This window comes from Stutzerimonas stutzeri (genome assembly GCF_000219605.1).
GTDB lineage: Bacteria > Pseudomonadota > Gammaproteobacteria > Pseudomonadales > Pseudomonadaceae > Stutzerimonas > Stutzerimonas stutzeri.
In genome coordinates this window covers 3,796,352-4,547,930 of the sequence record NC_015740.1, presented here as the reverse complement: position 1 = coordinate 4,547,930, position 751,579 = coordinate 3,796,352, and the positions used below count along the sequence as shown (strand labels likewise).

Annotated in this window: 669 protein-coding genes, 6 tRNA genes, 1 other RNA gene, 17 pseudogenes and 3 riboswitches (1 of these 696 only partly in view); of the genes and pseudogenes, 368 read left to right on the top strand and 325 right to left on the bottom strand. The window is 65.2% G+C overall.

What is annotated here, in order from left to right; genetic code table 11:
- Positions 1 to 43 precede the first annotated feature (43 nt).
- The 36 genes and pseudogenes from rpmH to PSTAB_RS21010 all read left to right on the top strand — a co-directional run.
- Positions 44 to 178: a 50S ribosomal protein L34 gene (rpmH, locus tag PSTAB_RS20900; RefSeq protein WP_003290924.1), complete on the top strand. Its 135-nt coding sequence runs from the start codon at positions 44 to 46 to the stop codon at positions 176 to 178.
- 14 nt (positions 179 to 192) lie between these two features.
- Entirely contained in the window at positions 193 to 588 is a 396-nt protein-coding gene (gene rnpA, locus PSTAB_RS20895; protein ID WP_011915212.1) for a ribonuclease P protein component, read from the top strand.
- Positions 581 to 826 (top strand): membrane protein insertion efficiency factor YidD, encoded by a 246-nt coding sequence (yidD, locus tag PSTAB_RS20890; protein ID WP_011915211.1) that lies wholly within the window; start codon positions 581 to 583, stop codon positions 824 to 826. Before rnpA ends, yidD begins: the two co-directional genes overlap by 8 nt.
- A gap of 2 nt (positions 827 to 828) precedes the next feature.
- Positions 829 to 2,499: a membrane protein insertase YidC gene (gene yidC / locus PSTAB_RS20885; RefSeq protein ID WP_011915210.1), complete on the top strand. Its 1,671-nt coding sequence runs from the start codon at positions 829 to 831 to the stop codon at positions 2,497 to 2,499.
- Between the two features lie 72 nt (positions 2,500 to 2,571).
- Entirely contained in the window at positions 2,572 to 3,939 is a 1,368-nt protein-coding gene (gene mnmE, locus PSTAB_RS20880) for a tRNA uridine-5-carboxymethylaminomethyl(34) synthesis GTPase MnmE (RefSeq protein WP_013984554.1), read from the top strand.
- A 284-nt stretch (positions 3,940 to 4,223) separates the two neighbouring features.
- Positions 4,224 to 6,533, top strand: coding sequence for a hydrogen gas-evolving membrane-bound hydrogenase subunit E (gene mbhE, locus PSTAB_RS20875; RefSeq protein WP_013984553.1), 2,310 nt, complete (start codon positions 4,224 to 4,226; stop codon positions 6,531 to 6,533).
- Complete coding sequence (locus tag PSTAB_RS20870; protein WP_013984552.1) at positions 6,530 to 6,931, top strand: Na(+)/H(+) antiporter subunit B; 402 nt, start codon at positions 6,530 to 6,532, stop codon at positions 6,929 to 6,931. The genes mbhE and PSTAB_RS20870 overlap by 4 nt, the downstream gene beginning before the upstream one ends.
- Position 6,932: 1 nt before the next feature.
- The gene (locus PSTAB_RS20865) at positions 6,933 to 7,316 is read left to right on the top strand and encodes a sodium:proton antiporter (RefSeq protein WP_011915206.1); all 384 of its coding nucleotides are present in this window, start codon (positions 6,933 to 6,935) and stop codon (positions 7,314 to 7,316) included.
- Positions 7,313 to 8,833: a Na+/H+ antiporter subunit D gene (locus PSTAB_RS20860; RefSeq protein ID WP_013984551.1), complete on the top strand. Its 1,521-nt coding sequence runs from the start codon at positions 7,313 to 7,315 to the stop codon at positions 8,831 to 8,833. The genes PSTAB_RS20865 and PSTAB_RS20860 overlap by 4 nt, the downstream gene beginning before the upstream one ends.
- Complete coding sequence (locus PSTAB_RS20855; RefSeq protein ID WP_011915204.1) at positions 8,830 to 9,174, top strand: Na+/H+ antiporter subunit E; 345 nt, start codon at positions 8,830 to 8,832, stop codon at positions 9,172 to 9,174. The genes PSTAB_RS20860 and PSTAB_RS20855 overlap by 4 nt, the downstream gene beginning before the upstream one ends.
- A gap of 2 nt (positions 9,175 to 9,176) precedes the next feature.
- Positions 9,177 to 9,437: an MrpF/PhaF family protein gene (locus tag PSTAB_RS20850; protein ID WP_011915203.1), complete on the top strand. Its 261-nt coding sequence runs from the start codon at positions 9,177 to 9,179 to the stop codon at positions 9,435 to 9,437.
- Positions 9,434 to 9,826 carry a monovalent cation/H(+) antiporter subunit G gene (gene mnhG, locus PSTAB_RS20845; protein WP_013984550.1) on the top strand — a complete coding sequence of 131 codons (393 nt, stop codon included), beginning with the start codon at positions 9,434 to 9,436 and terminating at the stop codon, positions 9,824 to 9,826. Before PSTAB_RS20850 ends, mnhG begins: the two co-directional genes overlap by 4 nt.
- Before the next feature lie 408 nt (positions 9,827 to 10,234).
- A complete protein-coding gene (gene mnmG / locus PSTAB_RS20840; protein WP_011915201.1) occupies positions 10,235 to 12,127 on the top strand; it encodes a tRNA uridine-5-carboxymethylaminomethyl(34) synthesis enzyme MnmG in 1,893 nt (630 codons plus the stop codon).
- Positions 12,127 to 12,774, top strand: a complete 648-nt coding sequence (gene rsmG / locus PSTAB_RS20835) for a 16S rRNA (guanine(527)-N(7))-methyltransferase RsmG (protein ID WP_013984549.1) — start codon at positions 12,127 to 12,129, stop codon at positions 12,772 to 12,774. Before mnmG ends, rsmG begins: the two co-directional genes overlap by 1 nt.
- An 18-nt stretch (positions 12,775 to 12,792) precedes the next feature.
- Positions 12,793 to 13,581 carry a ParA family protein gene (locus tag PSTAB_RS20830; RefSeq protein ID WP_011915199.1) on the top strand — a complete coding sequence of 263 codons (789 nt, stop codon included), beginning with the start codon at positions 12,793 to 12,795 and terminating at the stop codon, positions 13,579 to 13,581.
- A 9-nt stretch (positions 13,582 to 13,590) separates the two neighbouring features.
- A complete protein-coding gene (locus PSTAB_RS20825) occupies positions 13,591 to 14,463 on the top strand; it encodes a ParB/RepB/Spo0J family partition protein (RefSeq protein ID WP_013984548.1) in 873 nt (290 codons plus the stop codon).
- Positions 14,464 to 14,590: 127 nt separating this feature from the next.
- On the top strand, positions 14,591 to 14,995 hold the full coding sequence (locus PSTAB_RS20820) for a F0F1 ATP synthase subunit I (RefSeq protein ID WP_418080430.1): 405 nt from the start codon (positions 14,591 to 14,593) through the stop codon (positions 14,993 to 14,995).
- 16 nt (positions 14,996 to 15,011) lie between these two features.
- Positions 15,012 to 15,863, top strand: a complete 852-nt coding sequence (gene atpB, locus PSTAB_RS20815; RefSeq protein ID WP_003284847.1) for a F0F1 ATP synthase subunit A — start codon at positions 15,012 to 15,014, stop codon at positions 15,861 to 15,863.
- A gap of 72 nt (positions 15,864 to 15,935) precedes the next feature.
- On the top strand, positions 15,936 to 16,175 hold the full coding sequence (atpE, locus tag PSTAB_RS20810) for a F0F1 ATP synthase subunit C (protein ID WP_003284846.1): 240 nt from the start codon (positions 15,936 to 15,938) through the stop codon (positions 16,173 to 16,175).
- An 87-nt stretch (positions 16,176 to 16,262) separates the two neighbouring features.
- On the top strand, positions 16,263 to 16,733 hold the full coding sequence (locus tag PSTAB_RS20805; RefSeq protein ID WP_003284844.1) for a F0F1 ATP synthase subunit B: 471 nt from the start codon (positions 16,263 to 16,265) through the stop codon (positions 16,731 to 16,733).
- A 12-nt stretch (positions 16,734 to 16,745) separates the two neighbouring features.
- A complete protein-coding gene (locus PSTAB_RS20800) occupies positions 16,746 to 17,282 on the top strand; it encodes a F0F1 ATP synthase subunit delta (protein WP_013984546.1) in 537 nt (178 codons plus the stop codon).
- A gap of 15 nt (positions 17,283 to 17,297) precedes the next feature.
- On the top strand, positions 17,298 to 18,842 hold the full coding sequence (gene atpA / locus PSTAB_RS20795; protein ID WP_013984545.1) for a F0F1 ATP synthase subunit alpha: 1,545 nt from the start codon (positions 17,298 to 17,300) through the stop codon (positions 18,840 to 18,842).
- 50 nt (positions 18,843 to 18,892) lie between these two features.
- Positions 18,893 to 19,759: a F0F1 ATP synthase subunit gamma gene (atpG, locus tag PSTAB_RS20790; RefSeq protein ID WP_013984544.1), complete on the top strand. Its 867-nt coding sequence runs from the start codon at positions 18,893 to 18,895 to the stop codon at positions 19,757 to 19,759.
- 30 nt (positions 19,760 to 19,789) lie between these two features.
- Entirely contained in the window at positions 19,790 to 21,166 is a 1,377-nt protein-coding gene (gene atpD / locus PSTAB_RS20785; RefSeq protein WP_011915191.1) for a F0F1 ATP synthase subunit beta, read from the top strand.
- Between the two features lie 75 nt (positions 21,167 to 21,241).
- Complete coding sequence (locus tag PSTAB_RS20780; protein ID WP_020308359.1) at positions 21,242 to 21,670, top strand: F0F1 ATP synthase subunit epsilon; 429 nt, start codon at positions 21,242 to 21,244, stop codon at positions 21,668 to 21,670.
- A gap of 143 nt (positions 21,671 to 21,813) precedes the next feature.
- Positions 21,814 to 23,172: a bifunctional UDP-N-acetylglucosamine diphosphorylase/glucosamine-1-phosphate N-acetyltransferase GlmU gene (glmU, locus tag PSTAB_RS20775; RefSeq protein WP_011915189.1), complete on the top strand. Its 1,359-nt coding sequence runs from the start codon at positions 21,814 to 21,816 to the stop codon at positions 23,170 to 23,172.
- Between the two features lie 94 nt (positions 23,173 to 23,266).
- On the top strand, positions 23,267 to 23,878 hold the full coding sequence (locus PSTAB_RS20770) for a LysE family transporter (RefSeq protein WP_013984542.1): 612 nt from the start codon (positions 23,267 to 23,269) through the stop codon (positions 23,876 to 23,878).
- A 98-nt stretch (positions 23,879 to 23,976) separates the two neighbouring features.
- Positions 23,977 to 24,759, top strand: a complete 783-nt coding sequence (locus PSTAB_RS20765) for a DeoR/GlpR family DNA-binding transcription regulator (protein ID WP_013984541.1) — start codon at positions 23,977 to 23,979, stop codon at positions 24,757 to 24,759.
- 2 nt (positions 24,760 to 24,761) lie between these two features.
- Positions 24,762 to 26,612: a glutamine--fructose-6-phosphate transaminase (isomerizing) gene (glmS, locus tag PSTAB_RS20760; RefSeq protein ID WP_013984540.1), complete on the top strand. Its 1,851-nt coding sequence runs from the start codon at positions 24,762 to 24,764 to the stop codon at positions 26,610 to 26,612.
- A 145-nt stretch (positions 26,613 to 26,757) separates the two neighbouring features.
- The gene (locus PSTAB_RS20755) at positions 26,758 to 27,393 is read left to right on the top strand and encodes a TnsA endonuclease N-terminal domain-containing protein (RefSeq protein ID WP_013984539.1); all 636 of its coding nucleotides are present in this window, start codon (positions 26,758 to 26,760) and stop codon (positions 27,391 to 27,393) included.
- The gene (locus tag PSTAB_RS22000; RefSeq protein WP_335324195.1) at positions 27,282 to 27,584 is read left to right on the top strand and encodes a TnsA endonuclease C-terminal domain-containing protein; all 303 of its coding nucleotides are present in this window, start codon (positions 27,282 to 27,284) and stop codon (positions 27,582 to 27,584) included. The genes PSTAB_RS20755 and PSTAB_RS22000 overlap by 112 nt, the downstream gene beginning before the upstream one ends.
- A 13-nt stretch (positions 27,585 to 27,597) precedes the next feature.
- A complete protein-coding gene (locus tag PSTAB_RS20750; RefSeq protein WP_013984538.1) occupies positions 27,598 to 29,658 on the top strand; it encodes a Mu transposase C-terminal domain-containing protein in 2,061 nt (686 codons plus the stop codon).
- Entirely contained in the window at positions 29,651 to 31,261 is a 1,611-nt protein-coding gene (locus PSTAB_RS20745; protein ID WP_013984537.1) for an ATP-binding protein, read from the top strand. The genes PSTAB_RS20750 and PSTAB_RS20745 overlap by 8 nt, the downstream gene beginning before the upstream one ends.
- A 1-nt stretch (position 31,262) precedes the next feature.
- Entirely contained in the window at positions 31,263 to 32,765 is a 1,503-nt protein-coding gene (locus tag PSTAB_RS20740) for a TnsD family Tn7-like transposition protein (protein ID WP_013984536.1), read from the top strand.
- Positions 32,758 to 34,380: a Tn7-like element transposition protein TnsE gene (locus PSTAB_RS20735; RefSeq protein ID WP_013984535.1), complete on the top strand. Its 1,623-nt coding sequence runs from the start codon at positions 32,758 to 32,760 to the stop codon at positions 34,378 to 34,380. Before PSTAB_RS20740 ends, PSTAB_RS20735 begins: the two co-directional genes overlap by 8 nt.
- A 91-nt stretch (positions 34,381 to 34,471) precedes the next feature.
- Positions 34,472 to 34,573, top strand: a pseudogene (locus PSTAB_RS21010) (ATP-binding protein); the annotation flags it as partial.
- Between the two features lie 290 nt (positions 34,574 to 34,863).
- On the opposite strand, the pseudogene PSTAB_RS21695 reads toward PSTAB_RS21010, so the two are convergent.
- Both PSTAB_RS21695 and PSTAB_RS21690 read right to left on the bottom strand, forming a co-directional pair.
- Positions 34,864 to 35,016: pseudogene (locus PSTAB_RS21695) on the bottom strand (transposase domain-containing protein); the annotation flags it as partial.
- Complete coding sequence (locus PSTAB_RS21690; RefSeq protein WP_001446199.1) at positions 34,973 to 35,236, bottom strand: transposase; 264 nt, start codon at positions 35,234 to 35,236, stop codon at positions 34,973 to 34,975. The gene PSTAB_RS21690 and the pseudogene PSTAB_RS21695, both read right to left, overlap by 44 nt.
- Positions 35,237 to 35,307: 71 nt before the next feature.
- Here PSTAB_RS21690 and PSTAB_RS21685 point away from each other — a divergent pair, with 71 nt between their 5' ends.
- From PSTAB_RS21685 to PSTAB_RS20665, 13 genes and pseudogenes are all read left to right on the top strand, one after another.
- Positions 35,308 to 35,514 carry a hypothetical protein gene (locus tag PSTAB_RS21685; protein ID WP_013984532.1) on the top strand — a complete coding sequence of 69 codons (207 nt, stop codon included), beginning with the start codon at positions 35,308 to 35,310 and terminating at the stop codon, positions 35,512 to 35,514.
- Between the two features lie 213 nt (positions 35,515 to 35,727).
- Positions 35,728 to 36,009, top strand: a complete 282-nt coding sequence (locus PSTAB_RS20720; protein ID WP_435966891.1) for a helix-turn-helix transcriptional regulator — start codon at positions 35,728 to 35,730, stop codon at positions 36,007 to 36,009.
- A gap of 32 nt (positions 36,010 to 36,041) precedes the next feature.
- Positions 36,042 to 36,611 carry a small heat shock protein sHSP20 gene (gene hsp20, locus PSTAB_RS20715; RefSeq protein ID WP_013984531.1) on the top strand — a complete coding sequence of 190 codons (570 nt, stop codon included), beginning with the start codon at positions 36,042 to 36,044 and terminating at the stop codon, positions 36,609 to 36,611.
- Positions 36,612 to 36,706: 95 nt separating this feature from the next.
- Positions 36,707 to 39,556, top strand: a complete 2,850-nt coding sequence (gene clpK / locus PSTAB_RS20710) for a heat shock survival AAA family ATPase ClpK (RefSeq protein ID WP_013984530.1) — start codon at positions 36,707 to 36,709, stop codon at positions 39,554 to 39,556.
- A gap of 17 nt (positions 39,557 to 39,573) precedes the next feature.
- Positions 39,574 to 41,004: pseudogene (gene cls / locus PSTAB_RS20705) on the top strand (cardiolipin synthase).
- Positions 41,005 to 41,031: 27 nt separating this feature from the next.
- Positions 41,032 to 42,912 carry an ATP-dependent zinc metalloprotease FtsH gene (gene ftsH, locus PSTAB_RS20700; protein WP_013984529.1) on the top strand — a complete coding sequence of 627 codons (1,881 nt, stop codon included), beginning with the start codon at positions 41,032 to 41,034 and terminating at the stop codon, positions 42,910 to 42,912.
- On the top strand, positions 42,893 to 43,348 hold the full coding sequence (gene trxC / locus PSTAB_RS20695; RefSeq protein WP_041771898.1) for a thioredoxin TrxC: 456 nt from the start codon (positions 42,893 to 42,895) through the stop codon (positions 43,346 to 43,348). The genes ftsH (PSTAB_RS20700) and trxC overlap by 20 nt, the downstream gene beginning before the upstream one ends.
- 6 nt (positions 43,349 to 43,354) lie before the next feature.
- Positions 43,355 to 44,761 (top strand): cation:proton antiporter, encoded by a 1,407-nt coding sequence (locus PSTAB_RS20690; protein ID WP_013984526.1) that lies wholly within the window; start codon positions 43,355 to 43,357, stop codon positions 44,759 to 44,761.
- Between the two features lie 208 nt (positions 44,762 to 44,969).
- Complete coding sequence (locus tag PSTAB_RS20685) at positions 44,970 to 45,512, top strand: PAS domain-containing protein (protein ID WP_232243993.1); 543 nt, start codon at positions 44,970 to 44,972, stop codon at positions 45,510 to 45,512.
- Positions 45,470 to 45,999 (top strand): annotated as a pseudogene (locus PSTAB_RS22165) (GGDEF domain-containing protein). Before PSTAB_RS20685 ends, PSTAB_RS22165 begins: the two are co-directional and overlap by 43 nt.
- A gap of 11 nt (positions 46,000 to 46,010) precedes the next feature.
- The gene (locus PSTAB_RS20675) at positions 46,011 to 46,499 is read left to right on the top strand and encodes a phosphate-starvation-inducible PsiE family protein (protein WP_004152114.1); all 489 of its coding nucleotides are present in this window, start codon (positions 46,011 to 46,013) and stop codon (positions 46,497 to 46,499) included.
- Positions 46,486 to 47,448: a zinc metalloprotease HtpX gene (locus PSTAB_RS20670; protein ID WP_013984524.1), complete on the top strand. Its 963-nt coding sequence runs from the start codon at positions 46,486 to 46,488 to the stop codon at positions 47,446 to 47,448. The genes PSTAB_RS20675 and PSTAB_RS20670 overlap by 14 nt, the downstream gene beginning before the upstream one ends.
- Positions 47,449 to 47,467: 19 nt before the next feature.
- On the top strand, positions 47,468 to 48,619 hold the full coding sequence (locus tag PSTAB_RS20665) for a S1C family serine protease (RefSeq protein ID WP_013984523.1): 1,152 nt from the start codon (positions 47,468 to 47,470) through the stop codon (positions 48,617 to 48,619).
- Positions 48,620 to 49,185: 566 nt separating this feature from the next.
- On the opposite strand, the gene PSTAB_RS20660 is transcribed toward PSTAB_RS20665, so the two are convergent.
- The 4 genes from PSTAB_RS20660 to PSTAB_RS20645 all read right to left on the bottom strand — a co-directional run bounded on the left by PSTAB_RS20660 (position 49,186) and on the right by PSTAB_RS20645 (position 54,948).
- Positions 49,186 to 49,740: a biliverdin-producing heme oxygenase gene (locus tag PSTAB_RS20660; RefSeq protein WP_013984522.1), complete on the bottom strand. Its 555-nt coding sequence runs from the start codon at positions 49,738 to 49,740 to the stop codon at positions 49,186 to 49,188.
- Positions 49,733 to 52,138 carry a response regulator gene (locus tag PSTAB_RS20655; protein ID WP_013984521.1) on the bottom strand — a complete coding sequence of 802 codons (2,406 nt, stop codon included), beginning with the start codon at positions 52,136 to 52,138 and terminating at the stop codon, positions 49,733 to 49,735. The genes PSTAB_RS20660 and PSTAB_RS20655 overlap by 8 nt, the downstream gene beginning before the upstream one ends.
- Positions 52,139 to 52,201: 63 nt before the next feature.
- Complete coding sequence (locus PSTAB_RS20650) at positions 52,202 to 52,678, bottom strand: response regulator (RefSeq protein WP_013984520.1); 477 nt, start codon at positions 52,676 to 52,678, stop codon at positions 52,202 to 52,204.
- Positions 52,678 to 54,948 (bottom strand): ATP-binding protein, encoded by a 2,271-nt coding sequence (locus PSTAB_RS20645; RefSeq protein WP_013984519.1) that lies wholly within the window; start codon positions 54,946 to 54,948, stop codon positions 52,678 to 52,680. Before PSTAB_RS20645 ends, PSTAB_RS20650 begins: the two co-directional genes overlap by 1 nt.
- A gap of 231 nt (positions 54,949 to 55,179) precedes the next feature.
- Here PSTAB_RS20645 and PSTAB_RS20640 point away from each other — a divergent pair, with 231 nt between their 5' ends.
- On the top strand, positions 55,180 to 55,587 hold the full coding sequence (locus PSTAB_RS20640) for an SMI1/KNR4 family protein (protein WP_003291809.1): 408 nt from the start codon (positions 55,180 to 55,182) through the stop codon (positions 55,585 to 55,587).
- A gap of 80 nt (positions 55,588 to 55,667) precedes the next feature.
- Positions 55,668 to 56,042, top strand: a complete 375-nt coding sequence (locus PSTAB_RS20635) for a DUF3301 domain-containing protein (RefSeq protein WP_013984518.1) — start codon at positions 55,668 to 55,670, stop codon at positions 56,040 to 56,042.
- Positions 56,043 to 56,047: 5 nt separating this feature from the next.
- On the opposite strand, the gene PSTAB_RS20630 is transcribed toward PSTAB_RS20635, so the two are convergent.
- Positions 56,048 to 57,034 carry a CobW family GTP-binding protein gene (locus PSTAB_RS20630; RefSeq protein ID WP_013984517.1) on the bottom strand — a complete coding sequence of 329 codons (987 nt, stop codon included), beginning with the start codon at positions 57,032 to 57,034 and terminating at the stop codon, positions 56,048 to 56,050.
- Between the two features lie 71 nt (positions 57,035 to 57,105).
- On the opposite strand from PSTAB_RS20630, the gene PSTAB_RS20625 reads away from it, so the two are divergent.
- Positions 57,106 to 57,468 carry a hypothetical protein gene (locus PSTAB_RS20625; protein ID WP_013984516.1) on the top strand — a complete coding sequence of 121 codons (363 nt, stop codon included), beginning with the start codon at positions 57,106 to 57,108 and terminating at the stop codon, positions 57,466 to 57,468.
- Positions 57,469 to 57,510: 42 nt separating this feature from the next.
- On the opposite strand, the gene PSTAB_RS20620 is transcribed toward PSTAB_RS20625, so the two are convergent.
- Positions 57,511 to 58,041, bottom strand: coding sequence for a DUF3617 domain-containing protein (locus tag PSTAB_RS20620; RefSeq protein ID WP_013984515.1), 531 nt, complete (start codon positions 58,039 to 58,041; stop codon positions 57,511 to 57,513).
- 165 nt (positions 58,042 to 58,206) lie between these two features.
- Between PSTAB_RS20620 and PSTAB_RS20615 the strand changes: the two genes are divergently transcribed.
- From PSTAB_RS20615 to PSTAB_RS20600, 4 genes are all read left to right on the top strand, one after another.
- Positions 58,207 to 58,722, top strand: a complete 516-nt coding sequence (locus PSTAB_RS20615) for a sigma-70 family RNA polymerase sigma factor (RefSeq protein WP_041771897.1) — start codon at positions 58,207 to 58,209, stop codon at positions 58,720 to 58,722.
- Positions 58,722 to 59,684, top strand: a complete 963-nt coding sequence (locus PSTAB_RS20610; RefSeq protein WP_013984513.1) for a FecR domain-containing protein — start codon at positions 58,722 to 58,724, stop codon at positions 59,682 to 59,684. Before PSTAB_RS20615 ends, PSTAB_RS20610 begins: the two co-directional genes overlap by 1 nt.
- 99 nt (positions 59,685 to 59,783) lie before the next feature.
- Complete coding sequence (locus tag PSTAB_RS20605; protein WP_013984512.1) at positions 59,784 to 62,273, top strand: TonB-dependent siderophore receptor; 2,490 nt, start codon at positions 59,784 to 59,786, stop codon at positions 62,271 to 62,273.
- A 68-nt stretch (positions 62,274 to 62,341) separates the two neighbouring features.
- Entirely contained in the window at positions 62,342 to 63,547 is a 1,206-nt protein-coding gene (locus PSTAB_RS20600; protein ID WP_013984511.1) for a PepSY-associated TM helix domain-containing protein, read from the top strand.
- Between the two features lie 21 nt (positions 63,548 to 63,568).
- Here the strand turns inward: PSTAB_RS20600 and PSTAB_RS20595 are convergent, their stop codons facing one another.
- The 5 genes from PSTAB_RS20595 to PSTAB_RS20575 form a co-directional block, all read right to left on the bottom strand.
- Positions 63,569 to 64,204, bottom strand: coding sequence for an SCO family protein (locus PSTAB_RS20595; protein ID WP_011915173.1), 636 nt, complete (start codon positions 64,202 to 64,204; stop codon positions 63,569 to 63,571).
- Positions 64,205 to 64,382: 178 nt separating this feature from the next.
- Positions 64,383 to 65,282, bottom strand: coding sequence for a heme o synthase (gene cyoE / locus PSTAB_RS20590; protein WP_011915172.1), 900 nt, complete (start codon positions 65,280 to 65,282; stop codon positions 64,383 to 64,385).
- Positions 65,283 to 65,299: 17 nt separating this feature from the next.
- Positions 65,300 to 66,355, bottom strand: coding sequence for a COX15/CtaA family protein (locus PSTAB_RS20585; protein ID WP_013984510.1), 1,056 nt, complete (start codon positions 66,353 to 66,355; stop codon positions 65,300 to 65,302).
- A 53-nt stretch (positions 66,356 to 66,408) separates the two neighbouring features.
- On the bottom strand, positions 66,409 to 66,987 hold the full coding sequence (locus tag PSTAB_RS20580; RefSeq protein WP_041771896.1) for a hypothetical protein: 579 nt from the start codon (positions 66,985 to 66,987) through the stop codon (positions 66,409 to 66,411).
- Positions 66,962 to 67,699 (bottom strand): SURF1 family protein, encoded by a 738-nt coding sequence (locus tag PSTAB_RS20575; RefSeq protein WP_013984508.1) that lies wholly within the window; start codon positions 67,697 to 67,699, stop codon positions 66,962 to 66,964. The genes PSTAB_RS20580 and PSTAB_RS20575 overlap by 26 nt, the downstream gene beginning before the upstream one ends.
- Before the next feature lie 70 nt (positions 67,700 to 67,769).
- Between PSTAB_RS20575 and PSTAB_RS20570 the strand changes: the two genes are divergently transcribed.
- On the top strand, positions 67,770 to 67,973 hold the full coding sequence (locus PSTAB_RS20570; protein WP_013984507.1) for a twin transmembrane helix small protein: 204 nt from the start codon (positions 67,770 to 67,772) through the stop codon (positions 67,971 to 67,973).
- 7 nt (positions 67,974 to 67,980) lie between these two features.
- On the opposite strand, the gene PSTAB_RS20565 is transcribed toward PSTAB_RS20570, so the two are convergent.
- From PSTAB_RS20565 to PSTAB_RS20530, 8 genes and pseudogenes are all read right to left on the bottom strand, one after another.
- On the bottom strand, positions 67,981 to 68,877 hold the full coding sequence (locus PSTAB_RS20565; RefSeq protein ID WP_011915167.1) for a cytochrome c oxidase subunit 3: 897 nt from the start codon (positions 68,875 to 68,877) through the stop codon (positions 67,981 to 67,983).
- The gene (locus PSTAB_RS20560) at positions 68,874 to 69,449 is read right to left on the bottom strand and encodes a cytochrome c oxidase assembly protein (protein ID WP_013984506.1); all 576 of its coding nucleotides are present in this window, start codon (positions 69,447 to 69,449) and stop codon (positions 68,874 to 68,876) included. The genes PSTAB_RS20565 and PSTAB_RS20560 overlap by 4 nt, the downstream gene beginning before the upstream one ends.
- Positions 69,450 to 69,513: 64 nt before the next feature.
- Positions 69,514 to 71,151, bottom strand: a complete 1,638-nt coding sequence (gene ctaD / locus PSTAB_RS20555) for a cytochrome c oxidase subunit I (protein ID WP_013984505.1) — start codon at positions 71,149 to 71,151, stop codon at positions 69,514 to 69,516.
- A 12-nt stretch (positions 71,152 to 71,163) separates the two neighbouring features.
- Positions 71,164 to 72,297, bottom strand: a complete 1,134-nt coding sequence (gene coxB / locus PSTAB_RS20550; RefSeq protein ID WP_017244940.1) for a cytochrome c oxidase subunit II — start codon at positions 72,295 to 72,297, stop codon at positions 71,164 to 71,166.
- A gap of 232 nt (positions 72,298 to 72,529) precedes the next feature.
- On the bottom strand, positions 72,530 to 72,796 hold the full coding sequence (locus tag PSTAB_RS20545; protein WP_013984504.1) for a hypothetical protein: 267 nt from the start codon (positions 72,794 to 72,796) through the stop codon (positions 72,530 to 72,532).
- A 100-nt stretch (positions 72,797 to 72,896) separates the two neighbouring features.
- Positions 72,897 to 74,433: pseudogene (locus PSTAB_RS20540) on the bottom strand (SulP family inorganic anion transporter).
- A gap of 75 nt (positions 74,434 to 74,508) precedes the next feature.
- Positions 74,509 to 75,261, bottom strand: a complete 753-nt coding sequence (locus PSTAB_RS20535) for a carbonic anhydrase (RefSeq protein WP_011915161.1) — start codon at positions 75,259 to 75,261, stop codon at positions 74,509 to 74,511.
- A 201-nt stretch (positions 75,262 to 75,462) separates the two neighbouring features.
- Positions 75,463 to 76,527 carry a PA0069 family radical SAM protein gene (locus PSTAB_RS20530; protein ID WP_020308377.1) on the bottom strand — a complete coding sequence of 355 codons (1,065 nt, stop codon included), beginning with the start codon at positions 76,525 to 76,527 and terminating at the stop codon, positions 75,463 to 75,465.
- Positions 76,528 to 76,819: 292 nt separating this feature from the next.
- On the opposite strand from PSTAB_RS20530, the gene PSTAB_RS20525 reads away from it, so the two are divergent.
- Positions 76,820 to 77,890 carry an acyltransferase family protein gene (locus PSTAB_RS20525; protein WP_013984498.1) on the top strand — a complete coding sequence of 357 codons (1,071 nt, stop codon included), beginning with the start codon at positions 76,820 to 76,822 and terminating at the stop codon, positions 77,888 to 77,890.
- 678 nt (positions 77,891 to 78,568) lie between these two features.
- Here the strand turns inward: PSTAB_RS20525 and PSTAB_RS20520 are convergent.
- Complete coding sequence (locus tag PSTAB_RS20520) at positions 78,569 to 78,847, bottom strand: YheV family putative zinc ribbon protein (RefSeq protein ID WP_013984497.1); 279 nt, start codon at positions 78,845 to 78,847, stop codon at positions 78,569 to 78,571.
- Positions 78,844 to 80,895 (bottom strand): oligopeptidase A, encoded by a 2,052-nt coding sequence (gene prlC / locus PSTAB_RS20515; protein WP_013984496.1) that lies wholly within the window; start codon positions 80,893 to 80,895, stop codon positions 78,844 to 78,846. The genes PSTAB_RS20520 and prlC overlap by 4 nt, the downstream gene beginning before the upstream one ends.
- Positions 80,896 to 81,120: 225 nt before the next feature.
- On the opposite strand from prlC, the gene PSTAB_RS20510 reads away from it, so the two are divergent.
- Complete coding sequence (locus PSTAB_RS20510; RefSeq protein WP_013984495.1) at positions 81,121 to 81,657, top strand: gamma carbonic anhydrase family protein; 537 nt, start codon at positions 81,121 to 81,123, stop codon at positions 81,655 to 81,657.
- Between the two features lie 6 nt (positions 81,658 to 81,663).
- On the opposite strand, the gene PSTAB_RS20505 is transcribed toward PSTAB_RS20510, so the two are convergent.
- The gene (locus PSTAB_RS20505) at positions 81,664 to 82,089 is read right to left on the bottom strand and encodes a VOC family protein (protein WP_011915155.1); all 426 of its coding nucleotides are present in this window, start codon (positions 82,087 to 82,089) and stop codon (positions 81,664 to 81,666) included.
- A gap of 176 nt (positions 82,090 to 82,265) precedes the next feature.
- Between PSTAB_RS20505 and PSTAB_RS20500 the strand changes: the two genes are divergently transcribed.
- Together PSTAB_RS20500 and PSTAB_RS21835 are read left to right on the top strand one after the other, a co-directional pair.
- Positions 82,266 to 83,249: a zinc-dependent alcohol dehydrogenase family protein gene (locus tag PSTAB_RS20500; RefSeq protein ID WP_013984494.1), complete on the top strand. Its 984-nt coding sequence runs from the start codon at positions 82,266 to 82,268 to the stop codon at positions 83,247 to 83,249.
- A 112-nt stretch (positions 83,250 to 83,361) separates the two neighbouring features.
- A complete protein-coding gene (locus PSTAB_RS21835) occupies positions 83,362 to 83,535 on the top strand; it encodes a hypothetical protein (protein ID WP_013984493.1) in 174 nt (57 codons plus the stop codon).
- 21 nt (positions 83,536 to 83,556) lie between these two features.
- Here PSTAB_RS21835 and pgm read toward each other — a convergent pair whose 3' ends face one another.
- Positions 83,557 to 85,221, bottom strand: a complete 1,665-nt coding sequence (pgm, locus tag PSTAB_RS20495; protein ID WP_013984492.1) for a phosphoglucomutase (alpha-D-glucose-1,6-bisphosphate-dependent) — start codon at positions 85,219 to 85,221, stop codon at positions 83,557 to 83,559.
- 252 nt (positions 85,222 to 85,473) lie between these two features.
- On the opposite strand from pgm, the gene PSTAB_RS20490 reads away from it, so the two are divergent.
- From PSTAB_RS20490 to PSTAB_RS22005, 3 genes are all read left to right on the top strand, one after another.
- Entirely contained in the window at positions 85,474 to 85,671 is a 198-nt protein-coding gene (locus PSTAB_RS20490) for a DUF2934 domain-containing protein (RefSeq protein ID WP_013984491.1), read from the top strand.
- Between the two features lie 186 nt (positions 85,672 to 85,857).
- Positions 85,858 to 87,108: a YdgA family protein gene (locus tag PSTAB_RS20485; RefSeq protein WP_013984490.1), complete on the top strand. Its 1,251-nt coding sequence runs from the start codon at positions 85,858 to 85,860 to the stop codon at positions 87,106 to 87,108.
- Between the two features lie 22 nt (positions 87,109 to 87,130).
- Positions 87,131 to 87,337, top strand: a complete 207-nt coding sequence (locus PSTAB_RS22005) for a DUF945 family protein (protein ID WP_335324194.1) — start codon at positions 87,131 to 87,133, stop codon at positions 87,335 to 87,337.
- A gap of 121 nt (positions 87,338 to 87,458) precedes the next feature.
- On the opposite strand, the gene PSTAB_RS20480 is transcribed toward PSTAB_RS22005, so the two are convergent.
- Together PSTAB_RS20480 and PSTAB_RS20475 are read right to left on the bottom strand one after the other, a co-directional pair.
- Positions 87,459 to 88,361, bottom strand: coding sequence for a LysR substrate-binding domain-containing protein (locus PSTAB_RS20480; protein ID WP_013984488.1), 903 nt, complete (start codon positions 88,359 to 88,361; stop codon positions 87,459 to 87,461).
- Positions 88,362 to 88,487: 126 nt separating this feature from the next.
- Positions 88,488 to 89,027 (bottom strand): DUF421 domain-containing protein, encoded by a 540-nt coding sequence (locus PSTAB_RS20475; RefSeq protein ID WP_013984487.1) that lies wholly within the window; start codon positions 89,025 to 89,027, stop codon positions 88,488 to 88,490.
- Between the two features lie 415 nt (positions 89,028 to 89,442).
- On the opposite strand from PSTAB_RS20475, the gene PSTAB_RS21680 reads away from it, so the two are divergent.
- The 8 genes from PSTAB_RS21680 (at position 89,443) to PSTAB_RS20445 (ending at position 96,477) form a co-directional block, all read left to right on the top strand.
- Positions 89,443 to 90,021 (top strand): hypothetical protein, encoded by a 579-nt coding sequence (locus PSTAB_RS21680; protein WP_148263430.1) that lies wholly within the window; start codon positions 89,443 to 89,445, stop codon positions 90,019 to 90,021.
- 40 nt (positions 90,022 to 90,061) lie between these two features.
- Entirely contained in the window at positions 90,062 to 91,042 is a 981-nt protein-coding gene (locus PSTAB_RS20470) for an IS5-like element ISPst7 family transposase (protein ID WP_013983409.1), read from the top strand.
- A gap of 255 nt (positions 91,043 to 91,297) precedes the next feature.
- Positions 91,298 to 91,963: a hypothetical protein gene (locus tag PSTAB_RS21675; RefSeq protein WP_148263429.1), complete on the top strand. Its 666-nt coding sequence runs from the start codon at positions 91,298 to 91,300 to the stop codon at positions 91,961 to 91,963.
- A gap of 154 nt (positions 91,964 to 92,117) precedes the next feature.
- Positions 92,118 to 92,684 carry a DUF1993 domain-containing protein gene (locus PSTAB_RS20465; RefSeq protein ID WP_080565006.1) on the top strand — a complete coding sequence of 189 codons (567 nt, stop codon included), beginning with the start codon at positions 92,118 to 92,120 and terminating at the stop codon, positions 92,682 to 92,684.
- A gap of 249 nt (positions 92,685 to 92,933) precedes the next feature.
- Positions 92,934 to 94,769 (top strand): ABC transporter ATP-binding protein, encoded by a 1,836-nt coding sequence (locus PSTAB_RS20460; protein ID WP_013984484.1) that lies wholly within the window; start codon positions 92,934 to 92,936, stop codon positions 94,767 to 94,769.
- A gap of 150 nt (positions 94,770 to 94,919) precedes the next feature.
- Positions 94,920 to 95,540, top strand: coding sequence for a Type 1 glutamine amidotransferase-like domain-containing protein (locus PSTAB_RS20455; RefSeq protein WP_013984483.1), 621 nt, complete (start codon positions 94,920 to 94,922; stop codon positions 95,538 to 95,540).
- A gap of 143 nt (positions 95,541 to 95,683) precedes the next feature.
- A complete protein-coding gene (locus PSTAB_RS20450; protein WP_013984482.1) occupies positions 95,684 to 95,977 on the top strand; it encodes a GNAT family N-acetyltransferase in 294 nt (97 codons plus the stop codon).
- A 95-nt stretch (positions 95,978 to 96,072) separates the two neighbouring features.
- The gene (locus PSTAB_RS20445; RefSeq protein ID WP_013984481.1) at positions 96,073 to 96,477 is read left to right on the top strand and encodes a hypothetical protein; all 405 of its coding nucleotides are present in this window, start codon (positions 96,073 to 96,075) and stop codon (positions 96,475 to 96,477) included.
- A 123-nt stretch (positions 96,478 to 96,600) separates the two neighbouring features.
- Here PSTAB_RS20445 and PSTAB_RS20440 read toward each other — a convergent pair whose 3' ends face one another.
- Positions 96,601 to 98,418, bottom strand: coding sequence for a bifunctional metallophosphatase/5'-nucleotidase (locus PSTAB_RS20440; protein ID WP_013984480.1), 1,818 nt, complete (start codon positions 98,416 to 98,418; stop codon positions 96,601 to 96,603).
- 226 nt (positions 98,419 to 98,644) lie between these two features.
- On the opposite strand from PSTAB_RS20440, the gene PSTAB_RS20435 reads away from it, so the two are divergent.
- Positions 98,645 to 99,148 carry a DUF4126 family protein gene (locus PSTAB_RS20435; RefSeq protein ID WP_013984479.1) on the top strand — a complete coding sequence of 168 codons (504 nt, stop codon included), beginning with the start codon at positions 98,645 to 98,647 and terminating at the stop codon, positions 99,146 to 99,148.
- Between the two features lie 55 nt (positions 99,149 to 99,203).
- On the opposite strand, the gene PSTAB_RS20430 is transcribed toward PSTAB_RS20435, so the two are convergent.
- The 3 genes from PSTAB_RS20430 to yghU all read right to left on the bottom strand — a co-directional run bounded on the left by PSTAB_RS20430 (position 99,204) and on the right by yghU (position 101,683).
- Entirely contained in the window at positions 99,204 to 99,596 is a 393-nt protein-coding gene (locus PSTAB_RS20430; RefSeq protein ID WP_041771895.1) for a hypothetical protein, read from the bottom strand.
- A 178-nt stretch (positions 99,597 to 99,774) separates the two neighbouring features.
- Positions 99,775 to 100,605: a hypothetical protein gene (locus tag PSTAB_RS20425; protein ID WP_013984477.1), complete on the bottom strand. Its 831-nt coding sequence runs from the start codon at positions 100,603 to 100,605 to the stop codon at positions 99,775 to 99,777.
- 235 nt (positions 100,606 to 100,840) lie between these two features.
- Positions 100,841 to 101,683 (bottom strand): glutathione-dependent disulfide-bond oxidoreductase, encoded by an 843-nt coding sequence (gene yghU, locus PSTAB_RS20420; protein ID WP_013984476.1) that lies wholly within the window; start codon positions 101,681 to 101,683, stop codon positions 100,841 to 100,843.
- Positions 101,684 to 101,937: 254 nt separating this feature from the next.
- On the opposite strand from yghU, the gene PSTAB_RS20415 reads away from it, so the two are divergent.
- Positions 101,938 to 102,153: a dodecin gene (locus PSTAB_RS20415; RefSeq protein ID WP_011915136.1), complete on the top strand. Its 216-nt coding sequence runs from the start codon at positions 101,938 to 101,940 to the stop codon at positions 102,151 to 102,153.
- Between the two features lie 51 nt (positions 102,154 to 102,204).
- On the opposite strand, the pseudogene PSTAB_RS20410 reads toward PSTAB_RS20415, so the two are convergent.
- The 4 genes and pseudogenes from PSTAB_RS20410 to PSTAB_RS20395 form a co-directional block, all read right to left on the bottom strand.
- A pseudogene (locus PSTAB_RS20410) lies at positions 102,205 to 103,570 on the bottom strand (cation:proton antiporter).
- Positions 103,571 to 103,691: 121 nt separating this feature from the next.
- Entirely contained in the window at positions 103,692 to 104,690 is a 999-nt protein-coding gene (locus PSTAB_RS20405; RefSeq protein WP_013984475.1) for an LLM class flavin-dependent oxidoreductase, read from the bottom strand.
- 73 nt (positions 104,691 to 104,763) lie between these two features.
- Positions 104,764 to 105,177: a PA0061/PA0062 family lipoprotein gene (locus tag PSTAB_RS20400; protein ID WP_013984474.1), complete on the bottom strand. Its 414-nt coding sequence runs from the start codon at positions 105,175 to 105,177 to the stop codon at positions 104,764 to 104,766.
- A gap of 92 nt (positions 105,178 to 105,269) precedes the next feature.
- Positions 105,270 to 105,695, bottom strand: a complete 426-nt coding sequence (locus PSTAB_RS20395; protein WP_013984473.1) for a PA0061/PA0062 family lipoprotein — start codon at positions 105,693 to 105,695, stop codon at positions 105,270 to 105,272.
- Positions 105,696 to 105,839: 144 nt separating this feature from the next.
- Here PSTAB_RS20395 and PSTAB_RS20390 point away from each other — a divergent pair, with 144 nt between their 5' ends.
- The 3 genes from PSTAB_RS20390 (at position 105,840) to PSTAB_RS20380 (ending at position 109,016) form a co-directional block, all read left to right on the top strand.
- Positions 105,840 to 106,898 (top strand): aminopeptidase, encoded by a 1,059-nt coding sequence (locus tag PSTAB_RS20390; RefSeq protein ID WP_013984472.1) that lies wholly within the window; start codon positions 105,840 to 105,842, stop codon positions 106,896 to 106,898.
- Between the two features lie 215 nt (positions 106,899 to 107,113).
- Positions 107,114 to 108,283 (top strand): hypothetical protein, encoded by a 1,170-nt coding sequence (locus PSTAB_RS20385; RefSeq protein WP_013984471.1) that lies wholly within the window; start codon positions 107,114 to 107,116, stop codon positions 108,281 to 108,283.
- 10 nt (positions 108,284 to 108,293) lie between these two features.
- Positions 108,294 to 109,016: a ferritin-like domain-containing protein gene (locus tag PSTAB_RS20380; RefSeq protein ID WP_013984470.1), complete on the top strand. Its 723-nt coding sequence runs from the start codon at positions 108,294 to 108,296 to the stop codon at positions 109,014 to 109,016.
- A 959-nt stretch (positions 109,017 to 109,975) separates the two neighbouring features.
- Here the strand turns inward: PSTAB_RS20380 and PSTAB_RS20375 are convergent.
- The 3 genes from PSTAB_RS20375 to PSTAB_RS20365 form a co-directional block, all read right to left on the bottom strand.
- Positions 109,976 to 110,383, bottom strand: coding sequence for a DUF1850 domain-containing protein (locus tag PSTAB_RS20375; protein ID WP_013984469.1), 408 nt, complete (start codon positions 110,381 to 110,383; stop codon positions 109,976 to 109,978).
- Complete coding sequence (locus PSTAB_RS20370; RefSeq protein WP_013984468.1) at positions 110,380 to 112,404, bottom strand: TRAP transporter permease; 2,025 nt, start codon at positions 112,402 to 112,404, stop codon at positions 110,380 to 110,382. The genes PSTAB_RS20375 and PSTAB_RS20370 overlap by 4 nt, the downstream gene beginning before the upstream one ends.
- 136 nt (positions 112,405 to 112,540) lie before the next feature.
- On the bottom strand, positions 112,541 to 113,494 hold the full coding sequence (locus PSTAB_RS20365; protein WP_013984467.1) for a TAXI family TRAP transporter solute-binding subunit: 954 nt from the start codon (positions 113,492 to 113,494) through the stop codon (positions 112,541 to 112,543).
- A gap of 376 nt (positions 113,495 to 113,870) precedes the next feature.
- Between PSTAB_RS20365 and PSTAB_RS20360 the strand changes: the two genes are divergently transcribed.
- The gene (locus PSTAB_RS20360; RefSeq protein WP_013984466.1) at positions 113,871 to 114,299 is read left to right on the top strand and encodes a DNA methylase; all 429 of its coding nucleotides are present in this window, start codon (positions 113,871 to 113,873) and stop codon (positions 114,297 to 114,299) included.
- 71 nt (positions 114,300 to 114,370) lie between these two features.
- Positions 114,371 to 114,613, top strand: a complete 243-nt coding sequence (locus PSTAB_RS20355; RefSeq protein ID WP_026006479.1) for a hypothetical protein — start codon at positions 114,371 to 114,373, stop codon at positions 114,611 to 114,613.
- Between the two features lie 68 nt (positions 114,614 to 114,681).
- On the opposite strand, the gene phnN is transcribed toward PSTAB_RS20355, so the two are convergent.
- A complete protein-coding gene (phnN, locus tag PSTAB_RS20350) occupies positions 114,682 to 115,236 on the bottom strand; it encodes a phosphonate metabolism protein/1,5-bisphosphokinase (PRPP-forming) PhnN (RefSeq protein WP_013984464.1) in 555 nt (184 codons plus the stop codon).
- A gap of 196 nt (positions 115,237 to 115,432) precedes the next feature.
- Here phnN and PSTAB_RS20345 point away from each other — a divergent pair, with 196 nt between their 5' ends.
- The 12 genes from PSTAB_RS20345 (at position 115,433) to PSTAB_RS20290 (ending at position 127,402) form a co-directional block, all read left to right on the top strand.
- Positions 115,433 to 116,197, top strand: a complete 765-nt coding sequence (locus tag PSTAB_RS20345) for an SDR family oxidoreductase (RefSeq protein WP_013984463.1) — start codon at positions 115,433 to 115,435, stop codon at positions 116,195 to 116,197.
- A gap of 163 nt (positions 116,198 to 116,360) precedes the next feature.
- Positions 116,361 to 118,028, top strand: a complete 1,668-nt coding sequence (mdcA, locus tag PSTAB_RS20340) for a malonate decarboxylase subunit alpha (RefSeq protein WP_013984462.1) — start codon at positions 116,361 to 116,363, stop codon at positions 118,026 to 118,028.
- Positions 118,028 to 118,900, top strand: coding sequence for a triphosphoribosyl-dephospho-CoA synthase (locus PSTAB_RS20335; RefSeq protein WP_013984461.1), 873 nt, complete (start codon positions 118,028 to 118,030; stop codon positions 118,898 to 118,900). Before mdcA ends, PSTAB_RS20335 begins: the two co-directional genes overlap by 1 nt.
- A gap of 2 nt (positions 118,901 to 118,902) precedes the next feature.
- Positions 118,903 to 119,202: a malonate decarboxylase subunit delta gene (locus PSTAB_RS20330; RefSeq protein WP_003281886.1), complete on the top strand. Its 300-nt coding sequence runs from the start codon at positions 118,903 to 118,905 to the stop codon at positions 119,200 to 119,202.
- On the top strand, positions 119,195 to 120,061 hold the full coding sequence (locus PSTAB_RS20325) for a biotin-independent malonate decarboxylase subunit beta (protein WP_013984460.1): 867 nt from the start codon (positions 119,195 to 119,197) through the stop codon (positions 120,059 to 120,061). Before PSTAB_RS20330 ends, PSTAB_RS20325 begins: the two co-directional genes overlap by 8 nt.
- On the top strand, positions 120,058 to 120,843 hold the full coding sequence (gene mdcE, locus PSTAB_RS20320; RefSeq protein WP_013984459.1) for a biotin-independent malonate decarboxylase subunit gamma: 786 nt from the start codon (positions 120,058 to 120,060) through the stop codon (positions 120,841 to 120,843). Before PSTAB_RS20325 ends, mdcE begins: the two co-directional genes overlap by 4 nt.
- Positions 120,844 to 120,915: 72 nt before the next feature.
- A complete protein-coding gene (locus PSTAB_RS20315) occupies positions 120,916 to 121,533 on the top strand; it encodes a malonate decarboxylase holo-ACP synthase (RefSeq protein WP_013984458.1) in 618 nt (205 codons plus the stop codon).
- On the top strand, positions 121,530 to 122,456 hold the full coding sequence (gene mdcH, locus PSTAB_RS20310; protein ID WP_013984457.1) for a malonate decarboxylase subunit epsilon: 927 nt from the start codon (positions 121,530 to 121,532) through the stop codon (positions 122,454 to 122,456). Before PSTAB_RS20315 ends, mdcH begins: the two co-directional genes overlap by 4 nt.
- Positions 122,457 to 122,568: 112 nt before the next feature.
- Entirely contained in the window at positions 122,569 to 122,982 is a 414-nt protein-coding gene (gene madL / locus PSTAB_RS20305; RefSeq protein ID WP_013984456.1) for a malonate transporter subunit MadL, read from the top strand.
- Between the two features lie 5 nt (positions 122,983 to 122,987).
- A complete protein-coding gene (gene madM / locus PSTAB_RS20300; protein WP_041772022.1) occupies positions 122,988 to 123,752 on the top strand; it encodes a malonate transporter subunit MadM in 765 nt (254 codons plus the stop codon).
- 80 nt (positions 123,753 to 123,832) lie between these two features.
- A complete protein-coding gene (locus PSTAB_RS20295) occupies positions 123,833 to 125,755 on the top strand; it encodes a methyl-accepting chemotaxis protein (RefSeq protein WP_013984454.1) in 1,923 nt (640 codons plus the stop codon).
- 140 nt (positions 125,756 to 125,895) lie between these two features.
- Positions 125,896 to 125,984: riboswitch (glycine riboswitch) on the top strand.
- A 158-nt stretch (positions 125,985 to 126,142) separates the two neighbouring features.
- Positions 126,143 to 127,402, top strand: a complete 1,260-nt coding sequence (locus tag PSTAB_RS20290; protein ID WP_013984453.1) for a D-amino acid dehydrogenase — start codon at positions 126,143 to 126,145, stop codon at positions 127,400 to 127,402.
- A gap of 116 nt (positions 127,403 to 127,518) precedes the next feature.
- Here the strand turns inward: PSTAB_RS20290 and PSTAB_RS20285 are convergent, their stop codons facing one another.
- The 34 genes and pseudogenes from PSTAB_RS20285 to PSTAB_RS20120 all read right to left on the bottom strand — a co-directional run bounded on the left by PSTAB_RS20285 (position 127,519) and on the right by PSTAB_RS20120 (position 166,176).
- Complete coding sequence (locus PSTAB_RS20285; RefSeq protein ID WP_013984452.1) at positions 127,519 to 128,466, bottom strand: LysR family transcriptional regulator; 948 nt, start codon at positions 128,464 to 128,466, stop codon at positions 127,519 to 127,521.
- A gap of 80 nt (positions 128,467 to 128,546) precedes the next feature.
- Positions 128,547 to 128,753, bottom strand: a complete 207-nt coding sequence (locus PSTAB_RS20280) for a hypothetical protein (protein ID WP_013984451.1) — start codon at positions 128,751 to 128,753, stop codon at positions 128,547 to 128,549.
- Between the two features lie 496 nt (positions 128,754 to 129,249).
- Positions 129,250 to 130,497, bottom strand: a complete 1,248-nt coding sequence (locus PSTAB_RS20275; protein ID WP_013984450.1) for a LysM peptidoglycan-binding domain-containing protein — start codon at positions 130,495 to 130,497, stop codon at positions 129,250 to 129,252.
- A 5-nt stretch (positions 130,498 to 130,502) separates the two neighbouring features.
- Positions 130,503 to 131,402: a DUF4123 domain-containing protein gene (locus PSTAB_RS20270; protein WP_232243992.1), complete on the bottom strand. Its 900-nt coding sequence runs from the start codon at positions 131,400 to 131,402 to the stop codon at positions 130,503 to 130,505.
- Entirely contained in the window at positions 131,330 to 133,429 is a 2,100-nt protein-coding gene (locus PSTAB_RS20265) for a type VI secretion system Vgr family protein (RefSeq protein WP_013984448.1), read from the bottom strand. Before PSTAB_RS20265 ends, PSTAB_RS20270 begins: the two co-directional genes overlap by 73 nt.
- Positions 133,430 to 133,444: 15 nt before the next feature.
- The gene (locus PSTAB_RS20260) at positions 133,445 to 134,953 is read right to left on the bottom strand and encodes a sigma-54 interaction domain-containing protein (protein ID WP_013984447.1); all 1,509 of its coding nucleotides are present in this window, start codon (positions 134,951 to 134,953) and stop codon (positions 133,445 to 133,447) included.
- A 10-nt stretch (positions 134,954 to 134,963) separates the two neighbouring features.
- Entirely contained in the window at positions 134,964 to 137,555 is a 2,592-nt protein-coding gene (gene tssH, locus PSTAB_RS20255) for a type VI secretion system ATPase TssH (RefSeq protein ID WP_013984446.1), read from the bottom strand.
- A gap of 11 nt (positions 137,556 to 137,566) precedes the next feature.
- A pseudogene (gene tssG / locus PSTAB_RS20250) lies at positions 137,567 to 138,573 on the bottom strand (type VI secretion system baseplate subunit TssG).
- Positions 138,537 to 140,327 carry a type VI secretion system baseplate subunit TssF gene (tssF, locus tag PSTAB_RS20245; RefSeq protein ID WP_013984444.1) on the bottom strand — a complete coding sequence of 597 codons (1,791 nt, stop codon included), beginning with the start codon at positions 140,325 to 140,327 and terminating at the stop codon, positions 138,537 to 138,539. Before tssF ends, tssG begins: the two are co-directional and overlap by 37 nt.
- Positions 140,328 to 140,382: 55 nt before the next feature.
- The gene (locus tag PSTAB_RS20240; RefSeq protein WP_013984443.1) at positions 140,383 to 140,745 is read right to left on the bottom strand and encodes a hypothetical protein; all 363 of its coding nucleotides are present in this window, start codon (positions 140,743 to 140,745) and stop codon (positions 140,383 to 140,385) included.
- Entirely contained in the window at positions 140,732 to 141,367 is a 636-nt protein-coding gene (locus tag PSTAB_RS20235; protein ID WP_013984442.1) for a DUF2931 family protein, read from the bottom strand. The genes PSTAB_RS20240 and PSTAB_RS20235 overlap by 14 nt, the downstream gene beginning before the upstream one ends.
- Positions 141,364 to 143,295 carry a PAAR domain-containing protein gene (locus PSTAB_RS20230; RefSeq protein WP_013984441.1) on the bottom strand — a complete coding sequence of 644 codons (1,932 nt, stop codon included), beginning with the start codon at positions 143,293 to 143,295 and terminating at the stop codon, positions 141,364 to 141,366. The genes PSTAB_RS20235 and PSTAB_RS20230 overlap by 4 nt, the downstream gene beginning before the upstream one ends.
- Positions 143,296 to 143,308: 13 nt before the next feature.
- Complete coding sequence (tssE, locus tag PSTAB_RS20225; protein ID WP_003303358.1) at positions 143,309 to 143,716, bottom strand: type VI secretion system baseplate subunit TssE; 408 nt, start codon at positions 143,714 to 143,716, stop codon at positions 143,309 to 143,311.
- A gap of 4 nt (positions 143,717 to 143,720) precedes the next feature.
- Entirely contained in the window at positions 143,721 to 145,199 is a 1,479-nt protein-coding gene (gene tssC, locus PSTAB_RS20220) for a type VI secretion system contractile sheath large subunit (protein ID WP_013984440.1), read from the bottom strand.
- Between the two features lie 26 nt (positions 145,200 to 145,225).
- Positions 145,226 to 145,732 (bottom strand): type VI secretion system contractile sheath small subunit, encoded by a 507-nt coding sequence (gene tssB, locus PSTAB_RS20215; protein ID WP_008567243.1) that lies wholly within the window; start codon positions 145,730 to 145,732, stop codon positions 145,226 to 145,228.
- A 17-nt stretch (positions 145,733 to 145,749) separates the two neighbouring features.
- Positions 145,750 to 147,312 (bottom strand): type VI secretion system protein TssA, encoded by a 1,563-nt coding sequence (tssA, locus tag PSTAB_RS20210; RefSeq protein WP_013984439.1) that lies wholly within the window; start codon positions 147,310 to 147,312, stop codon positions 145,750 to 145,752.
- Positions 147,313 to 147,690: 378 nt separating this feature from the next.
- Entirely contained in the window at positions 147,691 to 148,593 is a 903-nt protein-coding gene (locus tag PSTAB_RS20205; RefSeq protein WP_013984438.1) for a D-hexose-6-phosphate mutarotase, read from the bottom strand.
- A 100-nt stretch (positions 148,594 to 148,693) separates the two neighbouring features.
- A complete protein-coding gene (locus PSTAB_RS20200) occupies positions 148,694 to 149,383 on the bottom strand; it encodes an ABC transporter permease (protein ID WP_011915108.1) in 690 nt (229 codons plus the stop codon).
- Positions 149,380 to 150,075 (bottom strand): ABC transporter permease, encoded by a 696-nt coding sequence (locus PSTAB_RS20195; RefSeq protein ID WP_011915107.1) that lies wholly within the window; start codon positions 150,073 to 150,075, stop codon positions 149,380 to 149,382. The genes PSTAB_RS20200 and PSTAB_RS20195 overlap by 4 nt, the downstream gene beginning before the upstream one ends.
- 64 nt (positions 150,076 to 150,139) lie before the next feature.
- The gene (locus tag PSTAB_RS20190) at positions 150,140 to 150,895 is read right to left on the bottom strand and encodes an ABC transporter substrate-binding protein (RefSeq protein ID WP_011915106.1); all 756 of its coding nucleotides are present in this window, start codon (positions 150,893 to 150,895) and stop codon (positions 150,140 to 150,142) included.
- A gap of 14 nt (positions 150,896 to 150,909) precedes the next feature.
- Entirely contained in the window at positions 150,910 to 151,683 is a 774-nt protein-coding gene (locus PSTAB_RS20185; protein WP_013984437.1) for an ABC transporter ATP-binding protein, read from the bottom strand.
- 239 nt (positions 151,684 to 151,922) lie between these two features.
- Positions 151,923 to 153,978, bottom strand: a pseudogene (locus PSTAB_RS20180) (BCCT family transporter).
- 154 nt (positions 153,979 to 154,132) lie between these two features.
- Entirely contained in the window at positions 154,133 to 154,876 is a 744-nt protein-coding gene (locus PSTAB_RS20175; protein ID WP_041772020.1) for a substrate-binding periplasmic protein, read from the bottom strand.
- Positions 154,877 to 155,062: 186 nt separating this feature from the next.
- Complete coding sequence (locus PSTAB_RS20170) at positions 155,063 to 155,545, bottom strand: thermonuclease family protein (RefSeq protein WP_013984433.1); 483 nt, start codon at positions 155,543 to 155,545, stop codon at positions 155,063 to 155,065.
- Between the two features lie 223 nt (positions 155,546 to 155,768).
- Positions 155,769 to 155,844: transfer RNA gene (locus tag PSTAB_RS20165), tRNA-Phe, on the bottom strand.
- 92 nt (positions 155,845 to 155,936) lie between these two features.
- Positions 155,937 to 156,209: an oxidative damage protection protein gene (locus PSTAB_RS20160; RefSeq protein WP_011915101.1), complete on the bottom strand. Its 273-nt coding sequence runs from the start codon at positions 156,207 to 156,209 to the stop codon at positions 155,937 to 155,939.
- Positions 156,206 to 157,273, bottom strand: a complete 1,068-nt coding sequence (gene mutY, locus PSTAB_RS20155) for an A/G-specific adenine glycosylase (RefSeq protein WP_013984432.1) — start codon at positions 157,271 to 157,273, stop codon at positions 156,206 to 156,208. The genes PSTAB_RS20160 and mutY overlap by 4 nt, the downstream gene beginning before the upstream one ends.
- Positions 157,270 to 159,492 carry an AsmA family protein gene (locus tag PSTAB_RS20150; RefSeq protein WP_013984431.1) on the bottom strand — a complete coding sequence of 741 codons (2,223 nt, stop codon included), beginning with the start codon at positions 159,490 to 159,492 and terminating at the stop codon, positions 157,270 to 157,272. Before PSTAB_RS20150 ends, mutY begins: the two co-directional genes overlap by 4 nt.
- A 202-nt stretch (positions 159,493 to 159,694) precedes the next feature.
- Positions 159,695 to 160,093, bottom strand: a complete 399-nt coding sequence (panM, locus tag PSTAB_RS20145; RefSeq protein WP_026012467.1) for an aspartate 1-decarboxylase autocleavage activator PanM — start codon at positions 160,091 to 160,093, stop codon at positions 159,695 to 159,697.
- An 88-nt stretch (positions 160,094 to 160,181) separates the two neighbouring features.
- On the bottom strand, positions 160,182 to 160,964 hold the full coding sequence (locus tag PSTAB_RS20140) for an ABC transporter ATP-binding protein (RefSeq protein ID WP_011915097.1): 783 nt from the start codon (positions 160,962 to 160,964) through the stop codon (positions 160,182 to 160,184).
- Positions 160,965 to 160,975: 11 nt separating this feature from the next.
- Positions 160,976 to 161,845, bottom strand: coding sequence for a nitrate ABC transporter permease (gene ntrB, locus PSTAB_RS20135; RefSeq protein ID WP_013984430.1), 870 nt, complete (start codon positions 161,843 to 161,845; stop codon positions 160,976 to 160,978).
- Between the two features lie 26 nt (positions 161,846 to 161,871).
- Positions 161,872 to 163,203 carry a CmpA/NrtA family ABC transporter substrate-binding protein gene (locus tag PSTAB_RS20130; RefSeq protein WP_013984429.1) on the bottom strand — a complete coding sequence of 444 codons (1,332 nt, stop codon included), beginning with the start codon at positions 163,201 to 163,203 and terminating at the stop codon, positions 161,872 to 161,874.
- Between the two features lie 31 nt (positions 163,204 to 163,234).
- Entirely contained in the window at positions 163,235 to 164,437 is a 1,203-nt protein-coding gene (locus PSTAB_RS20125; RefSeq protein ID WP_003282047.1) for an ISL3 family transposase, read from the bottom strand.
- 437 nt (positions 164,438 to 164,874) lie between these two features.
- Entirely contained in the window at positions 164,875 to 166,176 is a 1,302-nt protein-coding gene (locus PSTAB_RS20120; protein WP_011915094.1) for a nitrate regulatory protein, read from the bottom strand.
- 129 nt (positions 166,177 to 166,305) lie between these two features.
- On the opposite strand from PSTAB_RS20120, the gene hisB reads away from it, so the two are divergent.
- The 7 genes from hisB to PSTAB_RS20085 all read left to right on the top strand — a co-directional run bounded on the left by hisB (position 166,306) and on the right by PSTAB_RS20085 (position 171,244).
- Entirely contained in the window at positions 166,306 to 166,899 is a 594-nt protein-coding gene (gene hisB, locus PSTAB_RS20115; protein WP_013984428.1) for an imidazoleglycerol-phosphate dehydratase HisB, read from the top strand.
- Positions 166,899 to 167,537 carry an imidazole glycerol phosphate synthase subunit HisH gene (hisH, locus tag PSTAB_RS20110; RefSeq protein ID WP_013984427.1) on the top strand — a complete coding sequence of 213 codons (639 nt, stop codon included), beginning with the start codon at positions 166,899 to 166,901 and terminating at the stop codon, positions 167,535 to 167,537. Before hisB ends, hisH begins: the two co-directional genes overlap by 1 nt.
- Positions 167,538 to 167,798 carry a DUF2164 domain-containing protein gene (locus PSTAB_RS20105; protein WP_003303327.1) on the top strand — a complete coding sequence of 87 codons (261 nt, stop codon included), beginning with the start codon at positions 167,538 to 167,540 and terminating at the stop codon, positions 167,796 to 167,798.
- Positions 167,799 to 167,834: 36 nt separating this feature from the next.
- Entirely contained in the window at positions 167,835 to 168,578 is a 744-nt protein-coding gene (hisA, locus tag PSTAB_RS20100) for a 1-(5-phosphoribosyl)-5-[(5-phosphoribosylamino)methylideneamino]imidazole-4-carboxamide isomerase (RefSeq protein ID WP_013984426.1), read from the top strand.
- A gap of 91 nt (positions 168,579 to 168,669) precedes the next feature.
- Positions 168,670 to 169,440, top strand: a complete 771-nt coding sequence (hisF, locus tag PSTAB_RS20095; RefSeq protein ID WP_013984425.1) for an imidazole glycerol phosphate synthase subunit HisF — start codon at positions 168,670 to 168,672, stop codon at positions 169,438 to 169,440.
- An 80-nt stretch (positions 169,441 to 169,520) separates the two neighbouring features.
- Positions 169,521 to 170,267, top strand: a complete 747-nt coding sequence (locus tag PSTAB_RS20090) for a substrate-binding periplasmic protein (RefSeq protein ID WP_011915089.1) — start codon at positions 169,521 to 169,523, stop codon at positions 170,265 to 170,267.
- Positions 170,268 to 170,497: 230 nt separating this feature from the next.
- On the top strand, positions 170,498 to 171,244 hold the full coding sequence (locus PSTAB_RS20085) for a substrate-binding periplasmic protein (RefSeq protein WP_011915087.1): 747 nt from the start codon (positions 170,498 to 170,500) through the stop codon (positions 171,242 to 171,244).
- Positions 171,245 to 171,247: 3 nt separating this feature from the next.
- On the opposite strand, the gene PSTAB_RS20080 is transcribed toward PSTAB_RS20085, so the two are convergent.
- From PSTAB_RS20080 to gpmI, 4 genes are all read right to left on the bottom strand, one after another.
- Entirely contained in the window at positions 171,248 to 172,045 is a 798-nt protein-coding gene (locus PSTAB_RS20080; protein ID WP_013984424.1) for a divergent polysaccharide deacetylase family protein, read from the bottom strand.
- Entirely contained in the window at positions 172,042 to 173,364 is a 1,323-nt protein-coding gene (locus tag PSTAB_RS20075) for a S41 family peptidase (protein WP_011915085.1), read from the bottom strand. The genes PSTAB_RS20080 and PSTAB_RS20075 overlap by 4 nt, the downstream gene beginning before the upstream one ends.
- A gap of 71 nt (positions 173,365 to 173,435) precedes the next feature.
- Positions 173,436 to 174,698 (bottom strand): murein hydrolase activator EnvC family protein, encoded by a 1,263-nt coding sequence (locus PSTAB_RS20070; RefSeq protein ID WP_013984423.1) that lies wholly within the window; start codon positions 174,696 to 174,698, stop codon positions 173,436 to 173,438.
- A 115-nt stretch (positions 174,699 to 174,813) separates the two neighbouring features.
- Positions 174,814 to 176,361, bottom strand: coding sequence for a 2,3-bisphosphoglycerate-independent phosphoglycerate mutase (gene gpmI / locus PSTAB_RS20065; RefSeq protein ID WP_013984422.1), 1,548 nt, complete (start codon positions 176,359 to 176,361; stop codon positions 174,814 to 174,816).
- A gap of 140 nt (positions 176,362 to 176,501) precedes the next feature.
- Between gpmI and PSTAB_RS20060 the strand changes: the two genes are divergently transcribed.
- From PSTAB_RS20060 to secB, 3 genes are all read left to right on the top strand, one after another.
- Positions 176,502 to 176,915 (top strand): rhodanese-like domain-containing protein, encoded by a 414-nt coding sequence (locus PSTAB_RS20060; protein WP_011915082.1) that lies wholly within the window; start codon positions 176,502 to 176,504, stop codon positions 176,913 to 176,915.
- Positions 176,916 to 176,917: 2 nt separating this feature from the next.
- Entirely contained in the window at positions 176,918 to 177,172 is a 255-nt protein-coding gene (gene grxC, locus PSTAB_RS20055; RefSeq protein ID WP_011915081.1) for a glutaredoxin 3, read from the top strand.
- A 64-nt stretch (positions 177,173 to 177,236) separates the two neighbouring features.
- Complete coding sequence (gene secB, locus PSTAB_RS20050; protein ID WP_011915080.1) at positions 177,237 to 177,731, top strand: protein-export chaperone SecB; 495 nt, start codon at positions 177,237 to 177,239, stop codon at positions 177,729 to 177,731.
- 58 nt (positions 177,732 to 177,789) lie between these two features.
- On the opposite strand, the gene PSTAB_RS20045 is transcribed toward secB, so the two are convergent.
- Entirely contained in the window at positions 177,790 to 178,770 is a 981-nt protein-coding gene (locus PSTAB_RS20045; protein ID WP_013984421.1) for an NADPH:quinone oxidoreductase family protein, read from the bottom strand.
- 233 nt (positions 178,771 to 179,003) lie between these two features.
- Between PSTAB_RS20045 and PSTAB_RS20040 the strand changes: the two genes are divergently transcribed.
- Positions 179,004 to 179,390, top strand: a complete 387-nt coding sequence (locus tag PSTAB_RS20040) for a flagellar basal body-associated protein FliL (RefSeq protein WP_013984420.1) — start codon at positions 179,004 to 179,006, stop codon at positions 179,388 to 179,390.
- Position 179,391: 1 nt separating this feature from the next.
- Here PSTAB_RS20040 and PSTAB_RS20035 read toward each other — a convergent pair whose 3' ends face one another.
- A complete protein-coding gene (locus tag PSTAB_RS20035; RefSeq protein ID WP_013984419.1) occupies positions 179,392 to 179,841 on the bottom strand; it encodes an EVE domain-containing protein in 450 nt (149 codons plus the stop codon).
- Positions 179,842 to 180,038: 197 nt separating this feature from the next.
- Between PSTAB_RS20035 and PSTAB_RS21830 the strand changes: the two genes are divergently transcribed.
- Complete coding sequence (locus tag PSTAB_RS21830; RefSeq protein ID WP_011915077.1) at positions 180,039 to 180,191, top strand: hypothetical protein; 153 nt, start codon at positions 180,039 to 180,041, stop codon at positions 180,189 to 180,191.
- Positions 180,192 to 180,216: 25 nt separating this feature from the next.
- On the opposite strand, the gene PSTAB_RS20030 is transcribed toward PSTAB_RS21830, so the two are convergent.
- The 4 genes from PSTAB_RS20030 to PSTAB_RS20020 form a co-directional block, all read right to left on the bottom strand.
- Positions 180,217 to 180,822 carry a 5-formyltetrahydrofolate cyclo-ligase gene (locus PSTAB_RS20030; RefSeq protein ID WP_013984418.1) on the bottom strand — a complete coding sequence of 202 codons (606 nt, stop codon included), beginning with the start codon at positions 180,820 to 180,822 and terminating at the stop codon, positions 180,217 to 180,219.
- A gap of 6 nt (positions 180,823 to 180,828) precedes the next feature.
- Positions 180,829 to 181,007, bottom strand: a non-coding RNA gene (gene ssrS, locus PSTAB_RS21005) — 6S RNA.
- Positions 181,008 to 181,145: 138 nt separating this feature from the next.
- A complete protein-coding gene (locus PSTAB_RS20025; RefSeq protein WP_013984417.1) occupies positions 181,146 to 181,460 on the bottom strand; it encodes a cell division protein ZapA in 315 nt (104 codons plus the stop codon).
- The gene (locus PSTAB_RS20020) at positions 181,457 to 181,666 is read right to left on the bottom strand and encodes a TIGR02449 family protein (protein WP_011915075.1); all 210 of its coding nucleotides are present in this window, start codon (positions 181,664 to 181,666) and stop codon (positions 181,457 to 181,459) included. Before PSTAB_RS20020 ends, PSTAB_RS20025 begins: the two co-directional genes overlap by 4 nt.
- A 130-nt stretch (positions 181,667 to 181,796) precedes the next feature.
- Here PSTAB_RS20020 and PSTAB_RS20015 point away from each other — a divergent pair, with 130 nt between their 5' ends.
- The 10 genes from PSTAB_RS20015 (at position 181,797) to gcvP (ending at position 194,126) form a co-directional block, all read left to right on the top strand.
- Complete coding sequence (locus PSTAB_RS20015) at positions 181,797 to 182,351, top strand: YecA/YgfB family protein (RefSeq protein WP_013984416.1); 555 nt, start codon at positions 181,797 to 181,799, stop codon at positions 182,349 to 182,351.
- A 16-nt stretch (positions 182,352 to 182,367) separates the two neighbouring features.
- A complete protein-coding gene (pepP, locus tag PSTAB_RS20010; RefSeq protein WP_013984415.1) occupies positions 182,368 to 183,702 on the top strand; it encodes a Xaa-Pro aminopeptidase in 1,335 nt (444 codons plus the stop codon).
- A complete protein-coding gene (ubiH, locus tag PSTAB_RS20005) occupies positions 183,702 to 184,880 on the top strand; it encodes a 2-octaprenyl-6-methoxyphenyl hydroxylase (protein WP_013984414.1) in 1,179 nt (392 codons plus the stop codon). The genes pepP and ubiH overlap by 1 nt, the downstream gene beginning before the upstream one ends.
- 25 nt (positions 184,881 to 184,905) lie before the next feature.
- Positions 184,906 to 185,409 (top strand): DUF4442 domain-containing protein, encoded by a 504-nt coding sequence (locus PSTAB_RS20000; RefSeq protein ID WP_013984413.1) that lies wholly within the window; start codon positions 184,906 to 184,908, stop codon positions 185,407 to 185,409.
- The gene (locus tag PSTAB_RS19995) at positions 185,394 to 186,614 is read left to right on the top strand and encodes a 2-octaprenyl-3-methyl-6-methoxy-1,4-benzoquinol hydroxylase (RefSeq protein ID WP_013984412.1); all 1,221 of its coding nucleotides are present in this window, start codon (positions 185,394 to 185,396) and stop codon (positions 186,612 to 186,614) included. Before PSTAB_RS20000 ends, PSTAB_RS19995 begins: the two co-directional genes overlap by 16 nt.
- A gap of 106 nt (positions 186,615 to 186,720) precedes the next feature.
- Positions 186,721 to 187,722, top strand: a complete 1,002-nt coding sequence (locus PSTAB_RS19990) for an extracellular solute-binding protein (protein WP_011915069.1) — start codon at positions 186,721 to 186,723, stop codon at positions 187,720 to 187,722.
- Between the two features lie 115 nt (positions 187,723 to 187,837).
- Positions 187,838 to 189,454, top strand: a complete 1,617-nt coding sequence (locus tag PSTAB_RS19985; protein WP_013984411.1) for an ABC transporter permease — start codon at positions 187,838 to 187,840, stop codon at positions 189,452 to 189,454.
- A gap of 211 nt (positions 189,455 to 189,665) precedes the next feature.
- Complete coding sequence (gene gcvT, locus PSTAB_RS19980; protein ID WP_013984410.1) at positions 189,666 to 190,748, top strand: glycine cleavage system aminomethyltransferase GcvT; 1,083 nt, start codon at positions 189,666 to 189,668, stop codon at positions 190,746 to 190,748.
- Between the two features lie 52 nt (positions 190,749 to 190,800).
- Positions 190,801 to 191,190 carry a glycine cleavage system protein GcvH gene (gcvH, locus tag PSTAB_RS19975; RefSeq protein WP_013984409.1) on the top strand — a complete coding sequence of 130 codons (390 nt, stop codon included), beginning with the start codon at positions 190,801 to 190,803 and terminating at the stop codon, positions 191,188 to 191,190.
- A 59-nt stretch (positions 191,191 to 191,249) separates the two neighbouring features.
- Positions 191,250 to 194,126, top strand: coding sequence for an aminomethyl-transferring glycine dehydrogenase (gene gcvP, locus PSTAB_RS19970; protein ID WP_041771894.1), 2,877 nt, complete (start codon positions 191,250 to 191,252; stop codon positions 194,124 to 194,126).
- 196 nt (positions 194,127 to 194,322) lie between these two features.
- Here gcvP and yihA read toward each other — a convergent pair whose 3' ends face one another.
- On the bottom strand, positions 194,323 to 194,973 hold the full coding sequence (gene yihA, locus PSTAB_RS19965) for a ribosome biogenesis GTP-binding protein YihA/YsxC (protein WP_013984407.1): 651 nt from the start codon (positions 194,971 to 194,973) through the stop codon (positions 194,323 to 194,325).
- 268 nt (positions 194,974 to 195,241) lie between these two features.
- Between yihA and PSTAB_RS19960 the strand changes: the two genes are divergently transcribed.
- The 5 genes from PSTAB_RS19960 to PSTAB_RS19940 all read left to right on the top strand — a co-directional run bounded on the left by PSTAB_RS19960 (position 195,242) and on the right by PSTAB_RS19940 (position 200,344).
- Positions 195,242 to 195,874 carry a c-type cytochrome gene (locus PSTAB_RS19960; protein ID WP_017244153.1) on the top strand — a complete coding sequence of 211 codons (633 nt, stop codon included), beginning with the start codon at positions 195,242 to 195,244 and terminating at the stop codon, positions 195,872 to 195,874.
- Between the two features lie 182 nt (positions 195,875 to 196,056).
- The gene (locus PSTAB_RS19955; RefSeq protein ID WP_011915062.1) at positions 196,057 to 196,686 is read left to right on the top strand and encodes a thiol:disulfide interchange protein DsbA/DsbL; all 630 of its coding nucleotides are present in this window, start codon (positions 196,057 to 196,059) and stop codon (positions 196,684 to 196,686) included.
- A 6-nt stretch (positions 196,687 to 196,692) separates the two neighbouring features.
- Positions 196,693 to 197,562: an endonuclease/exonuclease/phosphatase family protein gene (locus PSTAB_RS19950; RefSeq protein ID WP_013984405.1), complete on the top strand. Its 870-nt coding sequence runs from the start codon at positions 196,693 to 196,695 to the stop codon at positions 197,560 to 197,562.
- Positions 197,559 to 199,424, top strand: coding sequence for a GGDEF domain-containing protein (locus PSTAB_RS19945; RefSeq protein WP_013984404.1), 1,866 nt, complete (start codon positions 197,559 to 197,561; stop codon positions 199,422 to 199,424). The genes PSTAB_RS19950 and PSTAB_RS19945 overlap by 4 nt, the downstream gene beginning before the upstream one ends.
- Positions 199,425 to 199,555: 131 nt before the next feature.
- On the top strand, positions 199,556 to 200,344 hold the full coding sequence (locus PSTAB_RS19940; RefSeq protein WP_011915059.1) for an N-acetylmuramoyl-L-alanine amidase: 789 nt from the start codon (positions 199,556 to 199,558) through the stop codon (positions 200,342 to 200,344).
- A gap of 2 nt (positions 200,345 to 200,346) precedes the next feature.
- On the opposite strand, the gene PSTAB_RS19935 is transcribed toward PSTAB_RS19940, so the two are convergent.
- The 3 genes from PSTAB_RS19935 to algB are packed head-to-tail and all read right to left on the bottom strand — an operon-like array spanning position 200,347 to position 203,906.
- Positions 200,347 to 200,751 (bottom strand): DUF1330 domain-containing protein, encoded by a 405-nt coding sequence (locus tag PSTAB_RS19935; protein WP_011915058.1) that lies wholly within the window; start codon positions 200,749 to 200,751, stop codon positions 200,347 to 200,349.
- Between the two features lie 24 nt (positions 200,752 to 200,775).
- Positions 200,776 to 202,563, bottom strand: coding sequence for a KinB sensor domain-containing domain (locus tag PSTAB_RS19930; protein ID WP_013984403.1), 1,788 nt, complete (start codon positions 202,561 to 202,563; stop codon positions 200,776 to 200,778).
- Entirely contained in the window at positions 202,560 to 203,906 is a 1,347-nt protein-coding gene (gene algB / locus PSTAB_RS19925) for a sigma-54-dependent response regulator transcription factor AlgB (protein WP_011915056.1), read from the bottom strand. The genes PSTAB_RS19930 and algB overlap by 4 nt, the downstream gene beginning before the upstream one ends.
- A gap of 304 nt (positions 203,907 to 204,210) precedes the next feature.
- Between algB and PSTAB_RS19920 the strand changes: the two genes are divergently transcribed.
- The 4 genes from PSTAB_RS19920 (at position 204,211) to PSTAB_RS19905 (ending at position 206,964) form a co-directional block, all read left to right on the top strand.
- Positions 204,211 to 204,642, top strand: a complete 432-nt coding sequence (locus PSTAB_RS19920) for a PA2169 family four-helix-bundle protein (protein WP_013984402.1) — start codon at positions 204,211 to 204,213, stop codon at positions 204,640 to 204,642.
- 179 nt (positions 204,643 to 204,821) lie between these two features.
- Positions 204,822 to 205,058 (top strand): hypothetical protein, encoded by a 237-nt coding sequence (locus tag PSTAB_RS19915; RefSeq protein WP_013984401.1) that lies wholly within the window; start codon positions 204,822 to 204,824, stop codon positions 205,056 to 205,058.
- Between the two features lie 111 nt (positions 205,059 to 205,169).
- Positions 205,170 to 205,340, top strand: a complete 171-nt coding sequence (locus tag PSTAB_RS21000) for a DUF1328 domain-containing protein (protein ID WP_003282841.1) — start codon at positions 205,170 to 205,172, stop codon at positions 205,338 to 205,340.
- Positions 205,341 to 205,734: 394 nt separating this feature from the next.
- A complete protein-coding gene (locus PSTAB_RS19905) occupies positions 205,735 to 206,964 on the top strand; it encodes a nucleoside recognition domain-containing protein (protein WP_013984399.1) in 1,230 nt (409 codons plus the stop codon).
- 96 nt (positions 206,965 to 207,060) lie between these two features.
- On the opposite strand, the gene PSTAB_RS19900 is transcribed toward PSTAB_RS19905, so the two are convergent.
- Together PSTAB_RS19900 and PSTAB_RS19895 are read right to left on the bottom strand one after the other, a co-directional pair.
- A complete protein-coding gene (locus tag PSTAB_RS19900; RefSeq protein WP_013984398.1) occupies positions 207,061 to 209,610 on the bottom strand; it encodes a TRAP transporter permease in 2,550 nt (849 codons plus the stop codon).
- A gap of 264 nt (positions 209,611 to 209,874) precedes the next feature.
- On the bottom strand, positions 209,875 to 210,840 hold the full coding sequence (locus PSTAB_RS19895; RefSeq protein WP_011915051.1) for a TAXI family TRAP transporter solute-binding subunit: 966 nt from the start codon (positions 210,838 to 210,840) through the stop codon (positions 209,875 to 209,877).
- 606 nt (positions 210,841 to 211,446) lie between these two features.
- Here PSTAB_RS19895 and PSTAB_RS19890 point away from each other — a divergent pair.
- From PSTAB_RS19890 to PSTAB_RS19880, 4 genes and pseudogenes are all read left to right on the top strand, one after another.
- Positions 211,447 to 213,033 carry a methyl-accepting chemotaxis protein gene (locus PSTAB_RS19890; protein WP_013984395.1) on the top strand — a complete coding sequence of 529 codons (1,587 nt, stop codon included), beginning with the start codon at positions 211,447 to 211,449 and terminating at the stop codon, positions 213,031 to 213,033.
- A gap of 296 nt (positions 213,034 to 213,329) precedes the next feature.
- The gene (locus tag PSTAB_RS21825) at positions 213,330 to 213,494 is read left to right on the top strand and encodes a hypothetical protein (RefSeq protein WP_013984394.1); all 165 of its coding nucleotides are present in this window, start codon (positions 213,330 to 213,332) and stop codon (positions 213,492 to 213,494) included.
- 151 nt (positions 213,495 to 213,645) lie between these two features.
- Positions 213,646 to 214,401, top strand: a pseudogene (locus PSTAB_RS19885) (PAS domain-containing protein); the annotation flags it as partial.
- Positions 214,402 to 214,555: 154 nt separating this feature from the next.
- On the top strand, positions 214,556 to 216,481 hold the full coding sequence (locus tag PSTAB_RS19880; RefSeq protein WP_013984392.1) for a sensor domain-containing diguanylate cyclase: 1,926 nt from the start codon (positions 214,556 to 214,558) through the stop codon (positions 216,479 to 216,481).
- Here the strand turns inward: PSTAB_RS19880 and PSTAB_RS19875 are convergent.
- On the bottom strand, positions 216,462 to 217,862 hold the full coding sequence (locus PSTAB_RS19875; protein WP_013984391.1) for a sensor histidine kinase: 1,401 nt from the start codon (positions 217,860 to 217,862) through the stop codon (positions 216,462 to 216,464). The two genes, PSTAB_RS19880 and PSTAB_RS19875, sit on opposite strands and share 20 nt — an antisense overlap.
- Positions 217,855 to 218,526 carry a response regulator gene (locus PSTAB_RS19870; protein ID WP_013984390.1) on the bottom strand — a complete coding sequence of 224 codons (672 nt, stop codon included), beginning with the start codon at positions 218,524 to 218,526 and terminating at the stop codon, positions 217,855 to 217,857. The genes PSTAB_RS19875 and PSTAB_RS19870 overlap by 8 nt, the downstream gene beginning before the upstream one ends.
- A 181-nt stretch (positions 218,527 to 218,707) precedes the next feature.
- On the opposite strand from PSTAB_RS19870, the pseudogene PSTAB_RS19865 reads away from it, so the two are divergent.
- From PSTAB_RS19865 to PSTAB_RS19845, 5 genes and pseudogenes are all read left to right on the top strand, one after another.
- Positions 218,708 to 219,963, top strand: a pseudogene (locus PSTAB_RS19865) (OprD family porin).
- A 27-nt stretch (positions 219,964 to 219,990) separates the two neighbouring features.
- Positions 219,991 to 220,965, top strand: coding sequence for a tripartite tricarboxylate transporter substrate binding protein (locus PSTAB_RS19860; protein ID WP_013984388.1), 975 nt, complete (start codon positions 219,991 to 219,993; stop codon positions 220,963 to 220,965).
- 60 nt (positions 220,966 to 221,025) lie between these two features.
- The gene (locus PSTAB_RS19855) at positions 221,026 to 221,469 is read left to right on the top strand and encodes a tripartite tricarboxylate transporter TctB family protein (RefSeq protein WP_011915042.1); all 444 of its coding nucleotides are present in this window, start codon (positions 221,026 to 221,028) and stop codon (positions 221,467 to 221,469) included.
- A 1-nt stretch (position 221,470) separates the two neighbouring features.
- Positions 221,471 to 222,985 (top strand): tripartite tricarboxylate transporter permease, encoded by a 1,515-nt coding sequence (locus PSTAB_RS19850; protein ID WP_013984387.1) that lies wholly within the window; start codon positions 221,471 to 221,473, stop codon positions 222,983 to 222,985.
- 1 nt (position 222,986) lies between these two features.
- Positions 222,987 to 224,009: an AbrB family transcriptional regulator gene (locus tag PSTAB_RS19845; RefSeq protein WP_013984386.1), complete on the top strand. Its 1,023-nt coding sequence runs from the start codon at positions 222,987 to 222,989 to the stop codon at positions 224,007 to 224,009.
- On the opposite strand, the gene PSTAB_RS19840 is transcribed toward PSTAB_RS19845, so the two are convergent.
- Positions 224,006 to 225,685: a Na/Pi cotransporter family protein gene (locus PSTAB_RS19840; RefSeq protein WP_013984385.1), complete on the bottom strand. Its 1,680-nt coding sequence runs from the start codon at positions 225,683 to 225,685 to the stop codon at positions 224,006 to 224,008. The two genes, PSTAB_RS19845 and PSTAB_RS19840, sit on opposite strands and share 4 nt — an antisense overlap.
- Before the next feature lie 135 nt (positions 225,686 to 225,820).
- Positions 225,821 to 226,717: a cache domain-containing protein gene (locus PSTAB_RS19835; protein ID WP_013984384.1), complete on the bottom strand. Its 897-nt coding sequence runs from the start codon at positions 226,715 to 226,717 to the stop codon at positions 225,821 to 225,823.
- 226 nt (positions 226,718 to 226,943) lie between these two features.
- Here PSTAB_RS19835 and recC point away from each other — a divergent pair, with 226 nt between their 5' ends.
- The 4 genes from recC (at position 226,944) to PSTAB_RS19815 (ending at position 236,394) form a co-directional block, all read left to right on the top strand.
- The gene (recC, locus tag PSTAB_RS19830; protein WP_013984383.1) at positions 226,944 to 230,354 is read left to right on the top strand and encodes an exodeoxyribonuclease V subunit gamma; all 3,411 of its coding nucleotides are present in this window, start codon (positions 226,944 to 226,946) and stop codon (positions 230,352 to 230,354) included.
- Positions 230,351 to 233,899 carry an exodeoxyribonuclease V subunit beta gene (gene recB / locus PSTAB_RS19825; protein ID WP_013984382.1) on the top strand — a complete coding sequence of 1,183 codons (3,549 nt, stop codon included), beginning with the start codon at positions 230,351 to 230,353 and terminating at the stop codon, positions 233,897 to 233,899. Before recC ends, recB begins: the two co-directional genes overlap by 4 nt.
- 70 nt (positions 233,900 to 233,969) lie before the next feature.
- On the top strand, positions 233,970 to 235,820 hold the full coding sequence (gene recD, locus PSTAB_RS19820; RefSeq protein WP_013984381.1) for an exodeoxyribonuclease V subunit alpha: 1,851 nt from the start codon (positions 233,970 to 233,972) through the stop codon (positions 235,818 to 235,820).
- Positions 235,821 to 235,950: 130 nt separating this feature from the next.
- Complete coding sequence (locus tag PSTAB_RS19815) at positions 235,951 to 236,394, top strand: hypothetical protein (protein ID WP_013984380.1); 444 nt, start codon at positions 235,951 to 235,953, stop codon at positions 236,392 to 236,394.
- On the opposite strand, the gene PSTAB_RS19810 is transcribed toward PSTAB_RS19815, so the two are convergent.
- Positions 236,395 to 237,303, bottom strand: a complete 909-nt coding sequence (locus tag PSTAB_RS19810) for an AEC family transporter (protein ID WP_013984379.1) — start codon at positions 237,301 to 237,303, stop codon at positions 236,395 to 236,397.
- Positions 237,304 to 237,475: 172 nt separating this feature from the next.
- Between PSTAB_RS19810 and PSTAB_RS19805 the strand changes: the two genes are divergently transcribed.
- Positions 237,476 to 238,669 carry a GGDEF domain-containing protein gene (locus PSTAB_RS19805; RefSeq protein ID WP_013984377.1) on the top strand — a complete coding sequence of 398 codons (1,194 nt, stop codon included), beginning with the start codon at positions 237,476 to 237,478 and terminating at the stop codon, positions 238,667 to 238,669.
- Between the two features lie 10 nt (positions 238,670 to 238,679).
- Here the strand turns inward: PSTAB_RS19805 and PSTAB_RS19800 are convergent, their stop codons facing one another.
- Entirely contained in the window at positions 238,680 to 239,081 is a 402-nt protein-coding gene (locus PSTAB_RS19800) for an acyl-CoA thioesterase (protein ID WP_003303235.1), read from the bottom strand.
- A gap of 223 nt (positions 239,082 to 239,304) precedes the next feature.
- On the opposite strand from PSTAB_RS19800, the gene PSTAB_RS19795 reads away from it, so the two are divergent.
- From PSTAB_RS19795 to phoU, 5 genes are all read left to right on the top strand, one after another.
- On the top strand, positions 239,305 to 240,270 hold the full coding sequence (locus PSTAB_RS19795) for a PstS family phosphate ABC transporter substrate-binding protein (RefSeq protein WP_013984376.1): 966 nt from the start codon (positions 239,305 to 239,307) through the stop codon (positions 240,268 to 240,270).
- Between the two features lie 161 nt (positions 240,271 to 240,431).
- Positions 240,432 to 242,708, top strand: coding sequence for an ABC transporter permease subunit (locus PSTAB_RS19790; RefSeq protein WP_013984375.1), 2,277 nt, complete (start codon positions 240,432 to 240,434; stop codon positions 242,706 to 242,708).
- A gap of 27 nt (positions 242,709 to 242,735) precedes the next feature.
- On the top strand, positions 242,736 to 244,406 hold the full coding sequence (gene pstA / locus PSTAB_RS19785) for a phosphate ABC transporter permease PstA (protein ID WP_013984374.1): 1,671 nt from the start codon (positions 242,736 to 242,738) through the stop codon (positions 244,404 to 244,406).
- Between the two features lie 97 nt (positions 244,407 to 244,503).
- A complete protein-coding gene (pstB, locus tag PSTAB_RS19780) occupies positions 244,504 to 245,331 on the top strand; it encodes a phosphate ABC transporter ATP-binding protein PstB (RefSeq protein WP_011915027.1) in 828 nt (275 codons plus the stop codon).
- A gap of 145 nt (positions 245,332 to 245,476) precedes the next feature.
- Positions 245,477 to 246,205: a phosphate signaling complex protein PhoU gene (gene phoU, locus PSTAB_RS19775; protein WP_041772017.1), complete on the top strand. Its 729-nt coding sequence runs from the start codon at positions 245,477 to 245,479 to the stop codon at positions 246,203 to 246,205.
- Positions 246,206 to 246,260: 55 nt separating this feature from the next.
- Here the strand turns inward: phoU and PSTAB_RS19770 are convergent, their stop codons facing one another.
- On the bottom strand, positions 246,261 to 247,175 hold the full coding sequence (locus PSTAB_RS19770) for a LysR family transcriptional regulator (protein WP_013984372.1): 915 nt from the start codon (positions 247,173 to 247,175) through the stop codon (positions 246,261 to 246,263).
- 88 nt (positions 247,176 to 247,263) lie between these two features.
- Between PSTAB_RS19770 and PSTAB_RS19765 the strand changes: the two genes are divergently transcribed.
- Entirely contained in the window at positions 247,264 to 248,175 is a 912-nt protein-coding gene (locus PSTAB_RS19765) for a DMT family transporter (RefSeq protein ID WP_013984371.1), read from the top strand.
- Positions 248,176 to 248,204: 29 nt separating this feature from the next.
- Here the strand turns inward: PSTAB_RS19765 and PSTAB_RS19760 are convergent, their stop codons facing one another.
- The 3 genes from PSTAB_RS19760 to PSTAB_RS19750 all read right to left on the bottom strand — a co-directional run bounded on the left by PSTAB_RS19760 (position 248,205) and on the right by PSTAB_RS19750 (position 252,173).
- A complete protein-coding gene (locus PSTAB_RS19760; protein WP_013984370.1) occupies positions 248,205 to 249,578 on the bottom strand; it encodes a DUF3482 domain-containing protein in 1,374 nt (457 codons plus the stop codon).
- Complete coding sequence (locus PSTAB_RS19755; RefSeq protein ID WP_013984369.1) at positions 249,571 to 250,965, bottom strand: DUF2868 domain-containing protein; 1,395 nt, start codon at positions 250,963 to 250,965, stop codon at positions 249,571 to 249,573. Before PSTAB_RS19755 ends, PSTAB_RS19760 begins: the two co-directional genes overlap by 8 nt.
- A 92-nt stretch (positions 250,966 to 251,057) precedes the next feature.
- Positions 251,058 to 252,173, bottom strand: a complete 1,116-nt coding sequence (locus tag PSTAB_RS19750; protein ID WP_013984368.1) for a glycerophosphodiester phosphodiesterase — start codon at positions 252,171 to 252,173, stop codon at positions 251,058 to 251,060.
- Between the two features lie 148 nt (positions 252,174 to 252,321).
- On the opposite strand from PSTAB_RS19750, the gene PSTAB_RS19745 reads away from it, so the two are divergent.
- Both PSTAB_RS19745 and PSTAB_RS19740 read left to right on the top strand, forming a co-directional pair.
- Positions 252,322 to 252,837, top strand: a complete 516-nt coding sequence (locus tag PSTAB_RS19745; RefSeq protein WP_013984367.1) for a dihydrofolate reductase — start codon at positions 252,322 to 252,324, stop codon at positions 252,835 to 252,837.
- Positions 252,838 to 252,924: 87 nt separating this feature from the next.
- Positions 252,925 to 253,572 carry a YitT family protein gene (locus PSTAB_RS19740; protein ID WP_011915019.1) on the top strand — a complete coding sequence of 216 codons (648 nt, stop codon included), beginning with the start codon at positions 252,925 to 252,927 and terminating at the stop codon, positions 253,570 to 253,572.
- On the opposite strand, the gene PSTAB_RS19735 is transcribed toward PSTAB_RS19740, so the two are convergent.
- A complete protein-coding gene (locus tag PSTAB_RS19735) occupies positions 253,565 to 254,020 on the bottom strand; it encodes a metallophosphoesterase family protein (protein WP_013984366.1) in 456 nt (151 codons plus the stop codon). The genes PSTAB_RS19740 and PSTAB_RS19735 overlap by 8 nt on opposite strands.
- A gap of 97 nt (positions 254,021 to 254,117) precedes the next feature.
- Here PSTAB_RS19735 and PSTAB_RS19730 point away from each other — a divergent pair, with 97 nt between their 5' ends.
- Positions 254,118 to 255,236, top strand: coding sequence for an NAD(P)/FAD-dependent oxidoreductase (locus tag PSTAB_RS19730; RefSeq protein WP_013984365.1), 1,119 nt, complete (start codon positions 254,118 to 254,120; stop codon positions 255,234 to 255,236).
- A gap of 97 nt (positions 255,237 to 255,333) precedes the next feature.
- On the top strand, positions 255,334 to 257,067 hold the full coding sequence (locus PSTAB_RS19725; RefSeq protein ID WP_013984364.1) for a DUF4153 domain-containing protein: 1,734 nt from the start codon (positions 255,334 to 255,336) through the stop codon (positions 257,065 to 257,067).
- Between the two features lie 58 nt (positions 257,068 to 257,125).
- Here PSTAB_RS19725 and ilvD read toward each other — a convergent pair whose 3' ends face one another.
- Positions 257,126 to 258,964 carry a dihydroxy-acid dehydratase gene (gene ilvD / locus PSTAB_RS19720; RefSeq protein ID WP_013984363.1) on the bottom strand — a complete coding sequence of 613 codons (1,839 nt, stop codon included), beginning with the start codon at positions 258,962 to 258,964 and terminating at the stop codon, positions 257,126 to 257,128.
- 511 nt (positions 258,965 to 259,475) lie between these two features.
- Here ilvD and PSTAB_RS19715 point away from each other — a divergent pair.
- Entirely contained in the window at positions 259,476 to 260,324 is an 849-nt protein-coding gene (locus PSTAB_RS19715) for a poly(ethylene terephthalate) hydrolase family protein (protein ID WP_013984362.1), read from the top strand.
- 50 nt (positions 260,325 to 260,374) lie between these two features.
- On the opposite strand, the gene PSTAB_RS19710 is transcribed toward PSTAB_RS19715, so the two are convergent.
- Positions 260,375 to 261,571, bottom strand: a complete 1,197-nt coding sequence (locus PSTAB_RS19710) for a class I SAM-dependent rRNA methyltransferase (RefSeq protein WP_013984361.1) — start codon at positions 261,569 to 261,571, stop codon at positions 260,375 to 260,377.
- Positions 261,572 to 261,671: 100 nt separating this feature from the next.
- Positions 261,672 to 262,211, bottom strand: a complete 540-nt coding sequence (locus tag PSTAB_RS19705) for a type 1 glutamine amidotransferase domain-containing protein (RefSeq protein WP_013984360.1) — start codon at positions 262,209 to 262,211, stop codon at positions 261,672 to 261,674.
- A 130-nt stretch (positions 262,212 to 262,341) separates the two neighbouring features.
- On the opposite strand from PSTAB_RS19705, the gene PSTAB_RS19700 reads away from it, so the two are divergent.
- From PSTAB_RS19700 to PSTAB_RS19685, 4 genes are all read left to right on the top strand, one after another.
- The gene (locus PSTAB_RS19700) at positions 262,342 to 263,208 is read left to right on the top strand and encodes an HDOD domain-containing protein (protein ID WP_013984359.1); all 867 of its coding nucleotides are present in this window, start codon (positions 262,342 to 262,344) and stop codon (positions 263,206 to 263,208) included.
- A gap of 56 nt (positions 263,209 to 263,264) precedes the next feature.
- Positions 263,265 to 264,077, top strand: coding sequence for a bifunctional DNA-formamidopyrimidine glycosylase/DNA-(apurinic or apyrimidinic site) lyase (gene mutM, locus PSTAB_RS19695; RefSeq protein WP_013984358.1), 813 nt, complete (start codon positions 263,265 to 263,267; stop codon positions 264,075 to 264,077).
- 114 nt (positions 264,078 to 264,191) lie between these two features.
- Complete coding sequence (locus PSTAB_RS19690; RefSeq protein ID WP_013984357.1) at positions 264,192 to 264,533, top strand: hypothetical protein; 342 nt, start codon at positions 264,192 to 264,194, stop codon at positions 264,531 to 264,533.
- Positions 264,534 to 264,636: 103 nt separating this feature from the next.
- Positions 264,637 to 266,472 (top strand): Na/Pi cotransporter family protein, encoded by a 1,836-nt coding sequence (locus PSTAB_RS19685; protein WP_013984356.1) that lies wholly within the window; start codon positions 264,637 to 264,639, stop codon positions 266,470 to 266,472.
- Here PSTAB_RS19685 and ggt read toward each other — a convergent pair.
- The 6 genes from ggt to PSTAB_RS19655 all read right to left on the bottom strand — a co-directional run bounded on the left by ggt (position 266,456) and on the right by PSTAB_RS19655 (position 272,698).
- Positions 266,456 to 268,189, bottom strand: a complete 1,734-nt coding sequence (gene ggt / locus PSTAB_RS19680) for a gamma-glutamyltransferase (protein WP_041771893.1) — start codon at positions 268,187 to 268,189, stop codon at positions 266,456 to 266,458. The genes PSTAB_RS19685 and ggt overlap by 17 nt on opposite strands.
- The gene (locus PSTAB_RS19675) at positions 268,189 to 268,440 is read right to left on the bottom strand and encodes a YfhL family 4Fe-4S dicluster ferredoxin (protein WP_003303200.1); all 252 of its coding nucleotides are present in this window, start codon (positions 268,438 to 268,440) and stop codon (positions 268,189 to 268,191) included. The genes ggt and PSTAB_RS19675 overlap by 1 nt, the downstream gene beginning before the upstream one ends.
- A gap of 107 nt (positions 268,441 to 268,547) precedes the next feature.
- Entirely contained in the window at positions 268,548 to 269,030 is a 483-nt protein-coding gene (gene coaD, locus PSTAB_RS19670; protein ID WP_013984354.1) for a pantetheine-phosphate adenylyltransferase, read from the bottom strand.
- Between the two features lie 106 nt (positions 269,031 to 269,136).
- Positions 269,137 to 270,732, bottom strand: a complete 1,596-nt coding sequence (locus PSTAB_RS19665; protein WP_013984353.1) for a GMC family oxidoreductase — start codon at positions 270,730 to 270,732, stop codon at positions 269,137 to 269,139.
- Positions 270,733 to 270,746: 14 nt separating this feature from the next.
- Positions 270,747 to 271,277 carry a hypothetical protein gene (locus PSTAB_RS19660; protein ID WP_013984352.1) on the bottom strand — a complete coding sequence of 177 codons (531 nt, stop codon included), beginning with the start codon at positions 271,275 to 271,277 and terminating at the stop codon, positions 270,747 to 270,749.
- A gap of 14 nt (positions 271,278 to 271,291) precedes the next feature.
- A complete protein-coding gene (locus tag PSTAB_RS19655; protein WP_013984351.1) occupies positions 271,292 to 272,698 on the bottom strand; it encodes a coniferyl aldehyde dehydrogenase in 1,407 nt (468 codons plus the stop codon).
- A gap of 126 nt (positions 272,699 to 272,824) precedes the next feature.
- Between PSTAB_RS19655 and PSTAB_RS19650 the strand changes: the two genes are divergently transcribed.
- The 5 genes from PSTAB_RS19650 (at position 272,825) to PSTAB_RS19630 (ending at position 279,450) form a co-directional block, all read left to right on the top strand.
- Complete coding sequence (locus PSTAB_RS19650) at positions 272,825 to 273,490, top strand: TetR/AcrR family transcriptional regulator (protein ID WP_013984350.1); 666 nt, start codon at positions 272,825 to 272,827, stop codon at positions 273,488 to 273,490.
- Positions 273,491 to 273,627: 137 nt separating this feature from the next.
- Complete coding sequence (locus tag PSTAB_RS19645; protein WP_013984349.1) at positions 273,628 to 275,010, top strand: TackOD1 domain-containing metal-binding protein; 1,383 nt, start codon at positions 273,628 to 273,630, stop codon at positions 275,008 to 275,010.
- Position 275,011: 1 nt separating this feature from the next.
- Entirely contained in the window at positions 275,012 to 276,340 is a 1,329-nt protein-coding gene (locus PSTAB_RS19640; protein ID WP_013984348.1) for a glycosyltransferase family 2 protein, read from the top strand.
- Positions 276,340 to 278,424, top strand: coding sequence for a TolC family protein (locus PSTAB_RS19635; RefSeq protein ID WP_013984347.1), 2,085 nt, complete (start codon positions 276,340 to 276,342; stop codon positions 278,422 to 278,424). Before PSTAB_RS19640 ends, PSTAB_RS19635 begins: the two co-directional genes overlap by 1 nt.
- Before the next feature lie 9 nt (positions 278,425 to 278,433).
- Positions 278,434 to 279,450 carry an HlyD family secretion protein gene (locus PSTAB_RS19630; RefSeq protein WP_013984346.1) on the top strand — a complete coding sequence of 339 codons (1,017 nt, stop codon included), beginning with the start codon at positions 278,434 to 278,436 and terminating at the stop codon, positions 279,448 to 279,450.
- A gap of 6 nt (positions 279,451 to 279,456) precedes the next feature.
- Here PSTAB_RS19630 and PSTAB_RS19625 read toward each other — a convergent pair whose 3' ends face one another.
- Complete coding sequence (locus tag PSTAB_RS19625; protein ID WP_013984345.1) at positions 279,457 to 280,434, bottom strand: hydrolase; 978 nt, start codon at positions 280,432 to 280,434, stop codon at positions 279,457 to 279,459.
- Positions 280,435 to 280,606: 172 nt separating this feature from the next.
- Here PSTAB_RS19625 and PSTAB_RS19620 point away from each other — a divergent pair, with 172 nt between their 5' ends.
- Positions 280,607 to 281,011 (top strand): hypothetical protein, encoded by a 405-nt coding sequence (locus tag PSTAB_RS19620; protein WP_013984344.1) that lies wholly within the window; start codon positions 280,607 to 280,609, stop codon positions 281,009 to 281,011.
- Positions 281,012 to 281,022: 11 nt separating this feature from the next.
- Here the strand turns inward: PSTAB_RS19620 and rsmD are convergent, their stop codons facing one another.
- Genes rsmD through PSTAB_RS19605 form a run of 3 tightly spaced genes read right to left on the bottom strand, consistent with a single transcriptional unit; the run spans position 281,023 to position 284,511 of the window.
- Positions 281,023 to 281,625: a 16S rRNA (guanine(966)-N(2))-methyltransferase RsmD gene (rsmD, locus tag PSTAB_RS19615; protein WP_013984343.1), complete on the bottom strand. Its 603-nt coding sequence runs from the start codon at positions 281,623 to 281,625 to the stop codon at positions 281,023 to 281,025.
- On the bottom strand, positions 281,625 to 283,166 hold the full coding sequence (locus PSTAB_RS19610; RefSeq protein ID WP_013984342.1) for a M16 family metallopeptidase: 1,542 nt from the start codon (positions 283,164 to 283,166) through the stop codon (positions 281,625 to 281,627). The genes rsmD and PSTAB_RS19610 overlap by 1 nt, the downstream gene beginning before the upstream one ends.
- Complete coding sequence (locus PSTAB_RS19605; RefSeq protein WP_013984341.1) at positions 283,159 to 284,511, bottom strand: M16 family metallopeptidase; 1,353 nt, start codon at positions 284,509 to 284,511, stop codon at positions 283,159 to 283,161. The genes PSTAB_RS19610 and PSTAB_RS19605 overlap by 8 nt, the downstream gene beginning before the upstream one ends.
- Positions 284,512 to 284,738: 227 nt before the next feature.
- Here PSTAB_RS19605 and ftsY point away from each other — a divergent pair, with 227 nt between their 5' ends.
- The 4 genes from ftsY (at position 284,739) to rpoH (ending at position 288,657) form a co-directional block, all read left to right on the top strand.
- On the top strand, positions 284,739 to 286,007 hold the full coding sequence (ftsY, locus tag PSTAB_RS19600; protein WP_041772016.1) for a signal recognition particle-docking protein FtsY: 1,269 nt from the start codon (positions 284,739 to 284,741) through the stop codon (positions 286,005 to 286,007).
- Complete coding sequence (ftsE, locus tag PSTAB_RS19595) at positions 286,004 to 286,672, top strand: cell division ATP-binding protein FtsE (RefSeq protein ID WP_011914996.1); 669 nt, start codon at positions 286,004 to 286,006, stop codon at positions 286,670 to 286,672. Before ftsY ends, ftsE begins: the two co-directional genes overlap by 4 nt.
- Positions 286,672 to 287,691, top strand: coding sequence for a permease-like cell division protein FtsX (gene ftsX, locus PSTAB_RS19590; RefSeq protein ID WP_011914995.1), 1,020 nt, complete (start codon positions 286,672 to 286,674; stop codon positions 287,689 to 287,691). The genes ftsE and ftsX overlap by 1 nt, the downstream gene beginning before the upstream one ends.
- 111 nt (positions 287,692 to 287,802) lie before the next feature.
- On the top strand, positions 287,803 to 288,657 hold the full coding sequence (rpoH, locus tag PSTAB_RS19585) for an RNA polymerase sigma factor RpoH (RefSeq protein WP_011914994.1): 855 nt from the start codon (positions 287,803 to 287,805) through the stop codon (positions 288,655 to 288,657).
- 75 nt (positions 288,658 to 288,732) lie between these two features.
- Here the strand turns inward: rpoH and PSTAB_RS19580 are convergent, their stop codons facing one another.
- The 3 genes from PSTAB_RS19580 to mtgA all read right to left on the bottom strand — a co-directional run bounded on the left by PSTAB_RS19580 (position 288,733) and on the right by mtgA (position 294,257).
- Positions 288,733 to 291,294 (bottom strand): hybrid sensor histidine kinase/response regulator, encoded by a 2,562-nt coding sequence (locus tag PSTAB_RS19580; protein WP_041771892.1) that lies wholly within the window; start codon positions 291,292 to 291,294, stop codon positions 288,733 to 288,735.
- A 181-nt stretch (positions 291,295 to 291,475) separates the two neighbouring features.
- A complete protein-coding gene (gene dibA, locus PSTAB_RS19575; RefSeq protein WP_013984338.1) occupies positions 291,476 to 293,404 on the bottom strand; it encodes a phosphodiesterase DibA in 1,929 nt (642 codons plus the stop codon).
- 124 nt (positions 293,405 to 293,528) lie between these two features.
- Positions 293,529 to 294,257 (bottom strand): monofunctional biosynthetic peptidoglycan transglycosylase, encoded by a 729-nt coding sequence (mtgA, locus tag PSTAB_RS19570; RefSeq protein WP_013984337.1) that lies wholly within the window; start codon positions 294,255 to 294,257, stop codon positions 293,529 to 293,531.
- Positions 294,258 to 294,324: 67 nt separating this feature from the next.
- Between mtgA and PSTAB_RS19565 the strand changes: the two genes are divergently transcribed.
- From PSTAB_RS19565 to PSTAB_RS19545, 5 genes are all read left to right on the top strand, one after another.
- Positions 294,325 to 294,699, top strand: coding sequence for a DUF423 domain-containing protein (locus PSTAB_RS19565; protein WP_013984336.1), 375 nt, complete (start codon positions 294,325 to 294,327; stop codon positions 294,697 to 294,699).
- 87 nt (positions 294,700 to 294,786) lie between these two features.
- Positions 294,787 to 294,987 carry a sulfur carrier protein ThiS gene (gene thiS / locus PSTAB_RS19560; RefSeq protein ID WP_013984335.1) on the top strand — a complete coding sequence of 67 codons (201 nt, stop codon included), beginning with the start codon at positions 294,787 to 294,789 and terminating at the stop codon, positions 294,985 to 294,987.
- Positions 294,988 to 295,064: 77 nt separating this feature from the next.
- Positions 295,065 to 295,859 (top strand): thiazole synthase, encoded by a 795-nt coding sequence (locus tag PSTAB_RS19555; protein ID WP_013984334.1) that lies wholly within the window; start codon positions 295,065 to 295,067, stop codon positions 295,857 to 295,859.
- A 64-nt stretch (positions 295,860 to 295,923) separates the two neighbouring features.
- A complete protein-coding gene (gene trmB / locus PSTAB_RS19550) occupies positions 295,924 to 296,640 on the top strand; it encodes a tRNA (guanosine(46)-N7)-methyltransferase TrmB (RefSeq protein WP_003282761.1) in 717 nt (238 codons plus the stop codon).
- Between the two features lie 216 nt (positions 296,641 to 296,856).
- Positions 296,857 to 298,194: a DUF1329 domain-containing protein gene (locus PSTAB_RS19545; protein ID WP_013984333.1), complete on the top strand. Its 1,338-nt coding sequence runs from the start codon at positions 296,857 to 296,859 to the stop codon at positions 298,192 to 298,194.
- A gap of 87 nt (positions 298,195 to 298,281) precedes the next feature.
- On the opposite strand, the gene PSTAB_RS19540 is transcribed toward PSTAB_RS19545, so the two are convergent.
- From PSTAB_RS19540 to PSTAB_RS19495, 10 genes are all read right to left on the bottom strand, one after another.
- Positions 298,282 to 298,605: a DUF3392 domain-containing protein gene (locus tag PSTAB_RS19540; RefSeq protein WP_011914980.1), complete on the bottom strand. Its 324-nt coding sequence runs from the start codon at positions 298,603 to 298,605 to the stop codon at positions 298,282 to 298,284.
- Positions 298,606 to 298,614: 9 nt separating this feature from the next.
- Positions 298,615 to 299,793, bottom strand: coding sequence for a radical SAM family heme chaperone HemW (gene hemW, locus PSTAB_RS19535; protein WP_013984332.1), 1,179 nt, complete (start codon positions 299,791 to 299,793; stop codon positions 298,615 to 298,617).
- Positions 299,790 to 300,383 (bottom strand): RdgB/HAM1 family non-canonical purine NTP pyrophosphatase, encoded by a 594-nt coding sequence (rdgB, locus tag PSTAB_RS19530; RefSeq protein WP_013984331.1) that lies wholly within the window; start codon positions 300,381 to 300,383, stop codon positions 299,790 to 299,792. Before rdgB ends, hemW begins: the two co-directional genes overlap by 4 nt.
- A complete protein-coding gene (locus PSTAB_RS19525; protein ID WP_013984330.1) occupies positions 300,380 to 300,802 on the bottom strand; it encodes a DUF4426 domain-containing protein in 423 nt (140 codons plus the stop codon). The genes rdgB and PSTAB_RS19525 overlap by 4 nt, the downstream gene beginning before the upstream one ends.
- A 24-nt stretch (positions 300,803 to 300,826) precedes the next feature.
- A complete protein-coding gene (gene metW / locus PSTAB_RS19520) occupies positions 300,827 to 301,426 on the bottom strand; it encodes a methionine biosynthesis protein MetW (RefSeq protein ID WP_011914976.1) in 600 nt (199 codons plus the stop codon).
- Positions 301,427 to 301,435: 9 nt separating this feature from the next.
- Complete coding sequence (gene metX / locus PSTAB_RS19515; RefSeq protein ID WP_013984329.1) at positions 301,436 to 302,575, bottom strand: homoserine O-succinyltransferase MetX; 1,140 nt, start codon at positions 302,573 to 302,575, stop codon at positions 301,436 to 301,438.
- A gap of 130 nt (positions 302,576 to 302,705) precedes the next feature.
- Positions 302,706 to 304,673, bottom strand: a complete 1,968-nt coding sequence (locus tag PSTAB_RS19510; RefSeq protein ID WP_013984327.1) for a dynamin-like GTPase family protein — start codon at positions 304,671 to 304,673, stop codon at positions 302,706 to 302,708.
- A gap of 269 nt (positions 304,674 to 304,942) precedes the next feature.
- A complete protein-coding gene (locus PSTAB_RS19505; RefSeq protein WP_013984326.1) occupies positions 304,943 to 305,533 on the bottom strand; it encodes a YggT family protein in 591 nt (196 codons plus the stop codon).
- 275 nt (positions 305,534 to 305,808) lie between these two features.
- A complete protein-coding gene (proC, locus tag PSTAB_RS19500; protein WP_013984325.1) occupies positions 305,809 to 306,633 on the bottom strand; it encodes a pyrroline-5-carboxylate reductase in 825 nt (274 codons plus the stop codon).
- Positions 306,634 to 306,643: 10 nt separating this feature from the next.
- Entirely contained in the window at positions 306,644 to 307,333 is a 690-nt protein-coding gene (locus PSTAB_RS19495; RefSeq protein ID WP_041771890.1) for a YggS family pyridoxal phosphate-dependent enzyme, read from the bottom strand.
- 66 nt (positions 307,334 to 307,399) lie between these two features.
- On the opposite strand from PSTAB_RS19495, the gene pilT reads away from it, so the two are divergent.
- On the top strand, positions 307,400 to 308,434 hold the full coding sequence (pilT, locus tag PSTAB_RS19490; protein WP_011914970.1) for a type IV pilus twitching motility protein PilT: 1,035 nt from the start codon (positions 307,400 to 307,402) through the stop codon (positions 308,432 to 308,434).
- A gap of 59 nt (positions 308,435 to 308,493) precedes the next feature.
- Positions 308,494 to 309,643, top strand: a pseudogene (locus tag PSTAB_RS19485) (PilT/PilU family type 4a pilus ATPase).
- Here the strand turns inward: PSTAB_RS19485 and PSTAB_RS19480 are convergent.
- The gene (locus tag PSTAB_RS19480) at positions 309,640 to 310,473 is read right to left on the bottom strand and encodes a TIGR03915 family putative DNA repair protein (protein WP_041771888.1); all 834 of its coding nucleotides are present in this window, start codon (positions 310,471 to 310,473) and stop codon (positions 309,640 to 309,642) included. The pseudogene PSTAB_RS19485 and the gene PSTAB_RS19480 overlap by 4 nt on opposite strands.
- Entirely contained in the window at positions 310,473 to 311,687 is a 1,215-nt protein-coding gene (locus PSTAB_RS19475; protein ID WP_013984321.1) for a putative DNA modification/repair radical SAM protein, read from the bottom strand. Before PSTAB_RS19475 ends, PSTAB_RS19480 begins: the two co-directional genes overlap by 1 nt.
- A gap of 135 nt (positions 311,688 to 311,822) precedes the next feature.
- On the opposite strand from PSTAB_RS19475, the gene PSTAB_RS19470 reads away from it, so the two are divergent.
- The gene (locus PSTAB_RS19470; protein ID WP_011914966.1) at positions 311,823 to 312,218 is read left to right on the top strand and encodes an NINE protein; all 396 of its coding nucleotides are present in this window, start codon (positions 311,823 to 311,825) and stop codon (positions 312,216 to 312,218) included.
- A gap of 57 nt (positions 312,219 to 312,275) precedes the next feature.
- Here PSTAB_RS19470 and PSTAB_RS19465 read toward each other — a convergent pair whose 3' ends face one another.
- From PSTAB_RS19465 to gshB, 7 genes are all read right to left on the bottom strand, one after another.
- The gene (locus tag PSTAB_RS19465; protein ID WP_013984320.1) at positions 312,276 to 313,550 is read right to left on the bottom strand and encodes a dihydroorotase; all 1,275 of its coding nucleotides are present in this window, start codon (positions 313,548 to 313,550) and stop codon (positions 312,276 to 312,278) included.
- Positions 313,550 to 314,566, bottom strand: coding sequence for an aspartate carbamoyltransferase catalytic subunit (locus PSTAB_RS19460; protein WP_011914964.1), 1,017 nt, complete (start codon positions 314,564 to 314,566; stop codon positions 313,550 to 313,552). The genes PSTAB_RS19465 and PSTAB_RS19460 overlap by 1 nt, the downstream gene beginning before the upstream one ends.
- Positions 314,567 to 314,619: 53 nt before the next feature.
- Positions 314,620 to 315,135 (bottom strand): bifunctional pyr operon transcriptional regulator/uracil phosphoribosyltransferase PyrR, encoded by a 516-nt coding sequence (gene pyrR / locus PSTAB_RS19455; RefSeq protein WP_011914963.1) that lies wholly within the window; start codon positions 315,133 to 315,135, stop codon positions 314,620 to 314,622.
- Positions 315,136 to 315,152: 17 nt separating this feature from the next.
- Positions 315,153 to 315,581: a Holliday junction resolvase RuvX gene (gene ruvX / locus PSTAB_RS19450; RefSeq protein WP_011914962.1), complete on the bottom strand. Its 429-nt coding sequence runs from the start codon at positions 315,579 to 315,581 to the stop codon at positions 315,153 to 315,155.
- The gene (locus PSTAB_RS19445) at positions 315,578 to 316,147 is read right to left on the bottom strand and encodes a YqgE/AlgH family protein (protein WP_011914961.1); all 570 of its coding nucleotides are present in this window, start codon (positions 316,145 to 316,147) and stop codon (positions 315,578 to 315,580) included. Before PSTAB_RS19445 ends, ruvX begins: the two co-directional genes overlap by 4 nt.
- Positions 316,148 to 316,212: 65 nt before the next feature.
- Entirely contained in the window at positions 316,213 to 317,106 is an 894-nt protein-coding gene (locus PSTAB_RS19440) for an energy transducer TonB (RefSeq protein ID WP_041771886.1), read from the bottom strand.
- An 87-nt stretch (positions 317,107 to 317,193) separates the two neighbouring features.
- Positions 317,194 to 318,144, bottom strand: coding sequence for a glutathione synthase (gene gshB / locus PSTAB_RS19435; protein ID WP_013984318.1), 951 nt, complete (start codon positions 318,142 to 318,144; stop codon positions 317,194 to 317,196).
- 236 nt (positions 318,145 to 318,380) lie between these two features.
- Here gshB and pilG point away from each other — a divergent pair, with 236 nt between their 5' ends.
- The 8 genes and pseudogenes from pilG (at position 318,381) to PSTAB_RS19395 (ending at position 331,657) form a co-directional block, all read left to right on the top strand.
- Positions 318,381 to 318,788, top strand: coding sequence for a twitching motility response regulator PilG (gene pilG / locus PSTAB_RS19430; RefSeq protein WP_003282729.1), 408 nt, complete (start codon positions 318,381 to 318,383; stop codon positions 318,786 to 318,788).
- Positions 318,789 to 318,832: 44 nt separating this feature from the next.
- Complete coding sequence (gene pilH / locus PSTAB_RS19425; protein ID WP_003297216.1) at positions 318,833 to 319,198, top strand: twitching motility response regulator PilH; 366 nt, start codon at positions 318,833 to 318,835, stop codon at positions 319,196 to 319,198.
- Between the two features lie 41 nt (positions 319,199 to 319,239).
- The gene (locus PSTAB_RS19420) at positions 319,240 to 319,776 is read left to right on the top strand and encodes a chemotaxis protein CheW (protein WP_013984316.1); all 537 of its coding nucleotides are present in this window, start codon (positions 319,240 to 319,242) and stop codon (positions 319,774 to 319,776) included.
- A 78-nt stretch (positions 319,777 to 319,854) separates the two neighbouring features.
- On the top strand, positions 319,855 to 321,903 hold the full coding sequence (locus PSTAB_RS19415) for a methyl-accepting chemotaxis protein (RefSeq protein WP_013984315.1): 2,049 nt from the start codon (positions 319,855 to 319,857) through the stop codon (positions 321,901 to 321,903).
- A 60-nt stretch (positions 321,904 to 321,963) separates the two neighbouring features.
- Positions 321,964 to 322,830, top strand: coding sequence for a CheR family methyltransferase (locus PSTAB_RS19410; RefSeq protein WP_026012435.1), 867 nt, complete (start codon positions 321,964 to 321,966; stop codon positions 322,828 to 322,830).
- Between the two features lie 11 nt (positions 322,831 to 322,841).
- A pseudogene (locus PSTAB_RS19405) lies at positions 322,842 to 330,145 on the top strand (Hpt domain-containing protein).
- On the top strand, positions 330,138 to 331,190 hold the full coding sequence (locus tag PSTAB_RS19400; protein ID WP_013984313.1) for a chemotaxis protein CheB: 1,053 nt from the start codon (positions 330,138 to 330,140) through the stop codon (positions 331,188 to 331,190). The pseudogene PSTAB_RS19405 and the gene PSTAB_RS19400 overlap by 8 nt, the downstream one beginning before the upstream one ends.
- A complete protein-coding gene (locus tag PSTAB_RS19395) occupies positions 331,187 to 331,657 on the top strand; it encodes a chemotaxis protein CheW (protein ID WP_011914952.1) in 471 nt (156 codons plus the stop codon). Before PSTAB_RS19400 ends, PSTAB_RS19395 begins: the two co-directional genes overlap by 4 nt.
- A gap of 13 nt (positions 331,658 to 331,670) precedes the next feature.
- Here PSTAB_RS19395 and PSTAB_RS19390 read toward each other — a convergent pair whose 3' ends face one another.
- Complete coding sequence (locus PSTAB_RS19390; protein WP_013984312.1) at positions 331,671 to 332,387, bottom strand: 16S rRNA (uracil(1498)-N(3))-methyltransferase; 717 nt, start codon at positions 332,385 to 332,387, stop codon at positions 331,671 to 331,673.
- 86 nt (positions 332,388 to 332,473) lie between these two features.
- Entirely contained in the window at positions 332,474 to 333,880 is a 1,407-nt protein-coding gene (locus PSTAB_RS19385) for an adenosylmethionine--8-amino-7-oxononanoate transaminase (protein WP_013984311.1), read from the bottom strand.
- 163 nt (positions 333,881 to 334,043) lie between these two features.
- Between PSTAB_RS19385 and PSTAB_RS19380 the strand changes: the two genes are divergently transcribed.
- The 5 genes from PSTAB_RS19380 to PSTAB_RS19360 all read left to right on the top strand — a co-directional run bounded on the left by PSTAB_RS19380 (position 334,044) and on the right by PSTAB_RS19360 (position 341,160).
- The gene (locus PSTAB_RS19380; RefSeq protein ID WP_011914948.1) at positions 334,044 to 334,598 is read left to right on the top strand and encodes a cytochrome b; all 555 of its coding nucleotides are present in this window, start codon (positions 334,044 to 334,046) and stop codon (positions 334,596 to 334,598) included.
- A 23-nt stretch (positions 334,599 to 334,621) separates the two neighbouring features.
- Positions 334,622 to 335,197, top strand: coding sequence for a YceI family protein (locus tag PSTAB_RS19375; protein WP_013984310.1), 576 nt, complete (start codon positions 334,622 to 334,624; stop codon positions 335,195 to 335,197).
- A gap of 247 nt (positions 335,198 to 335,444) precedes the next feature.
- Positions 335,445 to 336,587 (top strand): efflux RND transporter periplasmic adaptor subunit, encoded by a 1,143-nt coding sequence (locus PSTAB_RS19370; protein WP_013984309.1) that lies wholly within the window; start codon positions 335,445 to 335,447, stop codon positions 336,585 to 336,587.
- Positions 336,588 to 336,601: 14 nt separating this feature from the next.
- Positions 336,602 to 339,739 (top strand): efflux RND transporter permease subunit, encoded by a 3,138-nt coding sequence (locus tag PSTAB_RS19365; protein WP_013984308.1) that lies wholly within the window; start codon positions 336,602 to 336,604, stop codon positions 339,737 to 339,739.
- Entirely contained in the window at positions 339,736 to 341,160 is a 1,425-nt protein-coding gene (locus PSTAB_RS19360) for an AdeC/AdeK/OprM family multidrug efflux complex outer membrane factor (protein WP_003282712.1), read from the top strand. Before PSTAB_RS19365 ends, PSTAB_RS19360 begins: the two co-directional genes overlap by 4 nt.
- A gap of 103 nt (positions 341,161 to 341,263) precedes the next feature.
- Here the strand turns inward: PSTAB_RS19360 and PSTAB_RS19355 are convergent, their stop codons facing one another.
- The 3 genes from PSTAB_RS19355 to ahcY form a co-directional block, all read right to left on the bottom strand.
- Positions 341,264 to 343,081, bottom strand: a complete 1,818-nt coding sequence (locus PSTAB_RS19355; RefSeq protein WP_013984307.1) for a DEAD/DEAH box helicase — start codon at positions 343,079 to 343,081, stop codon at positions 341,264 to 341,266.
- Positions 343,082 to 343,314: 233 nt separating this feature from the next.
- Entirely contained in the window at positions 343,315 to 344,166 is an 852-nt protein-coding gene (metF, locus tag PSTAB_RS19350) for a methylenetetrahydrofolate reductase [NAD(P)H] (protein WP_013984306.1), read from the bottom strand.
- A gap of 73 nt (positions 344,167 to 344,239) precedes the next feature.
- On the bottom strand, positions 344,240 to 345,646 hold the full coding sequence (ahcY, locus tag PSTAB_RS19345; RefSeq protein ID WP_011914942.1) for an adenosylhomocysteinase: 1,407 nt from the start codon (positions 345,644 to 345,646) through the stop codon (positions 344,240 to 344,242).
- Positions 345,647 to 345,670: 24 nt separating this feature from the next.
- Positions 345,671 to 345,757, bottom strand: a riboswitch (S-adenosyl-L-homocysteine riboswitch).
- 166 nt (positions 345,758 to 345,923) lie between these two features.
- On the opposite strand from ahcY, the gene PSTAB_RS19340 reads away from it, so the two are divergent.
- Both PSTAB_RS19340 and PSTAB_RS19335 read left to right on the top strand, forming a co-directional pair.
- Positions 345,924 to 346,361, top strand: a complete 438-nt coding sequence (locus PSTAB_RS19340) for a hypothetical protein (protein ID WP_013984305.1) — start codon at positions 345,924 to 345,926, stop codon at positions 346,359 to 346,361.
- A gap of 104 nt (positions 346,362 to 346,465) precedes the next feature.
- A complete protein-coding gene (locus tag PSTAB_RS19335) occupies positions 346,466 to 346,912 on the top strand; it encodes a c-type cytochrome (RefSeq protein ID WP_013984304.1) in 447 nt (148 codons plus the stop codon).
- A 6-nt stretch (positions 346,913 to 346,918) separates the two neighbouring features.
- Here PSTAB_RS19335 and PSTAB_RS19330 read toward each other — a convergent pair whose 3' ends face one another.
- The 3 genes from PSTAB_RS19330 to PSTAB_RS19320 all read right to left on the bottom strand — a co-directional run bounded on the left by PSTAB_RS19330 (position 346,919) and on the right by PSTAB_RS19320 (position 350,448).
- Complete coding sequence (locus tag PSTAB_RS19330; protein ID WP_013984303.1) at positions 346,919 to 347,299, bottom strand: DUF1090 domain-containing protein; 381 nt, start codon at positions 347,297 to 347,299, stop codon at positions 346,919 to 346,921.
- A 60-nt stretch (positions 347,300 to 347,359) separates the two neighbouring features.
- A complete protein-coding gene (ligB, locus tag PSTAB_RS19325) occupies positions 347,360 to 349,021 on the bottom strand; it encodes an NAD-dependent DNA ligase LigB (protein WP_013984302.1) in 1,662 nt (553 codons plus the stop codon).
- Between the two features lie 95 nt (positions 349,022 to 349,116).
- On the bottom strand, positions 349,117 to 350,448 hold the full coding sequence (locus PSTAB_RS19320) for a ferredoxin reductase family protein (protein WP_013984301.1): 1,332 nt from the start codon (positions 350,446 to 350,448) through the stop codon (positions 349,117 to 349,119).
- 175 nt (positions 350,449 to 350,623) lie between these two features.
- Here PSTAB_RS19320 and PSTAB_RS19315 point away from each other — a divergent pair, with 175 nt between their 5' ends.
- Together PSTAB_RS19315 and PSTAB_RS19310 are read left to right on the top strand one after the other, a co-directional pair.
- Positions 350,624 to 351,547 carry an ABC transporter ATP-binding protein gene (locus PSTAB_RS19315; RefSeq protein WP_017245410.1) on the top strand — a complete coding sequence of 308 codons (924 nt, stop codon included), beginning with the start codon at positions 350,624 to 350,626 and terminating at the stop codon, positions 351,545 to 351,547.
- 12 nt (positions 351,548 to 351,559) lie between these two features.
- The gene (locus PSTAB_RS19310) at positions 351,560 to 352,321 is read left to right on the top strand and encodes an ABC transporter permease (protein ID WP_011914935.1); all 762 of its coding nucleotides are present in this window, start codon (positions 351,560 to 351,562) and stop codon (positions 352,319 to 352,321) included.
- Between the two features lie 55 nt (positions 352,322 to 352,376).
- Here PSTAB_RS19310 and PSTAB_RS19305 read toward each other — a convergent pair whose 3' ends face one another.
- From PSTAB_RS19305 to PSTAB_RS19285, 5 genes are all read right to left on the bottom strand, one after another.
- Positions 352,377 to 352,712 carry a hypothetical protein gene (locus PSTAB_RS19305; RefSeq protein ID WP_011914934.1) on the bottom strand — a complete coding sequence of 112 codons (336 nt, stop codon included), beginning with the start codon at positions 352,710 to 352,712 and terminating at the stop codon, positions 352,377 to 352,379.
- A 216-nt stretch (positions 352,713 to 352,928) separates the two neighbouring features.
- Complete coding sequence (metK, locus tag PSTAB_RS19300) at positions 352,929 to 354,119, bottom strand: methionine adenosyltransferase (protein WP_011914933.1); 1,191 nt, start codon at positions 354,117 to 354,119, stop codon at positions 352,929 to 352,931.
- A 14-nt stretch (positions 354,120 to 354,133) separates the two neighbouring features.
- Positions 354,134 to 355,135, bottom strand: coding sequence for an ArsR/SmtB family transcription factor (locus tag PSTAB_RS19295; RefSeq protein ID WP_013984299.1), 1,002 nt, complete (start codon positions 355,133 to 355,135; stop codon positions 354,134 to 354,136).
- A gap of 82 nt (positions 355,136 to 355,217) precedes the next feature.
- Positions 355,218 to 355,820 (bottom strand): LysE family translocator, encoded by a 603-nt coding sequence (locus PSTAB_RS19290; protein WP_013984298.1) that lies wholly within the window; start codon positions 355,818 to 355,820, stop codon positions 355,218 to 355,220.
- Complete coding sequence (locus PSTAB_RS19285; protein ID WP_013984297.1) at positions 355,817 to 356,713, bottom strand: TauD/TfdA family dioxygenase; 897 nt, start codon at positions 356,711 to 356,713, stop codon at positions 355,817 to 355,819. Before PSTAB_RS19285 ends, PSTAB_RS19290 begins: the two co-directional genes overlap by 4 nt.
- Before the next feature lie 156 nt (positions 356,714 to 356,869).
- Here PSTAB_RS19285 and PSTAB_RS19280 point away from each other — a divergent pair, with 156 nt between their 5' ends.
- The 7 genes from PSTAB_RS19280 (at position 356,870) to fba (ending at position 364,154) form a co-directional block, all read left to right on the top strand.
- Positions 356,870 to 357,793, top strand: coding sequence for a LysR substrate-binding domain-containing protein (locus tag PSTAB_RS19280; RefSeq protein WP_013984296.1), 924 nt, complete (start codon positions 356,870 to 356,872; stop codon positions 357,791 to 357,793).
- Between the two features lie 86 nt (positions 357,794 to 357,879).
- A complete protein-coding gene (gene tkt / locus PSTAB_RS19275) occupies positions 357,880 to 359,877 on the top strand; it encodes a transketolase (protein ID WP_013984295.1) in 1,998 nt (665 codons plus the stop codon).
- A 105-nt stretch (positions 359,878 to 359,982) separates the two neighbouring features.
- On the top strand, positions 359,983 to 361,029 hold the full coding sequence (gene epd, locus PSTAB_RS19270; protein ID WP_013984294.1) for an erythrose-4-phosphate dehydrogenase: 1,047 nt from the start codon (positions 359,983 to 359,985) through the stop codon (positions 361,027 to 361,029).
- Positions 361,030 to 361,078: 49 nt separating this feature from the next.
- Positions 361,079 to 362,239: a phosphoglycerate kinase gene (locus tag PSTAB_RS19265; protein ID WP_013984293.1), complete on the top strand. Its 1,161-nt coding sequence runs from the start codon at positions 361,079 to 361,081 to the stop codon at positions 362,237 to 362,239.
- Positions 362,240 to 362,355: 116 nt separating this feature from the next.
- On the top strand, positions 362,356 to 362,553 hold the full coding sequence (locus tag PSTAB_RS19260; RefSeq protein WP_013984292.1) for a hypothetical protein: 198 nt from the start codon (positions 362,356 to 362,358) through the stop codon (positions 362,551 to 362,553).
- Between the two features lie 19 nt (positions 362,554 to 362,572).
- Positions 362,573 to 362,908, top strand: coding sequence for an MliC family protein (locus PSTAB_RS19255; RefSeq protein ID WP_011914924.1), 336 nt, complete (start codon positions 362,573 to 362,575; stop codon positions 362,906 to 362,908).
- Between the two features lie 181 nt (positions 362,909 to 363,089).
- Positions 363,090 to 364,154: a class II fructose-bisphosphate aldolase gene (gene fba, locus PSTAB_RS19250; RefSeq protein WP_013984291.1), complete on the top strand. Its 1,065-nt coding sequence runs from the start codon at positions 363,090 to 363,092 to the stop codon at positions 364,152 to 364,154.
- A gap of 61 nt (positions 364,155 to 364,215) precedes the next feature.
- On the opposite strand, the gene PSTAB_RS19245 is transcribed toward fba, so the two are convergent.
- Positions 364,216 to 364,596 carry a response regulator gene (locus PSTAB_RS19245; RefSeq protein WP_011914922.1) on the bottom strand — a complete coding sequence of 127 codons (381 nt, stop codon included), beginning with the start codon at positions 364,594 to 364,596 and terminating at the stop codon, positions 364,216 to 364,218.
- A 188-nt stretch (positions 364,597 to 364,784) separates the two neighbouring features.
- Here PSTAB_RS19245 and PSTAB_RS19240 point away from each other — a divergent pair, with 188 nt between their 5' ends.
- From PSTAB_RS19240 to PSTAB_RS19215, 6 genes are all read left to right on the top strand, one after another.
- Complete coding sequence (locus PSTAB_RS19240) at positions 364,785 to 365,492, top strand: class I SAM-dependent methyltransferase (protein WP_013984289.1); 708 nt, start codon at positions 364,785 to 364,787, stop codon at positions 365,490 to 365,492.
- Between the two features lie 171 nt (positions 365,493 to 365,663).
- Positions 365,664 to 365,942 (top strand): DUF3509 domain-containing protein, encoded by a 279-nt coding sequence (locus PSTAB_RS19235; protein ID WP_013984288.1) that lies wholly within the window; start codon positions 365,664 to 365,666, stop codon positions 365,940 to 365,942.
- 90 nt (positions 365,943 to 366,032) lie between these two features.
- A complete protein-coding gene (locus tag PSTAB_RS19230; RefSeq protein WP_013984287.1) occupies positions 366,033 to 366,506 on the top strand; it encodes a hemerythrin domain-containing protein in 474 nt (157 codons plus the stop codon).
- Positions 366,507 to 366,708: 202 nt separating this feature from the next.
- On the top strand, positions 366,709 to 368,964 hold the full coding sequence (locus tag PSTAB_RS19225; RefSeq protein ID WP_013984286.1) for a putative bifunctional diguanylate cyclase/phosphodiesterase: 2,256 nt from the start codon (positions 366,709 to 366,711) through the stop codon (positions 368,962 to 368,964).
- Positions 368,965 to 369,095: 131 nt separating this feature from the next.
- The gene (locus PSTAB_RS19220) at positions 369,096 to 369,431 is read left to right on the top strand and encodes a hypothetical protein (protein ID WP_013984285.1); all 336 of its coding nucleotides are present in this window, start codon (positions 369,096 to 369,098) and stop codon (positions 369,429 to 369,431) included.
- 56 nt (positions 369,432 to 369,487) lie between these two features.
- Positions 369,488 to 369,670 carry a hypothetical protein gene (locus tag PSTAB_RS19215; RefSeq protein WP_011914916.1) on the top strand — a complete coding sequence of 61 codons (183 nt, stop codon included), beginning with the start codon at positions 369,488 to 369,490 and terminating at the stop codon, positions 369,668 to 369,670.
- A 20-nt stretch (positions 369,671 to 369,690) separates the two neighbouring features.
- On the opposite strand, the gene PSTAB_RS19210 is transcribed toward PSTAB_RS19215, so the two are convergent.
- Entirely contained in the window at positions 369,691 to 370,875 is a 1,185-nt protein-coding gene (locus tag PSTAB_RS19210) for a BaiN/RdsA family NAD(P)/FAD-dependent oxidoreductase (RefSeq protein ID WP_041771885.1), read from the bottom strand.
- A gap of 134 nt (positions 370,876 to 371,009) precedes the next feature.
- Here PSTAB_RS19210 and PSTAB_RS19205 point away from each other — a divergent pair, with 134 nt between their 5' ends.
- Positions 371,010 to 371,774 (top strand): substrate-binding periplasmic protein, encoded by a 765-nt coding sequence (locus PSTAB_RS19205; protein WP_013984283.1) that lies wholly within the window; start codon positions 371,010 to 371,012, stop codon positions 371,772 to 371,774.
- Here PSTAB_RS19205 and yccS read toward each other — a convergent pair.
- A complete protein-coding gene (yccS, locus tag PSTAB_RS19200) occupies positions 371,771 to 373,954 on the bottom strand; it encodes a YccS family putative transporter (RefSeq protein WP_013984282.1) in 2,184 nt (727 codons plus the stop codon). The two genes, PSTAB_RS19205 and yccS, sit on opposite strands and share 4 nt — an antisense overlap.
- 129 nt (positions 373,955 to 374,083) lie before the next feature.
- Complete coding sequence (dbpA, locus tag PSTAB_RS19195; protein ID WP_041771883.1) at positions 374,084 to 375,466, bottom strand: ATP-dependent RNA helicase DbpA; 1,383 nt, start codon at positions 375,464 to 375,466, stop codon at positions 374,084 to 374,086.
- A gap of 178 nt (positions 375,467 to 375,644) precedes the next feature.
- On the opposite strand from dbpA, the gene rloA2 reads away from it, so the two are divergent.
- The 3 genes from rloA2 (at position 375,645) to PSTAB_RS19180 (ending at position 377,347) form a co-directional block, all read left to right on the top strand.
- Positions 375,645 to 376,154, top strand: coding sequence for a retropepsin-like aspartic peptidase RloA2 (gene rloA2 / locus PSTAB_RS19190; RefSeq protein WP_011914911.1), 510 nt, complete (start codon positions 375,645 to 375,647; stop codon positions 376,152 to 376,154).
- 720 nt (positions 376,155 to 376,874) lie between these two features.
- Positions 376,875 to 377,138 carry a DUF4212 domain-containing protein gene (locus PSTAB_RS19185; RefSeq protein WP_017245397.1) on the top strand — a complete coding sequence of 88 codons (264 nt, stop codon included), beginning with the start codon at positions 376,875 to 376,877 and terminating at the stop codon, positions 377,136 to 377,138.
- Between the two features lie 5 nt (positions 377,139 to 377,143).
- On the top strand, positions 377,144 to 377,347 hold the full coding sequence (locus PSTAB_RS19180; RefSeq protein ID WP_041771881.1) for a hypothetical protein: 204 nt from the start codon (positions 377,144 to 377,146) through the stop codon (positions 377,345 to 377,347).
- A gap of 35 nt (positions 377,348 to 377,382) precedes the next feature.
- Here the strand turns inward: PSTAB_RS19180 and PSTAB_RS19175 are convergent, their stop codons facing one another.
- The gene (locus tag PSTAB_RS19175; RefSeq protein WP_013981292.1) at positions 377,383 to 378,363 is read right to left on the bottom strand and encodes an IS5-like element ISPst7 family transposase; all 981 of its coding nucleotides are present in this window, start codon (positions 378,361 to 378,363) and stop codon (positions 377,383 to 377,385) included.
- A gap of 67 nt (positions 378,364 to 378,430) precedes the next feature.
- On the opposite strand from PSTAB_RS19175, the pseudogene PSTAB_RS19170 reads away from it, so the two are divergent.
- Together PSTAB_RS19170 and PSTAB_RS19165 are read left to right on the top strand one after the other, a co-directional pair.
- Positions 378,431 to 380,110: pseudogene (locus PSTAB_RS19170) on the top strand (sodium:solute symporter family protein); the annotation flags it as partial.
- A 97-nt stretch (positions 380,111 to 380,207) separates the two neighbouring features.
- A complete protein-coding gene (locus tag PSTAB_RS19165; RefSeq protein WP_013984278.1) occupies positions 380,208 to 380,726 on the top strand; it encodes a hypothetical protein in 519 nt (172 codons plus the stop codon).
- Positions 380,727 to 380,870: 144 nt separating this feature from the next.
- Here PSTAB_RS19165 and PSTAB_RS19160 read toward each other — a convergent pair whose 3' ends face one another.
- On the bottom strand, positions 380,871 to 381,578 hold the full coding sequence (locus tag PSTAB_RS19160; protein WP_011914907.1) for a 3'-5' exonuclease: 708 nt from the start codon (positions 381,576 to 381,578) through the stop codon (positions 380,871 to 380,873).
- On the bottom strand, positions 381,575 to 383,509 hold the full coding sequence (locus PSTAB_RS19155; RefSeq protein WP_017245514.1) for a putative nucleotidyltransferase substrate binding domain-containing protein: 1,935 nt from the start codon (positions 383,507 to 383,509) through the stop codon (positions 381,575 to 381,577). The genes PSTAB_RS19160 and PSTAB_RS19155 overlap by 4 nt, the downstream gene beginning before the upstream one ends.
- Before the next feature lie 242 nt (positions 383,510 to 383,751).
- Here PSTAB_RS19155 and PSTAB_RS19150 point away from each other — a divergent pair, with 242 nt between their 5' ends.
- Positions 383,752 to 384,954: an ISL3 family transposase gene (locus PSTAB_RS19150; RefSeq protein WP_013984277.1), complete on the top strand. Its 1,203-nt coding sequence runs from the start codon at positions 383,752 to 383,754 to the stop codon at positions 384,952 to 384,954.
- Positions 384,955 to 385,002: 48 nt separating this feature from the next.
- On the opposite strand, the gene PSTAB_RS19145 is transcribed toward PSTAB_RS19150, so the two are convergent.
- Positions 385,003 to 387,183 (bottom strand): malate synthase G, encoded by a 2,181-nt coding sequence (locus PSTAB_RS19145; RefSeq protein WP_013984276.1) that lies wholly within the window; start codon positions 387,181 to 387,183, stop codon positions 385,003 to 385,005.
- A 229-nt stretch (positions 387,184 to 387,412) separates the two neighbouring features.
- On the opposite strand from PSTAB_RS19145, the gene PSTAB_RS19140 reads away from it, so the two are divergent.
- On the top strand, positions 387,413 to 387,937 hold the full coding sequence (locus PSTAB_RS19140; protein ID WP_003282662.1) for a glycine cleavage system transcriptional repressor: 525 nt from the start codon (positions 387,413 to 387,415) through the stop codon (positions 387,935 to 387,937).
- 16 nt (positions 387,938 to 387,953) lie between these two features.
- Here the strand turns inward: PSTAB_RS19140 and rarD are convergent, their stop codons facing one another.
- Positions 387,954 to 388,844, bottom strand: coding sequence for an EamA family transporter RarD (gene rarD / locus PSTAB_RS19135; protein ID WP_013984275.1), 891 nt, complete (start codon positions 388,842 to 388,844; stop codon positions 387,954 to 387,956).
- 204 nt (positions 388,845 to 389,048) lie between these two features.
- On the opposite strand from rarD, the gene PSTAB_RS19130 reads away from it, so the two are divergent.
- The 3 genes from PSTAB_RS19130 to PSTAB_RS19120 all read left to right on the top strand — a co-directional run bounded on the left by PSTAB_RS19130 (position 389,049) and on the right by PSTAB_RS19120 (position 392,286).
- Entirely contained in the window at positions 389,049 to 389,816 is a 768-nt protein-coding gene (locus PSTAB_RS19130) for an SDR family NAD(P)-dependent oxidoreductase (RefSeq protein WP_013984274.1), read from the top strand.
- On the top strand, positions 389,813 to 391,420 hold the full coding sequence (gene treF, locus PSTAB_RS19125) for an alpha,alpha-trehalase TreF (RefSeq protein ID WP_013984273.1): 1,608 nt from the start codon (positions 389,813 to 389,815) through the stop codon (positions 391,418 to 391,420). Before PSTAB_RS19130 ends, treF begins: the two co-directional genes overlap by 4 nt.
- A 113-nt stretch (positions 391,421 to 391,533) precedes the next feature.
- Positions 391,534 to 392,286: a FadR/GntR family transcriptional regulator gene (locus tag PSTAB_RS19120; protein ID WP_013984272.1), complete on the top strand. Its 753-nt coding sequence runs from the start codon at positions 391,534 to 391,536 to the stop codon at positions 392,284 to 392,286.
- A gap of 48 nt (positions 392,287 to 392,334) precedes the next feature.
- On the opposite strand, the gene PSTAB_RS19115 is transcribed toward PSTAB_RS19120, so the two are convergent.
- From PSTAB_RS19115 to PSTAB_RS21995, 7 genes and pseudogenes are all read right to left on the bottom strand, one after another.
- On the bottom strand, positions 392,335 to 393,240 hold the full coding sequence (locus PSTAB_RS19115; protein ID WP_013984271.1) for an EamA family transporter: 906 nt from the start codon (positions 393,238 to 393,240) through the stop codon (positions 392,335 to 392,337).
- A 151-nt stretch (positions 393,241 to 393,391) separates the two neighbouring features.
- Positions 393,392 to 394,672: a TRAP transporter large permease gene (locus PSTAB_RS19110; protein WP_013984269.1), complete on the bottom strand. Its 1,281-nt coding sequence runs from the start codon at positions 394,670 to 394,672 to the stop codon at positions 393,392 to 393,394.
- Positions 394,672 to 395,198 (bottom strand): annotated as a pseudogene (locus PSTAB_RS19105) (TRAP transporter small permease). The gene PSTAB_RS19110 and the pseudogene PSTAB_RS19105 overlap by 1 nt, the downstream one beginning before the upstream one ends.
- A gap of 59 nt (positions 395,199 to 395,257) precedes the next feature.
- On the bottom strand, positions 395,258 to 396,205 hold the full coding sequence (locus PSTAB_RS19100; RefSeq protein WP_013984268.1) for a TRAP transporter substrate-binding protein: 948 nt from the start codon (positions 396,203 to 396,205) through the stop codon (positions 395,258 to 395,260).
- Positions 396,206 to 396,275: 70 nt separating this feature from the next.
- Complete coding sequence (locus PSTAB_RS19095) at positions 396,276 to 397,172, bottom strand: SMP-30/gluconolactonase/LRE family protein (RefSeq protein ID WP_013984267.1); 897 nt, start codon at positions 397,170 to 397,172, stop codon at positions 396,276 to 396,278.
- 41 nt (positions 397,173 to 397,213) lie between these two features.
- Positions 397,214 to 398,029 carry an NAD-dependent epimerase/dehydratase family protein gene (locus PSTAB_RS19090; protein ID WP_013984266.1) on the bottom strand — a complete coding sequence of 272 codons (816 nt, stop codon included), beginning with the start codon at positions 398,027 to 398,029 and terminating at the stop codon, positions 397,214 to 397,216.
- A 39-nt stretch (positions 398,030 to 398,068) separates the two neighbouring features.
- Complete coding sequence (locus tag PSTAB_RS21995) at positions 398,069 to 398,437, bottom strand: hypothetical protein (protein ID WP_237234196.1); 369 nt, start codon at positions 398,435 to 398,437, stop codon at positions 398,069 to 398,071.
- Here PSTAB_RS21995 and PSTAB_RS21455 point away from each other — a divergent pair.
- Positions 398,394 to 398,516, top strand: a pseudogene (locus PSTAB_RS21455) (LacI family DNA-binding transcriptional regulator); the annotation flags it as partial. The gene PSTAB_RS21995 and the pseudogene PSTAB_RS21455 sit on opposite strands and share 44 nt — an antisense overlap.
- A 208-nt stretch (positions 398,517 to 398,724) precedes the next feature.
- On the opposite strand, the gene PSTAB_RS19085 reads toward PSTAB_RS21455, so the two are convergent.
- From PSTAB_RS19085 to PSTAB_RS19075, 3 genes are read right to left on the bottom strand one after another with little or no spacing between them, the layout of a single operon-like run.
- Positions 398,725 to 399,237 (bottom strand): LEA/WHy family protein, encoded by a 513-nt coding sequence (locus PSTAB_RS19085; protein ID WP_013984264.1) that lies wholly within the window; start codon positions 399,235 to 399,237, stop codon positions 398,725 to 398,727.
- Entirely contained in the window at positions 399,238 to 399,996 is a 759-nt protein-coding gene (locus PSTAB_RS19080; protein ID WP_011914898.1) for a slipin family protein, read from the bottom strand.
- On the bottom strand, positions 399,986 to 401,362 hold the full coding sequence (locus tag PSTAB_RS19075; protein ID WP_013984263.1) for an NfeD family protein: 1,377 nt from the start codon (positions 401,360 to 401,362) through the stop codon (positions 399,986 to 399,988). The genes PSTAB_RS19080 and PSTAB_RS19075 overlap by 11 nt, the downstream gene beginning before the upstream one ends.
- Before the next feature lie 189 nt (positions 401,363 to 401,551).
- Between PSTAB_RS19075 and PSTAB_RS19070 the strand changes: the two genes are divergently transcribed.
- Entirely contained in the window at positions 401,552 to 402,385 is an 834-nt protein-coding gene (locus PSTAB_RS19070; RefSeq protein ID WP_013984262.1) for an MBL fold metallo-hydrolase, read from the top strand.
- Entirely contained in the window at positions 402,385 to 402,582 is a 198-nt protein-coding gene (locus PSTAB_RS19065; RefSeq protein WP_013984261.1) for a hypothetical protein, read from the top strand. The genes PSTAB_RS19070 and PSTAB_RS19065 overlap by 1 nt, the downstream gene beginning before the upstream one ends.
- Before the next feature lie 6 nt (positions 402,583 to 402,588).
- Here the strand turns inward: PSTAB_RS19065 and PSTAB_RS19060 are convergent, their stop codons facing one another.
- On the bottom strand, positions 402,589 to 403,581 hold the full coding sequence (locus PSTAB_RS19060; protein ID WP_013984260.1) for an SDR family oxidoreductase: 993 nt from the start codon (positions 403,579 to 403,581) through the stop codon (positions 402,589 to 402,591).
- A gap of 420 nt (positions 403,582 to 404,001) precedes the next feature.
- Between PSTAB_RS19060 and PSTAB_RS20995 the strand changes: the two genes are divergently transcribed.
- From PSTAB_RS20995 to PSTAB_RS19035, 5 genes are all read left to right on the top strand, one after another.
- A complete protein-coding gene (locus PSTAB_RS20995; protein ID WP_003286662.1) occupies positions 404,002 to 404,160 on the top strand; it encodes a YqaE/Pmp3 family membrane protein in 159 nt (52 codons plus the stop codon).
- Between the two features lie 192 nt (positions 404,161 to 404,352).
- Positions 404,353 to 407,862 (top strand): response regulator, encoded by a 3,510-nt coding sequence (locus tag PSTAB_RS19050; protein WP_013984259.1) that lies wholly within the window; start codon positions 404,353 to 404,355, stop codon positions 407,860 to 407,862.
- Between the two features lies 1 nt (position 407,863).
- Entirely contained in the window at positions 407,864 to 408,682 is an 819-nt protein-coding gene (locus PSTAB_RS19045; protein WP_013984258.1) for a CheR family methyltransferase, read from the top strand.
- Positions 408,679 to 409,281 (top strand): chemotaxis protein CheB, encoded by a 603-nt coding sequence (locus PSTAB_RS19040; protein WP_013984257.1) that lies wholly within the window; start codon positions 408,679 to 408,681, stop codon positions 409,279 to 409,281. The genes PSTAB_RS19045 and PSTAB_RS19040 overlap by 4 nt, the downstream gene beginning before the upstream one ends.
- A 2-nt stretch (positions 409,282 to 409,283) precedes the next feature.
- On the top strand, positions 409,284 to 410,474 hold the full coding sequence (locus tag PSTAB_RS19035; protein WP_013984256.1) for a hybrid sensor histidine kinase/response regulator: 1,191 nt from the start codon (positions 409,284 to 409,286) through the stop codon (positions 410,472 to 410,474).
- 28 nt (positions 410,475 to 410,502) lie between these two features.
- Here the strand turns inward: PSTAB_RS19035 and selO are convergent, their stop codons facing one another.
- The 5 genes from selO to PSTAB_RS19010 form a co-directional block, all read right to left on the bottom strand.
- Positions 410,503 to 411,963 carry a protein adenylyltransferase SelO gene (selO, locus tag PSTAB_RS19030; RefSeq protein ID WP_013984255.1) on the bottom strand — a complete coding sequence of 487 codons (1,461 nt, stop codon included), beginning with the start codon at positions 411,961 to 411,963 and terminating at the stop codon, positions 410,503 to 410,505.
- A 91-nt stretch (positions 411,964 to 412,054) separates the two neighbouring features.
- The gene (gene mscK, locus PSTAB_RS19025; protein WP_013984254.1) at positions 412,055 to 415,342 is read right to left on the bottom strand and encodes a mechanosensitive channel MscK; all 3,288 of its coding nucleotides are present in this window, start codon (positions 415,340 to 415,342) and stop codon (positions 412,055 to 412,057) included.
- 183 nt (positions 415,343 to 415,525) lie between these two features.
- Positions 415,526 to 417,271: a potassium/proton antiporter gene (locus PSTAB_RS19020; RefSeq protein WP_013984253.1), complete on the bottom strand. Its 1,746-nt coding sequence runs from the start codon at positions 417,269 to 417,271 to the stop codon at positions 415,526 to 415,528.
- Between the two features lie 135 nt (positions 417,272 to 417,406).
- Positions 417,407 to 419,209, bottom strand: coding sequence for an acyl-CoA dehydrogenase (locus PSTAB_RS19015; RefSeq protein WP_013984252.1), 1,803 nt, complete (start codon positions 419,207 to 419,209; stop codon positions 417,407 to 417,409).
- 102 nt (positions 419,210 to 419,311) lie between these two features.
- A complete protein-coding gene (locus PSTAB_RS19010) occupies positions 419,312 to 420,202 on the bottom strand; it encodes a polyprenyl synthetase family protein (RefSeq protein WP_041772011.1) in 891 nt (296 codons plus the stop codon).
- A 158-nt stretch (positions 420,203 to 420,360) separates the two neighbouring features.
- Here PSTAB_RS19010 and fni point away from each other — a divergent pair, with 158 nt between their 5' ends.
- The 5 genes from fni to PSTAB_RS18985 are packed head-to-tail and all read left to right on the top strand — an operon-like array spanning position 420,361 to position 426,300.
- The gene (gene fni, locus PSTAB_RS19005; RefSeq protein WP_013984250.1) at positions 420,361 to 421,401 is read left to right on the top strand and encodes a type 2 isopentenyl-diphosphate Delta-isomerase; all 1,041 of its coding nucleotides are present in this window, start codon (positions 420,361 to 420,363) and stop codon (positions 421,399 to 421,401) included.
- Positions 421,402 to 421,420: 19 nt separating this feature from the next.
- Positions 421,421 to 422,707, top strand: a complete 1,287-nt coding sequence (locus PSTAB_RS19000; protein ID WP_013984249.1) for a glycosyltransferase — start codon at positions 421,421 to 421,423, stop codon at positions 422,705 to 422,707.
- Entirely contained in the window at positions 422,697 to 423,863 is a 1,167-nt protein-coding gene (gene crtY, locus PSTAB_RS18995; protein ID WP_013984248.1) for a lycopene beta-cyclase CrtY, read from the top strand. The genes PSTAB_RS19000 and crtY overlap by 11 nt, the downstream gene beginning before the upstream one ends.
- Positions 423,860 to 425,377: a phytoene desaturase gene (locus PSTAB_RS18990; RefSeq protein WP_013984247.1), complete on the top strand. Its 1,518-nt coding sequence runs from the start codon at positions 423,860 to 423,862 to the stop codon at positions 425,375 to 425,377. The genes crtY and PSTAB_RS18990 overlap by 4 nt, the downstream gene beginning before the upstream one ends.
- Positions 425,374 to 426,300: a phytoene/squalene synthase family protein gene (locus PSTAB_RS18985; RefSeq protein WP_013984246.1), complete on the top strand. Its 927-nt coding sequence runs from the start codon at positions 425,374 to 425,376 to the stop codon at positions 426,298 to 426,300. The genes PSTAB_RS18990 and PSTAB_RS18985 overlap by 4 nt, the downstream gene beginning before the upstream one ends.
- Here PSTAB_RS18985 and PSTAB_RS18980 read toward each other — a convergent pair.
- Both PSTAB_RS18980 and PSTAB_RS18975 read right to left on the bottom strand, forming a co-directional pair.
- On the bottom strand, positions 426,260 to 426,793 hold the full coding sequence (locus PSTAB_RS18980; protein WP_013984245.1) for a sterol desaturase family protein: 534 nt from the start codon (positions 426,791 to 426,793) through the stop codon (positions 426,260 to 426,262). The two genes, PSTAB_RS18985 and PSTAB_RS18980, sit on opposite strands and share 41 nt — an antisense overlap.
- Before the next feature lie 82 nt (positions 426,794 to 426,875).
- On the bottom strand, positions 426,876 to 427,919 hold the full coding sequence (locus tag PSTAB_RS18975) for an NAD(P)H-dependent flavin oxidoreductase (protein WP_013984244.1): 1,044 nt from the start codon (positions 427,917 to 427,919) through the stop codon (positions 426,876 to 426,878).
- Positions 427,920 to 428,053: 134 nt separating this feature from the next.
- Between PSTAB_RS18975 and PSTAB_RS18970 the strand changes: the two genes are divergently transcribed.
- Positions 428,054 to 428,893 carry a 23S rRNA (adenine(2030)-N(6))-methyltransferase RlmJ gene (locus PSTAB_RS18970; protein WP_011914877.1) on the top strand — a complete coding sequence of 280 codons (840 nt, stop codon included), beginning with the start codon at positions 428,054 to 428,056 and terminating at the stop codon, positions 428,891 to 428,893.
- Positions 428,894 to 428,961: 68 nt separating this feature from the next.
- Here the strand turns inward: PSTAB_RS18970 and PSTAB_RS18965 are convergent, their stop codons facing one another.
- Both PSTAB_RS18965 and PSTAB_RS18960 read right to left on the bottom strand, forming a co-directional pair.
- Positions 428,962 to 429,936 (bottom strand): serine/threonine protein kinase, encoded by a 975-nt coding sequence (locus PSTAB_RS18965; RefSeq protein WP_013984243.1) that lies wholly within the window; start codon positions 429,934 to 429,936, stop codon positions 428,962 to 428,964.
- Positions 429,937 to 429,990: 54 nt separating this feature from the next.
- Positions 429,991 to 430,695, bottom strand: a complete 705-nt coding sequence (locus tag PSTAB_RS18960; protein ID WP_013984242.1) for a ComF family protein — start codon at positions 430,693 to 430,695, stop codon at positions 429,991 to 429,993.
- 93 nt (positions 430,696 to 430,788) lie between these two features.
- On the opposite strand from PSTAB_RS18960, the gene bioB reads away from it, so the two are divergent.
- From bioB to PSTAB_RS18915, 9 genes are all read left to right on the top strand, one after another.
- On the top strand, positions 430,789 to 431,844 hold the full coding sequence (bioB, locus tag PSTAB_RS18955) for a biotin synthase BioB (RefSeq protein WP_013984241.1): 1,056 nt from the start codon (positions 430,789 to 430,791) through the stop codon (positions 431,842 to 431,844).
- Positions 431,845 to 431,950: 106 nt separating this feature from the next.
- The gene (gene bioF / locus PSTAB_RS18950; protein ID WP_013984240.1) at positions 431,951 to 433,129 is read left to right on the top strand and encodes an 8-amino-7-oxononanoate synthase; all 1,179 of its coding nucleotides are present in this window, start codon (positions 431,951 to 431,953) and stop codon (positions 433,127 to 433,129) included.
- The gene (locus PSTAB_RS18945; RefSeq protein ID WP_013984239.1) at positions 433,122 to 433,847 is read left to right on the top strand and encodes an alpha/beta fold hydrolase; all 726 of its coding nucleotides are present in this window, start codon (positions 433,122 to 433,124) and stop codon (positions 433,845 to 433,847) included. Before bioF ends, PSTAB_RS18945 begins: the two co-directional genes overlap by 8 nt.
- Positions 433,840 to 434,637, top strand: coding sequence for a malonyl-ACP O-methyltransferase BioC (gene bioC / locus PSTAB_RS18940; RefSeq protein ID WP_013984238.1), 798 nt, complete (start codon positions 433,840 to 433,842; stop codon positions 434,635 to 434,637). Before PSTAB_RS18945 ends, bioC begins: the two co-directional genes overlap by 8 nt.
- Positions 434,637 to 435,344 (top strand): dethiobiotin synthase, encoded by a 708-nt coding sequence (bioD, locus tag PSTAB_RS18935; RefSeq protein WP_013984237.1) that lies wholly within the window; start codon positions 434,637 to 434,639, stop codon positions 435,342 to 435,344. Before bioC ends, bioD begins: the two co-directional genes overlap by 1 nt.
- A gap of 64 nt (positions 435,345 to 435,408) precedes the next feature.
- A complete protein-coding gene (locus tag PSTAB_RS18930; RefSeq protein ID WP_011914869.1) occupies positions 435,409 to 435,657 on the top strand; it encodes a hypothetical protein in 249 nt (82 codons plus the stop codon).
- A gap of 367 nt (positions 435,658 to 436,024) precedes the next feature.
- A complete protein-coding gene (locus PSTAB_RS18925) occupies positions 436,025 to 437,830 on the top strand; it encodes a phenylacyl-CoA dehydrogenase (protein ID WP_041772010.1) in 1,806 nt (601 codons plus the stop codon).
- A gap of 160 nt (positions 437,831 to 437,990) precedes the next feature.
- Positions 437,991 to 439,280 (top strand): GGDEF domain-containing protein, encoded by a 1,290-nt coding sequence (locus tag PSTAB_RS18920; protein ID WP_041771876.1) that lies wholly within the window; start codon positions 437,991 to 437,993, stop codon positions 439,278 to 439,280.
- A gap of 138 nt (positions 439,281 to 439,418) precedes the next feature.
- On the top strand, positions 439,419 to 441,197 hold the full coding sequence (locus PSTAB_RS18915) for an acyl-CoA dehydrogenase C-terminal domain-containing protein (protein ID WP_013984233.1): 1,779 nt from the start codon (positions 439,419 to 439,421) through the stop codon (positions 441,195 to 441,197).
- Between the two features lie 407 nt (positions 441,198 to 441,604).
- Here PSTAB_RS18915 and msrA read toward each other — a convergent pair whose 3' ends face one another.
- Together msrA and PSTAB_RS18905 are read right to left on the bottom strand one after the other, a co-directional pair.
- The gene (gene msrA, locus PSTAB_RS18910; RefSeq protein WP_013984232.1) at positions 441,605 to 442,252 is read right to left on the bottom strand and encodes a peptide-methionine (S)-S-oxide reductase MsrA; all 648 of its coding nucleotides are present in this window, start codon (positions 442,250 to 442,252) and stop codon (positions 441,605 to 441,607) included.
- A gap of 102 nt (positions 442,253 to 442,354) precedes the next feature.
- Positions 442,355 to 445,027 carry a putative bifunctional diguanylate cyclase/phosphodiesterase gene (locus PSTAB_RS18905; protein WP_013984231.1) on the bottom strand — a complete coding sequence of 891 codons (2,673 nt, stop codon included), beginning with the start codon at positions 445,025 to 445,027 and terminating at the stop codon, positions 442,355 to 442,357.
- A 149-nt stretch (positions 445,028 to 445,176) separates the two neighbouring features.
- Between PSTAB_RS18905 and PSTAB_RS18900 the strand changes: the two genes are divergently transcribed.
- Positions 445,177 to 445,665 carry a hypothetical protein gene (locus PSTAB_RS18900; protein WP_013984230.1) on the top strand — a complete coding sequence of 163 codons (489 nt, stop codon included), beginning with the start codon at positions 445,177 to 445,179 and terminating at the stop codon, positions 445,663 to 445,665.
- Positions 445,666 to 445,786: 121 nt separating this feature from the next.
- Here PSTAB_RS18900 and aceF read toward each other — a convergent pair whose 3' ends face one another.
- Together aceF and aceE are read right to left on the bottom strand one after the other, a co-directional pair.
- Complete coding sequence (gene aceF, locus PSTAB_RS18895; RefSeq protein ID WP_013984229.1) at positions 445,787 to 447,793, bottom strand: dihydrolipoyllysine-residue acetyltransferase; 2,007 nt, start codon at positions 447,791 to 447,793, stop codon at positions 445,787 to 445,789.
- 24 nt (positions 447,794 to 447,817) lie between these two features.
- Positions 447,818 to 450,463 (bottom strand): pyruvate dehydrogenase (acetyl-transferring), homodimeric type, encoded by a 2,646-nt coding sequence (gene aceE / locus PSTAB_RS18890; RefSeq protein WP_017245452.1) that lies wholly within the window; start codon positions 450,461 to 450,463, stop codon positions 447,818 to 447,820.
- A 269-nt stretch (positions 450,464 to 450,732) separates the two neighbouring features.
- On the opposite strand from aceE, the gene glnE reads away from it, so the two are divergent.
- The 12 genes from glnE (at position 450,733) to PSTAB_RS21660 (ending at position 465,364) form a co-directional block, all read left to right on the top strand.
- Positions 450,733 to 453,678 carry a bifunctional [glutamate--ammonia ligase]-adenylyl-L-tyrosine phosphorylase/[glutamate--ammonia-ligase] adenylyltransferase gene (gene glnE, locus PSTAB_RS18885; RefSeq protein ID WP_013984227.1) on the top strand — a complete coding sequence of 982 codons (2,946 nt, stop codon included), beginning with the start codon at positions 450,733 to 450,735 and terminating at the stop codon, positions 453,676 to 453,678.
- A 48-nt stretch (positions 453,679 to 453,726) separates the two neighbouring features.
- Positions 453,727 to 454,650 (top strand): branched-chain-amino-acid transaminase, encoded by a 924-nt coding sequence (gene ilvE / locus PSTAB_RS18880; RefSeq protein ID WP_003301609.1) that lies wholly within the window; start codon positions 453,727 to 453,729, stop codon positions 454,648 to 454,650.
- Positions 454,651 to 454,726: 76 nt separating this feature from the next.
- Positions 454,727 to 455,761: a lipopolysaccharide heptosyltransferase II gene (waaF, locus tag PSTAB_RS18875; RefSeq protein WP_013984226.1), complete on the top strand. Its 1,035-nt coding sequence runs from the start codon at positions 454,727 to 454,729 to the stop codon at positions 455,759 to 455,761.
- Positions 455,762 to 456,763: a lipopolysaccharide heptosyltransferase I gene (waaC, locus tag PSTAB_RS18870; protein WP_013984225.1), complete on the top strand. Its 1,002-nt coding sequence runs from the start codon at positions 455,762 to 455,764 to the stop codon at positions 456,761 to 456,763.
- A complete protein-coding gene (locus PSTAB_RS18865; protein ID WP_013984224.1) occupies positions 456,763 to 457,884 on the top strand; it encodes a glycosyltransferase family 4 protein in 1,122 nt (373 codons plus the stop codon). The genes waaC and PSTAB_RS18865 overlap by 1 nt, the downstream gene beginning before the upstream one ends.
- A 40-nt stretch (positions 457,885 to 457,924) precedes the next feature.
- Positions 457,925 to 458,731, top strand: a complete 807-nt coding sequence (gene rfaP / locus PSTAB_RS18860; protein WP_013984223.1) for a lipopolysaccharide core heptose(I) kinase RfaP — start codon at positions 457,925 to 457,927, stop codon at positions 458,729 to 458,731.
- Complete coding sequence (locus PSTAB_RS18855; RefSeq protein ID WP_013984222.1) at positions 458,731 to 459,465, top strand: lipopolysaccharide kinase InaA family protein; 735 nt, start codon at positions 458,731 to 458,733, stop codon at positions 459,463 to 459,465. Before rfaP ends, PSTAB_RS18855 begins: the two co-directional genes overlap by 1 nt.
- Positions 459,462 to 460,205 (top strand): lipopolysaccharide kinase InaA family protein, encoded by a 744-nt coding sequence (locus PSTAB_RS18850; protein ID WP_013984221.1) that lies wholly within the window; start codon positions 459,462 to 459,464, stop codon positions 460,203 to 460,205. Before PSTAB_RS18855 ends, PSTAB_RS18850 begins: the two co-directional genes overlap by 4 nt.
- Positions 460,205 to 461,650: a lipopolysaccharide kinase InaA family protein gene (locus PSTAB_RS18845; protein WP_013984220.1), complete on the top strand. Its 1,446-nt coding sequence runs from the start codon at positions 460,205 to 460,207 to the stop codon at positions 461,648 to 461,650. Before PSTAB_RS18850 ends, PSTAB_RS18845 begins: the two co-directional genes overlap by 1 nt.
- A 12-nt stretch (positions 461,651 to 461,662) precedes the next feature.
- Positions 461,663 to 463,417, top strand: coding sequence for a carbamoyltransferase family protein (locus PSTAB_RS18840; protein ID WP_013984219.1), 1,755 nt, complete (start codon positions 461,663 to 461,665; stop codon positions 463,415 to 463,417).
- The gene (locus PSTAB_RS18835; protein WP_013984218.1) at positions 463,404 to 464,492 is read left to right on the top strand and encodes a glycosyltransferase; all 1,089 of its coding nucleotides are present in this window, start codon (positions 463,404 to 463,406) and stop codon (positions 464,490 to 464,492) included. The genes PSTAB_RS18840 and PSTAB_RS18835 overlap by 14 nt, the downstream gene beginning before the upstream one ends.
- Positions 464,493 to 464,854: 362 nt before the next feature.
- On the top strand, positions 464,855 to 465,364 hold the full coding sequence (locus tag PSTAB_RS21660) for an AarF/UbiB family protein (protein ID WP_148263426.1): 510 nt from the start codon (positions 464,855 to 464,857) through the stop codon (positions 465,362 to 465,364).
- A 146-nt stretch (positions 465,365 to 465,510) separates the two neighbouring features.
- Here PSTAB_RS21660 and PSTAB_RS18825 read toward each other — a convergent pair whose 3' ends face one another.
- Complete coding sequence (locus tag PSTAB_RS18825; RefSeq protein ID WP_013983409.1) at positions 465,511 to 466,491, bottom strand: IS5-like element ISPst7 family transposase; 981 nt, start codon at positions 466,489 to 466,491, stop codon at positions 465,511 to 465,513.
- 90 nt (positions 466,492 to 466,581) lie between these two features.
- Between PSTAB_RS18825 and PSTAB_RS21450 the strand changes: the two are divergent.
- Positions 466,582 to 467,418: pseudogene (locus tag PSTAB_RS21450) on the top strand (glycosyltransferase family protein); the annotation flags it as partial.
- A gap of 124 nt (positions 467,419 to 467,542) precedes the next feature.
- Here the strand turns inward: PSTAB_RS21450 and istB are convergent.
- Together istB and istA are read right to left on the bottom strand one after the other, a co-directional pair.
- Positions 467,543 to 468,298, bottom strand: a complete 756-nt coding sequence (istB, locus tag PSTAB_RS18815) for an IS21-like element helper ATPase IstB (RefSeq protein WP_013981287.1) — start codon at positions 468,296 to 468,298, stop codon at positions 467,543 to 467,545.
- 17 nt (positions 468,299 to 468,315) lie between these two features.
- The gene (gene istA, locus PSTAB_RS18810; protein WP_013981288.1) at positions 468,316 to 469,830 is read right to left on the bottom strand and encodes an IS21 family transposase; all 1,515 of its coding nucleotides are present in this window, start codon (positions 469,828 to 469,830) and stop codon (positions 468,316 to 468,318) included.
- 206 nt (positions 469,831 to 470,036) lie between these two features.
- Between istA and PSTAB_RS22070 the strand changes: the two genes are divergently transcribed.
- The 4 genes from PSTAB_RS22070 to PSTAB_RS18795 are packed head-to-tail and all read left to right on the top strand — an operon-like array spanning position 470,037 to position 472,953.
- Complete coding sequence (locus PSTAB_RS22070) at positions 470,037 to 470,165, top strand: hypothetical protein (protein WP_013984217.1); 129 nt, start codon at positions 470,037 to 470,039, stop codon at positions 470,163 to 470,165.
- 2 nt (positions 470,166 to 470,167) lie between these two features.
- Positions 470,168 to 471,040 (top strand): DUF6625 family protein, encoded by an 873-nt coding sequence (locus tag PSTAB_RS18805; protein ID WP_013984216.1) that lies wholly within the window; start codon positions 470,168 to 470,170, stop codon positions 471,038 to 471,040.
- Positions 471,041 to 471,802, top strand: a complete 762-nt coding sequence (locus tag PSTAB_RS18800) for a glycosyltransferase family 2 protein (RefSeq protein WP_169917984.1) — start codon at positions 471,041 to 471,043, stop codon at positions 471,800 to 471,802.
- A complete protein-coding gene (locus PSTAB_RS18795; RefSeq protein ID WP_013984214.1) occupies positions 471,799 to 472,953 on the top strand; it encodes an O-antigen ligase family protein in 1,155 nt (384 codons plus the stop codon). The genes PSTAB_RS18800 and PSTAB_RS18795 overlap by 4 nt, the downstream gene beginning before the upstream one ends.
- A gap of 23 nt (positions 472,954 to 472,976) precedes the next feature.
- On the opposite strand, the gene PSTAB_RS18790 is transcribed toward PSTAB_RS18795, so the two are convergent.
- Positions 472,977 to 473,564 (bottom strand): BUD32 family EKC/KEOPS complex subunit, encoded by a 588-nt coding sequence (locus tag PSTAB_RS18790; RefSeq protein WP_041772006.1) that lies wholly within the window; start codon positions 473,562 to 473,564, stop codon positions 472,977 to 472,979.
- Positions 473,565 to 473,707: 143 nt separating this feature from the next.
- Here PSTAB_RS18790 and msbA point away from each other — a divergent pair, with 143 nt between their 5' ends.
- The 4 genes from msbA to hldE all read left to right on the top strand — a co-directional run bounded on the left by msbA (position 473,708) and on the right by hldE (position 479,310).
- Positions 473,708 to 475,516 (top strand): lipid A export permease/ATP-binding protein MsbA, encoded by a 1,809-nt coding sequence (gene msbA, locus PSTAB_RS18785; protein WP_013984212.1) that lies wholly within the window; start codon positions 473,708 to 473,710, stop codon positions 475,514 to 475,516.
- Positions 475,516 to 476,412, top strand: coding sequence for a GNAT family N-acetyltransferase (locus PSTAB_RS18780; RefSeq protein WP_013984211.1), 897 nt, complete (start codon positions 475,516 to 475,518; stop codon positions 476,410 to 476,412). Before msbA ends, PSTAB_RS18780 begins: the two co-directional genes overlap by 1 nt.
- 2 nt (positions 476,413 to 476,414) lie before the next feature.
- On the top strand, positions 476,415 to 477,809 hold the full coding sequence (locus PSTAB_RS18775; protein WP_013984210.1) for a PIG-L deacetylase family protein: 1,395 nt from the start codon (positions 476,415 to 476,417) through the stop codon (positions 477,807 to 477,809).
- Positions 477,810 to 477,888: 79 nt separating this feature from the next.
- On the top strand, positions 477,889 to 479,310 hold the full coding sequence (gene hldE, locus PSTAB_RS18770) for a bifunctional D-glycero-beta-D-manno-heptose-7-phosphate kinase/D-glycero-beta-D-manno-heptose 1-phosphate adenylyltransferase HldE (RefSeq protein ID WP_013984209.1): 1,422 nt from the start codon (positions 477,889 to 477,891) through the stop codon (positions 479,308 to 479,310).
- Positions 479,311 to 479,344: 34 nt separating this feature from the next.
- Here hldE and PSTAB_RS18765 read toward each other — a convergent pair whose 3' ends face one another.
- The 4 genes from PSTAB_RS18765 to PSTAB_RS18750 form a co-directional block, all read right to left on the bottom strand.
- Positions 479,345 to 480,232 carry a hypothetical protein gene (locus PSTAB_RS18765; protein ID WP_013984208.1) on the bottom strand — a complete coding sequence of 296 codons (888 nt, stop codon included), beginning with the start codon at positions 480,230 to 480,232 and terminating at the stop codon, positions 479,345 to 479,347.
- Positions 480,233 to 480,317: 85 nt separating this feature from the next.
- A complete protein-coding gene (locus PSTAB_RS18760; protein WP_013984207.1) occupies positions 480,318 to 481,127 on the bottom strand; it encodes an aldo/keto reductase in 810 nt (269 codons plus the stop codon).
- On the bottom strand, positions 481,124 to 482,299 hold the full coding sequence (locus PSTAB_RS18755) for an NAD(P)/FAD-dependent oxidoreductase (protein ID WP_013984206.1): 1,176 nt from the start codon (positions 482,297 to 482,299) through the stop codon (positions 481,124 to 481,126). The genes PSTAB_RS18760 and PSTAB_RS18755 overlap by 4 nt, the downstream gene beginning before the upstream one ends.
- Before the next feature lie 55 nt (positions 482,300 to 482,354).
- Positions 482,355 to 482,687 carry a DMT family transporter gene (locus PSTAB_RS18750; RefSeq protein WP_013984205.1) on the bottom strand — a complete coding sequence of 111 codons (333 nt, stop codon included), beginning with the start codon at positions 482,685 to 482,687 and terminating at the stop codon, positions 482,355 to 482,357.
- A gap of 112 nt (positions 482,688 to 482,799) precedes the next feature.
- Here PSTAB_RS18750 and waaA point away from each other — a divergent pair, with 112 nt between their 5' ends.
- Positions 482,800 to 484,068: a lipid IV(A) 3-deoxy-D-manno-octulosonic acid transferase gene (waaA, locus tag PSTAB_RS18745; protein WP_013984204.1), complete on the top strand. Its 1,269-nt coding sequence runs from the start codon at positions 482,800 to 482,802 to the stop codon at positions 484,066 to 484,068.
- Between the two features lie 117 nt (positions 484,069 to 484,185).
- Here waaA and PSTAB_RS18740 read toward each other — a convergent pair whose 3' ends face one another.
- On the bottom strand, positions 484,186 to 485,640 hold the full coding sequence (locus PSTAB_RS18740) for a TolC family outer membrane protein (RefSeq protein ID WP_013984203.1): 1,455 nt from the start codon (positions 485,638 to 485,640) through the stop codon (positions 484,186 to 484,188).
- A gap of 175 nt (positions 485,641 to 485,815) precedes the next feature.
- A riboswitch (TPP riboswitch) is annotated at positions 485,816 to 485,922 on the top strand.
- A gap of 96 nt (positions 485,923 to 486,018) precedes the next feature.
- Here PSTAB_RS18740 and thiC point away from each other — a divergent pair.
- Positions 486,019 to 487,902 (top strand): phosphomethylpyrimidine synthase ThiC, encoded by a 1,884-nt coding sequence (gene thiC, locus PSTAB_RS18735; protein WP_013984201.1) that lies wholly within the window; start codon positions 486,019 to 486,021, stop codon positions 487,900 to 487,902.
- Between the two features lie 65 nt (positions 487,903 to 487,967).
- On the opposite strand, the gene PSTAB_RS18730 is transcribed toward thiC, so the two are convergent.
- Positions 487,968 to 488,705, bottom strand: a complete 738-nt coding sequence (locus PSTAB_RS18730; RefSeq protein WP_041771870.1) for an RsiV family protein — start codon at positions 488,703 to 488,705, stop codon at positions 487,968 to 487,970.
- A gap of 215 nt (positions 488,706 to 488,920) precedes the next feature.
- Between PSTAB_RS18730 and PSTAB_RS18725 the strand changes: the two genes are divergently transcribed.
- The 9 genes from PSTAB_RS18725 (at position 488,921) to PSTAB_RS18685 (ending at position 498,339) form a co-directional block, all read left to right on the top strand.
- A complete protein-coding gene (locus tag PSTAB_RS18725) occupies positions 488,921 to 489,538 on the top strand; it encodes an NUDIX domain-containing protein (RefSeq protein ID WP_013984199.1) in 618 nt (205 codons plus the stop codon).
- Positions 489,535 to 489,981 (top strand): DUF1249 domain-containing protein, encoded by a 447-nt coding sequence (locus tag PSTAB_RS18720; RefSeq protein WP_041771869.1) that lies wholly within the window; start codon positions 489,535 to 489,537, stop codon positions 489,979 to 489,981. Before PSTAB_RS18725 ends, PSTAB_RS18720 begins: the two co-directional genes overlap by 4 nt.
- 152 nt (positions 489,982 to 490,133) lie before the next feature.
- A complete protein-coding gene (gene cpdA, locus PSTAB_RS18715) occupies positions 490,134 to 490,949 on the top strand; it encodes a 3',5'-cyclic-AMP phosphodiesterase (RefSeq protein ID WP_013984197.1) in 816 nt (271 codons plus the stop codon).
- 116 nt (positions 490,950 to 491,065) lie between these two features.
- Entirely contained in the window at positions 491,066 to 491,671 is a 606-nt protein-coding gene (locus PSTAB_RS18710; protein WP_013984196.1) for a YqiA/YcfP family alpha/beta fold hydrolase, read from the top strand.
- A 138-nt stretch (positions 491,672 to 491,809) separates the two neighbouring features.
- On the top strand, positions 491,810 to 493,696 hold the full coding sequence (parE, locus tag PSTAB_RS18705) for a DNA topoisomerase IV subunit B (protein ID WP_013984195.1): 1,887 nt from the start codon (positions 491,810 to 491,812) through the stop codon (positions 493,694 to 493,696).
- Positions 493,693 to 494,676, top strand: coding sequence for an esterase-like activity of phytase family protein (locus PSTAB_RS18700; RefSeq protein ID WP_013984194.1), 984 nt, complete (start codon positions 493,693 to 493,695; stop codon positions 494,674 to 494,676). Before parE ends, PSTAB_RS18700 begins: the two co-directional genes overlap by 4 nt.
- Positions 494,673 to 495,200 carry a retropepsin-like aspartic protease family protein gene (locus tag PSTAB_RS18695; protein ID WP_013984193.1) on the top strand — a complete coding sequence of 176 codons (528 nt, stop codon included), beginning with the start codon at positions 494,673 to 494,675 and terminating at the stop codon, positions 495,198 to 495,200. The genes PSTAB_RS18700 and PSTAB_RS18695 overlap by 4 nt, the downstream gene beginning before the upstream one ends.
- Positions 495,197 to 497,449 carry a DNA topoisomerase IV subunit A gene (parC, locus tag PSTAB_RS18690; protein WP_011914815.1) on the top strand — a complete coding sequence of 751 codons (2,253 nt, stop codon included), beginning with the start codon at positions 495,197 to 495,199 and terminating at the stop codon, positions 497,447 to 497,449. The genes PSTAB_RS18695 and parC overlap by 4 nt, the downstream gene beginning before the upstream one ends.
- Before the next feature lie 182 nt (positions 497,450 to 497,631).
- On the top strand, positions 497,632 to 498,339 hold the full coding sequence (locus tag PSTAB_RS18685; RefSeq protein ID WP_017246547.1) for a PqiC family protein: 708 nt from the start codon (positions 497,632 to 497,634) through the stop codon (positions 498,337 to 498,339).
- Positions 498,340 to 498,497: 158 nt separating this feature from the next.
- On the opposite strand, the gene PSTAB_RS18680 is transcribed toward PSTAB_RS18685, so the two are convergent.
- The gene (locus PSTAB_RS18680; RefSeq protein WP_013984192.1) at positions 498,498 to 500,027 is read right to left on the bottom strand and encodes an AhpA/YtjB family protein; all 1,530 of its coding nucleotides are present in this window, start codon (positions 500,025 to 500,027) and stop codon (positions 498,498 to 498,500) included.
- Between the two features lie 192 nt (positions 500,028 to 500,219).
- Between PSTAB_RS18680 and serB the strand changes: the two genes are divergently transcribed.
- Positions 500,220 to 501,434 carry a phosphoserine phosphatase SerB gene (gene serB, locus PSTAB_RS18675; protein WP_026006670.1) on the top strand — a complete coding sequence of 405 codons (1,215 nt, stop codon included), beginning with the start codon at positions 500,220 to 500,222 and terminating at the stop codon, positions 501,432 to 501,434.
- A gap of 49 nt (positions 501,435 to 501,483) precedes the next feature.
- Here serB and PSTAB_RS18670 read toward each other — a convergent pair whose 3' ends face one another.
- The 6 genes from PSTAB_RS18670 to PSTAB_RS18645 all read right to left on the bottom strand — a co-directional run bounded on the left by PSTAB_RS18670 (position 501,484) and on the right by PSTAB_RS18645 (position 510,093).
- Entirely contained in the window at positions 501,484 to 502,557 is a 1,074-nt protein-coding gene (locus PSTAB_RS18670) for an NAD(P)-dependent alcohol dehydrogenase (protein ID WP_013984191.1), read from the bottom strand.
- 133 nt (positions 502,558 to 502,690) lie between these two features.
- Positions 502,691 to 504,757: a GGDEF/EAL domain-containing response regulator gene (locus PSTAB_RS18665; protein WP_013984190.1), complete on the bottom strand. Its 2,067-nt coding sequence runs from the start codon at positions 504,755 to 504,757 to the stop codon at positions 502,691 to 502,693.
- Between the two features lie 61 nt (positions 504,758 to 504,818).
- The gene (locus PSTAB_RS18660; protein WP_013984189.1) at positions 504,819 to 506,657 is read right to left on the bottom strand and encodes a hypothetical protein; all 1,839 of its coding nucleotides are present in this window, start codon (positions 506,655 to 506,657) and stop codon (positions 504,819 to 504,821) included.
- Positions 506,658 to 506,801: 144 nt separating this feature from the next.
- Positions 506,802 to 507,695 (bottom strand): archaetidylserine decarboxylase, encoded by an 894-nt coding sequence (gene asd / locus PSTAB_RS18655; RefSeq protein ID WP_011914808.1) that lies wholly within the window; start codon positions 507,693 to 507,695, stop codon positions 506,802 to 506,804.
- A gap of 11 nt (positions 507,696 to 507,706) precedes the next feature.
- Complete coding sequence (locus PSTAB_RS18650) at positions 507,707 to 508,522, bottom strand: rhodanese-like domain-containing protein (RefSeq protein WP_013984188.1); 816 nt, start codon at positions 508,520 to 508,522, stop codon at positions 507,707 to 507,709.
- Positions 508,523 to 508,569: 47 nt separating this feature from the next.
- Positions 508,570 to 510,093 (bottom strand): HDOD domain-containing protein, encoded by a 1,524-nt coding sequence (locus PSTAB_RS18645; RefSeq protein WP_013984187.1) that lies wholly within the window; start codon positions 510,091 to 510,093, stop codon positions 508,570 to 508,572.
- Between the two features lie 164 nt (positions 510,094 to 510,257).
- Here PSTAB_RS18645 and motA point away from each other — a divergent pair, with 164 nt between their 5' ends.
- Positions 510,258 to 511,109 carry a flagellar motor stator protein MotA gene (gene motA, locus PSTAB_RS18640; protein WP_013984186.1) on the top strand — a complete coding sequence of 284 codons (852 nt, stop codon included), beginning with the start codon at positions 510,258 to 510,260 and terminating at the stop codon, positions 511,107 to 511,109.
- Between the two features lie 8 nt (positions 511,110 to 511,117).
- Positions 511,118 to 512,128, top strand: a complete 1,011-nt coding sequence (motB, locus tag PSTAB_RS18635; RefSeq protein WP_013984185.1) for a flagellar motor protein MotB — start codon at positions 511,118 to 511,120, stop codon at positions 512,126 to 512,128.
- A 12-nt stretch (positions 512,129 to 512,140) separates the two neighbouring features.
- Here the strand turns inward: motB and rsgA are convergent, their stop codons facing one another.
- Entirely contained in the window at positions 512,141 to 513,172 is a 1,032-nt protein-coding gene (gene rsgA / locus PSTAB_RS18630; RefSeq protein WP_013984184.1) for a small ribosomal subunit biogenesis GTPase RsgA, read from the bottom strand.
- 123 nt (positions 513,173 to 513,295) lie between these two features.
- On the opposite strand from rsgA, the gene PSTAB_RS18625 reads away from it, so the two are divergent.
- Positions 513,296 to 514,102 (top strand): class I SAM-dependent methyltransferase, encoded by an 807-nt coding sequence (locus PSTAB_RS18625; protein WP_013984183.1) that lies wholly within the window; start codon positions 513,296 to 513,298, stop codon positions 514,100 to 514,102.
- Between the two features lie 28 nt (positions 514,103 to 514,130).
- On the top strand, positions 514,131 to 514,673 hold the full coding sequence (gene orn / locus PSTAB_RS18620) for an oligoribonuclease (RefSeq protein ID WP_011914801.1): 543 nt from the start codon (positions 514,131 to 514,133) through the stop codon (positions 514,671 to 514,673).
- A 106-nt stretch (positions 514,674 to 514,779) separates the two neighbouring features.
- Here the strand turns inward: orn and PSTAB_RS18615 are convergent, their stop codons facing one another.
- The 3 genes from PSTAB_RS18615 to PSTAB_RS18605 all read right to left on the bottom strand — a co-directional run bounded on the left by PSTAB_RS18615 (position 514,780) and on the right by PSTAB_RS18605 (position 517,647).
- Positions 514,780 to 515,421, bottom strand: coding sequence for an oxidoreductase (locus PSTAB_RS18615; protein ID WP_013984182.1), 642 nt, complete (start codon positions 515,419 to 515,421; stop codon positions 514,780 to 514,782).
- 19 nt (positions 515,422 to 515,440) lie between these two features.
- Entirely contained in the window at positions 515,441 to 517,114 is a 1,674-nt protein-coding gene (locus PSTAB_RS18610) for a C13 family peptidase (protein ID WP_013984181.1), read from the bottom strand.
- A 77-nt stretch (positions 517,115 to 517,191) separates the two neighbouring features.
- Entirely contained in the window at positions 517,192 to 517,647 is a 456-nt protein-coding gene (locus PSTAB_RS18605; RefSeq protein WP_013984180.1) for a MaoC family dehydratase, read from the bottom strand.
- A gap of 204 nt (positions 517,648 to 517,851) precedes the next feature.
- Between PSTAB_RS18605 and PSTAB_RS18600 the strand changes: the two genes are divergently transcribed.
- From PSTAB_RS18600 to PSTAB_RS18590, 3 genes are read left to right on the top strand one after another with little or no spacing between them, the layout of a single operon-like run.
- Positions 517,852 to 518,214: a CidA/LrgA family protein gene (locus tag PSTAB_RS18600; RefSeq protein WP_011914797.1), complete on the top strand. Its 363-nt coding sequence runs from the start codon at positions 517,852 to 517,854 to the stop codon at positions 518,212 to 518,214.
- Between the two features lie 5 nt (positions 518,215 to 518,219).
- Entirely contained in the window at positions 518,220 to 518,930 is a 711-nt protein-coding gene (locus tag PSTAB_RS18595) for an LrgB family protein (RefSeq protein WP_026006669.1), read from the top strand.
- A 10-nt stretch (positions 518,931 to 518,940) separates the two neighbouring features.
- Positions 518,941 to 519,525, top strand: a complete 585-nt coding sequence (locus tag PSTAB_RS18590; protein ID WP_013984178.1) for an LON peptidase substrate-binding domain-containing protein — start codon at positions 518,941 to 518,943, stop codon at positions 519,523 to 519,525.
- A gap of 16 nt (positions 519,526 to 519,541) precedes the next feature.
- On the opposite strand, the gene PSTAB_RS18585 is transcribed toward PSTAB_RS18590, so the two are convergent.
- Positions 519,542 to 520,861 carry a bifunctional DedA family/phosphatase PAP2 family protein gene (locus PSTAB_RS18585; protein ID WP_013984177.1) on the bottom strand — a complete coding sequence of 440 codons (1,320 nt, stop codon included), beginning with the start codon at positions 520,859 to 520,861 and terminating at the stop codon, positions 519,542 to 519,544.
- A 215-nt stretch (positions 520,862 to 521,076) separates the two neighbouring features.
- Between PSTAB_RS18585 and PSTAB_RS18580 the strand changes: the two genes are divergently transcribed.
- The 13 genes from PSTAB_RS18580 (at position 521,077) to PSTAB_RS18520 (ending at position 532,639) form a co-directional block, all read left to right on the top strand.
- A complete protein-coding gene (locus tag PSTAB_RS18580) occupies positions 521,077 to 522,342 on the top strand; it encodes a glutamate-5-semialdehyde dehydrogenase (RefSeq protein ID WP_013984175.1) in 1,266 nt (421 codons plus the stop codon).
- Positions 522,342 to 523,001: a nicotinate-nucleotide adenylyltransferase gene (nadD, locus tag PSTAB_RS18575; protein WP_013984174.1), complete on the top strand. Its 660-nt coding sequence runs from the start codon at positions 522,342 to 522,344 to the stop codon at positions 522,999 to 523,001. The genes PSTAB_RS18580 and nadD overlap by 1 nt, the downstream gene beginning before the upstream one ends.
- 15 nt (positions 523,002 to 523,016) lie before the next feature.
- On the top strand, positions 523,017 to 523,376 hold the full coding sequence (rsfS, locus tag PSTAB_RS18570) for a ribosome silencing factor (protein ID WP_011914791.1): 360 nt from the start codon (positions 523,017 to 523,019) through the stop codon (positions 523,374 to 523,376).
- A 3-nt stretch (positions 523,377 to 523,379) separates the two neighbouring features.
- Positions 523,380 to 523,847, top strand: a complete 468-nt coding sequence (rlmH, locus tag PSTAB_RS18565) for a 23S rRNA (pseudouridine(1915)-N(3))-methyltransferase RlmH (protein WP_011914790.1) — start codon at positions 523,380 to 523,382, stop codon at positions 523,845 to 523,847.
- A gap of 18 nt (positions 523,848 to 523,865) precedes the next feature.
- On the top strand, positions 523,866 to 525,755 hold the full coding sequence (gene mrdA, locus PSTAB_RS18560) for a penicillin-binding protein 2 (protein ID WP_011914789.1): 1,890 nt from the start codon (positions 523,866 to 523,868) through the stop codon (positions 525,753 to 525,755).
- Positions 525,752 to 526,897, top strand: coding sequence for a rod shape-determining protein RodA (rodA, locus tag PSTAB_RS18555; protein WP_011914788.1), 1,146 nt, complete (start codon positions 525,752 to 525,754; stop codon positions 526,895 to 526,897). The genes mrdA and rodA overlap by 4 nt, the downstream gene beginning before the upstream one ends.
- A gap of 47 nt (positions 526,898 to 526,944) precedes the next feature.
- Complete coding sequence (gene mltB, locus PSTAB_RS18550; RefSeq protein WP_011914787.1) at positions 526,945 to 527,922, top strand: lytic murein transglycosylase B; 978 nt, start codon at positions 526,945 to 526,947, stop codon at positions 527,920 to 527,922.
- On the top strand, positions 527,919 to 528,911 hold the full coding sequence (locus PSTAB_RS18545) for a septal ring lytic transglycosylase RlpA family protein (RefSeq protein WP_013984172.1): 993 nt from the start codon (positions 527,919 to 527,921) through the stop codon (positions 528,909 to 528,911). The genes mltB and PSTAB_RS18545 overlap by 4 nt, the downstream gene beginning before the upstream one ends.
- 47 nt (positions 528,912 to 528,958) lie before the next feature.
- The gene (locus PSTAB_RS18540) at positions 528,959 to 530,116 is read left to right on the top strand and encodes a D-alanyl-D-alanine carboxypeptidase family protein (RefSeq protein ID WP_013984171.1); all 1,158 of its coding nucleotides are present in this window, start codon (positions 528,959 to 528,961) and stop codon (positions 530,114 to 530,116) included.
- 66 nt (positions 530,117 to 530,182) lie between these two features.
- Positions 530,183 to 530,467, top strand: a complete 285-nt coding sequence (locus tag PSTAB_RS18535) for a DUF493 domain-containing protein (RefSeq protein ID WP_011914784.1) — start codon at positions 530,183 to 530,185, stop codon at positions 530,465 to 530,467.
- Positions 530,467 to 531,123, top strand: coding sequence for a lipoyl(octanoyl) transferase LipB (gene lipB / locus PSTAB_RS18530; protein WP_013984170.1), 657 nt, complete (start codon positions 530,467 to 530,469; stop codon positions 531,121 to 531,123). Before PSTAB_RS18535 ends, lipB begins: the two co-directional genes overlap by 1 nt.
- A complete protein-coding gene (gene lipA / locus PSTAB_RS18525) occupies positions 531,116 to 532,093 on the top strand; it encodes a lipoyl synthase (protein ID WP_011914782.1) in 978 nt (325 codons plus the stop codon). Before lipB ends, lipA begins: the two co-directional genes overlap by 8 nt.
- Positions 532,094 to 532,294: 201 nt before the next feature.
- Positions 532,295 to 532,639 (top strand): hypothetical protein, encoded by a 345-nt coding sequence (locus PSTAB_RS18520; protein WP_013984169.1) that lies wholly within the window; start codon positions 532,295 to 532,297, stop codon positions 532,637 to 532,639.
- Positions 532,640 to 532,682: 43 nt separating this feature from the next.
- Here PSTAB_RS18520 and PSTAB_RS18515 read toward each other — a convergent pair whose 3' ends face one another.
- The 6 genes from PSTAB_RS18515 to leuS form a co-directional block, all read right to left on the bottom strand.
- A complete protein-coding gene (locus PSTAB_RS18515; protein WP_013982218.1) occupies positions 532,683 to 533,885 on the bottom strand; it encodes an ISL3 family transposase in 1,203 nt (400 codons plus the stop codon).
- 152 nt (positions 533,886 to 534,037) lie between these two features.
- Positions 534,038 to 535,336 carry a lytic murein transglycosylase gene (locus PSTAB_RS18510; RefSeq protein ID WP_041771867.1) on the bottom strand — a complete coding sequence of 433 codons (1,299 nt, stop codon included), beginning with the start codon at positions 535,334 to 535,336 and terminating at the stop codon, positions 534,038 to 534,040.
- Between the two features lie 62 nt (positions 535,337 to 535,398).
- A complete protein-coding gene (gene arfA, locus PSTAB_RS18505) occupies positions 535,399 to 535,557 on the bottom strand; it encodes an alternative ribosome rescue factor ArfA (protein WP_013984167.1) in 159 nt (52 codons plus the stop codon).
- 78 nt (positions 535,558 to 535,635) lie between these two features.
- Positions 535,636 to 536,667 (bottom strand): DNA polymerase III subunit delta, encoded by a 1,032-nt coding sequence (gene holA / locus PSTAB_RS18500; RefSeq protein WP_013984166.1) that lies wholly within the window; start codon positions 536,665 to 536,667, stop codon positions 535,636 to 535,638.
- A gap of 37 nt (positions 536,668 to 536,704) precedes the next feature.
- Positions 536,705 to 537,310 carry an LPS-assembly lipoprotein LptE gene (locus tag PSTAB_RS18495; RefSeq protein WP_013984165.1) on the bottom strand — a complete coding sequence of 202 codons (606 nt, stop codon included), beginning with the start codon at positions 537,308 to 537,310 and terminating at the stop codon, positions 536,705 to 536,707.
- Positions 537,311 to 537,353: 43 nt separating this feature from the next.
- Entirely contained in the window at positions 537,354 to 539,960 is a 2,607-nt protein-coding gene (leuS, locus tag PSTAB_RS18490) for a leucine--tRNA ligase (RefSeq protein WP_013984164.1), read from the bottom strand.
- A gap of 262 nt (positions 539,961 to 540,222) precedes the next feature.
- Between leuS and PSTAB_RS18485 the strand changes: the two genes are divergently transcribed.
- Both PSTAB_RS18485 and PSTAB_RS18480 read left to right on the top strand, forming a co-directional pair.
- Positions 540,223 to 540,675, top strand: a complete 453-nt coding sequence (locus tag PSTAB_RS18485) for a TFIIB-type zinc ribbon-containing protein (RefSeq protein WP_011914775.1) — start codon at positions 540,223 to 540,225, stop codon at positions 540,673 to 540,675.
- A 65-nt stretch (positions 540,676 to 540,740) separates the two neighbouring features.
- Positions 540,741 to 541,514, top strand: a complete 774-nt coding sequence (locus tag PSTAB_RS18480) for a YdcF family protein (RefSeq protein WP_013984162.1) — start codon at positions 540,741 to 540,743, stop codon at positions 541,512 to 541,514.
- Between the two features lie 40 nt (positions 541,515 to 541,554).
- On the opposite strand, the gene lnt is transcribed toward PSTAB_RS18480, so the two are convergent.
- The 10 genes from lnt to PSTAB_RS18430 all read right to left on the bottom strand — a co-directional run bounded on the left by lnt (position 541,555) and on the right by PSTAB_RS18430 (position 551,114).
- Positions 541,555 to 543,066, bottom strand: a complete 1,512-nt coding sequence (gene lnt / locus PSTAB_RS18475) for an apolipoprotein N-acyltransferase (protein ID WP_013984161.1) — start codon at positions 543,064 to 543,066, stop codon at positions 541,555 to 541,557.
- A 103-nt stretch (positions 543,067 to 543,169) separates the two neighbouring features.
- On the bottom strand, positions 543,170 to 544,012 hold the full coding sequence (locus PSTAB_RS18470) for an HlyC/CorC family transporter (protein WP_011914772.1): 843 nt from the start codon (positions 544,010 to 544,012) through the stop codon (positions 543,170 to 543,172).
- 9 nt (positions 544,013 to 544,021) lie between these two features.
- Positions 544,022 to 544,504, bottom strand: a complete 483-nt coding sequence (gene ybeY, locus PSTAB_RS18465; protein ID WP_013984160.1) for an rRNA maturation RNase YbeY — start codon at positions 544,502 to 544,504, stop codon at positions 544,022 to 544,024.
- Complete coding sequence (locus tag PSTAB_RS18460) at positions 544,497 to 545,504, bottom strand: PhoH family protein (protein ID WP_013984159.1); 1,008 nt, start codon at positions 545,502 to 545,504, stop codon at positions 544,497 to 544,499. The genes ybeY and PSTAB_RS18460 overlap by 8 nt, the downstream gene beginning before the upstream one ends.
- 131 nt (positions 545,505 to 545,635) lie before the next feature.
- Positions 545,636 to 546,949, bottom strand: coding sequence for a tRNA (N6-isopentenyl adenosine(37)-C2)-methylthiotransferase MiaB (gene miaB / locus PSTAB_RS18455; RefSeq protein WP_013984158.1), 1,314 nt, complete (start codon positions 546,947 to 546,949; stop codon positions 545,636 to 545,638).
- A gap of 103 nt (positions 546,950 to 547,052) precedes the next feature.
- Positions 547,053 to 547,589, bottom strand: a complete 537-nt coding sequence (locus PSTAB_RS18450; protein ID WP_011914768.1) for a tetratricopeptide repeat protein — start codon at positions 547,587 to 547,589, stop codon at positions 547,053 to 547,055.
- A 117-nt stretch (positions 547,590 to 547,706) separates the two neighbouring features.
- Positions 547,707 to 548,318, bottom strand: a complete 612-nt coding sequence (locus PSTAB_RS18445) for a hypothetical protein (RefSeq protein WP_013984157.1) — start codon at positions 548,316 to 548,318, stop codon at positions 547,707 to 547,709.
- An 8-nt stretch (positions 548,319 to 548,326) separates the two neighbouring features.
- A complete protein-coding gene (gene hemL, locus PSTAB_RS18440) occupies positions 548,327 to 549,610 on the bottom strand; it encodes a glutamate-1-semialdehyde 2,1-aminomutase (RefSeq protein WP_011914766.1) in 1,284 nt (427 codons plus the stop codon).
- A gap of 53 nt (positions 549,611 to 549,663) precedes the next feature.
- Positions 549,664 to 550,305, bottom strand: coding sequence for a thiamine phosphate synthase (gene thiE / locus PSTAB_RS18435; RefSeq protein WP_011914765.1), 642 nt, complete (start codon positions 550,303 to 550,305; stop codon positions 549,664 to 549,666).
- A 14-nt stretch (positions 550,306 to 550,319) separates the two neighbouring features.
- A complete protein-coding gene (locus PSTAB_RS18430; RefSeq protein WP_013984156.1) occupies positions 550,320 to 551,114 on the bottom strand; it encodes a hydroxymethylpyrimidine/phosphomethylpyrimidine kinase in 795 nt (264 codons plus the stop codon).
- A gap of 223 nt (positions 551,115 to 551,337) precedes the next feature.
- Here PSTAB_RS18430 and PSTAB_RS18425 point away from each other — a divergent pair, with 223 nt between their 5' ends.
- Both PSTAB_RS18425 and PSTAB_RS18420 read left to right on the top strand, forming a co-directional pair.
- Positions 551,338 to 553,338 carry a sensor histidine kinase gene (locus PSTAB_RS18425; protein WP_013984155.1) on the top strand — a complete coding sequence of 667 codons (2,001 nt, stop codon included), beginning with the start codon at positions 551,338 to 551,340 and terminating at the stop codon, positions 553,336 to 553,338.
- Positions 553,339 to 553,486: 148 nt separating this feature from the next.
- Entirely contained in the window at positions 553,487 to 555,133 is a 1,647-nt protein-coding gene (locus tag PSTAB_RS18420) for an acyl-CoA dehydrogenase family protein (protein WP_013984154.1), read from the top strand.
- A 42-nt stretch (positions 555,134 to 555,175) separates the two neighbouring features.
- On the opposite strand, the gene PSTAB_RS18415 is transcribed toward PSTAB_RS18420, so the two are convergent.
- The gene (locus PSTAB_RS18415; RefSeq protein ID WP_013984153.1) at positions 555,176 to 556,015 is read right to left on the bottom strand and encodes an ion transporter; all 840 of its coding nucleotides are present in this window, start codon (positions 556,013 to 556,015) and stop codon (positions 555,176 to 555,178) included.
- 168 nt (positions 556,016 to 556,183) lie between these two features.
- Positions 556,184 to 557,155, bottom strand: a complete 972-nt coding sequence (locus PSTAB_RS18410) for a threonine dehydratase (protein ID WP_013984152.1) — start codon at positions 557,153 to 557,155, stop codon at positions 556,184 to 556,186.
- Positions 557,156 to 557,232: 77 nt separating this feature from the next.
- Between PSTAB_RS18410 and PSTAB_RS18405 the strand changes: the two genes are divergently transcribed.
- The 3 genes from PSTAB_RS18405 to PSTAB_RS18395 all read left to right on the top strand — a co-directional run bounded on the left by PSTAB_RS18405 (position 557,233) and on the right by PSTAB_RS18395 (position 560,445).
- Positions 557,233 to 558,642 carry an aminotransferase-like domain-containing protein gene (locus PSTAB_RS18405; protein ID WP_013984151.1) on the top strand — a complete coding sequence of 470 codons (1,410 nt, stop codon included), beginning with the start codon at positions 557,233 to 557,235 and terminating at the stop codon, positions 558,640 to 558,642.
- A gap of 14 nt (positions 558,643 to 558,656) precedes the next feature.
- Entirely contained in the window at positions 558,657 to 560,129 is a 1,473-nt protein-coding gene (gene amn / locus PSTAB_RS18400) for an AMP nucleosidase (protein WP_013984150.1), read from the top strand.
- A gap of 73 nt (positions 560,130 to 560,202) precedes the next feature.
- Positions 560,203 to 560,445 carry a DUF2789 domain-containing protein gene (locus PSTAB_RS18395; RefSeq protein WP_013984149.1) on the top strand — a complete coding sequence of 81 codons (243 nt, stop codon included), beginning with the start codon at positions 560,203 to 560,205 and terminating at the stop codon, positions 560,443 to 560,445.
- A 13-nt stretch (positions 560,446 to 560,458) separates the two neighbouring features.
- Here PSTAB_RS18395 and PSTAB_RS18390 read toward each other — a convergent pair whose 3' ends face one another.
- From PSTAB_RS18390 to PSTAB_RS18370, 5 genes are all read right to left on the bottom strand, one after another.
- A complete protein-coding gene (locus PSTAB_RS18390; RefSeq protein WP_013984148.1) occupies positions 560,459 to 561,031 on the bottom strand; it encodes a HupE/UreJ family protein in 573 nt (190 codons plus the stop codon).
- Positions 561,032 to 561,059: 28 nt separating this feature from the next.
- The gene (ureG, locus tag PSTAB_RS18385) at positions 561,060 to 561,674 is read right to left on the bottom strand and encodes an urease accessory protein UreG (RefSeq protein ID WP_013984147.1); all 615 of its coding nucleotides are present in this window, start codon (positions 561,672 to 561,674) and stop codon (positions 561,060 to 561,062) included.
- Between the two features lie 413 nt (positions 561,675 to 562,087).
- The gene (locus tag PSTAB_RS18380; RefSeq protein ID WP_013984146.1) at positions 562,088 to 562,780 is read right to left on the bottom strand and encodes an urease accessory protein UreF; all 693 of its coding nucleotides are present in this window, start codon (positions 562,778 to 562,780) and stop codon (positions 562,088 to 562,090) included.
- Complete coding sequence (ureE, locus tag PSTAB_RS18375) at positions 562,777 to 563,277, bottom strand: urease accessory protein UreE (protein ID WP_013984145.1); 501 nt, start codon at positions 563,275 to 563,277, stop codon at positions 562,777 to 562,779. The genes PSTAB_RS18380 and ureE overlap by 4 nt, the downstream gene beginning before the upstream one ends.
- Before the next feature lie 163 nt (positions 563,278 to 563,440).
- Positions 563,441 to 563,926, bottom strand: coding sequence for a GNAT family N-acetyltransferase (locus tag PSTAB_RS18370; protein WP_013984144.1), 486 nt, complete (start codon positions 563,924 to 563,926; stop codon positions 563,441 to 563,443).
- Positions 563,927 to 564,187: 261 nt separating this feature from the next.
- Here PSTAB_RS18370 and PSTAB_RS18365 point away from each other — a divergent pair, with 261 nt between their 5' ends.
- From PSTAB_RS18365 to PSTAB_RS18355, 3 genes are all read left to right on the top strand, one after another.
- Positions 564,188 to 565,060, top strand: a complete 873-nt coding sequence (locus PSTAB_RS18365) for a DMT family transporter (RefSeq protein WP_013984143.1) — start codon at positions 564,188 to 564,190, stop codon at positions 565,058 to 565,060.
- A 111-nt stretch (positions 565,061 to 565,171) separates the two neighbouring features.
- Complete coding sequence (locus PSTAB_RS18360; RefSeq protein WP_003301755.1) at positions 565,172 to 566,035, top strand: isocitrate lyase/PEP mutase family protein; 864 nt, start codon at positions 565,172 to 565,174, stop codon at positions 566,033 to 566,035.
- Positions 566,036 to 566,100: 65 nt separating this feature from the next.
- Positions 566,101 to 567,255, top strand: coding sequence for an MFS transporter (locus PSTAB_RS18355; protein WP_013984142.1), 1,155 nt, complete (start codon positions 566,101 to 566,103; stop codon positions 567,253 to 567,255).
- A gap of 21 nt (positions 567,256 to 567,276) precedes the next feature.
- Here the strand turns inward: PSTAB_RS18355 and PSTAB_RS18350 are convergent, their stop codons facing one another.
- Positions 567,277 to 567,996 carry a TorF family putative porin gene (locus tag PSTAB_RS18350; protein ID WP_013984141.1) on the bottom strand — a complete coding sequence of 240 codons (720 nt, stop codon included), beginning with the start codon at positions 567,994 to 567,996 and terminating at the stop codon, positions 567,277 to 567,279.
- Positions 567,997 to 568,294: 298 nt separating this feature from the next.
- On the opposite strand from PSTAB_RS18350, the gene PSTAB_RS18345 reads away from it, so the two are divergent.
- Positions 568,295 to 568,561, top strand: coding sequence for a DksA/TraR family C4-type zinc finger protein (locus tag PSTAB_RS18345; protein ID WP_013984140.1), 267 nt, complete (start codon positions 568,295 to 568,297; stop codon positions 568,559 to 568,561).
- Here PSTAB_RS18345 and PSTAB_RS18340 read toward each other — a convergent pair whose 3' ends face one another.
- The 13 genes from PSTAB_RS18340 to urtA all read right to left on the bottom strand — a co-directional run bounded on the left by PSTAB_RS18340 (position 568,562) and on the right by urtA (position 585,228).
- The gene (locus tag PSTAB_RS18340) at positions 568,562 to 569,788 is read right to left on the bottom strand and encodes a GAF domain-containing sensor histidine kinase (protein WP_013984139.1); all 1,227 of its coding nucleotides are present in this window, start codon (positions 569,786 to 569,788) and stop codon (positions 568,562 to 568,564) included.
- Between the two features lie 24 nt (positions 569,789 to 569,812).
- Positions 569,813 to 571,285, bottom strand: a complete 1,473-nt coding sequence (locus PSTAB_RS18335) for an NCS1 family nucleobase:cation symporter-1 (RefSeq protein ID WP_013984138.1) — start codon at positions 571,283 to 571,285, stop codon at positions 569,813 to 569,815.
- Between the two features lie 367 nt (positions 571,286 to 571,652).
- A complete protein-coding gene (ureC, locus tag PSTAB_RS18330; protein WP_013984137.1) occupies positions 571,653 to 573,353 on the bottom strand; it encodes an urease subunit alpha in 1,701 nt (566 codons plus the stop codon).
- A 120-nt stretch (positions 573,354 to 573,473) separates the two neighbouring features.
- Positions 573,474 to 573,779 (bottom strand): urease subunit beta, encoded by a 306-nt coding sequence (locus PSTAB_RS18325; protein ID WP_013984136.1) that lies wholly within the window; start codon positions 573,777 to 573,779, stop codon positions 573,474 to 573,476.
- On the bottom strand, positions 573,776 to 574,330 hold the full coding sequence (locus PSTAB_RS18320; protein WP_080565001.1) for a GNAT family N-acetyltransferase: 555 nt from the start codon (positions 574,328 to 574,330) through the stop codon (positions 573,776 to 573,778). Before PSTAB_RS18320 ends, PSTAB_RS18325 begins: the two co-directional genes overlap by 4 nt.
- 11 nt (positions 574,331 to 574,341) lie before the next feature.
- A complete protein-coding gene (gene ureA / locus PSTAB_RS18315; RefSeq protein ID WP_003283033.1) occupies positions 574,342 to 574,644 on the bottom strand; it encodes an urease subunit gamma in 303 nt (100 codons plus the stop codon).
- Positions 574,645 to 574,784: 140 nt separating this feature from the next.
- A complete protein-coding gene (locus PSTAB_RS18310) occupies positions 574,785 to 575,618 on the bottom strand; it encodes an urease accessory protein UreD (RefSeq protein WP_013984134.1) in 834 nt (277 codons plus the stop codon).
- Between the two features lie 188 nt (positions 575,619 to 575,806).
- Entirely contained in the window at positions 575,807 to 579,355 is a 3,549-nt protein-coding gene (mgtA, locus tag PSTAB_RS18305) for a magnesium-translocating P-type ATPase (RefSeq protein WP_013984133.1), read from the bottom strand.
- 103 nt (positions 579,356 to 579,458) lie between these two features.
- Complete coding sequence (urtE, locus tag PSTAB_RS18300; protein ID WP_019405386.1) at positions 579,459 to 580,157, bottom strand: urea ABC transporter ATP-binding subunit UrtE; 699 nt, start codon at positions 580,155 to 580,157, stop codon at positions 579,459 to 579,461.
- Between the two features lie 130 nt (positions 580,158 to 580,287).
- Positions 580,288 to 581,139 carry an urea ABC transporter ATP-binding protein UrtD gene (gene urtD, locus PSTAB_RS18295; protein ID WP_003283036.1) on the bottom strand — a complete coding sequence of 284 codons (852 nt, stop codon included), beginning with the start codon at positions 581,137 to 581,139 and terminating at the stop codon, positions 580,288 to 580,290.
- Complete coding sequence (urtC, locus tag PSTAB_RS18290; protein WP_003283037.1) at positions 581,136 to 582,215, bottom strand: urea ABC transporter permease subunit UrtC; 1,080 nt, start codon at positions 582,213 to 582,215, stop codon at positions 581,136 to 581,138. The genes urtD and urtC overlap by 4 nt, the downstream gene beginning before the upstream one ends.
- On the bottom strand, positions 582,212 to 583,783 hold the full coding sequence (gene urtB / locus PSTAB_RS18285) for an urea ABC transporter permease subunit UrtB (RefSeq protein ID WP_013984131.1): 1,572 nt from the start codon (positions 583,781 to 583,783) through the stop codon (positions 582,212 to 582,214). Before urtB ends, urtC begins: the two co-directional genes overlap by 4 nt.
- A gap of 176 nt (positions 583,784 to 583,959) precedes the next feature.
- Positions 583,960 to 585,228 carry an urea ABC transporter substrate-binding protein gene (urtA, locus tag PSTAB_RS18280; RefSeq protein WP_013984130.1) on the bottom strand — a complete coding sequence of 423 codons (1,269 nt, stop codon included), beginning with the start codon at positions 585,226 to 585,228 and terminating at the stop codon, positions 583,960 to 583,962.
- Positions 585,229 to 585,508: 280 nt separating this feature from the next.
- On the opposite strand from urtA, the gene PSTAB_RS18275 reads away from it, so the two are divergent.
- Positions 585,509 to 586,138: a pseudouridine synthase gene (locus PSTAB_RS18275; protein WP_017246504.1), complete on the top strand. Its 630-nt coding sequence runs from the start codon at positions 585,509 to 585,511 to the stop codon at positions 586,136 to 586,138.
- A 21-nt stretch (positions 586,139 to 586,159) separates the two neighbouring features.
- Here PSTAB_RS18275 and PSTAB_RS18270 read toward each other — a convergent pair whose 3' ends face one another.
- The 5 genes from PSTAB_RS18270 to PSTAB_RS18245 form a co-directional block, all read right to left on the bottom strand.
- Positions 586,160 to 586,378: a DUF2788 domain-containing protein gene (locus PSTAB_RS18270; RefSeq protein WP_013984129.1), complete on the bottom strand. Its 219-nt coding sequence runs from the start codon at positions 586,376 to 586,378 to the stop codon at positions 586,160 to 586,162.
- Positions 586,379 to 586,553: 175 nt separating this feature from the next.
- On the bottom strand, positions 586,554 to 586,946 hold the full coding sequence (locus PSTAB_RS18265; RefSeq protein WP_013984128.1) for a globin: 393 nt from the start codon (positions 586,944 to 586,946) through the stop codon (positions 586,554 to 586,556).
- Between the two features lie 148 nt (positions 586,947 to 587,094).
- Positions 587,095 to 587,574 carry an Lrp/AsnC family transcriptional regulator gene (locus PSTAB_RS18255; RefSeq protein WP_013984127.1) on the bottom strand — a complete coding sequence of 160 codons (480 nt, stop codon included), beginning with the start codon at positions 587,572 to 587,574 and terminating at the stop codon, positions 587,095 to 587,097.
- A 405-nt stretch (positions 587,575 to 587,979) separates the two neighbouring features.
- Complete coding sequence (locus PSTAB_RS18250) at positions 587,980 to 588,870, bottom strand: cation diffusion facilitator family transporter (protein ID WP_013984126.1); 891 nt, start codon at positions 588,868 to 588,870, stop codon at positions 587,980 to 587,982.
- A gap of 25 nt (positions 588,871 to 588,895) precedes the next feature.
- A complete protein-coding gene (locus tag PSTAB_RS18245; protein WP_011914729.1) occupies positions 588,896 to 589,312 on the bottom strand; it encodes a hypothetical protein in 417 nt (138 codons plus the stop codon).
- Positions 589,313 to 589,501: 189 nt separating this feature from the next.
- Here PSTAB_RS18245 and PSTAB_RS21990 point away from each other — a divergent pair, with 189 nt between their 5' ends.
- Both PSTAB_RS21990 and hrpB read left to right on the top strand, forming a co-directional pair.
- Positions 589,502 to 590,002, top strand: coding sequence for a hypothetical protein (locus PSTAB_RS21990; RefSeq protein WP_232244019.1), 501 nt, complete (start codon positions 589,502 to 589,504; stop codon positions 590,000 to 590,002).
- A gap of 59 nt (positions 590,003 to 590,061) precedes the next feature.
- Positions 590,062 to 592,587 carry an ATP-dependent helicase HrpB gene (gene hrpB, locus PSTAB_RS18235; protein ID WP_013984124.1) on the top strand — a complete coding sequence of 842 codons (2,526 nt, stop codon included), beginning with the start codon at positions 590,062 to 590,064 and terminating at the stop codon, positions 592,585 to 592,587.
- Positions 592,588 to 592,590: 3 nt separating this feature from the next.
- Here the strand turns inward: hrpB and PSTAB_RS18230 are convergent, their stop codons facing one another.
- On the bottom strand, positions 592,591 to 593,406 hold the full coding sequence (locus PSTAB_RS18230; RefSeq protein WP_041771865.1) for a substrate-binding periplasmic protein: 816 nt from the start codon (positions 593,404 to 593,406) through the stop codon (positions 592,591 to 592,593).
- An 81-nt stretch (positions 593,407 to 593,487) separates the two neighbouring features.
- On the opposite strand from PSTAB_RS18230, the gene PSTAB_RS18225 reads away from it, so the two are divergent.
- Entirely contained in the window at positions 593,488 to 594,300 is an 813-nt protein-coding gene (locus PSTAB_RS18225; protein WP_013984122.1) for an SDR family oxidoreductase, read from the top strand.
- A 10-nt stretch (positions 594,301 to 594,310) separates the two neighbouring features.
- Here PSTAB_RS18225 and PSTAB_RS18220 read toward each other — a convergent pair whose 3' ends face one another.
- The gene (locus PSTAB_RS18220) at positions 594,311 to 594,739 is read right to left on the bottom strand and encodes a VOC family protein (RefSeq protein WP_011914724.1); all 429 of its coding nucleotides are present in this window, start codon (positions 594,737 to 594,739) and stop codon (positions 594,311 to 594,313) included.
- Positions 594,740 to 594,815: 76 nt separating this feature from the next.
- Positions 594,816 to 595,496, bottom strand: coding sequence for a YciC family protein (locus PSTAB_RS18215; RefSeq protein ID WP_011914723.1), 681 nt, complete (start codon positions 595,494 to 595,496; stop codon positions 594,816 to 594,818).
- 116 nt (positions 595,497 to 595,612) lie between these two features.
- Here PSTAB_RS18215 and PSTAB_RS18210 point away from each other — a divergent pair, with 116 nt between their 5' ends.
- Positions 595,613 to 596,089 (top strand): LabA-like NYN domain-containing protein, encoded by a 477-nt coding sequence (locus tag PSTAB_RS18210; protein WP_013984121.1) that lies wholly within the window; start codon positions 595,613 to 595,615, stop codon positions 596,087 to 596,089.
- Between the two features lie 200 nt (positions 596,090 to 596,289).
- Here the strand turns inward: PSTAB_RS18210 and dxs are convergent, their stop codons facing one another.
- From dxs to PSTAB_RS18150, 12 genes are all read right to left on the bottom strand, one after another.
- The gene (gene dxs / locus PSTAB_RS18205; protein WP_013984120.1) at positions 596,290 to 598,188 is read right to left on the bottom strand and encodes a 1-deoxy-D-xylulose-5-phosphate synthase; all 1,899 of its coding nucleotides are present in this window, start codon (positions 598,186 to 598,188) and stop codon (positions 596,290 to 596,292) included.
- 107 nt (positions 598,189 to 598,295) lie between these two features.
- Positions 598,296 to 599,183, bottom strand: a complete 888-nt coding sequence (locus PSTAB_RS18200; protein ID WP_011914720.1) for a polyprenyl synthetase family protein — start codon at positions 599,181 to 599,183, stop codon at positions 598,296 to 598,298.
- Positions 599,183 to 599,425 carry an exodeoxyribonuclease VII small subunit gene (locus PSTAB_RS18195; protein ID WP_003283056.1) on the bottom strand — a complete coding sequence of 81 codons (243 nt, stop codon included), beginning with the start codon at positions 599,423 to 599,425 and terminating at the stop codon, positions 599,183 to 599,185. Before PSTAB_RS18195 ends, PSTAB_RS18200 begins: the two co-directional genes overlap by 1 nt.
- A gap of 141 nt (positions 599,426 to 599,566) precedes the next feature.
- Positions 599,567 to 600,328, bottom strand: coding sequence for a siderophore ferric iron reductase (locus PSTAB_RS18190; protein WP_013984118.1), 762 nt, complete (start codon positions 600,326 to 600,328; stop codon positions 599,567 to 599,569).
- Complete coding sequence (locus PSTAB_RS18185) at positions 600,312 to 602,120, bottom strand: IucA/IucC family protein (RefSeq protein WP_013984117.1); 1,809 nt, start codon at positions 602,118 to 602,120, stop codon at positions 600,312 to 600,314. Before PSTAB_RS18185 ends, PSTAB_RS18190 begins: the two co-directional genes overlap by 17 nt.
- On the bottom strand, positions 602,117 to 602,704 hold the full coding sequence (locus tag PSTAB_RS18180) for a GNAT family N-acetyltransferase (protein WP_013984116.1): 588 nt from the start codon (positions 602,702 to 602,704) through the stop codon (positions 602,117 to 602,119). Before PSTAB_RS18180 ends, PSTAB_RS18185 begins: the two co-directional genes overlap by 4 nt.
- Positions 602,701 to 603,855: an MFS transporter gene (locus tag PSTAB_RS18175; RefSeq protein ID WP_013984115.1), complete on the bottom strand. Its 1,155-nt coding sequence runs from the start codon at positions 603,853 to 603,855 to the stop codon at positions 602,701 to 602,703. The genes PSTAB_RS18180 and PSTAB_RS18175 overlap by 4 nt, the downstream gene beginning before the upstream one ends.
- The gene (locus tag PSTAB_RS18170; RefSeq protein ID WP_013984114.1) at positions 603,852 to 605,171 is read right to left on the bottom strand and encodes a lysine N(6)-hydroxylase/L-ornithine N(5)-oxygenase family protein; all 1,320 of its coding nucleotides are present in this window, start codon (positions 605,169 to 605,171) and stop codon (positions 603,852 to 603,854) included. Before PSTAB_RS18170 ends, PSTAB_RS18175 begins: the two co-directional genes overlap by 4 nt.
- Positions 605,168 to 606,694: a pyridoxal phosphate-dependent decarboxylase family protein gene (locus PSTAB_RS18165; RefSeq protein ID WP_013984113.1), complete on the bottom strand. Its 1,527-nt coding sequence runs from the start codon at positions 606,692 to 606,694 to the stop codon at positions 605,168 to 605,170. The genes PSTAB_RS18170 and PSTAB_RS18165 overlap by 4 nt, the downstream gene beginning before the upstream one ends.
- Positions 606,695 to 606,891: 197 nt before the next feature.
- Positions 606,892 to 607,389, bottom strand: a complete 498-nt coding sequence (locus PSTAB_RS18160; RefSeq protein ID WP_013984111.1) for an RNA polymerase sigma factor — start codon at positions 607,387 to 607,389, stop codon at positions 606,892 to 606,894.
- Between the two features lie 86 nt (positions 607,390 to 607,475).
- Positions 607,476 to 609,866, bottom strand: a complete 2,391-nt coding sequence (locus PSTAB_RS18155) for a putative bifunctional diguanylate cyclase/phosphodiesterase (RefSeq protein ID WP_013984110.1) — start codon at positions 609,864 to 609,866, stop codon at positions 607,476 to 607,478.
- A complete protein-coding gene (locus PSTAB_RS18150; RefSeq protein WP_013984109.1) occupies positions 609,860 to 610,795 on the bottom strand; it encodes an ABC transporter substrate-binding protein in 936 nt (311 codons plus the stop codon). Before PSTAB_RS18150 ends, PSTAB_RS18155 begins: the two co-directional genes overlap by 7 nt.
- 220 nt (positions 610,796 to 611,015) lie before the next feature.
- On the opposite strand from PSTAB_RS18150, the gene PSTAB_RS18145 reads away from it, so the two are divergent.
- Both PSTAB_RS18145 and PSTAB_RS18140 read left to right on the top strand, forming a co-directional pair.
- A complete protein-coding gene (locus PSTAB_RS18145; RefSeq protein ID WP_013984108.1) occupies positions 611,016 to 611,465 on the top strand; it encodes a PAS domain-containing protein in 450 nt (149 codons plus the stop codon).
- A gap of 153 nt (positions 611,466 to 611,618) precedes the next feature.
- On the top strand, positions 611,619 to 613,076 hold the full coding sequence (locus PSTAB_RS18140; protein WP_041771863.1) for a sensor domain-containing diguanylate cyclase: 1,458 nt from the start codon (positions 611,619 to 611,621) through the stop codon (positions 613,074 to 613,076).
- 88 nt (positions 613,077 to 613,164) lie between these two features.
- Here the strand turns inward: PSTAB_RS18140 and ppa are convergent, their stop codons facing one another.
- Both ppa and PSTAB_RS18130 read right to left on the bottom strand, forming a co-directional pair.
- Positions 613,165 to 613,692 (bottom strand): inorganic diphosphatase, encoded by a 528-nt coding sequence (gene ppa, locus PSTAB_RS18135; RefSeq protein ID WP_003290517.1) that lies wholly within the window; start codon positions 613,690 to 613,692, stop codon positions 613,165 to 613,167.
- A 107-nt stretch (positions 613,693 to 613,799) separates the two neighbouring features.
- Complete coding sequence (locus PSTAB_RS18130; protein WP_013984106.1) at positions 613,800 to 614,612, bottom strand: M90 family metallopeptidase; 813 nt, start codon at positions 614,610 to 614,612, stop codon at positions 613,800 to 613,802.
- 203 nt (positions 614,613 to 614,815) lie between these two features.
- On the opposite strand from PSTAB_RS18130, the gene PSTAB_RS18125 reads away from it, so the two are divergent.
- The gene (locus PSTAB_RS18125; protein WP_013984105.1) at positions 614,816 to 615,244 is read left to right on the top strand and encodes a RidA family protein; all 429 of its coding nucleotides are present in this window, start codon (positions 614,816 to 614,818) and stop codon (positions 615,242 to 615,244) included.
- Between the two features lie 85 nt (positions 615,245 to 615,329).
- The gene (locus tag PSTAB_RS18120) at positions 615,330 to 616,901 is read left to right on the top strand and encodes an alkaline phosphatase D family protein (RefSeq protein ID WP_013984104.1); all 1,572 of its coding nucleotides are present in this window, start codon (positions 615,330 to 615,332) and stop codon (positions 616,899 to 616,901) included.
- A 6-nt stretch (positions 616,902 to 616,907) separates the two neighbouring features.
- Here PSTAB_RS18120 and eutC read toward each other — a convergent pair whose 3' ends face one another.
- The 4 genes from eutC to exaC form a co-directional block, all read right to left on the bottom strand.
- Positions 616,908 to 617,702 carry an ethanolamine ammonia-lyase subunit EutC gene (gene eutC, locus PSTAB_RS18115; RefSeq protein WP_013984103.1) on the bottom strand — a complete coding sequence of 265 codons (795 nt, stop codon included), beginning with the start codon at positions 617,700 to 617,702 and terminating at the stop codon, positions 616,908 to 616,910.
- A gap of 157 nt (positions 617,703 to 617,859) precedes the next feature.
- Positions 617,860 to 619,251, bottom strand: coding sequence for an ethanolamine ammonia-lyase subunit EutB (locus tag PSTAB_RS18110; protein WP_013984102.1), 1,392 nt, complete (start codon positions 619,249 to 619,251; stop codon positions 617,860 to 617,862).
- A gap of 11 nt (positions 619,252 to 619,262) precedes the next feature.
- Positions 619,263 to 620,711 (bottom strand): ethanolamine permease, encoded by a 1,449-nt coding sequence (eat, locus tag PSTAB_RS18105; protein ID WP_013984101.1) that lies wholly within the window; start codon positions 620,709 to 620,711, stop codon positions 619,263 to 619,265.
- A gap of 197 nt (positions 620,712 to 620,908) precedes the next feature.
- Positions 620,909 to 622,429 carry an acetaldehyde dehydrogenase ExaC gene (gene exaC / locus PSTAB_RS18100; RefSeq protein ID WP_013984100.1) on the bottom strand — a complete coding sequence of 507 codons (1,521 nt, stop codon included), beginning with the start codon at positions 622,427 to 622,429 and terminating at the stop codon, positions 620,909 to 620,911.
- A 189-nt stretch (positions 622,430 to 622,618) separates the two neighbouring features.
- Between exaC and mpl the strand changes: the two genes are divergently transcribed.
- From mpl to ftsH (PSTAB_RS18080), 4 genes are all read left to right on the top strand, one after another.
- Entirely contained in the window at positions 622,619 to 623,968 is a 1,350-nt protein-coding gene (gene mpl, locus PSTAB_RS18095; protein WP_013984099.1) for a UDP-N-acetylmuramate:L-alanyl-gamma-D-glutamyl-meso-diaminopimelate ligase, read from the top strand.
- 52 nt (positions 623,969 to 624,020) lie between these two features.
- Complete coding sequence (gene ubiX, locus PSTAB_RS18090; protein WP_013984098.1) at positions 624,021 to 624,650, top strand: flavin prenyltransferase UbiX; 630 nt, start codon at positions 624,021 to 624,023, stop codon at positions 624,648 to 624,650.
- A 1-nt stretch (position 624,651) separates the two neighbouring features.
- Positions 624,652 to 624,942 (top strand): YceK/YidQ family lipoprotein, encoded by a 291-nt coding sequence (locus PSTAB_RS18085; RefSeq protein WP_011914691.1) that lies wholly within the window; start codon positions 624,652 to 624,654, stop codon positions 624,940 to 624,942.
- 93 nt (positions 624,943 to 625,035) lie between these two features.
- Positions 625,036 to 626,877 carry an ATP-dependent zinc metalloprotease FtsH gene (gene ftsH, locus PSTAB_RS18080; protein ID WP_013984097.1) on the top strand — a complete coding sequence of 614 codons (1,842 nt, stop codon included), beginning with the start codon at positions 625,036 to 625,038 and terminating at the stop codon, positions 626,875 to 626,877.
- Between the two features lie 9 nt (positions 626,878 to 626,886).
- On the opposite strand, the gene queG is transcribed toward ftsH (PSTAB_RS18080), so the two are convergent.
- Positions 626,887 to 627,960 carry a tRNA epoxyqueuosine(34) reductase QueG gene (queG, locus tag PSTAB_RS18075; RefSeq protein ID WP_013984096.1) on the bottom strand — a complete coding sequence of 358 codons (1,074 nt, stop codon included), beginning with the start codon at positions 627,958 to 627,960 and terminating at the stop codon, positions 626,887 to 626,889.
- A 73-nt stretch (positions 627,961 to 628,033) separates the two neighbouring features.
- On the opposite strand from queG, the gene PSTAB_RS18070 reads away from it, so the two are divergent.
- The 11 genes from PSTAB_RS18070 to PSTAB_RS18020 all read left to right on the top strand — a co-directional run bounded on the left by PSTAB_RS18070 (position 628,034) and on the right by PSTAB_RS18020 (position 640,999).
- Complete coding sequence (locus tag PSTAB_RS18070) at positions 628,034 to 629,524, top strand: bifunctional ADP-dependent NAD(P)H-hydrate dehydratase/NAD(P)H-hydrate epimerase (protein WP_013984095.1); 1,491 nt, start codon at positions 628,034 to 628,036, stop codon at positions 629,522 to 629,524.
- Entirely contained in the window at positions 629,512 to 629,982 is a 471-nt protein-coding gene (gene tsaE, locus PSTAB_RS18065) for a tRNA (adenosine(37)-N6)-threonylcarbamoyltransferase complex ATPase subunit type 1 TsaE (protein ID WP_013984094.1), read from the top strand. The genes PSTAB_RS18070 and tsaE overlap by 13 nt, the downstream gene beginning before the upstream one ends.
- A 17-nt stretch (positions 629,983 to 629,999) precedes the next feature.
- Positions 630,000 to 631,415: an N-acetylmuramoyl-L-alanine amidase gene (locus tag PSTAB_RS18060; RefSeq protein WP_041772003.1), complete on the top strand. Its 1,416-nt coding sequence runs from the start codon at positions 630,000 to 630,002 to the stop codon at positions 631,413 to 631,415.
- On the top strand, positions 631,412 to 633,289 hold the full coding sequence (gene mutL / locus PSTAB_RS18055; protein ID WP_013984092.1) for a DNA mismatch repair endonuclease MutL: 1,878 nt from the start codon (positions 631,412 to 631,414) through the stop codon (positions 633,287 to 633,289). Before PSTAB_RS18060 ends, mutL begins: the two co-directional genes overlap by 4 nt.
- A gap of 79 nt (positions 633,290 to 633,368) precedes the next feature.
- Positions 633,369 to 634,340, top strand: coding sequence for a tRNA (adenosine(37)-N6)-dimethylallyltransferase MiaA (gene miaA / locus PSTAB_RS18050; RefSeq protein WP_026012428.1), 972 nt, complete (start codon positions 633,369 to 633,371; stop codon positions 634,338 to 634,340).
- A 92-nt stretch (positions 634,341 to 634,432) separates the two neighbouring features.
- Positions 634,433 to 634,687, top strand: coding sequence for an RNA chaperone Hfq (hfq, locus tag PSTAB_RS18045; RefSeq protein ID WP_003283098.1), 255 nt, complete (start codon positions 634,433 to 634,435; stop codon positions 634,685 to 634,687).
- An 11-nt stretch (positions 634,688 to 634,698) separates the two neighbouring features.
- The gene (hflX, locus tag PSTAB_RS18040; RefSeq protein ID WP_013984090.1) at positions 634,699 to 636,000 is read left to right on the top strand and encodes a ribosome rescue GTPase HflX; all 1,302 of its coding nucleotides are present in this window, start codon (positions 634,699 to 634,701) and stop codon (positions 635,998 to 636,000) included.
- Positions 636,001 to 636,098: 98 nt separating this feature from the next.
- A complete protein-coding gene (gene hflK / locus PSTAB_RS18035) occupies positions 636,099 to 637,277 on the top strand; it encodes an FtsH protease activity modulator HflK (protein ID WP_013984089.1) in 1,179 nt (392 codons plus the stop codon).
- Entirely contained in the window at positions 637,277 to 638,143 is an 867-nt protein-coding gene (hflC, locus tag PSTAB_RS18030; RefSeq protein WP_011914681.1) for a protease modulator HflC, read from the top strand. The genes hflK and hflC overlap by 1 nt, the downstream gene beginning before the upstream one ends.
- Before the next feature lie 284 nt (positions 638,144 to 638,427).
- The gene (locus PSTAB_RS18025) at positions 638,428 to 639,615 is read left to right on the top strand and encodes an ATP phosphoribosyltransferase regulatory subunit (RefSeq protein WP_013984088.1); all 1,188 of its coding nucleotides are present in this window, start codon (positions 638,428 to 638,430) and stop codon (positions 639,613 to 639,615) included.
- Positions 639,616 to 639,703: 88 nt separating this feature from the next.
- Positions 639,704 to 640,999, top strand: coding sequence for an adenylosuccinate synthase (locus PSTAB_RS18020; protein ID WP_013984087.1), 1,296 nt, complete (start codon positions 639,704 to 639,706; stop codon positions 640,997 to 640,999).
- 141 nt (positions 641,000 to 641,140) lie between these two features.
- Here PSTAB_RS18020 and PSTAB_RS18015 read toward each other — a convergent pair.
- Both PSTAB_RS18015 and PSTAB_RS18010 read right to left on the bottom strand, forming a co-directional pair.
- Positions 641,141 to 641,227 (bottom strand) — tRNA-Leu (locus PSTAB_RS18015).
- Positions 641,228 to 641,345: 118 nt separating this feature from the next.
- Positions 641,346 to 641,432 (bottom strand) — tRNA-Leu (locus tag PSTAB_RS18010).
- Positions 641,433 to 641,636: 204 nt separating this feature from the next.
- On the opposite strand from PSTAB_RS18010, the gene rnr reads away from it, so the two are divergent.
- The 9 genes from rnr to alr all read left to right on the top strand — a co-directional run bounded on the left by rnr (position 641,637) and on the right by alr (position 652,173).
- Positions 641,637 to 644,138 (top strand): ribonuclease R, encoded by a 2,502-nt coding sequence (gene rnr / locus PSTAB_RS18005; protein ID WP_013984086.1) that lies wholly within the window; start codon positions 641,637 to 641,639, stop codon positions 644,136 to 644,138.
- The gene (gene rlmB / locus PSTAB_RS18000) at positions 644,135 to 644,890 is read left to right on the top strand and encodes a 23S rRNA (guanosine(2251)-2'-O)-methyltransferase RlmB (RefSeq protein WP_013984085.1); all 756 of its coding nucleotides are present in this window, start codon (positions 644,135 to 644,137) and stop codon (positions 644,888 to 644,890) included. Before rnr ends, rlmB begins: the two co-directional genes overlap by 4 nt.
- Positions 644,891 to 645,062: 172 nt before the next feature.
- Positions 645,063 to 647,222, top strand: coding sequence for a PAS domain-containing protein (locus tag PSTAB_RS17995; protein ID WP_013984084.1), 2,160 nt, complete (start codon positions 645,063 to 645,065; stop codon positions 647,220 to 647,222).
- Positions 647,223 to 647,401: 179 nt separating this feature from the next.
- Positions 647,402 to 647,818, top strand: coding sequence for a 30S ribosomal protein S6 (rpsF, locus tag PSTAB_RS17990; protein ID WP_011914674.1), 417 nt, complete (start codon positions 647,402 to 647,404; stop codon positions 647,816 to 647,818).
- Positions 647,819 to 647,846: 28 nt separating this feature from the next.
- Positions 647,847 to 648,077 (top strand): 30S ribosomal protein S18, encoded by a 231-nt coding sequence (gene rpsR, locus PSTAB_RS17985; protein WP_003283112.1) that lies wholly within the window; start codon positions 647,847 to 647,849, stop codon positions 648,075 to 648,077.
- Between the two features lie 34 nt (positions 648,078 to 648,111).
- A complete protein-coding gene (locus PSTAB_RS17980; RefSeq protein WP_013984083.1) occupies positions 648,112 to 649,005 on the top strand; it encodes a YybS family protein in 894 nt (297 codons plus the stop codon).
- Positions 649,006 to 649,026: 21 nt separating this feature from the next.
- The gene (rplI, locus tag PSTAB_RS17975) at positions 649,027 to 649,473 is read left to right on the top strand and encodes a 50S ribosomal protein L9 (protein ID WP_011914672.1); all 447 of its coding nucleotides are present in this window, start codon (positions 649,027 to 649,029) and stop codon (positions 649,471 to 649,473) included.
- A 104-nt stretch (positions 649,474 to 649,577) separates the two neighbouring features.
- Positions 649,578 to 650,972 (top strand): replicative DNA helicase, encoded by a 1,395-nt coding sequence (dnaB, locus tag PSTAB_RS17970; protein WP_013984082.1) that lies wholly within the window; start codon positions 649,578 to 649,580, stop codon positions 650,970 to 650,972.
- 124 nt (positions 650,973 to 651,096) lie between these two features.
- Positions 651,097 to 652,173: an alanine racemase gene (gene alr, locus PSTAB_RS17965; protein WP_013984081.1), complete on the top strand. Its 1,077-nt coding sequence runs from the start codon at positions 651,097 to 651,099 to the stop codon at positions 652,171 to 652,173.
- Here alr and PSTAB_RS17960 read toward each other — a convergent pair.
- Entirely contained in the window at positions 652,161 to 654,023 is a 1,863-nt protein-coding gene (locus PSTAB_RS17960) for a diguanylate cyclase (protein WP_013984080.1), read from the bottom strand. The genes alr and PSTAB_RS17960 overlap by 13 nt on opposite strands.
- A 168-nt stretch (positions 654,024 to 654,191) precedes the next feature.
- Here PSTAB_RS17960 and PSTAB_RS17955 point away from each other — a divergent pair, with 168 nt between their 5' ends.
- Positions 654,192 to 656,471 (top strand): YgiQ family radical SAM protein, encoded by a 2,280-nt coding sequence (locus PSTAB_RS17955; protein WP_013984079.1) that lies wholly within the window; start codon positions 654,192 to 654,194, stop codon positions 656,469 to 656,471.
- A gap of 38 nt (positions 656,472 to 656,509) precedes the next feature.
- Here the strand turns inward: PSTAB_RS17955 and PSTAB_RS17950 are convergent, their stop codons facing one another.
- Together PSTAB_RS17950 and PSTAB_RS17945 are read right to left on the bottom strand one after the other, a co-directional pair.
- A complete protein-coding gene (locus PSTAB_RS17950) occupies positions 656,510 to 658,471 on the bottom strand; it encodes a methyl-accepting chemotaxis protein (protein ID WP_013984078.1) in 1,962 nt (653 codons plus the stop codon).
- Positions 658,472 to 658,598: 127 nt separating this feature from the next.
- Complete coding sequence (locus PSTAB_RS17945; protein WP_013984077.1) at positions 658,599 to 660,194, bottom strand: response regulator; 1,596 nt, start codon at positions 660,192 to 660,194, stop codon at positions 658,599 to 658,601.
- Between the two features lie 217 nt (positions 660,195 to 660,411).
- On the opposite strand from PSTAB_RS17945, the gene PSTAB_RS17940 reads away from it, so the two are divergent.
- Positions 660,412 to 661,470: a DUF2333 family protein gene (locus tag PSTAB_RS17940; protein ID WP_011914666.1), complete on the top strand. Its 1,059-nt coding sequence runs from the start codon at positions 660,412 to 660,414 to the stop codon at positions 661,468 to 661,470.
- 43 nt (positions 661,471 to 661,513) lie between these two features.
- Here the strand turns inward: PSTAB_RS17940 and PSTAB_RS17935 are convergent, their stop codons facing one another.
- The 4 genes from PSTAB_RS17935 to PSTAB_RS17920 form a co-directional block, all read right to left on the bottom strand.
- Positions 661,514 to 662,851, bottom strand: a complete 1,338-nt coding sequence (locus PSTAB_RS17935; RefSeq protein WP_041772001.1) for a sigma-54-dependent transcriptional regulator — start codon at positions 662,849 to 662,851, stop codon at positions 661,514 to 661,516.
- A 130-nt stretch (positions 662,852 to 662,981) separates the two neighbouring features.
- Positions 662,982 to 664,574: a sensor histidine kinase gene (locus PSTAB_RS17930; protein WP_013984075.1), complete on the bottom strand. Its 1,593-nt coding sequence runs from the start codon at positions 664,572 to 664,574 to the stop codon at positions 662,982 to 662,984.
- Positions 664,564 to 664,797, bottom strand: a complete 234-nt coding sequence (locus PSTAB_RS17925; protein WP_013984074.1) for a PP0621 family protein — start codon at positions 664,795 to 664,797, stop codon at positions 664,564 to 664,566. Before PSTAB_RS17925 ends, PSTAB_RS17930 begins: the two co-directional genes overlap by 11 nt.
- Positions 664,798 to 664,918: 121 nt before the next feature.
- Complete coding sequence (locus PSTAB_RS17920) at positions 664,919 to 665,908, bottom strand: outer membrane protein assembly factor BamD (RefSeq protein WP_013984073.1); 990 nt, start codon at positions 665,906 to 665,908, stop codon at positions 664,919 to 664,921.
- 204 nt (positions 665,909 to 666,112) lie between these two features.
- On the opposite strand from PSTAB_RS17920, the gene rluD reads away from it, so the two are divergent.
- The 6 genes from rluD to PSTAB_RS17890 all read left to right on the top strand — a co-directional run bounded on the left by rluD (position 666,113) and on the right by PSTAB_RS17890 (position 670,985).
- Entirely contained in the window at positions 666,113 to 667,087 is a 975-nt protein-coding gene (rluD, locus tag PSTAB_RS17915; RefSeq protein ID WP_011914661.1) for a 23S rRNA pseudouridine(1911/1915/1917) synthase RluD, read from the top strand.
- Positions 667,084 to 667,821 carry a peptidoglycan editing factor PgeF gene (pgeF, locus tag PSTAB_RS17910; protein ID WP_013984072.1) on the top strand — a complete coding sequence of 246 codons (738 nt, stop codon included), beginning with the start codon at positions 667,084 to 667,086 and terminating at the stop codon, positions 667,819 to 667,821. Before rluD ends, pgeF begins: the two co-directional genes overlap by 4 nt.
- A gap of 169 nt (positions 667,822 to 667,990) precedes the next feature.
- Positions 667,991 to 670,555, top strand: coding sequence for an ATP-dependent chaperone ClpB (clpB, locus tag PSTAB_RS17905; protein ID WP_013984071.1), 2,565 nt, complete (start codon positions 667,991 to 667,993; stop codon positions 670,553 to 670,555).
- A 187-nt stretch (positions 670,556 to 670,742) separates the two neighbouring features.
- Positions 670,743 to 670,818: transfer RNA gene (locus PSTAB_RS17900), tRNA-Asn, on the top strand.
- A 9-nt stretch (positions 670,819 to 670,827) separates the two neighbouring features.
- Positions 670,828 to 670,904 (top strand) — tRNA-Pro (locus tag PSTAB_RS17895).
- A 5-nt stretch (positions 670,905 to 670,909) separates the two neighbouring features.
- Positions 670,910 to 670,985, top strand: a tRNA-Lys gene (locus PSTAB_RS17890).
- 117 nt (positions 670,986 to 671,102) lie between these two features.
- Here the strand turns inward: PSTAB_RS17890 and PSTAB_RS17885 are convergent.
- From PSTAB_RS17885 to PSTAB_RS17875, 3 genes are all read right to left on the bottom strand, one after another.
- Positions 671,103 to 672,398 carry an NAD(P)/FAD-dependent oxidoreductase gene (locus PSTAB_RS17885; protein ID WP_013984070.1) on the bottom strand — a complete coding sequence of 432 codons (1,296 nt, stop codon included), beginning with the start codon at positions 672,396 to 672,398 and terminating at the stop codon, positions 671,103 to 671,105.
- Between the two features lie 53 nt (positions 672,399 to 672,451).
- The gene (locus tag PSTAB_RS17880) at positions 672,452 to 672,625 is read right to left on the bottom strand and encodes a DUF3094 family protein (protein ID WP_017244511.1); all 174 of its coding nucleotides are present in this window, start codon (positions 672,623 to 672,625) and stop codon (positions 672,452 to 672,454) included.
- Between the two features lie 116 nt (positions 672,626 to 672,741).
- Positions 672,742 to 675,000, bottom strand: coding sequence for a DUF1631 domain-containing protein (locus tag PSTAB_RS17875; RefSeq protein WP_013984069.1), 2,259 nt, complete (start codon positions 674,998 to 675,000; stop codon positions 672,742 to 672,744).
- A 425-nt stretch (positions 675,001 to 675,425) separates the two neighbouring features.
- Here PSTAB_RS17875 and nadC point away from each other — a divergent pair, with 425 nt between their 5' ends.
- Positions 675,426 to 676,274, top strand: coding sequence for a carboxylating nicotinate-nucleotide diphosphorylase (nadC, locus tag PSTAB_RS17870; protein ID WP_013984068.1), 849 nt, complete (start codon positions 675,426 to 675,428; stop codon positions 676,272 to 676,274).
- A gap of 40 nt (positions 676,275 to 676,314) precedes the next feature.
- On the opposite strand, the gene PSTAB_RS17865 is transcribed toward nadC, so the two are convergent.
- Entirely contained in the window at positions 676,315 to 676,743 is a 429-nt protein-coding gene (locus PSTAB_RS17865; RefSeq protein WP_013984067.1) for a Z-ring associated ZapG family protein, read from the bottom strand.
- A gap of 138 nt (positions 676,744 to 676,881) precedes the next feature.
- On the opposite strand from PSTAB_RS17865, the gene PSTAB_RS17860 reads away from it, so the two are divergent.
- The 3 genes from PSTAB_RS17860 (at position 676,882) to zapE (ending at position 680,176) form a co-directional block, all read left to right on the top strand.
- Entirely contained in the window at positions 676,882 to 677,508 is a 627-nt protein-coding gene (locus tag PSTAB_RS17860; RefSeq protein WP_041771861.1) for an alpha/beta hydrolase, read from the top strand.
- A gap of 51 nt (positions 677,509 to 677,559) precedes the next feature.
- A complete protein-coding gene (locus tag PSTAB_RS17855; RefSeq protein ID WP_013984065.1) occupies positions 677,560 to 678,918 on the top strand; it encodes a tryptophan--tRNA ligase in 1,359 nt (452 codons plus the stop codon).
- A gap of 163 nt (positions 678,919 to 679,081) precedes the next feature.
- Complete coding sequence (gene zapE / locus PSTAB_RS17850; protein ID WP_019405341.1) at positions 679,082 to 680,176, top strand: cell division protein ZapE; 1,095 nt, start codon at positions 679,082 to 679,084, stop codon at positions 680,174 to 680,176.
- A 143-nt stretch (positions 680,177 to 680,319) separates the two neighbouring features.
- Here zapE and PSTAB_RS17845 read toward each other — a convergent pair whose 3' ends face one another.
- A complete protein-coding gene (locus tag PSTAB_RS17845; RefSeq protein WP_013984063.1) occupies positions 680,320 to 681,309 on the bottom strand; it encodes a GlxA family transcriptional regulator in 990 nt (329 codons plus the stop codon).
- A gap of 154 nt (positions 681,310 to 681,463) precedes the next feature.
- Here PSTAB_RS17845 and nfi point away from each other — a divergent pair, with 154 nt between their 5' ends.
- From nfi to PSTAB_RS17825, 4 genes are all read left to right on the top strand, one after another.
- Positions 681,464 to 682,189, top strand: a complete 726-nt coding sequence (gene nfi / locus PSTAB_RS17840) for a deoxyribonuclease V (RefSeq protein WP_013984062.1) — start codon at positions 681,464 to 681,466, stop codon at positions 682,187 to 682,189.
- A gap of 103 nt (positions 682,190 to 682,292) precedes the next feature.
- A complete protein-coding gene (ampD, locus tag PSTAB_RS17835) occupies positions 682,293 to 682,844 on the top strand; it encodes a 1,6-anhydro-N-acetylmuramyl-L-alanine amidase AmpD (protein ID WP_011914648.1) in 552 nt (183 codons plus the stop codon).
- A 15-nt stretch (positions 682,845 to 682,859) separates the two neighbouring features.
- Positions 682,860 to 683,696 carry a regulatory signaling modulator protein AmpE gene (gene ampE, locus PSTAB_RS17830; protein ID WP_013984061.1) on the top strand — a complete coding sequence of 279 codons (837 nt, stop codon included), beginning with the start codon at positions 682,860 to 682,862 and terminating at the stop codon, positions 683,694 to 683,696.
- A 310-nt stretch (positions 683,697 to 684,006) separates the two neighbouring features.
- Positions 684,007 to 686,037, top strand: a complete 2,031-nt coding sequence (locus PSTAB_RS17825; protein WP_013984060.1) for a methyl-accepting chemotaxis protein — start codon at positions 684,007 to 684,009, stop codon at positions 686,035 to 686,037.
- Positions 686,038 to 686,046: 9 nt separating this feature from the next.
- On the opposite strand, the gene PSTAB_RS17820 is transcribed toward PSTAB_RS17825, so the two are convergent.
- The 3 genes from PSTAB_RS17820 to ada are packed head-to-tail and all read right to left on the bottom strand — an operon-like array spanning position 686,047 to position 688,210.
- Positions 686,047 to 686,826, bottom strand: coding sequence for a TatD family hydrolase (locus PSTAB_RS17820; RefSeq protein WP_013984059.1), 780 nt, complete (start codon positions 686,824 to 686,826; stop codon positions 686,047 to 686,049).
- A 49-nt stretch (positions 686,827 to 686,875) separates the two neighbouring features.
- Positions 686,876 to 687,118 (bottom strand): hypothetical protein, encoded by a 243-nt coding sequence (locus PSTAB_RS17815; protein WP_013984058.1) that lies wholly within the window; start codon positions 687,116 to 687,118, stop codon positions 686,876 to 686,878.
- Between the two features lie 51 nt (positions 687,119 to 687,169).
- The gene (gene ada / locus PSTAB_RS17810) at positions 687,170 to 688,210 is read right to left on the bottom strand and encodes a bifunctional DNA-binding transcriptional regulator/O6-methylguanine-DNA methyltransferase Ada (protein ID WP_013984057.1); all 1,041 of its coding nucleotides are present in this window, start codon (positions 688,208 to 688,210) and stop codon (positions 687,170 to 687,172) included.
- Between the two features lie 157 nt (positions 688,211 to 688,367).
- Between ada and PSTAB_RS17805 the strand changes: the two genes are divergently transcribed.
- A complete protein-coding gene (locus PSTAB_RS17805) occupies positions 688,368 to 689,258 on the top strand; it encodes a PA4780 family RIO1-like protein kinase (RefSeq protein ID WP_017244499.1) in 891 nt (296 codons plus the stop codon).
- Positions 689,259 to 689,334: 76 nt separating this feature from the next.
- On the opposite strand, the gene PSTAB_RS17800 is transcribed toward PSTAB_RS17805, so the two are convergent.
- From PSTAB_RS17800 to PSTAB_RS17790, 3 genes are read right to left on the bottom strand one after another with little or no spacing between them, the layout of a single operon-like run.
- On the bottom strand, positions 689,335 to 690,801 hold the full coding sequence (locus PSTAB_RS17800; protein ID WP_013984055.1) for an efflux transporter outer membrane subunit: 1,467 nt from the start codon (positions 690,799 to 690,801) through the stop codon (positions 689,335 to 689,337).
- Positions 690,798 to 693,842 (bottom strand): efflux RND transporter permease subunit, encoded by a 3,045-nt coding sequence (locus tag PSTAB_RS17795; RefSeq protein WP_013984054.1) that lies wholly within the window; start codon positions 693,840 to 693,842, stop codon positions 690,798 to 690,800. The genes PSTAB_RS17800 and PSTAB_RS17795 overlap by 4 nt, the downstream gene beginning before the upstream one ends.
- Positions 693,843 to 693,846: 4 nt before the next feature.
- Entirely contained in the window at positions 693,847 to 694,926 is a 1,080-nt protein-coding gene (locus PSTAB_RS17790) for an efflux RND transporter periplasmic adaptor subunit (RefSeq protein ID WP_013984053.1), read from the bottom strand.
- 245 nt (positions 694,927 to 695,171) lie between these two features.
- Here PSTAB_RS17790 and bfr point away from each other — a divergent pair, with 245 nt between their 5' ends.
- A complete protein-coding gene (bfr, locus tag PSTAB_RS17785) occupies positions 695,172 to 695,639 on the top strand; it encodes a bacterioferritin (protein ID WP_003283157.1) in 468 nt (155 codons plus the stop codon).
- Positions 695,640 to 695,703: 64 nt separating this feature from the next.
- Here bfr and PSTAB_RS17780 read toward each other — a convergent pair whose 3' ends face one another.
- The 3 genes from PSTAB_RS17780 to PSTAB_RS17770 form a co-directional block, all read right to left on the bottom strand.
- The gene (locus PSTAB_RS17780; protein ID WP_013984052.1) at positions 695,704 to 697,626 is read right to left on the bottom strand and encodes a HAMP domain-containing methyl-accepting chemotaxis protein; all 1,923 of its coding nucleotides are present in this window, start codon (positions 697,624 to 697,626) and stop codon (positions 695,704 to 695,706) included.
- A 472-nt stretch (positions 697,627 to 698,098) separates the two neighbouring features.
- Positions 698,099 to 698,512: a Cu(I)-responsive transcriptional regulator gene (gene cueR / locus PSTAB_RS17775; RefSeq protein ID WP_013984051.1), complete on the bottom strand. Its 414-nt coding sequence runs from the start codon at positions 698,510 to 698,512 to the stop codon at positions 698,099 to 698,101.
- 76 nt (positions 698,513 to 698,588) lie between these two features.
- Positions 698,589 to 700,967: a heavy metal translocating P-type ATPase gene (locus PSTAB_RS17770; RefSeq protein WP_013984050.1), complete on the bottom strand. Its 2,379-nt coding sequence runs from the start codon at positions 700,965 to 700,967 to the stop codon at positions 698,589 to 698,591.
- A gap of 149 nt (positions 700,968 to 701,116) precedes the next feature.
- On the opposite strand from PSTAB_RS17770, the gene PSTAB_RS17765 reads away from it, so the two are divergent.
- Entirely contained in the window at positions 701,117 to 701,308 is a 192-nt protein-coding gene (locus PSTAB_RS17765) for a heavy-metal-associated domain-containing protein (RefSeq protein ID WP_013984049.1), read from the top strand.
- A 4-nt stretch (positions 701,309 to 701,312) separates the two neighbouring features.
- On the opposite strand, the gene PSTAB_RS17760 is transcribed toward PSTAB_RS17765, so the two are convergent.
- Positions 701,313 to 701,960 (bottom strand): TetR family transcriptional regulator, encoded by a 648-nt coding sequence (locus tag PSTAB_RS17760; RefSeq protein WP_003283162.1) that lies wholly within the window; start codon positions 701,958 to 701,960, stop codon positions 701,313 to 701,315.
- A gap of 204 nt (positions 701,961 to 702,164) precedes the next feature.
- On the opposite strand from PSTAB_RS17760, the gene PSTAB_RS17755 reads away from it, so the two are divergent.
- Positions 702,165 to 703,337 carry a Bcr/CflA family multidrug efflux MFS transporter gene (locus PSTAB_RS17755; RefSeq protein WP_013984048.1) on the top strand — a complete coding sequence of 391 codons (1,173 nt, stop codon included), beginning with the start codon at positions 702,165 to 702,167 and terminating at the stop codon, positions 703,335 to 703,337.
- Between the two features lie 3 nt (positions 703,338 to 703,340).
- Here the strand turns inward: PSTAB_RS17755 and PSTAB_RS21820 are convergent, their stop codons facing one another.
- From PSTAB_RS21820 to PSTAB_RS17745, 3 genes are all read right to left on the bottom strand, one after another.
- Positions 703,341 to 703,505, bottom strand: a complete 165-nt coding sequence (locus PSTAB_RS21820; protein ID WP_013984047.1) for a hypothetical protein — start codon at positions 703,503 to 703,505, stop codon at positions 703,341 to 703,343.
- A 101-nt stretch (positions 703,506 to 703,606) separates the two neighbouring features.
- Positions 703,607 to 704,557 carry an adenosine deaminase gene (locus PSTAB_RS17750; RefSeq protein ID WP_041771859.1) on the bottom strand — a complete coding sequence of 317 codons (951 nt, stop codon included), beginning with the start codon at positions 704,555 to 704,557 and terminating at the stop codon, positions 703,607 to 703,609.
- A gap of 459 nt (positions 704,558 to 705,016) precedes the next feature.
- On the bottom strand, positions 705,017 to 705,604 hold the full coding sequence (locus tag PSTAB_RS17745) for an IMPACT family protein (RefSeq protein WP_036991559.1): 588 nt from the start codon (positions 705,602 to 705,604) through the stop codon (positions 705,017 to 705,019).
- Between the two features lie 212 nt (positions 705,605 to 705,816).
- Here PSTAB_RS17745 and PSTAB_RS17740 point away from each other — a divergent pair, with 212 nt between their 5' ends.
- On the top strand, positions 705,817 to 706,146 hold the full coding sequence (locus PSTAB_RS17740) for a four-helix bundle copper-binding protein (protein ID WP_003283168.1): 330 nt from the start codon (positions 705,817 to 705,819) through the stop codon (positions 706,144 to 706,146).
- 42 nt (positions 706,147 to 706,188) lie between these two features.
- On the opposite strand, the gene PSTAB_RS17735 is transcribed toward PSTAB_RS17740, so the two are convergent.
- The 9 genes from PSTAB_RS17735 to rutA form a co-directional block, all read right to left on the bottom strand.
- Positions 706,189 to 706,833, bottom strand: coding sequence for a DUF1826 domain-containing protein (locus tag PSTAB_RS17735; protein WP_003283170.1), 645 nt, complete (start codon positions 706,831 to 706,833; stop codon positions 706,189 to 706,191).
- Positions 706,833 to 708,035, bottom strand: coding sequence for a zinc metallochaperone GTPase ZigA (zigA, locus tag PSTAB_RS17730; RefSeq protein WP_003283171.1), 1,203 nt, complete (start codon positions 708,033 to 708,035; stop codon positions 706,833 to 706,835). The genes PSTAB_RS17735 and zigA overlap by 1 nt, the downstream gene beginning before the upstream one ends.
- 9 nt (positions 708,036 to 708,044) lie before the next feature.
- On the bottom strand, positions 708,045 to 708,449 hold the full coding sequence (gene dksA, locus PSTAB_RS17725; protein WP_003283172.1) for an RNA polymerase-binding protein DksA: 405 nt from the start codon (positions 708,447 to 708,449) through the stop codon (positions 708,045 to 708,047).
- A gap of 318 nt (positions 708,450 to 708,767) precedes the next feature.
- Positions 708,768 to 709,292, bottom strand: coding sequence for an NADH-dependent FMN reductase RutF (rutF, locus tag PSTAB_RS17720; RefSeq protein WP_013984045.1), 525 nt, complete (start codon positions 709,290 to 709,292; stop codon positions 708,768 to 708,770).
- A gap of 13 nt (positions 709,293 to 709,305) precedes the next feature.
- Positions 709,306 to 709,896, bottom strand: coding sequence for a malonic semialdehyde reductase (locus PSTAB_RS17715; protein ID WP_013984044.1), 591 nt, complete (start codon positions 709,894 to 709,896; stop codon positions 709,306 to 709,308).
- 10 nt (positions 709,897 to 709,906) lie between these two features.
- Entirely contained in the window at positions 709,907 to 710,704 is a 798-nt protein-coding gene (gene rutD / locus PSTAB_RS17710) for a pyrimidine utilization protein D (RefSeq protein WP_013984043.1), read from the bottom strand.
- Positions 710,705 to 710,768: 64 nt separating this feature from the next.
- Entirely contained in the window at positions 710,769 to 711,155 is a 387-nt protein-coding gene (gene rutC / locus PSTAB_RS17705; RefSeq protein ID WP_013984042.1) for a pyrimidine utilization protein C, read from the bottom strand.
- A 79-nt stretch (positions 711,156 to 711,234) separates the two neighbouring features.
- Positions 711,235 to 711,981, bottom strand: a complete 747-nt coding sequence (rutB, locus tag PSTAB_RS17700; protein WP_013984041.1) for a pyrimidine utilization protein B — start codon at positions 711,979 to 711,981, stop codon at positions 711,235 to 711,237.
- Positions 711,981 to 713,063: a pyrimidine utilization protein A gene (rutA, locus tag PSTAB_RS17695; protein WP_013984040.1), complete on the bottom strand. Its 1,083-nt coding sequence runs from the start codon at positions 713,061 to 713,063 to the stop codon at positions 711,981 to 711,983. Before rutA ends, rutB begins: the two co-directional genes overlap by 1 nt.
- A 283-nt stretch (positions 713,064 to 713,346) precedes the next feature.
- Between rutA and rutR the strand changes: the two genes are divergently transcribed.
- Positions 713,347 to 714,057 carry an HTH-type transcriptional regulator RutR gene (gene rutR / locus PSTAB_RS17690; RefSeq protein WP_041771857.1) on the top strand — a complete coding sequence of 237 codons (711 nt, stop codon included), beginning with the start codon at positions 713,347 to 713,349 and terminating at the stop codon, positions 714,055 to 714,057.
- Positions 714,058 to 714,163: 106 nt separating this feature from the next.
- Positions 714,164 to 714,538: a VOC family protein gene (locus PSTAB_RS17685; RefSeq protein ID WP_013984038.1), complete on the top strand. Its 375-nt coding sequence runs from the start codon at positions 714,164 to 714,166 to the stop codon at positions 714,536 to 714,538.
- A 22-nt stretch (positions 714,539 to 714,560) separates the two neighbouring features.
- Here PSTAB_RS17685 and PSTAB_RS17680 read toward each other — a convergent pair whose 3' ends face one another.
- The 4 genes and pseudogenes from PSTAB_RS17680 to PSTAB_RS22120 all read right to left on the bottom strand — a co-directional run.
- Positions 714,561 to 715,742, bottom strand: a complete 1,182-nt coding sequence (locus tag PSTAB_RS17680) for an MFS transporter (protein ID WP_013984037.1) — start codon at positions 715,740 to 715,742, stop codon at positions 714,561 to 714,563.
- 89 nt (positions 715,743 to 715,831) lie between these two features.
- Positions 715,832 to 716,821 carry a GlxA family transcriptional regulator gene (locus tag PSTAB_RS17675; protein WP_013984036.1) on the bottom strand — a complete coding sequence of 330 codons (990 nt, stop codon included), beginning with the start codon at positions 716,819 to 716,821 and terminating at the stop codon, positions 715,832 to 715,834.
- A 161-nt stretch (positions 716,822 to 716,982) separates the two neighbouring features.
- Positions 716,983 to 717,090, bottom strand: a complete 108-nt coding sequence (locus PSTAB_RS21985; protein WP_232244025.1) for a helix-turn-helix domain-containing protein — start codon at positions 717,088 to 717,090, stop codon at positions 716,983 to 716,985.
- Positions 717,091 to 717,496: 406 nt separating this feature from the next.
- Positions 717,497 to 717,688 (bottom strand): annotated as a pseudogene (locus PSTAB_RS22120) (AraC family transcriptional regulator); the annotation flags it as partial.
- Between the two features lie 192 nt (positions 717,689 to 717,880).
- Between PSTAB_RS22120 and PSTAB_RS17665 the strand changes: the two are divergent.
- Entirely contained in the window at positions 717,881 to 718,339 is a 459-nt protein-coding gene (locus tag PSTAB_RS17665; protein WP_013984034.1) for a carboxymuconolactone decarboxylase family protein, read from the top strand.
- Positions 718,340 to 718,381: 42 nt separating this feature from the next.
- Here PSTAB_RS17665 and PSTAB_RS17660 read toward each other — a convergent pair whose 3' ends face one another.
- Both PSTAB_RS17660 and gloA2 read right to left on the bottom strand, forming a co-directional pair.
- Complete coding sequence (locus PSTAB_RS17660) at positions 718,382 to 718,840, bottom strand: hypothetical protein (RefSeq protein ID WP_013984033.1); 459 nt, start codon at positions 718,838 to 718,840, stop codon at positions 718,382 to 718,384.
- Positions 718,841 to 718,968: 128 nt separating this feature from the next.
- The gene (gloA2, locus tag PSTAB_RS17655) at positions 718,969 to 719,361 is read right to left on the bottom strand and encodes an SMU1112c/YaeR family gloxylase I-like metalloprotein (RefSeq protein ID WP_013984032.1); all 393 of its coding nucleotides are present in this window, start codon (positions 719,359 to 719,361) and stop codon (positions 718,969 to 718,971) included.
- A 170-nt stretch (positions 719,362 to 719,531) separates the two neighbouring features.
- Between gloA2 and PSTAB_RS17650 the strand changes: the two genes are divergently transcribed.
- A complete protein-coding gene (locus PSTAB_RS17650; protein WP_011914610.1) occupies positions 719,532 to 719,936 on the top strand; it encodes an SRPBCC family protein in 405 nt (134 codons plus the stop codon).
- A gap of 52 nt (positions 719,937 to 719,988) precedes the next feature.
- Here PSTAB_RS17650 and PSTAB_RS17645 read toward each other — a convergent pair whose 3' ends face one another.
- Together PSTAB_RS17645 and PSTAB_RS17640 are read right to left on the bottom strand one after the other, a co-directional pair.
- Positions 719,989 to 721,284 (bottom strand): PQQ-dependent sugar dehydrogenase, encoded by a 1,296-nt coding sequence (locus tag PSTAB_RS17645; RefSeq protein ID WP_013984031.1) that lies wholly within the window; start codon positions 721,282 to 721,284, stop codon positions 719,989 to 719,991.
- Complete coding sequence (locus PSTAB_RS17640) at positions 721,281 to 721,751, bottom strand: DUF2231 domain-containing protein (RefSeq protein WP_011914608.1); 471 nt, start codon at positions 721,749 to 721,751, stop codon at positions 721,281 to 721,283. The genes PSTAB_RS17645 and PSTAB_RS17640 overlap by 4 nt, the downstream gene beginning before the upstream one ends.
- A gap of 562 nt (positions 721,752 to 722,313) precedes the next feature.
- Here PSTAB_RS17640 and PSTAB_RS17635 point away from each other — a divergent pair.
- Genes PSTAB_RS17635 through PSTAB_RS17610 form a run of 6 tightly spaced genes read left to right on the top strand, consistent with a single transcriptional unit; the run spans position 722,314 to position 728,460 of the window.
- Positions 722,314 to 723,324, top strand: a complete 1,011-nt coding sequence (locus tag PSTAB_RS17635; protein ID WP_013984029.1) for an isopenicillin N synthase family dioxygenase — start codon at positions 722,314 to 722,316, stop codon at positions 723,322 to 723,324.
- Positions 723,321 to 723,707 (top strand): VOC family protein, encoded by a 387-nt coding sequence (locus PSTAB_RS17630; protein WP_013984028.1) that lies wholly within the window; start codon positions 723,321 to 723,323, stop codon positions 723,705 to 723,707. The genes PSTAB_RS17635 and PSTAB_RS17630 overlap by 4 nt, the downstream gene beginning before the upstream one ends.
- 26 nt (positions 723,708 to 723,733) lie before the next feature.
- Entirely contained in the window at positions 723,734 to 724,831 is a 1,098-nt protein-coding gene (locus PSTAB_RS17625; RefSeq protein WP_013984027.1) for a BMP family ABC transporter substrate-binding protein, read from the top strand.
- Positions 724,828 to 726,405: an ABC transporter ATP-binding protein gene (locus PSTAB_RS17620; RefSeq protein ID WP_013984026.1), complete on the top strand. Its 1,578-nt coding sequence runs from the start codon at positions 724,828 to 724,830 to the stop codon at positions 726,403 to 726,405. Before PSTAB_RS17625 ends, PSTAB_RS17620 begins: the two co-directional genes overlap by 4 nt.
- A complete protein-coding gene (locus PSTAB_RS17615) occupies positions 726,398 to 727,534 on the top strand; it encodes an ABC transporter permease (protein ID WP_013984025.1) in 1,137 nt (378 codons plus the stop codon). The genes PSTAB_RS17620 and PSTAB_RS17615 overlap by 8 nt, the downstream gene beginning before the upstream one ends.
- Positions 727,534 to 728,460, top strand: a complete 927-nt coding sequence (locus PSTAB_RS17610; RefSeq protein ID WP_013984024.1) for an ABC transporter permease — start codon at positions 727,534 to 727,536, stop codon at positions 728,458 to 728,460. The genes PSTAB_RS17615 and PSTAB_RS17610 overlap by 1 nt, the downstream gene beginning before the upstream one ends.
- Positions 728,461 to 728,472: 12 nt before the next feature.
- Here PSTAB_RS17610 and PSTAB_RS17605 read toward each other — a convergent pair whose 3' ends face one another.
- On the bottom strand, positions 728,473 to 728,859 hold the full coding sequence (locus PSTAB_RS17605; RefSeq protein WP_013984023.1) for a hypothetical protein: 387 nt from the start codon (positions 728,857 to 728,859) through the stop codon (positions 728,473 to 728,475).
- Positions 728,860 to 729,076: 217 nt separating this feature from the next.
- Between PSTAB_RS17605 and PSTAB_RS17600 the strand changes: the two genes are divergently transcribed.
- Positions 729,077 to 730,477 carry a diguanylate cyclase gene (locus PSTAB_RS17600; protein ID WP_013984022.1) on the top strand — a complete coding sequence of 467 codons (1,401 nt, stop codon included), beginning with the start codon at positions 729,077 to 729,079 and terminating at the stop codon, positions 730,475 to 730,477.
- A 6-nt stretch (positions 730,478 to 730,483) separates the two neighbouring features.
- On the opposite strand, the gene PSTAB_RS17595 is transcribed toward PSTAB_RS17600, so the two are convergent.
- On the bottom strand, positions 730,484 to 731,317 hold the full coding sequence (locus tag PSTAB_RS17595; RefSeq protein ID WP_013984021.1) for an NYN domain-containing protein: 834 nt from the start codon (positions 731,315 to 731,317) through the stop codon (positions 730,484 to 730,486).
- A gap of 132 nt (positions 731,318 to 731,449) precedes the next feature.
- Between PSTAB_RS17595 and PSTAB_RS17590 the strand changes: the two genes are divergently transcribed.
- Positions 731,450 to 732,157 (top strand): DUF1294 domain-containing protein, encoded by a 708-nt coding sequence (locus PSTAB_RS17590; protein ID WP_013984020.1) that lies wholly within the window; start codon positions 731,450 to 731,452, stop codon positions 732,155 to 732,157.
- Positions 732,158 to 732,204: 47 nt separating this feature from the next.
- On the opposite strand, the gene PSTAB_RS17585 is transcribed toward PSTAB_RS17590, so the two are convergent.
- Together PSTAB_RS17585 and PSTAB_RS17580 are read right to left on the bottom strand one after the other, a co-directional pair.
- Positions 732,205 to 732,549, bottom strand: a complete 345-nt coding sequence (locus PSTAB_RS17585; RefSeq protein WP_011914597.1) for a zinc ribbon domain-containing protein YjdM — start codon at positions 732,547 to 732,549, stop codon at positions 732,205 to 732,207.
- A gap of 116 nt (positions 732,550 to 732,665) precedes the next feature.
- Complete coding sequence (locus PSTAB_RS17580; protein WP_013984019.1) at positions 732,666 to 733,169, bottom strand: acyl-CoA thioesterase; 504 nt, start codon at positions 733,167 to 733,169, stop codon at positions 732,666 to 732,668.
- Between the two features lie 339 nt (positions 733,170 to 733,508).
- On the opposite strand from PSTAB_RS17580, the gene PSTAB_RS17575 reads away from it, so the two are divergent.
- A complete protein-coding gene (locus PSTAB_RS17575; RefSeq protein WP_013984018.1) occupies positions 733,509 to 734,195 on the top strand; it encodes a c-type cytochrome in 687 nt (228 codons plus the stop codon).
- On the opposite strand, the gene codA is transcribed toward PSTAB_RS17575, so the two are convergent.
- Together codA and codB are read right to left on the bottom strand one after the other, a co-directional pair.
- A complete protein-coding gene (gene codA, locus PSTAB_RS17570) occupies positions 734,189 to 735,424 on the bottom strand; it encodes a cytosine deaminase (protein ID WP_013984017.1) in 1,236 nt (411 codons plus the stop codon). The two genes, PSTAB_RS17575 and codA, sit on opposite strands and share 7 nt — an antisense overlap.
- A gap of 13 nt (positions 735,425 to 735,437) precedes the next feature.
- Positions 735,438 to 736,715: a cytosine permease gene (codB, locus tag PSTAB_RS17565; RefSeq protein WP_013984016.1), complete on the bottom strand. Its 1,278-nt coding sequence runs from the start codon at positions 736,713 to 736,715 to the stop codon at positions 735,438 to 735,440.
- Between the two features lie 290 nt (positions 736,716 to 737,005).
- Here codB and PSTAB_RS17560 point away from each other — a divergent pair, with 290 nt between their 5' ends.
- Entirely contained in the window at positions 737,006 to 738,544 is a 1,539-nt protein-coding gene (locus PSTAB_RS17560; protein WP_013984015.1) for a catalase, read from the top strand.
- Positions 738,545 to 738,655: 111 nt separating this feature from the next.
- Entirely contained in the window at positions 738,656 to 739,210 is a 555-nt protein-coding gene (locus PSTAB_RS17555; protein WP_013984014.1) for an ankyrin repeat domain-containing protein, read from the top strand.
- Positions 739,211 to 739,214: 4 nt separating this feature from the next.
- On the opposite strand, the gene cynS is transcribed toward PSTAB_RS17555, so the two are convergent.
- The 5 genes from cynS to phhA form a co-directional block, all read right to left on the bottom strand.
- Positions 739,215 to 739,664, bottom strand: coding sequence for a cyanase (cynS, locus tag PSTAB_RS17550; RefSeq protein ID WP_013984013.1), 450 nt, complete (start codon positions 739,662 to 739,664; stop codon positions 739,215 to 739,217).
- Between the two features lie 84 nt (positions 739,665 to 739,748).
- Positions 739,749 to 740,510 carry a phytanoyl-CoA dioxygenase family protein gene (locus PSTAB_RS17545; RefSeq protein WP_013984012.1) on the bottom strand — a complete coding sequence of 254 codons (762 nt, stop codon included), beginning with the start codon at positions 740,508 to 740,510 and terminating at the stop codon, positions 739,749 to 739,751.
- A 203-nt stretch (positions 740,511 to 740,713) separates the two neighbouring features.
- Positions 740,714 to 741,910: an amino acid aminotransferase gene (locus tag PSTAB_RS17540; protein ID WP_013984011.1), complete on the bottom strand. Its 1,197-nt coding sequence runs from the start codon at positions 741,908 to 741,910 to the stop codon at positions 740,714 to 740,716.
- On the bottom strand, positions 741,910 to 742,266 hold the full coding sequence (locus tag PSTAB_RS17535; RefSeq protein WP_011914586.1) for a 4a-hydroxytetrahydrobiopterin dehydratase: 357 nt from the start codon (positions 742,264 to 742,266) through the stop codon (positions 741,910 to 741,912). The genes PSTAB_RS17540 and PSTAB_RS17535 overlap by 1 nt, the downstream gene beginning before the upstream one ends.
- A gap of 226 nt (positions 742,267 to 742,492) precedes the next feature.
- The gene (gene phhA, locus PSTAB_RS17530) at positions 742,493 to 743,278 is read right to left on the bottom strand and encodes a phenylalanine 4-monooxygenase (protein WP_013984010.1); all 786 of its coding nucleotides are present in this window, start codon (positions 743,276 to 743,278) and stop codon (positions 742,493 to 742,495) included.
- A 245-nt stretch (positions 743,279 to 743,523) separates the two neighbouring features.
- Between phhA and PSTAB_RS17525 the strand changes: the two genes are divergently transcribed.
- A complete protein-coding gene (locus tag PSTAB_RS17525) occupies positions 743,524 to 745,083 on the top strand; it encodes a sigma-54-dependent phenylalanine hydroxylase transcriptional regulator PhhR (protein ID WP_013984009.1) in 1,560 nt (519 codons plus the stop codon).
- Between the two features lie 85 nt (positions 745,084 to 745,168).
- On the opposite strand, the gene PSTAB_RS17520 is transcribed toward PSTAB_RS17525, so the two are convergent.
- From PSTAB_RS17520 to PSTAB_RS17510, 3 genes are all read right to left on the bottom strand, one after another.
- A complete protein-coding gene (locus PSTAB_RS17520) occupies positions 745,169 to 749,335 on the bottom strand; it encodes a chemotaxis protein CheB (protein WP_013984008.1) in 4,167 nt (1,388 codons plus the stop codon).
- A gap of 143 nt (positions 749,336 to 749,478) precedes the next feature.
- Positions 749,479 to 750,855, bottom strand: a complete 1,377-nt coding sequence (locus PSTAB_RS17515; protein WP_013984007.1) for an L-serine ammonia-lyase — start codon at positions 750,853 to 750,855, stop codon at positions 749,479 to 749,481.
- Positions 750,856 to 750,904: 49 nt separating this feature from the next.
- Positions 750,905 to 751,579, bottom strand: the 3' portion of a protein-coding gene (locus PSTAB_RS17510; protein ID WP_041771855.1) for an NAD(P)/FAD-dependent oxidoreductase. 327 nt of this gene lie beyond the right edge of the window; only the last 675 of its 1,002 coding nucleotides appear in the window; the start codon falls outside the window, past its right edge; its stop codon occupies positions 750,905 to 750,907.

Below are 751,579 nucleotides of genomic sequence, written 5' to 3'. Positions count from 1 at the left end.
GGGGGCCATTCCGGCCCGCAATGGATCACCAGGTAACCGCACCATGAAACGCACTTTCCAACCCAGCACCATCAAGCGCGCTCGTACCCATGGCTTCCGTGCCCGCATGGCCACCAAGAACGGTCGTCAAGTTCTGTCCCGCCGTCGCGCCAAAGGCCGTAAGCGTCTGACCGTCTGATATCGGAACAGGTAGTGAGTCGGGGCTTCGGCCGGGAAAAGCGTCTGCTGACTCCCCGCCAATTCAAGGCAGTCTTCGACTCCCCTTCCGGTAAGGTGCCTGGCAGGAACGTCCTGCTGCTGGCACGCGAGAACGATCTGCAACACCCCCGCCTAGGGCTGGTGATCGGCAAGAAAAGCGTCAAGCTTTCGGTGGAACGTAACCGCATCAAGCGGCAGATACGGGAAACCTTTCGCCATCATCAGCTGGAACTGGCGGGCTGGGACATCGTGATCATCGCCCGCAAGGGATTGGCTGATCTGGACAATCCCGAACTGGCGAAGCAGTTCGCCAAGCTCTGGAAGCGACTGTCACGCAACCCAGCCAAGACCGCTGCCGAACCTGGAGCTGCCAACAATACCCATGCGTAAATTGGCCATCGCTTCGATCCGGGTCTACCAGTACGCCATCAGTCCCATGATGGCCAGTCACTGCCGTTTCTATCCAAGCTGCTCCTGCTACGCGCTCGAGGCCATCGAAACCCATGGTCTGCTGCGTGGCGGTTGGCTGAGTCTGCGCAGACTGGGGCGCTGCCACCCGTGGAACCCCGGTGGCTACGACCCCGTGCCTACACACAACACTTCCAATTCATCTCCGATGGCCGAGTAACCATGGATATCAAACGCTCGATACTGCTCGTAGCACTAGCAGTCGTTGCCTACCTGATGGTTCTTCAATGGAATCAGGACTACGGTCAGGCAGCCCTGCCGACCGAAACCGCGCAAAGCCAGCCAGCCGCTCCGGCGCTGCCGGACAGCCCGAGCGCAACGACCGAGGGCAATGCCAACGACGTTCCGGCGGTTGCCGGTCAGCAGCAGGCCAGCGCCCTGCCGACCAGCGCACCGAGCAGCCAGTTGATCCGCGTCCGTACCGACGTGCTCGACCTGGCCATCGATCCGCGTGGTGGCGACATCGTCGAACTGCATCTGCCGCAGTATCCGCGCCGTCAGGATCGCCCCGATGTGCCGTTCCAGCTGTTCGAGCGCAGCAGCGAGCGTACCTATGAGGCGCAGAGCGGCCTGATCGGCGACGGCCCGGACAAGGCCAGCGGCCGTCCGCAGTACAGCAGCGAGAAGACCGAGTATCAGCTGGCCGAAGGGCAGGATGCGCTGGTCGTCGACCTGAACTACAGCGCCGATGGCGTCAACTACATCAAGCGTTTCACCCTGGAGCGCGGCAACTATGCGCTGAAGGTGAACTACCTGATCGATAACCAGAGCCAGCAGCCCTGGACCGGTTATCTGTTCGGCCAGCTCAAGCGCGACAAGAGCGGCGACCCGTCGTCCAGCACTGCCACCGGCACCGCGACCTATCTGGGGGCGGCGCTGTGGACCAAGGACGAGCCGTATCGCAAGGTGTCCATGAGCAACATGGACGACAAGAACCTGCGCGAAACCGTACAGGGTGGCTGGATCGCCTGGCTGCAGCACTATTTCGTTACCGCCTGGATTCCCCAAGCCGGCGATACCAATCAGGTGCAGACCCGCAAGGACAGCCAGGGCAACTACATCATCGGTTTCACCGGCCCGGCCGTTACCGTGCCCGCCGGCGCCCAGGGCGAGACCGGCGCCACGCTGTATGCCGGTCCGAAGAGCCAGGACAAGCTGGAAGAGCTGTCGCCGGGCCTGCGTCTGACGGTCGACTACGGCATTCTCTGGTTCATCGCCCAGCCGATCTTCTGGCTGCTGCAGAATATCCACGCCCTGCTCGGCAACTGGGGCTGGTCGATCATCGTCCTGACCATCGTCATCAAGCTGGCGTTCTTCCCGCTGTCGGCGGCCAGCTACCGGTCCATGGCGCGCATGCGCGCCGTCTCGCCGAAGATGCAGGCGCTGAAGGAACAGTTCGGTGACGATCGCCAGAAGATGTCCCAGGCGATGATGGAGCTGTACAAGAAGGAGAAAATCAATCCGCTGGGTGGCTGCCTGCCGATCCTGGTGCAGATGCCGGTGTTCCTGGCCCTGTACTGGGTGCTGCTGGAAAGCGTGGAGATGCGCCAGGCGCCCTGGATGTTCTGGATCACCGACCTGTCGATCAAGGATCCGTACTTCATCCTGCCGATCATCATGGGCGTGACCATGTTCATTCAGCAGCAGCTCAACCCGACTCCGCCGGACCCCATGCAGGCTCGGGTGATGAAGCTGTTGCCGATCATCTTCACCTTCTTCTTCCTCTGGTTCCCTGCCGGTCTGGTGCTGTACTGGGTGGTCAACAACATCCTGTCCATCGCCCAGCAGTGGTACATTACGCGGCAGATCGAGGCCGGGGCGAAACCCGCCTGACGCCTTGCCCGCCCATGCAGAACGCCCCTTGATTGGGGCGTTTTGCTATCCGTCGCCCAGAAAGGAGGCCGCATGATCCCAGCTCGCGACACCATCGCCGCCGTCGCCACCGCTCCCGGCCGGGGAGGCGTGGGAATCGTCCGTGTATCCGGCCCTCGCGCCAGGGCAATCGCCATCACCCTCAGCGGTCGCGAACCGACGCCGCGTCATGCTCATTACGGCCCATTCCATGCGGACGATGGCGAAGTCATCGACGAGGGGCTGCTGCTGTTTTTCCCCGGCCCTCATTCGTTCACCGGCGAGGATGTGCTGGAACTGCACGGCCATGGCGGCCCGGTGGTGCTGGACATGCTGCTGCAGCGCTGTGTCGAGCTGGGTGTGCGCCTGGCCAGACCTGGCGAATTCAGCGAGCGTGCATTCCTCAACGACAAGCTCGACCTGGCTCAGGCCGAGGCCATTGCCGATCTGATCGAGGCCAGCTCTGCCCAGGCTGCACGCAACGCGGTCCGCTCGCTGAAGGGCGAATTCTCACGGCGCGTGCACCAGCTGACCGAACGGCTGATCCAGCTACGCATCTACGTCGAGGCGGCGATCGATTTTCCGGAGGAGGAGATCGACTTCCTCGCCGACGGTCATGTGCTGGCGCAACTGGACGGGGTCCGCACGGAGTTATCCACAGTATTGCGCGAGGCGGGGCAGGGCGCCCTGTTGCGCGATGGCATGACCGTGGTCATCGCGGGTCGTCCCAACGCTGGCAAATCCAGTCTGCTCAACGCATTGGCGGGGCGCGAGGCGGCCATCGTCACCGATATTGCCGGTACGACCCGTGACGTTCTGCGCGAGCACATTCTCATCGACGGCATGCCGCTGCACGTGGTGGATACCGCCGGCCTGCGCGACACAGAGGATCAGGTCGAACGTATCGGCGTACAACGTGCCCTGAGCGCCATCGGCGAAGCCGATCGCATCCTTCTGGTGGTCGATGCCAGTGCCCCCGAAGCCAGCGATCCTTCGGCGCTGTGGCCGGAATTTCTTGATTTCAGTCCAGAGCCGGGAAAAGTCACGCTGATCCGCAACAAGGCCGACCTGACCGGGGAGGCCATCGTGCTGCGCTGCGATAACGACGGCCAGGCCACGCTCAGCCTGTGCGCGCGCAGTGGGGAAGGGCTGGAACTGCTGCGCGAGCATCTCAAGCACTGCATGGGCTACGAGCAGACCGCCGAAAGCAGCTTCAGCGCGCGTCGTCGGCACCTCGACGCGCTGCGTCTGGCCGACGAGCATCTGCGGCACGGGCATGACCAGCTGACGCTGGCCGGAGCCGGCGAGTTGCTGGCTGAGGACCTGCGTCTGGCCCAGCAGGCGCTTGGCGAAATCACCGGCGCCTTCAGCTCCGACGACCTGCTCGGCCGCATCTTCTCGAGCTTCTGCATAGGCAAGTAACAATTGCACGAGCGTGTGCGGCGCCTCGCCCACACGGTCGCTCCATCGCCTTCGCGACAAACCGCCGGCAGCCGTCTGGCCCGCGGCAGACGGCGCTTGCGCAGCCTTCGCCGGTGCCCTCCCATCGCCCTCCTATCTCTTGGCCTGCGTCTGGCCAGGGGCTTGCCGCTGCGCCTGACATAGCTGGTAACAGCGCCCGACGCATCGTTTGAACTACCTTTGCTATCAAAACACGCGCTACCAGCTCAGCCGTTTCCAGCAATCCACGACAAGAGGATGGCGCCGTGCTTGCTGCACTGCTCGTTTCATTCCTGGGAGCGATCCTCGCCAGGTTCATCGTTAGCCGCACCTATCCCTATGGAGGATGGGTCGCTGCGCTGCTGCCGGCCGGCCTGTTCCTCTACTTCCTGGCACTGGGGGCGAACCTCGGCGAGACCGGCGCCATCAGCGAGACCCTTGAATGGGTACCGGCGCTGGGCATTTCGCTGAGCCTCCGCCTGGATGGCTTCGCCCTGCTGTTCGTTCTGCTGATCACCGGCATCGGGACGCTGGTGACGATCTACGCGGGCGCCTATTTTTCGCATTCCTCGCCTGCCGAAGCTGCGCGCTTTCTGACGCTGATCCTGCTGTTCATGACGGCCATGCTCGGTACGGTGCTGTCCGACAATCTGGTGGTGATGTTCGTTTTCTGGGAAGCCACCAGCCTGCTGTCGTTCATGCTGATCGGTTTCAATTCCAGCCGGCCGGAGGCGCGCAAGGCCGCCCTGCAGTCACTGGTGGTAACCGGCGGTGGAGGGCTGGCGCTGTTCGCCGGCATCCTGCTGATCGGCATCACCCTGGGCACTTTCTCGCTGTCGGAAGTGGCCGAGCGTGCACCGGAGCTGCTGGCCAGCCCGCTGGCCGTACCGGCGATGATCCTGATCATGCTCGGTGCCTTCACCAAGTCGGCGCAGCTGCCCTTCCATTTCTGGCTGCCCCAGGCGATGGAGGCCCCGGCGCCTGCCTCGGCCTTCCTGCACTCGGCGACCATGGTCAAGCTTGGCGTGTATCTGCTGGCGCGCTTCGACCTGGTCTTTGGCGGCATACCGGCATTCGGCACCACGCTGGTCATCGTCGGCAGCCTGACCATGCTGGTGGCGGCGGTGCGAGCACTGTCCACCGATGGCTTCAAGGAAGTCCTGGCGCACTCCACCGTGGGGTCGCTGGGGGTACTGGTGATGCTGATCGGTCTGGATGGCGACTACTCGGTGACCGCGATGATCGCCTTCATCATTGCGCACGCGCTGTACAAGGCGGCCCTGTTCTTCTGCGCCGGCACCACCATCCATGCCGTGGGCGAGGGGCGCCTTAGCCTGATCGGCGGGCTGGCCCGGCGTCTGCCGATGACCACCCTGGCAGCCGGCATGGCAGCGATCTCCATGGCCGGACTGCCGCCGACGCTGGGCTTCATCACCAAGGAATACCTGTTCGAGAGCCAGCTCAATGCCTCCTTCGGCTGGGTGGTGGTGGCCGTGGCGGTGCTGGTCAATGCGGTGTTCGCGGCGATCGCCGGGGTGGCAGCGATTCGGCCCTATTACCTGGGCAAGGCGCGCAGCGAGGTGCACCATCCGGAGACCCCAGGCCTGTACCTCGGCCCGCTGGTGCTCGGCGGCCTGGGTTTTCTGTTCGGCCTGGCGCCGGATTTCCTGCTCACCGGGCTGATCCAGCCGGCCAACGATGTGCTCGTCGGTCATACGGTAGACCTGTCGTTCTCGCTCTGGCACGGCTTTACGCCGATGCTCGCACTGAGCGCGACCGTGGTCGCCTTCGCCGGCGGTCTGCTCGCTTACTGGCATCGCATCCACTATGCGCTGTCGTTGAACACGGGGCTGAAGCGCAGCCTCGGCGATGCCGGCTACAACGCCGTGTTCACCGGTACCTTGCGCCTGGCCGAACGCTGTACGCGGCTCCTGCAAAACGGCGACCAGCATCGCTACACCGCCACGGTCGCAACGGCCGTCCTGCTGATCATCGGCTACGGCGTGCTGGCCAGCGGCACGTGGCCGGTCTTCAGCCTGAGCGGCGGACGATTCGACCTGCCTACCGCCGTGGTGCTCGTGATGATGTGCCTGGGTGCGCTGGCCGCCACGCGTACACCGTCGTTGCTGCGCGCGATGATCGCGGTCGGTGTGGTGGGCTTCGGCTCGGCGCTGGTCTTCCTGCTCAACGGCGCGCCGGACGTGGCACTCACCCAGTTCTCGGTGGAGGTGCTGCTGGTACTGATCCTGGTGGCGCTGCTGCTCCGGGTGCCGGAGCGTACGGCTTCGACCCGCCGGCCGCGGGAGAAACGCCTGGGTATCCTGCTCTCGGTGGGTTTTGCGCTGGTGGTGTTCGTTGCCCTGGCTGCCACCGTGGCGCTGCCGCTGGACGGACGCATCTCCGAATTCTATGCCGCCACCAGCTACCTGGAGGCGCACGGTCGCAACGTGGTCAACGTGGTGCTGGTGGACTACCGCGCCATCGACACCCTCGGCGAGGTGGTGGTGGTGGCGTTCGCCGCCATTAGCGTTTGGGGCCTGTTGCGCGCGCTGCCACGGCGGAGGGACACACGATGAATTCACTGATCTTCGCCGCCTTCTCGCGGATTCTCTTCGGCGTGATGCTGGTGGTCTCGGTCTATGTGCTCTACCGCGGACACAACGAGCCGGGCGGCGGCTTCGTCGGCGGGCTGATCGCCGCCGCCGGCTTCGCCACCCTGGCGCTCGCCCGCGGGGTCGAGGTGGCGCGCGCGACGCTGCGCTTCGAGCCCATGACGGTGATCGGCTTCGGCATCCTCGCCGCGCTGCTCAGCGGCCTGCCGGGGCTGTGGCTGGACGGCTCATTCCTGACCCACCAGTGGCTGGTCCTTGGCAATTTCCACCTGGGCACCACGCTGCTGTTCGATATCGGCGTGTACCTGGTGGTGCTCGGCGGCATCCTTTCCCTGATCCTGCGCTTCTACGAGGACCTCTGACATGCACCTGCTCTTCGCACTGAGCATTGCCGTGCTCGCCGGCTGCAGCCTCTACCTCATCCTGTCGCGGCACATCGTCCGTGTGCTGCTGGGCGTGACCATGCTCTCGGCGGCGATCAACCTGGTGATCTTCTTCGCCGGCCGCATCGTCACCAACACGCCGGCTGTGATCCGCGCCGGGGAGAGCAGCCTGCCCGCCGATGCGGCCAATCCGCTGCCGCAGGCGCTGGTGCTCACGGCCATCGTCATCGGCTTCTCGCTGACTGCTTTCTTCGCCGCCCTGGCGCTGCAGACCTATCGTCGCCTGGGCAGCGTGGACCTGCGGCAGATCGATGCGGCTGAACGGCTGGGTTCGCCCACCTCCGCAGGCAAGGATCGCCCATGACAGGATTTCTGACGCTGCACGCACCACTCTGGCCGGTCCTGCTGCCGATTCTCGGTGCTGGGCTGGCAGCCTGCCTGTGGAAAAGTCGTCGCGCCCAGCGTCTGGTCAGCGCCCTGTGCATAACCCTGCTGCTGGCTGCTTCGCTGCTGTTGCTCGTTGCAGTGTATCGCGAGGGGATTCTGGCGATCCGCTTCGGCGACTGGGCGGCGCCGTTCGGCATAGTCTTCGTCGCCGATGCCCTGGCGGCAGCGATGGTGGCGATCACCGGGATTCTGGCCGCCGCAGTGATGACCTTCGGTCTGGCTGACATCCGCCGTCGCGAGGAGCGGGCCGGCTTCCACCCCCTGCTGCTGGGCATGCTCGCCGGCGTCAACGGGGCCTTCCTCACCGGCGACATCTTCAACCTCTATGTGTGGTTCGAGGTAATGCTGATCACCGCGATGGGCCTCCTGGCCATCGGCCGCAACCGCGCGCAGCTCGATGCGACGGTGCGCTACGCGATCCTCAACCTGTTCTCCACGCTGCTTTTCCTCACCGGCGTGGCACTGCTCTACGGGGCGACCGGCACGCTGAACATGGCGGATCTCGCGCGGGTGCTGCCGCAGACCGAACCCTCGATCAACCTGACCCTGTCGGCCCTGCTGCTGCTCTGCGGCTTCGGCATCAAGGCCGGTTACTTTCCGCTGTTCTTCTGGTTGCCGGCGTCCTACCACACCGCGTCGATCACCGTTTCGGCGATCTTCGCCGGGCTGCTGACCAAGGTGGGGGTGTACGCCTGCCTACGCGTGTTCACCCTGATCTTCAGCGTCGAGGACAGCGGCATCCGCGACATCGTCGCCGTGCTGGCCGCCGGCACCATGCTGTTCGGCGTGTTCGGCGCGGCGGTGCAGTGGGACGTCAGGCGCATTCTCTCGTTCCACATCGTCAGCCAGATCGGCTACATGCTGCTCGGGCTGGCGATCTCCACCCAGGCGGCCCTGACCGGAGCGATCTTCTACATCCTGCATCACATCATCGTGAAGGCGAACCTGTTCCTCCTCGCCGGAGCGATCCACCGCGCCAGCGGCACCTTCGACCTGCGCAAGAGCGGGGGGCTGATGTACCGCAACCCGCTGCTGGCGGCACTGTTCCTGATCCCGGCCTTGTCGCTGGCCGGCTTGCCGCCGCTGTCGGGGTTCTGGGCCAAGTTCCTGGTGATCGATGCCACCTTCCGCGCTGGCGAGCACTGGCTGGCGGGGCTGGCCCTGTTCGTCGGCCTGCTGACGCTCTATTCGATGACCAAGATCTGGATGGAGGCGTTCTGGAAGAAGCCAGTGCTGCCACGGGTCGAGGCCCGCCGGGTGCCCTTGCCGATGCTGCTGGCGATCGCCGCGCTCGGCACGCTGACCCTGGCGATCGGCTTCATGCCGCAACCGCTGATCCTCTTTTCGCAAACCGCGGCGGCGGCCCTGCTGGAGCCGGCAGCGTACCTGTCGGCAGTGCTGCCGTCCGCGTCGATTCCGGAGGCCCGCCCATGAATACCGGCTTGCTGCGTCGTGTGGTGGATGTCGTCGAATTGCTCGGCATCTATTTCTACGAGCTGATCGTGTCCTCCGTGACGGTGGCCCGCGCGGCCTTCGCTCGGGAGCCGCGCATGCACAGCTCGATCATCGCCGTGCCAATCGCGCTGCGAACCGATATGGGCATCGCCGTGCTGGCCAGCCTGGTCTCGCTGACGCCGGGCAACTGCGCGCTGCACGTCAGTGCCGATCGCCGTCTGCTCTACGTGCACGCCCTGGATGGGCGGACGCCGGAGCAGATCATCGCGTCGATCCAGCAGGTCTTCGAACGCCGCATCGCCCGTATCGAGAGGTGGTGAGCATGATCGAAACACTGCTGGTTCTCGTCATGCTGCCACTGGGAGTGACGCTCTGGCGGATGATCGTCGCCCGCACACTGGTCGATCGGGTGGTGGCACTGGACATGCTCACCGGCGTGGGCGTGGCCATCGCCGCGCTGGTGGCGGCCATGACCGGGCGCCGTGAGTTTCTCGATGTGGGGTTCGGCCTCGGCCTGATCGGATTCGTCGGCACCTGTGCCTTCGCCGTATTCATCATGCGCAAGGGAAAAAAAGAACAATGATCGACTTTATCGCCGTGGTGGTCATGCTCGCCGGCGTGGTCTTCCTGTTCGCTGCCATGCTCGGGCTGCTGCGCTTTGCCGACCCGCTGCAACGCATTCACGCCACCACCAAGTCCGGCACGGTGGGCGCCGGGCTGATTCTGCTCGGCGTGATGATACACATGGGCGACGCACAGGCCGTGTTCATTGGCTCGGCCACATTGATCTTCCTCATGCTGACCATTCCCATCGCCGGCCACCTGCTCGGCCGTGCCGCCTATATGTCGGGCGCGCGGCTCGACGGCCTACACGGGGAAGATGCCCTGCGTGGCGTGCTCGATCGCAGCCCGGTAACGCTGGATGAGTGGCTTGAAAGAAGCGATCCGCCCAGAGCCGACAAAGAACCCTGAGGTCGATTCACTGTTGGCCACGGACTTCCTAAGGCCTGTTGATAACCCTCCTTCGGCTCGGTAGATAAGCGCGGGGCATACCCTCTGGATAACGTCCCCTGTGCACAGTTCGCTCTGTTATCAACAGCCCGCGCACTTGATCCACACCGGTATCGCGCAGGCGGAGCACAGCCTTATCCATCGTTGGGACCCTTGATAACAGTGGGCTCTGTATGTTTATCCACAGATAACTGCTTCACCATGAGTAAACATATCTACAAGCTCTTTTATATTTTCTTTTCTTTTTTCTGTTCTTTTCGGTTGCCAACCCTCCGTTGATCAAATTTTGCCCAAGGCGCTTCTTTCAGTCTGGGTAAGTCTCTATACTTGGCCGTTTTTCCAGACCAGCCCACAAGGCACGAGGTGCACGTGGATTTCCCATCCCGTTTCGATGTGATCGTGATCGGCGGCGGCCATGCCGGTACCGAAGCGGCACTGGCTGCAGCACGCATGGGGGTCAAGACCCTGCTGCTCACCCACAATGTGGAAACCCTGGGCCAGATGAGCTGCAACCCGGCCATCGGCGGCATCGGCAAGAGTCATCTGGTCAAGGAAATCGACGCCCTGGGTGGCGCCATGGCCGTTGCTACCGACAAGGGCGGCATCCAGTTCCGAGTGCTCAACAGCCGCAAGGGCCCAGCTGTACGGGCAACCCGCGCACAGGCTGATCGCGTGCTTTACAAGGCGGCCATCCGAGAGCTACTGGAAAACCAGCCGAACCTGTGGATATTTCAGCAGGCCGCCGATGATCTGATCGTTGAGCAGAACGAGGTGCGCGGCGTCGTTACCCAGATGGGGCTGCGCTTTCTTGCGACGTCCGTGGTGTTGACCACCGGAACCTTCCTCGGCGGACTTATCCACATCGGGCTGCAGAATTATTCAGGGGGCCGTGCCGGCGATCCGCCTTCGATCGCACTGGCCAAGCGTCTGCGCGAGTTGCCGCTGCGCGTCGGCCGGCTGAAGACCGGCACGCCGCCGCGCATCGACGGCCGTTCGGTGGACTTCTCGCAGATGACCGAGCAGCCCGGCGACACGCCGCTGCCGGTGATGTCCTTTCTCGGCAGCCGAGAGCAGCATCCGCCGCAGGTCAGCTGCTGGATCACCCACACCAACGCGCGCACCCACGAGATCATCGCCGCCAACCTCGATCGCTCGCCGATGTATTCCGGCGTCATCGAAGGCGTGGGGCCTCGCTATTGCCCGTCCATCGAGGACAAGATCCATCGCTTCGCCGACAAGGACAGCCATCAGGTGTTTCTCGAGCCGGAAGGCCTGACCACCCATGAGCTGTACCCCAACGGCATCTCCACCTCGCTGCCGTTCGACGTGCAGTTGCAGATCGTGCAGAGCATCCGTGGCATGGAGAATGCGCACATCGTGCGGCCGGGCTACGCCATCGAATACGACTATTTCGATCCGCGTGATCTCAAGTACAGCCTGGAGACCAAGGTCATTGGCGGGCTGTTCTTTGCCGGGCAGATCAATGGCACCACCGGTTACGAAGAGGCCGGCGCCCAGGGGCTGCTCGCCGGCGCCAACGCCGCCTTGCGCGCACAGGGCAAGGACAGCTGGTGCCCGCGGCGTGATGAGGCCTACCTCGGCGTGCTGGTCGATGACTTGATCACCCTTGGCACGCAGGAGCCGTATCGCATGTTCACCTCGCGCGCCGAGTACCGGCTGATCCTGCGCGAGGACAATGCCGACCTGCGCCTGACCGAAAAGGGCCGCGAGCTCGGCCTTGTGGACGACGCCCGCTGGGCGGCGTTCTGCGCCAAGCGCGAGGGCATCGAGCGCGAGGAACAGCGTCTGAAGAACAGCTGGGTGCGCCCGGGCACGCCGCAAGGCGATGCCATCGCCGAGCGCTTCGGCAGCCCGCTGGCCCGCGAGTACAACCTGCTCAATCTGCTCGCTCGTCCCGAAATCGATTATCAGAGCCTGATCGAACTGACCGGGCCGGGCGAACCGGATCCGCAGGTCGCCGAGCAGGTCGAGATCAAGACCAAGTACGCCGGTTACATCGAGCGGCAGCAGGACGAGATCGAGAAGCTGCGTGCCAGCGAGAACGTGGCACTGCCTGCGGACCTCGACTACGCGACGATTTCCGGCCTGTCCAAGGAGATCCAGCACAAGCTCGGCCAGGCGCGCCCGCAGACCCTCGGTCAGGCCTCGCGAATCCCCGGCGTCACGCCGGCGGCCGTGTCCCTGCTGATGATCCACCTGAAGAAGCGCAGCGCCGGTCAGCAGCTGGAGCAGAGCGCCTGATGAGTCTGGTCAGTGAATCCCATGCGGAAGAACTCGTACGCGGGGCCGGGCAGCTCGGCATTCCCCTGGACGACCGCCAGCAACGACTGCTGCTGGCCTACCTGGCGCTGCTGATCAAGTGGAACAAGGCCTATAACCTGACCGCCGTGCGCGATCCGGACGAGATGGTCTCGCGCCATCTGCTCGACAGCCTGAGCGTGGTGCCTTTCGTGGCCGAAGGGGGGCGCAATTGGCTGGACGTCGGCAGCGGCGGCGGCATGCCCGGCGTGCCGCTGGCGATCATGTTTCCCGAACGGGCGTTCACCCTGCTGGACTCGAACGGCAAGAAGACACGTTTCCTCACCCAGGTGAAGCTGGAGCTGAAACTGGCCAATCTTGAGGTGGTGCACGCTCGCGTCGAGCAGTTCCAGCCCTCCATCGCCTTTGACGGCATTACCTCGCGCGCCTTCAGCTCGCTGGAGGACTTCGCCAGCTGGACCCGCCATCTGGGCAATGCCGAAACCCGCTGGCTGGCCATGAAGGGCGTGCAGCCAGATGACGAGTTGCAGCGCCTGCCCGAGGACTTCCGTCTCGATGCCTGTCACGTGCTCAAGGTTCCCGGTTGCCAAGGCCAGCGCCATCTGTTGATACTGCGCCGCACTTCATGACCCGGACAGACACTGACCATGGCTAAAGTCTTCGCCATTGCCAACCAGAAAGGCGGTGTCGCCAAGACCACCACCTGCATCAATCTGGCCGCTTCGCTGGTCGCCACGCGCCGTCGGGTGCTGCTGATCGACCTCGATCCCCAGGGCAATGCCACCACCGGCAGCGGTGTGGACAAGCTCGGCCTGGAATACTCGATCTACGATGTGCTGATCGGCGAATGCAGCCTGGTTGATGCCATGCAGTTCTCCGAGCATGGCGGCTACCAGCTGCTGCCGGCCAACCGCGACCTGACGGCGGCCGAGGTGGCCCTGCTCAATCTGCCGGCGAAGGAAAAGCGCCTGCGCGAAGCGCTGGCCCCGGTACGCGAGAACTACGACTACATTCTCATCGACTGTCCGCCGTCGCTGTCGATGCTGACCATCAACGCGCTGGCGGCAGCCGATGGCGTGATCATCCCCATGCAGTGCGAGTACTACGCGCTCGAGGGTTTGTCCGATCTGGTCAACTCGATCCAGCGCATCGGTCAGGCACTCAATCCGAGTCTGAAGATCGAAGGTCTGCTGCGCACCATGTACGACCCGCGCAGCAGCCTGACCAACGACGTTTCCGAACAGCTCAAGGCGCATTTCGGCGACAAGCTGTACGACACCGTGATTCCGCGCAACGTACGGCTCGCCGAAGCCCCCAGCCACGGCATGCCGGCGCTGGTCTACGACAAGCAATCCAAGGGTGCCCTGGCCTATCTGGCCCTGGCCGGCGAACTGTCGCGACGCCAGCGCCAGTCGGCTCGTGGCGCTCTCGCATAAGGACTACTCATGGCGACCAAGAAAAGAGGTCTAGGACGGGGACTCGATGCCCTGCTCGGCGGCGCCAGTGTCTCGGCGATGCAGGAAGAGGCCGCCAAGGTCGACACCCGCGAACTGCAACAGTTACCGCTGGAGCTGGTTCAGCGCGGCAAGTATCAGCCCCGTCGCGACATGGATCCGCAGGCCCTGGAAGAGTTGGCGCAGTCGATCAAGAATCACGGCGTGATGCAGCCCATCGTCGTGCGTCCGGTCGAGGGCGGCCGCTACGAGATCATCGCCGGCGAGCGACGCTGGCGCGCCAGCCAGCAGGCCGGTCTGGAACGTGTGCCGGCGCTGGTTCGCGAGGTTCCGGACGAAGCCGCCATCGCCATGGCGCTGATCGAGAACATCCAGCGCGAGGATCTCAACCCGATCGAAGAAGCGGTGGCCTTGCAGCGGCTGCAGCAGGAATTCCAGCTCACTCAACAGCAGGTGGCCGATGCCGTGGGCAAGTCGCGGGTCTCGGTGAGCAACCTGCTGCGCCTGATCGCCCTACCCGAGGAAATCAAGACGCTGTTGTCCCATGGCGATCTGGAAATGGGGCACGCCCGCGCCTTGCTTGGTTTGCCGGCTGACCAGCAGGTCGAGGGCGCGCGGCATGTTGTCGCACGTGGGCTGACGGTCCGCCAGACCGAAGCCCTGGTACGCCAATGGCTGAGCAGCAAGGAAAAGCCGAAAGCCGAGGTCAAGGTCGATCCCGATATCAGCCGTCTGGAACAGCGTCTGGCGGAACGCCTGGGCTCGCCGGTGCAGATCAAGCATGGGCAGAAGGGCAAAGGCCAGCTGGTGATTCGCTACAGTTCCCTGGATGAATTGCAGGGCGTTCTGGCGCACATTCGTTGATACAAAATGTTTGTAGTGCCAGTCGGAAATTACTACCTGAGTGTTGAACCCCGGCTGGCCTGCTCCTATACTCGCCGCGCTTTTTTGACTGCGGACAATTATTTACGCAGCCTGCTGCGACGATGGAATTCAGGTGAACATACACAACAAGACACCCTTCCATCGTCTCCCGGCTTTCCGCGTATTGCTGATGCAGGCGATGGTCGTGGTAGCGACCGCTGTGTCATGTGGCCTGGTATTTGGTATGGTCGCCGGCTACTCCGCGCTTTGCGGCGGTCTGATTGCACTGTCGGCGAACGTGTATTTCGCGTACAAGGCCTTTCGTTACTTTGGCGCACGCTCGGCCAGGGCGATCATTCAGTCCTTATGGTCTGGGCAGATGGGGAAACAAATTCTGGCAGCAGCGCTGTTTGCGCTGGTGTTTGTGGGAGTGCGACCGCTGGAGCCGGTTGCCCTGTTCGTCGGTTACGTGCTGGTCCTAGGCACCTCCGCGAGCGCGCTCCTGCTGATGAAAAATAATCCGAAGCATTGAGCATTGAGGCGCGCACATGGCGAGTACCCCGGCGGAATATATTCAGCATCACCTGCAAAACCTGACCTACGGCAAGCTGCCGGCTGGCTACGAACGCGTTGACGGAACCGTGATCGACCAGGCCACCTGGACCATCGCGCAAACTTCGGCTGAAGCACAGGCAATGGGCTTCATGGCCGTCCACCTGGATACCCTGGGCTGGTCGCTGTTCGCGGGCTTTCTGTTCATCGGTATCTTCGCCATGGCTGGCCGCTCGGCTACCGCGGGTGTGCCCGGCAAGTTGCAGAACCTGGTAGAGATGGTCGTCGAGTTCGTCGAAGGCATGGTCAAGGACACCTTCCACGGTCGCAATCCGCTGATCGCGCCGCTGGCTCTGACCATCTTCATGTGGATCCTGCTGATGAACAGCCTGAAATGGATCCCCGTCGACTACATCCCCGGCCTGGCTGGCCTGCTGGGTCTGCCGGCATTCAAGATCGTCCCGACAGCCGATCCGAACGGTACCTTCGGTGTGTCCATCGGCGTGTTCTTCCTGATTCTGTTCTATAGCGTCAAGGTCAAGGGCTTCAGTGGTTTCAGCAAGGAGCTGGCATTCACTCCCTTCAACCACTGGTCGCTGGTGCCTTTCAACCTGTTCCTCGAGATTCTCGGTCTGCTGACCAAGCCGCTGAGCCTTGCGCTGCGTCTGTTCGGCAACATGTATGCAGGTGAGGTGGTGTTCATCCTCATCGCGCTGCTGCCGTTCTACGTACAGTGGACCCTGAATGTGCCGTGGGCGATCTTCCACCTCCTGGTGATCCCGCTGCAGGCCTTCATCTTCATGGTGCTGTCGATCGTGTACCTGAGCGCGGCCCACGAGGACCATTGAGACGCGAAAGCGACCGTAAACCCGTAGCAAACTTGAACTGCAACTCTAACCTCTGAAAACCTAGGAGTAATCATGGAACTCGTAATCATCGCTGCCGCCATCATCATTGGTCTGGGCGCTCTGGCCACCGGTATTGGCTTCTCCCTGCTGGGCGGCAAGCTGCTGGAATCCACTGCTCGTCAACCTGAACTGGCTCCGCAGCTGCAAACCAAGACCTTCATCATGGCTGGTCTGCTCGACGCCGTGCCGATGATCGGCGTTGGTATCGCGATGTACCTGATCTTCGTTGTTGCCCCTGGTATGGCTGCTTAATTCGCTGACCCGTCCGAGCGGCAGGGCGTTGCCCTGCCGGTTAGGCTTCAGCACCCGGGAAACAACGAGATAGCATGAGGTAGATCAGTGAACATTAATCTGACGCTGTTCGGTCAAACGATTGCCTTCGCTATTTTCGTCTGGTTCTGCATGAAGTTTGTTTGGCCGCCTATCACCAGCGCCATGCAAGCTCGCCAGAAGAAAATTGCCGAAGGTCTGGATGCTGCCGGCCGCGCTCAGCGCGATCTGCAACTGGCCCAGGAAAAAGCTTCCCACTCGCTCCGTGAAACCAAAGAGCAGGTTGCCCAGATCCTCGAACAGGCGAATAAGCACGCCAATCTGATTATCGAGGAAGCCAAGCAGCAGGCTCGCACTGAGGGCGAGCGCCTGGTCGCTGGTGCTCGCGCCGAGATCGAACAGGAAGTGAACCGCGCCAGGGACGAACTGCGCACTCAGGTTGCGGCTCTTGCCGTTGCTGGTGCGGAGAAGATCCTGGAGTCCCAGGTGGACGCCAAGGTGCACAACGAGCTGGTCGAAAAACTGGCCTCCCAACTCTAAGCGAGGCAAGCGATGATCAATACCCAGACGCTTGCTCGGCCTTACGCGAAAGCCGCTTTCGAGTTTGCCAGCGCCGCAGGAAAGACCGATACCTGGTCGAAAATGCTGAACCTGGCCGCCATCGCTGTTGAAGTCCCAGAAGTCGCAGCGTTGCTGAACGACCCCCGCCTGTCTAGCGAAAGCAAGCTTCAGGGGCTGGTGCGTCTACTCGGTGACGATGTTGACGAAGCTTTCCGCAACTACGTCCAGACCCTTGGCGAAAACAATCGCCTGTCGGTCCTGCCGACCGTGTGGGAGCTGTACGAGGACATCAAGGCGCAAGCCGAGAAAACGCTCGAAGCAGAAGTTGAAACCGCTTTCGAGCTCAGCAACGCGCAACTCCAAACTTTGGCTGCCGCCCTGTCGAAGCGGCTAGATCGCACCGTCAACCTCCAGCAGGCCGTTAATCCTGCGCTGATCGGCGGCGTGTTGATTCGCGCCGGTGATGTGGTTGTCGACGGTTCGGTCCGCGGCAAACTGAGCCAGTTGGCCGAATCGTTGAAATCCTGATTTGAGGGTCATGGCATGCAGCAACTGAATCCTTCCGAGATAAGTGAAATCATCAAGCAGCGCATCGAGAAATCGGATGTCGCTGCTCAAGCCCGTAACGAGGGCACCGTCGTCAGCGTTTCTGACGGTATCGTACGCATCTACGGTCTGGCCGACGTCATGTACGGCGAGATGATCGAGTTCCCTGGTGGCGTCTTTGGTATGGCACTGAACCTGGAGCAAGACTCCGTAGGTGCTGTAATTCTGGGTAACTACCTGGGCTTGACCGAAGGCATGAGCGCCAAGTGCACCGGCCGCATCCTCGAGGTTCCGGTTGGTCCGGAATTGCTGGGTCGCGTAGTCGACGCACTGGGTAACCCGATTGACGGCAAAGGCCCGATCAACGCGCAGGCAACTGATGCGGTCGAGAAGGTTGCACCGGGCGTGATCTGGCGTAAGTCGGTAGACCAGCCGGTTCAAACTGGCTACAAGTCGGTCGACGCCATGATCCCGGTAGGCCGTGGCCAGCGCGAGCTGATCATCGGTGACCGTCAGATCGGCAAGACCGCCCTGGCTATCGACGCCATCATCAACCAGAAGAACAGCGGCATCCGCTGCGTCTACGTGGCTATCGGTCAGAAGCAGTCGACCATCGCCAACGTAGTGCGCAAGCTGGAAGAGCACGGTGCCCTGCACAACACCATCGTGGTGGCTGCTTCGGCTTCCGAGTCCGCTGCGCTGCAGTACCTGGCTCCGTACGCCGGCTGCACCATGGGCGAATACTTCCGCGACCGCGGCGAAGACGCACTGATCGTCTATGACGATCTGTCCAAGCAGGCTGTGGCTTACCGCCAGATTTCCCTGCTGCTGCGTCGTCCGCCGGGACGTGAAGCCTACCCGGGCGACGTGTTCTATCTCCACAGCCGTCTGCTGGAGCGCGCATCGCGTGTTTCCGAAGAGTACGTCGAGAAGTTCACCAATGGTGCAGTGACTGGCAAGACCGGTTCGCTGACTGCTCTGCCTATCATCGAAACCCAGGCTGGCGACGTTTCCGCGTTCGTTCCGACCAACGTGATTTCCATCACCGACGGTCAGATCTTCCTGGAATCGGCCATGTTCAACGCAGGTATCCGTCCGGCCGTCAACGCCGGTATTTCGGTATCCCGCGTGGGTGGTGCGGCGCAGACCAAGATCGTCAAGAAGCTGTCCGGTGGTATCCGTACCGCACTGGCTCAGTACCGTGAACTGGCTGCATTCGCCCAGTTCGCTTCCGACCTGGACGAAGCGACCCGCAAGCAGCTGGAGCATGGTCAGCGCGTTACCGAGCTGATGAAGCAGAAGCAGTACGCGCCGATGTCCATCGCCGACATGTCCCTGTCCCTGTATGCCGCCGAGCGTGGCTATCTGGCGGACGTGGAAGTGGCCAAGGTTGGCGCCTTCGAGCAGGCCCTGATCGCCTTCTTCAACCGCGAGTTCGCCGACCTGATGGCGAAGATCAACGTGAAGGGCGACTTCAACGACGAAATCGACGCTGGCCTGAAGGCTGGTATCGAGAAGTTCAAGGCCACGCAGAGCTGGTAAGCCGCAGCGGGAGCCGCGAGGCTCCCGCCTGCTAACCCGATAGGTGTCAAATGGCAGGCGCAAAAGAGATTCGCAGCAAGATTGCGAGCATCAAAAGCACGCAGAAGATCACCAGCGCCATGGAAAAGGTGGCGGTCAGCAAGATGCGCAAGGCACAGATGCGCATGGCTGCCAGCCGCCCTTATGCGGAGCGGATCCGGCAGGTAATCGGCCATCTGGCCGGCGCCAACCCGGAATACCGTCATCCGTTCATGGTGGAGCGTCCGGTCAAGCGTGTCGGCTATATCGTCGTGTCTACTGATCGTGGTCTTTGCGGTGGCTTGAACATCAACCTGTTCAAGGCGCTGATCAAGAACATGAAGGAGTGGCACGATCAGAAGGTCGAAGTCGACCTCTGCGTGATAGGCAACAAGGGCGCAAGCTTCTTCCGCAGCTTCGGCGGCAACGTCGTAGCAGCGATCGGCAACCTCGGCGAAGAGCCATCGATCAACGATCTGATCGGCAGCGTCAAGGTCATGCTGGACGGCTTCCACGAGGGCCGTATCGATCGCTTGTACCTGGTATCCAACAAGTTCATCAACACCATGACCCAGAAGCCGACGCTCGATCAGCTGCTGCCCCTGGCTGCAGACGACAGTGCCGAGCCGGTGAAGAAAGGTCAGTGGGACTACCTCTACGAGCCGGACGCCCAGCAGCTGCTGGATGCCCTGCTGGTTCGTTTCATCGAGTCCCAGGTCTATCAGGCCGTGGTTGAGAACGGCGCAGCCGAACAGGCCGCGCGGATGATTGCCATGAAGAACGCAACCGACAACGCCGGTGAGCTGATCAGCGACCTGCAACTGGTCTACAACAAGGCCCGTCAGGCTGCGATCACTCAGGAAATTTCGGAAATCGTCGGCGGCGCTGCCGCGGTTTAAGAACGGTTCAAATATTCAGAGGAACCAAACATGAGTAGCGGACGTATCGTTCAAATCATCGGCGCCGTTATCGACGTGGAATTTCCGCGCGATCTGGTACCGAACGTCTATGACGCACTGAAAGTTCAGGGCGCCGAGACCACCCTGGAAGTCCAGCAGCAGCTGGGCGACGGCATTGTCCGTACCATCGCCATGGGTTCGACCGAAGGCCTCAAGCGTGGCCTGGACGTCGTCAACACCGGCACCGGTATCTCCGTACCGGTCGGCAAGCAGACCCTGGGTCGCATCATGGACGTCCTGGGTAACCCCATCGACGAAGCCGGCCCGATCGGCGAAGAAGAGCGCTGGACCATCCACCGCGCTGCGCCGTCCTATTCCGAACAGGCTGGCGGCAACGAGCTGCTGGAAACCGGCATCAAGGTTATCGACCTGGTCTGCCCGTTCGCCAAGGGCGGTAAGGTCGGTCTGTTCGGTGGTGCCGGTGTAGGCAAGACCGTAAACATGATGGAGCTGATCCGTAACATCGCGATGGAGCACAGCGGTTACTCCGTGTTCGCCGGTGTGGGTGAGCGTACTCGTGAAGGTAACGACTTCTATCACGAGATGAAGGACTCCAACGTTCTGGACAAGGTGGCCCTGGTCTACGGCCAGATGAACGAGCCGCCAGGAAACCGTCTGCGCGTTGCGCTGACCGGTCTGACCATGGCCGAGAAGTTCCGTGACGAAGGTCGTGACGTTCTGCTGTTCGTCGACAACATCTACCGTTACACCCTCGCCGGTACCGAAGTATCCGCCCTGCTGGGCCGTATGCCTTCGGCGGTAGGTTATCAGCCGACTCTGGCCGAAGAGATGGGCGTTCTGCAGGAGCGCATCACCTCCACCAAGAACGGTTCGATCACCTCCGTGCAGGCCGTATACGTTCCCGCGGACGACCTGACCGACCCGAGCCCGGCAACCACCTTCGCCCACCTCGACGCTACCGTCGTACTGTCGCGTGACATCGCTTCCCTGGGTATCTACCCGGCGGTCGATCCGCTCGACTCGACTTCCCGTCAGCTGGATCCGCTGGTCATCGGCCAGGAGCACTACGACACCGCTCGCGGCGTTCAGTACGTGCTGCAGCGCTACAAGGAGCTGAAGGACATCATCGCGATCCTGGGTATGGACGAGCTGTCCGAGCAGGACAAGCAGCTGGTATCCCGCGCTCGTAAGATCCAGCGCTTCCTGTCCCAGCCGTTCTTCGTGGCCGAAGTCTTCACCGGTTCGCCGGGCAAGTACGTTCCGCTGAAGGAAACCATCCGTGGTTTCTCCGGCATCCTCAATGGCGACTACGACCATCTGCCGGAACAGGCGTTCTACATGGTCGGCAGCATCGACGAAGCCATCGAGAAGGCCAAGAAACTGTAACTGGCGCGCCCGCTTGCGGGCGCCAATCCAGCCTGACCGGCCGCTGCTGGTCGGGCTGATTACCGAGGCATGAACATGGCTATGACAGTCCATTGCGACATCGTCAGTGCGGAAGAAGAGCTGTTCTCGGGGCTGGTGGAAATGGTCATCGCCCACGGAAACCTTGGTGACATCGGCGTCCTGCCGGGTCACGCGCCGCTGCTGACCGATCTCAAGCCCGGTCCGGTGCGGGTGATCAAGCAGGGTGGCGAGGAAGAGATCTTCTACATCTCCGGCGGCTTCATCGAAGTTCAGCCGAACATGGTGAAGGTCCTCGCCGATACCGCTACGCGCGCCAAGGACATCGACGAGGCTGCTGCTCAGGCCGCCGTCAAGGCCGCCGAGAAGGCCCTGCACGAGAAGGGCGCGGATTTCGACTACGGTTCCGCGGCCGCACGTCTGGCCGAGGCCGCAGCTCAGCTGCGTACCATCGAGCAGATGCGCAAGAAGTACGGCCGGCACTGATCGGCTAGCGACTTCATCGCGCACGAGTAAAAGGGTAGCCTTGGCTACCCTTTTTCTTTTTCTGTCATTCGTCGGTAAAGACGCCTTGTACCGCTCGCAACGGGCGAAGCGCGGTCGCACCGATCCCGTTCAGGAATCGCTTCATGTCCCTCGATATCGTCATTCTCGCCGCCGGACAGGGCACCCGCATGCGTTCGGCGCTGCCCAAGGTGCTGCATCCGGTCGCCGGCCAATCCATGCTTGGCCACGTCATCGCCACTGCGCGCGCGCTGCAGCCGCGCAGCATCCAGGTAGTGATCGGCCACGGCGCCGAGCAGGTGCGTCAGCGCCTGGCCGGTGATGATCTCAATTTCGTCGTTCAGGCCGAACAGCTGGGCACCGGTCATGCAGTGGCGCAAGCGCTGCCGCACCTCTCGGCCGAGCGCGTGCTGATTCTCTATGGCGATGTGCCGCTGATCGAAGCCGAGACCCTGCAGCGTCTGCTGCAAAAGGTCGGGCCCGAGCAGCTGGCACTGCTGACGGTGACGCTGGACGACCCGACCGGCTACGGCCGGATCGTCCGTGACGGGCGTGGCGAGGTGCAGGCGATCGTCGAGCACAAGGATGCCAGCGCCGACCAGCGCGCCATCCGCGAAGGCAATACCGGCATCCTTGCCGTGCCCGGTAGCCGCATCGGCGAATGGCTGGGGCGTCTGTCGAACAGCAATGCTCAGGGTGAGTACTACCTGACCGACGTGATTGCCATGGCCGTTGCCGATGGCCTGCGGGTGGCTACCGAGCAGCCGGCGGACGCCATGGAAGTGCAGGGCGCCAACGACCGCATCCAGCTCGCCGAGCTGGAACGTCACTACCAGCTGCGTGCCGCGCGCCGCCTGATGGCGCAGGGCGTGACGCTGCGCGACCCGGCGCGCTTCGATCTGCGTGGCGAGGTCAGCGTGGGCCGTGACGTGCTGATCGACGTCAACGTGGTGCTCGAGGGCAGGGTGGTGATCGAGGACGATGTGCAGATCGGCCCTAACTGCGTGATCAAGGACAGCACCCTGCGCCGTGGCGCGGTCGTCAAGGCCAACTCCCATCTCGAGGGGGCCGTGATGGGCGAGGGCGCCGATTGCGGGCCTTTCGCCCGGCTGCGACCCGGCAGTCTGCTCGGCGCCAAGGCGCATGTGGGCAACTTCGTCGAGATGAAGAATGCGAGCCTCGGCGATGGCGCCAAGGCCGGCCACCTGAGTTATCTGGGTGACGCCGAGATCGGCGCGCGGAGCAACATCGGCGCCGGCACCATCACCTGCAATTACGACGGTGCCAACAAGTTCCGCACGGTGATGGGCGAGGACGTCTTCATCGGCTCCAACAGCTCGCTGGTGGCACCGCTGAATCTGGGCGACGGCGCGACTACCGGTGCAGGCTCGACCATCACCGACGACGTGCCGGCGCATACCCTCGCGCTCGGCCGCGGGCGCCAGCGCAATATCGACGGCTGGCAGCGGCCGACCAAGAAGTGAAACAGGGCCGGCCCGACGAGCTGGCTGTCGGACTCGCCGCCGCCAAGCAAGGGGCTTGCGGCGCCCCGCAGTGGTTCGGCAGAAGGGGAATGGAATGTTCGGTGTGACCGACTACGGCGCCTTCGTGGTGGCCTTCATCATCCTTCTCGCCATTCCCGGGCCGGGCAATCTCGCGCTGATCCTCTCGACCGGCAAGGGTGGAATCCGCGGTGGGCTGGCCTCCACCTTCGGCATCATCTTCGGCGACCAGGTGTTAATGTGGCTTGCGGTCGCCGGCGTTGCCGCGTTGCTCAAGGCCTACCCGACGGCTTTCCATCTGGTGCAGTGGCTGGGGGCCGCCTACCTGATCTGGCTCGGTGCGCGCATGCTGCTGGCCAAGCCGGGCGCCGCACCGACGCTGACCATCCAGCCGCGCCAGTACCTCTGGCAGACGCTGGTGATCACCCTGTTCAATCCCAAGGCCATCGTCTTCTACATGGCATTCTTCCCGCTGTTCATCGATCCCCAGCGCCATCAGGGGTTGGTCACCTTCGCCTTCATGGCGGTCACCATCATGCTGTTGACCTTTCTCTACGGCTTGCTGGTGGTTCTGCTGACCCATCGTCTCGCCGAGCGCATGCGGGCCAATCCGCGAATCGCGCGCGGGCTGGAGAAGCTCGCCGGGCTGTTCCTGGTCGGCTTCGGCGTCAAGCTCACGCTCAACTGAGCGGACGCACGCCTTTCGCTTCGGCCGATGCCACGCTTGCAGGCAGCGAATGCATATGTTTTGATTCGCACCATTAAATTTCGAATCGAAACATAGCAATGTCGAAGCGCAACACACCGCAACGCCGTCATGCCATCCTCGCCCTGCTCACCGAGCGCGGCGAGGTCAGCGTCGACGAGCTGTCCCGGCGCTTCGAAACTTCCGAAGTCACGATCCGCAAGGACCTCGCCGCTCTGGAAAAGAACGGCCTGCTGCTGCGTCGCTACGGTGGTGCGGTGCCACTGCCCCAGGAGCTGATCGGCGACAGCGTGCAGCCCGTCTCGCCCTACAAGCAGGCCATCGCCCGTGCCGCGGTCGGCTGCATCCGCGAGCACGCGCGGATCATCATCGACAGCGGCACCACTACCGCGGCGATGATTCCCCAACTCGGCCACAAGCACGGGCTGGTGGTAATGACCAACTCGCTGAACGTGGTCAATGCCCTGCGCGAACTGGAGCACGAGCCGGTACTGCTGATGACCGGTGGCACCTGGGACCCGCACTCGGAGTCCTTCCAGGGCCAGGTGGCCGAACAGGTACTGCGTTCCTACGACTTCGATCAGCTGTTCATCGGGGCCGACGGCATCGATCTGGAGCGTGGCACCACCACCTTCAACGAGCTGCTAGGGTTATCCCGGGTCATGGCCGATGTCGCGCGGGAGGTCATCGTGCTCGCCGAGGCCGACAAGATCGGCCGGCGCATCCCCAATCTCGAGCTGCCCTGGAGCAGCGTACACACCCTGATTACCGATGAGCGCCTCAGCGACGAGGCGCGCACCAGCATCCTGGCCCGCGGCGTCAAACTGATCTGCGTGGCCGTCGAACCCCATCCGGAGACCTGAGTATGTGTGGCATCGTTGGCGCTGTCGCCGAACGCAACATCACCGCAATTCTTCTCGAAGGCCTCAAGCGCCTGGAATACCGTGGCTATGACAGCGCCGGTGTCGCCGTGCTGAGCGACAGCGGAAGGCTCGAACGGCTGCGTCGCAACGGCAAGGTGGCCGAACTGGAAACGGCTCAGCAGCAGACCCAGCTGGTCGGTCGCCTGGGTATCGCCCACACCCGCTGGGCGACCCACGGCGCGCCCTGCGAGCGCAACGCCCATCCGCATTTCTCCGGTGACGACCTGGCGGTGGTGCACAACGGCATCATCGAGAACCACGAGGCACTGCGCGCCCGGCTGAAGGCGCTGGGGTACGTGTTCCTCTCCGATACCGACACCGAGGTCATCGTCCACCTGTTGCACCACAAGCTCGATGCGCTGGGCGACCTGACCGCCGCGCTGAAGGAAGCGGTCAAGGAACTGCACGGCGCCTATGGCCTGGCAGTGATCAGCGCCAAACAACCGGATCGCCTGCTCGCTGCGCGCAGCGGCAGCCCGCTGGTGATCGGCCTGGGCCTCGGCGAGAACTTCCTCGCATCCGACCAGCTCGCGTTGCGGCAGGTGACCGACCGTTTCATGTATCTGGAAGAAGGCGATATCGCCGAGATTCGCCGCGACGCCGTGCAGGTCTGGGACGTCAATGGCCAGCCGGTGCAGCGCGAGGCCGTGCAGTATCACGAAGGCGCCGAGGCGGCTGACAAGGGCGAGTATCGCCACTTCATGCTCAAGGAAATCCACGAGCAACCCAAGGTCGTGCAGCGCACCCTGGAAGGCCGGCTGGGCGATCGCCAGGTGCTGGTGGAGGCCTTTGGTCCGCAGGCCGGCGAGCTGTTCGCCAGGGTGCGCAACGTGCAGATCGTCGCCTGCGGCACCAGCTATCACGCCGGTATGGTGGCGCGTTACTGGCTGGAAGAGCTGGCCGGTATCCCTTGCCAGGTGGAGGTCGCCAGCGAGTTCCGCTACCGCAAGGTGGTGGTGCAGCCGGACACGCTGTTCGTCACCATTTCCCAGTCCGGCGAGACGGCCGACACCCTGGCGGCCCTGCGCAATGCCAAGCAGCTGGCCAGTGGAGACGGCGGCTATCTGGCCAGCCTGGCCATCTGCAACGTTGGCATCAGCTCGCTGGTGCGCGAGTCGGACCTGACCCTGCTGACCCAGGCCGGGCCGGAGATCGGCGTCGCCTCGACCAAGGCTTTCACCACTCAGCTGGTCGGGCTGATGCTGCTGACCCTGGCACTGGGGCATGTACGCGGCACACTGAGCGTGGCGCGCGAAGCGGAGCTGGTCGACGAGCTGCGGCGCCTGCCGACGCGCCTGGGCGAGGCGCTGGCCATGGATGCCACGGTGGAGAAGATCGCCGAGCATTTCGCCGAGAAGCACCACACGCTGTTCCTCGGCCGCGGCGCGCAGTATCCGGTGGCGATGGAAGGCGCGCTCAAGCTCAAGGAGATCTCCTACATCCACGCCGAGGCCTATCCGGCCGGTGAGCTCAAGCACGGCCCGCTGGCATTGGTCGACGCCGACATGCCGGTGGTGACCGTGGCGCCGAACAACGAACTGCTGGAAAAGCTCAAGTCCAACCTGCAGGAAGTGCGCGCCCGTGGCGGCGAGCTGATCGTCTTCGCTGATCGCGAGGCGGGTTTCGAAAACGGCGAGGGCATCTTCCTTGTGAACATGCCGCATATCCACGATGCGCTGGCGCCGATTCTCTACACCCTGCCGCTGCAGTTGCTGTCGTACTACGTCGCCGTGCTGCGCGGCACCGACGTCGACCAGCCGCGCAACCTGGCCAAGTCGGTTACCGTGGAGTAAGGCACCAGCAGGCTGCGATAGGTGTTGTGGGATGCAAATAAAGGTTCATCCGTACAAATAAAGTTTCATCCTTATAAATAAAGTTTCATCCTGAGCCTGCATCCGCTATGTTGATGTCATCGACACAGCGGGGGCAGGCTTTCTCATGTCTGGAACATTCAAGGGGCTGACCCAGGCCCAGATCGATAGAAGGCTCAAGGACGGGCGTGGCCAAGGCCAGGGATCAGACTACAAGCCGTTCATCTACACCAGGGACGTGTCCTCGCTGGGTCGCTCCCACCGCCTGCCTGGCAGCAAGACCCGGCGTTTACACCATCTTCTATCCGATCTTGAACTGGCCATCTTCCTGACCTTGGATCGGTCTCCCCATGTCACCGATATCCGTGAACAGTTTCCGATGCGGGTCGAAGATACGGTGCGCATCGCCGAGGAGCTTGGCCTGCCCCACGGTCGTTACAAGGGTACCCCGCAGGTACTGACCAGCGACTTTCTGGTGGATTTCGAAGATCCTCAGCGCCCGAGTATCGCGATTCAGGCCAAGTACAGTACCGACCTGCAGAAGCCTGAAGTTATCGAGAGGCTTGAGCTTGAAAGGCGCTACTGGCAGGAAAAAGGTATTCCCTGGGTCATCGTCACGGAGCGCGAGGTATCCAAGGTGGCATTTGCCATATCCAATGGCTCTATCCTGCCCATGCTGAAGACGACATCGCTCAGGACGATATCGCCCATTACCAGCAGCTGTTTCTGCTCGAATTTCAGCGTCACCCAGACCGGAAGCTGACCGCTATTGCCCAAGGACTGGATACCTCCTGCCAACTGGAGGCCGGTCAGGCGCTCTATTGGCTACGCCAGTTGCTGGCCCGGCACTGTTTCCTTTTCGATCTTGACACTCCTTACCGGGAGCTGAAGCCGAAAGACGTGGTTGCCAACTCTCATAAAATGCATCAGGAGCTGAGCAGTGTTGCCCGTTAATCAGGTGTTCCGGATGGGGGAACTGCGAAAGCGCCTGCTCTGGTCAGGTACCGAGCAGGCAATCTGGATCGATATCGATTCGGACACGGCGTTGCCCGAACCGATATCGATTGCAGAGCTGGAGCGTCTGCTCATGGAGCGGGAGCTGGAGAGCATTGCCGATCCCTTCGAGGAGACAGTCCTACGGGAGGTTGAGGAGGGTTCCCTTGATCAGCAGAAGCGTGATGAAGCTTGGGCAATGCTGGCGGATTTTATGCACGATCCCCAGCTTTTCGTGCGGCGCCCCAGAGGGCTCATTGTCAGAGGCATCATGGAGCGCCATGGTGTCACCAATCAGACGGTGTACAGGTTACTGAGGCGCTACTGGCAGCGAGGCATGTGCAGGAATGCCCTCTTGCCGGACTATGTCAACTCGGGCGCCCGTGGCAAGCGCAGAAAGCCGAACCAGGCCAAGCTGGGCAGGCCCAGAGTGGTGATGGAGGGGAAAGGGAGCAATGTCACGCCGGACATCGAGCGCATTTTTCGCCGGGTCATCGAGGAACGCTTGCTCAAGGAAAAACATCCGTCCATTCCTGATGCCTACGCCTCCGGGCTGAACCTGCTCCGTGCTGTTCTGCCGGAGCTGCCGACCTCCGAACTGCCTACATTGGGGCAGTTCCGTTACTTCTATGGGCGCGAATATCACTTCACCGACACCTTGCCACGCAGGGTGTCCGCAGTGGATTTTGCCAAGGACTTCCGACCGCTCAGCAGTACATCGACGACCGAGGCACTGGGGCCCGGATACCGCTACCAGATAGATGCCACCATCGCCGATATCTATCTGGTTTCAGAACATGATCGCAGCCTTATCGTCGGCAGGCCTGTCGTTTACATGGTGATCGACGTGTTCAGCCGCATGGTCGTTGGTATGTACGTCGGATTCGAGGGGCCTTCCTGGGTCAGTGCCATGGTGGCATTGGCCAACACGGTCGCCGACAAGGTTGAGTATTGCCTCCAGTATGGCGTGGAGATCGATGCCAGCGACTGGCCGGTCAAAGGCTTGCCGGATGTGGTGCTGGCCGATAAGGGCGAACTGAATGGCACCAAGGTGGAAGCATTTTCCCAAGCCTTCGGCGTTCGCATCGAGAATGCCCCGGCCAGGCGAGGAGATGCCAAGGGTATCGTCGAGCGTTATTTCCGGACGGTGCAGGAGCGTTTCAAGCCCTATGCCTGCGGTGTGGTCGAGGACAATACCAGCCGGAAGCGGGGTGGCCACGACTACAGGCTTGATGCCAGTCTGACCTTGCCTGAATTCACGAAGATCATCATCGCCGGCATCCTCTACCACAACAACTTCCACACCTTGAGCAAATACGACAGGACCTCTGGTATGCCGGGCGATCTGCCAGCCATCCCGGTCATGCTGTGGAACTGGGGCTTGGCCAACCTGACCGGCCGGTTACGTACTGCGCCCGAGGAGCTGGTGCGGATCAATCTTTTGCCCCATGAGTCGGCCACGGTTTCGGAGCTGGGAATCAGGCTGTTCGGCTGCTTCTACACCTGCCAGGAAGCAATCAGGGAAGGTTGGTTTCACCGAGGCCAGGGGCGCCGGCCGACAGGGGTAACGGTCGCATACGATCCGCGTAGCGCCGACCATATCTACCTGCGGCCGTCCAATAGTCTCAAGGACTACTGGGTTTGCGATCTGGCCGACCGTAGTCGACGCTTCAGGGGGATGACCTTCTGGGATGTCTGGCTGCTGTCCAGAGAGGAACGGCGTAGCGATACCAACGCGGCGGCTGAAGCTTTGGTAGAGAGAGGCAGTCTTCTGAAGCAGATCGAGTCCATCGTTGCCCAGGCAGAGGATGCCAGTCCGGTCAAAACGGGTATGACCACGAAGGATCTGGGAACCCAGATCCGCGAGAACAAGCAGCAGGAAAAGCGCCAGGAACGCCAGAAAACAGCATTCAAACTGGAGAAATCACAGCAGAAAAAGCCAGCCGAGGTGATCCCACTGCGGGGCGAGAAGCAGGAAGATTATGCCTTCCCAGATCTCAGTGACCTGATATTCAAGGAGGAAGAGGATGACTGAAGAATTCCAGCGCGGAGTCATTCCCCTGGCGCGTTACCAGGAGCAGCAGCTTCCTGAGTATCAGGACAATCCGCTCATCAGCGCATTGCCTCCGATTCCTGATCTGCAGGAGGTGGTCGGTCTATTGCAGCAGCTTCCCGGTTTCGAGCCGCAGGAGGCGCTTCTGGATGGTCGGCTCAGGGCACATGCAATTGCCCGCCTGTTGCACGGCTTCTTCCAGCCGCTGAGCCATCACTTGGAGCTGGAGAGCAAGATCAGCCTGATGATCCGTCAAGGGTACATCGGTCGGAATCCGGCCAGTGGTGCCTGGTATGCGCACCTGCAGAATGGCTATCGCCGTGTCGAGGAGGAGGATCTGGATGCGGCGGTGTACCAGAGTGTCTCCTCTACGGCCAACAGCCTGTCGCTGTTCGGCTGCTCCGGTTGCGGCAAGACGCGCACGCTGGAGCGGATTCTGGGCATGTACCCCCAAGCCCTCCATCACCCTGATTACAACATCACTCAACTGGTCTATCTGAAGGTCGACTGCCCAATTGACGGTGACTTGGATGAGCTGTGCCTGAGCTTCTTCAACGAAGTAGACAAGATCCTGGGTACCTACTACAGCCGTAGCCACGGACGCAAGAAGCTGGGTACCAAACGTCTGCTGGCATCCATGTGCCAGGTAGCCAATCTGCACGCGCTCGGAGTGCTGATCATCGACGAGGTTCAGAACCTCAACGAGGCACGCTCCGGTGGTGCCGAAAAAATGCACAATTTCTTCGTGTCGCTGGTGAACACCATCGGTGTTCCGATCATTCAGGTCGGCACCCACCGGGCCAGCAAGTTCTTCCAGCGCACGTTCCGGGCTGCTCGGCGGGTCTCCGGGTTGGGCAGCATCCGCTGGGATAGGTTGCCTCGGGACGAGCATTGGAAGCGTCTGTTGAAGCGGCTCTGGAAGTATCAGTGGCTGCGAAATGCGGCGCCGCTGGATGATGAACTGGAGGCTACGATGTACGACCTCACCCAAGGGGTCATGGACATCATCATCAAGCTGTTCGCGCTGGCGCAGATCCGGGCGATAGTGACAGGTGTCGAGTGCATCAAGCCGCTGTTGCTGCGCAGGGTTTTCGAGGACGAGTTCAAACCGGTCCATCCGATGCTAGCGGCCTTGCGGAGCGGTAGGCCCGAGCTGATCGCCAAATATGACGACCTGCTGATGCCAGAGATCGAGGGACGGTTGCTGGCCCTGACTCGCTCTCTGGATAGCGTCCCCCAACCTAAACCGCCGGCCCCTCCGGCAGATGACAAGGCAAAGCGGCTGGCCGCCCTGCTCGAAGGTATGGAAATCCCGAGGGACATCGCCATTCCCATGGCCGATGAATTGTTGGCGGAGAATCCGGACATCCCGCTGGCGGCCCTGATTCACAAGGCCACGGCCTACCTCGCGCAGGACGCTCCCAAGAGGCCCGGCATTTCCAGAGTTAAGCGGACGGAGTGGGGGTGCCTATCCGAGGAGGATCTGCGCCGACGTTATGCCGATGGGCCTGAAAGCGAGGCCTATGACAGATTCAAGCAGGCCGGCTTGATCCTCGATCTGCGGCCTCTGCTGAGAGCGAGCTGAAATGTACTTCCCCAGGCTCTACCCGGACGAACTGCTTTACAGCGGTATTGCCCGGTGCCGGGTACATCTGGGGATAGGCAACCACAAGACCTTGCTGCACATGCTTTTCGGTGACAGCAAGGTTGCCGCGATTACCGATCTGCCTACACACCTGACTGCGTTGGCGAACAACACGGGCTTGGATGCGGAAGGCATGATCCTGAATCACACGCTGTTCCCGCTCTATGCCCCTTTCATTCCGCCGGAGCGCCGTACCGATCTTTTTCAGGCCATGCTTGCTCCCGACCGGCCGACGATTGGTCTGTCTGGGGCCTCGACGGCCTTGGTCAAGTGGCCCGATTGGCTGCGTTACTGCCCGATCTGCTTTGAAGATATGGCTGCGCGCTACGGTGAACCCTACTGGCGGCGTAGCTGGCAGATTCAAGGGATAGATGCCTGTCCCGAGCATGGCTGTCAGCTCCTGAACTCACCTATCCCGTTCCGTCGAGCGCAGCGGCACGAGTTTCATCCAGCCTCCCCACTGTTTCTTCCACCTGATCTTCACGTGAGTCCTGCGGGCGAGGAGGCTATCAGGCTCGCCAAGGCTGCTATGCAGCTGCTGGCGCTCGAAGAGGTGCAATCGCCTGGCTACGGACGCTGGACCAACCTGTACCGGCACCTGGCAACAGAGTGCGGCGCCAGACGCGGCCGTCAGATCAGGGCTGAAGTCATCTGGGAGAAGATTCTGGCATCCCATCGCAGGGATTGGCTTGCTGCGAACGGTCTGCTGACATCCGGAGAGCCTCCGCCCTGGCTGTTGGCGATATTCAGGAAGCATCGCAAGGGATTCAGTGCGCTGCAGCATCTGATCGTCTGGACCAGCCTGCGCCCTGGCCAGCATGCTGGCGAGCTGATCAGCGAGGCGAAGATTCGCCAGGTCGACCCTGCCTCCGACCGGTCAGTGCAGCTGCTCCCCGCTGAATTTGAGCAAAAGCAGCAATACCGAGCCGTTTGGCTGCAAGCACTGGATAACCACGGTGGCGCCAAGGCAGCCAGGCAAAACGGAGGAGAGGCATGTTACGCCTGGCTCTATCGTCATGACCGAAGCTGGCTGATGGCTGAGAATCAGGCCAGACCGCGCCGACAGGGCAACAACAGCCATGTTGACTGGCAAGCGCGGGACAGAAAGCTGGTACGCCTGCTGATCCGAATTGGCAGAGACAGCGAAGAAGACCGGAGCCTTCCGCGCAGGAGTCGCAACTGGTTCCTGCAGCAGCTACCCCATCGGGCATCAGTCGAGCATCATCTCGCTCAACTGCCCCTGTGCCGCACTTTCCTGGATCGCTATGCCGAGTCTGTCGGGGAATATCAGATCCGTCGCCTGACTGCAGCAATGCTGGAGGATGTACAGACTGGCATAACGTCCAGGCGCTGGGAGCTGGAAAAGCGTTGTGGGTTAGAAAAGAGCAAGATGGCACCTCTGACCACTGAATTCATTCGATTGGTAGGAAGTTGGATTGAATAGGACAGTATTTCGTCAGATCCCGAACGGATCCAGGTTGCTGGCCGTTGGAAATTTTTTCAGGGCCCCGACTTCGGCGGCCGAGTGGCGCTTGGCGGCTCTCTTTGAGCGTAACGGTAAGTTGCAGTTGCAGCGGTTCGCACAGGAGATGTCGTGTGTCTTGGCCGTTGGTCGCGAGTTTCTTGGCGAAGAAGGGGCTCCTTATCGTCCCAGTGGTTTCAAGAAGACGGTGGTGCTTCCTGCAATAGATACCTGGCGGGAACGGCAGTTGGGTGAGTGCCCACGTCTGGCCAGAAGGCTTGCTGCAAATCCTGAGATATCTGGACAGCGATGCTTTGTGTTCGAGGTCAATGGTCTGACCGTCTGGCTGCCGAAATTCGAGCTGGCGCGAAAAATGTTCTTCCACGCTGCCTTCATCGTCCGTGCAGCCTTCGCACCGAATGGCTTGGACATGGCCTTCACGGTCTACAGAGAGGGCGATGTTGTTCATATCCATACGCCCCCGAAGACAGGTGCGCCAAGTCAGCTTCTCAAAATCAAGGGATACAGAGACCATTTCAGTTGGCTGCTGCTGAATCAGGATGTGAAGCGATCCTTCGAGTCAATCTGGCAAAGCCTCAATCAAAGGCAAGAGCGGGTACCGCAAGAGTCGGCGTATGCCAGGTGGCAGTTCGACTTCATGGCACCCCCTTCCCTCGTGGGTACCACCATGGATGTGCGAGGCCCCTTTGATCCGGAAAGCAACGAATTGCTGGTCTGGGAGATCGAAAAGCTTCAGGGGCTCCGGTTTAGCCATCGCGGTGATATTTTTTTCCACCATCCTGCTCTCAAGTTACCCGTCAGGGGAGATAGCACAGGCTGTGTATCCGTGCCATCGGGAGGCAAGGAGCTGGAGGTGGATACTGACGAAGAGCCGACTGCTGCCAAGGAGCAGAGGTTGATTCACCTGCCCGTTGAGGGAGTCACGTTTGATGCTCAGCTGCGCACCAAGATCGCCTACAACGGGGAGCGTGCCAACGCTCATGGCAAGAAGGTCGACGACGAGCAATGCCCGAGCAGAGAAAGTCAACTCTTCGGCGTGGCTGATCCTGTGAGCGAGGGCAGCATAGCGTCAGGAGAATTCCAACAACTGGGTGAGGGAGAGGGTGATGGGGACGAGCATGAACGGCTTGCAGATCGCTTCTCGCTGCTCCGAGAGATTCTTGAACAAATCACTCAAGAGTCTGGAATTGCGTTGGTAGCACTGGAGGTGAAGCCTCTGCCGCCCGTTCCACGTTGCAGCTACCACATGATCGATCACGAAAAATCACGCTGTTATCTGCTGGCAAGGTTCAAGCTGCGAAACGGCGAACAACGCTATCTTCTAGAAATAGATACCTCAGACAACCGGAAGACCATGTCAACGCGGATCATGGGCTTCAAAGCAGGTGTTGAAGCCGAGAAATGCATCGACAAGTTCCTGAGGCAGACAGTGAAAGGTTCGTTGCGCTGGCCGCGCACTATGACGGGCTTCTGTGAGCCTTTGCACTCTGTGCATCACCCGAAAGAAAGCTCATCTGGGGCCAACCATGCCCGGGTGTTCGACTGGAAGCAGCGGATACGCGCGGCCCTAGGCTGATTGCAGAATACACCGCAGTTCGGCTGCGATACATCTTGTCGCGCACTGCGTGCAGCCTCCCCGAAACTGCCCGGAGCCGTGCCAAGGCGATATAGGCCCCTTGGGAGTCGGCAAGACGCATCTGGCCATCGCACTGCGCTATCGGGCGGCGCAGTGCGGCATCAAGACCCGCTTCATCACTGCGGCCGACCTTGGTGCCGCAACTGGGCGCGGACCAGCGTAACCGTCCGGGCATCCCGGCTGGCTTGACCCCGCCAAGCTAAGAGATGGTGGCAGTTCGTGGATGCCGTTTCCCGGGTGCACGCGATCCGAGACCACGCGATCAAGCAGGAAAACGAGCACCTGGGCTTGCCTGACTGACCGCAGGCCGGCGACGACAAGGTGGAAAAGTTCGGCGTGTGGCTCTGGCGGCAACGATCCCGCGAAGGGCGGACGGTGCTTGAGCTGTTGAACGTAAGCATGCGGGCAAACCGTCTTGCGCGACTATGCCGGATGCCACCTATGCGGCAGCAGCTCTGCAATCTCACTCGCCCGCTGCGTCGGCAACCGTGTCAGCACATCCTTGAGATAGGCATACGGATCGTGCCCATTATTACGGGCCGACTGGATCAAACTCATGATCGCAGCAGCGCACTTGAGCATGCGATCCCGCGCCGAGCATTTGAGAAGGCAACGGGATGAACGCTGGCTGGATAGCCGTGGTTTTCTGGGTATGCAGCCGAATCCATTTGTGGACGAGGTTGGCATTGAGGCTGTAGCCCAAGGCGATGTTTGCGATGGAGGCACCGGGTTCAGAACACTCCTGAATGACCTGGGCCTTGAAAGATTTGCTGTAGGTACGGCGCTGAGGGGGCATGGAAAATCCGCTTGATGGGCCATGGCCTTCGGCGGCGGTGTCGGGAAGGTGTGTTGGCCGGACGGATACTGTTGAACTACGTTGTCTGGGGCAACGGAAGTGTTTCGGCCCGACTCTGGAACGCGATCCGCAGCGACGACTGGGCAATTCCGCACATTGGCCTGAGCAGCCTCGGGGAAATCGTCGGCTGGGCGCGCCCAGACGAGTTTCCGCCAAGGAACATGCAGACGAGCAAGGGGCTGCGGGCACTCGGCTATAACGTGAGGATCGGTGTTTGATCGAGGCGCCTGTGGCACACGCAGGCTAGCCAAGCTAGGCTCTGTCCATGGCCGGATCGGGCCGCCCCGCTGCGCCTTGCCTGAGCATTTGACCTGCATCAATGGGGCGGCAGAACGCTGTGCATTGACCCTTGAGTTTTTCCTGAAAGGCGCAATGTCTTGCAAGAATTTCCTTGGCCGGAACCGCAAAGCGGCGCGGTTGGAGAGGGTGAAATGAAAGCGCACCTGCAGGTGATTTTCACGCTCGATGAATTGGCAGCGTACTTGAAAGTCGGCAAGCGGACGCTTTATCGGCTCGCGCGCACGGGGAAATTCCGGCTTTCAAGGCGGGCGGGACGTGGCGGTTTCGTCAAAGCGAAATCGATCAGTGGATCAATGATCAGACCCAAGCCGGGGAAAAGAAGGAGGTGGTGCGCAGAGATGAGCAGCAGTCATCGGAACATCCCGTATCGCCTGGGCGCGCTGTCCGTCGCAGCAGGCGAAAGGATTGAGTGATTCTTCATTTTTCTTTTTTCTGGAGGTGTGACATGGATATTGATTTCAAGAAGTTGGCTCCCTGGAACTGGTTCAAAAAAGAGCAGGAGGAGCAGCAAACCGTCTCTTCACTGCCAGTGCAACGCAATGACCTACCGGCGGCGAGCGGGCCAGTCAGCCCGATCCTGCAACTGCATCGCGAGATCGACCGGCTGTTCGATGATGCGTTCCGGGGCTTCGGCTTTCCGGCGCTGGCCATGCCGCGGCTGCCATCCGATTGGTCGGGCATGCTGAAGCCGGCCCTGGACATCCAGGAAACCGACAAGCAGTACAAGATTGCCCTGGAAGTGCCCGGTGTCGAGGAGAAGGACATCCAGATCACCCTCGACAACGACGTGCTGATGGTGCGTGGCGAGAAGCGCCAGGAACAGGAGAAGAAGGAAGGTGGCTTCCACCGTGTGGAGCGCTCCTACGGCAGCTTTCAGCGTGCCTTGAACCTGCCTGACGACGCCAACCAGGATTCGATCAAGGCATCGTTCAAGAACGGGGTGCTCACGGTCACGATCGACAAGCGCGAGGTCAGCGCGCCGAAGCAGGGACGCTCGATCCCGATCAACGGCTGACGTCGCCGGCTCGTTCGTCACAAGAAAAACCCGGCACGAGACGAGGTGTCGCGGCTCGCGATGCCTCGTGCCTCAACCTTCTCAGGAGCATCAGCATGGCCAGAAAACAATGCCAGGTCTGCGGCCAACCCGCCACCGTGCGGGTGGAAGCCAATCTCAACGGTCGTCACAGCACCATGCTGTTGTGCGACGACCATTACCGCCAACTGGTGCGCCAGCAAAAGCGCACCGTCTCGCCGCTGGAAGCCTTGTTCGGCTCGCGCAGCGGCCTGTTCGAGGACTTCCTCGGCAGTGACTTCTTCCGCATCGGCGACGACGCGACGCCCTTTGCCGCCGATACCGATGACGTGGTCGATTCCGTGTTTGGCGAACCCGCCGCCGCAGGTTCGGGTGCACCGCGCCGGCGCGGCAGTGGGCTGGCCAGCCGCATCAGCGAACAGTCGGAAGCCCTGCTGCAAGAGGCCGCCAAACACGCTGCCGAATTTGGCCGCTCCGAGGTGGATACCGAACATCTGCTGCTGGCGCTGGCCGACAGCGACGTGGTCAAGACCATCCTGGGTCAGTTCAAAATCAAGGTCGATGACCTCAAGCGGCAGATCGAGTCCGAGGCCAAGCGCGGGGACAAGCCGTTCGAGGGCGAGATCGGCGTGTCGCCGCGCGTGAAGGATGCGCTCAGCCGCGCCTTCGTGGCCTCCAATGAACTCGGCCATTCCTATGTCGGTCCGGAGCATTTCCTGATCGGTCTGACCGAGGAAGGCGAAGGGCTGGCCGCCAACCTGCTACGCCGCTACGGCCTGACGCCGCAGGCGCTGCGCCAGCAGGTAAGCAAGGTGGTCGGCAAAGGGGCCGAGGATGGCCGCGCCGAGACGCCGACCAACACGCCCGAGCTGGATAAATACTCGCGCGACCTCACCAAGATGGCGCGCGACGGCAAGCTCGACCCGGTGATCGGCCGCGCGCAGGAGATCGAGACCACCATCGAGGTGCTGGCCCGGCGCAAGAAGAACAACCCGGTGCTGATCGGCGAGCCGGGCGTGGGCAAGACCGCCATCGTCGAGGGGCTGGCGCAGCGCATGGTGGCGGGCGAAGTGCCCGAGACGTTGCGCGACAAGCGCCTGGTGGAACTCAACATCAACGCCATGGTGGCTGGCGCCAAGTACCGCGGCGAGTTCGAGGAGCGCGTGCAGAAGGTGCTCAAGGAAGTGACCGAGCACCAGGGCGAGATGATTCTCTTCATTGATGAGGTGCATACCATCGTCGGTGCCGGCCAGGGTGGCGGCGAAGGCGGGCTGGACGTGGCCAACGTGTTCAAGCCGATGATGGCGCGCGGCGAACTGAACCTGATCGGCGCCACCACGCTTAACGAGTATCAGAAGTACATCGAGAAGGACGCCGCGCTGGAGCGTCGCTTCCAGCCGGTGATGGTGCCCGAGCCGACGGTAGCGCAGACCATGATGATCCTGCGCGGCCTGCGCGACACCTTCGAGGCGCACCACAAGGTCAGCATCACCGAGGATGCGATCATCGCCGCCGCCGAGTTGTCGGACCGCTACATCACCGCGCGCTTTTTGCCTGACAAGGCCATCGACTTGCTCGACCAGGCGGCCGCACGCGTGAAACTGTCGGCCACAGCCCGCCCGGTGGCGGTGCAAGAGCTGGAGTCCGAACTGCACCAACTGCGGCGTGAGCAGGACTATATGGCCTCGCGCAAGCAGTACGACAAGGCCGCAGAGCTCGGCAAGCGCATCGAAGCCAAGGAGGCCGAGCTCAAGAAGCTGATCGAGGACTGGGAGCGGGAGCGGGCCTCCGGCAGTGCCGAAGTCAAGGCCGAGCACGTGGCCCAGATCGTTTCGCGCCTGACCGGTATCCCGGTCAACGAGTTGACGGTGGAAGAGCGCGAAAAGCTGCTGCACTTGGAGCAACGGCTGCACGAGCGCCTGGTGGGACAAGACGAGGCGGTCCGTGCCGTGGCCGATGCCGTGCGGCTGTCTCGCGCCGGTCTGCGCGAAGGCAGCAAGCCGGTGGCTACCTTCCTGTTCCTGGGCCCGACCGGGGTGGGCAAGACCGAGCTCGCCAAGGCATTGGCCGAATCAATCTACGGCGATGAGCACGCCCTGTTGCGCATCGACATGTCGGAATATGGTGAACGCCACACCGTGGCGCGGCTGGTGGGCGCGCCTCCGGGCTATGTCGGTTACGACGAAGGCGGTCAGCTCACCGAGAAGGTCCGTCGCAAGCCCTACAGCGTGCTGCTGCTCGACGAGATCGAGAAGGCACACCCCGACGTCTACAACATCCTGCTGCAGGTGTTCGATGACGGCCGCCTCACCGACGGCAAGGGCCGGGTGGTGGATTTCACCAACACCATCATCATCGCCACGTCCAACCTGGGTTCGGACATCATCCAGCGACGGCTGAAGGCGCGCGGGGCGGCCGGCGAGGAGTACGAAAAGACCAAGGCCGAGGTGATGGACGTGCTGCGCGGCCACTTCCGTCCCGAGTTCATCAACCGCATCGACGAGATCATCGTCTTCCATGCGCTGGGCAAGGAGGAGATTCGCCACATCGTCGGCCTGCAGCTCGATCGCGTGGCACGCAGCGCCGCCAGCCAGGGCGTGACGCTCAGATTCGATCAGACCCTGATCGATCATTTCGCGGAAGAAGGCTACAAGCCGGAGTTCGGTGCGCGTGAACTCAAGCGCCTGATCCGCAGCGAGCTGGAAACCGCGCTGGCACGCGAGATGCTCGGCGGCGGAATCGGCAAGGGCGATCACGCCAGCGCACGCTGGGACGACAAGGCCGAACGCGTGGTGTTCGAACGCCATGAGTCACCGCAGACTCCGGCCGAGCCAGAGCAGCCGGATGCCGCGAAGGCGGCCGAGGCGCCGCATGGCGACGCGGGTAAGGGCTCGCGCAAGAAGAAGTCGGCGAGCGACGCGTCTTAATGTTGGGAGAGGCTGCCGTGTCCGATCCCATCGGCCTGGCATGGGCAGCCTCCCTGGCCTCGATCGCGGTGGCGGTCGTGGCCGCGGGTCACGCGGTCGTCTACAAGCGTGATCCGCGGTCGGCCACGCTCTGGGTGCTGCTGATCGGGATGCTGCCGCTGCTCGGATCGCTGTTGTACCTGCTGTTCGGCATCAACCGCTACCAGCGACGGGCACGACGGCTTTACCCGAGCGCCAGCCATCCAACCCGGGCGACCGGCCCGGCGCAGGGAGACGACGCGCAGCCGGCGGCGCTTGCCGGTCTGGCTGCATTGGTCGGCCGCACCACTGGCCAGCCGCTGACGCGTGGCAACCGTATCGATCCGTTGGTGGGTGGCGAACAGGCCTACCCGACCATGCTCGCCGCCATCGAGTCGGCCCGACACAGCATCTTGCTGGCCTCCTACATCTTTGACGGCGTGGGTATCGGCGAGCAGTTCGTCGATGCCCTGAACCGGGCGCGTGCGCGTGGCGTACAGGTACGGGTGTTGATCGACGATGTCTACGCCCGATGGGCGCGTCACAGCGCCTACAAGCGATTGCAGCGTTGCGGCGTGACGGTTGCCGCTTTCAACCCGACGCTGATCCCTGCCCGTCTGCATGCAGTGCACCTGCGCAACCACCGCAAGCTGCTGGTGATCGACGGCGCGTTGGGCTTCACCGGCGGCATGAACATCGCCTGTCCCTATTGGCAGCCCGATGCACCCGCGCAGGCTTTTCGTGATCTGCATTTTCGGCTGCGAGGGCCGGTAGTGGTGCAGCTCATGCACTGTTTCACCTAGGATTGGTGCGACACCACGGGCGAGCAGCTCGATGAGCGTTTCTGGGCCAATGAGCCCATGTCAGTCGAGGAGGCTGGAGGCAGTCTGGCGCGAGGCATCGAGGCCGGTCCCGATGAAACCCTGGACCGCATGCGGTGGATCTTCACGGGCGCGCTGAGCGCGGCGCGACATTCGGTGCGCATCTGGACGCCTTACTTCGTGCCCGATCAGCCAATCATCGCCGCCTTGAACACAGCCGCTTTGCGGGGGGTACGCATCGAGGTGCTGACGCCTGCCAATGGTGATCACCCGGGCGTGCAGTGGGCCGCGCGCGCCCATTACTGGCAGGTGATGGAACATGGTGCCCGCATTTTTGAGCGCCCCGGGCCTTTCGATCACACCAAATTGATGCTGGTCGATGGTCTCTGGTGCTGCCTGGGGTCAGCCAACTGGGACGCGCGCAGCCTACGGCTCAACTTCGAGTTCAACGTTGAAGTCTATGACACTGCACTGTGCACGCAGCTGGAGGCGCTGTTCGACGGGGTCCGCAATGCATCGGTACCGGTGTTGCCCAGGATGCTGCGGGAGCGCCCGCTGGCGGTGCGATTGCGCGATGGCTTGGCACGCCTGTTCACACCCATTCTCTAACGACAGTTTGTCGAGGAGCAACGCGTCATGGAAAAGAAGAATCAATGGAACACCGGCTACTGGATCGTCGCCGTATTGCTGCTGCTGACGCTGCAGAACTACTGGCAAACGGCAAAGACCGTCGAGCCCGTGCCCTACAGCGAGTTCGAGAAGGCGCTGGCCGAGGGTCGAGTGGCGGAAGTGCTGGTGTCGGATCGCAGCGTGACCGGGCGTCTGAAGTCGCCGGACAGCCGGGGCAAAACGACGATCGTGGCGACCCGGGTCGAACCCGATCTTGCCGATCGCCTGTCGAAGTACGACGTGCCCTATGCCCGCGTGGTGGAGAGCACCTGGCTGCGCGATGTGTTGTCGTGGATCCTGCCGGCGGTGGCTTTCTTCGGCGTCTGGTTCTTCCTGTTCCGCCGCTTCGCCGAGAAGCAGGGCATGGGCGGGTTCCTCAGCATCGGCAAGAGCCGCGCCAAGGTGTTCATGGAGAAAAACACCGGTGTGACCTTTGCCGATGTGGCCGGCGTCGATGAGGCCAAGGCGGAGCTGGTCGAAATCGTCGATTTCCTGAAGAACCCGCAGGACTATGGTCGTCTTGGGGCGCGCATTCCGAAGGGCGTGCTGCTGGTCGGTCCGCCCGGCACCGGCAAGACCTTGTTGGCCAAGGCTGTGGCGGGTGAAGCGGGCGTACCGTTTTTCTCCATTTCGGGTTCGGAATTTGTCGAGATGTTCGTCGGGGTGGGCGCGGCGCGCGTGCGCGACCTGTTCGAGCAGGCACGCGGCCAGGCGCCGGCGATCATCTTCATCGACGAACTGGATGCGCTGGGCCGGGCGCGGGGTGTCGGAGGCCCCATCGGCAGCCATGACGAGCGCGAGCAGACGCTCAACCAGTTGCTGACCGAGTTGGACGGCTTCGATGCCTCCGTGGGGCTCATCATTCTGGCCGCGACCAACCGCCCTGAAATCCTCGATCAGGCGCTCTTGCGCGCCGGCCGCTTCGATCGCCAGGTGCTGGTGGACCGACCCGACAAGAAGGGCCGGCTCGACATCCTGAAGGTGCATGTCAAGAAAGTCACGCTGGCACCCGAGGTCGACCTCGAACAGGTGGCCGCGCTGACCACCGGCTTCTCGGGCGCGGATCTGGCCAATCTGGTCAACGAGGCGGCGCTGGCCGCAACCCGCCGCCGCGCGCAGGCCGTGGAGCTGCAGGACTTCACTGCCGCCATCGAGCGCATCGTGGCCGGCCTGGAAAAGAAAAACCGCGTGCTCAACCCCAAAGAGCGCGAGACCGTGGCCTATCACGAGATGGGCCATGCGCTGGTGGCGCTGGCGCTGCCGGGCACTGACCCGGTGCACAAGATTTCCATCATCCCGCGTGGCATCGGCGCCTTGGGTTACACCCTGCAGCGTCCGACCGAAGATCGTTTCCTGATGACGCGCAGGGATCTGGAACACAAGATCGCCGTGCTTCTGGGCGGACGCGCGGCCGAGAAGCTGGTGTTTGGCGAACTCTCCACGGGGGCGGCCGACGACCTGTCGCGGGCCACCGACATCGCCCGCGACATGATCACTCGCTTCGGCATGGACGAAGGCTTGGGTTACATCGCCTTCGAAGCGCAGCGACCGCGCTTCCTCGACACGCCCGAGTTGGCCAGCGGTGGCTGCCGGGTGGCCGAATCGACCCAGGCGCGCATCGATCAGGCCATCCGCGACATCGTGATGGGCGTGTTCGAGTGCGCCTACGGGATTCTCGATGCCAATCGTGCGGTGCTGGAGCGCTGTGCTCGCGAGCTCCTGGCGCGGGAAACGCTGGATGAAGCCGATATCCGTCGCCTGACCGAGGGGCTCCAGCGCGCCACCTCGGCTACGGCGGCCGAGCCGGCCCCCCCCGCATCTACAACCCATCCCGGAGTCTCGACATGAGCGACAGCCTGCACATGTTTGCCCGCATTGCCAATCCGTCAACCGCGTACCGGCGGCCAAACTCGCCGACCAACCGAACTGCGGCCGTTGCCAGCAACCTTTGTTCACGGGCGCGCCCATCGAGCTGACCACGGCGACATTCACGCGCCACGTGGAGCGCAGCGACATTCCTCTGCTGGTCGATTTCTGGGCCCCCTGGTGCGGCCCCTGCAAGATGATGGCGCCGCAGTTCCAGCAGGACGCGCGCCTGCTGGAACCCAAGGTACGGCTGGCCAAGGTCGACACCGAGGCAGAGCCTCAATTGGCCACCCGCTTCGGCATCCGCAGCATTCCGACCCTGGCGCTGTTCCGGGGCGGGCGGGAGATCGCGCGTCAGGCCGGCGCCATGGGGGCAAAGGACATCGTGCGCTGGGCATCCTCGGCTGTGGTGAGTTGAGGGCCGATGCAGGACTTGCTCGGTACGACGCTGATTCTGCTGGTCGCCTGCAGTCTGGCGGCTGCGTTGACGGCCAGGCTGAATATCCCGACCTTGCTGGGTTATCTGCTGGTCGGTGTCTTGCTGGGCCCTCCGGTCACGGCCTGGATCATGCCGGGACCGGCGCTGAATTTCCTGTCCGAGCTGGGGGTGGCGCTGCTGCTGTTCATGGTCGGGCTGGAGTTCTCGCTCGGCCATTTCTGGCTCACCCGCAAGACCGTGCTGGTGGCCGGGACACTGCAGCTGGCGATGGTCGCCGCACCGGTGGCGTTGGCTTTGCTGTGGCTGGGGCTGCCGCTCGACAGCGCCGCACTGCTGGGCGCGGCGGCGGCCATGTCGTCGACAGCGCTGGTCAGCCGGCAGCTGGCCGATCAGGGCGAGTTGACCACACGCCACGGCCGCGGCGCCATTGCCGTGCTGGTGTTCCAGGATCTGGCCAGTGTGCCCTTGCTGGCGCTGCTGGCGATCTGGGCGCGCGGCGATGCTCCCGGGCTTGGCCGTGTGCTTGGGGAGGTGGCGGGCGTGCTGTTGCTGTTTGCCGTCTCGGCGGTTGCGTCGCGCCGCCTGTTGCATGGTTTGCTGGGCTGGGTGGCGCGGCAGGGGCACGAAGAGTCCTTCGTGCTGGTCTCGCTGAGTCTGGTGGTGGCGGCTGCGGCAGCGGCCCATGCACTGGGTGTGTCGGCTGCGCTCGGTGCCTTTCTTGCCGGCATGGTGCTGGGGGAGAGCGATTTCCGGTACCACATGGAAAACCACCTCAAGCCCTTTCGTGATGTGCTGTCGGGCCTGTTCTTCGTGACCATTGGCCTGCAGCTGGACACCGCGCAGATCGTGGCCGCACCGCTGGCGGTACTGGGTTGGCTGTTGGCCTTGGTGCCTCTCAAGATGGGGCTGAACTTTCTGGCGCTGCGCGCAACCCGCCTGTCGGCGCTCGACGCCTGGCGCGCAGGCATCGTGCTGGGTCATGGCGGCGAGTTTGCGCTGCTGCTCCTGGGCATGGTCATGCAGCAGCACCTGATCGCCGCCACCATGGTGCAACCGATGCTGGTGGCGCTGGTGTTGAGCATGGGGTTGGCACCGCTCCTGATCCGACACCATGACCGATGGGCGCGGGCTTTCAGCCGCTCGGGCGCACTCGGTCAGCCACCGCAGGCCGAAGAAGGCGAAGTCGCCGAGCGGGCGCGGTCGTTGCGCGACCATGTGATCATCTGTGGGGCGGATGACGTCGGGCTGCTGCTGAGCCGAACGCTGCGCCTGGCAGGCATACCGCATTTGCTGCTGGAATCGGACCGCCAACGGGTCGAAGCGGGGCGTGCTATGGGGGCGCCGGTGTCGTATGGCGATGCCAGTCGGCTCGACACCCTGGCCGCCGCCTGAGCTTGTCCGTGGTGGTGGCCACTGAGCGCGTAACGGATGCCCAGCTTTTGCGTAATCTGCCCAATGTCAGACTGTACCCGTTGTACCTGGCTGCGGGACTGGGACTGGCCGAGCAGGTACTGTTGATGTTGGGCATCAACGCCGACCAAGTCGACCACCGGATCGAGGAATTACGGCAGACACTCAGTGAGTCAGGTGGGGATAGACCATGAACGGGCCGACCATTTGGCTGATGGTGTCGCTACTTGCCAATATTGGCATGGCGGTTGCACTATGGCGTTTTGTTCGTACCAATCGCCAGAGGCGTGACGAGCTGAAGCATCGCCAACAAGCGCAAATCGATGACAAGGAACGGATCGCCATCGCCCTGGAGGGCGCAGGGCTGGGATTCTGGGAGTGGGATATCGCTACCGACAGCTTCAGGCTTTCTGCCCGCAGTCTGGCGATGTTCGGCTTGACCTCCGACGAGGAGGTTGGCGCCACCCATGCCGCATGGCAAGCGCGTATTCACCCGGAGGATTTGCCGGTCGTTCTGGCAAAGGCGCGCGCTTACCAAGAAAACCCGTCGGAGCGATTGGAGTGCGAGTACCGCGTTCGTCATCGATCTGGCGTTTGGATTTGGGTGCTGGATCGCGGCCGTTGGCTGGGTGACGCGGGCAGGCAACTGATAGTCGGCACTCTGCTCGATATCTCTCTTCTCGCAAGGAAATGGAGCAGCAGTTGCTGCGTATGGCGATCACCGACCCCTTGACCGGCTTGTCGAACCGGCGGGCTTTTAACGAACGATTACAGCTGGAATGGGAGCGCCTCAAACGCAGCCCCGAGATACAAGCAGCACTTGTGCTCTGCGACATCGATCACTTCAAGCGCATCAATGACACCTATGGACACGGATGCAGCGATGAGGTGCTCAAGCACTTTGCTTCACGGTTGAGGGAACATGTTCGCGCAACCGACATGGCTGCCCGGATTGGGGGGAGGAATTCGCTGTGTTGTTGGAAGCGGCATCGATAGAAGACGCCCAAGTATGGGCGGAGCGATTTCGTCAGGACACTGCGGCGACAGCGGTGGTGTGTGGAGAGGTGTCGATCAGCTATAGCGCCAGCATGGGGGTGGCTCTTCTTGACCCCCGTTTGCACTCTGTCGAGCAGGTGATGCAGCAGGCGGACAGCGCGCTCTACCAGGCAAAAAGACAAGGGCGCAACCAAGTTGTGGGTGCACAAGTATTTCAGAATTGAGAGGAGTGGCGATGAAGGAAAAGCAAGCAGACCCGATCAAAACATTTCGCGCCCAATGGGCAGTGATGACGTTCTACGAGCGCTTCGAACAGGTGATCGCGCTCGCGCTGTCCGCAATCATTGCCGTGATCATCGTGGTCTCGCTGCTGCAGCTGATCTCGATCGTCTTCAGCCTGCTGATCATTGATGCGTTCAATCCGCTCGATCACAAGGTCTTCCAGACCGTGTTCGGCATGATCATGACGCTGCTCATCGCCATGGAGTTCAAGCATTCCATCGTGCGGGTGGCCTTGCGGCGCGACAGCATCATCCAGGTCAAGACGGTGATCCTGATCGGGCTGATCGCCCTGGCGCGTAAATTCGTGATCCTCGACCCGGAGACCGGCCCCGCCAAGGTCGCGGCGCTCGCAGGCGCGACACTGGCCCTCGGGGCGACTTACTGGCTGCTGCGCGAGCGCGATGACCGGACAGCCGGGGAAAGCTCAGATGATCAGTCGTGATCTGCGCCACGCGCAGAATGTCGGCGCGCGGCATCGCTGGCTCAATCGCCTGCAAACCGCGCTGTTGGTGCTGACCCTGCTCGGGATTGCCGCCGTCGCTGGCAGCCTGCTGTTGGGTGACGGCGGGCTTTGGCTGGCGCTTGCGGCCGCGGGGTTCACCCTGCTGCTCGAACCGGCGGCCGCCTCCGGGCTGACCTTGCGGCTGTATGGCGCACGCCCCCTGCACCCGGATGAAGCGCCCGATCTTTGGGCTGTGTTGCGCGAACTGGCGGCGCGGGCCGGGCTGCCTGCCGTGCCGGTACCGCACTACGTGCCCAGCGGGGTCGTCAACGCCTTCGCCACCGGTTCGAAGCATCACGCGGCCATCGCGCTGACCGACGGCCTACTGCGTAGCCTCACGCCCCGCGAGTTGACCGGCGTGCTCGGCCACGAAATCGCGCATATTGCGAACGAGGATTTGCGTGTCATGGGCTTGGCCGATTCGATCAGCCGGCTCACCCATCTTCTGGCCTTGTTGGGGCAGCTTGCGATCGTGCTCAGCTTGCCAGCGTTATTGCTTGGAGTCACGGAAGTCAATTGGCCCGCGTTGCTTCTACTGGCGGTCGCGCCACAGCTGGCCTTGCTGGCTCAGTTGGGCTTGTCCAGGGTGCGCGAATTCGACGCCGACCGGCTCGCTGCCGAATTGACCGGCGACCCGCACGGGCTGGCCTCGGCGCTCGCCAAGATCGAGCGGGTGAGCCGCTCCTGGCGCGCCTGGCTGCTGCCCGGATGGGGCAATCCGGAACCCTCCTGGTTGCGCACGCATCCGGCGACGGCTGAACGCATTGAGCGCTTGCTGGAACTTGCTCCGCCGCCCGCGATGCCGCCGTTTCCATCGGCCCGTTTCGTCCCCGAGGTGACCGTATCACCACGTCCGCCACGCTGGCGCACCGGCGGCCTTTGGCGCTGATTTCAACATGGAGAATGACGTGACCTACCCCGACCCCTACAGCCGCCCGGCGCCGGATCGATTCATCCGGCGCTGGCTCGTCATCACTGGCTGCATCGCCGCACTCATGCTGCTGTGGCAGTTCCTGCCCGCCATCGAAGCCTGGTTCAGTCCCCACGAAACGCAGGAGCGCACGGTGACGCCGCGCGGCGACCTGGCCGCCGACGAAAAAACCACCATCGAGCTGTTCGAGAAATCGCGCGGGTCGGTGGTTTACATCACCACGGCGCAACTAGTGCGTGACGTCTGGTCGCGCAATGTCTTTTCCGTGCCGCGCGGCACCGGCTCCGGCTTCATCTGGGACGATGCCGGCCACGTGGTGACCAACTTCCACGTGATCCAGGGGGCATCGTCTGCCGCGGTCAAACTCGCCGACGGTCGCGATTATCAGGCTGCGCTCGTTGGCGCCAGTCCTGCGCACGACATCGCGGTACTCAAGATTGGCGTCGGCTTCAAGCGCCCGCCGGCGGTGCCGGTGGGCACCAGTACCGATCTCAAGGTGGGGCAAAAGGTCTTTGCCATTGGCAATCCCTTCGGGCTCGACTGGACGCTCACCACCGGCATCGTCTCGGCGCTTGACCGCACCCTTTCCGGCGACGCCAGTGGCCCGGCCATTGACCACCTGATCCAGACCGACGCCGCTATCAACCCCGGCAATTCCGGTGGCCCGCTGCTCGATTCGGCTGGGCGGCTGATCGGCATCAATACCGCCATCTACAGTCCGTCTGGCGCCTCGGCCGGCATCGGCTTTGCGGTGCCGGTCGATACCGTCATGCGCGTGGTGCCGCAACTCATAAAGACCGGCAAGTACATCCGTCCGGCGCTGGGCATCGAGGTGGATGAGCAGCTCAACGCGCGTCTGCAGGCGCTGACCGGCAGTAAGGGCGTATTCGTATTGCGCGTGACGCCGGGCTCGGCGGCGCACAGGGCCGGGCTCGTCGGCGTCGAGGTCACCGCAGGCGGCATCGTGCCCGGCGATCGCGTTATCAGCATCGACGGTATCGCCGTCGACGACGTCACCACATTACAGGCCCGGCTAGACGACAAGAACGTTGGAGATGTTGTGGTCTTGTTAGTGGAGCGGGCCGGCAAGACTCGCGAGATGCTTGTGGAACTACAACCGGGAGTTTGATGGAAAGTGGGTCATGGATCTGCACAGCGAAGCAGCCAAGCGACTTCAGCCTTGCGCCGAACTACGAGCCCTAGCTAGTGCAGTGGGGGGAAGGCTGTTTAGGTTAAATGGATATAAGGGAGTCATTTTTGATTGTGTTTTTAAAAGAAGGTGTTGATTTTTTTGGGTAAGCATTTAGGGCGTCCAAGGGTTGGAGCAGTTGGCACGGATGAGAGAACTCAATGCTCGCTAGGGATTGGATCTATGTGTTTTTTCTGACTGACTGCTTACGTGTTGGAACGGGCAACATCGGAAAAGGATGAATCTTTATTTTCACCATTTACCGTATTTTTCGAGCCTGGGCGAAAATTAGGATGATACTTTAGCGCCCTTAATCATTCTCCCATGAAAGGCAAAACGATCCAGTCTCGGGTGTAAGTGCTCACAACATACTGATATAAAAGGGATTTTTTATGAATAGGAGAGCGCGCGACGTTTCTCTCTGTTTTTAGGGTTAGGATGAAACTTTATTTGCATCCCACACCACGGTGTGTAGAAAGTAGAAAGGCCCCGCGGGGCCTTTTTGCTTAACCGGGTTCGCAGGCCCGCTCCTGCGTGGCGGCTTCGGCGAACAGGGCGAAGGTGGCCTCTGCCGCCGCCAGCATCGGTTCCCAGGCACAACGGGCGGCGTCACGTTCGAGGCGGGCGAGAAAGCCTGGCCAGAGCACGGCGACATCGCCATGTTCGAGGTAGCGGGTCGGAGCCTGTGGATTCGCCTCACGCAGGCGTCGCGCCAGCACCCGGCCGCCCAGACGCGATCCTTCGAGCACATAGGCGATGCCCCAGCAGGCGGCGTTGTCGGTGGGTTTTGCCAGCGGTGCGGGCGAGGGCAACGCACAGCCGAGTTGAGCGAGGTCCTTGCCCAGGGCGTGACGCCGGACCCGCGCGGGCCAGTCGTCCAGCACATCGCCGATGGCGGCCTGCTCGAGGGCTCGTTCTGCGGCGCAGAGCACCCGATAGTGGGCCCGCAGAAAGCGGCGGTAATCGTCCGGGTCCTGCAGATCGAAGCCCGAGAAGGCGCTGTCGACCCGATCGTGCAGCGGCGCCGTAGCCTGCCGCAGGCGCATGCGCAATTCAGCCATCGGCCAGGCTGCCTTCGCGCAGCGCGAGGTGGATCTTGTTGGCCAGCTGTTCCTCGCGAAACGGCTTCTGGATGATCGAATAGCCGTCCAGGCCAAGCTCGCAGAGCTCGGCATAGCCGGTGACGAAAACCACCGGCAGCTGCGGGCGGCGAACGCGCACCGCGCGGGCCAGTTCACCGCCGTTCATCCCCGGCATGGCGAAATCCGCCAGCAGCAGGTCCACCGCCGCTCCGTCGCGGAGCAGCTGCAGCGCATGGTCGCCGCTTTCCGCCTCGGTGACGGCGAAGCCGAGGTTTTCCAGCATCTGCGCCGTCACCTCGCGCACGCTGTGGTCATCGTCCACCAGCAGGATGCGGTGTTGGCTGTTCTCGTCGTGGCTGCCCGCACTCAGCGCCGTGGCCTGTTCCGGCTGCTCCGGCGCCGCGGTGCGTGGCAGGAACACCTTCACGGTGGTGCCGACCCCCACACGGCTTTCGATGCGCGCGCCGCCACCGGACTGCTTGGCGAAGCCGAACACCTGCGCCAGGCCGAGGCCGGAGCCCTTGCCGACTTCCTTGGTGGTGAAGAAAGGTTCGAACGCCTTGCTCAGCACTTCCTCGCTCATGCCGGTACCGGTGTCGGTGACCGAGAGCACCACGTACTCGCCCGGCGCCGGATCTTCAGCCCGCAGCGCCGGCTCGGTGACCACCACGTTGCGCGTACCCAGCGTCAGCCGGCCACCGTCGCCCATGGCATCGCGGGCGTTGATCGCCAGGTTGAGAATGATCATCTCGATCTGGGTCGGGTCGACCAGCGCATGCCAGATGTCCGCCTGGGTATCGGTCTCGATGCTGACGCTGCCGCCGAGCGTGCTCTTCAGCAGGCTGAGCAGGCTGACCAGGGTGTCGTTGAGGTCGATGGCGGTGGGTGCCAGCTGCTGGCGGCGGGCGAAGGCAAGCAGCTGGCCGGTGAGGGTGGCGCCGCGTTCGCCGGACTCGCGGATGTACTGCAATCGACGCAGGCTGCGTTCAAGCGGTGCGCCCTGCTCCAGATCGTTCTTCAGGAAGCTGGCACTGGTGAGAATGACGGTGAGCAGGTTGTTGAAATCGTGGGCGACCCCGGCGGTCAGCTGACCCACCGCTTCCAGGCGCTGCATCTGCTGCAGGGTGGCTTCGACCCGCTCGCGCTCCTGAATCTGCGCACGCAGCTCGCGGTTGGCCTCGGCCAGCTTGTCCACCGCGGCGATTTCGCTGGTGATGTCACGCGCCGCCGAATAGATGCGTCCGCCATCGGCCACGGCCGACCACGACAGCCAGCGGTAGCTGCCGTCGCGGTGGCGCATGCGGTTGACGAAGCGGTTGGTGACCTTGCCGCGGCCGACATTGGCGTTCTCTTCCAGCGTCGCCTGCAGATCGTCGGGATGCACCAGCTGGGTCAAAGGCCGTTGCATCAGTTCGCTGTATGACCAGCCGAGCGCGTTCTCCCAGAACGGATTGAGCGCCACCGGCAGCATGTCCAGCTCGGTGACGGCGAGCAGGTCGCGGGAGAGCTCCCAGGTCCGGTCGCGTTCGCGGGTGCGCTCCTCGACCCGCTCGCCCAGGGTTTCGTTGATCTGTCGCAGACTCTGGGTAGTCAGCTGCTGCTCGGTGATGTCCATGACCACACCGACGAAGCGCGTGCACTGACCGCTCTCGAAGAAGGCCTGGCCGCGGGTCTCCATCCAGCGAATGCTGCCGTCGCCGAACACCACGCGATAACAGGTGCAGAACTCGCCGGCATCCTCGCCGGAGATGGCGCGGATCACTTCGTCGTGAATCCGCTCGCGATCCTCGGGGTGCAGGAGTTGCTCGAACAGCCCCATGCTCACCGGCGCCTCCGTATCGAGGCCGAGCATGCTGCGACAGCGTTCGTCCCAGATCAGGGTGCCGCTCTGCGGCTCGTAGTCCCACATGCCCAGCCGCGCGGCATCGATCGCCAGGCGCGCGCGCACTTCCACCTCGCGCAGCGCCTGTTCGGCCTGCAGACGCCGGCGGCGCTCGTTGACCTCGCCCAACGCCCGTTCCACGGCCTTGGGCAGAAAGCCGAGGTTCTGCTTTAGCACGTAGTCGACGGCGCCGGAGCGCATCATGTTTACCGCGTGCTCTTCGCTGAACACGCCGGAAAGGAAGATGAAGGGGGTCTGCGGGGCGAGCCTTCGGGCCTCCTGCAGCGCCTGGCTGCCGGAGAAACCGGGCAGGATGAAATCCGCCAGGATCAGATCGAAGCGGCGTCGCTGTAACGCTTCGACCACCCCGGCGTGGTTGTAGACCAGCTCCGTCTGCAAGGTGTAGCCGCTGCGTTCCAGCGCCAGCTGGGCCAGTTCGGCATCATGCCGGCTGTCCTCGATGAACAGGACACTGATGTTCTTTGACGCTGGCATATCCGTCCTGTCGAGGGAGCAGGGATCGTCGAAACGGTCCGCCAGGCAAGGCGGACCGTTTCGTTATGAGTTCTTTTCTTCTTTGTTGCGCGCACGCTTGAGCCGCAGGGAGCCCGGCGGCGGTTCGTTGAGCACGGCCCAGAAGATGCCGAGATCGGAGATTGCGGCGACAAAATCCTTGAATTCGACCGGTTTGACCACGTAAGCGTTCACCCCGAGCTCGTAAGCCTTCATCAGGTCGGGCTCTTCCCTCGAGGAGGTCAGCATGACCACCGGAATACTGCGCAGCTCGGTGGTCTCGCGCACGGTCTTGAGCACTTCCAGTCCGTCGACCTTCGGCAGTTTCAGGTCCAGCAGCAGGACGGCCGGGTTTCCATCGGCGCGGTCGGCGTAGGCGCCGGTGCGCTGCAGATAGCTCAGCGCCTCGGCGCCGTCTCGCATCACCACCACGTCGTTGGCCAGCTGGCTGCGCTCCAGGGCGATCAGCGTCAGTTCCAGGTCGTGGGGGTTGTCCTCCACCAGCAGTATCGGTTTCAGCATCAGATGTCTCGGTCCAGGAGGGACGATGTGTAAGTCAGTTTAGGCAGTGCGAAATAGAAGGTGGCGCCCTTGTCCAGCTGGCCCTCGGCCCACACGCGGCCATCGTGGCGCTCGACGATGCGCCGCACGCTGGCCAGGCCGATGCCGGTGCCCTCGAACTCTTCCATGCGATGCAGGTGCTGGAATACGCCGAACAGCTTGCCGGCATATTGCATGTCGAAGCCGACACCGTTGTCCCGCACGTAGACCACGACCTCGCCCGAGCGCTGTTCTGCGCCGACCTCGATGACCGCGACGTCGCGGGTCCGGCTGTACTTCACCGCGTTGTCGATGAGGTTGCGTAGCACCATGTGAATGAAGGCGGCATCGGCGACGACGATCGGCATCGGCAGCAGGTGCCATTCGATCTGTCGCCCCTCGCAGTCCGGCGCCAGCTCCTCGCGAATCGAGGCGACCAGCGCACCGAGGTCGACGTCCGACAGGCGCAGGGCGGCGCGGCCCATCTGCGAGAAGCTCAGCAGGTTGTCGACCAGTGTGCCGGCGAAACGTGCGGCGTCGGCGATATTGTCGAGAAAGCGCATGCCGCGCTCGCTGAGCTGGCTGCTTTCCATTTCTCCGAGCAGTTCGGTATAGCCGGCGATATGCCGCAGTGGCGCTCGCAGGTCGTGGGACACGCTGTAGGAGAAGGCCTCCAGTTCCTTGTTGCTGGCGCGCAGCTCGCCGGCCAGCTGGGCCATTTCCTCGGCCTTGCGCAGCACGATGCCAAGCACCGCGTTGCGCAACTCCAGCGCGCCTTCGATTTCGACCTGATCCCAGGCATGCGAGTAACCGCGCAGCGTCTCCTGCCAGCGTTCGAAACTGTGGCGGGGGCTGAGCGCACCGCTGATGCGATCGATCTGCTTCTCCGGCTGGCCGGCCCAGTTCACGGTCTTGACCTGCTCGCGGCGGAACCAGATCAGATAATGGGCGTGCAGCCGGGAAATGGAGATGGCCATGACGCCGGCACAATGCTCGGCCAGCGCGGGCAGGTGCGGAATGTCGCGGCTGACGCAGTCGCTCTGGAAGACCAGCTGGTCATGCCGTTGGCCCAGCCAGTGGGCGAGCTGCATGATCAGTTCGCTGTCCGGCGCATCGCCAACGGTCTCGCAGTTGTCAGCGGAAATCACGGCCGCGCCTTCGGCCTTGGCGAAGCCGAGCACTACCTCGGGCGCCTGGCGAAAGCCCTCCACCACGCTGTCGCGGTCGGCCATGGCCGACAGCAGGTGGACGATCTGCTGACGCAGTTGCAGCTTGCGCTGCGCCAGGGTCTCGGTTTCCCTGGCCTCGATCTGCAGGGCAAGGATGCGGCCGAGCAGCTCGCAGGCGGTACGGGTCTGGTAGCTGACCTGCCGTGGCTGGGCATCGTGGCAGGAGATCAATCCCCACAGGCGGTCGCGGATGACGATGGAAATGGACATCGACGCCAGCGTGCCCATGTTGCGCATGTACTGCAGGTGCACCGGAGAGACGCTGCGCAAGGCGGAAAAACTCAGGTCCAGTGGCGTGCCGGAAATCGGGTTCAGGGTCGGCACCAGGGGCGACGGCTGGTAGTTGGCGTCCTGGATCACGCGAATCAGGTTGTCGCGGTACAGGCGCCGGGCCTGTTGCGGAATGTCCGCCGCCGGGAAGCACAGGCCCAGATAGGACGGGTAGCCGGGGTCGGCGACTTCGGCCAGGACCAGGCCGTTGTCTTCGGCATCGAAACGGTATGCCTTGACGCGCCCGAAGCCGGTGATGCGCTTGACCTCTTCGACCGCATGCTGACACAGCGCTTCGAGTTCGCGGGCTTCCTGCAGGCGAGACACGAAGGTGCGCATCAACGGATACAGCGCCTGGTAGGCCTGGCCAGAGTTGCCGGCGCGCTCGAACTCGAGGATCAGCTGGCCCTGATGCCGGTGCGCCATCAGCGCCAGGAGCAGGTCGTCCGCGCCCGGCAGGGTGAGCTGTACGTCGCTCAGGTGGAACGGGTTGTGATCGCCATCCTGCAGCGCCGGCAGGCCGGCCTGGATACGCTCGATCGGCAGCAGGGCCGACAGCGGTTGCCCGAGCAGCTGACGCGCCTCGACGTCCAGCCAGTCGCGCACGTTCTCGCTGGCCTGCTGAATGCGCAAGTCGGGCTCGCTGACCACCAGCAGGAAGCCGTGCGGCTGGATGCTGCCCGGAATATGGATGGGCTCATCGGCACATCGGTCGATCGCCTCGAGCAGGTCCTGGGCTTCGGTAGTGCTCATTGTGTGTGTCCTTGTTCTGGTCTCGTCCGGACCGGAGGTGACGGGCAGGCACCAATGCAAGTTGCTACCTAATGTCGGCGACTATGCGGTTGATCGCGCTGAATCAGTGGGAAACGCAAATAGCAGAGCGTATTGCTCGGTCAGGCACTTTAACCCGACAGAACTGGCTCGCCAATCCGGCGGGCTGTATAAACGGAGCCTGGCGCTGGGGCATTACGACAGGAGGTGGAGATGGAAGAGGTCATCGAACAGCTGCGCGAACTCAACGAGCCGGTTCCGGTGCCGCTGGAGCTGCCGGACGACGATCTGCTGGTGGAGATCGAGGAGCAGTTGCTGATCAACCTGCCGTTCGGCCTGCGCGAATTCCTCCTGCAGGTCAGCGATGTCATCTATGGACGCCTGGAGCCGGTCACCGCTACCGACCCGCAGTCGCATACCTATCTGCCGGAAGTCGCCGCCAACGCATGGGACGCCGGCGTGCCGCGCGATCTCATCCCGATCTGCCAGGATGGACGCGACTATTACGTGGTCGATCTGGACGGGCAGGTCACCCTGTGGGATGGCGACGATGGCGAGCTGACCGAGGAGAGTTGGGAATCGGTCTGGCACTGGGCGCGCGATGTCTGGCTGGAAAGCTGACGGATGTTCGACGGCCTCCACAGGGTAGCCGGGCGGCGACCTGCTAAGCTGGGCGCCCGCTGGCCACACGGGCGCGCGCCATGCTGACGCTGGGTAATCTGTTCCTGTTCATGTTGCTGGCCGCCGCAGGCGCCTGGCTCTGGCATTCCCATGGCATTCGCGAGCGTGCCCTGCAGGCGGTGCGTCGGCATTGCGACAAGCTGGATGTCGAGCTGCTCGATGGCAACGTCGCCTTTCGCAAGCTGACGCTGCTGCCGGATGCCCGCGGCCGCCGGAGGCTCGCGCGGATCTATGGCTTCGAGTTCACCGTCACCGGCGAGCAGCGCCATCCCGGCAGCATCGTCATGTTCGGGGCACAGGTTGGCCGTATCGAGCTGGCGGCTCATCCGTTCCAGCCGGCCGACGAGCCGGGCCGCGTGATCCAGCTCGATGACTGGCGTCGCTCGCGCGACTGAGCGCCTCAATCGGCGATCCGGCAGGCCTGCAGACCGCGTTCCAGTTCCAGCTGATCCTGCGGTTCGCTGAAGATCAGTTCGAGTCGGGAGTCGCGCCGCCACTCGCTGGGGCGAAACGCCAGTGCCTGACCCTCGACGGCATTGGCCGACTGCCAGCCGTTGCCGCCGTGGATCACCAGCTTGGCGCGCTGCCAGGGCCATTGCGCCAGCCATTGCGCGATACGGTCGAGGTCCAACCGCTGGCTCGGGTGCCAGCGCCAGCCGATGCTCCAGGCGTGTGGTGTCGCCTGTACCTGGCAGATCGCCTTGCTTGTATCGAGCCAGACCTGGTTCAGCGCAGGCGCCCCATTCGGCAGGCTGATCGGTTGCCCGGATTCGCTGGCGCGTGCGCCGATGCCTGGCAGTCGATCGATTGGCAGCTGGCCCTGGGTCGTCCAGTACAGCGGGCGCTCCGGTAGCTGGCGGACCAGCGCCTGGCGGCTTGGATCGTCGAGCCCCTCGCTCTTGTTCAGCAGCAACAGGCCGGCATCGGGCAGGGCTTGCCGCTGGCTGTCGGGCAGCGCCTCACCGCGATGCAGCGCGGCGGCATCGAGCACCAGTACGCTGGGCTGTACCGCCAGCACGCGCTGCCAGGGTGGTTGACGCAGCTGGCGCAGCAGTTCGGCTGGATGGCCCAGCCCGGACGGTTCGATCAGCAGGCGATCCGGCCGGGCCTTGCGCAGCAGGCGCGCCAGGCCGACCTGAAAGGGCAGACCGTTGACACAGCACAGGCAGCCGCCCGGAATTTCCGCCATTGTCACGCCGTCCGTGTCAGGACCGAGCAGCGCAGCGTCCAGGCCGATCTGGCCGAATTCGTTGACCAGCACCGCCCAGCGCTCGTCGGCCGGCTTTTGCGTCAGCAGCTGGCGGATCAGGCTGGTCTTGCCGGCGCCCAGCGGGCCGCCGACCAGATGAGTGGGGATCTGTTCGAGCATGGCGGCTATGGTGCGCATTTTGCGACGCCGCTGAAAGAGGCAGCGTCGCCGCGTGCTAAAGTCGGCGCCGTTTTCCGGAGGATGCCGACATGCGATTACCGATCTTGCTGACCCTGCTGTGCAGCGCTGGCGTTGCGCAGCAAGCCATGGCCGAAGCCTGCGTCATTCGCAGCCATGACGATCGGGTGGCGGTAACGCTCTGCCAGGCCAACGGCAACATACCCACCGAGCTGTTTCGCAGCGGCTTCTGCCAGCCGGAGCTGAAGGGCCAGCAGGTAGAGGTGGAGTTCGTCGAGCAATGCCCGGACGGCGCCTTCGGCATCTGCCGCGACGCTCAGGTATCAAACATGCCGTACCGGCAGGACATTCACTATTACGGCGTGGCCAGCGATGCGCGCTTTCTGCAACCGGCCTGCGAGCAGAGCAGTCAGGGCCGTTGGCAGGCGCAATAAGCGCAGCCCAGCAGGCATAGGGGTTTCACGTGGAACCTCTAGTCAGCGTGCCGGCTTCAGCGTGCCGCAATCGTCGGCAATCCAGCGCGCATGGGACTCGATCCGTGAGCTGCCGGTTTCAGTGCCCTGGCGGTATTCGCTGTCCACGGTGCTGACGAACTCCTTGTCGCTGATAAAGCGTGTCTCGCCCTGGCCACGGGCGTCGGGGCATTCGAAACGGAACTTCCAAAGCTTGTCGCCACGCTCGGTGATTTCCTGAGTGCACGCCGGATCGTCCTTGAAGGGCAACTCGTCCGCCTCGACCTGCGCCTTGCTCAGGCAAATCTGCACACCCTTGCCGCCGAGCTTTACTCCCTGTGCGGCGAGCATCTCTTCCATCATCCGCCGCTGGTCCGCCGGCAGGTTCTGCATCTGCTCCAGCATCGCGTCCATAGCGGGCATCTGCTGGCCATCGACCTGGATATCGCCACTGCTGAATTCCCACAGGCCGGGGAGGATCTTCGGTTGCGCATGCGCCGGCAGCAGCGTCAGCGACAGGAGGGAGAGGGCGGCCAGGCGCGGCAGGTAGGTCATGGTTCGAGCTCCGATTCGGTGATGCTTTCCAGCCTAGTCGAGCCTGAACCAGACGGTAGCCTGATCCACCTTCGACGGCTGAATGGAGCCGTGCAGCAGTTACCCGTGGATTTGTGTTGTTGAGAAGCGTTAGCATTAACTGCTGCAGCGCTCATGGGAGGCCGCATGGCAAAAGAAGGTATGCTTCGGCAGCAGATGCTGCATCGGTTCTACGCTGATCACCACGGCTGGTTGAATGGCTGGCTGCGCCGTCAGCTCGGCTGTAGTCAACGTGCGGCCGACCTCGCGCAGGACACCTTCGTGCGGGTGCTGAGCAAAGACGACGACATGGCCGCGATCCGCGAACCCCGGGCCTATCTGCACACCATCGCCAAGGGTCTGTTGATCAACCATTGGCGCCGCCGGCAGATCGAGCAGGCCTATCTGGATGCATTGGCACTGCAACCGGAGCCGGTGGCACCGTCGCCGGAGTCCCAGGCGCTGATCGTCGAAACCCTGCTGCGGATCGATGCCATGCTGGCGCAGCTGCCCACCAGGGTGCGCAGCGCTTTCCTCATGTCGCAGCTGCATGGCATGACCTACGCGGCTATCGCCACCGAACTGGGTGTATCCGAGCGCATGGTGAAGAAGTACATGGCGCAGGCCATGCTGCATTGCCTGATGCTGGTAGCGGAGGACTGATGGGCAGCGACTACCGCGTGTTGCAGCAGGCTGCCGAATGGTTCGCCCTGCTGCAGTCCGGCTCGGTCAGCGCCAGCGAGCGCCGCGCGTGGGCGGCATGGCTGGAGCAGCCGGAACACGCCCAGGCGTGGGCGAAGGTCGAGCGCATCAGCGGCCAGTTCCAGCCGCTGACCAGTGATGCCATCGGCCGAGCCGCCGGGGCCATGCTGCAGCAACGGCAGTCGACCCGGCGGCAGGCGTTGAAGGTGCTCTCGGTGCTCTGCGGTGGCGCAGTCCTGACCGTCGCCGGCGGTGCGCTGCCCTGGCAGCGTTGGGCGGCCGATGAGCGCACCGCCGTCGGTGAGGTTCGTGATCTGCGCCTGGCCGATGGCACCCGGTTATGGCTGAACACCGACTCGGCGCTGGATATCCGCTTCGACGCGAAGGAACGAAGGCTGGCGCTGCAGCATGGCGAACTGCTGATCGACGCGCCCGCCAGCCGGCGCGGACGACCATTGGTGTTGAGCAGTCGCGAGGGGTATGTGCGCAGCGAGCAGGCCGCGCGCTTTTCGCTGCGCCAGGAGGAAGGGCGCACGCGTCTCAGCGTGTTCGCTGGCGTCGTGGACATTCAACTCGAGGGTTTCGGCGTGACCAGCGTGCCTGCCGGCCAGCAGGCTGCGTTCGACCGTCGCCATGTCGGGCCGCTGGCTGCTGCGCGCGCCGAGCACCAGGCTTGGGCGACCGGGGTGCTGCTGGCCGATAACCAGCGCCTGGAGGACTTCCTCGCCGAACTGTCGCGCTATCGCCATGGCTACCTCGGCTGCGATCCACGGATCGCCGATCTGCGTGTGGTCGGGGCGTTCCCGCTGGCCGATACCGACCGTGTACTGCAAGCCCTTGCCGCTACGTTGCCTGTGCGCATCGAGCGGCGCATGGCCTGGTGGGTCAGCCTGGAACCGTTGCCCAAGCAGGCAGGCGTCTGAGCCAACGCTTACGCGAATAAAAAATATTCGCATCCGCAGTTCCCTTTCCGAATTCTCGCCGGGCATAGGACGAAACCCGTCATTCGAACAGGACTTCCCATGCGCTCGACCGCCTTGCCCTTCCTTCCCGACCGTTCCCGTACCCTGGCGCTGGGTATCCGCGCCGCGCTGCTGTGCCTGCCCTTGAGCATCGCCCCCGGCCTGGCCCTCGCCCAGTCGACGACCCAGCAGGCGGTGCGCAGCTACGACATCCCTGCTGGCCCGCTGTCCAGCGCACTGAGCCGCTTCGCCGGCGAGGCTGGGGTGTTGCTGTCGGTGGACGGCAGCTTGCTGCAAGGCCTGGAAACGAACGGGCTGCGCGGCCAGTACGGCGTCGACGACGGTTTTGCCGAACTGCTGCAGGGCAGCGGCCTGCAAGCCGTGCGCGACGGCCAGGGCAACTACTCGCTGAGCCGCCGTACGGCACAGAGCGATGCCGTCGAGCTGCAATCGATGACCGTCGAAGGCTTCGCTCTGGGCAATGCGCTGGGTTCGATGGAAGGCTACAACGCGACGCATAGCAGCGTGGCGACCAAGACGAGCATGCCGCTGGTAGAGACCTCGCAAACCGTCTCGGTGGTCACCCGCCAGCAGATCGAGGATCAGGGCTCGCGCTCCATCGCTCAGGCGGTGCGCTACACGCCGGGCCTGATGAGCACGCCCTATGGCGCCACCACCCGCTACGACTATGTCGCCATGCGCGGCATCACCGACGGCTCGGTGGACAACCTTTACCTCGACGGCCAGAAGCTGCTGGGCGACAGCGGCACCTACAGCACTCTGCAGGTCGATCCGTACTTCATCGAGCGCATCGACATTCTCAAGGGACCGTCCTCGGTGCTATATGGCCGCAGCCTGCCGGGTGGCCTGGTGGCGATGACCAGCAAGAAGCCGCAGAAGGAAGCCAGCCGCCAGCTGCAGTTCTCCTATGGCAGCCACGACTACAAGCAGGCTGCGTTCGACTTCACCGGCCCGCTGGACGACGAGCGCATCGCCTATCGCCTGGTGGGCGTGGCCAAGGATGCCGACAATCAGGTCGATGGCATCGAGGAGCAGCGCTATGCGGTGATGCCCTCGGTGAGCATCGATTTCACCGAGGACACCCGTCTGACCCTGCTGGCGATGCTGCAACGCGATCCGGAAAGCGGCTACCACGGTGGGTTGCCGGCCGACGGCACGGTGACGTCGCACAACGGTCAGCGCATCTCGCGCAGCTTCTTCGAGGGTGACAGGGATTACGAGAAGTTCGAGCGCGACCAGCAGATGATCGGCTATCAGCTCGAGCATCGTTTCAACGATGTCGTGTCAGCGCGGCAAAACTTCCAGTACCTGGACTCCACCGTGGACTCGGGGCAGGTGTACCAGTACGGCTATGTGGCCCCGGGTTCCGATGAGCTGGTGCGCTACTACACCGGGGCCGACGAAGCGCTGCACGCCTGGACCATCGACAACCAGCTGCAGTTTCTCTTCGATACCGGCGCACTCAGCCACACCCTGGTCACCGGCCTCGACTACCAGCGGCGCAAGGCGAGGGTCAATTACGACGCGGGCGCCGGTTTGTCATCGATCAATCCTTACACGGGTGCCGTTAGCGCTGGCAGCCCGGTGTTCTATTACCAATACGACGAAACGCGCAAGCTGGAGCAGACCGGCCTCTATGTGCAGGACCTGATCAGCCTCGACAACTGGCGCTTCTCGTTGGGCGTGCGCCAGGACTGGGTGGATGTGTCCTTCGATCACACCAACGATGCAACTTACGGCGATCAGTCCGATAGCGCCAAGCTGGAGCAGTTCACCGGTCGCGTCGGCGTGCTCTATGCCTTCGACAACGGCCTGTCGCCCTACGCCAGCTATTCCGAGTCGTTCAACCCCAATGCCACTGCAGCCTATAACGCCAACGGCAGCGGCGGCTTCGACATCACCCTGCTCGAACCTACCGAGGGTGAGCAGTACGAGGTAGGCCTGAAGTACCAGCCGCTGGGTACCGACGATCTCTACACCATCTCCTATTTCGACCTGAAGCAGTCCAACCTGGCGAACAAGGACTCCAACGAGAACTTCTACCGCGCAGTGGGTGAGCTCACCTCGAAGGGCGTGGAAGTCGAAGCGCGCCTGCGGCCCATCGAGCAGGTCAACCTGATCGCCAGCTACACCTACATGGACGTCGAATACTCCAAGGACTTCACCGGCGCTGCTGGCGTCAACAACCGCGGCAACACGCCGAATGCGGTGGCGCGCAACATGGCTTCGCTGTGGACCGACTACACCTTCGATCAGGGGCCGCTGGCCGGTCTTCAGGTGGGCGGTGGGGCGCGCTACTTCGGCAAGAGCTGGGCGGACGCGGAGAACACCCTGCGCATCCCGTCCTACACCCTGTATGACGCGATGCTCGGTTACGACCTGTCCCGCGTGGGGCTGCAGGGGGTTGGCGTGCGCCTGAACCTGAACAACCTCACCGACGAAAAATACGTCGCTGCGTGCAACAGCCTGAGCCAGTGCTATTACGGCGAGTCGCGCAATGTCATGGCTACCGTGACCTACGACTTCTGATAACGCTGAGCCGCCGCCGGCCCCAAGGGCCGGCGGCTTTGTGCTTTCTGAAAGACGGACAACCGACGATGCGTTCGATTCTTGTGCTCCTGCACCGCTACATCGGCCTGGCCACGGCGATCTTCCTGTTTCTCGCCGGCATTACCGGCAGCATCCTGGCCTTCCATCACGAGCTGGATGAATGGCTCAACCCGGAGTTCTACCACACCACCAGTGAGGGCCCGGTGCTGGCGCCGGGGACGCTGGTGGAGCGCGTCGAGCAGGCCAACCCGCGCATGCAGGTCTGGTACATGGAGTTTCCCAGCGAACCCGGCCACGCCGCGCTGATGGCGCTGGTGCCGCGCGACGATCCGGCGACCGGCAAGCCCTATGACGAACGACCCGTGGTGCATTACCTCGATGCGGTGACTGGCGAGCCGGTGGGTACGCGCTATTGGGGCGAGTGCTGCTTCTCGCGCAAGAACTTCGTGCCCTTCATTCTCGAGTTCCATTACAACCTGTCGCTGCCGGGCAACTGGGGGCTGTGGTTGATGGGCATCGTGGCGATCGCCTGGGTAATCGATTGCTTCGTCTCGCTGGTGCTGACCTTCCCTCGCGGCCGGCCGTTCTTTTCCAAGTGGTGGACGGCCTGGAAGATCAAGCGTCAGCGGATGAACCACGACGTGCACCGCGCCGGCGGCCTGTGGCTGTGGCTGCTGCTCACGCCAGTGGCGGTCAGCAGCGTGGCGATGAACCTGCCGGAGCAGGTGTTCAAGCCGGTGGTCTCACTGTTCTCGCCCGTAGAGCCGAGCGTCTACGAGGCCCGCGGGCGGATGCCGGCCGAGCAGTTGGGCACTACCGCCTACGACTTCCACCAGGCGTACGACTACGCCATGCAGCACGCTGCCGAGCTCGGCCTGACCGAGGCGATCACCGAGCTGTACTACAGCTTCGAGTACAACTTCTATGGCGCCGGTTTCGGCGAGCACGACAGCAATCAGGGCAATGCCTGGCTGTTCTTCCACGGCACCGACGGGCGCCTGCTCGGCCAGGAGATTCCTGGCCAGGGCACGCTGGGGCAGCAGTTCCACCTGCTGCAACCGGCGATCCACGGCGGGCGCATTCTCGGCTTGCCGGGTCGCATCCTGATCGCCGTGCTAGGCGTGGCGATCGCGGTGCTGTCGGTGACCGGGGTGGTGATCTGGTGGCGCAAGCGACGCGCACGCATCAGCGCGTCGCTGCGTGAACCACGCAGGGGGAATGCAGCGTCGGCAAATCCGGTCGGTGAGCCATGATGGCCAACAGGCTCGTGTTTCTCACTCCGCCCGGTTGACCAGCTCAGGCAACTGCTCGGCCAGTTTCTGCACCCGCAAGGGCGAACGGATAAAGCCGCGCTGGCGGCCGTCCGGGCCGATCAGGACCAGGTTGCCGCTGTGGTCGACGGTGTAGTTCTCCTTGCTGGTATCCCCCGGAATGAAGGGAATGCCGACGCCGTTGGCCAGGGTCTGGATATCGTCCAGCGGGCCGGTCAGGCCCTGGAAGCCGGCGTTGAAATAGCCGAGGTATTCCTTGAGCTGCGCGGGCGTGTCGCGGTCCGGATCGACACTGACCAGTATGGTGCGCAACTGGCCGCGCACCGTCTCCGGCAGCATGCCGTTGAGCTGGCGCAGCTCGGCCAGGGTGGTGGGGCAGATGTCCGGGCAGAAGGTGTAGCCGAAGAACAGCAGCGTCCATTGCCCCTTCAATGCATCCAGCTGCACCGCTTCGCCGTCCTGATCCGTCAGGCTCAGCGCCGGCACCGGGCGGCTCTGCGGCAGCAGGACGATGCCGGCATCCAGCAGCTGGGTGGGGTCGAGCTGGCGCTGGCTGTTGAGCACCTTGGAAACCGTCAGCCCGACGACCAGCGCGATCAGCGCCACGAGAATGAAGACGGTTTTCTGGATGCGGGTCATGAACGTCCTTTGGGCGACTGGGTGGCCTGTTTGGTGAGCTCAGTTGGTCAATTTCGGCGCCCATGGCCCCGACATTGCGTTGCTGCTCCTTGCCATAGCTCGCTATGACTCGTCGCAGCGCCTTGTCTCGGAGCCATGTTCATCCGAACTTGCCTCAACCCGCTCACCGCACAGGCCACTAGAAATCGAGTAGCAGATAATGATCAACCAGCAGCGCGATGAACAGCGCGAACAGGTACCAGATGCTGAATTTGAACGTCTTGATTGCCGCATGTGGCCGGCTGTCGCGGTACAGCGCGATGGTCCAGTAGAGGAAGCGCGCGCCCAGCAGCACCGCGGCGGCCAGGTATAGCGGGCCGCTCATGTGAATGGCGAAGGGCATGAAGCTGACCGCCAGCAGCATGGCGGTGTAGAGCAGGATGTGCACCTTGGTGTAGTGCACGCCATGGGTCACCGGCAGCATCGGCACGTTGACCTTGGCGTACTCGTCCTTGCGGTGGATCGCCAGGGCCCAGAAGTGCGGCGGCGTCCAGGCGAAGATGATCAGCACCAGCAGCAGCGGTTCGGCGGTGACCTGGCCGGTTACCGCGACCCAGCCGAGCAGGGGCGGCGCGGCGCCGGCCAGGCCGCCGATGACGATGTTCTGCGGCGTGGCACGTTTGAGGAAGCCGGTATAGATCACCGCGTAACCGATCAGCGAGGCCAGCGTCAGCCAGGCGGCGAGGGCGTTGGTGAAGGTCAGCAGCAGGGCCAGCCCGCTGACGCCGAGGACGAAGGCGAAGGTCAGTGCCGCCGCCGGCGAGACCCGGCCTTCGGCCAGGGGCCGCTTGTGGGTGCGGGCCATCACCGAATCGATCTGCCGGTCCACCACATGGTTCACCGCCGCCGCGCCGCCGGCGCACAGGGCGATGCCGAGGTTGCCGAACAGCAGCACCGTCCAGGGCACACCGGCGCGGGTGGCGAGGAACATGCCCACCAGCGAGGTGATGAGCATCAGCAGCACCACCTTCGGCTTGGTCAGCTCCAGGTAGTCGCGCCAGCTGGCCTGGGCGCCGCGTTCGCTGAGTAGAGTCGCCATTGGGGTTCTCCTTGTGGTCATGCGCGGGGCAGATCGAGCTGCCCCGTCGTGTTCGAAATCGATGCAGGCTCGGTTTGCCGGGTGGCATGTGCAGGCTGGCGCAGCCGGTAATTGACCAGTACCAGCACCAGCAGCAGCGCGGCACCGCCGCCGTTGTGCGCGACGGCCACCGCCAGCGGCAGGTTGAAGACCACGTTGCTGATACCCAGGCCGACCTGTAGCGCCAGCGCGGCGATGAGCAGCCCGGCCAGGCGGCCGAGGCCGCGGCGCATGAGCATGGCGGCGAGCAGCAGCAACACCAGCGTCACCAGCAGCGCACCGATGCGGTGGCTGACATGGATCGCCGTGCGCGCCTCGCCGTAGAGCAGGCCGCCCAGGTAGTTGGGGCCGATGTCGTGGTGGGTCAGGTTGAAGGCGTTGGCAAAGTCCATCCGCGGCCACCATTCGCCGTGGCAGGTGGGGAAATCGGTGCAGGCCACCGCCGCATAGTTGCTGCTGACCCAACCGCCCAGGGTGATCTGCGCCACCACCGCGAGCAGGGCGATGCCGGCGAATCTGCGCAGACGACCGTCCACGGCCGGCAAGGGAGCAAGCGCGCCGGACAGTCGCAGGCACAGCAGAAACAGCAGGCTGAGCGTAGTGAACCCCCCGAGCAGGTGCGCGGTGACTACCTGCGGCCAGAGCTGCAGGGTCACCGTCCACATGCCGAAGATCGCCTGGGCGATGACCACCGCGAGCAGCAGCAGCGGCAACTTCAGCGGTTGCCCGGGCTGGCCGCGACGGCGTATCGCCTGTACCGCAAGGGCGAGGATCACCAGCCCGAGGGCGCCGGCGAAATAGCGATGGACCATCTCGTTCCAGCCCTTGCGCACCTCCAGCGGTGCATCGGGAAAGCGCAGCGCGGCAAGGTTCTGCTTGTGTTCGCTCATGGGCACGGCAAGGAAACCGTAGCAGCCGGGCCAGTCCGGGCAGCCGAGGCCGGCGTGGGTCAGCCGCGTGTAGGCACCGAGCAGCACGACCACCACGGCCAGCGCGGTGGCAATCAGGGCGAGGCGGTATCCGGGTCTGGCCATCGGGTTCTCCTTGGGGCGGCCTGTTTGGGACCGCAGCGCAGCGGCGCAGTGCCTCAGCCGATCTGCGAGATCTTCAGCAGGTATTTCAGGTCGTCGAGAATCGCCTTGCCGTCGGCGCCGACGTCGTAGCGCAGCACCAGATTGCCGTGGGGGTCGACGATCCACAGTTGGGGGGTGGCGGGTGCCTCGGGGTTGCGGGCATAGACGGCGGCGTCCAGCGTATGGCGTTGCAGCTGCGGGTATTCGCGACGCAGGCGCTGTTCGTAGGCTTCGTCCAGCGCCGTCGCGCTGGCCAGTGCATGGCCGGCGCGGGCCGCTTCGCGGGCCAGGCCGATATTGATCTGCCGGGCCAGATAGACCAGTTGCTGGCATTGGGCTTTGCAACCCTGCGGCGCGGTGACCAGCAGCTCCCAGCGCCGCTCGGGCGCTGTAGCGCTGACGCCGATGGCCGCACGGTCCTGGCCGTTGGCGATCAGCACGCCGTCATAGCTGCGGCTTTCCGGCACCCAGAAGCCGAAACGGTACATGGCCGAAGCCAGCAGCATCGGGCCGAGCACCACGCCGATGATCAGCAGCAGTTGCAGCCGACCGCGGCCGCGTTTCCCTTCACCGCTGGAGAGGGTTGGATTCATCGTGCTCACTGCGCTTCCCCCGTGCCTGATGCACACCGAAATAGATGAACAGCGCCAGCAGTGCCGCTGCGAGGGCGAACCACTGCACGGCGTAACCCAGGTGCTGCGACGGGCTCATGCTGGTGATTGCCCAGTCGGCACGATAGGCGCTCGGACCCGGCTCCAGGCGCAGCTCGTGGATCACCCCCTCGCGGCCGGCCTGCTGCCACATCGCCTCGATGTCCACATGGTTGATCAACCGCGGCCAGCCCTCGGCCGCTCGATGGCTGAATACGAACGGCTTGCCCGGCGGAACGTAGACCCAGGCGGCGAGCTTCAACGGCTGCGTCGGCGTGTCGAAGGCCGGCGGCACGCGGCGGTCCGGCCAGGGAATCCAGCCCCGGTTGACCATTACCCAGCGGCCGCTGAGTTCGTCATGGAAGGGTTGCAGCAGTTCGACGCCGACCTGGCCGTCGCGGGTGCGGCTGTCGAGCAGGAAGCTGTGCTCGGCATCGAAGCGACCCTGCAGGAACACCCGGGCGAAGGCCGGATCGTTCAGCTGTTCGATCTCGTGTGGCGCCAGCGGTGCGGCCTGCTGACGGGCTTGCTGGCGCTCCAGCAGCTCGCGCTTGTGCTCACCGCGTTCCAGCTGCCAGAAACCCAGCCACACCAGTACCGGCAGCATGGCCAGTACCAGCAGGGTCGGCAGCAGCCCCGGCCTGAAGCCGCTCATGGCCGGCACCCTGATGCGTCGATACGGCTGGCTATACTCCACCCCCAATACCCCTGTCGTGGAATCGCTCATGCTCAAGGCGGCGATCGTTCTGTTGTTAGTGGCCACGCTGGTCAGTCTGTTCAGTGGGTTGTTCTTCCTGGTCAGGGATGAGGGGCGTACCTCCCGCGTGATCACGGCCCTGTTCATCCGCGTCACCCTCAGCGCGCTGACCGTCGCGCTGATCGGCTGGGGTTTCTATACGGGGCAGCTACGCCCCGCCTTCGGTTTCTGAGAGCTCCCTAGATCACGTAGACGAACACGAACAGCGCGATCCACACCACGTCGACGAAGTGCCAGTACCAGGCCGCCGCCTCGAAACCGAAGTGCTGCTCCGGGCTAAAGTGCCCGCGCAGAATGCGCACCAGCATCACCGTGAGGATGATCGCGCCCATGGTCACGTGGGCGCCGTGAAAGCCGGTGAGCATGAAGAAGGTCGCGCCATAGATGCCCGAGCCCAGCGTCAGCCCGAGTTCGGTGTAGGCGTGCACATACTCCTCGATCTGCAGGATCAGGAATGCCACGCCGAGCAGCACGGTCAGGCCCAGGCCGATCTTCAGGTGCTGGCGATTGTTCTTGCGCAGCGCATGGTGCGCCCAGGTCAGGGTGAAGCTGGAGCTGACCAGCAGGATGGTGTTGATCAGCGGCAGGCCCCAGGCGCTGATGGTGCCCTCCGGCGCCGGGTAGAGCTTCGGGTCGGGGTTGTTCAGCAGCGGCCAGCTGTACTCGAAGCCGGGCCAGAGCATGTTGCTGATGCCCTTGTCGCCCTCGCCGGCGAGCCAGGGGCCGGTCCAGTAGCGGATATAGAAGAGCGCGCCGAAGAAGGCGAGGAAGAACATCACCTCCGAGAAGATGAACCAGCTCATGCCCCAGCGGAACGAGCGATCCATCTGTGCGCTGTACAGCCCTGCGCGGCTTTCCTTCACCACAGCGCCGAACCAGCCGAACATCATGTAGGCGATCAGCAGCGCGCCGACGAAGAAGATCAGCGGCCCGTTGGACGAATCACGGGCGGCCTTGAGGTCGTTGAACCAGCTGCCCAGGCCATAGAAGGTGACCAGCAGGGCGATGGTGGCGATGATCGGCCATTTGCTCTGATCAGGAACGTAGTACTGCTCGTGGGTGGTCTGTTGGCTCATTGCAGACTCTCCTTGGCCGGGGCCGATGCGGCGTTGACGGCCACCGGCGGCTGGCGGGACGTGATGTCGAACAGCGTGTAGGCGAGGGTCAGGTGATGCACGTCGGCGGGCAGGTCGCGATCGACGATGAAGCGCACCGGCATCTCGATGCGCTCGCCCGGCTGCAGCACCTGCTGGGTGAAGCAGAAGCACTCGGTCTTGTGGAAGTACGCGGCCGCCCGCGACGGCGAGACGCTGGGGATCGCCTGCGCGGTCATCGGCTTGTCGGTGGGGTTGTAGGCGACGAAACGGATTTCCTGGCTGGCGCCCGGGTGCACGCTGATCTGGTCGGCCTGCGGGCCGAACTGCCACTGCATGCCGGCGGCGTTGGTGGCAAGGAACTGCACCCGCACCGCACGCGCCTCGTCGGCGCTCTGCACGCCGGTGTAGGCGCCAGCCGTCTTGCCGTTGATGCCGAAGGCCTGGCACATTACGTCGTAGATCGGCACCAGCAGGAAGCCGAAGCCGAACATGGCGATCACGACGAACACCAAGCGGCGGACTAGCCGCCGAGTGGACAGGGCCTCGTTCATGGCAGCCTCCCCGATCGAGGGTTGCGGGCGGCCCGGCAACCTCCGGTCACACCCCGATGCATGCTCACGGCGTCAGCTCCCCGCCGGTGCCCTTGCGGTGCTCGTGCACATGGCTCATGTCCGGCGGCACCTGGAAGGTGTGGTAGGGCGCCGGCGAGGGCACGCTCCATTCCAGTCCCTCTGCGCCGTCCCAGGGCTTGGCCGGTGCGGGTGCGCCGCCGCGGATGCACTTGATGACGATGAACAGGAACAGCAGCTGGGTGGCGCCGAACATGAAGGCGCCGACGCTGGAGACCATGTTGAAGTTGGCGAACATCATGTTGTAGTCGGGGATGCGTCGCGGCATGCCGGCCAGGCCGACGAAGTGCATCGGGAAGAACGCCAGGTTCATGCCGATGAAGCTCATCCAGAAATGCAGCTTGGCCAGGGTCTCGTCATACATGTGCCCGGTCCACTTCGGCAGCCAGTAGTAGGCCGAGGCGAAGATGCCGAAGATCGCCCCCGGCACCAGCACGTAGTGGAAGTGCGCCACCACGAAGTAGGTGTCGTGGTACTGGAAGTCCGCCGGGGCGATGGCCAGCATCAGCCCGGAGAAGCCGCCGATGGTGAAGAGGATGACGAAGGCCACGGCGAACAGCATCGGCGCCTCGAAGGTCAGCGAGCCGCGCCACATCGTCGACACCCAGTTGAACACCTTCACCCCGGTGGGTACGGCGATCAGCATGGTGGCGTACATGAAGAACAGCTCGCCGGTCAGCGGGATGCCGACGGTGAACATGTGGTGCGCCCAGACGATGAAGGAGAGGAAGGCGATCGCGCCGGTGGCGTAGACCATCGAGGTGTAGCCGAACAGCGGCTTGCGGCTGAACGCCGGGATGATCGAGCTGACCGCGCCGAAGGCCGGCAGGATCATGATGTACACCTCGGGATGGCCGAAGAACCAGAACACGTGCTGGAACAGCACCGGGTCGCCACCCCCGGCGGCGCTGAAGAAGCTGGTGCCGAAGTGGATGTCCATCAGCATCATGGTCACCACGCCCGCCAGCACCGGCATCACCGCGATCAGGAGGAAGGCGGTGATCAGCCAGGTCCAGACGAACAGCGGCATCTTCATCAGCGTCATGCCTGGCGCGCGCAGGTTGAGAATGGTGGCGATCACGTTGATCGCACCCATGATCGAGCTGATGCCCATCAGGTGGATGGCGAAGATGAAGAAGGTCACCGACTCCGGCGCGTAGGTCGTCGACAGCGGCGCATAGAAGGTCCAGCCGAAGTTCGGCCCGCCGCCTTCCATGAACAGGGTCGAAACCAGCAGGCCGAAGGCCGCCGGCAGCAGCCAGAAACTGAAGTTGTTCATCCGCGGCAGCGCCATGTCCGGTGCGCCGATCATCAGCGGGATCATCCAGTTGGCCAGGCCGACGAAGGCCGGCATTACCGCGCCGAACACCATGATCAGGCCGTGCATGGTGGTCATCTGGTTGAAGAATTCCGGCTGCACGATCTGCAGACCCGGCTGGAACAGCTCGGCGCGGATCACCATGGCCATCGAGCCGCCGAGCAGGAAGGCGCAGAAGCTGAACCACAGGTACATCGAGCCGATGTCCTTGTGATTGGTGGTCAGCAGCCAGCGCGAGAGCCCCTTCGCCGGGCCGTGGTGGTGGTCATGCCCGACATGACCATGGTCGTCGATCACTGCACTCATCACCTGATCCTCTTACTGGGTGGCTTCTTCGGCCTGTTTGAAGTCGAGCACGTCTTTCGGCGTGACCATGTCGCCCGTGTTGTTGCCCCAGGCGTTGCGCTCGTAGGTGATGACGGCAGCCAGATCGACCTCCGACAGCTGCTTGCCGAACGCCGCCATGGCGGTGCCCGGCTTGCCGTTGACGACGATGTCGATGTGCGCCTCGACGTCGCCGGTGGCGATGGCCGAGCCCTTGAGGGCCGGGAACATCGGCGGGATGCCTTCACCCCCGGCCTGGTGGCACGAGGCGCAGGCGGTCTGGTAGACCTTCTGGCCGCGCTCGGAGAGCTCTTCCAGCGTCCATTCCTTGCTGGTCAGTTCAGCCAGCTTGGCGGCCTCGGCCTTCTTCTCGCCGAGCCAGCTGGCGTAGTCCTCCTGCGACTTGACCTCCACCACCACCGGCATGAAGCCGTGGTCCTTGCCGCAGAGTTCGGTGCACTGGCCGCGGTAGATGCCCGGCTGCTCGACGCGGGTCCAGGATTCATTGATGAAACCGGGAATGGCGTCCTTCTTCACCGCCAGATCCGGTACCCACCAGGAGTGGATCACGTCCGCCGCGGTGATCAGGAAGCGGACCTTGGCACCGGCCGGGATCACCAGCGGCTCGTCGACTTCCAGCAGGTAATGCTCGCCCTTGGGCGACTGGTTGTTGATCTGCTCGCGCGGCGTGGTGAGGTTGCTGAAGAACTCCACGTCCTCGCCCAGATACTTGTAGTGCCACTTCCACTGGTAGCCGGTGATCTGCACATCCACGTCCGATTCGCTGGAGTCGTAGATGTGGATCAGCGTGCGCGTCGCCGGGATCGCCATGCCCACCAGGATCAGCAGCGGGATGACCGTCCAGAGCACCTCGACGCGGGTGTTTTCGTGGAAGTTGGCCGATTGCTGACGCTTGGAGCGGCGGTGCGCGATCATCGAATAGATCATCACGCCGAACACCAGCACGCCGATGACCACGCAGATCCAGAAGATGGTCATGTGCAGATCGAACACCGACCGACTGACGTCGGTGGCGCCGGAGCGCATGTTCACGTCCCAGGCCGCCTGGGCCTGGCCAAATACTGCCGAAAGCCCAAGCCCCATCCAGATGCATGGATGTCGAGACATTGCGGGTTCCCCTTATGATTCTTGTTATCCCGCCGACCGCCATCGCACCGCCGAGAATCGGCTGGCCGGGGAAACCATTCCCGTCATGCCAGCTACGTTCTCGATCAGTCCGATTCTGCCCAGCACGACCACCGGAAGGCCCGGCGGCCGACTGGACGCTTGCACGCGCAGTCGGAACTCAATCAGGTACGCCTACGATTCGGAGTATAGACAGCGATCCCACTCTCGCAATTTAAGCGCGGGGCGTGTCTGGCTCGGGCTGTGCGGGGTCGTCGTTCTTCTTCACGCCACGAATGTTCATTGCCGCCAGGCAGACCTGCAGGACGATCAGCGCCCAGGCCTCGGCGTGCCAGCCCCAGATCACCCAGAGCAGGTTGCTCAGCAGGAAACAGCAGAAGCCGACGAAGCGCCGGCCGGGTCGCAGCGAGCCGATCAGCCAGGCGGCGATCACCGTGACCGCCATGGCCGGCCATTGCAGCAGATCGATAAAGACGTCCAATTCATCCTCCGCAAGCGCAGGCAGCGCACCGGTTCGCCCGATGCGCTGCCTGCAAGGTGCACATGTTGATGCCTGAAAGATGAGGGCTTGGCCGCCCCGATTAGTTCCCGGCGGCGGCTGCGGCGAGATGTGCGGCCTGTCGACGCCGGCTTTCAACCCGCCGGGTCAGCGCCCGCGCTTCGATGATCAGCCGTGCGCCGCTGGCCTGGTTGGCGCGCTGCCATTCCTCCAGCAGCTCCATGCAGGCGTGATCGATGTAGCGCAGGTGCGCCATCGGTACATGCAGCCAGGCATCCTGCGGCACGCCCTGCAGTGCGCGGGCGAGCTGCGGCGCGAAGAAAGGTCGCCGCACCCTGCATGCGCAGCTCGACCCGGCGGCCGTCGCGCACCACGCCGATCTTCAGTCGCGACGCCTGCCAGGCCAGCTGCGCGAGTGTCAGCGCGAAGCCCAGCAGCACGCCGGTCAGCAGGTCGGTGGCGACGATGGTCAGCGCGGTGGCGACATGAATCAGCATGGACATGCGGCCGTAACGGCCGAGCTGGCGCAGCGCGTCCAGGTCGATCAGCTTGAGCCCGGTGTAGACCAGCACACCGGCCAGGCTCGCCACCGGAATCTGCTCCAGCAGCGCGGCCAGCAGCACCACCGCTGCCAGCAGCCAGAGCGCATGCAGCATGGCCGACAGCCGTGTACGCGCGCCGGCCTGCACATTGGCCGAGCTGCGCACGATCACGCCGGTCATCGGCAGCGCGGCGAGCACGCCGCAGAGCATGTTGCCGACGCCCTGCGCGGTGAGCTCGCGGTCGAAATCGGCACGCGGGCCCTGGTGCATGCGATCGACCGCGGCGGCGGACAGCAGGGTTTCGGCGCTGGCGATAAAGGCCACGGCCAGCGCCGCGACCAGCAGGCCGGGATCGGCGAACGCCAGCAGATCGGCCGGCTGCAGCCAGCTGATGGCGTCGGCAAGGTTGTCGGGCACCTCGACACGGCGCACGTCGAGCCCCAGCCACAGCCCCACCAGCGTCGCCGCCGCGACACCGAGCAGCGCGCCGGGCAGCAGACGCAGACGCTGCGGCCTGAGCCGATCCCATGTCCACATGCAGGCGATGGTCAGCAGGCCGAGGGAGGCGGCGGCCATGCCGTTGCCGCCAGAGAACGGCAGGGCCGCCCACAGCGCTGCGGGAAAGGCGCCGAGATTGTCCAGTCCGGAGGCTTCCGGCTGCGCATCCATCATCACGTGCAACTGCGACAGCACGATGAGGATGCCGATGCCCGCCAGCATGCCGTAGACCACGGCCGGTGCGGTAACGCGGAACCAGCAACCCAGCTTCAGCCGCCCGGCCAGCAGCTGCAGCGCGCCGGCCAGCAGCAGGATCGGGCCGAGCATCGCGGCGCCATATTGCTGCACCAGTTCGAAGACCAGCACCGTGAGGCCCGCGGCCGGGCCACTGACCTGCAGCGGCGCGCCGGCCAGCCAGCCCACCACCAGCCCGCCGACGATACCGGTGATGACGCCCTTGGCGGGCGGCAGGCCCGAAGCGATGGCAATGCCCATGCACAGCGGCAGTGCCACCAGGAAGACCACCACGGACGCCATCAGGTCGCGTGGCAATGTTGCTTTGATCGTTTCTGCATTCATTCGAAATCCTCGACAACGCGGCGACGCCCAGCGGCGCCGCCGGGAGTGACAGCCAATGCCTTTGCGGCCGCTGGTTCAGGCTTGCAGGTAGCGCGGTGCGGGCGTTGCCACCGGCAGCGGGCCGTCGCCGTCCAGCGGCGCGAAGCGGCCGGTGCCGGCGTCGTAGGCGAGAATTTCGCTGGTTTCGATGCAGTAGACCCAGCCATGGATCGACAGCTGACCGCCGGCGAGGCGGGCGGCGACCGAGGGGTGGGTGCGCAGGTGGTCGAGCTGCGCGACCACGTTCTCCTCGGTAAGCACGCCCAGGGCCTCGCCGGCCGTGCAGCTGCAGTTCTGCTCGACCAGGCTGCGCGCCACCTCGCAATGGCGCAGCCAGGCCTTCACCGTGGGCATGCGCTGCAGCCCGGCCGGGTCGAGCACCGCTTTCATCGCACCGCAGTCGGAATGCCCGCAGACAATGATGTGTTGCACGTCGAGGGCCATCACCGCGTACTCGATGGCGCTGGAAACCCCGCCGTTCATCTGGCCATAGGGTGGCACCACGTTGCCCACGTTGCGGGTGACGAACAGGTCGCCGGGCGAACTCTGGGTGATCAGCTCGGGAACGATCCGCGAGTCCGCGCAGGTGATGAACATCGCGCGCGGCTGCTGGGCCTTGGCCAGACGGGCGAACAGCGCCTGCTGCTCGGGGTAGACCTCGGCACGGAAGCGGCGAAAGCCATCGACCAAGTGGGCGAAGGATTCGTCGGCGCTCTCGTCTCGGGCATGCCGGCCGCCTTGGGCGGATGCTTTGCTGGGCTCGACGCGGGCGGTGAATATTTCACGCATGGGCTTGGGTCTCCTGGGGCAGGGGCAAGGCGTGCCAGCGCCGCGCAGACCGCAGGCGGTCCGCGTGACTGGCTGGTCACATTTGCCTCGAGGCTAGTCAGCGAGACTTAACTGAAACTGAACGAGCCGCTCTAGGACGAGCCTTTGCGACGATTGACCCACTAGCGCAATGATGGCACTGGCATCCCGGCGCGGCGAAAATCAGAGCAACGGCATCTGCCGTCCCGGCACGACGAAACGGCTGCAATCCAGGCCGTAATTCTGATCCCGCCGATTGAAGCCCAGCCGCTTGCAGGCCAGCTGGAAACGCTGGGCGAGCAGTTGGGCGAACTGGCCTTCGCCGCGCATGCGGCTGCCGAAACGGCTGTCGTAATCCTTGCCGCCGCGCGACTGGCGCACCAGGCTCATGACATGGGCGGCGCGCTGTGGGAAGTGTTCCTCGAGCCAGCCCTCGAACAGCCCGGCCACCTCATGAGGCAGGCGCAGCAGCACGTAGCCGGCCGAACGCGCACCGGCTTCGCGGGCGGCTTCCAGCAGGCGCTCCAGCTCCATGTCGTTGATCATCGGGATCATCGGCGCGCACATCACGCTGACCGGCACGCCGGCCTCGTGCAGCGTACGCAATACCCGCAGGCGCGCCGAAGGCGAGGCTGCGCGCGGCTCCATGATGCGTTTGAGTTCATCGTCCAGGGTCGTGAGGCTGACCGACACGCTCACCAGCCGCTGCTCGGCCAGCGGCACCAGCAGGTCCAGGTCGCGCAGCACCAGCGAACCCTTGGTGATGATGTGCACCGGATGCCTGAAGCGCAGCAGGATCTCCAGTGCCTGGCGCGTCAGCCGCTGCTCGCGCTCCAGCGGCTGATAGGCGTCGGTGTTCACCCCCAGGGCGATGGGCTGCGGCACGTAGCCCGGCTTGCTCAGCTCGGCCTCCAGCCGTTCGGCGAGGTTGGTCTTGGCGATCAGCCGGGTCTCGAAATCGATGCCCGGCGAAAGATCCCAGTACGCGTGCGATGGCCGCGCAAAACAGTAGATGCAGCCATGTTCGCAACCGCGGTAAGGGTTGACCGAGCGATCGAAACCGACGTCCGGCGACTGGTTGCGCGTCAGTACCGACTTGGCGATCTCGCGGCGCACCTCGGTGGCGCGGGTCGGCGGGACGTCCTGTTCCCAGCCATCGTCGTAGGCCTCGCTGCGCGTGGGCGCGAAGCGGTTGTCCGGGTTCACCGCCGTACCGCGGCCGCGTGGTGTGGAAATGGGCAGGGTCATGTTCTTGGCCAAAGGCTGTTTATATATACAGTAAACAGCTCGTCGACCGCGCGCCAGCCCAACTGATCGATGGCAACCGCTACCGCCCGTCGGTTGCCTCGGGAACATTTGCTTACAGGTCAAAGGAGGCTGATCGGGTGAGCGCTGTGGTTTCCGCGCTTCCCGAATTGGAGCCGGCCGGCAAACAAACAAAAGGATGATCAGGGCGCCTCCGGCGACCGATCCGGCAGTACCGGCATTGCACTCCCGTGCACTCCAGCTTCCAGCCACTGCCGACAGTCAGGAGCAGACCATGCATCCCACCGGTTCCTTTCACACCCGGGAAAACAACTTCGATTTCCTGCGCTTCTTCGCCGCTGCTCTGGTGCTGTTCGCCCACAGCTACCCGCTGGTCGGCCGTCGCGAAGACGAACCACTGACGCTGCTGACCGGCTATGAGAAGGGCGGCTCGATCGCCGTCGGCATCTTCTTCGTCATGAGCGGCTACCTGATCGCCTCGTCCTGGCTGGCCAGCAGCAGCCCGAAGAGCTTCCTGATCAAGCGTGCACTGCGCATCTTCCCGGCGCTGATCGTCGCGGTGCTGCTGTCGGTCTTCGTCATCGGACCGATGGTCACGCAGTTCAGCCTCGGTCGCTATCTGGCCGCCGACGGTACCTGGACCTACCTGCAGAACATCCTGCTGGTGACGCGCTACGAACTGCCTGGCGTATTCACCGGCAACATCTATCCCGATGTGGTCAACGGTTCGCTGTGGACGTTGCCGCTGGAAGTGCTGATGTACCTCGGCGTGATGATTCTCGGCCTGACCGGCTTTCTCAAGCGACGCCTGATCTTCCTGCCGATCGTGGTGCTGGCGGTCGGGCACTTCTGGCTGCTGGGCAAGCTGGGTATCGAGTCCTACTTCATCAAGAACATCTTCAAGCTCGGTCTGCTGTATTACAGCGGCTCGGCACTGTTCCTCTATCGCGACGACATTCCCTGGCGCGGCTGGATCGCGGCGCTGCTGTTCGCCGCGCTGGTGGCGACCTTCCGCACCGACATCGGCCCGTTGGTGTACTTCGTCGCGCTGCCGTACCTGGTGCTCTACCTGGCCTACGCGCCGCTGCCCTGGGTGTCGCGTTTCGGCAAGTACGGCGACTTCTCCTACGGCCTGTATATCTACGCCTTCCCGTTCCAGCAGCTCACCGTCTACCTGTTCGGCCCGCAGGTCGGCGTGCTCGGCCTGACGCTGATCGCCTTCGTGCCGACGCTGATCCTCGCCGCGCTGTCCTGGCACCTGATCGAAGCGCCGGCGATGAAGCTCAAGCGCCTGTTTGCCTCGCCACCGCAGCCGGGACGGGCGACGCCGAAGGTTGAGGGCTGATTTGGAAGGTTCACATGGCTTTCGACTGGCTGAGTGTTGCCGGCCTGCTTAGGAGTGTTTCCGCGGATCGGGGCATATACCAAGCAACCTGATGCCCCGAGTTTCGGCCGTCCCCTCACGAAGATGCGTCCCTGCCTAGGCGGCCCCGTCCTTCGTTCCTCGCTCGGCGTCCATGCCTCGCGTCCCCCTGCGCAACCACTCGGTCTCCTGACGGGATCGGAGTCCAAGGCGCCTGGGAGATTGAGAACGGGGTTCGCTGCGTTTTACTTGGTTTTGGCTTTTCTTCTGCGCGGACTGGCAGGCAGCACCAATCGCCCCTTTCAGGAGGGTGAGCGCAATCGTTGCGTAGAGGGGCGAGCCGCAGGGATGCGGCGAGAGTCGTAAAGGGCCATGGATGGCCCTTGTACGACGACCCTCGGAGCGGCGATGGAGCGAACGGACCCTGCGCGCAGCGCAGGGCCGGATGGAGGGGCAAGACCTTTTGGTTACTTTTGGGGCGAATGCCAAAAGGAACTCGCCCAGCAGGGCGAAACCAAGCCATCAAACGACTCGACAATGGATATGAAGCAAGACCTTCCAGCACACCACCGTCTAGGCCAGCTGCCCCAAACCCCACGAATGCAAACAAAAACGAAAAAGCCCGCCAATTGGCGGGCCTTTCGGTTCAGCCGAGGCGTATCACTCCGGCTTCTTCAACTTCGGATTAGGAAAAAACTGCACCGACTGCACCTGCGGGTTGGCCGGCTTGGGCTGGACCTTGTTCACTCGCGTGCCCAGCTCCATGGGTACCGACTGGCCCTGGGCGTTGAGGGTGTCGGCGTAGCCGCAGTCGATGCATTCGCGGTGCGGGACACCGTCGACATCCCACATCTTGATGCAGTCCGTGCCGCTGCATGCCGGGCATACGGCCCCGGCGATGAAGCGCTTGGTGGTGACTCGGGATACTTCGTTGCTCATGCCGCGGCCTCCGCTACCAGCCCGAGGTGGCGCAGCAGGGCGTCGATGGACGGCTCGCGGCCTCGGAAATCGACGAACAGTACCATCGGCTCCTGGGAGCCGCCACGCGCCAGGATGGCCTCGCGGAAGGCGCGGCCGGTCTCGGCGTTGAACACCCCTTCCTCCTCGAAGCGCGAGAAGGCGTCGGACGACAGCACCTCGGCCCACTTGTAGCTGTAGTAACCGGCGGCGTAACCGCCGGAGAAGATGTGCGCGAAGCTGTTGGGGAAGCGGTTGTAGGCCGGCGGCCGCATCACCGAAACCTCATCGCGGATGTGTTCGAGCACCTCCAGCACGCTGCGACCGTCACCGTGGGTGGCGTGCAGTTCGAAGTCGAACAGGGAGAACTCCAGCTGGCGCGCCATCATCATGCCGGACTGGAAGTTCTTCGCCGCCAGCATCATGTCCAGCTTGTCCTGTGGCAGGGCTTCGCCGGTCTGGTAGTGACCGGAGATCAGTGCCAGGCCTTCGGGGTCCCAGCACCAGTTCTCCATGAACTGGCTGGGCAGCTCCACCGCATCCCAGGCCACGCCGTTGATGCCCGACGCACCAGCGTGCTCGACCTGGGTCAGCAGGTGGTGCAGGCCGTGGCCGAATTCGTGGAACAGCGTGGTGACCTCGTCATGGGTCAAGAGCGCCGGGCGCTCGCCCACCGGCGGGGTGAAGTTGCAGACCAGGTTGGCCACCGGCGTCTGCAGCGTGCCGTCTGCGGTGCGGCGCTTGTCGCGGGCGCCGTCCATCCAGGCGCCGCCGCGCTTGTTCGGCCGCGCGTAGAGGTCGAAGAAGAAGCGCCCGACGTGCTCGCCGTTCTCGGTGATCTCGAACAGCCGCACATCCGGGTGCCAGCCGTCGAACTGCTCCAGCTCATGGATCTGGATGCCATACAGGCGCTGGACGATGCCGAACAGCCCGGACAGCACCTTGTCGATCGGGAAGTAGGCGCGCAGCTCTTCCTGGTTCAGGCTGTAGCGCTGCTGGCGCAGCTTCTCGGCGTAGTAGCCCAGGTCCCAGCTCTGCAGGTCGTCCAGACCCTGCTCGGCGGCGAAGGCGCGCAGTTCGGCCAGGTCGCGCTCGGCGAACGGCTTGCTGCGCACCGCCAGGTCGCGCAGAAAGCTCAGTACCTGCTCGGTGGATTCGGCCATCTTGGTCGCCAGCGACAGCTCGGCGAAGTTGCGATAGCCCAGCAGGCCGGCCAACTCGTGACGCAGCTCGAGGATCTCGGCCATCACCGGGCCGTTGTCGAACTGCCCGGCATTCGGGCCCTGGTCCGAGGCGCGGGTGCAGTAGGCGGTGTAGACCTCCTCGCGCAGGCCGCGGTCGTCGGCATAGGTCATCACCGCGTAGTAGCTGGGGAATTCCAGGGTGATCAGCCAGCCGTCGAGGCCCTTGGCCTTGGCCGCCTCGGCCATCTGCGCCTTGGCCGAGTCGGTGATGCCGGCCAGCAGACTCTCGTCGGTGATGTGCCGGGTCCAGGCCTGCGTGGCGTCCAGCAGCTGGTTGGAGAACTTGCTGCCCAGCTCGGCAAGCTTCATCTGGATGGCGCCGAAGCGCTGCTGCTCGACCGGCGGCAGGTCGATACCGGACAGGCGGAAGTCGCGCAGCGAATGCTCGAGGATGGTCTTCTGCGCCACCTCGAAACCGGCCGCCGCGGGGCCGGAGGCAAGCGCCTGGTAGGCCTCGAACAGCGCGCGGTTCTGCCCCAGTTCCGTGTAGTAGGCCGACAGCTTGGGCAGGCAGGCCTCGTAGGCGGTGCGCAATTCCGGGCTGTTGCACACGGAATTGAGGTGACCGACCGGCCCCCAGGCACGGGCGAGGCGATCATTCAGCTCGTCCAGCCCGACCACCAGGGTCTGCCAGTCCAGGCTTTCGGCCGGGCGGCTGAGCAGCTCCTGGATCGCCACGCGGTTGTCGCCGAGGATGGTGTCGACGGCCGGCTCGACGTGCTCCGGACGGATTTCGGAATAGGGCGGCAGGTCGAATTGTTGCAGCAGGGGATTGTTCGCGCTCACGGGGACACCTTGTGACGAAGAGGGTTGCAGGCCGCTCGCTGGAGCGAGGCCGGACGTGGCAGGCAGATGTCCTAGATGGACGCGCTGTCGTGCTTTTTCAACGCCGGTCGGCCGGTTGTTACTCTGACCACGGCGGGCGGCATGCTGCTCAGCCCGGGTCCGCAGCGGCAATGCCGGCCATCTTAATTACAATCGACCCTTCCCGCAGCCAAAGAGGTTTCTATCGTGGCGATACGCAGCTACCAAAACAGCACTCCGACACTGGGCGAGCGCGTGTTCGTCGACGACTCCGCCGTGGTCATCGGCGATGTGGAAATCGGCGCCGACAGCTCGGTGTGGCCGCTCACGGTGATCCGCGGCGACATGCACCGCATCCGCATCGGGGCGCGCTCGAGCATCCAGGACGGCAGCGTGCTGCACATCACCCATGCCGGGCCGTACAACCCGGACGGCTTCCCGCTGACCATCGGCGACGAGGTCACGGTCGGGCACAAGGTCACGCTGCACGGCTGCACCCTGGGCAACCGCATTCTGGTGGGCATGGGCTCGATCGTGATGGACGGCGTGGTGGTCGAGGACGAGGTGATCATCGGCGCCGGCAGCCTGGTGCCGCCTGGCAAGACGCTCGAGTCGGGCTACCTCTATGTTGGCAGCCCGGTGAAGCAGGCGCGCCCGCTGACCGACAAGGAGCGCAGCTTCTTCAGCTATACCGCCGGCAACTACGTCAAGCTCAAGGACCAGCACCTCGCCGAGCGCGGCTGATCCCGCTCACTTGGCGAACAGCTGACCGATGTCCTTGAACGCCTTGAACTCCAGGGCGTTGCCGCAGGGGTCGAGCAGGAACATGGTCGCCTGTTCGCCGACCTGGCCCTGGAAGCGCACGTAGGGCTCGATCACGAAGCGCGTGCCGCGCGCCTTCAGCCGCTCGGCCAGCGCCTCCCATTGCTCCCAGCCGAGTACCACGCCGAAGTGCGGCACCGGCACGTCGTGGCCATCCACCGGATTGCTGTGCGCCGCCTCCTGATGCGGCATCTTCGGCGCCTCGTGGATCACAAGCTGGTGGCCGAAGAAATCGAAATCCACCCAGTGATCGCTGCTGCGGCCCTCGGCACAGCCGAACGCCTCGCCGTAGAAGGCGCGGGCGGCGGCCAGATCGTAAACGGGAATGGCGAGATGGAAGGGCGAAAGCGTCATCGGGTCGTACTCCGGAAATGGCAAGACGTTTCGAGTGTAGAGACTTTCTGGCCGTACCGAGCATCGCCGGTGGGCTTCAGCCCGGCAGAAGCGCCTTGATTCACAACCGTCCCTAGAGCCTTTTTTCGCCGATCGGCCTACCCTGCAGCAGACCGGAGACGAAAGGAGAGACGTCGATGCGTGCCATGTTGCTGGAACAGATTGGCCAACCCCTGCAGCTGCGCGAGCTGCCCGTGCCGCAACCGGGGCCTGGCGAGGTTCGCGTGCGGGTGCTGGCCTGTGGCGTCTGCCGCACCGATCTGCACGTGGTCGACGGCGAACTGCCGGAGGCGCCGCTGCCGATCATTCCCGGCCACGAGATCGTCGGGCGGGTCGACGCCTTGGGCGAGGGCGTGACCGGCTTCGAGCCGGGCCAGCGGGTCGGCATTCCCTGGCTGGGGCACACCTGCGGCACCTGCAGCTACTGCCAGCACGCCGAGGAAAACCTCTGCGACGCGCCGCAGTTCACCGGTTACACGCGGCCCGGCGGCTACGCCGAATACGTGGTGGCCGATGCCCGTTTCGTTTTTGCCCTCGGCGAGGAGGGCGACCCCGTGGCGCTGGCACCGCTGCTCTGCGCCGGGCTGATCGGCTGGCGTTCGCTGGTCAAGGCCGGTGACGGCAAGCGTCTCGGGCTGTACGGCTTCGGTGCCGCGGCGCATATCGTCATGCAGGTGGCGCGCTGGCAGGGGCGCGATGTGTATGCCTTCAGCCGCCCGGGCGATGTGGCGGCGCAGGACTTCGCCCGTTCGCTGGGCGCGGTCTGGGCCGGTGATTCGGGCGAGCTGCCGCCGGTGCCGCTGGATGCGGCGATCATCTATGCGCCGGCGGGCGAGCTGGTGCCGGCCGCGTTGCGCGCGCTGCGCAAGGGCGGCCGGGTGGTCTGCGCCGGCATCCACATGAGCGATATCCCGAGCTTTCCCTACAACATCCTCTGGCAGGAGCGCGAGGTGGTCTCGGTGGCCAATCTCACCCGCCAGGACGGCCTGGAGTTCTTTCCGGTGGCCGCCCAGGTCGGCATCCATACCGAAACCCACGCCTACCCGCTGGAGCAGGCCAACCAGGCACTGGATGACCTGCGCAACGGGCGTTTCCAGGGTGCTGCGGTGCTGGTGCCCTAGCGAGATGCGCCAGGGCGCAAAGCCCTGGCGCGGTGCGGCGAACGGCAAGGATCGGATTGGCGATGGTGCAGTCACACTCCAGACAGCCAATGCCAAATGAAGGAGCCCCGCCATGAGCGTCACCGTGAGCAAGCTCCAGGGCGACGAGATTCCCGAGCATCTGCGCGGGCCGGATATCCGGGTGGTGTACCGGGTGACCGATGCCGAGGGCCACAGCCGCTACCTCACCGACGAAGTCGAAGCTGCACAGCTGGCGGTCAGCATCAGCGACCGCCAGCAGCGATAGCCCGGCGTGGGGCCGTGAGCCTCAGCCGGCCAGCACCGAGTCCACCAGCGCCTTGGCCTCGGCCTGGATGCGTGCCAGGTGCGCTTCGCCCTCGAAGCTTTCGGCGTAGATCTTGTACACGTCCTCGGTGCCGGACGGCCGCGCGGCGAACCAGCCGTTCGCCGTTTCCACCTTCAGCCCGCCGATGGCTGCGCCGTTGCCCGGTGCCTCGGTGAGGATGCGCGTGATCGGCTGGCCGGCCAGCTCCTTCGCCGAGACCTGCGATGCCGACAGCTTGCCCAGGCGTGCCTTCTGCTCGCGATTGGCCGCGGCGTCGATGCGCTGGTACACCGGCGCGCCGAAGCGGTCGGTCAGCGCCTGGTAGCGTTCGCTCGGGTCCTTGCCGGTGACTGCGGTGATCTCCGCCGCCAGCAGGCCGAGGATCAGCCCGTCCTTGTCGGTGGACCAGGCTCCGCCCTGCTTGTCGAGGAACGAAGCGCCGGCCGACTCCTCACCGCCGAAGCCCAGGCTGCCATCCATCAGGCCGTCGACGAACCACTTGAAGCCCACCGGCACCTCCACCAGACGGCGGTCGATGCCGGCGGCAACACGGTCGATCATCGAGGAGGACACCAGCGTCTTGCCGATGCCGGCCTCGGCGCTCCAGCCCGGGCGATGGGTGAACAGGTATTCGATGGCCACCGCCAGGTAATGGTTGGGGTTCATCAGCCCGCCGGAGCGGGTGACGATGCCGTGGCGGTCATGGTCGGTGTCGCAGGCGAAGGCCACGTCGAAGCGGTCCTTGTTCTCGATCAGCCCGGCCATGGCGTGCGGCGAGCTGCAGTCCATGCGGATCTTGCCGTCCCAGTCCAGGCGCATGAAGCGGAAGGTCGGGTCGACCACCGTGGACAGCACCTCCAGCGGCAGGCCGAAGCGCTCGGCGATGCGCGGCCAGTAGTGCACACCGGCGCCGCCCAGCGGGTCGACAGCGAACTTCAGGCCCGAGCCGCGGATGGCGTCGAGGTCGATCACCCGCTCGAGCCCGCCGACATGGGCGTCGATGAAATCGAAGCGCTGGGTGGTGGCGGCCTTGAGCGCCTGGCGGTAATCCATGCGCTTGACGCCATCGAGACCGGCGACCAGCAGCGCATTGGCGCGTTCCTGAATCCACTTGGTCACGCCGGTGTCGGCCGGGCCGCCATTGGTGGGGTTGTACTTGAAGCCGCCATCGCCCGGCGGGTTGTGCGACGGCGTGATGACGATGCCGTCGGCCAGCCCGCTGGTGCGGCCGCGGTTGTAGCTGAGGATCGCGTTGGAGATCGCCGGGGTCGGGGTGTAGCCCGGCTCGCCGCCGGTTTCCGGGCAACCGGCGTCGATGCGCGTCTCGATGCCATTGGCCGCCAGCACTTCCAGCGCCGAGACGAACGCCGGCTCGGACAGCGCATGGGTGTCCATGCCCATGAACAGCGGGCCGTCGATGCCTTCCTGGCGGCGGTAATCGCAGATCGCCTGGGTGGTGGCGAGGATGTGCCACTCGTTGAAGCTGCCCTTGAGCGAGGAACCGCGATGCCCGGAGGTGCCGAACGCCACCTGCTGCGCCGGGTCTGACGGGTCCGGCCGGTCGCTGTAGTAGCGCGCCACCAGGCGCGGCAGATGAGTCAGGGTGTGCGGGTCGGGCAGGCGTCCGGCGTTGGGGGCGATGCTCATGGGGCGGTCCTTTGTGAAGAAGGCGATGCGCCGGCCGATCCGGGCGCGGCGAAGAGCGAATGAAACGCCAGTCGGCGTCGTTTATCCAGAGCTAAGACCGCAGCGACGGTGGCGGTTCCCTGATCGGCAGGTCACGCGCTGCTGCGTCCCCGGCCAAGCGCGCTCGTCGCCCCGCCGGAACCTGTAGCGGGCCGGCCTTTCTTCTGCTTAACGGCCGGCAATTCGCCGGCCCGTTACCCGGAGATTTCAGCCATGAACGTCGACGAACGCATCCGCCAGCGCGCCTATGAAATATGGGAAGCCGAGGGCCGCCCCGAAGGCCAGGAAGCCGACCACTGGCAGCGCGCCCGGGACGAGATCGAGCCCTTCTACAAGGAAGGCAACGCCGAAGCCGGCGGCATCGAAAGCAGCGTGGCCATTCCGATGCCGAAATCGGGTAGCGACCGATAGCGGCGCCGGCAGGGCGGCGAGGACGCGCGGCACGCGTCGTCCCGCCCGAATCTGCTGCGACGTTCTCAGCCTTTTCATCCGGATGCCTGGTGCGCTGGAGCCTGTCGAGGCGCGCTGCTAGAGTGCCGCCGCTTGCCAACCACCGGCTGACAGGACGTCTGCCCAGCCGCCGCACAGGATGCTTCCATGAAAAAGCTCGCGCTCGCCGTAGCCGTACCCCTGGCCCTTTTCGGGGCCGCCACTTTCTACACCAGCACCCAGGTCGAATCGACCGCCCGCGATGCCGTCGACCAGGCCAACCTCAAGTTGCGCGAGATGGGCGTCGGCGCCGGTGCCGATGTCAGCCTCAGCCTGCTCAGCTTCGAACGCGGCCTGCTGTCCAGCACCGCGCGCTACCAGATCGACATCGATGTAGCGGATGACGACGGCAACACCGAGCACTACGCCCTGCTGCTGAACGATCGCCTCGAACACGGCCCCTTTCCCGTCTCGCGCCTGAGCCGCGGCCAGCTGATGCCGGTCGCCGCGCAGAGCCACTTCGAACTCGAACGCACGCCGCTGACGCAGAAGCTGTTCGACGCCGCCTCCGGCGAAGTGCCGCTGGTGGGCGAGGTGACCATCGGCTACGACGGCGGCCAGGCCGGCGATCTGCGCACGGCCGCGCTGAATATCGAAGACGAGGACGGCAGCGTGCGCATCGCCCCCGCCAGCCTCAACTTCGAGGCGAACAGGGACGGCAGCGACGTACGCATGGACGGCGAGCTGGCGGAAATCGATATCGACCTGCAGCGCAGCGACAGTGGCCAGCCGGTACAGGTGAGCCTGCGCGGCATCGGCCTGAGCGCCGACAAGCAGGATTACGACGCCGGTTTCGGCTTCGGGCCGTCCGCCATCACCCTGGAGCGCATGGAAATCAAGGCCGGCGACGAACCCGCCGTGGTCATCCAGCAGGCCTCCGTCGAGGAGGCACTGAGCCGCGGCAGCCATGGCCTCGATCAGACCATCGGCTACCGCATCGGCGAGGTCAGCGCCAAAGGCCAGACGTTCCGCAACCTCGCCCTCGTCTTCAGCCTGCGCAACCTCGAGGAAAGCAGCCTCAAGGCCCTGGTGGCGAGCTACAAGGACATCCTCGACCAGAGCGCCACCCCGCAGGAATCCTTCGCCGGCATGACCAGCGCCCAGCAGCAGGCACTGCAGGCCCACGGCCTGCAACTGCTCGAGCACAAGCCGACCCTGGCCCTCGACGAGTTCGGCTTCGAAACCGCCCACGGCGCGGCCCGCCTGTCGGTCGTGCTCGACCTGCAATCGCCGAGCGCAGAAGCCTTCACCCCGGACGCGATGATCACCAGCATGCTCGCCTCGCTCAAGGCCGACGCCGGCATCGACAGGAACCTGGTGCGAGACATCGCCGGGCTGGTCGCAGAACAACGCGCGTGACGGCCAGCTCGACCAGGCGGCACTGCAGCAGGAAACCGAGGCCGCCACCGAGCTGTTCAGTGGCATGGCGCTGAACACCGGCTGGTCGCGTCTGGAGGGCGAGCGGCTGGTCAGTTCGCTGCACTACGCCAATGACAAGGTGACCTTCAACGGCCGCGAAATGAGCGTGCCGGAGTTCCTCGGCTTTGCCTTCGGCTCCGTACAGAACGCCGGCCTGCTGGGGCAATAGTCGGCGCTACTGACGCACCTGGGAAACGGCCCTGCCATCGGTGACCGATGGACAGGGCCGTTTCACTTCCTGGCGTTCGACCGGCGCCACCGCTGTGGATACCCGGACGCGCGACCCATGCTCAGTCGTGCGGGGCGCCGGCTCCCAGGCGCTCACTCAGATAATCCAGAAAACAGGTGATGCGCGAAGCCAGCGCGGTGTTGCGGTAGTACACCGCGTTGATCGGCTGGCGCACGTCGACGCGCTGCGCCGCCAGCACCTCCACCAGCTCGCCGCGCTGGCGGTCCCGGCCAGTCATGAAGTCCGACAGGCTGGCGATCCCTTCGCCGGCCAGCGCCAGCTCGCGCACCGTGTCGCCGCTGGAGGCGCGTAGCGCCGGGTTGATCCGCCAGCTTTCGCCCAGCGCGTGGCGCAGCGGCCAGTCGTTGAGGCGATCCGGCTCGGTAAAGCCGATCAGGCTGTGCTCCGCCAGGTCCTCGACCTGTTGCGGTGTGCCATGCCGTGCCAGATAGGCCGGGCTCGCCAGCACCCGGCGCGTGGTATGGCACAGCGGCCGTGCATGCAGGCTGGAATCGGGCAGCGGGCCGATGCGGATGGCCAGATCGATGCGCCGCTCCAGCAAATCGACGATGCGGTCGTCGCTGTGCAGCTCCAGCTCGATCAGCGGATAGCGCGCGCGGAAATCGCCGATCAGCGGGACGATCACATGCAGCATGAACGGCGACGCGGTATTGACCCGCAAGCGCCCGGCCGGCGCCTGCCGTCGCAGGGCCATCTGTTCCTCGGCTTCCTCGACGCTGGCCAGAATCCGCCGCGCCTGCGCCAGGAACGCCGCGCCTTCCTCGGTCAGCTCGAGACGCCGCGTGGTGCGGCGCAACAGCGTCACCGCCAGCTTCTCTTCCAGCCGGCTCAACGCCCGGCTGACGCCCGAGGCTGTCTGCTCCAGCTGCTCGGCCGCGGCGCTGATCGAGCCACTGTCGACCACGCTGACAAAGGCAAGCATTTCGTCGAGGTTGGTTTTCATCGGTGGGAATCGCATCGAAGGGCTGAGACAACGAGTCTGGCGGCAGCGCCGCACGGCGGCAACCGGACCGGCGCGGGCGCGCGACGGCACCCCCGATGATCAAGCTCTGCCAAGTGGCTCACGGCCTCAAACGCCTCTTTCGTTCGGCCCCGGCACATTCACCCCGTCCAGCGTGGACCGGCTGTCGCCGGCGCCATCGGTGATCACGCTGAAACTGCAATCGGTCTCCAGCACCACCGCCTCGATGCCATCCAGCGCGGCCAGCCCCTGGCTGCGCGCCGCAGCCCGCACCTCGTCCTCGGTCACTCGCGCCACGCGCATGGCATCGCCGAGAAAACGCCCGCGAAAGAACAGCAACGCCGGCTCGCCCGTCACCGTCCGCCGGACCCAGGCCACCCGCACGCTGGACCAGGTGACCGCATACTGCAGCCCGATCAACAGCGCGAACGCCAGCACCCCCTCGGCCAGCGACACATTGCGATTGAGCAGAATCGTCGCGAAGGTCGAGCCCAGCGCCACCGTCACCACCAGATCGAACGCATTCATCTTCGACAACGTCCGCCGCCCCGAAAGGCGCAACAACAGCACCAGACTGATATAGGCCAGCACGCCTACCACCAGCGTGCGTATCAACGTCGTTCCGCTACTGAAAAACATGCCTTCCACGATCACCTCCGCAACTGAGCCATGCAGGGGTGGACAGGGTAGGTGGGCGGAAAGTGCATACGGCGCGAGTCACCGCGCGTCAGGCTGCAGTTTGAAAATTGGGGATTAATCCATCGTCTGCTTTACCCATACGGAAGCAGTGGCTAATGTGCCATCACGCGCAGCAATTGCGCATTAGATCCAGGTTCCGCTGTGACGCTACGAGCTACCGCTGCCCGTCGCGCTCGCGGCTACATTATAAGGACCTGCACCGAGCAAAAGCTGGTGCATAAAAAGCAATACGGGCGCTGATATCGCTGTATTGCCCAGGCTAGAGCAGGTCTGTGCGAAACGAAGAGAATGTTATACCGACGCCCGTTCGGCGTGTTATGCACCAATTGGAGTCTGGTTATAGTTATAAGAAACAAGGAAAATTATGATCTCAAGAGTTTTTACAATAGTTACTCTTTTAATTATTTCAACCGTAGCTCTTTCAGAAGATCTAAAGAGTCATGGTGACTGGATTGTTCACCATGCGACTGGTCTATCTGCAAAAAACAGAGGCGCGCTAGCGGCTACAATTACAAATGACATAACATTTGGGTTTGAATGCCGCGCAGATACAAGTCAAGCGTGGATATTTATTAATTTTGAAGGAAATATAAACGAGTACAAAGAAAAAATTTATACGATTTCAATCGGCGACAAAGCAACAAGGCCGCTTATTGGTTATCCCATTCAAAAAAATAGTAACTATGTAAGCATCAGATTAACATCTATCGGCAATGACAGTATCGATGAATCATTCAGGCTCCTTCAATCATCAAAAAAACCAGTTGATGTTATTTTAGAATCTCATAACTCCAACAATAAAAATGAGCAGCCTCAAGTTTTTTATTACACCATTAGCTCCAAAGGCTCAACAAAAGCCTTAACTGAGGTGCAGCATGCATGTCGTCAAACTAGTTTTACCGGAATGCATGTATCTAAGGAAACTCTGAAGAAGACTTCCTGATTTTGGCAAGATCCCCGGACTCCACTCACCGAGTTTTCCGATGAAGCAGATGACCTTCGCCGATGCCGAGTACGCCGGCAAGCGCAAGCAGACCCGCAAAGAGCTGTTCCTGATCGAGATGGATCGGGTGGTGCCCTGGAAGGGGCTGATAGCCCTGATCGAACCGCACTACCCCAAGGGTGAAGGCGGCCGTCCGGCCTATCCGCTGATGGCGATGCTGCGGGTGCATCTGCTGCAGAACTGGTTTGGCTACAGCGATCCGGCGATGGAAGAGGCGCTGTACGAGACCACTATCCTGCGCCAGTTCGCTGGGCTGAACCTGGAGCGTATCCCCGACGAAACCACCATCCTGAACTTCCGTCGCCTGCTGGAGAAACACGAACTGGCTGCCGGCATCCTGGCCGTGATCAATGGCTACCTGGGCGACCGAGGTTTGTCGCTGCGCCAAGGCACCATCGTCGATGCCACGCTGATCAATGCGCCGAGTTCGACCAAGAATAAAGACGGCAAACGCGACCCGGAAATGCACCAGACCAAGAAGGGTAACCAGTACTACTTCGGCATGAAGGCGCACATCGGCGTGGATGACGAGTCGGGTTTGGTGCACAGCGTAGTAGGCACTGCCGCCAACGTGGCGGACGTTACCCAAGTCGACAAGTTGTTGCATGGCGAGGAAAACGTGGTCTGCGCTGATGCCGGTTATACCGGTGTCGAGAAGCGTGCCGAACATGATGGTCGTGAGGTGATCTGGCAGGTGGCGGCACGGCGCAGCACTTACAAGAAACTGGGCAAGAGCAGCCCGCTTTACAAAGCCAGGCGCAAGATCGAGAAGGCCAAAGCCCAGGTGCGGGCCAAGGTCGAACACCCGTTCCGGGTGATCAAGCGCCAATTTGGCTATGTGAAGACGCGCTTCCGTGGCCTGGCAAAGAACACCGCGCAACTGGTGACACTCTTCGCGCTGTCGAATCTGTGGATGGCTCGACGACATTTACTGACGAATGCAGGAGAGGTGCGCCTGTAATGTGGAAAATGGCTGCTGCGAGGTGCTCGCGGCGGCTAAAAACACAGAAATAAGCGGGCGATCTGATCGTTTTTGATCGGTTGACCGCTTTCAAAATCGGCGGAGGCTGAAGTCAGCCAGAAATACAGGGCTACTTCAGACCATCCCTAATTAATTCATGCTTATAACAATTGGTTCAAACCGCTCGCTGCGCTCGGTGGGATGGGCTAAAGCCCGCCCTTAACCAAACGTTAGTGCTAAAACGTATCTGAGGTTATGGAACAGATAATCGATTGGACAAATGAAAACTCGGGATTTCTGGCCCTAATCTTATTTCTGGTGACCATATTTTTAGGTTGGATAAGCGGGATTTTCAGAGCCTTAAAGAGAAGGCCAATATTAAAGGTTGAGGTTTTACAGGGGCCAACATTTTGTGCTTCGTTTGACACACCTAGAACATGGTATGGTCATCAGGCTCATAGAACTGCTATCTCTCTATATTTGTCTATAACAAACGTTGGTAATGCACCAACAGATATAAAGTCGATCCATGTAGGTTATAAATCGCAGAGTCACTTTTTTCCATTTCGGTGGTTCTGGCTTAAGGAATTGACTGTTTCAAGATCCGATTTTGTTATGAGGCTAGGCGAGGATTCAAAAGTATTTCCATTCTTGATGCAAAGAAATCAACTTTCTGACAACAACGTTGATACATATTTGCTTGAAGGTAAGAGGTGTAATGGGGTGGTTTACTTTGAGCAAGAAGAGTCATGGGGCAATTACTTGCCCAGAATAATTGGCAATAGAATGAAGATCAAGGTCAGGGTCTACGATGTGTATGGAAATTATTATTCTGTGATATCTGTCATAAATAAAGTAACTCTTGATGCTGCTAAAAGGGTTTGTGAGAAATTTGGGGAAACAAGAGAGTCACATGCCTGAGTATAACGCCCTAACAAACCAGTGAAGTGAGCGCCGGGGCGTCGGACGCGCTAAAAGCGCGCGCCTGTTATGACGGAAAAAGGCGATAGATTTATTTTCAGGTGGCTAGCTTCGTAGCATCCTCTCCGGCGTAGCTCCCACAAGGTCCAAACCCATGCAACTATCAACCCTCCTGGTCCCAACCTACACCCAAATGCTCAAAACCCTCTCAGGCTGGCTGAAGAAGGCGCAGGCCCAGCTACCGGAAGCCGACGCGCAGGCGTTGTTATCCGCGCGGCTGGCGCCGGATATGTTTCCGCTGTCGACCCAGATTCGCTTTGCCTGCGTGCAGGCGCGAGAGGCGGTGTGCCGGCTGAGGGGTGAGGTTTTCCCGACTGTGATCAACGAGTTGCTGGACGAGGGGAGGCAGGCGGGTGAGCGGCCGGGCACGCTGGCCGATGCCTATGCCCGGATCGATGAAACGGTGGCGGTGCTCGACGGCCTTGCAGCCGATGCGCTGGATATGGACGCGGACAAGCCCATCGCCCACGAGCTGGCGAATGGAATGATCTTCGACCTGACCGCGGAGCAATACGCCCGTGACTGGACGCTGGCGCAGTTCTATTTCCACGTGATGACCGCGTATTCGATTCTGCGTAAGGAGGGGATCGAGCTGGGCAAGGCGGACTACGTGGCGCATATGCTGCCTTATCTGCGGCCGGAATCGATGCCGAAGGGCTAACGAGGTGGCCTGAACTTAACGCGTGGAAAAGGCTTCGCCGTTTTCCACCCTACGCATGCGCGCTGTCGGCAGAGGAGGCCGAGTGGCGTAGGGTGGACAACGCTGCGCTTGTCCACCGATGCGAATCGACGGGCAGGGCAGATGGTTGGCGAAACGCTCGCGGGTTCGGGGCGTCCAGCCGGATGCCGCGCCCGAGCGGTCGAATTCGGGAAAGACGCCCGCCCACCCCGCCACAAAGCAGACCTCCTCATGTTGTTCCGCCGTTTCGAAAACCTGATCGACGTCTTCAAACCCAGCCCGGATGTTGCGCCGCCGGCCGGGATGCTGCGCTTCTATGCCCACTACCTGAAGCAGGTCTGGCCGCTGATGACGGCTGTGCTGGTGGTGGGCTTTTTCGCGGCGCTGATCGAGGTGGCGCTGTTCAGTTTTCTCGGCCAGTTGATCGATATGGCCCAGGCAACCGATGACGCGCGGACCTTCTTTCCCGAGCACCGCAACGAGTTGCTGTGGATGGCGGCGGTGGCGCTGATCATCCGGCCGCTGGTATTCGGCCTGCACAACCTGCTGACCCATCAGGCGATCAATCCGGGGCTGACCAATCTGATCCGCTGGCAGAACCATCGCTACGTGCTCAAGCAGAGCCTGAACTTCTTCCAGAACGATTTCGCCGGGCGCATCGCCCAGCGCGTGATGCAGACCGGGCCGTCGCTGCGCGATTCGGCCATGCAGGTGATCGATGCGCTGTGGCATGTGGTGGTCTATGCCGGCAGCGCGCTGTATCTGTTCGCCGCCGCCGACCTGCGCCTGATGGTGCCCTTGCTGCTGTGGATCGTCGGCTACAGCGCTGCGCTCTGGTACTTCGTGCCGCGTATCCGCGCTCGTTCGGCGGCGGCGTCCGCGGCGCGTTCGAAGGTGATGGGGCGGGTGGTGGACGGCTACAGCAACGTCGCCACGCTCAAGCTGTTCGCCCATTCGCGGGAGGAGGAGAGCTACGCCCGCGAGGCGATGCAGGAGCTGCTCGGCAAGTTCCGCCTGCAGTCGCGGGTGATCACCAGCCTGGATTTCCTCATCACCTGCATGAACGGCCTGTTGATCGTCGGCACCGGCGCGCTGGCGCTGTGGCTGTGGAGCGAGGCGCTGATCACCACAGGCGCAATCGCCCTGGCGCTGGGCCTGGTGATCCGCATCAACAACATGGCCGAGTGGATCATGTGGGTGGTCAACGGCATCTTCGAGAACGTCGGCACCGTGCAGGACGGCATGAAGAGCATCGTCCGGCCGCGCGATGTGCTCGACCCCATGGACGCCAGGCCGCTGCAGGTGGAGCAGGGCGGCGTGCGCTTCGAGGATGTGCATTTCCATTACGGCAAGCAGGGCGGGGTGATCAGCGGGCTGACCATCGACATTCGCCCAGGCGAGAAGATCGGCCTGGTCGGGCCGTCCGGCGCCGGCAAGTCGACGCTGGTCAACCTGCTGCTGCGCCTCTATGACCTGGAAAGCGGGCGCATCCTCATCGACGGGCAGAACGTCGCCGAGGTCAGCCAGGAAAGCCTGCGCGCCAATATCGGCGTGGTCACCCAGGACACTTCGCTGCTGCACCGTTCGATCCGCGACAACCTGCGCTACGGCAAGCCCGACGCCACGGAAGAAGAACTCTGGACCGCGGCGCGCAAGGCCCGCGCCGACGCGTTCATCAAGACCCTGGACGACAGCCAGGGCGGCAAGGGCTTCGAGGCGATGGTCGGCGAGCGCGGCGTGAAGCTCTCCGGCGGGCAACGGCAGCGCATCGCCATCGCCCGGGTGCTGCTCAAGGACGCGCCGATCCTGGTGCTCGACGAAGCCACCTCGGCGCTGGATTCGGAGGTCGAGGCGGCGATTCAGGAGAGCCTGGATACCCTGATGGAAGGTAAGACGGTGATTGCCATCGCCCACCGGCTGTCGACCATCGCGCGCATGGATCGACTGGTGGTGATCGACGAGGGCCAGGTGATCGAAACCGGCACCCACGCCGAGCTGATCGCCCGCGGCGGCCTCTATGCGCGGCTGTGGCAGCACCAGACCGGTGGTTTTGTCGGGGTGGATTGATAGCAAACGGGCAAGCCAGGGGTTTTTCGTCCACTCTGCTTGTCGGCCTGTTGGAAGGCGCGGCGCAGCAGCGCTGAGCTATCCCGCCGTGTTCTCAATAATCAGGGGAGGGTTGGGCGAGCCTGAATCGAGTCGAGCGCAGAGGTGCATATGAACATTTTCCTGACATCCTCCTTTGCTGAAGTCGTGGACTTGTTTGTCAGGTTCACCGGAGGCGAGTGCCGCGGCAGGACGGTTACGCTGATTCCTACGGCGAGCCTTGCCGAGGAGGTCAATTCCTACCTGCTCGCAGCCAAGGACGCACTCGTCAAGGCGGGCCTGGTTATTGATGAGCTGGACGTTTCCAGCGCAAGTCGGGACGAAATCGTCGGCAAGCTCGAACGCGGCGATTACATCTATGTGTCCGGCGGCAACACCTTCTTTCTGCTGCAGGAGCTCAAGCGCACAGGCGCGGACCTGCTGATCGCCGAACACGTCAGAGCCGGGAAGTGCTACATCGGCGAATCCGCCGGCTCCGCGATACTCGCCCCCAGCATCGAATACATAAAGGCGCTGGATGATGTTTCTGCCGCGCCTGATCTCGAGTCCTTTGCGGCCTTGGGGTTGGTCGATTTCTACCCGCTGCCGCATTACCGAAACGAGCCGTTTGCCGAGGCTGTCGAGCAGGTGCTGAAAGAGCATGGGGATGCGCTGGATCTCCGACCATTCAGCAATAACCAGGCGATCGCCTTGTCGGGCGGCCATGCCGAGCTTCAAACCGGTGGTGATTGAGTTTCATACCCGGCCCGAGCCTACTTGCGGCCCACCTTGGGCGAGTCGGCGCAGGGCGTTTCGTCGTCGATCCATCTGAACCCTCCCACACCGCGTCCACTCGTACCTCTAGCCACAGCCAAAGAACCGAGAGGGAATCTGCCATGACCGATAAACAAGCCAGCGTCCGCCACGATGCTGCGCAGCAGCGCTATGAACTGCTGGTGGAGGGCCAGCCACTCGGCTTCGCTGCGTACAGCGAGCAGGGCGAGCGGATGGTCTTCACCCATACCGAGGTCGACCCCAGCCTGTCCGGGCAGGGGCTGGGTAGCGTGCTGGCCAAGGGCGCGCTGGACGATGCACGGCGGCGCGGCAAGCGCGTGGTGCCGCAGTGCGAGTTCATCGCCAGGTACATTGAGCGCCACGAGGAATGGCAGGACCTGGTCGATCCGCTCTGAGGTCGATATGCAGCGGCGGGCTTCAGCCCGCCAACGGTCGCGACCGGGGTGATGGTCGTGGTGTGCCGCCGCCTGGCTTAGCAGAGGGCAATCGCGTGGATGGTCGAGAGTTTGTCTGGGCGCATTTCAAGCTCAATGCCGAGCAGCGCCTGCGGGGCTTCAACTTCTTCGTGGTGCTGGCGATCTTTGCCGATGGCGGTGTACTGGCGGCCCTGCAGCAGGGCTTCTCGCCGGGGCTGCTGATTCTACTGGGCGCCTTCACCGTCTTGCTGGCGCAGGTATTCTGGCTGGTGGACGCGCGCAGCCGGCAACTGCTGGAGCTGACCATCGTCGCACTCAAGGAGATGGAGGCCGACTATCCCGAGAGTTACCGGCTGTTCGCCGCCGATGCGCTGGGGCAGAGCCGGGTGATCAGTTACACCTTCGCCATCCGCGCACTGCTGCTGGCGCAGATGGGCTTCGGCCTGGGTGTGGTCGGCTACGGACTCTGGCAATGGTGATGGCGCCGCGCGACCTGTGGCGGGTCACGCGGCGATGGCGCTGTAGCTCGTTGCAGCTACGCGGGGGATGGCGGGTGGGCTGACGCCCGGCCCTACGGGGTGTCGGCCTCGTTTGTTCCGGCTTCAATCCACCCGCTGGATACGCCCCTCGACGCTGGCGCTGAACGGTTGCGGCAGGGCTTCGATGTAGCCCACCAGCGCATCCAGATCCACCGGGCCGACGACGCGGTTATGGCCTTCGTTGAGGATGGTGAAGTTGTCGCCGCCGCCGGCCAGGAAGGAGTTCACCGTGACGCGATAGGTTGCCGCCGGGTTGATGGGGGCGCCGCTGGCGTCGCGCATTTCGATCACGCGGTTGCCCTCGGGGCGGTTCGCGGCCCAGCTGTACAGGATGCCGGAAGGCTTGAGCAGGCGCGGGTAGCTCTGGCCGACCCACTGCTGTTCGAGCAGGGTCTTGATCTGCGCGCCGGTGAGGTCCATCGAGACCAGGTCGTTGGCGAACGGCTGGATGGCGAACAGTTCGCCCCAGGTGACCTCGCCGCCGTCGAGGTCCGCGCGGATGCCGCCCGGGTTCATGAAGCTGATCTGCGCACCGGTGGCCACGCGCTGGGCGTCGGCAATCAGGTTGCCCAGTGCGGATTCACCGGCGGGCGTCTCGGTGCGGGTGATGGCCCCTTGCGCGAGGCCGACCACCCGCGCCACCAGCGGCTCGACGCGGGCATCGGCCTGGGCCACCAGCGCGGCGACTTGCGGGTCCGGCGTGAGGCCTGCGCCCTGGTCGGCCCAGGTGGTGAGGATCGCAGCGGATTTCTCGACGACGTCGCGGCTGCGGCGGCTGACCAGAAGCTCGATGTCGGCATAGGCGGTGCCCGCCGAGAAGGCCTGCGTCACCAGGATCGGCTTGCCGTTGGCGTTGGGTAGCAGCGCGTTGGTGAAGCCGTGGGCATGGCCGGAGATGACCACGTCCACCTCGTCATCCAGGCGCTTGACGATATCGACCACCGGGCCGACCACGGTGTCCGCCTGGGCGTTGGTCGGGCCGTTGTAGCTGGTCTGCTGGCCGCCCTGGTGCAGCGCGACGATGATGGCGCGCACGCCCTGGCGGCGCAGTTGTGCCACCGAACGGTTGATGGCGGCCGCTTCGTCGATGAAGCGCAGGCCGGCCACGCCGCTGGGCGAGACGATGGAGGGGGTTTCCTTCAGCGCGGCGCCGATCACGCCGATGCGTACGCCGCCGGCGTTGTAGATGGTGTGCGGTGGCAACAGCGATCGGCCGCTCGACTGATTGATGACGTTGCTCGACACCGTGGGGTAGCGCGCGCCCTGCCAGTTATCTTCGAGGTAGGGACCATTGGCATGGTTGCCACCAGTGAGCTGGCGCAGCAGCTCATTCTTGCCATAGTCGAACTCGTGGTTGCCAAGCGTGCCGACCACGTTGCAGCGCTGCTGGGCGAGGGGCTGGGCGCTGCGGGGCAGCTTCATCTGCCAGCTGAATGGACGGCAGAACGGATTGGCCAGCAGGTTGAGCAGGCTGATCGCAGGCTCGTCGCGCAGCAGGGCGGAGTTGGGTGGCGAGGCGCCGACCTGGTCGCCGTCGTGAACGATGAGGGTGTACTCGCGGATGGCCGATCTGAGGTAGGACGCCAGCACCGCCGCGCCGCCTGCCGGCCGTCCGGCAACGGTGCGCGGCGACAGCTGACCGTGGAAGTCGTTGATGCCGAGGATGTTCACCGACACCACCGGCTCGGGGCGCCAGTCCGGTGCGCGCCAGCGGCGTCGCTCGCTGGCCTGCTGCCGGGCCTGCAGTCCTTCCTGGCGCTCCTCGCGGTAGTCCTGCTCGGTGGAACCGTGCTCGGGCTGTTTCTGGGTCTGGGCCAGCGTTGGGGCGGCAAGGCCGATCAGGCCTGCGGCGAACAACCAATCCAATACGCGCATACGCATTGTTGTTTTCCTCGGGTGCGGTGGGATGGGCAGGGACCGAAACTAGGAAGCTCAGGTGGCAGGTTGATGACGGCCGGTTTGCGTTATGACGAGCGCCGACGTGCGGCTTCGTAGCGAAGTGCCATGTCTGTCGCGTCCTGGTGTCGCCCGTCGATGCCCGACAGATGGCGCCGAACGCCTGCTGCCCAAGGCCGGTCGGTATTAGCAACCACCGGGAGATCTGACGATGTCGACTTCGAGCAATCTGATATGGGCCGCGCTGGCGATCGGGGCGGTGACGGGCATGCGCAGCATGCTGGCGCCGACGCTGGTCAGCCGGGCGTTGAGCGAGCGCGATGATCTTGCCGGGGCGGGGGAGGCCGCGCAGTTGCTCACATCGGATACGGCGCAGACCTTCCTGCCAGTGCTCGCGGCCAGCGAGATGATCGGCGACAAGATGCCCTTCGCGCCGGACCGCACCATCGTGCCGTCGATGATGTTCCGCGCGCTTTCCGGCGGTGCGAGTGCGGCGGCGCTGGCGGGTGTGCGCCGCGAGCCCGTGCTCCTGCCCGCGCTGCTCGGTGCGACGGCGGCGCTGGTCGCCGCCAGGGTCGGGCTGGGCCTGCGCAAGCCGTATCAGCCCAGACCGCTGGTCAATGCCGTGCTGGGTGCAGTCGAGGAGTGCCTGGCGTTGACGGTTGCTCGAGTCGGGCTGCGGCGCGCGTTGGGAGACGGCCGGGGCGAACGCTGAGGCGTGCGAAAGGTGGAAACGGCGCTGCCGTTCCCCCCTGGGCGTTTGCCGGGCCTCAGTCGGCGCGGCGGCCGGGCTTGTGCGGGTTGCTGCCTAGCAGACGCGTGTTCGCATCCGGGTAGCGATAGGCAAAGAGGGCGTGCTGCTTGGCCAGTTCGGCCTGCATGGCTTGCTGCTCGTGTACGGGCAGCTTGGCCAGGTATTTCCGGATGATGGCGTACTTGGCGAACATCAGTTCGTCGAAGGCTTCCTGCTGTTCGATCTCGTAGGCTCTGGCGCGGCGCTCGCGCAGTGCGGCCTGGTCGGTGTGCATGTTGGCGCCCTCGTGCAACACGAACGCACGCTGCGAATCGCCTTCGGTCTGCTCCATGGCAAGCCGGGCGGCCCAGGCGGTCGGGACGAAGGACAGACAGAGCAGCAGGCAGACGGTGGTTCTCGGCGCAAGCATGGCGCGGCTCTCGGCAAACGCGCGGCCGACGGGCCGCTCGAGGTGCAGATTACGCCAGCCCTGAGCTGCGCTCACTCACGCTGGCTGATGCCAATCGCCGCAGGGGTGGCAGCGGCGACGACAGGGTGGGCTGCAGCCCACCCTCGCCGTTCCTCGCTCACGCCTGGCGACGACCGCTTCAGCTCGGTCGCTGGATCACGCAGATCCGGTCACGGCACAGCCCGGCTTCACGCGTGCCGACGCCGGGAGCGATCTCCGGCGCATCGCTGTTGCTGCCGTGGCCGGTGATGCCGGCACCGGTCGGGTGGCTGGTGGCGGTGGTTTCCGGGTAGTCGGTGCCGGCGCGCTTGGCCGCGCTGCCGATGTCGTAGCGCCCGGTGTCGGCGGTGTTGCTGTCGTGGTAGGCGCTGGGGGTGGAGGCGTGGGCACCGACTTCGGCCGCAGCGCCGGTGCCGGCGTTGTCACCGAAGCGTTCGCTGGCCGAGTGCAGGCCGGCGCCGGTGGTGGCGCCCGTCGTGCCGCTTGTGGGTCGGATGAAGTGCTTGTCCAGGTGGCTGTCGCCGCCGGTGGCGCCGGCGTAGGGGCTGCTGGGGCCGGGATAACCGTCTGCGGTGCCGCTGCCGCCGTGCTCGTCGATATCGATGGCGCCGTTGTACTCCAGCGCATCCCGCGCCCTGGCCAGCTGGTCCTCGTCGACCACGTCCACCGCGATCACCAGAGCGCCGCGGCGTACCGCGTCGGGATAGGCGGTCGCGTAATGACGGTGTTGTTCATGGGGCTCGTGGCCGAACAGCGATTTGAAGAAGTGCGCGACCTTCGATTCGTGCTCATGGCGGTCCACCGGGACGTCCGGGCTGGTGCTGTAGGGTGCGTCGTAGGCATGGATATCGGCGCTTTCGGCGCCCACCGCATGGATCTGCTCGCGGGGAATGCCCCGCGCCATCAGGTCGCCGCGGGTGCGATTGGCATCGGTCAGCGTGGCGAACGCTGCTACCAGTGTGTGTTTCATGGTTCACCTCACGTTGTGTCGAACAACCGGGTTTGCGAGCACGGCGGGGCATCGGCCAACGCGGCGCTCATAGAGGTTGGGTCGAGGCGTACCGGCAGAGTTCAGCGGCGGGGATCAGCGGTCGGCGCTGAGGGAGGAGGGCGTGCGCAGGTTCGGCGCATGTGGAACAGGCAGGCCATTGCTGACCTGCACACCGATGCGGGTGGGCGACGCCGCGCCACCCGCAGGGAAGTGATCAGTCGAGGTCGGCGGAGCTGTGACGCTCGGGCGCCTGTTCGGATTCATCGCCCCAGGTGCGGTTGACCTTGCGTCCGCGAACGACCGCCGGGCGCTCGGCAATCTCGCGAGCCCAGCGCTGCACATGCTGGTACTCGTGCACCGAGAGGAACTCGCCGGCGCCGTACAGCTCGCCCAGCACCAGCCCGCCGTACCAGGGCCAGATGGCCATGTCGGCGATGCTGTAGTCGTTACCGGCCACGTAGCGATGCTCCGCCAGCTGGCGGTCGAGCACGTCGAGCTGACGCTTGACCTCCATGGCGTAGCGGTTGATCGGGTATTCGTATTTTTCCGGTGCGTAGGCGTAGAAGTGGCCGAAGCCGCCGCCGAGGAAGGGCGCCGAACCCATCTGCCAGAACAGCCAGTTCAGCGTCTCGGTGCGTGCACGGACCTCAGTCGGCAGAAAGGCGCCGAACTTCTCGGCGAGGTAGACCAGGATCGAGCCGGATTCGAACACCCGCAACGGTTCGCCGTCGATGCTGCGATCCACCAGCGCGGGGATCTTCGAGTTCGGGTTGATCTCGACGAAGCCGCTGCCGAACTGGTCGCCTTCGCCGATGTTGATCAGCCAGGCGTCGTATTCGGCACCGCGGTGACCGAGGGCGAGCAGCTCCTCGAGCATGATGTTCACCTTCACCCCGTTGGGCGTGGCCAGCGAATACAGCTGCAGCGGGTGCTGGCCCACCGGCAGCGCCTGCTCCTCGCGCGCACCGGCGGTCGGTGCGTTGATGCTGGCGAACTTGCCGCCCGACGGGGCGTCGTGGGTCCAGACCTTCGGCGGTACGTAGGGGGTATCAGGCATGGCGATCTCCTCGAACGGGAAACGGGGGATGTGCCGGGCATGCTACGCGCTCTGCCGGCATGGTCGAAATCGAGCCGGTCGATATTGGTCATCGACGGTGGATGATTCGTTCGTCGTGAAGGCGCGGGCGAGCCCTCGGTTTACCGGTCCGATCTGGCCGTTTCGCTGAACTTCCGCGCTGCTTCGCGGGCCTCAGTCAGACAGGAAGCGTCATCAATCGAGCCGGAGGCTCCTCAGACCAGAAGGGGACATTCATGTCGGATCATCACACCTACAAGAAGGTTGAAATCGTCGGTTCCTCGCGTAACAGCGTCGACGAGGCGATTCAGAACGGTATCGCCGAGGCGTCCAAGTCGCTGCAGAACGTCGAGTGGTTCGAGGTCGGCGAAATCCGCGGCCATGTCGAGAACGGCAAGGTCGGACATTTCCAGGTCACCATGAAGGTCGGCTTCCGCCTCGCCAACAGCTGACCTGCCTGCAGGCGACCCGCGGCTGGCCAGTCGGCCGCGCGGGATGCCGTCTCAACCGTGGCGGGTAGGCGCCTGGCCACGGCTGCGTTCGTAGCACCGCAGCAGCGGCTGGGTGCTGAGGCCGTGGATCAGGATGCTCAGCGCCACCACCGAGATCACCAGGGAAATGATCACTTCCGTCTCGTCCGGCAGCAGCCCGTGGGTGACCGCGTAGCTCAGGTAGTAGAGACTGCCGATGCCGCGGATGCCGAACCAGCCGACCGTCAGGCACTGGCCACGATCCAGGTAGCGCCGTGGCATCAGCAGCCAGACGGCGAGTGGGCGGATCAGCAGGAACAGCGCCAGCGCCAGGGGTATCGCCCGCCAGTCCCAATGCACCGAGACCAGCACGCCGAGCATGGTCACCAGCAGCACTTCCAGGCTGCGCTCCATCTGCCCGCCGAAGGTCAGGATGTCGCCCATCATCACCCCGGCGGCGACCTTGGGCTCGGCGATCTTCTGACCCTCCAGCGGCAGTTCCCGTGGCGACAGTCCGCCTTCGACCAGGTGCGGCACGGCGTGGGCGATCAGCTCTTCGGAGGGCGTTTCCGATTCGTGGGCGGCGTCCTTTTCCGCATGGCGCAGGCCGAGGCCGGCGGCGAACACCGCGAGAAAGCCCCAGGCACCGATCAGCTCGGCGCCGACGTAGGCCAGCGCGATCAGCGCCAGGGCCAGGGAGTCGTTGGGTGACATGGAGGTGTCGGCGTGCCGCGCGCGCAGGTAGATCGCCAGCTTGCCGATCAGCCGCCCGAGCAGGTAACCGAAGCCCAGCCCGCCGGTACCGCCCACAGCAACCGGTGCAAGGCCCAGTCGCCGACCCAGCCGGACGACAGGCCGCCCTGTTCGATCAGCAGCAGGCCGAAGACGACGAAGGGAAAGGCGGTGCCGTCGTTGAAGCCGGCCTCTCGCCGGACAGCCCGTAGCGCACGTGGTCGCTGTCACGCGAGTTGTTGACCTGCACCAGGCTGGCGAGCACCGGGTCGGTGGGCGCGAGGATGGCGCCGATCAGCACGGCGATGCCCCAGGGCAGGCCGAAGAGGTAATGGCAGAACGCGGCTACCCCGGCGATGCAGGCCAGCATCACCGGCCCGGCCAGCACGTAGGCGCTCTTCCAGGCCGGGTGGCGCAGCGGCATGCGCAGCTTCAGGCCGCTGACGAACAGCGACACCAGCACGGCGATTTCGGTGAGGTGCTCCATCCAGCTGGCGATGTGCAGGAATTCCATTTCCCACAGGCCGACGCCGAGCTGGCCGATCAGCAGGCCGAAGCCCAGGTAGATCAGCGAGGTGGTGACCGGCAGCCAGCGCAGATAGGCCGATGCCAGCGCGAGGATCAGCAACAGGATGCCGAGAACGGCCATCCATTCGAGAAAGCTCATGGGGTATTCCGATGGCGGGGCGTGCAGTGCCCGGAGGCTGTGTAGCCATTGGAACGGAGGCCGGCGGCAGGGTTCGCCGCCGGCATCGAGGCAGGCCGCCGCCGGTCAGGTCGCGGGGCGGTTACGCGCGCAGGCCGGCGACGATCTCGAAGGCGCGGTGGCGGTCGGCGGTCTCGTAGAGGTCGCAGGTGAAGATCAGCTCGTCGGCCTGGGTCTGCTCCAGCAACACGTCGAGGCGCGCGCGCACCTTTTCCGGACCGCCGATCAGCGCGAGGCCGAGAAAATCGCCCACGGCCTGCTGCTCGTGAGGCAGCCACAGGCCATGCATGCTCTCCACCGGCGGGCGCAGCACCAGGGACTGACCGCGGATCAGCGAGAGGATGCGCTGGTAGACGCTGGTGGCCAGGTGTTCGGCCCGCTCGTCACTGTCGGCGGCGATCAGCGGCACGCCGAGCATCACGTAGGGTTTGTCGAGCACGGCCGAAGGCTGGAAGTTGTCGCGGTAGAGCCTGATCGCCTGATGCATGTAGCGTGGCGCGAAGTGCGAGGCGAAGGCATAGGGCAGACCCTTGGCGGCGGCCAGCTGAGCGCTGAACAGGCTCGAACCGAGCAGCCAGATCGGCACGTTGCTGTCCACCCCGGGCATGGCGATCACGCGCTGATTGGGCTGCCGCGGGCCGAGCAGCAGCTCCAGTTCCTCGACGTCCTGCGGAAAGTGGTCGGCACTGCCCATGCGGTCGCGGCGCAGGGCGTGGGCGGTGAACTGGTCGGCGCCTGGTGCACGGCCAAGGCCCAGGTCGATGCGGCCGGGATACAGCGCCTCCAGCGTGCCGAACTGTTCGGCGATCACCAGCGGCGCATGGTTGGGCAGCATCACCCCGCCGGCACCGAGGCGGATGCGCGTGGTGTTGGCCGCCAGATAACCGATCAGCACGGCGGTGGCGGCGCTGGCGATGCCGTCCATGTTGTGGTGTTCGGCGACCCAGAAACGCTGGAAGCCGAGCCCTTCCACGTGCCGCGCCAGCGCCAGGGCGTTGTGCAGCGCCTGGGCCGGCGTGCCGTCGTCACGGATCGGTGCCAGGTCGAGGGCGGAAAAGCGGGTCTGGGTAATGCGGGACATCGGTAACCTCATGCGGATGGCGGACCTGGACGCGCGCGTTCAGGTTCGGTCGGTTAGCGCTGGCGTGCCGGCTCTAGCGGCAGTGCTCGGCCTTGGCTTCGACCAGCACGTTGCGCTCGTCGTCGAGCAGCCAGCCCTGCGGCGTGAAGCCCAGCGAGCGGGCCTGGAACAAGTAGCGCTTGCCCGCTTCGAACTGGTCGTAGCGCACCACCATGGTGCAACGCATGGTCTGGGTTTCGGCGAACAGGTTTGGCCCGCCGCCACTGACTTCGAATTCATAGTTGGCTTCGAGTTCATGGCTGCCCGGCGGAACCTGGAAGTAGCGGCCGTCGTGGGTGCGCTTGCCATCCAGGCGATCGGACATGAATACATCGATGGTCTGCGCGCGCAGGTCGACCCAGGCCATGTTCGGGTCGTGTTGCGGCAGGGGCCCGGCACAGCCCGCCAGAAGCAGGCTGAACAGCGCGAGGGAAAGTGGCTGGCGCATGGCTGGATTTCCTCGGCGGCTGGGCGAGGGGCGCACGGCGCCTCACCTCTACTGCCGAGCGTGCGCCAGATGGCGGCGCATTTCAACGCGGCTCAGCGGCCGGCGAGGTCGCCGCAGCCCTTTTCCTCGGCACGGGCCAGCACGTACTGGTGCTGGTCATAGAGCTTGGCCCAGGGGCGGAAGCCGTAGCCGCCGGCCACCAGGCGATAGCGTGCGCCGGCGGTGAACTGGTCGTATTCCAGGGTCAGCTTGCAGTCGCGGGCCAGCGAGCTGCTGCCGGGGCCGATGTTGGCGCCGTCGACGTCGAAGCGGTAGCGCATCTCCAAGCGGCGGCTGCCGGGCGGGACCTGGAAGAAGCGGTCGTCGTCCAGTGTCCTGCCGTCCACGGCCACGGCCTGCAGCGTGGTTTGGCCGTTCGGGTCGAGGTCGACCCAGGCCTGTTGCGGGTCGGGCTTGGGCATCCAGGACGAGCAGCCAGCGAGGAGGGCGATCAACGGGACAAGAACGAAACCGCGCATGTGAGAAGCTCCGGCCGCAACCATCCGGCCCGGTGAGAAATCGAAGTGGAGGCGCATGCTGCCGCGGTTGCATTGCACGGCAGGGCCTTTGTAGGGTGCGCCAAGCGCGCCGGCGCCAGCCCCGACCACCGACCGGTTCATCCGATGACCAAGCCCAACGCCGCCTTGATCGACAGCCGCACCCTGCGCTGGGTTCCCCTGCTGCTTGCCGTCTGTCTGAATGGCTGCGCCTATTACACTCAGCTGGCGGTCGGCCAGGTCGAGCTGCTGCGCCAGCGTGAGGTGATCGAGACGCTGCTGGCCGACGAGTCGCGCGATCCGGCGCTGCGCCAGCGCCTGGCTGGGGTGCTCGAGGCGCGGGGCTTCGCCAGCACCGCGCTGGGCCTGCCGGACAACCGCAGCTATCGCGTCTACGCCGATATCCAGCGGCCCTATGTGGTGTGGAACCTGTTCGCCACCGAGGCCTATTCGGTCAAGCCGGTGGAACATTGCTTCCCGATCGCCGGCTGCGTCGCCTATCGCGGCTACTTCCGCCAGGGCGCCGCCCGCGGCGAGGCGGCGCGCCTGCGCATGGCCGGGCTGGACACCCACGTCGCCGGCGTCGAGGCTTATTCCACCCTCGGCTGGTTCGCCGACCCGCTGCTCAGTTCGATGTTGCGGCGCAACGACGAGCAGCTGGCCGCATTGGTGTTCCACGAACTGGCGCACCAGCAGCTGTACCTGCCCGGCGATACAGCGTTCAACGAGTCCTATGCCACCTTCGTCGAGCGCGAAGGGCTGCGGCAGTGGCGCGCCAGTCGAGGCCTCGCCGAACCGGACGAGCAGGGTCGCGAGCGTTATCGGCAGCTGGTGCAACTGCTGCTCGACACCCGCGAGCGTCTTGCCTCGCTGTATGCCTCGGGGCGGCCGGCGGCGGAACTGGAGGGCCTCAAACAGGCCGAGTTCGCTGCGCTGCGCCAGCGCTATCGCACCCTACGTGATGGTTCGTGGGGTGGCGACGCGCGTTTCGACCGCTGGTTCGCCCAGCCGCTGAACAATGCCACCCTGGTGCCGTTCGGCCTGTACGACCGCTGGGTGCCGGCCTTCGCCGCGCTGTTCGACGCGAATGGGCGCGACTGGGAACGTTTCCACGAGGCGGTCGCCGCACTGGCCAAACGCCCTGCCGACGAGCGGGAACAGGCGCTTATGCAACTGGCCGAATGAACAAGCGAAACGGCGCGCCCGGCAACCGCGCGGGTTACGTCGTCTGATGCCCTGTGTTTCGAAAATCTGCAATTTACCGTTCATCGGCTGCGATCTGGCGACCCGCTGAACGGCGCGAATCATTTTTCAGCCCCTCCGGTCCCCTCTATAGGTCGCGCAATTTTCACGCGGCGATCCCCCTATGCCTGATTCCCACGCATAACAACGGAGGCTCCATGGAGACCATTTCCGGAATTCTCGACAACAAAGGCACGCCACTGGAGAAGCAGAAGTTCACATGGAAGGAAATGGCCGGCAAGCCGATCAGCAAGCTCGATGACGATGCGTTTACCCGTGTGCGCATCATCCTCATGAACGGCGTCGAGACCGACGCCCTGCGCCTCAAGCACGGCATTGCGCGCTTCAACAAGGAGCTGCGCCTGCCGCTGGCCGAGATCCGCCGCGTCGAGCAGCACCAGGCAACCATGGTCAACTGGCTGATCGGCGCCGACCACTCGCCACTGGAAACCACTGTGGCCTACGAGCAGGTGGCCATCGAGGTGACCGCCGCTGTGGCGCAGAACGAGCCCGACCCCTACCAGGCGCAGACCTATCGCTTCGGCCTGCTGGAAGACTTCGATCACCTGTACCGCTACTCGGCGATGCTCGATCGCCTCGAGGGCAAGGATGCCAACAACATCCTGCAGGGCTATACCGACATCGTGCCCGGGCGGAAAACATCGGAGCACCATCGTCATCCGGAAAACGACATCCGGGACAACTACGAGAAGAACTCCGCCGCGCTCATCACCAAGATCCACGCAGCGCTGATCACCGGCGCGGAATACCAGACCCACGACTACTACATGAACATCGGCCCGCTGTTCGCCGACCCGCTGGCGCGCCAGCTGTATGCCGAGATCGCGTCGGTGGAAGAGCAGCACGTGACCCAGTACGGCGCGCTCTCCGACCCCAGCGAAAGCCATATGGAGAAGTGGCTGGTGCACGAGGCGATGGAAGTCTACATGTACGCCAGCTGCGCCGAGCAGGAGACCAATCCGCGCATCAAGGCCATGTGGGAGCGCTTCCTCGACTATGAGCTGGGCCACCTCAATGTCGCCTGCGAATGGTTCAAGAAGCTCGAAGGCCGCGACCCGGCCGAGGTGCTCGCCGGCCCGCTGCCGAAGATGGTCGAGTTCAAGAGCCAGCGCGATTTCGTGCGCCAGGTACTGGCCGCCGAGGTCAACCTGCGTACCGCCGGCCCCGCCTACGTGGACAAGGCCAAGGAGCCGCAGTCCTCGCTGGATTACCGCAACCACCTCGCCTCGGAAGGGCTCGCCTCGGACATCGTCTCGGCGGGCTACCAGTGGGCGCCGGGTGGCGAACTGATGCGCAAGGCTTCCTGAGGAGACGATCATGGCTACAGCAGCGAAAGTGGGTTCCAACTTCACCGGCGTGCAGATGTCCCCGAAGGACACCAAGCGCCTGCTCGAGGCGGTCAACGAGATTCATCCGGACGTGCCGGGTGATGAGCGCGGCATGCTGGTCGAGCGCACCGAACGCGCCGCCGAGGCCGACCGCATCGGCTCCGTGCCGGTGCCGGGTTCGGCCAAGGGCATGCTCAAGACCGGCTTCGACATGATGCGCGGCAAGAGCCCCGAGGTGTTTCTCGACAAGCTGGGCGAGCGCCTGGCCTACGAGCGCAACGGGGTGCGTCTGTACGAAGCGATGATCGCCAAGGTCAAGGCGCTCGACACGCCGGACACCGCCCTGGTCGATACGCTCATGCACATCCGCAACGAGGAGCACGAGCACATGATGCTGGTGCACCAGGCGATCGAAACCCTCGGCGCCGACCCGACCGCGCAGACCCCTTGCGCCGATGTCGTCGGGGCCATGTCCCTGGGAATCGTCAACGTGCTGACCGACCCGCGGACCAACGTCGACCAGTGCCTGAATGCGCTTCTGACCGTGGAGCTGACCGACAACGCGGCCTGGGAGCTGTTGATCGAGCTGGCGCAGGCGGCGGGCCATCCGAACATTGCCGATAGCTTCACGAAGGCCAAGACCCAGGAAGACGACCATCTGGTGAAGATCAAGACGCTGATGCGCCGCGATCTGATCATGCAGACCAAGTAACAGCGTGCGAGCGGGACGCTTTGGCGCACACCACCGAAAGGGGTGTGCGTCTTTTTTGTGGGCGGGGAATGGCTGCCTTGTTGTCTTGTGACGGCGGATATAGTGGCGGCGGCTGGCAGGCTTTGCTTCATGGCGCTTGGCGAGTTGCCTGAAAGCTTGGTTTCGCCCTGCTGGGCGAGTCACTTTTTCCAGACGCGGAAAAAGTAACCAAAAACGCTTTGCCCCTGCATCCGGCCCTGCGCTTCGCTCCGGGTTCGTTCACTACGCCGCCGCTCCGAGGGTCGCCGTACAAGGGCCATCCATGGCCCTATACGGCTCTCGCCGCATCCCTGCGGCTCGCCCCTCTCCACGACGGCTTCGTTCACCCTCCTGAAGGGGCGTATGGAGTCGCCTGAATCCCTGTGCACAAAAAGCGTTATTTAAAAACCAAGCCAAGAATTCGTTAATTGTCCCCAAGCCCCTTGAGTAGAAAGCTGCCCCCGGCGCTACCGCGCTGCTCAATGCGTCTGCCATAGGATTGCAGTAGTGGCTCCCGAGAGCCCTAGGGCTTCTCATGTTGTTGCTGTTGTTCGCACAGAGTATCAGGCGATACGCAAGCGCCCCATCAGGAGGGTGAGTGGAATCGCTGTGTAAGGGGTTGAGCCGCAGGGATGCGGCGAAAGGCTTAAAGGGCCATGGATGGCCCTTGTAAGCCGACCCCTGGAGCAGCGATGGAGCGAACGTACCCCGCGCGAAGCGCGGGGCCGGATGGCAGGGGAAAGACCTTTTGGTTTCTTTTGGGGCGACTGCCAAAAGAAACTCGCCCAGCAGGGCGAAACCAGACTTTCAGGCGACTCGCTAAGCGCTATCAAACAAACCGTTCATCCAGCGCACCCAGCCTTGCCTGGCCGGAAAAGAACCAAAGAAAAAGGGGTGCCGCTTGCGCGAACACCCCACCTCAACGATCACCGGCCAGCCGGTCAATCGTTCCCGACACTCGCCGTTTGCACGGTACAGCCCCAGACTTCCAGCGCCGGCTGGTCCGCTTGTGGCGGGCCGAGCCATTCGCTCATGGCGTGGCAACGCTGGTCAAAACACAGTTGGTAATCTCCCGCCTCGGGGGTTCGCCCCAGGCGCAGGAGCGGCAACGCGGGCATCCGGCGCTGGTAGTGCCAGGCCCCGTCGCGCAGTTCGGCGTCATCCGGGATTTCCATCCCGGCGCCAGAACCCTTGACCCGCGCTTCGCCGAGCAGCAGCCCGTCCGGCGTCACGCGGTAATCCTCTTCCCAGCGGATCTTCTCGATGGTGTGGTTCCACGCCAGGGTGAAGGCGGGGGTGGGCACTTCGGCCCACACCACGCCTGCCAGCCCCAGGCACAGACCGATCACGCCGCCGCCGGCTCGGCGCGACGGGCGCGCCAGAAGTGCTGGATAAGGAACAGCGCGCCCAGGCCGAAGCCGATTTCATCGCTGATCGGCATCGCCAGCACCATCGAGGCGGCTGCGGCGAAGGCGAGGACCTTTTCCCACAGCGCCATGGGCCGCTGCAGGTAACCGGTGAACACGGCGCCCCACAGGCCGACGGCGAAGGCCGCCTTGAACAGCATGTACAGCGTGGCGCCCCAGTCGCCGCCCTGCATCATCAGCGCCGGGTTATACACCGCCATGAACGGCACGATGAAACCGGCGATGGCGATGCGGATGGCCCACATGCTGATCTTCAGGCCCCTCTCCTTGGCGATCGGCGCGGCGGCGAAGCAGGCCAGCGCCACCGGCGGGGTGAGGTCGGCCATGATGCCGAAGTAGAAGACGAACATGTGCGAGACGATCAGCGGCACACCCAGGTCGAGCAGCGCGGGCGCGGCGATCGAGCTGGTGATGATGTAGTTCGGGATCGTCGGGATGCCCATGCCCAGCACCAGGCAGGTCAGCATGGTCAGCAGCAGCGAGAGGAACAGGTTGTTTTCGCCGACGGCCAGGATGTAGCCGGCGAAGGTCGAGGCCACGCCGGTCAGCGAGACCACGCCGATGATCACGCCGACCAGGGCGCAGGCGATCCCCACCGGCACCGCATGGCGTGCGCCTTCCACCAGCGCGTGCAGGCAGATGACCAGGGTGTCGCGACCGCCCTTGATGAACCAGCACACCACCACCAGCGCGGCGATGACGCCGAAGATCACCCCGATGCCGAGCTGGAAGAACCCGGCGCAGAGCAGGCCGAGGGCGATCCAGAAGGCAATGCGCAGGCCGAACGAAGAGACCTTGAGGATGATCGCCGAGCCGAGGATGACGATGGCTGTCAGCGACAGGCCAATGGTGCCGGCGAACATCGGGGTGCGCCCGGAGAACAGCAGCCAGACCAGTACCAGCAGCGGGATCAGCAGGTACCAGCGCTCCTTCACCGCGGCCCAGGCACTCGGGCACTCGTCTTTCGGCAGGCCCTTGAGACCGGCGCGCTTGGCTTCCAGGTGGACCATCCAGAACACCGAGCCGAAGTACAGCAGCGCCGGAATCAGCGCGGCCTTGGCGATCTCGACGAAGGGCACGTTGATGGTCTCGGCCATGATGAAGGCCACCGCACCCATCACCGGCGGCATGATCTGGCTGCCCATCGAGGACGTGGCCTCGACGCCGCCGGCGAAGGCCGGGCGATAGCCGAAGCGCTTCATCAGCGGGATGGTGAACTGGCCGGTGGTGACCACGTTGGCCACGCCGGAACCGGTGATGGTGCCCATCAATGCCGAGGACACCACCGACACCTTGGCCGGGCCGCCCAGCTTGTGGCCGAACAGGCCCATGGCGAAGTCGGTGAACAGCTTGATCATGCCCGCCTGCTCGAGGAACGAGCCGAACAGGATGAACAGGAAGATGTAGGTCGCCGAAACGTAGGTCGGCGTGCCGTACAGGCCTTCGGTGCCGAACGACAGCTGGTTGACGATCTGATCCATGTAATAGCCGCGGTGCGCGAGATCACCGGGCAGGTACTCGCCGAACAGGCCGTAGGCGAGGAACAGCCCGCAGATGATCGGCAGCGCAATGCCCATGACGCGGCGTGCGGCCTCGAACACCAGCACGATCAGCGTCAGGCCGACCACCATGTCGGTGGTGGTCATGTCGCCGGAGCGCTGGATCAGGTCCGCCTCGAAATACCACTGGTAGAAGAAGGTGGCGAAACCGGCCAGGCCGAGCACCCAGGCCACTGGCTGGAACGGCTTGCCGGTGCCGCGCGCCGGGTAGCAGAGAAACACCAGCAGCAGCAGGAAACCGACGTGACCGGCGCGCAGCACCTGGCTGGACACCGGGTGGAAGGCGGCGGTGACGATCTGATAGATGGAGAACAGCAGGGCGACGTAGAACAGCGCCCTCGGCCATTCGCTGGGGCTGGCATGCAGCCCTTGGCTTTCGCTCATGGGTATCACTCTCTCACTGCAAGGGGATGCCTGTAGAAGCAGGCTTGCCAACGAGGCAACGCGGGCAAGCCTGCTGCTACAAGGAGCGGGCTGGAGCAGGCGCTAGGGCCTGCTCAGCCCGTCGTTCAGCGCTGGGTTACTTGAGAACCCCGGCTTCCTTGTAGAAGCGCTCGGCGCCCGGGTGCAGCGGGATCGGCAGGTTCTTGGTGGCGTTTTCCAGCTTGATGTCCTTGGCGGCGGAGTGGGCGTTACCCAGGGCGGCCAGGTTGTCGAACATCAGCTTGGTCATCTGGTAAGCCACTTCATCGGAGACCTTCTCGTGGGTCACCAGAATGTTGGTGATGGCCACGGTGGGGACGTCGGCGTCCTGACCGTCATAGGTGCCGGCCGGAATCACGCCCGCCAGGTAGGCATCGCTCTCGATCTTCTCGACCACGGCGGCCGGGATTTCGACGAAGGTCACCGGCATGGTGCTGGCCAGGTCGCGGATGGCGGCCATGCCCAGGCCCGAGGACTGCAGCGTGGCGTCGAGCTGGCGGTTCTTGATCAGCTCGACCGACTCGGCGTAGGGCAGGAACTCGACGCGGCCCATGTCCTTGTAGTCCAGGCCGGCGGCCTTGAAGATCGCGCGGGCGTTCAGCTCGGTGCCGGACTTCGGCGCGCCGACGGAGATGCGCTTGCCCTTCAGGTCTTCCAGGGTCTTGATGCCGGATTCGGCGCTGGCGACGATCTGGATGTAGTTGTTGTAGGTACCGGCAATGGCGCGCAGGCGCTTGAGCGGGGCCTTGAAGCCGGCATCCTCGACACCGTTCCAGGCATCTTCCACCGAGTCACCCAGGGAGAAGGCCAGCTCGCCGCGACCGGCCTGCAGCAGGTTGAGGTTCTCTACCGAGGCCTTGGTGGCCTGCACCGAAGTCTTGGCGCCGTCGATCTTGTTGTACTGCTGCGACAGGGCCACGCCGATCGGGTAGTACACGCCGCTGGTGCCGCCGGTGAGGATGTTGATGAAGGTCGGTGCAGCGACGGCCGCGGTGCTGGCGGTGAAGGCCGCAGCGGCAGCGAGCAGGCCCAAGCGTTTGGTCAGTCTCATGGATGGATCTCCGTTTCGTTTTTATTGATTGGCGCAGCATGTTGACGATAGACGATGCCGCGTTCGGGGAACGCGCCAGACGTACAAGCAGAGGGGCGATGACACCGGGGCCGGGCCCGGGAGGTGGGTATCGCTGGCAGCTCTTCTTGTCGTTGGAATCGCATCGAGCACATTGCCAGTAGCAGAAGGCGTGCCAGCCTGTGCGAGCCCCCTGCTACAGGGGCTGTTGCCTCCCTGAAGGGAAGCGTTAGGCAAGAATCCGCCTATCGGATGAACGGTATAGGCAAAAAACCGCTCATCAGGACTCAGGCAAGGGGGAAACTTGCCCGAAAGCACGGCTTCGAATGCAGACAATCGTTCGAGGGGAGGGCGCCTGATGAGTGCGGAAATCAGCGCCAAAGATCTGGGCATCGACATGGGCGACGGCGAGCCCGCGCTGTTCAAGTGGTTCGTCGCCAGCTTCCTGTTCGGCAAGCGCATCCAGCAGGACATCGCCGCCGAGGCGTATCGCGTCATCGTCGACAAGCACAAGCGCGATACGCCGCGAAAACTGGGCAATTGCAGCTGGCAGCAGCTGGTGAACATGCTCGGCGAGGGGCGCTATGTACGCTACGACGAATCCACCGCCGAGCGACTGCTCAAGCTCTGCGAGAAGCTCAACCACGAGTATGGCGGCAAACTCGGGCGCATCCATGAGCTCAGCGAGAACCGCAAGGAGCTGGAGCGGCGGCTGGCGGCGTTCGAAGGCGTCGGGCCGAAGACCGTGGAGATCTTCATGCGCGAGGCGGCCAGGGTCTGGTACTGAGCGCGCCGGACGGCGCTTGCCATGCACGGCGGATGAATTACAGTGGCGCCATCGTTCCGCCGAACACCGCCATGCGCACTTTCCTGACCGCCTTCTGCCTGCTCCTGTCCGTCGCCGCCAGCGCTGCGCCGGCACCCTATTACCGTTGGCAGAGCATCGTCGACGGTACCGTCATCTGCCGCCAGACTTCGCCCGGCGAAGGCTGGCAACGGCTCGACGACCAGCCCTTTCGCGACCTCAACTGCAGCATGCCGGCCGCCCGTGTCGACCGCCCGAGCGGCGTACCGGGTTTCCGTCCGCAGCCGGGGCGGTGAGGCAGCGCATTCAAGGGTGGCTCTGGTTGACGCCGGGTAGTGCTGTGAGGCCCAGCGGGGCGCCACGCTCAGTCCCTTGGCACATGCTCATCGATCAACGCCAGCAGGCGTTCGACGCTTTCAGTCAGCGGCGTCGAGTTGTCCAGGCGGATGTAGTCGTCCAGTTCGCCGGCGAACAGCGCGTTGCGCGCCAGCCGTGACTCGATCTGTTCCGCCGTCTCCCGTCCGCGTGCATGCAGGCGCTGGCGCAATACGTCCTGCTCGACGCTGAGCAGCACCGCCAGCAGGTCTGGATAACGCTCCCGTGCCGTTGCCAGGTAGCCGCGCGACCCATTGACCAGCACCTGTTCGCCGGACGCCAGCCACTCATCGATCTCTGCCGGAATGCCATACGCCAGACCGTTGGCCCGCCAGCTGAGGGCAAAGGCGCCCTGCGCCTCGAGACGCTCGAATTCCTGCGGCGACACCGAATGCGCCGCCTCGCCGACGGCTTCGGCCGAGCGGGTGATGACCCGTCGCGCGATGCGCACACCACGGCCAGCCAGCGACTCGCGGGCGGCGTCCAGCAGGCTGTCCTTGCCGGCACCGGATGGCCCGATCAGGTAGATCAAGCGGCCTCGCATCATTGGGCTCCTGATTTCGGGCAGATGGGCGCGAGTATAAGGCGGCTGCGCGACGGCGGCATGGCCGCATTTCGGGCGATCAGCGCACGCCGTGCTTTGCCTGGCGCAGCAACGCCCCCTAAGCTGGACGCCGTCACTGCGCCCCTGTGCCGCGTCGCCTACACGACAGCAGGCATTTCAGAGAAAGAGGAAAAGCATGAAACAGAAGATCGTATTCATCACCGGCGCCACCTCCGGCTTCGGCCGTGCCACCGCCCGCCGCTTCGCCGAGGCCGGCTGGGCGCTGGTGCTCACCGGGCGGCGCAGCGAGCGTCTGGAAGAGCTGAAGGGCGAGCTGTCGGCGAAGGTGCCGGTGCATATCGCCACGCTCGACGTGCGCCAGGCCGGCGCGGTGCAGGAGGTGGTGGCGCAGCTGCCGGCCGAATTCCGCCAGATCGATTGCCTGGTCAACAACGCCGGCCTGGCACTGGCGCCGCAGCCGGCGCAACAAGTCGATCTCGCCGACTGGCACACCATGATCGACACCAACATCACCGGCCTGGTCAACGTCACCCACGCGCTGCTGCCGACGCTGATCGCCACCGGCAAGGGCGCCAGCATCGTCAACATCGGCTCGGTGGCCGGCCACTGGCCGTATCCGGGCGGCCACGTCTACGGTGCGACCAAGGCCTTCGTCGAGCAGTTCGGCTACAACCTGCGCTGCGACCTGCTCGGCACCGGCGTGCGCGTCACCGACATCGCGCCGGGAATGGCCGAAACCGAATTCACCCTGGTGCGCACCAAGGGCGATCAGGCCGCCAGCGACCGGCTGTACCGCGGCACCACGCCGCTGACCGCCGAGGACATCGCCGAGCAGATCTTCTACGTTGCCACCCTGCCGGATCACATCAACATCAACCGCCTGGAAGTGATGCCCACCCGCCAGGCCTGGTCGCCGTTCAATATCGATCGCGACAAGTAAATTGCCTGCCGCCGACGTGGCGCGGCAGCGCCGCGTCGGCCAACGTGCCGATCCAGACACATCGTTAACCTGATCGTAACGGTCACGCCCGCTGCTTGATTGATGACCTTTCGGTCACCTCCCTACTGTGCGCTCCACAAAGCGGAAAACCTGTGGAGTCGCCATGACAACAACAATCTCCCCACCGCCGCAGTGGTCGCGTCGTCGCGCTGAAAAAGCCCGTCGTCTCGATCAGGTGCAGAGCCTCGCCGATGGCGTGGTGCTGCCCAGCGAGCGGATCGTCGAGGCCCTGGAACTCTTGGTCGCCCCTGGCGACCGGGTGGTGCTCGAGGGCAACAACCAGAAGCAGGCGGACTTCCTCTCCCGCTCCCTGGCCAAGGCCGACCCCGGCAAGCTGCACGACCTGCACATGATCATGCCGAGCGTCAGCCGCGCCGAGCACCTGGATCTGTTCGAGCGGCAGATCGCGCGCAAGCTCGACTTTTCCTTCGCCGGCCCGCAGAGCCTGCGCATCAGCCAGCTGCTCGAAGACGGCCTGCTGGAAGTCGGCGCCATCCACACCTACATCGAACTCTACTCGCGCCTCTTGGTGGACCTGATCCCCAACGTCGCGCTGGTGGCCGGCTTCCAGGCCGATCGCCACGGCAACATCTACACCGGCCCCAGCACCGAAGACACCCCGGCGCTGGTCGAGCCGACCGCCTTCAGCGACGGCATCGTCATCGTCCAGGTCAACGAGATCGTCGACGAGCTGCCGCGCGTGGACATCCCGGCGAGCTGGGTCGATTTCGTCGTGGTGGCGGACAAGCCGTTCTACATCGAGCCGCTGTTCACCCGCGACCCGCGCCACATCAAGCCGGTGCACGTGCTGATGGCGATGATGGCGATCCGCGGCATCTACGAAAAACACAACGTGCAGTCGCTCAACCACGGCATCGGTTTCAACACCGCGGCCATCGAGCTGATCCTGCCAACCTACGGCGAATCCCTCGGCCTGAAAGGCAAGATCTGCCGCAACTGGACGCTCAACCCGCACCCGACGCTGATCCCGGCGATCGAGACTGGCTGGGTCGAGAGCGTGCATTGCTTCGGCACCGAGCTGGGTATGGAGAACTACATCGCCCAGCGCCCGGACGTGTTCTTCACCGGCCGCGACGGCTCGATGCGCTCCAATCGCATGATGTGCCAGCTGGCCGGGCAGTACGCCGTGGACCTGTTCATCGGCGCCACCCTGCAGGTTGATGGTGATGGGCATTCCTCCACCGTCACCCGCGGCCGCCTGGCCGGTTTCGGCGGTGCGCCAAACATGGGCCACGATCCACGCGGTCGCCGCCATCCGACCCCGGCCTGGCTGGACATGGCCATGCCCGGCGGCGAGGCCCCGGTGACCATGCTCGAGCGCGGCAAGAAGCTCGTGGTGCAGATGGTCGAGACCTTCCAGGAAGGCGGCAAACCCACCTTCGTCGAGCAGCTCGACGCGGTGGAGGTGGCGAAGAAGAGCGGCATGCCGCTGGCGCCGATCATGATCTACGGCGACGACGTCACCCATCTGCTCACCGAGGAAGGCATCGCCTACCTGTACAAGGCCCGCTCGCTGGAGGAACGCCAGGCGATGATCGCCGCGGTGGCCGGCGTCACCAGCATAGGCCTGCGGCACAACCCGAAGGACACCGAGCGCATGCGCCGCGAGGGGCTGATCGCCCTGCCGGAAGACCTCGGCATCCGCCGTAACGACGCCACCCGCGAACTGCTCGCCGCCAAGAGCATTGCCGAGCTGGTGGAGTGGTCCGGCGGCCTCTACAACCCGCCTGCCAAGTTCAGGAGCTGGTGATGAGCGCACTCATTGCACGACAGGCGCCGTCCGCGGCCGAGCGCCTGGCCGATCTGGCGGTGCAGGCGCTGGTCGACGAGGCCGATCTGTCGCCCAAGCCGGGGCTGGTCGACCGGCGCGGCAGTGGCGCGCACAGCGATCTGCACCTGGGGCTGATGCACGCCTCGGCGCAGTCGCTGTGGCCGGCGTTCGCCGCCATGGCCGATGCCGCGCGGAGCGAAGGTCGGGTCAGCCAGGCGCTGCGGGAAACCCTCGGGCAGCTGGGCCGCGACGGCGAAGCGGAGATGTTGCGCGTCACCGCCGGGGTCAACACCCATCGCGGCGCGATCTGGGCGCTGGGGCTGCTCAGCGCGGCGGCCATGCTGGAAAGCGGCGCTTCGGCCGGCGGGATCGTCGCCAGCGCGGCCGCCCTGGCGCGGCTGGACGACCCTGCCGCGCCGCACAACCCGGACAGCCACGGCGCGCGGGTCTGCCGTCGCTACGGCGTGCTCGGCGCCCGCGAACAGGCGCAGCACGGCTTTCCCGCGGTCATCGAACACGGCTTGCCGCAGCTCCTGGCCAGTCGCCGCGCCGGCGCCGGCGAGCAGAACGCCAGGCTCGATGCACTGCTGGCGATCATGAGCAGCCTGACCGACACCTGCGTGCTGCATCGCGCCGGTCTTGAAGGGCTGACCCGCATGCAGGCCGGTGCCCGCGCCGTGCTCGAAGCCGGTGGTGCCGCCAGCCTCGCCGGTCGTCGCCAGCTGCGCCTGCTCGATCGCGACATGCTCGCCCTCAAAGCCTCGCCGGGGGGCGCCGCCGACCTCCTGGCCGCCACCCTTTTCCTCGACCGTCTGGCGCCGCATGCGCCGGCGCCGACTGGGAGCAACTGAACATGGAAACCCTGTCTTTCGAATTCGCCGCCGGGCAACCCGCCCGCGGCAAGGCCCTGGTCGGCGTGGTCGGCTCGGGCGATCTGGAAGTGCTGCTGGAACCCGGCCAGGCCGGCAAGCTGGCGATCCAGGTAGTCACCTCGGTCAATGGTGCCGAGCAACGCTGGAAGAGCCTGTTCGAGCGGATGTTCCGCGAGCAGACGCCACCGGCATTGAACATCGATATTCACGATTTTGGGGCCACGCCCGGCGTAGTGCGTCTGCGCCTGGAGCAGGGACTGGAGGAGGTCGGCCATGACTGATGTGTCCGCTAACACCGTGGCCCGTTTACTCGAGTCGCGCAGCTTCGTCGAACTCGGTGCCCGCCAGCGTGCCCGCGCACTGCTGGACGAGGGCAGCTTCCGCGAATTGCTCGATCCGTTCGATCGCGTCACCTCGCCCTGGCTGCCGAAGCAGGGCATCGTCACCCAGGCCGACGACGGCGTGGTGGTCGCCAAGGGCACCATTGACGGCCAGCCGGCGGTGATCGCCGCCATCGAAGGCGCCTTCCAGGGCGGCAGCATGGGCGAAGTCGGCGGCGCGAAGATCGCAGGCTTGCTGGAACTGGCTGCCGAAGACAACCGCAACGGCATCCCGACCCGGGCCGTGCTCCTGCTGGAAACCGGCGGCGTGCGTTTGCAGGAGGCCAACCTGGGCCTGGCCGCCATCGCCGAGATCCAGGCGGCCATCGTCGAGCTGCGCGACTACCAGCCGGTGATCGGCGTGGTCGCCGGTTCCGTCGGCTGCTTCGGTGGCATGTCCATCGCCGCCGGGCTGTGCAGCTACCTGGTCGTCACCCGCGAAGCCCGCGTCGGCCTCAATGGCCCGCAGGTGATCGAGCAGGAAGCCGGGCTCGACGAGTACGACTCGCGCGACCGCCCCTTCATCTGGAGCCTGACCGGCGGTGAGCAGCGCTATGCCTCGGGGCTGGTGGATGCCTACGTGGCCGACGACACCGACGCCATCCGCGCGCAACTGCACGAACTGTTCGCCCTCGGCAAGCCGCTGCAGCCGCGCAGCCGCCGCCACGCCTGGTACCTCCAGCGCCTGGCCGACGTCGACACCCGCACGCAGCTCGATGCCGCCGCCGTGCGTGCCCTCTACGAAGGAGATGCCCAATGAGCCGTGGACTGAACTGGTTGCAAGCCCTGGCCGGCGGTCAGGCACTGGCGGGCTATCCGGCCTCGGTGAAGGTGGTCGACGGCACGCTCGGTGAGCGCGCCGCCCGCTATATCGCCGTGGTGCCGGACGCCGAGAATCCCTTTCCGCGCGCGCGCAATGGCGAGGTCGGTCTGCTGGAAGGCTGGGCGCTGGGCCAGGCGCTGGGCGAGGTGATCGCGGCCGATCGCGACAAGGCGGACAAGCGTGTGGTGGTCGCCGTGGTCGACGTGCCGAGCCAGGCCTATGGCCGCCGCGAAGAAGCCCTCGGCATTCATCAGGCGCTGGCCGGCGCGGTGGACGGCTATGCCCGCGCACGGCTGGCCGGGCACCCGGTGATCGCGCTGCTGGTGGGCAAGGCCATGTCCGGCGCCTTTCTCGCTCATGGCTATCAGGCCCAGCGGATCATCGCCCTGCGCGATCCGGGCGTGATGGTGCATGCCATGGGCAAGGCCGCCGCGGCGCGCATCACCCTGCGCAGCGTCGAGGAGTTGGAAGCCCTGGCCGAATCGGTGCCGCCGATGGCCTACGACATCGACAACTACGCGACCCTCGGCCTGCTCTGGGAAACCCTCGCCGTGGACAGCATCGAGCAGCCCTCGGCGGATGATCTGGCGCGTGTGCGCGACTGTCTCGCCAAGGCCGTCGTGGACATCGGTGGCAGCAGCGATCTGCGCGGCCGTCTCGGCGCGCCGAATCGCGAGGCGTCGTCGCGGGTGCGCGAGCTGTTGCGCGCGCAGTGGTAACGAACACCTGAGCGGCGTATTCGCCGAACCCGTATCAGCGACTCGACAACAATAATCACGAGGAGGCTGTAGATGCACGACACACCTCGCCCCCACGACCTGCTCTGGGGTATGCGTCCCGAGCAGTTGCCGGCCGATGCCCCGGCCTGGGCGGTGGCCGTGCTCGCCGCCGGCCAGCCGGTGGTGGTGCGTCGTGCCGTCGTCGCGCCAGGGCAGGTGGCGGTCGGCCTGCGTGGGGCCACGCGAGACCAGCGTCTGGCCGCGCTGATGCCGATCGCCGCGATCAGCCATCGGCTGACACCGGAGCAGCTGCTCGATCGTCGCGCCAGCGAAGACCTGCCGGTGTTCCGCGTGCTGGCTGGCCTGCGTCCGCTGCTCGATGCCCTCGGCCATGCCTGGGGTGTCACCGGCTCGGCCGGCTTCCAGCTCGCCACCGGCTTGTCGGCGGCGCATCCGGACAGCGATCTGGACCTGCTGCTCAGGGCCGAACGGCCGCTGCCGCGCAGCGAGGCGCGCCCGCTGCTGCAGCTGCTCGAAGGCCGCGCCTGCCGCGTCGACCTGCAACTGGAAACCCCGCTGGGCGGTGTGGCGCTCGGCGAATGGGCCGGTGGCGCCGCACGGGTGCTGGTCAAGACCGCCGAAGGACCGCGTCTGGTGAGCGATCCCTGGGCTGCGGAGCGGGCCGCATGAGCAGCCTGTTCGCCTTTCCCGGTCAGGGCGCGCAAAAGCCCGGCATGTTGCAACGGCTGCCCGAGGCGCCGGAAGTCGCCGCGACCCTGGCCGAGGCCAGTGCCGTGCTCGGCGAGGATGCGCTGCTGCTCGATACGGCCGAGGCGCTGCAATCGACCCGCGCAGTGCAGCTCTGCCTGCTGATCGCCGGTGTCGCCGGAGCGCGCCTGCTGATGCGCGATGGCCAGCGGCCGGACTACGTGGCCGGGCTGTCCATCGGCGCCTATGCCGCGGCGGTTGTCGCCGAGTCGCTGACGTTCGCCGACGCCTTGCGCCTGGTCACCCTGCGCGGCGAGCTGATGCAGCAGGCCTATCCCGAGGGCTACGGCATGACTGCCATCCTCGGCCTGTCGCTGGGTACGGTCGAGTCGCTGCTGGCCGAAGCCGAGGGCCCGGTCTACCTGGGCAACATCAACGCCGACAACCAGATCGTCATCGCCGGCAGCGATGCCGCCATGGGCATGGTCGCCGCGCGGGCCAAGGCGCTGGGCGCCTCCTGCACGCGGCGCCTGGCGATGAGCGTGCCCTCGCATTGCGCGCTGCTCGAGCAACCGGCACGGCGGCTGGCGGATGCCTTCACCGAGGTGGAGGTGCGCGCCCCGCGGATTCGCTACCTCAGCGGCTCGTCGGCGCGTCCGCTGTTCGACGCAGAGCGCCTGCGCGACGACCTGGCCTTCAACATGTGCCGCGTCGTCGACTGGCACGGCACCCTGCGCACCGCCTACGAGCGCGGGGTGCGGCTGCACATCGAACTGCCGCCAGGCCAGGTGCTGACCGGGCTGGCACGGCGGGTTTTCGAACAGGGTACGCTGGTTGCCTTCGACGGCGCCCGGCTGGACACACTGGACGCCTTGCTGCGTCAGGAGGGCAGCCAGAGCCGATAGACCGCGTGCAGCACCCGGGCGAGCCTTCGCCCAGATCGATGGATAACAACAACGACCTCGACAACACGCGCCTGGCCCTCTGCAGCCAGCGCAACCAAAAAGGACAAAAACAATGATCATCTTTGGTGTGGCCTTCCTGGCCTTGTGTACCCTCACCGGCATCTTCGTCGGCGAGTTGCTCGGCAAGCTCCTCGGCGTGCCGGCCAACGTCGGCGGCGTGGGTATCGCCATGGTGCTGCTGATCCTCATCGGCAGCTACCTGAAGAAACGCGGCCTGTTCAATCCGGAGTCCGAGCAGGGCATCAAGTTCTGGAGCGCCGTGTACATCCCGATCGTGGTCGCCATGGCCGCGCAGCAGAACGTCTACGGCGCCCTGGCTGGCGGCCCGATGGCGATCCTCGCCGGCGTCGCCGCGGTTGCGCTGGCCTTCGCCCTGGTGCCGGTACTGGACCGGATCGGCCGAAAAAAGCTTGAGGCCGAGCCGGTTGCCACCGCCAAGCCCACCACCAGCAGCGCACGGGGGTAATGGCCATGTACGAATCGCTCATGAAAGTGGTCACCGGCTACGGCATGATCAGCGGCTTCGCCCTCATCGGCGCAACCATGTGGCTGTCCTACTGGCTGTCGGACAAGCTTACCAAGGGCCGTCTGCACGGCTCGGCCGTCGCCATCCTCATCGGCCTCTTGCTGTCCTACATCGGCGGTGTGGTGACTGGCGGGCAGAAAGGCCTGGTCGATATCGCCCTGTTCTCTGGCATCGGCCTGCTCGGCGGCGCCATGCTGCGTGACTTCGCCATCGTGGCCACCGGCTTCGGCGTCAGCGTCGAAGAGCTCAAGCGCGCCGGGATGGTGGGCGTGCTGGCGCTGTTCGTCGGGGTGTTCTCCTCGTTCATCGCCGGTGTCGCAGTGGCAATCGCCCTCGGCTACACCGATGCGGTCAGCCTCACCACCATCGGCACCGGTGCGGTGACCTACATCGTCGGCCCGGTCACCGGCGCGGCGATCGGCGCCAGCTCCGAGGTGATGGCGCTGTCGATCGCCGCCGGCCTGGTCAAGGCGATCCTGGTGATGGTGGCCACGCCCTTCGTCGCCCCGCTGATCGGCCTGAACAACCCGCGCTCGGCGGTGATCTTCGGCGGCCTGATCGGCACCTCCAGCGGCGTGGCCGGCGGCCTGGCGGCCACCGATCCGAAGCTGGTGCCCTATGGCTGCCTGACCGCGGCGTTCTACACCGCACTGGGCTGCCTGCTCGGGCCATCACTGCTGTTCTTCGTCATGCGCGGGCTGCTCGGCTGAGCCGTTCCCGTCGTCACTTACCGTCATCCGCAACGCGCCCCCATCGGGGCGCGCTTGCGTTCATCAAGGAAGGTCGAAAGATGAACACTCTCAAGGTCAGCCACAAACTGGCCCTCGGCTTCGCCGCCGTTCTGGCGCTGACCCTGGCCGTCGCCCTGATCGGCAGTTACGGCATGGACGCGCTGATCTCCCGCAGCGACAGGGCGCAGAGTGCGGCCCGCCTGCTGGATGAGGCCAACCGGATTCGCTACGCGCAGGTCAGTTTCGAAACCCGCGGCGATCCGCTGCATGTCGAAGCGGTGGAGCAGTCGGTCGCGCGCATCGTCGAACTGGTGCAGCAGCAGAAGGGGGAATTCAGCGACCCACAGGATCTGCAGCGCCTGCAGGCGATCGCCGCCGACGTGCAGCATTACCGCCAGCGTTTCCTCGATCTGGCGGCGCTCTGGGAGCGCAAGGTGAAGACCCGCAGCAGCTGGGTGGAAGCCGGCAACACCTCGGATGCGCTGATCGCCGCGCTGGAGGCACGCTGGGCCGGCACACCGGACGCACCGGTCCTGCATGAGGATACTCGTAGCGCAGCCATCGGCCTGCAGGCCGGTGAAGTCTCCAAGCACAACCGCATGGTGCGCTTCATGGTGCGCGGCTATCTGATGACCGAGACCGAGCAGTCGCTGCAGCAATTGCAGCAACAGTTCAGCACGTTGCAGGCGGCGGTCGACAGGCTCGATGCCCAGCTGGCCGGCACACCCGGCGTGGACCTGCAGCCGTTGCGTGACTCGGTGGCGACCTACATCCGCCAGTTCGGCCAGCTGCCGCCCATCGTCGCCGCTCAGGTGCAGGCGCGTCAGGAGATGCAGGAAATCTTCGACAGCATCTACCGCAACACCAATGAAATCGTGCAGTCGCAGACCGAACGACGCAGCGCCGAAGCCGGCGAGAAGAAGGCCTTGCTGCTTGCCATCACGCTGCTGGCGATAGCCCTGGGGCTGGTGATCAGCTGGCTGATCGTGCGTCAGCTGACGCAACCGCTGGCCCAGGCGGTACGCATTGCCGAGCGCATCGGCGCAGGCGATATGACCGAGCAGCCGCGGCAGCCGCGCAGCGACGAGTTCGGTCAGCTGCTCGATGCGCTGGAGCGCACCCGCGGCAGCCTGCGCGACCTGATCGGCCGGATCAGCGCCATCACCGGCCAGCTGGCCAGTGCGGCGCAAGAACTGTCCACGGTGACCGAGCAGACCAGCGCCGGTATCCAGAGCCAGCGCCTGGAGACTGATCAGGTCGCCACTGCCATGCACGAGATGGCAGCGACCGTGCAGGAGGTGGCGCGCAACGCCGACGAGGCCTCCAGTGCCGCCCAGCACGCCGACCGCCAGGCGGCTCAGGGCGACATCGTGGTGCAACGGGCGTTGGCGCAGATCGACCGGCTGTCCTCCCAGGTGGGCCTGTCTGCCGAAGCCATGGCCCAGCTGAACCGCGAGACCGCAGGGATCAGCACGGTGCTCACGGTGATCAATGGCATCGCCGAACAGACCAACCTGCTGGCACTGAACGCGGCCATCGAGGCGGCCCGTGCTGGTGATGCCGGGCGCGGTTTCGCCGTGGTCGCCGACGAGGTGCGCAGCCTGGCGCAGCGTACCCAGCAGTCCACGGCGCAGATCGAGGAGCTGATCGGCAACCTGCAGAAGGGTGCGCTGCATGCCTCGTCGCTGATGGACAGCAGCCGCGGGCTGGCCGACGAGACGGTCAGCCTGGCGCGGGATGTCGGCGAGGAGCTGCAGGCCATCACCCGCACCATCTCCACCATCCAGGCGATGAACCTGCAGATCGCTACCGCGTCGGAGGAGCAGAGTTCGGTGGCCGAGGACATCAACCGCAGCGTGCTCAGCGTGCGCGATGTGGCTGACCAGTCGGCCGCCGCTGCCCAGCAGACCGCGGCCTCGACCGTGCAGCTGGCCCGTCTGGGCGGCGAGCTGCAGGCCCTTGCGGCGCGCTTCCGGGTCTGAGGGCGTGGCGCAACCGCTCGGCATTCTCGTCGCGAGCGGACTGGCGGCCGGCATTCGGGGGGTTACAGCGGCGCTTTTTTCTGGCAGGGTGTCACCTGCGATGCGCGACCATTTGCCACAGCTGGCCAGTGGCGCGCATCGATGTGCTAGCGGGAGAGACTGCCGTCAGGGCAGCGCCGAAGGAGCAACCGCCCCGGAAACTCTCAGGCAAAAGGACCGCTACCACCGCTGAAACTCTGAAGAGCCGCCCGGTTTTCGTCGCCGGGCGCACCGAAGGAGCAAGCGAGCCGTCATGCGCTCGTGAATCTCTCAGGTCCAGAACAGAGGGGGCGCCCGCCGCGCGTTGGGCGCACGGGCTATGACCCCTCGACGTTCTGGAGCGCAACAATGAAAACAATCGCAGTCATCGGTGGCGGCATCACGGGCGTCACCACCGCCTATGCCCTGGCCAAGCGCGGCTTCTCGGTCACCCTGCTGGAAAAGCACCGCTACGCGGCCATGGAGACCTCGTTCGCCAATGGCGGCCAGCTGTCGGCGTCCAATGCCGAGGTCTGGAACCACTGGTCGACGATCGTCAAGGGCCTCAAGTGGATGCTCAAGAGCGACGCGCCGCTGCTGGTCAACCCCAAGCCCAGCTGGCACAAGCTCTCCTGGTTCGCCGAGTTCATCGGCTCGATCCCCAACTACCGCAAGAACACGGTCGAGACCGCTCGGCTGGCCATCGCCGCGCGCGAGCATCTGTTCGCCTGGGCCGAAGCCGAAGGCATCGACTTCGACCTGAAGAAGAAAGGCATCCTGCACATCTACCGCGACAAGGCCGGCTTCGATCATGCCGCTGAGGTTTCGCGCCTGCTCGCCGAAGGCGGCCTGCCGCGGCGCAGCGTGACGCCCGAGGAGATGCGCGCCATCGAGCCAACCCTGGCTGGCAGCTACTACGGCGGCTACTACACCGAATGCGACTCCACCGGTGATATCCACAAGTTCACCCACGGCCTGGCCACCGCCATCGAGCGGCTTGGCGTGCGCTGCCGCTACGGTGCCGACGTGAAGTCGGTGGCCAGCGACGGCAAGCGTGCCAGCGTGGTCCTCGCTGGCGTTGGCGGTGACGAGCGGCTGGAGTTCGACGGCCTGGTGGTTTGCGCCGGCACCGCCAGCCGTGCATTGGCAGCCCAGCTCGGCGACCGGGTGAACATCTACCCGGTCAAGGGCTACTCGATCACCGTCAACCTGACCGACGAGATCAGCCGCGCCTCGGCTCCGACCGTCAGCCTGCTGGACGACGAAACAAAGCTGGTCAGCAGCCGCCTGGGCGACGACCGCTTCCGCGTCGCCGGCACCGCAGAGTTCAACGGCTACAACCGTGACATCCGTGCCGATCGCATCCGCCCGCTGGTGGAGTGGGTCAACCAGTGCTTCCCCGGCGTCAACACCCGCAGCGTGGTGCCCTGGGCCGGCCTGCGCCCGATGATGCCGAACATGATGCCCAAGGTCGGCCGCGGCAGCTCGCCCTGCGTGTTCTACAACACCGGCCATGGGCACCTGGGCTGGACGCTGAGTGCGATCACCGCGGATATGGTTGGTGACGTGGTAGCGCAAAGCCTGGGCCGGCCGGCTCCGGTGGCATCCGGGCAGACAGCCGTCGCCTAGTCATGCAGTCGTAGGGTGGAAGACGGCGAAGCCTCTTCCACCACTGCGGCGCCGATCATGCCGATCCGGCTGGCCATATGCCAACGCGTGGAAAACCGCTGCGCGGGTTTTCCTCCCTACGTCGTTTCAGGCTTGGCATCCTCGTTCTGCTCCAGCGCGCGCCGGGCATACATCCGGCATTCGGCGAGCAGCGCCAGCAGGTTCGGGTCGCGCTCCTTGGCCTTTAGGAACACCACGCCGATGTGCTGCTGCAGGTGATAGCGCGCCTTCAGCGGGATCAGTCGCACCCGCGATTCGTAGACCATGCCCACGCGCCCCGGCAGCAGCGCGTAGCCCACGCCCGAATTAACCATGCTCAGCAGGGTGAAGATATCGTTCACCTGCATCGCCACCTTTGGCTCGAAACCCGCTAGCTGGAACACCCGGTTGCCGTCCTGATGGGTGGCGAAACCCTGGGACAGCGTGATGAAAGTGGCGTCACGCAGATCGCTGAGATCCACTTCGCTCTGGTTGGCGAACGGCGAGTCGGCTGGCGCGGCGAGGAAAATGTCGTCGGAAAACAGCTGCACCTGGGCGCAGTCCGGATCGGCGACGCTCTCGTTGAGCGACACCAGAATGGCGTCCAGCTCCATGTTCTTCAGCTTGTAGAGCAGGTCGACGTTGGAGCCCAGGATCAGGTCGATGTTGAGCTCGCTGCGGCGCAGCTTCAGGCCCATGATCAGCTGCGGCACGGTCTTCACCGTCAGCGAGTAGAGCGCACCGAGCTTGAAGCGCTCGGCCGAGAAACCGGCCGCCTCGCGGGTACGCCGCACCGTCTCGAGCACGTCCTTGACCAGCTGCTGGGCACGCTCTTCGAGTACATAGGCACTTTCCAGCGGAATCAGGTTGCGCCCCTCGTGCTTGAACAGGGGGCATCGCAACGCGCTTTCAAGCGAGTGGATGGCGCGATGCACGCTGACGTTGCTGGTGTTCAGCTCGACCGCGGCCTTGCCCAGATTGCCGCTGCGCATGAAGGCCAGAAACACTTCCAGCTTCTTCAGGGTCAGCTCTTCGTCGATCTGCATGGCCGTTGCTCCGCGGTCGGGCAGACGATTATGCCGAACTCGTACTCAGGCGGGGCGCGAAAGCGGAGCAGTGCAGGCGATCAGGGCAGGGCGAGTTCTTCGTCTTCCGGAATCTCGTCCGTGACGTACACGCGTGCGTGTTCGCTCTGGGCGTCCTCGATACGCAAGCCGAAATAGGTTTCGTCATTGGCATCCCAGAACGCCTCGACCTGCTCAAGCGAGGCCTGCTCCAGCAGGACCTGCCCGGAGTGTTCGAGAATGATGGAATAGCGGCGATTGGCGGGCATGTGAGTGACTCTGATCATCGAAAGGCTGCAGGCGCAGCTGTGATGTCATTTTGTCACTTCAGCGGGCTTAATCCTCGCCCGTTCATCGGCCGCCAGCGTTTGGCTGCCGAACGGTTACCCACGCTACGAATGGCTTCCTTGAAACGCTGAGCTATGAGAACGGGCCGATGTCGAAGTATTTTCCCGCTGCTGCAAGGCCTAAGCTGACCCATATGCAGGAAAGGCTGAAGCTGGAAAAATACAACCAAAGCGAGATAGCCTTATTAACTTTTGGGCGGTTTATGCCAAACGAATATAGAAAGCTGTATTTGTGAAGCCGGTAAAAACTTTCGAATGGGCTATTGGATTCCCAGTTAGGATCATGTTTTTTTGAAAAATAACGATCTAGCCTATGTATCGCAAAAAAAGATACGTACAAGTTATTAATGGTGCCGAGTGCCAATATGGAAAATAATGCATATAGCATTATTGCTTTAAGGGAGATTGCAGTGGGCATCTATTGCACCCCTTCGTAGATTACTTCGCCTAGCATTTCGCCGAGTTCGCCTCCTTCACTCCCACCATAATAGGCGCCAAGACCGGCACCAGCTAACCCCACTACGAGTAAAACTGGTGCTCCTACAGTTACGCCGAGAGCTAATGCAATGCCACCAACAATGGCTGTGGCTGCTTGTGCAGTTAGAAAGCCTCCTATCCCGCCGACACTTGCGCTACCAACGAACCCGCCGATTTGTTTAAAGCTGACTTGCTTGCAGCTACCGCTATCCTCTAACGAACAGGCGTCATGGATTCTGTTCAATCGAACGCCACCATCGATGGCGATACCCAAGTAACCTAAGCGGCCGGCGCCTTTCGCCCAATTTGAAACCGTATTGATCCGTTGCCCAAGCTGCGGAACCTCGCCTCTTTCGGTAATCGCGGAAGCGTTATGCAGGATCGATTTGGTCGATAGACCGAGCGTGGTCTTGATGCTGTCGTAATTACGGATATTGACAGTTGAAAGGGTCAGGCGGCCAAGAGAATGATTCAGCTGGCCGAATAGCTGCTGACGCTTCGCATAGAACTCCGGCGAAAATCGGTTGGGGTTTCCGGTGCGGCTGAGCTCGTCGACATACGCGACGTTGATCTTTTCCAGCGTGCTCTTGACGTCCCCTAGCTGGCGTCCGGCTGCGGCACTCAGTACACCCAGCGCGGTGCTCTGGTGGGATGCGACCGTTTCCCACGAGACGTAGTCCAGAACTTCCAAGTGCCGCTTGACCGTCATGGCTTCGGCAGCTGACAACTGTTGAATGCCTTCACTTGCGAGCCGGGCCTGTTCCCTGAGGGCTTCCAGGCGTTGTCGGTCGGCGTCGGTACGCGGCATGTTGGAGACGATGACGATCTCTCCAGGCATTACCGTCTCGTTGAGATGCTCGTTGTTACGCTGGAACAACGAGCGGTGGAGGAAGTGCATTTCACGTCCGTAGATCGCCTCATAGATCGCCTGGCGGCTCTGCACCTCTTCGTTCCAGTAGAAGGCGACGTCGAATGCAGCCCCGCTGCACTGGCTGTCCTGCATGATCTGTCCCGCGGTGCAGCCGGCGCGCGCCGGGCTGCTCGACGCGGGCATGCGCAAGACCTGGCCAGCCTGGATCTGGTTGGGGTTTTCAATCTGCGGGTTCAGGCGTAACAGGCTGCTGACGGTGGTGCCGTGATCGCTGGCGATCCGAGTCAGGGTGTCGCCCCTCTGTATCGTGTATTCCATTCGCTTTATCCGTGCAGTCCAAGCAGGCTGGCTTCGATTCGAGCCAGCCGGTGCTCGGCAGGTTCTTCCTTGTCGGTCAGCCCCGTTCGAACCTCGGGGCTGTCGATGGCATCGGGAAACTGCAGCGCTAATTCAACGTAAGCGAACAGGTGCCGTTCGGCCTCGATACCGAATGCCTCGGCTTCGTGCACGCGCTGCTTGACGACCGCTTCCAGCTCCGGGATGGACTTTTCATGAAAGTTGTCTGCAGAAAAATGGCTGATCAGGCGCTGAATGAAACGCTGTCGCTCCTGTTGTTGCCAATGAGCGAGGTGCTCGGGACGGAGCGCAAACCAGCCCTCGTCGTCAGCAGTTCTGCTGAGAGAAATCTGGTTTGTGGTGAAACCTCGCCATTCGCTCTGCTCGGTGGTCAGCCAGATGCCGCTGATCGGGCCGAGCCAAGCGCCCAGCTCTTCTTGCGTGAGGCTGTCGAAGAAGCGCTCGCTCAAGGCTGGGTCGTAGAACCTGCAGAACGCCAGGTCACCGGAGGGCAATCTGACGCTGAGAAGGCTGCGCAAATGATTCGCCAGATCATCGATGCTCGCCGCGCTTTCCAACAGCAGCCCTGCCGATTGCCAGCGCTCCCGGTTCTGCCACATCAGATGCTGCCCCGCGAGGCTGTACAGGACGGGGCTGCATTCCCGCATGGACTCATGGCGCGTGCCTCGGTACAGCAGCTCCAGGTGGGGTTCGTCGTCGTGTTGGTAGATGATCTGCAGAGCCGGTAATGCAGCACTATCGAGCAGCAGATAGAGGTCATCTCGCTCGATATCCGGTTCCTCTACAGCCTGCATCAGACCGTGCTCGCGTTCTTGCCGCATGGGCAAACCTCCAACTGGCATGAGCCATCGGCTCGCATTCCGCATTGCTTGACCAGCAGCAGCTTGGCGGCCGCGGCCAGTTTGAGTTGCTGCGACATGTTGATCAAGGCAGGCAAGGTGAGGTTGCCGGCAACGGCGCTGGTCGCCAACCATGGCATCACCGGCGCCAGAATCTTCAGCCCCGAGCCCTTTCCGGCTGCGCCACCCGAATTCATCCGGATCGTCGCACCGCTCAGCGTCACCCCGCTGGGGTCGAGCTTGAGGAAACTGCCGCCGCCTGAGGCGGTGAGTTCCATTCCTGCGTCGATGACGACCTTGCTGCCGGCGTAGTAGTGGATTTCATTGCCCGCCTCTATGAATTTTCCGGTGCCGATCTTCAGGTGCTGGCTGTTGCCCACGGTGAGGTGGTCGTTGGCGCGGATTTCGGTCTTGCGGTCGGCGTGGGTGGTGCGGTGTTCTTCGGCGCGGAACTCGCTGTAGCTGTTGGCTTCCACCGTGTCGTGGCGTTCGTGGCCGACGCGGATCTTCTGGTCGTGCTCGATGTTCTCGTCCCAGTCGCGCTGGGCGTGGAGGTAGATCTGTTCGGCGCCCTTGCGGTCTTCGATGCGCAGTTCGTTGTAGCCGCCACCACCCGGGCTGCTCAGGGTCTTGAACACCGTGCGGGTCTTGTTGGCCGGCAGGTCGTAGGGGACCTGATGCTCCTTGTGGTACAGGCAGCCGGTCACCAGCGGTTGATCGGGATCGCCTTCGAGGAAGGTCACCAGCACTTCCATGCCGACCCGCGGGATGGCGATGCCGCCATAGCGGTCACCCGCCCAGCTGGAGCTGACGCGCAGCCAGCAGCTGGTCTTGTCATCGGCCTGGGCTTCGCGGTCCCAGTAGAACTGGACTTTTACGCGGCCGTACTCGTCGCAGTGGATCTCTTCGCCAGCGGGGCCGGTAACCACGGCGGTCTGGCTGCCGAGCACCTTCGGTTTCGGATGGCGAAGCGCCGGGCGGAAGGGGATGGCCCAGGGGGTGGCGCTGAAGCGGTTGCGGTAGCCCTGGACGAAGCCGTCACCGCTATCGACATGACTGGTGACGGCCTCCTCCAACACCTGCGGCTGTTTTCCTTCGTGCAGCACTTCGGTAAGTAGCCAGAGCTGGTTCCAGTCGCTGCGCGGGTGTTCGGTGAGCGGGAGGAAATGGCCACTCACCAGCTTGGGCTGGTCGCTTTCGCCTTCGGCCAGTTCGTAATCGTGGCGGTGGCGCTCCAGGGCGCGCTGCGACAGATGCTTGCCGCGGGCGCGCTCGGTGAAGCGGCCGGGGTAGTCGTAGTCCTCGAGGTCCGGCTGGAAATCGCTGTGGAACGCGGCCTCCATGGTCAGGCGTGGCTTCTCGAAATCGTAATCGCGGCGCGTGACCCGGCTGGTACGGGTTTCCACACGCAGGCCGAAGCGCTTGATCACCGGTTGGTCGGCGACCAGACCGCTGTCCCGTTGATAGGCGGTGGCGGTGAGCCTGGGGAAGACGGTCTGGTCATCGCCGAAGACCAGCACATGGCCGCTCGCAGCGTGCTGGAAGTGATAGTGGATGCCCTCTTCCTCGCACAGGCGCTGGATGAAGTGCAGGTCGGTTTCGTCGTACTGCACGCAGTACTCGCGCGGCGGGTAGACCACCGGGCCAAGCCCGAAGCGGTAGGCATCGGCTTGGATACCATGCTCTTCGAGCACCTGGGCGATGATCTGCGGCACCGTCAGGTGCTGGAAGATGCGCTGGTTGGTGCGATGGGCGAGGTAGGCCAGTTGCGGCACCAGCGTGAGGCGATAGCGGGTCAGGCGCTTGCCGGATTCACCCTGGGCGGCCTGATGCACCAGCCCATGAACACCACTGCCATCCGGCGCGAAGGCAAGAAAAGCCGGGCGATGCAGCAGGCTTTGCAGATCCAGGTCGGGGCGCTCGCTGACCAGTTCCAGGTCGAAGCGATAGGGCTGGCTGATGGCTTCACGGCCCCGGAATTCGAGCACCTTGAAGTCGTGCTCGACGCCTTCGAGGGAAAGCGTGAAGTGGGCCTGGTTGGCTGGGTTGAACATGGCGTCTTTCCTTCCTTAGAGATCGGCCGGGCTGATATTCAGCCGTTCCATGCGATACAGCAGCGTTCGCCGCGGCAGGCCGAGTTCGCGGGCGGCCTGGCTCTGGTTGCCGCCGTTCTTGCGCAGGCAATCCATGAGCAGGCTGCGTTCGACCCGCTCCATGCGTTCGCGCAGGTTCAGGCTGCTGTCCAGGCTTGCTTCCACATGCAGATTGAAGTGTTCCGGCAGCAGCTCACCGCCCTCGCAGAGCAGCACGGCGCGCTCCACCAGACCCTTCAACTCCCGCACGTTGCCGGGGAAGGCATAGCCTGCCAGACGCTCGAGCGCGGCGTCGGACCAGCGACACAGATCGCGCTGGAGAAACGCGCAGGCCTTGTCGGCGAAATGCCGGGCCAGGCGCAGGATGTCCTCTTCACGCTCGCGCAGCGGCGGCAGTTCGATGGGGAAGTGCGAGAGGCGGTAGAACAGATCCTCGCGAAACAGGCCGTTCTCCACCTGGCTGCGCAGGTCACGGTGGGTGGCGGCGACGATGCGCACGTCGACCTTGTGGGTTTCGGTGGAGCCCAGCGGGCGCACTTCGCCTTCCTGCAGCACGCGCAACAGCTTGGCCTGCAGCAGCAATGGCATGTCACCGATCTCGTCGAGGAACAGCGTGCCGCCGTTCGCCGCATCGAGCAGGCCGCTGCGGTCGCGGTCGGCACCGGTGAAGGCGCCCTTGCGGTAGCCGAACAGCTCACTTTCCAAAAGCTGCTCAGGCAGCGAAGCGCAGTTCTGCACGATAAAGGGTTTGCTGCGTCGGAACCCGCAATCGTGAATGGCGCGCGCCACCAGTTCCTTGCCGGTACCGGTTTCTCCCGTGAGCAGCACGTTGACCGGGCTGTGCAGCACCTTGCCGATCAATTGGTAGACCGCACGCATGCGCGGGCTGTCGCCGATGAGGCCGTAACCGCTGGCGCAGGGACTGACTGGCGCGGCAACTGGCGCGGTGCCGCCGGGCGCGCGCAGGCGCTGGAGAAGATGCAGCTGGGCGAGGCCGAAGGCGCCGAGCTGGGCCAGCGAGCCGCTGAAGCCGTGCAGCTCGCGCGATTCGGTACTGGCCGTCAGCAGCAGGCCGGCGACGCGCTGTTGCTCGTCCTGCAGCGGCAGGCAGAGCAGGCTGCGCCACGGCTTTGGGCTATCCGGCAGGAAGCTCGAAGCGTGCAGATTGCTGTCCAGTTCGCTGAGGCACAGGGTCTGGTTCTGGCACAGGCAGTATTGCAGCAGCTGCTCGCCGTCGTAATCACTCGGCAGGCTGGTGGCTTCGCGTGGCTGTAGCAGGCCGTTGTGCCATTCAGCGCAGAGCGTCAGGCGAGTGTGGGTGGCGTCCAGCAAATAGAGCTGGCTGAGTTGGCAGTTGCTCAGCTGCGCCGCGGTTTCCACCAGTCCACCGAGCAGGCTGTCGGCGTTCGCCGCGCGCGCCAGCCCGGCGAAACGGCCCAGCAGGGCCTCGGCATAGCGCAGCGGCTGTGGCACCTGATTGAACATCGCGGACATCTCAGGCGAACTCACAGACCAGTGTACCCTCGCCATCCAGCGTGGCATGTACCCGCTGCAGCGGCTCGCCACTGGCCATGGCATCGAGCAGGCGGTCCACCACCAGCGGTTGCAGGTGCTGCTCGATCAGGTGGTCGATCAGGCGCGCACCGCTGTCGCTGTCGCTGCAGCGCTCGGCGAGGTGCGTGACCAGCGCCGGGCAGTGGCTGAACTGCAGCTGGCGACGCTGCAACCGCTCACCGAAGCGTGCCAGCTTGAGCGCGACCAGCTCGTCGAGCACTTCGCCGATGATCGGGTAGTAGGGCACCACACGCATGCGCCCGAGCAGGGCCGGCTTGAAGTGCTGCGACAGCTGCGGACGGATGGCCAGTTCCAGATCCTCGGCCGCCGGTCGCTGTCCGGCGGTGCAGAAACTGGCGATGCGCTCGCTGGCGAGATTGCTGGTCATCAGGATCAGGGTGTTGCGGAAGTTGATCTCGCGGCCTTCGCCGTCATTCGCCACGCCCTTGTCGAAGATCTGATAGAAGACATTCATCACATCGGGATCGGCCTTCTCCACCTCGTCGAGCAGGATCACCGAGTAGGGTTTCTGCCGCACCGCTTCGGTGAGCATGCCGCCTTCGCCGTAGCCGACATAGCCTGGAGGCGCGCCGATCAGGCGGGAAACGCTGTGTTTCTCCTGGAACTCGGACATGTTGATCACGGTGAGGAAGCGCTCGCCGCCATACAGCAGGTCGGCCAGGGCAAGGGCGGTCTCGGTCTTGCCGACGCCGCTGGGGCCGACCAGCAGGAACACGCCCACCGGAGCGTCGGGCTTGTTCAACCCGGCCGCTGCCGCGCGCATGGCACGATCCAGCGCTTCCACGGCCTGTTCCTGACCGCGCACCCGGGCGCGCAGATCGGCGGCGAAGTTGGCGACCTGGGCGTTGTGCTCCCGAGCCAGCTGCGTCAGCGGCACACCGGTCCAGTGGCTGATCACCTCGGCCACCAGGCGCGGGCAGACCTCATGGCTGACCAGTCGCTGCTCGGCCTGGGCTATGGCGAGTTCGGCCTGTACGGCGCGTAGCTCGGACTCGAGCTCATCGAGCGATGGGGCCTCGCCGTCCTCGTTTGCATCGCTGCGGGCTTCGGCGGTGCGTTTGCGCAGCTCGAGCAGGCGCTCGGCGAGCTGGCGCTGCCTGGTCCAGCGGGATTCGAGCTGCTCGATTTCGTCTCCCGCCGTGAGCAGACGTTGCTCCAGCCGCTGGAGGACAGCCGCGTCGACCGGCAGGCCGGCGGCCAGATCGCGGCGCATGGCTTCACGCTGGCGCTCGCCTTCGGCGACCTCACCACGCAGGCGTTCCAGCGCCTCGGGCGCAGCGGCGAGGCTGATGCGCACCCGCGCGCAGGCGGTATCCAGCACGTCGACGGCCTTGTCCGGCAGCTGCCGGCCGGCCAGGTAGCGCGCCGACAGCTCGGCGGCGGCCGTGACCGCATCATCGCGCAGGTAGATGCCGTGACTTTTTTCGTAGACCGGCGCCAGCCCGCGCAGGATGGTGACGGCTTCCGGAACGCTCGGCTCGTGCAGCTGCACCGGCTGGAAGCGCCGGGCCAGTGCCGGGTCCTTCTCGAAGTATTTCTTGTACTCGCTCCAGGTCGTTGCAGCGATGGTGCGCAGCTCGCCGCGTGCCAGTGCCGGCTTGAGCAGGTTGGCCGCATCGCCGCTACCGGCCTGGCCGCCGGCGCCAATCAGCGTGTGCGCCTCGTCGATAAACAGGATGATCGGCTTGGCTGAGCCTTTCACCTCGTCGATCACGCCCTGCAAGCGGCGTTCGAATTCGCCCTTCACGCTGGCACCGGCTTGCAGCAGGCCGAGGTCCAGGCAGAGCAGCTCGACGCCCTTCAGCGCCGCAGGCACTTCCCCGCTGACGATGCGCAGCGCCAGGCCTTCGACGATGGCGGTCTTGCCGACCCCAGCTTCGCCGACCACGATCGGATTGTTCTTTCGCCGCCGGGCGAGGATGTCGATCATCTGGCGGATCGCCGAGTCGCGGCAGAGCACCGGATCGAGCTTGCCGTCACGGGCCTGTTGGGTGAAGTTGTGGGTAAAGCGCGCCAGGTTCGACTCGCCACCGGCAGCAGGTTTGCCAGTGCTGCCTTGAGGCTGCTGGCTTAGGGCGAAGTCGCGCAGGCGCTCGGCATCCAGCCGGGCCAGCAATGGCTGGTAATGACTGCCTGCATAGCGCAGCGGATTGCGCAGCAGCGCGAGAATCAGTGCGGCCTGGTCGATCTGGCTCTGGCCGAGTTCCAGGCTGGCCACCAGCAGGGCATCCTGTAGCCATTGCACCAGTTCTGTGGAAAACACCGGGTTGCGCGATTCGCTGCGCTCGCCTCGCGGTTGCAGCGCCTGCGCCAGTGCGCCGGTATCGACTTCGGCATCCAGCAAGGCTCGCTTGAGCAGTCCATCGGGACGCTCGAGCAGGCCGAGCAGCAGGTCCTCGACGAGAACCTTGCTGCCGCCACGTACCACGCAGCGTTCGGCTGCGCCCTCCAGATCCTGTTTACTGGGGGCATCCAGGGCTTGCACCAGTTGCTGTAAGTCGACGTTGATCATTTTCATCTTCCTTAATGAGTCTTGCTGCCCAGGGTGACCAGGCCGTCGGCGCGGTCGCGTCCGAGCCAGCTGGTCCAGCCGAGGCGGCAGTTGTTGTCGGCGCCGATACGCAGCTCACGGATCTCGTCCGGGCGAAGCTCCAGGCGCAGGTCGTAATCCAGCGGATCGCGCAGGGTGAAGCGCACCAGCGCACAGAGCGGCTGGTAGCCGCTGCCGATGGGCAGGAATTCGTGGAAGCGATTCCAGTCCAGCTGGCGGATATGGATGCGGAACTTGCCGCCGCGGTCGCGGACCCGCTCGCCGAGCACCAGGCTTTCGCCCAGCTGACTGTTGGCCAGCCCGAGGCGGTTGCGTTGCTCGCCGAGGATTTCCACCCGGCGCTCCAGGCATTGCTCGATGTTCAACTCGGCGTGCTTGAAGTAGTAGCGCAGCACCGATTCGATCAGTGCCGCCGAATGCGCGCGCAGGCTGAGCAGGCCGAGATAGGGCAGCAGGCGCTTCCAGTTCAGCTCCGGCGCGCTGCGGATGGCCTCGCCGCTGAGTCCGACCAGGGCGAACAGCTGCTCCGAGAAGGGGTCATGGGCGCCGCTGGTGAAGCGGGCGCGGTATCGGTACTTCTGCCAGATGGGCAGCAGCAGGCGCTGCAGGCGGTTGTTGAACAGGTCGAGGAAGTCGCGGGTCGGGTTGCCGTCTTCGCTGTCGCCAAGCGCTTGTTCGCCGTAGAAGGCCGGCAGCGGCGAGCCAGCGCCGAACAGGCTGACCAGGTTGATGCGCAGGCGGGCACGCCACTCGCCGTGCTCCTGGAAGAACTGCACCTGCTCGATATCACTGCCGGGAAAGCCCAGGCTCGGGTTGGCCTGGAATTCAGGCGCTCGTAGAGCGCCTCGTCATCCAGACCGGGATTGAGCTGGCGCAGGCGATCGAGCACCAGCAGCACACCCTGGAACAGGCTGTACTCGCGGATGCCGCGGTTGAGCGGTTTCAGAGCAGCGGTTGCTGACCCATGCGCGGCGTCCATTGGTACACCTCTCCCTGTGTGCTCTGCACGCGCAGCTCGTGATACGAGTTGAGGCTGGCGTAGAGGGCTAAGAATTCGTTGAGCACCGAGGCGAAGAGGAACAGATCGCCCTCACCAATGAAGCCGTCCTGATTCATGGTCAGTTCGGTACGTACGCCACGCACCGGCAGCCCGCGATGCAGGCGATCGACGTGCTGGTGGGCGATGTGAGTCAGGCCGCCGAGGCGCCGCCGGCTGACGTTGTCGGCGTGCTTGTCGTAATAGCGTGGTAGGTCGTAGGTCTCGAGGATCACCTTGAGCGCCTCGACGTTGGCCAGCGACAGGTAGTTCAGCGACATGTTGCTGATCAGCTTCCACAGATAGTCGCGCTGCAGCGGCGGCGCGTAGCTCGGGGTGACCGCCGAGATATTGCGGAAGCTGAGAAATTCCGGGGTGTCTTCGCAGGGCTTGCAGATGTCGCCGAGCTTCAGCTGGCGCGGCAGGTTCTGGTTGGTGCAGGTCAGCTCGATGGACAGCGTCTCGTGCTGGTCGAGGTTGCGCAGGCCGAAGCTGAGCCAGGTTTCCTGGCCTTCGCCCAGCAGCGAAGGTTGCTGGCGCACGCTGTAGTGCGGGCGCGCCACCGGCACATCGAAGCTGGGGTCATGCTCGAAGGATTCGAACGGCACGTACTCTTCGTAGCCCATGCCGCCGGGTTTCCAGCCGGTGACCCGATCCACCGAAAACACGCCGCATTGCTGCGCATCGTACTCGGCCGGCAGCAGCAGGTACTGGTCCTGCTTGCCGTCCAGGCGGATCGGGATGGCATCGTGCGGGAACAGGTTTACCACCGGCGTACAGTACAGGCGCACGTTGTCCAGCGTCGGGCGGATGCGTTGCACGCCGGCCTTGTGAATGTCGAAGCGCAGCTCCAGGCCGCGGGCCTGCTTGAGCAGATCCTCCGGAATGCGCTGAATGATCTCAAGGCCCTTTAGGTCGACGAAGAGAAACTTGTCGGGGAAGGCGAAATATTCCTGCAGGTAGCGATAACCGCGGAAGGTATTGAGCGGGTAGGGGATCAGCGCCTCATCCTCGGTGAATCCCACCGGTTCGACCTGCTTGGCGGTGAGCTGCAAGGGCGTCAGCGGTCGGCCATCGGGACCGGTCAGCGGGTGGCCCTGTTCGTTCAGCAGCACGAGCTCGATGCCGCCCAGATGCCGCAACAGGCTGAGGTAGAGCAGCTGGCTGATATAGGGCTCGCCCGCCAGGTGCAGGCGGAGATGGCTGAGGCCGATCTCGCCGAGATTGCCATCGGCGCTCATCTGCAGGCGCAGGCTGAGCAGCGCACCGGTGCCCTTGACCGAATACTCCAGCGCCTGCAATGCCAGAGGCAGCACCTCGGTGGCGTAGGCGGTACGAAAGCAGCAGCTGACGCCCTGCACAGGATTGGATTCCACTGGCGTATTGCGCGGCACCGTCAGTGCAGGGCCGGGGCGCTTCAGCGGATCGAACTGCAGCATGCTGAAGGCTGGCAGCGGACGCATGTAGTTCGGCCACAGCAGATGCATCAGCGAGTGGGTCAGCTCCGGCAGCTCGTCATCGAGCTTCTGCCGCAGCCGCCCGGTGAGAAAAGCGAAGCCTTCGAGCAGCCGCTCGACATCCGGATCGCGCCCGGCCTGGCCGAGGAACGGCGCGAGCGCCGGGCTGCGCTCGGCGAAGCGCTTGCCCAGCTGGCGCAGGGCGGTGAGCTCGCTCTGGTAGTAATGGTTGAAAGACATGTCTAACGATTCATCCTTGTCGTTTCGTGTCCGGCGCGCTTGCGCGGCGGGGCTCCTAGCGTCGGCGGTAGCATCCCGTGGAGGTGTCCAGGTTCACGAGCAGGCAGTTGCCGTGTGGCTTCAGCCTCATCTTGTCGAAGAAGGCCCTCGGCCCGCGTTCGCGCAACTCGATCTGCCCGTCCACCATTGCCCAGTGCCCTCGACCCTGGATGTCGAGGCTGCCGTAGTAGAGCACCGCCTCGAACGTGCCCTGTTCCTGGAGCAGTAGCTGCGAGCCCATTTCCACCACGCCGACCAGTTCGTAGCGCCCGGCCAGTTCCCGCGGCGGCGGGGAAGTGTTGGTGCAGGCGGCCAATGTCAGCGCGAGGGCGGCGAGCGCCAGCCGGGCGCAGCGTGAGGAGGGTTTACCACGAGCCATAGGGCACCCCGTGTTGCTCGATGTAGGCCTTGGCTTTGTCGGAGAGGGGACGGTGTTCTCCGTTGGATGTGCCGCCGTATGGTCCGACCTTGCTGATCGCGGCTTCGAAGCGCCCGATTTCGATAGATTGCAGGCAGGGGCCACCGACCCAGGCCTTGGCGATGCCGCCGGGGGCCAGGCCAATGGTGATGTCTTTGCGATGCATGCCCTCGACGACACGCTTTTCTCCGAGGCAGTACGGGGCATGTGGCTTGAGCATTTCCTCGCGCACCCATTCGGGAATATTGATGCGCACGTTGTACGTCTGCGGCTCGACCAGCGATTGCCAGCGCACGAAGATGATTTCCGGCAGGTCGATGCCGGGTAGGTTCTTGCCCTTGCCTCCGGATACTCGATCAGGCCAGCCGGAGGAGCTGCCGGTATAGGAAACGATACCGCTATAGACTTCGCTGTAGGCCAGCCCGCGGCGATCGATCACGTCCACGCTTTCGACCCAGACCTCCATATGTTCGGGAGCGCCAAGTCCGACGAACCAGGCACGATAGGGCAGTCCAGGCTGGCCCTGGCTGGTGGCACAGCCGCCGAGTAGAAGTAGGGCGCAGGCGAGGAGGAAGGTTCTCATTCGGGATAATCCTGTTGCGGCGTGTTGTTATATGACAGGCGGACATTGGGCGCGGGCTTGCTGATCAGCAGACCACTGCTGGGCGTCCAGTGAGCTGAGAGGTGGATATAGCGTGACCAGAGCAGGCGCTCGTCCTCTTCGTCCAGGCCGTACCGGCTCCCTTGGGCATAGGCCAACAGGTGACTGGCAATCTTTTGAAGCTCAGCGGGTATTGCGGTTGTGCTTTCCTGTTCGTCGATAAAATCGAACGGAACGCCGTATTGCACAGCCAGCTCCCGCATAACCCGTAGATAGACCAGCGACAACTCGCCACGAACCTGGCGTTCGATGAACAGTAGGCCGTAGACCACGTCCTCCGGCGGCCGCTTGAAGCCGCGCTCGTGAAATACAGGTTTACGGCTGGGCCAGACCTTGGGTTCTTTCAGCGCTTCGTCGGGCAGGCCGAGGGCTTTCCAATGGTGATATTGCCGCCAGGTTTCGCGCCAGGCATGGGTCTGTTCGGGCGGCGTATTGGCCGGCACTTTGGAGCTGAGTGGGCGACTCAGCAGCAGCCGCTCGAGCATCAGGGGGCGGTAGCCGCCGCCAATATCCGAGTGCGCTCCGGGCAGGCAGATTTCCTGGTGATCCGGGGCGACCCTGTTGAGGGCGAAGTTCCAGCGCTTCTCGTCGCGGGCGGTCAGTTGCAGCACCTTGCGCGCGCAGCCGGGCGGTAGATAAAGGTTGATGCCGGGGTTGAGGTGGTTGGCTGGATCATAGTCGCCTTTCAGCGGGTCGATAACGGCAGCCACGGTATCGAACAGGCCGATAAAGTTGATACGGGCATTAGCAGCCCAATCGAAGTTGTTGACCAAGCCGAATTGGCCGGGTCGCAGGGTGTCAGCCAGTACGCCGCCGCCGGGCTTGAGCAGTTCGTTGGCGAAATGCCGGGCCGCCGCTGCACCGCGGCTGAAACCGAAGATATCGAACTCAAGAGTGTCGATTTGCAGGTCGGGGTTGCTTCCCTGGAAGAGGCTGAGTTGTTCCTTGATGGTCTCTGGGCTTTGATTCACTCGGGCCAGTATTCCGGTATCGCCCCGTCCGGTGATCTGGCCATAAAGCGAGTCGGCTTCGCCACTGCTGGTGCCGATGCCATCCAGATAAACAGCTAACGAGGCGGCCGTATCTCCCGCTTGCAATGGACGGAGTGCGTCGTCTTTATACAACCCATACAACCGTGCCACATTGCTTGGCGCATTGCCGTAGCTGCCGTCGGGAGCCTGGGTGAAATAGCCGTCGCCGTTGCTGTCGCTGAAACCATGGCTTTGGCAATAGTCGATGACTTCCTGCAGGGTGCGCTCGCCCACCAACTGCAGATCGTTCTGGCGGCATTGCTCGGTCACGGCGGCATTGGCCAGGTTGTTGCCGGTGCCGTCGAAGAACACGCCGATTCGCAGGGTGATGTCCTGGCGAGCCTGTTGCTGCGGCTGCTCGACCAGCTCCTCTTCTTCGTCTTCCTCTTCCAGGCCCAACGGCGCGGGGTCCCCCGGCTCTTCCTGCCAGGCGCGGGCCAGCGGTGAGGTTGGAAGAAGGGACTTGACCGCGTTGGTTGCCGCAGCAATCGCGGCGGTTGCAATGCCAAGCACCTCAGGCGCAAGGAAGGGCGCCGGGCGGTGACCACTGCCGATGACCACGGTCCCCGAACCCGCGGTCACGACATTGCCATGACTCCCCACACTGCCCACCACTGCCGCCGGCTTGCCATCGATCAACACGTTGGGGATCACCGCGCTGGCCATCGCTCCGCCACAGGCGGAAGCGTCGCCCATGCGTGCGGCCGGCAGGCCATCGAACAGCACGTCGGGCGAGCCGGCGGCGATGGGGTTGGTGCCGTGGCCCGTCTTCGGGCAGGCGGTAGGGTCGCCGAGGCGGGCTGCGGGTTTGCCGGACATCCGTTGTCTCTCCTTACTGGACCTTGACCTGCCCGCTGCCATCCAGGCTGGCGGAGAAGCTGACCTGGCGCTTGAGGCCATCCACTTCCAGCAGGCCTTCGATGGTGAAGGCGAGGGTCAGCGGGTCGTGGGTTCGCGGCAGCGACAGCACGCGCACCTGGGTCAACCTGGGTTCGTACGCTTCGATGAAGCGCTCGATGGCGATACGCGCCTGCTGCAGCGAGTCGTGCAGCGACAGGCGCATATCGTTGAGATCTGGCAACCCGTAGTCGGGCAGCGTCTGCACGCTGCCCGCTCGGGTGCTGAGCATCTTGGCCAGATGGGCAGCCACCGAGGCCATTGCCGCGACCTCGCGGCTCCAGCCGGAACGTCGCGCGGCGTCACCGCCGAGGCGTTCGAAGAGGCTGCCGTATCCGTTCAAGTGCTTATTCCTTGTCCAGCTTGCCAACCAGCGACAGGGTGAAATCCGCGCCCATGTACTTGAAGTGCGGACGCACGCTGAGGCTGACGCGATACCAGCCCGGTTCGCCCTCGACGTCGCTGACGTTGACTTGGGCGGCGCGCAGCGGACGACGGCTGCGTACTTCGGAGCTCGGATTCTCCTGGTCGGCGACGAACTGGCGGATCCACTTGTTCAGTTCCAGTTCGAGGTCGGTGCGCTCCTTCCATGCACCGATCTGCTCGCGCTGCAGCACCTTCAGGTAGTGCGCCAGGCGGTTGACGATGAACAGGTAGGGCAGCTGGGTGCCGAGCTTGTAGTTCAGTTCGGCGGTCTTGCCTTCCTCACTGTTGCCGAAGAACTTCGGCTTCTGCGCCGAGTTGGCGGAGAAGAAGGCGGCGTTGTCGCTGCCCTTGCGCATGGTCAGGGCGATAAAGCCTTCCTCGGCCAGCTCGTACTCGCGACGGTCGGAAACCAGCACCTCGGTCGGGATCTTGGTCTCGATCTCGCCCATGCTTTCGAAATGGTGCAGCGGCAGGTCTTCCACTGCGCCGCCGCTCTGCGGCCCGATGATGTTCGGGCACCAGCGGAACTTGGCGAAGCTGTCGGTCAGCCGGCTGGCGAAGGCGTAGGCGGTGTTGCCCCACAGGTAGTGCTCGTGGCTGCCGGCGACGTTTTCCTTGTAGACGAAGCTCTTCACCGGGTTGTCTTCCGGATCGTACGGATTGCGCAGTAGGAACCGCGGGACGGTCAGGCCGACATAGCGGGCATCTTCTTGTTCGCGGAAGCTCTGCCATTTGGTGAACTGCGGGCCCTCGAAGTGATCCTTGAGGTCCTTAAGGTCCGGCAGGCCGGTGAAGCTTTCCAGGCCGAAGAATTTCGGGCCGGCAGCGGCGATGAACGGCGCATGGGACATGCTCGCGACGCTGGCGACGTACTGCATGGTCTTGACGTCGGGCGCGCTGGGATCGAAGAAGTAGTTGGCGATCAGCGCACCGACCGGCTGGCCACCGAACTGGCCGTACTCGGCCGTGTAGATGTGCTTGTACAGGCCGGACTGGACGATTTCAGGGCTGTCCTCGAAGTCGTCCAGCAGGTCTTGCTTGGAGGCGTTGAGCAGTTCGAGCTTGATGTTTTCGCGAAAGTTCGTGCGATCCACCAGCAGCTTCAGGCCACGCCAGGAGGACTCCAGCGCCTGGAACTGTGGGTGGTGAAGGATTTCGTCCATCTGCCGGCTGAGCTTGGCGTCGATCTCCGCGATCATGCGGTCGACCATTGCCTTCTTCACCGGCTCGTTTTCGTTCTGCGGCTTGAGCAGTTCCTCGATGAAGGCCGATACGCCGCGCTTGGCGATGTCGTAGGCCTCGTCGTCCGGGGTCAGGCGGGTTTCGGCGATGATGCGGTCGAGAATGCCGCCTTCGGCGAGGTGATTGCCGTGCTCGACGGCGGCTGCGCTAGTGGTCATGTATATGTGCTTCCTTGTCGGTGATATCAGGCGTCCAGCTTCTCTTTGGCCGCCAGGCCCAGTTCGCCGAGTACGCGGTCACGCGAGTCGTCATCGGCGAGTACGCTTTCGATGGCCTTGCGGAAGGCCGGAGCGTTGCCCAGCGGACCCTTCAGGGCGACCAGGGCGTCGCGCAGTTCCATCAGTTTCTTCAGCTCCGGGACCTGCTCGACCAGGTTTGCCGGATTGAAGTCTTTCATCGAGTTGATGCGCAGCTGCACGGCCAACTCGTCATCGGTCTGCTCGTCCTGCAGGCGGTTCGGCACGCCGAAGGTCAGGTTCAGCTCCTGCTTGGCCAGGACCTCGTCGAAGCTGTTCTTGTCGATGGCGATGGGCTTGCGGTCTTCGATCTTGCGGTCGTCGGCGCGCTGGGTGAAATCGCCCAGCACCATCAGCTTGAGGGGCAGCTCGACCTCTTCCTGAGCGTTGCCGGTGGCCGGCTTGAACGTGACGTTGATGCGTTCCTTGGGTGCAACCGAGCCTTCTTTGGCCATGGTGTTCTCCTTTGCGGTTAGTCCAGCACCACTTCGAGATCGAGGTGGCACAGCCTGCGGTAAATCTCATCCTTGCTTTCACGCACGGCGTGGTTCTGCGGCAACAGCTCGCAACAGCTGTGCAGCAGGCGCAGTACCTCGAGGGCGAGATCGGGTTCCCAGCTGCCCAGGCCGCTGGCCTCGAGCTGCTGGTCGAGTGCTTCGAGCTGGGTTTTGGCCAGCTCGTATTTCTTGGCCTGGTAGCACAGGCGGGCGAGGCTCAGTTGCCAGAAAAATCGCTCACGGCCGCCACGGGCGCGAGCAAGGCCCTGTTTGAGCTGCTGCACGGCGGGTTTGAGGCCTTCCTTGCGCAACAGGGGCAGCGCTTCCTGCAACGCCAGCTCCCAGCTCGGCTGTATGCTGCCGGAAGCAGGCGGCTCTTCCTGTCTCGTTGTGGCAGCAGGCTGCACATGTGGCAGGACCTGGCCGCTGATCCAGGCGCGGGTTTCGGCGTCGGCGAACGGCGTGCCGTCGTGGAAGCGCAGCTCCTCCAGACGCGGCAGGCGCTGCAGGAACAACGCGAGCTGAATCTCCACCTCGCGCATGGCCTGTTCGGCCGCCAGCTCCTGCAGGCACTCCCAGGCCAGGCGCTGACCGTCCAGCCAGAACGGGGCACGCGCGGTGCTGTTCTCCAGGTCCACCAGCAGGTCCGCATACAGGCCCTGGGCGAAACGTTCGCGGTAGTTGGCCAGCTTGTCGGCAGGTATCCCACGCAGGGCGGTGACCTGCTCGCCGTTGTGCTCCGGCAGGCTGTCGATGCTCAGCCACAGGAGCGTGCGTGACAGGCGCAGCGGCCGCAAATCGCTGGTGCGCTGCTTCAGCCACCAGGCTGTGAGCGGACGCGCCTGCTCCTGCAGGTTGCGCACCGCCTTGAGCGCTTCCTTGTCATTCTCGATCGGCGCGCCGGGGGCGAAGACCTGGCTGGCGACCTGTTTCACCTGGGCGATGGCTGCGCCGACCGTCCCGGGTTGCGATTGCCCCGAGCTGGCGCGCTTGACCATGCCGTCGAGCTGGCGGCATAGCGGCAGCAGCAATGGAGCATCTTCGCCGAGATGACCGGACAGGCACTGCTCCAGCGCATGCAGTTGCTCGGCCAGGCTGCGGAACAGCGCCAGCTGTTCGCCGACCGGGACGTCTTCGGAAAAGGTCTGTTCCAGCCGCGGCAGCAGCCAGTTGATCGCGGCGGCGCGCGTGCGCGGCTTGCGGGGATGCAGCTCGGCCCAGTGATTGCTGCACAGGTAGTGCAGAACGCTCAGGCCGGCCTGCAACCCGGCAAAGGACTCACGCTGGAACAGGCTCCAGGTCAGCCAGGCGGCGGCGCGCAGGTCCTTGGACAGCGAGGTGAGCAGCGTCTCGCTGCCCTCGCGGACCTTCTGCCAGTCGATGCCAGTGGTCTGGTGTAGCGCTCCGGCCTTGGCCAGCTCGGCCTCGAGCAATTCGAATTCGCTGCTGTAGCGAATATCATCGCCAGCGAAATTGCTGTCATTGACCGGCTTTCTGGCAAGTTCCAGATAATGCTTGCTGAGTGCGCTGGCGTGCATTGGGTCTTCCGTGACGCTCAAGTTCGATCCGTGAACTTTGAAACAGCCAAATATCAAGAACGGCATGTTTCCGAGAAAGGAGGTGCGCAACTTTTTGCACACCTTTCCTGCGCAATAAATTGCACAGGGCCTTATGGGGCGGGCATCCTAGACGGGGGGTATGTCTCATTCAAGGCGAGAAGTGTGATCTCTGTTGCAGTGGGAAATATTAGCCGGCAATCGACGGAACTAATTCAAAACTGCCGAAGAAGTTGCTCTGTGGAATAATTTAATTTTGTGCGAGATAAGCCAGTTGCATGTAAGTCATCACTTACATGCAACTATCTACTCGATCACAGAAAGATGATGGATACTATTATAGTCGAACGCAGCGACTATTCAGCGCGCAGGGATTGCGGTGACGGATACGCCCAACAGGTGCTGCTCGCCCGGCTGCAAGACCATTGCGTCGTCCAGCACATTGGCTGTCTCGATGCAGGCCATGCGCTGCCAGGCGTCGCCGGCGAAGCTGGACAGGCGCTTGGCCTTGTCGATCCAGGGGTTCCACAGCACCGCTGATCGCGAGCCGCGGGTGGTCAGCTGGATGCTGCGTTTCCATGCCGGGTCGACGAGCCTCAACGTTGTCGGGAGCTGCAAGTAGATGCGGTCGGTTTCGCCGTTGAACGCCAGGTCTCCGTTCTGCTGCTGGCGCTGCTGCCAATCCAGCAGCGTATCGATGTAGGGGCAGCCGGCCAGGCCTTCGACGCGAACCTGATGGATGTCGCCGACGGCGAAGTAGCTGTGCAGGGCCTGGCTGATGGTGACTGCCTGCGTGCTAACGTTGCGGCTGCTGAGGCTGAGCTCCAGCTCGTCGGCCAGGCGGATCTGCAGTGTCAGTTCGACCCGGTGCGGCCAGCCCGGCAGTGCGCCGAGCGCCTGCGGGCAGTGGAACTCGAGAATCGCCGTATCGCCTTCGCCGCGCTGCTCCCGCAGTTGCCAGGGCAGGGCGCGCACCAGGCCGTGGAAGGGCGCGGGTTGCTCGCCGTGGTAGCTCGCCTGGACCTCTTGTGGGTTGCGCGCCAGATCGCCGAACCACGGCCAGCATACGGGTACGCCTCCGCGTACCGATTGGCCCTGTTCGAAGGCGGCCTCCTCGCTGAGCCAGATGATCGGCGGCGCATCGCCCTGGCGATAGTTGAGGATCTGCGCGCCCTGTTCGGCGATCAGCAGTTCGTCCTCACCGCGGCGTAGTCGCCAGCAGGCGAGCTGGTTCATTTCGATGCGTTGGATATCGACAGGCATGGGGAATCTCGTAAGGGTTCGGGATCTGCGTCTGACCGCAGAGTGAAGGCGGGATTCAGAAAGGGTCACTGCCTCCTCGCGCAAGGAGGCAGTGCGGGAATCAGCGTCCCTGGCAGGCGTCGACCCGCAGCCAGCGCTCCAGCAGTTTGAAGCCCTGCATCAGCACGAAGGCGATCAGCAGATAGATCAGGCCGGCGGTGAGGAACATTTCCTCGTGCAGGTAGGTGCGGGCGGCGATCTTGCGCGCCATGCCGGTCAGTTCCAGCAGGGTGATGGTGCTGGCCAGCGCGCTGGCCTTGAGCATCAGGATCACCTCGTTGCTGTAGGCCGGCAGGCCGATGCGCGTAGCGCGCGGCAGGATGATGTGCAGCAGTGCCTGGCTGCGCGACATGCCCAGCGCGCGGGCGGCTTCGACTTCGCCATGGGGCACGTTCTGGATCGCGCCGCGGATGATCTCGGCGATGTAGGCCGCGGTGTGCAGCGTCATGGTGATGATCGCGCACCAGTAGGGGTCACGCAGGTACGGCCAGAGCGCGCTTTGGCGCACGATGTCGAACTGCGCCATGCCGTAGTACACGAGAAACAGCTGGACCAGCAACGGCGTGCCGCGGAAGAAGAAGATGTAGCCGTAAGGCAATGCCCGCACCGCCAGGTGCCGGGAAGAACGGGCAATACCCAGCGGTACGGCGAGAATCAGTCCGGTGATGACCGACACGCCGACCAGTTGCAGGGTCAGCCAGGCGCCGTCGATGAAGCTCGGCAGCCATTTGATGAAGATTTCCCAGGTCATGCTGCGCTCCGCACGAAGCCGCGGCCGGCACGTTTTTCGAGGAAGTGCATGCCGATCATGGCAACGATGGTCAGGCACAGGTAAATGAAGGCCGCCACCAGGAAGAAGGTGAAGGGTTCCTTACTGGCGGTCACCGCGATCTGCGAGCGGCGCATGATCTCCTCGAGACCGATCACCGAGACCAGCGCGGTGTCCTTCATCAGGATCATGAACAGGTTGCCGAGGCCCGGCAGGGCCAGGCGCCACATCTGCGGCAGGATCAGCCGCAGGAAGATACGGCGCTTGCCCAGGCCCAGTGCCAGGCCGGCTTCACGATGGCCCTTGGGAATGGCCAGCAGCGCACCGCGGAACACCTCGGTGGCATAGGCGCCAAAGCACAGGCCGAGGGCGATGGTGCCGGCGGCAAACGGGCTCAGGGCCAGGTTGGCGATGCCGAACAGTTCGCCAAGGCCGCGAATCAGGTTGATGGTGCCGAAATAGATCAGCAGCACCCAGAGCAATTCGGGTACGCCGCGCACGATGGTTGAGTAGGTGCCGCCGATCCAGCGCAGGGCGCTGTAAGGCGACGTCTTGGCCAGCGCGCCGAGCAGGCCGAGCACCAGCCCCAGCGCCAGGGAGGCGAGGGCCAGTTGGATGGTCATCCAGGTGCCGGCGAGCAGGGCCGGACCGAATCCGTGAAGGTCAGGAATCATAGAAGCTCAAACACCGAAGCCCGGTCGGCCAGAAGGCTGGCGACCGGGCTTCGGCTCGGTTGGATCAGTAAATGCTGAACGGGAAGTACTTGTCGTTGATCTGCTTGTAGGTGCCGTCAGCGATGATCTCCGCCAATGCCTTGTTCAGCCGCTCGCGCAGTTCATCGTTGCCCTTGCGCACGGCGATGGCGATCTTGTCGTCATCGAATACCGGCTCGCCCTTGAACTCGAAGTTCTTGCCGGCATCGCTCTTGAGCCATTCCCACTGCACGAAGGTGTCAGCCAGGATGCCGTCGACGCGACCGGAGGCCAGGTCCAGATAGGCGTTTTCCTGGGTGTCGTAGAGCTTGATGTCGACGACGCGATCCAGGTTGTCTTCCAGCCAGGTGCCGGCGATGGTCGCGCGCTGCGCACCGATCACTTTGCCTTTCAGGTAGCTCTCGTCGGTCTTGAAGTCGACGTTCTTCGGCGCCACGAACTGCAGCTTGTTGGTGTAGTAGTGGTCGGTGAAGTCGACGGCGTTCTTGCGCTCTTCGGTGACCGACATGGAGGCGGCGAGGAAGTCGAACTTGCCGGCGTTCAGCGCCGGAATGATGCCGTCCCAATCAGAGGTAACCACCTCGCACTCGACCTTCATCTTGGCGCACAGCGCGTGGGAGATATCCAGGTCGAAGCCGACCACCTTGCCGCTGGCGTCGATCAGGTTGAAGGGTGGGTAGGCGCCTTCGGTACCAATCCGTAGTTTTTCCGCCGCGAATGCCTGGGTGCCGATGATCAGCGAGGCAGCAGCGGTCAGCAGGATCTTCTTATAGCTCTTCATGCGGTGTTGCTCCATTAGCGATGGCTGGACATGAATTGTTTACAGCGCGCCGATTGAGGATTGTCAAATACCTGCTCGGGCGTTCCCTGCTCCTCGACCAGACCCTGATGGAGGAACACCACTTCGCTGGATACCTGCTTGGCGAAATTCATTTCGTGGGTGACGAGCAGCATAGTCCGGCCTTCCTCGGCGAGCGACCGAATCACTGCTAGCACTTCTTGTACCATTTCCGGGTCCAGCGCCGAGGTGGGCTCGTCGAACAGGATCACCTTGGGCTGCATCGCCAGCGTGCGGGCGATCGCCGCGCGCTGCTGCTGGCCACCGGAAAGCTGATTGGGGTAGACGTGGCGCTTGTCGGCGATGCCGACCTTGGCCAGCAGGGCTTCGGCCACCTCGGTGGCTTCGGCCTTGCTCTGGCCCAGCACGCGGCGCGGCGCCTCGATGATGTTGTCGAGGATGGTCATGTGCTGCCAGAGGTTGAAGTTCTGGAACACGAAGCCCAGCTCGCTGCGAATCCGGTTGAGCTGCTTGCCGTCGGCGGCGATCAGGTCTCCCTGCTTGTCGCGCTTGAGCTTGAGTTGCTCGCCGGCCACCAGGATCTCGCCCTCGTGAGGGTTTTCCAGAAGGTTGATGCAGCGCAGAAAGGTGGACTTGCCGGAGCCTGAAGAGCCGAGGATGGAAATCACATCGCCGTCACGAGCGGTCAGCGAGATGCCTTTGAGAACTTCCAGATCGCCGTAGCGCTTGTGCAGGTTGCGGATTTCCAGTGCAGGGATGGCCTCGGCCATGAAGGGTCCTCTTTCAGACCGGCGATGGCCGCCAGGGTCCGGATATTCTGTTGGTGCGCTCCGCGCGAACTGCTCGCCATCCTGGCGAGGCGCAAACCTAGCATGCACCGCGGCATGCGCCAAGCGCCGATAAAGCGAGGCGCACGGGCTGTGGGCATCGAAAAGCTGCCATCTGTCGTCAACCACCGTTTTCGCTGGCGGCTTCGTATCGTCTGCGCCGGGCCGCCGTCGACCGGCCCCTACTGCGGCGCGACCTTCGGCGGCTCCGATTCGTTACCAAGCATTTCGTCGTGTTCGTCCATCTTCCACGGCAGGCTGCCGGGCGAGATATGCAGGAAGTGCAGGTACTTCTCGAACTGGTCGAGGATGTCGCTGATGATCTCCGCCTGGTCATAGCCATAAATGTCATAGGACTGCCCGCCACGGCGCAGGAACACCTCGGCGCGGTAGTAGTGCTCGTCGCCGTCCGGGCTTTGTGGCTGGGCGAAAGCCGGCATGGCGTAGCTGATCAGGCGGATCTCGTAGACGAAGTCGAGCTGGTCGTCCTTGATCACCTCCAGATACAGGCGCGAATTGGCTTCGTCTATCTGGACCTCGGCCGGCCAGCCCTGCTCGGCCAGGCCACGCTGCACGCGACGCATGCCCTTGAGCACGGTACTGGCCATGAAACCTTCCACCTCCTCGCGGCTGGGAAAGGTGACCAGCCCGGCCAGGCGCTTCTTCCACACGCCCGGGCCGGCTGCTGCGCTCTGCCGGTTGGCGGTCTGCACGTGGGTCTGCAGGCTCAGCTGATGCCCCTCGATCACCAGCGCCCGCCACATGCCCAAGGCGATCAGCATCATCAGGATGCAGAACGGCAGGCCGGCAGCGATGGCCATGGTCTGCAGCGCACTGAGGCCTCCGGCGAGCAGCAGCACGGAGGCCACCACGCCTTCGATCGTCGCCCAGAACACGCGCTGCCAGGTCGGCGTATGGATGGCGCCGCCGGCGGCGATGGAGTCGATTACCAGCGAGCCGGAGTCCGAGGAGGTGACGAAGAAGGTCACGATCAGCAGCACCGCGAGGATCGAGGTCAGTGTGGTCCAGGGCAATAGCTCGAACAGCTTGAACAGCGCCACCGCGTGGTCGGCCTGCACATCCTGGATCAGCGTGTTGTACCCCTCGACCATGATCAGGTGCAGGGCCGTGTCGCCGAACACCGAGAACCAGAAGAAGGTGAACATGGTCGGCACGATCATCACGCCGAAGACAAACTGGCGGATGGTCCGACCACGGCTGATCTTGGCGATGAACAAGCCGACGAAGGGCGACCAGGAGATGGTCCAGCCGAAGATGAACAGCGTCCAGTTGCCGATCCAGTCGCTGCGACTGTAGGCCTGCAGGTTGAAGGTGCGCTCGACGATGTTGTTCAGGTAGCTGCCGGTGTTCTGCAGGAAGGTCTCCAGGATGAAGATGGTCGGGCCGACTGCGAGCACGAACAGCATCAGCACCGTGGCCAGCACGATGTTGAGCAGCGACAGGTTCTTCACCCCCTTTGTCGAGCCCGGCGACCACCGAGGCGATGGCCATGCAGGTGATGATGGCGATGGTGATCACCTGCACCGTGATGTCCACTGGTACGTCCCACAGATAGTTCAGGCCGGCGTTGATCTGGGTGACCGACAGGCCGAGCGTGGTGGCGATGCCGAACAGCGTGCCGAGGATTACCAGCACGTCGACGAAATGGCCGATCGGCCCGTAAATGCGCTCGCCGATCAGCGGATACAGCGCCGAGCGCAGCGACAGCGGCAGGCCGTGGCGGAAGGCGAAATAGGCCAGCGCCAGGCCGACGATGCCGAAGATGCCCCAGATGTGAAAGCCCCAGTGGAAGAAGGCGATCTGCATGGCCTGCTTGGCGGCATCCACCGTCTCCGGCGCGCCGGCCGGTGGCGTCGAATAATGCAGCACCGGCTCGGCGACACCGAAGAACAGCAGGGCGATGCCGTAGCCGGCGGAGAACAGCATGGCGAACCAGGCAGGGAAACTGTACTGCGGCTCGGAGTGGTCAGGGCCCAGCTTGATGTTGCCCCATTTGGTCAGGGCGATGCCGACGATGAACACCAGGAAGAACGCCACCGACAGCATGTAGAACCAGCCGAAGGTGCGGGTGATGTACGCCAGCACCGAATCGAACAGCTCCCCGGCCAGTTCCGGATTGCTCGCCGTGCCGATCACCAGCAGCAGCGTGATCACCACCGCGGGGATGAACACGGGAAACAGAATGATGGCCTTGGGCAATTTCCTAGCGGCGTCCATGGGCGGTCAGCCTCCGTTTGAGCGGGTGATGAGCGGGATGTACGCGGCGAAACCTCCGGATTGCCCGAACGCTGCCTTCTGGGTAGACGGCCCGAAGCGTCGAATGATTCAGCGAAAAGATGCGATGGAAGGTCGATCGGGGCGGCCGTGGCCGCTAGAAGGCAGGCTGCAGCCCGTGTCGGCGCAGGATGCGCGCGATGCTGCCATCGGCGATCAGTGCCTCCAGCGCATCGTCGAAACGCTGGAAGCGTGTCTCGCTCACCGCCACGCGGGAAAGCCCGATGGCGTAGGAAACGCTTTGCAGCTCACCCGCTTCGTGGATATTCACCAGCCGCTCCTGCTCGATCAGGTGCCAGGCCACATCCTGGTTGACCACCGCCACGCCCTGTCCGCCAAAGCGTCCGGCCTGCAGCATGCGCATCAGACGACGGTTGTCCGACTCCAGAATCATCTGCACGTCGTCCACCTGGGCCAGATGTTCGCTCAATACGAACGAGGTACCGGATGGGCCGTACACCGCAACGGTGCGGCCAGCCAGGTCTTGTGCGCGATGAAACACGAAGCCGCTGGCACCGCGTGCATACACGCCGTAGCGCGAGGTCGCCAACATGCGGGTGAGGTGGAAGGCGCGTTCGCGTTCCGGCGAGCGGATCACGGTGAAAATGCCGTCCACCTCACCCGCCTCGGCCAGGGCCAGCGCGCGGCGCCAGGGCAGCAGCTGGATCGGGCAGTCGATACCCATCCGCGCGCAGACGGCTTCGACGATCTCGACGAAGGGCCCGGCGGCCCTGTCGTCGTCAGTCTTATGCGTGGCTGCGTAGGTGAATGGCGGGAAGTCTTCGGTGACGAAGCGCAGCTGTTCGGCATGGCTGTCGCCGACTGCCAGGGCTAGCGCCATCCAGAGTGCAATTCGGCGTATGGCCATGGTCGAGGTTCCCGGCGCGGTGACAGCAGCAGGTGCGCTCCGTCCGTGAGCATCAGGCTAGCGCGTCGGGCGCCACAGCGCGACCCCCGGTGACGGTGTCGCGGATCGAGCGGCCGGGGCGAGTCTGCGGGTTACGCCGGTTTGCGAGGTGCGGGTTATCTAGCGCCTGGCGCTGCGCATTTCCTTGCGCCATTCCCATGGCGGTTGCTGTTCGGTCTTGTGCAACGCCCAGAGGCCCCGCTTGAACTCCCGGGCGACCGCCTCGAGATCGAGCAGGGTGCGGTCCTTCAGTTGAGCACGATATGCCCAGGCAGTGCCGGTGCGGACCATCTCGGCGTTGACGTCGGTGTCCCCGGCCCTAACGCGAGCCAGGGTTCGCCCCTGGTCGTCGCGACCCTGGACCGCGAGCTGGACGTTCTTGCCGAACACATAGCCGGAAAGTGCCTGACGGGCCTGGGCGCCATACGGCTGCTTGAGCTCCGGTGCATCGATCTCGGCCATCCGTACCCTGAGCCGATCGCCCTCGGCGGTACGGCAACTGAAGACGTTGCCATCGGCAATGCCGATCACCCGGCAGTCGGTTGTTTGCGCGGACGCGGGAAGGGCGGTGAGCAGCAGGGCGGCGAGTACACAGCGCAGCATGGGAGCGATCGCTTCGGTTGGGGCCGGCGAGGGTAACAGGCCGATCACCGGCCGAACCGGAGCAAGGTCTCAGATGGTCACGTTGGGCCCCGGCGGCAGCTGCGCGGAAGAATTCCATTGGCTGTGCAGCCGATTCGGCTGAATTGCAGGCAACAAAAAACCCGCACTAGGCGGGCTTCTTGTGGGCTTTCGGGTGGTCTTGGCACCACCTGAAAACGAAAGGTGGTGCCCAGGGACGGAATCGAACCGCCGACACGGGGATTTTCAATCCCCTGCTCTACCGACTGAGCTACCTGGGCAACGGGGCGCTATTAGACGGATTTGCCTTTTGCCTGTCAAGCGCGGCCCGGAAAATATTTAATCCGGACGGGCGCTTAGCGCAGCCGGGCGGTTATTCGCTGGGTGGCACGTAGCCTTCGGCCTTGGCGTAGTCCTCGCCGGAGAAGAACTTGTCCATCTCGCCCTGGAGAAACTTGCGGTCCTCGGCGTTCATCATGTTCAGGCGGCGCTCGTTGATCAGCATGGTCTGGTGTTTCTGCCAGTCGTCCCAGGCCTGCCTGGAGATGTTGTTGTAGATGTCCTCGCCTTTCTGGCCCGGAAACGGCGGGCGCTCGAGGCCGGGGAGTTCCTGGTTGTACTTGCGGCAGTTCACGGTGCGGGTCATGAGGTCTCTCCTGCATTCAATTCAGCGGCGGCGCGCTTGAGCAGTGTCTTTACCGGCGCGGCAAGGCCGAGGCGCGGCGGGGTGGCGAGGTTATACCAGAGCCAGTCCGCCTCGGCCACGGCGTCGGGCGCGGTCTTGACCCTGATCAGCCAGGGTTCGATGGCCAGCTGGAAATGGCTGAAGGTGTGGGTCAACCCTGGCAGTTCGCGACGGTCTTCCAGCTGCAGCGCATGCCGTTCGGCCAGAGGATCGAGGGCAGCGAGGTCGTCCAGTTCCGGCAGGCTCCAGAGCCCGCCCCAGAGCCCGCTCGACGGGCGACGGTAGAGCAGGATGGCGCCGTCGCGATTGGCCAGCAGCGGCATCAGCGTGCGCTTTTGCGGCAGCGCCTTGCGCGGCTTGGGTACCGGGAAGTCGGTTTCGCGCCCGAGCAGATGGGCGCGGCAGCCGTCCCTGAGCGGGCAGAGCAGGCAGCTCGGGCGGCTGCGCGTGCACAGCGTGGCGCCAAGGTCCATCATCGCCTGGGTGTAATGGTTGACCCGCTGCCGGGGGGTGAGGCGCTCGGCCACCTCCCACAGCTGGCGGGCCACCTTCGGCTCGCCGGGATAACCGTCCTGGGCAACGTAGCGGGCCAGCACGCGTTTGACGTTGCCGTCGAGAATCGGCGCGCGCAGACCCATGCTGATGCTGGCGATGGCGCCGGCGGTCGATCGGCCTATCCCGGGAAGCTCGGCGAGCTTGTCGACATCCGCGGGGAATATGCCACCGTATTCGGTAACCACGCGCTTGGCGGTCTTGTGCAGGTTGCGTGCGCGGCTGTAGTAGCCGAGGCCCGTCCAAAGATGCAGCACTTCATCTTCCTCGGCCGCGGCGAGCGAGTCGACGGTGGGCAGCGCATCCATGAAGCGGTCGAAGTAGCCGAGCACGGTGCTGACCTGGGTCTGCTGCAGCATGATCTCCGACACCCAGACCCGGTACGGCGTGATGTTCTGCTGCCAGGGCAGGTCCTTGCGGCCGTGGCGGTCGAACCAGTCGAGGACCGCCGCGCCGAACTGCTCCGGGCTCATCGCTTGAACAGGCCCTTGAGGGCGTCCTTGAGTTCCGGGCTGACCTTGTCGCCGAGCTTCTCCTCGATCTTCTCGTTGAGCCTTTCGCCGGCCAGCCTGGCGGCGATCTTGCCGAGGGCGTCATTGTCGAAACGGCAGGCCTTGGCGCCCAGCTCCAGCGGGCCGCGGCAGCGCAGTGGCCACTCGATGCCGACGTAGCGCTCGTTGACCTGGCAGGCAGGGTCCGGCATGGCGCCCTTGTCGCCTTCGATGACGATGCCGACGCGATAGTCCATGCCCAGCACGCGCAGGTCGACATCGCCGTTGCCATTGACCGTCAGGCCGGGGATGCTGGCCTTGAGGTCGGGGTTGCTGGCCACGCCGTTGCGCAGGGTCAGGTTGCCCTTGAGTTCGCGGAAGGGGGTGTCCTTGCTGCGTGGCTCGCTGGACAGCGGCTTGCGGTTGAGCGTGGCGATGGCGCGGCAGAGCTGCTGCTCGAGGTTGGCATCGACCAGCACACCGTTGTCGATGATGAAGCCGACCTTGCCGTTGAGGTTGTCGACCCAGGCCTTCTGGCTGTTGCCCTGGGTGCGCAGGTCGGCATCCAGGTTCAGCAGACCCTTGACCACCACCTCTTCGCCCTGGCTTTCCAGCAGGCGCTCGATTGGCACGCCGTTGAAGCGGTTCTGCAGCGTCAGCAGCGGCTGGGCCTGGCGCACGTCGAGGCTGGCGCTGCTGTCCAGGCGTCCGCCGTAGAGGCCGCCGCGCAGTTCCTGCAGGTTCAGCTGGCCGTTGCGGGCTCGGGCCTTGAGGTTGAAGCCCTCCAGCGGCAGTTGCATGGCGGTCAGGCTGCCGATGGCCAGGCTGACCTCGCTGTCGAGCTTGCGCAGCTGATCCAGCGGCAGCACCGAGGCCTCGCTCCAGGCCTGCTGGGTCGGTGCGTTGGGCAGCGGGGTGCTGCCGCTGCCGACCGCGGCGGCCTGGGTGTTCTTCACTTCGCTCTTGCGCGCGGCGCCGGCCGGCTCGTCCTTGCTTGGCGGCGGCAGGTAGCGGTCGAGATTCAGCCGATCACCCTTGAGATCGACGCGCAGCGCCTGGCGGGCGAAGTCGCTGATGGCGATGCGGCCGGTGAAGGTGCTGTCATCGAGCTTGAGGGTCAGTTCTTCCAGCGCCAGGCTGTTGGCCGTACCGCTCAGCCGGCTGACCAGCTCGGCCCTGCTCAGCGCATTGCCATCAGCCATGGCCGGCAGCTGCTGCCCTGTGCCCTGGAGGAATTCGCGCAGGTTGAACTGCGCCACGGTCATCGCGCCGCTGATCTTCGGTTCCTTGTCCAGGTCGCGCGCCTTCAGCTCGCCCAGCCCACGCAGCTGGTTGGCGGTGAACTTGAGGCTGTTCCATTCGGCAATCTGCGCGGCGAGATCGACCAGCAGCTGGCCCTGGGCGCTGAAGGTCAGGGTCTGGCCCTGCAGCGGCTCGCCGGAGGCCTCGCCGGACAGGCGCATGTCCTCGAACTGGTAGCGCTTGAGCTGGTTGTCGAAACGCAGCGCGCCTTGCAGCTCGGTGCGCGCGCGCATCACCGGCTGATTGCTGCCGAAGAAGGCGTTGAGCTTCACCGGGATCGAGCTGCCCTCGCGGATCGCGCCGGTCGTGAGCTCGATGCTTTCGGCGCTGTATTGCTGGCCGGTCTTGGCGTCGCTGTAGGTCACGCGCGCATCGCTGACGGTCAGGCTGTCGATATCCAGTGTGAGCGGCTTGCGTGCGGACGATGCCTCTTCGCGCTGTTCGGTTTGCGGCTCGGCAGCTTTCGGCGGCTCGCCGGCCTGTTCGCTGCGACCGGCCGGCTGGCCGACGCCTTCCCAGTTGCCGCGACCCTGTTCGTCACGGCTGAGCGTCAGGTTGAGGCCATTGACGGTGATATCGCTCATCTGCACTTCGCGGCTGAGCAGCGGCATCACCCGTACGGAGAGCCCGAGCATGCGCAAATCGGCGAACGGCTGTTCGGGGGTCTGCGCGCTGGCCAGGGTGGTGTCGTGCAGCTCCAGGCCGAGCCAGGGGAACAGGCTCCAGCCGATGTCGCCCTTGATGTCCAGTTCGAGGCCGGCCTTGTTGCGCGCCAGGTCGCGGATCTCGTCCTTGTAGTCGTTGGGATCGAACAGGTGGGTCAGGGCGAAGCCTGCCGCCACGAGGATCAGCAACAGTCCGAGAATGACCAGGCCCAGGATTTTGCCGAGCGATTTCATGGACGAGTCCTTGTAGAGAAGCGGTCTGAAAGGTGGCGAGTATAGCCCCGTGCTCTCCGATGTCGGGAGGCGGCCGGGGTTGGAGTGGCGTGCGCGGAGCTGGTTCCGCGCGAGGGTTGCGGCACCGCGCGGGCAGACGAACTGTCGCGCCGGGTGGTGAGCCAGCAGCGCGTTCGGCCGCCATTCAGCCCGTCATCGTTACCTACAGCGGGTCCAGCGGCAGATGGGTGCGCGCGGCCAAGGCGCTGGCTTCCAGATGGCCGGCGGGAGCGGCCAGGCGCAACGGTTTGCCGGCTTCACTGGCCTGGCGCTGGGTTTCCTCCAGCAGCCGGCGGCCGACGCCGCGCTTGCGGGTGAGCTTGCGTACGCACAGGTGCGACAGGCGCCAGGCGTCGTCGCCGCGCTGCAGCAGGGCGGCGCCGAGCAGGCGGTCATTGAAGCGCCCGGCGATCAGGCTGCCATCGGCCAGCGCCGCGGCGATCAGCGTGTCGGCGCTGGAATAGGGCGCCAGCAGCCAGTCGGGTGCATCGGCGTAGATTTTCGCCAGGTCGGTAAGGTCCTGCGGGCTGGGCTGGGTGACGGATTCGACGTAGACGGGCATGGCGACCTTGCGACGGCTGGGCGGAATGCCGGCAAGCATACGCCGAACCGCCGCCAGCGCACGAGACGCCGGCGGTGGGCGCGCCCGATCAGTGCAGGCGATGGCGCTCGTGGAGGAAACTCAGCACCGCACGACGGTAGTGATTGTACTCGGGGTCATCGGCCAGGGCGATGCGGTCGCGCGGGCGCGGCAGTTTCACGTCGAGAATCTCGCCGATGGTCGCCGAGGGGCCATTGGTCATCATCACGATGCGATCGGAGAGCAGCACGGCCTCGTCGACATCGTGAGTGATCATCATCATGGTGTTGCCCAGCTCCTTCTGGATCTTCATCACCTCGTCCTGCAGGTGCGCGCGGGTCAGCGCATCCAGCGCGCCGAACGGCTCGTCGAGCAGCAGCACCTTGGGCTTCATCGCCAGCGCGCGGGCGATGCCGACGCGCTGCTTCATGCCGCCGGAGATTTCCTGCGGGTATTTGTTCAGCGCATGGCCCATGTTCACCAGCGCCAGGTTGTGCTCGATCCATTCGCGCCGTTCGCGCTTGCCCATGCTGCGCTTGAACAGCTTGTTCACTGCCACCTCGACGTTCTCGTAGACGGTCAGCCAGGGCAGCAGCGAATGGTTCTGGAACACCATGCTGCGGTCCGGGCCCGGCCCGCGCACTTCCTTGCCGTCGAGAATCACCCCGCCGAGGCTGGGCTCCAGCAGCCCGGCGACGATGTTCAGCACCGTCGACTTGCCACAGCCGGAGTGGCCGATGATGGAGATGAACTCGCCCTTGGCGATGTTCAGGTTGATGTCCTTGAGCACCTGCGAGGCGAGGTTGCCGCGCACGAAACTCTTGTCTAGGTGTTCGATGGAGAGATAGCTCATGGCGTTGCTCCTCAGTTGGCCGGAATGCCGCGGGTGATGCGCTGGCCGACGAAGGCCACCAGGCGATCGAGTACGAAGCCGACCACGCCGATGTAGACGAGCGCGAGGATGATGTCGCTGATGCGCGAGGCGTTCCACGCATCCCAGATGAAGAAGCCGATGCCGACGCCGCCGATGAGCATCTCCGCGGCGATGATCGCCAGCCACGACAGGCCGACGCCGATGCGTAGGCCGGTGAAGATGTAGGGCGCGGCGGCCGGCAGCATGATGGTCTTGAAGTATTCGAAGCCATTGAGCTGCAGCACCTGGGCGACGTTGCGGTAGTCCTGCGGGATGTTGCGGATGCCCACCGCGGTATTGATGATGATCGGCCAGATCGCGGTGATGAAGATGACGAACAGCGCCGAGGGATGGCTGTCCTGAAAGCCCGCCAGCGACAGCGGCAGCCAGGCCAGTGGCGGCACGGTGCGCAGCACCTGGAAGATCGGATCGAGGCCGCGCATGGCCCAGTCCGACTGGCCGATCAGCACGCCGAGGCCGACCCCGGCGACTACCGCCAGCAGATAGCCGACCGCTACCCGTTCGAGGCTGGCCAGCAGTTGCCAGGCCAGGCCCACGTCATTGCCGCCGTTGTCGTAGAACGGATCGACGATCAGTTCCCAGGTTTCCGCGATCACCTGCGAAGGCGGTGGCAGCGCGGCATCGGCACCGGAGCAGAGCATCTCCCAGATCACCCCGAGCACCAGCAGGATGACCAGTGGCGGCAACAGCTGCTGCACCGCGTAGCGGCCGCTACGCTGCATCAGGGCAGCGGCTCTGGATGGGCGGACAATGGACACCGGCTCGGTGCTGGCGGGCTGCAGTTTGACGTTGGCATTCATGGGCTTTTCCTCGCGGGTTGCGGCTATCAGGCCATGGCCTTGATGGTCAGGCTGTCCAGGTAGGCTTGCGGGTTCTCGGGATCGAACAGCTTGCCGTCGAAGAACTTCTCCACGCCGCGGGAGGTGGAGGTCGGGATCAGCTCGGCGGGCAGGTTCAGCTCGCCGGCCGCGGCGCGCCAGATGTCTTCGCGGTTGACCTTGGCGATCAGCGCCTGGCTGTCGAAGTCGGCCGGCAGGTAGCCCCAGCGCTTGTTCTCGGTGAGGAACCAGAGGTCGTGGCTCTGGAACGGATAGGAGGCGTGGTCGTCCCAGTAGCGCATCTGCTCGGGATGGTTCTCGATGACCTTGCCGGTGCCGTAGGCGAAGTTGCCCTTCATGCGGTCGACGATGTCCTTGTAGGGCGCGCCGATCCACTTGCGTTGCGAGCAGATCTTCGCCACTTCTTCCTTGTTCTCGGCCTTCTCGCAGAACTGCTGGGCTTCCATGATCGCCATGGTCAGCGCGCGGGCCGCGTTGGGGTTGGCCGCCACGTAGTCGCTGCGCAGGGCGAAGGCCTTCTCCGGATGGTTGTGCCACAGCTCGCCGGTGGTGTTGGCGGTGTAGCCGATCTTCTGGTTGATCAGCTGGGCGTTCCACGGCTCGCAGACGCAGAAGGTGTCCATGCTGCCGACCTTCATGTTGGCGACCATCTGCGCTGGCGGCACGACGATGGTGTTGATGTCGGCGTTCGGGTCGATGCCGCCGGCGGCCAGCCAGTAGCGCATCCACAGGTCGTGTGTGCCGCCGGGGAAGGTCACTGCGGCGCTGACCTTCTTGCCGCCAGCCTTCTTCGCCTCCAACGCCGCCTTGAACCGCGTGCTGTCGAGGCCGATCTTCAGATCGCGATACTCCTCGCCCACCGAGATGCACTGCCCGGCCAGGTTGAGCCGCGCGAGGATCGACATGGGCACCGGCTGGTTGTTCGGCGTGACGATGCCGGCGCTGATCAGGTAGGGCATGGGCGTGAGGATGTGCGCGCCATCGATGCCGTTCTTCGCCGAGCCGAGCACCAGGTTGTCGCGGGTGGTGCCCCAGGAAGACTGCTTGAGCACCTCGACCTCGGTCATCCCGTACTTGGCGAAGAAGCCTTTTTCCGCGGCGACGAACAGCGGTGCGGCGTCGGTCAGGGCGATGAAGCCGAGCTTGGCCTTGCTGGTTTCCACGTCGCCGCCCGCAGCCCAGGCGGCCGAACGCATGCCCAGGGACATGCCGCCGAACAGGGCGACCCCGCTGGCGGCGATGATCGAATGCTTGAGGAAGCTGCGGCGCGAGGCCAGGGTCAGGTCGCTGGGCTGGTCATTGTTCGGCTTGTCGGTCATGGTCGAATTTCCTTTGGGCGAAAAAAAAGGTTCATCGCGCTTTCCCGGGGAAGGCGGCCTTGATTTTCAGGAAGAAGTACTCCGAGTCCCGGAATCCATAGGCCATGCGCTTGATTACCTTGATGCGGTTGTTAACACCCTCAAGGACGCTGGTATGCATGTGGAAGTGAGCACTGGCAAGGATGCCTCGCGCGTATTTGCGCAGGTTGCGAGCGAAGCGTTGCAGCGGCGCGAGGTCGCTCTCGCGAGCATGTCGCAGCCAGGTTCGCCAGCGTCGCCAACCCTCTCGTACGCTGGGGGCGTACCAAACATCCTTCAGCGCATCCTTGAGCACATAGACCGTAGCCAACGGCTGGTTGGCAGCAAGCAGCTCCTGTAACTGCACGGCCTGTCCGTCCTTCAGGTTGTCGCGGTTGCGCAGCAGCAGCCAACGACTCTGCTTGACCGCCTTTCGTGCCGGCTTGTCTTCGCGCAGAAGGTTGGCCTGGTCGACCCGGATTCGGTCGATCACATCCCGACCGTAGCGCGCGACGACGTGAAACAGGTCGTACACCACTTCGGCCTGCGGGCAATGCTTCTTCACCTCCAGGTCGAAAGCCGTGTTCATGTCCATGGCCACCGCCTCAATCTGCTGGCAGTGCTCGCCGAGCAATTCAAAGAACGGGCGGATCGCCTCACGGCTGTTGCCGTGGCCGACCCACAGCACCCGTGTTCGCTCGGCGTCCATGATGACCGTGGCATAGCGATGCCCCTTGTGCAGGGCGAACTCGTCCATCACCAGGCGGCGGACACCGCTTGAATAGAAGGTGCCTACCTCGGCTTGCAGGCGGCGCTTGTCGAGCGTCTTGAGGGTGTGCCAGTGCAGGCCGGTGAGCTGGCTGACGTGGCTGATCGGCAGCAGCCGCAGCAAGCTTTCGAGCCAGACCTGTAACCGCCGGGTCAGGCGAGATGCAGGCTCCAGCCAGTCGATCCGCTCGGTCACCCGACCACAGTTCAGGCAATCGACTCGGCGCACGGGTAGTTGAAGCAAGACGCGCTGATCGAACAGATCACGATCGCGCACCAGACGAATTCGGCGCTCGTGAATCAACGGACTGAGCTGACCACAACGCCCGCACTTGGGCACTGAACCGGCTTGAGGCTCGAGCTCAATCAGAAGGGAGTTGTTGGCGGATGAACGGCAGGCAACGGCGTCATAGCCTGGCCAGAACGAGGCAAGATCAATAGGATGCACGGCGACAGCAGGGACAGGTGAAGGGTGTGTTTGGCGACTGCCAATTTACCTGCTTCCCTGACTGTCAACTCGCTCTTCCCCCAGAGTCCGCGAAGAACCAAAAAAAACGGCGCCACACCGCCCGGCTGGAGCCGGAGAGCGTGGACACCGTTGTCCTGAAAGTCAGTTGTGGAAGCCGAGCGATCCGGCCTTGAACAGGTCATTGCGAAAGCTGTGCCAGGGTGCACTGGAGGCGCCCGTCGGCGCCGCCGGAATGCTCGAGCGACAGGCTGGTGGGCAGGTAAATCAGGCACTTGGCTCGCGCAGTCGAGGCGCAAGGCCGGCGCGCTGGGGAGGCGGGTCGCCGCCATCGACGAGCTGAATGGGCAGGCTGGCTTGCGGGTCGCTGCACAGTCGCGGGGCAGGGCGGGCCCCTGGGCGGCACGGCGTGCCTGTTTTCAGTGCCGGCAACGCTGGCCGCGTGCGGCCGTGTTCGCCGAACCGTCCAACGCCAGCAGGCGCTGGGCGACTTCCTCCAGGCGCAGGCCCTGGTTCATTGCTGCCTGACGCAGCCGGCCGTAGGCCTCGCCTTCCGAGCAGCCCTGCTGGCGCATCAGCTGCTGCTTGGCACGCTCCACCTGCTTGCGCTCGTCCAGCGCCTGGCGTGCCTCGCGCAACTCCTCATTGAGGCCCTGCAGGCGCACGCTCTGGGTCAGCAGCAGCTCCAGCGTCGAGCGCGCCACCATCGCGGTCATGCCATCCGGCGGTGGCGTGTCGAGGTCGCTGGCCTGCACGCTGAACAGCTTGGCCTGCTCGGCGGCGGCGTGCATGTCGGCGATGCCGTCGAGCAGCTTGCGATGGCTCTGCAGGTCCTTGCGGATGCGCTCGATGCTCTGCCGGCACTGCTGCAGCAGGTCCTGCTCCAGGCGAGTCTCGACATGTTTCATGGCGTCGATGCGGCCGGTGTGCAGCTCGAACCAGAGTTCGCCCAGCTGCGCCTCGACCGCCGCGCCCGGGTTGGTCCGGCGGGCGATGTCGCGCAAGCGGCAGGCGTTGATGTTGGTATCGCTGGCACACAGGGCTTGCCATAGCGCCTGCGCCGCTGGGCTGGCGAAGCGGCTGAAGGTGTCGAAGCAACGCTCCTGCCCTTCCAGCAGGTGCTCCAGGCGCTCCAGCATGTCGGCGCGGAAATAGCCGCTGGCGAAGCCGACCACCCCCAGTGCGCGCTCCTGGCCGGCCAGCTCCTTGCCCTGCATGAAGTTGAACAGTGCCACCAGGCAGCGCGTGATGTGCGGATCGGAAGCGGTGTCAGCGGCTTCGAAGACGACGGCCAGCAGCCCGCCGATCAGGCGTACCAGCGTCGCCGTGGCGTCCTGCATGCTGATCGCGTGCTCGCGGATGCGTCGGCGCAGCGCGGGCAGCTCGTCCAGGCTGTGCAGGGCATAGGCGATGCGGGTGAACAGCCGGGTCTTGTCCGCCGCGCTGACCGCCTCCAGGTCGATGCGGTCCAGATCCTGGCGCACCGCACGCTCCAGCGCCTCGGCCTCCAGGCTCAGCGCATCCAGCTGCTGGCGCTGGTGAGCGGCATTGCCGCCGAGGTAGATGTTCGAATAGCCGCGTTCCTTCTGCAGCGCGTGAACCAGCTGGCTGATGCGCGTGACCAGCTCGCAGGTGCGGGTCAGATCCTCCAGGCCGAGCAGTTCGCTGCGCCGGGAGGCGAGCATGAAGCGCAGGGTCGCAGGCATTTTCCGTCCGTGCATGGGCGGCACCTCGGCGGTTGGACGACCAGCTTCCTGCAAGATGCAGTCCAGCCGCCCGGCGCATATCCGCGCCCGGGCGTTTGCGCCTATAATGAGCCCCTTTTCGCCCCACGATCAGCGGAGCTGTTGATGTCCGAACGTACGGCTTGCGTAGAGCGCAACACCCTGGAAACCCAGGTCAAGGTCACCATCAATCTCGATGGCACCGGCAAGGCGCGCTTCGCCATCGGTGTGCCTTTCCTCGAGCACATGCTCGACCAGATCGCCCGTCACGGGTTGATCGACCTGGATATCGAATGCAACGGCGACCTGCACATCGACGACCACCACACCGTCGAGGATGTCGGCATCACCCTCGGCCAGGCCTTCGCCAAGGCCATCGGCGACAAGAAAGGCATGACCCGCTACGGGCACGCCTACGTGCCGCTGGACGAGGCGCTGTCGCGCGTGGTGATCGACTTCTCCGGGCGTCCCGGGCTGACCATGCACGTGCCTTACACCCGAGCGGTGGTCGGCAAGTTCGACGTCGACCTGTTCCAGGAATTCTTCCAGGGCTTCGTCAACCACGCCCTGGTGACCCTGCACATCGACAACCTGCGCGGAACCAACACCCACCACCAGATCGAGACGGTGTTCAAGGCCTTCGGCCGCGCGCTGCGCATGGCCATCGAGCTCGATCCGCGCATGGCCGGGCAGATGCCGTCGACAAAGGGGTGCCTGTAATGCAGACCGTTGCCGTCATCGACTACGGCATGGGCAACCTGCATTCGGTGGCCAAGGCACTGGAGCATGTCGGCGCTGGCCGCGTGCTGATCACCAGCGATGCGCAGGTCATCCGTGAAGCCGACCGCGTGGTGTTTCCCGGCGTCGGCGCGATTCGCGACTGCATGGCCGAGATTCGCCGGCTGGGCTTCGACGAACTGGTCCGCGAAGTCAGCCAGGACCGCCCGTTTCTCGGTATCTGCGTCGGTATGCAGGCCCTCATGGAGCGCAGCGAGGAGAACGACGGCGTCGACTGCATCGGCCTGTTTCCCGGCCAGGTGCGCTTCTTCGGCAAGGATCTGGTTGAGGACGGCGAGCACCTGAAGGTGCCGCACATGGGCTGGAACGAGGTCAAGCAGGCGGTGGATCACCCGCTCTGGCACGCGATCCCGGACAATGGCCGCTTCTACTTCGTGCACAGCTATTACATCGAGGCCGGCAATCCGCGCCAGGTGGTCGGCCGTGGCCACTACGGCAAGGACTTCGCCGCCGCGCTGGCAGAAGGCTCGCGCTTTGCCGTGCAGTTCCACCCGGAAAAGAGCCATACCCACGGCCTGCAGCTGCTGCAGAACTTCGCCGCCTGGGATGGCCGCTGGTAAATGAGCCGGGCCAAGCTCAAGCCGCCGGTCCTGACGCTGGATGCCGCTCAGGAGCAGGCGGCGCAACAGGTCATCAAGCGCTTTCTGCAAGAGCGGTTCGAACTCGAACTGGGCTCGTTCGAGGCGCAGGAAGTGCTCGATCTGTTCGCCCGGGAAATCGCGCCGCTGTATTACAACAAGGCGATCTTCGACGTGCAGAGCCACCTGAAGGAGCGGTTCGAGAGCATCGAAAGCGACTTGTGGGCACTCGAGAAGAGCTGACCCTTAACCGACACTTGATTTGAACAGGTTCAAGCCATGCTGATTATCCCCGCTATCGATCTCAAGGACGGCGCCTGCGTACGTCTGCGCCAGGGCCTGATGGACGACGCCACGGTGTTCTCCGATGACCCGGTGGCCATGGCTGCCAAGTGGGTCCAGGCCGGCTGCCGCCGCCTGCATCTGGTCGACCTCAACGGGGCCTTCGAAGGCCAGCCGGTCAACGGCGAAGTGGTCACCGCCATTGCCAAGCGTTACCCGGAGCTGCCGATCCAGATCGGCGGCGGCATCCGTACCCTGGAAACCATCGAGCACTACGTGCGCGCCGGTGTCAGCTACGTGATCATCGGCACCAAGGCGGTGAAAGAGCCGCAGTTCGTTACCGAGGCCTGCCGTGCCTTCCCGGGCAAGGTGATCGTCGGTCTGGACGCCAAGGACGGCTTCGTCGCCACCGATGGCTGGGCGGAAGTCTCCAGCGTGCAGGCCGTCGATCTGGCCCGCCGTTTCGAGGCCGATGGCGTCTCGGCGATCGTCTACACCGACATCGCCAAGGACGGCATGATGCAGGGCTGCAACGTCGAGGCCACCGTGGCCCTGGCCAACGCCAGCCGTATCCCGGTGATCGCGTCCGGTGGCATCCACAACATCGGCGACATCCAGAAGCTGCTCGACACCAACACCCCGGGCATCATCGGAGCCATTACCGGCCGCGCCATCTATGAAGGCACGCTGGATGTGGCCGAGGCGCAGGCGCTCTGCGACCTCAAGCTGAAAGACGAGTAAGCCGTAAGGCGGACCACGCTCCGTGTGCCGCCATGCATTCCCCGGCGGATAGCGCCATGCGGCCCTGTCCGCCCTACGAGAGAGATCGACCATGGCCCTGGCCAAACGCATCATTCCCTGCCTCGACGTGGACAACGGCCGCGTGGTCAAGGGCGTCCAGTTCGAGAACATCCGCGACGCCGGTGACCCGGTGGAGATCGCCCGGCGCTACGACGAGCAGGGCGCCGACGAGATCACCTTCCTCGACATCACCGCCAGCGTCGACAACCGCGATACCACGCTGCATACCGTCGAGCGCATGGCCAGCCAGGTGTTCATCCCGCTGACCGTGGGTGGCGGCGTGAGGACCGTGCAGGACATCCGCAACCTGCTCAATGCGGGAGCCGACAAGGTCTCGATCAACACCGCCGCGGTGTTCAACCCGGACTTCGTCGGCGAGGCCGCGGACCGTTTTGGCTCGCAGTGCATCGTGGTCGCCATCGACGCCAAGAAGGTCTCTGCGCCGGGCGAGCCGGGCCGCTGGGAAATCTTCACCCACGGCGGCCGCAAGCCCACCGGGCTGGACGCGGTTGAATGGGCGAAGAAGATGGAAGCCCTCGGCGCCGGCGAGATCCTGCTCACCAGCATGGATCAGGACGGTGTGAAGAGCGGCTACGACCTGGGCGTCACCCGCGCCATCAGCGAAGCGTTGTGCATCCCGGTGATCGCGTCGGGGGGCGTCGGCAACCTGCAGCACCTGGCCGATGGCATCCTCAAGGGCAAGGCCGACGCGGTACTGGCGGCCAGCATCTTTCACTTCGGCGAGTACACGGTGCCGGAGGCCAAGGCCTACCTGGCCGCTCGCGGCATCGTGATGCGTTGATCGCGGCGCGCCGCCCACACGGCTGACGCGCTACAAGGACACGCCCGCTGCTGTTGCGGGCGAGCAATCAGGAGATTCTCATGCTCAAGACCATAGCTTCCATTGCCAGTGCGTTGCTGTTCGGCGTCTCGCTGGCTCATGCCCAGGCCCCGGCGAAGATCGACCTGCTGACGGAGAACTTTCCGCCCTACAACATGGCGGCCGACGGCAAGAACTTCGCCCGCGATGAAAACATCAGCGGTATCGCGGTGGACATCGTGCGCGAGATGTTCAAGCGCGCCGGGGTCGATTACACGCTGACACTGCGTTTCCCCTGGGAGCGCATCTACGGCATGGCGCTGGAGCAGGCCAACTACGGGGTGTTCGTCACCGCGCGGCTGCCCGAGCGGGAAGAGCTGTTCAAGTGGGTCGGCCCCATCGGCCCGGACGACTGGGTGCTGCTGGCCCGTGGCGACAATCCGATCAACCTGACCAGCCTGGACCAGGCTCGCCAGTACACGGTCGGCGCCTACAAGGGTGACGCCATCGCCGAGCACCTGGAGGGCCAGGGTCTGCAGCCGGTGCTTGCCCTGCGTGATCAGGAGAACGTGAAAAAGCTGCTCGACGGCAAGATCGACCTCTGGGCCACGGGCGACCCGGCCGGCCGCTACCTGGCTCGACAGGAAGGCGTGACCGGGCTCAAGCGCGTGCTGCGCTTCGACAGCGCCGAACTCTACCTGGCGCTGAACAAGCAGGTGGCCGACGAGACGGTGCAGAAGCTGCAGCAGGCACTGGACCAGATGCGCCGCGAAGGCGTGATCGACGAGATCAACGCGCGCTATCTCTGAGTTGCTTCCTCTCGCCTGACGCGTTTGCCGCGTCAGGCTGGTGATGGCGGCGCGCCAGCAGGGTGCGCCGCACACGCCTCTCGCGCCGTTCTGGCGCACCCATCGTGTCCTTGTCAGCCACCGCCCGAGTACCGCGGCGGTGCTGCTGCGCTGGTTCGCATCTTGCTTTCGACCGCTTCGGCCATGATCCGCGGAGGGGCGGATCGGGAATCAGAACCAGGGAGCGAGCCATGCTTAAACGAATCCTAGCCGCCATCGTGCTGCTGCTCTGCAGTCATGCCCATGCCGAGCTGCCCGACGACTATCGCGTCGTGCTGCTGACCGAAAACTTTCCACCTTTCAACATGGCCGAGGACAACAAGAACTACGCGGCCGATGCAAAGATCCACGGCATCAACGCCGACATCGTTCGCGAGATGTTCCGCCGGGCGAGCATCCGCTACGAGCTCAGCCTGCGCTTTCCCTGGGATCGCATCTACAAGCAGGTGCTCGAACAGCCCGATCAGGGGCTGTTTTCCACCACCTTCACTGCCGAGCGGGAGCCGCAGTTCAAGTGGGTCGGGCCCCTGGCGAGCATCAGCTGGGTGCTGCTGGCGCCGGCGGACAGCTCTCTGCAGCTGACCGGGTTGGAACAGGCACGCAGCCTGCGCATCGGTGCATACAAGAACGACGCGGTGAGCCAGCATCTGGAGCGCCTGGGGCTGGCGCCGATCAATTCGCTGCGCGACCAGGAGAACATCGGCAAGCTGCTCAAGGGCCAGATCGATGTCTGGGCCACTGCCGATCCGGTCGGCCCCTATCTGGCCAAGCAGGAAGGTGTGACCGGGCTGAAGCCGGTGCTGCGTTTCAATGAGGCGCGATTGTTCCTTGCGCTCAATCGGGCGACGCCGGACGAGGTGGTCGAGCGCTTGCAGCGGGCGCTCGATGCGATGCGTGCCGATGGCACTGTGGACGGCATGCTGCGTCGCTACCTCTGATTTTCAGCGGTAGATACCGCCGCGACCGTGGGCGGCCATGGCGCGATTGCCGCGCGTGGCGATCATCTGGCCAACGTCCACCCACTCGATGCCCTGCGCAGTCAGGCGCGGCAGTTCCCGCTCCAGGAGCGCCAGCGTGCTCTCGTGGGGGTGGCCGATGATCACCACCGAACCCTGCTTGCGCGCAAGCGCGATCGCGGCCTGGAACCGCTCGGCCACCGCAGCGGGGGATGGGTCGTCATCGAGAAAGATATCCCGCGACAGGCTCGCCAGCGCAGTGCGCTGCGCGCTGGCAGCGGCTACGGTGCGAGGGCTGGTGCGGCTGTCGAGGAAGAACAGATGACGACGCTGCAGCTCGCCCATCAACCAGGTCATGGCTTGCGGCTGCTCGGTCATCGCGCTGCCCATGTGATTGTTCAACCCGCGCACGTGGGGCACGGCGGCCAGCGCAGCGTCAAGGCGGCGTGCCAGCTCGTCGTGGGGTAGTTGCGGATGCCAGGCGAAGCGGCCACCGGCGGGCGCCATCGGCATGTGCAGCATTACCGTCTTGCCGGCGCGATGGGCCTGTTCGGCCAATTCCGCGGCGTGGCGCGTACCGGGCAGGATGGCCAATGCGACCGGCCCGGGCAGCTGCAGCACGCGGCGGTCGCGTGCGGGGTTCTGGCCGAGGTCGTCGATGATCAGGGTCAGACTGGGCCGCGCGGCGACGCGCCGGTCTGCATCGGCTTCGTCTGCAAACCCTGGCTGCCCGGCCAGCGCCAGGAGCAGCGCCAGGCCGGCCGTCCAGCGCGGCACGCTCATTGGCCGCGGGTGAGGTTCAATCCCTTGAGCAGGTTCAGCGCTTGACCGAGCTGGTAGTCATCGTCCTGCGGTCGATCCGAGTCGCTGGCGATCTGCGTGCTGGTTGGCCGATCCGGGCCGCCGTTGCCATTGCCCAGATGCCCGGCCAGATCCGCTTCGCGGAAGCCTTCGGCAGCCTGTTCGCGGGTCAGCTTGGCACGTTCGACGACGATATCCGGCTCGATGCCCTGGGCCTGGATCGAGCGGCCCTTGGGCGTGTAGTAGAGCGCCGTGGTGAGCTTGAGCGCGCGATCGTTGTTCAGCGGCAGCACGGTCTGCACCGAGCCCTTGCCGAAGCTGTCGGTGCCCATGACCACCGCCCGCTTGTGATCCTGCAGGGCGCCGGCCACGATCTCCGAGGCCGAGGCGCTACCGCCATTGATCAGCACGACCAGCGGCACCCCTTCGCTGGCATCGGCCGTATCGGCGTTGAAGCGCAGCTCGGAATTGGCGATGCGGCCCTTGGTGTAGACGATCAGGCCCTTGGTGAGGAAGTGATCGGAAATCTCCACCGCGGCCTGCAGCACGCCGCCGGGGTTGTTGCGCAGGTCCAGCACCAGGCCGTTGAGCTTCTTGCCGCCATTGTCCTTCTTCAGCTTGGCCAGCGCCTTGCCGACCTCCTCGCCGGAGTTGACCTGGAACTGGGTGACACGCAGGTATCCGTAACCGGGCTCCAGCAGCTGGCTCTTGACGCTGCGCACCTTGATCACCGCACGGGTCAGCTTGACGTCGAACGGCTGGCCGCCTTCGCGTACCAGCGTCAGGCTGATGGTGCTGCCGGGTTTGCCGCGCATCTTGGCGATGGCGTCCATCATCGACAGACCCTTGGTCGGCTGCCCGTCGATCTTGACGATCAGGTCGCCGGCTTCGATGCCGGCCTTGGATGCCGGCGTATCGTCGATCGGCGACACCACCTTGATGAAGCCGTCCTCCATGCCGACCTCGATGCCCAGCCCGCCGAATTCGCCGCTGGTGCTTTCCTGCAGCTCGGCAAAGGCTTCTGGCTCGAGATAGGCCGAGTGCGGATCGAGGTTGCTGAGCATGCCTTTGATGGCGTTTTCCAGCAGGGTCTTGTCATCCACCGGCTCGACATAGGCCGCCTTGATGCGGTCCAGGACCTCGGCGAAGGTGCGCAGCTCGTCCAGCGGCAGCGGTGCCTTGGAGCTTGGTACTGCAGCCGCTTCCGCCGGAGGCTGCTGGGCCCAGGCACCGCCTTGCATGCCTAGCAGGATGGCCAGGGCGAGCGTGGAAGGGCGGGCGAAACGGCGCAGGTGCAACATGTCGAACTCCAGTAATGAGAGGGCACGCCAGGTGGACCGGGTGGCTCGGCGGGGCCGGATGCCGCCATCGGTCAGCCTTGCGCGCGGCACCATTGGGCAGGGTCGCTGGGGCGACCGTGCTGACGAATGGCGAAATACAGTGCGGCGGTTTCCTGGCCGCCGCTGGTGCCTACCGTGGCAATCGGGTCGCCGGCCTTGACGATGTCGCCGGCGTCCCGCAGCAGGCTCTGGTTGTGTCCGTAAAGGCTCAGGTAACCGTTGCCGTGATCGAGGATCACCAGCAGGCCGGCACCGCGCAACCAGTCGGCGAACACCACCCGGCCGCCATGCACGGCACGGACCTGGGTGCCGGCATTGGCGCCGATCAGTACGCCGTCCCACTTGGTTCGAGCATCGCCGCCGCGTGGAGTGCCGTAGCGGGCGACGAGACGTCCGTCCACCGGCCAGGGCAGTTTACCTTTGGCCTGGGCGAACGGCCCGCCAAAGCTGCCACCGGCGCTGGATACCAGCGGGCCACTCGGCGCGGAGCTGCCGCTGGGCCTGGCTTGTTGTTGCTGCTGCTGACGCTGGCGTTCGGCAAGCAGTTCGCGCTGACGAGCCTCCTCGGCCTCGCGTGCCTGACGGGCCAGCGTCTCTTCGATGGTCTTGAGCACCCGCTCGAACTGCGCCTGTTCCTGGCGGCGAGCCTGCAGCCGCTGCTCTCGGCTGGACAGGTCGCTGTTCAGCTTGGCCAGTGCCTGCTGGCGCTCCTTGCGCACTTCGGCCAGCTGATCGCGTCGCTCCAGCAGGCCGTCCTTCTTCTCGGCGAGCAGGTTCTGCTGCGCTTCGATGTCGGCCTCGACGTTGGCCAGCTGGCGCAGTGTCTCGTTGAAGCTGTCGAGCTGCTCGAGGCGGGCCTTGTTGAGATAGTCGTAATAGGTGAGGGTGCGACTGAATTTTTCCGGGTTCTGCTGATTGAGCAGCAGCTTGAGGTATTCCTGGCGACCGTTCTGATAGGCGGCGCGGGCCTGCAGGCCGATCAGGCGCTGCTGTTCCAGGCGAGCACCTTCGAGGGTGGTCTTCTCCTCGTTCAGGCGCTCCAGCTCGGCCTCGCTGCGGTCGATCTCCTGCTGCAGGGTGTCGACCTGCTTTTCCAGCTGCCCCATCTCGCTTTCGGTGGTCTGCAGCTGTTTCTGGACGCCGGATTTCTCCTGCTCGATCTGCTTGAGCAGCTTCTGCAGTTCGGCGATGTCCTGGCGGGCGGCTTCGATCTGCTGGCGCGCGGCGGCGCGCTCGTCCGCCACGGCCGGGCCGAGCAGGCAGAGAAAGGCGAGAGCGAGGAATGTACGAGGCATGGAGGGCTGTCAACCGAGGGTTATGACCGGCGTAGTATGCCTAAAAAGCTGACGGGAAGCTTGAGGCCCGTCGCGGGAAGCGAAGTCGTGCGCCCCGGCTTCCCGCCGGCACCCGTCAGTTGAGTTCGACGATGGAGCGGCCGGTCATTTCCTGCGGAACCGGCATGCCCAGCAGGGTCAGCATGGTCGGCGCGACGTCGGCCAGTACGCCGCCTTCGCGGATCGAGACGTTGCGCTTGCCGATATAGATGAAGGGCACCGGCTCGCAGGTATGCGCGGTGTGCGCCTGCCCGGTCATGGCGTCTTCCATCTGCTCGACGTTGCCGTGGTCGGCGGTCAGCAGGGCTTCGCCGCCGACCTTGTCCAGCGCCTCGACGATGCGACCGACGCAGCTGTCCAGGCACTCCACCGCCTTGACCGCCGCTTCGAACACGCCGGTATGGCCGACCATGTCGCCGTTGGCATAGTTGACGACGATGACGTCGTAGCGCTGGTTCTCGATGGCCTCGACGATGCGGTCGGTGACCTCCGGCGCGCTCATTTCCGGCTTGAGGTCATAGGTGGCAACCTGCGGCGAAGGAATCAGGATGCGCTCCTCGCCGGGGAAGGGTTCCTCGCGGCCGCCGGAGAAGAAGAAGGTGACGTGGGCGTACTTCTCGGTTTCGGCGATGCGCAGCTGGGTCTTGCCGTTGTTGGCCAGATACTCGCCGAGCACGTTGGTCAGCGCTTCCGGGGCGAAAGCGGCGGGAGCGGGAATGCTCGCGGCGTACTGGGTGAGCATGACGAACTCGGCCAGTTGCGGCACCCGGGCACGCTCGAATTCCTTGAAACCGGGTTCGACAAAGCAGCGGGTCAGCTCGCGGGCGCGGTCGGCGCGGAAGTTCATGAACACCACGGCGTCACCGTCTTCGACACGTACCGGCTCGCCAATGCCGGTGGCCTTGACGAACTCGTCGCTCTCGCCGCGCTCGTAGGCGGCGATCAGGCCGTCCACCGCGTAGTCGGAGCGGTACTCGGCCTTGCCGTCGACGATCAGCTCGTAGGCCTGCTGCACGCGGTCCCAGCGGTTGTCGCGGTCCATGGCGAAGTAGCGGCCGATCAGGCTGGCGATACGGCCCTTGCCCAGGCGGGTGAAGGTGGCCTGGAGCAGTTCGATGGAGTGCTGTGCGCTCTTCGGCGGGGTGTCGCGGCCGTCGAGGAAGGCGTGCAGGTAGATCTTCTCGGCGCCGCGCTGGGCCGCCAGCTCGGCCATGGCGACCAGATGATCCTGGTGGCTGTGCACGCCACCGTCGGAGAGCAGGCCGAGGATGTGCACCGCCTTGCCGGCACCTACGGCCTTGTCGACGGCGGCACAGATGGTCGGATTGGTGAAGAACTCGCCGTCGCGGATCGCCTTGGTCACCCGGGTGAAGTCCTGATATACCACGCGCCCGGCCCCCAGGTTCATGTGGCCGACCTCGGAGTTGCCCATCTGCCCGTCCGGCAGGCCGACATCCATGCCGCTGCCGGAGATCAGTCCGTGCGGCTGAGTCGCCAGCAGGCGATCGTATACCGGCTTGCGCGCGGCATGGATGGCATTGAAGTCCGGGCTGTCGCTGTGCCCGAAGCCATCGAGAATGATCAGTACCAGAGGTTTGGGCGCGGCGGTAGGGGCGACGGGCATGCTTTCGGGCTCCTTGCACGGGGGCGGAAAAGGGTGGCCAGTCTACTGGCTGGCCGGGGCGAGGTCACGAATCATCAGGGTTCAGCCGGTAGGAGGGGCTGTGTATACTGGCCCGCATTTTATCGTCCGGGTACCCGTTGATGCTCGCTAACCTGATTGAATTTGTCTCTAACCACTATGTACTCAGCAGCCTGTTCGTGGCGCTGTTGATCCTTCTGTTCATCACCGAGACACGCAAGGGTGGCAAGAGCCTGAGCAATCGCGAACTGACGGCACTGGTCAACAGTGGCGAGGGCGTGGTGTTGGACGTGCGCGCCAAGAAGGAGTTCGACGCCGGCCATATCGTCGATGCATTGAACATTCCCTACGAGAAACTGGTCAGCCGCACAGGCGAGCTGGAAAAGCACAAGGCCAAGACCATCATCGTGGTCGACGCCATGGGGCAGCACGCCGGAACGGCCTGCCGTGAGCTGCAGAAGGCAGGCTTCACCGCCGCCAAGTTGTCGGGAGGGATTTCCAGCTGGCGCGGCGACAATCTGCCAGTGGTCAAGTAATCATGCCCAACGTCGTCATCTATACCACCGCCTGGTGCCCGTTCTGCATCCGCGCCAAGGCGCTGCTCGATCGCAAGGGTGTCGCCTACGAGGAAATTCCCGTGGATGGCAACCCGACCCTGCGCGCCGAGATGGCCAGCAAGGCCGGACGCACCTCGGTGCCGCAGATATGGATCGGCGACAAGCACGTCGGCGGCTGCGATGAGCTGCACGCTCTGGAGCGCGCCGGACGCCTCGACCCGTTGCTGCAGGCCTGAGGCCGGCACCGCGGGTCCGCGAACAATTCAAACGACACGCACAACTGGATAGAAGGTTGCAGAAATGACTGAACAAGCTAACAACGGCGGCGCAGCGTCGCAGAACGAACAGGGCGCGCAGTTCTCCCTGCAGCGCATCTACGTCCGTGACCTGTCCTTCGAAGCGCCGAAGAGCCCGGAAATTTTCCGTCAGGAATGGAATCCGAGTGTCGCGCTGGACCTGAACACCAAGCAGAAGCAGTTGGAAAGCGACTTCTACGAAGTGGTGCTGACCCTCTCGGTCACCGTCAAGACCGGTGAGGAAGTGGCCTTCATTGCCGAGGTGCAGCAGGCCGGCATTTTCCTGATCAAGGGCCTGGAAGCGGCTGCGATGAGCCACACGCTTGGTGCGTTCTGCCCGAACATCCTCTTCCCGTATGCCCGCGAAGCGCTGGACAGCCTGGTGACCCGCGGCTCCTTCCCGGCGCTGATGCTGGCTCCGGTGAATTTCGATGCGCTCTACGCCCAGGAAATGGCGCGCATGCAGAGCGCCGGCGAGGCCCCCGCCACCGCCCATTGATCCGATCGGATCGTGCAGGAAGCGTCTGACGCTTCCTGCAGCCCCCCTAGGTGCGTTCTTAGCGCACCTGCACCACCAGCTTGCCCACTGCCTTGCGCTGACCCAGCGTGGCGATGGCCTGGCCGGCTTCCTCCAGCGTGAAGCGTTGCGACACCAGCGGCTTGAGCTTGCCTTCGGCGTGCCAGGCGAACAGCTGGCGGAAATTCGCAGCGTTGTCCTGCGGCTGGCGTTGGGCGAAGGCGCCCCAGAACACGCCGATCAGTGCCGCACCCTTGAGCAGCGGCAGGTTGGCCGGTAGTGCCGGGATATCGCCGCCGGCGGCAAAGCCGACCACCAGCATGCGGCCGTTCCAGGCGATGCTGCGGAAGGCTTCCTCGAACAGCTTGCCGCCCACCGGGTCGTAGATCACATCCACGCCCTGGCCGCCGGTAAGTTCCTTCAGCCGCTCCTTCAGGCTCACTTCGCTGTAGTTGATCAGCTCGTCGGCGCCGGCATTCTTCGCCACCTCCAGCTTCTCGGCGCTGGAGGCCGCGGCAATCACCTGGGCGCCCATGGCCTTGCCGATCTCCACTGCAGCCAGGCCGACACCACCGGAGGCGCCCAGTACCAGCAGGGTTTCACCGGGCTGCAGGTTGGCGCGCTGCTTCAGTGCGTGCATCGAGGTGCCGTAGGTCATGCTGAAGGCAGCAGCGGTGGCGAAGTCCATGCTCGGCGGAATCGGCAGCGCATTGCTGCCGGCCACTGCCACCTGCTCGGCGAAGCTGCCCCAGCCGGTCAGCGCCATGACCCGGTCGCCCACCTTCAGGTGACTGACCTTTTCGCCGACCGCAGCGACCACGCCGGCCGCCTCGCCGCCGGGCGAAAACGGAAACGGCGGCTTGAACTGGTATTTGCCCTCGATCATCAACGTGTCCGGGAAATTGACCCCGGCAGCATGCACGTCGAGCAGGATCTCGCTCGGTTTGATCTGAGGGGAGGGGGCATCTTCGACAACCAGGCTTTCGGGCGGGCCGAAGCTTTTGCACAGGACGGCTTTCATCGCTTTTCCTTGTTCGACTGGTCGGACGCTTGCCGCCCGACATGGGATGGCTCGACTGCTCAGGGCTTTCAGTCTAGGAGCGCTACGTGGCGAGGCAATCAGCATCGCTCGCTGTAATGGCGGCGTATAAGTGGCAGGCGGTAGTGCAACGGCTTGGGCGTTGTGCTGTGACTGGTTATGCTGGGAGGGTTTCCTCTCTGGAGCCGCAGCGCGTGAGATACCTACTTTTTTCGATGTTTTTCTGCCTGGCAGTTGCCGGAGCCGCTCAAGCCAATGAGTCGGCCGATGAGTCCGCTGCTCCACAGACCCTCTATTACGCGCTGACGCCGGCGATGGTAGGCAACTATGCCTCCGGCGAGCGACTCAAGTACTTCAAGGCCGACGTGGCGCTGCGCATTTCCAGCAAGGAGGTGGAGGATCGGGTCAAGCACCACGAGCCGCTGATCCGCCATCAGCTGGTGATGCTGTTCTCCGAGCAGACCGACGAGACGCTGGGCAGTGTCGAGGCCAAGGAGCTCTTGCGTCAGGAAGCATTGAAACAGGTGCGCGAAGTGCTCGAGCAGGAAGAGGGCAAGCCTCTGGTCGACGATCTGCTGTTCAACAACCTGATCATCCAGTAGCTCAGCGCATCGCCAGGATCGCTTGCCACTCGGTGTCGCTTACCGGCATGACCGAGAGGCGGCTGCCTTTTTTCACCAGTGCCAGTTCCCGCAGCGCCGGGTTAGCTTTGAGCCGAGCCAGCGCGAGGGGAGTCGAGAAGGCTTCGACAAATTCGACGTCCACGGCACTCCAGGGGTTGGCTTCGCTGCTGGCCTTGCCATCGTGATAGGGGCTTTCGGGGTCCAGGGTGGTAGGGTCGGGGTAGGCGCTGCGGATGACCCGGCCGACTCCGGCGATGCCCGGCTCGGCGCAGCTGGAGTGATAGAAGAAGAAATGATCCCCCTCCTGCATCTGGCGCAGGAAGTTACGCGCCTGATAGTTGCGTACGCCATCCCAGCGGCCGTGGCCCAGTTTTTTCAGGTCCTGGATGGAAAACTCATCGGGTTCGGACTTCATTAACCAGTAAGGCATGAACCTTGCTCTCCGTTCGTTCGGTTCGATAAGACCATGATGGCAAAATCTCCGACAATCGGCTGCAATACGGATTTGCGCCGTGCCGAGGCTTCACGGAAAATGCCGCGGCTGTAAGGTGGCCTATCGAGTCCTAGAACGATAAATCACATCGACTCGACGCAAGCATTTCGCCTGGTAGGGGGAGGCGAACACACATGAAACGCAAGCCCGATATTCTCTGGATTCTGGTCTTCATCTTCGGCCTGGGCGTAGTCACCACCGGCTATACGCAGAGCCTGTGGGAGCGCAACGACGGCGCCGCGGGCATGGCCCCGGTGATCCAGGTGCAGCAGACCCAGCAACGCTGATCGAGTGCCGCATGGACGCGGCGTTTCAGCGCTCGACGTACCAGCCCCGGTCCGTCACCGTACCCAGCAGGGGTACATCCCAGGTCTCCAGCGGCAGTCGATCGACCCGCTGGCATTCATGGGCCAGGCCCAGAAGCGTCGGTTTGTGACTTTTTTTGCGCCTGGCGCGGTACGCCAGGCTGCGATCATAGAACCCGCCGCCCATGCCCAGCCGCCCGCCATTCCCATCGAAACCCACCAATGGCATCAACAGCAGGTCCAGCGCCCAGACGCGACGCTGTCGAGCGGTTCGAATCACGGGTTCGAAGATGCCGAAGCGGTTGCGCCGCAGCCGCTCGCCGGGCTCGATGCGCTGGAACACCATGCGCGTGCGCGGCCATGGGTTGAGTACCGGCAGATAGGTCGCCTTGCCCCGGCGTTGCGCGGCGCGCAGCAGCAGGCGTGGATCGATCTCGCCGTCGTTGGGCAGATACAGGGCGATATGCCGGGCGCGACGAAAGAGCGGGTGATGGCTGAGTTGCCGGTAGAGGCGGCGGGCGGCGTGGCGTTGCTGGGCGGGAGAGAGTTGGCGCCGGGTCTGGCGCAGCTTGCGACGCAGCGCCGGGCGCGAGAGGCCTTCGGCTACGATCATCGGAAGTGGCTCCCCAGCATGCCGCTGCCAGCGTAGGCCCTTGAACCCGAGAGTTCAAGGTGGCGACTACAGAGTACCTTAAGGCTTTCCGTCAGGCGGACATGCACACCGGTACCACGTGTAGCCTCCATGGTGTTGCTTATCGGGAGAGGGTCATCGCCGACTGGCGAACATGCCAGGGAGTTGGCCGCAGTATACCTCAACAATCCGGCCTCTGGTCCCGGTTCATCGGGAACCCTGGCGCCGGGCCGGCGACAGGCGGAACGAGCGTCGCGCGAGCCCTGCCACTGCACAGGGCGCCACTCGGTCGGCGACACCGCCAATCAGTTGCCGGATGGGTTGGGGTCGGTGGCCAGGGCGCTGTCCACGCGCTCCAGCAGCATGCGTACGTGCTCGCGTGCGCTGCTGGCCTCGGCATCCAGGCGGTCATGCTTGTGCAACAGCTCATGGGTGATGTTCAGCGCGGCCATGACGGCCACGCGATCGGCGCCAATGACTTTGCCGCTGCTGCGGATCTCGCGCATCTTGCGATCCAGGTAGCGGGCCGCGCCTTCCAGGTTGCTGCGTTCTTCCGGCGGACAGGCAATGCAGTATTCCTTGTCCATGATGTGCACGGTAACGGTGTTCGGCTGGGTCATGAGTCCTGCTCCAGGGCTTTCAGGCGCGAAATCATTGATTCGACCTTCAACCGGGCCATTTCGTTCTTTTCGATCAGATGAGCGCGCTCTTCGCGCCAGGCCCGCTCGTTGGCCAGCAGCAGGTGGTTCTGCGCCTTGAGTTGTTCGATGCGCTGAATCAGCTGCTCCAGCTTGGCGGTCAGCGCTTTCAGATCGGCGTCTTCCATGGGATTCCTGTTGGGGGCTCGGCTGAAGACGGAGGCGATGCCCGGGGGCTTCGATGGTCTTGCCGCGGCCGCCGGTGCTAGGATACGAAGCCTTCATTCTAGTCATTGCGCCACCGTGCGCCTAGCCGCCATGTCCATTCAGAACTCCCCTTATGCTGCTTTCGCCACGCTTCTGGCAGGCAGTCCACAAAGCGTATCGCCGGCCGAGCTGCACGGCCTGTTGCTCGGGCGCAGTTGCGCCGGTGCCGGTTTCGACGTCGAACCCTGGCTGACCGATGCCTCGGACCTGCTTGGCGAAGCGCCGCAGGACAACGTGCGTCAGGCGCTTATCGGCCTGCAGGAAATGGTCAAGGGCGAGCTCGCCGGTGACGACATCGCCATCGTGTTGCTGCTGCCCAGCGACGATGCGCCACTGGCCGAACGCGCCGTGGCCCTCGGTCAGTGGTGCCAGGGCTTCCTTGCCGGCTTCGGCCTGACCGCCGGTGACCGTGCGCTGAGCAGCGAAGCCATGGAAGTGCTGCAGGATCTCTCGGCCATCGCGCAGATCCAGGACTCGCTGGAAGAGTCCGAGGACGGCGAGACCGACTATATGGAAGTGATGGAATATCTGCGCGTAGCGCCGCTGCTGCTGTTTACCGAATGCGCCAAGCCGCTGCCCGCTGCCGCGAAACCTTCCCTGCATTGAGGACACCGTTGCGCCCATGACTCGCATCCCCAGATCGGAATACGCCCGTCGACGCAAGGCGCTGATGGAGCAGATGGAACCCAACAGCATCGCCATCCTGCCGGCGGCGCCGATGTACATCCGCAACCGCGATGTCGAGCATGTCTACCGCCAGGACAGCGACTTCCAGTACCTCTCCGGCTTCCCCGAGCCGGAAGCGGTGATTGCCCTGATTCCGGGCCGCGAGCATGGTGAGTACGTGCTGTTCTGCCGCGAGCGCGATCCCGAGCGCGAGCTCTGGGACGGCCTGCGTGCCGGGCAGGACGGTGCCATCGCTGAATACGGTGCCGACGATGCCTTTCCCATCGGCGATATCGACGACATCCTGCCCGGCCTGATCGAGGGCCGCGATCGGGTCTACTACGCCATCGGCACCAATGAAGCCTTCGATCACCGGCTGATGGAGTGGATCAAGACCATCCGCGCCAAGGCGCGCCAGGGTGCGCAGCCGCCCAGCGAGTTCGTCGCCCTCGATCACCTGCTGCACGACATGCGTCTGTACAAGTCGAGCAGCGAGGTGAAAGTGATGAAGCACGCCGCGGAGATTTCCGCCCGTGCGCACATCCGGGCCATGCAGGCCAGCCGCGCCGGCCTGTTCGAATACCACCTGGAAGCCGAACTGGACTACGAGTTCCGCAAGGGTGGCGCGAAGATGCCGGCCTACGGCAGCATCGTCGCCGCCGGCAGGAACGCCTGCATCCTGCATTACCGGGAGAACGATGCGCCGCTCAAGGATGGCGATCTGGTGCTGATCGACGCCGGTTGCGAGATCGACTGCTACGCCAGCGATATCACCCGCACCTTCCCGGTCAGCGGCAGGTTCTCGCCCGAGCAGAAGGCCATCTACGAGCTGGTGCTCAAGGCCAACGAAGAAGCCTTCAAGCACATCGCACCCGGCAAGCACTGGAACGAGGCGCACGAGGCCACGGTGCGGGTGATCACCGCCGGCCTGGTGGAGCTGGGTCTGCTGCAGGGTGAGGTCGACCAGCTGATCGCCAGCGAGGCCTACAAACCTTTCTATATGCATCGCGCCGGCCACTGGCTGGGCATGGACGTGCACGACGTCGGCGATTACAAGATCGGTGGCGAGTGGCGCGTGCTCGAGCCGGGCATGGCGATGACCGTGGAGCCTGGCATCTATATCGCCGCGGACAACCAGAACGTCGCCAAGAAATGGCGCGGCATCGGCGTACGCATCGAGGACGACGTGGTGGTGACCAAGAACGGCTGCGAGATCCTCACCGGTGGCGTGCCGAAGAGCGTGGCCGAGATCGAGGCACTGATGGCCGCCGCACGAGAACAGGCCGCCTGATGCAGAGCCTGGCGATCATCGGGGGCGGACTGGTCGGCGCGAGCCTTGCGCTGGCCTTGCAGGAGGGCGCCCGTGAGCGTGGCTGGCGCATCCACCTGATCGAGCCGTTCGAGCCGGGGCACGAGTACCAGCCGAGCTACGATGCGCGCTCCACGGCGCTGTCCTACGGCACCCGGCTGATCTATCAGCGTCTGGGCCTGTGGGGCCGGATCGCCGAGCGTGCCGAGCCGATTCTGCGCATCCACGTTTCCGAACGCGGCCGCTTCGGTGCCGCCCGGCTGGATGCGCGGAACGAGGCGGTCGAGGCGCTGGGCTATGTGGTAGAGAACGCCTGGATCGGACATTGCCTGTGGCAGGCGCTGGATGACGAGGTGGTGGTGCGCCATTGCCCGGCCGAAGTCGAGCGGCTGGAGCCCGGCACCGCCGGTTATCGCCTAAGCTTCACCGATGGCCAGCGGCTGGAGTGCGCGCTGACGGTGCTGGCCGACGGCGGCCGCTCCAGCCTGCGCGAGCAACTCGGCATCCAGGTCGCGCGCAGGCCCTACGGGCAGACCGCGCTGATCGCCAACATCACCCCGGGCAAGCCCCATGGCGGGCTGGCTTTCGAGCGCTTCACCGAAGACGGCCCGATGGCGCTGCTGCCGCTGCAGGACCATCGCTGCGCCCTGGTATGGACCCGCTCGCCGGCCGATGCCACGCGCCTGGCCCAGGCCCACGAATCGGTGTTTCTTGCCGAACTGCAGGACGCCTTCGGCTATCGGTTGGGCGCGCTGCAGCAGGTCGGCGCCCGTCATCTGTACCCGCTGACGCTGATCGAGGCCGAGGAACAGGTACGCTCGGGGCTGGTGGTGCTGGGCAATGCCGCCCACAGCCTGCATCCGATCGCCGGGCAGGGTTACAACCTCTCGCTACGGGACGTGGATGCGCTGAGTGCCGCGTTGCTGCGCAGCGAAGCGCCGCTGGGCGATCTGGCGCTGCTGCAGGAGTACGCCCGCCGGCAACGTTTCGATCAGCGCCTGACCGTGGGTTTCTCCGACCAGGTTACCCGCCTGTTCGGCGATTCCGGACGGCTGGTCGCCACCGGACGTAACCTCGGCTTGCTCGGCCTGGACCTGGCTCCCGTGGCCAAACGCTGGTTCGCGCGCCAGGCCATGGGCCTCGGCACACGTGCCGGCTGACCGCGCCGTACCCGCGGGCTCCCGCATGGATGGGGCCAGGCTGGCGCGCAAGGCGCGATTTCTGCGCTGGGCCTTGAACTTCTACCCGCCGTATCTCGGCGCCGGGGTGCGGGTGCGACATATCAGCGCCGACCTGCGCCTGGTTCGGGTCAAGATGGTGCTGCGCTGGTACAACCGCAACTACGTGGGCACGCAGTTCGGCGGATCGCTGTATTCCATGGTCGATCCGTTCTTCGTGCTGATGCTCATGGAGAACCTCGGGCCGGACTACATCGTCTGGGACAAGGCGGCCAACATCGAATTCGTCAGCCCCGGGCGGGGCGCGGTCTACGCCGATTTCAGCATCAGCCAGCAACTGCTCGACGAGATTCGCATGCGCACCGCCGATGGCAGCAAGTACCTGCCGCGGATGCACGTCGAAGTGCGTGATGGCGACGGTACGCTGGTGGCGCGGGTGCAGAAGACCCTCTACATAAGACTCAAGCCGCGCGCGCGGCAGGCAGGAGACAACCGATGCAAGCCGATCTGATCATCGTCGGTGCCGGAATGGTCGGCAGTACGCTGGCCCTGGCACTCGAAGGCAGCGGGCTGGACATCCTGGTGCTCGATGCGAGCCCGCTGGAGGCCGCCGATTTCGACCCGCAAGGCGGCTTCGAGCCACGAGTCAGCGCCCTGTCGGCAGCCAGCCAGCGCATCTTCGAGCGCCTCGGCGCCTGGCCGGGGATGTCGGCGCGGCGCGTCAGCCCGTACACCGACATGCATGTCTGGGATGGCTCGGGTACCGGACAGATCCATTTTTCCGCCGAGACCGTGCATGCCGAGGTGCTCGGCCATATCGTCGAGAACCGGGTGGTGCAGGACGCGCTGCTGGAGACGATGCAGCGCCGTGGCGGCCAGCGGTTGCTCGGCGCCGCCCGGCTCGAGCGGCTGGAACGTACGCCGCAGGGCTGGCAACTGACACTGGACGACGGTCGTCAGCTGAACGCGCCCTTGCTGGTCGCCGCCGATGGCGCCAACTCGGCGGTGCGCCGGCTGGCTGGCTGTGAAACACGCGAATGGGACTATCTGCATCAGGCCATCGTCACCAGTGTGCGCTGCAGCGAGCCGCATCAGCGGACTGCCTGGCAACGCTTCACCGACGACGGCCCGCTGGCGTTTCTGCCGCTGGAGCGTGATGGCGACCAGCACTGGTGCTCCATCGTCTGGTCGGTTACCGAGCTAGAAGCCAGGCGCCTGATGGCGCTGGATGACGTGGCGTTCCGCGCGGCGCTGGGCCGTGCCTTCGAGCAGCGTCTGGGCGAGGTGGAGGAGGTCGATCCGCGGCTGTGCATTCCACTGCGCCAGCGTCATGCCAAGCGCTACGTGCAGCCTGGGCTCGCGCTGATCGGCGATGCCGCGCACACCATCCATCCACTGGCAGGGCAGGGAGTCAACCTCGGGCTTCTGGACGCAGCGGTACTGGCGGAGGTCATCGAGGCGGCCATGGCGCGTGGTGAGCGGCCCGAAGATATCCGGGTGCTGAGTCGCTTCGAACGCCGCCGCATGCCGCACAACCTGGCGATGATGGCGGCGATGGAGGGCTTCGAGCGACTGTTCCAGGCCGATCCGTTGCCGCTGCGCTGGTTGCGCAACACCGGCCTCAAGGCCGTACAGGCACTGCCGGAGGCGAAAGCGCTGTTCGTCCGCCAGGCGCTGGGCTTGAGCGGCGACCTGCCTGCGCTGGCACGGCCCTGATAGCAGACTGATATTTACAAAAGGTTACCGGCACGATTTGTCGCATTGAGAAGGTAAATAACATTCACTACTATTCAGGCCTCTGTTCTCACCAAGAGGCTGTTCCATGCAGGCTAGCAAAGGTTTTCTCGCCGCCCTGGCGCTGACGGCGCTATCGGGCGCTGTCCAGGCTGCCGATGAAGTAGTGGTTTACTCCTCGCGCATCGATGAGCTGATCAAACCGGTATTCGACGCCTACACCAAGAAGACCGGTGTAGCGATCAAGTTCATCACCGACAAGGAAGCTCCGCTGATGGCCCGCATCAAGGCCGAAGGCGCGAACACTCCTGCGGACCTGCTGCTGACCGTCGATGGCGGCAACCTCTGGCAAGCCGAAGAAATGGGCATCCTGCAGCCGCTGAACTCCCAGGTGGTGAAGGACAACATCCCCGCGCAGTACCGCTCCTCCAGCGATGCCTGGACCGGCCTGTCGCTGCGCGCACGGACCATCGTCTACTCGCCGGAGCGGGTCAAGGACGGTGAGCTGACCACCTATGAAGCGCTGGCCGACAAGAACTGGGAAGGCCGCCTGTGCCTGCGCACCAGCAAGAAGGTCTACAACCAGTCGCTGACCGCCACCATGATCGAAACCCATGGCGCCGAGAAGACCGAGCAGATCCTCAAGGGCTGGGTGAACAACCTCGCCACCGACGTATTTGCCGACGACAACGCCGTGGTCATGGCGGTCGACGCCGGCCAGTGCGACGTCGGCATCGTCAACACCTACTACTTCGGTCGTCTGCATGCGCAGAACCCGCAGCTCAAGGCCAAGCTGTTCTGGCCGAACCAGCAGGACCGCGGCGTGCACGTCAACCTGTCGGGCATCGGTCTGACCAAGCACGCGCCGAATCCGGATGCTGCGCGCAAGCTGGTGGAGTGGATGACCAGCGCCGAGGCTCAGAGCATTTTCGCGGACATCAATATGGAATACCCGGCCAACCCGGACGTGAAACCGTCCGCCGAAGTTGCGGCATGGGGCGAGTTCAAGGCCGACACCATTCCGGTTGAAGTCGCCGGCAAGCGCCAGGCCGAGGCGATCAAGATGATGGACCGCGCCGGCTGGAACTGATCCGCCTGCCGCCATCGCTGCGGTGACCCCGGCTCAGCCGCCAGGTCTGCCGCTGCGGTTATACTTCGCGCCCCGGCTTGTCCGGGGCGTCGTTTTTCCTGCTGTCGAGGCTTGAGTGTCCCATCCCGTCGAGCGCCGCTGGTATCCCATCTCATTCGCCGTCGCGGCGCTGGTGTTGCTGCCGCTGAGCATTCTGCTGTTCAGCTGGGGCAGCATCGATGGCGAGATCTGGGCGCACCTGTGGGACACGCAGATGCCGCGTTTGCTGGGCAACACGCTGACACTGGTGCTCGGCGTGGGCATCGGCGTGGTGGTGCTCGGGGTCAGCCTCGCCTGGCTGACGGCGTTGTGCGAGTTTCCCGGTCGACGCTGGCTCGACTGGGCGCTGATGTTGCCGTTCGCGATACCCGCCTACGTGCTGGCGTTCGTCTTCATCGGTCTGCTGGATTTCTCCGGGCCGGTGCAGAGCCTGGCCCGCGAGTGGTTCGGCAGCGGTATCCGCTTTCCGCGGGTGCGTTCCACCGGGGGCGTCATCGCGGTGCTGGTGCTGGTGTTCTACCCCTACGTCTATCTGCTGGCTCGCTCGGCCTTTCTGGCTCAGGGCAAGGGGCTGATGGAGGCGGCGCGGATACTCGGCCAGACGCCCTGGCAGGCCTTCTGGCGCGTGGCGCTGCCGATGGCACGGCCGGCCATCGGTGCCGGGCTGGCGCTGGCGATGATGGAAACGCTGGCCGATTTCGGTGCCGTGGCGGTATTCAACTTCGACACCTTTACCACCGCCATCTACAAGACCTGGTACGGCTTCTTCAGTCTGACCAGCGCCACGCAGCTGGCCAGTCTGCTGCTGCTGGCGGTGATGCTGGTGCTCTACGGCGAGCGCCGCGCGCGCGGCGCGGCGCGGCCGGCCAACGAGCGCGCGCGCTCGGCTGCACTTTATCGGCTGACCGGCATGAAGGCCTTGGCCGCCAGCGCCTGGTGCGGTCTGGTGTTTCTCTGTGCCTTCGTCATTCCGGTGCTGCAACTGCTGGCCTGGCTCTGGCAGCGTGGGCGCTTCGACCTCGACGAACGCTACGCCGGGCTGATCCTGCACACGCTCTACCTTGGCGGCATGGCTGCGCTGATCACCGTCAGCGTAGCGCTGCTGCTGGCGTTCGCCCGGCGCCAGGCGCCGGTGCGCTCGATCCGCAGCGCGGTCAGCCTGGCCAACCTGGGTTATGCGCTGCCCGGCTCGGTGCTCGCAGTGTCGATCATGCTGGCGTTCAGTTACCTGGACCGGCACATGGTGATACCGCTGTCGAGCTGGTTGGGCGGGGCCGGCAAGCCGATCCTGCTCGGCAGCCTCGGTGCCTTGCTGCTGGCCTATCTGATCCGCTTCATGGCGGTCGCCTTCGGCCCGCTGGAAAACGCCCTGGCGCGAATTCGTCCATCGCTGCCGCAGGCGTCGCGCAGCCTCGGTGTCGGCGGGCCGGCCCTGTTCTTGCGCGTCTATCTGCCGCTGTTGCTGCCGGGCACGCTGAGCGCGGCGCTGCTGGTGTTCGTCGACGTGCTCAAGGAAATGCCGGCGACTCTGCTGATGCGTCCGTTCGGCTGGGACACTCTGGCGGTGCGCATTTTCGAGATGACCAGCGAAGGCGAATGGGCGCGCGCGTCGCTGCCGGCGCTGACGCTGGTGCTGGTCGGCCTGCTGCCGGTGATCCTGCTGATTCGTCGCTCGGCCAGGCGCGTCGGCTAGCCTGCCGAGGCTTTCCGGTGGCGCTGCACGCGGTCCGGTAGCGCCCGTGTATGGCCGTTCGACCTCCAGTCTCCTGCCGCCTGATGCGCCGTGACCTCCTGCCACCTTGGGGCTACAATGCGCGCCATTCGAAAGTCGCCGCTCCCCGCAAGGGCCGGCTTTACTGACTTTTCCAACGCCGATTCGGCGACCTGCCCGGAAGGAGAAACCCATGGGTCAGCGTACTCCCCTCTACGATCAGCACCTTGCGCTCGGCGCCAAGATGGTCGACTTCGGTGGCTGGGACATGCCACTGCACTACGGCTCCCAGGTCGAAGAACATCATCAGGTGCGACGTGATTGCGGAGTGTTCGACGTCTCGCACATGACCGTGGTCGACGTGGCCGGCGACCAGGCCAGCGCTTATCTGCAACACCTGCTGGCCAACGACGTGGCACGCCTGAAGAGCCCCGGCCGCGCTCTTTACTCGGCCATGCTCAATGAGCGCGGCGGGGTGATCGATGACCTGATCGTCTACCTCACCGACTGGGGCTACCGCCTGGTGGTCAATGCCAGTACCCGCGACAAGGACCTGGCGTGGATGCAGGCCCAGGCGGCGGGTTTCGCCGTCGAGATCAACGAGCGTCCGCAGCTGGCCATGCTGGCCATCCAGGGGCCGCATGCCCGTGCGCGCACCGCCGAGCTGGTCAGCCAGGCCCGCGCCACGCTGATCCAGGAACTCAAGCCATTCCAGGGCCTGGCCGAAGGCGACTGGTTCATCGGTCGTACCGGCTACACCGGCGAAGATGGTCTGGAGATCATCTTGCCGGCCGAGCAGGCGCCGGATTTTCTCAGCGAGCTGGTCGGTGCCGGCATCCCCCCCATTGGCCTTGGCGCACGTGACACCCTGCGTCTGGAAGCCGGGCTGAACCTGTACGGCCAGGACATGACCGAGGAGGTCTCGCCGCTGGCCGCCAACATGGGCTGGACCGTGGCCTGGGAGCCCGCCGAGCGCGATTTCGTCGGCCGTGCCGCGCTGGAGCAGCAGCGCGCCCAGGGCGATCTCCCCAAGCTGGTCGGCCTGGTGCTGGAAGAGCGCGGCGTGCTGCGAGCCCATCAGGTGGTGCGGGTCAACGGTGTCGGTGACGGCGAGATCACCAGTGGCAGTTTTTCTCCTACGCTTGGCAAATCCATCGCCCTGGCGCGCGTGCCGGCCGGCACCGCCGAGCGCGCGGAAGTGGAGATTCGTGGCAAGTGGTATCCGGTGCGGGTCGTGCAGCCGACATTCGTGCGGCACGGCAAGGTACTGGTGTAAATTCGACCGACTGTTTTGCGCGACTGCTGTCAACAGCCTTGAGGATCCAACAATGAGCAATATCCCCAGCGATCTGCGTTACGCCGCCAGCCACGAGTGGGCCCGTCTCGAAGCGGACGGCAGCGTCACCGTCGGCATCTCCGATCACGCCCAGGAGGCGCTGGGGGATGTGGTCTACGTCGAGCTGCCCGAGGTCGGGCGCCAGCTCAATGCCGGTCAGGAAGCCGGCGTGGTCGAGTCGGTAAAGGCCGCCTCCGACATCTATGCCCCCGTTTCCGGTGAGGTGATCGCCATTAACGAGGCGCTGGCCGATTCGCCCGAGCAGGTCAACAGCGACCCCTACGGCAGCTGGTTCTTCCGCCTGCAGCCGAGCGACAAGGCGGAGCTGGACAAGCTGCTCGACGCAGCCGGTTACCAGGCCGCCTGCGACGCCGACGCCTAAGCATCATCCGCAAAAGCCCCGCTCTGTCGGGGCTTTTGTTTTTTTCGAGAGTAGCGACCATGCCGTATATGCCGAGCCTTTCCCAACTCCAGCAAACCGATGCCTTTCTGCGCCGTCACCTCGGCCCGGATCAGGGCGAACAGCAGGCCATGCTCGACGCGCTGGGGCTGGCCAGCCGCGAGCAGCTGATCGAGCAGACCGTGCCGCCGGCGATCCGCCTGCAGGGCGAGCTGAATCTGCCGCCCGCGCTGGATGAACAGGCGGCGCTGGCCAAGCTCAAGGGCTATGCCGAGCAGAACCAGCTCTGGACCAGCCTGATCGGCATGGGCTACCACGGCACCATCACCCCGCCGGTGATCCTGCGCAACGTGCTGGAGAATCCGGGCTGGTACACCGCCTACACGCCCTATCAGCCGGAGATTGCCCAGGGTCGGCTGGAAGCGTTGCTGAACTATCAGCAGATGATCATCGATCTCACCGGCCTCGATCTGGCCAATGCCTCGCTGCTCGATGAGGCGACCGCAGCAGCCGAGGCCATGACCCTGGCCCGGCGCATGGCCAAGAGCAAGAGCAACCGTTTCTTCGTCGACGAGAATTGCCATCCGCAGACGCTTTCGGTGGTGCAGACCCGCGCCGAAGCGTTCGGCTTCGAACTGGTAGTCGGCACGCTGGAAGACCTGGCCGGACACGAGGTGTTCGGCGCGCTGCTGCAGTACCCGGATACCCATGGCGAGATTCGCGACCTGCGTCCGGCGATCGAGCAGCTGCACGCACAGCAGGCGCTGGCCTGCGTGGCGGCCGACCTGCTCAGCCTGCTGTTGCTGACCCCGCCGGGCGAACTGGGTGCCGACGTGGTGCTCGGCTCGACCCAGCGCTTCGGTGTGCCGATGGGCTACGGCGGTCCGCACGCGGCCTATTTTGCCAGCCGCGACGAGTTCAAGCGTGGCATGCCGGGACGCATCATCGGCGTGTCCAAGGACGCCCGCGGCAACACCGCGCTGCGCATGGCGCTGCAGACCCGCGAGCAGCATATCCGTCGTGAGAAGGCCAACTCCAACATCTGCACCGCGCAGGTGCTGCTGGCCAACATCGCTGGCTTCTATGCCGTCTATCACGGTCCGCAGGGCCTCAAGCGCATCGCCCAGCGCGTCCATCGGCTGACCGCCATTCTCGCCGCGGGTCTGGAGCAGAAGGGCGTCGTGCGGCTCAACCGGCATTTCTTCGACACCCTGACCCTCGAGGTCGGTGGTGCGCAGACCGCGATCATCGAAAGTGCCGAGGCGGCGCAGATCAACCTGCGCATCCTCGGCCGCGGCCGGCTGGGCGTGAGCCTCGACGAGACCTGCGACGAGCGCACCGTCGAGCAGCTGCTGGCGATCTTCCTCGGTGCCGATCACGGCCTCGATGTTGCCGCGCTGGATGCCGGTGAGCTGGCCGCGGGCATTCCCGCAGGGCTGCAACGCGAGAGCGGCTACCTGGAGCATCCGGTGTTCAACTCGCACCACAGCGAAACCGAGATGCTGCGCTACCTCAAGCAGCTGGAAAACAAGGATCTGGCGCTGAACCAGGCGATGATCCCGCTCGGCTCCTGCACCATGAAACTCAACGCCACCAGCGAAATGATTCCGATCACCTGGGCCGAATTCGCCAACCTGCATCCGTTCGTCCCGCGGGGCCAGGCGCTGGGCTACAGGCTGATGATCGAAGAGCTGGAAGCCTGGCTCTGCGCGATCACCGGTTTCGACGCCATCAGCATGCAGCCCAACTCCGGTGCCCAGGGCGAATACGCCGGCCTGGTCGCGATCCGCAAGTATCACGAGAGCCGCGGTGAAGGGCAGCGCGACATCTGCCTGATCCCGTCCTCGGCGCACGGCACCAACCCCGCCTCGGCGCAGATGGTCAGCATGCGTGTGGTCATCGTCGAATGCGACAAGGGCGGCAACGTCGATCTCGAGGACCTCAAGCGCAAGGCCGCCGAGGCCGGCGACCGGCTGTCCTGCCTGATGATCACCTATCCGTCGACCCACGGCGTCTACGAAGAAAACGTGCGCGAGATCTGCGCCGCGATCCACGCCCAGGGCGGCCAGGTGTACATGGACGGCGCCAACCTCAACGCCCAGGTCGGCCTGGCGCGACCGGCGGACATCGGTGCCGACGTCTCGCACATGAACCTGCACAAGACCTTCTGCATCCCCCATGGCGGTGGCGGCCCGGGCATGGGGCCGATCGGCGTCAAGGCGCACCTGGCGCCGTTCGTGGCCAATCACCCTGTGGTCGAGCTGGAAGGTCCGCAACCGGGCAACGGTGCGGTGAGCGCGGCGCCCTGGGGCAGCGCGAGCATCCTGCCGATCAGCTGGATGTACATCGCCATGATGGGCCCGCAGCTGCGTGACGCGACCGAGGTGGCAATCCTCGGTGCCAACTACCTCGCCAACCGTCTCGGCGGCGCGTTCCCGGTGCTCTATAGCGGCCGCAACGGCCGTGTCGCCCACGAGTGCATTCTCGATCTGCGCCCGCTCAAGGCCGCCAGCGGCATCAGCGAGGAGGACGTTGCCAAGCGCCTGATGGACTACGGCTTCCATGCGCCGACCATGTCGTTCCCGGTACCCGGCACGCTGATGATCGAGCCCACCGAGAGCGAGTCGAAGGCGGAGCTGGATCGCTTCGTCGAGGCGATGCTGAGCATCCGCGCGGAGATCGCCAAGGTGCAGGACGGCGAATGGCCGGCGGACAACAACCCGCTGGTACGCGCGCCGCATACCCTGGCCGACGTGATCGGCGAATGGGATCGCCCCTACAGCATCGCCGAGGCGGTGACCCCGAGCGCCCACGCCCGTGCGCACAAGTACTGGCCGGCGGTGAACCGTGTGGACAACGTCTACGGCGACCGCAATCTGTTCTGCGCGTGCGTGCCGGTGGACGCCTATCGTGACTGATAGGAGGTGATGGAGAGGGTGGATGTCGTTTTTCGGCATCCGCCCGGTTCGGAGCGGCGGACCGGCGAACGTCGCGCTCGGGCCCTGCAGCCGTTTATTCCCGGCCATGCCGCCGGTGCATCGCGGATAGATGTCGCGTTCGCATCCACCACAGGCGTGCTGGCACGGCGTGGTGGATCAGCGGTGCTGAGCGGTCTTACGCTTCAGGTGCCTGGTCTTGCTCGGAGTCGTCCAGCAAACCGAGCCAGCTGGCCAGTACCAGCTGCGCCTCTTCCACACCCTGCCGCTTGGGAGCGGAGAACAGCTGCACACTGACATCGGCACCCCAGCCCTTGCGGATATCGCGTTGGATCGCCAGCAGTGCGTTCTTCGCCGCGCCAAAGGCCAGCTTGTCGGATTTGGTCAGCAGGATGTGCAACGGCATGTCACTGGCATTGGCCCAGTCCAGCATCATGCGGTCGAACTCCGTCAGCGGATGGCGAATATCCATCATCAGGAACACCCCGACCAGACTCTCGCGACTGCCCAGGTAGGCTTCCAGATGGCGCTGCCAATGCTGCTTGAGCGGGATCGGCACCTTGGCGTAACCATAACCGGGCAGGTCGACCAGGCGGCGCTCGTCATCGAGGCGGAAGAAATTGAGTAACTGGGTGCGTCCCGGTGTCTTCGAGGTGCGCGCCAGGTTGGCGTGGGTGATGGTGTTCAGCGCACTGGACTTGCCCGCATTGGATCGACCGGCGAAGGCCACTTCCAGACCCTCGTCGGCCGGGCACTGATCGACCTTGGCGGCGCTGATCATGAAGGAGGCCTGTTGGCAAAGGCCGAGAATCGGGTTTTTCGGTAGCATGGTCGTTCCGGTGAGTGCACGCGGGTGCGGCAATGGTTCGTTTCCGTTTCAGAAACGGAAGTATATAATGCCGCAGTTTTTATGTGCGCTTTGGCCTGATATCGGGCCGTGCGTGGTGTCCAGCCTGTTGCGGGCGCCTGTGCGGCGGTGTCGCCGCCCCGCTGCGGATGCCCTGCGTGCCACTTATAACGAGCGTTACCCCGGTTCGATGGCCGTGCGTGACCCGATGAATTCCCTTTCAAACCCTTAGCCGTAGTTGGATTAGCTGATGAACAAAATACTCGTGAGTCTGCTGTTGACCCTTGGCATCACCGGTATGGCCCACGCGGCTGGAGACGCCGAAGCTGGTCAGGGCAAAGTTGCAGTGTGTGGCGCCTGCCACGGTGCGGACGGCAACAGCCCGGCGCCGAACTTCCCGAAACTCGCCGGCCAGGGCGAGCGTTATCTGCTCAAGCAGCTCCAGGACATCAAGGCCGGCAGCACGCCGGGCGCCCCGGAAGGTGTGGGCCGCAAGGTGCTGGAAATGACCGGCATGCTCGATCCGCTGAGCGATCAGGACCTGCAGGACATCGCCGCCTACTTCTCCAGCCAGAAGGGCAGCGTTGGCTATGCCGATCCGGCTCTGGCCAAGCAGGGCGAGAAACTGTTCCGCGGTGGCAAGCTGGATCAGGGCATGCCGGCCTGTACCGGGTGCCACGCGCCGAACGGCGTCGGTAACGAGCTGGCCGGTTTCCCCAAACTGGGTGGCCAGCACGCCGCGTACACAGCCAAGCAGCTGACCGACTTCCGCGAAGGCAACCGCACCAACGACGGTGACAGCATGATCATGCGTGGCGTTGCCTCCAAGCTGAGCAACAAGGACATCGAAGCGCTGTCCAGCTACATCCAGGGCCTGCACTGATCGCATCCGCGGGCTGACCGAGAAGGGCGTCCGGGCCGAAAGCCCGGGCGCCCTTCTGCGTTTAGGGGCTGGCTACACTACCTTCGTCACGGCTTGGCACGGGCAGATGAAAAACGCTGGCGAGTCCCGGCGTTTTGCTGCAGCCTGTTGCGCCATCGGTTCGTCGTAAACAGGAGTATTTCATGCGTAACTTCCTACTCACTGCCGTCCTTGCTACCGCCAGCCTGTTCGGCGGGGTGACCCAGGCAGCGGAGTTCCAGGCCGGCAAGGAATATGTCGAGCTGAGCAGTCCGGTGCCCGTTGCCGACCCGAGCAAGATCGAGGTGGTCGAGCTGTTCTGGTACGGCTGCCCGCATTGCTACCAGTTCGAACCGGTGATCAAGCCCTGGGCCGAGAAGCTGCCGGAGGATGTGCAGTTCAAGCGCATCCCCGCCATGTTCGGCGGCATCTGGAACGCGCACGGCCAGCTGTTCGTCACGCTGGAGTCCATGGGCGTGGAGCCTAAGGTGCATGACGCGGTATTCGCCGCCTATCACCAGGAGCGCAAGAAGCTCGCCACGCCGGAGGAGATGGCCGATTTCCTCGAAGGGCATGGCGTGGACAAGCAGGCCTTCCTCAAGGCTTACAACTCCTTTGGCGTGCGTGGCCGCGTCGAGCAGGCGAAGAAACTCGGCATGGCCTACCAGATCACCGGCGTACCGGTGATGATCGTCAATGGCAAGTACCGCTTTGACCTCGGCTCCTCCGGCGGTCCGGAACGCACGCTGCAGGTGGCGGATTTCCTCATCGAAAAAGAACGCGCAGCGCGGTAACCCGGCATGCTGCGCCGTTGGAGTGCCCCACGCCTTGCCGGCCCCGGCAAGGCACGGGTCAATCCGCACTGCCTGGCCAGCACCGGCCTGCCGGCCGATGGCCGGCTGCGCCTGCTCAGCTTCAACATTCAGGTTGGCATCAGCACCGAGCGCTACCACCATTACCTGACGCGCAGCTGGCAGCATCTACTGCCCCATCCGGGTCGGGCCGGCAACCTGCAGCGCATCGGCGAGGTGCTCGGCAACTATGACCTGGTAGCGCTGCAGGAGGCCGACGGCGGCAGCCTGCGGTCCGGCTATGTCAATCAGGTCGAGCATCTGGCCCACCTGGGTGCGTTTCCCTACTGGTATCAGCAGCTCAATCGCAACCTCGGACGCTTCGCCCAGCACAGCAACGGGGTGCTTAGCCGCCTGGAGCCCCAGGGCCTGGAGGACCACCCGCTACCTGGGCCGTCGGGACGCGGCGCGATCCTGCTGCGTTTCGGCGATGGCGCGGACGCGCTGGTGGTGGTGATGATGCACCTGGCACTCGGCGGCGGCGCCCGGGCCCGGCAGCTGGCCTACATTCGCGACCTGATCGGCGACTATCGGCATCAGGTACTGATGGGCGACATGAACACCCACGCCAACGACCTGCTGGAGAACTCGCCGTTGCGCGATCTCGGCCTGTTGGCGCCGCAGGTCGAGGCGACCTTCCCCAGCTGGCGGCCGCAGCGCTGCCTGGACCATATTCTGCTCAGCCCGAGCCTTACGCTTGAACGTGTGGACGTGCTGGCTCTGCCGATTTCCGACCATTTGCCGGTGGCGGTGGAAATTCGGTTGCCCGATTCCCTGCGGGCGGACTCCCTGCCGGTACAGGTGCCTGAACGTAAATGAGCGAAGAAGCCGAACGCTGGAAGGAAAAGTATCTTCAGCTGGCCGAGCGCCAGGAGCAGCTGGACGCCCGCTGGGAGCAGCGCGTCGATCTGTTGCGGCGCAGCCTGGTGCGCAGCAGCCTGGCGGTGGAGGGCGCCGACCCCGCCGTCGAGCGCTGCCTGCAGCAGATGCGCGAGGTCCTGCGTGACGGGGATCTGGACGATGGGCTGGGTCAGCTGGTTCCACGCCTGGAAAAGGCGGTGCTGGACTCCGAACGCCACCGCCAGGAGCGTGCCGTTCAGTTGACCGAGGCGCTGCATCGGCTGGTGTCCCAGTTGCTGGGGATGTCGGTGCCCGCCGAGCTGCGCAAGCCGCTCAAACGCTTCGCCAAGGATCTGGACCAGCGTGCAGCCAGATTGCGCGAGCTGCCGCTACTGCTCGGCGAGCTGAGTGTACTGCAGGGTCAGGTTCTCAACCTGCAGGGCTTGTCCGCGCCGCAGCAGAGCGGCTTTCTGAAGCGCCTGTTCGGGGGGCGGGACAGCCAATCGGCGGCCCCGCTCGAGACGGCGATTCCAGCGGCGGCGTCGGCCCCAGCGGTGGCGGTCGAGGCAGAGGCGGTCGTCGTCGGCGAGACGGCCGTCGCCTCCACCGTGACCGAGCCGTCTGTAGTGACAACCTTACCGGAGCCGGCGAACGAAGAGCAGCAGGCCGTCGAGCCTGTCGTCTCGTCAGTTGAGCCCGAAGCGGACGAGCCGGTGGCGGACGCCGAGCTGCCGCCAGCGGCCGAGCCGCTGCCGCAGGAGGCCGCCTATGCGCTGCCGGATTCGCCGGAGCCCGCTTTCAGCGTTGTCGCCGAACGTGTGGAGGCGACGCTCAGCAGTCTGCTCGACAGCCTGCATCTGCCCGAGCAGCATCAACCGCAACTGCAGACGTTGCGCGCGCGAATCCAGCAGGGCCTGAACTGGTACGAGCTGGTGCCAGTGCTGGACGATCTGGCGATGCTGATGATCGCCTTCAGCGATCAGGGTCAGCGCGATTTCGAGAACTACCTGCAGACTCTCAACGAGCGTCTGACAGCGATGCAGGAGAACCTGCTCGCCGCCCACCAGGGCCATGTGGAAGGCCGCGATGCGGCGCAGGCGCTGGACGCCGAGCTGCGCGAACAAGTCGGCGGCCTGCAGCACAGCATGCGTGAAGCCACCGATCTGAACAGCCTCAAGCGGGTGGTGGAGGCGCGTCTGGATGGCCTGCTGGACACCGTCGACAACTACCGTCGCCAGCGCAGCGAGCAGGAGCAGAAACTGGGCGAGCGCCTGCAGCAGCTGGTCAGCCGTGTCGGCAGCCTGGAACAGGCGGCACGGGGGCTGCGCGGCCATCTGGAAGAGCAGCGGCAGAAGGCCCTGCAGGACCCGCTGACCGGACTGCCCAACCGGGCGGCATGGAATGAACGGCTGGATCTCGAATTCGCCCGCTGGCAACGCTACGGTGGCGATCTGCCGCTGGCCGTGCTGGATGTCGATCACTTCAAGCGGGTCAACGACGGCTATGGCCATCTGGCCGGCGATCGGGTGCTGAAGATCATCGGCACGGAGCTGCAGAGGCGGTTGCGCAAGACCGACTTCATCGCCCGTTTCGGTGGTGAGGAGTTCGTCGTGCTGTTGCCCAACACGCCTTACGAGGCGGGGCGGCAGCTGATTGAAACGCTGCGCGAGTCCATCGGCAGTTGCCCGTTCCACTTCAAGGGCGAGCGGGTTGCCATCACCCTGTCCGCCGGTTTGACGGCATTCGTTACTGGCGACACCGCCGAGCGTGCCTTCGAGCGTGCCGACCGGGCGCTCTACCGCGCCAAGGATTCGGGACGCAATCGTGTCGAGCCAGCCTGACCGGCTGGCCTGGCCTGTATCCGGGCGCCCGGTATAATCACGACCCTCGCCGCTCCGGCATCGAATCGCCACCGCATGCCGGGCTCCTGCCCATCTGCGTCATTTGCGCCGTCGACACAGAGGTCGTCCCGATGAAATTGCTCTCCGCTACCCTCTTGCTTCTGCTGCTTGCAGGCTGTGCCAGCGGCCCACGCATCGACACCAGCCACAGCTCGATCGGCCACGACAGCCGCGTCCAGTTCATCGTGCTGCATTACACCTCCACCGACCTGCCGCGCTCGCTGGAGCTGCTCAGTGGGCGCGATGTGAGCAGCCACTACCTGATCGGTGAGTCGCCGGCGACCATCTACCGCCTGGTGGACGAGGATCGCCGCGCCTGGCATGCCGGGGAGAGCGAATGGAACGGGCGTACCTGGCTGAACGCCACCTCGATCGGCATCGAGCTGGTCAATCAGGGCTACGAGCAGAGCGCGGACGGACGGCGGCTCTGGTATCCCTACTCGCAGGCGCAGATCGATGCGCTGGTGGTACTGCTCAAGGACATCATGGCGCGTCATGGCCTGAAACCGGGCGCCATCATCGGCCACAGCGACATCGCGCCGCAGCGCAAGGTCGATCCGGGGCCGCTGTTTCCCTGGAAGCGTCTGGCCGAGGAGGGCCTGGTGCCCTGGCCGGATGCCGGCGCGGTGGCGGCGGCGCAGGCGCACTACGCCGCGGCGGGGCTGCCGGCGATCGGCTGGTTCCAGGAGGCACTGGCGGCGCAGGGTTATCGGGTACCCCGCCACGGCCATCTGGATGACGAGACGCGCAATGTGATCGCCGCGTTCCAGATGAAGTACCGCCCGACCCGCTTCGATGGAGAGCCGGACGCGGAAACCGCGGCGATGCTGCAGGTGCTGGTCGCCCAGGCGAGCCGCTGACCTCAGTAGCGGGTGGTGCCGATCAGTCTCGAGTCGGCCAGGGCCGCACTGCGGTGCTCGGCGGCGGCCTGGTATTCGCGGTCGCTGAGCATGGCCAGGAAGGCTTCCTTGGACGGGTAGCTGACCAGCAGCAGGTCATCCCATTCTTCCTCCGGCGGCGCGATCAGCGTCGCATGGGCCTTGGCGCGCAGCTCCACCGCGCCGCCACCGGCCTGCACCTTGGTCAGCGCCACGCGGCTGTAGCGGGCATAGGCCTCGCGGCCGCTGCAGGGGCTGTGCGGGCTGCCCGGCGGGTAGGTGGCCTGGGCGTTGTAGCGCAACAGATTGAGCATCAGGATCGGCACGCCCGAGGGCATCGCCGCCACATAGTCGGCGAGCTGCTCGGGGCTGGGGTTCAGACTCGGCATGGCAGGTTCCTCGATGGGGCGCCGTCAGATCGGCAGCGCCACGTAGAAGATAGTGCCGTGGCCGATCCGCGAGTGCACGCCAATGCGGCCACCATGCAGCTGGGCAATTTCCTTGCATAAGGCAAGCCCCAGTCCGGCCCCGCCGCGACGGCGGCCGATCTGCACGAAGGGTTCGAAGATGCGTGCCTGCTGGCTGTAGGGAATGCCTTCGCCGTTGTCCTCGACGCTGAGGATCAGCCGCTCGCCATGATGCCGCGCCAGCAGGCGCACCTCGCCGCCCCTGGGCGTGTGGCGCAGGGCGTTGCTCAGCAGGTTGTCCAGCACCCGCTCGATCTGCTGGCGGTCGAGCATCAGCGTTGGCAGTGGCTGCTGCAGCTCCAGCTTGAGCTGCACGTCCTGCTCGGCGGCGTTGACCTCGAAGCGCTGGCGCGCGGCTTCGAGCAGCTCCGGCACGTCGCACTGCTCCAGCTCCAGTTTCTGCTGGCCGCTCTGGTAGCGGGAGAAATTGAGCAGGTCGTTGATCAGCCTGACCAGGCGCTGCATTTCCTCGTGCACCGTATCGAACAGGTCGGATTCGCGACTGTCGGCGGGGTAGCGCAGACGCTCGCGCAACAGGCTGAAGGCCATCTGCATGCCGGTGACCGGGGTGCGCAGTTCGTGGGAGGCGCGCAGCACGAATTCGTTGCGCACGCGTTCGAAGGTGCGCTGGTCGGTGACGTCGTGCAGCACCATCACCGCGCCACTGATGCTGCCGTCGTGGTGGCTGACCGGGCTGATGCGCCAGGCCAGCAGGCGCCGTTCGCCGTCGGCCTCGATGACCAGATCCTCTGGCGGGTCGGACAGCGGCTTGTCGTCCAGTACCTGCCGCGCGGCGTTGTCCAGTTGCGGATAGCCCAGCGCTTCGCCAAGGGTGGAGCCCAGGTGCTCGTTCTCCCAGGCCAGCTGTCGCTGCGCCACCGGGTTGGCGTGCTCCAGGCGACCGTCGCGGTCGACGATCAGCAGGCCGTCGTCGATGCTGTCGAGCAACGCCTGCAGGCGCTGTTGACCGTTTACCAGGGCCTCCACGTTGGTCTGCTTGAACTCGTGCAGAGCCTGCGCCATGAGACCGAAGCGCCGGCTCAGGGACGACAGCTCGGCGATCGGCGGGGTCGGCAGGGCGATGTTGAAATCCCCGCGGCCGATCTGGTCGGCAGCGGCGGACAGCCGCTCGATCGGCTCGCCGAAACGTCGCGCGAAGCTGTGCGCGGTAATGAAGCCGATCAGCAGCACGGCTATCGCGGTGAGTCCCAGCAGGCCCGCCAGCAGCGAGGCGCGATCACGGCTGCGCAGCTCGGTGTCGCGGATCTTGTCGTAGGCCGCGCCCTGCATGTCGGTCATCAGGCCGCGGACCTTGTTGAAGGACTGGCTCAGCGGGTTGTCTTCCAGCAGGGTCAGGTTCTGATGGCGGCTGGCTTCGATCTGCTGCAGAAAGGCGGCATAGGCGCTGGCGACTGCACGGAAGGCCTGGCGGTCGACATCGTCGTTGGCCTCGGCGATGCCGCGCTCCAGGGTCTGCTGGAAGCTCTGGCGCAGCGGGGCGAGCGCCTCGCTGCGGTTGTCGTCGGTAAGCATCACGATCAGATGATTGCCCAGCGTCTGACGCAACTGCTGGTTGATCTCGATGATGCTGAAGTTGTCGCGGATCAGCTGCTCCTGGCTCTTGGCCATCTTCATCACGCTGACCAGCGCCAGCAGCAGGCCCAGCAGGGCCACCGTCATCAGTGCCGAGAACCCGAGGAAGAGTCGGGTTCGCAGCTTCATCTGCAGTTTCATAGGCCGTACTGCTTGCGCTTTCTGTACAGGGTCGAGGCGTCGATGCCGAGGATGCGTGCGGCCTGCTCCAGGGTGTCGCTGGTGCTCAGCACGCCGGCGATGTGCGCCTTCTCCAGTGCCTCGAGGCTCAGCGGCTCGCCGATGCGCGGCGCGTTGCTACCTGCCTGTTCGCCGAGCCCGAGGTGGTTGACCTCGATCATCTGCTGCGGGCAGATGATGCTTGCCCGCTCCACCACGTTGCGCAGTTCGCGCACGTTGCCGGGCCAGCGATAGGCCTTGAGCGCCGCCACTGCGGCATCGCTGAAGCCGCGCGCCGGGCGCCCGTAGTTCTTGACGAAGGCGGCGAGGAAGCGCTCGGCCAGGGCCAGTACGTCTTCCGGGCGCTCGCGCATCGGCGGCAGATTGAGGGTGATGACGTTGAGGCGGTAGAGCAGGTCCTCGCGGAACTTGCCCTCGCGGACCATCTCCTCGAGATTGAGGTTGGTCGCCGCCAGGATGCGCACATCGGCGCGGCGGGTGACCGGGTCGCCGACGCGTTCGTATTCCTTGTCCTGGATGAAGCGCAGCAGCTTGGGTTGCAGCGCCAGCGGGAAGTCGCCGATCTCGTCGAGGAACAGCGTGCCGCCGTCGGCCTGGTTGACCCGACCGAGGGTGCTTTCGGTGGCTCCGGTGAAGGCACCGCGGTTGTGTCCGAACAGCTCGCTTTCCATCAGGTCGGCCGACAGTGACGGGCAGTTGATGGTGACGAAGGCCTTCTTCGAGCGCCGGCTCCAGGTGTGGATGGCACGCGCCAGCTCGCCCTTGCCGGTGCCGGATTCGCCGAGGATGAGGATGTTGGCATCGGTGTCGGCGACCTGCCGAGCGGTCTCCAGCACGGCCATCATCGCCGGGCTGTGCGAGCCAAGCGCATCGCTGCGCTGCTTCATCTCGCCTTCCAGTGCTTCCAGGCGCGCTGCCATCTGCCGGACTTCCAGCTGCTTGGCGGCCGACAGACGCAGCTGTTCGGGGCTGCAGGGCTTGAGCAGGTAATCCGCGGCGCCGGCCTGCATGGCATCGACCGCTGTGTCCACCGCCGAGTGGGCGGTGACGATCACCACGCGCATCCAGGGCGCCAACGTGCGCATCTGCTGTAGCACGTCCAGACCGTTGTCTTCGCCCAGGCGCAGGTCGAGGAAGCACAGATCGAACACCTGGCGCTGCAGGATCGCTTCGGCCTGTGCGGCGCTAGCTGCCGTCATCACGGTATAGCCACGGTCTTCCAGGCAGTAACGAAAGGTACGCAGGATCGCCGCTTCGTCATCCACCAGGAGGATGCGTCCGCCGTTGTCCGTCGTTTGGTCCATGGATGCTCCCATCAAAAGGCGAGTTCGGTCGCTGTAGAGATTCGATTATGGCGTGTCGAGCGCCGTCGCGGCGCCGTTGCGTTGCTGGCGAGTGCTTTAGTCTATGAAAAGTCTTGCAAGTTGCACGGTGCTGGCAAGGCTTTCCTGCATGCTGCATTCCCCTGTGCAGAGGGGCGCGTCCAAGTGCCTGATTTGTCGGGGGCGCCAATGGCCGCGCGGGTGGCATGGCGCTTGCGACCCTCTGGAGACGGGTGCCGACCCATTCACGGGCGGCCACATCTGTCGCAACCACGCAGGAGGTGTCATGAACAAGTCCATGAACCAGCTCAACGAGCTCATCGAGATCACCCGCGACGGGCAGCGTTTCTACCAGCATGCCGCCGAGGAAGTAACGGACGTCGAGCTGCAGCACCTGTTCCGCGATCTGGCCCAGGCCAAAACTCAGATCATCCAGGCCCTGAGCGTCAAGGTCGCCGCCAGCCATGAACAGCCTTCGCAGGGCGGCACGCTGACCGGGCGCATGCGCGAGCTGTACGCCGACACCCGTTCGCGCATCGGCGATCACGACACGCCCTATGTTGATCAGCTCGAGCAGACCGAAGCACACATCCTGGAGGCTTTCGAAGACGCCGTGCAGGACGCCGAGCCGGATGTACGGGCTTTGCTGGCTATTGAGCTGCCCAAGCTGCGTACCTGCCACGAGCGCATGCGCCAGCTCAAACAGGCCCGACACTGATTCGTGCAAAACGCCCGGCTGGCTAGGGGCTGCCTTGCAATTTGAGTTGCATGCAGCGATTTGCCATAAGTACAAGTCATTGATCTTAAAGGATTTTTATATGTTCGGAAGGCTGGCACGACGCCTGCAATAACAGAGTTATCGAAACGAAGTTCGCCACGCTTAGAAGGAGTTGAGGAATGAATCGCCAAGCCCGCTTATCGCTAGCCAGCAAGGGTTTCCTCTCTGCTGCGGTTGTCATGCTGATCATGGGTGCCGAGCGCCCGCTGTCGCAACCGCTCAGCCAGGCGCAACAGAATTCCGCGGAACGAATCGGTATGTACGACGCTCAACCTATTGAGCTCATGCGAACCGGACAAGAACCGCAAATCATCGATTATCGCCAGGCGCCTGCCGAGCAGCGCTGGGTGTTCTGAGCAACGAAGGGGACGTGCGAGCGAACCAGCAGGGATGCGTAACAACAATCGATGCCGATCGGACTGATCTGATCCGCTGAGAACCGTTCCTGAACCAAGAGGAGTCACACCATGCTGAGTTGGGCCATTACCTTCCTGATCATTGCCATCATCGCTGCAGTTCTGGGCTTCGGTGGTATCGCAGGCACTGCTACAGGTATTGCGAAGATCCTGTTCGTGGTCTTCCTGGTGCTGTTCGTGGCATCGCTGATCTTCGGCCGCGGCCGCGGACCGCGTGTCTGATGCGTCGATAGCCGCCCGCAAGGGCGGCTGCATTGGAGTACCAGCGGCATAGGAAGCCAAATTCGCCGGGTCATGTTCGGCCTACGAAGGTGATCCACAAAGCGCGCAGGGTGTAACGACCACGCGCGCTCAACCCCTGCAACGGGGTGAACCATGGGGTCGGGTTGTTCTGCCTGGCGGAACGACCTAGGGGTACAGGGAGTACCTCCATTTACTGGACCGGGTTCTGCAAGCTGCGGCCGGTGGTGGCGTGATCGCCACCCCGGCATGCGGCGACAACCATCCGCTTTTCTCCCGCATATTCCCTCTCTTTACTCGTCTTGCTGCCGATCTGCGGATGACCCCTGCGCGCCCGCACCGCTATCATCGCGGCCAGCTTTGACGGGAGAACGACATGCTCAATGGCCTCTGGCTGGGCTTTTTTCTGGTCGCCGCGCTGGCTGCCCTGGGGCGCTGGCTGATCGGTGGCGATCCCGCGGTGTTCGCCGCGCTGGTGGAGAGCCTGTTCGCCATGGCCAAGCTGGCCGTGGAAGTGATGATCGTGCTGTTCGGCACCCTGACGCTCTGGCTGGGTTTCCTGCGCATCGCCGAAAAGGCCGGGCTGATCGAGCTGCTGGCGCGGCTGCTCGGGCCGCTGTTCCGCCGGCTGATGCCGGAAGTGCCGGCCGGGCACCCGGCGCTGGGGCTGATCACGCTCAATTTCGCCGCCAACGGGCTTGGTCTGGACAACGCCGCGACGCCTATTGGCCTCAAGGCGATGCGCGCACTGCAGGAGCTGAACCCGCTGCCCAGCGTGGCCAGCAATGCGCAAATCCTCTTCCTGGTGCTCAACACCTCTTCGCTCACGCTGCTGCCGGTGTCCATCTTCATGTACCGCGTGCAGCAGGGCGCGGACGACCCGACCCTGGTGTTCCTGCCGATTCTGCTGGCCACCAGTGCCTCGTCCCTGGCGGGCCTGCTGGCAGTGGCGCTGGTGCAGCGCCTGCGCCTGTGGGACCCGGTGGTGCTGGCCTATTTCATTCCCGGTGCGCTGCTGCTCGGCGGTTTCATGGCCCTGCTGGCAGGGCTGTCGGCCACCGCGCTGGCGTCGCTGTCCTCGTTGCTGGGCAACCTGACCCTGTTCGGCCTGATCATCGCCTTCCTCGTCGTCGGAGCGCTGCGCAAGGTGCCGGTGTACGAGGCGTTCGTCGAGGGCGCGAAGGAAGGCTTCGACGTCGCCAAGAGCCTGTTGCCGTATCTGATCGCCATGCTCTGCGCCATTGGCGCCCTGCGCGCATCCGGTGCGCTGGATTTCGGTCTGGAAGGCATTCGCTGGCTGGTCGAAGCGCTGGGCTGGGACACCCGCTTCGTCGACGCCCTGCCTACCGCGCTGGTCAAGCCGTTCTCCGGCAGCGCGGCGCGGGCGATGCTGATCGAGACCATGCAGAGTCAGGGCGTGGACAGCTTCCCTGCGCTGGTCGCGGCGACGGTGCAGGGCAGTACCGAGACCACCTTCTACGTGCTGGCGGTGTACTTCGGTGCGGTCGGCATCCAGCGCGCGCGGCATGCGGTGGGCTGTGCCCTGGTCGCGGATCTGGCCGGCATCATCGCTGCCATCGCGGTGTGCTACTGGTTCTTCGGTTGATCGTGGTGCCCTGGCGCGGGTACGCCGGTGGGAGCACCAAATGAACAACCCCGGCACGCTCGCACGTGACCGGGGTTTCAGACGCTTCCGGGTCGATCAGGTCTGACGGCGGCGGCGCTGCATCCAGACGATCAGGCCGAACAGCAGGAAGCCCGGAATCCACATGAATTCCTTCGGCCAGCGGTCGGTCGGCGCGCGTACCGAGAGAATCTGCTGGTCGAACTCCAGCCCCGCCTCGGCAGCCGGGCTGCCGAACGTGACGCTGTCCACCAGCAGCTTGCCGTCCTGCTCGTAGGTCATCAGGCCGATCTTCTCCAGCTTCTCCTCGCCCGAGGCGCCGTCCGGGATCGCCAGCAGCAGCACGAACTCACGGGCATCGCCCACTGCGTCCTCGCCGAGCACGCGCAGGCGCAGCTGGCTGTCTTCCTCGACGTTGCCCAGTGCCTCCACCAGCTGCGCCGGCGGAATCTCCTGATACGGGTCATGGATGAGATCCATCCAGAAGCCGGGGCGGAACAGGGTGAAGGCCACCAGCAGCAACAGCAGGCTCTCGTACCAGCGGCTGCGCACCAGGAAATAGCCCTGGGTGCCGGCGGCGAAGATCAGCATGGCGATGGTGGCGACGATAAAGATCAGCACGCCGTGCAAGAAGTCCACGCCTATCAGCAGCAGGTCGGTGTTGAAGATGAACAGGAACGGCAGCGCCGCGGTGCGCAGGCTGTAATAGAACGCGGCCACCCCGGTGCGGATCGGATCGCCCTTGGACACCGCCGCCGCGGCGAACGAGGCCAGGCCCACCGGCGGCGTCACGTCGGCCATGATGCCGAAGTAGAAGACGAACAGATGCACCGCGATCAGCGGCACGATCAGCCCGTTCTGCTGGCCCAGCGCGACGATCACCGGCGCCAGCAGGCTGGACACCACGATGTAGTTGGCGGTGGTGGGCAGGCCCATGCCGAGGATCAGGCTGAGGAAGGCGGTGAGCAACAGCATCAGCAGCAGATTGCCCATCGACAGCAGTTCCACCAGATCCGCCAGCACCAGGCCCACGCCGGTCTGCGACACCGCACCGACGATGATGCCCGCCGCCGCGGTCGCGATGCCGATGCCGATCATGTTGCGCGCACCGGCGATCAGGCCCTCGCGCAGGTCGACCAGGCCATCCATCGCGTTGCCGTGGACCTCGCCGCCATCGCCGCGCATCCAGGACAGCAGCGGGCGCTGGGTGAGCAGGATGATGACCAGCATCACCGTGCCCCAGAACGCCGACAGGCCGGGGGACAGCCGTTCGATCATCAGGCACCAGACCAGCACCACCACCGGCAGCAGGAAATGCAGGCCGGAAAGCAGCACGGCACGGCTGTTCGGCAGTTCCTCCAGCGGCTTGTCCGGGTCCTCGGCCGGCAGCGGCGGATTGCTCGCCGCCACCTTCAGCAGGCCCAGGTAGACAATCGCCAGCAAGGCGCCGATGCCGGGCAGCGCGTAGTCGCCGAGTACCGGCTTGAGCCAGCCGAGGCCGTAGTAGACCGTCAGCGACAGCCCGGAAATCAGCGCCGCGCCGAAGGCGAAGCCGGTCAGGCGACGCAGCCAGGGCTTGGGCTGGTGCGTGCCGATCGGCTGCATGCCCTGCTTGAGCGCTTCCAGATGCACGATGTAGAGCAGCGCGATGTAGGAAATGCTGGCCGGCAGGAAGGCGTGCTTGATGATCTCGACATAGGGAATGCCGACGTACTCGACCATCAGGAACGCCGCGGCGCCCATCACCGGCGGCATGATCTGGCCATTGACCGAAGACGCCACTTCCACCGCGCCGGCCTTTTCCTTGGAAAAGCCGACCTTCTTCATCATCGGGATGGTGAAGGTGCCGGTGGTCACCACGTTGGCGATCGACGAGCCGGAGATCATCCCGGTCAGCGCCGAGGACACCACCGCCGCCTTGGCCGGACCGCCGCGCATGTGGCCGAGCAGGCTGAACGCCAGCTGGATGAAATAATGTCCGGCGCCGGCGCGTTCGAGCAGCGCGCCGAACAGCACGAAGAGGAAGACGAAACTGGTGGATACGCCCAGGGCGATGCCGAACACGCCCTCGGTGGTGATCCACTGGTGGTTGGCCATCGCGGTGAAACTCACCCCGCGGTGCGCCAGCAGGCCGGGCATCCAGGGGCCGGCGACGCTGTAGACGAGGAACACCAGGGCGATGATCGCCAGCGGCGGGCCGAGGGCGCGGCGGGTGGCCTCCAGCAACAGGGGAATGCCGATGCAGGCGGTAATCAGGTCCGCGGTGGTCAGGCTGCCCGGGCGCTGGGCCAGTTGTTCATAGAAGATGAACAGATAGGCGGCACTGGCGGCGGCGACCAGACCCAGCGCGATGTCGACCAGCGGTACCCGGTCGCGCGGCGAGCGCTTGAAGGCCGGGTAGGCGAGAAACGCCAGCAGCAGCGCGAACGCCAGGTGGATCGAGCGCGTCTCGGTGTCGTTGAGCACGCCGAAGCGCAGCAGGAACGGCAACGGCGAGGCGATCCACAGCTGGAACAGCGACCAGGCCAGCGCCAGCCCGGCGATGATCTGCGCCATCGCACCTTCGGGCAGGCGCGCACCGACGTCCTGGGCGATCAGCTCCTCGGTGGAGAGTTGTTTGTCTTGCATGAAATGAGGCCTGTTTTTCAGGGTTCGGAAACCGCAGAAACCCGTGGCCGGTGGGGCTCACGGGTTTCCGGTATAGGCGAAGGACTGCGCAGCGCAGCGCGAGTGCCGCGCTGCGCAAGTCCTAAGAGCCTGTTCACGATCTCGCGAGCTAGAGCCATGCAAGGCAAAAACAGGCGAGGAAGCGGAGTTTACTGATGTAAATGAGCATTCCGAGCCTGTTTTTAACGCAGCAGGGCCGACGCGCAGCAGATCATGAACAGGTTCTTACAGCCAGCCGCGCTCCTTATAGTAGCGCTCGGCGCCTTCATGCAGCGGCGCGCTCAGGCCGACTTCGATCATCTCTTCCGGCTTCAGGTCCTTGAAGGCCGGATGCAGGCGCTGGAAGCGCTCGATGTTCTCGAACACCGACTTGACCAGCTGGTAGACCACTTCGGCATCGACCTTGGAGGTAGTGGACAGCACGGCCTTGCCACCGATGGACTGGGTCGCCTGGTCGTTGCCCTTGTACAGGCCGCCGGGAATCTCGGCCTTGGTGTAGTAGCTGCGCTCTTCGAGCAGCTTGTCGATCTCCGGGCCGGTGATCGGCACCAGCACCGCGTCGGTGGTGGTGGTGGCTTCCTGGATCGCGCCGTTGGGGTGACCGACGAAGTAGGTCATGGCATCGATGTTGTTGTCGCCCAGTGCGCTGGCCTGCTCAGCCGGCTTCAGCTCGGCGGCCAGGGAGAACACCGACTTGTCCCAGCCCTTGACCTTCATGATCTCTTCGAGGGTGTCGCGCTGACCGGAACCGGGGTTGCCGATGTTGACGCGCTTGCCCTTGAGGTCATCGAGCCCCTTGATGTTGGCGCTGCGACGGGCCAGTACGGTGAAGACTTCGCTCTGCAGGGAGAACACCGCGCGGATGTCGTCCATCTTCCCTTCTTTCTCGAAGGGTGCGACGCCTTCCATTGCCTTGTACTGGTGGTCGGACTGCATGATGCCGAAGTTGAATTCGCCACTGCGCAGACCGTTGACGTTGGCCACGCCGCCGCCGCTGGCCGGGGCGTTGCACTTGATGTTTTCCGCATTGCGGTTGACGAAGCGGCAGATCGATTGCCCGGCTACGTAGTAAACGCCGGTCTGCCCGCCCGTGCCGATGGTGACGAACTTCTCTTGCGCCTGTGCCACTGTGCTCAGGCCGGTTCCCGCCAGAGCAGCGGTAAAGATCCATGCCAAGGATTTGCCTTTCATGGATGCACTCCTTTTTGGTTGTTTTCGGAATCCCGGGCATCCCTTGTGAGTCTGCGCGGAACTTGAGTCTAGCAGGCGGCTGCGCCTGGAACAGCCCACGGACCCCGCCATGCCGATCCGCTAATCCGCGCACCCTTTGCTACGACCGACTTGCCGACCAAGGGTTGCGGAGGGGCGCGCGAAATTTCTTGTTATAAAGCTGTACAGAGAAGACTTGTTTGTACAATATTGATATCACTTTGGCATGTACGGAATAAAAGCCGACCAGCGGAGTAGGACTTCAGTCGCATTGCACGCGGAAAGCAGGTGCCATCATTATGGCATCAGTCTCCAGGCGAGGAGACATGCTGACCGGACAGGACCGACGGGCCTGTCGACTGAAGCGCCATCAAGGATCACCCGCAGGGACGGTTCGATGCTGGCGCTTTTTTCATGCCCGTTTTCCGCGCGACAAAAACGATACAAACGACCCGTTGGGCCGTCCGAGGCAGGGACCATCACCGCAGGGTGAGCGATTGGCAGGAGCGCCCGATGCACCCGAGGTGCGTCGACACGAGACGTGCATGGCGGAACAGAACGACAACTGCCTTGCTCACGAGAGCCACCATGCGCATGAATCTGCCGGTCACCGGCCGCGATGTTTCCATCAGCGATACCGCCAATATCCTTTCCACCACGGATCTCAACGGTGACATCACCTATGTGAATCCGGATTTCATCAAGATCAGCGGCTTCGACGAGGACGAGCTGCTCGGCCAGCACCACAACATCGTGCGCCATCCGGACATGCCCCGCGAGGCGTTCGCCGACCTCTGGTCCAGCGTGCGCGGCGGCAATTCTTGGATGGGCATGGTCAAGAACCGCTGCAAGAACGGCGATCACTACTGGGTCAGCGCGTTCGTCACCCCGATCAGCCGCAATGGCCGGGTGGTCGAGTACCAGTCGGTGCGCACCAAGCCGCAGCCGGCGCAGATCGCCGCCGCCGAAGGGTTGTACGCCCAGCTGCGTGACCTGCGGCCGCCGGCGGCGCTGCGGCGCGCGCCGCTCAGCGCGCGCAGTCGCGTGGCGCTGTGCGCCGCGTTGGGTGCGGCCCCGTGCGTGATCGGCGGAGCCCTGCTCGGTGGTGTTGGCCTGGGTGTGGCGCTGCTTACCGCGACGGTGGCGGCCGCGGCGGCCAGCGCTCTGACCTACCTGGCGCTGGCGCCCCTGCAGCGACTCGCCGAACAGGCGCGCCGGGTCGGCGACAATCCGGTGGGGCAGCTGATCTACGCCGGCCGGCGTGACGAGTACGGCCAGATCGCCTTCGCCATGAAGATGCTGGAAACCGAAGCCGGCGCCATGGTCGGCCGCATCGGCGACGCCTCGCGCCAGCTCAGCCAGCACGCCCATGAACTGCTCGGCGCGATGGACAGCAGCACCGAGAGCGCGGCGCGCCAGCAGAGCGAAACCGATCAGGTCGCCACCGCGATCAACCAGATGGCGGTCAGTGTGCAGGACGTGGCGAACAACGCCCAGCGCACCGCGGAAGCGGCCAGCCGCGCCGACAACGAAGCGGCCACCGGCACCGAGGTGGTCAATCGCACCGGCGTCGCCATCGGCCAGCTGGCGCAGGACATCCAGCATGCCGGCGACGTGATCCACCAGCTGGAAGCGCACAGCAACGACATCACCAAGGTGCTCGATGTCATCCGCGGCATCGCCGAGCAGACCAATTTGCTGGCGCTCAACGCAGCCATCGAGGCGGCGCGTGCCGGCGAGCAGGGCCGGGGCTTCGCCGTGGTCGCCGACGAGGTGCGCAGCCTGGCCTCGCGCACTCAGCAGTCGACCCGGGAGATCAACGACATGATCGGCGCGCTGCAGGGCGGTGCGCGTCAGGCGGTGGAAGTCATGCAGCGCAGCCGCGAGCAGGCCATGCAGAGCGTCGACCAGGCCGAACAGGCGGCGCGCTCGCTGCAGGGCATCAACAGCCGCGTCAACGAGATCAGTGCGATGAGCATGCAGATCGCCGCGGCGGTGGAGCAGCAGAGCGCGGTCAGCGAGAACATCAACCAGAACATCGTCAGCATTCGCGGCGGTTCCGATCGTCACGTGGAGAGCGGTCTGCGTAGTCGGCAAAGCGCCTCGGGCGTCGCCGAGCTGGCCGGCAGCATGGAGATGCTGGTGCAGCAATTCTGGACACGACGACGCGGCTGACGTACAGCCGGTGACCCAGCTTGGTGCAGGCCGCAGACGCCGAACGCCGCCGCCTGCACCGGCATCGATGGGCTTGTTACGGCGCATGCGTGCAGGCAGAATGCCACTATTTTCGCATGCTGCGAAAGCTGCTTTACCGCTCAGGACAATCGGACCTGATAGCTAAGGCGCCAGCCGTGACATCCCTCCGGGATGAACCTCGACTGGCGCCTTTTTTTTATTGCTCTGAAACCAGCCGGCCGACCACCGGGGCCAAGCCGGCACCCAATCTGCATGTGGCACACGAAGACGAACCGATGCTGACCGAAGAAGCCCTGCGTACCGCGCTGGAAGACACCATCCAGGTGCTCGAACGCACCCGCCGCTCGTTCAAGTCCCGCGAGCTCGGCCAGTTGCGCCGGCGCCTGATCGATCTGCTCGAACAACTGGAAACCGATACCGGCGAGAAAGAGGAGGGCTGACTGCACAGTCGTCACGACAGCAAGGTAAACAGCAACGCAGCAAGCAGCATGTAAACAAGAAGGTGCTTCGCACCGATCCGAGCGCCGCCACCAGAAGCGGCGCCGAACCTGCCTCGCGTACTCAGACCATTTTTCCAAGGAAGATCTGTTTATGCGCCTCAACCTGCCCGTCAGCGGCCGTGAAGTCATGGTCGGTGAAACGGCGAACATCCTGTCCACCACCGATCTCAAAGGCACCATCACCTACGCCAACCCGGACTTCGTCGCGATTTCCGGCTTTGACGAAGCCGAACTGCTCGGCGCGCCGCATAACCTGGTCCGTCACCCGGACATGCCGGTCGAAGCCTTCGCCGATCTCTGGCAGACGCTGCAGACGAGCCGCTCGTGGATGGGCATCGTCAAGAATCGCTGCAAGAACGGCGACCACTACTGGGTCAGCGCCTTCGCTACACCGGTCAGCCGCGACGGCAAGGTGGTGGAATACCAGTCCGTGCGGACCCGCGCCCAACCCGAGCAGATCCGTGCTGCCGAGGCGCTGTATGCCGCGCTGCGCGATGGCCGTGGCGCGCGGGCACTGCGTTGCACCATGGGCCTGCGCGAGCGAGTGGCGCTGCTGGCCGCCGGTGCCGGTGCGCTCGGTGTGGCCCTCGGTAGCCTGTTGGGTTCGGCTCCTGTCATTGCCACAGTGGCCGGGCTGGCGACGGGAGCGGCCGCCGCCGCGCTTGCGGCATTCACCCTGGCGCCGCTGTCGCGGCTGGCCCGGCAGGCGCGGCGAGTGGGGCACAACCCGGTCAGTCAGCTGATCTACACCGGGCGCAAGGTTGAAATCGGCGAGATCGCCTTCGCCATGAAGATGCTGGAAACCGGTGTGGCGCAGCTGGCCGACGGCATGCTCGAACTGGTGCAGCAGTTCTGGGCGCGACGACGGGCCTGACGGCAGCCTGTCGCCCGGAGCGGGACAACGTGCCATCACAGTGGCATCATGGCGACGAGCGCGTCGTTGGATAAATGGCGCCGGTTAGCTGGCAGTACGCCAGCCCGTTGCACCCCGAGGCAATCCCATGACACGTCTGCTCCTGCTGCTGTTGGCCTGCCTGCTGCTGTCGCCTACGGTGGCCGCCACCGCGGCCGGCTCGGCGGCGGTCCAGACACGCGGCGCCTCGACCCTGCAGCTCGGCGCCCTGGAGTACGTGCTCGGCATGCCCGCGGCGGACTTCGACGCAGCGGCCAGCGACGCCTGGCCATGGCAACCGCTGGCGCGTCCGACGCTGGGCAAGCAGCCCGACGGTGCCTGGCTGCGCCTGTTCTTGCGCAACGGCGGGACGGATGCGCGGCTCTGGTACCTGTTGCTGAAGTGGCCGGTGCTCGACCGGGTCGCGGTGCGCCTGCACTACCCGGACAGCGGTCGCTGGGGTGCCCCGATGCTGGCAGGCGACGCCCTGGCGCTGAGCGCTCGGCCGCTGGCCGACCATCATTTCGTCTACCCACTCGAGCTGCCGCCGGGCGAGCGGGCGGTGGTCTATCTGCAGGTGCAGGCCCGCGAAACCCTGGCGTTGCCGCTGGAGCTGATCGACGAGAAGCAGTTCGTCGAGGGCCGCCTGCGGGACGTCACCCTGGTCAGCCTGTTCTTCGGCGGCATCCTGGTGATCGTGCTGTACAACCTGAGCCTGCTGGTCTTCACCCGTGACGGCAGCTACTTCTTCTACGTGCTCTATCTGCTCAGTGCGGTGTTCTACGTGCTGAGCATCACCGGCTTCGGCCAGCTCTATCTCTGGCCGGAAATACCCGAGCTGTCGGCGCGCTTCTACGGACTGTCCGCCGCGCTGTGCTTCTTCACACCGATGCTGTTCGCCCTGCGCTTTCTCGGCGTGCGCCGCTACGGCGGCTGGGTGTGGTGGGTGTCCATCACGCTGACGCTGTACTGGGGCGCGGCGGTGCTGGTTCTGCTGCTGGTGCCGACGTTGGGGCGCTACCTGTTCATGGAAAGCGTCGCGCTGCCGCATTGCGGGCTGACCATGGCGGTAACGCTCAACCTCTGGGCGCGTGGCAATCCGTCGGCGCGGCTGTTCAGCATCGCCTGGAGCGCGCTGCTGATCTTCACCGTGGTCAACCTGCTGGCCCTCAATGGCGTGCTGCCGCTCAACGCCTGGACCTTGAACGGCCAGCTGATCGGCATGTTCACCGAGTTCGTGCTGCTCTCCATGGCGCTGGCCGAGCGCATCAACATCGAGCGCAACCGGCGTATCGCGGCGCAGCAGCTGGCCCTGGAGACCTCCGAGTCGCTCGCCGCCGAGCGCGCCCTGCACCTGCAGGCCAAGCAGGAGGCGCTGGACCTGCAGCTGCAGGCCAACGAGGTGCTGGAGGCGCGGGTCTACGAGCGCACCCGCGCGCTGGAAGAAGCCAGGCAGGGACTGGAGACCGCCAATGCCGAACTGCTGCGCCTGAGCGCCACCGACGCGCTGACCCAGCTGGCCAACCGCCGGCGCTTCGACAGCGTGCTGGACGAGGAGATTCGCCGTGCCCGCCGCAGCGGCAGCCCGCTGGCAGTGCTGCTGGCCGACATCGATCACTTCAAGCGCATCAACGACAGCTATGGCCATCCGTTCGGTGACGAGTGCCTGCGCCAGGTGGCGGCGGTGCTCATGGCGCATTGCCAGCGTGCCGGTGACCTGGCGGCACGCTATGGCGGCGAGGAGTTCGTCGTGCTGCTGCCGGCATCCGATCAGCGCCAGGCGGTTGTGCTGGCGGAGCGGATCCGCCAGGACATCGAGTGCCTGCAGCTGCGCCACGGCGACCTGCCGGTGGCGTTGACCATCAGCCTTGGCGTCGCCACGCTGGGGTCGACCTGTGTCTCGGCAGAGGCGCTGCTGGCCGCTGCGGATGCGGCGCTGTATGCCGCCAAGCACGCCGGTCGCAACCGGGTGGTCTGTGCGCCCGAGGCGGCGATCGGCGAAACCGGCCCCGGCGTCAGCCCTCAGCCGGTATGAAGCGCACCCGCACCAGCAGCCCGCCCAGCGCACCCTGATCGAGGCTGATCTCGGCGCGGTGGGCGCGGACGATCTCGCCGACGATGGCCAGACCCAGGCCGGCGCCATGGCCGCTGGTGTCGCGGCGATAGAAGCGGGCAAAGACGCGATCGCGCTCGGCGACCGGAATGCCAGGGCCGTCGTCCTCCACCTCCAGCACGGCGCCGTCGAGCACCCGCAGCACCACGTTGCCGCCACCGACGGTATGCGCCAGGGCGTTGTCCAGCAGGTTGCTCAGCAGTTCGCTGATCAGCGTCGGCTCGCCGTCGATCCATACCGGCGCCTCGGCTTCCAGGGCCAGGGCGACGCCGCGCTTGTGCGCCAGTGCCGCCATCGCCAGGCCCAGCTCGCGGGCCAGCTGCGAGAGGTCCAGGCGCTGCGCGCCGCCCTCGGCGATGGACTGTGCGCCGCTTTCGATGCGCGCCAGGGAAAGCAGCTGATTGGCCAGGTGGATGACCTTGTCGGTGCTCTGTCCGGCGTCCTCCAGGGTGCTGCGCCAGGCGGCGGGATCGGCGTCGCGCAGGCCCAGCTCGATACGCGCCTTGAGGGCCGCCAGCGGCGTGCGCAGCTCGTGGGAGGCGTCGGCGATGAAGCATGCCTGGCGTTCGAACTGACCGCGCAGGCGTTCGGTGAAGCCGTTGAGCGCGACCACCAGCGGGCGCAGCTCGCGCTGCACGCTGACCAGCGGCAGCGGCCGCAGATCGTCCGGTGCACGTTCCTGCACCGCCTCGCTGAGCCGGCCCAGCGGCCGCAACGCGGCACTTACCGCCAGCCATACCAGCAGCAGCGCGGCGACGGCCATCAGCCCGACCCGCCACAGGGTATCGGTGAGCAGGCTGCGCGCCATGCGCTCCCGGGCGCCGAGGGTCTCGGCCACGCGGATCTCGGCGATGCCGTTGAGCTCCGGCTCGCTGACCGGCTGCAGCAGGCTCACCAGGCGCACGCCCTGGCCCTGGAACTCGCCATCGTAGAAACGCGCCAGGGCCGGGTAATCGTCGGTGCGCGGGGTGTCGGCGGCAGGGGCGGGCAGGTTCTCGTAGCCGCTGACCAGGCGCCCCTGGATGTCCAGCACCCCGTAGTAGATGCGTCCGGCGCTGTCATAGGCGAAGGTGTCGAGCGCCACGTAGGGCACGTTGGCGCGCAGCACACCCTCGTGAGTGACCAGGCCGTCGGCGATGGCTCGGGCAGAGGCGAGCAGGGTGCGGTCGTAGGCGGTATCGGCAGCGGCACGGCCGTTCCAGTAGGCACTCCAGCCGCTGAACAGCAGCAGCAGCGCGAGCAGGATCGCCAGCCGGCGCAGCAGCCGGGCACGCAGGCTGCCGGCGACCTCCGGCTCAGCCATCGAGCGCCTCGAGCATGTAGCCCAGGCCGCGGAAGGTGACGATGCGCACCGGTTGGCCCTCGAGCTTCTTGCGCAGCCGGTAGACATAGATCTCGATGGCGTCGGCGCTGGCGTCCTCGTCCAGGCCGAACACCTGGGCGGCCAGCTGATCCTTGCTCATCACCCGGCCGGGACGGGCGATCAGTGCCTCGAGCACGCCCTGTTCCCGGGAGGTCAGCGTCAGCGGCTCCTCGGCCAGGCTGAAGCGCCGCGCATCCAGGTCGTAGACCAGTACACCGCAGCGCTGCTGGCGCTCGCCGCCGCCGACGCTGCGTCGCAGCAGCGCCTTGACCCTTGCTTCCAGCTCGGACAGCTCGAACGGCTTGGCCAGGTAGTCGTCGGCACCGAGGTTGAGGCCGTGCACGCGATCGCTGACCTCACCGCGCGCGGTGAGCATCAGCACCGGCAGCGTCTTGCCGCGCTCGCGCAGGCGCGCCAGCACCTGAAAGCCATCCAGCCGTGGCAGCCCGACGTCGAGAATCGCCAGCGCATAGTCCTCGCTGGCCAGCGCCAGGTCGGCGGCGATGCCGTCGTGCAGCAGGTCCACGGTCCAGCCGGCGCCGCGCAGCGCCTGCGCCACGCTCTCGGCCAGCTGGGGGTGATCCTCGACCAGAAGAATCCGCATTGCCTGTCCTCTGCCATTGCGACGGGGCGCCAGTGTAGCGGCAGACGGCAAGAGTCGCCGCAGGCTTTCGACGCTGAAAGGCTGGCGAAAGCTTGACCCCATAGGATCGCTTACAGGTGGCTCGATCCACCTCGCGCGGCGCATGCGCCGTCACAACAAAAACAATAGTGGAGATACCCCGATGCTGACTGCCGTCAGACGCTCACCCGCTCCTGCTCGTCTCGCTCTCGCCGTTGCCGCCGCCTCGCTGGCGCCGCTCGCCCAGGCCGCGTTCATCGAAGACAGCAGTGCAACCCTGCAGACCCACAACATCTACCTGAACCGCGATTTCCGCGAAGGCACCGCCCAGTCCAAGCGCGAAGAGTGGACCCAGGGTTTCACGTGCAGTCCGGCTTCACCGAAGGCACCGTCGGCGTCGGCCTGGATGCGCTGGGCATGCTCGGCGTCAAGCTGGACTCCGGCGGTGGTCGCGCCGGCACTGACCTCTTGCCGGTGCAGGACGATGGCGGCACCCCGGACGAGTTCAGCCGCCTGGGCCTGACCGCCAAGGCGAAGATCGCCGAGACCGAGCTGCGCTATGGCTCGCACATCCCGGAGATGCCGGTGGTCAAGGCCAGCGACAGCCGCACGCTGCCGCAGGTGTTCGAAGGCGGCACCGCCACTTCCAAGGACATCGAAGGGCTGACGCTGATCGGCGGGCGCTTGGACAAGGTCATCGACCGCGCTTCGACCAACTCCCAGGACCTGCAGCTGAACAACAAGAACAGCCGTTTCGCCAGTGCCGCCGAGGCCGATCACCTGACCTTCGCCGGGGCCGAATACGCCTTCAACAAGAACCTCACCGGCCGCTACTACTACGGCGAGCTGGATGATGTATACCGCCAGCATTTCTTCGGCCTGCTGGCGGTCAAGCCGCTGACCGACAACTCCGCGCTGAGCGCCGATCTGCGCGTGATGTTCAGCGACGACACCGGCGCGGCCAACGCCGGCAAGATCGACAACCAGGCCTGGAACGGCATGCTGGGTTACAGCCTCGGCGGGCACAAGGTCAGCCTCGGCTACCAGCAGATGCGCGGCGATACCGGCTATGCCTATATCGATGGCAGCGATCCGTTCCTGGTCAACTTCGTGCAGATCAACGACTTCGCCAACGCCGACGAGCGCTCCTGGCAGGCCCGTTACGACTACAACTTCGCCGCCATGGGCATCCCCGGGCTGACCTTCCTGACCCGTTACATCTCCGGCGACAACGCCGAATACGCGGGCGGCAGCAACGGCAGCGAATGGGAACGCGACATCGAGCTGAAGTACGTGGTGCAGAGCGGCCCGCTGAAGAACGTCGCGGTGCGCTGGCGCAACGCGATGTTCCGCTCCGACTTCGCCCGTGACGCCGACGAGAACCGTCTGATCGTCAGCTACAGCCTGCCGATCTGGTAAACAGAAAAAGAACGCGAGGAACACCCGATGAAAACCAGACTCAGCCGTATCGCCCTGCTGTCGTCCTGCCTGCTGCTCTCCAGCCAGCTGCTGGCCGAGCCCAAGCGCCCCGAGTGCATCGCCCCGGCCAAGCCCGGCGGCGGTTTCGACCTGACCTGCAAGCTGGCCCAGAGCGGCCTGAAGGACGCCGGCCTGCTCAAGGCGCCGATGCGCGTCACCTACATGCCCGGCGGCGTCGGTGCGGTGGCCTACAACGCCGTGGTCGCCCAGCGCGCCGCGGAGGCGGGGACCATCACCGCCTTTTCCAGCGGTTCGCTGCTGAACCTCGCGCAGGGCAAGTTCGGTCGTTACGACGAAACCGCGGTGCGCTGGCTGGCCGCGGTCGGCACCGACTACGGCGCCATCTCGGTGCGTGCCGATGCGCCCTACCAGGACCTCGACGACCTCATCGCCGCGGTGAAGAAGGACCCGGGCAGCGTGGTGTTCGGCGCCGGCGCCACCATCGGCGGGCAGGACTGGATGCAGACCGCACTGATCGCCCGCGCCGCCGGCGTCGATCCGCAGAAGCTGCGCTATGTCGCCTTCGAAGGCGGCGGCGAGACGCTCACCGCCATGCTCGGCGGCCATGTGCAGGTCACCTCCAGCGGCCTCGGCGAAGTCACCCCGCAACTCGACGCCGGCAAGATCCGCATCCTCGCCGTGCTCTCCGACGAGCGCCTGCCGGGCAAGCTGGCCGACATCCCCACCGCCAAGGAGCAGGGCTACGACATCAGCTGGCCGGTGATCCGCGGTTTCTACATGGGGCCGGAAGTCTCCGACGAGGACTTCAACTGGTGGAAGAGCCAGTTCGACAGCCTGTTGGCCGACGAGGACTTCGCCAAGCTGCGCGAGCAGCGCGACCTGTTCCCGCTGTCGATGACCGGCGACGAGCTCAAGGCCTTCGTCGAGAAGCAGGTGCAGGACTACAAGGCGCTGGCCGGCGAGTTCGGCCTGGTCAAGTAACCGAGAACCCGGCCCGGGCCCTCACTGGGGCCGGGCCGTCGCATCCTGAGGTATCCCGTCATGTACGTACGTGTCTTCGCCGCGGCGTGGCTGCTCGCCTGCGCCGGCCTCGCCCTGCTCGCCTGGGGCTTCGAGGCGCCCTTCGCCTACGACCCGGTCGGGCCGCGCGCCTATCCGCTGCTGCTGCTGTTCCTGATGGCCTGTGGTGCGGCGTGGCTGCTGTTCAAGCCGCATGGCGAGCCGACGCCAGCGTTCGATCGAGCCAAGGCGCAGCGGGCCGTGCTCTGCGTGCTGGCGCTGCTGGCCTACGCCCTGCTGTTCGAAATCCTCGGCTTCGTCATCAGCACTGCCCTGGCCGGTTTCGCCCTCGGCCTGCTGTTCAACGGTCGCCTGTGGCCCAGCGTGATCAGCGGCGTGCTGCTCGGCGTGCTGCTCTACGGGCTGTTCGATTACCTGTTGGACGTACCGCTGCCGCTCGGCCTGCTGCGTCTGCTGGAGAGCTGATATGGAAACTTTGAATTTCTTGATGCAGGGCTTCGATGTCGCCACCCGGCCGACCAACCTGCTGGTGGCGCTGTTCGGCGCCTTCGTCGGCACCGTCGTCGGCCTGCTGCCCGGCCTCGGCCCGATCAACGGCGTGGCGTTGCTGCTGCCGTTGGCCTTTGCCCTCGGCCTGCCGCCGGAGACCGCACTGATCCTGCTCGCCGCGGTGTACCTGGGCTGCGAATACGGCGGCCGTATCTCGGCGATCCTGCTCAACGTGCCGGGCGACGCCGCGGCGGTGATGACCACCCTCGACGGCTACCCGCTGGCCCGTCAGGGCAAGGCTGGCATCGCCCTGTCGCTGTCGGCGGTGAGCTCGTTCATCGGCAGCATCATCGCCACCTGCGGCGTGGTGCTGTTCGCTCCGCTGCTGGCCAAGTGGGCGGTGGCCTTCGGCCCGGCGGAATACTTCGTGCTGATGATCTTCGCCATCGCCTGTCTCGGCGGCATGGTCGGCGACAAGCCGGTGAAGACCCTCATGGCCGCGCTGATGGGCCTGGCGCTGGCCACCGTCGGTGTCGACTCGACCACCGGCGTCTACCGCTTCACCTTCGGCAGCGTCAGCCTGTCCGACGGCATCCAGTTCGTCATCGTGGTGATCGGCTTCTTCAGCGTCAGCGAGATCCTGCTGATGCTGGAAAAGACCCACAGCGGGCAGAAGGCGGTCAAGGCCAGTGGCCGGCTGCTGTTCAACTTCAAGGAGTTCTGCCTGACCTTCTGGACCATGGTGCGCAGTGCCGTGGCCGGCTTCGTCATCGGCACCCTGCCGGGCGCCGGGGCGACCATCGCCAGCGCCATGACCTACATGAGCGAGAAGCGCATGGCCGGCGACAAGGGCCGCTTCGGCGATGGCGACCTGCGCGGCCTGGCGGCGCCGGAAGCGGCGAACAACGCCTCGGCCTGCGGTTCGCTGATCCCCATGCTGACCCTCGGCGTGCCGGGTTCGGGCACCACCGCGGTGATGATCGGCGCACTGACGCTGTACAACATCACCCCGGGGCCGCTGTTGTTCGAACAGCAGCCGGACGTGGTCTGGGGTCTGATCGCCTCGCTGTTCATCGGCAACGTGATCCTCTTGATCATGAACATCCCCCTGGTCGGCCTGTTCTCGCGCATGCTCAGCGTGCCGAACTGGGTTCTGGTACCGACGATCACGGTGATCAGCATGGTCGGCGTGTATTCGGTGCACAGCACCGTGTTCGACCTGGTGCTGATGGTCGGCCTCGGCGTGTTCGGCTACCTGCTGCGCAAGCTGGACTTCCCGCTGTCGGCACTGATCCTCGGTTTCGTCCTCGGCGAGATGATGGAAGACAACCTGCGCCGCGCACTGTCGATCTCCAACGGTGAGCTGGGCATTCTCTACGGCAGCCCGATCACCCTGGCACTGTGGGGGCTGACCGTGGCGATGCTGGCCATGCCGGGGCTGCGCTGGTACCTCAAGCGTCGTCGCGGCAACGCGGTCGAGGCACAGGCCTGATATGCACCAGCGGCTGCCGGCCTGGTGGGCAACGCCGCTGATCGGTGCGTTCGGCGGCTGGCTGGCGAGCCTGGCCAACTGGCCGCTGCCGTGGATGGTCGGCTCGCTGCTGGCGGTGATCGCCGTGCGCTGCAGCGGCTGGCTGGTGAGCGAGGTGCCGCGCGGCCGGCAGGTGGGGCAGTGGATCGTTGCCAGCGCCATCGGCCTGCATTTCACCGGTGAAGTGATGCGCGAGGTGCTGGCGCACTTCGGCGTGATCCTCGCCGGCGCCGTCGGCACCCTGCTGCTGGGGCTGATCGGCATCTTCATCCTGCTGCGCAGCGGCAGCGACCGTGCCACCGCATTCTTCGCCAGCATGCCGGGTGGCGCCAGCGAGATGGTGGTGCTGGCCAACCGGCACCAGGCCGAGGCGGCCAGCGTGGCGGCGGCGCACAGCCTGCGCCTGCTGCTGGTGGTGCTGATCGTGCCAGCGCTGTTCACCTGGGGGTTGCCGACCGTCGCGGCGCCGCCCGCGGCCCCGGTGAGCTGGCCCTGGCTCGCCGTGCTGCTGCCGGCCGGTGGCCTGCTGGCGCTGCTCTGGAAGCGCCTTGGCCAGCCCAACCCCTGGATGCTCGGCCCGCTGACCGTCTGCGCGCTGGCCAGCGTGGCGTTCGACCTGCACATCGGCCTGCCGGGCTGGGCCGGCGCGCTCGGCCAGTGGCTGATCGGCTGCTCGCTGGCCTGTCATTTCGATCGGCCATTCTTCCGCAGTGCGCCGGCCTTCCTGTTGCGCATCCTGCTGTTCACCCTGCTGGCCATGCTGGTCGCCGCTGCGCTGGGCGGTGCCCTGGGCTGGCTGACGGCGCTGGACGAGGTGTCGCTGATGCTCGGCATGATGCCCGGCGGCATCACCGAGCTGTGCCTGACCGCCGAAGCCTTGCAGCTGTCGGTGGCGCTGGTTACCGCGGTGCAGGTGCTCAGGCTGTTTCTGGTGATGTTTCTCGCCGAGCCGTTGTTCCGCCTCTGGCAGCGCCGCGCAGGCTAGGCGGGACGCCCCGGCAGGTGCGGCTCGCTGGGCAGCACCTCACGGTTGGTGTCGCCGGAAGTGCGCGGCTTGCCCGGGCCTTCCAGAGCCGGATAGGCGGCGCTGCAGAACAGCGAATTGAGCCGTTTCATGTCGGCAATCAGCTCCAGATGCGCCGCGCTGGTCTCGATGCTTTCCACCACTTGTCGGTGCAGCCGATGCACATGGGAATGGGCCAGCTCGCGCTCCAGTTTGCGGAACTGGCGCTTCTGCTGCAGAAGCTGGCGCGCACCGTGGGAGTCGCCGGAGATGAACACCGACAGGCCCAGCCGCAGGTTGGCGCTGAGCTGGGTGTGCAGCTGGCCGAGTTCCTCCAGCCCGCTGTCGGAGAAGGAACGGCGCTTGGCGGTCTTGAGGTTCTGCACCTTGCTCGCCATGTGTTCGATGATGTCGCCGGCCTGCTCCAGATTGATCGCCAGTTCGATGATCTCCGCCCAGCGCCGGCCTTCCTGCTCGGCCAGGTCCTCGCGGGGCATCTGCGCCAGGTAGAGCTTGACCCCGCTGTAGAGCGCATCGACGTCGTCGTCCAGGCGGCGGATTTCCTCGCCCGGTTCGGCACGGTCCTCGCGCAGCACTTCCAGCAGGCGCGCCAGCATCAGCTCCACCATGTCGCCGATGCGCAGGGTCTCGCGCACTGCATTGGCCAGCGCCAGGCTCGGTGTGTCCAGCGCCGTCGGGTCGAGGTGCCGCGGCTGCGCCACGCCGTTGTCCAGCTGGCGCTCGGGCAGCAGGCGCTCGCACAACCGGCTCATGGGGTGCACGGTGGGCAGCAGGAGCAGGCAGCGCAGGCTGTTGTAGACCAGGTGGAAGCCGATCACCTGGGTCTGCGCGCTGTAGCCGAGGGTGTCCATCCAGGCCACCAGCGGCACCAGGAAAGGCAGCACGATGAGGCCGGCGAGCTTGTACAGCAGGTTGCCCAGCGCCACCCGCCGCGCCGAGGCCGGCTGCAGGCTGGCGTTGAACCAGGCGAGCAGGCCGCTGCCGATGTTGGCGCCGATCACCAGGCCGAGTGCCACCGGCAGGCTGATCAGGCCCGCGCCGGCCAGCGTCGAGGTCAGCAGCACCGCCGCCAGGCTGGAATACGACAGGACGGCGAACAGCGCACCCACCAGCACCGCCAGCAGGGTGTCGCCGGCCAGGGAGGAGAACAGCACCTGCATGCCGCGCGCCTCGGTGATCGGCTCGGCGGCGTGCACGATCAGCTGCAGGGCGAGGATGATCAGGCCGAGGCCGATCAGCACGCGGCCGATCTGGCCGGTGCGGCTCTGCTTGCGCGAGAGGAACAGGCTGACGCCGACCAGCGTCAGCAGCGGCGACAGCCAGGAAAGGTCGAGGGTCAGCACCCGCGCCATCAGCGCGGTACCGACGTCCGCGCCGAGCATGATCGCCAGTGCCGTGGGCAGCCCCATCAGGCCCTGAGCGACGAAGGAAATGGCCAGCAGTGCGGTGGCATTGCTGCTCTGCACCAGCGCGGTGACGCCGATGCCGGCGCCGAAGGCCAGCGGCGCGTTGCCCATGCTCTGGCCGAGCATGCGCCGCAGGTGCGAGCCATACACCCGCATGATCCCGGTACGCACGATATGCGTACCCCAGACCAGCAGGGCGATAGACGACAACAGGTGCAACAGGGTCAGCATGGTTCGGGCTCCTGCCCCGGCGAGCGGCAACGACGACAGCCGCGTCATGAAGACGCAGATCTGCACCGGGGATACTCGATTGACCCTGGCCCGTCGGCCCCGTTCACCGAACCGTCACAAACCCTGCGAGTGCCCTCAGGGGCGGGTGTAGTAGCCCACGCCCAGCAGCACGTCGTCGACCCGCTGGATCAGCGTGTGCTTCTGCTCGACCGCATTGGTCGCCGGGTTGCGCCAGACGTAATCCACCGTGCCCGAACCCTGCTTGCGTGCCAGTTCGATCATGTCCTTGAACAACGGCTTGCCGGCGGCGTCGGTGACGCTGCGCACATCGACGCCCACCAGGTTCGGCGAGCTGCCGCTGGCGCGGTAACGGCCGTCGTCGAGGCCGATGGCGAAGACGTATTCGTCCTGGAAGACGAAGCCGCCGCGCGGGTCGTTGAAGCTGCGGAAGGCTGCCTCGGCGCCCTTGTCCTTGACCTGCCGAACGGCGCGGTCAAGCAGCGCCTTGGCATGTTCGGCCGTGGCGCGGGGGATGTAATAGCCGACGCAGAGCACATGGTCGCCGACCTTGCGGAACTGGCTGATCTTGTTCTCGATCTTGTTGTCGGCGGGGTTGAGCCATTTGTACTCGACTTCGCCGCTTTCCTGCCTGGCCGACTTGTCCAGCAGCTCGCGCATGAACGGCTTGCCGGACGCGTCCTTCAGCTCGCCGACGTTCAGCCCCACCAGGCTGGCCGACGGGCCGCTGCTGGCCTGCATGGTGCCGTCCTCGCCGAGCACGAAGATGTAGTACTGGCCGCGGACGAACTCACCGTTGCGGTCGTTGAAGGCGGCCATCGCCTGTTCCGGGCCCTTGGCCTGGAAGGTCAGCACGGCCTGGTCGAGCAGGGCGCGAGCCTGGCTGGCGTGGCTGCGCTCCACCGAGCCCAGCGTCGGCTGCTGGGCCGGTTCCTGTGCGTGCAGCAGCAGCGGCACGGCGCCCAGCGTGGCAGATAGAGAGAGGGCGAGCAGCTTCTTGCGGTTCCGGTTCATGAACGACTCCTGACCTGATGGCGGGCGACTAAGCGGCCGCCCCGTATCCCCATGCTAGGCAGCCGCGGCGCAATTGATATTGGTCGAGAGAAGCAAAAGGGCAGGGCGAAAGGAGGAGATGTACGGCGACACGAGTTGTCGCATGGCGGGCGCAAGCTGAAATCGCCGGCTCGCTCCCCTGCGGAGCGGCCTGTAACCTAGCGACTTCTGTTCACGCGGTGCGCCCATGCTCAGCCTCTACCACGCCCCTGATCTCGAAACCCTCGGCGAACTGGCCACTACGCTGCTCGCCCAGCCGCTGGCCGACCCCTTCGCGCCGGCGCGGGTGGTGGTGCCGAGCCAGGGCATGGGCCGCTGGCTGACCCTGGAGCTGGCGCGCCGGCAGGGCATCGCCATGCAGCTCGAGCTGCAGCTGCCGGCGGCGTTCGTCTGGGACCTGAGCCGCACGGTGCTGGGCAGCCTGCCCGAGCAGTCGGCGTTCTCCCCGACCACCCTGACCTGGCGCCTCTACGGCTGGCTGTGCGAGCCGGCCAATCTCGAGCTGGCGCCGCGTCTGGCGCAGTACCTCGATGGCGGCGACGAGCGCCGGCGGCTGTCATTGGCGGCGAAGATCGCCGACGTCTTCGACCAGTACCTGCTCTATCGCGACGACTGGCTGGCGGCCTGGGAGCGTGGAGAAACCCTCGACCTCGGTCCCGACGAAGCCTGGCAGGCGCTGCTCTGGCGCGAACTGACCAAGGACGGCCACCCGCACCGCGCGCGCCTGCTCGGCGACCTGCTGCAGCGCCTCTATCGCGACGAGCCGTTGCCGGACCTCCCCGAGCGCCTGCTGGTGTTCGGCATCAGCAGCCTGCCGCCGCACCATCTGCGCGTGCTCGACGGCCTGGCACGGCATATCGACGTAGTGGTCTGCGCGCTCAACCCGAGCCGCGAGGCGTGGGGCGAGATTCGCGATATCCGCGAGCTGGCACGGCAGCTTCCTTCTTCCGGACGGCTGGGGAGCGTCGCGAGCGAAGAGCAGGCAAGGCAAAACCCGGCGAGGGAGCGGAGTGTACAGGCCGTACATGAGCATCCCGAGTTGGGTTTTAACGAAGCCTCCTCGAGCGCAGTAGCTCCCCAGCCGTCCGGCGCGGATGACTGGTATCTGGACGTGGGCCATCCGCTGCTGGCGAGTCTCGGCAAGCAGGGCCGCGACTTTTTCGACTCGCTGTTCAGCCTGACCGCCAGCGAAGGCAGTCAGGAATTCGGCCTGTATTCCGAAGACGAGGACCTGCACGACGACAGCCTGCTGCATGCCTTGCAGAACGACATCCTGCGCCTGCGCACCCGCCTGCCCGATGAGCGGATCACCCTGGCCGAGAACGACCGTTCACTGGAGGTGCATATCGCCCACTCGCCGCTGCGCGAGGTGGAAATCCTCCATGACCAGCTGCTGGCGCGCTTCGCCGCCGACCCGGCGCTGACGCCGGACCAGGTGGTAGTGCTGACCCCCGACATCGAACGTTATGCGCCCTTCATCGAGGCGGTGTTCGCCCCGCGCGAGGGCAGCCCGCGGATTCCCTACAGCCTCGCCGACCGCAGCCTGCGCGCCGAGGTGCCGTTGATCGAGGCCTTCCTTGAACTGCTGTTGCTGGCGCAGAGCCGTTTCGCCGCCGAGGAAATCCTCGCCTGGCTGGAACAGCCGGCCATCGCCCGCCGCGCCGGCATCGAGAGCGAAGACCTGCCGCTGCTGCGTGACTGGCTGCGCGAGGCCGGCGTGCGCTGGGGCCGCGATGGCGAGCAGCGCGCACGGCTGGGGCTGCCGGCCGAATCAGCCTTTACCTGGCGCCAGGGGCTGGACCGCCTGCTGCTGGGCTTCGCTGCACCGCCGCAGCTGGCCGGCGACCGCGCGCCCTTGCTTGGCGAGCACTGGCCGCTGGACGCGCTGGAAGGCGCGCGCGGGCAGTTGCTCGGGCGATTGGTGGGCTTCGTCGAGCGGCTCGGCAGCCTGGCCGATCAACTGGCTCGGCCGCGCCCGCTGGCCGAGTGGGCGGATGACCTGCAAGTGCTGATCGATACGCTGTTCGACGAGCGCGAGGCCGGCGAGACGCTGTTGCTGCTCTCCCAGGCCTGCGCCGCCCTGCGCGATCAGGCCCAGGCCGCCGACCTCACCCGGCCCATCGAGCTGGAACTGGTGCATCAGCAGCTCAGCGCCGCGTTGCAGCAGGGCGGCGGCGCCTCGGGCTTCCTCACCGGCGCGGTGACCTTCTGCACCATGGTGCCGATGCGCAGCCTGCCGTTCCGCGTGGTCTGTCTGCTCGGCCTGGACGATGGCGCCTTCCCGCGGCGCACGCCGCCGTCGGGCTTCGATTTGATCGGCCGGCATCCGCGCCGTGGCGACCGGGCGCGGCGCCTCGACGACCGCTACCTGCTGCTGGAGACGCTGCTCTCGGCGCGCCAGGCGCTGTACCTGTCCTATGTCGGCCGCGACCCGCGCGACAACGCCGTGCTGCCGCCCTCGGTACTGCTCAGCGAGGTACTGGAGGCGGTGGACATGACCGCCGTGCTGGCCGACGGGGCGCGGCCGGTCAGCCAGACGATCCTCATCGCGCATCCGTTGCAGCCGTTCTCGCCGCGTAATTTCGGCGAAGCGCCCTGTGCCGGCTATTCGCTGCCCTGGTTCCGCGCCGCCCAGCGCCTGGCCGAGCCACCACAGGCGCAGGCGCAACCCTTCGCCAGCCTGCTCGCCGAACCCGATGAGGCCTGGCTGACCATCGAGCCGTCGCAGCTGCTGCAGTGCTTCCGCCACCCGGCGCGCTTCCTGCTCGAACAGCGCCTCGGTCTGCGCCTGGCCGATGATCAGGAATCGCTTGCCAGCGACGAACCGTTCGACCTGGAAATGCCGGCCTGGAACGGCCTGCGCCGCCTGTCGCTGCAAGCGATGGAGCAGGGCTGGAGCGACGAGGAGGAGCGGCGCATGGCCTGCGCGGCGGGCTGGCTGCCCACCGGCGAGCTGGGCCAGGCGCTGTGGGGCAAACTGCGCGGCCCGGTGCGTGCCTTTGCACCGCGGCTGTTCGAACTGCGCCCGGACGCCGTGCCCGAGCCGCTGCCGGTGGATATCACCCTGGCCGGCGTGCGTGTGCATGGCTGGCTCGATGGCGTGACGCCGGGCGGGCTGTTCGGCTGGAAGCTCGGCCGCCTCGGCGAATGGGACCTGCCGCCGTTCTGGCTGCGCCACCTGCTGCTCAACCTGTGCGCCACGCCCGGCATCGAGCGCCACAGCCTGATGCTTTCGCCGGCCGGTGACTGGCAGCTGGGGCCGCTGGCCAACGCCGCCGAGCTGCTGGAGCCCTGGCTGGTGGCCTACCGCAGCGCGATCCGCGAGCCACTGCCGCTGTTGCCGCGCAGCAGCCAGGCCTTTGCCCGCGGCTACCGCAAGCCGAGCCGCGGCAGCGAGCCGCTGGACTGCGCCCGCAAGCGCGCCCGCGAAGCCTGGCTCGGCGCCGAGTTCAGCCCCATCCCCGCCGAAGCCGAAGACCCCTGGAACGCCTTGGCCTTCCGCGACCGCGAGCCGCTGGACGAGCGTTTCGAAACCCTGGCCGAACAGCTGATCGGCCCAGCCCTGGATGCCCTGGCCGATGAGGAGCAGGAAGAATGAAGCTCGACCTGCTCGACTCGCCCTTCGACGGCCGCTCGCTGATCGAAGCCAGCGCCGGTACCGGCAAGACCTGGACGCTCACCGCGCTCTATGCGCGTCTGCTGCTGGAGCGCCAGCTTTCGGTGGGGCAGATTCTGGTGGTTACCTACACCACCGCCGCCACCGCCGAGCTGCGCGAGCGCATCCGCGCGCGGCTGGCCGATCTGCTGGCGGTTTATGAGGGCACGCCGAGCAGCGATGACTTTCTCAATCGCCTGCACGCCCGCTACCCGGACGACGCCTCGCGGCGGCGCCTGTTGCTGGCGGTGCACGGCTTCGACGAGGCGGCGATCTTCACCATCCACGGCTTCTGCCAGCGCGCCCTGCAGGATGCCGCCTTCGAGGCCGGCGGCGATTTCGACAGCGAGCTGACTGCCGATGACCGCGAGATCATCGACGCGCTGCTCGCCGACGCCTGGCGTAGCGAGCTGGCCGATGCCGACCCGGCCTGGGCACGCTTCCTGGCCAAGAGCCGGATCACTCCGCAGTGGTTGCGCCAGCGGCTGCGCAGTCATCTGGGCAAGCCCTATCTGCGGGTCGAACCGCAGGGCGTGCCGGTCGCGGCCGATCTGCGCCCGGTCGAGGCGGCCTGGCAGCGGGCTGCCGAGTTGTGGAAGCAGGCGGGTAGCGCCTGGGTCGCCGAATTGCTGGCACATGGCGGGCTCAGCCAGAGCACGCACAAGCGCATCAAGTTTGCGCCATGGCAGGCGGAACTGGATGCCTATTTTGCCGATCCGGCGGTGATGTTCGACCTGCCTGAGGGCGCGGCGAAGTTCGGCGCGCGCGCGCTAAGCAAGGCCTGCAAGAAGGGCTTCGACGCGCCGGTGTGCGAGCTGGCCCAGGCCCTGGACGAGCTGGCCGATCAGGTGGCCGACGCACTGCCGGCCGGCAAGCAGCGGCTGATCGCCCTTCAAGTGGCGCTGCTCGAGCGGCTCAACCGAGAGTTGCCTGAACGCAAGGCGGCGCAGCGGCTGCTGGCCTTCGACGACCTGCTGAATCGTTTGGATCAGGCACTGCAAGGCCCGGTCGGCGAGGACCTGGCGGCATCGCTGCGTGCGACCTATCCGCTGGCGCTGATCGACGAGTTCCAGGACACCGACCCGATTCAGTACGCCATCTTCAACCGCATCTATGCCAAGGGCCGTGATGCCTCGCTGTGCTTCGTCGGCGATCCCAAGCAGGCGATCTACGCCTTCCGCGGTGCGGACCTGGCCACTTACATGACGGCCAAGCAGCAAGCCGATCGTGAGCCCTTCAACCTGCCGACCAACTACCGCTCGACGCCCGAGCTGATCGCCGCGCTCAACCAGCTGTTCGACCATCCGCAGCCGTTCGCCCAACCCGACCTGCGCTACCCACCGGTGGGTGCCGCCGACAAGCCGCGTGCGAGCCTGCGTCTGGCAGAGGAGGGCAAGGCGGCGCCGCTGTCGCTGGTCTGGCTCGGCGACGATCCGCTGGGCAAGGCCGAGGCCGCGCAACTGACGGCGAGCGACACGGCGCGACGCATCGCCGTGCAGCTGGCCGCCGCCGCCGAGGGACGCGCAGGTTTCGACAAGGATGGCGGCTTCGCCCCGCTCCAGGGCGGCGATATCGCCGTGCTGGTGGCCAATCACCGCCAGGCCGGGATGATCGCCGACGAGCTGGCCGCGCGTGGCGTGCCCAGCGTGCGCCGCGGGCGCGACAGCGTCTGGCGCAGCGAGGAGGCGGGTGAGCTGGCCGCGGTGCTGGCCGCCTATGCCGAGCCGGGACGCGAGGGTCTGCTGCGGCATGCCCTGGCGACGCGCCTGCTGGGCCGCAGCGCCGCCGATCTCGCCCGCTGCCAGGATGACCAGCATGAATGGGACGCCGAGCGCGAAGCCGCCGAGCGCTACCACCAGCTCTGGCAGCAGCAGGGCTTCATGCGCGTGTTCCGCGCCTGGCTCGACGAGCAGGCGGTGGCTGAACGCCTGCTGGCGCGGGTCGACGGCGAACGTCGGCTGACCAACCTCTTGCACCTCGGTGAATTGCTGCAGGCCGAGAGCCTGCTGCGGCCCGGGCTCGAGCCGCTGCTCGCCTGGTTCAACGCCCAGCGCGGCAGCGAAGGCGCCGGTGAAGAAGCGCTGCTGCGCCTGGAAAGCGATGCCGAACGGGTGCAGATCGTCACCATCCACACCAGCAAGGGGCTGGAATACCCGCTGGTGTTCTGCCCGTTTCTCTGGGACGGCAAGCTGCTCGGCAAGAACCAGGACAGTGCCCGTTGTCACGATGCCGATGGCCAGCCGCTGCTGGACCTGGGCAGCGGCGAACTGGAGGACAACCTCGAACGCGCCCGCCAGGAGGTGTTCGCCGAACAGCTGCGGCTCGCCTACGTCGCCCTGACCCGCGCCCGTGACCGGCTCTGGCTGCACTGGGGGCCGGTGAGCCTGCCCAAGGCGAAGAAGGATGGCAATCTGCCCGACGAAGGCTTGCACAGCAGCGCCCTGGCCTGGCTGCTGCACGGCCGCGAACTGCCGGGCGAGCAGCCACTGACGGAGCTGGGCAACCACCTGGCTGGCCTCAACGGCGGTAGCCTGCGTCTGGCCATCGAGCGGCTGGTCGCTGCGAGCGACGGGCGCATGGCCTGCCTGCCGCTCGAGTCGCGTGAGGCCAGCACCCAGGGCAGCAGCCGCGCAGCGCCGCCCGAGCAGCTGGCGCAGCTCAACCGCAGCCTCTACAGCGCCTGGCGCATCGGCAGCTTCTCCGGGCTGGCCGCCGGCATGCACATGGAAGCGCCGGACCGCGACGCCCTGGCGATGCCCGATGCCGGCGAGCCGGGCAGCGGCTTCTTCGCCTTCCCACGCGGCGCGCGGGCCGGTACCTGTCTGCATGCCATCCTCGAGAACTGGGCGCGGGGCAAGGGCGAGCTGGATGCGCTGGTCGAGCCGGCGCTCAAGGCCTACGGCCTGCCGCTGGAATGGAAGGAGATAGCCATCAGCCACCTGCAGAAGGTGCTGGAAACCGATATGGATGGCGCCGGCCTCACCCTCGCCGCGCTGAAATCGGCCAGACGCCTGCCGGAACTGGGCTTTACCTTCCCGGTGCGGGATCTGGACGTGGCGCGCCTGCGCGCCTTGCTGACCGACCCGGCCAACGGACTGGCCGCACCGCTGCGCGAGGCCGCAGCGCGGCTGGAATTCGACAGCCTCAAGGGCTTTCTCAAAGGCTTTATCGACCTGACCTTCGAGCACGGCGGCCGCTGGTACATCGCCGACTACAAGTCCAACTGGCTCGGCCCGGACGCCAGCTACTACGGCGGCGAGCGGCTGCTGCAGGCGCTGGCCGGCGAGCATTACTACCTGCAATACCTGATCTATCTGGTGGCGCTGCGCCGCTTCCTGCGCCAGCGCCTGGCGGATTTTCGCGACGAGCAGCTGGGCGGCGCCTTCTACCTGTTCCTGCGCGGCATGCCCGAGGCCGGCGTCTACTTCGCGCGGCCGGACGATGCGCTGCTCGATGCGCTGGATCGACTGTTCGAGGAGGGACGGTGATGATGCGCTTTGGCGGTCTTGACCGCGAGAATGGGCGTGGCAGCGCTTTCCTGCCGACCAGGAGCGATATATGACCCTTGCCGATCTGCCCCTCGGCCCGCTGGAGCGCGCCTTTGTCGCCAGCCTGCAACGCCTGGAACCGCAGGCGCCCGAAGCGGTGCTACTCGCCGCCACGCTGTGCTGCGAGGCGCTGGCGGCCGGCGATGTCTGTCTTCCACTGGAACGCCTGGCCGGAAGGCGCCCCTGGCCCGATGTCGATCTCAGCATGCCGGCGCTGCCCGTCTGGCACGCACAGCTCGAAGCTTCCACGCTGGTCGGGACACCGGACGACTATGCGCCGCTGACCCTGGTCGGCGACCGGCTCTACCTGGCCCGCTACCAGGCCTACGAACAGCAGCTGGCCGAACAGCTGCTGGCCCGCACCGGCGATGCGCCCGAGGTGGACGAAGCACGGCTCGCCGAGAGCCTGGCGCGCTTGTTCGCCTTCAATCAGCAGCGCCCCGACTGGCAGCGCCTGGCCGCCGCCCAGGCAGTTCGGCGTCGGCTGGCCGTAATCTCCGGCGGTCCCGGCACCGGCAAGACCACCACCGTGGTGCGCCTGCTGGCGGCGCTGCTCGAGCAGCCCGGCGGCGAGCGCCTGGCCATCGGCCTCGCTGCACCCACCGGCAAGGCCGCGGCACGCATGGCCGAGGCGATCCGCAACGCCAAGGCCGAGCTGCCGGTCAGCGATGCGGTGAAGGAGGCCCTGCCGGACGAGGCGCGGACCCTGCACCGCCTGCTCGGCAGCCGCGGCGACAGCCCCCGAGTGCGCCACGATGCGGCCAATCCGCTGGCGTTGGACGTGCTGGTGGTGGACGAGGCGTCGATGGTCGACCTGGCGCTGATGGCCAAACTGGTCGTCGCGCTGCCACCGAAGGCGCGGCTGATCCTGCTCGGCGACAAGGATCAGCTGGCCGCCGTGGAGGCCGGTGCGGTGTTCGCCGAACTCTGCGAAGGCCGTGGCTTCGATGCCGGGGCGGCAAGCGAGCTGGAGCGCATCACCGGCCAGCCCGTGCCGGTCGAGACGCCGCGCTCGCGCCTCGGCGATGCGGTGGTGCTGCTCACCCACAGTCACCGCTTCGCCGGCGACAGCGGCATCGGCGAGCTGGCGCGGCGGATCAACGCTGGCGATGCGAAAGGCACCGTCGCGCTGCTGCAGGAAGGTCGTGCGGATCTCGCCTGGAACGCGACGCCCGGCGCGACCGCCTTGATCGAGCGGCTGGAGCAGGGTTACGGCGGTTACCTGCAGGCTGCGCGGCAGGGCGATCCAGGCCCGGCGTTCGAGGCCTTCAACGGTTTCCGGGCGCTGACTGCGCAACGCGAGGGCCCGTTCGGCGTGACCGGTATCAACGAGGCGCTGGAAACACGCTTCAGGCGTCGCCTCGGCGTGCCGGCCCGCGAACGCTGGTATCCCGGCCGTGCGGTGATGGTCCGGCAGAACGACTACGCGCTGGGGCTGTTCAACGGCGATATCGGCCTGTGCCTGAAAACCGAGCAGGGCCTGCGGGTGTTCTTCGAGGGTGACAACGGTTACCGCGGCTTCGCGCCGGCACGGCTGCCGAGCCACGACAGCGCCTTCGCCATGACCGTGCACAAGAGCCAGGGCTCGGAATTCACCGAGGTGCTGCTGGCCTTGCCGGATCAGCCGAGCCCGCTGCTGACGCGCGCGCTGTTCTACACCGGCATAACCCGCGCCAAGCGCCGGGTGGAGATCTGGGCGCTGCCGGCGCGGCTGGCTGAAGCGGTCAGCACCCGCGCCGAGCGCGCCGCCGGGCTGGCCGAGCGGCTGGTTCTGGCGGGCGCCGTGGCCGATGCCGATGCGGTGCCGGAAGCCCCGATCGGTGCGGCGCCAGCCGAGGGCGATCAGCTCAGCCTGTTCTAAAAGCGTGCGCGGCTGCTCGAAGCCGGCACGATCGCGGCTCATCGCCTCCGTTTCGTGAAGCGGTTGTGGGTTTGGCTGGCGCAATTCTGTTCCGATGCGCGTTCGCCGAAAGCCGATACCAGGACTCGCGATGAAAACCTTCTTTCTTCTGCTCTGGGGCGCGCTCAGCCTGACAATCAGTACCGCGGCGCTGCGTGCGCTCTGGCTCGAGCCGTCGCCGGCCAGCGGTTTCGCGCTGCTGCTGGTCGTCTACTACATCGTCTGCTTCTTCCAGCTCATCCGTGCCGCCTATCTGCCGTGGGGGCTGCTGGGTGCCTACCGGCGTGCCGGCTATTGGCTGTGCCTGATCCTGCTGCCGCTGACGCTGATTCCCCTGCATGCCGCCTACGAGATATGGCAGCAGGGCGGCTACGTCGCGGTCGAAGCCTCGCTGCATACTGAGTGGCTGCACCTGCTGCTCGGCTGGTTGCAGGACGCCCTCGGTTACCTCGGGCCGCTGCTGGTGCTGTGCGCTGTGGGCATCGGCCTGGCCCTGATGCTGCTGCGTCTGTTGCGTGGGCAGGTGGCGCGCTGATCAGCCGTTCAGCAGGGTGAGCACCAACGGCAGGCTGGCCGCAGCCAGCAGCGTCTGCAGGGTGATGATGCCGGCCATCAGGTGGCTGTCGCCGCCGAGCTGGCGGGTCAGCACGTAGGCGGTCGGCGCGGTGGGCAGGGCGAAGAACAGCACCAGGATAGTCGTTTCCATCGCCGGCAGGCCGAGCACCACCGCGACGCCGTAGGCCAGCAGGGGCACGGCGAGCAGACGTACCGCGCAGTTCCAGCCCAGCGCCGGGATTTCCCCGCCCAGTTCCTGCGGCTTGAGCGCCGCGCCGACGCAGAGCAGGCCCAGTGGCAGGCTGGCTGCGGCCAGCAGGCCGAGCAGCCGGTCGGTGCCGCCCGGCAATCCCAGCCCTGACAGATTCACCAGCGCGCCGGTCAGGCAGGCCAGGATCAGCGGGTTCTTCGCGATCGGCAGCAGCAGCCCGCGTACGCTGACGCTGCGCTCGGCGGTCAGCGCCCAGACCGACATCACGTTCACCGTCGGTACCATGAGCGCCAGCATCAGTGCTGCCAGGGCCAGGCCTTCCTTGCCGAACAGGCTGCCGACCGCCGCCAGCCCGAGGTAGGTGTTGAAGCGCAGCACGCCCTGGGTGATGGCACCGAAGCGGCCAGCGGACCAGCCGCGCAGTCGCTTGGCGATCAGCAGTCCGACCCAGGCCAGACCGAGGCCGAGCATGACCGCGCCGGCCAGTTGCGGCAGGGCGGGGTTGTCCAGCGGCGCGGTGGCCAGGCTGCTGAACAACAGGGCAGGAAACAGGACGAAGTAGTTGATGCGCTCGGCGCCGGGCCAGAACTCCTCGCTGGGAAAGGCCCGCAGACGCAGGAAATAACCAGCAACGATCAGCGCGAAGAGAGGCCAGAGGGCCAGGAGAAGGGTGGTCACGGATACATCCAGCAATGCATGTGGGTCGATCTTCGATGCTGGAAACGTCCAGTGCAAGTCTTGTGTCCAACCAGCCATTCGCCGCTGTCGCTACGCTGGTCGGGCCAGGAACCATCAGTAATGGCTCGGTGATATCATTCATGCCCTGAACCGCGAGCTGCCGATGTCACCCATGATCGACCATCCCTCTGCCGAGGATTTTCGCGATACCCCCTACGGACGGCAGCTGCACAGCGGGTTTCGTCTCCTGCGCTTCAAGTCCGAGCTGGAACGCGAGTTTCGCCAGTACCTGGATCGGCATGCGCGCACGTCGCAGCGGCTCGCCGCGCTACTGCTGATCATCGCCGTCTCCGGCTACCTCTATGTCGAGCACCGGCTGTTCAACCTCGCCGACACCGGCTGGCTGGCGACGCTGACGCTGCTGCGCATCCTGCAGATCCTGCCCGGTGTCGTCGTGCCGGTGCTGACGTTCTACAGCCGCACCTTTCGCGCCCAGGCCAACCGCATCTTTCCGGTGCTGCTGGTGCTCATCGGGATCATCGCCGCGCTGATCGATATTCGCTTCGAGGCCCTGGGAACCGAGCTGAACTTCCGCTACGGCGCCGGATTGCTGATCGTCAGCTCGTTCTTCTTCCTCGGCGTGACCTTCTGGTGGGCACTGCTCTGCGCGGTGCTGATCGTGGTGGCCGATGTGCTCATCGCCGGTCTGATTCTCACGCCCGAACAGATGCCCGAGCACTGGATCGCCGTCAGCTACTACCTGCTGCTGCTGATCATCGGTGCCATCAGCCGCTACGTTCACGAGTATTCGCAGCGCGACCAGTTCCTGATGCGCAAGCTACTGGGCTGGGTGGCCGAGCATGATGCCCTGAGCGGCCTGGCCAATCGGCGCAGTCACGACCTGGCGTTGCGTCAGCGGATCGCCCAGGCGCGCCGGGACCGCCAGCCGCTGAGCCTGCTGTTGCTCGATCTGGATGATTTCAAGGCCTACAACGATACGTTCGGCCATCCGGCCGGCGATGCGCTGATCCGTTCATTCGGCGAGCTGGTGGCAAAGTTCGCCCGACGGCCGTTGGATCAGGCTGCGCGGGTCGGCGGCGAGGAGTTCGCGCTGCTGCTGTACAACTGCGACAACGCGGCGGCGCAACGCATCGCGCGGCAGCTGGTGGCCGCGCTGGCGGCGCTGGAGGTCAGGCATCCGCGCGATCCGGCGTCGCGCGTGGGGGTCAGCATCGGCGTGGCCACGCTGCAGGATGGTCAGCAGGCCGAGCAGCTCTATCACAACGCCGACATGGCGCTGTACCAGGCCAAGACGACCGGCAAGAACCGCTTCGCGGTCGCCCCCGGGCAGGCGCGCCGCGACTAGCTGGCCAACCTCAGCGGCGCGGCGGGACCGAACGGGTGCGGCCGCTGCCGTCGATGGCGACGAAGACGAACACCGCCTCGGTGACCTTGCGCCATTCGCTGGACAGCGGGTCGTCGCTCCAGACTTCCACCAGCATGCGAATCGAGCTGCGCCCGACTTCCAACGTCTGGGTATAGAAGGACAGCTGCGCGCCGACGGCCACCGGCACCATGAAGGCCATGCGATCGATGGACACCGTGGCCACGCGGCCGGCCGCCACGCGGCTGGCCATCGCGGTACCGGCCAGGTCCATCTGCGACACCAGCCAGCCGCCGTAGATATCGCCGAACCCGTTGGTTTCGCGCGGCAATGCGGTGAGCTGCAGGGCCAGGTCGCCCTGGGGAATCGGATCTTCCTGTTCGTATTCTTTCATCGGTCGGACTCGCGGCGCGTTTGTTGTTCTGGCGCGAAATGCCCGCGCTAGCGCGGGCGACGGCGCCGAGTATAGCGGCAGTGCAGACGTACAGCGACCGCGCTGGGTCAATGGGCCGGTTCGTAATCAGATTGTCACACTTGCTTCATAGAGTGTTCACACGGCCTGCAGATACTGGCCCCCGTTCCAACACACTCGAGCACACACCTGCTAGGAGCAAGGTATGAAACTGAATCGTTTGATGGCGGCCCTCACCTTCGTAGCCGCTGGCGTGGGCGCCGCAAGCGCAGTCGCTGCAGTAGACCCGGCACTGCCGAGCTACCAGAAGACCTCTGGCGTTTCCGGCAACCTGTCCAGCGTCGGTTCCGACTCGCTGGCCAACCTGATGACGCTCTGGGCCGAAGAGTTCAAGCGCAGCTACCCGAACGTCAACATTCAGATCCAGGCCGCCGGTTCCTCCACCGCGCCGCCCGCGCTGACCGAAGGCACCGCCAACATGGGCCCGATGAGCCGCCCCATGAAGGACAACGAGATCCAGGCCTTCGAAGAGAAGTACGGCTACAAGCCGACCGCCGTACCGGTGGCCATCGACGCCCTGGCGGTGTTCGTGCACAAGGACAACCCGATCAAGTCCCTGGACATCGAGCAGGTCGACGCCATCTTCTCCAGCACCCGCCTGTGCGGTGGCGAGAAGGACATCAAGACCTGGGGCGACCTGGGCATGACCGGCGAGTGGGCTGCCAAGCCGATCCAGCTGTTCGGCCGCAACTCGGTATCCGGTACCTACGGCTACTTCAAGGAAGAAGCCCTGTGTAAAGGCGACTTCAAGTCCAACGTCAACGAGCAGCCGGGTTCGGCCTCGGTGGTGCAGTCGATCTCCAGCACCCTGAACGCCATCGGTTACTCGGGCATCGGCTACAAGACCTCCAGCGTGCGCGCCGTACCGCTGTCCAAGGGCGGCGAAGCCTTCGAGGCGAGCGAAGAGAACGCCCTGGCCGGGAAATTCCCGCTGGCTCGCTTCTTCTACGTCTACGTCAACAAGGCGCCGAACAAGCCGCTGAGCCCGATCGACGCCGAGTTCCTCAAGCTGGTGCTTTCCAAGCAGGGCCAGGACGTCGTGGTCAAGGACGGCTACATCCCGCTGCCGAAGAAGGTGGTCGACAAGACCATGCAGGAGCTGGGTCTGTAAGACCCGCGTAACGGCCGGCGCCCACTGCGCCGGTCTTGCGCAGATGCCCGCCACGCTGAACGCGCTGGCGGGCATCGTCGCGTCACCTGGCTGTAACTTTTCTGTCACACGGCTTTATTAGATTAGGCGCCCCGAAGGGCCGCTCGGCCCAGGAGCCTGGCATGAACGACATGGACAACATGACCGCGAATTCCGATGTGCAACGGCTGGACTTCAACACGCCGGCACTGCAGCGCAAGCGGCGCATACGCGCGCTGAAAGACCACCTGGCGCGCTGGTACGTGTCCATCGGCGGCCTGGCCGTGCTGGGCGCCATCACCCTGATCTTCTTCTATCTGGCGCAGGTCGTGCTGCCGATGTTCCAGGGCGCCGAGCTGGAGGCCCGCAAGGCTCAGCAGCCGACCTGGCTGGCCGATGCCGGCAAGCCGCTGCTGCTGGCCATCGAAGAGCAGAACCAGGTCGCCCTGCGTCTGGGCGAGGACGGCCAGGCGCGTTTCTTCAGCCTGCGCGACGGTGCGCTGCTGACGAGCAAGCCCCTGCCGCTGCCGGAAGGCAGCCGCATCGTCTCGGTGGGCCAGGACACCCCCGGCACCCGCCGGCTGGTGCTCGGTCTGGACAATGGCCAGGCCCTGGTGCTGGAGCACAACTACAAGGTCACCTACCCGAACAACCAGAAGACCATCACCCCCGAGCTCGCCTATCCCTTCGGCGAGGCGCCGCTTGAGCTCGATCCGGAAGGCCGCCCCATCGAGCGCGCCGCCATCAGCCTGAACGGCAAGACCCTGCTGGTCGCCGGCGCCACCGGCAGCGCGCTGCATGCCCAGCGCATCGCCAGCAGCGAGAACCTGCTGACCGGCGAGGTGACCCTCGAGCAGGAGCGCCTGAACCTGCCGCAGCTGGCCGAGCCGATCCGTCAGCTGCTGATCGACCCGCGGCACATGTGGCTTTACGCGATCAGCGGCAAGGCCAGCGCGGATGTCTTCGACCTGCGCCGCAAGCAGCTCAACGGTCGTTACAAGCTGGTCGGCGACGGCAGCGAGATCACCAGCGTCAGCCCGCTGTTGGGCGGCATCTCGCTGATGGTGGGCGACTCCAGGGGCAGCATCGGCCAGTGGTTCATGGTGCGTGCGGCCGATGGCCAGGCCGAACTGAAGAACGTGCGCAACTTCAAGCTGGGCAGCAGCCCGGTCCGCCAGATCCTCCCGGAGGAGCGCCGCAAGGGCTTCCTCGCCCTGGACGACAGCGGCAGTGTCGGCATCTTCCACAGCACCGCACACCGCACGCTGCTCAAGGAGCAGGTCGCCGATGGCGCCGCGCTGGCGGCCATGTCGCCGCGCGCCACACGTCTGCTGCTGGAGTCGGCGCAGGGGCTGCAGCGCTTCGTCATCGACAACCCGCACCCGGAGATTTCCTGGAGCGCGCTGTGGGGCAAGGTCTGGTACGAGAGCTATCCGGAGCCCGATTACGTCTGGCAGTCCACCTCTGCCAACAGCGATTTCGAACCCAAGCTGAGCCTCGCGCCGCTGGCCTTCGGCACGCTCAAGGCAGCCTTCTACGCCATGCTGCTGGCGGCCCCGCTGGCCATCTGCGCGGCGTTCTATACCGCCTACTTCATGGCGCCGTCGCTGCGCCGCAAGGTCAAGCCGGTGATCGAGCTGATGGAGGCGCTGCCGACGGTGATTCTCGGCTTCTTCGCCGGCCTGTTTCTCGCGCCGTTCCTGGAGAACCACCTGCCGGGCATCTTCGCCCTGCTGCTGCTGATGCCGGTGGGCATCCTCTTCGCCGCCTGGACCTGGAGCCGCCTGCCGCAAAGCGTGCGCCTGGCGATCCCGGAAGGCTGGGAAGCGGTGCTGCTGATCCCGGTGATCCTGCTGGTGGGCTTCGGCTCGCTGGAGATCAGCGGGCACCTGGAGAACTGGTTCTTCGGCGGTGACATGCGCCTGTGGCTGTCCAACGACATGGGTATCCCGTTCGACCAGCGCAACGCCCTGGTGATCGGGCTGGCGATGGGCTTCGCGGTGATCCCGACCATCTACTCGATCGCCGAGGACGCCGTGTTCAGTGTGCCGCGCAGCCTCACCCTGGGCTCCCTGGCCCTCGGTGCGACGCCCTGGCAGACGCTGACCCGCGTGGTGCTACTGACCGCCAGCCCCGGCATCTTCTCGGCGCTGATGATCGGCATAGGCCGCGCGGTGGGCGAGACGATGATCGTGCTGATGGCCACCGGCAACACGCCGATCATGGAAGCCAACATCTTCGAGGGCATGCGCACCCTGGCCGCCAACGTCGCGGTGGAAATGCCCGAATCCGAGGTAGGTGGCACCCATTACCGCGTGCTGTTCCTCGCCGCGCTCGTCCTGCTGATGTTCACCTTCGTGATGAACACCCTGGCCGAGCTGATTCGCCAGCGCCTGCGCGGCAAGTACGCCAGCCTGTAACCCGATTTCGCCAAAAGGTATCGATCCGTGAAAAAGGATTCGTTGAACAGCTGGGTCAAGAGCGGCACGCCCTGGATCTGGATGAACGCCGGCGCGGTGTCCATCGCCGTGATCATGACCCTGGGGCTGCTGGCGATCATCGCCGTGCGCGGTCTGGCGCACTTCTGGCCGGCCGACGTGATCGTCGCCGACTACAGCATGCCCGGCGCGGAAATGCGCGTGCTGGCCGGCGAGGTGGTGCAGGCCGAGGAAGTGCCACGGGCGCGCCTGGCTGCCAGCGGGCTGCCGGTGAATGTCGAGGGCGGCGAGTTCATGACCCGCGAGCTGCTCAAGGTCGGTAACCGCGAGGTCTACGGCGCGGACTTCTCCTGGGTGATCGGCGAATGGCTGAGCAACCAGCGCAAGCCGGCCGAGCTGATGGTGCTGGAGCGTCGCGAGTGGGGCAACTTCTATGGCTATCTGCTCAACGTCAAGGAAGCCGGCCAGCTGGTCGCCGAAGGCGATGCCGCCTGGGGCGAGCTGCAGCGTCGGATCGATCGGGTCGACCAGCTGCATGCGCAGATCTCGCGCATCGAGAAGGTGGAGATCGGCCGCATCAACCACGGCCTCGAGCGTCTGCGCCTGAAGACCCGCAAGCTGGAGCTGGACGACCGTCTGGATGCGGCCGCCCAGGCCGATCTGGATGCCGAGCGCGCCCAGTGGGATGCCGAGTACCGGGTCCTGGAAGACAAGCTGGTGGCGCTGCAGCAGCAGTTCAACCGCGACAGCATCACCGTGCGCACCGCCGACGGCCGCGAGCAGGAGATCAGCCTGGGCAAGGTGGTGCGAGCGTTCCAGCCCAATGCCATGTCGACCCCGCAGAAGCTGATGTTCTACTTCGCCAAACTGTGGGAGTTCGTCAGCGACGAGCCGCGTGAGGCGAACACCGAAGGCGGCGTGTTCCCGGCGATCTTCGGCACCGTGCTGATGACCCTGATCATGGCGGTGATCGTCACCCCCTTCGGTGTGATCGCCGCGGTCTACCTGCGCGAGTACGCCAAGCAGGGCCTGCTCACCCGGATCATCCGCATCGCGGTGAACAACCTCGCCGGCGTGCCGTCGATCGTCTATGGCGTGTTCGGTCTGGGCTTCTTCGTCTACGTGCTGGGCGGCTCGCTGGATCGGCTGTTCTATCCCGAAGCCGCACCGGCGCCGGTGTTCGGCACGCCGGGCCTGATGTGGGCCTCGCTGACCCTGGCCATCCTCACCCTGCCGGTGGTGATCGTCGCTACCGAGGAAGGCCTGGCGCGCATCCCCCGGATGATCCGTGAAGGCTCTCTGGCTCTCGGCGCGACCAAGTCCGAGACGTTGTGGAAGGTGGTGCTGCCGATGGCCAGCCCGGCGATGATGACCGGCCTGATCCTCGCCGTGGCGCGTGCCGCCGGCGAAGTGGCGCCGCTGATGCTGGTCGGCGTGGTCAAGCTGGCACCGAACCTGCCGCTCAACGGCAACTACCCCTATCTGCATCTGGATCAGAAGATCATGCACCTGGGCTTCCACATTTACGACGTCGGCTTCCAGAGCCCCAACGTCGAGGCGGCGCGGCCGCTGGTCTACGCCACCGCGCTGCTGCTGGTACTGGTGATCGCCACGCTCAACTTCAGCGCGATCTACATCCGCAACCACCTGCGCGAAAAATACAAGGCGCTGGATCATTGATTGGCGCCGCCAGCCGCATCGTGGGCTTCCGAGGGAAGCACCCGGCGCGGATGGCGGCCTGTAGCTTGCAGCCCGAGGCTGCAAACGGAGCGAGCACATGCAAACCACCACCCATTCGATCGACATCTCGGCCCTGGGCCGCGACAAGCGCAGCCTGAGCCTGGCCAACGAGCAGGTCGCCATCGAGGTGCCCGACCTCAGCCTGTTCTACGGCCAGAAACAGGCGTTGCACAACGTCAGCATGAACATTCCGCGCCAGCGCGTGACCGCCTTCATCGGCCCGTCCGGCTGCGGCAAGTCGACCCTGCTGCGCTGCTTCAACCGCATGAACGACCTGGTCGACGGCTGCCGCATCGAAGGTGCCATCAACCTCGACGGGCAGAACATCTACCAGAAGGGTGTGGATGTGGCCGACCTGCGCCGCCGCGTCGGCATGGTGTTCCAGAAGCCCAACCCGTTCCCCAAGAGCATCTACGAGAACGTGGTCTACGGCCTGCGCATCCAGGGCATCAAACAGAAGCGAGTGCTCGACGAGACCGTCGAGTGGGCGCTCAAGGGTGCGGCGCTGTGGGACGAGGTCAAGGATCGCCTGCACGAATCGGCACTCGGCCTCTCCGGTGGCCAGCAGCAGCGCCTGGTGATTGCCCGTACCATCGCCGTGCAGCCGGAAGTACTGCTGCTCGACGAACCGAGCTCGGCCCTCGACCCGATCTCTTCGCTGAAGGTCGAGGAGCTGATCTACGAGCTCAAGTCCAAGTACACCATCGTCATCGTCACCCACAACATGCAGCAGGCCGCTCGGGTGTCCGACTACACCGCGTTCATGTACATGGGCAAACTGATCGAGTACGGCGACACCGATACGCTGTTCACCAACCCGGCCAAGAAGCAGACCGAAGACTACATCACCGGCCGCTACGGCTAGCCGGCCATGGCAAACCGCGCTGCGCGTTGTCGGCGGCGCTTGCCGTACTCGTTTGTACTGTCTGCGCGCCGCCTCCTAGCGCAGCACGCTTTGCCAAGGGCCGGCTCGTCCGGCGAGAGAACCACAGTTTCGCAAGGGCTCGATGATGATCAGCAAAGACAGCCATACCCAACACATTTCCCAGCAGTTCAACGCCGAGCTCGAGGAGGTGCGCAGCCACCTGCTGGCCATGGGCGGGCTGGTGGAGAAGCAGGTCAACGACGCGGTCACCGCGCTGATCGAGGCCGATTCCGGGCTCGCCCAGCAGGTCCGTGAGGTGGATGACCAGATCAACCAGATGGAGCGCAATATCGATGAGGAATGCGTGCGCATCCTCGCCCGCCGCCAGCCGGCGGCCTCCGACCTGCGTTTGATCATCAGCATCTCCAAGTCGGTGATCGATCTCGAGCGCATCGGTGACGAGGCGACCAAGATCGCCCGCCGCGCCATCCAGCTGTGCGAGGAAGGCGAGTCGCCCAAGGGTTACGTCGAGGTGCGTCACATCGGCGACCAGGTGCGCAAGATGGTGCAGGAATCACTGGATGCCTTCGCTCGCTTCGATGCCGAGCTGGCGCTGTCGGTGGCGCAGTACGACAAGACCGTCGACCGCGAATACAAGACCGCGCTGCGCGAGCTGGTCACCTACATGATGGAAGACCCGCGCTCGATCTCCCGCGTGCTCAGCGTGATCTGGGCGTTGCGCTCGCTGGAGCGCATCGGCGACCACGCACGCAACATCGCCGAACTGGTGATCTACCTGGTGCGCGGCACCGACGTGCGCCACCTCGGCCTGGCACGCATGGCCGAGGAAATGGAAGGCACCAAGGAGCGCTGACAGGCGCGCCGGTAGCGGTGGGCGCCAGCCCACTGTCTGCGGATGCGCGTTGCGCTCAGCTGGCTATCAATGCCTCGCTCAGATAGTCGATCAGCGCACGTGTCTTCGGCGGCAGGTGGTGATTCTGTCGCCATAGCAGCCAGGCCGCGCCCTGGTAGGAGCCGGTGTAACGCCACTGCGGCAGCACTTCGCGCAGCTGGCCGTCGGCCAGCGCCTGGGCAGCGGTGAAATGCGGCAGGCAGGTGATGCCCAGGCCTGCCAGCGCCACCAGTAACCGGGCCTCGCTGTGGTTGCTGATGTAGCGACCGCGCACCGTCACCGTTTCCTGTTGCTCGCCGCGACGCAGGTGCCAGCGATTGTCTCCCGCCGTTTCTCCCAGATACAGGCAGCTGTGGCGCAGCAGGTCCTGCGGATGTTGCGGCTCGCCGTGGCGCTGCAGGTAGTCGGGGCTGGCGCAGAGCAGCTGGCGTACCGGCCCGAGCGGCTTGCCGGCCAGGCCTTCGGGTGGGTTGTCGGTGACCTGCACCAGCAGGTCGAAACCGTCCTCGATCAGGTCCGGGCTCTGGTCGCTGATGCGCAGCTGCACATCGACCTCGGGGTGGCGCTGGAGAAAGGCCGGCATCAACGGCCCGACGACGAACTTGCCATAGGCCTTCGGCACGCTCAGGCGCACCAGCCCGCGCGGGCTGCGCATCAGCCGCTCGCCGATGGCGACGGCGGCGTCGGCCGCATCGAGCATGTCCCGGCAATGCTGGTAGAACTCCGCCCCGGCCTCGTTCAGCCGCAGCTGGCGTGTGGTGCGTTCCAGCAGGCGCAGCGCCAGGGCCTGCTCCAGCCGTGCCACCTGGCGGCTCACCGCCGACGGTGTGCTGCCCAGCAGGCGCGCGGCGCCGGAGAAGCTGCCGGCCTCGACCACCCGCACGAACACGGCCATGTAGGGCAGCAGGGCTGCGCTGTCATTCGTTCCCATGCGGAACAGGTCCTGTGCTGTTTCGCTGGATTATCGACTGCCGCGACAGGCCCGACAATCAGCGCCTGATTGGTGCGGGGATTCGAACATGAAAGACACGTTGAGACAGGGGCTGTGGCTGGCCGATGGCATGCTGCTGACGGTGGCGCTGATCTGGGGCAGCAGCTATGCGGTGGCCAAGCAGGCGCTGCTGTTCTACCCGGTGCTGGGTTTTCTGGCGATCCGCTTCGGCCTGACCTTTGTCCTGCTGCTGCCGCAACTGCGCGGCGCCGGTCGCCGGGCGCTGCGCCCCGGCCTGCCGCTGGGGCTGGTGATGCTGGCGATCTTTCTCTGCGAGACTTGGGGCGTGATGCTGACCAGCGCCAGCAATGCAGCGTTTCTGATCAGCCTGTGCGTGGTGATCACACCGTTCATGGAATGGCTGCTGCTGCGCCAGCGGCCGCACAACACGCTGTTCCTCGCCTGCGCGCTGTCGCTGGCGGGCGTCTGGCTGCTGACCGGCGGGCCGCAGCTGTCGCTCAATCTCGGCGATGCGCTGATGCTGGCCGCCGCGTTGCTGCGCGCGGTGCTGGTCTGCCTGACTCGGCGATTGACGGCCGGCCGGGAAATCCCGGCACTGGCGTTGACTGCGGTGCAGAGTGGAGTCGTTGCGGCGGGCTGCATCCTGCTCGCCGTGTCGCTGCCGGGCGGACTGCCGGCGCTGCCGGTGGAGCCGGGTTTCTGGTTCGGCACGCTGTATCTGGTGCTGTTCGCCACGCTGTTTGCCATGTTTGCGCAGAACCGCGCGCTGGGGCGCAGCAGCGCAACGCGGGTGTCGCTGCTGATGGGCTCCGAACCGCTGTTCGGCGCGATCATCGCCGGTCTCTGGCTGGGTGAGCGGCTGGGGCCGATGGGCTGGGCGGGTGGGTTGCTGATCATGCTGGCAACGCTGTGCACCCTGGGCATCGGCCGCCAGCCGGCGCCAAGCAGGGCCGGCGATGGTGCGCCGGTCCGTGCCTAGTGTGCAGGCACGGTGAAGCGGCAGGCTGGTCAGCCCTGCCGCAGTTCGGCCTGCAGCTCGTCCAGCGCCGTCTGGCGCTCGCCGTTCTGCAGGCGGGCGCCGGGGTTGAGCGAGGACCACTCGGGATGCGCACGACAGCGTTGCAGGGCTTCGGGCAGCTTGCCCTCGCGCCAGCCCTGATCCTGCGGCGTGCCCAGGCGGATCGCCTCGGTGGCGGCGTGCCCCCGAGTCGCGAGCACGGCCAGCAGTTGACGCTGGCGCAGGGCGAGCAGGCGCAGTACGGCGTCGTCGACGCTCAGCTCGCGCTGCCCCTTGAGCTTGCCGAGCAGGCGATTGCCATAGTGCCGCGCGGTCTGCGCGCCGCCGCCGGCAATGGCGCCGAGCAGCGCCGCGGCGCCGAGGGTGATGCCGCCGACCATCAGGTCGACGCCGGCACCGGCCGCGGCACCTGCGGCCATGCCGCCGCCGATCTTCACGCCCAGCTGCTTGAGGGTCTCGGGGTTGAACAGGTCGTCGCCCCAGCGCCCGTCGAGCAGCGGCAGATCACTGGCCGCTGCATCGTCCTGGCGAAAGGCATACAGGCGCAGCAGCGCCTCGACGCAGCGCTGTTCGCGGCGGCGCACGGCATCGTGCAGTTCACGAATGGCGCCGCGCTCGAGTTCCGGCTGTGCGGCCACGCTGCGTCGGCAGGCGGCGACATCCACCAGCAGTTCGGCGATCAGTCGCTGGCCGCTGGCCAGGCGTGCGGCAGCCTGGGCCTCGTGGTCCTCGATCAGTCGCTGCAGCTTGGGTCGCGCCTGTTCCAGCAGCAGCGCCAGGCTTTCGTACAGCCGGCGCTCACCGTCCACGGGTGGCGCCACGCTGTCGAAGCGCACCAGTGCATGCAGGCCGAGGCGGGCCAGGGCCTGACGCCATTCCTCGTCGCGGTGCCCCGGCTGGGCGACGAAGTTGAGCACCGGCAACAGCGGCTTGCCGCAGCCGGCGAGCACCGCCAGCTCGTCCTTGTACTTGGCCAGCACCGGCTCACGGGCGTCGATCACGTAGAGCCCGGCTTCGCTGGCCAGCAACTGACGCAGCACCTTGGCTTCCTGCTCGAAGCGCTGGCGTGCCTCGCTGCCGTCGAGAAAGCGCGCGGTGCGTGCCGGGCCGTCGAGGCGCTCACCGGGACGCTCCAGCCGTTCGAGGTAGTCGAGCAGGGCGATGGCATCTTCCAGGCCGGGGGTGTCGTAGAGCTCCAGCAGCGGCTCGCCGTCCACCGACAGCCGCGCACCCTCGACGTGGCGGGTGGTGCTCGGCCGGTGCGAGACCTCACCGAAGCCGATGTCGCGGGTCAGGGTGCGCAGCAGCGAGGTCTTGCCGACATTGGTATGGCCGACCACGGCCAGTTTCAGCGCTTCAGTCATGGCCTGTCTCCAGCCAGCGCAGCGGGGCGCAGCTCGAATGCGCCAGCCCCAGGGTATCCAGCGCCTGGTGCCAGTCTTCCAGGCGCTCGCTGTCCAGCGCCTCGCCCGGGGGTGCCTGCAGCAGCCAGACGCGAGTCGCCGCCGCGCAGCGCGACAGCTCGCCGATCAGCGCCAGGGTGCCGCGGTCGGGTGAGCGTCGCGGATCACAGGCGACGGCCAGGCGTGCCGGCGGAAAGCGGGTGAGTTGATCGAGCAGCCGTCGGCGCCCCTCGCGGTCGTCGAGGATGCCGGCATCGGCGATGCCCTTGGACAGAGCCGGCGGCCAGGGGCGGCTGCCGTCCAGCTCGATGGCCACCAGCACGGCGCCCGCGCTGCCATCGAGCTGAGCGCCGGCAGTCGGTGCGTGCAGTTGGGCGGGCGCCGCATCACGGATGCCGAGGCGCTCGCTGGGTGGCTGCAGGCGTTCGCGCAGCAGGCGGTAGGCCGGCAGGTTCAGATCGAGGGTCAGCGCAGCCCGTCCACGCCGCCAGCGCCACAGGCAGAGGCTCGCCAGCAGCAGTCGCGGCAGCAGGCCGTAGACCAGCAGCACGCCGACCAGCCAGCCGGCCCAGCGTTGCCGGGCGCCGTCCAGATCGCCGGCGAGTGCGCCGCTGGCGCGGATCTGCTCGACATCCGGCACGCTGAAGCCGAGCAGGGCCGGCAGCGCGCCGAAGGCCTGGGTCAGGCCGACGAAGGCGTTCTCGCCAAGGATGGTGGTTTCCCAGACGAAGCCGTAGCGGCGGGTCGCCAGCAGGGCGAGGAGGGTGAGCAAGGCGCTGGCCATCGCCAGCAGCCATAGGGCGTGCACGCCTGTTCCCAGCAACCAGCGGCCGAGTCGGCGCTGATGCAGCACGCTCAGCAGGGCTGGGGCCAGCTGCGCGGCGCGGGCATCACGGGCGAGCTTTTCGCTGAGCCAGAGCCACAGCCGCCCCAGCGCGCCGCTGCTGTCACCGGTCAGCAGCAGGCCGAGCAGCCAGCCGAGCAGGGTCAGCAGGTTCAGCCCGAGCAGGCTGCCCAGCGCCCAGAACACGTTGACCGGTCGCTGCCCGTCGCCGAGCGCGGCGAAGGCCAGCCCGGCACCGGTGAAGAGCGCCAGCAGGATCAGCGCGAGCGCGCCCAGGCGGGCGCCCTGACGCCAGTGCCGGAGCGCCTCGATGAGCCCGTCACGGTGGGCCAGCCAGAGCGCGCGGCGCTCGATCAGCGCCGGCAGATCGCCGCCCTGGGTACGGGCCTGGCGGTTGGCCTCGTCGTCGTCCAGCGGCCCGGCATGCTCTTCGCGCAGGCGCACGGCTTCGGTCAGCCAGATTCGGTCGAGCGGAGTGAGATCGGGAGAGGGGCGGACGGTCACGCGGCTTCTCGCTGGCGGGTCGAGCCCTGAGGATAACCGCTGCCGCGCGGAACGGGGAAACGGGGAGCCGTTGCGGCTCCCCGCTGTGGTCGTCAGTCGGCGTTGCGCAGGCGCACGGCGATATCCGGCTGGTCGATGAACAGGCCATCGATGCCGGCATCGAGGAAGGCGCGGATCTCCGCTTCGCTGTCACCGCGCTCGTGGCGCTTGTCGCTGCTGCGCAGGTTGGCCGGGAGGAAGGCGTTTTCCGCGCGAAAGGTGTACGGGTGGACCTTGAGCCCGACCGCATGGGCGGCGGCGACGAAGCCGGTCGGCGTGCCCAGATTGCCGTTGCCGTCACGCGGGATGATGTAGCTCTTCTCCGGGCCGACGCCAGCGGCATAGCGGGAGATGGCCTTGAGCCCGGCGGGGGTGGCCATCTGCGCGTAGGTCAGCTTGGTCCCGCGCACCTGCTGGTCATACGGCTGGCCGGAGCTGAACAGCTGCACCAGGCGCAGCTGGGTCAGGCGGCTGAGGGTCTTGAGGTTGTCCACCTCGAACGACTGGATATACACCGGCGCGTGGCGCCCGACGTAGCCGTTGCGGGTGAGGATGCGCACCAGCGGCTTCTCCATGGCCAGGCCGAGCTGCTGGAAGTGCGTCGGATGCTTGGTTTCCGGGTACAGGCCGATGCGCCGGCCCTGGCTGAGCTGCAGTGTTTTCACCAGGTCGATGATCTCCTGCAGGGTCGGGATTTCCAGGCTGCCGTCCATGCGGGCATTGCCCGGGCGGATATCCGGGATGCGCTCGATGGCGCGCAGGGTCTTCAGCTCGGCGAGGGTGAAGTCTTCGCTGAACCAGCCGGTAAGGGTGACGCCGTCGACCTGCTGGGTGCGCTTGCGATCGGCAAACTCGGGGCGCTGCGAGACGTCGGTGGTCAGGCCCAGCTCGTTGTCGTGGCGGGCGACGATCTGCCCGTCACGGGTCATCACCAGGTCCGGCTCGATGTAGTCGGCGCCCTGGAAAACGGCCAGGGCATAGGCGGCCAGGGTGTGCTCCGGTACATAGCCGCTGGCGCCGCGGTGGGCGATCACCAGCGGGGTCGGTTCGCCCCGCGCAGCCTGGTGTTTCGCGGCGTGTTCATCCGGCGCAGCGAAGCCGGAGAGCGGTAGCAACAGGGTGCAGGCGGTGAGCCAGCGGCGAAGGGAAGCGGTGGTCTTGCGGGCCATTTCGGCATCTCCTCGGTTTGGATGTCACAGCCTGCGCCACTTGCATGACCGGACGTTGACGCTGCGTTGCCCCTTGCGTTGCAAAACGGTTAAGCCGACGAACGGCTGGCGCTGCGGGAATCGGGGCCGCTCTGGTATTCTCGCCGCCATGAATCAGACCCGCCTTCCCCTCGCCATGATCGCCGCCCTCGCACAGAACCGCGTGATCGGCCTCGACAACCGCATGCCCTGGCACCTGCCCGCCGATCTCAGGCATTTCAAGGCCATGACCCTTGGCAAGCCGATCATCATGGGTCGCAAGACCTGGGACTCGCTCGGCCGCCCGCTGCCGGGGCGGCTCAACCTGGTGGTCAGTCGCCAGGCCGATCTGCAGCTCGACGGCGCGGAAACCTTCACCGATCTGGATGCCGCGCTGGTGCGTGCCGAGCAGTGGGCGCGCGAGCAGGGCGTCGACGAGCTGATGCTGATCGGCGGTGCGCAGCTGTACGCTCAGGCGTTGGGGCAGGCGCAGCGGCTTTACCTGACACGGATCGACGCGCAGCCCGAGGGCGATGCCTTCTTCCCGGTATTCGACGAGCACGAATGGCAGTGCATCGACAGCCAGCCGCGTCCGGCCGAGGGCGAGGCGCCTGCGTATCGGTTCGAGACCTGGCAACGGCGCTGATCGGCGCCGTCTTCACTTGATCGGCGCCAAGTCCTTCCGCCTGGCCAGCTTCTATCCTTCGCAACAACCGTTTTCGAGACCCAGCCGATGCAAACCCGCGAATCCGACGTGCCGCAAGCCGAGCGCGTATCGGCGATCTTCGTTCGTCACCCGCTGTGGGAGGACGCTCTGGCGCTGCTGACCGGCACCGCGCTGGTCGCCCTTGGCATCGCCTTCTACAGCCACGCCGGGCTGCTGACCGGCGGCACCGTTGGGCTGGCCTTTCTGCTCAAGTACCTGGCCGGCTGGTCGTTCGGCCCGGTGTTCTTCCTGCTCAACTTGCCGTTCTATGCACTGGCGATCTGGCGCATGGGCTGGAAGTTCACCCTGCGCACCGTCTGCGCAGTGGGGCTGGTCTCGCTGTTCGCCGAGCTGACCCCACAGTGGGTGCGCTTCGCCGAGCTGAACGTGGTTTACGCCGCAGTGTTCGGTGGTTTCGCCATCGGCATCGGCCTGCTGATCCTGTTCCGCCATCGCGCCAGTCTTGGCGGGGTGAACATCCTCGCGTTGTTCCTGCAGGAGCGTTTCGGCCTGCGCGCCGGTACCTTCCAGATGGGCATCGACGCGCTGATCGTCATGGCCGCGGTATTCGTCGTCCCGGTGGACAAGGTGCTGCTGTCGGTGCTCGGCGCCGTGGCGCTGAATCTGGTGCTGGCGATCAATCACCGCGCCGATCGCTACATGGGCGTCAGCTGAGGCTGATCAGCTCCACCTGCGCCTGGCCGTCGTTCAGCTCCAGCAGTGCCAGGCTGATCGGCAGGCTGAAGCGTCGCGGACCGGCGCTGCCCGGGTTCACGTAGAGCACGCCATCGCGCCGCTCGACCGTCGGTTTGTGCGAGTGGCCGGCGATCACCACGTCGACGCCGGCGGCAAGCGGGTCGATATCCAGCTGCTTGAGGTCGTGCAGCACGTGCAGGGTGAGACCCCCGATGCGCAGGTCGAGGCGTTCGGGCAGCACCTGCGCCCAGTCGGCCGTATCGATATTGCCGCGGATCGCCTCCAGCGGCGCGATGGCACGCAGCCCGTCGAGCACCTGCGGTTTGCCGATATCGCCGGCGTGAATGATCTGTGCGCAGCCCTGCAGTGCCGCCACCGCCTCGGGGCGGAGCAGGCCGTGGGTGTCGGAGATCAGGCCGATGCGCATGCCGGTGTTCCCTTTAACTGCTTCGTCAGGTCATCCGACCCTTGGCCGACCGCTGTGGTTGCGGCAGGCTTGGGCTGTTCGGGTCGAGGAGTCTGGCATGGATCGGGTGGATTGCGTGGTGGTGGGTGCGGGAGTGGTCGGGCTGGCGGTGGCGCGTGCGCTGGCGCTGGCCGGTCGCGAGGTGCTGATACTGGAAGCCGAGGCGGCCTTTGGCACCGCCACCAGCGCGCGCAACAGCGAAGTCATCCACGCCGGCATCTACTACCCGCAGGGCTCGCTCAAGGGCCGGTTGTGCGTGGCCGGGCGTCGCCAGCTCTACGATTTCTGTAACAGCCACGGCGTGGCCCATCGACGTTGCGGCAAGCTGATCGTCGCCACCGACGAGGCCCAGATCGCTGCGCTGGAACAACTGCGGCGGCACGCGCTGGCCAATGGGGTCGATGACCTGCAGTACCTCGATGGGCGGGAGGTGCTGGCGCTGGCGCCGGAAGTACAGGCGGTGGCAGGGCTGCTTTCGCCAAGCACCGGCATCATCGACAGCCACGCGCTGATGCTGGCACTGCTGGGCGATGCCGAGCGCCACGGCGCGGTGCTGGCACTGAACGCGCCGGTAACGGCGATCACCGTCGGCAGCGCAGGCTTGCAGGTCGAGGTGGGCGGCGCCGACCCGCTGCAGTTGCTGGCTCGCACCGTGGTGAATTGCGCCGGGCATGGTGCGCCCATCCTCGCCGCGCACACCGCCGGGTTGGACCCGGCCGCGCGGCCGCGGCAGTTCTTTGCCAAGGGCAGCTACTTCAGCCTGAGCGGGCGCACGCCGTTTCGCCATCTGGTCTATCCGCTGCCTGAGCCCGGCGGCCTCGGTGTGCACCTGACCCTGGATCTGGCCGGCCAGGCGCGTTTCGGCCCGGACGTGCAGTGGGTCGAGGCGCTCGACTATCGCATCGAGCCGGAACGGGCCGAAGGCTTCTACGCCGCGATTCGCCGTTATTGGCCGGCGCTGCCGGACGCTTCGTTGCAACCCGCCTACACCGGCATCCGCCCGAAGATCAGCGGCCCCGCCGAGGCGGCCGCGGACTTTCGCATCGATGGCCCGGCGCAGCACGGCGTCGCCGGGCTGGTGAACCTGTTCGGCATCGAGTCGCCGGGCCTGACTGCCTGTCTGGCGATTGCCGAACACGTCCTTGGGTTGCTCGAGCCCACGGCATTGGCGACCTGATCACGCGCTGTCGCGCTCGCGTTGCGGCCCGTGCGGACGGGCCGCACACTGCAACCCGCCGCGATCGGACGGCGCATCACCGGCAAAAGGAACGTGCATGGAACTGACAGGCGAAGCCCGCCCGCTGAAAGTCTATCTGGCGGTCGGATTGCTGCAGGGTTTGGCGCTCTGGGCGGCCAGCGAGGCCTGGCCGCACGCTACTGGCTGGCGGGTTCTGTGTTCGGCGCTGCTGGCCTTCACGGTGATTGGCGGCTGGCAGGTGCAAATGCTCTGGGGCGGGTTGTGCGAGGCCGGACGCTGGCGCCTGGTGCTTGCGGCTGCCGCGCTGCCGGCCGTGCTGGCGGGCGGTCTCGCGCTGCAGTTCGAGCAGCCGCGCTGGTATTACCTGGGTGAATCCGTCGGCACCCTGCTGCTCTGGAGCAACCTGATCCTGGCCTATGTGCTGACACCCTTCATCCAGGCGCGGGATATCGGTCATCGTTGGCGTGTCGACTACGCCGCGCTATACCGGCATGCCATCAACAACGGCCTGCTGCTGTTCATGGCGCTGCTGATGCTGGCGGCGTTCTGGCTGCTGATCTGGCTCTGGGCCGGCCTGTTCAAGCTGGTCGGCATCAGGCTTTTCGCAACGCTGTTCGAGTCGTCCGGCTTTATCTGGGTGGCCAGCGCGACGGTCGTCGCCATCGGGCTGTGGATCGGTCTCGAGCGTGGCCAACTGGTCGATGCGCTGCGCAACGTGCTGCAGGCGATGTGTCGCTTCCTGCTGCCGCTGACGGTGCTGATCCTGCTGCTGTTCGTGGTCTGCCTGCCATTCACCGGTCTGCAGCCGTTGTGGGAAACCCGCCACGCGACGCCGATCCTGCTGGCCATGGTGTTCGCCCATGTCGCGCTGCTCAACGGCGTCGTTCAGGATGGCCGGCAAGCGGTGCATTACCCGCGTGCGCTGCGCGTGCTGGTCGACGCCAGCTCCCTGTGCCTGCCCCTTCTGGCCGGTCTTGCGGTTTACGCGCTGTGGCTGCGGATCGCTCAGTACGGGCTCACGCCTGATCGGGTGGTGGCGCTCGGGGCGACCCTGGTGGCGCTGCTGCACGCGCTGGCGCTGATGGCGGCGGTGCTGCAACGGCGGGATGGCTGGTTGGCGGGCTTGCGCCGGAGCAACCCGCTGCTGGCGCTGGTTTCGGTGGCGCTGTTGCTGCTCATGCATCTGCCACCGTTGAGCCCGTTGCAGCTCAGCGCAGCCAATCAGTACCAGCGCCTGCTCGACGAGCAGGTGCCGGCAGAGCGCACCGATCTCGGCGCGCTGCGCTTTCAGCTGGGACAGCCCGGTCGCGACCATCTCGAAAAACTGCGCCAGCGCCTGAGCCAACCGGGCATCGCCGACGCGCGTCGGGAGCAACTGCAGGCGGACCTGCAGCGACTGGACAAAGCCGACAACTACTGGAACTGGCGACACGCGCACGACATGGCCAACACCGCTCCCGTGCCATGGATCGGCGCGCCTCTCGAAGATGCCGACGGCGCCTTGGCCCAGGCCATCGCGACCCAGGGCTGTGACGGGGACTGCGCCCTGTTTGCCGTCGATCTGGATGACGACGGCCAGCCCGAGGTGCTGCTGCTACGCGGTGCGCGGCCGCGGATCGTGACGGTGCTGGGGCGTGAGGCGAACGGCAGCTGGCGCTGGATCGGCCACCTTCGCAGCGCCGACGAGGAGACCCTCGACGGCGAGACCCTCAAGGAACAGATCGAGCGTGGGGCCTGGCGGGTGGTGGCGCCGCGTTTCAATGCGCTGCAGATCGACGGCATACGGCTGGAGCCGGCGATTACCAAATAGCGCGCATGAAAAAGCCCGACACAAGGTCGGGCTTTTTTGTTGCGGCTGCGGCAGGTGATCAGCCGTCCAGCATCGCCTTGTCGCGCACCGCGCCCTTGTCGGCGCTGGTGGCCAGCAGGGCGTAGGCCTTGAGCGCGGTCGAGACCTTGCGCGCGCGCGGCTGCGCCGGCTTCCAGCCCTTCTTGTCCTGCTCGATGCGGCGGTGGGCCAGCTCTTCATCCGACACCTGCAGCTGGATGCTGCGGTTGGGAATGTCGATCAGCACCTTGTCGCCGTCCTGCACCAGACCGATGGCGCCGCCTGCGGCCGCTTCCGGCGAAGCATGGCCGATGGACAGGCCCGAGGTGCCGCCGGAGAAGCGACCGTCGGTGAGCAGCGCGCATTCCTTGCCGAGGCCCTTGGACTTCAGATACGAGGTCGGGTAGAGCATTTCCTGCATGCCCGGGCCGCCCTTCGGACCTTCGTAGCGAATGATGACGATGTCGCCTGGCTTCACCTCGTCGGCGAGGATGCCTTTCACGGCGCTGTCCTGGCTTTCGTAGATCTTCGCCGTGCCTTCGAACACGTGAATGGACTCGTCCACGCCGGCAGTCTTCACCACGCAGCCGTCCAGGGCGATGTTGCCGTAGAGCACGGCGAGGCCGCCTTCCTGGGAATAGGCGTGCTCGACGCTGCGGATGCAGCCTTCGGCACGGTCCAGGTCCAGGCTCGGCCAGCGGGTGGCCTGGCTGAAGGCGACCTGGGTCGGGATGCCCGCCGGGCCGGCCTTGAAGAAGGTATGTACCGCTTCGTCCTGGGTCTGGGTGATGTCCCATTCGGCGATGGCATCGGCCATGCTCGGGCTGTGCACGGTGGAAACATCGGTGTGCAGCAGGCCGCCGCGGGCCAGCTCGCCGAGGATGGAGAAGATGCCGCCGGCGCGGTGCACGTCTTCCATGTGGTACTTCTGGATGTTCGGTGCCACCTTGCACAGCTGCGGCACCTTGCGCGACAGCGCGTCGATGTCGCGCAGGTCGAAGTCGACCTCGGCTTCCTGGGCGGCGGCCAGGAGGTGCAGGATGGTGTTGGTCGAACCGCCCATGGCGATGTCCAGGGTCATGGCGTTCTCGAAGGCCTTGCGGCTGGCCACGTTGCGCGGCAGTACGGACTCGTCGCCGTCCTGGTAGTAACGCTTGCACAGCTCGACGGCGATACGCCCGGCGCGCAGGAACAGCTGCTCGCGGTCGGCGTGGGTGGCCAGCGTGGTGCCGTTGCCCGGCAGGGACAGGCCGAGGGCTTCGGTCAGGCAGTTCATCGAGTTGGCGGTGAACATGCCCGAGCAGCTGCCGCAGGTGGGGCAGGCGCTGCGCTCGTATTCGGCGACCTTCTCGTCGGAGCAGGAATCGTCGGCGGCCACCACCATGGCGTCGACCAGGTCCAGGCCGTGGTTGGCCAGCTTGGTCTTGCCGGCTTCCATCGGCCCGCCGGAGACGAACACCACCGGGATGTTCAGGCGCAGCGCGGCCATCAGCATGCCGGGGGTGATCTTGTCGCAGTTGCTGATGCAGACGATGGCGTCGGCGCAATGCGCATTGACCATGTACTCCACGGAGTCGGCGATGATCTCGCGCGACGGCAGCGAATAGAGCATGCCGTCGTGACCCATGGCGATGCCGTCGTCGACCGCGATGGTGTTGAATTCCTTGGCCACGCCGCCGTGCTTCTCGATCTCGCGGGCGACCAGCTGGCCCATGTCCTTGAGGTGCACGTGGCCGGGGACGAACTGGGTGAAGGAGTTGGCGATGGCGATGATCGGCTTCTTGAAGTCTTCATCCTTCATGCCGGTGGCGCGCCACAGCGCCCGGGCACCGGCCATGTTGCGGCCGTGCGTGGAGGTTTTCGAACGGTAATCAGGCATGACGGTTCCTGCGGCTAATCAGGTAATCGGAGGTATGCGTATGGTGAGCAACGCCTGTGCCGGATGCAACGGAGGGTGACCGCGCGTTCGGAAGGGGCCGGGTCGAGGCGGGGTAATCGCTCGTGGGGCCTGGGCTCTGGGTCCGCCGTGTGGTGAATGGCGAGATATCACCGATTCTACGCACGTTCCGGCAGCCGGGCCAGGCGGGACGATTGCCGGTACGCCGGCATGCCGCGAGCTAGCCGCGCGGGGCCGCCTGAGCGGCCGTCCGGGGTGCGCATCCGCCGAAATTCGCCGCTTTGACCGCTGGTCCGGTTCTGCCTGCGTGCGACTGGCGGGTCGATTATCGCTCGCTACAGTCCATTCCCGACCGCTTCGCTGGCTGTCGCGCCTCTGCAGATGCGCGCTGCCCGCGGGTGGTCGGTCGCCGGTAGGTGTCCGTTTCGCGGCGGTAGGGCAGCGTTCGACCGGCGATGAATCCTTATACCAATGACAAGAACGAGGAATGCAGATGCACAAGTTCACACTTGGATGCCTGAGTGCCACGGCGCTGGTCGCCCTGTCCGTTTCCGCCATCGCCGCTCCGCTGCCCGATACGCCCGGCGCGCCGTTCCCGGCGGTTTCGAGCTTCGACAATTCCGGTCCGTACGCGGTCACCAGCCAGAGCGAGGGGCCCAGTTGCCGTGTCTATCGGCCACGCACGCTCGGCCAGGGCGGGGTCCGGCACCCGATCATCCTCTGGGGTAACGGCACCGGTACCGGGCCGACGACCTATTCCGGACTGCTGACCCACTGGGCCAGCCATGGATTCGTCGTCGCCGCGGCGGAAACCTCCAACGCCGGCACCGGACGGGAGATGCTCGCCTGTCTGGATTACCTGGTGCAGGAGAGCAACCGCACCTATGGCACCTATGTCGGCGTGCTCAATACCGGGCGGGTCGGGACCTCGGGGCACTCCCAGGGCGGCGGCGGTTCGATCATGGCCGGCCGGGACGACCGCGTCCGGGCCACCGCGCCGATCCAGCCGTACACCATCGGCCTCGGCCATGACTCGTCCTCGCAGCGCAACCAGCGCGGGCCGATGTTCCTCATGTCCGGCGGGGCGGACACCATCGCCGTGCCCTACCTCAATGCGCAGCCGGTCTACAGCCGGGCCAACGTGCCGATCTTCTGGGGCGAGCGGCGCTATGTCAGCCATTTCGAGCCGGTTGGCAATGGCGGCGAGTATCGCGGCCCGAGCACGGCCTGGTTCCGCTACCAGCTGATGGACGACCAGTCGGCGCGCAGCACCTTCTATGGCCGGCTCTGCCGGCTCTGTACCAGCCTGCTGTGGAGTGTGGAGCGCAAGGGCATCGAGTAAGGCAGGGGAAGCGCAGGGCGGTCCGCCGCCCTGCGCAACCGGATGGCCGATCAGCTGTTGGGCAGGATGCGGCAGGTCAGGCTCTTGATGTAGCGGGTCTCCGGGATCGCCGGATGCACCGGGTGATCCGGACCCTGGGCGCCGCGCTCGAGCAGCTGGATATTGCGATCCAGATGGCGCGCGCTGCCGAGCAGGATGTTCTGCAGGTCGTCCTCGGGCAGGTGCATCGAACAGCTGGCGCTGACCAGGATGCCGTCCTTGTTCAGCAGCCGCATGGCGGTTTCGTTGAGGCGGCGGTAGGCGGCCTCGCCGTTCTTCAGATCCTTCTTGCGCTTGATGAACGCCGGCGGATCGGTGATCACCACGTCGAAGCGCTCTTCGGCGTTCTTCAGTTCCTTCATCGCCTCGAAGGCATCACCTTCGACGCAGGTCATCTTCTCGGCTACACCATTGAGCGCAGCGTTGCGCTCCACGCCATCCAAGGCAAAGGCCGAGGCGTCGACACAGAACACTTCGCTGGCGCCGAAGGCGGCGGCCTGCACGCCCCAGCCACCGATGTAGCTGAACAGGTCGAGCACGCGCTTGCCCTTGACGTAGGGCGCCAGGCGCGCACGGTTCATGCGGTGATCATAGAACCAGCCGGTCTTCTGGCCCTGCAGCACCGGCGCCTCGAACTTCACGCCGTTCTCTTCCAGCGCGACCCACTCCGGTACCACGCCGAAGGCGGTATCGACGTAGCGTTCAAGGCCTTCGGCATCGCGGGCGCTGGAGTCGTTCTTCCACAGCACGCCGCGCGGCTTGAGCACCTGCACCAGCGCTTCCAGCACGGCATCCTTGTTGCGCTCCATAGTGGCCGAAGCCAGCTGCACCACCAGGTGGTCGTGGAAGCGGTCCACCACCAGGCCCGGCAGCAGGTCGGAATCACCGTAGATCAGGCGGTAGCACGGCTGATCGAACAGGCGCTCGCGCAGCGACAGCGCGACCTGGATGCGATGCACCAGCAGCGACTTGTCCAGGCTGTGCTTGAGATCGCGCGACAGCAGCCGTGCGCAGATCAGGTTGTTCGGCGACACCCCGACGATGCCCAGCGGCTTGCCTCCGGCGGCCTCGAGGATGGCCTGGTCGCCAGCGGCGAAGCCGGCCAGGGGCGTGGCCGCGGTGTCGACCTCGTTGCTGTAGACCCACAGGTGGCCCGCGCGCAGGCGGCGATCGGCATTGGCTTTGAGGCGCAGGCTGGGCAGGGTCATCGGCAGGGCTCCGGAAAAAAGACGGGCATTCTAAACGAGCGGCAGGCGGCGCGCGCCGGGTCGGCGGAAAAACGCTCGCCGCGTGCTGCCGCTGTCTCGCTCAGGCGGACAGGGCGTCGATCAGCGCCTGGCTGAATGCCGGGATGTCATCGGGTTTGCGGCTGCTGATGAGCTGGCCGTCCACCACCACCTGCTCGTCGACCCACTCGGCACCGGCGTTCTTCAGGTCGTCGGTGAGCGAGGGCCAGCTGGTCATGCGCTTGCCCTCGACCAGGTCGGCGGAGATCAGCAGCCAGCCGCCATGGCAGATCACCGCGATGGGCTTGTTCGCATCGGCCGCCGCCCGGACCAGCTTCTGCGCGGTTTTGTCGGTGCGGATGGTGTCGGAATTGACCACGCCGCCGGGCAGCAGCACGGCGTCGTAGTCCTCCATGCGTATGCTGTCGAAGGTGTTGTCGACATGGAACTTGGAGGCCGGGGTGGTGTGGTTCCAGCCGGTCACCTCGCCGTTCTTGGCGGAGATGATCTCGGCGGTTGCGCCGGCCTTTTCCAGCGCCTCCTTGGGCCCGGTCAGCTCGACCTGCTCGAAACCGTCGGTCACCAGAATGGCCACGCGTTTGCCGTTGAGGGATTGGGACATGGGCTTACCTCCGTCTGTCTGTCGGTAACACTCGCCGAATGCGAGTCACTTGAAATGGGACCCACATCTCAGCCAAAGTTCGCCCTTTCCTGCCGATAGCACTTTGCCTTACCTGTCCGAGCGTCCCGCCATGGCCGTTGAACTGTCCGCCGATCAAATCCGCCGGGTGCTGCAAGGCATCAGCGTGCCGCCGCAGCCGCAGATCATGGTCGATCTGCAGATGGAGCAGGTCATGCCGGTGCCCGACCTCAAGGCCATCGCCCGGTTGATCAGCCAAGACCCGGGGCTCTCCGGCGCGCTGCTGAAGATCGTCAATTCGCCGTACTTCGGCCTGACCAACCGCATCGCCTCCATCCAGCAGGCGGTCAACCTGCTCGGCTGCGACTCGGTGATCAACCTGATCAACGCCCAGTCGATCAAGGGCGAGATGAGCGACGAGACCATCGTCACCCTCAATCGCTTCTGGGACAGCGCGCAGGACGTGGCCATGGCCTGCCTGACCCTGGCCAAGCGCATCGGCTACCAGGCGCCGGACGAGGCTTACGCGCTGGGGCTGTTCCACAACTGCGGCATTCCGCTGATGCTCAAGCGCTTCCCCGGTTACATAGCGGTGCTGGAGGAAGCCTACGCCAGTACCGGCGAGGGCCAGCGCATCGTCGACATCGAGAACCGCGTGCTCAGCACCAACCACGCGGTGGTCGGTTACTTCACCGCCAAGTCGTGGAACCTGCCGCTGTACCTGTGCGATGCCATCGCCAATCACCACAACGCGTTGTCCTTGTTCTCCGACGACTCCGGGCGTGACGCGCCGATCAAGACGCTGCTGGCGATCCTCAAGATGGCCGAACACATCTGTGCCTGTCATCGCGTGCTGGGCGGTCAGCCCGAGGACCACGAGTGGGACAGCGTCGCGCGCCTGGTGCTCGACTATGTCGGCCTGTCGGATTACGACTTCGTCTGCCTGAAGGAAAGCATTCGCGAACTGGGCGTGGGCTGACGCTCCGGCGCCGGCCTGCTAAGGTCGGCATCCCTTCGCTGTAACCGTATCTCGCCATGCCCGAACTTCCCGAAGTCGAAACCACCCGCCGTGGCATCGAGCCGTATCTGGTCGGCCAGCGCGTCAGCCGCGTGCTGGTGCGTGATCGTCGCCTGCGCTGGCCGATTCCGGAGGATCTCGACGTGCGTCTGTCCGGGCAGCGCATCGAGGCCGTCGAGCGGCGCGCCAAGTACCTGCTGATCCGCGCCGAAAGCGGCACGCTGATCGTCCATCTCGGCATGTCCGGCAGCCTGCGTCTGGTGGATGCGGCATCGCCCGCGGCCAAGCATGAGCACGTCGACATCCTGCTGGAGTCCGGTCAGGCCCTGCGCTACACCGATCCGCGGCGCTTCGGCGCGATGCTCTGGAGCGACGAGCCGCTGGCGCATGTACTGCTGGCCAGCCTCGGGCCCGAGCCGCTGGGCGAGGACTTCGATGGCGACCGGCTGTATCGGCTGTCGCGCGGGCGCAGCATGGCGGTCAAGCCGTTCATCATGGACAACGCTGTGGTGGTGGGCGTCGGCAACATCTATGCGAGCGAGGCGCTGTTCGCCGCCGGGATCGATCCGCGGCGGCCGGCCGGCAGCATCTCGCGGGCGCGCTATCTGAAGCTCGGCGAGGAGATCCGCCGCATCCTGGCCATGGCCATCGAGCGCGGTGGCACCACGCTGCGCGATTTCGTCGGTGGCGATGGCAAGCCCGGTTACTTCCAGCAGGAGCTGTTCGTCTATGGCCGTGGCGGAGAGTTCTGCAGGAACTGCGGTGGCACATTGCGCGAGATTCGCCTCGGTCAGCGCGCCAGTGTCTACTGCGGTCGCTGCCAACGCTGAGGCGGCGCAACTGCGCGCGCGTTGACGGCGTTCACGCCCCGCGGGCCCTGGCCGCTGCTATAGTGGCCGCCACAACTAAAATTGCCGCGTTTCGCACAGCTGAAGGACCACACCATGAATCTGTTCCGCTCCACCGCTGCTGTCTTGGCTCTGACCACTGGCCTGCTGGCAATGCCGGCGCACGCGGAATCGGTCCCGCAGAACGCCAGCGGCGATCCGATGTACACCGTCGAGGCGCCGAAGGCCTACTCCATGATCGGTGACCTGGTCATCGCCCGCCCGCTGCTGATCGGCGCGACCGTGCTGGGCGCCGCCGCTTTCGTCGTCAGCCTGCCGTTCACCGCGCTGGGCGGCAATGTCGGTGAGGCGGGCAAGGCGCTGGTGGTCGAGCCGGGCAAGGCAGCCTTCGTACGCTGCCTGGGCTGCACCACCAGCGGCTACAACGCACAGAATTGACCGGCATCATCCGCACCGCGACTGGCAGGCGCTGAGCCTTCCGATCGCGGTGCCGCTGCAGTAGGCTTCGCCTCCCCAGTTCATCTATCCGCGCGAAGCCATCTTGAAACCTTCCTTCTTCAAGATCCTCCTGCCCCTCGCGGGCGTATTGCTGCTGTCCTGGTCGTTCTGGGCCAGCAGCGGCTGGCTCGAACTCTGCGCGGGGCTGGCGCTGTTCCTGTTCGGCATGCAGTGCCTCGAGGAGGGCCTGCGTCAGCTGGCCGGCAGCACGCTCGAGCAACTGCTCGCCCGCAGTACCGCGACCCCGTTCAAGGGGCTGATGTTCGGCGTCAGCGGCACCATGCTGCTGCAGTCCAGCACGCTGGTATCGCTGCTCACCATCGCCTTCATCAGTACCGGGCTGATCAAGCTCGCCGGCGGTATCGCCATCCTGTTCGGCGCCAACCTGGGGTCCACCACCGGCATCTGGCTGCTGGCGCTGGCCGGCCAGAACGTCAGCCTGAGTCCGCTGGCCTTGCCGCTGCTGGTCTTCGGGGTGCTGGCCAGCTTCAGCGGAGACAAGGGCAAGGCGGCCGGGCGCATCGTGCTCGGTATCGCCTTCATCTTTCTCGGTATCGATCAGATCAAGACCGGCTTTTCCAGCTTCGGTGGCATGGACCTGTCGCAGTATCACGCCGGCGGGTTGACCGGCCAGCTGCTGTTCGTCGGCATCGGCCTGCTCGCCACCGTGGTCCTGCAATCGAGCCACGCAACGCTGATGCTGACCCTGAGCGCGTTGGCCGCCGGTCAGCTGGATCTGACTCAGGCGCTGGCCACCGCCATCGGTGCGAACATCGGCACCAGCGTCACCACCGCCTTTGTCGGCTCGCTGGGCGGTAACCGCAGCGGCCAGCGCCTGGCCCTGGCGCATGTGCTGTTCAACGTCACGACCGCCATCCTGGCGATCGCACTGCTGGTGCCCCTGGCCTGGCTGGTGCAGTGGCTGGTCGCGCCGCTGGGGTTGGGCGAGAACCGGCTGATTCAGCTGGCGCTGTTCCACAGCCTGTTCAACGGCATGGGCGTGCTGCTCTTCTGGCCCTGGCAGACGCAGCTGGCAAACGTCCTGCTGCGCGTGCTGCCGGAGCGGGCCGAGCCGACGGTGCTGATCACCGAGCTGACGCCAACGCCGGCGGATGGCGTGACCCATGCGCGCTATCTCAACGAGCGGGCGCTGGATTCGGCCGATGCCGCGGCCAGCGCGGTGGCTCAGGAGCTGCAGCACCTGGCACGCCTGAGCCTGGAGGTGATCTGTCATGCCCTCTACTTGCCGGTCGAGCAGCTGCGTCAGCAGGGCCGGGTCGACGAAGCGCTGCTGCATGCCCGTCCCGAAGCCCAGGCGCTGGACGCCGAACATCTGTACCGGCGCCATATCAAGGGCGTGTATTCCGATCTGCTGACGTTCATGGGCCGCCTGGAGCTGCCGCTGGACGAGAGCCATCAGGCGTTCTGGGTGAACTGCCAGGTCGCCGCGCTGCAGCTGGTGGATGCGGTCAAGGATGCCAAGCACCTGCAGAAGAACCTTGGCCTGTACCTGCGCCAGGACGATTCCGCCGCGCGCCAGGCCTATGTCGAACTGCGCCGGCAGCTGCTGGAATCGCTACGGGAAATTCGCGCGCTGAATCACTCCGAGCTGCCCGATGAGCTCTGGCGCGAGCGGCTGAACTGGCTGGACGAACGTGCCGCACACTTCGACGCCGAGTTTCGCCGGCGGCTGTTCGAGTCGATCCGCAATCACAAGCTGGACGGCCTGCAGACCAGCTCGCTGATGAACGACCTGGGCTATGCCAGCCGCATCATCCAGAGCCTGCGCAACGCCCTGCTGCTGGGTGAGGGCCACGAGCTGACGCGTCAGCTGCGGCAGCTGGCGGCGGACGACGGCCCGGTCATTGTGCAGCCGTGATCGGCTGGCGCCGTGCGGGTACCTTCAGCGCGCGGCCGATGCCGCGCGGGTCGCTGGCCGCTTCGACCTTGCCGCTCGGCTTGTGCCAGTAGAGCACCTGCTGGTTGCCGTAGTCCCGCTCGATCAGCCTGGGCTGGTGGCCGCGGGCACGTAGCGCGTCCAGATGGGCCGCGCTGAAGGCATCGGCCTCGTACTGCAGCACGTCCGGCAGGTACTGATGGTGGTAGCGTGGCGCCGCCGGCCAGGCCTGCACCGGCTCGCCGTCCAGATAGGACAGGGCCGAGAGCAGCACCATGCTGGGAATGCGACTGCCGCCGGGGGTGCCGAAAGCGGTGAATTCCTCGCGGCTCTCGATGAAGGTCGGGCTCATGCTCGACAACGGCCGCTTGCCCCCGGCGATGGCGTTGGCGCTGCTGCCTTCCAGACCGTAGGCGTTGCTGCCGTCGATGTCGGCGGCGAAATCGTCCATCTCGTCGTTGAGCAGTACCCCGGTGCCGGGCACGGTGAAGGCGGCGCCAAACATCATGTTCAGCGACAGCGTCGCCGCCACCGCATTGCCTTCGGCATCGATCACGGCGAAATGCGTGGTGTGCTCGCCCTCGCGCCAGCGTGGTGCCGGTGGCAGGTCGCTGCTCGGGGTGGCGTGCTCGCGGTCGATGGCGGCGGCCAGCTGGTCCAGGTAGCGCGCGGACAAAAGCCGCTCGATCGGTGCGGCGACGAAATCGGGATCGCCCAGCAGCCCGCGGTCACGGTACGCGCGACGCAATGCCTCGACCACCAGGTGGCTGCGCTGCAGCGGTTCGGCCTCACGCCAGGCGAGGCGTTCGAGGATGCCCAGGCTCTGCGCGAGGATCACCCCGCCGGCCGAGGGCGGCGGCGCACCGATCAGCTCGCGGCCATCGGCCAGGGCGAACCGCAGGGGCTCGCGCTCCACGGTGCGGTAGTCGGCCAGGTCGTCCAGCGACCAGATGCCGCCGGCCGCACGTACGCCCTGGACCAGCTTCTGTGCCAGCTCGCCGCGATAGAAGCCGTCACGGCCGTTGCTGGCGAGTCGCTCCAGGGTTTGCGCCAGTTCCGGCTGGCGCAGCAGATGACCTTCGGCCGGAAGATCGCCCTCGTCGAGAAACAGCCGCGCACTCTCGGGATCGTCACGCAGTGCGGCCAGGCGCCAGCCGGCACGCTGGCGGTACACCGCATCCACGGCGAAGCCATCGCGGGCCAGGGCGATGGCCGGCGCCAGGGTCGCCTCGAGTGGCAGGCGACCACGTTGTTCGGCGAGCTCGACCAGCGCCGCTGGCGTGCCGGGAATCGCCGCCGCCAGCGGGCCGTTCAGCGACAGGTCGCGCTGGAACTGCCCGTCGCGCAGATACATGTCCGGCGTGGCGGCGCGCGGCGCACGCTCGCGGGCGTCGAGAAATACGTGACGGGCCGGTTCGGCGGCCTCGCGCAGCAGAAAGAAGCCACCACCGCCGAGCCCCGAGCCATAGGGCTCGACCACGGCCAGTGCGGCGCTCACCGCGACGGTGGCGTCGAAGGCGTTGCCGCCTGCTTCAAGGATCTGGCGGCCGACTTCGCTGGCCAGGGGGTGGGCAGTGGCGACGGCACCATTGTCGAGCGGGTTGGCCTGGACGCTGCAGGCCAGTAACAGCAGGGCGGCGAACCAGCCGTGGAGCACCCTGAACAGGAGCCTCCGCCGGGTCGGTCGCCGCCAGCGCATCACGCCTTGCCGGTGATGATCAGGTATTTCTGCATCAGTTCGTCCTTGCTCTCGACGTTGTTCTCGTCGAGCGGGATGCAGTCTACCGGGCAGACCTGCTGGCACTGCGGCTCGTCATAGTGGCCGACGCACTCGGTGCAGAGGTTGGGGTCGATGACGTAGATCTCCTCGCCCTGGGAGATGGCGCTGTTCGGGCACTCCGGCTCGCAGACATCGCAGTTGATGCAGTCATCGGTGATTTTCAGGGACATCCAGCGAACTCCTGCCGTGGCTCGAACCACGGCACAGCTAAATTACGACGGCCAATTGTGCCGCATCGACGCTCGGCGTGCACTCGACGCAGGGCCGACGGCGGCCCTCAGTTCTGGCCGAAGCGCGTCTTGAGCGCCTGCATCACGGCCGGATGCACGAACTTCGAAACGTCGCCCTGGAGCGAGGCGATCTCGCGCACCAGGGTCGAGGAAATGTAGGAGTACTTTTCCGACGGCGTGAGGAACAGGCTTTCGACGTCCGGGGCCAGCTGCCGGTTCATGTTGGCCAGCTGGAATTCGTATTCGAAGTCGGACACCGCGCGCAGGCCGCGCAGCAGGATGTTGGCCTGCTGTTCCTTGACGAAGTGGGCAAGCAGGGTCGAGAAGCCGATGACCTTCACGTTCGGCAGGTGCTTGGTCACTTCACGGGCCAGCTCCACGCGTTGCTCCAGCGGGAACAGCGGGTTCTTCTTCGGGTTGGCCGCCACGGCGATGATGACCTCATCGAACAGCCGCGAGGCACGTTCCACCAGATCGGCGTGGCCCATGGTGATGGGATCGAAGGTTCCCGGATACAACACTCGATTCATCGCGGCGTCCTGACGCATGCGTGGGGGTGTGGATGGTAGCGGCTCGGTATCGGCAGCGTAAAGTCTGAATGGCCATGCGGCGATCTGCCGCGAATGCGAGGCAATCTCAGGACTTGTGCAGGCGATCACCCAACTGCGTTGCCAGCTTCGCGCACAGGGCGTAGATCGACAGCTGCGGGTTGGCGCCGACGCTGGTGGGAAACAGCGACCCGTCGTGAATGGACAGATTGCGCAGCTGATGGTGCCGGCCGAGGCTGTCGGTCACCGCCTGGCGCGGGTCTTCGCCCATGGCGCAACCGCCCATGACGTGGGCGCTGCCGAGGCGGGTGCGGTACGGCGCCAGGTCGAGGCGCTCGATCAGTTCGCGTGCCGCACGGGCCGTCTTCACGTAACGGGCATCGGCATGCAGCGGCAGCACCGCGCGGGCACCGGCGGCGAACTGGATCTCGGCCATGGTGAGAAAGGCGCGGCGGATGCCGTCCCAGGCGTAGGCGGTCATGCGGTAGTCGAGTACAGGGCTGCCATCGTCGCGCAGCTCGACGCTGCCCTCGGCACTGTCCGGATGAAAGCCGTCGCGCTGCAGGGCGATCATGGCGTGGGTATGCGGCAGCGCGGCCATGCGCTGCGCGTTCTCCGAGCCGAAATCGCCGAGCAGGGTGGACGCGAGCGCGGGATGGATGGGCGGCACTTCGAGCTTGTAGCCCGCCGGCCCGGCAGCCCCGTCGCGCCACTGGAAGTGATCCGAATAGATCGATTGCGGTGCGCCGCTGAAGGCGTCGATGCGCTCATCGAATTGCGCCGCGCAGAAGTTGGTCAGGTGCAGGAAGGTGCGCTTGCCGACGCGTTGGTGTGGGTCGGGCGCCTCCGAGCGCAGCAGCAACCCCGGCGTGTTGATGCCGCCGCCGGCGAGGATGTAGTGCCGGGCGATGACCCGGATGCGCCGGCCGGTGGGCGCCACGCAGCGCTCGTCCATGCCCAGGCAGTCGAGCCCGATCACCTGCTCGCCACGCACCTGCAGGCGCTCGGCCCGTGCGAGATAGAGCAGCACGCCGCCCTTGTCCAGCAGCGCCGGAATGCTGGTGACCAGCATCGACTGCTTGGCATTGGTCGGGCAGCCCATGCCGCAGTAGCCCAGGTTCCAGCAGCCGCGCACGTTGCGCGGGATCACCGCCCAGCGATAGTCGAGCCGTTCGCAGCCGCGCCTGAGCACCTGGTTGTTGGCGTTCGGCGGCACTGCCCAGGGTGCCACGCCCAGGCGCTGCTCCATGCGTTCGAACCAGGGTTGCAGCGCTTCGGCCGAAAGCCCGCTGACGCCGTGCTCGCGGGCCCAGTGCTGCAGGGTCTGTGCTGGGGTGCGGAAACTCGAGGTCCAGTTCACCAGCGTGGTACCGCCCACCGCACGGCCTTGCAGGATCGTGATGGCGCCGTCCTTGCTGGTGCGGCCGATGGCTTCCTGATAGAGCGAGCGGTAGGCCCGGGCTTCCTGCATGTCGAAGTCGCGGCTGGTGCGCAGCGGGCCTTCCTCGATCAGCAGCACCTTGAAACCGGCGGCGCTGAGGATTTCCGCGCTGGTGGCGCCGCCCGCGCCGCTGCCGACGATGGCGATATCGGCTTCCAGCGTCAGGTCCTGCTGCAGGCGCGAGCCGTCATGGGTGGTCCAGCCACGGGCGAGGCCTTCGGCGAAGAGATCGGGAACGGGCACGGCGGCCTCCTTGGTCAGGCGGCCGGTGGCCCGGGATAGCCGCAGTGCGCCCAGGAAGCGGGGCAGGCGTACCAGGCCATGAGGATCATCTGCAGCAGCGAGGCGTGCCCCTGGCGCAGCAACGCGAGCGAGCTGTTCTGCCAGCGCAGAAGGAACGTGCGCAGCTGGTCGTCCGAGGCCTGGCTCCAGTCGCCCCAGATGCCGGTGAGCGGGCCGCGGGTCAGCGGCTGACCGAGCACGTCGAACAGCTGGCGCACCTGGGCCGCCAGGACGGGCGAGAGGTGGTCCAGGCCCTGATCGAGGCTGCTCAGCGTGGCCTGCACGGCCTGCGGCATGTGCTCGGCAGCTACCGCGCCGTCCAGCAGCAGCGGGACCAGCCGGTGCAGCAGCGGCAGGTCGGCCTCACGCAGCACGGCGAAGCCGCTGGCGGGGCCGGCGGCGGTCGCCCCGGCGCAGCGGCCGAGCAGCCCGCCAGCGGCCAGGATGGCGCCGCCGAGCAGCCCGACCTTGAGCAGGGTGCGGCGGTTCATGGCGAGGTCGTGCATGGGTTCGTCGCGCTTCAGCGGATGAACAGAGCGTAGATCAGCTTCTGCCACCACTTGCCGTAGGGCGGATAGATCAGCCGTGCGGCGTTGAAGCGCTGCTTGGCGAATACCGCCCTGGCCTTGCTGAAGGTCAGGAAGCCTTCGTGCCCGTGGTAATGGCCCATGCCGGAAGGGCCGATGCCGCCAAAGGGCAGATCGTCCTGGGCGACGTGCAGCAGGGTGTCGTTCAGGCAGACCCCGCCCGAATGCGTCGAGTCCAGAACCCGCTGCTGTTCGGGCCGGTCGTAGCCGAAGTAGTAAAGCGCCAGCGGCCGCGGCCGGGCATTGACGTAGGCCAGCGCCTCGTCCAGCTCGTCGTAGGGAATGATCGGTAGCAGCGGGCCGAAGATCTCCTCGTGCATCACCCGCATGTGCTCGTTGACCTCGAGCAGCAGGCAGTGCGGCATGCGCCGCTGCTGCGCCTCGGTGAACAGCGGCACGACCTCGGCGCCCTTAGCGCGGGCATCGTCGAGGTAGTCCTGCAATCGTGCCAGCTGACGCGCATTGATGATTGCGGTGTAGTCGGGGTTGTCCGCAAGGCTCGGATACAGACGCTGTACCGCTTCACGATAGGCGTCGACGAAGCCCTTGAGGCGGGCTCGCGGTACCAGCACATAGTCCGGCGCGACGCAGGTCTGCCCGGCATTGAGCGTCTTGCCGAAGGCGATGCGTTCGGCGGCGTCGGCCAGCGGCACCGTGGCCGAAACGATGGCCGGCGATTTGCCGCCCAGCTCAAGCGTCACCGGGGTGAGATTGTCCGCGGCGGCGTGCATCACGTCGCGACCGATGTGCGTCGCGCCGGTGAACAGCAGATGATCGAACGGCAGCCGAGCGAAGGCCTTGCCGACCTCGACATCGCCGAGCACCACCGCCACCTGATCCTCCGGGAAGACCTGCGCCAGCAGCCGCTGCAGCAGCGCGCCGGTGGCCGGGGTCGATTCGCTCATCTTCAGCATCACCCGGTTACCGGCGGCCAAGGCGCCGACCAGCGGGCCGATGGCCAGATACAGCGGGTAGTTCCACGGCACGATGATGCCGACCACGCCCAGCGGCTGATAGATCACCCGCGCGCTGGCCGGCTGGAAGGCGAGCCCGACGCGGCGTCGCGACGGTTTCATCCAGCCGCGCAGGTGGCGACGGGCGTAACGGATGCCATGCAGGCTCGGCATGATCTCGGCCAGCAGCGTCTCGTCGGCCGAGCGGTTGCCGAAGTCGGCCGAGATCGCCTCGACCAGTGCCTGCTGGTTGCCCGCCAGCACGTCGCGCAGCGCGTTCAGCCATTGCCGCCGCGTCTGCGCGCAGGGCAGCGGCGCGGCCGCGCAGGCACTGCGCTGCGCGGCGAGGATCTGCTGCAGGTACGCAGCGGGCGTTTCGACAGGCATGGCGGCTCCTGAGGGCGGCGAGAGAGTGTTTTCTAGAGTAATTGCTCTAAAGTGTCAACGCGACTCGCCTGCGCCGGTGCGGGGCTGTACCGTTGCACCCTCGCAGACCCCACGAGACCGACGCCCATGGCGCCCCGAGCAAAGACCCGCGACCGCATCCTCGATGCCAGCCTCGAGCTGTTCAATGCCCAGGGCGAGCGCGGCGTCAGCACTAATCACATCGCGGCGCATCTGGGCATATCGCCGGGCAACCTGTACTACTACTTCGCCAACAAGCAGGCGATCGTCGCCGAGCTGTTCAGGCGTTACGAGGCTCGCATCGACGAGTTCCTGCGCCCGCCGCAACGGGCGTTGACGGTGGCGGACAAGGCCGTCTATCTGGAGGCGCTGCTGGCAGCGATGTGGGACTTCCGTTTCTTGCATCGCGACCTGGAAGCGCTACTCGCCGCCGACGAAGCGCTGGCACAGCGCTACCGCGCCTTTGCGGCGCGTTGCCTGGACAACGCGCGGGCGATCTATCAGGGATTCGTCGACGCCGGCATCCTGCGCATGGGCCCCGCCGAGGTCGACGCGCTGGCACTCAATGCCTGGATCATTCTCACTTCCTGGGTACGCTTCCTCGGTACCGTCGGCGAGCCCTCGGTGCAGCTCGGGCCGGGGCAGTTGCGTCGCGGTATCTATCAGCTGCTGGCGCTGGAGGTCGGCTTCGTATCGCCGGCTGCTTCGGCGGAAGTCTGCGCGTTGCTGCGCCAGTACCTGTCGGATGGTTGTCAGGGTATTTCGTCGGATTAATGGCGTTCGCGCTGCGCCTGATCAATATTCAAGCGTCGAGGCGACGAATAGCTGGCGAATAACCCTGAAAGAACTCGTATAATGATGGCAATCAAGTATCACATAGCCATTATCCGGTTTTCCTTCCCATGTCCCCCATGCCACGCGTCGCTGTCCTTGGTGCGTCTTCTTCCCCTGTTGTCGGTATCGAATACGAGCGGCACCCCGAGTGGTCCGCGCTCGCGGCGCTGCCGGCGTATGACATCGTTCTGCTCGATCTGCCGGCGGTGCGCGCCGGCGAAGCCTTGCGCAGCCTGCGTATGGACAAGCGTTATCGCTTCAGCCTGATCTATTGCTGCCAGGAGCAGGACGCGTCCTGCAAGGCGCTGAGCGACGGCGCGCCGCCGGCTGATCTGAGCGCCCTGGTGCCGCTCTGGCGGCTCTGGCAGGAGCGCTTCGCGCTGTTCAACCGTGGGGTGGCGCCGGAGCGTTTCGAGTCGCGCGTGCTCGCCTGGCTGTGGTTGCGCCCGCACGGCGCCATCCATGCGGTGCGCGATGCCGGCGTGGCGCAGCACTATCACTATCCGCTGCTGGAGGCGCTGGAGGACGACGAGTCGCCGAACGCCTTCGCCTGGCTACAGCTGATGACCCAGCAGGGCTGGCTGGAAGAGGGCGAGCTGGTCGATCGGGTGCGCCTGTGCGTCGGTTGTGGCTCCGGCCGGTTGAACTACGTGGATGTCTGCCCCGAGTGCCAGACGCTGGAAATCGCCCGTCAGCCGTCGCTGCACTGCTTCACCTGCGGCCACGTCGGCGCCCAGGAGCACTTCCTCAAGGATGGCCTGCTGCTCTGCCCGAACTGTTTCTCGCGCCTGCGTCACATCGGCAGCGATTACGACCGGCCGCTGGAGAACTATCGCTGCCGCAGCTGCCAGGCGTTCTTCGTCGATGCCGAAGTCGAGGCGCGCTGCCTGGACTGTGGCCAGGCCCATGCGCCGGACAAGCTGCGCGTGCGCGAGGTGCGTCACTTCCGCCTCGCCGAGGCCGGGCGATTGCGTTGTCGGCAGGGTTACTCGAGCAGCGTCGCCGAGACCGATCAGTTCGGCACGCTCAACCTGCTCAACCAGAAGTCCTTCCACGAGTTGCTCAACTGGCAGCTGCAGCTGGTGCGGCGCTACAAGCAGCCGGCGTTCTCCCTGCTTGGTTTGCGGTTCGTCAACCTGGCGGCGACCATCAGCGCACTCGGCGAGCTGCGCGGCCATGCGTTGGTGGACAGCCTGGTCGAACGCTTGCAGGAAGCCGTGCGCGACACCGATCGCTGCAGCCGGGTCAGCGAAGAGATTCTCTGGATCATGATGCCGCACACCGATGCGGCCGGCCTGGCAGTGGTGCGTAAACGCCTGCAGGAAGGTGCCGAGCGTCTGGCCAGCGAGCAGATCGGCCAGCTGCAGCTGCGTCAGATCGGCTTCACCGCACCGGCCGACCTGCTCGAACAGGAAGATGCCGCGTTGCTGCTGGCGCGCCTGAACGGGGAGCTGGGCTGAGATGGAGGGTTTCTGGCTGCAGTGGCTGGGGATTCTCGGCGAAATCGACAAGCCCGACGGGCTGGGCTATCTGCTGGTGATGCTGTTTCCGGCGTTTCTGCTGCTGGAGGTGCCGCTCAGCCTGGTGATCCTGCTCGGCGTGCTGCGCTGGTTCGTGCGCAAACCCTTCGAGCTGCCGGAAGGCAACAGCTACCAGCCGCGCGTGTCCTGCGTGATCACCTGCTACAGCGAAGGGCGCGATGTGCAGACCACGCTGCTCAGCCTGTGCGAGCAGACTTATCGCGGCGAGATCGAGATGATTCCGGTGGTCGACGGCGCGACGGCCAATCACGCGACGATGCAGGCCGTGCGGGATTTTCGCCTCGATGCGCAGCTGTATCCGCGGCGCTTTCTGCGGCCGATCGCCAAGTGGCAGCGCGGTGGCCGGGTTTCGTCGCTGAATGCAGGGCTGGAATACAGCACCGGCGAGATCGTCATGGCGCTGGATGGCGACACCTCGTTCGACAACGACATGGTGGTCAACGTGGTGCGCCATTTCCAGGATCCGGACGTGCCGGCGGTGGCCGGCAGCCTGCGGGTGCGCAATGCCCGTGCCTCGCTGACCACGGCGATGCAGGCGCTGGAATACCTGCTGTCGATCCAGCTGGCCAAGATCGGCCTCAGCGAGTGGAACGTGGTGAATAACGTATCCGGCGCGTTCGGCGCATTTCGTCGCAGCTTTCTGCAGAAAATCGGTGGCTGGGACACCCATACCGCCGAAGATCTGGATATCACCCTGCGCATCAAGAACTACTTCGGCCGCCGGCCGCTGCGCATTCCGTTCGAGCCGTGCGCCATCGGCCATACCGACGCGCCGGTGACGTTCCGCCAGTTCCTCATGCAGCGCCTGCGCTGGGATGGCGATCTGTTCTTCCTCTATGTGCGCAAGCATCGCCACAGCTTCACGCCGCGCCTGCTCGGCTGGCCGAACTTTCTGGTGGTGCTGGTCAGCGGGTTCTTCTTCCAGCTGGTGCTGCCGTTCATCATCCTCGGCTACTTCATCGTCGGACTGTACTCGCTGGCGCTGTCGACCTTTCTCGTGCTCGCCTGGCTGGTCTATCTGGTGTACCTGGCCAACACCCTGTTGGCCTACGTGGTGGCGGTGAGCATGGTGTCCGAACGGCCGCGGCAGGACCTGTGGCTGTGCTGGGTGGTGCCGCTGTTTCCGCTGTTCATGTTCGTCATGCGCTGCTGGAGCGCGGTGGCGATCCTCAACGAAATGATCCGGCGTGGCCATGAGGAAACCTCGATGGCGCCCTGGTGGGTGCTGCGCAAGGCGAAGAGGTTCTGATGCTGCGAGCGTTCTTTGTGCTCGGTCTGCTGTGGCTGGGCTCGCCCTGTCTGGCCGATGTGCTACCGCTGCCGACGTTGCTGGATCGCGTCGATAGCGCGCCGGCCCTGCGCGCGGCAGAGGCCGAACGCGTGGCCCTCGAGGCGCTGCAGCGGCAGCGCGAAGCCGAGGCCGGTTGGCAGTGGTTCGCTTCGGCAGGGACGGGGCGCTATCGGGAGCTGGTGACCGAAGAGGTGCGCGACGACTACTACGGTCGCGATCTGGCGCTTGGTTTGCGCCATCCGCTGCTGGGCAGCCTGAAACGCCAGCTGGATGCGGTACGCAGCGTGGAAGACCAGCGTCAGCAACAGCAGGCCCGTCTGCAGCTGGCCCGTGTCGAGCAACGGCTGGCGCTGCGCAGCGCCTATGCCGACTGGTGGCGAGCGCAGGAGGAGCTGCGCTGGTGCGACGGGATCGCCGAGCCTGCGCGACGCGCGCGCGAGCAGCTGGCGGTGCGTCTGCGCGAGGGCTGGCTGCTGGCTTCCGAGGCGCGCCTGCAGGATGGCCGCTGGCAGGCGTTGCAGCGTCGTTGTGCGGCGGTTGAGCCGGTGCTGGAAGAAACTCGCTACAGCCTGCAGTCACTCAGTGGGCAGCCCATCGAGCCGCAAAGCCAGGCCCAGACCGAAGCACTGGCGGCAAGCGCGCAGCCTCTGAGCGCCTGGTTGCAGCAGCTCGAGGTGCATCCACGTCTGCAGGAGCGGCGCGGCCAGGTGAGTCAGGCGGAGCGGAATCGGCAAAGCCCTTGGTATGCCGGGGTCGACTCGAATTTCAGCGTGGCGCAGAGCTACGAAGACCGTAACGGTGGCAGCAAGCCAGGCAATGGCCTAGTGGCGAGCATCAGCCTGTCGGCTCCGTTCGATCCGCTGTCCTACGGTCAGGCGCGGGGCAACGAGGGTGAGGCGCGTCATCAGGTGGCACTGGCGCAGCTCGAAGCCGAGCGTGAACAGTTGCTACAGGGACTCGGGCAGGCGCTGCGTGCCCAGCGCCTGGCCGCGGATGAACTGCTGCAGGCGCGCGAGCAACTGGAAGTGGCGGCGTTAGCTGTGCGCGAGCAGCGCCTGCGCCGCGACGGCGATGTCGAGCAAGCCTACCTCGGCAGCCTGGCCGCCGAGCTGGAGCATGGCTACGCCGGTTTGCGCCTGATTGCCGCCTGGCACGGGTTGTGGCTGCGGGAAGCAGCGTTGCGCTTGTTCATTGATGAGGACGGAGGACGTTCGTCGTTGCTGGGGCCAGCGGAGAACGACTGGCAGGCGCTGCAGCCGGACCGGGATAAGCGCGTGGCGACTGACTCAGCAAGCTGGCGCCAGGGTGTGTATGTCTGGAACAGCCGCGCACTGTTCGACGAGCGCCAGCGCGCCGAGGTGCTGGCGCAACTGCGAGCGGCCGGCATGCAGCGTCTCTACCTCGGCCTCGACGCTGCCCAAGTGGCTGAGCCGGAGCGCTTGCGCGGCCAGTTGCGCGTGTTGCTCAGTGCCGCGCGCGAACAGGGATTCGAGGTGCTGCTGCTGCTCGGCGATCCGCACTGGCTACAACCCGAGGGGCGTCAGGGGTTGCTCGATCTGCTCGGTGAGCTGACGACGCTGCCGTTCGCCGGTCTGCATCTGGATCTGGAAGTCGAGCAGCTCGGCTGGCCGGTCCCCGAGGCGCGGCTGCGCGACTGGATGGATACGCTGACGGCGGCCGCGAGCGTCAGTCCCTGGCCGCTTGAGCTGTCCAGCCATCACCGCTGGTTCGCCGCACCGCGCGCCGGCGAATACTGCGTGCCCTGTCGGTTGCAGCAGCGTGGCGTGCATCGGGTCAGCCTGATGATTTATACCCGCAACCCTGAACGCAGCGGGGGGCTGGCGACGGAGATCGCGCGGCGCTGGCCGGGCTTGTCGTTCCGGCTGGCACAGAGCGTGGAGCCGCAGCTGGCGCCGGATGAGAGCTGGAGTGGCGCATCCCGCGCGCAATTGCAGGCACAGACCGAACGCTGGCGTCAGCGTCTGCAGACGCAGGCCATCACCGGCATCGACTGGCAGGACTGGTCTCACTATCCCCATTGAGCACATCGCATGAAGATCAAATTCTCCAGCGCCAAGGAGCAGCAACCGACCCAGGAGCAGGGCCTGCAGGTGCTCTACGCGCCGGGCAAGCGCCTGGCCTTCCGGCTGCGCTGGTACCTCATCCTGTTGGCGGTGCTCAGCCCGCTGTTGTGGCTGGTCGGCCGCTGGATGCTTACGCTCTGGCTGATCGAGGCGCCTGCGCAGCTGCACCTGCCGGGCAGCGAGTTGCGCGCGCGCGACGGAGCGCAGGTCCAGCAGGTGCTGGTGCAGCCGGGGCAACGGGTGACGGCGGGCGACGTGCTGGTTCGTCTGGATAATCCGGAGTGGCGTGCGCGGCGCTTCCTGCTGCAGGCGGCGAGCGTGCCGTCGAATAGTCCCGGCGCAGAGACTCTGGCCGCGGAGCGTGCACTGTTGCAGGGCTTGCTCGCCCGTGCCGAGGCGCGCGTGCAGCAGGTCCAGCGCCTGTTCGAAGCGGGCGCGGCTACCCGTGGCGAACTGTTGGCGGCCACCGACCAGCGTGACGCGCGGCTCCGCGACCTGTATCAGCTGGAGCAGCGGCGCCAGCCGGAGATCGGACCCGAGCAGCGCCAGCGCGACCTGGAGCTTGCCTGGCTGGACAGCCGGTTGCAGGGGTTGGAAATGCATGCCGAGAACGATGGTCGCGTCGGCGAAATCCTCGTCGCGCCTGGCGAGAACGTCGGGCCGGGCACGCCCCTGTTGCGCGTCGAGGGCGACGGCGAGGCGCAGGTCTGGGTTTATCTCGATCCGCGCCACGCTGCCGAGGCCACACCCGGAAAGCTGCTGACGCTGATCTTTCCCGACCATAGTCAACGCCAGGCGGTAGTGATTCAGGCGGTGGACGATGCCGCGCCGGTGCCGGTCGAACTGCGCCCACCGTTCAGTGCGCCGACACGCAGGCTGCGCGTGATTGCGCGGGTGCACGATGGTCTGCCGCCTGAGTGGCGTATTGACCGGCTCGGTCTCAAGGCGCGCTTCCCGCACCGATGGTTGCCATTTGGCGGCTGAAACGTCTCAGCCCGCCAGCCACTGCGGAATGCGCCGATCCAGGTAGTAACGCGGGCGGCGCGGTGTGCCTTCGACAAAGCCGACGTGGCCGCCGCGGCGGTGCAGCTCCAGGGTTGTGGTCGCCGACAGTTCGGTTGGTTCCGGCACGCTGTGGCGAAACACGAAGGGGTCGTCCGCGGCCTGGATCAGCAGGGTTGGTGTCGTGATCTCTGGCAGGTAGTAGCGGCTGGAGGCACGGCGGTAGTAGTCCTGGGCGTCGCTGTAGCCGTGCAGCGGTGCGGTGAAGCGGCCGTCGAAGTCCCAGAAGGTGCGCATGCCCTGCAGCGGACCCAGGCGCTGCAGGGCGCCCAGGTGCTCGGTCAGGCCTTCATGCTGGAAACGCTGCTGCTTGTCCTTCACATAGGCGACCATGGCCTTCATGAAGTGCGCCTGGTAGACGCGGGAGAAACCCAGGCCGATGCGATCGGCGCACTGGTCCAGGCGAAACGGCACCGACACCGCGACCGCCTTGCGCAGCGGGCTGCCGATGCCGCTTTCGCCCAGGTACTTGAGCAGCACGTTGCCACCCAGCGAGTAGCCGACCGCATACAGCGGTGCCAGCGGGCGCTTGGCCTGCAGATGGCCGATGACTTCGGCAAGGTCGTCGCTGGCGCCGGAGTGGTAGGCGCGCGGCAACAGGTTCGGCTCGCCCGAGCAGCCGCGCCAGTTGATGGCGACGCTGGCCCAGCCGCGCGCGGCCAGTTGTTGCTGCAGGCCGAGCACATAGAGCGAGCTGGACGAGCCGGTCAGCCCGTGCAGCACCAGCACCAGTGGCGCCGTGGCCTCATGCGGGCCGTGCCAGTCCAGGTCGATGAAATCGCCATCGGCCAGCCACAGTCGCTCACGCCGGCGTTCGAGACGCGGCGCCTTGCGAAAGAAGGGGTTCCACAAGGTCTGCAAGTGCGGCCCGGGAAGCCACCAGGCGGGTTGGAAGGTTTCGGACACGGTCGCTCGGGTTCCTCGTTTGCTCCGACGTTAGAGCGTTGGCGGCTCGAAGAAAAGCATGATGCAGGCATTGAATGATGCCTGCCGCCCGGCGAATTACGCCTTTGGGGATATGGTCAGCGCCGCCCAAGGGGTGGAGAGTGACGCGATAGTCTTATCCGGAACCCTGCCCATGACGCCTACCCCCTTCGACCAACTGCTCGGCGCCGCACGCCAGGAGCGCGAGCCCCAGCGCCTGCTGTTCGTCTTTGTCAGCGCTGAACTGCCCGAGGACGCCACCGAGGCCGAGCGCCAGCGTTTCGAGGAAAACGCCGGCGGTTCGCTGAAACCGGTGCTCTGCGTCGACAAGCTACCCGAGGAACTGAGCGACTTCGCCGCGCTGCGTGAAGAATCCGAGCGCACCGGCGTGGCCTGGGACCTGCTGTTCGCCGCGGCGCTGCCCGGCCAGGCCGGCATCACGCCGAACGCAGACGAGGCCGAGCAGCCACTGAAGATGATGGTCAGCGCCATCGAGACCGGCAACGTCGGCCGCTTCCTGGCCTTCGATCGCAACGGTCAGACCGTCGACTTCTACTGACGTCGCCGACTTCAAGCGGTGGGTGCGTGGCGCTCCCAGAGTGCGTAGTGCACCTTGCCGGCCTTCTTCTCCCGATGCAGTCGCCAGTTGCCGGGCAGGCCGAGGCTGGAAGGCGGCGCTTCGCTTTCGGTGTAGACCCAGGCGTGCGCGGCCAGCCAACCCTTGCCTTCGAGCAGCTCGCAGGCCGGCTGCAGCAGGTTCCTGTTGAACGGCGGGTCGAGAAAGACCAGGTCGAAGGGCGCTGGCGTCTGGCTGTCCAGATAGCGCAGGGCATCGCTCTGCAACAGCTGGCCGTGGCCGCAGTTGAGGGTGTCCAGGTGCTTGCGCAGGCTGGCGATGGCGTTGGCGTTCACGTCCAGCGCCAGGGCCATGCTGGCGCCACGCGACAGCGCCTCCAGATAGAGCGCGCCGCTGCCGGTGAACGGGTCGAGCACCCGCGCGCCCGAAAGGTAGGGCGCCAGCCAGTTGAACAGGGTTTCGCGGACCCGGTCCGGCGTCGGCCGCAGGCCTTCGGCATCGGGGAAGCTGAAGCGGCGCGAGCGCCATTCGCCGCCGATGATGCGCAACTGGCCCTGGCCGCCATGGGCGCTGGGGCGAATGGGTGGATTGGCCATCAATGCTCCGGAACGCCGCTGGGCTGTTCGATTGGTTTTTCGCTGGGCGGCGGCAGCGGTTGCTGCTCGACGCTGGGCCCGGCTGTGACGATGACGAAGGCATCTTCCTGCAGGTGCTTGTTCATCGCGTTCTTGACCTGTTCGACCGTCAGCGCCTGGATTTCGCCCATGAAGTCTTCCAGGTAGGTCAGCGGCAGGCCGTAGAAGCCGATGCTGCCGAGCTGGCCGACGATATCGGCGTTACTGGCGGTGGACAGCGGGAAACTGCCGGCGATCTCGCGCTTGCTGCGCTCCAGCTCGGCCTCGGTCGGGCCTTCGGCGAGGTAATCGCGTACCAGCTGCTGCACCAGTTCCAATGCGCCATCGGTGAGTTCGGCGCGAGTCTGCATGCTGATCATGAACGGCCCTTCGGCGCGCATCGGGCTGAAGCCGGAATAGATGCCGTAGGTCAGGCCGCGCTTCTCCCGTACTTCTTCCATCAGTCGCGTACCGAAACCGCCACCGCCGAGGATTTGATTGCCCAGATAAAGCGCCGCATAGTCCGGATGGCCACGAGGGATGCCGAGCTGGGCCAGCATCAGGTGGCTTTGGTTGGAGGGGAAGTCGATGTGGTGCTTGCCGGCCGCGGGTGGTTGGGGCGAGGGCGTCGTCGGCAGTGCCGGACCTTGTGGCAGCGCGGCGGAAACCTGGGCGGCGAGTGCTTCGGCTTCCTCACGGGAAAGGTCGCCGACCAGCGCGATCACCGCATTTCCAGCCGCGTAGGCACGGGCATGGAAGTCGCGCAGCTGCTCGACGCCGATCGCCGGAATCGACTCGGGCGTGCCTTCGCTGGGGTGGGCGTACGGGTGATTGCCATATAGCTGGGCGAACAGCTCCAGGCTGGCCAGCTTGCCGGGGTTCTGCTTCTGGAATTCGAAGCCGGCCAGCAGCTGGTTCTTGATCCGCTGCAGCGAGTCCTCGGGGAAGGTCGGCTGGCCGATGACCTGATTGAACAGCGCCAGTGCCGGCTCGCGCTTGTCCGGCGCGCTCAGGCTGCGCAGGCTGACCACCGCCATGTCGCGGTAGGAGCCGTTGCCGAAGTCTGCGCCGAGGCCTTCGAAACCACGGGCGATGGCGCTGACGTCCTTGCCTTCGACGCCCTCGTTGAGCATGGCATTGGTCAGCAGCGCCAGGCCGGGTACGTCACCGTCCTGGCTGCTGCCGGCGGAGAAGGTCAGGCGCAGGTCGAACATCGGCAGCTCGCGAGCCTCGACGAACAGCACCTTGGCACCTTCGGCGGTCTGCCAGCTCTGGATGTCCAGTTTGCGTCGGGCCAGCGGCTGGTCGCTCAGTTCGCTGAGGGACTCGAGGCGCGGTTTCTCCGCTGCCGTGGCCGTTTCGCTCGCTACGGCGGGTTGGGCGGCCTCGCGGGCCACGTCCTGTTTCACTGGTTCGCCGGGGCGCGGCAGGGCGGTGGAGCCTTCATCGCAGCCCGCCAGGCCGAAGCTGGCCGCCAGCAGCAGGCCAAGCAGGCCGTTGCGCAGGGCTTTGCAATCACTCATTTCGGGCTTCCTCGGGCAGAACATGGGCGACGCTCAGGCGCGAGCGGGTGAAATAGCTGCGCGCAGCCTGCTGGATGTCTTCGGGTGTGACGGCCTCGAGCGCCGCCAGCTCCTCGTCCATCAGCCGCCAGGACAGGCCGACGGTTTCCAGCTTGCCGATGGTGGTGGCCTGCTGGGTGATGGAATCGCGCTCGTAGACCAGCCCGGCGATGACCTGGGCGCGAACCCGCTCGAGTTCGTCCGCCGAGGGTGGCGTCTCCTTGAGCGCGTCCAGTTCCCGCCAGAGACCGGCTTCGACTTCTTCCAGGGAGCGGCCTTTCTGCATGTTCGGCGCGGCGCTCAGGACAAACAGGCTGTCGCCGCGGGCGTAGGCGTCGTACCAGGCCGAGGCGCTGGTCACCAGCTCCTCGCCGCGTTCCAGCCGCTCCGGCAGACGTGCGCTGTAGCCACCGTCGAGCAGGGCGGAGATCAACCGCAGCGCGTGCACCTGGCGGGCGTTCTCCTCGGTCGCGAGACTGGGGGCGTTGAACGCCATCAGCAATGTCGGCAACTGCGTCCTCACGTGCAGCCTGAGGCGGCGCTCGCCCGGCTCGTCCAGTTCCAGCGGCCGCTTGGCCGTCGGCACCTCGCGCCGTTCGATGCCGCCGAAGAAACGCTCGGCCAGCCCGCGTACCTCGTCGGCCGTCACGTCGCCGACCACCACCAGGGTGGCATTGTTCGGCGCATACCATTGCTCGTACCAGGCACGCAGCTCTTCGGCCTGCATGCGATTGAGGTCATCCATCCAGCCGATGGTCGGGTTGCGGTAGCCGCTGGCCGGATAGGCGATGGTCTTGAAGCGCTCATAGGCCAGCGAGCTGGGCTTGTCGTCGGTGCGCAGGCGGCGTTCTTCCTTGATCACTTCGATCTCGCGGGCGAACTCTTCTGGCGGCAGCTTGAGGCTGGCCAGGCGATCGGCTTCGAGTTCGAAGGCCACGGCCAGACGGTCGCGGGCCAGCACCTGGTAGTAGGCGGTGTAGTCGTCGCTGGTGAAGGCGTTTTCCTCGGCGCCCAGCTCACGCAGGATGCGCGAGGCTTCGCCGGCGTCGAGCTTGCGGCTGCCCTTGAACATCATGTGTTCGAGGGCATGGGACAGGCCTGTCTGGCCGGCGGTCTCGTAGCTGGAGCCGACCTTGTACCAGAGCTGGGAAACCACCACCGGGGCGCGGTGATCCTCGCGAACGATCACCTTCAGGCCATTGTCGAGGAAGAACTCGTGGGTCGGCTGGTTGTCTGCTGCAGCCACTAGCGGCAGATAGAGCGCTCCGAGCAGCAGGGCGGCGGCGCGGCGTAACGTCAGAGGCATAGTCGGGACTCGTCCAGGTTGGTGCCCGCCACGGTGGATGGCAGGGCGGCGACACGGCAGCCATGGTAATGGCCGGCGCGGGTCAGGCAAAGCCGGGGTATCCGTACAGCCGGCTCGGTCGCAGTGCCGCGCTTAGCGCACCTGCTTGGCGAGGTGCTAGGATAGGACCCATTTTGAGGCCGGCAGCCTGGCTGCCGGCGTTTCGCATCCTTGAGAATACCTTCTCCATGTTTGGTTCCAACGACGACAAGAAGACGCCGGCCGAGCCCGGCGAGAAGAAAGGCCTGTTCGGCTGGCTGCGCAAGAAGCCCCAGCCCGCTTCGGCAGAGCAGCCGGCCACCGAGCCTCAAGCGGACAGCGAACCGGTCGAGCAGACCGTGGCGAATGTCGAAACGCCTGCCGCCACGCCGCAGCACGAGGAGCCTCGCGCCGTCGAGGCCGATCTGCAGCCGACCGAGGTGATCGAGTCGCCGCTGCCAGAGCCTGTACCCGAACCCGAACCCGAACCCGAACCCGAGCCGTTATCTGCCCCGGTCGTTGCGGCCACGCCGGAAGCGCCGGCCAAGCTCGGCTTCTTCGCTCGCCTGCGCCAGGGTCTGTCGAAGACCAGCGCCAGCATAGGCGAAGGCATGGCCAGCCTGTTCCTCGGCAAGAAGGCCATCGACGACGATCTGCTCGACGAACTGGAAACCCGCCTGCTGACCGCCGACGTCGGCGTCGAGGCGACCACCGCGATCATGCAGAACCTCACCCGGCGCGTCTCGCGCAAGGAGCTGGCCGACAGCGGCGCGCTCTACACCGCGCTGCAGGAGGAGCTCGTCGGTCTGCTCAAGCCGGTCGAGCAGCCGCTGGCGATCGATGCCGGCAAGCGTCCCTACGTGATCCTGGTGGTCGGCGTGAACGGCGTCGGCAAGACCACCACCATCGGCAAGCTGGCCAAGAAACTGCAACTCGACGGCAAGAAGGTCATGCTCGCCGCCGGTGACACCTTCCGCGCCGCAGCGGTGGAGCAGCTGCAGGTGTGGGGCGAGCGCAACGGCATCCCGGTGATCGCCCAGCACACCGGCGCGGATTCCGCCTCGGTGATCTTCGATGCCGTGCAGGCCGCCAAGGCACGCGGCATCGACGTGCTGATCGCCGACACCGCCGGCCGACTGCACACCAAGGACAACCTGATGGAAGAGCTGAAGAAGGTCCGCCGGGTGATGGGCAAGCTCGACGAGTCGGCGCCACATGAGGTGCTGCTGGTGCTCGATGCCGGCACCGGACAGAACGCCATCAACCAGACCCGCCAGTTCAACCAGGCGGTCGAGCTGACCGGGCTTGCGCTGACCAAGCTCGACGGCACCGCCAAGGGCGGCGTGATCTTCGCCCTGGCCAAGCAGTTCGGCACGCCGATCCGCTACATCGGCGTAGGCGAAGGCATCGACGATCTGCGCACCTTCGAGGCCGATGCCTTCGTCAAGGCGCTGTTCGCTCAGCGGGAAGACGCATGATCCGTTTCGAACAGGTCGGCAAACGCTACCCCAACGGTCACGTCGGGCTGCACGAGCTGTCCTTCCAGGTCAGGCGTGGCGAGTTCCTCTTCGTCACCGGCCATTCCGGCGCTGGCAAGAGCACACTGCTGCGCCTGTTGCTGGCGATGGAGCGGCCCACCAGCGGCAAGCTGCTGCTGGCCGGGCAGGACCTGTCGCGCATCACCAATGCGCAGATTCCCTTTCTGCGCCGACAGATCGGCGTGGTGTTCCAGAACCACCAGTTGCTGTTCGATCGCACCGTATTCGACAACGTCGCCCTGCCGTTGCAGATCCTCGGGCTGAACAAGCGCGAGATCGGCCAACGGGTGATGACGGCGCTGGAGCGGGTCAGCCTCAAGGACAAGGCGCTGCAGTATCCGGCGGACCTTTCCACCGGTCAGCAGCAGCGTGTCGGCATCGCCCGTGCCGTGGTGCACCGTCCGGCCCTGCTGCTGGCGGACGAGCCCACCGGCAACCTCGATCCGCGCCTGGCCGCGGAGATCATGGGCGTGTTCGAAGACATCAACCGTCTGGGCACCACCGTGCTGATCGCCAGCCACGACCTGGCGCTGATTGCACGGATGCGCCATCGCATGCTGACCCTGCAGCGTGGTCGCCTGATCGGTGACGGAGAGGCCAGCTGATGAGTAACGAACGCAACGCCAAAACCAATCCAAGCACGGCCGAGCGCGTCGGTGGTTCGGTGAAGAAGCCGGAGCAGCCGCGTGGCGACGAGCCCGATTTCAAGACGCTGTTCCACGCCTGGCTGGAGAGCCATCGGGCGAGCCTGGTGGACAGCGTCGGGCGCCTGCTCAAGCAGCCGATCGGCAGCTTCTTCACCTGTCTGGTGATGGCCGTGGCGCTGAGCCTGCCCATGGGGCTGGCGCTGCTGCTGGACAACGTCGAGCGGCTCGGCGGTTCCTGGCAGCGCGCTGCGCAGATCTCGCTGTTCATGCAGCTGGACGTCGACGCGGCCACCGGCGAGCGGCTGCGCGACCAGGTGGCCGGAATGCCGGACGTGGCCGAAGCCGACTGGATCAGTCGCGAGCAGGCGCTGGAAGAGTTCCAGCAGCTATCCGGCCTCGGCGAGGCGCTCAAGGAGCTGCCGGAGAACCCGCTGCCCGGCGTCATCCTGGTAACCCCGGACGAGGTGGACAAGGACAAGCTCGAGGCGCTGCGCCAGCAGCTGGCCGAGTTGCCCGGCGTGCAGCAGGCGCAGCTGGACCTGCTCTGGGTCGAGCGGCTGACGGCGATCCTCAAGCTCGGCGACCGCTTCGTCTTCGGCCTCACACTGTTGCTGGTGGCCACGCTGCTGCTGGTGATCGGCAACACCATTCGCCTGCACATCGAGAACCGCCGCACCGAGATCGAGGTGGTCAAGCTGGTCGGCGGTACCGACGGCTACGTGCGCCGCCCATTCCTCTACATGGGCGCCATCTACGGCCTCGGTGCGGGACTGATCGCCTGGCTGCTGCTGGCATACGGCCTCGGCTGGCTGAACGAGGCGGTGGTCAATCTGGCCGGCCTGTACGGCAGCGATTTCGGCCTGGAGGGCGTGCCGGCCGGCGATGCGCTGTCGCTGGTGATCGGTGCGGTGCTCCTTGGTTACATCGGCGCCTGGCTGGCTGTCGCACGGCACCTCAGCGAGCTTGCGCCAAGGTAAAAAGTCCTTTTAATACAATCCCTTAGCGGGTGTGTAGGGGAACTTTTCCACAGGCTTGCAGTCTCATGCGGCAATGCTAAACTGCTGCAGCTTCGTCATTGGAGGTACTGCATGACAACTACTCTGCAACCTGTTCAAGCGCTAGTCCCGGGAGCGAATCTCGAGGCCTACGTGCAGACCGTGAACAGCCTCCCGCTGCTCACCGTCGAGCAGGAGCGCGAGCTGGCCGAGCGCCTTTTCTATCATCAGGATCTCGAAGCGGCTCGGCAGATGGTGCTGGCGCACCTGCGTTTCGTCGTTCACATCGCTCGCAGCTATTCCGGCTACGGGCTGGCCCAGGCCGACCTGATCCAGGAAGGCAACGTCGGTCTGATGAAGGCGGTCAAGCGCTTCAACCCGGAGATGGGTGTACGGCTGGTGTCCTTCGCCGTGCACTGGATTCGCGCCGAAATCCACGAGTTCATCCTGCGCAACTGGCGCATCGTCAAGGTCGCCACCACCAAGGCGCAGCGCAAGCTGTTCTTCAACCTGCGCAGCCAGAAGAAGCGTCTGGCCTGGCTGAACAACGATGAGGTGACTGCGGTGGCCGACAGCCTTGGCGTCGAGCCGCATGAAGTGCGCGAGATGGAAAGCCGCCTGACCGGCCATGACATGGCCTTCGATCCGGCAGCCGATGCCGATGACGACAGCGCCTATCAGTCGCCGGCTCACTACCTGGAAGACCATCGCTACGATCCGGCGCGTCAGCTGGAAGATGCCGACTGGAGTGACAGCTCCACCTCCAGCCTGCACGCCGCCCTCGAGGGGCTGGACGAGCGTAGCCGCGACATCCTGCAGCAGCGCTGGCTGAACGAGGACAAGGCGACCCTGCACGACCTGGCGGCCAAGTACAACGTGTCGGCCGAGCGCATTCGTCAGCTGGAAAAGAACGCGATGAACAAGCTCAAGGGCTCGATCCAGGCCTGATGCCCTTCAGCAGAAATGAATCGCGGGATGCCGACGGCTCCCGCGATTTTTTTGCCTGTCATCTTCAGATTGTGATCACGGGCTGCCGGGACGGCGGTGCCCACGCGCTTTCTCGACCGCGGCCAGCAATTGCGCATTGGTGATCGGTTTGTGCAGCCAGACGATCTCTTCCGGGAACTGCGCGCGGTCGAACTGGTGGGCGGCGGAGATGACCACGATGGGCAGATCCTGCAGCACGGGCTTGTCGCGCAGTTCGGCGATCAGCTGCATGCCGCTGCCATCAGGCAGGTGCAGGTCGAGGGTCATGGCTTCGTAATGCTCGCTGGCGAGCTTTTCCCTAGCCTGGTGCAGGCTCTGCACGCGGTCCGCGGCGTAACCGCCTTCGCGCAGCATCAGGTGCAACAGGCGGCCGGTGTCCGGCTCGTCCTCGACCACCAGGATGCGTGGCAGATCTTCGCCGCCGTCGGTCTCGGCGGAGGGCAGCTGGATCGGCAGCTCGCACCAGAAGGTCGTGCCCTGGCCCGGCTCGCAATCGAAGCCCACCGTGCCGCCCATGCGCTCGATTAGCTCCTTGGTAATGGCCAGACCCAGGCCGGTGCCGGATTTCTGCCGGCTGTCGGAGGCATAGGCCTGGGCGAATTTCTCGAACACCCGCGAGCGGAACGCTTCGGGAATACCCGGTCCCTGATCGGTGACGCTGATGCGCACGCGCTGGCCGCGCAGGCTGCTGTGGACGCGGATGTGACCACCCGCCGGAGTGAATTTGAAGGCGTTGGACAGGAAATTGCCGAGCACCTGCTGCAGGCGCATGCCATCCACCCAGACCCGCACGTCAGTGGCGTGCTCCAGGCTGCAGCGCACGCCGTGCTGATCGCATAGCGCCTGATTGCTCGCCAGGGATTCCTTGAGCAGCTCGCCGAGCGAGTGTTCGCGCAGTTCGAAGCTCATCTTGCCGGCGGCGATCTTCTCCATGTCCAGCAGGTCGTTGATCAGATGGCCCAGGCGCAGGCTGTTGCTGTAGGCGATTTCCAGCATCTGCTGCATGGACGGCGGCGCCTTGCCGAGCGCGCCACCGACGATCAGCCCCAGCGCCCCGCTGATCGAGGTCAGCGGTGTGCGTAGCTCGTGGCTGACGGTGGAGACGAAGTCGTTCTTCATCTGCTCGATGCGCTTGCGTTCGGTCAGGTCCATCAGCGTGCCGCTGATGCGCTGGGCCATGCCCTGCGGGTCGCGCTGGATGTAGCCGCGCAGCAGCACCGGCACGACATGGCCGTGCTTGTGCTGCAGGCGCAACTCGGTGGTGAAGTGGTCGACGTTGGCGAGCATCGTCTGCGCCAGTCTGGCTTTCTGCTGGGCAAGATCCTCGGCGACGGTCACCCGCTCCCACAGCTTGAGGTCGCAGGGTAGCTCGTTGGGGCGATAGCCGAGCATTTCCCAGGCGCGGGGCGAGGCGTACATGCTGCCGGCTTCCAGGTCGAGGTCCCAGAGCCCGTCGTTGCTGCCCTTGAGTGCCAGCGACAGACGTTCCTCGCTCAGCCGCAGGTCGTGCCGGCTCTGCCGGATATGCCGCGTCATTTCCTCGGCCAGGGCTTGGGCGCGGCCGTGACGCAGCGCCAGTGACGAGGTGAGAAAGAACACCAGCAGGCTGAGGCCGAGGCCGAGGCCGAATACCAGCGCCTCGTTGGCATGGAAGCGATCCTCGAACTCGGGGCGACTGTCCATGCGCAGCGTCCAGGTCTGGCCGTACAGTTCGAGTCGCTGCAGCGCGCTGTAGCGCGCGCTGCCGGGGGCGGGTGCCTCACGCGAGGCGTGCAGCAGATGCTCGGGCGCCTCGTCGGCGCTGGCGTAGATGTGCAGCGCCAGCGGCAGGTCGGCGGCGCGGAGGATACCGCGCATCAGGTCGTCGACCCGATAGGGGCTGTAGACGAAGCCGAGCAGCGCCTGCATGCGCTCGTCCGGCGTGCTTGTCGGCAGGTGCGGACGATACACGGGCACATAGAGCAGCACCCCGGCCTGGACCGTGCCATGGGTCTCCTGTACCAGCGTCACCTTGCCGGTGATGCTGGTCTCGCCGAGCTGCGCTGCGCGCTGCATGGCCTGCTGACGTATCGGTTCGGCGTACATGTCGTAGCCGAAGGCCGCCAGGTTGCGCCCGCTGAACGGTTCCAGAAAGATGATCGAGGTGTACAGCTCGCGCTCGCCAGCTGGGTGGATGTCGTAATCGGCAAAGCCCTGGGAGCGGATGCGCGCCACATGGGCGGCTCGCTCAGCAGGACGGATGGCCTGGGTGAAGCCGACGCCCTGGATGCCCGGATAACGCTCGGCCAGGGCCAGTCGTTCGACGTACAGCCGCCATTGTTCGCGGCTGACCTGCTCCACCGCGTCGAACAGGCCGGCGCCGCCGAGCAGGATCTGTTCATGGTCGCGCAGGCGCTTGCGGATCGCCTCGGTGACCTTCTCGCCCAGCATCTGGAACTGCTCCTGGGCGGCCCGGTCCTCATTGGCGCGCAGGCTCTGCCAGACGACCAGCTGCACCAGCAGCGTGAACACCAGCATGCCCCAGGCGATACCGTTTCGCCGGGTGAAGAACTGGCGCAGGCCGCCAGGGGGACTGTGGTGAATCGATGGGTCGCTCATCATCTTCGCTGTGGTACGCGTGTTTACCCGATCTGCCGACCTTCGGCCGACGGGCGGGTCGCTGGTCGATCGGGCCGGGGCGGCGCAACGCCTGCCGGTTTCGACCTGGGCTCTCGGAATGCGGTCCTTGACCGTTCTGTCAGCTTACCCCCGGTGATGGCCTATTGATATAAGCGCTTCGTCAGGGTCTCGACGAGCGGCAGCGCTGTCCGTAGTCGAGCGCGGTGGGCTGCCAGTCGATCTCGTCGGCCGGTCTCGGTCGGGCGAAACCGTAGCCCTGGCCATAGTCGCAGTTCTGCTCCAGAAGGAACGCCGCCTGGTCCGCAATCTCGATCCCCTCGGCAACCACTTTCAGGCCGAGGTTATGTGCCAGGCCGATCACTGAGCGGGTGATGGCGGCGTCTTCGCGGTCCGCCGGCAAGCCGCGGACGAAGCCCTGGTCGATCTTGAGCTTGTGCACGTTCATGCGCTTGAGACGCTGTAGCGAGGAATAACCGGTGCCGAAGTCGTCGATCGCCAGCTGAACGCCGAGGGCGCGCAGCCGTTGCAGCAGTTCCAGTGCACCGTCCGGGTCCTGCATGACGGCGCTTTCGGTGATTTCCAGCTCCAGATGGCGTGCTGCCAGCCCGCTGCTGGCCAGGACAGTGGCAATCTGCAGGTCGAGGTCGCCGTTGCCGAACAGCCGGCTGGAAATGTTCACCGCGATGAAGCCGAGTGGGCGACCCTGGCCGAGCCATTCCCGGGCCTGGTGGCAGGCCTGCTGGAGAACCCAGTGATCGATGGCGCTGATCAGCCCGGTCTCCTCGGCGATGGGGATGAACACGGCGGGCGAGATCAGGCCCTTCTCCGGGTGCTGCCAGCGCACCAGCGCCTCGAACCCGCTGATGCTGCCCTGGCGCAGGTCGTAGATCGGCTGGTAGTGCAGGCGCAGCTGCCCCTGCTCCAATGCCTGGCGCAATGCGGTGACCAGCTCCACGCGCTGGCGCGCCTGGCTGGTCAGCTCCTGAGAGTAGAAAGCGTAGGTGGAGCGGCCGCTGCTCTTGGCCTTGAACAGCGCCGAATCGGCATTGCGCATCAGCTGTTCGACGTTCTGCACGTCGGTGGGGTAGGGATAGAGCACGATGCCGATGCTGGCGCTGCTGAACAGCTCCCGCTCGCCGAGCCGGAAAGGTTCGTTCAGGCGATCGAGGATGCGTAGCGCCAGGGCGGTTGCCTTTTCCGCGCCGTAGTCCTCGCAGAGCAGGGCGAACTCGTCGCCGCCCAGGCGGCCGAGGGTCATGCCGCTCTCCAGCTGCTCGCTCAGGCGCGCGCTGACGGCCTGCAGCAGGGTGTCGCCGAGGTTGTGACCGAGGCTTTCGTTGATGTCCTTGAAGTGGTCGAGGTCGATCAGCAGCAGCGCGCCGCTGCGCTTGTTCGCCCGGGCGCGTTCAAGGTCCTGCTTGGCGCGCTCGGTGAACAGCAGACGGTTCGGCAGGTTGACCAGCGGATCGAAATGCGCGAGCTGGTCGAGCTCCTCGCGCGAGCGCTTGAGGGCCGACAGATCGGAGAAAACCGCCACGTAGTGGCTGAGCTGCCCCTCGTTGTCGTAGATGCAGCGCAGATTCTGCCATTGCGGGTACACCTCGCCATTCTTGCGCCGGTTCCAGATCTCTCCGCTCCAGACGCCATCTTCCTGCAGCGCCTGCCACATCTGCCGGTAGAAGGCGGCGTCATGCTTGCCGGAGGCGAAGAGCTTCGGTGTCTGGCCAAGCACTTCCTCGGTGCTGTAACCGGTGATCCGCGAGAACGCCGGGTTGACGTGCACGATGTGCTGTTGCGGGTCGGTGACCAGCACGCCTTCCTGGGTGCTGTCGAAAACCGCGGCGGCCTGCTTCAGGCTGGTTTCCTGCAGATGCTGGGCGCGCTGCTGCTCATCGAAGCGACGGACGTGCCGGCGACCGAGCACGAACAGCAGGGCGCTGGTGAGCGTCACGAACAGGGCGCCCTTGCCCATCTGCCAGGCCTGGCCGTCACCGCTCACCAGTTGGCCGAGCAGGGTGTCGCCGAGAAGGATCCACAGCATCGCCAGGCAGAAGTAGCCCAGGCTCAGCCGGACGAGAGAGGTGTTCATCGTTGCTCTTGGGTCCGATCGAATACTGCACAGTCAAACCCCATCGCACCATGGCGAGCGGGCGCTAGGTCATCAGGCACCGGTAGTGCTGCGTCCTGCTGCGCCGGTCGTGCTGCATGCCGGCTCACAGCCAGCTCGGCCACCATTCCGGGTGGTTCGGTTTGATTCGCTGCAAGTAATGGCTGCCACCGAGCTGGCGCATCTGCTGTCGAATCCAGGCCGCGCGATTGTTCACATAGCGGCTCGGTTTACCAGCGTTCCATTGTCGCGGGTTGGGCAGCACCGCGGCCAGCAGGCTGGCCTGGTGGGCCGACAGATAGGGCGCGCCGGTACCGAAGTGATGCTGCGCCGCCGCCTGCGCACCGAAGATGCCGTCGCCCCATTCGACGCTGTTGAGGTAGACCTCGAGAATGCGTTGCTTGGGCCACAGCAATTCGATCAGCGCGGTGAACCAGGCCTCCAGTCCCTTGCGCGGCCAGCTGCGCCCGGACCAGAGAAACAGGTTCTTGGCCACCTGCTGGCTCAGCGTGCTGGCGCCGCGCAGTGATCCGCCTCGCTCATTGTGGCTGAGGGCAGCGCGGATTGCAGCGACGTCGAAGCCCCAGTGGTCGGCGAATTTCTGGTCCTCGGCGGCAATCACGGCCATTTTCAGGTCGTCGGGCAGCTCGCGCCATGGCCGCCACTCGCGGGTCAGGTCGATCGCCTCGCCGGTGCGCCAGGATTCGATCTTGCGCTCGATCATCAACGCGGTGAAGGGCGGCGGCACCCAGCGCAGCAGCAGGACCAGCAGCACCGAAAGGGCGATCAGCCAGAGCAGCAGTTTGGACAGGCGCAGCAGCAGGTTTCGCAACATGGCACGTGGTCGTGGGCGAAAAGAGCGGGCATTATAGCGGCCGCTCAGGCCATCGACCGGAAAAGCAATGATTCGTAGCTATCTCGTGCTTGCCGCCCTGTTCGGTTTGACCGGCGTCGCCCTCGGCGCCTTCGCCTCCCACGGCTTGCGCAGCCAACTGAGCGCCGCCCATCTCGCGGTATTCCAGACCGGCGTGCAGTATCAGCTGATCCATGCCCTGGCGCTGCTCGGCGTCGCGCTGCTCGCGCTGCAACGCCCCGGCCGCCTGCTGAGCGCGGCGGGCGGCCTTTTTGTGGTCGGCATCCTGCTGTTCTCCGGCAGCCTCTATCTGCTTACGCTGACCGGGGTCGGCAAGCTCGGCATGATTACGCCCATAGGCGGCACCGCCTTTCTCGCGGGCTGGCTGTGTCTGGCGCTGGCGGGCTGGCGCATCCGCGGCTGAGCGGGACGAACGGCCGCGGGGTGCGCCTTGGTGCACCGGGTGGTTCGGGCTAGAATGCCGTCCCCTTTCGCAATGGCAGCGAACAGCATGCAGATTCAACTGAACGGCGAACCCTACGAGCTGCCAGCCGGCCAGACGGTGGCCGACCTGCTGGCGCGCCTGGAACTGACCGGTCGCCGCCTGGCCGTCGAGCTCAATCGCGATATCGTGCCGCGCAGCGCGCACGCCAGCACCGCGCTCAACGAAGGTGACCAGGTCGAAGTGGTGCACGCCATCGGCGGCGGTTAACCGCACCCGCTCATCCGAATGACGCCGCCTCTGCGGCGCCCACAGCCCGCAGCAACACGTCCGAACGAGGATTTCCCATGCGCCCAGTTCCGAACGACAAGCCTTTCACCCTGGCCGGTCGCACCTATCAATCGCGCCTGCTGGTCGGCACCGGCAAGTACAAGGACCTCGAAGAGACGCGCGCGGCCATCGAGGCCTCGGGTGCCGAGATCGTCACCGTTGCGGTACGCCGCACCAACATCGGCCAGAACCCGGGTGAGCCGAACCTGCTCGACGTGATCAGCCCGGAGCGTTACACCATCCTGCCGAACACCGCCGGCTGCTTCACCGCCGAGGATGCGGTACGCACCTGCCGCCTGGCCAGGGAGCTGCTCGACGGCCACAAGCTGGTCAAGCTGGAAGTGCTGGCCGACCAGAAGACCCTGTTCCCGAACGTGATCGAGACCCTCAAGGCCGCCGACGTGCTGGTCAAGGACGGCTTCGACGTGATGGTCTACACCAGCGACGACCCGATCATTGCGCGCCAGCTGGCCGAGATGGGCTGCATCGCGGTGATGCCGCTGGCCGGCCTGATCGGCACCGGTCTGGGCATCTGCAACCCATACAACCTGCGCATCATCCTCGAGGAGGCGACCGTTCCCGTGCTGGTCGACGCCGGTGTCGGCACCGCTTCCGACGCCACCATCGCCATGGAGCTCGGCTGCGAGGCGGTGCTGATGAACAGCGCCATCGCCCATGCGCAGAATCCGGTGCTGATGGCCGAGGCGATGAAATACGCCATCGAGGCCGGGCGCCTGGCCTACCTGGCCGGTCGCATGCCGAAGAAGCTCTATGCCAGTGCCTCCTCGCCGCTGGAAGGGCTGATTCGCTGACACCTTTCGTGGCCGGCCTCGACGCTTCGTCGGGGCCGGCTTTTTTATACCTTGCAGGCAGACCATGACTGAGCAGAACCCCGCGGCCGAAGAGCAGCAAACCGAGCACCGCCGCACCATCAAGAGTTTCGTGATGCGCGCCGGGCGCATGACCGAAGGCCAGCAGCGCGGCCTGGAGCAGGGCTGGCCGAAGTATGGCCTGGAGCTTGCCGATGGCCTGCGCGATTTCGATGAGGTGTTCGGCCGCAGCGCGCCGCGGACCTTCGAGATCGGCTTCGGCATGGGCCACTCGACGCTGGAAATGGCCGCCGCGGCGCCGGAGCAGGATTTCATCGGCGTGGAAGTGCATAAACCGGGCGTCGGCGCGTTGCTGAGCGGACTTGTGTCACAGAAACTGACTAACGTCCGGGTCTACAGTTGCGACGCCCTGGAGGTGCTGCGTGACTGCGTGGCCGACGCCAGCCTGGACCGCGTGCTGCTGTTCTTCCCGGACCCCTGGCACAAGAGCCGTCACCACAAGCGCCGCATCGTGCAGCCGGCCTTCGCCGAGCTGGTGCGGCGCAAGCTGAAGGTCGGCGGCGTGCTGCACATGGCCACCGACTGGGAACCCTATGCCGAACACATGCTCGAGGTGATGAATGTCGCCCCGGGCTACCGCAACCTGGCGCAAGACGGACGCTGCGTGCCACGCCCGACGGAGCGCCCGGTGACCAAGTTCGAACGCCGCGGCGAGCGGCTCGGCCATGGTGTCTGGGACCTGAAGTTCCAGCGCATCGACTGAGCGAGGCCAGACAAGCGACACCCGAGACGCCGCGCCGCCGCCTGGCCTGCCTGCCAGCCTACGCGATCGCTCGCCGGATCCAATCGAAGAGCCGCAACAGCGGCCAGGGAAGAGTGCCTGCCAGGACGGCATGCCTGCCCATACCAGACAACAAATGCAATGCCGTCAGCCGGGCATGGCCATGCCCTGCGTCGCGCATAATTGGGGGAGTAGACGATGTACGGAAAGATTGGAATTCTGTTGTTGGCGGCCTGTGCCGCTGTGCAGGCACAGGCCAAGGTGGACAGCACCCAGGCCGCGCGGTTGGGACAGGACCTGACGCCGCTGGGCGCGGAGCGGGCGGGCAATGCCGCCGGCACCATTCCGGCCTGGACCGGTGGCGTCCAGGCACCGGCCGGCTACGAGCCGGGCATGCATCATCCCGACCCGTTCGCCGGAGATTCGCTGCTGTACCGGGTCGATCGCAACAATCTGAAGGAATATGAAAACCAGCTTCCCGAAGGCATGAAGGCGTTGCTGGAGCGCTATCCGGACTACCATCTGCGCGTTTTCCCGACCCGCCGCAGCGCTGCGGTACCGCAGCGGATCTACGATGCCACTCGTTTCAACGCCGTCAGCACGGAGCTGATCGCCAACGGCAATGGCATCCAGGGTGCGGCGGCCGGGATTCCCTTCCCGATCCCGCAGAGCGGCATCGAGGTCATCTGGAACCACATCCTGCATTACAAGGGTGACCAGAGCCACATGATCAACAACCAGGCGGTGGTGATCGGTGGCCGGGCCAACTACATCAAGCGCGACCGGCACGTGTACTACGTCTACAACCGCGAGGGGATGACCTACGCCGATCTGGACAACACCGTGCTGTACTACAAGTACCGCGTCACCGCGCCAGCCAAGCTCTCCGGCACCGCGCTGGTCGTGCAGGACCCGATCGACCAGGTACTGACCACCCGCAAGGCGTGGCGCTACAGCCCGGACGATCGCCGCGTGCGCCGCCTGCCTTCGCTGGCCTACGACTCCCTGCAGCCTGACACCAGTGGCCTGGCCACGGCCGATGTGGTGGACTCGTTCAACGGCGCCCCGGATCGCTACGACTGGGAACTGCTCGGCAAGCGCGAAATGCTCATGCCCTACAACAGCTACGCCGTGCACCAGAAGGGCATTTCCTACGACACCATCGTCCAGCCGCGCACCCTCAACCCCGACCTGCTGCGCTACGAGCTGCACCGCGTCTGGGTGGTCGAAGCCACGCTGCGCAAGGGCTTCAGCCATCTCTACGACAAGCGCCGCTTCTATATCGACGAGGACAGCTGGGCGATCCTGGCAGTCGATCTGTATGACGAGAAGGGGCAGCTGATCGGCCTGCAGGAAAGCCATCCGATCAGCTATTACGACGTGCCGATGTTCAACAGCACGCTGGAGACGCTCTACCACCTCAAGGATGGCAACTACTTCGTCGACGGCCTGGACAACAACGAGCCGATGTACGATTTCAATGTGAAGCTCGGCCCACGCGATTTCTCGCCGCAGGCGCTGCGTCGCGGCAACTGAAATCACCGGGACCAATCAAGGGCGCCGCTGGCGCCCTTCTTTTTTATCGAGTGACAGCTCCGTGATTGAGTATGGCCGCCGGCTTTGTCAGTTGCGGTCGGCGATCACGCCGATGAGGAAGAAGATCAGCAGCAGCACCGGCGCCAGGCTGTAGTTGTTCAGGTGCGCCAGGCCCTGGGTCATCCAAGGTGTGAGAAAGACGATGGCCAGGCCGTAGCCCACCGCGCAGACGAGCACGAAGATCAGCGTACGCAGGAAGAAGTTGAGGCTGCTCACCGTGTTCTTGACCCAGGCGTTCAACGCCGGGCCGAACAGTACGAAGAGCGTTGCCATCAGCGCCAGGGAGATATCGGACAGGTGACTGCGGCTCCAGCGCGACAGCGTGACGATCAGGTCGAGTAGCAAATCCATGCAGGGTCCTTAAGGCAGGAAGCTCTGTAGCAGGTCGTTGAGAAACAGCTGGCCCGTGGGCGTCGCCACCAGCCGGGCGGGATCGTTGGACAGCAGACCCCGAGCCTCGGCGTCGCGCCGTGGCTTGGCGATCGCATCCAGCGCCAGCCCTGTGCGTTGAGTGAACAGCACGGCCGGCACGCCGTCGGTGAGGCGCAGCACATTCATCAGGAATTCGAAGGGCAGCTCGTCCGCGGTCAGCTGCTTCTCGCCTGCGCGGAAGGCCTTGGCCGGATCGAGGTAGTCCTTCGGCAGGCGGGTCTTCCAGCTGCGCAGGATGCGGCCGTCGGCATGGCTGAGCTTGGCATGGGCACCGGCACCGATGCCGAGGAAGTCGCCGAAGGTCCAGTAGTTCAGGTTGTGCCTCGCCTGTCGGCCCGGCTGGGCATAGGCAGAGGTCTCGTACTGGCGATAGCCGTGCTCGCCGAGCAGTGCCTGGCCGGCTTCCTGGATGTCCCAGAGGATGTCGTCTTCCGGCAGCTGCGGTGGCTGGCTCCAGAACAGGGTGTTCGGTTCCAGGGTCAGCTGGTACCAGGACAGGTGTGTCGGCTGCTGGGCGATGGCGGTGCGCAGGTCGCTCAGCGCATCCTCCAGGCTCTGGTCCGGCAGGCCATGCATGAGGTCGAGGTTGAAGTTTTCGAAGCCTGCGGCACGGGCCATGTCCGCTGCGCGGATGGCTTCGTCGCCGTCGTGGATGCGCCCGAGTGCCTTGAGCTTGGCGGCCTGGAAACTCTGCACGCCGATGGACAATCGATTGATGCCGAGCTGGCGGTAATCGCGGAACTTGGCCTGCTCGAAGGTCCCGGGGTTGGCTTCCAGAGTGATCTCGATGCCGTCGGCGAACCCGACCAGATGCTCCAGGCCCTCGACGATGGCGGCCAGTGCCCGGGCGGAGAACAGGCTTGGCGTGCCGCCACCGAAGAAGATCGAGCTCAGCCGGCGGCCCTGGACGTGCTCGAGGTCGGCCCGCAGATCCGCCAGCAGCGCGGCCACATAGGCCTCTTCCGGCAGCTCAGGGCCGGCCGTGTGGGAGTTGAAGTCACAGTACGGGCACTTGCGCACGCACCAGGGGATATGGACGTACGCCGCCAGAGGCGGCAGTTCGAAGCGGCCCTGGCCGGTTGCCGGCGCGGGGCTTGCGGCGATCATAGCCCCAGCCGCTGCTTGAGCAGGGCCATGGCGCGTGCGCGGTGGCTGAGCTGGTTCTTCTGCGCGGCGGGCAGTTCGGCGCTGGAGCAGTCGCACTCCGGTACCCAGAACAGCGGGTCGTAGCCGAAGCCGTGCTCGCCGCGCGGCGCATGCAGGATGCGCCCATGCCAGAGGCCTTCGCAGATGATCGGCAGCGGATCGTCGGCGTGCCGCACCAAGGCCAGCGCACAGACGAACTGCGCGCCGCGCTCGGCGTCCGGCACGTCGCGCAGCACCTGCAGCAGCTTGGCATTGTTGGCTGCGTCGCCCTGGCCATCGGCGTAGCGCGCCGAGTAGATGCCGGGTGCGCCGCCCAGGGCGTCGACCGCCAGGCCCGAGTCATCGGCCAGGGCCGGCAGGCCGGAGATCCGTGCCGCATTGCGCGCCTTGAGAATGGCGTTCTCGATGAAGGACAGGCCGGTTTCTTCCGGCTCCACGGTGCTGAACTCGGCCACCGAGCGGACGCGCACGGCGTCGCCGAGCATGGCCTGGAGTTCCTTGAGTTTGCCGGCGTTGTGACTGGCCAGCACCAGTTCGGAAAAAGGCATCATCGGTCGGGGAAGAATTCCTGGTTGAACTCGAAACTGAACGGCTGCGCGCCGGTCGGCTGCACGGTGAGGCGGAAGCGCAGGGTTTCCTGGGAGTCGAAGGGGAACTGCGCCAGGTAGTAGATCGCCTCGTCGCCTTCCTTGAGCTGCTTGAAGGTAAGCTGGCGATCCTGGCCGAGCAGGTTTTTCACCTGGCCGCTGACCTGGGCGGCGACCGGCTTGCCATCCTTGACCACCGACACGTTGACCACGCCCTGGGTCTTGCTGCGCACCAGGCCGGCGGCTGCGGCGATGTCCGGCTGCAGGAAGCCGGAATTGAAGGCGATGTAATGGATGTCGTACTCGCCGACGCTGTGCTTGCGCTCGGCCAGTGCCGGCAAGGTGAGCAGTGCGGCCAGCAGGCCGATCAGCATGCGTTTCATGGGTCTACCTCCTGCGTTGGTGGGTCAGCGGGACGGCCCGGTGACACGATAGATGCCGATTTCGCCCAGCAGATTGGGCCAGAGACGGCTCGCCCAGCCGTGCTTGTGGTCGCGGTCCACGGCCAGACGCTCGCGCACCCTGGCACCGCTTTCCTGGCACAGTCGCTCGAAATCCTCGAAGGTACAGAAGTGGATGTTCGGCGTGTTGTACCAAGTGTAGGGGAGGAACTCCGATACCGGCATGCGGCCCTTGCTCGCCAGGTACCAGCGGCAGCGCCAGTGGCCGAAGTTGGGGAAGGTGATGATGCACTCGCGGCCGACTCGGAGCATTTCCTTGAGCAGCTTGTCGGGGTAGTGCACCGCCTGCAGCGCCTGGGTCATCACCACCATGTCGAAGCTGTCGCTGGCGAAGTTGCCAAGGCCGAGGTCGAGGTTCTGTTCGATGACGTTGACGCCCTTGTCGATGCAGGCGGCGATGTTGTCCGGGTCGATCTCCAGGCCGTAGCCGCTGACCTGCTTGTGGTCGCGCAGCCAGGCGAGCAGCTCGCCGTTGCCGCAGCCGAGGTCGAGGACTCGGCTGCCGGCCGGGATCCAGTCTTGGATGATGTCCAGATCGGCGCGCATCTTCGTTCCTTATACGGCTATGCGGTTCATGTAACCGCGGAAGGCTTGCAGGTAGCGGGGGTTGGGAATCAGGAAGGCGTCGTGACCCTGCGGCGCGTCGATCTCCAGGTAGCAGACGTTCTTGCGTGCCGCGAGCAGGGCGTCGACGATTTCCCGCGAGCGTTCCGGTGAGAAGCGCCAGTCGGTGGTGAAGGACATCACACAGAAGTCCGCCTGAGCGACCTCGAAGGTCCGGGCCAGGTCGTCATCGTTGGCCGCGGCCGGGTCGAAGTAATCCAGCGCCTTGGTCATCAGCAGATAGGTGTTGGCGTCGAAGCGCCCGGAGAATTCCTCGCCCTGGTAGCGCAGGTAGCTCTCGACCTGGAACTCGACGCTGTTGAAGTCGTAGTTGAGCTTTTCGCTCTTCAACCCGCGGCCGAACTTGGTGCCCATGGCATCATCGGACAGGTAGGTGATGTGGCCGACCATGCGTGCCAGCATCAGGCCGCGCTTGGGGATGACCCCCATTTCCTGGAAATGCCCGCCGTGGAACTCGGGATCGGAGAGGATCGCCTGGCGTGCCACTTCGTTGAAGGCGATGTTCTGCGCCGACAGCTTGGGCGCCGAGGCAATCGCCAGGCAGTGACGCACCCGCTCGGGATAGCTGATGGTCCACTGCAGGGCCTGCATGCCGCCCAGGCTGCCGCCGACCACTGCGGCCCACTGGTTGATGCCGAGCCGATCGGCCAGGCGTGCCTGGCTGTGCACCCAGTCCTCCACGGTGACGACCGGGAAGTCCGCGCCGTAGGGTTTGCCGGTGGCCGGGTTGGTGCTGCTGGGGCCGGTGGAGCCATTGCAGCCGCCGAGGTTGTTCAGGCTGACGACAAAGAAACGATCGGTATCGATGGCCTTGCCAGGGCCGATGCAGGAATCCCACCAGCCGGGCTTGCGATCGTCCTCGCTGTGGTAGCCGGCAGCGTGGTGATGGCCGGACAGGGCATGGCAGATCAGCACGGCATTGCTGCGCGCGGCGTTGAGTTCGCCGTAGGTTTCGTAGATCAGCTGGTAATCGGCCAGCGTGCGGCCGCAGGCGAGTGTCAGTGGTTCGGCAAAATGCGCGACCTGCGGACTCACCAGGCCAACGGAATCGGCGGGAATTGCAGTGGGCATCGACCCTGGCTCTTGCTTGGAGAAGGCGGCAAAGTCTAAAGGTAAGCGCGCTGCAATTCATCCTGAAATACAGCGGCGAGCGGGCGCGTTGCCATTTCGCCATCCACGATGGCGGCAAATGGCAGCGAAGCTAGCTGATCTGGACGCTGCTCAGGCTGACCACCTTGCTCTGGCGGCGAAGCGGTGCAGGTCGGCGCAGCGCGCGCAGCATTTCCGCGGCCTGCGTCAGTTGCTGTTCCAGTTCGCCGCTGTAGCGGGTCAGCAGCTGACCGCGCTGGCTGTTCTGCTGGCTTTCCTTGGCCAGGCTCTTCAGGCGCAGCATGTGGGTTTCCAGCTGTTGCTTGTGCTCCAGCGAAAACTGCAGCAGCGGCGTCAGGGCGTCGCCGGACCAACGCTCGGCTTCCTGGCGCAGGCGCTGATGCAGGCCGATGACCTCCTGCACCAGGGTGGCGAAGAAGCGCCGGGTCAGCGTGCGCTGCTCGGTCAGCAGCGTCTTGAGCTGCAGGCGGAACTGGTCGGCCTTGCCCTGCAGGGCACGCAGTTCGCGCTGGTAGGGCTGCAGCTGGAACAGTGGCGGGTCGATGCCGTGCAGCGGGTTCTCTTCGCTATGCCGGCGATAGATCGCCGACACCATCTTGTTGGCCCGTTCGGCTTCCTGTTCGAGGATGCCCAGGTCCTGCTCAACCGAGCGGAAGAAATGCAGGATCGCCAGGTTGATCCCCAGCGTGGTCAGGCTGCCGGTCAGGCTGCGGCGCAGGCGGGTCAGGTGCTCTTCCAGCCGCTCCGCGCGGATCGCCGCGCGCAGCAGCTCGCCTTGGCGCTGCAGCAGGCGCTGGTTGGTCTTCAGGTCGAGCAGACGCTTGTGGTGGCGGTTGTGCTCGTGGCGCGTGCGCGCGGTGAGCTCAAGCAGCATCTGGCCGCTGCCCTGCTGGTGACTGGCGAGCAGGTCGCGTTGCTCGATGACCTTTTCCAGGCGCAACCGCAGGGCGTGCTGGCTGTTCTGGATCAGCGCCATTACCTGGAGCACCACCTGATCTTCGAGCAGGCGCTCCTTCTGCGCCAGGATGCGCTGGCTGAGCAGCTGCTCCAGTTCGGCCAGCTGACTGCGTTCGAGCAGCGCCTGGTCGCCCCGGATCTTCGCCATCAGCGCCTGTTTGGCCGAAAGCGGCAGGACGTCGGCCGCATCGATGCCCAGCTGTTGCGCGGTGGTCTCGCGGATCTGCTCGATGGCGTTGTGCACGAATGCCTCGCCGGCGACATCGTCCCAGAGCACGTCGATCTTGTTCAGCACGGCGAACAGGCTGTTCTGGGTGTCTTCGTCGAGCTGGCGGATGTGTTGCTGCCAGATCTGCATGTCGCTGGCGGTGACGCCGGTGTCGGCGGACAGCAGGAAGACGATGGCCTGGGCGTTGGGCAGCATCGACAGGGTCAGTTCGGGTTCGCTGCCCAGCGCGTTCAGACCGGGCGTGTCGAGGATGCGCAGACCCTGACGCAGCAGCGGATGGTCGAAGTTGACCATGGCGTGACGCCAGGCGGGCACCAGTACATCGTCGCCGCCGCCCACGCTCTCCAGCGTGGCGGGATCGAAGCCGAGGGCGATCGCCTGTTCCACCGGCACGGTCTTGGTTTGCGCCACCTGGGCGAAGGCCTCGGCCATGCTCTGCGGGTCACGTGGGTCCAGCGGCAGGTTCAGCCACAGTCGCGAGGTACGCTTGAGCTGGGCGATGCTGGTGTCTTCCAGGCGCGACTCGATGGGCAGCAGGCGAATATAGGATCGTTCCGAACGCGGGTCGAAGAGCAGCTCGGTGGGGCACATGGTGGTGCGACCGGCGCGGGACGGCAGGATGCGCTGGCCATAGCTGGAGAAGAACAGGCTGTTGATCAGCTCGGTCTTGCCGCGGGAGTATTCGCCGACGAACGCCAGGGTGATGTGATCGGTGCGCAGCACCCGTAGCGCACGCTCCAAGCGCGCGTCGACGGCCTCGCTGCTCAATCGGTTGTGCGCCAGCCAGCTGCGATAGCGGGTGATCTCACGAATCAGATCGCGCTTCCAGGTGACGTAGGCGTCCACGTGTCGATCGAGTCGTTCCATGCTCATCCAGCTCCCGGTGTGATTCGGCGAATTATCGGACCCGCCGATGCGCGGTCAATTCAGTCCAGGCCTGACGCGACCGAACGGGCCTGCCGGTGGCATGGACGGTCATCGCCGGCTCGGGTCGAGTCGATGTCCTCGTTCACATCCCCGCGGTCATGCCGCGAGGCAGGATGGAAACAGCCGAGAAAATGCAGTCTACGTGCTGCCAGGCGGCAAGCCGAGGCGCTTTTCGCGTCGGCCCGCCGCTTTGACTGCAAAGCATGAACGGCGTCTCAGATGAGCATGCGCAGGATGTTCGGCATGTGGGTCATGGTGGCCAGGTTGCTCACCACCAGCATGTCCAGCAGCTTGATCGCTAGGAAGGCGAAGATCGGCGAGATATCCAGCCCGCCGAGGTTCGGCAGCAGGCGGCGGAAGGGCATCAGCACCGGCTCGCAGATCTGGCTGACCAGCTGAGCGCCCGGGTTGTGGCTGCCCGGTGCGACCCAGGAGAGGATCACGCTGATGATCAGCGCCCAGAAGAAGATGTTGAGGAACAGGCCGGTGATGCCGACCAGCGCCCAGACAAGGAGCAGCAGCGGATTGCCGGTGGTGCCGTAGGCGATCAGCAGGATCAGTGCCATCAGCACCATCTGCACGATGATCGCGAGTACCAGCGAGGACAGGTCCAGCGAGCCCATGCTCGGGATGACGCGGCGCATCGGGCGCAGCAGCGGGTGGGTGGCTTTGACGATGAACTGGCTGAGCGGGTTGTAGAAGTCGGCACGTACCAGCTGGAGGATGAAGCGCAGCAGCACGATCAACAGGTAAAGGCTGCCCAGGGTCTGGATGACGAGGATCAGGGCTTGCGAGAGTTGGGACATGAATGCTCCTTAGGGGCTGTTGATGTTTCGTCGCGAGCCGCGTTGCCGCGGCAAATGGCGCCAGGCAAGGCGCGGGGCGCAGGTAATGGTGTTCCCTTGCCAAGTCCCGCAACGCCGCATGGCGCCATTTGCCGCGCAACCCGAAGGGCCGGGTCTGTTTTTGCGCGGTGCGGCGTTATTCGTCGTTCATTTGGAGCGACCAAACTTCTCTCCTCATGCCTTGCCCCGCGCAAAAACTGGCGCCGGCGCGGCCGCGAACGAAACGTCAACAGACCCTATTGGCCCAGTTGTTCGGCCAGTTCGGCCGAGCGTTGTGCAGCGGCGTTCAATGCCTGCTGCACCAGCTGCTCGAAGCCGCCAGCCTGGAAGGCTTTGATCGCCGCTTCGGTGGTTCCGTTCGGCGAGGTGACGCGGCGTCGCAGTTCGGCCGCCTCGACATCGCTCTCGCAGGCCATGCGGGCTGCTCCCAGTGCGGTCTGCAGGGTCAGCTGGGCGGCGGTTTCGCGAGGCAGGCCGAGCTGCTCGCCGGCAGCGGTCATCGCCTCGATGAGCAGGAAGAAATAGGCCGGGCCACTGCCGGAAACGGCAGTCACCGCATCGATCAGGTGCTCCTCGTCGAGCCACAGCGCCATGCCGACGGCTGACAGCAGCTGTTCGGCCTGGGACTTCTGCTCGGCACTGACCTTGGCGTTGGCGAACAAGCCGCTGACGCCCTGGCGCAGCAGCGCCGGTGTGTTGGGCATGCAGCGCACGATCGCCTGCGGCCGCGGGCCGAGCCAGCGCTGCAGGCTGTCGCAGCTGATGCCGGCGGCGATGGACACGATCAGCGGCCCATGTTCGAGGTGGGCGGCCAGGTCGCGGCAGACGGCCTGCATCACCTGCGGCTTAACCGACAGCACCACCACATCGGCGTCAGCCAGTGCTTCGGCATTCTGCGCGAAGGTCTGGATGCCGTGTTCGGCGCTGATTTTCGCGCGCTGTTCGGCACCGGGGTCGCTGGCGCGGATGGCTTCAGCGGCGAGGCCCTGGGCACGCAGCCCGCCGATCAGGCTGGCGGCCATGTTGCCGGCGCCGATGAAGGCGATGCGGGGAGAGGTCATAGCGATTCCTTTATTGAGGGCGGCCGTAGTCACGGGCGCCGAAGAGAGCAGTGCCGATGCGAACCCAGGTCGCACCTTCGGCAATGGCAGCTTCCAGATCCTGACTCATGCCCATGGACAGCGTATCCAGATCAAGTGCCAGCTCGTCGCGAAGCTGCCGCAGACGGGCGAAGGCGGCGCGTTGCTCGGCCGGATCCTCGCTGGGGGCCGGGATGCACATCAGACCGCGCAGGCGCAGTCGTGGCAGCGCGGTGATCGCCCGCGCCAGCTGCTGCACCTCCTGCGGTGCACAGCCGGACTTGCTGGCCTCGCCACTGACATTCACCTGCAGGCAGATGTTCAACGGCGGCAGCGCCGCGGGGCGCTGATCGGAGAGGCGCTGGGCGATCTTCAGGCGGTCCACCGAGTGCACCCAGTCGAAGTGTTCGGCGATGGCCTTGGTCTTGTTCGACTGGATGGGGCCGATGAAATGCCAGGTCAGCGGCAGGTCGTCCAGCTCGGCCTGCTTGTCCAGCGCTTCCTGCAGATAGTTCTCGCCGAAATCGCGCAGGCCGGAGGCCAATGCGTCGCGAATGGCAGCGGCTGGCTGGGTCTTGCTGACGGCCAGCAGGCCCACCGTGGCGGGCTCACGACCCACAGCTTGCGCCGCCTCACGGATGCGTGCTCCGACCTTTGCAATATTCTTCTCTATCGTGGACATTACTTGCGCCCGCCGCCTTGGGGTCTGCGCGGCATTCTACCTGCTCGCTTGTAATTGGGGAGTCCCATGGATATCACTGAACTGCTGGCCTTCAGCGCCAAGCAGGGTGCGTCGGATTTGCACCTTTCCGCCGGCCTGCCGCCGATGATCCGCGTCGATGGTGACGTGCGGCGCATCAATCTGCCGGCCATGGACCACAAGCAGGTGCATGCGCTGATCTACGACATCATGAACGACAAGCAGCGCAAGGATTACGAGGAATTCCTCGAAACCGACTTCTCGTTCGAGGTGCCGGGTGTGGCGCGCTTCCGCGTCAACGCCTTCAACCAGAACCGCGGCGCCGGCGCCGTGTTCCGGACCATTCCCTCCAAGGTGCTGACCATGGAGGACCTCAACATGGGTGAGGTCTTCCGCAAGATCACCGACGTGCCGCGCGGGCTGGTGCTGGTCACCGGGCCGACCGGCTCGGGTAAGTCGACCACTCTGGCGGCGATGCTCGATTACCTGAACAACACCAAATACCACCACATCCTCACCATCGAAGACCCCATCGAATTCGTCCACGAGTCGAAGAAGTGCCTGGTCAACCAGCGTGAGGTGCACCGCGACACCCTGGGCTTCTCCGAGGCGCTGCGCTCGGCCTTGCGTGAAGACCCGGACATCATCCTGGTGGGCGAGATGCGCGACCTGGAAACCATTCGCCTAGCACTGACCGCCGCGGAAACCGGCCACCTCGTGTTCGGCACGCTGCACACCACCTCCGCCGCCAAGACCATCGACCGCGTGGTCGACGTGTTCCCGGCCGAAGAAAAGTCCATGGTCCGCTCGATGCTCTCCGAATCGCTGCAGGCGGTGATCTCGCAGACCCTGCTGAAGAAGATCGGCGGCGGCCGCGTCGCGGCCCACGAGATCATGATCGGCACCCCGGCGATCCGTAACCTGATCCGCGAGGACAAGGTGGCGCAGATGTACTCGGCGATCCAGACCGGCGGTTCGCTCGGCATGCAGACCCTGGACATGTGCCTCAAGGGGCTGCTGGCCAAGGGCCTGATCAGCCGCGACAGCGCGCGGGAAAAGGCCAAGCAGCCCGAGAATTTCTAAACGCCTGACAACCCCGGACGCCGCCCGGTGCGGCGCTTGCCACGATTGCGAGTACGACGATGGAATTCGAGAAACTTCTGCGCCTGATGGTCGAAAAAGGCGGCTCCGATCTGTTCATCACGGCTGGCGTGCCGCCGTCGATGAAGGTCAACGGCAAGATCATGCCGGTGAGCAAGACGCCCATGTCGCCGGAGATGACCCGGGAAACCGTGCACGGCGTGATGAACGAGCAGCAGCGCCGCGAGTTCACCGAGAACCACGAATGCAACTTCGCCATCAGCGCCCGCGGCATCGGCCGCTTCCGTGTCAGCGCGTTCTATCAGCGAAACCTGGCCGGCATGGTGCTGCGTCGCATCGAGACCAACATCCCGACCATCGAAGAACTGAAGCTGCCGGACGTCCTGAAGAAGCTGTCGATGACCAAACGTGGTCTGGTGCTGTTCGTCGGCGCCACCGGTACCGGCAAGTCGACGTCGCTGGCCTCGATGATCGGCTACCGCAACAAGAACTCCAGCGGGCACATCATCTCCATCGAAGACCCGATCGAATTCATTCACCAGCACCAGAATTGCATCGTCACCCAGCGCGAAGTGGGCATCGACACCAGCTCCTTCGAGGTGGCGCTGAAGAACACCCTGCGCCAGGCGCCGGACGTGATCCTCATCGGCGAGATCCGTACCCGCGAAACCATGGATTACGCGGTCGCCTTCGCCGAAACCGGCCACCTGTGCCTGGCCACGCTGCACGCCAACAACGCCAACCAGGCGCTGGACCGCATCATCAACTTCTTCCCGCCGGACCGGCACAACCAGGTCTGGATGGACCTGTCGCTCAACCTCAAGGCCATCGTCGCCCAGCAGCTGGTGCCGACCCCGGACGGCAAGGGTCGTCGTGCGGTCATCGAGGTGCTGATCAATACGCCGCTGGCGGCCGACCTGATCCGCAAGGGCGAGGTGCACGAGCTGAAATCGCTGATGAAGCGCTCCACCGAGCTGGGTATGCAGACCTTCGACCAGGCGCTGTACAACCTCTACGTGCAGGGCGAGATCACCTACGAAGATGCCCTGCTGCCTGCATGCTGACTCGGCCAACGACCTGCGACTGCTGATCAAGCTGGGTTCGGAAACCGACGGTGAGCACCTGACCAGCGTATCCCAGGGCCTGAGCCTGGAGGTCAGCGACGAGGACCCGGGCCGGCGCTTCCGTTAAGCGTCCGCGTCCGGTTGCCGGCCGATGCGCTTGCCCTGCCGGGCGGCAACGCGCTCGGCCTGGCCATCACGCTGCGCACCGGCGCGTGCGCGACTCATCAGTTGCGGAATCAGCATGCCTTCGGGCAGGTTCTTCCAGAACCGTACCGGCAGGTTGCTTTGCAGCACGCTGCGGTTCAATCGGGCCGGATTGAAGGTGCTCTCGTAATAGGCCTTCCATAGTTCGCCGCCGGGGTCGGCAGCGCTCTGCGCCAGGCGCTGCCATTGTGGCGGGCAGGGGCGGACGTGATGAAGGGTCTGACCGTTCCAGCAGACACCATCGTCCGGTGTCGCGATCAGCCAGCTGTTCTCGCCCATGCGCTCGGCGAAATGGTGTGCGGCCCATGGCAGCACGTCGTGAGCCGGTTCGAACCAGGCCACATGCCGCGGGCCGTCGCCATCTTCCAGCGGGCTGAAGCGCAGGAAGGCATGCAGATGGTGCGCCTCGCGGCGAACCGCCTTGATTCGTGCATGCAGCTCGCTGCCATCGACATCGCCCGCCATTCTGGCGCTGGCGTCGCCCTGTATGACCCGCCAGAGCACGCGATACAGCAGGCTCCAGCGATGCTCGGTGCGAAAGCGTGCGGCCATCTCCAACTCATCGAGGAGCTGCCGAGGTACGCGGATGCGCGGCCCGTCGGTGGCTGCTGGCGCGGGCATCGGCTCATCGAACAAGCCGACATCTCCGCCGCTTACCCAGTTCACCTCATGCGGTGCGATCTGCTCCTGCAGCAGCACCCGCGCCGCGTCTCGCCAGCCCTGGAAGCTTCCGTCGAAGCGCACCGTGCACATCACCAGAGCGCCATCTGCGTTGGCGAGCCGTCGCGCAGGTGCTGCCGCAACGCCGCCGATTCCTGCCCGGCGAGGCTGGGGCGGTAGTCATGGGTGACGATGAACGGCTTGGCCTTTTCCAGCGAGCAGCGCAGGCGGGTCAGGTCCTCGAAGCGGATGCGCTTGTGCCGTCGCAAGTCCACCAGTCGCTTGGCGCTGAGCACGCCGATACCGGGAACGCGGGCAATCATGGTCGGTTCGGCACGGTTGAGGTCGATCGGGAAATGTTCCCGGTTGGCCAGCGCCCAGGCCAGTTTCGGGTCTACGTCCAGGGCAAGGTTACCGGGGCCGCTGAGCAGTTCGCCGGCCGAGAAACCATAGCCGCGCATGAGAAAATCCGCCTGGTACAGCCGATGCTCGCGCAACAGTGGCGGTGCGGCGAACGGCACGCTTTTCGGGCTGTGCGGAATGGGGCTGAACGCGGAGTAGTAGACCCGCCGCAGGCGATAGTCGCCGTAAAGGGACTGCGCGGTATGCAGGATGGTGCGGTCGTCGGTGTCATCGGCGCCAACGATCATCTGCGTGCTCTGCCCGGCAGGAGCGAAACGCGGTGCACGCTTCTCCGCGCTGGCCTCGGCCTCGCCCTGATGAATGGTGTGCATGGCCTGCTTGATGGTCAGCACCTGTTTTTCCGGGGCCAGGCGAATCAGGCTGCTCTCGGTCGGCAGCTCGATGTTCACGCTGAGCCGGTCGGCATGGCGCCCGGCTTCGGCGATCAGCAGCGGGTCGGCATCGGGAATCGTCTTGAGGTGGATGTAGCCGCGAAATTCATGCTCTTCGCGCAGCAGCCTGGCGACCCGCACCAGCTGCTCCATGGTGTAGTCGGCCGAGCGGATGATGCCGGAACTGAGGAAGAGCCCGCTGATGCAATTGCGGCGATAGAAGTCCAGCGTCAGCTCGACTACCTCCTCCGGCGTGAAGCGTGCGCGGGGTACGTCGCTGGAGCGCCGATTGACGCAGTACTGGCAGTCGTACAGGCAGAAATTGGTGAGCAGGATCTTCAACAGCGCCACGCAGCGACCATCCGGGGTAAAGCTGTGGCAGATGCCCATGCCATCGGTGGCGCCGAGCCCGCTCTTGCCTTTGGACGAGCGCTTCGGCGCGCCACTGCTGGCACACGAAACGTCGTACTTGGCAGCGTCGGCGAGCACGCTGAGTTTGTCGATCAGTTGCATGACGGGAACCATGAGTACTGTTTGCATATACAGTATCACGGCAGGCGACGGCTTCGGTGGCCGTCTGGCGGCGCTGGCTGAGCGAATTATCGGATAAGCTGTTCGTCATTCACTCAACCGCCTATCGAGGTTCGGATGCGGCAGAACACTCACAGCACGCTGATCGGTTATCTCCTGTGGATATTCGGCTTTCTCGGCTCCCACCGCTTCTACTACGGCAAGCCGATCACCGGCACCATCTGGTTCTTCACCCTCGGCCTGTTCTTCATCGGCTGGATCATCGACCTGTTCCTGATCCCCTCGATGGATCGCGAAGCGGACCTGCGCTTCCAGCCGGGACCTATCGATTACACGGTGGGCTGGATCCTGCTGACCTTTCTCGGCGTCTTCGGCGTGCACCGCATGTATCAGGGCAAGTGGATCACCGGCATCCTCTACCTGTTCACCGGCGGGCTGTTCTTCATCGGCGTGCTCTACGACTTCTGGACGCTGAACACACAGATATCCGAGCGCAATCGCGCGCGGGTCTGAGTTCGGCCGAGAAGCCTTGGGCCGGAGCGGGCGAGCAGCCGCCCCGGCCGTCTGCGCTCAGGCCTGGTAGCTGATGTGGCCGTCGACGAGCGTGTAGCGCACCGAACCCGGCAGGCAATGGCCCATGAACGGACAGTTGCGCCCTTTCGAGTACCAGCTTTCGCCAACCAGGGTCGAGCTGTGCGGGTCGAACAGCACCAGGTCGGCGGACTGGCCGGCCTGCAGTCTGCCGGCGGACAGTTGCAGCGCGGCGGCCGGGCCGCTGGTGAGGCGCGCCAGCAGGGTCGGCAGGTCGAGCAAGCCGTCGTCCACCAGCGTCATCGCCAGTGGCAGAAGAATCTCCGCGCTGCTGATCCCCGGCTCGGTTTCACCGAACGGCGCCAGCTTGGCGTCGGCTTCGTGCGGTTGATGGTGGCTCGAAATCGTCGAGATCACGCCCGCCTTGACCGCTTCGCGCAAGCCGTCGCGATCGGCCGTGCCGCGCAGTGGCGGCTGCACGTGGTAGAGGCTGGAGAAGCCGTGCAGCGCCTCGTCGGTGAGGATCAGCTGATACATGGCCACGTCGGCGGTTACCGGCAAGCCACGCGCCTGGGCCTGGGCGATCATCTCCGCACCGCGGGCGCTGGTCAGCTGAGCGAAGTGCGCGCGCACGCCGGAGCGCTCCACCAGCAGGAGGTTGCGCGCCAGGGCCACGGTTTCCGCGGTATCCGGAATGCCGGACAGGCCCAGGAAGCTGGCGGCGGCACCCTCATGGGCGAGGCCGCCTTCGGCCAGGTCGCTGTCCTGGGAATGAAAGATCACCGTCAGGTCGAAGGTGGCGGCGTATTCCAGGGCGCGGCGCAGGTTGCGGTTGCTGGCGAACTCGGTGAGCCCATTGCCGAAAGCGACGCAGCCGGCCTCGCGCAAGGCGACCAGCTCGGACAGCTGTTCCCCGGCCAGGTTACGGGTCAGCGCACCGATCGGGAAGACCTTGGCATGGCCGGATTCGCGGGCGCGGTCGAGGATCAGCTCGGCCACCGCGGCGGTGTCCAGTACCGGACGCGTCTGCGGTGGGCAGCACAGACTGGTGATGCCGCCGGCTGCCGCAGCCAGGGTTTCACTGGCGATCGTGCCCTTGCGGCTGTAGCCCGGCTCGCGCAGGGCGACCGAGAGATCGACGAGCCCGGGTGCGGCGATCAGGCCTTGCGCATCGATTGTCTGCTGAGCCTCGAAGCCGGCAGGAGCCTGGCCAATGGCCGTGATCCTGCCATCCTGCAGGAAAATATCGGCGACTTCGTCGCGCCCGCTGTTGGGGTCGATAACGCGCGCGCCGAGGATTCTTGTTGCCACCATCACTGCTGCTCCTCGGATACGGATTCGGAATCGATCTGGCGCTGCGCGGTCTGGCCGCTCATCGCCATGGACAGCACGGCCATGCGGATGGCGATGCCGTAGGTGACCTGGTTGAGAATGACCGACTGCGGGCCGTCGGCCACCGCGGACTCGATCTCCACGCCGCGGTTGATCGGGCCCGGGTGCATGACGATGGCGTCCGGCCTGGCCAGCGCCAGGCGCTGGGTGGTCAGGCCGTAGAGCTTGTAGAACTCGCCTTCGCTGGGCAGCAGACCGCCCTGCATGCGTTCGCGCTGCAGGCGCAACATGATCACCACGTCGACGTCGCGCAGGCCTTCGTTCATGTCGGTGAATACGCGCACGCCGTACTGTTCGATGCCTTCCGGCAGCAGCGTTTTCGGCGCTATCACACGGATGTCAGGGCAGCCCAGGGTACGCAGGGCCAGCATGTTCGAGCGCGCCACCCGCGAGTGCAGGATATCGCCGACGATGGCCACCGAAAGATTGTCGAAGCTGCCCTTGTGCCGGCGGATGGTGAGCATGTCGAGCATGCCCTGGGTTGGATGCGCATGGCGGCCGTCGCCGCCGTTGATCACCGCCACGTCGGGGCTGACGTGCTCGGCGATGAAATGCGCGGCTCCGGAATCCGCGTGGCGCACCACGAACATGTCCGCCGCCATGGCTTCCAGGTTGCGCAGGGTGTCGGTGAGGGTCTCGCCCTTGCTGGTGGAGGAAGTCGAGACGTTGAGCGTGATGACGTCGGCCGACAAGCGCTTGGCCGCCAGTTCGAAGGTGGTACGGGTGCGGGTGGAGTTCTCGAAGAAGACGTTGCAGACGGTCTTGCCGCGTAGCAGCGGAACCTTCTTCACCGCTCGCGCGCCGACCTCGAGGAAGGAGTCGGCGGTGTCCAGAATCTCGGTGAGCAGCTCGCGGGGCAGGCCGTCGAGGGAGAGAAAATGGCGCAGCTGGCCTTGGTCGTTCAGCTGTAGCGGGCGCTTGGCGTCAGTGGGCGTCATCGCAGGATCTCGGTGGGCAGCGGGAGATAGGCGTTAGATGGAGGGTGCCGGCGTCAGGACTGGCTGGCTTCCAGTCGCTGCGGCTCGAGCGCCAGCGGCGCCGGGCCAAGCAGCTTGATGCGCTGATCCGGCGCCAGCGACAGCGTCGCCCCGACCACGTCAGGCCGGATCGGCAGTTCGCGGGCGTTGAGGTCGAGCAGGCAGACGAGGGTCACGCTGGCAGGCCGGCCGTAGTCGAACAGCTCGTTGAGCGCGGCGCGGATGGTACGGCCGGTCATCAGTACGTCGTCGATCAGCACCAGGTGCTGGCCCTCGATCTCGAATGGCAGCTCCGAAGGCTGCACCTGCGGATGCAAGCCCTTCTGAGTGAAATCGTCGCGGTAGAAGGACACGTCGAGCACGCCGAGCGGTTCGCTCTGTCCGCGTGCTTCGAGCAGCGCCTGGGCGACCCAGACTCCGCCTGTACGAATGCCGATGAAGCGCGGCTCGCGGATGTCGCGCTCGTTCAGGTAGCGCTCCAGTGCCTCGGTCATCTCGGGCAGCAGCTGTTCGGGATTTGGCAGGATCATGGGGTCTCCTTTCGGGATCAGGCGCCGGCGTGATCGTTCAGCCAGCCTTCCAGTAACAGGGCGGCGGCCAGGGCATCGACCGGCCGTTCGCGATAGCCTCCGTGCTGGCCCTGGCGCAGCCGCTCGCCTTTGGCCTCGAAGGTGGTCAGGCGTTCGTCGTGGGTGTGCACCGGCAGGTTGAAGCGGCCGTTGAGGCGGCGGGCGAATTTCTCTGCACGAGCGCTCATCTCGCTCGGACTGCCGTCCATGTTCAGCGGCAGGCCGACCACCAGCGCGTCGGGCTGCCATTCGCGCAACAGCGCCTCGATCTGCTGCCAATCGGGTACGCCGTTCTGCGCCTTGAGCACGCACAGCTCGCGGGCCTGGCCGGTCACGACCTGGCCGACGGCGACGCCGATCTGCTTGGTGCCATAGTCGAAGCCGAGCAGCAGCCGCGGCGTGCTCATGCGTGGCCGACCTGGGTGCTGAGCAGGCGCAGGTCGACGCCCAGCGAGGCGGCGGCTGCCTGCAGGCGCTGATCGTGGGGGAGGTCAAACAGGATCTGTGGGTCGGCCGGACAGCTCAGCCAGGTATTGTCGGCCAGCTCCGCTTCCAGCTGGCCGGCTTCCCAGCCGGCGTAGCCCAGCGCCACGAAATGCCGCTGCGGGCCCTGACCGTCGGCAATGGCGAACAGCACATCCTGGGACGTGCTCATGCCGAGCGGGCCGAGCATCAAGGTCGCCTGAAACTGCTGCTCGGCCGAATGCAGGACGAAGCCGCGGTCGGTCTGCACCGGGCCGCCTGCGAAGATAGGCAGGCTCTGACACAGTGCCGGAATCGGTTCGTCCGGGCGCAGCTGCTCGAGCACATCGGCCAGGCTCAGGCCACTTGGGCGGTTGACGATAAGCCCCATGGCGCCTTCCGGGCCGTGCTCGATCAGGTAGATCAGCGTCTGGGCAAAGTTCGGATCGGCCATCTGCGGCATGGCGATCAGAAAGTGATGCTTGAGGTAGCTGGGCGCGGTGCTTTTCATGCGCGTTAGCTTAAGCGTTGCACCGCATTCCGGCTACAGCTGCGACCGTTGGTCCCGCGTGCGTCTCAGCGGCTGGACAGCCGGTCACCGCGTTCGAAGCGCCAGGTGCGGATGATCTCGACCTGATCGTACTTCTGCGCCAGTTCGCCGGTGAAGGGGGCGAACGGCGCGGCCAGGCGAACGATGCGCAGTGCGGCATCATCGAGCACCGGCTGGCCGGACGACTCGATCACGCGCAGTTCCTGCACGGTGCCGTCGCGGTTGATGGTGACGAGCATGCGCAGGCTGCCGTAGATCTGCTGGCGGCGGGCTTCGTCGGGGTAGTTGAGGTTGCCGATGCGCTCGACTTTCTTGCGCCATTCGTCGCGATACCAGGCGCTGATGTCACGCATCGTGGCCGCGCTGTTCTGTCGGCTGACCCGCGGTCGTTTGGCGTAGCGCTCGACGTCCTTCGCCAGTTCGGCCTCCAGGCTGGCGATCTCGGCGCTCAGCTGCGAACTGTCGAATGCCGGGGCAGACTGCGGCTCGGGCTGTGGTTGCGTCTGCTGCTTGACCTCTGCCTTCTGCTGCTGCGGGCTGCGCGTGGTGACGACCGTCTTGGCCGGCTCAGGCCGGGTGCTGGGCGGCGGTGCGGCGGGCGGAGTGACTTTGCGGACTTCGGTGTCCTGAAAGGGCGCCTGCTCGGTGGTCTTCGGCGACGCCTTGTGCTCCAGCGTGCCGCTGCCCTGCTGGTTGTCCTGGGCGAGGAAATCCGCGTCCTTGGGCCTTTCCTCGCTCTTGAACGTCGAGAGGGTGATTTCCAGCGTCTTGCTGATCTGCTTCGGTTCGGACAGCGTGAAGCCCAGGCCGAGGATCAGGGCCAAGTGCAGTGCAGCAGCCAGGAAAAGCGTGAAGCCGAGCCGGTCCGCGGGGCGGACTCGGGTCGTTTCAGGCGCAGGATGGCGGATAGCGGCGTTCATCGCGTGTCGGGTCGGCTCGAAGTGCCGCGCAGTCTGCCGGCTTTGAGCTCGCCGTCGCAAGCTCCGAACTCAAAGCTGTTAGCTGGTTCAAGCTTGCAGCTTGGCCGCGATCGCGTCCATGAGGCGTTCGCCGATACGGGTATCGAAGGCATTGTCGATTTCCCGGATGCAGGTCGGGCTGGTGATGTTGATCTCGGTGAGGTAATCGCCGATGACATCCAGGCCGACGAACAGCAGGCCACGTTCACGCAGCTGCGGCCCAACGATAGCCGCGATCTCGCGGTCGCGATCGGACAGCGGTTGCGCCACGCCGCGGCCGCCGGCGGCCAGGTTGCCGCGTGTCTCGCCAGCCGCGGGAATCCGCGCCAGGCAGTAGGGGATCGGCTCGCCATCGATCATCAGGATGCGCTTGTCGCCATCCTTGATCGCCGGAATGTAGCGCTGCGCCATGATCTGCCGGCTGCCATGCTCGGTCAGCACTTCGAGGATCACGGACAGGTTGGGGTCGCCCTCGCGATGGCGGAAGATCGAGGCGCCGCCCATTTCGTCCAGGGGTTTGAGAATGATGTCACGGTGCTCGTTGGCAAACTCGCGGAGAATGTCGGAGCGTCGGCTGACCAAGGTCGGCGGTGTGCACTGCGGAAACTGAGTGGCGAAGAACTTCTCGTTGCAGTCGCGCAGGCTCTGTGGACGGTTGACCACCAGCGTTCCCGCCTTTTCCGCCAGTTCCAGCAGATAGGTTGCGTAGACGTACTCGCTGTTGAATGGCGGATCCTTGCGCATGAGGATCACATCGAGGTCGGCAAGGGCCATGTCGACCTCCTCGCCTGTCTCGAACCAGTGCTGCGGGTCGTCGAAGACCTGCAGCGAGCGCATGCGTGCGCGGGCCTGGTTGCCGAGCTGATAAAGGTCTCGCTGCTCCATATAGAAGAGTGTCCAGCTTCGCGCCTGGGCGGCCAGCAGCATGGCAAGCGAGCTGTCCTTCTTGAAGGCGATCTGCGCGATAGGGTCCATGATGATCCCGACGCGAACGGTCATGAGAGTTTCTCCAGCTATGGGCGGCAACGTGCCGCCGGTGGCGCAAAAGGTCGCTGCAGATTGGCCGTGGTTGTGCACTGGGTCAAGGAAAATCCGGTTGCTTTTCCGGTTGATAGCGTGGCCAGGAGGAGTGTGCTAAAAAGGTCCGGCGATTGGGTGCAGCCCATCGGTGGCAGGGCCTCCGGCGCACTGACATAACGATAAACTACGACTCACCGAGGCGATGGTAGGGCGAAATGGAACAGCACTCCGAGGGCTTGAAGGTCATGGTGATCGACGATTCGAAAACGATTCGTCGCACTGCTGAAACCCTGCTGAAGAAAGTAGGTTGCGATGTCATCACCGCAGTGGACGGTTTCGATGCCCTCGCCAAGATTGCGGATACTCATCCCCGCATCATCTTTGTCGATATTATGATGCCCAGGCTGGACGGTTATCAGACCTGCGCGTTGATCAAGAACAACAGTTCCTTCAAGTCGACGCCAGTGATCATGTTGTCTTCCAAAGACGGCCTGTTCGACAAGGCGAAGGGGCGCATTGTCGGCTCCGATCAATACCTCACCAAACCGTTCAGCAAAGAAGAGCTGCTCGGTGCAATCAAGGCTCATGTCCCTGATTTCGCGCCGGTGGAGCAAGCGTCCTGAAGTTCGGCATTGTTTGCCGCTGAAGCCTTCCTAATGGAGAAATCATGGCTCGCGTTCTGATTGTTGATGATTCGCCGACCGAAATGTACAAGCTCACCGCCATGCTGGAGAAGCATGGTCATGTGGTGCTCAAGGCCGAGAATGGGGCCGACGGCGTAGCGTTGGCTCGCCAGGAAAAACCGGACGCCGTGCTGATGGATATCGTCATGCCTGGCTTGAACGGCTTCCAGGCTACGCGCCAGCTCACCAAAGATTCTGAAACCAGTCACATTCCAGTGATCATCGTTACCACCAAGGATCAGGAAACCGATAAGGTCTGGGGCAAGCGCCAGGGGGCCAAGGATTACCTGACCAAACCGGTGGACGAAGCGACACTGCTGAAAACCCTGAATGCCGTTCTGGCAGGCTGATGCCGGGGTAGCCAACACTCGGACAAAGGGACGTGGCCAGCATGCCTGACATGCAAACGCCGTTTCAGCAGTTGCTGGAGCTAGATAAACGATGCCGCAGCTATGCGGCCGGTCTGCCTTCGCAGCAGGAAGCCGTACAAACCTGGGGAGGGATCGGTTTCCGGATGGGCGGGCGACTGTTCGTCGCTCCGATGGGAGAGGTCGGTGAAATCCTGCATGAGCCTCGATATACGTTGCTGCCCGGCGTCAAGAGCTGGGTCAAGGGCGTAGCGAACGTCCGTGGCAGATTGCTGCCGGTAATGGACCTTTGTGGATATTTCGGACTTGAGCTCTCGCCATTGCGAAAGCAGCGCAGGGTACTGGTCGTTGATCATCAGGAAGTGTTTGCCGGATTGACCGTCGACGAAGTCTTCGGCATGCAGCACTTCCCGGTGGAGACCTTTTCCGAGGAGCTGCCTCCGATCGAGGCATCGATTCAACCGTTCATTCATGGTGTGTTCCAGCGCGAGCAGCCCTGGCTGGTCTTCAGCCCGCACGCTCTGGCAACACATCAGGCGTTTCTAGACGTCGCTTATTGAGTTGTAGGTGGGGTCGACCGAGGTCGGCCTTTTGGTTCTTGGATGGAAGCGCACGGAGGTCCAGGCGGGGGCCGGATAATGATCAAAATGAATGCTAATGCTTTGTTGAGCGGGGTGCGCAGCAATACGCTGATCACCGGTTTGTTTATCGTGCTGATCGTTTCGATCGTATTGCTGTTCGCGAACTTCGCGTACGTAAATACGCAAGCGGATCACGATAACGAGTACATCGCTCACGCTGGAGAGCTGCGCGTACTGTCCCAGCAGATCGCCAAGGACGCCGTGGAAGCGGCAACGGGAACACAGGATGCTTTCGCTTCCCTGAAACAGGCTCGTAACGACTTCAACCAGCGCTGGGGTTATCTGTCTCAGGGCAACGACAGCATTGGCCTGCCCGCCGTGCCCGAGTCGCTGCGCGCGGAAGTCAATGCCGTAGAGCAGGACTGGAACACGCTGCGTCGCGACACCGACGCCATCCTCTCCAGTGAACAAACCGTTCTCTCGCTGCATCAGGTTGCCAGCACCCTGGCAGAAACCATTCCCCAGCTTCAGGTCGAATACGAGGAAGTCGTCGACATCCTGCTGGAGAGCGGTGCGCCTGCGGCTCAGGTATCGGTAGCGCAGCGTCAGTCGTTGCTGGCGGAGCGTATCCTCGGTTCGGTGAACAAGGTGCTTTCCGGTGACCAGGATTCGGTCCAGGCGGCGGACATGTTCGGTCGTGATGCCAGTCTGTTCGGGCGGGTTCTGAACGCCATGATCGAAGGCAACGTCGCCATGGGCATCACCGCGGTTGCCGACGAAGAGGCACGCGATCGCCTTTCCGAAATTTCCGAGCTGTTCCAGTTCGTATCCGGCTCGGTGGACGAGATTCTCGAGACGTCGCCGGAACTGTTCCAGGTGCGCGAATCGGCGAACAGCATCTTCGAAGTTTCCCAGACCCTGCTGGACAAGACCTCTGCGCTGTCGCAAGGCCTGCAGAATCGCGCCGATGCGCGTTACATCAACACCATCATCGGCTACGTGCTGGGTGCGCTTGCACTGGCAGCGATCATTCTCATCGGCCTGGTGATGGTTCAGGAGGCACGTCGCCGCCTGAGCGAAACCGCCGAGAAGAACGAACGTAACCAGGCAGCGATTCTGCGACTGCTGGACGAGATCGGCGACCTCGCTGACGGTGACCTGACGGTAGCCGCCACCGTAACCGAGGATTTCACCGGTGCGATCGCCGACTCGATCAACTACTCCATCGACCAGCTGCGTGAACTGGTAGCCACCATCAACCAGACTGCCGTGCAGGTATCGGGCGCGGCCCAGGAAACCCAGGCGACGGCCATGCACCTCGCCGAGGCTTCCGAGCATCAGGCGCAGGAGATCGCCGGTGCGTCGGCGGCAATCAACGAGATGGCGGTGTCGATTGACCAGGTATCGGCCAACGCCGCGGAGTCGTCGGCGGTAGCGGAGCGCTCGGTAGCCATTGCCAACAAGGGCAACGAGGTGGTGCACAACACCATCACCGGCATGGACAACATTCGCGAGCAGATCCAGGACACGTCGAAGCGGATCAAGCGTCTCGGCGAATCGTCCCAGGAGATCGGTGACATCGTCAGCCTGATTAACGACATTGCCGACCAGACCAACATCCTCGCGCTCAACGCGGCGATCCAGGCCTCCATGGCGGGTGACGCAGGCCGAGGCTTCGCGGTGGTAGCGGACGAAGTACAGCGTCTGGCGGAGCGTTCGTCGGCGGCGACCAAGCAGATCGAGGCGCTGGTTAAGACCATTCAGACCGACACCAACGAGGCGGTCATCTCGATGGAACAGACCACCGCCGAGGTGGTGCGCGGAGCCCGTCTGGCGCAGGACGCCGGGGTGGCACTGGAAGAGATCGAGAAGGTATCCAAGACCCTGGCGGCGCTGATCCAGAACATTTCCAACGCGGCACGCCAGCAGGCTTCCTCGGCTGGTCACATCTCCAACACCATGAACGTGATCCAGGAGATCACCTCGCAAACGTCGTCGGGTACCACCGCTACTGCCAAGAGCATTGGTAACCTGGCGAAGATGGCCAACGAGATGCGCCATTCCGTTTCCGGTTTTACCCTGCCGGATGCTCAGGATCAGGCCTGACTTGATGGGTGCGGCAGTCATTGATGGCTGCCGCCGATGATCACGAGCGAGGGGCAGGGCATGCAGCCGAGGTTGGACTGGGCATTGGAGCCCCTGGCCGATATGTCGCCGGCGGAATTCCATGATTGGCAGACGCTTCTCGAAGAGCGTTCCGGCATGGTCGTCAGCGAGCAGCGGCGCAGTTTCCTGCAGGCCAACCTGAGTGCACGGATGCGCGAAGTCGGGGCTCCCGACTATGCCACCTACTATCGTCAGGTTACGTCCGGTCCGCGAGGTGCGGTCGAATGGTCGACGCTCATGGATCGGTTGACGGTCCAGGAGACGCGCTTCTTTCGCCATCCCGCTTCCTTCGAGTTGCTGAAGGCTCATCTGGACCAGTGTCTGGAGCAAAGGGCGGGCGATCGGCCGCTGACGTTATGGAGCGTGGGTTGTGCAAGTGGCGAGGAAACCTACTCGCTGGCGATGACCGCTGCCGAGGCACAGGCGCATAGCTCGGCCAAGGTGGGTTTCGGGGTTACCGGCACCGACATCAGCCTCAGCGCCCTGGCCAAGTGTCGCGCGGCGGTCTACAGCGCCCGTCGGCTGGAGCAGGTCGAGCCGGCATTGCGTGAGCGCTACTTCCTGTCGTTACCCGATGATCGTTTTGAAGTCGTCCCTGATCTCGCTGCACGCGTTTGCTTTGCAAGGCTCAATGTGCTGGAGCTGGCGAATTCGCCGATCTCCGGCATGGACGTCATTTTTTGCCAGAACCTGTTGATCTACTTCCGCCGCTGGCGTCGTCGCGACATCCTCAATCGCCTGGCCGAGTGCCTGGCCCCAGGGGGACTGCTGGTGATAGGCGTAGGCGAGGTGGTCGGCTGGCAACATCCGGATCTGCTTCCGGTTGCCAATGATCAGGTTCTGGCTTTTACCCGGAAAAGTTTATGAGCGGAGTCGCTATGGGTGATCGGCACGATTATGTCGCCCTGGAGTGGGTGAAAGGCGAGATTGCCGAAACGCTTAAGCAGGCGCGTCAGGCGCTGGAGGCGTTCGTCGAGAATCCACAGGACTCGACTCGGATGAGCTTTTGCCTGACCTATGTGCATCAGGTACATGGCACTCTGCAGATGGTCGAGTTCTTCGGCGCGGCACTGCTCGCCGAGGAAATGGAGCAGCTCGCGCGTGCGCTGCTCGAAGGCCGCGTGGCCAACCAGGGCGAAGCGCTCGAGGTGATGATGCAGGCCATCCTGCAGCTTCCCGTCTATCTGGATCGCATCCAGAGCGCCCGTCGCGACCTGCCGATGGTCGTCCTGCCGTTGCTCAATGATCTGCGTGCCGCCCGTGGCGAAAAGCTGCTCTCGGAAACCAGTCTATTCTCGCCCGATCTCTCCGGGCGCACCCCGGCGCTTTCCCGCGAGTCCGTCGAGCGCCTGCGCACCGAGGAGCTGCCGGCGTTGCTGCGCAAGCTGCGCCAGATGCTGCAAGTCGCACTGGTGGGCGTGATCCGCAACCAGGATCTTCCGACCAATCTGGGCTATATGGCTCGGGTATTTGCCCGCCTGGAACAGCTTTGCAAGGATGCGCCGCTGGCTGCGCTCTGGCAGATCGCTTCGGGGCTGGTCGAAGGCCTGGCCAGTGGTGGTGTGAGCAACGGCACATCGGTTCGCACCCTGCTGCGGCAGGTGGACAAGCAGCTCAAGCGGCTAGTCGAGGAGGGCGCAGATGGTATCAACCAGGCTGCGCCTGATGAGTTGATCAAGAACCTGCTCTTCTATGTCGCCAAGGCGCCCGGGCAGACGCCGCGCATCCAGACGCTCAAGCAGCACTATCGCCTCGATGAAGCGCTGCCGGACAGCGCCGTGGTTGATCAGGAACGCGCCCAGCTGGCTGGCCCGGACCGAGGCGCGATGCGCTCGGTGGTCACGGCACTGTGCGAAGAACTGGTCCGCGTGAAGGACAGTCTTGATCTGTTCGTGCGCAGCGATCGCAAGGTCATTTCCGAGCTTGCGAGCCTCGAAGTGCCGCTCAAGCAGATCGCCGACACCCTGGCGGTGCTCGGCTTCGCGCAGCCGCGCAAGATCATTCTCGACCAGATCGCCCTGGTCCAGTCCGTTGCGCAGGGACGGCAGGCGCCCGACGACGCCGTGCTGATGGATATCGCCGGAGCATTGCTCTATGTCGAGGCCACGCTCGCCGGCATGGTCGGAGGCCCTGCGGAGGAGCGCAGCGAAGCGAATCATCTGCCGACCACCGATGTGGCTCAGATTCACCAGCTGGTTATTCGCGAAGCGCGCAACGGGCTGGAACAGGCGAAGGATGCGATCATCGAGTTCATCGCCTCGCAATGGAATCACGAGCACCTGGCGCGCGTTCCCGATCTGCTGACCCAGGTCCGTGGCGGCCTGGCCATGATTCCGCTGGAGCGTGCTGCAGCGCTGCTGCAGGCTTGTAACAGCTACATTCAGGACCAGCTGTTGGCCCGCCAGGCTGTGCCCGACTGGCAGAGCCTGGACACCCTCGCGGATGCGATCACCAGCGTCGAGTACTACCTGGAGCGACTGTCGGAAGACTGCGGGACGCAAGGCGACCTGATTCTCGATGTGGCCGAGGAGAGTCTGCAGAACCTGGGTTATTCGCTGGGACAAGAGAAGCCGCAACCGGAAGAGCAGATCGCCGAATCCGAGATGCTGGATCCGCTGGACGAGATCGAAGTGCTTCCGGAAGAGCCGGAGGTGAGTCCCGAGACGTTCGCCTTTGTCGAGTCCTCTGAAGAAGAACAACCGGACGCATCGGAGCCGGCGTTCGCCAGCGAGTCGCAATTGCTGCTCGACCCCGCGGAAGCCGAACCCGAGATCGAGGCGGTGGAATTCGAGCCCGAGTGGACGCTAGGGGATTCAACCTCCGCGGACGATGAGATCGTCTTCAGTCTGCCGGATCATGAGTCGTCGGCTGCTCCGGCTCTTGCCGAGACGGCGGGCGAGGAGCCGAGCCTGGACGACTGGAGCGTGGCGCAGGTTGCCGAGCTCGATCTTCCCGAAGTGACCCTACCTGACTTCACGCAGCCCGAAGCAGCTCCCGTTGTCGAACCCGAGCCGGCAATCAGCCTGGAGCAGGTGATGGCCGCGCCGGTTACCGCCATCAATCCGCCGGCACAGGATGTTCCGCCAAGCCTCCTGCCTCCGCCTGCTGACGAGGAGCCGGTCGATGAAGACCTGCTTGAAGTCTTCATCGAAGAGGCCGCTGAAGTCCTGGAAACCATCGGTGAATACCTGCCGCGCTGGTTCTCCGACAGTGATGACAAGGATGCACTGGGTGAAGTCCGCCGTGCATTCCACACCCTCAAGGGCAGCGGGCGGATGGTGCGGGCGCTGATCATCGGCGAACTCGCATGGTCCATCGAGAACCTGCTCAATCGCGTCCTGGATCGCACCATCGTCGCCGGCGACTCGGTCAGGCAGGTGGTGCGTGACGTCGTCGAGCTGATGCCAGCGCTGGTCGAGGAGTTCGCCGCCAAGGCGCAGCGCCAGCGTGACGATGTCGATCGATTGGCCGCCACCGCACATGCGCTGGCCAAGGGGCAGTCGGTAGCGCTGCCTCAGCCCGTCGCTGAGGTTGTCGAGGCCTTTGTGCCTGACGTGGACCCACAGCCCGCACCGATCGCCGAAGCGCCTCAGGCGGTTCTGCCTGAAAACGATGACGATGCGCTGGACCCGCAGTTGCTGGAAATCTTTCGCAACGAGGCAGAGTCGCACCTGACCACGCTCGTCAGCTTTCTCGCAGATTGCGCGCAGCGCCTGCCCCAACCGGTGACCGATGCATTGCAGCGCGCGCTGCACACCCTCAAGGGCAGTGCGCACATGGCCGGCATCCTGCCCGTTGCGGAAATCGCGACGCCGTTGGAAAAGATGGTCAAGGAATTCAAGACCAACCTGATCCAGATGGACCTGGCGGAAGCCGAGTTGCTGCACGAGGCCGAGTCGCTGCTGCGGCAGGGGCTGGTCAATCTCGACCATGAACCGCTGGCACCGATCGAAGGGGCTCCCGCGTTCCTGGCCAAGGTGCATGCGTTGCATCAGGCGCGACTGGTCGAGGCGGGTGCCCGCCAGCAGAACGATGCAGGCGAGGCGCGCGATCCGAGCATGATTGCGCTGTTTCTCTCCGTGGCATGGATATTCTGCTGGACGCAGAAGACTTGTTGCGCAGCTGGCGTGAGCATCCGGCCGAGCGCCAGGAGCTGTCCGCCCTGCTGCAGGAGCTGACCACGCTCGGGCAGGGTGCCAAGATGGCCGATCTGCCGCAGATGGAGGCCCTGTGTCAGGTCCTGCTGCGCCTGTATGCCGTCGTCGAAGAGGGCCGACTCGCCGTCAGCGAGCGCTTCTTCGATGATGTCGAGCGCGGTCATGAAGCGCTGGTCGGGATGATGGACCAGGTGGCGGCAGCGCTGCAGGTCAGCGAGCAGTCTGAACTGCTGGCGCGTCTGGAGGCGTTGCTGGCCGAGGCGATAGACCCGCTGGATCTTGCGCAGTCATTTGCCGAGCCGCAGGTTGCAGCGGCCGAGCCCGCGCCCGTTACACAATTGCAAGCCGAAGCCGAAGCCGAAGCCGAAGCCGAAGCCGAAGCCGAAGCCGAAGCCGAAGCCGAAGCCGAAGCCGAAGCCGAAGCCGAAGCGTGGCCGGCCGATCCTGTGGTTGACGAAGCGCAGGATGATCTCGACCATGAAATGGTCGAGATATTTCTCGATGAGGCGGTCGATCTCATGGAGAGCGCAGGCCAGGCGCTGGATCGCTGGCTTGCCGATCCCGCCAATCAGATGGCCCTCTCGGCGCTATTGCGCGACCTGCATACCCTCAAGGGTGGCGCCCGGATGGCCTCCATTCGCCCGATCGGTGACCTGGCGCACGAGCTTGAATCGCTCTATGAAGGTCTCTCCGACGGCCGTTACGTCCACTCCGTCGAGTTGGCGACGCTGTTGCAGCGCAGCCACGATCACTTGGCCCTGCAGCTCGAACAACTGCAACGCCAGCTGCCGATGAGCTGCGCCGATGCTCTGATCGAGTCGATGCGCGCCTTTCGTCAGGGCGCTTTTCCTGCGTTCGAAGCCGAGGACGTAGTTGCCGAGGCGCAGCCGGATCAGGGTAATGAGTCCCATACGTTCGAGGAGCCACTCGAGGGCGAGGACGCTTTTGACGCTGTGCCGGACCAGCCTCCGGTCATGGAGGTCATCGATCTGCCACTGGCTGACATCGATGAGTCATTCACCAGCGAAGAGGGTGAAGCAGTCAGTCCCCTGGAGGACGTTGAAGCCTCCGAGGCCTCGTTCAGCGAAGCGCAGGACGAGATCGAGCTCGAATTGCCTGAAATCGAAGACGCGCCCGCTTCGTTCGAGGTGGCTGCGGATGCCCCGCGAGCCGAAGCGGTCGATCGTCAGCCAGAGCTGGTAGATCGCGACCCCGAGCTGGTGGAGATCTTCCTGGAGGAGGGCTTCGACCTTATCGAAAGCGCGGCCGGCGGGTTACAGCGCTGGATGGCGGATGTCGACAACAGCTTCGAGCTCGAAGCACTGCAGCGGGACCTGCACACCCTCAAAGGTGGCGCACGGATGGCGGATATCCGCGAGATCGGTGATCTCGCCCATGAACTCGAGTTTCTCTATGAGGGGCTGTGCGCGGGCAGCTACCGAGCCAGTTCCGAGCTGTTCGGCCTCCTGCAGGCCTGCCAGGACCGTCTGGCGGAGATGCTCGAAGCGGTGCGGGCGCACAATCCGATTCCTAGCGGTGATGCGCTGATCGAGACGATTCGCCGATTTCGCAACAACCCCGAGGAACAGCTGAGCATCCCCAGCAGCGTATCGCTGAAGGCTGCGCAGGAGGATGCGCAGCAGTCGGCCGAGGCCGAGATCCTCGATATCTTCGTCGAGGAAGCGGACGACCTGCTGGAAGAGATGGAGTCGGCCCTGGGCCGCTGGGATGCTGGCCGCGAGGACGCGGCGCCCCTGGCTGACATGCTTCGCGTGTTGCACACCCTCAAGGGCGGGGCACGCCTGGCGGGGCAGACTGCCCTGGGCAACATGGCCCATGATCTGGAGCAGCGCCTGAGCGAGGCGCAGCAACAGGGCGCCCCCTGGCCGGACAGTCTGTTCCTCGATGTACAACAGGGTTATGACGCGCTGCTCAAGGACGTCGAGCAGTTGCGCGACAGCCTTGCCAGCGATAGCGCCGAGCCGCTGTATTCGGAGCCACAGCATGCGGAGCTGCAGGAGACCGAGTCGCCGTTGCCGAGCGAGCCGCTGACACTGCCGCAGCCGATCATTGCGGCGAGCAGCCAGCCGGCGCCAAGCGCTGCGCCGGCAAAGGTCCTGCCGTTTATTCGGCGCGCCCAGCAGGCCGCTCAGGAAGCCGCTGCGCGTCGAGCACCACAGGAACTGGTCAAGGTGCCGGCGGAACTGCTGGAAGGGCTTGTCAACCTGGCTGGTGAAACCTCGATCTTCCGGGGTCGAGTGGAGCAGCAAGTCAGCGACGTCGGGTTCACGCTCGGCGAAATGGAAGCGACCATCGAGCGCGTGCGCGATCAGCTGCGCCGGCTGGATACCGAAACCCAGGCGCAGATTCTCAGCCGTTATCAGGCCGAGGCCGAGCGGGCCGGCTATGACGATTTCGATCCGCTGGAGATGGACCGCCATTCGCAGCTGCAGCAGCTGTCCCGGGCGCTGTTCGAGTCGGCCTCCGACTTGCTCGACCTGAAGGAAACCCTCGCTGCGCGTAACCGCGATGCCGAAACCCTGCTGCTGCAGCAAGCACGCGTCAATACCGAGCTTCAGGAAGGCCTCATGCGTACGCGCATGGTGCCCTTCGAGCGGCTGGTGCCGCGTCTGCGTCGTATCGTCCGGCAGGTGGCCGGTGAACTCGGCAAGCAGGTCGAGTTCCTGGTCGGCAACGCCACCGGCGAGATGGACCGCAGCGTGCTCGAGCGAATCGTCGCGCCGCTGGAGCATATGCTGCGCAATGCCGTGGACCACGGTATCGAGTCGGTCGAACGGCGCCGTGCCGCCGGCAAATCCGAGCAGGGCACGATCCGCCTGGATCTGGCGCGTGAAGGCGGCGATATCGTCCTGACGCTGACGGACGACGGTGGCGGCATCAACCTCGAGGCGGTGCGGCGCAAGGCGATCGAACGCGGCCTGATGTCCGCCGACAGCGGTCTGTCCGAACACGAGATCCTGCAATTCATCCTCGAGGCCGGTTTCTCCACCGCCGAGCGCGTCACGCAGATCTCCGGCCGTGGTGTCGGCATGGACGTCGTGCATTCGGAGGTCAAGCAGCTCGGTGGCTCCATGAGCATCGAATCGACGCTGGGCCAGGGCACGCGTTTCCTGATTCGCCTGCCGTTCACGGTGTCGGTCAACCGGGCGCTGATGGTCTACTCGGGCGAGGACCTCTATGCGATCCCGCTGAACACCATCGAAGGTATCGTGCGGGTTTCGCCGTACGAGCTGGAGGCTTACTACCAGCCGGATGCGCCGCGCTTCGAATATGCCGGTCAGGCCTACGAGCTGCGTTACCTCGGCGATCTGCTGAACAACGGGCAGAAGCCGAAGCTGGTCGGACAGAGTCTGCCGCTGCCGGTGATTCTGGTGCGCTCCAAGGAGCACAGTGTCGCGGTGCAGGTCGACAGCCTGGCCGGCTCGCGCGAGATCGTGGTGAAGAGCCTCGGCCCGCAGTTCGCCGGCGTCCATGGCATCTCCGGCGCGACCATCCTCGGCGACGGTCGCGTGGTGGTGATTCTCGATCTGCTGGCCACCATTCGTGTCCTGCATGCGCATCAGATCATTCAGCAGCAACAGCCGAGGCTGATCGATCAGCTGCCCGAATCCGTCGAGGTGGAAAGCGAGCGGCCGACGTTGGTCATGGTGGTCGACGACTCGGTCACTGTGCGCAAGGTCACCAGCCGCCTGCTGGAGCGCAACGGCATGAACGTGCTGACCGCCAAGGATGGGGTGGATGCGATCACCCAGCTGCAGGAGCGCAAGCCGGACATCATGCTGCTGGATATCGAGATGCCTCGCATGGACGGCTTCGAGGTCGCCACGCTGGTGCGCCATGACGAGCGCCTCAAGGACCTGCCGATCGTCATGATCACTTCGCGTACCGGCGAGAAGCACCGGGATCGCGCGTTGAGCATCGGCGTCAACGAATACCTGGGCAAGCCGTACCAGGAGTCCGTCCTGCTCGAGGCCATCCAGCGCCTGGTCCACGCCGATGTCTGAAGTGCTCTCCACCCGTATTGCGGTACTCGCCGATACCTCGCTGCAGCGTCACGTGCTGCAGCAGGCGTTGACCGGAAGTGGCTATCAGGTGGTGCTGAACAACGACCCGGCGCGCCTTGAACCTGCCGATCTGGATAGCACCGAAGCGGACCTGTGGCTGGTGGATCTGGCCCAGACCGAAGACTCCCCGCTGGTGGATGCCTTGCTGGAGCGCGACACCACGCGAGTGCTGTTCGGCGAAGGGCATGCGCCGGAACGCCATTCGGAGTTCTACCCACGCTGGGAGCGCAGCCTGTTCAGCAAGCTCAAGCGCCTGGTGGGCGATCCGTCGCGTGCCGTCGGGCCACGGCTGGACGTGTTGCAGGGTGAAGGGCAGCGTCCGGAGCGACTGACGCTGCCTGCAGTGCTGGCCGATTCCGCGCTGCGTGCCGGAGAACCGGCACATCAGGTCTGGCTGCTGGCAGCCTCGCTGGGCGGGCCGGAGGCGGTGAAGGCCTTTCTGGATGCCTTGCCCGGCGGGTTGCCGGTGGGCTTCGTCTACGCCCAGCATATCGAGGCGAGCTTCGAGTCGGCGCTGTCCCAGGCCGTGGGGCGCCATAGCCAGTGGCAGGTGCGGCAGGTCCGCCCGGGTGAGCCGGTTCGCTGCGGCGAGGTGGTAATCGCCCCGATCACTGAGGAGCTGGCGTTCGAGGACGATGGCAGCGCGCGCCTGACCGGCCGCTGCTGGCCAGAGCCGTACAGCCCCTCGATCGACCAGATGATGCTGAACCTGGCCCAGCAGTTCGGCGGCCGCTGCGGTGTCATTGCCTTCAGCGGCATGGGTAGCGACGGCAGTGCCGCGGCGGCGTACGTGCTGCGTCAGGGCGGCAAGGTATGGACGCAGCGCGCCGACTCCTGCGCCTGCTCGAGCATGCCGGACAACCTTCGCGAGGGCGGTTACAGCTCCTACAGCGGCGATCCGCGAGAACTGGCGCAGGCGCTAGTCAATCATCTGGTGAACCAGGCCGGGGCGCCCACCACGTCTTTTCAACGGGATAATTCATGAGTCAGACGGTCATTTCTCAGGACGCGGAAAGCCTTACCGGGCTGCTGATGCCGCTTGCCGATCGCATGCTGCTGGTACCCAACGTGGCGGTAGCCGAGCTGATTCCGTACCGTGCGCCACAGGCGGTACAGGGCATGCCGGCCTGGTTTCTCGGCCAGGTGCAGTGGCGCGACCTGAGTCTGCCATTGCTGTCATTCGAGGCCGCCTCCAGCGGCGAGCCGCAGCCGGTGGGCAGCGCCGCGCGGGTGGCCGTGCTCAACGCTGTCGGCGGGCGCGATCACGTCAAGTTCATTGCCCTGCTGGTGCAGGGCATTCCGCATTCGATCAAGGTCGATGCGAGCCTGGCGCGGGCGGACGTGGAACTTGCACCGCTGGAGCTGGATGCGGTCAACCTCGGTGATATGCAGGCACGTATTCCCGACCTGGTCGGCCTGGAGCAGAAGCTGGCAGACGCCGGCCTGATCTGACTGCGGTCCGCGGCTAGAAGTCGCCCCACAGCTGCTGCGCCACGCTCAACGCCACCACCGGTGCGGTCTCGGTGCGCAATACGCGCGGGCCGAGCCGGGCCGGCAGAAACCCCTGGCCGCTGGCCAGCTCGACTTCGTTATCGCTCAGGCCGCCCTCCGGGCCGATCAGAAATGCCAGGCTCTGCGGCTTGGCATGGCTTGCCAGCGGCTCGGCCACCGGGTGCAGCACGAGCTTGAGGTCGGCCTCGACGTCCAGCCAGTCGCGCAGCGTGACCGGCGCATGGATGATCGGCAGTACCGAGCGGCCGCACTGCTCGCAGGCGCTGATGGCGATCTGTCGCCAATGGGCCAGGCGCTTGTCGGCGCGCTCATCGTTGAGGCGGACCTCGCATCGCTCGCTGATCAGCGGGGTGATCTCGCTGACACCCAGCTCGGTAGCCTTCTGGATCGCCCAGTCCATGCGCTCGCCACGGGACAGGCCCTGACCGAGGTGGATTCGCAGCGGTGATTCCGGCATTCCCGTCAGGCGTTCGTGCAGTTCCACGCTGACGCTCTTCTTGCCCACCTCCAGCAGTTCGCCGCGGTACTCGGCACCGCTGCCGTCGAACAATTGCACCGCGCTGCCGGCCGACAGGCGCAGGACCCGCCCGATGTAATGAGCCGATGCCTCGGGTAACGCATGCTGGCCGAGGGAAAGAGGGGCGTCGATGAAGAAGCGGGATAGGCGCATAGGGCAACGGCAGGGCGTGGTGGATGGAACGGCAAGTCTAAAGCATCGGCAGCCCGCTCAGCAGGCCGCCGCACGCTGCGTGGTGTTCAGCCCGGATCGCGGAAGCCTGGATAGAGGCCGCTCGGCATCGCCACCTGGACGGTGTCGCGGGTAGCGATATCGATCCCTTCGCTGGCAACCGCGGCGAGGAAGTCGATCTGCTCTTCGGTGATGCAGTACGGCGGCAGGAAGTACACCACGCTGCCCAGCGGGCGCAGCAGGGCGCCGCGCTCCAGCGCATGCTGGTAGACCTTCAGCCCGCGACGTTCCTGCCAGGGGTAGGCCGTACGGCTGGGTTTGTCCTGAACCATCTCGATGGCCAGCGCCATGCCGGTCTGGCGCACCTCGGCCACATGTGGATGCTCGGCCAGGTGCGCGGTGGCGCTGGCCATGCGTGCGGCCAGCGCCTTGTTCGCCTCGATGACGTTGTCCTCGGCGAAGATGTCCAGCGTCGCCAGTGCGGCGGCACAGGCCAGCGGATTGCCGGTGTAGGTGTGCGAATGAAGAAAGGCGCGCAGGGTCGAGTAGTCGTCGTAGAACGCCTGATACAGGCGGTCGGTGGTGAGCACCGCGGCCATCGGCAGATAGCCGCCGGTAAGGGCCTTGGACAGGCAGAGGAAGTCCGGCGTGATGCCGGCCTGCTCGCAGGCGAACATCGTGCCGGTGCGCCCGAAGCCGACGGCGATCTCGTCGTGGATGAGGTGCACCTCGTAGCGTTCGCAGGCCTCGCGCAGCAGCTTGAGGTAGATCGGGTGGTACATGCGCATGCCGCCGGCACCCTGGATCAGCGGCTCGACGATGACCGCGGCGATGTCCTGGTGATGCTCGGCCAGGGTCTGCTCCATGTGCGCGAACATCTGCCGCGAGTGTTCTTCCCAGCTGACACCTTCGGGCCGCAGGTAGCAGTCCGGGCTCGGCACCTTGAACGTGTCCAGCAACAGTGGCTTGTAGGTGTCGGTGAACAGTGCCACGTCGCCCACCGACATGGCGGCCACGGTTTCGCCGTGATAGCTATTGGTCAGCGTGACGAAGCGCTGCTTGCGCTCGCGGCCGCAGTTACGCCAGTAGTGGAAGCTCATCTTCAACGCCACCTCGATGCCGGTGGAGCCGTTGTCGGTGTAGAACACACGCTCCAGCCCGGCCGGCGTCAAGGCGACCAGGCGCTCTGACAGCTCCACCACCGGCTGATGGCTGAAGCCGGCGAGCATCACGTGCTCGAGCTGGTCGACCTGGTCCTTGATGCGCTGATTGATGCGCGGATTGGCGTGGCCGAAAACGTTGACCCACCAGGAGCTCACCGCGTCCAGGTAGCGCTTGCCGTCGAAGTCCTCCAGCCACACGCCTTCACCGCGGCGGATGGGGATCAGCGGCAGCTGTTCGTGGTCCTTCATCTGGGTGCAGGGGTGCCAGAGTACGGCGAGGTCGCGTTGCATCCAGCTGTCGTTCAGGCTCATGGTGACTCCTTGCGCGGTGAGTTGCGCAGCCTAGCAGAACTGGCGGCCCCGTCTCGATGGGGGTACTCATCGGTTTGCTCGATGTTTCAAAGCAAAAAAATGCGCTCTATTCCGATAGGTAACCGGCTAGGCTTCTAACCCTCGAAATTGAAGGATGGATTCGATGCACTGGCGTAATTCCCCGACGCATTACGGGCTGACCAGCATTGTGTTGCATTGGCTGGTGGCCGTGGCGGTATTCGGTCTGTTCGCCCTGGGTTTCTGGATGGTCGGGCTGAACTACTACAGCAGCTGGTACCGGACCGCACCGGACCTGCACAAGAGTATCGGCATCCTGTTGCTGCTGGTCATGCTGCTGCGGGTGCTCTGGCGCTTCGTCAGCCCGGCACCGGCACCGCTGGCCAGCCAGGGCCGCCTGACCCGAACGGCCGCCAGGCTCGGCCATGGACTGCTCTATCTCGGGCTGTTCGTGGTGATGGTCTCGGGTTATCTGATTTCCACGGCCGACGGCCGCGCGATCAGCGTGTTCGGGTTGTTCGAAGTGCCCGCGCTGATCACCTCCATTCCCAACCAGGCCGACAGTGCCGGGCTGGTTCACGAATACGCTGCCTGGGCATTGGTGATCTTCGCCGTCGTGCATGCCCTCGCCGCGCTCAAGCACCATTTCATCGATCGCGACGCGACGCTGATGCGCATGCTCGGTCGCAGCACCGATTAATCACCCCGATAGGAGAGTCATTGATGCTCAAGAAAACGCTCGCAGCGCTGGTCCTCGGCTCCGCCCTGGTCGGCGGCCAGGCATTCGCCGCCGATTACGCCATCGACAAGCAAGGCCAGCACGCCTTCGTCAACTTCAAGATCAGCCACCTTGGCTACAGCTGGCTCTGGGGCACCTTCAAGGATTTCGACGGCAGCTTCAGCTTCGATGCGGCCAAGCCGGAGCAGAGCAAGGTGAACGTCACGCTGAAGACCGCCAGCGTCGACACCAATCATGCCGAGCGCGACAAGCATCTGCGCAGCGATGACTTCCTCAATGTCGCCAAGCACCCGACGGCCACATTCGAATCGACATCGGTGAAGTCCACTGGTGAAGGCACCGCCGATATCACCGGCAATCTGACCCTTAACGGTGTGACCAAGCCGGTGGTGATCGCGGCCAAGTTCATCGGTGAGGGCGACGATCCCTGGGGCGGCTACCGCGCCGGTTTCGAGGGCAGCACGACCCTGACCCTGAAGGACTTCGACATCAAGATGGACCTGGGGCCGGCGTCGCAGACCGTCGACCTGATCATCTCGGTCGAAGGCGTGCGCAAGTAAGCCCAGACGTGTGAAGCACGAACGCCGGCCGCCAGCCGGCGTTCTGCGTTGGAGCGATGCGAATCATGCGCGGGGCATCCGCGCCGAGCGTTCGTTGCGAATGTTTCGCAACATTTAATGCGCATACTATGACTCCTTGGCGGTTTACAGACAGTCATGGATGTAAGTATATTTCGGTCCACTCTACGCGGCGTCTGCGCCGCGCTGTTGCCCATTCCCGCCTGCCAGGTCTTCAAGAGGTCTTTCCATGCCAATCAAGTCAGCCAACGCTGCCCTGATGTCCATTCTCGCCGTGGCTGTTTTCCTGGCCGGCTGTCAGGAAGAAGCAGCACCCCCGGCGCAGCAGAAGCCCACCGTGGGCGTCGTGACCCTGCAGGCAGAGCCTTTTGCGGTAACCACCGATCTGCCCGGCCGTACCCGCGCCTACCGCATCGCCGAGGTTCGTCCGCAGGTCAACGGCATCATCCAGAAGCGCCTCTTCACCGAGGGCAGTGACGTCAAGGCCGGGCAGCAGCTGTACCAGATCGATGCCTCGGTATACGAAGCTACGCTCAAGAGTGCCCAGGCCAGTCTTGCCTCGAGCAAGTCGCTGGCAGACCGCTACGCCGACCTGGTCAAGGATCAGGCAGTCAGCAAACAGGCTTACGACGAGGCGCGTGCGGCCAGCCTGCAGGCCGAGGCGGAGTTGGAGCGTGCGCGCATTGATGTGCGTTACACCAAGGTGCTGGCGCCCATTTCCGGTCGCATCGGCCGCTCGGCTGTAACCGAGGGCGCGCTGGTCAGCAATGGTCAGGCGCAGGAGTTGGCAACCATCCAGCAACTTGACCCGATCTATGTGGACGTGACACAGCCCGCTCGCGATTTGCTTGCGCTGCGCCGTGATCTGGCTGAAGGACGTCTGCAGAAGGCCGGTGAGAACGCTGCCAAGGTGACCCTGATGCTCGAAGACGGTAGCGACTACGGTCATGAAGGCAAGCTCGAGTTCAGCGAAGTGACGGTGGATCCCGGCACTGGCTCGGTGACGCTGCGAGCGGTATTCCCCAACCCTGACAAGGTTCTGCTGCCTGGCATGTTTGTGCATGCCCAACTGGTCGCAGGCATGAAAAGCGAGGCGATCCTGGTGCCTCAGCAGGGCGTGACGCGAAACGCCAAAGGCGAACCGACGGCGATGGTGGTCAATGCCGAGAACAAAGTGGAGCTGCGTCAGATCAAGACCGAGCGTGCCGTGGGCAATCGCTGGCTGGTCGGTGACGGCCTGCAGCCGGGCGATCGCGTGATCACCGAGGGGCTGCAGTTCATCCAGCCGGGGATTGAGGTCGAGGTGTCCTCGGCGACAAATGTCGATAATCGCGGTGGGGTGTCTGCACAGCCCCAAGGCCAAGAAGGCTGAGGGGTTTTTAGTCCATGTCCAACTTCTTTATCGACCGGCCGATTTTCGCCTGGGTGATCGCCCTGGTGATCATGCTTGCCGGCGGCCTGTCTATCCTCAAATTGCCGGTCAACCAGTATCCGAGCATCGCCGCGCCCGCCGTCGGTATCTCAGTGAGCTACCCAGGCGCGTCTGCACAGACCGTGCAGGACACCGTGGTGCAGGTCATAGAACAACAGCTCAACGGTATCGATGGCTTGCGCTACATCAGTTCGTCGAGCAACTCCGACGGCAGCATGGAAATCACCGTGACCTTCGATCAGGGCACCAACCCTGATATCGCGCAGGTCCAGGTACAGAACAAGTTGCAGCTAGCGACGCCTCTGTTGCCGCAGGAGGTTCAGCAGCAGGGTATCCGTGTCACCAAGGCCGTACGCAACTTCCTCGTCGTTATCGGCCTGGTATCTACCGACGGTAGCCTGGACCAGCGCGATCTCGCCAACTACATCGTCGCCAACATGCAGGACCCGATCTCCCGCACCAAGGGCGTGGGCGATTTCCAGGTGTTCGGTGCCCAGTATGCGATGCGGATCTGGCTCGATCCGGCGAAGCTGAACAACTTCAGCCTGACGCCGGTGGATGTCAGTTCGGCGATTCAGGCACAGAACGTCCAGATTTCCTCCGGTCAGCTCGGCGGTTTGCCGGCCCTTCCGGGGCAACAGCTCAACGCCACTGTGATTGGCAAGACGCGCCTGCAGACCCCGGAGCAGTTCCGCAACATCCTGCTCAAGGTCAACAGCGATGGATCTCAGGTACGCCTGGGCGACGTTGCCAGGGTCGAGCTGGGCGGCGAAAGCTATGCCGTCAGCGCCCACTTCAATGGCAAGCCTGCGGCCGGTCTTGCGCTAAAGCTGGCCACTGGGGCCAACGCGCTGGATACCGTTGAGGGTGTACGCAAGACTATCGAAGAGCTCAAGCCGTTCTTCCCGCCGGGTGTCGAGGTGGTCTATCCATACGACACCACCCCGGTCATCTCCGCTTCCATTACTGGGGTGATGCACACGCTGTTCGAGGCGTTCGTGCTGGTATTCCTGGTGATGTACCTGTTTCTGCAGAACTTCCGCGCCACGCTAATACCGACGCTCGCTGTGCCGGTGGTCCTGCTGGGCACCTTTGGCGTGCTGGCGGTGTTCGGCTTCAGCATCAACACGTTGACCATGTTCGCCATGATTCTGGCAATCGGTCTGCTGGTGGACGATGCCATCGTGGTAGTGGAAAACGTCGAGCGGGTGATGCGTGAAGAGGGCCTCTCGCCGCTGGAAGCGACACGCAAGTCCATGGGCCAGATCCAAGGGGCGCTTATTGGCATCGGTGTGGTGCTCTCCGCGGTGCTACTGCCGATGGCCTTTTTCGGCGGTTCGACAGGGGTCATCTACAGGCAGTTTTCCATCACCATTGTTTCGGCGATGGTGCTCTCGGTACTGATGGCGCTGATCTTCACGCCGGCGCTGTGTGCCACATTGCTGAAGCCGATCGACAAGGGCGACCATCACGAGAAACGCGGTTTCTTCGGCTGGTTCAATCGCTCCTTCGAGCGCAGCGTCAATGGATATGAGCGTGGCGTAAAAGCCGTCCTCAGGCGCAAGGCGCCGTTCCTTCTGCTCTATGTGCTGATCGTCGGTGTCATGGTCGTCCTGTTCGGCCGAATCCCCAGCGCGTTCCTGCCGGAAGAGGACCAGGGCGTGTTGTTCGCGCAGGTAATGACCCCGTCGGGCTCGACCGCCGAGCGGACTCAGCAGAGCATCGATGCCATGCGTAGCTATCTGCTGGAGGAAGAGGGCGACATCGTGCGCTCGGTATTTACCGTGACTGGATTCAGCTTTGCCGGTCGTGGTCAGAGTTCGGGTATCGCCTTCATTGGTCTCAAGCCCTGGAGCGAGCGAACCAACAAGGAAGACAGCGTGTTCGCGCTGGCCGAACGGGCGCAGCAGCACTTCGCCAGCTTCCGTGATGCACAGGTATTCGCTTTCGCGCCGCCGGCGGTCATGGAGCTGGGCAACGCCACCGGTTTCAATCTGTACCTGCAGGATCGAGCTGGGGTGGGCCAGGAGGTGCTGCAGCAGGCGCGGGATCAGTTCATGCAGTTGGCCAGTCAGAGCCCGGTGTTGACCCGGGTACGGCCAAACACGCTGCGTGACGAGCCGCAGTATCAGGTGTTGATCGACGACGAAAAGGCGCGCGTGTTGGGCGTTCCGCTAGCGGATATAAACAGTACGTTATCGATTGCCTGGGGGGGCCGCTACGTCAATGACTTCATCGACCGCGGTCGAGTCAAGAAGGTGTATCTGCAGGGCGTCTCCAGTGCCCGTATGAGCCCCGAAGATCTGCAGAAGTGGTACGTGCGCAACGACGCTGGGGAAATGGTGCCCTTCAGCGCCTTCGCGACCGGTGAGTGGACATACGGCTCACCCAAGCTTTCTCGCTACAACGGGGTCAGCGCGATCGAAATGCTCGGCGAGCCGGCCCCCGGCTATAGCTCGGGTGATGCGATGGCCGAGGTTGAGCGCATTGCTGCTCAGCTGCCGCCTGGGGTGGGTTATTCCTGGACCGGGCAGTCCTACGAGGAGCGTCTGGCGGGCTCGCAGACCCTTGCGCTGTATGCCCTTTCGTTGCTGGTGGTCTTCCTCTGCCTGGCGGCGTTGTACGAGAGCTGGTCGATACCGTTCTCGGTCATGCTGGTGGTGCCGCTTGGCATCGTCGGTGCGCTCGCCTTCACGCTGCTGCGTGGCCTTTCCAACGAGGTGTTCTTCCAGGTTGGCCTGGTCACTACCATTGGTCTGTCGGCGCGTAACGCGATCCTTATCGTGGAGTTCGCCAAAGCGCTGCACGAGCAGGGCATGAGTCATGTCGACGCGGCATTGCAGGCATGCCGCATGCGTCTACGGCCGATCATCATGACGTCGCTGGCGTTCATTCTTGGTGTGGTGCCGCTGGCGCTTGCTTCCGGGGCTGGCGCGGGCAGTAAGCACGCCATCGGTACCGGCGTGATCGGCGGGATGATCTCCGCAGCGGTGCTGGCGATTTTCTGGATTCCGTTGTTCTACGTGATGATCTGCACAATCTTCGACCGCACGAAGCCCGCCAACGAAGGTGTGAAGGAGGACTCGCTGTGAACAAGTCTCTGTTGAGTCTGGCGCTCATGACGGCGCTCACCGGCTGCTCGCTGATACCCGATTACCAGCGCCCGGATGCGCCGGTTGCTGGCGACTGGCCGCAAGGCGAGGCTTATCAGCAGGGCGCAGCACAGGCGTCCGAGCAGACGCTTGGCTGGCGTGAGTTCTTCCGCGACCCGGCGCTGCAGCAACTGATCGAAGTGGCGCTTGAGAACAACCGTGACCTGCGTGTTGCGGCGCTCAACGTTGATGCCTACCGGGCGCTGTATCGTATCCAGCGCGCCGATTTGCTGCCTGCCGTCAGTGCTGATGGTGCCGGCACGCGCAGTCGTACCCCGGGTGACCTGAGTATGAGCGGCGAGCCGGCGATCAGCAGCCAGTACAGCGCGACCTTTGGTGTTTCCTGGGAGCTCGATCTGTTCGGCCGGCTGCGCAGTCTCCGCGACCAGGCGCTGGAGGAGTTCTTCGCCAGCGAGGCCGCGCAGCGCAGTACCCAGATCAGCCTTATTGCCAGCGTCGCCAACGCCTGGTTGACGCTGCAGGCCGATCAGGCACTGCTGCAGGTCACACGCGATACGTTAAAAACCTATGAAGAGAGCTTTGGTCTGACCCAGCGCAGTTTCGACGTCGGCGTCGCTTCGGCACTGGAGCTGCGTCAGGCGCGCAGCGCGGTGGACAGCGCACGGGTCAGCATCGAACAGTACACGCGTCTGGTTGCGCAGGACCGTAACGCGCTGACGCTGTTGCTGGGGCAGAACCTGCCGGCCGGATTGCCATCAGGTGATGGCCTGGAGCGCACCCAGCTGGCAGCGCTGCCGGTCGGCTTGCCGTCGGATCTGCTGCAGCAGCGGCCGGATATTCTTCAGGCCGAGTATCAGCTCAGGGCGGTCAATGCCAGCATCGGTGCTGCGCGCGCGGCCTTTTTCCCGCGGATCAGCCTGACCGGCGCTGCGGGCACCGCCAGCAGAGAGCTGTCAGGGCTGTTCGATGGCGGTTCCGGTTATTGGAGCTTCTCGCCGAGTATCAGCGTGCCGATCTTCAATGCTGGTCAGCTGCGGGCGAATGTGGATTACGCGCAGATCAGCAAGAACATCCAGGTTGCGCAGTACGAAAAGGCGATCCAAACGGCGTTCCGCGAAGTGGCCGATGGGCTGGCGGCCCAAGCCACCTATACCCGCCAGGTGCAGGCGCAACGCGACCTGCTGGAAACCAGCGAGGACTACTACAACCTTGCCGAGCGCCGCTATCGCACCGGGGTGGACAGCTATCTGACCTTGCTCGATGCGCAGCGCCAGCTGTTTAGCGTGCAGCAACAGCTGATCAGCGATCGGCTCGCGCAGATGACCAGCGAGGTCAATCTGTTCAAGGCGCTCGGTGGTGGCTGGCAGGAAACTGCGCAGGCGCAGCCGGCCGAGGGTTGATCGGCAGAGGCGGTGTTGCAGCGTTGCTGGATTGACGTGTAATCACCGCCGATACATAGAAACGAAAACGCCGCCCATTGGGCGGCGTTTTTTTGTGCGTGGCTTATGCCTCGCGGTTACGCGTCAGCAGGGCCGGCTTCTCACCTCGTGGCCGGGTTGGCAGCTGCTCGAGCTGGTCCAGACTGGGCAGGCGATCGATCTTCGATTCCTTGTGGATGATCACCGGCTGCTTTTCACGCGGCTTGGCAGCTTCCTGGCGCGCGACGGCCGGCTCTTCGATCCGTCGGCTGTCGTTCTTGCGCCGTGGCTGGCCGTTGCGCGGCTGGCCGCTGCGTGCCGCCTGGCCTTGGCCCGTACCCGGACGTTTGCCCTTGCCGGCGGGAGCACCAGCAGCGCCAGGGCGTGCGGCTCCGGCGGCACGTGGCGCGGCACCAGCCGGAGCCGGAGCACCAGGGCGCCGGCCGCGGTTCTGCTTGTTCTGATACGGGCTGACGTAGTCGACGCGATTGCCGAAGTTGTCCACTTCGTCATCGAGAAACTCGTCCGGAGCACGGTTTGGCGGCAGCTGCGGAGGTCGAGCAGCGGTTTGCGCTTCACTGGCGGCTCCATCGCGAGCAGGCTTGCGCGCCTTGCTCTGGCTGCGGCGGTTGCGTTCCTTCTGCTCGGTGCCTTTCTCTGCCGGCTTTTCGCGCTCAGCGCGAGCCTTGCGTTCGCCACGCTGCGGACGCGGCTGGCGCGGTTCGCGCACCTCCGGCTTCTCCGCCTCGATGGCGCTGGCATCGAAACCCATCAGATCGCCTTCAGGGATGCGCTGCTTGGTCATGCGCTCGATGCCCTTGAGCAGCTTTTCCTCGTCCGGCGCGACCAGCGAAATGGCTTCACCGCTGCGCCCGGCACGGCCAGTACGGCCGATGCGGTGTACGTAGTCTTCCTCGACGTTGGGCAGCTCGAAGTTGACCACATGGGGCAGCTGGTCGATATCCAGACCGCGGGCTGCGATATCGGTGGCGACCAGAATGCGCACCTGGTTGGCCTTGAAGTCGGCCAGAGCCTTGGTGCGGGCGTTCTGGCTCTTGTTGCCGTGGATCGCCGCAGCCGGCAGGCCGTGCTTCTCCAAATACTCGGCTAGGCGATTGGCGCCATGCTTGGTACGGGTGAAGACCAGCACCTGCTCCCAGGCGCCCTGAGTGATCAGGTGAGCGAGCAGGGCACGCTTGTGGCTGGCGGCGATGCGGAACATCCGCTGCTCGATACGCTCGACCGTGGTGTTCGGCGGCGTGACCTCGATGCGCTCGGGGTTGTGCAGCAGCTTGCCCGCCAGATCGGTGATGTCTTTGGAGAAGGTGGCCGAGAACAGCAGGTTCTGGCGCTTGGCCGGCAGTTTGGCCAGGACCTTCTTGACGTCATGGATGAAGCCCATGTCGAGCATGCGGTCGGCTTCGTCGAGGACGAGAATTTCCACGTGCGACAGATCGATGGCCTTCTGGTTGGCCAGATCGAGCAGACGGCCTGGGCAGGCGACCAGCACGTCGAGGCCCTTGGCAACCGCCTGGATCTGCGGGTTCATACCGACGCCGCCGAAGATGCAGGTGCTCTTCAGAGGCAGGTCACGGGCATAGACCTTGAAGCTGTCGTGAACCTGGGCGGCGAGCTCGCGGGTCGGTGTCAGCACCAGTACGCGCGGCTGTTTCGGGCCGTAGCGGTGCTCGCGATCCGGGTGGCCGCCCGGGAAGAGTAATTCGAGTACCGGCAGGGCGAAACCGCCTGTCTTACCGGTTCCGGTCTGGGCGGCGACCATCAGGTCACGGCCTTGCAACACGGCGGGAATCGCCCGCTGTTGCACGGGGGTAGGCTGGGTGTAACCGGCGGCCTCGACGGCACCGGCCAAAGCCTCGGAGAGACCGAGGGAAGCAAAGGACATGAGTAATCCTGTCTTGTTAGGGCGAAGCCCTGGGATGATCATGCCTGGCTCGAATCGCGACTGGCGTGCGATCCCGTCCGGTCCTGCCGCAAATATGATGGCGGCATCCGGGCGTAAGCCTGGCGGAAGCGCGGAGTATAACAGAGCCTGTTAACGCCGCATTGCTCTGACAGTGTCGCAGGTCACGGGTTCATTAGCCAGCTCCGCATTTCTACGGAGCTGGTTGATTCAACTCAGCGTGACAGCCCGAGGTTGTTCCAGATCGCCAGGCTCGGCTCGGCCTGGTTCAGTGTGTAGAAATGCAGGCCAGGAGCACCACCGGCCAGCAGCTTCTCGCACATCTCGGTGATGACCTGCTCGCCGAAGGCCTGGATGCTCTGCATGTCGTCGCCATAGGCTTCGAGCTGTTTGCGCACCCAGCGTGGGATCTCCGCGCCACAGGCATCGGAGAAGCGGGCCAGTTTGCTGTAATTGGTGATCGGCATGATGCCCGGCACCACCGGCGTCTGAACCCCGAGCTTGCGCACGCGCTCGACGAAGTAGAAGTAGCAGTCGGCATTGAAGAAGTACTGGGTAATCGCACTGTCGGCGCCGGCCTTGGCCTTGCGCACGAAGTTCGCCAGGTCGTCCTCGAAGTTGCGCGCCTGGGGATGCATTTCCGGGTAGGCGGCGATCTCGATATGAAAGTGGTCACCGGTCTCGGCGCGGATGAACTCCACCAGTTCGTTGGCGTAGCGCAGCTCGCCGCTGGCCATGCCCATACCCGACGGCAGGTCGCCGCGCAGGGCGACGATGCGCTGGATGCCGGCACTCTTGTAGAGGTTCAGCAGCTCGCGCAGCTCGGCCTTGGTGTCGCCAACGCAGGACAGGTGCGGTGCGGTGGGGATCTTCACCTCACCGTCGAGTTGCAGCACGGTGTTGAGCGTGCGGTCGCGCGTCGAGCCACCGGCACCGTAGGTGCAGGAGAAGAAATCGGGCTGGTAGCCCGCCAGCTGGCGCGCCACGTTCAGCAGTTTTTCATGCCCGGCTTCGGTCTTGGTGGGGAAGAACTCGAAGCTGATGGAAGGGCGATTTGAAGAGGTCATACAGAAATTCCTTGAGCTGCAAGCCGCAGGCCGCGAGCGCACCTGGCGCCTCGCAGCCTGTGACGTGACCTGCTTAGTAGCGGTAGCTGTCCGGCTTGAACGGACCTTCGACGGCAACGCCGATGTACTCGGCCTGCTTGGCGGTCAGCTGGGTGACCACGCCACCGAAGCCCTTGACCATCTCCAGTGCCACTTCTTCGTCGAGCTTCTTCGGCAGCACCATGACGGTGACGTTCTGGGTCTTCTCGGCCACCGGCAGGTCGGCGAACTTCTCGTTGTAGAGGTGGATCTGCGCCAGCACCTGGTTGGCGAAGGAGCCGTCCATGATCCGGCTCGGGTGGCCGGTGGCGTTGCCCAGGTTCACCAGGCGGCCTTCGGCCAGGAGAATCAGGTAGTCATCGTTGGTCGGGTCGACGGTCTTGCCGGTGCGGTGGATCTTGTGCACCTGCGGCTTGACCTCTTCCCAGCCCCAGTTCTGGCGCATGAAGGCGGTGTCGATCTCGTTGTCGAAGTGACCGATGTTGCACACCACGGCGCGCTTCTTCAGCGCCTTGAGCATGCCGGCGTCGCACACATTGACGTTACCGGTCGTGGTGACGATCAGGTCGATCTTGCCCAGCAGCGCGGCGTCGACGCTGGCTTCGGTGCCGTCGTTGATGCCGTTCTTGTAGGGGGAAACCAGCTCGAAGCCGTCCATGCAGGCCTGCATGGCGCAGATCGGGTCGACCTCGGAGACCTTGACGATCATGCCTTCCTGGCGCAGCGACTGTGCCGAGCCCTTGCCTACGTCGCCGTAGCCGATGACCAGCGCCTGCTTGCCGGAGAGCAGGTGATCGGTGGCGCGCTTGATGGCGTCGTTCAGGCTGTGGCGGCAGCCGTACTTGTTGTCGTTCTTGCTCTTGGTGACCGAGTCGTTGACGTTGATCGCCGGCACTTTCAGGGTGCCGCCCTTGAGCATGTCGAGCAGGCGGTGCACACCGGTGGTGGTTTCCTCGGTGATGCCGTGCACGCGCTCGAGCACCTGCGGATACTTGTCGTGCAGGATCTGGGTCAGGTCACCGCCGTCGTCCAGCACCATGTTGGCGTCCCACGGCTGGCCGTCCTTGAGGATGGTCTGCTCGATGCACCACTCGTATTCTTCCTCGGTTTCGCCCTTCCAGGCGAATACCGGGATGCCGGCAGCGGCGATGGCGGCAGCGGCCTGGTCCTGGGTGGAGAAGATGTTGCAGGAGGACCAGCGTACCTCGGCGCCGAGGGCGATCAGCGTCTCGATCAGCACCGCGGTCTGGATGGTCATGTGGATACAGCCCAGGATCTTCGCGCCCTTGAGCGGTTGCTCGGCGGCGTACTTGCGGCGCAGGCCCATCAGGGCGGGCATTTCCGATTCGGCGATGATGATCTCGCGGCGGCCCCAGGCGGCCAGGGAAATGTCGGCGACCTTGAAGTCGGTGAAACCGGCAGGCGTCATGACAGCACTCATCGAAGAGTTCTCCATTCGTATGGTTGCGAATGGGCGCCGTTGATGCGTTCGAGGAAACGCCCCATCCGAGCCTGACAGGTTCTGGAACCTGCTGCAGCGCCCCTCGGGTGGGTGGCGGGCACGATCGAAGCGGAGTCGATCGGGTAAAACCCGGCGATTATAGCCGCGCCGTCCGGCAATCCCAAGCCCGCTGCTCGGCGAACTCCACGGATGACCGGACGGTCGAAGTTGAAGGTTCGGTGACCCTTGCCGGGCGAAACCGTTTCAGGAGACCGCCATGAACCCCATGCTTCGCCTTGCGCCCTTCCTGCTGGTGGGCGCGATCAGCCTGCCGGCCGCAGCGCAGTCCTGCTATGTCCACAGCGAAACCTCCGGTGCGGTACCGGCGCCGGTGGTGACCGAACAGTGCTTCGAGTTCCACGGCGTGGACAAGGACGACGCCATCAACTGGGTCTGTCAGGACAACGAGGCGGTGAAGAACTCTCGCCGCGAGATTCGTGACAGCTGTCCGGACGGGCACTTTGGTATCTGTACCGCGCCGATGACGCCGGAAACCCTCGCCAACGAGCGCGCCACCGGTTCCCAGGCGAAGAACGGTACCTTGCCGACCCAGATCAGCGAGGACGCAACCATCGTCACGTATCACTATCACGCCAGCGATCGCGCCCAGGCCAAGATCGACTGCGAAAGTGCCGGCGGCAGCTGGTCGCAATAAAGGCGGTGCGCAATCTTTGCTGACGAAGTCCAAGCCCGACTGATTTGTTCAACCGCCCACGGGCGGGGATAATCCCGCGCTTCGTATCCGTGAGTGGCCGAACCATGACGTTGAGATTGCTGTGCCTTCCCCTGTTCGCCGCGCTGCTGCTGGCAGGCTGTGATCGTGTCGACCCTGACTCGCCGCTGGGCAAGCGCAAGGCGATCTATCAGGCGATGCTCGATACCAAGGAAGACCTCGGCGGCATGCTGCGCGGGCGCATCCCATTCGACGGCACGGCGTTTACCAGCGGCGCCGCCAAGCTCGACGAGCTGTCGCGCCAACCCTGGCAGCACTATCCGGAGGTCAAGGAAAAGCAGAGCGACGCGCGTGACGATGTCTGGCAGCGCCAGGAGCGCTTCCAGGAACTGGCCCGCGCGCTGGAGGCCGACACGGCTGCGCTGGTGGAGGTGACGACCGCGGGTCCGGTGACCGCTGAGCGTGTCGCCCCGGCCTTCCAGCGTGTCGAGGATGCCTGCGAGGCCTGCCACAAGGAGTTCCGCGCCTACTGAGGCGGCTCAGCGGCGCAGGGTGTCCAGTTTTTCCCGGGATTTGGCCAGCTGATCGCGGCGCAGCTCGATCAGCTGCGCATTGCCGGTGCCCAATGCTTCACGGAGCAGGGTTTCGCGACGCTCCACCTGGCGGTTGACGTGCTCGTATTCCACCTGCCGCGGGTGCAGCGCTACCAGGCCCTGGCACTGCTTAGTCAGGGTCTGCAGCTCGGCATTGAGCTGGGTCTGCTGCAGCTTGTCGCCTTGCAGGCGTGCCTGCTGCAGCTGCTCGCGCAGCGCCTGGCGCTGTGCATGGCACTGAGGGTCGGCCTGCGGCGCGGCGGCGAGCAGCGGGCTGACGACAGCGCAGGCGGTCAGCAGGGCAATGGGCAGATGTCGCAAAGACATGCCACGCCTCCATAGTTGTTATCCAGCTTCTATCGACCGCAGGGTTCGGGCGAAAGTCCCTCAGGTGCCCGGAACCCCGACGGCGCGTAGTCGTTCGCGCAGCGCGGGCAGCTCCGCCGCGCGGAAGAACGCCTGCAGCTGTTTCGCCCGCGCCGGACCGACTCCCGCTTCGGCTTGCCACTGCGCCAGGTCGCGTGCGGCGAGCGCGTCCCAGTCCGCTGCGGGCGGCAGCTGCTTGGCCGGTAGGCCGAGCGCCTTCAGCCATTGCGCCAGCGGCCTCTGCCGGGCTCGGGCGAAGCTCGCGGCGAGCTTGTTGGCGCGCGCCTTGCCAATGCCGGGCACCTGCTCGAGTGCGGCGGCATCCAATTCCAGCCAGGCGAGCAGGTCGGGTAGCAGGCCGGCCTCCAGCAATGCCTGCCAGCTGCCGGCGCCGACGCCCTCGAGCGCCAGGCCTTGCCTGCCGCCCAGCCAGACCAGACGGGCGAGGAACTGCTGGTCGCAGCCGGGCGCTGGCCGCCAGCAGCTGTCAGGGTGATAGCGCCGCGGATCGGGCGCGGCGACCGGAGCCCGCTCGGTGTGACGCCAGACCACGCTGTCCAGCTGCGGAATGCTATGCCCGGCCAGCGCAACCGCGACCCGGTCACCGGGGCGCACGTCCAGCGCCTGCCAACGATCCAGCGAACCGAGGCTCAGCGTGCGCACGCGTCGATCATCCAGCTGGACCGGAGCGAGCTGCAGCAGCGGTGTGATCCGCCCGGTGCGGCCGATGCGAAATTCGACGTCGCGCACCTCGGTCAGCGCCTTGCGCAGCGGGTACTTCCAGGCTGCGGCCCAGTGGGGCTCGGCCTGCCAGCGCTCGGCCGGCGGACGTTGCTCCTGGCGCAGCACCACGCCATCGGTGGCGAACGGCAACGCTTGGCGATACCAGTGCTCGCGCCAGTGGCGGGCGTGTTCCAGTGTTTCCACGGGCTGGCTGAACGACTGCGTATCGGGGAAGCCGAGTGCCGCCAGCTGCCCGAGCCGGGCGTTCATGCTGTCCGGGCCGTTCGGCCAGTCCCAGACGAACAGGCCGATCCGCGCGGCAGTGTCCCTGTCCAGGCCGTTGCTGGCCATGGCGCCGGCCACGCGCCCGCGAGCCCCCGCGCTGCCATGCGATGCCTGGACATGCCGGTCCAGTCGCCAGTAGAGCTCGCCCTGCAGGATGACCTCGTCGGGTACCGCCAGGCGCGCAGGGATCGCTGCCAGTCTACGGGCATTGGCTGTCCAGTCCTGTCCGGTAAGGCCATCGCCACGGCTGATGGCCTGCTGCAGGGCGCCATGACGATACACCAGGGTGACCGCGACACCGTCGATCTTGGGCTGAATCCACAAGTCGCGGCGCCGCGCGATCCAGGTCGCAACCGCCTGCTCGTCGGCGAGCTTGACCAGGCCGGTCTGTCTGACCGGATGGCGCAGCGGACCGCCGGCATTCTGCAGCGGATCCGGTGCCGCGCTGGTGCCGACGAAGCAGCGCCGCCAGCCGTCCAGCTGCGCGCGGCTCTGGTCATAGATCTCGTCGTCCACCAGCGACTGACCGCGCCGGTGATAGGCATCGTCCCACTGGGCGAGCTGCGCCTGCAGCTGGTGGATTTCCTGGCGTGCCCGCGCGTCGTCCCAGTTCGGACAGGTGGCGAGGCAGGCAGGGGCGAACAGGCACAGCGATAGCGCGATCAGGCGTGGCATGGCGAGCATCCTTGCTCTGGTGACGGGGGCGCGGCCCGCCGACGCCGGCGGACCGATGCCGGATTGTCGCCTGCCAGGCGCGAGCCGACCGTGCGTCAGCGCATGTTGAACAGTTCCTGATGGAAATCCCGCGCCGGCAGGCCGCGCCGCTGCAGGTCACGGCTGAGGTCCAGACCGAAACCGGCAGGGCCGCAGAACCAGACGTCACTGTCCTGCCACTGCGGCGCCAGCTGGCGCAGGCGTTCGGGCGTCAGCCGCCCGCCTTCGCTGGCGACCAGCACATGCAGGCGCACCCGGGCGCGCTCGGCCAGCTCGCGGATGCGCTCGATGAAGCCCTGGTCGGGCGCGCTGGTGCAATAGAAGAAGTCGACGTTGTCCCCGTTACCGCTGTCGGCCAGCGCTTGCAGGCGGCCGATGAACGGCGCGATACCGATGCCGCCGGCGACCCAGATCTGCCGCGGCTTGCGGCTGTGGAAATCGAAGCAGCCATAGGGACCTTCCACCTTCACCGGGTCGCCCACCTTGAGCGTCTGGGGCAGGGTGCGGGTGTAGTCGCCGAGGCCCTTGATGGAGAAGGCCAGCCGGCCATCGTTGCACCAGGCCGAGGAGAGGCTGAAGGGGTGCGGCCCTTCCTTGTCGTCGAAGGTGACGAAGGCGAACTGCCCGGCCTTGTGTCCCGGCCAGGCGCCATCGAGCTTGATGTCGACACGCAGCACGCGGTTGTCGCGGTGATGGGTCAGGCTTTCGATGCGGCCTACCACCTGATGCTTGCGGCCGATGCGGCGCAGCAGCGAGATGCAGGCGGCCAGCGAGCCGGCGGCCATGAGCACGGCCAGCACCAGGCCCAGCGGCGACGTCCAGTAATCCGGCGGCGTCAGCACCACCGCGTGCACCACCAACGCCAGGTAGACCAATGCCAGCCAGCGGTGGGTGCGGAAGAACCAGCGGTAGGGGAAGCGCTTGACCAGTGCCAGCACGATGAGGATGACCGCGGCATAGAAGGCCCACTCGCCGATGGTCTCCGCGATGCCGCGAAAGCGTTGCAGCAGGGCGAAGATGCCTTCGTGAACCTGGCCCTCGCCGGCGCGCCGAGCCGGTCGCTCCAGCCAGCCGAAACCCACCAGCCATTTCGGAATCTGGCCCCAGCCCCAGTGGAAGATGGCGATCACCAGGGCGCTGATGCCCAGCCACTTGTGCAGCCGATAGGTCTTGTCCAGGCCGTCGAAGAAGCGTTCGAAGCGCCGTGGCCGCGCCGCCAGTATCACCGCCACGCTCATCGCGGCAATGCCGAGCACACCGCTGTAGTGCACCATCACCTTGCGCAGCGGCCAGATCTGGTAATGCGCCATGACGAAGCTGTCGACCAGCAGCCAGAGCAGCGTCAGTCCGACGAACAGCGCGACGTAGGTGAGTTTTATCTGTCTCATCTTGGGCAAGCCTCCCAGCTGACATCCCTATTTCGAGCTTCCTTGAGCATCCCCCCGCTGCCATGCCACTGCCATGACCGTGGTCAGTAGCGCAGCGGTCGGCCGAAATCGGCGACACGGGAGGACGCGCTTTTTATCTACAATTCGCCCCTCAATTCCTCGAAGAGACGAGCCCGTGTACCCAGTGATCGCCATCGAGCAGCTCACCAAGACCTACGCGTCCGGACATCCCGCGCTCAAACGCATCGACCTCGAGATCCGCAAGGGCGAGATCTTCGCCCTGCTCGGACCCAACGGCGCCGGCAAGACCACGCTGATCAGCATCATCTGCGGCATCGTCAACCCCGGCGGCGGCCGCGTAGTGGTCGACGGCCACGACATCGTCCAGGACTACCGCGCAGCCCGCTCGAAGATCGGCCTGGTGCCGCAGGAGCTGTTCAACGAGGGGTTCGAGAGCGTCTGGGCGACGGTGCGTTTTTCGCGCGGGCTGTTTGGCAAGGCGCCGGACGATTCGTTCCTCGAGAAACTGTTGCGCGATTTGTCCCTGTGGGACAAGCGCAATGCCCGGATTCTGGAACTCTCCGGTGGCATGAAGCGCCGCGTGATGATCGCCAAGGCACTGTCCCACGAGCCATCAATCCTGTTCCTCGACGAGCCCACCGCTGGCGTCGATGTCGAGCTGCGCCGGGACATGTGGGAGATGGTCCGCGGCCTGCGCGAACGGGGCGTGACCATCATCCTCACCACCCACTACATCGAGGAGGCCGAAGAGATGGCCGACCGCATCGGGGTGATCAGCAAGGGCGAGATCATCCTCGTCGAGGACAAGCATGTGCTGATGCACAAGCTCGGCAAGAAGCAGCTGACCCTGCACCTGCAGCGCCCGTTGACGGCGATCCCGGAAGAGCTGGCCGGCTATCCGCTGGAGCTGACCGATGCCGGCAACCAGCTGGTGTTCACCTTCGATGCCCAGCACGAGGACACCGGCATCGCCGAGCTGCTCAAGCGCCTGGCCGCCCACGGCATCGACTTCAAGGACCTGCAGTCGAGCCAGAGCTCGCTGGAGGAAATCTTCGTCAACCTCGTTCACGGTCGCTGAAGGAACAACTGCATGAATGTTTACGCGATCCGCGCGATCTACCTGTTCGAACTGGCGCGCACCTGGCGCACCCTGCTGCAGAGCATCGCCACCCCGGTGATCTCCACCTCGCTGTACTTCGTGGTGTTCGGCTCGGCCATCGGCGCGCGCATGGAGGCCATGCACGGCATCCCCTACGGCGCCTTCATCATTCCCGGCCTGATCATGATGGCGCTGCTTTCCGAGAGCATCTCCAACGCCTCGTTCGGCATCTACATGCCGCGCTACTCGGGGACCATCTACGAGGTGCTGTCGGCGCCGGTGTCCTATGTCGAGATCGTCATCGGCTACGTTGGCGCAGCAGCGACCAAATCGCTGATTCTCGGCGTGATCATCCTGCTTACCGCGCGCCTGTTCGTCGATTATGAGATCCAGCATCCGCTGATGATGGCGCTGTTCCTGGTGCTGACGGCGGTTACTTTCTGCCTGTTCGGGTTCATCATCGGCATCTGGGCCGACGGCTGGGAGAAGCTGCAGATCGTCCCGGCGCTGATCGTCACGCCTTTGGCTTTTCTCGGCGGGAGCTTCTACTCCATCGAGATGCTGCCGCCGCTGTGGCAGAAGATCACGCTGTTCAACCCGGTGGTGTACCTGATCAGCGGCTTCCGCTGGAGCTTCTACGGCGTCTCGGACATCAGTGTCGGCATCAGCCTGGCGATGATCCTCGGCTTTCTCGCCGCCTGCCTGCTGGCGGTGTGGTGGATCTTCAAGACCGGCTATCGGTTGAAGAACTGAGCCGCACACGAAAACGCCCGCAGATGCGGGCGTTTTCAATTACAGCACTTCAAGCTTACTTGCCGAACATCTTGCCGAGGCCGAGCACGGCATCCTTGGCCTGGGTCACGGCCTGGACCTTCTCGTCGATCGCCGCGCCCTGTTCGGTGGCGTTGGCATTGGCCGCCAGTTCTTCGCCGTTCAGTTGTGCGCAACCACCCTCCACCTGAGCGATGGCGTTGCTGAGCTTCTCGTTGCCGAGCATCTGGCCGAGCAGCTTGCCGGTTTCCAGGTTGCCTTGCTGGGCGTTCAGCTGTTGTTCGCATTTGGCCTGCACATCGCTGGTAGCCGCCTGCAGCGAGGCGCTCGAGAGGGCGAGCAGGGCGCAGCCGAAGAGGTGGGAAATACGCATGGATAAGCTCCTTGTAATGTCGATCACGACAGGTGATCGATCGAGTCCGTTCGAAAAGGGCGGCGATGATAGCGTTTTGCTTCTGGTGCGCAAAGGCGCTGGCATGCAGGTTTCGTGACCTGGTGCGGATTGCGTGACGCTGGATGTATCCGGTCCAGAAAGCAGAAAACCCCGCACGGCTCAGGCTGGCGGGGTTTTCCGTTGACCGGAGGCTGCTTACAGCCCGGCGGCGGCGCGCAGGGCGTCGGCCTTGTCGGTCTTCTCCCAGGTGAAGGCGGTGAAGGTGTCGGCACCCACCGTCATCTCGTAGGGGGTGCGGCCGAAGTGGCCGTAGGCGGCGGTGGCGCGATACATCGGGTGCAGCAGGTCGAGCATGCGGGTGATCGCATAGGGGCGCAGATCGAAGTGCTCGCGCACCAGGGCGATGATCTTGTCATCGCCGAGCTTGCCGGTGCCGAAGGTGTTCAGCGAGATGGACGTCGGCTGCGCCACGCCGATGGCATAGGACACCTGGATCTCGCAGCGATCGGCGAGACCGGCGGCAACGATGTTCTTGGCGACGTAGCGTCCGGCGTAGGCAGCGCTGCGGTCGACCTTGGACGGGTCCTTGCCGGAGAAGGCGCCGCCGCCGTGACGGGCCATGCCGCCGTAGGTGTCGACGATGATCTTGCGTCCGGTCAGGCCGCAGTCGCCTACCGGGCCGCCGATGACGAACTGGCCGGTCGGGTTGATGTGGTACTGGGTGTCCTTGTGCAGCAGCTCGGCCGGCAGGCTGTGCTTGATGATCAGCTCCATCACCGCTTCGCGCAGATCGCTCTGCTTGACGTCGGGGTTGTGCTGGGTCGACAGCACCACGGCGTCGATGCCGACCACCTGGCCGTTCTCGTAGCGGCAGGTGACCTGGCTCTTGGCGTCCGGACGCAGCCACGGAAGCAGGCCGTTCTTGCGCGCCTCGGCCTGGCGCTCGACCAGGGCGTGGGAGAAACGGATCGGCGCCGGCATCAGTACGTCGGTCTCGTTGCTGGCATAGCCGAACATCAGGCCCTGGTCGCCGGCACCCTGGTCTTCCGGCTTGGTGCGGTCGACGCCCTGGGCGATGTCCACCGACTGCTTGCCGATGATGTTGATGATGCCGCAGGTGGCGCCGTCGAAACCGACTTCCGAGCTGTTGTAGCCGATGTCGACGATGACGTCGCGGACCAGCTGCTCCAGATCGACCCAGGCGCTGGTGGTCACTTCACCGGCGACGATGGCTACACCGGTCTTGACCAGGGTTTCGCAGGCCACGCGGGCGTGCTTGTCCTCGGCGATGATGGCGTCGAGCACCGCATCGGAGATCTGATCGGCGATCTTGTCCGGATGCCCTTCGGACACGGACTCGGAGGTGAAAATCGAGTATTCGCTCATCTATCGGTTTCCTATTACCGGTGGGTGAGTCGGTCGTCAGGAGCGGGCCGGGAAAAGTGCCGGGCCTGGATCTGAAAACCGTTCTTCAAGCCAATGTAGAGGCTCTCGCCGGGCGTGAGCCCCGCGGCATCGGCCCAACGGGCCAGATCGTCCTGTTCGAAGCCCAACCAGAGATCGCCGCAGGCCTCCCTGGCCCAACTCTGGTTGTGGCTGCACAGCTCGGTGATCAGCAGGCTGCCGCCCGCCTTTACCAGCCGCGCCAGTTGTTTCATTGCCTCACCCGGCGCAGCCAGGTGATGCAGGACCATGTTCAGTACCACGCAGTCGGCCGCCGGGCAGTCATCGTGCAAGGCGTCGGCCAGCCTGAGTTCGACGTTGCCGAGCCCGGTCTGTTCGCAATGGGCGCGGGCCAGGTCGAGCATCGCCGGGCTGTTGTCCAGCGCCACCACCCGGGCGAAGCGCCGGGCCAGTTCCGGCAGGAAGCTGCCGTCGCCGGGGCCGACTTCCAGCGCCGTGGCTTCGGCGTCGAAGTTCAGCGCGTCGAGCAGGGCCACCACGCTGTCGCGGTACTGTGGCAGGCCGGCGATCAGGTCCTGGCGGGCCTGGAAACTGTCGGCCATGCGCGCGAAGAAATCCTCGCTGGCGGCGCTGCGCTGGGCATGTACGGCGGCGATGCGGGCGTCGATCTCGCGTGGCAGTTCCAGTCGGTCCGCTTCCTCCAGCAATGCCGCGTGCAGCCGGCCGCCAGGGCTGTCGAGCTGCGCCAGGCTGCGTCGGTAGAACACCGCGTTGCCTTCGCGCCGGGTGGCCAGCAGGCCGGCCTGGGTGAGTACCTTGAGATGATGGCTCATCCCCGACTGGCCGATGGCAAAGATCTGCGCCAGCTCGAGCACGCCGAAGGAGTCGCTGGCCAGCACGCGCAGCACGTTCAGGCGCAGCGCATCGCCGCCGGCCTTGCACAGGGCGGCGAGCTGGTCGCTGGCGTCGTAACGGATCTGAGGAAAGCGCAGGCTCATAGGCCGCGCAGTCTAGTCGGTCACTTTTCGTACAGCAAGGGCAGTATCAAAAAGTTTTGATATTGCCCTTGCGGGTGCAGGGTTACTGCAGCAGGCGGGACAGCCCCAGGGTGCAGGACACCAGGCCCAGGCCGATGAGGAAGTAGTTGGGCAGGATATCCAGCAACCGCTGAACCAGCCCCTCGCCGGCCAGGCGGCGCGACAGCAGGCTGTAGGCGAGCAGGATGCTCAGATCGATCACCAGCCAGATCACGATAAGGACCGTGGCCTGCGGAGCGAACGGCTGCGCCGGCAGGATGAAGCCGGGCAGGAAGGCGAGGAAGAACAGGATGTCCTTTGGATTGGACAGGCCCACCGCCATGGCTCGCCAGAAGTAGTGCGCCTCGCTGCGGCGCGGCGTGGTGGTTTCGCCGCCGCCGCCGCAGAGGCCGTCGCAGCCCAGCCAGATCAGGTAGAGCCCGCCGAGGATCTGCCCGGCCTCGAGCACCAGCGGGTCGAGGTCCAGTGCGAGGTAGATCATCACCAGCGCGGCGATCATCAAAATCTGCGCCGACACGGCGCCGCCGAGGATGGTCCACAGCGGCCAGCGGCGGCGGGCGTCGGCCACCACCAGGGCGACCACCGGTCCGGGGGAGGCGATCAGCAGTGCGACCGCGGCGGCGAAGGCGAGGTAGGTGGCGTTCATAGTTCGGTCACCAGGCCGAATACGCGGCTGCGCTTGCCCAGCCGCTCGGCGTAGAAGTTGGGATTGGTGATGGCGAAGGCGCGCTGGATCCAGCGGTCGCTGCCATCGAAGCGCGCGCTGAAGGGGCTGCGCGCGTGGGCGGTGCGGCGGTTGTCGATGATCAGCATGTCGCCGCGGTTCAGGCGCACGGGCTCGACCACTTCCCAGGCGATGTTGCGCAGCTTGTCCATCAGCTGCTGGGCGCGGCTGCTGAAAGCCAGCATGAACTGCGGGTCGAAACGAAAGAAGGGCGCGTCCGGATCGCCATAGAGGATGGTCTGGTGGCGGTTGATGTCGATGCGCTGGTTCTTGCCGGTGGGGCCGTAGTCGGACAGGAAGTTGTACGGCTCGGTGAGGAAGAAGGCCTGCTCTTCGAAGGTCAGACGCTCGAGGATGCGCTCGATGGAGGCGATGTAGGTCACCGCTTCGGCGGCGGGGTCCTGGCGCAGGCAGAGCAGCACCAGATAGTCCGGTACCACGGCGTGGAAGGCGTTTTCGGTGTGCAGATCCAGTTCGGTGTCGAAGCTGTCGGAGTTCGCCGCTCGGGACTGCGTCTGCAGCGGGAAGAAGTTGTTGACGATGCAGCCATCGGACTCCTGCAGGTAGCCGATCGGCTCGCCCAGCAGCGCCGTCGCCTGCAGCAACAGGCGTTCGCTGCTCTCGTCGGGCTTGTTCAGCTGTTCGCGGCTGGGCGGGGTGGGCGGGATATCGCCGACCGGCAGGTTTTCCAGTGTCAGGTAGCCGCGCTTGTTGCCGAACAGCCTGAAATTGAGGATATCGCCGATCTGCTCATGCTGCAGCGCGCCCTTGGTCACGGCGCGGGCCAGAAGCGTCTCGTAATGATCGTTGTGCATACATCCGTCCCTGACTTTTGTATGTGCTGGCGTGATGGGTGTTTTGGCGGGGTTGGCCTACGACCCTTAGCTGGCGCAGTATTGGGAGGTGCATGAGGATTGAAAAATGGAAAAAACAGCCGCTAAGGATGAGTTTTAGTCATGCCGGAATCCGTTATGGCAGTACCGCGCATGCCGCCTCTGTATGCGCTACGTGCGTTCGAGGTGGCGGCGCGCTTCGGCTCGTTCACCCAGGCGGCGCAGAGCCTGTTCATCACCCAGAGTGCGGTAAGCCGGCACGTGAAGACGCTGGAGGAGCATCTGGATTGCCAGCTGTTCGAGCGACATGGCTCGCGGCTGGTGCTGACCGATGCCGGCCGCCTGCTGGCGCAGGAGCTGAAGATCGGTTTCCGTACCATCGAGAACGCCTGCGTCGCGGTGACGCGCCAGCGCGGCGCGCTTCGCCTCAAGGCGCCTTCGACGCTGACCATGCGCTGGCTGCTCGGCGCGCTGAACGCCTTTCAGCTGGCGCATCCGCAGAATCGTGTGCAGCTCACCAGCGCCTGGATGGATCTGGACGCGGTGGATTTCCACAGCGAGCCGTTCGACTGCGCGATCCTGCTGGGCAATGGCGGTTTTCCGGCCGACTGGCGCCGGGTCAAGCTGTTCGACGAATGGCTGGTGCCGGTCTGCGCGCCGGAACTGCTCGGCGCGGCGCCCTGGAGCACCGAGCAGCTGGCGGCGGCCGAGCTGATTCACCCGTCGCGTGACTGCCGTGACTGGCGGCGCTGGCTGCAGCGCACCGGGCGCGTGGATGAGGTCGCCTGGCAGCAGGGCAAACTGTTCGACACCCTCGAACTGGGCATCTCCGCCGCCGCCCAGGGCCATGGCGTGTCGATCGGCGATCTGGCCCTGGTCGGTGCCGAACTGCAGCGCGGCAGCCTGGTGCTGCCACTGCGTCAGGCGGTGCGCTCCGGCGACAGCTATTACCTGGTGTGGCCAGGCGGTGGCAGCGAGTCGGCGACGCTTGCGCGCATGCGCGACTACCTGCTCGAACACCTGCCGGATGTGACCCGCCAGGGCGTCGAACTGTTGGATTGACGGCCGATTCAGTCATTGCCCCGGCCACCCTCGGTAGGGGAAAATGGCCGCCTTTTTCTACGTACACCCCCGCAGGAGATTCAGCGATGCCCAGCCGTCGTGAGCGAGCCAATGCCATCCGCGCCCTCAGCATGGATGCCGTGCAGAAAGCCAACAGCGGCCACCCGGGTGCCCCCATGGGCATGGCGGACATCGCCGAAGTGCTCTGGCGCGACCACCTGAAGCACAGTCCGACCAACCCGCAGTGGGCCGACCGCGATCGCTTCGTGCTGTCCAACGGCCACGGCTCGATGCTGATCTACTCGCTACTGCACCTGACCGGCTACGACCTGTCCATCGATGACCTGAAGAACTTCCGCCAGCTGCACAGCAAGACCCCTGGCCACCCGGAGTTCGGCTACACCGCCGGTGTCGAGACCACCACCGGGCCGCTGGGCCAGGGCCTGGCCAACGCTGTCGGTTTCGCCCTGGCCGAGAAGGTCATGGCGGCGCAGTTCAACCGCCCCGACCACAACATCGTCGATCACAACACCTACGTGTTCCTCGGCGACGGCTGCATGATGGAAGGCATCAGTCACGAAGTCTGCTCGCTGGCTGGTACCTTGGGCCTGAACAAGCTGATCGCCTTCTACGATGACAATGGCATTTCCATCGACGGCGAAGTCCACGGCTGGTTCACCGATGACACCCCGCGCCGCTTCGAGGCTTATGGCTGGCAGGTGATCCGCAATGTCGACGGCCATGATGCCGACGAAATCCAGATGGCTATCGAGACCGCGCGCAAGAGCGACCGGCCGACGCTGATCTGCTGCAAGACCATCATTGGCTTCGGCTCGCCGAACAAGCAGGGCAAGGAAGAATCCCACGGCGCTGCCCTGGGTGAGGCCGAAATCGCCCTGACCCGCGAGGCGCTGGGCTGGAAGCACGGCCCCTTCGAAATCCCGGCCGAGATCTACGCCGAGTGGGACGCCAAGCAGAAGGGCGCCGACGCCGAGAACGAGTGGAACAAGCGCTTCGCCGCCTACGAGGCCGAATTCCCGGCGCTGGCTGCCGAGTTCAAGCGACGCATGGCCGGCGAGCTGCCGGCGGACTTCGCCGAAAAGGCCAGCGAGTTCATCCGTGAAGTCGCCACCAAGGGCGAAACCATCGCCAGCCGCAAGGCCAGTCAGAACTGCCTGAACGCCTTCGGCCCGCTGCTGCCGGAGCTGCTCGGCGGCTCGGCGGACCTGGCCGGCTCCAACCTGACCCTGTGGAAGGGCTGCAAGCCGGTGGTGGCCGAGGATGCCTCGGGCAACTACATGTATTACGGCGTGCGCGAGTTCGGCATGGCCGCGATCATGAACGGTGTCGCCCTGCACGGCGGCCTGATTCCCTACGGCGCGACCTTCCTGATGTTCATGGAATACGCACGCAACGCCGTGCGCATGTCGGCACTGATGAAGCAGCGGGTGATCTACGTGTTCACCCACGACTCCATCGGCCTCGGCGAAGACGGCCCGACCCACCAGCCGGTCGAGCAGCTGGTCGCCCTGCGCACCACGCCGAACCTGGATACCTGGCGTCCGGCCGACACGGTCGAGTCCGCGGTGGCCTGGAAGCATGCGGTCGAGCGCAAGGACGGTCCGAGCGCGCTGATCTTCTCGCGGCAGAACCTGCCGTTCCATGTGCGTGACAACGAAACCGAAGCGGCCATCACCCGCGGCGGTTACATCCTGAAGAACTGCGCTGGCGAGCCGGAGCTGATCCTGATCGCCACCGGTTCGGAAGTCAGCCTGGCGGTACAGGCCGCCGACAAGCTGGCCGAGCAGGGCCGCAAGGTGCGCGTCGTCTCCATGCCCTGCACCAGCGTGTTCGACGCCCAGGACGCGGCCTACAAGCAGCTGGTACTGCCGGTTGAAGTCGGTGCGCGCATCGCCATCGAGGCGGCGCATGCGGACTACTGGTACAAGTACGTCGGCCTCGACGGTCGCATCATCGGCATGACCACCTACGGCGAGTCGGCTCCGGCCGGCCAGCTGTTCGAGGAATTCGGCTTCACCGTCGACAACATCCTCGCGGTCGCCGAAGAGCTGCTGGAGGACTGATCGCGACGATGGGTGGATGGCTGCGGTCATCCATCCCATCAAGCCCCATCCGCGTAGGGTGGAGAGCCAACTGCCGCTTTCCACCTGCAGGACCGACGAGAACCCATGGCCAACGCCCGTCCCTATCGCGTCGCTCTCAACGGCTACGGCCGCATCGGCCGTTGCGTGCTGCGTGCATTCTATGAGCGCGGCGCCGCCTTCGATTTTCAGTTCGTTGCCCTCAACGACCTGGCCGACATGGCCAGCCTGGAATACCTCACCCGCTTCGACTCCACTCACGGCCGCTTTCCAGGCGACGTGGGCGTGGAGGGCGACTGCCTGCACCTGAACGGCGACTGTGTGAAGGTGCTGCGTGCATCGACGCCGGAAGCCATCGACTGGCGGGCACTCGACGTCGATCTGGTGCTGGAATGTTCCGGCGCCTACACCAGCCGTGGCGATGGCGAGCGTTTCCTTGCGGCGGGTGTGCCGCGGGTACTGTTTTCCCAGCCGATGGCCAGTGCGGCGGATGTCGACGCCACCGTGGTGATGGGCATCAATCAGGGGCAGCTGAGCGGCACCGAGCGGCTGGTGTCCAACGCCTCCTGCACCACCAACTGCGGCGTGCCGCTGCTCAAGCTGCTCAATGACGCGGTGGGCATCGAGTTCGCCTCCATCACGACCATTCACTCGGCGATGAACGACCAGCCGGTGATCGACGCCTACCACCATGACGACCTGCGCCGCACCCGCTCGGCCTTCCAGTCGGTGATTCCGGTATCCACGGGGCTCGCCCGGGGCATCGAGCGCCTGCTGCCGGAACTCTCCGGGCGGATTCAGGCCAAAGCCGTGCGGGTGCCGACGGTAAACGTCTCCTGCCTGGACATCACGCTGCAAACCGCTCGGGATACCGACGCGCAGACGATCAACCGGGTGCTGCGCGAGGCCGCCGAAAGCGGCCCCTTGCAGGGGTTGCTGGCCTACACGGAGTTGCCGCATGCCAGTTGCGACTTCAACCACGACCCGCATTCGGCGATCGTCGACGGCAGCCTGACCCGTGCCTCCGGCCCGCGCCTGGTGAATCTGCTGGCCTGGTTCGACAACGAATGGGGGTTCGCCAACCGCATGCTCGACGTCACCGACCATTACCTGCGCGTGGCTCATCGCCCGTAGTGGCACGCGCTTGGAACATCGCTGCTTCTCGACCTTAAGGAAGACCAACATGACCGTTTTGAAGATGACCGACCTCGACCTCTCCGGCAAGCGCGTGCTGATCCGCGAGGACCTCAACGTGCCGGTGAAGGATGGCGCGGTGAAGAGCGATGCACGCATCCTGGCCTCGTTGCCGACCATCAAGCTGGCGCTGGAAAAAGGCGCCGCGGTGCTGGTCTGCTCGCACCTGGGCCGTCCGGAAGAGGGCGTCTACAGCGAGGAAGACAGCCTCAAGCCGGTCGCCGATTACCTGTCCAAGGCCCTCGGCCGTGAGGTGCCGCTGGTCAAGGACTACCTGGACGGTGTCGAGGTCAAGCCGGGTGAGCTGGTGCTGCTGGAGAACGTGCGCTTCAACAAGGGCGAGAAGAAGAACACCGACGAGCTGGCGCAGAAGTACGCTGCCCTCTGCGACGTCTTCGTCATGGACGCCTTCGGCACCGCCCACCGTGCCCAGGGCTCGACTCATGGCGTGGCCAAGTTCGCCAAGGTCGCCTGCGCCGGCCCGCTGCTGGCGGCCGAGCTGGACGCGCTGGGCAAGGCGCTGGACAAGCCGCAGCGGCCGATGGTGGCCATCGTCGCCGGCTCCAAGGTATCGACCAAGCTCGACGTGCTGACCTCGCTGGCCGACATCTGCGACCAGCTGATCGTCGGCGGCGGCATCGCCAACACCTTCCTCGCCGCGGCCGGCTACAAGGTCGGCAAGTCGCTGCACGAGGCCGATCTGATCGACACCGCCAAGGCCATCGCGGCCAAGGTCGCCGTGCCGCTGCCGGTGGATGTGGTGGTCGCCAAGGAATTCGCCGAGAGCGCCGAGGCCACGGTCAAGGCCATCGCCGACGTCGCCGACGACGACATGATCCTGGACATCGGGCCGAAGACCGCAGCCATGTTCGGCGAGATGCTCAAGGCTTCGCAGACCATTCTCTGGAACGGTCCGGTGGGCGTGTTCGAATTCGACCAGTTCGGCAACGGCACCAGGGTGCTGGCCCAGGCCATCGCCCAGAGCCCGGCGTTCTCCATCGCCGGCGGTGGCGACACCCTGGCGGCCATCGACAAATACGGCGTGGCCGAACAGATCTCCTACATCTCCACCGGTGGTGGCGCCTTCCTCGAGTTCGTCGAGGGCAAGGTGCTGCCGGCGGTCGAGGTACTGGAGCAACGCGCCAGCTGATGACCGGGCGGGCTGCCGGCGGCGCCCTCGGCGCTGGCAGCCCGCTGTTGCAGACGGCAACCCCGGCGGCTCGCCGTGGTCTTTGTTCTTATCGGAACGAGGAAAGGGGATTCCCCATGCGCTACATCGCTGTTGCCGTTTGTTGCCTGGGCCTGGCCGGTTGTGCCGGCAATTCACCGGATACCGCCTGTCAGGTGCTCGACCCGCCGCCGGTGCTCAGCCCGACCGCCGAGCATGATCAGCGCATGCAGATGCAGGCCACTGGCGATCCGACCGTCGTTACCCAGGGCGGACTGCAAGACTGTCCGGACTGATTCGCCTCGAGGAGATGGAATGAACAAAGGCTTGCCCATGCTGCTCGCCGCGCTGCTGCTCGGCGGCTGCGGCCACTGGCAGTCCGGCCCGGACGCGCCGTTCGTGCGCTGGAAGTGCCAGAGCCAGCAGCACATCGCCTGGCGCTACGCCGATGATCAGCGCAACGCCATCGACCTGAAGATCGGCAACAGCGAGCAGGTTCATACGTTGCGCAAGGAACCTGCAACGCATGGCACTTTCTATAGCGATGGCGTAGTTGCCTTCCATGACAAGGGCAACGAGGCGCTGGTGTATCGCGTCGCCGATGACAAGGTGCTGGCCCACGGCTGCAGCGCATCGCTCATCAGTATCTAGCGGACCATCGGTTACTGCGGCCTCGCGATGCGAGGCTACGTTTTTTAAAGCGCTGGCGGGACGCTGGCATTTGTCGCTCCCGCCTCTACAATGCCGCGCCCAGCGTGCGGCGCTTGAACAGCGTCGGCCACTGCGGCAGGCTCTACACGATCAAACGACCCAGACCGGGAGAAAGGAAAACATGGCACTCATCAGCATGCGCCAGATGCTCGACCACGCCGCCGAGTTCGGCTACGGCGTGCCGGCCTTCAACGTCAACAACCTCGAGCAGATGCGCGCCATCATGGAAGCGGCCGACAAGACCGATTCCCCGGTGATCGTCCAGGCTTCCGCCGGTGCGCGCAAATACGCCGGTGCGCCGTTCCTGCGTCATCTGATCCTGGCGGCGATCGAAGAATTCCCGCACATCCCGGTGTGCATGCACCAGGACCACGGCACCAGCCCGGACGTCTGCCAGCGTTCGATCCAGCTCGGCTTCTCCTCGGTGATGATGGACGGCTCGCTGCGCGAAGACGGCAAGACCCCCGCCGATTACGAGTACAACGTGCGCGTGACCCAGCAGACCGTGGCCTTCGCCCATGCCTGTGGCGTCTCCGTGGAAGGCGAGCTGGGTTGCCTGGGCAGCCTTGAAACCGGCATGGCCGGCGAGGAAGACGGCGTCGGCGCCGAGGGCGTGCTCGATCACAGCCAGCTGCTGACCGATCCGGAAGAAGCCGCCGACTTCGTCGCCAAGACCAAGGTCGACGCCCTGGCGATCGCCATCGGCACCAGCCACGGCGCCTACAAGTTCACCAAGCCGCCGACCGGCGACACGCTGTCGATCCAGCGCATCAAGGAAATCCACGCGCGCATCCCGGATACCCACCTGGTAATGCACGGTTCCTCCTCGGTGCCGCAGGAGTGGTTGAAGATCATCAACGAGTACGGCGGCGAGATCGGCGAAACCTACGGTGTGCCGGTCGAGGAGATCGTCGAGGGCATCAAGTACGGCGTACGCAAGGTCAACATCGACACCGACCTGCGTCTGGCCTCCACCGGCGCGATCCGCGAGTTCATGGCGAAGAACCCCAGCGAGTTCGACCCGCGCAAGTACCTGGCCAAGACCGTCGCCGCCATGCGCGACATCTGCATCGCCCGCTACGAAGCCTTCGGCACCGCCGGCAATGCCAGCAAGATCAAGCCGATCTCGCTGGAAGGCATGTTCCAGCGCTACGCCAACGGCGAGCTGGATCCGAAGATCAATTGATCGATCGGACATGAAAAAGCCCGCGTTTGCGGGCTTTTTCGTTTCTGCGCTGCATGTGTGCTCAGCTGGCGAGCAGTTCCTGGATCTGGCAACGCAAGGTGTCCAGCGCGAAGGGCTTGGCCAGCACCGGTGCCGAGCGGGCGATGGGGCTGCCGGATTCGTAGATCTCGATGGGATAGCCGCTGATGAAGATCACCTTCAGCTCCGGCCGCAGCTTGAGCGCGGGCTCGGCGATCATCACTCCGGAGACATTGCCCGGCAGGCGGAAGTCGGTGACCAGCAGATCCAGATGCGGTTTGGTCGCCAGGATCTCGAAAGCCTTAGGCGCACTGTCCGCTTCCAGCACCTGATAGCCCTCGCTGGCCAGATAGTCCGAGAGCAGGCTGAGGATATGCGGCTCGTCTTCGACGAGCAGAACGATTTTTGGCAGTGCGTGGTTCATGATGGATCTCGATGTTGCGTTACGTGCTGCATATCCAGCCCGCCGTCATGGGGCCGGACAGGATTTCGACAGGTTGCACGCTGCAAGTTTCAGTCCTGCGGCCGGACGGTCGTCGTTTTCCGTCCACTGCTGTGCAGTAACGCACGGTTTTGTCGCCGCTATCCTCGCCGCTTCCAGCGCGCGACTCAATGCCGACCTTCGCCGGGGCCATGGGCTGGCAGCTGGCGCGCATGCACGCTAGGGTGGGCGATGCCCTGCAGGAGATGAATGCCATGAGCGATCCGGACCGCGCGGCACAGCGCACCCTGGACTATTACCGCCTCAACGCCGAGGCTTTTCGCGACGGCACCCGCGACCACGACGTCAGTCAGAACATCGATGCCCTTCTGCGTCACATTCAGGCGCCGGCGCCGCTGCGTATTCTCGATCTCGGCTGTGGGCCCGGACGCGATCTCAAGGCGTTGACCGCACGAGGGCACGTCGCGGTGGGCCTCGACGGCACCGAGGCATTTGTCGAGATGGCGCGAGCGGACAGCGGCTGCGAGGTCTGGCAGCAGGACCTGTTGCAGCTGCAGCTGCCGACGGAGAGCTTCGACGGCATCTTCGCCAACGCCGTGCTGTTCCATGTTCCGAGCGCGGAGCTGTCCGGCGTGCTGGCCCGTCTGCACGAGGCGCTGAAAGGGGGCGGCGTGCTGTTCTGCTCCAATCCCCGCGGTCAGGACGAGGAGGGCTGGAGCGGTGACCGCTACGGTGTCTGGTATAGCTGGCCAAGCTGGCGGGCGCGGTTGCTGGCCGCCGGCTTTGTCGAACTGGAGCACTACTATCGTCCTGCCGGGCTTCCTCGGGCCCAGCAACCCTGGCTCGCCAGTGTCTGGCGCAAGGCTTCTCGCGGCTGACGCAGGCCGCAGAATGCAACCTGCGTCACGCTTTGTATTGCGTTTTGCACGGTCTAATTCCTGGCTGGATTTAGTTAAGTATTTGTTATTAAAGGAAAATTAATTTTTCTGCGGGTTGGCACGAACGCTGCTCCTTTAATGTTCGCTGGAACTTTCTTGGAGTACAGAACAATGACCGCTGCACAACAATTTCTTACTGCCGCATTCCCTGAGTTCGAAGTGCTCACCGAGCCCCGTCCCGATGGCGGCCTGCTGCTGACCCTGCGCAACGACGACCGCACGCTGGTAAAGCGCGCCCTGTCGAAAGGCCAGACTCAGACGCGGATTCAGCTGGAATGGGTCGTCAGCTCGGTTCGCCGTGATCTGGCACTGGAAGCCGGCATGTCGCCTTCCATCGCCCATCTGCAGAGCCAGAGCCGTACCGCACTGCCGACCTACGAGTACGCCTGAGCCCTACGGCTGCGGCCCATGCCGCAGCCGTAGCAAACCGGGCCGCCAGAGCCCGGTCATCAAGCCCGTGAAGCCGAAGAGGACAGCCACATGAACGCCATCGACCTGCTGATCGAGGATCATGAGCGCGTAAAGGACCTGCTGACGCGCCTGACCGAATCCACCGAGCGCGCCGTGAAGACGCGCACCGAGCTGCTCAGCAAGCTGGAAATGGAAGTGACCATTCATACCCAGCTGGAAGAGCAGATTCTCTACCCCGCCTACAAGGAAGCCGGCGGCAAGGAAGAGCTGAAGATGTATCACGAGGCCAAGGAAGAGCACCGAGCCGTGGATTCGCTGGTGCTGCCGGATCTGAAGGCCACCGATCCGGGCAGCGTCCAGTTCTCCGGACGGGCCAAGGTCTGCAAGGAGCTGCTGGAGCACCACATCGAGGAAGAGGAATCGGAAATGTTCCCGCAGGCGCGCGAACTGTTCGACGCCAAGCGCCTCGAGGAAATGGGTGCGCAGATGATGGAGCTGCGCAATCGTCTGAAGAAGGAGTTCACTGCCAAGCAGGCAGCCTGAACCTCGCCTACCGGCCACCGGGGCTCCCTGCCCCGGTCCGCTCTGCTTCCGCCCCGCAGCACCTGCGTCTTTGCTGACGTGCATCAATAGTGCGACCAGGCGTCGCTGCGACCCTTGATGGCTTTCTAGTATCAACTTCCGTTGCTCAGGCCTGGATGATGTTCTCAGGCGCATGGGTGCGGCAGGGAAGCAAGGGGCGTGGATGGAAGACGAGCTGAAGGCGTTGCTGCAACGAGTGGGGCTGGGCCTCGAACAGATCCTGACCCGCAAGCGCTTCCTGCAGTGGCAGACCGGTGACGCGTTGCGCCTGAACCGCGCCGCGGCCGAGCTGGACGCGGCTCATCGCGCCTTCATCGATAAGCTCTACGAACACCTTGCCGACTTCGGCCAGCCAGCCACCCTGCACAGTGACTGCGCCGGGCTGATGCGGCTCAAGCAGCGCCAGCAGGAATACTACCGGCGCCTGTGGAACGGTCCCTACGAGCGCGACTACGTGCGTGACCGCCTGCTGGTGGGGCTGGTCCATCAGCGGGTCGGCGTCGACCTGGAATGGTACCTCGGTGCCTATCGCTTCTACCTGTCGGAAATGCTGCGCACGCTGCTCGGCGACAACGAGCAGCACAGGCTGTACGACAGCCTGCTGAAGATCGTCTTCTTCGACATGATCCTCGCCATCGACACCTACAGCGCCGCTCAGCGGCACGCCCTGGAGGACAGCGAGGCGCGGCTGACGCGCGCGCTGCGCGGCTCGGAGGACGGCATCTGGGAATGGAACGTGGAGCACGACCAGCTGCACCTGTCCGAGCGCTGGACCGCCATGCTGGGCATGCCTGCGCAGCCGAGCTATACCAGCCGCAGCTGGTTCGAGCGGGTACATCCGGACGACCTGCCTGGGCTGCGCGAGGCGATCGCCGATCACCTGAACGGGCGAACGCCGTCGCTGGCCCATGAATACCGCGTGCGCATCGAGGGCGGTGGCTACCTGTGGGTGCTGGTGCGCGGCGTCGCCGAGCGCTGCGAGCAGGGAACCCTGCGCATGGCCGGTTCGCAGACCGACATCAGCGCACGCAAGGCCGCCGAGGAGTGCCTGCGCCATGCGGCACGCCACGATGCCCTGACCGGCCTGGCCAACCGTCTGCACTTGGACGAACTGCTCAAGGAGGTGCAGCAGCGACCGCACGGTCGGGCCGCGGCCTTGCTCTTCGTCGATCTGGACCGCTTCAAGCTGATCAACGACAGCCTCGGCCACGGCGCTGGCGACCAGGTGCTGGTGGAAGTGGCGCAGCGGTTGCTGAGATGTCTGCGGCCGGGTGACCACCTGGCCCGTTTCGGCGGCGACGAATTCGTCGCCCTGCTTGGCGATCTGGCCTGCGAAGCCGATGCCGAGCGCGTCGCCCAGCGCATGCTGGTGGCCCTGCGCCAACCGCTGCAGCTGGGCGAGCGCACCCTGTCGGTCAGCGCCAGCATCGGTATCGCGCCGCTGCAGCGTGATGGTCAGGCGCTGAATGCGCTGCAGGCGGCCGACCTGGCCCTGTATCGCGCCAAGAGTGCGGGCAAGGACCAGTTCGCCCTGTTCTGCGACGGCCTGCATTCCAAGGCGGCCCGTCAGCTGGAACTGGAGAGCGCGCTGGCCCAGGCGCTGACGCGGCGGGAATTCGCCCTGCATTATCAGCCGATCTGCCGCGTCGAGCAGGGCCGACCCTATGTCGTCGGCGTCGAGGCGCTGCTGCGCTGGCGCTTCAACGACAAGCCAGTGGCGCCGCACGAGTTCATTCCGGTGCTGGAGGAGTCGCGCGAGATCGTTCGCGTCGGCGAGTGGGTGCTGCGCGAGGCCTGCTGCCAGGTCCGTCGCTGGCAGCAGGCCGGTCAGACGCAACTGTACTGCGCGGTCAACCTGTCGATACGTCAGCTGCAGCAGCCCGGTTTCACCGATCTGCTGGCGCGCGTGCTGCGGGAGACCGGGCTGCGACCGGACAGCCTGCTGCTGGAGATCACCGAGACGCTGCTGATGCAGGATAGCGAGGCGACCATGAGCAGCCTGCACGAGATCGCGGCGCTCGGCGTGCGCCTGGCCCTGGATGATTTCGGCACCGGCTACTGTTCGCTCGGCTACCTCAAACGCTATCCGCTGCACGTGCTCAAGGTCGATCGCAGCTTCATCGCCGCCGCGCCGGAGGATCCCGACTCGGTGGCCATCAGTCGCGCCGTCATCGGGCTCGGCCAGAGCCTCGGCCTGGCGGTCGTCGCCGAAGGCGTGGAGCGCCCCGAACAGGTGGCCTTTCTCGGCGCCGAGGGTTGTCAGCTGGTGCAGGGTTACTGGTTCAGTCCTCCGCGCTCGGCGGCAGAACTGCAGCGGATGTTCGATCGCGAGCATCGTTTCGACGAGCTCTGGGCATTGCATCCGGTCACGCCCGGGACGACGCTGAACGACCCGCTCCCGGCCTGTCTGCCTGGCTGACCGGCATCTGCGCGCCGCCAGGAATGAGACGGCCGGGGCACTCTTGCGCCTTAACAAGGTCAACCTTCTGTGAATCTGACGATTCAAGAATTCTCCGGCCACCCGCCGGATCACTCTGAAGGAGGTTAACCATGCGTCTTACCTATCTGCTGCCCCCCGTACTCGGACTTCTGCTGGTCGGTTGCGGCCCGGACGAAGACCGCGACCGCGAGCCGACCCCGCCGCCGGCCACCACCGAGCAGCCGGCCGCACCCTCCACTGACACCACCACGCCGCCTGCAGGCACTGGAACCGGCACCGGTACCGGCGCTGCACCGAGCACCGGAACGGGCACTGGCACCGGTACTTCGGGCGACATGGCCACTCCGCCTGCCGACAATGGCAGCGGCATGGGCACCGAGTCCGGCTCCGGTACCGCGCCGAGCACTGGCACTGGCACTGGAACCGGCACCGGCACTTCGCAGTAAGCGCGGCCCGGCACCCTGGGCCGCGGGCTCAGGGTGTCATGCGCAGGAGAAAAGCGATGAAGTCGAGTTTTATCTTGGCTGGTGCACTGGCTGCCCTGGCGCTGGTGGGTTGCTCGCCGGACGATGAGGAGTCTGCGCTGGATAACAACAGCCGCAACCAGCAGGAATACCAGAACACCGCTACCGATCCCGCCGGCCCGCGGGAAATCTCGCCGCCGTCCAACCGGACCAACGAGTAGTGGTTCCGGCGCTGCGCCGGCTAGACGAACTGTCCGGCCGCGTAGCCCGACGCCCAGGCCCATTGGAAGTTGAAGCCGCCCAGATGGCCGGTGACGTCGAGTACCTCGCCGACGAAGTACAGCCCTGGCGCCTTCTGCGACTCCATGGTCTTGGACGACACTTCGCGCGTATCCACACCGCCCAGCGTGACCTCCGCCGTCCGGTAGCCCTCGGTTCCGGCGGGTACCACCTGCCAGTCCGCCAGCTTGTTCGCGATCGCTTCCAGCTCGCTGGGCCCGTACTGCTTCAGCGGCCGTGAGCTGAACCACTGCTCGCACAGAAGGCCGGCCATCTTGCGCGTGAAAACCTCACCCAGCAGCGTCTTGAGCTCGATGTTGGGGCGTTCCTGTCGCTGCGCCGTCAGCCATTCCACCAGATCCAGGTGCGGCAGCAGGTCGATATGCACCACGTCGCCCGGTTGCCAGTAGGACGAGATCTGCAGGATCGCCGGGCCGGACAGCCCGCGATGGGTGAAGAGGATGTTCTCGCGGAAGCTCTGCCCGTTGCAGCTGACCAGGCAATCCTCCACCGAGGTGCCGGACAGTTCGCTGCACAGGGTCTTGAGCTGCGGTTCGGTAATGGTGAATGGCACCAGGCCCGCGCGGGTCGGCAGCACGTTGTGGCCGAACTGGCGGGCGATCTGATAGCCGAAGCCGCTGGCGCCCAGGGTCGGGATCGACAGCCCGCCAGTGGCGATCACCAGCGACTGGCAGCGCACCGCGCCGATGCCGGTCTGCAGCGCATACCCCTGATCGAGCCGCTCGATCGCCGTCACGGCGGTGTCCAGGCGCAGATCGACTCCGGCCCGCACGCATTCGTCCAGCAGCATCTCCAGGATGTCGCTGGATTTGTTATCGCAGAACAGCTGGCCGAGCTTCTTCTCGTGATAGGGCACGCCGTGGCGGCTGACCATCTCGATGAAGTCCCATTGGGTGTAGCGCGCCAGGGCAGACTTGCAGAAGTGCGGGTTGCTGGAAAGGAAGTTGGCCGGCTCGGTATAGAGGTTGGTGAAGTTGCAGCGCCCGCCGCCGGACATGAGGATCTTCTTGCCCGCCTTGTTGGCGTGGTCGAGCAGCAGCACTTGGCGGCCGCGCGCGGCGGCGGTGAATGCACACATCAGGCCGGCGGCACCGGCGCCGATTACCACCACGTCAGTCTGCACCAATGCATACCTCGTTCGAAAACGCGCGATGGTACTCCGCTCGCGGTTTCGCTGCAGCCAGGCATCCGACGAGGCGCCGACGTCAATCGACCAGCATTGTGTTCTGATGGGCTGATAGCGCTTTGCCAGAGGGGCGGGTGGACGTGATGGCCATGCGACGATTGTTCGGACTGATGCTGCTGTTGGCGAGCGCTTCGCTGCCCGCCGAAGTGCTTCGGCTGGCCGGCAACATCTGGCCGCCCTATACGGGCAAGAGCCTGCCCGGCGAGGGGCTGTCCGTCGAGCTGATCCGCACCGCGCTGGAGCGCGGGGGCTACCGGGTCGAGTACATCGAGGTGCCCTGGGAGCGCGCTCTGTTCGGCCTGCGCAACGGCAGCTACGACATGGTCAATGGCTGGCCGACGCTCAAGCGCGTTGACTACACGCTGAGCTCCCGCCCGTTTCTGGTCAACCGGATGCGCTGGGTCCAACGACGCGGAAGCGACTTTCGCTATGACGGCCTCGATAGCCTGATCGGCTACCCGATCGCCTTGAGCCGGGGCTACATGTACAGCGATGAACTGGACGACAACGCGCGGTTGCAAAAGGGCTACGCTGCCAGTTTCGTCCAGGCGGCGGCGATGGTGCTTGCCGGACGTGTCGACCTGACGCTGGAGGATGAGCGCACCGTACTGTTCCATCTCGAGCGCGAGCTGGGCCATGAGCGGGATGAGCTTTCCTTCGTCCCCGGTGAGTTCAGGCGGGTCGGGCTGTCCTTGGTGGTGCGCAGCGACCACCCGCAGGCGACCGACATCGTGGCGACCTTCGAGCGCGAGATCGCCGCGATGGTCGAGGACGGCAGCTACGCGGCGATCTTTCGCCGCCACGCCATGCCCGCCCCGGACGCGTTGCCCCAGTACTAGCGCTGGACCGGCTGCTGCTTGATCAGGTGCGCGGCCATGCTGCGCAGCGGTGCCAGCTGACGGCAGATCAACCCGAGCTGGGTCTGCACCAGGCGATGGGCATCGTCCATCTCCTCCGGAATCTGTTCGAGCTGCTGCGCCAGCGCTTCTTCCTCTTCGCTGTAGATGGCCACCGGCTTGTTCTGTGCCAGCGCCGTGGCCAGATCGTCGAGGCTCGCCGCCAGCTGCTCCGCGGCGCGCTCGAGCAGCGCATCGCTGGCATCGTCAGGCAGGCTTTCGCGATGGGCGCCGAGGCCGGACAGGTAGTTCAGCAGGGTGTGCGAGAGGATCAGAAAGCGAAAGCCGGTCTCGGCATCCTTGCGGAAGTGGCCGGGCTCCAGAAGCATGTTCGAGAGGGTGGTCGACAGCGCGGCATCGGCGTTGTGGGCGTTGCGCCGGGCCAGGCGGTAGGCCAGGTCGTCGTGCTTGCCACTGTCGTACTGGCGCATGATCTGGCGCAGGTAGTCGCTGTTGCAGCTGAGGGTGTTGGCGACCACCTGGTTCAGACGCCGGCCCTGCCAGTCCGGCAGGATCAGGAACACCGCGGCGGCGGCGATCAGGCTGCCGAGCAGGGTATCGAACAGGCGCGGCCAGATCAGCCCGTAGCCATCGCCGACCTGGTTGAAGCAGAACAGCACCATCAGCGTGATCGCGGCCGTGGCCAGGGTGTAGCGCGTGCTGCGGGTGGCGAAGAACACCACTCCGGCGACCACGGCGAACAGTGCCTGCACCGGCTGGCTGGGGAACAGATCGAACAGCGCCCAGCCGACCACCAGGCCGAGCACGGTGCCGCTGATCCGCTGCACCAGCTTGATCCGGGTGGCGCCATAGTTGGGTTGGCAGACGAATACGGTGGTCAGCAGCACCCAGTAGCCCTGCTCGGGATGGATGGCGTGCAGCGCGGCGTAACCCGCGACCAGGGCGATGGCCATGCGCAAGGCATGGCGGAACAGCAGGGACGTCGGCGTCAGCTGCAGGCGGATGCGGTTGAATGCCTCGCGCAGCGTCTGCGGCTGGCGATCCAGCAGGCTGCTGTCCTGTGTGCCTTCCAGCGCGGCGGGGTCGCTGGCACTGGCGAGCTGGCGCTGCAGGGTGGAGAGGTTGCTCGACAGCGCCCGCAGCGAGCGCAGCAGGCCGCGCCAGGCCGGGTTGTTCTGCTCGCGCAGGTGCTCCAGCGACGCTTGCAGGTCCTCCAGTGCCTGGGCATTGGCATCGCTGTAGCGAAACGTCTGGCGCAGCTGGATGGCCTCGCCGAGTTCGGCGCAGGCGCTGGCCTGCAGGCGCAACAGGCGCTGGCAGCGAAACAGCACGTCGCTGTGGAAGAAGGCTTCGGCGAGGGCCTGGTAAGGGTAGTGCGAAGAGCTGACACGCTCGTGCAGGTCCTGGGCGAGGAAGTAAAGCTTCAGGTAGTGATTGATCTTGCTGCCGGGGCGGCCGCTGCCCAGGCGGTGCAGCAGGGTTTCCTTGGCCGCATTCAGAGCGCTGACCACCCGGCCGTTCTGCTGCGCCAGCTCGAGCCGGCGCTGTTCGACGTCCAGCTGGCGCACCGGTTCGAACAGCGCTGCCTTGTAGCGGAAGTACAGGCCCAGCTCGCGATACAACCGCGCCAGGCTCTGCTGCACCGGCTGGTGCGCGAACAGCGCGTTCCAGCATACCGACAGCAGGCCATACCAGGCGGCGCCGGCCACCAGCAGCAGTGGGTCGCGCCAGAACTGCTGCAGCTCGCCGTTGCGCTGGTCGGCGGCGATCATGCTGTAGATGGAGAGGATCAGCGTGGCCTGGGCGATCGCGCCGTAGCGTTCGCCGAGCGCGCCGAGCATGACCAGGGCGAAGGTGGACAACGCCAGGCCGGCAACGAACAGCCACGGATAGGGAAACAGCAACTCGACGGCTACCGCGGCGATGCTGAAGCACAGCAAGGTCACCAGCAGGGCGCTGAGCCGGCCCAGCCAGCTGTCGTCGGTCTCCGCCAGGGCGCTGGCGATGATGCCGAGGAACAGCGGAATGATCAGCGATGGCTGCCCGAGGTACCAGGCCAGGCCCATGCTGCCGGCCATGGCGATCAGCACGCGCAGGCTGTAGCCGAACTTCTCCAGCGCCCAGAGGCGGCGTAAGTACTGGCTGAGCGAGGGTTGCGGCATGGAGCGATCCGGTTGGGGACGGGCAGATAGGGCAGCGCCAGCGCATACGCTGTCACGGCCGCGGCCGGGGCTCAACCCTCCGGCCGCCTGATGCTGGCCTGCTTGCTATCGGCTTGGCGGCGGCTGGCTTCAGCGCAGCACGCGGACCTTCAGCGAGCGGCCCTTGATCTTACCTTCGTTCAGGCGCTTGAGGGCCTGTTTGGCCGCATCGCGTTCGACCGCCACGAACGCCTGGAAGTCGAAGATGGCGATCTTGCCGACCTGGCTGCCCGGCAGGCCGGCGTCGCCGGTCAGGGCCCCCAGGATGTCGCCCGGGCGCAGCTTGTCCTTGCGCCCGGCAGCGATGCACAGCGTCACCATCGGCGGTTGCAGCGGCGCACCCGCACCGGCTTTCAGCTCGTGCAGGGAATGCCAGTTGAGCGGCGACTTCTGCAACTTCTCGATGGCCTGGGCACGATGGGCTTCGGCCGGGGCCACCAGGCTCGCGGCCAGGCCCTGGTTGCCGGCGCGTCCGGTCCGGCCGATACGGTGGACGTGGATTTCCGGATCGCGGGCCAGCTCGACGTTGATCACCATGTCCAGTGCGTCGATATCCAGCCCGCGGGCGGCGACATCGGTGGCCACCAGCACCGACAGGCTGCGGTTGGCAAACATCGCCAGGACCTGATCCCGATCACGCTGCTCCAGATCGCCATTGAGTGCCGCTGCCGAGATGCCCTTGGCGTTGAGGTACTCGACCAGCTCCTGGCATTGCTGCTTGGTGAAGCAGAAGGCCACGCAGCTTTCCGGGCGGAAGCTGGCCAACAGGCGCGCCACCGCATCCAGACGCTGCTCGGGGTCGATCTCGTAGAAGCGCTGCTCGATCTGCGAGTCCGTGTGCAGTGACTCGACCCGCACCTGCTGCGGCGCACGCATGAAGCTGGCGGCAAGCTGCTCGATGCTGGCGGGGTAGGTGGCCGAGAACAGCAGCGTCTGCCGCTTGGCCGGGGTCTGGCCGATGATCTCGGCGATGGCGTCGTAGAAGCCCATGTCCAGCATGCGGTCGGCTTCATCGAGCACCAGGGTGTTGAGGCCGTCGAGCTTGAGGGTGCCTTTCTTCAAGTGCTCCTGCACCCGCCCCGGCGTACCGACGATCACATGGGCGCCATGCTCCAGCGATGCGATCTGCGGGCCGATGGAGACGCCGCCGCACAGCGTGAGGATCTTGATGTTGTCCGCTGCCCGCGCCAGTCGGCGCAGCTCCTTGGCGACCTGATCGGCCAGCTCGCGGGTCGGGCAAAGTACCAGCGCCTGGCAGCCGAAATAGCGTGGATTGAGCGGGTCGAGCAGGGCGATGCCGAAGGCTGCGGTCTTGCCGCTACCGGTCTTGGCCTGGGCGATCAGGTCGTGCCCCTTGAGCATCAGCGGCAGGCTCTGCGCCTGGATCGGCGTCATCGTCGCGTAGCCGAGGGCTTCGAGGTTGGCCAGCATGGCGGCGGAAAGGGGCAGGGTGGAAAAGGCGGGACTGGACACGGTTGGAGCCTTCGGATGGAAATCGGTCTGCAGTCTATCAGGCTGCCGGCAGGAGCGTTCGGCGCGGTCGGCATGGCTATCTGCCTGCCTGGTGAAACGTTTTGAAAGGCGCGAAGACTGAACCCAGCGGGGGGCGGCTGATCGAAAACTGTCCATCATTCGCTCCCAGGAGGTTGTTTTGTCTCGCGTTCTTTTCCTTGCCGGGCTGTTGGCGCTACCGGCGTTCGCGGCCGAACCCACCCTTTATGGCCGCTACGAGCACATCAAGGTCGAAGAGATCGGCAAGATCCTGCCCGCCAAGATGGATACCGGTGCCATGACCGCATCGCTGTCGGCCCGCGACATCGAACAGTTCAAACGCGATGGCGAGGACTGGGTGCGCTTCCGTCTGGCCGTCGATGGTGCCGATGACACCCTTTATGAGCAGCGGCTGCTAGGTATCAGTCGTATCAAGACCCGCGCCGAGGAGGCCGGAAACGTCGATCCCGACAGCGAGCCGCCGCGGGCCGAGCGCCCCGTCGTGGGCATGCAGCTATGCATCGGCGATCAGCTGCGCGAGGTGCAGGTCAACCTCACCGACCGGACGCACTTCAGTTACCCCTTGCTGATCGGCGCAGAGACCATTCGTGATCTCAACGCGGCGATCTACCCGACCGAGAAATACACGGCGGGTCAGCCTGCCTGCTAGACGCAGGTCACCAACTGCACGCGACCTGCGCCGAACGGCATCTGTCCGGCCAGGTCGTCTCTCCGCTTCGCGCCTGCCGATAGGCCGCAAGGCCTGCCGTAGCCAGCCCTGTTCGGCTCCGAGCCAGGCTCGAGGGTGCCCGCAGGGCGCTGCTGGCATGTGAGGCGTCGACGTGCGGCTCGACGTCCGTCTATCCGCGCGCCACGACCTCTGGAAACCTGCTTGAGGGAGGCTGCCTCGATGGAGTGTGGCGACCGCTTCGTTTGCAATCAAAAGGCAATGAACTGACGATAAGTTAATTACATCGTTTTCTTAAGTTCATTGCTCTTGTTTTTTAAATATTTATCTTTCATTAAGAGTTCAATCTCCAAGTTATACTTTTCGAACTTGGGGATGATAATTACGCGGTGAATTTAATTTCGTGACCGGTCGGTCTCGATATGCGTCCGAGGCGACTGCCCGAAGGTGGGAGGAGCGCCGCGTCAGCCCGCCGCACCTGCATGCGTCAAAACCGTCTGCCACAAAGGTTACGGCGAGCAGGTCGGTTCGTGGCAAATCGCCAGCCTGGGACGCTTTGCGGCGGCGCTTTTCGGCATCTGGATTGGTCTTTGCGGGTTGTTTGTCAGACTAAAGTCGGGGCTTTCATTCATAAACCCTGCCCTGTTAAATTCAGCATGTGGGTTCCCTTCACACGCAATAAAAATAAGGCGGAGAACGTCAATGGCCGACAACGATAAAGAAAATGCTGCTGCGTACTGGAAGGCGAATGTTCGCCTTATCACTTGGAGCTTAGTGGTCTGGGCTCTTGTCTCATATGGTTTCGGTATCCTCCTGCGTCCGCTGGTATCCGGTATCCCTGTAGGGGGAACGGATCTTGGCTTCTGGTTCGCTCAACAGGGTTCCATCATCGTGTTCATTGCGATCATCTTCCACTACGCGTGGCGGCTGAACAAACTGGACAAGGAATTCGGGGTTGAGGAGTAACCACCATGAGCCAATATTGGATCAACATGTTGTTCGTGGGCGCCTCGTTCCTGCTCTATATCGGGATCGCGGTCTGGGCTCGCGCCGGGTCGACTAAGGGATGGTCTGAAGTAGCCCTGTATTTCTGGCTGACTTCAGCCTCCGCCGATTTTGAAAGCGGTCAACCGATCAAAAACGATCAGATCGCCCGCTTATTTCTGTGTTTTTAGCCGCCGCGAGCACCTCGCAGCAGCCATTTTCCACATTACAGGCGCACCTCTCCTGCATTCGTCAGTAAATGTCGTCGAGCCATCCACAGATTCGACAGCGCGAAGAGTGTCACCAGTTGCGCGGTGTTCTTTGCCAGGCCACGGAAGCGCGTCTTCACATAGCCAAATTGGCGCTTGATCACCCGGAACGGGTGTTCGACCTTGGCCCGCACCTGGGCTTTGGCCTTCTCGATCTTGCGCCTGGCTTTGTAAAGCGGGCTGCTCTTGCCCAGTTTCTTGTAAGTGCTGCGCCGTGCCGCCACCTGCCAGATCACCTCACGACCATCATGTTCGGCACGCTTCTCGACACCGGTATAACCGGCATCAGCGCAGACCACGTTTTCCTCGCCATGCAACAACTTGTCGACTTGGGTAACGTCCGCCACGTTGGCGGCAGTGCCTACTACGCTGTGCACCAAACCCGACTCGTCATCCACGCCGATGTGCGCCTTCATGCCGAAGTAGTACTGGTTACCCTTCTTGGTCTGGTGCATTTCCGGGTCGCGTTTGCTGTCTTTATTCTTGGTCGAACTCGGCGCATTGATCAGCGTGGCATCGACGATGGTGCCTTGGCGCAACGACAAACCTCGGTCACCCAGGTAGCCATTGATCACAGCCAGGATGCCGGCGGCCAGTTCGTGTTTCTCCAGCAGGCGGCGGAAGTTGAGGATGGTGGTTTCGTCCGGAATGCGCTCCAGGCTCAGTCCAGCAAACTGGCGCAGGATGGTGGTCTCGTACAGCGCTTCCTCCATCGCCGGGTCGCTGTAGCCAAACCAGTTCTGCATCAGATGTACGCGCAGCATCGCCATCAACGGGTAGGCTGGGCGACCACCTTCGCCCTTGGGGTAGTGCGGGTCGATCAGGGCTATCAGCCCCTTCCAGGGCACCACCCGATCCATCTCGATCAGGAACAGCTCTTTGCGGGTCTGCTTGCGCTTGCCGGCGTACTCGGCATCGGCGAAGGTCATCTGCTTCATCGGAAAACTCGGTGAGTGGAGTCCGGGGATCTTGCCAAAATCAGGAAGTCTTCTTCAGAGTTTCCCTAAGGAATTCTACGTCGCCGGCGGTGGCGTTCACCCTGTAACCAACGGTATGGCGACTGCGGCAGACTGGATGTCTGCGGCATCCTTCATCTCCATGGCCGGTATCATCGCCTCCGGCGGTTATGCCACCTCCGTGTACCTGATGGGCTGGACCGGTGGCTACGTGCTGCTGGCCATGCTGCTGGCCCCCTATCTGCGCAAATTCGGCAAGTTCACCGTACCGGACTTCATCGGTGACCGGTTCTACAGCCGTGGTGCGCGCCTGGTAGCCGTCATCTGCCTCATCCTCATCTCCGTTACTTACGTAATCGGTCAGATGGCCGGTGCTGGTGTGGCGTTCTCCCGCTTCCTGGAAGTGAGCAACTCCGCTGGTATCTGGATCGCTGCCGCGATCGTGTTCGCCTACGCGGTATTCGGCGGCATGAAGGGCATCACCTACACCCAGGTGGCTCAGTACATCGTTCTGATCATCGCCTACACCATTCCGGCCGTGTTCATTGCCATGCAGCTGACTGGCAACCCGATCCCGATGCTCGGCATGTTCGGCACTCACGTCGACTCCGGCGTGCCGCTGCTGGACAAGCTGGATCAGGTCGTAACCGACCTGGGCTTCGCTGCCTACACCGCCGACATCGACAACAAGCTGAACATGTTCCTGTTCACCCTGTCGCTGATGATCGGTACCGCTGGTCTGCCGCACGTGATCATCCGCTTCTTCACCGTACCGAAGGTAGCTGACGCTCGCTGGTCCGCTGGCTGGACTCTGGTGTTCATCGCCCTGCTGTACCTCACCGCTCCGGCTGTTGCCTCCATGGCTCGTCTGAACCTGGTTCAGACCATCTATCCGGAAGGCCCGCAGGCTGAAGCAATCCGCTACGAAGATCGTCCTGAGTGGGTGCAGACCTGGGAACGTACCGGTCTGATCAAGTGGGAAGACAAGAACGGCGACGGTCGCGTACAGATGTACAACGACGCCAGCGCTGCCTTCACTCCGACTGCGCAGGAGCGTGGCTGGAACGGCAACGAGCTGACCGTGAACAACGACATCATCGTTCTGGCCAACCCGGAAATCGCCAACCTGCCAGGCTGGGTCATCGGCCTGATCGCGGCGGGTGCCATCGCGGCGGCGCTGTCCACTGCGGCTGGTCTGCTGCTGGCGATCTCCTCGGCAATCAGTCATGACCTGATCAAGACGCTCATCAATCCGAAGATCAGCGAGAAGAACGAGATGCTGGCCGCTCGTCTGTCCATGACGGCAGCCATTCTCCTGGCGACCTATCTGGGTCTGAACCCGCCGGGCTTCGCGGCTCAGGTAGTGGCACTGGCGTTCGGTCTCGCTGCAGCGAGCCTGTTCCCGGCGCTGATGATGGGTATCTTCTCCAAGCGCGTGAACAGCGCAGGTGCTGTGGCCGGTATGCTGGTAGGTGTGGTGTCCACCGCGGTGTACATCTTCCTGTACCTGGGCTGGTTCTTCATCCCTGGCACCAACAGCCTGGCCAACACGCCTGATCAGTGGTGGATGGGTATCTCCCCGCAGGCCTTCGGTGCCGTGGGTGCGATCCTGAACTTCATCGTGGCCTATGCCGTGTCCCTGGCGACTCAGGCTCCGCCGCAGGAAATCCAGGATCTGGTCGAGAGCGTGCGTACCCCGAAAGGTGCTGGCGCTGCGCTTGATCACTGATCGATAATGCAACCAGACATCAGACCCTGTCTGAAACAAGGTTGAGGTAGAAGTCGGGCTTCCAATTGGAAGCCCGATTTTTTTAGGGGAGTTGTATATGTTCTGGCATCTGATTGCTGCAATTGTCGCCGGTACGGCGGGTGCGGGGATTGCACTGGCGCTGCGCTCCTTGATGCGCAAGCGCCTGCCGAAGTGGATCATTCCGGTAGGTGCTGGCCTGGGCATGCTGGCGTACACCATCCACTACGAATACACCTGGTTCGAGAGCACCCAGGCCCGTCTGCCGGAGGGTTCGGTGGTGGTATCGAGCGAGAAAGGCAACATGCTCTGGCGACCCTGGACCCTGGCGTTCCCGATGCCGCTGGCCTACACCGTGCTGGATGAAGCCAATGCGCAGATTCAGGACACCGAGCAGGGTCGCGTTGCCCGCTTCGTGCTGTATCGCTTCGAAAAGACCAGCCTGATGTCCACCGTGCAAAGTGGACGCTATCAGTTGCTGTGCAGAGAGAAGGCGATGTTCCGGTTGAATGAAGCCGGCGAGGCGAAGGTCGAGACACTGACCCAGCTCCAGCAGGATTCGCCGCTGTATCGGTCCATCTGCGAAAGCGGGCGCTGATTCCGTACGCGCATCAGCGTGATCTGATGCGCACCGTCACTTCATGCGTGGGCGGCCCGAGATTTGGGTCGTCCTGTCCTTTCGGGCATGGCTGCATCTGTGTCCGTCATCGCGGCCCGAACGGCCGCGGTCGTGTCGTCAGGTTCAGATCGAATTGAATGCGGCCTTGCGGGCGCGCTGCCAGCACCTGAGGCGCTGCGCCAGCTCGTCGAAGGTGGTCAGGCCGATGCGCTGGGCACGATTGAGCAGGATCAGCGCGATCTCGGCTGTCGCCATGGCGTCGGCGGACGCATTGTGACGCTGCGGGATATGGATGTTGAAGTAGTCGAGCCAGTGGTCCAGGCTGCCGCGGTGGATCATCGCTTCGGGGAACAGCATCGGGGCCAGGTCGGCCACGTCGAGGAAGCTGTTCTCCAGCGAATAGCCCAGCTCGTTCTTCAGCGCGCGGCCCAGCATGCGTTGGTCGAACGGGGCGTGAAAGGCCAGGACGATGCTGCCCGCGGCAAACTCCATGAAGCTGAGCAGCGCTTCGGCCGGCGGCAGCCCGTTGGCCAGTTCGCTAGGCGCGATGCCATGGATCAGCACGCTTTCATTGACCTTGACCTGACGGCACAGCGTGCATTCGAACTGCTGCGAATAATCGATCGCGCCGTCCTCGATGACCACCGCGCCGATGGCGATGACCAGGTCGCGCTTGAGGTGCAGCCCGGTCGTTTCCAGATCCAGCACCACCAGTCGTTGCTGGCGTAGCGGAACGGGCTGCGGCAGTTCCGGGCGCGGCAGCTCGGCAACGCGTTGCTGCTGCTCGGGAGGCAACTTCGGACCGCGTGGGTTGAACCAGAACATGCTCATAGTTGATAGCGCACCGCGAGGCTGGCCTGGAGACGCTGGGCCTGGCGAAAGGACTCGCGCAGGATGCGTCGATCCAACACATTGAGCGTATCCGGATCCAGGCGATTGGAATAGGGCAGTCCATCGCGTGCCTGCTGCTGATGCTGCTGCATGCGGGTCTGCTGGATGAAGTGGTAGGCCTCTTCGTAGGCTGCGCCATCCTTGGGTTCTATCACGCCCTTTTCCACCAGCTTGCGCAGGCGCTCGAGGGTGTTGCAGGTGCCGATGTCGTTGCTCAGCGCCAGCAGGCGTGCGCCGTCGACGAACGGAGTCAGTCCCTGCACCTTCAGGTCCAGGGTGTCTTTGCCTTCGCCCTTGCGTGCCACCACGAAGTCGCGGAAGCGGCCGACCGGGGGGCGATGGCGCAGGGCGTTGTCCGCCATCATGCGCTGGAACAGGCTGTTGTCCTTGATCTCGTCGAGCAGATCCTGGCGCAGCTGCTCGCAACCTTCGGCCGGGCCCCAGATGCTGCGCAGGTCGAAATAGATGGTGCTGCCGAGCAGGTTTTCCGGCGTCGCCTCACGGACAAAGGAGCTGAAGCGGCGGCTCCATTCCTGCCGCGACAGGCACAGCTGCGGATTGCTGGCCATGATGTTGCCCTTGCACAGGGTGAAGCCGCAGGTGTCGAGGTCACGGTTGATACGCTCGGCCAGCGGCAGCAGGCGGCCACGGATGTGCGCGGCCTCGGCGGCATCGGCGGCCTCGAAGAGAATGCCGTTGTCCTGGTCGGTGTGCAGGGTCTGCTCCTGGCGCCCTTCGCTGCCGAAGCACAGCCAGGTGAACGGCACGCCCGGATCGCCCATATGCGCGATGGCCAGTTCGATGACCCGACACACCGTGTGATCGTTGAGCAGGGTGACGATGCGGGTGATCTGCGTCGACGAGGCGCCGTGGGCCAGCATGTTGTCGACCAGCTGCTTGATGCGGTTGCGGATGACCACCAGGGCGTCGACGCGATCGGCATGGCGGATGGTTTGGGCCAGATGCACGAGGTCCACGCGCTGCAGGGAAAACAGGTCGCGCTCGGAGATCACACCGCGCAGCAAGCCGTTGTCCACCACGCAGACATGAGCGATATGCCGCTCGGTCATGGCGATGGCCGCATCGAACGCGGTGGCGTCCGGCGGCAGGTAGAACGGATCGTGGGTCATGAACTGGGCGATCGGCTGACTCAGGTCCGTGGTGCCCGTACCGATGGCTCGTCGCAGGTCACGCAGGGTAAAGATGCCCTGCGGATGCAGCGCTTCGTCGACGATGACGATGCTGCCGACGTTCTCCTCCTGCATCATCGCCACCGCTTCGTTGAGCGGGCGGGACGGCAGGCAGGAGACGGGATGATGCAGGGCCAGCTCGCCGATGCTGGTTTCCAGCGAGAAGTTCTCGCCGAGGCTCTCCACCGCGCGCATCTGCGCCTGCTGATTGACCAGATCCAGCAGGCTGCTCACGCCGCGCATGGCGAAGTCGCGAAACACCGGCGAGTTGGACACCAGGTTGACGAAGGCCGGTTTGTTGAGCAGGAAGCAGAAGGTGTCCTCGGCAGCCAGGTGTGCGGTACGGGTCGCCCGCTCGCCCATCAGCGCCGCCATCGGAAAGCACTCGCCGACGATGACCTCGAAGGTGGTATCGGTGCCGCGCTTGGCGGTGTGCGGGCGCTGACCGTGCACGCGGCCCTGCTTGACGATATAGAAGTGCTGCACCACGCCGTCTTCGGGAGAAATGATGCAGTCGCCTTCGGCATAGAAGCGCAGCTCACAGTTCTCCACCAGATAGGCCAGGTGGGCCGGCTCCATCTGGTTGAAGGGGGCGTACTTGCGCAGGAACTCCATGGTGCCGTGGATGTTCTGCAGTACGGCCGTCTTCCCAGCTTGGGCGAAGGCGTCAGGTGTGCTCATGGTCGGCTTCCATTTTTTGTTCATGGTGGGCTGCGGGTCGGTCGGACCCAATTGGACGTAAGTCTAGTCAGGCCGGGCGCTGCGGAAGCTGATCAGGGTCAGCCCGGTGTTTCGGGCTGTTGCGAGGGTGCAGGCATAAAAAAGGTTCATCGCGGACTCTGGGGGAAGAGCGAGTTGACAGTCAGGGAAGCAGGTAAATTGGCAGTCGCCAAACACACCCTTCACCTGTCCCTGCTGTCGCCGTGCATCCTATTGATCTTGCCTCGTTCTGGCCAGGCTATGACGTCGTTGCCTGCCGTTCATCTGCCAACAACTCCCTTCTGATTGAGCTTGAGCCTCAAGCCGGTTCAGTGCCCAAGTGCGGGCGTTGTGGTCAGCTCAGTCCGTTGATTCACGAGCGCCGGATTCGTCTGGTGCGTGATCGTGATCTGTTCGATCAGCGCGTCCTGCTTCAACTGCCAGTGCGCCGAGTCGATTGCCTGAACTGTGGTCGGGTGACCGAGCGAATCGACTGGCTGGAGCCTGCATCTCGCCTGACCCAACGGTTACGGATCTGGCTCGAAAGCCTGCTGCGGCTGCTGCCGATCAGCCACGTCAGCCAGCTCACCGGGCTGCACTGGCACACCCTCAAGACGCTCGATAAACGACGCCTGGAAGCCGAGGTAGGCGCCTTCGATTCCAGCGACGTCCGCCGTCTGGTGATGGACGAATTCGCCCTGCACAAGGGGCATCGCTACGCCACGGTCATCATGGATGCCGAGCGAACACGGGTGCTGTGGGTCGGTCACGGCAACAGCCGCGAGGCGATCCGCCCGTTCTTTGAATTGCTCGGCGAGCACTGCCAGCAGATCGAGGCGGTGGCCATGGACATGAATACGGCTTTCGACCTGGAGGTGAAGCAACATTGCCCTCAAGCCGAAGTGGTGTACGACTTGTTTCATGTGGTAGCGCGCTACGGGCGAGATGTGATTGACCGAATCCGGGTCGACCAGGCCAACCTCCTGCGCGAAGACAAGCCGGCACGAAAGGCGGTCAAACAAAGTCGTTGGCTGCTGCTGCGCAATCGCGACAACCTGAAGGACGGACAGGCCGTGCAGTTACAGGAACTGCTCGCGGCCAACCAGCCGCTGGCTACGGTCTATGTACTCAAGGATGCCCTGAAGGATGTCTGGTACGCCCCCAGCGTAAGAGAGGGCTGGCGGCGCTGGCGAACCTGGCTGCGGCACGCCCGGGACAGCGGCCTCGCGCCGCTACAGCGCTTCGCCCGCAACCTGCGCAAATATGCCCGGGGCATCCTCGCCAGTGCTCACTTCCCCATGCACACCAGTGTTTTGGAGGGCGTGAACAACCGCATCAAGGTCATCAAGCGCATGGCCTACGGTTTCCGGGACTCGGAATACTTCTTCCTGAAAATCAAGGTCGCCTTCCCCGGGAAAGCGCGATGAACCTAAAAAAACCGCCCCTAAGGGCGGTTCTTCTGTCGCGGCTGGCGGTTACAGGCCGTTCTTGGCCTTGAACTCGCGACGGCGACGGTGCAGGACCGGCTCGGTGTAGCCGTTGGGCTGCTTGGTGCCTTCGAGGACCAGCTCCAGCGCAGCCTGGAAGGCCACGCTGTTGTCGAAGTCAGGCGCCATCGGGCGGTACAGCGGGTCACCCTGGTTCTGGCGGTCGACCACCGGGGCCATGCGCTTGAGGCTCTCGATCACCTGGTCCTTGGTTACCACGCCGTGGCGCATCCAGTTGGCCACGTGCTGGCTGGAGATGCGCAGGGTGGCACGGTCTTCCATCAGCGCGATGTCGTTGATGTCCGGCACCTTGGAGCAACCAACGCCCTGTTCGACCCAGCGCACCATGTAGCCGAGGATGCCCTGCGAGTTGTTGTCCAGCTCGTTCTGTTTCTCTTCCTCGCTCCAGTTGGTGTCTTGCGCCAGCGGGATGGTGAGGATGTCGTCGATGGAAGCTTTTTCGCGCTTGGCCAGTTCGACCTGACGCGCCTGCACGTCGATCTTGTGGTAGTGCATGGCGTGCAGGGTGGCTGCGGTTGGCGACGGTACCCACGCGGTGTTGGCACCGGCCATGGGGTGGCCGACCTTCTGCTCGAGCATGGCGGCCATCAGGTCAGGCATGGCCCACATGCCCTTGCCGATCTGCGCCTTGCCCTGCAGACCGCACGCCAGACCCACGTCGACGTTGTTGTTCTCGTAGGCGCCGATCCACTTCTCGGCCTTCATGGCCGCCTTGCGCACCATCGGGCCGGCTTCCATGGAGGTGTGGATTTCGTCACCGGTGCGGTCGAGGAAGCCGGTGTTGATGAACACCACACGCTCGCGCGCTTCCTTGATGCAGGCCTTGAGGTTGATCGTGGTACGACGCTCCTCGTCCATGATGCCCACCTTGAGGGTGTTGCGCGGCAGGCCGAGAACGTCCTCGACGCGGCCAAACAGCTCGGTGGCGAAGGCGACTTCTTCCGGGCCGTGCATCTTCGGCTTGACGATGTACATCGAGCCGGTGCGGCTGTTGGCGCGGGTGGTGTTGCCCTTGAGGTTGTGGATGGCGATCAGGCTGGTGAACAGGCCGTCCATGATGCCTTCCGGCACTTCGTTGCCTGCCTTGTCGAGGATGGCGTCGTTGGTCATCAGGTGACCGACGTTGCGGATGAACAGCAGCGAGCGTCCGTGCAGGGTCAGCTCGCCGTTGCCGTCGGCCTTGGTGTAGACGCGGTCCGGGTTCATGGCGCGGGTGATGCGCTTGCCGCCCTTGTCCAGCTCCTCGACCAGATCGCCCTTCATCAGGCCGAGCCAGTTGCGGTAGACGATGGTCTTGTCGTCGGCGTCGACGGCGGCGATGGAGTCTTCGCAGTCCATGATGGTGGTCAGCGCCGATTCCATCAGGATGTCCTTCACGCCGGCCGCGTCGGTCTGGCCGATCGGGCTGGCCGGGTCGATCTGGATCTCGAAGTGAATGCCGTTGTTCTTCAGCAGCACAGCGATCGGTGCGCTGGCTTCGCCCTGGAAGCCTTGCAGCTGGGCCGGGTTCTTCAGGCCGGTGGTGCTGCCGTCTTTGAGCGAAACGACCAGCTTGCCGCCTTCGATGCGGTAGCCGGTGGAATCGACGTGCGAGCCGGTTTCCAGCGGTGCAGCTTCGTTGAGGAAATTGCGCGCATAGGCGATGACCTTGTTGCCGCGGATCTCGTTGTAGCCCGGCCCCTTGGTGGCGCCGTCCGCTTCGGAGATGGCGTCGGTGCCGTAGAGCGCGTCATACAGCGAGCCCCAGCGGGCGTTGGCGGCGTTCAGGGCGAAGCGCGCGTTCATGATCGGCACCACCAGCTGCGGGCCGGCCATGCGGGCGATTTCTTCGTCGACGTTCTCGGTGGTGGCCTGGAAGTCTTCGGCTTCCGGCAGCAGGTAGCCGATTTCCTGAAGGAAGGCCTTGTACGCCACGGCGTCATGGGCTTGGCCGGCGCGGGCCTGGTGCCAGGCGTCGATCTTGGCCTGCAGCTCGTCGCGCTTGGCCAGCAGGGCGCGGTTCTTCGGCGCCAGGTCGTGGATGACGCTGTCGGCGCCGGCCCAGAAGGCAGCGGCATCGACGCCGGTACCGGGAATCGCTTCGTTGTTCACGAAGTCGTACAGGACTTTGGCGACCTGCAGGCCACCGACTTGAACGCGCTCAGTCATTACTCGCCTCACTTGGTTCTTCTAATTCGACGGACAGTCTCGTTTCTTGTAGTCCGAGTCGCCGGATACTACATGAAGCGCCGGGGAAAATCAGTCCGCCGAAAGAGCCGGTCGTTTCGGCCTTGCGACGCTGGGCGAGGGCGCTGCAGACTGCCACAGAGGCGACTGCCTGCTATACCTAATGGGCCGTCGCTACCTCGTAAGCGAATTCCCAGCACAGGAGCCGTCCATGGATCACCTCGTTCTCACCGTCATTGCCGAAGACCAGCCAGGTCTGGTCGAACGACTGGCCAAGTGCATCGCCGATCACGGCGGCAACTGGCTGGAGAGCCGCATGTCGCGCATGGCCGGACAGTTCGCCGGCATCCTGCGGGTGGCCGTGCCGCAACAGGCACATGGAGAGCTGACCGCCGCACTAGAGGGGCTGCAAGCGCAAGGCATCCGCGTGTTGCTGGCGCACAGCGGTACGGAGCCGGTAGAGAGCTGGCAGGAAATCCAGCTGGAGCTGGTCGGCAATGATCGTCCGGGCATCGTGCGCGACATTACCCATCTGCTGGCCACGCACGGCGTCAATCTGGAAAGCCTGGATACCGAGGTGTTGCCGGCACCGATGAGCAGCGAGCTGTTGTTCCGTGCCGAAGTGCGTCTGGCCGTGCCGAGCGAGCTGTCGCTGGAAGTCCTGCAACAGCGTCTGGAAGCCCTGGCCGACGACCTGATGGTCGAACTCAAGCTGCAGCCGGCCGAGAAATCCTAGACGGTCGCCAGCTTTTTCAGCCGGCGCTTTTGCGCATCACGCGCCAGGCATCCAGGCTGTAGACCGCAAGCCCCGCCCAGATGCAGAAGAAGGCCAGCTGGCGGTCGACCGGGAATGGCTCGCCGAACAGCTGGACGGCGAGGATCAGCAGCAGCGTCGGCGTCAGGTACTGCAGGAAGCCCAGCGTCGAATACGGCAGGTGACGCGCGGCGGCGTTGAAGCCGAGCAGCGGGATCAACGTCACGGGTCCTGCGGCCATCAGCCAGAGTGCGTCGCTGCTGGTCCAGAACGCAGGTTCGGTACTGGTGCCGCTGCTGAACCAGAACAGCCAGACCAGCGCTATTGGTAGCAACAGCCAGGTTTCCACCACCAGCCCGGGCAACGCGGCCACCGGTGCCAGCTTGCGCAGCAGCCCGTAGCTGCCGAAGCTCAGCGCCAGCACGATGGAAATCCACGGGAATTCGCCGAGCATCAGCAGCTGCAGGCTGACACCGACGGTGGCCATCGCCACCGCCAGCCACTGCAGCGGGCGCAGCCGCTCGCGCAGCACGATCATGCCGAGCAGCACGTTGACCAGCGGGTTGATGTAGTAGCCCAGGCTCGCCTCGACCATCCGGTCGTGGTTCACCGCCCAGACGTAGATCAGCCAGTTGGCGGCGATCAGCACGCTGGAGATGCCGAGTACGCCAAGCCGTCGCGGGTGCGCCAGCAGTTCGCGCCACCAGCCGGGGTGGCGCCAGACCAGCAGCACCAGCGAGCCGAATACCGCCGACCAGATCACCCGCTGGGTAACGATCTCAAGTGCGCCGTATTGCTCAAGTGCCTTGAAGTAGAGCGGAAACATGCCCCAGATGCTGAAGGTAGCCAGCCCCAGCAGATAACCCTTGCGCAGATTGGCGGTAGCCATGACGTCCTTCGACGAGCAGCGGAGAGCCGGTCATTTTGCGCCTTTGCTCGAAGGAGAGAAAGCTTAGGCTGCTAACGTAGATGCACGACGCGACCAGCTGCGCCGATCCAGCAGATTAGGGAACGTGCGAAGGCTCGCTCCGTCTCATCTGCATCGCCAATCGAAACGGCGTCGCACTCAGGCGACGTGCGTACGGAGGTCGCAATGCGCTTGCAGAATCAGGTGGCTCTGGTCACCGGCAGTACCCACGGCATCGGCCTCGGTATCGCCGTGCGCCTGGCCGAGGAAGGGGCAGACGTGGTCATCAACGGTCGCGAAGAAGATGACGAGGCCCGTGCGAGTCTTGAACAGGTGTGCGCCGTCGGGCGGCGGGTCTGCTTTATTGCCGCGGATGTCAGCCAGGTCGAACAATGCCGCCGGCTGGTGCACGAGAGCGTCGAGCGAATGGGCCGGCTGGACATCCTGGTGAACAACGCCGGGGTGCAGACGCACGCCGCGTTTCTCGACGCCGAGGAAGGCGACTACGACCGGGTACTCGACGTGAATCTGCGCGGGCCGTTCTTCCTCTCCCAGGCCTTCGCCCGCTATCTACGCGAGCAGGGCCGCGGCGGGCGGATCATCAACAACAGCTCGGTGCACGAGGAATTGCCGCACCCCAACTTCACCGCCTACTGCGCGAGCAAGGGCGGGCTGAAGATGCTCATGCGCAATATCGCCATCGAGCTCGCGCCGCTGGGCATTACGGTGAACAACGTGGCGCCGGGCGCGGTGGAAACGCCGATCAACCGCGCACTGATGAACCAACCGGAAAAGCTCGCCAGTCTGTTGCAGAACATCCCCGCCGGACGCCTCGGCCGGCCCCGCGACATCGCTGGCGTTGTCGCCTTTCTTGCCTCACCGGATGCCGAATACATCACCGGAGCCACCTTGGTGGTCGATGGCGGCCTGCTATGGAATTACAGCGAACAATGACCAATATCCCGCCGTGTCAGCCGTTCAGCCATGACGTCAGCGCCATTTCGCTGGCCGATACCCTTACCCCCGCCGAGCGCTATCAGGAGTTGTTCGTCGCGGTGCAGATGCAGCGCATCTTTCCTGACAGCAAAACCTTCGTTGACTGCGCGCCCCTGCAGCATCCCGAGGTCATCCTCAAGGATTACCGTGCCCGCTGCGACGAGCCGGGCTTCGACCTCGCAGCTTTTGTGCACGAGCATTTCAGTCTTTATGAGATGCCGTCCAAGGAGTTCGTCGCCAACCCCGACGACAGCCTGGCCGAGCACATCGACCGGCTCTGGCCGATCCTCACCCGCCATCCACAGGACCATCCCGAGCATTCCTCGCTGCTGCCCTTGCCGCATGATTATGTGGTGCCCGGTGGGCGCTTCACCGAGCTGTACTACTGGGACTCCTACTTCACCATGCTCGGCCTGGATGAGAGTGGGCATTGCGACCTGTTGCGCTCGATGGCCGACAACTTCGCCTATCTGATCGACACCTACGGCCATGTACCCAACGGCAACCGCACCTACTATCTGGGCCGTTCGCAGCCGCCGGTGTTCGCCCTGATGACCGAGCTGTTCGAGGAAACCGGCGTCCACCGCGCCAGCGACTACCTGCCGCAACTGCACAAGGAATACGCCTTCTGGATGGAGGGCGCCGAGGTGCTGCGCCCGGGCGAGGCGCATCGACGCTGCGTGTGTCTGGCCGATGGAATGTTGCTCAACCGCTACTGGGACGAGCGCGCAACGCCGCGCGAGGAGTCCTACCGCGAGGATGTGGAAACCGCGCGCTCCAGCTGCCGGCCGCGGCACGAGGTCTATCGCGACCTGCGCGCCGGTGCCGAGTCGGGCTGGGATTTCAGCTCGCGCTGGCTCGACGACGCCCACCGGCTGGCGACCATCCGCACCACCAGCATCCTGCCGGTCGACCTCAACGCACTGCTCTACAAGCTGGAGCGGCAGATCGCCGAGCTGTCTGCGGTGAAGAACCAGCACGCCTGTGCCGAGGCCTTCGCCCGCCGTGCCGAAGCGCGCCTGGCAGCAATCGATCAGTACCTGTGGAATTCCCGCGCTGGCGCCTATTTCGACTACGACTGGCAGCGCGGCCGGCAGCGCGACAATCTCACTGCCGCGACGCTGGCCCCGCTGTTCGTGCGCATGGCCAGCGCCGAGCAGGCCGCGGCGGTGGCGGCGACGGTGCAGGAGCGCCTGCTGGCGCCAGGCGGCCTGGCCACCACCGAGATCGGTGGCAGCGGCGAGCAGTGGGATCGGCCCAATGGCTGGGCACCGCTGCAGTGGATCGGCATTCGTGGGTTGCAGCACTACGGCCATGATGCACTGGCGCTGGACATCGAGGAGCGCTGGCTGACTATCATCAGCCACCTGTTCGAGCGCGAGAACAAGCTGGTGGAGAAGTACGTGCTGCGACCCTGTACCGAGCACGCCGGCGGCGGCGAGTATCCGCTGCAGGACGGCTTCGGCTGGACCAACGGCGTCACCCGCAAGTTGATGCAGGAAGACCCCAATCACGAGGCCAACCGCTGTCGTGCGGGGCATTGCCGGAGCGTGGCGTCCTAGGCGCCGGCCGCCGGCGCGGAGGGGTATTTCCACACGGATGCCATGGATCAATAGTTATCGTACAACTGCTGGGCTATGATGAGCGTCGCTTCCGCTTTCAGAGATCGCCATCCATGGAAAACCAGAGCGCACAACCGCGCGCCCGCCGCAAACATCGCAGTCTTGCCCAGGAACTGGTCGCCGAACTGTCGCAGCAGATTCGCGATGGCGTGATCAAGCGGGGCGACAAGCTGCCTACCGAGTCGGCCATCATGCAGGCCCAGGGTGTCAGCCGCACCGTGGTGCGCGAGGCGATCTCGCGGCTGCAGGCCTCGGGGCTGGTGGAAACGCGGCACGGCATCGGCACCTTCGTCCTGGACACCCCCAGCACCACCGGACTGCGCATCGACCCGGCGACCATCGGCACCTTGCGCGATCTGCTGGCGATTCTCGAATTGCGCATCAGCCTGGAAGTGGAGTCGGCCGGTCTGGCCGCGCAGCGCCGCTCGCCCGAGCAGCTGGCGGCCATGCGCGCCTTTCTCGATCAGCTGAACCAGAGCGCGGCCCACTCCAGCGATGCGGTGGCGTCGGACTTCCAGTTCCATCTGCAGATCGCCGAGGCCACCGGCAACCGCTACTTCACCGACATCATGAGCCACCTGGGCACCACCCTGATCCCACGCAGCCGGGTCAACTCGGCGCGCCTGGCCCATGACGACCAGCAGCACTACCAGGCCCGTCTGGGCCGCGAGCACGAGCAGATCTACGAGGCCATCGCCCGGCAGGACCCGGAATCGGCGCGCGCTGCCATGCGCCTGCATCTGACCAACAGCCGCGAGCGGCTGCGCCAGGCCCATGAGGAGGCGGAAGCGAGCAAGGTCGGCTGACCGCCGCGCCTCGTCAGCCCGCCGCGGCGGGCAGCGCTTCGGCGAGGCCTAGCGGCGGTAGGCCAGCAGCACGATGCCGCCGACCACGATCAGCCCGCCGAGCACCTGCGAGGGGCCGAGCAGCTGGCCGAGCACCAGCCAGCCAAGCAGCATGCCGGCGACCGGCTCCATGTTCATCACCGGCGCGTTGCGCGCGATGTTCAGGCGCGGCATGCAGATGAACAGCGTCGAGAAGGCCGCACCATAGAGCAGCACCAGGCAGGCGAGGGCAATCCAGCCGGCAGTGGCGCTGGGCAGGTCGAGCCCGCCGGGAATCAGGCCGCTGCTGCCGAGCAGGGCCGAGGCGAGAAACACCACGATCAGGGTCAGCATGCTGCGCACCGAACCGGCCATGTTCGACAGCTTGTGCTCGGTCACCCACAGCGCCGCCGCGAACACCGCGGCGGCCGTCAGGCTGAACAGGATGCCGGCGACCCATTGGCCATCCGGTGCCTCGGCGCTCAGCAGGCGCGCCGGCACATCCAGCACCAGCACCAGGCCGAACAGGATCAGGCCCATGATCGCCAGCGCCTGACGGGTCGGCCGCGGGCCGCCGAGGACCCAGGTGAGCAGCGCCAGCAGGATCGGCGAGAGGTTCACCACCAGCAACGCCAGCGCCACCGGGATGCGCGCCACCGCCGAATAGATGCAGAAGCTCTGCACCGCGATCAGCAGGCCGAGCAGAAGCTGCCAGCGCCAGGTGGCCGGGCTCAGGCGCAGTGACTCGCGCCGCCAGAACACCAGCGCCGCCAGTACCACCAGCGTCACGCCGGCGCGGCAGAGCATGGCCAGCAGCAGGCCGGTGTCGTGATCGAAGGCGATGCGGGCGGCGATGTGGTTGCCGGCGAACGAGCAGGCCAGGGTCGCCAGGATCAGCACGGCGATATGGCGGGGAAACGGCGCGGCAGCTTGCATGAAATCCAGTCCTTCTAGTGCCTGTACAGAGTTCTACGCGTTCGATTGCACGACGACCTTGGGTCAGGCGGCCTGATCAGGGCGGTGTCTGCGTCAGTGTGCAAAGTAAAACGCCGCCCGGGTGGGCGGCGTCCTCGTCCCTTGTCTGCCTTCAGAGCACTACGCTCGGCAGCCACAGCGAGATCATTGGGATATAGGTCACGGCCATCAGCACGGCGAACAGCGCAGCGTAGAACGGCAGCAGCGCCTTGACGGTGCTTTCGATACTGACCTTGCCGATGGCGGCACCGACGAAGAGTACCGCACCTACCGGCGGGGTGATCAGGCCGATGCCGAGGTTGACCAGCATGATCATGCCGAAGTGCACCGGATCGACGCCGAACGAGGTCACCACCGGCAGCAGGATCGGCGTGAGAATCAGAATCAGCGGTGCCATGTCCATCAGCGTGCCCAGCACCAGCAGCATGAAGTTGATGCACAGCAGGATCACGTAGCGGTTGTCCGACAGGGTCAGGAATGCCGTGGTGATCTTCGCCGGTATCTGCATCAGGGTCATGATGTAGCCGAAGCTCGCGGCGAAGGCGATCAGGATCATCACGATGGAAAGCGTGCGCACCGTGCGGTGCAGCATCTTCGGCAGCTCGCGCCACTTGTAGTCGCGGTAGATGAACATGGTCACGAAGAAGGCCCAGACCACGGCCACGGCGGCCGACTCGGTGGCGGTGAACACGCCGGAGAGGATGCCGCCGAGGATGATCACCATGGTCATCAGCCCCCACAGCGCCTCGACGCAGATCTTCAGCGCCTGACGCAGCGGGATCACCTCGCCCTTGGGGTAGTTGCGCTTGCGCGCGAAGAGCAGGCACAGCGTGGCCATGGTGGCGCTGAGCAGCAGCCCCGGGCCGATCCCGGCGACGAACAGCGCGGCGATGGAGACGGTGCCGCCGGCGGCCAGCGAGTAGATCACCGAATTGTGGCTGGGCGGGGTGAGCAGCGCCTGCACCGAGCCGGAAACGGTGACCGCGGTGGAGAATTCCCGTGGGTAGCCCTTCTTTTCCATTTCCGGGATCAGCACCGAACCGACCGAGGCGGTATCGGCCAGGGAGGAACCGGAGATGGCGCCGAAGAAGGTCGAGGCAGTGATGTTGACCAGCGACAGGCCGCCACGAACGAAGCCCACCAGCACCCCGGCGAAGGCCACCAGGCGCCGCGCCATGCCGCCTTCGGCCATGATCGCGCCGGCCAGGACGAAGAACGGGATGGCCAGCAGGGAGAATTTGTTCACACCGCCGGCGATCTGGATCATCACGGCGTGCAGCGGGATGTCGATGTACCAGGCGCCGATCAGGGTGGCCAGGCCGAGGGCATAGGCGACCGGGACGCGCAGCAGGATCAGGGCAATGAAGCTGCCCAGCAGAATGGCGGCATCCATTACACGGACTCCTTGGAATCTTCGCAGTTCTCGTAATCGACGACGCGACGCTTGTGCTGGTCGCCGTAGAGCAGTTGTTCGATGACGAACAGCAGGGTGATCAGCCCGCCCAGCGGGATCGGCGCATAGCTGATGCCGACGCGCAGCCAGGTCAGGGTGCTGAGGTACTGGTTCCAGGTGGCCACGCACAGCTTGTAGCCCCAGATCAGCATGAACAGGGCGATGGCGGCCATGGCCAGGCGCACGAACAGGGTGACAAAGGGCTGGGCCGCGGCCGGCAGGCGATCGGTCAGCACCTGCACCGCCATGTGTGCACCGGCGCGGTAGCTGGCTGCGGCGCCACGAAGGTGAACAGGACCATCAGCAGGATGGCGATCGGCTCGGGCCAGCCGAGGCCCTGGCCCAGTGCATAGCGGCTGAACACACCCCAGGGAATGATCGTCGCCATGACCACGATCGCCAGGGCGGCGACGATGACGCAGGCGCGGTAGATGGCGTCGTTGACGCTCAGAACCAGGTTTTTCATGAGACTTCACCGGTTGCGCGGCGCAGGCGGGTGGCCGGCGCCGCGCGCTTGCGCGAGGGTTACTGAACGGCTTCGATGCGCTGGATCAGCTCGGCGAACTGCGCGCCATACTTCTCACGGACCGGGGCGGTGGCGTCGTAGAAGGGCTTGGTGTCGACTTCGATGTACTCGACGCCCTCGGCCTTGAGCTTCTCGTTGCTGGCGTTTTCCTTGGCTACCCACAGCTCGCGTTCTTCCAGCTGGGCTTCCTTGGCCAGTTTCTTGACCAGCTCCTGCTGCTCGGGGCTGAGCTTGTTCCAGGTGGTCTTGGACATCAGCAGCGGCTCGGGGAGGATCAGGTGATGGGTCTGGGTGTAGTACTTGGCGGCGCGGAAGTGGTTGTGCTCGAGCAGGGTCGGCGGGTTGTTCTCGGCGCCATCGATCACGCCGCTCTGCAGGGCGCTGAAGATCTCGCCGGTGTCCATGGCGATGCCGTTGGCGCCCATGGCGTTGAGGGTGTCGATGAACAGCGGGTTGCCGATCACGCGGATCTTCATGCCCTTGAGGTCATCCAGGCTGCGCACCGGCTTCTTGGTGTAGAGGCTGCGGCTGCCGGCTTCCATCCAGGCCAGGCCGACCATGTTGAAGTCCGAGTTGGTGATGGCGTCGAGGATTTCCTGGCCGATCTCGCCGTCGACCACCTTGCGCATATGGTCGACGTCGCGGAACACGAAGGGCATGTTGAACACGTTGGTGGCCGGCACCACCGGGCCCACCGAGCCGAGGCTGACGCGGGTCAGCTGGACGGCGCCGATCTGGGTCTGCTCGATCACTTCCTTCTCCGAGCCGAGTACGCCACCGGCGAACATGCGTGACTTGATCTCGCCGTTGGTGGCGGCTTCCAGTTTCTTGCCCAGGTTTTCCATGGCGACCACGGTGGGGTAGCCGGCGGGGTGGATCTCGGCGATCTTCAGGGTCATCTCGGCCAGCGGAAGTGTGGCCAGAAGCAGCTTGCGTTTGAGGTTCATGGAAAACTCCGTTTTGTTGTTGTAGGTGAACAGCAGTGCTTGACCGGCGCCGCGAGCGGCCCGGGGTGGATCAGTTCCGGGTGAAGGCGGGCTCCTCGATGCCGGTGACGCCGGGGTTGAGCGCGAACAGGCCGCCGGCCAGCGGCTGATCGGCGAGGTCGCCGCCAGGTCGGATCGAGGTGACGTACAGCGTGTCCAGCCGTGGCCCGCCGAAGGCGCACATGGTCGGTTTCTTCACCGGCACGGCGAGGGAGCGATCCAGCCGGCCGTCCGGGGTGAAGCGGTGGATCAGCCCGGCGTCGTTGCCGCAGATCCAGTAGCAACCCTCGGCATCCACAGCGGCGCCGTCCGGGCGGCCGGGGTACTCGAGCATGTCGACGAACAGGCGGCGACGGCTCGGCGTGCCGCTGTCGGTGTCGTAATCGAAGGCCCAGATCTTCTGCACACCGGGATGTGAATCGGACAGGTACATGGTTCGCCCGTCCGGGCTGAAGGCCAGGCCGTTGGGCACGATAAAGCCGTCCAGCTGCGGCACCAGCGGGCCGCGCGCGGCCTGGTCATCGAGCCGGTACAGCGCGCCGACCGGATGCCCGGCGGCCATGTCCAGCGCCATGCTGCCGGCCCAGAAGCGGCCCTGGCGATCGCAGCGGCCATCGTTCATGCGCATCGCGGGCAGCTGGTGATCGATGGTCGCCAACGGGCGGCTGTCGAGCCGGCCGTCCGGGCCTGTCTGCAGGGCGAAGAAGCCGCTCTCCATGCCGGCCACCCAGCCGTCGCCGTGGCGGGCGATGCAGGCCAGCATCTGCTCGCCCTGCCAGCGGGAAAGCTGGCCGTCGGTAGCGCTCCAGCGCAGCAGCTCGCGGTTGGGGATGTCGACCCAGTACAGCGCCTGTTCGGCTGCGACCCAGACCGGGCTTTCACCGGTGGCGCAGCGCAGGTCGGCGATGAGTTCAGCTTCACTGGCCATTGCGTTTCTCTTTGTTGTTGTACACGGGCGAAGGGGGGCTATCAGTCGAAGGGGCCGGCCGCGACGAAGGCGCCGCCCTGATAGATGCCGGCCGGGTCGTCGGCGCTGTAAGGCGGTTGCTGCTCGACCTTGTCGCGGAACGCTTCGGAGCTGTCCTGCGCCTGGAAGCCCAGGTGCGCGGCCAGATGGTTGTCCCACCACACATCACGGTTGGCGGACATGCCGTAGACCACCGTATGGCCGACCGCTGGCGTGAACAGCGCGCAGCGCATCAGCTCGGTGAGGTCACGAAAACTCAGCCAGGTGCTCATCATTCGGCGGTTGGCCGGCTCGGGGAATGAGGAGCCGATGCGGATGCTGACGGTCTCGATGCCGTAGCGATCGTGGTAGAAGCTCGCCATGTCCTCGCCATAGGACTTGGACAGGCCGTAGTAGCCGTCCGGGCGCCGTGGTGCGTGGGCGTCCAGGGTTTCGGTCTGCGGGTAGAAGCCGATCACATGGTTGGAGCTGGCGAAGACCACACGCTTGATGCGGTGCAGGCGGGCTGCTTCATAGATGTGAAAGGTGCCGCGGATATTGGCGTCGAGGATTTCCTCGAACGGCCGCTCGACGGAGACGCCGCCGAAATGGGCGATGGCATCTACGCCGTCGCACAGGGCATGCACGGCCGCCTTGTCGGCGAGGTCGCAAGGCACGACCTCCTCGTGTTCGCCGGCTGCCGGGGCCATCGGCGCGATATCGGACAGTCGGATGATGCGGGCGTAGGGCTGCAGGCGTGCACGCAGCTCCTTGCCGAGGCCGCCGGCTGCGCCGGTGAGCAGAAGGCGGCCGAATGGGGGTGTCGGAGTGGTTGTCATCGGAGTGCCTGTCGTTATTGTTCTTGGAGTCATCTGTTGTCATATGACATGTTGCGAAATATCAGCATCTGCCTCGGCGGATGTCAACAGGCTTAAAGTCGTATTTATCGCCTTGTGCACGCTCATTGCTGCAAATGCCAGGCGCTCGCACCTGTAAAGCGCGATGGCACGGCGTTCTTGGCGCAAACGCTGGCAGCGGGCGGATGACACGGCGAGGCACCGCAGCGCATCATGAGGTTGTATGATGACATGCAAAAAAGAACCTGTCCCTGTTCGTTGCGCTAGCCGCACCCCGGCGGAGATAGCATTGATGGCCAAACGCTGCAGCAGTTCCCGTGCAGGGGCCACGCCGACGCTGATCGACGTGGCCAGGGTTGCCGGTGTTTCGCCGATCACCGTGTCGCGCACCCTCGGTCGGCCCGAGGCAGTGGCACCGGCGACGCGCCGGCGGGTGCTGGAGGCGGTGCGAGCCACCGCTTACGTGCCCATGACGTCAGTTGTCATATGACTGCAGGCATTATGGCGATGGCCTGCGGCTTGTCAACGTCGCCTAAGGTCGGAGCGATAAAAGCCGGTGCGCCGTTATCCGTGCGCTAGAGTGAGGAATTGGCCGGCGCTTGGGTTTTGCGCGGTGCCGCCAGCGAACGCTCCGTTGGCGGAGAATCGTGGCGTTCTTGGTGATGTGGTCGTATGACTCAAGGGCGGCGATAGGGGGACGTCAGTGCCGGGGACAGATCGATGGTGCCCTTCTCGACGAAGCGCTGGGTGCCGAACAGGCCGCCGGCGAGCTTGCCGCGCAGCACGTAGGGCACGGCGTCGATGCCAATGTTCTCGGCCAGGCCCAGTGCCTGGCGTGCCGCGGAAAAGGCCGAGATGGTCACCGGTACTTCGAGCACGCTCTCGCCGAAGCGCGGCACCGTACCACGCTGGTCGCTGACACCACTGGCCAGCCGCCGGCCGTTGATTTCCAGGTCGAGGGCGACGCCGCTGTAGTCGATGGCGCCCTCGTTGGGGTTCTGCAGGCGCAGCTTGACCAGGAAGCGAGCCTCCAGGCCCTCGCCCTGCAGCGGCTGGATGCCGGCGACCTGAACGTTGAGCGGGTCGCGCGGGGACAGTGCCGCGCAGGCGCCCAGGGTCAGGGCGAGCAGGGCGATCAGCAGCAGACGCAGCGGCTGCCGTGGCAGGTGGAGCGTGGCGGATGGATGCACTCAGGATTTCCTGTCGAGGTTCTTGATGCCCTGCAGCAGTTCGATGGGCAACGGAAAAACGATGGTCGAGCTCTTGTCACCGGCGATGTTGCTCAGCGTCTGCATGTAGCGCAGCTGCATGGCGCCCGATTGCCGGCCGAGCATTTCGGCGGCCTGCATCAGCTTCTCGGAAGCCTGCAGCTCGCCCTCTGCATGAATGACCTTGGCGCGCCGCTCGCGTTCCGCTTCGGCCTGGCGGGCGATGGCGCGGACCATGGATTCGTCGAGGTCGACGTGCTTGATCTCGACATTGGACACCTTGATCCCCCAGGCGTCGGTCTGTGCATCGAGCACTTGCTGGATGTCATTGTTGAGCTGCTCGCGTTCGGCCAGCATGTCGTCCAGTTCGTGCTTGCCGAGCACTGCGCGCAGTGTGGTCTGCGCCAGCTGGCTGGTGGCCGAGTGATAGTCCTCGACCTGGATGATCGCCTTCTGCGCGTCCAGCACGCGGTAGTACACCACTGCGTTGACCTTCACCGAGACGTTGTCACGGGAGATCACATCCTGAGTCGGCACGTCCAGCACCAGGGTGCGCAGGTCGACCCGCACCATCTGCTGCAGCCCGGGGATGATCATGATCAGGCCGGGTCCCTTGACCTTCCAGAAGCGCCCGAGCATGAACACCACGCCGCGCTCGTACTCACGCAGGATGCGGAACGCCGAGGCGAGCAGCCCCACGACCAGCACCAGCAGCACCAGAAAACTCATTTCATAACCCATGGTTCAGCTCCTCTCGATTGCTTGATGGCTGTGCCGCGACGTTCAATTGCAGACCCTCCCGGGCGACCACCCGTACCTGCTGGCCGACCTGCAACGGGGTGGCGCTGCGTACCTGCCAGTTCTCGCCCTGCAGATGCACCCAGCCGCTGTGCGGGTCCTGCGCGGAGATGCCGGTGACCGGCGCCAGGCTGCCGATCAGCTCGGCATCACCGCCGACCAGCCGCTGGCGGCGCGCCTTCAGTGCCATGGCGACGATGGCGAACACCAGCAGCGCGCTGGCGAAGCCCAGTGGCACGATCAGCGACAGTGGAATGCCGAAGCCGGGTACCTCGGTGTCGATCAGAATCACCGCGCCGGCGACGAACGCGGCGACCCCGCCGATGCCGAGCACACCGAAACTGGGCAGGAAGGCCTCGGCCACCATGAAGGCGATGCCGAGCAGGATCAGCGCCACCCCGGCGTAGTTCACCGGCAGCAGCTGCAGCGCATACAGCGCCAGGATCAGGCAAATGCCGCCCAGCACGCCGCCGGCGCCCATGCCGGGATTGGAGAATTCGAGGATCAGCCCGTAGATGCCGATCATCATCAGAATCAGCGCCACGCTGGGGTTGGTGATCACCGCCAGCAGGCGCACCCTCCAGTCCGGCGCGTGTTCGATCAGGCGCGCATCGGCCGTCTGCAGCCTGACCTCGCCCTCGATGGTGGCCAGCGTCTTGCCGTCGAGCTGACGCAGTAGGTCGGCCACGTCGCGCGCCAGGTAATCGATCACCTTGAGTTTCAGGGCTTCGCTGGCCGACAGGCTGACCGCCTCGCGCACCGCCTGCTCGGCCCACTCGGCGTTGCGTTCGCGCAGCTGGGCCAGCCCGCGGATATAGGCCGCCGCATCGTTCACCTGCTTGCGGGCGAGGGCGTCGCCGGACGCCTTGGCGTCGTCTTCACGTTCGCCCTTCGGCTGCTCCGGCGGTGCACCGGGCATGCCGCCGATCTGCACCGGCGTCGCCGCGCCGAGATTGGTGCCCGGCGCCATCGCGGCGACATGGCTGGCATAGAGCATGTAGGTGCCGGCGCTGGCGGCGCGGGCGCCGCTGGGGGTGACATAGGTGGCCACCGGAATGGGGCTGGCGAGAATCGCCTTGATGATGGCGCGCATGGAGGTGTCCAGCCCGCCGGGGGTGTCCAGTTCCAGCACCACCAGCTGTGCGCCCTCGTCGCGGGCGTGTTGCAGGCCGCGCAGAATGTAATCGGCGCTGGCCGGGCCGATGGCGCCATCGACCCGCAGCAGCGTCACCGGATCGGCGGCACTCGCGCTCTGGACCGCGAGCGCGAGCAGCAGGGCCAGCAGCCAGCGGGCGGGATGGCGAGGCATGGCGGATGTCCTCTGGCAGCGGCACGGCACAGTGTCGTGCCCTTGCTGGCAGCTTAGACCACCGCCGTCGTAGCGCGGCGAGGCAGGACGCCGCGTATCCGCCGACCGGGCTGAACTCCAGTCGCGGCCGCGGCCTCAGAACCAGTAAGGGCCGGCCTTCGCGGCCTGCATGCCGATCGAGGAGTCTTCATGCGCATCCATCACCTGAACTGTGGCTGCATGTGTCCGCTCGGCGGGGCCTTGTTCGATGGTTTCAGCAAGGGCCTGACGGCACAGCTGGTCTGCCATTGCCTGCTGCTGGAAACCGACCAGCACGGGCTGGTGCTAGTGGATACCGGTTTCGGCACCGAAGACGTGCGGCGCCCCGGCGAGCGGCTCAGTCCGTTCTTCCGGGCGCTCAACAACATCCGCCTGGAGCCGCGCTACACCGCGCTGGAACAGCTGCACCGGCTCGGTTTCGCCGCCGAGGACGTGCGCCATATCGTGCTCACCCACCTGGATTTCGACCACGCCGGGGGCCTGTCGGATTTTCCGCAGGCCCAGGTGCACGTGCTGCAGCGCGAGATGGATGCCACCCGGGCGACACGCAGCTTCATCGGCCACAGCCGCTACCGTCACCGGCAGTGGGACGAGGTGCGCCACTGGCAGTTCTACGAGCCGGGCGGCGATCTCTGGTTCGGCTTCCAGGCCGTTCGCGAGTTGCGCGGGCTGCCGCCGGAAATCCAGCTGATCCCGCTGACGGGGCATACCCATGGTCACGCCGGGGTCGCCGTGCAGACCGACAGCGGCTGGTTACTGCATGCCGGCGACGCCTATTTCTTCCGCGAGGAGGTCGGCCGCAACGAGCGCCATTGCACGCCGGGGCTGCGCTTCTACCAGCGCATGATGGAGGTCGATCGCACCGCTCGGCTGGCCAATCAGCACCGGCTGTGGACGCTGTCGCTGGAGCACCGCGACGAGGTCACGCTGTTCTGCAGCCATGACGCGCAGGAGCTGGCGCGCATGCAGCGTGGTGCGCACTGATGGCGGCGCCACGCAGCCGGGCGGTGGAGCGGATGATGGCCGCCGTGCGCTGGATCGGCTTCGGCGCCTGTTCGCTGGCCGCGCTCGGCTATGCGGCGATCGGCAACTACAACATGACCGGCGCCATGCTGGCGCTGGCCGTGCTTTCCTGGATCAACATCCGCCGCAAGCGTACGCCACGGCCGCCGCAGGGCTGAACCGGCTCAGCGGCCGCGACGCCCCAGCGCCCAACCCGCACCCAGCGCCAGCAGCGCGCCGGCGCCCAGCGCCAGCTTGCCGACGCTCGCCGCGCTCAAGGCGATCGCCCGCGGTTTCGCCTGGTCGCCGAAGCGACCCTGGGTGGCGTGCAGCCCCTCTACGGGCTCGAATAGGTTGTCGGGGCGGCCCTCGGGCTCACGCTCGGGGATCAGCTGGCCGTCCCAGGCCTGGCGGGCCAGCATGCGGTCGAGCAGCCCGGGCATGAACAGCGTGCCGATGATCGCTTTCAGGCTGGCGGTGCCGACCCACAATTCCCTTGGCGCTTCCCGGGCCGCCCGCAGAACGGCACGGGCGGCGACCTCGGGTGTATGAATCGGCGGCACCGGCTGTGCACGCCAGCCGACCTTGTTGCGTGCCCAGTCGAACTGCGGCGTGTTGTGCGCCGGCAGTTGCACCATGCTCAAGCGAATGCCGCTGCGGTCGTGAATCAGCTCGCAGCGCAGCGAGTCGATGAAGCCGCGGATGGCGAACTTGGCCCCGCAGTAGGCCGACTGCAGCGGAATCGCGCGATAGCTCAGCGCCGAGCCGACCTGCACGATGGTGCCGCGGTTGCGTGGGCGCATGTGGCGCAGGGCGGTCAGGGTGCCGTGCACGCTGCCCAGGTAGGTCACCTCGGTGACGCGGCGGATTTCTTCGGGAGTCAGTGCCGAGAACGGGCCGAACACCGTGGCCATCGCCGCGTTTACCCAGACGTCGATCGGTCCCAGCTCGGCCTCGACGCGCGTGGCGGCCGCTTCCAAAGCCGGGGCATCGGCGACATCGGCGGCGATCGCCAGCACACGGGCTCCCAGCGCTTCGAGCTGCGCCTGGGTGTCGCTCAGGCCCTGCTCGCCGCGCGCGATCAACGCGACGCGGTAGCCGGCTCTGGCGAAGGCCTCGGCGCTGGCGCGGCCGACACCGGCAGTCGCGCCACAGATCACCGCGGTTGGTTCTGGCATGGGAAGTCCTCTGGTCATTGCAATGAACGGGCGCTTTCGGTGGCCCGCAGCCTGCTTAGACGACCCGCCCAGGCCCGGCCGAGTTCGCCGCTTGCCCCAGTGGATCGCTCGGCTATCGACCAATGGCCAATGACGGCTACTCCTTTGGTCTGAGATGGTTAGCAGGCTAAGCGATAGCTGGCGCCGCCCCTTGGCTCAAAAGGCGAAGCGGCATGACGCAACGATGCCACCGTGGTGGCTGCGTCTTCCCCCTCTGTGCATCCATCAGATGCCCTCGGCGGCTTATCCGGTCGCCTTCGGACTCGTTCCCGCTGCCCTGAGGGCGGCGGGTCTGCCCCGCTGACGAAGGAACCCGTTGGCGTCGATCAGGTCGATTCAGTGAGCGTCGTAATGGCCAATTCCTGACTAACGGAGACCCTGATGGACCTTATCCGCATCATCTTCGCGATTCTGCTGCCACCGCTTGGCGTCTTTCTCCAGGTCGGTTTTGCCGGTGCCTTCTGGCTGAACATCCTGCTCACGCTGCTGGGCTACATTCCGGGCATCATTCACGCCGTCTGGATCATCGCCCGCCGCTGATCGCTCAGAGCCCGGCTCGGCCGGGCCCGCTTTTGAACTCCCTCCGCTGGCCGTGTAGAGTCGCGCCTCCTGCGCTACGGAACCTATTAGGCGCGAAACACTCAAGAAAACGCCGGAAACCGAGCGCCATCGCCCGCAGGTGATGCCCCCGCGCTGCGTCAGACCTGCCCCGGTACACGGAAAGGAAACCAGATGAGCGAGTCCTTCATCGATCAGAACAATTTCAGGCGCATCCTCAATCGCAACGTGGCCGTGCCTCTGGGCTTCGGCTTCCTCAGCGCCTTCTTCTTCAGTGCCATCGTCTATTACCTGCTGAGCGTCAGCCACTGGGTCGATCAGTCGGTCAAGGGGGTGGCCCACGCCCATGAAGCGCTGCGCCTGGTCGCCGATCTGGAAACCGGCCTGCGTGGGTACCTGATCGCCGGCGAAAAGCCGTTCCTCGATCCGTACCGCCAGGGCCTTGAGCAGATCGAGGAGGAGCTGGACGCGCTCAAGCGCTACGCCGGCAACAACCCGCTGCAGCTGTCGCGCATCCAGAAGGTCGAGGCGGCGCATCATCTCTGGCTCACCTTTGCCGAAGAAGGGATCGCGCGGCGTAGCGCCGGCGAGTCGATCGTCGAGTACGTGCGCACCCGCCGCGGCCTCGACCTGACCAACCAGCGCCGCACGCTGCTCAACGAATTCATCGCCACCGAGCGTCAGCTGCGTGCCGAGCGTACCGACACCTCGGAAATCGTCACCACGGCGCTGATCGGTGGCTTCCTGCTGTTCAGCCTGATCTTCAGCAGCCTGCTGGTCTTTCTCGGCCGCCGCGATCTGACCACGCTGTCGACGACCTACTCCGAATCGCTGCGCAAGCAGCAGGCGCATGCCGAGGCGCTGGAAAAGCAGGCCTGGTACCGCACCGGCCAGACCCAGCTGAGCGAGTCGATCATCGGCGAACTGGCGCTGCCGGCCCTGGGCCAGGGCGTGCTGAACTTCCTCTCGCGCTACATCGACGCCGCCGTCGGCGCGCTGTACGTGGTGCAGGACGGCAAGCTGCAGCGCGTTGCCGAATACGCCTACGACCCGGAACATCTGCAGAGCGCGCGTAGCCTCGAGGTCGGTACGGGGCTGGTAGGGCAGGCCGCCTTGGAGCGGCGGATGATGGCGCTCGAAGACCTGCCGGCCGGCTATCTCAAGGTGACCTCGGCGCTGGGCGACACCACACCGCGCGCGGTGCTGATCGTGCCGGTGGAGGACAGCGGCCTGCTCAATGGCGTGATCGAACTGGGCTTCCTGCGACCGCTGCGCGAGCAGGACAGCGAGCTGCTGCGACGCATCGCCCCGAGCATCGGCTCGGCCATCGAAGCGGCGCGTTACCGCCAGCGGCTGCAGAAGGTGCTGGCCGAAACCCAGCAGCTCAACGAGGAGCTGCAGGTGCAGCAGGAAGAACTGCGTGCCGCCAACGAGGAGCTGGAGGAGCAATCCAATGCCCTGCGCGAGTCGCAGACGCACATGGAAGAGCAGCAGGCCGAGCTGGAGCAGACCAACGAACAGCTGGCCGAGCAGACCGAAGCGCTGGCTCGTCAGCGCGACCAGATGGACGAGAAGAACCAGCGCCTGAACGAGGCCCAGCTGATGCTCGAGCAGCGCGCCGACGAGCTGCAGCGTGCCAGCCGCTACAAGTCCGAGTTCCTGGCCAACATGTCCCACGAGCTGCGCACGCCGCTGAACAGTTCGCTGATCCTGGCCAAGCTGCTGGCGGACAACCCGGCCGGCAACCTGAGCGAGGAGCAGGTGCAGTTCGCCCGCTCCATCTATTCGGCTGGCAACGACCTGCTGACCCTGATCAACGACATTCTCGACATTTCCAAGGTGGAAGCCGGCAAGCTCGAGGTGCACCCGGAACTGACCATCCTCGCGCGGCTGGTCGATGGCATGAAGAGCCTGTTCCTGCCACAGGCCATGGAGAAGGCCCTGAGCTTCAGCGTCGAACTGGCCGACGACCTGCCGCCCACCCTGTTCACCGACCGCCAGCGCCTGGAGCAGATCCTCAAGAACCTGTTGGCCAACGCCTTCAAGTTCACCGAGAAGGGCTCGGTCACCCTGCGCGTCGAGCCGCGCGATGGCGGCATGCTGGCCTTCGCGGTGCGCGACACCGGCATCGGCATCGCGCCGGAGCAGCAGGCGGCGATCTTCGAGGCGTTCCGCCAGGCCGATGGCACCACCAACCGACGTTATGGCGGCACGGGCCTGGGCCTGTCGATCTCCCGCGAGCTGGCGAACCTGCTGGGCGGCCAGATCGAAGTGCAGAGTGCGCCGGGCGCCGGCAGTACCTTTACCCTGGTGTTGCCGCAGAGCTACAGCGAGCCGCTCGCCGTCGAGCCGACCACCGCGCCGCAGCCGAGCCGTGCACCGGTCACCATGGCCGAAGCGATCACGCCGCCGGCGCGCCGCGACGAGCCGGAGCTGCCGAACCGCGGCGCCGTGTCCTACGAGCGCCTGCCCGACGACCGCGACAAGTACCCGTTCAAGGAGCGCTGCGTGCTGGTCATCGAGGACGAGCCGCAGTTCGCGCGCATCCTCCGTGACCTGGCCCACGAACTCGAGTACAGCTGCCTGCTGTCGCAGAACGCCGACGACGGCTTCGACACCGCGGTGCAGTACAAGCCCGATGCCATCCTGCTCGACATGCGCCTGCCGGACCATTCCGGCCTGACCGTGCTCGAGCGCCTCAAGGAAAACCCGGCGACCCGCCATATTCCGGTGCACGTGGTCTCGGTGGAGGATCGCAAGGAAGCCGCGCTGCAGATGGGCGCGGTGGGCTACGCGATGAAACCCACCACCCGCGAGGAACTGAAGGACGTGTTCGGTCGCCTGGAAGCCAAGCTGGCGCAGAAGGTCAAGCGCATCCTGCTGGTGGAGGACGACGCCCTGCAGCGCGAGAGCATGTCGCGGCTGATCGAGGACGTGGACATCGAGATCACCGCCGTCGAGTTCGGCGCGCAGGCGCTGGAACAACTGCGCAGCACCGTGTTCGACTGCATGATCATCGATCTCAAACTGCCGGACATGGACGGCAGCGAACTGCTCGAGCGCATGGCCAAGGAGGATATCTGCTCCTTCCCGCCGGTGATCGTCTACACCGGGCGCAACCTCACCCGCGACGAGGAAGCGGCGCTGCTCAAGTATTCGCGCTCGATCATCATCAAGGGCGCGCGTTCGCCGGAGCGGCTGCTCGATGAGGTCACGCTGTTCCTGCACAAGGTCGAGTCGGACATGCCGCCCGAGCGGCAGAAGATGCTGAAGAGCGCGCGTAGCCGCGAGAAGGCCTTCGAAGGCCGCAAGATCCTGGTGGTGGACGACGACGTGCGCAACGTCTTCGCCCTGACCAGCGCGCTGGAGCAGAAGGGCGCGCTGGTGGAAATCGCCCGCAACGGCCTGGAAGCGATCGACAAGCTGCAGCATGCAACCGACATCGATCTGGTGCTGATGGACATCATGATGCCGGAGTTGGATGGCTTCACCGCCATGCAGGAAATCCGCAAGGAGGCGCGCTTTGCCAAGCTGCCGATCATCGCGGTGACCGCCAAGGCGATGAAGGACGATCAGGATCGCTGCCTGCGCTCCGGCGCCAATGATTACCTGGCCAAACCCATTGACCTCGACCGGCTGTTCTCGCTGATCCGCGTCTGGCTGCCGAAAGTGGAGCTGCTGTGAAATGCCCGACCGTAATGTCGAGATCGAACTCAAGCTGCTGATCGAGGCCATCTACCTCAAGTACAGCTACGACTTCCACGACTACTCCAGCGCCTCGCTCAAGCGCCGGGTGCTGCTGGCGCTCAAGCAGCTCGACTGCGAAAGCATCTCGGAACTGCAGCGCAAGATCCTCTATGACCCGCATGCCTTCATGGACCTGCTGCAGTACCTCACCATCCCGGTCAGCGAGATGTTCCGCGACCCGAGCTACTACCGGTCGCTGCGCGAGCACGTGGTGCCGGTGCTGCGCACCTATCCGTCGTTGAAGATCTGGGTCGCCGGCTGCAGCACCGGCGAGGAGGTCTACTCGATGGCCATCCTGCTCAAGGAGGAGGGGCTGCTGGAGCGGACGATCATCTACGCCACCGACATCAACCCGCGCTCGCTGGAGCAGGCACGTCAGGGCATCTTCGCCATCGACCACCTGCGCCAGTACACCGCCAACTACCAGCAGGCCGGCGGCACCCGCAGTTTTTCCGACTACTACACCGCCGCCTACGACTCGGCGATCATGGACAAGTCACTGAAAGAAAAGGTTACGTTTGCCGATCATAGTCTGGCGACCGATAGCGTATTTTCCGAAACGCAATTCATCTCGTGCCGCAACGTCCTGATCTATTTCAACAAGCCGCTGCAGGATCGCGCCTTCGGTCTGTTCCATGAGTCGCTCTGTCACCGAGGCTTCCTCGGCCTGGGCAGCAAGGAGACCGTCGAGTTCTCGGGCTACGCCGGTCTCTACGAGCCGTTCGACAAATCGGAAAGGATCTTCCGCAAACTATGAGCAGCTCCGATCAGGCGATCCTGCAGGCCAGACGCCAGCCGCCCATCGAGGCCGTGGTGATCGGCACCTCGGCTGGCGGGCTGGAGGCGCTGGGCGTGGTGCTCGAGGGCCTGCCAAGCACCTATCGCCCGCCGATCCTGGTGGTGCAGCATGTCCCGGCCCACGGCCGGAGCCAGCTGGTGGAGATCTTCGCGCGCAGAACCCGGTTGCGGGTCACGGAAGCAGAAGACAAGGATCCGCTAAGCTCGGGCATGCTGTGTTTCGCGGCGCCCGGTTATCACCTGCTGGTCGAAGGCGACCGCAGCCTGTCGCTGAGCCAGGATGATGCCGTGCACTTTTCGCGGCCTTCGATCGACGTGCTGTTCGAATCCGCGGCCGATGTCTGGGGGCCGCAGGTGGCGGGCGTGCTGCTGACCGGCGCCAACGAGGACGGCGCTGCCGGCCTCGAGGCGATCCATCGGGTCGGTGGCCTGACCGTGATCCAGGACCCTGCCGAAGCGGCGGTGCCGACCATGCCGCGCGCGGCGCTGCAGCGCTTCGCACCGGACTACATCTTGCCCCTACGTGACATTCAACGACTGTTGCGAGAACTGGAGTGACCATGCCCGACCGTAACGACGAGGTGAACCTGCTCATCGTCGATGACCTGCCGGAGAACCTGTTGGCTCTGGATGCGCTGCTGCAGGCGCCGGGCGTCCGGGTGCACCAGGCCGAATCGGCCGAGCAGGCGCTGGAGCTGTTGCTGCGACATGAGTTCGCCCTGGCCATTCTCGATGTGCAGATGCCGGGCATGGACGGCTTCCAGCTGGCCGAGCTGATGCGCGGCACCGAGCGTACCAAGCAGATCCCCATCGTCTTCGTCAGCGCCGCCGGCCGTGAGCTCAATTACGCCTTCAAGGGCTACGAGAGCGGTGCGGTGGATTTCATGCATAAACCGCTGGATGCCCATGCGGTGCGCAGCAAGGTCAGCGTGTTCGTCGACCTGTACCGCAGCCGCAAGCGCCTGGCCCGTCAGCTCGAGGCGCTGGAGCAGAGTCGTCGCGAGCAGGAGGTGCTGCTCGACGAATTGCGGCAGACCAAGGCCGAACTGGAAGATGCGGTGCGCATGCGCGATGACTTCATGTCCATCGTTTCCCACGAACTGAAGACGCCGCTCAATACCCTGATCCTCGAGGTACAGCTGCGCAAGCTGCAGCTCAGCCGCAACAACCTCGCCGCTTTCAGCGAAGAGCGCCTGCGCGGCATGGTGGACAAGGACGAGCGACAGATCCAGAGCCTGATCCGGCTGATCGACGACATGCTCGACGTCTCGCGCATCCGCACCGGCAAGCTGTCGATCCGCCCGAACCGCACCGATCTCGCCGCACTGGTGGGCAACGTGGTGGAAAGTTTCGCGGCGCAGATGGAAGCCTGCGGCTGCGAGCTGCGGCTGGAGCGCAACGAGCCCATCGTCGGGGTCTGGGATGCCTTCCGCATCGAGCAGGTACTGGCCAACCTGCTCACCAACGCCATGCGCTACGGTGCCGGCAGGCCGGTGCAGGTGAGCGTCGCCGCCTGTGCCGAAGGTGCCTGCATCGAAGTGCGTGACCATGGCATCGGCATCAGTCCGAAGAGCCTGGAACGCATCTTTCACCAGTTCGAGCGGGCCGAAGGCAGCGAAAGCAGCGCCGGGCTGGGCCTGGGGCTGTTCATCGCCGATCAAATCGTGCGTGCGCACCAGGGGCGTATCCAGGTGCACAGCGAGGAAGGTCGCGGCTCCGTGTTCCGCGTGCTGCTGCCGCTGGGCGAATAGCCAGCCTCGCAGCCCCAGGGCGGCGGTCTCAGGACGAGCAGCTGATTTCCAGATGCTTGCCCCACTCGGGCGGCCGCTCGGCGTAGCGCTCCATCCCGGGCTGTTCGTCGAAGGGGCGGCTGAGAACCGCATGCAGCTCGCGCACTGGCGCGTAATCGCCTTTCTCCGCCGCCTCGATCGCTTGCTGCGCCAGGTAGTTGCGCAGGATGTACTTCGGATTGACCGCGTGCATCCGTGCCTGCCGCGCGACCGGATCGCCGCCCTCGCTGGCGCTGCGCGCGCAATAGTCCGCCGCCCAGGCATCGAAGCCCTGCAGGTCGATGAAGTCCTCGCGCAGCCGCTGCACGGCCTGTTCGACCGGGCGCTCGCCGAGTTCGCGGAAGAAGCGCGTGTAGTCCACCGCGCTGCCCTGCATCAACTGCAGCAGGCGGCGGATCAGCTCGGCGTCGCCATCCTCGGCCTGGCTGAAACCCAGCCGGCGGCGCATCAGATCGAGCCATTCGGCCTCGTACAGCGGCAGGAACAGCTCCATGGTTTCGCGCAGCACCTTGACCTCGACGAAGGGCGTCAGCGCCTGGGCCAGCGCAGCCAGGTTCCAGTGGGCGATGGGCACCTGGTTCTCGAAGGAGTAGCGGCCGGTGTCGTCGGAGTGGTTGCAGATGAAGCGCGCGTCGAAGTCGTCGAGAAAGGCGTAGGGGCCGAAATCGAAGGTGATGCCGAGGATCGACATGTTGTCGGTGTTCATCACCCCATGGCAGAAGCCGTAGGCCTGCCAGCGGGCGATCAGCGCGGCGGTGCGTTCGAGCACCGTGCGGAAGAACATGTGGAACGGTTCGGGATGTTCCAGCAGTTCGGGGAAGTGCGCCTCGACGACATGCTCGAACAGCTGCTTCAGTTCGCTGTGCTGGCGGGTGTAGTAGAAGAACTCGAAGTGGCCGAAACGCACGTGGCTCGGCGCCAGGCGCAGCAGCATGGCGCCACGCTCGGGGCGTTCGCGGTAGACCAGGGTGTCCGAACCGGTGACGCACAGCGCGCGGGAACTGGGGATGCCGAGGGCGTGCAGGTGCTCGCTGGCGAGGAATTCGCGGATCGACGAGCGCAGCACCGCGCGACCATCGCCCATACGCGAATAGGGCGTCTTGCCGGCGCCCTTGAGGTGCAGGTCCCAGTACTCGCCGGCCTCGTTCACCACCTCGCCGAGCAGCAGGCCTCGGCCGTCGCCGAGCTGCGGGTTGTAACTGCCGAACTGGTGGCCGGAATAGACCATCGCGCGCGGCTCGGCGGTGGACCAGATCTTGTGCCCGGAGAACAGTTCGGCGAACAGCGCCTGCTCGGCTTCGGCCGGGTCGAGATCCAGCAGGGCCATCGCCGCCTCGCTTGCCACCACCAGGCGCGGCGCTTCCAGCGGCTGCGGCGATACCTGGGTGGAAAAGGTATCGCCGAGACGGGCGAAGCGATTATCGAAATGGAGCTGGGTCAGGGTCTTCAAGTCGCCTCCGGCGCGGCATGCGGGCAAGCATGGCCCGGCCGGAGCCGAGCCTGTTCAGGACGTTGGAGGACGACGGACGCCTGGACGTTCCTCAGGCGCGATCGTCGGTTGCCGGCTTGTCGCCATCGGCCGGTTTGGTTGCGGCGCTGAGCTGCAGCTGCTGCCCCGCAAAATTCTTGAGGAAGATATCCACCTGGCGGAAGGCGATGCTGATGCCCGCCTTGTTGAACTCGCGATCGATGAAGCGGTTGATCTCGTCGGTGGCAGGGTTGCGGTCGCCGAGGTCGCGCACGTGGATGCGCAGCTCGTGGTCCAGCCTGCTTTCGCCGAAATTGAGGAAGAACACCTGCGGCTCGGGCTCCTTGAGCACACGCGGGTTGTCCTGCGCTGCCTTGTAGAGCAGCGCCTTGACCTTGTCCAGGTCCGATCCGTAGGCGACGCCGACCTTGATCGTCACGCGCGTTACGGTGTCGATCAGCGACCAGTTGATCAGCTGGCCGGTGATGAAGGTCTTGTTCGGGACGATGATGTCCTTGCGGTCGAAGTCGGTGATGGTGGTGGCACGGATGCGAATCCGGCTGACCGTGCCGGACAGGTTGCCGATGGTGACCACGTCGCCGATGCGCACCGGGCGCTCGAAGAGGATGATCAGACCGGAAATGAAGTTGGCGAAGATCTCCTGCAGGCCGAAACCCAGGCCCACCGAGAGTGCTGCCACTAGCCACTGCAGCTTGTCCCAGCTGACGCCCAAGGTGGATAGCGTAGCGACGATGCCGAAGCCAGCCAGCGCGTAAGACAGCAGCGTGGTGGTGGCGTAGGCGCTGCCCTGGGCCAGCCGCAGTTTGGACAGCACCATGACTTCCAGCAGACCCGGCAGGTTGCGTGCCAGGGCCACGGTGATGGCGATGATCAGCAGCGCGCCGAGCAGGTTGTTCAGGCTGATCGCCGCGGTGGTCAGCGTTTCGCCGCTGCCGGTGGTGTATTCGTAGAGGGTGATGTTGTCCAGGTAGGAGACCACCGAGATCAGGTCCGACCACACCCAGTACAGCGCCACCAGGAACACGCCGAACATGGTCAGGCGGGTCAGGCGCAGGGACTGCTGGTTGACCTGCTCGATGTCCAGCCCCGGCTCGCCCTGGGCTTCGATCGTATCGCTCTGCTCATCGGCCATGGCTTGCCGTCTGGCCAGTGCGCGCTTGTAGGCCAGGCGCCGCGCCGCCACCGTCAGCCCGCGGATCAGCGCGGCCTCGACGACGATCCAGATCATCAGCAGGTAAAGGGTGTCGATCAGCCGGTCGGTCAGCTTCAGCGCGGTGTAGTAGTAGCCGAAGCCCACCGCGACGATCAGCGCGATCGGTAGCACGCTGAACAGCAGGCCGATCATCAGTCTCACTGGTGGCGCATTCTGGCTCGATGGGCCTTTGAGCAGCAGGCGGTTGAGACGCCAACTCATCAGGGCGAAGCAGGTCAGCACCACGAGGATGCCGAGCACGTCGTCGGCCAACCGCGCCGGCTGGTGCTCGGCGACGCTGACCACCGCCACCAGGGCCATGACGATCATGCCCAGCCGGCGAATCTCGTCCCGCAGGAACGCCACCTGCGGTCGCGACCAGCCGAAGTGCAGCTCGGCCACGCGCCCGGGTGAAAGCATGCGGTAGGCGCTGTAGAACACCAGCCAGGCCTGGGCCATTTCGTAGAGCGCAGCGCCAAGCACGTAGTTCTGCCCGCGTGCGTCCATCTGCAGCAGATAGCCGCACAGCGCAAGGAACAGTGCGCCGGGCAGCGCCAGCAAGAGATTGAGCAATAGCGCCAGCGGGGTATGCAGCTGGCTGTCGTTGCGGAAGTGGCCGATCTGCTCGCTCAGCGAGCTGAGCTTGGCGTCGATCTTGTTGCGCCACCAGAGCAGGGCGGCGATCAGCAGCAGCAGCGGCAGGAAGAACAGCGGCCGCTCCTTGAGACCGGCGCCCAGTTCCTGCAGCGCCGACAGCCAGGGCATCGACGCCAGCTGGGCCTTGAGGCGCTGGGGGGCGCCCTGCAGCCAGCTGAGATCCAGCGGCTTGTTGCTGGGAATCCAGAACATCTGCTCGTCGAGGGTATCGCTGAGCGCGCGCGCGGTGTCCTGCAGCTGCTTCTGGTTCAGCTGCAGGGTGATCGAGGCGTTGAGCAGCGCATCCAGCTCGCGATTGAGACGATCGAGCAGTTCGCTGCGGGTGGTCGCCAGGTCCATCAGCGTGCGCCGCAGTTCAGGCGTGATTTCCTCTTCCTTCTGCTGTGCCAGCAGCTGTTCGACGTAGGCCGCGGGGTTACCGGCGGCCTCGCGGCGCTGGTTGAGTTCGAACTGATAGAGGCGGATATCGGCGATCTCGTCGGCGAGATTCTTGTCCAGTTGCAGGCTCGGCAAGGCCTGCTTCTGCTGGTAGAGAATGCGCGATAGCAGCAGGCTGCCCTCGAGCACCGAGATCTGCTCCTCCAGCGCCTGGTCGGTCTGGTTGAGGGTGTCGAGCTGCTGGCGGGTCTGCAGGTTCTGCTGGTTGAGACGGTTGAGGCGCTCGGTGGCGCGCAGCAGGTAGTCGGAGAGCTTGAGGTTCTCGGCGCTCTCGGCGGCGAGCAGCTTGTCCGAGCCGGCCTGCTGTACCCGTGCCGAGAACTCGGCGACGGTCTGCTCCGATTCGGCGCGTCGCTTCTCGTTGATCAGGGCCTGCAGTGCCTGGGTTTCCTTTTCGGCACGGGCGATGCGTTCGGCCAGCAAGTCACGGCGTGCCTTGCCCAGGTCCTGCAGCTGGCTGTTGCCGGCAAGCTCCTGGCGGCGCAGCTCGATCTGGGCATTGAGCGAGACGATCTCGGCGTCCAGCAGGGCGCGGCGTTCCTCGCTCAGCGGCTTGCCAGATTCGCGGCCGTTCTTGAGCAGGTTGTTGATTTCCTGAATGCGTGTCTGCGCCGTGCCGATCTGCGCCTGGGCCCGTTCCGGACGGGTCTGCGCGGTGATGATCATGCTGTTGGCCGCGCTGAACTGCTTCTGCCACTCGGACAGTTCCTCGACCCGCGCGCTCAGGCGCTGCTCGAGCGCCTCGACCGACTGCTTGGCGTAGCGCTCGGCGGCGTCTTCGTCGGGGCTGGCCTTGAGCTTGGCCAGCTCGCGCTGGGCCTCGGTGATCTCCTTCGGGGCCTGAGCCAGCAGGGCCTTGAGTTCCTCGGCGCGCTTGTTGCTGGTTTCGGTTTGCTGGAGCAGACGCTGGGTCTGCTCGCCGAGCGACAATGCCGGCTTGGCTTCGCCTTCGGAGGCGGGCGGCGTGCCGGTCAGGCTGTCGAGGGATTGGGCGTGCAGCGGGGCAACGAACAGGCAGAGCGTGGAAAGCAGCAGGGTGCGCAGAAATGACATGGAGGCAGACGCAGGCGGGTGACCGAAAGTGCGAAAGTCTACGGGCTGCGCCAGCCGAGCGCGAGTACCGTGCAACGGGTCGACGGACGGGCTCGTTGGCCGGGCGGTTCGCAGCAATGCAGTGGTTCGCGGCGCCGGTTCGCTAGCCGGCGAAACGGGGCGATCGGTGGACCGCCCCAGACGCTAGAACATCAGCTGCGGGCCGGGCTTGTCGCCCTCCGGAAACTTCAGGCCGACCTTGCGCACCTCGCCCGCGTCCATCGCCGCCACGGTCCAGGTCAGGCCGTTCCATTCGACCTGGTCGCCGACCACCGGCCGGCCGCCGACCTGCTCGGCCATGAAGTCACCGATGGTCTGCTCGCCATCCACCTCGCCGAGCTTGAGCCCGTAGAGCGCGGCGATGGCATTGAGCTGGGCATCGCCTTCGAGGATGAAGTCGCCGAAGAAACGCAGGTCCTGGCCGCGCGTGGGCGCCTGGCTGAACAGCTTGCCAAGGGCCGGCAAGTCTTCGTCATGGCCGATCACGCAGAGGATGTCATCCACCTGCAGGCGGGTACTGCCCGACGGGTGCAGCAGCTCCTTGCCGCGGAACAGGGCGGCAATGCGCGTGCCCGGGGGCATCTTCAGTTCCCGCAGTGCGGCGCCGACGCACCATTTGCTGGCGCTCAGGCGGTAGACGAATATCTCCCACTGGCTGGTGGTGTGCACCTGCAGGCCGGTACGTGAAACAGGCATCGGCGACGGCGGGACTTCCACCTTGGCCTTCTTCGCCGCCCAGGCCAGCGTCGAGCCCTGCAGCAGCAGCGATACGAGGACGATGAAGAACGCCACGTTGAAGAACAGCTGGGCATTTTCCAGCCCGGCCATCAGCGGGAACACCGCGAGGATCACCGGCACCGCGCCGCGCAGGCCGATCCAGGAGATGAACAGGCGCTCGCGCAGGTGGAAGCTGCGAAACGGCAGCAGGCTGACGAACACCGCCAGCGGCCGGGCGAAGAGGATCATCCACAGCGACAGCAGCAGCGCCGGGATGGCAATGGGCAGCAGCTCGCTGGGCGTGAGCAGCAGGCCGAGCACCAGGAACATGCCGATCTGGCTGAGCCAGGCCAGGCCATCGAACATGTGCAGGATGCCGTGGCGGTTGCGGATCGGCCGGTTGCCCAGTAGCAGGCCGCAGACATAGATCGCCAGGATGCCGCTGCCGCCGATGGCGCCGGACAGGGCGAAGATCATCAGGCCGCCGGCCACCGCCAGCAGCGGATAGAGGCCGTCGGCCACCGACAGCCGGTTGATCAGCTGCAGCAGCAGCCAGCCGCCAGCCAATCCGAGCACGGTGCCGATGCCGAATTGCTGCAGCAGAGTCAGCAGGAAGTCCCAGCCGAAGGTGGTTTGCCCGGCGAGCAGCATGTCTATCAGCGCGACGGTGAGGAACATCGCCATCGGGTCGTTGCTGCCCGATTCGATTTCCAGCGTCGAACCGACCCGCTCGTTCAGGCCCTTGCCGTTGAGAAGATTGAACACCACGGCGGCATCGGTGGAGCCGACGATCGCACCGATCAGCAAGCCCTGCAGCAACGGCAAATCGAACAGCCAGGCCGCGGCCAGTCCGGTGAAGCCGGAGGTGATCGCCACGCCCAGGGTTGCTAGCGAGAATGCCGGTTTCAGCGCGACGCGGAAGGTAGCGGTGCGGGTGCGCATGCCGCCATCGAGCAGGATTATCGCCAGCGCCAGGTTGCTGATGATGAAGGCCAGGCGGTAGTCCTCGAAGACGATACCGCCGACGCCATCGACCCCGGCAAGCATGCCGACGCCAAGAAAAATCACCAGGATCGGCACACCGAGTCGCGCCGAAAGCGAGCTCATCAGGATACTCGCCGCCACCAACAAGGCACCGATAAAGAACAGGTGGTTGATGCTGCCGACGTCCAAATGAAGTCTCCACTAGAGAAAGCTGCCGCGTGCCCATGCACGGGATATGCCAGCGATTCTAACCTGATGATTTGACTGCCTGTCAAAAAAACGCCCCGCATGAGCGGGGCGCTGTAACAGCATGTATGGCGTACGCTAGAACCAGGCGTCCTGCATGGAGAGGCAGGTATCGTCGCGTGTTTCGAGGATGGCCAGCTCGTGCTCGCAAGCCGGTACTTCCCAGCTGAGGAAGTAGCGTGCGGCCTGCAGCTTGCCGCGGTAGAAGTCGGCATCTGCCGGATTGCCCTCGGCCAACCCGCGCTCGGCACGCAGTGCCTGTTCCAGCCAGCGCCAGCCGATCACTGCGTGGCCGAACACCTTCAGATACAGCGCCGAGTTGGCCAGCGCCTGGTTGACCTTCCCTGCCATCAGGTCGCCCAGGAGCGCCTGGGTCACGCTGGTCAGCCGGGCGACGTGCTGTTCCAGTGGCTGGCGCAAGGCACCGAGCGAGTCGTATTCGGCGGCGCGCTGGCAGCAGTCCTGGATCAGCCCGAGCAGCTGGCGCAGGCCGGCGCCCTTGTTCTGCATCAGCTTGCGGCCGAGCAGGTCCAGCGACTGGATACCGTGAGTACCTTCATGGATCGGGTTGAGGCGGTTGTCGCGGTAGTACTGCTCCACCGGGTACTCGCGGGTGTAGCCGTGGCCGCCGAGGATCTGGATCGCCAGTTCGTTGGCCTTCAGGCAGAACTCCGATGGCCAGGACTTGACGATGGGGGTGAGCAGGTCGAGCAATTCCGCCGCACTGCGCCGCGCCTCCTCGCTTTCCGCGGTGTGCTCGTCGTCCACCAGCCGCGCGGAATACAGGCCGAGGTCGAAGGCGCCCTCGACGTAGGCCTTCTGCGTCAGCAGCATGCGCTTGACGTCGGTGTGCTCGATGATCGGCACCTGGGTCGACGCCGGGTCCTTGCCGTCCGGCAGGCGGCCCTGCGGACGCTCGCGGGCGTAGTTCAGCGAGTAGAGGTAGCCGGCGTAGCCGAGCATGATCGCGCCCATGCCGACGCCGATGCGCGCCTCGTTCATCATCTGGAACATGTAGGCCAGGCCCTTGTGCGGCTCGCCTACCAGGTAGCCGACGCAGTTGCCGTTGTCGCCGAAGTTCAACGCGGTGCTGGTGGTGCCGCGCCAGCCCATCTTGTGGAACAGGCCGGCCAGCAGCACGTCGTTGCGTTCGCCCAGCGAGCCGTCGTCGTTGACCAGGAACTTCGGCACGATGAACAGGCTGATGCCCTTAACCCCGGGCGGTGCGTCCGGCAGCTTGGCCAGCACCATGTGCACGATGTTTTCCGACAGCGGGTGGTCGCCGCCGGAGATGAAGATCTTGTTGCCCTTGAGCCGGTAGCTACCGTCGCCCGCCGGTTCGGCGCGGGTGCGGATGTCCGATAGCGAGGAGCCGGCATGCGGCTCGGTGAGCGCCATGGTGCCGAAGAAACGGCCCTCGAGCATAGGCTGCAGGAAGCGCCGCTTCTGCTCCTCGGAACCGAAGGTCTCGATCAGGTGCGAGGCGCCCATGCTCAGCATCGGGTAGGAGCTGGTGGCGATGTTGGCCGACTGGAAGTGGGCGAAGCAGGCACGCGACAGCAGGTTGGGCAGCTGCATGCCGCCGTCGTCGAAACTGCGCTGGGCATTGTGGAAACCCGCCTCGATAAAGGCGTCGACCGCTGGTTTGACTTCCGGGATCAGCACCGCCTCGCCGTTCTGGTAGACCGGCTCGTGCTCGTCGGACTTGCGGTTGTGCGGCGCGAAATATTTCTCGGCGATGCTGCGGGCGGTGCCGATGGCGGCATCGAAGGTTTCGCGGCTGTGATCGGCGAAGCGCTCGCGGCGCGTCAGGGCCTCGGCGTCCAGCACCTCGTAGAGTTCGAAGGCCAGGTTGCGCGGGCAGAGCAGGGTCTCGGTCATGGTCAACCTCCATTTCTATCGGCCCGAGTCTAAGGACGCCCGTTTTCCATTGCCTAGCTCCATCCATTGCACTGATGGAGCGTCAACACGGGCGACCTCCTCCTAGCCGAGCAACTGACGCATCAGCGAGGCGAGTTCGCCCTCGGCCAGCCCGGCCGCTTCCAGGTGCATCAGTGCCGCTTCGCGATGCGTTGCCAGTTGCTGGCGCGCGGCCTGGGGACCGAGCAGCGACACCACCGTGGCCTTGGCCCGATCCTGCTGGCAGTCCTTGCCGGTCTGCTCGGGGCTCAGGCCGTCGGCGATGTCGTCGAGCAGTTGAAAGGCCATGCCCAGCTCGCTGGCGAAACCGCGCAGGTGCGCGGTCAGCGCGCGGTCGGCACCGACCAGCAAGGCCGCCAGCTCCAGTGCGGCGGTGAACAGTGAGCCGGTCTTCAGTTGATTGGTGGCGATTACCGCATCCAGCTGCTGCGCCTGCCCTGTGCCGTGCAGGTCGCGGAACTGGCCGCGGACCAGCCCCTGCGCGCCCACCGCCCTGGCCAAGAGTGCGACCGCATCGTTGCGCTGGCGCGGGCTCAGGCTCGGTGCCATGGCGGTGATGCCGTAGGCATGGCTGAGCAGAGCCACCGAGGCGAGCACGGCGACATCCTCGCCGAAGCGCAGGTGGATGGTCGGCTGGCCGCGGCGCAGGCTGGCATTGTCCATGCAGGGCATGTCGTCGAGAAACAGCGAGGCGGCATGGATCATCTCCAGCGCGCAGGCCGGATCCAGACCGATCGCCGGATCGGCATCCAGATCGCCCAGTGCCAGCAGAAGCAGCAACGGCCTGAGCCGCTTGCCGGGAGCCAGGGTGCCTTCGCGCAGGGCCTGGGTGACGGTGTCCAGCTCCGATTCCGGAAATGGCAGGCGCAGCGCCAGTCGCTCGTCGACCTGTCGGCGCAGGCGCAGCAGGTTGTCGCATTGCGGAAGCGGGAGACTGGAGTTCTGCGTTTGCATGGCGTTGCCCTCGCTGCGCCCCAGTCCGAGCACCAGGGTTGCGGATAATGTTGTACAACTATTGGACGGTTTGACAAAAAGTTGTACAAGTCGTGCCGTCGTATAGCACTTTTTTCAGGGCTTTACGTCCAAAGAAGTCTTCCCGGGAGCCGATTTCCATGAGCAAGCAGTCGCTGGTCAGCCGCAAGAACGATCATCTGGACATCGTCCTCGACCCCACCCGCACCATCGCCGCGACAGGGACCGGTTTCGGCGCCTTCCGCTTTGAGCACTGCGCCCTGCCCGAGTTGCACCTGGACCAGATCGACCTGCAGACGGCGCTGTTCGGACGGCGCCTGCGCGCGCCCTTGCTGATCAGCTCCATGACCGGTGGCGCGGCGCGCTCGGCGGCGATCAATGCGCATCTGGCCGAGGCCGCCCAGCAGCTGGGCATTGCGATGGCCGTGGGTTCGCAGCGGGTGGCGCTGGAAACCGCCGGCGATCAGGGCCTCACCGGCCAGTTGCGCCAGCTGGCGCCGGACATCCTGCTGCTGGCCAACTTCGGCGCCGCCCAGCTGGTTCGGGGCTATGGCGTGGACGAGGCGCGGCGGGCGGTGGAGATGATCGAAGGCGACGCGCTGATCGTGCACCTCAACCCGCTGCAGGAGGCCGTGCAGACCGGTGGCGATCGGGACTGGCGCGGCGTGCTGCAGGCGATCGAGGCGCTGGCCGCGCGCCTGCCGGTTCCGGTGGTGATCAAGGAAGTCGGCGCGGGAATATCCGCGGCGGTGGCCCGGCGACTAGTCGATGCCGGGGTGGCCGCCATCGATGTGGCCGGTGCCGGCGGCACCAGTTGGGCTGCGGTAGAGGCCGCGCGGGCGGCAGACGCCAGCCAGCAGGCCATTGCCGAGGCCTTCGCCGATTGGGGCATACCCACGGCGCAGGCACTGCTGGCGGTGCGCGAGGCCTGCCCGAACACGCCGCTGATCGCTTCCGGCGGTATCCGCGATGGCGTCGAGGCGGCCAAGGCGATCTGCCTGGGCGCCGATCTGGTGGGGCAGGCGGCCGGCGTGTTGCAGGCGGCGATGCACAGCAGCGAGGCGGTGATCAGCCATTTCGAAGTGCTGATCGAGCAGTTGCGCATCGCCTGTTTCTGTACCGGCTCGGCCGATCTCGCCGGGCTGCGACAGGCGCGGCTGCTGCAGCTGTCCGCCTGCTGATGCGCGGCCCGGCGCTCCGATGACACATTTTGCGGCAATTGCGCCGCCCTTCCTCAGCCATTTGCGGGCGTTCGAGGCGATCGCCTGGCAGCTGCAGCAACATGGCCACCGTGTGACCTTTATCCAGCAGGCCGATGTCGGTGCGCTGCTGGACCTGCCCGCGGTGGGCTTCGCCGCCATCGGTAGCGACACCCATCCGCCGGGCTCGCTGGCCGCGGTGGTGCGTCGTGCCGCCAGTCCCGGACCGTTCGGCATTCGCCGGGTGATCGCCGACATGGCGGCGAGCACCGAGCTGTTCTGCCGCGAGGCGCCTGCCGTGTTGCGAGCGCTGGAAGTGGAGGCGGTGCTGGCCGACCAGATGGAGCCGGCCGGTGCGCTGCTGGCCGAGCACCTCGGGCTGCCATTCGTTTCCATCGCCTGCGCCCTGCCGTTCAACCGCGAGCCGCTGGTGCCGCTGCCGGTGATGCCCTGGCGCTACCGGGCCACGGACTGGGGCGAGCAGCTCAACCGGCACAGCAGCGGCGTCTACGATCGGCTGATGCGGTCGCACGGCGAAGTGATCGAGCGCTATTGCCGGGCGTTCGGCCTGGCCAGACGCACGAGCCTGAGCGACTGTCTGTCGCCGCTGCTGCAGATCAGCCAGACGGTGAACGGCTTCGACTTTCCGCGGCAGGCCCTGCCGCCACACTTCCATGCGCTCGGCCCGCTGCGCCAGCCGCTGCCGATGGCGGCCGGGCTTGAGTGGCCGCTGGACCGCGCACGGCCTTTCGTCTTCGCCTCGCTGGGCACGCTGCAGGGCCACCGCTACGGCCTGTTGCGCAATATCGCCCGCGCCTGTCGGCGGCTCGATGTGCAGCTGTTGATCGCCCATTGCGGTGGGCTGGATGCCGCAGCGGCCGCCAGGCTCCGGCAGGAAGGCGCATGCTGGGTCACCGACTTCGCGCCGCAGCGGGCCGTGCTGGCGCAGGCGTCGGCCGTGGTGACTCATGCCGGGCTGAACACCGTGCTCGATGCCTTGGAGGCGGGTGTGCCGATGCTGGCGCTGCCGATCGCCTTCGACCAGCCCGGTGTTGCCGCGCGTATCGAGCACGCCGGCGTCGGGCTGTGCCTGCTTCCGGCGCTGGCCAGCCCGGCGCGTATCGCCCATGCGCTGCGGCGGCTGCTCGACGAAGCGTCCTTCCGCCAGCGTGCCGCGGCGCTCGGTGAAGAGGTTCGCCAGGCCGGTGGCGCGGCCCGCGCCGCCGAGCTGATCGAAAGCGCGCTCGGCTGCGTTCGGCCTCGGTCGGAGGTGGCCGATGACGCCTGATGCAGACCTGATCCTGGTCGGCGGTGGCCTGGCCAACGGGTTGCTGGCCCTGCGCTTGCGCCAGCAGCGGCCGGAGCTGCGCGTGCTGCTCCTGGAGCAGGGCGAAACCCTCGGCGGCAACCACACCTGGTCGTTCCACCAGCACGACCTGACCCCGGCGCAGCAGGCCTGGCTGGCGCCGTTGGTGGAGCAGCACTGGCCGGGTTACGAGGTGATCTTTCCCGCCCTGCGACGGCAGCTCGGCAGCGGCTACGCGAGCATTTTCTCGTCGCGCTTTCATCAGCACCTGATGGCTGAGCTCGGCGGGCAAATTCGCCTGGGCGTGGAGGTGTCCGCGGTCGAGCCGCAACGCGTTCAGCTGGTCGGCGGGCAGAGCCTGGAGGCCGGGGCGGTGATCGACGGGCGCGGCGTGCGGCGCAGCGCTCAGCTGGCGCTGGGCTTCCAGAAGTTTCTCGGCCAGGAGTTGCGTCTGCAGCAGCCCCATGGCCTGCGGGTGCCGATCATCATGGACGCCAGCGTCGCCCAGAAAGACGGCTATCGCTTCGTCTACGTGCTGCCGCTCAGCGTCGACAGCCTGCTGATCGAAGACACCTACTACGCCGACGGCGATGCGGTGGCGCCGGAGGCACTGCGCGCCAATATCCAGCGCTACGCCGAGGGCCGCGGCTGGGCGATCCGCGAGGTGCTGCGCGAAGAGCAGGGCGTGCTGCCCATCGTGCTGTCCGGCGATATCGCGGCGTTCTGGGGCGAGGCGCGTGGCGTGCCGCAGAGCGGACTGTCGGCCGCGCTGTTCCACCCCACCACGGGCTATTCGCTGCCCGATGCGGTGCGCCTGGCCGATCACCTGGTCGCCCTCGATCGCTGGGATGCAGGCAGCCTGTTCGCCGCGATTCGCGACTATTCCACGCTGCAGTGGCGCCGGCGCGGCTTCTTCCGCCTGCTCAATCGCATGCTGTTCATGGCCGGCCCGGCGGATCGCCGCTGGGCGGTGATGCAGCGTTTCTACCGGCTGCGCGAACCGCTGATCCAGCGCTTCTATGCGGCCGAGCTGACTGCCTGGGACCGCTTGCGCATCGTCTCGGGCAAACCTCCCGTGCCGGTGGGCGAGGCGCTGCGGGCGCTGGCCGCCAGCAATCTGCACAAGGACAGACGATGAACCAGGCAACAGGCGGTGTGAGGCGGGCGGTGGTGATCGGTGCCGGTTTCGGCGGGCTGGCGTTGGCGATCCGCCTGCAGCGCGCCGGCGTCCAGACGACGCTGCTGGAGAAGCGCGACAAGCCGGGCGGCCGCGCCTACGTCTACCACGACCAGGGCTTCACCTTCGATGCCGGGCCGACGGTGATCACCGATCCGCCGGCGTTGGAAGAACTCTTCAGCGGCGCCGGCAAGCGCATGGCCGACTATGTCGAGTTGCTGCCGGTCAGCCCCTTCTACCGGCTGTGCTGGGAGGACGGCTACAGCTTCGACTACGTCAACGACCAGGCCCAGCTGGACCGGCAGATCCACGCGCTCAACCCTCGTGACGTGGCCGGCTATCAGCGCTTTCTCGCCTATTCGCGGGCGGTGTACGAGGAGGGCTACGTCAAGCTCGGCACTGTGCCCTTCCTGTCGTTTCGCAGCATGATCGGCGTCGCGCCGCAGCTGGCCAAGCTGCAGGCCTGGCGCAACGTGTACAGCATGGTGGCCAAGTTCGTGGAGAACGACCGGCTGCGCCAGGCGCTGTCCTTTCACTCGCTGCTGGTGGGCGGCAATCCGTTCGAGACCTCGTCCATCTACGCGCTGATCCATGCCCTGGAGCGCCAGGGCGGTGTCTGGTTTCCCCGCGGCGGCACCGGGGCGCTGGTGCAGGGGATGGTCCGGCTGTTCGAGGATCTGGGCGGCAGGCTGGAGCTGAACGCCGAGGTCGCGCGGATCGAGCTGGAGGCCGGACGCGCGAAGGCCGTGATCACGGGTGACGGTCGCCGCTTCGACACCGATGCGGTGGCGTCCAACGCGGATGTGGTCAACACCTACAAGCAGCTGCTCGGGCATGAGGCGCGTGGTCGCGACGAGGCCAAACGGCTCTCCGGCAAGCGTTTCTCGATGTCCCTGTTCGTCATCCATTTCGGTCTCAAGCGCCGTCATGAGCACCTGCAGCATCACACGGTGTGCTTCGGCCCGCGTTACCGCGAGCTGATCGACGAGATCTTCAAGCGCGAGACGCTGGCAGACGACTTTTCCCTCTACCTGCACGCGCCCTGCGTCACCGATCCTTCGCTGGCGCCGGAAGGCTGCGCCAGCCATTACGTGCTGGCGCCGGTGCCGCACTTGGGCACGGCGGATATCGACTGGGCGGAGGAAGGCCCGAAGTACCGCGACCGCATCTTCGAGTACCTGGAGCGGCACTACATGCCGGGGCTGCGTGGCGATCTGGTGACCCACCGGATCTTCACGCCGCAGGATTTTCGCGACGAGCTCAACGCCCATCTGGGCTCGGCATTTTCGCTGGAGCCGATCCTCACCCAGAGCGCCTGGTTCCGCCCGCACAACCGCGACGACGTGATTCCCAACCTCTATATCGTCGGCGCCGGCACTCACCCGGGTGCCGGCGTGCCGGGGGTCGTCGGTTCGGCCAAGGCCACCGCCGGGCTGATGCTGGAGGACTTCATGTTGAAGGAGCAGGCCGGATGAACGATCAGGTCATCGATCACTCCACTCAGGCGATCAACGTCGGCTCCAAGAGCTTCGCCGCGGCGGCAAAGCTGTTCGACGAGCGCACCCGCCAGAGCGCGGTGATGCTCTACGCCTGGTGCCGTCATTGCGACGATGTGATCGACGGCCAGACGCTGGGGCATGGCCAGGTCGAGGGCGATCGCAACAGCGGTGAGGCGCGGCTGGCCGAGCTGGTCGATCTCACCGAGCGCGCCTACGCCGGCGAGCCGATGGCCGATCCTGCGTTCGCCGCCTTCCAGCAGGTGATCCAGCGTCATCGGATTCCCAAGGCCCATCCGCTGGAGCATCTGGCGGGTTTTCGCATGGATGTGCAGGGCTACCGCTACCAGACCCTCGACGACACCCTGCTGTACTGCTACCGGGTTGCCGGCGTGGTGGGCCTGATGATGGCGCGGGTGATGGGCGCCGAAGCGGAGCCGACGCTGGATCGCGCCTGTGATCTGGGCTTGGCCTTTCAGCTGACCAACATCGCCCGCGATATCGTCGAGGATGCGCAGATCGGGCGCGTCTATCTGCCGGTCGAGTGGCTGGCGGAGGTGGGTATTCCGGAGGACGAGGTCGCGCTGCCTCAGCATCGTGCCGCGTTGGCGACGCTGGCGGCGCGACTGGTGGATCTGGCCGAGCCCTACTATCGCTCTGCGTCTCAGGGCCTGCGCGACCTGCCGTTACGCTCGGCCTGGTCGATCGCCACGGCTCATGGCGTCTACCGGCAGATCGGCGTCGAGGTGAAAGCGCGCGGCGCGGCGGCCTGGGATGCGCGGGTGTCGACCAGCAAAGGGCAGAAGCTGCAGTTCCTGCTGGGGGGCGGCGTGCTGGCGCTGGCCTCGCGGCGGATGCAGGTCAGGCCGCGTTCTGACGATCTCTGGAGACGTCCTCGCTAGATGCACCCTGGTGCTTGCGCAGCGGCCCGTCGTGCAGCTCGCGCAGCTGGCGCTTGAGCACCGGCAGCGGCGGCGCGTAGAGAAAGCCGAAGGATACGCAGCGCTCCTTTCCTTCGACCGCATGGTGCAGACGGTGCGCCTGATACAGCCGCTTGAGATAGCCGTTGCGCGGCACGTAGCGCAGCGGCCAGCGGTGATGGACCAGCCCGTCATGAGCGACGAAATAGAGAAAACCGTAGGCCGTCATCCCGGCGCCGATCCATTCCAGCGGGTGATAACCGGCCGTGCCCAGGGCGATCAGCAGGATCGCCACGCCAGCGAACACCACCGCATAGAGGTCGTTCTTCTCGAACCAGCCGTTGCGCGGCTCGTGGTGCGACTTGTGCCAGCCCCAGCCCCAGCCGTGCATCACGTACTTGTGCGCCCACCAGGCGAAGACTTCCATGCCGGCCAGGGTGGCCAGGAAGACGAGCGTATTGGTCAGTGGACTCATGACGGGATTCCGTGTGACGTGCGGTCGATTCTACGCCCCGTCGCGGCGGCTCAGGGCTCGCCGCGACGGAATGCGTAATGACTCAGGCCCGCCAGCCGCCGGCAAGTTCACGAGTCAGCTGGCCGGCCGGGATCTCCCGGCAGCCGCTGACGTTCTGCCCGGCCCACAGCGGCGTACAGTGATCCAGGCCCTGCTTCTCGGTCTGGGCGCGCAGCGCGCCGATGGCGTTGCCGGCCAGCGGGAAGGGCGGCACCCCTTCGGGCTGCGGACCCAGCTCGCGCATGATGCGGTTGACGATGCCGCGTGCCGGGCGCCCGCTGAACAGGGTGGTCAGCGCGGTATGCACTGCCTGCGGGCTCTTCAGCGCGGCGCGATGCAGCGCATTGGTGCGGCTCTCCGGGCACAGCAGGTAGGCGGTGCCCAGTTGCACACCAGCGGCGCCCAGGGCCTGCGCTGCCGTCACGCCCTGGGCATCGGCGATGCCGCCGGCGGCGACCACCGGTACGTCCAGCGCGGCGACCAGTTGCGGCAGCAGGGCGAAGGTGCCGAGTTGGGTGGTCAGGTCCTCGCTGAGGAAGATGCCGCGGTGGCCGCCGGCCTCCAGACCCTGGGCGATCACCAGGTCGACGCCGTGCTGCTGCAACCAGAGGCCTTCGGCGACCGTTGTCGCGCTGGAGGCGATCTTCGCCCCGGTGGCGCGGGCGCGCTGCAACAGGTCGGGGCTAGGCAGGCCGAAGTGGAAGCTGACCAGTGCGGGCCTGTGCCGCTCCAGCACCGCGGCCATTGCCACGTCGAACGGCTGGCGGGTGGCGCCGGCCGGAATGTTGGCTGGGTCGACGTCGAATTCGGCGAACAACGGTGTGAGCATCCGGTGCCAGGCGTCGAAGGCCGTCGGGTCGGCGGCTGGCGTCTGGTGACAGAAGAAATTGACGTTGTAGGGTCGGTCGGTCAGCGCCTCGATGGCGGTCAGCTCGGCGTCCAGCGCCGCCGCATCGAGCATGCCGGCCGGGATCGAGCCCAGCCCGCCGGCCTTGCAGACCGCCGCGGCCAGCAGGTGATTCTGCGCACCGGCCATGGGTGCCTGGATGATCGGGTGCTCGATGCCGAAGAGATCGCGCAGGTCCATGGGGCAGCTCCGTTCAGTGGTCGTGGGGCGCCACTGTAGCCCGTGTCGGTGATTGGGGAAAACGACGCCGGTCATGCCGGGCCTGCGCTGGGCAGGGCCGACAGGTAAACTGCGCCGCTCTCCAGGAGGATCAGATGAACTACCGCCACGCCTTCCATGCCGGCAACCACGCCGATGTGCTCAAACACCTGGTGCTGAGCCGGATCTTCGCCCTGCTGTCGCGCAAGGAGGCCCCGTTCGCCTACCTCGACAGCCACGCCGGCGTCGGCCTCTACGACCTGGCGGGCGACCAGGCCAGCCGCACCGGCGAGTGGCTGCAGGGCATCGCCCGCATCTGGCAGGCCGAAACCCGCCCGGCGCTGCTAGACGACTACCTCGGCGTGATCCGCTCGCTCAACCCGGACGGCGCGCTGCGCTACTACCCGGGCTCGCCGGAACTGGCGCGGCAGCTGACCCGCGAGCAGGATCGGCTGCAGCTCAACGAGAAGCATCCCGAGGATGGCGCCCTGCTCAAGGACAACATGTCCGGCGACCGCCGCGTGGCGGTGCACCGGGGCGAGGGCTGGCATGTACCGCGGGCGCTGATGCCGACCCGCGAGAAGCGCGTGGTGCTGCTGATCGACCCGCCATTCGAACAGGCCGACGAACTGAGCCGATGCGTCACGGCGCTCAAGGAAGCGCTCGGCCGCATGCGCCAGACCATCGGCGTGATCTGGTACCCGATCAAGGACGAGCGCCAGCTCAAACGCTTTTATCAGGACCTCGCCCGCAGCGGCGCCCCGAAACTGCTGCGCGCCGAACTGTTCGTCCACCCCGCCGACGACGCCAGCCGCCTGGCCGGCTCGGGCCTGGCCATCGTCAACCCGCCGTGGGGGCTGGAGGATGAACTGCGAGAGCTGTTGCCCTGGTTGGCCGAGCAGTTGGCGCAGAGCCAGGGTGGCTGGCGGCTGGACTGGCTGATCGAAGAGGCCTGAAGAGGGCCTTCGCCCGTGTAGGCATTGGCCGGCTCGGTGGGCTTCAGCCGGCCAAAACCGGCTCGCCACTAGAACAGCCTGAGCGGCTCTTCCTGCAACGCCGACATCTGCTCGCGCAGGATCAGCACCTGGTCGCCCCAGTAGCGCTCGCTGCCGAACCAGGGAAAGCTCATGGGGAAGGCCGGGTCGTCCCAGCGTCGTGCCAGCCAGGCGCTGTAGTGCATCAGCCGCAGCGCGCGCAGGGCCTCGATCAGCGGCAGCTCGCGCGGGGCGAAATCGTGGAATTCGTTGTAGCCGTCCACCAGTTCGGCCAGCTGGCCGAGCCGCTCGTGTCGCTCGCCGGCGAGCATCATCCACAGATCCTGTACTGCCGGGCCCATGCGGCAGTCATCCAGGTCGACCAGATAGAAGGCGTCGTCGCGGGCGAGGATATTGCCCGGGTGACAATCGCCATGCAGGCGGATCGGGGTGAAGTTGGTGCTGGCGAAGACATCCTCGACCCGCTTGAGCAGGTCCCGCGCCACCGACTCGTACGCCGGCAGCAGGCTCCGCGGCACGAAGTCGCCTTCCAGCAACGTGCTCAGCGAATCATGGCCGAAGTTCTGCACGCCCAGCGTTTCGCGATGCTCGAACGGGCGGTTGGCGCCTACCGCATGCATGCGGCCCAGCAGCTGGCCGAGGCGATAGAGCTGGTCGAGATTGCCGGGCTCCGGTGCGCGGCCGCCGCGGCGCGGGAAGAGGGCGAAGCGAAAGCCGGCGTGCTCGAACAGCGTGCTGCCGTCGCGCTCGAGCGGTGCCACCACCGGCACCTCGTGCTCGGCCAGTTCCAGACTGAACTGGTGCTCCTCGAGGATCGCCGCGTCGCTCCAGCGACCCGGACGATAGAACTTGGCGATCAGCGGCGTTTCGTCTTCGATGCCCACCTGATAGACGCGGTTCTCGTAGCTGTTGAGCGCCAGCACGCGGGCATCGCTGAGGTAGCCGATGCTTTCCACGGCGTCGAGGACCAGGTCCGGCGTGAGTGTGTCGAAGGGATGGGACATGACCGGCTCCGCTGACTAGGTCGTCCAGTGTACGCCCTCCATCGGTCGGCGGCTTCATTCGCCTGGTTTCGGGGTGCGCGCCAGGCAATAGACATCGACCCGTTCGGCGCCGGCGCGCTTGAGCAGGCGCGCAAGGGCTTCGGCTGTCGCGCCGGTGGTCAGCACATCGTCGACCAGCGCCAGATGCCGGCCCTTGACGTCGGCACCGGTTGCGATGGCGAAGGCCTGACGCAGGTTGCGGCGGCGGGTGGCGGCGTCCAGCTGCTGCTGAGCCGGGGTGTCGAGCACACGTTCGAGCACGCGGGCGTCGGTGGCGATGCCCAGTGGGCGGCTCAGCCAGTCGGCGAGCATCTGCGCCTGGTTGAAACCGCGCTGGCGCAAGCGACGACGGGCCAAAGGCACCGGCAGCAGCAGGTCCGGCCGCGGCAGCCCCTCGGCGAAGGCATGCTCCAGATGATGTGCCAGGCGTTCGCCGAGCAGCCGGCCATAGGGCCAGCGTGCCTGGTGCTTGAAGCGGGTGATCAGCGCATCCACCGGGAAGGCGAAGCGCCAGGGCACTTCGACGTGATCGTAGCTGGGCGGTCGCTTCAGGCATTCGCCACAGACCAGGCCGCGGCTGGGCAGCGGGACCGCGCAGACCGTGCACCGACCGTCGAGCCACGGCAGATCCGCCTCGCAGGGGCTGCACAGCGGCTGACCCTCGCAGCGCTCGTCGCAGAGCAGGCAGTGGTGTTCAACAATTGACCAGTTGTAAACCATGATTCCGTTCCTGGTTGACAGCGTATCGGGCTTGGCTAACCATTCCGCATCCGTGTCAGGCCGCCGCGCCGCTATTAATTACAAGGAATGCCCATGAGCGCCACCTCCGCTTCCGTTACCCGCCACGACTGGTCTCTCGCCGAGGTCAAGGCGCTCTTCGAGCAACCCTTCAACGACCTGCTGTTCCAGGCGCAGACCGTGCATCGCCAGCACTTCGACCCCAATCGTGTTCAGGTTTCCACGCTGCTCTCGATCAAGACCGGTGCCTGCCCGGAAGACTGCAAGTACTGCCCGCAGTCCGGTCACTACAACACCGGTCTCGATAAAGAGAAACTGATGGAAGTGCAGAAGGTGCTGGAGGCCGCAGCCGAGGCCAAGGCCATCGGCTCCACCCGCTTCTGCATGGGCGCGGCCTGGAAGCATCCGTCAGCCAAGGACATGCCCTACGTGCTGAAGATGGTCGAGGGCGTCAAGGCCATGGGCCTGGAAACCTGCATGACCCTCGGCAAGCTGGATCAGGAGCAGACCCGCGCCCTGGCCGCTGCGGGCCTGGACTACTACAACCACAACCTGGATACCTCGCCGGAGTTCTACGGCAACATCATCACCACCCGCACCTACGCCGAGCGTCTGGAGACGCTGAGCTACGTGCGCGAGGCGGGGATGAAGATCTGCTCGGGCGGCATCCTCGGCATGGGTGAGTCGCTGGACGATCGCGCCGGCCTGCTGATCCAGCTGGCGAACCTGCCGGAGCACCCGGAGTCGGTGCCGATCAACATGCTGGTCAAGGTCAAGGGCACGCCGCTGGCCGAGGAACAGGACGTCGATCCGTTCGACTTCATCCGCATGCTCGCCGTGGCGCGGATCATGATGCCGAAATCCCATGTGCGTCTGTCGGCCGGGCGTGAACAGATGAACGAGCAGATGCAGGCCCTGGCCTTCTTCGCGGGTGCCAATTCGATCTTCTACGGCGAGAAGCTGCTGACCACCGCCAACCCGCAGGCGGACAGGGACATGCAGCTGTTCGCGCGTCTGGGCATCAAGCCGGAAGAACGTCAGGAGCACGCCGACGAGGTGCACCAGGCAGCCATCGAGCAGGCGCTGATCGAGCAGCGCGACAGCAAGCTGTTCTACAACGCCGCGGTCTGATCTTCTCGCCGGGGGGATGAGCGTCGCGTTCGTCCTCCCGGTGCCTGCTCTGGTTTCTTCGCAGTGACGGCCCGCTTGCGGTTGTTCACGGTCTCCGGTTCCTGCCATGACATTCGATCTCGCTTCCCGCCTCGCCGCCCGTCGTGCCGAGCACCTCTATCGCCGGCGTCCGCTGCTGCAGAGTCCGCAAGGGCCTGAGGTGACGGTCGACGGTGAACGCCTGCTGGCGTTCAGCTCCAACGACTACCTGGGCCTGGCCAACCATCCCGAGGTGATCGCGGCGCTGCAGCAGGGCGCCGCGACCTGGGGCGTGGGCGGCGGTGCCTCGCATCTGGTGATCGGTCACAGCACGCCGCATCACCAGTTGGAGGAGGCGCTTGCCGAGTTCGCCGGCCGGCCGCGTGCGCTGTTGTTCTCCACCGGCTACATGGCCAATCTGGCGGCGGTGACCGCGTTGGTCGGGCAGGGCGACACGGTGCTGGAAGATCGCCTCAATCACGCCTCCCTGCTCGATGCCGGTCTGCTCAGTGGTGCGCGCTTCTCTCGCTATTTGCATAACGACGCGAGCAGCCTCGCCAAGCGACTGCAGAAGGCCAGCGGCAACACCCTGGTGGTCACCGATGGCGTGTTCAGCATGGACGGCGACCTCGCCGACCTGCCGGCGCTCTGCGCCGAGGCGAAGCGACATGGCGCCTGGGTGATGGTCGACGATGCCCACGGCTTCGGCCCGCTGGGCGCCACCGGCGGCGGCATCGCCGAGCATTTCGGTCTCGGGATCGACGAGGTGCCGGTGTTGGTCGGCACCCTCGGCAAGGCCTTCGGTACCGCGGGTGCCTTCGTCGCCGGCAGCGAGGAACTGATCGAAACGCTGATCCAGTTCGCCCGTCCCTACATCTACACCACCAGCCAGCCGCCGGCGGTGGCCTGTGCCACACTGAAAAGCCTGGAGCTGCTGCGCAGCGAGGGCTGGCGCAGAGACCAGCTGAACCGACTGGTCGCGCGCTTTCGGGCCGGCGCGGCGCAGATCGGCCTGACGCTGATGGCCAGCCCGACGCCGATCCAGCCGGTGCTGGTGGGCAGCAGCGCGCGGGCGCTGAGGTTGTCGGCCTTGCTGCGCGAGCGCGGCATCCTGGTCGGCGCCATACGTCCGCCGACCGTTCCGGCCGGTAGCGCGCGGCTGCGGATTACCCTCACCGCGAGTCACAGCGATGCGCAGCTCGAGCGCCTGCTGGAGGCGCTGGCCGAGTGCTGGGCCCTGTTGCCCGAGGAGTGCGACGATGCGTGATCGACTGATTCTGCTGCCCGGCTGGGCCTTTGGCCCGGCGGCGCTGGAACCCCTGGCCGAACTGCTGCGCGAGCGTGAACCGCGGTTGCAGGTCGAGATCGCGTTGCTGCCAACGCAACCGCAATCCGGCGCCTGGCTTGACGAACTGGATGCGCGAGTGCCGCCTGACAGCTGGTTGGCCGGCTGGTCTCTGGGCGGCATGCTGGCCACGCAACTGGCCGCGCGTCGCGGCGACAGCTGCCCCGGCCTGATCACCATCTGCAGCAATCCCTGCTTTCGCAGTCGCGACGACTGGCCGACGGCCATGCAAGCGGAAGTGTTCGATGCCTTCGAGGAAGCCTTCCGCCTCGGCCCGGACGACACGCTCAAGCGCTTCAGTTTGCTCTGCAGTCGCGGCGCCTACGATCCACGCACCCTTGCCCGACAATTGCAGGTGAGCCTGCTGGATCAGCCGCAGGCGGTGTCGGCCGCGGGTCTGCGCCTGCTCGCCGAACTGGACGGGCGCGCGGCACTGCAGCGCTATGTCGGGCCGCAGCTGCACCTGTTCGCCGGCAGCGATGCGCTGGTACCGGCGGCCGCGGCCGAGGCGTTGCTGGCCTGCCTGCCGGATGTGGAGGTCGATGTGCTGGCCAATGCCAGCCATGGTTTGCCGCTGGAACGCGCGGAAGACGTGGCGACGGCCATGCTGGCCTTCATGGGTGAGGGCGAGGATGACTGACAGCACTGCCCTGTTGCCGGACAAGCGCCAGGTCGCCGCGTCCTTTTCCCGCGCGGCGGCCAGCTACGACAGCGTCGCGGCCCTGCAGCGGCAGGTCGGCAACCAGCTGCTGGCGCGGCTGCCCGCCGATCTGCAGGTCGCCAGCTGGCTCGATCTGGGTAGCGGCACCGGCTATTTCTCTCGCGTGCTGGGAAGCCGCTTCGTGCACGCCGAGGGTGTCGCACTGGATATCGCCGAAGGAATGCTGCGCCATGCCCGGCCGCAGGGAGGCGCGCGGTATTTCGTGGCTGGCGACGCCGAACGCCTGCCGCTGCGCGATGCTGGCCTGGACCTGATCTTTTCCAGCCTGGCCCTGCAGTGGTGCGAAGATTTCGCCAGCGTGCTCGGCGAGGCGCGACGGGTGCTTCGCCGAGGCGGCACCTTTGCCTTCAGCAGCCTGTGTGTGGGTACCCTGCAGGAGCTGCGTGACAGCTGGCAGGCGGTGGACGGTTTTACCCACGTCAACCGTTTTCGCACCCTGGACACCTACCAGCGACTCTGCCGGGACAGCGGTCTGCAACTGCTCGGCCTCGAGGTTCGCCCCGAGGTGCTGCATTTTGCCGATCTGCGGCAGCTGACCCACGAACTCAAGGCGCTCGGCGCGCACAACCTCAACCCCGGTCGACCGGGCGGGCTGACCGGTCGCGCACGCATCCGAGCGCTGGTCGACGCCTACGAGCGCTACCGCCAGGCCGAGGGGCTGCCCGCCACCTATCAGGTCGTCTACGGGATTCTGCGTAAGGAACCATGATGAGTCGCGCCTTCTTCATCGCCGGCACCGATACCGACGTCGGCAAAACCACCATCGCCGCCGGCCTTTTGCATGCCGCGCGCTCACAGGGGTTGTCCACCGCGGCGATCAAGCCGATCGCCTCTGGCTGCGAGCTGACCGACGCCGGCTTGCGCAACAGCGATGCGCTGGCGCTGCAGGCCGAATGCAGCCCGGCGCTGGAATACGCGGCGGTCAACCCGTTCGCCTTCGCGCCGGCGATCGCGCCGCATATCGCCGCTCGTGAAGCCGGTGTCGAGCTGAGTGCCGAACGCTTGGTTCAGGTGATACGTACGGTGTTAGCGCGGCAGGCCGATTTCACCCTGGTTGAAGGTGCGGGTGGCTGGCGCGTGCCGCTCAGCGCGCGGGAAAGTCTTTCGGCGGTTGCGCAGGCACTGGGTTTGCCGGTGATCCTGGTGGTTGGCGTGCGGCTGGGCTGCATCAATCACGCCGTGCTCAGTGCCGAGGCGATTGCCCGGGATGGGCTGGTACTGGCCGGCTGGGTGGCCAACATCGTCGATCCGGCAACCTCGCGTCTGGAGGAGAATCTGGCGACGCTGGCCGAGCTGCTGCCAGCACCGTGCCTCGGCCGTGTGCCACGCCTTGACCAGCCGAGCGCGCAGCAGGTCGCCCGCCATCTGTCGCTCGACGCCCTGCATCTGCCGAGCGGTCGAGGTTCCACGAACTAGCGCCTTGTCGGCGCAACCGGCATCTGCTTGAATGATGGCTACCTGATAGCGCTCGGAGCGAGCCATGCAGATCACCAACAGCCTCATGGGCGCCGGACTGAGCGCCTTCCAGAACGGTCAGCAGCGCGTCGAGCAGGCCGCATCCAGCATCGCCTCCGCCAGTGCGCCCGCGCTGGGCAATTCCCAGGCGGTCGCCGATCTCACCGAAGAGCTGATCCAGCTGAAGCTCGGCGAGCACACTGCCAAACTCGGCACCCGCATGATCCAGAGCGCCGACGAAGTGCTCGGTACGCTGATCGACACTCAGGCCTGATCGAGCTTCCCGCTCCCCATTCTCTTGCTGCGAGCGCGCCGCTTTGCCAGGCGCCTGTTCGGCTGTTTCCACGCTCGTTGTCTGGCTCGCCATCGCTTACGCCACCCCGACAAGTGATTGCAACAATGCATTTCCAGTAGACCCATCTGCCTTGCCTGGCGTCGAGGCCGGTGCGACTGTGCCCGTAATCTGGCCGATTCAGCCGATCGATGGCGACCCTTCCCCTGCTTGACATCGCTCAGGTCGAAACGTATGTTTCAAACGCCTGTTTGACCCGTCGGGCGTATCGTCCGACGGTCGGAATCGAATTCGAATGGCCGGACTTGCCGGTCAGCTGCAACAAGAACTCACCGCTGAGGTTTACGCTATGCCCGATTACAAGGCCCCCTTGCGCGATATCCGTTTCGTACGTGACGAGCTGCTCGGCTACGAGGCGCACTATCAGAGCCTCCCGGGATGTGAAGACGCCACCCCGGACATGGTCAATGCCATTCTCGATGAGGGCGCGAAGTTCTGTGAGCAGGTACTCGCTCCGCTGAACCGCGTCGGCGACATTGAAGGCTGTACCTGGAGCGAGTCGGGTGTGAAGACGCCGACCGGTTTCAAGGAAGCTTACGAGCAGTACGTGGCAGGCGGCTGGCCGAGCCTGGCCCATGACGTCGAGCACGGCGGTCAGGGTCTGCCCGAATCCCTCGGTCTGGCGATCAGCGAAATGATCGGTCAGGCCAACTGGTCTTGGGGCATGTACCCCGGCCTGTCCCACGGCTGCATGAACACCATCGCCACCCACGGTACCGACGATCAGAAGCACACCTACCTGACCAAGCTGGTATCCGGCCAGTGGACCGGCACGATGTGCCTGACCGAGCCGCACTGCGGTACCGATCTGGGCATGCTGCGCACCAAGGCCGAGCCCCAGGCCGACGGCAGCTACAAGCTGAACGGCACCAAGATCTTCATTTCCTCCGGTGAGCACGACATGGCCGAGAACATCGTCCATATCGTATTGGCTCGCCTGCCCGATGCTCCGGCTGGCACCAAGGGCATCTCCCTGTTCATCGTTCCCAAGTTCCTGCCCAACGCCGAAGGCGAGGCGGGCGAGCGCAACGGCGTGTCCTGCGGCTCCATCGAGCACAAGATGGGTATCCACGGCAACGCCACCTGCGTGATGAACTTCGACGGCGCCACTGGCTTCCTGATCGGCCCGCCGAACAAGGGCCTGAACGCGATGTTCACCTTCATGAACGCCGCGCGCCTTGGTACCGCGCTGCAGGGCCTGGCCCACGCCGAAGTGGCCTTCCAGGGCGGCATCAAGTACGCCCGCGAGCGCCTGCAGATGCGTGCGCTGAGCGGCCCCAAGGCGCCGGAAAAGCCAGCCGATCCGATCATCGTGCATCCGGACGTGCGTCGCATGCTGTTGACCATGAAGGCGTTCGCCGAGGGCAACCGCGCAATGGTTTACTTCACCGCCAAGCAGGTCGACATCGTCAAGAACAGCCAGGATGAAGAGCAGAAGAAGCAGGCCGACACGCTGCTGGCCTTCCTCACGCCGATCGCCAAGGCATTCATGACCGAAGTGGGCTTCGAAGCGGCCAACCACGGCGTGCAGATCTACGGTGGTCACGGCTTCATCGCCGAGTGGGGCATGGAGCAGAACGTGCGTGACGCGCGTATCTCCATGCTGTACGAGGGCACCACCGGCATCCAGGCGCTGGACCTGCTGGGCCGCAAGGTGCTGATGACCCAGGGTGAGGCACTGAAGTCCTTCACCAAGATCGTGCACAAGTTCTGCCAGAACCAGGAAGGCAACGAAGCCATCAAGGAATTCGTCACCCCCCTGGCCCAGCTGAACAAGGAGTGGGGTGAGCTGACCATGAAGATCGGCATGGCGGCGATGAAAGACCGCGAAATGGTCGGTGCGGCGTCCGTCGATTACTGCATGTATTCCGGTTACGCCTGCCTCGCCTATTTCTGGGCTGACATGGCTCGGGTTGCTGCCGAGAAGCTTGCTGAAGGCACTTCTGATGAGGCGTTCTACAAGGCCAAGTTGCAGACCGCGCGCTTCTACTTCCAGCGCATCCTGCCGCGTACCCGTATGCATGTGGACGCGATGCTGTCCGGCGCCGACAACCTGATGCAGATGGCCGAGGAAGATTTCGCCCTCGGCTACTGATCGGTTGTCGCTGAAGAAAGCCGCTGCATCCGCAGCGGCTTTTTTTTTGCGCCGTGCCATTGCCGGTTTGCCAAGCGGTTGCGGTTTCGCGACCTTTTGGCTGCACAACCGCGACCGTTAAGGCAAAATGCCAGCTTTTCTCGGCTGCGCCGGAATCCTCGTGTCGCGCTCCTACTCGCCTCGCTTCGGCCATTTCCTCGCACCGCTGGCATTGCTGCTAGGCGGTGAGGTGGTCGCACGCCAGTTGGCGCTGAACGTGTTCTTCACCTCGCTGTACAACGTGCTGCCGACGGTACTGTTGCTGCTCGGTGGGGCGCTGTGCGCGATGTACGGCCGCATCCGCGAGCTGTTCCTGCTGCTCTGCGTCTATATCGCCTATTTCCTGCTCGATACCCACGCGGACTACTATCGGGCCCATGGCCAATTGCTGGGCGACGCTGCGCTGACGTTCCATCTGTGCAGCCTGCTGCTGCCGCTGCTGTATGGGTTGTACGGGCTGTGGCGCGAGCGCAGTCATCTGGCGCAGGATGGGCTCGCCCGGGCGGCAGTGCTGTTTTCTGTGAGCGTCGTTGCAGTCGCGTTGGCGAAGCGGTTTCCAGACGCGCTGCATAGCTGGCTGGTGGTGATTCGCTGGCCTTCCCTGCAGACCGACTGGCTGCCACTCATCCAGCTGGCCTATCCGGCTTTCCTCATTGCGCTGACGCTGCTGGTAGTGCAGTACCTGCGGCAGCCCAGGCCTTCACATGCGGCGCAGATCGTCGCGCTGATCGCCTTGCTGCTGATGCTGCCCCAGACGTTCAGTCGCATCGCCGCACTGAATATCCTCAGCAGCCATGTGTTGCTCATGCTGGTCGTGGCCATCGCTCACGAAGCCTATCTCATGGCCTTTCGCGACGAGCTGACCGGTCTGCCGGGGCGGCGTGCGCTGAACGAGCGACTGCAGCGCCTCGGCCGGCAGTACGTGCTGGCCATGGCGGACGTGGATCATTTCAAGAGTTTCAACGATACCCATGGCCATGATGTCGGCGACCAGGTGCTGAAGATGGTGGCCAGCCGCCTACGCAAGGTCGGTGGTGGCGGGCGCGCCTATCGCTACGGTGGCGAGGAGTTCACTCTGGTGTTTCCGGGGCGTAGCGTCGAGCAGTGTCTGCCGCACCTGGAGGCTGTCCGCCAAGCGATTGAGGGGTACGCCCTGCAACTGCGTGACGCCAGCAAGCGACCCAAGGATGACCGCCAGGGACGTATGGCGCGTGGTCATTCGTCGACAGCGCAGGTGTCGGTGACCATCAGTATCGGGGTGGCCGAGCGGCAGAGCGACCAACGCAGCCCGGAGGAAGTCATCAAGGCTGCCGATCAGGCGCTGTATGGCGCCAAGAAGGCCGGACGCAATTGCGTTCGGGTGCATGGCAGCGGGCGCGGCGCAGTGCGTATGGCCGGCCATTCGCGTTAGGGCTGTAGCGGTTCGCTTATGACCGCATAAAACTATCTGGTCATAAAAAGACGCTTAATCCTGTCCTGGTTGTTCGGTTAGACTCGCTGGAAACGGCCCACAGTGGCTGCAACCCAGTGTCTTGCGAGGAACCTTGCCATGGCTGACTACCAAGCGCCGCTGCGCGACATGCGTTTTGTCCTGAATGAAGTCTTCGATGCGCCGAAGCTCTGGCAGGCGCTGCCAGCCCTGGCCGAGGTGGTCGACGCGGAAACCGCCGACGCGATCCTCGAAGAGGCCGGCAAGATCACCGCCAACAGCATCGCCCCGCTCAATCGCAGTGGTGACGAAGAGGGTTGCCGCTGGGACGGCGGTGCGGTGTCGACACCGGCCGGCTATCGCGAGGCCTATCAGCTGTACGCTGAAGGTGGCTGGGTGGGTGTCGGTGGTGACCCGGCATTCGGTGGCATGGGCATGCCCAAGGTCATCTCGGCGCAGGTGGAGGAGATGATGAACTCCGCCAGCCTGGCGTTCGGTCTGTATCCGATGCTGACGTCTGGCGCCTGCTTGTCGATCTACGCCCACGCCAGCGAAGAGCTCAAGCAGAAGTATTTGCCGAACATGTACGCCGGCGTCTGGTCCGGCTCCATGTGCCTGACCGAGCCGCATGCCGGTACCGATCTGGGCATCATCCGCACCAAGGCCGAGCCGCAGGCCGATGGCTCCTACAAGGTGAGCGGCACCAAGATCTTCATCACCGGCGGTGAGCACGACCTGACCGACAACATCATCCATCTGGTACTGGCCAAGCTGCCGGATGCACCGGCCGGTTCGCGCGGCATCTCCCTTTTCCTCGTGCCGAAGGTTCTGGTCAACGACGACGGCTCGCTGGGCGAGCGCAACTCGCTGTCCTGTGGATCGATCGAACACAAGATGGGTATCCAGGCGTCCGCGACGTGCGTGATGAACTTCGACGGCGCCACTGGCTGGATGGTCGGTGAAGCCAACAAGGGCCTGGCGGCGATGTTCACCATGATGAACTACGAGCGCCTCGGCGTCGGCATTCAGGGGCTGGCCACTGGCGAGCGTTCCTACCAGAGCGCCATCGAGTACGCTCGCGAGCGCATCCAGAGCCGTGCCCCGACCGGCCCGATTGCGCAGGACAAGGCTGCCGACCCGATCATCGTGCACCCCGATGTGCGGCGCATGCTGCTGACCATGAAGGCCTTGAACGAAGGTGGGCGAGCCTTCTCCAGCTACGTCGCGCTGCAGCTCGATATCGCCAAGTTCAGCGACGACGAAGCGGCACGGCAGCGGGCCGAGGCGCAGGTTGCGCTGCTGACGCCGGTGGCCAAGGCCTTCCTCACCGACATGGGATTGGAAACCACTGTGCACGGTCAGCAGGTGTTCGGCGGCCACGGCTTCATTCGCGAATGGGGCCAGGAGCAACTGGTGCGCGACTGCCGTATTACCCAGATCTACGAAGGCACCAACGGCATCCAGGCGCTGGACCTGGTCGGACGCAAGATTGTCGGCAGCGGCGGCACCATGTATCAGGCGTTCGTCGATGAGATCCGCGCGTTCGTCGCCAGTGCCGGTGCGGATCTGCGCGAGTTCACCGAGCCCCTCAAGGCTGCGCTGGACAATCTGGACGAGCTGACCGCCTGGGTGATCGATCAGGCCAAGACCAATCCGAACGAGATCGGCGCCGCTTCGGTCGAGTACCTGCACGTGTTCGGCTACACCGCGTACGCCTACATGTGGGCGCGCATGGCTGCGGTGGCACTGGCGAAGCAGGGCGAGGGCGATTTCTATCAGAGCAAGCTGGGCACGGCGCGTTTCTACTTTGCCCGGCTGTTGCCGCGCATCCACTCGCTTACGGCGTCAGTCAAGGCCGGCAGCGAGTCGCTCTACCTGCTGGATGCCGCGCAGTTTTGAGATCGAGCCGGCTTAATCTAAAGGCAATATGAAATTATTTGGCCATGACGCGGAACGATTAAGCCGGGCCTCAGGTCATAAAACTCGCGCAATGTAAGCCTGGACTTACAGCCCTGCATCATGGATGACGCGGTGTAGGAAAAGACTTACAAAGCGTGATGTAAAATGGCTACTACTGGCTCACAAGGCCTGGCAGTAATCTTCCGCATCAGGAATGTGGCGCAGGAAGCGCGATCAAACAACACGGACCACACAGGGAGCGGTGCCAGGACGGCGCGCGATCAAGGATGTCAGGATTCAGTCTGCAGAGCCCCGCTTCGGCGGGGTTTTTCTTTTCTGCCAAGTCCGCCGTTTGCCAAGCAGCAGGGACGCCTGGCGAAGGGCAGCATTAACTCGACTGCACCGCATCAATCCGGCATGCAGACGCCGGTCCCGCCGAGTCCGCAATAACCTCCTGGATTCTTCGCCAGATACTGCTGGTGGTACGCCTCCGCATAGTAGAAAGGCGGGGCGTCGGCAATCTCGGTAGTGATCTGCGCAAAGCCCGCCTGGCTCAGGCGCTGCTGAAAGCGCTCCCGACTGGCTTCGGCCGCGCTGCGCTGCTGCGCGTCCATGCAGTAGATCGCCGACCGGTACTGACTGCCCACATCGTTGCCCTGACGCATGCCCTGGGTCGGGTTGTGTGCCTCCCAGAAGATGCGCAGCAAGGTTTCGTAATCGATCACCTTGGGGTCGAACACCACCAGCACCGCTTCGGTGTGACCGGTGAGTCCGGAGCACACTTCGTCGTAGGTCGGGTTCGGCGTAATCCCTCCGGCGTAGCCCACCGCCGTCGTCCATACCCCGGGTTGTTCCCAGAAGCGACGTTCCGCGCCCCAGAAACAGCCCATGCCGAAGACCGCCTGTTGCAGGTCGGCCGGGAATGGTGGCTGCAGCGGATTGCCGTTCACATGGTGCGCCGGCGGGACCGGCATCGCCGTCGAGCGGCCGGGCAGCGCCTGTTCTGCCGTGGGCAGTGCTTGTTTGTTGACCAGTATCTGCGAGCGTAGCGACATGCGGGCCTCGATCGGGGGACGGTAGCTGAGCCCTAGGCTACAAAAAGGCAGGCCGGCAGCGAAAGCGCACCAGCGACCGTGCGTCGCCACGCTTTCCGCTTATCAGCACCAGTGAGGGTAGCGGCGCAGGGCATCGGTCAGTCCGGTGCCCGGGATCGGCTTGTCGAACAGATAGCCCTGGCCGATATCGCAACGATGTCGGCGGAGGAACTTCAGCTGCTCCGGCGTTTCGATGCCTTCGGCGACGACCTTGAGGTGCAGCTTGCGCGCCATGGCGATCACCGCCGAGGTGATTTCCACGTCGTCCTGGTTGTCAGGGATGTCCTTGATGAAGCTGCGATCGATCTTGATCACATCGATGGGGAATTTCTTCAGGTAGCTGAGCGAGGAGTAACCGGTGCCGAAATCGTCCATGGCCAGGGTCAGGCCCAGCGCCTTGAGGCCGATCAGCTGTTGACGGGTTTCCTCGGTGGCATCGAGCAGCAGGCTCTCGGTCAGCTCAAGTTCCAGTTGCCCGGCGGGGGGCTTTTCCTCCAGCAAAATTGCCGCGATGGAGCTCAGCAGGTCGGGGTCGGAGAACTGCTTGGGTGACAGGTTGATGGCGATCTGGGGTTTGCCCAGACCCAGCTCCGACAGCGTAACGCCCATGCGGCAGGCTTCGCGAACGACCCATTTGCCGATCGGAATGATCAACCCGGTCTCTTCCGCGACGCTGATGAACTGGTCCGGGCGGATCATGCCTTTTTCCGGGTGGTTCCAGCGCAGCAGCGCCTCCAGCCCCTGCAGCCGGCCGGTGTGCAGGCACAGCTTGGGCTGATAGAACACCTCCAACTCGTTCTGCAGCAGCGCGCGGCGAAGATTGTTCTCGACGAAGAGCTTGTAGTTGGCCTCGGCATGCAGGGCTTCGGTGAATATCTGCACCTGGTTCTTGCCGTTCGCCTTGGCCTTGTGCAGCGCCTGCCCGGCATGCTTCATCAGGGTTTCCGGGTCGCGCCCGTGTTGCGGTGAGCAGGCCAGTCCCAGCGAGCCGCTGACGCTGATCAGCTGCTTGTCGACCAACAGTGGCTTGTCGAGGATGCGCAGCACCTGATCCGCCAGTCTTATGCCTTCCTCCAGGCCCTTGTCATCGAACAGCAGGGCGAACTCGTTGCTGGCGAAACGTGCCAGCACGCTCTGCTGGCTGAGGCCGTTGCGCAGCCGGCGTGCGAGGCTGGTAAGCAGCTTGTCGCCGGTCTGGTGGCCCAGGCTGTCATTGATTCGCTTGAAGTTGTCGATGTCCACCAGCAGCAGGCAGAGCCTCGGCTCGGCGCCTGCGGCGAAGCGCTCCTCGATACTGCGGATGAAGAAAGGACGATTGCCCAGGTTGGTCAGGTTGTCGGTGTAGGCCAGGCGCTCGATGTGCTGATGGGCCAGCTTGCTGCGGGTGATGTCCTCGTAGATGCCGATGTAGTGGGTGAGCATGCCGTCGTCGTTGAAGACCTTCGAGATCGACAGCTGCCCCCAGTAGGGCTCCAGATTCTTTCGCCTTGAGCGAAACTCTCCCTGCCAGCTGTTGCTGTGGGCGAGTACCGACGAGGTGTCGAACAGCAGCTCTCCGAGGTTTTCCAGAGCCTTGAGATCGGCCAGGCGCTGACCGCGCACTTCGGACTCGGAGAACTGGCTGATGGCGGTGAAGGCAGGGTTCACGTATTCCACGCGACCGTCCCGGTCCACCAGGATGAAGGCGCTGGCGCTCTGCTCCACTGCGCGCTGGAACAGGCCAAGCATGTGGGTGGCACTCAGGCGTTGCTGGTTGGCCAGTACCTGCGCGTACTGATCGGCCAGTTCACCGGCGAAGGCGATTTCGTCGGCATGCCAGGCCCGTGGCTTGCCGCTGTGCTGCAGGCTGAGCACGCCGATCACTTCACCACCGACCCGTATGCTGGCATCCAGAATCGAGCGAATGGCTTGCGGGCGATAGACGCATTCGTCCAGTTCACAGGTGCGGTGATCCTGGCCAACGTCCTGGGCATCTATGGCGCGGCCGCTCTGCAGCGCCTGCAGATAGCGCGGATAAGGCGCGAGCTCCAGCGCGGGTGGCGTTTCGTAATGGTCTCCGTCGAGTCGGTAGCACGCCACCGGCTCCAGGCGCGTGCCGTTCAGATGCCAGATCGTGGCACGGCCCAGCTCGTAGACCTCGCAGGCCGCCTGGGTGATCAGCTGCGCGGCCTCCTGCTGTGGATTGGCGGAGCCGTAGCGATGCCGAGCCAGCCGGACGATCAGATTCTGCTGGGTGCGTGAGCGCAGCATGTGCTCGATATGCTCGTCCTGGGCTTGCTCATGCTGTTGCAGCGCGGCGCGGAGCCTGGCGTTCTGTACCCGCAGATCCTGCTCCGATTCGGGCTGGCCGCCGGACATCAGATAGCCTCTGAGCAGCTCGCGGCCGTACTGCTGGAAGGCTTCGCCGAGTTCGGTGATCTCCAGCACGCCTTCTGGGCCGTGCAGGCGATAGCTCACCGAGTAGTGGCCGCGTTCGGCCAACTGTTGCTGGATGTCCTCATGCAGCTGGTGGCGGGCGCTGGGCTCCATGAGGCTGGCGTAGGGGGAGTCGACCAGAGAGCACAGGTCGGCGGCACAGACGCCGATGGTTCGTTCGCAAGCAGGGTCGAGGAACAACAATGTCCAGCTGGATTCGTTCAGGCGCTCGAAACGCAGCATGCCGAGCCGTGATGGCACTGGCAACTGCGTCACAACCTCGGTCGCCAGACGACTGGCGGCATCGGTATGTATTTTCATCGAGCGGCTGGCTTCCAGTATGCTCCACGGAGTTGGGCGGGCCTGAGCTCCAGGTGCCGTTCCAGCGAAGGACGATGGCTAAATAATATTAATTCAGGCAAGGGTGCATCATGCGACAGGGACTGACAAGTCGGCTTGCGAAGTTAGTGATGGTCTCGGTTTTCTGCGTGATCGGAACACCGCTGATGGCGAGTGAAACCGTCGAATTCGGCTCCGACGAGTCGGCGCGCTATCTCACTGAATTAAAGAAACTTTACCTGACCAACAGCGATCGTGAAGCGCTGCTGGCGCATAGTAACGGAATGCTCGATACCTATGCATTACGCGCCGGTTATCAGGTCGGGCAGAGCAATCCGCAGGACTTCCTCTACGAGCTGAGCGTATCCGCCCCCGGCGAGCTGCGCATTCGCGAGGAAGTGCGTGGCAGCGGCGGCGGCGTTGCCGTGCGCAATCGCAGCCTGTCGGTCTTTGGCCTCGATCCGTACCTGCAATATCAGTGTCCTCCCCAAGGTCCGAGCTGTTCGATCAACAGCCCCGTCGACGGTCTCCCGCTGGTGGTCATCGTGCGCGACCCCAAAGGAGCAGAAGAACTGGCCAAGGCGTTGTCCTTCCTGATCCGCAATCTGCAGAAAGGCTGAGGCAACGCCTGACGGCGGACACTAGGGTTCGTCTGCCGCGTCCAAGCCTTCACGTTCTTCCCGCTCAATAAAAAAACGCCGCGGGCTCTCTGTGAGAACGCGGCGTTTTTTTCGCGCGCCGTTACAGCAGCATGGTGCGGATATCGGCCAGCAGCTCCGACAGGCGCTTGGTGAAGCGCGCCGCTGCGGCACCGTTGATCACCCGGTGGTCGTAGGAGAGCGACAGCGGCAGCATCAGGCGGGGCTGGAAGGCCTTGCCATCCCACACCGGCTGCATGGCCGCCTTGGAGACGCCTAGGATCGCCACTTCCGGCGCATTGACGATCGGCGTGAAGCCGGTGCCGCCGATGTGGCCGAGGCTGGAGATCGTGAAGCAGGCGCCCTGCATCGCATCCGGAGAAAGCTTCTTGGTGCGGGCCTTCTCAGCCAGCTCCGCAGCCTCGCCGGCCAGTTGCAGCAGACTCTTCTGGTCGACGTTGCGAATCACCGGGACCATCAGGCCATCCGGCGTGTCGACGGCGAACCCTACGTGCACATACTTCTTGCGGATCAGCGCCTTGCCGCTCGGGGCCAGGGAACTGTTGAAATCCGGCAGTTCCTTTAGCAGGTGCGCGCACGCCTTGAGCAATAGCGGCAGCACGGTGAGCTTGACCCCAGCCTTCTCGGCGATCGCCTTCTGCGCAACGCGGAAAGCTTCCAGCTCGGTAATGTCGGCCGACTCGAACTGGGTCACGTGCGGTACGTTCAGCCAGCTGCGATGCAGGTTGGCGGCACCGACCTGCATCAGGCGGGTCATCGGCACTTCTTCGACTTCACCGAACTTGCTGAAGTCGATCGTCGGGATCGGCGGAATACCCGCCCCGCCGGTAGTACCTTCGGCAGGAGCCTGCTTGACCTTGTGCAGCATGTTCTTGACGTAGGCCTGGACGTCTTCCTTGAGGATGCGTCCCTTCGGGCCAGTGGCCGGAACATCAGTCAGTTCTACGCCAAATTCGCGTGCAAGCATGCGTACCGCCGGCCCCGCGTGCACCTTGGTGCCAGCCTTGCTCGGGCCGCTGACCGCCGGAGCCGGCGTCGCGGCAGCCTTCGCCTCGGGAACGCCTTGCTTGTTTGGTGCGACGGCCTGCTGCTGCGGCGCAGCCTCATCCGCCTTGGGAGCGGGTTTCTTCGCCGGTGCGGTGCCTTGGACCTTTAGGGTCAGGATCAGATCGCCGGTCTTGGCCTCGTCACCGACCTTGATCGACAGCGATTCCACCACGCCCGCCTTGGGCGCAGGAATTTCCATGCTGGCCTTGTCGGACTCAAGGGTAATCAGCGACTGATCCGCCTCGACGCTGTCCCCGGCCTTGACCATCACTTCGATGACATTGGCGCTGCCGCTGGAGCCGATGTCCGGGATACGCACTTCTTCCACGGATTCGCCGGCGGCTTCGGCAGGCTCTTCAGCTGCCGGCTCGCTGAGCTTTTGCTTCGGAGCGCTTGCGGCCTGGCTCGCTGGCGCCTTGCCTGCTGCTGGCTTGCTGGACGCTGCGCCTTTGAGAATCAGGATCAGATCGCCGGTGCCGACTTCGTCGCCCACCTTGACCGAAATGCTCTCGATCACGCCGGCGGCAGGAGACGGAATCTCCATGCTGGCCTTGTCCGACTCGAGCGTGATCAACGCTTGTTCGGCGGCAATGGTATCGCCGGCTTTGACCGCAATTTCGATTACGCTGGCTTTGCCCGAGGAGCCGATATCAGGAACCTTGATCTCCTGTGTCTCGCCTTCGCCGGCCGAGGCCGAAGCATCGTCGTCGCCCGGAGGCGTCGGCGCTTCGGCTTCATCTGTCGGGCCGCCGGTCGCTGCGCCAGCGGGTTCGGCTGCAGCCTGTGCCGGAGCCGCACTGTCCTGGCCTTCTTCGCTTTCCAGCTCCAGCAGCTCGTCGCCTTCTTTCAGACGATCGCCGAGCTTGACCTTCAGGCTCTTCACCACGCCCGCCTTGGGCGCTGGAATTTCCATGCTGGCCTTGTCGGACTCGAGCGTCAGGATGCTCTGGTCGGCTTCGATACGGTCGCCGACCTTGACGAACAATTCGATTACTTCACCCTCACCACTGCCGATGTCGGGTACGCGTATGGTTTCACTCACAATAGGTTCTCCTGTGCGCACGCATCAGCAATCCAGCGGATTGCGCTTCTCGGGGTCGATACCGAACTCGGTGATGGCGTTGGCCACCACGGTGCGTTCGATGGCGCCGCGATCGGCGAGTGCTTGCAGTGCGGCCACAGTCACCCAACGACGGTCGACCTCGAAGAAATCACGCAGCTTGGCGCGCGAGTCGCTGCGGCCGAAGCCGTCAGTGCCGAGCACCTGATATTCGCGCGACGGCACCCACTGACGGATCTGGTCGGCGAACAGCTTCATGTAGTCGGTCGAGGCGATGACCGGGCCTTCGCGACCTTCCAGGCACTGCTGGACGTAGCTCTTGCGCGGCTCCTCGGTCGGGTGCAAACGATTCCAGCGATCCACCGCCAGACCGTCACGGCGCAGTTCGTTGAAGCTGGTCACGCTCCAGACGTCGGCGCCCACGCCCATCTTGGCGAGGATGTCCACCGCGGCGCGGACTTCGCGCAGGATCGTGCCCGAACCCAGCAGCTGCACACGGTGCTTGAAGTCGCCCTTGGCTTCTTCGAGCAGGTACATGCCCTTGATGATGCCGTCCTCGACACCCTGCGGCATGGCCGGCTGCTGGTAGTTCTCGTTCATCACGGTGATGTAGTAGTAGACGCTCTTCTGCTGCTCCATCATCTCGTGCATGCCGTGGTGCATGATGACCGCCAGCTCGTAGCCGTAGGTAGGGTCATAGCTGCGGCAGTTGGGGATGGTGCTGGCGAGGATGTGGCTGTGGCCGTCCTCGTGCTGCAGGCCTTCACCGTTGAGCGTGGTGCGCCCGGAAGTGCCGCCCAGCAGGAAGCCGCGGGTCTGGGCATCGCCGGCCGCCCAGGCCAGGTCGCCGATCCGCTGGAAGCCGAACATCGAGTAGAAGATGTAGACCGGCAGCATCGGCTGGTTGTAGTTGCTGTAGGCGGTACCTGCGGCGATGAACGAGGAGAACGCACCGGCTTCGTTCAGACCTTCCTGGAGGATCTGGCCGTCTTTCTCTTCGCGGTAGTACATCACCTGGTCGCGGTCGACCGGCTCGTACAGCTGCCCCACCGGTGAGTAGATACCCAGCTGGCGGAACATGCCTTCCATGCCGAAAGTGCGCGCCTCGTCGGCGAGAATCGGCACGATACGCTTGCCGAGATCCTTGTCCTTGACCAGCTGCGAGAGGATGCGGCCGAAGGCCATGGTGGTGGAAATCTCGCGGTCACCGGAGCCGTCGAGCACTGCCTTGAGGGTCTCCAGCGGCGGTGTCGGGATGCTGAAGCTCTTCGGCCGGCGCTGCGGCAGATGCCCGCCCAGCTTGTCGCGGCACTTGCGCAGGTACTTCATTTCCGCGCTGTCTTCGGCCGGGCGATAGAACGGCAGCTCCTCGAGTTGCGAGTCGTTGACCGGGATGTCGAAGCGATCGCGGAATTTCTTCAGGCTGTCGATATCGACTTTCTTGGTGTTGTGGGCGATGTTCTTCGCCTCACCGGCACCGGTGCCGTAGCCCTTGATGGTCTTGGCGAGGATGACCGTTGGCTGGCCTTTGTGGTTGACCGCCTGGTGATAGGCCGCATAGACCTTGTACGGATCGTGGCCGCCGCGGTTGAGCTTCCAGACTTCCTCGTCGGACATGCTCTCGACACGCTTGAGCAGCTCGGGGTCAGCACCAAAGAAGTGTTTGCGCACATAGGCGCCGTCTTTGGCCTTGTAGTTCTGGTATTCCCCGTCGATCGCCTCGTCCATGCGCCGCTGCATGCGGCCGTCTTCGTCGGCGGCGAACAGCGGATCCCACAGGCGACCCCAGACCACCTTGTTGACGTTCCAGTTGGCGCCTTTGAACACGCCTTCCAGTTCCTGAATGATCTTACTGTTGCCGCGCACCGGGCCGTCCAGACGCTGCAGGTTGCAGTTGATGACGAACACCAGGTTGTCGAGATTCTCACGGCCGGCCAGGGAAATGGCGCCGAGGGTTTCCGGCTCGTCGCATTCGCCGTCACCGATGAAGCACCAGACGCGCTGCTTGCCTTTCGGAATGAAGCCGCGGTTTTCCAGGTACTTCATGAAACGTGCCTGGTAGATCGCAGTGATCGGGCCGAGGCCCATGGACACGGTCGGGAACTGCCAGAAGTCTGGCATCAGGTGCGGGTGCGGGTAGCTCGACAGACCCTTGCCATCGACTTCCTGGCGGAAGTTGAGCATCTGCTCTTCGGTCAGGCGGCCTTCCAGGAAGGCGCGGGCGTAAATGCCGGGGGAGGCGTGGCCCTGGTAGTAGATCAGGTCGCCGCCATGCTCTTCGGTCGGCGCCTGGAAGAAGTAGTTGAAGCCGATGTCGTAGAGCGTCGCGCTGGAGGCAAAGGTGGAGATGTGGCCGCCCAGGTCCGGATCCTTCAGATTCGCACGCATCACCATGGCCAGAGCATTCCAGCGGACCAGGGAGCGGATTCGACGCTCCATGAACAGGTCGCCGGGCATCTTGGCTTCACGGGTGACGGGGATGGTGTTGCGGTACGGCGTGGTGATGCCGTAGGGCAGCGGAGTACCGCTACGTGTGGCCAGTTCGCCCATCCGGGTCATCAGGTAGTGAGCGCGGTCTTCACCCTCGCGGTCGAGGACGGACTCGAGGGCGTCCAGCCATTCCTGGGTTTCGACGGGATCGAGATCTTGCATGGCTTGCTCCATGGCGGAAAGGCTTCCAGAATCGGTCGCCTGTTCGCTACCGGCTTTGTGGGCCGGTGCGTGTAATGTTCTTGGACGAGTGCCGGGGGTAGGGCCGGGCGTCTGTAGTTTTACTACAAAACGGCGCCGGGATCAGCCCCCTGAAATACTCTTTAGTAGTAAAACTACAGATCAGCGGCACTGGCATTTCCCTGTGAAAGGTACTTGCGAGGCTCTGAATCGCGCGGTCCATCGTATTCGCTGTTGTGAAGGAAACCTCAATGAGTCTGCCGTCGCTGGTTGCATTGCCGCCCTCACTCCTGCCTTTTGTCAGTCGTGCGGAGGAGTCGTTCCTCGCGGCTGCCGGCAACCTGTCGGAAGCGCTTGCGGCACGATGCCGCGCCTGGCTGGCCGAGCATAGCGAGGCGTTCGCCCGGGTCTGCGCGGCGAGTGACTTCGTCAGCGAACAGGTTAGCCGAGATCCACAGATGCTGCTGCAGCTGGCCGAGCTGGGCTGGCTGGATCGGTCGCTGGAAGCCGGCGAACTGCGCGATGCGCTGAGCGAGCTGGTTGCCGCCTGTGACAATGAGGACACCCTGGCGCTGACGCTACGGCGCTTCCGTAGCCGCCAGCAGGTGCGCATCATCTGGCGCGATCTGACCCGCCAGGCGGGCCTGGCCGAGACCTGTCGCGACCTTTCCGATCTGGCCGATGCCAGCGTCGATCTGGCCTATCACTGGCTCTACGCCCGCCATTGCGAGCAATTCGGCGTGCCCACCGGCCGGCGCAGCGGCAACCCGCAGCACATGGTGATTCTCGGCATGGGCAAGCTGGGCGCACATGAACTGAACCTGTCCTCCGACATCGACCTGATCTTCGGCTATCCGGAGGGCGGCGAGACCGTCGGCGCCAAGCGCTCGCTGGACAATCAGGAATTCTTCGTCCGCCTTGGCCAGCGGCTGATCAAGGCATTGGACGCCATCACCGTCGACGGCTTCGCCTTCCGCGTCGACATGCGTCTGCGTCCGTACGGCTCGTCCGGGCCGTTGGTCTACAGCTTCAATGCGCTGGAGCAGTACTACCAGGATCAGGGGCGCGACTGGGAGCGCTACGCCATGATCAAGGCGCGGGTCATCGGCGGCGACCAGCAGGCCGGCAAGGAGCTGCTGGAGATGCTGCGACCCTTCGTCTACCGGCGTTACCTGGACTTCTCCGCCATCGAGGCGCTGCGCACCATGAAGCAGCTGATCCAGCAGGAAGTGCGGCGCAAGGGCATGGCTTCGAATATCAAGCTGGGTGCCGGTGGCATCCGCGAGGTCGAGTTCATCGCTCAGGCCTTTCAGCTGATCCACGGAGGGCGTGATCTCAGCCTGCAGCAGCGTCCGTTGCTCGGTGTGCTGGCCACCCTGGAGGGGCAGGGTTATCTGCCGGCCGCGGCAGTGGCCGAACTGCGCGAAGGCTATGAATTCCTGCGCTATACCGAGCATGCGCTGCAGGCGATCGCCGACCGTCAGACGCAGATGCTGCCGGACAACGAGGTGGACTGTGCGCGGGTGGCGTTCATGCTCGGCTTCGACGGTTGGGCGGCGTTCCATGAGCAACTGCTGTACTGGCGCGGGCGCATCGACTGGCATTTCCGCCAGGTCATCGCCGACCCGGATGAGGACGAGAATGCCGAGGGCGAGGCGCTGGTCGGCGGCGAATGGCTGCCGCTGTGGGAGCAGGACTGGGACGAGGAGTTCGCCTGCCGCCAGCTGTCCGAGGCCGGTTTCCGTGATGGCCAGGGCGCCTGTCAGCGGCTCGCCGCGCTGCGCAACGCCAGCCAGGTACGCACCATGCAGCGTCTCGGCCGCGAGCGTCTGGATGCCTTCATTCCACGGCTGCTGGCGCAGGCCGTCGAGCAGGACGATCCGGATCTGGTGCTCGAACGCGTACTGCCGCTGGTGGAAGCGGTCGCCCGGCGTTCGGCCTACCTGGTCCTGCTGACTGAAAATCCCGGGGCGCTGCAGCGCTTGCTCGAGCTCTGCGCAGCCAGCCCGTGGATCGCCGAGCAGATTGCACGCTTCCCGCTGTTGCTTGACGAGCTGCTCAACGCCGGTCGTCTGTACAGCCCGCCGCTGGCGCCGGAACTGGCGGCTGAACTGCGCGAACGGCTGATGCGCATTCCCGAAGATGACCTCGAGCAGCAGATGGAGGCGCTGCGGCATTTCAAGCTGGCGCACCGGCTGCGGGTTGCCGCTTCGGAAATCGCCGGGACGCTGCCCTTGATGAAGGTCAGCGACTACCTGACCTGGCTGGCGGAGGCGATCCTGCAGGAAGTGTTGACCCTCGCCTGGCGCCACACCGTCGCGCGTCATGGCCAGCCACAGCGCAGCGATGGCACGCTCTGCGATCCGGCGTTCGTCATCGTCGGTTACGGCAAGGTCGGTGGCATCGAACTCGGGCATGGTTCGGATCTGGATCTGGTGTTCATCCACGACGGCGACCCCGCCGCCGAGACCAATGGCGCCAAGCCCATCGATACCGCGCAGTTCTTCACTCGCCTGGGCCAGCGCATCATCCATCTGCTCACCACCCAGACCACCTCCGGCCAGCTCTATGAAGTGGACATGCGGCTGCGCCCGTCCGGCGCTTCCGGGCTGCTGGTCAGCTCGCTGGGCGCCTTCGAGCGCTACCAGAGCCAGGAGGCCTGGACCTGGGAACACCAGGCGTTGGTGCGCGCGCGGGTGCTGGTCGGCTGCCCGCAGCTGACGGCCGACTTCGAACGGGTCCGCGCCGGTGTGCTGGGTCGCGAACGCGATCTCGAGGCGCTGCGCCGCGAGGTCAGCGAGATGCGCGCGAAGATGCGTGACAACCTCGGCACCCGCGTGACGCATGCTGGAACCGCCGAGCAGGCCTTCGACGCCGCTGCCGAGTTCAATCTCAAGCAGGACGCCGGTGGTATCGTGGATATCGAATTTATGGTGCAATACGCGGCTTTGGCGTGGTCGCACCAGCATCCCGAACTGCTGCGCTATACCGATAACATCCGCATTCTCGATGGGTTGGAGCAGGCCGGGTTGATGACCGGCGATGAGGTGCGGCTGCTGCAGGACGCCTACAAGGCGTACCGTGCCGCGGCCCACCGGCAATCACTGCAGAAGCAGCCCGGAGTGGTGAGTGGGGATCAATTCCACGACGAGCGTCGCGCAGTCATGCGGATCTGGCGCGAGCTGGGGCTCAGCTGAGCCCGCGTCGGGCTACCGAGCAATATCGAATTCTGAGGAGCTGGCAAGATGTCGATGGCCGATCGTGATGGCGTCATCTGGTATGACGGCGAACTGGTGCAGTGGCGCGATGCGACCACCCATGTGCTGACCCATACCCTGCACTATGGCATGGGCGTGTTCGAAGGTGTTCGCGCCTACAACACCCCGGACGGCACGGCGATCTTCCGCCTGCAGGCGCACACCGACCGCCTGTTCGATTCGGCGCACATCATGAACATGCCGATGCCGTACTCGAAGGAAGAGATCAACGAGGCGACCCGCGCCGCAGTGCGCGAGAACAACCTGGAAAGCGCCTACATCCGCCCGATGGTGTTCTACGGAAGCGAAGGTATGGGCCTGCGCGCCAGCGGTCTGAAGGTGCACGTGATCGTCGCGGCCTGGCACTGGGGCGCCTACATGGGCGACGAGGCGCTTGAGCTGGGCATCAAGGTGCGCACCAGTTCCTTCACCCGTCACCACGTCAACATCACCATGACCCGCGCCAAGTCCAACGGTGCCTACATCAACTCGATGCTGGCCCTGCAGGAAGCCATTTCCGGCGGCGCCGACGAAGCGCTGATGCTGGACCCCGAAGGCTATGTGGCCGAGGGCTCGGGCGAGAACATCTTCATCATCAAGGATGGCGTGATCTACACCCCGGAAGTCACCGCCTGCCTGAACGGCATCACCCGCGGCACCGTGCTGACCCTGGCCGCCGAGCACGGCCTGAAGGTGGTCGAGAAGCGCATCACCCGCGACGAGGTGTACATCGCCGACGAAGCCTTCTTCACCGGTACCGCAGCCGAAGTCACGCCGATCCGCGAAGTGGACGGCCGCGCCATCGGTATCGGCCGTCGCGGCCCGATCACCGAGAAGCTGCAGAAAGCCTACTTCGATCTGGTCACCGGCAAGACTGATGCCCACGCCGAATGGCGGACCCTGGTCAAGTAAGCCTGGCGCTGGAAGCCGGCAACGCAACTCGCTTGCCGGCCATGCTTCCAGCCCCTCAGCTTATGGCTTAGAGCTTATGAACATACTGATCGTAGGACCCAGCTGGGTTGGCGACATGGTGATGGCGCAGACGCTGTTCGTCTGCCTGAAACAGCGCCATCCCGACTGCCAGATCGACGTGCTGGCGCCTGAGTGGAGCCGGCCGATTCTCGAGCGCATGCCCGAGGTACGCCAGGCCCTGAGCTTTCCGGTCGGGCACGGCGTGCTCGACATGGCGACCCGGCGCAAGGTCGCGCAGAGCCTGCGCGGTCAGTACCAGCAGGCGATCCTGCTGCCCAACTCCCTGAAGTCGGCGCTGGTGCCGTTCTTCGCCGGTATCCCCAAGCGCACGGGCTGGCGCGGCGAGATGCGTTTCGGCCTGCTCAACGACATGCGCAAGCTCGACAAGCAGCGCTACCCGCTGATGATCGAGCGCTTCATGGCGCTGGCCTTCGAGCCGGGCGCCGAGCTGCCCAAGCCGTATCCGAACCCCTCGCTGCGCATCGACACCGCGACTCGCGACGCCGCCCTGGCACGTTTCGGCCTGAGTCTGGACCGGCCGGTGCTGGCGCTGTGCCCCGGTGCCGAGTTCGGCGAATCCAAGCGCTGGCCGGCGGAACACTTCGCCAAGGTGGCCGAGCTGAAGATCCGGGACGGCTGGCAGGTCTGGCTGTTCGGCTCGAAGAACGATCACCCGGTCGGTGAGCAGATCCTCGAGCGGTTGATTCCGGGGTTGCGCGAAGAGGCCGTGAACCTCGCCGGGCAGACCAGCCTGGCCGAGGCGATCGATCTGCTGTCCTGTGCCGATGCCGTGGTGTCCAACGACTCCGGTCTGATGCATGTCTCCGCAGCGCTCGGCCGGCCGTTGGCGGCGGTCTATGGTTCCACCTCGCCAGCCTTCACCCCGCCGCTTTCCGAGCAGGTCGAAGTGGTGCGCCTGGGGCTCGACTGCAGTCCCTGTTTCGAGCGCACCTGCCGCTTCGGCCACAACAATTGCATGCGCGAGCTGAAGCCGCGCGCGGTGATCGAGGCGCTGGATCGTCTGGTCCCGCAGTCGGTCGAGGTACGCTGATTGAAGGTCCTGCTGGTCAAGACCTCGTCGCTGGGCGATGTCGTGCATACCCTGCCGGCCCTGACCGATGCGCAGCGGGCGCTGCCCGGCATCCAGTTCGACTGGGTGGTGGAGGAGGGCTTCGCCGAGATTCCGGCCTGGCATCCGGCGGTGGCACAGGTGATCCCGGTAGCGATTCGTCGCTGGCGCAAGCACCCGCTGCAGACCCTGCGCAACGGTGAATGGCAGCGCTTCAAGGCACGCCTGCGGGAAGGCCGTTACGACCTGATGATCGACGCCCAGGGCTTGCTGAAGAGCGCCTGGCTGACCCGCTACGTCAAGGCCCCGGTCGCCGGGCTCGACCGCGATTCGGCCCGTGAGCCCATCGCCGCACGCTTCTATGACCGATGCTACGCAGTGCCGCGTGACCAGCATGCGCTGGAACGGGTGCGTCAGCTGTTCGCCCAGGCGCTCGCGTATCCGCTGCCGCAGGATGTCGCCGACTACGGGCTCGATCGCGAGCAGATGGCGGCGCCCAGCGACCAGCCCTACCTGCTGTTTCTGCACGGCACCACCTGGCCGAGCAAGCACTGGCCGGAAGCCTACTGGCGCGAGCTGGCCGAGCGCATGAGCGATTTCGGCTGGGCGATCCGCCTGCCGTGGGGCAATGCCGAGGAGAAAGCGCGGGCCGAGCGCATCGTCAGCGGCATAGCCAACGCCGCGGTGCTGCCGAAGCTCAATCTTGCCGGGGTCGCCCGGGTTATCGCCGGTGCGCGCGCCTGCGTCGCGGTGGATACCGGCCTCGGCCACCTGGCCGCGGCGCTGGATGTGCCGAGTATTTCGCTCTATGGTCCGACCTTGCCCGGGCGGGTCGGTGCCTATGGCCGCTCCCAGGTGCACCTGTGTGCCAGCGGACCGAACGCTGGTCGCGGTGACCGGCACAAGCCCTGTTTCGACGACCTGCGCCCCGAGCGCGTCGTCACCGAACTGAAAGCCCTGCTGCGGGCCCCGGAGTCCGTCTGATGCAACTGGCCTTCATTCTCTACAAGTACTTTCCGTTCGGCGGTCTGCAGCGCGACTTCATGCGTATCGCCCTGGAATGCCAGCGTCGTGGGCACAGCATTCGCGTCTACGCGATGATCTGGGAAGGCGACGTGCCGGACGGCTTCGAGGTGCTGATCGCACCGGTCAAGGCGTTGTTCAACCACACCCGCAACGAACGCTTCACCGCCTGGGTCGAGGCCGACCTGGCCAGGCGCCCGGTGGAGCGGGTGATCGGCTTCAACAAGATGCCGGGGCTGGACGTTTACTACGCCGCCGATCCCTGCTTCGAGGACAAGGCGCAGACCCTGCGCAACCCGATCTACCGGCGCTGGGGCCGCTACAAGCACTTCGCCGAGTACGAGCGCGCGGTGTTCGCGCCCGAGGCGAAGACCGAAATCCTGATGATCTCCGAGGTGCAGCAGCCGCTGTTCGTCAAGCACTACGGCACGCCCGCCGAGCGCTTCCACCTGTTGCCGCCGGGGATCGCCCAAGATCGCCGCGCGCCGGCCAATGCCGCGCAGATCCGCGCCGAGTTCCGCGAGGAGTTCGAGGTGCGCGCCGACGAGCTGCTGCTGGTGCAGATCGGCTCCGGCTTCAAGACCAAGGGCGTTGATCGCAGCCTCAAGGCGCTCGCCGCACTGCCGCGCGAGCTCGCCAGGCGGACCCGCCTGCTGGTCATCGGCCAGGATGATCCCAAGCCGTTCAAGCTGCAGGCCAAGGCGCTCGGCGTCTCCAGCATGGTCGAGTTCCTCAGGGGGCGCAGCGACATCCCGCGCTTCCTGCTCGGCGCCGACCTGCTGATCCATCCGGCCTATAACGAAAATACCGGCACCGTGTTGCTCGAGGCGCTGGTCGCCGGGCTGCCGGTGCTGGTCAGCGATGTGTGCGGCTATGCCCACTACATTGCCGACGCCGATTGCGGTCGCGTGGTACCCAGCCCCTTCGAGCAGCAGGTGCTCGACCAGATGCTGGCGCAGATGCTCGCCGATGACGCGCAGCGCTCGGCCTGGAGTCGCAACGCGCTGGCCTTTGCCGAGACGGCCGATCTCTACTCGATGCCGCAGAAGGCCGCCGACGTGATTCTCGGGGAAAGCGCATGAACGTCGTTTGTCTCCGGCGGGCGTCGTCATTGGGGGCTCCATGCGCCTGATGCTGACCGAGCCATTCGAAAGCCTGTGGCAGGGCAAGGACCCCTTCGAAGAGGTCGAGCGTCTGCAGGGCCAGGTCTACCGGGAACTGGAAGGTCGCCGCACGCTGCGTACCGAGGTTGCCGGGCGCGGTTACTTCGTCAAGATTCATCGCGGCATCGGCTGGGGCGAGATTGCCAAGAACCTGCTCACGGCCAAGGCACCGGTGCTTGGCGCCGGCCAGGAATGGCGAGCCATACAGCGCCTCAAGGAAGTCGGCGTGCCGACCATGACCGCGGTGGCCTATGGCGAGCGCGGGGGCAATCCGGCAAGCCAGCACTCGTTCATCATCACGGAAGAACTGGCGCCGACTGTCAGCCTCGAGGATTTCTCGGCGAACTGGCGCGACCAGCCACCACCGCCGGCACTCAAGCGCGCCCTGATCGCCGAAGTCGCCCGCATGGCCGGCACCATGCACCGCGCCGGGGTCAATCACCGCGACTTCTACATCTGCCACTTCCTGCTGCACACCGACCGTCCGGTGACGGTCAGCGATCTGCGCCTGTCCTTGATCGACTTGCACCGCGCCCAGACTCGCAGTCACACACCTGTTCGCTGGCGCAACAAGGATCTGGCCGGGCTGTACTTCTCGGCCCTCGAGATCGGTCTGACCGGCCGCGACAAGCTGCGCTTTCTGCGCGATTACTTCCAGCGGCCGCTGCGTGAAGTCCTGCGCGACGAGGCTGCCCTGCTGGCGTGGCTGCAGCGCAGGGCGGAAAAGTTACTGGATCGTAAGCGGCGCTACGGGGATGCGCTTTGATGGCCGGCTGGACGCTGGACCCTGCGTACGCCGACCTGCATGATGATTTCGGCAGTGTCGCAAGCGTGTTCGCGCTGGAAGGTGAACGGCTTACCAAAGACCCACTTTCAGAAGTCATTCGTGTCGAGCGCAACGGGGTGCGCTATTACGTGAAACGCTACTCCGGTGCGGGCAAAGGCCTGCGGCGTTACCTCGGGCGACCGCGGGTCAAGGCGGAGTGGCAGAACCTGATGCTTTTTCGCCGTTGGGGCATCCCCACGGCGCCGATCGTGGCTTATGGCATGGAGCGGCGCGGCGGTGCTTTTCTCCGCGGCGCCCTGATTACGCGTGAATTGGAGCAAACCGATGATCTGGCTTTGCTGGCGACTACTCATGATGCCCGTCTTCGCGATCCGCGTTGGGTGCAGGAGGTCAGCCTGCAACTGGCGCGCTCGACACGAGCGATGCACGACCGGAGCTTCGCCCACAATGACCTCAAGTGGCGCAACCTGCTCGTCGATCCGCAGCGTCGTCTGTATCTGATCGATTGCCCTACCGGCGCCTTCTGGCATGGTCCGTTTCTGCAGCGGCGTATCGTCAAGGACCTGGCATGTCTGGACAAGGTGGCCAAGTACCAGCTCAGCCGAACCCAGCGCCTGCGGTTCTATCTGCAGTATTGCCAGCGAAAGCGACTGGTTGACAAGGACAAGCCGCGCATCCGGCAGATTCTGAATTATTTCCAGGGGCGGGAATGAACGATTTCATCGCGCAGGCCGATCGTCCAACGCTCGAGCGCCATGGCTTGGCGAGCTTCGATGCGCTCTGGTCGGTCCAGTTGTCGGCGGTGGATGAGCCCAATGTCGAACGCGGCGGCTGGAGCAGTGTTTTCAGGCTGGAGCTCGATGATTCGGCGTTCTACCTCAAGCGGCAGAGCAATCATCTGACCCGCACCCTGGCACGCCCGTTCGGTGAGCCGACCTTTGCCCGTGAGTTTCGCAATATCCGTCGTTATGCGCAGCTAGGCGTGCCGGCGCTTCAGGCCAGCTTCTTCGGGCAGCGCAAGGTTGATGGCGAAAGGCGTGCAATTCTCCTGACCCGCGCATTGGATGGTTGGATGGATCTGGACAGCTGGCTGAAACGATGGCCCGAGCTGAACGAACCTCGACGCCAGGCCATCATCGGTGCGGTCGGTGCGCTGGCGCACACGCTGCATCAGGCCGGCCAGATGCATGGCTGCTTCTATCCCAAGCACATCTTTCTCCGTGAGCAGGACGGGCATTGGCAGGCTTGCCTGATCGACCTGGAAAAAACCCGACCTCTGTTGTTAGGGCGGCGCGACCGGATCAAGGATCTGGAGCCGCTCGTGCGGCGTGCAAGCTGCATCGGTGACCAAGGCGTGCGGCACTTGCTGAATGCCTATCTGGACGATCCTCGCCTGGTCGAGCCATGGCTGTTGCAGTTGCAGCGGCGACACAAAGCCAAGGAGGCGCGCTGATGAGATTGGCCGATCTGACGGTCGCCGGGCGCGAGCCAGCCTGCCCTGCGCTCGTCGAGCTATCGGGTGAGGCAAGTCTGCATGTCGACTCGTGGCTGCGCATCCTGCCCGGGCAGCGCTATGTCGGTCGCGCGCGCTGGAACGGTCGCAAGGTCCTGGCCAAGCTGATGGTGGGTGGCAAGGCGCAGCGTCATTATCAACGCGAGCTGGCTGGTGCGAAGCTGCTGATCGACCAGCATTTGCCAACACCTGCGCTGGTGGGGCAGGGCTGGCACGAGGGTGAGGGTGGCTGGCTGCTGTTCGACTGGCTCGATTCCGCCAAAAGCCTGTGGGAGAGCTGGCGCTCCGTCGAGGCGGAGCCTGTGCTGACAGACGGGCAGCGTGGCGTGCTCGGTGAGGCGCTTGAGCTGATCGCCAGGATGCATGCGCAAGGCCTTTGGCAGGCGGATCTGCATCTGGATAACTTCCTCAAGGCCGACGGTCAGCTCTACGTGGTCGACGGCGGCGGTGTAAAGGCGGAGACGCCCGGGCGCCCTCTGTCGCGCGAGCGGGTGTTGGAGAATCTTGGCGTCTTCTTCGCTCAGCTACCGGCAGAGATCGAGCCGTTCATCGAAGAGCTGCTGGTGCCCTATCTGCTGACCAACAGCGAGCACGCCCTGCCGCTGGAGGCGTTGCTCCAGCAGGTTCACAAAGTCCGTGACTGGCGTCTAAGTGACTATTTGAAGAAGGTCGTGCGGGACTGCAGCCTGTTCAGTGCGAGCATCGGGGCGTTCAGGGCGCAAGTGGTTCGGCGTGACGAGCAGGCAGCGCTGCAGGCGGTGATCGATGACCCCAATGAATTCATCGCTCGAGGCAAGTTGTTAAAGGGCGGTGGTAGCGCGACGGTAGCCAGTATCGAGCTGGACGGCCGGGCCCTGCTTATCAAGCGCTACAACATCAAGAGTCCGCTGCATTGGTTGAAGCGCTTCTGGCGGCCGAGCCGCGCCTGGCACAGCTGGGTCGAGGGTAATCGGCTCGATTTTCTCGGGATCGCCACTCCTCGTTTGCTGGCCGTGATCGAGCGCCGCTGGCTGTGGATGCGCGGTCCGGCGTGGCTGATTACCGAATTGCTGCGCGGAGAAGATATAATTGCGCGTTTTCAGCCGTATCTGGATGGCTGTCCTCCAGAGCAGGAATTGGTTGCCCTGGACCGGCTGTTCGCGGCACTGATCCGCGAGCGAATCAGTCATGGTGATCTCAAAGGGCACAACCTGTTCTGGGAGCATGATCGCTGGTCGTTAATCGACCTGGATGCCGTGCAGCAGCATGGCAGCGATGCCAGCTTCGCTCGGGCGTATGCCAAGGATCGTGCGCGATTCCTGCGCAACTGGCCGACCGACAGCGCCCTGTACCGGCTGCTTGACCAACGTTTACCCGCGGTGCCCGGCACCAGCATCGAAGATTAAGAGGCAATACCCGTGGCATTGACGATTCTCGGCCTTTCCGGCGCCCTCAGTCATGATCCTTCCGCCGCCCTGTATATCGACGGCAAGCTGATCGCCGCCGTCGAAGAAGAGCGCTTCGTGCGCGACAAGCATGCCAAGAACCGCATGCCCTACGAGTCAGCCAAGTTCTGCCTGGAGCAGGCCGGCATCAAGCCGTCCGACGTCGATGTGGTGGCGATCCCGTTCGCCCCCATCAGCATCTTCGAAAAGGCGCGCTGGCACTATGCCAAGCGTTACTGGTACGCACCGGATCGCGCGCTGGATGCCATTCTCATGGGCAACCGCCGCTATTACCGCTACAAGAAACGCATCGAATGGTGTCTCCAGCAGCTGGGCTTCGACCTGAAGAAGGTCAAGATCCAACCGGTAGAGCATCACCTGGCTCATGCCTCCAGCGCCTATCACTGCTCCGGCTTCACCGAGAAAACCGCGATTCTCGGCATCGATGGCAAGGGCGAGTACGCCACCACCTTTTTCGGCTGGGGTGAGAACGGCAAGATCCACAAGATCAAGGAGTTCTACGACCCGGATTCCTTGGGCGGGCTGTATGGCGCGATCACCGAATACCTCGGCTTCGAGATGCTCGATGGCGAGTTCAAGGTCATGGGCATGGCGCCGTACGGCGACGCGGCCAAGTACGATTTCTCGCGCCTGGCGACCTTCGAGAACGGCGAGCTGACCATCAATACCGAATACGCCAACGTCATCGGCTTCCGTCGCTACAAGGAGAAGGGCAAGGGCTACTACTTCTCGCCCAAGCTGATCGAGTGGCTGGGACCCAAGCGCGAAGGCGATATCGCCGACGACCCGTACATTCATTACGCGGCCAGCATGCAGGCGCTATTCGAGAAGCTTGCGCTGGAGATGATGGACTACTACCTCGGTGACATCATCCGCGAGACCGGCAAGATTGCTTTCGCCGGAGGTTGCGCGCTCAACGTCAAACTCAACCAGAAGATCATCGCCCGCGAGGAGGTCAAGGAGCTGTTCGTCCAGCCGGCCTCCGGTGATGCCGGAACCGCTGTCGGTGCGGCGGCCTATGTGTCGGTGCAGCGCGGCGTTCCGGTAGAGAAGATGGAGCACGTCTACCTCGGCCCGTCTTATTCAAACGAAGATGTCATCGCTGCCTGTGCCCGGCATCCGAACAAGCCAGTGTTCAAGCAGATCGCCAACACCCCCGAGCGCATCGCCAGGATCATGGTCGACGGCAACCCGGTGGCCTGGTTTCAGGGGCGCATGGAATTCGGCCCGCGTGCGCTGGGCGGTCGCTCGATCATTGGCTGTCCGAGCGTGCCGGGCGTCGCCGACCGCATCAACGAGCAGATCAAGTTCCGCGAGCGTTGGAGGCCCTTCTGCCCGTCGATGCTCGATACCGTGGCGCCGCAGATGCTCAAGGTCGACCATCCGAGCCCATTCATGACATTCACCTTCGAGGTCAACGAAGGCTGGAAGGAGCGTGTCGGCGAGGTGGTCCATGAAGACGGTACCTCTCGCGCCCAGGTGCTCGAGCGCCGGCACAACCCACGCTGGTACGACCTGATGCTGGAGCTGGAAAAGCTGACGGGCAATGGTGTGTCGCTGAACACATCGCTCAACCGCCGTGGCGAACCGATGATCTGCTCGCCGACCGACGCGCTGAACATGTTCTACGGCTCGGACCTGCAGTACCTGATCATGGAGGACATCCTCGTGGTCAAGGACGGCAAGGATTGGTATGACGGCGTCTGAACAGTGGGTGCTGCAGTTTTGCCACAGCTATGACGGGCCCTTTCTCGATTGCGCGCGGCAATACGCCGCGCTTTTCAAGGGCACCCCCTATAAGGTCTGCACCGTCTACCTGACTGGAACTCCCTGCGAGAAGGTCGTGCGAGGTTCGGCGTCGGACGAAGTGCTGTTTCTCGACTACAGTAGCCGCGCCGTGCGTGGGCTGAAGTTGGGGGCGATCCGAGACATTCGCCGTATTGCCGCAACGCGCTCCTTCGAGTTCTGCATCGCCCATCGCTTCAAACCGGTTTATGTGGCGTTGCTCGGAACCAACCTTCCGGTCATTGGTGTCCACCACGCCTTTGGCGATTATCAGCGACGGCCACGTCAGCTGTTTGCCAATTTATATCGAAAGCGTTTAGCGCTACTCGGTGTGTCCAATGCCGTGCGCGATGATATTCGCGCCTGCCTCCCGAACTGGCCATCCGAGCGCATCGAGACGCTGTACAACCGCATCGATATCGAAGCGGTTCAGGCTGAGCAGGTATCCCGTGAAGTGGCTCGGGAGTACTTGGGATTGCCGCAAGGGGCATGGGTTGTCGGCAACGTAGGTAGGCTGCACCCGGACAAGGACCAGGCGACATTGATTCGAGGCTTCGCACTCGCCTTGCCGGACCTGCCAGTTGGTAGCCTGTTGGCGATCATGGGTAGCGGAAGGCTGGAAGCGTCACTGAAGTCGCTTGCGGTCGAGCTGGGTATAGCCGAGCGGGTACGCTTTCTTGGCCAGGTATCGAACGGGCGTAGTTACTTCAAAGCGTTCGACGTGTTTGCTCTGACCTCCGATCATGAGCCGTTCGGGATGGTGCTGCTGGAGGCAATGGCGGCGGGGGTGCCTGTTATTTGCAGCGAATGCGGGGGTGGGCAAGAGGTGGTTGGCAGGGGAGGGTGGCTTTTTGAGTTGGGCAATGTCGATGCACTAGCCTTACAGCTCAAAGCAGCGTCCCGTGAACGGCCGAAAGTCTGTCCCAAGCAATTATCGAAGTTTAGTGACGAAGTCGCTCGGCAAGTTTTTTTTAGGATGAAGTTTCACAGGGAATAACTATGCCTTTCTTTTTTTCTTGGTCTCGTCGCTTTCATTTAACGCGGGATAAGGGCTGCAGTTTTTATTTTTTGCAGGAAGCGGAAAAATGTTTGAGTCTGACTCATGATTATATTTTTACAGGTAAAGTCTATCCTGCATTGGACGTGGTTGAAGACGGGCGAGCGGTTTACCTATTGAGTCCAGAGCGAGCCGTACTTAAGTATAATTGTATTCGCCATTGGAAGTCTCGTCTGCGTAAGAGTCTCGCTTTTTTACCCTCAAAAAATAAATACTGTCTTTTGGATGAGTTTAGTAACTTGTCGAAACTTTCTAAAAGCAAGCTGGTCCCTCAGGTTTATGGGTAAGGGTTCCGGCGAGAAATGGGGTTGCTCAAGCACGAGTATCTGGTTATAGAGTACTTTGACGGATCCGTAAGCGTCGATCAGGCGTTGAGGAATAATCAGGTGGCCCCCGAAGTAATTTTGCCCAAGATTTTCGAGCTTTTTGAAAATATGCTGGGTCAGGGTTTTGTGCATATGGATCCACACCCTAAAAATATTCTGCTTGCCAAAGATGGAGCTCTTAAGCTCATTGACTTTGAGTGTTGCGCATTCGATGTGTCTGATCGCTCGTTTTGTCTGGCGTTCTGCATGGGGTATTTTTATCACTTCTGGTTTTATCAGTTTATGCGAGAGCAGGAGTATGATCAATTAGCTCGTGAGTTTGCTGGTGCTTCAGTGGTTCCTTTAAATAAAGATTTTTGGACTTATTATAACCATTTTAAGCGATGCAAAGTTTCTCGTTCGTTGCGGTATAAAGTCTTCCTCTCATTAAGCGCTAGGCGGGAGTTTTTGGCTCACTGTATAAAAGTTGCCCGAGATGAGCCTTAGGGATGGTCTGAAGTAGCCCTGTATTTCTGGCTGACTTCAGCCTCCGCCGATTTTGAAAGCGGTCAACCGATCAAAAACGATCAGATCGCCCGCTTATTTCTGTGTTTTTAGCCGCCGCGAGCACCTCGCAGCAGCCATTTTCCACATTACAGGCGCACCTCTCCTGCATTCGTCAGTAAATGTCGTCGAGCCATCCACAGATTCGACAGCGCGAAGAGTGTCACCAGTTGCGCGGTGTTCTTTGCCAGGCCACGGAAGCGCGTCTTCACATAGCCAAATTGGCGCTTGATCACCCGGAACGGGTGTTCGACCTTGGCCCGCACCTGGGCTTTGGCCTTCTCGATCTTGCGCCTGGCTTTGTAAAGCGGGCTGCTCTTGCCCAGTTTCTTGTAAGTGCTGCGCCGTGCCGCCACCTGCCAGATCACCTCACGACCATCATGTTCGGCACGCTTCTCGACACCGGTATAACCGGCATCAGCGCAGACCACGTTTTCCTCGCCATGCAACAACTTGTCGACTTGGGTAACGTCCGCCACGTTGGCGGCAGTGCCTACTACGCTGTGCACCAAACCCGACTCGTCATCCACGCCGATGTGCGCCTTCATGCCGAAGTAGTACTGGTTACCCTTCTTGGTCTGGTGCATTTCCGGGTCGCGTTTGCCGTCTTTATTCTTGGTCGAACTCGGCGCATTGATCAGCGTGGCATCGACGATGGTGCCTTGGCGCAGCGACAAACCTCGGTCGCCCAGGTAGCCATTGATCACGGCCAGGATGCCGGCAGCCAGTTCGTGTTTCTCCAGCAGGCGACGGAAGTTCAGGATGGTGGTTTCGTCGGGGATACGCTCCAGGTTCAGCCCAGCGAACTGGCGCAGGATAGTGGTCTCGTACAGCGCCTCTTCCATCGCCGGATCGCTGTAGCCAAACCAGTTCTGCAGCAGATGCACCCGCAGCATCGCCATCAGCGGATAGGCCGGACGGCCGCCTTCACCCTTGGGGTAGTGCGGTTCGATCAGGGCTATCAGCCCCTTCCAGGGCACCACCCGATCCATCTCGATCAGGAACAGCTCTTTGCGGGTCTGCTTGCGCTTGCCGGCGTACTCGGCATCGGCGAAGGTCATCTGCTTCATCGGAAAACTCGGTGAGTGGAGTCCGGGGATCTTGCCAAAATCAGGAAGTCTTCTTCAGAGTTTCCTTAGGGATACTAGGTACGTGGTGCTATGAAGATTCTTTTCCTTGTTCAATCTGAGCAGCGTGCCATTTTGGATCGTCTCTATGAGGGTATCCAAAGGAGCTGCGAATGCGACATTCGTTGGTTGGGGCGTGACGATCAGGCCAACCTCCGCCGCTATTTTCGTGACCATGTGGACGTGGCCAGATACGAGCGCATCCTGTTCTTCCTGCGCTTTAAGCAGGAAATTCGCCAAGTGGACTTTATCCGCAGTGTGCCGAATCTGGTGATTCTCGAACATGACGCCTACCAGAACTACATACGCTGCAAGTACACCGGCAAGTTCAGCGCGCACTACCACAAGCTGCCTTGGGCGCGGGTTATCAGCTCTGGATATGTGGTAAGTAAGCGTCTGCGTCAGGAAGGTGTCGATGCCGTGTTCGTGCCCAAAGGCTACGACCAAGCCCTGTTGCGCGACCTTGGATACGAGCGGGATATCGAACTGGGCTTCGTTGGCAGTACGAAAAGCGTCGCCTACAGCGGACGCAAGGCGCTGCTGGACGAGCTGGCGAAGGTCGAGAATCTGGTGGTGACACGCACCAATTCCGGAGAGGAGTATCTCAACACCCTCAACCGCATCCGCTTTTTCGTCAGCGCTGACGTGGGTATGGGCGAGTATATGATCAAGAACTTCGAGGCCATGGCCTGTGGCTGCGTGCTGCTGGCCTACGATCAGGGCGAGGAGGAAAACCGCGCGCTGGGCTTCGTCGACATGGAAAATTTGGTGCTCTACCGGACGGTCGTCGAGCTGTGTGACAAGCTGGCGCAACTGCGTGCCGATCCGGCTTGGGCAGCGAGGATTGCCGTCAACGGCCGGATGCTTGCGGATTCCACACCATCCGGCCACCCAGTCCACGCTCATCTGGCCAGGCATTCCACGGCCATCTGGCCACCTGTTCCACGGCCATCCGGCCGGGCAGTCGGAGCGCAGCGACGCAGGGGTTGCATTGTTAGTCTGAGGTGCCCGGTGTCGTCAATTTCTTCGTCTGTTTGCGCATCGATTCGCCCTTGAGGTTGATCCGATAAGCGTTGTGCACCAGGCGGTCGAGGATGGCATCGGCCAGGGTCGGATCGCCGATCAGTTCGTGCCAGTTGTCCACGGGCATTTGGCTGGTCACGAGGGTCGAGCGCTGGCCGTAGCGGTCGTCCAGTAGCTCCAGCATGTCACGGCGCTGTTCAACGGTGAACGGGGCCAGACCCCAGTCATCAAGGATCAGCAGGTCGGTCTTGGCATAGCCGCTCATCAGCTTGGCGAAGCGCCCGTCGCCGTGGGCTAGGCCCAACTCTTCCAGCAGGCGTGGCAAGCGCAGGTAACGCACGCTGTAACCCTCTCGGCAGGCCTGGTGGGCCAGGGCGCAGGCCAGCCAGGTTTTACCCACGCCGGTGGGGCCGCCGATGATCAGGTTGAGGCCGTCGCGTAGCCACTGGCCGCCGCTCAGTTGCAGGATCAGCGCCTTATCCAGCCCGCGCGGGCTGCGGTAGTCGATGTCTTCGAGGCAGGCGTTGTGCTTGAGCCGGGCCTGGCGCAGGCGGCTGCTGAGGCGCTTGTCGTCGCGTTCGGTCAGTTCGCGGTCGACCAACAGGCCGAGGCGTTCCTCGAAGCTCAGGCTGTTGATGTCGGGGGTTTTCAGTTGCTCGGCGAGTGCCTTGAGCATGCCGGTCAGGCGCAGGGTCTGGAGCTTGTCCAGGGTCGGATGGGGCAGCATGGTGGGATTCCTTGGGGTCAGTGGTAGTAGGCGGGGCCGCGCAGGTTGGCGTGGTCGTCCGGCAGCAGGGGCAGGTTGGCTTGAGCCAACGGCAGGTTTTCCAGCCCCTGGCGCAGGATCGATTCGAGGCTCTTGTAGCTGCACGCGCCGAGGCTGAGGGCGCGACGGCAGGCCAACTCCAAGCGCACTTCGCCATGGGTCTTGCCCAGGCGCAGGATGCCCAGGCAGGCCCGGTAGCCCTGCTGCGGATGGATGCGCCGTTCGAGGATGTGCCGGATCACGCCGGCCGTGTTCGGCCCGGTCTGCTCGGCCCAGCGGATCAGCCGCTGCGGCGTCCACTCGGCATGCTCGCGATGGCTCTTGGGCATGTGCTCGGCCTGCGTGCTGTGCCTGCCCTTGTGCATTGAGCGAAGGTGACTGGCCACCCGCTGATTGGCGTGGAAGCACTCCACCGTGCGCGCTGTCAGGCGTACTTCCAGTTGTTTCTTCACCAGTTGGTACGGCACCGAGTAGTAGTGCCCATCGACCTCGACGTGGTAGTCGATGTGCACCCGCGCCTTCTTCCACTCGGCGTAGACGTAGGGTTGCTCCGGCAGGGGGCGCAGCGCCGGACGATCCAGAGCTTCGAAGGCCGACTGCCGGGAGCCCGGCAGCTTGCGAAACGGTCGTCGGTTGAGCCGCTCCAGCAATAAGGCGATGGCGCTGTTGAGTTCATCCAGGGAGAAGAACTGCCGATTCCTCAGCGCGGCGAGGATCCAGCGCTCGACCACCTGCACGCCGACCTCGGCCTTGGCCTTGTCGCGCGGTTTACGCGCCCGCGCCGGCACCACCGCCACGCCATAGTGCTCGGCCAGATCGCGGTAGCTCGGGTTGATGTCCGGCTCGTAGCGATGGCTCTTACTCACCGCGCTGCGCAGGTTGTCCGGCACCACGATCTCCGGCACGCCGCCGAGGAAGGCAAAGCAGCGGGTATGCGAGCCCAGCCAGTCCGGCAGCTGCTGCGACCAGGTGGCTTCGGCGAAGGTGTAGCTGGACGCACCGAGCACCGCGACGAACACCTGCGCCTGGCGGATCTCGCCGCTGTGGCGGTCGATCACCGGCACCGTCTGCCCGGCGTAGTCGACGAACAACTTCTCGCCGACGCGGTGCTCCTGGCGCATCACCACGTCCAGCTTGCCCTGCCAGGCCCGGTAGTGCTCGCAGAACCAGCTGTACTGAAAGCCTTTCGGCTGGCTCAGGCGATACTCCTGCCAGAGCAGCGCCAAGGTCACGCCCGGCCGGCGTAGCTCGGCATGCACCCAAGACCAATCAGGCAGTGGCCGCTGCTCGCTGGGCACTGCCGGCGCCGGTGGGAACAGCTGCTGTTCCAGCTCGGAATCGGACAACGAACAGGGCCAACTGAGGCCGCTGGCGGCAAAGCGGTTGAGGTAATCGCCGACGGTGACACGACCGATCTGCACGCTGACCGCAATCTGGCGAGCCGATAGCCCGACCTCGAACTTGAGACGAAGTACTTCGCGAATCTTACGCATGGATAAACGCTCCACGACGACCTCTCTGCTTCGAAAAAGAGGTCGATGGTAGTGAAGAAATCCTGCGTAGCTGCCTACCCGGTTGGGTGGCCGGATGGCCGTGGAATCAGTGGTCGGATACGCGTGGAATGGGTGGCCGGATCACCGTGGAATCGGTGGTCAGATGCTCATGGAATGGGTGGCCAGATGACCGTGGAATCCGCAGGATGCTGGCCGAATCGCGTTATAGCTTCGCGCGCATCGGCGCCGAAGTCGTGCAGGCCATGCAGGCTCCCTTGCGGTCCGCTCCGACTCCCGGCTGGTTTTGCCGGCTGCGTAATCGTCTGGGCGTCTGAGCATGACCACACCGCGTCTGCTATTTCTTATCCCCTATTTCGGCCGCTGGCCATTCTGGCTGCCGTTTTTCCTGCAGAGCTGCCGTTTCAATCCGGACGTGCAGTGGCTGTTCTTCACTGATTGCGGCACGCCGCCTAATGCGCCAGACAACGTGCGCTTTCGGGCAATGAGTTTTGACGACTATTGCACCACGGTCTCCGCTCGGCTGCGCATCGATTTTCGGCCGCAAAGCCCTTACAAACTTTGCGATTTGAAGCCGGCGCTGGGATATGTGCATGCCGACGAGTTGGTGGGCTTCGACTTCTGGGGGTTCAGCGATATCGACTTGGTGTATGGCGACCTGCGAAGCTATTTCAGCGCCGAGCGGCTGCAGCGTGTCGATCTACTCTCTACCCATGAGCGGCGCATCTCTGGCCATCTGTGCCTGCTGCGCAACAATATTCGGATGTGCGAAGCCTTCATGCAGGTGCCTGGCTGGCAGGCAAAGCTGGCGTCCAGCGAACACAACGCTTTCGACGAAGGGGCGTTCAGTCGGCTGTTCATCCGTCACAAGAGTTGGCCGAAGCCGCTGCGACAGCTGGCTGATGCGTGCAATCCTTGGCGGCGTTGCAGCGAGTTCATCGAAGCCTTCAGTACGCCCAATGGTCGGATTGCCTGGCACGATGGTAGTTTCGATTTTCCACGACGCTGGGTTTGGCAGCATGGGAGACTGCTCAACGACCGAGACGGCGAGCGGGAGTTTCCCTACTTCCACTTCATTGGCTGGAAGTGCGATGCCTGGCCAGCCTATAGCGAAAATGAGCTGCTCGGCGATGCCTCACTGGCGGTACAGGATACCTGGAGCATTACTCCCCAGGGTTTTCGAGAGGTTTGAATATTGATCTTTTCCAAGGACAGTAACGTCACTTTGGTGGTGACCAGTTGCGGGCGCTTCGACCTGCTTACTCGGACGTTAGCGAGCTTCGATGCCTTCAATACAACGCCGATCCGCGAAGTGTTCATCACCGAAGATTCGGGTGATAGGGCGGTGGAAGCCTGCATCCCCCACCACTGGCGCGAGCACACCACGTTCTTTGTCAATGTGCCGCGGCTGGGACAGCTGCGATCCATCGATTTGGCATATTCGCACGTAGAGACGCCGTGGGTATTTCACTGCGAAGACGATTGGGCATTCTACCGGCCGGGCTTTATCGAGGAGTCGAAGGTGTTGCTGGAGGCCGATCCGCAGGCTCTGCAGGTCTGGTTGCGCAGCTTTGCCCACGATTTGGCGATTCACAGCCCATACGTTTATCTGGGAGAGCGCCAAGTGATTCAAGGCATTCCTTGCTATCGGGTCGGTTCGCAAAAAGAAGACTGGCAGGGCTTCTCTTTCAATCCCGGACTGCGTCGCCTGGTCGACTACCAGCGACATGCTCCCTACGCGCAGCATGCCGGCGAGAAGGAGCTTTCGAGGCTTTATGCCAACGAACAGCGCCATGCGCTGATCTTGGAAAATGATGCCGTGCTGCATACTGGTTTCGGCGACCATGTCAGCGTACCCGAGGAGCGCGCCAAGAAGGCGCGGCGCAAGAAGCATGAGCGGTTGCGACTGGTAGCAATGTTCGTAGTTGGCTTTCTGTGTGGAGTAATCCTGTGACCGTCGTACAGCGCTTGAAGGGACTAGAAGGGCGGTTCGGCTATTTCACTCCTGCTTTACTGCTGTTTATCGTAAGTTTCCTGTTGCTACCGACCAGCAAGATGGTCAACAACGTCTATTACGTTCTGCTGGCATTGCCGGCTTTAGGGGTGCTGCTCTTGCGCCGGGGGCGCGGTATTCAGCAGTCTGTTGCATTGTGGCTTTGGGTCGCCCTATGCGCCTGGTTTGTGGTCGTTGGCGCGCTGTCAGCGGACGGGCAGTATTTCAAGCATGTGCTTTATATGGTGCTGTTCGTGTTGGTGGTGAGCCAGTTGGTGGATCCGGAGCCGCTGCGCATGCCGCTATTCTCTCGCGGACTATTCTGGATACTGGGCGTCTATGTGCTGGGCTCGGCTGTGGTCTATTGGCTCACCGGTCGCTATGCCTTTGGCGAGCGGGTGCTCTGGCTGCCAGGGCGGATGACCGGCCCCATTTACACCAGCATGTGGCTGGCGTGCTGCTTTGCCTTGGCGCTACCGACTTGGCTGAGTCAGCGACGCTGGCTGGAGCTGTCCGCTGCCGCGCTGCTGGCTGTGTTTTGCATGGCCTATGTGCTGCAGAGCCGCTCGGGGCTAATTGGCATGCTGCTGATTGGCGGTCTGGTCGGTGGCTGGCTGGCATTGCATCGGGCGCGCTATCTGCTATGGCTGGGTTTCGTCTGTGCGCTGCTTGCCATGTTGACTCTTTTTGTCACGCGCGAGGTGCCCGAGGTGGCAAGCCTATTCGCGCGCGCCGATGCAGGTCGTTTTGAGCTGTGGCGCATCCTTGCCGGGGAGTGGTTCGAGTGCGGATTGTGGTTGGGTTGTGGCATGCAGTACACCACCGAGGCAACAATCCTGGGCGGCGCGCCTATCCAGCATCCGCACAATATTTACATGGCGCTCGGTCTTTATAGCGGCCTCGTGTCTTTACTGATATTCCTTGCGCTGGTGGTTGTGGTACTCCAGCGAGCTTGGCAACAGCGCGACCCCTGGGGGCTTTACCTGTTTACGGCATTGGTGGTACTGAACTTCGACGGCAGCAAACTGGTCGGCAATCCCGACGAGCTCTGGCTGCTGATATTGCTGCCGATGGCTCTGATCATCAATCAACGCGCTGGCGCTCCGGAGTGACGCTGTCGCTGGGGCGCGTTGCCTCAGCGCTGCTCAGGCCGAATGTCGTCGCAACAGGCCCATAGCGATGCGCTATCGAAGGGAAACCCTTCCTTTCGCAGGTACTTATCGAAATGTGCGCGATTGCGCCTGATTAGGTTCTCACTCAACGGGCGACGCCGGATCTGCAGATCGGCGATGTCGATCAGACCGAGCTGGCCGTTCGGGGTGCGGACGATATTGCCCAGATGCAGAGAGCGGAAGTACACGCCGCTAGCGTGCAGATGGTTGATGAAGCGTGCTAGTTCAGGTTGTAGCGTCATCCAGGAGAGGTCGTTCTCGCGCAAAAGCTGGGACAGGGTTTCACCGGGCAACGGGCGATAGAGCACGGCAGTCCAGGCCGGGTCGCCCAGACGGTAGAGATAGAGCGGTTGCAGGGTCGGAATGCCGAGTGCTTGCAGAGCTGTCGCATTGGCACAGAAACGCCGTGAGTGTGGGCGCAGCAGTGCTGAAGATAGCAGGCGTTTGCGGCGGAACAGCTTCAGCATGTTGCCGTCGCGCAGTTGGTATACCTTGGGGCCGAAGCTGTCCTGCTCCAGTATCCGGGCGCCTATGATCAGCTCGTCCAGCATGGCTGCGGGCAGCGGAGTAAACGTCAGCACGTATTGGCGCCTCAATGATCGCGGAGCCGCATATGATGCCTGATCTCGGCGGGGCGCGGCCATGCCAGCAGGAGTGTTAAGATTGCCGCCCCTTTTTGCGGGCGAGATCCGTCATGACAGAAGCTCCCAGGCAGGAGGCAGCCTCCAGCCTCAAGATCTATTTCCGCCTGCTGACCTATGTAAAGCCCTACATCGGCTATTTCTTGGTCAGCATCATCGGCTACGTGATCTTTGCTTCGACTCAGCCGATGCTGGCAGGGATCCTCAAGTACTTCGTTGACGGATTGAGCAATCCTGATGCTGCGTTGTTCCCAGGTGTGCCCTGGCTCGCTGAGCTGCCTTTATTGCACGCAGTGCCTCTGTTGATTGTGGTTATCGCTGCCTGGCAGGGATTCGGCTCGTTTCTAGGCAACTACTACCTGGCTCGCGTCTCGCTTGGCCTGGTACACGATCTGCGCGTGCAATTGTTCAACAGCCTACTAACGCTGCCCAATCGCTACTACGATCAGCATAATTCCGGCCATCTGATTTCTCGGATCACCTTCAACGTGACCATGGTGACCGGTGCTGCGACCGATGCGATCAAGGTGGTGATCCGCGAGGGGCTGACAGTGATCTTCCTGTTCGCTTACCTGCTGTGGATGAATTGGATGTTGACACTGGTCATGCTGGCGATCTTGCCGGTCATCGCTTTGGTGGTGAACAGCGCCAGCAAGAAATTCCGCAAGCAGAGCAAAAAGATCCAAGTGGCAATGGGGGATGTTACCCATGTCTCTTCGGAAACCATCCAGGGATATAGGGTGGTGCGCAGCTTCGGGGGCGAGCGCTATGAGCAGGGGCGCTTCTTGCATGCCAGTCGGAGCAACACAGACAAGCAACTGCGCATGGTCAAGACAGGTGCGGTGTATACACCGACTCTGCAATTGCTGATCTATAGCGCGATGGCAGTATTGATGTTCCTGGTACTGCTGTTGCGCGGTGATGCCACCGCCGGCGACCTAGTCGCCTACATTACCGCTGCCGGCCTTCTGCCCAAGCCGATCCGCCAGCTGTCGGAAGTCAGCGCCAATATTCAGAAAGGTTTGGCCGCCGCTGATAGCATCTTCGAGCAGCTCGACGAGCAGCCGGAGATCGACACTGGCACGCTGGAGCGCGATTCGGTCAGCGGACGTCTGGAAGTGCGCAACCTCAATTTCGTCTACCCGGGCAGCGACAAGCCGGTACTGCACGACATCAGCTTCACCGTGGAGCCCGGGCAGATGGTCGCGCTGGTCGGTCGGTCCGGCAGCGGCAAGTCGACACTGGCCAATCTGATCCCGCGTTTCTACCACCATGAGACCGGCCATATCCTGCTGGACGGCGCGGACGTCGAGTCCTACACGTTGCGCAACCTGCGCCGGCATATCGCCCTGGTGACGCAGCAGGTGACCCTGTTCAACGATACCGTGGCGAACAACATCGCCTACGGCGATCTGGCCGGCGCTCCGCTGGACGACATCCGCCGTGCCGCGCGCGATGCCTACGCCGACGAGTTCATCGAGCAAATGCCCGAGGGCTATCAGACTCTCGTCGGGGAAAACGGCGTGCTGCTGTCTGGTGGACAGCGGCAGCGCCTGGCGATTGCGCGTGCACTGCTCAAGAATGCCCCCGTGCTGATTCTTGACGAAGCGACTTCGGCGCTGGATACCGAGTCCGAGCGGCATATCCAGGGGGCTCTGGACCATGTGATGCAGGGCCGCACCACGCTGGTCATCGCTCACCGCCTGAGCACAATCGAGAAGGCCGATCTGATCCTGGTGATGGAGCAGGGCCGCATCGTCGAGCGTGGCACCCATGCCGAGCTGCTGGCGGCGAACGGTGCCTACGCGAGGCTTCATGCGACGCAGTTTCAGGACGACGTATCGGATGAGCAGGGCGTCTGATGCTGCAGTTTCTGAAAACCTGGCGTGAGCGCGGCTGGTGCGAGATCGATGCCGACACCTATGCGCAGATCTGGCAGCGCTACGGCGGCAGCGTTGCCACTCACCCGGCCGTCGTCGAGCGCCTGGCCGGTCTTGCGGGTATTCCGGTGCGCTATCTGGCCTGGGAGCAGCAGGGCGAGTTGATCGCCGCGGTGCCCTGCTGGGGGCGCCATCTGGCGCTATCCAAGGACGTATTGAAAAAGACCGGCAAGCGCGGGCTGTTCGATCTGGGCAATGCCGAGATCATTCTGCCCGTCGCTGAGCAGGCGGCGATTCCGGTCCGCCAGCGCATGCGCTACGTGTCCGAGCTCAATGCTGGCGCGATCAGCACCTTGCGCGAGCAACCGGAGGGTCTGGCGCTGGCGCGCGAACCGGAGGCGTACTCGAAGAAGTTCCGTTACAACCAGCGCCGCGAACAGCGTTTGCTGGAAGAGGCGGGCGGTGCGCTGCGCCCCATGCTCGATTTTTCTGCCGCGGAGCAGGCGGCGATGTACGCCGAGTTGTTTCAACGGCGCTGGAATTTCGAGGCGCCGGGCAAGGCGCATCTGCATGAGGTATTCGAGCTGCTGCGCGAGTTCATGACCGGCTCGGTGGTGCTTCTCGACGAGCAGCCGATCGCCATCCAGGTTCTCTATCGGGTCGAGTCGCCGAAGTGGGTGTCCGTCGAGTACATCAATGGTGGTGTCGACCCGGTGCAGCGGGACTTCAGCCCTGGCAGCGTGCTCAGTTTCGTCAACACTCAGACGGCCTGGGCCGAGGCGCGGGCGTTGGGCAAACCGCTGCGTTACTCCTTTGGCCGGGCGGATCGTGAGTACAAGGATCGCTGGTGCAACCGAGTGCCGGTCTATCAGGTGTAAGGATGAGTACACGCAAGCAGCAACTGCTCCGTCAGCATCGTCGTAGCAAGCGTATTGTAATGATCGCCGCGTTCGCCGCCCTTCTCGTGGCGGGCATAGTGTTCAGCTTCTGGTGGATACCCATTTTGCTGGTGTTGGGTTGGGTGGCTCACGAGGCCTGGTTCGCCGATCACCTGTTTTACTATCCGGATGAAGGCTATCGTTACGATTTCCCTGCCGATGCCCAGCGACTGGTGGGACGTATCGAGAATGGCTGTCTGCAGTTTCCAGGTGAGCTGCCTGATGCAGATACCTTGATTCTCGAAGTGATGCTGCGTGCCACTTGCCTCGGCCGGTTACGTGACCCGCGCGTATATGTCGACAATGATCGCCAGGATTTCGAGCGGGGCGTGCATGGCCGCCGTTACGTGAATCTGTCGGGACAGCTAGATGCACTGCGTGCCGGGACGCTTCGCCTGGATTGCCGCTATTGCCGGCTAGATGCAGAGGTTGTGCTGCACGTGATGCGCAATCCTGACTATACGCAACGGCGAATTCTGATTATCGCGCCCCATGCGGACGATGCTGAGCTAGCCGCCTTCGGTGTGTATAGCCGGGCCCGTGAAGTCGCCATCGTTACGTTGACTCAGGGAGAAATCGAGGCGGACAACTATCGTCGACTCGGTCTGGATAGTGCCGCCGCAGCAAGGCTGAAGGGACGACTGCGCTCTTGGGGTAGCCTGGCGGTACCGCTCTGGGGAGGTGTCGCACAGCAATCGTGCATACAGTTGGGCTATTATTGCCTTCAGTTACCGCTTATGGCTGCAGACCCGGAACGAGCCTACGGCTCGCGAGAGTCGGGAGAGTCAGACATCCGTAGTGTGCGCAATCGCAACCACGTGCCTTTACCTGGGGATGCGAATGGCCAACCCACATGGGTAAATCTGCAAGCCGATCTGCGTGCGCTGCTGATGCACTTCCGCCCTGAGGTAGTGGTGACACCCCACCCGGAGCTCGACCCTCATGCCGACCATGTTGCCGCCACTCAGGCTGTACGGCAGGCGATCGAGGAGGGCGAGTGGAAACCGGAGACGCTGCTGCTTTATGCCAATCACCTGCACGACAATGATCGGTGGCCGATGGGGCCGGCGGAGAATGGGGTCGCTCTGCCACCCGCCATCGAGCCGCTGCCGGCCGATCGCCTATGGAGCCCGACGCTGGATTCCGAGGCTCGGCTGAACAAGGCCATGGCGCTGGCGATGCAGCACGATTTGCAGGTGCCGCTACCCTTGAAAAAACGGCTGCGTCGGCATATCCAGCGGTTGCTCGCCGGTCGCCGCTGGCCGTCCACCGGCGACGACGAGTTTTTCCGCAAGGCCGTGCGCAGGCACGAGCTATTCTGGGTGCGCAAGCTCTAGCAGCGTTGACAGGCTGGCCGGACCAGCGCGGCCCGCATGTTATGATCGCCGCCGTTTTCTGTCAGTCATCGGAGCCCCAATGAAGCTGTCCATGCCCCGTTTCGACCAAGCCGCCGTTCTGGTGGTCGGTGACGTCATGCTCGATCGTTACTGGCATGGCGGTACGTCGCGGATCTCGCCCGAGGCACCGGTGCCGGTGGTGAAGGTCGAGCAGATCGAAGATCGCCCAGGTGGTGCGGCCAACGTCGCGCTGAACATCGCGGCTTTGGGGGCAGCCGCGGCGCTGGTGGGCGTGACCGGCGAGGACGAGGCGCGTCAGAGCCTGGCTGACAGCCTCGCGGCTGCCGGTGTGCAGGCGCATTTCCAGTGCATCGATGACCAGCCCACCATCGTCAAGCTGCGGGTGATGAGTCGCCATCAGCAACTGCTGCGCATGGATTTCGAGGAGCCGTTCAACACCGATCCGGCCGCGTTGCTGGCCGAGGTGGAAGGGCTGCTGGCCGGGGTCAAGGTGCTGGTGCTGTCGGACTACGGCAAGGGCGCGCTGAAGAACCATCAGGCGCTGATCCAGGCGGCGCGGCACCGTGGCATTCCGGTGCTGGCCGACCCCAAGGGCAAGGATTTCGACATCTATCGCGGCGCTACGCTGATCACGCCTAACCTGGGCGAATTCGAGGCGATCGTCGGGCATTGTGCCGACGAGGCCGAGTTGGTCAGCAAGGGTGCCGAGCTGATGAGCCGGCTCGAGCTGGATGCGTTGCTGGTCACTCGTGGCGAGCACGGCATGACCCTGCTGCGTCCCGATCATGCGCCGCTGCACCTGCCGGCCCGTGCCCGCGAGGTGTTCGATGTCACCGGTGCCGGCGATACCGTCATTTCAACCCTGGCCGCTGCGATTGCGGCCGGCGAGGAACTGCCACAGGCCGTGGCACTGGCCAACCTGGCCGCCGGTATCGTGGTCGGCAAGCTGGGCACCGCCTGCATCAGCGCGCCGGAGCTGCGCCGCGCGGTGCAACGCGAAGAAGGCTCCGAGCGTGGCGTGATGACCGTCGAGCAGCTGCTCACCGTAGTCGAGGATGCCCGCGCCGAGGGCGAGAAGATCGTCTTCACCAATGGCTGTTTTGACATCCTGCACGCCGGCCATGTGACCTACCTCGAGCAGGCCCGGGCCCAGGGCGACCGGCTGGTGGTGGCGGTGAACGATGATGGCTCGGTGAGCCGCCTCAAAGGCCCGGGCCGGCCGATCAACTCGGTGGATCGACGCATGGCGGTGCTGGCCGGTCTGGAAGCGGTGGATTGGGTGGTGTGCTTTTCCGAGGATACGCCGGAAAACCTGCTGGCCCAGGTGCGACCCGATGTGCTGGTCAAGGGAGGCGACTATGGCGTCGATCAGGTCGTCGGTGCCGATCTGGTCAAGGCCTACGGCGGTGTGGTGAAGGTGCTGGGGCTGGTGGAGAACAGCTCGACGACCGCCATCGTCGAGAAGATCCGCGCCCGCTGAACCACGGCAGCCAGGTGCCGCGCGATCGGGCTACTCAGCGCGCCGCGGCGGCTGGCCGGGCTGCCCACCAGTCCTTCCAGCGTACCCGCTCGTCGCGCACCACCCAGCCCTCCTGTGGTGCAAAACTCTCCGATAGCCACAGCCCCCGTGTATTGACGGGGCCGAATTGGCCATCACGCAACTGCAGCAGCTGCTCCTGCGGTTGTCCCTGGTGCAGCGGAACAAGGTAGAGGTCGGGCCTGTTACGGTTCAGGCGCGCCACCAGCTTGTCCGCTTCCAGGCGTTCGTCGACATGGTACAGGCTGAGCTGGCGAACCTCCTTCGGCAGTTCCATGCGCATGTCGTAGACCAGCTGCAACGATGCCGTCGGCAGGTGCACATAGGCGCGTGGCCGTTCCATGAGCACCATGTTGCCGCACTGTACCGGCCGTGTGGCGCCAGATTGCGAGGCGAGCTTGAAATGCACCGCCTCGCGGTAGTGCAGGCTGGCCTGATAGGGCGTGGGTAGCCAGGTGTCGCCGAAGCGCCCGGCCAGCCAGCCTTCGGGCGTCTCCAGCAGGCATTCTTCGGCGATTTCCTGGATGGCGGTGAGCAATGGCAGGTTCAGCTCGTGTGCCGGGATGTAGCCGGAAATCAGCTTGAGCACCACGTCGCCGCGGTCCAGGCGCTGCTGGCGGACCAGCACCCAGTATTCCCGGCCCTGCCAGCAGAGGGTCAGGCGGACCGAGACGCCCAGATTGGCCAGCTCGATGGCGAAGCGGCCCGGATCGGCCACCTCCACCGGGCGCCGGCGCTCGATGACCTCGGCGAAATTCAGCGGTCGGCCCAGGCTCTGGTAGCTCAGGCTGTCGTGGCCGGCCTCGACGTAGAGCGGCAGGGTCTTAAATGCGGCAGGGCTCTTGCGTACCAGAACGCGAGGCATTCGGGCTCTCCTTACGGCGAACGGGGCCGCTGCGCGGCGCCGGTGGCTGCTGCCGCGCAGCGAACGGAACGCTGCGCCTCCGAGGTCAATCGCCCGTCAGGACGGCGGCAGCAGTGGCTACGTTAGACGTCAAATGCTGCGGATTGATAGTGCCGATGATCGCGCCGCTGACCCCTGGGTGACCGAACAGCAGCTCGAAACTGCGGCGGACCGGGTCGTCGCCTGGCTTGAGGCAGGCATGACCGCTGGCGAGGGCTTTCTTGATCAGGATGCCCTTGCCGTGTGCAGCAGCGTAGTCGAGGACCGGTCGTTCGGCCTGCTCGTTGAGGTTGTAGGTCACCATCGCGCAGTCGCCCTGCTGCAGCGCAAGCAGCCCACCATCGACCGTCTTGCCGGACAGGCCGAAGGCGAGGATCTTGCCTTCGCGCTTGAGTTCGGCCAGGGTCTGGTAGACCTCGGTGTGCTGCAGGATATCGAGGTCGTTGCCGTCCGAATGCACCAGCACCAGCTCGATGCGGTCGGTACGCAGACGCTTGAGGCTGCGCTCCACCGAGAAGCGCGTGTGGGTGGCAGAAAAGTCGAAACGCGACTGGCCGTTCTCGAACTCCTCGCCAACCTTGCTGACGATCACCCAATCCTCGCGCTGTCCAGCCAGCAACGGGCCGAGCCGTTCCTCGCTGACGCCGTAGGCCGGCGCGGTGTCGATCAGGTTGATACCCAGTTCGCGGGCGAGGGTCAGCAGCTGGCGAGCCTGGGCGTCGTCTGGGATGGAAAAACCGTTGGGATACTTCACCCCTTGATCGCGGCCCAGCTTCACCGTGCCCAACCCCAGTGGCGAAATGCTTAGGCCGGTGCTGCCCAGCGGGCGGTGCAGGTCATGCAGCGTCGCGTTCATGGCAGCAGCCCTTCCCAGAACGGCCCGGTCAGCGGCGGACGTGGCAGTTGAGGTAGTGCGGGATGGTTGGCCGGACGAATGCCGTCGCGGGCGAGGGCGGCTTCGACACGGTCGGAAAAGTCTGGTGAAAGCGCCAGCTTGGTCGGCCAGCCGACCAGCAGCCGGCCCTGCTCGGCGAGGAAGGCGTTGTCAGGGCGGGCGAGGGCTGATTGCGCTGGCTCGGCGCGATCGATGCGCAACGTGGCCCAGTGTGCGGATGACAAGTCGATCCAGGGCACCAGGTCCATCAGTTCTTTTTTCGCCACGGCGATCTGGCTGGCCTCGTCCCGCGCCACACCATCGGCCTCGGCCAGATCTCCACCGAGATACCAGACCCATTGGCCATCTGCGGCCGGATGGCTGGTCACGGTGATCCGCGGCTTGGTCCCGCCGCCCAGGCAGTGCGCATAGAGCGGCTTGAGCGTTGGCGCCTTGACGATGACCATGTGCAGCGGGCGGCGCTGCATGGCCGGCTGTTGCAGGCCGAGCGAAGCGAGCAGCTCTGCCGTTCCGCCGCCGGCGCTGAAGACGATGCGCTGAGCGCGGATCTCGCGGCTGTCGACGCGCAGGCCGACCAGCTCGTTGCCATCGAGTAGCGGTTCGACCTGCTGGCCGGCGAGCAGGCTGTTACCGGCCAGCTCGGCCAAACGGGCGATCAGGCTGGGCACATCGAGCACCAGTTCGCTGAGGCGGTAGACCTTTCCTTTGAATTTAGGATGTTGCAGCGCGGGTGGCAGTTCGTCGCCCTTGACCTGACCAACCCGCGAGCGCACCGCCTTGCTGGCGAAGAAGCTGGTGAGGTTGCCGGCCAGGGTGCCGGGCGACCAGAGGTAATGAGCATCGGAGAGCAGGCGCACGCCGCTGAGATCCAGCTCGCCCTTGCCTTCGAGAGCCTCGCGCCAGCGCCGCGGCATGTCGGCGATGGCTTCGGATGCGCCGGTGAGGGCGCCGCTCAAGGCGTACTTGGTGCCGCCATGAATGATGCCCTGGGACTTCACGCTCTGCCCGCCGCCCAGTGCTCCCTTGTCGACCAGCAGGGTGGCAAAACCCAGTCGACGCAGGCGCGCGTTCAGCCAAAGACCGGCGACGCCGCCGCCAACGATCAGGACGTCGGTGCTGAGGGATTCGGGCATGTGCAGACCTCATTGGGTAAACGGTCGCGCAGTATAACTGCAGTCCGCCGGCAGCTTAGTGGCCTGCACTGCGGGAGAACAACTGGATGACCACTACACCGGCGATGATCAGCCCTATGCCCAGTACCGCCGGCAGGTCCAGGTACTGACGATAGAGCACCGCCGCGGCGACGCTGACCAGCACGATGCCGAGCCCGGCCCAGATGGCATAGGCGATGCCTACCGGGATGGTCCGTACCACCAGCGCGAGCATCCAGAACGACAGGCTGTAGCCCGTTACCACCAGCAGCAGTGGTAGCGGACGATTGAAGCCGGCCAGTGCCTTCATCGAGGTGGTGGCGACCACCTCGGCGCAGATGGCGATGGCCAGGTAAACATAGCCGGACATGGCGAGATCCTGATTATGGGCGGGCAACTTCGTTCGGTTCCGACCTCGCCAACAAGTTCGCCGGCAGGGCGGTTATGGCTCGCGAGCAGGCAGCTTGCTAAGCTCCGCGCCCATGAATCGCACCCTCTATACCCTGTTGTTTCACCTCGGCCTGCCGCTGGTGTTCCTGCGCCTGCTGTGGCGCGCCTGGCGCGCCCCGGCCTACTCCCGTCGTATCGGCGAGCGTTTCGCCTTCGGTTTGCCGCGGTTGCGTCCGGGTGGCATCTGGGTGCATGCGGTCTCGGTGGGCGAAAGCATCGCCGCGGCGCCGATGGTCCGTGAGTTGATGGCGCGCTACCCACACCTGCCGATCACCGTCACCTGCATGACCCCGACCGGCTCCGAGCGCATCCAGGCGCTGTTCGGAGACAGCGTTCAGCATTGCTACCTGCCCTATGACCTGCCCTGGACCGCGGCGCGTTTTCTGGATTGCCTGCAGCCGAAGCTGGCGGTGGTGATGGAGACCGAGCTCTGGCCCAACCATATCCATCAGTGCGCCCGACGCGGCATACCCGTGGCGCTGGCCAACGCGCGGCTGTCCGAACGTTCGGCCCGCGGCTACGCGCGCTTCGCCCGGCTGACCGCGCCAATGCTGGCCGAGCTGAGCCTGATCGCCGTGCAGACAGAGGCTGAAGCCGAGCGTTTTCGCCAGCTCGGCGCACGCCACGAATGCGTCGAAGTGACTGGCTCGATCAAGTTCGACCTGGCCATCGACCCGGCACTGCTGGCGCGGGCGACCGATTTGCGCGATCAATGGGCGGCGCAGGATCGGACGCTGTGGATCGCCGCCAGCACCCATGCCGGCGAGGACGAAATCATCCTGGCCGCGCACCGACGCTTGCTGGAGCGGTTTCCGCAGGCCCTGCTGCTCCTGGTGCCACGGCATCCGGAACGCTTCATCTCGGTGTTTGAACTGGCGTGCAAGGAAGGCTTTGCCGCAGTGCGCCGCTCGACGGGCGAGACGGTTGGCGCCGGCACGCAGGTGCTGGTCGGCGACACCATGGGCGAGCTGCTGTTTCTCTATGCCCTGGCCGACGTGGCCTTCGTCGGTGGCAGCCTGGTGCCCAATGGCGGACACAACCTGCTGGAGCCTGCGGCGTTGGGCAAGCCGGTGCTCAGTGGCCCGCATCTGTTCAACTTTCTCGAAATCTCCGCGCAGCTGCGCGATGCCGGCGCCCTGCGCGAAGTGCAGGATGCCGATCAGCTGGCTGATGCTGTCGGTGAGCTCTGGCGCGATTCGGCTGCCGCGCAGCGGATGCGTGACGCCGGGCTGGGCGTGCTCAAGGCCAATCAGGGCGCCTTGCAGCGTCTGCTGACTGGACTGGCGAGGCTGCTCGGCTAGCCGGTGTGTCTGGTCCGCGAGGAAGCCGGATCAGCTGTCGGCGTCATTGCGCCGTCTGGGGTGCGAGCGCCTGGTGGGCTTTAGCCCACCAAGTCAAGGTTCAAGCGAGCCCCTGGCTCAATAATCCACCCGCACCGGCTGACCGATGGTCTGCGGCAGATCCGGCGGCAGGAAGTCGGTGTCCGGGTTGTAATCGGGTTTCAGGTAGGCCGCCAGCTGCTGCAGGTCGTCCGGGTTCAGCGTGCCGGCCGCCTGCTTCAGGCGCAGGTTGTCGAGAATGTAGTCGTAGCGGGCGTTGTTGTAGTCGCGTACCGCGGCATACAGGCGCCGCTGGGTGTCGAGCACATCGACGATGTTGCGGGTGCCGACCTGATAGCCGATCTCCGTGGCTTCCAACGCACTCTGGTTGGAGATGATCGACTGCCGGCGGGCCTGGACCTGTTCGATATCGGTATTCACCGCGCGGTGCAGGTTGCGTGTGGCCTCCACCACCTGGCGGCGCAGGCTTTCGCGCTGCTGCTCGCTCTGGCTGAGCTGGTAATAGGCCTCGCGGCTCTGCGAGGTGGTCAGCCCACCGCTGTAGAGCGGGATGTTCAGCTGCAGGCCGATGCTGCGCTGCTCGACGTCGCCGGTATAGCGCGGCATGTCGAAGCCGGGGATGCTCTGGGTGTTGCTGAAGCCGAGCGCGTCGTTGTCGCCCTTGCGGTACGAGGCCACGGCGTCGAGTGTTGGCGCATGGCCGGAGCGGCGCTGGCGCAGGGTTTCCTCGGCGGCGGTCACGGCGTAATTGACCGCCAGCAGGTTGAGGTTCTGCCGCGTCGCGGTATCGACCCAGGCCTTGGCTTCGTTGGGTACCGGGGCTAGCACCGGCAGCGTGTGGCGGATGCCTTCCAGGGCGATGTACTCGCGGTTGGTTAGGGTGAACAGAGCCTGGAAGGCGTCGTCAACCTGCCGCTGGGCGATGGAGCGGTTGGCCCGCGCGGTATCGAACCCGGCCTGGGCCTCGAGCACGTCCGTCTTGTCGGAAAGACCGACCTCGAAGCGCTCGTTGGCCTGATCGAGCTGGCGCTTGAAAGCGGCTTCTTCGGCCTTCACCGCCGCCAGGTTGTCCTGCGCGCGCAACACGGCGAAGTAGGCCTGGGCGCTCTGCAGGATCAGGTCCTGCTCGGCGATGGAGTATTCGATTGCGGCCTGCTCGCTCACGGCTTCCGCGGCCTTGAGCTGGAACCAGCGGTCGGCACGGAAGATCGGCTGGCTCAGCGTCGCCTGATAGGCGGTGCCACTGCGCGACAGCGAGGTTGAGCCCGTGCTGGTATCGACGTCCGTTTCGGTGTCGCTCAGCTCGGCGCCGGCGCTGAGGTTGGGCAGCAGGCCGGCGCGTGCCTGTGGCACCACTTCCTGGCGGGCGCGGAACTGTGCGCGAGCTGCAGCCAGGTCGGCGTTGTTGTTGACGGCTTGCTGGTAGACGCTGACCAGATCGGTCTTGCTGGCGAGGGGGACGGTCTCTTGCGCCCAGGCCCCTCCGGCAGTGAGGGTGGCCACGGCGAGAGCCAGGGGGAGTCTGCGCAGCATGTTGGGTCCATCCTGAATAGAGCTGATGGGCAAGGCTAAGCGGCAGCTGTCAGGGGGTCAAGGCGCGCGTGCGCCGTGGTGCGAGGCAGCGATGGCGGTCCGGGCAAATGACCGAACGGTCGACTAGTTTCGCCATTGCCATGGTGTTCGCCCAAGGTCTTGATTAGACTCGACGGCGTTCTTGTCGGGGTGCCTTGAAGCGAAGGCTGAGATCGGAAAGTTCCGGATCCCGTTGAACCTGATCAGGTTAAGGCCTGCGTAGGGAACAAGATGTCCTCGTCTCGAACGTGACGAGTCTCTCCACCGCAGTTGCGGTGCCCGACGCCCTTGATCCGCCGTGTTGCTCAGGTTCGCTCCGACATTTCCCAGGAGAAGCCGATGAGCGTGCAAAGCAACAAGAATCTGAGTGAGTCCGCCCAGGTCGACCAGCAGTCCATTCAACCCTTCCCTCGTTCGCAAAAGATCTATGTACAGGGTTCGCGCCCGGACATCCGCGTACCCATGCGCGAGATCAGCCTGGACGTGACGCCCACCGACTTCGGTGGCGAGATCAACGCCCCGGTTACCGTCTACGACACTTCCGGCCCCTACACCGACCCGAACGTCACCATCGACGTGCGCAAGGGCCTGGCCGACGTGCGCAGTGCCTGGATCGAGGACCGGGGCGACACCGAGAAGCTGCCGGGGCTGACCTCCGAATTCGGCCAGCGTCGCCTCAACGATGCCGAACTTTCCGCCATGCGCTTCGCCCATGTGCGCAACCCGCGCCGGGCCAAGGCCGGGCACAACGTCAGCCAGATGCACTATGCAAAGAAGGGCATCATCACGCCGGAGATGGAGTACGTCGCCATCCGCGAGAACATGAAGCTCGCCGAGGCGCGTGAAGCCGGTTTGCTGGTCGAGCAGCATGCCGGGCAGAGCTTCGGCGCGGCCATTCCCAAGGAAATCACCCCCGAATTCGTCCGCTCGGAAGTCGCGCGCGGCCGCGCCATCATCCCGGCGAACATCAACCACACCGAGCTGGAGCCGATGATCATCGGCCGCAACTTCCTGGTGAAGATCAACGGCAACATCGGCAACTCGGCGCTGGGTTCCTCCATCGAGGAAGAAGTGGCCAAGCTGACCTGGGGCATCCGCTGGGGTTCGGACACCGTGATGGACCTGTCCACCGGCAAGCACATCCACGAGACGCGCGAGTGGATCATCCGCAACTCGCCGGTGCCGATCGGCACCGTGCCGATCTACCAGGCGCTGGAAAAGGTCAACGGCGTTGCCGAAGACCTGACCTGGGAGCTGTTCCGCGACACCCTGATCGAGCAGGCCGAGCAGGGCGTGGACTACTTCACCATCCACGCCGGCGTGCTGCTGCGCTATGTACCGCTGACCGCCAAGCGCGTCACCGGCATCGTCTCGCGCGGCGGCTCGATCATGGCCAAGTGGTGCCTGGCGCATCACCAGGAGAATTTCCTCTACACCCACTTCGAGGAAATCTGCGAAATCATGAAGGCCTACGACGTCAGCTTCTCGCTGGGCGACGGCCTGCGTCCGGGCTCGATCGCCGACGCCAACGACGCCGCGCAGTTCGGCGAGCTGGAAACCCTCGGCGAGCTGACCAAGATCGCCTGGAAGCACGACGTGCAGACCATGATCGAAGGCCCGGGCCATGTGCCGATGCACATGATCAAGGAGAACATGGACAAGCAGCTCGAATGCTGCGACGAGGCGCCGTTCTACACCCTCGGCCCGCTGACCACCGACATTGCCCCGGGCTACGACCACATCACCTCCGGCATCGGTGCGGCGATGATCGGCTGGTTCGGCTGCGCCATGCTCTGCTACGTCACGCCGAAGGAGCACCTCGGTCTGCCGAACAAGGATGACGTGAAGACCGGCATCATCACCTACAAGATCGCCGCGCACGCTGCTGATCTTGCCAAGGGGCATCCGGGCGCGCAGATCCGCGACAACGCGCTGTCCAAGGCGCGCTTCGAGTTCCGCTGGGAGGATCAGTTCAACCTCGGCCTCGACCCGGACACCGCGCGTGCCTTCCACGACGAGACGCTGCCGAAGGAGTCGGCGAAGGTGGCGCACTTCTGCTCCATGTGCGGGCCGAAGTTCTGCTCGATGAAGATTACCCAGGAAGTGCGCGAGTATGCTGCCGAGCACGGCCTGACCGACGAGCAGAAGGCCATCGAGGCGGGTTTCGCCGAGCAGTCCTCGCGCTTCAAGGACGAGGGTTCGGTGATCTACAAGCAGGTGTGACCGGCGAGCTGTGATCGACCGCCTGAGCCAAAGCGGGCCGGCAGATGCCGGCCCGCTTCGTCTCCTCAGAGATATTCCGGCTTCAGAATGCCCTTGAGCTGATCGTGGGGAATGAACAGCTCCGGGTGGCCGCTGGAGTAGGGCGCGATGCTGTAGACGTCGTACTTGAGCAGCACCTGACCTTTCAGTAGCGCGATATGCGGGGTCTGCTGGAAGGGCCAGAATTCCACGAACTCGGCGTCCTGATCGTGTTCGTTCTCCACCAGCCAACGCTGGTGCGCCTGGCGTGCGACACGCCAGAAGTTACCTTCCTGTCCCGGAATCAGCAGGTCCTCCAGGCGCAGCTCGCGGTTCAGCTCGCGATCGTAGTTGATGAAGCCACGCCCGGGCATGCCATGGGCGCCGCCGACATACAGGTAGCTGGAAAACTCGACCACCAGGATGTCGCCGTGCTGCTCGCGCAGCTTGGCCTGCAGGTAGCTGCTCCAGCGCGGCTCGGCTGTGCTCAGAAAACGCTGCTGGTAATCCTGCAGCGACGCGGGCAGGCGGTCATCCGGGCCGTTGATGGTCATCCGCCGCAGCCGTGCGTCGATCAGGCGGTTGAGTTCAGGTTCGTCGGCAAAGGTCAGAGTATCGACGTTCACCAGTGGGCAGCTGTCGCCCTCACAGCCCTGAGAACGATGCTCGGTGACCGTCTGGTCGACCTTCACAGGAGGTTCCGAGACAAAGTGCTGACAGCCGTTCAGCAGCACGAGAAGGCTGCCCATAATGAGGAGATTGCGGATGTGTGCGGTTGGATACATGGTTGGTCCAGGCATGGCAGTGCGCTTTCGATCGTTGCTCGCTCGTGAAGTTCGTGCGCACGCGGCAGATGCGTATGCTTCGGTTACGGTGGTCTGCAAAGGGCTGCGCCAGAGACGATGGCGCGCTAGGATGATCGCGAAGCCGCTCACGATGTGACGGTTGCTGTCATTCGCCGCCGGCCCAGGCGCGGATCAAACCGATATTGAGTGTGCCCATGAGCGAGACCTTCAAACCCGGTCCGGATGATGTCCAGATCCTTCGTCGAGAGCAATGCTTCAGCGGTTTCTATCGGCTGGAGCGCGTCCACCTGCGCCACCGTCAGTTCAGTGGTGCCATGGGGGACGAGCTGAGCCGCGAACTGTTCGTGCGCCACGATGCCGTATGCGTGCTGCCCTACGATCCGCAGCGCGATCGCGTGGTGCTGATCGAGCAGTTTCGCGTCGGGGCGCTGGGCAAGGTCGACAACCCCTGGCTGATCGAACTGGTCGCCGGGCTGATCGACAAGGACGAGTCACCGGAGGAAGTCGCCCGTCGCGAAGCGGTGGAAGAGGCCGGCCTGGAGCTGGCCGATCTGTGGCCGGTCACACGCTATTTCCCTTCGCCGGGGGGCAGCGACGAGCGCGTACACCTCTATATAGGCCGCTGCGACAGTGAAGGGGCCGACGGTGTGTTCGGGCTGGCCGAAGAGGGCGAGGACATCCGGGTGCATGTCTGGTCGCTGGAAGAGGCACTGGGCGCTGTTTCCGACGGTCGAATCGACAATGCGGCCAGCATCATTGCACTGCAGTGGCTGGCCTTGAATCGCGAGCAGGTGCGGGGGGAGTGGGTATGAGGAAGACGCGCGAGCGATACCGAGTCGATCTGCTCGAACTGCAGGCGGCCTGCGAAGCCAACTACCTGCGACTGATGCGTCTGTTGCCGGGCATGCGTAGCGGTTGCGAGGCGCGGCGCATTGCGATCAGCAAGGGTGACCTGCTGCTCGGCGTGCTGGTGCTCGAGGTACTGGAGAGCTGCCCCTATACCACCACCGTGCGGGTGAGTCAGGAGCATTGTCTGAGCTGGTTGCCGGTGCCGAAGATGGAAGTGCGCGTCTATCACGACGCGCGCATGGCCGAAGTGGTTCGTGCCGAAAACGCGCGGCGCTTTCGTGGCATCTACCACTACCCCAACGCGCAGATGCACCAGCCTGATGAGAAGAACCAGCTCAATCTCTTTCTCGGTGAGTGGTTGGGACACTGCCTGGCCTGCGGCCACGAGCTCGAACCGGTGCTCTAACGCCGTTCACTCTGCGCTTTTCCGGGCTGGGCTTGCGTGACCTGCTTAAGGTGCGCGATGTGGTTCTGTGACCCATGCCCACTTCCCAAGGTTTACCCCCCCGTCGGGCTCCTACCATAATTCCGTTGCGATTTAGCTCAAGGAGAAGGGCCTTGCCTGGTGCGCCCGTGACTGCTGTTGAAGATTCGGTTCTGCTGGTGCAGCTTACCGACAGCCATCTGTTTGCCGAAGCGGACGGCAAGCTGCTGGGCCTGAGCACCGGCGATAGCCTGGCGCGCGTCGTCGAGCTGGCCTTTGCCGAGCAGCCGCGCATCGACCTGATCCTGGCCACCGGTGACCTTTCGCAGGACGGCTCGGTGGCGTCCTATCAGCGTTTCCGTCAGCTGACGGAGCGTATCGAGGCCCCCGCGCGCTGGTGCCCCGGCAATCATGACGAACTCGGTGCCATGCGTGAGGCTGCCCGTGGTAGTGCGCTGATGGAGCCGGTGCTGGAAATCGGCGGCTGGCGTGTGGTGATGCTCGATACCCTGGTTGCCGGTTCGGTATTCGGCATGCTGCGCGGCGACCAGCTCGACTTGCTTGAGCGGGCGCTGAGCGAGGCGCCGGATCATCACCATCTGGTCTGTCTGCACCACCATCCGGTGTCCATCGGCAGCCGCTGGATGGATCGCATCGGTCTGCGCAACCCCGAGGCGCTGTTCGAGGTGCTGGACCGCCACGACAACGTGCGTGCGCTGCTCTGGGGCCACATCCATCAGGCGTTCGATCAGTCGCGCAAAGGGGTTCGGCTGTTGGCCACGCCGTCGACGGGCGTGCAGTTCACGCCGCGGAGCGAAGACTTCCAGGTCGATAGCGCGGCACCGGGGTATCGCTGGTTGCGCCTGTACGCCGATGGGCGGCTGGAGACCGATGTGTCGCGCGTCAGCGGTATCGACTTCGAGATCGACTACAGCGTGAAAGGCTACTGATCGCGGTTGGCGACTGCCTACACCTGTGGCGCGAGCGAGGCGTGACGCCTGGGCGGGTCGCTTGCAGAGCGCAGCATGGGCCTAGTAGCCTTGCGGTTTTTTCAAGAACTGTATCCATGTCCAGTTATCCGCCTTCGATCCTCTATATCCACGGGCTCAACAGCTCCCCGCTCTCGCAGAAGGCGAGCCATCTGTCGTCGGCGCTGGAGCGACTCGGCCAGGCCGAGCGTCTGCGGGTTCCCGCCCTGCATCACCACCCGCGTCAGGCCATTGGGCAGCTCGAAACCTGTCTGGCCGAGCTTGGGCGACCGTTGCTGGTCGGCAGCTCGCTTGGCGGCTACTATGCGACGCACCTTGCCGAGCGCCATGGACTGAAGGCCCTGCTGATCAATCCGGCGGTGATGCCACACCGCCGTTTCGACGGCTATCTCGGACCACAGACCAACCTGTACAGCGGCGAAGTCTGGGAGCTTACCGAGGATCACGTGACCGCGCTGGCGGAGCTGGAAACGGCGCCACCCGAAGATGCCGAACGCTATCAGGTGTGGCTGCAGACCGGCGACGAAACGCTCGACTACCGTGACGCGGCGCAGTTCTACCGGGGCTGCGCACTGCGCATTCAGGCCGGCGGCGACCACGGCTTCCAGGGCTTCGCCGAGCGCCTGCCGGCGCTGCTGGCGTTCGCCGGCTTCGAGCCGCAGGCCTGGCTGGGAAAACTCTGAGCCGGGATGGAGGTGCGGGCCCAGGCGACCCGAACGGGTTCGCCAGGAGAACTGCAGCGATGGAGCCCGGCCGGTGCGCTGGTTTTTTGCAGCCCGTAGCGGGCTGATTGTTCAGAACATAAGGACCGTACCCGACAGATGTCTTATACCGCAGAAGCCATCGAGGTTCTTTCCGGCCTCGATCCGGTGCGCAAGCGCCCGGGCATGTACACCGACACCTCGCGGCCCAATCACCTGGCCCAGGAAGTCATCGACAACAGTGTCGACGAAGCCCTCGCCGGGCATGCCCGCTCGGTCCAGGTGATCCTGCACCAAGACAACTCGCTGGAAGTGATCGACGACGGCCGCGGCATGCCGGTGGACATTCACCCCGAGGAAGGGGTGCCGGGCGTCGAGCTGATCCTCACCAAGCTGCACGCGGGCGGCAAGTTTTCCAACAAGAACTACCAGTTTTCCGGTGGTCTGCACGGGGTCGGCATCTCCGTGGTCAACGCGCTGTCGACCCGTGTCGAGGTGACCGTCAAGCGCGACGGCAACGAGTACCGCATGAGCTTCGCCGACGGCTTCAAGGCCAGTGATCTGGAAGTGATCGGCAGCGTCGGCAAGCGCAACACCGGCACCAGCGTGCGCTTCTGGGCCGATCCCAAGTATTTCGACTCGCCGAAGTTTTCCATCAGCCGGCTCAAGCACGTGCTCAAGGCCAAGGCCGTGCTCTGCCCGGGGCTGAGCGTCAGCTTCGAGGACAAGAGCACCGGCGAGAAGGTCGAGTGGCACTACGAGGACGGCCTGCGCTCCTACCTGGTGGACTCGGTCAGTGAGTACCAGCGCCTGCCCGACGAGCCTTTCGTCGGCGCCCTGGCGGGCAATACCGAGGCGGTGGACTGGGCGTTGCTCTGGTTGCCGGAGGGCGGCGAGAGCGTTCAGGAAAGCTACGTCAACCTGATTCCCACGGCTCAGGGCGGCACCCATGTCAATGGCTTGCGCCAGGGCCTGCTGGACGCCATGCGCGAGTTCTGCGAGTTCCGCAACCTCCTGCCGCGCGGGCTCAAGCTGGCCCCGGAAGACATCTGGGAGCGCATCGCTTTCGTCCTCTCGATGAAGATGCAGGAGCCGCAGTTCTCGGGGCAGACCAAGGAGCGCCTGTCGTCACGCGAGGCGGCGGCGTTCGTCTCGGGCGTGGTCAAGGATGCCTTCAGCCTCTGGCTCAATGCCCACCCGGAGCTGGGCATGCAACTGGCAGAGCTGGCAATCAGCAATGCCGGGCGTCGACTGAAGGCCGGCAAGAAGGTCGAGCGCAAGAAGATCACTCAAGGGCCGGCGCTGCCGGGCAAGCTGGCCGACTGCGCCGGGCAGGACCCGATGCGCGCCGAGCTGTTCCTGGTCGAAGGCGACTCGGCCGGCGGCTCCGCCAAGCAGGCGCGGGACAAGGAGTTTCAGGCGATCATGCCGCTGCGCGGCAAGATCCTGAACACCTGGGAGGTCGACGGCGGCGAGGTGCTCGCCAGCCAGGAAGTACATGACATCGCCGTGGCCATCGGCGTCGATCCGGGCGCCACCGATCTGGCCCAGCTGCGCTACGGCAAGATCTGCATCCTCGCCGACGCCGACTCCGACGGCCTGCATATCGCCACCCTGCTGTGCGCCCTGTTCGTCCAGCATTTCCGCCCGCTGGTGGAGGCCGGTCATGTCTACGTGGCCATGCCGCCGCTGTACCGCATCGACCTGGGCAAGGACATCTTCTATGCGCTGGATGAGGCCGAGCGTGACGGCATCCTCGAGCGGCTGGTGGCCGAGAAGCGCCGCGGCAAGCCGCAGGTGACGCGCTTCAAGGGTCTCGGCGAAATGAACCCGCCACAGCTGCGCGAGACCACCATGGACCCCAACACCCGCCGGCTGGTGCAGCTGACCCTGGATGATTTCGAGGGCACCCGCGAAGTCATGGATATGCTGCTGGCCAAGAAGCGCGCTGGCGACCGCAAGAGCTGGCTCGAGTCCAAGGGCAACCTGGCTGAGGTGCTGGTTTGATCCGCCGTGGGCTGGCGCTGCTGAGCCTGGTTTCGGCACCGCTCTGGGCCAACGAGCCGGCGCCCGAGCTGAAGCTGTTGAGCGAGCATCCCGTGCAGGGCATGAGCGGCGGCAATCTGTCCGGAATGGCCTGGTGCGGGGATGCGTTATGGGCGGTATCCGACCGCGAAGACGACGTGCTGTACCGGCTCGATACCAGCGTCTCGCCCTGGCAGGCCGAACCGGAGCGCTTCGAAGCCGGCCCGCCGCCCAATAGTGGTTTGCCTTGGGGCATGCGCATGCGCGCCTGGCTCAGTGGCCATGTGCGTGGCGGCCACCTCGATTTCGAAGGGCTGAGCTGCGATGCGCTGGGCAATCGCTACGTCGTCAGCGAGGCGCATGCCGCCGTGCTGCGGGTGAGCCCGGCCGGCACGGCGGAATGGCTGCGCCTGCCCGAGTCCCTGGTTCGTCAGGCCCGGGCCAGCGGCATGCTCTGGCATTTCAACGCGCTGTTCGAGGGCATTGCGGTCGACCCGAAAGCCGAACGCATGTGGCTGGCCGCCGAGCGCGAACGCCGCGGGCTGCTGGTGATGCACCGCAAGCAGAGCAGCTGGCAGTGCACCGGCGGTTGTGTGCTGATGGCGCAGGGCGGGCATCAGCAGCCGCCCGCGGCGCTCGGCGATACGCCGCTGCCGCGCAGCTTCTCGGCCCTGGCCTATTTCAACGACAAGCTGTTCGTGCTGGAGCCCTCTGCATATCGGGTCTGCCGGCGCAGCCCGGCGAACGGGACGGTCGAACGCTGCTGGTCGTTCGCCGCCGAGGCGCTGACCGAGGAGCGCCGCTACCGCGAGCCGTTCGGTAATGCCGAGGCGCTGTGGATCGACGCCGAAGGGGCCTGGATCGGCGTCGACAACAACGGCAAGGCGCGCGGCGACGGCGAGAAGCGACCCATCGTCTGGCGTTTCGCCGCACCGAGCGGCGGCTGGATGGCGCGGCCGTGAGCCAGACGGCCGGGCGTCGTGCCGGGCGGGTGATGCTGGTGCTCGCCTGGGGCGTCGGGCTGTACCTGGCGACGCGCTTCTTCGCTGCCTGGGAGGAAGATCGCCTCAACCCGAATCGCCAGCCGGTATCCCAGCTGCATGGCGAGCAGATCGAGGTGCAGCTGGTTGGCAACGTCCAGGGGCATTTCGTCGCCAGCGGCAAGATCAATGGCGAAACGGTCACCTTTCTGCTCGACACCGGCGCCACGGACGTCGCCGTGCCGGCCGAGCTGGCCGAGCGGCTGGGCCTGTCCCGCGGTGCGCCGGTGATGCTGCACACCGCCAACGGCCAGACCACCGGCTATCGCACCGTGTTGAATAGCCTCAGCCTGGGCGACATCGTGCTGCGCGACGTCCGCGCCATCGTCGCCCCCGGCTTTCGCAGCGAACAGGTTCTGCTCGGCATGAGCGCCCTGAAACAACTTGAATTCACCCAGCGCGCCGGCACCCTGGTGCTGCGCCAGCATGTAACGGATCGACCATGAGCGAATCCCTCGACCTGAGCCTGGACGGCGTGGAGCGGCGCTCTCTCGCCGACTTCACCGAGCAGGCCTACCTCAACTATTCCATGTACGTGATCATGGATCGCGCGCTGCCGCATATCGGCGACGGCCTCAAGCCTGTACAGCGGCGCATCGTCTATGCCATGAGCGAACTCGGCCTGAACGCCGACGCCAAGCACAAGAAGTCCGCGCGTACCGTCGGTGACGTGCTCGGCAAGTTCCACCCGCACGGCGACAGCGCCTGCTACGAGGCCATGGTGCTGATGGCACAGCCGTTCAGCTACCGCTACACGCTGGTCGACGGTCAGGGCAACTGGGGTGCTCCGGACGATCCCAAGTCCTTCGCCGCCATGCGCTACACCGAGGCGCGCCTGTCACGCTATTCCGAGGTGCTGCTGTCCGAGCTGGGGCAGGGCACGGTGGACTGGGTGCCGAACTTCGACGGCACCCTGGACGAACCGGCGACCCTGCCGGCGCGGCTGCCCAACCTGCTGCTCAACGGCACCACCGGCATCGCCGTGGGCATGGCCACCGACGTGCCGCCGCACAACCTGCGCGAAGTCGCCGCCGCCTGCGTGCGTCTGCTCGACGAGCCGAGTGCCAGCGTCGAGCAGCTCTGCGAACATGTGCAGGGGCCGGATTTCCCGACCGAGGCCGAGATCGTCACGCCGCGTGCGGACCTGCTGAAGATCTACGAAACCGGCCGTGGTTCGGTGCGCATGCGTGCCGTCTACCGGGTCGAGGACGGCGATATCGTGGTCACCGCGTTGCCGCACCAGGTGTCCGGTTCCAAGGTGCTCGAGCAGATCGCCGGGCAGATGCAGGCCAAGAAGCTGCCGATGGTGGCCGACCTGCGTGACGAGTCGGACCATGAGAACCCCTGCCGCATCGTCATCATCCCGCGCTCCAACCGGGTCGATGTCGAGGCGCTGATGCAGCACCTGTTCGCCACCACCGACCTGGAATCCAGCTACCGGGTCAACACCAATGTCATCGGCCTCGACGGCCGGCCGCAGGTGAAGAACCTGCGCACCCTGCTCAGCGAGTGGCTGACCTACCGCATCGGTACCGTGCGCCGTCGTCTGCAGTTCCGCCTGGACAAGGTGGAAAAGCGCCTGCACCTGTTGGAAGGCCTTTTGGTGGCGTTCCTCAACCTCGACGAGGTGATCCACATCATCCGAACCGAGGATCAGCCCAAGCCGGTGCTGATGGCGCGTTTCGAGTTGTCCGAACTTCAGGCTGACTACATCCTCGACACCCGCCTGCGCCAGCTGGCGCGTCTGGAAGAGATGAAGATCCGCGGCGAGCAGGACGAGCTGGCCAAGGAGCGCGAGCGGCTGCTGGCACTGCTCGGCAGCGAAGCCAAGCTGAAGAAGCTGGTGCGCAAGGAACTGCTGGAAGACGCCGAAACCTATGGCGATGACCGCCGCTCGCCGATTGTCGAGCGCGCCGAGGCCCGAGCCCTGACGGAGAACGAGCTGCTGCCGTCCGAGCCGGTTACCGTGGTGATTTCCGAGAAGGGATGGGCGCGCTGCGCCAAGGGTCACGACATCGATGCTGGCGGGCTTTCCTACAAGGCCGGCGACAACTTCAAGGCGGCGGCGGCGGGCCGCTCGAACCAGTATGCGGTGTTCATCGACTCCACCGGCCGCAGCTACTCGCTGGCAGCCCACACGCTGCCATCGGCACGTGGCCAGGGCGAGCCGCTCACCGGCCGGCTGACTCCGCCGCCAGGCGCCAGCTTCGAATGCGTGCTGCTGCCCGACGATGAAGCGCTCTATGTGATCGCCTCGGATGCCGGCTATGGTTTTGTCGTCAAGGGCGAGGACCTTCAGGCCAAGAACAAGGCTGGCAAGGCGCTGCTCTCCCTGCCGGCCGGCGCCCGCGTCGTCGCACCACGACCATTGGCCAGCCGCGAGGACGACTGGCTTGCCGCGGTCACCACCGAAGGCCGCCTGCTGGTCTTCCCGGTGCGTGATCTGCCGCAGCTGGGCAAGGGCAAGGGCAACAAGATCATCGGCATTCCCGGGGAGCGGGTGGCCAGTCGCGAGGAGTATCTGGTCGATCTCGCCGTGCTGCCGGCTGGCGCCACCCTGGTCCTGCAGGCTGGCAAGCGCACGCTGTCGCTCAAGGCCGAGGATCTCGAGCACTACAAGGGCGAACGTGGCAGGCGCGGCAACAAGCTGCCGCGAGGCTTCCAGCGCGTCGAAGGCCTGCTGGTAGAAGTGTGACAATGTGCATTGGCGCTGGAATCGACGGCCAGATTCACGGAAGATAGCGGCCTTTCCAGCCTGCGGCGTTTTGCCCGGTGCCTAGTTGCGCGTCGACGACATGCTGTCCGACGCGACATGGGCACGAGGCGACGGCGGCCGAGAGGGTCGCCAGTGGCCTGAACTGTGGTGTTATGACGGTAATGAAGAACTTGCTGCGTGTTCCGACTGTGTTGTTGCTGGCCAGCATCGGCCTGACCGGCTGTGTCGGTCTGCAGCCGGCACCCATGTATCGCCTGGACAGCGGTACCACCGAGGTGCCGGAGCGGATCGATGGCGCGGCCGTGCTGCTGGCGCCGGTTACCCTTGCCGATTATCTGCAGCGCGATGCGCTGCTGCAGCGTCTGGCCGACGGCAGCCTGGCTGCCGATGATCAGCAGGCCCGCTGGGCGGGCAGCCTCAAGGCCGATATCGAGCAGCTCATGCTGCGCCAGTTGGCCTGGCGCCTGGATACGCAAAGCCTGGTGCTCGGTCCCGCCGACGAAGGCTTCGCGCCGGAGGTACAGATCGAGCTGTCCATCACCCGCCTCGATTCCGGGCCTGCGTACCCGGCGGTACTCGAGGCGCAGTGGCGTCTGCGCGACAAGGCCGGCAAGCATCTGGGCAGCCGTCTGGTGCGCCTGCAGGAAGAGCACCTCGGCACCACCGCCGATCAGGTGCGCGCGCAGAGCGCCCTGCTGCAGCGCCTGAGCGAGATGGTGGCCGGGGCGGTCGAGCCCGCGCTGGTCGCCAAGACGCCGCCCAAGCCGGCGCCGGCCAAGCCACAGGTGAGCAAGTCGGCCGAACCGCCGGCACCGCGCATTCCGGCGGCCGAGCCGATCCGAACCGACCTGGAAGTCTTCCGCTTCTGACACCGCTGAGTGGTGGAAGTACGACTGAAAAAGCCCGACCGGTGATCCTGGTCGGGCTTTTCTTTTTTGCGGGTGGAGGAGGCGTCGGCGAGATGCACTGCCGCCTTCGCCAATCGTCAGCCCGCCTTGCTGGCAGCGGGCGCTCGCCCGCGAGCGCGTCAGTAGGTGCGGCTGCGCAGCTCGTGCATCCGGGCCAGTTGGCGTTCCAGCAAAGAAGGGTAGGGGTCCAGCAGGCGCTCGACGCAGCAGGCACCTTCGGGGCTGGCGATCGGGCGGATGCGGGCGCGTTGCTGGATAAGCCGGTCTTCGCTGATGCTGCTTTCGACCAGCAACAGGTTGCGGCTGTGCAGCGACATGTCCAGTGCCGCCTGTGCCGGCTCGCTGAGCAAGAGGTCGCCCTGGCTCAGGTCGAACAGGCCATCGCCCTGGGTCAGGCCCAGTTGCAGCTGCAGCGTGATGCCGCTGTCGGCGACGTCGATCTGCAGTGCATGAGCCAGCGCACGCATCAGCTCGCCACAGCAGATCGCATGGGTCAGGTAGTTCTGCTCGTCGTCCTGGCTGTGGAACAGCATCAGGCTGCTGCCGTCGTTGAGCGTGTGCAGCTCGGCCTGGTAGAGCGTGGCGGCCTGTTGCAGGCAATCGCGGTAGCGCTGCAGCAGCTCGGTCAGGCGAGGCCGCGGCAGGCGGCGCAGCTGGTCCTGGGCGCCGAGCTGGATGGCCAGCACGGCACTACGGGTCGAACGCGGAACGCTAGGCTGCGGCGCGCTGCTGGCTGGCGTCGGGCTATCGAATGGCGGTTCGTCGTCGGCGATCTCCAGTTCGTCGTCGTCGAAGTTGGCCGACAGTCGTGCCGGGCGCTGCGGCTCGTCATCGTCCAGATCAATGTCGAAGCGTTCGGGGCGAGATTGCGTGCGCTGCGGGATGGCGCGATCATCATCCCGCTCGAAATAGTCGTCATCCAGCGCATCGCTGAGGTCGAGTTCCGGCTCGGGCTTTTCCGGCACCAGCCGTGCCTGCAACTGGCGCGCAAGGTCACCGATCTCGTCCTGGCGCCCGGCACCCGGCGCAGGATCATCCGGATCGCGCAGCCAGAGGCGCATCTGCATCAACGGTGTCGCCAGTTGGCGGCCGAGGCGCAGGCTCAGCATCAGCGTCAGGGCCAGCAGGATCAGGCTGAGCAGGCCCATGCTCTGCAGGCTGATGGTCATCGGCTGCTGGAACTGCTGCATGTCGAGGCTGACGCGCAGGTGGCCGGCGATTACCTCCTGGAAGCTGATCGGGGTCGAATAAAGGCCGCTGTCATCGCCGAGCAGGCCCTTCTGCGGGCGCGTGCCGGACTCCGCCAGCACGCGGTTGTCGACGCTGTAGATCGCCGCGTGGGCGACCAGCGGATTCTTCACCAGATTGCTCAGCAGCACGTTCAGGCTGAGGATGTCGTTGGCCACCAGCAGATCTGTGGCCGAGGCGGCAGTCTGCGTGACCAGGCTCTGGCCGAGGGCATCGGCCTGCTGCGCCATGGCGTGCTTGAACTGCATGCCGATCACCCAGGCGTAGATGATCAGCGCCAACGCCACCAGCAGCAGCGTATGGGCGGCGATGCGCAACACCAGCGGCACGCGGTGCTGGCGCACGGCGCGATAGAGCATGAGGAAGAAGTTGTCTGGCTTTACGGATGCGGGCCGGTTCACAGAGCGCGGCTCTTCTCGTCGGGAAATTGCCGAGCAGTATACGGATAGCGCGGGGGGCGCTAAAGGTCTGCAACGGTAAGCTGACGAATTGCGCCGCCGGCGCTGCGCGTGCGGAGGCGGTGGCGGCTGTCCAGCCCCCTTGCCAGCTGATGTAGAATGCCGGCCTTCATTGCCTGCCATGGGAGCTGCGCCTTGCGCGAAATCGTCCTGATCAATATCACCGGTGAAGATCGCCCGGGCCTGACCGCGGCCATTACCGGCGTGCTCGCCCAGGGTGGCGTGAACATTCTCGACATCGGCCAGGCAGTGATCCACGACACGCTGTCGTTCGGCATCCTGATCGAGATTCCGGATAACGAGCGCGCTTCGTCGGTCCTCAAGGACGTGCTCTTCATGGGTTACAAGCACGACCAGCAGGTGCGCTTCACGCCGGTTTCCGAGGCTGACTACCAGCACTGGGTCGCGGGGCAAGGCAAGGCCCGGCACATCGTCACGCTGCTGACGCGCAAGGTCACCGCCGAGCAGCTGCAGCGGGTCAGCTCGATCACCGCCAAGTACGGGCTCAACATCGACCACATCGATCGGCTGTCCGGGCGTATGCCGCTGGACATGCCCGAAGAGCGGGGCAAGGGCTGCATCGAGCTCTCCGTGCGCGGCGAGCCGGCCGACACGGCCGCACTGCGTGCCGAGTTCCTCAGCGTGGCGCAGGAGCTGAACGTCGATATCGCCTTCCAGCGCGATTCGGTCTACCGGCGCAACCGTCGCCTGGCCGTGTTCGATATGGACTCGACGCTGATCGAGGCCGAGGTCATCGACGAGCTGGCCAAGGCCGCTGGCGTTGGCGAGCAGGTGTCGGAGATCACCGAGCGCGCGATGCGCGGCGAACTGGATTTCCGCGCCAGCTTCAAGGAGCGCCTGGCGCTGCTCGAGGGGCTGTCGGAAAACGTGCTGGCCGATATCGGCGCCAGCCTGCGCCTGACCGAGGGTGCCGAGGTGCTGTTCGCCGAGCTCAAGCGCCTGGGCTACAAGACGGCGATCCTCTCCGGCGGCTTCAGCTATTTCGCCAAGCAGCTGCAGGCCAAGTTGGGCATCGACTACGTATTCGCCAACGAGCTGCAGATCGAAAACGGCAAGGTCACCGGCGTGGCGGTCGAGCCTATCGTCGATGCCCAGCGCAAGGCCGATCTGCTGCGCCAACTGGCCGAGCAGGAAGGACTGTGCCTGGAGCAGACCATCGCCGTGGGTGATGGAGCCAACGACCTGCCGATGCTCGGCCTCGCCGGGCTCGGCGTCGCCTTCCGTGCCAAGCCGCTGGTCAAGCAGTCGGCCAAGCAGGCCATCTCCACCCTGGGCCTGGACGGCATCCTCTACTTGCTGGGCTTCCGCGACCGCGAGGGTTCGGAGTGATGCGCACCGGCCGGGCGGCGAACGGCGCGCCCGGCCAGCACAAGGGTCGTCAGGGCTTGATCGCCACCTTCAGCACACCGTCGCGCTGATTGGCGAATAGGTCATAGGCGGCACCGATATCGTCCAGCGCGTAGTGATGGGTGACCAGCGGGGCGAGATCGACGCGGCCGGACGCCACCACATTGAGCAGTCGGCGCATGCGTTCCTTGCCGCCGGGGCAGAGCGAGGTGACGATCTTGTTGTCGCCCAGGCCGGCATGGAAGGCGCCCAGCGGAATGCTCAGGTCGCTGGAGTAGACGCCCAGACTGGACAGGGTTCCGCCCGGCTTGAGCACCCGCAGCGCACTTTCGAAGGTCGATTGCAGACCCAGCGCCTCGATCGAGGCGTCGACGCCGCGGCCGCCGGTCAGTTTCAGCACTTCCTCCACCACATCCACATTGCGGAAGTTGAGCGTCACATCCGCACCCATCTTGCGTGCGATATCCAGCCGCGCATCCACGCCGTCCACCGCGATGATGGTGCCAGCGCCGCGCAGCCGGGCGCCGGCGGTGGCGCACAGCCCGATCGGGCCCTGGGCGAAGATCACCACGATATCGCCGATCTTGATATTGGCCGCCTCGGCGCCAGAGAAACCGGTGGACATGATGTCCGGACACATCAGCACCTGCTCGTCGGTCAGCGCGTCCGGCACCGGCGCCAGGTTGGCCTGGGCATCGGGCACCAGCACGTATTCGGCCTGAGTGCCGTCGATGGTATTGCCGAATCGCCAGCCGCCCATGGGCTTGTAGCCATGGCAGGAGCAGCCGCCATCCTGAGCGGGCAGGCCGTCCTGGCAGGCGTAGGAGGTGAAGCTGGGGCAGATGGCGCCGGCGATCACCCGCTGGCCTTCCTGGTAGCCCTTCACGTTGCTGCCCAGCTTTTCGATGATGCCCACCGGTTCGTGACCGATGGTCAGGCCGGGAGCGACCGGGTATTCACCCTTGAGAATGTGGACATCGGTGCCGCAGATGGTGGTCGTGGTGATGCGCAGCAGCGCATCGTTGGGACCAATCTCGGGGATGGGCTTGTCCTGCAGTTCGATGCGGCCCGGCTCGACGAACACGGCGGCTTTCATCATGGCCATGGTGCGACTCCTCCTGGAAGTGAAGACGTCCGGACACTCTAGCCCAGCGTGGAAGCCGGCGGATGACCGCGATCAAGTCAGGGCGAGTTGGCGCAGGAGACAGTCTTCGGGCTGGCGGGGGCCAGCCCGGAGGTCATTCTTCGTCGGAGGAGAAGTCGTAGTCCATCGACTGGCTCGGGCCCTGCAGGTAGTGGCCCTGGATATAGCTGACGCCGGCCTGCCAGAGGGTGGCAAGTACCGTGGCGCTTTCGACGAAGGGCACGATGCTCTGCTTCTGCTGCTCATGCAGCTCGGCCAGCAGTGCCTTCAGGGCTTCCTGGTTCTCCTGGCGGGTGAGGTCCTGGGTGTAGGAGCCGTCGACCTTGATGAACTCGGCGTCCAGATGCTTGAGCGTGTTGAACGGGTTGAGCACGCAGCCGAACTGGGACAGCGCGATGCGACAGCCGAGCCCGGCCAACCCCTGCGCCAGCGCCTTGGCCGGCTTCAGGTAGGCCACGGCGTCGGCTTCGCCCAATTCGAAGGCCAGCGAATCGCCCGGCAGGCGCGACGCCTTGAGCACGACGCCCAGCCAGGCCAGCAGGCTGGCGTCCTGGATGCTGGCAGCCGACAGGTGCAGGAACAGCCGTGTGCGATGGCCCTTGGCGCGGTGTTCGGCCAGCAGCTTGATGGAGTTGAGGATGACCCAGCGATCGATCTTGGTGGCCAGGCCCGCCTCGCTGGCGACGCTGAGGAAGTCGCTGGGCGGTACCTGCACGCCTTGCGGATCGAGCAGGCGCAGCAGCACTTCGTAGTGTTCGAAACTGTCGCCACGCAGGCTGATGATCGGCTGGAACAGCAGGCGGAAGCTGTTGTTCTCCAGGGCCTGCTTGAGCATGGCGATGATGTCGCCGCGGTTGGCGGCGGCGGCCAGCTCGTCGGCCGGGTTGTAGATTTTCAGCGCATTGCCATCGCTCAGGTCATCGGCACAGCGGTGTGCGCGCTCGATGGCGTCCTGCGCCTTGGCGGTCTTTTCGTCGAGGCCGGCGACACCGATGCTGAGGGTGGTCTGCACCGTGCGGCCGCCGACGTCTAGCAGATGGCCTTCGACCTTGCTCAGCAGCTTGCGCAGTTCGGGTTCGGCCTGCTGCGGAGTGAGGCCGGGCTGCAGCACGGTGAACACCTCGTCGGCGAAGCGTGCCAGCTGGCTGTCGCCGGAAAAGTGTCCGCGCAGCAGGGTGGCCAGCTGACTGAGCAGCTCATCCGAGTCGGCCAGGCCGATGTCCGCCTGCAGCGCGGCGAAGCGGTCGACGCGAACATAGGCCAGGCTGGCGCTCTGTCCGGCGTTCACGGCGCGCTCGACGGCGGCATCCATCACTTCGAGGAAGCTGTTGCGGTTGAGCAGGCCGGTCACGGGGTCCTGACTGCTGATTTCGCGCAGTTTCTGCAGTTCGGCGCTGTCGTTCTCGGCACGGATCACGACCTGGATGCAGGGCTCGCCGTCGTAGGCCGCCGGCGAGAAGATCATCCGTGTCTTTAGCGTGTCGCCGTCGGCGCGCACACCACCGCAGGCAAGCTCGGCGGCGCCTTCGAGGGTCTGGTAGTTCTTCAGGAACGTCTTGAAGCGACTCTGGTCGGTGCCGGCGATCAGGTCGATCATCGGCATGCCTTCCAGATCCTCCACGTCGTCGTAGCCGAACAGCTCGAGGTAGGCGCGGTTGGCGTAGATGTGCATGCCATCGTGCACATAGGCGATGGCATCCACCGAGCTGTCGAGCAGCAACTGGCAGCGCTTTTCGGCCTCGCGCAGCGCCACTTCCGCCGAGCGTCGTGCGCGACGCTCTTCCAGGTTGGCCAGCTCGCGGTTGGCCACCAGCAGGAGCCACTCATCCTCGCCCTGCGGCAGCGCATCCTGGGCGCCGAGCATCAATGCTTCGGTGATCGCTTCGGCATCGTTGCCGGCAGTCAGCTGGATTATCGGGATGTCCTTGGCCTGCCGGCGAATGGCGCCGATCGCCTCGCTGGGGTCGAGGTTCTCGCTTTGCGGTGCATTGATCAGCAGGTCCCAGGTCTGCGTCAGGGCTTCGGCCAGGTCGTCGCTGGACGTCAGTCGATGCACCCGGGTCGCCTGTCCGGCATTGCGGAAAAGGCTGACCAGACGCTCGGCCTCGTTCTGCGAGTCTTCGAGAATCAGCAGGCGGATGGTTTTCTTTTGCAGGGCCATGGCAACAGCTTAAGTGCGCGCCGGTGCGGCGCGGGCAGGCAAGAATGCGAGAGTCGGCAATCTACAGCGACTTCCAGAGTGAGTCAAAATCTTCATCCCCGCCCGCCGTGTGGGTTTTCCAGCCTGTGACAGGTGTCTCTCGCTCCGGCGCCACCTGCCCGAGCGAGCGATATTCGAACTGGTTGTAGTTGCCGGTGCCGGTGCGCCGCCGATTGAGCACGGCGCGCTGTTCCTCGCCCTCACGCTTGATCAGGACCTTGTGGCCTTCCTGGAAGGGCAGGCGCGGTGCGATCAGCATGGCCGGTTGGGAAATCGCACCGATCTCCGGCAGCAGCAAGGCGCGCAGGTATTCGCTGCCCTGGTCATCCTTGCGCAGCAGGCGCAACCCGCACGGCTGGGCCTGGGGCGCAATCAGCTCGACCCCCATCTGCGTGCTACCGCCGCGCACCTGGCGTATCCAGCGCACCACGGCGATGCTCCAGCTCTGCGAGCTGCCCTCGCGCAGCCCCAGCAGCTCGCCGGTCTGCAGCTGGCCGGGCACTTCGCCTTCCCATGCCAGGCAGTAGCCGCCGGGGCTGTGGTCGACCAGCTGCACCTGATACAGGGGATGGTTTTCCGTCTCGCTCGGCCGCCTGGGTTGAGCGCTGGCGGGCGCGGCGGTTTTGGCGGCGGCCGTGCGCGTCAGGTTCGGGCTGACGAATTCGATATGGTCATGGGTCGGCAGCAGCTCGACGGTACTGCTCTGCGCGTCGAAGGCATTCGCCCAGACATCCGCCGCGCCGTTATGCAGCTTGAACACCGCACGGTTGGAGGTGCCTTGCAGCTCCAGGACTTCATTGAACGGGCGTTGGCCGGCCAGTTGATAGTGCAGCGCGGTCATGCCGATGCACAGGGTCAGGCTGCCTTGGGCAGGGATGCGCTGAAAGGTGCGTTCGGAAATTGCGCCCCAGGCGGAGCAGAGGTGCCGCAGCAGGTCATCGTCCAGCCCAGCCGCCGCGGGCAGGCGGGTCAGCTGGCGATTGTCCGGCGCCAGACGAAGATGCTCCTCGATGACTTCCACCAGTGGCTGGGTGCTGATACCGAGCAGGTTCTGCTGCTCCCGCTCGGGAAACAGCGAGCGGTAGCGCGGTGGCCCATCGACCAGCGGGGAAAACAGGAACAGGCTGCCGGCGGCACCGACCGCCTGGATCTGCGCCATGCCGCTCCAGGCCTCCAGCGCGGCGGCGAGCTTGACGATACTCTGCTGACGCATCTGATTGCAGCGCGCACAGCCGAGCAGCAGGGATGCCAGATAGCTTTGTTCCGCGCTCAACCCCTTGGCATGACGGGCCAGCGGGTCGCGGATGAGCAGGCGCTCGGTGCCCTGTTCCACTGCCAGTTGGTAGAGCTGGTGCAGCTCCAGCCATAGCCCGGGTGCCGCTGGCCCGTAAAGCTGGGTCGAGCGGATCAGCAGTGCGCCAAGGCAGTGGATGGCCCGCTGCAGCGCGATGGACAGCAGCTGGTGACGCTCGCGATCGGGTTGCGAGACCACACGTATCACGATCAGCTTGTAGCCCACCGCCAAGTGGTTCTGCAACGCCTGGCAGAGCCCGGCGACCTTGCGCGGGCGCTCGCTGAGCACGATCGGCTGGTTGACGAAGTGTTTTTCCAGCTGGTTGCAGACGAAGTCGACATCCGGACGCAGCAGCTCGAGCAACTGCAGGCGGGTGTCGGAGGCGATGCGCAGTTGATTGAGCTCGATCAGCGCTTGATAGAGCTGGCGCGCGGTCTCGCCGATGTTGGCTTTCGGCAGGCCGGCGAGCCAGCCGGTCACACCGCGAACGCTGGCGTCACAGAAGGACAGGGTCTGCCGAGTCGGTGCGGGTGCGCGCAACAGCAGATGATGGCTCTGTCTATCCAAAACGGGCGGACTCCGCGGCGGCTCAGGGCATGGGTAATGTGAACTCTATCAATATCTGCCGGCACGGGCAGGACTAAATGATGGCTCGATGATATTACCCGATATTCGGCAGCCGAGGGCTACCGAAATGTCGCGCCCCGCCTTTTACTGAAGCTCGATGGCCTCGCTCGCGGCTGCGGTGATCGCCGCCTGACCCAGCGACTCGCCCATGCACACCGGGCTCAGCGGGCCGAGCTGTTCGGCCCAGCGCACGCGGTCCGGCCCGAACAGCAGGATCACGGTGGAGCCCAGTTTGAAACGGCCCATCTCCGCGCCCTTTTCCAGGTGGATAGGCGCGCGAGCCGCTTCGTCGTAGCGGAAGGTCTTCAGGCTGCGCTTGGGCGGGGTCACCAGCCCGGCCCAGACGGTCTCGATGCTGGCAACGATCATCGCGCCCACCAGAACCATCGCCATGGGGCCGTGCTCGGTGTCGAACAGGCAGACGACCCGCTCGTTGCGCGCGAACAGCTCTGGCACGCCCTGCGCCGTGACGGTGTTGACCGAGAAGATCCGCCCCGGCACATAGACCATCTCCCGCAGCGTGCCGCTGACCGGCATATGCACGCGGTGGTAGTCCTTGGGCGATAGGTACACCGTGGCGAAGGCGCCGCCCATGAACGGTGCTGCACGCTCATGATCGCCGCCGAGCAGCTCCATGGCGCTGAAACTGTGGCCCTTGGCCTGGAAGATGCGGCCCTGCTCGATCTTGCCGAGCTGGCTGATGGCGCCGTCGCAGGGGTTGAGGATCGCGCCGGGCGTGCTGTCCAGCGGACGGGCGCCGTCCTTCAGGGCGCGGGTGAAGAAGGCGTTGAAATGTTCGTAGGCCGTCGGTTCCTCGATCTGCGCCTCGCGCATGTCGACCTGAAAATGCCGGACGAACCACTTGATGAACGTGTTCTTCACCCAGGGCAGGCGGCATTCGGCCAGGCAGCCGGCCAGGCGGGAAATCAGGTGATGCGGCAGCACATACTGGCTGATGACGAACAGGCGGTCTTTCATGTGTGTCCTTTTCATTGCTGCACCGGGGTGTCAGGCAGGTTGCCCCATTCGGCCCAGGAACCGGCATAGCCCTTGACGCGGGGATAGCCCAGCGCCTTGGCCAGCAGGTAGGTGAAGCCGGAGCGGTGGTGAGTCTGGCAGTGGGTGACGATTTCCTTGTCCGGAACGATGCCCAGTGCCAGCAGGCGCTCGGCGATGTCTTCGCGGATGCGCAACGCGCGGGCGGGGTCCATGGCGGCGGTCCACTCGAAATTGACCGCCCCGGGGATATGGCCTCCGCGGGCGGCGAAGAGCTTCTCGCCGCGGTATTCGGCCGGCGAGCGGGCGTCCCAGATCACCAGGTCGTCGGCGCCGAGGCGGCTCTCGATGTAGCGGCGGGTGGCGGTCGGGGCGTCGTCCACGACCAGGTGCGGTGTACCGGTCGCCGCTTCGGGTATCTCCCGGCTCAGCGGACGGGCTTCGTCCAGCCAGGCATGCAGCCCGCCGTTGAGATAGTGGTAGTGCCGGTGGCCGATCACGTCGAGCAACCAGATGAAGCGTCCGGCCCAGCCGCCGCCTTCGTCGTCGTACACCACGTACACCGCATCGGGGCGATGGCCCAGCGCGCCGAACACCCGTTCCAGCTGCGCCTGTTCGGGCAGCAGGCCTGGTGCGGGCGGTCGGCCCAGTTGGGTCTGTTTGGGGTCGACGAAGCGGGCGCCCGGCAGGTGGCCTTCGGCATAGCGGGCAGCACTGGTCAGATCGACCAGGATCAGCTCGGGCGCATCGAGGCGGGTGGCTAGATCGGCGGGCTCGATCACCAGTGGCAGATTGGAAAAGGCGGACACGGCAGGCCTCGACTAGTCGTTGAAGGGGCGAAGTCTAGCGAAAAAGCTCAGCCCCCGCGCCTGCCGAACAGACTCAAAGCGCGCTCGATGCATTGTGATGTTTTAGCGAATGTTTGCACGCTGGCGTCGGACAGCGGCGCGCCGTTCTGATCGGCCACGACCAGCATCAATACCCGGCCGTCGACGCCCAGCGAGCGCAGTAGCAGGTGTTCGCCGGCGAACAGTGCCTTGAGGCCGCCGGGCAGCAGCGCGGAAAACTGTGCCATGTTGGCCGGCTGCAGACGCAGCTGGGCCGGTTTTTCCAGCAGGCGACGCACGACCTGGCTCTGCTCCGGTGCAAGCGTCAACCGTGCGGCATCGCCGGGCAGGCCGACGCATTGCTGGGCGACGAGGCGGTTCTGCTTGCGATCCACCAGCAATACCAGCGAGCGTTGCATGCCGGCGCTGGTCAGGGCCTGGCTGGCGGTGGCGGTCAGCTGCAGCACGTTGCTGAACGGGCTGGGTTCGGCAAGCAGGCGGCGGCAGTGCTCGCGCCATTCGGTCAGATCGGCCGTCGGTGCAGATGTGGCCGCGGACACTTCGCGCAACACCTGGAAGCGGCTGCCACTCGGCCACAGCAACCCTTGGGCGGGGTGCCAGAGATCGGTCGCGCCGAAATCGCGGGCGCTGATGACCGCCTGCTGGTGCACCATCTGCTGCAATTCCCCCAGCGGGACCTGCAGATACAGCCCGGCCAGACGTTGCCAGCGCAGGCTGTGGATGCCGCTCCAGCTGTGGTGCGCCGACAGCGCCAGGCCGTTGGCCAGTACGATGGTGTTGCTCGGCAGCGTCAGCCAGCGCCGCAATTCCGGATCGGCGTCGAGCATCTGCTGCTGGTGCAGCGGGTGCTCGTTGTCGTGGGCAATGTGCAGCGCCTTGATCAGCCTGCGCCGGTCGGCGCCCAGCAGGCGGTAGCCCTGAATGATCCAGTCCGGCAGGCGCCAGTGCTCAGCGAGCGCGAGGCACAGTTCCAGCAGGGAAACGCCGAGCAGTTCGCGCTCGACGCGGCTGGCCGGTTCGCCCTTGACCAGCACTCGCTGCTCCCAGGCGTCCAGCAGAAGCGGATAGGCGCCGACCAGCGCCCAGGCCGGGGCGAGAAACAGCAGGCTGCCCCAGTGGATGTCCTGCCACAGCCGTGCGAGGCGGGCGGCGAACAGCCCGTTGGCCTGCTGGCTGGCATGCCGGCTGATCAGCACCACCTGACGCAGCGGCCGCGGCATGTCCTGGGCCTCCATCGCCGGTATGCGAGCCAGCAGCGCCTCGGCGCGTTGCAGGCCGATGCGGCTGAGCGCGACCTCGAGGCTTTCCGCTGGCTGGCCATCGCCGATGCCGCGATTGGCTTCCTGAATGAAGCGCAGCGCCAGCACCGGGCTGTCCTGAATCAGCTCGGCAATCTGCCGCATCGACTTGCTGGCGTCGCGCAGCGCCAGGCGCACCTTGCCATGAACGGCGGCGAAGGCGGGCAGGGGAGCGTCATCGAGTGCCTTGATCCAGGCAGGTAGCGTACGGGGCAGCGGGGGTGTGGTGGTCATGGCCGAACTAGCTTTTCATCGGGATGGCCTTTAGTCTGGCGCAAAAGTTCCGATAACCAGAACAATTCTTCCAACATTCCTTCTGCAAGGCCGTACGGCGGGGTTTTGCGGCAGTTGTTGCCGCAGTCCGAACGGCTCGTAATCAGGTTCCAGACGTACCTCCTATGGTCAAAATCATCGGCATCATCGTCGTGTTCGCCAGCGTGCTGGGCGGGTTCGTACTATCCGGCGGCAAGATCGGCGCGCTCATCCATCCCTTCGAGGTGATGATCATCGGCGGCGCGGCGCTGGGTGGCTTCCTGCAGGCCAACCCGGGCAGCACCACCATGATCGTCTTCAAGAAGTCGCTGAAGATGTTCAGCACGCGCTTCACCCACGCCTATTACCTGGAAGTGCTCAGCCTGCTCTACGCGATTCTGAACAAGAGCCGCCGTGAAGGCATGATGGCCATCGAGGCTGACCTCGAGGACCCGGCCGCGAGCCCGCTGTTCAGCAAGTACCCGGGCTTCCTGCAGGACGAGCGGATGACCGCCTTCACCTGCGACTACCTGCGCATCATGTCTTCCGGCAACATGGCGCCCCATGAGCTGGAAGGCCTGTTCGACATGGAGCTGACCAGCCTGAAGGAGGAACTCGATCATCCGGCCCACGCGGTCAGCAAGGTGGCCGACGGCCTGCCGGCGATGGGTATCGTCGCGGCGGTGCTGGGTATCGTGATCACCATGTCCATCCTCGCTGAGGCGGACAACGCGATGATCGGCTACAAGGTGGGGTCGGCGCTGGTGGGTACCTTCCTCGGTATTCTCGCCTCCTACGGCTTCTTCGGCCCGCTGGCGGCGGCGCTGGAGCACGATGCCAAGGAGGAGCTGAACGTATATGAGGCGATCAAGGCGACTCTGGTGGCCTCGGCGTCCGGCATGCCGCCGAGCCTGGCCGTCGAGTTCGGCCGTAAGGTTCTCTATCCGGCGCACCGCCCGAGCTTCTCCGAGCTCGAGCAAGCCATGCGTGGCAGCTAAGGTTCGCCATGGACAATACCCAACCGATCATCGTCAAGCGGGTCAAGAAGGTCGCTGGCGGTCATCACGGTGGCGCCTGGAAGATCGCCTTCGCCGACTTCGCCACGGCGATGACGGCGTTCTTCCTGGTGATGTGGCTGATGAGTTCGGCCACGCCGGAACAGAAGAAGCTGATCTCCGGCTACTTTCAGGACCCCATCGGGTTCACCGAAAGCGCCAGCCCCCATGTCATCGATCTGGGCGGCACGCCGACGCCTTCGCCGGACCGCACCCTCAATCCCGAGCTGGAGCCGGCGCAGAGCGAGGCGCAGATCGACGCCCAGCAGGCCGAGACGTTCGCCGAGCAGATCGAGCGCGAGCGGCTGGAGTTGCTGCTGCAGGAACTGCAGAACAAGGTCGACGAGAACCCCGAGCTGCAGAAGTTCAAGGACCAGATCCTCTTCGAGATCACCCAGGACGGCCTGCGCATCCAGATCATGGATGCCGAGAACCGACCGATGTTCGCCCTCGGCAGCGCCCAGCTACAGCCTTACTTCGAGGACATCCTGCTGGCGCTGGTGGACACCATCGCCGCGGTGCCGAACAAGATCAGCATCAGCGGGCACACCGACGCCAAGCCGTTTTCCGGGCGTGGTGACTTCGGCAACTGGGAGCTGTCGGCCAGCCGCGCCAACGCGGCCCGGCGAACGCTGGTGTACGGTGGCTATCCGGAAGAGCAGATCGCGCGGGTGGTCGGCTACGCATCCTCTGCGCTGTTCGATCGCAAGGACCCGTTCAATCCGGTGAACCGTCGCATCGATATCCTTGTGCTGACCAAGAAGGCGCAGCGCTCCATCGAGGGCGAGCAGCCCGATGTGTCGCAGAAGTCCGATGCCGGCGAGGCGGCTCAGCCGCCAGCAAGCGGCGGTGGCGGTGGCGCGCCGGCGCTCAATGAGCCGTTGCAGCCGCAACAGCTGCGCGAGCGGCTGAACATCTTCGAGGATGGCGTGCTGAAGTTCAGTGAGCCCGGTGCGCGCTGATCAGCCCGCTTATCAGTAGTCCGATTCCGGCAGGCTGCTGAGGATGTGCCGGTAGCTGGCCATGCGTTGCGGCTGGATGCGGCCGTCTTCCAGCGCCTTGAGCAGTGCGCAGCCCGGTTCGCGATCATGCTTGCAATCGCGGAAGCGACAGTGGCCGAGCAGCTCCTGGAATTCGATGAAGCCCGCTTCCACATCGGCGCGGCTGACGTGGCCGAGGCCGAATTCGCGAATGCCGGGTGAGTCGATCAGCTCGCCGCCACCGGGGAAGTGGAACAGTCGCGCGGTGGTGGTCGTGTGCGTACCCTTGCCGGTCATTTCCGACAGCGCGCCGACGCGGGTGTCCACGCCCGGCAACAGGCTGTTGACCAGCGACGACTTGCCCACCCCGGATTGCCCGACGAACACGCTGACATGGCCGTCCAGGCGCGCCTTCAGCTCATCCATGCCGGCGCCGCCATGGGCCGAGACCTCCAGCAGCGGATAATCCAGTTGGCGGTACACGTCCAGGAGCCGGTTCAGCGCCACCTCGTTGTGTTCGTCGATCAGGTCGGCCTTGTTCAGCAGCAGCAGCGGTGCGATGCCCGCGTGCTCGGCGGCGATGAGATAGCGGTCGATCAGGTTGGCGTGCGGCTCGGGGAGCGGGGCGAAGACAATGACGATCAGGTCGACATTGGCCGCCACGGGCTTGAGCTGACCGCGCATGTCCGGCCGGCACAGCTCCGAATGCCGCGGCAGCTGCGCGACGATGACGCCGATGCCCTGGTTGCCCGGGCGCCAGACCACGCGGTCGCCGGTGACCAGTGCCGGCAGGTTGGCCCGCAAGTGGCAGCGGAACACCTGCCCGCTGTGTTCGCCCTCCAGTGCCTCGACCTCGACCTGTACGCCGAAATGCGCGATGACCAGCCCGGTCTGTTCCGGGCCCAGGTCGCCGCCCTCCAGCTCCTCGAGGGCACGGCTCTCGCGACGCGCGGCACGGGCGGCGCGCTCTTCCTGGATCTTCTCGATGCGCCAGCTTTGCCGGCGGTTGAGTTGGCGTTTGGCCATGGGTTGGGGCTGTCTCGGAGTTTTGGTCGGCGAGTCTAGCATGCCGAACCCGGCGGGCTGCGGCCTGTATGGCGCGTCGGTAGGCGGCTAGACTGGGTGACCCTGGTTAGATGATTGCCGGCCATGTCCGTCACCACGCTCACTCGTTTGCCCGTCCTGCGCGCACTGCTGGCCCAGCTGCTGGCGCTGCCGCTCGTCTGGCTGCTGTCGCTCGGCCTGGTCTGGAGCTTTGCCGTGCGCCCGGGACTGCTCCTCGCGGCGTTCGCGCAGGGCGCCCTGGCCGCACTGATCGGGGCGCGGCTCGGCCTGTCGGTCTGGTGGCTGCCGATCAACCTGCTGTTCGTGCCCGGTCTGCTGCTGTTCCGCGATCTGGACGTGCCGGCATGGGCGCCGCTGAGCGGCTTCGCGCTGCTCTTGCTGCTCAACTGGAACGCCTTCGGCGAGCGGGTGCCGCTCTACCTGACCGGCTCGCAGACCGAGCGCCGTTTGCGCGCGCGGCTGGCGGTGTTGCCGACGGATTTTCGCCTCATCGATCTGGGCAGTGGGCTGGCCGGTACCCTGGTGCGGCTGGCGCGGGCATATCCGGCGGCGCGCTTCGTCGGGGTGGAAACCGCGCCGCTGACCTTCGCCCTGTCCTGGCTGCGCTGCCTGCCGCGGCGCAACTGCCAGGTCCACCCGCTCAGCCTGTGGCGCGTCGACCTCGGCGAATACGATGTCGTCTACTGTTTCCTGTCACCGGCGCCCATGGCGGCGCTGTGGGAAAAGGCGCGGGCGGAAATGCGCCCCGGTGCGATGCTGATCAGCAACAGTTTCGCAGTGCCCGGCGTGGAACCGGCCGAGGTGCTGTCGATCGACGACTGGCGCGGTTCACGTTTGCTGATCTGGTACCCGGCCGGCCCGCCACCTGACGGCACCGGCACGAGCGGCTAAACTGCGCCGCACAGCCAAGGAGCCCCTCATGCAGAACCCGCAGAACCTGATCTGGATCGACCTGGAAATGACCGGTCTGGATCCGGACAACGACGTCATCATCGAGATGGCCACCATCGTCACCGACAGCCAGCTCAACGTGCTGGCCGAGGGACCGGTCATCGCCGTGCACCAGAGCGACGAAGTCCTCGCCCGCATGGATGAGTGGAACACTCGCCAGCACGGCGGTTCGGGGCTGACCCAGCGTGTGCGCGAGAGCCGGATTTCCACGGCGGAGGCCGAGCGCCTGACCCTGGAATTCCTTGAGCAGTGGGTGCCCAAGGGCAAGTCGCCGATCTGTGGCAACAGCATCTGCCAGGACCGTCGTTTCCTCTACCGGCAGATGCCGACGCTGGAAGCCTACTTCCACTACCGTAATCTGGATGTCTCGACGCTCAAGGAACTGGCAGCACGCTGGGCGCCGCAGATCATGGAAGGTTTCAAGAAGGGCGGTACCCACCTGGCGCTGGACGACATCCGCGACTCCATCGCCGAGCTGCGTCATTACCGCGAGCATTTCATCAAGGTCTGATAGAGCCGCTTCGGCGGCTAGCCACAAGCCGCAGAAAAAGCCAGATGGGCGTAGCGTCGATGTGAGAAACGACATCCACGCTACGCTGCTTGCAGCTTCCCGCCTGTTATTTCCCCAACTTGCGCAGTTCGTCCGACTCGACGATGCGCACGCCATCGCCTTCCTCCAGCGCCAGGCGCCAGAGCGCCCGCGCCAGGGTGCAGGCTTCGATCCCGTGGTACTTGCCTGGCAAGAGCTGCGACAGCGGCGCGGCGATGCGTTCGCTCAGGCGCATTTCCAGACGCGGGCCGAGCAGTTGCGACGGGCGCGCGATGGTCAGCTGCGGCCAGTCCTGCTGCTGCAGCGCCGCTTCCATCTCGCCCTTGACCTTGAGGTAGAAGATCGAGCTGTCCGGGTTGGCACCGAGCGAGCTGATCACCAGCAGATGCCGGGCCCCCATTTCCTTGGCGCGGCGGGCGAATGCCAGCACCAGGTCATGATCGATGGCGCGGAAGGCCTCCTGGCTGCCGGCCTGCTTGAGCGTGCTGCCCAGGCAGCAGAAGGCCGTGTCGATCGTGCCGCTCAGCGTCGGCAGCAGCGCCGGCAGCTCGCCGACCGGGTTTTCCAGGCGCTGATGCGCGGCCAGCGGCTTGCGCGTCGGCGCCAGCACGCGTTCGACGGTGGGTTCGTTGAGCAGTCGATCGAGCAGGTGCTCGCCAGTGAGTCCGGTGGCGCCGGCAAGCAGAATGCGCTGTGGCGTCAAATACATGGTTGTGCTCCTGTGGCGATCATTGGGCGGCGCGCCGCTGCTGCAGTTCCTGCCAGCGTTGGACGACCGGTTCAGGTGCCCATAATTGCGGTTCCGATGCCTGATAGTCGTCGGCCTGCTCGCGTTCGGCAACCTTTGCCGAAGCGAGCGTGAAGGCCTGCACGATATCGTCGGTTTCCTGCAGGGCTTCGGCGAACAGCGCGCGGCCGAAGTAGGTGAAGTCGCTCTGTTCCGAGCAGCCGAACGACACGCGGTCGGCGCGCGCGGCGGTCATGATCAGGGTCTGCTGGTTCTTCAGCGGCTCGATGAAGCCGCCGGAATAGCAGGCAGAGATCACCACCACCGCCTTGCGCCCGGCCAGCGGAGCGAGCAGTCCGGCAAGGTCGCGGGCAGGCAGATCGTCCAGGCTCAGACGCGGCTGGCTCAGCACCAGTTCGTGTTCGGCCGAGCCGTGACTGGTGAAGTAGAGGAAGATCAGGTCTTCCTCGCCGCTGCGCTCGGCCAGGGCACGGATGGCACGTGCCAGGTTCTCCCGGGTCGCCAGTGGGCGGTCGGCCAGGTGGTCGCGATGGTTGACCAGGCTGAGCTGGCCGTGGGCATCGAAACGTTCGGCCAGCAGCCGTTGCACGTAGTCCGCTTCGCGCATGAACACGCTCTGGCGACCATCGCCGGCGAGCGTCAGCGTATAGAGTTCCGCCGCCGGCGTGGACGGCGGCAGGGCGTCGATGGCCCTGCCGAGCAGGTCGCCCTGCTCCAGCAAGGCGATCTCCAGCGGATCGGGCAGGGCACGGCCCTGTTCGTCGCGTACGCGTCGGTCGTTGCGCCAGGTGCCGCGCATTTCGCTGCCGTCGGCAGCGGTCAGCACGCCTTCACCGTCGAAGCGTCCGAGGCGAAAGCCGCCGGTATAGAAGCTGCCGTCGGCGCGATCGAGGCGGCCCTGGCCGTGATAGCGCCAGCCGCGGAACTGGCCGACGTAGCGGCTGCCATCGCTGGCGATGTGGCTGCCGGTACCATTGAGCTCGCCACGGACGAAGGTGCCGCTCCAGAGGTTGCCGTCGAGATCCTCGTAGCGGCCCTGGCCATGGAACTGGTCATTCTCGAACTCGCCGCTGTAGCGCTCGCCCTGGCCGGTCACGTAGCTGCCGGCGCCGTTCAGGCTACCGGCGCTGAAGTGGCCGCTGAGCTCGCCGTCGGCGTCGCGGCGGATGCCCGGCCCCTCCGGCTGACCCTGGCTGAACTGGCCGCGATGGCTGAGGCCGTCGGCATAGTCCAGGCGGCCCATGCCGTGGTAGAGGTTGTTGCGAAACTCGCCTTCGTAGACGGTGCCGTCCTGGCTGAAGCGACCGTGACCGTGCATGCGGCCGGCATGGAATTCACCCTGATAGACGCCGCCTTCGGCGTAGCTGAAACGGCCGAGGCCGTCGAACAGGCCGTGCTTGAACTCGCCCTCGTAGCGATCGCCGGTGGCGCCGTTCCAGGTGCCGAAGCCGTGCCATTGGCCGTCCTTGAACTCGCCGAAGTAGTAGCTGCCGTTCGGGTAGTCGATACGTCCGCTGCCCTGCAGCAGGCCGTCGACGATCTCCCCGCGGTAGCGGCCGCCGTCGGGCAGCACCGCATCGGCAGGGGTGAATGGCTCGCCCTCACCGCAGGCGGTGAGCAGGCCGATCAACAGCAGGGGAACGAGGCGCAGCATGCGGGCATCCGCTCAGGCAGGAGGCCCGCAGTATGCCGCAAACCCAACGGCCTGCGACATCCGCGCAGGCGCGCTGCTCAGAGGATGCACAGGGCCAGCGTTTCGGCGATGTAGGCCGGTTTCTCCGAGCCTTCGATCTCCATCACTGCGCGGGCCTTGAGCAGCCACTGGCCGGGATTCTTCTCGTGGGCATCGATCAGCGTCAGCCCCAGCCGAACCCGCGAGCCAACGCGCACCGGCTGAATGAAACGCAGGCTGTCCAGGCCATAGTTGACCCCCATGCGCGTGCCCTCGGGCACGACCAGCAGGTCTCCGGAGAGCATCGGCAGCAGTGAGAGCGAGAGGAAACCGTGGGCGATGGTGCCGCCGAAGGGTGTCTGGGCGGCCTTCTCGGGGTCGACATGGATGAACTGGTGGTCGCCGGTACAGTCGGCGAACCGATCCACGCGCTGCTGATCGATGGTCAGCCATTCGGAATGGCCCAGTTCCTTGCCGATGTAGTCCTTGAGTTGCGCGACGGGTACCTGTGGCATGTGTCCTCCGGATTGTTCTTGTGATCCAGCATGGAAGGCTGTAGGGAGCGGCACGCGCCGAAGCGCGTCCTGGCACCGGGCTAGATCAGCACGGCGCGCAGCCCTGGCAAACCAGCATCGGCAGTGCGAATGGGCCGTCATAGCGCAGCGCGGGCGCCTGTGCGCGTTGCCCCTTATACTGTCGCCATTTTGCGGGAGGCTCCCATGCTGCTCAGAGGCCTGACCTGGCTGGTCGCGTTCCAGCTGCTCGGCACCGTTCTCAACGTGTTGCTGCTGCCCATGCTGCCGGGACCCATCATCGGCATGGTGCTGCTGTTCGCCGGCCTGCTGGCGCGCGGCCGCGCCAGCGAATCGCTGCAGCTGGCGGCAAGTAGCCTGCTGCGCTACCTGCCGTTGCTGCTGGTGCCGCCGGCAGTCGGCGTGATGGCTTATACCGAGGCGATTCTCGACGACTTCTGGGCCATCGTCGGTGTGCTGGTGATTTCGTTGCTGATCTCGCTGGTTTTCACCGGCTGGCTGATGCAGGCACTGATCCGGCGCAAACAGCGCCGCCAGGAGGGCGCATGATGGAATTGCACTGGCACGCGGCCTGGCAGGCGCTCATTCATCATCCACTGTTCGGCGTCGGCATCACCCTGACGGCATTCCAGCTGGCGTTCGCCGCCTACGAGAAGACGCGCTGGGTGTTCCTGCAGCCGGTGCTGGTATCGATGCTGCTTGTGGTCGGCATTCTGCTGCTGTGCGGCATCGACTATGCGGAGTACCGCATCAGCGCCCAGTGGCTGACGCTGCTTCTGGGGCCGGCCACCGTGGCCCTGGCCGTGCCGCTGTACCTGAACCTGCGGCGCATCCGCGAGCTGTTCGGGCCGATTGTGATCACCCTGCTCGTCGCCGGTGTGTTCGCCACGGCGTTGGGCATGGCGCTGGCCTGGGCGTTCGGCGCGGACGAGATGATCCTGATGACCCTGGCGCCCAAGTCGGTGACCTCGCCGATCGCCATGCTGGTGGCCGAGCAGATCGGCGGCGTGGTGGCGCTGGCAGCGGTGTTCGTGATGATCACCGGCGTGCTCGGCGCGATTCTCGGTCCGGAACTGTTGCGCCGGTTTGGCGTTCAGCATCCTGCGGCCCGCGGCATTGCGCTGGGGCTGACCGCCCACGCCGTGGGTACCGCGCAGGCGCTGCAGGAAAGCGACGAATGCGGTGCCTTCGCGGCGCTGGCCATGAGCCTGATGGGGGTGATGACGGCGGTACTGCTGCCGCTGGCGGTCGCCCTGCTGCTGTGATGGAGTCCGCATGAAGTTGCCGTTGTTTCCGCTGGATACCGTGCTGTTCCCCGGTTGCATGCTTGATCTGCAGATATTCGAGGCGCGCTACCTCGACATGGTCAGCCAGTGCCTCAAGGCCGGCCACGGCTTCGGTGTCGTGCATATCCTCGACGGCAGTGAGGTCGGCGCGGCGCCGGCGTCCTTCGCGCGCGTCGGCTGCGAAGCGCTGATTCGCGACTGGCAGCAACTGCCCAATGGTCTGCTCGGCATCCGGGTCGAGGGTGGGCGCCGCTTCGATGTCCAGACCTTCGAGGTGCTGCGCGATCAGCTGACCGTCGCTCAGGTCGCCTGGCGCAACGAGGGCGATGCCCTGCCGCTGGCGGACGAACACGCCGACCTGCTGGTGCTGCTCGAGGCGCTCGGTCAGCACCCCATGGTGAAGACTCTGGGGCTCGGCGGCCCGGTGCGCGATCAGGCCGCGCTGGCCAGCCAGCTGGCCTATCTGCTGCCGTTCGAGGCCCGGCAGAAGGTCGAGCTGCTTGGGCTGGATGACCCGGAGCTGCAACTGGCGCAGATTCAGAACCTGCTCGAGCAGCTGCAGGAAGGCGCGTAGCGGTGGAGCCGTCGTACTACTGATAGCGATACATCTGCATCGCCGTCGGTAGCGCCCAGACGCTGAACGCACCGAGCAGGCCCAGGCAGGCCGGCAGGATCAGCCACCACACCTTGGCCGGCAGCGCCGCCATCGGTGCGCGCCATTGCACCAGGGTCAGGCTGAGTGCGCAGATGCTCGCCGCGAGCAATGCGCCGGCGGTGACGTCGGTCATCCAGTGCACCCCCAGGTAAACCCGCGAAAGCGCTATCGCCGTGGCCGGCAGGCTGGCCAGCACCAGCCAGGCCAGGCGCAGGCGCGGCGGCTGATCGCGGCCGGCGAGTACGCCCAGGGTGAGAAAAAAGGCGAACGCGGCCGAACTGTGCCCGCTGGGAAAGCTGTAGCTGCTCAGCGGCTCCATCAGCACCTCCGGCCTGACACGGGCGAAGGAGGCCTTGAGTGCGCCGTTGGCCATGGCCGTGCCCAGCAAGGTAAGGATGGAAAAGATCGCGGCACGCCACTGGCGCAGGACCAGGAGCAGCACGCACAGCAATACGCCGGCCCAGAGCTGGGTCTGGAAGTCGCCCACGCGTGTGATCAGCACCATGACCCGATCGAGTGTGATGCTGCGTTCGCCCTGGATCACCGCAAGCAGCCCTTCGTCGAGCTCCTTGAGGTGCGGCCAGCCCAGAAACAGTCCGAGCAGGATCGCGATGCTCAGGCCGGTCGCCAGTGCAGTGACCCAGCGCAGCTGGCGCAGACTGCCGAAGGCAGTGGTGGCGATCAGCGTCAGCAACGCGCCGACGACCACCGCCGCCTCGCTCCAGAAACCTTCCTCCAGCGGCAGACGCATGGCCGCGCCAGCGCTCCAGCCGGGCAGCAGATAGGCCATCGACCAGCCGGCGGCGGCGCACAGGCTGACCAGCAGAAAGCGCCCGAACGGCATGTCGAGCATGCCGGCGGTCATCGGCAGCATCGGCCGCAGCGGGCCGATGAAGCGACCGACCAGCAGGCTGGCAACGCCGTAGCGCTGGAAGTAATGCTCGGCACGTAGCAGCCACTCGGGATGGTCGCGCAGGCCGCGCAGGCTGCGGATGCCCTGGTGATAACGGCGGCCCAGGGCGTAGGACAGCAGGTCGCCGAGCAGCCCGCCGATGAAGCCCAGCACCAGGGTTTCGCCCAGGGTCAGCACGCCGTTGCCGGCCAGCACCGCGATGGCGAAGACCATCACCGTCCCCGGCACGATCAGCCCGACTACCGCCAGGCACTCCATGCAGGCGACGATCACGAGCGCCAGCCCCAGCCATTGGGGGTTGGCGGCCAGCCATTGGGTAAGGGTTTCGAGCCATTGGCCCATGCCGGTTTCCTTGAAGCAAGACCGCCTTTCGACCCGGCCAGAGGGCGCGGGGTTTCCTCGGCAAAGCATACTCGCCGGGACTGCCATGCGTACGCTGCCGTCGCGGCGGACGAATGCCGTGCGCCACCGCATGCCTTTCGCCGGGCGCCGCTGTGCGCGGGCGCGCAGCGTGGCTATAATCAGCCGCTTTCCCTTCAGTCAGGCCAGCTAGATCCATGACCGAGTCCGTACTCGACTACATGACCCGCCTGGGCCGCGCCGCGCGCGAGGCCTCGCGGGTGCTCGCGCGCGCCAGCACGGCGCAGAAGAACCGCGCCTTGCAGGCCGCCGCCGCGGCGCTCGATGCCGCTCGCGACGAACTGGTGCGGGCCAATGAGCTGGACCTGGCCGGCGGTCGTGCCAATGGCCTGGACGCCGCCATGCTCGATCGTCTGGCGCTGACGCCAAAGGTGATCGACGGCATGATCGAGGGCCTGTGCCAGGTCGCCACGCTGCCTGATCCGATCGGCGCGATTCGCGACATGCGTTACATGCCATCCGGCATCCAGGTCGGCAAGATGCGGGTACCGCTGGGCGTGGTGGGCATCATCTACGAATCGCGGCCCAACGTGACCATCGACGCGGCCAGCCTGTGCCTGAAGTCGGGCAACGCGACCATCCTGCGCGGCGGCTCCGAGGCGATCCATTCCAATCAGGCGATTGCCCGCTGCATCCAGCTCGGCCTCGCCGAAGCCGGTCTGCCGGCTGCTGCCGTGCAGGTCGTGGATACCACCGACCGCGCCGCAGTCGGCGCGCTGATCAGCATGCCGGACTATGTCGACGTGATCGTGCCGCGTGGTGGCAAGGGCCTGATCGAGCGCATCAGCCGCGACGCCCGGATTCCGGTGATCAAGCACCTGGACGGCATTTGCCACGTCTATGTCGACGTTGCGGCGGATGTGGACAAGGCCATCCGCATCGCCGACAACGCCAAGACCCAGCGCTTCGCGCCGTGCAACACCATGGAAACGCTGTTGGTGCACCAGGGCATCGCCGAGCAGGTGCTGCCGCCGCTGGCCGCCATCTACCGCGACAAGGGCGTCGAGCTGCGGGGCTGCCCGCGCACGCGCGCGCTGCTCGGCAACGAAGTGCTGGCGGCCAGCGAAGAGGACTGGTCTACCGAGTACAACGCGCCGATCCTGTCGATCCGCATGCTCGACTCGCTGGACGAGGCCATCGAACACATCAATCGTTACGGCTCGCAGCACACTGATGCGATCGTCACCGAGAACTTCACCGATGCCCGCCGCTTCCTCACCGAGGTGGATTCGGCGTCCGTGATGATCAATGCCTCGACCCGCTTCGCCGATGGGTTCGAGTACGGGCTGGGCGCGGAGATCGGCATCTCCACCGACAAACTGCACGCCCGCGGTCCGGTCGGCCTGGAAGGGCTGACCAGCGAGAAGTACGTGGTCTTCGGCGACGGTCACGTCCGTACCTGATGAATCACGCAGGCGGCGCCCGGCGCATCGGCATACTTGGTGGCACCTTCGATCCGGTGCACATCGGTCACCTGCGCGGCGCGCTGGAAGTGGCCGAGATGTTCGGGCTCGACGAGCTGCGGCTGATTCCCAATGCGCGGCCGCCGCACCGCGATACGCCCAACTGCTCGGCGCAGGATCGCCTGGCAATGGTCCGCCTGGCGGTGCAGGATCTGCCGCCGCTGTGCGTCGATGCCCGCGAGCTGGAGCGGGACAAGCCGTCCTACACCATCGATACGCTGATGTCGCTGCGCGCCGAACTGGCGGCGGATGACCAGTTGCTGCTGGTGGTGGGCTGGGATGCCTTCTGCGGGCTGCCGACCTGGCATCGCTGGGAGGAGCTGCTCGATTACTGCCACATCCTCGTGCTGCAGCGACCGGATGCCGGTAGCGAGGCACCGCAGGAACTGCGTGATCTGCTGGCCGCGCGCAGCGTGCCGGACCCGCAGGCGCTCAGCGGCGGCAGCGGACAGATCGCCTTCGTCTGGCAGACACCCTTGGAAGTGTCCGCCACGCAGATTCGCCAATTGCTGGCCAGCGGCAAGTCGGTCCGATTCCTGGTTCCCGATGCCGTACTGGCTTATATCAACGCGCACGGACTGTACCGGGCGTCGAACTGAGGTTGTTTTCACGTTATGCAAACTGAAGCTTTGGTCCAGCTGGCGGTCGCCGCCCTGGAAGATCTGAAAGGCCAGGACATCACCACCATCGATGTCCAGGGCAAGACCAGCGTCACCGACTACATGATCATCGCCAGCGGCAGCTCCAGCCGGCACGTCAAATCGCTGGCCGAGAACGTGCTGGAAAAGGCCAAGGAGCAGGGTGTACGCCCGCTCGGCAGCGAAGGGCTGGACGGCGGCGAGTGGGCGCTGCTCGACCTCGGCGATGTGGTCGTCCACGTGATGCAGGTGCCGACTCGCCAGTTCTACGACCTCGAGCGCCTGTGGCAGGGCGCCGAGCAGAGCCGCGCGCAGCACGCCCACGACCCGGAGTAAACCGTGCGGATCAAGCTGGTCGCGGTCGGCTCGAAGATGCCGCGCTGGGTCGAGGACGGCTGGCAGGAATACGTCAAACGCCTGCCGTCCGAGCTGCCGCTGGAGCTGCACGAAATCCCGCTCAACACCCGTGGCAAGAACGCTGACGTGGCACGGTTGATTCGCCAGGAAGGCGAGGCCATGCTGGGCAAGGTCCAGCCGGGCGAGCGTATCGTCACGCTCGAGGTGCACGGCAAACCCTGGAGCACCGAGCAGCTGGCCGCGGAACTCGAACGCTGGCGGCTCGATGCTCGCAACGTCAACCTCATGGTGGGCGGCCCGGAAGGGCTGGCACCTGAGGTCTGTGCACGCAGCGAGCAGCGCTGGTCGCTGTCGCCGCTGACCCTGCCGCACCCGCTGGTACGAATCCTGATCGGCGAACAGATCTATCGCGCCTGGACGTTGCTGTCCGGTCACCCCTATCACAAGTAGTACGCGAACGCCTTCGATATGCCGCAACCGATTCAGCTCAAGGATCATGAAAAGGACGCCGTGCTGGTGCGCCAACGCGTGATCGTGGGCCTCGTTTTCGTGCTGCTGCTGATCGGTGTGCTGGTGGCGCGCATGTACTACCTGCAGGTCGTGCAGTTCGAGCACCACTCGACGCTGTCGGAGAACAACCGCGTTCACGTGCAGCCGATCCCGCCCAACCGCGGGCTGATCTTCGACCGCCAGGGGCGGGTCATCGCCGACAACCGCCCGAGCTTCAGTCTGACCGTCACCCGCGAGCGCGCTGGCGACTGGCGGGTCGTGCTCGACGCGGTGGTGGAGATTCTGGAGCTGGGCGAGGAGGAGCGCGGGCTGTTCGAGAAGCGCGTGCTGCAGGGGCGGCGGCCGTTCGAGCCGGTACCGATCATGTACGAGCTGTCCGAGGAACAGATCGCCCGTATCGCGGTGAACCAGTTCCGTCTGCCGGGCATCGAGGTGGCGGCGCAGCTGGTCCGTCATTATCCGCAGGGGCCGCATTTCGCCCATTCGGTAGGCTACGTCGGGCGGATCAACGAGCAGGAGGTCAAGCAGCTCGACCCGGTCAACTATGCCGGCACGCACCACATCGGCAAGACCGGCATCGAGAAGTTCTACGAGGACGAGCTGCACGGCCAGGTCGGCTACGAGGAAGTCGAGACCAACGCCCGCGGACGGGTCCTGCGGGTGCTCAAGCGGACCGATCCGATACCCGGCAAGGACATCACCCTGTCCCTCGATCTGGATCTGCAGGAAGCCGCCGAGGAGGCGCTGGGCGGGCGCCGTGGTGCGATCGTCGCGCTGCTGCCGGACACCGGCGAGGTGGTGGCGATGGTCAGCCAGCCAAGCTTCAACCCCAACCTGTTCGTCACTGGTATCAGCTTCAAGGACTATGGCGAGCTGCGCGACTCCATCGACCGGCCGCTGTACAACCGCGTGCTGCGCGGGCTGTATCCGCCGGGCTCGACCATCAAGCCGATGATGGCGGTGGCCGGCCTCGATGCCGGGGTGATCACGCCCACCAGCCGGGTCTTCGACCCGGGCTTCTTCCAGCTGCCCAACGTGCAGCACAAGTACCGCAACTGGAATCGCAGCGGCGACGGCTGGGTCGATCTCGACCTGGCCATTGCCCGTTCCAACGACACCTATTTCTACGACATGGCGCACAAGCTGGGCGTCGATCGCATGTACGACTACATGACCCGCTTCGGTCTTGGCCAGCGCGTGTCGCTGGACATGTACGAGGAAACCGCCGGGCTGATGCCGTCGCGTGACTGGAAGCGGGCGCGTTATCGCCAGCCCTGGTATCCCGGCGAGACGGTCATTCTCGGCATCGGTCAGGGTTACATGCAGGCCACGCCACTGCAGCTGGCTCAGGCCACGGCGCTGATGGCGACCCGCGGCAAGTGGATTCGCCCACACCTGGCGCGCAGCATCGGTGGCGAGCCGCCGGTGGATCCGGAACCGCTGCCGGATATCCAGCTGCGCGATCCGCGCTTCTGGGATTACGCGACCCACGGCATGGAGCAGGTACTGCACGGCGCCCGGGGTACGGCGCGGAAGGTCGGCGAAAGCTCGGTCTATCGCATCGCCGGCAAGAGCGGTACTGCACAGGTCGTGGCGATCCGCCAGGGCGAGAAATACGACAGTGCCAAGCTGGCCGAGCGCCATCGCGACCATGCCCTGTTCGTTGCCTTTGCCCCGGTGCATGACCCGAAGATCGCGGTGGCGGTGATGGTGGAGAACGGCGAGTCCGGTTCCGGCGTCGCCGCACCGGTGGCCAAGCAGGTGATGGATGCCTGGCTGCTCGACGAGGAGGGCAAGCTCAAGGCCGAGTTCGCGCCGCCGCTGACTGCCGAAGGGAAGAAGCCATGAGCGGCAATTTCGACCGTACCCTGTCCCGCGAGGACGTGTTGCGCCGCCGCGCCAGCCTGTTGCAGCGCCTGCATATCGACGGGCTGCTGCTGGTGCTGCTGCTGGTACTGGCCGCCGGCAGCCTGTTCATCCTCTATTCGGCCAGTGGCAAGAACTGGGATCTGGTCATCAAGCAGGCCACCTCCTTCGGACTCGGCCTCGGCGCCATGCTGGTGATCGCCCAGTTCGAGCCGCGGTTCATGGCGCGCTGGGTGCCGCTGGGCTATCTCGGCGTCGTGGCGTTGCTGGTCGCGGTCGAGGTGGCCGGACACACGGCGATGGGGGCGACGCGCTGGATCAACATCCCCGGCGTGATTCGTTTCCAGCCGTCGGAATTCATGAAGATCATCATGCCGATGACGATCGCCTGGTACCTGTCCTCGCGCAGCCTGCCGCCCAGCATCAAGCACACCGCGATCAGCCTGTCACTGATCTTGGTGCCCTTCGTGCTGATCCTGAAGCAGCCCGATCTGGGTACCGCGTTGCTGATCCTGGCTTCCGGCGCCTTTGTGCTGTTCATCGGGGGGTTGCGCTGGCGCTGGATCATCGGTGCGGTGACGGCGGTGGTGCCGATCGCCGTGGCAATGTGGTACTTCGTGTTGCGCGACTACCAGAAGCAGCGGGTGCTGACCTTCCTCGATCCGGAAAGCGATCCGCTGGGCACCGGCTGGAACATCATCCAGTCGAAGGCGGCGATCGGTTCGGGTGGGGTGTTCGGCAAGGGCTGGCTGGCCGGCACCCAGTCGCACCTGGATTTTTTGCCGGAAAGCCATACTGACTTTATCATCGCCGTGCTCGCCGAAGAGTTCGGTCTGGTCGGAGTCTGCCTGCTCCTGCTGGTGTATATCCTGCTGATCACCCGCGGCCTGGTGATCACCGTGCAGGCCCAGACGCTGTTCGGAAAACTGCTGGCCGGTGCGTTGACGATGACCTTCTTTGTTTACGTTTTCGTCAATATCGGTATGGTCAGTGGGCTGTTGCCGGTGGTGGGGGTGCCTTTGCCCTTCATCAGTTACGGTGGAACTTCATTGGTGACCCTGCTGTCAGGGTTCGGGGTTTTGATGTCGATCCACACCCATCGCAAGTGGATCGCACAGGTTTGACGAGAGTGACTTTGTTGACTTCATTACGGCGGGGCTGGGTGGCACGGATGCTGGGTAGCGTAGGCTTGGCCGGCGCTGTGCTGGGGAGCGTGCCGCTGCAGGCCGCGGATTACACCGGCGCCAACGTGGACGAGTTCATCGCGGAGATGACCCGCGACTACGGTTTCGCCAGCGAACAGCTGCGTGATCTGTTCAAGCAGGCCGAGCGCAAGCAGGCCATTCTCGACGCCATTTCGCGGCCGGCCGAGCGGGTCAAGCCGTGGAAGGAATATCGGCCGATCTTCCTCACCGACTCGCGCGTCGCCCAGGGTGTCGACTTCTGGCGCGAGAACGAGGCGGCGCTGTCCCGTGCCGAAGCCGAGTACGGCGTGCCGGCCGAAATCATCGTGGCGATCATCGGCGTGGAAACCTTCTATGGTCGCAACACCGGCAGCCATCGCGTGATCGATGCGTTATCGACCCTGGGCTTCGACTACCCGCCGCGTCAGCCCTTCTTCCGCCAGCAGCTCAAGGAATTCCTGCTGCTGACCCGCGAGGAGCAGGTCGACCCGCTGACTCTCAAGGGCTCCTATGCCGGGGCCATGGGCCTGCCGCAGTTCATGCCGAGCAGCTTCCGCGCCTATGCCGTGGACTTCGATGGTGACGGCCACATCGACATCTGGAACAACCCCACCGACGCCATCGGCAGCGCCGCGAGCTATTTCAAGCAGCATGGCTGGGCCGCCGGTGAACCTGTAGTGGCACGGGCGAAGGTCTCTGGCGAGCGCTTCGAGGAAGGCCTGACCGTCGGCCTCGAGTCGCAGAAGAACGCCGGAGAAATGCGCGCCCTTGGCTGGCAGTTCGACAAGTCGGTGGCAGACCAGACCGCCGTGACCGCTTTCCGCCTGGAAGGCGCCGAGGGCGACGAATATTGGCTGGGCCTGCCCAACTTCTATGTGATCACCCGCTATAACCGCAGCGTGATGTACGCCATGGCCGTACATCAGCTGTCCCAGCTGCTGGCTGACGCGCGAGGCGAACAATGAGCCCTCTCTGGACAAGACTGGTCGCCTTGGGCGTGACGGGAGCCCTGCTGGCAAGCTGCTCCTCGACCCCGGCGCCGAGCACCACGCCGAGCAAGAGCACCACCAGTAGCGGCGCTGGCGATTACGCGCGGCCGCACAAGGATGGCGCGCCCTGGTGGGACGTGGACGTCTCGCAGATCCCGGACGCCGTGCCGATGCCGCATTACGGACCGTACAAGGCCAACCCCTATACGGTGCTGGGCAAGACCTACTTCCCCATCAGCGATGGCCATCGTTACTCGGCCACCGGGACGGCATCCTGGTACGGCACCAAGTTCCACGGGCAGCCCACTGCCAATGGCGAGAAGTACGACCTCTACGGCATGAGCGCGGCGCACAAGACCCTGCCGCTGCCCACCTACGTCAAGGTCACCAATCTGGATAACGGACGCACCGTGACGTTGCGCGTCAACGACCGCGGCCCGTTCTATTCCGACCGGATCATCGACCTGTCCTTCGCCGCGGCGAAGAAACTGGGGTTCGCCGAGACCGGCACGGCGCGGGTCAAGGTCGAGGGCATCGATCCGCAGCAGTGGTGGGCGGCGCAGGGGCGCCCCGTTCCGGCGATGATGGCGCAGCCGCAGATGGCGGCGAGCAAGCCGGCCACCAGCATCGCCCAGCCGATCGAACAGTACACCCCGCCGCCGCAGCAGCACGCTGCGGCGACGGTGCCGCTGGAAATCGACGCAAAAAAAAACGCTTCGCCCGCAGCCTCTGGCCTGTTTCTCCAGGTTGGCGCCTTCGCCAATCCGGATGCGGCACAGCTGCTCAAGGACAAGCTGAGCGGCGTGGTGTCTGCACCGGTGTTCATCAGCTCGGTGGTACACAACCAGCAGACCCTGCACCGGGTGCGGCTGGGGCCCATCGACACGCCGGATGAGGCCGTGCAGCTCGAGCAGAGCGTTCGCCTGGCCAACCTCGGGCAGCCGCGGCGGGTCGCGGCCGACTGAGCCTTTGCAATCCCTGCCTTGTTTTACCTGACTAACTTGAGATTCGGATGAACATCACCAGCCTCGTGCAACGCTTCATTGTCCTGACTCTGCTGACGGTCGCTCCGACCGTCTGGGCGGTCCAGATCCTGCCGTCGGCTCCGCAGCTGGCGGCCAAGTCCTACATGCTGATGGACGCCGCCAGCGGCGAGGTGCTGGTCGAGCACAACGGCGACGAACGCCTGCCACCGGCCAGCCTGACCAAGCTGATGACCGCCTATATCGCCACCCTGGAGATCCAGAAAGGGCAGATCAGCGACAACGACATGGTCACCGTCAGCGAGAAGGCCTGGCGTACCGGCGGCTCGCGCATGTTCATCCAGGTCAACACCCAGGTTTCGGTGGATGACCTGCTGCACGGCATCATCATCCAGTCGGGCAACGACGCCAGTGTCGCAATGGCCGAGCACATCGCCGGCAGCGAAGAAGCCTTCGCCGACATGATGAACAGCACCGCGCAGCGCCTGGGGATGAGCAACACTCACTTCGTCAACGCCACCGGCCTGCCGCATCCGGAGCACTACTCCTCGGCCAATGACATGGCAAAGCTGGCGCGGGCGATCATCTACGAAGACCCTGCGCACTACGCGATCTATGCGCAGAAGGAATTCTTCTGGAACAACATCAAGCAGCCCAACCGCAACCTGCTGCTGTGGCGCGACAAGACCGTCGACGGCCTGAAGACCGGCCACACCGAAGAGGCCGGCTACTGCCTGGTGGCGTCCGCCGTGCGTGACAACATGCGCCTGATCTCCGTGGTGTTCGGTACCGACAGCGAGCAGGCCCGTGCCGCGGAGACCCAGAAGCTGCTGACCTACGGCTTCCGCTTCTTCGAGACCCGCACCTTCTACCAGAAAGGCACCGAGCTGGCCGAAGCCCAGGTCTGGAAGGGACAGCAGAGCAAGCTCAAGGCCGGTCTGGCTCAGGACCTGACCATGACTCTGCCACGCGGCCAGGTGGAGAAGCTGCAGGCTGTCATGAGCTTCAACGGCACGCTGACCGCGCCGATCCAGCAGGGCGACGTGATCGGCAAGGTCGAGGTCAAGCTGGACGACAAGGTCGTGCGCAGCACCGATCTGGTGGCGCTGGAAACCGTCGAAGAGGGTGGGCTGTTCCGCCGTTTTTGGGATAGCATTCGCCTGTTCTTCTACAGCCTGTTCAACTGACCACGCTCGAGTGCGCTCCGGCTGACCCCGCCGCGGCGCACGTGCGGATCACGAGTCCGTTACGCCATGACCAATAGCCAAGACGATATCGCTGCACCCAAGATCGACTTCCCCTGCGAGCGCTACCCGATCAAGGTGATCGGCGAGGCCGGCGAGGGGTTCCGCGAGGTGGTGATCGAAGTCATTCAGCGCCATGCGCCGGACTTCGACGAGACCACCGTGGTCACCCGTGACAGCCGCAACGGACGCTTCCTTTCGCTGCAGGTGCTGATCACCGCCACCGGTGTCGAGCAGCTGCAGGCCATCCATGTCGACCTGCGGGCCACCGGTCGTGTCCACATGGTGCTGTGATGACCCACGACGTGGGTGTGCGTGAGCTAGGGCTGATCGAGTATCGGGCTGCCTGGCAGGCCATGCAGCATTTCACCAATACGCGCGATGCCGACAGCGGCGACGAGATCTGGCTGCTGCAGCATCCGCCCGTATTCACGCAAGGCCAGGCCGGCAAGGCCGAGCACCTGCTGTTTCCGGGCGAGATTCCGGTGGTGCAGGTGGACCGCGGCGGTCAGGTCACCTATCACGGGCCGGGTCAGCTGGTCGGCTACCTGTTGCTGGACGTACGTCGGCTCGGCATCGGCGTGCGTGAGCTGGTCAGCCGCATCGAGCGGAGTCTGATCGATCTGCTGGCCGGGTACGACGTCGAGGCGGTGGCCAAGCCCGATGCACCGGGCGTTTATGTCGGCGGCGCGAAGATCGCTTCCCTGGGCCTGCGCATTCGCAACGGCCGGTCCTTCCACGGCCTGGCGCTGAACGTGGACATGGATCTCGAACCTTTCCGGCGCATCAACCCCTGCGGTTATGCAGGGTTGCCCATGACCCAGTTGCGTGACCTGATCGGGCCGATCGACATCTCTGAAGTGGCCGATCGACTGCGTGATCATCTGGTCCGGCAGCTCGGATACGCGCAACAGAAGACCCTCGCGGGCGGAATCGAAGCTTATGAGTAGTGTAGAAACGGCAGGCAAGCGCCCGGCCAAGGTTGAGGCTGGCGTCAAACTGCGCGGTGCCGAGAAGGTCGCGCGGATTCCGGTGAAGATCATCCCCACCGATGAATTGCCGAAGAAGCCGGACTGGATTCGCGTGCGCATCCCGGTATCGCCGGAGGTGGACCAGATCAAGCAGACCCTGCGCAAGCACAAGCTGCACAGCGTCTGCGAGGAGGCCTCCTGCCCGAACCTGGGCGAGTGCTTCTCCAGCGGTACCGCCACCTTCATGATCATGGGCGACATATGCACGCGCCGCTGCCCGTTCTGCGACGTCGGCCACGGCCGGCCGAACGCGCTGGACCCGGATGAGCCGAAGAACCTCGCCCAGGCTATCGCCGACATGCGCCTGAAGTACGTGGTCATCACGTCGGTGGACCGGGATGACCTGCGCGACGGCGGCGCCCAGCATTTCGCTGACTGCCTGCGTGAGATTCGCAAGCTGTCGCCGTCCATTCAGCTGGAGACCCTGGTGCCGGATTATCGCGGGCGCATGGAGATCGCCCTGGATATCACCGCCACTGAGCCGCCGGATGTGTTCAACCACAACCTGGAAACCGTGCCGCGGTTGTACAAGTCCTCGCGCCCGGGGTCGGACTTCGAGTGGTCGCTGGATCTGCTGGAGAAGTTCAAGCAGCGCGTGCCGGGCGTGCCAACCAAGTCGGGGCTGATGCTCGGCCTTGGCGAGACCGACGAGGAAGTCATCGAGGTCATGCAGCGCATGCGCGAGCACGACATCGACATGCTGACCCTCGGCCAGTATCTGCAGCCGTCGCGCAACCATCTGCCGGTGCAGCGCTTCGTGCACCCGGACACCTTCGCCTGGTTTGCCGAGGAAGGCATGAAGATGGGCTTCAAGAACGTCGCCTCGGGCCCGCTGGTGCGCTCCTCGTACCACGCCGACCAGCAGGCTCACGGCGCCAAGCACGACTGATCGGACCCGGCGGTCCGGTCGTTCCAAGGAAAGCCGCGCAGGCGTCGAATCGCCTCCGCGGCTTTTTTGTTGCCCGCGTGGCGGAATCCGTTCGGTTTGCCAGCGAAGCGTTGGCAAGAAAATTGCGGCATTACGCCGCATTAGACTTTGGTCTATAGTGGCGCTCGTTTACACCATGAGGCCAACCGAGGGCCACTGCAGATGAACGAACCCCAGTTGAAGGACTTGCTTGACGATCTGGATGCCGCAAAGGTCGAGTGCGACGCGATGAGCCGCCTGGTCGTGACGCGTCTGGCCAAGCAGCGTATTCCGTACCGTGCGATGTTGGGGCAGGTCGAGCTGGACGGTAAGGTGGTTGCGCCACACTTCTGGGTCGAAGCCGATGGCTGCGTCATCGACTACCGTGCTCGCCAGCGGCTGGGCGGCGACCAGCGGGTCCCCCATGGCGTCGTACCGCGCGAAGCGGTCAAGGCCCATTACCAGGGGCAGCAGGTGGTGATCGATCCGCTTCCCGATTACCTCTATGAAGTCGCGATCAAGCACTGATGCCGTCTGGCACTCACGTAGAGGCTGAACGCAAAAAAAAGGTTCATCGCGCTTTCCCGGGGAAGGCGGCCTTGATTTTCAGGAAGAAGTACTCCGAGTCCCGGAATCCATAGGCCATGCGCTTGATTACCTTGATGCGGTTGTTAACACCCTCAAGGACGCTGGTATGCATGTGGAAGTGAGCACTGGCAAGGATGCCTCGCGCGTATTTGCGCAGGTTGCGAGCGAAGCGTTGCAGCGGCGCGAGGTCGCTCTCGCGAGCATGTCGCAGCCAGGTTCGCCAGCGTCGCCAACCCTCTCGTACGCTGGGGGCGTACCAAACATCCTTCAGCGCATCCTTGAGCACATAGACCGTAGCCAACGGCTGGTTGGCAGCAAGCAGCTCCTGTAACTGCACGGCCTGTCCGTCCTTCAGGTTGTCGCGGTTGCGCAGCAGCAGCCAACGACTCTGCTTGACCGCCTTTCGTGCCGGCTTGTCTTCGCGCAGAAGGTTGGCCTGGTCGACCCGGATTCGGTCGATCACATCCCGACCGTAGCGCGCGACGACGTGAAACAGGTCGTACACCACTTCGGCCTGCGGGCAATGCTTCTTCACCTCCAGGTCGAAAGCCGTGTTCATGTCCATGGCCACCGCCTCAATCTGCTGGCAGTGCTCGCCGAGCAATTCAAAGAACGGGCGGATCGCCTCACGGCTGTTGCCGTGGCCGACCCACAGCACCCGTGTTCGCTCGGCGTCCATGATGACCGTGGCATAGCGATGCCCCTTGTGCAGGGCGAACTCGTCCATCACCAGGCGGCGGACACCGCTTGAATAGAAGGTGCCTACCTCGGCTTGCAGGCGGCGCTTGTCGAGCGTCTTGAGGGTGTGCCAGTGCAGGCCGGTGAGCTGGCTGACGTGGCTGATCGGCAGCAGCCGCAGCAAGCTTTCGAGCCAGACCTGTAACCGCCGGGTCAGGCGAGATGCAGGCTCCAGCCAGTCGATCCGCTCGGTCACCCGACCACAGTTCAGGCAATCGACTCGGCGCACGGGTAGTTGAAGCAAGACGCGCTGATCGAACAGATCACGATCGCGCACCAGACGAATTCGGCGCTCGTGAATCAACGGACTGAGCTGACCACAACGCCCGCACCTGGGCACTGAACCGGCTTGAGGCTCGAGCTCAATCAGAAGGGAGTTGTTGGCGGATGAACGGCAGGCAACGGCGTCATAGCCTGGCCAGAACGAGGCAAGATCAATAGGATGCACGGCGACAGCAGGGACAGGTGAAGGGTGTGTTTGGCGACTGCCAATTTACCTGCTTCCCTGACTGTCAACTCGCTCTTCCCCCAGAGTCCGCGAAGAACCAAAAAAAAAGCCCCGGCATAACCTGCCGGGGCTTTTTCGTTGGCTGAGGTTAGTCAGGGCTGCGCGCGCAGACGGCCGAGCAGTTCCTGGGTGGGATGACCGTCGGCGGGCCAGCCGAGGCGCTGCTGGAAGCCGCGGATGGCCTTGCGCGTATTGGCACCGATGATGCCGTCCGGGGTGCCGGGGTCGAAGCCCTGAGCGACGAGGCGCTCCTGCAGTTCCAGGCGCTCCGAACGGCTGAGCGGCTGCTCGCCACGCGGCCAACTACCCGCCACCTGGCCCTTGCCCTGGAAGCTCTCGGACAGCAGCCCGATGGCCAGCGCGTAGGCCGAGGAGTTGTTGTAACGCAGGATCGCGCGGAAATTGTCCATGATCAGGAATGCCGGACCGCGGTGTCCGGCTGGCAGCAGCAGGCTGGCATTGGCTTCGTCTCGTCCGCCGGGCAGGCCGCGTAGGCCGAGGCGGCGCCATTCGGCCAGTGGCTTGCGGATCTCGTTGTCGGCCAGGGCGTAGTCGAAGCCGCTGGGCAGTTGCACTTCGAAGCCCCAGGGCTGACCTTGCTTCCAGCCAGAGGCCTGCAGGTAGTGTGCGGCGGACGCCAGGGCATCGGCCGAGCTGTTCCAGATGTCGCGCTTGCCGTCACCGTCGAAGTCCACCGCATGGGTGTTGTAGGTGGTCGGGATGAACTGCGTCTGACCCATGGCGCCAGCCCAGGAACCGCGCATCTGCTGCGGTGACACGTCGCCGTGCTGGAGGATCTCCAACGCCGCGATCAGTTGGCTTTTGGCAAAGGCGGGGCGGCGCCCTTCATGGGCGAGGGTGGCCAGCGAGCGGATCACCGACTTGTCGCCCATGATCTGGCCGAAACTGCTCTCAAGGCCCCAGACGGCGACCAGGGTTTCGCGATCGACGCCGTAGCGTGCCTCGATGCGGTCCAGGGTTGCGGCGTGCTCGTTCAACAGGCGCTGTCCGCTGCGGACCCGCTGGGGCGAAATCGCGCTTTCCAGATATTGCCAGACCGGGCGCGTGAACTCCGGCTGGCTGCGATCGGCTTCGATCACCGCCGGATCGGGCTGCACCCCGGCGAAGGCGCGGTCGAAGGTGGTGGCGGAAATGCCCGCTGCCAGGGCTTCTGCACGGAACTGCTCGCGCCACTGGCTGAAGCTGAGATGCGTGGCTTCTGCTGGCGCGTCGACGACGGCATTGTCGCTACGCTGACCGGAGGGGGCGGCCGCGTTGCCGACAAGAGAAGACTGCGCGAGGGGTTCGGCGGCACAGGCGACCACCAGGCTCATCGCCGAGGCGGCGACCAGCGTTCGCAGCAGCAGAACGGGAACGAAGGTGTAATACATGCACCACTCTCGAAAGGTGTCGTCGGCCGCTGACATTATCACGCTTTCGGGGTGTTGGGTTTTCAGGCCGTCAGAAGGACCGAAGCCTCCCAGTTGGTGGACTGGGAGGCTTCGCGGCGGTAGCTGCCTTTGCCTTTCTTGGGCGTTTCCTGGCGCTGGCGGAACAGCGGTTGCGCGACCAGCCGTTTGGCCTTGTTCGGCCGCTTCTTGCGTGTGCTCATGATGTATCCCTCAGGCAGCCCGGCATCGGGCGAGGGCATCATAGGGCTTGTACAAAAAATGTCCAGCAGGCGGCGAAGTCACCCGGCGCCCAGCCGGCGGCCGCTTAGCTGCAGGCAGATATTGGCCAGCCCGATCCAGGGGTCGCCTTCGGCCTGGCCCTTGATCTGCTCGTCGATGCGCTGTGCAGCCATCAGCAAGCGGCTCCAGCCTGCGGCGTCGTGCCGTTGCAGTGCCTTGGAGACCAACGGGCGTCGTTTGTCCCAGACTGGTGGGCGAGCCTGGCTGAAGGCGCGATCGAGCGGAACGCCCTGACCATACTGCTGGGAGATGTTGGCCAACAGGCGCAGCTCGCGCGCCAATGCCCAGAGGATCACTGGTGCCTCCACGCCCTCGCCGCGCAAGCCCTCGAGCATGTGCAGCGCATGAGCGGCCTGCCCCTGGAGCGCCGCGTCGATGAGGCCGAAGACGTCGTAGCGGGCGCTGTCGGTGACGGCGGCTTGCACGGTATCGGCGCTGATCTGGCCGGCGTCGGCCAGCAGTTTCAGCTTCTCGATTTCCTGTGCGGCGGCGAGCAGATTGCCTTCGACTCTCGCGGCGATCAGCTCGACGGCTTCCTGGTCAGCGGACAGGCCGACCTGGGCCAATCGCTGGCGGATCCATTGCGGTAGCTGCGCGGCATCCACCGGCCAGATCTGCAGGAATTGCACGTCCTTGCCTTCGATCAGCGCCTTGGCCCACTTGGTCTTCTGCGTACTGCCATCAAGCTTGGGCAGGCTGATCAACAGCACCGTGTCGTCGGCCGGGCGCGCCAGGTAGTCCAGTAGCGCCGCGGCGCCCTTGTCCCCTGGCTTGCCGTTGGGAATGCGCAACTCGATCAGGCGTTTTTCCGCGAACAGCGACAGGCTGGCGCCAGCCTCGATGAGCTGGCCCCAGTCGAAGCCGGTCTCGACATGAAAGACCTGGCGCTCACTGAACCCCTGTGCGCGAGTAGCCGCGCGAATCGCATCGCAGGCTTCCTGGCACAGCAGATGCTCGTCGCCACAGACCACGTAGACGGGCGCGAGACTGCCTTGCAGGTGCTTGCCGAGTTGGGCGGGGGAGAGCTTCATGGGCAGAAGACGGGGGCGCTACGGCCCCCGTGCAGGCTCAGCGGACGGGTAGCTGGATGGGCGACTGCTGCGGTTGCGCGTCCTGGGCGCGGCGGGCGGCTTCGACGGCCTCCGCCTCGGCGCGTGCCTTGGCTTCGGCTTCCTGCTGCAGGCGGTCGAGCTGTGACGGCGTGATGCGCTGGATACGCAGGGCGAGCTGCTGCAGCAGTTCGCGGCGCATTTCCTGGCGCAGCTGGTCGCCTTCCTGGGACGAGCCGATCAGGTTGTTGCTGTCGTGCACGTAGACCTTCTGCACCTCGATGCTGTCTTCGAGCAACAGCAGGTTCTGCGGACCGCGGAATTCGTAATCGAGTGTGCTGGTCAGCTCGTACTCGGCGCTGCGTGCCGAGCTGGTGTAGCTGGCGGTGCGCTGGCGGGTCTGCTCGCGGGCCAGGTTGAGGCTGTACTTCGCGTTCGGGGTCACCCGCACGCCATTGCTCTGCAGCAGGCTCTCGAGCTGCTGGACCGTCTCGCCATAGCTGTTGCGGGCCTGCAGATCGATTTCCTTGAGACCGAACTCCACATCACCGGTGCCGCGCAGCTGGAAACCGCAGGCGCTCAGCAGCAATGTCAGACCCAGCACCACCAGATTCCGTTTGTTCATCTTGTTATCCCCTTGCAGGCCCGGCGCAGGCGCCGGGACCGAATCAGTTAGCGACGATGTTGACCAGCTTGCCCGGCACCACGATGACCTTGCGGATGGTCAGGCCTTCGGTGAAGCGCAGTACGTTCTCGTTGCCGCGCGCGGCGGTCTCCACCTCTTCCCGGCTGGCGCTGGCCGGCACTTCGATCTGGCCGCGCAGCTTGCCGTTGACCTGTACCACCAGGGTCAGGCTGTCCTGCACCAGGGCGGCCTCGTCGACCTTGGGCCACTGCGCGTCGATGATCGCGCCCGGCTTGCCCAGCTGCTGCCAGAGTTCGTGGCAGATATGCGGGGTGATCGGGGCCAGCAGCAGGGCGACGGTTTCCAGGCCTTCCTGCAGCAGGGCGCGGTCCTGTTCCCCGGCGGTCGGCGCCTTCTCCAGCACGTTCATCAGCGTCATGACCTGAGCAATGGCGGTGTTGAACTTGTGGTGCTGGCCGACATCGGTGCTGGCCTGCTTGATCGCCAGATGAATCGCGCGGCGCACGGCCTTCTGCTCATCGTTAAGTGCGGCCACATCGAGCGCGCCCGGAAGTCCGGCGCTGACATGCGCGTGGGCCAGGCGCCAGACGCGGCGCAGGAAGCGGCTGGCGCCCTCGACGCCGGAGTCGGACCATTCCAGGCTCATGTCCGGCGGCGAGGCGAACATCATGAACAGACGGCAGGTGTCGGCGCCGTAGGCATCGATCATCGCCTGCGGGTCGACGCCGTTGTTCTTTGACTTGGACATCTTCTCGGTGCCGCCGATTTCCACCGGCAGGCCGTCGGTCTTGAGCCTGGCGCCGATGACCTTGGCCTTGGCGTCACGCTCGACCTCGACGTCGGCCGGGTTGAACCAGTCCTTGCCGCCGTTTTCCAGGGTGCGGTAGTAGGTCTCGGCGACCACCATGCCCTGGGTCAGCAGGTTCTTGAACGGCTCATTCGAAGACACCAGCCCTTCGTCGCGCATCAGCTTGTGGAAGAAGCGCGCATAGAGCAGGTGGAGGATGGCGTGTTCGATACCGCCGATGTACTGATCCACCGGCAGCCAGTGGTTGGCCGCCTGCGGGTCGACCATGCCCTTGTCATAGTTCGGGCTGGCGTAGCGGGCGAAGTACCAGGACGACTCGACGAAGGTGTCCATGGTGTCGGTTTCGCGCTTGGCCGGTGCGCCGCATTTCGGGCACGTGCATTCGTAGAACTCGGGCATCCTGGCCAGCGGCGAGCCGGCGCCATCCGGCACCACGTCTTCGGGCAGCACCACCGGCAGCTGGTCTTCCGGCACCGGCACGTCGCCACAGCTGTCGCAGTGAATGATCGGGATCGGGCAGCCCCAGTAGCGCTGGCGGCTGATACCCCAGTCACGCAGGCGGAACTGGGTACGCGCCTGGCCGAGGCCCTTCTTCTGCAGCGCCACTTCGATGGCATCGAAGGCGCCTTCGAAATCCAGGCCGTCGTAGATCCCGGAGTTGATCAGCTGGCCGTGCTCGCCGTAGGCGTCCTGCCAGGGGGCGGGTGTCTCGTCGCCGGCACTGGTGCGTACCACCGGCTTGATCGGCAGGCCGTACTTGCTGGCGAATTCGAAGTCGCGCTCGTCATGCGCCGGCACGGCCATGACCGCGCCCTCGCCGTAGTTCATCAGCACGTAGTTGGCGACCCATACCGGCAGCAGCTCGCCGGTCAGCGGGTGCTGCACGCGCAGGGAAGTGGCCAGGCCCTTCTTCTCCTGGGTGGCGATGTCGGCTTCGGCAACGCCGCCGCGCTTGCACTCATCGATGAAGGCCTGCAGCTCGGGGTTGTGCTGCGCCGCCAGGGTGGCCAGCGGATGTTCGGCGGCGACGGCCACGTAGGTCGCACCCATCAGCGTATCGGGGCGGGTGGTGAAGACCTTCATCACGCCTTCGTTGCCGATGCTGGCGACGTCGTAGGGGAAGCTGATCTCCATGCCGCGCGACTTGCCGATCCAGTTGCGCTGCATGGTCTTGACCTGCTCGGGCCAGCCGTCCAGCTCGTCCAGACTCTCCAGCAGCTCATCCGCGTAGGCGGTGATCTTGAAGTAGTACATCGGGATTTCGCGCTTCTCGATCAGCGCGCCCGAACGCCAGCCACGGCCGTCGATGACCTGCTCGTTGGCCAGCACGGTCTGGTCGACCGGGTCCCAGTTCACCGTGCCGTTCTTGCGGTAGATCACGCCCTTCTCGAACAGACGGGTGAACAGCCACTGTTCCCAGCGGTAGTAGTCCGGCTTGCAGGTGGTGACTTCGCGCGACCAGTCGATGGCCAGGCCCAGGCTTTTCAGCTGGGCCTTCATGTAGGCGATGTTCTCGTAAGTCCATTTGGCCGGCGCCACCTGGTTCTTCATCGCGGCGTTTTCGGCCGGCATGCCGAAGGCGTCCCAGCCCATCGGTTGCAGCACGTTCTTGCCCTGCATGCGCTGGTAGCGGGCGATCACGTCGCCGATGGTGTAGTTACGCACGTGGCCCATGTGCAGCTTGCCGCTGGGGTAGGGGAACATCGACAGGCAATAGAAGGTGTCCTTGCCGGGCTGTTCGCTCACTTCAAAGGATTTCTGCGAATCCCAGTGGGATTGCGCGGCGGCTTCGATCTCGCGGGGCTGATACTGTTCGTGCATGGCTACTGGCGTTGGGTAGGGGCTGGCTCTCCGCGAATGCGCTGGCGCAGGCGCGGCAGGCAGGTCCGAAGGACCTTGTGCAAACGCGACCCGGCGGATGGCGGGCGGAGGCATGGAAGCGCCGTAGCATACATGACCCCCCGCAGCCTAGGGAAACCCGATTTGCCGTCAGCGCCTTGGGTTCCGTCCGTCGTGTCCGGCTTGAGCGGGCCAGGCTGAGCTACGCTTGATCCAGGGGCGGGACGAACGTGAGGTGAGGTAGATGGACAGAGAGCCGCGAGCGGAGGACAGCAGTCTATATGCACGGGTGCTGCAGCGTTTGACGTCGGCGCTGCAGGAGGCGGAGCGAAGCGCGTCCGGTGAGGCGGATGTCGCCGGCGAGCTCGAGGTGCGCGGGCTGACCCCCGCCGAGTTCGAGTTGATCCGTGCCTATCTGCAGCGCGATTCCCAGTGGCTTTCCGGCTGGCATGCCGCCGCCGAGGAACAGGCCCATCTCACGCGCCAGGCAATGCGACCCGCCGTACGCGGCGGCAGTCGCCAGCGACATGGCATGCGCCCGAGGCATGCCCCCTTGCATCTGCAGCAAACTCTGAGCTGCGCCCTGTGCAATGCCGAGGTGAGCTGGCCGGAAGGTGCCGGGCCTGCGGCATGCCCGGCATGCGGTTCGCAGTTGCTGCGTGCCCGGCAACGGCTGCACACCTACCCGCGGCATTGAGCTCAGCCTGCGCCGACAAATCGGCTGACAGCCGCTAGAGTGTCGTCCTTTGCCGGAGAGCTGGGATGCCGATTCGTTATTTCTTCAAGCAACTGCTGTTGCCACCAGGTGTGCTGTTGCTTCTGTTGCTGCTGGGCTGGTGGCTTCGCCGCCGCTCGCCAAGGCTGGCGGCGCTGTGTTTCGTCACCGGCTTCACCGGGCTCTGGCTGATGAGCCTGCCGATCATCGTCGAATGGACGGCGCGCGCGGTGGAGCGCGAGCCGGCACTGGTGGAGGCACGCTGGTCGCAACTGAGCGGGCAAGCCGGGGCCATTGTGGTACTGGGCGCGGGCCGGGAGCAGAACGATCCGGCCTGGGGCGGCGATCAGCCGGGGTACACCGCGCTGGAGCGCCTGCGCTATGCGGCACGACTGGCCAAGGCCAGCGGGCTGCCGATTCTCACCAGTGGCGGTCTGCATTACGGGCAGCCGCCCAGCGAGGCCATGCTCGGTGCGGAGGTGTTGCAACGCGACTTCGGCGTGGCCACGCGCTGGCTCGAGGAGCGCAGCCGGACCACCTGGGAGAATGCCCTGTTCAGCGCCGAGATGCTGCGCGCCGCCGGCGTCGAGCGGGTGGTGCTGGTCACCTCGGCCGCACATATGCCGCGCTCGCGCTGGTGCTTCGAGCAGAACGGCATCGAGGTGATCGCCGCGCCCGTCGGCTTTATGGGCGGGCACAACGCGCGTCCGCTCGATGGCTGGCTGCCGGAATCCAAGGCATTCTGGCAGAACGGCCTGCTGCTCAACGAAGTGGTGGGGATGGCGGTGTACCCGCTGGTTTATCGCTCGGCGAACGAATGAGCGGAATGCTTTCTCCCAGTCGCAGGGACACAGAGTGTCCCTATGCGGACTTGCGTCTGACCAGTGCCCAGCCGAGCAACAACACGCATACCGCGATCAGCGGCCAGGAGCGCCAGCGCAGGTAGGGCGTAAGCCCCTGCATTGGCGTGACCTCGCCATACAGCACGGCCTGTTCGAACTGCGGAATCTGCTCGGTGATGCGCCCATAGGGGTCGATCAGCACGGTGATGCCGTTGTTGGTCGCGCGGATCATCCAGCGTCCGGCCTCCAGCGCGCGCATCTGCGCCATCTGCAGATGCTGCAGCGGGCCGATAGAGCGGCCGAACCAGGCATCGTTGCTCACCGTCAGCAGCAGATCGCTCTGCGCCGCGAGGCCCGCGGCGAACTCCGGATAGACCACCTCGTAGCAGATGTAGGGCGCGATCTGCAGGCCTCTGGCTTGCAGCAGCGGCTGGCCAGGTTCGCCGCGGGCGAAGTCGGACATTGGCAGGTCGAAGAAGGCGATCAGCCCGCGCAACAGTTCCTGCAGCGGCACGTACTCGCCGAACGGCACCAGCTTCTGCTTGAGGTAGGTGCCGGCACCCTCGCCAGCGGTGGTCAGGCCGTTGTAGTAGCGCAGCTCGCCATCGGCGTTGGGCTGGCGCACCGGCACACCGGTGATCAGCGCCGATCCGCGCTGCTCGGCGAAGCCAGCCATCATCGCCAGGTAACCTTCGGCGTGTTCCTTGAGGATCGGCACGGCGGTTTCCGGCCAGACGATCAGGTCCGCCGGGCGGCTGCGAAAGGTCATGTCGCGGTACAACAGCAGCTGCATCTCCAGTTTCTTGGGGTCCCACTTCATGCTCTGCTCGACGTTGCCCTGTACCGCAACCACGCTCAGGGGGTTGCCCTTGTCCTGGGTCCAGGCGCGATCCTTGAGCGCCAGTCCGGTCAGCCAGGGGGCGATCAGCAACAGGACGCCAGCCAGCAGGCGCGGCTTGTCGGCACGCAGTCGCGGCAGCGCGACCAGCAGGGTGGCGCTCAGGGCGATGGCGAAGCTCAGCAGCCAGACACCACCCACCGGCGCCAGGCCGGATAGCGGGCCGTCGAGCTGGCTGTAGCCGATATAGAGCCAGGGAAAGCCGGTGAGCAGCCAGCCACGCAGGGCGTCGAAGGCCAGCCAGAGCGCGGTGAAGGCCAGCGCGTCACCGAGCGCCGAATGGCGATTGCGCAGCAGCCGCACCCAGAGCCAGCCGAGCAGGGCGAAGAACAGCGCCAGGCCGGCGACAAAGCCGAACGTCAGCAGCCCGGCCAATGGCGGCGACGCCGCGCCGAAGTCATGGATGCTCACATAGACCCAGCTGACGCCCGAGGCGAACAGGCCGAAGCCGTAGCACCAGCCGCGTTGCGCCGCCTGTTTCGGCCCGGTTTCGCGCAGGCCGAGGTAGAGCAGTGCCACCGACAACAGGGCCAGCGGCCAGATGTCGAAGGGGGCCAAAGAGAGCGTGGTCAGCGTGCCGGCCAGTAGCGCCAGCAGATTGCCCGGCCAGCCGGGGCGGGTGAACCAGTGCATGGGGTTTCCTTGGGCGGGGATTGCGGCGCAGGCTAAGGGCAACGAGGCGATCCGGCAAGCTGGCCGATCGCTTGCCGCCCGCGGGCGGGCGGCAAGTCGCAGGTCAAGCGCTTTCCAGACGGCTCAGGCGCAGCATGTGCACGCGGCGGCTGTCGGCGTTCAATACGCGAACGCGGAAACCGTCGATCTCGGTCACCTCGTTGCGCTTGGGCAGATGGCCAAAGGTGCTCATCACCAGGCCGGCAACGGTATCGAACTCGTCGTCGGGGAAGGCGCTGCCGAAGTACTCGTTGAAGCTGTCGATCGGCGTCAGCGCCTTGACCAGAAAGTCGCCGCTGGGCAACGGTCGGATATAACTGTCTTCCTCGACGTCGTGCTCGTCCTCGATATCGCCGACGATCTGCTCGAGCACGTCTTCGATGGTCACCAGGCCGGCCACGCCGCCGTATTCGTCGATGACGATGGCCATGTGGTTGTGGTTGGCGCGGAACTCGCGCAACAGCACATTGAGGCGCTTGGATTCGGGCACGAAGGTGGCCGGGCGCAGCAGGTCCTTGATGTCGAAGTTCTGCTGGTCCTCCTTGAGGATCAGCGGCAGCAGATCCTTGGCCAGCAGCACGCCGATCACCTCGTCGAGGCTCTCGCCGACGACCGGATAGCGCGAATGCGCGGCGGCGATGATGGCGGGGAGGAATTCGCGTGGAGACTGGTCGGCCTTGATGCTGATCACCTGCGACCGCGGCACCATGATGTCGCGTACCTGCAGGTCGGCGACCTGGATGGCGCCTTCGACGATGGCCAGCGCCTCGTTGTCGAGCAGCTTGTTCTGGTGGGCCTCGCGCAGGATCTCCAGCAGCTCCTGGCGATTCTTGGGTTCATGGGCAAAAGCCTGGGTGATTCTTTCCAGCCAGGTCTTCTGCCCGCTGATCGATCGATCTTCGCTCATGTCGTTGACTCAAGAGTCCTTGCAAATGCCCGGTTCGGGCGAATCTTCAGCATAGGGGTCGGGGTGCCCCAGTTCAGCCAGCAGCTGGCGCTCAAGCGCTTCCATCTCCTCGGCTTCGGCATCTTCGATGTGATCGTAGCCGAGCAGATGCAGGCAACCGTGGATGACCAGATGCGCCCAGTGCGCGTCGAGGGCCTTGCCCTGTTCTGCTGCCTCGCGCTCGACCACCGGCACGCAGATGACCAGGTCGCCGAGCAGCGGAATGTCGAGAAACTCGTCCGGCACATCGGCCGGGAACGACAGCACGTTGGTGGCGTAGTCCTTCTGTCGCCAGGTGCGGTTGAGCTCGCGGCCTTCCTCCTCGTCGACCAGGCGAATGGTCAGCTCGGAGTCGCCACTGCGCTGACGCAGCGCCAGTTCGCACCAGCGTTGCAGGTCCGTCGCAGCGGGCGCGGCGCCAGTGCTGGCGCACTGCAGGTCGAGTTCAATCACCGGCGGCATCCTGCGCGGCGCGCTTGCTGGCCGGCGACTGACGATCCTCGAACGACTCGTACGCCTCGACGATGCGCTGCACCAGCGGGTGGCGCACCACGTCCTTGGGCTTGAAGTGGGTGAAGCTGATGCCGTTGACGTCCTTGAGCACCTCGATGACGTGCGCCAGGCCGCTCTTGGTGCCACGCGGCAGGTCGACCTGGGTGATGTCGCCGGTGATCACGGCGGTGGAGCCGAAGCCGATCCGGGTCAGGAACATTTTCATCTGCTCCTGGGTGGTGTTCTGGCTCTCATCGAGGATGATGAAGCTGTTGTTCAGCGTACGCCCGCGCATGTAGGCCAGCGGAGCGATCTCGATCACCTGCTTCTCGATCAGCCGCGCCACGTACTCGAAGCCGAGCATTTCGTAGAGCGCGTCGTACAGCGGGCGCAGGTAGGGGTCGATCTTCTGCGCCAGATCGCCCGGCAGGAAGCCGAGCTTCTCGCCGGCTTCCACCGCCGGGCGCACCAGCAGGATGCGGCGCACCTGCTCACGTTCCAGCGCGTCCACCGCGCAGGCGACCGCCAGGTAGGTCTTGCCGGTACCGGCCGGGCCCACGCCGAAATTGATGTCGTTGTCGAGGATGGCCTTGACGTAGCGCTGCTGGTTGGCGCCACGCGGGCGGATCATGCCCTTCTTGGTGCGCAGCGCCACGCCCTGCTGGGCGTTCGGGTTGGCCAATTCCTCCATGCCGGATTCCTGCAGGTACAGGTGCACCATGTCCGGGGACAGCTCGGTGGTCTTGGTCTCGCGGTACAGGCGGCGCAGGAGGTTCTCGGCGGACTTGGCCACGTTGCTCGGGCCGACCAGTTCGAACTGGTTGCCGCGGTTGCGGATTTCCAGCTCCAGGCGTTGTTCGATCAGGCGCAGATGCTCGTCGAACTGGCCGCAGAGGTTGGCGAAGCGACGGGCTTCAAAGGGTTCGAGGGTGAAACGATGCGGTTCTATGGGTGCGTTCAAGGGCTTTTATATGTGGCCGTGATCGGCGAAGTGGTGAGGGAAAGAATAGCGCTGCGGGCGCAATGCGGAAAGCACAGTCGGGCAGCCGGTCGCGGCGCCGATGCAATCACACGGGCCCGCGACCGTCACTCTCAAGATAGCAGGCTGCCACGCAGCGAGTGTGGCAGCGCATCGTCGATGTGAACGTCGACGAACTGGCCGATCAGTCGCGGGTTGTCGCAGCGGAAGTTGACGATGCGATTGTGCTCGGTACGGCCCTGCAGCATGCCGGGGTCCTTTTTCGAGTAGTCACTGACCAGGATGCGCTGCGTGGTGCCGACCATTCGTCGGCTGTTCTCGAAGCCCTGCTGGTTGATGCGCTGCTGCAGGATCGCCAGGCGTTGTTTCTTGACCTCCTCCGGTGTGTCATCGGCGAGGTCCGCCGCCGGGGTGCCGGGACGAGCGCTGTAGACGAAGGAGTAGGAGAAGTCGAAGCCGACGTCCTCGATCAGCTTCATGGTCTGTTCGAAGTCCTTGTCCGTCTCGCCGGGGAAGCCGACGATGAAGTCCGAGCTGATCAGGATGTCCGGGACCGCGGCCTTCAGGCGGCGGATGCGCGACTTGTACTCCAGCGCGGTGTGGTTGCGCTTCATCGCTGCGAGGATGCGGTCGGAACCGGCCTGCACCGGCAGGTGCAGGTATTTCACCAGCTGCGGGATGTCCGCGTGGGCCTGGATGATGGCGTCGGAGAATTCCAGCGGATGGCTGGTGGTGTAGCGGATGCGTCCGATGCCATCGATCGCTGCCACTGCATGCAGCAGGTCGGCGAAGTCGTGGCCGTCGTGGCGATAGCCGTTGACGTTCTGCCCCAGCAGGGTGACTTCCTTGACGCCGTTCTCGGCCAGGTGAACGATCTCCGCCAGCACATCGGCCAGCGGCCGGCTGACTTCCTCGCCGCGGGTGTAGGGCACCACACAGAAGGTGCAGTACTTGCTGCAGCCTTCCATGACCGAGACATAGGCGCTGGGGCCGTCGACGCGCGGCTCGGGCAGGCGGTCGAACTTCTCGATCTCGGGGAAGGAAATATCCACCTGCGGCGTCCTGGTGGTGCGCGCGGCATCGATCATTTCCGGCAGGCGGTGCAGTGTCTGCGGGCCGAAGACCACATCGACATAGGGCGCGCGGTCGCGGATCGCCGCGCCTTCCTGGCTGGCGACGCAGCCACCGACGCCGATCACCAGCTGCGGATTGTCCTGTTTCAGTTCGCGCCAGCGGCCCAGCTGGGAAAAGACCTTTTCCTGGGCCTTTTCGCGGATCGAGCAGGTATTGAGCAGGATCACGTCGGCTTCTGCCGGATTCTCGGTGATCTCCATGGCCTGGTGTTCGCCCAGCAGGTCCACCATGCGCGAGCTGTCGTACTCGTTCATCTGGCAGCCATGGGTTTCGATGAAAAGCTTGCGGGTCATGTTACGGGCCGGCGTTGTGCAAAAAATGACCGGCGATTATATGCCCACCGCCGGGCAGGGGAAAGCGCGGACGGATGCCGCAGGGCGGCTGCCTCGCCAGGCTTCAGGGAATGAGCGGCGCGTCGGCGGCCTGCAGCTGCATGAGATAGTCGCGGAAGATCTGGCCGAGCACCTGAGTGGCGATCTCCAGTTCGTCGCGGCGCATCTGCGCGGAGACGCGGTCGGCGGTGTCCAGCGCCTCGTCCTCGCCGTTGACCGCAGCCATCTTCAGCACGATATAGGCCTGGACGTTGTTCGCCTTGACGCCTTCGCCCCGGAAGAACATCACGCCGAGGCGGTGCTGCGCCGCCGCATGGCCGCGCAGCGATGCCTGTTCGAACCAGTACAGCGCCTTGGCCAGGTCGCGCGGTGCGCGGCGGCCATCGTAGTGGAATTCGCCCAGTTCGTAGGCGGCCTGCACGTCGCCTTCACTGGCGGCCTGCTGGCAGCTGCGCAGCGCCTCGGGGAGTTCTTCGGGGAGCGTGTTGAGCGCGCAACGGGCGGTCGCCGGGATCAGCAGGGTGTTCCCGCCGGCCAGGGCCGTGAGAGGCGAGAGAAGCAGCAGACAGCCCAAAGACAGGATGCGGCCGGTGCGGATCATGAAAATCTGGCGCCTCGAGGAGCAGGGCGATAATGAAAGGCTGGAACGAGCCAGCCGTCACATTATGGATAAGCTGCAGTCTGCTTACAAAGCCTTTAACCGCCTGCCATCGGCTTTTTATGTCGCGGTTGGCTGTTGTTCGCCTGTGCTGCCCGGCAACCGCAGCAACAGCAGCGCCAGCAGCGGACTGGCGATGGCCAGCAGCAGTGGCTCTGCCCCGGCCAGCGGATTGTCGATAGCACTGCCGCTGGGTATCGGCAGCATGAGCAGCAACAGCACGCCGGCCGCGACGCCAGCACCGCTCGGCAAGCGGTCCGGCCATTGCAGCACCGCCGCATAGATCACCAGCAGCGCGCTGGCGAGCAGCAGGCCGAGCGCATAGGGCTCGCTCCAGCCCAGCTGTCGTGCCAGTTCGAAGAACACGCACAGGCCGAGCACCACCCGGCCCCAGTTCGGCCGGCTCCAGACCCAGCGTCGTGCCAGGGTCAGCGCAGCCAGCGCGAGCAGCGGCAGACCGAGCAGCAGGGTGGCGCGTTCCAGCCACTGCTGGGCCTCGGCCAATCCGCCGCCGAGGCCGGTCGCCCCGCTGGCCGCGGCGAGGATGAAGGCGAGCATCGCGCTGAACAGCGCCGGTTGATCCGTTTCGCCGTAACGGCGCCGGGCGCGACCGATCTGGATCGCGCTGGCAGCAGCGGCAAGCGTCAGCAGCAGGGACTGCAGCAGTTCCATCGGCGCGTTCACTTGAGCTTGGCGAAGGCGCGCTCGGCGGCGTCGAGGGTGATGGCCAGCTCTTTATCGCCGTGGGCGATGGAGGTGAAGCCGGCTTCGAACGCGCTCGGCGCCAGGTAAACGCCGCCCTCGAGCATCAGGTGGAAGAAGCGCTTGAAGCGGTCGGCATCGCTGGCCATGACGTCGGCGAAGGTCACGATGTCGTCAGCGCCGCTGAAATACAGACCGAACATGCCGCCCACCTGGGTGGTGACGAAGGGGATGCCGGCGGCATCGGCGCGATCCTGCAGGCCCTGCAGCATGCGGCTGGTGTAGGCACCCAGTTCGTCATGGAAGCCTGGGCGGCTGATCAACTCCAGGGTGGTCAGGCCAGCGGCCATGGCCAGTGGATTGCCCGACAGCGTGCCAGCCTGGTAGACCGGGCCGAGCGGGGCAATGCGTTCCATGATGGCGCGCTTGCCGCCGAAGCAGCCCACCGGCATGCCGCCGCCAATGATCTTGCCGAAGGTCGAAAGGTCCGGCGTCACGCCGTAGTAGGCCTGGGCACCGCCGAGGGCGACGCGGAAACCGGTCATCACCTCGTCGAAGATCAGCACCACGCCGTGCGCGTCGCACAGGCGGCGCAGGCCCTCGAGGAAGCCCGGCGCCGGCGGCACGCAGTTCATGTTGCCGGCCACCGGCTCCACGATGATGCAGGCGACCTGCTCGCCCTTTTCCTTCAGCGTGGCTTCGACTTCGTCGAGGTCGTTGTAGGCCAGGGTCAGGGTGTGCTTGGCGAAGTCCGCCGGCACGCCCGCTGAGCTTGGTACGCCCTGGGTCAGGGCGCCGGAGCCGGCTTTCACCAGCAGGCTGTCGGAGTGGCCGTGATAGCAGCCCTCGAACTTGATGATGGCGTCGCGACCGGTGTAACCACGGGCCAGGCGGATCGCGCTCATGGTTGCCTCGGTGCCGGAGCTGACCATGCGGACCATCTCCATGGACGGCACCAGGCGGCAGACCAGCTCTGCCATCTCGGTTTCCATCGCGGTCGGTGCGCCGTAGGACAGCCCGTGCTCGAGCTGGCGACGCACGGCATCCAGTACCTGCGGGTGGCTGTGGCCGAGGATCATCGGGCCCCAGGAGCCGACGTAGTCGACGTAGCGCTTGTCGTCCTCGTCGATGACATAGGCGCCTTCGGCGTGCTTGAGGAACAGCGGGGTGCCGCCGACGCTGCGGAAGGCGCGAACCGGCGAGTTGACGCCGCCGGGGATGTGGGTCTGGGCGCTGGCAAAGAGGGTTTCGGAACGGGACATGCGGGCCTCGCAAAACAGGGGCGGGCCGGCATCAGCGACCCACCGTGGCGGAATCAGGGCGTGTTGAACAGTTGGCTGAAGGCCTGGGCGCGGCGCTCGACCTCGGCGGCGCTGTCGGCGGCGAACAGGGCGTGGATCACGGCGATCATCTGCACGCCTTCAGCGATCAGTGATGGCGCGGTGTCCAGCGTGATGCCACCGATGGCGACGATGGGCAGGCCGATACGGGCGCGGGCTTCACGCAGCAATTCGTGATTGGCTGCCGGTGCGCCGGGTTTGGTGTGGGACTGGAAGAAACGGCCGAAGGCGACGTAGCTGGCGCCATCACGTGCCGCCTGCTCGGCCAGCGGCAGTTGCGCATGACAGGTGGCACCGATGATCGCCTGGCGGCCGAGCAGGGCCCGGGCGGCTGCCAGCGAACCATCTTCCTGGCCCAGATGCAGGCCGACGCCCAGGCGCGCGGCCAGCTCGGCATCATCGTTGATGATCAGCTGAGCACCGTGGCGGGCGCAGAGCTCCTGCAGCGCATCGGCCTCGCGCAGCCGCCGCGCCTCGTCGCTGGTCTTGTCTCGATATTGCAGCAGGCGGGCGCCGCCCTTCAGTGCCGCCTCGACATAGGGCAGCAGGCGGCCATCGGCCAGCAACTTGCTGTCGGTGATGGCGTACAGGCCGCGCAGGCGGGACGATTCCTTCATGCGCTGGTCTCCAGTCAGGCCAGGTCCAGGGGCAGGCGGCGCGGCACGTACTGGCCGTGGCCGGGGGCCTCGGCATCGCGCAGCGTGCGCCAGGTGTAGTCGAGCGCCGAGCGGACCGCGCTGGTCAGCTCCTCGCCCAGTGCCAGACGACCGGCCAGGGCGCTGGCAAGCGTGCAGCCGGAGCCGTGATAGCTGCCCGGCAGGCGCGCGCAAGTGAAATCGTGACGACTGCCGTCGCGGCAATACAGGCGGTTGTGCACTTCGCTCTCGTCGCCATGGCCGCCGGTGATCAGCAGGTGGCGGATATGCGGCAGCAGGCGCTCGGCACACTCGTCGGCGCTGCCCTCCGGCAGTTCGGCAAGGATCCGAGCTTCCGGCAGATTCGGCGTGGCGATGGTGGAAACCGGGAACAGCCACTCGCGCATGGCGTAGCCGACATCCTCCTTGCCCAGCGCACCGCCACCGCCGGCGCGCAGCACCGGGTCGCAGACCAGCGGCACGCCCGGCAGCCGGGCCATGATCTCGAGCACCGTCTCGACCATCTCCACCGAGCCAAGCATGCCCAGCTTGACGGCGGCGACCGGCATATCGGCGATCACGGCGCGGGCCTGGGCCAGTACCCAGTCACGGTCGAGCACACGGAAGTCGGTGACGTTGACGGTGTCCTGCACGGTGAGCGCGGTGACGGTCGGCGCGGCGTGGCAGGCCTGCGCCAGCAGGGCTTCGATGTCAGCCTGCAGGCCGGCGCCGCCACTGGGATCGTGGCCGGACAGGCAGAGGACGACGGGACGGGAAGTGAAGTTTTTCATGGCGTGCGAGCTTATCACCAAACCGCGCTGGCGGGACGCGGCAGTTGTGCGTCTATCCGCCACCGCCGCGCGCACCGGTCATCGGCCAAGTCATCCTGGCGAATCGGCTTTTTCCGGGTGCGCACGCCGCTGTGGTAGATTGCTGGCACTTTGGTTTTCGGACCGGGCGACGGAGTTCACCGACGGTGGGTTCGCAGTAGTCGCCTGGCCTGCACGAGGCATCATGCGGTACGTCTTCCTCTTCTTCCTGGCTGTTCTGCCTGCCTTGGCCGCCGCCGTCGAGCTCGACGAACACACCCGTCATTTGCCGCTCGGGCAGATGATGGAAGTGTTCGAGGACCCGCGCGGGGAGATCGGCATAGAGGACATCGCGTCGCCCGCATTCGAAAGCCATTTCCAGCGCAATCGCACGCCGGTGTTCAATGCCGGCTATTCACGCTCCGTGCACTGGGTTCGCATCGATCTGAGCTACCGGCCGCAGATCGCCCAAGGGGCGAGGCGCTGGTTGCTGGAAGTGGCGTATCCGCCACTGGACAGCCTGCAGCTCTATCTGTCCGACGGCCAGGGTGGCTACCGCCTCGCCAGGGATACCGGCGACACCCGGCCCTGGGCCAGTCGCGAGATCCGTCAGGGCAACTACCTGTTCGAACTCGAGCTCCAGCCCGAGCAGCCGCAGCGCGTCTACCTGCGGGTGGAGAGCGAAGGCTCGATTCAGGTGCCGCTGAGCCTCTGGTCGCAGCACGCCTATCTGGAGGCGCAGCCGGGACGCATCTACGTACTGGGCATGATCTATGGCGTGCTGCTGGCGATGCTGGTCTACAACCTGTTCATCTATATCAGCATCCGCGACCAGAGCTACCTGTTCTACATTCTCTACATCGCCGCGTTTGGCCTCTATCAGGTCTCGGTGAACGGCGCCGGGGTGCAGTTTCTCTGGCCGGATCGGCCGTGGTGGGCCAACGCTGCGACCCCCCTTCTGATCGGCGCCACAGGGTTGTTCGGCTGCCTGTTCACCCGCAGCTTCCTGCGCACCGCCGAGCACAGCCGCTGGATGGACCGGCTGTTGCGGCTGATCATCGGTTTTTCGGTGGTGGTCATGGTGCTGGCGCTGACCACCGACTATGGCCTGTCGCTGCGCCTGGCCACCGCGCTGGCGCTGCTCTTCACCCTGGCGGTGTTCGCCGCCGGCATCCTGGCCTGGCTGCGCGGCATGCGTGTGGCGCGCTATTTCATCATTGCCTGGAGCGCGTTGCTGGTCGGAGGGCAGATCAACACCCTGATGGTGTTGGGCCACCTGCCGCACAACTTCCTGACGATGTACGCCAGCCAGCTGGGGGCCGCGCTGGAGGTGGTGCTGCTTTCGATGGCGCTGGCCGATCGCATCAACGCGCTGAAGGACGAGCGGGCAAAGATCCTGGAGAACGCCCGCGCCGACCTGGAACAGCTGAACCGCGAGCTGGCCGAGAGCAACCGGCTCAAGGACGAGTTTCTCTCCAACATCAGCCACGAGCTGCGCACGCCGATGATGGGCGTGATGGGCGCGCTGGAGCTGCTGCCGGCGTCGGAAACCCCGGAGGAACTCCAGCAGTACCAGCACATCGCCACCGGTTCGGCGCGGGACATGATGCGCCTGGTCAACAACATCCTCGTGCTCAGCGAGTTGCGCGCCGGCAAGCTGCGCCTGCAGGCCCAGCGCTTCAGCCTGCGCGACACGGCGGTGCGGCTGGAGCAGCAGTTCGGCCCCCAGGCGCGCGCCAAGGGGCTGGCCTTCGATCTGGAATTCGACGGCAAGCTGCCGGACCGTGTGTACGGGGACGGCGAGAAGTTCGAGCAAAGCATCTGTCATCTGCTCGACAACGCGGTCAAGTTCACCTCGCGGGGCGCCGTGACGTTGCGCTTCGGCGGCGCGATGGAACAGCGCCAGGTGCAGCTCGAGGTAGAAGTGATCGACAGCGGCATCGGTTTCAGCGACGCCGATCAGGCCTACCTCTATCACCAGTTCCGCCAGGTGGATGGCTCCATGACCCGACGCTACGGCGGGCTCGGCATCGGCCTGGCGATCAGCCGCGGGCTGATCGAAGTGTTCGGCGGGCAGCTGAGCCAGCAGTCGCGGCCCGGCCTGGGCAGTCGCTTCTGCATCCGCGTGCGCTTCCCGCTGCATGGCCCCGAACAGATGCTCGCGAGTCAACCGAACGGCAATCCGCCGTCCGCGCCGATTGCCTGAGGCGCGGACCTTTTGGCCGATACCTCGCTTCAAGCGCCCTGCCGCTGCGTGTTTCACTGCTGATCCAACCGCGCCGCCCATTGCTCGCATGCGCCGACTACGCTTGCTGACAGCCGCCGCGCATCGGTAACGAAACGAGGGCCGTCAGATGATTCCGCAGACCTGTGCCGAAACCCACGAGGTCATCAACCAGGTGCCGCCGCTCGAAGGCGCCAACCTTTACCGCCTCGACCTGCCGTTGCAACAGTGGACGCAGCGCTATCATGCCGGCTGGGCCCAGGGGCGGCTGGATGTCTATGGCGCGCTGGCCGGTGGGCCACTGATGCAGGCCGGCTTTCTCGCCAACGAGAACAGGCCGGTGTTCAAGAGCCATGATCGCTACGGTCATCGGATCGATCTGGTGGAATTCCATCCGGCCTATCACGAGCTGATGCGCACCGCCGTCGAGCATGGCATTCCCTCGCTGCCCTGGACCGATCCCCAGCCCGGCGCGCAGGTGGCGCGTGCGGCGCTGATGTACCTGCACAACCAGGCCGAAGCCGGCAGCAGCTGCCCCCTGACCATGACCTACGCCAGCGTGCCGGCGTTGCGTCTGCAGCCTGACCTTGCCGAACGCTGGCTGCCGAAGATCCTCGCCCGCGAATACGACCCGCGCAACGTGCCGATGGAGCAGAAGGCCGGCGTCACCATCGGCATGGCCATGACCGAGAAGCAGGGCGGCACCGACGTGCGTGCCAACACGACCCGTGCCTTTGCGGTCGGTGCTGGCGGGCCGGGGCAGGCCTACGAGCTGATCGGCCACAAGTGGTTCTGCTCGGCGCCCATGTGCGACGCCTTCCTCACCCTGGCGCAGACCGACAAGGGGCTGTCCTGTTTCCTGCTGCCGCGCCATCGCCCGGACGGCACGCGCAACGCCTTCTATATCCAGCGGCTGAAGAACAAGCTGGGCAACTGGGCCAACGCTTCCAGCGAAGTCGAGTACCGCGGCGCGCTGGCCTGGATGGTTGGCGAGGAGGGCCGCGGCGTGCCGACCATCATCGAGATGGTCGCCTCGACCCGTTTCGACTGCATGATCGGCTCCAGCTCGCTGATGCGTCAGGCGCTGACACAGGCCATGCATCATTGCGCGCACCGCCGGGTAGGTGGGCGCGCCCTGCTCGATCAGCCGCTGATGCAGAACGTGCTGGCCGACCTTGCCCTGGAAAGCGAGGCAGCGCTGGCGCTGACCCTGCGCATGGGCCGCGCCCAGGACCACCGCCATGACGAGCACGAAGACAAGTTCGCCCGCCTGGTCACCGCCATCGGCAAGTACTGGATCTGCAAGCGCGCCCCGACCATGATCGCCGAGGCCAGCGAATGCCTCGGCGGCGCCGGCTATGTCGAGGAAACCATCCTGCCGCGGCTTTATCGCGAGGCGCCGGTGAATTCCATCTGGGAAGGCTCCGGCAACGTGCAATGCCTGGATGTACTGCGCGCGCTGTCCAAAGAGCCCGGCGTGCTGGAGGTGCTGTTCGCCGAACTCGGCGATGGCCACGGTGACGCGCGCCTGAAGGCGCATATCCAGCGACTGAAGGCGGCCTTCGGCGACACCGAGGACATCCAGTACCGCGCCCGTCAGCTGACCGAAGAGGTGGCCGTGGCGCTGCAGGCCAAGCTGTTGCTCGAAGCGGGCGATGCCGCGGTATCGGATGCCTTCATCGCCAGCCGGCTGGATGGCCACGGGCGGGTGCACGGCACCCTGCCGAGGGGGCTGGATATCGCCGCGCTGCTGGCGCGCAGCGCACCGCATCTATGAGCCCTTGTCCGGCGGCAGCCCCTTGCCGTCGGGCCTGCTGCGTCAGGGACGAGGCTGCTGGCGCAGCAATTCCTTGAGTTCGGCGATCTCCCCGCGCAGGGCACGGACCTCGTCGTGCAGGTCGGTTTCGATATGCTCGCGCGCCGCCTCGATGCTCGCCTGGGTGGCTTCGCGGTCTGCGTCGGTGACCGTCTGCATCGCATTGACGATGATCGCGATGAACAGGTTGAGCATGGTGAAGGTGGCGATCAGGATGAACGGGATGAAGAACACCCAGGCATAGGGAAAGATTTCCATCACCGGGCGCACGATGCCCATGGACCAGCTTTCCAGGGTCATGACCTGAAACAGGGTGTACACCGAACGACCAAGGCTGCCGAACCACTCGGGGAAGTCGGCGGCGAACAGGCCCGTGGCGATCACCGCCGAGACGTAGAAGACCAGCGCCAGCACCATGGCGATCGAGCCCAGCCCGGGAATTGCCGACAACAGTGCGCCGACCACGCGGCGCATCGACGGCACCATGGTCACCATGCGCATCACCCGCAACACGCGCAAGGCACGCAGGATGCTGAACGGACCGCTGGCCGGCACCAGGGCGATGGCGACCACGCTGAAGTCGAACAGACTCCAGGGATCGCGGAAGAACGCTGCACGGTGGACATAGATGCGCGCGGCGATCTCGGCAACGAATACCGCCAGGATCAGCGAATCCAGCAGTACCAGCGCCTCGCCCCAGCGCGCCACCAGCGCGGCCGAGGTCTGCATGCCGAGAATCGCCGCGTTGATCACGATGAGCAGCAGAATGCCGCGCTGGAACGCTGGCCGTTCGATGAACTGGCCGAGGCGACTGCGGCTCGTTTCCGGATGTGCTACCTGCATGATGCCTACCTGTCTGTCGATCGATGCCCCGGCCGGCGCCTCGCAGGCGCGCGCTGAGCCGGGCGGGCGCGAGTATGGCGTTGCGCGGGCCAGACGGGAATTGCCTGCGGCGACGGACTCGTTTCCTGATTTAACAGGCAGCCTTCTGCCTTGCTGGCATCGCACACGTCAGTCGGAATACCGCACGTGGTCAGCCAGTATCTCCGTCAGCACACGGCGATCGATGTTGGCGCCGCTGAGCACGACGGCAATGCGTTCCCCCGTGTTAAGCGCGCGTTCCTGAATGGCGGCAGCCAGTGCGGCGGCGCCGGCGCCCTCCGCGGTGTTGTGGGTGTCTTCGTGGAGCGCGACGATCGCCCGGCGGATTTCGCCGTCATCGACACGCGCGATGCGTGCGGCACCTTTGGCAATGATCTCCAGTGCTTCGGCAGCAGGCATCCGGCAGGCCATGCCATCGGCGAACGTATCGGCGGTTTCGGTGCAGACGATCCGCCCCTGCTCGAAGCTCTGTGCGTATGCGTCCGCTGCGCTGGAAACGACGCCGACGATTTCGCAGTCCAGCCCCAGCAGGTCGCGGACGCGAATCAGGCCGCAGATGCCCGAGCCCATGCCGATGGGCACGTAGACGCGGCGCAGCGGCGGCGCGGCCTCGAAGAGCTCCAGGGCATAGGTAGCGACCCCGCGAATCAGGTCCGGATGCAGCGCGGGGACGAAATGCCAGCCGCTCTGTCTCGCCAGCTCGGCGGCTTGCTGGCGCGCCGTGTCGAAATCCTCACCGTGTTCGATGACTTCGGCGTCGCAGGCGCGCATCGCCGCATTCTTTTCCGCCGAGTTGCCCTGCGGTACCAGAACTTTCAGCGGCACGCCGGTCTGTCGCGCGGCCATCGCCAGGCTGATGCCGTGATTCCCGCGGGTGGCGCTGATCATGCCGGGCAGTCGTGGCTCGCGCCCGAGCAGCTCATGCACGTAGAGCAGGCCGCCGCGAACCTTGAATGCACCGGCCGGCGTGTGGTTTTCGTGCTTGACCCAGACTTCGCAGCCGAGGCGTTGCGACAGTAGCGGCCAGTTGTACTGTGGGGTCGGCGGAACATGCCGGCCGATCAGTTCGGCGGCCTGGCGCAGTGCGGTGAGATCGAACATGGCGGCTCCTCAGTGGTTTGACGGAGAGCCTAGGTCGGATCATTGTATGGGTAAATCCTTATATTGCATGGCAGGCAATGTGGCTTCCGAAGCTTAGCGATAACGATCAACCGCGCTATCTGGCGCTGGTGGATGCGATCTCCGTGGCAATCGAGCGCGGCGAACTCAAGCCGGGCGATCGCCTGCCTCCGCAGCGCCGGCTGGCCTGGGCGCTGGGGCTCAATCCGAGCACGGCCATGCAGGCCTATCGCGAGGCCGCGCGACGGCATCTGGTTGGCGGTGAGGTCGGCCGCGGCACCTTCGTGCTGGCAAGCAGCCGCGAGGCCAGCCTGTTCCTGCTCAAGCAGCCGGAGGCCGTGCCGGCGCGCCTGGACCTGTCGACCAATTTGCCGGTGCTGGACGCGGACGATCGGGATCTGCACCGCAGCCTGGCGGCGCTGGGAGCATCGTCAGAGCTTGCGCGGTTGCAGGGCTACCCCTCGGCCTCGGCGCTGCAGCGTGGGCGCGTCGCGGTCAGCCGCTGGTTGCAGCGTCGCGGGCTGGAGCTGCCGCCGGGGCAGATCCTGCTCTGTGCCGGTGCACAGCAGGGTGTGTTTGCCGCCATGCTGGGCCTGTGCGCGCCGGGCGAACCGGTGCTGGTCGAGGCGCTGACCTCGCCCGGCATCAAGGCCGCTGCGCGTCAGCTGCGCCTGCCTCTGCATGGTGTGGCGCTCGATCAGCACGGCATCGTGCCCGAGGCGTTCGATCGACAGGCTCGGGCCACCGGTGCGCGGGTCGCGGTGCTGACGCCCTGCCTGCAGAATCCCACGGGCGTCAGCATGGACCGCGAGCGGCGCGAGGCGATCGCGGAACTGGCGCGTCGGCACGATCTGCTGATCATCGAGGATGATGTCTACGGAGCCCTCGGTGACGAACCACCGCTGGCGACGTTGCTGGGTGAGCGCAGCGTGTTGGTCGGCAGCCTGTCGAAGACCGTCGCGCCCGGGCTGCGTTTCGGTTTCATTGCCACGCCAGGGTCATGGCTGGGGCGCATCGATCCGGAAGCGCAGGCCACCGGCTGGGCGCTCTCGCCGCTGTGCCTGCGCCTGGCAAGTGAGTGGATCGAGGACGGCACGGCGCTGCGTCGGCTGGCCTGGCAGCGTCGCCAGATCGAGCGGCGCTGGAAGATGGCGCGCAAGCTGCTAGGACCAAGGGTGACGGGGCCCGCTTCGCCGCACCTTTGGTTGACGGCCACGGATGGCGAGATCGGCCTGGCCGGCATTGCCCACGCCGCTTCCATCGAGTGCGCGGCGGCACAGGTGTTTGCCGTCGGCCCCGATGCGCCGGATGCGCTTCGCCTCAGCCTGAGTGCGGCGCCCGGGCTGGTGCCATTGCAGCAGGCGCTGCAGGCATTGGCCGAGGGGCTTGGCGTGAGGCGAGCAACGGATGAGGTGTCTGCGGCGCTATCGCTGTCATCGATGAGCAGGCAAGATGTTTCCAACGACTGAACAAGGAATCCAGCATGAATCCAGCCGGTGATACTTTCCGCATTGCCACCAGCGCAGAAGCTGCAGTGGACTACCTTGCCGAACTGCACGCGCGCGCCACCACGGCGCTCAACCAGGCGCTCAAACGTTACGTGACCAGCCGCACCGAACCGAGCCTGCAGGAGCGCAGCCTGTTCCGCTATCCGCAGCTGCGCCTGACCTATGAATGCCACGGCGAAGTGCCGGCTTCGACCCGCGCCTATGCCAAGGTGCAGGCGCCCGGCGTGTACAGCGTCACGGTCACGCACCCGGCCGCGTTCCGCGCCTACCTGCTCGATCAGCTCAAGCCGCTGATCCAGGATTTCAACGTCACCGTTGAGGTCGGCATGAGCGACCGCAACATTCCCTATCCCTACGTGATCGAACAGGGCGACGAGCTGGCCGGTACCGGCGTAACTGCGGCCGAGCTGGCGCGGGTATTTCCCAGCACCGACCTGTCCGCCGCGACCGACGATATCGCCGACGGGCTCTACGACTGGGAGCACGCCGATCCCTATCCGCTGGCGCTGTTCGACGGCGCGCGGGTGGACTTCTCGCTGCGCCGGCTGGTGCACTACACCGGCAGCGACTGGCGCCATGTGCAGCCCTGGATCCTGCTGACCAACTACCACCGCTACGTCGACCAGTTCATCCGCCACGGCCTGGATATGCTGCGTGACGACACCCGTTTCACCCGCATGGTGCTGCCGGGCAACGTGGTCATCGAGCGCGGCATGGAGGAGGGCGAGGCGCAGGCGATCATCGGCGGTGTGCTCTGGCACCGCTACCAGATGCCGGCTTATCACCTGATCGCCGAAGACGGCCACGGCATCACGCTGGTGAACATCGGCGTCGGTCCGTCCAACGCCAAGAACATCACCGATCACCTGGCGGTGCTGCGCCCACATTGCTGGCTGATGATCGGTCACTGCGGCGGGCTACGGCAGTCGCAGTCCATCGGCGACTACGTGCTGGCCCACGCCTACATGCGCCGCGACGGCATCCTCGACCGCGTGCTGCCGCCGCATATTCCGCTGCCGGCGCTGGCCGAGGTGCAGCAGGCGCTGCAGGATGCGGCTGCACGCATCACCGGGGAGCAGGGCGAGGCACTGAAGAAGCGTCTGCGCACTGGCACCGTGCTGACCTACGATGATCGCAACTGGGAATTGCGCTGGGCCCAGGAGCGGCCGCTGATCAACCTGTCGCGTGCGGTGGCGGTGGACATGGAGAGCGGCACCATCGCCGCCCAGGGGTATCGCCTGCGCGTGCCGTACGGCACGCTGCTGTGCGTGTCGGACAAGCCCCTGCACAGCGAGATCAAGCTGCCCGGGTCGGCCAATGCGTTCTACGAGCGCGCCGTGACCCAGCACCTGAAGATCGGCATCGCCGCCCTCGACCTGTTGCGCAGCCAGCTGAACTCGCTGCACTCGCGCAAGCTGCGCAGCTTCGACGAGCCGCCGTTCCGCTGATTCGCGCCGGCGCTTTCGCGGGGATGGACGATACTCAAGAGGTTCATCCCCGCGTCAGCATCGGAGGCTCAACATGGACGCATCGACTCACGCCTTCCACAACCTGTTCGAACAGTTGGGGCTGCCCAACGACGACGTGTCGATCAGGCGCTTCATCGAAACCCACTCACCCCTGGCGGACGACATCTACCTGGCGGACGCGCCCTTCTGGACGCCGGCCCAGGCGAGCTTCCTGCGTGAGGAGATCCTCGAGGATGCCGACTGGGCCGAGGTGGTCGATCGCCTCAACGTAGCGCTGCGACGGCACTATCACTGACGCATCGCCGTACTCAGCTGGCCAGCAGCCAGGCGCCGGTCAGCGCCGAGGCGGCACCGGCGATGCGCACCAGCGGCGCGGCGGTCTGCGGCAGGTAGCGCACCGCTGCGTAACCGGCCGCGTGCAGGGCGGCCGTGGCCAGCACGAAGCCGGCGGCATAACCCCACGGGCTGGACAGCTCCGGCAGTTCCAGGCCATGGGCGACGCCGTGGCTGATGGCGAACAGCGCAGTGAGCAGGGCGGCCACCGGCAGAGGCGGACGTACCGCCAGTGCCACCAGCAAGCCCAGTGCGAATACCGAGCCGGCAATGCCGGTTTCCATCAGCGGCATCTCGATACCGGCAAAGCCGGCGAGGCCGCCCAGCAGCATAGTGGCGACGAAGATCAGCGGCAGCGCCCAACGCGCCTTGCCGGTCTGCTGGGCCGCCCATAGCCCGACGGCGACCATCGCCAGCAGGTGATCGAGACCGAAGACGGGGTGAGCGATACCGGACAGCACGCCGGCGTGATCGTGGCCGGGGTGTGCCAGTGCCAGGGTCGGGCTGAGCAGCAGAAGGGTGGCGAGCAGTGGTTTGCGCAGGTTCATAGAGACTCCTTGGGTGGTCGGGCGGACGTCAGGCGGCGCTGAGCATTCCCTGTTTTTCGATGAAGGCGATGATCTCCTCGAGACCCTGGCCGACCTTCTGGTTGCTGAAGACGAACGGGCGCTCGCCGCGCATCTTGCGGGCGTCGCGATCCATTACCTCCAGCGAGGCACCGACCATGGGTGCGAGGTCGATCTTGTTGATCACCAGCAGGTCGGACTTGCAGATGCCCGGGCCGCCCTTGCGCGGCAGCTTGTCGCCGGCGGACACGTCGATCACGTAGATGGTCAGGTCAGACAGCTCCGGGCTGAAGGTGGCCGAGAGGTTGTCGCCGCCGGACTCGACGATGATCAGATCCAGGCCGGGAAAGCGCCGGTTGAGCTGCTCCACGGCCTCGAGGTTGATCGAGGCGTCCTCGCGAATCGCCGTGTGCGGACAGCCGCCGGTTTCCACGCCGATGATCCGCTCGGGCGCCAGGGCCTCGTTACGCACGAGGAACTGGGCGTCTTCCTGGGTGTAGATGTCGTTGGTCACCACGGCGAGGTTGTAGCGGTCGCGCAGGGCCTGGCACAGGGCGAGGGTCAGGGCGGTCTTGCCGGAACCGACCGGCCCGCCAATGCCGACGCGCAGGGGTTGTGTGCTCATGGGTGGTCTCCTCTGGGAGGCAGTGTGGGTGCCTCGGGGTTGATGCGAAGGGTGCTGCTGCCGATTGGGGCAGGGGGGAATAGAAATCCTTGGGTGATCGATGGTGGCGTACGCAGTGTTGTCAGGCGCCGCGCTTTCCTCGGCTGGGACTACTGGTTGCGCCTTGCACGGCGCGTCACTTTCTCTTGTCTCGCCAAGAGAAAGTAACCAAAGAGAAGGCGACCCCGGCATCCGGCCCTTCGCTGCGCGAAGGGTGCCCTCACTCCATCGCCGCTCCGGAGGCACGCTGCGAAGGGCCATCCCTGGCCCATCGCAGCTCGCGCGGCATCCATGCCGCTCAACCCCCTCCACGGCAACTGCGCTCGGCCTCCTGACGGGGGTTGGGGTCCGAGTTGCCTGAAAGCTTGTGAACCTCATGACCTAAACAACCGACTGTACTGCCGCTCATGCGCCATGCTGGTCAGCACCAATCCAAACGGCGCGCTGCCCCAGGCCGCTTCCGGCAGCTGACTCGCTTCCCGCTGCGCCTGGCTCAGGACCGGCAACAGCTGCGAGGTCAACCGCTGCGCCGCCTGCTGCCCCAGCGGCAGGGTCTTCATCAGCACCGCCAGCTGATTTTCCAGCCAGCCCCACAGCCAGGCGGCCAGTGCATCGGCGGGTTCGATCCGCCAGGCGCGGGCGGCCAGTGCCCAGGCCAGGGCCAAGCCGGGCTCGTCGGCCGCGGCCAGGCAGTCACGCCCAGGCTGGTCGAGTTCCGGCAGGCCGTCGAGCAGCTGCGCGAGGGAATAGCCCATCTGCCGGCTTTCCAGCTGCAGCTCGCGGGTTTCGCGGCTGGCGCGGTGTTCGGCAGCCAGATGCAACAGGCGCGGCCAGTCGTCCTGTGCCGCCGCTTGGCAATGCACGAGCAGCAGTGGCGCCTCAAAGCGGGCAAGGTTGAGCAGCAGTTGATCCTCCAGCCAACGCCGGGCGCTGTCCGGGTCGTTCACCTGGCCGTTCTCCACCGCCATCTCCAGCCCCTGGGAATAGCTGTAGCCGCCGATCGGCAGCTGCGGGCTGGCCAGCCGGAGCAGGGCCCAGGCCGGGACGGGCGCGCCCGTCGCGTTCACGGGCGTACGCCGAACTGGTGCAGGCGCGGTGCGTAGCTGAACTCCGCCTCGCCGGCGTGGGAATGATGATGGCCGCCACCGTAGGCGCCATGCTCCGGCTGGAAGGGCGCCTCGATGTGTTCGACCTGGGCGCCCAGCTGCAAGAGCATGTCCTTGAGTACATAGTCGTCGAGCAGGCGCAGCCAGCCGTCGCCGACCTGCAGGGCGACATGGCGGTTGCCCAGGTGGTAGGCCGCGCGGGTCAGCTCGAAGGCGCTGGCGCAGGTGACGTGCAACAGCTGTTCGGGGCGGGCGCGCACGCGCACCACACGGCCATCGGCTGCCAGCAGGCACTCACCGTCGGCGAGCGGCGGCTGGCCGCGTTCGAGAAACAGGCCGACGTCTTCGCCGCTGGTACTGAAGCAGCGCAGGCGACTCTTGCTGCGCGCGTCGTAGGTCAGTTCGAGTTCGGCCTGCCATTCAGGGCGGGCCGCGATGCGTTGGCGAATCACCAGCATTGCATTGTTCCGGTCGGATCGTTTGCCGAAGCAGAGCAAGGGGCTTGCCAATCGGGCGTCCGGACAGGGCTGGTGGCGGCTACAGGGATCTTTGTGCCAGATATTGGGGCCTGTCGCGCACCGTTACGGTGCGCGCGGTGCGGTCGTGACGCAGGCGTGCGCCTTACTGGTGCAGGCTGCGCACCATGTACACCGCCGGGATCTGGTAGCTAGCCAGGTTGCCGGCCTGTGGCGGCTCGAGTTCGTCATGGGCCTGGTAGCCCAGGCGCGACCAGAAGCCGGTCGAATCCTGTACCGAGACCAGCGCCGAATAGCGCAGCCTGATGCTGCTGGCCTGCTTCAGGTTGTGGCGTACCAGCGCCGGACCGATGCCGCGACCGGCGGCGCGACGGGCCACGGCCAGATCATGCAGGTACAGACAATCGGCTTCACCGTCACTGTGGAATTCACCGTCCAGCGGCGTGACCTTGCCTAGGCGGGACGGGTAGGCGAACAGGTAGCCGCAGACCCCCTCGGCGTCCTCGGCTACCCAGGCCAGGTGCGGGCAGGCCGCCAGGCGCGAGCGAATCACCGCTTCGTCTTCCAGTACCTCGGCAGCATAGGATTCTTCCTGGATCGCCAGGACGGCAGGGATATCGCGCTCCCGCATCGCTCTCAACTGGTACATCACGACTACACTCGAATGCCGCGAAACGCCACGCGGCCCGGCAAAAAGCCGGCGATTATACGCGAAACGGCGGTGTTTTGCTTGCCAGCGGACGGCCTGCGGGGCGGGTGTACAGGTCCGAGGTCAGCCGGTGTCAACTGGCCAGCCGGCTCGTCGCCGTGGCAGCACCAGTCAGCCGATTGATGGAGCATCCGCAGGCCTTGGCAGGCATAATGCTTAGTCTGCTAACAAGTGAGGCGAGCGTTGAACGATCATCACCACCCGCTCTATGGCGTTCTGCTGATACTGCTGTCGGGTCTGCTGCTGGCCAGCCATGACGGGTTGGCCAAACACCTTTTGGAGATCTACCCCGTCTTTCTGGTCATCTGGGCCCGCTACGTGGCGCAGACGGTGCTGATGACGGCGCTGTTCGTGCCGCGCATGGGGCAGCGCGTGTTCCGCACCCTGCGGCCCTGGCCTCAGCTGCTGCGCGGATTGAGCCTGGTCAGCGTCAGCCTGCTATTCATCAACGGCCTGCATTTCATCCCGCTGGCCGAGGCGACCGCGGTGATCTTCCTGACGCCGGTGCTGGTGACCGTCGCCTCGGCGCTGCTCGGTGAGCGAATCAATCCCAGCCAGTGGATCGCGGTGGGGTTCGGTCTGCTCGGCGTGCTGATCATCGTTCGTCCGGGGTCGGCATTGTTCACTCCGGCAGCGCTGCTGCCGCTGGGCGCGGCGCTGTCGTTCACGGTCTATCAGCTGATCACGCGGCGCCTGGCCGGAACCGACCATCCGGTGACCAGCAACTACCTGACCAGCCTGGTCGGCTGCGTGGCCCTGAGCGTGCTGGTGATCTTCAACTGGCGCACGCCGACGCTGCACGACGCGCTGCTGATGGGCGCCCTCGGTGGCATGGCCATGCTCGGCCATCTGCTGCTGACCAACGCCTTCCGCTTCGCCAGCGCGGCGACGCTGGCGCCGTTCACCTACAGCCAGATCGTGTTCGCCGGGGTGGTGGGTTACCTCGCCTTCGATCACGCACCGGATGCCGGCGCCCTGATCGGCATGGCGGTGATCATCGCCAGCGGGCTGTGCATGGCCTATGTGCAGCGCCGCCAGCCCGCCGCCGGCGGATAAACGGCAGATGTGCCATTCGGATGGCCGAACAGCTTCTCAGCATCGATATTGAAATGAACAGACAGGGCGATTCGACCCTTGCGTGCAACGCATACAACAAACGGAGCCTATATGCCGCGACTCTCTCATCATGACCTGCGCCGCAACTTCCGCGAGCTGCTCAACGCCGACCGCTGCTTCCACACGGCGTCGGTGTTCGACCCGATGTCGGCACGCATCGCCGCCGATCTCGGTTTCGAGGTCGGCATTCTCGGTGGCTCGGTGGCCTCGCTGCAGGTGCTGGCCGCGCCGGACTTCAACCTCATCACCTTGAGCGAGTTCGTCGAGCAGGCCACGCGCATCTGCCGCGTCGCCCAGTTGCCGGTGCTGGCCGATGCCGACCACGGTTACGGCAACGCGCTCAACGTGATGCGCACCGTTTCCGAACTGGAACGCGCCGGGATTTCCGCGCTGACCATCGAGGACACCCTGCTGCCACCCAAATTCGGTCGCCGCTCCACCGACCTCATCGGCATGTTCGAGGCCGTCGGCAAGATTCGCGCGGCGCTGGAGGCGCGAGTCGATCCGGAGATGGCCATCATCGGTCGCACCAACGCCGGCGTGATCGGCTTCGAGGAAGTCATTGCGCGCGCCCAGGCCTACGAAAAGGCCGGTGCCGATGCCATCTGCCTGGTCGGCATCGAGGATTTCGATCATCTGGAAAGCATTGCCAGCCAGCTCAGCAAGCCGCTTATGCTGGTCACCTACGGCAACCCCAACCTGCGCGACAACGCGCGGCTGGCCGCGCTCGGCGTGCGCATCGTGGTCAACGGCCACGCAGCCTACTTCGCAGCGATCAAGGCGACCTACGACTGCCTGCGCGAGCAGCGTCAGGTCGACGCCCTGGACCTCAACGCCTCGCAGTTGTCGGTCAAGTATTCCACCGCGGACGAGTATGTCGTCTGGGCCGAGGAGTACATGCAGGTCAAGGAGTAAGCCGCTGACCCGCCCGGACAGCCATCGCTGCCCGGGTGGGCAACACCGCCGCCACTGGAGCCTTGATGAGCCCACGCCTGTTGACCTTCATGGTCGCCTTCGCCGCCTTTCTCGGGCCGTTCACTCAGACCGTGTATGCGCCGATCCTGCCGGAGCTCGGTGGTGCGCTGCGCACCACGCCGTTTCTGATCAACCTCAGCATCTCGATCTTCACGCTGGTGCTGGCCTTCATGCAGATCATCTACGGGCCGCTGGTGGATCGCAGTGGGCGCAAGCGCACCCTGCTGGCCGGCTTGGCAATCTATATCGTCGCTTCCCTGGGCTGTTTCCTGGCCGATCGCATCGAGACACTGCTGGCGTTCCGCGCGCTGCAGGCGGTCGGCATCGCCGCCGGAGCGGTGGTGGCGGTCACGGTGATCGGCGATCGCTTCGAAGGCGCCGCGCGCGGCCGGGCGATGGGTTCGTTCCAGATGATGGTGGCGCTGGGGCCGGTGGTCGGCCCGGTGGTGGGCGGTTTCGTCGGCGAGCATCTGGACTTCCACTACGTGTTCCTGCTGCTGGCCCTCGTCGGCGCGGCCGCGCTGCTGAGCAACGCCATCTGGCTGCGGGAAACCCGGCCGGCCGGGGAGCCGCGCGCCTTTCATCCGGCGCAGTACCTGGAGGTACTGGGCAACCGCCAAGGGCTGGCGATCATGCTGCTGAGCTTCGTGCAGTACTACGCCTTCTACAACTACCTGGTGTTCATGCCGCGGGTGCTGGATGCGGTCTACGGCCTGAGCGCCAGCGAAAAAGGACTGGTGTTTCTGCCGCTGTCGGTGGCCGTGGTGATCGGCAGCTACGTCGGCGGTCGGCTGCTCGGGCATTGGCGACCGCGGCCGATGCTGCTGGTCACGGCGCTGCTCAATGCGCTCAGCCTGCTGCTGTTTGTGGCGGTGGCGCCTCTGTCGCTGGTCGCGCTGGTGGTGGCGGTAACGGCGTTCGGGCTGTTTCTCGGGCTGTCGCTGCCGGTGCAGACCAGTCTGCTGATGGACCTGTACCAGCACAACCGCGCCACCGCTGTGGGCAGCTACAACTTCTTCCGCTTCATGGGCATGGCCACCGGCCCGGTGCTGGGCTCCTGGCTGTTTCAGGATGGCAATCTCGGGCTGCTCTACGGCTTCGCCGCAGCGGCCTTCCTGCTGGCGGTCGGCAATGCGCAGCTGCGCTTTCGACAGGGATAGCGCCGGCAGACGTCGGCGACGCTAGAAGAACGAGCGTTCGGCCTTGAACATCATGAACCCTTCGCAATAGGTGTTCTGCCCGGAATAGACGCCACATTGCGCGCCGCGCAGGCTGGTATCGGTGTAGGACAGATCCAGCTGCATGCCGAGCAGGCGCCGCGACAGGTTCAGAGACCAGTCGTTGAACACCCGCACGCTGCCGCCGGGGTAGTACAGCGGGCTGTCCAGGGTGTGGCTGGCGTACTTCAGGCGTACCCCAACGTCGAACGGCCGCAGCGCACCCAGGTCGAGAAACAGCGTGCTGTCGGTCCGCCCCAGCGAACTGCTCAGCGCGCCACCCAGCCGGCTGCTGCCCAGGTTGACGCCGGCGTAGTACTCCTCGCGGTTCCTGGCCTGCAGCTCGGGAAAGCTATAGCGGATCACGCCGAGCTCGTAACCCAGCGAGTCGTCGAGCCGCGGCTGGGCGTAACCGACATAGCTGTTGAGCTCCAGCTGACTGCCGTCGAGCAGTCCGACGCTGGGCGACCACTGGCCGAGGTAGACGCCACTGGCGTGGGTCAGATCGAGGCCGCCACGAAAGGTGCCGGCCGTGGTGGGCTGCACCAGACCCTGGGCCATGCTGCGAGTCGGTGCGGTGCCGAGCTTGAGGTCGAACTGGCCGACCTCGCGTTCCACCACTTCAGGTTGGCTGGCGCAGCCGCCGAGCGCGATGGCCAGCGCGAGCAGATATCGTCTGTGCATATGCTGCTTCACTGGTGAGAAGACTGAACGGCCGACCGGTGACGACCACCTGCGGCAAGACCGGACCGGAGCGCTGCTGGCTGCCACGGCTTGCCTGAACCGGGCCGAGGATAGTCAAGCTGGTCGGGCTGCGAGCCCCGCTCGTCGATTTGGCGCCAGCGGATCGACAGGCGGCGCCGGTGCGTGGCCTAACGGAAATCCGGCGGTTCACGGCGCGGCTTTTTGGAAACCCCCGGCGCGAATACCGTTCCAATGCAGGCACACCCAAGAACTGGCCCGGCGGGCCGAGGAGGTTGCGATGGCCACCGGTTGGGCAGGAGATGGCGCGGTACAGGAGCAGATCGACAGCACCGTCGAAGATGCCGTACAGCGCGCCCGCAGCCGACTCGCTCGGGGCGAAAGCCTGAAGCACTGCGAAGAATGCGGAGAGAAGATTCCCGAGGCGCGCCGTCAGGCGGTGCCGGGTGTACGCCTGTGCATCAAGTGCCAGGCGGCGCAGGACAAGGAAGATGCCAGGTTCAGCGGCTACAACCGTCGCGGCAGCAAGGACAGCCAGCTGCGTTGATCAATCGCGGCGGATCGGCATCGAGAAAGTGAAGGTGGTGCCCGCTTCGGCACTGGAACTGACACGCATGCTGCCGCCGTGGGCACGGGCGATCTGGTCGACGATGAACAGGCCGAGCCCCAGGCCTCCTCGGCTGGAGCCTCCCTGGTCCTGCCAGTAGGGCTGGAACAGCCGCTCGAGGTGTTCGGCCGCAATCGGCGTGCCGCGGTTGTGCACGGCGAGTTCGAAATGCCCGTTGTCGGTCTGCGCCGTCACGATCACCGGGCCGGTGCTGGCGCCGTGATGCAGCGCGTTGGTGATCAGGTTGGCGAGCAGCTGCGCGATGCGGTCCGGATCGCACTCGAACATCTCCAGCGGCGACAGCCGCTCGAGCAGCACCCGTCGCGGATGCGCATTGCGCAGCTCGTCGGTCACCTGGCGCAGGGTGCGATTGAGCTCCGGTGGCGTCGTCCAGTTCAGCGGAATGCCGTTGCCCAGCTGACCGCGGGCGAAATCCAGCAGGTCATCCACCATGCGCGAGGCACGCTGGCTGGCGGTGCGCACGTGCTCGGCCAGTTGCTGGGTGCCGGCTTCCGTCGAGCGGCGCAGCAGCAGGTCGCTGGCCGCCTGGATCGAGGCCAGCGGGGTACGCAGGTCGTGGCCGAGCAGGGCGATGAACTGTTCGCGCTGGTGGCCGGTGAGGCGCTCGTCGGCCAGCGCGGCGCGCGTGCTCTGCTGCTGCTCCTCGGCATCGAGCTGCAGGGTCAGCAGACGGGCGAAGGATTCGAACATTGCGCGCGTCGCCGGGCTGGACAGGTCGCGGGGTAGCGGGTCCAGCGCGCAGAGCGTGCCGAAGAAGCTGCCATCGGCGCGCAGCACCGGGACCGAGATGTAGCTTTCGAACCCATAGATCTGCGGCGTGTGATGGTGGCAGTAGTCCGGATCGGCGCTGACCTGGCTGATGATGATCGGCTGATGGGAGGCGTGAATCTCGCTGCACAGGGTGGTGGTCACGTCGAGTTCCCCGCCGACCTTCAGGCCGAACTCGATACGATCGAACACGGCACAGGCGGTCCAGTTCGTCTCGGTAACGCGGGCAACTGCAGCGAAGCGCAGGCCGGTCGTTTCGCTGAGGACCTGCAGGATGGCCGGCACGGCACTGATACGCTGCACCGTGAGCAGGTCGTCGAGGAGGGTTCGCACCATCGCAAGGCCCTGAGCGATGAAAAAGGCCGGACACTCTAGCATGCCCGGCCTCGTTTGCAGCGACGCTCACCCCAGCGGCGCGGGTTGTACCGGGGTGACAAGAAGGGGCTGCCTGCGCATCAGCACATAGTGCAGCGTCCCGCCAAACAGTGCGCCCAGCAGCCAGGCGAAACCGGACAGGCTCTCCAGTCCGGGCGTCCATACCGAGGCCACGGAGAACACGGCACTCACACCGAACGCGATCATTGCCTTGCGGTTCCAGCCAGCGTTGAAGTGGTAGATGCCGGTACGTTCGGCGCAGAACAGCTGCTGTACATCCAGACGCTGACGCCGGACCAGGTAGTAGTCCGCCACGATGATGCCGTACAGCGGCGCCAGCGCCGCGCCCAGCGTATCGACAAAGGCGGCGATGCCCACTTCGCTGATGAAGGCCACCCACAGCGCGCCGATGAAAAAGGCGATGGCGGCAGTGATGAAGCCACCGGTCCGGGCGCTGATCCTGGCGGGGGCCAGGTTGGCGATGTCGTAGGCCGGAGGGATGAAGTTGGCGACCAGGTTGATGCCCACCGTAGCGGCGAAGAAGGTGATCGCGGCGACCACCGTCAGGGTGACATTGTCGATGCGTGCCACGATGTCGGTCGGGTTGGTCAGCGTCTCTCCGAATACGACCACGGTGCCGGCGGTGATCACCAGCGCGATCATCGAGAAAACCGCCAGGCTCACAGGCAGGCCGAAGAAATTACCGATGCGCATCTGCCGCTCATCTTTCACGAAGCGGGCGAAATCGCCGTAATTGATTACCACCGCGGCGAAGTAGGCGACCATGGTGCCGACCACTGCCGCGAATGCTGCAATCGGACCGCCGGCATGTTCGCCGCTGCCGCTGAAGATGTCGCCAAGGGCGCCCAGCAGGCTCGGGCCGGCCTGATACCAGATGGCGATCATCAGCACGATCATCACCAGGTAGACTAGCGGGCCGGCCCAGTTGAGAAAGCGCGTTACCCAGTCGACGCCGCGAACGAACAGCGCTACCTGAAACACGCAGACCATCACGTAGGCGGCCCAGTCGATGGCAGTCAGGCCGAGCAGTGTCGCCGCCTGTGGATCGGTGCCCATGAAGGCCCGGAGCAGCAGCGCAACGGCAGTCGAAGCAAAGTAGGTCTGCACGCCATACCAGAAGATCGCGACGATGCCGCGGACGACCGCCGGGAAGTTAGCGCCGCGTACGCCCATGCTCGCCCGCGCCATGACGGGGAACGGAATGCCGTACTTCACACTCGGTTTTCCGGTGAGGTGCACCAGCCCCATCACGATAAAGCCGGCCAGGACGATACCCGTCAGAACCGCCCAGCCATTGAGCCCGTAGCTGATGAAAAGCGTGGCGGCCAGCGTGTAGCCGAACAGACTCTGTATGTCGTTGGACCACACGTTGAAGATCTCGAACCAGCCCCATTTGCGTTCAGCCGGGGGGAGCGGCGCGAGATCCGCGTTATAGAGACTGGGGTCGATCTGCTTGATCTGAAAGTCGTCGTGATTCATGGGATGCGCTCTGAGCAAGACTGTGGATTTTTGTATGCAGTTCTTGTTCCGCGTACGACAGAGCTCGCGAATTATCAGGCGACGATCACTGAGGCGGTTGCGCCCGATGCCTCGAGTCTAGGCGCTCCGAGGCATCGTGCAGGAAAATTTGTATACAAGATTGATGCGAATTTCAGATCAGAAATTCATTGCCGTCGACTTTGCGGAAGCATCGCGGGTATGCACATCAAAAGATGTAGCGCACCAAGGTGGTGCCATCAGTGTCGGCCGGGAGCGGGGGCACGGATATGAAAAGCCCAGGCTTGCGGATAAGCCTGGGCTTTTCGTTGGCGCTGCGGCCTGTCGGCTGCCGCGCTTTCCGTGAAGATCAGAACAGAAAGTAGCGCTGCGCCATCGGCAGCACTTCGGCCGGCTCGCACCAGAGCAGCTGACCATCGGCGCGCACCTGATAGTTCTGCGGGTCGACCTGGATGTCCGGCGTGTAGTCGTTGTGGATCAGGTCCTTTTTCTGCACCTGGCGGCAACCCCGGACCACGCCGATTTTCTTCTTCAGCCCCAGCTGTTCCGGCACGCCGGCTTCGAAGGCGGCCTGGCTGATGAAGGTGAAGCTCGACGCGTGCAGCGAACCGCCGTAACTGGCGAACATCGGCCGGTAGTGCACCGGCTGCGGCGTCGGGATCGAGGCGTTGGCGTCGCCCATCAGGCTCGCGGCAATGGCGCCGCCCTTGAGGATCAGCGTCGGCTTGACGCCGAAGAACGCCGGGCGCCAGAGCACCAGGTCGGCCCACTTGCCCACTTCGATCGAGCCCACCTCGTGGCTGACGCCGTGGGTGATCGCCGGGTTGATGGTGTACTTGGCGATGTAGCGTTTGGCGCGGAAGTTGTCGTTGCCCGCGCCGTCGCCGGGCAGGGCGCCGCGCTGCTTCTTCATCTTGTCGGCGGTCTGCCAGGTGCGGGTGATCACCTCGCCGACGCGGCCCATGGCCTGGCTGTCGGAGCTGATCATGGAGAAGGCACCGAGGTCGTGGAGGATGTCTTCGGCGGCGATCGTCTCGCGGCGGATGCGGCTCTCGGCGAAGGCCACGTCCTCGGCGATGCTCGGGTCGAGGTGGTGGCAGACCATGAGCATGTCCAGGTGCTCGTCGATGGTGTTGCGGGTGAACGGCCGGGTCGGATTGGTCGAACTGGGCAACACGTTGGGGAAGCCGCAGGCCTTGATGATGTCCGGCGCGTGGCCGCCACCGGCGCCTTCGGTATGGTAGGTGTGGATGGTACGGCCCTTGAACGCGCCGAGGGTCGTCTCAACGAAGCCCGATTCGTTAAGGGTGTCGGTGTGGATCGCGACCTGCACGTCGTACTGGTCGGCGACGTTCAGGCAGTTGTCGATGGCGGCCGGGGTGGTGCCCCAGTCCTCGTGCAGCTTGAGGCCGATGGCGCCGGCCCTGACCTGCTCGATCAGCGGCTCGGGCAGCGAGGCGTTGCCCTTGCCGGTAAAGCCGATGTTCATCGGAAAGGCGTCGGCGGCCTTGAGCATCATCGCCATGTGCCAGGGGCCGGGCGTCACCGTGGTGGCGTTGGTGCCGGTGGCCGGACCCGTGCCGCCACCGATCATGGTGGTCACGCCGCTCATCAGCGCCTCTTCGATCTGCTGCGGGCAGATGAAGTGGATGTGCGAGTCGATGCCGCCGGCGGTGAGGATCATGCCTTCGCCGGCGATGACTTCGGTGCTGGCGCCGATGGCGATGGTCACGTCGGGCTGAATGTCCGGGTTGCCGGCCTTGCCGATGGCGGCGATGCGGCCGTCCTTGAGACCCACGTCGGCCTTGACGATGCCCCAGTGGTCGAGGATCAGCGCGTTGGTGATCAGGGTATCGACCACCTCGGCGGCGCACAGCTGGCTCTGGCCCATGCCGTCGCGGATCACCTTGCCGCCGCCGAACTTCACCTCTTCGCCATAGGTGGTGAAGTCTTTTTCGACTTCGATCCACAGGTCGGTGTCGGCCAGGCGCACCTTGTCGCCGACGGTGGGGCCGAACATGTCGGCATAGGCTTGGCGGGAAATCTTCATTGCATCTCATCCTGTCCGTAGGGTGGACAACGCGAAGCTTGTCCACCGGCAATCTGGGTGGTGGAAAAGCCTTCGGCGTTTTCCACCCTACGAAGCTTGCTTGTCGCTTGCGGCTGTGCCCTAGAGCGCGCCCATTACCCGCCCGGCAAAGCCGAACACCCGGCGCTCGCCGGCCAGCTCGACCAGCTCCACCTCGCGGCTCTGGCCCGGTTCGAAGCGCACCGCGGTGCCGGCCGGGATGTTCAGGCGCATGCCGCGCGAGGCGGTGCGATCGAAGGTGAGCGCGTCGTTGGTTTCGAAGAAGTGGTAGTGCGAACCGACCTGAATCGGTCGGTCGCCGCTGTTGGCCACGCAGAGGGTCAGGGTGCGGCGGCCGGCGTTGAGCTCGATGTCGCCGTCCTGGATCTGGTATTCGCCGGGAATCATGGTTTCGATGTCCTGTTCAGGGTCAGTTGCATCATGGTCAGGTCCAGCCAGCGGCCGAACTTGCAGCCGACCTGGCGCATCTGGCCGACATGGATGAAGCCCAGTTGCTGGTGCATATGCACCGAGGCGCGGTTCTCGCTTTCGATGAAGGCAACCATCACATGCTTGTCGAGCATGCGGGCGCGCTCGATCAGTGCCTTCATCAGGCTGCGGCCGATGCCGCTGCCGCGATGGTCGGGGCTGACGTAGACCGAGTTCTCCACGGTATGACGAAAGCCGTCGTGGGGGCGCCAGGGGCCGAAGGAGGCATAGCCGGCCACGCGGCCCAGCTCGTCGATGGCCACCAGCACCGGGTAACCCTGATCGTGGCGTTCGGCCAGCCAGGCGCGGCGGTTGTCGAGGTCGACGATCCGGTCGTTCCAGATTGCCGTGCTGTTCTGCACGGCATCGTTGTAGATCCGCAGGATGCCTGCGAGGTCGGTGTCCAGGGCGTCGCGTATCTGCACGTTGGTTTCCTTCAAGAACGGTTCAAGGTCGTGGGCAGTAGACATTGACCGATATTTCAGGCGATTGGTTGATGCACCGTGACCAGCTTGGTGCCGTCCGGGAAGGTCGCCTCGACCTGGATTTCCGGAATCATCTCGGGCACGCCTTCCATCACCTGCTCGCGGCTGAGCAGGGTGGTGCCGTAGTGCATCAGCTCGGCGACCGTCTGGCCGTCGCGCGCGCCTTCGAGCAGCGCGGCGGAGATGTAGGCCATGGCCTCCGGGTAGTTGAGCTTCACACCGCGGGCCAGCCGGCGCTCGGCCACCAGGCCGGCGGTGAAGATCAGCAGCTTGTCCTTCTCTCTTGGTGACAGATCCATAACCGCTCCAGTCGTAGGGTGGATGTCGCTCTTCGTATCCACCGGCCGGTGGTCGAGACCACGCAGCGTTGTTCAGGGCGACGTGCACGCAGGCGCGCCGGCGTAGGGAGGGCAGCGGCGCAGCCGTGCCCACCGATCATTCAGGTACTCCAGATTCGCGGCGGTACCGCTTCGCGGCCCAGCAGTGCGGGGCGCAACAGCCGCCACAGGTCGATCAGCCAGGCACGGGCGTGCAGCGCCTCGTCGGCCAGACAGCGCGCCACGATGAGCCCCGGCAGTTGCGTCAGGTCACCGCGCACGCGGCTGGGCAGTTCACGGCAGCGTTCCAGCAGGTCCGCGTCGAGCTCGCCGCTGGCGATGAGGGTCGCGAACACCGAACGCCCGTCGAGGCCTATCGGTGAGTCGAGCAACGCATCGGCGCCGGCGATGCGCTGGCGCTCGTGCCAGATCAGCCGGTCGTCGCGACGGATATCCAGGCGCGCCTGGAAATGCCCGGCGTCGAAGCGCTCGCCTGCCGCCGGCCGGCCGAGGGCGACGATGTCCCAGTAGAACAGCCGGGCGTCGCCGTGCAGCTCGATGCGAGTGTTCAGCTCGGCCTGAGCCGCGGAATAGACGATGGTCTCCTGCGGCAGCCATTCCAGCGTGGCACCGGCTTCGACGCGCAGTTGCAGGTCCTGAAAGGCCGGGCTGGCGGCGCGATACCACTTGGCTGCACCAGGGCTGGTCAGCTGCGCCCAGGCGCCGGGGCCGAGCGTGACGCTGATGTCCAGCCGATCCCCGCCGGCGATGCCGCCCGGGGGGTGGACGATGATGTGCTGGCAGACTTCCGACCCTTCGGGATACAGATGCTTCTGCACCCGTAGCGGTCCGCTATGGCGGCGCAGCACCGGGCGCGTCGCGTCGCCGATGCGGGTATAGCCGAGCTCGAGCTCGGCCTGCCAGTGCGGGGTGAAGGGGTGAGTCAGAACGGTCATGCGCGGCTGCCGGTGGTAGTTGACTGGGCAGACAGCAATAGTCGTGCCTCCACCCAACGGTATGCGCAGCTTCGGGGCGTGTGAGGCCTCGTCGACGACGAGACCCGTGGGGATATGCACCGTTACGGTGCGATCTGCTGCCGCCCGGTTCGCTACGCCCTTTCGTGGTGCGCCTGCTGCGCTCTTGCTCAGGGCTGACGGGATGCGCCGAGCCGGGCGAAGAAGCGCTGCTTGGTCCATTCCGAACAGGCCGCATAGAGCAGCGTGATCAGCAGAACCGCCCCGAGCACCGTGGCCGGCAGTGGCTGCAGGGCGAACCAGCCGCCCACCGGCGTGTAGGGCAGCAGCACGGTCAGCAGCGCGATGAGCAGTGAACTGACGAGCAGGAAGCGCCCCGGCCGGCTGCGGTAGAACGGCTTGTGCGTGCGCACCACAAAGATGATGGCGAGTTCGGTGATCAGCGATTCGACGAACCAGCCGCTGCGAAACAGCTCCGGTTGCTCGCCCACCAGGTACAGCAGCACGCCGAAGGTGAGCAGATCGAAGGCCGAGCTGATCAGGCCGAACAGGATCATGAAGCGGCGCACCTCGCCGATGTCCCAGCGATGCGGCGTGCGTGACCAGTCGGCATCGACGCGGTCACCGGCGATGCCGATGGCCGGGATGTCGGAGAGAAAGTTGTTGAGCAGGATCTGCTTGGCCAGCAGCGGCAGGAAGGGCAGGAAGAACGAGGCCACGGCCATGCTGATCATGTTGCCGAAGTTGGCGCTGGTGGTCAGGTAGATGTACTTCAGCGTGTTGGCGAAGGTACGCCGGCCTTCGTCGATGCCCTGACGGACCAGGCCCAGCTCGTGGCGCAGCAGGACGAAATCGGCCGCCTCCTTGGCCACGTCCACCGCGTTGTCCACCGAGATGCCGACGTCCGCGGCATGCAGTGCCGGCGCGTCGTTGATGCCGTCGCCGAGAAAGCCCACCACGTGGCCGGTCTTCTGCAGCGCGCGGATGATGCGCTCCTTCTGGTTGGGATCGACCTCGGCGAACAGGCTGACCCGCGGCGCCAGGTTGATCAGCGCCTCGTCGCGCATCTGCCCGATCTCGGCGCCCGTGATGACGCGCTCGACATCGATGCCGACGCTCTCGGCCACCTGCCGGGCGATCAGGCGGTTGTCGCCGCTGATGATCTTCACCGCCACGCCCAGCTCGCGCAGCGCGGCCAGTTCCTCGCGCACACCGGGCTCGGGTGGGTCGAAGAACAGCAGGAAGCCGGCGAAGACCAGCGCCTGCTCATCATCGACGGTACAGCGCTCGCCTTCCATGGAGCGCCAGGCAAGGCCGAGCACCCGATAGCCGGCGGCGCTCCAGGCGGCGAAGTGGGCCGCCAGCGCCTCACGCCGCTCGGCGGTCAACGGCAGCACGGCATCGCCCTGTTGCACGAACGCCGACACCTGCAGCACGTTATCCAGCGCACCCTTGCAGATCAGCCGTGGCGTGGGCTCGTTAGCGTCGCGCAGCAGCACGCTCAGGCGCTTGCGGACGAAGTCGTAGGGAATTTCATCGAGCTTGTCGGCGCCAGTCATGGCCGGCGCATTGTCGCGGGCGTAGTCGCCGGTCGCCTCGTCCAGCGGGTTGCGCAGGCCGGTCTGCAGCGACGCGTTGAGCCAGGCCATGCGCAGCACCGTGGTGCTGGGCTGGCCGTCGGCGTCCAGCGCCCCGTCGAAGGCCACTACGCCGCGGGTCAGGGTGCCGGTCTTGTCGGTGCAGAGGGTGTCCATCGCGCCGAGATTCTCGATAGCGTTGAGATGGCGCACGATCACGCCGCGCCCCGCCATGCGTCGCGCGCCGGCCGAAAGGGTCGCGCTGAGGATCGCCGGCAACAGCTCCGGCGACAGCCCGACGGCCAGGGCGATGGCGAACATCAGGGTGTCCAGCGGCGGTCGGTCGAGGAACAGGTTGAGCCCGAGCACCGCCGTGACCATCACCAGCATCACCCGCAGCAGCAGACCGCCGAACTGGCGCAGGCCGCGCTCGAACTCGGTTTCCGGCGGGCGCAGCACCAGCGAGCGCTCGATATGGCCGAGCTCGGTATGCAGGCCGCAGCGCACGGCCAGCAGGCGCGCCGTGCCGCTGCGCAGCGAGGTGCCGCGGAACAGGCAGTTGTCGCGCTGCGACAGGGCGGCGTCGCTGGCGATCCGGCTCGCCTGCTTCTGCACCGGAAAGGTCTCGCCGGTCAGCAGGGCCTGGTTGACGAAGCAGTCGCGCGCCTCGACCAGCCGGCCATCGGCCGGAATCAGGCTGCCTGCCGAGAGCTCGACGATATCGCCGGGCACCACTTCATCCGCGGCCAGGCTCTGCAGGCGCCCGTCGCGCCAGACATCGGCGCGGCTGGCCACCTGTTCACGCAGGCGCGCAATCGCGCGGTTGGAGCGGACCTCGTGCAGGCTGCCGACCAGCGCGCTGGCGATGACGATGGCCAGCACGATCAGGGCATCCAGCCAGTCATGGGCGATCAGCGCCACCAGCGCGCCGATCAACAGGATCAGCACCAGCGGGCTGGACAGCTGGCGCAGCAGCGAGGCGCCGACCTGCCGCGCCAGGTTCGGCCGGTACGTACGCCTGACCGACGGCTGTCGCGCGGCGGCAGCGTCGCTGGCGAGCCCGTTCGGCCCGCTCTTCAGGCTGGCGTAGAGCTCATCCAGCGGCTGGCTCCAGTAGTCCGGCGTGACAGTCTCGTGGTGGTCTGCGGCGCCGGCCCGCAAGGCGTCCCGGGAGAGCCAGAAGCCGGGCAGCATCGGCAGCCAGAAGCTCAATACGCGAAACAGCAGCGTTGCCGACAGGCCGGCCGCCAGCGGCACGCCGGCCCAGCTGAGGGTCGCCACCGCGGCGGCCTCGAACGCACCCAGCCCACCCGGCACGATGCCGACACTGCGCAACACGCTGGCCAGCATGAAGCTGGCGAAGATGCCGGCGAAGGGCGCCGCGTGGCCGACCGCGTGAAGCAGCGCCCAGAGGGTCAGGGCGTCAAGCAGGACGATCAGCAGGGAATAGCCGCTAGCCCAGCTCAGCAGGCGCGGATTGCGCGTGAGCCGGGGCTCGGCCGCGAACACCATCGCCAGCAGGCGCTGCATCCAGCGCACGTGTTGCAGGCGCCTGGCCAGGGCGCCCTGCGGCAGCCCGGCGATCAGCGGTGCGGCGATCGCCATGAGGCCGCAGAACAGCATGAAGGCTGCGCTGGTGGCGATCACGGCGAGACTGCCATGGCCGCTGTCGATCGCGATGAAGAGGGCGGCGCCGAGCGCCAGCAGGTAGGCCACGAAATAGGCCGACACGCTGACGATGAAGCAGCTGGAAACCTGAGACACAGCGATGCCGCGACGCTGCAGCAGGGCGACCACCGCCACCGCGCCGCTGAATCCGGAGGAAGGCAGGGCCTGGTCGATGAACAGCTTGGTCAGGCTGAGCTTGGTGGCGTCCCACAACGGCAGCGACGTGCCCGCGGCCGTCAGTACCTGGCGATACAGCTGACCCTGGACGACGTAAGTCAACCCCTGCAGCGCGATGGCGACCAGCAGCCAGGCCGGCTCGGCCTGGCTGAGAACCAGGGCGAAGTGGCTGGCGTCGGCCAGCTGCAGGACGCCGACCACCAGCACGCCGAGCATGGCCGCGCCCAACAGCCAGGACAGCCAGATCAGCGGCCTGGCATGTTCGGCCGGGGCGGAAGAGTCGAACGCATCGTGCATGCCGTGCACCCCCTGCTGGCGCCAACGCTGTCAATCATCGGCCCGGCGGGAGAGCCGGACATTGACACCGATCAGGCGCCCCCGTGGGGGCGCTGCAGCAAGGCTAGATCGCCACCAGGCGTTGCACACCCTCGGCGGCCATGTTTTCGCCGCGGCCCTGCTGGATGATCTCGCCGCGGCTCATCACCAGGTACTGGTCGGCCAGTTCGGCGGCGAAGTCGTAGAACTGCTCCACCAGGAGGATCGCCATGTCGCCGCGGGCCGCGAGCTTCTTGATCACCGCGCCGATCTCCTTGATCACCGAGGGCTGGATGCCTTCGGTGGGTTCATCGAGGATCAACAGGCGCGGCTTGCTCGCCAGCGCTCGGCCGATGGCGAGCTGCTGTTGCTGGCCGCCGGAGAGGTCGCCGCCGCGGCGGTGCTTCATTTCCTGCAAAACCGGGAACAGCTCGTAGATGAACTGGGGTACTTCCTTGGCTTCCCTGGCGCTGAAACGGGACAGGCCCATCAGCAGGTTTTCCTCGACGGTCAGGCGGCCGAAGATCTCGCGCCCCTGCGGCACATAGGCGATGCCGGCGTGCACGCGCTGGTGCGGCTTGAAGCCGGTGATCGGCTTGCCCTCCCAGTTCACCGCGCCTTCCTTGGCCGGGATCAGGCCCATCAGGCACTTGAGCAGGGTGGTCTTGCCGACGCCGTTGCGTCCGAGCAGGCAGGTGACTTCGCCGACCTTCGCCTCGAACGAGAGGCCGCGCAGGATATGGCTGCCGCCGTAGTACTGGTGCAGTTGCTGGACTTGCAGCATGTCGATGTCCTTGTTTCTTTCGTGACGCGTGGAAAAAGCTGCGCCGCTTTCGGTGGATAAGCCTGCGGCGTTATCCACCCTACGATTCGACGGGCGTAGGGTGGATGGCCGAAGCCATCCACCTGTTTGCTCAACGCCCCAGATACACCTCGATCACCCGCTCATCCGCCTGCACCTGTTGCAGCGAACCCTCGGCCAGCACCTGGCCCTGGTGCAGCACGGTGACGTGGTCGGCGATGGTCTCGACGAAGCCCATGTCGTGCTCGACCACCATCAGCGAATGCTTGCGCGCCAGCGACTTGAACAGCTCGGCGGTGAATTCGGTCTCGGCATCGGTCATGCCGGCTACCGGTTCGTCGAGCAGCAAGAGCTGCGGCGACTGCATCAGCAGCATGCCGATCTCGAGGAACTGCTTCTGCCCGTGGGACAGCAGCCCGGCCGGGCGATGACGCGACTGGCCGAGGCGGATGGTCTCCAGCACTTCGTCGATGCGGTCCTTCTGCTCGCCGGAAAGCCTGGCCCTGAGGCTCGCCCACACCGACTTGTCGGTCTTCTGCGCCAGCTCCAGGTTCTCGAACACCGAAAGCGCCTCGAACACCGTGGGCTTCTGGAATTTGCGGCCGATGCCGGCCTGGGCGATGTCCACCTCGCTCATGCGGGTCAGGTCCAGGGTTTCGCCGAACCAAGCGCTGCCGCTGGTGGGGCGCGTCTTGCCGGTGATGACGTCCATCATGGTGGTCTTGCCGGCGCCGTTGGGGCCGATGATGCAGCGCAGCTCGCCGACGCCGATGTACAGGCTGAGATCCGTCAGCGCCTTGAAGCCGTCGAAGCTGACGTTGATGTCTTCCAGGCTGAGGATGGTGCCGTGGCGTACGTCCAGACCCTTCTCGGCGACCCGGCCGAGGCCGATGGCATCGCGGGTCAGGCCACCGCCGGTGGGGTCGAAGCCGTCGATGACGGCGCTGCAGGGTACGGTTTTCATTCTTCGCCCCTCCGCTTGATGAGGCCGATGACGCCCTTGGGCAGGTACAGGGTAACGACGATGAACAGCGCACCGAGGGCGAACAGCCAGTATTCGGGGAACGCCACGGTGAACCAGCTCTTCATGCCGTTGACGAGGCCGGCGCCGAGCAGCGGGCCGATCAGCGTGCCGCGTCCGCCGAGGGCGACCCAGACGGCGGCCTCGATGGATTGCGTCGGCGCCATCTCGCTGGGGTTGATGATCCCCACCTGCGGCACATAGAGCGCGCCGGCCAGGCCGCAGAGCACCGCCGACAGCGTCCAGATGAACAGCTTGTAGCCGCGCGGATCGTAGCCGCAGAACATCAGCCGGTTCTCGGCATCGCGCAGGGCGGTGAGCACCCGGCCGAACTTGCTGCGCGCCAGGCGGAAGCCCAGGTACAGGCTGCCGGCCAGGAGCGCCACGGTGGCGAGAAACAGCGTGGCGCGGGTCGCCGGCGCCGAGATCGAGAAACCGAGGATGGTCTTGAAATCGGTGAAGCCGTTGTTGCCGCCGAAGCCGGTCTCGTTGCGGAAGAACAGGAGCATGCCGGCGAAGGTCAGCGCCTGGGTCATGATCGAGAAGTACACGCCCTTGATCCGCGAGCGGAAGGCGAAGAAGCCGAAGACGAAGGCCAGCACGCCGGGCACCAGCACCACCAGGCACATGGCCCAGAGGAAGCTCGAGGTGCCATACCAGTACCAGGGCAGCTCGTTCCAGGCGAGGAAGCTCATGAATGCCGGCAGGCCGTCACCGGCGCTCTGGCGCATCAGGTACATGCCCATGGCGTAGCCACCGAGGGCGAAGAACAGGCCGTGGCCGAGTGACAAGAGCCCCGCGTAACCCCAGACCAGATCCAGCGCCAGGGCGACGATGGCGTAGCAGAGGATCTTGCCCACCAGGGTCAGGGTGTAGGCCGAAACGTGCAGGGCATGCTCGGCCGGCAGCAGGTGCAGCAGCGGCATGGCGACGAGGACGGCGAGCGCCAGGCCGAGGGCGATGACCGTGGCTTTCGGCCCGGCTTTCTGCGCGGCGGTGAGGGTAAGTGGCTGGTTCAATCGATGACCCTCCCCTTGAGAGCGAAGAGCCCCTGAGGACGCTTCTGGATGAAGAGGATGATCAGCGCGAGGATGAGGATCTTGCCCAGCACGGCGCCGATCTGCGGTTCGAGGATCTTGTTGGCGATGCCGAGGCCGAAGGCGGCGAAGATGCTGCCGGCCAGCTGACCGACACCGCCGAGCACCACCACCAGGAAGGAATCGATGATGTAGCTCTGGCCGAGGTCCGGGCCGACGTTGCCGATCTGGCTCAGGGCCACGCCGCCGAGCCCGGCGATGCCGGAACCCAGCCCGAACGCCATCATGTCGATGCGCCCGGTGGGCACCCCGCAGCAGGCGGCCATGTTGCGGTTCTGCGTGACCGCGCGCACGTTCAGGCCCAGGCGCGTCTTGTTCAGCAAGAGCCAGGTCAGAAGCACCACGAACAGCGCGAAGCCGATGATCACCATGCGGTTGTACGGCAGCACCAGGTTCGGCAGCACCTGCAGGCCACCGGACAGCCAGGCCGGATTGGCGACCTCGACGTTCTGCGCGCCGAACAGCACCCGCACCAGCTGGATCAGGATCAGGCTGATGCCCCAGGTCGCCAGCAGGGTTTCCAGCGGGCGGCCGTAGAGATGGCGGATCACCGTGCGTTCCAGTGCCATGCCGATCGCGGCGGTGACGAAGAAGGCCACCGGCAACGCCACCAGCGGGTAGAAGGCGAGGGCTTCCGGGGTGAGCCGCGCCATCAGCACTTGCACCATGTAGGTGGTGTAGGCCCCGAGCATGAGCATCTCGCCGTGGGCCATGTTGATCACCCCGAGCAGGCCGAAGGTGATCGCCAGGCCGAGGGCGGCGAGCAGCAGGATCGAGCCCAGCGACAGGCCGCTGAAAGCCTGGCCGAGCAGCTCGCCGATCAGGAGCTTGCGCTTGACCTGCGCCAGGCTGGTCTCGGCGGCCTTGCGCACGTTGGCGTCGGTTTCCGCCTCGTCGGCCAGCAGGTTCTCCAGGCGCACCCGGGCCATGGGCGCGCCGGTTTCGCCGAGCAGGCGCACCGCGGCGAGGCGTACTGCCGGATCATTCGCGGTCAGCTGCAGGTTGGCCAGCGCCAGGGTCAGCGCTTCGCTGACGGCGGCATCGTCCTCGGCGTCCAGGCGCTGCTGAAGCAGCTCGAGCTGTTCCGGTTGGCCGCTGCGCTGCAGGCGCTTGGCCGCGGCGAGGCGCTGCGCGGGGTCTTCGGCGAACAGCTGGTGGCTCGCCAGGGCGGTGTTGAGCAGGCCGCGCAGGCGGTTGTTCAGGCGCAGCTTCTTCGGCGTGCCGACCGGCTCGGCATCACCTTCGAGGGCACGGTAGGCTCCGTTTTCCTCGATGAAGGGCGTCTTGTTCTGGTCGATCACCACGCGGCTGGCGCGCAGCGCTTCGATCAACGGCAGGCGCTCAGGCGCGGGCACGGCGGCCCAGCTTTCCAGCAGCTTGGCCTGTTTGGCCGGGCTGGCCTTGGCGTAGTCGGCCGCGTCTCCGGCCTGTGCCGCCCAGGGCAGGGCGAGCAGGAGCAGCAGCAATAATCGGTGCAGGGCAGTGTTCATGCGTGAATTCCCCAGGGGGCGCCGCGGGCTCTCTTGACGGAGGTGGCGGCGATGGGCGGGCGGATGAGAACGTCTCGACTACGCGTCCCGATCCGCCCAACGAAAGCCGAGGGATCGTGGGGTGGATCGGGACGCGAAATCGGTGCGTCACCCATCCACCATGGCGACCGCAGCGGTTAGTTGGACTTCACCGCGTAATCCGGCTTCTTGTCGTTGCCCGGGATGTAGGGGCTCCACGGCTGGGCGCGGACCGGGCTTTCGGTTTCCCAGACCACCGAGAACTGACCGTCCTCCTGGACCTCGCCGATCATCACCGGCTTGTGCAGGTGGTGGTTCTTCTCGTCCATGGTCAGGGTGTAGCCGCTCGGTGCCTTGAAGGTCTGCCCGGCGAGTGCATCGCGTACCTTGTCCACCTCGGTGCTGCCGGCCTTCTCGACCGCCTGCGCCCACATGTGGATGCCTACGTAGGTGGCCTCCATCGGGTCGTTGGTCACGGCCTTGTCGGCGCCCGGCAGGTTCTTGGCCTTGGCGTAGGCCTTCCACTTGCTGACGAAGGCTTCGTTGACCGGGTTCTCCACCGACTGGAAGTAGTTCCAGGCGGCCAGGTGCCCGACCAGCGGCTTGGTGTCGATGCCACGCAGCTCTTCTTCACCGACCGAGAAGGCGACGACCGGAACGTCGGTGGCGTCCAGGCCCTGGTTGGCCAGCTCCTTGTAGAAGGGCACGTTGGAGTCGCCGTTGATGGTCGACACCACGGCCGTCTTGCCGCCGGCGGCGAACTTCTTGATGTTGGCGACGATGGTCTGGTAATCGCTGTGACCGAAGGGGGTGTAGACCTCTTCGATGCTGGATTCCGGCACGCCCTTGCTGATCAGGAAGGCGCGCAGGATCTTGTTGGTGGTGCGCGGGTAGACGTAGTCGGTACCGAGCAGGAAGAAGCGCTCGGCGCTGCCGCCGTCTTCGCTCATCAGGTACTCGACGGCCGGGATGGCCTGCTGGTTCGGTGCGGCGCCGGTGTAGAAGACGTTCGGCGACAGTTCCTCGCCTTCGTACTGCACCGGGTAGAACAGCAGACCGTTGAGTTCTTCATAGACCGGCAGCACGGATTTGCGCGAAACCGAAGTCCAGCAACCGAAGGTCACCGCGACCTTGTCCTGGGTCAGCAGCTGACGGCCTTTCTCGGCGAACAGCGGCCAGTTGGAAGCCGGATCGACCACCACCGGCTCGAGCTGCTTGCCGAGCACGCCGCCCTTGGCGTTGATCTCGTCGATCGTCATCAGCGCCATGTCCTTGAGCGAGGTCTCGGAGATGGCCATGGTGCCGGACAGCGAATGCAGGATGCCGACCTTGATGGTTTCGGCGGCCTGCAGGGTGAAGGGGAACAGACCGCTGAGCATCAGGGCACTGGCGGCGAGGGTGGTCTCGATCAGAGGACGGCGTTTCATTTGGGGCTCCTTGGCTGTCCGTGCGCAACTGTGGGCTGGGTACATCGGAACGCCTGGAGCAATGGCAGCATCCGTGCCAAATCGCGCAAAGCCTTCTACGACGCCGCTTTGCGCCGATCCTGGGTTGATCCGGCAGCTTTCGTGGTGAGCCAAGCTGGTGCATCGCAGGGCGCGTGGTGCACTGCCAGGGCCCGCTTTGCCCGATTTCGGTGCCGGCCCGCCACTTGCCCGCTGCAGGCCTGGCTTCTAGCATGGCCGGCCCGCTCCGAGACCCGTCGCCATGCCCCGCCCACCGCGTTCTCCATCCTCGCGATCGCCTGCCAGAGCGCCTGCGCCGCGGCGCGTCGCCAAGGCGCCGCCGGCCGAGCCGCGGCTGTTGCTGCTGAACAAGCCGTTCGACGTGCTTACGCAGTTCGCCGATGCCGATGGTCGTGCGACCTTGAAGGACTTCGTCTCGGTGCCGGGCGTCTACCCCGCCGGGCGCCTGGATCGCGACAGCGAGGGTCTGTTGCTGCTGACCAACGACGGTCGGTTGCAGGCGCGTATCGCCGACCCGAAGCACAAGCTGCCCAAGACCTACTGGGTGCAGGTGGAAGGCGAGGTGGACGAGACACAGCTGGAGCGGCTGCGTCAGGGCGTCGAGCTGAACGACGGCATGACCCTGCCGGCCGAAGCGCGGCAGCTCGATGAGCCCGAGCTGTGGCCGCGCAATCCGCCGGTGCGCTTCCGCAAGAGCGTACCGACCAGCTGGCTGGAGCTGGTGATTCGCGAAGGGCGCAATCGCCAGGTGAGGCGCATGACGGCGGCGGTTGGCTTGCCGACCTTGCGCCTGGTACGGGTGCGCATCGGCCCCTGGGCGCTGGACGGCCTGCAGCCGGGCGAGTGGCGGGAAGTGCCGGCGCAGCTGTAGCGCGCCGGCCGGTGCCTCAACTCAGTGCGGGATGCCCTGAGTCACTTCGATGATGTATCCGATGACCGGCTTGGCGAGAAAGGCGAACAGGCACAGGCCGAGACCGAGGAAGAGGATGGCGGTGCCAAGGCGCCCGGCCTTCGACTTCTTAGCCAGGTCCCAGATGATGAAGGCCATGAAGGCCATCAGCCCGCCGACCAGCACGATCATCATCCACTTTTCGAAAACTTCGGGATCCACAGGGTTCTCCTGACTGACTTCGACGACGGCGCCCGTGGCAGGCCGGGCGCGAAAGCGGGGCAGTATACGCCTGCGCAAAGCGGCGCGTGTGCCACCGCTGGTTGGACGGTCGTGCTCGCAAAGCGTTCGGATCGCGCCGACCGGGCGCCGGTGCGGCGAAATGTCTCGCCCGAATTCAGTAGGCCGCCTTGATCACATCGATGCCCTTGTTCAGCACCGCGCGCCAGGCCTGCAGGTCCGCCTGCTGCAGGTCCTCGTCGTGTTGCCCGATGGTCTCGAGCAGGGCATCGATCCACAGGTCATAGAGCTCCGGATGGATATCCAGCTGTGCCCGCGAATGGCTCTGACCCAGCGCACGGAGCTTGGTGTCCGGCATGCCGCGGGCGAACAGCACCAGGTTGAGGATGCCGGCGCGCAACAGCTGCTTCTGCGCGGTCATGTCGGTACGGGCGAACTTCTCCCGTATCGCTGGCGAGCTGGCGAGAAAGGTGGCGTAGAAGTCATCGAAGAAGCGGGGGCTCGCGCAGCAGCGGCCATAGCTCTGCATGACGCGGTTGGTGTCGTTCATGGGGCATCCCTGGCACGAAGGTTCGGGAGCGGCGCCTGTACGGAGCGTCGCATTCGGCTGTCCGGCGCGCCTGGCGACACCGGATGCAAGGGCGCGGATTATAGGCAGTAACCCTTCGGAAAGTAGGGTACAACCTGTGCGCTGCGTCTCAGCTGCGCAAATGCTCCAGTGGCAGCTCGGTGCTCGATGCCACCTGACGCAGGACAAAGCTGGAACGCACGCTGGAGACGCCTTCGATACGCGTGAGGGTGTCGAGCAGGAACTGTTGGTAGTGGTCCATGTCCGGCACCACCACCTTGAGCTGGTAGTCGGCATCCATGCCGGTGACCAGGCTGCATTCCAGCACTTCCGGGCAGCGTCCGATCACGCCCTCGAAGTGCTCGAAGCGCTCCGGGGTGTGCCGGTCCATGCCGATCAGCACGTAGGCGGTCAGCGTCAGGCCGAGCTTCTTGCGGTCGAGCAGGGCTACCTGGCGAGCGATATAGCCGTCGTCTTCCAGTTGCTTGACGCGGCGTGAGCAGGGCGAGGGCGACAGTCCGATGCGTTCGGCCAACTCCTGGTTCGAAATGCGGGCGTCGTGCTGCAGTTCGGCGAGAATGCGCAGGTCGTAGCGGTCGAGTTTGCTCATGGAGGGATGCCTTTGGGATCGGATTGCGCGTGATGATGAGTCCAGGGCTGAAGATTGCGCAAGAGGTGCCTTGATCAGCAATCTTAGCAATCCGGTGCCGGTCGGGGCGGCGTAAGCTTTATCTCAACTTCAGCCCCCGGCAGAACGACCACGGCACGCGATCCCCGCCGCGGTCACCGAAAGTCTTACCGAGACCGACGGTCCGGGCCTCCGGCGCTCACGAGGCACCGTGCGAAGCAGCCGTTACCATCGGCCAGACGAATCGAAGAGACCACGCCCAGGCGTGGTCTTTTTCGTTGTGGGCGTCGTGGGGGTTTGGATGTGATCGGCGATGCAAGGTCTGCAAACCTGCAAGCGATACAGACAGGGGCTCTATCGCCCCGACGCCTGACACTGGTCGAAGGCTCACCGCCTCGGCGGCGCTACCTCAAGCGGGTCGGCATGCACCAGCACCTCCGCGTTCGGATAGCGGTCATGAATCGCATTCTCCACCGCCACACACAGATCATGTGCCTGCGACAGCGGCAGTTCACCAGGCAGTTCCAGGTGCAACTGGACGAACCAGCGCGTGCCGGAAACCCGCGTGCGGAAGTCATGGCAACCATGTACCCCGGGCACTTCGCAGACCAGTTGCTGCATCTGTTCGCTGATCTCCGGCGACAGCTCGGTATCCATCAGCACGGCCCCGGCCTCGCGGACGATGCTGATCGCGCTCCAGAAGATGTAAAAGGCGATGGCGATGCCGAACAACGCGTCGGTACGCTCCCAGCCAAAGCTGGCGAGGACCAGCGCGAGCAGGATGCTGCTGTTGAGCAGCAGGTCGGAGCGGTAGTGCAGCGAATCGGCGCGAACGGCGGTGGAACCGGTGATTTTCACCACGTGATGCTGGTAGGTCAGCAGCACGGCGGTCATCACCAGCGAGAAGATCATCACCGCGATGCCTACACCCTGCGCGCCCAACGGTTGCGGATGCAGCAGGCGGTCGACGCCTTGCACGCCGACGAGGATCGCGCTGACGCAGATGAATGCCGCCTGCCCCAGCCCGGCCAGTGCCTCGGCCTTGCCATGGCCGTAGCGGTGATCGTCGTCCGCCGGGCGCAGCGAGTAGTGCACCGCCAGCAGGTTGAGCAGCGAGGCGGCGCCGTCCAGCAGCGAGTCGGTGAGGCCGGCCAGCAGGCTCACCGAGCCGCTCAGCCACCAGGCGACGGCCTTGCTCAGCGCCAGCAGGATGGCCGTCGCCAATGCCGCGGCGCTGGCCCGGCGCATGAGCCGGGCGTGGTCGCGATTGATGCTCATCGGCGGCGGCTGTCCCTCGTGGGCATCAGGCGGCCGGGCGCAGGCCGAAGGCGGCCAGCTGCTCGACGCTGCCGTTGTGCTGGATCAGTCGCGGGTCGTCCAGCGGCAGGCTGCGGCCGGTTTCCGCCTCGATGATGGCTTTCAGGCGGGCCTGGTCGATCTGCCCATCGGCGCCGATCGCTTCCTGCAATTTCTCCGGCGCCATGGAGTACTGGTTGTCCGGCAGGTAGATCGCACCGGTGGCGAAGTCGATGCCGAACGCGATCAGTCCGGGGATGACGTAGAACAGCAGGCCGACGGCGTTGAGCACGGCGATGGCCGGGTCGATGCGGCCTTCGATCTGCCCGCGGCGATCGGGGTAGAACAGCGTGCCGCAGGCGGTCAGCTGGGTGAACAGGGACGCGGCCAACACGCCGCCGATGATTCGGTTACGGGTACGCATAAAGACCTCCTGGAAAAGTGGCGCAACTATACAAGGGCTGGATGATGTTTTCTCGACATCAGACCATGCCGCACGCACGGGTGTTCGGCGCCTGGCAGCTTTACCCAGTCCTTACCGAGCATTGACGGAGCCCGGCGCGGCTCCGGCGGATAATCGCGTGGCGATTCCTCTCACTCGGAGTGCACCACCATGTTCGGATCATTGCCGCGCGCCGCGCTCGGCGCGTTCCTTTCCTTCTGCGTTGCAGCGACCGCCCTTGCTGCACCGCCCGGGCCGGGTCCGGGCATGCAGCGTGGGCCGGGCGGCCCGGGGCCCTACCCTGCGCCAGGGCCGCGTCATGGGCACGGACTGCCAGCCGGCGCGCGGGAGGTGTGGATCGGCAGCATGCTCTGCTTCGTCGCCGCCGGAACCTATTACCTGTGGAATGCCGAGCGCAACGTCTACGAACCCGTCAGCCAGCCGCCGCTGCCGGCCAGCGAGGCCACGCGATATGATGTGATCGCCTATCCGGCCAAGGGCCAGAGTGCCGAGCAGCAGAGCCGCGACCGCTACGAGTGCCATAGCTGGGCGGTCAGCCAGAGCGGTTTCGACCCGGCCAGCGCCCGGACGGCCCCGGCGGCCAGCGTTGCCGACACCTACAAGCGCGCCCTCGGTGCCTGCCTGACCGGACGCGGCTACAGCGTCAACTGATGCGCCCAGCTTCGGGCGGGCGCTTCGGTTGTTGAATCGTCTGCCCGAAGCGAGTGCTCATGAATTCCCTACCGATCGACGAAGTTCTGCCGGCGTTGCGCCAGGCCCTGCAGCAGCGCGACGAAGCCGTGCTCGAGGCGCCGCCCGGCGCCGGCAAGACCACCCGCGTGCCGCTGGCGCTGCTCGGCGAAGCCTGGCTGGCCGGGCAGACCATCATCATGCTCGAACCGCGCCGGCTGGCCGCCCGCGCCGCCGCCGAACGCCTGGCCAGCGAGCTGGGCGAGCGGGTCGGCGAGACGGTGGGCTACCGCATCCGCCTGGACAGCAAGGTCGGGCCGAACACCCGCATCGAGGTGGTCACCGAGGGCATCCTTGCGCGCCGCCTGCAGGACGACCCGGCACTGGAAGGCGTCGGGCTGGTGATCTTCGACGAATTCCACGAGCGCAGCCTGGATGCCGATCTGGCCCTGGCGCTGACCCTCAATGCGCGTCAGCTACTGCGCGACGAGCCGCTCAAGCTGCTGCTGATGTCGGCGACGCTGGAGGGCCAGCGCCTGTCGGCGTTGCTCGACGAGGCACCGGTGGTGCGCAGCGAGGGACGCATGCACCCGGTGGAGCAGCGCTGGGGCCGCCCGCTGGCGCCGGGCGAGCGCATCGAGCCGCGGGTGGTGCAGACGGTGCTGCAGGCGCTGCAGGACGAGCGCGGCAGCGTGCTGGTGTTCCTGCCGGGGCAGGCCGAGATCCGTCGGGTGAACGAAGCGCTGACCGAACAGCTGGAGGGGCGCGGCGACATCCTCCTCTGCCCGCTGCATGGCGAACTGGAGCTGGCCCAGCAGCGTGCGGCCATCGAGCCTGCACCGGCAGGCCTGCGCAAGGTCGTGCTGGCGACCAATATCGCCGAGACCAGTCTGACCATCGAAGGTGTGCGGGTGGTGGTGGACGCCGGGCTGGCGCGGGTGCCGCGCTTCGATCCCGGCAGTGGCATGACCCGCCTGGAAACCCGGCGCATCTCCCGTGCCTCGGCCACGCAACGGGCGGGGCGGGCCGGGCGGCTGGAGCCGGGTGTCTGCTACCGGCTGTGGTCGGAGGAGCAGCACGGGCAGCTGGCGGCCTACGGCGAGGCGGAAATTCTCCAGGCGGATCTTGCCGGCGTCGCGCTGCAGCTGGCGCGCTGGGGTGTCGAGCCCGACGAGCTGGCCTGGCTCGATCGTCCGCCGGCCGCCGCCTACGGTCAGGCGCAGGCCCTGCTGGAGCGCCTCGGTGCGCTGCAGCGCAGCGAGCACGGCGGCTGGCAGCTGACCCGTCACGGCCAGGCGATGGCCGAGCTGCCGGTGCATCCGCGCCTGGCGCACATGCTGCTGCGCGGGCAGGCGTTGGGCGTGGCTGCGTTGGCTGCCGACGTGGCGGCGCTGCTGGTCGAGCGTGACATTCAACCCGGCGGGCAGCGCGGCGGCGGAGCCGATCTCGCCCTGCGCCTGCATCAGTTGCAGGATGGTCGTGGTGCTGGGGTACAGCGCGTCCGGCAGATGGCCCGGCAGTTTCGCAGCTTGCTGCGCGGTGCTGCGGCGGCGCCGGCTGCTGAACTCGATGAGCAACACGCCCTGGCCGCACTGCTGGCCTTCGCCTATCCGGACCGGGTGGCCCGACAGCGCCGCGAGGGCGGCGGTGGCTATCGGCTGGCCAACGGCCGCGCGGCGCAGTTCGGCGAGCCGGACCAGTTGATGAAGGAGCCGTGGCTGGTGATCGCCGAGCTGGGCAGCCATCAGGGCCAGCGTGAGGAGCGCATCTATCGCGCCGTGGCGCTGGACGCGGCATTGTTCGAGGGGGCGCTGGCCGAGCAGGTCGCCGTGCGCGACGAGCTGGAATGGGACGAGCGCGAGGGCGTGCTGCGTGCCGAGCGGCAGCGGCGGGTCGGCGAGCTGGTGCTCAGTCGCGAACCGCTGCCGACGCTGGACGAAGAGGCACGTGGCAAGGCGCTGCTCGCGCTGGTGCGGCGCAAGGGGCTGGAACTGCTGGCCTGGACGCCGGAGCTGCGCCAGTGGCAGGCGCGCATCGGCCTGCTGCGCCAGCTCGAGCTGGATGCGGGCGACACCAGCGACTGGCCGGATGTCAGCGACGCCGCACTGCTGGCACGCCTGGAGGACTGGCTGCTGCCTTATCTGGGCAAGGTCACGCGGCTGGTGCACTTCGCCCAGCTCGATCTCGCCGCGATGCTCGCCACCCTGCTGCCCTGGCCGCTGCCGCAGCGCCTGGAGGAGCAGGCACCGGTGGCCGTCACGGTGCCCTCCGGCTCGCGCATCAGGCTGGACTACAGCGAGCAGCCGCCGGTGCTGGCGGTGCGCCTGCAGGAGCTGTTCGGCCTGGCCGACACGCCGCGTATCGCCGCTGGCCGGCAGGTCGTCAAGCTGCACCTGCTGTCGCCGGCGCGCCGGCCGGTACAGGTCACCCAGGACCTTGCCAGCTTCTGGGCCAATACCTATGCCGAGGTGAAGAAGGATCTCAAGGGGCGCTATCCCAAGCACTACTGGCCGGACGATCCGCTGATCGCCGAGCCCACCGCCAGGGCCAAGCCCCGCGGGCAGTGAGGCTCAGTCGGAGGGCAGGCTGAGGTCTTCGCCGGCCTGGCGCAGCGTTTCGTAGGCCTGATCCAGTGCCTCGACGATGGTTTCGGCGTCGTGCGTATGGCGTGAAACGATGAAGTGGATCGGCACCTGGGTCAGGCGCAGGTAGGGCAGCTCTTCCATGTTCAGGCGCTGCCGGGCCTGCTCCACGGGAATCTGATAGTCGAGCAGATAGTCGCCACGCTTGCGCCGCAGCATTTCCAGCGCCGAAAGGTGGTTGCTGGTGCGCAGCAGGCGCAGATCGAGCGCCGGGTTCTCGAGCATCGTGTTGACGTTCGGCCAGTAGCTGTAGCCGCCGATCAGGATCAGCGACTTGCCGGCCAGATCCTCGGGAATGCGCGGCGCCGGTGTGCCCGCACGGTGGTACAGGTTGAGGTTGATCTGACTGAGGGTATGCCGCCCCTCCAGGGTATGCGTGGTGAGCTCAGGCTTGCCCCGGGCACCTGGCCAGACGTCGATACTGCCGTTTTCCAGTGCCGCATACAGGCGCGCACTGGGCAGCAGTCGGAAGCGCGCCTCATAGCCGGCCTGGCGCGCCACGCGGCGGGTTAGCTCGGCCAGCTCGCCGCGCGCCGTGCCGTGGGCGTCGGTATAGATGGCAGGCGCGAATTCGTAATAGCCGATATTGAGGACTCGCGGCGAAACGGAATCTGCTATTGCCACGGCAGACAGGCTGCAGAGCAGGGCCACGCCCAGTTGGAGGAATGCTTTCAAAGGATCGATCACTGGCTTGCGCTGTTCCGGCAAGCATGCGCAGGCGTTGCGCTGTTGTCCATGAGGCATCTTGCGGCGGCGTGAGGTACGTCTGCTTATCTCGACCTATGCTCAAGGCAAGGCGCGATGTCGCGGGTGAGGAGTAAAGATATGCAGCGCAAGGTGTTCAACCGCAAACTGGTGCTGATCACCGGTGGCTGTGCCGGAATCGGCCGTGCCCTGGCGGTGCGGATGGCCCAGGCCGGCGCGCGGCTGGTAATCTTCGATCTGCATCAGGATGCGCTGGATGGCCTGGTGCAGCACCTGGCCGATCACCACAACGCCGAGGCGCTGGGGCTGTGCTGCGACGTCAGCGATGCCGAGGCGGTGCAGCGCGCGGTGACGCTGGTGATCGAGCGTTACGGCGGCATCGACGTGCTGGTCAACAATGCCGGCATCACCCATCGCAGCCCGGTGGCCAACACCAGCCTGGCGGTGTTCCAGCGGGTGATGGCGGTGAATTTCTACGGCGCGCTGCATTGCACCCAGGCGGCACTGCCCAGCCTGATCGCCCGGGACGGGCAGATCATCGTGCTCAGCTCGCTTTCGCAGTATGCCCCTGTGCCCAACCGCGCCGCCTACAACGCCAGCAAACACGCACTGCACGGGCTGTTCGAGACGCTGCGCGGCGAGCTGAGCGATACCGGGGTGCATGTGATGCTGGTCTGCCCCGGTTACACCGCCACCGACCTGCGCAAGAACGTGCTGGTCGGCGACGGCTCCACCGCGCCGTCGCCGGTGCTGGACATCGGACGGGTCGCCTCGCCGCAGGATGTCGCCGAGGCGATCTACCAGGGCGCGCTGCGTCGGCGCGCGTTGCTGGTGCACTCCAATCTCGACTGGAAGGCGCGGCTGCTGGCGCGCTGGTGCCCGCGGCTGTACCAGCACCTGCTGCTGCCACGGCTGCTCGGCAGTCGAACCTGATGCTCCGCGGTCACTCGCCGCTGCCGTAGAGCTGCTCCATCAGCGCGGCGTCCCAGTAGGCCGCCTCGATCTTGTGACCGTCCAGATCACGGACGAAGCAACCGTAATAGGGCTCGCCATACTCCGGCCGTGGTCCAGGGGCGCCTTCATCGACCGCGCCGGCGGCGATGGCGGCTCGGTGGAAGGCATCCACGGCAGCCTGATCGGCTGCGAAGAAGCCCACATGGGTGCCGTTGCCGACGGAGGCGGTGCCGCCGTCGAAGGGGCGCTGGACCCAGAATTCGGGATATTCGCGGCCCCAGGCGACCGCACCCGGGTGTTCGAGGATGCGTTTGCAGCCGAGGGTGGCGAGGACCTGGTCATAGAAGGCAACCGCCTCGTCGAAGCGATTGCTGCCCAGGGAAATGTGGGAAAGGATGCTGGGGTTCTGTTCGGCCATGGTGCGTTCTCCTTGAATGGCCACGCAAGCCTAGCAGGCCGTCGACGCCTGACCGCGGGACCAGCCGAACGGCGTCTCAGCCGGGCTCCGACTGCCTTGCCGGCGGTTCGCTGCAGAGCATGAAGCAGCGGAACAGCATGATGGTCGGCAGCAGTTGCAGCAGGCCGACCACGCCATCCAGCAGCATCGCCGGCAATAGCGGCGGGGTCTCGTCAGCGAACAGCTGAGCGGCGATCCAGACCTCGAGCATCCAGACCGGCAACAGCACGGTCATCACACAGCCCAGGACCAACAGGAAATGCCCGCGGGTGAGCTGGAAGCTCTGCTTCAGCGCTGCCAGCGGCGTCAGCCCGCGCAGCACCAGCAGGTACTCGGCGAAGGCGATCTTGACCATTACCCAGATGCCCGGCAGCACGAACAGCGAGGCGCCGAGCAGGATCAACAGCGTGCCCAGCCCCGAGAGCACGGCCAATGCTGGCCACAATGGCAGCGCCCGGGCATAGACCGCGCCCAGAGCCGGATCATGGCCACGGCTGCGCGCGTCCAGAAAGAGGATCAGCGCGCCAACGTACAGCGGGTAGAAGATCAGGCCCACCAGCAGGTCCAGGGCGGGCGGTGCGTTATCGCCGAGCCAGTGCTCGATGCCCAGACGGGTCAGACTTTCCAGCAGGATCAGCGGCAGGCAGAGCCGGACGATGGTCAGGAAGTGGCGGGAGTAGAAAAACCAGGCGTCGCGCAGGATGGCAAGAACGTTCATTGCAGTCCGCAGTCAGGGAGCGTTTCGGGGGCGCCACTGTAACGGATGCGGGCGAGGCGGGACATGCGCGATTTCGCCGTCCATACTGGCGGTCCATTCAGATTTCAGGCCGCCGCGTGAAGAAGATTGCCCTGTTCGCCGATGTGCAGAACCTCTACTACACCGTGCGTCAGGCCCATGGCTGCCACTTCAACTACTCGGCGCTGTGGGCCGACGTCAGCCGGCGCGGCACTATCGTCGAAGCCTATGCCTACGCCATCGAGCGCGGCGATCCGCGCCAGCAGCAGTTTCAGCAGATCCTGCGCAAGCTGGGCTTCACGGTGAAGCTCAAGCCCTATATCCAGCGCAGCGACGGCTCGGCCAAGGGCGACTGGGACGTGGGCATCACCATCGACGTGCTGGACGCGGCGGCCTGGGTCGACGAGGTGGTGCTGGCATCCGGTGACGGTGATTTCGACCTGCTGCTCGAACGGGTGCGTGCCGCTGGCGTCGAGGCCACTGCCTACGGCGTGCCGGGGCTCACCGCGCAGTCATTGATCCGTGCGGCGACGCGTTACGTGCCGATCGAGGGTAATTTGTTGTTGCGTGGCTGAAATCCGCCGCTTTGAGAGAACGGGATTGTCTGCCAACGGGGCGACTCGGATTTGCCAGTGTAGGGTGGAGGATGCTCCACCCATCCACCGCAGCGAAGCCACGCCGTGGAAAATGCTGCGCAGTTTTCCACCCTGCGCCTCCAACCCAGAGGCGCTGTGATCGCAGGGTGGTGACGCTCCACCCAACCAGCGAAACGACGTCAGGCTTTGCCGAGTGCTGCCAGGCGCTTGCGCACCGCCGCTTCGATGCCGGCTGCATCCAGGCCGCATTCGGCGAGCATTTCGCTGGGCTTGGCGTGCTCGACGTAGTAGTCCGGCAGGCCCAGGTGCAGGATCGGTCGCAGCACGCCTTCGGCAGCGAGGAACTCGGCCACCGCACTGCCGGCACCGCCCATGACGCTGTTCTCCTCGACCGTCACCAGCAGCTCGTGGCTGCCCGCCAGTTCGCGCAGCAGGGCTTCGTCCAGCGGTTTGACGAAACGCATGTCGACCACCGTGGCGTCCAGCGCCTCGCCGACCTGCAGCGCCTCGGGCAGCTGTACGCCGAACACCAGCAGCGCCACCTTGCTGCCCTGACGGCGCACCACTGCCTTGCCGATTTCCAGCGGTTCCAGGGCCGGCTCGATGCTGGCGTTGGGGCCGCTGCCGCGCGGGTAGCGCACCGCGGCCGGGCCTTCGAAGTGGTAGCCGGTGGTGAGCATGCGGCGCATCTCGTTCTCGTCGCTTGGGGTCATCACCAGCATGCCGGGGATGCAGCGCAGGTAGGACAGGTCGAAGCTGCCGGCATGGGTCGGACCGTCTTCGCCGACCAGGCCGGCGCGGTCGATGGCAAACAGCACATCGAGGTTCTGCACCGCGACGTCATGGATCAGCTGATCGTAGGCGCGCTGGAGGAAGGTGGAGTAGATCGCCACCACCGGCTTCAGGCCTTCGCAGGCCATGCCGGCAGCCAGGGTGACCGCGTGCTGCTCGGCGATGGCGACGTCGAAGTAGCGGTCCGGATAGCGTTCGCTGAACGCCACCAGGTCGGAGCCTTCCTTCATCGCCGGGGTGATGCCGGTCAGGCGCGGGTCGGCGGCGGCCATGTCGCATAGCCACTGGCCGAAGACGTTGGAGTATTTCGGCCCCGTGGGCTTCTTCGGCGCTGGCGGCGCGCCGACTGGCTCCAGTTTGCTGATTGCATGCCAGGTGATGGGGTCGGCCTCGGCCGGGGCGAAGCCCTTGCCCTTCTTCGTCACCACATGGAGGAACTGCGGGCCGTCGAGGTCGCGCATGTTGCGCAGGGTGGCGATCAGGGTCGGCAGGTCGTGGCCGTCGATGGGGCCGATGTAGTTCCAGCCCAGTTCCTCGAACAGGGTGCCGGGCACCAGCATGCCCTTGGCGTATTCCTCGGTGCGGCGGGCGATTTCCCAGGCGCCTGGCAGGCGCGAGAGGATCTTCTTGCTGCCTTCGCGCATGCTCGAATAGGTGCGGCTGGAGAGGATCTTGGCCAGGTAGTTGGACAGGCCGCCGACGTTGCGCGAGATCGACATGTCGTTGTCGTTGAGCACCACCAGCATGTTGGCGCCGACTTCCGGGGCGTGGTTGAGCGCCTCGAAGGCCATGCCGGCGGTCAGCGCACCGTCACCGATCACCGCGATGGACTTGCGCTGTTCGCCTTTCAGACGCGCGGCGACTGCCATGCCCAGGGCGGCGCTGATCGAGGTGCTGGAATGACCGACGCCGAAGGTGTCGTACTCGCTCTCGACCCGGCGCGGAAAGGCGGCCAGGCCGTCCTTCTGGCGCAGGGTGCCCATGCGCTCGCGGCGGCCGGTGAGGATCTTGTGCGGATAGGCCTGGTGGCCCACGTCCCAGACCAGCCGGTCGTCCGGTGTGTCGTAGACGTAGTGCAGGGCGATGGTCAGTTCGATCACGCCGAGGCCGGCGCCGAAGTGCCCGCCGGTGCGGCCGACGCTGTACAGCAGCTCCTGGCGCAGTTCGTTGGCAAGCTCTTCGAGTTCCGCCTCGCCCAGTCGGCGCAGCTGCTCGGGGGTCGCCGCTCGGTCAAGAACGGGCGTCGCGGGGCGCACCCGAGGAATCTCATGGAACGTCTTGGGCATCAGGCGGATCGTTGTCGTTGAAAAAAGAGCGGCAGTTTACCCGATGGGCCCCTCGATAAGAACGGCCCCGGGTCCGGTAGGGGTTTGACTGCGATTTCGGCGAAAGGTCAATTGCGCCGTTCGACGATGTAGCGCGCCAGTTCCCGTAGCGGCTCGGCGGCGAAGTCGAAAGGCCGCAGGGCGTGCAATGCCTGGTCGCGCAGTTCCAGGGCGTAGGCCTTGGCCGCGTCCATGCCGAGCAGGGCCGGGTAGGTCGGTTTGTCCCGGGCGATGTCGGCGCCCTGGTGCTTGCCGAGCGTGGCGGTGTCGCTTTCCACGTCGAGGATATCGTCCTGGACCTGGAAGGCCAGGCCGATGGCGCGTGCATACTGGCTCAGCGAGGCGAGGTTGTCGGCATCGGCACGGCCACTGGCGAGGGCGCCGAGTTGCACGCTGGCCTCGATCAGCGCCCCGGTCTTGTGCCGGTGCATCAGCTCGAGGGCATCGCGATCGAGCTTGAGGCCCACCGAGCCGAGGTCGATGGCCTGGCCGCCGACCATCCCCGCAGGCCCGGCGGCGCGCGCCAGCACGGCGAACATGCGCAGGCGCAGGGCGGCATCCTGCGGGTTGTGGCGTTCCTGAGCCATGGCCTCGAAGGCCAGGCTTTGCAGGCCGTCGCCGGCAAGGATGGCGCAGGCCTCGTCGAAAGCCTTATGGGTGGTTGGCTGGCCGCGACGCAGGTCGTCGTCGTCCATGGCCGGCAGATCGTCGTGCACCAGCGAATAGGCATGGATCAGCTCGACCGCGCAGGCGGCGCCGTCGGCGCTGGCCTTGTCACCATTCAGTGCTTCGCAGGCGGCGTAGACCAGCAGCGGGCGGACGCGCTTGCCACCGTTCATCACGCTGTAGCGCATGGCCTGGTAGAGCCGCTCGAGCTGCGGCAGCGGCGGGACGAAGAGGGCTTCGAGGCAGCCGTCGACGCGCTGCTGACAGCCTTTCTGGTAGTCGCCGATCATCATGCTTCGGGGTCCGACTCGAAGGGGGCTTCCTGCAGGCTGCCGTCGCGTTCCAGCAGGATCTGCACCTTCTGCTCGGCCTGGCTCAGCGCCGCCTGGCAGTCGCGGGTCAGGCCGATGCCCTGTTCGAAGCAGGTCAGCGAGTCTTCCAGCGACAGCTCGCCGCTCTCCAGGCGCTCCACCAGCTGTTGCAGCTCGGCAAGGGATTGTTCGAAATCGAGTGCAGCTTTCTTGCGGGCCATGGCGGGAACCTGTCGTCGGCGGCGAGTCGGAAACGGGCGCGACATTAGCAAAGAAACGCCGGTGGCAGCCACAAGGTTTGCCCGCGTGATGTGTATCAACCTGCGTAGGCCGGCGGAGTGCCCTCCAACCCGCGCCGCCGCTCAGTGGGCCTGCTCGCGCAGTCGCCTTTCCCGTTCGGCGAGCGGCAGCTTCGGGCAGCTGTCGCAGAGTTCGCCATCGGCGCGGCGAAAGTGCTGGCAGCACGCCTTGCGCTGCAGGCCCAGGCGCGTACCGCCTTCGGCCAGCGGTACCGCGAGCAGGCCGCTGGCGCCGGACATGGCGCAAGCCGCCAGCCAGACGTCAGCCGCCCGGCACAGTTGCAGGTTGCCGCAACCGTCGAGGCGCTGGCTATGCAGCAGTGCGGCCATGACGCAGTCGGCTGCCAGCCGCTGCGCCAGCTTGGGGTGCAGCCCGAGCAGCGGCCCGCTGACGGCCTGGGCCTGTTCACAGAAGCCACGGATCTGGGCGCCGGCATGGCGCAGCAGGCGCTGGGGCTCGCCCTGCAGTGGCTGGTGATCGGGCAGGCAGAACCCGGCGACGAAGCCCTGTTCGACGCCCTGCGCCAGTCCGTCCAGGCACGGGGCCTGGCCGGCCAGGCGCACCGCGAGCACCTGCAGGTAGATGGGCTGCCAGACCAGCAGCGTCCAGCAGCGCGCCGCCCAGTAGTGGCGGCCCGCTTCCGGACAGGCCGCCCGCCAGTGCGCCAGCAGCCTGGCCACAGACTGCGGATGCTCCAGCGTCAGCTCGTCGGCGCGGGGTGCGCCGACCCGGCCATCGAGGCCCGGCAGCACGCGACGCAGGCGCAGCAGCAGGCTGCCCAGCGCACCCGTGGCCGGCCAGCGCGCTTCAGCGCTCCGGTGCATAGCGCGCCACGGGGTTCTTCAGGGTGCCCGCGAATTTCAGCGCTCCGGCCGGATCGGCGAGGTCGAGCATCTGTCGGTTGTTGCCCAGCTGCAGGCGGTTCAGGCAGGAGCGGGCGAATTCCTCGGCGAACAGTTCGTAACGGGCGAACTTGTCGCGCAGCTGCGGCTGGCTGGCCTGATAGTCGGCGATGCAGTCGGCGACCTGCTGCCAGAAGCGCTGCTCCGGCAGGCCGCCCTGTTCGTCGAGAATCTGCGCCAGGTAGCGGAAGAAGCCGTCGAACACGTCGGTGAAGATCGACAGCACCTTGAGCTCGTCCGGCACCGAGACGGCTAGACGGCCGACCGCCTCGGGAATCTTCGCCTCGGCATCGAGGATCACCGCTTCCTCACCGATGTCCTTCATCAGCACGCGGACCGGCACATGGTCTTCCAGCACCAGGATCAGGTTTTCGCCATGGGGCATGAAGACCAGGTCATGGGCATAGAAGCAGTGCAGCAGCGGCTTCAGGTAGGCATTGAGGTACTGCCGCAGCCAGCGGTCGGCAGTGAGTCCGGACGCGCTGATCAGCGTCGGCAGCAGGGCGCGCTCGTCGCCGTCGCTGTGCAGCAGCGCGGCCATGGTCATCAGCCGCTGGCCGGGTTCGATGTGGCCCAGCGGGCTCTCGCGCCAGAGCGCCGAGAGCATCTTGCGGTAGGGGCTGCTGGCCGGCAGCGCCTGCTCGTAGTAAGGGTTGCGATAGCCGATCGCCGCCACCTCGCGCAGCAGCTGGAAGCCGCAGTCGCGCAGCAGCGGGTCGCGCGCCACGCGGCCGGCGAGGTAGGCGTTGATCGCCGGGGTCGCCTGCATGTAATAGGGCGACAGCCCGCGCATGAAGCCCATGTTGAGGATCGACAGGGCGGTCTTCACGTAGCGCCGCTGCGGCTCGCTCTGGTTGAAAAAGGTGCGGATCGACTGCTGCGCCAGGTAACGATCGTTGCTCAGGCCGAGATAGACGATCTGCCGGTTGGCGATCTCCGCGGCGAAGCCGATGGCCAGGATGTTGTGCCACTGCCAGGGATGCGCCGGCATCAGCAGATAGTCGTCCGGGTCGAGCTGCAGCGCCTGCAGCTGGTTGTGGAACACGCCGAGCTGGCCACCCAGTTCCTCGCGCAGCAGGGTCGCCTGGTCGAGCCCGTCGATGGCGCTGTAGCTGGCGCGGCTGCGGTGCACGGCGAGCCAGACCAGACGCACCGGGCTGGCGGCTTCCGGCGCGTAGGCGCGGTAATCCTGGGCATCGAACCCCATCCGCCCGTTGTTGGCGACGAACCCCGGATGACCTTCGCGCATGCCGGTCTCGATCTGCTGGAAGTCCGCAAGGGCCAGCTGGGCCGCGCTCAGCGAGGTGTTGGCGAGCTTGTAGGCGCTGCCGAACAGGGTGCTGCTGATCTCGTCCAGGTAGAGCGGAAGGTTGGCTTCGGAAAGGCCGAGGGCGTCGCTGAATTCGATGATGAACGCAAGGGCATCCAGCGGCTGTGGTTCCCCGTCGCTGAGCTTTTCGATGGAGTCGGTGGCGATCGACCAGTGATCCAGCGCCAGCCGCCGCGCCCTGAAGCGGTACTCGGTCGAGCTGTCCGGCACGGCGACGCGGTAGTGGCTGTCACCCAGCGGCTCGGGGCTGAGCAGCTTCTCGTGGCTGAACTCGGCCAGCGCCTTTTTCAGCAACAGGCGATTGGCGCGGGCCCAGAGTTCGGCTTGCAGATGGTCGGTGGCCAGGTCGCTGGTAGCGGTCGGCAGGCGTACGAGCTGATTCATTGCGGGTTCTCCTGAAGGGTGGCGAGGAACTGCGCACGGGTGCAGAACGCCAGGCAGGCGTCCTTCTCCGGCAGATGCAGCAGGCACTGGTAGACGAAGCCGACCCGGCGGTTGAGCGCATGCACCTTGGTGTTGCGGGCGTCGGGCTCGACGACGATGCGGCGGGCGAAAGGGTCGGCGAACTGATAGGCGAGAATGCTGCGCATCACCTCCAGGCTGAAGCCGTGCACCGGACGCTCGCAGGGGGCGAGCAGCAGGTGCATGCCGCGGTCGCCGGGGCGCACTTGATAGTGGTCGGCGAGCCGGTCGTGGGCAGGGTGGTAGCCCTCGAACAGGAAGGCCGGCTCGCCGTTCCACAGGCCGAGGGCGATGTCGCGGTGACTGCTGCGCTGGATCTCGTCAACGTAGTCGGCCAGCTGCGTCAGACTCATGTGGCCCATGCCCCAGAAGCGCGCGTAGTCGCGGCGCAGCCAGTCCTGCAGCAGCGGCAGGTGCTCGGGTTGCAGGGTTTCGAAGTGCATCGCGCCAAGGGCGCAGTAGCGAACGAAGCGCGGACCGTCCGCGCGGGAAAGAGCGGTGTTCATGGTTTGGCTCCACAGAGAGGCGCCCCGACCGGTGCCGAAACCAGCAGCCAGCGCAGGGTGCATGCGGTGAGAACGAGGCCTAGTGCCGAGAGCAGGAACGGCGCGGCGAGGCCGGCATCACGTACCACCACGCCGGCCAGCCAGGAGGCGGTGAGTACGCCGAGGTTCTGGAAGATGTTGATCAGGCTGTAGTCGCGGCCGTAGTGCTCCGGCCGGCTGAGGGCGAACAGTCGCGCATCCAGCGCCACGGTGAGCTGGTACAGCGCCCAGCCGAACAGCACGCGCCCGGCCAGCACCAGCGGCATCTGCTCGACACCCTGCAACGCCAGCCCGGCGGCGCCGAGCAGCAGCCAGGCGGTCAGGTGCTGCCCGGCGTGGTAGTGCAGGGCGAGGGCGAGCAGTGCCAGCATGCCGGGAATGGCATAGACCAGGCCGGTGATCCAGCTGGCCTGTGGTCCGCCGAGCTGTTCCCAGTACAGCGTGAAGAACGGCCGCGCCAGGTAGACGCAGAAGTAGAAAGCCAGCATCAGCAGGCACAGGCGGATGATCGCCAGGTGTTCCTCCCGCGGCCTCGGTGGCGTGCTCGCATCGACCCGCGCCGGCTGCGGCGCATGGCGCAACAGCAGCAGGCTGACGGCCATCTGCACGAAGTCCATCAGCCCCATCAGCACGAACATCCGCGCCGGACTGAGGTAGTGCAGCACGCCGCCGCCCAGCGTCGCGCCGGCAATTGCGCCCAGGTGCACCACCACCGAAAGCAGGCCGATGGTGCGTACCTGCTGGTCGGTGCCTACCAGGCCCATGACGTAGGGATACATCAGCAGGTAGCTGGCCTTGAAGGCGATCATCCCCAGCGACACCGGCCAGAACAGCCACTGCCGGTCGATGGCCGCGCAGGCCAGTGCCAGCACGCCGGCTACCAGCTGACCGACGATCAGCAGCCGCAGCGGGTGAGCATGGCGTGCAAGGCGCACCCACACGGGCAGTGCGAGCATCGCCACCAGGCACACCGCGGCCAGGTACAGCCCGACCTGCTCGCTGCGCAACTCGCCGAAACGCTCGGCGAAGTATTGCGGGTAGAACGGCATCAGCAGGCTGTCGCCGAGCACGGCCAGCAGCGTCATGCCGATCAGTGCGCGCCGCAGCGTCATCGCGCCGCCACCGCGCCCTGGGGTGTGAGCGGCTGCGGCAGGCTGAACTGCTGGAAGGCGATCTTCGTCTCCACCGCGTAGTGCTCGCGCCCGCAGATCTCGCGCAGGATGCAGGCGTTGCGGTAGCAGCCCATGCCGAGATCCGGCGTCACCAGGCCGTGATCGGCAAGCCCGGCGTTCTGCACGAAGACCTCGCCGCCGTTGCGGTCGATGCTGTAGTTGCGCGCCACGGCGAAGCGCTCCGGCGCCTGCCAGACGATGCGTTCGGCGATCGGCTGGATGAAGCGTGGCAGGCGGTACTGATACCCGCTGGCCATCACCAGCGCCTCGCAGCGGTGCCGGTAGCTCTGCTGCAGTTCGTGCTGGAAGAACTCCAGCTCCAGCGTGCCGTCGGCCAGGCGCTGGCAGCGGCGCAGCTCGGCGTTGGTCAGCAGCTGGGTCGGCACCTCGCCCTTGAGGCTCTGGTTGTACAGCTCGTCGTAGATGGCATTGATCAGCGTACCGTTGATGCCCTTGTACAGGCCCTTCTGGCTGTCGATGAGCTTTTCCCGGGTGCTGCGCGGCAGACTGTGGAAGTAGTCGATGTACTCGGGGCTGGTCATTTCCAGCGTCAGCTTGGTGTATTCCAGCGGGAAGAAGCGCGGCGCGCGGGTGATCCAGTTCAGCTGATAGTCGTGGCGGTCGATGTCCTGCAGCAGGTCGTAGTAGATCTCCGCCGCGCTCTGGCCGCTGCCGACCACGGTGATCGAGCGCTTGCCCTGCAGGCGTGGCTTGTCCTGCAGGTAGTTGCCGCTGTGGCTGACGTGCTCGGCCAGGCCTTCGCAGCAGCTCGGCAGATAAGGTGTGGTGCCGGTGCCGAGTACCAGGCGGCGGGTGAGGAACTCGAAACCCTCGCCGCTGCGCGCATGCACCCCGCGCACGCGGTAGCAGCGACGCTCGTCGAGGTAGTCGACGTGCTGGACGAAATGCCCGAAGCGCAGGCTGTCGAGCTGCTCCACCACCCACTGGCAGTACTGGTTGTATTCGCGGCGCATCAGGAAGAAGTCTTCCTTGATGTAGAAGGCGTACAGCCGCCCGATCTGCTTGGCGTAGTTGAGAAAGCTGAAACGGCTGGTGGGGTCGGCCAGGGTCACCAGATCGGCCATGAACGGCGTCTGCAGGGTGGCGCTGTCGAGCATCATGCCGGGATGCCAGTTGAAGCCCTCGGCGCGGTCGAGGAACAGGCAGTCGAGTCCGTCGATGGGCTCTGCCAGGCAGGCCAGGCCAAGGTTGAACGGGCCGATGCCGATGCCTATGAAGTCGTAGATCTTGTTCATGAGCGATCTCCTACTGGTTGACGGTCGTCGAGCAGGCGGGCGCCGTGGTCACGAATCAGCTCGACGATGGCGCGCAGGTCGTCCAGCGTGGTTTCCGGGTTGAGCAGGGTGAACTTGAGGTACTGCCGACCCTTGACCACGGTGGCGGCAATGACCGCCGCGCCGGAGCGGAAGATGGCCTTGCGGATCTCGCGGTTGATCTCGTCCAGGCGCTCGTCCGCCACGCCTGCGGCGACGAAGCGGAACACCAGCGTGCTCAGGCGGGGGGCGAAGACCTCGAAGGCCGGGTCGTCGGCGAGCAGGCGATGGGTGTCGGCGGCGCGGTCGATGACTTCCTCGAACATCGCGCCGAGATGCTCGGCACCGAGGATGCGCAGGGTCAGCCAGAGCTTCAGCGCGTCGAAGCGGCGGGTGGTCTGGATGCTCTTGTTGACCAGGTTCGGCGTGCCCTCGCGGGTCTGGCTGCGCGGGTTGAGGTAGTCGGCGTGGTGAGTGATGTAGCTCAGGTGCTGACGCTGGCGAACAAAGAAGCCGCTGCAGCTGACCGGCTGGAAGAACGACTTGTGGTAGTCCACGGTGACCGAGTCGGCATGCTCGATGCCGGCCAACCAGTGGCGGTAGCGTGGCGCAACCAGCAGGCCGCCGCCATAGGCCGCGTCCACGTGTAGCCAGACGCCATAGTGTTGGCACAGCGCGGCGATTTCCGGCAGCGGGTCGATGCTGCCGAAGTCGGTGGTGCCGGCGGTGGCGACCACGGCCATGGGCAGCTCGCCCAGGCGCTGACAATCGGCCAGCGCCTGGGCCAGCGCGGGCACGCTCATGCACTGGGTGCGGTCGGTTTCGATACAGCGCACGGCGTCGTAACCCAGGCCCAGCAGCGCCGCGGATTTCTGCACGCTGAAGTGGCTGGCACGGGAGGCGAAGATGCGCAGCCCGGCCGCTTCGGCCGGAAGGCCATGACGCAGGTTGCCGCCGTGACCGGGCAAGCGATTGCAGACGTGCTCGCGCGCCAGCAGCAGGCCCATCAGGTTGGACTGGGTGCCGCCGCTGGTGAACACGCCGTCGGCCTGGCTGCCGAGGCCGATGCGCGCACAGGTCCAGTCGATCAGGCGTTGTTCGATCAGCGTCCCGCCGGCGCTCTGGTCCCAGGTGTCCAGCGAGGAATTGAGCGATGACACCAGCACTTCGGCGAGCAGCGCCGGCAGCACCACCGGGCAGTTGAGATGGGCGACGTAGCGCGGATGGTGGAAATACACCGCGTCGCGCAGATAGAGCTGATCCAGCTCGCGCAGCGCGGCGCCGGCGTCGCCCAGCGGGCGCTCGAGATCGACGCGTTCGAAGTCGGCGGCCAGCTCCTGCGGAAGGATGCCGCTGAACGGCTGCTGCTGGCGCTGCAGACACTGCTGCACCAAGTTCAGCCCCTGCTGCAGGAGCTGGCGGTAGTCATCGTGATTGCTGCGGGTGAAGAGCCCGTTGCTGACGGGGCCGGGGGCGAAGGGCACTACGGTACTGGACGGGGTCATGCACATTCCTCGGGCCGAGCGCGGCCGCGACCCGGAGCGGGCCGTTTTCGCGGCGTCGGTGGTTTCTTGTCTGGCGGCGTGGCCGCACGAAAGCATCTGCGAGGATGCCGTTTAATCGAGAATTACTCTCAATTGCGCAAGGGCACAGGCAAGACGAATCAGCGCGGAAAAACCATTACGGGGTCGAAGAAAAAAAATTACGGGCGCTCCAGCCGCTGGCGCGCCTTGGCCAGCTGAGCGATCACGGTGTTCACCGAAATGCCCAGACGCTCGGCGATCTCCGCCTGGCTGAGCCCTTCCAGCCGCGCCAGTTCGAACACCTGGCGACAGCGTGGCGGCAAGTCGTCGAGCTGGCGCAGGACGCATCGCAGCGCACACTGGTGTTCCACCAGCCCGCAGGGGTCGGCCTGCACGGCCTCGATCAGTTCCAACGGTGCCTCGTCGCCAGCACCGACAAGCGCGCGATGGCGCAGGGCATCGCGCAAGAGATTGGTGGCGATGCGAAAGAGATAGGCCTTGGGGTTGGCGAGGCTCTGCTCGGGCATGACCTGCGCCAGTTTCAGCCAGGCATCCTGGGCCAGGTCCTCGGCCAGTGCTCGGCAGCCGCCGAGGCGGGTCAGATGGGCTACCAGCCGTTGGCGGTGATGGACATAGCATTGCAGACAGGCATCGGGAATCTTGTTGTTGTTGCGCATGGGTGCGTGCCACCGGGAGGGGGCACGAACCTAACTCAGATGCGAACGCTTCGCAATTGCATGCGCTTTGCCGCTATCGATGCCGATCAGCCGTCCAGCGGCAGCTGCAGATTGACCGGCCGGCCATTCAGCTGCAGACGGCACTGCGCTGCCGGCTGCGGTCGCGCATAGTGGAAGCCTTGCAGGCTTGGGCAGCCGTTGAGGCGCAGGAAGGCCGCCTGACGCTCGTTCTCCACCCCTTCGGCCACCACATGCAGCCCAAGGTGGCTGGCCATGGTGAGGATGCCCCGCACCAGGGCTACCGATTGCTCGCTGTCCGGCAGCCCGCTGACGAATTCACGGTCGATCTTGATACCGTCGAAGCGGAAGCGCTGCAGGTACGTCAGCGAGGCATAGCCGGTGCCGAAGTCATCGAGCAGCAGTGGCAAACCGGCGGCCTTGAGACGGCCGAGGGTCTGCTGCACATGTTCGTCGGCCTCCAGCAGCGCGCTTTCGGTGATCTCCAGCTCCAGCATGTCGGGCGACGCACCCTCTTCGGCGAGGATCGCCAGCAGGCTGCCCGCCAGATCGGCCTGGCGGAAGTCCAGCGGCGACAGGTTGATCGCGATGCGTAGCGGATGGCCCATGGCGTGCCAGCGGCAGGCCTGGCGGCAGGCCTCTCGGACCACCCAGCGGGTCGCCTCGATGATCATGCCGCTCTCTTCCAGCACCGGGATGAACTCTCCGGGCGGTACCAGTCCGCGCTCCGGCGAATTCCAGCGCAGCAGCGCCTCCATGACTTCGGGCTCGCCCTGGGCATTGACCTGGGCCTGGTAATGCAGCACGAACTCGTCCCGGTCCAGCGCCCGGCGCAGAGCCTGCTCGAGGGCGCGGCGGCCGGCGGCGGCATCGCTGAGCGCTTCGTTGTAGAACACCGTGCAGTTGCGGCCGGCATCCTTGGCCGCATACAGGGCGAGGTCCACCTGCTTGAGCAGGTCGCTGGCACTGTGCCGACCGTCGCTGATGGCAACGCCGATGCTCGGGCTGACGTAGCACTCGTACTGGCCGATGCGCACCGGCGGCTGGAAGCCTTCGATGATGCACTGGGCCAGCTGCTCGGCGCGGGCGTGGTCGCTGCCGTCGAGCAGCAGCATGAATTCGTCGCCACCGCTGCGCGACAGGAGCGCATGCTCGGGCATCAGCCGGCCCAGGCGGTCGCCGATCTGCACCAGCAGCTTGTCGCCGATCTCGTGGCCGAGGCTGTCGTTGATGCGCTTGAAGTGGTCCAGGTCGAGGTAGAGCAGCGTCAGCGGCAGGCGCGCCGCGAGCAACTGTTCGAGGCGCTGCACCAGGTAGTTGCGATTGGCCAGCTGCGTCAGCGGATCGAAGTGGGCAAGAAAGCGCAGACGCTGTTCGGCGCGCAGGCGGTCGCTGATGTCGCGCAGCAGCACGAGGAAATGGCGAACGCCGTAGCGCTGGAATGGCGTGCAGCTGATCTCCAGCGGCACCTCCCGATCATGACGGCGACCGGTCAGCTCCAGCGGCGTGTTCGCCGGGGTGCTCAGCAGGCGGGTGGTGGCGTCGCTTTCCAGCAGGCGATCACTCGGCAGGTTGCCCAACAGCTCCGCCGGGGTACAGCCGAACAGCGCTGCCGCCGCAGGGTTGGCCTGCAGCACGCGCAGCTCGCGGTCGACCACCAGCATGCCGATCGGCGCGGTGTCCACCAGGTCGCGGAACAGCTGCTCGCTTTCGCTGAGCGCCAGCTGGCGCTCGTGCAGCTGGTTCATCATCCGATTGAGGGTTCTGGCCAGCCGGCCGATCTCGTCGCGGCCGCCGACCGACAGGTTCTGCGGTTGCTGATCGATGGCGAACTGGCGTGCGGCCTGGTCGATGCGGGCCAGGCGGCGCGTCAGCAGGCGGCCATAGAGGCGGTTGAGGATCAATCCGAGCAGCAGCAACAGCGTCAGCGTCTGCGCCAGGTAGAACCAGGCCTCGCGCTTGGTCTGCGCCAGCATCGGCGCGAAGTCGTACTCCACCAGCAGCGCTTCGCGCAGCGGCGTGCCGTCCTGGGCGACGCGGTCCAGCGGGTAGATCGCCAACTGCCTGGAGCCTTCGCCGAACCAGCCCGCGCGGCCGCCGTTCACCTGTTTGGCGAGTTCGCTGGCATCGATCAGCGTCAGGCGCTCGGGGGACAGACCCAGCTGGGTCGTGGCGATCACCTGTAGGCTGCGGTCGATCACCATCGCCCAGCGCACACCTTCCAGGCTGGCCAGATCGGCAAGCTCGGTTTCCAGCTCGGCGTTGCGGCCGAGGCGGCGATGATCGCTCAGGCTGCTCTGCAGCAGGGCAAGATGCTGCGAGGTGTGATTGCGCCAGCCGGCGAGGGTTTCCTCGATACGGGTCGGCAGGTGCCAGGCGGTCAGCATGACCGTGAACAGCAGACCGAAGATGCCCAGCAGCAGGGGCAGTGATCGACGCAGCGACAACCTTGTCAGCATATTGGGCCCTCGCAGCGAGCGATCAGATTGACCGGATTCGAACCGTTGAGCAGCCGGCGTTCGCGCAGATATTGGCTGAGCTGGCCGATGCTCTGCTGCAACTGGCCCTCGTCGAACCACTCACGGTTGACGGCGCGATCACCCATCAACAAGCCGTCGAGGGTGACCTGCAGTGCCATCGGCGTCAGGCCCAGGCGCGCATGCAGGCGCGGATCGGTTTCGCCGCGATTGTCCTGCCAGGTGCGCAGCGCATCGAACCAGAGGGCCCGGAGGCGCCGACGCTGCTCGCGGGTGACGCGTTGCCGGTCGACCACCAGTACGTCGACGATCTCGCCCGGCAGCCGGCGGCTGTCGAAGATGCGCCGGGCGCCCTTGCTTTCCAGCGCCGGAGCCTCCGAAGCAAAGGTGATGACAGCGTCGACATCGCCGGCGGCGAAGGCGGCGGCCTGCTCATGCACCGGCAGGCTGACCACCTGCAGATCGTCGATCCGCAGCCCGGCCTGATCCAGCACGCGGGACAGGAAGTAGGCGCCCAGCGCAGTGTTTTCGACGCCGATGCGCTGGCCGGACAGGTCCTTGAGGCTGGTCAGCGGCGCGCGGGCGAACAGCGCATCGGCGCCAGCTGAGACGTTGGTGACCAGAATGATCTCCAGGTCGAGCTCCGCCGCGCTGTCCTGCAGCAGCAGCGTTTCGTCGAGGGTGAGCATGGCGGCGTCCAGCATGCCGTTGCGAAAGCCGCGCAGCACACCTGTGGTGTTCGGGTATTCCACCAGGCGGATGCCACTGGGGGCAGTCCAGCCCAGATCGTCCGCCAGATAGATCGGCGCATAGCCAAGCCAGCGGTTGCTGCCGATACGGATCGAATCCGATTCGGGCTGGCAGCCGAGCAAGGCGACAAACAACAGCAAGAGGATTGAGCCCCGAACCATGCGATCACTCCGTGATACCTGTTAGCCACCATAGCGAAACCGTACGGTCACGGGAATCCCTTCGAAAGCAGGGGATATAGGCGCGACGTATCGGCGGTGCGCTGAATCGCATCAGCGACGCTCGTCTGCAGCGGCACCGTGCTCAACTCCGGCAAGTGGCACGGGCATAGTCGGTGATCAACCTGGGCAGGTTTTCCAGGGCCTCGGTGCTCTGGGCGGTTTGCTGGTCGGCTGCCTGCAGGATGTGACCGAGCAGCAGCGGCGCGAGGCACGTCTGGAAGACGCCGAAGCGTTCACCCGCGGGATCATCGATGCCTTGCCGCTGGCCATCGGGGTGGTCGATGGCAACGGCAGGCTGATCACTGCCAATCAGGTCTGGATGGCCGGCGGCAACGCTCCGGCTGCCTTGTCCGGATGCAAGTCGCTGGATTACCTGGCGCGCTGCCGTGCGGCCACTGGCGACGGGTTCGATGCCGGTGCCAGGCTGGCAGACGGCATCGAGGCGCTGCTCGCCGGCACTGGCGATCCGTTTGTCTTCGGCTACGAGCACGGCCGTGATGGTCAGCGGCGCGCGTACCAGAGCTCGGCCTTGCTGATGAGTACGCTGACCCGGCAGGTGCTGGTCGTCCACGAACTTCTTCCGGTGCGCCAGCCAGTGGCGATGGCCTGATTCCAGCCTGATGGCTGTGTTGCCCTTGCGTACACCCCGCGGCCGAGCGCGCGTCATGCCGGTGCGTTGTCCGGTCACGTGTCTGGCCGGCGCTACCGTTCGTCTGTTAGCTTCGAGAACAAGAACTCCGCGTAGGACGCGACGGGGTGAAGCTTGAAACGCAAGGCAGGACTTCTGGCAGCCCTGGTGCTCGTGCTGACGTTGGGACCGATGTGGGCGTTCGTGCTGGACGAGATCAAGCATGAACGTACGCTGACGGTGCAGGCGGCGCGCAACAACGCGATGAACCTCGCCACCGCCTTCGAGGCCCACGTGCTCAGCACCATCCGGCTGATGGACATCGTGTTGCTGGACATGCGTGAAGACGTCCTGGAGCACATGGACTTCGGCCGCCACGTGGACGAGGAGCTCAAGGCCTATGGCGGCTTCATTGCACAGCTGGCGGTGATCGACCGGGACGGCCGGCTGGTCTTTTCCAACCTCGGGCCGTCCGGAAAGCATGTGGACCTGAGCGATCGCGAGCACTTTCGCGTGCATCGCGACAACCCGCAGGAGGATCGGCTGTTCATCAGCAAGCCGGTGCTTGGTCGGGTTTCGAAACAGTGGACCATCCAGTTCACCCGCCCCATCCACCAGAACGGCGAGTTTGCCGGGGTGCTGGTGCTTTCCGTGCCCACCAGCTTCTTCGCCGACTACTACCAGCAGATCGACGTCGGCCCCAACGGCAGCATCGTTTTGCTGGGCACCGATCGCAGCGTGCGAGCCATCGCCTCCGGAACGCAGATTCCGGGGCGCTACGGGCACTTCAAGGTGCCGGAGGACAAGCCCTACTTCGATCCGGAGGCTCCCCAGCGAGGCTTCTACGAAGGCGTCAGCGTCATCGACGAGGAGTATCGCCTCGGCGCCTATCGGCGCCTGATTGACCAGGGCGTGGTGGTGGTCGTGCTGTTGTCGCCGACGGACTTCATGGCGGCATTCCAGGAGCGCAAGACATTGCTGACCGTTTCGGCAGGTGTCATCTCCCTGGCATTGTCGGTGGTGGCGCTGCTGATCTTTCTGCTGAGCAGTCGCTACTTCCAGAGCATCGCTCGCTTGCGCCTCGCCCACGGCCAGCTGGCACAGCTGGCCAACACCGATGTACTGACCGGCGTCAGCAGTCGCCGGGCCTTTCTCGCAGGTCTGGAGGCTGAACTCGCGCGAGCCCGCCGCCATAACGAGAGCCTGAGCCTGCTGATGCTCGATATCGATCACTTCAAGCGCGTCAACGACGTGCACGGCCATCCGATCGGCGATGCCGTGCTCAAGCAGTTCAGCGAGACCTGTGCCGGAATGCTGCGCGCTCACGACCTGTTCGGTCGGCTCGGCGGCGAGGAGTTCGCCATCGTCTTGCCGCATACCGATGCCGAAGGGGCACGCTGCGTGGCCGAGAAGATCCGCACTGCCGTGGCCCAGACGCCGATGCCCACGGCGGCCGGCGACATCACGGTGACGGTCAGCATCGGTCTGGCGCAGATGGAGGGCCTACCGGGCGAGGTGGATCAGCTGATGGCGCGAGCGGACCAGGCGCTCTACGAAGCCAAGCGTGGCGGGCGCAACCAGGTGCGGGGCTAGCGATAGTCGAAGCGGGGCTGGTGGCAAAAGGCCGATTTGCGGGCATTAAAAAGCCGGCTTGTGGCCGGCTTTTCTTCAGTGCCTCGACTTACTTCTGGTAAGCCTCGGCAGCTTTGATGATGGCGGCACGGGCGGCGTCGGCGCCTTCCCAGCCTTCGACCTTGACCCACTTGCCCTTCTCGAGATCCTTGTAGTTCTCGAAGAAGTGCTTGATCTGCTCGATCAGCAGCGGCGGCAGGTCGGTGTATTCCTTCACGTCCTTGTACAGCTGGGTCAGCTTGTCGTGCGGGACGGCGATCAGCTTGGCGTCACCGCCGGCTTCGTCGGTCATGTTCAGCACGCCGACCGGACGGCAGCGGATGACCGAGCCCGGGGCAACCGGGTAGGGGGTCACGACCAGCACGTCGAGGGGGTCGCCGTCATCGGCCAGGGTATGCGGGATGAAACCGTAGTTGGCCGGGTAGAACATCGGGGTGGCCATGAAGCGGTCGACGAACAGGCAGTCGGTGTCGTGATCGATCTCGTACTTGATCGGCGCATGGTTGGCCGGGATCTCGATGGCGACGTAGATGTCGTTCGGCAGGTCTTTGCCAGCCGGGACTTTGCTGTAGCTCATGAACGATGGGCTCCTGATCGGCCAGCGCGGCCTGGGGGCGGAAAAAAGTGGGCGCGATTATAGGCGCAATGTCGCGCGCAATGCACGCCGGCTTCGACGCGCCAGGCCTACGCAGGTTCCCGATAGGCGGGATGTTCGGCCTGCAGGCGTTGCAGTCGAGCGAGCGGGTCCTGCCGGTAGAACGCCGCCAGCTGCGCGTAGACGTCGGGAAAGCTCTGCTGCAGCACGTCCGGGGCGCTGAAGAAGTACTCGCTGGTGACGGCGAAGAATTCCGCCGGGTTTTCCGCGGCGTAGGGGTCGATCGGCGTCTCGGCTTCCGGGTCGGCGTCCAGCGCGGCGTTGAGTCGGTCGTAGGCGCCCTGCATGGCGCTGGCCCAGGCATCGATGCGCATCTGCCGATGCAGCGGCGGCAGGCCGTTGGCATCGCCGTTGAGCATGTCCAGCTTGTGCGCCAGTTCGTGGATCACCAGGTTGTAGGCCTCCCAGCCGCCGCTTTCCTGCACCCCGGGCCAGGCCAGGATCACCGGGCCCTGCAGCCAGGCTTCGCCGCTGTGTTCGGCGTCCCATTCATGCTCGACGCCGGCGGCATCGCGGTGCTTCTGCGGGCTGAGGAAATCATCGGGGTAGATCACGATCTCGTGGAAGCCGTGATACCAGCCGAGGTCCGCCAGGTGCAGCAGGGGCAGTTGCGCCTGCAGCGCCAGGCGCAGACGGTCCTCGGCCTGCAGCTCGACGCCGGGCAGCGCGGTGAGGCGCTTGTCGTGCAGGAACAGCACGGCGCGCTCACGCAGGCGGGCGAGTTCGTCGTCGCCGAGACCGTCGAGAATCGGCAGGCTGTCGAGCACCCGCTGCCACAGATCGGCATCGACCGGGTTGCGAGCGAGGATGCGTTTGCGCTGCCAGGCGCGAAAGGACCACATGGCTGATGTTTCCAGCGGGGCGGGGCGCTCACCATAAGCGCGGCGCTCACCAGCGGCAAGCCGGACCTCGGCTGCCATGAAAGCCCGCGACCGCCTCTGCGAAACACCGGTGGGATCGCCGGGCGGCTGCTACGGTGAGTACTCCGGGCGAGTGGCGCTACTGCTGGCCTTGCCCGCCGAACCCTGTAGACGAGGAGCCTGCCATGCGTGAACAGAACCGCCCAGGGGGACTTTCCCTGATCAACCCGCCGGGCTTGTACGACCCCGCCCCGAACGGCTATTCCCATGTGGCGCTGTTGCCGCCCGGCGCGCGACTGGCCTTTATCGCCGGGCAGGGCGGTGAAACCGCCGACGGACAGCTGTCCGAGGACTTCCGCCAGCAGGTGCGCCAGGCGCTGCGCAACCTGTGTATCGCCATCGAGGCCGCGGGCGGTACACCGCAGCAGATTGCCAAGCTCGGTGTACTGATCGTCGATCACAGCGAAGCGCGGCTGCAGGTGTTCGGCGACGAACTCGCGCGGGCGCTGGGGCCGGGTCCGAAGCCGGCCTGTACGCTGATTCCCGTGCCGCGTCTGGCACTGGACGGCATGCTGTTCGAGATCGACGCGGTGCTGTTGCTGGCGGCCGGCTGAGCGTGCCGTCGGTCGGCGCGTCACGGGACTGTCAAGCGGGACGGGTACATCGGAATGACCCCCCACTCGCCAGGAGACTTCCGAAATGACCGCACCGGATCAAAAGCGCCGCCAGCTGCTGCAGGGTATCGGCGCCGGCCTCGCCCTGCCGGCCCTGGGCGTCGCGCCTGCCATCATCGCCGCGCCGCGGGCGCGCCCGCAGATGCTTGACGGCGTGCAGTCCGGCGACGTGACGGACGATCGCGCGCTGATCTGGAGCCGCTGCGACCGCCCTGGCCGGTTGATCGTCGAGTGGGATACGCGCAGCCGCTTCGGCAACCCGCGGCGCATGGTGTCCTCCGTAACCGATGCCGGTCAGGACTTCACCGCCCGCGTCGACCTGCGTGGGCTGCCGGCGGATCAGTCGATCTTCTACCGGGCACGTTTCGAGGATGCCCGCAGCGGCGTGCTCAGCGAGCCCTGGTTCGGCCACCTGCGCAGCGCCGCGAAGCGCCCGCGCGATATCCGCTTCGTCTGGGGCGGCGACACCTGCGGCCAGGGCTACGGTATCAACCCGGACTTCGGCGGCATGCGCATCTACGAAAGCATGCGTCGGCGGCGGCCGGACTTTTTCCTGCACAGTGGCGACGTGATCTACGCCGACGGGCCGATTCCCGCCGAGGTGACCGCCGAGGACGGCAGCATCTGGCGCAACCTGGTCACCGAAGAGAAGAGCAAGGTTGCCGAGACGCTGCACGAGTTTCGCGGCAACTACCGCTACAACCTGCTGGACGAGAACCTGCGGGCCTTCAATGCCGAGGTACCGCAGATCTGGCAGTGGGACGATCACGAGGTGACCAACAACTGGTCGCCGAGCAAGGAGCTGGACGACCGCTACCGGCAGGTTCGCGACATCGATACCCTGGTCCGCCGTGCGCGTCAGGCCTACCTGGAATATGCGCCGATGCGCGTGGCCCGCGGCGACAAGCTCGGGCGCATCTATCGCAAGGTCAGCTACGGGCCGTTGCTGGACGTGTTCGTGCTGGACATGCGCAGCTACCGCGGGCCGAACACCGATAATCTGCAGAGCGAGCAGGGCGCGCAGACGGCTTTCCTCGGCCGTGAGCAGTTGCGCTGGCTCAAACGCGAGCTGCGCGCCTCGCGGGCGACCTGGAAAGTGATCGCCGCCGACATGCCCATCGGCCTGCATGTGCCGGACGGCGTGGACGCCCAGGGCATGCGTCGCTGGGAGGCGATCGCCAACGGTGACGATGGTCAGGCGCTCGGTCGCGAGCTGGAAATCGCCGAGCTTCTCGCCTTCATCCAGCGTGCGCGGGTGCGCAACACCGTCTGGCTGACCGCCGATGTGCACTATTGCGCCGCGCACCACTACCACCCCAACCGCGCCGCTTTCCAGCAGTTCGAGCCGTTCTGGGAGTTCGTCGCAGGCCCCTTGAACGCCGGCAGCTTCGGGCCTAATCCGCTGGACGGCACCTTCGGCCCGGAAGTGGTGTTCCAGAAGGCGCCGCCGACGGCGAACAGCTCGCCGCGGGCGGGCTTCCAGTTCTTCGGCGAGGTGGAGATCGATGCCCAGAGCGGTGCGCTGAGCGTGAGCCTGCGCGACATCGACGGCGCGGTGGTCTACAGCCAGACGCTGGAGCCCTGGCAGCCGGCCTGATGCCGGCTAGCCGAGCAGGAAGTTTCCGGCGCGCGGCTGACCGTCCAGCGCCGGCACGTCGGTTTCGTCCTTGAGCTGGACGCCGGAGAGCTGTCGGCGGCTGGCTTCGCGCATCAGGTAGAGCAGGCGGTGCGCGGCCAGGTTGTAGCTCAGCCCCTCGGGGCGGATGTTGGAGATGCAGTTGCGCTGCGCATCGTGCCGGCCGACCTGCGGTGCCCAGGTGAAGTACAGGCCCAGGCTGTCCGGTGAACTGAGGCCTGGGCGTTCGCCGAGCAGGATCACCACCATCCGTGCCTTCAGCCGCTGGCCGATTTCGTCGGCCACCGCCACGCGGCCCTGTTCCACCAGCGCGACGGGACCGAGGGACCAGCCTTCGGCCTGGCATTGTTCGGCGATCTTCAGTGCCATGGGTGCCGCATGACGCTGTACGGCCAGGGCCGAGAGGCCATCGGCGATCACCAGCGCCAGGTCGCAGCCGTCGCCGGCCTGGGCGTCGAGCGTGGCGGCGCTGGCTTCGTCGAGACGCCGACCGAGGTCAGGACGCTGCAGGTAGATCTGTCGGTCGGTGGCGGCGCTGCGCAGGTGCAGATGGCTGAGGTCATGCTTTTCCAGTTCGGCAGCCAGCGCGGCGCAGTCCAGCGGCAGATGCACCGCGTCACGCGCCTGGGCATGGGCGAACTGGAAATCCAGTTGCGCCACCGTCGGCAGACTGGTGCCGGCACGGCCAAGGGCGATGCGCGCCGGGGTCAGCTGGCGCAGGTGCTGCCATGGATTTTCGATGATGGGCGAGCGGTCGGGCATGGCTACCTCGGCGCGTGGCGGTCAGGCGCGTGAACAGACACGTGGAAAAGACCTGCGGTCGTTTTCCACCCTACGGGTCGCGGCGAGAGCCTCGGCGTAGGGTGGAAAACCGCGCAGCGTTTTCCACCTGAGGATGGCCGAGACAGCAAGAGCGGCTTCATGCCTGCTGCTCCAGCGCCCGGCGGAAGGCTTCGGGCAGGTCACGGCCGAGCTGCAGGCGATTGCCGTCCTGTCGGAGGATCTGCATCTTCGCCAGCCATTCCTCGAACTCCGGCGCGGGCCGCAGGCCGAGCACCTGACGCACGTAGAGGGCGTCGTGGAAGGAAGTGGTCTGGTAGTTGAGCATCACGTCGTCCGAGCCCGGGATGCCCATGATGAAGTTGATGCCCGCCGTGCCGAGCAGGGTCAACAGCATGTCCATGTCGTCCTGGTCGGCTTCGGCGTGGTTGGTGTAGCAGATGTCGCAACCCATGGGCACGCCGAGCAGCTTGCCGCAGAAGTGGTCCTCCAGCCCGGCGCGGATGATCTGCTTGCCGTTGTAGAGGTATTCCGGGCCGATGAAGCCGACCACGGTGTTCACCAGCAGCGGCTTGTAGCGGCGCGCGACGGCGTAGGCGCGGGCCTCGCAGGTCTGCTGATCGACGCCGTGATGGGCGTTGGCCGAGAGCGCGCTGCCCTGGCCGGTCTCGAAATACATGAGGTTGTCGCCGAGGGTGCCGCGCTTCTGCGACAGGCCGGCCTCGTAGCCTTCCTGCAGCGTTGCCAGGTTGATGCCGAAGCTGGCGTTGGCCGCCTCGGTGCCGGCGATGGACTGGAACACCAGGTCCAGCGGCGCGCCGCGGTTGATCGCCTCGATGGAGGTGGTGACGTGGGTGAGGATGCAACCCTGGGTCGGGATCTCGTAGCGACTGATCACGGCGTCGAGCATCTTCAGCAGCTCGCAGATGCCGGCGGTGCTGTCGGTGGCCGGGTTGATGCCGATCACCGCGTCGCCGTTGCCGTAGAGCAGGCCGTCGAGAATGCTCGCGGCGATGCCGGCGCCGTCGTCGGTGGGATGGTTCGGCTGCAGTCGGGTGGACATGCGTCCGGCCAGGCCGATGCTGTTGCGAAAGCGGGTGACGACGCGGACCTTCTGCGCGACCAGGATCAGGTCCTGCACGCGCATGATCTTCGACACCGCGGCGACCATTTCCGGCGTCAGCCCCGGTGCGAGGGCTTTCAGCGACGACTCGTCCGCCTCCTCGCCGAGCAGCCAGTTGCGGAAATCGCCAACGGTCAGGTGGCTGATCGGCGCGAAGGCGGCGGCGTCATGGCTGTCGATGATCAGCCGGGTGACCTCATCGCGTTCGTAGGGGATCAGTGCTTCTTCGAGAAAACGCCTGAGCGGCACATTGGCCAGGCACATCTGCGCCGCCACTCGCTCGGCGTCGCTGCCCGCCGCGACCCCGGCGAGCAGGTCGCCGGAGCGCGCAGGGCTGGCCTTGGCCATCACCTCGCGCAGATCGTCGAAGCGCCAGGTGGTGCCGCCCACGCTGTGCGAGTACGTCATGGCTGCTCTCCCTACTTGAGTGTCGCCTCGGCCTGCTCGATCGCCGCGAATTCCTCTTCCGGCGTGCCGGCCACCAGATGGTGTCGACTGTAGATCGCGAAATAGGCGATGAAGATCCCGTAGATGATCGCGGCGCCGATCACCACCCGCGGGTCGACCAGGAAGCCCGCGATGACCGCGATGCAGGCCAGTACCAGCGCCACGCCCGAGGTGACGATGCCGCCAGGTGTCCTGTACGGGCGATGCAGATCCGGCCGGCGCAGGCGCAGCACGATGTGCGAAGCCATCATCAACACGTAGGAGATGGTCGCGCCGAACACCGCGACGAGGATCAGCAGGTCGCCCTGGCCGGTCAGCGAGAGCAGGAAGCCGATCACACCGGGGATCACCAGGGCCAGCACCGGCGCCTTGTTCTTGTTGGTCAGCGAGAGGTTGCGCGGCAGGTAGCCGGCCCGCGACAGGGCAAAGATCTGCCGCGAGTAGGCGAAGATGATCGAGAAGAAGCTGGCGATCAGCCCGGCCAGGCCGACCAGGTTGACGAAGCCGCTCATCCAGGTGGACGAGCCGTAGGCCGTGGTCAGCGCTTCCACCAGCGGGTTGCCGGATGCCACCAGGGTGCTGGAACCGGCGCCGCCCGGGCCGACCAGCAAGATCAGGCCGGCAAAGGCGACCAGTATCAGCATGGCGCCGATCAGCCCGCGGGGCATGTCGCGCTGCGGGTTCTTGGTTTCCTCGGCGGCCAGCGGCACGCCTTCGACGGCGAGGAAGAACCAGATCGCGTAGGGAATCGCCGCCCAGATGCCGACGTAGCCGTAGGGCAGGAAGTTGCTGGCACCGGCAGCGGTGGTCGGCGCGATATCGAGCAGCTTGTCCACCGAGAAGTGCGGCACCATGGCGACGATGAACACCGCCAGGGCAAGGGCGGCGACCGCGGTGATGATGAACATCAGCTTCAGCGCCTCGCCGACGCCGAAGATATGGATGCCGATGAAGACGATGTAGAAGGCCAGATAGATCATCCAGCCGCCGATGCCGAACAGTGACTCGCAATAGGCGCCGATGAACACGGCGATCGCCGCCGGCGCGATGGCGTATTCGATGAGGATCGCCGTGCCGGTGAGAAAGCCGCCCAATGGGCCGAAGGCGGTGCGGGCAAAACCATAGCCGCCGCCCGCGGTCGGGACCATCGACGACAGCTCGGCCAGCGAGAAGCACATGCACAGGTACATGGTCGCCATCAGCAGCGTGGCGATGAACAGCCCGCCCCAGCCGCCCTGGGCGAGGCCGAAGTTCCAGCCGGCATAGTCGCCGGAAATCACGTAGGCGACGCCAAGGCCGACCAGCAGCACCCAGCCGGCGGCGCCTTTCTTCAGTTCGCGTTCCTGGAAATAGCTACTGCCAACGGTTTCGAAATCGATTGCGTGGTGCGGTGGCGTTGAACTGCTGTGTTCGAGAGCCATGGGGAATCCTCTTGGACGGGTTGGCACCTCTCTCCCTAGCAAGCGTCATGCCCCGGCACGGAATACGGGATTCCCGGTGTTTTGTCGGTGGATGTCGGCAGGAACGCACCTTTTGCGGGCTCCACAGCACCATGGCGGAGCCCGGCAGGTGTCTTGTTCGAACGCGCGGTGAGCCGAAGCCCACCGCGCTCAGCCCATCAGAAGAAGCCCAGCGGATTGATGTCGTAGCTCACCAGCAGGTTCTTGGTCTGCTGATAGCTGTCGAGGATCATCTTGTGCGTCTCGCGACCGACGCCCGACTTCTTGTAACCACCGAACGCCGCGTGCGCCGGGTAGAGGTGGTAGCAGTTGGTCCAGACACGACCGGCCTTGATCGCCCGGCCCATGCGGTAGGCGCGGTTGATGTCGCGGGTCCAGACGCCGGCGCCGAGGCCGTACTCGGTGTCGTTGGCGATGGCCAGCGCCTCGGCCTCGTCCTTGAAGGTGGTGACGCCGATCACCGGGCCGAAGATCTCCTCCTGGAACACGCGCATCTTGTTGGTGCCCTTGAGCAGGGTCGGCTGGATGTAATAGCCGGTGGCGAGCGAGCCTTCGAGTTTCTCGGCCGCCCCGCCGGTGAGCACTTCGGCGCCTTCTTCCTGGGCGATCTTCAGGTAGGACATGATCTTGTCGAACTGCTGCTGGCTGGCCTGGGCGCCAACCATGGTGTCGGTGTCCAGCGGGTCGCCGCGCTTGATCTGCCCGACCTTCTTCATCACCGCTTCCATGAAGGGCGCGTAGATCGACTCCTGCACCAGTGCGCGGGACGGGCAGGTGCACACCTCGCCCTGGTTGAAGAAGCCCAGCACCAGCCCCTCGGCGGCCTTCTCGATGAAGGCCGGTTCGGCCTGCATGATGTCCTCGAAGTAGATGTTCGGGCTCTTGCCGCCCAGCTCCACGGTGCTCGGAATGATGTGCTCGGCGGCGCGCTTCATGATGTGCGAGCCCACCGGGGTGGAGCCGGTGAAGGCGATCTTGGCGATGCGCTTGCTCGAGGCCAGTGCTTCGCCGGCTTCCCGGCCGTAGCCGTGCACCACGTTGAGCACCCCCGGCGGCAGCAGGTCGCCGATGCATTCGAGCAGCACGTTGATGCCCAGCGGGGTCTGCTCGGCCGGTTTGAGCACCACGCAGTTGCCGGCGGCCAGCGCCGGGGCGAGCTTCCAGGCGGCCATCAGGATCGGGAAGTTCCACGGGATGATCTGCCCCACCACGCCCAGCGGCTCGTGGAAATGGTAGGCCGCGGTGTGTTCGTCGATCTCGGCGCTGGTGCCTTCCTGGGCACGGATACAGCCGGCGAAGTAGCGGAAGTGGTCGGCGGCCAACGGGATATCGGCGTTGAGCGTCTCGCGCACCGCCTTGCCGTTGTCCCAGGTCTCGGTGATGGCGAGCATTTCCAGGTTCTGCTCGATGCGGTCGGCGATCTGCAACAGGATCAGCGAACGCGCCTGCACGCTGGTCTTGCCCCAGGCATCGGCGGCGGCATGGGCGGCGTCCAGGGCCTTTTCGATGTCGGCGGCGTCGGAGCGCGGAAACTCGGCGATGGGCTGACCGTTGACCGGGGAAAGGTTGGTGAAGTACTGACCGCCGGCCGGCTCGACGAACTGGCCGTTGATGTAATTGCCGTAGCGGGATTTGAAGGAAACGACAGCGCCTTCGCTGCCGGGATGGGCGTAACGCATGATGAGTCTCCGGTCTTGTAATTGTGATGACTGCTGTCTTTCAGCGTAGAACAGGCTCCGTTCGTCGGCAGGCGAGGCGACGTGCGGTGCGACCGCCCCGCAGCGGACCCTGTGCTAATCTGCGCCGCAGTTTTCCAGCGTCGAATGCGCGGCCATGCCGTCTGGCGCGGCGTCTTTCAGAGGTCATCAATGCATATCCATATTCTCGGCATCTGCGGCACCTTCATGGGTTCGCTCGCGGTGCTGGCCAAGGAACTCGGCCATCGCGTCACCGGCTCCGATGCCAACGTCTATCCGCCGATGAGCACCCAGCTCGAGGCTCAGGGTATCGAGCTGATGCAGGGCTACGAGCCGGCGCATCTGGAACCGGCACCCGATCTGGTGGTGGTGGGCAACGCCATGTCGCGTGGCAACCCGGCAGTGGAATACGTGCTGAACAAGGGGCTGCCCTATGTCTCCGGCCCGCAATGGCTAGCCGATCACGTGCTGCAGGGTCGCTGGGTACTGGCGGCGGCCGGCACCCATGGCAAGACCACCACCAGCAGCATGCTGGCCTGGGTGCTGGAACATGCCGGCATGAGCCCGGGCTTTCTCATCGGTGGTGTGCCGCAGAACTTCGGCATCTCCGCACGGCTCGGCGGTACGCCGTTCTTCGTGGTGGAGGCCGACGAGTACGACAGCGCCTTCTTCGACAAGCGCAGCAAATTCGTCCACTACCGCCCGCGCACCGCGATCCTGAACAATCTGGAGTTCGATCACGCAGATATCTTCCCGGATCTCGCCGCCATCGAGCGGCAGTTCCATCATTTGGTGCGCACCGTGCCAGGCGAGGGGCTGATCATCCATCCCGAGTCGGAAACGGCGCTCAAACGCGTCATCGGCATGGGCTGCTGGACGCCGGTGCAGACCACTGGCGACGGCGGCCAGTGGCAGGCGAAGCTGCTCAGCGCCGACGGCTCGCGCTTCGAAGTGATCTTCGACGGCGAGGTGCAGGGCGTGGTGGAGTGGGAGCTGACCGGCCGGCACAACGTCAACAATGCGCTGGCGACGCTGGCGGCGGCACGGCATGTCGGCGTGCTGCCGAAGCAGGGCGCCGAGGCGCTGAGCGAATTCCGTAGCGTCAAGCGGCGCATGGAGAAGGTCGCCGAGGTCAATGGCGTGACCATCTATGACGATTTCGCCCATCACCCGACCGCCATCGCCACCACCCTCGACGGTCTGCGCAAGCGCGTCGGCGATACGCCGATCATCGCGGTGGTCGAGCCGCGTTCGAACTCGATGAAGCTCGGCGCGCACCGCGAGGGCCTGGCCGAGTCGGTGGCGCTGGCCGATCAGGCGATCTGGTACGCACCGGCCAACCTCGGCTGGGATCTCGCCGCGACCGTCGCCGGCTCGCCGGTGCCGACCACGGTCTGCGATTCGCTGGAGGCGATCATTGCCAAAGTGAAAGCCGATGCCGTGCCGGGCACTCAGGTGGTGGTGATGAGCAATGGCGGTTTCGGTGGGTTGCACGGCCAATTGGCCGCCGCACTGGCGTAGGGTGGAAATCGCCGCAGGCATTTCCACGCGAATGGCATCAGGAGCAAATTGAATGAGCGGACCGGAACGCATCACCTTGGCCATGACCGGCGCCTCCGGCGCGCAGTACGGTCTGCGCCTGCTCGATTGCCTGATCCAGGAAGACCGCGAGGTGCACTTCCTGATTTCCAAGGCCGCGCAACTGGTGATGGCCACCGAGACCGACGTGGTGCTGCCGGCCAAGCCGCAGGCCATGCAGGCCTTCCTCTCCGAGTACACCGGTGCCGCCGCCGGGCAGATCCGTGTGTTCGCCAAGGAGGATTGGATGGCACCGCCGGCGTCCGGCTCCGGCGCACCGACGGCGATGGTGGTGGTGCCCTGTTCCACCGGCACGCTGTCGGCAATCGCCACCGGCGCCTGCAACAACCTGATCGAACGCGCCGCCGACGTCACCCTCAAGGAGCGCCGCCAGCTGATTCTGGTGCCACGCGAGGCGCCCTATTCGAGCATTCATCTGGAAAACATGCTCAAGCTGTCGAATCTGGGCGCGGTGATCCTGCCGGCCTCGCCCGGCTTCTATCACCAGCCGCAAAGCATCGACGACCTGGTGGATTTCGTCGTCGCGCGCATCCTCAACCTGCTCAACATTCCCCAGGACATGCTGCCGCGCTGGGGCGAGCACCATATCGTCAGCGACGACTGAGATGATCGGTCGGGCGCTGCTGGTACTGACGACGCTGAGCGTGCTGGGTGGCTGCGCCACGGTGCGCACGCTGGACGCGGCCAAGCCCGGCGCGCCGATCATCTATTCCGGCACGCGTCTGGACTGGTACAGCCTCAACGGTGGCTGCTGCCCGCTGGATCGCTTCGGTGCCGTGGCACCCAAGCATGCCGCGCTCGATCTGCCGGCCAGCGCCTTGCTGGACACGCTGTTGCTGCCCTTCGCCGTCGCGGCGGAGCTGGGCGTCGGGCTCGGTGTACGCGGCGGGCTCTGATTGCCGGCAACCGCGGCATAACTGATCTGGGTCCAGGCAAGCTCGCGGCCGCACAGGCATAGTTGACGGGTCCGCGCCACAAGGAGAAACGGTGTGAAAGACCGCGCTCAGTTCCATTTCAACTACTGGATGATCGCCATCCTGGTGTTTCTCGGCCTCCAGTACCTGCTGTCGGCGCAGCAGGAGGTGGCGACCATCCCCTACAGCGAGTTTGAGCAGCACCTCAAGGAAGGGCGCATCGAAGAACTGGCCATCACGGACCGGCGCATCGAAGGCCGGCTCAAGGAGCCCCTGGCCGGCGGTCAGCGTCGTTTCATCACCAACCGCGTCGAGCCACAGCTGGCCGAGCATCTGCAGCAGTACCCGGTACGCTACACCGGCAAGGTGGAAAGCACGCTGGTGCGCGACCTGCTGTCGTGGATCATCCCGGCGGCGATGTTCTTCGGCATCTGGCTGTTCCTGCTCAAGCGCATCGGCAGCGGCCTGGGTGGCGGCGGCATGATGCAGATCGGCAAGAGCAAGGCGCGGGTCTACGTCGAGACCGACATGAAGGTGAGCTTCGCCGATGTTGCCGGCGTGGACGAGGCCAAGGACGAGCTCAAGGAAATCATCGAGTTCCTGCGCGACCCGCAAACCTACGGCCGCCTCGGCGGGCGCATGCCCAAGGGCGTGCTGTTGGTCGGCCCGCCGGGCACCGGCAAGACGCTGCTGGCGCGCGCCGTGGCGGGCGAGGCGAAGGTGCCATTCTTCTCCATTTCCGGTTCCGAGTTCGTCGAGCTGTTCGTCGGTGTCGGTGCGGCGCGGGTGCGCGATCTGTTCGAGCAGGCGCGGGCGCAGGCACCGGCGATCATCTTCATCGACGAACTGGACGCCCTCGGTCGCGCCCGCGGTGCCGGCCCCCTGTCCGGCGGGCATGACGAGAAGGAGCAGACGCTCAACCAGCTGCTGGTGGAGATGGACGGCTTCGACACCTCCAGCGGACTCGTCCTGCTGGCGGCCACCAACCGCCCCGAGATCCTCGACCCGGCGCTGCTGCGCGCCGGCCGTTTCGACCGCCAGGTGCTGGTGGACCGGCCGGACAAGGTCGGACGGGTGCAGATTCTCAACGTGCACCTGAAGAAGTCGCGGCTGGGCACCGATGTCGATCCCCAGGCCATCGCCGCGCTGACCCCGGGCTTCACCGGCGCCGACCTGGCCAACCTGGTCAACGAGGCGACGCTGCTGGCGACCCGGCGCAACGCCGAGGCGGTGGCGATGCAGGACTTCACCGCGGCCATCGAACGCATCATCGCCGGGCTGGAGAAGCGCAACCGCCTGCTCAACCCGCGCGAGCGCGAGATCGTCGCCTACCACGAGATGGGCCATGCGCTGGTGGCCATGGCGCTGCCGGGCGTCGATCCGGTGCACAAGGTGTCGATCATCCCGCGCGGCATGGGCGCGCTGGGCTACACCATCCAGCGGCCCACCGAGGATCGCTTCCTGATGACCCGCGAGGAGCTGGAAAACAAGATGGCCGTGCTGCTCGGCGGCCGCGCGGCGGAGTGGCTGGTGTTCGCCCATCTGTCCACCGGCGCGGCGGACGACCTGGCAAAGGTCACCGACATCGCCCGCGCCATGGTCACCCGTTACGGCATGTCCACGCGCCTCGGCCATCTGGCGCTGGAACGTGAGCCCAACGCCTTTCTCGGCAACGAAGCGTTGCTCGGCCTCAAACCGCAGCACGACTACGCCGAAAGCACCGCTACGGCCATTGACGAGGAAGTGCAGGAGCTGGTGCAGGCGGCTTTCCAGCGCAGCCTGTCGTTGCTCGAGGCACGGCGCGAGCTGCTCGAGCGCTGCGCCCGGCAGTTGCTGCAACAGGAAACGCTGGATGCCGAGGAGCTGCGCCAACTGAGCGCCGCCGCGCCCGATGCCGCGGCGCTCCCGGCGCCCTAGCCGGGTGTTTCAGGCCGGTGCGCGACCGGCGTGCTGGGCCAGGGCCCACTCCACATGCTCGCGCACCAGCTCCGACGGATCGTCGCGGCGTGCCTGAAGCGCTTCCAGCACCGGGATGCTCGACGGCGCATTGCCCAGGCCCACTGCGAGATTACGTAGCCAGCGTTCGTAGCCGGCGCGGCGTAGCGGCGAGCCCTCGGTGCGGCTGAGAAATTCCTCTTCCGTCCAGCGGAACAAGGTCGCCAGTTCAGCGTTGTCCAGGCTATGGCGCGGTTGAAAGTCGCCCTGCTCGGTGGGGCGTGCGAAGCGGTTCCAGGGGCAGACGATCTGGCAATCGTCGCAACCGAATACGCGGTTGCCGATCTTGTCGCGCAGCTCGACCGGGATCGGCCCCTTGAGCTCGATGGTGAGGTAGGAAATGCAGCGCCGCGCGTCCAGCAGCCGTTCGCCGACGAACGCCTCGGTGGGGCAGATGTCCAGGCAGGCGTGGCAGCTGCCGCAGTGATCGCGGGACACCGGCTCGTCCACCGGCAGCGCGATGTCGACGAACAGCTCGCCGAGAAAGAACCAGCTGCCGGCCTTGCGGTTGAGCAGCAGGGTGTTCTTGCCGATCCAGCCGAGCCCGGCCTGCTGGCCGGCGGCCTTCTCCAGCACCGGCGCGCTGTCGACGAAGGCGCGGAAACCGAACGGACCGACCACCTGCTGAATGCGCTCGGCCAGCTGCTGCAGGCGCTTGCGGATCAGCTTGTGGTAATCCCGGCCCAGGGCATAGCGCGACACATAGGCCTTCTCCGGGTCGGCCAGCTGCTGGCTCATGCGGGTGTCGCCCGGCAGGTAGTCCATGCGCAACGAGATGACCCGCAGCGTACCGGGCACCAGTTCGTCCGGCCGCGAGCGCTTGCTGCCGTGGGCGGCCATGTAGTCCATCTCGCCCTGATAGCCCGCCTGGAGCCAGGCCTCGAGGTGCGCCTCGTGCTCGCCAAGGTCGACGCCGGTGATCCCCACCTGCTGGAAGCCGAGCTCGCGGCCCCACTCCTTGATGGAGTCGGCGAGTACGACGGGATCGAGAGCGGAGCTGGACATCGGAGACTGCGGCGGGAAGTGAGCGGGTGCGTATAATTCTGCCAGACATTCCGCCGCGATGATCCCTGCACCGATGACCGATTCCCTGCCCGTCGCCCTGTACAACGCCACCCAGGTGCGCGAACTCGATGCGCGCCTGATTGCCGCCGGTACGTCCGGTTTCGAACTGATGCAGCGTGCCGCCCATGCCGCCTGGCGCGCGCTGCGCCGGCGCTGGCCCGATGCAGGTGCTGTCACCGTGCTCGCGGGGCGCGGCAACAACGCCGGCGATGGCTACCTGCTGGCGGCGCTGGCGCAGCGCGCTGGCTGGCAGGTGCGGGTGCTGGCGGTGGGCGATCCGCAAACGCTGCAGGGCGACGCGGCGCTGGCCTGCGCCGAAGCGCGTGATTGCGGAGTGCCCATCGAACCCTGGCGGGCGGAGGCGCCGCTGCAGGGCGTGCTGGTGGATGCGCTGCTCGGCACCGGTCTGACCGGCGCGGTGCGCGAGCCCTATGCGAGCGCGATCGCGGCGATCAACGCCAGCGGCCGTCCGGTGCTGGCAATCGACCTGCCCAGCGGGCTGTGCGCCAACACCGGTCAGGTGCTGGGGCAAACAGTGCGCGCCGATCTCAGCGTGACGTTCATTGGCCTCAAGCTCGGCCTGTTCACCGCCGACGGCCCGGATCGCGTCGGCGCGCTGGTGTTCGACGACCTGCAGGCCGACCCGGGAATCGTCGCGCAGGTGGCCAGTGAGGCCGTGCGCCTCGACCATGGCTCGCTGGCGCGGGTCGCACCTCGTTCGCCGACCGTGCACAAGGGCAGTTTCGGCCAGGTGCTGGTGATCGGCGGTGATCTGGGTACCGGCGGCGCCGCGCTGCTCAGCGCCGAGGCTGCGCTGCGCTGTGGGGCCGGCATGGTGACCCTGGCGACCCGCCCGGAGCACGTCAGCGCTTCGCTGGTGCGCCGGCCGGAGGTCATGTGCAATGGCGTCGAGTCCACCTACAGCCTGACGGCGCTGCTGGAACGTGCCGATGTGCTGGTGGTCGGTCCCGGCCTCGGCCAGGCGCCGTGGGGGCGTAGCCTGATTTCCGCGGCTGCGCAGCGCGAGCAGCCGCAGGTCTGGGATGCCGATGCGTTGAACCTGCTCGCTACCGGTGCCGTCGAATTGCCGTCCGGCTGCCTGATCACGCCGCATCCGGGCGAGGCAGCGAGACTGCTGAAGTGCTCGGTCGGCGAGGTGCAGGCCGATCGCCCGGCGGCGGCGCGGGCGCTGGCGCAGCGTTATGGGTGCGTCGCGTTGCTCAAGGGGGCCGGCACGCTGGTCGCGGCGCCGGATGGCCGGCTGGCCCTGTGCGATCGCGGCCATCCGGCGATGGCCAGTGCCGGGCTCGGCGACGTGCTGGCCGGAGTGCTCGGTGCCTTGCTGGCGCAGCAGCTGGCGCCGTTCGATGCGGCTTGCCTGGGCGCCTGGCTGCACGCCGGCGCCGGTGAGCGCCTTGGCCCGCTGGGTCGCGGCCTGGCCGCCAGCGATCTGATTCCGGTGATTCGTCAGTTGTTCGAGGAACAGTCGCCATGCCTGAAGTGAATCTGTATGCCGGGGACGAGGCGGCGATGCTCGCACTGGGCGCGCGCATTGCCCGGGTGACCGGCGGTCGGGGCGTCATCTATTTGCATGGCGACCTCGGCGCCGGCAAGACCACGCTGTCACGCGGCCTGATCCGTGGTTTCGGCCACCAGGGCAAGGTCAAGAGCCCGACCTTCACGCTGGTCGAGCCCTACGAACTGGGCGAGGTCCAGGTGTTCCATTTCGATCTGTATCGCCTGGTCGATCCCGAAGAGCTGGAGTTTCTCGGCATCCGCGATTATTTCGAGGGCAACGCGCTGTGCCTGATCGAGTGGCCGGAGCGCGGGGCCGGCATTTTGCCAAAGGCCGACATGGACATTACCATTACGCCGCATGAGGCCGGCCGAACGCTGCGCCTGTCGCCCCATACCGCGCGGGGCGAAGCCTGGTGTGTCGCCCTGACCGACGGAGAGCTATGAATAACATGGGTTTGGGGATGCGCATTCGCACCCTGGTTGTTGGCCTGGTGCTGTCGCTGATGGCGACGGACCTGTTTGCTGCCAGCGATGTGCAGAGCGTGCGTCTGTGGCGTGCGCCGGACAACACCCGCCTTGTGTTCGACCTGTCAGGGCCGGTCGAACACAAGATCTTCACCCTCACCGCACCCGACCGGCTGGTCATCGACGTCACTGGCGCGACGTTGAAAACCGAGCTCGACAAGCTCGCTCTGCAGAACACGCCGGTCGCGTCCCTGCGCGCCGGTCAGCACGATGCCAACACGCTGCGCGTGGTGGTCGACCTGCATGCACCCGTTTCGCCGAAGAGCTTCAGCCTGGCGCCCAACCAGCAGTATGGACACCGTCTGGTGGTCGATCTGTTCGACCAGGCCACCGCGGCCCGTGCCGCCACCCAGCCGCCGGCGACCGCCACGCCGTCCACCCCGGCTGCTCCGGTCTCGCCGACCCTGCCGGCGGTGAAGCTGCCGGCCACCTCGGGTGGCAAGCGTGACATCGTGATCGCCATCGACGCCGGCCACGGCGGCGAAGACCCGGGCGCCATCGGCCCCGGCAAGGTCTACGAGAAGCACGTGGTGTTGCAGATTTCCAAGGAGCTGCAACGCCAGATCAACGCCGAGAAAGGCTTCCGCGCCGAACTGGTGCGCACCGGCGACTACTTCATTCCGCTGCGCAAACGGACCGAGATCGCCCGCAAGAAGGGCGCCGACCTGTTCGTCTCGATCCATGCCGATGCCGCGCCGCGCTCGGCAGCGTACGGCGCCTCGGTGTTCGCCCTGTCGGACCGCGGCGCCACCTCGGAAACCGCCCGCTGGTTGGCCGACAGCGAAAACCGCTCCGACCTCATCGGTGGTGCCGGCAACGTCAGCCTTGGCGACAAGGATCAGATGCTCGCCGGCGTACTGCTGGATTTGTCGATGACCGCCTCGCTGTCGTCCAGTTTGAACGTCGGGCAGAAGGTGCTCAGCAACATGGGGCGCATCACGCCGCTGCACAAGCGGCGCGTCGAGCAGGCCGGCTTCATGGTGCTGAAGTCGCCGGACATCCCCTCGATCCTGGTCGAGACCGGCTTCATCTCCAATCCGTCGGAAGCCAAGAAACTCCAGACGTCCAGCCATCAACAGGCGCTGGCGCGCTCCATTCACAGTGGCGTACGGCAGTTCTTCCACGAGAATCCGCCGCCGGGGACCTACGTCGCCTGGCTGCGTGATTCCGGCAAGATCGCCGCCGGCCCGCGCGAGCATGTCGTGCGCTCGGGCGAAAGCCTGGCGCTGCTCGCCCAGCGTTATCAGGTCAGCCTGGCCTCGCTGCGCAGCGCCAACAACCTGAGCAACGATGTGATCAAGATCGGCCAGACGCTGAACATTCCCGCTACCACCCTGGCGTCCCAGCCATGACGCAAGCGCCACGCATCCAGCTGCTCAGCCCGCGGCTGGCGAACCAGATCGCCGCTGGCGAGGTGGTCGAGCGCCCTGCCTCGGTGATCAAGGAGCTGCTGGAGAACAGCCTGGACTCCGGCGCCGGTCGTATCGAGGTGGACGTCGAGCAGGGCGGGGTCAAGCTGTTGCGGGTTCGCGACGACGGCTGCGGTATACCGCCGGACGACCTTCCGCTGGCCCTGGCCCGCCATGCCACCAGCAAGATTCGCGATCTGGAAGATCTCGAGCGAGTCATGAGCCTGGGCTTTCGCGGCGAAGCGCTGGCCTCCATCAGCTCCGTCTCGCGTCTGACGCTGACCTCGCGTACCGCCGATGCCAGCGAGGCCTGGCAGGTGGAAACCGAGGGGCGCGAAATGGAAGCGCGAGTGCAGCCGGCGGCTCACCCGGTGGGTACTTCGGTGGAAGTGCGTGATCTGTTTTTCAACACGCCGGCACGGCGCAAGTTCCTGCGCACCGAGAAGACCGAATTCGACCATCTGCAGGAGGTCATCAAGCGCCTGGCGCTGGCGCGCTTCGATGTGGCCTTCCATCTGCGCCACAACGGCAAGGGCGTGCTGGCGCTGCATCAGGCCAACGACGACAGCGCCCGTGCGCGGCGCGTCGCTGCGGTATGCGGGCCGGCCTTCCTGGAGCAGGCGCTGCCCATCGAGATCGAACGCAACGGGCTGCGGCTCTGGGGTTGGGTCGGACTGCCGACCTTCTCGCGCACTCAGGCGGACCTGCAGTACTTCTACGTCAACGGGCGCATGGTGCGCGACAAGCTGGTCGCCCATGCGGTGCGCCAGGCCTATCGTGACGTGCTGTTCAACGGCCGGCATCCGACCTTCGTGCTATTCCTCGACGTCGATCCGGCGGTGGTGGACGTCAATGTGCATCCCACCAAGCACGAGGTGCGTTTCCGCGACAGCCGGATGGTCCATGACTTCCTCTACGGCACGCTGCACCGCGCGCTGGGCGATGTGCGTCCCGAGGACCAGCTGGCCGCGCCGGCGAGCGTGGCGCCGATGACCCAGGTGTCCGGACTGGCTGCCGGCGAGTTCGCCGGACAGAACGAGATGAGCCTGTCGGCCAGCGTGCTCGAGCGGCCGCAAGGCGAGACATCCGCCTGGCGGGGTGCGGGGGCGGGCTATCAGGCGCCACGCCCGGCGTCGGCCGGCTATACCGCCGAGGCCCAGGGCGCCTACCGCGAGTTTTTCACTCCGCTGCCCGAAAGCGCCGCGGCGCCGCTGCCGGCCAGCCAGGATGACGTGCCGCCACTGGGTTACGCGCTGGCGCAGCTCAAGGGGGTCTATATCCTCGCCGAGAATGCCCAGGGCATGGTCCTGGTGGACATGCATGCCGCCCACGAACGCATCACCTACGAGCGGCTGAAGACTGCCATGGCCAGCGAAGGGCTGCGCGGCCAGCCGCTGCTGGTGCCCGAGTCCATTGCACTCAGTCAGCGCGAGGCCGATTGCGCGGAAGAGCACGCGCAGTGGTTCCAGATGCTCGGCTTCGAGTTGCAGCGCCTCGGTCCGGAAACCCTGGCGATCCGTCAGATTCCTTCGTTGCTCAAGCAGGCCGAGGCCACCCAGCTGGTGCGTGACGTGCTTGCCGATCTGCTGGAGTATGGCACCAGCGACCGCATCCAGGCACACCTCAACGAGTTGCTGGCGACCATGGCCTGCCACGGCGCGGTACGTGCCAACCGCCGCCTGTCGCTGCCGGAGATGAATGCCTTGCTGCGCGACATGGAGCACACCGAGCGTAGCGGGCAGTGCAACCACGGCCGCCCGACCTGGACGCAGCTGGGCATGGACGATCTGGACAAGCTGTTCCTGCGCGGTCGCTGATCGGGTCCGGCGGCAGGCCATGCTTGCGACCTGCCGCCTGCCACTGGAAACTATGCGGCCACGCCTGCCGAGCCCGCCGATGTCTTCTCTGCCTCCCGCCATCTTTCTCATGGGTCCCACCGCCTCGGGCAAGACTGACCTGGCGCTGGAGCTGGCGCGCGTGCTTCCCTGCGAACTGATCAGCGTCGACTCGGCGCTGGTCTACCGTGGCATGGACATCGGCACGGCGAAGCCCTCTGCCGACGTACTGGCGCAGTTCCCGCACCGCCTGGTGGACATCCTCGATCCGGCTGAGAGCTACTCGGCTGCCGAGTTCAGCAGCGATGCGCTGGCGGCCATGGCGGAGATCACCGCCGCCGGCCGCATTCCGTTACTGGTCGGCGGAACTATGTTGTATTTCAAGGCGTTGCAGGAAGGGTTGGCGGACATGCCGGCGGCTGATGCTTCGGTGCGCGCGGAACTCGAAGCCCTGGCAGCAAGCGAGGGGCTGCAGGTGCTGCACGACCGGCTGGCGCAGGTGGACCCGGAGTCGGCTGCACGCATTCATCCCAACGATCCGCAGCGGCTGGTGCGCGCGCTGGAGGTCCATCGTGTCAGCGGCTTGACCATGAGCGAGCATCGCGCCCGACAAAGGTCGCAAAAAGCCGGCCCAGACGCGCCAGGCTCCGGCGTCTTGCCTTATACTGTCGCGCAACTGTGTATCGCTCCCGCGCAACGCCACATCCTGCACGAGCGCATCGAGAGACGTTTCCGGCACATGGTTGAACAGGGCTTCGTCGAAGAGGTCGAAGCCTTGCGGTCTCGTGGCGACCTGCACCTCGGCATGCCATCCATTCGCGCGGTTGGCTATCGTCAGGTGTGGGAATACCTGGACGGCTCATCGACTCGCGAGGAAATGGTGGAGCGCGGCATCATCGCCACCCGGCAACTGGCCAAGCGTCAGTTCACCTGGTTGCGAAGCTGGGGGGAGGTTCACTGGCTGGACAGTTTGTCCTGCGACAATCTGCCGCGCGCATTGAAATACCTGCAATCGCTCTCCATATTGAGCTGACACTGCTAATTGACCGTCTATTCTCAACAAGTGGATCGTCGGTTGTACGTTTAGAACACTAATGAAAACAGATCCTCTAAGGAGTGCGGCACATGTCAAAAGGGCATTCGCTACAAGACCCTTACCTCAACACACTGCGTAAGGAACGCGTCCCGGTTTCCATCTATCTGGTCAACGGCATCAAACTGCAGGGCCAGATCGAATCCTTCGACCAATTCGTCATCCTTCTGAAAAACACCGTAAGCCAGATGGTGTACAAGCACGCCATTTCCACCGTGGTTCCGGGCCGCCCCGTGCGTCTGCCGACCGCTGGCGATGCCGAGCAATCCGAGTCGGGTAACGACTGAGGTAGGTTTCTTTGTTCTTCGAACGTCCCGGTGGCGGTGAGCGGGCTATGCTGGTGCACCTGGACGGCCAGGATCCCGCGGCGCGCGAGGACCCTCAGGAGTTCCAGGAGCTGGCGCGTTCGGCGGGGGCGGAAACGGTTGGCTTCGTCAATGTTTCCCGCCACCAGCCCTCCGCCAAGTTCCTGATCGGCAGCGGCAAGGTCGAGGAGCTGCATGACCTCGTCAAGGAAGGCGAGGCCGAGCTGGTGATCTTCAATCACACGCTGACCCCCAGCCAGGAGCGCAACCTCGAGCGCGCGCTCGAATGCCGTGTGCTCGATCGCACCGGCCTGATTCTGGACATCTTCGCCCAGCGGGCGCGTACCCACGAGGGCAAGCTGCAGGTCGAACTGGCGCAGCTCGAACACATGAGCACGCGGCTGGTTCGCGGCTGGACCCACCTCGAACGGCAGAAGGGCGGTATCGGCCTGCGGGGGCCGGGTGAAACCCAGCTGGAGACCGACCGTCGCCTGCTGCGCGTGCGCATCCGGCAGATCAAGCAGCGTCTGGAAAAGGTCCGTGGCCAGCGCGAGCAGGCCCGTCGTGGCCGGCGTCGTGCGGACATTCCTTCCGTGTCGCTGGTGGGCTACACCAACGCCGGCAAATCCACGCTATTCAATGCTCTGACCGAATCCGAGGTCTACGCCGCCAATCAGCTGTTCGCCACGCTCGATCCCACGCTGCGCCGCCTCGAGCTCGAGGATGTCGGGCCGGTGATCCTGGCCGACACGGTGGGCTTCATCCGTCATCTGCCGCACAAGCTGGTGGAATCGTTCCGGGCGACGCTGGAAGAGTCCAGCAACGCCGACCTCCTGCTGCACGTGATCGATGCTCACGAGCCTGAACGTGATCAGCAGATCGAGCAGGTGCTCGCGGTGCTTGGCGAGATCGGCGCCAACGAGCTGCCGATGCTCGAGGTGTACAACAAGCTCGACCTTCTCGAGGGTATCGAGCCGCAGATACAGCGCGATGCCGATGGCAAGCCGCAGCGCGTCTGGGTGTCCGCCCGTGACGGTCTGGGGCTGGACCTGCTGCGTCAGGCCGTCGCCGAGCTGCTCGGTGATGATCTCTTCGTCGGCACGTTGTGCCTGCCGCAGAGGCTGGGGCGCTTGCGTGCGCAGTTCTTCGAGCTGGGTGCTGTGCAGCGCGAGACGCACGACGAGGAGGGTGGCAGCCTGCTGGAAGTTCGCTTGCCGCGGGTCGAACTGAATCGCTTGATCAGCCGCGAAGGGTTGCGGGTGGACGAGTTCATCGAGCAACACACTTTGCAATAAAGCCTCGATCGGCAATTTTGCCGGTCGTTCGGGGCTTTCTGTAGCATTGGCGGGCGCGCCGTGGGCGCGTCTTTAGCTTTATTTGAATGGAGAGCGCTATGGCTTGGAATGAGCCGGGTGGCAACTCGAACAACCAGGATCCCTGGGGCAGTGGTGGCGGCGGCCGTCGTGGCGGCGGTGGCGACCAGAAGGGGCCGCCGGATCTCGATGAGGCTTTCCGCAAGCTGCAGGACAGCCTGAACGGCATGTTTGGCGGCAAGAAACGTGGTGGTGGCAACTTTGGTGGCTCCGGCAAGCGCGGCGGTTTCGGCCTTGTCTGGGTGGCGCTGGTGGTGCTGCTGGCCGTGTGGCTGTTCAACGCCATCTACATCGTCGACGAGCAGGAGCAGGCCGTGGTGCTGCGCTTCGGCAAGTATCACGAGACGGTGGGGCCGGGCCTGAACATCTACTTCCCGCCGATCGACCGCAAGTTCCAGGAGAACGTGACGCGCGAGCGCTCGTACAGCAAGCAGGGGCAGATGCTCACCGAGGATGAGAACATCATCGAGGTGCCGCTGACCGTTCAGTACAAGATCAGCAATCTGCAGTCCTTCGTGCTGAGTGTCGATCAGCCTGAAATCAGCCTGCAGCACGCCACCGACAGTGCCGTGCGCCACGTCGTGGGCTCCACTGCCATGGATCAGGTGCTCACCGAGGGTCGTGAGGTCATGGCCGGCGAGGTCAAGGAACGCCTGCAGCGCTTCCTCGACAACTACGGCACCGGCATCGTCGTCACCCAGGTCAACATCCAGAGTGCTTCGGCGCCGCGTGAAGTGCAGGAAGCGTTCGATGACGTGATCCGGGCGCGGGAAGACGAGCAGCGCGAGAAGAACCAGGCCGAGTCCTACGCCAACGGCGTGATCCCCGAGGCTCGTGGTCAGGCCCAGCGCATGCTGGAAGAGGCCAGCGGTTACCGCGATGCGGTGATTTCACGGGCGACGGGTGAGGCCGACCGCTTCAGCAAGCTGGTCGCCGAGTACCGCAAGGCACCGGAAGTCACGCGCGAGCGTCTGTATCTGGAAACCATGCAGGAAGTCATGAGCAATACCAGCAAGGTCATGGTGAGTGGCGATGGTGGGCAGAATCTGCTCTATCTGCCGCTGGACAAGATGATCAACAGCCGTGGCGCAAGCACGCCGGCACCTGCCGGAGTGGCGTCGGGTGCGGCGGCAACCCAGGGCACTCGTCTGCCGCCGGAGCTGGATCCGCGTGAAGTTCGTACGAGGGAGAGTCGCTGATGAGCAATAAATCCCTTACCGCCCTGATCGTGGGTGTGGTGCTGGCCATCGTTCTGTGGAACAGCTTCTACATCGTTTCCCAGACCGAGCGTGCCGTGCTGCTGCGCTTCGGCCGGATCGTCGAGCCTGACGTGAAGCCGGGTCTGCACATGAAGATTCCGTACGTGAACTCGGTGCGCAAGTTCGATGCGCGACTGCTGACGCTTGATACCACCACGTCACGCTTCCTGACGCTGGAGAAGAAGGCGCTGATGGTCGACTCCTATGCCAAGTGGCGTGTGGACGATGCCGAGCGTTTCTATACCGCGACGTCGGGGATGAAGCAGATTGCCGATGAGCGTCTGGCGCGTCGTCTCGAGGCGGCGCTGCGTGACCAGTTCGGTAAGCGCACCCTGCACGAGTCGGTCTCCGGCCAGCGTGACGAACTGATGGCGCAGGTCACCACCAGTCTCAATCGCGCCGCTCAGCAGGAGCTCGGTATCGAGGTCGTGGATGTGCGCGTCAAGGGCATCGATCTGCCCCGCGAGGTCAACCGCAGCGTGTTCGAGCGGATGAGTTCCGAGCGTGAACGCGAGGCTCGCGAGCATCGCGCAAAGGGTAAGGAGCTGGCCGAAGGTATTCGTGCCGACGCCGATCGTCAGCGCCGGGTGCTGCTGGCCGAGGCCTTCCGCGAGGCGGAAGAGCTGCGTGGTGATGGTGATGCCAGGGCTGCTGCGATCTATGCCGCCGCGTACGGGCAGGATCAGGAGTTCTACGCGTTCCATCGTAGCCTGCAGGCCTACCGTGAGAGCTTCTCCAGCAAGGAAGATGTGCTGGTGCTCGATCCGAAGAGCGACTTCTTCCGCTATCTGCAGAGCAACAAGTAGCGTTTCACGGCCATTTGCCCGGGGTTCTCCGGCGGCACGCGCGTGTCGCCGGGTGACCCATGGGGAAAAGGTTGCTATGATCCGCCAGCCGGGAAAATCCCGGCTTTTTTGCGTCTGTGCCCTTGAGGTCGCAGGCTATCCCAGGCATGCGGTGGTCATGCCGACCCCTCAGGGGCATGGCTCGGATGCCATGGTTCGAACACAACTGCACGCGACCGGAGGCCAGCTGAGGCTGCAGCCGCGGTTTTCGTCTGGGCTTACCGGAACGAGAGGTGATTTCGCGAATGGCAACGGTAGACCGCTGGCTCTTGCCAGATGGCATCGAAGAGGTGCTGCCGCCAGAGGCGGCGCGTATCGAAACGGCGCGTCGGCGCGTGCTGGATCTGTTCCAGCGCTGGGGCTACGAGCTGGTCATCACCCCGCACGTGGAATTCCTCGAGTCATTGCTCACCGGTTCCGGGCAGGATCTGGATCTGCGCACCTTCAAGGTCATCGATCCGCTCTCCGGCCGCCAGATGGGGCTGCGTGCCGATATCACGCCCCAGGTGGCCCGCGTCGATGCGCATACCCTGCGTCGTGAAGGGCCGAGCCGGCTGTGCTATGCCGGTAGCGTGCTGCATGCCAAGCCGCAGGCGCTTTCCACTTCGCGCAGCCCCATTCAGCTCGGTGCCGAACTGTATGGCGATGCCTCCGCTTCCAGTGACCTCGAAGTCATCAGCCTGATGCTGGAAATGCTCGAGCTGGCCGATGTGCCCGACGTGCACATGGATCTCGGTCATGTCGGCATCTACCGCGGCCTGGCAAAGGCCGCCGCGCTAAGCGGTGAGGCCGAGCAGCGCCTGTTCGACGCGCTGCAGCGCAAGGCCATGGACGAGATCGAGCAGCTGACTGCGGCGCTTGATCCGGCGCTCGCCTCGATGCTGCGCTCGCTGGCGCGCCTGTGTGGCGGGCGCGAGACGCTCGATGCTGCTCGGCAGGCTCTGGCTGGCGCACCTGCGGATGTGCAGGCGGCGCTGGAGACCCTTTCGGCGGTGGCCGACCAGCTCGCGCTGCGCTACCCGCATGTGCCGCTGTACTTCGACTTGGGCGAATTGCGTGGCTATCACTACCATACTGGAGTGGTGTTCGCCGTGTTCGTGCCGGGCATGGGGCAGTCGATTGCCCAAGGCGGGCGTTACGACGATATCGGTGCCGATTTCGGGCGTGCCCGTCCGGCGACCGGCTTCTCCACTGATTTGAAAACGCTGGTCAGTCTCGGAAATGCCGATCTGAGCACGTCGATTTCCGGGATCTGGGCTCCGCACGGCGATGAGTCGGGCCTCTGGAATGCGATTCGCGAGCTGCGGCGCCAGGGCGAGCGCGTGGTGCAGGCGCTGGATGGCCAGTCGCGGGCCGATGCCGCGCAGCTGGGCTGCGACCGGCAATTGCGGTTGAGTAATGGAGTCTGGACGGTGGTTTCGCTGGCGTCCTGACGGCTATGGCGCCGCGCTCGCGGTGCCGGCCAGGTTTCGATTATCGCCGGTTGCGGCCGGTATGCTTCGCCGAAGAGGACAAAGGGTTATGGGTAAGAATGTCGTGGTCCTGGGCACCCAATGGGGTGATGAGGGCAAGGGCAAGATCGTCGATCTGCTGACCGATCAGGCGGCTGCGGTCGTGCGTTACCAGGGCGGCCACAATGCCGGTCATACCCTGGTCATCGATGGCGAGAAGACCGTTCTGCACCTGATTCCGTCCGGCATCCTGCGCGACAACGTGCAATGCCTGATCGGCAATGGCGTGGTGGTCGCGCCCGATGCGCTGCTACGGGAAATCACCAAGCTGGAAGAGAAGGGTGTGCCGGTGCGCGAGCGCCTGCGCATCAGCCCGTCCTGTACCCTGATCCTGCCTTACCATGTGGCGCTGGATCAGGCCCGCGAGGCCGCGCGTTCGGAAGGTAAGATCGGTACCACTGGGCGCGGCATCGGTCCGGCCTACGAGGACAAAGTGGCGCGTCGCGGCCTGCGCATTGGCGACCTGTTCAATCCAGAGCGCTTCACGGTCAAGCTACGTGAGTTGCTGGACTACCACAACTTCGTGCTGCAGAACTTCTATAAGGTCGAGCCGGTAGATTTCCAGAAGACCCTCGACGAGGCCCTAGGCTACGCCGAAATCCTCAAGCCGCTGATCACCGACGTCACGGCCCGTCTGCACGAGCTGCGCAAGCAAGGTGCCTGCATCATGTTCGAAGGTGCGCAGGGCTCGCTGCTGGACATCGACCATGGCACCTATCCGTACGTGACCAGCTCCAGCACAACGGCTGGCGGCACGGCGACTGGTTCCGGCTTCGGTCCGCTGTATCTGGATTACATCCTCGGCATTACCAAGGCCTATACCACGCGCGTGGGCTCCGGTCCGTTCCCCACCGAGCTGTTCGATGATGTCGGTGCGCGCCTGGCCGAGCGTGGTCACGAGTTCGGCTCGACCACCGGGCGTGCGCGTCGTTGCGGCTGGTTCGATGCCGTCATCCTGCGCCGTGCGATCGAGATCAACAGCATCTCCGGGATCTGCCTGACCAAGCTCGACGTGCTCGACGGGCTGGAGACCATCCGCATCTGCGTCGGCTACAAGGATCGCAATGGCGAAGTGTTGGTCGATGCGCCGACCGATGCCGACAGCTACGACGGTCTGCAGCCGGTGTACGAGGACATGCCGGGTTGGAGCGAGTCGACCGTTGGTGCCAAGAGTCTTGACGAGCTTCCGGCCAATGCCCGCGCTTACATCAAGCGACTGGAAGAGTTGATCGAGGCGCCAGTGGATATCATCTCCACCGGTCCGGACCGCAACGAGACCATCGTGTTGCGTCATCCGTACGCCTGATAGCGCGCATGGTAGAAAGACCGCCTTAGGGCGGTCTTTTGCTCTCTGGAGCTGGCGACAGCGCGAGTCTGGGTCGACGGGGGATTTTTATCGGGCTGAAACGAAAAAACCGAGCCAGGGGCTCGGTTTTTTCTTGAAGAGTGGTGCCCAGGAGAAGACTCGAACTTCCACGGTGTTGCCACCGCTAGGACCTGAACCTAGTGCGTCTACCAATTCCGCCACCTGGGCACATTGCGATGATTGCTCACCGACTTTTTTGCCATTTTGCCGATTCACATCGGCCGAAGTCGGCAATCTTCGTTACTGCCTGAGACACGCATCGATGATGCGGGTTTCATTTGAAGAGTGGTGCCCAGGAGAAGACTCGAACTTCCACGGTGTTGCCACCGCTAGGACCTGAACCTAGTGCGTCTACCAATTCCGCCACCTGGGCACGAGAAACGATGATACTTGGCCGTTTCCGTGTTACAACGTCTGCCAGACATTGTGGGCGCGAACTATACGGCCGAGGTTTGGCCTTGTAAACCCCTGATGGCGAAAAATAATTCGCATGAAAGCTGCCGTCCGGCAGCGATTCGCGCTTCAATAGAAAAAGGGCGTTCTGCCTCTATAAATGAATGAAAGGTGACATCTCTTAATGGCCGATTGGCAATCCCTCGATCCCGAGGCCGCTCGTGAAGCGGAAAAGTACGAAAACCCTATTCCCAGCCGTGAGCTGATTCTTCAGCATCTCGGCGAACGTGGCTCGCCAGCTGCCCGTGAAGAGCTGGTGGAAGAGTTCGGGCTGGAGTCCGACGAAGATATCGAAGCGCTGCGTCGTCGCCTGCGCGCGATGGAGCGAGACGGCCAGCTGATCTACACCCGGCGCGGCACCTATGCCCCGGTGGACAAGCTGGACCTGGTCTGCGGGCGCGTCAGCGGCCATCGTGACGGTTTTGGTTTCCTCATCCCTGATGATGGCAGCGACGACCTGTTCCTCAGCCCGGCGCAGATGCGCCTGGTGTTCGATGGTGACCGCTGCCTGGCGCGCGTTGCGGGTCTCGATCGTCGTGGGCGCCGCGAAGGCGCCATCGTCGAGGTGATCAGCCGCGCGCACGAGAGCATCGTGGGCCGTTATCACATCGAGAGCGATGTCGGCTTCGTCATTCCGGACAACCCCAAGATTCAGCAGGAAGTGCTGGTCACGCCCGGGCGGGCGCTGGATGCCAAGCCGGGTCAGTTCGTCGAGGTGAAGATCACTCACTGGCCGACGCAGCGTTTCCAGCCGCAGGGCGATATCGTCGAGGTGATCGGCAACTACATGGCGCCGGGCATGGAGATCGACGTCGCGCTGCGCAGCTTCGATATTCCGCACGTATGGCCCGAGGCGGTGCTCAAGGAGGCTGCGCGGCTCAAGCCCGAGGTGGAGGAAAAGGACAAGCACAAGCGCGTCGACCTGCGCCATCTGCCGTTCGTCACCATCGACGGCGAGGATGCTCGCGACTTCGACGATGCGGTCTACTGCGAGAAGCCGGGCGGCTGGAAGCTGCTGACCGGCGGGTTCCGTCTGTATGTGGCCATTGCCGATGTGTCGCACTATGTGAAGGTGGACTCGGCGCTCGACAAGGAAGCTGTGGTTCGCGGCAACTCGGTGTACTTCCCCGAGCGCGTGGTGCCGATGCTGCCCGAGGAGCTGTCCAACGGCCTCTGCTCGCTGAATCCCCATGTCGATCGTCTGGCCATGGTCTGCGAGATCACCCTGAGCAAGTCGGGAAAGATGACCGACTACCAGTTCTACGAAGCGGTGATCCACTCCCATGCACGGCTGACCTACAACAAGGTCAGCGCGATGCTGGAGCAGCCCAAGTCTGCCGAAGGCAAGCGGCTGAGCGCCGAGTACGCCGAAGTGCTACCGCACCTCAAGCAGCTCTATTCGCTTTATAAGGTGCTGCTCAAGGCGCGCCATACCCGCGGTGCGATCGATTTCGAGACTCAGGAAACCCGTATCGTCTTCGGTGCCGATCGCAAGATCGCCGCGATCAAGCCCACCGAGCGCAACGATGCGCACAAGCTGATCGAGGAGTGCATGCTCTGCGCCAACGTCGCCACCGCGGCGTTCCTGCAGAAGCATGAGATCCCTGCGCTGTATCGCGTGCACGACGCACCGCCGCTGGAGCGTCAGGAGAAGCTGCGCGCCTTCCTCGGTGAGCTGGGGCTTTCCCTGCACAAGGGCAAGGAGGGGCCGACGCCCAAGGATTACCAGGCGCTGCTGGAGAAGATCCAGGGGCGTCCGGATTTTCACGTGATCCAGACGGTGATGCTGCGCTCGCTGAGCCAGGCGGTCTACAGTGCCGAGAACCATGGTCACTTCGGTCTGAACTACGAAGCCTATGCGCACTTCACTTCGCCGATCCGGCGCTATCCGGATCTGCTGGTGCATCGCGCCATTCGCAGCGTCATCCGGTCCCGGCGAGACACGCCGCACGTGCGGCGTGAAGGCGCTCCGAGCATGCCCAAGGCGCGCATCTACCCGTATGACGAGGCGGCGCTGGAGCAACTGGGCGAACAGTGTTCGATGACCGAGCGGCGCGCCGACGAGGCCACCCGTGACGTGGTCAACTGGCTCAAGTGCGAGTTCATGAAGGATCGCGTCGGCGAGACCTTCCCCGGTGTGATCACCGCGGTGACCGGCTTCGGCCTGTTCGTCGAGCTGACCGACATCTATGTCGAGGGCCTGGTGCATGTCACGGCGATGCCGGGCGACTACTACCACTTCGATCCGCTGCATCACCGCCTCTCCGGTGAGCGTAGCGGTCGCAGTTTCCGCCTTGGTGACAGCGTCGAGGTGCGTGTCATGCGCGTCGACCTGGATGAACGCAAGATCGACTTCGAGCTGATCGCCGGTGGCAGCAAGACAGCTGGCCAGCGTGACAGCGGCGAGCGCGGCCGTGAGCCGGGTAACGCCGATATCCGCAAGAGCCGTGAGCTGAAGCAGGCATTGATGGCCGAAGCCAAGTCGGGCGGCCGCAAGGGCAAGGCCGACAAGGCAGTCGGCAGCAAGTCCAGGTCCGGCGCATCCAAGCCGAAGTCCGCTGGCAAGCCGGCCGAGAAGTCGCCAGCCTCCAGCGGTGGTCCCAGAAAGCGCAAGGCCAAGTCATGAGCCAGCTGGAAAAGATCTATGGCCTGCACGCCGTGGAAGCGTTGCTGCGCCATCATCCCAAGCGCGTCAAGCAGGTATGGCTGGCCGAAGGCCGGGGCGACCCGCGTGTGCAGGTGCTGATCGAACTGGCCGCGCAGGCGCGGGTCAGTGTCGGCCAGTGCGAGCGCCGCGAGATGGATGCCTGGGTCGAGGGCGTGCATCAGGGCGTGGTGGCCGAGGTCAGCCCGAGTCAGGTATGGGGTGAGGCGATGCTCGACGAGCTGCTCGATCGCGCCGAAGGCCCGCCATTGCTGCTGGTGCTCGACGGGGTGACCGATCCGCACAACCTCGGCGCCTGTCTGCGTACGGCCGACGCGGCCGGCGCGCTGGCGGTGATTGTGCCGAAGGACAAGTCCGCCACCCTCAATGCCACGGTGCGCAAGGTGGCCTGTGGTGCCGCCGAGGTGATTCCGTTGGTGGCGGTCACCAACCTGGCGCGCACCCTGGAAAAGTTGCAGCAGAAAGGGTTGTGGGTCGTCGGAACCGCTGGCGAGGCTGAGCAGTCGCTCTATGCGCAGGACCTCACCGGCCCCATCGTGCTCGTCATGGGCGCCGAAGGGCGCGGGATGCGCCGGCTGACCCGCGAGCACTGCGACTATCTGGTGCGCCTGCCCATGGCGGGGAGCGTCAGCAGCCTCAACGTATCGGTTGCCACCGGTGTCTGTCTGTTCGAAGCGCTACGTCAGCGTGGGCGGGGTGCGGCGACCGATTGATCCCGGACCGATCCTTCCGGTTCGTTCGGAAACCGACTGACCTTTTTGTGGTCAATCGCTGTCACAGGCTGGTTCGCCGGATAGCGTCTTTTCATCATGTTGCTTGAGGGCTCCAGACTCGGAGCCTTGCTGGGTTCGTTACGCGGCGTCAGGCTCGTACCATGGAGGTTGTATGCAGCAGCGCCCGTCTTTTGAAAGCCTGTTCCGGCTGTCGCCGAACGCCTATGTTCTGCTCGACCGCGATCTGGTCATCCTGGATGCCAACGCGGCCTACCTGGCCCTGACCGGCCGCAGGCTGGAGGAGATCCAGGGGCAGCGCCTTCACGAAGCGTTCGCAGCAGACCCGCTCAGCCCCGAGACGACTCGTGTGCAGGAGCTGCTCGACTCCTTTGCCCGCGTGCTCAGCCGTAAGGCCATCGATACGCTGCCGGTAATCCGTTATTCCATTGCCCGCCACACGTCGCTCGGGTCTGTCTACGAGGATCGCTACTGGAGCGCCACGCACACGCCAATCCTGGATGAGCAGGGCGAAGTCGTGGCCATCCTGCAGCACACCTCGGACATCACCGAGCTGCAGGCCATGAAGGATTCGCTGAAGCAGGCTGCAGGGCATCAGCCTGTGCAGCAGCTCGAGCAAGGCGTCATGTCCCGCGCCAGGCTGCTGCAATCCGAGGGCGAGCAGTTGCGGCGCCTCTTCGCGCAGGCGCCTGGATTCGTCTGTTTCCTGCGCGGACCGAATCACGTCTACGAACTGATCAACGATGCCTACCGAGAGGTGACCGGGCATCGCCAGCTGCTGGGCAAGACGGTTCGCGAGGGCCTGCCCGAAGTTGTCGACCAGGGACTGATCGACCTGCTGGACGAGGTCTACCGCACCGGGCAATCCTACATCGGCAAGCGCGTGTCGCTGTTTCTCAAGCGCCAAGCGGACCGGGAGCCGGAAGAGACGATTCTGGACTTCGTGCTGCAGCCGATCATCGAGAACGAGGGCAACGTCACCGGCATCTTCGTGCAGGGTCAGGATGTAACCGAGCAGCAGCGCAACGAATCGGAATTGCAGCGCTATCGTGAACATCTCGAGGAGCTGGTGCGCGAGCGGACCCTGGCGCTCGAGCAGAGCGAGGCGGAGCGGCAGGTCGCCGAACAGGCTCTGCAGCAGGCGCAGCGGCTGGAGGCGGTGGGCAAGCTGACCGGCGGCATCGCCCACGATTTCAACAACATGTTGCAGATCATCGGTGGCAACCTGCAGTTGCTGCGTCGCAGCCTCGGTGGCGACGAGACCGCTGCCCGACGTCTGGATTCGGCCGTCAGCTGCGTGGAGAAAGGCGCCCGGCTGGCTTCGCAGTTGCTGGCCTTCGCCAGTCGTCAGCCATTGCTGCCAAGGCAGGTGCATCTGCCCCAGCTGCTCGAGCAGATGCATGAATTGCTCAACGGCGCGCTGGGTTCGGCCGTGCAGCTGGAGCTGGAGGTGCTCGGCCAGCCCTGGCCGGTGTTCGTCGATGTCGGCAATCTGCAGAGCGTGGTGCTGAATCTGGCCGCGAATGCGCGTGATGCGATGTCTGGCAGCGGCCGCGTGGTGCTGCGCCTGGAGAATCGTCTGGTCGCTGCCGATGCCCCGTCGGGGCAGGGCGGCGACTATGTGCTGCTCAGCGTGATCGATGAAGGCAGCGGCATGAGCGAGGACGTCCGCGCCCGGGCGTTCGAGCCCTTCTTCACTACCAAGCAGGCGAGCAACGCATCCGGCCTCGGGCTGAGCATGGTCTATGGGTTCGTCAAGCAGAGCGGCGGTTTCGTCAGCCTGGAAAGCGGCGAGCGCGGGGGCACCGCCGTGCGTGTGCATCTGCCCCGTCATATTGACGAGCAGGCATGCGCGGCTGATAGGGAGTTTTCGGCTGAACCAGCGCCAGCGTCGGCGGGCGCGCCGTCCTCTTCCGGGGCTGTCGCGCCAGAGGCCGATGGCGGTGCGCTCAAGATTCTCTTCGTCGAGGACGATCCCACGCTGCGCATGCTGACCGGCGAGGTGATGATGGAGCTCGGTCATGATGTCGTGGCCAGCGAGACAGCCGAGGAAGCGCTCGAGGCGCTCGCGCGGGAGCCGTTCGACGTGCTGCTGACCGATGTCGGTCTGGCCGGCATGAGTGGCATCGATCTGGCGCGCGAGGCGGTGACTCGGCATCCGCGACTGTCCGTGGTGATCGCCTCGGGCTACGCCGTCAACGCTTCGGACGTCGGCGTCGAGCGGTTGCGCACCATGCTCAAACCCTACGATATCCACCAGGTGCGCGAGCTGCTCGACGGCATTCGCGCCGAGCGCGAGGCCCTGCGCGGCTGATTACCACGTGCTGGTTAAATAATCACCAGTTTGCCTTGCGCCGCTGTTGCCCCTTCTCTAGAATGGCGCCCCTTGCCTGGATGGCAGGCGTTTGCGCGCCTTTCTGCAAGCAAGACAACAAGTCATTCACTCCTTGCCTGACCGCATCGTCGGCAGGCTGCAACCCGTAAGGAGCAGTTATGCGTCATTACGAAATCATCTTTCTGGTTCACCCGGACCAGAGCGAGCAGGTCGGCGGCATGGTGGAGCGTTACACCAAGCTGATCGAAGAAGACGGTGGCAAGATCCATCGTCTGGAAGACTGGGGCCGTCGTCAGCTGGCTTATGCCATCAACAACGTGCACAAGGCTCACTATGTGATGCTGAACGTCGAGTGCAGCGGCAAGGCCCTGGCCGAGCTGGAAGACAACTTCCGCTACAACGACGCCGTCATCCGCAACCTGATCATTCGTCGCGACGAAGCCGTGACCGAGCAGTCCGAAATGCTCAAGGCCGAGGAAAACCGTAGCGAGCGCCGCGAGCGTCGTGATCGCCCTGACAACACTGACGGCTCCAACGAGAACGACAGTGACAGCGATAACAACGCTGACGAGTAATCCACGGATCTATTGAGGAGCCTATTTCATGGCACGTTTTTTCCGTCGTCGTAAGTTCTGCCGCTTCACCGCCGAAGGCGTGAAAGAGATCGATTACAAGGATCTCAACACCCTGAAGGCCTACATCTCCGAGACCGGCAAGATCGTTCCTAGCCGCATCACCGGAACCAAGGCACGTTATCAGCGTCAGCTGGCCACCGCTATCAAGCGCGCCCGCTACCTGGCCCTGCTGCCCTACACCGACAGCCACGGCCGTTGATCCGGCTGGTCGACAGAAGTAAAGGATAAATCGCATGCGCGCCCTGGCTGAGTTCATCATGCGCGGCCGCATGCAGGCCATCTTCGTGGTGGCCGGTGCTGCGGCACTGCCCATGTTGTTCTGGCTGAGCGCTGCCGCAGGCAGTCTCGTGCTGCTGCGACGCGGGCTGAACGATGCGTTGAGTGTGCTGGTCTGGGCGGTGATACCGGCCCTGGCCTGGTGGTACTTCGGCGATCCGCGAACCCTGCTGGTACTGCTCGGTTCGCTGGGGCTGGCGCTCCTGCTGCGCAGTCATGCGTCGTGGGTGCGAGTGATGGTATGTAGCGTGGGCCTCGGACTGCTGTATGTCTGGGCGCTCGGTGCGGTGTTCGGCGAGCCGATTGCGGCGCTGGCCAGCGAACTGCAGAAAGTGTTGCCCGACGCGCTGTCGGGGGCCTATCAGCAGCTTTCGGTGGAAGAGCGCGGGCGTCTGGAGTCGCTGTTGGTGCCCGTGCTGACCGGCCTGCTGGCCGCGTTGCTGCAGATCGTCACCCTGCTGAGCCTGATGCTGGGGCGCTACTGGCAGGCCGCGCTGTACAACCCGGGTGGTTTCGGCAGCGAGTTTCGTGCGCTGCGGTTTCCGCCGATGCTGGCGATGCTGCTGTTGGTGGGCATGCTGTTGGGGCCGAATCTCGGTGCGCAGCTGGCCGTGCTGACGCCGCTGTGCAGTGTGCCGCTGGTGTTCGCCGGTCTCGCGCTGATGCACGGACTGGTGGCTCAGGGGCGTCTGCCGCGGTTCTGGCTGGTGGGGCTGTACGTCACGCTGGTGCTGTTCATGCAGTTGATTTATCCGCTACTGGCCGTTTTGGCCATTGTCGACAGTCTGTTTGATTTTCGTGGTCGCGCGGCCGGCAAGAACGGCGCGGGACCTGCGAACGGTGAAGGTTAAAAGTTAAGAGGTAAGACTCAAATGGAAGTCATCCTGCTGGAAAAGATCGCCAACCTGGGCAACCTGGGCGACAAGGTAAACGTCAAGGCCGGTTACGGCCGTAACTACCTGCTGCCGCAAGGCAAGGCTACCGCTGCGACCCCGGCCAACATCGCCGAGTTCGAAGCCCGCCGCGCCGAGCTGGAAAAAGCTGCTGCCGAGAAGAAGGCTTCTGCCGAAACTCGCGCTGCTCAGCTGGCCGAACTGGAAGTCACCATCACCGCTACCGCGGGCGATGAGGGCAAGCTGTTCGGTTCCATCGGCACTGCCGACATCGCCGATGCCCTGACCGCCTCCGGCGTCGAAGTGGCCAAGAGCGAAGTTCGTCTGCCGAACGGCACCATTCGCCAGACCGGCGAATACGACGTGGCTGTGCACCTGCACACCGACGTCGAAGCGACAGTCAAGCTGATCGTCGTAGCCGGCTAAGCCGTCGTCTGGCACCGCTGGTGCCTGACGAGTAACATCGGGCACGTTTCCGCGCGAGTGGAACGTGCCCTTTGTTTTTTCCGTAGTTTCGAATTTCGAGTGCCATGAACGACATCAGTGTCCCCCAGCAGTACGATCTGGAAACCGCCGCGCTCAAGGTGCCGCCACACTCCATCGAGGCTGAGCAGGCGGTGCTTGGCGGTCTGATGCTGGACAACAATGCCTGGGAGCGTGTGCTCGACCAGGTATCCGACGGCGACTTCTATCGCCACGATCATCGCCTCATCTTCCGCGCCATCTTCGCCCTGGCTGAACGCAACTCGCCGTTCGACGTGGTCACCCTGTCCGAACAGCTGGACAAGGAGGGGCACCTGTCCCAGGTCGGCGGCCTTGCCTATCTCGGCGAACTGGCCAAGAACACACCGTCGGTGGCGAACATCAAGGCGTACGCGCAGATCATTCGTGAGCGGGCGACGCTGCGCCAGCTGATCGGCATCAGCAACGAGATCGCCGACAGCGCCTATGCCCCGCAGGGCCGCACCGGCGAGGAGATCCTCGACGAAGCCGAGCGACTGATCTTCCAGATTGCCGAAGCGCGACCGAAGACCGGTGGGCCGATCGGCATCAACGACATTCTGGTCAAGGCCATCGACCGCATCGACACCCTGTTCAATGCTGGCGAGGCGATCACCGGCCTGTCCACCGGTTTCACCGATCTGGACGAAGCCACCAGCGGCCTGCAGCCGGCCGACCTGATCATCGTTGCCGGCCGTCCGTCCATGGGCAAGACCACCTTCGCCATGAACCTGGTGGAAAACGCCGTGCTGCGTACCGACAAGGCGGTGCTGGTGTTCTCTCTGGAAATGCCCGCCGACTCTATCGTCATTCGTATGCTCGCTTCGCTCGGACGCATCGACCAGACCAAGGTTCGCGCCGGTAAGCTCGATGACGATGACTGGCCGCGACTGACCTCGGCCGTCAACCTGCTCAACGATCGCAAGCTGTTCATCGACGATACCGCTGGCATCAGCCCCTCGGAGATGCGTGCGCGGACCCGCCGCCTGGCCCGCGAGCACGGCGAGATCGCGCTGATCATGGTCGACTACCTGCAGCTGATGCAGATTCCAGGGTCCAGCGGCGATAGCCGGGTCAACGAGATTTCCGAAATCTCGCGCTCGCTGAAAGGCCTGGCGAAGGAATTCAATTGTCCGGTGATCGCTCTGTCGCAGCTCAACCGCTCGCTGGAGCAGCGACCCAACAAGCGCCCGGTGAACTCAGACCTTCGTGAGTCGGGGGCGATCGAGCAGGACGCGGACATCATCATGTTCGTCTACCGCGACGAGGTGTATCACCCGGAAACCGAGTACAAGGGCGTCGCCGAGATCATCATCGGCAAGCAGCGGAACGGCCCGATCGGCACCACCCGGCTGGCCTTCCTCGGCAAGTACTCGCGCTTCGAGAACCTCGCGCCGGGCAGCTACCAGTTCGACGACGACTAGTCGTCCGCCTCGCTCGGTGTCGGGGCAGGGCGTCGTCCATGCCCCTCGCCGAGTTCCGGTCTGCACGGTCGTGCCGAGCGGAGTAAGATTCCAGCCTCACCCGCCGTTGTACAGGAACAGTCCCATGCGTCCGCTGGTTGCCACGGTCGACCTGACCGCGCTTCGTCACAACTACCTGCTCGCCAAACAATGCGCACCCCAGCGCAAGGCCTTCGCCGTGGTCAAGGCCAACGCCTATGGCCATGGTGCGCCAGAGGCGGTAACGGCATTGCGCGAGATTGCCGATGGTTTCGCCGTGGCCTGCCTGGAAGAGGCGGAGGTGATTCGCGGGTGCGCACCCGAGGCGCGCATCCTGCTGCTGGAAGGCTGCTTCGAGCCATCCGAGTATCTGCGCGCGGCCGAGCTGGGGCTGGACATCGCCGTTCAGGACGCGCGCCAGGCCGACTGGCTGCTGGCCGCCGAACTGGGGCGGCCACTGAACGTCTGGCTCAAGCTGGATTCGGGCATGCACCGGCTGGGCTTCAGCGTGGACGGCCTGCGCGAGTGTCACGCGCGGCTCAAGGGAGCGGCCCAGGTCGGCGAACTCAATCTGATCAGTCACTTCGCCTGCGCCGACGAGCGTGGCCATGCGCTGACTGAAACCCAGCTGGAGCGCTACGCAGAGCTGCTGGAGCTACCGTTCGAGCACTGTTCGCTGGCCAATTCCGCCGCCGTGCTGACCCTGCCGCAGGCGCATATGGCCTGGATCCGGCCTGGCATCATGCTCTACGGTGCGACGCCGTTCGCCGAGCTGAGCGCCCGGGAGCTTGGACTGAAACCTGTGATGACGCTGACCGGCGCGCTGATCGCGGTGCGCGACGTGCCGGTCGGTGAAAGCGTTGGCTACGGTGCGAGCTGGGTGGCGCAGCGTCCTTCGCGTATCGGCACCGTCAGCTGCGGCTATGCCGATGGTTATCCGCGTACCGCGCCTTCCGGCACCTCAGTGGTGATCCATGGGCAGCGCGTGCCGCTGGCCGGGCGGGTGTCGATGGACATGCTCGCCGTGGATCTGACCGACCTGCCGCAGGCGCAGCTCGGTGACGCGGTGGAGCTGTGGGGGGCACAGATGCCTATCGATGAGCTCGCCCAGGCCTGCGGCACTATCGGCTACGAGCTGCTGACCAAGGTGACCGGGCGGGTGCCGCGCCGTTACATCGGCTGATCGGCCGGCGCGCGGCCGTCCTGCTGGACCCAGCTCGCCCGGCCCTGCTGTTTGGCGCGGTAGAGCGCCTCGTCAGCGGCCTTGTAGAGCGGGCTGAACTCCTCGGCATGGTGCGGAAAGAACGCGGCGCCGACGCTCACGGTCACCGCCAGGCTGGTGCCCCGGTAAGGCACCGGCAACGACAGCTCGTGCAACAGGCGTTCGGCGACCTGCCCGGCATCCTGTTCAACGGTTGCCCCGGTCAGCAGTATCGCGAATTCATCCCCGCCCAGCCGGGCTGCCATGTCGCTGCTACGCACCAGGCCGCGCAGTCGCTGGCCCAGTGTGCGCAACAGGAGATCACCGGCATCGTGGCCGTGGCCGTCGTTGATCGGCTTGAAGTGGTCCAGATCGATCAGTAGCAGCGCAATCGACTCACCGCGCCGCGCGGCCTCGGCGATGGCGGCTTCGACGCGCTCGATGAGGTAGCGGCGATTGGGCAGTTCGGTCAGCGGGTCGTGGAAGGCGGCCTGTTTGAGCTCGATTTCCCGTTCGCTGAGGTCCCGGTTGGCCTGTGCCAGCTCGGCGGTACGCGCCACCACCGCCAGGCTGAGCTGTTCGGCGCTGGCCTGAACCTGTTTCAGTCGCGCGGACTTCTCCCGGTCGGCATGCTCCAGCGCCGCCGCCCGTTCCTGCTTGAGTATCTGGATACGCGAGGCCAGGGCGAAGGAGAACAGGATGGATTCGGCCGCCACCGCCAGCGGAAAGACGTAGCCGCTCCAGGCCGCCGGCTGAATCACGCCGGTGGCGCGTAGCAACAGCAGGTTGACGCTGCCCAGGATCACGCCGAAGCCGCAGAGGTAGAGCAGGGCGGGAAAGTAACCCTGGCGCCAGCGGCGGAACGAGGCCCAGAGCGAGGCCGGGATCGCGGTCAGGGCCAGCGCGACGAAGACCCAGGCGCCGAACGCGCGCAGCCCGAAGATGTTGAGCAGCACGGCCGTGACATAGAGGCACAGGGCGACGGTCAGCAGGCGATGGGCCCAGGGCACGAAACGGCGGGTCTGCAGCAGGGTCTGGGTGAAGCGGCAGGCGCTGAAGCCCCAGAGCGCCGGGATGCTGATGCGATCCAGCCAGAAGGGCACCGGTCCGTTCGGCCAGAGGTACTGAAAGCCGTGTCCGGTCATGCCCAGGATCATCAGCAGCGCGCCGCTGGTGGTCATCACGTACCAGAAATAGGCGGTATCGCGCAGGCTGAGGAAGATGAACAGGTTGTACAGCAGCATGGCCAGGATCAGGCCATAGATCAGGCCGAGAAACAGGTTCTCGCCCACTGCCTGCTCCTGCAGGGCGTCGAGCTGCCAGACCTTGAGCGGAAAGGAGTTGCCGGCCGGATCGTAGCTGCGCAGATAAAAGGTCAGCGGGCGCTGGTCGCTAAGCTCCGGCAGGCGGAACAGCATGCGCCGGTAGGCGTGGTCGCGCCCTTCGTGAAAGCCGACCAGCTCGCCGGATTGACGCTCGGTCCAGCCACCGTTGCCGTCCGGCAAATAGATGCGCAGGTCTTTCAGGGTCACCGAGCCAACTTCCAGCCACCATTGAGACGGCGCGTCGCTGGCCCGCTGCAGCGTGACCCGAACCCACCAGGGGTGCGGGCTCTGGCCGACGCTGGCCTTGCCCTGCGCCGGCTGAAAGCGCGCCTGCACCTCAGGGCGTTGCAGGTCCGTCACCTTCAACTCGGCGCCGGGATCCTTCAGCAATTCCACATGGGCATTCAGACTTCGGCCGCTGTCATGCACGCCGATCAGGGCGGTATCGGCATGGGCTGGCAAGAACGTGCCTAGGCACAGCAGCAGGGCAAGGAGGACGGCGTGCACCAGGATCTCCCGGGCTCGATGCGTGGGTCGGGTGGCGCGAGTATAGCGGGAGGCGAAAGCGCAGCGCGCGCCTGTCGCCAAGGTCGATAAAGACCCTGCACGCTGGTCGGACTTGGTTATTTTTTGTGCTATATTCCGCGCCCGTTTTCGTTGCCCCGGTTTTCCGCCATGCACGCCGTCAAGCCACTGTTCGACTATCCCAAGTACTGGGCCGAGTGTTTCGGTCCGGCGCCGTTCCTGCCGATGAGCAGGGAGGAGATGGATCAGCTCGGCTGGGACTCGTGCGACATCATCATCGTCACGGGTGACGCCTATGTCGATCATCCGTCCTTCGGCATGGCGATCATCGGCCGTCTGCTCGAGGCGCAGGGCTTTCGCGTGGGCATCATCAGCCAGCCGGACTGGCAGAGCAAAGACGACTTCATGAAGCTCGGCGAGCCGAATCTGTTCTTCGGCGTCGCGGCCGGCAACATGGACTCGATGATCAATCGCTACACCGCCGATCGCAAGGTCCGCTCCGATGACGCCTATACCCCGGGTGGTCTGGCCGGCAAGCGGCCGGATCGCGCCAGCCTGGTCTATAGCCAGCGCTGCAAGGAGGCCTACAAACATGTGCCGGTGGTGCTCGGCGGCATCGAGGCCTCGCTGCGCCGCATCGCTCATTACGACTACTGGTCGGACAAGGTGCGCCGCTCGATCCTGATGGACGCCACCGCGGACATCCTGCTCTACGGCAATGCCGAGCGCGCCATCGTCGAGGTAGCGCAGCGCCTGGCGCGTGGCGAGCCGGTTGAAGCGATCACCGACGTGCGCGGCACCGCGTTCATTCGCAAGGACACACCCGAAGGCTGGTTCGAAATCGACTCCACTCGCATCGACCGCCCGGGCAAGATCGACAAGATCATCAACCCCTACGTCAACACGCAGGACCTGTCCGCCTGCGCCATCGAGAAGGACAAGGGGCCGCAGGACGACCCGAACGAAGCCCGGCCGGTGGAGCTGCTGCCGCACCCGAAGCTGGAGCGTGACCGCACGGTGATCCGTCTGCCGTCCTTCGAAAAGGTGCGCAACGATCCGGCGCTGTACGCCCACGCCAACCGGGTGCTGCACCTGGAAACCAACCCAGGCAACGCCCGCGCGCTGGTGCAGCGTCACGACGACCGTGAGCTGTGGCTCAATCCGCCGCCGATTCCGCTGACCACCGAGGAAATGGACTACGTGTTCGCCGCGCCCTACGCGCGCGTGCCGCACCCGGCATACAACGGCGCGAGGATTCCCGCCTACGAAATGATCCGCTTCTCGGTGAACATCATGCGCGGCTGCTTCGGTGGCTGCACCTTCTGCTCGATCACCGAGCACGAGGGGCGCATCATCCAGAGCCGCTCCCACGAGTCGATCCTGCACGAGATCGAGGAGATGAAGAACGTGCCGGGCTTCACCGGTGTGGTCTCCGATCTCGGCGGGCCGACTGCCAACATGTATCGCCTGGCCTGCAAGAGCCACGAAATCGAGAAGCACTGCCGCAAGCCGTCCTGCGTGTTCCCCGGCATCTGCGAGAACCTTAATACCGATCACAGCTCGCTGATCGAGCTGTACCGCAAGGCGCGTGCACTGCCGGGCGTGAAGAAGATCCTGATCGCCTCCGGCCTGCGCTACGACCTCGCCGTCGAGTCGCCGGAGTACGTCAAGGAGCTGGTCACCCACCATGTCGGCGGTTACCTGAAGATCGCGCCGGAGCACACCGAGCGTGGTCCGCTGGACAAGATGATGAAGCCGGGCATCGGCACCTATGACCGCTTCAAGCGCATGTTCGAGAAGTACTCGAAAGAGGCGGGCAAGGAGCAGTACCTGATCCCGTACTTCATTGCCGCGCATCCGGGCACGACCGACGAGGATATGCTCAACCTGGCACTGTGGCTCAAGGCCAACGGCTTCCGCGCCGACCAGGTGCAGGCCTTCTATCCCTCGCCAATGGCCACCGCCACCGCGATGTACCACAGCGGCAAGAACCCGCTGCGCAAGGTGACCTACAAGAGCGAGGGTGTGACCATCGTCAAGAGCGAGGAGCAGCGTCGCCTGCACAAGGCCTTCCTGCGCTATCACGACCCCAAGGGTTGGCCGCTCTTGCGCGAGGCTCTGATTCGCATGGGTCGCGCCGACCTGATCGGCAGCGGCAAGCACCAGCTGATTCCGGCGCACCAGCCGGCGGTGGACGGCTACCAGAGCGCGCGACGCAAGAACTCCACGCCGGTCGGCAGCAAGAAGGCCGGGCAGGGTGGCAAGATCCTCACCCAGCACAACGGCTTGCCGCCGCGCAGCCACGACGGCAACGCCTGGGACAAGCGCGAGCAGGCCAAGGCCGCCGCCGAGGCGCGGCGCAAGGCGGCCAACGGTGGCAAGCCCGCCGGCAAGGGCCGCAAGCCGCAGCGTCCGGTCGCGCCGCGCTAGCGGGCATCGTCTGGAGCGCCCATCGGCAAGCGCGCCGGCTAGAAGCGAAAGGCCTGGGTCGCTCGATCCAGCTCGCTGCCCAGTTGCAGCATCTCGGCGCTCTGCTCCCGGCCGCGGCTGATGTGCCCCAGGTTGGCATCGCCCAGCTGATGGATACGTTCGCTGTGGCCACGGATTTCGCCCACCGCTTCGCCCTGCTGGGCCGTGGCCTGGGCGATCTGCTCGGCCATATGGTTGATGCTGGCTATGGTCGAGACGATCTGTTCCAGGGCCTGATCGGCGCTTTGCGCCAGGCTGGCCGTGCTTTCGGCATGCTCGACCTGACTGCGCATCGCCTCCACGGACTGCCGCGCGGCCTGCTGCAGACGGCCGATCAGCTGCTGGATTTCCTCGGTGGCCCCGCTGGTACGCTGTGCCAGTGAGCGCACTTCGTCCGCGACCACCGCGAAGCCGCGGCCGTGACCACCGGCGCGGGCTGCTTCGATCGCCGCATTGAGCGCCAGCAGATTGGTCTGCTCGGCAATCGCGCGAATGACCGTCAGGACCTTGCCAATAGTGACGGTTTCGTCGGCCAGTCGTTCGATTGCCACAGCGTTGCCCTGCACCTCGCTGACCAGCCCATGCAGGCCGGTCAGGCTCTCGCCGATGACCTGCTGGCCGTGCTGCACCGCACGCGCCGCTGCGCGGCTGGCTTGGGCGGCTTCGCCGGCGCCATCGGCCACCTGCTGGATGGTCGCCTCCAGCTCGCCGAGCGAGTCGCGAATCTGCGCGGTGTCGCCGGTCTGGCGCTGGGCGCCGTCATGCAGGCTGCTGCTCATCTCGTCCAGGCTGCGGCTGCTTTCGGCGACGCGCGTCGCCTGCTTGCGCAGCGTGCCGACCAGTTCCAGCAGGTAGGTACGCAGCTGGTTCAGCGAGGCCTCGATGTCGTCGATCTCGCGAATCCGGCTCGCGATGCGTACCTCTGCGCTGAAGTCACCTCGCGCCCAGTTGGACAAAGCCGGCACCAGCTGGCCGAGGGCTCGAGTCAGCTGACGCTGCAGGCGGTCGATGGCCAGAGCGATGAGCAGGATCAGCGCGATGATGCCGATCTGGATCAGGCGCACTTCGCTCTGGATTCGGCTGTGTTCGGCCCGTACCGCAGGCTCCAGCGCGGCCAGCGCCTGCTCGACGCTGGCGATCTTCTGCGCGCTGCTGTCGAGCAGCGCGCTACGCTGGCGGATCAGCTCGCGAGTGCGTTGCAGCTCGGCCGGGTAGCGCTTGATCAGGCTGGCGAACTCGCGCTTGAGGGCAATGCCACGGTCTTCGCTGTGCTGGTCCGCTGCCGCCCCCAGGTCGAGCAGCGCGGCAAAGGTGCTGGTGGCGGACTGGTTCTGGGTTAGCACGCCGAGCAGCGGCAGCGTGTCGAGTCGTGCCGCCTCCTGCTCCAGGCTGCGCAGCACCTGCTCCACCTCGGAGTTCAGCTCGTCACGGCCGCTGCTCACCAGCTTGCCGCGGGCGTGGCTCAGACGAAACAGCTGCTGCCCGGCGGCGAACAGGGGGCGCTGGTAGTCTGCGGCGCGTGGATGATCGGCGTGCGCGCGGTAGTCGTCGAGCTGCGAGAGCACGCCGGCCATTTCGCGCTCGGCCTGCAGCAGCAGCCCTTGCGGGTCGCCGGCCAGCTTGCCCGCGGCCAGCAGCTCGTCGGCGGTGAAGCGCGACAGTTCGGCGAGACTGGGACGCAGCCGCGCTGCCAGGTCCTCCGGTAGCGCGCTGCTGTCATCGGCGAATTCGGTGAGCGCCTGCTGCGCCTGGCTGTGGCGCAGCGCGTCACCGCTGGCGAGGTAGCCGTGAATGTTGTCCACCGCCTGCTGCTGAAACTGCTGGGACAGCGCCAGATAGCGCACCATCAGCAGGTAGGGGCGCTCCATGGCGCGCTCGGACCACCAGAGCGTCGCGCCCAGTGCCAGACACACCGCGATCAGCAGCAGGGTATTGAGAGTGGTGAGCGACTTCAGGCGCATGCTCGCCTCGCAAAGCAATTCGGAGGCCTTGCAGGGTATGGCAGTTTGATGTCATTCGCGTGACAGCCGGCCGCTCCGACGATCGCTACACGACCCTCGACGTTGGCGGCCGCGCCTGTATTGGCGGCTAGTAACGCTCGACGCGGTTACGACCGGCGTGCTTGGCACGATAGAGCGCCTCGTCGGCCTGCTGGATAAGCGTCTTGACCTCGGCATCGGCGGTCAGCTCGGTGATGCCGCAGCTGAAGGTGCAGCTCAGATCGCGCGGCTGCGCCGGGAAACGTATCTCGGCGAAACGCTGGCGGATCTCGTTCAGCACCTTGCAGGCGGCCTCTGCCGGGGTGTCTGGCAGCACCACGGCGAACTCCTCGCCACCGTAGCGGCCGATGTGATCGGTCTTGCGCAGGCGCTGCTTGAGAAACAGCGCCAGGCTCTTGATGACCCGGTCACCCATGGGGTGGCCGAAGGTGTCGTTGACCTGCTTGAAGTGATCGATGTCGAGCATGGCGAAGCTCAGCGGTCGATTGTCGCGACGGGCGCGGAAGCGAGCATCCTCGAGCAGCTGCAGGCTGTGGGTGTGGTTGTACAGACCGGTGAGGCTGTCGCGCACGATGCGCGCCTTCAGGCTGCGCGCGCGGGTAGCGCGGGTGCGTACCGTGGCGATCAGGTGGCTCGGCTTGATCGGCTTGGTGAGAAAGTCGTCGCCGCCTTCGCCCATGGCGTCCAACTGCTTGTCCAGATCGTCCTCGGCGGACAGGTAGATGATCGGCACGCTGACGTAGCGCTCATGCTGGCGGATTACCTTGGCCAGCTCGGTGCCCTGGCAGTCGGGCATGTACATGTCGAGGATGATCAGGTCCGGCTGGAACTCGGCGAGTGCGCCGATGGCCTGGATCGGCTCGGTCAGGGTCTGGGTGACGATGCCGGCGTTGTTCAGCACCCGCTCGGTATGCGTCGCCTGGGCACGCGAGTCATCGATGATCAGCACGCGAATCGGCTCGTAATGCGCGGTGCGGGTGAAGATCTCGATCTTCTCCAGCAGGCTGCTGGCGTCCAAGGTACCGGTGAAGAACTCCAGACCGCCGGCGCGGACGGCGGCCAGGCGAGTCGGCGTGTCGGTTTCGGCGTGGCTGAAGAACAGCATGGGCAGCTTCGGCTCCAGACCGAGTTGCACCTGTTCGGCGAGGCGCAGCCCTTCGCCCGGTCCGTTGAAGTCCACCTCCATCACGATGGCGGCCGGGTGCCGGCGATGCATCGCCGTGCGGAACGCGGCGACATTGCTGAAGGCCTGTGCGGACATGCTGAAGAAGTCCAGCTGGCGTACCAGGTGCTCGGCGCGCTCCTGGTCTTGCAGGGCGATGTACACCGGCTTGCTCAGCGGCGGCAGGAACGACTGGTTGTGCGGATCGCTGTGGCGCAGTCCGGTGCGGGCAAGGCGATAGATCAGCTGACTCAGTGTGGAGATGGTGCTGCTGGACAGACGCCCGCGGTTGTCGCGGATGTCGCTCAGGCAATCCTCGATGTTCAACGCCAGCTCGCTGTGCTCGGTCTGCTCGAAGCGATCGGCAAAGCGCCGAAGACGAGTCGTCGCTTCGGTCAACGCGGCATGGTAGTCCTCGTTCCATTCGCTGCGTTGCAGTTGCTGCCAGACCTCCAGCACTTCCCGTGCCTGGTGGATGACCCGCTGGGCGAAATGCTGTTTAAGCTCTTCCTGATCCGACATCGCGATTATTCCTGGCGCGCCAGGTGCGCTGCCCTGGTGCATTGTAATGGCGGCATGCTATCACCGTCGGGGCGCTTTGGAAGGGCGTTGCGCGGTAGTGGTTCTCAATTTGGCGCTGAGCACGCCTGGGCCCTGCGTTATAGTAAAGACATGCCTGCGCAACGTCTCCGGTGCCGGGCGGTCGAACCCCTGAACTCGCCAGAAGGACACACAGCCCATGTCGGATTGGAAGAATCGCTTCGCTCGCCTTGGCCGCTCCAACGGCTCGGCCGGAGCGGCTGGCCAACGCGCAGGCAACCCGCTTCTGCTGATTCTTGCCGCTCTGCTGGGCATCTACCTGCTGGTGACGCTGCTGCTGGGATGGTACTGGAGTCGCGAGCCGGACCTGTTTCCGGTACAGCAGCATACGCGCCAGGCGGCGGAGGCTTCGCAGCGCCAGCTGGTCAGCGGCTATACCACGGTGGAAACCCTCAAGCGCGTGGCCAGTACCCTGCTGGACAAGCCCGGCGGCTATCTGAGCAATGACATCGCCCCGCCGGGGCTGTGGCTGGACAACATGCCGAGCTGGGAATACGGCGTGCTGGTGCAGGTTCGTGATCTGGCGCGGGCGCTGCGCAAGGATTTCGCCCGTTCGCAGTCACAGTCCACCGAGGACCCGGATCTGGCCAAGGCCGAGCCGCTGTTCAACTTCGACAACCGCAGCTGGACCCTGCCTGCCTCGGAAAGTGAATACCGCAACGGCATCCGCAGTCTGGATCGCTATCTGGCCCGCCTCAGCGAGCCGGAGCCCAAGGCGTTGTTCTATACCCGCGCCGACAACCTGAACAACTGGTTGGGTGATGCGGCGACCCGCCTCGGATCGTTGTCCCAGCGCCTGTCGGCAAGTGTCGGTCGGGTGCGCCTGGATGCCGATATCGCACCGGAGCAGGAGCGGGCCGGCATCGTGCCGCAGGTCAAGGAGCAGGTGGTCGAGACGCCCTGGATGCAGATCGACAATGTATTCTTCGAGGCGCGTGGTCAGGCCTGGGCGCTGTCACATCTGCTGCGGGCGATCGAGGTGGACTTCGCCGACGTGCTGGCCAAGAAGAACGCCACGATCAGCGTCAGGCAGATCATTCGTGAGCTGGAGGCGGCGCAGGAGCCGCTGTGGAGCCCGATGGTGCTCAACGGCAGCGGCTACGGCGTGCTGGCCAATCACTCGCTGGTGATGGCCAACTACATCTCCCGCGCCAACGCGGCGATCATCGATCTGCGCAACCTGCTGTCGCAGGGGTAGGACGCAGCGTTCGTGTCCGGTGGCAGGCGTCTACGCCTGCCACTCAGTCCAGTCCGAGTTTCTTCAGACGGTAACGCATCGAGCGGAAGGTCAGCCCCAGTCGCTGGGCGGCCGCGGTGCGGTTCCAGCGTGTTTCTTCGAGGGCCTGCATGATCAGCTTGCGCTCGATCTCCTCCAGGTGGTCCTCCAGGTTGTCGATCTGCGCCAGGCTGGCTTCGCCGTTTTCCGGCAGGCCTGGGCTATCCGCCAGGCGCAGGTCGCCAGCCTTGATCTCGTCGCCTTCGCACAGGGTGTAGGCGCGTTCGAGCATGTTCTCCAGCTCGCGGACGTTGCCCGGAAAGCGATAGTTCTCCAGCTTGGCCAGGGCATCGGGATGCAGGCGGGCCGTGGCCTCGCCGCATTCCTGCGCCAGACGGCGCAGCATGACATCGGCGAGCAGGCCGATGTCTTCCCGGCGTTCGCGTAGTGGCGGTACACGCAGTTCGATGACATTCAGGCGGTAGTAGAGATCCTGGCGAAAACGGCCTGCGGCGACCTCGCTGGCGAGATCCTTGTGGGTGGCACAGAGGATGCGTACATCGACCATCACTTCCTGCGCACCGCCAACGGCACGCACGGCCTTTTCCTGGATGGCGCGCAGCAGCTTGACCTGCATCGGCAGCGGCAGGTCCGCCACCTCGTCGAGAAACAGCGTGCCACCGTTCGCGGCCTGGAACAGGCCGGGCTTGTCCTCGATGGCGCCGCTGAAGCTGCCCTTCTTGTGGCCGAAGAACTCGCTTTCCATCAGCTCCGACGGAATGGCACCGCAGTTGACCGGCACGAATGGCTTTTCGCTGCGCGGGCCCTGCTCGTGAATCAGGCGTGCCACCAGTTCCTTGCCGCTGCCCGACTCGCCGCTGATGTAGACGGGTGCCTGGCTGCGGGCGAGCTTGCCGATCTGCTTGCGCAAGGTTTTCAGCGGCGGCGAGCTGCCCAGCAGGCGACTGTCCACCGGCGCTTCGGCTGCGGGGGCGCGCAGGCGCAGGGCGGTGCTGACCAGCTCGCGCAGGCGGTTCAGATCCACCGGTTTGGTGAGGAAGTCGAACGCACCGGCCTTGAGTGCACCGATGGCGGTATCCAGGCTGCCATAGGCGGTGATCATCGCCACGGGCAGTTGCGGGTACTGTTGCTGGATGTGCTGGACCAGCTCAAGGCCGCTGCCGTCGGGCAGGCGCATATCGGTCAGGCACAGGTCGTAGTGCTCGCGTGCCAGCAGCTCGCGCGCCTCCTTGAGGTTGCGTGCGCTGCGGGTATCGAGCTTCATACGGCCGAGGGTGATCTCCAGCAGCTCGCGGATGTCCGGCTCGTCGTCGATGATCAGGGCTTTCTGGCGCGCGGTCATGGTCTTGCTCTGGTTCCTGAAGCGGGGGTCGCCTTCCGGGCGGCTGGCGAGCATGTTAACTCTCCCGGCGCCGCCGTGGCTGCCGCTTTGGTCGATGTGTGATGCGTTGCCGGCAACTGTTCTGCTGCGCCTAGCTCAGCTTGCGCGGGTGCGCGAAGACGATGCGGAAGCAGCTGCCGCCTTCGGCGCGCTCGCGGTAGTCCAGGCGTGCCTGGTTGCTCTCGCACAGCTCGCGGGAGATGTACAGCCCGAGCCCGGTGCCTTTACTCTCGGTGGTGAAGAAGGGTTCGAAAACGTTGTGCAACTGCTCGGCGGCGATGCCGGGCCCATCGTCGAGGACCTCAACGACCGGCAGATCGCTGGCTTCGTCGCGAAACAGGCGGAGCCAGACCTGAGCGCGATCGTGCTCCTTGCCGCTGTAGCGCAGGCCGTTCTGCACCAGGTTGGTGAGCACCTGGGTCAGCTGGTTGGGGTCCATGCGCGTCTGCAGCGAGCTGCCGATGGTTTCCAGGTGAACCGTCTGCTGCGGGCTGAGCCCCTGGCGGAACTCGCTGACGAAGCGATGCAGCCAGTATTTGAGATCCAGCAGCTGGGGCTCCGCCTGGCGGCGCCGGGAAAGCTGCAGCACGTTCTCGATGACCAGATTCATCCGCCGCGAGTGGTCCTGGATGATCTGCGCCAGTCGCCGATCCGGGCCGTCCAGCTCTTCGGATTCCTGTAGCAGCTGAGCAGCATGGCTGATGGCGCCCAGCGGATTGCGGATTTCATGGGCAATGCTGGCTGTGAGTCGTCCGAGGGAGGCGAGCTTGAGTTGCTGGGCCTTCTGGGCGATCTGCGAGATGTCCTCGAGGAACACCAGAGTGTCGAGCTTGTTGCCGTGCTGCAGGGCGGCGAAACTCGGCTGTAGCGTCGGTCCGCCGGGGGTGGCCTTGAGGTTCGGCGGGCGCAGTGTGGGATTGCCACGCCAGTGCTGCAGTGCCTTGAGCAGCTCCGGGCAGCGCGGTGCGAGGCGCTCGCCGGCCAGCGATTCCTGGCCGAGCAACTGCAGCGCTCCCTGGTTGGCCAGGAGCACGCGCTCCTGCGGGTCCAACACCATGATGCCGGTGCGCATGCGCTGCAGGATCAGCGCGTTGAGGGCCTCGAGGTTGGCGACCTCCTCGGCGCGCTGGCGGGCCAGAGTCTCGCTGACCTGCAGGCGCCGAGTCAGTCCCTGGACGAGAAAGGCTGCGGCGAAGCACAGCGTGCCGAGCGCACCGGCCTGGACGTACTGGCTGCTGGCTTCGGAACGACTGATGCTCAGGTAGAAGGTCAGGTAGATCAGGCCGGTGGCAGCGACCGCGGCGATGAAGAAACCGACCCGCCCCCGCAGGAGAATATTGGCGATGGCGACGGCGACGATCAGCAGGTTGCCGATGCCGCTCGGCGTTCCTCCGCCAAAATAGAACAATCCCGACAGCAGGATCACGTCCATCAGCGCCAGGCTGAGCACTGGCAGGTCGCGCTCGGGGCTCTGCACCAGCACCGCGACGATGATGTTGAGGATCAGATAGAGCCAGGCGCCGTACTGAAACAGCTGCGGATTGCTCATCTGCAGCAGATCGTTGTGCAGGTCGCTGCTGATCAGCAGCACCAGCGCGAGGCCAATGGTCAGGCGGTAGAGGTGATACAGGCGAAGGATGCGCCGCCCCTGGTCGCCGAAGAAGGTGAGGTTCTCAGTGCCCACCAGAGGTGCTGTCCTGCTCGAGGTGAGCCTGGCTGCAGTACCAGCGGTCATGGGCCTGCAGGGCCTGGTTCTGCGGCACGTGCACGCCGCATTGAGCGCAGCGGACCATCGGCAGGCTGCCCTGCTGTTGCGCGGTCGGCGTCTTCTTCCGGGTCAAGCGGCGCCACAGCCAGAAGGCGGCGGCGATCAGTGCGATCCAGAACAGCAGTCGAAACAGCCCCATATCGATTCCTTCCTGTTTATGCGTGGCGACCGGCCACCGGACTAGCCAGGGCCGGTCCTGGCCCGGTGCGCCGACGGTGACGAGCATAGGGCTCGACGCAGCGGCGCATGGTCAGCCCATTTCAGTCGAACAGGCCGAAGGTCAGGCGGCTCCACCAGGAGCGCTTCGGCTCCTGCTGTTCCACTTCCTTGAGTACGGGGCGCAGTTCTTCCGGCAGGTCACGCGCAGCGTTCTCGTACTGGCGCAACACGTCACGGTTGGCGCGGGAGGTGTCGGGACGCGGCGCTTCGCCTTCGATCAGGCCGAGCGTGGCCTTGCTCAGCCAGCTGCGGGTGTCTTCTTCGCGCTCGATGGGGGTGAACTTGCCGTCCTCGAGGGTGGCATGATCCGGGTAGTTGAGCTGAAGGGTCTTGAGGCTGGCATCGGCGAGGTCATCGAGGCCGAGGCGCTGGTAGGCCTCGGTCATCACAGCCAGACCGTCCGCCACGGCCGGTGTGCCCTGGAAGTTTTCCACCACATAGCGCCCGCGGTTGGCGGCGGCCACGTAGGCCTGGCGCTTGAGGTAGTAGTGAGCGACGTGAATCTCGTTGGCTGCCAGGAGGTTGCGCAGGTAGATCATGCGCGCCTTGGCATCCGGCGAATAACGGCTGTTCGGATAGCGGCTGGTGAGCTGGGCGAACTCGTTGAACGAGTCGCGGGCAGCGCCCGGGTCGCGCTTGGTCATGTCCAGCGGCAGAAAGCGAGCGAGCAGGCCGCGGTCCTGATCGAACGAGGCCAGGCCTTTGAGGTAGTAGGCATAGTCGACGTTCGGGTGCTGCGGATGCAGGCGGATGAAGCGCTCGGCAGCCGAACGTGCAGCTTCCGGCTCGGCGTTGCGGTAATAGGCGTAGATCAGCTCGAGCTGCGCCTGCTCGGCGAAACGACCGAACGGGTAACGCGACTCCAGCGCCTTGAGCTTGCTGATGGCGCTGGTATAGCTCTTGTTGTCCAGGTCGGCCTGTGCTTGCTGGTACAGCTCGACCTCGCCCAGGTTTTCGTCGACGGTTTCGTTGGATGAACAGGCGGCGGTAAGGGCGAAAATGGCGATCAGCAGCAGGTGTTTCACTTGCATGGCGGCTTGCGTCCCTGTGACGGCTGGCTGTCTCGCGCGGAGCCGTCCTGTTATGATGGGCGCCCCGGTGCGCCGGGACAAAGACGCCGTATTTAAACACAAGCGTGTAGCCGAAACCAAAGGCCGCTCCGCCATCTGCGGTCCTCCGGGCATCCATCAGCAATGGATGCCGCTCGCCTCTCTCTGACGAATCTATCTCGCCGTATGTCCACGATCTCCAAACAGGCCATTCAACTCCGTGCCGAGGTGCCGTTTGACCTAGGCGGGCAACGTCTCGATCAGGTCGCGGCGCAGCTCTTCTCCGAACACTCGCGTTCGCGCCTCGCGGCCTGGATCAAGGATGGTCTGCTGACGGTGGATGGCGCCGTGCTGCGCCCTCGCGACACCGTGCATGCCGGTGCGGTGCTCGAGCTGAGCGCCGAACAGCAGGCGCAGGGCGAATGGGTGGCGCAGGACATTCCGCTCGACATCGTCTATGAAGACGACCAGATTCTGGTGATCGACAAGCCGGCCGGGCTGGTGGTGCATCCGGCGGCCGGGCATGCCGACGGCACGCTGCTCAACGCGTTGCTGCATCACGTACCTGACCTGATCAATGTGCCGCGCGCCGGCATCGTTCATCGTCTGGACAAGGACACTACCGGGCTGATGGTGGTGGCCAAGACGCTGCAGGCACAGACCCGCCTGGTGGAGCAGCTGCAGGCGCGCAGTGTCAGCCGTATCTACGAAGCCATCGTCATCGGCGTAATCATCACCGGCGGCACCGTGGATGCGCCGATCGGCCGTCACGGCCAGCAGCGCCAGCGCATGGCGGTGGTGGAGGGGGGCAAGCCCGCGGTCAGTCACTATCGTGTGCTCGAGCGTTTCCGCTCGCACACCCATGTGCGGGTCAAGCTGGAAACCGGGCGTACCCACCAGATTCGTGTGCACATGACCCACCTCGGCTACCCGCTGGTGGGCGATCCGCTGTATGCCGGGCGTTTCCGTATTCCGCCAGCTGCCAATCCGACACTGGTGCAGACGCTGCGCGAGTTCCCACGGCAGGCGCTGCATGCCCGTTTCCTCGAGCTGGATCATCCGGTGACCGGGCAGCGCATGAAGTGGGAGTCGCCGTTGCCGGACGACTTCGTCTGGCTGCTGACGCTCCTGCAACAGGATCGCGAGGCCTTCGTCGGGTGACTGTCGGCGACGAGAATTGGCTGCTGCCCGACTGGCCGGCGCCGGCCCGCGTTCGTGCCTGCGTGACGACCCGTCAGGGGGGTGTCAGCGCGGCTCCGTTCGACAGTTTCAATCTCGGCGATCATGTCGGCGATGATCCGGCTGCGGTGGCCAGCAATCGCCAGCATCTGCGCGATGCGCTGGGTTGCCAGCCGATCTGGCTGGAACAGGTGCATTCCTGTGTGGCCGTGAAGGCACTTCCCGGTGTCTGCGCCACTGCCGATGCCAGCTGGAGCGAGACGCCGGGCGAAGCCTGTGCGGTGCTCACCGCCGACTGCCTGCCGGTGCTGTTCTGTGACCTCGCCGCCAGTCGTGTGGCTGCGGCGCACGCGGGCTGGCGCGGGCTGGCTGGCGGCGTGCTGGAAGCAACGCTCGAGGCGCTGGCGATTCGTGCCGAAGACGTGCTGGTCTGGCTGGGGCCGGCGATCGGGCCCGCTGCCTTCGAAGTGGGGGGCGAGGTGCGCGAGGCATTCGTCGCGCAGCACCCGGCGGCTGCGGCGGCATTCGTGCCGAGCCGCAACGAGGGGCGCTTCATGGCCGATCTGTATCAGCTTGCGCGCATTCGCCTGGCCGCGGTCGGAGTCGAAGCCGTCTACGGCGGCGGGCTGTGCACCTTCAGCGATCCGCGTTTCTATTCCTATCGCCGTGCGTCACGCACGGGGCGCTTCGCCAGTCTGATCTGGCTGGAGCCTTAGCCCTACCTAGCGGTTCGACAGTGCCGTGACTCCGCGGTCCCGGCATGACCTGCATCAATGTCATCCGCCTTGAATCTCCAACAATCATCCTCATCTATGCTCCATCTCGCGGGTTATTTGTAAGGCGCGATTCATGGTGCCGGCCCGCTTTACCTGAGGATGAACATCCATGCGTATCGATCGATTGACCAGCAAGCTTCAGCTTGCGCTCTCCGATGCCCAATCCATTGCCGTTGGCCTGGATCACCCTTCCATCGAGCCGTTGCACCTGATGCAGGCCCTGCTGGAGCAGCAGGGCGGTTCGATCAAGCCCTTGTTGATGCAGGTCGGCTTCGACATCAACGCGCTGCGCCAGGCCCTGACCAGGGAGCTGGACCAGCTGCCCAAGCTGCAGAACCCCACCGGTGACATGAATCTGTCGCAGGATCTGGCGCGTCTGCTCAACCAGGCCGATCGCCTCGCCCAGCAGAAGGGCGACCAGTACATCTCCAGCGAGCTGGTACTGCTTGCCGCGCTGGACAACAACACCCGTTTGGGCAAGCTCCTGCTGGCCCAGGGCGTGAGCAAGAAGGCCCTGGAGAACGCCATCAGCAACCTGCGCGGTGGCGCGGCGGTCAATGACCCCAATGCCGAGGAGTCGCGTCAGGCGCTGGACAAGTACACCGTCGACATGACCAAGCGCGCCGAGGAGGGCAAGCTCGATCCGGTGATCGGCCGTGACGACGAAATCCGCCGCACCATTCAGGTCCTGCAACGGCGCACCAAGAACAACCCGGTGCTGATCGGCGAGCCCGGTGTCGGCAAGACCGCCATCGTCGAAGGACTGGCCCAGCGCATCGTCAATGGCGAGGTGCCGGATGGCCTGAAGGACAAGCGTCTGCTGGCGCTGGACATGGGCTCGCTGATCGCCGGTGCCAAGTTCCGCGGCGAGTTCGAGGAGCGTCTCAAGGCCGTGCTCAACGAGCTGTCCAAGCAGGAAGGCCGAGTCATCCTGTTCATCGACGAGCTGCACACGATGGTCGGTGCCGGCAAGGCCGAGGGCGCCATGGATGCCGGCAACATGCTAAAGCCCGCTCTTGCCCGGGGTGAGTTGCACTGTGTCGGCGCCACCACCCTCGACGAGTACCGTCAGTACATCGAGAAGGATGCCGCCCTGGAGCGCCGCTTCCAGAAGGTTCTGGTGGACGAGCCGAGCGAGGAGGACACCATTGCCATCCTGCGCGGCCTCAAGGAGCGCTACGAGGTGCACCACGGCGTGACCATCACCGATGGCGCCATCATCGCCGCGGCCAAGCTCAGCCAGCGCTACATCACGGATCGTCAGCTGCCGGACAAGGCCATCGACCTGATCGACGAGGCCGCCAGCCGCATCCGCATGGAGATCGATTCCAAGCCGGAAGAGCTGGATCGTCTCGACCGCCGGCTGATCCAGCTGAAGATCGAGCGCGAGGCGCTGAAGAAGGAGGACGACGAGGCCACCAAGAAGCGCCTGGCCAAGCTTGAGGACGATATCGCCAAGCTGGAGAAGGAATATTCGGATCTGGAGGAGATCTGGAAGTCGGAAAAAGCCGAGGTCCAGGGCTCCGCGCAGATCCAGCAGAAGATCGAGCAGGCCAAGGCCGACCTCGAGGCGGCGCGGCGCAAGGGCGACCTGGCGCGCATGGCCGAGCTGCAGTACGGCATCATCCCAGACCTCGAGCGCAGCCTGGAAATGGTCGACCAGCACGGCAAGAAGGAAAACCAGCTGCTGCGCAACAAGGTGACCGATGAGGAGATCGCCGAGGTGGTCTCCAAGTGGACCGGCATTCCTGTGTCGAAGATGCTCGAAGGCGAGCGGGACAAACTGCTGCGCATGGAAGACATGCTGCACACACGTGTCATCGGTCAGCATGAGGCGGTAGTGGCAGTGGCCAATGCCGTGCGCCGGTCGCGCGCCGGGCTGGCCGACCCGAACCGGCCGAGCGGTTCCTTCCTCTTCCTCGGTCCGACCGGTGTGGGTAAGACCGAGCTGTGCAAGGCACTGGCCGAATTCCTCTTCGACACCGAAGAGGCGATGATCCGCATCGACATGTCCGAGTTCATGGAGAAACATTCGGTCGCGCGTCTGATCGGCGCACCGCCGGGCTACGTCGGCTACGAGGAGGGCGGCTACCTGACCGAGGCAGTGCGTCGCAAACCCTACTCGGTCGTGTTGATGGACGAGGTGGAGAAGGCTCATCCGGACGTGTTCAACGTGCTGCTGCAGGTGCTCGAGGATGGTCGTCTGACCGATAGCCATGGGCGGACCGTAGACTTCAAGAACACCGTGATCGTCATGACCTCGAACCTGGGCTCGGCGCAGATCCAGGAGCTGGTTGGCGACCCCGATGCGCAGCGCGCTGCGGTGATGGATGCGGTGGCGCACCACTTCCGTCCGGAGTTCATCAACCGTATCGACGAGGTGGTTGTGTTCGATCCGCTCGGCCGCGAGCAGATCGCCGGTATCGCGGAGATCCAACTGGGCCGGCTGCGCAAGCGCCTGGCCGAGCGCGAACTGAGCCTGGAGCTGAGCCAGGAGGCGATGGACAAGCTGATCGCCGTCGGCTACGACCCGGTTTACGGTGCGCGGCCGCTCAAGCGCGCGATCCAGCGCTGGATCGAGAACCCGCTGGCGCAGCAGATCCTCGCGGGTCAGTTCGCCCCGGGCAGCAGCGTCAAGGCTCGGGTGGAGGGCGAGCAGATCGTCTTCGATTGAGGCCCAGGGCAATCCGCATGGCATGACGAATACCATGCGGTCGTCCGATCAACGGGTCGCGGCCGCGCGCCGGACGCAAACTGTTGTCGCTAATCGCATTTTTAGGGTTGACAGCAGGGTTTGGAACCGTAAAATGGCGCGCCTCTGAGGCGGGAACGTAACGCCAAGGAGCTGGAATGCTAGTTGTTCCGCGATAGCTCAGTCGGTAGAGCAAATGACTGTTAATCATTGGGTCCCTGGTTCGAGTCCAGGTCGCGGAGCCAAATTCCAATCGGGGTATAGCGCAGTCCGGTAGCGCGCCTGCTTTGGGAGCAGGATGTCGGGAGTTCGAATCCCCCTACCCCGACCATTTTTGGGTCGTTAGCTCAGTTGGTAGAGCAGTTGGCTTTTAACCAATTGGTCGTAGGTTCGAATCCTACACGACCCACCATACAGGCTTGCTCGGCAAGCATGAAAAGCTGGATGTCCATACGGGCATCCAGCTTTTTTATTGCCTGCCGTTTAGTGCTTGCCAGATGGCGCACCGCTCGGGTGCGCCATCAATGCGTCAATGGAGTTTCAGGCGTGGTTCGGTACTACGGCTGAGCTTGTCGCCCAGCATCATCAGCAGCGTGCGCGGCATGCCGTACAGTGCGATCTGGTGCATGCGGTACAGCGAGATATAGAACATCCTCGCCAGCCAGCCCTCGAGCATGACGTTGCCCGTCAAATTGCCCATCAGATTGCCCACGGCCGAGAAGGTCGAGAGCGATATCAGCGAGCCGTAATCCTTGTAGCGGTAGGTCGGCAGGGGTTTGCCTTCCAGTCGGTTGCGGATCGACCGGGCCAGCATTGACGCCTGCTGGTGGGCTGCCTGGGCGCGAGGCGGCACGTTGCGGTCGCTGTCCGGCTGCGGGCAGGCGGCGCAGTCGCCGAAGGCGAATATGTTCTCGTCGCGGGTGCTCTGCAGGGTGGGGTGGACGACCAGTTGATTGATCCGGTTGGTCTCCAGCCCATCGATTTCATGCAGGAAGGCGGGTGCCTTGATGCCGGCCGCCCAGACCTTGAGGCTGGCCGGCACGAATTCACCCTGCTTGGTGTGCAGGCCGTCGGCGGTGACTTCGCTGACCGCTGCGCCGGTCAGCACCTTCACACCCAGGTCGAGCAGTGTCTGGTGTACCGGTTGGCTGATGCGCTCGGGCAGTGCCGGCAAAACCTTCGGGCCGGCCTCGATGAGCGTGATCTTCACATCTTCCGGCTTGATTCCATCGAGGCCATAGGCGGCCAGTTCCTTGGCTGCATGTAGCAGTTCGGCGGCCAGTTCGACACCAGTGGCGCCAGCGCCGACGATGGCCATGCTGATGCCGCTCGGCCCGGTTTCACCGGCATGTGCCTTCATGTAACGGCTCAGCAGCTGGCGATGGAAGCGTTCGGCCTGCTCGCGGGTATCCAGGAAAATGCAGTGCTCGGCGGCCCCGGGGGTTCCGAAATCGTTGGTCGTGCTGCCGACCGCTATCACCAGGGTGTCGTAATTCAACGCACGCGAGGGCACGAGCTCCACGCCGAACTCGTCGCGTGTGGCTTCCAGGCGGATGCACTTGTTCGCACGGTCCAGGCCGGCCATGCGGCCCATCTGGAACTCGAAGTGATTCCACTTGGCTTGCGCCACATAGTTGAGCTCGTCGGCTGACGAGTTCAGCGAGCCGGCTGCCACTTCATGCAGAAGCGGCTTCCAGATGTGGGTGAGATTCGCGTCGACCAAGGTGACCCTGGCTTTGCCGCGCCTGCCCAGGGTTCTACCCAGGCGGGTAGCAAGCTCCAGGCCGCCAGCGCCGCCGCCGACGATTACGATTCGATGTGACATGGGAATGACTCATAGCTGCAAGAGAAACGGCGGCGCGACGGGGCGAGCGAGGCTCAAAGCACCAGGCGGCTCAGGAGGCGGCTCAGAAGCCCGAGGCCGACTACCACCGCCAGCACGACGAGCAGCAGGATCCAGGGGCGAAACGGCTGGCGTTCGACCTGATGCTGCGGGGCGCGGAGGTATTCATCGACGCGCTGCTGGTCTTCGGGGTTCAGGCGGCTGGGCATAGGCACCTCGAGTAGAATGCAGGCATTCTAGCTGCGCGGGGTCAAAAGCCAAGCGCGAAGTGCGGCGCTTTGCCGCGCAGGGGAAGGAGCATGCCGGCAGGCATGCTCGGCGCGGATCAGGTGTTCTTCAGCTTTCGCAGGTTGCCGATCACTGATTCCAGGGCGCGGTCGAACAGCAGGGTATCGTTGAGCAGGCGAATGGCGCCGCGCTGGAACTCGCTGGCCAGGCCCATGCGGGTCTTCTCCAGAACCTTCATGCCGGTGCGGTTGACGAAGATGTACTTGCCGGTGGGCTTGATCACCGCGGCCAGCTTGCAGCGCAGCTTGTGCTCTTCATCCTCCTGGAATTCCACCCAGCTGCCGACTCGCAGATTGTCCACCTGGATCAGCGCTTCGTCGTTTTCCGGCAGGCTGATTTCCGGCTCGGGCTCGCGGCTCTCGCCGGGTGCCAGCAGCACGATCTCGTCCACCACCTCGACCATGGTCGGCGCAGCTTCGACCGCTGCAGCGGCGATCGACTCGCCTGACGCGTCAGCGGCCGGTCCGGATGCGCCTGGAGTGGCTTGCGGTTGCTGAATGCGTTGCAGGGTCTGTACGTGGAGTGCTTCGAGCTGGGTGAAGAAGTCGCCGGTGGAGAAGGGGTCGAACGCGGCGCTGACCAGCCCCTCACGCAATGCCTTGAGCAGGCTCGGGACCAGCTCCAGCAGACGCGCGCGGGATTCGTCGTCCTCGTGGGGAGTCACGCTCCACACAAGGTCATCCATGGTGTCCAGGGCTGCCTGCCATTCCTCGGACTGGGTGCCGTGCTTCAGGCAGGTGAGCAGCAAAACCTTGCTCCAGGCCTCCTGCAGCAGGCGCACCACCACTTCCGGCAGGGTCTTGCCCAGCAGGCGCTGGTTCAGCGCGTGCTCGACTTCCTGGCGAGCGATTTCAGCCTTGGCGCGACCCTCTTCGGCGTCACGGGTGCGCTGCTCGAGCAGTTCGCTGCGGCGTCGCTCGTCACCGATGAAGGCGAGGAAATCGGCCAGAAGCTCGGAGAAGATCGCCGGATCATCGACGAAGTCGTTGAGCAGGCGGGCCACAATCTGCTCGATCTTCTGATAGAGGCTGTCGCGTTGCGCCTCGTCCTGATCGCCCCAGCCCATCGCTGCCGACGCGATTTCGTTCAGCAGGCGGCGCGCGGGGTGACTGCCGCGGCTGAAGAAGGTCTTGTCGATCACCGCGACCTTGAGCAACGGGATCTGCAGGCGCCCGATCAGGGCCTTGAGAGAATCCGGCAGGGTACGGTCGTCGAGAATGAACTCGAACAGCATGGAGACGAGGTTGATGACGTCATCATCGATCTCGCCGACCACCCGCGATTTTCCGGTCTTGGCACTTACCCGGCTCAGCAGGCTGCCGAGCTGCTCTTGCAGATCGAAATCGTCGACCGTCTGTGGCGCGCGGGTCTGCATGTGCGACAGCAGGCGGAGCAGGTCTCCGCTGGAGATCGGGATGGCGTCGCTGGGCACGTTGCGGGCAGGCAGAACACTGCTGCCGCGCAGGTCGGACAGCAAGTTGTGCAAGGCGCTGAAAGCGGCTTCCTGTAGCCCCTCGTCGACATGGACCGGCTGGCTATGCGGCGCTGGCGAGGTGTGGCTGGCAGCCGGCCCGCCCGGACGCTGCTGTCGGCGCGGCGGCGCAGACTGGAGTTCGGGCAGGATGCCGGCAGCCACCAGGGTTTGATTGGCTTCGGCATATAGCTGGTCGATATCGCCAAGAACATGCTTCTCGAACAGCTTGAAGATGATCAGCTTGACCTTGATCTGCACGCCTAGGCTGCTGCTGGCTTCGATGAAATAGTCACAGAGCGCATGAGGGCCGAGGGGGTTGCTCTTGTCGTCGAGCTTCTTGCTGATCAGCGCGTTCATGCGCGTGGTCAGGTGGCCCAGCGGCTGGGCGGCACGACTCATGACCTTGGCGACCATGGTGTCGACGGCTACGGATTCTTCCAGCTCGTCGTTCTGCACCAGGGAAAGGCTGTCGAAGGAGACGGCATCCAGCGCGGGCGGCTTGCCGATTTCATACTGGTTGAGCTTGGCGAATGCTTCGAACAGCTGCTGCAGGAAGCCGCGTTCGATGTTGCGGCGCTTCATGCGCAGGTCGCGCATGGCCTCGAAAAAAGCGTTCTGTTCGGCGTTGCTGGTCGCGCGATCGGCGATCTCGAAGAGCGAGTCATCGGCGTTGTCGAACAGCGATTGCAGCGCCTGACGCAGTTGCTGGGCGGCCTTGTCGCGCACGCTGATGAGCGCCACCGGAAGGCGGCCTGCCGGTGAAGACGGCTTGTGCTCAGGGGCAACCTTGTTCAAGTGCACCACTTTCGCATCGGTTCGCATCGAGACTCTCCTGCGGTCGCCTGCTTTGCGGCGGTCACAACGCTTGAATTCGGCAGCGTCTTATATAGGTAACCAAGTCGGCAGGGCAAGGCGGAAGGTACCGGGCGAGCCCGCAATCTTGTGCGGGTTTCTTCTGTCGAACCGGATCCAGACGCAGCATAGCCGAGCGCTTTGATTTTACAACGACGCCTCGTCAGCAAGTATCGTCAGTTAGGTGGCGTCAATATTCTTGGAGGGGATTATAAGCATTGTGCTCCCCTGCCAAGGTCAGTTTTTCATTGGACATGATCTGGCTCACAGATGCTCGCAGGTTTTCCGCCAGGAGGTAGAAAAAGACGGTCGAGCGATCCGTAGGCTGTCGGCAGCTTGACGCTGCCGCGGTCGGTGCGAGCCTTTATACTCCGCGCAAACTCGAGGAGCCCGACATGCCGAATCTCAGCCTTGCCGATCTATCCGCAGAAATTGATGCCAATGCACGCCGCGCCTTAGCCGAAGATGTCGGCAGCGGAGATATCACCGCGCAGCTGATCCCTGCCGAGCGGTTGGCGCATGCCACGGTCATCACGCGCGAGGCGGCGGTGATCAGTGGAACCGCATGGGTCGACGCGGTGTTCCGGCAGGTGGACTCTCGGGTCGCAGTCCACTGGCAGGTCGCCGACGGGGACCGGGTGGAAGCGGACAAGGTGCTGTTCCACCTGGAAGGGCCTGCTCGGGCGTTGCTGACCGGCGAGCGCAGCGCGCTGAATTTCCTGCAGATGCTGTCGGGGGTGGCCACTCGTTGCCGACACTACGCCGACATGGTCGAGGGCACGGGCGTGCGCCTGCTGGACACTCGCAAGACCATTCCAGGCCTGCGCCTGGCACAGAAGTACGCCGTGACCTGCGGGGGCTGCCATAACCACCGGATCGGCCTCTATGACGCTTTTCTGATCAAGGAGAACCACATCGCCGCCTGTGGCGGGATCGCCGAGGCGGTGGCGGCTGCGCATCGCATCGCGCCGGGCAAGCCGGTGGAAATCGAGGTGGAGAGCCTCGACGAGCTCGAGCAGGCGCTGGGGGCAGGGGCGGATATCGTCATGCTCGACGAATTGACGCTCGACGACATGCGCACGGCCGTGGCGATCACGGCGGGCCGGGCCAAGCTCGAAGCATCAGGTGGAATCAGCGACGACACGCTACGCAGCGTTGCGCAAACCGGCGTGGATTACATTTCGATCGGGGCGCTGACCAAGCATGTACAGGCAGTGGACCTGTCGATGCGCTTGCGTCAGTAGGAGAGGGGCGCCTGGCGCAGTGGCTGCGCCAGGCGATGGATCAGTGACGGCTCTTCAGGCCGAAGTTTTCGTGCAGGGTGCCGGGGGTATCGTCGCCTTTGGGAGCGTAGTCCTTGGGCGGTTCGGTGAAGGCCGGCGAGGAGAGCCGCTCGCGCGAGCCATGGTTTTCCTCGTGCAGGGCGGCCATCAGGCGCTGGCGGGTCTGCTCGTCGAGCGCCAGGCGGCTGGCACCATCGGACAGGTGTTCCTGGATGTCCTGGTAGTTCTGGGTGAGCTTGCGCAGCAGGCTGGCAGTGGTGTTGAAGTGGGTGACCACTTCGCTCTGATAGGTGTCGAAGCGTTCTTGCAGGTCGTCGACCTGACGCTGTGTGCGGTTGGGTGCGCTGCTGCGCGCCACCAGATAACCGATGGCGATGCCGGCGATCAGGCCGACGATCGGGAGCAACCAGGTCGCGAGGGTCTGTTCCACGAGTCCTTCCTCTATATAAACGGCTGTGCTTACGTTAACGTCTCGTACCTGCTCTGTATACCGCAACGCGAGGCGGCGGTTATCGGCAGCTAGTTAGCAAGACGAGTCGACTCGTCCCAAGGTCACGGAGTTCCTGTTTTGTTGAAACGCGAAGAGCCCCTCTCTATCGATGGCCCCTGCGGGGTGCTGGAAGCGCTGTATTTCGATCAGCCGCAGGCCCGCGGCCTGGCGCTGATCTGCCATCCGAACCCGGTCAAGGGCGGCACCATGCTGAACAAGGTGGTCTCGACTCTGCAGCGCACCGCGCGGGATGCCGGCTATAGCACGCTGCGCTTCAATTACCGGGGTGTCGGCGGCAGTGCCGGCGCGCATGACATGGTCGAGGGTGAGGTGGATGACGCCGAGGCCGCGCTGCGCTGGCTGCGCCAGCAGAACCTCGAGCTGCCGCTGACGCTGCTGGGGTTCTCCTTCGGTGGGTTCGTTGCCGGCAATCTGGCCGGCCGATTGAACGCCGAGGGCGTGACGGTGCAGCGGTTGATGATGGTGGCTCCGGCGGTGTCGCGTCTTGCGGCGCTGTCGTTGGCTGAAGATTGTCAGCTGACGATCATCCAGCCGGAGCAGGACGAGGTGATCGATGCCGAGTCCGTGTATGCCTTTTCTGCGCAGCTGCAGCACCCCCACGAGCTGCTGAAAGTGGCAGAATGCGGCCACTTTTTTCACGGCAAGCTGGTGGAGCTGAAGGAACTGGTCGTCCCGCGGCTTTGATGCTGCGTGCCAATCCCCTCCGTCGCGCTGCAACGATTCGAGAATGACTGCATGACTACCCGCATCCTGACCGGTATCACCACTACCGGTACGCCGCATCTGGGCAACTACGCCGGAGCGATCCGCCCGGCCATCCTCGCCAGCCGCGACGCGGCCGCCGATTCGTTCTACTTCCTCGCGGACTACCATGCGCTGATCAAGTGCGACGATCCGCTACGCATCCAGCGCTCGCGTCTGGAAATCGCCGCGACCTGGCTGGCCTGCGGCCTCGATGCCGAGCGCGTGACCTTCTACCGCCAGTCGGATGTGCCTGAGATTCCCGAACTGACCTGGCTGCTGACCTGCGTCACCGCCAAGGGCCTGCTCAACCGCGCCCATGCCTACAAGGCCTCGGTGGACAAGAATGTCGAGAATGGCGAAGACCCGGACGCCGGCGTAACCATGGGCCTGTACAGCTATCCGGTGCTGATGGCGGCGGACATCCTGATGTTCAACGCGCACAAGGTGCCGGTGGGGCGTGACCAGATCCAGCATGTGGAAATGGCCCGTGACATTGCCCAGCGCTTCAATCATCTGTTCGGCAACGGCCGCGAGTTCTTCACCCTGCCCGAAGCGGTGATCGAGGAGAGCGTCGCCACGCTGCCCGGGCTCGATGGGCGCAAGATGTCCAAGAGTTACGACAACACCATCCCGCTGTTTGGCAGTGCCAAGGAGCTGAAGGCAGCGATCGCACGCATCGTCACCGACTCGCGCCTGCCGGGCGAACCGAAGGATCCGGACAACTCCCACCTGTTCACGCTGTACCAGGCCTTTGCCACCGCGCAGCAGCAGGCTGACTTCCGCCAGGAGCTGCTCGATGGCCTGGCCTGGGGCGATGCCAAGCAACGTCTGTTCGAGCTGCTCGACAACGAACTGGGCCAGGCGCGCGAGCTGTATCACCAGCTCATCGCCAAGCCGGCCGAGCTGGAAGACATTCTGCAGGCGGGAGCGGCCAAGGCACGCCGGATTGCCACACCATTCCTCGGCGAGTTGCGCGAGGCGGTGGGGCTGCGCAACTTCAGCAGCGAAGTGAAAAGCGCGGCGCCGACCAAGAAGAAGTCCAGCAAGACCGCTCGTTTTGCCAGCTTCCGCGAGGCCGATGGCGCCTTCCGCTTCCGCTTCTTCGCCGCCGACGGCGAGGAACTGCTGCTGTCCCGTCCGCTGAGCAATCCGAAGGCCATCGGCAGCCTGACCCAGCGCCTGATCGCCGGCGGCCCGGATGCCTTGGAACTTCGCGAGGACGAAGGTGATCAATTCACCCTGTGGCTGGACGACGAATGCATCGCCGACAGCCCGCACTACGAGAGCGCCGAAGCGCTCGACGCCGCCATGTTGCGGGTGCGCGAGGCGCTGGCCACGCTTGTCGAGTAACGCTGCTGGCAGGCCGGGCGCGGCCGATGGGTGCGCTCGGCGACGCGGTGATTTCCAAGTACGGGTGTCCCAGGAGGGCTGACGCTTGAACGACCTGAGTAAATTGCCAACCACCGAGGGCGCCGCTAAAGTGGCGGCCCCGTTTCACTACCCAGACTCCGCCATGACTCCTCTTGAGCGCTATCAGGCCGACCTGAAACGTCCTGACTTCTTCCACGATGCCGCCCAGGAAAACGCGGTGCGTCACCTGCAGCGTCTGTACGACGACCTGGTCGCCGACGATCGCAGCAAGAGCGGCCTGCTCGGCAAGCTGTTCGGCAAGAAGCAGCAGGGTCCGATCAAGGGCATCTACTTCTGGGGCGGCGTCGGCCGCGGCAAGACCTACCTGGTGGATACCTTCTTCGACGCGCTGCCTTTCGAGCAGAAGATGCGCACGCATTTCCACCGCTTCATGAAGCGCGTGCACGAGGAAATGAAAACCCTCAAGGGCGAGAAGAACCCGCTGACCATCATCGGCAAGCGTTTCGCCGACGAAGCCCGGGTCATCTGCTTCGACGAATTCTTCGTCTCCGACATCACCGATGCGATGATTCTCGCCACGCTGCTCGACGAGCTGTTCAAGAACGGCGTGAGCCTGGTGGCGACGTCCAACATCGTGCCGGACGGTCTGTACAAGGACGGTCTGCAGCGTGCGCGCTTCCTGCCGGCGATCGACCTGTTGAAGAAGCACACCGAGATCGTCAATGTCGACAGTGGCATCGACTATCGCCTGCGTGCGCTGGAGCAGGCCGAACTGTTCCACTTCCCCCTCGATGCCGAGGCCGAACAGAGCCTGGAGCGCAGCTTCAAGAGCCTGCTGCCGGAGAACTGCCGGGTCGTTAACAACGACGCACTGATGATCGAGAACCGTGAAATCCGCGCGGTGAAGACCGGCAACGACGTGGCCTGGTTCGAGTTCCGCGAGCTCTGCGACGGGCCGCGCAGCCAGAATGACTACATCGAGCTGGGCAAGATATTCGGTGCCATCCTGCTGGCCAACGTCGAGCAGATGAACGTCACCAAGGACGACATGGCGCGCCGTTTCATCAACCTGGTGGACGAGTTCTACGACCGCAACGTCAAGCTCATCATTTCCGCCGAAGTGGAACTGAAGGACCTCTACACCGGAGGCCGTCTGGAGTTCGAATTCCAGCGGACCCTGAGCCGGCTGCTGGAGATGCAGTCCCACGAGTACCTGGCGCGTCCGCACAAGCCCTGACCGTGAGCCGGTCGCGAAGACCTGTTCTTCGCGGCCGGGGTCGCCCGCACGATTACTGCGCTGATTTCGGAGCGGTCTCCCTGCCAGGCCGCGCGCTGCAATCGGCAGCCCGCTTCAGCACGCATGGCTTTTCCGTGTTTGCCCTAGGATGCCGGCCGATACTTCTGCCGATAGTGGTTCGGCGATAGCTCCGTGTGCTGGCGGAACAGGCGGGCAAAGAAGCTGGCATCGTCGTAGCCCACTTCGTAGCTGATCGTCTTGATGCTCTTGCCGGTAGTGGCGAGCAGGCTCTTGGCCGTCTCGATGCGCAGGCGTTGCAGATAGTGCAGCGGCTTGTCGCCGGTGGCGGCCTGAAAGCGCCGCATGAAGTTGCGGATGCTCATGCCGTGCTGGCGAGCGACGTCCTCGAAGCGGAATTTCTCTGCATAGTTGGCCTCAAGCCATTCCTGGATCTGCAGGATGCGGGTATCCAGATGCAGCTTCTGCCCGCCGAAGCCCAGTCGGCCCGGGCTGTAACTGCGCTGCAGCTCGAACAGCACATCGCGAGCCATGCCCTGAGCGACATGGGCGCCGCAGAAACGCTCGATCAGGTACATGTACAGGTCGCAGGCCGAGGTCGTGCCGCCGGCGCAGTAGAGGTTGTCGCTGTCGGTGAGGTGCTTGTCGGCGCTGAACTGCACCCCGGGAAAGCGCTCGGCGAACTCCCCGGCGAAGCGCCAGTGGGTGGTCGCCTCGCGGCCTTCCAGCAACCCGGCCTGGGCCATCCAGAAAGCTCCGGTGGCTTCGCCGCAGATGACGCTGCCGGCGGCATGGCGTTCTCGCAGCCAGCGGGCGACTTGCGGGTAGCGCGCGCAGAGCGCGTCGAAATCGCCCCAGAACGCCGGCAGGATCAGCATGTCGGCATTGTCCAGCGCGCCATCCACGGCAATGCTGGTTCCGCTGAAGGTGCTCACCGCACCGCCGTCCGGGCTGACCAGGCGGGTTTCGAATGCCGGTTTGAGGTCAAGGCCGAGCTGGCGGCCGTAGCGCAGGCTAGCCATATGGAAAAAGTCCTTGGCCTGCATGAGCGTCGAGGCGAAAACCCCTTCGGTGGCCAATATGCTGACGCGCTGGATCGAGGCGAGATGGGTCATACGATTCTAATTATTGTGGGATTTCAGGGTAAATCAGCCGTGCGGCGGCTGGAGCGTCCTATTTTTCCAGGGCAAAGTCCAGTACGAACTCAGCGCGTCGCGTTGAACGGCGTGGGCGGTGCGGCGTCGAATCGCTGATGCAGAGGAGCGAAACATGAGCCAGATCAGTCACTACCCCGCTGCCCCGTTCGGCGACTGGGATGGCAGTCCTGCCGCGGCACGAGCGATGCAGCTGACGCTGGCCGCGCAGGTGCGGCTGCAGGACGATTTCCCAGCGCTGCGCCTGATCGCCGGGGTGGATGTCGGCTTCGAGGACGGCGGCACCGTCACCCGGGCGGCAGCGGTGCTGCTGGATGCCGATACCCTGGAACTGGTGGGCAGCAGCCTGGCGCGAATCCCCACCAACATGCCGTACGTGCCCGGCCTGTTATCGTTTCGCGAGCTGCCGGCCGTGCTGCAGGCGCTGGCGGAACTGCCGGCAGTTCCCGACCTGATCTTCTCCGACGGCCACGGCATCGCCCACCCGCGGCGCCTGGGCATCGCTGCGCATCTGGGGGTGGTGACCGGCCTGCCCACCATTGGCGTGGCGAAGAAGCTGCTCACCGGCGAGCATGACGAGCTGGACCTGCAGCGCGGTGCCCGGGTGGCGCTGCGCGACAAGAAGACCGGCGACGTGATCGGCTGTGTGCTGCGTAGCAAGGACAAGGTTCGGCCGTTGATCATCTCGCCGGGCAACCGGGTCAGCCTCGCCACGGCGCCGGAGCTGGTCATGCGCTACGTGACCCGCTACCGCCTGCCGGAACCGACGCGCCTGGCCGACCGGCTCGCCTCGCGGCGCGAGGAGAAGGCAGCCAGTCGGCGGCTGGCCGCGCTCAGGTAAGAGCGGGACACATCAGGCCATACTGGCGCCGGACGCTGCGCTTGCAGCGGGTGTCATGCAGGCGCTAGCCTGCTCGCCTGCCTTCAGCATGGGCCTTCCCACGATGCACCTGGATTCCGCCACCGGCTGGTGCCATGGCGTGCGCCACTGCCCCTCGCCGAACTTCAATCAGCGCCCGGCCGGCGAGATTTCCTTGCTGGTGATCCACAACATCAGCCTGCCGCCAGGCCAGTTCGGTACCGGCAGGGTTCAGCAGTTCTTTCAGAACTGTCTGCAGTGCGACGAGCATCCTTTCTTCGAAGAGATCGCCGGGCTGCAGGTCTCCGCACATTTTCTCATCGAGCGTGATGGCGCCATCACTCAGTTCGTCTCCTGTCTGGATCGGGCCTGGCATGCCGGTGTGTCCTGCTTCGACGGCCGCGAGGGCTGCAACGACTTTTCCATCGGTATCGAGCTGGAAGGCACCGACCACGAGCCGTTCAGCGAGGCGCAGTACCAGGCGCTGATCGAGCTTTGCCGGCTGCTGCAGTGTGCATATCCGGCGATCACGCCCGAGCGTGTATGCGGCCACAGCGACATCGCGCCGGGACGCAAGACCGATCCGGGGCCGGCCTTCGACTGGCTGCGCCTGCGGGCGGCCTCCATTACCTGCTGACGAAAGGAAGGGACGATGAGTTTTCTGGTGATCCTGCTCGTGCTGCTGGTGGACAAGTTCTCCGACTGGCGACCACGCCTGCAGCACGACGGCCCCTGGCTGACCAGGCTGCGTCAGGCCGAAGCCAATCCGCGCCTGCGGGATGCGCCCTGGCTGACGCTGCTGCTGTTGGTCGTGTTGCCGGTGGTGGTGCTCGGTCTGCTGCTGGAGGTCCTGGAGCCGCTGGCCTATGGCTGGCTGGCCCTGCCGGTGCACTTGCTGGTACTGCTCTACAGCCTCGGGCGCGGTCACGCCAAGGCCGAGCTCGGCGCCTTCCGTGATGCCTGGCGGCGCGGCGACGAAGAAGCCGCAGCACTGGCTGCCGAGCGTGATGCCGGCCTGCGCGAGAATGACCCGGCCAGCCTGATGCACGCGGTGCAGACGCGACTGTTGTGGAAGAGCTACGAAGGCTTCTTCGCCGTGATCTTCTGGTATCTGCTGCTCGGACCGATGGCGGCTCTGGCTTATCGGCTGCTGGCGTTGTGCGTCGAGCACGCCCAGCACGACGAGCTGCGCGAACGCGCCGAGCAGTTGCGACATGCGTTCGACTGGCTGCCGGTGCGTCTGCTGCTGGGGAGCTTCGCCCTGGTCGGCAATTTCGTCGCGGTCAACCGCGCGCTACTGCACGAACTGCTGAGCTGGGACGTGTCGGCTCGGCGCCTGCTGGCCGATGCCGGGCCCCTTGCCGCCGACCTGCCCGCTGCGATCGACGGCGAAGCCGGCATCGCTCGCCTCGACGGCCTGGCGGCGTTGCTGGTACGCACCCGCGTGCTGTGGTACGCGGTGATCGCGGTGCTGACGCTGCTGGCCTAGTTTGCGTAAACCTGGCCCGCACAGCGGGCACAGGCCCCTCGCTTGGCGTTCACTGACGCATTTCTGAATACGCCGCCATACGGCCGCTGTATGGCGCAAACCGGCTCGCAACGCTGCAGAGCTCAGGCTAGACGCTTCGCAGCTCGGGCGACCGCTGGTCGTTGGTGAGCCATCAGTTAGCCATTACCTTAAGTTACAAATTCCGCTACCGATATCCCGTATAACCCGGGCAGATGCCACTCTCTGACGAGCCCTGCTGCGCGCTGCAATTGCGTGCAAGCCCATACCAATAAGATTTGGGAGACGTCGTGTGAATAGCCTGTTGTATCCCGCGATCGCGTTCATGAACCGCCTGAGCTTCGGCATGAAGTTCAGTCTGGTCAGCGTCCTGTTCTTCGTTCCCATGCTGCTGAGCAATTACTACCTGGTGCGCGAGTCGTACCGGGCCTTCGTCGGCACGCGAACGGAGCTGCAGAGTCTGGAACTGCTCGGTTCAACCCTGCAGGTACGGCGCAGCATGGAGGACTGGAAGGACCTGGTGCGCATCGAGTCGATCATCGGCCAGACCGGCAACGTCGAGGCTCTGGGCACCCGCCTGAGCCGCATCGAGGCCGAGCTGTCGGCGCAATTGCAGGCCCTTGCCCCAGTCAGCGATGCGCCCGAGCAGGTGGCGGAATTCAATGCCCGGCGCGACGAGCTGGTGGCCGGCCTGCGGGCGGCTCAGGCCGAGCAGTCGCTGCAGTCCAAGGCGGCGATGGCCGAGACGCTGCTGGGTCAATCGCAGGTGATGATCAAACTCGTGGCCGGGCAATCCGGGCTCAGCCAGGACCTCGAGCGCGAGGTTCGCCTGCTGGCCGAACTGCTGACGTCCGTCACGCCGGCCATCAGCGCCTCGCTCGGCCAGGGACGCGCGGTAGGCTCCTACACCTTTGGCCAGGGTTACCTGAACTCCGATGCCAGCAACACGCTGGACAACCTCGTGCTGGAGCTGGAGAAGCTGCAGGTGCAGTACGCCGCGCAGTTGCAGGACGCGCTGGCGGCCAGCGAGGCCGCGCGGCGGCGTCTGGATGCGCTGGCGAGCGCCAGCCGCGAGTCGCTGCAGGTGAGCAGCGACATCCTGCAGGACGAGGTGATCATGGCCGATGCGCTGGATCGTCCCTGGGAACAGTTCTACGAGCGAATCAGCGCGCAGATGGCCAAGACCTACGAGCTGAACGATGGCGTCCTCGACTTTCTTGCCGTGGAACTCGGCGAGCGGCTTGAGCAGAAGCGCCTGCTGATGACCCTGCTGCTTTCCGCGCTGGCCGTGGTGCTCTGCCTGGTGGCCTATCTCTATGCGGGGTTCTACGCCTCGACGCGGGCATCGCTGCGTAGCCTGGGGGAAATCATGGGCAAGGTTGCCGATGGCGATCTGACCGTGCGTTTCCAGGTCCGCAGCCGCGACGAGCTGGGCGAGCTGGGCCAGGTGTTCAACACCACCGTGGCGCAGGTTCGCGAACTGATCGAGCGGGTCGGCCAGACCGTCGCCGAGGTGGAGCGCCAGGCCGGACGGGTGGAGAGCGTTTCCGGCGAAAGCAACCAGACGGTGTCCGAGCAACGCGGCCAGATCGAGCAGGTGGCCACTGCCATGAACGAGATGTCGGCCACCGCCCAGGCGGTTGCCACCAGCGCCGAAGCCGCGGTGGGCAGCGCTCAGAGCGTCAACGAAGAAACCGTCAACGGCCGTGCCCTGGTGGTCGCGCAGGTGGGCGGGATTCAGCGCCTGGCCAGCGAGATCGAGCAGTCGGTCACCGTGATCAACCAGCTCGCCGGTGACAGCCAGGCGATCAGCCAGGTGCTGGACGTGATCAAGACCATCGCCGAACAGACCAACCTGCTGGCCCTCAACGCGGCCATCGAGGCGGCCCGCGCCGGCGAGCAGGGACGCGGTTTCGCGGTCGTGGCCGACGAGGTGCGCGGACTGGCACAGCGCACGCAGAAATCCACGGCGGAAATCGAGCAGATGATCGCGCGCCTGCAGAACGGCGTCGGCGCGGCGGTCAAGACCATGCATGCCAGCCATGCGCTGGCCGAAGACACCGTCGGCCAGTCGGCGCAGGTGGAGCAGGCGCTGGAGCACATTCTCGATGCGGTCGGCCTGATCGTCGATCAGAACCAGCAGATCGCCGCAGCCGCGGAGCAGCAGACGGCGGTGGCTCACGATATCGATCGCAACATCGTCGCCATCAACGAGGCCGGCCAGCGCACCGCCGAGGGCGCCAGCCACACCGAGCAGGCGAGTCGGGAGCTGACCCAGCTGGTCGGCCACCTGCAGCAGCTGATCGCCGCCTTCCGCGTCTGACGTGGCGGCTCAGCGCCAGCCGAACAGTTCGCAGCTGTTGCGATAGCTGGCCGCCGCCAGCGCGTGCGCATCGATGCCTTTGAGGTCGGCCAGGCGTCGGCAGATTTCCGGCAGCAGCTCGGGGCTGTTGCGTTCGCCGGCATGGCCGGCGGGTGGAATGTCCGGCGCGTCGGTTTCCAGCACGATGGCCTCCAACGGCAGTTGCCGCAGTACTCGATGCATCCGCTGCGCCTGTGGCCAGGTGCCGGCGCCGCCGAGACCGAGCCTGAATCCGAGGCGCAGATACTCGCGCGCTTCCTCCCAGCTGCCGCTGAAGGCGTGGATGACGCCGCTACGCTCGAGCTTGTAACGCTTGAGCGTGGCGATCATCGGCGCATGGGCGCGGCGCACGTGCAGCAGCACCGGCAGGGAGAAATCGGCCGCCAGCGCCAGCTGCGCCTCGAGCAACCGTTGCTGGCGCTCGATGTCCGGGTTGTCGATGTAGTAATCCAGGCCGATCTCGCCGACGGCGCAGAGCTTAGGCTCGCCGCGCAGACGCTCCAGCCAGTCGCGCAGCTGCTGCACGTGGGCGTCCTGGTGCTCCTCGAGAAACACCGGATGCAGGCCCAGCGCCGCATGCACCGACGGTTCGTCACAGGCCAGCTGCCAGACCCGCTGCCAGTTGGCGGCATGCACCCCGAGCACCACGATGCGTTCGACACCGGCGTTCCGGGCGCGGGCGATCACCTGCGCCCGGTCATCGTCGAACATCTCGAAGTCGAGGTGGGTATGAGTGTCGATCAGCTGCACGAGAGCTCCATGCGGTCTGCGAGGGCGGGTGGGCAATGCTACCGGGACTTCAGCGGCTTTCCTCTTCGATCTGGATATCGCTGACGCCCAGTTCGCTCAAGCGGCTGGCTTCGCTGGGGTGCACCGGGTTCTCCCAGGGTGCGTCGACCGCGGCACGCGGCTCGCGGACATGATGCAGCAGGATCTCCAGCTCGGCCTGTTCGAGACCGGGCATCTCGAACGAGCTGATCAGCAGCGAAGCGGGCTCGCCATTGATGCGGTAGTGGATGCGGTAACGCTTCAGTTCGGTCATGACGGCTTCCTGCGGTGGGCGGCACTGCAATATCCGACCGCTGAAATCCGCTCAGGCTCCCGACTCGCCTTGCCCTTCCCGATCGAGCAGCCTGGCCTTGCGCGCCAGGCCCCAGCGGTAGCCGGTCAGCGCGTTCTGGCTGCCGACCACGCGGTGGCAGGGTACCAGCAGGCCGATCGGGTTGCTGGCGCAGGCACGCGCCACCGCCCGCGCGTGGCTGCCGAGGGTCGCCGCCAGCTCGCCGTAGCGGCGTGTCTCGCCGGCGGGAATCTGCTGCAGCGCCTGCCAGACGCGCTGCTGAAAGGCTGTGCCGCGCAGGTCGAGAGGCAGCTGGGTGGCGCGCTGCGGTTCTTCCAGCTGGCTGACGATCGCCTGCAGCCAGTCGCCCAGCCCGGCCTGATCGCGGCGCAGGTCGGCGGCGGCGAAGCGCGAGCGCAGCTCCTGCTCCAGCGCGCCTTCGTCATCGCCGAACAGCAGGGCACAGATGCCCTTGTCGCTGGCGGCAAGCAGCAGCAGGCCGAGCGGACAGGGCGCCAGGGCATTGCGCAGGGTTTCGCCGGCGCCCTTGCGACGCCGTTGTGCCGGGGTCAGCGCCCGTGCCTCGGCATAGGGCGCACGGGTGCCGGAGTAACCGACGGCAAGGGCGGCATCCAGTACCGAACCGGCCTCGGGCAGTTGGGCATCGAGGCGTTCACGCCGGCGCGCGGTTGCCCAGGCATGGGGCGTCAGACCGGTGCGCGCCTTGAAGGCGCGGGCCAGATGCGTCGGCGACAGGCCGATACGTGCAGCCAGCTGGGGCAGTGTCATGGGCCCGGTGGCTTCGTCGAGCAGGCGACAGGCGGCGACGACCAGCGCGTCCAGCTGCTCGCTCGGGCTTGGCCCCATTGGCGAGCAGCGTCGGCAGGGACGAAAGCCAGCGGCGCGGGCCGCTTCGCCATCGGCAAAAAAGGCCACCCGCTCGCGGGCGGGGCGGCGGGCCGGGCAGCTGGGCCGGCAGAAGATGCCGGTCGAGCGCACGGCGAAGACGAAACGCCCATCGAAGGCGGCATCGCGCTCGCACAGCGCCTGCCAGCAACGGTCTTCATCGAGCATGACGGTGCTCCAGGGAATGATGGCTCGATTGTCGGCGCTGAACGTGCTGTGCGCCAATCCAAAGCGCGCTTTCAAACTCGATGGCAGGCATGGAAGCCGGTTTGTGATTGCCGTAACCTGCAACACCGCCCCTGACCGAAGGACCTGCAAGCCGCTGATGAAAACGCCTAAACGACTCGAACCGCTGATCGAGGATGGCCTGATCGACGAGGTGCTGCGGCCGCTGATGAGCGGCAAGGAAGCAGCGGTGTATGTGGTGCGCTGCGGCGACGAGCTGCGTTGCGCCAAGGTCTACAAGGAAGCCAACAAGCGCAGTTTCCGCCAGGCCGTGAAATACCAGGAGGGGCGCAAGGTGCGCAGCAGTCGCGACGCGCGCGCCATGGCCAAGGGCTCCAAGCACGGGCGCAAGGAGAAGGAAGAGAACTGGCAGAACGCCGAGGTGGCGGCCCTGTTCCGCCTGGCTGACGCCGGCGTGCGGGTGCCCAAGCCCTACGACTTTCTCGATGGTGTCCTGCTGATGGAAATGATCGCCGGCGAGGATGGCGATGCCGCACCGCGCCTCAATGATGTCGACCTGCATCCGGACGATGCCCGCGAATTCCACGCCTTCATGATCCATGAAGTGGTGAAGATGCTCTGCGCCGGGCTGGTGCACGGCGACCTGTCGGAGTTCAACGTGCTGCTCGACGAGCACGGCCCGGTCATCATCGACCTGCCGCAGGCCGTGGACGCGGCGGGCAACAACCATGCATTCGAGATGCTTGAGCGGGATGTCGGCAACATGTCGGCCTATTTCGGACGCTTCGCCCCGGAGCTCAGGTTCACCCGCTATGCCAAGGAGATGTGGGCGCTCTATCAGCAGGGCAAGCTGACCCCGGAGACCGAGCTGACCGGCGAGTTCGCCGAGCCGGAGGATGCGGCGGATATCGATGCGGTGATGCGGGAGATCAAGGCGACGCTGGCCGAACAGGCGCGGCGGGAGGCCATGCGGGGCGCAGAAGACGGCGAGCCGGACGAGGCGCCCGAGCCGCCCTGGATGAAGGGGTGATGATTTTGGCTACTCGGCCCGCCCGCTGCCGAGTAGCCCATGCGCCAGCCGGCTTGCATTGTCACCAACCGACCCCTCAGGGCGCTGACTGATCCTCAGAGACCGCCGCACCATCCGCGGCGTTCCAGCCACCACCCAGCGCCACGTACAACGCCACCTGCGCGGTTGCCAGTGCGGCGCGACCTTCCAGTGCCCGCTGGCGCGCCTGCAGTGCGCCGCGCTGAGCGTCCAGCACCTCGCTCAGGTTCGCCTCGCCCAACTCGTAGCTGCGCTGCGCCAGCCGGTGCGCGCGCTCGCGGTGCTCGCGGGTGCGGCTGAGGGCGGCGTGCCGACGTTGCTGGCCGGCAATGCGTGTCAGGCCGCGTTCGACCTCCTCCAGCGCCCGGGCCAGGGCCTGCTCGAAGGCGATGTAGGCGCCCTCGCCCTCGGCATCGGCCAGTTCGATGGCGGCGCCACGGTTTGCATAGTCCAGCAGCGGCAGACCGAAGGTGGCGCCGACCCGGGCGAAGTTCGAAGCGCTGGAAACGGCGTCGCCCAGGGCGAAGCCCGAGCGACCCACGGCGGCCTGCACCGCCAGTTTCGGGAACAGGTCGCGGCGGGCGGCCAGTGCCTGCAACTCGGCGGCATCCAGCCGCGCCGCTTCGGCGATCAAGTCCGGGCGACGGCGCAACAGGTCGATGGGCTGACCGGCGGCGATTCGCGATTCGGCCAGCGGCACCGCCGCACTGGCGGCGAGGTGGACGGCGGTACTGCCCGGCGGCTCGGCGAGCAGGGTATCCAGTGCCAGCTGCGCTTCGGCCAGGTGGATATCCAGCTCGTCCAGATCGGCCTCCAGCGATGCGCGTTCGGCGGATGTGGCCTCGACGTCCAGCCGGGTCACCTCGCCGGCGTGAAACAGCAGCCCGGCGATGCGCTCCAGTTCGCGGGCCACCTCGATGCCTTCCACCAGCAGGGCGCGCTGCCCTTGCAGCGCGCGCAGTTGCAGATAGCCCTGCGCGGTGTTGGCAGCCACAGCCAGGCGTGCGGCCACCGTCTGCGCCTCGGCCGAGCGCAGTTGCTGGGCGGCGCTGTCGCGCCGGGCGCGGGTGGCGCCGAACAGGTCCAGTTCCCAGGTCGCCTGCAGCGCCAGTTCCCAGCTGTCGAAGGCGATCGGGTCGTCGTCCGGGATGAACTCGGCCAGCGGGCTGCCGGGTTCGGCGTCCTGGTCGTTCTCTATCCACTGGCGGCTGGCCGAGCCCGGCAAATCGAAGCTCGGCAGCAGGCCGGCGCGCGACTGGCGCAGCTGCGCGCGGGCGCTGTCGACCCGCGCCATGGCCAGGCGCACATCGTGGTTCTGCTGCATGGCGCGGCTGACCAGTGCGGTGAGCTGTGGGTCATCGAACTGGCGCCACCAGGCGGCCAGCGTTTCGGCATCCGCCGCTTGCGCGCCGGCGGCACTGAACCAGCCTTCCGGCATTTGCGGATCGGCATACTGCGGTGCGCTGGAGCAGGCGCTCAGGGCCAGGGCGAGCAGCAGCGGAGCGGCCAGGGCCTTGGCAGTCATGCGGTTTCCTCCGGTCGCACTTTCATGAACAGCAGGTACAGACATGGCACCGCAAGTAGGGTCAGCAGCGTGGCGAAGCCCAGGCCGCCCATGATGGTCACCGCCATGTTGGCGAAGAACGGGTCGAACAGCAGCGGCACCATGCCCAGCACCGTGGTGCCAGCAGCCATCATTACCGGGCGCAGGCGTGACGCCGAGGCCTCGATGATGGCGGTCAGGCGTGGCACTTCGTCATCGATCTGCCGGTCGATCTCGTCCACCAGCACCACGGCGTTCTTGATCAGCATGCCGGTCAGGCTGAGCAGGCCGAGCAGCGCCATGAAGCCGAAGGCCTGGCCGGTGAGCAACAGGCCGAAACTGACGCCGCAGATCGCCATGGGTACCACCAGCCAGATCATCAGCGGCTGGCGCACCTTGGCGAACAGCAGCACGGTGACCAGCACCATCGCCAGGTAGGGCACCGCCAGCGTACTGGCCAACGCCTGCTGGGCATCGGATGACTGTTCGTAGTCGCCGCCCCATTTCAGGCTGTAGTTGACCGGCAGTTCGATGCCCTCGATCAGCGGACGAATGCGCTCGTGCGCCTCGTTGGTGTTCTCGCCATCCCGCGGCTCGGCGCGAATGGAGATGGTGCGCTCGCGGTCGTAGCGCACGATGATGCTGTCCTCGCTGGTCGGCTCGATGCCGTCGGCGACCTGCGCCAGCGGCACGTAGCCGTTGCCCGCTGGGCTCCAGATCAGCCGCTGCAGCAGGTTGTCACTGCCGATGCGGTCGTCGGGCGCGGCGCGCAGCAGCACTGGGATCAGTTCGTCGCGCTCGCGCAGCAGACTGACCCGCTGGCCCTCGCTGCCGGCTGCGAGCGCGCGGGCCACGGCCTGGCGGGTCAGACCGGCGTCTGCAAGACGATCCAGTGCCAGTTGCGGGCGCAGCACCAGCACCGGCTGGCGCCAGTCGTCGCGCACGTTGAATACCTTGCCCTCATCCTGTAACCGCTTGCGACCCTCGGCAGATATTCTCCGTAGCACGTCGATATCCGGGCCGCTGATGCGCGCCTCCAGCTTGGCCTCGGCATTGGGACCGAACATGAACTGAGCGGCCGTGACGTCAGCCGATGGGTAGCGCTGCGGCAACTCCTGGTTGATCTGCCGCACCAGGTCGTCAATCAAATCCGCATCCTCGGTGCGCACGAGAAAGTGCATCAGCGATGAATTCGGCTGCTCCGGCATGTAAGTGAGCATGAAGCGCGAGGCCCCGGCGCCGATGAAGCTGGACACGCCGCTGACACCCTCCATCTCCGCCAGGTACTCCTCGACGTCAGTCGCGGTGCGCGCGGTATCGCGGATATGCGTGCCCTGGGGCAGGAACAGGTTGACGTAGAACAACGGCGTACTTGACGGCGGAAAGAAGCTCTGCGGCAGGCGGGTGAAGATCACGGCACTGACCACCGTCAGCACCAGCAGCACGCCGATGGTCAGCCAGGGCCGATGCAGCACGCCACCGGCCAGGCGCCGATAACGGTTGTACCAAGGGCCGTTGTAGGCCGCATCGGGGTCCTCGTCGGTGCCGGCATTGCGCAGCAGGTAATGGCCGAACAGCGGTACCAGCAGCAGGGCCAGCAACCAGCTGAGCAGCAGCGACACGGCAATGACAAAGAACAGCGAGAAAAGGAATTCGCCGGTGGTGTCCTGGGACAGGCCGATCCCGGCGAAGGCGAGAATGCCGATGATGGTCGCCCCAAGCAGCGGCCATTGCGTTTGCTGCAGCGTTTGCTGCGAGGCTTCGAGAATGCTCTTGCCCTGGCGCTGGCGCACCAGCATGCCATCGCAGACCACCACCGCGTTATCCACCAGCATGCCCATGGCGATGATCAGCGCGCCGAGGGAAATCCGTTCCAGCTCGATGCCCACCAGCCACATCACCAGCAGTGTGCCAAGCACGGTGAGGAACAGCACCGCCCCGATGATGAAGCCGGCGCGCATGCCCATGGCGATGCACAGCACGCCGACCACGATGGCCACCGAGAGGAACACGTTGAGCGCGAAACTGTTCACCGACTCGTCGACGATCTGGTGCTGTTCATACAGCGGATGCAGATCGGCGCCCAGCGGCATACGGTGCTCGTTGGCCTGCAGGACAGCTTCGACGCTATGCCCGACCTCGACGATATTCGCCCCGGATACCCCGCTGATGCCGAGCGTCAGCGCCTGCTGGCCGTTGTGACGAATGATCTGTTGTGGCCGCTCGGCGTATTCTCGCGATAGCTTGGCGATGGCGCCCAGTTCGACCCGTTGTGGCCCTTGGCCGACCGGCAGTGCACGCAACTCGTCGAGAGAATCGAAGGCACCGCTCGGGCGCAGCCGCACGAAGAAGTCGCCGGCATTGACGCCACCGGCATCCACCGCGGCGTCGGTATCGGCCAGGGCCGCGGCGATCTCGTCCGGGGCGACGCCCAGTGCGGCCAGCTGCGCCTGATCGACCTCCACCAGAATGCGCTCTTCCTGTACCCCGGCGATCTCCACTTTGCCGACGCCATCTGCAGTGAGGAGGGCGCGGCGCAGGTCCTTGGCCGTTTCGTGCAGCTCCTTGAGGGTCAGCCCGTCGCCGGTCAGCGCGTAGAAAATGCCGTATACGTCACCGAAATCGTCATTCACCATCGGCGGCTCGATGCCCGGCGGCAGGTCGCCGAGGGCATCGTCGATCTTGTTGCGCAGCTCGTCCCAGATCTGCGGCAGCGCATCGCCGTCGTAGCGGTCCTGCATTTCCACGCGAATCTCGGCGATGCCCGGCATTGAGCGCGAGCGGATCTCCTTGATCTGCGACATCTGCTGGATGGCGCTTTCCAGCGGCTCGGTTACCTGCTGCTCGACCTCCAACGCCGTGGCGCCGGGGTATTGCACATTGACGATGGCCTGCTTGATGGTGAATTCCGGGTCTTCCAGGCGGCCGATCTCGAAGAAGGCGAGGATGCCGCCGAGCAGGCAGATCAGTACCAGAATCCAGATGTTGACCGGTCGGGTGATGGCGTAACGGGCAAAATCCATCGGCTCAGTTCCGCTCCCGCGCTTCGATCGGCTGGTCTTCGTGCAACTTGCTGCCACCTGCTACCACGATTGGCATCTGCGCCTGCAGTGCGTCGCCGCGAATCAGCGCCTGATCGCCATCGACTTGGTGCAGCTGAACCGGATGGCGCCGGGCGCGGCCATCGTCGGCCTGCCAGACGAAGTGTTTGCCGTCGCTGTCGGTCTGCAATGCCGACAGCGGCAGACGGAAGCCGTCATCGTCGGTCTGTGGCCGGGCGGGGCGCTCCAGACTGACGCGCATGGCCATACCGGGCAGCAGGTTGAAATCCTCCGGCGGTTCGCCCTGCAGCACCAGCCGGTAGGTGCGCGCGCCTTCACGCGGCTGGGTGCTGTGTTCCTTGTAGCGCAGCGGCAGGCGCAGGTCGGCGATCACCAGCTCGGCCTCGGCCTTGAGCTCGGGCCCGAGCGGAATGCTCAGTGCTGCGCTTTCCGGCAGATCGACGCTGACCTCGATATGGCGGTTGTCCTGCATCTCGAATACCGGCGTGCCGACCGCGACCACCATGTCCGGTTCGGCGAGCCGTCGAGCCACGACGCCATCGAATGGCGCCGTCAGGGTGCTGTGATCGATATTGCGCTGGGCGCTGTCGCGGGCCACGCGGGCGGCCACCGTGTTGGCCTCCAGCGCCTCGATGGCGGCGGGGGCGAGGATGCCTTCGGCGAGCAGGGTGCGCTTGCGCGCCAGGTCTGCTTCGAGCTGGCGCAGGCGCGCTTCGGCCTCACGCATCTGCAGGCGATAGTCGGTGCGGTCCAGCTGTGCGAGGGCTTGCCCGCGACGAACACGAGTGCCTTCGTCGATCAGGATGCGCTCGATGCGGCCAGCCACCTCGAAGGACAACTGGGTGGTGGTCACACTGCGCACTACGCCGGAAAAGCGCAGCGCCTCGGCCTTCGGCTCGGCCGGCTGCAAGGGCTCGACCAAGGCCACGCGTGGTGGCTCGGGCGCCGGCTCGGCCTCCGAGGAACAACCGCCGAGCAGCGGCAGCGCACAGACGATGATCGTCAACCAGGCCTTGGACACTGGGAAAGCTGGCGTTGACGTCATCGGGGCTCCTGTCTGATTGGCGGTTATAGCGGTGTGGCACGCGCTAGGACTGACAATAGAGTCCAGTGCCAGCGCAGGAGTTCGACAGCAATGTGTTGCGAACGGCGTGACTGAACAGTCGATTTCTGCCAGAGCTCTGCCACACTTGAGGTTGCACGGCTGCGGCTCTGGAGCGCTTGACCGCCGTGGACGCAGCGGGGATGCTTGCCCGCTGTTCAAGGCGCATCAGTCATGGGGAATACGCAATGCAAGGCCAGGCACCGGTAATCGACTATCTGAAGGAGCTGTTGCGCGGGGAGTTGGCGGCGCGCGATCAGTATTTCCTGCACTCGCGGATGTACGCCGATTGGGGCTTTACCAAGCTCTACGAACGCATCAATCACGAAATGGAGGAGGAGACCCAGCATGCTGATGCACTGTTGCAGCGCATCCTCTTTCTCGAAGGCACCCCGGACATGACACCGGAGCCGATCCATCCCGGCCATACTGTGCCGGACATGCTGCGTAGCGATCTGGCGCTGGAGTACAAGGTGCGTGCCGCGCTGGCTCAGGGTATCGCCCTGGCCGAACAGCATGGCGACTACCCGACTCGCGACATCCTCGCCCTGCAATTGCAGGACACCGAAGAAGATCACGCCTACTGGCTCGAGCAGCAGCTTGGCCTGATCGACCGCATCGGCCTGCAGAACTACCTGCAATCCCAGGCCAGCTGAAGCGGTTTTGCACCACGGGCAGGACGCTGCCCGTGGTGTGTTGCTAGGCCCTAAGAGGCCCTAATCAGAGCCTGAAGCGGCTTACCATCATCTGCAGCTGGCCGCCGAGGCGGGCGAGCTCGGTGCTCGATGCAGCGGTTTCCTCGCTGGCGGCAGCGGTCTGTTCCGACACATCACGCACATTCACCACACTGCGGCTGATTTCCTCGGCCACCGCGCTTTGCTCTTCGGCCGCCGCGGCGATCTGCTGGTTCATCGCCTGAATGTTCGAAACGGTACGGGTGATGTTGCCGAGCGACGCACCGGCGCGGCGCGCCAGCTCGACACCACTGTCGGTCAGGTCGCGGCTGGTGTGCATGATCGAGGCGACCTGCTGCGTGCCGTTCTGCAGCGCGGCGACCAGCCCTTCGATTTCCTCGGTGGACTTCTGCGTGCGTTGCGCCAGGCCGCGCACTTCGTCTGCGACTACGGCAAAGCCGCGGCCGGCTTCGCCAGCGCGAGCAGCCTCGATGGCAGCGTTGAGTGCCAGCAAGTTGGTCTGCTCGGCAACGGCGCGAATCACGTTCATCACGCTGCCGATCTTGTCACTTTCGCCTTGCAGCGCGGTCATCGCCTCGGTGGAACGCACCACGGCGGTGGCCATGCGCTCGATCTGCGTCACCACCTCGGTCACAACGCGATCACCTTCACGGGCTTCGCTGTCCGCCTCGGTGGCGGCCAGAGCAGCCTGTTCGGCGTTGCGTGCCACTTCCTGAACGGTCGCCGACATTTCGTGCATGGCGGTGGCGACCTGGTCGGTCTCTTCCTTCTGACTATTCACGCCGGCGCTGGTTTGTTTGGTGACGGCGGACAGCTCTTCGGCAGCTGCGCTGATCTGGCTGACGCCATCGCGAATGCCACCAATCAACTCACGCAAGGTCGAGCCCATTTGCTGAATGCCGCGCTGCAGCACGCCCAGTTCGTCGCGACGATGAACCTGCGCGGTGGCGCTGAGATCACCGGAAGCAATGCGCTCAACATCGGCCATGGTGGCACGAAGCGGTAGCACGATCTGGCGGGTGATCAGCCAGGCGGCCAGCGCTCCGAGTACCAGTGCCAGCAGGGTGCTGACGATCAGGCGCGTGCGGGCGGCGGCGCTCTCCACATCGAGCTGATCGAGCTGGAACTGATAGAGCGAGTCGCTGATACGGACGATCTCCTTCTGCTGGTCGGTCATTTCCTGGCGCGCCTTGGCGATCACCTGGGTGGCTGTCTCCAGCGACTCGATGGCGCCGCGGTACTCGCCGAGCACCGAGCGGATCTGCTGCACCGCGGCGCCGCTGTCATCGTCGAGGGCGCCAGCGTGTCGGCCCAGAGTGGCCTGCGCGGCGTCAAGCTGGGTGTAGATCGCTTTGGCGGCATCGTTGCCGGGTGCTGCCATATAGACGCGCAGCAGGTACTGCGCACGCTGCACGTCTTCCTTGATCAGGCTGATCGCCAGGAGCTGCGCGAAGCGATCTTCATCGTATTCCGGCAGCTGAATCACATGATTGGAGACGCTGGCAGTCAGCTCGCTCAGACGGGTAGCGGCGCCGTCGATGACTTGCCGTGAACCGTTGGCCTGGTTGTAGGCCTTGCGCATATCGTTCAGCGAGTTCTGGTACTGCGCGTTGTAGCCGGCCTGCTCCTTGAGCTGGGCGACGTTGATCGGGTTCTTGAACGTATTGAGCAGCTTGGTCTGCTGCGCCAGGTAGATGCCCAGGTTCTTGTCCAGACGTTCGGTGGACTCGTTGTCGCCATTGGCCAACATGAACTGCAGGCGGGCGATACGCAGGTCGGTCAGGGTCTTGTTCAACAGGGAGATTTCGGTCATCCACCCGCTGCGTTGGATGACGCTGCCAAGGCTGCCCCAGCCGTTCCACGCGAGGATGATGGTCAGGACCAGCACGGCGCCGAAGCCGAGTGCGAGTTTCCTGCTGACTCCTATGTTTGCAAACCAGTTGTTCATTCAGATACCACTTGCGAGAGACGATCAGATGGCTGCGACAGACCGTCGATAGCTGAGGTATGCCGTGTTTTCGGCACGAGAGGTTAAGACTTGAGGTTGCCCTAAATATGGCGCCATAAATTCGACAAATGGTTGTCGAGGCATCTGCGACGCTTGCAGGCATAGCGCAAGTCACGAGAAACCCGACGCGAACTCTCACGTTCAGTTTTTCCATCGAGGCTTGGCTTGCCTGCCAGGTGATAAGCGGCGACGGAACGGCTGCCACCGGGGCAGGCGATTTGGACCCGTGGAGACAGCGCATACGGGGTAGACCAATGGCCGGGAGGCAAGGCGGCGATGATGCTGGATTTAAGCGGCGTATGAACTGGTTGCGGTTATGCCACGCCGCCTGCTTGCGAGGGGCGCGGACTCTATTAGGGGGCGAAGCATGGCAATCATCGTCTGCCCCGTGCTTGGCGCCGCGACGTTCCGACTATTTGTCGCTGCCTTTTGGACAGCAGCCGGATTCCAGGTCCCTGAGGATCGGGCAGTCCGGCCGGTCGTTACCCTGGCAGGTATCGACCAGCTCTTGCAAAGAGTCGCGCAGGCCTACTAGCTCCTCGATCTTTTTGTTAAGCGCGTCGATATGAGCGCCGGCCAGAGCTTTGACGTCGGCGCTTGCGCGCTGGCGGTCCTGCCAGAGGGCGAGCAGTTTGCTCACTTCGTCCAACGAGAAGCCCATGTCTCGCGACCGTTTGATAAAGGCCAGGCGGTGCAGGTCTTCTTCGCCATAGAGGCGATAGCCGTTGGCACTGCGCCCGGCAGGGGCGATCAGGTCGATGGACTCGTAGTAGCGAATCATCTTCGCCGAAAGACCGCTTTTCGTTGCTGCTTGGCCAATGTTCATACGCACTCCAGGCATGTCGATGATGGCTGGCTGAGCGCCCCGGGTTTTGCAGGCGCTCGAATCGAGGGCTAGGCCATCAATCTTCTGGTTTCCAGCGCTTAAGCAGCAGGGCGTTGCTCACCACGCTGACGCTCGACAAGGCCATCGCCGCGCCAGCCACCACCGGGCTGAGAAAGCCGAAGGCGGCGAGCGGAATGCCCACCAGGTTGTAGATAAAGGCCCAGAACAGGTTCTGCTGGATCTTGCGGTAGGTGCGTCGGCTGATCTCCAGCGCCGCCGGTACCAGGCGTGGGTCGCCACGCATCAGGGTAATGCCGGCCGCATGCATGGCTACGTCGGTACCACCGCCCATGGCGATGCCGACATCCGCCGCAGCCAGAGCCGGCGCATCGTTTATGCCGTCGCCGACCATCGCCACCACGGCGCCGCCCTTTTTCAGCTCTGCCACGGTGGCGGCCTTGTCCGCCGGCAGCACTTCGGCATGCACGTCATCGATGTGCAGTGCTTCTGCCACCACCCGCGCGCTGCCTCGGTTGTCGCCGGTGATCAAGTGGCTGCGGATATGCCGCGCCGCGAGCCCGGCAATTGCCGCTGCGGCGCCGTCCTTGAGGCTGTCACCGAACGCGAACAGGCCGAGGATGCGCGGCTCGGGCGTCTGTTCCACCAGCCAGGACAGGGTGCGGCCCTCGGCTTCCCAGCGCTGGGCGGTTTCCAGCAGCTCGCCCGGCTGCAGGCCGTACTCTTCGAGCATGCGCCGGTTGCCCAGCGCCAGCTGCTGACCATCCAGCGTTCCGGCGATGCCGCGGCCGCTCAGGGCCTGGCTCTTCTGCACATCGGGAACCGTGACGCCGTCGGCTTCGCAGCGCTCCAGCACGGCGCGCGCCAGCGGATGCTCGCTGCCACGCTGCAGGGCGCCGGCCAGACGCAGGATCCGCGCTTCGTCGCCGTCCACGGCATGCAGGTGGATGATCTGCGGCTTGCCCGAGGTGAGCGTGCCGGTCTTGTCGAAGGCCACGGCCGTGACCGCATGGGCTACTTCCAGCGCCTCGGCGTCCTTGATCAGGATGCCGTGGCGCGCCGCCACGCCGGTGCCGGCCATGATCGCCGCCGGTGTGGCAAGGCCGAGGGCGCACGGGCAGGCGATCACCAGCACCGCCACCGCATTGATCAGCGCGACCTCGGCCGGCGCGCCAGTGAGCAGCCAGCCGATCAGGGTGAACACGGCGATCACCAGCACCGCCGGGACGAACACCTGGCTGACCCTGTCCACCAGCTTCTGGATCGGTGCCTTGGCCGCCTGGGCGTCTTCCACCAGGCGGATGATCCGCGCCAGCACGGTCTCGCCACCGAGCGCGGTGGTGCGTACCAGCAGGCGACCCTCGCCGTTGATCGCGCCACCGGTGATGCGGTCGCCCGGCGCCTTGTTCACCGGCAGGCTCTCGCCGCTGATCAGCGCTTCGTCGGCCTGGCTTTCGCCTTCGAGCACTTCGCCGTCCACCGGGAAACGCTCGCCGGGCTTGACCAGCACCAGGTCGTCCAGGCGTAGCACGGCGATGGCGACGTCTTCCTCGCGGCCGTCAGTCACCCGTGTTGCGCGGTCCGGCCGCAAGGCTTCCAGTGCCCGGATCGCCGCGCTGGTCTGGCGCTTGGCGCGGCTTTCCAGGTACTTGCCCAGCAGCACCAGGGCGATGACCACCGCCGAGGCCTCGAAATACAGGTGCGGCATCTGCCCGGCTGGTGCTGCCCACCATTGATAGAGGCTCAGGCCGTAACCGGCGCTGGTGCCGATGGCGACCAGCAGGTCCATGTTGCCGGCACCAGCGCGCACGGCCTTCCAGCCGGCGACGTAGAAGCGCGCACCGAGGACGAACTGCACCGGCGTGGCGAGCAGGAACTGGATCCATGCCGGCAGCATCCAGTGCTGCCCGAACAGCTCGCCGAACATCGGCAGCACCAACGGTGCGGCCAGCAGCAGGCCGGCGATCACCGCCCAGCGTTCGCGCTGCAGGCGCCGCTCGGCATCCTCTTCCGGGCGCTGCCGGCTGCCGGCGCTTGCCTTGTAGCCCGCGGCCTCGACCGCCTGGATCAGCGCAGCCGGGTCCGGCGTGCCGATCACTTCGACATGCGCGCGCTCGCTGGCCAGGTTCACCGCGGCGCTGCGTACACCGGGCACCTTGAGCAGCGCCCGCTCGACCCGGCCGACGCAGCTGGCGCAGGTCATGCCTTCGATGTTCAGCTCGATGCTCTGCAGCGGCACGCCGTAGCCGGCTTTTTCCACGGCGGTGATCAGTGCCGCCATGCCCAGGTCATCGCCTTCGACGCGCACCTGTTCATTGGCCAGATTGACATTGGCCGCGGCGACGCCGGGTACCTTGAGCAGGGCCCGCTCGACGCGGCCGGCGCAGCTGGCGCAGGTCATACCGCTGACCGGCAGCGTATGGGTGGCGCTGGACATGGTAGAGACTCCTCGGGATTGCGATGGCCGCAGGATCGACCTTAACCCTATGGCAAGGTCAACACCATGATCTGCGACAGCAGGGGCCTTGACCTTGCCCGGGTGGCAAGGTCGAGAATCGGCGCAATCACCAGCCGAGGAGAGCGACGATGCAAGTATTCAACGTGAGCGGAATGACCTGCAGCCACTGCGAGCGTGCGGTAACCCAGGCCATTCAGGCGCTGGACCCACAGGCTCAGGTGCAGGTGGACCTGGCGGCCGGAACCGTGCAGGTGCAGAGCAGTGCCAGCGAGCAGGCGATCCGTGAGGCGATCAGTGAAGAGGGTTATCAGGTGAGCTGATAGCTCAACCGGCGAGCTGGTCGGGGTCATCCGGCCAGTCGCGGACCAGGCCGCGGAATAACGGGTCGATCAATGCCTTGGTATCGACCTCCGGTGCGAACAATTCGGTGTCGCGCGTCCAGTCGGTGAACAACCCGACCACCATGGCATGCAGCGAGAGTGCAGCAAGGCGCGGCGTTACGCCGGGACGTAAGCACGCCGAGGCATTGCGCAGCAGGTTCTCGCACAGGTCGATGAACTGATTGATGAAGGCGTGGTGGCGCTCTTCGGCTTCGCGCAGCTCATCGGTGAACTCGCACTTGTGCAGCAGGATGGTGAAGATCCGGCGCTTCTGCTCGTTGCTTGCCAGCGCGCTGATGGCCTCGACCGTCAGGTTGCGCAGGGCGATCAGTGCCAGCAGCGGTTGTTGCTGGTTGCAACTGCACAGGCGCTCGGTCATCTGCTCAGGCGGCAGACGAATCTGATTGAGCATTTCGTGGAACAGATGTGCCTTGTTCTGGAAGTGCCAATACACCGCCCCTCGCGTCACACCGGCGTCACGGGCGATCTGGTCGAGACTGGTGTGGGCCACCCCCTTGTCCAGAAACAGCCGCTCGGCAGAGGCGAGGATGGCAATACGGGTTTTCTCGGCTTCTTCTTTGGTTCGGCGCATGGGCAGGTTCAGGCAGATAACGGCTGCTTCGGGCGTCCAGCAGCGATGGATGAGGGCCAGTGTAACGGTGCATCTCGTCGTGATGCATGTTTACAAACGGCGGTGTATGTAACAGCATCTTGCATGTCGGTGTAAATGCCCGCGTATGGTCGATGTCCAATGGACGCTCTCGGCCACGTCTCTTTTTCAGCTTGTGAGCCTCTGATGTCTCTGCGGATTCTCCTCATACTGGGTGCGCTCAGCGCGTTCGGCCCCCTGGCGATCGACATGTACCTGCCGGCCTTTCCCTTGCTGGCGGAGTCGTTCGGCACCAGCGTCGATCACGTGCAGCTTTCTCTGGCGGCCTATTTCATCGGCTTGGCCATCGGCCAGCTGGTTTACGGGCCGCTGGCCGATCGTTACGGGCGACGCGGCCCGCTACTGATCGGCGTGGTGCTGTTCACCCTGGCGTCACTGGCCAGCGCCTTTGCGCCGTCCATGGACTGGCTGATCGGCGTCCGCTTCGTCCAGGCGCTTGGTGGCTGTGCGGGCATGGTGGTGGCGCGGGCCGTGGTGCGCGACCTGTGCGATCCGATGACCAGCGCCAAGGTGTTTTCGCAGCTGATGCTGGTGATGGGGCTGGCGCCGATCCTCGCGCCGGTGGCGGGCGGGGCCTTGCTGGCCTCGTTCGGCTGGCCTTCGATCTTCATCCTGCTGACGTTGTTCAGCGCGATGTGCCTGGTGGCGGTCACGCTCTGGCTACCGGAAACCTATCCGGCCGGGCTGCCGCGCCAGCCGATGTCCGGCGCGCTAGGGCAGTACCTGCGCCTGTTCCGCGATCACTTTTTTATCGGCCACGTACTGACCGGCGCGCTGTGCATGGCCGGCATGTTCGCCTACATCACCGGTTCGCCGTTCGTTTTCATCGAGCTGTACGGCATCAAGCCGGAGCATTTCGGCTGGCTGTTCGGCGTCAATGCGGCGGGTTTCATCCTGATGGCGCAGGTCAACGTGCGGCTGGTGCGCTGGCGCGGGCCGGAGTTCTGGGTGCGGCGCTGGGTGTGGTTCTTCTTCGGCAGTGCGCTGGCGTTGTTGGCAGTGGCGGCCGCACAGCCGGAATCGCTCTGGCCGTTGCTGATTCCGCTGTTCTGCTGCGTGTCCTGCCTCGGTTGCCTGCTGCCGAACGCCACGGCCTGCGCCATGGCCGACCAGCGCGCCAATGCCGGCAGCGCCTCGGCCTTGCTCGGCAGCATGCAGTTCACCATTGCCGCCATCGCCGCTTCCGCGGTGGGGGCTTTGCACAACGGCACCGCAGTGCCCTTGGCCGCGATCATCAGCCTGTGCGGCCTGCTGGCAACGATCGTCGCCTACACCACGGCGCGCGCCAGTACGGAATGACTGTCAGGCGCTGAGTGGCAGGGGATGCGGCGCCTGCAGGCGACGGTGCAGGGTTGCGACGAAGGCGCGTGCCTCGGCTTCGCTGCGAAAGGTGACTTTCTGCCGGTCGAGGCACACCTGCCAGGCGCTGTCGGGTGACGGCGTCAGCGGGCGGACGAGAATGTTCATGGCGATCTCCTCGTGAAGTAGACGCGGCACAGTCTAGGCGCTGCCATGACCCGCGGGGCGAGCCATGGTGTCGCATGTGGATAGCGCCGCGACGGACGGGCTCAGTAGGCCAGCCGTGCGTCCAGACTGTTCTGCGCCAGGCGGCGAGCCTGCTCCTCGGTCATGCCCAGGCTTTCGTGCAGCGCGACGAAGTTCTCCGTCACATAGCCGCCGAAGTAGGCCGGATCATCGGAATTCACCGTGACCTTCACGCCCTGCTCTAGCAGCTGGAGGATGTTGTGCTGGCGCATGTCGTCGAACACCTTGAGCTTGGTGTTGGACAGCGGGCAGACGGTCAGCGGAATCTGCTCCTCGATCAGTCGGGCGATCAGCTTCGGGTCTTCGGCAGCACGCACGCCGTGGTCGATGCGGCTGACCTTGAGCAGATCCAGTGCCTGCCAGATGTACTCGGGCGGGCCTTCCTCGCCGGCATGGGCAACGGTGAGGAAGCCTTCGGCACGCGCCTTGTCGAACACGCGCTGGAACTTGCTCGGCGGGTGGCCGACTTCGGAGCTGTCGAGTCCGACGGCGAAGAAGGCGTTGCGATAGGGCAACGCCTGTTCCAGGGTCTTGAAGGCGTCCTCTTCCGGCAGGTGGCGCAGGAAGCTGAGGATCAGCCCGCTGCTGATGCCCAGCAGTTCACGGCCGTCAGCAAGCGCCGCGCTGATGCCGTTGAGCGCGGCCTCGAACGGCACGCCGCGGTCGGTGTGGGTCTGCGGGTCGAAGAAGGGCTCGGTGTGCACGACGTTCTGCTCTTCGCACTTTTGCAGGTAGGCCCAGGTCAGGTCGTAGAAGTCCTGCTCGGTGCGCAGCACGTCGGCGCCGGCGTAGTAGAGATCGAGGAATTCCTGCAGGTTGCCGAAGTTGTAGGCGCTGCGCAGGGCTTCGACGTCGTTCCAGGGCAGGGCGATCTTGTTGCGCTCGGCCAGGCGGAACATCAGTTCAGGCTCCAGAGAGCCCTCCAGGTGCAGGTGGAGTTCGGCCTTGGGCAGGTTGTTGAGCCAGTCGTGCATCGCGAAATTCTCGTCTTGCGGGTGTGCGGGCATTCTATCGGTGGGTTGGAGCAACTGATATGCCAGCTGACCACTTTGTCCCGCCTAGCACCCGTGGATGACAGCCGGATGACCGCTTCATGGCCATTGGCGCGGTTTGGCGATTAATTGACCAGCGGTCTGCAGCCCAGTTCTGACGGGGGCTGGCGAGGTTGTTCCCAATGTTATCCACAGAGTTCTCCACTCAATTCGGGCATAACCTCAAGCTGGCAGAACGCAATTGATGGCAATACGTCATTCGCGGACCGATCAGTCAAAAAACGCAGTAATTCAAGCGCTTAACGCACCTCATTGGGGCGTTTAAAGCACGCTGATCAAAAAATGTGCAGTTTTCTCAAGCGCCCGCGGCAAGCGCTTCGCAGACGGCCATACAATTGTTATCCACAATTACGTCCACAGTATTTGTGGGCAACGACGCGTCTAGTTCATGGCTTCCAGCTGGCTGCGCCCGCGGGTGATATCAGCAAGCAATCTATCCAGCGGCTGCAGCTGAGCGGCGGGAAGGGCAATCTCCAGCGTCGCACCTTCGGCATCGAAATGTTCGGCCTCCAGCAGCGCCTCGAATTCCGCCAGGCGTGCCTTGAACAGCGCCAGCTCGGCGAAGCGACAATGACAGTGGCAGCGCGAGCGCGATACCAGCTCGCTGCGTTCGCCGGCCTGCAGGCACTTCGCCGTGGTGCCGCCATAGGCACGGGCCAGGCCGCCAGTGCCGAGCTTGATGCCGCCGAACCAGCGAATGACTACCACCGCGACCCGGTCGAAATCCTGCCCTTCGATGGCGGTGAGCATCGGCCGACCCGCCGTGCCGCCCGGCTCGCCGTCGTCGCTGAAACGGTACTGATTGCCGATCTTCCAGGCCCAGCAGTTATGCGTAGCGCTGGGATCGCTGACCGCCTGGATAAAGGCCTGGGCCTCTTCGGCGCTCTGCACGGGTGCCGCCTTGGCCAGAAAGCGGCTTTTGCTGATGACTTCCAGCAATTCGCATGGCGCGGACAGGGTGAAGGGCATGGCAGTTACGGCGTCGGTGATGGTTTGCGGGGTGGCCATTGTAGCGGCACCGCTGCGGCTGCGCTGCGTCGTGCTGCATGGCCCGTCCGGCGAACGGATTGAACTTCGATGGATCGTCCAACCTCTACCTAGTAGGGCGCGGTTTGCGCGCATGACCTGGAGAAGGTCCCGCCGTACCGCATTTCGCTGGCACATCAGATGGAGGAAATTCCATGCTCAATTCCACTTACCAGTCGTGCATCCAGGCCTGTTCCAATTGCGCACTGGTCTGCGAGACCTGCGCGGCATCCTGCTTGCGCGAGGACGACGTGAAGATGATGGCGCGCTGCATCGAACTCGACCGTGACTGCGCCGACATGTGTGCGATCGCAGCAGTGCTGATGACCCGCGACAGTGCCTATGCCAAAGCCTTCTGCAAGCTTTGCGCGCAGGTCTGTCGCGATTGCGCCGAGGAGTGTGGCAAGCACAAGCACGACCATTGCCGGGCCTGCGCCGAGGCCTGTCGCAAGTGCGCTGAAGAATGCGAAAAGATGGCAGCCTGATCGGTCGCCGATCCGGAGGGCCGCAGCTGCGGCCCGTTTGCTTCAGCTCAGCCAGTCCAGCGTCAGGATCAGACGGCGCTCAGCCGTTGTCGCCTGCGGCGAGCGATGAATGATCCCGGCGCCTTCGTTACCCAGCCATTTCTCCCCCTTGAACAACGCCACGTCGCCAACCCCGAGCTGCTGGATGGCAGCCGGATCAGTCGGTTCGGCTGTCGGATCGCCCAGGCGCCGACGCGGCATACCGCCCTCATGAAGCCATTCGCTACCTGCGCCGGCGTAGGTGGTGATCAGTCGCAGGGGGACATGATCGACGTGAAAGCGCGGGCACATGGGCTTGTCCAGCATGCGCAGACGCAAGCCAATGCGCCGCGCATCGACCAGGCAGCTGAACGCCCGCACCAGCCAGGCCACGTCGGCGACGAAACCGGCATGGCCGGCAAGGTCCCGATAGGCCGCCGCCAGGGTTGGCAGCTGCAGCTCACCGTCGCCGGCCGGTTCGAGCGCCAACGATTCCGCCAGCGGTTCGCCCAGGGCCAGGAGAGTGTCGGCGAACTCGGCTATGTGCAGCGGCAGCTGGCGCTGCCATACGGCGAGGTTGACGCCATCGTTCAGCGTTTCGCCGAGTATCGCGGGAGAATCGCCCAGCAGCTGGCGTGGCTGTGGGCGAATGATCTGCTGCGCCAGCATCAGGCGACCTGCTCGTGCCAGGGGCCGAACGGGTCCGGCAGGCGCAGCCAGCCGTTGACGCCTACGGCCCACTCGCTGTCGTTCAGCAGGCAGGCGTCGAGTTCGCGGCGCAGCTGGTCGAAGTTGATGTTCTGCCCGATGAAGACCAGCTCCTGGCGGCAGTCGCCGAACTCACCGCGGGACTTGGCCAGGATTGCCGTGCGGCTTTCGCTGTCGCTCGGCCAGGCCGACTCCGGGGTGAAGTGCCACCAGCGCCCGGCGTAGTCGTAGCGCATCAGCCCACCGGCCTGGGACCAGCTGCCTGCTTCCTCTGGCCGGGTGGCCAGCCAGAAGAAGCCTTTGGAGCGCAGCAGGCGGCCGTTGCTCCACTCGCGGTTGAGGAAGTTGTAGAAGCGTTGTGGGTGGAACGGCCGGCGCGCCAGATAGGCGGTGGAGGCGATGCCGTATTCCTCGGTTTCCGGCACATGCTCACCGCGCATTTCCTTGAGCCAGCCCGGCGCCTGGGCGGCGCGTTCGAAGTCGAAACGGCCGGTGTCGAGGATTCGGTCGAGCGGCACCTGGCCCATGCTCATCGGCAGAATCTCGGCATGGGTATTGAGCCGACCGAGAATGGCGGTCAGCTCTTCACGTTCGGCGGCGGAAATCAGGTCGATCTTGCTGATCAGGATGACGTCGGCAAACTCCACCTGTTCGATCAGCAGCTCGGTGACCGAGTGCTCGTCGTCCTCGCCAAGGGTTTCGCCGCGGTTGGCGAGGCTTTCTGCCTCTTGGAAGTCACGCAGGAAATTAACCCCGTCGACCACCGTGACCATGGTATCCAGGCGAGCCAGATCGGCCAGGCTCTGGCCCTGCTCGTCGCGGAAAGTGAAGGTTTCGGCCACCGGCAGCGGTTCGGAAATGCCGGTGGACTCGATCAACAGGTAGTCGAAACGGCCTTCGCGGGCGAGCTTGCCGACTTCCTCAAGCAGGTCTTCGCGCAGGGTGCAGCAGATGCAGCCGTTGCTCATCTCCACCAGCTTTTCTTCGGCACGATTGAGGCTGACGCCGCGCTGCACCTCGTTGCCGTCGATGTTGATCTCGCTCATGTCGTTGACGATCACCGCGACGCGGCGGCCTTCGCGATTCTTCAGGATGTGGTTGAGCAGGGTGCTCTTGCCGGCACCGAGGAAGCCGGACAGGACGGTTACGGGGAGGCGGTTCATGGCGGTCTCTCAGGCGGATCGTTGGTGTTTTTCGCGCTGTTCCTGGCGTTGCTTCGCCTCGATGGACAGCGTCGTGGTGGGGCGCAACAGCAGGCGCTGCAGGCCGATGGGTTCGCCAGTCTCGGCGCACCAGCCGTATTCGCCGCGGGCGATGGCATCCAGCGCATCGTCGATCTTGTCCAGCAGCTTCTTTTCCCGCTCGAGCACGCGCAGCTGCCACTGGCGCTGCTCTTCGGCACTGCCGATGTCGGCTGGATCGCTGCTGGGTTCAACTTCGCGCAAGGCGTCGAATTCCTCGGCGATGCGGCTCTGCAATTCTTGGCGCTGTTGCAGTAGCAAGTCGCGGAAGAAGGCCTGTTGTTCGGCGTTCATGTACGCCTCGGCGGGTTGGGCGAGTAGTTCGGCTTCGGTCATGAGCGGGTGCCCGGCAAGGTTGATTGATTAGTTATAACATAACGTTTATGGTTGATACGAGTGCGTATCGGGTAGTGCCAGGCATTGCGCAACAGATGGGTAGGCTTGGATTGGGTTACGAGGATGTTTGCGATAGCGGTCTTGTCGCCGGCTTGGGGCGAGTTGGCGCGCTCTGGTGGGCTGAAGCCCGCCTTACGAGGGATGCGACGTGGAGCGCGGGCGCAGAAGGCTTCGAGGTTTTGTAGGGTGGGCTTTAGCCCACCGCATTCACCACCGCGGATGCGCCCAAGCCCGCCCGATGGGAGAGCATTCGTTTGCTCAGGTGCTTGAAAGCCCGTGGTAGTTGCGGCCGAAGTACACCAGCGCGTCGCTGCTGTCGCGGCGGTACACGGCGAGCACCTCGCAGTAGAGGATGTCGTGGGTGCCGACGCTGGCGCTGTGGCTGATGCGGCAGTCGAACGACACTGTGGCGCCGTCGAGCAGCGGCGAACCGGTCACGCCGGTGCTCCATTGCGCTGCGGCGAAGCGCTCGGCCATGGGCGTCTTGCCGCCGAACAGGTTGGACAAGTCCCGCTGCGCACCGGCCAGGGTGTTCACGCACAACTGCCCGTTGGCGGTGACGATCGGATGCGCCGATGCGCTGCGGTTCAGGCACACCAGCAGCGTCGGCGGTTCGTCGGTGACGCTGCACACCGCGGTGGCGGTGAAGCCGGCACGGCCACTGGGGCCGTCGGTGGTGATGATATTGACCGCCGCGGCCAGGCGCGCCATGGCGTCGCGATAATCCTGACGAATCACTGAAGCGCTGAATTGACTGGTGGTTTCGCATTGAGCCAGTTGCATGGTCGTTTCTCCATCAGGCAAGAACGCAGGCCCGGTCGAAGGGCAGGCGTGGCAGGCGGTCGCGCAGCTTGCTGGCATCGCCGTAGCCGAGGTTGATTAGCAGGTTGGATTTCCAGCTCGTGCCGGCGAAGAAGGCCGCATCCAGCGCCTTGCCGTCGAAGCCGGACATCGGTCCGCAATCGAGCCCCAAAGCTCGGGCAGCGAGGATCAGATAACCGGCCTGCAGCGAGCTGTTGCGCAGTGCGTTCTCGGTGATCAGTGCCGGCTGCCCGGCGTACCAGCTGCGCGCGTCGGCGAAGGGAAACAGCTCCGGCAGGGTTTCCGGGAAGTCCTCGTCATAGGCGACGATCACCGTCACCGGCGCGGCCAGGGTCTTTTCCAGATTGCCCTTGGACAGGCAGGGCGCGAGCTTCTGCTTGCCCTCGGCGCTGCGCACGAAGACGAAGCGCGCCGGGCAGCTGTTGACCGCGGTCGGACCGAGGCGGACGTGTTCGTAGAGCTGTTCGAGCAGGGCATCCGGTACCGTTTTGTCCAGCCAGGCGCTGTGGGTGCGGGCCTCGCTGAACAGTGTGGCGAGGGCATTCGAGTCGATGGGGGCGTGCATGTTCGGGTCCTCAGGCTGCTGCGACCTGGCCGCATTGCTCGGCAAGATGGTCCAGCAGTATCTGGTTGAAGGGTTCGCTGTCGCTGACGCTGGACGCGTGGCCACCGTAGTTCAGCAGCGCCAGCTGTGCGTTGGGCATGACGTCGGCCAGGTGCTGCGAACGCTGCCAGGGCACCAGCATGTCGTCGCGGTTGGCGATCAGCAGGGTCGGGGTGGTGATGCGCGGCAGCTCGGCCTCGATATCGAAGGCCAGCAGCGCCTCGATGCGCCGCACCAGATTCATCGTCGGTGGAAAATGCGCCAGTGCATGGGCATCGTCGCGTGCCAGTCGCTCGCTGTTGGCCGCGATCCAGTCGGCCGGGTAGAGGAACAGCGACTGCGCCTGTATATAGGCTGCCGGGCCGCTGTCGTGCAGCAGTTTCAGGCGCACCGCGAAACAGCGCGCGCTGTGCGGGTTGGGGCTGTCCCAGGCATTGATCGGCACCAGGCTCTGCAACAGCTGCGGCCGCAGCAGGGCGATCTGCAAGCCGATCAGCCCGCCGAGTGCATGGCCGATGAAATGGCAGCGGCGGATGCCCAGGGTATCCAGCAGCTCCAGCAATTCCACTGCCATGGACTCGATGGAATAGCCCGCCGGCAGGTTCGCCGGGCTCCTGTTGGTCCCTAACTGATCGTAGACCAGCACCCGGTAGTCCTGGGTCAGAGCGGGCAGCTGCGGCGTCCAGAAGGCAGCGGCGCCGCCGAGGCCGGAACTGAGCACCAGGGTCGGTGCATCCGGCTCCATGCGGCCATGAAGTTCGTAGTGCATGTCATACCTCCGCGGGGTCGAGATGCGGGCCGCCGGCGTGCCGGCTGACCCGCTCTGGTAGGCGCTATTGGCCGACGTGGGCGATGCTGGCGATCTCGATCAGCGCATCGGGCTTCACCAGCCCGCATTGGATGCAGTAGCGCGCGGGCTTCTCGCCGGGGAAGTACTCGGCGTACACCTCGTTGACCTTGGCGTAGTTGGCCCAGTCGGTGAGCATGATCATGTTGAAGGTGACGTCGTCCATGTTGCCGCCGGCAGCCTCGACGACGCCCTTGATGGTTTCCAGCACATGGCGGGTCTGGGCGGCGGCGTCGCCGACGTGGACCACGTTGTTGTCCTTGTCGAACGGCAGGGTGCCGGAGACGTAGAGCACGCCATCGGCCATGGAGCCGGGCACGTAGGGCGCGAGCGGTTTGCCGGTGCCGGCGGGGATGATCGATTGCTTGGGCATGTGGTTGATTCCTTGCAAGGCATTCAGGCGAACCCGGCGGACGCCTCTGCGGGCGCCGCGGTCGGGCACTCGGGTGTAATCAGCTGGCAACAGCCACGCTGGGTGCGGTCGCGAAGCTCTGGCAGAAGGCGTCGACGCTGGAGACCCAGCCGAAGAACGTTTCGATGTTGTACAGCGCCGCCTGCTGGGCGAATTCCGGCCCGGCCTGGTGGGTGGCATCGGCCAGCACCACACCGAAATATTCCAGGTGGAAGCCGTCGCGCAGGGTCGATTCCACGCACACGTTGGTGGCGATCCCGGTGAACACCAGGTTGCGGATGCCACGGGCACGCAGGGTGCTGTCCAGCTGTGAATTGAAGAAACCGCTGTAGCGCGGCTTGGGCACCAGGATGTCGCCGGGCTGCGGCGCCAGTTCATCTACCAGCGCGTAATCCCAACCGCCCTTGGCCAGCAGCGTGCCGGCCAGTTCCGGGCGCTTGCGCATGGTCTTCAGCGCGTTGGACTTGTGCCAGTTGGGCGAGCCCGGCCCGCCCGCCTCGACGTACCCGTTGTCCCAGCCGTTCTGCAGAAAGATCACCTGTATGCCGGCGGCGCGGGCTGCGCCTAGTGCCTGGCGGATCTTCGCGATCACCGGCTGGGTCGCCGACACATCGAAACCTGCAAGGTCGAGATAGCCGCCGCGGCTGGCGTAAGCGTTCTGCATATCCACCACGATCAGCGCGGTTTCGCTCGCCTTCATCGCCAGCGGCTCGGGCCGCGCCGGCAGTTGCACAGGTTCGTCCGTTGCGCTCAGGCCGTAGCCGGAGATCTGTTCGACGGCGTTCATCAGGCCGATTCCTTTAGCGCGGTGACGTGCCGGCGGCTCTGCATCAGCGGCTGGATCTTCTGGCCGAAGGCTTCGACGCCCTCGAGGAAATCGTCGAAGGTCAGCATCACGCCCTGCATGCCGGGCACCGTGGCGATCTCATCGAGCATCCTCGCTACATTGGCGTAGGAACCCACCAGCGTGCCCATGTTGATGTTCACTGCCGAAGTCGGGTCGGCCATCTGCCGGATGTTGCTGTCGGCGCCCTTGTCGGCGGCACCCTGCTCGCCAAGCCAGGCGATGGCTTCCTCATCCGCGCCGGCCTTGTAGTGCTCCCACTTGGCGCGGGCGGCTTCGTCGGTTTCGTCGGCGATCACCATGAACAGCACACAGGAGGTGACGTGGCGGCCAGTCTTCTCAGTGGCCTTGAGCAGCCGCTCGGTGGCCGGGGCGAAGGCGGTGGGGGTGTTCACGCCCTTGCCGAAGCAGAAGTTGTAATCGGCGTACTGCGCCGAGAAGGCCATGCCGGCGTCCGAGGAGCCAGCGCAGATGATCTTCATGTCCGCCTGGGGTTTCGGGCTGACGCGGCAGTCCTCCATCTGGAAGTGCTCGCCCTTGAAGTCGCTACGCCCGGTGGCCCAGAGGTCGCGCAGCACCTGGGCGTACTCTCCGAGATACTGGTAGCGCGTGCCGAAGAATTCGTCGCCCGGCCACATGCCCATCTGGCTGTATTCCGGCTTCTGCCAGCCGGTGACGAGATTCACGCCAAAGCGCCCGCCGGAGATCGAGTCGATGGTCGAGGCCATGCGCGCGACGATGGCCGGCGGCAGAGTGAGCGTTGCGGCAGTCGCGAACAGCTGGATCTTGCTGGTGACCGCGGCCAGGCCCGCCATCAGCGTGAAGGATTCCAGGTTGTGCTCCCAGAACTCGGTCTTACCACCGAAGCCGCGCAGCTTGATCATCGACAGCGCGAAGTCGAATCCGTAGCCCTCGGCCTTCTGCACGATGGCTTTGTTCAGTTCGAAGGTCGGCATGTACTGCGGCGCATTCTCGGAGATGAGCCAGCCGTTGTTGCCGATCGGAATGAAAACACCAACATCCATGGGTAGCACCTCTGTACGCAATGACTAGAAAGCGCTGCCCGAACGTGACGGGCAGGGTCGCAAGTGCATTAGCAGGATGCAGGCCAGAATCTGATTTTGCTTTTGAATCAAGGAGATGAGTTATTTAGGTGGTGTAATGTGGACCATTTGGTCTGAATCGGAGCACCTGGTTTGTGCGCGGCGCACGAAGATCGTGCAGCAGTCGCTTGCTGCCTTCGTCGCTCGTGCGCCGCACGCTCGCCGCGCTACAGTAGCGCCTCGTTCGAACCCATCCGGTAATCCCGTGACAGATCAGCCTCCCGTTCCGCCCCGCAAGCGCCTCACTGCCAGCAAGACCCCTCGGCTCAAGGGCGCGACCCGCGTACCAAGCGCCAGCGCCCAGGACCGCCGCCTGCGCATGATCGAAAGCAAGCGCACCAGCATCCTCCACGCCGCGCTTGAGCTGTTCTCTCGCTTCGGCCTGCACGGCACCAGCCTCGATCAGGTGGCGACCCAGGCAGACGTCTCCAAGACCAACCTGCTGTACTACTTCGGCAACAAGGAAGAGCTGTACACCAACGTCCTGCGGCAGCTGCTGGAGGTCTGGTTACAGCCACTGCAAGCATTCAGCGTTGAGCAGGACCCAGTCGAGGCGATCAGCGAATACCTGCGGGTCAAGCTCGAACTCTCCCGCGACCATCCCGCCGAATCGCGGCTGTTCTGCATGGAGATCATGCAGGGCGCGCCGCTGCTGCTGGGTGAGCTGCAGCAGCCGTTGCACGATCTGGTCGAGAACAAGGTCGCGGTGATCCAGGCCTGGATCGACGCCGGCAAGCTCGCGCCCATCGCGCCGCATCACCTGATCTTTTCGCTGTGGGCGACCACCCAGCACTACGCCGACTTCCGCGTGCAGGTCGAGGCCGTGGCCGGCAAGACGCTGGATGATCCGGCGTTCTTCGAGGAGACGCTCAGGAGTCTGCAGGCGCTGATCCTGGACGGCGTCAGGCCGCGCTGAGCAGCCGCAGCGCCTACCTGGCGCCTTGCGTGCACGGCCGATGGCGTCTGTACTGGCTTGCTAGCGGCGCCGGCCGGGTTGGTCGGCGCGCCAGTGGAGCGACCCGATGAATCCAAGATTTCTGCCCGGCCGAAACATGGCAATGAAGGTGCCCACCCACGAGTACACGAGCGCCGTCGCCTTCTACCGTGAAACCCTGGGGCTGAGGGAGCTGACACCGACCGACGCGGATGGCGAACAGACGCCGCGCTTCGAGTTCGGCGACAAGGTGCTCTGGCTCGATCGCGTGGCGGGCATCAGCCAGGCAGAGATCTGGCTGGAGGTGGTGACGGACGATCTGGACGCTGCATCGGCCCTTCTGCAACAGCGCCATTGCGCCCGTCGAGATGAAATCGAACCCCTGCCTGACGGCTTCCGCGCGTTCTGGATCTCCAGCCCGGCCAACATCATCCACCTGATTTCCGAGCAGAAACTGTCCTGAACGCGCGTCCGGCTGCGCAGCGTTACGCCGCCTGCCTTTGCCGATAGCCCTGCGCAACCTGCACCAGCACCACCAGCGTCACGATGGGCAGCAGCCCGATGTTCACCGCCGCCCAGCCCGCCTGGGCGATCAGCGCGCCGGAGGCGAACGACATGGCTGCGGCGACGCTGCCGTTGCTCAGCTCCATCAGGCCCTGTGCCCGCGCGCGTTCGCTCGCGGTGTGGCCCTGGCCCAGCTGGGTGGTGCCGGCGACGAGCATGAGGTTCCAGCCGATGCCGAGCAGGCAGCTGCTGAGCAGGAAGTGCCAGTGGCTGACGCCGAGCAGGGCGACCACTGCGCTGTCGATCAGCAGTCCTCCGCCAAGGCAGGCGACCAGCCGGCAGCCGAAGCGGTCCACCAGCGGCCCGGCGACGAACGCCGGGAGGAACATGCCGAGCATGTGCCACTGGATGACTTGGCCGCTGGCGTGCAGATCCAGACCTTCGCCATGCATCGCCAGGGGCGTGGCGTTCATCACCAGGATCATCAGGCCATGGCCGGCAGCGGTGGTCAGCACCGCGGCGCGAACGGTCGGCCGTGCGAGCAGCGCCTGCCAGCTGACCGCCGCCGCATCGGCGCGGGTCGCCGGCTTTCCCGAGGTCGCCGGCAGCCCGGCCAAGACCATGAACCCCAGTGCCGCCAGGCTGGCGATCAGCAGATAGGTGCCAGCGAAGGGCACGTCAGCGAGATCGCGCGCCATGTGGCCGAGCGTGGGCGCGATCAGCGCCGCCAGCACGCCGCCGCCGATCACGCAGGCCGTGGCGCGCCCCTTGAAGGCATCGCTCACCGCTTCCAGCGCGGCGAAGCGGTAATACATCGCCGAGGCCTGGTAGGCGCCGATGGGCAGAGCGCCGACACAGAGCAGGGTGAAGCTGTCGAGCCAGAGCGACAGCGCGCTGATCAGCCCGCCCAGCACGCCGGCCAACGCACCGATGAGAAAGCCTGCGCGGCGACCGCGGCGTTGCATCAGGCCCGCCAGTGGTTGCAGGGCGAGCAGGCCGCCGAGCATCAGCAGGGCCAGCGGCAGGGTGGCGAGACCGGCCGCTGGTGCCAGGCGCAGGCCGACGATGGCGGTGAAGATGATCCCGGTCATCGAACAGGACCAGAACAGCGCCTGGGCGATGAACAGGCGCAGGACCTGGGGATTGCTGAGCAACAGGTGCATATGGGCGGCTCCTTTAGGGTGGCGAGCGGGCACAGCGCTGCCTGGCCAGATGCCGAGCGGGCTGGGAACGGTGATTGAGGTCGGTTGCGTCAGCCGAAACGCTGGTAGAAGTCCCGCGGGCTGACCGACAGGTGCTTCTGGAAGCTGCGCCGGAGATTTTCCGGATGGCCGAAGCCGGTCTGCCGCGCCACCGTCGCGATCGAGGCCTGGGCGTCGAGCAGCAGATTGCGCGCGGCTTCCAGGCGCACCCGTTCGATGTACTGGCCCGGGCCCATGCCGGTTTCCTGGCTGAACAGGCGGCACAGGGTGCGTGGGGTCATATGCGCCTGGGCAGCCAGCGCCTCGATGGACAGGTCGTCGCCCAGATTCCCTGGAATCCATTCCAGCAGCGCGGCGAGGCGCGCCACGTTGCCGCTCGGCGCCGCCAGCATCGGGCTGAACTGGGTCTGCCCCCCGGGCCGGCGCAGGAACATCACCAGCCGCTGGGCGACTGCCAGCGCCAGTGCGCGGCCGAGATCGGCTTCCACCAGGGCCAGCGCCAGGTCGACGCCGGCGGTGACGCCCGCGGAGCTGAACAGATGCGACGCCTGCGGATCGGTCGGGTCGTAGGTGTGCAACCGGTCGCCCTGCACCTCGATGGTCGGGTACTCGCCCAGCGCCGCGAGGTCCGCCCAGTGCGTGGTCGCCTTGCGCCCGTCGAACAGCCCGGCCTCGGCCAGGATCAGCGCGCCGGAACAGACCGAGCCGAGGCGTCGCACCCTGGGTTCGGCGTCCCGCAGCCAGGCAAGCAGCGGTTGGTCGCGCCTCTGCGCATCCACGCCGACCCCACCGGGGATCAGCAGGGTATCCAGCGTGGCGGGAGCGCATTCGGCCCAGCTGGCATCCGCCACCAGCTTCAGCCCGGCCGAGGTGACGACCGGGCCGGCCGTGGTGCCCAGCAGCACCAGCTCGTAATGACGAGGCAGACCCTGGCGCTGTCGCTCGACGTTGGCCGAGGCGAACACCTGCATCGGGCCGGTGACGTCCAGGCTCATCACATCCGGGTAGATCAGACAGGCGACGGTGCGGGTGGCGTCCATGGTGCAGCTCTCGGGGTGGATGGCTGCAGTCTGCTGCCGAGATGCCGCTGTCGCAATGACAAGGTTCCCACGAATCTTGCCAGCATCGGGCCATGCGAACCTGCGGTCATGCGCGATCAGCACCGCGAAAGCCGACTTTGTGGATGGCGGCCTGCGCTTCTTCAGACGCCGCTACGCTTAATCCGCAAGCGATACTGCCCCGGCGTCATGCCGACCACGGTCTTGAAGTCGTGGATGAAGTGCGCCTGGTCGCTGTAGCCGCAGGCCAGGGCGGTGTCCAGCAGTGCCTCGCCGGCGCGCAGTTCCCGGCGCCAGGGCCACGCGCTGGATGCGGCTGAACTGTTTGGGCGTCAGCCCCACCTGATGGCGGAACAGGCGTTCCAGCTGGCGCTGGCCGAGCGGTACGCTCTGCAGCAGATCGGCCAGCCGCGCCCGGCCTTCGCTGGCCGCGATCCGGTTGAGCAGCTGCTGCACCGGGTTGCGCCGTGCCTGGATCTCTTCGAGCCGGCGGAGCAGTTCGCGTTCGACCACCGCCTGCTGCGCGTCCCGCCCCAGCTCGGCCAGCCGATCGACCAGTTGCGCCAGGCCCAGCCGGGGCCAGTCGGCCTCCTGAAACCCGTGAAGCTCATCGAGGCCGATGCCGAATACCGCAGCGCCCATGCCGGGGCGAAAACGCACCCCCATCAGCCTGACCTGCCCGGCCAGCTGCAGGCGGGTGCTGGCCAGCTGCGGGCCCGCGATCAGCGCCCGCGGCCCGCGTGGCGTGCCATCGAAACTCAGCGGATCGGCGAAGTTGAAGATCACGCCGCTGCCGCCGTCCGGGTGCAGCATCTGCTCGTCGTAAGCCTGCGAGCCGTCGCCTTCCATCCACCAGAAACGCTGCACGTACGCCGCCAGCGCCGGACTTGGCGGGCGTGTGATGAAACCCTGCAGGCAGGGCAGGCGGGCGTGGAGGGACTCGGTCATGACGGGCCGTTTGGCAGATGTCGAAAATCTACAATAGCGCAGCATGGCGGCTGCGTAGCCTTGGTTGCACATTCAAACCGAGGAGTGACCACCATGCGCATGAACTACCAGGCCGCCGCCCCCGACGTAATGACCGCGATGATCGGGCTGGAAACCTACCTGGCGCGGCAGAGCCGCCGCGAGGATGGCGTCGACAAGCCGCTGATGGAGCTGGTCAAGATCCGCGTCTCGCAGATCAACGGGTGCGCCTATTGCCTCGACATGCACACCAAGGACGCCCGCGCCCTGGGCGAAACCGAGCAGCGCATCTATGCCCTGAGTGCCTGGCGCGAAACGCCGTTCTTTACCGACCGCGAGCGTGCCGCGCTGGCCTGGGCCGAGGCCAACACCCTGCTGCCGCAGGGCGTGTCGCGGCAGCTGTTCGAGGAGGTGCGCGAGTACTTTTCCGAAGCTCAGCTCGCCAACTTGACCCTGGCCATCGCCACCATCAACGCCTGGAACCGCTTCGGCGTCTCCTTCGCACCGGTGCCGGGCAGTTACCAGCCGGACTGATGCATGACGTGCCGCCTGGTCTGCTGGCCGGGCGGCTCCGGTTCAGGGCTGCAGTTCCTGGTTGCCCATGGCACAGAAGCTCTGGGCCTGCCGCGCCGCCGGCAGCGCGCGCAGCTGGGTCATGCACTGCGCCTGGCTGGGCGTACGCACCACCCTGAGCTCGGCGTTGTCGTTCATGCCAATCAGGTACGGCTTGTTGTAGCGCGGGCCGTCGTGCCAGCTGCTGAAGCGCTGCTCGCTGTAGCCGCATTGGTAGCGGATATGGCCGGAGAATCCCTTGAAGCGGTCGCGGCGGAAGATGTGCCGGTACAGGAGCCAGTCACGCTTGCTCTGCCCGTCGCGCACGGCGTCGAGGCAGCCCTGCAGCTCGGTGATCTGCGGCTCATGAAGGAAAATGCTCTGCGCCAGGCTGGAGCCGTCCAGCTGCACCGTGGCCACCAGATAGACCTGTCGCTCGGCCGCCTGTGCCGATAGCGCCAGGGACAACCCCAGCGCCAACATCCCTGTTCTGCTCAATCCGCATGCTCCTGATGACCGCGATTTCTTCGAGGCGGCACCCTAGCCGAGGACGGTCCGAGGAAACAAGGTGATCTCGCTTCAAGCTCCGCCAGGATGGGCCGGCTGCCGAACTAGCGCGATGCCTTTTCGTACAGCTCCAGCGGCAGGCCGTCCGGATCGGCAAAGAAGGTAAAGCGGCGGCCCGTGTACTCGTCGACCCGGATCGGCTCCACGGCCATGCCATTCGCCTCCAGTTCAGCCTTGCAGGCGGCGACGTCGTCCACCGCGAACGCCAGATGCCGCAACCCCTGCGCTTCCGGCCGCGAAGGACGCGGCGGCGCATCGGGAAAGGAGAACAGCTCGATCTGCCCGCCGTCCGGCAACGCCAGGTCGAGCTTGTAGGACTGCCGTGATTCCCGGTAATGCTCGGCGATCACGCTGAGGCCCAGCACCTCGGTATAGAAGTGCTTAGAGACGGGGTAGTCAGAGCAGATGATCGCGGCATGGTGGATGGAGCGGAGCATGGGGCTGTCCAGTGGCAGTTGTTCGGTACAGACCGATAGGGCAGGGCAATGTTCTGGTTCGGGCGTCGCCGGACGAGGCCGATGAAGGCGATCATCGGGTTTGTTGCGCCTGATACTACAGGCGGTTCTATGATGCTGTGTTCATTCGGGCGCAGCTGCCGGGAGGAACCATGGAGCATGTTCGCCATATCAGTGTGTTTATCGCCCGAGCTTCGGACGATGTGTATGAGTTCGCCGCCGATCCGCGCAATCTTCCCTTGTGGGCGGCGGGGCTGGCGCGTTCCGAGGTCAGGCAGCAGGGCGGTGCCTGGATCGCGGATGCGCCGTTCGGCCAGGTGACGATCCGCTTCGCCGCTCGCAATGCGCTGGGCGTGCTGGACCACGAGGTGGAGCTGGCGTCGGGCCTGACCGTACACAACCCCATGCGGGTCATGCCGTATGGCGAGGGCAGTGAGTTCGTCTTCAGTCTGTTCCGCCAGCCGGGGATGACCGACGAGCAATTCGAGGCGGATGCGCTCGCGGTCGAAGCCGATCTGCAGCGGCTGAAGAGCCTGCTTGGCACAGCGACAGGCTGAGCTCAGGGTGCATGAGACCGGCCGGTGACCCTGGCCACCGGCCGGCTGTCCATCACTGCTCCCGCGTCACTCGCCACACCACGTTGGCCAGGTCATCGGCGACGATCAGCGCGCCGCGCGGGTCTACCGTCACGCCGACGGGGCGGCCGCGGGTCTTGCCGTCGTCGGTACGAAAGCCGGTGACGAAGTCGATCGGCTGGCCGGCGGGGCGGCCATTCTGGAAGGGGACGAAGATCACCTTGTAGCCGACCGGTTCCTTGCGGTTCCAGCTGCCGTGCTCGCCGATGAACACACCCTCGGCGAAGCGCTCGCCCATCACATCGGACGAAAAGTCCAGGCCCAGTGCGGCGACGTGCGAGCCCAGGGCGTAGTCCGGCGTGATGCTGGCGGCGACCTTGTCCGGGTCCTGCGGGCGCACGCGGTCATCGACGTTCTGGCCCCAGTAGGCGTAAGGCCAGCCGTAGAAGCCGCCTTCCTTGATCGACGTCAGATAATCCGGCACCAGGTCTTCGCCCAGTTCGTCGCGCTCGTTGACCACCGCCCAGAGCTGCCCCGAGCCTGGCTGGATCGCCAGCGCGGTCGGGTTGCGCAGGCCGGTGGCGTAGGGCTTGTAGGCGCCGGTGTCGGCGTTGATCTGCCAGACCATGGCGCGGTCGATCTCGGCTTCCATGCCGCGCTCGGTGATGTTGCTGTTGGAGCCGATGCCGACGTAGAGGTACTGACCATCGGAGCTGATGGTCAGCGCCTTGGTCCAGTGGTGATTGATCTCGGAGGGCAGTTCGGCCACCTGGGTCGGCGGGCCGCTGGCCTCGGTCTGACCGTCCTGATAGTCGAAGCGCACCAGCGCGTCCTGATTGGCAACGTAGAGGTTGCCGTCGTGGAACGCCAGCCCGTAGGGGGCGTTGAGATCCTCGGCGAACACCGTCTGCAGCTCGTACTCGCCGTCGCCATCGGCGTCGCGTAGCAGAGTGACACGGTCGCCGCTCTCCACCGAGGTGGTGCCGCGTGCCTTGATCACGTCGGCGATCACGTCCTTGGGCTTGAGCTTGGGTGCATTGCCGCCGCGGCCTTCGGCCACCAGGATGTCGCCGTTGGGCAGCACCAGCGTCTGGCGGGGGATCTTCAGATCGGTGGCAATTGCCGTCACGCTGAAACCGTCCGGCACGGTGGGTAGCTGATCGCCCCAGGGGGTTGGCTCGGCGATCTTCATGCTCGGCAGCAGCCCACGCTCCGGTTCGGGCAGCTTGGGATCGGGTCCGTAATGCTGGGCAGCGTTCTGCTCTTCACCGCCGCAGCCGCTGAGCAGGGCAGCCATGGCCAGGGTGGTCAATGCGCTCGAGTGCTTCATGCTTCACCTCCCGAGCGCAGGTTGCTCAGGCCGATCCAGCTGGCCGCGCAGGCCAGCAGGGTGACGATCACCGAGAGCACCAGCCCTTGGGGCATGGTCGCCCAGGCATCCTTGGCGTGTTCCAGTGCGTTGAAAAAGCCCAGCACCCAGGTGGCCAGCAGTAGCGCGAAATAGATCAGCGGTCGCCCCTGCTTGTGCCGTGCGCCGATCAGGTTAGCCAGCGCGAACAGCAGCGCCAGGCCACAGAACACCAGCCCGCCGGCGATCAGCCAGGCGGAGAAGTTGCTCCATTGGATCTCGTAGGTCTTGAAGTAGGCGATATCGCTCAGCATGGCCCCGAGAAACAGCGGGACCGAGCCGGCAAGCAGGGTCGCGTGCACGGGGTTCGGTACGTGGCGGGAGACGCTGTGGGTGGTCTGGGTGGTTTGCGTGCGGTGGGTGATAACGGTCACGGAGGGGCTCCTCATCGCTTGAGACCGGACCTGCGCGGCGCGCTGCCGGCCCGGATCGCTCTGACTGTGCTTAAAAGGGGATCGCGACGCTGCGTCGTTAGTTCACTGCCGACGGGCATTCAAGTGCGCGTGTAGGCGGCGGGGCATGGCGCGGCGTGGAGGCTGCGGCGCCGCGGAACGGCAAGGAGCGCAGGGATGCCCCCCGATTCGGTCGTTCGAGCTTCCGTGTGCTGCGGTGCTGGCGAGGAAATGAAATGTTGCAGCTTGCCTCGCGCCATCGCCCGCCTGGCTGCCGATTCGCCCCGCTGCGCCCTTCAGTCCGGCGCACCTCGGCCGCCCGCTTTTCGTGCCTGACGCACAAACCAAGTGCTCCGAAGCGGACCATTTGATCCGGTTTTTCTCTGGCGCGACGCCAAGTCCCTGATCCATAAGCGCTTCGATCCAGTGGCACGCTTTCTGCTCTCTCCTCCCCGTCGCCCGGCGTGCACGCGGGCGGCGGCGTCACGCATACAGAGAAGCGCCCGCGCCATCGGCGACGCGCTCGTTACCCGCCTTGCGTCAGAGGAGTGCGTCACCCATGACTCTGCAATACGTTCCCATCATCGACCTGGCGCCATATTTCGCCGGCACGCCGGAGGGCAAGCTGCAAGTTGCCCGCGCCGTGGACCAGGCCTGTCGCGACATCGGCTTTCTGGTCATCACCAACCATCAGATTCCTACCGAATTGGTCGAGCGGGTGTCGCGGCTGACACGGCAGTTCTTCGCCTTGCCGCTGGCCGAGAAGCGCAAGGTCGACCGGCCCAGCCCGGACATGGTGCGCGGCTACAGCGCGGTGGCCGAGGAGAGCCTGTCCTATTCGCTCGAAGAGGCGGCCCCGGGTGACCTGAAGGAGTCCTTTTCCATCGGCCCCAGCGGCGTGCCGGACGAGCCCTACTACCGCTGCGCCGCCGCCGGACCGCATTTCGCGCCGAACGTCTGGCCCAGCGGCATCGAGGGTTTCGAGCAGGCCTATCGCGAGTACTTCGCCGCCATGAGCACGCTGGCGCAGTCGCTGATGCGCATCTTCGCCCTGGCGCTGGACCTGCCGGAGACCTTCTTCGACGACAAGATCGACAAGCACATCAGCATGTTCCGCAGCCTCAGCTACCCGGACCTGAAGGGCGCGGTGGAGCCAGGGCAGATGCGCGCCGGTGCCCACACCGATTACGGCAGCCTGACCATCGTCAAGCCGGACAACGCTCTCGGCGGCCTGCAGGCGCGCAACCGCCAGGGCGAGTGGGTGGACGTGCCCTACGTGGAGGGCGGCTTCGCCGTGAACATCGGCGACCTGATGATGCAGTGGACCAATGACCAGTGGATTTCCACACTGCACCGGGTGGTCAACCCGCCGACCGACAGCCCCGCGGACAACGGCCGCCAGTCGCTGGTGTTCTTCCACCAACCCAACTACGACGCCTTGATCGAATGCCTGCCGGGCTGCTGCAGCGCGACCAATCCGCCACGTCATGCGCCGGTCACCTCCGGCGACAACCTGCTCTCCAAGTTCGTCAAGCAGACCACCTTCGGCAAAGGCCTGGAGGTCGCATGAGCACGCTGTCCTACGTCAACGTCTTCGCCCGGGACATCGAGGCGCTGAGCGGCTTCTACCGCGAGCTGTTCGGCTTCAGGAACATCCCCGAGATCGCCTCGCCGATCTTTCGCGGGCTGGATACCGGCAAGAGCTGTATCGGCTTCAACGCGCCGGAAGCCTACGAGCTGCTGCAGCTGGACGCATTCGCCGACGCCCGCGGCTGCAAGTTCCTGCTGAACATCGACGTCGATTCGAAAGACGAGGTCGAGCGGCTGGTGCCCATCGCCGTCGCCCTGGGCGCGCGGCTGATCAAGGCGCCCTACGAGACCTATTACCACTGGTATCAGGCGGTGCTGCTGGACCCGGAAGACAACGTGTTTCGCATCAACCACATGCTTTGACGTGCCAACCCTCAGGAAGACCCAAAATGCTCAAACAGATGAAACGGACCTTGTGTGCGGCGGTGGCTTTCGGCCTGGCGACCACTCTTGGCGTCGCCTCGGCGCAGGAAGGGCTGACCCTCGATAAACCGGCGAAGATCGCCATGCTCTACATCAGCCCGCGCAATGACGGTGGCTGGACCCAGGCCTTCGACGAGGCGCGGCAGAAGCTCGAAGCCGAGCTGGATACCAAGATCCAGTACGTCGAAAGCGTGCCGGAGAACGCTTCCTCGATCCGCCCGGCAGTGGACCGGCTGATCCAGCGCGGCGCCAACGTCATCATCGGCACCGCCTTCGGTTATTCCGACACCTTCAAGGAGCTGGCCGCCAAGTATCCCGACGTGGCCTTCCTCAACGGCTCGGGCACCACCAACAGCGCCAACCTCGAATCCTTCTACGGCCGCACCTACGAGAGCCAGTACCTGTGCGGCATGGCCGCCGGCGCGGCGTCGAAGACCGGCAAGCTCGGCTTCGTCGCGGCCAACCCCTTCGGTCAGGTGAACTGGACGGTCAACGCCTTCGCCCTCGGCGCCCAGGCAATCAACCCCGACGCCACCGTCACCGTGGTCTACACCGGCGCCTGGAACGATCCGGTCAAGGAGCGCGCCGCGGCGATGGCGCTGATCGATGCCGGCGCCGACGTGCTCGGCCAGCACGTCGACAGCCCGACGCCGCAGATCGTCGCCCAGGAGCGCGGCGTGCATGGCACCGGTCACCACCGCGACATGCGCGAATTTGCCCCGGACGCCACCGTCTGCTCGTCGGTCTGGGTGTGGGACAGGTTCCTCGCGCCGGAGCTGAAGAAGATCAGCGCCGGCAACTGGACGCCGCCGGAGAACGGCGCGCTGCTGTCCATGGCCGAAGGCGGTACCGATGCAGCCTGCTGTGGCCCGGCGGTCTCCGAAGCGGACAAGGCAAAGATCATGGCCGCCCGCGAAGCGCTGCTCAAAGGCGAGATGCAGATCTACGCCGGCCCGATGCTCGACCGTGACGGCACCGAGCGCATCGCCGCCGGTGAGGTGATGGCCGACCCTGCGCTGTGGCAGATGGACTGGTTCGTCAAGGGAGTGACCACCCAGCAATGAGCAACCTCAACGCGATCCAGCTTTCCGGGGTCAGCAAGTCGTTCGACGGCTTCATGGCCCTGTCCCAGGCGGACTTCACCGCCAGGTGGGGCGAGGTCCATGCGCTGCTCGGCGAGAACGGCGCGGGCAAGTCGTCGCTGATGAACATCGCCGCCGGCCTCTACGCACCGGAGAGCGGATCGCTGTTGATCAACGACAATGCGGTGCGGCTCAGCGGCCCGCGCGATGCCAGCCGCTACCACATCGGCATGGTTCATCAGCACTTCAAGCTGGTGAAGCCCTTCACCGTGGCCGAGAACATCCAGCTGGCGCTGCCCGAGGGGCCGGGCAACCACGCCTTCTCGGGCAGCCATCGCCAGCGCCTGGTGGCTTTGGAGCAGCGGATCAGCGACAAGGCGGCCGAACTGGGTTTCAGCATCGACCCGCGCAAGATCACCGAGTCGCTTTCGGTGGCCGAGCAGCAGCGGGTGGAGATTCTCAAGGTGCTGCTGGCCGGCGCGCGCATCCTGATCCTCGACGAGCCGACGGCGGTACTGACCGACGGGGAAGCCGAACGCCTGCTGGAAACGGTGCGCGCGTTCGCCCGCCAGGGCGCGGCGGTGATCCTGGTCACCCACAAGATGAGCGACGTGAAACGCTTCGCCGACCGCGTCACCGTGATGCGGGGCGGTCGCACCATTCAGACCCTCGACCCGCAGACGGTATCGGTCCCCGAGCTGGTGCGCCTCACCGTGGGCGAGTCGGCGCCGGCCAGCGAGTACCAGCCGGCGATACCGGGCGAGGTGCGGTTGCAGGTGCGTGACCTCAGGTCGACTGGCGCGGGCGGCCAGGGCGTGCTCAACGGCGTGAACCTGAGTCTGCGCGCCGGCGAGATCTACGGCATCGCCGGCGTCGGCGGCAACGGCCAGAGCGAACTGGCCAACGTGCTGATGGGGCTGCCCGAGCCCTGCGATGGCACGCTGGAGTTGACCGGCTTCGGCGATCTGCGCCGGGCCAGCGCCGAGCAACGCCGCGAGCTGGGCATCGCCGCAATCCCGGCGGATCGCTACGGCGCCGCGCTGGCGGGGGAGCTTTCGGTGGCCGAGAACTTCGGTGTCGGCCAGGTCCACAGCGGCCGCTACGGTTCCATCTTCCGATTGCGCCGCAAGCGTCTGGAGGCGGAGGCTGCCGAGGCAGTCGCGGGTTTCGATGTGCAGGGCGTGCGCTCGCTGAAACAGAAGGCCGCGCTGCTTTCCGGCGGTAACGCGCAGAAGCTGGTGATCGCCCGGGAGTTCTCCCGCGACCCGCAGCTGGTGTTGGTGCACAGCCCCAGCCGCGGCCTCGACGTGCGCGCCACCGCTGCCGTGCATGCCCGCCTGCGCGCCGCCCGCGAGGCCGGCGCAGCGGTGCTGGTGATCAGCGAAGACCTCGATGAGGTGCTGGCCCTGGCCGATCGCATCGGCGTGATGAGCGGCGGACGCATCGTCGCCGAATTCGACCGGCCAGCGGATCGCCAGGCCATCGGCAGCGCCATGGTCAGTCACGACGAACCGGGCCACGCAGAACCAGTAGCTGAAGGGGCAAGCCATGAATGAACAGGTACGCCCGGTGATGCTCGAGCAGGTCTCGCAGGCCGCGAAACAGCCCAAGCCACCGCTTTTGTCGCGACGCTACGCTCTGGAGATCCGCCAGCAACTGGCCTGGTATTGGCAGGCTGTGATCATCGGCCTCGCGCTGTTGCTGGGGCTGGGCATTTCCGCCGCGATCCTCGTCGCCGCTGGCGTACCGGCCGGCGAGCTGCTCAATGAGTTCGTCGTTCTCACGGTATTCGATGCGCAGAGCCTGAAGGCCGTGCTGTTCCAGGCCTCGCCGATGATCCTTGTCGGCCTGGCCGGCTGCATGGCGTTTCGCGCCAAGTTCTGGAACCTGGGCCTCGAGGGGCAGATGATCTGGGGCGCCATCGGTGCCACGGCGATCTCGCTGTTCGAGGTCGGCCCGCCGGCGCTGCGCCTGCCGCTGATGCTCGCCGCGGCAATTGGCTGTGGCCTGGCCTGGGCGCTGGCGCCGGTGGTGCTCAAGCTGCGGCTTAAGGTCAACGAGATCATCTCGACGTTGATGCTCAACTACCTGGCGATCAATTTCCTGCTGCACCTGCTGTACGGCAGCTGGAAAGACCCGAGGAGCTCGTTCCCCTATTCGCCGCAGTTCCAGCCGTTCGAACGCTTGCCCGAACTGTTCGATGGCATCAGCGCGGCGGTGCCACTGGCGGTGGTCGTCGCGCTGCTGGCGCTGTGGTTTCTCGGCATCTCCCGCGCCGGGCTGTACCTGCGCTTTGTCGATGCCAACCCGCGGGTGGCCGGCGCGGTGGGCGTGCCGGTGCAGAAGATGATCATCGCCACGGTGCTGATTTCCGGCGCCATGGCCGGGATCGCCGGCTTCCTCGTCACCGCGGGGCAGGAGGGGCGGCTGACCCAGTCGTTCTATCAGGGCTACGGCTTCTCCGGCATCCTCATCGCCTTTCTTGCCCGCAACAACCCGGTGGCGGCACTGGTGGTGGCGCTGCTGATGGCGATGCTGTTCGTTGCCGGACGCAGCCTGCAGGTGTTCTACCAGATCCCCTTTTCCATGGTGCAGCTGATCCAGGCGATCCTGGTGATCTGCGTCGCCTCCTCGGATTTCTTTATCCGCCACCGCATCCGCCGCGTTCAGGGAGGCGAAAGCTGATGGACATGATCGCCAACTGGCTCGGCAACACGCCGGACTTCGCCGTGCCTTTCGCCCTCGCGGCGCTGGGCTTGATCCTCACCGAACGTGCTGGCGTGCTGGCCCTCGGTGCCGAGGGCCTGATGCTGGTCGGTGCGCTGGCCGCCATCGGCGCGCAGCTGGCCTACGGCAGTCACGGCGTTTCGCTGCTGCTGGCGATGGGGGCGGCGGCCGTGGTGTCGCTGCTGTTCGCGCTGATGGTGCTGGTGCTGCGCATCAATCAGGTCATCGCCGGCCTGGCGCTGGTGTTCTTCTGCCAGGGGCTGACCGGCTTGCTCGGCACGTTGCTGGACTGGACCAACAAGCCGGTCAAGGGGCTGGCTGCCGTCGAGCTCTGGCCACTGTCCGAGCTGCCACTGCTGGGCAAGCTCTTCGTGCAGAACCCGCTGGTGTTCATGACGCCGCTGATCGTGCTCGCCGTGGTCTGGTTTCTCACCCGCACCACCACGGGCCTGCGCCTGCGCGCGGTGGGGGAGAACCCGCAGGCGGCGGATGCCGCGGGCATTTCCGTGCTCGGGTACCGGCTGGCAGCGATCCTCGCCGGTGCCGCGCTGATCGGTCTGGCCGGCGGCTACATCTCGCTGCTCAGCACCAAGCTGTGGATCGCCGACATGACCGGCGGCCGCGGCTGGATCGCCGTGGCGCTGGTGATCTTCGCCCGCTGGTCACCCTGGAAGGCGCTGGCCGGAGCCCTGCTGTTCGGCTGCATCGAGGCGCTGATCCCGCAGCTGGCCGCCGCTGGCGTGCGCCTGCCGCAGTACTTCGTGCTGATGACGCCCTACGCGGTGACCCTGGCGGTGATGATCTGGGTTGCCAGCGGCAAGTACGCCACCGGCAACCAGCCGGGCGCGCTGGGCATTCCCTTTATCCGCGAGGAGCGCCGCTGAAAGCCATACGGCTTACTGCGCCTGGTTCTGGCTCTGGTCGCTGGAACGGCAGGTGATCTCCGCGTAGGGCTGGTCGGGCGAATAGTCGCCTGGCACGCGCTCGGTACGCTGGGTATTTGGCGCAACGGTGAACACCGGCGAGGCCGAGGTATCCGAGCGCGCTTCGGCCGGAACGTGGAATTCGCAGGAAATCTGGCCGCCGGTACGGTTCATCACCTTCACCGCGCGTACGCCGAGCAGTTCGCCCTCAACGCCCTCGGACTTGGCTGGCACACCCATTGGGCTGATCTCGACGTCCAGGCCGTTGAGGTGGGTGATGATCTCTGGCTGCGGCGTCTGCGCCAGCGCTGCCGGCACGCAAATCGCCAGGCCGCAGGCGAGTAGTAGCTGCTTGCTCATGGAAACCTCCATTAATCGGTCCCCTTTAGAAGAGCGCATCCGCCCTCGGTTCGATCTTTGCGCCAAGGAATGATTGCAAATGATTTTCTAGCGTCAAAAAACCGTTTGGCACGATATGTGATAGCTCATTGCCATGACTTTCCTTGCCGTGCCATTAGCGTCGTGTTGAACTGTATCCGTCGCCAATGTTACGTGCGCTCCTCCGAGGGTGGCTGAAGTGACTAGGTATCTGCTTCTGGCGTTGCTGGCATTTGCAGGTGGTGCAGCGGCAACGGCTGATGTGGCGCTCGATCTCAACGCGGCCGAACGCGAATGGATGGCTGCCAATCGTTCGGTCAGCATCTGTGTCGACCCCGACTGGCTGCCGTTCGAAATGCTCAATGCGCGCGGCGAGCACGAGGGAATCGCGGCCGATCTGCTGCGGCTCGTTGCGCATCGGTCAGGCCTGCAACTGGATATCGTGCCGACCAGTGACTGGGGCCAGTCGGTCGCCTTTTCCCAGGCTGGTCGATGCCAGCTGCTCAGCTTTCTCAACCAGACGCCCGTGCGTGATGCCTGGCTGATCTTCACCCAGCCACTGTTCACCGACGCCAACGTGGTGATCGCACGGGAAGACCACCCGTACGTGGCCGATCTGTCCGCCCTGGAAAACGCAACGGTGGCGCTGCCGTCCGGCACGTTCATCGAGGAAAGCGTGCGGCGCGACTTCCCCCGGTTGCACGTCATCAGCACCGAGACGGATGCCCAGGCACTGGCGCTGGTGAACGAGCGCAAGGCCGGCCTGACGGTGCGCTCGCTGACCGTGGCCGCCTACACCATTCGCCGCGAAGGCTGGTTCAACCTGAAGATCGCCGGGCAAGTGGCCAGCCTCGACAACCAGTTTCGGATCGGCGTGCTGAAGAGCGAGCCGGTGCTGCGCGATATCCTGAACAAGGCGATTGCCACCATCACACCGGTAGAGCTGCATCAGATCGCCAACCGCCATGCGCCCATCCTCGTCGAGTCCGGCACCGACTACCGGTTGCTCATGCAGGTGGTGGTGGTTTTCTCGGCGATGCTGCTGACGAGTCTGTTCTGGATCAGGCGCTTGCGCCGGCTCAACGATCAGCTGCGCATCAAGTCGCAGACCGACTCGCTTACCGGGCTGGCCAACCGCGCGGCGCTGGATCGGCGCTTCGCCACGGCGCTGGAGCAGGCGCGGCGCTATCGCCGACCGTTGTCGATCGTCATGCTGGATATCGATCACTTCAAGCGCATCAATGACGACTTCGGCCACCAGATGGGTGACCGCGTGCTTCGGGACTTCGCCGCGCTGCTGGACGACTGCCTGCGCGGCAGCGATGCGGTGGGGCGCTGGGGCGGTGAGGAGTTTCTGATTCTCTGCCCGGAAACCAGCGGCCCGCAGGCGGTGCAGTTCGCCGAACGTCTGTGTGAGCAGGCGCGGGCATTTCCCTTCGCCACCGGCGTCAATCAGACCCTCAGCGCCGGTGTCGCCGAGCTGAGCCCGAGCGACACGCCGGACAGCCTGCTGCGCCGCGCCGACGCCGCGCTGTACCGGGCCAAGCATGAAGGCCGCGACCGTGTCTGCTGGCTGGCGGCCGACGCGCAGCCGAGCTGAAGCGCGCTAGTGCTTGGCGGGCTTGCGCAAGCGCACGTAGAGGTCCTTGCCGCCGGTGGCGCTACTGCCGCGGGACTCCAGGTCGAAGCGCTTGGGCTGGCCGGCGATCAGGTCGCTGAGCTTCCTGCAGCCGTACAGGCGAGGATCGAAGGCCGGGCGCAGCTTGCTGATGTTCTGCCCGAGCGTGCCGAGCTGGATCCAGTCGTCCTCCTCGGTCAGGTCGTCGAGAATCTTGGCGATGAAGTCCACCGGCACCTGCTGGCACTTGATCGCCTCGCCCTTGTCGCTGGTGCGTGCCGGCCTGGCTGCGCCTTCCTCGACCTGCGCGGCGGCTGCGGCGAGTTTCTCCGGCGTCGGCGGCTCGACGCTGGCCTTGGCCGCGTCGGCGCGCAGGATCTCGGTATAGATGAACTTGTCGCACGCCGAGACGAACGGCGAGGGCGTCTTCTGTTCGCCGAAGCCATACACCGTCAGGCCTTCCTCGCGGATGCGTGCGGCAAGGCGGGTGAAGTCGCTGTCACTGGAGACCAGGCAGAAGCCGTCGAAGCGCCGGGTGTAGAGCAGGTCCATGGCGTCGATGATCAGCGAACTGTCGGTGGCGTTCTTGCCGGAGGTGTAGGCGAACTGCTGGATCGGCTGGATCGAGTGATCGAGCAGCACCTTCTTCCAGCTGCCGAGGTTGGGTTTGGTCCAGTCGCCATAGATGCGCTTGACGCTGGCGACGCCGTACTTGGCAATCTCCTCGAACAGGCCTTCGACGATGGCCGCCGGCGCGTTGTCGGCGTCGATCAGAACCGCGAGGTGTTTCTGCTTGTTCGCACTGCTGGGCTTGCTGGCCATGGTTCATCCCTGGGCTGATGATCACCCGACCATAACGCCGACCGCCATGCCGTGGCCATAGCGACCTGCCGCGCGGATGCCGAGCGTCGCCTGCTCGGTTAGCATGCGCGCTTTGCATTCTCGGGCTCGGGCATGGAACGACGGGGTACGCTGAAAAGCTGGAACGACGACAAGGGCTTCGGCTTCATTCGTCCGGAGCAGGGCGGCGAAGAGCTGTTCGTGCATATTTCGGCAGTGCATGGTGAGCGCCGGCCGCTGGTGGGCGACCGGGTGCTCTTCGTGGCGGGGCGCGATGCGCAGGGCCGTCTGCGAGCCGAGCATGTGCGGCTGGATACCCCGCTGACGCTGGATCAGCCGGCGATTCGTCAGCGGCCGGCCCGCTCGCACTCGACTGGCAAGCGCGAGTCGGGGCGGGGCAGGCCTGCGCGGCGGCTGGTTGCGGGCAATGTCCAGCAGCTCCCGCTCAAGCTGGCGCTGTTCGCCCTGCTCTGTCTGCTACCGCTGCTGGGCAGCCTGCATCGGTTGGGCTCGGCGTTGCCGCTGGCGCTCTATGCCGTTGCCAGCCTGCTGACCTTCTTTCTCTACTGGCGCGACAAGCACAGCGCGTTGAAGGACCGCTGGCGCACGCCGGAAACCACGCTGCATCTCTTCGAGCTGGCAGGTGGCTGGCCGGGTGCGTTGCTGGCGCAGCAGGTTTTTCGTCACAAGACGCGCAAGCTCGGCTACCAGCTGCTGTTCTGGCTGATCGTGGTGCTGCACCAGGCGTTCTGGATCGACCTGCTGTTCATCGGCAGCGGCTTCACCCGCGAGCGCCTGGACTGGCTGCTGCAGCTGCTCTGAAACGCAAAAGCCCGGCGAATGCCTGGCTTTCGGGCGAGCATCGCGGCTCAGACCTTCTTGACGAACTCGGACTTCAGCTTCATCGCGCCGATGCCGTCGATCTTGCAATCGATGTCGTGATCGCCGTCGACCAGGCGGATGTTCTTCACCTTGGTCCCGACCTTGACCACCAGCGACGAGCCCTTGACCTTGAGGTCCTTGATCACCGTGACGGTGTCGCCGTCCTGCAGGGTATTGCCCACCGCGTCCTTGATCACCTTGTCTTGATCGCCCGTGGCGGCAGCGCTGTCGCTGGCGGACCACTCATGGGCGCATTCGGGACAGACCAGCATCTGGCCGTCTTCATAGGTGTATTCGGAGTTGCATTTGGGGCAGGGGGGCAGCGCGCTCACGGCAGGTCCTTGAATGGAATGTGCGGAAAGCCGTGCATTGTATAAGGTTTTGTTACAAAACGGGCGACGTGGCCACCAGGCCGGCCAGGACCACGTCGATTCCGGGATGCAGCTTATTACTGCACGGCAGCGAGGCGCTCGTTACCGGCACGCAGCTCGCTGTAGCGGTGTTCCAGCTCACGACGGATCTCGCGGCGCTGGTAGGCCTGGGCGAAGCGGCGCTGCTGCTCGGGTGTCTTTGGATTCAGCGGCGGCACCGGCACCGGTTTGCCGTCCTCGCCGAGGGCGACCATGGTGAAGAAGCAGCTGTTGGTGTGACGCACCGTCTTCGAGCGGATGTCTTCGGTCACCACCTTGATGCCGATTTCCATCGAGGTGGTGCCGGTGTAGTTGACCGAGGCGAGGAAGGTGACCAGCTCGCCGACATGCACCGGCTGGCGGAACACCACCTGGTCCACCGAGAGGGTGACGACGTACTGCCCGGCATAGCGGCTGGCGCAGGCATAGGCAACTTCGTCGAGATACTTGAGCAGCGTGCCGCCATGTACGTTGCCGGAGAAATTGGCTTTGTCCGGCGTCATCAGCACGGTCATGGTCAGCTCTGCATGTCCATCTAGCATGGGGGTTACGGCTCCTAGGTGGTGAAGGGTTGCTACTTTAGTCGAATACCTCCCGTCTGTCTGGCCTATCTGGCGAAACGCTTCATCGATTTTTTCTATCGTCAATGCGGCAAAGGCGCGCACACGTCGGTTTTGGCGGAAATACGATCAGCTAAGGCGTGAATGGCCTGTTATTTCGTGGGGTAATCGCTCGAGTGTGATCTGGATCACGAAAGGCGGGAGATGCGTCGCTCTCGGGCACTTTTGTTGACCTGTGCCGGGTTTCCCCGGGCACAGGCTTCCTATAGTCGGGCGCCTAAAAAAAACACCCACCGGCTACTTCAGTAACGGATGCCTCCCATGCGTAAGCTCGTTCTCGCTCTGCTTGCCTGCTTCGTTCCGCTCGCCCATGCCAGCGATGAGGTCATCGAACGGTTCAACTACGTCATGGCCGACGAGCAGCGGCGCGAGCAGGCCACCCTGGCCGGCCAGGAGCGCGCGGTGTTCTGTGCCTATTGCCATGGCGAGAACGGCAACAGCAAGCGCAAGCACATTCCCAATCTGGCCGGGCAGAACCCGCAATACCTGTTTCATTCGTTCGAGAAGTTCGCCAGCGGCGAGCGCGTCGATTTCGTCATGTCCAAGCTGGCGCAGAACCTGAGCATGGAGGAGCGGGTGAACATCGCGGTGTTCTTCAGCCAGCAGAAGGTCAACCCACCCGAGGGTGGAGCCGCCCCGGCATTGCGCAAGGCCGGCGAGAAGATCTTCCAGACCACCTGCACCGGTTGCCACGGGGCTCATGCCGAAGGCATGGAGACCATGCCGCGTCTGGCCGGGCAGCCCGACGAGTACATCCGCAAGGCGCTGACGCGCTTCCGCGAGAACGACCCGAGCCGGGCCGGCTCGGTGATGATCGGCGTCGCCAGCCATCTGTCCGCAGCGGATGTCGAGGCGCTGGCCGCCTACCTGTCGCAGCTGAAGCTGACGGCTGCCGAGGAAACGGCCAACATCGACCGCCTGCGCAAGACCACCGCCGCCGCTCAGTAACGCTGGATCTGCGCCGGCGTGCGGCGCATCAGCACCTCACCGTTGCGCACCGAGAGCAGGGCATGGCCCTGAGTGCGCAGCATCTCGTAGTCGTCCGCTGCCGACAGCACCAGCAGGTTCGCCGGACGCCCCACTTCCAGTCCGTAGCGCTCGCCCAGGTTCAGGGTGCGTGCGCTGTTGTCGGTGATCAGGTCCAGGCCTCGCTGCAGGTCCTCGTAGCCGAGCATGTGGCAGATGTGCAGCCCAGCTTCGAGGATGCGCAGGATGTTGCCGTTGCCCAGCGGGTACCAGGGGTCGACGATGGAATCCTGGCCGAAGCAGACGTTCATCCCGGCGCGGTCGATCTCGGCCACGCGGGTCAGGCCCCGGCGCTTGGGGTAGGTGTCGAAGCGGCCCTGCAGGTGGATGCTCTCGGTCGGGCAGGAGACGAAGTTGATCTGCGACAGCTTCAGCAGGCGGAACAGCTTGGAGCAGTAGGCGTTGTCGTAGGAGCCCATCGCCGTGGTGTGGCTGGCGGTGACCCGCTCGCCCATCTCGCGTACCCGTGCCTCTTCGGCGAGCACTTCGAGAAAGCGCGACTGCGGGTCGTCGGTTTCGTCGCAGTGCACGTCCACCAGGCAGCCGGTGCGCTCGGCCAGGTCCATGAGGAACTTGATCGAGCTGACGCCCTGGTCGCGGGTGTTCTCGAAGTGCGGAATGCCGCCGACCACATCGGCGCCCATGGCGATCGCCTCGGTCATCAGCTCGCGACCGCCCTTGAACGACTCGATGCCCTCCTGCGGGAAGGCGACGATCTGCAGGTCGATCAGGTGGCGGGTTTCCTCGCGCACCTCGAGCATGGATTTGAGCGCCGACAGCGTCGGGTCGGTGACGTCGACGTGGGTGCGCACGTGCTGGATGCCGTGGTCGACCAGCATGTCGATGGTTTTCTTCGCCCGCGCCTTGGTGTCTTCGTGGGTCACCAGCGCCTTGCGCTCGCCCCAGCGTTCGATGCCTTCGAACAGCGTGCCGCTCATGTTCCAGGCCGGCTGGCCAGCGGTAAGGGTGGCGTCCAGGTGGATGTGCGGTTCGATGAAGGGCGGCACCACCAGGTTGCTGGCGGCGTCGATATCGCCCTCGTTGGCTTCGGCCGGCGCCTGCTGCGCGCTGATGGCGGCGATGCGCGCGCCGTCCAGTTCGATGCGGTACAGGCCGCTGCGGCCGCGTAGGCGGGCGTTGAGGATGTTCATGGTGGCTCCTTGATCAGCGTGCGTCGGTTTGCGTCAGCACCGTGCGCGACAGGGCCAGGCGCTGACCCTCGTACAGCACAATATAGGCTGCGGCGGCCACCAGTATGCCGACGATGGGCGCCACCCAGGGCGAGAAATAGGCGCAGGCGGCGCCCAGCACATAGGCCGCCAGGCCCAGGCTGTTGTATTTGGGAAGGCGCGCCTCGGCCAGTTTCGGGTACTGCCCGCGATGGCGGTAGAAGTAGTCGGCCATGATTACGCCGCCGATGGGCGGGATGATCGAGCCGAGCAGGATCAGGAAGGGGATCAGCAGTTCGTACATGCCGCCCAGCGCCAGCAGCGTGCCGACGAAGGCACCGCCGAGCGTCACCAGCCGGCGGCGTTCGGTGCGAAGCAGGTTGCAGCCGGCAGCGGCGAAGTTGTAGATGGTGTTGTCCTGGGTGGTCCAGAGGTTGAGGAAGAGCATCACCACTGCGGCCATCGACAGGCCCTGCAGCACCAGCACTTCGACGATATCTGGCTGCTGGTAGACGATGGCCCCGTAGGCGCCGGCGACGATCATCAAGCCGTTGCCGATGAAGAAACCGATCAAACTGGCCCATACCGCGACCTTGCTGCTGCGGGCGAAGCGCGTCCAGTTGGTGGCCTGGGTCGCGCCGCTGACGAAGGTGCCGAAGATCAGGGTGATGGCCATGCCGAGGGTCAGGCTGTCGCCCGGCTGCACGGCGAGCAGCCCGTCCACTCCGCCAATGTCACGGGTTGCGGTCCACAGCGAGGCAATCAACAGGATCAGCATCGCCGGTACCGCGATGCGCGAGAGTAGGTCGAGGCCCTTGTAGCCGACGAAGGCGGTCAGGCAGAAGCCGAACCCAAACAGCACCATCAACGGCATCGTCCAGCTTTCTGGCAACTCCAGCAGGCGCACCAGAACAATGGCGATGGTCGCCGTGCCCCAGGCATACCAGCCGATCTGGGTGAAGCCGAGCAGGAAGTCGGACAGCCGGCTGCCGACTTCGCCGAAGCAGAAGCGCCCCATCAGCACCGAGTTCAGTCCGCTGCGGCAGGCGATCAGCCCGAGCGCGGCGGCATAGGCCCCGAGCAGCAGGTTGCCGATCACTGCTGCCCAGAGCATGGTCTTGAAGTCGAAGGCCAGGCCGATCTTGCCGCCGGCGAACATGGTGGCGGTGAAGAAGGTGAAGCCGAACAGCAGGATGGAGGTGGACCACAGCCCCTTGCGCGCGCCGGCGGGCACTTCGCTCAGGGGGTAGTCGGTATCGACGGGCTGTTTCATGGTGGTTGCTCCGCAAGCGCCGGTTGAATGCGCTGGGAGTGCAGATGCCATGCCATAGCTGACCGATCGGCCAAGCGGGGCTGTCGCGTCGGATGACGGCGGCGAATGTCTCATCGCGGTGCAGCGGCCTGTCGCCTCGCACCGCCATGGCGCTGGCGCGAAGTTCCTCCAGGCGGAGCGACATTTTCTCTATCGCGCTGTTCGGCTTATTCAATTGGGGCATCGTCGGCCCCCCTCTTAGGCTTTCCGACGCGCCATAAGCGCATCAGAAAATCGAAGAGGAATCACCCATGTCCCGTATGACCTTTGGCTCCACGCCAGCGCGCCTTGCGCTGGGCGTCCTTTCCGCGAGCCTCCTTGCGCTGCCTGCCCACGCTGCTCCGCTGACCCGCGACAATGGCGCGCCGGTCGGCAACAACCAGAATTCCCAGACCGCCGGACCCAACGGCCCGACCCTGCTGCAGGACGTGCAGCTGCTGCAGAAGCTGCAGCGTTTCGGTCGCGAGCGCGTCCCCGAGCGCGTCGTGCACGCCCGTGGTACCGGTGCCCATGGCGAGTTCACCGCCACTGAAGACATCTCCGACCTGACCCTGGCCAAGGTCTTCGAGAAGGGCAGCACCACGCCGGTGTTCGTGCGCTTCTCCACCGTGGTGCACGGTCTGCACTCGCCGGAAACCCTGCGCGACCCGCGCGGCTTCGCCACCAAGTTCTACACCGCCGATGGCAACTGGGACCTGGTCGGCAACAACTTCCCGACCTTCTTCATCCGCGACGCGGTCAAGTTCCCGGACATGGTCCACTCCTTCAAGCCGGACCCGCGCACCAACCTGGATGACGACAGCCGCCGCTTCGACTTCCTCTCGCACCACCCGGAAGCCACCCGCACCCTGACCCTGCTGTACTCCAACCAGGGCACTCCGGCCAGCTACCGGATGATGGATGGCAACGGCGTGCACGCCTACAAGTTCGTCAACGAGCAGGGTGAAACCCACTATGTGAAGTTCCGCTGGAAGAGCCTGCAGGGCCTGAAGAACCTCGACCCGAAAGAGAACGAGGCGATGCAGGGCAAGGACTACAGCCACCTGTCCCGTGACCTGATCACCGCCATCGACAACGGCGACTATCCCAAGTGGGACCTGATGATCCAGGTGCTCAAGCCGGAGGACCTGGCCAGGTTCGACTTCGATCCGCTGGACGCCACCAAGATCTGGCCTGACGTGCCCGAGCGCAAGATCGGCCAGATGGTGCTGAACAAGAACCCGGACAATATCTTCCAGGAAACCGAGCAGGTCGCCATGGCGCCGGCCAACCTGGTGCCGGGCATCGAGCCGTCCGAGGACCGCCTGCTGCAGGGCCGTCTGTTCTCCTACGCCGATACCCAGATGTACCGCGTCGGTGCCAATGGCATGAGCCTGCCGATCAACCGCCCGAAGGTGCCGGTCAACAACGGTAACCAGGACGGCCAGCTGAACGCCGGCCACACCACCAGCAGCGTCAACTACCAGCCGAGCCGCCGCGAGAACCGTGAGGAAACGCCACGCGCCGTCTACTCCAAGCTGCCGCTGAGCGGGACCACCCAGCAGGCGCCGATCCAGCGTCAGCAGAACTTCAAGCAGGCCGGCGATCTGTATCGCTCGTTCAGCAAGAAGGAGCAGACCGACCTGATCAACACCCTGGGTGGCGAGCTGGCCAAGGCGGACGACGAGGCCAGGCACATCCTGCTGTCGTTCTTCTACAAGGCCGATGCCAACTACGGCGAGGGCCTGACCAAGGTCGCCAAGGCCGACCTCAAGCGGGTCAAGGCGCTGGCCGCCGAGCTCAAGGACTAAGGTCCCCGGACCGGCGCCCGGCATGCAGTAGAGGCTCCTTTGCGCTGCATGGGTGCCGGTTGTTTCGACCCGGGTCGGGCGATGGCCCGGGTCTTTTTTTGTGGAGGCTATATGCAAGGTCTTTTGCTGATGGCAGCGCTGCTGTTGGGCAGCGGGGCCGCCCTGGCCGCCGATGGCCCGCTGACGGATGCTGTGGACACGCCCGAGGCGGTCCGGCAGCAGCTGCGCGACTACTTCTTCAATGCCGCGCGCTTCGGCGATAACGAGGTCCTCGACGAATTCATCCGGGCCGGTTACGACCTGAACAGCGCCGACGACAAGGGCTATACCGCCCTGATCCTGGCGGCCTACAACGGCCATGGCGAGACCGTGGAGCGCCTGCTCGCCGCCGGGGCCGATGCTTGCGCCGAGGACAAGCGCGGCAATACCGCCCTGCTCGGGGCCATCTTCAAGGGTGAGCTCGGCATCGCCAAGCGCCTGCTGGCCACCGAGTGCGATCCCAACCAGCGCAACAACGCCGGGCAGACGCCGGCGATGTACGCCGCGCTGTTCCAGCGCGAGGCATTGCTCCAGGCGCTGCGCGAGCGTGGTGCGGACCTGAATGCGGCGGACCCGTTGGGCAACAGCGTGGAAAGCCTGGCGCGCGGGGAGATCCGCTCCCGCTGATCCCTCAGTAGCTCTTGTAGGGCAGGAACTTACCGGACAGCACCACGTTGACGCGATCGCCCTTGGGGTCGCTCTGGCGCTGGATATCCATGGAGAAGTCGATGGCGCTCATGATGCCGTCACCGAACTCCTCGTGGATCAGCTCCTTGATGGTGGTGCCGTAGACGTTGACCAGCTCGTACCAGCGGTAGATCAGCGGGTCGGTCGGCACCGCGGTGGGCAGCGAGCCCTTGTAGGGGGCGATCTGCAGCCAGGCGACGGCCTCGTCGGAGAGTTCGAAGAGCTGCCCCAGAGTTTCCGCCTGGGCCTTGTCGAAGGCCATCTGACCGAGGCAGCCGGCGGTGGTCCACTCCTTGGACATGCCGATGCTTTCGGCGACATGCGCCCACTTCAGGCCCTTGCGCACCTTGGCGGAGACGATCATCTGGGTGACCTGTTCACGACTGCTGATCATGGCGAATCCTCATCTGGCGAATGCGAGTCAATGGCCGCACGGGCGCGGCGGGCCTCGGTCGATGCAGGTTCGGTGCCAGGGGGTTCAGTCGTATTCGGCCGCCTCGTGCTCACCGAGCAGGCGGCGCTGGCGCGGTGTGGCGGCGGCCAGCACCTCGGGATTGAAACGAAAGTGCAGGTAGGGCGAGAACTTCTGCGCCACCATGCGCCGGCCATAGTGGATCTGCAGCAGGTAGCGGCTGCGCTCGGCGCTGCGGTTGCGGCTGCCCGCGTGCCAGAGGTCGCTGCGAAACAGCAGCATGTCGCCGGCCTTGCACAGCACGGGCTCGGCCGAGCGGCCGTGCCACTGGGTTTCGCCCGGCTGCGGTTTGCGCCCGGCGCGGTGGCTGCCGGGGATCACCAGCGTCGGGCAGAGGTCGGCGTCGATGTCATTCAGATACAGGTGTGCGGTGCAGATCTGCATCGGCAGTTCGAACGCGGGATCGGCCAGCAGGCTTTCCGGCAGCTCCATGGCCAGGTAGTCGGCATGCAGCTCGCCGCCGATAAAGCCCGGGCGGCTGCGCCAGGCGGTCTGGCCGATGATATGGCAGTCCGTCCCGAGTGCCGCCTCGGCCAGCTCGATCACCCCTGCCAGATCAAGAAAGCGCAGCCAGAACGGCGAGCGATTGAAGACGCACTTGTAGTGGTCGTCGACCAGGCCCTGGTAATCCCAGTGGATGGGTTCGAGGCCATCGATGGCTTCGCGCAGCGCCGCGATGCCCCCGGGATCGAGTACGGCAGGCAGCAGCACGAAGCCCTGCTGATGCAGGGCGGCGAGCTGTTGCCGAAGGGTGACGGAGTCGGTCATGGCATCGGCCGGGTAGAGCGCCAGACTCCAGCATAGGCAGCTCGGCCGCGCGTTGAAAGCCGGTTGAAAGCTTGCGGCGCTACTGTGCCGGCGCTGCTGCGGCAGCCAGTCGCGTGGTCACGAGCCGCGCCTCTGCTCTCTCGCTCCGGCGCACCCGGCGGCGTCGCCAGAAGCGGCGTCACCGGCGCGCACCTTCACATCGTTCAGGCCTGCACCACCCGTGCAATGGCCCTGGCCAGATCGTCCGGGCGCTCGGCATCCAGCCCGGCGACGTTGGCGCGACCGCTTTCCACCAGATACACCGAATCTTCGGCGCGCAGCCGGCGTACCTGCTCGGCGGTCAGGCCGGTATAGGAGAACATCCCCCGCTGCTGGGCGATGTGCGCGAAGCGCTCGGCCAGCCCATAGGGCGTCAGCGCCTCGACCAGCCCCTGCCGCAGGCTGGCGATGCGCCGGCGCATGCGCTCCACCTCGTCCTGCCAGATCTGCCGCAGCGGCTCATCGGCCAGGATCGTCGCCACCACCGCGGCGCCGTGGGCCGGTGGCGTCGACCAGAGGTTGCGGGCCAGCGACGCGAGCTGGCTGCGCACGTCGAGCAGGCGCTCGGCATCGCTGGTGACTGCGATCAGCGCGCCGGTGCGTTCGCGGTAGAGGCCGAAGTTCTTCGAGCAGGAACTGGTGATGAGCATCTCCGGCAGCGTTTCGGCGAACAGCCGTACCGCCCAGGCGTCCTCTTCCAGTCCGTCGCCGAAGCCCTGGTAGGCGAAGTCGAACAGCGGCAGCAATTCGCGCGCGCGCACCACGTCCAGCACCCGCAGCCAGTCGTCGTGATTCAGGTCGAAGCCGGTGGGGTTGTGGCAGCAGGCGTGCAGCAGCACCACGTCGCCAGGCGGCACCTGTTGCAGCGTGGCGAGCATGCCGTCGACATCGAGGCGGTTGTCGGCATCGACGTAGGGGTAGTGCTGCACGCGCAGGCCGGCGGCGGCGAACAGGGTTTCGTGGATCGGCCAGGTGGGATCGCTCAGCCAGATGCTGCGCCCTGGCAGGCATTTGGCGATGAACTCGCCGGCCAGGCGCAGCGCACCGGTGCCGCCCGGCGCCTGGGTGCAGCCGGCACGCTGCTCGCCGAGGGCAATGGCGCGGCTGCCGAGCACCTGACGCAGCAAGAGGGCACCGAACTGGGCGTCGCCGTGGCCGCCGATGTAGCTCTTGGTCTGCTCACTGTCCACCAGGCGCTGCTCGGCCAGCTTCACCGCGCGCGGGATCGGCGTCAGGCCCTGGGCGTCCTTGTAGACGCCGACGCCGAGGTCGAGCTTGGCCGGGTTGGTGTCGGCGCGATACAGGTCCATCAGGCCGAGGATCGGGTCGCCGGGTACGCGGGGAATCTGGCCGAAGTGCATTACTTGCGGCCCTCCGCGCTGGCGGCGAGCTGGTCGGTGCGGGCGGCCATGATGAAGTCGTTGCGGTGCAGGCCGCGCATCTCGTGGCTCCACCAGGTGACGGTGACCTTGCCCCACTCGGTGAGCAGGGCGGGATGGTGGCCGACTTCCTCGGCGATGGCGCCGACTGCGTTGGTAAAGGCCAGGGCGTGGCGGAAGTTGCGGAACAGGAAGACACGTTCCAGCTCCATGTGGTCGCCGCGCACTTCGATGTTCCAGTCGGGGATTTCGCGGATCAGCTCGGCCAGTTCTTCATCGGACACCTTGGGTGCATCGGCGCGGCAGGCTTCGCATTGGGCTTGGGCGAGGGCGGTCATGGTGTAGGTCCTTTGTTTGCAGATTGGAAAGGGTAGGTGAATTGGCCGGGGCTTACTGGCCGCGTGGATAAGCCTTCGGCGTTATCCACCCTACAAAGTAGGAGGCTTTGCGGCCAGGTTCCTTCCGCAGGGTTTAGATCAGCGTAGGGTGGAAAACCGCGAAGCGTTTTCCACGTGTCGGCTTCGACCAGCGAAACGCGTGGACAAGCCTGCGGCGTTGTCCACGCTACGCCGCCTTCGGCGGAAACTTCGGCTGGTGCAGGCCCATGCGCATGGCCTCGCGCACCATCGCCATGATGTCCTGCTGGGCGAGGTCGAACAGCTGCTTGAGGTCCGGCAGGACGAAGTACAGCGGCTGCAGGATGTCGATGCGATAGGGCGTGCGCATCGCCTCCAGCGGGTCGAACGGCTGGTGCTCGGGTTCGGCGGACAGGCTGTAGAGCGTTTCCTTCGGCGAGGAAAGGATGCCGCCGCCATAGATGCGCCGGCCGGCGGGCGTATCCACCAGGCCGAACTCGACGGTCATCCAGTACAGGCGGGCGAGGAACACCCGCTCCTCCTTGCTGGCCTCGAGGCCGAGCTGGCCGTAAGTGTGGGTGAATTCGGCGAACCAGGGGTTGGTCAGCAGCGGGCAGTGACCGAAGATCTCGTGAAAGATGTCCGGCTCCTGCAGGTAGTCCAGCTCTTCCGGGGTGCGGATAAAGGTCGCGACGGGAAAACGCTTGCTCGCCAGCAGTTCGAAAAAGCGTTGGAAGGGGATCAGCGCCGGTACGCGCTCCACTTGCCATCCCGTGGTGGCGGCCAGCACGCGGTTGATCTCGCCGAGCTGCGGGATGCGCTCGTGGGGCAGGGCGAGCTGGTCGAGGCCGTCGAGGTATTCCTGGCAGGCGCGCCCGTCGAGCAGTTTCAGCTGACGCTCGACCAGCGTCTGCCACACCGCGTGCTCGGCGTCGGGGTAATGAATATGCCCCTGCGCGTCCGGTTCGCGGGCTACGTAGTGGGTGGTCTTCATCGCTTCTCCTGGGCCGCTTGGGCATCTTGTTGTTGCCCTCATTCGAACGCGAAGGCGTGCCGCAGGGGAGAGGCGCTGTGGCGCAATGTCGCATGTGCGTGGTATTGCGCTGTAAGAAATACATGACAGAGAGGTCGGCAGCCGGATCGGCGGCGTTGCCAATCGAGCAAACTGTCAAATAATCTTGACGATAATTTGCGCTGCACTGCAGCGCCGGCCCCACAACAAGACAACAGGGCTCCGCCATGCGTATCAAGATTCTCTGCCAGAACCGCGTCGGCATCCTGCGCGACATGCTCAACCTGCTGGTGGATTACGGCATCAACGTGGCCCGCGGCGAGGTGGGCGGCGAGCAGGGCAATGCCGTCTATCTGCACTGCCCCAACCTGATGAACCTGCAGTTGCAGGCGCTGCGGCCGAAGATCGAGGCGCTGCCCGGCGTGTTCGAGCTGCGCAAGGTCAGCCTGATGCCCAGCGAGCGGCATTCCCTGGAACTCAATGCACTGCTCGGCGCGCTGGAATTCCCCGTCCTCTCCATCGACATGAGCGGTGCCATCGTTGCCGCCAACCGTGCCGCTGCGCAGTTGCTCGGCGTGCGCGTCGACGAGGTTCCGGGCATGAGCCTGTCGCGCTACGCCGAGGACTTCGACCTGCCGGAACTGGTGCGCGCCAACAAGGCGCGGATCAACGGGCTGCGGGTGAAAATCAAGGGCGATGTGTTTCTCGCCGACATCGCCCCGCTGCAATCCGAACACGACGACAGCGAGGCGCTGGCCGGCGCGGTGCTGACCCTGCATCGCGCCGACCGGGTCGGTGAACGCATCTACCAGGTGCGCAAGCAGGAGCTGCGCGGCTTCGACAGCATCTTCCAGAGCTCGAAAGTGATGGCCGCGGTGGTGCGCGAGGCGCGGCGCATGGCACCGCTGGATGCGCCGTTGCTGATCGAGGGCGAGACCGGCACCGGCAAGGAACTGCTGGCGCGCGCCTGTCACCTGTCGAGCCCGCGTGGGCAGTCACCCTTCATGGCGCTCAACTGCGCCGGCCTGCCGGAGTCGATGGCCGAGACCGAGCTGTTCGGCTACGGCCCCGGCGCCTTCGAGGGCGCGCGGCCGGAAGGCAAGCTCGGCCTGCTGGAGCTGACCGCAGGCGGTACGCTGTTTCTCGATGGCGTCGGCGAGATGAGCCCGCGGCTGCAGGCCAAGCTGCTGCGCTTCCTGCAGGACGGTGGCTTCCGCCGGGTCGGCAGCGACGAAGAGGTCTATCTGGATGTGCGGGTGATCTGCGCGACCCAGGTGGACCTGTCCGAGCTCTGCGCCAAGGGTGAGTTTCGCCAGGACCTGTATCACCGGCTCAACGTGTTGTCGCTGCACATTCCGCCGCTGCGCGATTGTCTGGACGGTCTGCAGCCGCTGGCGCTGCACTTCATCGATCAGGCCAGCCGGCAGATCGGCTGTGCGCTGCCGACGCTCTCGCCGCAGGCGCTGGAGCGCCTGGCCGGCTATCACTGGCCGGGCAACGTGCGGCAGCTGGAGAACACCCTGTTCCAGGCGGTTTCGCTGTGCGAGGGCGGCATCATCAAGCCCGAGCACATCCGTCTGCCGGGCTACGGCGCGGCGCAGCCACTGGGTGATTTTTCGCTGGAGGGCGACCTGGCCAGCATCGTCGGGCGCTTCGAGAAGGCCGTGCTGGAGGGGCTGTACAAGCAGTTTCCGAGCAGCCGTCAGCTGGGCAAGCGCCTTGGCGTGTCGCATACCACCATCGCCAACAAGCTGCGCGAGCATGGCGTGGGCAGGGCCGACGGCTGAGGCCTGCTGGCGGCCGCGCAGATCGCTTCATGCTTTGCGGGCGGCATGAACGTTCAAGCCATCAACCTGCTACCGAGCGTGGCAGTCAGTGCACCGCCTGGCTCACCGCGTCGATCAGCGCCTGCAGGTCGATGGGTTTGCGCAGGTGCAGGGTGAAGCCCGCGGCCATGGCCTTTTCCACGTCGCGCAAGGTGCCGTAGCCGGTCAGGGCGATGCTCGGGGTGTCCCGATTGGCGCCCTGCTGGCGGATGATGGCCATCATCTTGTGGCCGTCGATCTCCGGCATGCCGATGTCGGAGACGATCACATCGAACGGCGTCTGCTCGGCCAGCTCGATGGCCCGCGCACCGCCGTCGGCAGTGGTGACCTCGGCGCCCTCGCTTTGCAGCAGCTCGCACATGGTTTCAAGGATGTCCGGCGAGTCGTCCACCAGCAGGATGCGGATGCCCCTGAGCCCACCGGCGGCATCGGCATTGGCCAGGTCGCTGAGTTCGAATTCGGTCTGCAGGTGCACCGGCAGCCAGACGCTGAAGCGCGCGCCGCGGCCGATGCCTTCCGAATAGGCCTCGATGCGCCCGTTGTGCGCCTCGACCAGCTGCTTGACCAGCGCCAGGCCGATGCCCAGCCCGTGCTTGGCACGCTGCGCATGCTGCATCTCGGCCTGCCCGAACATGTCGAAGACCTTGGGCAGGAAGTCGGCGCTGATGCCTTCGCCGGTGTCGATGACGTCGAGCCGGGCCTGGCCGCCCTCGCGCTCGAGTTGCATGCAGATGCGTTCGCCACCCTTGGAGAACTTCCAGGCGTTGTTCAGAAGGTTCCAGATGATCTGGTCCAGGCGCGTCGGGTCGGCCTGGATGTAGATGGGGGCGTCCGGCTTGAAGCTCTCGAAGCTGATGTTCTCGCTCTGTGCCAGCGGCGCGAACACCGCTTCGATGCCGCGCAGCACGTCCTGATAGCGCAGCGTGGCGAAGTGCAGCTTGAGCTTGCCGGTGCGGATACGCGAGACATCCATCAGGTCGTCGATGATCCGCGACTGGCTGCGCACCGCGTTCTGGATCGACTGCGTCGCCTTGTGCAGGCTCGGGTTGTTCTTCACCGCCTGAGAGCGGGCGACCAGGTCGGTGTTGAGCTGGATGAGGTTCAACGGGTGCTTCAGCTCGTGGGAGAGTACGGCGAAGAACTGGTCCTTCTGCAGGTTGGCCGCCTGCACACTCTCCAGTTCGTTCTGCTGTTCGGAGCTGCGCTGGCGTTCCTCGGTGAGGTCGCGGGCGATCTTGGCGAAGCCGATGACCTTGCCCGTACCATCCACCAGTGGATTGAGCAGGCCGCTGAGGAAGCACCGACTGCCATCGCGGCGGGCGTGCCAGCGCTCGTCCGTGGCCTGCCCATGTTGCAGTGCGCGCTGGCGTTCGGCTTCCGGAACACCGGCCTGGCGATCCTGCTCGGTGTAGATGATGTCCACCGTCTGGCCGAGCACTTCGGTTTCGCGGTAACCCAGGATCAGCTCGGCACCGCAGTTCCAGGTAGTGATCAGGCCGTCACAGTCCAGGGTGATGATGGCGTAGCCCTTGGTGCTCTGCGCCAGCAGCTTGAGGTGGGCTTCGCCGGCGCGTAGCTCTTCCTCGGCCCGGCGGCGGTCGGTGATGTCGATGAAGGTCAGCACGGCGCCTTCGATGCGGTCGTCCAGCGTGCGATAGGGAAGGAAGCGCGCCAGGTACCAGTGCTGGCCCTCGCGGTCGCGCACCTCGCGCTCGACCAGGTGCAGCTCTTCGAAGGCTTCGGCGGCGTCCTTGGCCAGCAGCGGGTAGTCCAGGCGGTGGGTGATGTCGAACAGCGAGCGGCCGGCATCGTTGCCGATCACGTTGAAGATGTCCCTGGCACGCGGGGTGAACCACTTGATGCGCATCTTGCGGTCGACGAAGACCGTGGCGATGTCAGTGGAGGAGATCAGGTTCTGCAGGTCGTCGTTGATCTTGCTGGTCTCGTCGACCTTGCTCTTGAGCTCGTAGTTGACGGTGGTGAGCTCTTCGTTGATCGACTGCAGCTCTTCCTTGCTGGTTTCCAGCTCCTCGGTGGCCGAGCGCAATTCCTCGTTGATCGCCTGCAGCTCCTCGTTGGAGGCGCGCAGTTCCTCGGTGGAGGTTTCCGAGTGCTCCATGGTGATCTGCAGGCGCTCCTTGGTGTGCTGCAGTTCCGCCTCGAGCTGGGTCAGGACGCTGTCCTTGGTGTCCGGATCCTCCAGCGTGCTGCTGTCCATGAAGGCTTCCACTTCGTCGAACAGCACCAGCATGTAGTCGCTGCCTGCCTCGTTGTCGCGGAACGGGCGCACCACCATGTTCACGTAGTAGCTGCGGCCGTCGCGTTCCAGACGCACGCGCCGTGCCTCCACGCTCTTGCCGGTATGGGCGGCCTGGTACAGCGCGGTGCGCAGTTCGAGGCGCAATTGGGGATGCACCAGGGTGGTCAGGTTCAGTGAGGGCTCGCCGCCGACATAGCGCAGGAAGTTCCCGGCGCGGTCGGACATGTGCACGATCTCCGCCTCCTGGTTGACGATGACGCTGGGCGGCGCGTACTGCTCGAGCGCGCGCTGGTGCACGTCGGCGAAGGAGAACTTGCGGTGGCGCCGGTGCGGCTCGCTGAACGGCGGGCGCGGCGGCGTGCTGAGGGTGAAGCCGTGCACCGGGCCGAGGGGCGCGCGGCGCAGCGAGGAGCCCACTTCCTTGGCGCGGTAGATGCGGTTCTTCTTGTCCACCGCGGTGAACAGCTGGCTGCAGACGTCGGCGGTTTCGGAGCTGCCGAGAAACAGGTAGCCACCGGGGTTGAGGGCGAAGTGGAACATGCGCAGCACTTCGATCTGGATGTCGCGGTCCAGGTAGATCATCAGGTTGCGGCAGGAGATCAGGTCGAGCCGCGAGAATGGCGGGTCGCGCAGGATGTTGGGACGGGCGAAGAGGATTCGCTCGCGCAGCTCCTTCTGCAGGCGCAGCTGGTTCTGATCCTTGACGAAGTACTGGCGCAGTCGGGCCGGGGTGACGTCGGTGACGATGGCCTCGGGGTAGACGCCGGCGCGCGCGGTTTCCAGGGCGCGATCGTCGATGTCGGTGGCGAACAGCTGGGTCTGGATGTCGACCCCGCTGTGGGCGGCCTGGTCGGTGAGCAGCATGGCCAGCGAATAGGCTTCCTCGCCGGTGGAGCAGGCCGCGGCCCAGACACGCAGAGCGCGGTCATCGGTGGCGAGCTTCTGCTCGAACAGCACGGGGATGATGTCGCGTTCCAGCGCCTCGAAGGCCTCGCGGTCGCGGAAGAAGTTGGTCACGCCGATCAGCATGTCGGCCAGCAGTGCCGGGGTTTCCTCCGGGTTGCCCTGCAGGTACCGGGCATAGCTGGGCATGTCGGGCAGGGCATTGACCTGCATGCGCCGTTCGATGCGGCGCAGCACCGTGGCCAGCTTGTAATGGCGGAAATCGTGGCCGGTGCGGGTGCGCAGCGCGGCGAGGATCTCGCGCAGCGCCAGCTCGTTGGGCTTGGACTGGGGTTGCGCCTGGATGTAGTACATCTCGCCCGGCTCGACCGCGGGGTGCTCGCCGTCCTCGGGCGCCGGCACCGGGCGGAACTGCTCGAGCAGCGTCTGCATGTTGCGGCGCAGTTCGACCAGCTTCTGCGCGATGTCGGCCACCGGCAGAACGATGTCGACCATGCCGGTTTCGATAGCGCTGCGCGGCATCGACTCGAACTCCGCATCGCCGGGTTCCTGCGCCAGGGTGATGCCGCCCTGTTCCTTGATGCGCGACAGCCCCACCGAACCGTCGGCACCGCTGCCGGAAAGCACGATGCCGATGGCGTGGGTGTGGTGGGTGTCGGCCAGCGTGCGGAAGAACAGGTCGATGGCCACCTGCACGCCGCGCTCGCGCTGCGGCTCGGTCAGGCGCAGGTAGCCGTCGTTCATCGACAGGTCCAGCGCCGGGGGAATCACGTAGATGTGGTTACGCTCGATGGGCGTCGGCTGGGTGACCTGCAGCACCGGCATGCGGGTCGCCTTCTGCAGGATCTGGTCGGCCTTGCTCTCGTGTTTGGGCGAGAGGTGCATGATCACCACGAAGGCCATGCCGCAATCTTTCGGCATGTGTTCGAACAGCGTCATCAGCGCCTTGAGTCCGCCTGCCGAGGCGCCGATACCGACCACGGGAAACTGCAGCGTGCTGCGGGTCAGGTTGCTGTTCTTCGGCACGGACGGCTCAGGGCTGGTACTCATCGAATCCTCGGGTGCATTGGGACTTCCGGGCATTAAAGGGCAGACAGCAGAACGAAGCAGGGAGTCCATCGCTGCCGAACGGATGATAAGGCTTTGCGCACGCGATTACTGTGCGGCCGGCTCGCGTGGCGCGGCCCATGTCCTCAGCACTCGATGATGTTCACCGCCAGACCGCCGCGGGCGGTTTCCTTGTACTTGCTCTTCATGTCGGCGCCGGTCTGGCGCATGGTGCGGATCACCTTGTCCAGCGAGATGAAGTGCCGGCCATCGCCGCGCAAGGCCATGCGCGCGGCGTTGATCGCCTTCACCGCACCCATGGCGTTGCGCTCGATGCAGGGCACCTGCACCAGCCCGCCGACCGGGTCGCAGGTCAGCCCGAGGTTGTGTTCCATGCCGATCTCGGCGGCGTTCTCGACCTGTTGTGGCGTGCCGCCGAGCACTTCGCACAGCGCGCCGGCAGCCATCGAACAGGCCACGCCTACCTCGCCCTGGCAGCCCACCTCGGCGCCGGAAATCGAAGCGTTCTCCTTGTAGAGGATGCCGATGGCGGCGGCGGTGAGCAGGAAGCGCACCACGCCGTCCTCGTCCGCACCCGGGACGAAGCGCATGTAGTAATGCAGCAGGGCCGGAATGATGCCCGCCGCGCCATTGGTGGGCGCCGTGACCACGCGCCCGCCGCTGGCGTTTTCCTCGTTGACCGCCAGCGCATAGAGATCGACCCAGTCGAGCACGTTGAGCGCATCGCGCAGGTTGGCCTCGGGGTGTTCGCTGAGCTGGCGATACAGGCCCGCCGCGCGGCGACGCACCTTGAGGCCGCCGGGCATCACGCCTTCGGTACGGCAGCCGGCATCGACGCAGTCCTGCATGACCTGCCAGATACGCAGCAGGCCACTGCGGGTCTCTGCTTCCGGCCGCCAGGCGGCCTCGTTGGCGAGCATCAGCTGGCTGATGGACAGCCCATGGGCAGCACAGTGATCGAGCAGCTCGGCAGCGCTGCGAAAGGGGTAGGCCAGTGCGGTGGCGTCCTCGACGATGCGATCGCTGCCGGCGGCCTGTTCGTCGACCACGAATCCGCCACCCACCGAGTAGTACTCGCGGCTACAGAGCTGCAGGCCGGCGGCGTCGAAGGCGCGGAAGATCAGGCCGTTGGGGTGGAAGGGCAGCGGCCGGCGGATGAAGGCCAGCTGCGCCCGGCTGTCGAACGGGATCGGGTGCTCGCCGAGCAGGCGCAGTTCGCCACGCTCGCGGATCGTCGCCAGGCGCGCCGGGATGCTGTCGGTATCCACCGATTCGGGATGTTCGCCCTCCAGCCCGAGCAGCACGGCCTTGTCGCTGCCGTGGCCCTTGCCGGTAGCGCCGAGCGAGCCGTACAGCTCGACCTTGATGGCGCGGGTCGCTGCCAGCTGCTCGTCACGGCGCAGGCCTTCGGCAAAGCGCAGGGCGGCGCGCATCGGGCCCACCGTGTGCGAGCTGGACGGGCCGATACCGATCTTGAACAGGTCGAAGACACTGAGGGACATTGGGAGGCTCCAGGCGAGGCTTGTATAAGCCTAGACCCTCGGCCGCCCGTCAAGGTTGATCGGGAAGGCTTTCGTTGTCGTTCTGGGCGGTCGCGGCGCCGGGTTGGTCCGCGGCCTGGCGCGAGCCGCCCCAGGGGTTGGCCTCCAGGCTGTTGTGCACCGCGGTCGCGGCCTGCGCGGCCTGGCCGATGGCGACGCTGATCTGCTTCAGGCCCAGGGTCACGTCACCGATGGCATAGAGGCCGCGCAGCGAGGTCTGCAGGTGCTGGTCCACCTTCACACCGCCGCATTCGTCGCAGTCCAGACCCAGCTGCAGCGCCAGCTCCGAGCGAAAGCGTGCGCCCAGGCTGGGGTAGATGATGTCGAAATTGTGCCGCTCGCCGCGGCAGGTCAGCAGGTCGATGCCGTTCTCGCAGGGCTGCATGGATTCGACCCGGTCGCCGATCACGCGGATGGCGTAGTGCTCGGCCAGGGCGATGGCCTGTTCGCATGCCGCCTGGTCGCCGTGCACCACCACGGTGACCCGGTCGGTGAAGGTGCGCAGGAACACTGCGTGGGTGATGGCGCTTTCCGCTTCGCCATACACGGCGACGTTGTCGCCGTCGACCTCATAGCCATCGCAGATCGCGCACAGCCGCACCTTGCCGGCGTGAATGGCCGGCTCGATGTCGGGCATGTCCGGCAGCCGGTCCTCGATACCGGTGGCGAGGATGATCCGCCGGGT

Bases quoted from the DNA above. Each gene is read 5' to 3' on its own strand.
- rpmH (WP_003290924.1), top strand. From the start codon at position 44: ATGAAACGCACTTTCCAACCCAGCACCATCAAGCGCGCTCGTACCCAT.
- yidD (WP_011915211.1), top strand. From the start codon at position 581: ATGCGTAAATTGGCCATCGCTTCGATCCGGGTCTACCAGTACGCCATC.
- yidC (WP_011915210.1), top strand. From the start codon at position 829: ATGGATATCAAACGCTCGATACTGCTCGTAGCACTAGCAGTCGTTGCC.
- mnmE (WP_013984554.1), top strand. From the start codon at position 2,572: ATGATCCCAGCTCGCGACACCATCGCCGCCGTCGCCACCGCTCCCGGC.
- PSTAB_RS20870 (WP_013984552.1), top strand. From the start codon at position 6,530: ATGAATTCACTGATCTTCGCCGCCTTCTCGCGGATTCTCTTCGGCGTG.
- PSTAB_RS20865 (WP_011915206.1), top strand. From the start codon at position 6,933: ATGCACCTGCTCTTCGCACTGAGCATTGCCGTGCTCGCCGGCTGCAGC.
- PSTAB_RS20860 (WP_013984551.1), top strand. From the start codon at position 7,313: ATGACAGGATTTCTGACGCTGCACGCACCACTCTGGCCGGTCCTGCTG.
- PSTAB_RS20855 (WP_011915204.1), top strand. From the start codon at position 8,830: ATGAATACCGGCTTGCTGCGTCGTGTGGTGGATGTCGTCGAATTGCTC.
- PSTAB_RS20850 (WP_011915203.1), top strand. From the start codon at position 9,177: ATGATCGAAACACTGCTGGTTCTCGTCATGCTGCCACTGGGAGTGACG.
- mnhG (WP_013984550.1), top strand. From the start codon at position 9,434: ATGATCGACTTTATCGCCGTGGTGGTCATGCTCGCCGGCGTGGTCTTC.
- rsmG (WP_013984549.1), top strand. From the start codon at position 12,127: ATGAGTCTGGTCAGTGAATCCCATGCGGAAGAACTCGTACGCGGGGCC.
- PSTAB_RS20830 (WP_011915199.1), top strand. From the start codon at position 12,793: ATGGCTAAAGTCTTCGCCATTGCCAACCAGAAAGGCGGTGTCGCCAAG.
- PSTAB_RS20825 (WP_013984548.1), top strand. From the start codon at position 13,591: ATGGCGACCAAGAAAAGAGGTCTAGGACGGGGACTCGATGCCCTGCTC.
- atpB (WP_003284847.1), top strand. From the start codon at position 15,012: ATGGCGAGTACCCCGGCGGAATATATTCAGCATCACCTGCAAAACCTG.
- atpE (WP_003284846.1), top strand. From the start codon at position 15,936: ATGGAACTCGTAATCATCGCTGCCGCCATCATCATTGGTCTGGGCGCT.
- PSTAB_RS20800 (WP_013984546.1), top strand. From the start codon at position 16,746: ATGATCAATACCCAGACGCTTGCTCGGCCTTACGCGAAAGCCGCTTTC.
- atpA (WP_013984545.1), top strand. From the start codon at position 17,298: ATGCAGCAACTGAATCCTTCCGAGATAAGTGAAATCATCAAGCAGCGC.
- atpG (WP_013984544.1), top strand. From the start codon at position 18,893: ATGGCAGGCGCAAAAGAGATTCGCAGCAAGATTGCGAGCATCAAAAGC.
- atpD (WP_011915191.1), top strand. From the start codon at position 19,790: ATGAGTAGCGGACGTATCGTTCAAATCATCGGCGCCGTTATCGACGTG.
- PSTAB_RS20780 (WP_020308359.1), top strand. From the start codon at position 21,242: ATGGCTATGACAGTCCATTGCGACATCGTCAGTGCGGAAGAAGAGCTG.
- glmU (WP_011915189.1), top strand. From the start codon at position 21,814: ATGTCCCTCGATATCGTCATTCTCGCCGCCGGACAGGGCACCCGCATG.
- PSTAB_RS20770 (WP_013984542.1), top strand. From the start codon at position 23,267: ATGTTCGGTGTGACCGACTACGGCGCCTTCGTGGTGGCCTTCATCATC.
- PSTAB_RS20765 (WP_013984541.1), top strand. From the start codon at position 23,977: ATGTCGAAGCGCAACACACCGCAACGCCGTCATGCCATCCTCGCCCTG.
- glmS (WP_013984540.1), top strand. From the start codon at position 24,762: ATGTGTGGCATCGTTGGCGCTGTCGCCGAACGCAACATCACCGCAATT.
- PSTAB_RS20755 (WP_013984539.1), top strand. From the start codon at position 26,758: ATGTCTGGAACATTCAAGGGGCTGACCCAGGCCCAGATCGATAGAAGG.
- PSTAB_RS20750 (WP_013984538.1), top strand. From the start codon at position 27,598: ATGGGGGAACTGCGAAAGCGCCTGCTCTGGTCAGGTACCGAGCAGGCA.
- PSTAB_RS20745 (WP_013984537.1), top strand. From the start codon at position 29,651: ATGACTGAAGAATTCCAGCGCGGAGTCATTCCCCTGGCGCGTTACCAG.
- PSTAB_RS20740 (WP_013984536.1), top strand. From the start codon at position 31,263: ATGTACTTCCCCAGGCTCTACCCGGACGAACTGCTTTACAGCGGTATT.
- PSTAB_RS21690 (WP_001446199.1), bottom strand. From the start codon at position 35,236: ATGCCCCCTCAGCGCCGTACCTACAGCAAATCTTTCAAGGCCCAGGTC.
- PSTAB_RS20720 (WP_435966891.1), top strand. From the start codon at position 35,728: ATGAAAGCGCACCTGCAGGTGATTTTCACGCTCGATGAATTGGCAGCG.
- hsp20 (WP_013984531.1), top strand. From the start codon at position 36,042: ATGGATATTGATTTCAAGAAGTTGGCTCCCTGGAACTGGTTCAAAAAA.
- clpK (WP_013984530.1), top strand. From the start codon at position 36,707: ATGGCCAGAAAACAATGCCAGGTCTGCGGCCAACCCGCCACCGTGCGG.
- ftsH (WP_013984529.1), top strand. From the start codon at position 41,032: ATGGAAAAGAAGAATCAATGGAACACCGGCTACTGGATCGTCGCCGTA.
- PSTAB_RS20690 (WP_013984526.1), top strand. From the start codon at position 43,355: ATGCAGGACTTGCTCGGTACGACGCTGATTCTGCTGGTCGCCTGCAGT.
- PSTAB_RS20685 (WP_232243993.1), top strand. From the start codon at position 44,970: ATGAACGGGCCGACCATTTGGCTGATGGTGTCGCTACTTGCCAATATT.
- PSTAB_RS20675 (WP_004152114.1), top strand. From the start codon at position 46,011: ATGAAGGAAAAGCAAGCAGACCCGATCAAAACATTTCGCGCCCAATGG.
- PSTAB_RS20670 (WP_013984524.1), top strand. From the start codon at position 46,486: ATGATCAGTCGTGATCTGCGCCACGCGCAGAATGTCGGCGCGCGGCAT.
- PSTAB_RS20660 (WP_013984522.1), bottom strand. From the start codon at position 49,740: ATGGCTGAATTGCGCATGCGCCTGCGGCAGGCTACGGCGCCGCTGCAC.
- PSTAB_RS20655 (WP_013984521.1), bottom strand. From the start codon at position 52,138: ATGCCAGCGTCAAAGAACATCAGTGTCCTGTTCATCGAGGACAGCCGG.
- PSTAB_RS20650 (WP_013984520.1), bottom strand. From the start codon at position 52,678: ATGCTGAAACCGATACTGCTGGTGGAGGACAACCCCCACGACCTGGAA.
- PSTAB_RS20645 (WP_013984519.1), bottom strand. From the start codon at position 54,948: ATGAGCACTACCGAAGCCCAGGACCTGCTCGAGGCGATCGACCGATGT.
- PSTAB_RS20640 (WP_003291809.1), top strand. From the start codon at position 55,180: ATGGAAGAGGTCATCGAACAGCTGCGCGAACTCAACGAGCCGGTTCCG.
- PSTAB_RS20635 (WP_013984518.1), top strand. From the start codon at position 55,668: ATGCTGACGCTGGGTAATCTGTTCCTGTTCATGTTGCTGGCCGCCGCA.
- PSTAB_RS20630 (WP_013984517.1), bottom strand. From the start codon at position 57,034: ATGCGCACCATAGCCGCCATGCTCGAACAGATCCCCACTCATCTGGTC.
- PSTAB_RS20625 (WP_013984516.1), top strand. From the start codon at position 57,106: ATGCGATTACCGATCTTGCTGACCCTGCTGTGCAGCGCTGGCGTTGCG.
- PSTAB_RS20620 (WP_013984515.1), bottom strand. From the start codon at position 58,041: ATGACCTACCTGCCGCGCCTGGCCGCCCTCTCCCTCCTGTCGCTGACG.
- PSTAB_RS20615 (WP_041771897.1), top strand. From the start codon at position 58,207: ATGGCAAAAGAAGGTATGCTTCGGCAGCAGATGCTGCATCGGTTCTAC.
- PSTAB_RS20610 (WP_013984513.1), top strand. From the start codon at position 58,722: ATGGGCAGCGACTACCGCGTGTTGCAGCAGGCTGCCGAATGGTTCGCC.
- PSTAB_RS20605 (WP_013984512.1), top strand. From the start codon at position 59,784: ATGCGCTCGACCGCCTTGCCCTTCCTTCCCGACCGTTCCCGTACCCTG.
- PSTAB_RS20600 (WP_013984511.1), top strand. From the start codon at position 62,342: ATGCGTTCGATTCTTGTGCTCCTGCACCGCTACATCGGCCTGGCCACG.
- PSTAB_RS20595 (WP_011915173.1), bottom strand. From the start codon at position 64,204: ATGACCCGCATCCAGAAAACCGTCTTCATTCTCGTGGCGCTGATCGCG.
- cyoE (WP_011915172.1), bottom strand. From the start codon at position 65,282: ATGGCGACTCTACTCAGCGAACGCGGCGCCCAGGCCAGCTGGCGCGAC.
- PSTAB_RS20585 (WP_013984510.1), bottom strand. From the start codon at position 66,355: ATGGCCAGACCCGGATACCGCCTCGCCCTGATTGCCACCGCGCTGGCC.
- PSTAB_RS20580 (WP_041771896.1), bottom strand. From the start codon at position 66,987: ATGAATCCAACCCTCTCCAGCGGTGAAGGGAAACGCGGCCGCGGTCGG.
- PSTAB_RS20575 (WP_013984508.1), bottom strand. From the start codon at position 67,699: ATGAGCGGCTTCAGGCCGGGGCTGCTGCCGACCCTGCTGGTACTGGCC.
- PSTAB_RS20570 (WP_013984507.1), top strand. From the start codon at position 67,770: ATGCTCAAGGCGGCGATCGTTCTGTTGTTAGTGGCCACGCTGGTCAGT.
- PSTAB_RS20565 (WP_011915167.1), bottom strand. From the start codon at position 68,877: ATGAGCCAACAGACCACCCACGAGCAGTACTACGTTCCTGATCAGAGC.
- PSTAB_RS20560 (WP_013984506.1), bottom strand. From the start codon at position 69,449: ATGAACGAGGCCCTGTCCACTCGGCGGCTAGTCCGCCGCTTGGTGTTC.
- ctaD (WP_013984505.1), bottom strand. From the start codon at position 71,151: ATGAGTGCAGTGATCGACGACCATGGTCATGTCGGGCATGACCACCAC.
- coxB (WP_017244940.1), bottom strand. From the start codon at position 72,297: ATGTCTCGACATCCATGCATCTGGATGGGGCTTGGGCTTTCGGCAGTA.
- PSTAB_RS20535 (WP_011915161.1), bottom strand. From the start codon at position 75,261: ATGCGTGAAATATTCACCGCCCGCGTCGAGCCCAGCAAAGCATCCGCC.
- PSTAB_RS20530 (WP_020308377.1), bottom strand. From the start codon at position 76,527: ATGACCCTGCCCATTTCCACACCACGCGGCCGCGGTACGGCGGTGAAC.
- PSTAB_RS20525 (WP_013984498.1), top strand. From the start codon at position 76,820: ATGCATCCCACCGGTTCCTTTCACACCCGGGAAAACAACTTCGATTTC.
- PSTAB_RS20520 (WP_013984497.1), bottom strand. From the start codon at position 78,847: ATGAGCAACGAAGTATCCCGAGTCACCACCAAGCGCTTCATCGCCGGG.
- PSTAB_RS20505 (WP_011915155.1), bottom strand. From the start codon at position 82,089: ATGACGCTTTCGCCCTTCCATCTCGCCATTCCCGTTTACGATCTGGCC.
- PSTAB_RS20500 (WP_013984494.1), top strand. From the start codon at position 82,266: ATGCGTGCCATGTTGCTGGAACAGATTGGCCAACCCCTGCAGCTGCGC.
- PSTAB_RS21835 (WP_013984493.1), top strand. From the start codon at position 83,362: ATGAGCGTCACCGTGAGCAAGCTCCAGGGCGACGAGATTCCCGAGCAT.
- pgm (WP_013984492.1), bottom strand. From the start codon at position 85,221: ATGAGCATCGCCCCCAACGCCGGACGCCTGCCCGACCCGCACACCCTG.
- PSTAB_RS20490 (WP_013984491.1), top strand. From the start codon at position 85,474: ATGAACGTCGACGAACGCATCCGCCAGCGCGCCTATGAAATATGGGAA.
- PSTAB_RS20485 (WP_013984490.1), top strand. From the start codon at position 85,858: ATGAAAAAGCTCGCGCTCGCCGTAGCCGTACCCCTGGCCCTTTTCGGG.
- PSTAB_RS20480 (WP_013984488.1), bottom strand. From the start codon at position 88,361: ATGAAAACCAACCTCGACGAAATGCTTGCCTTTGTCAGCGTGGTCGAC.
- PSTAB_RS21680 (WP_148263430.1), top strand. From the start codon at position 89,443: ATGATCTCAAGAGTTTTTACAATAGTTACTCTTTTAATTATTTCAACC.
- PSTAB_RS20470 (WP_013983409.1), top strand. From the start codon at position 90,062: ATGAAGCAGATGACCTTCGCCGATGCCGAGTACGCCGGCAAGCGCAAG.
- PSTAB_RS21675 (WP_148263429.1), top strand. From the start codon at position 91,298: ATGGAACAGATAATCGATTGGACAAATGAAAACTCGGGATTTCTGGCC.
- PSTAB_RS20465 (WP_080565006.1), top strand. From the start codon at position 92,118: ATGCAACTATCAACCCTCCTGGTCCCAACCTACACCCAAATGCTCAAA.
- PSTAB_RS20460 (WP_013984484.1), top strand. From the start codon at position 92,934: ATGTTGTTCCGCCGTTTCGAAAACCTGATCGACGTCTTCAAACCCAGC.
- PSTAB_RS20455 (WP_013984483.1), top strand. From the start codon at position 94,920: ATGAACATTTTCCTGACATCCTCCTTTGCTGAAGTCGTGGACTTGTTT.
- PSTAB_RS20450 (WP_013984482.1), top strand. From the start codon at position 95,684: ATGACCGATAAACAAGCCAGCGTCCGCCACGATGCTGCGCAGCAGCGC.
- PSTAB_RS20440 (WP_013984480.1), bottom strand. From the start codon at position 98,418: ATGCGTATGCGCGTATTGGATTGGTTGTTCGCCGCAGGCCTGATCGGC.
- PSTAB_RS20435 (WP_013984479.1), top strand. From the start codon at position 98,645: ATGTCGACTTCGAGCAATCTGATATGGGCCGCGCTGGCGATCGGGGCG.
- PSTAB_RS20430 (WP_041771895.1), bottom strand. From the start codon at position 99,596: ATGCTTGCGCCGAGAACCACCGTCTGCCTGCTGCTCTGTCTGTCCTTC.
- PSTAB_RS20425 (WP_013984477.1), bottom strand. From the start codon at position 100,605: ATGAAACACACACTGGTAGCAGCGTTCGCCACGCTGACCGATGCCAAT.
- yghU (WP_013984476.1), bottom strand. From the start codon at position 101,683: ATGCCTGATACCCCCTACGTACCGCCGAAGGTCTGGACCCACGACGCC.
- PSTAB_RS20415 (WP_011915136.1), top strand. From the start codon at position 101,938: ATGTCGGATCATCACACCTACAAGAAGGTTGAAATCGTCGGTTCCTCG.
- PSTAB_RS20405 (WP_013984475.1), bottom strand. From the start codon at position 104,690: ATGTCCCGCATTACCCAGACCCGCTTTTCCGCCCTCGACCTGGCACCG.
- PSTAB_RS20400 (WP_013984474.1), bottom strand. From the start codon at position 105,177: ATGCGCCAGCCACTTTCCCTCGCGCTGTTCAGCCTGCTTCTGGCGGGC.
- PSTAB_RS20395 (WP_013984473.1), bottom strand. From the start codon at position 105,695: ATGCGCGGTTTCGTTCTTGTCCCGTTGATCGCCCTCCTCGCTGGCTGC.
- PSTAB_RS20390 (WP_013984472.1), top strand. From the start codon at position 105,840: ATGACCAAGCCCAACGCCGCCTTGATCGACAGCCGCACCCTGCGCTGG.
- PSTAB_RS20385 (WP_013984471.1), top strand. From the start codon at position 107,114: ATGGAGACCATTTCCGGAATTCTCGACAACAAAGGCACGCCACTGGAG.
- PSTAB_RS20380 (WP_013984470.1), top strand. From the start codon at position 108,294: ATGGCTACAGCAGCGAAAGTGGGTTCCAACTTCACCGGCGTGCAGATG.
- PSTAB_RS20370 (WP_013984468.1), bottom strand. From the start codon at position 112,404: ATGAGCGAAAGCCAAGGGCTGCATGCCAGCCCCAGCGAATGGCCGAGG.
- PSTAB_RS20365 (WP_013984467.1), bottom strand. From the start codon at position 113,494: ATGAGACTGACCAAACGCTTGGGCCTGCTCGCTGCCGCTGCGGCCTTC.
- PSTAB_RS20360 (WP_013984466.1), top strand. From the start codon at position 113,871: ATGAGTGCGGAAATCAGCGCCAAAGATCTGGGCATCGACATGGGCGAC.
- PSTAB_RS20355 (WP_026006479.1), top strand. From the start codon at position 114,371: ATGCGCACTTTCCTGACCGCCTTCTGCCTGCTCCTGTCCGTCGCCGCC.
- phnN (WP_013984464.1), bottom strand. From the start codon at position 115,236: ATGCGAGGCCGCTTGATCTACCTGATCGGGCCATCCGGTGCCGGCAAG.
- PSTAB_RS20345 (WP_013984463.1), top strand. From the start codon at position 115,433: ATGAAACAGAAGATCGTATTCATCACCGGCGCCACCTCCGGCTTCGGC.
- mdcA (WP_013984462.1), top strand. From the start codon at position 116,361: ATGACAACAACAATCTCCCCACCGCCGCAGTGGTCGCGTCGTCGCGCT.
- PSTAB_RS20335 (WP_013984461.1), top strand. From the start codon at position 118,028: ATGAGCGCACTCATTGCACGACAGGCGCCGTCCGCGGCCGAGCGCCTG.
- PSTAB_RS20330 (WP_003281886.1), top strand. From the start codon at position 118,903: ATGGAAACCCTGTCTTTCGAATTCGCCGCCGGGCAACCCGCCCGCGGC.
- PSTAB_RS20325 (WP_013984460.1), top strand. From the start codon at position 119,195: ATGACTGATGTGTCCGCTAACACCGTGGCCCGTTTACTCGAGTCGCGC.
- mdcE (WP_013984459.1), top strand. From the start codon at position 120,058: ATGAGCCGTGGACTGAACTGGTTGCAAGCCCTGGCCGGCGGTCAGGCA.
- PSTAB_RS20315 (WP_013984458.1), top strand. From the start codon at position 120,916: ATGCACGACACACCTCGCCCCCACGACCTGCTCTGGGGTATGCGTCCC.
- mdcH (WP_013984457.1), top strand. From the start codon at position 121,530: ATGAGCAGCCTGTTCGCCTTTCCCGGTCAGGGCGCGCAAAAGCCCGGC.
- madL (WP_013984456.1), top strand. From the start codon at position 122,569: ATGATCATCTTTGGTGTGGCCTTCCTGGCCTTGTGTACCCTCACCGGC.
- madM (WP_041772022.1), top strand. From the start codon at position 122,988: ATGTACGAATCGCTCATGAAAGTGGTCACCGGCTACGGCATGATCAGC.
- PSTAB_RS20295 (WP_013984454.1), top strand. From the start codon at position 123,833: ATGAACACTCTCAAGGTCAGCCACAAACTGGCCCTCGGCTTCGCCGCC.
- PSTAB_RS20290 (WP_013984453.1), top strand. From the start codon at position 126,143: ATGAAAACAATCGCAGTCATCGGTGGCGGCATCACGGGCGTCACCACC.
- PSTAB_RS20285 (WP_013984452.1), bottom strand. From the start codon at position 128,466: ATGCAGATCGACGAAGAGCTGACCCTGAAGAAGCTGGAAGTGTTTCTG.
- PSTAB_RS20280 (WP_013984451.1), bottom strand. From the start codon at position 128,753: ATGCCCGCCAATCGCCGCTATTCCATCATTCTCGAACACTCCGGGCAG.
- PSTAB_RS20275 (WP_013984450.1), bottom strand. From the start codon at position 130,497: ATGGAATACACGATACAGAGGGGCGACACCCTGACTCGGATCGCCAGC.
- PSTAB_RS20270 (WP_232243992.1), bottom strand. From the start codon at position 131,402: ATGCGGAATGCGAGCCGATGGCTCATGCCAGTTGGAGGTTTGCCCATG.
- PSTAB_RS20265 (WP_013984448.1), bottom strand. From the start codon at position 133,429: ATGTTCAACCCAGCCAACCAGGCCCACTTCACGCTTTCCCTCGAAGGC.
- PSTAB_RS20260 (WP_013984447.1), bottom strand. From the start codon at position 134,953: ATGTTCAATCAGGTGCCACAGCCGCTGCGCTATGCCGAGGCCCTGCTG.
- tssH (WP_013984446.1), bottom strand. From the start codon at position 137,555: ATGATCAACGTCGACTTACAGCAACTGGTGCAAGCCCTGGATGCCCCC.
- tssF (WP_013984444.1), bottom strand. From the start codon at position 140,327: ATGTCTTTCAACCATTACTACCAGAGCGAGCTCACCGCCCTGCGCCAG.
- PSTAB_RS20240 (WP_013984443.1), bottom strand. From the start codon at position 140,745: ATGGCTCGTGGTAAACCCTCCTCACGCTGCGCCCGGCTGGCGCTCGCC.
- PSTAB_RS20235 (WP_013984442.1), bottom strand. From the start codon at position 141,367: ATGAGAACCTTCCTCCTCGCCTGCGCCCTACTTCTACTCGGCGGCTGT.
- PSTAB_RS20230 (WP_013984441.1), bottom strand. From the start codon at position 143,295: ATGTCCGGCAAACCCGCAGCCCGCCTCGGCGACCCTACCGCCTGCCCG.
- tssC (WP_013984440.1), bottom strand. From the start codon at position 145,199: ATGACCACTAGCGCAGCCGCCGTCGAGCACGGCAATCACCTCGCCGAA.
- tssB (WP_008567243.1), bottom strand. From the start codon at position 145,732: ATGGCCAAAGAAGGCTCGGTTGCACCCAAGGAACGCATCAACGTCACG.
- tssA (WP_013984439.1), bottom strand. From the start codon at position 147,312: ATGCACGCCAGCGCACTCAGCAAGCATTATCTGGAACTTGCCAGAAAG.
- PSTAB_RS20205 (WP_013984438.1), bottom strand. From the start codon at position 148,593: ATGCCTGTCGATATCCAACGCATCGAAATGAACCAGCTCGCCTGCTGG.
- PSTAB_RS20200 (WP_011915108.1), bottom strand. From the start codon at position 149,383: ATGACCTGGGAAATCTTCATCAAATGGCTGCCGAGCTTCATCGACGGC.
- PSTAB_RS20195 (WP_011915107.1), bottom strand. From the start codon at position 150,075: ATGATTCCTGACCTTCACGGATTCGGTCCGGCCCTGCTCGCCGGCACC.
- PSTAB_RS20190 (WP_011915106.1), bottom strand. From the start codon at position 150,895: ATGAAGAGCTATAAGAAGATCCTGCTGACCGCTGCTGCCTCGCTGATC.
- PSTAB_RS20185 (WP_013984437.1), bottom strand. From the start codon at position 151,683: ATGGCCGAGGCCATCCCTGCACTGGAAATCCGCAACCTGCACAAGCGC.
- PSTAB_RS20175 (WP_041772020.1), bottom strand. From the start codon at position 154,876: ATGGCGCTAGCCCTGGCAGTCGGCGACAGCCATGCCGAACAGCTGCGC.
- PSTAB_RS20170 (WP_013984433.1), bottom strand. From the start codon at position 155,545: ATGCTGCGCTGTGTACTCGCCGCCCTGCTGCTCACCGCCCTTCCCGCG.
- PSTAB_RS20160 (WP_011915101.1), bottom strand. From the start codon at position 156,209: ATGACCCGCACCGTGAACTGCCGCAAGTACAACCAGGAACTCCCCGGC.
- mutY (WP_013984432.1), bottom strand. From the start codon at position 157,273: ATGAGCCCGGAGCAGTTCGGCGCGGCGGTCCTCGACTGGTTCGACCGC.
- PSTAB_RS20150 (WP_013984431.1), bottom strand. From the start codon at position 159,492: ATGAAATCGCTCGGCAAAATCCTGGGCCTGGTCATTCTCGGACTGTTG.
- panM (WP_026012467.1), bottom strand. From the start codon at position 160,093: ATGCCCGTCTACGTCGAATCCGTCACCCAGCCCAGCCCGCAGGACCTT.
- PSTAB_RS20140 (WP_011915097.1), bottom strand. From the start codon at position 160,964: ATGAGCTATCTCTCCATCGAACACCTAGACAAGAGTTTCGTGCGCGGC.
- ntrB (WP_013984430.1), bottom strand. From the start codon at position 161,845: ATGAATGCCAACGTCAAACTGCAGCCCGCCAGCACCGAGCCGGTGTCC.
- PSTAB_RS20130 (WP_013984429.1), bottom strand. From the start codon at position 163,203: ATGACCGACAAGCCGAACAATGACCAGCCCAGCGACCTGACCCTGGCC.
- PSTAB_RS20120 (WP_011915094.1), bottom strand. From the start codon at position 166,176: ATGCACGGACGGAAAATGCCTGCGACCCTGCGCTTCATGCTCGCCTCC.
- hisB (WP_013984428.1), top strand. From the start codon at position 166,306: ATGTCCGAACGTACGGCTTGCGTAGAGCGCAACACCCTGGAAACCCAG.
- hisH (WP_013984427.1), top strand. From the start codon at position 166,899: ATGCAGACCGTTGCCGTCATCGACTACGGCATGGGCAACCTGCATTCG.
- PSTAB_RS20105 (WP_003303327.1), top strand. From the start codon at position 167,538: ATGAGCCGGGCCAAGCTCAAGCCGCCGGTCCTGACGCTGGATGCCGCT.
- hisA (WP_013984426.1), top strand. From the start codon at position 167,835: ATGCTGATTATCCCCGCTATCGATCTCAAGGACGGCGCCTGCGTACGT.
- hisF (WP_013984425.1), top strand. From the start codon at position 168,670: ATGGCCCTGGCCAAACGCATCATTCCCTGCCTCGACGTGGACAACGGC.
- PSTAB_RS20090 (WP_011915089.1), top strand. From the start codon at position 169,521: ATGCTCAAGACCATAGCTTCCATTGCCAGTGCGTTGCTGTTCGGCGTC.
- PSTAB_RS20085 (WP_011915087.1), top strand. From the start codon at position 170,498: ATGCTTAAACGAATCCTAGCCGCCATCGTGCTGCTGCTCTGCAGTCAT.
- PSTAB_RS20080 (WP_013984424.1), bottom strand. From the start codon at position 172,045: ATGAGCGTGCCGCGCTGGACGGCCGGCCTGGCGCTGCTCCTGGCGCTG.
- PSTAB_RS20075 (WP_011915085.1), bottom strand. From the start codon at position 173,364: ATGTTGCACCTGCGCCGTTTCGCCCGCCCTTCCACGCTCGCCCTGGCC.
- PSTAB_RS20070 (WP_013984423.1), bottom strand. From the start codon at position 174,698: ATGCCTCGTACATTCCTCGCTCTCGCCTTTCTCTGCCTGCTCGGCCCG.
- gpmI (WP_013984422.1), bottom strand. From the start codon at position 176,361: ATGCCCGTCGCCCCTACCGCCGCGCCCAAACCTCTGGTACTGATCATT.
- PSTAB_RS20060 (WP_011915082.1), top strand. From the start codon at position 176,502: ATGCTCGCTAACCTGATTGAATTTGTCTCTAACCACTATGTACTCAGC.
- grxC (WP_011915081.1), top strand. From the start codon at position 176,918: ATGCCCAACGTCGTCATCTATACCACCGCCTGGTGCCCGTTCTGCATC.
- secB (WP_011915080.1), top strand. From the start codon at position 177,237: ATGACTGAACAAGCTAACAACGGCGGCGCAGCGTCGCAGAACGAACAG.
- PSTAB_RS20045 (WP_013984421.1), bottom strand. From the start codon at position 178,770: ATGAAAGCCGTCCTGTGCAAAAGCTTCGGCCCGCCCGAAAGCCTGGTT.
- PSTAB_RS20040 (WP_013984420.1), top strand. From the start codon at position 179,004: ATGTTTTTCTGCCTGGCAGTTGCCGGAGCCGCTCAAGCCAATGAGTCG.
- PSTAB_RS20035 (WP_013984419.1), bottom strand. From the start codon at position 179,841: ATGCCTTACTGGTTAATGAAGTCCGAACCCGATGAGTTTTCCATCCAG.
- PSTAB_RS21830 (WP_011915077.1), top strand. From the start codon at position 180,039: ATGAAACGCAAGCCCGATATTCTCTGGATTCTGGTCTTCATCTTCGGC.
- PSTAB_RS20030 (WP_013984418.1), bottom strand. From the start codon at position 180,822: ATGATCGTAGCCGAAGGCCTCTCGCGCCCGGCGCTGCGTCGCAAGCTG.
- PSTAB_RS20025 (WP_013984417.1), bottom strand. From the start codon at position 181,460: ATGACCCAGCCGAACACCGTTACCGTGCACATCATGGACAAGGAATAC.
- PSTAB_RS20020 (WP_011915075.1), bottom strand. From the start codon at position 181,666: ATGGAAGACGCCGATCTGAAAGCGCTGACCGCCAAGCTGGAGCAGCTG.
- PSTAB_RS20015 (WP_013984416.1), top strand. From the start codon at position 181,797: ATGTCCATTCAGAACTCCCCTTATGCTGCTTTCGCCACGCTTCTGGCA.
- pepP (WP_013984415.1), top strand. From the start codon at position 182,368: ATGACTCGCATCCCCAGATCGGAATACGCCCGTCGACGCAAGGCGCTG.
- ubiH (WP_013984414.1), top strand. From the start codon at position 183,702: ATGCAGAGCCTGGCGATCATCGGGGGCGGACTGGTCGGCGCGAGCCTT.
- PSTAB_RS20000 (WP_013984413.1), top strand. From the start codon at position 184,906: ATGGATGGGGCCAGGCTGGCGCGCAAGGCGCGATTTCTGCGCTGGGCC.
- PSTAB_RS19995 (WP_013984412.1), top strand. From the start codon at position 185,394: ATGCAAGCCGATCTGATCATCGTCGGTGCCGGAATGGTCGGCAGTACG.
- PSTAB_RS19990 (WP_011915069.1), top strand. From the start codon at position 186,721: ATGCAGGCTAGCAAAGGTTTTCTCGCCGCCCTGGCGCTGACGGCGCTA.
- gcvT (WP_013984410.1), top strand. From the start codon at position 189,666: ATGGGTCAGCGTACTCCCCTCTACGATCAGCACCTTGCGCTCGGCGCC.
- gcvH (WP_013984409.1), top strand. From the start codon at position 190,801: ATGAGCAATATCCCCAGCGATCTGCGTTACGCCGCCAGCCACGAGTGG.
- gcvP (WP_041771894.1), top strand. From the start codon at position 191,250: ATGCCGTATATGCCGAGCCTTTCCCAACTCCAGCAAACCGATGCCTTT.
- yihA (WP_013984407.1), bottom strand. From the start codon at position 194,973: ATGCTACCGAAAAACCCGATTCTCGGCCTTTGCCAACAGGCCTCCTTC.
- PSTAB_RS19960 (WP_017244153.1), top strand. From the start codon at position 195,242: ATGAACAAAATACTCGTGAGTCTGCTGTTGACCCTTGGCATCACCGGT.
- PSTAB_RS19955 (WP_011915062.1), top strand. From the start codon at position 196,057: ATGCGTAACTTCCTACTCACTGCCGTCCTTGCTACCGCCAGCCTGTTC.
- PSTAB_RS19950 (WP_013984405.1), top strand. From the start codon at position 196,693: ATGCTGCGCCGTTGGAGTGCCCCACGCCTTGCCGGCCCCGGCAAGGCA.
- PSTAB_RS19945 (WP_013984404.1), top strand. From the start codon at position 197,559: ATGAGCGAAGAAGCCGAACGCTGGAAGGAAAAGTATCTTCAGCTGGCC.
- PSTAB_RS19940 (WP_011915059.1), top strand. From the start codon at position 199,556: ATGAAATTGCTCTCCGCTACCCTCTTGCTTCTGCTGCTTGCAGGCTGT.
- PSTAB_RS19935 (WP_011915058.1), bottom strand. From the start codon at position 200,751: ATGCCGAGTCTGAACCCCAGCCCCGAGCAGCTCGCCGACTATGTGGCG.
- PSTAB_RS19930 (WP_013984403.1), bottom strand. From the start codon at position 202,563: ATGAAACTGCAGATGAAGCTGCGAACCCGACTCTTCCTCGGGTTCTCG.
- algB (WP_011915056.1), bottom strand. From the start codon at position 203,906: ATGGACCAAACGACGGACAACGGCGGACGCATCCTCCTGGTGGATGAC.
- PSTAB_RS19920 (WP_013984402.1), top strand. From the start codon at position 204,211: ATGAACAAGTCCATGAACCAGCTCAACGAGCTCATCGAGATCACCCGC.
- PSTAB_RS19915 (WP_013984401.1), top strand. From the start codon at position 204,822: ATGAATCGCCAAGCCCGCTTATCGCTAGCCAGCAAGGGTTTCCTCTCT.
- PSTAB_RS21000 (WP_003282841.1), top strand. From the start codon at position 205,170: ATGCTGAGTTGGGCCATTACCTTCCTGATCATTGCCATCATCGCTGCA.
- PSTAB_RS19905 (WP_013984399.1), top strand. From the start codon at position 205,735: ATGCTCAATGGCCTCTGGCTGGGCTTTTTTCTGGTCGCCGCGCTGGCT.
- PSTAB_RS19900 (WP_013984398.1), bottom strand. From the start codon at position 209,610: ATGCAAGACAAACAACTCTCCACCGAGGAGCTGATCGCCCAGGACGTC.
- PSTAB_RS19895 (WP_011915051.1), bottom strand. From the start codon at position 210,840: ATGAAAGGCAAATCCTTGGCATGGATCTTTACCGCTGCTCTGGCGGGA.
- PSTAB_RS19890 (WP_013984395.1), top strand. From the start codon at position 211,447: ATGCGCATGAATCTGCCGGTCACCGGCCGCGATGTTTCCATCAGCGAT.
- PSTAB_RS21825 (WP_013984394.1), top strand. From the start codon at position 213,330: ATGCTGACCGAAGAAGCCCTGCGTACCGCGCTGGAAGACACCATCCAG.
- PSTAB_RS19880 (WP_013984392.1), top strand. From the start codon at position 214,556: ATGACACGTCTGCTCCTGCTGCTGTTGGCCTGCCTGCTGCTGTCGCCT.
- PSTAB_RS19875 (WP_013984391.1), bottom strand. From the start codon at position 217,862: ATGGCTGAGCCGGAGGTCGCCGGCAGCCTGCGTGCCCGGCTGCTGCGC.
- PSTAB_RS19870 (WP_013984390.1), bottom strand. From the start codon at position 218,526: ATGCGGATTCTTCTGGTCGAGGATCACCCCCAGCTGGCCGAGAGCGTG.
- PSTAB_RS19860 (WP_013984388.1), top strand. From the start codon at position 219,991: ATGAAAACCAGACTCAGCCGTATCGCCCTGCTGTCGTCCTGCCTGCTG.
- PSTAB_RS19855 (WP_011915042.1), top strand. From the start codon at position 221,026: ATGTACGTACGTGTCTTCGCCGCGGCGTGGCTGCTCGCCTGCGCCGGC.
- PSTAB_RS19850 (WP_013984387.1), top strand. From the start codon at position 221,471: ATGGAAACTTTGAATTTCTTGATGCAGGGCTTCGATGTCGCCACCCGG.
- PSTAB_RS19845 (WP_013984386.1), top strand. From the start codon at position 222,987: ATGCACCAGCGGCTGCCGGCCTGGTGGGCAACGCCGCTGATCGGTGCG.
- PSTAB_RS19840 (WP_013984385.1), bottom strand. From the start codon at position 225,685: ATGCTGACCCTGTTGCACCTGTTGTCGTCTATCGCCCTGCTGGTCTGG.
- PSTAB_RS19835 (WP_013984384.1), bottom strand. From the start codon at position 226,717: ATGAACCGGAACCGCAAGAAGCTGCTCGCCCTCTCTCTATCTGCCACG.
- recC (WP_013984383.1), top strand. From the start codon at position 226,944: ATGCTCAGCCTCTACCACGCCCCTGATCTCGAAACCCTCGGCGAACTG.
- recB (WP_013984382.1), top strand. From the start codon at position 230,351: ATGAAGCTCGACCTGCTCGACTCGCCCTTCGACGGCCGCTCGCTGATC.
- recD (WP_013984381.1), top strand. From the start codon at position 233,970: ATGACCCTTGCCGATCTGCCCCTCGGCCCGCTGGAGCGCGCCTTTGTC.
- PSTAB_RS19815 (WP_013984380.1), top strand. From the start codon at position 235,951: ATGAAAACCTTCTTTCTTCTGCTCTGGGGCGCGCTCAGCCTGACAATC.
- PSTAB_RS19805 (WP_013984377.1), top strand. From the start codon at position 237,476: ATGATCGACCATCCCTCTGCCGAGGATTTTCGCGATACCCCCTACGGA.
- PSTAB_RS19800 (WP_003303235.1), bottom strand. From the start codon at position 239,081: ATGAAAGAATACGAACAGGAAGATCCGATTCCCCAGGGCGACCTGGCC.
- PSTAB_RS19795 (WP_013984376.1), top strand. From the start codon at position 239,305: ATGAAACTGAATCGTTTGATGGCGGCCCTCACCTTCGTAGCCGCTGGC.
- PSTAB_RS19790 (WP_013984375.1), top strand. From the start codon at position 240,432: ATGAACGACATGGACAACATGACCGCGAATTCCGATGTGCAACGGCTG.
- pstB (WP_011915027.1), top strand. From the start codon at position 244,504: ATGCAAACCACCACCCATTCGATCGACATCTCGGCCCTGGGCCGCGAC.
- phoU (WP_041772017.1), top strand. From the start codon at position 245,477: ATGATCAGCAAAGACAGCCATACCCAACACATTTCCCAGCAGTTCAAC.
- PSTAB_RS19770 (WP_013984372.1), bottom strand. From the start codon at position 247,175: ATGGGAACGAATGACAGCGCAGCCCTGCTGCCCTACATGGCCGTGTTC.
- PSTAB_RS19765 (WP_013984371.1), top strand. From the start codon at position 247,264: ATGAAAGACACGTTGAGACAGGGGCTGTGGCTGGCCGATGGCATGCTG.
- PSTAB_RS19760 (WP_013984370.1), bottom strand. From the start codon at position 249,578: ATGACTGAAGCGCTGAAACTGGCCGTGGTCGGCCATACCAATGTCGGC.
- PSTAB_RS19750 (WP_013984368.1), bottom strand. From the start codon at position 252,173: ATGGCCCGCAAGACCACCGCTTCCCTTCGCCGCTGGCTCACCGCCTGC.
- PSTAB_RS19745 (WP_013984367.1), top strand. From the start codon at position 252,322: ATGAATCAGACCCGCCTTCCCCTCGCCATGATCGCCGCCCTCGCACAG.
- PSTAB_RS19740 (WP_011915019.1), top strand. From the start codon at position 252,925: ATGCAAACCCGCGAATCCGACGTGCCGCAAGCCGAGCGCGTATCGGCG.
- PSTAB_RS19735 (WP_013984366.1), bottom strand. From the start codon at position 254,020: ATGCGCATCGGCCTGATCTCCGACACCCACGGCCTGCTCCGCCCCGAG.
- PSTAB_RS19730 (WP_013984365.1), top strand. From the start codon at position 254,118: ATGGATCGGGTGGATTGCGTGGTGGTGGGTGCGGGAGTGGTCGGGCTG.
- PSTAB_RS19725 (WP_013984364.1), top strand. From the start codon at position 255,334: ATGGAACTGACAGGCGAAGCCCGCCCGCTGAAAGTCTATCTGGCGGTC.
- ilvD (WP_013984363.1), bottom strand. From the start codon at position 258,964: ATGCCTGATTACCGTTCGAAAACCTCCACGCACGGCCGCAACATGGCC.
- PSTAB_RS19715 (WP_013984362.1), top strand. From the start codon at position 259,476: ATGCACAAGTTCACACTTGGATGCCTGAGTGCCACGGCGCTGGTCGCC.
- PSTAB_RS19710 (WP_013984361.1), bottom strand. From the start codon at position 261,571: ATGACCCTGCCCAGCCTGCGCCTCAAAGCCAATGCCGATCGCCGCCTG.
- PSTAB_RS19705 (WP_013984360.1), bottom strand. From the start codon at position 262,211: ATGTCCCAATCCCTCAACGGCAAACGCGTGGCCATTCTGGTGACCGAC.
- PSTAB_RS19700 (WP_013984359.1), top strand. From the start codon at position 262,342: ATGGCCGTTGAACTGTCCGCCGATCAAATCCGCCGGGTGCTGCAAGGC.
- mutM (WP_013984358.1), top strand. From the start codon at position 263,265: ATGCCCGAACTTCCCGAAGTCGAAACCACCCGCCGTGGCATCGAGCCG.
- PSTAB_RS19690 (WP_013984357.1), top strand. From the start codon at position 264,192: ATGAATCTGTTCCGCTCCACCGCTGCTGTCTTGGCTCTGACCACTGGC.
- ggt (WP_041771893.1), bottom strand. From the start codon at position 268,189: ATGCGCTGGCGGCGACCGACCCGGCGGAGGCTCCTGTTCAGGGTGCTC.
- PSTAB_RS19675 (WP_003303200.1), bottom strand. From the start codon at position 268,440: ATGTCCCTGAAAATCACCGATGACTGCATCAACTGCGATGTCTGCGAG.
- coaD (WP_013984354.1), bottom strand. From the start codon at position 269,030: ATGAATCGAGTGTTGTATCCGGGAACCTTCGATCCCATCACCATGGGC.
- PSTAB_RS19660 (WP_013984352.1), bottom strand. From the start codon at position 271,277: ATGCACGACCTCGCCATGAACCGCCGCACCCTGCTCAAGGTCGGGCTG.
- PSTAB_RS19655 (WP_013984351.1), bottom strand. From the start codon at position 272,698: ATGCCTGTCGAAACGCCCGCTGCGTACCTGCAGCAGATCCTCGCCGCG.
- PSTAB_RS19650 (WP_013984350.1), top strand. From the start codon at position 272,825: ATGGCGCCCCGAGCAAAGACCCGCGACCGCATCCTCGATGCCAGCCTC.
- PSTAB_RS19645 (WP_013984349.1), top strand. From the start codon at position 273,628: ATGCCACGCGTCGCTGTCCTTGGTGCGTCTTCTTCCCCTGTTGTCGGT.
- PSTAB_RS19640 (WP_013984348.1), top strand. From the start codon at position 275,012: ATGGAGGGTTTCTGGCTGCAGTGGCTGGGGATTCTCGGCGAAATCGAC.
- PSTAB_RS19635 (WP_013984347.1), top strand. From the start codon at position 276,340: ATGCTGCGAGCGTTCTTTGTGCTCGGTCTGCTGTGGCTGGGCTCGCCC.
- PSTAB_RS19630 (WP_013984346.1), top strand. From the start codon at position 278,434: ATGAAGATCAAATTCTCCAGCGCCAAGGAGCAGCAACCGACCCAGGAG.
- PSTAB_RS19620 (WP_013984344.1), top strand. From the start codon at position 280,607: ATGACGCCTACCCCCTTCGACCAACTGCTCGGCGCCGCACGCCAGGAG.
- rsmD (WP_013984343.1), bottom strand. From the start codon at position 281,625: ATGGCCAATCCACCCATTCGCCCCAGCGCCCATGGCGGCCAGGGCCAG.
- PSTAB_RS19610 (WP_013984342.1), bottom strand. From the start codon at position 283,166: ATGAGTGATTGCAAAGCCCTGCGCAACGGCCTGCTTGGCCTGCTGCTG.
- PSTAB_RS19605 (WP_013984341.1), bottom strand. From the start codon at position 284,511: ATGCCTCTGACGTTACGCCGCGCCGCCGCCCTGCTGCTCGGAGCGCTC.
- ftsY (WP_041772016.1), top strand. From the start codon at position 284,739: ATGTTTGGTTCCAACGACGACAAGAAGACGCCGGCCGAGCCCGGCGAG.
- ftsE (WP_011914996.1), top strand. From the start codon at position 286,004: ATGATCCGTTTCGAACAGGTCGGCAAACGCTACCCCAACGGTCACGTC.
- ftsX (WP_011914995.1), top strand. From the start codon at position 286,672: ATGAGTAACGAACGCAACGCCAAAACCAATCCAAGCACGGCCGAGCGC.
- rpoH (WP_011914994.1), top strand. From the start codon at position 287,803: ATGACAACTACTCTGCAACCTGTTCAAGCGCTAGTCCCGGGAGCGAAT.
- PSTAB_RS19580 (WP_041771892.1), bottom strand. From the start codon at position 291,294: ATGAGCGACCCATCGATTCACCACAGTCCCCCTGGCGGCCTGCGCCAG.
- dibA (WP_013984338.1), bottom strand. From the start codon at position 293,404: ATGAACACCTCTCTCGTCCGGCTGAGCCTGGGCTACTTCTGCCTGGCG.
- mtgA (WP_013984337.1), bottom strand. From the start codon at position 294,257: ATGTTGCGAAACCTGCTGCTGCGCCTGTCCAAACTGCTGCTCTGGCTG.
- PSTAB_RS19565 (WP_013984336.1), top strand. From the start codon at position 294,325: ATGATTCGTAGCTATCTCGTGCTTGCCGCCCTGTTCGGTTTGACCGGC.
- thiS (WP_013984335.1), top strand. From the start codon at position 294,787: ATGCAGATTCAACTGAACGGCGAACCCTACGAGCTGCCAGCCGGCCAG.
- PSTAB_RS19555 (WP_013984334.1), top strand. From the start codon at position 295,065: ATGCGCCCAGTTCCGAACGACAAGCCTTTCACCCTGGCCGGTCGCACC.
- trmB (WP_003282761.1), top strand. From the start codon at position 295,924: ATGACTGAGCAGAACCCCGCGGCCGAAGAGCAGCAAACCGAGCACCGC.
- PSTAB_RS19545 (WP_013984333.1), top strand. From the start codon at position 296,857: ATGTACGGAAAGATTGGAATTCTGTTGTTGGCGGCCTGTGCCGCTGTG.
- PSTAB_RS19540 (WP_011914980.1), bottom strand. From the start codon at position 298,605: ATGGATTTGCTACTCGACCTGATCGTCACGCTGTCGCGCTGGAGCCGC.
- hemW (WP_013984332.1), bottom strand. From the start codon at position 299,793: ATGATCGCCGCAAGCCCCGCGCCGGCAACCGGCCAGGGCCGCTTCGAA.
- rdgB (WP_013984331.1), bottom strand. From the start codon at position 300,383: ATGATGCCTTTTTCCGAACTGGTGCTGGCCAGTCACAACGCCGGCAAA.
- PSTAB_RS19525 (WP_013984330.1), bottom strand. From the start codon at position 300,802: ATGAAACGCATGCTGATCGGCCTGCTGGCCGCACTGCTCACCTTGCCG.
- metW (WP_011914976.1), bottom strand. From the start codon at position 301,426: ATGCGCGCCGATCTGGACATCATCCAAGACTGGATCCCGGCCGGCAGC.
- metX (WP_013984329.1), bottom strand. From the start codon at position 302,575: ATGCCCACTGCAATTCCCGCCGATTCCGTTGGCCTGGTGAGTCCGCAG.
- PSTAB_RS19510 (WP_013984327.1), bottom strand. From the start codon at position 304,673: ATGAGCATGGAACGACTCGATCGACACGTGGACGCCTACGTCACCTGG.
- PSTAB_RS19505 (WP_013984326.1), bottom strand. From the start codon at position 305,533: ATGTCCCAACTCTCGCAAGCCCTGATCCTCGTCATCCAGACCCTGGGC.
- proC (WP_013984325.1), bottom strand. From the start codon at position 306,633: ATGACCTCTCCCCGCATCGCCTTCATCGGCGCCGGCAACATGGCCGCC.
- PSTAB_RS19495 (WP_041771890.1), bottom strand. From the start codon at position 307,333: ATGTCCACGATAGAGAAGAATATTGCAAAGGTCGGAGCACGCATCCGT.
- pilT (WP_011914970.1), top strand. From the start codon at position 307,400: ATGGATATCACTGAACTGCTGGCCTTCAGCGCCAAGCAGGGTGCGTCG.
- PSTAB_RS19480 (WP_041771888.1), bottom strand. From the start codon at position 310,473: ATGTGCACGGTGCGCTTCGACGGAAGCTTCCAGGGCTGGCGAGACGCG.
- PSTAB_RS19475 (WP_013984321.1), bottom strand. From the start codon at position 311,687: ATGCAACTGATCGACAAACTCAGCGTGCTCGCCGACGCTGCCAAGTAC.
- PSTAB_RS19470 (WP_011914966.1), top strand. From the start codon at position 311,823: ATGCGGCAGAACACTCACAGCACGCTGATCGGTTATCTCCTGTGGATA.
- PSTAB_RS19465 (WP_013984320.1), bottom strand. From the start codon at position 313,550: ATGGTGGCAACAAGAATCCTCGGCGCGCGCGTTATCGACCCCAACAGC.
- PSTAB_RS19460 (WP_011914964.1), bottom strand. From the start codon at position 314,566: ATGACGCCCACTGACGCCAAGCGCCCGCTACAGCTGAACGACCAAGGC.
- pyrR (WP_011914963.1), bottom strand. From the start codon at position 315,135: ATGATCCTGCCAAATCCCGAACAGCTGCTGCCCGAGATGACCGAGGCA.
- ruvX (WP_011914962.1), bottom strand. From the start codon at position 315,581: ATGAGCACGCCGCGGCTGCTGCTCGGCTTCGACTATGGCACCAAGCAG.
- PSTAB_RS19445 (WP_011914961.1), bottom strand. From the start codon at position 316,147: ATGAAAAGCACCGCGCCCAGCTACCTCAAGCATCACTTTCTGATCGCC.
- PSTAB_RS19440 (WP_041771886.1), bottom strand. From the start codon at position 317,106: ATGAACGCCGCTATCCGCCATCCTGCGCCTGAAACGACCCGAGTCCGC.
- gshB (WP_013984318.1), bottom strand. From the start codon at position 318,144: ATGACCGTTCGCGTCGGGATCATCATGGACCCTATCGCGCAGATCGCC.
- pilG (WP_003282729.1), top strand. From the start codon at position 318,381: ATGGAACAGCACTCCGAGGGCTTGAAGGTCATGGTGATCGACGATTCG.
- pilH (WP_003297216.1), top strand. From the start codon at position 318,833: ATGGCTCGCGTTCTGATTGTTGATGATTCGCCGACCGAAATGTACAAG.
- PSTAB_RS19420 (WP_013984316.1), top strand. From the start codon at position 319,240: ATGCCTGACATGCAAACGCCGTTTCAGCAGTTGCTGGAGCTAGATAAA.
- PSTAB_RS19415 (WP_013984315.1), top strand. From the start codon at position 319,855: ATGATCAAAATGAATGCTAATGCTTTGTTGAGCGGGGTGCGCAGCAAT.
- PSTAB_RS19410 (WP_026012435.1), top strand. From the start codon at position 321,964: ATGCAGCCGAGGTTGGACTGGGCATTGGAGCCCCTGGCCGATATGTCG.
- PSTAB_RS19400 (WP_013984313.1), top strand. From the start codon at position 330,138: ATGTCTGAAGTGCTCTCCACCCGTATTGCGGTACTCGCCGATACCTCG.
- PSTAB_RS19395 (WP_011914952.1), top strand. From the start codon at position 331,187: ATGAGTCAGACGGTCATTTCTCAGGACGCGGAAAGCCTTACCGGGCTG.
- PSTAB_RS19390 (WP_013984312.1), bottom strand. From the start codon at position 332,387: ATGCGCCTATCCCGCTTCTTCATCGACGCCCCTCTTTCCCTCGGCCAG.
- PSTAB_RS19385 (WP_013984311.1), bottom strand. From the start codon at position 333,880: ATGAGCCTGAACGACAGCTGGATGCAACGCGACCTCGCCGTACTCTGG.
- PSTAB_RS19380 (WP_011914948.1), top strand. From the start codon at position 334,044: ATGCACTGGCGTAATTCCCCGACGCATTACGGGCTGACCAGCATTGTG.
- PSTAB_RS19375 (WP_013984310.1), top strand. From the start codon at position 334,622: ATGCTCAAGAAAACGCTCGCAGCGCTGGTCCTCGGCTCCGCCCTGGTC.
- PSTAB_RS19370 (WP_013984309.1), top strand. From the start codon at position 335,445: ATGCCAATCAAGTCAGCCAACGCTGCCCTGATGTCCATTCTCGCCGTG.
- PSTAB_RS19365 (WP_013984308.1), top strand. From the start codon at position 336,602: ATGTCCAACTTCTTTATCGACCGGCCGATTTTCGCCTGGGTGATCGCC.
- PSTAB_RS19355 (WP_013984307.1), bottom strand. From the start codon at position 343,081: ATGTCCTTTGCTTCCCTCGGTCTCTCCGAGGCTTTGGCCGGTGCCGTC.
- metF (WP_013984306.1), bottom strand. From the start codon at position 344,166: ATGACCTCTTCAAATCGCCCTTCCATCAGCTTCGAGTTCTTCCCCACC.
- ahcY (WP_011914942.1), bottom strand. From the start codon at position 345,646: ATGAGTGCTGTCATGACGCCTGCCGGTTTCACCGACTTCAAGGTCGCC.
- PSTAB_RS19340 (WP_013984305.1), top strand. From the start codon at position 345,924: ATGAACCCCATGCTTCGCCTTGCGCCCTTCCTGCTGGTGGGCGCGATC.
- PSTAB_RS19335 (WP_013984304.1), top strand. From the start codon at position 346,466: ATGACGTTGAGATTGCTGTGCCTTCCCCTGTTCGCCGCGCTGCTGCTG.
- PSTAB_RS19330 (WP_013984303.1), bottom strand. From the start codon at position 347,299: ATGTCTTTGCGACATCTGCCCATTGCCCTGCTGACCGCCTGCGCTGTC.
- ligB (WP_013984302.1), bottom strand. From the start codon at position 349,021: ATGCCACGCCTGATCGCGCTATCGCTGTGCCTGTTCGCCCCTGCCTGC.
- PSTAB_RS19320 (WP_013984301.1), bottom strand. From the start codon at position 350,448: ATGAGACAGATAAAACTCACCTACGTCGCGCTGTTCGTCGGACTGACG.
- PSTAB_RS19310 (WP_011914935.1), top strand. From the start codon at position 351,560: ATGAATGTTTACGCGATCCGCGCGATCTACCTGTTCGAACTGGCGCGC.
- PSTAB_RS19305 (WP_011914934.1), bottom strand. From the start codon at position 352,712: ATGCGTATTTCCCACCTCTTCGGCTGCGCCCTGCTCGCCCTCTCGAGC.
- metK (WP_011914933.1), bottom strand. From the start codon at position 354,119: ATGAGCGAATACTCGATTTTCACCTCCGAGTCCGTGTCCGAAGGGCAT.
- PSTAB_RS19295 (WP_013984299.1), bottom strand. From the start codon at position 355,135: ATGAGCCTGCGCTTTCCTCAGATCCGTTACGACGCCAGCGACCAGCTC.
- PSTAB_RS19290 (WP_013984298.1), bottom strand. From the start codon at position 355,820: ATGAACGCCACCTACCTCGCCTTCGCCGCCGCGGTCGCACTGCTGATC.
- PSTAB_RS19285 (WP_013984297.1), bottom strand. From the start codon at position 356,713: ATGCACAACGATCATTACGAGACGCTTCTGGCCCGCGCCGTGACCAAG.
- PSTAB_RS19280 (WP_013984296.1), top strand. From the start codon at position 356,870: ATGGCAGTACCGCGCATGCCGCCTCTGTATGCGCTACGTGCGTTCGAG.
- tkt (WP_013984295.1), top strand. From the start codon at position 357,880: ATGCCCAGCCGTCGTGAGCGAGCCAATGCCATCCGCGCCCTCAGCATG.
- epd (WP_013984294.1), top strand. From the start codon at position 359,983: ATGGCCAACGCCCGTCCCTATCGCGTCGCTCTCAACGGCTACGGCCGC.
- PSTAB_RS19265 (WP_013984293.1), top strand. From the start codon at position 361,079: ATGACCGTTTTGAAGATGACCGACCTCGACCTCTCCGGCAAGCGCGTG.
- PSTAB_RS19260 (WP_013984292.1), top strand. From the start codon at position 362,356: ATGCGCTACATCGCTGTTGCCGTTTGTTGCCTGGGCCTGGCCGGTTGT.
- PSTAB_RS19255 (WP_011914924.1), top strand. From the start codon at position 362,573: ATGAACAAAGGCTTGCCCATGCTGCTCGCCGCGCTGCTGCTCGGCGGC.
- fba (WP_013984291.1), top strand. From the start codon at position 363,090: ATGGCACTCATCAGCATGCGCCAGATGCTCGACCACGCCGCCGAGTTC.
- PSTAB_RS19245 (WP_011914922.1), bottom strand. From the start codon at position 364,596: ATGAACCACGCACTGCCAAAAATCGTTCTGCTCGTCGAAGACGAGCCG.
- PSTAB_RS19240 (WP_013984289.1), top strand. From the start codon at position 364,785: ATGCCGACCTTCGCCGGGGCCATGGGCTGGCAGCTGGCGCGCATGCAC.
- PSTAB_RS19235 (WP_013984288.1), top strand. From the start codon at position 365,664: ATGACCGCTGCACAACAATTTCTTACTGCCGCATTCCCTGAGTTCGAA.
- PSTAB_RS19230 (WP_013984287.1), top strand. From the start codon at position 366,033: ATGAACGCCATCGACCTGCTGATCGAGGATCATGAGCGCGTAAAGGAC.
- PSTAB_RS19225 (WP_013984286.1), top strand. From the start codon at position 366,709: ATGGAAGACGAGCTGAAGGCGTTGCTGCAACGAGTGGGGCTGGGCCTC.
- PSTAB_RS19220 (WP_013984285.1), top strand. From the start codon at position 369,096: ATGCGTCTTACCTATCTGCTGCCCCCCGTACTCGGACTTCTGCTGGTC.
- PSTAB_RS19215 (WP_011914916.1), top strand. From the start codon at position 369,488: ATGAAGTCGAGTTTTATCTTGGCTGGTGCACTGGCTGCCCTGGCGCTG.
- yccS (WP_013984282.1), bottom strand. From the start codon at position 373,954: ATGCCGCAACCCTCGCTCAGCCAGTACTTACGCCGCCTCTGGGCGCTG.
- PSTAB_RS19185 (WP_017245397.1), top strand. From the start codon at position 376,875: ATGGCCGACAACGATAAAGAAAATGCTGCTGCGTACTGGAAGGCGAAT.
- PSTAB_RS19180 (WP_041771881.1), top strand. From the start codon at position 377,144: ATGAGCCAATATTGGATCAACATGTTGTTCGTGGGCGCCTCGTTCCTG.
- PSTAB_RS19175 (WP_013981292.1), bottom strand. From the start codon at position 378,363: ATGAAGCAGATGACCTTCGCCGATGCCGAGTACGCCGGCAAGCGCAAG.
- PSTAB_RS19165 (WP_013984278.1), top strand. From the start codon at position 380,208: ATGTTCTGGCATCTGATTGCTGCAATTGTCGCCGGTACGGCGGGTGCG.
- PSTAB_RS19160 (WP_011914907.1), bottom strand. From the start codon at position 381,578: ATGAGCATGTTCTGGTTCAACCCACGCGGTCCGAAGTTGCCTCCCGAG.
- PSTAB_RS19155 (WP_017245514.1), bottom strand. From the start codon at position 383,509: ATGAGCACACCTGACGCCTTCGCCCAAGCTGGGAAGACGGCCGTACTG.
- PSTAB_RS19145 (WP_013984276.1), bottom strand. From the start codon at position 387,183: ATGACTGAGCGCGTTCAAGTCGGTGGCCTGCAGGTCGCCAAAGTCCTG.
- PSTAB_RS19140 (WP_003282662.1), top strand. From the start codon at position 387,413: ATGGATCACCTCGTTCTCACCGTCATTGCCGAAGACCAGCCAGGTCTG.
- rarD (WP_013984275.1), bottom strand. From the start codon at position 388,844: ATGGCTACCGCCAATCTGCGCAAGGGTTATCTGCTGGGGCTGGCTACC.
- PSTAB_RS19130 (WP_013984274.1), top strand. From the start codon at position 389,049: ATGCGCTTGCAGAATCAGGTGGCTCTGGTCACCGGCAGTACCCACGGC.
- treF (WP_013984273.1), top strand. From the start codon at position 389,813: ATGACCAATATCCCGCCGTGTCAGCCGTTCAGCCATGACGTCAGCGCC.
- PSTAB_RS19120 (WP_013984272.1), top strand. From the start codon at position 391,534: ATGGAAAACCAGAGCGCACAACCGCGCGCCCGCCGCAAACATCGCAGT.
- PSTAB_RS19115 (WP_013984271.1), bottom strand. From the start codon at position 393,240: ATGCAAGCTGCCGCGCCGTTTCCCCGCCATATCGCCGTGCTGATCCTG.
- PSTAB_RS19110 (WP_013984269.1), bottom strand. From the start codon at position 394,672: ATGGATGCCGCCATTCTGCTGGGCAGCTTCATTGCCCTGATCCTGCTG.
- PSTAB_RS19100 (WP_013984268.1), bottom strand. From the start codon at position 396,205: ATGAACCTCAAACGCAAGCTGCTTCTGGCCACACTTCCGCTGGCCGAG.
- PSTAB_RS19095 (WP_013984267.1), bottom strand. From the start codon at position 397,172: ATGGCCAGTGAAGCTGAACTCATCGCCGACCTGCGCTGCGCCACCGGT.
- PSTAB_RS19090 (WP_013984266.1), bottom strand. From the start codon at position 398,029: ATGACAACCACTCCGACACCCCCATTCGGCCGCCTTCTGCTCACCGGC.
- PSTAB_RS19080 (WP_011914898.1), bottom strand. From the start codon at position 399,996: ATGGGTTATGAAATGAGTTTTCTGGTGCTGCTGGTGCTGGTCGTGGGG.
- PSTAB_RS19075 (WP_013984263.1), bottom strand. From the start codon at position 401,362: ATGCCTCGCCATCCCGCCCGCTGGCTGCTGGCCCTGCTGCTCGCGCTC.
- PSTAB_RS19070 (WP_013984262.1), top strand. From the start codon at position 401,552: ATGCGCATCCATCACCTGAACTGTGGCTGCATGTGTCCGCTCGGCGGG.
- PSTAB_RS19065 (WP_013984261.1), top strand. From the start codon at position 402,385: ATGGCGGCGCCACGCAGCCGGGCGGTGGAGCGGATGATGGCCGCCGTG.
- PSTAB_RS19060 (WP_013984260.1), bottom strand. From the start codon at position 403,581: ATGCCAGAACCAACCGCGGTGATCTGTGGCGCGACTGCCGGTGTCGGC.
- PSTAB_RS20995 (WP_003286662.1), top strand. From the start codon at position 404,002: ATGGACCTTATCCGCATCATCTTCGCGATTCTGCTGCCACCGCTTGGC.
- PSTAB_RS19050 (WP_013984259.1), top strand. From the start codon at position 404,353: ATGAGCGAGTCCTTCATCGATCAGAACAATTTCAGGCGCATCCTCAAT.
- PSTAB_RS19045 (WP_013984258.1), top strand. From the start codon at position 407,864: ATGCCCGACCGTAATGTCGAGATCGAACTCAAGCTGCTGATCGAGGCC.
- PSTAB_RS19040 (WP_013984257.1), top strand. From the start codon at position 408,679: ATGAGCAGCTCCGATCAGGCGATCCTGCAGGCCAGACGCCAGCCGCCC.
- PSTAB_RS19035 (WP_013984256.1), top strand. From the start codon at position 409,284: ATGCCCGACCGTAACGACGAGGTGAACCTGCTCATCGTCGATGACCTG.
- mscK (WP_013984254.1), bottom strand. From the start codon at position 415,342: ATGTCATTTCTGCGCACCCTGCTGCTTTCCACGCTCTGCCTGTTCGTT.
- PSTAB_RS19015 (WP_013984252.1), bottom strand. From the start codon at position 419,209: ATGACCGAGACCCTGCTCTGCCCGCGCAACCTGGCCTTCGAACTCTAC.
- PSTAB_RS19010 (WP_041772011.1), bottom strand. From the start codon at position 420,202: ATGCAAACGCAGAACTCCAGTCTCCCGCTTCCGCAATGCGACAACCTG.
- fni (WP_013984250.1), top strand. From the start codon at position 420,361: ATGAGCAAGCAGTCGCTGGTCAGCCGCAAGAACGATCATCTGGACATC.
- PSTAB_RS19000 (WP_013984249.1), top strand. From the start codon at position 421,421: ATGACACATTTTGCGGCAATTGCGCCGCCCTTCCTCAGCCATTTGCGG.
- crtY (WP_013984248.1), top strand. From the start codon at position 422,697: ATGACGCCTGATGCAGACCTGATCCTGGTCGGCGGTGGCCTGGCCAAC.
- PSTAB_RS18990 (WP_013984247.1), top strand. From the start codon at position 423,860: ATGAACCAGGCAACAGGCGGTGTGAGGCGGGCGGTGGTGATCGGTGCC.
- PSTAB_RS18985 (WP_013984246.1), top strand. From the start codon at position 425,374: ATGAACGATCAGGTCATCGATCACTCCACTCAGGCGATCAACGTCGGC.
- PSTAB_RS18980 (WP_013984245.1), bottom strand. From the start codon at position 426,793: ATGAGTCCACTGACCAATACGCTCGTCTTCCTGGCCACCCTGGCCGGC.
- PSTAB_RS18975 (WP_013984244.1), bottom strand. From the start codon at position 427,919: ATGGACCTGCGCGATCTCTTCGGCATCGAGCACCCGATCATCCAGGCA.
- PSTAB_RS18970 (WP_011914877.1), top strand. From the start codon at position 428,054: ATGAACTACCGCCACGCCTTCCATGCCGGCAACCACGCCGATGTGCTC.
- PSTAB_RS18965 (WP_013984243.1), bottom strand. From the start codon at position 429,936: ATGTCCCATCCCTTCGACACACTCACGCCGGACCTGGTCCTCGACGCC.
- PSTAB_RS18960 (WP_013984242.1), bottom strand. From the start codon at position 430,695: ATGGTTTACAACTGGTCAATTGTTGAACACCACTGCCTGCTCTGCGAC.
- bioB (WP_013984241.1), top strand. From the start codon at position 430,789: ATGAGCGCCACCTCCGCTTCCGTTACCCGCCACGACTGGTCTCTCGCC.
- bioF (WP_013984240.1), top strand. From the start codon at position 431,951: ATGACATTCGATCTCGCTTCCCGCCTCGCCGCCCGTCGTGCCGAGCAC.
- PSTAB_RS18945 (WP_013984239.1), top strand. From the start codon at position 433,122: ATGCGTGATCGACTGATTCTGCTGCCCGGCTGGGCCTTTGGCCCGGCG.
- bioC (WP_013984238.1), top strand. From the start codon at position 433,840: ATGACTGACAGCACTGCCCTGTTGCCGGACAAGCGCCAGGTCGCCGCG.
- bioD (WP_013984237.1), top strand. From the start codon at position 434,637: ATGAGTCGCGCCTTCTTCATCGCCGGCACCGATACCGACGTCGGCAAA.
- PSTAB_RS18930 (WP_011914869.1), top strand. From the start codon at position 435,409: ATGCAGATCACCAACAGCCTCATGGGCGCCGGACTGAGCGCCTTCCAG.
- PSTAB_RS18925 (WP_041772010.1), top strand. From the start codon at position 436,025: ATGCCCGATTACAAGGCCCCCTTGCGCGATATCCGTTTCGTACGTGAC.
- PSTAB_RS18915 (WP_013984233.1), top strand. From the start codon at position 439,419: ATGGCTGACTACCAAGCGCCGCTGCGCGACATGCGTTTTGTCCTGAAT.
- msrA (WP_013984232.1), bottom strand. From the start codon at position 442,252: ATGTCGCTACGCTCGCAGATACTGGTCAACAAACAAGCACTGCCCACG.
- PSTAB_RS18905 (WP_013984231.1), bottom strand. From the start codon at position 445,027: ATGAAAATACATACCGATGCCGCCAGTCGTCTGGCGACCGAGGTTGTG.
- PSTAB_RS18900 (WP_013984230.1), top strand. From the start codon at position 445,177: ATGGTCTCGGTTTTCTGCGTGATCGGAACACCGCTGATGGCGAGTGAA.
- aceE (WP_017245452.1), bottom strand. From the start codon at position 450,463: ATGCAAGATCTCGATCCCGTCGAAACCCAGGAATGGCTGGACGCCCTC.
- glnE (WP_013984227.1), top strand. From the start codon at position 450,733: ATGAGTCTGCCGTCGCTGGTTGCATTGCCGCCCTCACTCCTGCCTTTT.
- ilvE (WP_003301609.1), top strand. From the start codon at position 453,727: ATGTCGATGGCCGATCGTGATGGCGTCATCTGGTATGACGGCGAACTG.
- waaF (WP_013984226.1), top strand. From the start codon at position 454,727: ATGAACATACTGATCGTAGGACCCAGCTGGGTTGGCGACATGGTGATG.
- PSTAB_RS18865 (WP_013984224.1), top strand. From the start codon at position 456,763: ATGCAACTGGCCTTCATTCTCTACAAGTACTTTCCGTTCGGCGGTCTG.
- rfaP (WP_013984223.1), top strand. From the start codon at position 457,925: ATGCGCCTGATGCTGACCGAGCCATTCGAAAGCCTGTGGCAGGGCAAG.
- PSTAB_RS18855 (WP_013984222.1), top strand. From the start codon at position 458,731: ATGGCCGGCTGGACGCTGGACCCTGCGTACGCCGACCTGCATGATGAT.
- PSTAB_RS18850 (WP_013984221.1), top strand. From the start codon at position 459,462: ATGAACGATTTCATCGCGCAGGCCGATCGTCCAACGCTCGAGCGCCAT.
- PSTAB_RS18845 (WP_013984220.1), top strand. From the start codon at position 460,205: ATGAGATTGGCCGATCTGACGGTCGCCGGGCGCGAGCCAGCCTGCCCT.
- PSTAB_RS18835 (WP_013984218.1), top strand. From the start codon at position 463,404: ATGACGGCGTCTGAACAGTGGGTGCTGCAGTTTTGCCACAGCTATGAC.
- PSTAB_RS21660 (WP_148263426.1), top strand. From the start codon at position 464,855: ATGGGGTTGCTCAAGCACGAGTATCTGGTTATAGAGTACTTTGACGGA.
- PSTAB_RS18825 (WP_013983409.1), bottom strand. From the start codon at position 466,491: ATGAAGCAGATGACCTTCGCCGATGCCGAGTACGCCGGCAAGCGCAAG.
- istB (WP_013981287.1), bottom strand. From the start codon at position 468,298: ATGCTGCCCCATCCGACCCTGGACAAGCTCCAGACCCTGCGCCTGACC.
- istA (WP_013981288.1), bottom strand. From the start codon at position 469,830: ATGCGTAAGATTCGCGAAGTACTTCGTCTCAAGTTCGAGGTCGGGCTA.
- PSTAB_RS22070 (WP_013984217.1), top strand. From the start codon at position 470,037: ATGCTGGCCGAATCGCGTTATAGCTTCGCGCGCATCGGCGCCGAAGTC.
- PSTAB_RS18805 (WP_013984216.1), top strand. From the start codon at position 470,168: ATGACCACACCGCGTCTGCTATTTCTTATCCCCTATTTCGGCCGCTGG.
- PSTAB_RS18790 (WP_041772006.1), bottom strand. From the start codon at position 473,564: ATGCTGGACGAGCTGATCATAGGCGCCCGGATACTGGAGCAGGACAGC.
- msbA (WP_013984212.1), top strand. From the start codon at position 473,708: ATGACAGAAGCTCCCAGGCAGGAGGCAGCCTCCAGCCTCAAGATCTAT.
- PSTAB_RS18780 (WP_013984211.1), top strand. From the start codon at position 475,516: ATGCTGCAGTTTCTGAAAACCTGGCGTGAGCGCGGCTGGTGCGAGATC.
- PSTAB_RS18775 (WP_013984210.1), top strand. From the start codon at position 476,415: ATGAGTACACGCAAGCAGCAACTGCTCCGTCAGCATCGTCGTAGCAAG.
- hldE (WP_013984209.1), top strand. From the start codon at position 477,889: ATGAAGCTGTCCATGCCCCGTTTCGACCAAGCCGCCGTTCTGGTGGTC.
- PSTAB_RS18765 (WP_013984208.1), bottom strand. From the start codon at position 480,232: ATGCCTCGCGTTCTGGTACGCAAGAGCCCTGCCGCATTTAAGACCCTG.
- PSTAB_RS18760 (WP_013984207.1), bottom strand. From the start codon at position 481,127: ATGAACGCGACGCTGCATGACCTGCACCGCCCGCTGGGCAGCACCGGC.
- PSTAB_RS18755 (WP_013984206.1), bottom strand. From the start codon at position 482,299: ATGCCCGAATCCCTCAGCACCGACGTCCTGATCGTTGGCGGCGGCGTC.
- PSTAB_RS18750 (WP_013984205.1), bottom strand. From the start codon at position 482,687: ATGTCCGGCTATGTTTACCTGGCCATCGCCATCTGCGCCGAGGTGGTC.
- waaA (WP_013984204.1), top strand. From the start codon at position 482,800: ATGAATCGCACCCTCTATACCCTGTTGTTTCACCTCGGCCTGCCGCTG.
- PSTAB_RS18740 (WP_013984203.1), bottom strand. From the start codon at position 485,640: ATGCTGCGCAGACTCCCCCTGGCTCTCGCCGTGGCCACCCTCACTGCC.
- thiC (WP_013984201.1), top strand. From the start codon at position 486,019: ATGAGCGTGCAAAGCAACAAGAATCTGAGTGAGTCCGCCCAGGTCGAC.
- PSTAB_RS18730 (WP_041771870.1), bottom strand. From the start codon at position 488,705: ATGTATCCAACCGCACACATCCGCAATCTCCTCATTATGGGCAGCCTT.
- PSTAB_RS18725 (WP_013984199.1), top strand. From the start codon at position 488,921: ATGAGCGAGACCTTCAAACCCGGTCCGGATGATGTCCAGATCCTTCGT.
- PSTAB_RS18720 (WP_041771869.1), top strand. From the start codon at position 489,535: ATGAGGAAGACGCGCGAGCGATACCGAGTCGATCTGCTCGAACTGCAG.
- PSTAB_RS18710 (WP_013984196.1), top strand. From the start codon at position 491,066: ATGTCCAGTTATCCGCCTTCGATCCTCTATATCCACGGGCTCAACAGC.
- parE (WP_013984195.1), top strand. From the start codon at position 491,810: ATGTCTTATACCGCAGAAGCCATCGAGGTTCTTTCCGGCCTCGATCCG.
- parC (WP_011914815.1), top strand. From the start codon at position 495,197: ATGAGCGAATCCCTCGACCTGAGCCTGGACGGCGTGGAGCGGCGCTCT.
- PSTAB_RS18685 (WP_017246547.1), top strand. From the start codon at position 497,632: ATGAAGAACTTGCTGCGTGTTCCGACTGTGTTGTTGCTGGCCAGCATC.
- PSTAB_RS18670 (WP_013984191.1), bottom strand. From the start codon at position 502,557: ATGGCCATGATGAAAGCCGCCGTGTTCGTCGAGCCGGGCCGCATCGAA.
- PSTAB_RS18665 (WP_013984190.1), bottom strand. From the start codon at position 504,757: ATGGCCCTGCAAAAGAAAACCATCCGCCTGCTGATTCTCGAAGACTCG.
- asd (WP_011914808.1), bottom strand. From the start codon at position 507,695: ATGAAAGACCGCCTGTTCGTCATCAGCCAGTATGTGCTGCCGCATCAC.
- PSTAB_RS18645 (WP_013984187.1), bottom strand. From the start codon at position 510,093: ATGACCACCACACCCCCGCTGCCCCGTACGCTACCTGCCTGGATCAAG.
- motA (WP_013984186.1), top strand. From the start codon at position 510,258: ATGGTCAAAATCATCGGCATCATCGTCGTGTTCGCCAGCGTGCTGGGC.
- motB (WP_013984185.1), top strand. From the start codon at position 511,118: ATGGACAATACCCAACCGATCATCGTCAAGCGGGTCAAGAAGGTCGCT.
- rsgA (WP_013984184.1), bottom strand. From the start codon at position 513,172: ATGGCCAAACGCCAACTCAACCGCCGGCAAAGCTGGCGCATCGAGAAG.
- PSTAB_RS18625 (WP_013984183.1), top strand. From the start codon at position 513,296: ATGTCCGTCACCACGCTCACTCGTTTGCCCGTCCTGCGCGCACTGCTG.
- orn (WP_011914801.1), top strand. From the start codon at position 514,131: ATGCAGAACCCGCAGAACCTGATCTGGATCGACCTGGAAATGACCGGT.
- PSTAB_RS18615 (WP_013984182.1), bottom strand. From the start codon at position 515,421: ATGTATTTGACGCCACAGCGCATTCTGCTTGCCGGCGCCACCGGACTC.
- PSTAB_RS18610 (WP_013984181.1), bottom strand. From the start codon at position 517,114: ATGCTGCGCCTCGTTCCCCTGCTGTTGATCGGCCTGCTCACCGCCTGC.
- PSTAB_RS18605 (WP_013984180.1), bottom strand. From the start codon at position 517,647: ATGCCACAGGTACCCGTCGCGCAACTCAAGGACTACATCGGCAAGGAA.
- PSTAB_RS18600 (WP_011914797.1), top strand. From the start codon at position 517,852: ATGCTGCTCAGAGGCCTGACCTGGCTGGTCGCGTTCCAGCTGCTCGGC.
- PSTAB_RS18590 (WP_013984178.1), top strand. From the start codon at position 518,941: ATGAAGTTGCCGTTGTTTCCGCTGGATACCGTGCTGTTCCCCGGTTGC.
- PSTAB_RS18585 (WP_013984177.1), bottom strand. From the start codon at position 520,861: ATGGGCCAATGGCTCGAAACCCTTACCCAATGGCTGGCCGCCAACCCC.
- PSTAB_RS18580 (WP_013984175.1), top strand. From the start codon at position 521,077: ATGACCGAGTCCGTACTCGACTACATGACCCGCCTGGGCCGCGCCGCG.
- nadD (WP_013984174.1), top strand. From the start codon at position 522,342: ATGAATCACGCAGGCGGCGCCCGGCGCATCGGCATACTTGGTGGCACC.
- rsfS (WP_011914791.1), top strand. From the start codon at position 523,017: ATGCAAACTGAAGCTTTGGTCCAGCTGGCGGTCGCCGCCCTGGAAGAT.
- mrdA (WP_011914789.1), top strand. From the start codon at position 523,866: ATGCCGCAACCGATTCAGCTCAAGGATCATGAAAAGGACGCCGTGCTG.
- rodA (WP_011914788.1), top strand. From the start codon at position 525,752: ATGAGCGGCAATTTCGACCGTACCCTGTCCCGCGAGGACGTGTTGCGC.
- mltB (WP_011914787.1), top strand. From the start codon at position 526,945: ATGCTGGGTAGCGTAGGCTTGGCCGGCGCTGTGCTGGGGAGCGTGCCG.
- PSTAB_RS18545 (WP_013984172.1), top strand. From the start codon at position 527,919: ATGAGCCCTCTCTGGACAAGACTGGTCGCCTTGGGCGTGACGGGAGCC.
- PSTAB_RS18540 (WP_013984171.1), top strand. From the start codon at position 528,959: ATGAACATCACCAGCCTCGTGCAACGCTTCATTGTCCTGACTCTGCTG.
- PSTAB_RS18535 (WP_011914784.1), top strand. From the start codon at position 530,183: ATGACCAATAGCCAAGACGATATCGCTGCACCCAAGATCGACTTCCCC.
- lipB (WP_013984170.1), top strand. From the start codon at position 530,467: ATGACCCACGACGTGGGTGTGCGTGAGCTAGGGCTGATCGAGTATCGG.
- lipA (WP_011914782.1), top strand. From the start codon at position 531,116: ATGAGTAGTGTAGAAACGGCAGGCAAGCGCCCGGCCAAGGTTGAGGCT.
- PSTAB_RS18520 (WP_013984169.1), top strand. From the start codon at position 532,295: ATGAACGAACCCCAGTTGAAGGACTTGCTTGACGATCTGGATGCCGCA.
- PSTAB_RS18510 (WP_041771867.1), bottom strand. From the start codon at position 535,336: ATGTATTACACCTTCGTTCCCGTTCTGCTGCTGCGAACGCTGGTCGCC.
- arfA (WP_013984167.1), bottom strand. From the start codon at position 535,557: ATGAGCACACGCAAGAAGCGGCCGAACAAGGCCAAACGGCTGGTCGCG.
- holA (WP_013984166.1), bottom strand. From the start codon at position 536,667: ATGAAGCTCTCCCCCGCCCAACTCGGCAAGCACCTGCAAGGCAGTCTC.
- PSTAB_RS18495 (WP_013984165.1), bottom strand. From the start codon at position 537,310: ATGAACAAACGGAATCTGGTGGTGCTGGGTCTGACATTGCTGCTGAGC.
- leuS (WP_013984164.1), bottom strand. From the start codon at position 539,960: ATGCACGAACAGTATCAGCCCCGCGAGATCGAAGCCGCCGCGCAATCC.
- PSTAB_RS18485 (WP_011914775.1), top strand. From the start codon at position 540,223: ATGGACAGAGAGCCGCGAGCGGAGGACAGCAGTCTATATGCACGGGTG.
- PSTAB_RS18480 (WP_013984162.1), top strand. From the start codon at position 540,741: ATGCCGATTCGTTATTTCTTCAAGCAACTGCTGTTGCCACCAGGTGTG.
- lnt (WP_013984161.1), bottom strand. From the start codon at position 543,066: ATGCACTGGTTCACCCGCCCCGGCTGGCCGGGCAATCTGCTGGCGCTA.
- PSTAB_RS18470 (WP_011914772.1), bottom strand. From the start codon at position 544,012: ATGAGCGAAGATCGATCGATCAGCGGGCAGAAGACCTGGCTGGAAAGA.
- miaB (WP_013984158.1), bottom strand. From the start codon at position 546,949: ATGACCCGCAAGCTTTTCATCGAAACCCATGGCTGCCAGATGAACGAG.
- PSTAB_RS18450 (WP_011914768.1), bottom strand. From the start codon at position 547,589: ATGATCCGCACCGGCCGCATCCTGTCTTTGGGCTGTCTGCTGCTTCTC.
- PSTAB_RS18445 (WP_013984157.1), bottom strand. From the start codon at position 548,318: ATGGAACTGCTGCAGTCCCTGCTGCTGACGCTTGCCGCTGCTGCCAGC.
- hemL (WP_011914766.1), bottom strand. From the start codon at position 549,610: ATGTCCCGTTCCGAAACCCTCTTTGCCAGCGCCCAGACCCACATCCCC.
- thiE (WP_011914765.1), bottom strand. From the start codon at position 550,305: ATGAAGGAATCGTCCCGCCTGCGCGGCCTGTACGCCATCACCGACAGC.
- PSTAB_RS18430 (WP_013984156.1), bottom strand. From the start codon at position 551,114: ATGAAAAACTTCACTTCCCGTCCCGTCGTCCTCTGCCTGTCCGGCCAC.
- PSTAB_RS18425 (WP_013984155.1), top strand. From the start codon at position 551,338: ATGCGGTACGTCTTCCTCTTCTTCCTGGCTGTTCTGCCTGCCTTGGCC.
- PSTAB_RS18420 (WP_013984154.1), top strand. From the start codon at position 553,487: ATGATTCCGCAGACCTGTGCCGAAACCCACGAGGTCATCAACCAGGTG.
- PSTAB_RS18415 (WP_013984153.1), bottom strand. From the start codon at position 556,015: ATGCAGGTAGCACATCCGGAAACGAGCCGCAGTCGCCTCGGCCAGTTC.
- PSTAB_RS18410 (WP_013984152.1), bottom strand. From the start codon at position 557,155: ATGTTCGATCTCACCGCACTGCGCCAGGCCGCCGAACTGATCGGCCGG.
- PSTAB_RS18405 (WP_013984151.1), top strand. From the start codon at position 557,233: ATGTGGCTTCCGAAGCTTAGCGATAACGATCAACCGCGCTATCTGGCG.
- amn (WP_013984150.1), top strand. From the start codon at position 558,657: ATGAATCCAGCCGGTGATACTTTCCGCATTGCCACCAGCGCAGAAGCT.
- PSTAB_RS18395 (WP_013984149.1), top strand. From the start codon at position 560,203: ATGGACGCATCGACTCACGCCTTCCACAACCTGTTCGAACAGTTGGGG.
- PSTAB_RS18390 (WP_013984148.1), bottom strand. From the start codon at position 561,031: ATGAACCTGCGCAAACCACTGCTCGCCACCCTTCTGCTGCTCAGCCCG.
- ureG (WP_013984147.1), bottom strand. From the start codon at position 561,674: ATGAGCACACAACCCCTGCGCGTCGGCATTGGCGGGCCGGTCGGTTCC.
- ureE (WP_013984145.1), bottom strand. From the start codon at position 563,277: ATGCTGGTGATTCGCCAACGCATCGCGGCCCGCCCTGAATGGCAGGCC.
- PSTAB_RS18370 (WP_013984144.1), bottom strand. From the start codon at position 563,926: ATGCGGGAGCGCGATATCCCTGCCGTCCTGGCGATCCAGGAAGAATCC.
- PSTAB_RS18360 (WP_003301755.1), top strand. From the start codon at position 565,172: ATGCCGCGACTCTCTCATCATGACCTGCGCCGCAACTTCCGCGAGCTG.
- PSTAB_RS18355 (WP_013984142.1), top strand. From the start codon at position 566,101: ATGAGCCCACGCCTGTTGACCTTCATGGTCGCCTTCGCCGCCTTTCTC.
- PSTAB_RS18350 (WP_013984141.1), bottom strand. From the start codon at position 567,996: ATGCACAGACGATATCTGCTCGCGCTGGCCATCGCGCTCGGCGGCTGC.
- PSTAB_RS18345 (WP_013984140.1), top strand. From the start codon at position 568,295: ATGGCCACCGGTTGGGCAGGAGATGGCGCGGTACAGGAGCAGATCGAC.
- PSTAB_RS18340 (WP_013984139.1), bottom strand. From the start codon at position 569,788: ATGCTAGAGTGTCCGGCCTTTTTCATCGCTCAGGGCCTTGCGATGGTG.
- PSTAB_RS18335 (WP_013984138.1), bottom strand. From the start codon at position 571,285: ATGAATCACGACGACTTTCAGATCAAGCAGATCGACCCCAGTCTCTAT.
- ureC (WP_013984137.1), bottom strand. From the start codon at position 573,353: ATGAAGATTTCCCGCCAAGCCTATGCCGACATGTTCGGCCCCACCGTC.
- PSTAB_RS18325 (WP_013984136.1), bottom strand. From the start codon at position 573,779: ATGATTCCCGGCGAATACCAGATCCAGGACGGCGACATCGAGCTCAAC.
- PSTAB_RS18320 (WP_080565001.1), bottom strand. From the start codon at position 574,330: ATGTCTACTGCCCACGACCTTGAACCGTTCTTGAAGGAAACCAACGTG.
- ureA (WP_003283033.1), bottom strand. From the start codon at position 574,644: ATGGATCTGTCACCAAGAGAGAAGGACAAGCTGCTGATCTTCACCGCC.
- PSTAB_RS18310 (WP_013984134.1), bottom strand. From the start codon at position 575,618: ATGACCGTTCTGACTCACCCCTTCACCCCGCACTGGCAGGCCGAGCTC.
- mgtA (WP_013984133.1), bottom strand. From the start codon at position 579,355: ATGCACGATGCGTTCGACTCTTCCGCCCCGGCCGAACATGCCAGGCCG.
- urtE (WP_019405386.1), bottom strand. From the start codon at position 580,157: ATGCTGCAAGTCCAGCAACTGCACCAGTACTACGGCGGCAGCCATATC.
- urtD (WP_003283036.1), bottom strand. From the start codon at position 581,139: ATGAAAACCGTACCCTGCAGCGCCGTCATCGACGGCTTCGACCCCACC.
- urtB (WP_013984131.1), bottom strand. From the start codon at position 583,783: ATGAACACTGCCCTGCACCGATTATTGCTGCTGCTCCTGCTCGCCCTG.
- urtA (WP_013984130.1), bottom strand. From the start codon at position 585,228: ATGAAACGCCGTCCTCTGATCGAGACCACCCTCGCCGCCAGTGCCCTG.
- PSTAB_RS18275 (WP_017246504.1), top strand. From the start codon at position 585,509: ATGCCCCGCCCACCGCGTTCTCCATCCTCGCGATCGCCTGCCAGAGCG.
- PSTAB_RS18265 (WP_013984128.1), bottom strand. From the start codon at position 586,946: ATGAACGACACCAACCGCGTCATGCAGAGCTATGGCCGCTGCTGCGCG.
- PSTAB_RS18255 (WP_013984127.1), bottom strand. From the start codon at position 587,574: ATGAGCAAACTCGACCGCTACGACCTGCGCATTCTCGCCGAACTGCAG.
- PSTAB_RS18250 (WP_013984126.1), bottom strand. From the start codon at position 588,870: ATGAGCATCAATCGCGACCACGCCCGGCTCATGCGCCGGGCCAGCGCC.
- PSTAB_RS18245 (WP_011914729.1), bottom strand. From the start codon at position 589,312: ATGCGTACCCGTAACCGAATCATCGGCGGCGTGTTGGCCGCGTCCCTG.
- PSTAB_RS21990 (WP_232244019.1), top strand. From the start codon at position 589,502: ATGTTCGGATCATTGCCGCGCGCCGCGCTCGGCGCGTTCCTTTCCTTC.
- hrpB (WP_013984124.1), top strand. From the start codon at position 590,062: ATGAATTCCCTACCGATCGACGAAGTTCTGCCGGCGTTGCGCCAGGCC.
- PSTAB_RS18230 (WP_041771865.1), bottom strand. From the start codon at position 593,406: ATGCCTCATGGACAACAGCGCAACGCCTGCGCATGCTTGCCGGAACAG.
- PSTAB_RS18225 (WP_013984122.1), top strand. From the start codon at position 593,488: ATGCAGCGCAAGGTGTTCAACCGCAAACTGGTGCTGATCACCGGTGGC.
- PSTAB_RS18220 (WP_011914724.1), bottom strand. From the start codon at position 594,739: ATGGCCGAACAGAACCCCAGCATCCTTTCCCACATTTCCCTGGGCAGC.
- PSTAB_RS18215 (WP_011914723.1), bottom strand. From the start codon at position 595,496: ATGAACGTTCTTGCCATCCTGCGCGACGCCTGGTTTTTCTACTCCCGC.
- dxs (WP_013984120.1), bottom strand. From the start codon at position 598,188: ATGCCCAAGACGTTCCATGAGATTCCTCGGGTGCGCCCCGCGACGCCC.
- PSTAB_RS18200 (WP_011914720.1), bottom strand. From the start codon at position 599,183: ATGATCGGCGACTACCAGAAAGGCTGTCAGCAGCGCGTCGACGGCTGC.
- PSTAB_RS18195 (WP_003283056.1), bottom strand. From the start codon at position 599,425: ATGGCCCGCAAGAAAGCTGCACTCGATTTCGAACAATCCCTTGCCGAG.
- PSTAB_RS18190 (WP_013984118.1), bottom strand. From the start codon at position 600,328: ATGCACCGGAGCGCTGAAGCGCGCTGGCCGGCCACGGGTGCGCTGGGC.
- PSTAB_RS18185 (WP_013984117.1), bottom strand. From the start codon at position 602,120: ATGAATCAGCTCGTACGCCTGCCGACCGCTACCAGCGACCTGGCCACC.
- PSTAB_RS18180 (WP_013984116.1), bottom strand. From the start codon at position 602,704: ATGAACACCGCTCTTTCCCGCGCGGACGGTCCGCGCTTCGTTCGCTAC.
- PSTAB_RS18175 (WP_013984115.1), bottom strand. From the start codon at position 603,855: ATGACGCTGCGGCGCGCACTGATCGGCATGACGCTGCTGGCCGTGCTC.
- PSTAB_RS18170 (WP_013984114.1), bottom strand. From the start codon at position 605,171: ATGAACAAGATCTACGACTTCATAGGCATCGGCATCGGCCCGTTCAAC.
- PSTAB_RS18165 (WP_013984113.1), bottom strand. From the start codon at position 606,694: ATGACCCCGTCCAGTACCGTAGTGCCCTTCGCCCCCGGCCCCGTCAGC.
- PSTAB_RS18160 (WP_013984111.1), bottom strand. From the start codon at position 607,389: ATGCGCAACAACAACAAGATTCCCGATGCCTGTCTGCAATGCTATGTC.
- PSTAB_RS18155 (WP_013984110.1), bottom strand. From the start codon at position 609,866: ATGCTGACAAGGTTGTCGCTGCGTCGATCACTGCCCCTGCTGCTGGGC.
- PSTAB_RS18150 (WP_013984109.1), bottom strand. From the start codon at position 610,795: ATGGTTCGGGGCTCAATCCTCTTGCTGTTGTTTGTCGCCTTGCTCGGC.
- ppa (WP_003290517.1), bottom strand. From the start codon at position 613,692: ATGAGCTACAGCAAAGTCCCGGCTGGCAAAGACCTGCCGAACGACATC.
- PSTAB_RS18130 (WP_013984106.1), bottom strand. From the start codon at position 614,612: ATGTGGTCCTTTCGCGCCTGGCAGCGCAAACGCATCCTCGCTCGCAAC.
- PSTAB_RS18125 (WP_013984105.1), top strand. From the start codon at position 614,816: ATGCGTGAACAGAACCGCCCAGGGGGACTTTCCCTGATCAACCCGCCG.
- PSTAB_RS18120 (WP_013984104.1), top strand. From the start codon at position 615,330: ATGACCGCACCGGATCAAAAGCGCCGCCAGCTGCTGCAGGGTATCGGC.
- eutC (WP_013984103.1), bottom strand. From the start codon at position 617,702: ATGCCCGACCGCTCGCCCATCATCGAAAATCCATGGCAGCACCTGCGC.
- PSTAB_RS18110 (WP_013984102.1), bottom strand. From the start codon at position 619,251: ATGACGTACTCGCACAGCGTGGGCGGCACCACCTGGCGCTTCGACGAT.
- eat (WP_013984101.1), bottom strand. From the start codon at position 620,711: ATGGCTCTCGAACACAGCAGTTCAACGCCACCGCACCACGCAATCGAT.
- exaC (WP_013984100.1), bottom strand. From the start codon at position 622,429: ATGCGTTACGCCCATCCCGGCAGCGAAGGCGCTGTCGTTTCCTTCAAA.
- mpl (WP_013984099.1), top strand. From the start codon at position 622,619: ATGCATATCCATATTCTCGGCATCTGCGGCACCTTCATGGGTTCGCTC.
- ubiX (WP_013984098.1), top strand. From the start codon at position 624,021: ATGAGCGGACCGGAACGCATCACCTTGGCCATGACCGGCGCCTCCGGC.
- PSTAB_RS18085 (WP_011914691.1), top strand. From the start codon at position 624,652: ATGATCGGTCGGGCGCTGCTGGTACTGACGACGCTGAGCGTGCTGGGT.
- queG (WP_013984096.1), bottom strand. From the start codon at position 627,960: ATGTCCAGCTCCGCTCTCGATCCCGTCGTACTCGCCGACTCCATCAAG.
- PSTAB_RS18070 (WP_013984095.1), top strand. From the start codon at position 628,034: ATGACCGATTCCCTGCCCGTCGCCCTGTACAACGCCACCCAGGTGCGC.
- tsaE (WP_013984094.1), top strand. From the start codon at position 629,512: ATGCCTGAAGTGAATCTGTATGCCGGGGACGAGGCGGCGATGCTCGCA.
- PSTAB_RS18060 (WP_041772003.1), top strand. From the start codon at position 630,000: ATGCGCATTCGCACCCTGGTTGTTGGCCTGGTGCTGTCGCTGATGGCG.
- mutL (WP_013984092.1), top strand. From the start codon at position 631,412: ATGACGCAAGCGCCACGCATCCAGCTGCTCAGCCCGCGGCTGGCGAAC.
- miaA (WP_026012428.1), top strand. From the start codon at position 633,369: ATGTCTTCTCTGCCTCCCGCCATCTTTCTCATGGGTCCCACCGCCTCG.
- hfq (WP_003283098.1), top strand. From the start codon at position 634,433: ATGTCAAAAGGGCATTCGCTACAAGACCCTTACCTCAACACACTGCGT.
- hflK (WP_013984089.1), top strand. From the start codon at position 636,099: ATGGCTTGGAATGAGCCGGGTGGCAACTCGAACAACCAGGATCCCTGG.
- hflC (WP_011914681.1), top strand. From the start codon at position 637,277: ATGAGCAATAAATCCCTTACCGCCCTGATCGTGGGTGTGGTGCTGGCC.
- PSTAB_RS18025 (WP_013984088.1), top strand. From the start codon at position 638,428: ATGGCAACGGTAGACCGCTGGCTCTTGCCAGATGGCATCGAAGAGGTG.
- PSTAB_RS18020 (WP_013984087.1), top strand. From the start codon at position 639,704: ATGGGTAAGAATGTCGTGGTCCTGGGCACCCAATGGGGTGATGAGGGC.
- rnr (WP_013984086.1), top strand. From the start codon at position 641,637: ATGGCCGATTGGCAATCCCTCGATCCCGAGGCCGCTCGTGAAGCGGAA.
- rlmB (WP_013984085.1), top strand. From the start codon at position 644,135: ATGAGCCAGCTGGAAAAGATCTATGGCCTGCACGCCGTGGAAGCGTTG.
- PSTAB_RS17995 (WP_013984084.1), top strand. From the start codon at position 645,063: ATGCAGCAGCGCCCGTCTTTTGAAAGCCTGTTCCGGCTGTCGCCGAAC.
- rpsF (WP_011914674.1), top strand. From the start codon at position 647,402: ATGCGTCATTACGAAATCATCTTTCTGGTTCACCCGGACCAGAGCGAG.
- rpsR (WP_003283112.1), top strand. From the start codon at position 647,847: ATGGCACGTTTTTTCCGTCGTCGTAAGTTCTGCCGCTTCACCGCCGAA.
- PSTAB_RS17980 (WP_013984083.1), top strand. From the start codon at position 648,112: ATGCGCGCCCTGGCTGAGTTCATCATGCGCGGCCGCATGCAGGCCATC.
- rplI (WP_011914672.1), top strand. From the start codon at position 649,027: ATGGAAGTCATCCTGCTGGAAAAGATCGCCAACCTGGGCAACCTGGGC.
- dnaB (WP_013984082.1), top strand. From the start codon at position 649,578: ATGAACGACATCAGTGTCCCCCAGCAGTACGATCTGGAAACCGCCGCG.
- alr (WP_013984081.1), top strand. From the start codon at position 651,097: ATGCGTCCGCTGGTTGCCACGGTCGACCTGACCGCGCTTCGTCACAAC.
- PSTAB_RS17955 (WP_013984079.1), top strand. From the start codon at position 654,192: ATGCACGCCGTCAAGCCACTGTTCGACTATCCCAAGTACTGGGCCGAG.
- PSTAB_RS17950 (WP_013984078.1), bottom strand. From the start codon at position 658,471: ATGCGCCTGAAGTCGCTCACCACTCTCAATACCCTGCTGCTGATCGCG.
- PSTAB_RS17945 (WP_013984077.1), bottom strand. From the start codon at position 660,194: ATGTCGGATCAGGAAGAGCTTAAACAGCATTTCGCCCAGCGGGTCATC.
- PSTAB_RS17940 (WP_011914666.1), top strand. From the start codon at position 660,412: ATGTCGGATTGGAAGAATCGCTTCGCTCGCCTTGGCCGCTCCAACGGC.
- PSTAB_RS17935 (WP_041772001.1), bottom strand. From the start codon at position 662,851: ATGACCGCGCGCCAGAAAGCCCTGATCATCGACGACGAGCCGGACATC.
- PSTAB_RS17925 (WP_013984074.1), bottom strand. From the start codon at position 664,797: ATGGGGCTGTTTCGACTGCTGTTCTGGATCGCACTGATCGCCGCCGCC.
- PSTAB_RS17920 (WP_013984073.1), bottom strand. From the start codon at position 665,908: ATGCAAGTGAAACACCTGCTGCTGATCGCCATTTTCGCCCTTACCGCC.
- rluD (WP_011914661.1), top strand. From the start codon at position 666,113: ATGTCCACGATCTCCAAACAGGCCATTCAACTCCGTGCCGAGGTGCCG.
- clpB (WP_013984071.1), top strand. From the start codon at position 667,991: ATGCGTATCGATCGATTGACCAGCAAGCTTCAGCTTGCGCTCTCCGAT.
- PSTAB_RS17885 (WP_013984070.1), bottom strand. From the start codon at position 672,398: ATGTCACATCGAATCGTAATCGTCGGCGGCGGCGCTGGCGGCCTGGAG.
- PSTAB_RS17880 (WP_017244511.1), bottom strand. From the start codon at position 672,625: ATGCCCAGCCGCCTGAACCCCGAAGACCAGCAGCGCGTCGATGAATAC.
- PSTAB_RS17875 (WP_013984069.1), bottom strand. From the start codon at position 675,000: ATGCGAACCGATGCGAAAGTGGTGCACTTGAACAAGGTTGCCCCTGAG.
- nadC (WP_013984068.1), top strand. From the start codon at position 675,426: ATGCCGAATCTCAGCCTTGCCGATCTATCCGCAGAAATTGATGCCAAT.
- PSTAB_RS17855 (WP_013984065.1), top strand. From the start codon at position 677,560: ATGACTACCCGCATCCTGACCGGTATCACCACTACCGGTACGCCGCAT.
- zapE (WP_019405341.1), top strand. From the start codon at position 679,082: ATGACTCCTCTTGAGCGCTATCAGGCCGACCTGAAACGTCCTGACTTC.
- PSTAB_RS17845 (WP_013984063.1), bottom strand. From the start codon at position 681,309: ATGACCCATCTCGCCTCGATCCAGCGCGTCAGCATATTGGCCACCGAA.
- nfi (WP_013984062.1), top strand. From the start codon at position 681,464: ATGAGCCAGATCAGTCACTACCCCGCTGCCCCGTTCGGCGACTGGGAT.
- ampD (WP_011914648.1), top strand. From the start codon at position 682,293: ATGCACCTGGATTCCGCCACCGGCTGGTGCCATGGCGTGCGCCACTGC.
- ampE (WP_013984061.1), top strand. From the start codon at position 682,860: ATGAGTTTTCTGGTGATCCTGCTCGTGCTGCTGGTGGACAAGTTCTCC.
- PSTAB_RS17815 (WP_013984058.1), bottom strand. From the start codon at position 687,118: ATGACCGAACTGAAGCGTTACCGCATCCACTACCGCATCAATGGCGAG.
- ada (WP_013984057.1), bottom strand. From the start codon at position 688,210: ATGCTCGATGAAGACCGTTGCTGGCAGGCGCTGTGCGAGCGCGATGCC.
- PSTAB_RS17805 (WP_017244499.1), top strand. From the start codon at position 688,368: ATGAAAACGCCTAAACGACTCGAACCGCTGATCGAGGATGGCCTGATC.
- PSTAB_RS17800 (WP_013984055.1), bottom strand. From the start codon at position 690,801: ATGACTGCCAAGGCCCTGGCCGCTCCGCTGCTGCTCGCCCTGGCCCTG.
- PSTAB_RS17795 (WP_013984054.1), bottom strand. From the start codon at position 693,842: ATGGATTTTGCCCGTTACGCCATCACCCGACCGGTCAACATCTGGATT.
- PSTAB_RS17790 (WP_013984053.1), bottom strand. From the start codon at position 694,926: ATGACGTCAACGCCAGCTTTCCCAGTGTCCAAGGCCTGGTTGACGATC.
- bfr (WP_003283157.1), top strand. From the start codon at position 695,172: ATGCAAGGCCAGGCACCGGTAATCGACTATCTGAAGGAGCTGTTGCGC.
- PSTAB_RS17780 (WP_013984052.1), bottom strand. From the start codon at position 697,626: ATGAACAACTGGTTTGCAAACATAGGAGTCAGCAGGAAACTCGCACTC.
- cueR (WP_013984051.1), bottom strand. From the start codon at position 698,512: ATGAACATTGGCCAAGCAGCAACGAAAAGCGGTCTTTCGGCGAAGATG.
- PSTAB_RS17770 (WP_013984050.1), bottom strand. From the start codon at position 700,967: ATGTCCAGCGCCACCCATACGCTGCCGGTCAGCGGTATGACCTGCGCC.
- PSTAB_RS17765 (WP_013984049.1), top strand. From the start codon at position 701,117: ATGCAAGTATTCAACGTGAGCGGAATGACCTGCAGCCACTGCGAGCGT.
- PSTAB_RS17760 (WP_003283162.1), bottom strand. From the start codon at position 701,960: ATGCGCCGAACCAAAGAAGAAGCCGAGAAAACCCGTATTGCCATCCTC.
- PSTAB_RS17755 (WP_013984048.1), top strand. From the start codon at position 702,165: ATGTCTCTGCGGATTCTCCTCATACTGGGTGCGCTCAGCGCGTTCGGC.
- PSTAB_RS21820 (WP_013984047.1), bottom strand. From the start codon at position 703,505: ATGAACATTCTCGTCCGCCCGCTGACGCCGTCACCCGACAGCGCCTGG.
- PSTAB_RS17750 (WP_041771859.1), bottom strand. From the start codon at position 704,557: ATGCACGACTGGCTCAACAACCTGCCCAAGGCCGAACTCCACCTGCAC.
- PSTAB_RS17745 (WP_036991559.1), bottom strand. From the start codon at position 705,604: ATGCCCTTCACCCTGTCCGCGCCATGCGAATTGCTGGAAGTCATCAGC.
- PSTAB_RS17740 (WP_003283168.1), top strand. From the start codon at position 705,817: ATGCTCAATTCCACTTACCAGTCGTGCATCCAGGCCTGTTCCAATTGC.
- PSTAB_RS17735 (WP_003283170.1), bottom strand. From the start codon at position 706,833: ATGCTGGCGCAGCAGATCATTCGCCCACAGCCACGCCAGCTGCTGGGC.
- zigA (WP_003283171.1), bottom strand. From the start codon at position 708,035: ATGAACCGCCTCCCCGTAACCGTCCTGTCCGGCTTCCTCGGTGCCGGC.
- dksA (WP_003283172.1), bottom strand. From the start codon at position 708,449: ATGACCGAAGCCGAACTACTCGCCCAACCCGCCGAGGCGTACATGAAC.
- rutF (WP_013984045.1), bottom strand. From the start codon at position 709,292: ATGCAACTGGCTCAATGCGAAACCACCAGTCAATTCAGCGCTTCAGTG.
- PSTAB_RS17715 (WP_013984044.1), bottom strand. From the start codon at position 709,896: ATGCACGCCCCCATCGACTCGAATGCCCTCGCCACACTGTTCAGCGAG.
- rutD (WP_013984043.1), bottom strand. From the start codon at position 710,704: ATGCACTACGAACTTCATGGCCGCATGGAGCCGGATGCACCGACCCTG.
- rutC (WP_013984042.1), bottom strand. From the start codon at position 711,155: ATGCCCAAGCAATCGATCATCCCCGCCGGCACCGGCAAACCGCTCGCG.
- rutB (WP_013984041.1), bottom strand. From the start codon at position 711,981: ATGAACGCCGTCGAACAGATCTCCGGCTACGGCCTGAGCGCAACGGAC.
- rutA (WP_013984040.1), bottom strand. From the start codon at position 713,063: ATGGATGTTGGTGTTTTCATTCCGATCGGCAACAACGGCTGGCTCATC.
- PSTAB_RS17685 (WP_013984038.1), top strand. From the start codon at position 714,164: ATGAATCCAAGATTTCTGCCCGGCCGAAACATGGCAATGAAGGTGCCC.
- PSTAB_RS17680 (WP_013984037.1), bottom strand. From the start codon at position 715,742: ATGCACCTGTTGCTCAGCAATCCCCAGGTCCTGCGCCTGTTCATCGCC.
- PSTAB_RS17675 (WP_013984036.1), bottom strand. From the start codon at position 716,821: ATGGACGCCACCCGCACCGTCGCCTGTCTGATCTACCCGGATGTGATG.
- PSTAB_RS17665 (WP_013984034.1), top strand. From the start codon at position 717,881: ATGCGCATGAACTACCAGGCCGCCGCCCCCGACGTAATGACCGCGATG.
- PSTAB_RS17660 (WP_013984033.1), bottom strand. From the start codon at position 718,840: ATGTTGGCGCTGGGGTTGTCCCTGGCGCTATCGGCACAGGCGGCCGAG.
- gloA2 (WP_013984032.1), bottom strand. From the start codon at position 719,361: ATGCTCCGCTCCATCCACCATGCCGCGATCATCTGCTCTGACTACCCC.
- PSTAB_RS17650 (WP_011914610.1), top strand. From the start codon at position 719,532: ATGGAGCATGTTCGCCATATCAGTGTGTTTATCGCCCGAGCTTCGGAC.
- PSTAB_RS17645 (WP_013984031.1), bottom strand. From the start codon at position 721,284: ATGAAGCACTCGAGCGCATTGACCACCCTGGCCATGGCTGCCCTGCTC.
- PSTAB_RS17640 (WP_011914608.1), bottom strand. From the start codon at position 721,751: ATGAGGAGCCCCTCCGTGACCGTTATCACCCACCGCACGCAAACCACC.
- PSTAB_RS17635 (WP_013984029.1), top strand. From the start codon at position 722,314: ATGACTCTGCAATACGTTCCCATCATCGACCTGGCGCCATATTTCGCC.
- PSTAB_RS17630 (WP_013984028.1), top strand. From the start codon at position 723,321: ATGAGCACGCTGTCCTACGTCAACGTCTTCGCCCGGGACATCGAGGCG.
- PSTAB_RS17625 (WP_013984027.1), top strand. From the start codon at position 723,734: ATGCTCAAACAGATGAAACGGACCTTGTGTGCGGCGGTGGCTTTCGGC.
- PSTAB_RS17620 (WP_013984026.1), top strand. From the start codon at position 724,828: ATGAGCAACCTCAACGCGATCCAGCTTTCCGGGGTCAGCAAGTCGTTC.
- PSTAB_RS17615 (WP_013984025.1), top strand. From the start codon at position 726,398: ATGAATGAACAGGTACGCCCGGTGATGCTCGAGCAGGTCTCGCAGGCC.
- PSTAB_RS17610 (WP_013984024.1), top strand. From the start codon at position 727,534: ATGGACATGATCGCCAACTGGCTCGGCAACACGCCGGACTTCGCCGTG.
- PSTAB_RS17605 (WP_013984023.1), bottom strand. From the start codon at position 728,859: ATGAGCAAGCAGCTACTACTCGCCTGCGGCCTGGCGATTTGCGTGCCG.
- PSTAB_RS17595 (WP_013984021.1), bottom strand. From the start codon at position 731,317: ATGGCCAGCAAGCCCAGCAGTGCGAACAAGCAGAAACACCTCGCGGTT.
- PSTAB_RS17590 (WP_013984020.1), top strand. From the start codon at position 731,450: ATGGAACGACGGGGTACGCTGAAAAGCTGGAACGACGACAAGGGCTTC.
- PSTAB_RS17580 (WP_013984019.1), bottom strand. From the start codon at position 733,169: ATGCTAGATGGACATGCAGAGCTGACCATGACCGTGCTGATGACGCCG.
- PSTAB_RS17575 (WP_013984018.1), top strand. From the start codon at position 733,509: ATGCGTAAGCTCGTTCTCGCTCTGCTTGCCTGCTTCGTTCCGCTCGCC.
- codA (WP_013984017.1), bottom strand. From the start codon at position 735,424: ATGAACATCCTCAACGCCCGCCTACGCGGCCGCAGCGGCCTGTACCGC.
- codB (WP_013984016.1), bottom strand. From the start codon at position 736,715: ATGAAACAGCCCGTCGATACCGACTACCCCCTGAGCGAAGTGCCCGCC.
- PSTAB_RS17560 (WP_013984015.1), top strand. From the start codon at position 737,006: ATGTCCCGTATGACCTTTGGCTCCACGCCAGCGCGCCTTGCGCTGGGC.
- PSTAB_RS17555 (WP_013984014.1), top strand. From the start codon at position 738,656: ATGCAAGGTCTTTTGCTGATGGCAGCGCTGCTGTTGGGCAGCGGGGCC.
- cynS (WP_013984013.1), bottom strand. From the start codon at position 739,664: ATGATCAGCAGTCGTGAACAGGTCACCCAGATGATCGTCTCCGCCAAG.
- PSTAB_RS17545 (WP_013984012.1), bottom strand. From the start codon at position 740,510: ATGACCGACTCCGTCACCCTTCGGCAACAGCTCGCCGCCCTGCATCAG.
- PSTAB_RS17540 (WP_013984011.1), bottom strand. From the start codon at position 741,910: ATGCACTTCGGCCAGATTCCCCGCGTACCCGGCGACCCGATCCTCGGC.
- PSTAB_RS17535 (WP_011914586.1), bottom strand. From the start codon at position 742,266: ATGACCGCCCTCGCCCAAGCCCAATGCGAAGCCTGCCGCGCCGATGCA.
- phhA (WP_013984010.1), bottom strand. From the start codon at position 743,278: ATGAAGACCACCCACTACGTAGCCCGCGAACCGGACGCGCAGGGGCAT.
- PSTAB_RS17525 (WP_013984009.1), top strand. From the start codon at position 743,524: ATGCGTATCAAGATTCTCTGCCAGAACCGCGTCGGCATCCTGCGCGAC.
- PSTAB_RS17520 (WP_013984008.1), bottom strand. From the start codon at position 749,335: ATGAGTACCAGCCCTGAGCCGTCCGTGCCGAAGAACAGCAACCTGACC.
- PSTAB_RS17515 (WP_013984007.1), bottom strand. From the start codon at position 750,855: ATGTCCCTCAGTGTCTTCGACCTGTTCAAGATCGGTATCGGCCCGTCC.